The organism is Bremerella sp. TYQ1 (genome assembly GCF_020150455.1).
Taxonomy (GTDB): Bacteria; Planctomycetota; Planctomycetia; order Pirellulales; family Pirellulaceae; genus Bremerella; species Bremerella volcania_A.
This window is the reverse complement of the sequence record NZ_CP083740.1, coordinates 1-922,746: the sequence shown is the minus strand read 5'-3', so window position 1 is coordinate 922,746 and position 922,746 is coordinate 1. Positions and strand designations below refer to the sequence as shown.

Annotated in this window: 670 protein-coding genes, 5 tRNA genes, 4 pseudogenes and 1 riboswitch (1 of these 680 only partly in view); of the genes and pseudogenes, 331 read left to right on the top strand and 348 right to left on the bottom strand. The window is 53.6% G+C overall.

The window, feature by feature from the left end:
• From LA756_RS03390 to LA756_RS03375, 4 genes are all read left to right on the top strand, one after another.
• Positions 1 to 905, top strand: partial view of a DUF1559 domain-containing protein gene (locus tag LA756_RS03390; RefSeq protein WP_224438477.1) — the 3' portion only. 22 nt of this gene lie to the left of the window's left edge; the window shows 905 of its 927 coding nt (coding positions 23–927); the start codon falls outside the window, past its left edge; its stop codon occupies positions 903 to 905.
• A 2-nt stretch (positions 906 to 907) separates the two neighbouring features.
• Positions 908 to 1,312, top strand: a complete 405-nt coding sequence (locus tag LA756_RS03385) for a hypothetical protein (protein WP_224438476.1) — start codon at positions 908 to 910, stop codon at positions 1,310 to 1,312.
• Between the two features lie 103 nt (positions 1,313 to 1,415).
• Positions 1,416 to 2,405, top strand: a complete 990-nt coding sequence (locus LA756_RS03380) for a DUF1559 domain-containing protein (protein ID WP_224438475.1) — start codon at positions 1,416 to 1,418, stop codon at positions 2,403 to 2,405.
• 147 nt (positions 2,406 to 2,552) lie between these two features.
• Complete coding sequence (locus tag LA756_RS03375; RefSeq protein ID WP_224438474.1) at positions 2,553 to 2,978, top strand: hypothetical protein; 426 nt, start codon at positions 2,553 to 2,555, stop codon at positions 2,976 to 2,978.
• 42 nt (positions 2,979 to 3,020) lie between these two features.
• Here LA756_RS03375 and LA756_RS03370 read toward each other — a convergent pair whose 3' ends face one another.
• From LA756_RS03370 to LA756_RS03360, 3 genes are all read right to left on the bottom strand, one after another.
• Entirely contained in the window at positions 3,021 to 4,085 is a 1,065-nt protein-coding gene (locus LA756_RS03370; RefSeq protein ID WP_315858339.1) for a DNA-binding transcriptional regulator, read from the bottom strand.
• 356 nt (positions 4,086 to 4,441) lie between these two features.
• Entirely contained in the window at positions 4,442 to 4,942 is a 501-nt protein-coding gene (locus tag LA756_RS03365; RefSeq protein WP_224438472.1) for a carboxypeptidase-like regulatory domain-containing protein, read from the bottom strand.
• A 42-nt stretch (positions 4,943 to 4,984) separates the two neighbouring features.
• Positions 4,985 to 5,968, bottom strand: coding sequence for a DUF1559 domain-containing protein (locus LA756_RS03360; protein ID WP_224438471.1), 984 nt, complete (start codon positions 5,966 to 5,968; stop codon positions 4,985 to 4,987).
• Positions 5,969 to 6,836: 868 nt separating this feature from the next.
• Here LA756_RS03360 and LA756_RS03355 point away from each other — a divergent pair.
• The 16 genes and pseudogenes from LA756_RS03355 (at position 6,837) to LA756_RS03280 (ending at position 32,934) form a co-directional block, all read left to right on the top strand.
• Positions 6,837 to 8,651: pseudogene (locus tag LA756_RS03355) on the top strand (L-fucose isomerase).
• A 206-nt stretch (positions 8,652 to 8,857) separates the two neighbouring features.
• A complete protein-coding gene (locus tag LA756_RS03350) occupies positions 8,858 to 10,351 on the top strand; it encodes an aldehyde dehydrogenase (RefSeq protein ID WP_224438470.1) in 1,494 nt (497 codons plus the stop codon).
• Between the two features lie 27 nt (positions 10,352 to 10,378).
• Positions 10,379 to 11,671, top strand: coding sequence for a class II aldolase/adducin family protein (locus tag LA756_RS03345; protein ID WP_224438469.1), 1,293 nt, complete (start codon positions 10,379 to 10,381; stop codon positions 11,669 to 11,671).
• 144 nt (positions 11,672 to 11,815) lie between these two features.
• On the top strand, positions 11,816 to 13,039 hold the full coding sequence (locus LA756_RS03340; protein ID WP_224438468.1) for a DUF6786 family protein: 1,224 nt from the start codon (positions 11,816 to 11,818) through the stop codon (positions 13,037 to 13,039).
• Positions 13,040 to 13,373: 334 nt separating this feature from the next.
• Positions 13,374 to 14,336, top strand: a complete 963-nt coding sequence (locus LA756_RS03335) for a family 43 glycosylhydrolase (RefSeq protein ID WP_224440465.1) — start codon at positions 13,374 to 13,376, stop codon at positions 14,334 to 14,336.
• Between the two features lie 106 nt (positions 14,337 to 14,442).
• Positions 14,443 to 17,301: a sulfatase-like hydrolase/transferase gene (locus LA756_RS03330; protein ID WP_224438467.1), complete on the top strand. Its 2,859-nt coding sequence runs from the start codon at positions 14,443 to 14,445 to the stop codon at positions 17,299 to 17,301.
• 81 nt (positions 17,302 to 17,382) lie between these two features.
• The gene (locus tag LA756_RS03325; protein ID WP_224438466.1) at positions 17,383 to 18,753 is read left to right on the top strand and encodes a sulfatase; all 1,371 of its coding nucleotides are present in this window, start codon (positions 17,383 to 17,385) and stop codon (positions 18,751 to 18,753) included.
• A gap of 24 nt (positions 18,754 to 18,777) precedes the next feature.
• The gene (locus tag LA756_RS03320; protein ID WP_224438465.1) at positions 18,778 to 20,196 is read left to right on the top strand and encodes a sulfatase; all 1,419 of its coding nucleotides are present in this window, start codon (positions 18,778 to 18,780) and stop codon (positions 20,194 to 20,196) included.
• 339 nt (positions 20,197 to 20,535) lie between these two features.
• Positions 20,536 to 21,090 carry a DUF5123 domain-containing protein gene (locus LA756_RS03315; RefSeq protein ID WP_224438464.1) on the top strand — a complete coding sequence of 185 codons (555 nt, stop codon included), beginning with the start codon at positions 20,536 to 20,538 and terminating at the stop codon, positions 21,088 to 21,090.
• Between the two features lie 91 nt (positions 21,091 to 21,181).
• Positions 21,182 to 22,279, top strand: coding sequence for a putative glycoside hydrolase (locus tag LA756_RS03310; protein WP_224438463.1), 1,098 nt, complete (start codon positions 21,182 to 21,184; stop codon positions 22,277 to 22,279).
• A 201-nt stretch (positions 22,280 to 22,480) separates the two neighbouring features.
• Positions 22,481 to 23,497, top strand: coding sequence for an alpha/beta hydrolase (locus LA756_RS03305; protein ID WP_224440464.1), 1,017 nt, complete (start codon positions 22,481 to 22,483; stop codon positions 23,495 to 23,497).
• 67 nt (positions 23,498 to 23,564) lie between these two features.
• Entirely contained in the window at positions 23,565 to 25,052 is a 1,488-nt protein-coding gene (locus LA756_RS03300) for a hypothetical protein (RefSeq protein WP_224438462.1), read from the top strand.
• Between the two features lie 8 nt (positions 25,053 to 25,060).
• A complete protein-coding gene (locus tag LA756_RS03295) occupies positions 25,061 to 28,363 on the top strand; it encodes an alpha-L-fucosidase (protein WP_224438461.1) in 3,303 nt (1,100 codons plus the stop codon).
• Positions 28,364 to 28,434: 71 nt separating this feature from the next.
• Complete coding sequence (locus LA756_RS03290) at positions 28,435 to 29,934, top strand: arylsulfatase (RefSeq protein WP_224438460.1); 1,500 nt, start codon at positions 28,435 to 28,437, stop codon at positions 29,932 to 29,934.
• Positions 29,935 to 30,008: 74 nt separating this feature from the next.
• Positions 30,009 to 31,379 carry a sulfatase-like hydrolase/transferase gene (locus LA756_RS03285; RefSeq protein WP_224438459.1) on the top strand — a complete coding sequence of 457 codons (1,371 nt, stop codon included), beginning with the start codon at positions 30,009 to 30,011 and terminating at the stop codon, positions 31,377 to 31,379.
• 73 nt (positions 31,380 to 31,452) lie between these two features.
• Positions 31,453 to 32,934 (top strand): sulfatase, encoded by a 1,482-nt coding sequence (locus LA756_RS03280; RefSeq protein WP_224438458.1) that lies wholly within the window; start codon positions 31,453 to 31,455, stop codon positions 32,932 to 32,934.
• A 93-nt stretch (positions 32,935 to 33,027) separates the two neighbouring features.
• Here the strand turns inward: LA756_RS03280 and LA756_RS03275 are convergent, their stop codons facing one another.
• The gene (locus tag LA756_RS03275) at positions 33,028 to 33,258 is read right to left on the bottom strand and encodes a hypothetical protein (protein ID WP_224438457.1); all 231 of its coding nucleotides are present in this window, start codon (positions 33,256 to 33,258) and stop codon (positions 33,028 to 33,030) included.
• Positions 33,259 to 33,532: 274 nt separating this feature from the next.
• The gene (locus LA756_RS03270) at positions 33,533 to 34,444 is read right to left on the bottom strand and encodes a DUF1559 domain-containing protein (RefSeq protein ID WP_224438456.1); all 912 of its coding nucleotides are present in this window, start codon (positions 34,442 to 34,444) and stop codon (positions 33,533 to 33,535) included.
• A gap of 552 nt (positions 34,445 to 34,996) precedes the next feature.
• Between LA756_RS03270 and LA756_RS03265 the strand changes: the two genes are divergently transcribed.
• Positions 34,997 to 35,203, top strand: coding sequence for a hypothetical protein (locus LA756_RS03265; RefSeq protein WP_224438455.1), 207 nt, complete (start codon positions 34,997 to 34,999; stop codon positions 35,201 to 35,203).
• A 3-nt stretch (positions 35,204 to 35,206) separates the two neighbouring features.
• Here LA756_RS03265 and LA756_RS03260 read toward each other — a convergent pair whose 3' ends face one another.
• The 3 genes from LA756_RS03260 to LA756_RS03250 form a co-directional block, all read right to left on the bottom strand.
• Positions 35,207 to 35,617 carry a hypothetical protein gene (locus LA756_RS03260; RefSeq protein WP_224438454.1) on the bottom strand — a complete coding sequence of 137 codons (411 nt, stop codon included), beginning with the start codon at positions 35,615 to 35,617 and terminating at the stop codon, positions 35,207 to 35,209.
• A 200-nt stretch (positions 35,618 to 35,817) separates the two neighbouring features.
• Positions 35,818 to 36,402, bottom strand: coding sequence for an HINT domain-containing protein (locus LA756_RS27290; RefSeq protein WP_224440463.1), 585 nt, complete (start codon positions 36,400 to 36,402; stop codon positions 35,818 to 35,820).
• A gap of 277 nt (positions 36,403 to 36,679) precedes the next feature.
• Positions 36,680 to 36,753 (bottom strand) — tRNA-Met (locus LA756_RS03250).
• A 296-nt stretch (positions 36,754 to 37,049) separates the two neighbouring features.
• On the opposite strand from LA756_RS03250, the gene LA756_RS03245 reads away from it, so the two are divergent.
• Positions 37,050 to 39,116 carry a prenyltransferase/squalene oxidase repeat-containing protein gene (locus LA756_RS03245; protein WP_224438453.1) on the top strand — a complete coding sequence of 689 codons (2,067 nt, stop codon included), beginning with the start codon at positions 37,050 to 37,052 and terminating at the stop codon, positions 39,114 to 39,116.
• A gap of 71 nt (positions 39,117 to 39,187) precedes the next feature.
• Here LA756_RS03245 and LA756_RS03240 read toward each other — a convergent pair whose 3' ends face one another.
• The 3 genes from LA756_RS03240 to LA756_RS03230 form a co-directional block, all read right to left on the bottom strand.
• On the bottom strand, positions 39,188 to 39,376 hold the full coding sequence (locus LA756_RS03240; RefSeq protein WP_224438452.1) for a YqaE/Pmp3 family membrane protein: 189 nt from the start codon (positions 39,374 to 39,376) through the stop codon (positions 39,188 to 39,190).
• Positions 39,377 to 39,436: 60 nt separating this feature from the next.
• Positions 39,437 to 39,907 (bottom strand): PA2169 family four-helix-bundle protein, encoded by a 471-nt coding sequence (locus LA756_RS03235; protein ID WP_224438451.1) that lies wholly within the window; start codon positions 39,905 to 39,907, stop codon positions 39,437 to 39,439.
• Between the two features lie 269 nt (positions 39,908 to 40,176).
• Complete coding sequence (locus tag LA756_RS03230; protein ID WP_224438450.1) at positions 40,177 to 40,521, bottom strand: hypothetical protein; 345 nt, start codon at positions 40,519 to 40,521, stop codon at positions 40,177 to 40,179.
• A 380-nt stretch (positions 40,522 to 40,901) separates the two neighbouring features.
• Here LA756_RS03230 and LA756_RS03225 point away from each other — a divergent pair, with 380 nt between their 5' ends.
• The 4 genes from LA756_RS03225 (at position 40,902) to LA756_RS03210 (ending at position 45,600) form a co-directional block, all read left to right on the top strand.
• Positions 40,902 to 41,057, top strand: coding sequence for a DUF3309 family protein (locus tag LA756_RS03225; protein WP_224438449.1), 156 nt, complete (start codon positions 40,902 to 40,904; stop codon positions 41,055 to 41,057).
• Positions 41,058 to 41,231: 174 nt separating this feature from the next.
• Positions 41,232 to 44,498 carry a response regulator gene (locus LA756_RS03220; RefSeq protein ID WP_224438448.1) on the top strand — a complete coding sequence of 1,089 codons (3,267 nt, stop codon included), beginning with the start codon at positions 41,232 to 41,234 and terminating at the stop codon, positions 44,496 to 44,498.
• Positions 44,499 to 44,755: 257 nt separating this feature from the next.
• Positions 44,756 to 44,926 carry a DUF1328 domain-containing protein gene (locus LA756_RS03215; protein WP_224438447.1) on the top strand — a complete coding sequence of 57 codons (171 nt, stop codon included), beginning with the start codon at positions 44,756 to 44,758 and terminating at the stop codon, positions 44,924 to 44,926.
• A 161-nt stretch (positions 44,927 to 45,087) separates the two neighbouring features.
• Positions 45,088 to 45,600 carry a hypothetical protein gene (locus LA756_RS03210; protein ID WP_224438446.1) on the top strand — a complete coding sequence of 171 codons (513 nt, stop codon included), beginning with the start codon at positions 45,088 to 45,090 and terminating at the stop codon, positions 45,598 to 45,600.
• Here the strand turns inward: LA756_RS03210 and LA756_RS03205 are convergent.
• Complete coding sequence (locus tag LA756_RS03205) at positions 45,597 to 47,042, bottom strand: sigma-54 dependent transcriptional regulator (RefSeq protein ID WP_224438445.1); 1,446 nt, start codon at positions 47,040 to 47,042, stop codon at positions 45,597 to 45,599. The two genes, LA756_RS03210 and LA756_RS03205, sit on opposite strands and share 4 nt — an antisense overlap.
• Before the next feature lie 432 nt (positions 47,043 to 47,474).
• Between LA756_RS03205 and dps the strand changes: the two genes are divergently transcribed.
• Positions 47,475 to 47,951, top strand: coding sequence for a DNA starvation/stationary phase protection protein Dps (gene dps / locus LA756_RS03200; protein WP_224438444.1), 477 nt, complete (start codon positions 47,475 to 47,477; stop codon positions 47,949 to 47,951).
• Positions 47,952 to 48,329: 378 nt separating this feature from the next.
• On the top strand, positions 48,330 to 50,855 hold the full coding sequence (locus LA756_RS03195) for a WD40 repeat domain-containing serine/threonine protein kinase (RefSeq protein WP_224438443.1): 2,526 nt from the start codon (positions 48,330 to 48,332) through the stop codon (positions 50,853 to 50,855).
• Here the strand turns inward: LA756_RS03195 and LA756_RS03190 are convergent.
• Positions 50,852 to 53,002, bottom strand: a complete 2,151-nt coding sequence (locus LA756_RS03190) for a vWA domain-containing protein (RefSeq protein ID WP_224438442.1) — start codon at positions 53,000 to 53,002, stop codon at positions 50,852 to 50,854. The genes LA756_RS03195 and LA756_RS03190 overlap by 4 nt on opposite strands.
• Before the next feature lie 46 nt (positions 53,003 to 53,048).
• Here LA756_RS03190 and LA756_RS03185 point away from each other — a divergent pair, with 46 nt between their 5' ends.
• Both LA756_RS03185 and LA756_RS03180 read left to right on the top strand, forming a co-directional pair.
• Positions 53,049 to 56,666: a caspase family protein gene (locus tag LA756_RS03185; RefSeq protein WP_224438441.1), complete on the top strand. Its 3,618-nt coding sequence runs from the start codon at positions 53,049 to 53,051 to the stop codon at positions 56,664 to 56,666.
• A gap of 257 nt (positions 56,667 to 56,923) precedes the next feature.
• On the top strand, positions 56,924 to 57,130 hold the full coding sequence (locus LA756_RS03180; protein WP_224438440.1) for a hypothetical protein: 207 nt from the start codon (positions 56,924 to 56,926) through the stop codon (positions 57,128 to 57,130).
• A 9-nt stretch (positions 57,131 to 57,139) separates the two neighbouring features.
• Here LA756_RS03180 and recQ read toward each other — a convergent pair whose 3' ends face one another.
• Together recQ and LA756_RS03170 are read right to left on the bottom strand one after the other, a co-directional pair.
• Positions 57,140 to 59,332, bottom strand: coding sequence for a DNA helicase RecQ (gene recQ, locus LA756_RS03175; protein ID WP_224438439.1), 2,193 nt, complete (start codon positions 59,330 to 59,332; stop codon positions 57,140 to 57,142).
• Between the two features lie 150 nt (positions 59,333 to 59,482).
• On the bottom strand, positions 59,483 to 60,643 hold the full coding sequence (locus LA756_RS03170) for a DNA-binding transcriptional regulator (protein ID WP_224438438.1): 1,161 nt from the start codon (positions 60,641 to 60,643) through the stop codon (positions 59,483 to 59,485).
• Between the two features lie 213 nt (positions 60,644 to 60,856).
• On the opposite strand from LA756_RS03170, the gene LA756_RS03165 reads away from it, so the two are divergent.
• Entirely contained in the window at positions 60,857 to 62,005 is a 1,149-nt protein-coding gene (locus LA756_RS03165; protein WP_224438437.1) for a Gfo/Idh/MocA family protein, read from the top strand.
• A 115-nt stretch (positions 62,006 to 62,120) separates the two neighbouring features.
• Here the strand turns inward: LA756_RS03165 and LA756_RS03160 are convergent, their stop codons facing one another.
• The gene (locus LA756_RS03160; RefSeq protein ID WP_224438436.1) at positions 62,121 to 62,294 is read right to left on the bottom strand and encodes a hypothetical protein; all 174 of its coding nucleotides are present in this window, start codon (positions 62,292 to 62,294) and stop codon (positions 62,121 to 62,123) included.
• 240 nt (positions 62,295 to 62,534) lie between these two features.
• On the opposite strand from LA756_RS03160, the gene LA756_RS03155 reads away from it, so the two are divergent.
• On the top strand, positions 62,535 to 63,047 hold the full coding sequence (locus LA756_RS03155; RefSeq protein ID WP_224438435.1) for a shikimate kinase: 513 nt from the start codon (positions 62,535 to 62,537) through the stop codon (positions 63,045 to 63,047).
• Positions 63,048 to 63,392: 345 nt separating this feature from the next.
• Here LA756_RS03155 and LA756_RS03150 read toward each other — a convergent pair whose 3' ends face one another.
• Positions 63,393 to 64,601, bottom strand: a complete 1,209-nt coding sequence (locus LA756_RS03150) for a XylR family transcriptional regulator (protein WP_224438434.1) — start codon at positions 64,599 to 64,601, stop codon at positions 63,393 to 63,395.
• A 271-nt stretch (positions 64,602 to 64,872) separates the two neighbouring features.
• Here LA756_RS03150 and LA756_RS03145 point away from each other — a divergent pair, with 271 nt between their 5' ends.
• Both LA756_RS03145 and LA756_RS03140 read left to right on the top strand, forming a co-directional pair.
• Complete coding sequence (locus LA756_RS03145; protein ID WP_224438433.1) at positions 64,873 to 66,036, top strand: TIGR03364 family FAD-dependent oxidoreductase; 1,164 nt, start codon at positions 64,873 to 64,875, stop codon at positions 66,034 to 66,036.
• Between the two features lie 69 nt (positions 66,037 to 66,105).
• Positions 66,106 to 67,998 carry a metallophosphoesterase gene (locus LA756_RS03140; protein ID WP_224438432.1) on the top strand — a complete coding sequence of 631 codons (1,893 nt, stop codon included), beginning with the start codon at positions 66,106 to 66,108 and terminating at the stop codon, positions 67,996 to 67,998.
• On the opposite strand, the gene LA756_RS03135 is transcribed toward LA756_RS03140, so the two are convergent.
• From LA756_RS03135 to LA756_RS03125, 3 genes are read right to left on the bottom strand one after another with little or no spacing between them, the layout of a single operon-like run.
• Complete coding sequence (locus tag LA756_RS03135) at positions 67,995 to 71,159, bottom strand: efflux RND transporter permease subunit (RefSeq protein WP_224438431.1); 3,165 nt, start codon at positions 71,157 to 71,159, stop codon at positions 67,995 to 67,997. The genes LA756_RS03140 and LA756_RS03135 overlap by 4 nt on opposite strands.
• Before the next feature lie 19 nt (positions 71,160 to 71,178).
• Positions 71,179 to 72,504, bottom strand: coding sequence for an efflux RND transporter periplasmic adaptor subunit (locus LA756_RS03130; protein ID WP_224438430.1), 1,326 nt, complete (start codon positions 72,502 to 72,504; stop codon positions 71,179 to 71,181).
• On the bottom strand, positions 72,473 to 73,207 hold the full coding sequence (locus LA756_RS03125; protein ID WP_224438429.1) for a TetR/AcrR family transcriptional regulator: 735 nt from the start codon (positions 73,205 to 73,207) through the stop codon (positions 72,473 to 72,475). Before LA756_RS03125 ends, LA756_RS03130 begins: the two co-directional genes overlap by 32 nt.
• Positions 73,208 to 73,527: 320 nt before the next feature.
• On the opposite strand from LA756_RS03125, the gene LA756_RS03120 reads away from it, so the two are divergent.
• Positions 73,528 to 75,549 carry an SHD1 domain-containing protein gene (locus LA756_RS03120; RefSeq protein ID WP_224438428.1) on the top strand — a complete coding sequence of 674 codons (2,022 nt, stop codon included), beginning with the start codon at positions 73,528 to 73,530 and terminating at the stop codon, positions 75,547 to 75,549.
• Between the two features lie 110 nt (positions 75,550 to 75,659).
• A complete protein-coding gene (locus tag LA756_RS03115) occupies positions 75,660 to 77,567 on the top strand; it encodes a hypothetical protein (protein WP_224438427.1) in 1,908 nt (635 codons plus the stop codon).
• Positions 77,568 to 77,612: 45 nt separating this feature from the next.
• Here the strand turns inward: LA756_RS03115 and LA756_RS03110 are convergent, their stop codons facing one another.
• Positions 77,613 to 78,353, bottom strand: coding sequence for an AraC family transcriptional regulator (locus LA756_RS03110; RefSeq protein ID WP_224438426.1), 741 nt, complete (start codon positions 78,351 to 78,353; stop codon positions 77,613 to 77,615).
• A gap of 131 nt (positions 78,354 to 78,484) precedes the next feature.
• On the opposite strand from LA756_RS03110, the gene LA756_RS03105 reads away from it, so the two are divergent.
• From LA756_RS03105 to LA756_RS03075, 7 genes are all read left to right on the top strand, one after another.
• Complete coding sequence (locus LA756_RS03105; RefSeq protein WP_224438425.1) at positions 78,485 to 79,432, top strand: dihydrodipicolinate synthase family protein; 948 nt, start codon at positions 78,485 to 78,487, stop codon at positions 79,430 to 79,432.
• Positions 79,433 to 79,481: 49 nt separating this feature from the next.
• Positions 79,482 to 80,744, top strand: a complete 1,263-nt coding sequence (locus LA756_RS03100; RefSeq protein WP_224438424.1) for an FAD-binding oxidoreductase — start codon at positions 79,482 to 79,484, stop codon at positions 80,742 to 80,744.
• Between the two features lie 157 nt (positions 80,745 to 80,901).
• On the top strand, positions 80,902 to 82,437 hold the full coding sequence (locus tag LA756_RS03095) for a sulfatase (protein ID WP_224438423.1): 1,536 nt from the start codon (positions 80,902 to 80,904) through the stop codon (positions 82,435 to 82,437).
• Positions 82,438 to 82,659: 222 nt separating this feature from the next.
• The gene (locus LA756_RS03090) at positions 82,660 to 85,242 is read left to right on the top strand and encodes a sodium/solute symporter (RefSeq protein WP_224438422.1); all 2,583 of its coding nucleotides are present in this window, start codon (positions 82,660 to 82,662) and stop codon (positions 85,240 to 85,242) included.
• Between the two features lie 132 nt (positions 85,243 to 85,374).
• Entirely contained in the window at positions 85,375 to 86,094 is a 720-nt protein-coding gene (locus LA756_RS03085; protein ID WP_224438421.1) for an AraC family transcriptional regulator, read from the top strand.
• 139 nt (positions 86,095 to 86,233) lie between these two features.
• Positions 86,234 to 89,794, top strand: coding sequence for a bifunctional proline dehydrogenase/L-glutamate gamma-semialdehyde dehydrogenase (locus LA756_RS03080; RefSeq protein ID WP_224438420.1), 3,561 nt, complete (start codon positions 86,234 to 86,236; stop codon positions 89,792 to 89,794).
• 93 nt (positions 89,795 to 89,887) lie between these two features.
• Positions 89,888 to 91,336: a sulfatase gene (locus LA756_RS03075; protein WP_224438419.1), complete on the top strand. Its 1,449-nt coding sequence runs from the start codon at positions 89,888 to 89,890 to the stop codon at positions 91,334 to 91,336.
• 10 nt (positions 91,337 to 91,346) lie between these two features.
• Here the strand turns inward: LA756_RS03075 and LA756_RS03070 are convergent, their stop codons facing one another.
• Positions 91,347 to 92,282 carry a GNAT family N-acetyltransferase gene (locus tag LA756_RS03070; RefSeq protein WP_224438418.1) on the bottom strand — a complete coding sequence of 312 codons (936 nt, stop codon included), beginning with the start codon at positions 92,280 to 92,282 and terminating at the stop codon, positions 91,347 to 91,349.
• 246 nt (positions 92,283 to 92,528) lie between these two features.
• On the opposite strand from LA756_RS03070, the gene LA756_RS03065 reads away from it, so the two are divergent.
• The 10 genes from LA756_RS03065 (at position 92,529) to LA756_RS03020 (ending at position 116,705) form a co-directional block, all read left to right on the top strand.
• Positions 92,529 to 95,024: a PSD1 and planctomycete cytochrome C domain-containing protein gene (locus LA756_RS03065; RefSeq protein ID WP_224438417.1), complete on the top strand. Its 2,496-nt coding sequence runs from the start codon at positions 92,529 to 92,531 to the stop codon at positions 95,022 to 95,024.
• A gap of 10 nt (positions 95,025 to 95,034) precedes the next feature.
• Complete coding sequence (locus LA756_RS03060; RefSeq protein ID WP_224438416.1) at positions 95,035 to 96,441, top strand: DUF1501 domain-containing protein; 1,407 nt, start codon at positions 95,035 to 95,037, stop codon at positions 96,439 to 96,441.
• Between the two features lie 184 nt (positions 96,442 to 96,625).
• Positions 96,626 to 100,672 carry a PVC-type heme-binding CxxCH protein gene (locus tag LA756_RS03055; protein ID WP_224438415.1) on the top strand — a complete coding sequence of 1,349 codons (4,047 nt, stop codon included), beginning with the start codon at positions 96,626 to 96,628 and terminating at the stop codon, positions 100,670 to 100,672.
• Between the two features lie 150 nt (positions 100,673 to 100,822).
• Positions 100,823 to 104,584, top strand: a complete 3,762-nt coding sequence (locus LA756_RS03050; protein WP_224438414.1) for a family 16 glycoside hydrolase — start codon at positions 100,823 to 100,825, stop codon at positions 104,582 to 104,584.
• An 82-nt stretch (positions 104,585 to 104,666) separates the two neighbouring features.
• Positions 104,667 to 107,150 carry a hypothetical protein gene (locus tag LA756_RS03045; RefSeq protein WP_224438413.1) on the top strand — a complete coding sequence of 828 codons (2,484 nt, stop codon included), beginning with the start codon at positions 104,667 to 104,669 and terminating at the stop codon, positions 107,148 to 107,150.
• A gap of 303 nt (positions 107,151 to 107,453) precedes the next feature.
• A complete protein-coding gene (locus LA756_RS03040; RefSeq protein WP_224438412.1) occupies positions 107,454 to 110,195 on the top strand; it encodes a response regulator in 2,742 nt (913 codons plus the stop codon).
• 275 nt (positions 110,196 to 110,470) lie between these two features.
• On the top strand, positions 110,471 to 113,170 hold the full coding sequence (locus tag LA756_RS03035; protein ID WP_224438411.1) for a glucosidase: 2,700 nt from the start codon (positions 110,471 to 110,473) through the stop codon (positions 113,168 to 113,170).
• Positions 113,171 to 113,333: 163 nt separating this feature from the next.
• On the top strand, positions 113,334 to 115,277 hold the full coding sequence (locus LA756_RS03030) for an MBL fold metallo-hydrolase (RefSeq protein WP_224438410.1): 1,944 nt from the start codon (positions 113,334 to 113,336) through the stop codon (positions 115,275 to 115,277).
• A 199-nt stretch (positions 115,278 to 115,476) separates the two neighbouring features.
• Positions 115,477 to 116,103: a zinc-ribbon domain-containing protein gene (locus tag LA756_RS03025; RefSeq protein ID WP_224438409.1), complete on the top strand. Its 627-nt coding sequence runs from the start codon at positions 115,477 to 115,479 to the stop codon at positions 116,101 to 116,103.
• Positions 116,103 to 116,705, top strand: coding sequence for an isoprenylcysteine carboxylmethyltransferase family protein (locus LA756_RS03020; protein ID WP_224438408.1), 603 nt, complete (start codon positions 116,103 to 116,105; stop codon positions 116,703 to 116,705). Before LA756_RS03025 ends, LA756_RS03020 begins: the two co-directional genes overlap by 1 nt.
• Before the next feature lie 262 nt (positions 116,706 to 116,967).
• On the opposite strand, the gene LA756_RS03015 is transcribed toward LA756_RS03020, so the two are convergent.
• The gene (locus tag LA756_RS03015) at positions 116,968 to 117,165 is read right to left on the bottom strand and encodes a hypothetical protein (protein ID WP_224438407.1); all 198 of its coding nucleotides are present in this window, start codon (positions 117,163 to 117,165) and stop codon (positions 116,968 to 116,970) included.
• Between the two features lie 416 nt (positions 117,166 to 117,581).
• On the opposite strand from LA756_RS03015, the gene LA756_RS03010 reads away from it, so the two are divergent.
• Together LA756_RS03010 and LA756_RS03005 are read left to right on the top strand one after the other, a co-directional pair.
• Positions 117,582 to 118,622 (top strand): DUF1559 domain-containing protein, encoded by a 1,041-nt coding sequence (locus LA756_RS03010; protein ID WP_224438406.1) that lies wholly within the window; start codon positions 117,582 to 117,584, stop codon positions 118,620 to 118,622.
• Between the two features lie 74 nt (positions 118,623 to 118,696).
• Complete coding sequence (locus LA756_RS03005) at positions 118,697 to 118,954, top strand: hypothetical protein (protein WP_224438405.1); 258 nt, start codon at positions 118,697 to 118,699, stop codon at positions 118,952 to 118,954.
• A gap of 360 nt (positions 118,955 to 119,314) precedes the next feature.
• Here LA756_RS03005 and LA756_RS03000 read toward each other — a convergent pair.
• Positions 119,315 to 119,388 (bottom strand) — tRNA-Met (locus LA756_RS03000).
• Positions 119,389 to 119,646: 258 nt separating this feature from the next.
• Between LA756_RS03000 and LA756_RS02995 the strand changes: the two genes are divergently transcribed.
• Positions 119,647 to 122,175: an ammonia-forming cytochrome c nitrite reductase subunit c552 gene (locus tag LA756_RS02995; RefSeq protein ID WP_224438404.1), complete on the top strand. Its 2,529-nt coding sequence runs from the start codon at positions 119,647 to 119,649 to the stop codon at positions 122,173 to 122,175.
• Here the strand turns inward: LA756_RS02995 and LA756_RS02990 are convergent.
• Positions 122,172 to 122,669, bottom strand: coding sequence for a DinB family protein (locus LA756_RS02990; RefSeq protein WP_224438403.1), 498 nt, complete (start codon positions 122,667 to 122,669; stop codon positions 122,172 to 122,174). The genes LA756_RS02995 and LA756_RS02990 overlap by 4 nt on opposite strands.
• 206 nt (positions 122,670 to 122,875) lie before the next feature.
• Here LA756_RS02990 and LA756_RS02985 point away from each other — a divergent pair, with 206 nt between their 5' ends.
• The 5 genes from LA756_RS02985 to LA756_RS02965 all read left to right on the top strand — a co-directional run bounded on the left by LA756_RS02985 (position 122,876) and on the right by LA756_RS02965 (position 127,849).
• The gene (locus tag LA756_RS02985) at positions 122,876 to 123,979 is read left to right on the top strand and encodes a glucose 1-dehydrogenase (protein ID WP_224438402.1); all 1,104 of its coding nucleotides are present in this window, start codon (positions 122,876 to 122,878) and stop codon (positions 123,977 to 123,979) included.
• 190 nt (positions 123,980 to 124,169) lie between these two features.
• The gene (locus LA756_RS02980; protein WP_224438401.1) at positions 124,170 to 126,353 is read left to right on the top strand and encodes an FdhF/YdeP family oxidoreductase; all 2,184 of its coding nucleotides are present in this window, start codon (positions 124,170 to 124,172) and stop codon (positions 126,351 to 126,353) included.
• A 95-nt stretch (positions 126,354 to 126,448) separates the two neighbouring features.
• The gene (locus LA756_RS02975; protein ID WP_224438400.1) at positions 126,449 to 126,901 is read left to right on the top strand and encodes a MarR family winged helix-turn-helix transcriptional regulator; all 453 of its coding nucleotides are present in this window, start codon (positions 126,449 to 126,451) and stop codon (positions 126,899 to 126,901) included.
• An 11-nt stretch (positions 126,902 to 126,912) separates the two neighbouring features.
• Positions 126,913 to 127,407 carry a DinB family protein gene (locus LA756_RS02970; RefSeq protein WP_224438399.1) on the top strand — a complete coding sequence of 165 codons (495 nt, stop codon included), beginning with the start codon at positions 126,913 to 126,915 and terminating at the stop codon, positions 127,405 to 127,407.
• Between the two features lie 157 nt (positions 127,408 to 127,564).
• Positions 127,565 to 127,849 carry a hypothetical protein gene (locus LA756_RS02965; protein WP_224438398.1) on the top strand — a complete coding sequence of 95 codons (285 nt, stop codon included), beginning with the start codon at positions 127,565 to 127,567 and terminating at the stop codon, positions 127,847 to 127,849.
• A 25-nt stretch (positions 127,850 to 127,874) separates the two neighbouring features.
• Here LA756_RS02965 and LA756_RS02960 read toward each other — a convergent pair whose 3' ends face one another.
• The 7 genes from LA756_RS02960 to map form a co-directional block, all read right to left on the bottom strand.
• Entirely contained in the window at positions 127,875 to 128,537 is a 663-nt protein-coding gene (locus tag LA756_RS02960; protein WP_224438397.1) for a metal-dependent transcriptional regulator, read from the bottom strand.
• Positions 128,538 to 128,658: 121 nt separating this feature from the next.
• On the bottom strand, positions 128,659 to 129,888 hold the full coding sequence (locus LA756_RS02955) for a DUF563 domain-containing protein (protein WP_224438396.1): 1,230 nt from the start codon (positions 129,886 to 129,888) through the stop codon (positions 128,659 to 128,661).
• 130 nt (positions 129,889 to 130,018) lie between these two features.
• Entirely contained in the window at positions 130,019 to 131,950 is a 1,932-nt protein-coding gene (cysN, locus tag LA756_RS02950) for a sulfate adenylyltransferase subunit CysN (protein WP_224438395.1), read from the bottom strand.
• A gap of 125 nt (positions 131,951 to 132,075) precedes the next feature.
• On the bottom strand, positions 132,076 to 132,984 hold the full coding sequence (gene cysD, locus LA756_RS02945) for a sulfate adenylyltransferase subunit CysD (RefSeq protein WP_224438394.1): 909 nt from the start codon (positions 132,982 to 132,984) through the stop codon (positions 132,076 to 132,078).
• A 171-nt stretch (positions 132,985 to 133,155) separates the two neighbouring features.
• Positions 133,156 to 133,821 carry a 16S rRNA (guanine(527)-N(7))-methyltransferase RsmG gene (gene rsmG, locus LA756_RS02940; protein ID WP_224438393.1) on the bottom strand — a complete coding sequence of 222 codons (666 nt, stop codon included), beginning with the start codon at positions 133,819 to 133,821 and terminating at the stop codon, positions 133,156 to 133,158.
• 112 nt (positions 133,822 to 133,933) lie between these two features.
• Positions 133,934 to 135,229: a hypothetical protein gene (locus LA756_RS02935; protein WP_224438392.1), complete on the bottom strand. Its 1,296-nt coding sequence runs from the start codon at positions 135,227 to 135,229 to the stop codon at positions 133,934 to 133,936.
• A gap of 100 nt (positions 135,230 to 135,329) precedes the next feature.
• Entirely contained in the window at positions 135,330 to 136,127 is a 798-nt protein-coding gene (map, locus tag LA756_RS02930) for a type I methionyl aminopeptidase (protein ID WP_224438391.1), read from the bottom strand.
• A 324-nt stretch (positions 136,128 to 136,451) separates the two neighbouring features.
• Here map and leuS point away from each other — a divergent pair, with 324 nt between their 5' ends.
• The 3 genes from leuS (at position 136,452) to LA756_RS02915 (ending at position 141,464) form a co-directional block, all read left to right on the top strand.
• Positions 136,452 to 139,286: a leucine--tRNA ligase gene (leuS, locus tag LA756_RS02925; protein ID WP_224438390.1), complete on the top strand. Its 2,835-nt coding sequence runs from the start codon at positions 136,452 to 136,454 to the stop codon at positions 139,284 to 139,286.
• 169 nt (positions 139,287 to 139,455) lie between these two features.
• Positions 139,456 to 140,004 (top strand): inorganic diphosphatase, encoded by a 549-nt coding sequence (locus tag LA756_RS02920; RefSeq protein WP_224438389.1) that lies wholly within the window; start codon positions 139,456 to 139,458, stop codon positions 140,002 to 140,004.
• Positions 140,005 to 140,171: 167 nt separating this feature from the next.
• The gene (locus tag LA756_RS02915; protein ID WP_224438388.1) at positions 140,172 to 141,464 is read left to right on the top strand and encodes a glucose-1-phosphate adenylyltransferase; all 1,293 of its coding nucleotides are present in this window, start codon (positions 140,172 to 140,174) and stop codon (positions 141,462 to 141,464) included.
• Between the two features lie 444 nt (positions 141,465 to 141,908).
• On the opposite strand, the gene LA756_RS02910 is transcribed toward LA756_RS02915, so the two are convergent.
• From LA756_RS02910 to rpsD, 10 genes are all read right to left on the bottom strand, one after another.
• The gene (locus LA756_RS02910; RefSeq protein WP_224438387.1) at positions 141,909 to 142,322 is read right to left on the bottom strand and encodes a hypothetical protein; all 414 of its coding nucleotides are present in this window, start codon (positions 142,320 to 142,322) and stop codon (positions 141,909 to 141,911) included.
• A gap of 10 nt (positions 142,323 to 142,332) precedes the next feature.
• Entirely contained in the window at positions 142,333 to 142,743 is a 411-nt protein-coding gene (locus LA756_RS02905) for a VOC family protein (RefSeq protein ID WP_224438386.1), read from the bottom strand.
• 48 nt (positions 142,744 to 142,791) lie between these two features.
• On the bottom strand, positions 142,792 to 143,274 hold the full coding sequence (locus LA756_RS02900; protein ID WP_224438385.1) for an SRPBCC family protein: 483 nt from the start codon (positions 143,272 to 143,274) through the stop codon (positions 142,792 to 142,794).
• Between the two features lie 143 nt (positions 143,275 to 143,417).
• Entirely contained in the window at positions 143,418 to 143,960 is a 543-nt protein-coding gene (locus LA756_RS02895) for an SRPBCC family protein (RefSeq protein WP_224438384.1), read from the bottom strand.
• Between the two features lie 9 nt (positions 143,961 to 143,969).
• On the bottom strand, positions 143,970 to 144,305 hold the full coding sequence (locus tag LA756_RS02890; RefSeq protein ID WP_224438383.1) for a helix-turn-helix transcriptional regulator: 336 nt from the start codon (positions 144,303 to 144,305) through the stop codon (positions 143,970 to 143,972).
• Between the two features lie 209 nt (positions 144,306 to 144,514).
• Complete coding sequence (locus LA756_RS02885) at positions 144,515 to 146,500, bottom strand: zinc-ribbon domain-containing protein (protein WP_224438382.1); 1,986 nt, start codon at positions 146,498 to 146,500, stop codon at positions 144,515 to 144,517.
• 212 nt (positions 146,501 to 146,712) lie between these two features.
• Positions 146,713 to 148,101, bottom strand: coding sequence for a 2-oxo acid dehydrogenase subunit E2 (locus tag LA756_RS02880; RefSeq protein ID WP_224438381.1), 1,389 nt, complete (start codon positions 148,099 to 148,101; stop codon positions 146,713 to 146,715).
• A 93-nt stretch (positions 148,102 to 148,194) separates the two neighbouring features.
• Positions 148,195 to 150,912 carry a pyruvate dehydrogenase (acetyl-transferring), homodimeric type gene (gene aceE / locus LA756_RS02875; RefSeq protein WP_369123638.1) on the bottom strand — a complete coding sequence of 906 codons (2,718 nt, stop codon included), beginning with the start codon at positions 150,910 to 150,912 and terminating at the stop codon, positions 148,195 to 148,197.
• 270 nt (positions 150,913 to 151,182) lie between these two features.
• The gene (gene lpdA / locus LA756_RS02870) at positions 151,183 to 152,613 is read right to left on the bottom strand and encodes a dihydrolipoyl dehydrogenase (RefSeq protein WP_224438380.1); all 1,431 of its coding nucleotides are present in this window, start codon (positions 152,611 to 152,613) and stop codon (positions 151,183 to 151,185) included.
• Between the two features lie 203 nt (positions 152,614 to 152,816).
• Positions 152,817 to 153,425, bottom strand: a complete 609-nt coding sequence (gene rpsD / locus LA756_RS02865) for a 30S ribosomal protein S4 (protein ID WP_224438379.1) — start codon at positions 153,423 to 153,425, stop codon at positions 152,817 to 152,819.
• Between the two features lie 398 nt (positions 153,426 to 153,823).
• Here rpsD and LA756_RS02860 point away from each other — a divergent pair, with 398 nt between their 5' ends.
• The gene (locus LA756_RS02860; RefSeq protein ID WP_224438378.1) at positions 153,824 to 155,125 is read left to right on the top strand and encodes a Gfo/Idh/MocA family protein; all 1,302 of its coding nucleotides are present in this window, start codon (positions 153,824 to 153,826) and stop codon (positions 155,123 to 155,125) included.
• A 129-nt stretch (positions 155,126 to 155,254) separates the two neighbouring features.
• On the opposite strand, the gene LA756_RS02855 is transcribed toward LA756_RS02860, so the two are convergent.
• Positions 155,255 to 155,656: a VOC family protein gene (locus LA756_RS02855; RefSeq protein ID WP_224438377.1), complete on the bottom strand. Its 402-nt coding sequence runs from the start codon at positions 155,654 to 155,656 to the stop codon at positions 155,255 to 155,257.
• A 309-nt stretch (positions 155,657 to 155,965) separates the two neighbouring features.
• Between LA756_RS02855 and tdh the strand changes: the two genes are divergently transcribed.
• The 5 genes from tdh (at position 155,966) to LA756_RS02830 (ending at position 163,061) form a co-directional block, all read left to right on the top strand.
• The gene (gene tdh, locus LA756_RS02850) at positions 155,966 to 156,997 is read left to right on the top strand and encodes an L-threonine 3-dehydrogenase (RefSeq protein WP_224438376.1); all 1,032 of its coding nucleotides are present in this window, start codon (positions 155,966 to 155,968) and stop codon (positions 156,995 to 156,997) included.
• Positions 156,998 to 157,078: 81 nt separating this feature from the next.
• Entirely contained in the window at positions 157,079 to 158,266 is a 1,188-nt protein-coding gene (locus LA756_RS02845; protein ID WP_224438375.1) for a glycine C-acetyltransferase, read from the top strand.
• A gap of 318 nt (positions 158,267 to 158,584) precedes the next feature.
• The gene (locus LA756_RS02840; RefSeq protein WP_224438374.1) at positions 158,585 to 159,892 is read left to right on the top strand and encodes a homoserine dehydrogenase; all 1,308 of its coding nucleotides are present in this window, start codon (positions 158,585 to 158,587) and stop codon (positions 159,890 to 159,892) included.
• Positions 159,893 to 160,005: 113 nt separating this feature from the next.
• Positions 160,006 to 161,208, top strand: a complete 1,203-nt coding sequence (locus tag LA756_RS02835) for a cofactor-independent phosphoglycerate mutase (RefSeq protein ID WP_224438373.1) — start codon at positions 160,006 to 160,008, stop codon at positions 161,206 to 161,208.
• A 71-nt stretch (positions 161,209 to 161,279) separates the two neighbouring features.
• The gene (locus tag LA756_RS02830; RefSeq protein ID WP_224438372.1) at positions 161,280 to 163,061 is read left to right on the top strand and encodes an aspartate kinase; all 1,782 of its coding nucleotides are present in this window, start codon (positions 161,280 to 161,282) and stop codon (positions 163,059 to 163,061) included.
• 96 nt (positions 163,062 to 163,157) lie between these two features.
• On the opposite strand, the gene LA756_RS02825 is transcribed toward LA756_RS02830, so the two are convergent.
• Positions 163,158 to 163,559: a bifunctional nuclease family protein gene (locus LA756_RS02825; protein WP_224438371.1), complete on the bottom strand. Its 402-nt coding sequence runs from the start codon at positions 163,557 to 163,559 to the stop codon at positions 163,158 to 163,160.
• Positions 163,560 to 163,834: 275 nt separating this feature from the next.
• On the opposite strand from LA756_RS02825, the gene LA756_RS02820 reads away from it, so the two are divergent.
• Positions 163,835 to 164,653: a serine protease gene (locus LA756_RS02820; protein WP_224438370.1), complete on the top strand. Its 819-nt coding sequence runs from the start codon at positions 163,835 to 163,837 to the stop codon at positions 164,651 to 164,653.
• A gap of 53 nt (positions 164,654 to 164,706) precedes the next feature.
• On the opposite strand, the gene LA756_RS02815 is transcribed toward LA756_RS02820, so the two are convergent.
• Together LA756_RS02815 and cimA are read right to left on the bottom strand one after the other, a co-directional pair.
• Entirely contained in the window at positions 164,707 to 167,865 is a 3,159-nt protein-coding gene (locus LA756_RS02815; RefSeq protein WP_224440461.1) for a valine--tRNA ligase, read from the bottom strand.
• Between the two features lie 101 nt (positions 167,866 to 167,966).
• On the bottom strand, positions 167,967 to 169,589 hold the full coding sequence (gene cimA / locus LA756_RS02810) for a citramalate synthase (protein ID WP_224438369.1): 1,623 nt from the start codon (positions 169,587 to 169,589) through the stop codon (positions 167,967 to 167,969).
• Positions 169,590 to 170,224: 635 nt separating this feature from the next.
• Here cimA and LA756_RS02805 point away from each other — a divergent pair.
• Positions 170,225 to 171,232 (top strand): DUF1559 domain-containing protein, encoded by a 1,008-nt coding sequence (locus LA756_RS02805; RefSeq protein ID WP_224438368.1) that lies wholly within the window; start codon positions 170,225 to 170,227, stop codon positions 171,230 to 171,232.
• A 34-nt stretch (positions 171,233 to 171,266) separates the two neighbouring features.
• Positions 171,267 to 171,650: a hypothetical protein gene (locus LA756_RS02800; protein ID WP_224438367.1), complete on the top strand. Its 384-nt coding sequence runs from the start codon at positions 171,267 to 171,269 to the stop codon at positions 171,648 to 171,650.
• A gap of 67 nt (positions 171,651 to 171,717) precedes the next feature.
• On the opposite strand, the gene LA756_RS02795 is transcribed toward LA756_RS02800, so the two are convergent.
• The 5 genes from LA756_RS02795 to LA756_RS02775 form a co-directional block, all read right to left on the bottom strand.
• A complete protein-coding gene (locus tag LA756_RS02795) occupies positions 171,718 to 174,546 on the bottom strand; it encodes a DNA translocase FtsK (protein ID WP_224438366.1) in 2,829 nt (942 codons plus the stop codon).
• A 180-nt stretch (positions 174,547 to 174,726) separates the two neighbouring features.
• The gene (gene truB / locus LA756_RS02790; protein ID WP_224438365.1) at positions 174,727 to 175,605 is read right to left on the bottom strand and encodes a tRNA pseudouridine(55) synthase TruB; all 879 of its coding nucleotides are present in this window, start codon (positions 175,603 to 175,605) and stop codon (positions 174,727 to 174,729) included.
• A gap of 122 nt (positions 175,606 to 175,727) precedes the next feature.
• Complete coding sequence (locus LA756_RS02785) at positions 175,728 to 176,141, bottom strand: carboxypeptidase-like regulatory domain-containing protein (protein ID WP_224438364.1); 414 nt, start codon at positions 176,139 to 176,141, stop codon at positions 175,728 to 175,730.
• 102 nt (positions 176,142 to 176,243) lie between these two features.
• A complete protein-coding gene (locus tag LA756_RS02780; protein WP_224438363.1) occupies positions 176,244 to 177,212 on the bottom strand; it encodes a DUF1559 domain-containing protein in 969 nt (322 codons plus the stop codon).
• A gap of 425 nt (positions 177,213 to 177,637) precedes the next feature.
• Positions 177,638 to 179,170 (bottom strand): class I adenylate-forming enzyme family protein, encoded by a 1,533-nt coding sequence (locus LA756_RS02775; protein WP_224438362.1) that lies wholly within the window; start codon positions 179,168 to 179,170, stop codon positions 177,638 to 177,640.
• Positions 179,171 to 179,353: 183 nt separating this feature from the next.
• Between LA756_RS02775 and LA756_RS02770 the strand changes: the two genes are divergently transcribed.
• Positions 179,354 to 179,842: a hypothetical protein gene (locus LA756_RS02770; protein ID WP_224438361.1), complete on the top strand. Its 489-nt coding sequence runs from the start codon at positions 179,354 to 179,356 to the stop codon at positions 179,840 to 179,842.
• Here LA756_RS02770 and LA756_RS02765 read toward each other — a convergent pair whose 3' ends face one another.
• A complete protein-coding gene (locus LA756_RS02765) occupies positions 179,843 to 181,420 on the bottom strand; it encodes a family 43 glycosylhydrolase (protein ID WP_224438360.1) in 1,578 nt (525 codons plus the stop codon). It lies immediately after the preceding gene.
• 438 nt (positions 181,421 to 181,858) lie between these two features.
• On the opposite strand from LA756_RS02765, the gene LA756_RS02760 reads away from it, so the two are divergent.
• Complete coding sequence (locus tag LA756_RS02760) at positions 181,859 to 183,313, top strand: catalase (protein WP_224438359.1); 1,455 nt, start codon at positions 181,859 to 181,861, stop codon at positions 183,311 to 183,313.
• A gap of 212 nt (positions 183,314 to 183,525) precedes the next feature.
• The gene (locus LA756_RS02755) at positions 183,526 to 184,986 is read left to right on the top strand and encodes a hypothetical protein (RefSeq protein ID WP_224438358.1); all 1,461 of its coding nucleotides are present in this window, start codon (positions 183,526 to 183,528) and stop codon (positions 184,984 to 184,986) included.
• Between the two features lie 90 nt (positions 184,987 to 185,076).
• Here the strand turns inward: LA756_RS02755 and LA756_RS02750 are convergent, their stop codons facing one another.
• Both LA756_RS02750 and LA756_RS02745 read right to left on the bottom strand, forming a co-directional pair.
• The gene (locus LA756_RS02750) at positions 185,077 to 187,047 is read right to left on the bottom strand and encodes a hypothetical protein (protein ID WP_224438357.1); all 1,971 of its coding nucleotides are present in this window, start codon (positions 187,045 to 187,047) and stop codon (positions 185,077 to 185,079) included.
• A gap of 162 nt (positions 187,048 to 187,209) precedes the next feature.
• Complete coding sequence (locus tag LA756_RS02745; protein ID WP_224438356.1) at positions 187,210 to 187,767, bottom strand: discoidin domain-containing protein; 558 nt, start codon at positions 187,765 to 187,767, stop codon at positions 187,210 to 187,212.
• A gap of 201 nt (positions 187,768 to 187,968) precedes the next feature.
• Between LA756_RS02745 and LA756_RS02740 the strand changes: the two genes are divergently transcribed.
• From LA756_RS02740 to LA756_RS02730, 3 genes are all read left to right on the top strand, one after another.
• Positions 187,969 to 188,442, top strand: coding sequence for a hypothetical protein (locus tag LA756_RS02740; protein WP_224438355.1), 474 nt, complete (start codon positions 187,969 to 187,971; stop codon positions 188,440 to 188,442).
• Positions 188,443 to 188,547: 105 nt separating this feature from the next.
• Positions 188,548 to 189,129 (top strand): hypothetical protein, encoded by a 582-nt coding sequence (locus LA756_RS02735; protein WP_224438354.1) that lies wholly within the window; start codon positions 188,548 to 188,550, stop codon positions 189,127 to 189,129.
• Positions 189,130 to 189,189: 60 nt separating this feature from the next.
• A complete protein-coding gene (locus LA756_RS02730) occupies positions 189,190 to 189,849 on the top strand; it encodes an ester cyclase (protein ID WP_224438353.1) in 660 nt (219 codons plus the stop codon).
• Between the two features lie 10 nt (positions 189,850 to 189,859).
• Here the strand turns inward: LA756_RS02730 and LA756_RS02725 are convergent, their stop codons facing one another.
• Both LA756_RS02725 and LA756_RS02720 read right to left on the bottom strand, forming a co-directional pair.
• Positions 189,860 to 190,117, bottom strand: a complete 258-nt coding sequence (locus LA756_RS02725; RefSeq protein ID WP_224438352.1) for a hypothetical protein — start codon at positions 190,115 to 190,117, stop codon at positions 189,860 to 189,862.
• Positions 190,114 to 190,344 (bottom strand): hypothetical protein, encoded by a 231-nt coding sequence (locus tag LA756_RS02720; RefSeq protein ID WP_224438351.1) that lies wholly within the window; start codon positions 190,342 to 190,344, stop codon positions 190,114 to 190,116. The genes LA756_RS02725 and LA756_RS02720 overlap by 4 nt, the downstream gene beginning before the upstream one ends.
• 361 nt (positions 190,345 to 190,705) lie before the next feature.
• Here LA756_RS02720 and LA756_RS02715 point away from each other — a divergent pair, with 361 nt between their 5' ends.
• The 3 genes from LA756_RS02715 (at position 190,706) to LA756_RS02705 (ending at position 193,348) form a co-directional block, all read left to right on the top strand.
• Positions 190,706 to 191,476, top strand: a complete 771-nt coding sequence (locus LA756_RS02715; protein WP_224438350.1) for a DUF1559 domain-containing protein — start codon at positions 190,706 to 190,708, stop codon at positions 191,474 to 191,476.
• 422 nt (positions 191,477 to 191,898) lie between these two features.
• The gene (locus LA756_RS02710; protein WP_224438349.1) at positions 191,899 to 192,897 is read left to right on the top strand and encodes a DUF1559 domain-containing protein; all 999 of its coding nucleotides are present in this window, start codon (positions 191,899 to 191,901) and stop codon (positions 192,895 to 192,897) included.
• A 22-nt stretch (positions 192,898 to 192,919) separates the two neighbouring features.
• Positions 192,920 to 193,348, top strand: a complete 429-nt coding sequence (locus LA756_RS02705) for a carboxypeptidase regulatory-like domain-containing protein (RefSeq protein WP_224438348.1) — start codon at positions 192,920 to 192,922, stop codon at positions 193,346 to 193,348.
• Positions 193,349 to 193,435: 87 nt separating this feature from the next.
• On the opposite strand, the gene LA756_RS02700 is transcribed toward LA756_RS02705, so the two are convergent.
• From LA756_RS02700 to LA756_RS02675, 6 genes are all read right to left on the bottom strand, one after another.
• On the bottom strand, positions 193,436 to 194,488 hold the full coding sequence (locus tag LA756_RS02700) for a peptidase (protein ID WP_224438347.1): 1,053 nt from the start codon (positions 194,486 to 194,488) through the stop codon (positions 193,436 to 193,438).
• 221 nt (positions 194,489 to 194,709) lie between these two features.
• On the bottom strand, positions 194,710 to 195,939 hold the full coding sequence (locus LA756_RS02695) for a hypothetical protein (RefSeq protein WP_224438346.1): 1,230 nt from the start codon (positions 195,937 to 195,939) through the stop codon (positions 194,710 to 194,712).
• Between the two features lie 52 nt (positions 195,940 to 195,991).
• Positions 195,992 to 197,155, bottom strand: a complete 1,164-nt coding sequence (locus tag LA756_RS02690) for a PepSY domain-containing protein (protein ID WP_224438345.1) — start codon at positions 197,153 to 197,155, stop codon at positions 195,992 to 195,994.
• 94 nt (positions 197,156 to 197,249) lie between these two features.
• Positions 197,250 to 198,251: a DUF1559 domain-containing protein gene (locus LA756_RS02685; protein WP_224438344.1), complete on the bottom strand. Its 1,002-nt coding sequence runs from the start codon at positions 198,249 to 198,251 to the stop codon at positions 197,250 to 197,252.
• A gap of 277 nt (positions 198,252 to 198,528) precedes the next feature.
• Positions 198,529 to 199,488, bottom strand: coding sequence for a hypothetical protein (locus LA756_RS02680; protein WP_224438343.1), 960 nt, complete (start codon positions 199,486 to 199,488; stop codon positions 198,529 to 198,531).
• A gap of 120 nt (positions 199,489 to 199,608) precedes the next feature.
• Positions 199,609 to 200,127 (bottom strand): hypothetical protein, encoded by a 519-nt coding sequence (locus tag LA756_RS02675; RefSeq protein WP_224438342.1) that lies wholly within the window; start codon positions 200,125 to 200,127, stop codon positions 199,609 to 199,611.
• Positions 200,128 to 200,700: 573 nt separating this feature from the next.
• Between LA756_RS02675 and LA756_RS02670 the strand changes: the two genes are divergently transcribed.
• Positions 200,701 to 201,165, top strand: a complete 465-nt coding sequence (locus tag LA756_RS02670; RefSeq protein ID WP_224438341.1) for an SMI1/KNR4 family protein — start codon at positions 200,701 to 200,703, stop codon at positions 201,163 to 201,165.
• Between the two features lie 395 nt (positions 201,166 to 201,560).
• Complete coding sequence (hemL, locus tag LA756_RS02665) at positions 201,561 to 202,850, top strand: glutamate-1-semialdehyde 2,1-aminomutase (protein WP_224438340.1); 1,290 nt, start codon at positions 201,561 to 201,563, stop codon at positions 202,848 to 202,850.
• A 162-nt stretch (positions 202,851 to 203,012) separates the two neighbouring features.
• Here the strand turns inward: hemL and tsaB are convergent, their stop codons facing one another.
• Entirely contained in the window at positions 203,013 to 203,696 is a 684-nt protein-coding gene (gene tsaB, locus LA756_RS02660) for a tRNA (adenosine(37)-N6)-threonylcarbamoyltransferase complex dimerization subunit type 1 TsaB (protein ID WP_224438339.1), read from the bottom strand.
• Between the two features lie 319 nt (positions 203,697 to 204,015).
• On the opposite strand from tsaB, the gene LA756_RS02655 reads away from it, so the two are divergent.
• From LA756_RS02655 to LA756_RS02585, 15 genes are all read left to right on the top strand, one after another.
• Positions 204,016 to 204,768 carry a metallophosphoesterase gene (locus tag LA756_RS02655; protein WP_224438338.1) on the top strand — a complete coding sequence of 251 codons (753 nt, stop codon included), beginning with the start codon at positions 204,016 to 204,018 and terminating at the stop codon, positions 204,766 to 204,768.
• A 55-nt stretch (positions 204,769 to 204,823) separates the two neighbouring features.
• On the top strand, positions 204,824 to 205,573 hold the full coding sequence (locus LA756_RS02650) for a metallophosphoesterase (protein WP_224438337.1): 750 nt from the start codon (positions 204,824 to 204,826) through the stop codon (positions 205,571 to 205,573).
• 285 nt (positions 205,574 to 205,858) lie between these two features.
• On the top strand, positions 205,859 to 208,171 hold the full coding sequence (locus LA756_RS02645; RefSeq protein WP_224438336.1) for a YidC/Oxa1 family insertase periplasmic-domain containing protein: 2,313 nt from the start codon (positions 205,859 to 205,861) through the stop codon (positions 208,169 to 208,171).
• Between the two features lie 31 nt (positions 208,172 to 208,202).
• Positions 208,203 to 209,561 carry a tRNA modification GTPase gene (locus LA756_RS02640; RefSeq protein ID WP_224438335.1) on the top strand — a complete coding sequence of 453 codons (1,359 nt, stop codon included), beginning with the start codon at positions 208,203 to 208,205 and terminating at the stop codon, positions 209,559 to 209,561.
• 268 nt (positions 209,562 to 209,829) lie between these two features.
• Positions 209,830 to 211,182 carry a Gfo/Idh/MocA family protein gene (locus LA756_RS02635; RefSeq protein WP_224438334.1) on the top strand — a complete coding sequence of 451 codons (1,353 nt, stop codon included), beginning with the start codon at positions 209,830 to 209,832 and terminating at the stop codon, positions 211,180 to 211,182.
• 183 nt (positions 211,183 to 211,365) lie between these two features.
• The gene (locus LA756_RS02630; protein WP_224438333.1) at positions 211,366 to 212,019 is read left to right on the top strand and encodes an RNA polymerase sigma factor; all 654 of its coding nucleotides are present in this window, start codon (positions 211,366 to 211,368) and stop codon (positions 212,017 to 212,019) included.
• Positions 212,012 to 216,271 carry a PQQ-binding-like beta-propeller repeat protein gene (locus LA756_RS02625; RefSeq protein ID WP_224438332.1) on the top strand — a complete coding sequence of 1,420 codons (4,260 nt, stop codon included), beginning with the start codon at positions 212,012 to 212,014 and terminating at the stop codon, positions 216,269 to 216,271. The genes LA756_RS02630 and LA756_RS02625 overlap by 8 nt, the downstream gene beginning before the upstream one ends.
• Positions 216,272 to 216,445: 174 nt before the next feature.
• Entirely contained in the window at positions 216,446 to 217,588 is a 1,143-nt protein-coding gene (locus LA756_RS02620) for a squalene--hopene cyclase (RefSeq protein ID WP_224438331.1), read from the top strand.
• Positions 217,589 to 217,622: 34 nt separating this feature from the next.
• Complete coding sequence (locus LA756_RS02615; RefSeq protein WP_224438330.1) at positions 217,623 to 220,028, top strand: BatA domain-containing protein; 2,406 nt, start codon at positions 217,623 to 217,625, stop codon at positions 220,026 to 220,028.
• 13 nt (positions 220,029 to 220,041) lie between these two features.
• On the top strand, positions 220,042 to 222,519 hold the full coding sequence (locus LA756_RS02610) for a hypothetical protein (RefSeq protein WP_224438329.1): 2,478 nt from the start codon (positions 220,042 to 220,044) through the stop codon (positions 222,517 to 222,519).
• On the top strand, positions 222,516 to 224,189 hold the full coding sequence (locus LA756_RS02605; protein WP_224438328.1) for a DUF4175 family protein: 1,674 nt from the start codon (positions 222,516 to 222,518) through the stop codon (positions 224,187 to 224,189). Before LA756_RS02610 ends, LA756_RS02605 begins: the two co-directional genes overlap by 4 nt.
• A complete protein-coding gene (locus LA756_RS02600) occupies positions 224,186 to 227,785 on the top strand; it encodes a hypothetical protein (protein ID WP_224438327.1) in 3,600 nt (1,199 codons plus the stop codon). The genes LA756_RS02605 and LA756_RS02600 overlap by 4 nt, the downstream gene beginning before the upstream one ends.
• Before the next feature lie 59 nt (positions 227,786 to 227,844).
• Entirely contained in the window at positions 227,845 to 228,876 is a 1,032-nt protein-coding gene (locus tag LA756_RS02595) for a MoxR family ATPase (protein WP_224438326.1), read from the top strand.
• Positions 228,877 to 228,905: 29 nt separating this feature from the next.
• On the top strand, positions 228,906 to 229,814 hold the full coding sequence (locus LA756_RS02590; protein WP_224438325.1) for a DUF58 domain-containing protein: 909 nt from the start codon (positions 228,906 to 228,908) through the stop codon (positions 229,812 to 229,814).
• Positions 229,815 to 230,122: 308 nt separating this feature from the next.
• A complete protein-coding gene (locus tag LA756_RS02585; protein ID WP_224438324.1) occupies positions 230,123 to 231,298 on the top strand; it encodes a helix-turn-helix transcriptional regulator in 1,176 nt (391 codons plus the stop codon).
• Positions 231,299 to 231,378: 80 nt separating this feature from the next.
• Here the strand turns inward: LA756_RS02585 and LA756_RS02580 are convergent, their stop codons facing one another.
• Positions 231,379 to 232,104 (bottom strand): DUF1080 domain-containing protein, encoded by a 726-nt coding sequence (locus LA756_RS02580; RefSeq protein WP_224438323.1) that lies wholly within the window; start codon positions 232,102 to 232,104, stop codon positions 231,379 to 231,381.
• Positions 232,105 to 232,302: 198 nt separating this feature from the next.
• A complete protein-coding gene (locus LA756_RS02575; protein ID WP_224438322.1) occupies positions 232,303 to 233,739 on the bottom strand; it encodes an aldehyde dehydrogenase family protein in 1,437 nt (478 codons plus the stop codon).
• 326 nt (positions 233,740 to 234,065) lie between these two features.
• Between LA756_RS02575 and LA756_RS02570 the strand changes: the two genes are divergently transcribed.
• Entirely contained in the window at positions 234,066 to 235,184 is a 1,119-nt protein-coding gene (locus LA756_RS02570; RefSeq protein WP_224438321.1) for a hypothetical protein, read from the top strand.
• Positions 235,185 to 235,268: 84 nt separating this feature from the next.
• Here LA756_RS02570 and LA756_RS02565 read toward each other — a convergent pair whose 3' ends face one another.
• Both LA756_RS02565 and LA756_RS02560 read right to left on the bottom strand, forming a co-directional pair.
• Entirely contained in the window at positions 235,269 to 235,523 is a 255-nt protein-coding gene (locus tag LA756_RS02565) for a hypothetical protein (RefSeq protein WP_224438320.1), read from the bottom strand.
• Positions 235,524 to 235,525: 2 nt separating this feature from the next.
• The gene (locus LA756_RS02560) at positions 235,526 to 236,146 is read right to left on the bottom strand and encodes a sigma-70 family RNA polymerase sigma factor (protein WP_224438319.1); all 621 of its coding nucleotides are present in this window, start codon (positions 236,144 to 236,146) and stop codon (positions 235,526 to 235,528) included.
• Positions 236,147 to 236,772: 626 nt separating this feature from the next.
• Here LA756_RS02560 and LA756_RS02555 point away from each other — a divergent pair.
• The gene (locus tag LA756_RS02555) at positions 236,773 to 238,218 is read left to right on the top strand and encodes a hypothetical protein (RefSeq protein WP_224438318.1); all 1,446 of its coding nucleotides are present in this window, start codon (positions 236,773 to 236,775) and stop codon (positions 238,216 to 238,218) included.
• Here the strand turns inward: LA756_RS02555 and LA756_RS02550 are convergent.
• The 16 genes from LA756_RS02550 to LA756_RS02475 all read right to left on the bottom strand — a co-directional run bounded on the left by LA756_RS02550 (position 238,215) and on the right by LA756_RS02475 (position 259,143).
• Positions 238,215 to 239,279, bottom strand: a complete 1,065-nt coding sequence (locus tag LA756_RS02550; RefSeq protein WP_224438317.1) for a tetratricopeptide repeat protein — start codon at positions 239,277 to 239,279, stop codon at positions 238,215 to 238,217. The genes LA756_RS02555 and LA756_RS02550 overlap by 4 nt on opposite strands.
• A 215-nt stretch (positions 239,280 to 239,494) precedes the next feature.
• Positions 239,495 to 240,025: a hypothetical protein gene (locus LA756_RS02545; protein WP_224438316.1), complete on the bottom strand. Its 531-nt coding sequence runs from the start codon at positions 240,023 to 240,025 to the stop codon at positions 239,495 to 239,497.
• A gap of 159 nt (positions 240,026 to 240,184) precedes the next feature.
• Complete coding sequence (locus LA756_RS02540) at positions 240,185 to 241,156, bottom strand: type II secretion system F family protein (protein WP_224438315.1); 972 nt, start codon at positions 241,154 to 241,156, stop codon at positions 240,185 to 240,187.
• Positions 241,157 to 241,163: 7 nt separating this feature from the next.
• Positions 241,164 to 242,129, bottom strand: a complete 966-nt coding sequence (locus LA756_RS02535) for a type II secretion system F family protein (protein WP_224438314.1) — start codon at positions 242,127 to 242,129, stop codon at positions 241,164 to 241,166.
• Positions 242,130 to 242,155: 26 nt separating this feature from the next.
• Positions 242,156 to 243,475: a CpaF family protein gene (locus LA756_RS02530; protein WP_224438313.1), complete on the bottom strand. Its 1,320-nt coding sequence runs from the start codon at positions 243,473 to 243,475 to the stop codon at positions 242,156 to 242,158.
• A 314-nt stretch (positions 243,476 to 243,789) separates the two neighbouring features.
• A complete protein-coding gene (locus LA756_RS02525; RefSeq protein WP_224438312.1) occupies positions 243,790 to 245,037 on the bottom strand; it encodes a response regulator in 1,248 nt (415 codons plus the stop codon).
• Between the two features lie 95 nt (positions 245,038 to 245,132).
• A complete protein-coding gene (locus LA756_RS02520) occupies positions 245,133 to 246,776 on the bottom strand; it encodes a type II and III secretion system protein family protein (RefSeq protein ID WP_224438311.1) in 1,644 nt (547 codons plus the stop codon).
• Between the two features lie 61 nt (positions 246,777 to 246,837).
• Complete coding sequence (gene cpaB / locus LA756_RS02515; RefSeq protein WP_224438310.1) at positions 246,838 to 248,019, bottom strand: Flp pilus assembly protein CpaB; 1,182 nt, start codon at positions 248,017 to 248,019, stop codon at positions 246,838 to 246,840.
• A 187-nt stretch (positions 248,020 to 248,206) separates the two neighbouring features.
• Entirely contained in the window at positions 248,207 to 248,566 is a 360-nt protein-coding gene (locus tag LA756_RS02510) for a TadE/TadG family type IV pilus assembly protein (protein WP_261362080.1), read from the bottom strand.
• A 155-nt stretch (positions 248,567 to 248,721) separates the two neighbouring features.
• Positions 248,722 to 249,288, bottom strand: coding sequence for a prepilin peptidase (locus tag LA756_RS02505; RefSeq protein WP_224438308.1), 567 nt, complete (start codon positions 249,286 to 249,288; stop codon positions 248,722 to 248,724).
• Positions 249,289 to 249,627: 339 nt separating this feature from the next.
• Positions 249,628 to 249,828 carry a Flp family type IVb pilin gene (locus tag LA756_RS02500; protein ID WP_224438307.1) on the bottom strand — a complete coding sequence of 67 codons (201 nt, stop codon included), beginning with the start codon at positions 249,826 to 249,828 and terminating at the stop codon, positions 249,628 to 249,630.
• 179 nt (positions 249,829 to 250,007) lie between these two features.
• Positions 250,008 to 250,085: riboswitch (cyclic di-GMP riboswitch) on the bottom strand.
• 347 nt (positions 250,086 to 250,432) lie between these two features.
• A complete protein-coding gene (locus LA756_RS02495; RefSeq protein WP_224438306.1) occupies positions 250,433 to 251,740 on the bottom strand; it encodes an MFS transporter in 1,308 nt (435 codons plus the stop codon).
• Positions 251,741 to 251,850: 110 nt separating this feature from the next.
• Positions 251,851 to 253,302 carry a sulfatase gene (locus tag LA756_RS02490; RefSeq protein WP_224438305.1) on the bottom strand — a complete coding sequence of 484 codons (1,452 nt, stop codon included), beginning with the start codon at positions 253,300 to 253,302 and terminating at the stop codon, positions 251,851 to 251,853.
• Positions 253,303 to 253,413: 111 nt separating this feature from the next.
• Entirely contained in the window at positions 253,414 to 255,012 is a 1,599-nt protein-coding gene (pckA, locus tag LA756_RS02485; RefSeq protein ID WP_224438304.1) for a phosphoenolpyruvate carboxykinase (ATP), read from the bottom strand.
• 185 nt (positions 255,013 to 255,197) lie between these two features.
• On the bottom strand, positions 255,198 to 256,673 hold the full coding sequence (locus LA756_RS02480) for a DUF1501 domain-containing protein (RefSeq protein WP_224438303.1): 1,476 nt from the start codon (positions 256,671 to 256,673) through the stop codon (positions 255,198 to 255,200).
• Positions 256,674 to 256,737: 64 nt separating this feature from the next.
• Entirely contained in the window at positions 256,738 to 259,143 is a 2,406-nt protein-coding gene (locus tag LA756_RS02475) for a PSD1 and planctomycete cytochrome C domain-containing protein (RefSeq protein ID WP_224440460.1), read from the bottom strand.
• A 434-nt stretch (positions 259,144 to 259,577) separates the two neighbouring features.
• Here LA756_RS02475 and LA756_RS02470 point away from each other — a divergent pair, with 434 nt between their 5' ends.
• From LA756_RS02470 to LA756_RS02445, 6 genes are all read left to right on the top strand, one after another.
• Positions 259,578 to 260,750 (top strand): DNA-binding transcriptional regulator, encoded by a 1,173-nt coding sequence (locus LA756_RS02470; RefSeq protein WP_224438302.1) that lies wholly within the window; start codon positions 259,578 to 259,580, stop codon positions 260,748 to 260,750.
• A gap of 2,345 nt (positions 260,751 to 263,095) precedes the next feature.
• Positions 263,096 to 263,629 (top strand): hypothetical protein, encoded by a 534-nt coding sequence (locus LA756_RS02465; RefSeq protein ID WP_224438301.1) that lies wholly within the window; start codon positions 263,096 to 263,098, stop codon positions 263,627 to 263,629.
• Positions 263,630 to 263,906: 277 nt separating this feature from the next.
• Complete coding sequence (locus LA756_RS02460) at positions 263,907 to 264,542, top strand: hypothetical protein (protein WP_224438300.1); 636 nt, start codon at positions 263,907 to 263,909, stop codon at positions 264,540 to 264,542.
• 1,505 nt (positions 264,543 to 266,047) lie between these two features.
• On the top strand, positions 266,048 to 267,067 hold the full coding sequence (locus tag LA756_RS02455) for a DUF1559 domain-containing protein (RefSeq protein ID WP_224438299.1): 1,020 nt from the start codon (positions 266,048 to 266,050) through the stop codon (positions 267,065 to 267,067).
• An 89-nt stretch (positions 267,068 to 267,156) separates the two neighbouring features.
• Positions 267,157 to 267,603: a carboxypeptidase-like regulatory domain-containing protein gene (locus LA756_RS02450; RefSeq protein WP_224438298.1), complete on the top strand. Its 447-nt coding sequence runs from the start codon at positions 267,157 to 267,159 to the stop codon at positions 267,601 to 267,603.
• A 229-nt stretch (positions 267,604 to 267,832) separates the two neighbouring features.
• Positions 267,833 to 269,050: a hypothetical protein gene (locus tag LA756_RS02445; RefSeq protein WP_224438297.1), complete on the top strand. Its 1,218-nt coding sequence runs from the start codon at positions 267,833 to 267,835 to the stop codon at positions 269,048 to 269,050.
• A gap of 310 nt (positions 269,051 to 269,360) precedes the next feature.
• On the opposite strand, the gene LA756_RS02440 is transcribed toward LA756_RS02445, so the two are convergent.
• Entirely contained in the window at positions 269,361 to 269,951 is a 591-nt protein-coding gene (locus LA756_RS02440) for a suppressor of fused domain protein (RefSeq protein WP_224438296.1), read from the bottom strand.
• A gap of 291 nt (positions 269,952 to 270,242) precedes the next feature.
• On the opposite strand from LA756_RS02440, the gene LA756_RS02435 reads away from it, so the two are divergent.
• From LA756_RS02435 to LA756_RS02385, 11 genes are all read left to right on the top strand, one after another.
• Positions 270,243 to 271,292, top strand: a complete 1,050-nt coding sequence (locus LA756_RS02435) for a hypothetical protein (protein WP_224438295.1) — start codon at positions 270,243 to 270,245, stop codon at positions 271,290 to 271,292.
• A 332-nt stretch (positions 271,293 to 271,624) separates the two neighbouring features.
• Entirely contained in the window at positions 271,625 to 273,685 is a 2,061-nt protein-coding gene (locus LA756_RS02430; RefSeq protein ID WP_224438294.1) for a carboxypeptidase-like regulatory domain-containing protein, read from the top strand.
• 50 nt (positions 273,686 to 273,735) lie between these two features.
• Complete coding sequence (locus LA756_RS02425) at positions 273,736 to 275,274, top strand: carboxypeptidase-like regulatory domain-containing protein (RefSeq protein WP_224438293.1); 1,539 nt, start codon at positions 273,736 to 273,738, stop codon at positions 275,272 to 275,274.
• Positions 275,275 to 275,320: 46 nt separating this feature from the next.
• Positions 275,321 to 278,278: a thioredoxin family protein gene (locus LA756_RS02420; protein ID WP_224438292.1), complete on the top strand. Its 2,958-nt coding sequence runs from the start codon at positions 275,321 to 275,323 to the stop codon at positions 278,276 to 278,278.
• A gap of 10 nt (positions 278,279 to 278,288) precedes the next feature.
• Entirely contained in the window at positions 278,289 to 279,215 is a 927-nt protein-coding gene (locus tag LA756_RS02415) for a thioredoxin family protein (RefSeq protein ID WP_224438291.1), read from the top strand.
• A gap of 363 nt (positions 279,216 to 279,578) precedes the next feature.
• A complete protein-coding gene (locus tag LA756_RS02410) occupies positions 279,579 to 280,667 on the top strand; it encodes a DUF1559 domain-containing protein (RefSeq protein WP_224438290.1) in 1,089 nt (362 codons plus the stop codon).
• Between the two features lie 16 nt (positions 280,668 to 280,683).
• On the top strand, positions 280,684 to 281,079 hold the full coding sequence (locus LA756_RS02405) for a hypothetical protein (RefSeq protein ID WP_224438289.1): 396 nt from the start codon (positions 280,684 to 280,686) through the stop codon (positions 281,077 to 281,079).
• A gap of 288 nt (positions 281,080 to 281,367) precedes the next feature.
• A complete protein-coding gene (locus tag LA756_RS02400) occupies positions 281,368 to 282,273 on the top strand; it encodes a DUF1559 domain-containing protein (RefSeq protein ID WP_224438288.1) in 906 nt (301 codons plus the stop codon).
• A gap of 41 nt (positions 282,274 to 282,314) precedes the next feature.
• Positions 282,315 to 282,737: a DUF4198 domain-containing protein gene (locus tag LA756_RS02395; RefSeq protein ID WP_224438287.1), complete on the top strand. Its 423-nt coding sequence runs from the start codon at positions 282,315 to 282,317 to the stop codon at positions 282,735 to 282,737.
• Between the two features lie 99 nt (positions 282,738 to 282,836).
• A tRNA-Cys gene (locus LA756_RS02390) sits at positions 282,837 to 282,908 on the top strand.
• A 173-nt stretch (positions 282,909 to 283,081) separates the two neighbouring features.
• Entirely contained in the window at positions 283,082 to 283,819 is a 738-nt protein-coding gene (locus LA756_RS02385; protein WP_224438286.1) for an SGNH/GDSL hydrolase family protein, read from the top strand.
• Here LA756_RS02385 and LA756_RS02380 read toward each other — a convergent pair whose 3' ends face one another.
• Positions 283,820 to 284,728 (bottom strand): glycerophosphodiester phosphodiesterase family protein, encoded by a 909-nt coding sequence (locus tag LA756_RS02380; protein ID WP_224438285.1) that lies wholly within the window; start codon positions 284,726 to 284,728, stop codon positions 283,820 to 283,822. It abuts the gene before it with no gap.
• 61 nt (positions 284,729 to 284,789) lie between these two features.
• Complete coding sequence (locus LA756_RS02375; protein WP_224438284.1) at positions 284,790 to 285,554, bottom strand: hypothetical protein; 765 nt, start codon at positions 285,552 to 285,554, stop codon at positions 284,790 to 284,792.
• A gap of 184 nt (positions 285,555 to 285,738) precedes the next feature.
• On the opposite strand from LA756_RS02375, the gene LA756_RS02370 reads away from it, so the two are divergent.
• Positions 285,739 to 286,512 (top strand): helix-turn-helix domain-containing protein, encoded by a 774-nt coding sequence (locus LA756_RS02370; protein WP_224438283.1) that lies wholly within the window; start codon positions 285,739 to 285,741, stop codon positions 286,510 to 286,512.
• Positions 286,513 to 286,523: 11 nt separating this feature from the next.
• Here LA756_RS02370 and LA756_RS02365 read toward each other — a convergent pair whose 3' ends face one another.
• Complete coding sequence (locus LA756_RS02365) at positions 286,524 to 287,636, bottom strand: VWA domain-containing protein (protein WP_224438282.1); 1,113 nt, start codon at positions 287,634 to 287,636, stop codon at positions 286,524 to 286,526.
• Between the two features lie 268 nt (positions 287,637 to 287,904).
• A complete protein-coding gene (locus LA756_RS02360; protein WP_224438281.1) occupies positions 287,905 to 289,590 on the bottom strand; it encodes a methyl-accepting chemotaxis protein in 1,686 nt (561 codons plus the stop codon).
• A gap of 484 nt (positions 289,591 to 290,074) precedes the next feature.
• On the opposite strand from LA756_RS02360, the gene LA756_RS02355 reads away from it, so the two are divergent.
• Positions 290,075 to 291,145, top strand: coding sequence for a DUF1559 domain-containing protein (locus LA756_RS02355; RefSeq protein WP_224438280.1), 1,071 nt, complete (start codon positions 290,075 to 290,077; stop codon positions 291,143 to 291,145).
• Positions 291,146 to 291,210: 65 nt separating this feature from the next.
• Complete coding sequence (locus tag LA756_RS02350) at positions 291,211 to 291,663, top strand: carboxypeptidase-like regulatory domain-containing protein (protein ID WP_224438279.1); 453 nt, start codon at positions 291,211 to 291,213, stop codon at positions 291,661 to 291,663.
• Between the two features lie 53 nt (positions 291,664 to 291,716).
• Here LA756_RS02350 and LA756_RS02345 read toward each other — a convergent pair whose 3' ends face one another.
• From LA756_RS02345 to nrfH, 3 genes are all read right to left on the bottom strand, one after another.
• Entirely contained in the window at positions 291,717 to 292,538 is an 822-nt protein-coding gene (locus LA756_RS02345) for a hypothetical protein (RefSeq protein ID WP_224438278.1), read from the bottom strand.
• A gap of 146 nt (positions 292,539 to 292,684) precedes the next feature.
• Entirely contained in the window at positions 292,685 to 294,271 is a 1,587-nt protein-coding gene (locus LA756_RS02340) for an ammonia-forming cytochrome c nitrite reductase subunit c552 (RefSeq protein WP_224438277.1), read from the bottom strand.
• Between the two features lie 13 nt (positions 294,272 to 294,284).
• Positions 294,285 to 294,836: a cytochrome c nitrite reductase small subunit gene (gene nrfH / locus LA756_RS02335; protein WP_224438276.1), complete on the bottom strand. Its 552-nt coding sequence runs from the start codon at positions 294,834 to 294,836 to the stop codon at positions 294,285 to 294,287.
• Positions 294,837 to 295,131: 295 nt separating this feature from the next.
• Between nrfH and LA756_RS02330 the strand changes: the two genes are divergently transcribed.
• Both LA756_RS02330 and LA756_RS02325 read left to right on the top strand, forming a co-directional pair.
• Complete coding sequence (locus tag LA756_RS02330) at positions 295,132 to 295,557, top strand: MarR family winged helix-turn-helix transcriptional regulator (protein ID WP_224438275.1); 426 nt, start codon at positions 295,132 to 295,134, stop codon at positions 295,555 to 295,557.
• A gap of 49 nt (positions 295,558 to 295,606) precedes the next feature.
• The gene (locus LA756_RS02325; protein WP_224438274.1) at positions 295,607 to 296,848 is read left to right on the top strand and encodes an NAD(P)/FAD-dependent oxidoreductase; all 1,242 of its coding nucleotides are present in this window, start codon (positions 295,607 to 295,609) and stop codon (positions 296,846 to 296,848) included.
• A gap of 34 nt (positions 296,849 to 296,882) precedes the next feature.
• Here LA756_RS02325 and LA756_RS02320 read toward each other — a convergent pair whose 3' ends face one another.
• On the bottom strand, positions 296,883 to 297,623 hold the full coding sequence (locus tag LA756_RS02320) for an SDR family NAD(P)-dependent oxidoreductase (protein ID WP_224438273.1): 741 nt from the start codon (positions 297,621 to 297,623) through the stop codon (positions 296,883 to 296,885).
• Positions 297,624 to 298,271: 648 nt separating this feature from the next.
• Entirely contained in the window at positions 298,272 to 299,255 is a 984-nt protein-coding gene (locus tag LA756_RS02315) for an integrase core domain-containing protein (RefSeq protein WP_224438272.1), read from the bottom strand.
• An 878-nt stretch (positions 299,256 to 300,133) separates the two neighbouring features.
• On the opposite strand from LA756_RS02315, the gene LA756_RS02310 reads away from it, so the two are divergent.
• Entirely contained in the window at positions 300,134 to 302,077 is a 1,944-nt protein-coding gene (locus tag LA756_RS02310) for an acyl-CoA dehydrogenase family protein (protein ID WP_224438271.1), read from the top strand.
• A 40-nt stretch (positions 302,078 to 302,117) separates the two neighbouring features.
• Here LA756_RS02310 and LA756_RS02305 read toward each other — a convergent pair whose 3' ends face one another.
• Entirely contained in the window at positions 302,118 to 302,345 is a 228-nt protein-coding gene (locus LA756_RS02305) for a hypothetical protein (protein WP_224438270.1), read from the bottom strand.
• Positions 302,346 to 302,848: 503 nt separating this feature from the next.
• Here LA756_RS02305 and LA756_RS02300 point away from each other — a divergent pair.
• From LA756_RS02300 to LA756_RS02270, 7 genes are all read left to right on the top strand, one after another.
• Positions 302,849 to 305,386 carry an AAA family ATPase gene (locus tag LA756_RS02300; protein ID WP_224438269.1) on the top strand — a complete coding sequence of 846 codons (2,538 nt, stop codon included), beginning with the start codon at positions 302,849 to 302,851 and terminating at the stop codon, positions 305,384 to 305,386.
• A 1,041-nt stretch (positions 305,387 to 306,427) separates the two neighbouring features.
• Positions 306,428 to 307,918, top strand: coding sequence for a DUF3375 domain-containing protein (locus LA756_RS02295; protein WP_224438268.1), 1,491 nt, complete (start codon positions 306,428 to 306,430; stop codon positions 307,916 to 307,918).
• The gene (locus LA756_RS02290) at positions 307,915 to 308,673 is read left to right on the top strand and encodes a DUF4194 domain-containing protein (RefSeq protein ID WP_224438267.1); all 759 of its coding nucleotides are present in this window, start codon (positions 307,915 to 307,917) and stop codon (positions 308,671 to 308,673) included. Before LA756_RS02295 ends, LA756_RS02290 begins: the two co-directional genes overlap by 4 nt.
• Positions 308,670 to 312,029, top strand: a complete 3,360-nt coding sequence (locus tag LA756_RS02285) for an ATP-binding protein (protein ID WP_224438266.1) — start codon at positions 308,670 to 308,672, stop codon at positions 312,027 to 312,029. Before LA756_RS02290 ends, LA756_RS02285 begins: the two co-directional genes overlap by 4 nt.
• Positions 312,026 to 313,177, top strand: coding sequence for a DUF3322 domain-containing protein (locus LA756_RS02280; RefSeq protein WP_224438265.1), 1,152 nt, complete (start codon positions 312,026 to 312,028; stop codon positions 313,175 to 313,177). Before LA756_RS02285 ends, LA756_RS02280 begins: the two co-directional genes overlap by 4 nt.
• Positions 313,178 to 313,489: 312 nt before the next feature.
• A complete protein-coding gene (locus tag LA756_RS02275) occupies positions 313,490 to 313,942 on the top strand; it encodes a hypothetical protein (protein ID WP_224438264.1) in 453 nt (150 codons plus the stop codon).
• Complete coding sequence (locus LA756_RS02270; RefSeq protein WP_224438263.1) at positions 313,939 to 314,319, top strand: hypothetical protein; 381 nt, start codon at positions 313,939 to 313,941, stop codon at positions 314,317 to 314,319. Before LA756_RS02275 ends, LA756_RS02270 begins: the two co-directional genes overlap by 4 nt.
• A gap of 313 nt (positions 314,320 to 314,632) precedes the next feature.
• Here the strand turns inward: LA756_RS02270 and LA756_RS02265 are convergent, their stop codons facing one another.
• From LA756_RS02265 to LA756_RS02240, 6 genes are all read right to left on the bottom strand, one after another.
• Complete coding sequence (locus tag LA756_RS02265; RefSeq protein WP_224438262.1) at positions 314,633 to 317,605, bottom strand: TrlF family AAA-like ATPase; 2,973 nt, start codon at positions 317,603 to 317,605, stop codon at positions 314,633 to 314,635.
• A gap of 1,205 nt (positions 317,606 to 318,810) precedes the next feature.
• The gene (locus LA756_RS02260; RefSeq protein WP_224438261.1) at positions 318,811 to 321,315 is read right to left on the bottom strand and encodes a recombinase family protein; all 2,505 of its coding nucleotides are present in this window, start codon (positions 321,313 to 321,315) and stop codon (positions 318,811 to 318,813) included.
• 697 nt (positions 321,316 to 322,012) lie between these two features.
• A complete protein-coding gene (locus tag LA756_RS02255) occupies positions 322,013 to 322,381 on the bottom strand; it encodes a hypothetical protein (protein ID WP_224438260.1) in 369 nt (122 codons plus the stop codon).
• Between the two features lie 108 nt (positions 322,382 to 322,489).
• On the bottom strand, positions 322,490 to 323,467 hold the full coding sequence (locus LA756_RS02250) for a DUF1559 domain-containing protein (protein ID WP_224438259.1): 978 nt from the start codon (positions 323,465 to 323,467) through the stop codon (positions 322,490 to 322,492).
• A gap of 223 nt (positions 323,468 to 323,690) precedes the next feature.
• Positions 323,691 to 325,604 (bottom strand): FecR domain-containing protein, encoded by a 1,914-nt coding sequence (locus LA756_RS02245; protein ID WP_224438258.1) that lies wholly within the window; start codon positions 325,602 to 325,604, stop codon positions 323,691 to 323,693.
• A gap of 16 nt (positions 325,605 to 325,620) precedes the next feature.
• Entirely contained in the window at positions 325,621 to 326,112 is a 492-nt protein-coding gene (locus LA756_RS02240) for a sigma-70 family RNA polymerase sigma factor (RefSeq protein WP_224438257.1), read from the bottom strand.
• 559 nt (positions 326,113 to 326,671) lie between these two features.
• Between LA756_RS02240 and LA756_RS02235 the strand changes: the two genes are divergently transcribed.
• From LA756_RS02235 to LA756_RS27285, 13 genes are all read left to right on the top strand, one after another.
• Entirely contained in the window at positions 326,672 to 329,326 is a 2,655-nt protein-coding gene (locus LA756_RS02235) for a DUF1592 domain-containing protein (RefSeq protein ID WP_224438256.1), read from the top strand.
• The gene (locus tag LA756_RS02230; RefSeq protein ID WP_224438255.1) at positions 329,319 to 330,629 is read left to right on the top strand and encodes a DUF1552 domain-containing protein; all 1,311 of its coding nucleotides are present in this window, start codon (positions 329,319 to 329,321) and stop codon (positions 330,627 to 330,629) included. The genes LA756_RS02235 and LA756_RS02230 overlap by 8 nt, the downstream gene beginning before the upstream one ends.
• A 50-nt stretch (positions 330,630 to 330,679) precedes the next feature.
• A complete protein-coding gene (locus LA756_RS02225) occupies positions 330,680 to 331,630 on the top strand; it encodes a hypothetical protein (RefSeq protein ID WP_224438254.1) in 951 nt (316 codons plus the stop codon).
• A gap of 57 nt (positions 331,631 to 331,687) precedes the next feature.
• Positions 331,688 to 333,892 carry a malate synthase G gene (locus tag LA756_RS02220; protein ID WP_224438253.1) on the top strand — a complete coding sequence of 735 codons (2,205 nt, stop codon included), beginning with the start codon at positions 331,688 to 331,690 and terminating at the stop codon, positions 333,890 to 333,892.
• Positions 333,893 to 333,925: 33 nt separating this feature from the next.
• Positions 333,926 to 334,723 (top strand): fumarylacetoacetate hydrolase family protein, encoded by a 798-nt coding sequence (locus LA756_RS02215; RefSeq protein WP_224438252.1) that lies wholly within the window; start codon positions 333,926 to 333,928, stop codon positions 334,721 to 334,723.
• 111 nt (positions 334,724 to 334,834) lie between these two features.
• Positions 334,835 to 337,768 carry a c-type cytochrome gene (locus LA756_RS02210; protein ID WP_224438251.1) on the top strand — a complete coding sequence of 978 codons (2,934 nt, stop codon included), beginning with the start codon at positions 334,835 to 334,837 and terminating at the stop codon, positions 337,766 to 337,768.
• 38 nt (positions 337,769 to 337,806) lie between these two features.
• Complete coding sequence (locus LA756_RS02205) at positions 337,807 to 339,330, top strand: hypothetical protein (RefSeq protein ID WP_224438250.1); 1,524 nt, start codon at positions 337,807 to 337,809, stop codon at positions 339,328 to 339,330.
• Complete coding sequence (locus tag LA756_RS02200) at positions 339,305 to 340,249, top strand: DUF6282 family protein (RefSeq protein WP_224438249.1); 945 nt, start codon at positions 339,305 to 339,307, stop codon at positions 340,247 to 340,249. Before LA756_RS02205 ends, LA756_RS02200 begins: the two co-directional genes overlap by 26 nt.
• Before the next feature lies 1 nt (position 340,250).
• Complete coding sequence (locus tag LA756_RS02195; protein ID WP_224438248.1) at positions 340,251 to 341,780, top strand: hypothetical protein; 1,530 nt, start codon at positions 340,251 to 340,253, stop codon at positions 341,778 to 341,780.
• Between the two features lie 2 nt (positions 341,781 to 341,782).
• Complete coding sequence (locus LA756_RS02190) at positions 341,783 to 343,111, top strand: nucleoside hydrolase-like domain-containing protein (RefSeq protein WP_224438247.1); 1,329 nt, start codon at positions 341,783 to 341,785, stop codon at positions 343,109 to 343,111.
• Between the two features lie 121 nt (positions 343,112 to 343,232).
• A complete protein-coding gene (locus LA756_RS02185) occupies positions 343,233 to 346,361 on the top strand; it encodes a hypothetical protein (protein ID WP_224438246.1) in 3,129 nt (1,042 codons plus the stop codon).
• Positions 346,362 to 346,500: 139 nt separating this feature from the next.
• A complete protein-coding gene (locus tag LA756_RS02180; RefSeq protein WP_224440484.1) occupies positions 346,501 to 347,163 on the top strand; it encodes a hypothetical protein in 663 nt (220 codons plus the stop codon).
• Entirely contained in the window at positions 347,061 to 347,567 is a 507-nt protein-coding gene (locus tag LA756_RS27285; RefSeq protein ID WP_224440459.1) for a DUF5060 domain-containing protein, read from the top strand. The genes LA756_RS02180 and LA756_RS27285 overlap by 103 nt, the downstream gene beginning before the upstream one ends.
• On the opposite strand, the gene LA756_RS02170 is transcribed toward LA756_RS27285, so the two are convergent.
• Positions 347,464 to 347,766, bottom strand: coding sequence for a hypothetical protein (locus tag LA756_RS02170; RefSeq protein WP_224440483.1), 303 nt, complete (start codon positions 347,764 to 347,766; stop codon positions 347,464 to 347,466). The genes LA756_RS27285 and LA756_RS02170 overlap by 104 nt on opposite strands.
• Positions 347,767 to 348,010: 244 nt before the next feature.
• On the opposite strand from LA756_RS02170, the gene LA756_RS02165 reads away from it, so the two are divergent.
• Entirely contained in the window at positions 348,011 to 348,736 is a 726-nt protein-coding gene (locus tag LA756_RS02165; protein WP_224438245.1) for a hypothetical protein, read from the top strand.
• A 414-nt stretch (positions 348,737 to 349,150) separates the two neighbouring features.
• Here LA756_RS02165 and LA756_RS02160 read toward each other — a convergent pair whose 3' ends face one another.
• From LA756_RS02160 to LA756_RS02085, 16 genes are all read right to left on the bottom strand, one after another.
• Positions 349,151 to 350,554, bottom strand: coding sequence for a DUF1501 domain-containing protein (locus LA756_RS02160; RefSeq protein WP_224438244.1), 1,404 nt, complete (start codon positions 350,552 to 350,554; stop codon positions 349,151 to 349,153).
• Positions 350,544 to 353,255 carry a PSD1 and planctomycete cytochrome C domain-containing protein gene (locus LA756_RS02155; protein ID WP_224438243.1) on the bottom strand — a complete coding sequence of 904 codons (2,712 nt, stop codon included), beginning with the start codon at positions 353,253 to 353,255 and terminating at the stop codon, positions 350,544 to 350,546. The genes LA756_RS02160 and LA756_RS02155 overlap by 11 nt, the downstream gene beginning before the upstream one ends.
• A gap of 299 nt (positions 353,256 to 353,554) precedes the next feature.
• Entirely contained in the window at positions 353,555 to 354,904 is a 1,350-nt protein-coding gene (locus LA756_RS02150) for a GntP family permease (protein ID WP_261362079.1), read from the bottom strand.
• Positions 354,905 to 354,929: 25 nt separating this feature from the next.
• Complete coding sequence (locus LA756_RS02145; RefSeq protein WP_224438241.1) at positions 354,930 to 355,637, bottom strand: SDR family oxidoreductase; 708 nt, start codon at positions 355,635 to 355,637, stop codon at positions 354,930 to 354,932.
• Between the two features lie 225 nt (positions 355,638 to 355,862).
• A complete protein-coding gene (locus LA756_RS02140) occupies positions 355,863 to 356,339 on the bottom strand; it encodes a DUF1501 domain-containing protein (RefSeq protein ID WP_261362078.1) in 477 nt (158 codons plus the stop codon).
• A 214-nt stretch (positions 356,340 to 356,553) separates the two neighbouring features.
• On the bottom strand, positions 356,554 to 357,933 hold the full coding sequence (locus LA756_RS02135; RefSeq protein ID WP_224438240.1) for a sulfatase-like hydrolase/transferase: 1,380 nt from the start codon (positions 357,931 to 357,933) through the stop codon (positions 356,554 to 356,556).
• A 158-nt stretch (positions 357,934 to 358,091) separates the two neighbouring features.
• Positions 358,092 to 359,039: a DUF1559 domain-containing protein gene (locus tag LA756_RS02130; protein ID WP_224438239.1), complete on the bottom strand. Its 948-nt coding sequence runs from the start codon at positions 359,037 to 359,039 to the stop codon at positions 358,092 to 358,094.
• A gap of 111 nt (positions 359,040 to 359,150) precedes the next feature.
• Positions 359,151 to 359,576 (bottom strand): DUF4198 domain-containing protein, encoded by a 426-nt coding sequence (locus tag LA756_RS02125; RefSeq protein ID WP_224438238.1) that lies wholly within the window; start codon positions 359,574 to 359,576, stop codon positions 359,151 to 359,153.
• 133 nt (positions 359,577 to 359,709) lie between these two features.
• Complete coding sequence (locus tag LA756_RS02120) at positions 359,710 to 361,038, bottom strand: Gfo/Idh/MocA family protein (RefSeq protein ID WP_224440457.1); 1,329 nt, start codon at positions 361,036 to 361,038, stop codon at positions 359,710 to 359,712.
• A gap of 53 nt (positions 361,039 to 361,091) precedes the next feature.
• On the bottom strand, positions 361,092 to 362,177 hold the full coding sequence (locus tag LA756_RS02115; protein ID WP_224438237.1) for a sugar phosphate isomerase/epimerase: 1,086 nt from the start codon (positions 362,175 to 362,177) through the stop codon (positions 361,092 to 361,094).
• 25 nt (positions 362,178 to 362,202) lie between these two features.
• Complete coding sequence (locus LA756_RS02110) at positions 362,203 to 362,982, bottom strand: SDR family NAD(P)-dependent oxidoreductase (protein WP_224438236.1); 780 nt, start codon at positions 362,980 to 362,982, stop codon at positions 362,203 to 362,205.
• Positions 362,979 to 363,740, bottom strand: a complete 762-nt coding sequence (locus tag LA756_RS02105) for an SMP-30/gluconolactonase/LRE family protein (protein WP_261362077.1) — start codon at positions 363,738 to 363,740, stop codon at positions 362,979 to 362,981. Before LA756_RS02105 ends, LA756_RS02110 begins: the two co-directional genes overlap by 4 nt.
• Positions 363,741 to 363,904: 164 nt before the next feature.
• Complete coding sequence (locus LA756_RS02100) at positions 363,905 to 365,188, bottom strand: DUF1552 domain-containing protein (protein ID WP_224438234.1); 1,284 nt, start codon at positions 365,186 to 365,188, stop codon at positions 363,905 to 363,907.
• Between the two features lie 14 nt (positions 365,189 to 365,202).
• A complete protein-coding gene (locus LA756_RS02095) occupies positions 365,203 to 367,689 on the bottom strand; it encodes a DUF1592 domain-containing protein (protein ID WP_224440456.1) in 2,487 nt (828 codons plus the stop codon).
• Between the two features lie 143 nt (positions 367,690 to 367,832).
• Entirely contained in the window at positions 367,833 to 369,479 is a 1,647-nt protein-coding gene (locus LA756_RS02090; protein WP_224438233.1) for a FecR domain-containing protein, read from the bottom strand.
• Positions 369,476 to 370,015, bottom strand: a complete 540-nt coding sequence (locus tag LA756_RS02085; protein ID WP_224438232.1) for a sigma-70 family RNA polymerase sigma factor — start codon at positions 370,013 to 370,015, stop codon at positions 369,476 to 369,478. The genes LA756_RS02090 and LA756_RS02085 overlap by 4 nt, the downstream gene beginning before the upstream one ends.
• Before the next feature lie 287 nt (positions 370,016 to 370,302).
• Between LA756_RS02085 and LA756_RS02080 the strand changes: the two genes are divergently transcribed.
• The 9 genes and pseudogenes from LA756_RS02080 (at position 370,303) to LA756_RS02040 (ending at position 384,385) form a co-directional block, all read left to right on the top strand.
• Positions 370,303 to 370,917 (top strand): sigma-70 family RNA polymerase sigma factor, encoded by a 615-nt coding sequence (locus LA756_RS02080; RefSeq protein ID WP_224438231.1) that lies wholly within the window; start codon positions 370,303 to 370,305, stop codon positions 370,915 to 370,917.
• Positions 370,918 to 372,621, top strand: coding sequence for a FecR domain-containing protein (locus LA756_RS02075; protein ID WP_224438230.1), 1,704 nt, complete (start codon positions 370,918 to 370,920; stop codon positions 372,619 to 372,621).
• A gap of 224 nt (positions 372,622 to 372,845) precedes the next feature.
• A complete protein-coding gene (locus LA756_RS02070; protein ID WP_261362076.1) occupies positions 372,846 to 375,320 on the top strand; it encodes a DUF1592 domain-containing protein in 2,475 nt (824 codons plus the stop codon).
• Positions 375,321 to 375,339: 19 nt separating this feature from the next.
• A complete protein-coding gene (locus LA756_RS02065) occupies positions 375,340 to 376,626 on the top strand; it encodes a DUF1552 domain-containing protein (protein WP_224438228.1) in 1,287 nt (428 codons plus the stop codon).
• Entirely contained in the window at positions 376,623 to 379,682 is a 3,060-nt protein-coding gene (locus LA756_RS02060; protein ID WP_224438227.1) for a DUF1553 domain-containing protein, read from the top strand. The genes LA756_RS02065 and LA756_RS02060 overlap by 4 nt, the downstream gene beginning before the upstream one ends.
• Before the next feature lies 1 nt (position 379,683).
• A complete protein-coding gene (locus tag LA756_RS02055; protein ID WP_224438226.1) occupies positions 379,684 to 381,132 on the top strand; it encodes a DUF1501 domain-containing protein in 1,449 nt (482 codons plus the stop codon).
• A 134-nt stretch (positions 381,133 to 381,266) separates the two neighbouring features.
• Positions 381,267 to 382,715: an SMP-30/gluconolactonase/LRE family protein gene (locus tag LA756_RS02050; protein ID WP_224438225.1), complete on the top strand. Its 1,449-nt coding sequence runs from the start codon at positions 381,267 to 381,269 to the stop codon at positions 382,713 to 382,715.
• A gap of 92 nt (positions 382,716 to 382,807) precedes the next feature.
• Positions 382,808 to 383,332: pseudogene (locus tag LA756_RS27280) on the top strand (DUF1587 domain-containing protein); the annotation flags it as partial.
• Between the two features lie 123 nt (positions 383,333 to 383,455).
• Positions 383,456 to 384,385 carry a DUF1595 domain-containing protein gene (locus LA756_RS02040; RefSeq protein WP_224440482.1) on the top strand — a complete coding sequence of 310 codons (930 nt, stop codon included), beginning with the start codon at positions 383,456 to 383,458 and terminating at the stop codon, positions 384,383 to 384,385.
• 1 nt (position 384,386) lies between these two features.
• On the opposite strand, the gene LA756_RS27095 is transcribed toward LA756_RS02040, so the two are convergent.
• The gene (locus LA756_RS27095; RefSeq protein WP_261362075.1) at positions 384,387 to 384,509 is read right to left on the bottom strand and encodes a hypothetical protein; all 123 of its coding nucleotides are present in this window, start codon (positions 384,507 to 384,509) and stop codon (positions 384,387 to 384,389) included.
• Positions 384,510 to 384,511: 2 nt separating this feature from the next.
• On the opposite strand from LA756_RS27095, the gene LA756_RS02035 reads away from it, so the two are divergent.
• Complete coding sequence (locus LA756_RS02035) at positions 384,512 to 385,927, top strand: Gfo/Idh/MocA family protein (protein WP_224438224.1); 1,416 nt, start codon at positions 384,512 to 384,514, stop codon at positions 385,925 to 385,927.
• Positions 385,928 to 386,984: 1,057 nt separating this feature from the next.
• Here the strand turns inward: LA756_RS02035 and LA756_RS02030 are convergent.
• From LA756_RS02030 to LA756_RS01970, 13 genes are all read right to left on the bottom strand, one after another.
• The gene (locus LA756_RS02030) at positions 386,985 to 388,283 is read right to left on the bottom strand and encodes an IS110 family transposase (protein WP_224438223.1); all 1,299 of its coding nucleotides are present in this window, start codon (positions 388,281 to 388,283) and stop codon (positions 386,985 to 386,987) included.
• Positions 388,284 to 388,984: 701 nt separating this feature from the next.
• On the bottom strand, positions 388,985 to 389,200 hold the full coding sequence (locus LA756_RS02025) for a hypothetical protein (RefSeq protein ID WP_224438222.1): 216 nt from the start codon (positions 389,198 to 389,200) through the stop codon (positions 388,985 to 388,987).
• A gap of 94 nt (positions 389,201 to 389,294) precedes the next feature.
• Positions 389,295 to 389,543 carry a hypothetical protein gene (locus LA756_RS02020; RefSeq protein WP_224438221.1) on the bottom strand — a complete coding sequence of 83 codons (249 nt, stop codon included), beginning with the start codon at positions 389,541 to 389,543 and terminating at the stop codon, positions 389,295 to 389,297.
• An 8-nt stretch (positions 389,544 to 389,551) separates the two neighbouring features.
• Positions 389,552 to 390,427 carry a hypothetical protein gene (locus tag LA756_RS02015; RefSeq protein ID WP_224438220.1) on the bottom strand — a complete coding sequence of 292 codons (876 nt, stop codon included), beginning with the start codon at positions 390,425 to 390,427 and terminating at the stop codon, positions 389,552 to 389,554.
• Positions 390,428 to 390,526: 99 nt separating this feature from the next.
• Positions 390,527 to 392,116 (bottom strand): AAA family ATPase, encoded by a 1,590-nt coding sequence (locus LA756_RS02010; RefSeq protein WP_315858338.1) that lies wholly within the window; start codon positions 392,114 to 392,116, stop codon positions 390,527 to 390,529.
• The gene (locus tag LA756_RS02005; protein ID WP_224438219.1) at positions 392,077 to 392,730 is read right to left on the bottom strand and encodes an ATP-dependent endonuclease; all 654 of its coding nucleotides are present in this window, start codon (positions 392,728 to 392,730) and stop codon (positions 392,077 to 392,079) included. Before LA756_RS02005 ends, LA756_RS02010 begins: the two co-directional genes overlap by 40 nt.
• A 6-nt stretch (positions 392,731 to 392,736) precedes the next feature.
• Positions 392,737 to 392,931 carry a DUF2997 domain-containing protein gene (locus LA756_RS02000; protein WP_224438218.1) on the bottom strand — a complete coding sequence of 65 codons (195 nt, stop codon included), beginning with the start codon at positions 392,929 to 392,931 and terminating at the stop codon, positions 392,737 to 392,739.
• A 4-nt stretch (positions 392,932 to 392,935) separates the two neighbouring features.
• The gene (locus tag LA756_RS01995) at positions 392,936 to 393,298 is read right to left on the bottom strand and encodes a DUF1257 domain-containing protein (RefSeq protein WP_224438217.1); all 363 of its coding nucleotides are present in this window, start codon (positions 393,296 to 393,298) and stop codon (positions 392,936 to 392,938) included.
• A gap of 114 nt (positions 393,299 to 393,412) precedes the next feature.
• Positions 393,413 to 393,574, bottom strand: a complete 162-nt coding sequence (locus LA756_RS01990) for a hypothetical protein (protein WP_224438216.1) — start codon at positions 393,572 to 393,574, stop codon at positions 393,413 to 393,415.
• Between the two features lie 101 nt (positions 393,575 to 393,675).
• Complete coding sequence (locus LA756_RS01985; protein WP_224438215.1) at positions 393,676 to 395,727, bottom strand: recombinase family protein; 2,052 nt, start codon at positions 395,725 to 395,727, stop codon at positions 393,676 to 393,678.
• Positions 395,728 to 396,592: 865 nt separating this feature from the next.
• On the bottom strand, positions 396,593 to 397,933 hold the full coding sequence (locus LA756_RS01980; protein WP_224438214.1) for a hypothetical protein: 1,341 nt from the start codon (positions 397,931 to 397,933) through the stop codon (positions 396,593 to 396,595).
• Positions 397,934 to 398,549: 616 nt separating this feature from the next.
• Positions 398,550 to 399,683: a site-specific integrase gene (locus tag LA756_RS01975; RefSeq protein ID WP_224438213.1), complete on the bottom strand. Its 1,134-nt coding sequence runs from the start codon at positions 399,681 to 399,683 to the stop codon at positions 398,550 to 398,552.
• Complete coding sequence (locus LA756_RS01970) at positions 399,676 to 400,932, bottom strand: tyrosine-type recombinase/integrase (RefSeq protein ID WP_224438212.1); 1,257 nt, start codon at positions 400,930 to 400,932, stop codon at positions 399,676 to 399,678. The genes LA756_RS01975 and LA756_RS01970 overlap by 8 nt, the downstream gene beginning before the upstream one ends.
• Positions 400,933 to 401,057: 125 nt before the next feature.
• Between LA756_RS01970 and LA756_RS01965 the strand changes: the two genes are divergently transcribed.
• Both LA756_RS01965 and LA756_RS01960 read left to right on the top strand, forming a co-directional pair.
• Positions 401,058 to 402,545, top strand: a complete 1,488-nt coding sequence (locus LA756_RS01965) for a sulfatase-like hydrolase/transferase (RefSeq protein WP_224438211.1) — start codon at positions 401,058 to 401,060, stop codon at positions 402,543 to 402,545.
• A 145-nt stretch (positions 402,546 to 402,690) separates the two neighbouring features.
• Complete coding sequence (locus LA756_RS01960) at positions 402,691 to 403,023, top strand: rhodanese-like domain-containing protein (RefSeq protein WP_224438210.1); 333 nt, start codon at positions 402,691 to 402,693, stop codon at positions 403,021 to 403,023.
• Between the two features lie 93 nt (positions 403,024 to 403,116).
• On the opposite strand, the gene LA756_RS01955 is transcribed toward LA756_RS01960, so the two are convergent.
• On the bottom strand, positions 403,117 to 409,296 hold the full coding sequence (locus LA756_RS01955) for an alpha-2-macroglobulin (RefSeq protein ID WP_224438209.1): 6,180 nt from the start codon (positions 409,294 to 409,296) through the stop codon (positions 403,117 to 403,119).
• A gap of 450 nt (positions 409,297 to 409,746) precedes the next feature.
• Here LA756_RS01955 and LA756_RS01950 point away from each other — a divergent pair, with 450 nt between their 5' ends.
• The 7 genes from LA756_RS01950 to LA756_RS01920 all read left to right on the top strand — a co-directional run bounded on the left by LA756_RS01950 (position 409,747) and on the right by LA756_RS01920 (position 421,220).
• Positions 409,747 to 412,182: a hypothetical protein gene (locus LA756_RS01950; protein WP_224438208.1), complete on the top strand. Its 2,436-nt coding sequence runs from the start codon at positions 409,747 to 409,749 to the stop codon at positions 412,180 to 412,182.
• Between the two features lie 234 nt (positions 412,183 to 412,416).
• Positions 412,417 to 414,390 (top strand): multiheme c-type cytochrome, encoded by a 1,974-nt coding sequence (locus LA756_RS01945; RefSeq protein ID WP_224438207.1) that lies wholly within the window; start codon positions 412,417 to 412,419, stop codon positions 414,388 to 414,390.
• 95 nt (positions 414,391 to 414,485) lie between these two features.
• Positions 414,486 to 416,027 carry a hypothetical protein gene (locus tag LA756_RS01940; protein WP_224438206.1) on the top strand — a complete coding sequence of 514 codons (1,542 nt, stop codon included), beginning with the start codon at positions 414,486 to 414,488 and terminating at the stop codon, positions 416,025 to 416,027.
• 96 nt (positions 416,028 to 416,123) lie between these two features.
• Complete coding sequence (locus LA756_RS01935; protein ID WP_224438205.1) at positions 416,124 to 417,266, top strand: hypothetical protein; 1,143 nt, start codon at positions 416,124 to 416,126, stop codon at positions 417,264 to 417,266.
• 19 nt (positions 417,267 to 417,285) lie between these two features.
• Positions 417,286 to 418,500, top strand: a complete 1,215-nt coding sequence (locus tag LA756_RS01930; RefSeq protein ID WP_224438204.1) for a PQQ-binding-like beta-propeller repeat protein — start codon at positions 417,286 to 417,288, stop codon at positions 418,498 to 418,500.
• Positions 418,501 to 418,547: 47 nt separating this feature from the next.
• Positions 418,548 to 419,828, top strand: coding sequence for a 3-phosphoshikimate 1-carboxyvinyltransferase (aroA, locus tag LA756_RS01925; RefSeq protein ID WP_224438203.1), 1,281 nt, complete (start codon positions 418,548 to 418,550; stop codon positions 419,826 to 419,828).
• A gap of 909 nt (positions 419,829 to 420,737) precedes the next feature.
• On the top strand, positions 420,738 to 421,220 hold the full coding sequence (locus LA756_RS01920; RefSeq protein ID WP_224438202.1) for a hypothetical protein: 483 nt from the start codon (positions 420,738 to 420,740) through the stop codon (positions 421,218 to 421,220).
• Here LA756_RS01920 and LA756_RS01915 read toward each other — a convergent pair.
• The 4 genes from LA756_RS01915 to LA756_RS01900 all read right to left on the bottom strand — a co-directional run bounded on the left by LA756_RS01915 (position 421,197) and on the right by LA756_RS01900 (position 425,591).
• Complete coding sequence (locus LA756_RS01915; protein ID WP_224438201.1) at positions 421,197 to 421,922, bottom strand: peptidylprolyl isomerase; 726 nt, start codon at positions 421,920 to 421,922, stop codon at positions 421,197 to 421,199. The genes LA756_RS01920 and LA756_RS01915 overlap by 24 nt on opposite strands.
• A gap of 127 nt (positions 421,923 to 422,049) precedes the next feature.
• Positions 422,050 to 423,645 carry a hypothetical protein gene (locus tag LA756_RS01910; RefSeq protein WP_224438200.1) on the bottom strand — a complete coding sequence of 532 codons (1,596 nt, stop codon included), beginning with the start codon at positions 423,643 to 423,645 and terminating at the stop codon, positions 422,050 to 422,052.
• The gene (locus tag LA756_RS01905) at positions 423,632 to 424,600 is read right to left on the bottom strand and encodes a glycosyltransferase family 2 protein (RefSeq protein ID WP_224438199.1); all 969 of its coding nucleotides are present in this window, start codon (positions 424,598 to 424,600) and stop codon (positions 423,632 to 423,634) included. The genes LA756_RS01910 and LA756_RS01905 overlap by 14 nt, the downstream gene beginning before the upstream one ends.
• A gap of 25 nt (positions 424,601 to 424,625) precedes the next feature.
• Complete coding sequence (locus LA756_RS01900) at positions 424,626 to 425,591, bottom strand: lysylphosphatidylglycerol synthase transmembrane domain-containing protein (protein WP_224438198.1); 966 nt, start codon at positions 425,589 to 425,591, stop codon at positions 424,626 to 424,628.
• A 323-nt stretch (positions 425,592 to 425,914) separates the two neighbouring features.
• Between LA756_RS01900 and LA756_RS01895 the strand changes: the two genes are divergently transcribed.
• Positions 425,915 to 427,591: a hypothetical protein gene (locus tag LA756_RS01895; RefSeq protein WP_224438197.1), complete on the top strand. Its 1,677-nt coding sequence runs from the start codon at positions 425,915 to 425,917 to the stop codon at positions 427,589 to 427,591.
• A 75-nt stretch (positions 427,592 to 427,666) separates the two neighbouring features.
• On the opposite strand, the gene topA is transcribed toward LA756_RS01895, so the two are convergent.
• Positions 427,667 to 430,426 carry a type I DNA topoisomerase gene (topA, locus tag LA756_RS01890; protein ID WP_224438196.1) on the bottom strand — a complete coding sequence of 920 codons (2,760 nt, stop codon included), beginning with the start codon at positions 430,424 to 430,426 and terminating at the stop codon, positions 427,667 to 427,669.
• 428 nt (positions 430,427 to 430,854) lie between these two features.
• On the opposite strand from topA, the gene LA756_RS01885 reads away from it, so the two are divergent.
• Positions 430,855 to 433,278, top strand: coding sequence for a hypothetical protein (locus LA756_RS01885; RefSeq protein WP_224438195.1), 2,424 nt, complete (start codon positions 430,855 to 430,857; stop codon positions 433,276 to 433,278).
• A 75-nt stretch (positions 433,279 to 433,353) separates the two neighbouring features.
• Here the strand turns inward: LA756_RS01885 and glgB are convergent, their stop codons facing one another.
• A complete protein-coding gene (glgB, locus tag LA756_RS01880; protein ID WP_224438194.1) occupies positions 433,354 to 435,564 on the bottom strand; it encodes a 1,4-alpha-glucan branching protein GlgB in 2,211 nt (736 codons plus the stop codon).
• An 85-nt stretch (positions 435,565 to 435,649) separates the two neighbouring features.
• Positions 435,650 to 436,174, bottom strand: coding sequence for an RNase H family protein (locus LA756_RS01875; RefSeq protein WP_224438193.1), 525 nt, complete (start codon positions 436,172 to 436,174; stop codon positions 435,650 to 435,652).
• A 346-nt stretch (positions 436,175 to 436,520) separates the two neighbouring features.
• Between LA756_RS01875 and LA756_RS01870 the strand changes: the two genes are divergently transcribed.
• Both LA756_RS01870 and LA756_RS01865 read left to right on the top strand, forming a co-directional pair.
• Positions 436,521 to 436,769, top strand: a complete 249-nt coding sequence (locus LA756_RS01870; RefSeq protein WP_224438192.1) for an acyl carrier protein — start codon at positions 436,521 to 436,523, stop codon at positions 436,767 to 436,769.
• 29 nt (positions 436,770 to 436,798) lie between these two features.
• Positions 436,799 to 437,386: a DJ-1/PfpI family protein gene (locus LA756_RS01865; protein ID WP_224438191.1), complete on the top strand. Its 588-nt coding sequence runs from the start codon at positions 436,799 to 436,801 to the stop codon at positions 437,384 to 437,386.
• A gap of 8 nt (positions 437,387 to 437,394) precedes the next feature.
• On the opposite strand, the gene LA756_RS01860 is transcribed toward LA756_RS01865, so the two are convergent.
• Positions 437,395 to 438,576 (bottom strand): anhydro-N-acetylmuramic acid kinase, encoded by a 1,182-nt coding sequence (locus tag LA756_RS01860; protein ID WP_224438190.1) that lies wholly within the window; start codon positions 438,574 to 438,576, stop codon positions 437,395 to 437,397.
• A 178-nt stretch (positions 438,577 to 438,754) separates the two neighbouring features.
• The gene (locus LA756_RS01855) at positions 438,755 to 439,507 is read right to left on the bottom strand and encodes a gamma-glutamyl-gamma-aminobutyrate hydrolase family protein (protein WP_224438189.1); all 753 of its coding nucleotides are present in this window, start codon (positions 439,505 to 439,507) and stop codon (positions 438,755 to 438,757) included.
• A gap of 529 nt (positions 439,508 to 440,036) precedes the next feature.
• On the opposite strand from LA756_RS01855, the gene LA756_RS01850 reads away from it, so the two are divergent.
• The 4 genes from LA756_RS01850 to LA756_RS01835 all read left to right on the top strand — a co-directional run bounded on the left by LA756_RS01850 (position 440,037) and on the right by LA756_RS01835 (position 444,611).
• Positions 440,037 to 441,155: a 3-oxoacyl-ACP synthase III gene (locus tag LA756_RS01850; protein ID WP_224438188.1), complete on the top strand. Its 1,119-nt coding sequence runs from the start codon at positions 440,037 to 440,039 to the stop codon at positions 441,153 to 441,155.
• A 624-nt stretch (positions 441,156 to 441,779) separates the two neighbouring features.
• Positions 441,780 to 443,018, top strand: coding sequence for a hypothetical protein (locus LA756_RS01845; RefSeq protein ID WP_224438187.1), 1,239 nt, complete (start codon positions 441,780 to 441,782; stop codon positions 443,016 to 443,018).
• 163 nt (positions 443,019 to 443,181) lie between these two features.
• Entirely contained in the window at positions 443,182 to 444,153 is a 972-nt protein-coding gene (locus tag LA756_RS01840; protein WP_224438186.1) for a DUF1559 domain-containing protein, read from the top strand.
• Complete coding sequence (locus LA756_RS01835; protein WP_224438185.1) at positions 444,153 to 444,611, top strand: hypothetical protein; 459 nt, start codon at positions 444,153 to 444,155, stop codon at positions 444,609 to 444,611. The genes LA756_RS01840 and LA756_RS01835 overlap by 1 nt, the downstream gene beginning before the upstream one ends.
• Before the next feature lie 107 nt (positions 444,612 to 444,718).
• Here LA756_RS01835 and LA756_RS01830 read toward each other — a convergent pair whose 3' ends face one another.
• The 3 genes from LA756_RS01830 to LA756_RS01820 are packed head-to-tail and all read right to left on the bottom strand — an operon-like array spanning position 444,719 to position 446,873.
• Complete coding sequence (locus tag LA756_RS01830; RefSeq protein ID WP_224438184.1) at positions 444,719 to 445,441, bottom strand: hypothetical protein; 723 nt, start codon at positions 445,439 to 445,441, stop codon at positions 444,719 to 444,721.
• A gap of 29 nt (positions 445,442 to 445,470) precedes the next feature.
• Complete coding sequence (locus LA756_RS01825) at positions 445,471 to 446,106, bottom strand: YdeI/OmpD-associated family protein (RefSeq protein WP_224438183.1); 636 nt, start codon at positions 446,104 to 446,106, stop codon at positions 445,471 to 445,473.
• Positions 446,107 to 446,132: 26 nt separating this feature from the next.
• Complete coding sequence (locus tag LA756_RS01820; RefSeq protein WP_224438182.1) at positions 446,133 to 446,873, bottom strand: ankyrin repeat domain-containing protein; 741 nt, start codon at positions 446,871 to 446,873, stop codon at positions 446,133 to 446,135.
• Positions 446,874 to 447,079: 206 nt separating this feature from the next.
• On the opposite strand from LA756_RS01820, the gene LA756_RS01815 reads away from it, so the two are divergent.
• From LA756_RS01815 to LA756_RS01800, 4 genes are all read left to right on the top strand, one after another.
• Entirely contained in the window at positions 447,080 to 447,964 is an 885-nt protein-coding gene (locus LA756_RS01815) for a hypothetical protein (protein WP_224438181.1), read from the top strand.
• Between the two features lie 132 nt (positions 447,965 to 448,096).
• Positions 448,097 to 448,810, top strand: coding sequence for a class I SAM-dependent methyltransferase (locus tag LA756_RS01810; RefSeq protein WP_224438180.1), 714 nt, complete (start codon positions 448,097 to 448,099; stop codon positions 448,808 to 448,810).
• Positions 448,810 to 449,421, top strand: coding sequence for a cyclopropane-fatty-acyl-phospholipid synthase family protein (locus LA756_RS01805; RefSeq protein WP_224438179.1), 612 nt, complete (start codon positions 448,810 to 448,812; stop codon positions 449,419 to 449,421). The genes LA756_RS01810 and LA756_RS01805 overlap by 1 nt, the downstream gene beginning before the upstream one ends.
• Before the next feature lie 115 nt (positions 449,422 to 449,536).
• A complete protein-coding gene (locus LA756_RS01800; protein ID WP_224438178.1) occupies positions 449,537 to 449,983 on the top strand; it encodes a DoxX family protein in 447 nt (148 codons plus the stop codon).
• A gap of 3 nt (positions 449,984 to 449,986) precedes the next feature.
• Here LA756_RS01800 and LA756_RS01795 read toward each other — a convergent pair whose 3' ends face one another.
• The gene (locus LA756_RS01795) at positions 449,987 to 452,437 is read right to left on the bottom strand and encodes a heavy metal translocating P-type ATPase (protein WP_224438177.1); all 2,451 of its coding nucleotides are present in this window, start codon (positions 452,435 to 452,437) and stop codon (positions 449,987 to 449,989) included.
• Between the two features lie 314 nt (positions 452,438 to 452,751).
• On the opposite strand from LA756_RS01795, the gene LA756_RS01790 reads away from it, so the two are divergent.
• From LA756_RS01790 to LA756_RS01780, 3 genes are all read left to right on the top strand, one after another.
• Positions 452,752 to 452,970 (top strand): hypothetical protein, encoded by a 219-nt coding sequence (locus LA756_RS01790; protein WP_224438176.1) that lies wholly within the window; start codon positions 452,752 to 452,754, stop codon positions 452,968 to 452,970.
• A complete protein-coding gene (locus LA756_RS01785; protein WP_224438175.1) occupies positions 452,936 to 453,304 on the top strand; it encodes a hypothetical protein in 369 nt (122 codons plus the stop codon). The genes LA756_RS01790 and LA756_RS01785 overlap by 35 nt, the downstream gene beginning before the upstream one ends.
• Positions 453,305 to 453,790: 486 nt before the next feature.
• Positions 453,791 to 454,851 (top strand): IS3 family transposase gene (locus tag LA756_RS01780; protein WP_224438174.1). Its coding sequence is split into 2 segments (ribosomal slippage): positions 453,791 to 454,043 and positions 454,043 to 454,851, totalling 1,062 coding nucleotides; the frame shifts between segments, so codons are not numbered across the junction.
• 162 nt (positions 454,852 to 455,013) lie between these two features.
• Here LA756_RS01780 and LA756_RS01775 read toward each other — a convergent pair.
• The 3 genes from LA756_RS01775 to LA756_RS01765 all read right to left on the bottom strand — a co-directional run bounded on the left by LA756_RS01775 (position 455,014) and on the right by LA756_RS01765 (position 456,551).
• Complete coding sequence (locus LA756_RS01775) at positions 455,014 to 455,490, bottom strand: hypothetical protein (protein WP_224438173.1); 477 nt, start codon at positions 455,488 to 455,490, stop codon at positions 455,014 to 455,016.
• A gap of 333 nt (positions 455,491 to 455,823) precedes the next feature.
• Positions 455,824 to 456,045, bottom strand: coding sequence for a hypothetical protein (locus LA756_RS01770; RefSeq protein ID WP_261362073.1), 222 nt, complete (start codon positions 456,043 to 456,045; stop codon positions 455,824 to 455,826).
• Between the two features lie 17 nt (positions 456,046 to 456,062).
• Complete coding sequence (locus LA756_RS01765) at positions 456,063 to 456,551, bottom strand: hypothetical protein (protein ID WP_224438171.1); 489 nt, start codon at positions 456,549 to 456,551, stop codon at positions 456,063 to 456,065.
• 119 nt (positions 456,552 to 456,670) lie between these two features.
• On the opposite strand from LA756_RS01765, the gene LA756_RS01760 reads away from it, so the two are divergent.
• A complete protein-coding gene (locus LA756_RS01760; RefSeq protein WP_224438170.1) occupies positions 456,671 to 457,129 on the top strand; it encodes a DUF4375 domain-containing protein in 459 nt (152 codons plus the stop codon).
• Positions 457,130 to 457,234: 105 nt separating this feature from the next.
• On the opposite strand, the gene LA756_RS01755 is transcribed toward LA756_RS01760, so the two are convergent.
• From LA756_RS01755 to LA756_RS01675, 17 genes are all read right to left on the bottom strand, one after another.
• Positions 457,235 to 457,540, bottom strand: a complete 306-nt coding sequence (locus LA756_RS01755; RefSeq protein ID WP_224438169.1) for a zinc ribbon domain-containing protein YjdM — start codon at positions 457,538 to 457,540, stop codon at positions 457,235 to 457,237.
• A gap of 106 nt (positions 457,541 to 457,646) precedes the next feature.
• Positions 457,647 to 458,024: a hypothetical protein gene (locus LA756_RS01750; protein ID WP_224438168.1), complete on the bottom strand. Its 378-nt coding sequence runs from the start codon at positions 458,022 to 458,024 to the stop codon at positions 457,647 to 457,649.
• 265 nt (positions 458,025 to 458,289) lie between these two features.
• Positions 458,290 to 458,436 (bottom strand): hypothetical protein, encoded by a 147-nt coding sequence (locus tag LA756_RS01745; protein ID WP_224438167.1) that lies wholly within the window; start codon positions 458,434 to 458,436, stop codon positions 458,290 to 458,292.
• A gap of 10 nt (positions 458,437 to 458,446) precedes the next feature.
• Positions 458,447 to 458,854: a hypothetical protein gene (locus tag LA756_RS01740; RefSeq protein ID WP_224438166.1), complete on the bottom strand. Its 408-nt coding sequence runs from the start codon at positions 458,852 to 458,854 to the stop codon at positions 458,447 to 458,449.
• A gap of 189 nt (positions 458,855 to 459,043) precedes the next feature.
• Complete coding sequence (locus LA756_RS01735; RefSeq protein ID WP_224438165.1) at positions 459,044 to 459,241, bottom strand: hypothetical protein; 198 nt, start codon at positions 459,239 to 459,241, stop codon at positions 459,044 to 459,046.
• A gap of 649 nt (positions 459,242 to 459,890) precedes the next feature.
• Positions 459,891 to 461,690 carry a sigma-54 dependent transcriptional regulator gene (locus tag LA756_RS01730; protein ID WP_224438164.1) on the bottom strand — a complete coding sequence of 600 codons (1,800 nt, stop codon included), beginning with the start codon at positions 461,688 to 461,690 and terminating at the stop codon, positions 459,891 to 459,893.
• A gap of 104 nt (positions 461,691 to 461,794) precedes the next feature.
• Positions 461,795 to 462,325 carry a hypothetical protein gene (locus LA756_RS01725; RefSeq protein ID WP_224438163.1) on the bottom strand — a complete coding sequence of 177 codons (531 nt, stop codon included), beginning with the start codon at positions 462,323 to 462,325 and terminating at the stop codon, positions 461,795 to 461,797.
• Entirely contained in the window at positions 462,322 to 463,206 is an 885-nt protein-coding gene (locus tag LA756_RS01720) for a hypothetical protein (protein ID WP_224438162.1), read from the bottom strand. Before LA756_RS01720 ends, LA756_RS01725 begins: the two co-directional genes overlap by 4 nt.
• 18 nt (positions 463,207 to 463,224) lie before the next feature.
• Positions 463,225 to 465,513 carry a hypothetical protein gene (locus LA756_RS01715; protein ID WP_224438161.1) on the bottom strand — a complete coding sequence of 763 codons (2,289 nt, stop codon included), beginning with the start codon at positions 465,511 to 465,513 and terminating at the stop codon, positions 463,225 to 463,227.
• A gap of 433 nt (positions 465,514 to 465,946) precedes the next feature.
• Positions 465,947 to 466,936: a hypothetical protein gene (locus tag LA756_RS01710; RefSeq protein ID WP_224438160.1), complete on the bottom strand. Its 990-nt coding sequence runs from the start codon at positions 466,934 to 466,936 to the stop codon at positions 465,947 to 465,949.
• A 131-nt stretch (positions 466,937 to 467,067) separates the two neighbouring features.
• Positions 467,068 to 468,483 carry a sodium:solute symporter gene (locus LA756_RS01705; protein ID WP_224438159.1) on the bottom strand — a complete coding sequence of 472 codons (1,416 nt, stop codon included), beginning with the start codon at positions 468,481 to 468,483 and terminating at the stop codon, positions 467,068 to 467,070.
• A 30-nt stretch (positions 468,484 to 468,513) separates the two neighbouring features.
• Positions 468,514 to 469,647 carry a cysteine desulfurase family protein gene (locus tag LA756_RS01700; protein WP_224438158.1) on the bottom strand — a complete coding sequence of 378 codons (1,134 nt, stop codon included), beginning with the start codon at positions 469,645 to 469,647 and terminating at the stop codon, positions 468,514 to 468,516.
• Between the two features lie 284 nt (positions 469,648 to 469,931).
• Complete coding sequence (locus LA756_RS01695; RefSeq protein ID WP_224438157.1) at positions 469,932 to 472,571, bottom strand: pyridoxal-dependent decarboxylase; 2,640 nt, start codon at positions 472,569 to 472,571, stop codon at positions 469,932 to 469,934.
• A 7-nt stretch (positions 472,572 to 472,578) separates the two neighbouring features.
• Positions 472,579 to 473,748 (bottom strand): response regulator, encoded by a 1,170-nt coding sequence (locus LA756_RS01690; RefSeq protein WP_224438156.1) that lies wholly within the window; start codon positions 473,746 to 473,748, stop codon positions 472,579 to 472,581.
• An 18-nt stretch (positions 473,749 to 473,766) separates the two neighbouring features.
• Positions 473,767 to 474,627 (bottom strand): hypothetical protein, encoded by an 861-nt coding sequence (locus tag LA756_RS01685; protein WP_224438155.1) that lies wholly within the window; start codon positions 474,625 to 474,627, stop codon positions 473,767 to 473,769.
• Between the two features lie 73 nt (positions 474,628 to 474,700).
• Positions 474,701 to 475,150: a DUF2000 domain-containing protein gene (locus LA756_RS01680; RefSeq protein WP_224438154.1), complete on the bottom strand. Its 450-nt coding sequence runs from the start codon at positions 475,148 to 475,150 to the stop codon at positions 474,701 to 474,703.
• A 1,468-nt stretch (positions 475,151 to 476,618) separates the two neighbouring features.
• A complete protein-coding gene (locus tag LA756_RS01675; protein WP_224438153.1) occupies positions 476,619 to 479,135 on the bottom strand; it encodes a DEAD/DEAH box helicase in 2,517 nt (838 codons plus the stop codon).
• Between the two features lie 1,655 nt (positions 479,136 to 480,790).
• Between LA756_RS01675 and LA756_RS01670 the strand changes: the two genes are divergently transcribed.
• The 6 genes from LA756_RS01670 (at position 480,791) to LA756_RS01645 (ending at position 487,656) form a co-directional block, all read left to right on the top strand.
• Positions 480,791 to 481,627, top strand: coding sequence for a hypothetical protein (locus LA756_RS01670; protein WP_224438152.1), 837 nt, complete (start codon positions 480,791 to 480,793; stop codon positions 481,625 to 481,627).
• 103 nt (positions 481,628 to 481,730) lie between these two features.
• Positions 481,731 to 482,285 carry a helix-turn-helix domain-containing protein gene (locus LA756_RS01665; protein ID WP_224438151.1) on the top strand — a complete coding sequence of 185 codons (555 nt, stop codon included), beginning with the start codon at positions 481,731 to 481,733 and terminating at the stop codon, positions 482,283 to 482,285.
• The gene (locus tag LA756_RS01660; protein ID WP_224438150.1) at positions 482,278 to 482,640 is read left to right on the top strand and encodes a hypothetical protein; all 363 of its coding nucleotides are present in this window, start codon (positions 482,278 to 482,280) and stop codon (positions 482,638 to 482,640) included. The genes LA756_RS01665 and LA756_RS01660 overlap by 8 nt, the downstream gene beginning before the upstream one ends.
• Positions 482,641 to 482,761: 121 nt before the next feature.
• Positions 482,762 to 483,754, top strand: coding sequence for a DUF4417 domain-containing protein (locus tag LA756_RS01655; RefSeq protein WP_224438149.1), 993 nt, complete (start codon positions 482,762 to 482,764; stop codon positions 483,752 to 483,754).
• A 357-nt stretch (positions 483,755 to 484,111) separates the two neighbouring features.
• The gene (locus tag LA756_RS01650) at positions 484,112 to 486,388 is read left to right on the top strand and encodes a Piwi domain-containing protein (protein ID WP_224438148.1); all 2,277 of its coding nucleotides are present in this window, start codon (positions 484,112 to 484,114) and stop codon (positions 486,386 to 486,388) included.
• On the top strand, positions 486,388 to 487,656 hold the full coding sequence (locus LA756_RS01645) for a hypothetical protein (RefSeq protein ID WP_224438147.1): 1,269 nt from the start codon (positions 486,388 to 486,390) through the stop codon (positions 487,654 to 487,656). The genes LA756_RS01650 and LA756_RS01645 overlap by 1 nt, the downstream gene beginning before the upstream one ends.
• A 465-nt stretch (positions 487,657 to 488,121) precedes the next feature.
• On the opposite strand, the gene LA756_RS01640 is transcribed toward LA756_RS01645, so the two are convergent.
• From LA756_RS01640 to LA756_RS01620, 5 genes are all read right to left on the bottom strand, one after another.
• The gene (locus LA756_RS01640) at positions 488,122 to 488,703 is read right to left on the bottom strand and encodes a hypothetical protein (RefSeq protein WP_224438146.1); all 582 of its coding nucleotides are present in this window, start codon (positions 488,701 to 488,703) and stop codon (positions 488,122 to 488,124) included.
• 179 nt (positions 488,704 to 488,882) lie between these two features.
• Entirely contained in the window at positions 488,883 to 489,464 is a 582-nt protein-coding gene (locus LA756_RS01635; RefSeq protein ID WP_224438145.1) for a hypothetical protein, read from the bottom strand.
• Between the two features lie 1,181 nt (positions 489,465 to 490,645).
• Positions 490,646 to 490,885: a hypothetical protein gene (locus LA756_RS01630; protein WP_224438144.1), complete on the bottom strand. Its 240-nt coding sequence runs from the start codon at positions 490,883 to 490,885 to the stop codon at positions 490,646 to 490,648.
• A gap of 143 nt (positions 490,886 to 491,028) precedes the next feature.
• Positions 491,029 to 491,412 carry a hypothetical protein gene (locus LA756_RS01625; protein ID WP_224438143.1) on the bottom strand — a complete coding sequence of 128 codons (384 nt, stop codon included), beginning with the start codon at positions 491,410 to 491,412 and terminating at the stop codon, positions 491,029 to 491,031.
• Positions 491,413 to 491,417: 5 nt separating this feature from the next.
• The gene (locus LA756_RS01620; RefSeq protein ID WP_224438142.1) at positions 491,418 to 502,607 is read right to left on the bottom strand and encodes a Calx-beta domain-containing protein; all 11,190 of its coding nucleotides are present in this window, start codon (positions 502,605 to 502,607) and stop codon (positions 491,418 to 491,420) included.
• Between the two features lie 589 nt (positions 502,608 to 503,196).
• On the opposite strand from LA756_RS01620, the gene LA756_RS01615 reads away from it, so the two are divergent.
• The 3 genes and pseudogenes from LA756_RS01615 to LA756_RS01605 all read left to right on the top strand — a co-directional run bounded on the left by LA756_RS01615 (position 503,197) and on the right by LA756_RS01605 (position 505,800).
• Positions 503,197 to 504,153, top strand: coding sequence for a glycosyltransferase (locus LA756_RS01615; RefSeq protein WP_224438141.1), 957 nt, complete (start codon positions 503,197 to 503,199; stop codon positions 504,151 to 504,153).
• A 15-nt stretch (positions 504,154 to 504,168) separates the two neighbouring features.
• Positions 504,169 to 504,333, top strand: a pseudogene (locus tag LA756_RS27275) (DUF1796 family putative cysteine peptidase); the annotation flags it as partial.
• Between the two features lie 144 nt (positions 504,334 to 504,477).
• Positions 504,478 to 505,800, top strand: coding sequence for a glycosyltransferase (locus LA756_RS01605; protein ID WP_224440454.1), 1,323 nt, complete (start codon positions 504,478 to 504,480; stop codon positions 505,798 to 505,800).
• Here LA756_RS01605 and LA756_RS01600 read toward each other — a convergent pair.
• The 15 genes from LA756_RS01600 to LA756_RS01525 form a co-directional block, all read right to left on the bottom strand.
• Positions 505,790 to 506,650 carry a hypothetical protein gene (locus tag LA756_RS01600; protein ID WP_224438140.1) on the bottom strand — a complete coding sequence of 287 codons (861 nt, stop codon included), beginning with the start codon at positions 506,648 to 506,650 and terminating at the stop codon, positions 505,790 to 505,792. The genes LA756_RS01605 and LA756_RS01600 overlap by 11 nt on opposite strands.
• A gap of 871 nt (positions 506,651 to 507,521) precedes the next feature.
• Entirely contained in the window at positions 507,522 to 507,737 is a 216-nt protein-coding gene (locus LA756_RS01595) for a hypothetical protein (protein WP_224438139.1), read from the bottom strand.
• Positions 507,738 to 507,831: 94 nt separating this feature from the next.
• Entirely contained in the window at positions 507,832 to 508,080 is a 249-nt protein-coding gene (locus LA756_RS01590; RefSeq protein WP_224438138.1) for a hypothetical protein, read from the bottom strand.
• A gap of 8 nt (positions 508,081 to 508,088) precedes the next feature.
• Positions 508,089 to 509,030 (bottom strand): hypothetical protein, encoded by a 942-nt coding sequence (locus LA756_RS01585; protein WP_224438137.1) that lies wholly within the window; start codon positions 509,028 to 509,030, stop codon positions 508,089 to 508,091.
• Between the two features lie 33 nt (positions 509,031 to 509,063).
• A complete protein-coding gene (locus LA756_RS01580; RefSeq protein WP_224438136.1) occupies positions 509,064 to 510,560 on the bottom strand; it encodes an AAA family ATPase in 1,497 nt (498 codons plus the stop codon).
• A gap of 53 nt (positions 510,561 to 510,613) precedes the next feature.
• On the bottom strand, positions 510,614 to 511,267 hold the full coding sequence (locus tag LA756_RS01575; protein WP_224438135.1) for an ATP-dependent endonuclease: 654 nt from the start codon (positions 511,265 to 511,267) through the stop codon (positions 510,614 to 510,616).
• A gap of 6 nt (positions 511,268 to 511,273) precedes the next feature.
• Positions 511,274 to 511,468, bottom strand: coding sequence for a DUF2997 domain-containing protein (locus tag LA756_RS01570; protein ID WP_224438134.1), 195 nt, complete (start codon positions 511,466 to 511,468; stop codon positions 511,274 to 511,276).
• 4 nt (positions 511,469 to 511,472) lie between these two features.
• Entirely contained in the window at positions 511,473 to 511,835 is a 363-nt protein-coding gene (locus LA756_RS01565; protein ID WP_224438133.1) for a DUF1257 domain-containing protein, read from the bottom strand.
• 115 nt (positions 511,836 to 511,950) lie between these two features.
• Positions 511,951 to 512,112 (bottom strand): hypothetical protein, encoded by a 162-nt coding sequence (locus tag LA756_RS01560; RefSeq protein ID WP_224438132.1) that lies wholly within the window; start codon positions 512,110 to 512,112, stop codon positions 511,951 to 511,953.
• Positions 512,113 to 512,213: 101 nt separating this feature from the next.
• Positions 512,214 to 514,265, bottom strand: a complete 2,052-nt coding sequence (locus LA756_RS01555; RefSeq protein ID WP_224438131.1) for a recombinase family protein — start codon at positions 514,263 to 514,265, stop codon at positions 512,214 to 512,216.
• Between the two features lie 273 nt (positions 514,266 to 514,538).
• Positions 514,539 to 515,306 carry a hypothetical protein gene (locus LA756_RS01550; RefSeq protein ID WP_224438130.1) on the bottom strand — a complete coding sequence of 256 codons (768 nt, stop codon included), beginning with the start codon at positions 515,304 to 515,306 and terminating at the stop codon, positions 514,539 to 514,541.
• Between the two features lie 663 nt (positions 515,307 to 515,969).
• Positions 515,970 to 516,374, bottom strand: coding sequence for a DUF4339 domain-containing protein (locus tag LA756_RS01540; protein ID WP_224438128.1), 405 nt, complete (start codon positions 516,372 to 516,374; stop codon positions 515,970 to 515,972).
• Positions 516,375 to 516,436: 62 nt separating this feature from the next.
• Positions 516,437 to 516,949, bottom strand: a complete 513-nt coding sequence (locus tag LA756_RS01535) for a DUF4339 domain-containing protein (RefSeq protein WP_224438127.1) — start codon at positions 516,947 to 516,949, stop codon at positions 516,437 to 516,439.
• 22 nt (positions 516,950 to 516,971) lie between these two features.
• The gene (locus LA756_RS01530; protein WP_224438126.1) at positions 516,972 to 517,724 is read right to left on the bottom strand and encodes a DUF4339 domain-containing protein; all 753 of its coding nucleotides are present in this window, start codon (positions 517,722 to 517,724) and stop codon (positions 516,972 to 516,974) included.
• Between the two features lie 719 nt (positions 517,725 to 518,443).
• A complete protein-coding gene (locus LA756_RS01525; RefSeq protein ID WP_224438125.1) occupies positions 518,444 to 519,592 on the bottom strand; it encodes a hypothetical protein in 1,149 nt (382 codons plus the stop codon).
• Between the two features lie 347 nt (positions 519,593 to 519,939).
• On the opposite strand from LA756_RS01525, the gene LA756_RS01520 reads away from it, so the two are divergent.
• Together LA756_RS01520 and LA756_RS01515 are read left to right on the top strand one after the other, a co-directional pair.
• On the top strand, positions 519,940 to 521,679 hold the full coding sequence (locus LA756_RS01520; protein WP_224438124.1) for an arylsulfatase: 1,740 nt from the start codon (positions 519,940 to 519,942) through the stop codon (positions 521,677 to 521,679).
• Positions 521,680 to 521,738: 59 nt separating this feature from the next.
• Positions 521,739 to 523,586: an arylsulfatase gene (locus LA756_RS01515; protein WP_224438123.1), complete on the top strand. Its 1,848-nt coding sequence runs from the start codon at positions 521,739 to 521,741 to the stop codon at positions 523,584 to 523,586.
• A 17-nt stretch (positions 523,587 to 523,603) separates the two neighbouring features.
• Here LA756_RS01515 and LA756_RS01510 read toward each other — a convergent pair whose 3' ends face one another.
• Positions 523,604 to 524,875 carry a S9 family peptidase gene (locus LA756_RS01510; protein WP_224438122.1) on the bottom strand — a complete coding sequence of 424 codons (1,272 nt, stop codon included), beginning with the start codon at positions 524,873 to 524,875 and terminating at the stop codon, positions 523,604 to 523,606.
• Between the two features lie 463 nt (positions 524,876 to 525,338).
• Here LA756_RS01510 and LA756_RS01505 point away from each other — a divergent pair, with 463 nt between their 5' ends.
• Together LA756_RS01505 and LA756_RS01500 are read left to right on the top strand one after the other, a co-directional pair.
• Complete coding sequence (locus LA756_RS01505) at positions 525,339 to 526,724, top strand: circularly permuted type 2 ATP-grasp protein (protein ID WP_224440453.1); 1,386 nt, start codon at positions 525,339 to 525,341, stop codon at positions 526,722 to 526,724.
• A gap of 16 nt (positions 526,725 to 526,740) precedes the next feature.
• Complete coding sequence (locus LA756_RS01500; protein ID WP_224438121.1) at positions 526,741 to 527,691, top strand: alpha-E domain-containing protein; 951 nt, start codon at positions 526,741 to 526,743, stop codon at positions 527,689 to 527,691.
• Between the two features lie 12 nt (positions 527,692 to 527,703).
• Here the strand turns inward: LA756_RS01500 and LA756_RS01495 are convergent, their stop codons facing one another.
• The 6 genes from LA756_RS01495 to LA756_RS01470 form a co-directional block, all read right to left on the bottom strand.
• Positions 527,704 to 528,651, bottom strand: coding sequence for a transglutaminase family protein (locus LA756_RS01495; RefSeq protein ID WP_224438120.1), 948 nt, complete (start codon positions 528,649 to 528,651; stop codon positions 527,704 to 527,706).
• Positions 528,652 to 531,201, bottom strand: coding sequence for a circularly permuted type 2 ATP-grasp protein (locus tag LA756_RS01490; protein ID WP_224438119.1), 2,550 nt, complete (start codon positions 531,199 to 531,201; stop codon positions 528,652 to 528,654).
• Between the two features lie 50 nt (positions 531,202 to 531,251).
• On the bottom strand, positions 531,252 to 534,665 hold the full coding sequence (locus LA756_RS01485) for a DUF2126 domain-containing protein (RefSeq protein WP_224438118.1): 3,414 nt from the start codon (positions 534,663 to 534,665) through the stop codon (positions 531,252 to 531,254).
• 271 nt (positions 534,666 to 534,936) lie between these two features.
• On the bottom strand, positions 534,937 to 536,910 hold the full coding sequence (locus tag LA756_RS01480; protein ID WP_224438117.1) for an alpha-amylase family glycosyl hydrolase: 1,974 nt from the start codon (positions 536,908 to 536,910) through the stop codon (positions 534,937 to 534,939).
• A complete protein-coding gene (locus LA756_RS01475; protein ID WP_224438116.1) occupies positions 536,903 to 539,035 on the bottom strand; it encodes an HAD-IIB family hydrolase in 2,133 nt (710 codons plus the stop codon). The genes LA756_RS01480 and LA756_RS01475 overlap by 8 nt, the downstream gene beginning before the upstream one ends.
• A 60-nt stretch (positions 539,036 to 539,095) precedes the next feature.
• Positions 539,096 to 539,992 (bottom strand): PfkB family carbohydrate kinase, encoded by an 897-nt coding sequence (locus LA756_RS01470; RefSeq protein ID WP_224438115.1) that lies wholly within the window; start codon positions 539,990 to 539,992, stop codon positions 539,096 to 539,098.
• Positions 539,993 to 540,091: 99 nt separating this feature from the next.
• Here LA756_RS01470 and LA756_RS01465 point away from each other — a divergent pair, with 99 nt between their 5' ends.
• From LA756_RS01465 to LA756_RS01455, 3 genes are all read left to right on the top strand, one after another.
• Entirely contained in the window at positions 540,092 to 540,889 is a 798-nt protein-coding gene (locus LA756_RS01465) for an HAD-IIB family hydrolase (RefSeq protein WP_224438114.1), read from the top strand.
• Between the two features lie 178 nt (positions 540,890 to 541,067).
• Entirely contained in the window at positions 541,068 to 541,850 is a 783-nt protein-coding gene (locus LA756_RS01460) for a DUF4105 domain-containing protein (protein ID WP_224438113.1), read from the top strand.
• 214 nt (positions 541,851 to 542,064) lie between these two features.
• Positions 542,065 to 542,484 (top strand): hypothetical protein, encoded by a 420-nt coding sequence (locus tag LA756_RS01455; RefSeq protein WP_224438112.1) that lies wholly within the window; start codon positions 542,065 to 542,067, stop codon positions 542,482 to 542,484.
• Here LA756_RS01455 and LA756_RS01450 read toward each other — a convergent pair.
• Positions 542,481 to 542,957: a DUF309 domain-containing protein gene (locus LA756_RS01450; protein ID WP_224438111.1), complete on the bottom strand. Its 477-nt coding sequence runs from the start codon at positions 542,955 to 542,957 to the stop codon at positions 542,481 to 542,483. The two genes, LA756_RS01455 and LA756_RS01450, sit on opposite strands and share 4 nt — an antisense overlap.
• Positions 542,958 to 543,032: 75 nt before the next feature.
• On the opposite strand from LA756_RS01450, the gene LA756_RS01445 reads away from it, so the two are divergent.
• The 3 genes from LA756_RS01445 (at position 543,033) to LA756_RS01435 (ending at position 547,153) form a co-directional block, all read left to right on the top strand.
• Positions 543,033 to 543,716, top strand: a complete 684-nt coding sequence (locus tag LA756_RS01445; RefSeq protein ID WP_224438110.1) for an SDR family oxidoreductase — start codon at positions 543,033 to 543,035, stop codon at positions 543,714 to 543,716.
• A gap of 6 nt (positions 543,717 to 543,722) precedes the next feature.
• On the top strand, positions 543,723 to 544,238 hold the full coding sequence (locus LA756_RS01440; protein ID WP_224438109.1) for a peptide chain release factor-like protein: 516 nt from the start codon (positions 543,723 to 543,725) through the stop codon (positions 544,236 to 544,238).
• A gap of 83 nt (positions 544,239 to 544,321) precedes the next feature.
• Entirely contained in the window at positions 544,322 to 547,153 is a 2,832-nt protein-coding gene (locus tag LA756_RS01435; RefSeq protein WP_224438108.1) for a hypothetical protein, read from the top strand.
• A gap of 6 nt (positions 547,154 to 547,159) precedes the next feature.
• On the opposite strand, the gene nadE is transcribed toward LA756_RS01435, so the two are convergent.
• Positions 547,160 to 549,169: an NAD(+) synthase gene (nadE, locus tag LA756_RS01430; protein ID WP_224438107.1), complete on the bottom strand. Its 2,010-nt coding sequence runs from the start codon at positions 549,167 to 549,169 to the stop codon at positions 547,160 to 547,162.
• A gap of 110 nt (positions 549,170 to 549,279) precedes the next feature.
• Positions 549,280 to 549,675, bottom strand: a complete 396-nt coding sequence (locus LA756_RS01425; RefSeq protein WP_224438106.1) for a metallopeptidase family protein — start codon at positions 549,673 to 549,675, stop codon at positions 549,280 to 549,282.
• Between the two features lie 181 nt (positions 549,676 to 549,856).
• Here LA756_RS01425 and LA756_RS01420 point away from each other — a divergent pair, with 181 nt between their 5' ends.
• The 5 genes from LA756_RS01420 (at position 549,857) to LA756_RS01400 (ending at position 555,656) form a co-directional block, all read left to right on the top strand.
• Positions 549,857 to 550,144: a hypothetical protein gene (locus tag LA756_RS01420; protein WP_224438105.1), complete on the top strand. Its 288-nt coding sequence runs from the start codon at positions 549,857 to 549,859 to the stop codon at positions 550,142 to 550,144.
• A gap of 38 nt (positions 550,145 to 550,182) precedes the next feature.
• On the top strand, positions 550,183 to 552,477 hold the full coding sequence (locus tag LA756_RS01415; protein ID WP_224438104.1) for a hypothetical protein: 2,295 nt from the start codon (positions 550,183 to 550,185) through the stop codon (positions 552,475 to 552,477).
• A 4-nt stretch (positions 552,478 to 552,481) separates the two neighbouring features.
• Complete coding sequence (locus LA756_RS01410; RefSeq protein ID WP_224438103.1) at positions 552,482 to 553,429, top strand: ABC transporter ATP-binding protein; 948 nt, start codon at positions 552,482 to 552,484, stop codon at positions 553,427 to 553,429.
• Positions 553,426 to 555,048 carry an ABC transporter permease gene (locus LA756_RS01405; protein ID WP_224438102.1) on the top strand — a complete coding sequence of 541 codons (1,623 nt, stop codon included), beginning with the start codon at positions 553,426 to 553,428 and terminating at the stop codon, positions 555,046 to 555,048. The genes LA756_RS01410 and LA756_RS01405 overlap by 4 nt, the downstream gene beginning before the upstream one ends.
• A 131-nt stretch (positions 555,049 to 555,179) precedes the next feature.
• The gene (locus LA756_RS01400; RefSeq protein WP_224438101.1) at positions 555,180 to 555,656 is read left to right on the top strand and encodes a hypothetical protein; all 477 of its coding nucleotides are present in this window, start codon (positions 555,180 to 555,182) and stop codon (positions 555,654 to 555,656) included.
• Here the strand turns inward: LA756_RS01400 and LA756_RS01395 are convergent.
• The 12 genes from LA756_RS01395 to LA756_RS01340 all read right to left on the bottom strand — a co-directional run bounded on the left by LA756_RS01395 (position 555,653) and on the right by LA756_RS01340 (position 567,651).
• Positions 555,653 to 557,572, bottom strand: a complete 1,920-nt coding sequence (locus tag LA756_RS01395) for a secretin N-terminal domain-containing protein (protein ID WP_224438100.1) — start codon at positions 557,570 to 557,572, stop codon at positions 555,653 to 555,655. The two genes, LA756_RS01400 and LA756_RS01395, sit on opposite strands and share 4 nt — an antisense overlap.
• A 59-nt stretch (positions 557,573 to 557,631) precedes the next feature.
• Positions 557,632 to 558,276 carry a hypothetical protein gene (locus LA756_RS01390; protein ID WP_224438099.1) on the bottom strand — a complete coding sequence of 215 codons (645 nt, stop codon included), beginning with the start codon at positions 558,274 to 558,276 and terminating at the stop codon, positions 557,632 to 557,634.
• A complete protein-coding gene (locus tag LA756_RS01385) occupies positions 558,263 to 559,780 on the bottom strand; it encodes a PilN domain-containing protein (protein ID WP_224438098.1) in 1,518 nt (505 codons plus the stop codon). Before LA756_RS01385 ends, LA756_RS01390 begins: the two co-directional genes overlap by 14 nt.
• Positions 559,781 to 559,787: 7 nt before the next feature.
• Positions 559,788 to 560,183: a hypothetical protein gene (locus tag LA756_RS01380; RefSeq protein ID WP_224438097.1), complete on the bottom strand. Its 396-nt coding sequence runs from the start codon at positions 560,181 to 560,183 to the stop codon at positions 559,788 to 559,790.
• Between the two features lie 13 nt (positions 560,184 to 560,196).
• Positions 560,197 to 560,712 carry a prepilin-type N-terminal cleavage/methylation domain-containing protein gene (locus LA756_RS01375; RefSeq protein ID WP_224438096.1) on the bottom strand — a complete coding sequence of 172 codons (516 nt, stop codon included), beginning with the start codon at positions 560,710 to 560,712 and terminating at the stop codon, positions 560,197 to 560,199.
• Positions 560,702 to 561,127 carry a hypothetical protein gene (locus tag LA756_RS01370; RefSeq protein WP_224438095.1) on the bottom strand — a complete coding sequence of 142 codons (426 nt, stop codon included), beginning with the start codon at positions 561,125 to 561,127 and terminating at the stop codon, positions 560,702 to 560,704. The genes LA756_RS01375 and LA756_RS01370 overlap by 11 nt, the downstream gene beginning before the upstream one ends.
• A gap of 114 nt (positions 561,128 to 561,241) precedes the next feature.
• Entirely contained in the window at positions 561,242 to 561,748 is a 507-nt protein-coding gene (locus tag LA756_RS01365; RefSeq protein WP_224438094.1) for a Tfp pilus assembly protein FimT/FimU, read from the bottom strand.
• A gap of 6 nt (positions 561,749 to 561,754) precedes the next feature.
• The gene (locus LA756_RS01360; protein WP_224438093.1) at positions 561,755 to 562,081 is read right to left on the bottom strand and encodes a competence type IV pilus major pilin ComGC; all 327 of its coding nucleotides are present in this window, start codon (positions 562,079 to 562,081) and stop codon (positions 561,755 to 561,757) included.
• 124 nt (positions 562,082 to 562,205) lie between these two features.
• Entirely contained in the window at positions 562,206 to 563,348 is a 1,143-nt protein-coding gene (locus LA756_RS01355) for a type II secretion system F family protein (protein WP_224438092.1), read from the bottom strand.
• Positions 563,349 to 563,357: 9 nt separating this feature from the next.
• Positions 563,358 to 565,049 (bottom strand): GspE/PulE family protein, encoded by a 1,692-nt coding sequence (locus tag LA756_RS01350; protein WP_224438091.1) that lies wholly within the window; start codon positions 565,047 to 565,049, stop codon positions 563,358 to 563,360.
• 26 nt (positions 565,050 to 565,075) lie between these two features.
• Positions 565,076 to 565,465 (bottom strand): response regulator, encoded by a 390-nt coding sequence (locus tag LA756_RS01345; protein WP_224438090.1) that lies wholly within the window; start codon positions 565,463 to 565,465, stop codon positions 565,076 to 565,078.
• A gap of 434 nt (positions 565,466 to 565,899) precedes the next feature.
• On the bottom strand, positions 565,900 to 567,651 hold the full coding sequence (locus LA756_RS01340; protein WP_224438089.1) for a glycosyltransferase family 39 protein: 1,752 nt from the start codon (positions 567,649 to 567,651) through the stop codon (positions 565,900 to 565,902).
• A 169-nt stretch (positions 567,652 to 567,820) separates the two neighbouring features.
• On the opposite strand from LA756_RS01340, the gene LA756_RS01335 reads away from it, so the two are divergent.
• Positions 567,821 to 568,636 carry a phosphatase PAP2 family protein gene (locus LA756_RS01335; protein WP_224438088.1) on the top strand — a complete coding sequence of 272 codons (816 nt, stop codon included), beginning with the start codon at positions 567,821 to 567,823 and terminating at the stop codon, positions 568,634 to 568,636.
• 78 nt (positions 568,637 to 568,714) lie between these two features.
• Here the strand turns inward: LA756_RS01335 and LA756_RS01330 are convergent, their stop codons facing one another.
• Positions 568,715 to 569,386, bottom strand: a complete 672-nt coding sequence (locus LA756_RS01330) for an FKBP-type peptidyl-prolyl cis-trans isomerase (RefSeq protein ID WP_224438087.1) — start codon at positions 569,384 to 569,386, stop codon at positions 568,715 to 568,717.
• 123 nt (positions 569,387 to 569,509) lie between these two features.
• Complete coding sequence (locus LA756_RS01325) at positions 569,510 to 570,922, bottom strand: DUF1570 domain-containing protein (protein WP_224438086.1); 1,413 nt, start codon at positions 570,920 to 570,922, stop codon at positions 569,510 to 569,512.
• A gap of 386 nt (positions 570,923 to 571,308) precedes the next feature.
• Between LA756_RS01325 and LA756_RS01320 the strand changes: the two genes are divergently transcribed.
• Entirely contained in the window at positions 571,309 to 574,653 is a 3,345-nt protein-coding gene (locus LA756_RS01320; protein ID WP_224438085.1) for a secretin N-terminal domain-containing protein, read from the top strand.
• On the opposite strand, the gene LA756_RS01315 is transcribed toward LA756_RS01320, so the two are convergent.
• The 4 genes from LA756_RS01315 to LA756_RS01300 all read right to left on the bottom strand — a co-directional run bounded on the left by LA756_RS01315 (position 574,650) and on the right by LA756_RS01300 (position 580,597).
• Positions 574,650 to 577,160, bottom strand: coding sequence for a response regulator (locus LA756_RS01315; protein WP_224438084.1), 2,511 nt, complete (start codon positions 577,158 to 577,160; stop codon positions 574,650 to 574,652). The two genes, LA756_RS01320 and LA756_RS01315, sit on opposite strands and share 4 nt — an antisense overlap.
• A 52-nt stretch (positions 577,161 to 577,212) precedes the next feature.
• Positions 577,213 to 578,124: a response regulator gene (locus LA756_RS01310; protein WP_224438083.1), complete on the bottom strand. Its 912-nt coding sequence runs from the start codon at positions 578,122 to 578,124 to the stop codon at positions 577,213 to 577,215.
• A 287-nt stretch (positions 578,125 to 578,411) separates the two neighbouring features.
• Complete coding sequence (locus LA756_RS01305; RefSeq protein WP_224438082.1) at positions 578,412 to 579,074, bottom strand: pentapeptide repeat-containing protein; 663 nt, start codon at positions 579,072 to 579,074, stop codon at positions 578,412 to 578,414.
• 227 nt (positions 579,075 to 579,301) lie between these two features.
• Positions 579,302 to 580,597, bottom strand: coding sequence for a hypothetical protein (locus tag LA756_RS01300; protein ID WP_224438081.1), 1,296 nt, complete (start codon positions 580,595 to 580,597; stop codon positions 579,302 to 579,304).
• Between the two features lie 330 nt (positions 580,598 to 580,927).
• Here LA756_RS01300 and LA756_RS01295 point away from each other — a divergent pair, with 330 nt between their 5' ends.
• The 11 genes from LA756_RS01295 (at position 580,928) to LA756_RS01245 (ending at position 596,062) form a co-directional block, all read left to right on the top strand.
• Positions 580,928 to 581,656 carry a hypothetical protein gene (locus tag LA756_RS01295; protein WP_224438080.1) on the top strand — a complete coding sequence of 243 codons (729 nt, stop codon included), beginning with the start codon at positions 580,928 to 580,930 and terminating at the stop codon, positions 581,654 to 581,656.
• A 272-nt stretch (positions 581,657 to 581,928) separates the two neighbouring features.
• Positions 581,929 to 583,647 (top strand): GspE/PulE family protein, encoded by a 1,719-nt coding sequence (locus LA756_RS01290; protein WP_224438079.1) that lies wholly within the window; start codon positions 581,929 to 581,931, stop codon positions 583,645 to 583,647.
• A gap of 41 nt (positions 583,648 to 583,688) precedes the next feature.
• Entirely contained in the window at positions 583,689 to 584,894 is a 1,206-nt protein-coding gene (locus LA756_RS01285; protein ID WP_224438078.1) for a type II secretion system F family protein, read from the top strand.
• Positions 584,895 to 584,955: 61 nt separating this feature from the next.
• The gene (gene gspG, locus LA756_RS01280) at positions 584,956 to 585,366 is read left to right on the top strand and encodes a type II secretion system major pseudopilin GspG (protein WP_224438077.1); all 411 of its coding nucleotides are present in this window, start codon (positions 584,956 to 584,958) and stop codon (positions 585,364 to 585,366) included.
• Positions 585,367 to 585,500: 134 nt separating this feature from the next.
• A complete protein-coding gene (locus LA756_RS01275; protein WP_224438076.1) occupies positions 585,501 to 586,160 on the top strand; it encodes a prepilin-type N-terminal cleavage/methylation domain-containing protein in 660 nt (219 codons plus the stop codon).
• Positions 586,161 to 586,163: 3 nt separating this feature from the next.
• Positions 586,164 to 586,643, top strand: coding sequence for a prepilin-type N-terminal cleavage/methylation domain-containing protein (locus LA756_RS01270; protein WP_224438075.1), 480 nt, complete (start codon positions 586,164 to 586,166; stop codon positions 586,641 to 586,643).
• The gene (locus LA756_RS01265; protein ID WP_224438074.1) at positions 586,643 to 587,620 is read left to right on the top strand and encodes a hypothetical protein; all 978 of its coding nucleotides are present in this window, start codon (positions 586,643 to 586,645) and stop codon (positions 587,618 to 587,620) included. Before LA756_RS01270 ends, LA756_RS01265 begins: the two co-directional genes overlap by 1 nt.
• Positions 587,617 to 589,194: a type II secretion system protein GspK gene (locus LA756_RS01260; protein WP_224438073.1), complete on the top strand. Its 1,578-nt coding sequence runs from the start codon at positions 587,617 to 587,619 to the stop codon at positions 589,192 to 589,194. Before LA756_RS01265 ends, LA756_RS01260 begins: the two co-directional genes overlap by 4 nt.
• A gap of 61 nt (positions 589,195 to 589,255) precedes the next feature.
• Positions 589,256 to 590,869: a type IV pilus biogenesis protein PilM gene (gene pilM, locus LA756_RS01255; RefSeq protein WP_224438072.1), complete on the top strand. Its 1,614-nt coding sequence runs from the start codon at positions 589,256 to 589,258 to the stop codon at positions 590,867 to 590,869.
• Positions 590,866 to 592,062, top strand: coding sequence for a cadherin repeat domain-containing protein (locus LA756_RS01250; protein WP_224438071.1), 1,197 nt, complete (start codon positions 590,866 to 590,868; stop codon positions 592,060 to 592,062). The genes pilM and LA756_RS01250 overlap by 4 nt, the downstream gene beginning before the upstream one ends.
• A 241-nt stretch (positions 592,063 to 592,303) precedes the next feature.
• A complete protein-coding gene (locus tag LA756_RS01245; protein ID WP_224438070.1) occupies positions 592,304 to 596,062 on the top strand; it encodes a secretin N-terminal domain-containing protein in 3,759 nt (1,252 codons plus the stop codon).
• A gap of 1,000 nt (positions 596,063 to 597,062) precedes the next feature.
• On the opposite strand, the gene LA756_RS01240 is transcribed toward LA756_RS01245, so the two are convergent.
• Positions 597,063 to 597,800 carry a BON domain-containing protein gene (locus LA756_RS01240; RefSeq protein WP_224438069.1) on the bottom strand — a complete coding sequence of 246 codons (738 nt, stop codon included), beginning with the start codon at positions 597,798 to 597,800 and terminating at the stop codon, positions 597,063 to 597,065.
• A gap of 365 nt (positions 597,801 to 598,165) precedes the next feature.
• On the opposite strand from LA756_RS01240, the gene LA756_RS01235 reads away from it, so the two are divergent.
• On the top strand, positions 598,166 to 599,962 hold the full coding sequence (locus LA756_RS01235; RefSeq protein ID WP_224438068.1) for a DUF3352 domain-containing protein: 1,797 nt from the start codon (positions 598,166 to 598,168) through the stop codon (positions 599,960 to 599,962).
• A gap of 367 nt (positions 599,963 to 600,329) precedes the next feature.
• Positions 600,330 to 601,328 carry an alpha/beta fold hydrolase gene (locus LA756_RS01230; RefSeq protein WP_224438067.1) on the top strand — a complete coding sequence of 333 codons (999 nt, stop codon included), beginning with the start codon at positions 600,330 to 600,332 and terminating at the stop codon, positions 601,326 to 601,328.
• 197 nt (positions 601,329 to 601,525) lie between these two features.
• Here LA756_RS01230 and LA756_RS01225 read toward each other — a convergent pair whose 3' ends face one another.
• Positions 601,526 to 602,035: a hypothetical protein gene (locus LA756_RS01225; RefSeq protein ID WP_224438066.1), complete on the bottom strand. Its 510-nt coding sequence runs from the start codon at positions 602,033 to 602,035 to the stop codon at positions 601,526 to 601,528.
• Between the two features lie 107 nt (positions 602,036 to 602,142).
• Between LA756_RS01225 and LA756_RS01220 the strand changes: the two genes are divergently transcribed.
• Positions 602,143 to 602,823 (top strand): DUF2461 domain-containing protein, encoded by a 681-nt coding sequence (locus LA756_RS01220; protein ID WP_224438065.1) that lies wholly within the window; start codon positions 602,143 to 602,145, stop codon positions 602,821 to 602,823.
• Positions 602,824 to 602,847: 24 nt separating this feature from the next.
• On the opposite strand, the gene LA756_RS01215 is transcribed toward LA756_RS01220, so the two are convergent.
• The 4 genes from LA756_RS01215 to LA756_RS01200 all read right to left on the bottom strand — a co-directional run bounded on the left by LA756_RS01215 (position 602,848) and on the right by LA756_RS01200 (position 607,542).
• Positions 602,848 to 603,309 carry a carboxypeptidase-like regulatory domain-containing protein gene (locus LA756_RS01215; protein WP_224438064.1) on the bottom strand — a complete coding sequence of 154 codons (462 nt, stop codon included), beginning with the start codon at positions 603,307 to 603,309 and terminating at the stop codon, positions 602,848 to 602,850.
• A gap of 56 nt (positions 603,310 to 603,365) precedes the next feature.
• The gene (locus LA756_RS01210; RefSeq protein ID WP_224438063.1) at positions 603,366 to 604,367 is read right to left on the bottom strand and encodes a DUF1559 domain-containing protein; all 1,002 of its coding nucleotides are present in this window, start codon (positions 604,365 to 604,367) and stop codon (positions 603,366 to 603,368) included.
• Positions 604,368 to 604,647: 280 nt separating this feature from the next.
• A complete protein-coding gene (locus tag LA756_RS01205) occupies positions 604,648 to 606,072 on the bottom strand; it encodes a hypothetical protein (RefSeq protein WP_224438062.1) in 1,425 nt (474 codons plus the stop codon).
• A 27-nt stretch (positions 606,073 to 606,099) separates the two neighbouring features.
• Positions 606,100 to 607,542: a S9 family peptidase gene (locus tag LA756_RS01200; protein ID WP_224438061.1), complete on the bottom strand. Its 1,443-nt coding sequence runs from the start codon at positions 607,540 to 607,542 to the stop codon at positions 606,100 to 606,102.
• 67 nt (positions 607,543 to 607,609) lie between these two features.
• On the opposite strand from LA756_RS01200, the gene LA756_RS01195 reads away from it, so the two are divergent.
• The gene (locus tag LA756_RS01195; protein ID WP_224438060.1) at positions 607,610 to 608,371 is read left to right on the top strand and encodes a DUF1080 domain-containing protein; all 762 of its coding nucleotides are present in this window, start codon (positions 607,610 to 607,612) and stop codon (positions 608,369 to 608,371) included.
• Positions 608,372 to 608,374: 3 nt separating this feature from the next.
• Here the strand turns inward: LA756_RS01195 and LA756_RS01190 are convergent, their stop codons facing one another.
• The 4 genes from LA756_RS01190 to LA756_RS01175 form a co-directional block, all read right to left on the bottom strand.
• On the bottom strand, positions 608,375 to 609,097 hold the full coding sequence (locus LA756_RS01190; RefSeq protein WP_224438059.1) for a hypothetical protein: 723 nt from the start codon (positions 609,095 to 609,097) through the stop codon (positions 608,375 to 608,377).
• Positions 609,098 to 609,218: 121 nt separating this feature from the next.
• Entirely contained in the window at positions 609,219 to 611,336 is a 2,118-nt protein-coding gene (locus LA756_RS01185; protein WP_224438058.1) for a WD40 repeat domain-containing protein, read from the bottom strand.
• Positions 611,337 to 611,493: 157 nt separating this feature from the next.
• Entirely contained in the window at positions 611,494 to 611,895 is a 402-nt protein-coding gene (locus tag LA756_RS01180; RefSeq protein WP_224438057.1) for a hypothetical protein, read from the bottom strand.
• A gap of 122 nt (positions 611,896 to 612,017) precedes the next feature.
• Positions 612,018 to 612,929 (bottom strand): DUF1559 domain-containing protein, encoded by a 912-nt coding sequence (locus tag LA756_RS01175; RefSeq protein WP_224438056.1) that lies wholly within the window; start codon positions 612,927 to 612,929, stop codon positions 612,018 to 612,020.
• Between the two features lie 776 nt (positions 612,930 to 613,705).
• On the opposite strand from LA756_RS01175, the gene LA756_RS01170 reads away from it, so the two are divergent.
• The 8 genes from LA756_RS01170 to LA756_RS01135 all read left to right on the top strand — a co-directional run bounded on the left by LA756_RS01170 (position 613,706) and on the right by LA756_RS01135 (position 622,102).
• Positions 613,706 to 614,095 (top strand): response regulator transcription factor, encoded by a 390-nt coding sequence (locus LA756_RS01170; protein ID WP_224438055.1) that lies wholly within the window; start codon positions 613,706 to 613,708, stop codon positions 614,093 to 614,095.
• 717 nt (positions 614,096 to 614,812) lie between these two features.
• On the top strand, positions 614,813 to 616,867 hold the full coding sequence (locus LA756_RS01165; protein WP_224438054.1) for a PrkA family serine protein kinase: 2,055 nt from the start codon (positions 614,813 to 614,815) through the stop codon (positions 616,865 to 616,867).
• A gap of 179 nt (positions 616,868 to 617,046) precedes the next feature.
• Positions 617,047 to 618,150, top strand: coding sequence for a DUF444 family protein (locus tag LA756_RS01160; protein ID WP_224438053.1), 1,104 nt, complete (start codon positions 617,047 to 617,049; stop codon positions 618,148 to 618,150).
• A gap of 24 nt (positions 618,151 to 618,174) precedes the next feature.
• Positions 618,175 to 618,375 (top strand): hypothetical protein, encoded by a 201-nt coding sequence (locus tag LA756_RS01155; RefSeq protein WP_224438052.1) that lies wholly within the window; start codon positions 618,175 to 618,177, stop codon positions 618,373 to 618,375.
• A 137-nt stretch (positions 618,376 to 618,512) separates the two neighbouring features.
• A complete protein-coding gene (locus tag LA756_RS01150) occupies positions 618,513 to 620,042 on the top strand; it encodes a SpoVR family protein (RefSeq protein ID WP_224438051.1) in 1,530 nt (509 codons plus the stop codon).
• A gap of 86 nt (positions 620,043 to 620,128) precedes the next feature.
• Entirely contained in the window at positions 620,129 to 620,611 is a 483-nt protein-coding gene (locus LA756_RS01145; RefSeq protein WP_224438050.1) for a hypothetical protein, read from the top strand.
• Positions 620,612 to 620,762: 151 nt separating this feature from the next.
• Entirely contained in the window at positions 620,763 to 621,617 is an 855-nt protein-coding gene (gene hemQ / locus LA756_RS01140) for a hydrogen peroxide-dependent heme synthase (protein WP_224438049.1), read from the top strand.
• A gap of 32 nt (positions 621,618 to 621,649) precedes the next feature.
• Positions 621,650 to 622,102: a hypothetical protein gene (locus LA756_RS01135; protein ID WP_224438048.1), complete on the top strand. Its 453-nt coding sequence runs from the start codon at positions 621,650 to 621,652 to the stop codon at positions 622,100 to 622,102.
• On the opposite strand, the gene LA756_RS01130 is transcribed toward LA756_RS01135, so the two are convergent.
• On the bottom strand, positions 622,082 to 623,056 hold the full coding sequence (locus LA756_RS01130) for a YdjY domain-containing protein (RefSeq protein ID WP_224438047.1): 975 nt from the start codon (positions 623,054 to 623,056) through the stop codon (positions 622,082 to 622,084). The two genes, LA756_RS01135 and LA756_RS01130, sit on opposite strands and share 21 nt — an antisense overlap.
• Positions 623,057 to 623,198: 142 nt before the next feature.
• On the opposite strand from LA756_RS01130, the gene LA756_RS01125 reads away from it, so the two are divergent.
• From LA756_RS01125 to LA756_RS01105, 5 genes are all read left to right on the top strand, one after another.
• Entirely contained in the window at positions 623,199 to 625,001 is a 1,803-nt protein-coding gene (locus LA756_RS01125; protein ID WP_224438046.1) for a hypothetical protein, read from the top strand.
• 18 nt (positions 625,002 to 625,019) lie between these two features.
• Complete coding sequence (locus LA756_RS01120) at positions 625,020 to 625,721, top strand: YggS family pyridoxal phosphate-dependent enzyme (protein ID WP_224438045.1); 702 nt, start codon at positions 625,020 to 625,022, stop codon at positions 625,719 to 625,721.
• 34 nt (positions 625,722 to 625,755) lie between these two features.
• Entirely contained in the window at positions 625,756 to 626,016 is a 261-nt protein-coding gene (locus LA756_RS01115; protein ID WP_261362072.1) for a DUF167 domain-containing protein, read from the top strand.
• Between the two features lie 155 nt (positions 626,017 to 626,171).
• Complete coding sequence (locus LA756_RS01110; RefSeq protein ID WP_224438043.1) at positions 626,172 to 627,509, top strand: efflux RND transporter periplasmic adaptor subunit; 1,338 nt, start codon at positions 626,172 to 626,174, stop codon at positions 627,507 to 627,509.
• Positions 627,510 to 627,525: 16 nt separating this feature from the next.
• Positions 627,526 to 630,741, top strand: coding sequence for an efflux RND transporter permease subunit (locus tag LA756_RS01105; protein WP_224438042.1), 3,216 nt, complete (start codon positions 627,526 to 627,528; stop codon positions 630,739 to 630,741).
• Here the strand turns inward: LA756_RS01105 and LA756_RS01100 are convergent.
• From LA756_RS01100 to dnaG, 5 genes are all read right to left on the bottom strand, one after another.
• Positions 630,738 to 631,502, bottom strand: a complete 765-nt coding sequence (locus LA756_RS01100) for a hypothetical protein (RefSeq protein ID WP_224438041.1) — start codon at positions 631,500 to 631,502, stop codon at positions 630,738 to 630,740. The two genes, LA756_RS01105 and LA756_RS01100, sit on opposite strands and share 4 nt — an antisense overlap.
• 265 nt (positions 631,503 to 631,767) lie before the next feature.
• A complete protein-coding gene (gene greA, locus LA756_RS01095; RefSeq protein ID WP_315858369.1) occupies positions 631,768 to 632,253 on the bottom strand; it encodes a transcription elongation factor GreA in 486 nt (161 codons plus the stop codon).
• 159 nt (positions 632,254 to 632,412) lie between these two features.
• Entirely contained in the window at positions 632,413 to 633,126 is a 714-nt protein-coding gene (locus LA756_RS01090; protein WP_224438039.1) for a zinc ribbon domain-containing protein, read from the bottom strand.
• A gap of 169 nt (positions 633,127 to 633,295) precedes the next feature.
• The gene (locus tag LA756_RS01085; protein WP_224438038.1) at positions 633,296 to 634,969 is read right to left on the bottom strand and encodes a sigma-70 family RNA polymerase sigma factor; all 1,674 of its coding nucleotides are present in this window, start codon (positions 634,967 to 634,969) and stop codon (positions 633,296 to 633,298) included.
• Between the two features lie 100 nt (positions 634,970 to 635,069).
• Positions 635,070 to 636,926: a DNA primase gene (dnaG, locus tag LA756_RS01080; RefSeq protein ID WP_224438037.1), complete on the bottom strand. Its 1,857-nt coding sequence runs from the start codon at positions 636,924 to 636,926 to the stop codon at positions 635,070 to 635,072.
• A gap of 446 nt (positions 636,927 to 637,372) precedes the next feature.
• On the opposite strand from dnaG, the gene aat reads away from it, so the two are divergent.
• Entirely contained in the window at positions 637,373 to 638,062 is a 690-nt protein-coding gene (gene aat / locus LA756_RS01075; RefSeq protein ID WP_224438036.1) for a leucyl/phenylalanyl-tRNA--protein transferase, read from the top strand.
• Between the two features lie 8 nt (positions 638,063 to 638,070).
• Here aat and LA756_RS01070 read toward each other — a convergent pair whose 3' ends face one another.
• Positions 638,071 to 639,258: a CinA family nicotinamide mononucleotide deamidase-related protein gene (locus LA756_RS01070; protein ID WP_224438035.1), complete on the bottom strand. Its 1,188-nt coding sequence runs from the start codon at positions 639,256 to 639,258 to the stop codon at positions 638,071 to 638,073.
• Between the two features lie 281 nt (positions 639,259 to 639,539).
• Between LA756_RS01070 and LA756_RS01065 the strand changes: the two genes are divergently transcribed.
• From LA756_RS01065 to LA756_RS01055, 3 genes are all read left to right on the top strand, one after another.
• Positions 639,540 to 640,322 carry a YkgJ family cysteine cluster protein gene (locus tag LA756_RS01065; RefSeq protein ID WP_224438034.1) on the top strand — a complete coding sequence of 261 codons (783 nt, stop codon included), beginning with the start codon at positions 639,540 to 639,542 and terminating at the stop codon, positions 640,320 to 640,322.
• Between the two features lie 159 nt (positions 640,323 to 640,481).
• Entirely contained in the window at positions 640,482 to 641,360 is an 879-nt protein-coding gene (gene murB, locus LA756_RS01060) for a UDP-N-acetylmuramate dehydrogenase (RefSeq protein ID WP_224438033.1), read from the top strand.
• A 259-nt stretch (positions 641,361 to 641,619) separates the two neighbouring features.
• The gene (locus LA756_RS01055; RefSeq protein ID WP_224438032.1) at positions 641,620 to 642,510 is read left to right on the top strand and encodes a cell division protein FtsQ/DivIB; all 891 of its coding nucleotides are present in this window, start codon (positions 641,620 to 641,622) and stop codon (positions 642,508 to 642,510) included.
• An 18-nt stretch (positions 642,511 to 642,528) separates the two neighbouring features.
• Here LA756_RS01055 and csrA read toward each other — a convergent pair whose 3' ends face one another.
• The 6 genes from csrA to LA756_RS01025 form a co-directional block, all read right to left on the bottom strand.
• Positions 642,529 to 642,753 (bottom strand): carbon storage regulator CsrA, encoded by a 225-nt coding sequence (gene csrA, locus LA756_RS01050; RefSeq protein ID WP_224438031.1) that lies wholly within the window; start codon positions 642,751 to 642,753, stop codon positions 642,529 to 642,531.
• A gap of 263 nt (positions 642,754 to 643,016) precedes the next feature.
• Entirely contained in the window at positions 643,017 to 644,486 is a 1,470-nt protein-coding gene (locus LA756_RS01045) for a sorbosone dehydrogenase family protein (protein WP_224438030.1), read from the bottom strand.
• A gap of 48 nt (positions 644,487 to 644,534) precedes the next feature.
• Positions 644,535 to 647,267 carry a c-type cytochrome gene (locus tag LA756_RS01040; RefSeq protein WP_224438029.1) on the bottom strand — a complete coding sequence of 911 codons (2,733 nt, stop codon included), beginning with the start codon at positions 647,265 to 647,267 and terminating at the stop codon, positions 644,535 to 644,537.
• A 229-nt stretch (positions 647,268 to 647,496) separates the two neighbouring features.
• Complete coding sequence (locus LA756_RS01035) at positions 647,497 to 649,620, bottom strand: ATP-binding protein (protein ID WP_261362071.1); 2,124 nt, start codon at positions 649,618 to 649,620, stop codon at positions 647,497 to 647,499.
• A 145-nt stretch (positions 649,621 to 649,765) separates the two neighbouring features.
• Entirely contained in the window at positions 649,766 to 651,253 is a 1,488-nt protein-coding gene (locus LA756_RS01030) for a sigma-54 dependent transcriptional regulator (protein ID WP_224438027.1), read from the bottom strand.
• 285 nt (positions 651,254 to 651,538) lie between these two features.
• Positions 651,539 to 653,119, bottom strand: coding sequence for an alginate export family protein (locus LA756_RS01025; protein ID WP_224438026.1), 1,581 nt, complete (start codon positions 653,117 to 653,119; stop codon positions 651,539 to 651,541).
• A gap of 464 nt (positions 653,120 to 653,583) precedes the next feature.
• Here LA756_RS01025 and LA756_RS01020 point away from each other — a divergent pair, with 464 nt between their 5' ends.
• The 7 genes from LA756_RS01020 to LA756_RS00990 all read left to right on the top strand — a co-directional run bounded on the left by LA756_RS01020 (position 653,584) and on the right by LA756_RS00990 (position 663,453).
• The gene (locus LA756_RS01020; protein ID WP_224438025.1) at positions 653,584 to 655,083 is read left to right on the top strand and encodes a CmpA/NrtA family ABC transporter substrate-binding protein; all 1,500 of its coding nucleotides are present in this window, start codon (positions 653,584 to 653,586) and stop codon (positions 655,081 to 655,083) included.
• A 102-nt stretch (positions 655,084 to 655,185) separates the two neighbouring features.
• Positions 655,186 to 656,889, top strand: coding sequence for an ABC transporter permease (locus LA756_RS01015; protein WP_224438024.1), 1,704 nt, complete (start codon positions 655,186 to 655,188; stop codon positions 656,887 to 656,889).
• A 39-nt stretch (positions 656,890 to 656,928) separates the two neighbouring features.
• A complete protein-coding gene (locus tag LA756_RS01010; RefSeq protein ID WP_224438023.1) occupies positions 656,929 to 657,774 on the top strand; it encodes an ABC transporter ATP-binding protein in 846 nt (281 codons plus the stop codon).
• 20 nt (positions 657,775 to 657,794) lie between these two features.
• Positions 657,795 to 658,700, top strand: coding sequence for an ABC transporter ATP-binding protein (locus LA756_RS01005; protein WP_224438022.1), 906 nt, complete (start codon positions 657,795 to 657,797; stop codon positions 658,698 to 658,700).
• A 25-nt stretch (positions 658,701 to 658,725) separates the two neighbouring features.
• Entirely contained in the window at positions 658,726 to 659,589 is an 864-nt protein-coding gene (locus LA756_RS01000; RefSeq protein WP_224438021.1) for a GAF domain-containing protein, read from the top strand.
• A gap of 14 nt (positions 659,590 to 659,603) precedes the next feature.
• Positions 659,604 to 661,214 carry a DmsC/YnfH family molybdoenzyme membrane anchor subunit gene (locus tag LA756_RS00995; RefSeq protein WP_224438020.1) on the top strand — a complete coding sequence of 537 codons (1,611 nt, stop codon included), beginning with the start codon at positions 659,604 to 659,606 and terminating at the stop codon, positions 661,212 to 661,214.
• 13 nt (positions 661,215 to 661,227) lie between these two features.
• A complete protein-coding gene (locus LA756_RS00990) occupies positions 661,228 to 663,453 on the top strand; it encodes a molybdopterin oxidoreductase family protein (RefSeq protein ID WP_224438019.1) in 2,226 nt (741 codons plus the stop codon).
• Here the strand turns inward: LA756_RS00990 and LA756_RS00985 are convergent, their stop codons facing one another.
• Positions 663,454 to 664,845, bottom strand: coding sequence for a hypothetical protein (locus LA756_RS00985; RefSeq protein WP_224438018.1), 1,392 nt, complete (start codon positions 664,843 to 664,845; stop codon positions 663,454 to 663,456).
• Positions 664,846 to 665,145: 300 nt separating this feature from the next.
• Positions 665,146 to 666,435, bottom strand: coding sequence for a DUF6666 family protein (locus LA756_RS00980; RefSeq protein ID WP_224438017.1), 1,290 nt, complete (start codon positions 666,433 to 666,435; stop codon positions 665,146 to 665,148).
• 364 nt (positions 666,436 to 666,799) lie between these two features.
• On the opposite strand from LA756_RS00980, the gene LA756_RS00975 reads away from it, so the two are divergent.
• On the top strand, positions 666,800 to 667,348 hold the full coding sequence (locus LA756_RS00975; RefSeq protein WP_224438016.1) for a hypothetical protein: 549 nt from the start codon (positions 666,800 to 666,802) through the stop codon (positions 667,346 to 667,348).
• Between the two features lie 100 nt (positions 667,349 to 667,448).
• On the opposite strand, the gene LA756_RS00970 is transcribed toward LA756_RS00975, so the two are convergent.
• The gene (locus LA756_RS00970; RefSeq protein ID WP_224438015.1) at positions 667,449 to 668,594 is read right to left on the bottom strand and encodes a PLP-dependent aspartate aminotransferase family protein; all 1,146 of its coding nucleotides are present in this window, start codon (positions 668,592 to 668,594) and stop codon (positions 667,449 to 667,451) included.
• 13 nt (positions 668,595 to 668,607) lie between these two features.
• Complete coding sequence (locus LA756_RS00965; protein ID WP_224438014.1) at positions 668,608 to 669,807, bottom strand: PLP-dependent aspartate aminotransferase family protein; 1,200 nt, start codon at positions 669,805 to 669,807, stop codon at positions 668,608 to 668,610.
• Positions 669,808 to 670,295: 488 nt separating this feature from the next.
• On the opposite strand from LA756_RS00965, the gene LA756_RS00960 reads away from it, so the two are divergent.
• The gene (locus LA756_RS00960; protein ID WP_224438013.1) at positions 670,296 to 670,835 is read left to right on the top strand and encodes a CAP domain-containing protein; all 540 of its coding nucleotides are present in this window, start codon (positions 670,296 to 670,298) and stop codon (positions 670,833 to 670,835) included.
• 87 nt (positions 670,836 to 670,922) lie between these two features.
• Here LA756_RS00960 and LA756_RS00955 read toward each other — a convergent pair whose 3' ends face one another.
• Positions 670,923 to 671,399, bottom strand: a complete 477-nt coding sequence (locus LA756_RS00955) for a carboxypeptidase-like regulatory domain-containing protein (protein WP_224438012.1) — start codon at positions 671,397 to 671,399, stop codon at positions 670,923 to 670,925.
• Between the two features lie 29 nt (positions 671,400 to 671,428).
• Positions 671,429 to 672,460 carry a DUF1559 domain-containing protein gene (locus LA756_RS00950; protein WP_224438011.1) on the bottom strand — a complete coding sequence of 344 codons (1,032 nt, stop codon included), beginning with the start codon at positions 672,458 to 672,460 and terminating at the stop codon, positions 671,429 to 671,431.
• Between the two features lie 225 nt (positions 672,461 to 672,685).
• Between LA756_RS00950 and LA756_RS00945 the strand changes: the two genes are divergently transcribed.
• A complete protein-coding gene (locus tag LA756_RS00945) occupies positions 672,686 to 674,023 on the top strand; it encodes a hypothetical protein (RefSeq protein WP_224438010.1) in 1,338 nt (445 codons plus the stop codon).
• A gap of 6 nt (positions 674,024 to 674,029) precedes the next feature.
• Positions 674,030 to 674,761: a family 16 glycoside hydrolase gene (locus LA756_RS00940; RefSeq protein ID WP_224438009.1), complete on the top strand. Its 732-nt coding sequence runs from the start codon at positions 674,030 to 674,032 to the stop codon at positions 674,759 to 674,761.
• Between the two features lie 5 nt (positions 674,762 to 674,766).
• On the opposite strand, the gene LA756_RS00935 is transcribed toward LA756_RS00940, so the two are convergent.
• The 15 genes from LA756_RS00935 to mch all read right to left on the bottom strand — a co-directional run bounded on the left by LA756_RS00935 (position 674,767) and on the right by mch (position 695,335).
• Positions 674,767 to 675,462 carry a DUF2293 domain-containing protein gene (locus LA756_RS00935; RefSeq protein ID WP_224440452.1) on the bottom strand — a complete coding sequence of 232 codons (696 nt, stop codon included), beginning with the start codon at positions 675,460 to 675,462 and terminating at the stop codon, positions 674,767 to 674,769.
• 28 nt (positions 675,463 to 675,490) lie between these two features.
• Entirely contained in the window at positions 675,491 to 676,849 is a 1,359-nt protein-coding gene (locus LA756_RS00930; RefSeq protein ID WP_224438008.1) for an AI-2E family transporter, read from the bottom strand.
• Between the two features lie 93 nt (positions 676,850 to 676,942).
• Positions 676,943 to 678,811: a sulfatase-like hydrolase/transferase gene (locus LA756_RS00925; RefSeq protein ID WP_224438007.1), complete on the bottom strand. Its 1,869-nt coding sequence runs from the start codon at positions 678,809 to 678,811 to the stop codon at positions 676,943 to 676,945.
• Positions 678,812 to 679,050: 239 nt separating this feature from the next.
• Positions 679,051 to 682,848 carry an Ig-like domain-containing protein gene (locus tag LA756_RS00920; RefSeq protein WP_224438006.1) on the bottom strand — a complete coding sequence of 1,266 codons (3,798 nt, stop codon included), beginning with the start codon at positions 682,846 to 682,848 and terminating at the stop codon, positions 679,051 to 679,053.
• Between the two features lie 661 nt (positions 682,849 to 683,509).
• Positions 683,510 to 684,319, bottom strand: a complete 810-nt coding sequence (locus LA756_RS00915; protein WP_224438005.1) for an enoyl-ACP reductase — start codon at positions 684,317 to 684,319, stop codon at positions 683,510 to 683,512.
• A gap of 138 nt (positions 684,320 to 684,457) precedes the next feature.
• Positions 684,458 to 684,886 (bottom strand): 3-hydroxyacyl-ACP dehydratase FabZ, encoded by a 429-nt coding sequence (fabZ, locus tag LA756_RS00910; RefSeq protein ID WP_224438004.1) that lies wholly within the window; start codon positions 684,884 to 684,886, stop codon positions 684,458 to 684,460.
• 13 nt (positions 684,887 to 684,899) lie between these two features.
• Positions 684,900 to 686,351, bottom strand: coding sequence for an NAD(P)/FAD-dependent oxidoreductase (locus LA756_RS00905; protein ID WP_224438003.1), 1,452 nt, complete (start codon positions 686,349 to 686,351; stop codon positions 684,900 to 684,902).
• A 122-nt stretch (positions 686,352 to 686,473) separates the two neighbouring features.
• On the bottom strand, positions 686,474 to 687,865 hold the full coding sequence (locus LA756_RS00900; protein WP_224438002.1) for an NAD(P)/FAD-dependent oxidoreductase: 1,392 nt from the start codon (positions 687,863 to 687,865) through the stop codon (positions 686,474 to 686,476).
• A gap of 192 nt (positions 687,866 to 688,057) precedes the next feature.
• Positions 688,058 to 688,309 (bottom strand): acyl carrier protein, encoded by a 252-nt coding sequence (locus tag LA756_RS00895; RefSeq protein WP_144974242.1) that lies wholly within the window; start codon positions 688,307 to 688,309, stop codon positions 688,058 to 688,060.
• A gap of 28 nt (positions 688,310 to 688,337) precedes the next feature.
• The gene (locus LA756_RS00890) at positions 688,338 to 689,591 is read right to left on the bottom strand and encodes a beta-ketoacyl synthase (RefSeq protein ID WP_224438001.1); all 1,254 of its coding nucleotides are present in this window, start codon (positions 689,589 to 689,591) and stop codon (positions 688,338 to 688,340) included.
• Between the two features lie 64 nt (positions 689,592 to 689,655).
• Positions 689,656 to 690,651, bottom strand: coding sequence for an NAD-dependent epimerase/dehydratase family protein (locus LA756_RS00885; RefSeq protein WP_224440451.1), 996 nt, complete (start codon positions 690,649 to 690,651; stop codon positions 689,656 to 689,658).
• A 30-nt stretch (positions 690,652 to 690,681) separates the two neighbouring features.
• Positions 690,682 to 691,641, bottom strand: a complete 960-nt coding sequence (locus LA756_RS00880; RefSeq protein ID WP_224438000.1) for an MJ0042-type zinc finger domain-containing protein — start codon at positions 691,639 to 691,641, stop codon at positions 690,682 to 690,684.
• Between the two features lie 107 nt (positions 691,642 to 691,748).
• On the bottom strand, positions 691,749 to 693,437 hold the full coding sequence (locus tag LA756_RS00875) for a fatty acid CoA ligase family protein (RefSeq protein ID WP_224437999.1): 1,689 nt from the start codon (positions 693,435 to 693,437) through the stop codon (positions 691,749 to 691,751).
• Between the two features lie 40 nt (positions 693,438 to 693,477).
• A complete protein-coding gene (locus LA756_RS00870) occupies positions 693,478 to 694,380 on the bottom strand; it encodes a RimK family alpha-L-glutamate ligase (RefSeq protein ID WP_224437998.1) in 903 nt (300 codons plus the stop codon).
• A 7-nt stretch (positions 694,381 to 694,387) separates the two neighbouring features.
• Positions 694,388 to 695,335 carry a methenyltetrahydromethanopterin cyclohydrolase gene (gene mch / locus LA756_RS00865; protein ID WP_224437997.1) on the bottom strand — a complete coding sequence of 316 codons (948 nt, stop codon included), beginning with the start codon at positions 695,333 to 695,335 and terminating at the stop codon, positions 694,388 to 694,390.
• A 321-nt stretch (positions 695,336 to 695,656) separates the two neighbouring features.
• Between mch and LA756_RS00860 the strand changes: the two genes are divergently transcribed.
• A complete protein-coding gene (locus tag LA756_RS00860; protein WP_224437996.1) occupies positions 695,657 to 696,865 on the top strand; it encodes a hypothetical protein in 1,209 nt (402 codons plus the stop codon).
• 230 nt (positions 696,866 to 697,095) lie between these two features.
• Positions 697,096 to 698,052 carry an RluA family pseudouridine synthase gene (locus LA756_RS00855; RefSeq protein WP_224437995.1) on the top strand — a complete coding sequence of 319 codons (957 nt, stop codon included), beginning with the start codon at positions 697,096 to 697,098 and terminating at the stop codon, positions 698,050 to 698,052.
• Here the strand turns inward: LA756_RS00855 and LA756_RS00850 are convergent.
• Together LA756_RS00850 and cbiE are read right to left on the bottom strand one after the other, a co-directional pair.
• Positions 698,010 to 698,822 carry a PIG-L family deacetylase gene (locus LA756_RS00850; RefSeq protein ID WP_224437994.1) on the bottom strand — a complete coding sequence of 271 codons (813 nt, stop codon included), beginning with the start codon at positions 698,820 to 698,822 and terminating at the stop codon, positions 698,010 to 698,012. The genes LA756_RS00855 and LA756_RS00850 overlap by 43 nt on opposite strands.
• 134 nt (positions 698,823 to 698,956) lie before the next feature.
• Positions 698,957 to 700,213 carry a precorrin-6y C5,15-methyltransferase (decarboxylating) subunit CbiE gene (gene cbiE / locus LA756_RS00845; RefSeq protein ID WP_224437993.1) on the bottom strand — a complete coding sequence of 419 codons (1,257 nt, stop codon included), beginning with the start codon at positions 700,211 to 700,213 and terminating at the stop codon, positions 698,957 to 698,959.
• A 119-nt stretch (positions 700,214 to 700,332) separates the two neighbouring features.
• On the opposite strand from cbiE, the gene LA756_RS00840 reads away from it, so the two are divergent.
• From LA756_RS00840 to LA756_RS00830, 3 genes are all read left to right on the top strand, one after another.
• The gene (locus LA756_RS00840; RefSeq protein WP_224437992.1) at positions 700,333 to 701,307 is read left to right on the top strand and encodes a phosphoglycerate dehydrogenase; all 975 of its coding nucleotides are present in this window, start codon (positions 700,333 to 700,335) and stop codon (positions 701,305 to 701,307) included.
• Between the two features lie 263 nt (positions 701,308 to 701,570).
• Complete coding sequence (locus LA756_RS00835; RefSeq protein ID WP_224437991.1) at positions 701,571 to 702,191, top strand: hypothetical protein; 621 nt, start codon at positions 701,571 to 701,573, stop codon at positions 702,189 to 702,191.
• Positions 702,192 to 702,360: 169 nt separating this feature from the next.
• Positions 702,361 to 703,419, top strand: coding sequence for a linear amide C-N hydrolase (locus LA756_RS00830; RefSeq protein ID WP_224437990.1), 1,059 nt, complete (start codon positions 702,361 to 702,363; stop codon positions 703,417 to 703,419).
• A 227-nt stretch (positions 703,420 to 703,646) separates the two neighbouring features.
• On the opposite strand, the gene LA756_RS00825 is transcribed toward LA756_RS00830, so the two are convergent.
• The 4 genes from LA756_RS00825 to queA form a co-directional block, all read right to left on the bottom strand.
• Positions 703,647 to 703,979: an iron-sulfur cluster assembly accessory protein gene (locus tag LA756_RS00825; protein ID WP_224437989.1), complete on the bottom strand. Its 333-nt coding sequence runs from the start codon at positions 703,977 to 703,979 to the stop codon at positions 703,647 to 703,649.
• 163 nt (positions 703,980 to 704,142) lie between these two features.
• Complete coding sequence (locus LA756_RS00820; RefSeq protein WP_224437988.1) at positions 704,143 to 705,351, bottom strand: cysteine desulfurase family protein; 1,209 nt, start codon at positions 705,349 to 705,351, stop codon at positions 704,143 to 704,145.
• 74 nt (positions 705,352 to 705,425) lie between these two features.
• A complete protein-coding gene (locus LA756_RS00815; protein WP_224437987.1) occupies positions 705,426 to 706,046 on the bottom strand; it encodes a phosphoesterase in 621 nt (206 codons plus the stop codon).
• Between the two features lie 260 nt (positions 706,047 to 706,306).
• The gene (queA, locus tag LA756_RS00810) at positions 706,307 to 707,353 is read right to left on the bottom strand and encodes a tRNA preQ1(34) S-adenosylmethionine ribosyltransferase-isomerase QueA (protein ID WP_224437986.1); all 1,047 of its coding nucleotides are present in this window, start codon (positions 707,351 to 707,353) and stop codon (positions 706,307 to 706,309) included.
• Between the two features lie 153 nt (positions 707,354 to 707,506).
• On the opposite strand from queA, the gene LA756_RS00805 reads away from it, so the two are divergent.
• Together LA756_RS00805 and rsmH are read left to right on the top strand one after the other, a co-directional pair.
• Positions 707,507 to 708,604, top strand: coding sequence for a glycosyltransferase (locus tag LA756_RS00805; protein ID WP_224437985.1), 1,098 nt, complete (start codon positions 707,507 to 707,509; stop codon positions 708,602 to 708,604).
• 484 nt (positions 708,605 to 709,088) lie between these two features.
• A complete protein-coding gene (rsmH, locus tag LA756_RS00800; RefSeq protein WP_224437984.1) occupies positions 709,089 to 709,976 on the top strand; it encodes a 16S rRNA (cytosine(1402)-N(4))-methyltransferase RsmH in 888 nt (295 codons plus the stop codon).
• 67 nt (positions 709,977 to 710,043) lie between these two features.
• Here the strand turns inward: rsmH and LA756_RS00795 are convergent.
• The 3 genes from LA756_RS00795 to LA756_RS00785 all read right to left on the bottom strand — a co-directional run bounded on the left by LA756_RS00795 (position 710,044) and on the right by LA756_RS00785 (position 715,016).
• A tRNA-Lys gene (locus tag LA756_RS00795) sits at positions 710,044 to 710,116 on the bottom strand.
• 181 nt (positions 710,117 to 710,297) lie between these two features.
• Positions 710,298 to 711,683 carry a DUF1501 domain-containing protein gene (locus LA756_RS00790; RefSeq protein ID WP_224440450.1) on the bottom strand — a complete coding sequence of 462 codons (1,386 nt, stop codon included), beginning with the start codon at positions 711,681 to 711,683 and terminating at the stop codon, positions 710,298 to 710,300.
• Between the two features lie 45 nt (positions 711,684 to 711,728).
• Complete coding sequence (locus tag LA756_RS00785) at positions 711,729 to 715,016, bottom strand: PSD1 and planctomycete cytochrome C domain-containing protein (protein WP_224437983.1); 3,288 nt, start codon at positions 715,014 to 715,016, stop codon at positions 711,729 to 711,731.
• A 167-nt stretch (positions 715,017 to 715,183) separates the two neighbouring features.
• Between LA756_RS00785 and LA756_RS00780 the strand changes: the two genes are divergently transcribed.
• A complete protein-coding gene (locus tag LA756_RS00780) occupies positions 715,184 to 715,753 on the top strand; it encodes a DUF1802 family protein (protein WP_224437982.1) in 570 nt (189 codons plus the stop codon).
• A gap of 456 nt (positions 715,754 to 716,209) precedes the next feature.
• Positions 716,210 to 717,229 (top strand): hypothetical protein, encoded by a 1,020-nt coding sequence (locus tag LA756_RS00775; protein WP_224437981.1) that lies wholly within the window; start codon positions 716,210 to 716,212, stop codon positions 717,227 to 717,229.
• Here the strand turns inward: LA756_RS00775 and LA756_RS00770 are convergent.
• From LA756_RS00770 to LA756_RS00755, 4 genes are all read right to left on the bottom strand, one after another.
• Entirely contained in the window at positions 717,226 to 718,050 is an 825-nt protein-coding gene (locus LA756_RS00770) for a DUF1559 domain-containing protein (protein ID WP_224437980.1), read from the bottom strand. The two genes, LA756_RS00775 and LA756_RS00770, sit on opposite strands and share 4 nt — an antisense overlap.
• Positions 718,051 to 718,211: 161 nt before the next feature.
• The gene (locus LA756_RS00765; protein ID WP_224437979.1) at positions 718,212 to 718,604 is read right to left on the bottom strand and encodes a hypothetical protein; all 393 of its coding nucleotides are present in this window, start codon (positions 718,602 to 718,604) and stop codon (positions 718,212 to 718,214) included.
• A 60-nt stretch (positions 718,605 to 718,664) separates the two neighbouring features.
• A complete protein-coding gene (locus LA756_RS00760) occupies positions 718,665 to 719,612 on the bottom strand; it encodes a DUF1559 domain-containing protein (RefSeq protein ID WP_224437978.1) in 948 nt (315 codons plus the stop codon).
• Positions 719,613 to 719,822: 210 nt separating this feature from the next.
• The gene (locus tag LA756_RS00755) at positions 719,823 to 722,756 is read right to left on the bottom strand and encodes a zinc-dependent metalloprotease (RefSeq protein WP_224437977.1); all 2,934 of its coding nucleotides are present in this window, start codon (positions 722,754 to 722,756) and stop codon (positions 719,823 to 719,825) included.
• 371 nt (positions 722,757 to 723,127) lie between these two features.
• Between LA756_RS00755 and LA756_RS00750 the strand changes: the two genes are divergently transcribed.
• Both LA756_RS00750 and LA756_RS00745 read left to right on the top strand, forming a co-directional pair.
• A complete protein-coding gene (locus tag LA756_RS00750; RefSeq protein ID WP_224437976.1) occupies positions 723,128 to 724,135 on the top strand; it encodes a phosphotransferase in 1,008 nt (335 codons plus the stop codon).
• Positions 724,136 to 724,333: 198 nt separating this feature from the next.
• Positions 724,334 to 726,958 carry a protein-disulfide reductase DsbD gene (locus LA756_RS00745; protein WP_224437975.1) on the top strand — a complete coding sequence of 875 codons (2,625 nt, stop codon included), beginning with the start codon at positions 724,334 to 724,336 and terminating at the stop codon, positions 726,956 to 726,958.
• A gap of 58 nt (positions 726,959 to 727,016) precedes the next feature.
• On the opposite strand, the gene LA756_RS00740 is transcribed toward LA756_RS00745, so the two are convergent.
• From LA756_RS00740 to LA756_RS00730, 3 genes are all read right to left on the bottom strand, one after another.
• Positions 727,017 to 727,388, bottom strand: coding sequence for an endonuclease domain-containing protein (locus LA756_RS00740; RefSeq protein ID WP_224437974.1), 372 nt, complete (start codon positions 727,386 to 727,388; stop codon positions 727,017 to 727,019).
• Between the two features lie 66 nt (positions 727,389 to 727,454).
• Positions 727,455 to 728,306: an ATP phosphoribosyltransferase gene (gene hisG / locus LA756_RS00735; RefSeq protein WP_224437973.1), complete on the bottom strand. Its 852-nt coding sequence runs from the start codon at positions 728,304 to 728,306 to the stop codon at positions 727,455 to 727,457.
• A gap of 38 nt (positions 728,307 to 728,344) precedes the next feature.
• Positions 728,345 to 728,701: a phosphoribosyl-ATP diphosphatase gene (locus tag LA756_RS00730; RefSeq protein ID WP_224437972.1), complete on the bottom strand. Its 357-nt coding sequence runs from the start codon at positions 728,699 to 728,701 to the stop codon at positions 728,345 to 728,347.
• Between the two features lie 171 nt (positions 728,702 to 728,872).
• Here LA756_RS00730 and miaA point away from each other — a divergent pair, with 171 nt between their 5' ends.
• Entirely contained in the window at positions 728,873 to 729,832 is a 960-nt protein-coding gene (miaA, locus tag LA756_RS00725; RefSeq protein ID WP_224437971.1) for a tRNA (adenosine(37)-N6)-dimethylallyltransferase MiaA, read from the top strand.
• A gap of 163 nt (positions 729,833 to 729,995) precedes the next feature.
• Here miaA and LA756_RS00720 read toward each other — a convergent pair whose 3' ends face one another.
• A complete protein-coding gene (locus LA756_RS00720; RefSeq protein ID WP_224437970.1) occupies positions 729,996 to 730,715 on the bottom strand; it encodes a hypothetical protein in 720 nt (239 codons plus the stop codon).
• 308 nt (positions 730,716 to 731,023) lie between these two features.
• On the opposite strand from LA756_RS00720, the gene LA756_RS00715 reads away from it, so the two are divergent.
• From LA756_RS00715 to mqnC, 3 genes are all read left to right on the top strand, one after another.
• Positions 731,024 to 731,602 (top strand): hypothetical protein, encoded by a 579-nt coding sequence (locus tag LA756_RS00715; protein WP_224437969.1) that lies wholly within the window; start codon positions 731,024 to 731,026, stop codon positions 731,600 to 731,602.
• A gap of 106 nt (positions 731,603 to 731,708) precedes the next feature.
• Positions 731,709 to 732,557 (top strand): menaquinone biosynthetic enzyme MqnA/MqnD family protein, encoded by an 849-nt coding sequence (locus LA756_RS00710; RefSeq protein ID WP_224437968.1) that lies wholly within the window; start codon positions 731,709 to 731,711, stop codon positions 732,555 to 732,557.
• Positions 732,535 to 733,662, top strand: a complete 1,128-nt coding sequence (gene mqnC / locus LA756_RS00705) for a cyclic dehypoxanthinyl futalosine synthase (RefSeq protein ID WP_224437967.1) — start codon at positions 732,535 to 732,537, stop codon at positions 733,660 to 733,662. Before LA756_RS00710 ends, mqnC begins: the two co-directional genes overlap by 23 nt.
• Before the next feature lie 110 nt (positions 733,663 to 733,772).
• On the opposite strand, the gene LA756_RS00700 is transcribed toward mqnC, so the two are convergent.
• The 6 genes from LA756_RS00700 to LA756_RS00675 all read right to left on the bottom strand — a co-directional run bounded on the left by LA756_RS00700 (position 733,773) and on the right by LA756_RS00675 (position 744,584).
• Positions 733,773 to 735,812: a prolyl oligopeptidase family serine peptidase gene (locus LA756_RS00700; RefSeq protein WP_224437966.1), complete on the bottom strand. Its 2,040-nt coding sequence runs from the start codon at positions 735,810 to 735,812 to the stop codon at positions 733,773 to 733,775.
• 134 nt (positions 735,813 to 735,946) lie between these two features.
• Complete coding sequence (locus LA756_RS00695) at positions 735,947 to 739,861, bottom strand: AAA family ATPase (protein WP_224437965.1); 3,915 nt, start codon at positions 739,859 to 739,861, stop codon at positions 735,947 to 735,949.
• 51 nt (positions 739,862 to 739,912) lie between these two features.
• Complete coding sequence (locus LA756_RS00690) at positions 739,913 to 741,133, bottom strand: hypothetical protein (RefSeq protein ID WP_224437964.1); 1,221 nt, start codon at positions 741,131 to 741,133, stop codon at positions 739,913 to 739,915.
• Between the two features lie 267 nt (positions 741,134 to 741,400).
• Positions 741,401 to 741,856, bottom strand: a complete 456-nt coding sequence (locus tag LA756_RS00685) for a hypothetical protein (protein ID WP_224437963.1) — start codon at positions 741,854 to 741,856, stop codon at positions 741,401 to 741,403.
• A gap of 162 nt (positions 741,857 to 742,018) precedes the next feature.
• Positions 742,019 to 742,471: a hypothetical protein gene (locus tag LA756_RS00680; protein WP_224437962.1), complete on the bottom strand. Its 453-nt coding sequence runs from the start codon at positions 742,469 to 742,471 to the stop codon at positions 742,019 to 742,021.
• 88 nt (positions 742,472 to 742,559) lie between these two features.
• Positions 742,560 to 744,584: an ATP-dependent helicase gene (locus tag LA756_RS00675; protein WP_224437961.1), complete on the bottom strand. Its 2,025-nt coding sequence runs from the start codon at positions 744,582 to 744,584 to the stop codon at positions 742,560 to 742,562.
• 209 nt (positions 744,585 to 744,793) lie between these two features.
• Between LA756_RS00675 and LA756_RS00670 the strand changes: the two genes are divergently transcribed.
• Positions 744,794 to 745,717 (top strand): YihY/virulence factor BrkB family protein, encoded by a 924-nt coding sequence (locus LA756_RS00670; protein WP_224437960.1) that lies wholly within the window; start codon positions 744,794 to 744,796, stop codon positions 745,715 to 745,717.
• A gap of 207 nt (positions 745,718 to 745,924) precedes the next feature.
• Here LA756_RS00670 and LA756_RS00665 read toward each other — a convergent pair whose 3' ends face one another.
• Positions 745,925 to 747,376 carry a PLP-dependent aminotransferase family protein gene (locus LA756_RS00665; protein ID WP_224437959.1) on the bottom strand — a complete coding sequence of 484 codons (1,452 nt, stop codon included), beginning with the start codon at positions 747,374 to 747,376 and terminating at the stop codon, positions 745,925 to 745,927.
• A 169-nt stretch (positions 747,377 to 747,545) separates the two neighbouring features.
• Between LA756_RS00665 and metE the strand changes: the two genes are divergently transcribed.
• From metE to LA756_RS00625, 8 genes are all read left to right on the top strand, one after another.
• The gene (gene metE / locus LA756_RS00660; protein ID WP_224437958.1) at positions 747,546 to 749,834 is read left to right on the top strand and encodes a 5-methyltetrahydropteroyltriglutamate--homocysteine S-methyltransferase; all 2,289 of its coding nucleotides are present in this window, start codon (positions 747,546 to 747,548) and stop codon (positions 749,832 to 749,834) included.
• Positions 749,835 to 750,086: 252 nt separating this feature from the next.
• The gene (locus tag LA756_RS00655) at positions 750,087 to 750,428 is read left to right on the top strand and encodes a Dabb family protein (protein WP_224437957.1); all 342 of its coding nucleotides are present in this window, start codon (positions 750,087 to 750,089) and stop codon (positions 750,426 to 750,428) included.
• A 294-nt stretch (positions 750,429 to 750,722) separates the two neighbouring features.
• On the top strand, positions 750,723 to 751,049 hold the full coding sequence (locus LA756_RS00650; protein ID WP_224437956.1) for a hypothetical protein: 327 nt from the start codon (positions 750,723 to 750,725) through the stop codon (positions 751,047 to 751,049).
• Positions 751,050 to 751,272: 223 nt separating this feature from the next.
• Positions 751,273 to 751,887 (top strand): carbonic anhydrase, encoded by a 615-nt coding sequence (locus tag LA756_RS00645; RefSeq protein WP_224437955.1) that lies wholly within the window; start codon positions 751,273 to 751,275, stop codon positions 751,885 to 751,887.
• Between the two features lie 30 nt (positions 751,888 to 751,917).
• On the top strand, positions 751,918 to 753,648 hold the full coding sequence (locus tag LA756_RS00640) for a SulP family inorganic anion transporter (protein ID WP_224437954.1): 1,731 nt from the start codon (positions 751,918 to 751,920) through the stop codon (positions 753,646 to 753,648).
• Positions 753,649 to 754,061: 413 nt separating this feature from the next.
• Positions 754,062 to 755,522 carry an OprO/OprP family phosphate-selective porin gene (locus LA756_RS00635; protein WP_224437953.1) on the top strand — a complete coding sequence of 487 codons (1,461 nt, stop codon included), beginning with the start codon at positions 754,062 to 754,064 and terminating at the stop codon, positions 755,520 to 755,522.
• A 93-nt stretch (positions 755,523 to 755,615) separates the two neighbouring features.
• Positions 755,616 to 756,137 (top strand): hypothetical protein, encoded by a 522-nt coding sequence (locus tag LA756_RS00630; protein ID WP_224437952.1) that lies wholly within the window; start codon positions 755,616 to 755,618, stop codon positions 756,135 to 756,137.
• A 448-nt stretch (positions 756,138 to 756,585) separates the two neighbouring features.
• Positions 756,586 to 757,392 (top strand): RNA methyltransferase, encoded by an 807-nt coding sequence (locus LA756_RS00625; RefSeq protein WP_224437951.1) that lies wholly within the window; start codon positions 756,586 to 756,588, stop codon positions 757,390 to 757,392.
• Between the two features lie 3 nt (positions 757,393 to 757,395).
• Here LA756_RS00625 and LA756_RS00620 read toward each other — a convergent pair whose 3' ends face one another.
• From LA756_RS00620 to LA756_RS00595, 6 genes are all read right to left on the bottom strand, one after another.
• Positions 757,396 to 758,184, bottom strand: coding sequence for a biotin--[acetyl-CoA-carboxylase] ligase (locus LA756_RS00620; RefSeq protein ID WP_224437950.1), 789 nt, complete (start codon positions 758,182 to 758,184; stop codon positions 757,396 to 757,398).
• 3 nt (positions 758,185 to 758,187) lie between these two features.
• A complete protein-coding gene (locus LA756_RS00615; protein WP_224437949.1) occupies positions 758,188 to 761,631 on the bottom strand; it encodes a pyruvate carboxylase in 3,444 nt (1,147 codons plus the stop codon).
• A gap of 266 nt (positions 761,632 to 761,897) precedes the next feature.
• Positions 761,898 to 762,656, bottom strand: a complete 759-nt coding sequence (locus LA756_RS00610; protein ID WP_224437948.1) for a response regulator — start codon at positions 762,654 to 762,656, stop codon at positions 761,898 to 761,900.
• Positions 762,657 to 762,689: 33 nt separating this feature from the next.
• Positions 762,690 to 763,379, bottom strand: a complete 690-nt coding sequence (phoU, locus tag LA756_RS00605) for a phosphate signaling complex protein PhoU (protein WP_224437947.1) — start codon at positions 763,377 to 763,379, stop codon at positions 762,690 to 762,692.
• A 169-nt stretch (positions 763,380 to 763,548) separates the two neighbouring features.
• A complete protein-coding gene (locus LA756_RS00600) occupies positions 763,549 to 765,336 on the bottom strand; it encodes a cell wall metabolism sensor histidine kinase WalK (RefSeq protein WP_224437946.1) in 1,788 nt (595 codons plus the stop codon).
• Positions 765,337 to 765,525: 189 nt separating this feature from the next.
• Positions 765,526 to 766,911, bottom strand: coding sequence for a Gfo/Idh/MocA family protein (locus LA756_RS00595; protein ID WP_224437945.1), 1,386 nt, complete (start codon positions 766,909 to 766,911; stop codon positions 765,526 to 765,528).
• A 187-nt stretch (positions 766,912 to 767,098) separates the two neighbouring features.
• Between LA756_RS00595 and LA756_RS00590 the strand changes: the two genes are divergently transcribed.
• Positions 767,099 to 768,142, top strand: coding sequence for an FAD:protein FMN transferase (locus tag LA756_RS00590; protein ID WP_224437944.1), 1,044 nt, complete (start codon positions 767,099 to 767,101; stop codon positions 768,140 to 768,142).
• 196 nt (positions 768,143 to 768,338) lie between these two features.
• Positions 768,339 to 769,886, top strand: coding sequence for a cryptochrome/photolyase family protein (locus LA756_RS00585; protein ID WP_224437943.1), 1,548 nt, complete (start codon positions 768,339 to 768,341; stop codon positions 769,884 to 769,886).
• Here the strand turns inward: LA756_RS00585 and LA756_RS00580 are convergent.
• Together LA756_RS00580 and LA756_RS00575 are read right to left on the bottom strand one after the other, a co-directional pair.
• Positions 769,883 to 770,290: an Ig-like domain-containing protein gene (locus tag LA756_RS00580; protein WP_224437942.1), complete on the bottom strand. Its 408-nt coding sequence runs from the start codon at positions 770,288 to 770,290 to the stop codon at positions 769,883 to 769,885. The genes LA756_RS00585 and LA756_RS00580 overlap by 4 nt on opposite strands.
• Before the next feature lie 89 nt (positions 770,291 to 770,379).
• Positions 770,380 to 771,438, bottom strand: a complete 1,059-nt coding sequence (locus LA756_RS00575) for a DUF1559 domain-containing protein (RefSeq protein WP_224437941.1) — start codon at positions 771,436 to 771,438, stop codon at positions 770,380 to 770,382.
• Positions 771,439 to 771,583: 145 nt separating this feature from the next.
• On the opposite strand from LA756_RS00575, the gene LA756_RS00570 reads away from it, so the two are divergent.
• On the top strand, positions 771,584 to 772,393 hold the full coding sequence (locus tag LA756_RS00570) for a helix-turn-helix domain-containing protein (protein ID WP_224437940.1): 810 nt from the start codon (positions 771,584 to 771,586) through the stop codon (positions 772,391 to 772,393).
• A gap of 333 nt (positions 772,394 to 772,726) precedes the next feature.
• On the opposite strand, the gene LA756_RS00565 is transcribed toward LA756_RS00570, so the two are convergent.
• The gene (locus LA756_RS00565) at positions 772,727 to 774,298 is read right to left on the bottom strand and encodes a M20/M25/M40 family metallo-hydrolase (RefSeq protein ID WP_224437939.1); all 1,572 of its coding nucleotides are present in this window, start codon (positions 774,296 to 774,298) and stop codon (positions 772,727 to 772,729) included.
• A 223-nt stretch (positions 774,299 to 774,521) separates the two neighbouring features.
• Here LA756_RS00565 and LA756_RS00560 point away from each other — a divergent pair.
• A tRNA-Ser gene (locus tag LA756_RS00560) sits at positions 774,522 to 774,611 on the top strand.
• A 211-nt stretch (positions 774,612 to 774,822) separates the two neighbouring features.
• On the opposite strand, the gene LA756_RS00555 is transcribed toward LA756_RS00560, so the two are convergent.
• Both LA756_RS00555 and LA756_RS00550 read right to left on the bottom strand, forming a co-directional pair.
• Positions 774,823 to 776,037, bottom strand: a complete 1,215-nt coding sequence (locus LA756_RS00555) for a site-specific integrase (protein ID WP_224437938.1) — start codon at positions 776,035 to 776,037, stop codon at positions 774,823 to 774,825.
• 23 nt (positions 776,038 to 776,060) lie between these two features.
• A complete protein-coding gene (locus tag LA756_RS00550) occupies positions 776,061 to 776,306 on the bottom strand; it encodes a helix-turn-helix domain-containing protein (RefSeq protein WP_224437937.1) in 246 nt (81 codons plus the stop codon).
• A gap of 179 nt (positions 776,307 to 776,485) precedes the next feature.
• Here LA756_RS00550 and LA756_RS00545 point away from each other — a divergent pair, with 179 nt between their 5' ends.
• On the top strand, positions 776,486 to 777,736 hold the full coding sequence (locus tag LA756_RS00545) for a hypothetical protein (protein WP_224437936.1): 1,251 nt from the start codon (positions 776,486 to 776,488) through the stop codon (positions 777,734 to 777,736).
• Positions 777,737 to 778,464: 728 nt separating this feature from the next.
• On the opposite strand, the gene LA756_RS00540 is transcribed toward LA756_RS00545, so the two are convergent.
• Complete coding sequence (locus tag LA756_RS00540; protein WP_224437935.1) at positions 778,465 to 779,967, bottom strand: TolC family protein; 1,503 nt, start codon at positions 779,965 to 779,967, stop codon at positions 778,465 to 778,467.
• Between the two features lie 168 nt (positions 779,968 to 780,135).
• Positions 780,136 to 780,570 (bottom strand): hypothetical protein, encoded by a 435-nt coding sequence (locus LA756_RS00535; RefSeq protein WP_224437934.1) that lies wholly within the window; start codon positions 780,568 to 780,570, stop codon positions 780,136 to 780,138.
• 947 nt (positions 780,571 to 781,517) lie between these two features.
• On the opposite strand from LA756_RS00535, the gene LA756_RS00530 reads away from it, so the two are divergent.
• The 4 genes from LA756_RS00530 (at position 781,518) to LA756_RS00515 (ending at position 787,760) form a co-directional block, all read left to right on the top strand.
• On the top strand, positions 781,518 to 782,924 hold the full coding sequence (locus tag LA756_RS00530) for an efflux RND transporter periplasmic adaptor subunit (RefSeq protein WP_224437933.1): 1,407 nt from the start codon (positions 781,518 to 781,520) through the stop codon (positions 782,922 to 782,924).
• Between the two features lie 12 nt (positions 782,925 to 782,936).
• Complete coding sequence (locus LA756_RS00525; protein ID WP_224437932.1) at positions 782,937 to 786,386, top strand: efflux RND transporter permease subunit; 3,450 nt, start codon at positions 782,937 to 782,939, stop codon at positions 786,384 to 786,386.
• A gap of 41 nt (positions 786,387 to 786,427) precedes the next feature.
• Positions 786,428 to 787,351 (top strand): hypothetical protein, encoded by a 924-nt coding sequence (locus LA756_RS00520; RefSeq protein WP_224437931.1) that lies wholly within the window; start codon positions 786,428 to 786,430, stop codon positions 787,349 to 787,351.
• A gap of 73 nt (positions 787,352 to 787,424) precedes the next feature.
• Complete coding sequence (locus tag LA756_RS00515; protein ID WP_224437930.1) at positions 787,425 to 787,760, top strand: hypothetical protein; 336 nt, start codon at positions 787,425 to 787,427, stop codon at positions 787,758 to 787,760.
• A gap of 202 nt (positions 787,761 to 787,962) precedes the next feature.
• Here the strand turns inward: LA756_RS00515 and LA756_RS00510 are convergent, their stop codons facing one another.
• From LA756_RS00510 to LA756_RS27085, 4 genes are all read right to left on the bottom strand, one after another.
• Positions 787,963 to 788,607 carry a YeeE/YedE thiosulfate transporter family protein gene (locus tag LA756_RS00510; protein ID WP_224437929.1) on the bottom strand — a complete coding sequence of 215 codons (645 nt, stop codon included), beginning with the start codon at positions 788,605 to 788,607 and terminating at the stop codon, positions 787,963 to 787,965.
• Between the two features lie 20 nt (positions 788,608 to 788,627).
• Positions 788,628 to 789,221, bottom strand: coding sequence for a YeeE/YedE thiosulfate transporter family protein (locus LA756_RS00505; RefSeq protein ID WP_224437928.1), 594 nt, complete (start codon positions 789,219 to 789,221; stop codon positions 788,628 to 788,630).
• Positions 789,222 to 789,247: 26 nt separating this feature from the next.
• Positions 789,248 to 790,648 (bottom strand): rhodanese-like domain-containing protein, encoded by a 1,401-nt coding sequence (locus LA756_RS00500; protein ID WP_224437927.1) that lies wholly within the window; start codon positions 790,646 to 790,648, stop codon positions 789,248 to 789,250.
• Between the two features lie 174 nt (positions 790,649 to 790,822).
• Entirely contained in the window at positions 790,823 to 790,954 is a 132-nt protein-coding gene (locus LA756_RS27085) for a hypothetical protein (protein ID WP_261362070.1), read from the bottom strand.
• Here LA756_RS27085 and LA756_RS00495 point away from each other — a divergent pair.
• A complete protein-coding gene (locus LA756_RS00495) occupies positions 790,953 to 792,374 on the top strand; it encodes a TolC family protein (protein WP_224437926.1) in 1,422 nt (473 codons plus the stop codon). The two genes, LA756_RS27085 and LA756_RS00495, sit on opposite strands and share 2 nt — an antisense overlap.
• Before the next feature lie 27 nt (positions 792,375 to 792,401).
• The gene (locus tag LA756_RS00490) at positions 792,402 to 793,901 is read left to right on the top strand and encodes a copper oxidase (RefSeq protein WP_224437925.1); all 1,500 of its coding nucleotides are present in this window, start codon (positions 792,402 to 792,404) and stop codon (positions 793,899 to 793,901) included.
• A gap of 204 nt (positions 793,902 to 794,105) precedes the next feature.
• On the opposite strand, the gene LA756_RS00485 is transcribed toward LA756_RS00490, so the two are convergent.
• The 13 genes from LA756_RS00485 to LA756_RS00425 form a co-directional block, all read right to left on the bottom strand.
• The gene (locus LA756_RS00485) at positions 794,106 to 795,140 is read right to left on the bottom strand and encodes a potassium channel family protein (protein WP_224437924.1); all 1,035 of its coding nucleotides are present in this window, start codon (positions 795,138 to 795,140) and stop codon (positions 794,106 to 794,108) included.
• A gap of 59 nt (positions 795,141 to 795,199) precedes the next feature.
• Complete coding sequence (locus tag LA756_RS00480) at positions 795,200 to 796,027, bottom strand: F0F1 ATP synthase subunit gamma (protein WP_261362069.1); 828 nt, start codon at positions 796,025 to 796,027, stop codon at positions 795,200 to 795,202.
• 70 nt (positions 796,028 to 796,097) lie between these two features.
• Complete coding sequence (locus LA756_RS00475; protein WP_315858337.1) at positions 796,098 to 797,633, bottom strand: alternate F1F0 ATPase, F1 subunit alpha; 1,536 nt, start codon at positions 797,631 to 797,633, stop codon at positions 796,098 to 796,100.
• 40 nt (positions 797,634 to 797,673) lie between these two features.
• The gene (locus LA756_RS00470) at positions 797,674 to 798,453 is read right to left on the bottom strand and encodes a F0F1 ATP synthase subunit delta (RefSeq protein WP_224437922.1); all 780 of its coding nucleotides are present in this window, start codon (positions 798,451 to 798,453) and stop codon (positions 797,674 to 797,676) included.
• Positions 798,454 to 798,475: 22 nt separating this feature from the next.
• Positions 798,476 to 798,757, bottom strand: coding sequence for a F0F1 ATP synthase subunit C (locus LA756_RS00465; protein WP_224437921.1), 282 nt, complete (start codon positions 798,755 to 798,757; stop codon positions 798,476 to 798,478).
• Between the two features lie 31 nt (positions 798,758 to 798,788).
• Complete coding sequence (locus LA756_RS00460; protein WP_224437920.1) at positions 798,789 to 799,517, bottom strand: F0F1 ATP synthase subunit A; 729 nt, start codon at positions 799,515 to 799,517, stop codon at positions 798,789 to 798,791.
• A 52-nt stretch (positions 799,518 to 799,569) separates the two neighbouring features.
• The gene (locus LA756_RS00455; RefSeq protein WP_224437919.1) at positions 799,570 to 799,851 is read right to left on the bottom strand and encodes an ATP synthase subunit I; all 282 of its coding nucleotides are present in this window, start codon (positions 799,849 to 799,851) and stop codon (positions 799,570 to 799,572) included.
• 12 nt (positions 799,852 to 799,863) lie between these two features.
• Positions 799,864 to 800,193 (bottom strand): AtpZ/AtpI family protein, encoded by a 330-nt coding sequence (locus LA756_RS00450; RefSeq protein WP_224437918.1) that lies wholly within the window; start codon positions 800,191 to 800,193, stop codon positions 799,864 to 799,866.
• Between the two features lie 12 nt (positions 800,194 to 800,205).
• A complete protein-coding gene (locus tag LA756_RS00445; protein WP_224437917.1) occupies positions 800,206 to 800,595 on the bottom strand; it encodes a F0F1 ATP synthase subunit epsilon in 390 nt (129 codons plus the stop codon).
• On the bottom strand, positions 800,592 to 802,022 hold the full coding sequence (atpD, locus tag LA756_RS00440; RefSeq protein WP_224437916.1) for a F0F1 ATP synthase subunit beta: 1,431 nt from the start codon (positions 802,020 to 802,022) through the stop codon (positions 800,592 to 800,594). Before atpD ends, LA756_RS00445 begins: the two co-directional genes overlap by 4 nt.
• Before the next feature lies 1 nt (position 802,023).
• The gene (locus tag LA756_RS00435) at positions 802,024 to 806,232 is read right to left on the bottom strand and encodes an efflux RND transporter permease subunit (protein WP_224437915.1); all 4,209 of its coding nucleotides are present in this window, start codon (positions 806,230 to 806,232) and stop codon (positions 802,024 to 802,026) included.
• Positions 806,233 to 806,258: 26 nt separating this feature from the next.
• Positions 806,259 to 808,931: an efflux RND transporter periplasmic adaptor subunit gene (locus LA756_RS00430; RefSeq protein WP_224437914.1), complete on the bottom strand. Its 2,673-nt coding sequence runs from the start codon at positions 808,929 to 808,931 to the stop codon at positions 806,259 to 806,261.
• A 209-nt stretch (positions 808,932 to 809,140) separates the two neighbouring features.
• Positions 809,141 to 809,695: a hypothetical protein gene (locus LA756_RS00425; RefSeq protein WP_224437913.1), complete on the bottom strand. Its 555-nt coding sequence runs from the start codon at positions 809,693 to 809,695 to the stop codon at positions 809,141 to 809,143.
• A gap of 721 nt (positions 809,696 to 810,416) precedes the next feature.
• Here LA756_RS00425 and LA756_RS00420 point away from each other — a divergent pair.
• Positions 810,417 to 810,941, top strand: a complete 525-nt coding sequence (locus LA756_RS00420) for a hypothetical protein (protein WP_224437912.1) — start codon at positions 810,417 to 810,419, stop codon at positions 810,939 to 810,941.
• Here LA756_RS00420 and LA756_RS00415 read toward each other — a convergent pair.
• Together LA756_RS00415 and LA756_RS00410 are read right to left on the bottom strand one after the other, a co-directional pair.
• Positions 810,912 to 811,856 (bottom strand): anti-sigma factor, encoded by a 945-nt coding sequence (locus LA756_RS00415; protein WP_224437911.1) that lies wholly within the window; start codon positions 811,854 to 811,856, stop codon positions 810,912 to 810,914. The two genes, LA756_RS00420 and LA756_RS00415, sit on opposite strands and share 30 nt — an antisense overlap.
• A 218-nt stretch (positions 811,857 to 812,074) precedes the next feature.
• Positions 812,075 to 812,671 (bottom strand): RNA polymerase sigma factor, encoded by a 597-nt coding sequence (locus LA756_RS00410; protein ID WP_224437910.1) that lies wholly within the window; start codon positions 812,669 to 812,671, stop codon positions 812,075 to 812,077.
• Positions 812,672 to 813,066: 395 nt separating this feature from the next.
• Here LA756_RS00410 and LA756_RS00405 point away from each other — a divergent pair, with 395 nt between their 5' ends.
• The 3 genes from LA756_RS00405 to LA756_RS00395 all read left to right on the top strand — a co-directional run bounded on the left by LA756_RS00405 (position 813,067) and on the right by LA756_RS00395 (position 815,243).
• On the top strand, positions 813,067 to 813,618 hold the full coding sequence (locus LA756_RS00405; RefSeq protein WP_224437909.1) for a hypothetical protein: 552 nt from the start codon (positions 813,067 to 813,069) through the stop codon (positions 813,616 to 813,618).
• A 122-nt stretch (positions 813,619 to 813,740) separates the two neighbouring features.
• The gene (locus tag LA756_RS00400; protein WP_224437908.1) at positions 813,741 to 814,406 is read left to right on the top strand and encodes a YHS domain-containing protein; all 666 of its coding nucleotides are present in this window, start codon (positions 813,741 to 813,743) and stop codon (positions 814,404 to 814,406) included.
• 39 nt (positions 814,407 to 814,445) lie between these two features.
• Entirely contained in the window at positions 814,446 to 815,243 is a 798-nt protein-coding gene (locus LA756_RS00395; RefSeq protein WP_224437907.1) for a YHS domain-containing protein, read from the top strand.
• Positions 815,244 to 815,252: 9 nt separating this feature from the next.
• Here the strand turns inward: LA756_RS00395 and LA756_RS00390 are convergent, their stop codons facing one another.
• On the bottom strand, positions 815,253 to 816,671 hold the full coding sequence (locus tag LA756_RS00390) for a TolC family protein (RefSeq protein WP_224437906.1): 1,419 nt from the start codon (positions 816,669 to 816,671) through the stop codon (positions 815,253 to 815,255).
• Positions 816,672 to 817,685: 1,014 nt separating this feature from the next.
• On the opposite strand from LA756_RS00390, the gene LA756_RS00385 reads away from it, so the two are divergent.
• The 4 genes from LA756_RS00385 to LA756_RS00370 all read left to right on the top strand — a co-directional run bounded on the left by LA756_RS00385 (position 817,686) and on the right by LA756_RS00370 (position 826,176).
• Positions 817,686 to 819,617: an efflux RND transporter periplasmic adaptor subunit gene (locus LA756_RS00385; protein ID WP_224437905.1), complete on the top strand. Its 1,932-nt coding sequence runs from the start codon at positions 817,686 to 817,688 to the stop codon at positions 819,615 to 819,617.
• Entirely contained in the window at positions 819,614 to 823,123 is a 3,510-nt protein-coding gene (locus LA756_RS00380; RefSeq protein ID WP_224437904.1) for an efflux RND transporter permease subunit, read from the top strand. Before LA756_RS00385 ends, LA756_RS00380 begins: the two co-directional genes overlap by 4 nt.
• A 50-nt stretch (positions 823,124 to 823,173) precedes the next feature.
• Positions 823,174 to 823,620, top strand: a complete 447-nt coding sequence (locus LA756_RS00375; RefSeq protein WP_224437903.1) for a hypothetical protein — start codon at positions 823,174 to 823,176, stop codon at positions 823,618 to 823,620.
• Positions 823,621 to 823,752: 132 nt separating this feature from the next.
• On the top strand, positions 823,753 to 826,176 hold the full coding sequence (locus LA756_RS00370) for a heavy metal translocating P-type ATPase (RefSeq protein WP_224437902.1): 2,424 nt from the start codon (positions 823,753 to 823,755) through the stop codon (positions 826,174 to 826,176).
• A 15-nt stretch (positions 826,177 to 826,191) separates the two neighbouring features.
• Here LA756_RS00370 and LA756_RS00365 read toward each other — a convergent pair whose 3' ends face one another.
• Together LA756_RS00365 and LA756_RS00360 are read right to left on the bottom strand one after the other, a co-directional pair.
• On the bottom strand, positions 826,192 to 826,764 hold the full coding sequence (locus LA756_RS00365) for a MauE/DoxX family redox-associated membrane protein (RefSeq protein WP_224437901.1): 573 nt from the start codon (positions 826,762 to 826,764) through the stop codon (positions 826,192 to 826,194).
• A gap of 165 nt (positions 826,765 to 826,929) precedes the next feature.
• Positions 826,930 to 827,355, bottom strand: coding sequence for a MerR family DNA-binding protein (locus LA756_RS00360; protein ID WP_224437900.1), 426 nt, complete (start codon positions 827,353 to 827,355; stop codon positions 826,930 to 826,932).
• Between the two features lie 164 nt (positions 827,356 to 827,519).
• On the opposite strand from LA756_RS00360, the gene LA756_RS00355 reads away from it, so the two are divergent.
• The 6 genes from LA756_RS00355 (at position 827,520) to LA756_RS00330 (ending at position 835,967) form a co-directional block, all read left to right on the top strand.
• Positions 827,520 to 827,987 (top strand): hypothetical protein, encoded by a 468-nt coding sequence (locus LA756_RS00355; RefSeq protein WP_224437899.1) that lies wholly within the window; start codon positions 827,520 to 827,522, stop codon positions 827,985 to 827,987.
• A 104-nt stretch (positions 827,988 to 828,091) separates the two neighbouring features.
• Positions 828,092 to 828,397, top strand: coding sequence for a hypothetical protein (locus LA756_RS00350; RefSeq protein ID WP_224437898.1), 306 nt, complete (start codon positions 828,092 to 828,094; stop codon positions 828,395 to 828,397).
• 133 nt (positions 828,398 to 828,530) lie between these two features.
• On the top strand, positions 828,531 to 830,570 hold the full coding sequence (locus LA756_RS00345) for an efflux RND transporter periplasmic adaptor subunit (RefSeq protein WP_224437897.1): 2,040 nt from the start codon (positions 828,531 to 828,533) through the stop codon (positions 830,568 to 830,570).
• A 1-nt stretch (position 830,571) separates the two neighbouring features.
• Complete coding sequence (locus tag LA756_RS00340; RefSeq protein WP_224437896.1) at positions 830,572 to 834,036, top strand: efflux RND transporter permease subunit; 3,465 nt, start codon at positions 830,572 to 830,574, stop codon at positions 834,034 to 834,036.
• Positions 834,037 to 834,060: 24 nt separating this feature from the next.
• Positions 834,061 to 835,296 (top strand): permease, encoded by a 1,236-nt coding sequence (locus LA756_RS00335; RefSeq protein WP_224437895.1) that lies wholly within the window; start codon positions 834,061 to 834,063, stop codon positions 835,294 to 835,296.
• Between the two features lie 395 nt (positions 835,297 to 835,691).
• A complete protein-coding gene (locus tag LA756_RS00330; RefSeq protein ID WP_224437894.1) occupies positions 835,692 to 835,967 on the top strand; it encodes a hypothetical protein in 276 nt (91 codons plus the stop codon).
• Positions 835,968 to 836,116: 149 nt separating this feature from the next.
• Here the strand turns inward: LA756_RS00330 and LA756_RS00325 are convergent, their stop codons facing one another.
• Positions 836,117 to 837,709: a serine/threonine-protein kinase gene (locus tag LA756_RS00325; protein ID WP_331468657.1), complete on the bottom strand. Its 1,593-nt coding sequence runs from the start codon at positions 837,707 to 837,709 to the stop codon at positions 836,117 to 836,119.
• Here LA756_RS00325 and LA756_RS00320 point away from each other — a divergent pair.
• Positions 837,671 to 837,853, top strand: coding sequence for a hypothetical protein (locus tag LA756_RS00320; RefSeq protein WP_224440481.1), 183 nt, complete (start codon positions 837,671 to 837,673; stop codon positions 837,851 to 837,853). The genes LA756_RS00325 and LA756_RS00320 overlap by 39 nt on opposite strands.
• Positions 837,854 to 837,981: 128 nt before the next feature.
• On the opposite strand, the gene LA756_RS00315 is transcribed toward LA756_RS00320, so the two are convergent.
• Positions 837,982 to 838,560 (bottom strand): RNA polymerase sigma factor, encoded by a 579-nt coding sequence (locus LA756_RS00315; protein WP_224437893.1) that lies wholly within the window; start codon positions 838,558 to 838,560, stop codon positions 837,982 to 837,984.
• Between the two features lie 317 nt (positions 838,561 to 838,877).
• On the opposite strand from LA756_RS00315, the gene LA756_RS00310 reads away from it, so the two are divergent.
• From LA756_RS00310 to LA756_RS00295, 4 genes and pseudogenes are all read left to right on the top strand, one after another.
• Positions 838,878 to 839,525 (top strand): hypothetical protein, encoded by a 648-nt coding sequence (locus tag LA756_RS00310; protein ID WP_224437892.1) that lies wholly within the window; start codon positions 838,878 to 838,880, stop codon positions 839,523 to 839,525.
• Positions 839,526 to 839,645: 120 nt separating this feature from the next.
• Positions 839,646 to 841,778, top strand: a complete 2,133-nt coding sequence (locus tag LA756_RS00305; RefSeq protein ID WP_224437891.1) for a caspase family protein — start codon at positions 839,646 to 839,648, stop codon at positions 841,776 to 841,778.
• A gap of 29 nt (positions 841,779 to 841,807) precedes the next feature.
• Positions 841,808 to 842,656, top strand: a pseudogene (locus tag LA756_RS27270) (caspase domain-containing protein); the annotation flags it as partial.
• 420 nt (positions 842,657 to 843,076) lie between these two features.
• On the top strand, positions 843,077 to 845,281 hold the full coding sequence (locus LA756_RS00295; RefSeq protein WP_224440480.1) for a hypothetical protein: 2,205 nt from the start codon (positions 843,077 to 843,079) through the stop codon (positions 845,279 to 845,281).
• Between the two features lie 91 nt (positions 845,282 to 845,372).
• On the opposite strand, the gene LA756_RS00290 is transcribed toward LA756_RS00295, so the two are convergent.
• The 5 genes from LA756_RS00290 to LA756_RS00270 form a co-directional block, all read right to left on the bottom strand.
• Entirely contained in the window at positions 845,373 to 846,287 is a 915-nt protein-coding gene (locus tag LA756_RS00290; RefSeq protein ID WP_224437890.1) for a cation diffusion facilitator family transporter, read from the bottom strand.
• A gap of 49 nt (positions 846,288 to 846,336) precedes the next feature.
• Positions 846,337 to 846,861 carry a hypothetical protein gene (locus tag LA756_RS00285; RefSeq protein WP_224437889.1) on the bottom strand — a complete coding sequence of 175 codons (525 nt, stop codon included), beginning with the start codon at positions 846,859 to 846,861 and terminating at the stop codon, positions 846,337 to 846,339.
• Positions 846,862 to 846,961: 100 nt separating this feature from the next.
• Entirely contained in the window at positions 846,962 to 850,165 is a 3,204-nt protein-coding gene (locus LA756_RS00280; protein WP_224437888.1) for an efflux RND transporter permease subunit, read from the bottom strand.
• 83 nt (positions 850,166 to 850,248) lie between these two features.
• Entirely contained in the window at positions 850,249 to 851,331 is a 1,083-nt protein-coding gene (locus tag LA756_RS00275; RefSeq protein WP_224440448.1) for an efflux RND transporter periplasmic adaptor subunit, read from the bottom strand.
• 1,049 nt (positions 851,332 to 852,380) lie between these two features.
• Positions 852,381 to 853,910, bottom strand: a complete 1,530-nt coding sequence (locus LA756_RS00270) for a TolC family protein (protein WP_224437887.1) — start codon at positions 853,908 to 853,910, stop codon at positions 852,381 to 852,383.
• A gap of 708 nt (positions 853,911 to 854,618) precedes the next feature.
• On the opposite strand from LA756_RS00270, the gene LA756_RS00265 reads away from it, so the two are divergent.
• Positions 854,619 to 855,071, top strand: a complete 453-nt coding sequence (locus LA756_RS00265; RefSeq protein ID WP_224437886.1) for a response regulator — start codon at positions 854,619 to 854,621, stop codon at positions 855,069 to 855,071.
• Positions 855,072 to 855,126: 55 nt separating this feature from the next.
• Here the strand turns inward: LA756_RS00265 and LA756_RS00260 are convergent, their stop codons facing one another.
• The 3 genes from LA756_RS00260 to LA756_RS00250 are packed head-to-tail and all read right to left on the bottom strand — an operon-like array spanning position 855,127 to position 857,875.
• A complete protein-coding gene (locus tag LA756_RS00260; RefSeq protein WP_224437885.1) occupies positions 855,127 to 855,834 on the bottom strand; it encodes an ABC transporter ATP-binding protein in 708 nt (235 codons plus the stop codon).
• Between the two features lie 3 nt (positions 855,835 to 855,837).
• Positions 855,838 to 857,064, bottom strand: a complete 1,227-nt coding sequence (locus tag LA756_RS00255; protein ID WP_224437884.1) for an FtsX-like permease family protein — start codon at positions 857,062 to 857,064, stop codon at positions 855,838 to 855,840.
• A 22-nt stretch (positions 857,065 to 857,086) separates the two neighbouring features.
• Positions 857,087 to 857,875, bottom strand: coding sequence for a hypothetical protein (locus LA756_RS00250; RefSeq protein ID WP_224437883.1), 789 nt, complete (start codon positions 857,873 to 857,875; stop codon positions 857,087 to 857,089).
• A 1,620-nt stretch (positions 857,876 to 859,495) separates the two neighbouring features.
• Here LA756_RS00250 and LA756_RS00245 point away from each other — a divergent pair.
• From LA756_RS00245 to LA756_RS00230, 4 genes are all read left to right on the top strand, one after another.
• The gene (locus tag LA756_RS00245) at positions 859,496 to 861,157 is read left to right on the top strand and encodes an efflux RND transporter periplasmic adaptor subunit (RefSeq protein ID WP_224437882.1); all 1,662 of its coding nucleotides are present in this window, start codon (positions 859,496 to 859,498) and stop codon (positions 861,155 to 861,157) included.
• 12 nt (positions 861,158 to 861,169) lie between these two features.
• A complete protein-coding gene (locus LA756_RS00240) occupies positions 861,170 to 864,373 on the top strand; it encodes an efflux RND transporter permease subunit (RefSeq protein ID WP_224437881.1) in 3,204 nt (1,067 codons plus the stop codon).
• A gap of 38 nt (positions 864,374 to 864,411) precedes the next feature.
• Positions 864,412 to 864,840, top strand: a complete 429-nt coding sequence (locus tag LA756_RS00235) for an RND transporter (RefSeq protein WP_224437880.1) — start codon at positions 864,412 to 864,414, stop codon at positions 864,838 to 864,840.
• 250 nt (positions 864,841 to 865,090) lie between these two features.
• The gene (locus tag LA756_RS00230; protein ID WP_224437879.1) at positions 865,091 to 865,447 is read left to right on the top strand and encodes a co-chaperone YbbN; all 357 of its coding nucleotides are present in this window, start codon (positions 865,091 to 865,093) and stop codon (positions 865,445 to 865,447) included.
• Positions 865,448 to 865,745: 298 nt separating this feature from the next.
• Here the strand turns inward: LA756_RS00230 and LA756_RS00225 are convergent, their stop codons facing one another.
• The 11 genes from LA756_RS00225 to LA756_RS00175 all read right to left on the bottom strand — a co-directional run bounded on the left by LA756_RS00225 (position 865,746) and on the right by LA756_RS00175 (position 875,142).
• A complete protein-coding gene (locus LA756_RS00225; RefSeq protein ID WP_224437878.1) occupies positions 865,746 to 865,961 on the bottom strand; it encodes a hypothetical protein in 216 nt (71 codons plus the stop codon).
• A 98-nt stretch (positions 865,962 to 866,059) separates the two neighbouring features.
• Complete coding sequence (locus tag LA756_RS00220) at positions 866,060 to 866,308, bottom strand: hypothetical protein (RefSeq protein WP_224437877.1); 249 nt, start codon at positions 866,306 to 866,308, stop codon at positions 866,060 to 866,062.
• An 8-nt stretch (positions 866,309 to 866,316) separates the two neighbouring features.
• Positions 866,317 to 867,264 (bottom strand): hypothetical protein, encoded by a 948-nt coding sequence (locus LA756_RS00215; protein ID WP_224437876.1) that lies wholly within the window; start codon positions 867,262 to 867,264, stop codon positions 866,317 to 866,319.
• Between the two features lie 33 nt (positions 867,265 to 867,297).
• Positions 867,298 to 868,788, bottom strand: coding sequence for an AAA family ATPase (locus LA756_RS00210; RefSeq protein ID WP_224437875.1), 1,491 nt, complete (start codon positions 868,786 to 868,788; stop codon positions 867,298 to 867,300).
• A 55-nt stretch (positions 868,789 to 868,843) separates the two neighbouring features.
• Entirely contained in the window at positions 868,844 to 869,506 is a 663-nt protein-coding gene (locus LA756_RS00205; RefSeq protein WP_224437874.1) for an ATP-dependent endonuclease, read from the bottom strand.
• A gap of 7 nt (positions 869,507 to 869,513) precedes the next feature.
• Positions 869,514 to 869,708 carry a DUF2997 domain-containing protein gene (locus LA756_RS00200; RefSeq protein ID WP_207397533.1) on the bottom strand — a complete coding sequence of 65 codons (195 nt, stop codon included), beginning with the start codon at positions 869,706 to 869,708 and terminating at the stop codon, positions 869,514 to 869,516.
• A gap of 3 nt (positions 869,709 to 869,711) precedes the next feature.
• Positions 869,712 to 870,080 (bottom strand): DUF1257 domain-containing protein, encoded by a 369-nt coding sequence (locus LA756_RS00195; RefSeq protein ID WP_224437873.1) that lies wholly within the window; start codon positions 870,078 to 870,080, stop codon positions 869,712 to 869,714.
• 227 nt (positions 870,081 to 870,307) lie between these two features.
• On the bottom strand, positions 870,308 to 871,231 hold the full coding sequence (locus LA756_RS00190) for a hypothetical protein (RefSeq protein WP_224437872.1): 924 nt from the start codon (positions 871,229 to 871,231) through the stop codon (positions 870,308 to 870,310).
• The gene (locus LA756_RS00185) at positions 871,228 to 872,298 is read right to left on the bottom strand and encodes a hypothetical protein (protein WP_224437871.1); all 1,071 of its coding nucleotides are present in this window, start codon (positions 872,296 to 872,298) and stop codon (positions 871,228 to 871,230) included. Before LA756_RS00185 ends, LA756_RS00190 begins: the two co-directional genes overlap by 4 nt.
• 63 nt (positions 872,299 to 872,361) lie before the next feature.
• A complete protein-coding gene (locus tag LA756_RS00180; protein WP_224437870.1) occupies positions 872,362 to 873,801 on the bottom strand; it encodes a trypsin-like peptidase domain-containing protein in 1,440 nt (479 codons plus the stop codon).
• A 96-nt stretch (positions 873,802 to 873,897) separates the two neighbouring features.
• On the bottom strand, positions 873,898 to 875,142 hold the full coding sequence (locus LA756_RS00175; RefSeq protein ID WP_224437869.1) for a hypothetical protein: 1,245 nt from the start codon (positions 875,140 to 875,142) through the stop codon (positions 873,898 to 873,900).
• Between the two features lie 382 nt (positions 875,143 to 875,524).
• Between LA756_RS00175 and LA756_RS27080 the strand changes: the two genes are divergently transcribed.
• The gene (locus LA756_RS27080) at positions 875,525 to 875,650 is read left to right on the top strand and encodes a hypothetical protein (protein WP_261362067.1); all 126 of its coding nucleotides are present in this window, start codon (positions 875,525 to 875,527) and stop codon (positions 875,648 to 875,650) included.
• A 213-nt stretch (positions 875,651 to 875,863) separates the two neighbouring features.
• Here LA756_RS27080 and LA756_RS00170 read toward each other — a convergent pair whose 3' ends face one another.
• From LA756_RS00170 to LA756_RS00150, 5 genes are all read right to left on the bottom strand, one after another.
• The gene (locus LA756_RS00170; RefSeq protein WP_224437868.1) at positions 875,864 to 877,798 is read right to left on the bottom strand and encodes a recombinase family protein; all 1,935 of its coding nucleotides are present in this window, start codon (positions 877,796 to 877,798) and stop codon (positions 875,864 to 875,866) included.
• A gap of 452 nt (positions 877,799 to 878,250) precedes the next feature.
• The gene (locus LA756_RS00165; RefSeq protein WP_224437867.1) at positions 878,251 to 879,471 is read right to left on the bottom strand and encodes a glycosyltransferase; all 1,221 of its coding nucleotides are present in this window, start codon (positions 879,469 to 879,471) and stop codon (positions 878,251 to 878,253) included.
• 116 nt (positions 879,472 to 879,587) lie between these two features.
• The gene (locus tag LA756_RS00160; RefSeq protein WP_224437866.1) at positions 879,588 to 880,811 is read right to left on the bottom strand and encodes a hypothetical protein; all 1,224 of its coding nucleotides are present in this window, start codon (positions 880,809 to 880,811) and stop codon (positions 879,588 to 879,590) included.
• 59 nt (positions 880,812 to 880,870) lie between these two features.
• Positions 880,871 to 882,091 (bottom strand): polysaccharide ABC transporter ATP-binding protein, encoded by a 1,221-nt coding sequence (locus tag LA756_RS00155; protein WP_224437865.1) that lies wholly within the window; start codon positions 882,089 to 882,091, stop codon positions 880,871 to 880,873.
• A 155-nt stretch (positions 882,092 to 882,246) separates the two neighbouring features.
• On the bottom strand, positions 882,247 to 883,134 hold the full coding sequence (locus tag LA756_RS00150) for an ABC transporter permease (RefSeq protein ID WP_224437864.1): 888 nt from the start codon (positions 883,132 to 883,134) through the stop codon (positions 882,247 to 882,249).
• Between the two features lie 524 nt (positions 883,135 to 883,658).
• Here LA756_RS00150 and LA756_RS00145 point away from each other — a divergent pair.
• The 3 genes from LA756_RS00145 to LA756_RS00135 all read left to right on the top strand — a co-directional run bounded on the left by LA756_RS00145 (position 883,659) and on the right by LA756_RS00135 (position 886,404).
• Complete coding sequence (locus tag LA756_RS00145; protein WP_224437863.1) at positions 883,659 to 884,615, top strand: Gfo/Idh/MocA family oxidoreductase; 957 nt, start codon at positions 883,659 to 883,661, stop codon at positions 884,613 to 884,615.
• A gap of 112 nt (positions 884,616 to 884,727) precedes the next feature.
• Complete coding sequence (locus LA756_RS00140; RefSeq protein ID WP_315858336.1) at positions 884,728 to 885,213, top strand: acyltransferase; 486 nt, start codon at positions 884,728 to 884,730, stop codon at positions 885,211 to 885,213.
• Between the two features lie 24 nt (positions 885,214 to 885,237).
• Positions 885,238 to 886,404 carry a DegT/DnrJ/EryC1/StrS aminotransferase family protein gene (locus tag LA756_RS00135; RefSeq protein WP_224437862.1) on the top strand — a complete coding sequence of 389 codons (1,167 nt, stop codon included), beginning with the start codon at positions 885,238 to 885,240 and terminating at the stop codon, positions 886,402 to 886,404.
• A gap of 19 nt (positions 886,405 to 886,423) precedes the next feature.
• Here LA756_RS00135 and LA756_RS00130 read toward each other — a convergent pair whose 3' ends face one another.
• Positions 886,424 to 887,536 (bottom strand): glycosyltransferase family 1 protein, encoded by a 1,113-nt coding sequence (locus tag LA756_RS00130; RefSeq protein ID WP_224437861.1) that lies wholly within the window; start codon positions 887,534 to 887,536, stop codon positions 886,424 to 886,426.
• 464 nt (positions 887,537 to 888,000) lie between these two features.
• On the opposite strand from LA756_RS00130, the gene LA756_RS00125 reads away from it, so the two are divergent.
• From LA756_RS00125 to LA756_RS00035, 19 genes are all read left to right on the top strand, one after another.
• A complete protein-coding gene (locus LA756_RS00125) occupies positions 888,001 to 888,846 on the top strand; it encodes a glycosyltransferase (protein ID WP_224437860.1) in 846 nt (281 codons plus the stop codon).
• A gap of 150 nt (positions 888,847 to 888,996) precedes the next feature.
• Positions 888,997 to 890,085, top strand: a complete 1,089-nt coding sequence (gene wecB, locus LA756_RS00120; RefSeq protein ID WP_224437859.1) for a non-hydrolyzing UDP-N-acetylglucosamine 2-epimerase — start codon at positions 888,997 to 888,999, stop codon at positions 890,083 to 890,085.
• Positions 890,086 to 890,571: 486 nt separating this feature from the next.
• A complete protein-coding gene (malQ, locus tag LA756_RS00115; RefSeq protein WP_224437858.1) occupies positions 890,572 to 892,110 on the top strand; it encodes a 4-alpha-glucanotransferase in 1,539 nt (512 codons plus the stop codon).
• Positions 892,111 to 892,630: 520 nt separating this feature from the next.
• Positions 892,631 to 894,271 (top strand): glucose-6-phosphate isomerase, encoded by a 1,641-nt coding sequence (gene pgi, locus LA756_RS00110; RefSeq protein WP_224437857.1) that lies wholly within the window; start codon positions 892,631 to 892,633, stop codon positions 894,269 to 894,271.
• On the top strand, positions 894,271 to 895,173 hold the full coding sequence (locus tag LA756_RS00105; protein ID WP_224437856.1) for a fructose bisphosphate aldolase: 903 nt from the start codon (positions 894,271 to 894,273) through the stop codon (positions 895,171 to 895,173). Before pgi ends, LA756_RS00105 begins: the two co-directional genes overlap by 1 nt.
• 409 nt (positions 895,174 to 895,582) lie before the next feature.
• Positions 895,583 to 896,923 (top strand): PQQ-binding-like beta-propeller repeat protein, encoded by a 1,341-nt coding sequence (locus LA756_RS00100; RefSeq protein ID WP_224437855.1) that lies wholly within the window; start codon positions 895,583 to 895,585, stop codon positions 896,921 to 896,923.
• 50 nt (positions 896,924 to 896,973) lie between these two features.
• Positions 896,974 to 897,687 carry a hypothetical protein gene (locus tag LA756_RS00095; RefSeq protein ID WP_224437854.1) on the top strand — a complete coding sequence of 238 codons (714 nt, stop codon included), beginning with the start codon at positions 896,974 to 896,976 and terminating at the stop codon, positions 897,685 to 897,687.
• 63 nt (positions 897,688 to 897,750) lie between these two features.
• Positions 897,751 to 900,633, top strand: a complete 2,883-nt coding sequence (locus LA756_RS00090; RefSeq protein ID WP_224437853.1) for a DUF3386 family protein — start codon at positions 897,751 to 897,753, stop codon at positions 900,631 to 900,633.
• Between the two features lie 82 nt (positions 900,634 to 900,715).
• Positions 900,716 to 902,239, top strand: a complete 1,524-nt coding sequence (locus tag LA756_RS00085) for a DUF2271 domain-containing protein (RefSeq protein WP_224437852.1) — start codon at positions 900,716 to 900,718, stop codon at positions 902,237 to 902,239.
• Entirely contained in the window at positions 902,236 to 902,853 is a 618-nt protein-coding gene (locus tag LA756_RS00080; protein ID WP_224437851.1) for a PepSY-associated TM helix domain-containing protein, read from the top strand. Before LA756_RS00085 ends, LA756_RS00080 begins: the two co-directional genes overlap by 4 nt.
• A 471-nt stretch (positions 902,854 to 903,324) precedes the next feature.
• A complete protein-coding gene (locus LA756_RS00075) occupies positions 903,325 to 904,908 on the top strand; it encodes a protein kinase (protein ID WP_224437850.1) in 1,584 nt (527 codons plus the stop codon).
• A gap of 5 nt (positions 904,909 to 904,913) precedes the next feature.
• Positions 904,914 to 906,287: an FHA domain-containing protein gene (locus tag LA756_RS00070; RefSeq protein WP_224437849.1), complete on the top strand. Its 1,374-nt coding sequence runs from the start codon at positions 904,914 to 904,916 to the stop codon at positions 906,285 to 906,287.
• 27 nt (positions 906,288 to 906,314) lie between these two features.
• On the top strand, positions 906,315 to 907,406 hold the full coding sequence (locus tag LA756_RS00065; RefSeq protein ID WP_224437848.1) for a hypothetical protein: 1,092 nt from the start codon (positions 906,315 to 906,317) through the stop codon (positions 907,404 to 907,406).
• A gap of 238 nt (positions 907,407 to 907,644) precedes the next feature.
• On the top strand, positions 907,645 to 911,469 hold the full coding sequence (locus tag LA756_RS00060) for a hydantoinase B/oxoprolinase family protein (protein ID WP_224437847.1): 3,825 nt from the start codon (positions 907,645 to 907,647) through the stop codon (positions 911,467 to 911,469).
• 236 nt (positions 911,470 to 911,705) lie between these two features.
• On the top strand, positions 911,706 to 912,161 hold the full coding sequence (locus LA756_RS00055; protein WP_224437846.1) for a hypothetical protein: 456 nt from the start codon (positions 911,706 to 911,708) through the stop codon (positions 912,159 to 912,161).
• Positions 912,162 to 912,201: 40 nt separating this feature from the next.
• Entirely contained in the window at positions 912,202 to 913,224 is a 1,023-nt protein-coding gene (locus LA756_RS00050) for an NAD(P)-dependent alcohol dehydrogenase (protein WP_224437845.1), read from the top strand.
• A 262-nt stretch (positions 913,225 to 913,486) separates the two neighbouring features.
• On the top strand, positions 913,487 to 913,981 hold the full coding sequence (purE, locus tag LA756_RS00045; protein WP_224437844.1) for a 5-(carboxyamino)imidazole ribonucleotide mutase: 495 nt from the start codon (positions 913,487 to 913,489) through the stop codon (positions 913,979 to 913,981).
• Positions 913,978 to 915,114, top strand: coding sequence for a 5-(carboxyamino)imidazole ribonucleotide synthase (locus LA756_RS00040; RefSeq protein ID WP_224437843.1), 1,137 nt, complete (start codon positions 913,978 to 913,980; stop codon positions 915,112 to 915,114). Before purE ends, LA756_RS00040 begins: the two co-directional genes overlap by 4 nt.
• Positions 915,115 to 915,253: 139 nt before the next feature.
• The gene (locus LA756_RS00035) at positions 915,254 to 916,093 is read left to right on the top strand and encodes a hypothetical protein (RefSeq protein WP_224437842.1); all 840 of its coding nucleotides are present in this window, start codon (positions 915,254 to 915,256) and stop codon (positions 916,091 to 916,093) included.
• A 46-nt stretch (positions 916,094 to 916,139) separates the two neighbouring features.
• Here LA756_RS00035 and LA756_RS00030 read toward each other — a convergent pair whose 3' ends face one another.
• The 5 genes from LA756_RS00030 to LA756_RS00010 form a co-directional block, all read right to left on the bottom strand.
• Positions 916,140 to 917,069: a hydroxypyruvate isomerase family protein gene (locus tag LA756_RS00030; protein ID WP_224437841.1), complete on the bottom strand. Its 930-nt coding sequence runs from the start codon at positions 917,067 to 917,069 to the stop codon at positions 916,140 to 916,142.
• Positions 917,070 to 917,102: 33 nt separating this feature from the next.
• The gene (gene dcd / locus LA756_RS00025; protein WP_224437840.1) at positions 917,103 to 917,675 is read right to left on the bottom strand and encodes a dCTP deaminase; all 573 of its coding nucleotides are present in this window, start codon (positions 917,673 to 917,675) and stop codon (positions 917,103 to 917,105) included.
• Between the two features lie 202 nt (positions 917,676 to 917,877).
• A complete protein-coding gene (gene nth, locus LA756_RS00020; protein WP_224437839.1) occupies positions 917,878 to 918,528 on the bottom strand; it encodes an endonuclease III in 651 nt (216 codons plus the stop codon).
• 60 nt (positions 918,529 to 918,588) lie between these two features.
• A complete protein-coding gene (locus LA756_RS00015; RefSeq protein WP_224437838.1) occupies positions 918,589 to 920,478 on the bottom strand; it encodes a DUF4129 domain-containing protein in 1,890 nt (629 codons plus the stop codon).
• A gap of 54 nt (positions 920,479 to 920,532) precedes the next feature.
• Positions 920,533 to 921,846, bottom strand: a complete 1,314-nt coding sequence (locus LA756_RS00010) for a DUF58 domain-containing protein (protein ID WP_224437837.1) — start codon at positions 921,844 to 921,846, stop codon at positions 920,533 to 920,535.
• Positions 921,847 to 922,746 lie beyond the last annotated feature (900 nt).

Below are 922,746 nucleotides of genomic sequence, written 5' to 3'. Positions count from 1 at the left end.
GTGCGTTTACGCTTGTTGAACTGCTAGTTGTCATTGCCATCATTGGAATTCTCATAGCACTATTGCTGCCAGCTGTTCAGCAGGCACGAGAAGCAGCAAGACGAATCTCATGCAACAACAAGCTTAAGCAGATTGGGTTGGCGCTTCACAACTATCACGACACGAATCTTTCGTTTCCTCCCGGAGGCGACTATCGCTCGAACTACAACGTTAACTCTTCTTCAGCAACGTGGTGCAAGCAAGGTACCGCGTCCAATGTTGGCCCATCGTGGACAGTCACCATTCTGCCATATATCGAACAAGACAACTTATACGATACGCTTGATCTGACGGCGAGCTTTGGGGGTAACAACTTGGCTACGTCCGGAGCCAATGCCAGCCTCATCCCTCAACTTGATTCCTTCCTATGCCCTTCCAATCCAGAAATTGGCGCTCGTATCAGCCACTACTACGGCGTCATGGGCGGTGACAGCTCAGACACGTGTGCCGGTACAAATGCTGGCAATCGGTACTACGGTCGCAATGGAACCCTATATCCCAATAGCGGTACCAAGTTCAGAGATCTGACCGACGGGACGACCAACATTCTGATGGTGGGTGAGACTCGCTACAACACAGATGATGGAAACTCACTTGTCTACTGGTCCTCACCAGGTCGAGGCGGCATCAACGCGACACCGATGAACATGGCCGTGCTGAAGTTTCACATCAATCTGTTTCCCGAGCCCTCAACGCCTTCGGACGATAACTCGTACCAAAGCTCGGGTTTCAGCAGCTATCACCCAGGAGGAGCCTTCTTTACCCTGGGCGACGCCTCGGTCAGTTTCATGGCGGAAACGATGGACATCAATGTTCTGCAGCAATTGGCGATTCGCAACGACAGTTTGCCAATTGGAGGCTTCTAATTATGAAACATCAAAATCTTTCGATGGCCATTCTGATTCTCATCAGTACGCTCGGCTGCTCTTCCCAAGAGCAGTCTCGTGGCTATCAACTGTCCGGAGAGGCAACATGGAAAGGTCAGCCCATTCCCCTGGGGATGATCATATTTAGCCCGGATGGAGCCGAAGGTAACGCAGGCCCACAATGCATCGCAAAAATCAAAGATGGCAAGTTCGAAACCGATGGAGTCAAGGGGCACGTAGGCGGCCCCCATCGTGTTGACTTGTTCGCCACCGACGGCATTCCAGCCATGATCGACGGAGCGATGGACGAAAAAGGGACCGCTCTTTTTACCCCCTATCAAACGAGTTTAACCCTTCCTTCGGAAGACGGAACCATTTCGATCGAAGTACCAGCAAAACATAAATAGCCGCTATGCCTCCTAATAAGTTCTAAGTTCTGGCGGAGGAACTTTTGCAATCCCCCTAATACCGTTCCTGTTTATATTCAGTTTCGATCAGTTGGAGAACGTCATGAATCGTAGAGTGCAAGGGTTTACACTTGTCGAACTTCTCGTTGTCATCGCCATTATCGGTGTCCTCATTGCCCTGCTGTTACCTGCCGTCCAACAGGCTCGTGAAGCTGCCCGAAGAATGCAGTGCACAAACAACCTAAAGCAGATCGCATTGGCGGGGCATAACTTCCACGATACGTACGGAGGCTTCCCCTCCGGCATTCCCGACTCCGTTCCCACACATATCGGCAATCCCGAATTCGGCTGGGGTGTCCACCTCTTTCCGTTCATGGATCTGAACAATCAGTATGAAGCCATGGGAGTCGGCAAATACAAGCTGTACGAAGTTATCGATGCATTAGGTGATATGCCAGGCTCGACTCCAATCCCAAGCTACCCAAATCAGTTCCAAGGATTCGTCGCTGCCACTAGTAGTCTGATTTCTACCTGGAACTGTCCGAGCTCGAACAACGAGATTACGACAACATTTAGCGGTGGATCTTTCACCGATGCTAATGGGACTTCGTACAACAACCGTTATCAGCGCGATGAAGGGGTTGCGACATCGACGTACGTAGGGAATAACGGCCGCAATAACGTAACAGCAGTTCTCGACATGGGAGGTGTCTTCACCTACGTCAAAGAGATCAAGTTCCGAGACATAACCGATGGAACGAGTAACACGTTTATGATTGGTGAAAAAACCATTATCGGCAGTGACAAAGATACGCCCAGTTGGCTTGGACCTTCCAAATCACATGGCAACTCGATTCAGCCAACACTGGTACTTAGCACCGTTAACTATCCGCTAAATCCGGGTGTCAGTAATCCGGGAACAGAACGTTGTGCATTTAGCAGCATGCACCCTGGAGGGGCAAATTTTGCTTTCGTCGATGGGTCAGTACATTTCATCGGCGAGACAATCAGCTATAACACCTCCGCTAGTAATCTTGGGATTTATCAGCGGCTAGGAGACCGCCAGGACGGCCAGCCCTTAGGACAGTACTAGTACCGATTGAATGCCGGCGCCCAATTTTTCGGGTTACCAGATAACACGAAAAAGTCGCAGGCGAAAGCGCATGTCGCCTGCGACTATTTCATGCTCGTCTGATCACAATCAGAGTCTTAACCGTCAACAATTTGCGTGAGGATCAACATGTCGTATCGATTCTATCTTCATTCAATGGTCGCTATTGCTACGACTTTGCTGGTTTCAATGGGATGTAGTAACTCGCCTGAGATCGCTACAGGAGAAGTGACGGGTACTATCACGATCAACGGAGTGCCGACCGAAGGTGTTTCGCTGAGCTTCGTACCCGAAGCGTCGATCCGACCATCTTTGGCAACCACCGATAAGCAAGGAAAATACAAAGCTAAGTTTATCTCATCACAATCAGGCGTAGCGTTGGGACCATGCGTGGTTGAATTCTCAATTTATCGGGGTAACTCACCGACGAACTATCTGCCGAAGAAATTCAACGTCAATGCAGCTCAGACCCCCGATTTTCATTTGGACATCACAGAAAAGGGCATGGTATTCGACTACGACATCGTTTACGACGGCGAGGTCCCACCGTTGTAGAGATCGCTATACCGAAGCGAGACGAGCAGCGCCCAAAGTCGATCAGTCATCATCGGGAGTAATACTTCTAAACGCGCTGGGTGTCTGCCCAATTTCACGTTTAAACACTGCACAAAGTTGCTCCTTATGGCTGTAGCCAGCCAAGTGTGAAATCTGCTCGAGCGTCATCTCCGTCTCGCGCAATAGCTGCTTCACCTTATTCAATTGAACATTGGTAATTTCTTGACGCAGTGTCCGTCCAAGTTCTGTCCTAAACCGCCGTTCGAGTTGACGTCGCGACAGTTCAGTAAAACCAGCGACAATCTCGACATTGATTCCTTCACAGGCATGATCGCGAATCAAGCGGCAGATCCGCGCAACTTCACGATCTTCAACAGCTGTTACTTCCGTCGACTGACGACTAATCACCTTCGAGGGCCGTACTAATTCGATCGATGTTGGTGTCGGGTAGCCATTCATCATCTCATGCAGCACCTCAGCGGCTCGAAATCCTACTAGTTCGGCATTGGGATTTACACTCGAAAGAGGAGGTGATGTTAATGGACAGATTGCGTCATCATCGTCGACACCAATCACCGCAAGATCGTCAGGAACGGCGATCTCTAACGTGCGACAAGCGTTGAGCACTTGTTGACCACGAATATCGTTGCATACGAAAATTCCAGTCGGAAACTTTAGCGAGTTAAGCCACTCGTACATCTGCTGTAGATCAACCAAGCCTGACTCTTCTAAGCTTGTGAGCAGCGTGTTAGGTTTCCCTGGAGATTCATAAACATCCAATGGACAATCATTCTGTTCAACTAACTCACGGAAAAAGTCCCTTCGCATTTCGGAATACCGAGCGAAACGAAAGCCGCAATAAGCGAACCGACGAAATCCTCGTTCCCATAAATGCTCAAATGCCATCTTGGTAACGATTCGATTATTGGTTTCTACACGTGGAATCGCGGGAAAATTGCGACTGCACATGACGTCAACAATCGGAACTCTTAGTGCCCGCAAAGAATCAACAGTATGGGTATCAACTCTCGCGATAACCCCACTGGGTGCAGCCTTTGCCATCCACTCGGGCAATGTGGAGTCGATGGTCATCTCTTGATGAAGCATCGACCAATTTGTTCGAGTCCGCGCAAATGAAGAGACACCGCGAAGCAAATCTCGACCATATCGCCGCGATGTTTCGACAAGGAGAACTATTTTGGGGCGCGCCGAGATCTTCATCTAGAAGGGCTTATCAACAGCTGTCGTAATTTCATAGGCAACCCTTCCAATTTTACCTTACCAGACACTGATTTTGCAGATGCCAGTCTCCTGGCCGGCCCCAAAAAGCCGTACTTCCTCAAACCAACTAATTGGTGGGCTTTCAAAAGTCCATAACCTCGAAGACTTGTTATTGACGCTTTTCCTTAGCTGTCTCAGTAAATCCGTACATATTCACGGCATAAAGTCGTCAGGCACTAGTGCTACTCCGTACCAGTGCCCTCGCCTTCCATAATCGCAATATCGTTGACCTGCTTACCTTCTTCGACGTGAAACTCGAGACCACTCGTCCGCAAGTCTATGTACTTCGCGGGAATCTCAGCCAGTCCCTTTTGACGTTGCTGATCGATCTCACGCTGGCGACGGGGGGAAGCATTCATATAGGCATCGTACTCCTCCCCTGAGAGTGGCTCAGGGTCTTTAGGGACAACACAAATCTTATAGGTAGTGTCTGCTGGCAGGCCCGGCTTACCTCGATATAGGATGGTATACGTGCCATCGGCTCGCACATCGGCGCTACCAGCAACCCCCGATTCTTCATGGGCATAGACGACCTGACACCCCGTCAATGGCTGACCGTCACCGTCAATCACCTTTCCTGTTACTTCCCCTAGTGGAGTCGATTGACCCGCGTTGCAACCGAATAAAGCAGGAACTGCTAGACTCAGCAATAATAAGGCACTCTTCATATATAAATGACGCATAGAATGGACCACCTTATCATGAGACGTTAGTGGAAAAGAGAACTAGAAGCTAACGACTTCTCCATCGTCACGCGTTACGAGTCTCTTAAGCGTCGTCATGTTGATAGTTTCTGGTAGAAAGCGAACGGAACCATCGGTCAGAAGGAAATTTACTCCGCCTGGATGTGCCGAGTGGAGACCATTGTTTGCTCCGTGATTCTCATGCACTCCCGGCAGTGTGTAGTCATTATGATTGATCGGCCAACGAATCGTGGTAACCGAGAAGGCACGCCGATAGTTGCCAGTACCCGAATCAACCGTCCACCCTCGGTCGGTACCCATTCCGATGTAGTGACGCGAATCGACTCGGTACTTAGTGCCAGAGCTATCTTCAACGAAGTTAGCCCACTCGCTCACGACGCCAGTATTGGACGTACCATCTACGACGGCAGCCATACCCAATTCTTCGTTCGGCACGAGCACGCCTCCGCTGGCGATGATGCCATTGCTGTTGGAACCTCCACAGCAGTTGCAGCACTGCCGATTCCGACTTTCGGTGAAGTTTGAGTCCTCAACGGCCCCAGTCAGCCCGACGTATTGCGCGGAAGTCGCTGCTCGATTGCCGGCGGTCCCTGCTGGAAAGAGTTCTGACGCAGGATTGGAAGGACAGATCACGAAGTCGAGAACTAAGTCCTGGAATAGGGTGCGGTTGGTCGCGTTATTCCAACCACTGCTCGCGCGATCCGTTTGGTCATAGAGTGAATTCTGCTCAAGAAATGGAAGCAAGTAGATAAAAAACGACGGACCGTATCCGTTATTCTGTGCTTCAGCATTCGCGGCCCCAGCCGGGAAAGCCCCATAGGTATCGTGGTGATTGTGCAGCGCCAAGCCTATCTGTTTCAGGTTATTGGTACATTGCATTCTCCTTGCCGCTTCCCTGGCCTGTTGAACGGCAGGAAGCAGCAGGGCAATCAGGACCCCAATAATGGCGATTACCACGAGAAGCTCAACTAACGTAAATCCATACGAATGCGCGCGTGTCTTCATGAGATAGAATCCCTTGAAAATAAAGACGAAAAGATGAGGAGAAAAGTGACCAGGTTAGTGCTGCCAAAGGTACTAACCTGAAAGATTGATATATAAGAAGAGAAACAACCGGCGGCACCCTTACGGGCGGTTACCAAAAAATTGCCTTTGCTCTCTTTTTAGCATCTAACGCCAAGACTTGATTAATGAACTGCGTCATGTGGCTATGAAATTGCGACGCACGTACCGCTTTCGTTTCTCTCCAATTGAAGGCACAGCAACTCCGCAAATACTTTGGCACTGATGACTCTAACAAACGCTGACGCGTCTGTATTTTCCCTCTAACCCATCGTCGAATCCTCAGCCGAGAGTTCACGATCATCTCTCCAAGATCCCATGTCGTATTCTATGAGCATCTTCTTGGCTCCCTTTGTAGGCAGTTCTCCTTAGACATTTCAATTCCGATCACAAGGGAACCGACTTCACCGCTGTTGGGCACCTGCGTGCATCCAATACACCTGCACGACCGTATTCGTCAGAGTCCTCAAGATCCATTAACACAAGCCATGTGACGCATTTTCTTAGTGTTGTGTCGCAATTCCTCCTAGAACGAGACTCGCGCATCATTACCCTTAGCTAGAGAGCGGTTACAGGCATGACGATCGCCGGAAACGCACGGGATTCGGCACGGATCTCATTCTTCCTTCCGTTGATTTATTTCCTTGTCATTTCATTCTATGGATTCGCAGTAGTCTTCTTTGCAAATCGAGCCAAGAGCTAAATAGCGCCTGCGAACTTTTCATGGTTTTGATGAGTAAGTGCGAGGAATCGGGTCGCACATTCGACTCTATCTTCGCGCGAATTCCAGATACAACTCCCAACGCGGACGATGATGCATCAACCTACCCAGTCACAAAGCGTTTGGACGAACAACCTTCCCAAGGTTGGCATTCGTCCAACAATCGACGGTCGCCGTGGCGGCGTACGCGAATCGCTCGAAGTTCAGACGATGAATCTCGCTCGGCAGGTTGCAGCTCTCATTTCGCAGAACGTCCGCTACCCCAATGGCCTTCCCGCCGAATGCGTCATTGCCGAGACCTGCATCGGCGGCGTGCGTGAGGCGGCTGATTGCGAAGAGTTATTTCGCCAGAACAACGTCGGTCTCTCGCTAACGGTCACGCCCTGTTGGTGCTATGGATCGGAAACGATGGACATGACACCCGAGCGTCCTAAGGCCGTTTTTGGGTTCAATGGACCGGAACGACCGGGCGCGGTCTACCTAGCCGCTGCCCTGGCCAGCCACACGCAAAAAGGAATTCCCGCGTTTGGCATCTATGGACAAGATGTCCAGGATGCAAGCGACATGAGCATTCCCGCTGATGTCCAGGAAAAGCTCCTTGGCTTCGTTCGCTGTGGGCTGACCGTAGCACTGATGCGCGGCAAGAGCTACCTTTCGATGGGTGGAACGTCGATGGGAATCGCAGGCTCGATGATCGACACTGAGTTCTGGGAAAAATGGCTAGGCATGCGGGTAGAAGATATCGACATGACCGAGTTCATCGGCCGCATGAACAAGGGACAATACGATCATGATGAGTACGAATTAGCACTCGCCTGGGTCCGAGAAAAGTGTGTCGAAGGGGATGATGAAAACGCGGAGTCGTCCCGGCGTTCGCGAAGCCAACTCGATCGCGAGTGGTCGGACTGCGTCAAGATGGCCCTGATTGCTCGAGACTTGATGGTCGGAAACCCAAGACTTGCCGAATTGGGTCTGAAAGAGCAAGCCCAAGGGCACAACGCGATTGCTTCTGGATTTCAAGGGCAACGCCAGTGGACCGATCATTTTCCCAACGGCGATTTCCTAGAAGCGATCCTGAACTCTTCCTTTGATTGGAATGGTCGCCGGGCTCCTTATATCGTGGCAACTGAAAACGATGCATTGAATGCCGCCACGATGTTATTCGGTCACTTGCTGACCAACACGGCTCAGATTTTCGCTGACCTACGGACCTATTGGAGTGCCGCGTCAGTCGCTGCTCGTTGTGGCGGCTTTCAATTGGAAAACCCTGCAAATGATGGACTGCTACATCTCATCAACTCTGGCCCAGCGGCACTTGATGGAACGGGGCAACAAACAACACCAAGCGGCAAACCAACGATGAAACCATTCTGGGAAATTGGCGATGAGGAAGTCCAGCGATGCTTAGATGCAACCACCTGGCACCCTTCCATCACGGAGTACTTTCCTGGGGGTGGAATGAGTACGCGATTTCAAACCCGTGGTAACATACCTGCAACGATGACCCGAATCAATCTCGTCGACGGACTGGGTCCCGCGATTCAGATCGCCGAAGGGACGACTATAGAGCTACCTCCCAAAGTACACGCCGTACTCGACCAACGAACCAATCCAACATGGCCTACGACTTGGTTCGCTCCGCGTCTGAGTGGCCGGGGTGCGTTCACCTCAACCTACGAAGTCATGAATCACTGGGGAGCAAATCATTGTGTGTTGACCGCTGGCCATGTCGGGCATCTGTTCATCACGCTCGCTTCGATGCTACGGATCCCAGTGTACATGCATAATGTTGATAAGGAACGCATTTTTCGCCCGAGCGCATGAAATGCGTTTGGAACGGACAATTTAGAGAGTGCCGACTTTCGAGCGTGTCAGAACTTTGGTCCCCTTTATGGTCGCACGTAACTACACCGGAACGAAGTGTAACGATTGGCCTCAGGGATGACTCGCCTCCCATTCCTACTCGAAGGCCGGACAGAAGTTTCACGAGACTTAATTGTTTTAGCCCCTCCGAATCGCGACAATGAGATGAATATCCCGGCGTTGGATACCAATGAGCTTTGCATTTCCCATCGCCAACTTGCCACTGCATCTCTAATCCCAGAATAGCTATGAGCACCCTACCGAAATTAACGTTGCTACCTGAAGTCGAAAAGTTCCTCAGTCGAGAGCGTCTCACAAGCTTTGTGGGAGGTCAACCGTTTGCAAGTAGCAGTAATGACAGCATTACGACTTACGATCCTGGTTCCGGCGAAAAGCTCGCTGATGTCGAAGAACTGACTCCGCATGAAGTTGACCAAGCCGTTCAAATTGCGGACGAGGCATTCAAAAATACAACCTGGGCGAAGATGCCGTCGAATGAGAGAGCTGCCTTGATGCATCGTCTGGCCGATGCGATCGAGCAACACAAGGCGATCATCGGACAGATTGAATCGCTCGATGCTGGCAAGGTCGAAACCCAAGCTCAAGGTGACGTCCAGAACTGTGCCGATACGCTGCGTTACTTCGCAGACCTTGCTCAGCATATGAACCACCGCACGACCTTGGCCGTCAAAGGGCATGAAGCGTGGACGTTTCGCAAGCCATGGGGAACTTGTGCATTTATTTTCCCTTGGAACTTTCCTTTCCTGTTAATTGGTTGGGGGATCTCCCCTGCCCTGGCGGCTGGCAATACCGTTGTTATCAAGCCTGCGGAAGATACGCCACTCTCGGCAATCTATCTGGCCGAACTTGCCAAGGAAGTCGGCATTCCCGATGGCGTTATTAACGTGATCACGGGGCGCGGGGCGACCGTCGGGTCCGCACTGTCTAGCAACAAAGTAATTAAACGGATGTCGTTCACAGGCTCTCCAGAGGTTGGCCGTCTCGTTGGTGAAGCGTGTGGTCGCAACCTGGTACCCGTCAAGTTGGAATTGGGTGGTAAAGGCGCGGCAGTCATCTTCAATGATGTCGATGTCGAAGATACAGCCGAAAAGCTCGCCGCCGCTATTACGTTCCACACGGGTCAGGTGTGCTGCGATGCAACGCGATGGCTCGTGCATCAAGACATTTATGACGACTTCGTAAACCGATGTGTCAACCTTCTTTCAGCAGTCAAGATTGGCCATCAGCTCGATGCAAGCACCCAAATGGGACCGGTCGTGAATGCCAAGCAGCGTGAACGTGTCCTCGGCTATCTGGACAAGGGGGTCGCCGAAGGTGCTGAGTGTCTGCTCGGTGGAGGTCCAGCAAACGTCGAAGGATTCCCTGGGAATTTCGTCAAGCCAGCCCTCTTGGCAGGCTCGCTCGACAACACGGCGGCTCAAGAGGAGATCTTTGGCCCGGTTGCCTACCTGGCTCCTTTCAAGACGGAACAGGAAGCCATCGACATGGCGAATTACACGACCTATGGTCTTGCCAATAGCGTTTGGTCAGCCGATCTCTCTCGCGCGGCTCGAGTTGCTGAAGCGATGGTGGCAGGCAATAGTTGGATCAACGCCCATAACGTATTTGCCCAAGGTGTCCCCTATGGAGGAGTCAATCAGAGTGGTCTAGGTGGCGGCGTTCTTTCGGTGGAAACACTTCTCGACTATTACCGCAGCACCTCTGTCGTGCGGCCTCTTTAGTCGCGATTCTAGTCCCAGAAAGAACCTATGAGCACCCGATCTGATTACCTTCACCCACGTGATGAAATCATGCAAACGATGGATCGCATCTATCGTTATCGCATGACCACGACATCTGGTGGTAACCTTTCGATTCGCGACGAATCAGGCGACATCTGGATTACGCCTGCCCGTGTCGATAAAGGCAATCTCACGCGGAACGATATTATCCGCGTGAGATCCGACGGAACCGTGGAGGGCCCCCACCCTCCTTCGTCGGAATTTCCGTTTCATAAAGCGATATACGATGCCCGGCCAGATATCCGGGCAATCGTCCACGCCCACCCGGTTGCTCTGGTCGCGTTTAGTATTTGCCAATCGGTTCCTAATACACGACTGTTCCATCAAACGCATTCAGTCAGCGGCAAGGTCGGCTTCGCCCCCTACGCGTGTCCAGGCAGCCAACAACTGGGAAGTAATATCGCAAGCGCATTCGCGAAGGGATGCGATAGCGTGATCTTGGAAAACCACGGAGTAGTAGTCGGGGCCGAGTCACTTGCGCGGGCGTTTGAACGTTTTGAAGCGTTTGAGTTTGCTGGAAAGACCTTGATCAAAGCGAGCAAGCTGGGGAGCGTCCAATACCTGAACGATTCTCAGCTGGAACTCGCAGCAAGCCGCAGTGTGGATCTTCCGTCGATTGAGTCCGCAATAGCGAACCAGAAAGAGCGGGAGCTCCGCAAACAGCTTTGCGATTTTATTCGTCGCGGCTGCCGGCAACGACTCTTGATCAGCACTGAGGGCAGTTTCTCGGCACGTGTGAATGAGGATTCTTTCCTGATCACTCCCACTCAGCAGGATCGGGAGTCGTTAACCATCGAAGACTTTGTGCTCGTGAGAAACGGAAACCGAGAAGCCGGCAAAAAGGCCAGCCGCGCTGTATTGGCTCATCGAGCCATTTATCAGCAGCATCCAAGTGTCGATGCTATTGTGTTTGCCCATCCCGTCAATGCGACGGCATTCAGTGTTACTGACTCGGTATTTGATACGCGAACCATTCCCGAAAGCTACGTCTTTCTTCGTGATGTGGGCCGCGTACCTTACGGCGTTCAGTATCAGAACGATGGCAAGATCGCCAGCTACATATCGACCGCTTCTCCGGCGGCCATCTTAGAGAACGACGGCGTACTGGTAACTGGCTCGAGCGTACTGGATGCGTTTGACCGCTTGGAAGTTCTGGAAGCCACCTCGGAAGCCGTAATCAACGCGACCTCCATTGGCAACGTTTCTGCCATGTCGCAGTCAGTGATCGATGAACTTCGCAGCACCTTCAAATTGAGTTGACTATCCGTTTTACGTCCGTAATAGGTGACTCCTTTAAGAAACCAACTTGTCACAGAAGAATCATCCCAAATGCCTCTCTAAGCGTCGAGAGACCCCAAAATGACAACCATTCGTACCTCTTCTTGTATTTTTGCAATCTTAACTATGAGTATCTCTACGGTCCTAGGGCAGGAGTTGCCGCGAATACAACAGACCTTTCATGATGATGTAGCATTTCTCAAACAGCATACGCGCATCGTCTTACTCGAAAAAGGAGATAGCGCAGTGGCGATTGCTCCTGCGTATCAGGGCCGAGTCATGACCAGTACGGTCGGTAAGCACGATGGCCCTAGCTTCGGCTGGATCAACCGTCGTGTCATTGAAGCAGGCCTCCTATCCGACGATCAACGCAAAGGAACGCTGGAAGAGCACATCTACATATTCGGTGGCGAGGAGCGATTCTGGCTGGGGCCCGAAGGGGGTCAATTCGCGTTATTCTTTCAGCCTGGCACGAAGTTCGAGTTCTCCGCCTGGAAGACCCCCGCGGCCATCGACACCGAGCCCTTTAAGTTGGTCAAACAGACCGAAACTTCAGCCGAGTTTACCCATGACTGTACGCTGACAAACTACAGTGGAACCAAACTCAAAATGGGGATCCAGCGTTCGATTCGCTTGCTGGACGAATCGACTATCGCCAAAGCTCTACGCACAAAGGAAATGCCTAATGACGTACACATAGTTGCCTACGAGAGTGACAATCGACTGACAAATCTTGGCGAAAAGGCCTGGTCTCCTGAATCCGGTCTACCGTCGATCTGGCTTTTGGGGATGTATAATCCATCGCCCAAAACAACGGTTGTTATTCCATTCAAGCGTGGCGACGTGGAATCCCTTGGCCCGAAAGTAAACGACACCTACTTCGGTAAGGTTCCGAAGGACTGCCTTAAGGTTGAAGAGAATGTCTTGTTCTTCAAAGGGGATGGTACCCACCGAGGAAAGATCGGACTGACTCCGCAGCGATCGCAGGGGGTCGCTGGTAGCTACGACGCCGCCGCGGGAGTACTGACAATCGTTTCCTATAACGTGCAGGACGCCCCGCACGGATACGTAAATTCTATGTGGGAACGACAAGAGAAACCCTACGATGGCGATGTAATCAACGCCTATAACGATGGGGCACCTAGCCCAGGTGAGCCCCCACTGGGACCATTCTACGAGCTGGAAACCTCTTCCCCTGCCGCTGCGCTAAAGCCAGGGGAAACCATGCGTCACGTTCAACAGACGTTACACATTCAAGGGGACGAGGAAGAACTAACCCCGATTGTTCAAAGAGTATTCGGTGTATCGCTGAAGAAGATCGAATCGACGTTTCGTATGCCAAACAATTAGTTGGCGTAGCTCCCACAACAGCGCGTCCAATGGATGTCGCAAAACCATATCACGATGTCGCAATCCCCTACCAAGTTTGGTGATACATCAAGTTATATTTGATGTGATTCCATTGTTTTTCCGGCTAACTCGTCTTTATGTTTGCACCCTTTTTTCCTGGTGCTCATCCGGTTTTAGACCTGCGACCAGTGTGCATTCGAAAGAGCATTTGATTCGCCCAAACGCCAGACTGTGATTGGCGTAATATCACATCTTCTTCTCAATTTCCACCATGATGCATTCTCGATCCATGATCCCAACTCCACTGCGACCTTTCGCACTGCTTGCCTTTGCGATGGTGTTGAGTTTCGGCTTTATTTCCCATGTTTCAGCAGGCGATCCGCCGATTGGTTCTGTCAAAGTCGAGTATTCCGACGCGACTGGAATTGGCGCCGAGAAAGGTGTCATGCGTCGCGACCCGAGCGATGTCATCAAAATCGACGACCTCTACTATGTTTGGTATTCGAAAGGAAATATCTCTCCTGGCTATGACGCAACCGTCTGGTATGCGACGTCTACCGACGGCCACCAGTGGACTGAAAAAGGAATGGCTCTCGACAAAGGCCAGCCTGGAAGCTGGGAAGGTGCGAGTGTCTTCACGCCGAACATAATGATTGCTGAGGGACGCTACTGGTTGTTCTACACCGGGACCTCTAAAGAGTTCGGTAAAGGTTTTAATCCTGACTCTAAGATTGGCATTGCCGTCGCCGATTCACCTGATGGCCCCTGGAAACGCCTCTCATCCAATCCGGCGATCACCAACAGTAAGGATCCAGCTGATTTCGATAGCCACTTGATAGATGACGCGTGTTTGATTGTTCGCGACGGCAAGTATTGGCTGTATTACAAAGGCCGCCAACTGGGCAAAGAGCCAGGACAAACCAAGATGGGTGTTGCGATTGCTGAGAAGCCTGAGGGGCCCTACGTAAAATATCAGGACAACCCCGTCATACAAGGAAACCATGAAGTCGCCGTATGGCCGCAGGGCACCGGAGTTGCAGCCTTGATCGGTAGCACAGGCCCCAAAGAAATCATCAAATCGATCCACTACTCGGAAGATGGCCTGAATTTCCAGAAGACTCACGACGTACATGTGGTGCCCAGGGCCGGCGGCACCTATCGCCCGGAAGCATTTACCGACAGCAATACCGGCGAGCAGCCGCAATGGGGAGTCCATATCGGGATTCGCGCAGGATTCCTTCCTTTTATCGAGCGTTTCGACCTCATCACATCTGCTACTGGCCTTGTAGACCAATAATTAGGCCTGAGAACCCATGCTAAAACTCTTCCAGACGTCCTTTCTGTTTCTACTAATTGCTATCGCGGTTACCTTTGCCAGCCAAACGCTTTGCGCTGCAGAGAAAATGCCCAACGTAGTCCTCATTTACGTTGACGACCTGGGATATGGCGACATCGGGTGTTACGGTGCAACGAAGGTACAGACGCCCAATATCGATCGCCTTGCCAAAGAGGGACGTCGTTTCACTGACGCCCATTCCGCTTCGGCTGTTTGTACGCCGTCGCGATACGCACTGCTCACCGGCGAATATCCAGTGAGAGCTCATGCTGGCAAAGGGGTCTGGGGGCCTCTGCCGACCACTTCGGGTCTCATTATCGACACCAACACTCTGACCATTGGCAAGGTGTTTAAGAACAAGGGATATGCAACGGCCTGTCTGGGAAAATGGCACCTTGGCTTCAAGCAGGGGACCAACGACTGGCAAGTACCGCTGCGACCAGGTCCTCAGGATGTTGGCTTTGACCACTACTTTGGCGTCCCACTCGTCAATAGCGGTAGCCCCTATGTCTATGTCGAGGACGACACCATCGTGGGCTACGATCCGTCTGACCCACTGATCTACGGAGGCAAGCCCCCTTCTCCCACACCGACATTTCCCCCAGAGGCATCTCAGAAGAGCCCCAATCGATTCGGAGGCGCCTTGGAAGCTCACCAGATCTACCATGATGAGAAGACCGGAACTTTGCTCACGAGAAAGGCCGTAGACTGGATTAGCAAGAACAAGGACAACCCTTTTTTCCTTTACTTCTCAACGACGAATATCCATCACCCATTCACTCCTTCCCCACGCTTCAAGGGCACAAGTGACTGCGGACTCTATGGTGACTTCATTCATGAACTCGACTGGATGGTGGGCAAGATTCTGCAAAGCCTGGAGGACAACAAACTCAGCGAAAACACACTGGTCATCTTTACCAGCGATAACGGTGGAATGCTGAATCGCGGCGGTCGCGACGCCATCCAGGCCGGGCACAAGATCAATGGCGATCTGCTCGGATTCAAGTTCGGAATCTGGGAAGGCGGGCACCGCATTCCGTTCATCGCGAAGTGGCCAGGTAAGATCGAAGCAGGGTCAGTGTCTGATCAACTAATCTGCCAGGTCGACATGCTCGCCACATTTATGGCGCTCACTCACCAAGTCGCTAAGCCACCTACCGACAAGGACAGCATCAACATCCTTCCGGCACTTCTGGAGAATCCAGCAGAACCGCTTCGGACCGAGTTGCTTCTTGCGCCGTTTCGACAGAATAATCTGGCCATTCGCAAGGGCAAGTGGATGTATATCGGCTCACGTGGTAGCGGTGGCTTTACAGGCTCGAAGCCACATCAACATGCCTGGGGCGGTCCCGCGGCCGCAAAGTTTGCCGGAAGCGTCAATAGCGATATCGAAAATGGCCGCATCAAGAAGGATGCACCACCAGCTCAGCTTTATAACCTTGAAGTCGACCTGGCACAGACCACGAATGTCTATCGAGATCATCCAGAGATCGTGAAGGAAATGGAGGCATCGCTCAATTCTTACCGTCCTAGGAATAATGCCGCGCCACCCAATGCACGCCCACTACCAAGCGTTTCGCGTTCTGTTTCGAATAAGAAAACGAGGAACACGACGCCCAACTTCGTCGTGATTTTCGCCGATGATCTCGGCTACGGCGACATCAGTTGCTACGGTCTAACCGGCGTTAAAACGCCTCACCTCGATAGCCTGGCTGCGGATGGATTCCGTAGTACAGACTTCTTCGTGCCTGCCAACGTATGTAGCCCGTCCCGAGCAGCACTCTTATCAGGGCGTTATCCGACACGCTGCGGAATCCCTGTTGCCCGAAATGAAGGCGTCGGCAAGTACAACAACTACGGCTTCCCCTCGGGAGAAATTACCATTCCAGAATTGCTGAAAAAGGCCGGATACCGTTCATTAATGGTCGGCAAATGGCACCTGGGAATGGAAGTTGAAGGCTCGCATCCGCTCGACGCAGGGTTCGACGAGCACCTAGGCATCCCAAGTAACTACTCGCAAGCACGCGGTCCAAATCACAACACACTTTATCGCGGCAAAGAAGTTGAGCAACGCAATGTATCATGCGATGAGCTAACGAAACGCTATGCCGATGAAGTCGTCGAATTCATCGAGCGACAGAAGGAACAACCATTCTTCATCTATGTCTCGCACCACATCGTGCATTCCCCGCTGAAACCAAGCGAAGATTTCGTCGGAACATCTTCCAAAGGAAAATACGGCGACTTCATTAAAGAACTCGACGACAGCACGGGACTTATTATGACGGCGCTCCATGATGCAGGCGTCGATGACAACACATTGGTGGTATTTACCTCAGATAACGGCCCGACCGGTCCCGGATCTACGGGAGGGTTAAACGGCGGGAAGTATTGCACGATGGAGGGCAGGCATCGCGTGCCCGGTATATTCCGCTGGCCAGGCAACATTCCGGCCAGGCAGGTCTCAGATACGACTCTTACCAGCATGGATTTGCTTCCACTGTTTTGCAACCTGGCAGGCGTCACAGTTCCCGGCGACCGCAAGCTTGATGGGTATAACATACTGCCAATTCTGCAGGGCAAACAAACCGACACACCGCACAAGTTTCTCTACTATTACAACGGTACAAATCTTCAGGCTGTGCGAGAAGGACATTGGAAACTCCACTTGCCACGCACAGTCGCGGACCAGCCATTCTGGTCGAAGAAGCCAAGCAAGAAGAAAGGTTTCGTCACACTAAGAGAACCACAGCTATTCGACCTGAAAAATGACGTTGAAGAAAAGAGAAACGTCGCCCAACGACATCCAAGAGTTGTTGCTCGCCTATTAAAACAAGCTGAATCAATTCGAGCAGAACTGGGCGATGTACGCACCATGGGCAGCGATCAAAGAGAAATCAACCTTGCCGACCCCCAGGAACGATAGCCTATCGTTCACGCGAGGGACTCTCGAAATCAGAAACAGTTGCTCCGTCACTCGGAATCACTCACACTTTGGGAGCGAAACATGAAGAATTTTACCTCGTCACTTTGTTTCGCTGTGTGCATTTGTTTTGCTTCGTTTGCCTCCGCGGAAACGCCCAAGCCGAATATCGTGTTCATTATGGCCGATGATTTAGGACCAGGCTGGGTTGACTATGACGGAAGCAATCCTGAGATCAACACGCCCAATCTCGAGCAACTTGCCAAAAGCGGCATGGTATTTACCAGGGCTTATTCCGCCGCCTCGGTCTGCTCGCCGACACGTGCAGCATGCATTACTGGCATGTCGCCAGCGCAGATTGGCCTAACGACACACGTCCCAGGCAAAGCTGATCGAGAGCGTCCAGGCCCTAAGGGTGGACCAAGAGATGCAGAATCCCTTGACCATCTACCGCTAGGCTTACCAAGCTATGCTCGGGAACTTAAGAAGCAGGGTTACACTACTGGCTTCATCGGAAAGTGGCACCTTGCCGGACAAGGTTCGGTCGATACCAAGAATGGAATCGTCAATTCTGCGTGGCATCCTGAACACTACGGATTTGACACCAACATTGGTGGCTGCGCTTTGGGACAACCGAAGTCATGGTTTGATCCCTATCGCAATGGAACGATCACCAACCGAAAACCAGGCGAATACCTGACCGATCGGCTAGGTGACGAAGCTGCCTCCTTTATTCAAAGACACCGCGACAAGCCCTTTCATTTGACGTTATGGTTTTACTCGGTCCACACACCAATCAAAGCTCCGCGTGACTTGGTAAAGAAGAACGACGGAAATGCCTACCTGGCGATGCTAGAAAGCATGGACAATGCAGTCGGGAAGGTTGTCGCCACACTTAGATCGACCGGCACACTCGGCAATACTCTGCTTATCTTCTATTCCGACAACGGCGGCCACAAACCGACATCATGGCTCGCCGACAAGAAGGCATCACTTCTAGAAGGAGGACTTCGCGTTCCGATGGTTGTAGCTTGGCCCGGGGTAATCGAGGCCGGTACAACATGTGAAGTGCCAATCACCAGCATGGACTTTTTTCCGACCTTCGTGCACGCCGCAGGCGGGACCGCGGCACATTTCAAGCAACTCGAAGGGAAAGACCTAATGCCACTGTTCCAAGGAAAACACAGACTGGAACGGGATGCCCTCTACTGGCACTTCCCGCACAACAGGATGGAAGTGACCTATTACATGGGCAGCGCTATTCTTCAAGACGATTGGAAGTTCTATCAGGGGCACGGCTTGATTGATGACGCCTTGTTCAATCTTAAGACGGACCCGATGGAAAAAGCTAACGTCCTCAAAACGAACCCACATCTAGCCGATCGGCTGCGAGAAAAGCTGGCAAAGTGGCTTAACACAGTCGATGCGAAGATGCCTATCGTGGTGCCCAATTAAGGACTAGTCTGCAGGAGAAAGATATTGAATAAAACCGTATTCGCTTTGTGCCTGTTGGCGTGTTTGGCGATTCGATTAGAAGCGGCGCAACCCAACTTTGTAGTCATCTTCACGGATGACCAAGGCTACGCCGATCTCGGCTGCTTTGGCGGCAAACACGTTAGTACGCCTCGGATCGATCAGATGGCGGATGAAGGCGCGAAGCTAACAAGTTTCTACGTAGCCGCTCCGGTTTGCACTCCGTCACGAGCGGCACTAATGACCGGTTGTTATCCGAAGCGGATTGAGATGGCGACGGGTGATAATTTCCCGGTTCTTCTGGCTGGGGATGCCAAGGGGTTGAACCCAAGCGAGATTACAATCGCCGAAGTACTAAAGTCCGCCGGCTACAAGACAGGCATTTTTGGCAAATGGCACCTCGGTGACCAGTCCGAATTCCTCCCAACACGACAAGGATTCGATGAGTACTTTGGCTTGCCTTATAGCCATGACATACACCCTTACCATACCCAGCAGAAGAAATACCACTTCCCTCCTCTACCGCTGCTCGATGGCGAAACCGTAGTCGAAATGGACCCGGACGCTGACTATCTGACCCGGCGAATCACCGAGCGAGCCATCGGCTTTATCGAGAAACACAAGGACGAGCCATTCTTTCTTTACATACCTCATCCCATTCCCCACCGACCACTTCACGCGTCGCCCCCCTTTATGAAAGATGTGCCTCAAGCCTTGAAGGCTAAACTTGCTAACGAGTCGAAAAACGACACGATCGACTATCGCACTCGTGACAAGCTACTTCGCCAAGCGATTGGTGAGATCGACTGGTCGGTTGGACAAATTCTGGATGCATTGAAAGAACGCGGACTCGACGAAAACACAGTCGTGATCTTCACGTCGGACAACGGACCCTCACTGCCGGGGAAAGCCACGCCACTGTCCGGCAAGAAGGGAAGCACCCTCGAAGGCGGCATGCGCGAACCAACCGTCATTCGGTGGCCGGGAAAAATCGCTGCCGGCGTCGTCAACAATAAGTTAATGACAACCATGGACCTGCTTCCCACCTTCGCCAAGTTGGCAGGTGCACAAATGCCTGAAGATCGCGTAATCGACGGCAAGGACATCTGGCCGGTCTTGTCGAGCGAAGCAGAGAGTCCACACGAGGCCTTCTTCTATTTCAGAGGCAACACGCTCGAGGCGGTGCGTTCGGGCGATTGGAAACTACATCTGGCAGCTGCCGGAACTAACGCGAAAGGATCGCGTAGTAGCCACCCTGCTCTCTTCAACCTCGAGACCGACATCAGCGAAAAGAAGAACTTGCTAGGCTCCCATCCTGAGACCGTCGCCCGACTAACGTCCTATGCAATGGCCTTCGAAAAAGAGTTGCAGCAGCATCGCCGACCTGCTGCCTTTGTTGAAAACCCCCAACCACTTTCCAAGTAGCTTACAACCTAACTCTGCGAACACCGCCTATCCGCTTTCCTTTCGTCAACTGTGCTTGTAGGCAACTGTTGGCTAAATCCCGGAAAGATTTTCCATCACGCAGCAGGTGCCAACCGAAATTCAGATATTTTGGCAGCCAGTCCGTTTTTCAACGGCAGGTACATGCTGCTACCGGTAGTAACACGTACGGCCTAGGTCCATACGACGGAAGAGACAATTCGTATTGAGGCGGTCAATTCGCTTGAGTGGAAAAGACAGACGGCCTAGCCGTCGCTCCATCACCGAAAGGCGTGTGTTTCGGCGATATCCCTTGTCACAACATTCGGAGAAATACCCAGGATGAAGCTTCATGCGTTAGTCTTGATCTTCGCATGTCTATCGGTTCATCTTTGTCGTGCCGCGGAGACAGATGCGGACTACTATGTGTCTCCGCAAGGCTCTGACGGTTGGTCAGGAACTATCGCGACGACCAATTCGCAGAAGTCGGATGGTCCGTTTGCCACGATCGAGCGCGCTCGCGACGCGATTCGTGAATCTCGATTTTCTGAATCAGGCGATTGCACTTTCATCGACGAGCTACCAGCACAAAATAGTCAATCGACCGAGGACCGACGCGCTCTCGCCCAAGCGAAGCAAGCCAACACAGATCACAACATTTACTTCTCTGCCGCCGATTCCCAACTTGGCAAGCAGATTATCAAGAAGCACAAACAAGAAGGAATTGACGCCCATAGCCTGTCCGTCGATCCCCTTTTTGTCGATCCCGCCAACGTTGATTTTCGTTTTCAGCCGGATTCTCCAGCCTTGAAGCTTGGTATTGTCCCCTTCGATGTCTCAATAGCGGGACTGATCAAGCATATCGAGTCGCCAAACGCTGGTTGCCTATCTGAATAGATACACCATGATTAATTCCAATAACAAATCATCCCTGTGGTATGGGCCCAGACTCCTGCCGTTGTCCGTTTTCTCAATCGCAATCCATGCGGTGCTTGTAGTATCGATCGGACAAGCGAACGACGCCCGATATCCCGAATTCAGTTGGGAAAAGGTACCGATTGCATTCCACTTCGGAAAAAGTCAAGGCTTGCTAACCCAAGAGGAAGCTGAGTTCGTCGCAACGCGATCTAGCTTCGTCTGCTTGGAGAAAGGGCACGCCACTCAAACGCACGGCAGTACCGAAGCAGGTATCGAAGCCGAGGCACAGCAACTCAAAGCATTCAATCCAAAGATGAAGGTCATTTTCTATTGGAATGCTTTTCTCGACTACCCGATGTATAACGCCCACCAAGTCTATGCTCGACATCCAGATTGGTGGCTCAAGACGAATAAGAATGAACTTGATCGCAAGAAGGGACGCTTAATGCGTTACGATCTTTCGAGTGACGAGGTGAGGAATTGGTGGACCAGAGTCGCCGAGAAAGCCGTGGCCGAGGGAAGTTGTGATGGAATATTCATGGACGCTTTTCCACAAATCACCAGCCCAGCGAATCGCAAGTTGTGGGGCAACGAGAAATTCGACGCGATCCAAAAGGGACTTCGAGATCTGGTTCGAGAGACACGTCACGCGATTGGCGAAGATGGGTTGATCGTTTTCAACGGAATTCGTTCGACTCCCGGAAGACACATCGGATTCGATTTTCCTGAAGCGGACGCGGCTATGATTGAGCACTTTGGTCACTTTCACAGTGCCTCCAAGGAGACGATGCTCCAGGACCTGCTTGCCATGCAACAGGCGGCTAAGTCTGGAAAGATTGTGGTACTCAAATGCTGGCCTGACTTTTCCTTCATAGATGAAGAGGCCATGCGAAAACCATTGTCGGAAAAGCACAAGACCGCCCAAGAACGTTTGACCTTTCCACTCGCCTGCTTTCTGGCTGCGGCCGAGAAGAACTGCTACTTCATCTACAACTGGGGATACCGGCTAGATAACGGATGCCTAGAGTGGTACCCAGAATTCGATAAACCGCTTGGAAAACCACTCGGGGAAATGACGCGTGATGGTTGGAAGCTCAGTCGCGAGTACCAACATGCCTCGGTTTGGGTAGATCTTCAATCCCAGGAAGCCAAGATTGAATGGCGGTAACCGAAACATCGCTTCGATGAACTTCTGTTGCTAAGCCCTTCTAAAGACGATCACGTTTCGCCCGAAAGAATTAACATGGCCAACTACATTTGCTCCATAACAGTTATCACCTGCTTCTTCGCAGGCCTTGTGTATGCTCAGACGGCATTCGCCGGCTCAACTGATGACGATCGCGCTTCGTTGGTTCGCGCGACGAAGGCAATGCGCAAGGTCGATTCAAACGGCAACGGAACATTCGAAAAAGACGAAGACAGGGCGGCTTGGCGGCGTTATCAAAAGCTTGACCTCAACGGTGACCAAGTGATCACGATCGAAGAGCTTCGTAAAGAGCGTGTTCCGTATCTGGAAACAGGCTCCGAGCGGAAGTTGAATGTCGTCTACAAGACCGTGTCAGAACGGGAACTGCAGCTAGATCTTTACTACCCCACAAGCGAAGACAGAAAATCTGTGGCACCTTACCCCGTAATCCTGTACACACACGGAGGCGGTTGGGCTGCTGGCAGCAAGCAAGGCATAACCAAGGGTTCGTTCAAGGAATTGTTTCAAAGGCTACTTAGCCATGGTTTTGCGGTAGTCTCTGTCGAATACCGGCTCTGTGGAAAAGATGGCCTGGTCACCATGCGAGACTGCGTGATCGACTGCAAAGATGCTGCCCGGTATCTCGCCCAAAATAGCAGTGCCTTCAAGCTTGATCCCAATCGCTTCTTCGTTATGGGCGATTCTGCAGGAGGCCAAATCGCGCAGATGCTTCTCCTAACGTCCCCTTCCAATCTTGTGGGCGATGACGAGTTGGCATCGGCCTCCTATCAAATGCTGGCAGGCGTTTCCTGGTATGGTCCATCTGACTTCGAGAAGACAGAGCTCTTCAATCACGATGACCGAGCTGATTTTCGTGATCGATTCGGTGCCCGCATTCTTGGAGCTGACCACAACGCGGATACAAAGCTTAAGCGCTACCGCGAGGTGAGCCCGGTAAATTACTTGAAGCCTGATTCGCCACCACTGTTGATGATCCAGGGTGACAAGGACACCACCATCCCCGTTAAGCATGCGTATTACATGAAGGAGAAAGCGGAAGCCACCAAGGCCCCAGTTGAAATCATGATCATCAAGAATTCTGGTCACAACTGGCGAAAGGTCGACGCAGATATCGAACCAACCCGCGAAGCAATCGTCGAACGTACCGTTCAGTTCTTAGTCGATCACCTTCCGAACTAACCCAAGCGTATCCCCATCGACTGATAGCTACTTATCCAACACACATCCATCAACTACTGAAGTTTCCATGAAATATCTATCACTCTTGCTCGTAGCTTCGCTCGCTGTTGGTTCGCATCTCGAGGCCGCAGATTGGACTATCGACAGCGCAGACGACTGGCAGAGGAATATTGCCACAGCCGACGGGGCGACCATCGCCGATGGTTTCGTATCGCCTGAGGCCAAAACCGCGACAATCGCTACGAAACTCCACACGTCAAACGAGAAGCGTTCGGCCAGCAAGCTCACCTTAACTCAGTCACCGATTTGGCAGAACTGGAATCCAATTGAAAACATCGGCCCGGCTAACCTGGGCGACGCGCCGGCGATGCTGACCGTCGGTCCTGGCAATTACTGGATGTTCGGTCGCTATGGGAAGGGGAAGCAGAACACCAAGTTTCAGCCAGCAGAAACGACTTTGGAAGGGTTTGACGTTCCGCTGCAAACAACTCCGTTTCCTAATCAATTCAACGCTCCTGGTGGCCTGAAGCCTGGTAAAGGTGGGTATCATGCCTGGCAAAGCCGCGACATGAAGAACTGGGTTCATCACGGCCCTGTCACCGAAGGCTTCTCGAAGTGGGTCACCAGTGCCGAGTGGGTCGATGGCAAGGCATTGATTTACTATGACTTTCCGAACGATCAAGACCCGCATGTTTACGTGGATGAAGATCTGTTTGATGGCGAGCCGGGCAAGAACATGGGCATTGCCGTCCGCGATCCTTCGCACGGATCCGATGCAGGATTCATCCGCGATCTGCAGGGCAACATGCATGTGATCATCGAAGACTGGAGCCCGATCAACGCCAGCAAGCGATCTTGGGATTCGCCACTGGCCGGCCATGCCGTCAGTCCGAATGGCATCGATCAATTTGAGTTCCAAAAACCGCCGGTCGATATGCGTACCAAGCCGACTGGCAAAACGGCCACCTATAAACATCCCCATTGGGCGAAGGAAGATCCCAAGAACTACAAGACCAACGTCGCCGAGTACAACGTGCATCAACCTGAGCAAGAGGCCTATGGTGATTGGGCGGCAATCTGCATTGGCGGCCAGTATTATCTCTTCGGTGACTATGACCCAGTCGGCGGGCATCAAATGAGCGTAGGTTGGTTCACTTCTCCATCTATCGACCAGCAGTTCACATGGTGCGACCACATTGGTAATGGCCATCCTGACCCTGACATTGCATTTGCCGAGGGGCAGTTCTATCTCGCGACTCAGCAGAAGACCGATTTTGTAAGTCCGGGCCCTTGGGTAGAGACAGTTGAGGCCCGCGTAGGGGTTGATACCGCCAACGATGGCAAGATCGACAAGTGGACCGATTGGACGGAAGTCCAAGAGAAATATGACTATATCCCTGGCTTCTCGAAACAAATCGCCAAAACTCCCGCCCAGCTAGACCTTTCGAACCTGCCATCTGGCTACGGATTTCAGGTGGAACTCCGGCTGACCGATTCCACCGAGAACAAATCGAAGCCAATCATCCAAAGCATGACGCTTACATTCGCCGAGTAGGTAACACCGTGACGAATCAACTACTGAAAACATACCCTCTCGTCTTTTTAGCGATCGTCAATGTCCATGCAACATTGGCAGTTGCCGCTGACAAGCCCAATGTCATTATCGTTATGACGGATGACCAGGGGTACGGAGATTTAGCGTGCCATGGGAACCCAATTCTCAAGACACCGAATCTTGACCAACTCAGCGCTGAATCTGTTCGCTTTACAGACTTCCATGTCAGCCCGTTTTGCACGCCGACGCGTGCTGCCCTAATGACGGGCAACCATCCAGGCTACACCGGCGCGTACCGGACGAGTTCTGGTCGTACGATGTTGCATCGCGATGAGAAGACGATTGCCAACCTCTTTGCCGACAACGGTTACGCCACTGGCATGGTCGGCAAGTGGCATCTCGGCGACAACGCTCCCCACCGCCCACAAGACCGAGGCTTTCAGGATGTGGTCTGGCATCGCTGTGGCGGCATCGGACAGGCCTCGGACTACTGGGGCAATGACTACTTCGATGATACCTACGAACGAAACGGCAAGTTCGAGCAGTTCGAGGGATACTGCACCGATGTGTGGTTTCGGGAAGGCATCCGCTTTATCGAAGAAAACCAAGGCAAACCCTTCTTGCTCTACCTTCCGACCAATGCTCCGCACGGCCCCTACCGCGTCCCTGAACAATGGGCGAAGCCGTATATCGGCAACCGGAATGTGGCCAATGCCAACTTCTATGGGATGATCGCCAACATAGATCACAACATAGGGCTGCTGAGGGAGCATCTGAAGAAACTTGGACTGGCAGAAAATACAATCCTGATCTTCATGACCGACAATGGTACCGCTGCAGGCGCAAAATTTGACGGTTTAGATTCCCAACCCCTGGTCGGTTTCAACGCAGGGATGCGTGGTAAAAAGTCCTCTGTTTTTGAAGGAGGTCACCGCGTCCCGTTCTTTATCCACTGGCCCCGAGGTGGTCTTGATGGCGGCAAGGACATCGATACGCTCGCGGCCCATATCGATATTCTGCCAACCCTGGCAGATCTTTGTGGAATTTCGGTGCCGAAGGACTACAAACCAGATGGTATCTCCCTGAAGCCAATGCTGTACGAATCCAATCCGAAATGGGGAAGAGATCATCACATCATTCAATATCACGGCGGGGCTGGTGCAACGAGCTTACCCTCCGAGCCCTGGGAGTACACCGTTGTGCTGACTGAGCGTTGGCGGCTGGTCAATTCCGGCAAGCAGACCTTGTATGACATTCAGGCGGATCCAGGGCAACAACATAACCTCAGCGACAAACACCCCGAGGCCATTGAACAACTGCGTGACTATTATCACCCGTTCTGGGAGAAAGTATCGCCGCGACTGACACCAGTTCGCATCGACATCGGCAATCCAACGGATAATCCGACGGTCCTTACGTCACAAGACTGGTACATGCCAACGGGAAACCCTCCATGGAATTTCGGCACAATCAAAAAGCGGCCCAAGGTCACAGGGCCATGGATGCTCCAAGTTCATAAGTCAGGGCGCTACCGCATTACCCTTCGGCAATTGCCGAAAGAGGCGGATGCTATCGTCGTCGCTCAGAACGCGAAGATCGAGATCGCTGGTAAGTCATTAAGCAAACCCGTCGAAGCAGGTAGTAAGGGGGTTGAGTTTGAACTGGATCTGCCTGCTGGCCCTACCCATTTAGTAACATACCTCTACGACGAAGACGGCAACGCCGGCGGAGCCTATTTCACCGAGGTAGAAGCGTTAGGCAAGGAACCCGAGGGGCCACAGACCAATAATCCGCCCTACGACGGTACCTGGCAGTCGCTTCAAAAGATGCCAGTCCCCGCCTGGTTTGACGATGGCAAGATCGGTATCTTCATTCACTGGGGCCCTTACAGCGTGATCGGTTATCGCAAAGGGGATCGAGGTTACGCAGAACACGTGCCGAAGATGCTCTACGAAGACCCGGCACACTACTATCCGTACCTTAAACAGCGATGGGGAGCTACTCCGCCGGAGTTTGGTTACAAGGACATCATCTCCCAGTTCACCGCAGAACACTGGGACCCTGATCAATGGGCTGCACTGTTCGAAGAAGTCGGCGCCAGATATGTCGTCATGACTGCCGAACACCACGACGGCTGGGCCAACTGGGACTCTGAATTGACACCCTGGAATGCCGTCGACAAAGGCCCTAAGCGTGATCTGGTCGGTGATCTTGGCAAAGCGGTTCGCAAACGCGGCCTCAAGTACGCGCCGTCATATCATCGCGAGCGACACACCGGGTTCTTCGCAAAGGAAAAGTACGTTGTCCGCAGCGAACCACGTTCTGATATTGCAGAAGAGATACGCCGAGTTCCCGAGGCAAAATTGCTTTACGGTCCATTCGAATACGACAAGGCATTCGTCGATGACTATGTTGCCCGCTGGAATGAAATCCAGAACAAGTATCACCCCGATTTCCTCTGGGTAGACGACTTCCCCATCTATACACGTGACGGCAATCGTGTCCGTGAAGGCAAGATGAAGCCTGAAATCAAATATCTCGACGATCAGGTTCGTGGCATGATTGCCGACTTCATGAACGACGCGGCCGCCCGCGGTCAGGAAGTATATTGCAACAACAAAGGAGGCAATCGCAACTGGCCTGATGGAGTCGGCTGTCTTGAAAAAGACAATCTGAAACTAAAAGTCATTGGTCCTAAGTGGCAAAGCTGTACAACCTTTGGTTCTTCTTTCGGCTACCTGGCTGCTGAAGAGGACCCGAATTATCCACACCGAAAGAGGTCCGTCGAACAGGTCATCCACGAGATGGTGGAGGTCGTCAGCAGAAACGGCAACTTCCTGATCAATATTGGTCCCAGAGCTGACGGCACTATTCCCGATTGGCAAGTAGAACGACTTCGAGCGATGGGAGACTGGCTAAAAATCAACGGTGATGCCATCTACGGCACACGCTACTGGAAAGTGAATTCGCAGGAAGATGAACATCTGGCGTTCACGACCAAAGGAAAGACACTCTACGCCATCAAGCTTACTACGCCAAACGAGCCGTTTACTATCAAAGATACCGCCGGATGGAAAACAACCAACATTAAGTCGGTCCGCCTGCTTGGCAGCCCTGCTAAGGTCAACTGGTCCGTTAGCGAGAAAGGACTCCGCATCGAACCACCCAAAGTCCTCGGCGAAACTCAATTCGCATGGTCCTTCGAGATAGTTACGGACGAGAATCAGCACAAGCCCACTGCGATTGTCTCTGATGCGTCTCAAGCGCTTAAACGTACTGATAAAGTCAACCTTGACGGAAACACTCAGTAACCCTCGCCCGAAACTGATTTTCTCTTGTCATTCATCCAACGAATCCTTTCAATCATCACGTGGTCCCTAAGATGAAAAGAATTCTCTCCGCCATTCTGCTCTCGATTTCATTGGCTGCCTACGCGGAATCTGATTCTCAAAAACCCAACATTATCATCGTTATGCCCGATGATCTCGCCTACGGAGACTACGGTTGCCTTGGCAACCCCGTACTGCAAACGCCTGCGGTGGATGGGTTCATTAGGGAGAGTCTTCTTTTCACAAAGTTTCATGTTAGCCCTACCTGCTCTCCCACTCGTGCGTCGCTGATGAGTGGTCGGCACGAGTTTAAGAATGGAGTCACGCATACGATCCTCGAACGAGAACGCATGAGCCTCGACACGTTCACGCTTCCGCAGATGCTGAAAACAGCCGGCTACTCAACTGGTATTTTCGGTAAGTGGCACCTCGGTGATGAGGAAGCATATCGTCCTGAAAGTCGCGGATTTGATGAAGTCTACATTCACGGTGCTGGCGGTATCGGCCAGACCTTTCCCGGGTCGTGCGGCGATGCGCCCGGCAATAGCAACATCAATCCTACGCTGTGGCACAACGGCAAATTCGTGAAGACCGAAGGATATTGCACCGATCTGTTCTTCGAGCAGTCATTCAAGTGGATCGACTCGCAGCGGAAGACGGAGCAGCCGTTCTTTGCCTACATTTCTTTGAATGCGGCCCACGGCCCGCACGTTGTCCCGAAAGAATACTGCCAGAATTACGCCGGCAAGGAAGGCATTAGCGACGAACTGGCCAAGTATCTCGGCATGGTAGAAAACATCGATACCAACTTCGGTGAACTACTCGCCAAACTCAAAGAGTGGAACCTCGAAGAGAACACGCTGCTCGTCTACTTAGGCACCGACAACGGAGGTGGAATCAGCCGAAAACTTTTCGACTCTGGTTTAAAGGGTGGTAAGAACACTGTGTATCAAGGGGGCACGCTCTCTCCTTGCTTTGTCCGCTGGCCAGCCGGCAAGATTCCCGCAGGCGTAACTTGCGATGCTTTGACTGCTCACGTTGACCTCTTTCCAACGCTCATGGCCATTATTGGGGCCGATACCACTCCCAAGTTGCAAAACCAGCTGGAAGGACGAAGCATGTTACCGCTCCTGAAGGACCCGAACGCCCAATGGTCCGACCGAATTCTTGTTCACCATACGGGCCGCTGGAAGAGCGGCACGGCAGAACAAGCGAAGTTCGCAAACTCCTCAATTCAGAACTCGCGATTCACCTTGGTTAACAATAAAGAGCTATACGATCTGAAGAACGACCCAGGCGAGAAAACCAATGTCATTGAGGATCACCCTAAGGTCGTAGCGCAACTGCGATCTGCTTACGACCAGTGGTGGCAAGAAACCCAACCTCTGATGGTCAATGAGGATGCCGTTGGACCGGCAATTAACCCATTTCAAGAGCTCTATTTCGAGCAATTTGGCGGTGAACCTTCTCCCCAGGATCTTCAGAGAATGCGTCGTCATCTCGACACGCCTGGAAATGCGAGCAGGCCCAAGAAGAAACGTAAAGCCCAATAGCGTTTTCCGCCGCCTCGTTACGTCAATGTTACTTCCCAGCAGATTTCACTTTCTAAATCCCCCTGGAACAACCAATGCGAACCATCCTTGCTCTTAGCCTACTGTTGGTTGTATTGCAAACTCCATTGAAATCGGCAGAAGCGCAACGCCCCAATATCGTTGTCTTTCTCGCCGATGACATGGGCTGGGGAGATGCTGGATGTTATGGCAGCGAGTCGATCAAGACACCCAACATTGACAAACTGGCAACTCAGGGAGTTCGGTTTACGCAATGCTATGCGGCAGCCGGAGTGTGCTCGCCATCACGGTCGTCGATTCTGACGGGGCGAACGCCCTACCGTAATGGAGTCTGGCAGCATCTATCCGGAAATCATGAAGCTCACCTGAGAGAAAGTGAGATCACTTATCCCAAACTTTTGAAGGAAGCTGGTTACCAGACTTGCCACGTGGGTAAATGGCACCTGAATTCGCGTCCACAGTTCAACCACCCGGACTTCCCACAACCCAGTGATCATGGCTACGACTATTGGATGGCCACCCACAACAACGCCGCCCCGAGCCACGAGAACCCAGCTAACTTCGTCCGCAACGGCGAGCCAGTCGGCGAGCTCAATGGCTACTCGGCACCACTAGTCGCCAAGGAAGCAATTCACTGGTTGGAGGAGATCCGAGATCCCCAAAAGCCGTTTGCACTGTCGATCTGGGTACACGAACCACATCATCCGATCGCGACGGACCCTCAATTCAGCGAGCTGTACAACGACCATCGCAATCGAAAGTACATGGGTAACATCACGCAGCTCGACTTTGCTTTGGGGCAGGTGATGGATGCACTCGATGCCCACGGACTGACCGATAATACGATTCTCTTTTTTACCTCAGACAATGGTCCCGAAGGACAAGGTGGTTCCGTCGGTGGTTCGACCGGTGGGCTCCGTGGTCGCAAACGTGACGATCATGAAGGAGGGATCCGCGTACCAGGCATCGTTCGGTGGGTAGGTCATATCAAACCAGGAATGGTAAGCGATGTCCCAGTGATTGGCTCCGATATCTTCGCGACGGTGCTCGATATTACAGGCATTCCTCTGCCCACTGATCGTACAATTGACGGGGTGAGCATGCTGCCCGCCTTCGAGGGAAGGCCCGTGGAGCGGAAAGTACCACTATTCTGGCGTACGCACGTGTCGCGTCCCGACAGCCGTGTCGCGCTACGTATCGACCAATGGAAGATCGTCGGAAACGAAACGATGGAGGAGTTCCAACTCTTTGAGATAGAAAAAGACCCTCGTGAAGAAAACGACCTCGCCGAGGCGATGCCTGACAAACTGGATGAGATGAAGCAAACGTTATTTCAGGTGTGGGCTGATATTGAGGAAGAAGGACCGAAACAATGGTGGCACGATCCAAAGATTCGCCCACGTCGCGGATCCAAGGTCGGCTACTAGGAGCACAAGCAGAATCAATCCACCACCGTAGAGTCGGATCAATTACAAAGCTTTAAGATAGAACACACTCCCGATGAATAGCCTAAAAACAATTCTACTGGCCGCCTTATCACTCATCGCTCAACAAACATTGCTTCCGTTTGCCACGGCTGAAGATGGCCTAAAGTCTCAACCCAATATTGTCTTCCTCTTTGCGGACGATCAATCAACCTACTCCGTTGGTTGTTACGGCAATGACGACGTCAAAACACCCAACATGGATCAATTAGGTCGTGACGGTCTAATCTTTGACAAGCACTACAACACAACCGCCATCTGTATGGCCAGCCGCGGTAATGTTTTTACCGGAATGTACGAATATAAAACCGGGTGCAATTTCGGCCATGGAGATATGCACGCTGATGTGTGGTCGAAGTCTTATCCTGTATTGCTGCGAGAGGCTGGCTATTTGACGGCATTCGCCGGAAAGTTTGGAATCGTCGTCAAAGGCAAAGGACTTTGCGAAGAGGACTTCGATTTTTGGGGCGGCGGCCCTGGCCAAACCAATTACGCGACGGCCAAGAATAAGTCGATGAAGAAATACGCCGACGAGTACCCCCACTCGACACTCTCGTATGGAGCGTTCGCCCAGGATGTGATTCGCGAATCGGTTAAGCGTAAGAAGCCATTCTGTTTATCGATTAGCTTCAAAGCCCCTCACAAACCAGCGACCCCCGACCCACGTTTCGATGACGTCTACGCAGGAAAGACGTTCACCAAGCCCGGAAATTTTGGCCGTGAATTTGGCAAGCACCTTTCTCGTCAGAGTAAGTCCGGGCGGCAATACCCTCGATTTACTGAGTGGCATTACGATACCGACTACGATGGCGAAATGGCAAAGTACCACCAACAGGTTTACGGCATCGACGTTGCCCTGGGCATGATTCGCGACGAACTCACAGCTCAGGGTGTTGCCGACAACACGGTTGTCATCTACACCAGCGATAACGGCTACATTTGTGGCTCGCACGGGTACGGCTCGAAGGTTCTGCCCATGGAAGAATCCTCGCGTGTTCCACTGATGATTTACGATCCACGCAGCCAGGCTAGCGGCAAACAATTGCGTTGCGACCGACTTACCGGCAACATTGATTTTGCCCCAACGATTCTCGCGTTGGCTGGTCTACCGATTCCTGCCAATATGGACGGAAGGAGTCTTCTACCGCTGCTCCAAGACCCGAAAACGGGTGGACATGATCAACTGGCCTTCATCAACGTGTTCGGGCCCCTACCCACACATAGCCTGAGCTGCCTTACGCCGCAATACAAATACACTTACTGGTGGTATACCGACGACAAGATGCAGCCGGTCGAAGAACTATTCGACACGAAGAACGATCCACTGGAACTTACCAACCTGGCAAATGTGCCCACGAACCAATCAGTACTTGAAGAAATGCGAGAGCGGTACGATCAAGAACTAGCGAAGTGGAAGCGAGAGGCTGTCGACTACAACGACTATCAACGTTATGGGACGCTATTTGATCGTACTCCGTCCTCCGGCTCGGCAAACTGAATTACATTCATCTGGACATCGATCAATTCCAAGAGTGCGACGCCGGTACCGCACAGTCACTCACATACGGCTACGGCGTCTCTTGAACTATCATTACTTGTCGATCTCGAAGTCAAAGACATTGGGGCCACCGCTTGATATGGTGACTTCTCGCGAATCCTTCTCAATCGAGGTGAAAGCATCCGGTCCGGCAACACTGACCACGATCTTTCCGTTACCAATGACAGCGCCTTTGACCTTGGGTTTGTAAGTCAGATCGTAAGATCCTTCGGCATCAGTGATCGCACCAGAAGGACGCCCGTGGGCTGGATGAAACTGGACCATGGCACCTACCAGTGGCTGGCCGGCCAGTCGCACATTTCCAGTCACCGGAGCAATTGGTGGCTGATCGGATCGAGAATAGCATCCACTCAAAGTGAGGGCGAAACCGCAAAAACTGACCAACACAAGATTCTTAGTTAGGTTCATTTTGGATTGGGGAGTAAAGGATATATCGGGGCGCAATTGGCTCAAATAGTATGAAGCTGAATGAACAAACCTCGATCGGACGGCGCCGATCGAGGTTCTCTCCATTCCGGCCAGGCATCAACACTTAGGCTTAATATTCGCCCAAGACGTTGCCGTCGTTGCGAGCGCCGAGGTTCGTCCACGTCGTGCCATCGATGTTCTCGCTGATAAAGCGGACCGAACCGTCGCACTGCACGAATTGAGCTCCGCCAGGGTGAAGACTGGAAAAGCATGCAGGGTGTCCCCCATTGAGAAGAAGGGAGCCGTTGGGTGTGACATTGGTGCTGGTAAAGAACATGACGTGGTGCCGGTCCAGGCGATAGCCACCATTGTTGTTGGTGGTCGGCCAAATGGTGGCCCACACGGCGGCATTGTGCGTCTGAACTTCAGGCGGGCTAGGTGGACTCGGCGTAGACTCCCATGTTCGCTCGCCCACCATGAACGTGTTGCTTGTTCCATCGGTCACATCACGAAACCCGATCTTCGAGTTCTGGGCCATAACTCCGGTGAACTCGGTGTTCTTATGGTCTCGGTTCCCATTTCCATATACAGCAAGATAGTTCGACGTTCCCACCGTCTGGCTACCGTTATGATTGGTCAAACGACTGTTCACGTCGGGCGCCGTATCCGACGGGCAACGATAGGTGTCAACGACAGTTCTAGTCAGCGCCAACAGGTCTGGAGCCCCGGTATCTCCGATATTCTTTACCGAGTACTTCGAAGGCTGCATCGCATCGTAGAGCGAATTTTCCTCAATGAACGGCAGGAGCATCGTCCCCCAAGCCCAGCCTGAATTCACCAAGTATGCCGAGGGAAACGAGCCGAAAGTATCGTGATAGTTGTGAACACCCAAGCCAACCTGCTTCAGGTTGTTGGTGCACTGCATCCGTCGAGCCGCCTCGCGGGCCTGCTGCACGGCCGGCAATAGCAAAGCGATGAGAACACCAATGATTGCGATGACGACAAGTAGTTCGACCAACGTAAAGCCATGTCGGGCTTTCATAAAACACTCCGAAGCGAAAAAGCGAATTAGAAGAGCAGTGAGAATAGATGGTCGTACGTAATTGGGAAGGAATTACACGCCCACCTGGAGCAAAGATAGTCGTTTCCCAACCTTCGACAATTGGCGTTTAAATTAAAATTCAGAAAAATGTTGCCACATGTCGCAAGGCCTTCGCAGCGACGAAGGAATTGCGGCAAAACGGCGAAAATAATAGGAAAGAACAGTTCGCAAATTGACATCTCAGAGAGGTCGAAGTGGACAAGATGCGAGTCATGTTCGACACGTTAGAGAGCTCGTGCCACTGAAACGAAGCCGACGACTTTGTTTGCTCAGCGGAGCAAAGGCGAGAGCAAAGCGGAAGGCATCAGGGTTGATGGTGCTGCGTGCCTGATTTGTTGATGCGTTCGCTGGCGTATCGGTTGGGTTGCAAAAATCCGAACCCAACCGTTTTCCTGACAGCCAAGGTGGTCGCTGCCGCTGCTGCACCGGCTCCGTGCGGTGTTGTTCTTTATCGCAAGGCGAATCGCTCACGCACGCACGGGAAATCCGTCAGTGAGCGGCGTAGATACCTACATGAAGACGTTTCACGAATGGCTGAGAGAACGGCAGCAACAGGAAGGCTTATGGCTGGGCGATGACAAGCTGGCACAGCCCGGCATGAGCAACGTTAACCCATTGGATCAGCCCAAGGCGAAGAGCGAAAAGCCCAAGCCGACCGTATCGCCGGTGAAGACGCTCAAAGCGTTGCCGGGGGCGTGAATCTCACGCTGCCTTTTTCATACGAGACTCGATGCTCGCCACCAACTTTTCTGCTTCTGCCAGCGGGAAATCCATGTTCTTCTGCCGGAAGAACTCAAATGCAACAGCATTGGCACCGTAAAGGCTCTCGATCACGAATTCTTCGGGATTCGCAGATTCAACGACACTTTCAGGGACCGCAACCTGAACCATGAGAAGCTGCTGTTGGCGTGAAAACTTGGCATCTCGCAAGCCATCCCAATCAGGGCTTCCCATACTGCCCGGCACATGAAATACGACATTCACGGCTGGGCTGCTGCCAAACTCGAATTCTCCCCGAAGTTCTGCTGCCGCTTTGGTTGCCGCCATTTTCGCACGGTCAACTTGAGAACCTGACAACTCAGGTCCTTTCAGTACGTTGCCAAGTGAAATCATGGATTCGCTCTCCATCCCTTCCAAGGCTCAAAGGTCAGCGGTCCGGGTTGCGTTTCGACCAACTCTCTTTCCCAACGCAAGATGTCGGCTCTGTTGCCTCTGCAACTTCGATCAATCGCTTGTCCAGCAAGAAGGATTGCGGATAGCGAGAGTTCAGGTCTTGCGTGATTCCCCACTTCAAGAAATTTCCGTCAGCGTCTTCAAGCCGGTACAGATAAGCCGTCCGTGAACTCAGTTTTGAGTTGCCGTGAACGCTTTCCACAGAGCGAATCCACTTGGCGTAGCCACTGTTCGGACCAGTCCCCCCAATTTGGATTTGCCTTGGTGTGCTTAACCCACCGAGCCATATCCATCGTCCCACCGTTCGCCTTGTACGCACGGAAGGCTTCAAGGCGTTGCGTTAGTCGTGGGTTTATCTGCGATGCGGCGCTTGTTGCTGGGGCATTATAGTAAACAGTACCTTTCGCACCAGAGATCTGGGTGACAAGTTCGTCACCGCAGTTGTTATGTACCAGCATACCAAATGTCGAAACTCGGTAGACATGCTCTCCTTCGACCGTCATGTTGAAGACAGAGTGGAGGCCCGGGACTTTGGCGATGCCGCCTAAGGTAAGACTGCCATCGGTCCCTTGAAGTTGGTCGCCCGGAACGAGCGCTCCGGCAGAGACCCAAGATTGATCCGATTCACGGTAGAACCTATGGGATCCTGTTGAGCGAATCGATTCGGTAGTGCCATCTTCGGCAGCGAAGTTAAGTTCGTAGACCGTTCCGCTCTGCTTTTCGATCGTCGTGAGAACGACTCTAGCGAGCCCAACACCCTATTTACCCGGCGGTAGTGTCTTTACAAAATTGGTGAGACAAACGTCGAATTGAGCGTCTGAATGCACTCTTTTAGATGGGGCGGGTTATGTCTCTCTTTGACAGAGACAACCACGCTTAGACAACGCGTTCTCGCAAACTGTTGCGAGTTCACGGGATAAAACGACGCGATTCCATTCCCAGTGAGATACGCGCATACGAAAAAACCCTGGTTGAGCTTTATTTGCTAAACCAGGGTCTGAGTGGCGGGGGCCGGATTTGAACCGACGACCTCGAGGTTATGAGCCTCGCGAGCTACCTAGCTGCTCCACCCCGCGTCAATGAGTACAAACTTGCGTTGGCGTCGTTTGTGAGATGTTGAATTTTAGGTAAAGAGCATTCTTTGTCCAGGGGGCCCTCGGGGCTTTTCTGGGTGAAATTGGTTCCGTTTCGTTTTTGACCGCCATTCTCGCCCAAATTCCTGGCACAATCGTTAAATCTAAACGGCTTGACGGTGTCTTACTTTAAGGAAAGGGATATCATGGCTTTGGCGCTGGGAGGTTCGGCACCTAGATTCTCCTAAACGCTATTATTGCAAGGGATTGCGGCATTTTATTACGGAGTTCACGAATACGTGACCGGAGACGAGAGCACTTCGCCGAACAACGCCAACGATGGTGATAAGCCAGGCGAAGACAAGCCTTCTAGCCCGCAGGGTCCGAAGAAGGCACCGATTTCTTTTGGTGGCCAGCCTAGCAATTCCGAAGCATGGAATGTGGTGCCTACGCCGTCGACGTCTACGGATACTCCCAAAGCGCAGCCTCTGAAAACCCCGACCTCGAAAGCATCAGGGAAGGCACCTCTTTCGCCGTTGTCCCCTGCCCCGTCAGATCCGAAGACATCTGCCCCTGCTCCGCCAAGCAGCAGCTCCGAGCCGAAGACGCGAGAACCAGTTCCATCGAAACCGAAAGCAAAGCCGCCAGTTCCACCGACGGCGGCCAAGAAGAAATCAACGCCCAAAAGCGAAGCAAGCGACGCGCCACCTAAGCGGAAGTCGCCTGCGTCAGCAGAAGCGAAGCCGCAAGAGTCGAAAGCTCCGTCTTCTGCAAAGAAAGCGAAACCGAAAACAGCTTCTCTAGAGAAAAAGAGTGAGCCAAGCCGCGCACCTGATGCGGTGCCGCCTCCGGTCAAGAAGAAAACATGGCATCCTGAAATTCCAGCAATCCAAAAGCAGACGCCTGCTGCTCCTTTGGTTGATGCAGAGCCAGAAGCCGAGAAGTCAATCGTCGAGAAGGCCCGCAGCTTTGCCTTCGACGAAACGCCGGCTTGGGCTGTGAGCTTGGTGATTCATTTTGCGATTGTCTTGCTGCTTGCCCTGTTTACAGTGGCAACCTATCAACAAGAAACGCATACCGTTGAAGCGACCTACTCAGAAGAGCTGGGCGAACAGCTGGAATATGAAATTTTAGTGCTTGATTCACAAGAGTTTGAAGTCGATGCCAATTCTGGTTCGCTCGAAAGCTTGATTGAAACGCAAGAGATGCCGCTGCCCCGATCGTTGATGAACGTCGATCTAGTGGGAAGCGAAGCGGCTCGTCTAGCTGACCAAGAGTCCCCCGGAGTTGACTTGAAAGCTCGTGGCGATGGAGCAACGCGTCGAGCCATGCTGAAAGCTTACGGCGGCAATGCGACTACCGAGCAAGCCGTTGCTGCTGCCCTGGAGTGGCTTAAACGCAACCAAATGCAAGATGGCTCCTGGAGTCTGAAAGGAAACTACCCCGACGGTTCCAGCATCGAGAATAAGGTTTCGGCAACCGCCATGGCTTTGCTTGCTTTCCAAGGGGCTGGGCACACCGATCGAGCTGGTACCCATGCCAAGACGGTTGCGAAAGGGTGGCGATATCTCCTCCGTCAGCTCGACGCCGATGGCAGTTTTCTGCAAGGAGGCGCGATTCCTAATCAGCACCGCCCTTACACGCAGGCTCAAGCAACCATTGCACTTTGTGAACTTTATGCCATGACAGGCGATGCGGAATTGCGGCCTAAAGCTCAAGCGGCAATCAATTACGCCGTCGCTTGGCAGGCGCCCGAAGGGGGTTGGCGATACACGCCAGGCGTTGAATCTGATTTATCGGTCACCGGTTGGTTCCTGATGGCGCTGCAAAGCGCTCGCATGGGAGCACTGGATGTTCCCGAGGAATCGCTTGCGAACGTTGATCGCTTTTTGGAAACGGTCGCTTCATCTCCTAACGAAGGTCAGAAGTATGCGCCGGGAAGCCGTTATCAATACCGCGACTCGCGTGCTGAGCGTGCGACGCCCACGATGACCGCCGAAGGTCTTCTTTGCCGTCAGTACCTTGGATGGAATCAAGACGACCCTCGCTTGTTGGAAGGCATGGATTATCTGCTCGATAACCCGATTCAGTGGAACGAGCCGAACGTTTATTACTGGTACTATGCCACCCAGGTTGCGCACCACATGGAAGGAGACTCCTGGCGAAACTGGAACAAAGAGATGCGGCAGATTATTCCCGAGAATCAGGTTCAACGCGGTCGAGAAAAGGGAAGCTGGGATCCTGCCCGAGACGAAAACGGCGTGAAAGCAGGCCGGTTGTTCATGACTTGCCTCTGCACGTACATGCTCGAAGTCTATTACCGCCACTTGCCGATCTACAGCAAGCATCAGCTCATCGGCGGCTAGCGCATAAAAACGCCCACGAAGCTGCGCGTTCGCACCTTCGTGAGCGGTGAACTCTTCAGCGAGGTTGTCCGTTACTTACGCAGGATGACCCACACAGCGTGGATGATACCTGGGACGTAACCGAACAGGGTCAGCAAGATATTCAGCCAAAAGTGAAGACCAAGCCCCACTTCAAAAAACACACCTACTGGCGGCAGGATGATCGCCAAAAGAATTCGCAGGATGTCAGCTGTACCTTCATTTTTCGTAACCGCGGTCATTGTTCTATTCCTTTTCAATCGGGAAGTTCAGGGTAAACAAGCGATGCTGCCCAGGCCAAACTAAGTTGCTCGGCGATGGGCGTCTCGGATGGCTCGAATGCGTTCGTGAGCCGACCGTACTCCGCTGTATTGACGATGAAGAATGTCGCTGACGGCCGAACCAGGTTCCCGTTTCAGCACTTCTTCGTACTTGTGTTCGATGTTCTCTTCGACGCTTTCCGCTTCGTCTAACATGACACCTGTTCCGGCACCCAATGCCGATCGAAGACCGATCAGAATGCGATGCCACGTGGCCGAAACACTGCCACTTTCGTCAGGCTTTGTTCGATTGAAGCTCAACAGAGATTCCAGCTCAGCAACGTTTCGATTGCGTTCGCTGGCAAGTTCTCGGAACATGATGGCAACCGAAGAATTGCCGGTCGCATCCGCGAGTTCTTGGAATGTGTCGCGGCTGTCGACGTTAATCTTGATGAGCTCTTGCACACTGGCAAGTGACTCAGGCGTGAGCTTGGTTTTGGTTTCGAGTGCCATGATTTTTTCCTCAGCGGTAGTCTGCCAATAGACAACTATTCGCCGGCAGACAGGCCTTCTTGGATCGTCCGAGAAGTAATCAGATGTGTTGCAACCGGTGTGCCAGAACGCTCGTGGTATGAGAAATGAGCGAACAATTACCCCATGTCGAAAATAGATCGAGCGCATCGCCCTCGACTTGTTCAATCGACGACCAAGAAACGAAAAACGGGACGCCACCACATCGGTGACGCCCCGCTCGTTCGTTGTTATCAAATCCAAATTGGATGTTACGACTTGTCCGTTTCCACTTCGGTCGTCGTTGGTTCCGGTTCTTCAGGAACTGGAGTAATCGTTTCAGGTTCTTCGTCCGGCGTTACCTCTTCAGCGGCCTCTTCCGTTGCCTGCTCGACGGTCTCGGCAGAATCCTTAATAAACTTCTCCGTGGCTTCGACGGCCTTGTCAGTGTCGGCCTTCATTTCGGTCTTATCGATCTCGATCGTGCTCTTATCTGGCGAGTCGCTCCAGGTGACCCAACCCATCGTTACGCCAAGTCCGGCGAAGATCAGCATCACGACGGCGATCGTTGCGAGGATACCGGCTAGGGCGCTACCATTTTTACGTTGATGTGTCATCGTTTTCTTCCTTATCGTTAGTGGTTGAATTTGCGAAACGTCGTTAAGCATTTCAAGGCTGTTTAGACCTCGCTAACGACGCTTCGTGGAAGAACCACAATGCAGCCGGCGTGCCAGACGTCTGATAAATCGGATCTGTAGACAACCAACACTAAGAATTGGCTTGTATCGAACCAATGCGAATCAACCTGATTCCAAGACGATCAGTAAGCACTCCCCAATATTAATCGCCCCCTGTTTCCCTGCGATAAACGCGCACTTTCCCGACCGTTCTGACGCCCTAAATGAAATGTGGCACGAGACTTGCACATTGCGATAATTCGTCTGCAAGAGACATTGAACGATTCAACTTTTCAAGATTGACATAAAGGGCATCTACCATGGGACTCCTCGAAATCGTACTGCTGATCGTTTTGATCATGATTCTTCTTGGTGCAGTCCCTGCTTGGCCGCACAGCCGTAATTGGGGCTACGCTCCTAGTGGTGGCGTGCTGACCATCCTGGTAATCGTGCTTCTGCTTATTCTGTTGTTCTAGCAAGTATCAACGGAAAGATCTTTCACCACATATTCCTCTCCAAGACGTGGTTTCAAAAGAGGGCGAACATGGTAAGGTCAAGCGTCAACGGATAGTCCAGTGGCGGCCCAGTGCCGTCCCGCGAGGTCAGTGATGACCTCATCACAAGCGCATCGAGATAGGCAAGACTCCTCAATGTCCTCCAATACGCCCACCGGAAAACTTTGGGACGAACGGTTGAGGTCTATTCTTGATGCATCCCCTGATGCAATCGTGGCAATCAACGAAGCAGGCGACATCGTCGACTGGAATGCCCAGGCCAACGTAACGTTCCAATGGCCAGAGCAAGTTTCGCGACTACGCTTGTCCGACCTATTCAAGACGGAAGACCTTGAAGAAATCATCGCCACCATTCGCCGCTTGACCGATACGGAGGCAAGCGGTCAGCGCATCGAACTTCTCGCGCGACGGGCCGACGGCAACCTGATTCCCGTCGAGTTATCTATCAGCCGCGTTTCCATCAGCGGCAGCTATTACTTCAACGCTTTCGTTCGCGATATTACCGAATGGCGGCAGGAAGAAGAGATCCACAGCAAGAAGTTGCTCGAAGCGGAACTGCTCAGCCAGGCAACTTCACAAGCCGCGACGGCTCAAACCTTCCGAGAAACGCTGCAAAAGCTGTTGGACATCATTTGCACGCAGATCGACTGGCCATGTGGCCATGTCTGGATGCCATACGATTCAGGGCTCATGTTGGCCTCTTCGTACATTTGGCATACCGAAGAGGACCTCGACATCTCGGAGTTCATGAAGCGAACTCAGTCGACGCAATTCCGCTACGGCGAAGGCCTGCCAGGCACCATCTGGAAACGCCGCGAACCAGTTTGGATGGACGAATCCGAAATCCTCGAAATGATCCGGATGAGTTCCTACGAGGGAACACCGATTCGGACTGCATTCGGATTTCCCGTGATTGCCGACGGCGATGTCGTCACCATTCTCGAGTTCTTCCACACGGAACGTGTCGAACAAGATAACGCTTTGTTAGAAATCGTACGCCGCGTTGGGGTCGAGATCGGTAAAATCGCCCAATCGCGCCGTTTCGAGCAGCAGCGTGCTCGACTCGCGGCAATCGTCGATTCGTCGTACGACGCAATTATCGGGAAGTCACTCGACGGTCGAATTACCAGTTGGAACTACGGCGCTGAGTTGGTCTACGGCTATTCAGAAGAAGAAGCGGTCGGCCGAATGACCACGTTCCTTCTGCCCGAAGATCAAGAGAACGAAGAGCCGGAACTACTGGAAGCCATGGCACAAGGACGTCGCCTCGAAGAATTCGAAACAGAGCGTGTTCGTAAGAACGGGCGCAAAATTCCGGTCAGCGTCACGTTATCGCCTGTGATTGATTCCTCGGGACAAGTGGTTGGTTCGTCGACCATCGAACGCGACATCACCGAACGCCGCCGGGCCGAAGAAGAGCTTCAGCGTGCTCGCGATTCCGCGATTCGTGCCAGTCGCACGCGTGCCGAATTTCTTGCCAACGTCAGTCACGAACTGCGAACACCGATGAACGCCATCATTGGGATGACGTCGATGGCGTTAGACGAAGAGCTAACCCCGCAAGTTCGTGACTACCTGACTACCGCTAAAGATTCAGCACTATCGCTGTTAACGCTGCTGAACGACATTCTCGATTTCTCCAAGCTTGAATCGGGCAAGTTCTCCGTCGTCAAAGAGCATTTCAATCTAGCTGATGTCGTTGAAGAAGCCCTCAAAACACTTTCCAGCCAGGCGTTTGCCAAGGGACTGGAACTTGTCTGTCGAATCCCCCGAGATCTTCCGCGCGAAGTGATTGGCGACGGGATACGACTGCGCCAAATTCTGACCAACTTGATCAGCAACGCGATTAAGTTCACCGAACAAGGTGAAGTTGTCGTCACCGTCGAAGTGGTACGCGTTTGGCCTGACGAAGCACGTTTCCGGTTTTCCGTTCGCGATACGGGAATTGGGATTCCCGCCGAAGAGCAGCAACGAATCCTCGAGCCCTTCACGCAAGTCGATTCCTCCTCGACGCGCGTTCACGGCGGTACCGGGCTTGGTTTGGCGATTTCTTCCGAACTGCTGCGAATGATGGGTGGTCGACTAGCGCTGAAGAGTGAAGTGGGGCAAGGAAGCAATTTCTCGTTCCGCTTGTCGTTTGATCTGCCGGTCAGCCAGAACATGGACACGATCGATTCGTTGCCGTTCGACAAGCTTCGTGATCTGCCGGTCTTGGTGGTGGACGACAACGCGACGAACCGAAAGATCATCGCGGAAACACTGACCACCTGGGGGATGAAGCCTCTGACGGCCAACGACGCTCAGCAAGCGATCGGTATTCTTCGGCAAAACCTTGAAAACAACATGTCCTTCCCGTTGGTCATCGTCGACGCGTTAATGCCTGGTATGGATGGCTACGAGCTGACCAAGGAAGTCCGCAAGCTAAAGCCTGATGCGGAATCGCCGGTGATTCTGATGGTTTCCTCCGCGGATCGAAAAGAATTCCGCGAAAGCGAAGCCTCCTCCGAGATCGCAGCGTTCGTGCAAAAACCGGTAACGCAAACCGACTTGATCCGCTCGATCTTGCGAGCGCTCCGGCTGAGCACGCCCCAAGCGGCTCCACCACCGACGGCGAACATGGGGCAGCCGCTCGCATCGCTGTCGGTCTTGCTGGCCGAAGACACCCCGGCAAATCAAAAAGTAGTGACCACCATGCTCAAGAAGCGTGGTCACAGCGTGACCGTCGCACAGAACGGTCGCGAAGCAGTCGAGTTGTTCAAGAAGCAGCAATTCGATGTCGTCTTAATGGATGTCCAAATGCCGATCCTCGATGGCTTTCAAGCCACCAGCGTAATTCGAGCGTTGGAACGAGGGACTGATTCGACCACGCCGATTATCGCGATGACCGCTCATGCGATGCGGGGTGATCGCGAGAAATGTCTTGAAGCGGGCATGGACGCTTACGTCGCGAAACCACTCGACGTGAAACAACTTCTAGGATTGGTGGAGAGTGTGGCAGAAGACTATTCAACCCCTTCCAACAACGGCCACGAACGCAAAGAGGAAGAATCGTTCGGTGAAAAGTCGACACCCATTGTCGACTATGCCGGTGCCATGAAGCGATTGGGAGACGACGCCGAACTGTTCCAAGAGTTCATCACCTACTACGACGAAGACTCGAAGCAGCTCTTTCAAGAGATCGAAACGGCCATTCAGAAAAAGGAAACCGGCGATCTCCATCGGGCCGCGCACAATTTGAAGGGCCTCGCTTCGAATCTGGGCGCTCAGCGCGTCGTCAACGCCTCATACAGCCTCGAACGGCTCGGCAAGTCTGGCGAGCTCAACAAAGCGGCCGAAGGTCTGGAACTGCTCCGCAGCGAGATGGAGCGTCTCGATTCCGCATTGCAGAACTACCGTCCGTAGTCGGACCTAGGCTACTTGGTTTTCTCGAAACCAATTCGTGCCAGCACTGGACTTTTCTCGACCAGGCAAATGCGAAAATATGCGTTCTAGGCGGGTTTCAGCAGCATTTTAGGCACTTTCCCGCAGCTTTTCTTTCCCTACCTGAGAATTGGCACGGCATCTGCAATTCTACTTTCTCAACAAGGCCGACAGCATCAGCGAGATGAAGCGGCTTTCAAGTTGAAACGATTTTCAAGTTCACATAAAGGAAAAGAGCCATGTTGAGTTGGGCTATTATGTTTCTCGTTATCGCACTGATTGCTGCTGCCCTTGGTTTTGGTGGTGTCGCTGGTGCGGCCACAGGTATCGCAAAGATCTTGTTCTTTGTCTTCCTGGTCTTGTTCCTCATTAGCCTGCTGTCGGGTTTCATCCGTCGCCCAGCAGCCTAACGCTCGTAACCGGCGGGAGGGTTGGCATTGCTGGCCCTCCTGTTCTTTTTTCAACACCAACCACACACTCTAAGGCTTCAGCCGATAGGAGTCTGACGAACTAAACCACGCGATACTTCTCGAAGGCGGTCGCGGTCACTCGAAAAGGCGCAGCGAATATCATGGACGCTTACTCCCCTAATCAACAAGACCCGCAACAGATGATCGCCGAGGTCATTGAAGGCCTTCGAGAATTTCAGATGGTACTCGTCGACTCGGCCGGAAAAGTCTCCGACCCTCAAGTCGCTCAAAAACTTTACCGCATTGCCGGAGAGCATGGCGATGTTGAAGCAAGCATCCGTCACATGGCCGGCAGTCACGTCGACCAACCGATGCCCTCGACCTCACCTTTCTTAAATCAAATCCGCTCGCTCGGCGCACGTCTCCGTAAGTTTGGAGACTTCTCACGTTCACAGGTTATTCTGTGCGAAATCATTCAGACAGAAGATCGTATGATCCGGCGGTTTCGCGCTCTCATCGATCAAATCACCGACCTCAAATGGCGCCGGCGATTGTCGAAGCAACTAGATCACTTGCTGGAAGTTCGCGAAAACCTCGGACGCTTCCGCGAAGGTTGCCCAGGGCAACAAGGGCATGCCACATCGCACACATCAAGCCGCTATGGCAGTGCCTAGTCGTCTGAATTGATCACATGATCGATCGAGATGTTGAGCGATCGAATCTTATTACGCAGGCTACCGCGGGTAATTCCCAATCGCTCTGCCGCTTTCGACTGGTTTCCTTCGGTAACTGTCAGGACGCGCGTCAGCAATAACCGCTCCATCCATTCCAGCGACTCGGCGTACATATCGGACGAATCAGACGCCTCAAGACTTTTCAGGAACCGTTGGAAATCGGCTCCTCCGCTAGATTCTGCCACTTCCGCGATAGGCGACGCTGCATCACCATCTTCATGCAGTTCGCTGGGGAAGAACTCCGGCACAAGTACCGGACCGACCGCCATCAGCATCGCCTTTCGCAGTACCGCCTGTAGTTCGCGGATATTGCCAGGCCAAGAGTAACTTAGCAGCAAGTTGACCGCATCGTCCGAGATACCGGAAACTTCTTTCTTGAGCGACTTGTTGAACCGCGACAAGAAATGCTCGAGCAGCAGACGCACGTCTTCACCACGTTCCCGCAGCGGTGGCAAATTGATTTGGAACGTATTCAGACGATGGTAAAGATCCAGCCGGAACTCGCCATCTTCGATCATCTGCTCTAAATCGCGGTTGGTCGCCGAGATAATTCGGACGTCCGTCTCGATTGTTTCGGTCCCGCCGACGCGTTCAAACTTCTGTTCCTGCAGCAGACGCAGCACTTTACTTTGCGTCGAGGGAGACATATCCCCGATTTCGTCCAGGAAGATCGTCCCGCCGTTGCACTGCTCGAACTTACCGATATGCCGGCGGTCGGCGCCTGTAAACGCCCCTTTTTCGTGGCCGAACAGTTCACTTTCCAGCAACGTGTCGGACAACGCCGCACAGTTGATGGCCATGAAGCATTCGTTACGACGTGCGCTATGATGATAGATGGCCCGGGCGATCAGTTCTTTCCCGGTACCACTTTCACCCAAAATCAACACCGCAACATCTTGCGGGGCGACGCGGCCGATCTTCTTGTAAACGTCCACCATCAAAGGACTGCGACCGACCAGTAAATCCCCCTTTTCAGCCGAGGGTGCCGCTTCCTGCATATGAACCGGCGACTGCATCAAGCGCCGCGTTTCCAACGCTCGATCGACCAGGTCTTGAACGTCTTGCTTGTTCAGCGGCTTGAGCAAATAGTCGTAAGCGCCACGCGACATGGCTTGAATCGCCGTATCGCTGTCGTTCATGGCGGTAATAAAGATAATCGGCAGCTTCGGATCGAGGTGCCGAATCTGGGTGGCTAGTTCCAACCCGTTCGCTTCGTGCAGCATGATGTCCAATAAAAGGACATCGGGAGATTCCTGTCGAATCAGTTCCAGACCGTCTTCGGCCGTGCCGCTGGAAAGCACAGAGACACCAGCCTCTTCGAACGTCTTTTCAACAAGGCGGTGGACGGTCCGATCGTCATCAATAACTAGCAATTTGGGCATAAAGGGCTCCTGGCCTGGGCTTTGCCTAATTGTAAATTAAAGCTCTATGATCTGAAATGGCCAACTCATACCACAATCATCAAATCTTGACTCTTTAAATACTTAGACAGAACTCTCCGGATAATCTTCCTGACGGGAAGGGTCGATAACCTGCCATTGCGGCCGGCCAACGATCAGCCCATCCCCGTTTGGGCCACGTCCCGAAACCATTTAGTCAACGCATTCTTAGAAGAATGCCGAAGTCGGTTTATTCGATGGTAAGTCCTATTTCTTATTGATTGCTGATCATATCGTACTTATCTGCGGAAATCCACGAGCATCAGCTATTTCAGCTGTTGTTGGCACGCAATTTTCTCCTGTTTGTTACCCAGCGTCAGGTACCACCCCCTGAACGTCTACCGTTCCCGGCCCCAACAACCAGGAGAAACTTTCATGACGATGGAATTCAAACGTCACGTCCTGCCTGAGGACAAAGCCAAACCAACCGCCGCACAACTGCAGAAAAACCTGATCGCGCTGATCGATCTTTCGCTTGTCCTGAAACAAGCGCACTGGAACGTCGTGGGTAAGAACTTCCGCGCCGTCCATCTCCAGCTCGATGAAATCCTCGTCACGACCCGGGAAGGGACCGACGACTTTGCGGAACGTATCGTGATGATCGGCTTCTCGCCCGATGGTCGCTCATGCACTGTCGCCAAAGAGACTCCCCTGGCCGAATACGCGACTGGGTTTGTCAACGTCGACGATACGGTTCAAGCCGTAGCGGATGCCTTGCAAACCACCATTGGCGTCCTTCGCGAATCAATCGATGCACTCGATGACTTGGACCTCATTAGTCAGGACATGGTGATCGCTGTTTCCAGCGAACTTGAAAAGCACCTTTGGATGGTTCAGGCCCAGGAACTGTAATCCAATCACCCTCCAAAGCCTCGAGCACGCCGACGTCCCCGTTCTCCCTCGCACGCGTCGGCGTGCTTTTTTCTTGCCTGCGGCGAAAGCTTTCTACTTCGTACCGTCGCGGGAAGCGCCTCTAAGCGTACAAATCGCTATTTTCTCCGCAAATGGACTTGCCACGTGCTGTCGGTTAGGTCGAAACTTCAACCTATGCTAGAACTACTTGTTGGTTTGCTCGGACCTACCGCATCCAGTGCCATGCTCGCGCACTCTAAGGCATGTGATCGCGAAACGAAGCACGCCAACACCGTAGGCGCTGCGGTACTTTTCCACTCCGTCCGAAGCCGGCACTAACCAACGTACATCTTCGTTAGAACAGCCAGGAATCTGGGAATGTTTAATCAGGGAGACAAGCCGATCCCCGGATATCGGCTCGAACGATTTCTGGGTCGTGGGCAATTTGGCGAAGTCTGGGCCGCGGATGGCCCTGGTGGAACGCTTGTCGCGTTGAAGTTCATTGCCCTGCAGCAGAAGACTGGGATTCGCGAGTTAAAATCGATACAAGCCGTAAAACGTATCAAGCACGCGAATCTATGCAGCGTGAACGCGATGTGGCTGCTCGGCCAAGATGGCGGTGTGCTGGACGATCACGAAATCGACTTGCTGATCCGCAATCAAACTAAAGACCAAGCTCCGATCTCGCAAACATTGGCACTCGATCAAACCCAGACACTGCAGAACCCTCAGTACCTGGTCGTGAGCATGACATTGGCTGACGGCAGCCTCGAAGAACGGCTCAAAATGCAGGAGGATGGCGGTATTCCTCGCGAAGAGCTGCAAGACTATATGCTTCAAGCCGCGCGAGGCATCGACTTCCTGAACTCTCCCGTTCACCTGGTCGATGGAGACCGCGTCGGCATTCAGCACCGCGATATCAAGCCAGCCAATTTGCTCTTCGCCGGCGACTCCGTTTTAGTGGGCGACTTTGGCGTGGCCGCGGCCTTTGGTGAATACGACACCGAAGCGACCAGCGTGGTGGGCAGCCTCTGCTATATGTCGCCTGAATCGATCAAGCGGATGCCGTCGCACAGCTCTGATCAGTATGCCCTCGCGATTACATACTACCAGTTACGCACTGCAGCGCTACCATTCGAGCCGACCGTTTCGTTTGCGGAACTGGTCGAAATCCACGTTCGTGGGAAGCTTCAGTTTCCCTTAGTAACCGAACATGAGCGAGCCGTGCTCGCCAGGGCAACTTCAACCGACCCGAAGCAGCGATATGCCAGTTGTGTCGAGTTCATCAAAGCGTTTTCGCCTCCGACAGAACAAGCTGCACCTGTAACTTCCGCGGTTCCCCTTCCCGCGATGATTGGTGGCGCTGTCGCTATGGTTGCCCTTATCGGTGCGCTGCTGTGGGGCATTTTCGGTGGTGGTTTTAACGGATCTTCCAACGCCGGTCCGGCTGAGCAATTAACGTCGCATACCATTCTGTTCACGCCGGAAGAAACGATTTACGACATCGCTATTGTTCCGGAAGAGCCGCGCGACGATATCACCTCGACCGGCGAATCAGCAGCGAACATAAATCTTCTGCCGACCGATCGTGTGCGTATCACAGCCAGGGCCGAAGACTCCCTTTACCAACCGCTCGAACAAGAGTTCACCGTCGAGCAGCTAACGCGAAACGACTGGCAAGTCACACTTCAACCAATTCCTCAGGAAACTCTTCTAAGCAAAATCACGACACTCGCCGGCAGTGGTAATTGGGAAGAAGCGGAGCGGACGTTTGCCGATGCGGCGAAGATCTATCCCGCACTTCAGGATCAGCCTGAATCGGTATCGGTCGAACTGAACGGAACCCCTGCTGTGCCGTCGCACTCGCGCGAGCAAACCCATGTTGCGACCGCCATTGTCAGTGATGGGTCGGGGCAACTGAAAGTCTTGCCAGTGACGACCGAAACCCAGGAGATGATCGGATTTTATATCGCTGCGCCGCCGCATCAGTTGCAGCTGTTGGCAGGGAACAAGACGATCCTATTCATCGAAGACAGCCTCGTCGATGTTCATTCGGTCGCAGCTGGCAAGCCTTCTTACAAAATCGAACTGGGGCAAGAGACCGAAACGCCCTATCGTCAAATCACCGACACCACACTTTCGCCCGACCAAAAACAACTTTTCGTTGGGTTAGATCACCAGAAGGTCGCTCTGTTAGGTCCCAATCAAACTGCTAAGCCGCTAGAGAAGATCGCCGAAGCCCCGTTCGCAACCAGGGTCGATGCGGTTGCGTTCGATCCCAGCGGCAAGCATGCCTTCGCGATCGGTCAATCAGGCGACATCTACCGCTGGCCGGTCGATGCAATGTCGGACAATACTGCCGAAAAGTTCCAGCTCGGCGAGATCGATGAAGAAGTCCTCGCACTGCATCCCGTTTCGGACGATCGACTGCTGGCATTCACCGTGACGAAGCTGCTTGATATCACGCTTGCTTCTGCGGAAGTCAACACAGTTGCCGACTTGCGGGCCGATCTGTTTACCAGCCGCCTGACCGAAGATGGCAAGCATCTGGTGTTCAGCACCCTCGGCGAAGCTCAGCCACTTTCCGTACTTAATATCGCTTCTGGCGAACTCACCACGATCCGCCCGCCGGACATTCGCGGCCTGGTCGAAGACTTCGACATCATCAGCGATGGGCGCTGGGTCGTTTATGCCGACTCTGACGGAGCGTTGTTCGCGCTCGACCTCACTGAAACCGAGATCATTCCACTCGCTCTGCGTCCAACGCCTGGCGAGCGGATCAAGTTTGTCCGCGTCGCCGCTGACGGATCAGCTGTCATGACATTGGCCGAAGATGGCACGACCACTTGGTGGAATCTCGTACAGCTGCTGCTCGCGGCTCAGTCGACCGCTGACGAAAGCTAATTCGCCGTCAGCAGCAATTCGCCTTCTTTCGGGAAGTACGGCGTTCCGGTTTTGCCATCAGTCGAATCCCAACGCATGTACTTCTGGATGATCCGAGCCTCTTCCGAATCTGGCCAGAACGCCAAGATCTCGATCAAGTGCTTTCGGGCCACCTGAGGATCTGGCTCGAAGGTGTCGGACTGGCTCGCTCCCCAATCGCCACATTCAATCCCGGCCAACATCCAGTGGGCTCGCAGGGCCATCTTCAACAGCGATACTTCGCTGAACTGCGTGATCGCTTCGTAACGCCGCACAGCCGCAGGGAAGTCTTTTCGGACCAGCAGTAAATGGTCTGCTTCAATCTCTGCTTGCAGCAATCGATCGTTCAGTTGCCGGCGACCGTCGAACGCCTTATTCAGATAGGCAAGTGCCGACTGCATGTCGGCCTTCCCTTCCGCGGCACTCCCCTGCTCTTCTTTCGTTTTCGCTAAATTGAAATTCGCGCTGGCCAACAGAGCAAACGTGAACGCATTGGCATCCGGCGACTGAGCCATCGGCTCGAGCAAACCGATCGCCGTTTTCAAATTTTTCACGCGAACGACCGCTTCGGCCGAGATATCGACCGACTTCTCAATCAAGTCAATCGCCGACAACAAGTCCCCTTGCTGCTGAGAACTCATCTGTCCCAGCACGCCAGGCCAGAACTCGCGGAGATCACTCGCTTGTTCGCTGCTGACCGCTTTGGCCAACAGTGTCATCGGTGCCGAAGTTGTCCGTACGCCTGGGATCGCTTTCAGGTACGAAGCCATCAGCGTCTCGTCCGTTCCGCTGGCGGAGATCGCCGCGACCGGCTTGGCGGAATTGGCTGTGTAAATCTGAGACTGCACGTCGATCATATCTCGGTTGGATCGCAGGTCTCCCACAATCAGCACGTCAGCCTGCAGCCGTAAACAAAGCGCTTGTGGCCACTGCGATTTGTCGACAGGGCCTGCCTTCAGTCGTAGAAACTCCGACTCGATCTGCCGGCTCGAAATCGTCTTCACTCCCGGCAAGCGGCTCAAGGAATAACGCAGCTGCGTTGCGAATCGCACGCCTGGGTCTTGGTGATAAAACGTCATCGCATTCCACGGCACATGCGGCAACACGGCCACTCGTACCGACTTCATCGCGCCAAACTCTTGCTCCGCTTGCTGGCGAACCGCGGCAATATCTTCATCCGTAATCGCCCCCACAAACGCGAAATCGGCTCGGGGGCGTTTCGCCGCGCTGGCCACTTTCTCTTTGATCTGTGCGAACGAAAGATCGAGCATCAAACCGCCAGTGCGCGAGGTCAACTGTCCCATGAAGTTCCGCGTTTTATCGACCGTTGCGGTGAACGCGTCGAGCTCTTCGGCCCGGCTTTCACACAACAGGCCATGAATGTTAATGCCGCGCTGATTGGCCAAGTTCACCAGGGCGTCGGTCTCGTACCAGCGACGAGACTGCGTCTTCGGCTCGTCGAACGAAGCATCGTAGGGAGGCGCGTCGGTCATCAGCATCAGCCAGCGTGTCGCTTTCGCTTCGTCCGACCACGGCAACTCTTGAATGGTCTTGAAGACCGCCAAGTCAACCGCTTCCGGAAAATAGGGCCTGCCCGATTGCGGCTGCAGCGAATCAATCATCTTCTGAACCGCCGCTTCATCGCTGGCAAACCCGGCCGACAATCCTTTCAGCGGCTTTTGCGACTGTCCACTATCGGCGAACGAAATCACCGCCACTTCCACCTTCGTGCCGCTGGCTCGCTGCAAGTCGGCAACGACCTGAGGAATTTTTTCCCGAATTCCTGGCAGCTCCTGGGCCATGCTTTCGGTCGTATCAATCAGAAACGCAATCTGGATCGCCGGAGTCTCTGGGCGTATCGCGTCGAGAAAGCTCCCCTGAAAGATACCCATGCTTTTCGCATCAGGCGCCGTGCGAACATTGAAAATCGAGTCTAGGGCCGCTGCTCCTGGCGTGCTGGGCGACTGCGCGAAAAGAGAGGAACCACCCAGAGTGCTTCCAATTAGTACGCAACTCAGCAGCGAAACGATCGTTAATCTAAGGCATCCAGCCCACTCGTTGTGACGCACGTTGCGATCCTCCTGTGGTCGATCAAGCGAAATTTCGCTGGCCAAAAATTCGCTGATCATTGTAAACTGCCTCACGTTGCCCTGGGAACGGCTTTTCCGAAAGTGCATGATGATACGACTCCTACGAGCAAGTTTCTCGGTTCTATTGGTGGTTATCGCTCCCATAGCGCTGTTGGTTGCTCAAGAAATCTTGCCCGCCGAAAGGTTTTTGCCTGGCCAAGATCAGCCGCCGCAGTTTTCTCACGACGCGCTGCCGCCCGAATCGATGGTGCCAGGATTGCCGTTACAACCGGTGCCATCGGACGATCCGCTCTCCCCCAGCGACGCCCAGAATTTGCCTGCCGAGAACGTCGTTCCCAACGTTCAGGTGGTGCAAGAGGTCGCCCTGCCGGAAGATCCCCCCTGGCTGCGTTTAAACCTCGGAGGTCCTACTGCCCCTGTTCAGACGGTCTGTTTCTCACGCGATGGCTCGAGACTGCTCGCCGCTGGAAGCGACAAAATGGTACACAGTTGGATCGCCGCTCCCTCGCAGCCCGGCGGTATCCAGCGTTGGATCTACGAAACGCCTGTCCGTTGGCAAGTGCAGCGCGCGACCCGTGGCGATATCCACGCTCTCGCTCCACTCGACAACAAATTCGCGTTTGCAGGCATTGGGGCCTCGGCGCTGACCGGAGAAATTGTTCTCGCCGACGAAGCGCGCATGGCCTACGAGCGAACACTGTTCGATGTCGATCGTGGCCCTCGTTCGCAAATCCTTGACCTGGCCGCGATGCCAGACGGGCTCTACTCGCTCGATTCGGAAGGAAACATTCTTTATTGGTCGGCGGATCCCGAGACCGGCAAGTGGGGATTCGTGCGTGGCTCGAACTTGAATGCCACCCTGAAAGCCGATCCCGCCCTACTTCGTCCCTGGCTGCTGCGAGGAACGCAGATCGCCTCGAACCGATCCGATACGCTCCTGTTCCCCATCCCAGTGCGCATGGAACAAGGCATCCCCTATTGGCGGATCGGAACGTGGAAAGCTGGCGGTGAGACCGCCGAATTACTCGCCGCGATTCCTCATCAATTCCCCGGCGGGATCGGAGCGATGGCCAGTAGCGATAACGGAATGCGTGTTGCGGCCGCCGACATCAGCGACTCCGGCGTGCTGGTCTTGGCCGATCGGCAAAATGCGAACGCCTCGCAATCGATCGCGACCGGGGCGAATGTCCGGAGCGTAGCAATGCCATCAAGTGGCAACCGCGTTGCCGCGATCGTCGCGAAGTCGCCGCGTGGTCCATTCGAATTACGTCTTTGGGATTGGCCGGCCGGACAACTTCCCACAGCAATGCCGTCGATCCCTCTTGCGGCAGTCGCCACCGATTGTGCCTTCCGCGGCGATGGAAAGTTTTTGGCAGTCACCCAGGACAACTCCGTAATTGTCTATCCCTGGGATAACTTCGATCGACCTGCCCGGTTAGCCACACCGATTGTTGCGCCCGCGAAAGTTGGCTTTACGCTCGACCCCAACTATCGCATTGTGATCGAACCTCCTGCCGGCGGCGAAGAGCCCCCCAAAGCAATTCAGTTTGAAACGGCCCAGCGTCGCTATACGGAAGTGCAACCGCCACCGCCGATGGTCCCTTCCAACCCTTGGCAAGGCACCTGGAAGCTGACGCAAAAAGCGGTCGATCGTGGGACACGTTTGGTTTACGAGATCGTTCAGAACGACGATACCTACTGCCAGATTCCAGCGTCCATACTTGGTACATCGCGCATCACGTCAGTTTGCTGGCTGGCGATCGGTGAGAAAAACCAAGCCCCGACTCATGTTGTCGTAGGTACACTCGGTCGAAACCATGCCTACCTGCTCGATATCACGAACCCGCAGAACGTTCGTGTCGTGCGCGAGTTTCGTGGGCATTCATCGGCAATTCGCAGTGTTGGCGTTTCGGTCGACGATCGATATTTGGTTACCGGAAGCGACGACGGCCTGGTCAATATTTGGAAGCTGACCGAAAACCCGATCGCTTCGCCTTCGCAGAACCGCTGGGGGGCGAACTTCGAGATCGTCGAGGGACGTGTGATGGTGCGTGATGTCGTTCCCGACGGCCCGCTTTATTATCGCGGCGTTCGAGATGGTGACGTGATCGCCGCTGTGGTCAAACGCAACGATGCAGCCGAAGATGCCGATGCCGACCAGCCACCCAAGCAGGAGCAATCGATTGAAGCTCCTGCTAACATGATCGCCACGTTAGATTCGACCGATGGCCAGACGATGCTCCGTTTTCAGATAGTTCGCAATGGTGCCGCCCAGAAGCCTTTCTTTCTGCATCCGGCCTGGCAGCCGCTTGCATCGCTGGTAACGACGACGGATCGGGAATGGGCGTTTTGGACACCGTATGGCTACTACGATGCGTCGTTCAATGGGCACAAGATGTTTGGCTGGCAAATCAACCAAGGCATCGATCAGGCACCAGACTTTTTCCTGGCCGCCGAGCTTCAGCAGCAGTTGGAGAAGCCACGCGTGATGGAGCGATTGCTGGACGCCGGTAGCCTGTCCGCCGCGATGAAGGTCGCCAAAGCGGAAGTACCGTTCAACTTGCACAATCGCCTGGAAGGCCTGGCATCGCTTCGCCCACAGATCACCATCGACTCACCGACAAGCGACACGATCCTGACCGACCGCGACGTGATTGTCGAAGCGACTGTGCATGTTCCGATCGGTTCGCAGCTGCTTTCATCGAAGGTTTTCGCCAACGGCATTCCTGCCGTCGAACTGCTTGACGACACGGTTACCCATGCGACGGCAAGCGGTCACCAGCATAAGCTTCGCTGGCGGATGACGCTGCCGCCAGATCGTCGCGTGAATCTTCAAGTTGCCGCAGCGACTACCGATGGCATCACGGCGAAACAGTCGTTGACTCTTTCGCAAGAGATCACAGGGCGAACCGCCCCGCCGCGGATCTTCGTCATCGCGGCAGGCATCTCCGAATATGCCGACCAGCAGATTCCGCAGCTTGACTTCGCCGCGGAAAACGCCAAGGCTTTCACCGCGGCCATCGAGCAGCATGCGAACACGTCCGCCGTCGAGACGATTGTTCTTACCAACGAGAACGTCACGCAGCCACTTTGGAACGTGGCCGCCGACACGCTCTTTCAACAGCTGCACGAGACGGCTCGCCCGCAAGACGTTGTCTTGTTTTTCCTCTCCGGGCATGGCGTCCGTGACGTTGAATCGGAGCGATACTTTTTTCTCACCAGCGACAGTCGCTTCCATGACGTAGCCGGTCGTCGTTACGAACGCTGCATCTCGTCTGATGCGTTTCAGCAATTCTTTGCCGGACTGCCGTGCCGCAAGATCGCTATTTTGGATACGTGCCACAGTGGAGCGATCCAACCACTTCGTCAGGACGATTTAAAGACGATGCTGCGTGCAATGGAAGAGGATGTGATTTTGACGATCACCGCCAGCGAAGGAGATGAAGAAGCGTTCGAGTCGAAAGAGAAACGGCTCGGTCGATTCACGGCTCGACTGGTCGAAGGACTTTCCGGCCAAGCCGACCAAGCGGCATTCGCTGGCAATCAGGATGGAAAAATAAGTTTGAACGAAATGGCACAATACGTTCAAATAACGGTACCTCAAGATGCCGCCGCGGTCGGTCAGTCGCAGCACCCGACGATCTTCCCTCGCGAATTGTTTCCCTTGGTCGATGTCCAGTTGTCAAGCAGCGAGACGAATTAATTGGTGAGACGTTTCCCAGCATCGGAAACCTGCTCGCTGTCGAAGAGGACAGCCAAGGGACGATATCCCATCTTTATCGGCGCGAACCCATCGCCTCACGCTTGGGTCTTCAAGAATACAATTTTCTCTGTCTTATTGTACGCAAGCTTATATGAACAATGCGTACAGTCTGCAACAGATATTACTCACGTATTGTTGACTTATTGTCGCTTTTGGACTCGTTTGGCACTTCACCGAAACCCTACAAGGGAGACGCCATGCCGTGTAATTGGAAGACCGGACTTCAGGATTGGATGGACCGCATTCTTGAGCCTGCCGAGTGCTCGATGCTTGGCCAGCGACCGTTTTCCGCTGCCATCTCGCAGCCACAGCGGCATCCCGGCAAAAGCCATGTGCCGACTCCGCCGCCATGGCTTAGCCGTAAGCTGAAGCGACCTGCCCAGCGTGGCGGACCGCGGATTTAAAGCGACCTTTTAAGCCGATTCGCGGTTTTGCAGACAGGCCATCACAATCCGGATTTCCTCGTACGGGACTTCCTCGCCGAGATGCTCGAAGACCGGACGAAGCGCTCGTTGACCACATTCCTCAACGGCCGCTTCGACCTGGCGAGCCACTTCCCCGGTGACCCAAGCGGTTGGGTCTTCGAGCTTTTGTTCGCGAATGAACTGCTCTAAGTAACCCTGGACCGTCGAGTTGGCCCGGCCAATGATAGCCGCGACTTCGTCAACCGACTTCCCTTTCGCAAACAGGGCGAACGCGTCCTTCAATTTCGGCGATTGATTCTTGGGTGGCTCACGTCTGGGAGTCGCGATTACCTCGGTCTCCATCGCGTCGACTTCCAGCCCTTCCTGTTGACAATACTCGGCAATCTTCGCAAGAAACGCTTCGCCGTAGTCCTGGCACTTCTTATCGCCGACCCCTTTCATCAAGCGAAAGTTATCGAGCGTCGAAGGTCGATGCCGGGCCATTTCTCGCAACGAGCTATCTCCGAAGACGATGTAGGCCGGGATGCCTGCTTCCTCCGCTTTTTCTCGCCGGAGGCTACGCAGTTCCTCGAACAGTCCTCGATCGACCCCTTCCCAATCGTCTGCTTTGCGCTTTCGCCGGGGCGTGTCGTCGGCGTCAGTGTCTGCCTTGGTAAGCTTGGGAACAACTTCCCCTCGCAAAAGTTCTCGGCCGCTTTGCGTTAGCTTCAGAACGTTGAACTCTCCCGTTTTGCAGAGGAACCGCTGTCCCACCAACTGCTCGATCCAAGTTCGTACGGCCCGAATGCTTTGGTCTTGCAGCAACCCGTACGTACTAAGTTCGTCGTGCTGAAGTTCCAGCACGCGTTTATCGCGGGAACCGCACAAGACTTTGGCGTTGTGATCCGCGCCGAATCGTTCCCCGGTTCGGATAATGCAAGACAAAATCTTCTGCCCCAGCACCAGTCCATCTTCAACCAGGTCGACGGTACCGAGGCAAACGTCGCAAGCCTCGCACTCGGCGTCTTCGAGTTCCTGGCCAAAATAGCTGACCAACATACGATGTCGGCATTCGCTGCCAATACAAAAGTGATCGAGTGCTTCGAGAGAATGAAACGCTGCTTGCTGAGCCGTATCGGGCAAGTCGCCGAGCATGCGTTTCCAAGTTACTAAATCGCCGCTGGAATAGAGCAGCACGCACTCCGCTTCGAGTCCATCGCGTCCAGCTCGGCCGCTTTCCTGTTGATAACTTTCCAGCGACTTCGGCATCCCGGCATGCACCACGTATCGCACGTTCGACTTATCGATTCCCATGCCGAACGCAACCGTGGCCACCACTACATCGACACGTTCCTGAATGAAATCTTCCTGATGCTGCTGACGCTGCTCGTCGCTTAAGCCGGCATGGTAAGGAAGCGCTTTTACACCGCTGGCGTTAAGCTGTTCGGCGATCGATTCGACATCCGCTCGCCGAATGCAGTAAACAATGCCTGACTCGTTGGGATGCCGGGCAATCACTTCTTGAATCTGAGCGAATCGATCTTTGCGTCGCTGCACTCGATAAACCAGGTTGGGCCGATCGAACGACCCGATCAACAATTCAGGATTGATTAGCCCTAGCTGCTGAGCGATATCGGATCGAACGCGTTCGGTCGCCGTCGCCGTATAGGCATGAATGCCGACACCGGGGAATCGATCTTTCAGCATCCGCATCATGCGGTATTCCGGCCGGAAATCGTGCCCCCATTCGCTGATACAGTGCGACTCGTCAATGGCGAAAAACGAGACGTCGACGCTCGCTAAAAAGTCGAGTGTCCGATCGGTCAATAAGCGTTCCGGCGCGAGGTAAAGGAGCTTGGTGGCCCCGCTGCGAATATCGGCTGCAATCTCGCGGCGTTGGGCCAACGTTACGGTGCTGTTGATGCAAGCCGCTTGAATGCCGCAGGCGGTCAACGCATCGACTTGGTCCTTCATCAAAGAAATCAATGGCGAAGCAATCACAGCCACCCCTGGTTTGCAGAGGGCTGGCACCTGGTAGCAAAGCGACTTACCACCCCCAGTCGGCATCACGACAACCGAATCACGATCGTCCAGAACCGACTGCATCGCTTCCTGCTGCAAAGGGCGAAACCCTTCGTAGCCCCAGTACTGCTGCATGGTCGCCAGCAAATCTTCACTGCTGGCTGGCGACGTAGAATCCATGGCGATGACCTGAAGCACGAAACTCGAGAATGCCCCGCGCGATCCGTCCTTCGCATCGCCGTCAGCGAGGAGAGTTTAGTGTAGGGATGTTCATGGCAAGTGGCAACCGCCTGCCGAAAACACCTTCGCTGCTTCCAATTATCTGTTTAATTAGTTCGGCTGAACTTTACGGCGATAAGCCGTCGGCGAAAGGCCGGTCTTCTTCCGGAACGTCGCACTCATATATTCAACATGCTCGAAGCCGGCCCGGTCGGCGATATCGCCGATGCTTAAGTCGGTATCGTGAAGCAACTGTCGAACTTTGTCGAGCCGTTGGTGGACAATCGCTTCGTGGGGCGTTTGCCCGGTGATTTGCTTAAAACGGTACTCTAAAATTCGCCGCGTGCTTTCAACCGCTTTTAAAACGTCCCCGACGTTGATACCGTCGCAGGCATGCTCGCGAATGAACTGCATCGCCATTCCGACCAGCGGGTCTTCGGTTGCCAAGACGTCTGTCGATCGGCGCGTCGCGACACCGAGCGGTGGAATCAGTTTCTTATGCTCTTTGGGAGTTTCGCCCTTCATCATTTGATCGAGAAGCTTGGCGGCCTCGAACCCAGTTCGACGGCTGTCAGGTATCACGCTCGAAAGAGGTGGCGAGCACAAGTCGCATAAAAGTCGATCGTTATCGACCCCGATTACCGCCACTTGTCGCGGTACGTCGATTTCCAGCTCGCGGCATGCTTCCAGCAGCAGTTGCCCGCGAATATCGAAGCAAGACATGATGCCGATCGGTTGCGGCAATCGTTCAATCCAGCGGTCGAGCTTCTGCACATTCTTGGGTGTAGAATTCTTGCCATCTTCGCCGGTCGGCAGATCAAGCACGTGGCATCCGTGGCCATGCTCGGCCAAGGCTTCGACAAAGTACTTCTCGCGAAGCTTGCTCCAAGCGAATGAGGAGTCACCACAAAAAGCGAAGTTGGAAAAGCCTCGCTGCAGCAGATGTTCAACCGCCATTTGCGAAATGGCTTTGTCGTCCGTTTCGACCCAGGGCAATTCCGGCATCAGTCGCGCTGCGCTAACATCGACAATCGGAATATCGAGTTGCTTTAACGCCGCGGCGATCTCTGGCGTTTCCACACGAGCAATGATGCCGTCCCCTTTCCACTGCTTAAGCCATTTCGGAGGCTTCGCACCGCGTCCTTGCTCGGGCAGGAAGATCGACCAACGCTGGTACTCCTCCATGTAACGCACGACGCCATCCAGCAGACCTCGAGCATATTCGTTGGAGGTCTCGATCAATAAAGCGACCTCTTTGCGAGGTTGGATCATGTTCGTCCTCTGAGTGGTTTAACGACGCGTGCTGAATGACGAAAGGCGACTGAGAACATTATGATAGCCGATTTATGGCAGAGAATCCCCCTCTTTTGTGAAATACCTATTATCTAGTGCGAGTTTTCTCATGGCAATTATCTGGCTTTTTTGTTTTCCTGGAGACATAGGCTACTATCATTCACCTCGTCTGTTCCCCCTGCAGGTACCAAAATGAGCGATAAAACTTTCAACGTAGCGATGATCGGTTTGGGATTCGGTTCTGAGTTCATTCCGATCTATCAAGCCCATCCTAATGCGAATGTTTACGCCATCTGCCGACGCGACGAAGCGGCCCTGCAGAAGACCGGCGATATGTTTGGTATCGAAAAGCGGTACACCAGCTACGACGACGTTCTCGCCGATCCAGACGTTGATTTCGTCCACATTAACTCGCCGATTCCGGACCATGCGTGGATGTCACTGAAGGCGCTCGATGCCGGTAAGCATGTGATGTGCACCGTGCCGATGGCGACCACCATCGACGAGTGCCGCCAAATCGTCGAGAAAGTCGCCGAGACCGGCCTTAAATACATGATGGCCGAAACGGTCGTTTACAGCCGCGAATACCTCTATATCAAACAGCTTTACGAATCGGGTGAACTGGGCAAAATCCAGTACATGCAGGCCTCGCATCCGCAAGACATGGCCGGCTGGCCAGAATACTGGGAACGCATGATTCCGATGCACTACGCGACCCACGTTGTCAGCCCAGTGCTTGGCTTGGTCAATGGTCTCGCCGAATACGTCAGCTGCTTCGGTTCCGGCAGCATCAACAATGAATTGGCTGCCAAGTCAGGCAATCCTTACGCTGTGGAATCTTGCCATATCAAGATTCAAGACAGCGATGTTTCGGCTCAAATCTGGCGATTTCTGTTCGATACGGCTCGTCAGTATCGCGAAAGCTTCGACGTTTACGGCACGAAGAAAAGCTTCGAGTGGTCGCTTGTCGAAGGGGAACCGCACGTCATTCATACGGCCAAATTGCCGGAACCAGAAATCGCATCCCACGTCGAGATTCCGGACTTCGCTCATTTGCTGCCAGAACCTATCCAAAAGTTCACGCAGTCGATCGAAGATGCCGATCACCTCTCATTCGTCCAAGGGGGTGGACATGGCGGCTCGCACCCACACCTGGTCCACGAGATGATCAGTTCGCTTCTCGAAGACCGCGATCCGCTGCCAAATGCAGTCACCTCCGCCAACTGGACCTGTGTCGGTATTTGTGCCCACGAGTCGACGATGAAGGGTGGCGAAATCGTTCGCCTGCCGGAATTCACGCTGCAGCCGCAAGAGGCTCGCAACGCCGTCGGCGCTTCCTAAGTCGCCGCTCAACGAAAGAAAAACAGGAACGCTCGGGGTGTCCGCGAAGACATGCCGAGCGTTTTTTGTTTCGAAGGAATGCCGCCCAAACGCGACTTTCCGGTGGCCCAACCGTTTAGACGGCGAGCGCTTTGCCGATCACGCCAGCTTGACGCTGGAAACATTCGCTGCGGCGAAGAAACTTCGCCTTGGCTGGAACGCTGTGGGTTAGGGTGGCCAGGTGACGATACTTCGCAGCCAAAGCCATTTTCACCGCAACTTTGTTCTCGATCTCGGTCTTCTTGGTCATATAGAACCATGCCTCGGGGACACAGAAAAAGGATTCGCACGAATCCGAATCGAATAATTCTACCTTCGGTTTTGCCTTTCTACCTATGCCGTTTGGCCTGTCAGGACGCAAATTTGGGAAGTCCGCAATTTCTGCCGCCAAACGGACTCTTTCCCCGACGAACGCTCTTGGCAAATCGGACCAAATACCGTGAGATAAAAGAACGATTTTACGCAGCTCGCTCCCCCAGTTAGAACGCCCATGACTCCTGAAGTTGGAACGAACGTCACACTTATCGGCATGCCAGGCTCCGGAAAAAGCACCATCGGTGTCGTCCTGGCGAAGCGGATCAACCGTCAATTTGTCGATACCGACCTGGTCATCCAAACGACTCAGCAGCGTACCCTTCAGCAGATTATGGACTCTGAAGGCTTCGACGCGTTTTGCCAGATCGAAGAGGAAGCGGTTCTCAGCCTCGACGTGCAGCACCATGTGATCGCCACCGGCGGAAGCGTTTGCTACGGAGCCGAAGGGATGGCCCACCTCCACCGGCTCGGAAAAATCGTCTTCCTCAAGACCAGCCTGGCCACGTTGGAAAAACGCCTCTCGAACATGGCCACGCGAGGCATTGCACTCAAGCCGGGGCAAAGCCTCGAAGACCTGTTCCACCAGCGGAACGCCCTCTACGCAAAATATGCCGACATCACGATCGACTGCGAAGGGCTCGACGTCGAGCGGATTAGCGAGCGAATTGAAGTCGCTGTCGCGGAGTAGCATCGCGGCGAGCAGGTTTTAAAAGAACTTGTCTAGTCGTGATAGACTCGCTCGGTATTATCACCCTTTTCCTGTACTCTTGTCGACGTTTTTCTCAGTAGTTACTAATCCCCGAGAGTTACGCGGCTTGGCTCTGCGCGAAAGTCGCAGCGTGGCCGTTCTTCCCTTATTTTCTTTGTACCATCACTGCGTCCCACCCCAGTTTTTCACGTGGAAATCGCGCATGCTTGTTCAGTTTTCGCAAATACTCTTTGCAGACTTGGACAATACTTCGTTACAATAGGCGCAAGAACGAATCGCCACAGTGGTGTCTAGAATCAGTGGCACCGATTCCCGCATTGTTAACTATCGACTTGTCTCACTTCGATACTCGGTCGGCGTGCTGCCACTCTCACGTTTGAAGAATCGCAAGAAGGTTTCTTGATGGAAGAAACCGGTTTGAAACCCGATCTCTTGAACCGTCAAATCGGTCTCGCTTAACAGATACATCGCGTGGGCCAACTTCGTTCGACGAATCACTTGGGCTGGGCTTCGCCGCAAGGCTTTCTCGAATCGATTTTCCAGCACGCGTCTTGAAACAGCCACGTTCGCGGCAACGTCGGTCACTTGAATCGGTTCGGCGATCTTCTCTCGAATAAAGTTCATCGCTTGCCGGACGACTTCATCTTCGACGAATAGGTTATCGACCGACATTCGTTCTGCGATTCGGCGGGGGGGAACGAGAATCGGCTGCTCAGGCGCCGGTTCTCCTTGGATCATTCGTTCAAGCAATGCGGCCGCTTGCGAGCCGACACGCCGGGGCGACTGATCGATATACGCGATCGGGACCGGAGACATTGCCGAGATCAATGGGTCGAGTTCTACCGCCAAGATCGCCACATCATCCGGCACCGCGATTCCCAACTGGCGGCACAGCAGGGCAATCTCTTGTCCGATGGCGGTCGTCCAGACCAGCAGCGCGACCGGCTTCGGCAGCGACATCAACCATTCGGCCATCTTGGGATGCTCTTGCCCGATCGTAATCGTCTCGGCATTCGGGGCATGATCGAAACGCTGCACCGCTCGTCCTGCATCGGTCACCGCGCTGACAAACGCTTTCTCGACTTGATCGGAATAGTTCATCCGGGGAGGCGGGCCAACAAAGCCGAAGAAATGCCAGCCACGCTTCAGATAAAACTCGGCGGCCATCTGCCCGCACGCCACTTCGTCGGAGACCACTTTGGGAATGGTCTTGGTATGTTCTCCCAGCCACGAAACATTCACCGCCGGAAGGCCCCGCTGCTCGATCTGTTGGACCAACTCGTCACTCGTTACCCGGCAAATGACGCCTTCGCCACGCCACGATTCCGGGACAACAATCTTCTCGTAAAAACCACGCGGTTCGACCCAGAAATCCCATCCGCCAGCCTCCAACGCGTATTCCGCCACACCGGCTAACACCTGTCGGCTCCAAGCACTCGACGTTTGAACCATCACTGCAATCCGGCGGCGCGTTCGCAGGCTGTCGAGTACCTCTGGAGTGGGCGACTGGGGCTTTTTCGCGTCAGAGTTCATCGCGTCGTCTTGGGAAGAGGCAAAGGAGGCAATCTGCTCGACATCAAGAAATGATGAAGATCAGGGAAGAACACTCAATAAAGTTGACGCAAAACGTCATCGGCTACTCGCCGTTTGCTTTTGCATAATCATCTATGAGCCTAGGCTACTTTGCCAGAATTGACCGGTTCGCTTTTTCTGTCAACAGGTCTCATGCGTTTCCGCCGAACGCGAACGCAACGATCTTGGCCGTCCAAGCAAGCCCATTGCAGCAGGAACGAAAGAGACGCACATGCACTTTGATTTGATTGTCATCGGAGGTGGGATCGTTGGTTTGGGGCATGCCTGGGCCGCGGCGAAGCAAGGGCAACGCGTCGCCCTGTTCGAGAACAACTCAAGAGCGGAAGGGGCCAGCATCCGGAACTTTGGCATGATCTGGCCGGTCGGACAACCGGCAGGTCCCCAACGAGCCCTCGCCCTGCGTAGCCGCACGCTGTGGAAGGAACTCGGCGCGGCGGCTGGCTTTCCGGTACAAGAATGTGGTTCGCTGCACTTGGCCCATCACGAAGACGAAATGGAAGTGCTGAAAGAGTTCGCGCCTTCAAGTGCTGCTGATGGACTGGATATCGAGCTGGTCACACCACAGCAAATCTCTCAGCTGACCCCAGCAGCCAATCAAAACGGTTTACTCGGCGGGCTCTATTCGCATACTGAACTGCGTGTGACTCCCCCAACCGCCATCAGCAGCGTCTCCGCTTTTCTGGCCGATGCCCACCACGTTCAGTTCCACTACGACACTCCGATCACCAAAGTTGAATCAGGCACCGCAATTAGCTCGGATGGTCGCAGCTTCACCGCCGATCGGATCGTGATTGCTACAGGGGCATACTTTCAGCACCTGTTTCCCGAAGCGCACAAAGCAGAGCGACTGTTGGTCTGCAAACTGCAAATGATGCTTTCCGGATCGCAACCGACCGGCTGGCAACTGGGACCACACATCGCCAGCGGTTTGACACTGCGGCATTATCTGTCGTTCCGCGACTGCCCGACGCTGGCCTCGCTGAAAGAACGCATCGCCAACGATAGCCCAGAGCTTGACCGTTACGGTATCCATGTGATGGCGTCGCAAGCCGACGGCGGTGGATTGATTTTGGGCGACTCGCACGAATATGGGGACGACGTCGAGCCAATCGACAAGTCGGAAATCGATGACTTGATGCTTCGCGAACTTCGCAAGATTATCGACGTCCCGAACTGGAACATTGCCCGGCGGTGGCATGGTTTCTACGCCAAGCATCCATCGCAGATGTGTTTCGTGCGGGAAGTTTGCCCCGACGTGTTGGTCGTCAATGGCTTCGGCGGCAACGGCATGACGCTGTCGCTGGCGTTCGCCGAATCGATCATCAATCACTGGAAAGACTCTGCTCAATGGCACGCGGTGCAAACCACCAACTAAGCCACCGGCAACGCTCGCACTTGAGCAGTCCCTTCCCTCGACGACAATCTCCGAAGCAAAGACGACTCGATGACACGCACCCTCCTGACGCTCGCCGCACTGCTGATCTGGCCCCTTTCGTTCGCCGCCGCCCACGAAGGGCCTGATCCCCTGGCTCGCTGGCGATTCGATGCCGATTCAATGGTCGCAGAAAAGAACCATGCTCGCTTGCGAGCCCGACGCGGCCCCGACGGCAAGATCATCGGCAAGCATCAAATCTTGGGCGAAAAATACGATCAGACGATCTTCCTTTCTGGAGGGCAGTCAGGCATCGAGCTTGCCGAAGATTTCCGCACTGTTGAGAAGTATCTGCCGGAAGAATCGCTCACGATCTCGGCGGTGGTCTCGGTCGATCGCCCGGAAGAATGGGGCGGACTGCTGGGCGTGATCCAAGACAACGGCTCGAGCGAGTTTGGCTGGCTGCTGGGATACAACCAATCGACGTTCACGTTTGCCCTGCGTGGAAAAGAGGGCCCTGACAAGCTGACCTACTTGGAAGGAAACACAAAGTACGAAGCGGGCAAGCTGTACCACGTGGTGGCCGTTTACGACGGCAAAACAATGCAGCTGTACGTGAACGGTAAACTGGATGCGGAGAGCGACCAGCAGTCTGGCGCGATTCACTATCCCGATTCGGCGCCATTCATGATGGGCGCGTACCGCGATGCGAACGAGTTTCACGGGCACCGGGGACGGATTCGGGAAGTCGTGCTGTACGATCTCGCCGCGAAAAAGGCCTGGGTCGAACATGACTACGAGCACAACGCCGCCCTGGCCGCGAAAGAGCCTGTCGAAATCACCGAGCCGCTCGACTTCGTGATCGATCCGTACCTTCAGTTCGGCACGCAGAACACTATGACGGTGATGTGGCGAACCAATCGGCCTGGCATGTCGACGCTATTCTATGGCGAGACGGCCGAGTGCCCTCAGCGAATTGACGTGGCCGATTTGAACACGCTGCATGAGATCCAAATTGAAGGACTACAGCCGGAGACGCAATACTTCTATCGCACCGAAACGCGACTGAACGAACAAGATGAGCCACTGCGAAGCGACGTCGCGACATTTCAAACGGCCGTGAAGCGTGACACGCCGTTCGCGTTCGCAGTGATCAGCGACACGCAAGGTAACCCAACGGTCAGCGGCAAGATTGCCAATTTGGCGTGGGATCAGCGGCCCAGTTTTCTGCTGCACCCTGGCGATCTGGTCGATACCGGGACGGTTGAGTCGCACTGGACGCATCACTTCTTCCCGAGCATGAATCCGCTGATTCGTCACGTTCCGTTCTATCCAGTTTTGGGCAATCACGAACGGAACGCACAGTATTACTACGATTACGTTTCGTTGCCGAAGCCAGAGTATTACTACGAGTTCCGCTTTGGGAACGCACACTTCTTCATGATCGACTCGAACCGTAATCTCGACCCCGAGTCCGAGCAGTACAAGTGGTTGGAAAACGCCCTGTCCGAATCGGACGCGACTTGGAAGTTCGTTTGCCACCATCACCCGCCCTATTCATCGGACGAGAACGACTACGGCAATTTGTGGAAGACAAACAAGGGAACGCGGGGCGACTTGAACGCGCGGCAGTTGGTTCCGCTGTACGAGAAGTACCATGTCGACATCGTTTGGAATGGGCATATCCACTCGTACGAACGAACCTGGCCGATCTTGCAGAATCAGGCCGTGCGAGCCGGAGCTCCGATCTACATGATCACCGGAGGTGGTGGCGGCTCGCTGGAAACGCCCGGTCCGATTCGACCGTTCTTCATGAACACCGTTCGCCGCGGACATCATTACGCGATGGTACGTATCAATGCGACCACACTCGAATTCCAGGCCTACGACATCGAGAACCGTATGTTCGATCAACTGGTGATCGAAAAGCATGACGCGATTGAACGTGACGACATCGTCGACTAAGAAGTGTAGACCGCCACGCCATCTTCGTGGAATTCGCCTTTCGGTTTAGGAATCGGCGTCGGCTGTTGCTTGCGGCATGGCCACTTCAGTACCGCCGGATTTGCCATCACCATGTGGGCGGTCGGCACGAATGTCAGCGCGAGCATCGTCGCTCCGACCACGCCGCCGGCAATGGAAATGGCCAGTGGCGGCCAGAAACCGCCCCCGGCCAAAACCAACGGCAGGAAACCCACGACAGTGGTCGCAGTGGTAGCCACGACGTGCCGCGTCGCACGCATGACCACATTTCGGACGGCGATCGGATCGCCTGATTTCGCTTCATCGTTCTCTCTTAAGGCAGCCAACACCACGATGGAATCGTTAATCGCAATCCCGATAAGCCCCATCGTGCCGACGATCGCCATGAAGCCAAACGGAAACCCAAAGATCCACAGTGCTGCGAGCCCAAGCCCCACCGAGAAGAACCCTACACCACCGATCAGCGATGCGGCGCGGAACGAGCTGAACGAAAGCACCAGCGTGGCAACCATCAACACCATCAGCACGCCGACGCTGGACATCAAGTTGCCGACCGCCTGATTACGTCCGTTCGCTTCGCCCCCCAAACCCATGCGGTAACCATCGGGAAATTCAAACCCGGCGGCATCAAGCCGAGCTTGCAGTTTCGCAAGCACCACCGACGGCAAAACGCCTGCTTGAACGTACGCTTTGACTTCATTCATGCGCAAGTTATTCAGCCGCGTGACCGCCGAGATCTCTGGCTTCAACTCCAACGCCCCGATCGCCGAAAACGGAATCGTGTTCAGCTTCCCATCGCCGCGATTATTCGGCGAAACCAAGTCGAGCGAGGCAATGTCGCTGAGGGCCGCGCGGTACGCTTTCGGCAGGCGAACACGCACCGGAAGCTCTTCCGTTTCTTCAAGAACCGTACCTCCCACGGCTCCTTCGGTGGCGGCCGCCAACTGCTGAGCCACTTGGGCATGACTCAGCCCTGCCAGGCGAGCCTTTTCTTCATCGAGCACCAACGCGAACTTCGGCAGGTCGTCTCCCAAATCGCTCCGCGTGTGGGTCACCTCCGGAATCTTGGCCAATTCCGCGCGGACTTCTTCGCCCAACGATCGCAAGACGTTCAAGTCTGGGCCGAACAATTGAAGCTCGACAGGGGCATCGAACGGAGGCCCTTGCTCCAGCTGTCGAGCCAATACGCGGGCTTCGGGCACTTGATGGTCGAGCTCGCGCTGAAGCTCGTTGATCACCTCGGCCGCCCCTTCCGCGGAACGCAACTTCACGATGGCCTGGCCATACGGAGCATTGTTCTCCCGCCGCCGCACAATGTTGTAATAGAAGGAAGGAGCACTTTCGCCGAGAATCCAATCAATTCCGGTCACCTCTGGATGACGCTTGGCAATCTGGCTGATCTTCTTCGCCGTCAGTTCCGTCTGAAAGATCGAAGCCTGCGGTGGAAGCTCTAACTCAATTTGAAATTGATTCCGATCCGCCGGCGGAAAGAACTGCTCCGGCAACAGCCGTGCCTGAACAAAACCGAAGATCGGCAACATCACGGAAAGCCCCAAGCTCAAAATCGGTCGGGCCAACAGGAAGTCGATCGTATTTCGCCACAGCGTTGCCAGTCGAGGACTATGAAAACCAACCGACCACCAGTGCGAACGCTTCGATCCATCTGCCGTATCGGCGAAGATCGCTGCCAGCGCCGGAGTAACTGTCATCGCAAGCATCAACGAACTGGCAATTGCCAACATCACGCTGATGGCGATCGTACCGACAAACTCGCCGGCCGGGCCAGGCATCAACGCGATCGGAGCAAACGCCAACGCGGTTGTCAGCGTGCTTCCCAGAAGTGGAATCGCGAGATGCCGCGTTGCTTCACCGACGGCGTGACCCGGCGAATCTCCCTCTTCCATGCGCACTTTCACTTCGTCGACCATCACAATGGCGTTGTCGATCAACAGCCCCAGGGCGATGATCAGCCCAGTGATCGACATCTGGTGCATCGGGATCTCCATGAAACGCATGCCGGCCAGCACCATGAATGCCGAGAGGGGCAACGCGGTTCCCACGACGATCGCGCTTCGCCAACCCATCAGCACAAAAATAACGCCGACAACCGCCGCCCCACCGATGGCCAGGTTCCACAACAAGTTCGTCAGACGCGCCTCGACGTAGGGACTTTGCTCGAACATTCGAGACAACTGCACGCCGCGTGGCAATTGCGATTCGAAGTCGTCGATCGCATTTTGCGCGTCGACGTTCCACAGATCGAGACGATAGTCGCTACGAACCAATGTTCCGACGGTGACCGCCGGAAGATCGTCGATGATGGCCAACTGCCGTGGCGGCTGCATGATTCCTTTGTTCACGCGGGCAATGTCGCCCAGACGCACAAACTTGCCGTCGCTTCCAAACTGAATCGGCGTCGCGGAAATGCGGTGGATTGAATCAAGTTCGCTGTCGACTTCCATCAGAAAGTCCGCTTCGTCGGAACGAACTTGCCCGGCCGAAAGCTTCGCATCGCTGGCACTCAACTGCTGGGCGACATCTGCCGCCGTCAAACCAATACTGGCCAGCTTCGCGGGATCGACTTCCACCGCGATCTCTTCCTGCGGCTCGCCAAACATCTCGACATCTTCCGTGCCAGGGATCGCGCGAAGGCGATCTTCCAGTTGCTCGGCCAGACGCAGCAAAATCGCATAGCTCGGATCACTTTCCTGCGTCCACTTGAGCGCGACGATCGACGCATACGCTTTCGTGGTAATCATCTCGATGTCAGGCTCGCCGACACCTTCTGGGAATCCGACTTGAGCATCGTCGATTTTGTCGCGGATGCGCGACCAGATTTCGCCAACTTCATAGACATCGTCGCGAAGCTCAATCACCATCGACGAAGCGCCGGCCCGGCTAGTCGAACGGATCTCTTTGATCTCTTCGACCTCCTGCAGTTCTTCTTCCAATCGATCGGTGACTAGCACCTCGACACGATCGCCGCGTGCCCCTGGGAAAAGCGTTGTCACAATCGCGAAGCGCGGAGTCAGCGTCGGGTCTTCCAACCGCGGCAGCACGAAGTAAGAAGACAAACCGGCCACACAGATCACCGCGATGGTCAGCACCAACAGGCGTTTGTCGTAATAGAATTTGTTGAACATCGATTCCCCCATCGCCTCGCTAGTTGGACGTTGCCCCGACTTCAACTTCCATGCCTGGCACCAATCGATTCACGCCTCGAGCGACGACTTGATCGCCGGCGACAAGCGTGCCGCGGACGAACGACTGTTCGCTTTCGCTATGAATCACCTCCACGGCGCGGCGTTCAATGATGCGATCCTCTTTCACGACGTAAACCGACCACAGGCCGCGCGATCCTTGCAGCAGCGCGGAATTCGGAAGCCAGAAGCCATCGGCGTTTCGCTCGGTGGCCAGTTCCATTCGCACGACCTGGGCTGGGACCCAGCCTTGCGAGGATTCGGCGTCGAGCGTCAGGATGACGGTTTGTGTTCGCGTGGCCGGATCGAGCTCGGGAACCACCCCCGTCACCGTCGCAAGACGCGACTGTTGACTGACGGTGATCGGACGTTCTTCTTTCACCCCCAGCGTGGCAGCCGCTTCGGGAGGCAACCCGAACCAGGCCTCCAGCGGCTGGTCTTGAACGATGCGAAAGACCGTTTGCCCTTGATTGACCACGGAGCCTTCATCCATGTTGCGCTGGGCAATCACTCCTGCGAACGGCGCGACAAGTCGCGTGTCCTCTTGTTCATGACGCAAATCGACGAGTTGCGCTTCGAGCCCCGCAACGCGGGCCCGTTGGGCCTCGATCTGTTCGACGCGGGTTCCTTCCTTCAATTCAGCTAACCGACTTTTCGCCGCATCGAGTCGGCCGAGTGCGGCGTCAGCACCGTAGATCGAATCGTCGAGCGTTTCCTGCGAGATAGCACTTCGCTGGATAAGTTGCTCGCGGCGTTTGCGGTTGGCTTCCTGAAACTGATGTTCGGCGGTTAGCTGCCGCACTTCCGCTTCGGCCGCGGCGATGACCTCTGGGCGGGGTCCGGCAATCAGTTCTTTCAGAACCGCGGCTTGCTGGTCTCGCTGGGCTTCGGTTTGCAAGATTCGCGCCGAGAGATGTCGATCGTCGAGCACCGCCAGGACTTGGCCTGCTTCAACACGATCGCCTTCGTTGGCGTTGAGCTGGGTAACTTTGCCGGGGGTTTCGAAGCTGAGATCGCTTGTTTTGGCAGCGACCAAGACGCCGGTGAAGCTGCGGCTGGCGGCGTAGGCCGATTGCGGGGTGATCGTAACTACTTCGACAGGAAGAGGTTCCGCCGTGGGCGTAGGGGCCGGAGCGGCGGCGGCAAACGGGTTGTTCCATGTTGCCACTAAAGCAACTATCGCGACCAAGACTCCCGCGATAGCAATACGGCCCGTCCAAAGTTGACGCTTCGTCCACTTTTGGCCAAAAAAAGACTCACTGCTGGGCGAGTAGCTGCTGATATTCATCGGCAAAGGTCTCCGTCAGGGCCTTCTCGAAAACCGCTTCGTAGTCATGGTCGGTCGATAACGCTTTCCAACCGAAACCGTCTAACATGTGGTTGATGCAACCGCGAATTGCTAGCGTCGGGTCGTCAATTCCGAGTTCCATCAGCGAACCGCTGGTCGACATCAGTGTGAACGACCCGAAATTGATCGCCCACATCCCGAAAACCAGATCTTCCGGCGTCACCGGCCCCGGCAGTTCGAGATCGCCTTGCGAGACGGCGTCACGCACGATTCCGGCGACAATTCCCATGCATGCCTGTTCGCAGGTACGCATCACATTCTGCCGATTCTCCGAGGTTTTTTCCCAAATCGACGTGATACGAACCACTTGTTCGACATGGAAATGGCTCGGGTAAAGTCGCACGAACAACTCGCACGCAACCGCAATGGCGGTCAGTCGCTCTCGCGAGGCGCCCCGGAAAAGCGAAGCCCTTTGAAAGAGCGCCGTTCTTTTCTTCTGGGTCTCGACGGCGAGCGCCATAATAATGTCTTCTTTGTTGGGAAAATGCCGATAAACGGTCCCCTTCCCGTACTCAACCGCTTCGGCGATGCGATCCATGCTGAGCCCTAAATAGCCATCCTGCAGCAACATTTCACGTGCGACAGAAAGGATTTTGGCTTCGCGCTCTTGGATTTCGCGCTGTTTTCGGCTGAGGGTGTTCATCTCGGTTACATTTTGGACGGTTCGTCCATTTCCTGCAAGTGAATTTTAGGTTGTTTTCTTCCCAATCGGTTGAAAGCTGGGGCAGACTTCTCAGAAACTCTTACTAAAGTCCGTGTACACTCTGGTACAATAACATCGTACGCACTGCCAAGCGGCTCGCCCAGCCCTTTACGCCCCCTGAAGTGGGCATTTCTTGACGTTCACAGCAAGCGGGCCAATTCTAGCTGCATCCCCTCTGCCGGACTGTTACAATCAGACCCGTTCTTTTCTCGAATTGATCTTCACTTATCCGTCGACTATTCACGCTAAAGGTTCTTGGAATGATTCCATCTGCCCGATCGCTGACTTGTTTTGCTTGGATCACGCTTAGCTGCGTGCTGTTTCCGCTTTCTACGATCGACGCTGGGGAACCGACCGGAGCATTGGCCAAGTATGCCGAGAACCGAAACTGGGTTGATGACACGGGAAAGTTTCAGATTGGTGGCAAGCTGAAATCTGCCACGGCAGAAGAAGTACAAATACAGAAGACTGACGGACGCGTGATTACCGTTCCGCTGGCTAAGCTGAGCGAGAAGGATCAAACGTTCATCCAGGAATTCTTGAAGGCAGAGTCGGCTCAAAGCGATCCGAGCAATCCGTTTGCTGGCGGCGAGGTTCCCAATCCATTCGCCGGAGGGACGCCTGTCCGATCGCCCGCCGCGATGCCAACCCAACCGCAGAAGAGCTTGAGCGGCGAGTCGCAAGGCTCGCTCCCACGTAAAGTCAATGCCATCTCCGCCGGAGCGCGACCGCTGAGTCTTGCTCCTGGTCGAGAGTTCTGGTCGGTCAGCCCGCCGGTCGCGTTGCCGAAGCTTGATTTGCCCGATGCGATTGTTTCGCTGCCGATCGGCAAACCATTCTTTGCGAAAAGCGCGATGATGGCAGCTGGTCGTGGCCCGAAAGTTTTCGTGAACGTCTATCAAGAAGGTCGCAAGCCGGAAGAGAATTACGGCAACTTCATGATTTACGACGCCAAGACACAGCAAAACTCGGACATGATTCACTTCGACGATTCCTATCGTCTTGCCGCGGTTGCTCCGAATGCGGCGAAGATTGCGGCGGTGCATATCGAAGGGTGGGATACCGGCAACGACATGGCCATTTTTCAAGTCGACGGCCACACGATCACGCCCCTTTATCAGTTCACCGTTGGGGGCGGAAAGTGGAAAGAGTTTGTTTCGGCCACGTTCCTGGGCAACGACCGCCTGGCGGTGATCACCAAGGACAAGCAGCTAACGTTCTGGGATCTCAGCGGCCCGGCGCCGAAGGCTCAGTTCCGGGGCGAGCTGCAACATTCGCAGAACGTCAGCTTCTCGCCGCTAGGCGAATTGATGGCCTATCCGGCGAAAGAGAACATCGGCTTTCTCGATACGGCCACCGGAAAGATCGTCGGTAGTATTACGCCAGGCTCTTCGGTCTATCGTGTCGCGATGTCGGCGGACGGAAGTAAAGTTGCCGCGAAGCTGCTCGACAAGTTGGCCATCTATAACATGCAAGATGGTTCGCCGATCAACACCGTGCCGGTCTCGAAGACTGGCGACGCAGAACTGAAATGGGTCGGAGACTTCCTGCAAGTCGACGAGACCGTTTACGATGTCGAGCGTGGTCTGCCGCTGTGGACGTATGGGGCCCGGCCAACGGCGAAAGACATGTACGACGATCGCATGTTCGCGTTCTTTGCCGACAAGCAGTCGAGCACGCTCACGATCAATCGGTTGCCGCACGAAGCGGCGATTCTTTCGGCCGACTCGGTCGATCCAAACACAATTTACGAACTCGCCCCTGGTCGTTCGGTGCGTGTCGTCACAAGTTTTACCGGCTTGAAAGCGGAAGACGAATCGGCGTTTCTTTCCGCGGTCGATGCCAAGCTGCGAAGCAAGCAGTGGACGCGCAACGACACGTCCGACATTGTGCTGGAACTATCGGTCAAGCCTGGCGCGGAGAAGGAAGAAGAATACGTCACGCAAGAGTCGCGTTCGATCGGCGGTGTCGTGCTTCCGCCCCGTCCGTTTAGCCCGCTGAATCGTCCGACAGGTCCTACCGAGAAAGTCAAATATCGCCCTTGGATTCACTCTCTGGTGATCAAGAAAGGGAACGACGTGCTTTACAAAAGCGACTATGCCCGCGGTGCCCCGAGCAACTTCCGCACGGAAGATGGCGAGTCGACGCAAGCGGCGCTTTTGAAGTTGATCAATCCCGATCCTCAATGGGTCGGCCGGCTTCAGCCCCCCAGCTATTTGCTGCGTGCCGATATGAAAGATGGCCTGGGCAAATCGAACATCACCGCGTCAGGGTTGAATTAGATACGCACGAATTGCATCCAATTCTTTTGTCATTCTGGTGTTTTTCGTTAGGCTGACGGTAACGGAGTTTTGTGTCAGATCCTACTTGTCGCTAACCTGGACTCTCTCCCATGCGCTACCTGACTGGATGGCTCGCCGCTGCGATTTTGCTTGTCGGTAACGTTGGTATTATTTTCGCTCAACCGCCGGCGAACGATCCCGAAGCGCGGATCGACGAACTGTTGACCTACCATCGCCCGGTACTCGACCAATACCTGTCTGGCGAAGATCACTTTTTTGACGGGAAAACGTTTTCGCAGCTGCCTTCCGAATTGTCGAGGGCGATTGAAAACGGCAGGGCAACAACAAACGATCCCAACATCGTCGCGAGCCTTATGAAGATATTGACTTCGCCGGCAATGCATGATGAATCGCGACTTCACTACCTCTATACGGTAGCTGGCTGGCAACATGCCGCCGGCAACCAAACAGCCGCACATCAAACGCTTCGCGATGCGGCACAACTTCTTTTGCAACTTCGTCAGCAGCCAGACTATTCACTCGACAATCCGATCTGTGGTATCAGCACGGCCCAAGGAGAACGTTTGGCCTATCACATGGTCACCTTGGGCAGCCCCGACGCCGATGTCTTGCTGGCGAAGAAAATCGCGGGGCCATCTCGTACGTATCAGACCAGTGGTGCCTGCGCGACGCATTGTGCGGAGAAAGGACGGCATGAATTGGCTCAGGCCTGGATCGACTGGGAAACCGACGCTGGACGCCATTTGCACTCGCTGGCGAGCGTTGCCATGGCCTACTTTCAAAGTGGGGACATTCCGCGTGGAAAGGAATTTGTGGAGCAGATGCTCCTCACGCTGAACGCCGACGACTTTGACGCCGACAGAAACTATAACCTAGATGCTTGCCAAAACGTAATCGTCACACTTCATCAAAACGGCGAAATCGAGTTGGCCGAACAGTTGATGGATGCGTACGAAAAGCGATCGCAGTACGCTTCTTCTTCGCTGTGGTATGCAGGCGGGCTGTTGGTCATCGGTGAGAATGAGCGAGCAGAAAAGGTGATCGACCAGTTTGTCGCCACCTACGAACCGACCGGCTACAGCTATGAAGCGTCGTTCTACACATTCGATGAAGAAACACGACTGGTAATTGCCAAGGCCCATACGTTAAGCCAGCGGCTCGCGTTCTACGGAATGTACGACGAGGCGATCGAATTGGTGGAACGCATCCCTGAGACCAAGCCACAGCGTCTCGATTTAGTCTCCAAGGTTTGCAATCAGATGTTGGCCGATGGAACCGCCGAGTCGCGAGCGTTTGCGGTTGAAGTATTGACTCGGAATGCGCCGCATGCGGTACATATTTCCAAGATACCTGAACAGAGCCAACAAGACGCCCAAACTTATCTGCTGGCGTTCGCGACCACGCTGGGGGAAGCCGGTGCGTGGGACGTGTTAGATAAGACCGTTGTCCCCGAACTTAGCGAAGAGCATGCGAAACGCTTGACGCGCCATTTGAGATGGCAGTCGGACAACATTGGCCTCAGTCTTCCGGAGAAGCTCGCGCGGTTTGTCACCCCAGTGACGGACCCTGTCGAAAAGTTTCACGCGCTTGCGTCGCTACGTCACTCGACGAAGAATACCGACGAGAAACGGAAACTATTCGCCATGATGCGATCTTTGCCGGGGGATCACGCCGAGTGGCTCGCCGGTACGTTGACGACCGTTGCCAGCGAGCAGTACGCTGCCGGCGACATCAACGAGGCAGAACAAACATGGGCAGAGGCGCGGGCGGAGATTGACAAGATCGCGTCGCCTACTGATCGCGCAGATACGCTTCGCAGCCTGGCAATCTCGACGTGGCTATCAGGGCAGAGCAAGCTGGCTCGACAAGCGAGCGAAGACCTGGCGAACTTGTTGTGGGAAATTCGTGATCAAGAGATCGATCGGTTGGCAATTACGAAGCGGTACGGCCTGGTGGAAGATGCGAAGCTACTGTTGACGCATGTTTCCAAAGATTAGGCCCTGCGAGTAGATGGTTCGACCGCAGAGCCGCGCGGCATTCACTTAATTGCTACGTCGTGCGGCACGGTAGTCGCGGGGAGACATCCCCGTTGCGCGCCGGAATTGCCGAGTAAAGGCGCTTTGATCCGCGTAGCCTGCTTCCATGGCAATCTGCGAGATTGACTCGTCCGATGTGCGAAGTCGGCGTTGGGCCAAATCGATCCGCAGCTTCAATAGCCACTGCCCGGTGGTCAGACCGAACACGCGTCGCATGCGGCGATCGAGTTGATAAGGGGACATCTCGGCGATCTCGGCCAGTTCCGACACGCTCGGTGGGTTGTCGAGATGGGCCTCAGCGTGATTGATGGCGTCGATCACATGTTGGTATTCGTCGGTCGCCAGGTCAGGCAGACGCAAGTCTTGCGAAACGCCGACGAGCCCAACGACGTCTCCGTTTTTGTTTCGCAGTGGAAGCTTGCTCGTTAAACACCAGCCAACGTCGCGCGTGGCATAGAAGTGCAGTTCTAACTGCCCGACAAGGGGCTGCCCTGAGGCGAGCACTTTACGGTCCTGGTCCTCAAAACTTTGCGCAAGTGGCGGTCTTAAGACCTCGCCAGGCGTACGTCCGATCAGGTCGGCTTTCTCGTGGGCTCCGCAGCGTTGCACGAGCGTGTTGTTGACGACGAGGTACTGCCCCTGGGTGTTTTTGATGAAAAACACAATGTCCGGCAGATGGTCGAACAGTTCTTCGCCGGTGAACGGTTTGTCGAGTTGGCCTAGGATTTCATGAATCTGGGGGATCATTGGTTCTCCTCAAACTATGCGCAAATTCCAGTCGGTGTTGGAGCGTTTGTCAAGACAATTCCCAGCATTTGGCGGTATGATGGGGGAAGTTCATCCGTCAGAGTGAATCATTTAACGAACCGAGAAGCGCAGTGACCGATAAATCCCAAGTATTCCGCGGCTGTATTCCTGCCTTGATGACCCCTTGTTCGGCCGATGGAACGCCTAATTTCGAGGCCTTGGTGGCGAAGGGAAAAGAGCTGGTCGGCTTGGGAATGTCCGGAGTCGTTTACTGCGGTTCGATGGGGGATTGGCCGCTGCTGACCGACGCCCAGCGGCAGGAAGGGGTCAAGCAGCTCGTCGATGCTGGCGTTCCCGTCGTCGTTGGGACTGGCGCACAAAATCCGAAGCTCGCCGCGGAACATGCGGCGCACGCCAAGCAGGTTGGTGCCGCAGGGTTGATGGTCATTCCCCGGGTGCTTTCCCGCGGTACATCCAAAGTGGCCCAGCGCGATCACTTCTCGGCCATTCTGACCGCTGCTGGTGACTTGCCTTCGGTGATTTACAACAGCCCTTATTACGGATTCGAAACGAAAGCGGACTTGTTCTTCGATCTCCGTCGCGAGTTCTCGAACCTAGTCGGGTTCAAGGAGTTTGGTGGTTCGAACTCGCTGACCTACGCAGCGGAACACATCACCGGGACCAATCCTGACTTGGTGTTGATGGTCGGCGTCGACACCCAGGTCTACCATGGTTACCTTCGCTGCAACGCCAAAGGGGCTATCACCGGGGTCGGCAATGCGTTGCCAAAAGAAATTTTACGGCTGGTCGATCTGTGCGAGAAAGGGGCGGCGGGTTGTGCCGAGTCGCGCAAGCTGGCATGGGAACTGAACGAAGCGTTGACGGTGCTTTCGACGTTCGACGAAGGTCCTGACCTGGTGCTGTATTACAAGTACTTGATGGTCCTGGAAGGAAACCCAGAATACGAACATCACTTCAATGCGACCGACAAGCTAAGCTCGAGCCAGCGCGAAACGTTGAAGGCTCAGTGGGAACTGTTCCGAAATTGGTGGGACTCGTGGCCAGGCTCGAAGGGTTAAGCACGTTTCCTCCTCCCTGCCCTTGTTTCTTTAAAACCCCAACGCCCGCATGATCAAGTCGTCGCATCCCGAAAGTGTGCTTATCGTCGGTTCCGGCATCGTCGGCATCGCGTGTGCGCATTATTTGTCCGAACAAGGGATGGATGTCACCGTCATCGATCGGTCGACCATCGCGGGTGCCTGTTCACATGGGAACTGCGGCTACATTTGCCCAAGCCACGTGCTGCCGCTGACCGAGCCGGAAGCGATTCGCACCGCGGTCAAGTCACTCTTTCAGCCAAGTGCCCCCTTCCGTGTCAAACCACGTTTTAGCCCGGCGATGTGGAACTGGATGTGGCAGTTCGCACGGCGCTGCAATCATCGACAGATGCTGACCGCTGGCGAAGCCCTCAAGGCGATCTTGGATGCGTCGATGCAAGAGTATCGCCGATTGGTCCCTCAGCAGTCGCTCGACTGCGAATGGAAAGAGACCGGGCTGCTGTACGTATTACAAACCGAAAAAGGCATGAAGTCGTTCGCCGAAACGGATCGCTTTCTGACCGAGCATTTCGGCGTGTCGGCGCAGCGGATTGAGGGTTCCGAACTTTCAACGTTCGATCCCGCATTTAACGATAACCTGGCCGGAGCATTCCATTACACCGGCGACGCATCGGTTCGCCCAGACCGATTGAACGAGAACTGGAGCACCAAGCTGAAAGCACGCGGCGTGAAGTTTCTCGAGCGATGCGAACTACTCAACATCGAGAAGCAGCATGGTCGCATCGTGCAACTGCATACATCGCAAGGCGTGCTGAAAGCGGACCAGTTTGTCATAGCGACCGGGGCTTGGAGCACGCAGCTCGGTAAAGCGCTCGAATGTCGCATTCCGATTGAGCCTGGCAAAGGGTATTCGGTGACGATGTCACGGCCTGATCCTTGCCCGAAGTATCCGATGCTTCTGCCGGAACACAAAGTAGGCGTTTCGCCCTTCGATGGTGGCTATCGCCTGGGATCGATGATGGAGTTTAGCGGCTACGACGAATCGATTCCGCAGCGTCGAATCGATCAGCTTCGCAAGTCGGCCGAACCCTATTTGAAAATGCCAGCCACTGCCGAGACGCAGCAAACATGGTATGGCTGGCGACCGATGACGTGGGACAGCTTGCCCATCATTGGGCGGACGCCACGTCTGAAGAACGCTTTCCTGGCGACGGGGCACAATATGCTGGGGCTTAGCATGGCAACTTCGACCGGAAAGTTAGTTGCTGAGCTTATGACGCAGATGCCGACTCATATCGACGCGGAACCCTATTCACCACTTCGTTTTGCTTAGATATCTTGCCGCGGGACTGAGATTTCTTGCGAAGTCGTGCCTGAACGGGGTAAACTTTTCAAGTAGAATAGAGCGTCTTGCCCCTAGATCCCTCCAACCTCCTACTATTGCTTGCTAGAGGTGCCCCTTGAAACGAGTAGCCCCCTCGTGTCTGCGTATGTTCGCAGTTGCGACTGTTTCACTTGCGGTTTTCAGCACGTTGTTCAGCGTTGCACGCGCGGCTGATGATCCGAAACGACCTGACCGCAACGTTATCTTCTTTATCACCGACGACGAAAGTCCAACGCTTGGGTGCTATGGCGATAAAGTTGCCGTCACACCCACGATCGACGCGTTGGCGGCCGATGGAACGCTGTTCCGCAATGCATTCGCGACCACGGCCAGTTGCAGTGCCAGTCGATCGGTGGTGATGAGTGGACTTCATAACCATATGAACGGTCAGTATGGCCACACGCATCACTTCCATAAGTTCTCTTCCTATCACGACGTCGTCAGCCTGGCACTACCACGACTGATGGCCCAGGCCGGATATCGAACGGCACGCTGCGGCAAGTATCACGTTGCTCCTGAAGCGGTCTTTCATTTTGAAACGACGATTCCCGGCAACACACGATCGCCGGTCGAGATGGCTGACAATTGCGAAGCGTTCATTACCGCCTCCAGCGACAAGCCATTCTTCCTTTACTTCGCCACGAGCGATCCTCATCGTGGCGGCGGCGTCGATAAGACATCGGAACTGGAGTTGAAACCAAACCTGTTTGGTAACAAGCCGAACAAGAAGGCTTACCCCGGCATCGAAGAAGTCTTTTATGACCCTGCCGAAGTGCCGATTCCAGAGTTTCTGCCAGACACGCCTGATACCCGAGAAGAGCTTGCCCAGTACTATCAATCGGTTTCGCGAATCGATCAAGGCTTGAAGCGATTGGTCGACATCTTGAAAGACGCTGGTCTGTACGACAAGACGATGATCGTTTTTACCGCGGACCATGGCATGGCCTTCTCTGGCGGCAAAACGACGGTGTACGAAGGGGGCCTGCGAGTTCCTTTTGTCGTGCGAAATCCTTACGAAAAGAATCGCGGAGTCGACACGGATGCGATGATCAGCCACGTCGATATCACCCCGTCGCTGCTTGACTTCGCAGGTGCTTTGGACCGAGAAGCCAGCCGTCCAAAGAATCCAATCAACGCCAACAAGTTCTGGAAGGAACGTGGCGAAGCGTTGGAAGAGAACCGCAACGGAGCCAACAAATTTGTCGAATATCACGGCAAGTCTTGGATTCCACTGCTGGGCGATCCGGAAGCTCGTACGCACGAAGATATCTTCGCTTCGCATACCTTCCATGAAATTCAGATGTATTACCCGATGCGTGTCTATCGCGACAAGCGATTCAAGTTGATTTGGAACATCGCTCACAAGCTCGATTATCCCTTCGCTTCCGATTTGTGGGCTGCTTCCAGTTGGCAAGCTCAGCTGAAGAAGGGCGAAGATGCTCCGTACGGCACGCGAACCGTTGGCGAGTACATCCAACGTCCTGAGTTCGAGTTGTTCAACATGGAAACCGACCCACACGAGTCGTTGAACCTGGCCAACGATCCTGCTTACGCCGAAGTCTTGGAAGAGTACAAAGCCAAGCTGAAAGCGAAGCAGAAAGAGCTGAACGATCCTTGGATCATGAAGTGGAGCTACGAGTAAGCCCCGTTCCGCTTTGTCGAAATGCACGACGAAAGGCCCTGCGATTTCAGTTCGCGGGGCCTTTTTTATGCGCGGCATGACCAAACTCGCAAAGAATTCCAGAAATATACGCGAGAAATATTTCTGCCGATTGAGTTTGTGAATGATCTTTGCGATTATGATCCCCGCCCTGTGCCGCCTGGCGGTGAACTCTCGTGAAATGCCCCGAATTGAAACCTCCTCATGCCCTGTCTTCGGAATTGCTCTGCCCTCTTCTGGCTGCTTTTGACGGCTTTGGTTCCTGTTTCGCTTTGCCAAGCGGAAACGACGCTTGACTGGAAACAGCTACCTGATCTGCCGAACGAGTTAGGTGTCGCGGGACCCTTTGTAGGCGTGAGCAACGACGCGATGATTGTTGCTGGCGGAGCCAATTTTCCGCGTCCCGTTTGGGAGTCGAACAAGCAGTGGGTCGACACGATACATGTGCTGACGAAGAACGGCAACGATTTCCAATGGCATGATGGCGGAACCCTCCCTCGGCCGACTGGATATGGAGCGTCTGTTTCCACCGATCGCGGCGTGCTGTGCATTGGCGGCAATAATGCCGACGACGTCTTTGCGGAGGCTTACTTCCTGGTTTGGACCGGCAACACGATTCATCAGATTCCTTGCGCCCCCCTGCCCCAGCCGATCGTCTATGCTCAGGCCGCCCAGATCGGCACGAAGGTTTACGTTGCATGTGGTCAAGAGAAGCCGGAACTTGCCAGTGCAACGACGAACTTGTGGTCGCTCGATCTTGCGCAGGCAGGCGAACCAGATACGTTCACCTGGGAAAAGCTTCCGCCACTGCCAGGCGCGTCACGCTCGTTCGCATTGGTCGCTACGCAGCATGATGGATTTCATGATTCACTGTACGTTATCGGTGGCCGACGTGAAGAGAATGGTGAAACGGAGTTTCTCAAGGACGTCTGGCAGTACAACCCTAAATCAAAGCAGTGGCGACGACGCCAAGACGCGCCTCAAGTGATGATGGCAGGCGAAGCGATCGGTGTCGGACAAAGCCATGTCTTTGTGCTGGGTGGTGCCGACGAAGCCAACTGGGGCCGCGAAGATGAGTTGAAGGACGACCACCCAGGTTTTCCCAAAGAAGCATTCGCCTATCACACGATTACTGACGCATGGACTTCGCTCGGTTCGATCCCGGAGAATGTCGTCACGACGCACGCGGTGGCGTGGAATGGGGACATCATCTTGGCAAGTGGCGAAGTCCGCCCTCGCGTCCGATCGCCTCACATCTGGCAAATCGATGTCGCAGCATCTGGCAAAAGTTTCGGTATTGTGAACTACGTTGTGTTGTTTGGTTACCTGCTGGCGATGGTGGGTGTCGGTGTTTACTTCACGCAGAAGAACAAAAATACCGACGATTACTTCCGCGGTGGCAAGCAAATCCCATGGTGGGCAGCTGGGTGCAGTATCTTTGCGACGATGCTCAGTTCGCTCACGTTTACGGGATTGCCCTCGAAGGCGTTCGCCCAGGACTGGGTTTACGCGGTAGGGAATTTTACGATTCCGCTGGTCGCCATTTTGGCCGTTTATGTGGCGTTGCCGTTCTATCGGCGGATCGACGCTACGAGCGCGTACGAGTACCTCGAAATGCGGTTCGGTCGGGTTGTCCGTTTGTTGGCAAGTTCCAGCTTTGTGCTGTTTCATCTGTTTCGCATGGCGATCGTGATGTCGCTGACGGCCCTGGCTCTCGCGGTTGCTACGCCGCTGTCGCCTGTGCAGTCGGTGCTGCTGATGGGCGTACTAAGCATTGCTTACTGCACGATGGGCGGCATTGAAGCAGTTATCTGGACCGATACCATTCAGACATTCGTCCTGCTAGGAGGTGCCATCTTGGCGATCGTCTTGCTCATTGGCGGCGTCGATGGTGGCTTGGCTGGTTTCTGGGACCTCTCGGCGAATGCCAACAAGTTCAACATGGCCAACGCGACGTGGGATGTCACGAACTCGCAAGTCGCATTGTGGGTAATTTTATCTGGCGCGGTGATGCAGCACATTTCTTCCTATACGGCAGATCAAGCGGTCGTGCAGCGTTACGTGACGACGCCAACGCAGAAGCTCGCAGCACAGTCGATTTGGATGAGCGCCTTTTTAACGATCCCTGCGACGATCTTGTTCTTTGGAATCGGAACGGCCTTGTTTGCGTTTTATCACAGCAACCCCGACAAACTCGATCCGACGATTACGACGGATCAGATCTTTCCGCTGTTTATTGCCCGTGAGATTCCGATTGGTCTGGCCGGTTTGATCGTCGCTGGCGTGTTTGCTGCGGCCCAGTCGACTGTTTCGACCAGCATGAACTCGTCAGCGACAACCATCATCGTCGACTTCTTACGTCCAATGCATCTTTGCACGACGGAGAAAGCTTACCTATTTGCCGCTCGGGTCTGCACGTTTGCGGTAGGCACGCTGGGGACACTGCTCGGTTTGTTGTTCGTGAACCCTGACATCCGCTCGCTGTTCGATGCGTTTGTGATGATCCTGGGAATCTTCATGGGAATCCTCGGTGGTCTGTTTCTGTTGGGGGCATTCACCCGGCGAACCAACCAAGCAGGCGCTTTGTGCGGCGCCGTGGTTGGTGCCGCGACGATGTTTTTGCTTTGGAAGTTCACCCAAGTGAATGGCTATTTCTATCCCTTTGCCGGGGTGACGGTTTGCTTTGCCGTGGGCTATGTGGCCAGTCTGGTGGTTGGCCGCGGACCGGCTTCGTTAAGTGGATTAACGATTTACGACGCGCCCGAGAACTTGCCGGCCGCTGATTAAGCTCAACGACGCTGAATCGTCCAACTTCTCTGTCACCACGTCTGGCATGAACGGCTTTCTCCCGATATCAAGGTAAGGGAGACGCCGCTTGAAAGCTTGTCCTATGGGCGAGCATGTCAGAAAGAAATTGGGATGATGTACAAGTTTCAAGAGGGATTGGTCGAGCAAATCTTTGACTGCCTCGGAGACGTTGTTTATTGCGTGAAAGATTTGCAAGGCAAATACACGTTTGTGAACCATGCTTTCGCGGAACGTTTGGGGGTCGCCGATCCGAGCGAGCTGATCGGTAAGCGGGCCAGCGATTACTTTCGAGCCGATCTCGCCAAAGTGTACGACGATCAGGATGCCGAAGTCATCCGTACTGGGAAGCCACTGCGCGATCAACTCGAGTTGATCTCGAACGTCGACGGTTCGCTCGGCTGGTATCTTTCCAACAAATTTCCGCTGGTCAACGATGCCGGCGAAACGGTCGGGCTCGTCGGCGTTTCGCAAGATCTAAATCAGCCCAGCGATAGCGATCTGGAACTTGCCGACTTGAAGGTCACCGTCGACTACATCCGCGCCAACATCGCCGAGTCGCTCAAGACCGAAGAACTCGCTGATCAAGTCGGGCTATCCGTCACGCAGCTCGACCGCCGCATGCGACGTGTCTTCCGACTTTCGACGAAGAAATTCGTGATGAAGTATCGCCTCGACTTGGCGTCGCAGCTGCTTGTATCGACCGAAAAGTCCTTGTCGGATATCGCACTAGAGTGTGGTTTCAGCGACCAGAGCGCGTTCACGCGGCACTTCGGAGCGGCCGCCAATCTGACACCATTGGCGTACCGAAAGTCCCACCAGCAGGCGAGTTAGGTCAATTCGCCCCTTTTTGCCTTCCCAATTTTTGCAGAAACAGGCACGCCGTACGCATGAAATGTTCAATACGGCGCAGCGTGCTCGTTTCTAGAATTCATTGAATTGGAATTCGAAGCTTACCTGGGAGGTAAACCTGATGGCGATTGCAACACACGACGACCAAGCAACCAATCGACCAGAGTTCGACATCGTCGCCCAGGAAGCTATAGCGTTGGCAGCCGATATCCTTCGCGCGTCGACGGCTCGCGAGACTGCCGCCGACAAAGCCAACTTAGCCAAAGTGGCTGGCTTGATCGAGGATCGGGATGGTAAAGAGTTGACCGTCGCGATGGCCGATCAGGTACTGCGAATCAAAAACCCGCGCCGCAGTGCGAACCATCTTAAGTCGCTCGTGAAGGAATACGGACTGCCCAAGTATTTCAGCCCGATCGATCGCGGCTTACTCCAACTGGGCGTTTGGGCAGCCCAGATAGCACCTCGGCTCGTGATGCCGTTGATTCGTAAGCGCATCCAAGCTGACTCGTCGCATGTGATCATCTCGGCCGAAAAGGAACCGTTCGCTCGTTATTTGGCCCAGCGGAAACGAGATGGCATTCGTATTAATCTCAATCAGCTCGGCGAGGCGGTCCTTGGCGAAACGGAAGCCCAACGGCGACTCGATGCCTACCTGGCACGACTGCGAGATCCCGAGATTCGCTATGTCTCGGTGAAGCTTTCTTCGGTGGCCGCACATATCAGCTTAACAGGCTACGAAGCAACGCTGATTGACTTGAAAGAACGGCTGCGCATGCTTTACCGCGCCGCCAAGAACGCGGAAGACGGCAAGCAGAAGTTTGTCAATCTCGACATGGAAGAGTACCGCGATCTCTACCTGACAGTGGACGTTTTTCGTAGCGTGCTGGACGAACCAGAATTTGCCAACTTGTCGGCAGGGATTGTGCTGCAAGCTTACCTGCCTGACTCTCATGAAGTGCAGAAGTCGCTCACGGAATGGGCGAAGCAGCGTGTCGCACGCGGTGGGGCCGACATTAAGATTCGCCTCGTCAAAGGGGCGAACCTGGCCATGGAAAAAGTTGAAGCTTCGCTACATGGCTGGCCCCAGGCTCCTTACGCCACAAAAACCGAGACCGACGCCAACTATAAACGCATGGTTGAATATGCGTTTCGTCCTGAGAACATCGAAGCGGTCCGTATCGGCCTCGCGAGTCACAATTTGTTCGACATCGCGTTTGCATTGCGATTGGCCGAACATCGCGAGGTGAGCCAACGCGTTGAATTTGAAATGCTGGAAGGCATGGCCAACGCCCAGGCCCGTGAGATGCGAGACAGTACCGGCGACTTGCTGGTATATGCCCCAGTATGTTACGACGCCGACTTCGACTCGGCAGTTGCCTACCTCGTTCGCCGCTTCGACGAGAACACTCAGCCAGGTAGCTTCCTCGGCTCGCTTTTCGCCATGAAAGTTAACTCCCCAGCGTGGAACGAGCAGAGCGAACTGTTTCTCAAAGCGTGTTCGCTTGCTCAGTCTTCGTCACTTTCATCCACGCCTAGCCGAAACCAAAATCGCCTAACCGAGTCGATGACAGCAAGTCGCGCGAGCGAACCGTTTGTTAATGCGGCGAATACGGACTTCTCTATTCCCGCGAACCGTACTTGGATTCGCGAGCTGGTCGACGATTGGAAGGAGCGTACCTTCGCTGCCATCCCACTGCAAGTTGGCGGTAACGAGGAAACAACACAACAGCTCACCCTAGGCCACGATCCGTCCCGGCCAGGCTTGAAGCTGTACGAATATGCTACCGGTACCGCCCAACATGTTGAGTTAGCCTTGCAAACGGCAGAGCGATCGCAGCCAGCATGGGAGGCATTAGGATCGGAGAAGCGTGCTGAAATATTGCGAAACTTCGCTGCCGTGGCGGCTCAACAGCGAGGCGAAATGATTGGCGTCATGATGGCCGATGCCGGAAAGACAGCCCTGGAAAGCGATCCCGAAATCAGCGAGGCGATTGACTTTGCCGAATACTACAGCCGTTCGTTCGACAGCGATGGCTGGGACGATGGAACCACCTCGAAGCCGGTTGGAACTGTGGTGGTGACGCCGCCGTGGAATTTCCCTTACGCGATCCCCGCAGGTGGCTGCCTGGCCGCATTGATGGCCGGAAACAGTGTAATTTTAAAACCGGCCCCTGAAACGGTTCTTACCGCTTGGCACCTCGCCTGCCAATTGTGGGAGGCTGGCATTCCTCGCGATGTGCTTCAGTTTCTGCCGCTGGTCGACGGCGACGTCGGCAAAGCATTAATCAGTGACGAACGCGTCGGCATCGTCGTGCTGACTGGCGCATACGCGACGGCCCAGATGTTCCAGTCTTGGCGCTCCGATCTTCGCTTGTACGCCGAAACGAGCGGCAAGAACAGTATGATCATTTCGTCAGCCGCCGACTTGGACTTGGCAATCAAGGATTTGGTTCGTGGCGCCTTCGGTCACGCTGGACAGAAATGTTCGGCGACGAGCCTTGCGATTGTCCTTCGCGATGTCTACGAAAGCGAGCAATTTCAAAACCAACTGCGGGATGCGGCGGCCAGCATGCATGTCGCTTCGGCGTGGGATTTGACGGCCGACGTTACGCCTGTGATCCGGCCTCCGCATGCGGATCTGCAACGAGGACTCACGCAACTAGATCCCGATGAAAGCTGGTTGCTAAAGCCGGAAATGATCGACGGAAATCCATGCCTCTGGAGCCCTGGAATTCGCCTCGGGGTGCAGCCTGGCAGCTGGTACCATCGCACGGAATGCTTCGGTCCGGTGTTGGGTGTGATTTGTGTTGATAGTTTGGAAGAAGCGATTCGTATTCAAAACGACAGCGAATTTGGTCTGACCGGTGGACTCTATTCGCTGGATGTCGACGAGATTGAAACGTGGCGAGATCGCGTCGAAGTCGGCAATGCTTATATCAATCGAACGACTACCGGGGCGATTGTTCAGCGCCAACCGTTTGGAGGCTGGAAGCACTCGTCGGTCGGACCTGGTGCGAAAGCTGGCGGGCCGAATTACGTCGCCGCGTTCCGAAACTGGAAGGAGACTTCCCTCCCCGCTAGGCGAAGCTCGCTTGACCAACCGACCGACGCCTTGGTCGAGGGGCTCATGAGTTCACTGCCCACAGAAGGCCAACGGCACGAGCTTCGCGCGGCGGCCGAAAGCTATGCGTTTTGGTGGAACACTTATTTTTCCCACGAACATGATCCATCGGCGCTACATGGCGAGAACAATGACTTCCGCTATCGCCCCTTGCCGCAGCATGTTGTTCGCGTGGAAGAAGGGGAAGTCTGCTGGTCAGATATTCTGAAGAGCTACGTCCTGTGCCAGATTGGGGGCATTTCGTGGACTTGGAGCGTGCATCCGGATGTGAACGTGCCAAGCGAAGTCAAAAACCACCTTCCTCCGGCAACCATGGAAGCGACCGATGTGTTTCTCACGCGGATGGAAACATCGCCGCAAGGAAGTTTCCGCGTGATGGGTACCGAGCAACTGGGACCGTTCTATGTTCTTAAGCGTCAGGGCCATCGACTTCTTGCGAGCGAATGCCTGGCGAATGGTCGACTTGAATGGCTCGGATATCTTCGCGAACAATCGATTACGGAGATTGTTCATCGCCACGGAAATACGACTTCGCGGCAGCATGCCGAGCATGCGACGTAGTCCATAGGATTCGGCAGGCGAGGATGCTACGATAGAGTGTCCGTCGTTGCGTGAACGGCCCCTCATCCCTGCACCCCCGAATAGATTCCTGCCATGCTTTACGCCCCCGCTTTATATCGTTTGTCCCTGGCAATCGCGTTTCTCGCGGTGTTGTCTGGTTGGGTTCGCGCCGCCGAACGACCAAACATTGTTTGGATCATCGCGGACGATCTGAGCCCCGAACTAGGTTGCTACGGGTATGAAGGCGTTCGCACGCCTCACATCGATCGGATCGCCGACGAAGGCTGGAAGTACGAAGCGGCTTTCGCGACAGCGCCCGTTTGTTCTTCCTCGCGATCGGCGTTCATCACCGGCGTTTACCAAACCGCTACCGGCACGCATCATCATCGCACCGAGGTAAAACGACCGCTTCCGCCGCCGGTGGTTCCTATCACGAAACTCCTGAGCGACGCTGGCTACTTTGTCACGAACTCGAACTCAACGATCTCGCGGCCAGGCAAGACCGACTATAACTTTACGACGCCAGGCAAACTGTTCGACGGATTCGATTGGTCGAAGCGTGCCAAGGGCCAGCCTTTCTTTGCGCAAGTTCAGATCCATGAGCCGCATCGCTCTTTCATTGCTGCGAAAGACAAGCATCGCGCCGACGATGTTCAGATTCCGACGTATTACCCTGAGCATCCCGTCGTGCGCGTCGACTGGGCTAACTACTTGGCCAGCATCGAACGACTCGACCAGCATGTTGGCGAAGTCCTTTCGCGGTTGCAAGACGCTGGCGAATTCGACAATACGGTGGTCTTCTTTTTCGGCGACCATGGCCGTCCACATTATCGTGATAAGCAATGGCTGTACGATGGCGGTCTGCGTGTTCCGCTACTTGTCCGCTGGCCTCAGAAACTGAAAGCTGGCTCCGTGAAAACGGGCCAAGTCAGCTTGATGGATGTGAGCGCGGCGACGGTAGCTGCGGCCGGGATCGAGGTGCCGAAATGGATGGATGGTCGCGACTTGTTGGCTGACGACTACGCAGAACGCGAGCTGGTATTTGCTGCACGTGACCGCTGCGGGGACGCTGTCGATCGAATCCGTGCGGCACGCACCGAGCATTTCAAATTCATCCGCAACGACTTCCCAGATCGTCCTTACACACAGCGTAGCGGCTATAAAGAGCTTCAATATCCTGGCATGACGGTGGCCCGAGTGCTGCAACAACGAGGCGAACTGACCGGACCGCCGGCCGCTTTCTGGACCGCAACGCGACCTGCCGAAGAACTTTACGACCTGCAAGCCGATCCCGACGAAACCCAAAACGTTGCCCACGATCCACAGTATCAAGAAGTTCTGAATCAACTACGAGATGAACTCGATCAATGGATTGAGGAAACCGGCGATCAGGGCTACCAGCCGGAACCGCAGTTGGAAGAAACCATCGCCGCAAGTCGAAAATGGTCGACAAACGCCATGAAAAAACGTGGCATGACTTGGAATTCCGATCCGGAAGACTACCTGCGTTGGTGGAAGAACGAACTGGGTGTCGATGAATAACCTATTGGCGTTAGCTTGTCTCAGGCATGAACGTGGGCATGACGATTCCCTTCGGCTCGGTCCATTCGCCGCGTACCTGAGAGAGATGCAGCTCGCAGTTTCGAGCCCCCCAACTATACAACTGTTGGATTAGCTGGCTGGCCTGACCTGGCACCAACCAAACCGGTGTTCGTCCAGCGTGATGTTGAAGCTGGAAGTAAATCAGCGCTGCAGCATCCGCCTCGGTACGCATCACGCCGGGCCCAATCATGTTCGACCCAGGGTGGAGCACCGATCCGAGAAAGCCGTCGATTCCGCCCTGCTCGTTTTCGATAACAGCCGTGTGCCATATACCGGACGTGTTTTCGAGAAAGTGCCGATGATCGCCAGGCCGTTCGATGTGATGAAGCTCTCGTTCAATCTCGACTATAGCCTCTAAGTCTGCCAGTGTGGCCGTACGAACGCGATCCAACTTTGACGGAGGTGCCCCTCGATTGATGCCTTCGGCCGGCACCGACAGCAACATGTCTTGAAAGATGCCCCGAGGCACAAATCCGGCGCGGTTGTATAGCGAATACGAATCGAGGTTCATCGCGCTGGAAACCAATCGGACCGGTTTGTTATCGGAATCGGCAAGATCGATGATAAATTGCAACAGCCGGCGTGCGATTCCCCCACCAAAGTGATCGGGATGCACGTTCATAATGCCGAGCGATACATGCGTTGGCCGCGGATGGTAAAAGCAGGAACCAGCGATCTGTCCCGTTTGGTCACACTGGGCCACGACGCAGCAGCCAGGGTCGAGCATTTCGTAAACTTCGTTAAAGATGTTCGCCGAGGTCACTTCCCCTGTGAAAATCGGGGGGCGAGCGTGTGCTTCGTACCAGGCATTCGTCGAGTGATAGATGAGCGAAGCGATTTCCGCGTGATCTTCCGCGGTACTGCTGCGTAACGAATAGCTGGGCATGCGTGCTCCTGATACTTTAACTTCTTGCGTTGATACCACGTGGTTCGGCGACCTAAGTCGTATTTTCGCCATTAAGCAGCTGGCTTGCTACCCAGGACCAGCAAAGCGTTGTCGATGCGAAAATTCTCTCGCATCTGATCTTGGCTTCCCTTAGAATGGCAAATCAGGCGACTGCATCGTTCCAAGCAGCCGTTTCCCTCCTAATTTCCGCGCCATTCCCTTCCGATTTTCGAGCGTGGCGAGACCATGTCCTTTTCGCGAAATTCAATACTACGTCCTCCCTTCTGGGCGATCGCCCTTTGTGCTGGTCTTTTGCTTGCGGCCACTTCTCGTTTAGTGGTTGCCGAAGAAACACAAAAGCCTAAGTCGGAGCCCGTCTCGTTCGCCTCCGAAGTTTTTCCGTTACTACGGAAGGCTTGTTTTGAATGCCATGGAGAGAACGTTCAGGAAGGAGGCCTTCGACTTGATCGCCGCGAAGATTTGTTCGATTCGGGATCGATCATCCCAGGTCATCCCGACAATAGCGAGCTCTTGCGCCGTGTCATGCTGCCGGAAAGCCACGATGAAATCATGCCGGCAGTCGGCGATCCGCTGACTCAGCCACAAGTTGCTATTCTTCATCGTTGGATTGAGTCTGGAGCAGATTGGCCGGATGACTTCGAAGCCCCTATTCATTGGTCGTACATTAAACCAACTCGACCGCAACTTCCCGCGGTGACGAATCACAAATGGATTCAATCTCCAATCGATCACTTTGTACTTGCCAAACTGGAAGCGATCGGCTTGGATTCTTCTCCGGCTGCTTCGCCTGAAAAACGTATTCGTCGCGTCTACCTCGATTTGATCGGTTTACCGCCAACGCCGGAGGAAGTGAACGCATTTGTGGCGGATCCATCGCAGGCACATTATCAACGAATTGTCGATGATCTTCTTTCTCGGCCACAGTTTGGCGAACGCTGGGCACGACCGTGGCTCGACTTGGCGCGATACGCCGACTCGCACGGATACCAGCGAGATGACCTGCGCGACATATGGCCTTACCGCGATTGGGTCATTCAAGCGATGAACGATGATATGCCGTTCGATCAGTTCACGATCGAGCAAATCGCCGGCGATCTGCTTCCTGATGCTACAGAATCCAACAAGATCGCCACCGGATTTCATCGCTGCGCACCGACCAACGTCGAAGCAGGATCGCTTCCGGAAGAAACCCGGACAGAGCAGGTCATTGATCGCGTCAATACAACCGCGGCCGTCTGGCTTGGATCGACACTTGAATGTGCCCAATGTCACGATCACAAGTACGATCCGTTTTCGATGAAGGAGTATTACCAACTGCTGGCATTCTTCAACAGTACCCAGCGGGAAGCTGATCGAACCGATCCCAAAAAACCAAGCTCGATCGCGTTCCAAGGCCCAAGCATGCCGCTTGCCAACCCCGAACGTGAAGCGCGTCGACGCGAGCTTCAAGCGAGCAAATCAAGGCTAACGACCGCGCAGAACTCACGCCGAGAAGAATTGACAACGCAGCTAACAACATGGGTAACGACGGTTGATATTGGTGCCCGGAAAAACGTTCCCAAGCCGGTCCTAGCGGTAATGAAAAAGCCGATGGATGAATGGAACGACAAGGATGAGCAAACACTCGTTGACTACTGCACGGCAGAGGATCCTGTCAGCCAAAACCTGAAAAAGAAGCTCACGCGCGTCGAACGCGATTTGAAGCAAGCAGCACCCGACACGACGCTGGTAATGATTGAGTTAGAAAAGTCGCGTCCAACGTTCATGTACGAGCGTGGCAATTATCAAACTCCTGGAGAGGCTGTTTTGCCAGGGACGCCTGAGATTCTACACGCTATGCCTTCGGGGCCTGGGAATCGACTGACGCTCGCGCGGTGGCTGGTCTCAGAACAGAATCCGCTGGTGGCGAGAGTCGTCGTTAATCGATGGTGGGCCGAGCTTTTCGGGCAAGGAATCGTCGCCACCGAAGAAGACTTTGGCATTAAAGGGGAATCGCCAACACATCCACAGCTCCTAGACTGGCTGGCCGTTGAACTGATGGAGAAGAACTGGTCACGGAAGAGGCTGCTTCGCGAAATTGTCCTGTCGGCGACGTACCAACAGTCTTCTCACTTAAGCGCCGAGCTGCGGGAAAAGGATGACCAAAATTTGCTTCTGGCTCGTGGTCCCCGGCTTCGGATGGATGCCGAGATGATTCGTGACAATGCCCTGGCAATTTCTGGCTTGATCAGCTTAAAGCAGTTCGGGCCACCCATTCGTCCGTTTCAACCGCCTGGTATCTGGACGAAAGTGGGAGGGCAGAAATACAAGTATGACGTTAGCCCCGGCAGCGAGCAGTATCGACGCGGTGTTTACGTTGTCTTGAAACGTGGATCACCCTACCCAAGCTTCCTGAACTTCGACGCTACGGCACGTTTGGCGTGTACCGTGAAACGGTCTCGCACGAATACGCCGCTTCAAGCGTTAACTCTGCTGAATGACCCTGTCTACGTTCAAGCCGCGAAGGCACTTGGTCAGAAAATCGTACAGGAATACGCCGATCGTTCTTTCGAGGAACAACTGACGATCGCTTTTCAGCTTTGTACGGCGCGAGTACCGACGGAACGAGAATTCAAAACGCTCAAGTCGTTGTACGATGCAAGCGCAGACGATCCTACCGAAGGCTGGTTTCATGTGGCGACAGCCCTATTGAACCTACACGAGACAATCACCAAAGACTGAGGTTCAACTGATGACTCCTAAGCCCAGTTCTTCGCCATTGACGCGTCGCGGATTTCTGCAATCGACAGGAATCGGCTTTGGGGGGATCGCGCTGGCGTCACTTCTGCAGAACGATGGATTCAGCGAACAGCTTGCCCCACACCAGGCACCGAAAGCGAAACATGTGATCTATTTGCACATGATTGGGGCACCTTCGCAGCTGGACTTATTCGAACCGAAGCCTGAACTTGTCAAACGACACAATCAGCCATGTCCAGCAGAAGTCACTAAGGATCGAGACTTTGCGTTTATCGGCAAAACGTCGACTCTCGCCGGGTCTCCATTCAAGTACTCGCAGCATGGCGCTTGCGGTCATAGCTTTTCGGAACTCCTGCCGAATCTGGCGAGCGTTTCGGACGAGATTGCAATGATCCATTCAATCCATACCGAAGAAATCAATCACGCGCCAGCCCAAATGTTTCTTCATTCTGGCTTCGGTCGAGGAGGCCGTCCCAGTTTTGGGTCGTGGGTGTCGTATGGGCTCGGATCGCAGAATGACAATCTGCCAGGCTATATCGTCCTTCTCAGCGGTCCCAAGGGAGGAGCTGGAACCAGCTTGTGGTCGAGCGGTTTTCTACCCAGCATCCACCAAGGGATTCAATTCCGATCGGAAGGGGATCCCGTGCTATTTCTTTCTAGCCCCAAAGACCATTCTCGAGAGCAACGCCGACGCGTTATCGACACCGTTGCGGATTTGAACCGGCAACACTTCTCTGCCACTGGCGATCCCGAAATCGAAACGCGTATCGAGCAATATGAGATGGCGTTTCGCATGCAAGCTTCCGTCCCCGATTTGATGAATATCCAAGGCGAAACCAAGGAGACGCTGGAGCTTTATGGTGCTCAGCCAGGGAAAGCATCGTTCGCGAATAATTGCCTGCTGGCTCGACGCTTGGTTGAACGGGGTGTCCGTCTCATCGAACTGTACGATGCCGATTGGGATCATCACAGTGGTCTCGACAAGAACTTGCCACGCAAATGCAAGCAGACCGATCAGGGCATTGCCGCATTGATTACCGACTTGAAACGTCGTGGATTGCTTGACGACACACTCATCATCTGGGGTTCCGAATTTGGAAGAACGCCCCTTCGCCAAGGTGGAAATGCCACCGGAAACTCCGTTTCAGGCCGTGATCACCATAAAGATGCCTTCACGATGTGGCTTGCCGGTGGAGGCGTTCGAGGAGGCGTCAGCTATGGCCGTACAGATGACTTTGGTATGGATATCGTAGAAAACGAAGTTCATGTACACGATCTCAATGCCACCATCTTGCACCTTCTGGGAATCGATCACGAGCGTTTGACATACCGCTACCAAGGCCGAGAGTTTCGTTTAACCGACGTACATGGGCATGTTGTTCGGCCATTATTGGCATAGCGCTGGTGGCAAATTCTTATGCTGGATGCACATTTTCAAAGGGGAATTCCCGCAGGAAGGAATGTTAGACTAACAGCCCTTCACCCAGCCGCTTCGTCGTGTTCGCAATCATTGCGGAGGCGTGGAAGCGCATTGCCTACCTGAATTCTTGCTCCTTAGCTTCTGCCGAATGAAAGTTTCGACCATGCACACGACCGCCACCGGTGCCGCCGCGTGTCTCTTGCTTCTCTTGTTCACGCCGTTAGTTGCGGCTGACTCGAAAGGGGGCTTACCCAAAGACGAGCAAGGTAAGGAACTCAATCTCGATTTCGAGCGGGGAACGCTGCAAGACTGGACCGCAGAAGGAACGGCGTTTCAAGGACAACCGATCGAAGGTGATACCGTCCACCCGCGACGGAACACGATGAAAAGCCAGCACCAGGGTAAGTTCTGGATCGGTGGTTACGAAATCCACCAAGATGGCCCCACCGGAACGCTGACTTCCAAACGTTTCCGCGTGACACATCCTTGGGGGGTGTTTCTGCATAACGGCGGTTCTCATGGGGAAACGCGCGTAGAGCTAGTCGACGCTGACAGTGGCGACGTTTTCTATTCGACAGTCGGCGACAATCGCGAGAACATGCGCCAAGTGGTAGTGGATTTGAAGAAGAAACAAGGCAAAGAAATCTTCATTCGCCTTGTTGATGAGCACAAAGGTGGCTGGGGCCATCTTAACTTCGACAATTTCCGCTTCTACCACGAAGCCCCTGCCCAGCCGACACCACCTCGAAAGCCGTTGCTGGCGGACCAATATCCCCATGCTGGTCTGTCGGCCGAAGAAGCTGCCGCCGTAATGCAGTTGCCGGAAGGCTTTTCGGTGACGGTAAGTGCCGCCGAACCAGAGGTAACCCAGCCGATAGCGATGGCATTGGACGAGCGGGGCCGACTTTGGGTGGCCGAAGCCTTTGAGTACCCGCGTCGAGCCAAAGATGGCGAAGGTCGCGACCGAATCCTGATCTTCGAAGACGAAAACGGGGATGGCCAATTTGATCGCCGGAAAGTCTTCTACGAGGGGTTAAATCTTGTCAGCGGCTTGGAAGTTGGCTTCGGTGGTGTCTGGGTCGGAGCAGCCCCTTACCTGCTGTTTATCCCTGATGCCAATGGTGATGATACCCCGGACGCTGAGCCCCAGATTTTACTTGATGGGTGGGGCTATCAAGACACGCATGAAACACTCAACGCATTTATTTGGGGGCCTGATGGCTGGCTATATGGTTGCCATGGTGTGTTTACGCATTCCAACGTCGGTAAACCAGGGGCCCCTGACTCAGAACGGCAACGTATCAACGCAGGTATCTGGCGCTACCACCCTGTTCGCCACGAGTTCGATGTTTTCTGTCACGGTACTAGCAATCCTTGGGGCGTCGATTTCAATGACTACGGACAAGCGTTCGCCACGGCCTGTGTGATTCCGCATCTTTATCACATGATCCAAGGAGCCCGCTACCAACGACAAGCAGGCTCGCACTTCAATACTCATACGTACGACGACATAAAAACGATCGCGGACCATCTCCACTATCTTGGTTCGACACCTCATAGCGGGAACAACAAGTCCGATGAAGCGGGCGGCGGACATGCCCACGCAGGCGCGATGATTTACCTGGGAGATCGCTGGCCTGAGAAGTATCGTGGCCAGATCTTCATGAACAACATTCATGGTCAGCGTTTAAACGTCGACATACTAAAGCCTGAAGGTTCTGGATATGTCGGCAGTCATGCTCCCGACTTCTTACTGACAGGAGACCGGGCGTCCCAGATCTTGAACATTCGCTATCTGCCCGATGGCAACGCCTACATGATTGACTGGTACGACATGCAAGCGTGCCATAATCATAACGTGGCAGCCCACGACCGCAGCAATGGTCGTGTCTATAAAATTTCCTACGGCGAAAACAATCCGGTGCAGGTTGATCTGACGAAGAGTACCGACATGGAATTGGCAGAGTTTACGCTGCATTCCAACGACTGGTACGTCCGTCACGCGAGAAAAGAACTTCAGCATCGCGCCGCTTCCAGTAAGTTGGCTCCTGAGGCGGAAACACGTCTGCAGGACATTGCCGCGACTCACGAAGATCCAACGCGTCGATTGCGAGCCTACTGGGTTCTTCATGTAATCAACGCGTTGAACAATTCATCGATCGAAAAGATGACCAATGATCGTCATCCTTACATCCGTGGATGGGCCATTCAACTGGCACTGGAAACGGACCCTCAACCTGACAAGCAACTCTATCAAACGATGCTCCGCCTCGCCAAGGAAGATCCTTCTCCGGTCGTGCGACTCTATTTGGCGTCGGCTCTACAGCGAATGCCATTGAATTCACGTTGGGATATTTTATCGGCGCTCGCTAGTCATGCCGAAGATGCGGATGATCATAATCTCCCCCTAATGTATTGGTACGCCGCCGAACCGCTTGCGGAAGAATCTCCAGAACGCGCTCTTGCACTGGGATTGAACGCAGGCGAATCGATACCAGCTTTAAGCAACTTCATGTTACGTCGCATCGGCAGTGGAGACTCTCAAGAATCGCTCGCCACTCTCGTAAAAGGACTTTCAAGCGTCGACGATGCATCGACGCAGATGACGTTTCTGAAAGCAATGCGATCTGCGTTAGCCGGCCAACGTCACGTGGCCATGCCTACGCCCTGGAAAGAAGTGGGCTCGAAGTTAATGACCACCCCAAACGAACAAGTCGCTATGGAAGCAACCGCACTTGGGGTAACTTTTGGAGATCCACAAGCCTTCTCCCGCATGCATGCGATTGCCAACGACGCCCAAGCCAATAGCTCTAAGCGAATCGGGGCACTAAAAGCGCTTTTATCGGCAGGCGATCCAAAACTTCCCGAGACTCTACAGGGTTTGCTTGCCAATCCCGACCTTCGTGAAACGGCACTTACGGGATTGGCTCAGTACGATGACACGAAGACCCCTCAGGCAATTCTTGAACACTACGATGCGATGCGACCTCGCGAAAAGCGAATCGCATTGATGACTCTTTGCTCTCGCCCGATGTACGGCCGCGCACTTATGTCGGCACTTCAAAAGGGACAGATCGCTTCGAGCGACTTGTCCGCGGACTTGGTTCGCCAACTCTCCAACTTGGAAGATGAATCCATCAATGCTCAGCTTGGATCCGTTTGGGGTTCCGTGCGTGATACGCCAGAAGAAAAAGCCAAGCTCATTGAAGAATACAAACAGCTGGCCACTAATCGCAATCTTCCGGCAGCCGACGCTGCACTCGGTCGAGCTATCTTTGCCAAAACATGCCAGCGTTGCCACACGCTTTATGGTCTCGGTAGGAAAGTGGGACCTGACCTGACAGGCTCGAACCGCGCCAACCTCGACTATTTGCTTAGCAACATCGTCGATCCAAGTTCGGTCATGGCAAAAGAATATCAGCCATCGATCATCTTGCTGGACTCGGGACGTGTCATTACTGGGATCGTTCGGCAAGAGGACGCGAAAACGATTGTCCTGGAGACAACGGAAGATATTCTCACACTACCCAAGGAGGAGATTGAAGAACGACGTCTGAGCGATAAGTCGATGATGCCAGACGATCAGCTACGCCCTTTTTCACAGCACGAAGTTCGCTCGTTGATCGCCTACCTGCAAGCGAAAACGCAAACGCCGATGCTCGCTACGGAGGAGAACGCCTCCGAGCTTTTCAACGGCAAAGACCTTAGCGGCTGGGAAGGTGACGAATCGCTTTGGTCCGTCGAAAATGGCGAAATTGTCGGCCAGGCCCCTAAGGGCATTAGCAAGAACAGCTTTTTGATAAGTGATATTGCCGCCGAAGACTTCCATCTTTCCCTAGAAGTCAAGCTGATGAACAACCAAGGCAACAGCGGCGTGCAATTCCGCAGCGAACCGATTTCGGGCGGGTCCGTGAAAGGATATCAAGCTGACATCGGCCCAGGATGGTGGGGAAAGCTTTATGAAGAACATGGCCGCGGTCTTTTGTGGGACAAATCTGGTGAAGCCCATTTGAAGCCAGATCAATGGAACCGTTACGAAATAATAGCCAAAGGTTCTGAGATTGAGACCCGTATTAACGGGCAACCATGCGTGAAGATTCATGATGATGAGGGTGCAAAGCGGGGTATCTTCGCCTTGCAATTGCATTCAGGTGGCCCGACCGAGGTCCGATTCCGAAATTTCAAGCTGGAAGTTCTGCCGCAAGACTAGCCGCTAAGGGGCATTGGAGGGGAATTTTCTTTTCGCACACGCGTTTTTTTACGCTTCGTCTGAGGTAAGATAGAGGAATAGTCAGGCCGTTATCCGACCGCCTGACTCTTGCCCTATTCACCCAATACCCTCCGACGAACCTGCCTGCGCATGAAGACTATTTCGTTCCGCCTCGCCTTTTCGTTTTTCCTTCTTTCCATTTTCAGTGCTCCCACATTTGCCGCCGACGAAGCTTTTCAGGTTTTGTTCAACGGTAAGGATCTATCAGGCTGGAAAGGCCTCGACAAGTTCTGGTCGGTTCAAGACGGAGCCATCGTTGGCGAGACCACTAAAGATAATCCCACTCAAGGGAATACCTTTCTAATCTGGCAAGGAGGCGATGTCGGCGACTTCGAGTTTCGCTGCAAAGTTCGCTTCCAGGGAAATAACTCTGGCGTTCAGTATCGCAGCGAAGTTGTCGACGCAGACAATTTGGCGTTGAAGGGATACCAAGCGGACTTGCACCCGAAGCCTGAATACTTCGGCATGCTTTACGGCGAGAAAACGGGACGAGGAATCATTGCCACAAGAGGACAACAGCTGGCGATCTCGTCAGACGGTAAGAAAGAAGTTACCGGAACCGTTGGTGACAACGAGACGCTGACGGATGACCAGTGGAATGATCTGAGAATAGTCGCAGTTGGCAATCGCCTAATTCATCAAGTCAACGGCAAGACAACCGTCGACGTGACCGATAACAGCCAGGATGCTTTGCTGAAAGGGGCCCTTGGTCTGCAACTGCATGCCGGTCCACCGATGAAAGTTGAGTTCCGCAATTTGCTGCTCCGCAAATTGGCGGGAGAAGAAGCAAAGCAGATTCTTTCCGATGCAATTGCATCTGGCACGCCAACCGACTCCTCGGCTGAGAACGCGACGCCGGAATTATCTCCGAAATCAACCGACGAGTGGTTAAAGAGCAAACCGATAGCACAGTGGATTTGGTCCAAGCAATCACCCGATGGGCACAAGCTGTATTTTCGTAAGCCATTCCAGCTATCGGCCGCACCTAAGAAGGCGCGGATCTACGCGACGTGCGATAACCGAATGAAACTGCTCATCAACGGGAAAGCTCTCAAAAGCACCAATGCCTGGGAATCGCCAATCGAACTCGACGTGACAAAATCACTTCAAGCCGGGCAAAACCTGCTTGCCGTCGAGGGACAAAATGACGGGGGCGTTGCCGCATTAGTTGTTAAGCTAACCGTGGAATTGAATGATGGTTCGCAACAAACGATCGTGACCGATCCGAGTTGGAAGATAAGTGAATCGAAACCCAAAGGTTGGCAAACGGTCGCCTTCAACGATAAAAGTTGGCAAGCTCCTGTCGTCAAAGGCAAGCTAGGCGATGCGCCGTGGGGGATTCCCAACTACAGTTCGCAACAAGCCAACGGGGGCGCCACCGACCCGCTCAATCCGAAGAACATTTTGACGTCCCCTGGATTTGTTGTTGATCACATCTACACCGTTCCCAAAGAACGGGGCAGCTGGGTCTCGTTGACAACAGATCTAAAAGGGCGGCTCTATGCCTCCGATCAGGGCAAAGCAGGCCTTTTTCGGATTACCGTTCGGGAAAACGAGTCTCCGCTGATCGAGCCAGTTTCAGTCGGTTCTTTGGAATCGATTTCTGGCATTCAAGGTATGATCTGGGCATTCGATAGCTTGTGGGTTCACCGAAATGGTGGTCATCTTTATCGCTTGACCGACACCGACGGTGACGACCAACTCGACAAAGCTGAAACGATCCCTGGCGGTACCGGTGGTGGCGAGCATGGCAACCACGCCGTCATTGTCACTGAAGATGGCGAAGGGCTCTACTTGGACGGCGGCAATCATGCCCCGCTGGGTGAATATGCAGGCTCACGCGTGACAAGCTGGGATGAAGATCTTTTGCTTCCACGAATGTGGGATGCCCGAGGCCACGCACGTGGCAAGTTGGCTCCCGGGGGTTGGGTAACGCGACTCAACATCGAAAACAACGAGCAAACCATTTATACGATTGGTTTCCGAAATCAGTACGACATCGACCGTAATCGTTTCGGAGACGTCTTTACGTACGATGCCGACATGGAATGGGACCTAGGGCTGCCGTGGTATCGGCCGACGAGAATCTGCCACGTTGCCAGCGGTACCGACTATGGTTGGCGAAGCGGGTCTGGCAAATGGCCGGCCTATTACGAAGATAGTGCACCTCCCGTGATCGACATCGGCCCTGGTTCACCTACGGGCGTCGTTTCGGGAAAGGGAACCGCTTTTCCTTCTCGCTATCAGGACGCACTGTTCGCTCTCGACTGGACATTCGGCACCATTTACGCCATTCATTTAAAGCCTGACGGGGCCAGCTACAAAGCCACTGCCGAACCGTTTACGTTTGGTTCGCCACTTCCGGTGACCGACGCGATTGTCGGCAAAGATGGAGCGTTGTACTTCGCCATCGGAGGTCGTGGAGCTCAATCGGCTTTGTTCCGAGTTCGATACATTGGCAATGAGTCGACGGCCCCCCCTACCGACATCGATCCTGAAGCGGCCGAAGCTCGCAAGCAACGTCGACAGTTAGAGGCATTCCATGGTGCTCAAGACGACCAAGCCGTGGCAACTGCCTGGCCTTTTTTGGACAGCGAAGATCGCTTTCTCCGAAATGCAGCCCGCGTCGCAATCGAAAGCCAATCACCAGATAGCTGGGCGCAGCGTGTCTTCTCGGAAGTAAGCCCACAAGCGAAAGTAACCGCTGCCGTGGCATTAGCTCGTAGCGGCCAACCAGAGTACCGCGAACCCCTGCTAAAAAGCCTCTCGGCACTTAACGGCAAAGAACTCAACAAAAGCCAATTACTGGGTTTGCTTCGAGCCTACGCGTTGACGTTTATCCGTCTTGGGGCTCCGACAGAAGCGGAACGCCAAGCGGTCATTCGACAGATTGATCGGTTGCTTCCAAGTAGCGATGCCGATATCAATTCCGAGCTAATTCGCGTGTTGACTTACCTCAAAGCTGAAAGCGTGATTGCCAAAACGATGGCATTGATCGAGCAACGATCGACTCCTGAAATCCCAGATTGGTCGACGCTCGCTTCGCGTAATGCACGCTATGGCGGGACCGTAAACGAGCTACTCAAAAACCATCCTCCCACAAAAGAGATCGGCTACGCGTTCATCCTCCGCAACATGCGGCAAGGATGGACCATTCCGCAGCGCAAAGCATATTTCACGTTTCTAAACGAAGCCGCAAAAGCTTCTGGTGGTGCGAGCTATTCCGGGTATCTGACGCGAATTCGCGACGAGGCATTGGGAAATTGCACCGATGCGGAACGGAAAGCACTCGAGTCCATTACCGGAGAGAACTTCGATCCGGTTCCCGACTTTCCGATTGCGGAAATCGAAGGACCTGGTCAGCAGTATACGGTCGACACTGCGATGGCAGCTGTGCGTGGAAAACCGAACTTCGAGAAAGGTCGTTCGCTATTCTTTAGCGCTACCTGTGGCAAGTGTCATCGCCTCGGAACATTGGGTGGCAACATTGGCCCAGACCTGACAAGTATTCCTCACAAGTTCGATCAACGCTATGTCGTCGAAGCAATCGTTGAACCAAGCAAACATATTTCCGACCAATATGGTTCGTCGGTTGTTTTACTGGATACCGGACGCGTGGTTACAGGATTGATGGTCGAAAATGGCGACGAAGTTACCATCTTCCCCAATGAACCTAACGCCGAACCGATTAAGGTTTCACGCGATGAAATCGAAGAAGTTCAGCCATCTCCGGTTTCTCAAATGCCTAAAGATTTGCTCAATCCGCTTAGTCCTGAAGAAGTTCGCGATCTGGTGCACTATCTGATGGCGGCCGGAAATCCTCAAGACAAGCGATATCGCCAAGGCAAATAGCACAAGCTTCTTAACTTCTTTCAGCGACGGGGCCCCCTAACCGTCGCTGAAAACGCGACTAGCTCATCGAAAGAAGAGCCCCATGACACGTGAACGATTCGTCTCTTTTCTGACACTTTGCCTCACCCTCTGCTTAGCCCACGTTGGCCTGGCTCAGGAAAGTGTTTCACCCAAATACCCCAGTATCAGCGGGATCTATCCTCATCTTGCGTATTGGAACGATCACGGGGAGTGTGGCACAGGGGCGGTCGTTCCCTGGGCTGGCAAGCTGTGGGTGATCACTTATGCTCCGCATATGCCCAAAGGTTCAACCGACAAGCTGTATAGCATTTCGCCAAACCTCGATATGCAAATACACGAAGAAAGTGTCGGCGGTACTCCGGCCAACCGTCTGATTCATCAAGAAACGAATCAGCTGGTGATCGGCCCCTATGTAATAGACGCGGAAGGAGCCGTGCGTGTAATCCCGCCAACGAAAATGCCAGGTCGCTTAACAGGAACGGCTCGCCATCTTTCCGATCCCGAAAACAAAGTCTACTTCGCCACAATGGAAGAAGGCATCTACGAAGTCGACTTGAACACGCTCGATGTCACAGAACTATTTCAAGACGATCAGTCGCATGGGCGCAAAGTAGGTGATGACCCAACGGCCCATAAGATCCCTTTTGCCGCTTTGCCGGGCTACCACGGAAAAGGGCTCTACTCGGGACAGGGCCGATTGATTTATGCCAACAACGGCGAAGCCTCGAAGCTGGCTCAGACGCGTCCCGATATTCCTTCTGGCTGTCTGGCCGAATGGGATGGGAAAAGTAACAAGTGGAAGGTCATTCGCCGCAACCAGTTCACGGACATCCGCGGCCCTGGCGACCTAACAGGAAATTCCAATCCCGAGACCGACCCAATTTGGGCGATCGGCTGGGACCATCGCTCGTTAATTCTGATGCTGCTGGATCAAGGAGAATGGTACACCTATCGCCTACCTAAAGCATCGCACTGCTACGACGGCGCTCATGGCTGGAATACCGAATGGCCCAGAATCCATGACATCGGCGAAACCGATCTCGTGATGAACATGCATGGCATGTTTTGGCATTTTCCCCGCACATTCTCCCGAGACAACTCTGCTGGCATTTTGCCCCGTTCGACTTACTTGAAAGTGATCGGCGACTACTGCCTCTGGAACGATCAACTGGTCTTCGGCTGCGATGATGCCGCCCACAGCGAGTTTTTGAATACGCGTAAAGCGAAGGGAAAAGTGGCAGGCCCAGGGCAGTCTCACTCCAATTTGTGGTTTACATCAACGGACATTCTCGACCACCTCGGTGCATCTCTTGGCCGCGGTGGAGTGTGGCAAGCTGATGACGTTGCTGCTAACGCGCCGTCCGACCCCTATCTCTTCGCTGGGTTTCAGCGGCGATCGCTATGCCTATCGCATGGTGAAGACACCGCAGTCGATTTCCTTTTAGAGGTAGACGCCCGTGGCAACAATCAATGGGAAGAGCTTACAACGATTACGGTGCCAGCCGGCGAGACGATTTGGCACGACTTTGCTCCCGAGGAAAAAGGAGTTTGGCTACGGATTTCGACGAAGCAGTCCTGCCAGGAAGCCACTGCCCAATTTCAGTTCGCCAATCCCGACGTTCGCAAGCCAGATTCCTCTCAAGTGTTCAATGGTTTGCGTGATGACCAGTCGGAAAACTACTCCGAAGGTGTCGTACGTGTTCGTGGAGACCGGCTTCAAACGATGGCATTCGCTGCCACTCAATACGAAGGCGGAAAGCCAGTCCATCAGGCATTCTATGAACTCGACGGCGATCTTAAGCTGACCAATTCGCAAGATATGCCGGCCTTCCAGTGGACGCAAGAGAATGCTCCGATGGCGAAGGATGTGCTGACATACGACGAGGCTTCCATCTTGTATGTGGATGACGAAGGGAACCGTTGGCGTTTACCTCGAAATCCTGAGGCTGCTGCCGAGAATGACAAGTTCGGCCCCGTGCGAATTGCTCGTGAAGTTGCCACCGAGCGTGACTTGTTCAACTGTGGTGGTATCTTCTACGAACTTCCTGCTCGCAATGCCGATGGAATCGCCAAAGTTCGTCCCGTTTGCAGTCACCCCTTCGCAATCCACGACTTCTGTAGCTATCGAGGATTGATGATTCTCACCGGCGTTAACGCAGACGCATCAGGCGACCATATCATTCGTTCAGAGGATGGACGCGTTTCGCTGTGGGCAGGCGTGATCGACGATCTGTGGAAGCTCGGCAAACCGGTCGGAGTTGGCGGCCCATGGAAAAACAGCCCAGTCAAAGCAGGCGTTCCGTCCGATCCCTTCCTGATGACAGGCTTCGAGCAGAAATCGCTTACCCTAACTGCCGAACAAGCGACCGATATCCGCGTTGAAGTTGATATCGATGGAACAGGAAACTGGCACACTTACGAGACCTTTAGCATCACCCCTGGGAACGCTGTGACACATCCGTTTCCAGAGTCGTTTCAAGCTTATTGGGTCCGCCTGGTTTCTAGTGCTGATGCGACCGCTTCCGGTCAGCTGACTTACAAGTAGTCTTATACTATTCGACTACCACAGCACGCGACCAATGTCGCATTACGATCTTCTTGCGGCCAAGCTTCCCCTGTGGAAGCTTGGCCCATTTAAGAGCTTCGTTTATCGGCACAGTTTCCCGATTCAGCAAGTTAAAAACGGCAAGAACCCGGCAAAGGGCTTTTCGCACGTTTCTGCGCCCTTAAAATACGTAATAGGCATAGTATCCCCGCCTACTATGTTGCGTTACCTTTTCTAGAAACACCACATCCCCTGCTACCCGCCGAAGGCTTTCGGTATCGATTAGGAAGGATGCGTCGAGCCATGCCAGACCAGATTCGCATTCTTCTGATTGAGGATTCCCCACGAGAGGCGAGCCTGTTCGAGCAGTTTCTGCAACAAGCGGAAGAAACTTTTGAGGTTATCCACGTCACCCGACTAGACGAAGGCTTTTCGCGGCTTCAAGAAGAAATTGGTGTCGTACTGCTCGATTTGGATCTTCCTGATAGTCAGGGGATCGAAACCATCCGAGCGCTACACGCACGTTCTCCCCATATTCCTGTTGTGGTGCTTTCGGATCGGGTCGACAGGAATTTAGCTTCCCGAGTCATTCAGGAAGGCGCTCAAGATTGTCTCCCCAAGTCTAATGTCGATGTCGATTCACTCACGCGCTGCATCCGATACGCGATCGAACGGACTCATCGGCAGATCGTCGAGTCGACACTAGAGAATTCAGAGGCGCGATACCGTGGCTTGGTCGACACTCTACCGGTTTGCGTGCTGCAGAAAGACATGGATGGTCGATTTATTTTCGCCAATCAGGCCTACAGCGAATTCACGGGACATGTTATTTCAGAGATCCTAGGTAAGACGGACTTCGATCTTTCTCCTAAAGAAGTGGCAGAGAAATTTCGCGAAGACGACCACAAAGTTGCTGAGTCTGGAAAGCAGTTTCGGGACATTGAAGTTAATACGACCGATGGAAACACAACATGGGTCGAGGTAATCAAGTCGCCTATCCGCGACGCGCGGGGTGTAATCGTTGGAACCCAAGCGATCTTCTGGGATGTTACAGAACGGCAACTCGCCGTCGAGACATTACTCAAAGCGAAAGAGGCGGCGGAAGAAGCCAATCGTGCCAAGAGCGAGTTCCTCGCGAATATGAGTCACGAGATTCGTACGCCACTCAATGCCGTGATTGGTATGGCCGAACTTCTTTTGGATACGTCCCTGACCCAAACTCAGCGTGACTACCTGAAGATGATCCACGAATCAGGCGAGTCGCTTCTTTCAGTGATCAACGATATTCTCGACTTCTCGAAAATTGAAGCAGGTAAGCTCGACCTGATCTCGAAGCCGTTCGACATTCGCGAAACAGTCGGCGACATGATGAAGCCGCTTGGGGTCCGGGCCGGCGGGAATGGACTTGAACTGACGTGCCACTTCGACGGAAACGTACCTGCCATTATCGAAGGTGATCCTCACCGGCTTCGTCAAATTGTCGTGAACCTGGTCGGTAATGCGATTAAGTTCACCGAGAAAGGTGAAATCGATTTCGACGTTGCCGTTGAATCGATCGACGACGCAGTCGTCGAACTTCATTTTCAAGTTCGCGATACAGGGATTGGTATTGCCGAAGACAAGCTTGGCACCATCTTTGAGGCGTTTGAACAAGCCGATTCTGGATCGACGCGTCAGTACGGCGGCACCGGTTTAGGCCTGGCCATTTGTGCCCGACTGATTGAGCTAATGAAAGGACGTATCTGGGTTGAAAGCAAAGTGGGAGAAGGCAGCACCTTTCACTTCATGGCTCGATTCCCAATCAATCGCACGGATACCCGTCAACGATCACGCGTCACCGCCCGCATCCAAGGTACTCGAGTACTTATTGTCGACGACAACGCGACGAACCGTACCATCCTGGACGAAATCGTTCGCAGTTGGGGAATGCGAACCGAACTCGCAGCCGATGCCAAGGAAGGCCTGCGATTGATGAAAGAGGCGTACTCGGTAGGGGACCGTTTTGCACTTCTGCTCACCGATGTGGAAATGCCAGGGAAAGATGGCCTCGATCTTGTGGCAGCCGTGCGAGACATTCCAAACCTGGAAGACACGCTCGTCATCGTGCTCAGTTCGTCGGAACGCCCTACGACAAGATCTCGCTGCGATGAACTTCAGGTTCAGTCTTTCCTGATGAAACCTGCTAAGCAGTCGGAGCTTTTTGATTCGATTATCGTCGCGTTAGGGGTAGTCGCTCCGGAAGACGAAAACGAGTCAAAGTCACTCGACCGCTCGAGCAATATAGGACCGCTAAACGTATTGTTGGCCGAGGATAATCGAGCGAACCAACGTCTGGCGATCGCATTGCTGGAGAAATGGGGACACACGGTCACGTTGGCGGAAAACGGGAAGGAAGCTGTCGAGCTTTGGCGGCGTCAATCCTTTGATTTGATCATTATGGATGTCCAGATGCCGGAGATGGATGGCCTTCACGCGACGAGAATCATTCGTGCTGAAGAAAAAGCGACCGGCAATCATATCCCCATTATCGCGATGACCGCCCACGCGTTAGCTGGTGATCGCGAAAAGTGCCTTGAGTCTGGGATGGATGGCTACACGTCAAAGCCACTCCGCATTCAAGAGTTACACCAGTCCCTTTCAGAATTGTTCAGTACTTCTGGTGAAACGGAGTCCTCGCAAGATAGTTCAGCCGAGGTGGCTGAAAGCACCATGGATTGGTCACATGCACTTAAAGCGTGCGACGGGGACAAAGAATTATTCGTTGATTTGCTTGGTCTTTTCCTGGAAGAAACTCCAACGTTGCTAGATCGTCTTGACCAAGCCATCGAAACGGAAGACTTCGAGGCTATCTACAGGGCGGCCCATACCATCGTTGGTTCGCTGAGAATCATTGGCCCCACCGAAGCGGGGACACTCGCCAGCGATATTCAAAACGCAGCCCATGATCAGCGTTTAGACGGCGTCCAGTCCCTTACGCCAAAATTAAGAGAAGCGATCAGCGGCCTCCTCCATGAAGCTGCCTTGCAACTCAAAGCGAACGATTAGGAAGCTTTGCTGCACTTGTGCTTTGGTGTTTCGCCACCCGAAGACGTGCGAACTCTTTTCTTCGACAGCTTCTTGCCGGTTGGGTGGTAATCTCTACGGCATTACGTAAACCTGATTCCTTCGCTAAAAATAGGAATAGAATTCGCATAACAAAGGGCGAAATAGGTAGATAGCGTCAGTTTCTGTCAGGAAGACGGCAACTCGCTTGATTCGCGCGCACGAGTAGCATTTTTTGTGGGCACATACGTCATGCCTGCGTAGGAACATGGGAGCATATGCCGGAAGCGGAGTGGGATCGGTTATCAGCGGAAGCAGAACGGGAACCAGGAGCAAATTGGCGTCGCTGGGGGCCCTACCTTGCCGAGCGTCAATGGGGAACCGTTCGAGAGAGCACGGCCGAAGGGGATCCATGGCTTAACTTCACTCACGAAGAAGCCACTTGGAGAACGTACCGTTGGGGCGAAGATGGCCTGCTGGGAATCTGTGACCGACAATGCCGACTTTGTTTCGGGCTCGCACTATGGAATGAAAAGGATCCGATTCTGAAAGAGCGTCTTTTCGGACTGACAGGACCGGAAGGAAACCATGGAGAAGATGTCAAAGAGGCGTACTACTACCTTGATTCGACTCCCACGCACTCGTACCTGAAGGCACTTTATAAGTACCCTCAAGCCGAATTCCCTTACGAACATCTGCGCAGCGAGAACGCGCGCCGAAATCGCCACGAACCAGAGTTCGAGCTGACCGACACATGCATCTTTGATGAAGGTCGCTACTTCGATGTACAAGCAGAATACGCCAAGGCGTCCCCCGAAGATCTGCTCATTCGGATCACCATTTTCAACCGAGGCCCCGAAGACGCTGCCGTGCACTTATTGCCAACATGGTGGTTTCGAAATACGTGGGCTTGGGGACCAACACTCGAGAAACCAGACGTAAAGCCGACTCTTACGCAAGTCGCCGACGACGAAGTTGCAGTAAAGCATGAAACGCTCGGCAACTATCGCATTTACGTCGATCATGGCCCGGAAGGGGAACAGCCGCCATGGCTATTTACCGAAAACGAAACGAACACATGGCGATTTGAAGATCACAATAGTCGTCGACCGTCGTGCAAAGATGCGTTTCACTTATCGGTTGTGCAAGGAATGAATGGGGTCGTGAACCCCAATCGCGTTGGCACCAAAGCGGCTTCTCATTTTCGAGTAACCGTCGGGGCTGGCGAGTCCGTTGAATTTCGTTTGCGACTTTGTCCAGAAAGTGACCTTCCCGAAAAGCCGTTCGACGATCGCTTTAATGAAGCCTTCGCCACTCGAATTAGCGAGGCAGATGCGTATGCCAAATCGCGTGTCGCCCCTGGGCTGACGACCGACGAACAAACCGTGTTGCGGCAGGCGGACGCTGGTCTTCTCTGGACCAAACAGTTCTATCACTACGTCATTCCACGATGGCTTGAAAACAAAGGGAATCCCAAGAAGGGACTAGATGTCCCCACCCCCGGTGCACCTAGTCCGCGAAACGCCGACTGGGGACATCTCTACAACCGCAACATCATTTCGATGCCAGACAAGTGGGAATACCCTTGGTACGCTGCGTGGGATTCAGCGTTCCACTTAATTCCCTTCGCCAAGTTAGATCCATATTTTGCAAAAGAACAAGCCATTCTCTTCCTGCGAGAATGGTATATGCACCCCAACGGGCAGCTCCCTGCCTACGAATGGAATTTCAGCGACGTCAATCCTCCGGTTCATGCGTGGGCATGTTGGCGCGTCTATCAAATGACTGCCTCCAATGGAGATCGTGACCGGGAATTCTTGGAACGTGTCTTTCAAAAGTTGCTGCTAAACTTCACCTGGTGGGTTAATCGCAAAGACATTCGCGGCAAGCATGTCTTCAGCGGTGGCTTTCTGGGATTGGACAACATTGGAATCTTCGATCGTTCCAAGCCGCTGCCGACCGGAGGGCATTTAGAACAAGCCGACGGTACCGCGTGGATGGCCTACTTCTGCTCGAGCATGTTGTCGATTGCTTTCGAGCTTGCCGACGGAAATCCTGCCTATGAAGACATGGCCTCGAAATTCTTCGAGCACTACGTTTCTATTGCAGAAGCCATGAACTCGTTAGACGGAACGGGACTGTGGGATGAAACGGATGGCTTTTACTACGATCATCTTCACCTTGATGGTAATAGCATACCGCTGCGAATCCGCTCGATCGTAGGTCTCATTCCACTGCTCACCGTAGACGTACTTTTTGATCGCACCATCGAAAAGCTTCCTGCGTTTCGCAAACGGATGGAGTGGTTTCTGAACTTCCGGCCAGAGTTGGCAAAGTTCATGACCTACATGGATCACGAACCAGAAGGAGAACGCGCAGGCCATCGTCTGCTGGCGATTCCTACCAAGGAACGGTTGCTCCGCATGCTCCGATATTTGTTGGATGAAGACGAGTTCCTTTCCAACTATGGAATTCGTTCGCTGTCCAAATATCACGAAGAACACCCGTTCGAATACGAGCTGCATGGGGAAAAGCTCCGCGTGCAGTATCTTCCCGCGGAGTCAGACAGCGGGCTATTTGGCGGCAACTCGAACTGGCGCGGCCCGATTTGGTTTCCGCTGAATTATCTGATCATTGAGGCGCTTGAGCGGTATCACTTGTTCTACGGAAAATCCTTGCGTGTCGAATGTCCGACTCGCTCTGGAAACTATATGGATTTGCAACAAGTCGCCGACGAAATACGCAAGCGACTCTCTAAGCTGTTTCTCGCCGACGCAGAAGGTGATCGCCCCAGCTATGCCCGAACGGACGTTTTGCTGAACGATCCACACTGGCGAGATCTGGTCCTTTTCTATGAGTATTTCGATGCGGAAACAGGAAAAGGACTTGGAGCGAGCCATCAAACAGGGTGGACGGCATTGATCTCACCGATCTTGGGTACCCTCGCCACGCGAAGAAACGCTGAGCAGAAAAACTAGCACTGCAGACTCTTGATATGAGTCGCCCGTAGTCTTCGCAGCATTACCGCGGCCCCTCTTCGCATGAGGTGCCGCGGACAGCAAAAGTTGCGTTTTGCCTTCTAAGTTATAAGATGACGCATGTCTCTCCTGTCCTGACCTCCCTACCTATTCAGGCCCAGACATGCGACTATTCTTTCCTCTTCTAGCGTTCTTGCTTGTCAATTTTCCGGTACTCGCAAACTGCCAAGAGCCTCGTTTCACCCAACCTATTCCTGATCGATTCCCGGAGCTTTTTTATCTGGCAAATACGAGCAATGTCTACTTGCTCAAAAAGGACGGGCATGGCTTGTTAATCAATACGGGAGCAAGCGATCTTGAAAATGCCCTTCGAGACGTAGGAGTCGCCCAAGTCGATCTGCTCTTGCTGAACAACCATCACCGTGAAAATATTCAAGCGATCCGACAAACATCCCTGCAACAAACTCAAATTTACGCGTCAGAAATGGAAGCCGAGATCCTGACGTCGCCCATCAAGTTCCGCAAATGGTATCCACAGCTGAGTGATCGCTACTCCGTCTACGGAGCCAGCTTTGTCCGCCCTCCTGCGCGGCCTATTCGGGTCGATCGAAAATTAGAAGATGGCGATATTGTTATTTGGCGGGGACTCCAGCTTCGATGTCTAAGCACGCCTGGGCATTCTCCGGGCGAGCTGTCTTTCTTAATTTCCAAGGGAGACGACACGTTCGCGTTTTCTGGTGGTTTGATGTATGACGGCTCGAGGTTTACGAACTGGTTTGACAGCGAATGGGATTACGGCTTCGCCGCAGGCATCGACGCTATATTGCGATCTGTCGGTCGACTTTCCGAAGCAAACGTCGATGTCATGCTTCCCGTTCAGGGCCCCATTGTTTTAAACGCAAGAGAGCAACTGGCGACCTATCGCGAACGTCTGGAGAGTTTTCGCGAGAAGTACATCCGAGGTTACCCCGTATTTGATAAGGATCCTGACAAGCGAGACCGAGTGTCGCAGCCTACGCAGGTTCCTCATCTCAATCAGGTCACCCCTCACTTGTATAAGCTAAACGATGATTTTCAGGGGCGAAATTTTTCGATCCTCGTTTCCGACAGCGGCCACGGTTTAATCTTAGACTGCGGATTATTTCCGCAAGATGTTCTAGAAGAAATCATCGTTGGACTAAGACAACACATGGGGCTCAAACAGATCGATGCGTACTGGATTTCTCATATGCACGGCGATCACTTCTTACATGGCCCGTTTTTGAAAGAGAAGTATGGCGCCGAAGCATGGACACTCGACAAGATTGTGGATCGATGCGAAAACCCGCGACGTTATGATTATGCGGCTCTCGTGTCTGCCTATGGCGATGGGTTCGATGGCATGAAGATTGACAAAGCTTTTCAAGATGGGGAAAGCATTACTTGGGAAGGTTACAAGATCCAAGTCGATTGGCTACCGGGACAGACGGAGTTTGGTTGCTGTTTATGGCTCGATATCGACGACAAACGAATTGCTTTCACAGGGGACAACTTGTTTGGTGATCCACGCGATCGTTCCCAAACCGCACACGACTGCGTCGTCGCCAGAAACAGCGCTATTCTCGCAGAAGGCCACGTTCACGGCAGCCAATACCTTTTGAAATTGAACCCGGACATCATCATGGCAGCTCATTCGTACGTGATGCCGGATCCTCAAGAACTACTGCAGCGTTACCATGCCTGGTCGAAAGATATGCAAGCAGCTTTTCAACAAATGTTACCCGATCAGGATTACGAATATCTTTTCGATCCCTACTGGGTCTCAGCTTATCCCTATCGCATCGATCTAAGCGACGGCAAGTCGCATGATGTCATGATTACGGTTCGAAATTTCAGAAAACAAGATCAGCATCATCGCGTTGAGTTGATTCTTCCAGAAGGAGTGACGGCCCAGCCAAAATTGCTGGTCGGTTCGGTGTCACCCAAAAGCCGTCAAGAATTTAAAGTCACTCTTACGGCCGACACAAGTCAAATGCCCGAAGGAGTTCAAATCATTCCACTGGACATCACTCTAGACGGAAAGCAGTACGGACAATGGTTTGATTTTCTTATAGGGAATAAACCGTAGCCTAAACAACATTGGCCGTAGGAAATCGCATGACATCCCACCGATTGAATTTCTACCTAAATCTGAATTGACATCTCCCTCTATAGTCCTTGTAATAAGACTTCTCCCAGGCCATTATTGCCGCACACCTCCTCTTCGTTCGCCCAGAACTTCCGGCGATCGAACATACTCTTTTCGTTTCCCTTGAAAGGTTTAGTTGATGATTATCTGGGGTACGCGAGGGATCTCCTCGACGGAAGAACGGAATCATTTCAATTGCCCGCAATGCCGTACGAAGCGTGATGGAAGTTTAAAAAACGTCCGCACCTTTTTCACGCTCTACTTCATCCCAATCATTCCCATGTCATCGGCTGGACGTTATGTGGAATGCCATTCGTGCGGAGGCACTTTCGCCGAAGAAGTTTGGACGTATGACCCAGAAAGAGAACAAGCCCAAACGATGCAGCAGATGCTGCGAGTGATGATTGTTGCTGCGTTGACGGATGGTCAAGTCGACCGTTTCGAGCGAGACGAGATCAAGACTTTGTACCTGGACTTGACGGGGCTTCCACTTACAGATGTCACGTTGGATCAGGAAATTGATTTCGCCATGGAAGCCAAAGTGACACTTTGCGGGTTCGTCAGCAAAATTGTCAACGGACTTTCCGGTCATGGTCGTGCGTTAGTCGTCAAACTTGCCTATTGCGTCATGAGCTCCGCGGGCGATCTGACTCCAGAACAAGACAATGCACTGATCGAACTTGGAGATACGCTCGGAATTCCACAAGATCAGTTCTTAGAGTTGCTGAAACACATTCGCGATTCCCAAAATGAGGAATTCGCCTGATGCGGCCCTCTTCGTCGATGAATGTTTGGCGTCATGCGACAGGGCACCTACTGCATTTGGCTCTCATTCTATTTCCGACGATTCTGATTTCGCTTGGCAGTATCACGCAGTACGATGTGTTGATTTTTGCTTTTATGATCGGAGTTGCAGGACTGATCGAAAGCATTCTTGTCTACCCATCTCGTAAGGAGACAACCGACGATCCTCGCGCTCTTCAAGTTGCGGCGTTCGTGGGCGCATTCATGTTAGTCATGTTCTGGACAGCCCAATTGGAACGCCAGTTTCTTTCGCCCAGTACTTGGAATCTCTCGGTCTTTGGCACAGTGCTCGTCGTTTGCGGCATCATACTTCGTGCAAGTGCGATTCATTCGCTAGGACCACGTTTCATTTCCGACGTACACTGCGATGGCCCGCCGGTTACCAAGGGGATTTACCGTTTTATGCGGCACCCCTCCGAAATTGGCATGCTTGCCATTGCGGTGGGCGGTCCATTGATTCTCCAAGCCCCCTGGACCGCCATCATCGCGTTTTCTGTTCTTACGCCCATCTCTTATTGGCGAGTTCTCCGAGAAAACAAAGTTCTTGCCGCTGCAAAGATTTAGGGTAGACCGCATCAGCAGGCGACATCGCGCCGAATCTAGGTCACCGCCTTGAAGCTCGCGAACAAACTCGCACGAGAAACCTCATTGCACAACAAATTAATCGTGCATGTGCTGCGGGTAAATTTGATCCAAGTCTACCTGCCCCAGGCTATGCGTTTGAAGCGTCTCAACGAGAACACGATGCTTCATGACTCCAAGTCGCGTACCCGATCCTTTCTTCTAACGCACTAGCAAAACGGCAATATCATCAGGATGGAAAGACTTATTGAATGGGCAAAGCAAGACTTGAAGCGTTAAACCGAAAAGGGTCGGTAGCTTCCATGATCAATGGTTCCGTCATCGGATGCTGCTTATGCGATTCAAGCCGAACAGCCGTCCCGAGATAAGGATCGACACCCTGATCAAATGCGAACGTTAGAGAGATCACTTCGTGGACATTCGTTCCGTGGTGAGTCGCCATGTGATCGCTCCGGGTGTCCTGCTCTAACTAATCTTTTCGAGATGCTTGCTGAAGTGTGCTTTGGCGATTAGCCAATTCTTTGTAAGTGCTGGCACCTTACCAAAAGAAAGCGCAGACGCAGCTAACTAAAGTCATTAGCGCGGCATTAAGCCACAGCTTACGCGTCTGTTGCCAACATTCCTTTCCAAGCGTTGCCACCCACATACTATTTGATGACCCATACTACAATTTTTTTCTGACACTCTAGCCTGATAACCCCACTCTTTCACACACGTCTCCCACTTGCAACTTTCCTGCACTACCAATAGACTCGCACTGAATTGGCTTAACTCTGCATGCCGGCGGGAAGCAGCATCAATGGGCGGTATTCCTGACGTACTTGCAGCCTTCGATTCTTAAAGACAAGGCTTAACAACGTGACAAAGCGTCCGAATCACAAGCAGGGATTTACATTGGTTGAGCTATTGGTTGTGATCGCCATCATTGGAATCTTGATTGGACTTTTACTTCCTGCGGTACAGCAGGCTCGAGAAGCAGCTCGGCGTATGCAGTGCATCAACAACATGAAGCAGATTGGCTTGGCGGTGCATAACTATGAAAGCACACACGGCGTTACTCCGCTTCAAATGGTCCTCGAACCTGGCGAATTCAACAATTTGGCGTTTCTCTTGCCGTTTATTGAGCAGTCCGCCATTCATGACGAGCTTGATTTTTCGGTATTCAGTTGGGCAACTGTGAATCAGCCGCTATACCTCGTTCCCCTACCTATTTATGTCTGCCCTTCCGACTCAGTCGAACACACGAGTGCCAGGGCAGATAGCTCCTACGTTATTAACGTGGGCTGGCCTCGGCTTTCGACAGGCCCTGATGGTGCATTTCCTGTTCCGGACCTCACGAGAGTCGATGGGATTTACGTCAATCTCTCTCCGATGAATGGAATGGCGTCCGTACCAGAGGACGGAACCATTGTCCGCTTTCGCGATGTGACCGACGGCCTTTCCAATACGATCGCTTACAGTGAACGTTTGAAGCACTCCGGTGTGACGGCCGATGTGGCTACCGTTGCCGACGACCGGGCAGTGTTTTCTACGAGCCACAACGATGCCATCGGTAAATCGATGCCTGAGTTGGTTGACCTCTGCTATTCGCTTACAAATCGCGACTCCACATCTACCAAAGGACTGGGCACAAATTGGTACGACGCATTTCCGACATGCAATCAAACGTTTACCAGTTTAATGCCGCCTAATTCGCGGTCCTGCTTGTTCGGTTCTGCCTACGGAGGACCTGGCTACTACGATGGCGATCGTGGGACGTCTCCCAGCAGCATGCATACTGGTGGGGTGAACTGCCTGTTGGGGGATGGCTCGGTTCGCTTTGCAACGGAAACGATTGACCTTCGAACCTGGTGGGCGCTCGGAGGACGAAACGACGGCATGGTTCTTGGTGATTTCTAAGAAGACACGATGTATTGACCATTCCACCGGTTACTTTTTCCCATTCAGTTTCATTTCAAAAATGAGAGGATCCCGTGACGCCAATCGTTAAAAGCCTTATGGCATCCTTGGTAACTATCGCTCTTATCCTCGCTGGCTCTTTCAGCATCACAGGTTGTACAGACCAAGAGGCTATCCAAGCAATTGACCAAGAGGCGGTTCAAGAAGGCCAGAACGCCATCGAACGCATCAAAAAGGATCGAGCGATTCCCAGAAGACAGAAGCAAATAATGATCGAGAGAATCCAGATGGAAGTCAAAGAGCAAACGGGCGAGTCGATTTCTGCAGAGTAAAAGTGACTTTGCCAAACATCACCTTCCGCCGTAACTTCCGGCTGCCACACTTACCTGTGACCTTGGGTTTGCTACCGAACGCAGAACGAGATAACACTCCCCAAAAAAGATCTACTCGGAAAAGTGATCAAGCGTCGGCTCAAGCAAATTCAACGATAAGATGAAGCTTTCCGGAAGCCTAATAGGCTTAAGAAAATCTAAGAGTTATCTTCTTCGTTGCCGTCAGCTATGTAGCTAGGAGCAATAAAGAGTCGCTTCGGGATCACCTTAGGACCTATTCGGGTTCCTAGCACGAAAAACCCGGACGAATTGAATTCCGCCCGGTTTGACGTAAACCTATGCTGAGAAACAGCTTAGAAGTAGCGGCAGAGGGACTCGAACCCCCGACACGCGGATTATGATTCCGCTGCTCTAACCAACTGAGCTATGCCGCCATGGAAACCCTAGAAATTAAGTTTTCCCGCTGGGTTCGTCAACGGGGGAAGCATATCTACTTTGGTATTCTCCGTGTGGAAATCGTGCGAAATTGGTATAGATGGAATAGGTCGACCTTTTGGTCCATTCAGGCCGGCGTTTTGGGGGAATTGCAGTTGTACGGGAATCGGTGTGTTCCCTATCCAGGGGCCCAGTCGTAATAATAGTATGTTTCCCGCCTAACTTATCCCAAATCCATAACTCTTCCCCCATACTCCATGGCATCACGCAAGCAAAAACGCAAGCAGACGTCTACCTCTTCCAAGCCGATCCCTCGCTGGATCCTCCTATCCGGGGCAAGTCTGATCCTGATTCTTTTGGCTGTCTCGCTAGTCACAGCCGACTGGTATTACGCACTGCCCAGCGATACGAAGCTGACGTACGTCGGTGCCAATTCATGTATCGAATGTCACAAGACGGAACATGAAAAATGGGAAGGTTCCTACCACGACCAGGCAATGGATTTAGCCAGCGACGACACCGTGTTAGGAGACTTCAACGATCAAGAGATCGAACACTATGGCATCACTTCGAAGCTGTTTCGTCGGGACGGAAAGTACATGATTAATACCGAAGGTCCTGACGGCGAAATGCAGGACTTCGAGATCAAATATGTCTTTGGTGTCAGTCCACTACAGCAGTACATGGTAGAAATCGAACCACCTACGCCAGGGTCGGAAGAGGGATCGATCGGCCGAGTTCAGGTCCTACGTGTTTCGTGGGATACCAAAAAGAAGAAATGGTTCTATCTTTCTCCGCCTGATGTGAAAGAAAAACTTGCGGTCGACGATCCGCTTCACTGGACAGGACTGACCCAGAACTGGAACCACTATTGTGCCGATTGCCACTCAACCAACCTTCAGAAGAATCATGATCTGGCGACGAACACGTTTCATACGACGTTCTCCGAAATTGATGTTAGCTGCGAAACCTGCCATGGGCCAGGAAGTGCGCACGTGAAGCTTGCCAAGGCTCCTAGCTTATTTTGGGATCGAAACCTCGGTTACGGGCTAAAAAAGCTCAAAGGAGAATCCACCGACGCTCAATTGAATCAAGTCGAGACCTGCGGCACGTGTCACTCGCGCCGACAAGTCGTCTGCCCAGATTTTCAGCTCGGCAATGACTACTACGATCAGTTCAGCAACGAGCTTCTCTCGCCGCACACGTATTACTGCGACGGTCAGATCATGGACGAAGATTACGTCTATGGCTCTTTCATTCAAAGCAAGATGTTCCACAAAGGCATTCGCTGCACAGATTGTCACGACCCTCATTCCACGAAAGTGAAATTCGAGGGAAACAAGTTGTGCACTTCGTGCCATCAACACCCTGCCGGCAAGTACGATTCGCCTGCCCACCACTTTCACAAGACTGGCTCCACAGGCACATCCTGTGTCGAATGCCACATGCCTGAGACAACCTATATGGATGTCGATCCACGTCGCGATCACAGCATTCGTATTCCAAGACCAGATCTCTCTGTCAATCTAGGGACGCCAAACGCATGCACGCAATGTCATCTCGACCGAGCCGACTTGCCGCGAGATGAACACCCTGAAATCACTCGCTACGACCAGTGGATGGCACTCGCACGTGGTGGTGACGAGAAAGTTCGCGAAGCACTCGCCAAGGTCGATCAATGGGCCCTCGGCGCGGTCGACCAATGGTACGGCGATAACTCGAAGCTTCCCAAAGAAGAGCACTTCGCCTATAAGCTGGCCAAAGCATGGAGCAACGAGCCTGATGCAGGAGAAGGCTTGATCGAACTCGTTCGTGATGTTCAGCAACCTGGCATTGTGCGTGCGAGCGGCATGATGTATCTCGCCAACTACTTGAATGAAGATGGTGTTCGGACCGCACTGCGGTACTTGTCGGACGACGATCCCCAAGTTCGCATTGCGGCTATTGAAACGCTCCGCGATCTTCCTCCCGTCACGCCAGACATTCAAGGCCAAGTCCTGGATGCTCTGATGAACCGCTTAACAGATGAAGATCGAGCTGTTCGTACGGAAGCGGCTTGGTCTCTTGCCAACCAGGACGCTCAGGCCTTGGAACTTCGCGGGAAAAATCAAGCGTTTCAATCAGCTCTCGCCGAGGCGATCAAGCAGCTGGAACGGGACAGTGATCAGCCATCGGCGCACCTTTCGCTTGGCGTTCTCTACGAACGCATGGGTGATGTCAACAAGGCTGAAAAGGCGTATCGAACGGCAATTCGTATTGGTCCAAACTTTACCGGGCCGCGTTCCAACTTGGTTAGCCTGTTGGAACAGCGTCAGAAAGTGGAAGAACAGCGAATGCGGCAACTTGTTGTACAAGGCAACCGTGCTGCCGCGGAAGCAATGACATCCGACTTAGCCAAGCGCGCGGTCGAAATCGCAAGATTTCGTTTGGAAGAACTCGACAATCTCAAACGTGATGTAAGCCAGCAACCGGACTTCGCTCCGCTTCAGTACCAGTTTGGTTCGGCATTGTATCTCGCAGCACGAAACACATCTCCTGAAAACGCGGAACCGTTTTACAACGATGCCCTCGATGCCTACAGAAAAGCAAAAGAACTGCAACCCAATAGTGTGCAATACGCCTACATGTACGCGTTGATCGCCCAATACCTGGAACGTTGGGACGAAGCAGATCAGGCCGTTGCTGATTTGCTTGAGATGGAGCCTGGCAATGCCGATTTCCTGGGTCTCAAACAGCAGATCGATGCACGCTATTCACCTCGACGCGAGCAAGAGCAGCAGCGTTAACCCATTGCCAACCGCTTGGAAACAATTTCCAAGTGGTGACGCACATGGCCTACACAGCATCGCCCAAGCCCACGCACTGTCCAGCGATAATCGCTGGCAGTTCCGTCTCGGTCGAGCAATTCTTCGGTGAACGATCGATATAGCTCCATCGTCGATTGGCGGACAAGAAACAGTTCTTGAACCAACTCAAAACAAGGGCGGTCGTTGAAATTCGAGTTCTGCATATACATGTCCTGGTCAAAACCAGGCAGCGGTGTTTTATCGCCTCTCGCCATCCGTAGGGCCCGGTAGGAAAAGACTCGCTCGGTGTCACTCAGATGCCCGACAACTTCCTTGATCTTCCACAGATAGGGCGAATGGACGACGCTTGCTTGCTCTTCAGAGATGAGCTGAAACTGAGGAAAGTCTTTCTCGAACTGGGTTTGTAACGTCGCAATGCAGTTCTCCTCAGGTGCGAGATCCAAGTAGCGTTGAAAAGGAGCAGGTCGCGTCATTATTTCACTCAGCCTATTTAACGGGGTATGCTCGACTCGTCAGTCCCTAAAACGAACATCCGATGTTCCGATAAAGTTCATCAACGTAGTTGAACTTCATGCTATCGCCCCGATTCCTCTATAGTAGTCATTATGGTAAATTACGCTGCTTTAACGCAAAAACGCGTCAATCCATTCACCCCACTTTCGTGAAGAGTCGGCTCCCTATGAAGGCGATTGCGGTTAAACCCGGGACTCCCAACAGCGTTCATCTTCGTGACATCCCCGAACCTTCCTTGGACCAGTTTCCCAATGGAAAAGGTGTTCTGGTTAAGGTGCTCAAAGTTGGGGTGGACGCGACAGACAAAGAAATCAACGACGCCCTTTACGGCAATGCCCCTCCCGGGGATGACTTCATGGTCATCGGTCACGAGTCGTTCGGTATCGTGGAAGCCGTCGGCGAAAATGTGACTCGCTTCAAGCCAGGCGATTACGTCACTGCGACGGTTCGTCGCCCTGGTGGTTCGATCTATGACCAGATCGGCACCTACGACATGACCAGCGAGGAAACCTACTACGAACGCGGGATCAACCTGCTGCATGGCTACCTCACCGAAAAATTCGTCGACGAAGAAGACTACATCATCCGCGTTCCGCAAGGCTTGAACCATCTGCATGTGCTGATGGAACCGATGAGCTGTGCCGCTAAAGCAGTTCATCAAGCTTACGAAGTACAGCGCCGAATGAAGGTCTGGAGCCCTAAGGTAGCCTGGGTAATGGGCGCCGGTCAGATTGGGCTTCTAACAACGCTCTGCCTTCGACTTCGCGGCTTGCAAGTCAGCACGATTGCACGTTCGCCAGGTCCGCATCTCAAACAAGAGATCACCGAAGGCATGGAAGCGAACTACGTCAGCACCAAAGAAACCGACCTCGACGAATTGGTCAAAAAGACCGGCCGGCCCGATATCATTGTCGACGCGACCGGCAACAGCGTGATCGCCTTTGAAGGTATGAAGTACCTCGGTCTTAATGGTGTGCTTGTCTTTACAAGTGTCACCGGTGACAGCGATCGCCATGAATTGCCGACCTCAAAAATCAATTTGGAATGGGTGCTCGGTAACAAGCTGCTTCTCGGTAGCGTGAACGCCAATCGCGATCACTTCGAGATGGGTATCAAAGACCTCGCATTGGGCGAAATGATGTACCCTGGAGTGCTCGAACGCATCTTGACCAACCCTGTCGACGGCTTAGAGAACTATGAAGAAATGATGCGTCTCTTGGTCGAAGACAATACGGCACTCAAAGTGTTCGTAAACGTCGCCTCCGAATAGGCTGACACGTTAGACAATTGAATTGAGGCCCGTCGTCGGAGATGGAATCGAACCGATTCTTATCACCATCGCGGGCCTTGAGCTTGCGCATCGACATTCCCTCGCGTGCCCGATCTGCTAGAATATGACCCAGCAGACTTGCAAGGGATTCTTCTCTTTTTTACCCCACCGATATGCAGGACGACCCGATATGAAAAAGCCAACCAGTGGCGGCGGCTGGCAAGCGATCCGGTACACGTTTCAAAAAGCACGTGAGTCGGGCGGGTATTGGAAGTTCTGGAAAGCCATGCGAAGCAAGAACGCTTGCAAGACATGCGCTTTGGGGATGGGAGGGCAAAAAGGGGGAATGGTCAACGAGCAAGGGACGTTTCCCGAGGTCTGCAAAAAATCGATGCAGGCGATGGCCGCTGATATGCAGGGAGCCATCCCGGAAGACTTTTGGACAACTTACAGCGTTGCTCAACTTCAGAAGTTTACCCCTTATCAGATGGAGCATGCCGGCCGAGTCACGCAGCCGATGCTCTGGGAATCAGGGACTCAGCATTACCGCCCAATTGCATGGGACGAAGCCTTCGCTCGGGTCATCAACAAACTGAAGTCCCTGACCGCGGATAAAACATTCTGGTACTTCAGCGGGCGTAGCAGCATGGAGGCCGGCTTCCTGCTGCAACTCTTCGCCCGTCTGTATGGCACCAACAATGTCAACAACTGCAGTTACTATTGCCACCAGGCAAGTGGCGTCGGACTAGCGAGCACCGTTGGCAGCGGCACCGCGACAATCGTTCTGGATGACGTGGAACATGCCGACTTGGTCTTTCTGATCGGTGGTAACCCGGCCAGCAATCATCCGCGATTAATGTCGACGTTGAAGCATGTTCGACGTCGCGGCGGAGAAGTGATCGTGATCAATCCCGTTGTCGAAACGGGCCTGGTCAACTTTCGAGTTCCCAGCGATCCGATCAGCCTTCTGTTTGGAACGAAGATCGCCACGCTCTACGTTCAACCTGATATTGGAGGCGATCTCGCGCTTCTGTACGGCATCGCCAAACGCGTGCTGGAACTAGGAGGACAAGATCAACCATTTCTGGACAACCACTGCGAAAACACCGATCAATACCTGGCCTTCCTTCGCAACCTTTCGTGGGAAGAAATCGAAACCAAGTCTGGCGTCGGCAAGCTGAAGATCGAAGACATTGCGCAGCGTTATCTTAAAGCCAAGCGTGTTATCTTTAGTTGGACGATGGGAATCACCCATCACGCGCATGGAGTCGATAACGTTCAAGCCATTGCCGGACTCGCAGCCATGCGCGGCATGGTCGGTAAGCCAGGATGCGGCCTGATGCCCATTCGCGGCCACTCGAACGTCCAAGGGATTGGGTCCGTTGGCGTGACCCCAGTTCTCAAACAGGCAATCTTCGACGGCCTGGAAAAAGAATACGGTGTGCAACTGCCACGAACACCAGGTCTCGATACGCTTGGTTGCATGGAAGACGCCGATGCAGGCAAGCTGAAAATGGGCTTCTGTCTTGGAGGAAACCTGTATGGATCCAACCCCGACTTGGCTTTTGCCGCCCAAGCTCTTCAAAAACTAGACACCATGGTCTACATGAGCACGACCCTTAATACCGGTCATGCTCACGGACTTGCGAAAGAAACCATTATTCTTCCGGTACTTGCTCGAGACGAAGAGCCGTACCAGACCACGCAAGAATCGATGTTCAACTATGTGCGAATGTCAGATGGTGGTCCCAGCCGACTCGATGGTCCACGCGGCGAGGTCGACGTCATTGCCACGATGGCCGAAGGTGTTCTCGAGAATAAGACGCCGATCGATTGGAAGTCGATGCAAGACACCAACAAAATTCGTGAGGCCCTTTCCAAGGTAGTTCCAGGCTTCGAGAAAATCGCTGAGATCGATCGTTCCAAACAGGAATTTCAAATCGCTGGCAGAACGTTTCACTCGCCGCAATTTCCGACACCGAGCGGACGCTTGATTTTACATTCGCACGATATCCCTGAGCTAAAAGGGACTGGAGAGAATGAACTACGCCTGATGACTGTTCGTAGCGAAGGGCAATTCAATACAGTCGTCTACGAAGAATATGACATCTACCGCGGCATTGATCGCCGTGACGTGATTGTCATGCATCCCAACGACTGCCAGCGGCTAGGTGTCAAGAACGGCCAACGAGTCAGCATTACCTCGAACATCGGAAAGATTGACGGGTTCGTCGTTCACGAGTTCGCTGACATCAAAGCTGGCAATGCCCTGATGTACTATCCGGAGGCCAATACGCTTGTAGCGCGCACTGCCGATCCCAAATCCAAGACCCCAGCTTTCAAAGGCGTTGTGGTAACCGTCCGGCCGATGTAGCAGATCGTTTCCGCTCGTAGTGGTGGATATTGCTGAGGATTGCCTTCTACGTACAATCATTTAGACGCAAAAGTTTCTCAGACAACACGCACGAAATGAACTGGAAAAAGGACGATCAACTCTGTTTTCTGCTCGGTGTCGCGATGCGGAAGATCTCGCGAATCTATACCGAAGGTCTCTCCGGTCACGAGGTGACGCCAGCGCAACTCTTTGTACTTTCCTGCTTGGAACAACGTGATGGCCAGAAGCCTAGCGAGCTTGCCGAAGAAGTTCATCTCGATGCGAGCAGCATGACAGGCCTTCTCGATCGAACGGAAAAAGCTCAGTTAATCCGTCGAATGCGCGACCCTGAAGATCGCCGAGCGCTGCGTATTTACTTGACCCCTCAGGGGGAACACGCACTCGAGCGACTTCGCCCCGTGATTACTTCGCTTCAAGAAAAAGTCCACGAAGCCTTTTTCGATGGCTGCGACGTCGAGCAAATCGATTCGTTTCTGAGTATTCTGCGAAAAGCAGGCAGCAGTAGTGATCGAACCCAGACCCTCTAAGGATACGCACCATGTCGATGATCGAGCGACTTCAGCACCAACTACAATCGGCTCGTGGGTTCACGCAGAGGATCCTGGAAGACTTCAAGGCGCCTCAAGACTGGGTAGCTCAAGTCTGTAATCAAAGCAACCATGCCCTGTGGTTCATTGGCCATATGGCGACGACCGACAATTTCTTTATCTCGCTGCTCCGACCTGAGAAAGCGGCCGCCAAAGATAACTACCAGGAATTGTTCGGGCTGGGATCGACCCCTTCACCGAAACTGGAGGACTACCCTCCCGTCGACGAAGTTCGTGCCTACATGAATGATCGACGTACAGTACTGTTGGAAATACTAGCTACCCTTTCCGATGACGATCTAGCCACGAAAACTCCTGACGGCACGCCTGACTTCTTAGCTGATTACGGACAAGTCTTCGAAACAGCCATCTGGCACGAAGGGCTTCATAGTGGACAGCTCACCATGGTCCGACGCTCACTGGGGCACAAACCGACGATCTCTTAGCGGCAATTATTCGTCTTCACTGAGAATTCGTTTGACGCTTCGTTGCCTCCCGGCCTAATCTACTCTCTTATCGAACCGCACTAATTAGGGGAAAGACCTCCTCTTGCTCAGGTCGTCGATTCATTCGTTTCTCGGAAGAACCGTTGGGGAGAGTCGGATGTTTAAAGAGCCATACGAAAGTTCGCAAAGCTCGAGCCATTCCACGGATCAATATCGCCAATTGGTGGAATCCGAAACGAAAGTTTCGACTCAACGCCACCAGGAGAACCTGAAGGTGGCGTGGACGAGTATGGCAAGTGGTTTCGGGGCTATGCTACTTGGGATCGTATGGCTGGCTATTGGCTTACTCGCCGGACGTCTTTACTTTTATCCGTTCTGGCTCATCGGAGGCGGATTCATCGGCTTTATTTCGGCAATTGGCTACTATCAACGGATTAGGTAAGTCACTGCCTAAGCCCAACGCAACATCAGGAAACTGCGGCGACCATCAACTTCTCCGCAGCTTCTAAGCCAAGTGCGGTTGTGCGTCCTTCGATCTCAATCATGACGATGCCCGCCTCGACACGATTGGAAAGCAGCTTTGCTTCACAGCCAGGCTGCAGCGATTCTTCGCTAAGATACCGCAAGAAATCAGAGCTTTGATCCATGACGCGAACCAGGCGAAACGCCTTGCCGGTTTCCCACTGCGTAAGCTTAACCCCCTGCTCTGTGCGGATCTTTCCATCGGCCGTCGGAATGGGGTCACCGTGCGGATCGGAAGATGGAAATCCGAGGTATTGATCGATTCGATCTACCAGGAAGTCACTGACAGCATGTTCCATGTTCTCCGCTTCTTCATGGACTTCATCCCAAGCCAAATCGAGCGTATGAACCAAGAACAGTTCAATCAAGCGATGACGTCGTAACACTCGCAGCGCCAACTTCCGACCGCTATCGGTAAGACGCACCCCTTCGTACTTCGTATAAGACGCCAGCCCTGTCTCGCTGAGCGTCTTCATCATACTGGTCACCGTACCTGGCGAAACCTCAAGAGCCGTGGCAATCTCCCCAGTCGAAGCCGCTTTTTCCGGTGCCTGAAGAGCGATCTGATAGATCGCTTTCACATAGTTTTCAATCGTCAAACTGGGCATGGGGTCGGCTCCGGGGATTTCAAGGCACCGGAATTTTAGACGGTTCGACCACGCGCCACAATGTACGACATGGCAGTCAACCTTCAGGAAAACTCACGAATCGGTAATCACAGAGATATGCCTAGGCAAAACTCCCTTGCTCCAGCACAGATTGCTTCAAGAAGCTTTCCAGCAGCGGGACATCAACGATCATATTTGACTCATCTCCTTTGCCATCCGTGGGCGAGGCGACAAACCATCGAAAAACGTGGTCAGATGCCATCGATAAATCATGAAAAAAAGAATAGGGGCGGAAAGGCGTACCTATTTCTACCACCATTGTCCCTGGCGTTGAAAACACCATGTTGACTAGGCCTGCTCCATGGGGGCCCACAATAATCTCTGCCTGTTGAAAAAGTTGAATCTGTTCTCGGACGGACATCGTTTCCAAGTGGTATCGCTCAAATCCGTACTTGGAGAGCATGGTCATAACATCATCATCATTCAAGCAATTTCGGCGTTTCATTCTAGAACGCGAAACATAGACTCGTTTTTTTACTCCGCTTTCGAGCTTTGCCCACGACTGACGCTTCGCCGTTTCAAACAAAAATCGAACTGATTCCTTCCGTGGTATATCCGAATGGGAAGGAAAATAAACCTCATCCGCCTGGACAAAGCACAAGTCCGATTCCGCAATTACTTTTCCCCGGTCGATGCCAAACAACTCGAGCAGTTCTTGCTGATAAATTTGCTTATACGGTACGTAGTAGCGATCCACTACCACGCCCGATTCTTCAAGTAACCGAATCTTGGGCAGGCATTCGAGTAAAAAATGAAAATAGTTCTGGTTGGCATACGCGTAGGAAAGTACACCGAGTGTTCCCTGAAGCCTCCTTAGCGGAGGCAAGTAGCCAGCGTATTCGAATGTCCGATTCAATGGCACATTCGACATCTCTTGGAAAACAACAGCACTCAGATCGGAAAGCAAAATTCCGTCAGAAGAGATCGCAGCAACTCCACGACAGCCTACGCATGCATCTCGCAAACAGACCATGACATCTGCGGGAAGTTCGCGAATTAAAGGTTCATAGACATGACGCTGGAATATCGACCGACGATCATCATCTAAAGAATCAAAATGAAGATCAATCTCTTCAACACTTCCCCCAATTTTGCGAGCAGCAAACCTTTGGCTTTGAGCACCAGAAAGAACCGTCCGGCTACCATCGCCTGGGTGTTCTGCAATCCATTCTTGCGATGTCATGGAATGCGTGGGAGGCGCTACTCCAGCAATTCGGTGAAATGCTTCGCGTGATTTTCGGCGCACCCAATTGCGTACGCGGTGCCGAAATTTCATATCACGTCCCTGCATGCTATTCACCTGTCATTGATCGAGCCATATTCCCAAGAAGGCGTTGCCGATCAATATGCCAGCATCAAGCGAAACAGTGCAAGGTTAGTTACTTCAGGAATCTAACGACGCATTCAATACGAACCGCTTGTTAGTCAATGATTCCGCGATCTTGGAGCAACTGATAGATCTTATCAACGCATTCTTCCACGTTAAGTTCGTGTGTTGGAAGAACGAGGTCTGCATTCTCTGGCACTTCGTAGTCGTAGCTGACGCCGGGGAAGTTGGCGATCTCGCCGCTATCCGCTTTGGCGTACATTCCACCATCTTCTCGCTCCCGACAAACTTCAATCGGGGCGGATAGGTGAACCGTCAGGAAACGATCGGTTCCGACAACTTCGCTCGCCTTCTGCCGAACTTCACTGTTGGGTGCCAGGAAGGCAGCAATACAAAGCATGCCAGACTCGTTGAGCATTCGCGCGATTTCGCTTCCACGACGCAGGTTTTCGCCACGCTGTTCGGCCGTATAGCCGAGATCCTTGCTGATCCCTCGACGAAGGTTTTGACCGTCCAAGACGACGCTGGTCTTTCCTTCGTCAAACAGGCGGCGCTCTAAAGCGTAAGCAATCGTGGTTTTGCCAGCCCCAGTCAAACCGGTCAAAAGGACTGTGGCCGGCTTTTGACCGAATCGAGCGGCTCGCTCATCTGAGGAGACATTTCCCTTCGAGCTTTGGAGAGTTTCGTCACCTTCGACGTCCCACAACTCATCGGCGTCACTTGCATCGCGATCGATGATCATCCCTGCACCGACGGTACGGTTCGACATGTAGTCGATCAGGATGAACGCTCCGGTCGTTTTGTTTTTCGCATACGGATCGAAGCAAACTGCCTGATTCAATTTGATCGAGCAGCGACCGATTTCGTTCAACTTCAAAGCTGGCGAATCTTCGCGGTGAAGCGTGTTCACGTCGACGTTGTAGCGAACACGAGAGACCGTACCGGTCATCATCTTCGTAGTATGCTTCACAAAGTACTGCTTGCCAGGAACAAGCGGCTCTTCCGACATCCAAACCACCATGGCGTCGAACTGGCTATCGACTTTCGGTCGGTTCCCAGGTCGAACAATGATGTCGCCACGGCTGCAGTCGATTTCGTCTTCGAAGGTCAGTGTGACTGACATCGGCGGATACGCTTCTTCCACGTCACCATCCATCGTGACGACCTTTTTGACTTTGCTCGTCTTTTTGGACGGCAAAACCATAATCTCTTCGCCGGGTCGAATCGTACCGGAAGCGACCGTTCCGCAGAAACCGCGGAAGTTCAAGTCCGGGCGGCTCACCAACTGAACCGGGAAGCGGAAGTCTTGCAAGTTACGGTCGGAACCGATGTAAAGGTTCTCGAGCATATGCATCAATGTGGCACCTTCGTACCACGGCATCTTCTCGCTTTTCTCGACGAGGTTGTCCCCTTTAAGTGCCGAGAGCGGAATGAAGTGGACGTCGTCGGCCGACATTTTCGCCGCGAAGTCGATGTAATCCTGCTTGATCTTCTCGAACACTTCCTGGCTGTAATCGACCAGGTCCATCTTGTTGATCGCCACCAGAATGTGACGAATACCTAGCAGCGACGTGATGAAGCTATGTCGTTTCGTCTGCGTCAAAACACCTTGGCGGGCGTCAATCAAAATGATGGCCAAGTCAGCGGTCGAAGCGCCGGTAGCCATGTTACGCGTGTACTGCTCGTGGCCTGGAGTGTCGGCAACGATGAACTTGCGCTTCGCGGTCGAGAAGTATCGATACGCGACGTCAATCGTAATGCCCTGTTCGCGTTCTTCTTTGAGACCATCGGTGAGCAAGGCCGGATCGATTTCACCGCCAACCGTTCCGTGCGTGGCCGAGTCTTTCTCAATCGCAGCGAGCTGATCTTCGTAGGCGGCTTTCGATTCGATCAGCAGCTTGCCCAATAGCGTGCTCTTACCGTCGTCGACACTGCCGCACGTAATGAATCGCAGCAGCTCCTTCTTCTCGTGCTGAGCAAGATAAGCATGAATGTCGGTCGCGATCAGGTCAGATTTATGAGACATAGGTCTAGTGTTTAGTTGTCGGTGTTCAGTTTGCAGTAGGATTCGATGCTCAGCTTTCGCTGCGATTCAGTCTTCTCGTCATTGTCGAAAACTGAAAATTGAAAACTGAACACTCGCCTCGAGCGTTAGAAGTATCCTTCTTCTTTTTTCTTCTGCATCGAAGCGCCCTGATCTTTGTCGATGGCACGACCTTGACGTTCTGAGGTGGTCGTCAGCAACATCTCTTGAATGATGTCTGGCAGCGTCACGGCTTCCGATTCGACGGCACCCGTCAGCGGGTAGCAACCTAGCGTGCGGAAGCGAACCATTTTCTCTTCCACTTTTTCGCCCGGTTCGAGCTTCAAGCGATCGTCGTCGACGAGAATCCACATATCGTTACGCCAAACGACGGGGCGTTTTGCCGAGTAGTACAGCGGCACGATCGGAATCTCTTCCAAGTGGATATATTGCCAAACGTCAAGCTCGGTCCAGTTCGACAGAGGGAAGACGCGAATGCTTTCCCCTTTGTTGACTTTGGTGTTGTACAGATTCCACAGCTCTGGTCGTTGGTTCTTTGGGTCCCAGCGGTGGTTCTTATCACGGAAGGAGAAGACGCGTTCCTTGGCTCGTGACTTTTCTTCATCACGTCGAGCGCCGCCGAAAGCTGCATCGAACTGATATTTATCCAGAGCCTGCTTCAGCGAAACGGTCTTCATCAAGTCGGTGTGGCGGACACTGTCTTGGAACGGATCGATGCCGACCTTCTTGCCTTCTTCGTTGATGTGCACGATCAGATCGAGCCCCAATTCCTTGCGAGCGTAATCTTCGCGGAACTGGATCATCTCCCGGAACTTCCATGTCGTGTCGACATGCATCAAGGGAAATGGTGGCTTGGCCGGATAGAATGCCTTCATCGCCAGGTGAACCATGACGGAGGAATCTTTCCCGACGGAGTACAACATCACCGGGTTCTCAAACTCAGCCGCCACTTCGCGGATGATATGGATGCTTTCTGCTTCCAACTGCTTGAGATGCGTAATCTGATAACCGGACATCGATCAATCGCTGTGGGTTGAAGTTAGGCAATTTGGCCGATTTGCATTAGGCCTTATTGTCGGAGGGTCGGTGTCTCTCTACCGGCTGGGAAAGCTAGGAGAGAATCGTCTGATTATAGGGGTCTTACGTATTGTCAACAACGACACTAATCGGCCGTAAGTTGAACCAGCTTAAGGCTCTTTGCGACCTTTCGGCCAAACTTTCAAGATCACGCTGGGGTGATCGTTGCCTGGCGTTTCATATTCGTGGACGTTTCGGATCTCGACGCCCTTGGTATAGCCATGATGCCGCGCTTCTTTGACTTCTTCCACCCAGCGACCTCCCTTGATGGTCAGCAATCGGCCGGCTGCCAGCCAATGATCGTCCAACCAAAGTAGCAGCTTTCGCATCGGAGCGACCGCGCGGCAGACAACCGCATCGAAGCTGAGGTCTTCGAGTACCTGTTCCGCTCGGTTGTGGTAAACAGGAACCTCTAATTCGACCTGCTCGACGATGGCCTGCATGGCGTGGGCTTTTTTGCCGACGGAATCACAAAGAGTGACACGCACGTCAGGTCGCAGGATCGCGATTAAAATTCCAGGAACACCGCCACCGCTGCCCATGTCGAGGATTTCCTCGTTCGGCTTCAGTTGGCCGGCAATGGCCAGGCTATCGATGACATCACGCGAAACGAACTTGTCGTAATCGGTATGCCGCGTGAGGTTCATCGTTTTATTGATTTCCCACAGTGCATCGACGTACTTTTGAACCTGGTCGCGAATCTCCGGAGGGAGAGGCGCACCATATTTTTGCAGCGCGTCTTCTAGCGTGGCACTTGGGGAGCCTTCTTCGCTCATGCTTGCTTTCAGTGAGAATTGGCGGAAACCTTATGACCACCCTTAGGTGGTTTTCCAATTCTCACTATTTGACCATGAATGGCCATTTGGGGCTATGACACTGCCGCTTTGGCTATTTCTTTTCATGCCGAGAAAGAACCACAATTCGGTGAGCCGTAAGATGTGGCTTGGTGAATTGATCCAATGGCGAGATCTGCCCGTAAATCCCTACCTGCATTCGGGAATATCGTCGCAAGTTGAGTCCCGGTGAGGGACTTACAAACTGAAGGACATTCCCCTGAGCGTCCGTTAAAGCGAACGGAGGCGTATACTGATTGACGTCTCGGCTAGAAGATGCCCGGGTAATTACCGGCATCAACCAACCTCTACCATCGTATCGCGGATCAATGCCGGCTCCGGTGAAAGATGCGGCAGGATCATTCGATCGCTCGGTACCTCCCAGCTTGTCATCACTGACGAGCGGCATTTTGAGTGGTCCCGTGCCGGCCACAAACCCTTCTTCGCTGGCCAATTTTCGTTCGTGAAATGCGCTGAACTCTTCGATCTTCTCGAGCAAAAGGCGGGCTTTGCCACGTTCAAGGGGCGATTCCCCTGATTCGATGAGCCGTTTGGCTTGCACTTTAAGTGGCTTGAAGTCCCATTGATCGGTTGGTTTCAGGCATTCCTGGCTGACGTGTAGTTCCAGCTCGATCAAACTTAGACTGGTCTCTGGACCTAGTTGCTCTAACGGTTGCAAGTCGCCAGATAGCCGTGCTCCGCCGCTTTCATTCGGTTCAGCATCGAAGGACACCGGGCGCACAGCACTAAGCTTCTCTTCCGCTTTCTTCCAAAACTCCGCATCCGCAATGGTTTGCTTCATGGCGGTCGGATCGGCTTGGGTGGCCAATGCCCGAGGTTCGACACCAATTGCCTCGACAAAGTGCTTGTTGATCCAACGGAATTCGCCTGCCGGGGGAGCAATTCGATAGAACGCTTCTTTTTTGCCCGATTCAGGATCACGCAGCTCGACAATTCCAAGCACTTCGACTGGCTCGTCCTGGTTCAGCTTTACATGGGTAATGTGATGCTGATCGCTGATTTGGCTTCCAACAAACGCAGGTGCTTCGTGAAGCTGAACATGTGCGATTCGCCGATCCTCGCCGTATGAAAGATCTTCAGCACGAATCAAACTGAATTCGTTCTCAGGTGGCCGAATTGCCAGCCATCCCCCTGCTTCTTCGCGGTAGACATCAACGACCGTATTTTTTTCCAGATACGACGTTGGATAGTAATTTTGCCCGGGGCCGCTTCGTGTAAATACCTGGCCTGTGGTGACGCGGCCTTTGTACGGATCGGCAGCGTTTGCCGCGGCTACCGAAGCGAGAATTACCGCAGCAGAGAGGATGATGACTGGTCGAAACTGAAACATACCCGGATCCCTCAGGCAAAAACTTGAGTTCTTTGCCCGAGGAAATACCGAATTTACGCTTCGCCAGCAAGACTGATTTCAGTGCTATCGCAGCCGACGCTTAGAACTGGTGTCCCTTTTGCGGACCATCTTTCGTGAGGGTCAAGATCTCTGGCCCGTTTTCGGTCATCAGAATGGTGTGCTCAAACTGGGCACTCAGGCTACGGTCACGCGTACGAACCGTCCAGCCATCGGTCGGATCCAATTGCGTTGCGGCAACACCTATGTTGATCATCGGTTCAATCGTGAAACAGACGCCTGGCATTAAACGCACCGAGTGAGCGGCTCGCGTCGGCACGTGTGGGATCGAAGGATCTTGGTGGAAGCGGCGTCCGAGTCCATGTCCGACGAATTCTTCGACCACACCAAAGTTGTACTTCTTGGCTTCTTCGACGATGACACGCCCGATTTCCGAGACGCGGCATTCGGGATAGATCGCTCCGATTGCCAGATACAGACAATCGAATGCGGTTTGCGTGACCTGTTTGGCCTCAGGAGTGACTTCCCCAATCAGGAATGTTTCGGACTGATCGCCGTGCCAACCGTCGACGATCGAAGTCAGGTCGACATTGACGATATCGCCATCTTTCAGCTCGTAATCGTCAGGAATTCCGTGGCAGATCACTTCATTAATGCTGGTGCAGCAGCTTTTCGGATAGCCCTGATAGTTCAAGCAAGCAGGCGTGTGGCCATGATCCAGGGTGTACTCGTGCACCATGCGGTCGAGCGCTTCGGTGGTGATGCCAGCTTTCACATGAGGACGCACAAAGTCCATCAGTTGCGCGTTGAACTGACAGGCAATTCGCATTGCGTCGCGTTCGGAATCAACCAGTTGAAGATGACGTCGTCCGTGAAGCATAAGGATTCAGGGGTTCGTATTGTGGGGTACGTGTTTGACGGGAAACCAGCAGTCTACCAGGGTAATCGACTTGGCAACATGCAATTCTCGCGATTTCCTTGCACAGATTTTAACCATCTGGGCCGTTTAGCGCGAACGTTCCCAACAACCAACGGCGTCCGTCAATTGTCAGTTTTCGCGACGACCATTAGAATCGTTACCTTCCAAAGAGTGCGGGAAAGCCCTATGTGACAACATTTTGCGGCGATCCCCCAGCTTTTCGATCGATACCGACGGCAGACCAAGCTGCGGACTTCGTCCTCAATACAACCCCGGAACAGAATCATGCCTCGTTACAACCCGGCCCAGATCGAACCGAAATGGCAAAAATACTGGGACGAGAACAAGACCTTCCGCAGTCCTGAAATGCCCAACGGGGAAAAGCTATACGTTCTGGATATGTTCCCCTACCCCAGTGGTGCCGGATTGCATGTCGGCCACCCAGAAGGGTACACGGCCACCGATATCGTCTGCCGTTTTGCCCGAATGCAGGGGAAGAGCGTCCTCCATCCGATGGGTTTTGACTCGTTCGGTCTTCCAGCCGAAGAGTACGCGATTCGTACCAACACCCATCCTCGGATCACGACCGAAAAGAACATCGGTGAATTCGTTCGCCAGTTGAAGATGATTGGCTTCAGCTACGACTGGGACCGCCAAGTCGCCACGACCGACGTCGAGTACTTCCGCTGGACGCAGTGGATTTTCCTTGTTTTGTTCGACACGTGGTACGACAAAGAAGCAGGCAAGGGACGGCCTATCTCGGAATTGCCGATCCCAGCCGACGTTCAAGCGGAAGGGGAAGACGCGGTCCGTAAGTATCAAGACGAGCATCGCTTGGCCTATGTTAGTGAGGCCCCAGTCAATTGGTGCCCCGGACTTGGGACCGTACTTGCCAACGAAGAAGTCATCGACGGCAAGAGCGAGCGGGACAACCACCCTGTGCAGCGTTTATCGCTTCGCCAATGGATGCTTCGTATTACGGCTTATGCCGAGCGATTGGAAAAAGATCTCGAAGACCTCGACTGGTCCGACAGCATCAAGCAGCTTCAACGAAACTGGATCGGTCGCAGTACCGGGGCGGAAGTTGACTTCTTCCTGGGTACCGAAAAGGAATTCACTCCATGGGAAATTGAGCGGAAGAAACTCGGTTACCCACGCAAGCCGGGCAACGACGTTCTTCGCGTTTACACGACCCGGCCCGATACGCTTTATGGCGCGACCTACATGGTCATTGCTCCCGAGCACCCACTCGTCGACCAATTAACGACCGAGTCGCAGTCGGCCGAAGTGAAAAAGTACTGCGAAGCAGCGGCGTTCAAGTCGGACTTAGAGCGAACCGAACTCGCCAAGGAAAAGACCGGCGTCTTCTCCGGTTCGTATGCCATCAATCCGGTGAACGGCACGCCGGTTCCGATCTGGATCGCCGATTACGTCCTCGCCAGTTACGGTACCGGGGCCATTATGGCGGTGCCAGCTCATGACGATCGCGACTTCGAGTTCGCCCAAAAGTTTGATATTCCGGTCATCGCCGTCGTCGATCCTGGCGACAAGTCAGACATCGATCGCGATGCCGTACTTGCTGGAACGGCGTGTGCCACATTTGATGGCGTCGCGATTAACTCAGGCAAGTACGACGGCATGAAAACGGCCGACGTGAAGTCGCAAATCGCCCTCGATCTCGAGCAAAACGGTCTCGGCAAAGAAGCGACGAACTTTAAGCTTCGCGACTGGTTGTTCAGTCGTCAACGTTTTTGGGGCGAACCGTTCCCAATCCTCAAAGAGCTCGACGAAAACGGCCAGCCAAACGGCAAGATCCGCGCCGTCCCTGTCGATCAGCTTCCCGTCGATTTGCCACAAATTGAAGACTACAAGCCAATCGGACGCCCGGAACCACCACTGGAAAAAGCGGATGATTCCTGGCTCTATCCCGTGATCGACGGCGTGAAGTATAAGCGGGAAACGAACACCATGCCTCAGTGGGCTGGCTCGTGCTGGTATTATCTTCGTTTCATCGATCCGAAGAACGGCGAAGTGTTCGTCGATCCCGAAAAAGAAAAAGCCTGGATGCCGATCGACCTTTACATCGGCGGCGCGGAACACGCGGTGCTTCACCTTTTGTATGCTCGCTTCTGGCACAAAGTGCTTTTCGATCGCGGCTACGTTTCAACGCGGGAACCGTTCCAGAAACTCGTTAACCAAGGGATGATTCTTGGCGAGATCGAGTACACCGGCTTCCAAACTTCCGACGGCAAATGGGTTGGTAGCAACCAGACTCGCAAGCAGGAAGATGGCACGATCACAGATGCCAATGGCAACGAGCTTCAACTGGTCAAGCTTACCGAAGATCAAGTCACCAAAAAGGGCGATGGTTTCGTTCTCGCGGAAGACGCCAACATTCGGATCGACGCCCGGGCTCATAAAATGTCGAAGAGCCGCGGCAACGTGGTGAATCCCGATCGGGTCGTCGAGGACTACGGCGCCGACAGTCTTCGCTTGTACGAAATGTTCATGGGCCCTCTCGAAGCCACCAAGCCATGGGCGATGGATGGCGTGAAGGGGGTTCGCGGATTCCTCGATCGAGCGTGGCGTATGATCGTCGATCACAACGCCGAAGAGCTCACACTGAACGCGGCCATTCAAGATGTCGAACTGACCGACGAACAAAACAAAGTGCTCCACCGCACGCTCAAGAGCGTCACGCAAGACCTCAACAGCCTTGGATTCAACACGGCGATTGCCCGATTGATGGAGTTCACGAACTTCTTCACCAAGGAATCGACGCGTCCGAAACAGGCCATGGAGTGGTTTACGCTCATGCTGTCGCCGCTTGCTCCGCACTTGGCGGAAGAATTTTGGCAACTTTTAGGGCACGGTAACACTTTGGCCTATGAAGCATGGCCACAGTTCGTCGAGTCGTACACCAAAGACGACGAGATCGAAGTACCGGTTCAGATTATGGGTAAAGTTCGCGGCCGTATTACCGTTCCAGCCGACATTAAGAAGGATGATCTTGAAGCTCTTGCGAAAGCTGATTCTCGCGTCCAAGAGCTTCTCGAAGGAAAACAAATTATCAAAACGATTGTCGTTCCTGGTCGTCTCGTAAATTTCGTCGTGAAATGAACTTAGCGTGCTCGACTCCGGTTGACGCGGCGCATTTTACGACGGATGCTTACAAACATAGGTTCGCGTTGGTTAGGCTGTGCCTGACAGGGAAGCGGAACCAACTATGGCAATTTGGTAAAGCTATTGGAGCCAGACCCTACCTGGCTCGCAAGGAAGATTCGCATCCATGACGCACGCTTGGCATGACGTGACCCCCGGTGAGGCAATTCCTAGGGAATTTTGTGCGGTCATCGAGATCCCGACCGGTTCCAGCATCAAGTACGAACTGGACAAAGACACCGGGCTGCTGCGAATGGACCGCATGCTCTACTCGGCGGTCCACTACCCCGCCAATTACGGTTTCGTCCCACAGACGCTTGCCGAAGATGACGATCCGCTCGACGTGCTGGTCCTTTGCCAGGAACCAGTCGCTCCGCTGACGCTGATTACCGCTCGTGCGGTTGGCTTGATGACGATGGTCGATAGCGGCAAGCTCGACCATAAAATCATTGCCGTGGCGGTCACCGATCCTGAATACTCTTCTTACAACGAAGCGATCGATCTGCCGAATCATCGCCGAAACATGTTGCGACGCTTCTTCCAAGACTACAAGATGTTGGAAGGCAAGTCGGTCGAGGTGGACGAGATCCTTCCATCCGAATTGGCCCTGCCGATCATCAATGAAGCCCTGGAACGCTACAGCGAACAGCGTCGACGCGGGTTTTATCGAAAGTAGTCGTCGTACCCATTACGGCGCAATAATTGCGTAAAGTTACGCGAATATTCGGTGGACGGATGCGCGCTCACTTGCGTTGCTTGGGCGTTGCCCGTTATCGTTCGAACGCCACCGATGAACAAACCACCCAATGCTTTGCTTTTCTAATCACGGAGAGAAGGTGACCCATGCGTAATGTCATCTGCCTGGTGCTCGGCGGAGGCCGCGGAACTCGGCTCTACCCCCTCACCAAATACCGATCGAAGCCTGCCGTACCGTTGGCCGGTAAGTATCGCCTGATCGACATTCCCCTCTCCAACTGCTTAAACAGCCAGATGAATCGCATCTATGTGCTGACGCAGTTCATGTCGGTTAGCTTGCACCGCCACATTCGTCAGACCTATCGCTTCGATCACTTCAGCGGTGGTTTCGTCGAACTGCTTGCCGCTCAGCAAACTGCCAGCGAAGGCTCCGACTGGTACCAAGGCACCGCCGACGCCGTTCGCAAAAACCTGCGATACATTCAGCAGCACGGCATCGACTATGTGTTGATCCTTTCCGGCGACCAACTTTACCGGATGGACTACCGCGAAATGCTCGACTCGCACATCGAGTCTGGCGCGGACGTTTCCATCGCCGGGCTTCCGGTTCACTCGAAGGATGCCGGCGGTCTCGGCATCATGAAGATCGACGAATCAGGTCGCGTGAACGGCTTCGTCGAAAAGCCGAAGACCCCCGAAGAACTCGCTCATGTGCGAACTGATCCAGCTTGGATCGACGCTCGCGGCATTGAGTCTGGCGGACGCGACTGCCTGGCCAGCATGGGCAACTATCTGTTCAACCGCGACACGCTCGTCGAACTGCTCGAGAAGACCGACTACCAAGACTTTGGTAAAGAGATCTTCCCTGCTGCCATCCGTGCCAAAAAGGTTCAGATGCACATGTTCGATAGCTACTGGGAAGACATCGGTACGATCAAAGCGTTCTACGAATCGAATCTCGCGACGCTTGCTCCGAAGCCGCCGTTCGAGTTCGTGGAAGAAGAAGCTCCGATCTTCACGCGTGCTCGCTTCCTGCCGCCTACGATGGTCATGGAAGGCAACATCAGCAACAGTATGATCGCTGATGGCTGCCAGATCGGTTCCGGCTGCACCATTAAAAACAGCGTGGTCGGCCTGCGTAGCGTGATCGAAGAGAACGTCACCATCGAAGATTCGGTGCTGATGGGCTGCGACTACTACGCGACTCGCATGGAAACCGAAGCAGACGAATCGTGCGGACGGCCTCGCATGAAGATCGGTGCCGGCAGTGTCATCAAGGGTGCCATCGTCGATAAGAACTGCCACATCGGCAACAACGTTCGCGTGGTTAACAGCGACAATCTGCCTGACAAAGAGTACCCGGAAGGGGTCACGATTGTCGACGGGATTCCTGTCGTCGAGAAAGGCGCTTGCATCCCAGACAACTGGACGCTGACGTAAGCGATGACTCGCTCGCTAAATCAAGAATTGAAAGAAAACGGCCTGGGTTTGCTCAGGTCGTTTTTTTATGCACTGCGCAAGTTGCCAACGATCAAATTCCGATTCGCTAACTACTGAAGTATTATAACAGACTGTCCAAGCACTTTCTTAGGTTTGTCTGGCTCGCGCCGATCACTTTTTTGTGGCGCCCCAATCATACTCGAATGTGGCTCGCCCTTATTTACCCCCCGCCCTACTCCGCCGAATGCCTCCGCTTTGCTTCCACTCGGCGCATAGTTCCGTATGATTTGTCAAATAGTTCTTGTAGAGTGTGCGCACACTTGCTTACAATGCGCTTAAGACAGCAACACGCAGACTCGCCTCGAAAATTACGGCATTCTTTCTGCCGCAATTCCCGGGAAACGATCACCATGTCAGCATGAACTTGTCACTTCTGACAAAATCTTACGCAGTGACTTCCGAGGACGAGCAGCGCGTAATTTGAATCGCGACGAAGATCGCTAACGGCAAGACAATGAAATTGCCGATCTCGAACCACTTCGGGTACGGCAGCATCCATTGATTGAAACCGACCGCGATCAAGACAAGCAGCCCCACGATTACCGCTGACACGGGATAGCCAATCTTGCCGGCAATCCAGACGCCGCAGAACGCGGTCGCTCCCCACATCGGTATCACGGCGGCAAGCACCCAGCCGGGATAATTCTCGACATGCGTACACATTTGCTCTTTGCTGCCGTCGAAGTCTTCCGGCACAGGGTGCACCACTTCGCTGAACAGCTCTACGGAGATCGTCAGGAAAAGTACCATCAGCACGCCAGCGACGATGGCCAGAATCATCCAAAAGATGTTTTTCATGCTCGAACTTTCATTCCGAATGGCTTAGTTGCCACGACACGCCAAACTTGTCTTGCACCCAGGCAAACTGCTTGCTGAAAGGGTACTCGCCGAGCGGCATCAAAACCTGGCCGCCGTCGGAAAGTGTCTCGAAGTAGCTCGCAATCTTCTTTTCATCTGCGTGTGTGACATACAACGACATGGCCGGGGTGAATGTAAATTCATGCGGAGCCGGACTGTCGATGCAGCGAAGCGTTTGACCATTCAACGTGAACGTCGCGACTTGAACGCTCCCCTCTTTCCCCTGCTCGCCAGGTCCGTAGCGAGAAATATGCTCCACACGGGAGTTCTCGAACAAGCCAACATACAAGTCCATCGCTTGCTCGGCATTGCCTTCGAACATCAGAAATGTTGTGACGTCAGGACTGCTGGAAAGATTCATGGGGTTTCCTTGGTGGGAATGAAAAGGGAATTGGCCTGACGCCGACGATCAGCTTGCTTGCTCTTCCACAAGAGCGTCAGGAAATCGATCGTGGATCAGCCGCAACTCGATTCCATGCTCCAGCAGTGCTTTCGCGTTGGCAAGCACCAGCGAAAAGCCCCCCATCGAATCGACCGCTTCGTTGACTACTTCTTCCTGCGTTCCGATAAATCCAAAGTTCGTAACGTCGACCAGGCATTTATCCTTGTCACGCTGCTCGAATTTCCAGTCGACAGTGGCTCGTTTCCCTTCGTCCCCCCACTCCATCAAGATTCGTCGGTCCGGCTCCATCTCTTGGACGTGTACCCGTGTCGACACGCCGAACATCCGCCACTCCCATTGAACGTCTTCGCCGACTTTCAATGGACCGCTACTGTGACTGAACCAAAATCGAGTCGTGATCGCCGGGTCGACGAATGCCTGGAAGACGCGTGGTACAGGAACATGGAACAACATTTGAACATGCACATTAGGCACAAAGATGTCGGTCATGAAGTCACCTGAGGAGTAACGAAAGGAATCATTGGGTCTGGTTACATGCTTACATCTTTGTGGGCATCCCTCTTGGATGAATTGCATGCCTACGAAGACAAAGACATGGCACCCCACGTTTTTTCCGTACTTCTGTACGACGACTAGCCCGAGTTGTCTTGCTCGGCGAGTCGCTGTTTGTATTGCTGTTCAACTTCCAGGAAGGTGGCCCAGAACGGACGGGGCGTTTGGTCGTGCAGTTGATCCGTAAGGATGCCCAGATGGGTATGCCAGCCGGAAGCGACCAGGCCCATTTCGTCGACATCGCGAAGTCGTGTGTGGGTGATTACCAGCAAGACTTTATCGCCGCTTGGGGTTAGCTCGAATTTGACTTCCGAAGTATCACCACCCCACGTGTAGGCCAGCAGCCGCGGGGGATCGCACTGGGTTATCGTTCCCTCGAAGCCGGCGCCGCATTCCATCGATTTGAATCGCTCCGGCGTTGGCTCAGGCTGCGGAGAAAGACTTGAGTGCAGGAAATTCAACTGCACTTTCCCGCCCACGCGCAGTTCCATGTCGCCGGAAGCGAGCCATGTGCCCCGTTTCTCGCTCTCGGTTAAGTAGGCCCAGACACGCTCGATCGGGCCAGGCAATAACCGCTCGAGCTGCATCGTATCTTTCGCCAACGGTTTTCCAAACTCACCCATTGCTTCCCTTTACGGTTCAGGCTTATTCAGTTCTGCTTCGAGGGCATCCAGCCGGTCGTTCCAAAATGTTCGCTGCGACTCGATCCATGCCGCCGCTTCGTCGAGTGGCTCTCGATTGAATCGCAGCCAATGCTCGCGACCGGCACGGCGCCGCAGCACCAAGTTCGCTTTCTCCAGCATGCGGATATGCTTCGAAACCGAATTGAGCGAAATGTCGAACGGTTTGGCCAGGTCGGTGACACGCGTTTCCCCTCGCGACAATTGCCGCAAAATGGCCCTGCGCGTCGGATCGGCCAAAGCGACCAACGTTCGATCAAGTCTTGCTTCCTGAGTGGTCGACATCATTCACCCCTTTGGGTTAATATCTAGCGAGAGGGCTCTCTTGTCAAGCATTCGACCCAAATTCGCTATCCAGGTTTCGTTCGACCGCGCGGCAAAAGAGCCCAGGCCATTCGCATTGAATGTTGCCTGGGCTCGATGATTGATGGCACTGATGGGCAAGGACTTCCGCGGCGTCTTACCTAACAATGCTCGCGGCGAAGCAGCGGATGAGACTACGGAAAGGATATCGATTTCAATCGGATCAGACGCTCGTCGACGAGTACTTCTTCGACTTCACCGAAGGTGATCTTTTCGGAAAGCTCCAAGACGTCGCCGTCGTAGGGAAACTGCATGACCTGAACGCCGACGCTGGAATTGTACCAGGACACGTGCGTGTTCTTCGTCATCCAGGGAGTGATGACCTCGCGATACTTCTTGCTTTCTTCCGGGGAAATTCTGGGCGTCTCGATCCGAACGACATTCTCGGCGCCGAACTCCGCGATCATTTTGGCAGGCATCTCATCAAACCGAGGCCGCTGAGGCATACCTCGGCCAGGACCGCCGGGCGGAAATCCTGGAGGTCCGGTCATCCCTGGACGTGGTATCGGAGGACCACTTGGACGACTGGGAGTTGACTCGGCAGGAGACGTACTGCCGGCGTTGGGATCGTACGGAATGATGACCACGTTGACATCCGCAACCTCTTTGAATTCGACGCCGGGGCCGAACCAACGATCGCCCCGATCAAAGTGCTTGAAGAGGATGATCATCAATTGCGTGTCGAACGTTTCGTAATTTGTTTCGCGTCGGGACGACTTCCACTCTTCGATCTGCTTCTCCATGCGGCGATCGACGAATAGAACGACGGGACGATCGTCGTTGGTGCTTTGTTTGAACTGCTCAAAGCGTTTCAGAAATGTTTCGGATTCCTGGGCTGAAAAACAGAACGCCGACGGGCCGATCAAGTCGCCATCGACTCGAACCGGCCGCGGCCCGTTGATCACTTTCCACAGACTATTGATTTCATTCGCCTGCTGCTGGGCAGACTTGGCCAGCTGAGCGGATGTACCGGACAAACCTTCGTTGGCCACTCGGTTTAACGTGGATCGCGTTTGGTTATCGGCTTGTTGCGTCTTCGAACCATACTCGGAAATCGCCGGAGCGAGGTCCTCGGAAAGGAAAACCGAGGTATCACGCAGCTGCTCGGCGCACGCTTTGATATTCGCTTGCAGACTTTGAATCTGTCGCAACCGACTCTCCTGCTTGCTACGATCGGACAACTTGGAGAGTAGCAAATTGATGATCTCGTAATCGTCCAACACATACTTGAAGAGCATCTCGGGCGAATCGCCCGGCTTGTTCTTCGTTTCGTAGCTGACGTTCTGCAGCAGTTCGTTTTCCTTTTGAGCGTTGACATGCACGGAGTTTAAAGCCGCGATGACTTTACCGAGCGAGCCTTGATATTTGACGACCGTAGACATGACATCGGGCTTGTTAAATTGCCGTAGCTTCTCGCCGGCTGCTCGCATCCTTCCTTCGAGTTTGAGGAGCCGCTGCTTGTTCTCTTTGTTGATCTCTTGGACACGTTCCTCGGGAATCGCGGGAACCGTTTTGACACTTTCGGCGAGCGATTCCATTTCCCGGGTGAGGCCTTCGATTTTTTGTTTGAAGCCAGGCAGATCGCCGTCGCCCTGAATCGCTTCAATCGCCTCGATAAACTTGATGGTACTGTTGTGCTGCTTCATGGCGATATCGCGATGCTGCTGGACCGCGCTTTCATCGACCGAGTTGGAAGCGAATCCGCCCCCGGATCCGCCGAGGTCGCCGAGCCCGTTGGACGCGAGCGACACGACGGTAATCACGAGAATTCCGACGACCAATAACCCAACGCCCCCCAGGACGACCGGCACGATCGGAAAGGAACCGGAAGACTTGGTTCGCTTCTTCGGCGGCAGCGAACTGAGCGCAGGGCCTTCGGACGAGGAGGCCTGCATGTCGGCGAATAAGTCGTCGCCAAGCGGATCGTTGAATGGATCGTCGGCAGGCGCCGGAGCTGGAGACGTAGCAGGCTTAGCAGCTTTTTTCGGCGTGGCCGCCATGATTTTCGCGACGAACTTTTCCGAGCATTTCTTGCAAGTCACCTTCTTGCCGGCAAGCTTTTGGTCGGCAACGGGATACTTGGTTTGGCAGCTGGGACAGACGATGAAGAGCTTCGACATGGGCGGGCAATCCGGAAGGCACAAGTGAACTTGGATCGGATTATAGCCACCCTGGTTGGCCCATTCCATAACAACCAAGTGAGCGACGCCGGAGCAAGGACGAACCGCTCCCCCTGGAATAACCACTGACCGACGAACATGACAAGCACAAAAAAAGCCCTTCGCACGATGTCATGCGAAGGGCTTTGGTATTCGATGCGACGGAACCGTTATTACGGGGCCATCAGCAACTTGCTTGGGTTTTCCAAGAGCGACTTGACGTCGTTCAGGAATCGCTGAGCCGTAGCACCGTCGACCAGGCGGTGGTCGTACGAGAGGCTCATTGGCATCATCAAGCGAGCGACGATCTGGTCTTTAACGACGACCGGCATCTTGCGGGAGCGACCGACCAACAGAATAGCGACTTCCGGCACGTTGATGATCGGGGTGCTGTAGGTACCGCCGATGGCGCCGAGGTTGCTGATGGTGAACGTACCGCCTTGCAGGGTCGACATTTCAAACGAGTTGCCGCGGATGTCGGCAGCCGTCTGCTGAAGATTACGAGCGATGTCAGGAATGGCCATGCGGTCGGTGTTCTTCATGTTCGGAACGAGCAGACCACGGTCCGAGTCGACAGCGATGCCGACGTTCACGTAGTCCTTGTAAATGACTTGTTCCTGTTCCATGTCGATCGTGGCGTTCAGTTCCGGGTGCTCTCGCAGAGCTACGGCGACCGCTTTGATCAGGAACGGCATGGTGGTCAGCTTGACGCCCGCTTCCGCGTAGTCGTCTTTGCTTTGCTGACGCAGTTCTTCGAGGGCCGTGATGTCGGCGTCGTCGAAGTTGGTCACACGCGGAGCGGTGGTCCAGCTCTTGGACATCTGAGCAGCGGTGACTTTACGGATCTTCTTCATCTTTTCGATGCGAATAGGTCCGTATTTGTCTTCGGTCGATTCTCCGGTCAGCGAAGGAAGCGAACCGGAAGGAGCCGGAGCCGAAGCAGTTCCGGCGCTCGTGGCTGCTCCGCCGCCTTGGTTAAGATCGCGAACGGTACGCAGGACGTCGTCACGTTCGATTCGGCCGTTGGGGCCGGAACCTTGGACGTTCCGCAGATCGACACCCACTTCGCGAGCGAATCGACGCACGGCCGGACCTGCAGGAACGCTTTCGTCCACGCTTGGCGTGTTGGCCACAGGCGCCGGCGGTGGCGTTGTCATTCGAGGTGGCGTGGCCGGAGCAGGCGCCGGTTTAGGAGGTGCTGGCTTCGGAGCTTCCTTGGCAGGGGCTGGCTCGGGAGCCTTTTCTTCTGCGGCAGGTGGTTCTGGTTCCGGAGCTTTTTCTTCCTTGGGGGGCTCTTCCGCAGGTGCGGAGGAACCGCCGGAAGCCGCGCCGTCAAGAGTCACGATCGGAGCGTGCACGGCAACCGTGTCGCCCGCTTTCACGTGAACTTTGGCAATCTTGCCCCCTTCGGTGCTCGGCACGTCGACGGTGGCTTTGTCCGTTTCGATTTCGATCAGGGTTTGCCCCTTCTCGACGGTATCGCCAACCGAAACGTGAACGGTCAGCACGTCACCCGATTCAATTCCATCGCCCAGATCAGGCAGTTGTACGTCTATCGCCATGGTGATTAACCTTGCTTGGAATGCTTATTTCAGTCGCAGGGAAAAGCGAGGCAGGCCGGCCATTGGTTCCGACCTGCGACGGTACCGCTCGCCTTAGGCGAAGTACGGATTTGGCTTTTCCGCGTCGAAGTTCAAATCCTGGATGGCCTGGGCCACTTCCTGACGCTCGATGACCCCGGTACGAGCCAGTTCATAAAGCGTAGCAATGACCACCGATTCGGCGTCCACCTCGAAGTGACGACGCAGGGCTTCGCGAGTTTCGCTGCGGCCCATGCCGTCGGTTCCCAAAGCAACCATGTTGCCAGGCAGGTAAGGTCGAATCTGTTCGGCCCAAGCACGAACGTTGTCCGAAGCCGAGATGAACGGGCCTTCGACGCCGTCCATAATCTTTTCAAGGTAAGACTGCTTCGGATCTTCGGTTGGATGGAACATGTTCCAGCGTTCACACGACTGAGCATCTCGGCGAAGCTCGGTGTAGCTGGTCACTGCCCAGACATCGCTGGCAATGTTGTATTTCTCGGCGAGAATCTTCGCAGCGTCGAGCACGCAGCGAGTGATCGTACCGCTACCCATCAGCTGAACGGTCGCACGTGGCTTTTCAGCCGCTTCCGCATTCAGCTTGTACATGCCGCGGATGATGCCTTCTTCGGCACCTGCGGGCATTTCCGGCATCGCGTAGTTTTCGTTGCCGACGGTGATGTAGTAGATGGCCGTTTCGCCTTCTTCGTACAGCTTCTTCATGCCGTCCAGCGTGATGACCGCCGTTTCGTAGGCGTAGCAAACGTCGTACGAACGAACCGTCGGGAAGGCGATCGCATTCAGGTGGCTGTGGCCGTCCTGGTGCTGAAGCCCTTCGCCGTTGAGGGTCGTGCGACCAGCGGTACCGCCGATCAGGAAACCCTTGGCACGCGTATCGGCAGCACACCAGACCAAGTCGCCGATGCGTTGGAAGCCGAACATGCTGTAGTAAATGAAGAACGGAATCATGTTGATGCCGTGCTGCGAATAGGCATTACCCGCGGCAATAAACGACGACATCGAGCCCGCTTCGGTGATCCCTTCTTCCAGGATCTGACCGTCTTTGGCTTCCTTGTAGTACATCAGCTGATCGGAGTCGACCGGCTCGTACAACTGGCCACTGTGGGCGTAGATACCGACTTGGCGGAACATGCCTTCCATACCGAAGGTACGCGATTCGTCTGGGACGATCGGCACGATGTTCTCGCCAATGTTTTTGTCTTTGCACAGCTTGGAAAGAAGTCGGACGAAACCCATCGTCGTCGACATTTCCTTCCCCTTGCTGCCGCCGAGGAATTCCTTGTACTCTTCCATCGAAGGGACAGTCGAGACAGGATGATTCGTCGGTCGCGAAGGAACCGGACCGCCCAATTCTTCACGTCGCTTTTTCAGGTAACGCATTTCGGCGCTATCTTCGGGCGGACGGTAGAACGGAGCCTTTGCCACTTCTTCGTCCGAAATCGGAATGCTGAAGCGGGTTCGGAACTCTCGCAGCTCTTCTTCGTTGAGCTTCTTCTGGTTGTGGGTAACGTTTCGCCCTTCACCCGCTTCGCCGAGGCCATATCCTTTGATCGTCTTGGCGATGACGACAGTCGGCTTGCCTTTGCATTCGGTGGCGGCTTTGTAGGCGGCGTAAACCTTCTCGGGGTCGTGACCACCACGGGTCAGCTTCTGTAGCTTTTCGTCCGAGTAGTTCTTCACCAGTTCCAGCAGTTCTGGATACTTGCCGAAGAAGTGCTTACGGATGTATTCGCCTGATTCGACGACATACTTCTGGTACTGACCGTCGACGACTTCTTCCATCCGTTTGACGAGCAGGCCGGTTTTGTCCGCTTTCAACAGCGGATCCCAGTCGCTTCCCCAAACCACTTTGATGACGTTCCAACCGGCACCGCGGAAGACCGCTTCCAGCTCTTGAATGATCTTGCCGTTACCACGAACGGGACCATCGAGACGCTGCAGGTTACAGTTGATCACCCACGTCAGGTTGTCCAGCTGTTCGCGGGAAGCGAGGCTGATTGCACCCAAGGTTTCTGGTTCGTCACATTCGCCGTCGCCCAGGAACGCCCAGACGCGGGTCTTGCTGGTGTCCTTCAAACCGCGATCGTGCATATAGCGGTTGAAGCGAGCCTGATAGATCGAGCAGATTGGTCCCAAGCCCATCGAGACCGTTGGGAATTCCCAGAAGTCTTCCATCAGCCAAGGGTGCGGATAGGACGACAGGCCCATTTCCGGCTGCAATTCGCGGCGGAAGTTTTCGAGGTTCTTTTCGGTCAAACGCCCTTCGACGAATGCTCGCGAGTAAATCCCCGGCGAAGCGTGTCCCTGGAAGTAGACCTGATCTCCTTCGTAACCGCTGCCACGACCACGCAGGAAGTGATTGAAAGCCACTTCGACGAGCGTAGCACTCGAAGCGAACGTGCTGATATGGCCGCCGAGCCCTTCAAAGTTCTTATTGGCCCGAGTCACCATCGCCATCGCATTCCAGCGGATGATGCTCTTGATACGGCGTTCAAACTCGCGGTTGCCGGGATAAGCCGGTTGTTCCGACGAGTGGATCGTATTGATATACGGCGTATTCGCGGCGAATGGAATATCGACGCCGCGTGCGTGTGCCTGGTTTTCCAAGGCGGAAAGAAGAAAGCGGACCCGGTCCTCGCCTTTTCCTTCCAACACGTAATCGAGTGAGTCGAGCCACTCTTGCGTTTCAGCCGGGTCCACGTCTGCAGCGAAGGTCGACGGGTTGTTCCGCATCAAGTTCTCTTCGGCAGGCATCATTTTGGCGTTCGCCATGCAACTTCCCTTTTTTCAGTCCGTTGCTTTGCGCCAGGAAAAAAACTCTTCGGCCGCGACTTCATTGTGCGACTTCAACTGGCGAAGCAACCCTCGATTAACTTATCTCAAAGATCAATCTCGGCTTAGGCCCGAGGCAGGCTTCGAGTCTGAATTCTACCGCGCTGTCCGAATTTGTCAGCGAGAGGAAGGCGAACCCTCCCCGTCTTCTGCAGTCGGCAGAATCGGCAGAAGCCTTAACAAAACCATAAGTTGTGTATTGAGAAGACCTTACGACTTCTTCTTCGGCTTGTAAATTTCGGTCGCGGTTCCGAAAAATACCTCGCCGGCGTTCATAACCGTCTCACTTAGAGTCGGATGCGGGTGAATTGTCGACGTCAAATCGAACACTTCGGCACGCATTTCCAACGCCAAAACGGCTTCAGAAATCATTTCGCCAGCCCCTGGACCGACAATTCCACAGCCCAATACGCGCTGGGTTTCGGGATCGATGATCCACTTGGTCATCCCGTCGGTGCGTCCGAGGGCTTGAGCACGACCGCTAGCAGCCCATGGATACAGGGCCACGTCGACCTTTTTGCCCATGGCTTTGGCTTCTTCTTCCATCAAACCGGCCCAAGCGATTTCGGGATCGGTGAAGATCACCGCTGGAATCGCGGCAGGCTCGAAGGAAACTGGGTGGCCCAGGATCGCTTCGACGGCGGCACGACCTTCGTGGGTCGCTTTGTGGGCCAGCATTGGATTGCCGGTCACGTCGCCGATCGCCGAAATCTTAGGTTCGGCGGTGCGAAGCTGCTTGTCGACTTCGATGAAGCCACGCTTGTCGACGACAATCTTCGTGTTTTCCAGGCCGATTCCCTTGGTGTTCGGCCAACGACCGATCGACACCAGGACGCGGTCGTACTTGAAAGTACCGAACTTCGCGGGACCTTCGAAGGCAACTTCCACTTTGCCATCGCGATCGCCGAGCGAACCAACTTTGGTGTTCGTGAAGATACGCCCCTCAAACAAGCCATCCAGCTTCTTCGCGAGTGGCTTGACCAGGTTGCGGTCGGCCCCGGGGAGAAGTCCGTCGGTCAGTTCAACGACGCTGACTTTCGTGCCCAGGTGAGCGTAAACGGTGCCCAGTTCCAGCCCGATGTAGCCACCACCGATGACCAACATGGTTTCTGGAATGTCTTCGAGATCCAGGGCACCTGTCGAGTCCATCACGCGTGGCGAGTCGATTTGGAACGCTGGTGGCATCGCTGGAATTGATCCGGTCGCGACAATCGCGTGATCGAACGTCAGCTTGCCATCTTCAGGGATCGAAGGATCGTCGCCGTCGAGCTGAATGGTATCAGAATCGATGAAGCTGGCCGTGGCTTTGATGACGGTGACGTTACGCTTCTTGGCAAGCTGTCCCAAGCCGGTGGTAAGCGACTTGATGACGTTTTCTTTGCGGGAGCGAAGCTTGTCCAAGTCGATCTGAGGTTCGCCAAATGTGACGCCCCAGTCTTTGTTCATTTCGTCGACTTCGTCGATCACCTTGGCAACGTGCAGCAAAGCCTTCGAAGGGATACAGCCGCGCAGCAAACATGTTCCCCCGAGCCGCGGTTCCTTTTCGATGACGGTGACTTCCATTCCTTCGTCGGCTGCCAAAAATGCTGCCGCGTAGCCCCCGGGACCACCTCCGATGACCACCAACTGGGTATGAGCCATGATGTCTCTCTAGCTAATTATTTCTAAGGCAAAAGGTGAGTTACTTCACTTGAGATGCGGTAGTGGGGAGATGCGTCTCAAGATCGACGTGCTACAAGGGCACATTGAACCAAAAAAAAAGGGACTCCGCGACGGGCTGTCGTGCCGGAATCCCTTTGAAATTTACGAATTGCTGCGAATTGCCGAAAATCGCTTTTCGGAAATTAACGCGACATGAATTCGACCACCATGTTCACGTCCACTGGCAGACTGATGTCTTCGGGACCTGGAACGGCATCGAAAGTCGCCGAAAGGGTCTCTGGATCTGGCGACAGGAACGCAGCCGGTTCACCCGAAGCATCGGCATGAATGCTGCGATACAGGATCTGCAGCTTTTCGCGGTTGCGAACGCTAACCACGTCGCCGGGACGCATCTGGTAAGATGGCTTGTCCACTTTGTGGCCGTTGACCATGAAGTGACCGTGCACGATACCTTGGCGAGCCTGGCAGCGAGTCAGTGCCAAACCGGCACGACGAACCACGTTGTCCAAGCGGCGTTCGCACAGCGACAGAAGGTTTTCACCCGTGTTGCCCTTGCTGTGCTTGGCATGCGAGAAGTAGCGACGAAGCTGCTTTTCACCGACACCGTAATAGTGCTTGATCTTCTGCTTTTCCATCAAAGCGGCACCGTACACCGACGGACGCTTTGGGCGAGTGTGCATGCCTGGGGGGGAAGGCCGTCGGTCGGATGCACGCATGGCACCGCGGCTTTCGTAAATGACCGCACCGAGACGACGATTGATTTTGGCCTTCGGACCTGTGTAATGGCCCATGTACGATTAACTCCTAAAATTTACTTTCCAGGATATCACCATACCGCGATAACGCAGCGAAAACGTGATTCCTACATCCACGATTGTTCCCTAGCCAAAACTTTTGACCGGGTGGAAACCACACATTGTGCCGCACCCCACCACCTTTGGCAAGGGGCTTCGCCGCCACGGTCATTTGAAAAACGAGCTTAAAATCGCCCCAACAATGAGGGGAATGTTTTTTATGCCGCCACTGGCCGGCAAGTAGAAAATAGACAACAAACTCGATTTCTGCATACTTTTTCGCGCGAATCTACTTTGCGGCACGTTTCAAACTAGACGATAATCCACACGTCTTATCACCCCTTCACTCTGCCCCACCCACCTACCGTTCGTTTTGCATGAAGGATGCCTGCCGTATGTCTAAACCAATTTTGAACCGTCGTTCCTTTCTTCAAACCTCGTCCGCCGCGGCGTTGCTGGCAGGAACCGGTTTTCATCAACTAGCTTCTGCCGCCGAATCAAAGTCGCCCAACGAGCTGCTCGATATCGCGTGCATTGGTGTTGCCAACCGCGCCTCGGCCAATGTCAGTGGTGTCAGTGGACAAAATCTTGTCGCCATGTGCGATATCGACGACAAGTATCTCGGCCAGGCGTTGAGCGCTTACGGCCAGCACAAATCGAAAAAGTACAACGACTTCCGCGTGCTGCTGGACAAGGAAAAGGGAATCGACGCCGTTGTCGTCAGTACCCCAGACCATACGCACGCTCCGGCTTCGATGTGGGCCATGCAGTTGGGCAAACATGTCTACTGTGAAAAGCCGCTGACGCACACCGTGCACGAAGCCCGCGAAATGACCAACTACGCCGTCAAGAACAAGCTGGCGACGCAGATGGGCACGCAAATCCATGCCGGCGACAACTATCGCCGTGTTGTCGAAGCGATTCAATCGGGCGCTATCGGCAACATTAAGCATGTTGACGTTTGGGTTGGCAAAGGCTGGGGCGGTGGTACCGTGCCGACCGATACGCCTCCGGTTCCGAAAAACATTCACTGGGACTTGTGGCTCGGCCCAGCAGCCGAACGTTCTTATTCGCCGGTTTACATGCCAGCTCAATGGCGACGCTGGTGGGACTTCGGTGGCGGTACGCTCGGCGACATGGGTTGCCATTACATCGATTTGGTGTTCTGGGCGTTGAAGCTGAAGTACCCAACCAAAGTTGCCGCCGAAGGTCCAGAAGCGGATCCGCACACCGCGCCGATGGGTCTGACGGTCAACTATGAATACCCCAAGACCGACGTCGCTCCGGCAGTGACCATGAAGTGGCGGGACGGAAACCACTGCCCGAAAGAAATCAACGGGCACAAAGTTCCTGGCTCTGGCGTGATGTTCCACGGCGATAAGGGAATGATGTTGGCTACCTATGGCGGTTTCCAACTGCTGCCGGAAGATGACTTCAAGAACTGGGAAGCTCCTGAGCAGACAATCCCGAATTCGATCGGCCACTACGAAGAATGGATCAAGGCCTGTAAAGAAGGCACACCAACGACGTGCAGCTTCGATTACAGCGGTCCACTGACCGAAACGGTCCTGCTAGGGAACGTCGCCTATCGTAGCGGTGGACCGATCGAGTGGGATGCTGAAAACTTGAAGGTCACCAATAACGATTCGGCCAATCAGTACATCGAACGTAAGTACCGCGAAGGGTGGCGAATCTAGAGTTCGCAAAAGAACGAAACTGAGACGGGTGCCATGCTCTCGTCTTCGTAAGCATGTCTTGGCGATTTCAAGCATGTCTACGGGGCCGACCGCACGGCACCCATTTTTTTGTGCCTAGCGAAATGCCGTCTAGTCGATATACGGCGGGTCTTGCGGATAAACGGCCACTTCAATCGTGTGACCATCGGGATCTTGGAAGAAAGTCTGGTGGATGTTTCCGGCATTCACCCGCTGAACGAACGGAATGCCATGCTCGTTGAGAATGTCCACTAGATCGCTGGCATCTTCCACCGCGAACGCATAGTGATCGGCACGGGAATTAGGGTCGACACCAAACTCGACGGCATGTTCTGTTTCGAGGATATGAATCTGAATGCCATACCCGGTCAGCCAGGCTCCGGGAAAGTTGAACGGAGGTCGTTCGACTTCGCGAAAGCCTAAGACATCGCGATAGAAGTCTCGCGCAACGTCACTATTGCGAACGGCCAAAGCCAAGTGATTCAAACTTGTGATTGGGATCGGGCGTGGCATGCTGGTCTTTCTTCGTCGTGCGTCATGTGCAGGCACCGTTGAGCTGAATTGAAGAGGCGGTAACCCGCATCTCTGGCGCCCAATAGATGAACTTCAAAACGGCAAGCCTTCAAGATACTGCAGCACAACCACGCATGACCATGGGTACAGTTCCGACTGTCACCAAACGGTTGTCTATCTGTAAGCGATTTCCTGCGAAGTTTGTTGTTCGAGAATGGTGGTTTGGCATTCGCGTCTCGCCAACGAGCGTTACAATCAAAGCTTGGGACTCAATGTTTAACTTTGCGCAGAGCTCCTGCAGGTAGATTCATGAAAGCGCTCGTCAAGCGTCATTCGGAAAAAGGGTTGTGGCTGGAAGACGTCCCGGAACCAACCATCGGAATCAACGACGTCCTGATCAAGGTCATGAAGACCGGCATCTGCGGAACCGACTTGCACATTTACAAGTGGGACGCGTGGGCTCAAAAGACGGTACCAGTCCCGATGGTCGTCGGGCACGAGTTTGTCGGCGAGATCGTAGAAGTTGGCTCGAATGTCGGCATCTTCGAGCCAGGCCAGATCGTCAGCGGCGAAGGGCATGTCGTTTGTGGTCAGTGCCGTAACTGCATGGCCGGTCGGCGACATTTGTGTTCGGAAACCGAAGGGATCGGCGTCAACCGGCCCGGTGCGTTTGCGGAATACATCTCTATCCCAATGACCAACGTCTGGCATCATGCCGATGACATTCCGCTGGACGTCGCGTCGATCTTCGATCCATTCGGCAACGCGGTCCACACGGCGCTTACCTTCCCGGTGCTGGGCGAAGACGTTCTGATTACTGGGGCTGGTCCGATCGGCTGTATGGCCGCGGCTGTTTGCAAACATGCGGGCGCCCGATTCGTGGTGGTAACCGACGTGAACCCTTGGCGGCTGGAACTTGCCAAGCAGTTAGGTGCGACGCGCGTGGTCGATGTTCGCAAAGAGAAACTGACCGACGTGCAGAACGAACTAGGCATGCACGAGGGATTCGATGTCGGCTTGGAAATGTCTGGCAACGATGCCGCGTTCCGCGACATGATCAAAAACATGTGCCACGGCGGCAAGATCGCGATGCTCGGCATTCCGCCGGAAGACATCTCGATCGACTGGAACGACGTGATCTTCAACATGCTCACGATCAAAGGCATTTATGGTCGCCAGATGTACGAAACCTGGTACCAGATGACCGTACTGCTGCAAGGTGGTTTGGATCTCGATCCGGTGATCACCCATCGCCTGCACTACACCGAATTCGAGCAAGGCTTCGAGGCCATGTTCTCCGGTCAATCCGGCAAAGTCGTTCTCGATTGGACCGAGAAGTAGTTCATACGTTTTAAACGCTAAACAACACACTGATCTCTCCCTTCGAGCGAGAGCGAACCAGACAGAACGGGAGCTTTCTCCATGTGGAACGAACAAGTTAAATCGCGTTACTCCGGCATCCTGGACGAAATCCGCGAAGCAGGTCTCTACAAAAGCGAACGCACGATTCTTTCGCCGCAAAAGTCGAAGATCGACCTGCCTGAGCAGCAGGAAGTCCTCAACATGTGCGCGAACAATTACCTCGGATTGTCGGATCATCCCGAGATCATTGCTGCCGCCAAGCAGGGACTCGAGCGCTGGGGATACGGTCTGTCCTCGGTTCGTTTCATCTGTGGAACCCAGCAGTCGCACGAACACTTGGAAGATGAAATCTCCAAGTTCCTCGGCATGGAAGATACTATCCTGTACTCTTCTTGTTTCGATGCCAACGGCGGTTTGTTTGAAACGATCCTCGGTCCGGAAGATGCGATTCTTTCAGACGAGTTAAACCATGCGAGCATCATCGACGGCGTACGTCTCTGCAAAGCGAAACGGTTTCGCTACAAAAACAACGACATGGCCGATTTGGAAGCCAAGCTGAAGGAGGCCCAAGAGGCTCGGGTCAAATTGATCGCCACGGATGGCGTCTTCAGCATGGACGGTTACATCTGTAACTTGCCCGACCTTTGCGATCTGGCAGATAAATACGGCGCAATGGTCATGGTCGACGATTCGCACGCGGTGGGCTTCATGGGAAAGACCGGCAAGGGAACCCACGAGCATCACGACGTGATCGATCGGATCGACATCATCACCGGCACTCTTGGCAAAGCGCTCGGCGGTGCCTCAGGCGGTTACACGAGCGGTCGCAAGGAAATCATCGACCTGCTTCGTCAACGATCGCGACCTTACTTGTTCTCCAACACATTGGCCCCGCCGATTGTTTCGGGGTCGCTCAAAGCGTTGGAATTGATTCAGGGCTCGACCGAACTTCGCGACAAGTTGGAAGCCAACACCAAGTTCTTCCGCGAAGAAATCGCGAAGTTGGGTCTCGATGTACTGCCAGGCGAACACCCGATCGTTCCCGTGATGTTTTACGACGCCAAAGTCGCGGCCGAGTTCTCGGAGCGTCTGCTGAAGAGGGGCATCTACGTCATCGGGTTCTCGTACCCTGTCGTCCCGCAAGGCAAAGCACGCATCCGTACCCAAGTCTCCGCAGGTCACTCGATCGAAGAACTTAAGTTCGCCGTCGAACAGTTCGCCGCTGTGAAGGAAGAATTGGGGCTGTAAGCATCTAGTTCTGTTGGCGATTAGTCCACCACTTCCGGCTCTCATCCCCTCGCCCCCTGGAGAGAGCTGGATGGCACATACAAGGGTGAGTGGAAAACCAAAGGCATAGTACCCAACGCCCTCTCCGGTTTTCCCGTCGCGGAAACCAGGGAAACCACGTCGAATAGCACGATTAAAACTGTGTAAAATCGCGTAACTCTGAGCCCAACCTATTGGCGGGCAACAACTTTAGCCCAGTTGACTACACGCCCCACAGCAACCTAGGATGATCCCTTTCACCATCGATTTCGTTCATCCTCATACTGTCCGTCTGCAACTATGCACAAAACGAAGGTCGCCATCGTCGGCTTAGGAACCGTCGGCGCCGGTGTCGCAAAAATCTTACTCGACCATGGCGACCGTACTGCGCGTAACGCAGGCACTACCTTATGGTTAGAGAAAGCCGTTGTTCGCGATCTGAACCGCGCACGCGACTGCGAACTGCCGGAGGGAGTGCTCACGGATGACTTGAGCGAAGTCACCGACGACCCCGAAATCAAAGTCGTCGCGCAGCTGATCGGGGGTATCGAACCGGCCCGCACGATCATGCTTCAGCTGCTGGAAAGTGGCAAAGATATCGTTACGGCAAATAAAGCGTTAATTGCCGAACATGGTGCGGAGCTGTTTTCCCGAGCTCGCGAGCTCGGTCGCAGTATCGCTTTTGATGCCGCCGTGGCAGGTGGGATTCCGATCATCACCAATCTGAGCCAATGCTTGACAGCGAATCAGATCAGCTCGCTTAGCGGCATTCTCAACGGCACGTCCAACTTTATTGCCTCGGCAATGGAAGAACAAGAGGCGAGTTACAAGTGGGCAGTGAAAGAAGCCCAGCGGCTTGGCTATGCCGAAGCAGATCCGACGATGGACGTCGACGGAACCGATGCCGCCCAAAAGCTGGCCATCCTCGCCCATATCGCATTCGGCATTAAGATCGACTGGAAGACGATTCCGCGCGAAGGAATCGACAAGTTGCTGCCGGTCGATATTCGCTTCGCCAAAGAACTCGGCTACCGCATCAAACTGCTCGCCTCGGCTCAGCTGAGCGATGACGGCTTGGAACTGCACGTTTCGCCATCGCTGATACGCGAAGGAGAACCGCTCGCCGAAGTGCGTGGCCCGTTCAATGCAATCAGCGTGATCGGCGATCAAGTCGGCCCGCTGTTCTATCATGGCCAGGGAGCCGGACAAAAGCCTACCGCTTCCGCCGTCGCTGCCGACATGATCGACATGGCAGTCGGACGCACAGCGTTGACGTTCCGTACGCTGAAGCTCTTCACCGAGAATCACAGCGACGTGCAAATGTGTTCGCCAGACAAGATTCGCGGACGCCATTACTTCCGCTTCAGCGTCGAAGACCGACCTGGCGTTTTGGCTGACATCGCTCGCGTGCTCGGCGAACAGTCGATTTCGATTGCCTCGGTCATTCAGCACGAGCCAGAACATTTCGATGGCGATACGAAGAGCTACACGCCACTGGTCATCATGACCCACACCGCCACCCAGGGCCAAGCGGCTCGGGCGTTGGAAGTCATCAGCAAGATGCCGACCGTCAAACCAGGCGCCCGCAAAATGCTGGTCCAAGACTAGCTGCCCAAGCGCAAGGACACCGCGTGCCACGGACATAAGCTCCGGGCAAGCAAGTAGCACCTCATAAGTTTTCCATCATTCACGTCGGTTCTTATTAAGGAGATTCGGGAAAAATGAAATACGCGATTGTCATTCCCGACGGCTGCGCCGACGAACCGCAAGAGTCGCTCGGAGGCAAGACGCCTCTGGAAGCTGCCAACGTCCCCAACATGGATGCGATCGCCCAAGCTGGTGTCGTTGGCCGTGCCGATAACGTGCCGGCTCATCTGCCAGCAGGTAGCGACGTTGCCAATTTGAGCCTGCTCGGTTACAGCCCGCTGGAATACTTCACCGGCCGCGCTCCGTTGGAAGCTGCTGCGCAAGGTATTGAGCTCGGCGCCGACGACTGGGCCGTCCGCTGTAACTTGGTCACCATCGAAGACCAAATCATGAAGAGCTTCACCGCCGGGCAGATCTCGTCGGAAGAAGCGAAAGCGTTGCTAGAATCGGCTCAGAACGAAATCGCCGGCGAAGGGGTCGAATTCCATCCCGGGGTCAGCTATCGCAACTTGCTGGTCTATCGCGGCCAAGACCGCCCTGCCCCATTCAGCATGGAAACGCGTACCACGCCGCCGCACGACTTGAGCGATAAGTCGGTTGCCGATGGTTACCCGCGTGGGTTGGGCAGCGATTGGCTCTCGGACATGATGAGCCGCAGCGTCGAGCTGTTTGCCGATCATCCCGTCAACAAGAAGCGAATCGCCGAAGGCAAACCGCCGGCGACGAACATCTGGCTGTGGGGACTCGGCCGCCGGCCTGCCCTGACACCATTTACGGATCTGTACGGTAAGACCGGCAAAATGATTACCGCCGTCGATCTGCTTCGCGGACTTGCGGCACTGATCGGTTGGGATCGGATCGAAGTGCCGGGAGCGACCGGATACACCGATACCGACTATGCCGCCAAGGGGCAGTACGCGATCGACGCGTTGGATTCGACCGACGTGATTTGCGTGCACGTCGAAGCAACCGACGAAGCCTCGCACGAAGGTGACATCGAAGAAAAGATCAAAGCGCTCGAAGCGATCGACGGAAAGATCGTCGGTCCTCTGCACGAAGCGCTTAAGAAGCAGGGCGACTACCGGATGATTGTCTTGCCGGACCATCCGACGTTTTGTCGCACAAAAACGCATAGCCACGGTTTCGTCCCACTTACCATGTGCGGTAAGGGGATCGAAGCCGACGCGTTCGAGACCTACAACGAACGCAATGCCGATGCCTCGTCGCTAAGCTTCGACGAAGGCTGGAAGATGATGCCCCACTTCCTCGGCGGTTAAAATGAAGGCCGCGGCGGTTGCCCGGCCGATCTCTTTGCCCAGTGTAAACTTATTATGGATTACACAATCCCATGTCATTGATTGTTCAGAAGTTTGGAGGAACTAGCGTAGGCGATTGCGAGAAGATCGTTGCTGCCGCGCGAAAAGCGATTCGCGCCCAACGAGAAGGCCATCAAGTTGTGATGGTCGTGAGCGCAATGGGCAAGAACACGGACGTGCTTGTCGACCTCGCCCAACAAGTCAGCGATAACCCGCCGGCACGTGAAATGGACATGCTGCTGTCCACCGGCGAACAAGTCAGCGTCGCTTTGATGGCGATGGCGATCGACGCACTCGGTTCGAAGGCGGTGAGCCTCACTGGTGCTCAGATCGGTATTCGCACCGACAGCACCCACACCAAGGCCCGCATTCGATCGATCGAAACGTCCCGCGTGAAACAGTTGCTCGACGACGGCAACATTGTCATCGCCGCTGGTTTTCAAGGGATCGACGAGAACTTGAACATTACCACGCTCGGCCGTGGTGGTAGCGATACGACCGCCGTGGCATTGGCTGCCGTGCTTGATGCCGATACGTGCGAAATCTATACCGACGTCGACGGCGTTTACACGACCGATCCCCGGGTGCTGCCGGATGCTCGCCGCGTTCCGCAGATTGCCTACGACGAAATGCTGGAACTGGCCAGTCTCGGTGCCGGCGTGATGCATAGCCGCTCGATCGAATTTGCAAAGAAGTTTGGCGTGCCGATTCATGTTCGTAGCAGCTTCACCGATATCCCCGGAACGCTGATCGTGCACGATCCGGAATCGAAGTCACGGCCGGTTAGCGGTGCTGCGATCACGAAGAAGGAAGCCCGAATCACGCTGGAAGGCATTCCGGACGAACCTGGCATCTCGCTCGAACTGTTCCGCCGCATTGCCGCTAAGGCAATTTCGGTCGACATGATCGTTCAGAATATCAGTAAGGATGGCAAAGCAAACATCAGCTTTACCGTTCCTCAGAACGAGCTGAAAGTAACGCTCGACGCCGTGAATCAGGCCTCTGAGATCTTGCAGCCAGAGAACGTCACCTACGACGAACATGTGTCGAAGGTTTCGGTCGTCGGCCTCGGAATGGCCAGCGTGCCTGGAGTGGCCGATAAGATGTTCCGAGTTCTCTCGGAAGAAGGGATCAACATCCAAGCGATCTCGACGTCCGAAATCAAGATCTCGGTGCTTGTCAGCCAGACCGATGCCCAGCGTGCCCTTCAAGCCGTCCATAATGGCTTCGAGCTGGACGTCACGCCGGAAGACTCGCCGGCAGAAGTCAGTGCGGTACGTGTTCGCGACGTGACCGACCCAGCGATCGTCGTGCAGCGTCTGCGCGAGATGGAAGACCTGGCGATCGACAACATCGAACTCGATCGTAGCCAATCGCTGCTTTTGGTTCGCCGCGTACCAGATCACCCTGGCATCGCCGCGCAAATCTTCGATGCGGTCGCTTCCAAGGGAATCAACATCGACGTGATCATTCAGAACGTCGGCCGAGACGACTGTGCGAATGTCAGCTTTACCTGTCCTGTGGGCGACTACGAAAAAGCGTATGCAGCTTTGGAAGAAATCGTCAACGAAATGGGCTCCGGCGAAGTGCAAGGCAATCGCGAAGCAGCCAAGCTTTCGGTCAGCGGGATCGGGCTTCGCAGCCACACTGGGGTCGGTGTTCGCATGTTCCAGGCCCTCAGCAATGCTGGAATCAATGTCGACTTGATCAGCACTTCGGAAGTTCGCGTTAACGTGATTGTTGACGAGCACGAAGGGGAGCCCGGCCTAAAGGCTTTGGAAGAAGCGTTCAAAGACGTCCTGCTCGACACGTGAATGCGTCGACCGGTTTCATAATGCCGAATGCATAACGCATGTTTCGAAATAGAAATGGCCACCGATCAAGGTGGCCATTTTTTGTAAGCCGCTCGCTCAGACTTCCGATTCTTCCAGCACGTGTTCTTCAACGTAGATCGGCAAGTGGGGCTGGCTGGTCACCGCCACGGCGATAGCATCGGACGGTCGTGCGTCGATCGAAACCAATTCGCCATCGACTTTCACACGCAGGTTGGCGAAGTACGTCCCTTCTTTCAAGTCGTTGATCACGACGCTATCGAGTTCGCCTCCGAGCCGCTCGACAATGCTGACGATTAAGTCGTGCGTCAGCGGTCGCGGCGGCACAAAGTCCTTCACGCGGCGGTGGATGCTGGTCGCTTCAAAGATGCCAATCATAATCGGAAATTGGCGATCTCCGTCTACTTCCTTCAAGTAGATAACCTGCTGGTCGTTAATCTCGCTGATAATGATCCGCGAGAGTTCCATCTGGATCGGCATAAGAGGATCTGACTTCCTGAGGGATTCTCGTTGAACTAACCCGATTATATCTCTGGAAATTCAGGTGGGAACAGTCCCCAAAATGGTGAGTTCTCGACGAAGACGATTTTTGTCGCGGCTTCTGCAACCATTTCACCAAGTAGCGACCACCTTCGTGAAAGTATACATTGTGTAAAGCGACCGCCGAATGATTCCCTGCGGCTCGACCTGCCAAATCGACACGCGATACACTTCGACGCTGTCTACTGCTAACCCCGCACTTAGATTTTTCACCGATGATACGCTTCTTCTTTCGTCTGTTGTTATTACCATTGCTGGCGCTGCTTGTTGTTGGTCCGTCGCCACTTTGGGGCGAAGCCCAAGACATCCATACGCAGATGCTTCGCGCGACGGTAAAGATCAGCCACAAGGACTCAACAGCCACCGGTTTCGTGCTGACGCCCGACAATGGAAAGTCGTTTATCCTTGTGACGGCTCACCACGTGCTCGATAAAATCCAGAGCAATGAAGCAAGCATCATCTTTCGTTCCCTGGTGTCAGAAGGGGAATACCACAAGCAACCGACCAAGTTGATCATTCGGAAAGACGATAAGCCGCTGTGGGCCAAACATCCTACCGAAGACGTCGCCGCAATTTCGGTGACACCGCCGAAGGACGCTGACTTGGCATTAATTTCTACGACGTGCCTGGCGACGGAAGAGATCCTTCGAGAAACGAAAATTCATCCTGGGCAGCAAAGCTATCTGCTCGGCTATCCCCATCGCGAAGAAGCCAGCGAAGCAGGATTTCCGATTCTGCGTTCTGGCCCCATCGCCACTTATCCGCTGCTGCCGACACAGAAAACGAAGACGTTCTATTTGAGCACGCCAATCTTCAGCGGTGATAGTGGTGGACCTGTTTATACAACGCGAGACGAAGCCGCAGATCCGTCGGCACAGGACGAACCCTTGATTTTAGGTGTCGTTCATGGCCAGCGATTTGTAAACGACACGATCAAAGGAAATTACATCACGGTGAAAACGCATCACCAGTTTGGTCTGGCGATTATCGTTCACGCATCGTCTATCGTCGAAACCATCGCGCTGATGAAGTAGCGGCCTGCCAATCGGCAACCGCTACAGAGGGACGTGCTTCGATGCCAAGCGTCTTACTTCGAGGCGGATTCTCGTAGCTTGGCAAGAGCCGCTTGCGTTCGTTCGAGCTCTTGCTTCGCCTGATCGAGGCTTTCGCGTTCGCGTGCCACGATGTCGGCCGGAGCTCGGCTGACGAAGCTCTCGTTGCCCAGCTTCTTTTCCTTGCTGGTCACCAATTGCTGCAGCTTCTGCTCCTGCTTTTCGTTCCGCTCGATTTCCGCTTCAACGTCGATGAAGTCATTCAAGTCGACGAAGATCTCCATGTCACCCACGGTGATCGTCGCATTCGTTTCTGGAACAGCGACATCCTTGCCCAAGCCGCAGCTTTTAGCGTTCGCCATCGAAAGGAAGTAAGGAGACATCGTTTCCAGCAGCTTGGCAGTCGGCTCGTCGCAGCGAATCACAAATTCAATCGTGTCTTTCGGTGCAATGTTCTGACGGCTGCGAATCTCGCGAAGGCTACCGAGCGTTTCCTGGAACACGGCGAATTGACGTTCGATTGATTGGTCTTCCCACTTCGGATCGATTTCTGGCCAGTTGGAAAGCATGATGCTTTCGGTCGCGTCGGTCAGCTCTTCAATACCACGTTGCGGAGCAATCTTGCCGAGCGTTTGCCAGATCTCTTCCGTGATAAAGGGAATGATCGGGTGCAACAAACGCAGCATTGCATCAAGCACGTACGTGATCACACGCTGTGCGGCAGGTCGCTGCTTCTCGTCCTGGAAACGTTCTTTGAGGATTTCGACATAGAAGCTGCAGAACTCGTCCCAGGCGAAGTCGTACGTGGCTCGAGCCGCATCGGCATAGCCGTAGCTTTCGTAGCACCGGGTCACTTCCTGGCTGACCGTATAAAGCCGCGACAAGATCCAGCGATCTTCCAGCTGCATCTCGTCGGTTGAAACGGTCCCCGGCGTGTAGCCTTCGAGGTTCATCATCGTGAAGCGGGCCGCGTTCCACAACTTATTGCAGAAGTTACGACCTAGCTCGAACCGTTCGCTGACAACGGCTCCACGTGGCAACGCTTTGTCTTCCGCCTTCTCGGCCCACTGCGTGCTGAACGGCTCGTTACACTTCTTACATTCGACACGCGGTAGCTGACGATTCTTCTTCGTTTGATCGATCAGGGCGTTGCAGTGAGGGCACTCGAACTGCACCGGCATCCGCACGTCTTGCGTTTCGGTGGTCAGGTAAGCCAAACCGAATCGAAGCGAGTCAGCACCGAACTTTTCGATCACGTCGAGCGGGTCGACACCATTCCCCTTCGACTTGCTCATTCGTTCGCCGAGGCCATCAAGGATGGTCGGGTGGATAAACACTTCGCGGAACGGCACTTCGCCCATGTTGTTGATGCCAGCAAGCACCATTCGGGCAACCCACAGTGTGATAATATCGCGACTGGTGATCAGCGTGCTGGTCGGATAGAAGTACTCCAGCTCCGGTGTCTTTTCCGGCCAACCCAGTGTCGAGTGTGGCCACAACGCAGAGCTGAACCAGGTATCGAGCACGTCTTCCTCTCGCACAAAGCCCATCGCTTCGTACTTCTGGGCCAGTTGGGCATTCTCCTCCGCGATGCAGACGTGAACTTGAGCGTACGGCATCGTCACGCGAGCGGCGCCTTGGATTGTGCCGATCTTTTCGGCCGCTTCTAACTCTTCGTCACGTTCGATCTGGAAGTTGGCTTTGCCGCTTTGAATGTCGGGATCCGCTTCCAACTGGGCGACCAGCTTGTCGTGGTCATCCTTGTAGGCACATTCCTGCGACCAAATCGGAATCTGATGTCCCCACCAAAGCTGACGGCTGACCGGCCAATCTCGTTTTTCGCTCAGCCAGTCGAGGTAGCCGTTGGCGTATCGCTGGGGGAAGATCTTCACGCGGCCATCCTTCACCGCGTCCATCGCGCTTTGAGCCAACTGGTCCATCTTGATGAACCACTGATCGGCCAGATACGGCTCGATCGGCGTCTTACTACGATCCGAGTAGGCCAGCTCGATCTTGCGGTCTTCGATCTTTTCGAGCAAGCTCAGCTTCTCGAGATCGTCCACGACCGCTTTACGAGCCTTGGGAATGGTCAGTCCGACATACTCGCCGGTCGTTTCATTCATGGTCCCGTTCGAGTTGAGGATGTTGATCATCGGCAGATCTTGCCGACGTCCCACTTCATAGTCGTTCGGGTCGTGGGCAGGCGTAATCTTCACGCAACCGGAACCAAGTTCAGGCTTAGCCCATTGATCAGCCACCAGCGGGATCTCGCGATCGACCAACGGCAGCATCAGCTTGCGACCGTCGAGCGCCATGTCGCGCAGCTTGATCAACTGTGGCAACATTGCCTCGCGACGTTCGGCAATTTGGTCCAGCTGCTCTTGAATGGCAGGCTTGTCTTTGCCGGAAGCTTCTTTGAGCTTCTCTTGCAATTCCGTCTCGATCGTGCTCAGTGCTTTTTCAGGATCAGGATGCACTGCGACGGCCGTATCCCCAAGCATCGTTTCAGGACGCGTTGTGGCGATGGTCACGAACTTCGGCTCACCTGGCTTTGGATCGATGACTGGGTATTTGAAGTGCCAAAAACTACCGTCGGTCGTTTCGTGAAACACTTCATCGTCGCTCACCGCCGTCTGCAGGAACGTGTCCCAGTTGACCAGGCGTTTTCCTTTGTAGATCCACTGCTTAGCGAACAAATCGTAGAAGGTCCGACGCACGGCCCGAGCACAGGTGTCGTCGAGCGTGAACCGCGTTCGATCCCAGTCGCAGCTGCTGCCGAGACGCTTTAGCTGCCCAAGAATGCGGGCCTCGTATTGATCTTTCCAATCCCAGATGCGTTTGACGAGTTCTTCCCGGCCGAGATCGTGACGGCTTTTCTTTTCCGCTTCGAAGATACGCTTTTCGACGACGGCCTGGGTTGCGATCCCAGCGTGGTCGGTGCCAGGCATCCACAACGTATTGAAGCCCTTCAGTCGCTTGTAGCGAATCAACACGTCTTGCAGCGTGTTGTTCAGAGCATGCCCCAGATGCAGGGCCCCCGTCACGTTGGGTGGTGGAATGACAATCGTGAACGGTTCGCGATTCGGATCTGGCTCGCTATGGAAGAATCCCTGCGATTCCCAGTATTCGTAGATTTTGGGCGAGATCGAAAAATCGAAACGATTGGGAATGTCCTGAGCGGAAAACGCCACCAGTATGACTCGCTATAAGTTATTGGTTTTCAGTGTTCAGTTTTCGGTGTTCAGCAAGAGAGGGATGAGCACACCCTTACTTGCTTGGCACGGCGTTGTGCTGGCTAGTTAGTTGCGGCGACCTGGGAAGTGCTGGAAGTTTCGCGGGCCGCTTCGTCCTTGTGCAACTTGTATTCGACCGCGTCGACTAACGCATTCCAGCTGGCCTGGATGATGTTCTCGCTAACGCCGATCGTCCCCCATACGTCATGCTCGTCGCTGCATTCGATCTGCACGCGAGTTCGTGCGGCGGTTCCCGCTTCACTGTTGACGACACGCACTTTGTAGTCGACCAGCTTCATTTGGCTGAGGTTCGGATAGGTATCCAACAAGGCCTTACGCAGCGCGGCACTTAAAGCGTCGATAGGGCCATCCCCTTCGCCCACTTCATGCTTGATGGTCTCAGCTACGTCCAGCTTGACGGTCGCTTCGGTCGTGAGCTCCAAGTCTTGATGCTGCACGACATCTTGGACTTCAACGTGATACTTCAGCGTTGTAAAGTGCGAAGTGAACGTGCCGAGCGTCTTGCGGACCAGCAGTTCAAACGACGCTTCGGCCGCTTCAAATTGGAAGCCCTTGTTTTCCAAGTCGACGACTCGCGAGAGGATTTTGTCCATCACCTCGCGATCTTGCTCGATGTTCATCTTGGTGGTCAATGCCACGATGTTCGAGCGACCCGATAGCTCGCTGACCAGGACTCGGCGTTCGTTGCCGACTGCTTCCGGCGAGATATGTTCATAGCTGGATGCCGCACGATTGACCGCGTGGACATGCATGCCACCTTTGTGGGCGAACGCACTTTGCCCGACAAAAGCCTGGTTATTGCGACGATTGACGTTAGCGGTGTCGTAAACAAACCGCGACAGCTCGGTCAGGTGCTCTAACCCGTCGCCGCCAAGGACTTCGTACCCCTTTTTCTTCAACGCTAGGTTGGCCACGCAGGAGATCAGGTCGGCATTGCCACAGCGTTCGCCGAAGCCGTTGATCGTTCCTTGAATTTGCGTTGCACCGGCATCGACGGCGGCTAGAGCATTCGCTACGGCTAAGTCGCCATCGTTATGAGTATGGATACCGACCGGCACACCAAACTCGCTGAGGGCTTCGATTGCCGCTTTCGTCAGCTCGGCGACTTCTTCAGGGAGACTTCCACCATTGGTATCGCACAGCACGACCATGCGAGCTCCGGCCTTTGCGGCGGCGCGAATCGTTTGGGCAGCGTACTCAGGATTCGCTTTCCAGCCGTCGAAGAAGTGTTCCGCGTCGTAGATCGCCTCGCGTCCTTCGGTGATCATCAGACCTATCGAGTCTTCGATCATGGAAAGGTTTTCTTCCAACGTTACCCTCAAAACGTCGGTGACATGAAAGTCGTGCGTCTTGCCGACGATAGTAACCACTGGCGCGCCGGAGTTAAGCAAGGCCTGCATGCCGGGGTCGTCTTTGGCAGCCATCCCTTTGCGGCGCGTCATTCCAAAGGCACACACCTTCACATGCTTCAGGTCTAAGTCCTGGGCACGCCGGAAGTATTCGGCATCTTTCTCATTAGAAAGTGGATAACCCCCTTCGATGAAATCGACACCGATCTCGTCGAGACGCTCCGTGATTGCAAGTTTGTCCTGAAGAGAAAAGCTGACGCCTTCTCCCTGGGCACCGTCACGTAACGTCGTGTCGTAGATTTCGATCTTCTTCATGGGGCGGATCCGCTTGGGTAGCACCGAACAGTCCATCTGAAATGGACCGATCCGTTCAACAAAAAAGCCCTGAAACCGTTTGGGCGTCAGGGCTTACCTTTGAATCATTATTGTTCGCAGTCCCTACGCCGAGGTTGTGGGTACTCCCACAATGCTAATGATGATTGTTACGGCGATGTCAGTAGTGGGCTGCAACATGGTATCCCCGAGGGGCAATTTCTTCGTCTATGGAAGTCGTAAGTTTAGGTGTGGCAATAAGAACTGTCAAGTTGGCCCTGGCTTGGCCACGTCTGCGCGAAATCGCTAACTTTGGGCTAAGACACGTCTCGAAGCGACAAGGATCGTTTCCGAATTAGTGAATTCCACCTCAACGAAATGTCTTCACCTGCTACCACATCAGACCGCGGGGTTTGGTCGTCCGGAAACTTCCCTCGTCGCGTATCGTAACCACTAATACGCCAACCACTTACACACGTCGCCAAAGCCACATCTGACGTATCTACTTCCCCAGCGTGCAGGTCTATCCAGACTATCGCCATTTACTAACTGGTATTTATTAAGCATAATAACTATGTGATTTTTTGCGATTTACCCCCCACATGCGTCCCTCCTTCCTAACCTCTAGGAGTTGCCCCATGCATTTCTCTTACCAATCTCTCTGCGCCCCCGGTGCGCACGTGAAGGCATCCCGCCGCCGGAATGCGTTTACTTTGGTCGAATTGTTGGTCGTTATCGCGATCATCGGTGTTTTGATCGCCCTGCTGCTGCCAGCCGTGCAACAAGCGCGCGAAGCTGCCCGCCGCATGCAGTGCTCGAACAACCTCAAGCAAATTGGCCTGTCGCTGCACAACTATCACGACACGTATCAAACATTTCCCAGCGGCTTCATGCACGATTCGACCACCAACACGCATTGGTCGTGGGGTGCTTTGCTACTGCCGTTCATGGAACAAAGTGCCATGCATCAGCAGATCGGCGTTACCAAGCAGCGCCTTAGCAACTGTGTTGCGAATAGCGACTGCCTGGCTTTGATTAAAACCCCGATCGATGGTTATCGCTGCCCTTCCGACACGATGCCTGACTTGAACCCTTGGCCGACTTACGGCAGCAATAGCGAGAACATCGCCACGTCGAATTACATTGGTAGCGAAGGGATGGTTCATATCAGTGGCGCCGAGAAGTCGCATGGGATGTTTCACGGAAATAGTGGCATCAAGATGCGGGACGTCATCGACGGTACCAGCAATACGATCTTCGTCGGCGAACGTGACGGGGCTGACACCGATGGTCTGACCAGCGGACGAAACGCTCGCCGCGGCGGTGTTTGGGCAGGCACGATGAACTCGACACGCAAATGGCCGCGAGGCGTGATGGACGTGCTGGCTTCGTTTGCCCAGCCAATGAATCGTCCAACGGTCGCTGGAGCCGACCATAACGCGAAGGGCTTCGGCAGTCTTCACCCCGGTGGTTCGCAGTTTTTGCTGGTCGATGGATCAGTTCGCTTCCTCCCGGAAACCATCGAGTATCGCACGAGCGATTTCTATTGGGACAATCCCGATCCGACTCACTACGACGTGAATAACTTGGGCGTTTATCAACTGCTTGGTGTCCGCAACGACGGTCGCCCAGTTGAGCTCCCTTAGTCATCACATCTGCAAGCCACAGTTAGGAAGTCCCATGATATCTCGTTGGATGACACTCGCGATATGTGTCGCTTTGATTGCTACGTTAGGATGCGTCGGCCAAGATCCATCATTCGCCACGGTGCACGGAAACGTCACTGTCGATGGAAAGCCGACCGAAGGATTGGAAGTGACATTCGAGCCTGAAAGTGGTCGGCCAGCAATTGGTTTTACCGACACCGAAGGCAACTACGAACTTCAGTACACCGCTAACCAAGGTGGTGCTTCCATCGGTAATCACCGAGTCCGAATCGATGTCCCTTCCGGTTCCGAAGCGAAAGTACGAATTCCGATCCGCTACAACGCTAAGACCGATCTGAGCGTAGAAGTGGTCCCCGGCGAAAACGAGCACAACTTCGAGCTCACCACTTCCCGGTAACGAACCCGCATAAAAAAAGGCTACCTACGTGAAACGTCGGTAGCCTTTTTTGTTTTCTTGGCGGAAGCTAGGCGCTTTCTTCGTAGTACTCTTCTTCGTCGTCTTCCTCTTCCTCATACTCCTCTTCGTATTCTTCTTCCTCGTACTCGGCGTCTTCTTCTTCGTACTCCGCTTCTTCCTCGTCTTCGTACTCTTCGCCGTCTTCGTATTCCTCGACTTCTTCCTCTTCGTATTCCGCCTCTTCGTCTGCTTCCTCTTCTTCCTCCTCGTCCTCGACCACATGCGGACGAATCTTGTTCGAGCGTTTCGCCTTCGGGGCTGGTGCCTCTTCTTCCTCGGTCACTGTCGCGGTGCTATCGACCGTTTGACCAGACTTCATCAGTTCCCATTCTTCCGGAGAAATAACCACTTCCCGGGCCTGCGATCCATTGTACGGACCCACAATGCCATCTTCTGCCATGAAGTCGATCAATCGTGCTCCGCGGCCATAACCGACGCCTAGGGCTCGCTGCAGTAGCGACACGCTTCCCCGCTGTTCGGCGACAATGACATCCACTGCTTGCTCGTACAGATCGTCCCGCTTCTTCATCTTCGCAGGGTCGGCCGTTGCTCCATCTTCGACTTTCAGCTGAACGAGTTCTTTAACGAAGTCTTGCTCGCCGGTGCTGACAAATTCGACGACACGGTTGATCTCCTCGTCCGACAGATACGTACCTTGGCCACGCATCAGCGTCGACGTTCCTGGCCACAGGAACAGCATGTCACCGTTACCCAGCAGTTTATCAGCACCCATTTCATCGAGCACAACGCGGCTGTCAGTACGGCTGGCCACTTGGAAGGAAATACGCGCCGGCAAGTTCGATTTGATCAAACCGGTGATCACGTCCACAGTTGGCTTCTGCGTGGCGAGAATCAGGTGAATACCCACCGCACGCGATTTCTGAGCGAGACGAATGATGTGCTGCTCCACCTCTTTGCCGGCAGTCATCATCATGTCGGCGATTTCGTCTGCCACAATCACGATGTACGGCAGATGGGTCGCGACGTTGTTGCGTTCCCCTTCGTCTTCAGCACCCATGCGGTCCCAAATTTCCTCTTCACCCAACGCATTGAACGCGCTCAGATGTCGCACGCCTACTTGGGCCAGAAGCTGGTAACGCTCTTCCATTTTCTCGACCGCCCAAGCCAAGATGGCTTCGGCTTTCTTCATGTCGGTCACCACCGGGTGCATCAAGTGCGGTAATGTACGATAGCAAGACAATTCGACCATCTTCGGGTCGATCATCAGCATTCGCACTTCATCAGGGCGACGCGTCATGAGGATGGAGGTGATCAGCGCGTTCAAACAGACCGACTTACCGGTACCTGTTCGACCGGCGATCAGAAGGTGAGGCATCGCTGCGAGATCGACCGCCAACGAGTTCCCCGACACATCCTTACCTAGGAAGATGGGGACTTTCATCTTGTTCATGCGGCCGCTGGCTTCTTCCATTACCTCGCGCAGGCGGACCATCTGCCGCTCGTCGTTGGGCACTTCGATCCCAACAGTGTTCTTCCCAGGAATCGGCGCGACAATACGAACGCTCGGAACACGCAGGGCAATCGCCAAGTCATCGGCGAGCCCGGTGATCTTGGAAAGACGCAAGCCTGCTTCCAGTTCGACTTCGTACTGGGCAATGACCGGACCGGTTTCGATCTCGACCACCTTCACGTTGAAGCCAAAGTTGAGGAATGTCTTCTCGAGAACTTTCGCCTTCTTGCGAACTTCTTTCTCTTGCTCTTCGAAGCTGAAGTCATCGCTTTCAATCAACAATTCGATCGGCGGAAGCTCGTAGTTTTTCGGATTCGCACGGCCATTGGCGGCACTGTCGAGCTCGCTCATGACGTTTTTGCGATCTTCTTCCTGCTTCTGTTTTTTGCTGTTGCGGTTCTTAACCGATAGCGCCGATTCCTGAGCCTTATCGACGCGGGTAATCGGAACTTCCTCGTCCGCTTCTTCTTCCTCGATCTCCTCTTCGACTTCTTCGTCGATCTCTTCTTCGGTGTCTTCCTCTTCCTCGATCTCTTCGTCGGCGGCCGCTTCTTCGTCGAAGACCTCTTCGCCATCCTCGAATGGAATTTCTTCGTCGACGTCGGTCTTCAGCTGGCGTCCGCCAATTTTGATCCGCACGCCCTTCTCGTCGTACTCACCCTCTTCTTCGTATTCGTATTCTTCTTCCTCGCCATCAAGACCAAATTCGGCCAACAGCTTCGCTTTGCGTTCTTCCTTCAATCGTTCCCGACGACTCTTCCAGGCAGCCGCGCCGGCTTGGGTTTTTTCTTTCGCTTTCAGGAAACTCCACACCGTTAGCCGGACCAATTCGTATTCTGTGCATAGCAGCAGCCCGCACGCAGTAACAGCCAGGCAAAGGATAACCGACCCCGTCGTCGCGAAGTGTTCGCTAAGGAACTGCTGGCCGACAAGTCCCAGTCTTCCCCCAGAACTGCTGATCGGGCCTGGCGAAGCTCCGGGGATAATAATGGTGACCAACGTGGTAATGCCTGTCAGCGTCATCAACCAACCGATGAGCCGTGCGGCCGGCGACGTGATTTCTTTTCGCAACAACAGAATGACGTCGAACGCCGCCATGCTAACGACAGCAAAGTAGGCTCCGATCCCGAGCGTTACCAAAAGGAAGTCGGCCGCCAACGCTCCGATACCGCCACACAGATTGCTTACTTGGTTCGGCTGCGGATAGGCGACCTGATCAGGCTGATAGATCCCCGAGAAAGGGGCAGGCAGCTCGCCGATCGCGTCGTCAGCACGATACGACAGCAGCGACAACGCCAAGAAGATTGTCAATGCAGACAATCCAATGGCGAACAGATCTCGCTGGATGCTTCGTTCTTCGAACATGCACGTTGCCGGGAAACTTTGGGGAGAACGTCGAAGCGTGACCTTCGCAGGCACGAGGGTTACAGCGCTCCACTTTCCTCCTTCGGTTTTGCTAGCGAGAAAGCCGCAATGCGTTTTTCGCTCACCGACGCAATTCCCTAGTTCGCAGATCCGCTAGGCGTCGTACAGCCGACACAATCGTTACAAGTAGTCGTTGGCGAAGTTCTTCACCGTCCGCCACATGCCCTCTTTGCCAGGCACCATCACCGCAACCAGGCCACCATCGCGACTAACCGCCGCCGCTTCTGGCGTCTCCTTTGGAACGTCCAGCGAGATCATTTTCCCTTGAGACAGACGAACAATTTCTTCTTCGCCAATTTCAACATGAGGGAGCTCCTGGACGGCGAGAATCGTTGGCGCGAGCGCCGACTCAATTACATCACGCTGCATAGGGTCGGTCACTTCGATCGCTTCTTCAATGCGAAAGCTACCAATCGCGGTTCGCACCAATTCCGACATTACCGTTTCCGTACCCACGGCCTTGGCAATGTCGCGTCCCAGCGAACGAACGTACGTCCCGCTGCCACATTCGATGCGCATACGTAGCTCGGGGTACTCGTAGGCAAGAATTGTTAGCGAATAGACTTCGATCTCACGGCTGGCTAGTTCGACTTCTTTTCCTTGGCGGGCTAAATCGTAAGCACGCTTGCCAGCCACTTTCAGTGCCGAAAAGATCGGCGGCGTCTGCTGGATCTTCCCAGTGAACTGCGGCAGGACGGCTTCAAGCTGAGCCAACTCAGGCCGAGGCGGATCGTCCAACACCGTGACCTCCCCCTCGATGTCCTCCGTTTCGCTTTTTCGCCCCAGCAGAAAGCAGGCCTCGTACGTCTTAGGCAGCCGCTGAACGTACTCGATCAATTTCGTGCCGTGCCCGACGGGGCAAACCAATACCCCAGTCGCCAACGGATCAAGCGTCCCAGCGTGCCCAGTCTTCGCCGGACGCACAACACGCTGAACCCGGTTCACAACATCGCGAGACGTCATCCCAGCCGGCTTATTAATATTAAGAATTCCGTGCATTTCGCTCTGCCTAACCTATTCCCTATCTGCAACGACGACGTTGGGAACGTTTTAGCACAACGCCGTCGTTCTCTATAGCGGTAGTTTACAGACAGGTGAGTGGCACGCAGGCGAATACGAAGTTACTTCTTTAACTCGAAGCTCACTTCGTTTTCCCCAGTGGTAATGTCCGCCTTAAGTGGTGTCGTGCGGATACTTCGATACTCCTTGGGCAAGTCTTTCATATCTTTCGGCTTTAGAATCGGAGCGACGTTCTCACCGATCGAAACTTCCACCTCAGGTGGAACAATAAAGACCTGATAAGTGCCTGGAGCAATTCCTCCGGCCGCGGTGATCTCGAACTTGCCTTCGCTGTCGAGCTCATCGCTGACACTTACCCCATTTTCAACACCTCGAAAGGAAATGGTTCCCTCCTTTACCGGATCGCCGTCGTAAGTAACGTTTCCGTGGATCGTACCTAAGGTTTTATCCTGATTGCACCCGGCAAGTCCTATTCCCAGGACAGCGACAGTCAACAAACACGTGTAGAACTTCATGACCAATGTCTCTTATGCAGATGATGACGTTGATACCAACAAAAAGCCGCCACCTGTAATGGCTAGGCGGCGGCTTGCTGTCGAGCTTTCATTTGACGCGAACTACGGCATGTTAATCACGTTGCCGTCGTCACGATCGACCATGTTCTTCCAAGTCGGAACATCGATCGTTTCGGTTATGAAGTTCACATGGCCATCGAGTCCCAACGCCATCACGCCACCTGGATGGGCCGAGATAATGGGCGTGTTACAGCGGTTGGTTCCCATCGTAGTACCATCGTAGATACGGACGCCAAGACCGCCGATGATGGTCGTTTCGTTCCAGCAGCGATTCGCCGGATCGACAACGCTCCCATCGCCTTTCACCTCCTGCAGACCGTTGGTGCCTTGCCAACCGCCATCGTTGTGCGATGCACGGGTATCGTACTTTTGACCCGACGAATCAACAACGTAATCTCCTTGTTCACCAACTATGATCGTGTTCGAGGTACCGTCAGTACATGCGGACATGTTTAGTGCTCGAACGCGAACGATCATTCCTCCGCCAGAAATTGGCGAATTACCACCGTTGGTCGAGTTGTCGACCGAAGGATGATTGTTCGATCCCAGAATGGCAACGTAGGAAGGCTCGATCTGCTCTGTATCGCCATTTGAGTTTGCCTTCGTGAGAAACGTGGGCATCGGCGATGATGGACAAACCATGTAGTCGGGAGCGAATCCGTCGAGCACATCTTTATTGTTGATCGCTGCAGCTGACGTCGATCCCATCCAAAAACCGCCGCCGTTCATTTGCAACTGATTGTAGGCGCTGCCTTGCTCGCAAAACGGAAGCAGAAAGACCCACCAGTTCGCGCTATGACCACCTTTTGCGGACTGTGGAGGCATCACATTAAAGGTGTCGTGATAGTTGTGAAGCGCCAAGCCGGTTTGCTTCATGTTGTTTGAGCAGCTCATACGTCGCGCAGCTTCACGCGCTTGTTGCACGGCCGGCAACAACAATGCGATCAATACGCCGATGATGGCGATCACCACCAGCAATTCGACTAACGTAAACCCTCTTCTTCTGTGCATGGGGGGAGTCCTTTTGGATTGGGGTGTGGAGAGAGGAAATAGAATGACCTCTTGGCAAATGCCACGCTAAGAAACGCAAGGCCATCGGGCGGGTTGGGGCAGGAGAAGGGAAAATTAGAAGGTAGGAAGCTGATTACAAGTCGGTGGCTATTGCCGAAAAACCCGACCATTGCCTACGCAAAAATTCTAACAACGAATCAAAATTTTCTCAAGGGAACTTTTACCTTCGTCAATCGCCGTTAGCGTAACGACAAAAGAAGTGCTTGAAAATATTGTGCTATACATCGCACCACTTGATTTTGCAGGTAATCCATGCGCCTTATGACTTTTTTCATCGCCACCCCACCGTTGGCAGGGTTACCAATCTCAAAGAAGACACCCCTCAGAAGTGGCCCGCACAGCCAATAAGCAGGGTCTGATATGTATTAATCCTTGTTGAGATATTCAGAGGCAAGCAGTTGCAATTGACGACGGTCGAACTTTCCGGTTCCTGTCCTTGGGAGTTCCAGCAGGAAGAGATAGTGCACTGGGTTTTTATACGCGGCCAGGTGTTGCTTGGCGAATTCGCGCAGGGAGGGTTCGACGGATTCATTTTCACCTTCCAGCAGTGCGACACATGCGACGGGGATCTGACCGTCTCGTGCATCAGCTACGCCGACTACGATCGACGCGTGTACCGACGGATGTTCGTCGAGAACATTTTCGACCTCCGCAGGGGCGATGTTGGATCCGCGCCGCACGATCATCAGTTTCTTTCGGCCGACGAACCAGATATATCCATCCTCGTCTTGATAGGCCAAGTCGCCGGTGTGCAGCCAGCCATCGCGAAAACGTTGTTGCGTCGCGATTTCATCTTGCCAATACCCAATCGTTGCGGATGGGGTTTGCAAAACGATTTCGCCTTGCTCGCCTGTCCCGCAGGGGTTGTTTTCCGCATCGACAATCTGCAGTGTCATCCCAGGCGCGGGAAGTCCGAGAGACCCCCATTTACGAAGCCCGTTGCGTGGGTTGGCTGCGTAATAACAGCCGACTTCGGTCATGCCGGCTCCTTCCATGACTTCCCAATCGAACAAGTCGCGAAAGCGATGATGCAAGTCGGAAGGCACGCTGTCTCCCGAGCCGATCGCATTAACGAGAGACGGCAACTCAGCTCGGTTCGCTTCCAGGTATTCGATGAAGTCCAGCAAGTCGCTTGCCAACATTCCATACTCGGTCACGTTTTGGGATTGAATCAATTTGACCGCTGCCGCAGGCTCAGGTCGCATCGCGAGCAACACTTCGCCGCCTGCCAACCAGACCGGCATCATCTGCGTCTGAAGCCCTCCGGCATGGCTGATCGGCTTGCCGACCAAGACGACATCGTCCGCCGTAAAGTCGAACAATGCTCGTGACTGATCGATGGCATGAAAACAACCAGAGTGTGAATGAACGACTCCCTTGGGATGGCCGGTACTGCCGGACGTGAAAAGAATGAGTGCCGGATCATCTGCCGAAACGGGTACCGCTTTCTCCAGTTCGCCACAGGTCAGCAGCGCGTCGAACGATCGAGCAAATTTGGCAATGCCTCCGACTATAATCGATGTGATCTCGATATCACGGACCGCGGGCTCGACATCCGCGACGCGGCCGTCATGAAATAGGAGCAGCTTCGGCGTCGTTCGTTTCAATACATCGTGAATCTCGTCCGCCACGTAGCGATAGTTCAGCGGCACAGCGATCGCCCCAATTCGATAACAAGCCAGCGTAACGACGACGGCTTCGACGCAATTGGGCAAGAGCCAGGCAACAGCTTCCTTCGGGGCGACGCCCGAATCAATCAATCCGGCTGCCACCATTCTCACGCGTTGATCTAACTCTGCGTAAGTCAACGTCGCGTCGGGCGTACGGAGCGCGACTTTCGAAGGAGTGCTTCGCAGTCCGCGATCAAGAGGCTGCTGTAGCTTGAAATACTCCGCCATCCCAATCCCCGAAACAGTACGACCGGCTATCGTTATGAAAATTCTATTTCAACATATCGATATAATCTTAGAAACGCGACTGTTTTCACCGTAACCACTGAGCGGCGTGAACATCTTAGTCGCATTCGATCGTACTACTGACGTTCGTATTTGCTTAATCACCGACGCCACGCGGAGACTTTTATGCTTTCTAGTGCCATTGCTATCAATCAGTTTCAAATGATTGGTTTTCAGAAAATTGCCGCGGACATTTCAGAAGAAAGCCTCTTCGAGCCTGCTGCAGGGCATCAGCATCTTCCTGCATGGATCTTGGGGCACCTCGCGATCACCGGAGAGATGGGGCAACAACTCCTCGGTGGCACCATGCAGCATCCGCAGTGGCTAAGACACTTCGCGCCAGGAAGTTCCGGGCAAGTATCGCCAGAAGATTCGTTGACGAAGGCATCGCTAGTTAGCGCGGTCGAGGAAGCCTACTCAGGCCTTCAAACGATGGCCGCCAATCCGGAATTGGCCGAGCGTTATTCTCAAGAACATGGGCAAGACTTCTTCGCCGGAACACCCATTAAAACGGTTGCCGATCTGACGACGCTGCTGCTGACGAATCACTTTGGGTTTCACCTGGCTCAGCTTTCCAGTTGCCGTCGCGAAGCTGGATTCCCGCCGTTGTTCTAACTACGGCTTAAGAGGTTCGACCGACAGTTGCCGAAACTCGACGCGTGCGTTATCTCCACGCACGCCGAGTTGCCCGGCCGTGTAGGTTTTGTCGGAAACTCGAATCGCTGGCATGTTGCTGTCGCCAACGAAGATACGAAGATCGGCCCTTTCGGCGACCACGCGCAGGTCGATCCATTTCTCGGTATCCAAACCAAGCTCGACTTGGGCAAGCTTGGTTAGTTGCTCGCCACTGCGTCGTGCGAGGACCAGTTCCCCTTCGCTAGTGATGCTGGCCGAATAGCCCTCGAAGTTATTACGGCCAATCCCTGCGTTATTGACCCGAAAGATAACGCTCGCCGATCCTTGGCCACGTTCGATCCGGACTTGAGTCTTCAGTTCGAAGTTCTCGTAAGACATACCACGCAGCAAGATTTTATCGCCGAAGCGCCAATCGGTTTCCGCGCGAAGTTGGCACACGCCGTCACGCATCCGAAGTGTGCGACCGTTGAAGAAGTGCAATTCTTCCCAGCGATCGGCAGCGGCGAATGCGTCAGTCAGCGATTTCCCTGGCTGCAGTGGCTTTTCTCCCGATGGCACTGTTAACGGCTCACCCCACGCGACAGGCTCTCCAGCGACTGGCAATCCTTCGTCGTTCCAGGTTACCTTCTTCAAACTAATGCAGCGGTTCCACGAACCCTTCGGATCGATCGAGCTGTGAAAAGCCAGCCAGTCTTCCTTCCCATCGGGCGAAGCCACCAGGCAGCCATGCCCAGGGCCATAGACATTATTCGCACGGGAAAACCATGGCTTTGGATGCTTCTTCCACGCGTCGGCATCCATGGGGTTATCTCCCTCCAACGTCATTAATCCGAAGCAATAGTCCGGCGTCCAAGATCCACTTGCCGCGTAGATAATCATCGTCTTGCCGTTGCGCCGTAGAACCTGGGCGCCTTCGTTCAGACCGGCTGGTCGTCCGGCCGTTTCCCAGGGGTACATCTTCGTCGAGAGGTCGACGATCGGGCCGATTAGTTTTGTCGGCGATTCCATTTCGGAAATGAACAAATGCTGCGTCGAGTCAGGCGTCACCCCCTTGGGCCAGGCCGACCAAATGCAGTAACGCTTTCCATTGGCGAACTTGGCAACCGTCGCATCGATTGCCCAGCCTGGCGTTTTTAGCACGGCTGCTTGATGATACGAACCGAGTGGGTCATCCGTATCGGCCTTTAAAACAATGACGCGATGATTGGCGTTATCGCCGTCATCGGCACATGTATAGATGTACCACTTGCCGTCCAGGTAGTGAATTTCGGGAGCCCACAACTGATCGCGATATGGTCCCTCATCCGGTGCACGATAAACATCGCGGTGGATGCCACGGTCGGTCAGCTTCTCGCTTCGATAAACGCGAATACCGCGATCGCCTCGAATACTGGCTGCCTGATAGTAAGCCCCATCTGGCCCCACCATGATGTAGGGATCTTGCCCGGCGTAAACAGGATTGACGAAAGTCCGCGACGCATCCTCGGCATTGGCGATGCTGGCCGAAAAGAGCATTGCCATCACAATGCACAAACGTCCTGGGAGTTGTCGATCCATGAATATCACCAACACAAAAGAGAAACTTCGTTTAGATTTGCATCTCGCAAAATAACTCAAGTCATACGCCTGACGCAATCGACCACAAACGATTTCCATGCTGGATACTGCCGATCGGTTCAAAACTTTCCAAAACGTAAAAGGATTCATATCCTAATTGAGTCCCTTCATGGATTCCTTCCCCCTCCGACAAGCGTCTGGCGGTCTAACGCAAACAATTGTCCCACACGCAGAAAATTTGTTCCGCACAACTCCGTTTCGATTGCCAAGGCAAAAAGGATTGTGCCTACAGGAAATTCATTTGATCGCGATCCGCATTTTCTAAAATAGGCACTGTCACCGATCCCACACGGCAAGGCGTTTGCTTGTTACAAGTTCCGCGAATTTGAAACAGGCATTTGGCAACGATACAGACACCCAGCTTTCAGGAAATTCTTCATGTCCAACGACAAGAGCAAACCAACGACAACCGACGCCGGCATTCCTGTACCGAGTGACGAACATTCGCTGACCGTAGGTCCCGACGGTCCGATCTTGCTGCACGATCATTACTTGATCGAACAAATGGCTAACTTCAACCGCGAACGAATCGCCGAGCGGCAACCGCACGCGAAGGGCTCTGGCGCGTTTGGCCATTTCGAGGTAACCCACGATGTCAGCCAATACACCAAAGCGGCCGTCTTCCAGCCAGGCACGAAGACCGACACGCTCATCCGCTTCTCGACGGTGGCCGGGGAACGAGGCAGCCCCGACACCTGGCGAGATCCACGCGGCTTCGCGCTGAAGTTCTATACCACCGAAGGCAACTACGACATGGTCGGCAACAATACGCCGGTCTTCTTCGTGCGCGATCCGCTGAAGTTCCAACACTTCATTCGTTCGCAAAAACGCCGCGCCGACAATGGCCTTCGCGATCACGACATGCAGTGGGACTTCTGGACGTTGTCGCCGGAGTCGGCTCATCAGGTCACCTGGCTGATGGGCGATCGCGGCATTCCCAAAACCTGGCGGCACATGAACGGCTATTCGAGCCATACTTACATGTGGGTCAACGCCAAGGGAGATCGCTTCTGGGTGAAGTACCACTTCAAGACCGATCAAGGGATCGACTTCTATACCCAGGACGAAGCAGAAAAGATGGCTGGGCAAGATTCGGACGTCCATCGTCGCGACCTATTCAACGCCATCAAGGAGGGCAATTTCCCCAGCTGGACGTTGAAGATGCAGATCATGCCGTTCGAGGAAGCGAAGACCTACCGCTTCAATCCGTTCGACTTGACCAAAGTCTGGCCGCACAGTGACTATCCGCTCCACGAAGTTGGCAAGCTGACGCTCAATCGGAATCCGACCGACTTCCATACCGAGATCGAGCAAGCGGCTTTCGAGCCGAACAATATCGTCCCTGGCATCGGGGTCAGCCCCGACAAAATGTTGTTAGGTCGAATGTTCGCTTACGCCGATGCTCACCGCGCCCGAATGGGGGTCAACTACAAGCAGATCCCTGTGAATCAGCCGCAATGCCCGTTCCATAGCTACAGCAAGGATGGCGCGATGCGAACGCAAAAGGTGACCGACCCGGTCTATGCTCCCAATTCCAAAGGAGGCCCTGCCGCCGATCCTTCGCGTAATCCTGAAACAGAAGTTTGGAGTGCCGACGGCGAATTCGTTCGTGCCGCGTATACCAAGCGAAAGGATGACGACGATTGGGGTCAGGCCGGCACACTTGTCCGCGAAGTGATGGACGACGCTGCCCGCGACCGACTAGTCTCCAACGTCGTCGGTCATCTCAGTCAAGACGTTACCGAACCAGTCCTCCAGCGTGCTTTCGAGTACTGGAAAAACATCGACCCTGACGTCGGAGCTCGGATCGAAAAGGGTGTGAGGGGTAAATAGTTTCCCGATCACAATTCGTTTTCTTGCCAGATCCCTGGCCGTGATTTTGCGGCCAGGGATTTTTTATGCGTGAAGAAGAAATGAATCGGCTGTCAGCGCTTATAGCAAGTCGTCGAGGGATGATCTAACGTAGAGATAATCGCGCCGCGCCGACGAATTTGTTGGCAATCCTGGCAACTAAAACAAATCGATGTAAGTGGCTCTATAAGACCGTGACTAAATCTGCTTATTGCTTGGTGGTTAGCGTTGCATTTTCGCTTGGCAGCTTTGCCTTTTCCGCCAATGGGCAGGAGCAAATTCCCCGAGAAAAGCGGCCTCGTATTGTTAACGTGCGGCTCAGTATCTCCGGCCAATCCCCTCAGCCGCCGATTTTAAAACATCGTTTGCTCCCCCAAGTAAGCGACCAAATCCCAGGCAACGCGGCGCTGCTTTATTATCGAGCTGCGTTCATGTCGCAGCAGGTTCGTACGAAACTCGACGATGGTGGAGCGGCGCTGGCAAAGATAAAGACCTGGCGAGATTTACCCCCGGAAGAGTTACCTCTGGACAAAGTTCAGGAAAAGATTGCCCCCTTCGAGAACGCACTCGCGGAGCTCACAATGGCTGCTCGGCGCGACTCTTGCGACTGGGGATTGCCTCTTCAAGAATCGGGCGATGGCGTGATCGATCTTACCTTTATGGACTTGCCCGAATTCCGAGATTTGACGTCGGTACTAGCCCTGAGAATTCGGCAGAAGATTGCACAAAACGATTTCGACGGTGCTCTCGCAGATATTCAGGCAGGCTACACATTGGCTGCCAATCTTGGCGAGGGAGAAACCACGCTGATTCATGCCCTCGTGGGCTATGCGATCACAGGCATCATCGATGAGCAAGTTATGGCTCTTCTTGCCATGCCCGATTGCCCGAATCTGTATTGGGCATTTACCAACTTACCTAAACGTCGCGTCCCCTTAGAAGGTGCGTTGAAGTTCGAGCGAAGGATGGTCTATGCCCTGTTTCCTGAAGTGCTCGAAGCCCGTCGTACGGAACACAACATCGCCGAGTATTGGCAGCAACGATTGCAAGTAGTAATTGATCGGCAACAAGCGGCCTACGCCGCAGACAATGATGGAGAAAAGCTTCCATTCTATGAGACGTTGGTGGCGAGTCAGTCCCCGCGAATCAAGATTGAGCTGGCCGAAAAGTATGGCTACGATCCCTTAGCACTTTCAAAAATGACGTGGAACAAAGCGGTCCTACTTTATTCAGGGCTCGAGTACGAGCGAATCTGGGACCATTCGTCGGCACCTCTCGGGCTTTCGTACCATGAAGCGAAACCGTTTTACCAGCAAAATCCACTGGAAGATCGTGATGGAATGCTGCAAGGAGACCCGTTTCTTATCGCTGAGCTTTACATGCCGTCGTTTCAGCAACTGCATAAGGCGGTGGCGACTGCCCAATTGCGTGTCGAATTAATGCGGACGGTTGAGGCAATTCGCGACTACGTTGCCCGTGAAGAGAAACTCCCCGACGCGTTGTCGCAAATCAGCATCCTTCCGCTACCCGTGAACCCGCTAAACGGCGAGCCGCTTTTCTATAAGCTCCAGGAAGATGGCAACGCAATCCTGAAAGGCACGAGTGTCGACGGCTCGAACGAATATCATCTCGAAATCGTATTGCGAGAAACGTAGAGAACTCCAAACTTCGTTGCCGAAGCAGCCGACTGCTGCTCGTTACCTATTGAAGATCACGCCACTTGATGTCTCAGATTTGGGGAGCGATTACGTCTCATCCTCAGATACCACGACCAGGCGATCTTCTGGGTTTAACGTCCAGCGGGTGTTCTTTTCGGGGATCAGCGTAACGCCGAAGTTGCGGTTCATATCGTTTTCTAAGGCTTGAACCTTCAGACCAATGCAAACTTCCTGTCGCTGCTGAGCGATGTCCATCATGTCGGCGAACGATACTTCGACAGGGAACGAATCGAAGTAGAGCCGTGCCGGTTTCAGGTAGATTTCGGAGCCATCTTCTGAGAACAAGTCGTCGTAGACCGTCTTGATGCTCGCTTCTTCGCTGATCTGGGCCAGGATCGTACTGACGAAACGATTGGAGATGATGAAGTCGTGCACCCCTGCCCTGGCGACCAGTTCTTGATTGTCGGAGTCCATCACTTCCGTAATGATTTTGGTCTTCGACGTGTCGATGTCAGGTCCCGCTTCCGAGAAAATCTTCCGCAGCAAGATCAGAATGACGATCGTTTCGGAGTCAGACGTTTCCGAGTCCGCTTCGACGTCGCCGGAGCTCAGGATGATGATGTTGTCGTAACGAAACGGCTCAAGTTCCGTCAGCGAAGGGATATCGGTGGGATTCCCTTCGATCAACCGAACCGTCAAGTTCTCGAGTTCTTCGTCGAGGTTTGTCACGGCTTGCCGAATCAGATCGGTCGGCTCACGCAGCATGATGTCGATCTGTGAGCCTGCTTGCACGTAGTCGGCATACTCGCGAACGATCATCGGAAGCTTTTCATTCCAACCAATCAGCAGTTCTCGCTCGACCGTCTGCTCGTTCTTCTTGCCATCGGCCAGCTTCAGGCCTGTTGGCTTGGCGACCGGTTGTTTGACGAACTCGATCGTCGAATCGTCTTCCGCGAGAATCAAAATATCGTCGTCTGGTTTCATCACCATGTCGGCGTCGGGGTTGATGACCACCTCGCCGTCGCTGTGCCGCAGCCCGATAGGCACGCCGTCAGGAAAGTGATATTGAATTTCACCAAAGGCGATCTCGCTCCAGTCGGCACGATGGAAATAAAGCTCGCAGCCATCAAACGAAAGCATCTCGGCATACACAACGCTTAGACCAAGGGAACGGCTTGTTTGGACGAGCAGTTTGGCCAAGATCTCTTGTCCGTCGATGGCCGTCACTTCCGGCGAAATGTCTTCGGCAATTTGTCGACTGCGTTCAAAGAACAATTCGGCGACGATGTTCAGCTCTTCCGCTTCGCCATCATCCCGCGAGGCCATCACACCGAGAATCGTCTTGATCGTACGAATATCGCTGGCCGCTTTTTCCGCGTCCGATGCCGCCTCGGGACAGGAAGCCAGCACGACCACACTTTTGCTGGTCGGCAGCGAGACCATTTCGAGATTTAATTTTGCCGAGGGCTTCCCGGAACGCGTGACGATGCGGGTCGTGCGGCGATCGGTGACGTTCACTTTCAGGAAGTCGTCCATCTCTTCCTTCGGCACATCGGCCAGAATCACGACGCAGGCATCCCGTTCGCTTTCGTTGGCAATAATCAGTTCCCGCAAAATTTCCGAAACGCGATGATTCCAACCCAATATCAACGTATGGTCTTCTTCAATGACGCGTGAAAACCCTTTGCGCAGTTCGGCCAGTTTCTGGTCCAACGCGGTCGTGATGAACGCGATCAGCATGGAAAGAATGATCACTCCGGCCAGGCCGGCGAGCACGCCAGAAATCTTATACAGCGGCGAAGAGAACTTGTCCTGGTTCATGTTCCCAGGGTCGGTCAGTTCCAAAAAGATAATGTACGTCTGCCCCAGGAACGAGTCGTGCGTTTCGTGCGAAACCCCTTTCGGTTCGACCAACATGCTGAGCCCGCGCAGCCCTGCGAGAAACGCGAAGAGCACCAGGAACACCACGACCAGGCTCACGAAAATCGATCCGCCTCCTTTGGAAATAAACGAATCGAATTGGTACCGCAAGCGTTCACGCAAAGTGGCTGATTTCACAGGTGCTCCTGAAGACGAAAGAGAGACATTCGCGATGGGGCTGAACGTGGGTGTGCGTCGCTCCAAGTCTTATAACCACATGGAACGATTCGGTGATGGAAGACTTATAACCTAGCCACGGAGCAGATGCCAGCATTTATCGCGCGAATATCTCTTCATCGTTCATTCGACCTGCATTTCGCCGATGGCGACGTCTTCATACGAGTTCTCGTTTCCTTCATCCTGGATCGAAGTGAACCGCACCATCTTCACCCCTTCGACCGGCTTCCGCGGCACCGCTTCCATATTCGGACGCGCTCCGCCGACTTCGTCGTCCCAGTGATACAACACTTTCCCCTCATCGTTCAGCATCTCGACTCGACCAACCAGGATGGTGAATCCTTTTTGCCAGGGCGGTTCACGATTGGGCAAAATGGTCACGCGGCGAACTTTGACCGGATGCGGGAACTCGACCGCAATCCAGGGCTGCTTTCCGAATGCCGCCGCATCGCCCCGCGCCGTGAACCAGCTTTTCAGCGGATTCTCATCGAATGCCAGTTCCGGTCCCCAGCCGACCCAGTAGGTGCTGCACGAGAACTTCAGCTTCTCGCGATATTCTTTAATCAAGCCGTTGCTGTTCTCTTTCGCTTTCTCAGGTCGCTCTTGAGCTACCGCCATCGTCGAGCCGACCCATAGCATGGCCATCGTCAGTAATAGTGTTCGCCGTCGATTCGCTAACATCGTTCGCTCCCCATCTTTACGCACCCTATCGAGATTCCTGATTGGCACTTTCTATTAGGCGTCGTATTCTCGTTGCCAGCAACAATTTTGCTTTTAAGTGTTGACGATTTGTCTTGACTTGCGGTTTCCGTTTTTTGGATAATGTGGGTAAACCCTATCGCCTTTTCACGCCACGAACCCTCCACTGAAAGGTTCTTCCCGATGAAAGCCCGTTTCCTGCTCTCCGGCCTCGCCTTATTGGCCATCACCACGGTTTCGTTGATGGCTGCTGATATCAATCTGGACGATGTCAAATGTATCATGAACCCCAAAGCGGCCGCTAAAGCGGACAAGTCGCTGGAATACAAAGGGGGCGAAGTCTTCTTCTGCTGCAACAACTGCCCCAAGGGATTTGCCAAAAAGGTTGAAGCCAAAGACAAACTCGTCATGGCTAAAGGCAACCATCAGCTAGTCGCCACCAAGCAGGCCAAGCAAGAACACTGCCCTTTCACCGGCGGTCCAATGAAGACGGAACTGACCGTGGAAGGTGCCACCGTCAAGTTCTGCTGTAACAACTGCAAAGGCAAAGCAGAAGGCTTGGAAGGTGAAGAACAAATCACCGCACTCTTCGGCGAAAAAGCTTGGGAGAAAGCTGGCTTCGAAGTCGCCGACGCCAAGAAGACCGAAACCAAATAGTCTTTCTCCACCAATTCATGGCAGCTAGACTAAGGGCCATCACTCGCGATACGTCGCCTGTGATGGCCCTTTTTTCTTTTCCCCCCCGCGCTCTTCCTCATTCCTATGACCTACACCATTTCTTGCGATTGTGGTCAATCGCTTCAAGTCACCGCGCTGCAGGCCGGGACAACCGTTGCGTGTCCCTGCGGTCAGGCCATCGATGTTCCGACGATGTCGACCCTGCGGCGTCAAGCTGGCGAGACCGCCATACCTCAAAACGTCGTCGAGAAGATCCAAGGGATGGTATCGCGTGAAGAGCTTCCCTCGAACACGACATGCCCGGTCACCGGATTGCCGGCCGATACCAAAGTTTACCTGCACGCCGAGTGCGAACGGACGTACACCAAGCATAGCGGTCCGACCGGCGGCGCCGATCGTTACTTCATCGCCCTGATCCTGCTCGGCTGGTTCTGGGCCGCCATCTACCTAGTCGGTCGATACACCTTCGGCCGCAAATCGTCGGTCGAAGAATTTGGTCGAGACGTCGGCGTCACGTTTCCCTTGTTAATCGCAGCCACGGCTCAAGAACAATTCATGGGCACACGCAATCAAAAGAAGCTGAAGCAATGGATGCAATCGACTCCTATCTATGCCGAGCTTTTGGAAGAATACCCCAGCGCCAGCGTGACACACTCTTCGCATTGAATGCGATTCCCCCTACACTAAACACAGGGACACAACGTTTCATCGAAGCAGGCGAACCTGATGAATCGAGAAGATACGCCGCGCAGCCTTCTAGTTCATGGCGACCGTCTTCGCGCATTTCGCCAAGCTGTCAAGCTTACGCAAGAGGAAGCCGCCAATCGATCCGGCTACACCGATCGCCTTATTCGCAAGCTCGAGCGGGGCGGCCCCGTTAATCTTCAAACGTTGCGGGACGTGCTCGACGCCTACTCCGAGTTGTCCGCGGAGATTCGTGCGGTGCATTTGGAAGAACTGATCATCCAGCATCGCACGCCAGAGCAGCTGATTCGTGAATGGTTCGAGCGTGTCTTTAATCAGCGTGATTTCTCCGCGATCGACGAGCTGATGCACCCCGACGTGGAACTCTTCGCCGAAGGAGAAACACGGCACGGCCAAGAAGTTATTCGCCAACGTATCGCGGCGTTGCTGGGCGCCTTTCAGCCATTGAAGATCACCGTCGAGAGCATCGTGACCGGTCCGGATCACGTGGTCGCCTACTGGCACGTCGTCAAAACACATTCTGGCGAATTTCTCGGCATCCCCGCAACCGGCAAAGAAATCGAACTCCGAGGAAGCTCCTACGCCCGCTTCGTCAATGAACAAATTATCGAAGCCCGAGACCACTGGGACGTGCAAGATCTCATTCAGAAACTGACGGGCCATCCAAGCAAACCGGTTTAGACACGCCGACTTATTGCTTGCCGCGAGACCTCGCCATCACAAAGTCCCGCAGACGCAGTCCCAGAACCACTCCATAAATTAATGCTCCCATCGTCACAAATGCCATCATCGTAGGATAGACCTCGTCGATATTCCAATCGCCCGTAGAAATCCAATCCACAGTCGGCTTGATAAGAAAGCTGACGATGAGGAGCCCAATGCTCGATGCCAAGTTGACACAGTCTTTTGCAAATCGACTCGCCATGGGCCAAACGTCCGATCGATTCATTCCGGACACCGCACTTCGATACATTGCCTCCACAGCCTCGCCATGTCTTCGACTTGGTCTACCATTTCCAAAATGGCGTCGTTACGTTCAACGGTGGCCGCCAGTCGACATTCTGCCATGAGCTTGTCGATATCGTCTAAGCCTTGCAACGTCCGCCGCTCCGATTCGGTTCGCTCGGGAGCGTCGGTCAACCATCCGTCCAACTCAACGGTGAACGAAATATACATATAAGCAAATCCCGAAAAAGACCAGCTACGTTCGCAATGATCCGACCACCAGGTCAGATCAATCCCGTCTCCCAGCGGTGGTGGTAATTCCCTTCCAACGCAGTTCTGCTGACAAACTTCGAACGCCATTAAAAACTGATGTGCCGGATGCTCCTCCGGTAGATCATATAACGGTCGATTGACGCGATAGACATGACGTGGCATAGCGTTGACCAGGACTTCTCATACTGTTCACAGCGCGTTTCTTGCTTCGCTTTCCTTTATAAACTACAAGGTAACATCGACGAAAGAACTTCACTTGGAAACGTCACAACTGCGAACGTGCCATTCAAGTTGCCAGCCGCAAAGACGAAGGAACACAATGCCACGCTCATCATCCCTTCCCACAATCACCCAACTCGGCCTCTGGTCGCTGACGATGCTGGCTGTATTAACCGTGGTATTCGGCGTACTCGGCGTGTTTACGTTTGCCAATTTGCGGGAGTCTTCGCATGACGCCACAACGGTTCAAAATATGAAGCGGATTGCGTTGGCGATGCACAATCATCACGATACGTTTGGCGTTTTGCCTTCGGCCGCCGCTTCAAGTCAAGCAACAGGGCCACCTCAGTCTTGGCGAGTCAAGTTACTTCCATTTCTTAAAGAATCGGAGTTGCTGAAGAAGTACGATCTGCAACAAGCTTGGGATAGCCCGGCGAATCTTGCATTGTCGAAAACAACGCCTGAGTTGTTTTGCTCCCCTTTATGCGATGAAGCCGGCAAGACGCCGTTTGTGGTGATCGTCAGCGAACAGACTGCGTTTCCCGGCAAGAAGGGTATCCACCTAAAAGACGTGACCGACGCATATGAAAGCACGATTCTACTGATCGCCGATTTGGAAAACCCCGTCACGTGGAGCGAGCCAGTCGACCTGCCCCTGGACGAGTTCCTGAAGCGTTACCCAGAAGAAACAATTCATCAGAAGGGACTGCTCGTCGCGATGACCGATGCCCAGATCGTCCGCATCGTGAAAGCCAGCCCGGCAGAGCTGCGAAACCTGGCCACCATCAGCGATGGCAACATTGCACAGTTCGAGCATCAAGTTTTGAAGCGGCCCGGCTACCAGGACAGCGGTTTGATAAACGGCCTTTAACCGCAAGTCCATTGGTTCGCCAAATTGATCTGCCCCAATGGACGCCTCTTGCACATTACGAACTTGTCCCTGGCAGGACAGGTTCATGCCACAAATCCGTGCAACCTCTGCGCGGACTCCCATCTGGCCTTCGGCATGCGCACAGTGTCAACAAATATCCTCAATGATATTTTAAATCGTTGGCACAATACTTCGTACCACTATTGGCCATAATTGCGTACTAAGGGAGCGTGAGTCGTCATTGATATGGCGAAATGCCTGATCTGCCATGAACTCGCCCAAATTGCTCTTTGCGTCATCCTCAATAGGCCTAAACTTTGCTGATATCGCGGTATAGCGTGCTTCGTGAGTTTTTTCCAGAAACGTCGCGACTCGCAAATTTTTTTCCTTTATACCCTGTACCCGTTTCAGAGAGCGCTTCCATGAAAAAAACCCCCAAGTGGTCCCCGTCCGGATTTACCCTGGTCGAACTGTTAGTTGTCATCGCCATTATCGGCGTACTGATCGCCCTGTTGCTTCCCGCCGTTCAGCAGGCTCGCGAAGCGGCTCGCCGAATGCAGTGCACCAACCAAATCAAACAGCTCGGTCTCGCGATCCACAATTATCACGACACCTACAACAAGCTTCCTTACATTCAGCATGCCGATGCCGGTTCGGGATCGACTGCTCAGCGTGGCCCTTCGTGGATCGTTCGCATTCTTCCTTTCATTGAGCAGACTGCAGCATACGACCAAATGGTGTTCACCGGCGACTGGAGCATGGCCGACGGTGTGAACCCGAATGCGAACCTGGTCGACGACTACTACGTCGACGGTCTCAACTGCCCATCGAGCCCGCTGCCAAGCATGGCCGAAGAATCGACCTCGCAGCATGGCACGCTAAACCTGCAGCGTCCGAGCTACGTTGGCATCATGGGTTCCTACTTCCAAGGCGGCACCAGCGGCACCACCTCGACCGAGATCGCTTACAACAACTCGTACGGCGGCGGCGGTAAGAACGGTTTGTTCGTCCACCATGGCGAAGGCGTTTCGGCGATTGGCTTGGAAGCGGCAACCGACGGGACGAGCAATACGATGCTGGTCAGCGAACAAAGCGACTATTTCTATAAGTCAGACGGCACCAAAGTCGAACGCCGTAAGAGTGGTCACCGTGGCGGTGCTTGGAATGGCGGTGCATTGAGCACGCAGTGGCTCGATTGGCCTGCCAATGCCACGACCATTCGATACCCCATTGCCACCGAAGGGGGCACCGGCAACTCGCAGAATTACCACTCGAACGTAGCCCTCGTTTCAGCTCATCCTGGCGGCGTGATGATGGGCCTGGGCGACGGTTCGGTCAGCTTCCTTTCCGAAACGATCGACTTCCGCACGATGACCGCTTTGGCCGACCGCCAAGATGGCGCCGTCGTTGGCGATTACTAATCGAGAAGGAGCTTTACCTACGATGAACCATTACGTTATTGCCGGCCGTTCGCTCGCTATGCTTCTCGGCGTGGTGCTTCTCACAACGGGTTGCACCCAAGCCGACTACGGTGACCTCGGGCGCGTTTCTGGAACGGTTACGCTCGACGGAAAGCCTTATCCCAACGCCGAAGTGACGTTCTCGCCAGAAGCGGGCGGGCGTCCCTCGAAAGGGATCACCGACGAGTCTGGCCACTACGAGCTGATCTACATCCGGACGACCAAAGGTGCTGAACTAGGCACCCATGCGGTTCGCATCACCACAATTCCCAAGGAAGAATCGGCTCCCGGTCAGGCCCGAAACGCGACCTACAAAGAACCACTTCCGACCCGCTACAACACACGGTCGGACTTGATGCGCGAAGTCGCCCCAGGCGACACGACAATCGACTTCGATTTGCAGTCGAAGTAAGTCCTGCCGCTTCATCGCATCCATTAAAAAGGGAGGCCTGATCCAAGTGATCAGGCCTCCCTTTTGTTTTCGTTGAAGCTGGCCAACTTAGCCAACCTTCTTCAGCAGCGAGACGCGGCCGCCGACGACCCATTCGGCCAGGTAGATGTTGCCGTTTTCGTCGAAGGTTGCTCCGTGTGGGTGGACGAACTTGCCGGCGACCCATTTGTCGGGCTGACGGCGAACCTGGCGGCCGTTGGCATTCACTGCTTTTCGCCACTGGGGATCGTCGTCCAAGTAGGTCAGCACGTTGTTGTCTTTGTCCAACAACGTCAAGCGCGAATCCAATTCGCCGACCAGCATCACTTCGCCACGTACGTCGAGCGACGATGGATAGACCAGGTTATCGACGTAGCTCAAATGCTTGCCGTCGAGCGTGAAGTATTGCAGGCGATTGTTCGCGCGGTCGGTCACGCACAACGAAGGCTCTCGACCGGGACGCGTATCGACATACAAACCGTGTGGGCAATTCAGTTCGCCTGGCTTGGTGCCGCGGCCACCCCAGCTGCGGACATAGTTGGCGTCGGCATCGTACTGATGTACAAAGTTCGAGCCATACCCGTCACCGACATAAAAGCCACCATCTGGGGCAAGCGCGACGTTGGTCGGCTTGTACTTGCTGGCGTTGGGATACTTGCCTGACTCCTGGGGGAAACCCTTCGTCCAAACCACTTCGCCGTTGAGATCCATCTTCGCGACGAGGCGATTCTTCACGTCGCTCAAGTACAGGAACTCCTGCCCACTTTCGCTGCGGAGGTCCAAGCCATGGCCGCCGCCATGAAACTGCTTGCCGAACGAACGGACATACTTGCCGTCGGTATCGAACACGACGACCGAATCGATCGGATCCTTGCCCGAGCTTTGGTGCGTGATGTAAATCAAACCATCCGCGTCGATCGCCACATCGTGGGTCGCACCCCACTGAATGTTCGAGGGGAGATCGCCCCAGCCATGATGGCACTCGTAGACGTATTCGCCGGAGCCGACTCGCAGCGGGGTCGAGCCCGATTTGTTCTCAGCACGCAGAAACAGAGGAGCTGCCGCGACCGAAGCCGCCGCAGCCGAGGTTTGCAGGAATTGTCGTCGATTTGGCAGTGACATAAGGCGAAGGGTTCTACCTGTAAGTGGGCAATAATGGAATTACGGGCACGCGCACCGCCGGTACGCGATATCGATTCTATTAGAAATCGCCCGGTCCACAATGCCCCTTCGCCTGATTTGCAAAAAGGCCACTCGCAAGGTTTTTCCTGCCGTTTTTGCTGTTTAAGAAAACGGCATTGCCTCAATCGCCGCAACGAATAGCAATTCGCTCCGTGTTCGGATTAGCGTCGCGCTAAACGGCGACGAACGGTGCCGTAGAACGCGCTGGCTGGCAGCGGTTCTTCCGCGGAGATGTCGAGCAATTCGACCAGGTCCGCATCGGCTGCTTTACTGAGCTCTTCTGCCGAGATCTTGCCGTCCTCGTTGGCGTCGACATTGGCCAACAACAAGCAGTACCCCAACGCATTGGCTCGCAAGCTGGTTTGCTGCAACACCTGGTGGGTGATCTCTTGCTTGGAAATCGCACCATCCTGATCGGTGTCTTGTCGGCCGAACATCATCCGCGTGCGGCGATCGAAACCGTCGTCGTCCAACTGGGTTCCTTCTTCCGCTTCTACTTGGGTCGCGAATTCTGCTTTGGTGATTCGGCCATCGCTATCAGCGTCCAGCTTCAAACCTTCGGCAACCTGACGATCGACTTCCTTTTGCAATGCTTCTTTCACTTCGTCGAGGGTGACCTGACGATCGCGATCGATATCAAACGCCACCAGCAACACGGCATCGGCTGACGTCGTTGCGGCCGATCCTCCTCGACCACCGCCGCCACCTCCGTGGCTGTGTCCCCCTCCGCCATGGCTATGACCACCGCCGGCAGCCATTTGCGAACGCATTTCTTCAAATGCCGCTTGGAACTCTTCCAAGCTCACCTGCCCATCCTCCGCGAACTTGGAACCACTGAGACGCGCGTTGATCTCGTCACCCTTCAGCAGTCCATCGCCATCTTGGTCAAACGACTTGAAACGTTCGGCAGGATCGAATCCGCCGCGACCACCACCGCCGCCACGGGCAGCTCCGCCACGATTTCCGCCCCCACGATTGCCCCCTTCTTCAGAAGCCATACCGCCACCGCGATTACCACCACCACGTTGTCCGCGTTGCCCTCCCGCGGATGGCGTTCCTGCTTCCGCGGGACTTTGACCACGACCGCCACGTGCCTGGCTACCACGTTCCTGGCCACCTTGCCCGCGACCACCGCCACGGTTGCCTCCTCGGCCGCGGCTGGCCGAAGCAGATTGGGTCTCTTCCGTTTTCGCTCCGAAACCAAGCGGACGGACCGCTTTAATCAAGCTTAGCAATGGCAGCTTGCCATCTTTGTCGTCATCGAGAACGACAAAACCTTTTTCAATCGAAGCGGTCATCTCTTCGACCGACGGTGCCTTCGATTCTTCGGCATTGGCAACCACGGCCGGGCCAACGATGAAAGCGAGACAGAGGGAAAGGGAGGTTCGCATCGGGTCTATCCTGAATTCTTTGAGAATGTTGTCTTACTTCGAGCGTGCGTGATTATCTGGCCGCGGCGACTTCGTCGGCAGGAGCTTCGTCCGCTTCCACTTCGACTTGAGCGGCAGCCGGTCGGCCCCCTCCTCCGCCGCCACCGCCGCCTCCACGGCCGCGGCCTGACGTCGAAAGGCTATCGTGCATGCCGACCATCAACAGCACGGCACAAATGACGCTGGCCACCAGGAATCCGCCGCCCCAAAGACGCGTTCGCTTGATTTGCCACCACATCAGGATGCCGGAGATGCCCCAAAACACCATCGACAGAAACATTGCGTCGACCATCAATGCCCAGAACCAACGCACGTTCCAATGGGGCGAGTACATCCGTGCCAGATGCAAACGCTGTAGGAAGCTCTTCGTTTCCATTTCAGGCTTGGAATCTTCACGCAGCGCGGTGATGCTTCCGTTACCAAGATTGCATGTCACCACGCAGGGAACGCCGTCGACGTCGGCCGAAAACATCAAGTTTGCACTACGTCGGCCTGGGGAAGCTTCGCCTGAGGACAGTCCCAAGTCAGAAAGAACTTGCGGCGTCGCATCTTGTGCTTTGGCCAGGGCGTTGTCGTTCAAATTGACGCCGCGAATGTCTTGCAGCGGATTGCTTGGCGGAGCGTCGGTCGGCTCTTGATTCTCATTGGCGAAAGTCGTTCGGACTTCCCCATGCCCTGTGACGGGGTCGATCTCGATATTGTGCTGAGCACCATCGGCGAACACCGAGAACTTCAGGAACCCGGTGAACTCGGCAGGGCGTGTATCGGTGAGTTTGATTTCCGGCCCATCAACGAGAAACGATTCGATGTTCAGCTCGTCCACAATTTGCGAAGCCATTGCGTCGGGCTTCGGCAGTGCGGCGAGCTGGCCATCGGCGACATCCGCCGCGTTAAACGTGGTGACCTGATCTCCGGTGAAATAGCCGGGATGGTTGAAGAACCAACCGGTGAAGCCATACAGCAGCACCCACGGCAACATGAAGATGCCGGAATACAAATGCACGCGGCGGATCAGCTTCAGCGATTCATTCCACGCTTTGTCGAGGAAGCCTTTCTTCTTCGGCACCGGCTTATCTTTACTGCCCGACTTAGCACGAGCCGCAGCCAGGATCGAGGCCGTATCGCTCGCAGGCGCTTCCTGCTTTTGAGCCTCGGGGGAAAGTTCGGTGGTCGACATGGTGTCGTTGCAGCCTTACAGGACGTGAGGAATGAAGCATGGGAACCGTCAGGCCGCGCGCCTTGCCCCCAACAATTGAAAGGAACTTCGCAGGTTAATATTCGCCGAGCACTTCGCGGCCATTGATCGACCAAAGCCCATGCCAGGTGAACAAGTCAACCGTTTCGGCAACGAAGGCCACACTTCCATCAGCCCGCGCAATGTTGACGCCGCCAGGATGATTACTACGTGGTCCGTTGATCGCTAACGCATGGGCATAGAGATCGGGAATCTTGCTATTGGGTGGCAAATAACCGGTAAGCGAAGCAGCACGGCTGGAATACAGAAACCAGGTATTGCAGCGACGTCCCTGGTAATTGGCCGCGGAGTTCACCTCGGATAGAAACGTACTGTCGATCACGCCGGCGGCAAACGGTGAAAAGCAATCAAGCCCACCATTGGTGTTGTCGCGGCGACAGTCCCCTTCGGCCACCAATCGCATCAATTCGCGTGCAGAAGGATTCGTACTGTCGTCAATCGGCCCCATCAGCGTCTCGGAAATCATCACGGTGTTCGAAAGACCGTCGACAACATCGCGTGCTTTTACCTTGGAGCCCGAGTACATGAAACCGTCGGTCTTCTTGGTGTAGTCGTAAGTCGAACCGACACCACTACCGAGGTTAATCCCATAGTTACAAGGCGCCTGCGGTGGCGTGGTGCCTTTGCGGCCGACCTCTTCAGGGTAGAGATCGACGAGACCATCGCTGGGGCACAAGAAGAAAGGAATGTGTGTCGAGATCACGTCAGGCTGATCGCGGGGAGCGACCTCGAAATCGATCAAGTCGTAGACGGCCGTTTGCTCGGCGAAAGGAACCAGTCGAGCCAAGGGAGAAAACGCATGACCGCCGCCCAAACTGATAAACTCAGGGAAATGCCCGTAGGTGCTTTCATGGTTGTGCATCGCCAATGCAATTTGCTTTTGATTGTTGCTACATTGCATCCGCCGGGCCGCTTCTCGAGCTTGCTGTACGGCAGGCAAAAGCAGGGCGATCAGGATGCCAATAATGGCAATCACAACTAACAATTCAACCAGCGTAAAACCGCGACGTCCGCGCATCGGATCGTTGCTCCAGCTTGGGGGGATCGGGGGGAGTGAATCGCTTTCCTCAGATGCCCTGGAAGCTGGCTTCGCCCGATTTGACGTAGCTGGCAACACCTTGAGACAGATTCTCAATACCATAGAAACCTGCCTCTTGATGCGTCAAGCACCAAAATGGCCGACTCGCCATAAAATCGATATAGAAAGAAGCGCAGCGTTACAATCCCGCGCGTAAATCCCTGCTAACGGCACACCCTCGCATTCAGCTATGGACAAACCACCCACCAGCGAGCCGTTAGTACTCCGTCACCTTCCCGGTGGCTGGCACGCCTTGGGGGTAGCTTAGAAGATGCTCGGCACTCTTGCGGCCGTTGCAGACAATCGTCGCTGGCGAAACCTCATACTCGCCAGGCTTCGACTTCGTCAGCCGATCGACCTGAAAGCCGACCACCGTCAGCTCTTCGCCTGGCATGTCTGGCCGCCGCATCAATGTCACGCCATCCTCCCCCGTCAGCGCCCAATAGCAGCCAGTCGAAGCCTTCATGCGAAGGTACCGCCCAGTCCCCGCAAACACGTACACCATCGCCGGAAACCTATTCCCCGGCGGCAAGCCATCCGGAGACGTATACATAAATCGCGTCCCGGATGGAAATTGAAGATTGGCCAGGTTCGTCGGGTACCATGCAGCCGAGCGCGGCACGCTCTCGCCGGCATCCTCCAGCTGCTTTTGCATATCGGCCATGGCGGTCTGTCGAGCCTGATTGTCCTCGATCAACTGGGCATTCACGTTCCGAGAAATGGCCAGCGCGTTTTCCAGCTGCTTGACGAAAGGGTTCGTTTCCTTGTTTGCCATGTCAAGCTGAATCTTCAACCCGCTGATCGCCGTTTGGGCGTCGGCCATCGCAAGCTCCGATTCCTGCTGGGCCTCCTCGAAGTCCCCTTCCCTTTGAAATGCTTCCTCTTGAAACTCGCGGAGGAACGTCACCTCGTTGGTCGCCATCTCGAGGTTGTGCCTCATCCGTTCGGTTTCCTGCCGCTGGCTCTGATTCACGTCGGCCAATCGCCATATCTCTTGAGCCCCCAGCCACGCCGTCGACAGCAGCCCCACGAATGCCAGCCCCGCGAGTGCAACAAACGTTCGCCCTAGCGACGTCAACCGCCGCGACTCGCCGTCGCGCATATCCCCCAACACCGGCACCAACGCCAAAGCCAAGATCACCCCGCCCAGCGCCGCATTGAAAGCCAAAATAGTCATCGCAACCTAGCAAAAGAAAAAGAACCCGCGAGCAAGAACGCCCCGCTATTCTCCCCAGATCCGCCCCCGCTACAAGCATTTTTTAACGAGGCGTGTTTGGAATGATTCAGACACCGCGGACTAACACTCAATCGAGAGCAAATCCGATTTCCGCTCCAGACAATAATCAAGCCAACTCAAAAACTCGCTTCGCAGCCGGGCCATCTCTTCCGGAAAATCGTAACAGGCTACGTCCATCTCGCAGCCATCCAACGCGACCCGTTCGCGAAGCATCTGCGCGTAAGTCATGTAAGAAACCGATTCGTCAGGCTCAACAAATCCAAACGGCGGTGGGTTCTCGCCAAAAGAAGTTTCGATCTCCAGCTTCCAGATCGCCGGCATCTCGACACGCGAAGGAATCCGCGTTCCGCACGTCTCGCCCAACCACCGAAACGATTTAATCAGCGAGTAAGTGTGTCCCGCAGGCGGTGCCTCCAACCCAAAGATCGCCTTCAAAACGACCTCTTCAACCTCCAGGTTCACATCCTCGTCGGCCAAAAAGTCACGAAGCGCCTCATCGACCAACAGACGACTCGTAACCAAATCAAGCCCCGCAACATCCGCCAGGCAAATCGAATAGGCAGAAGCGTAGTAACCCATGATTTGCCTTTTGCCGTGTTACTACGAATTGGGTGACTTTGGAAACAGCCATGCCCCAATAGCCGCGCCGCTTAGCGCCAAAAGAAATGGCCCCGGCATCAGCAGCAGAAAGACCCATTCACTCGGGCCCCAGATCTCCCGCACCACCAACCCCGCGGAAATACTCCCTCCGAAGCCAAGGATCGCGCCAGACAGAGTCGCCCACCACCTTCCCGGTTGAATCGCGCGAGTGAAGAACTTAATGGCCCATTGCTCTAGCATGACTTTCCCGGCCAAAGTGATCTTTTTTCGTCACGGAACTCTCTATTCAAATATTCGTAATAAGCGGAATAGCCAGGGTGCCATGCTCACGTCCGCGTGGGCATGTGAATTACAATAAGCTCAACTACCATCTTCAGGCAAGGTTTGCTCAGCAATTACTTTTCCGCCATCGCCGTTAAACTGTCCTGGGTCCTATATGCATACCAAAAGTAGGATGCCGTTAGTTCCCTGGCGACTGCACAATTCAATCTCAAACGTCAGAGGGATGGTGCCTGGACATTGGAGGGCAGTTCGATGATAGATTGCCGAGACATGTACGAATCAAACTCGTTTGCAGGGCCTTTCAATGAGAGTGAGTTCGCGGCCTTTAAGAACTGGCTAGTTGACTGCAGAGGCGAGAAGTTTCGTTTTGACGAAGACTATGTTGAACATTTACGCATTCATCACGGTGGCCGTGCAAAGCGGAAGTATTTTCGCACGCAGAATGGCGTATTGCATGTCGTTGGTCGGTTTTTGAATTTTGCCGACGACTCGCATCCACTTGCAGAATACAACGTGGAAGCTACTTGGAGTCAACTTTCCGATCGAATGGGAGATTACTTGATACCATTTGCGGAGCTCTTCGGCGGAGATTTCTTATGCTTTAATCATCATTATTATCCTCCTAGTATCGTTGTCTGGTATCACGATCGATCTATTCCAGAAGAAGAACCATATTGCGAAGCCGTGACGTCGAGGTTTGGCGAGTTACTTGAACTTCTTACTGACGACGAGTGAGAGCATTTTTTTCGAGACGACGTCCTGTGCAATAAGCAAAACCGCGAGTTAAAATCGGCACTTGGTCTTACGGACGCCAACGAATCAAAGTCAGGAAAGGGCCAGGGTGCCATGCTCACGTCCGCGTGGGCATGTGAAGTTCGATACGGTCAACCACCCTCGCCCGGTAAGATTTGGCAATCAATTCCCTAACAGTCATCGCGGTTAAATCGAAAAACTGAAGACATGCCGACGAAGACGACGGCATGGCACCCGGTTCTTCTTTACTCCTCGGTGATCTCGGTGCCCTCTGTGGCCAATTCCTCTCGAATTCTCCCCCGTTATCCCCTCCCCCACTTCTCTGCTAAAACATAGGGAGCCCCTAACTTTCTGTTCAGCTGAGAGGAACATGCCCCATGTCGCGGAATAAGAGTCACGATTTGTTTGCTCGTGCCAAGCATTTGATGCCTGGGGGGGTGAATTCGCCGGCTCGTGCGTTTGGGGCGGTCGGGGGCGAGCCGATCGTATTTGAACGGGGCGAAGGGGCCTATCTGTTCGACGTCGACGGCAACCAATACATCGACTACATCGGGTCGTGGGGGCCGATGATCTTGGGGCATCTGCATCCTGCGGTGCGCGAGGCGTTGCATGCGGCGGTCGATCAGGGGACCAGCTTTGGGGCTCCGACCGAACGGGAAAACACGCTGGCCGAACTGATCATCGACATCATCCCCTCGGTCGAACAAGTTCGCTTGGTGAACAGCGGTACCGAAGCGACGATGAGTGCGATTCGCCTGGCTCGCGGGTTCACCGGTCGCAACAAAATCGTCAAGTTCAGCGGAAACTATCATGGCCATGTCGACAGCCTGCTGGTCGCGGCCGGCAGCGCGGCGGCTACGCTCGGTGTGCCGAACTCGCCTGGCGTGACGCCTGGCACCGCCCAAGACACGATTGTTCTGCCGTACAACGACCCCGACGCTTTGAAGCAACTGTTCGAAGAACAGCCCAACGAAATTGCCGGCGTGATCTTCGAACCGGTCGTCGGCAACATGGGATGCGTGCCGCCGATGCCAGGTTTTCTGGAAGCGATCCGTGAGAATTGCGACCACTACGGCGCCGTGATGATCATGGACGAAGTGATGACCGGATTCCGCGTCGCCGCCGGGGGCGCCCAAGAGTTGTATGGTATTAAGCCCGACCTGACGACGCTGGGAAAGATTGTGGGCGGCGGTCTGCCGATCGGTGCGTATGGCGGTCGGGCCGATATCATGGGACACATTCTGCCGGCCGGCGAAGTGTTTCAAGCTGGCACGCTCAGCGGCAATCCGTTGGCTACCGCAGCCGGCGCGGCGACGCTGAAGACCCTGAAAGAAACGAACCCCTATCCGAAGCTCGACAAACAAACCAAAACTTTGGAAGATGGTTTGAAAGCCGCGGCCGCTGCAGCCGACATTCCCGCAGTGACGGCCCGCGTCGGCAGCATGCTGACGTTGTTCTTCCACGATAGCCCGGTCCGCTGCTGGGACGACGCCGCGACGTGCGACACCGCGCGTTACGGGAAGTTCTTCTGGGAGATGATCGAGCGCGGCGTCTACTTGCCGTGCAGTCAGTACGAAGCGATGTTCATCTCGGCGGCCCACTCAGATGAGGACATCGCCAAAACGATCGGCGCGGCGGAAGAATCACTCGTTGCGCTAAAGAAGTAAGATTTCGGCCCATCACGAGCCGCAGCGAAAAACGCCAAGAATCGCTGCGACGCGCATTTTAACAAAGTATTGACCAAGTACCCAAATACTTTGCGCGAACTATTCGTGATGTATTGACCAGTTCTGCCCCGCGCTACATCTGCTTGGGGCAGACAGGACGCCCTAAGAAGAGTCGTTTTCCAACTTTTCTTCGGCGGCACTCTTGCGGTAATAGTTGGGATTGAGCGACCAGAAGTCATCGGACCGACCAGCGAGAAAGTCCGTAACCCCAACCCTGCCAACGGCTTCGGCTGTCGGAGCCCATTCGTTCTCGTCAACGACACGAACCCCTTCCGGCAGAAACGATAATTTATTCTTCAGCCCTGGCCCGGTGATCGATTCTCCGGCGTCCAGCGATTCCATAAACTGTTTGTCATCCACGATTTGCGTCGGTTGCACTTCGACGTAAGTGCCTGACTCGTTCCGCTCGAACGCAGCATGAAAAAACTGCTTCCGCTGAGCATCCATCACCACATGCAAACGGGACACATGGTCGTCACAGCGCTGAGCAATAGTCCTCAAAGTGTTCACGCCAACGGTGGTAGCCCCTGCGACGTAAGCGATTGTCTTAGCAGTCATTACGCCGATGCGCAGCCCCGTAAAGGAACCTGGCCCTTGGGCGACGATGACAAGCTGGAGCTCGGACGGCTTCCACCCGGCCTCTTCGATCAACTGCTGCAAAAGTGGCGTAATCGCTTGTGTTGTAGGCAACGCCGGGTCGAGCCATTGCGATGCCACAAGTTCACTGCCCATAAAAAGAGCAAGCGAGCTTTGCCGAGTCGAGGTATCGATAGCGAGAGTCTTCAAGGGAGGTTCCTTGACCAGAACGATGGGGTAATGATCGCCCCTTAATGAGTTAAGGTTGGCGACCAGTGGCTGATTTTGCCGATCTTACCTGATGACCGCCACGGGATCGAGTTGCCATTTCGGTGCTGGCATAGTAGGCGTCTTGTGCATTGTTTTTTGGTTATCTTGACCGCCGGTAAGCTGCCACCTAAATTTATATCCTATATCAGGTTGCGACGGCTTCCCTAGAAATAGACTCGCCGCATCGCGAAAAGCGAATGCATCGTACAACCGCGGCGAGATCGACTCCAGACCTTGAATAACGGAAAGGTAGTCGGGCGTGAAACGTGCCCTCATCAGCGACATCCACGGAAACTTGGAAGCCTTAAACGCGGTCTTGGACGACATCCGTCAGCAAGGGATTAGTGAAATCTACTGCTTGGGCGATGTTATCGGCTATGGCCCTAACCCCGTGGAATGTCTCGACATGGTGCGTCGCAAGTGTGCGATGTGCTTGCTCGGAAACCACGATCAGGCGGCTCTATTTGACCCCGAGGGGTTCAACCCAGTCGCCTTCCGCGCCATTTTGTGGACGCGTGATCAGATCGATAACTCGTCCGGCGGCGCCAATGCCGTTAACGAGCGTTGGGATTTCCTGGGGGAATTGCCCCGCACGCATGTGGAACCGAGCCGACTTTACGTGCATGGTTCGCCGCGTGATCCGACCAACGAGTACGTCTTTCCCGAAGACGTTTACAACCAACGGAAGATGGAGAATTTGTTCGACCGCGTCGAGCAGTTCAGCTTCCAAGGTCATACGCATATTCCTGGGGTTTTTACGCCAAGTCTCGAATTTTTCGGGCCTGACGAATGCGATCACGAATATCGCTTCGGCGACGAAAAGGCGTTGTTCAACGTCGGTAGCGTCGGACAGCCGCGCGATGGCGATCCTCGCGCGTGTTACGTGATTTTGACCGACGAATCGGTCGTGTTCCGCCGTGTTGATTACGATCCAAGCGTGACCGCGAAAAAGATCTACGATACTCCTCAGCTCGACAACATGCTGGGCGATCGCCTGCGTGACGGCCGATAAACGCAGGAACTCCGACAGCCAGCCGCTATTAGCACCGAGCAAGACCGAGGCAACGATGAAAACGGCAGTTGTCAGCGATATTCATGGCAATCTCGACGCCCTTCAGGCTGTCCTCAAGGACATCGAGTCGCAGGGCGTCGATCAGATCTTCTGCCTGGGCGATGTCGTCGGGTATGGGCCTAATCCGCGGGAATGTGTCGACATTGTGCGCACGTTCGATCTGTGCATTCTCGGCAATCACGATCAGGCAGCCCTGTTCGATCCGGAAGGATTCAGCCATGGGGCGGAACAAGCCATTTTCTGGACGCGAAAGCAGCTGGAATCTGGCGAAGACCAGGACGAAACGCTCAGTCGTTGGCATTACTTGTGTGGACTTCCGCGAACTCACACGCAAGATCGGCGCATGTTTGTGCATGGTTCCGCGAGGAATCCGTTGTGCGAATACGTTTTCCCGGAAGATATCTACAACCCAAAGAAATTGGAAAAGATATTCGCGCTGATTCCGAATGTTTGCTTCCAGGGACACACCCACGTCCCCGGTGTTTTTTACGAATCGGCTCAGTTCATGAGCCCGACTGATTTCGAGGACAGCACGTACCACTTCAACGGCGACAAAGCGATGATTAACGTCGGAAGCGTTGGCCAGCCGCGAGATGGTAATCCCCGCAGCTGCTACGTGATCGTTGACGAGAAAACGGTCCAGTTCCGTCGCGTAGAATATCCGATTGAAACGGTTGCTGAGAAAATTCGCGCGATTGACGAATTGGACGACTCGCAGGCCGAGCGATTATTCGAGGGGCACTGATATTTGAGAGCCACTGAACCTTAGCCCGCAATAATTTGCGTAAACCGCCCTATTTTCCGCAAATATGGCCGATCTCTTGGCGAAGAAGAGTTGTGGCGTTTCCAAACTGACCATTTAAGGCGAGAATAGGGCGGATTGGTCAACGCTCTGCCGAACGCCGGTAAGCGGCACATCCATCTTTGCGAGACAACGGTTTGCTTTCCGTTGCCGCTAGTAATATCCCCTGGGGCACTTTAACAAGCCTCGTCATCATCGATTGCAACTTCATCCCAAGGACCATCGCTCGTGGAACGGCGCCACATCACATTTCTTCTTCTTGCCGCTTCGCTGTTTCTGACGTTCAATCTTTTGAACAACATGAACAAGCCGGACGAAGAACCGGAAGTCCCTCAAGAGGAACTCGTTGAAGCGGACGCCGACGGGATCACACCCATCGAAGGTGACGGAGACGCTCCTCAGGTTGAAGAAGAAAAAGTTGTTTACGACCGCGAGTTCGCTACGCTCGGTTCGGTTGATCCTGCCGACGGCTACCGAATGCTCGTCACGCTCGACTCCAAAGGGGGTTCCGTCCATCGCGTTGAACTGAGTAACCCGAGTTACCAAAGTTATGAACATGACGACGATGGTGGTTATCTCGGTCAGCTTGCCTTCGACGAAACCGATGGAAAAGGGGTAAAGATCAACGTCGTCGGTCCCGGCACTCCTGCCGCAGTTGCCGTTTCGAAAACCGATGGGGCCTCAAATGGCTTGAAGCCCGGCGATACGATTGTCTCTGTCAATGACGAGCCGATCACGACGATCAAAAGCTTCCAAGAGGTAATGCATAAAACCAAGCCTCGCGGCGAAGTCGAAGTCGTCGTTCAGCGACCGGCCGAAAGTGAAGAAGGGGAATCACAGAAGCTTGCGTTCACGATTGGCCTTCGGAAACACCCGATCGAAGTGATTAAGCCAGACATGTCGATGGTGCCTCAGGGTGCCGATGGCCTGCCGACCGTCAAGCATCATCCGCCCGCCTTTCTGACCACGCTGGCTCAGATTGGGTCGCTGAAAGCAAAAGAAGGTTTCTCAGAAATCAAAAACCTTCCTTCCCTGTTCGACGCCAACTGGAAGACGAACCAAGTCGCGGACAACGAAGTTCATTTTGAGCTGACCCTATACCCGAGCGATTTAAAAGAACTTGGTAGCAACAAGAAGTTACGATTGGTCAAGAAGTTCCGGCTTACCAAAGTCACCGACGAAATGACCGCGGCGGAAGGTTTCCATATCGACTACGACCTGGAAATCCACAATGAATCGTCTGACACACTAAGCGTCGCCTACAAACAGCTTGGCCCAACCGGCTTGCCGCTCGAAGGTTGGTGGTACGCCCATAAGATTAGCCACGGTTTTGGCACCGCTGGTATTCGCGACGTGACGTGGGAATCGGAAGATGGTGGCGACTACGAGCTGTTCACCGTTTACAGTCTCGTCGATCGAGCCCAAAAGGAAGGTGCCGACCCGAACACTCCGCTCTACAACTTAGAGAGCAATGTCAAAACGAAGTATGCCGGCGTGGACGCTCAGTACTTCAATTGCACGCTGTTGTTGGACCATGAAAAGAGCACCCCGGAAATCAACCTGGCCCAGGCAACCGCCGCTCCGATCGGTCCGATCGATGAAACGTACGAGCCAAAAACGGACTGCACGTTCGCTCTGCAGAGTCGAGCCTATCCTATCGGTGGCGGTCAGGCCGTCTCACAAAACTTCCGTATCTTCGCCGGCCCCAAGACGACCGAAGTGCTGCAGCATTACGGCTTAGGAAAAGTCGAGTATTACGGCTGGTTCAGCCCGGTCTCTTCAGTCCTGCTGATTGTCTTGCACGCACTTCATTCTGTGCTGCAAAACTATGGTCTGGCGATTATCGTGCTGACGCTGATGGTTCGTGGTGCGATGCATCCGATCAGCCGTAAGCAAGCTAAGAACATGCAGATCCAACAGGCCCTCGCTCCTGAAATCAAACGGATCAGCGATCAATACAAAGACGATCCCGAAGGACGCCTCAAAGCTCAGCAGGATCTGTTCAAGAAGCACAACTTCAACCCGGTGGGTGGGTGCTTGATGATGTTCATCCAGCTTCCGATCTTCCTCGGGCTTTACCGCGCCTTGGCAGTCGACTTTGAACTGCGTCAAGCTCCGCTGATTCCAGGCATCTCTTGGTGCTCGAACCTGGCGGCCCCTGATCAATTGCTGTATTGGGGCGATTGGATGCCAGAATTTCTGTCGCGTCCTACCGGCTTCCCAAGCCTTGGCCCTTACTTGAACATTCTGCCGCTGGTCACCGTGGCGCTGTTCCTCGTGCAGCAGAAGTTGTTCATGCCTCCGCCGCAAGACGAACAGCAGGCAATGCAGCAGCGCATCATGACCATCATGATGATTTTCATGGGCGTTATGTTCTTCAAAGTTCCGTCGGGGCTTTGTATTTACTTCATCACGTCCAGCATCTGGGGCATTGTCGAGCGTAAGCTGCTCCCTAAGCCGAAGAATATGCCGGTCGTCGTTGAGGCGAAAAAGGAAGAGGTTAAACAACCTCGGATTCGCCAAGCGAAAAAGAAGAAATAGCTTCGACGCATGAAGGAGATCCTTGAGCCCCATGGCCATGGACCTCGAACAAACGATTGTCGCCATCTCGTCCGCCCCAGGCATTGGGGCGAGATCGATCATTCGCCTGAGCGGCCGCGATGCCGTAACGACCGCTTTGGCAATCGCTGAGTCGGTCGAAACGGTGCCGTCGAAATCGGCAAGACGAATCACCTCCGGCATCAAGCTTCCTGGCGACCGGATTGTGACCGCCAACTTCTGGATTTGGCCTACGGATCGAAGCTATACGCGGCAACCGCAAGTTGAAATTCACCTGCTCGGCAGTCGACCGATTGCCGATCTTATCCTGGCGCAACTCAGACAACAGGGCGCACGACTTGCCCAGCCTGGCGAGTTCACGATGCGGGCCTTCCTCGCCGGTCGGCTTGATCTGACTCAGGCCGAAGGTGTCTTGGGCGTTATCGATGCTACCGGCGAGCAGCGATTTCAATCGGCTCTGCGTCAACTCTCTGGTGGCCTGTCGGGGCCACTGCAATTGGCCAGAAACGAGTTGATTGAACTTTTGGCACTGCTGGAAGCGGGCCTCGATTTCGTAGAAGAAGACATCGAATTTATTTCGATGGAAGCACTTCACGAGCGCGTCACGCGCATCTATCAATCACTCGACGCCCTGCACCAGCAAATCCGTTCCCGAACGTTCGGTCAAACGGTTCCCAAAGTCGTTTTGCTAGGCTTACCTAACGCGGGCAAGAGCAGCCTTTTCAATGCGTTGGCCGAGTCGGATGATGCGATCATCTCTCCCGTGGCTGGGACGACGCGGGACTTTATCTCCAGAAAGGTTCATTGGCATGGAATCGACATCGAATTGATCGACACGGCCGGCCACGAAAACGCCCAGGACGATAACGTTTTGGGAAAATTTATGGAGGCCCAAACCCGATTTGCGACTGAGGATTGCGACCTGGCAATACTGTGCGTGGACGGACCAGTTGGGATGACACTGCAAGACTTGGAACTTGGCAAGCAAATTCCGTTCGAACGTTTACAAATCGTGGCAACGAAGTGTGACGACGAAGTGTTCGATTGCCCTGAATTCGCCTCATTCGCAACGAGTACAAAAACTCTACGAGGCGTTAAAGCCTTACAAAATGCGATTCTCGCAAGATTGGCCGAGCTAGAGCTGACCGGCAGCGATTTAGTCCCGAACACGGCGGTACGGTGCCTGGGAGCGATCGAGGCAACACTCCAGGGCCTTTCCACCTGTTTGGATGGTATCGCGGAATATCACTCAGAGGAATTGATAGCTTCTGAGATTCGTTTCGCTATTTCTCAATTGGCGGAAGTGGTCGGTGCGGTCTATACGGATGACGTGTTGGACGTGATTTTCTCCCGATTTTGCATTGGGAAATAGACCGATTATCTTGAATTTCTGTGTCGGGATTGATTGCATAAGACTTACCTAACCGCTAAGTTGACAACTTAGGCGGTGCATGAGGGGTCTATTTCGAGACAGCGAACATGGGCTATCACGCCCCGTTTCCTTCCGCTCCGACTCCCTTCCAGCCTTTCCTTTTTTAGCTAACGACGGCTTTTTCGGACCCAGCCGCTTTGTAATTCTTTTCAAGCATTTGGCCCGTCACAAGCATCGGATTTGCCATTACAACGAGGAGATATTGTAGATGAGTTCTAGCCAGAATCGTCGTAACTTCATGAAGCTGACGGCCGCGGCCGGTGCCGGCTTCTGGGCCGCTGCTGGCGTGCAAGCCCAAGAAACCAAATCCCCCAACGAGAAAATCAACTTTGCCAGTATCGGCATCGGCGGTAAGGGCTCGAGCGACTCGAATGACGCTGGTCGTGCCGGCAATATGGTTGCCATTGTCGACATCGACAAAGAACGCCTCGAACAAGCGGCTGTCCGCTATCCCGACGCGAAGAAGTACACTGACTACCGCGCAATGCTGACCGAAATGGGCGACAAGATCGACGCCGTCACCGTCAGCACGCCAGATCATTCGCACGCGCCGGCTTCGGCCATGGCGATGAAGATGGGCAAGCACTGCTTCACGCAGAAGCCGCTGACCCACAGCATCTGGGAAGCACGTCGCCTTGGCGAAATCGCGAAGGAAAACAAAGTTGTCACGCAGATGGGCAACCAAGGTACCGCCGAACGTGGCGTTCGTCGTGCTTCGGAAATCATCCAAGGTGGTGCCATCGGCAACGTGCAGGAAGTTCACGTCTGGACGAACCGCCCAGTCTGGCCGCAAGGCGTCGCCAAGCCAGAAACCCAACCGGTTCCTGAGCACATCGACTGGGAAATGTTCATCGGCCCAGCACCTTACCGTGAATACGCCGACGCTTATCACCCATTCAAATGGCGTGGTTGGTGGGACTTCGGTACCGGGGCTCTCGGTGACATGGCTTGCCATACGTTCAACATGGCGTTCATGGCTCTTAACTTGCGTGACCCAGTTTCGGTTGAAGCCGAATCGTCCGGCCACAACGGTCAGACCTATCCAAAGTGGTCGGTCATTAAGTTCGAGTTCCCAGAACTGAACGGCCGCGCGCCACTGACGATGTACTGGTACGACGGTGGTAAGCTTCCAGCTCCGGAACTGACCAAAGATCTGCCACTGAACAACGGCAAGCTGTCCAGCAGCGGTAGCCTGTTGATCGGTGACGCCGGTAAGATCTACTCGCCGAACGATTACGGTGCCAAGTTCCACTTGCTTCCGGAAGAGAAGTTCAAGGATTACGAAGGCCCAGAAGAATCGATTCCGCGATCGCCAGGTCACTTCAAGGAATTCGTGGAAGGTATCAAGGGCGGTCCAGAACCGATGTCCAACTTCCCGAACTACGCTGGTCCTCTGTCCGAAACCATTCTGTTGGGCAACCTGTCCGTTTGGACAACCGGCGAATCGGGCAAGGGTAAAGTCATCGAATGGGATGCGAAGAACCTGGAAGCTAAGAACGCTCCGGAAGTGGCTGAAATCATCAAGCCTAAGTACCGCGAAGGTTGGGCCGACTTGATCTAAGTCGCACCTCGGTAACTTCCTGAAAACGCATAAGCGGAGCCGTCCTACCGACGGCTCCGCTTTTTTCTCGCGCGATATAAGAAGAATCAAACGAATCGTTTGCGAAAATTGCTCCTTCTCTTATATGATTTAAGAACGATCGGTCGACGATCCTGGCCCGCCTTTGTCCCACCGAGTTTCTCAATGGCATCACCTCCTTCCGCAACAAAGACGGCAAGCGAAGCCCACGAGGTCGCGACGCATGCGCAGTCCGCGTTCGTGGAATACGACCGTGCCAAGGTCGCCGAGGAAGATGCGTTGTTAATCCAAGCGATTCAAAACAACGATCGCGAGGCACTCGGTGCGTTCGTCCAGCGTCAGCAAGGGTTCGTCTTCGGCTACCTCCGCTCGCGGATGGTCGACCCAACCGATGCGGATGATCTTTGCCAGGAAGTGTTTCTCCGCTGCCTGGCCGGAAAAGTTCGATTTCGTGGCGATGTTCCGGTTCGGCCATGGCTGCTGGGAGTTGCCCGGAACGTTTTGCGGGAACACATTCGCCGCAACAAACGCCGCAAGGAAGTCGAGTGGACCGAACTTTGTTTAGAACTCGACGCTCTGACCGAAGACGATCCTTCCGATTACCGGACCGTCCATGCCTGGCTACACTCCTGTATCGATAATCTCGGCCATTCCGCACACGAAGCGTTGAAGATGCATTACTTCGCTCGCCTCAAAATGGCCCAAATTGCCGACAAGATGCGACGTAGCGAAGGCGCCGTCAAGCTCTTAGTCTTCCGTGCCCGGCAAGCTCTGAAAGAATGCGTCACCCGAAAGTCGCGGATTGCCTCGGATGAATGACAGTACCCTGATCGAGTTGGTGCTTGAAAGCCCGATCGACGATCTTACCGTTGAACAGATTCAAGCCATTCGCGCACGACTTCCTGAGTCCACTCCTTTGCGTGAAGCCCTATCCGAACGCCTCCAAATGGATCACCACTTGGTCGACGTGCTGGGCGCTTCCGGAGACACGCCGGACGAGTTTGTGCAGAAAGTACTTCAGCGGAAACAACGCCAATCTTCGCGTTCCCGGTGGTCGCTCGGCTTCGCTCTCGCGTTATTCGTTTTAGTCGGGGTATCAACCGCCGCCGTTTATCAATTTGCTCTGAAGAAGGATTCTCCGGAGCTTGCTCAGTCGGAAAATTCGGATACGACCGTCGTCGACGAGGAACCTGCTGGCAAAACTGCTCCGGACGAACCATCGCCGCCACCGGCAACTGCAGAAAATCCAAACCGCTCATCCGATCCTCCGCTTGATGTAGAAACTCAAGAAGATCCATCGACAGGGCAGCCAGCTGAACCATCGAGCACAATTGACCAGGAACAACAGCAGATCGATGCCCTGGTGCCTCGCGATGTCGAGCCAATCACGTTCGCGCATCTCACGTCCCTCCCCGATGCCGATCGACGCGATTCGTTGACACGCTCTCAGTTCGAGAAATGGTTTGCGAAGGCTTCTGACAAGCTGCCGGCCACCATTGAAGAGTTCCGCGATGGCGATCGCCCACAAACCAGAATGAAAGGGTGGTTTCGTCTTCGGGGACAACTTCCCCAAGAGACGGCACTTCGATTCGAGCTCTCGGATATCCACCGCGTGCGTTTCCATTTTTATTGCGGTGATCGTGGCATCACGGTGGTGCGTCACCAGCACGACTATTCTCCCTGGTACGCTTACGCCACCGAACGCAGTGACGACGGTGTTCAGCCTAAAAACCTTTTACTTGAAGCCAATGATGGTTATCGCGAGCATCGCGGCCCGGCTCGGCATTACAAGCCGGTCACGTTTTACTTCGATGAACAAACAAGCGAACTGGTTTTCTATCGAGGCGATGTCGAGGTCATTCGGGCTCCCCTGCCCCACACTCCCGACGAGATTTACTTTGAAGGGGAATCGATCGTACGACAGGTCAATCTTTGGCCTCTGCAAGCGTTTCCTGATCGTCAGGAACAGTATCCGGTTCAAGTTCAGTTCGATCGCCCGGCTGACTTGCCGTGGCAAAGCAAACTGGCAGAGCAAACCAAGCTCGTAAAGAACGAGAACGGGACGGTTTCCATCGTTGCCCAGGCCCCGCAAGATCGCAGTTGGATTTGCATGCCGATCCCTGGCTACGGTCCGCGGATGGTAGAACTCGAACTCTCAGGCGTAGATCGCTCGCACGGCGTCTTTTTGACAAAGCCTCCCAAACGGCCCGAAGAAGGGAAGGCACCTGAAGTACCTTCGCCGCACGATGGCTTGGTCTTCAACGAGAACCGTAAGACCGGCAATCTCTACGCGCGGTTTTCCTACATCTGGGATAGCGGGCATCACGTCGATCGTAATCCGCTCGAACATCCGTCGACCGAAGTGGGCGACCACGTTTGGGTTCGTTTGCTGCACGGAGCAGGCCAGATACGTGGATGGATTAGCCGAGACGGACAACATTGGGCTCTTCTTTCCAGTGAAGATAACGACACTAAAGAGGTCTACAACTTCGTGGGCCTAACCTCAGACAAAGTCGATGGCGATCACAAACTCACCATCGAGAAAGTGGTCGTGCGGGCATTGCCTGGTTTGACCGATTTGTTTCCCAAGGAGCATTGGGAGAAAGTCGATCAAATTCCTTGGGATCAGCTCGATGGGCCACCCTATTCCGAAGAGCCGTTCGAGCTTCCTAATGGCAGCGAACTAGCCACGGATCTTGCCAGTCGTATTCGCCGCTACACATGTACTCCGGCGTCGTACGATCATATGACGCAGCTGTGTACCGAAGCGATGGATGCAGCCTCGTCAATCGATGCCAAGAAACAGGTCCTCAAGGATTTCCTCGCGTTGACGAAGACGTGGCCGCTGGACTACCACGAGAAACGTTTTATTGGCTGGAGCGAAGAAGCCCTTGGCGACCTATTCGTTCAACAACTTCGCACACCAGAGCGGCAAGGCCTGGCCGAGTTTCGTCGCGAACTGCTGAACCTGCCTTCGATGAATCGTGATCCGTTCAGCTATTTCTCGCAGGAACGCTTCAATGCGGAGATACTTGCAGCGATTCAACAAAATCGCTGGGACGACATCATCGAGAACTGCGAAACGCTTCGTCTTTATTACTCGTATGACTCGCGGAAGCTGCGAAGCTCGTTTCCCATTATCAACTGGGCCGGCGGAATTGCGGTTCGCCATACACAACGCGGCAATCAGATCCAAGATTACCTGACCGAAGGGCGTTCGACGTCGATGCTGGTCGAAGACTTAAGCAAGGAAGCTTACAACATCAGTGCCGAACTCAACGCGGCTCTGGACAGCGGGGCAATTGCGGATGCTTGCCGACTGATCACCCAGATTCCTGAATCGGCCGCGGAAGGCCTTGCCCCTTCAGGCAGCGACCCTGACCACCTTTACTCGGTTCCTGCGGCGATACAGATGGCAGTGCAGAGCCATGATGCCTTGCACGCGCAAATGGAGAAGGAGCATGCCGACATCGCTCAGTTGCGTGTGAATGCCGCGATCCAACGAGGCGATCGACGCGTCGTCGAACTGGTAACGCTTCAATTCTTCGACACTCAGGCAGCCGCGCAAGCGCATCTTTGGCTGGGAGACCAGGCCACTTCGGCTGGCGACTTCGCTACGTCGTTGCAGCATTACATGAAAGCAGCTCGCTCGGCGAATCGTGACTTAAAGCCAATCGTAGCTGCCCGACTTGAAATGCTCGGACATGCGTCGGACGCGGATGATGCAACGACTTCCACTTCAATTCCGCTGGGCAGTGAAACCATTTCGGCGAATTCGCTCCTTAACGAAACCGAAGTCATCCGAGCTTCGTTTCGGTCGCCTGACGAAGAGACTTCCTCTGATGCTCAACCAGCAGACCAAGCAAATTGGCCAACCGATGCCGAACTTGCTGCGTCCGAGTTTGTGCTTCGAGGTATGTGGGGGCGCGACAAAGACCGTGTTCCAACCGATATTCGAGATCGCCGCGAGGACTGGCGCGGCCGAAACCTGGGAATGACAATCTCCGGAGATCAGGCATTTCTTTGCAATCGATTCGAGACATGGAAAGTTGATCTTAAGAATAACAAGGAAATCTGGAAGCAATCGGAGCGAGATAAAGACCGCGGGAAAGCATTTGACTTCCCGTTCACCCAGGCGGTTCCGCTGCTAACCGGCGATCTTGTCGTGACAAGGATGCTGCACGAAAAAGGGTTCGCGCTGTACGGTCTCGATCGTGAGTCAGGCGAAGTGCGGTGGGCAACGAACTTGGATGGTCAGCTTGTCCTGGCAACCGACCCGATTTCTGTGCAGGGGCGTGTCGTCATCGTAACCCTTCGTGAAATTTCCCATGCGATCTATGCAGTGAGAATGTCACGCGTCGACTTGGCTACCGGCGAAATCCTCGACAGCCAGCCGCTCTTTCAAATTCGGGAGACCTGGTTTGATCGCGGGATTGGGAAGATTGTCGCGCATCGGGAACAGCTACTTCTCGACTTAGGAGGCGTGCTGGCATCGTGCGATATCTCTGGCCATCTTCAGTGGGTGCGAAAACAGTTAACGTTTCCGCAAAAAATCGACGGCCGATGGGCCTCGCAAGACCTTAGCAATCTCCAACTCATCGGTCAGCAAGCAATCTCGTTCCATGCCGGCATGTTGAATATGGAATGCATCGATGCGGCGACCGGAAACCTTCGTTGGACATTTCCAGCGGCCGAAGTTCAGTCCGTGCAGTTACTCGACCAAGAAACGCTGCTTGTCGAGGCACCCCAGCAATGGTCGCTACTTTCAACCGACTCCGGTGAAGCGACACAGGTGATTGCTAAGCCAGAAGATCTTTTAAGCTGGTGCGTCAACAACGACTCGATCATTGGACTGGTTCGCGAAGACCCTGCCGCAAGAGATGGCGAGGCCCTGTTGCAAGTCGTCAAGATTTCTCTTCAGGATGGTAGCTTCGATTCGCTGCAATCGATCGAGATTTCCGCGAAAGAAACGCCGGCGGCTGGTCCGCTTTTCTTTAGGGGCGAAAAATGGCACTTTTGGTTTAACGAAGACCAGAATCAAGACGACCGGAAGCTGATGACGCTGAAATAACCATGCGTCGCGACTTAATTTCCAGGAATTCTCATTCGTCGTAACTTTTTCGCGTAACGATTACTGCCTACCAGGGCATACCAAGATAGAGATGACGCATACCATGGCTAATTTCGTCGGAGGTTGGCAAGCGTCGGAAACTACTGGCTAACCTTTATTTACTGTGCCAGGCCTATGCCCTTTTCGCGAATACTTTTCCCTCTATTAGCGTTTCTTGTAGCATTCCCATGCGCAGCGACGGTACGTGGTGAAGGAGACTGGGAGATTACGCCGGAAAGTCGCCAGGCACTAGACCGCGGACTCAATTGGCTGGCGGAGAATCAAGGGCCCAACGGTGACTGGCAATCGGACGACCTAGGCCTGATCGGCATGGGAGCACTTGCATTTATGGCCGACGGTCATGCTCCAGGCCGTGGCAAATATGGTCAGCCGCTCGATCGCGCGTTGGCGAAGATTTTGTCGAGCCCACGACCATCCGGGCTGCTAAACAACGCCGACGCTCAGCGCGACATGTACAATCATGGACTGACGACATTCGTTTTGGGCCAAGCCCATGGCATGACGAATGACTCTCGCATTAACCCCGTTCTCGACCGAGCACTAAAGCTAATCGCATTTACCCAAGCGGAAGACGGCGGATGGGATTATCGGGCCGTTCGTCGCGATAATGGGCACGATCTAAGTCTCGCCGTAATGCAAGCTAAAGCACTGCGAAGCGCCATGGATACCGGAATTGAAGTAGCTCCGGAAGTCGTCGATTTGGCGATCAGCAGCGTTCGCGAACATTACAGCCCTGAAGGCGTTTCTCGCGACGCATCGGAGGCGGAACAAAAGAAGTATCCCGGCCAGTTCACCTACACGCGTCATGGCGGAAAAGCCTCGCTGGCAATGGCCGCCGCTGGTGTCGTTTGCCTTCAAGAGTTCGGCCAATACGATGACTGGCGAATCGAAAAGAACATGGAGGTCATCCATGAAGAGATTGCCAAACTGAAAGAGAAAACGAATAAGAACAACGGTCGCCTACCGTTCGATGCCTACACGCTTTATTACGTCGGACAAGCGTTGTACCAGGTCGGTGGCGAAGACTGGAAACGCTCTTATCCTACGCTTCGCGACGCGGTGGTTGCTTCTCAGTTTGACAAACCCCAAGACACTCGCTCGCACGGGATGTGGCATGCCGGCGCACACGTCAGTGGCACGCCAGGCGACTTATACGGAACGGCTGTGGGCTGTTTTATTTTGGCCATGCCGAATCGTTACTTACCGATCCTTCAAGAGGGTCGCATCGAAGCACTGAGGCAAGAAGCCTCGCGATAACCGACACCTCCAACGGATTCGTACAACGAAAACCATGTTTCCCGTTTTTGTAGCTTCTGGATTTGCCATTGCTGGCGCCCTTATGATGGCCGGGCCTGCGCTGATTCACCTGATGAATCGGAACCGCTACCGTACCATCCACTGGGCAGCGATGGACTTCTTGCTCGAAGCGATGCAGTCTAACCGCCGTCTGTTGCGGATTCGTGATCTGCTCTTAATGGCCCTCCGGGCACTCGCACTGTTGTTGTTTGGTTTAGCACTGGCTCGCCCTTATTTTTCCTCCGCCGATTCCGCATTGCCCAGCAGTTCCAAGCCGCCTCATGCGATCCTTGTGATCGACAACAGCATGAGTGCGTCGCTTGAGTCGATTTCAGGTTCCGCGCTCGAAGCCTCACGAGAACAGGCCAAGCAGTTCCTAGAAAAACTTCCGGCTGCCAGCCAGATTTCGATTCTTCCGCTCTCTGGTATCCAGTCGCAACGAGTTACGGATCCCTTCACCTCACGAACAGATGCAGCGGACGCCATTGACAAGATTACCCCGACCGACGCATCAGGTGAGCTGGCCCACGCATTGAATCAAGCTAGACGACTCGCAGAACAAACACCGTCTCACGCACCCTATGTCGTGGTGTTTGGAGATCAACAAGCCGTTCAGTGGCAACGACTTTCAAGGACTAGCCCACCGGAAGAGGAAATGCCGGTCATTTTGGTCGGCTCCGATTCAGCGGCTCCCGCCAATGCGTGGATTGAAGAATTCGGCATTCCGGACGGGCTGGCCGAAATTGGCATGCCCACCAGATTGGTCGCACGCGTTCGTTACGATGGCACCGAGCCTCGCTCCAACGTAGCCGTTTCTCTTCAAGTTCGCGACAACGAAGTTGAGACCAAGTTCGTGGACTTTCCAGAAGGTGACTCGACCAAATCGCTTGTGTTTGAATATGTCTTCGACGCGATGGATGTCGACCCGACGCGTACCTCTTCAATCCCCCTCACCGTTTCGCTGACAGGAGATGCATTACCGGCGGATGACGCACGATCGTTAGTGGTTCCGCTGGTTGCCTCGACACCGGTCGTTTTCATCGATCAATGGAGCGACACGGAAGAGTCTCCCGCATTGGGCCGGCTTGGCGATAGCTGGATCCTCAGGCAACTGCTGTGCCCTCAAACCAATTCCGATCGCGAAGAACAGCACTTGATTCGCCCCATTCACTTGTCGCAACGTGAAGCCGAGGGGGAAACTTTGCGAATTGCACTGCGAGAAGCTCGCTTGGCAATCGTTGCGGGCGTTGAATCACCTTCGCCAGAGATGGTCTCGATCCTTCGATCGTATGTCGAACAAGGTGGACAACTCGCCATCGCAGCCGGAGGCAACTTCGATCCTCAGGCATGGAACGACGTGGCTTGGCAAAACGGCAAGGGTATTTTGCCGAAGCCTCTTCAGCCAGCTTCGGTGGGCCAAAGTTTGAATGAGTTTTCCGACGACCTGCAGCCATTTAGGATCTCAGCTAAAGGGCTGCTCGATCACTCCTACTTTCGCCTGGCCGGTCTCGATGAGTCGCAGTTGATCGATCTCTACACCGATGCGTTGTTCTTCAAGACGGTTGTTCCCGCTGAGGAAGATGCTGTCCAGCCTGGTACGTCCAACCTGCTACCTCCCGCTGAAGACAATTGGCTTTCCTGGACACCCCCTGTTTCCAGTTCGACAAGCGCCATTTCCGAAGACAATGAAGCGGCCAATGTGCCAGCCACGACGATCGCCCAATTCGATAATGGGATCCCGTTTGTCGTTGAACGAAACATCGGCTCTGGTCGAATCGTCTTCTTTAGTTCCGGGATCAACTCGCAGTGGTCTACGCTTCCCAGCACCAATGCGGTTCTCATTTTCGACCGAGTACTTCGCAATCAACTCGCATCGACTTTCCAGCGATACAACTTCTCGGTCGGCGAAACGGCGTTGCTCCCATTGCCTCGTGGAATCGGCGACTCTGCCGTTCAGCTTGAATCGCCTGGTAGCGGCGTTGTCAGTACACTTTCGCCACGTTTCCTCAGCGAAGAGACTCGTGGCGTTTTGATTGAGAGTCTCGACTCGGCAGGCGTCTATTGGTTGACGGATCGAAGTTCATCCGATGCCACCGACAACGCAAGCCGGTTTCGCATTCCTGTCAGCGGTTCTCCGGTTAGCTGGGAATCGCAGTTGGCTCGGTTAGACCAAGAACAGTTTGAAGCTTTAGGCCTGCCTCCCCAATATCGCTGGCAAGATGAAACACAAGTCGTGAGCGGTAGCGGACTGCCAACGAGCGGACATGCGTGGTGGCAATGGTTGATCATTCTCGTGATCGCTCTACTGCTTATCGAAATGACGATAGCGGCAATGCCCTCATGGTTAGCTTGGATCGTCAATCGGCAGTCCGGGTCAGATACGAATCCTGCAACTTCCTAGTTATCGAATCGGCATGATTTCAAAACTCATAGGTTGGCTTCTCGGGATCAACGACGTCGAATCGGTCGACGGCGTGAGCTTCTCGTTTGCCGCGCCTTGGGCAGCGGTCGACCCCACCTGGTTGATTGTCGGTTGCCTGGCCGCTGTAGGGTTTACGGCCTGGTATTACACTCGAATTCAGTCAGGATTAAGCACCCTTCCGGCCGCGGCATTGGCAGCCGTTCGTGCTCTGATCTTGGTGATGCTTATCGTTACGCTCGCCGACCCAACGGTTCGCTTGACGGCCAATCGGGTTCTTCGTCCAGCGCTCTACTTAGTGTTTGACGGCACCGAAAGCATGGCCATTCGCGACAATCTAACTCCGGACGAGCAGAACGCATTGAATTCTGCCATCGGCAAACAAGATTCCAGCAGCCAGGCGTCTCCCCCTGCTCTAACTCGGCAACAATGGATCCAAGCTTACTTCGAGAAAGATACGAACAATCTTGTTGACCAACTCCGCGAAAAGCATGAAGTCGAGCTTGAGTATTTCGTTTTTGATGGGGACTCGACTAGTGTCGCCCGGCGTATCGGCGGTGGAAGTGCGGAAGCAGACACAACCCCTCAAACCATTGCTGCCGAGCTTTCCACCAATGGGAAAGTTACCGCGTTGGGTGAACTGATCACCGACCTCGGCAATCAGTCTTCACGGCGACTGGGTGGCGTCGTGATGTTCAGCGACTTTGCCCACAACTCTGGCATGGCTCCACTAGGATCCGGAGGCCAGAACGAGCCCACGCCACTAGAACGTCTCGGAGTTCCGATCTACACCGTAGGAATCGGTGCTGTTTCGACGCGTGACCTTCAAGTTGAAATCCAGCCGCCGCTTAAAATGAAGAAGGCGGAACGCTCGACGATTACCGTCCGCGTCAGTCAATCGGGTGTGCAAGGGGAATCGGCCCAAGTTACAGTGACCGCTCGTCCGTTGCAGGGCGAGTCGCCCGATGAGAACGCAGAGCTGCAAGATATCGTTGTCGGCACTCAAACGGCCCTTTTCGATTCGTCGATCCAATACCTCGAGTTCCCGTTTATCCCGCAGCAGTCAGGTCGCTTCCTAATTTCAGCATCGGTGGAAGTGCTGCCTGGGGAAGTGAGTGAAGAGAACAATCAATCGTCGCGGGCCGTGAACATTGTGGACGACTACATTCGCCTAACGTTCATTGAAAACGAACCGACATGGGAATGGCGATTCGTCAAGGAAGTTTTCCATCGCGATCGCCTTGTTGGCATGGAAGGCTTCCGAACTTTTCTCCGCTCGGCAGATCCGAAGGTGCGTCAAGCCAACGAAATGTTCCTCCCCACGCTAACGCCGCCGCGTAGCGAGTTTTTCGCGAATGACGTCATCTTCCTTGGAGACGTTCCTTCCGAAGCATTGAACGAGCGTTTCTCGCGTATGTTGAAACAGTTCGTCGGGCAATTCGGAGGGGGGCTCGTCATTGTCTCTGGCCCAAACAACGGTCCTTCCGAGCTTATCAACACCGAGATCGCCGACATGTTGCCGGTGAAGTTGGATCGGTCACTTTCCATTCGAGCCTCGAATCCATTCCGTATGGAAATCACGCCACTCGGTAAACAGGCCGACATTATGCAACTGGGCGATGAGATTTCTGGAAGTGCCATTCAGCCCTGGGAAAATCTGGGAGAGTTGCCGTGGTACCAGCCGGTCCTGGGAGTTCATTCTCAAGCTAACGTCCTCGCCCAGCACCCGACCGATGTCTGTGCCGACGGCAAAACACCGCAGCCCCTGATTGCCACGCGGCGGTATGGCAATGGCGAAGTGATTTACATTGGGTTCAACGAACTTTGGCGGCTCCGCCGAATTTACGGAGAGCGTTACTATCGCCAGTTTTGGTCGCAGATCATTTCTCGTCTCGCTCTGAGTCATGCATTGGGGAGCCAGAAGCGTTTTGTTCTCTCGATGGACCAGCCAGAGTATCAAGTCGATGATCGAGCCCTGCTGACCGTCGAAGCGTACGACGAAAACTTCGATCCACTCTCAATCGATGATCTGCCAGCGGAAGGGCTTCAAGCACAAGTGTTCCTCGGTAACGAAGCGGCCGTTCAGCCGATGCAACTCACTCTCAGTGAATCGCGTCCGGGGCGATTCGAGGTGCGATTTCCTGTTTACGAAGCTGGTCGATATACCGCACGCGTTACCGATCCGATCAATGGCACACCAAGCGAAATCAGGTTTGACGTCGTCGGAGCTTCCGCCGAACAGCGAAACCCGGCCCGAAATCTGGCCCTGCAAAAAGCAATGGCGACTTCGACCGGCGGCCAATCGTACGAGCTGCCTACTGCAGACCAACTTGTTGATGACATCCAGTTGGAACCGGTCACGGAAGAGATTTCACGCAGCTTTCCTATCTGGGGCACGCCGCTTTGGTTTATTGTCGTGGTGACCATGTTAATGGCGGAATGGATTGCCAGAAAGCGAGCGAACCTGGCATGAGCGTCTCCAAATTAACTGGCCTGAAATCTCAGCTGAATCGATTGCGGCGAGCGCGCAATGGCGTTCGCCTGGGAATTGCCCTGACAGGCGCTGCGTTCTGGATCCTTGGTGCATTGGCAGCTTGGTTCGTGCTTGACTACGGATTTCAGCTAAGCCCGCTCGATCGCGGCCTGATGATGCTCGCCACCGTTCCCCTGCTTGCATACGGCCTTAGCAAAGCTGTCTCGGCACTGCATGGCTGGAGTGCGTCACTTATCGATACGGCTATTTCAGTTGAAAACCGTCATGGCATCGATGGCGACTTGGTCGCCGCAATGCAGTTCGAGCAGGGACAAGCCATTGGTTCTTCCGAACTTCAAACGGCGGTCGTCGATTATGTTGCGGAACTGAAAAACGAAATCGATGTCTTCGATGGCTTCAACAGTCGGCCGGCCCGCAATCGCGTCTTGATCTTATGTTTGATCCTGCTTGGCATCGGCGGTGTGTGCTATGCCGCTCCGAATCATGTCTCGATTTTCCTTCAAAGACTAACATTGTCGGGTGTCCAATACCCCACCAAAACCCAAATTGCGTCGATCCTTATCAATGGGCAGGAGGTCAACCTGAACGATCCGGCAACTCCCGTCACGATTGGCTACGGGGGATCACTTTCGATGGCAATTCAATGTGCCGGGGTGATTCCAGAATCATGTCACCTGCAAATTCGTGATGAAAAAGGGGAGGCAACCGAAGCGACGTTAGAGCCGTCCCCAAGCGATTCGGGGGAATTTGTCTATACGGTTCCGCGTCTTATTCAGCCTATTCAATACCAGGTGTTCGCCGGCGATGCGAAGACCGCCGAATTGTCGATCGAGATCATTACACTTCCAGTCCTAAAAGTTGAACTCGCGGCGACACCACCCGACTATGCGAAAGACATTCAACTTTCAAGCGGTTCCTCTTCGACACATCTGGCAGTCCTCGCCGGTAGCGACGTCACCATGACCGTTGTGGCCGATCGTACACTCGAGGCTCCAAGTTTGATGCTCCAACATGGAACGGACCAAGAGCATCTGAAGCTTTCGAGTTCCGGAAACAATTCTCATGTGTGGAAGCTTGGCCAGCAGCACCGAACGCTGACCAACATTCAAGAGACCGTCACGTACGAACTGAATGCTGTCGACCAACATGGCCTGCAACCAGCTTCGCCCATTCGTGGAACGATTCGTGTCGTTCCAGACCGTATCCCCAATGTTTCGATACAAACAATCCATCACGTGGTCCTGCCGACGGCTGCTCCCGTAATACGTTATCGCGCCACCGACGATTTCGGTCTGGCATCCCTTACTTTCCGTCTGGAAATCCGGCGTGGCAATTCCTCGCCCCGCGTCGCCGAAGTCCCCTTCTTCACAAACGAAGCGGGACAGCCTCCGCAAACTTCTGCTGAAGGCGAGTTCGCATTGGACCTGGCACCCTGGCAACTCGAAGTAGGCGATCAGGTCGAAGTGGTCTTAGTCGCCACCGACCATCGATCCGGCGCCTCGGAAATGCCTGGAGAAAGCGATCCTCTTCACTTAGAGATCGGTGATGAAAGCACCGTTTTGGCAGCCATTGCCGAAGCGGACAAGCAATCGGAACAAATGTTGAGCGAGTTGATCCAACAGCAATTAGGATTGGGAGAAACCCAATGATACGCTCGATGCTTCTCGGTTTGATTTTACTGACCGCCGTCACACCTATTGTGCTGCAACCTTCGTTTGCGTCCGCACAAGATTCGGACGTCACAACGTTACGGCGGAAGCAATACACGCAGCAACAGGCTCAAGCGCTGACGCGTCAGTTGGTGTCCCAAGTGCTTGATCTTCAGGCCGCCCAGCTTAAACAAAACGGTCTGACGACTGTTCCGATTTACAACGACATCACCCAGATGCGGGAGAATTTAGACGAACTCATTGGCAATGAAATGCAGGGGGTCGTCCAGAAGCTTATTCTTGCCCAAGAGGTCGAGGGGCAGGATCGAATCAACGCCATCACCGAAGCGCGAGCAGAAGTTCGCAAAGTTCTTTTGACATTGATGGCCGAGCGTCAGCGACTCTACCGCCGGATGCGTCTCGCCCGACTGCATGCCCAAGTCAGGGAACTCATTTCTGTTCAGGAATCGGTCTCTTCGCAAACGCGCGAGCTCCCACAGCTTCCGATGGAGTCACGTGACGAAGCGGCTCTCGGAAATCTTTCCCGACAGACAGATGCCGTGATGATGTTTCATCACCTGGAAGAAGCCCTTCTCGACATGCGAAGCTGGGGAGGTTCGCTCGCCAACTCCGCGATTACCGGACAACAGATCCTCAAAGAAAACAACGCCTCCGATGAAGTGCAAGGCGCACTCACTAGCATTCGCGAAGGTCGTTATTCCGGGGCAAGTGTCCACCAGGATGCTTTCGTCGCCGCGCTCTATAAAATCCTGGAAGACCTTCAACAGGCCCAAGGACTCGCCGATAACAGCCTCGACTCGGCAATGAATGAGATCGAGAAGCTTAAAGATCAACAGGAAGAAGTTAAAGCCGAAACTAGCCAGGAAGAGCTAACCCCAGAAAAAGCGGATGAGCTCTCCCAGAAGCAAGAATCGATTCAAAAGAAGTTGGAAGAACTCGCCAAACAGATGGCCAGCCAGCCAGAGAACGCTGAAGCCGTGGAAGAAGCCAGCAACTCGGCTGCCGAGGCTGTTGCTGAATTGTTCGAAGGAGACCAGGAGTCCGCATTAGAAAAACAAGATGAGGTGCTCGCCAAGCTCGAAACATTGAAAGATCAGCTTCTTGAACAAGCAGTGCCACCCAATGTCGCAAGTGCAGACGAACGCGAAGAGCAAATCGCCGCTTTAGAAACAGCGAAACAGGAGCTCGAAAAGGCCCTCGACCAGCAAAAGTCGGCCGAAGAACAGTTTGAAAAGGCACCAGAAACGGCTGAGCAAATTGCTCAGATGGAGCGAGACGCCGGACAGGCGTTAGATGAAGCAGCCCAGACGGAAAACCTGCCGGAAGCTGTGAAGCCGATGATCGCCGAGGCGAAAGCGATGGCCAACGAGGCCGCTGCTCAAGCAGAGAAAGCTTCCCAGGAGAACACCGATTCGCAAACGCAAGATGCTCTTTCTGACGCCTCCGACGCAACGCAGCAAGCTTTAGAGAATGTTTCGTCGACGTTGGCCGATGCCAAACGCCAGCAACTCGCGACCAAGATCGGCGAACTTGCCCGAGCCGCAGAAGCCTTGGATCGCGCCGCCGCGGCACAACAAGAGATCTCACGCGATGCCGCCAAAGTAGCCAACGATCCTCAGCAGAGCCAAAACCAAGATATACAAGCATTGGCTGAAACTCAAAGCGACATTGCCGCTGTTGCCAATCGCGTCGCGGAAGGAACCAAAAATACAGCACCTGACGCCGCGGAAGCTTTAAAGAAGGCGCAAGCTCAGATCGACAAAGCGAGCGACGCAGCCAAGGCGATGGCTCAAGAACAACAATCGCCGGAAGCCCAAGGCAAGAATGCTCAGAAGCTTCAATCCGAATCGCAACAAGCTCAACAGAACCTGAACGATGCCGCCAAGGCACTTCGTAGCGCAGCGAAAGAGGCCGCCCAACAATTGGCTCAAACGGCTGGCGAGCAAATTGATCAAATCGATTCCGTTGATAAATCACTGGGCGAAATGCCAGCACAACAAGAGGCTTCCGCCGCCGAAGCTAAAATGGAAGCCTTGGCCAACGAGGCAGGCATGATCTCGCCCGAAGCAGCCGCGAGACTTCGCCAATCCCCCAATAAAACGCCTCAAACCAATGAAATGGCGGCCAACAATTCCGCCTCACCGATGGAAGCGTCAGCCGAGAATTCCAATGCCGCAACCGATAGTCAGGACATGTCCGAAGCATCAGAAAGCTCGTCCGGAGAAATGAGCGAAGGGAATGCTCAGCCCATGCCAGCAGTGTCTGGCTCGCCCGCAGATCCGATGAACTCGGCGAATTCGCCCATGGAATCGCAATCTTCGCCAACGACTCCCACGCCGGAAGAACGACAGAATCAAGTTCAACAGGCTCGCGCCGAACTCGCCGGCCGTCGCCAACCGATCGTCGCCGACAAACAAGCAGCGGAACAGATCGCCCAACTGCTCGACAACATCGACAACTCAGGCGCCAAGATCCAAGAACTGTCCGAACAATTGATGGCAAACAACCAAGCTGCAGAAAACGCCACGCAACCGATGGGCGAAGGAGAATCATCCAATCCCGAAAATGGAGAGGGCTCGCAACCGATGCCTTCTGAAAGCAGTTCTGGAGACGTAGATCCTAGCAACGCTACCGGCGAGGCTTCTGGCGAAGCTCCGGCAGACCAAGAAACTCAGCCTAACCCAATTGCTTCTCAGCTGGCCGAATCGATGCGTCAGTTCGCCAATTCGCAGCGAGAAGCAACCCAGTTGGCCGCGAACACCGCTCAGCAAAGCCAGATCGCGAATCAACCGGTTCGGGACGCATTACAAACGGCCTCGCGACTTCCTGTTCCCATGTCGCAGATGAATCAGCCAGCCGAAGGTAACTCTGGTGATGAAGCTGCTGCGGAAGGAACAGCACCGTCGAGCGAAGCAGAAGGCCAACCGGGGGATACCACTCAAGAGCCCGGCAGCCCTGCGGATGGCTCCCCCATGGGTAGCACTCCTTCCGAGCCAAGTAGCAATCCAACGCAATCTGGTACCCTGGCGTCCCAAGGAAGCCCCAATCAGCAGCCGTCGGGCGAAATGGGGAACTCAATGGTTTCTCCTACACCACAAGTGACCGCGCAAGCATTGGCTGGTATGGAGGCCATGGAATCACTTTGGGACCAAATGCCCGAATTGATTGCCGATGGCGATCCCTCCGACTCGAACGAGGTCGCCACGATTGATCCACTCGGTATGGCGGCGCCTGCGTCGGCCATGCTCGACAATCCCTCCGCATCTCAATCGGCTACGCCAGCAGATGCGACCGCACAAAACGCTATGCAGGGGCAACCGACCAACAATCAACCGTCGAACTCGCAAGCTTCCACCTCGCCTGAGTCGATGCCTGGTAGCGAGAGCTCTGAACAAGAGTCGCCTGGAGGAAGTGGAACGAGCAACTCGAATCCGGCCGCCCGTTCTTTCGAGAAAGAGCCTTGGTTTACCAAGCTTCCCCCCGGAGTTCAGCAATCGATTCGTGCCAGCGTTCGTCGTTCGGCACCTCCCGGATATGAAGAGCGACTTCGACGTTACTTCGAGAACATCGACTAACCCCTTTTCGACCCAAACATCCCGCAATTAACGTACTTCGATTTAGAGGCACTTGAGTTATGGCATCTGATCCAATCTCTCAAAGCGACGTCGCTGCCGTCCAGGAATGCGAAAACGCGTATGGCAAACTTCGCGACGAACTGGCCAAAGTGATCGTCGGGCAGTCGGACGTAATCGAGCAAGTTCTCGTTGCGATGTTCGCTCGTGGACATGCACTTTTGGAAGGGGTGCCCGGACTGGCGAAGACTCTTTTGGTGAGTTCGTTGGCAGAATCGCTGCACCTGAGCTTCAAGCGAATTCAGTTTACCCCTGACTTGATGCCAAGCGATATCACCGGGACAGAGATCATTCAGGAAGACCTGGAATCGAAGAAGCGACGGTACGAGTTTTTGGAAGGCCCGATCTTCGCGAATCTGATTCTCGCCGACGAAATCAATCGAACTCCACCGAAGACCCAAGCGGCGATGCTGGAAGCGATGCAAGAGCGTCAAGTCAGCGCCGGCGGTACCATTCGCAAGCTTCCAAGTCCATTCTTCGTTCTCGCAACGCAAAACCCGCTTGAGCAAGAGGGGACTTACCCTATGCCGGAAGCACAGCTCGACCGCTTCCTGCTGCATATTCGCGTCGACTATCCCACAGGTGCCGAAGAGTGGGAAATTGCACGCCGTGTTACCTCTGGTGCGCAAGAGGCGATCGGCGCATGCATGAGTGGCGAGCAGATCGTTCAATTTCAAGATCTCGTCAAACGTGTTCCTGTAAGCGATCAGGTCCTTGGCTACGCCTGGGCACTGATCCGAGCCACTCGACCAGGCTCGGAAGAAGCCCCCTCGTTTGTGAATCAGTGGGTCGCTTGGGGTGCCGGGCCGCGTGGTTTGTTGACACTTGTAACTTGCGCAAAGGCCCGAGCGATTCTGTACGGCCGCTATCACGCCAGCATCGGCGATGTCCAAGCAATGGTTAAACCGGCCCTGCGACATCGTCTGGCTGCGAATTACTCGGCGCAAGCCAATGGCTACACCAGTGACAAGCTAATCGAAATGCTGCTGGAAGAAGTTTCGTCTGAGAAAACCTACGCTTGCCCCGCTGCTTAAGCGTGAAACTAATTTGCTAAGGTGTGCTTGTGAATAGCGGCGTCCTGTCTCGATATCTCGACTACGAATTCCTACGTCAACTCTCCGGTCGCTCGCTGGAGCCGCGAGGGTTAGTGAGCGGCAATTTGGCTGGTGCGCATAAGTCACCAGCCTCGGGATTCGCTGTCGAGTTTTCTGGACATCGCGAATACGTGCCGGGGGACGATCCCAAGCACATCGACTGGCGTGTCTTCTTCACGCGCGACAAGTACTTCATCAAACAGTACGAAATGGAAACCAATTTCGTCTGTCACTTGATGCTCGATATCAGCAAGTCGATGCGCTACGGCGAAGAAGCGACTCAGAAAATGCTGTATGGATCGCGGCTTGCGGTGAGCCTAGCCCATAGCATCGTCCGACAAGGAGACAAAGTTTCCTTCACGACATTCGATACACAAATACGTGGTCACATCCCTGCCAGCAATGCGTTACCGCAGATCATTCGCATGTCGCAGCATTTGGATGAAACGAGTGCCGAAGATCATACCGACCTCCACGCTTGTCTGTCCGAATTTAGCCAACGCATGGCTCGCCGTGAGATCGTGATGATCTTCAGCGACTTCTTCGGCGATTTAGAAACGCTGGAGAATGCGATTCAGCGAATTCGCTTCAATAAACATGATGTCGTGCTCGTTCAAGTGATTCACGACCATGAACTCAACTTCAACTTGGACGGCATGATTCGCTTCGTCGGTCTGGAAGTGGATGCCCAGCAAATCGCCCAGCCAGCGGATATACGATCTTCCTATCTGAAAGCCGTGAATCGCTTCAACACGCAGTTGGCTGATATCGCAACACGCAATAACTGCGATCACCTTGTGGCATGTACGGATAGCAATCCAGGGGCGATCTTCTGGGAATACTTGAACCAGCGAAGTCTGCAAAATCGCCGAATCTAGGCCAAAAGCCAATCTTCTCGAATTTTTCTTACTCCACGCCATCTGCGTGTTTACCGCTGGAATACGTCCTACGACGTGCAAGTACGGTATCTTAGGGAGACTTTTACCCAGAAATTGCCTAAGGGTGCCGAAAGTCACGTTGACATCAAAGGTAAGATAGTCATCATTAAGATATGACTTGAAGTCCGCGGAAGCCGCGGTCGCAGGGACGCTCGAAGGGACGAATGTCGATGGCATGCTTCCTGGGGAAGATTCAACCCTGTTAATTCCAAGATTAGGTAGAGCAAAAAAACGCTCGGAGAATCACGATGAAATTCTCGTTTCGCCTTGCAGAATTGCTTAATCATTCGCCAGATCCTAAGAAACGTCCTGGCACCATTAAAGCGATTTGCGACTTCACCGGACTCGATCGGCACCAGGTTTCTTCGCTGTTGAAGAACGAAGCGAAATACATTCCGCTTTCGGCCCTTGCTCAGGTCTGCGACTTTCTGATCAAGCATGGTTATGCCGAAGCGAACCAACTGCCAGGCGCGTTGTTCGCCGTTGAGCCTGAAAACTTCTGGGAATTGCTGGCTCGACGTAAGCGAGTGGAAATGTGCCTCGGTATCCGAGCTGACGAAAACTGGGCAGAAGGGGCTTGGGTCGTCGCATCCGATACCATCCTGCAAGGGCAACTGCTGACCGGTATTTCGACGCTGGGTGGTACTGCCAAGTACCGTCAAACCGATCTGCCTCGCGACATGGTCTCGCTGAGCGGCGATGGTTACCTGTCACGCGACACGCCGATTCCACAGCCGGAAGACCTTTTCCAGACGCTCGTATGGGCTCCCGGGCAAGCCGAAGAGGAAGAAGTTCATCGACGTGGTCATGAAGTTTATTCCAGCTTCCAAGCCGTCGATGGCGACAAAGCGTTGATCAGCCTCGGTAGTATTCGAAGCAACCCGGTCATCGAACTGGGCTTGGCCACCGCGTTCAATACCGAGCCGTTCATCAGCCAAGACGAAGTGGAAGACCCAAGCCAACGGGCCATTCCGATTTACCTGCGTCACCGCGAAAAGAACGTTCAATTTCCTGGGTCGTGCTGCGGCGGCGATCAGCTCTCCAAGAGCTACAACCCCGACACGCCAGGCTTCTATTACGAAAAAGAAGATGGTAGCTGGGGCTGCTGCAAGTGGGATGAAACCACCTACGAGCCAGCTTACCTGATCTACGTTTACCACGAATCGCAAGGGCGTCTGGAAATGATGCTCGGCGGTTACTCCGGACGTGGAACCCGACTCCTGGCGAAAACGCTCTCGAGTCGCCCGGAAGAGTTCTGGCCACCTGTTTACACGGGTAACGGAACGCAAATCGGTGCCTATGTGATTCAGTACGAACTGAAGAAGCAGAAGAAGGCCCGCAGCGTACTGGTTGCAGATTACTCAGCGACCACGAAGATCATTCCAATCGATCCGAAGGCAATTCAGCGTCGCTTGACCGTCTGATCCAAAGCAATATCAAACGAAAAAGGCCGTCAACTTTTACGCAAGTTGACGGCCTTTTTTTATGAATTGAACACGCCAGCTTATGGCAGCTCTCGAACTTTCAAACCGCGGAATTCGACCGGCGAGCCTTCCGATTCCAAACACAGGAAACCAGTCGCAGGCGTACATCCGGTTCCGCCGGAAACTTCTTCGCCGTTCACCCACAGGCGAACCTCTCCGTTGATCGCTCGCACATAGTAGTGGTTCCACTCGCCGGTCCCCTTGCTGAGATCCTTGGAGGGGAAACTGCGCTGACCATTAGGCGAAACGGGTGGAAACGGCTTCATCTTTGCTGCCCCCACGGGAAACACATCGCCATGGCATGTAAACCAATCCGCTTTACGTTTGCCATCCTTTTCGTACCGCGTCTTATAACCGACGTCGAGCACCTGAACTTCAATTCCTTGCGGAAGACCTGGGCCGGTCAATGCTTCGAGTGACGACGGAATCGTCCAGACAAAGATCCCGCTGTTGCCAGCCGACTTCAGATGACGCCATTGGCAAACCAACTCGAAGTTGGTGTACTGCTTGACGGTTCGCATCACACTGACAGGCTTGCCGGTGCATTCAATCAAGCCATCCTCGTTGAACTTCCACGTGTCGTCGTTGCTGTTCACCTTGGTAAAATCATCTTTCCCCAGCGCTACCCAACCGGGACCTTCGCCGTTGACGAATGCTTTGGTTACCGGCTCTTCCGCGAGTGAAACAGAAACAAGCATTACCGCGGTAAATAGCGAGACAGAAGAGTAAGCCAATCGACGAGTCATCAGCAGATTCCTTGAAGGCGGGTCGTAGTTGTGGGCAGGTAATTTGACCGTGTGAAATCACGAGCAGTTAGCGAAAACAACGGACATGGCCCGAGATATCGCAGCGACACCTATCATAGCTGATCGCGTCGCGAATTAAACAGATTCCCAGCGAAATTTTCTATCGACTTCCCTGGGAACCGTATCATAGCAGGCCTTTTAATCTGGTACGTTGCGAATGACCAGATTACGAATCTCGGTCATGTCGTTCATTGCGAAACGAACCCCCTCGCGGCCGATGCCACTTTCTTTGACACCACCATACGGCATGTGATCGACACGCCACGAAGGAACATCGCCAATGATCACGCCACCGACATCCATCGTATCCCAGGCCTTCATCACTTTTTGAATGTCGCGGGTAAAGATGCCAACTTGAAGTCCGAAGTCGCTATCGTTGGCCATTCTTAAGGCTTCATCGAAGTCGTCAAACTGGCTTACGACCGCGACCGGGCCAAACACTTCCTTTGCACATACGGCTTCATCTTTCGGGACATCGGCCAGAAGGGTTGGTTCGACGAGTATCCCATCTCGTTTGCCTCCGGCAAGCACTTTTGCTCCGGCATCTTGGGCAGATTGAATCCAGGCTTCGATACGTTCCGCGTCCGACTCGGAAATGATCGGCCCGACAAACGTCTCTTCTTCCATCGGGTTTCCGACTTTGAGTGTCGCAATTCGTTCACAAAGAAGCTGGACGGCCTCGTCGTAAACGGAGCGATGAACGAGAATCCGCTGAACGCTGACACAGCTTTGGCCCGATTGATAGAACGCACCAAACACAATACGTTGCACTGCATCTTTTAAATTGGTTCCTTCATCGACAATACACGCAGCATTGCCACCAAGTTCCAACGTCACTTTCTTCTTGCCGGCACTGGATTTCAATTTCCAACCAACATCTTGCGAGCCGGTGAAGCTGAGTTTTTTCAAGCGATCATCGGTAACCAACAAATCGGCCGCATCGCGGTTGGCGGGCAGGATTGAAAAAGCCCCTTTCGGTAGGTCGGTTTCGGCCAAGATCTCGCCGACCAACAACGCCCCGATCGGTGTTTTACTCGCAGGTTTCAGCACAAACGGGCATCCGACGGCGAGTGCTGGAGCGACTTTATGGGCAACCAAGTTCAGCGGAAAATTGAACGGCGTAATGAACGCGCAAGGACCAATCGGAACGCGTTTCCACATTCCGCGATAGCCTTCGGCTCTGGCACTTATATCCAACGGCATCACTTCGCCGAGCATCCTGGTCGACTCCTCGGCGGCAACGCGAAACGTATCGATCAAACGCGTTACCTCGCCTCGGCTATCGCGGATCGGCTTGCCTGCTTCAACGCAGAGAGCCTCCGCTAATTCTTCGCTTCGTTCCTCGAAACGGCGAACGCAATGCTGCAATATCTCTTGCCGTTTGTATGAAGGCAGCTCAGCCATCGGTTGCGCGGCTTCGGCAGCGGCTGCGATCGCTTTTTCCATCATCGCGGCATCGGCCAGCGGTACTTTGGTGGCAACCGATTGTGTGAACTTGTCGATCACCTCTAAATCGGTATTCGGAAGGACGGCCTGATTGGCAAGATAGGCGGAATATTGACTTTGGATTGTCATTGTTGCGGGTCACTCCATTTTTGGACCATGAAAATCAAGCTGCCGACCGTCGTTGAATCGACTTCATCCCCCCTGACCGAACAGGAAACGGACTTTTTTTCGACCACAGAACGCTATTTTATATTTGACATCTGTCCACTGATATTTGTATGATGCTGATACCTCTGCCGGGTAGTCAAAGCATATTCCATCACTACAATATCGCGTGACTTCCCTGGAAGGATTCGATTACACGGAACTTGAAGAGCACATTTTCCATCGACTCCTAAACAAGACGTCACGCAAGGGTAAGGCGCTGACGGCAAAACCCAAGATGGGAGCTTACTATGCCAGCAAGCCGCATTCCATTGGCCCTCTTTCTGATCGGCCTATTTGTCGCATCCGCGAGCGCCGCCGAAGTTCGTGAGTGGACCGATGCCAAAGGGCAGAAGCTCTCTGGTGCACTCGAAGAAATCACCGACGACGGCAAAGTAAAAATCAATTCGAACGGTCAAACGTTTACGATTCCGATCGAACGTTTCAGCGACGAAGACAAAAAGTACATCGACTCCCAACGCGAATCGATGGGCGATGCAGATGACGACAAGCCAACGCGCCGCAGCCGTCGTAGCGACCTGTTCGACTACCGCCAATGGACCGACAAGCAGGGCAACGAAATCAAAGCCAAGTTTGTTCGCATGCACGAAGGGCAAGTCGTTCTTTTGCAAGGACGTACCGCACATAAAGTTTCGTTCTACGACTTGGGCGACGAAGACCAGGTTTATCTTCGCGGCGAACTGGAAAACCGAGGCGAAGACGACCAGATTCCTGATCCGCCTGCGGTCAACACAAACTCAGGCGGCGAAGGCAACCCGAACATGGGTGGAAACGGTCCGCGAATGGGCAACATGCCTTCGATTCCACCCTCTCCTTATGCTCCGACAGGGATGGACGATTTCGTCAAACAACAACGCGAGCAGCACGAGAAAAACCGTCGCGAAATCGAGAAGCGTGCCGAAGAGCAGCGACGAGCCATGGAAGAAGCAATACGGCGTCGCCAAGAAGAATCGCAACGCCGTGAAATGGAAATTGCTCGCCAAGAGGCCGAGCGCGACCAAGCTCTCTCCAATCAGCATCAGTCCATGGTCAATCGCATGAATCAGATGAGTTCCAATATGGAATCTCAGATGAATCAGCAAATCCAAGACATGCAGCAGATGGAACTGGTGGAGTACAAGTATTGCACGAAGTGTAACAAGGAAATCCCCGACCACGTTGGTGCTGGCGATAACTGCCCACACTGCGGCATTTACTTTGCCGAAGAAACAGACCGCTTCGGAAACACCACCAAAAAAGCCCCAATTCCATGGATTGGCAAAGGGGGTATCTGGAGTGGCGCAATGCTTGGCGGCCTGATTGGTGGGATAGTTGGCGTCATCAAATGGCTGATGAAGAAAGCTGGCTAGTTGCAAACCATACGGCATGATGAATCCAACATGCCGGTCACCAAATATCAAGACTTCGCCGAGCTTTCATAGCTCGGCGTTTTTTTATTGAGACTTCTTACGTGCTTCCAGAATGGCTTGGACCAGTGGCTCTGGAACGGACGTGGGGACTTCATCCTCTGCGTATTCTTTGCAGCAGGAAACGCCCAGACGCATTGCTGTCCGGTAGTTTTCCAGATAGTGCTCACAACACGGACAGCGTGAGATGTGTGTTTTCATCACACACATCACGTCGTCAGGCAAATTACCCTCAAGGTAATCGCCCATGAATTCGTAGAGTTCCTTACAAGTCAATTTCATCGTTAGTATCCGCTATTCATGTGCGGATCCAACAGAGTTTTTAGTGCTTGCCGTGCCCGGTGTAGCCGCGTCTTGACGGCTGAATTACTCAAATCGAGTCGGGCCGCGGTCTCCTCAGTACTTAATTGTTCGATGTCACGAAGCAGCAAAACGGTTCGGTAACTTTCCGGTAATTCTTCAATTCGTTGCCGAACGAGTTCTCGCGTTTCACGACTTTGAACTGCCGTATCAAACGTTACTGCCCACGATGGTTCTGCGCGGTCTCGATGACCGTCGTTGGCGAAGTGCGGTAACAAGTCTTCGACCGGTTTTTCCGGTTTCCGTTTCCGTGTTCGCAGCTTCATCAAGCAGGCGTTGACGACAATTCGATGCAGCCAGGTCGATAGTTTCGAGTTCCCCTCGAAATCTCCGATTGCCTTAAACGCTGACAGGAAAGCATCTTGCACAGCGTCTTGGGCGTCTTGATCTTGCCCTAGGAAACGCTTGGCAACGACCAGCATGCGACCGCTGTACGATCGAACGAGATATTCGAACGCATCGTCATCTTGCCGTCGAAGAGCTTCTAGCAGCTCCTCTTCGGACTTCCAAGCGCTTGTCGGCAGTTCTGATCCGGTGCTGTCCATAGATGCCCAAAATATCAGATGCGTTCCCGGTCGTCTACGTTTCGCCATTGTGGCAGATTTCGCGCAAATGACGACCCCACTACGGGTTTCCCCATGCTGCTGAGAACCACTAAGACCTCCAGGCCTTCCTAGTCCTCCATCTGCGATCTTTCAACGATCGATGCCGAGCGAATTTCGATGCCGAGCATGCTGGATTGGGTGCCCTTATTTTCGCTCTGTCAGACGCGCAGACTTTGCCCTGGTTTTCGGCGGAAACGCCCTTGAAAGCGATTTTTTCGCGCAAACCTTTTGTACACTTGGTCAATACTTCGTTATAATTAATTGAATCTGCGGCGCAGCGGCTCGTGCCTCTGAATTAGGGTAAACACAATTCCCTAGAATTCTGGCCCCATGGCTCGCACATTGCGACCTCTGATTTAATTTCTTTTCCTACCGAATTTCCGTTTGCCGAACGTTCAATTGGGTATCGTTCTCATCCATGTCTGCCGATGGATTTACTTCCTTCTCAGCGGTTCGTTGGTCGATAGGTTAGGCCTTGAATTGTTGCGGTCGGCGTGCCAGATTAAGATTCAGTTTGGGCACGGCAATCGACGCAATCTTTCCATTTCTGAGGGGTGTGAAAACAGGTGCGATTTTCTACCGGCATCTTGGTATTTGCCTGCCTGGCGTTGAGCTATGTTGCCCTGCCCTCTTTCGCGGTTGCTGGTTCCCTTCACTTTGCCATCGGTCACGCCGACATCACGCCGGACGTTACGCCTCCCAGGGCAGTCTGGATGGCAGGCTATTACCACGGACGAGCGGCCACTTCGGTGCACGATCCGCTCTTTGCTCGCGGGATGCTCCTTTCGGATGGCGAGACAACCGTTGCGATTGTCAGCTTGGACTTGATCGGTTGGTCGTATCCATCGACGGTTGAAATTCGCCAGCAACTGCCCGGCATCGACTTTCTGACTATCTGTTGCACCCACAACCATGAAGGCCCCGACACGATTGGCATCTGGGGCGAATCCCCAATCAAGCGAGGCGTCGACGAGAAGTACAACGCACGTGTCGAAGAGACCGTGGTTCAATTGGTTACGCAGTTACAACATTCCCTGCAGCCGGTCTCCGCCGAGTTCGCCAAGATCGATCGTCCCGACCTCGTTCACGACAGTCGCCTGCCGACGGTGATCGATCCGACACTACGTGCTCTCTGTTTTCGCTCGAAAGTCGACGGCGAACCGGTCGGGCTACTTGTTCAGGGCACCGCCCATCCAGAATCGCTTGGGGCCGGCAATACGCGGATCACCGCTGACTTCCCGAATTACACCCAGCAGCGTTTGCATGCGTTGTTTGGCTGTCCGACGGTTTACGTTAGTGGCGCAATCGGTGGGCTGCTCGCGCCTCCGCCTGACGGCATCTACGACGCTGCGGGCACTCCGATGCGGCTGACGACCTTTGAATACGCGGAAACGTATGGCAACTTAGTCGCTGAGGCAATCTCCGATGCGTTACGAAACGCGCAACCGCTCGAGCTGACGCCGATTCGTATCCAGCGCAAAGAAGTCGCCATTCCGATCGACAATCCGTTGTACCGTCTCGCCCGTTCGCTGAACGTGATCCGACGCATCAGTTACCAGTGGCTCGACAGTCCCAACCAATGGGGCAAGCAAGTGACGCGCGAGTATCGTCCGGAACGTGCGGCGATTGTCACCGAGGTTTCGATCGTTACGCTCGGCCAACTGAAGGTATTGAATATCCCTGGCGAGCTGTACCCGGAACTAGTGAACGGAATCATTCCTGATCCGGCCGAAGAGAATGTCGATTTTCCCAACGCTCCGATCGAGCCGATCGTCTCGGAACTGATGCAAGACGATCCCTATCTGCTGTTTGGCTTAGCGAACGACGAGATTGGGTACATCATGCCCAAGCGTCAGTGGGATCGAGAGCCGCCATTCGCTTATGGCCGCAGCACGCCGCAGTATGGCGAGATTAACAGCTGCAGCTTCGAGGTGGGGCCGATCATCATGCAGGCCCTTGCCGAGCTCTGCCAGCAGGCCAAGACGCCTGCCGGCACTTCTGCCACCAACTAGTTAATCGGTGGCAACAGGCGTGGTGCTTCCAGATCTGGCGTCGGAGGCAGCTTCGACGTTTTCGCTGGCGTGATGTCCGCAGGCGTTGGCTTGGCACCACGAACCGAATTCGACTGTGGCTGATCGCTGATGAACATCGTGTTCGATTTTGGAGCGGCTGGAATCGAAGGGCCTGATGATCCCGCACCACTTCCATCCATGCGAGCCAACATGTCTTTGGCTTGCGACAACGTGCTGTCCTCTTGCAGTGCCGCGTGGAAGTTATCGGCAGCCGCTTGCTGATTCCCCTTACGGTAAAGGAGCACGCCCAGGTTGAAATGCCCCTTCGCTTTACCGTGGGCATAAACCAATTGCGACAACGCTTCGTCATTGCGACCGGCGTCGACCAATACCATGGCCATGTTGTTGCGATAACGAGGATCTTCCGGAGCGGAAACGGTGGCTTGATGGAACTTGGCCATCGCTTCTTCTTTGCGACCCATTCGAGCCAGGCACAAACCCATGTCGTTGCAGATCACCGCATCTTTGGGATGGGCCTTGTCCGCTTTCTGATAGTAAGAAAGCGACTCTTCCAAATGGTTTGTGCGATGCAGAAGTCGTGCGTAACTGATCAGCGCCACGCGGTTGTCAGGAAAGTTATCCAAGCATTTCTTGTACTGCCGCTCAGCACCTTCAGCGTTGCCCGAATTTTCCATCATGCGTGCGGCACTCAGGAAGACATTCGGGCCAATCTCGTCCGGCATGCTGGAAAGGCTGATTGGATCGTTCTCTGGCACCGCTTCGCGCGGTTCCGACTTGAAGAATCCACTGATCGAGTCGCCAGCCTTTTTGAAGGCGGAACCGATCGAGCTCGATCCACCGCTGTTGCCGTCGTCGGTGAACTGGATCAGGCGAAACTCGCTGGAGCTATCACGATCTTCCGAGATCGCTCTCATTTGATTGATCGGCTTGGGGCGCTCGGCAGCGTCGCCCAGGGCCGGGACAATCAGCATTCCCTGCAAGGCCAATCCGGCACACAGCAGTTCACGTCCATATCGATTCAGTACGCGTTTCGCGGTCATTTTTCGCATCGATCCCTCGCAGGGCCCCGTTGGGCCGTTGCCTCCATGCACTGGTTTGGGTCGGCCGCGGAGACCCGCTAGCAAAAGGTCTTCCGCAATGAATAGTGTTTCCTATCATTGCATCGGCATTTTCAGCGAGCCACTCTACCGAATTGCGCGAACCATGAGCGCAGAGAAGGCGGTAAGTTGTAGAGTGGCTGAGATGGACAGGGGGCTTATTGCCCCTCGAAGCTCGGGAGACGTGGAGCTGGAATCGACGAACGTTCGCGACGCCAGACGTCATCGATGTAATCCGCAGCACGGCCGGATGGCTGATCTGGGCTGACATAGATGGCGGTTGCGTCGGGGCTGCCGACCAACTGTGCGACGCCTTCTTTGACGGCCGAGATGCGGGCTTCGGTTTCCTGCTGGGTGAGTCCCTGCATAACGAAGATGTCGCGGCGGCCTTCGGCGCTCATCAGGATGGTACGAATCTTCAGCGTACCAGCACGTGTCAGTTCGCCAGTTTCCGCGTCGAAGTAGTGATCGCTGAGCGTGTTTTGCAGGCGGATACCTGCGGCGGTCATGGTATCGTAATAGTTACGTACCGAGGCACGGTCCTGTTCCACGAATGGGGATGGCCAGCATTTGTTGCGGGCATAATCGAGATGCGTACGATCCCAGAATTCGTGCCACCCTGCCTGACTGACGGAGCAGAACATCAGGGTTGCCAAGATGGATTGGGTAAAGAGGGTGCCGATCTTCATGCGTGACCGCCTTCCGTGGGTTCACTCTGCGAGGTGCGCCCCTGCTGACCGAGGGCGCTATGGTTCATTCACAGAATGCATCGGCCAACCAACGACCAGGTCAACAGAAGCAGAGACCTGGCCGTTAGGACGCGTAGAATCGTTAAACTTTCTGCGATCCTACGAGTTAGCAGCCATCATTGGTAGCATTTCTCGAACGACGGTGATGGCGGCAGGGCCGACCAGCACGACGAAAATGCCCGGGAAAATGAAGAACACCAGCGGGAAGATCATCTTCACCGCGGTCTTGGCAGCTTTCTCTTCGGCGATCTGCCGACGACGTGTTCGCATGGCGTCACTTTGAACACGCAGGGCCTGGGCGATACTGGAACCGAACTTGTCGGCTTGGATCAGAATCGCGGCGAGCGAACGGAGATCTTCCACCCCGGTTCGTTGCCCCAGTTCGTGCAGCACGTCGACGCGAGCACGACCCATCTGCAGTTGGAAGTTGCACATGCCGAACTCTTCGGCAATCACGCGGTAGGTTTTCTTCATTTCTTCCGCAACGCGGCGCATGGCCTGGTCGAGACCGAGACCAGCTTCGACACAAACGACCATCAAGTCGAGCGCGTCTGGCAGACCGCGGAAAATTTGTTCTTTTCGCGTTTTGCCGAGATACCACAAGCCGAGCTCCGGCAAGTAGAAGAAGAAACCCAGGACGAGGGCGGCCTTCAAAATTCCAAACAGCGAGAAGTCGCCGAGGACGAAGAACGTTCCACCGCCAAGCAGCACGCCGGCTATTAGCCCGGCGAATTTCAAGCCGAGAAACGTCGTTGGAGCTGCTTCGCTTCGGAAGCCTGCGTGCGAGAGTTTGTCTTTCAGTTTGTTGGCGTCTTTTTCGTTGGTTGGCTGAAGTGGCTTGGCCAGCGAAGGGGTTGCCTTTTCCAGGACTTTACCGAGGGCGCCGGACTTGGCCCCTTTCTCGCCTGGTCGACCGCCACGCTTGTGGGAATCCTTCAGACCATCCAGTCGATCTTCGGCGCGGCTTTTGTCTTTCATCAGCATGTCCGCCAGGAAATAGATCCCTGCCGCGAACAGACCGAAGACGCTGACTGCAATGATAAGTACGCCGTTGGTACCGGAATCGAACATGATTTGGTTACACCTTGATATCGATAATCTTTTGAATCACCCAGGCACCGATCAATTGCATGACGATGGCACCAGCCAACATTTTTTGCCCGAGCGGATCGGTGAAGAGGGTCATCACGTAAGTCGGGTTCAAATACCACATGACACCGAACAGCGCCGGAGGCATGCCTAAAAGGACGATGCCGGAGATACGACCTTCGCCGGTGAGGGCTTGGATTTGTCCGAACAGTTCCATACGCTGACGCACGAGACGGCCGATCTTGTCGAGGATTTCGGCCAAGTCACCACCCGTCTGACGCTGCAGGATCACGGCCGTACCGAAGAACTTAAGGTCCAAGTTCGGCACGCGATCGGTCATGTCGAGAATGGCTTCTTCCAGCGGCACACCCAAGTTTTGCGACTCGAACACTTTGCGGAATTCGCTTCCGATCGGGTCGAGCATTTCTTCACTAACCAGGTGAAACCCGGCCCCGAGACTGTGCCCGGCTCGCAGAGCACGTGCGATCAGTTCCAATGCATCCGGCAATTGATTGCCGAACTTGGCCAGACGTTTGCTTCGCTTGAACCAGACATATCCGAACGGCCCAACGCCGCACAAGATTGCCAGGATCGGCCCGACATAGAACGGCAAGCCAAGCAGGAACGGAATAATGGCCGCTCCGCCAGCGAGCCCTGCGGTCAGCATAATGAAGTTGGAAACGGACGTCTCCATGGCAGCTTGATCGAGGAACAATCGCAAGTTGAAGTACTTGGCGATGTACTCTTCAAGGGCGCCATCATGGCTATCGGAAGTTCGCGTGATGCCACTTCCCTGCTGCCCGTCTTTCCCGCCGTCCGATTTACCGCGGCCGGTAAGGATTTCCAGGCGGCTTTCAATTTCTGGGTTGGCGTCGCCGCGAAACACGATCGCTACGGCGCCGACCAACGTGGCGACACCGACGAATACCGTAATGAGAACTACTAGCGTCAACATGATCGCTTCTCTATCCAGCTTGAGTGTTAGTCTTCGAGCATCATTCGTTCGCGGAACGCACTAGCCGGCAAGCGGACGCCAGCCGATTCGAGACGTTCCATAAAGTTGGGACGAACACCGGTCGAGATAAAGCGACCGCGGGCACGGCCGGTTTCATCAATTCCAGATTGCTCGTAACGATAAATGTCTTGCATGACGACCGTTTCCTGCTCCATCCCGATCACTTCGGTGATGTGCGTCACGCGTCGCGGACCACCTTGCAGACGGTTGGCCTGAATGATCAAGTCGACCGCGCTGGCAATCTGTTGACGCATCGCTTTGATCGGCAACTCGAAGCCGGACATCGAAATGAGCGTTTCGATACGAGCGATGGCGTCACGTGGGGTATTCGAGTGAATCGTGGTCATCGAACCTTCGTGACCGGTGTTCATGGCTTGCAGCATGTCAAGCGTTTCGGCACCACGACACTCACCGATGATGATTCGTTCAGGACGCATACGCAGGGCGTTTTTCACCAGGTCGGTTGCCGTCACGCCCCCCTTGCCTTCCACGTTAGGTGGACGCGTTTCCAAGCGGACAACGTGTTCCTGCTGCAGCTGAAGTTCGGCCGCGTCTTCAATCGTGACGATACGTTCGGCACCACTGATAAAGCTGGAGAGCGTGTTGAGCAGCGTCGTTTTACCGGAACCGGTACCGCCGGAGATGATAATGTTCAGTCGGGCTTTGATGGCCCCTTCCAGCAGCATCACCATTTCTGGCGTGAATGCTTTGTAGTTCAACAGGTCTTCCAACTTCAGCGGATTGGAACCGAACCGACGAATAGAAACCGCCGCTCCATCAAGGGCAAGCGGCGGAATGATCGCGTTGAAACGAGACCCGTCGGGGAGACGCGCGTCGACCATCGGGCAGGTTTCGTCGACGCGCCGGCCTACCTTCGATACGATACGGTCAATGATTTGTAGCAAGTGTTCGTTGTCGCGAAACTTGACGCTGCTGAGTTCGAGCTTGCCGCCCTTTTCGCAGTAGATCTGCTGAGGACCGTTGATCAGAATATCGCTGATCCCGTGATCCTTCAGAAGCAACTCGAGTGGGCCCAGACCAAACGTTTCGTCGAGAACCTCTTCGATCAAGCGTTCTCGCTCAGTGCGATTGAGCAACGTCTCTTCCGTGTCGCACAAATGTTCCACCACCAGACGGATTTCTCGTCTGAGGACATCACCCTCCAACTCGCCGATCTTCGAAAGGTCGAGCTTGTCCACGAGCTTGCCGTGAATCTTACGCTTCAGGTTTTCGAATTCCGCCTGTTTCGAGCTGGATGCTTTGGGATCCGTTGCCGGTGATCGCATGATCCGATTCCTTCGTCTACTGAAATGCTGCCTGTGACACGCTTACCGCTTACACTTGTCTCGCCGTCAGGCAGCTTCGCAGAGGTGAATCGTCGGTCGCAGCTTCAGTGCAGCGAGTCGACTCTTCCAGTGAGCTACCCAAACAAGACAGGGCCGCGCGAAGCGTGGGCTAGGCAACGGTCCCTGAAAACATAGCTCACGTAAACTTGCGCGAGAGAAAGGAAGTTTCGAAATTGGCAAACCGCACGGGTCGTGCGGTCGCTATAACCTTCGCGGATTGCAAGAGATAATCCACAGTCGTTGATGCGGCAGACTTATTCTGCCGCAGGAACTTCAGATTCTTCCGGCTTTGCGGCCTTTTCCCCCTTCGAAGAGAGGAAACCAAACCAGCGGCCCAATCCCGACTTTCCGCCGGCATTTCGTTTGGAACCGTCGCCGGAAAGCGATTCGGCCAAGCCAACGAGGGCCTGCGTAATCCCGGCCCGAGGGGCTTGCTCGATCAGCGGCACGCCGTTGTTACGCACTTCGACCATAATGCGGTACTCGTTGGGCACCTGCCAGTAGATCTCGCTGCCGATCGTTTCCTGCGCCTTCTTCAGGCTGATCTCGCCGTTGTCCAAACCGACACGGTTGACGATGACTCTCGTCTTTTCCTTCAGGCCGTCGATCTCGCTGAAGCTCATCATCAAGCGGACCACGTTACGCAGGCAAGGCAAATCCAACTGGATCGTCATCAAGTTGACGTTGGCTTCCTGCATGGCGACCATGTCGAGGGCCGAGTACGACTTCGACGTATCGATAATCAAATGCGTGAACGTCGCTTTCATCAGGCCGATCACGCGGGAAAGATCGTCCGGGCTGATCGGAGCTTCTTCCTGCAGTTGCACCGGTCGCGGCAACAGGTAAAGTCCGCTGCTGTGTCGCGTGAGCGAACGCTTCAGCAAGTTGAAGTCGAGACGCTTAATGTTCTGGGCCACGTCCAACAACGTGTAGTCGGGGATCGTGTCGAGAAAGACGTCGCTATCGCCCAGGGCCAAGTCCAAGTCGATCAGCGCGACGTTGTTTTGTTCTTGAGCGGCAAGGATACAACCGAGATTCACCGCCATGCTGGTCGAGCCAACGCCACCGGTGGCTCCGCAAACGGTAATCACTTTGCACCCGCGCGACTTGGAATCGCCTTTTCCAAAGCGATGATGGCCGATGCGTTCTAGCGCGCTCACGAGATCTTCGATCGACAGCGGCTGGGTCAGAAACTCTTTCGCCCCGGCACGCATCGCTTTCAGAATCAGTTGACCATCGGTCGAACCGCTGATGACAAGGATGCTGCAATCAGGCGTGTTTTCGTGGACTTCTCGGATCAGTCGGATCGCTTTGTCCGGGTCGGAGTCAATCGAAACGATCCCGATGTCAGGGTTCGTTTGGCCGACGACGTCAGCAAAGAACTCGTAGCGCGAGCACTCTGCTTCCAGCCAGACAATGTCCATGCCCAGCAGTGTTGATTTTAACGATTCTCGCGATGAGTCCTTCGGATCGACAAGGGCGACTCGTAATACATTGCTCATAGCGATTCGTACTTTCCTAACACATCTGACTAAAAGAAAAGAATTCCCTCAAATAGGCTTCGAGGGAATTCTAGTATGCAATTAGGACATTCGTGTTAAAAATCGAGCGTGTCGTAACCCGAAGGACCGATCATGCCGGGCATCGGTCCCGACGGTTGAACGGGTGCTGCCGATTGGCCCGAAGAAGGCCGCACTCCTGGGTTAGGCTGAATCGAAACCGGAGTGGTACGCGGTCCTGAAGGAGTCGGCACGCTTCGCATTTGCATCCCTGGTTCCAGTCGTGGAGCCGAAGTCGAAGCGGGCGAAGGAACTTCCATCAGGGGAGTCCCCTGCTCGATCATTTCGCCCTCGATGATGGCCGGACCCGTTGGACCGATCATGCCCCCGTCGGCGTACGGTCCAGGACCGCAAGCAGGAACTTCCATGTAGCCTCGCCAGTACAGTTCGGTATCGTTCAGCGGAGCGGTCGAAGTGCCAGGCATTGCACATGGTTCTTCGCCTGGATTCAGCGGACCGACCAGTTCTGGCGTGACGATGATCAGCAGTTCCACTTCGTTGCGTCGATCTTGCACTCGGCGGAATGCAGCACCGGCCCAAGGAATGTCGGCCAGATAAGGCAGACCGCGGTTTTCGGTTTCGATCTTTTCCTGGATCAGACCAGCCAGAGCGAACGTTTGGCCCGACTTCATTTCGACAGCCGTATCGACCCAACGAGTACGGAAACCAGGCGTGCCGTCCACGGCCAGGCTGGAGTCGACTTCGCTAACCAGAGGGCGAACTTCCAAGCGGATGTTGCCGTTGCCCAGGACGATGGGAACCACGTCGACGCGGGTACCGAACTCTTTGAATTCGATCGAAGTGGTACCGAGACCGGAAGCGACTTGAATTGGCACTTCACCACCCGACAGGAAGCTGGCCGGACGACCGCTCATGGCGTTGATGGTTGGTTCCGAGAGCAACTTGGCCAGGTTGTTCTGACGCAATGCTTCAACGAACCCGAAGAACGAGCTGTTGTCGCCCATGATCCCGAAGGTGACCGTATCGGCACCGTTGCTGGCGATCGAACCACCACCGGTTGCAGCACTGGAGATAATCCCGCTGACGCTTTGGACGATGAAGTCGTTCCCACTGAATGCGGCCCAGTCAAAGCCCATCGTACGCAGCTTGGTACGCGAGACTTCGTACAGTTTCACTTTCAGCATGACTTGCTGGACACCACCGACGGTGATGTTATTGATCACTTTTGGGTAATAGTCTTCCGCCATCTGGACGATGCGGCTGATGGCGTCGGGTCGATCGACGAACCCCGACAGCACCACGCTGCTGGCCAAAGGACGGACTTTGATGGAAGCGTTTGGAAATTCGCTTTCCAACAGCATCTGCAGTTCGCGACCGTCGCCGATGACGATGACGTCGACCGTAAAGATGCTGCCATCTTCGGCCCACAAGTTGACCTGGGTAACGCCAGGCTTGAGGGCGGAAACCTGAATCTTGTTCGGTGACAGTGGTGTCAACCGAATCAGTTCAGGATTGTTGACTTGTGCCTTGGGGATCTTCTCGTCCAAGGTAAAGATGCGGCTGGAGTTGACAATCATCTCCAACCGCTGATTTGGAGAGGCGACCTCGAAATTGACGCCTGGGGCCTCGTTCTGAGCCTGAACGTTTCCGCCCAGGGTGGCGATCGCCAACAAGGCTGCTGTCGTGACAAGTTGTCGCGCGAAGCGGTACTTGGTAATCATCCGTGATCTTCCTTGCGCCGAAATTATGATTTCCCAATCCGTGGAAAAATCTGGACGTGAATTAGGCGTCGTCCTGTCCGAAATCTAAGTCTGACCCCGCTGGCATGGAGTCACTGTCTGCATCACTGGGTTTTAAATCCAGATCGTCATTCGCAGGGGCCGTATCGACCGGCTGCGAAGGTTGTCCCACCGAGCCTGGTGGCAGGCTCGGCTGCTGAGCTGGCAGCGAAGTTCGCATCGTGCTGCTTCGGCTGGAGGAAGCCCCTGGGGCAACTTCCAATGGAAGCTCTTCGTCTGCACCAAATTCAAAGCGTCGCACGCCGTCTGGGCTAAGCAGGTCCATGGTCCATTCTGGTTCCTGCTCCGCTGGCAATGCACCCATCGTGGGTGAAGTCAGCGAGGCTTGCGAGTTCTTCAAAAAGTCGAGGAAACCACCGCCGGCAGGCTTCTGGTCCTGAGCAACCGCTGGCTGCTTCGGACGATTGTCCATGTTGGGGTCGGCGTTTTCCGTGATGCCCAACAGTTCGGCAATGGTGGCGTCGTCAGTTACGCCAGCTTCGTCGTCTCCGCTTTCATCTGGCGGACGAAGCGACAAGCTCAGGCTTCCCAGTCGCGAGGCAAGCACCAGGATTTCGACCTGCTTCGGCGTGACGAGCAACGAGACCGTTTTGGCGGCGATTGCATCGTCATCGTCAGCATCGCGATGGATTTGTTCGTTCACAGCAAACACGCGGCAATTCGTCAGAATCGTACGTGTCATCTGCTTCTTCTGGCTGCGGTTGTTTTGGTTGGTCACTTGGAGGTAAACCAAAACGTCGACGCGGTCGCCAGGCAGGATCAAACCAGAGGCCGAGCTTTCCGCCGTCACGCGGACGGAGTGAACGCGGTAGCCTTTAGGAATCAGCTTGGAAGCACCTTGGTCTTCGTCGGAACCGAAGAGCTTGCCTTCCAGGATGACTTCGCCGGCAAACAGACGCGAACGAGGACGACGTTCTTCGACGTTCTCGAGTTCACGAATGGCACCTTCTGGAATCTTATCTGCTGGCCATGGTTCCAGCTTGATCATCTCTGGCTTGATCGGTTCGTTGATGTCGATTTCCTCGAGCGCGACGAAGATGTTCTCCATCTCGACTTGAGGTACCGGCTGAGCCGACTGCTGTTCGAGTACCTGGCTGATGCCGATCGAGGCAACGAGCCCGCACCCGAGTGCGATGATGATCAAAATTAGTGATTTAGGACGCATTTGCTTTTCCTTGTTCAGCTAGCCTCCATGCCCGTGACTTGCTAGCTCCTTAGGCCCTTTTTACCGCTCTTGCGATGTATGGGGTTTCATCGGGACACCGTTGTTAGAAGGTGACAACTAACCTTCTTAGTCTCACGATCATTGCGTTTGGCAATTCCCGAATATTCGGAATATTTTGCATCAACGATCATTGAACGGTTTCTCTACGCATGGAGGTCTTCGCTTCCAAGGTTGTTGATCCCAAGTACATGGGAGATGGCAACCAGCTGACCTCGGAAAATGGTATCTGAACAGTTACCGACACGGCCCCACCAAACCCGGCATCTTCCGGCGGGTCTGGCGACACAATGACGTCGGCTCCGTCACTATCGACGGCAGCCGAATCGAGGAAGGACTCTACCGCGGCAACCACTTCGGAAGTTGTCGCTCCGTCCAGGACGGCTCGACGTGCTCCTTCGCGAGAAGCGTTGGTAATCACTTGCTGCACCATCACCATGCGACCGTATTCGATCATCCCGAAAATCAGGAGGAAGAAGAGTGGTGCCACAATGGCAAATTCCACAACAGCCGCCCCTGACCGTTTCAATCGGAATAATCCGCATCTCTTATCAAGGCCGAAATGTCGAGGACGCAAAGTCCGTGGCATTTCGCCCAAATTTACACAATCGGTTGCGCAGTCTGTGCATGCAGCAGGTGTCGGGCTCATACAAGCAGTCCCATCCAGAGGAAGTAACCAATGGTTCCGATGGCGATCGGAATACCGTAGGGGAGCAGAAGCATCGTAGGCTTTCGCTCCGCAGCGATGCTCGCCAACTCGTTGGGATCACGAATGGTCATGATCTCGTTGAGAATGATTCGAGCGTTGTTCGAGTGCTTTTTCCACGCCTTGCGAACGAGGACCATACCGACGGCGAGAACCGCACCGACGATGGCCGAAATGCAGAAAGCGTAGAAGGTGTGCGTGCCATGCATCCAGGCACCAACACCGGCCAGAAGCTTCACGTCGCCGGCACCCATGCCGCCGATCGAGTAGGCCGGAAGCAGCAATGCCAAACCGACGACCGTACCCAGCAAACTCCAGCCTAAACCTTCAAAACCAAATGCGCAGAAGCTGTAAATCCAGCCGCTAGCAACAAACGGGAAGGTGATCCAATTCGGAACTTTTAATTGAATTCCGTCGATGATAGCAGCCACGATTAACGTGATAGTCACGACCCAAACAGGCCAATGTTCCTTAACTGCTTCTGCCAAGCTTACAAAAAGATCCATGACTTTCTCCTCACCTCGCGCGTCTTATGCGAGGCCGACCACTAAATGCGCAAATACAGGGATACCACGACTTGTTTCCGGAAGCTGCGACAGCAGTCTCCGGCACAAAACAGTAGCTCACCCTGGCAACCATGCGGTGTCGGAGACCATATTTTCCCCGATTTCTGCCTATTCCGTGCAGGTTGCAACAGCGCGGTGTATTGTTATTCCCGCCACGACCGGACTAATCCGAAAAAGCGAAAAGCCCCGTAGGTCCCCGTGTAAGGGTGCCCCGGGGCTTTCCAGTGTTTCACGAAAAAACGCGTATGCCGAAAGTGGCACACGCGTTTGAGTGGCGGTTTATACCGCACCACCAGTGGTGTTGGCGGTTTGCATGTCCGTACCAATCTTGGTGAACGTAGCGTTCGCCTGGGTACCGATCGCCGAGATGGCGGACAGACATACGATGACGATCAGAGCCAGCATCACGGCGTATTCAACCGCGGTGGGACCGTCTTCCGATACGAGGAAGTTCTGTACTTTCTGGATGAGACCTTGCATGAGAATTCTCCAACGTTGCCTAAAATCGGCACAATACTAAGGATGCTTACTACCGCTGTTCAACCATGACGAATCCATCACGTTGGTCTGCAAAACTCGGTTGAACGCGGTCCTCTTGGTAATGCCTCAGTCCCATACACAGCCATCAGGAAGTGGACGAAGTCGTCCGGAGTCAACCCTTCGGCAGCCCGGCTACCACACGGATGTGGTCCTTGGCTTTGCGTCCTGGCCTCACGACCAGTTTGCCTTTGTCGGGGGACGTTGGCAGCAGACCTTGCCCGCACACCGGGATCTCGTTTCCCTAAATAAGGTTTTGATGAGTTCCAGATGAGACGAGAAATGTCCGGCAACGAATCCTGTTGCCATCCAGGTGTCGTGCGGTGCACTTGCCTGAACACCTGAAACCTATGTCACGTCTGCTACGTGTCAAATTACGACCTTTAGAAAAACTCGGCGAATCACCAAGAATTTTCCGGTGCGTGCAATAAACCCTGGAAAATACGGCACTTACACGCTTTAAAAAGTGTCCAGCACCAATAAAAAACGCCGCTCACGAAAGCTCGTGGCGGCGTTTTCTAGGGTCATATTGTGCAAGCGGCGACGCTTAATGGGTTCCTTCGGTGGCAGGAACGTCCTCGTCGGCATCCCCATCCGCTTCGTCCACTTTGTCATTAAAGAGGAGACCGAACAGCAGCATCACGACAGCCGACGCAATACAAGGAACCAACCAGAACATTTGCCAGTTGGTGACCGTGACGGCGCCTTCGGTCGTCGTTTGCGATTCAAACAGCCAACCAATGACCTGAGCACCAATCCCGAGCCCCAAACCTTGGGTGACGAGAACCAGGAAGCCTTGAGCCTGGCCTCGGGTCTCTTTGGTGCACTTCTTATCGGTGTAGATAAAGCCGGTCACAAAGAAGAAGTCGTAACAGATACCGTGCAGCAAGATACCGCCGATCACCAGCGGATACGGCAAGTTGCCATCCAAACCTTCGGCACCGGCGAACAAACCATATCGTAGCACCCAAGCAGCCATACCAACGAACAACATCCACTTCACGCCCAAGCGAGCGAAAAAGAGCGGCATCAGCAGCATGAAGATGATTTCCGAGCCCTGCCCCATCGACATAATACTGCCGGGTGCTTCAAAGCCGGTATGCTTCACGAACACAGGAGCAAACGCATAGTAAGCTGCCAGCGGAATACAGATTAGGAACGACCCCAAGATAAAGACGAAGAACGAGCGTTCTTTCATCAGCGACAGGGTATCGGCCCCCACGATCTCGCGGAACGTAACCGCTTTCCCCGCCGAAGGTGGTGGGGTGTGCGGCAGGAAGAAGCTGAAGATACCCAACGCCACGCCGGCAGCCGAGGTGATGTAGAACTGCTGAGCGGTCGTATCCGCACCAAAGATACTGCTGACCGTCAAGTTGGCGACAATCCAACCGATGGTGCCGAACACGCGAATGATCGGAAACTGCGTTTCTTGATCGTCAATGTTCGAGAACGCCAACGTATTGGTTAGCCCCAGCGTCGGCATATAACAGAGAACATGCAGCAGCAACGTCACGATGAACGCCGACGAGTAAATCGTTGTCATGAACGATTCGGGGTCCATGTCTTTCGCGCTGATCGTCACCTCAGCAGCAAACGGGGCGGCCAACATCGCCCCAGCACCAAGCAGGTGCAGCACGGCCAGGACGCGTTCCGAGGCAAAGTAGCGATCCGCGACAAACCCCAGGAAAAATGGTGAAATGATCGCCGCGATCGGAGCCACGGTGTATGCCCAACTAATCTGGTCGGTCATTCCGTTGGCGTCCATATAGTTGCCAACCGTTACGTACCAAGCCCCCCAAACAAAGAATTGGAGGAACATCATCACCGAGAGTCCGATGACTTTGGAATTCAGCATTAACCAGGTCCTTTTAGCGGTTTCTCACGAGGATTAGCTTTTTAACAGGAGGGGTGTTGGGGCTCGATTGTAGCTGAGCTAGCAAGCTTCACAAACCAGGGGGACATGTCCTATTTCGCGCCGCGATACTTTGGGTTCGGCTCCGGCATCTTGGCGTTCATTTCTTTTTGCCAGGTGCGAAGCTTCTCGCGAAGCTGGGTCGTCTTTTCCGGCATCGACTTGCTCAAGTCGTTCTTCTCGCCAGGATCGTCAGCCAGGTTGTACAGTTCGACTTCGTCATATTCGTAAAACTCGATCAGCTTCCAGTCGCCGTCGCGAATCGAAGCGCCTGGCTTCCATGTCGAACCATGGTAGTGCGGGTAATGCCAGTAGAACGTTCGTTTCTCGGCTGGATCATCACCACCAAGCATCGCGACAAGCGACTCGCCATCGGCATGCAACTTCGGCTGCAGTGGCAAGTCGGCAAGTTCCAGCATCGTTGGGAAGAAGTCGGTGCTAACGACCGGCGACTCGGTGCTGCTGCCGGCTTGAGTCACGCCAGGAGCACGAACGATCATCGGACTGCGAACGCCCCCTTCGTACAGCCATCCTTTACCACTACGAAGCGGCAAATTGGAAGTCGGCGCCACGCGGTTTTTGCCCAGCGTGCACAAGCCGCCGTTATCAGAAAAAAAGCAAACCACGGTGTCGTCGTCGAGCTTCAACTCGTCCAGCTTCGCAAGGATATCCCCGACGCTTTGATCGACGGCGGCAACCATCGATGCGTAAGCGGCGTTGTCCTGACGTGCCCGAGACTGCCCTTCATGCTCGGCAATTACCGGCGTTTTGCCTTCGATGTTGCCCTTCTTTGCTTCGAAGTACTCGACGCGTTTCTTATAAGGCTGAATCGGCGTGTGGACATTGTAATAGCAAAGATAAAGGAAAAACGGCTTGGCTTCGTCGCGGTTCTCGAGGAACTTGATCGATTCCTCAGTCAGGCGTTCGGTCAGGTATTCGCCATCTTCCTTTGCTTCGAGCACGGGATTGTTCCACGGTGCGTAATAACCGCCCGGCGGCGAACCACGATCGTGCCCTCCGATATTGATGTCGAACCCTTGGTCGGTGGGCCAATGCCCTTTGTCACCGAGATGCCATTTGCCGGCAAAGAAGGTTTGATACCCCTCCCCTTTCAGCACTTCGGCAATGGTAACTTCTTCTAGGGCGAGATTGTCGCGATCTTCGACTTGGAGAAACTTCCCGGTCCCGCTGTTGCCAGGAATCCAGTCGGTCACATCAACACGAACCGGATGCCGCCCGGTGAGAATTGAGGCCCGCGTCGGCGAGCAGACCGGACAAGCGGTGTAGGCCTGGTAGAACTTCATGCCACTTTTCGCAAAGGCATCTATGTTGGGCGTCTCGTGAAACGTACTGCCGTAGCAGGAAAGATCGGCCCAACCGAGATCGTCGACGAGAAAGAAGACAAAATTCGGCCGCTTCGCTTCGGCAGCATCCAAAGTCGATTCGCCGAAGAGGCCAAGCACCGTCAGGAATAAGGGCAGGAAGAGGAAGACTCGAGTCGTCATGTCGTCTCATCTCCGAGGGGGTGGGATTTGCGTCGCCAACAGGCCGGCGCGTTTCAATTTGCGCAGGCCGATGTTCGAGCATAATCGGAAACGAGACGAGAATCACCCAGGCTAGACCGAAGTTTTCGCCACGGGACCGGCCTGACGGACGTCTTCACTCACGCCAGAACTGTAGTTCTGAAAATTATCAATAAATAGTGACGCCAGCTTGGCAGCCGTTTGATCGTAGGCCGCAGGATCGCTCCACGTCCCCTTCGGATTCAAGATTTCTGCCGGAACGCCTGGGCATTCTTGCAGGACGTGAATGCCAAAGACCGGATCTTCAGCTGTTGGGGCATTGGCCAGTTCACCGCTGTGAATGGCGTCGATGATGGCTCGGGTATATTTCAGCTTGATCCGCGACCCGGCACCATGGGCTCCGCCGGTCCAGCCGGTGTTCACCAGCCAAACGTTGGCGTTATGCTTTTCCAGTTTTTCAGCCAACAGCTCGGCATATTTGCCAGGATGCCAAACCAAAAACGGCCCGCCGAAGCAAGGACTGAACGTCGCTTGTGGCTCCGTCACTCCAACTTCCGTCCCCGCAATCTTAGCGGTGTAGCCGGAGATAAAGTGATACATCGCCTGGGCCGAAGTGAGCTTGCTTACCGGAGGCAGCACGCCAAACGCGTCGCATGTCAGGAAGATCACGTCGGTCGGATGACCGGCCACGCAAGGGATCTTCGCGTTGCGGATGAACTCGATCGGATACGCACCACGGGTATTTTGCGTGATGCTGGTATCGGTGAAGTCGACGTGGTGGTCTTCTTTGTCGTAGACCACGTTTTCCAGCACCGAACCAAACCGCAGGGCCTGGAAGATTTCTGGCTCGTTGTCCGGCGTCAGATCGATTGCTTTGGCGTAGCAACCCCCTTCAATATTAAAGACGCCATCATCGCTCCAGCAATGTTCGTCGTCGCCAATCAACAGTCGCTTCGGATCGGCCGAAAGAGTCGTTTTCCCGGTGCCGGATAGACCGAACAAGATGCTGCTGCGGTCCGAGCCTGGCTCGGTGGTCGCGCTGCAGTGCATTGATAGGACGCCTTGCTTGGGCATGTAATAGTTCATCATCGTGAACACGCCCTTCTTCATTTCTCCGGCGTATTCCGTCCCCAGGATGACCATCTCGCGGTCTTCCAAGTTGACGTCGACGCTTGTCTTCGACGTCATGCCAGGCGTATGTCGGTTGGCGGGAAAACGCCCGGCGTTGTAGATCACCACGTCTGGCTCGCCGAAGTTTTGCAGCTCTTCGTGGGTTGGGCGAATGAGCATCGTGTGCATGAACAACGCGTGGTACGGACGCGAGCAAATCACACGAATCTTCAGCCGATACTTCGGGTCCCACCCGGCAAACGCATCGACCACATACAGCTTTTTACGGGTGTTGAGATAATCTTTCGCACGCTCGAGATTGATGCGATAGGTATGGTCTTCGATCGGGATATTGATCGGTCCCCACCAGACGTCATTCTTCGACTCTTCCGATTCGACAACGCGTTTGTCTTTCGGCGAACGGCCTGTTTTTTCGCCGCTGTAGGCAATCAAAGCCCCGGAATCGGCGATGGCGGCGTCTTCTTCGTCGCGAATCGCTTCTTCGTAAAGGGTCGAAGGCGCCATGTTTCGGCGAACGTCTTCGACATCGATATCCAATCCTTTTAAATCGATACTACTCATCGCTGCACCACTTCGTTGGGAGAAAAGACCCTTCACCAAGGCATCTTTCCGTATTCTACCCGGTTTCCCCCACGACGCGACCCCGACCGCGGCGCAGCAAAAAAGCGGCCCGGCGTTTTCCGACAGGCCGCTTGTTAAAATGCGCGAAATGGTCGCGTTGCTGCGTTAATTGGAACCGATCCGGCTCACGTGATGATCTCGTGAATCGGTTCGGTGTGTTCGACGCCGACCAGCTTCTGATCCAAGCCGCTATAGAAGTAGCTCAAGTGGTTCGGGTCGAGTCCCAACTGATTCAAGATGGTCGCGTGAATTCGGCGAACATGCAGCGGATTCTCCACCGCTTCAGCGCCCAGTTCATCGGTCGCCCCGTACGAGACGCCACCCTTGATGCCGCCACCAGCCATCCACATGGTGAAGCCGTACGAGTTGTGATCTCGTCCGGTACCCTTTTCGTATTCGGCGGTAGGCTGACGACCGAACTCACCACCCCAGACAATCAGCGTATCGTCCAGCATGCCCTTACGCTTCAGGTCTTTAATCAGACCGGCGATCGGCTTGTCGGTACGACCGGCGTGGTAGTTGTGGTTCTTTTCCAAGTCGCCGTGGGCGTCCCAGTTGTTGTCGTTGTGGTGACCGCCGGAATAAAGCTGAACAAAACGAACGCCACGTTCGACCAATCGGCGAGCCATCAAACAACGACGACCGAATTCTTCCGTCTCCGGATTGTCCATGCCGTACAACTGCTTGGTGTCTTCCGATTCGGTATTCAAGTCGACCGCTTCCGGGGCATGTTCCTGCATGCGGTAAGCCAGTTCGTAGCTCGCAATCCGTGACGACAATTCGGTGTTGTCGCTGCGGGCCTCGAAGTGCTGCTGGTTGGCTTCCTTCATCGCATCCAAGATTCGCCGTTGAGCGGCACGCGTCATTCCATCCGGCGTAGCCAGGTCGATAATGGGAGCACCCTTGCTGCGGAAGATCGTTCCCTGGTAGTTCGCCGGCATGAAGCCGCACGTCCAGTTCTTTGCACCACTGATCGGACCGCCGCTAGGGTCCAGCATGACCACATAGCCAGGCAGGTTTTGATTGACCGTCCCCAAGCCGTAGTTGACCCATGAACCGAGCGTTGGATATCCGCTGAGGATTCGCCCCGAGTTCATCATCAACATGGCCGAACCATGAATAGGTGAGTCGGCCTGACACGACTTCAGGAAGGCGATGTCATCGACACAAGTCGCCAAGTGAGGGAACAAGTCGGAAACCCACTGCCCTGATTCGCCATACTGCTTGAAGTTCCACTTCGGACCGACGACGCGGCCTTCATTCTTTTCGCCGCCACGACCCTTGGTTTTCACAGGGACCGTTTTACCGTCCAGTCCGTACAGTTTCGGCTTGTAGTCGAACGTATCGACATGGCTCGGACCGCCATACATGAACAGGAAGATGACGTTCTTGGCTTTGCCTTCGAACATCGGCTGTTTAGCAGCCAGCGGATTATCGAACGCGCTGACGCCATCGGCAGCCATCGCCTGGTTCGCGAGGAAGCCATCCTTGGCCAGCATGTAGGTGAGTGCAAGCCCAGGGAACTTCGCCCCTGCGTTCCACAAAAACTCTCGCCGGGTATTGCCACAATAGCTGGACTTCGGCATTTCCGAGTTTGACATGATTACCCTTCCTTCCAATATGTTTCATTCACTGAATTAACGTCCGACAGAAAACCGTCGTGCGTTAGTCCAGGAAGAAGAATTCATTCAAGTTAATCAGCATCAAGCAGTACAAGTCGAAAGCCCGTTGGTCATCGAGACCGTGGTCTTTCTGCAAATCGCTCATTAGCGAGATGCCGATCTTCACGTCTTGATCGTTTGCTTCGCGAGCCATAGCGAACTGGATCGCTTCGCGGATCTTGTCTTCCTGCGAAGTCGCGCCTGTCTCTCGCACTCGCTTGGCCAGTTCAGACGCTTGCTGATTGGCAAAGTGGCCGTTGATCATGCCCAATGCCTGAGCCGGCTGCGTGGTGACGAAACGTTCTTCGCACGGAGCATCCGTTTCTGGGAAGTCGAAGCTGGACAGGATTGGCGTGACCAGCGATCGTTTCACATGAATGTACACGGCTCGGCGAGCTTGCTCTTCGTAGGACGAATTGCCCCAGCCATCGCCAGGCTTCGACTGACCGGCCATCACTTCCGCGGAAATCTGCGGGTAAAAGCCATGCCCATACATCTTGTCGTTCAGTCGACCGTTGACCGCGAGAATCGAGTCACGGACTTCTTCGGCAGTCAAACGACGCGAGTTGAATCGCCAGAACAATTCGTTAGCAGGATCTTCAGCGAGCCCTTTTTCGGCACCCGCGGACGACATCTGATAGGCAGACGATAGCATCATCAGTCGCTGCATGTGCTTGATGTCCCAGCCACTGTCGATGAACTCTTGCGTGAGCCAATCGAGCAGGAGCGGATGCGTAGGCGGAGTACCTAGTTGACCAAAGTTGCTCGAAGATCGAACCAGGCCGCGTCCAAACTGGAACTGCCACAATCGGTTCACCATGACGCGAGCCGTCATCAGGTTCTCTTCCGAAGCAATCCACTTGGCGAGCACTAAGCGGCGACCGGACGTTTCCTGCTGCTCCGATGGCTCCGGCACAACTGGCTTGGCCACTTTGAAGAACTTCGGAAAGTTGGGTTCGACCACATCCCCAGGAACGTGCGGATTGCCACGCATCATGATGGTCGTTTCCGGCGGTTGCTTGTTCGCCTTATTCACAGCGAGAGCAAATTCTCGTGCCGGCAAATACTTTTCTTTGTCATGAATCGCGTCGAGTTGTCGTTTCAACTCGGCATATTCCGACGCTTCGTTCGGAACGAGTTCCGCGATGCGTTCGTCCATCCGTTCACGACGTCGGTCTGGATTACGCTGGTTGCGAACCTCGCGATGTTCTTCACGTGGCAGTTGATCGATCGCTGCCGAAACGATTTCGTTCAAGCGTTTCTCGACCGCTTCGCGTTCCCGACGATGATTCTCGTGGGCCGAGATCACCTCTTGTGGCGAGATCTCTCGTTGGCTGAATGATACGTCCCCACGATTTCCGTAAGGCTTCATTCCGCGGAAGAACGAAAGGAACTCGTAGTAGTTGGCCTGACTGATCGGATCGATCTTGTGATCGTGACAACGTGCACAACCAATCGTCACGCCGAGGAACGTCTTACTGGTGGTCGAGATAATGTCGTCGTACTGATCGTATTCGTGCAGCAGCGGATCGGCAGGTTCGTCGTCCCACACACCCAGTTTGTAGTAGCCGGTTGCGATGATCGATTCCGGCGTTGGGTTTTCGATTTCGTCGCCGGCAAGCTGCTCGATAATGAACTGATCGTACGGCTTGTTTTCGTTGAACGAACGGATGACGTAGTCGCGGTACTTCCAAGCGTTTGGCTTCACGCCGTCACGCTCGTAGCTGTTCGTTTCGGCAAAACGAACCAAGTCGAGCCAGTGCCGCCCCCACTTCTCGCCGTAATGCTCCGAAGCGAGCAGCTTGTCGACCAGGTTCTTCCATGCGTCCGGCGAATCATCTTTTTCGAACGCTTCAATCTCTTCCTTCGTCGGCGGCAACCCGGTCAGGTTGTAATAGGCCCGACGAATGAGAGTTCGCTTCGATGCTTTCGCGTTCGGCTCTAAACCGTTCTCTTCGAGCCGGGCGAGGATGAACTGGTCGATTGGGTTTTGGACCCAGTCTTTGTGATTCGTTGCTGGTGGTTCGGGGTCGGAAACAGGCTCAAATGCCCAGTGGCCTTGGTATTGGGCCCCTTCTTCGATCCATTTCTTAAGGATGGCGACCTCTTCCGGTTTGACCGGCTTCCCTTCGGGGGGCATCTTCTCGAACTCGTCGTGCGAGACAATTCGACGGATGAGCTCGCTTTCTTCGACATTTCCCGGCACGACTGCCAACATGCCGGAATCCGATTCCCCGGTCGCGCTCTCGCGTTCGTCCAGGCGCAAACCACTTTCCTGCTCGCCTGGTCCATGACAAGCGAAACACTTTTTCGCCAGGATCGGTTTGACGTCGCGATTAAATTTGATGGTCGGTTGCGACTCTTCCTGAGCCTGTGCCGCGGAGGCAATCCATAGCCCCAGAAGACACACCAACGCAGTCGCTGGGAACCGCCTAGCATTACGTAAGTAGAGCATTTGCAATAACTTATAGCGTTGTTTTGGTAGGACGTTACCTTGGCGAAAAGCTATTCGCGCGGACAAGGCATCGCTAAAATTAGGAGAAGCTTTACTGCATCATCCCCCTTATTCTTCTCGTTGTGCCAAGCGGAATCAATGAGATTTACCGAAAACGTTTTGAGAGCCTTTTCCGACACGCTATCACCGCTTCTTTCTTGACTTACGAACGCTGCCGGATTCCCCGGCATGGCTCACTTTTCCCAGACTTTTCGAGGAAACTAGAGGAGAAAGAAATTCCCAAAAAATTTGTCTCAGGATTTGACTGATGATTGCGTTTGAGAATCATTTCGGCCCATAATGGGGTTCTTCCTGACAACAAACCTCATCACAGCCTGAGCCCCTTTTCTATGCAACGTCGCCGCGTCATGCTTATCGTCGAGACTTCGCTCGTCTACGGTCGCGAAGTCCTTCGTGGTATCAACCGCTATGTGGTCGCTAACGAGCCTTGGTCGATGTTTGTCGATCTTCGCGAACTCGCTTACCGCCCCCCCGCTTGGCTTGAAAACTGGGACGGCGACGGAATTATTACCCGCAGCACCACGCCGCAGTTGGCCGAACAACTAAAGGCGTGGAACATCCCCACGGTCGACCTTACCGATATCTACGGGGACCAAGGGCTCCCTCACATCGGCACCGATCACGAAGCGGTCGGTCGTATGGGAGCCGCTCACTTGTTGGAACGTGGCTTTCGCTACTTCGCTTTCTGCGGTTTTAGTGGTCACAATTGGTCCACCCGGCGGTACCACGGCTTTAAAGATGCCATCGAGAAGACGGCCGGTCCGGTCGAATTGCTCGAGGGCCCCTGGGATAGCTCCTCGGCGCTTACCTGGGAACAGCAGCAAGCCCAGCTTTGCGACTGGCTACGCGGGCTACCTCGGCCGATCGGCATCATGGCCTGCAACGACATGCGCGGGCAGCATGTGCTGGACGCCTGCCGACGCATCAACGCCGCCGTTCCGGAAGAAGTTGCCGTCATCGGGGTCGATAACGACGAACTAGTCTGCGAGCTGTGCGACCCTCCCCTTTCCAGCGTGATGCCCAATCCACAGCGTATCGGTTTCGAAGCCGCTGCCCTGCTCGATCGGCTGATGAAGGGTGAAGAACCAACCCAAATGAGCAAGCTGGTCGAGCCGCTCGGCATCGTTACCCGGCAGTCGACCGACGTGCTCGCCATCGAAGACCCGCTTGTTGCCTCCGCGGTGAAATACATCCGCCAGCATGCGTGCGACGGTATTTCGGTGGTCGATGTTCTGCAGCATGTCCCAGTCTCGCGAAGCATCTTGGAACGTCGTTTCCGGAAATTCATCGGCCGCAGTCCGCAAGCCGAGATCCGCAACGTCCAGCTCAAAAGGGTCAAGCAGCTGCTTCGTGAAACCGATCTGCCGCTGGAACGAATCGCCGGGCTGTCAGGCTACGACCATCCAGAATACATGAGCGTCGTCTTCAAGCGTGAACTGGGCCAAACGCCTGGCCAGTACCGAACTCAAAACGTCAAAGGAGCCTCCCGCCGATTCCGGTAACAAAGGCTCTCACTCCGCACGACTAATTGAGCTTCTTAACCCGAATTCGCACACGATACCAACAACACTCTGCGAGAACTCGTTAACTATTCCTAGCAATGTACGCGCAAACTCCGGTATAATAGCTGGCTGGCGGAACCTAGATCCGCATCTTAACAAGCTTCCACCGACGAAGCCTCAGTTCCCCCGCCATCCGATTCAACCAACCACTCGCGCACCCTGCGCAATTGCTCGTAAAAGCAAGGTTTCTCCCATGCGCGAATGCTACCCTCAGAAACTGATAGATTCTCTAGGGGCCATTCCGTCGTCTTCGTCGGCATGGTTGCGCGAGAGTCACAACGAAAGAAATAACTCGCCGTCTCGCTTTCAACCAGCATGGGAATGCGATTGAAAGCTCTCTAAAATTCACATGCCTACGAAGACGAAGGCATGGCACCCAGGCTTGTCGAATGGAATCGTTTGCAGGCAATTTATGGGGCCACTTTCGTCAAGCGAACCATGAAGTTACTCATGTCAAACGGCGATCACCAGCGTTACCACCTCTCGGTGTCCAAACGATGACCGCACTCACCAGAAAACAAGAAGACCAAAATCGTTTGTTGTCACGCGTTAGGTGCTAAAGTTGGCATCATAGCGTTAGTCACTACTTGAGCCGGGCAGTTCGCTTCCAAAACGTTTGTGAATAAACGACAAATGACGTGCCATTGCCAACGGAAGCACTACGCCATTTAACATGCTCATTACGAACGCTGCAATCCAGGCCATATATTCTATTACGGATACGTAACCGTCGCCATCATGCCCCTGCATTCTTATGTCATGAAATCTCAGCCCACAATAGACGCATCCTACTGACCCAACAAACGTACTAGTACAGAAAAAGACGATATACGGCAAAGAAAACGTCGTTTTATTTAACTTAACGTCTTGGTGAGACATTTGGAGTTCTATTTATGACGATTGGCAGTCGGATATGTATCGACGCGTGTATCTCGGCGTCACGACAATAGTATTTTACCGCTGTATTGTTGCGAATATTACATGTGTCGAGTAATTGCAATCACGGCACGGACGACGCCAAGCGAACCGTGAATTTACTTTTGGCATGAGGCGACACGACGCGCTGAAATCTTATTCCGAAGATACCGGAACACTTTGCATAAAATGGTAAACGTCGCTCGGATCTGAAATCTGACTCATATGCTCAACTTGCTTACGAGTCATTATCCGAAAAAGTTCGTGACCATCGAGCGTTTTCAAAAGGACCTCAAATAGGCCATCCTTTTTAGCTATTGGCGCCACATTTACAATAAGCGGTAGTACTCCTGCGTTAGGACTCGTAGCTTCGTGGCAACTATCACACCACACAATGTACTCATTTTGTTGAAATGACATATGATCTTTGCTGACCAATACTATGTCCCGGGATTGAGAAAGGCTCAATTTTTCTGCGGCTGTTTTGGCAAGCGTCCACCATGACTCGTCTCCATCACTCTCTTCTATCAATTGAGTCAATGTGATTGACAATTCAACGAGAGTATTGTGTCTGTTCAGCCGAGGAATTGTCCTCGAATTGACTTCATTATTACACGCCACACATGCCATTTGCAGAAGCAACGTTAGACCCAAGAGGTGCGATGTACTTGATCGAATATCCATGTTATAGCCTTGAGCAGGGCCATCTGTACAGCGACCCGTGACCTGTGCCCCTCACTTAATCTTTGCGCATTTTTTAGCAGGAAGTGGTTGAGGAACGGACCTCCGGGTAATGTCGAGGTAGCCGTGTTCCACAAGAACATGGCGGACAGCTCGACGGTGATGGATCGCTAATAACATATCGGTCAGTGCATCCCCGCGGGTGCATGATTCATGGTTCAGTTCTCGTTCGTATTGTAGACCAGCGGCGCGGAACGTGTCACGCTCGATGTGATTGATGGGGACGCGAGCCTGGGTGCCATGCCGTCGTCTTCGTCGGCATGCGGCTTCGGTCGCAAGAATGCATCGACACGGCAAGAGAAACTTGGGGCTCTCGTTATTTTGTCGTAGTAATTCCCAAGGCAGTTGATTCTGTTCCGCTTCAACGTTAAACGTTACGATTGTGCAACGGCCAGCCTGCTTCTAAACTCCCGAGTTCGGCAATGGCAGACAGGCTCCTCGGAACGGCTACTTGACGACCCACGAAAGAACACCGTTCCCTTTTATTCCCGATACCCCATCCAGAGGAACGCCGTACGTTGACAGAATCCGATTTTCATCGCGACCCTAACAAGACCATTTGGGAACCGCTGCCGCGCAGCCAATGTCCTCGACTTGCATCGGCCGGGGCGACTTTCGCAGGCTTCTTGATGGTTGGCCTGCTCTTCGGCGGGCTGATTTTGTCGGTAGTCCTCTGTGCGATGGTGCTGGACCGCCCAGCCCCCTTGTTCAAAGATCCGGTTTGGTGGGTGATGGCCCCCATGATGACATTGGGACCGCCGATTCTCTTGGAGTGGTACTTGAGTAAGCGACACCGCGGCAAGCGACTGTCGATAGATCAAGAGGAGGTTTGTTTTGGTAGCTCCAGCGTCAGACTGACCGATTTAAAGAGTATTTCAACGGGCCAGTTTCAAGGTTTCATGGAACGCAACTTTTCGACCTTAGAAAAGGCGGCCGTCATCGCTTCAAACCCGATAACGGCCTCGCATACAATAAAAGGGGCCCAAGCTGGCAGACAAAAACTGCGAGACTACAGCCTGACCCTGACCAAACAGGATGGCAAACAGATCCACTGGATCGGCGCACTGGCCTATTTCCAGGAAGAAGACATCAAGGCGTTCTTTCAAACGCTGCTGGAGCGAAAGCCTGATCTCGAGCTACAGGCAAAACCAAGCGACGCTTGATGACCTCAGTCCCCATTTCTTTCCAACCGCTGTCCTCAGCTTGTTGCGGGTGGGACGACCGAGGGCCTGGTGGAAGCCGTGCCCATTGAACCTGCTCGCGAGTGCCGTAGGATGGCTACTGGTGTCTTCGTCGGTTAGCCATCTACATGCTAAAGACACAGAGGCAGACGATTGGCAAGCCGCAGTTGTAACACACAGCCAAAAAGACCCCGTCTCCGTTATTCCCCAAGTTACCGTTTTCCGATAGTGCCTAGTATCAATTTATGCGTTAAGCCAAATGAAGTTGTCCGTTGATGAAGAAGAGAAAGAAACAGCCGACAATAACTCTACAAGGCTCAACCGTCTTTTGATTGCTAAGGGTCTTGGCGTTTTGTTCGGCTTTACGGTAATTGCTTGGTGCACATACTCTTTATTTTTCGCGGGCGTGAATCCGGGCCCTACTTTCGTTGACGAAATTCGAGTCGGGAAGTTTACCGAGGCCGATATCAAATCCATCGAGATCCTAAAATTTGATCCTGGAGCTGGGTGGCCGTTTACCGAATCTGAATATTCTCAAAAGGCTTCCAAACGACTTGGACCTGCTGCCACCAAGCAGTTAATCGGACTCCTCAGAACTTCATCTACTGAAGGGCACAAACATCGAAATCACCCGGCAACGTTTTACTATGGCATTTTTCGCATAAACATGGTTCAAGGGGGTCACTTTTATGTCTTCTATCACCTCGGATATTACGACAAACGCTACTATGTCTACTTAGACGCCAATTCCAAAAACAGTACAAATCCTAATGGTGCCGATGCGTACGAAAACATACCGCTTGCCGATTTTCTAAAAAGAAATGACCCTTGGTATCGTGACATTGACTCGCCGATGATACAGCAACGTGCAAGCTTTCCCGATCACCTTCCATAGGGCGAAGAAACGGGGACGGGGTCTTTTTAGTAGACTGCCGTAGGGTGGCTACCGGTGTGGTCGTCGGTTGGCCATCTTCATCCTAAGGCCACAGAGGCAGACGATTGGCAAGCCTTCGTACCGAATAGTGTTGCCCCGTTCCCTTTTCTTAACCACCTCGCTCCACTTATATCGCAAATGCAGGATAGGCGATGAAATTCTGGCGCAGTAGTGTACTGTCACAAATTGTTTTCTGTTGTTGCATTTCGCTTTTCACAGGATGTGATGGATGCGATTCAAAACGTTCCATAGGTGCGTTCTCGGGCCCAGCAACCCAGGACGATGGGCTAAATAAGTTTATGGATGGTCCAGAATTAGATCAGCTGACAAACGAGTATGCTGATATAGCATTCTTCGATATGACTCATGAGTCATACATGATGATTAGGGATGCTCTGTCTCAAAAGCATGGAGAAATTGACACGAATCTGTCTGCCATAAGAATCAGGAGAAGCAAAAACGATCACGTTGTAAGGCATGTCGGCACGATTACGGCCTCCGCGGCAGGCAAAGATCCATGGGACGTGTCATTCGATTTCCATTTCCTGAGGACCATGGAAAACAACAGTGTCAGTAACGCGTGTATTTACGCCGAAATGGGAGGTGATGTTCTTCTTGATAGGCGCGAGGACCATGCGGTTGTTGAAACGCTTAACAGAATAAATAGCAGTCTGGGAACACGTCAGAACTGATGTTCTTCCCGAGTAATGCGTCACCCACTGGGTAACGACGGATAATCGAGCTGTTTTCGCCGAGCTTTCGGTACCAGACGGCGATCAAAATCGAGTGAAACGTCGCCCATCCGCTCACTCTAGTCATCTTCTGACGGATAGTAATGCCTAATGGCAATTCCGTCCTCTTCGTCGGCAGCGGATTTTCTGTCGATGGGAATTTGCGTCTTCGATCGTTGGGTACCGGGTCAGCGATTTCTTCGGTGAATCAACGAGTCGATTGACGATCATGCGTCGCTTCTGTTTCTCGCGGCGAATCTGCCCCAGGGTGACTCACCCCAGTTATCCGGCACCTTCTCGGAAACCAGTTTACGCTCTTTCCGGTTGGGCATCGGTGGTAGGTCGATTTTGCCTGGTCGCGTATGTGGTGAAACGGCGGTTGGGCCGGATCGGCCGTGGCGGCGCGAATGCTCTCTTCTGCCCCCATCTTGAACGAACTGCCTGTCGTGCCATAAGGCCTGGGGGGCAAACTATAGCCATCATGACTAACACTGATTACGCAATTGCAGTCAGATCGGGTGGCACGCGTAACCTACAGCGAACTATAAACTTGCGCTATATCCGCATTTATACTGCGGGTACCCGAATCAGAGGGTGTAAATAAATAAATTGAGGTTTATTCTGTTCCTTGACTACGGTCTACTGTTTTGCCCACGGCTATTCCTTACGGGTTCTTTTCTGACCTAGCGTCGCACCTTATCGATCTCATTCTCATTTTGTTATCGGGAGAAGTTTATGCAAAACCGGAAAGCTTTTACGCTGGTTGAGCTGCTCGTCGTGATTGCCATCATCGGCGTTCTGATCGCTCTACTATTACCAGCTGTGCAGCAAGCTCGAGAGGCTGCTCGACGTATGCAGTGCTCTAACAACATGAAGCAGTTGGGGCTCTCGTTGCATAACCATCACGACACGTTCGGTTACATGCCACCGCTGCGTAACATTGGCGGGAACAATCACGATCGTCGTAGTGGCTTCATTTCGCTGCTTCCATTCTTGGAGCAGAACAACACCTACGAACAAATCACCAACGATCTAGGCACAGCTCCCTGGACAGGACGTGACTACTGGCAGAACTTCTCGTTTGATGGGTTCATTTGCCCAACGTCGATTCCACCAAGTAGCTTCAACAGCGGTCAAACGAGCTGGCGAAACTATCACATGTGCCTGGGCGATCGCCTGCGTGACAAAGATGGTCCGATGGAAACAACCCGTGGAATGTTCCAGAAAGGTAGTGGCGGCACGAATGAAGCTCCACGAAACAAACTGAGCTTCGCTTCGGTTACCGATGGTTTGTCGAACACGATGGCGTTCTCGGAACGTATTGCGATGGCCTCGTCGGCTCGACCAGACCAAGGTGCATTCGCTGCGATCACGCTTGATGGCGATAGCTCTCCTTCGGATTGTACTGCCGCACTGACGACCACTTGGACTGGCCGTATCGAAGATTCGCGCTGGAACGACGGTCGTGCGACTTACTCTGGCTTCTTTGCCGCAGCCCCGCCGAACAGTGTCAGCTGCACCGGTGACGGAACCAGTGGCAACATCCACGATGGCAACTGGGCACTGCCTGGGGCCAGCAGTCTGCACCCTGGCGGTGTGATGGTGAGCATGGGTGATGGTTCGGTTCGTTTCATCAGCGAAACGATCAACGCCGGCAACCAGGGCGCGAGCTTCAACTTCAGCGGCGGTGCTTCGCCGTATGGTGTTTGGGGTGCTCTGGCGAGCCGTAACGGCGGCGAAGCGGTTTCCGAATAATCGCTTGTGCCTGGCAAAGCAACAAACGCCTGAAGTCTTTGGCTCAGGCGTTAGTTCGTTCAACGATCCATCCAACGAAAGTAAGCCCAATGAAAACTTGGATTCTGTTGATCAACGCGGCATTGGCTTGTTCGCTTCTGATCGGATGTGGCAGCGGTAATCAAAATCCACCGACGTCGCCTGTCATCGGCAAAGTCACTTACAAAGGAGAAGCGGTTGAAGGCGCAACGATTCAGTTCGTTCCTACCGCTACCGAAGGCAAAGTCGCCAACGCGGTTTCCAACGCCGATGGCACTTACGAGCTGTCAACGTTCGAACCTGGCGACGGGGCCATGGCTGGGAAGTACAAAGTGACCGTCCGAAAGCTGGTCTCCGTCGAGCAAGGCGTTCAACGAGACGGCGAAAACGCCGGCGAACCAGCCTTCGTGAACAAGGACATGCTGCCTAAGAATTACCGCTCCAACAACAGCACTCCCCTTGAGTACGACGTGACGGAGAGTGGTGACAACACGTTCGACATCGAGCTAGGTGGCTAAGTCAGACGGCATGTGAGCTTCCCTTTCTAGAAAAACACCGAGTCGCAATCGGCGGCTCGGTGGAATGACGCTTCGCAATGTTCTATCGGCGCTGTCTCTGGTGAATCGGCAGAACGCTCTTTGATGTGCGAGGCCCTCTTAAGTTCGACGTATTGCGACGTTTGCCCTATAGTGTCGGGCATCGTACCCATGCCCCAAATGCCGTACGTCCGATCTCCCCGTCGCCAAAATGCCTGATTCGCCTGCTTCTAATCGTCCTTCTGATCACAAATTCACCGTTTCCGTAGTTGTCGCGGTTTGCCTGCTTGTGGCCGCGGTGCTGATGCCGTGGTATCTGTGGCCAGGTAACTGGCTTTCGCCTGAGCAAGAGGCGATCCAAACCTTGATATCAGACGATGACGAAATGGGGGGCGTAATCTATGGCTGGGAAAGAATCGAACCGGTCGACGAGCAGACCGCCCCTGGCAACTTTGTGATGAAGGCTTTGTATGGCGAAAACTACGCTTCGCATGCGGTCATCGTCCGAACATGGGAGCAGTCGGCAGAGACGCTGGCAGCATCGCTCGTACATCTTCCCAAGTTGGAAAGACTCGAATTACACGATTGCGAACTCAACGTGGAAGTTGCCAAGGCATTGCTCAGCCGACCAGAGTTGAAGCATATTTTCTTTGCAGGAAACCCACCGTCGCCGGAAGTGCTCGAGGTACTCTCGAAGGGGAAACAGATTGAAGAGTTGCTCTTTGCCGGCGTTCCGGTCACAGATGCTCAGTTGGCGGCGATTGGGAAATTCCCGAACCTCAAGGAAGTCTACCTCGCTGAATCAAATGGAACCGACGAAGGTTTGGCGAAGCTGGCACAAGCTCATTCGCTCGAATCGCTGACGATTTATAAAATGCCGCAAATCACCGACGAAGGCGTCTCTCACTTAAAGAACCTGACGCAGCTCAAGTATTTAACGCTACCCAATTCGCAAATAACGGCCAAAAGCTTGACCATCGTGCCGCATATGCCGCAGCTGATCACTCTGCAGATGAGCTGCCTCCCGAGCGATGACGACACGACCATCCCAACGGAAAAGATATGGCCGAACCTTCCGGAACTGATCGACCTTCAATTGGATGCCTCATGCATCGACGACGAAGACCTGGCCGCGATCGCGAAGCTACCCAACATTAAAATCTTGACGCTCTTTAACCCGAACATTACTGACAACGGTGTCGCCCAATTGGCTCAGGCCCGCAAGCTCCTCACCGTGGACCTTCGGGGCACACACATCTCCGACGCAGGCCTAAAGCCGCTCGCGCAACTGCCCCAGCTAATCGTGATCGACATTACCACCGACCGCAACATTCAGCTGGAAACCGTGGGAGAAGCAGACGTCGATTACGAACCCTTCGATCCCAACGGCCCACGCCCAAGATTCGAATCTCCGCATGACGGCTGGTAAGTTCGATCGGTCAGTCCAGGCGAATTGTTACGGACTGCACCACGCCCAAAGCACTAGTACTCCTGCCAAGTCTCAGCGGTCAGGTGATATTACAGTCGTGCGGCAGTGCTGCCCTCAGCAGTGTGAACTTACGATTCGTTTGGGGCAGGTAACGATGCCGTTGATTCATCACGCTGTTTTGACCTGCTGCGATCGATTTTCCATCGGCAACACACTGTCGAAGGCGGCAGAGACACACTGAAGTTTGTCCTAGTGACAGTGACAACCGCTGCCTGAAGATTATCCGCGGCTATCTCGAGATAACAGGCAACTAGACTACAGGCATTCTACTTAAGTCGAAAATGTCAATTTGCTCTTCCTCAAACAGTGATTCCAATGCATCGTCACCATGCTGGAACAGAAAATGCAGCTCTGAGTCAGATATGGGAACAAGCAACAACCAAACTACGCTCTCACCTCCCAAATCCAAGGAGGTGAGAGAATCCTCCCATAAAAAAGGAGCCGTAAAGTACAGATGAGGAACCGTAGTAAATTGACAATATTCACTTACGTACTTTTGCATAATAGATCCCGGCATATACATCTTTTTTGTCTGCATAACACAAAAAGCAACTGATGCCATGACATTCGCATACAAATCAGACTGACTCGCACACGCCCCGGCAAGTTCGAGACGAATAGAGAGTTCAGGTTGGTTCTCAGCGAACATCGGAAATCTAGACAATCCGATCGTCGAGTAGGAAGTCACGCCATCACATGGGCGATTCTCGCACGACAATATATCGACGGATAAAGATTCCGTGTCGTGCAAGTATTCCGCAACTGACGGCGAACCGCCAAATGCGGCGGACGCATGCTTGGCAACTTTTTTGTCTTCTGCTGAAGGCTTGGCATTGGACATTTCACTTTCCCGGATAGTCAAGAGTTATTAATTCTCCCCAGTGACTTCTGTGCGATGCCTGAATCTCTGGGATAAAATGAATGGGATTCTGCTTGTCAAAAAAATATATTAGCGGCTTCTATCACGGTCGAGTGGCCCTGACCATAAAGGAACACTCGCTTGGCACTGCTGCCCTCAGCAGTGTGAACTTACGATTCGTTTGGGGCAGGTAACGATGCCGTTGATTCATCACGCTGTTTTGACCGGGTGGGTCTGATTTTCCGCTGGCAAACCGACCTAGGAATATCTGCGATGAAACCGCAATTCGTTCTTAACGTACTCGTTAGTTCGTTTTTAATAGCAGGGTGTTTCGTCGGCAAAAACGCTGGCGTTGAACACCTAAACGTCAGCATCGATTTGTCGCCCGACGGTAAAACACTCGTCTTCTCTTCCGCTGACGGGGATCTTTTCCTTTTCGATATTCGTACATCGATTGCGACGCGGCTCACAGATACCCAACGTATTGAGAGCCATCCATCATTTTCGCCGGACGGAAAACAAATTGTGTTCGCCGCGAAAGAAAGTGTTTCGGCTGCCTCTCAGATTTTTGTGCTTGACGTTGAGGATCAATCCATTGTTGAGTTAACCGGCAGCGACGATCGATCTGATCTATTACCCCGCTTTACGCCGGACGGAAAACGGATTGTATTCGCACGCGCCTATCAACACCGCCCTTACAGCCTCGGCGGATGGAGATGGGACATGTGGGACGTTTGCAGCATCGCGGCGGACGGCAGCGACCCCACACGTTTAACCAACGAAGGTTACTACCAGCTTTTTCGCATCGTTCCACGCAGCGACGGAACGCTGATCTACGCCGCGGACACACTGTCTTCTGGCAAAAATATTCCCGCAGCGCTTTACACGATTACGCCCGGCAGTGTACCGGTGCGGATCGTGCCGGAACGGGGTATCCCAAATTCAAATGTGCATGCTTGGGCCATTGACCCAATGGTAAGTCCTGATGAAAAGGCAACCGTGTTTTGTTCCGATCGAACCAAGCCGTTCTGGTACGATGTCTGTATCAAAACAGACGATTCCGAATCGAAATGCCTTGTAGGATCAAAGTCTCGCTCCAACCGATATCCTGACTTTTTTCCTGACGGAAAACGAATTGTCTTTCTTGCTGGAACCGACGTTAATGCAGGCAATCGCTCCATCTACAGCTTATGGGAAGTGTCACTTACTGGGCAGTCAAAAGAGCTCGCGAGTTCCGACTTGTTCACCAATCCGACCAACTGGCTGGGCCCCGAAAAAGCGGAGCCGCCTAAGGTAGATCTGCGGCCAAACGCAAGCAAATAACTCGCTGAAATGCAAGTCGTCAGCCCGTTATCCTCGTCCGCATGCGACCTCTTCCCTCGCGGTGATGATCTCCTCGTATTTGGCGAGTGAGCCGTACTGGGCTGGGGACTCTCAACGACATTGGTATCCATGCCTATTGCTTACCAGGAACAGCCACGACAGGCTCCGATCGACGAACTTGGATTGGTGGGATGTGCTGGGCGAACAAGAAGGAGAGTACTAGATAAAAATCCTCGCATGGGGGATTCGACCCGCCTATACTGCCGGGTAGCGAACGGTAGTTGGCTTGTCATTTCTGACCAGGTTGGGTCTTGTCAGCAAAGGAGTGTGTAATGCGAACCGCAGCTTTCTTGTGCGTGATTTCGTTAGCTTGGGCGTCGTCGTTAGCAGCCGAAACGGAACCGAAAGAAACATTGGTTACCGTCGCCGGTCAGGTCGTCGACCAAGCAGGCAATGCGGTCGCAGGGGCTACCGTCACCGTGCGGGGATACGATCAGTCGGCCGAAACGACGACCGATGACGAGGGCAAGTTTCGCTGTCAATTCGAGGAACGCGCGCTCCGATTGGCTCGGATTCTCGTCAACGATGCGCAGGCCGATCGACTTGGCATTTTTGAAGTCGCCTATCACGAGCCACCTACCTCGGACAAACCGATCACGATTACGGTCGAGCCTGTCGAGCATCTCCCGGTCGAAGTTACCGACGTCGACGGACAGCCTGCCGAAGGGGTGAAAGTTGGAGGCATGTGGAAATGGTACCCTCTGTTTCACGCAACGACTGACGCGGACGGTAAAGCGACATTGCGTTATCCGAAGAACTCGCCGCCACATCACCTGTATGCTTTCCAAGAGGGTGTCGGCATCGATTACCGCACGATTAACTCGCAGCGGGACGGTGCGTATCGCGCCGACTGGTTTGCCAATCCGCCGATCAAGCTGCAACTGGCCGAAACTAAAACAATTCGGTTCCAAGTGGTCGACAGTGACGAAAAGCCGGTCGCCGGCGTTCGAATGCAACCATGGATGCTCGCCAAGCCAGGCGAGCCAGATCCGTTCAATTTCAATTTGATGCCTGACACCTTCTTCCCGACGAGCGATGCCGACGGGCTTGCCGAGATTCAAGGCTTTCCGGCATGGCCTCAACACGGCTTTACCTTTTTCATTTACTCGCAGAACAAAAGCCGCGGTCGCTACGATATTTTGCAGAACGAGCCGATCCAAGATCCGATCAAGCTGGTCGTCGATGAAGACGTGACCGTCCGGGGCCAGGTGGTGACCGCCGATGGCAAACCAGTTTCCGGCGTGGAAGTCGCTGCGGCGGGCGAAAATCATAGATTCGATCGCGAACACAACGAATCCACCACCGACGACTCCGGCCACTTTGAAATGGAATTGCGACCGAACCTGCTGTATGCGTTCACCGTTCGCGACAAGTCTTGGGCCACACCGGTTGTCGATGGGATTGTTGTGCGGCCCAAGCAGCCAATCGACGACTTGAAGCTGACCGCTCAAGAGCCGACACGTATCTTCGGGCAAATCGTCATCGGCGAGGAAGCCAAGCCGGCCGCCGGCCAGCGACTTTCGCTCCAGCAGCATGCCCGAGGTTCCGATCAGGTCTTGCACACTAATTTGTATCATCCGGTCCATCAAGAGAAGCATGTCGCTCGCCCGACCATCCACCGCAGTGCGACGACCGATGCCGAAGGACGCTACGAGTTTTTCGTCGGGCCAGGCAACTATGGGCTGTTCGGTTCGAGCCAACTGGATAGCGAATCGCTCAGCGTTACTGATCAAAAGGAACTCGAGTTCAACTTCACGCTGGATCTTCCGGAAGAAAGCGAGCTAACCGGAACCGTCGTCACCGGCAATCCGCCGATGCCGGTCCCGAATGTGGCTGTCGAACTGAAGTATCGAGCCTCGCGAGCGCCTTTCAACACACGCGTACGAACCGACGAGAAGGGCCGATTCACGCTGCAGCGAAAGCCGCACGGGATCGACCTCTACGTTCAAAGCGAAGATGGCGCGTTGGCCGGTATGAAATCGATTGCCGCCGATGACGACAGTGTCACCATCGAACTTTCGCCGACGGCAACGCTCACTGGAACGCTGATTAATTCGATTACGAAAAAGCCGCTCGCGGGGGTCCGCGTCAGTCGATACCGCCCCGTCTATCGCGATGGCTCTTCGCTGTTTACTCCAGCGTGGAGCGACTCGACAACGACCGACGAAGAAGGCAAGTTTCGCCTGGCCGAGTTGGTCGTACAGCAGAAATATTTACTCTCGTGCCGCGATGAAGAAGCCACCTATCGAGGTCTGCCCAACTATATCCCCGTCGAGCCTGGCACGCTCGACTTAGGGGAAGTCGAACTCACTCCGCAGCAACGATCCCGTTAGCCACACACAGTTGTCCGTTCCCCCTAGCCACTTCCCCAAAGGATAGTTTCATGCGACGCGTTTCGTGGAACATCGCCTACCTGCTTCTGATCGCTGCGGTGGCTTGCGTTACTGACGAAAGCACCGCGCAGCAACCGCCTGAAACGAAGGTTACGCTGAATGGTCGCGTTGTTGATGCCGCAGGCAATTCTGTCTCAGGCGTCGTTGTTCGGAGCGAAGCCCATCGGCTTGTCGAGGAAACGACCACCGACTCGAAGGGAAACTTTTCCTTTTCGGTCTACCCTTCTCATTTAAACGACGTGGTCCTTCTTGCCGATGACCGAGTCGGCAACCGGATGGCGATGGTGCCTGCCCAAGCAGAAGAACCATTTCATGCCAACAAACCCGTAGCGATCCAGCTTGAAGCATGCCGGACGCTCATGGTGCACGTGCTTGGCGCCGACGGCAATCCGGCCGCGGAAGCTCAAGTGGGAGGTATCGATATCAACCCACGTCGAATGATCTACATGGCGACGACGGACCAATCTGGAAGGGCTGAACTTCGCTGGCCGGTCAGTTATCCGCCCCACTTGCTGTTCGCATTCAAGCCCAGCGTTGGCTTCGACTACCGCGTCGCACAACCGCCCAATGAATCGCCTGCCTCTTGGTTTGAGAAGTCGAAAGTGTCGCTGAAATTAGCACCAGCACGAACGGTCGAGCTACGCCTGGTCGAACGCGATGGCTCGCCCATCTCTGGAGTGAACGTCACGTCTTGGCTGCTCGCGAAACCGGATGAACCGTATCCTTTCAACTTGAGCCTGACGCCTGACTTCTATCAGTCGCAATCGGACGGTAACGGGGTGGTTCGGTTTGAAGGGGTTCCCTTATGGGATGTTCGCCCTGTGCGGTTTTCGCTGCAAGTCGATCCCGAAGTCTATGTTCAAAAGAACGTAGCCTACGACGTGAGCACTTCGCCTGACGAGTCGCTTGAGGTGGTACTCGATCGGCTTGTTGACGTTCGTGGACGAATTGTCCTTTCAGACGGAAAGCCGGCGGCGGGCTTGAACGTTTACGCCCAGGGTGCAAGCTACGACACCGACGATCCCCGTGGGCATGCTATGGCGAATAGCCAAGGCGAGTTTACGCTTCGCTTGCCGCCCAATACGGTCTATACCCTCGCGGCGAGCAACGAGACGTACGCAACGGCACCGTTTGGTGAAGTGGTTGTTTTTCCTAATCGACCGGTGAGCGACTTAGAAATGCAGGCCGTCCCTGCGGCGCGAATTTTCGGGGTAATTTTCGGTGGCGAAGATCATTCCCCGTTGCCACGCCAACGCGTGTCACTCATCCTGAATTCGACGCAACCGAAAGCCCTGACAACGTATGGCATTCCGAAACCAGACCAAGCCGAACGCCGCACCTATAGCAACTCCTTCGCTTGGCGTCAGATGACCGATGCCGAGGGAAAGTACGAGTTTTTCGTGGGGCCAGGCAAATACCTTTTGATGGAATCGAGTCGTAACGAGATCGAACAGTTCACCGTTAACGGCGAATCGGCGATGGAGTTTCACTTGATGCATAACCCAAGCAAGACTTCGCCGCGACGGTGATAGCGAAGTTCGCTTCTCCGCGATTTACCCAGTAAAGATCAAAAGCATGTCCGACCTGACCTACTTGCCAAAGGACAATCGTATGCGACGCGTTTCGTTACTTTCGTTGGGAATACTGCTCACAGTCAGCATCATCGCGTTCGCCGCAGACGAGCCGAAGAAAGATCCGCCGAAGGTTTCACTGCATGGGGAAGTGGTCGATGCCGATGGCAAGCCGGTCGCCGATGCTCACGTAACGACGTTGACGCATATTCCTGCGGGGCCCAGCGAAGCGACGACCGATGCAGAGGGCAAATTCACACTGGCCGTTTACGAATCTCAGTTGCAATACTTGCCGCTGCTAGTCGAGGATGCAACAGGCAATCGGATGGCCCTCCATAAACCGGACCATCAAAATCCGCCGAAGCCGGGTGACTCAGTCAAAGTCTCTCTCGAGCCTTCGCGCATGGTCACACTGAAAGTAACCGACGCCAACGGAAAGCCCTCCCCAGAAACGACGGTGGGCGGCATGGCGATGAACTTTATCGCTTACGAAGCAATCACCAACGAGCAAGGGGAAGCCACGCTGCGATGGCCGGTTAGTTCTCCGCCGGAAGAGCTGTTCGCATGTAAGGAAGACGTCGGTTTCGATTATCGCGTGGTGTCAACGAAGCGGGACGCGGCGCACGTGGCGCCATGGTTCAAAGAACCAGTCATTACGCTGCAGTTGGCCCCGTCCCAAACGATTCGACTGCGGCTGGTTGATCGCCAGGGCAAACCGATCCCCGACGTTCCAGTTTACAACTGGCTGCTGCGAAAGCCGGGCGAGCCAGACAGCTTTAACTTGAGCATGACGCCAGGCTTTTACCGCACGACGTCGAATGACGACGGAATCGTCGAGTTCCCCGGTACGCCAACATGGAACGAGCATCCCTTCACGCTCTGGCCCAGCTCACCGAATCATATCCGTACGCGGATTACTTACGATGCGCAGCAATATGCCGATCGTCCCATGGACGTGGTCCTGGACAAGTACGAAACCATCAGCGGCCAGGTCGTCAATGGCGATGGCAAACCGGTCGCGGGGATCAGTGTCTTCGGCTATGGCAGCGGTGGCACGATGGATCGTTTGAGTGGAAGCGACCAGACAGACGATAACGGAAAGTTCGAAATGAAAGTCCCACCCAATGCGGTCTATGCGTTGGTGGCTACCGACAAGGAAAGACGCCTGGCGTCGAAAGCGGTAAGTGATATCGTCGTCAAGCCGAACGAGCCAGCCGAGGGCGTGAACATCGTCGTTAGCCCGGCGACGCGTGTCTATGGAAAGGTGATAACTGAAGGCGATAACTCGCCGATACTACGTGCGACGGTGTGGCTCAACTTGAAAGGCTTGCCGACACCCAACCCAAGGACGATCGATATTCCGTTGCCGGGAGACTTTCCGCACATCCAAGCACCTCGTGTCGTTTTCATTAACCGTACGGATGAAAAGGGAGACTTCGAATTTTTCGTCGCCCCTGGCAACTATAGCATCGTCGGACCAAGTCAAACGAATCATCAGCAGTTCGAGGTCATCGACGAAGAAGAGCTCAAATTCACTCTCATGAAAGAAATGCCCAAGTCGGGGGCCATTCAAGGGAGTGTCGTCAACGCCGAGACTGGTGAGCCAGTTGCCGATGTAGTGGTAGATGGCGTTTATCGCAGCGAGCGACATGTCGCGGACTTTCGAGCACGCACCGATGAAAATGGCCAGTTCAATGTCCAGCGGCAGTTGCATCCGATCACCATGTACGTGGCAAGCAAAGATGAAAGCTTGAAGGGCATCGTCGAAGTAACGGCCGATCAGAAAAGCGTTACGATATCTATCGCCCCGGTCGCCTCAGTTAAAGGGCGAATGATCGATCGCGACTCGAAAGAGCCCAAAGGGGAAACTGAAATTACCTGGGGACGCCAGGTTCATCTCGGCGATGAACACTCGCCTTTCCGAACTTCTTGGGGCGGCAAAGTTACGACCGATGCCGACGGAAATTTTACCGCACCTGGGCTTGTGGTAGGGCAGGAGTATCACTTCACCGTCGAACAAGTCAAGCATCGCTATTCCCGCTTGAAGGACTTCACAGCTGACTCGGCCGGTCTGATCGATCTGGGAAATCTGGAGTTGGCCCCTCCGAGACCACCGTACAAACCGCCTACGTTTGAAGAACGTGTCGACCGGTTGTTCGCCAACAAGAAGCCGCTCGAAGTCCGCATGGCAGATGCCAAAGTGAAAGCGGAGAAGCTGCGGCAAAACCTGATGGTTCTGTTCGTCGACCGCCAAGCTCCCGTGTCGAAACAGGTCTTTGAAATAAGACTCGACAACAGCGAGGCAATGATGCAGTTGTTCAACTATCAACATCTCTTCGTCGATTTGAAAACCGAAGGCGCCACCGAATTGGCCGCCAAGTTGGGCGTGTCCCTGGAGCAAGCAACACTCCCCCAGGTTTGGATTAGCGATCCGTCAGGTACGAAGCTTTACTCTGGTGCCCTGCCGAGTGCCGAAAAGGAAAACGAAATAGAGGTCTCCGCGACGATCGATCTGCTGAAAGAGTATTCGCCGGCTCCGCTGGATGGCCGAGAACTTCTCCGCGAGGCGCTCGCCGATGCCAAACAATCCAATCGCCGCGTGATTATCCAGGCAACAGCCACCTGGTGCGGGCCATGCCACATGTTGGCAGACTATCTGGAAAAGCACCGCGAGACTTGGGAGAAAGACTACATCTGGATAAAAATGGATGATCGCTGGATAGGCGCCGACGAGATCATGGACAATATCGAAGATCCTAAGAACCGTGGCGGGATTCCGTGGACGGCCATTCTTGATAGCGACGGCAAGATGCTGACCAACTCGAATGGCCCGGACGGTAACATAGGGTTCCCCTCCAGCGAGAAAGGAATTGCCCACTTCATGACAATGCTGGGCGAATCCAAAATTCGATTGACGGAAGAGGATCTTCAATCGCTCAAAGCAGGCCTGGAAAAGAAGTAGGTCTTTACGGATGAACCAACTGCGTGGATGCACTGTTTGGATTGCGACGATGTGCGTGGGCCTGATGATGATGCTTGGGCCCGCGCGTTTGTCTGCGGATGCAGTCGAGCCAGATCATCGCGATCCGATGATTTGTTCGGAATCTGATTTGATTGCTCAGTACCAAGTTGGTCTCGCAAACGCCAAATCCATTCGGCAACATGTGCTGGTCGTCTTCCTTGATCCCGACGAGTCACGCAGCAAGTCGTGGCTTCAATTTCGTAAGACAGACCGCGAAGCGATTCGTTCGTTTGCCGACTATCAAACACTTTTTGTCGACGCGCATACAACTTCAGCCAATGAGCTGGCAGCGCATCTTGCCGTTGAGTTGGACCCGATGCAACTTCCCACGGCGTTGATTGTCCGTCCGGACGAAAAGCGGTTGTTTCAAGGACCGTTGCCGCGAGAAGCAAACAAAGCGTCGCTCGATTTGCCCGCGTTGCGAAGTCTTTTAGCGGCTCACGCGTTGGTTCCGCTCGACGCCCATAAACTAGTTAACATCGCTCTTTCCAAAGCACATCGCTCGAATCGCCGCGTGATTGTGCAAGCGACCGGAGTTTGGTGTCCGCCATGCCATCAGCTTTCCAATTATCTGGAAAAGCATCGTGAGATCTGGCAGAAGGATTATCTCTGGGTGAAAGTCGATGGCCGCTGGACAGGAGCCCAGGATGTGATCCGTCATTTGGCCCAAGGACACAGCGCGAATGGGATTCCCTGGATGGCGATCATCGACTCGGACGTCAACGTGCTGGCGACCTCCAACGGACCGAACGGCAACATTGGCTTTCCTTCCACCGAGCCGAACATCGAGCATTTTCTTTCGATGCTCCGCGAGACCAAGATTCGTCTGACCGAAGAAGATTTACAACCCCTGAAAGCAGGGCTCGAGAAAGAGTAGCGTGAAAATGCGCTACCATGTTGCGATGCCTGCTTAATCTTGTGGCGTTCACTTTGAAATAGATCGCAAGTGGGCACGTCGTGATCGGCGACAATTTTGCAGTCGCCTTAGATTCGTTGCATGTCGGTCGAGTTCTTTTGTGCGCCGGAAGTTGTTTTTGTGTTTTTTCGGCATGAGTCTTTACGATTCTGTCTTATCTTTTCTCGCCAGTAACCCCTTTGAGCGATGGTTACGAACTTGCCACGCTGCGTGCGGCACATCACTTGCCTCGGTGTTATTTGCCGCGATTGGGCAAGTCACTTTTGTTGGCCGGCGTGGTACGAACGGGATACATTGTTTTCATTCTTCGTTGGGGGTTATCTTATGCCGCACAAGTTCTTTTCTCGCGGACGACACGTGCGAGGGTTTACTTTGGTCGAACTTTTGGTGGTCATTGCGATCATCGGTGTTTTAATCGCATTGCTGTTACCGGCCGTGCAGCAGGCCCGAGAAGCGGCTCGACGGATGAGTTGCACAAACAACTTGAAGCAGCTCGGTCTCGCCGTCCATAACTATCACGATACGTTCGGCAGTTTTCCGGCCGGAGGGATGGGCTATTACAATTCCGGCGGAAGTGGTGACAACAATGCTACGGCATGGTCGCTACATTTGTTTCCGTTCATCGAGCAAAACAATCTTTACGAACGGCTGAATCCCGGGGTAGTTCGCCTGGACGAAGCGGTCACGCCAGGCAGTAGCGTCAATGGTTCGTCAGGTCGAGAATTGATCGACTTGATGCAGACCCCACTCGATGCGTTTCTCTGTCCATCCGATCCTGGCGATGACTTGATTCAACCGATTCAAGATGGCGTCGGACTGCTAACACGTTCGTCAGGTCGACCAGTGATGGATGCAAGTACGAATCAAGCGAAAGGAAACTATGCCGCCGTGGCAGGATCGCAGCGGTACACGTGGACTGCCTATTGGGCGCCACCAATTGGGGGCGGTGGCAAATCGAATTTCAATGGGGCGTTCGGTTTGGATGCGATCGTCAGTTTCAACGACATCACCGACGGAACAAGCAATACGTTGATGCTTGGCGAAAGAGCCACGTCACTTCGCGAGCCAGATGGCTACGACGCACCAGACGATGACGATTCGACGGCAGGTGGGACGTGCCCTTGTGTTGGAACCAATCCGTATGGATTCGCCAACGGGTCTGGCTACTTATGGGATGCAGCGAACGCGATGGGTTCGGTTGCGTATCCACTCAACTCGCCACTGTACACGTTCTGGTGTCGCGCCGGATTTAGCAGCCATCATCCTGGCGGTGTGCAGTTTGTGTACTGCGACGGATCGGTCCATTTCATTCCGGAAACGGTGGATCACAAGCCAGACGAAGGACATGACAACACCGTGCTTGAAAACCTGGCCAATCGAGCCGATGGCTTTGTTCCTCGTACATCGTTCTAACCAGGAGGAATTCACCATGAATCGAAGGATTGCTTTTTTGATGGTTTGTACGATCGCTGGCATCTCAGGCTGCATGCAATCTGGCCCAAGCAATGTGGCCGGAGTGACGGGAGTGGTGACCGTGGATGGCAAACCAGCCTCCGGCGCGATGGTCAGCTTCTCGCCAGCCGGAGAAGGCCGGACATCGTTCGGACTTACGGACGATCAGGGAGCCTATCGCCTGGTCTACACCAACGATATCCCTGGCGCGCTGATAGGGGACCATGCGGTTTCGATCAACAATACGCCTCCGCCAGGCAAGCCGAAGCCCAGAGTTCTGGTGCCGGTCAAGTTCAGCCGAAATGGCGAATTGAAAGCGCACGTCGTCGCAGGCGAAGCTAATGAAATCAACTTCGCCCTCACTTCCAAATAGTTGATCTGTGAAGGGGAACCGCATGCGTTGGTTCCCCTTCGCGTCTCGCTGGAAAGTGAGCACTCACGATTTCATGCGTGATATAACGTGCCGAGATACGCTTGGTTCTCAAATCGGGCGAGCGCCCCAATCTTCGCTGATAAGACGCTTGAAATAAAAACAGCCAAATCGGCGCAATCAGAAAAAAACACCATTCGCAAAAAAGAACCTCTTTCGCTAGAATCGTGCACGCGGGTATCCCCTAATATCACTACTCCCCGCACTCATCGATTTATAGAGAGGTCTTCTATGCGTACTGTTTCTCGGGGCGAACGTCGCCTTCGTCGAGGTTTCACCCTCGTCGAGTTACTTGTCGTCATTGCCATTATTGGCGTCTTGATTGCATTGTTGTTACCGGCCGTGCAGCAGGCTCGCGAAGCAGCGCGACGCATGCAATGCACTAACAACTTGAAGCAGTTAGCCTTAGCGACGCACAACTACCACGACACCATTGGCGTCTTCCCTTCCGGTTGGATCCGCCAAACCCAAGGGGCGCCGCACTACAAGAACAATAACTACTGGGGCTGGGGCACGTTCCTGCTTCCCTATATCGAACAGAATTCGATCTATTCGAAAATCGATTTCAGCTGGGAGTGGGTCAACAACTCGACAATTGGTAATCCAAACTCTGGACTCTCGACGACACCGTTGGAAGAGTTTACCTGTCCGACCGACATCACCGGCACGATCAATGGAAAAGAGAACGACAACGGCACGTCCAACTACATCGGTTCGTACGGCAACAAGGGACTCAACACGAGCAATTACCTGACCAATGCTGATCGTGGGATTTTCACACGAAACAGCCATGTTGGAATTCGCGACATCACCGATGGCACTTCCAACACAATCTTGTTCGGTGAGCGAACGGGAAAGAAAGTTGGTACTTCCGACTTCAAAGCAGGCCTCTGGGTTGGTGTGCGTGATAACGAAAGTGGCGCTTACACCTGCATTGGTCGCGGACCGGGCAGCGCGACCGACTATGTCAATGCGATCAACTCGACCAACACGTGGGAACTAGGGCACTCGCTGCACCCTGGCGGTGCAAACTTCGCGATGTGCGATGGCTCGGTCAAGTTCTATCCCGAAACGATCAACCTGGTAGCGTACCGCTACTTGATCCAGCGTGACGACGGCGAAGTCATCCCGCAGTAATTGTCCGACATTCGCCACACTCACTCATTGGAAATTGATTTATGCCACGTACGTTTGGAATGCTTTTATCTGTGATGGTCGGACTTTGCGCCGTGGGCTGCAGCGGTAACACGGATGGTTTTGTCTATCAGCCTGTTTCTGGAACGGTTACTTTGGATGGCGAGCCGCTGGCCGACGCGACGGTCGTGTTCGCTCCCTCAGGAAGCAACTTAGAGTCTGGACGACCGTCGTTCGGCACAACCGATGCCTCCGGCCGTTTTGAACTGCAATCGCTCGGAGGCCACAACGGTGCGGTCGTAGGCGACCATGCCGTTTCGATTTCGACCGCACAAGTTGATCAGAACACTCAGGAAGTTCTGGCTGAAGAAACATTGCCGCCGAACTATAATGCCCGATCCGAGCTCAGCTTCACGGTTCCCTCGAGTGGAACCGATGATGCACGTTTCGAGTTGAACTCGAAATAGAACGTTTGCTTGCGATCATAGAAAGCCGAACGCCTTTTAACTTAATGCGTTCGGCTTTTTTCTGCGCGAACCCTGGGGGTGTCGCTGCGTCTTATCGTTGACGCTGAAGCCCAATGGCGAGGCGGCTGTCTGCAAAGCAGCTCGAAGCGGGTTCGATTCCCGCCGGCGTCTCTGACTGATCGACTGCTCGTTCGGAGTACATCTTTTTGGATAAGAAATGTCTGAACATAACTTCGTTGGTTGGTCTTCTTTAAATAGTGTGCATGCGGCAGGCAAATCGATTACGATCAGGGCTCAACTTTGATTGACCTCCCCTCCTTTCCCCTTCCTGTCGAGAACCCGCTATGTTGCGAACGAGTTTTCTTTCGGCCGCTGTCGTTCTGTTGAGTGCCTCCTGCCTGATGGCTCAGAAAGATGCCCCTGCCAAGCAAGGCAAATGGGCCGAAACGCCTGACGCAAAGCTGCCGAACGTGCTGATCCTAGGCGATTCCATTTCCATTGGTTACACGCTTCAAGTACGTGAACTGCTTGAGGGCAAAGCGAACGTCTTCCGGCCGCATGTGCCAGACGGAACCAAGCCTGAAAACTGCGGTGGGACAACACGTGGCGTCGCTTCCATCGATCGCTGGCTGGGAGACCGCAAGTGGGACGTGATTCATTTCAATTGGGGACTGCACGACTTGAAGCATGTCACCGAGCCCGGCGGCAACACGGTCTCGAAAGATCCAAAAGACCCTGTGCAAGCGACTGTCGAACAGTACACCAAGAACCTGCAGCAGATTGTCGATCGTCTGGAAGAGACCGATGCGACGCTGATCTTCGCAACGACGACGCCTGTCGTGCCCAACACGACAGGTCCGCTTCGCGAGCCGGAATCGCCGGGCAAGTACAACGCTGCCGCACTGAAGATCATGAAGAAGCATGATATTGCGGTGAACGATCTTTACTCGTTCTGCGAACCGCAAGTTGCCAAGCTTCAGCGACCGAAGAACGTTCACTTCACCGCCGAAGGCTCACAGGCTCTGGCCGAGCAAGTGGCCGCGGCTATTGAAAAAGCATTGAACGCTCAGAGCAGCAACTAGTTACTGCTGCTTCTGAAACGCTTTAACGGCTGCCACCGTGACTTCGGGATAATCGGTGGCAAACGATTCAACACCCAATTCAAGCAGCTGCTTGTAGATGGCTGGATCGTCGCTTTCCCAAGGAAGCGTCTGAAACAAGATGCCGTGTTCTTTGAGTTCACGGCCAACTTTTGCCAGAAACTTGGGGGACGGCATGAACGATTCCCCTTCTTTCGCTTTCTCTGGGCGAACATGAATTTGTAGCTGTGTGATGCCTTCGAAGCCATCCTTGCGCATGGCAGCAAGTTTTTTGGTGAGGTCCTCTTCGCTTCCACCATTCCAGCAAAGGGTCTGCGATTCTGGCACCAGCTTCTTCCACGACTGGATTAAGTGATGGTGCTTGGTGGTGTAAATCACTTGAGAAGCGACATCGTATTGGCGAATCAGCTTGATCAGATCATCCTGGTCGGCCGTTTTGATGTCGAGATAAACCATTCGCTTTGGCTTGCCCTTCATCTCGGCAAAGATCGCTTCCAGCGTTGGGACTTTCTGACCGGCGAATTGATCGCCGCGGAACGAACCAACTTCCAGCTGAGCGACTTCGTCGGCCGGCATCTTCTCGATGGCTTGGTCTTTTTGCGAGTCTGCCACATTACCGACGACACGTTTTAGATTTGCGTCGTGAAAACAAACGATCACGCCATCTTTGGTCGTGCGGAGATCTGCTTCGGGAGTAACACCGATACTCCAGCTGTATTGAAACGCTTCAAGCGTATTCTCTGGCTGCGCAATACCAGCACCGCGGTGGGCCTGAATAATGAACGAGGTTTCCTCCGCAACCAAGGAAGCCGAGAAACCCAAAAGTGCTACAAAGCAAAGGCTAATCAAACGAAGCGACATAAGACCGAACGATAAAAAGAGGAACGACAACCGAAGCAACTCTTTCTAAGAGGGCCATCGGTTGTCGTCAACTCCCGATCACGTTTGGTGACTACGAACGGACCGAACGTATCACAATCTTCACATTCGACCGCTTTTCGTCCTGGAGAACTTTGTTTAGTCCCTTCTGGGCATCGATCTCACCGATATGCGTTCGCTTACCATCCTTCAACACAAAAACCGTGATGTAGTAGCCACGATCTTTGCGCGGTTCGAGTTCGGCGCCGATGGCAAACGGACTTTCGGTTTCCTGTTCTGCTTTGTGCTGGAAGTTGTCGATGGTGACTCCTTTTACCAGCTTGGCTGGAGCGTCGGCGAGAAGCGGATCGAATTCAAAGAGCTTGATCTCTAGCGTCCGGCCATCAAACGCAGGGACCTGCTTGGGAATGATGATAGTCCCCTGCACTGCCCCGGCAACGATCGGCTTTCCGTTAATCGTCTTCACCCCATCGCGGCTCATCTTCACCATGCGATAGCCAAAGCCAGGGCCCGCCATCCGCGTGCCGGCGACGACATATTTGACGTTGCCGTCCTCTTCGAGCTGCGGGTTCAACATCACAAGATTTGGACCGTCGACGATTCCGACGATGACAAGGTCTTTTTCAAAGTCGACTTCGGGGACCACCTCGTCTGGTCGCCAGGCTTTCCAGAGCTTTTCAAAGGTGGCGTCGTCCGCGATCACGCCAGACTTGGGAGCAAGTTTTTCGAGCGATTCATCCGGTATTTTGCCGTTGGCCAGCGATTCTGGTGCCGCGGCAAAAGTAGCCGCCGCAAAAAGAAGTAGCAGTCCGCATGCGAGGGGGAATTGGCGATTCATGAGAAGCTCCAGGCATAGGTTGTTTGGGTAGCACGCTAACTAAGACGAAGCGACTGGCCGAATGGTTTTCGATTTGCCGCCTGTTTCTAGTGTTGGCCCGTAACGCCAAGTTTCGACGTGACTTATGAGTCATTCTTATGGTAAAACTTAGCCATCTATTAGGGATAAGTTTTCCGGAGTATTCATGAAATCGGACTTTCAGGAGCAGTTTTTCTCGCAGATGGGGCCGCGGCATCAGTTGCAGCTTCTTTACGATGCCATTCCCGACGTTTTTTTCTTTACCAAAGATCGTGAAAGCCGCATGGTCTGGGCCAATCGGCAGCTGATCAAGCGTCTGGGAGCAAGCAGCGAAGAGGAAGTGATTGGAACGTATGACTCCAAGTTCTTTCCCTTGGAAATTGCCAAAAAGTACCGAGCAGACGACTGCTTCGTGATGGAAACGAGCCAGCCGATCAACAACCGTGTCGAGGTGTTCTACAACGAAACCAAGATCCTCGACTGGCACATCACCAGTAAAATCCCGCTGTTTAGTGCTGATGGAAAAGAAGTCATCGGCGTCGCAGGTGTCATGCGAAGCTATAAAGCAGGCAAACGCTGGGCCGCTCCTGCTTCCGAGATTGAAGAGATTGTCGAGTACATGCGGACCCCGGAAGGTTCGCTGGCCACCGTCGAAGAGCTCGCACGCCGGGCACACTTATCGTCGCGACAGCTCAATCGCAAGTTCCAAGCGGTGTTTGGGATGAGCGTTCGTGACTTTAAAATTCGAACGCGATTGAACTCCGCGGCCGAGGACCTGACACGCTCGGAGCGTTCGATCTGCCAGATTGCGTCCGAACATGATTTTTCAGACCAAAGCACGTTCAGCCGATTATTTCGCAAGCATATGGGAATGACGCCGCTCGAATATCGACGCAGCTATCGCAATCGTCTTGCGGCGGGACACGAAGTAGAAGAGTAACCCAATTCCGGCTACTTCAGCTTGATGCCCCAGATCCCGTTGCGATTTTTGTTACGGGGAATCTCGCCGTTCATTTTCATTAGTTGCTTCCCTTCCTGGGTAATGCCGACATCCTTGTAGGTCCCGCCGTGAGCTTCCGCAATGGCGGCGAACTTGTCACGGTCTTTCTTTTGAACCTGCATTCCCATGGTATGAATGACGATCCCCTTGAGCGGCGTATTGGCGAGTTCAACATCCGCTTTATCGGTGAACGCACCATCGCCCAGAATATAGACTAAGTCGGGCTTCATATTCAAAGCCAACGTGATGGCGTCGCGGCCGTCGGTTCGCCAACACATTTGAATCGTGCTGAGCCACTGGCGGACAAGCATCTTGTTTTTGTCGTTCGCGTTAACCATCTCGGTCGCCGGCGAAGGATAAAACAATGGGTAGGCGGTATCGCTATAAAAAACGATGTAGAACTTTTGTTTGGGCGACAGTGAGTCGATCGCTTTATCGAGTTCGACAAGGGCAGTCTCCATGCGACCGGCCGTCATACTTGCCGAATTATCGACGACAAAGCAAATACGCTGCCCTTTGGCCTGCGTTCCGAAGAACTTCGCCATCTTGCCGACATCGTTGGTCAAACCATCTAAGTCGGCCATAAGCCCGTTCGGGTCCATCCCCGCGAAGTCGGCCGGCTTCGAGGGCATCAATTCCGCAACGGAAACCGCTTCGCTCATCATCGCAGGATCGGCAGCGAGTGCCGTCAGCTCAAACGACTCGGTTAGCATGTCGGGCGTTTCCATTTCGACTTCCATCTCGGGTTCGATTTCTGGTTCGAACTCGAGTTCCATCTCTTGCAGCTCTTCGGTCGGCTCTTCGTTGGTAGCCAGCAGATTGAGCGACTTGGGAACTGGGGGCGGGCCGAGCGTGGCGACAACCAATACGGTGACGCCCATCGAATGGAGGAGCAAGCTTACGAGCCAAGCTGGCATGCTCCACAAGATTGCCAGCTTCCACCATTGGCGTTTTCGAGGTGCTTGTTCGACAGCTCCCTCGTCCGTGGCTTCCGCCGGATTCGTTTCTTGAGGGACAGGCCGACGAGAGCGAGTCGGACGCGAAGTCGTCGTGTTTTCGGTCATTTCCATATCACTCCAGCAGGCCTGAAATGAGGCAGGCACTGGGGCATCGATGCATTGTAAGGAAGAGAATTGCGAGATTAGCTACCTCTTTATATTCGAAATTCGCAATATCTGACGCGAATTATTCCTGGAACCTCAATTTCTTTGAGTTATTGCGGAAGTAGCTTCCGTTACCTGCGCAAATTGTTTAGTATCGCGCAAAGGAAACCCCTTAGCAATTTGCTTGCCAAGGGGTGAAGATTTTCAAGTTGTTTCGCTAAGCAAAACCTTACACGCGGAACTTGCTCATCAAGCTTTGCAGGTCGTCTGCGATCCGGTGCAAATCGGTCCCAGTCGTCTTTGCGCTGCTGGCCCCTTTCGCCGTTTCACGAGCCGAGTCGTCGACGGCCAACATGCTACTGCGAATCTCTTCACTTGCACTGGCAGATTCCGATACGCCTTCGCTGATCATCAGAACTGCATTCGAGGTCTGATTGATATGCTCGGCGATCGACTGCGTCGTGCAGTTTTGTTCTTGAATTGCAGCGGCAATCATCGTCGACACTTCGTTGACTTGGGCCACATGATGTCCGATATCACCGATCGACTTGGTCGTTTTCTCGGTTGCATCTTGAATGGCCGTAATTCGTAGACGGATGTCTTCGGTGGCGGTAGCGGCCTGCCGCGCGAGTTCCTTGACTTCGTTCGCTACAATGCTGAACCCCTTGCCTGCTTCTCCCGCACGAGCCGCTTCGATGGTTGCGTTTAGTGCGAGCAAATTGGTTTGCTCGGCAATGTCTTCAATGGTTTCGATCACACGGCTGATTTCGGTGGCAGCCAAACTTAGTTCGGCGATATTCGTATTGCTGAGGTTCAGTTCTTCGGCGGCCTGGCCGGCAACGTACGAAGCTTTCTCAGTGTTACCGCTGATGTCTTGAATGCATGTTGCCAGCTCCTCGATGGCATTAGCTACCGTCGAGATGTTGGCCTGCATCTCTTGCGTCGACTGCGAAGCTTCATTCATTCGCAACGCCATTTGATCGGCTGCTGCTACCACGCGAGCAGAACGCTGAGTGGTATCGTCGGCGCGGCTTGTAAGATCGCCAGCAGTAACAGTCAGCTGCGAAGAAGACTCGACCAACATCGTCGCTCCTCCGCCGACACGGATAACGATTTGCTGAACCTGCTCGGCAAATGTATTGAACCACTGCGAAAGTTCGCCTACTTCATCATTACCATCAACGGGCAAACGGCGCGTCAAATCGCCTTCGGCTTGAGCGATGTCAGCCAACATTCGCGACACTTTCCGCAACGGACGAAGTACCCAAATGACAATGAAGGGACACGGCACCAATGCAATGACGGTTCCCACGATCATCGCGAAACGAGAATCGGCCCCGACTTCTTTGGACGTTTCGACACGCTGTTCAAAGAGAGTTGTCGCTGCGGCGGCGACTTGATCGATACCTTCTTCCAAGTTATGAATCGGCACTTTATAGGGCGTCATCATCTGGTTCGCTTCCTGCGGAGATAACTCGGCGTCGGCAATGGCCTGATCACTGACTGCCCACAGGCCGGTCATGTACTCTTTGTGCAGTTGAGGTAACGTGTTGGCGATCGACTTAATCTCGGCAGAGAATCGCGGGTCTTTCTGCACGACTAGTTGCATGCTGGTCAACAGTTCCCGAATCTCGGCTTCTTTGGCTCGCAGTTTCGGAACGTACTTTTCCAACTGCTTCTCTTGGTTGCCGATGTTCAGAAAGAGATCTTTCTCGAACCGGCGATGTTGCAGCATCAGGTTCTTAATCTTCTGCGCATCGCCATAGATCTGTTTGTCAGCGGCAATGTATCCGAGTTCCGCTTCGACGCTGCTAAGACCGGAATAACCGAGGTAGCATGCGAAAGAGGTCAACACGAGCACGACGCTGAAGCCGCCAATCAGCTTGGTACTGAGCCGAATCGATTTGATCCCCATCCATAGTCGCCGTTGCGATTGCTTCCTCGCATCTGCCATTGCTGCCCCTCTCTGATTGGTTGTCATCGACTGATGAAATTCAGTAACGATGAAACCTAGGGCACGACTAAGAGTTGATAAGGATTTGCCCCAGTTTTTCTTTGAACGGCAAAGCCTGGTCCGTTTTCTAACGAAAACAACTAAAGGATCAATCGGCGACGACGCAGCGATTGCTGCGCTACAACCTGTTTGCCAGAAGTAGGTTACAACTTCGATTTGGTTACTGCGGTGGACTTTGCTTCGATACAAAGCACAGGCTTGCGGTTCGCCGCTTGATCATTTCCACGCTTACACAACTGTGGCAAATAGCCCTTCTTATGCAGGGGCCGCTCATTGGCCACAAAAGGGGGTTTTTTAGTTGTGATGATCGATGCGTATCGATAAACTCATGCAATCTCGTTTTCCAGTTTTATTTATTTAACTTTTCTTTCACTGGGTCAGCGGCATGAAAACCCCCTCTTCGGAAGACCGATCCGCATTTACCCTTGTCGAGCTGCTGGTGGTGATCGCGATCATCGGCGTTCTTATCGCACTTCTTCTTCCGGCAGTGCAACAAGCACGCGAAGCGGCTCGGCGAATGAGTTGCTCGAATAACTTGAAGAACTTGGCGCTGGGGATTCATAACTACCACGACATCTTTGGCAACTTTCCGCCAGGGTTCATCGATGCGGACTTTAATCCTCCGAACTTCTCCACTGTTGGCGGACAGGACGGCGGCTATTCCTGGCAGACATTAATCTTGCCTATGATCGAACAGACAGCACTTCACGATCGCTTCGACTTTACGAAGCATGTCTACGGCAAAGCTGGTGGCAGCCATGGAGGTAGCGTTACCTCGAATCACAACGCCGTTTCGACAACGCTCGACATCTTTTCATGTCCTTCCGATATCAAACCAGAAACGACAACTTCGCAGCCAGATACATCCGCGATTGGTTATCACGCCAATATCGCCACGAGCAGTTACGCCGGTTCACGTGGGAGCTACGAACGCAGTGCCACCCCCGGCACCGAATTGCAGCATCACCGCACGGTTTGCAATGGTGTGCTGTTTGAGAATTCGGAAATCTCGTTTCGTGACATCCAGGACGGTGCAACTAACACGACCATGCTTGGTGAGATTCGCTGGCGAAGTAACGGTATTGGTTCCAAAAACAATGTGCTGTATGGATCGGTCGCGTCCGGCGGTCAGGCGCGTGCCGACTATATTAACGGCGACGAAACCACGGATCAGTCCGCAGGTCCGTTTCGACACATTCGAGCCACGCGAACAGCCATTAATTCTCGCACGACGAACGATGACAAATATGGTCGTTCGTTCGCAAGTTACCATCCCGGCGGTGCCCTCTTTGCGATGAGCGACGCGTCCGTTCGCTTCATTAGCGAAGTAATCAATCATCCTGGCTATACATGGGAAGCCAACAATCCCTACGGCACCGGCAATCAAAACAACTTTGGTACGTATCAGCGGCTAGGGGCCCGTAACGACGGCTTGGTATTGGGAAGTGGCTTTTGAGACGCCGTGACAGCGATAGCCAAACCGCTGATTCTGATTCATTCATTCGTTAGGTATGGCGATTTATGGAAAACCCAAAACCGATACTCTGGGGAATGCTCTTTGCATGCAGCAGCTTTCTCTTCATGGGGTGCGAAACGAATAATACCGGGCTTACGTTTGTCCCTGCTTCGGGAATAATTACTCTAGACGGCGTTCCACTAGCAGAGGCGGACGTCGAGTTTGTACCGCAGAATATTCAGCCTAATGAGAACGGCCTGGGAGGCTCTGGTGGCTTCGCCAATACGGACGATCAAGGACGTTTTGAGATGTACACGGCCTCGAATGCTGGAGTGGAGCCTGGCACATATCTTGTCAAGATCCGCAAGACCTCTCAGCCTGAAATCACCGATCCGGAAGCACGTGTGCCACCAGGTAAAGAGATGGTTCCTGCCCAATACAACTCGAAGAGTGACTTGGTAGTGGAATTAGGAGATCGCGGCGATACCGAAATTAAGTTCGATTTGAAATCGAATTAACGGTCTGTCGATGTCGGCATGCATCGATACTTCTGCGCCCCTGTTGCGGGGGACTAAGCGACTTGCGCCGGCTGCTTAGACGTAGCCGCAAGCTCGTTGAGTTCCTGAACCATTTGAGTCCGCAAGATGTGCTCGACGTAGGTTAAGATTTCAGCGATTTCCTTACCGTCCATTACGCGGTGATCGTATGCGATTGTTACATCGACTTGCCCCTGATCGCGAATGGGACCGTACGTCAGCGTCGATGTAACCGGGGCTCGAGGATCCAGAATGGTGACGCCTTGTCCGGCCAAAGTTGTCAGGGCAAATGTACCGAGCCGCTTGATACGCTTGACAGGCGAAAACTGGAATCGAAGCCACCACATGAATCGCCGCACCCAATAGGGATAATAAGCGAAGCGGACCTGGTTCTTAAAGACTTCTTCGACAGGCCCTTGCTGGTATCGCTCTAACAACCCTTGAAGTTGAATTAACGGCCAAGTTTCACTTTCGGCAAATGGAGCGAAAAAGAGCCAATCTTCATCGTTCACTCGGCGCGAAACGACAATGTTCCCGACAGAGTGCGGATGCTCGTACAAGTGCGGCCATGGCCACGAGAGATAGGTACGCCGCAAGCTAGGATACTTTTGCGAGGCAAGCGAAAAGGCCCGCAAGAACAGCACTGCCCAAGAAATACGGCATGGCACCGCGTGACGAGCATGCTGCAGGCTCTCGACGTTGATTGTCTTTACCTGAGATACGGTCGGCATCGATTGATGCAATCGCATTAGGTCGGTGACCATAGCACGATGGACCGGCATACCGGCAGGCAGCCACCTAAGCCATTTAGGTGTGGCAACGTAATCGGAAGAGATAGACGTAATGTTTTTGTTCATCCGCGCTACCGCAGCAACGGGCCGGGTCATTTGATGGTTACCACGTCCGTTGACCACGCTTCCAGACGGGCCCCCAATAGATAGCTAATTTACGGGAATCCGGGCAAGGCCAGTTTTGCTATCAAGCATTTGCCAGCTAAACGCCTTTAAAGAGGTGCTTTTTCGTCTGGTGTCACTCCTTCAAGCTCGATGACTTCGTTTTCTTCATCCGGCATTTCTGAAACCATCAGCTTGAGCGCAGCAGCTTCCGCCTGACGACAATAATCGATCGATTCGCCCAAGATTCGAGCTGCTTCCTGATCCGCATGAAAACCTTTGGAATTCTCGCTGCTGATAAAATCGAGCCGCCACATCCCTTTCTTTTGCAGTTCAAGCACCGGGGCCAACTGTTCCGGGGAAGCTCCACTGGCTTTCGCCGCATTGATGGTATCCAGCATATCTGTCATCGCCACGGCAGCTCTTTCCATAAGGGCTTTCGTGCGATCTTGAATAGCCGTTACCCGCTGCTTCAATTCCTCTTCATTGACGTTATGGCATGTCTGGCACGAACGATTCACACTTAGCATGGGGCTGCGAACCCAATGACTGCTCACTTTCATCGCTCCCTTGCGTTCATACGGCATGTGACAATCGGCACACGAGACACCGCTTCGAGCATGAATACCTTGGCTCCAGAGCTCGAACTCCGGGTGTTGAGCTTTGTAGATTTTGGCGCCAGTTTCCGCGTGGTGATAGTCGACGAAATCGCTTCCGTCGGGAAATTTGTGTTCGTCGAACAACGCCTCAATTTGCTCGACTTTCAAGCCGTTAGCCCAAGGAAAGAAGAGCGTCTCTTTGCTGGCACAGTAGTACTCCACATGGCACTGGGCACATACAAACGTCCGCATCTCCTGGCGTGAAGCATCCTGATTGGGGTCGTAGTCGCGATCTTTTTTCCCTTCGCGCCAGCGATGAATACTTGGCAAATGTGGAACGGGGTCGTCACTTTTGGCGAGTGCCGCTATTCCCTGGACGAAGCCGGGGCGTGTCACACGAATTGCCATCGACTGTGGATCGTGACAATCGACACAGCTGACGGGATGGGCGTTACCATCGTCGCTGATACCATCGGGTGTTTTCAGTAATTCAGCATGAGCATCGGCATATTCCATGGTGCTCATTTTCTTAAAGCCCTCCATCACAGCAGGCCAGTTGAAATCGTGGGCGAGATCTTCCGAGGTAATCTCCGTTTCGCCTTGCTCCAACAGCCCCAGTCGACGGTAAGTTGGGGCCACCGAAGCATGACAATGCAGGCACGCGCCTCCTTGCTTTCGTTCCGTAACACGTTTGGTGACTTCCTGATCGCTGAGCATGTAGGCGTGCCCACGCGCTTCGCGGTAGTCGAGACTGAATGCGTAGCCAGCATACAGACGCTTGAGCCATGGATGCGATTCAAGCTTGCTGGCGGCCAGACCTTCGGAGCCGCCGTACTCGCTTTCTTCCGAGTCGACAGTAAGCAGGTAGGTATCATACTGATCGGGCCAGTTTACACCCCACGGCTTGGGATCGGTCATCACCTCGTTGACTTCTTCCAGCCGCACAAAGGGAACACGAGCCTCTTGCTTTTTCTCGAAGATGTTCGTTAGCAATGCAACGAGTCCGAACGTTACAACTGCGAACAGAAACATCAGCCCGGCCAACGAAAGAAACGAACTACCGCCGCGAGATGGTTGGGGCGAACTTTCAGTACTCATGGGTGCCTACTTCTCAGCGAGAATTGGGTTCCAGCGTCGGATAAACTCGGGAGTGCAATGAATGACCGACATCGGCGTGACAATGCACGCACGACATCGTTTCTTCCGTCGACTTGGCCGGCAGCATGTTGTGGACAAAGTCGGCATGACAATGCAAACAAGAATTTTGTGTCGTTCGTCGATTCCGCGGTTTGATTCTGAGCGGATCGGGATAGTCGTTGAAGGTGAATGCGAGAGAGTGGAAGAATCCGTTATCTCCCTTGGTCACCCATTTTCCGATCGGATCGTGTGAGAGATGGCAATCGTTACAGACTGCTACGTCGTGATGGCTTGATTTCTCCCAGGTGTCGTAAGACTCCTGCATCACGTGGCAATTGACGCACGTCTTGGGGTCGTTGCTTAGATAGCTCGCCCCTTGGCCATAGCCAAAAGTAAATGCCCCCAAACCCAAAACAACGCCAAGCAAAATAGAAAAGAATGCCGAAAAGAGTCCGACATAGATTTTCGCTGTCGCGTACCGTTTTCGGACATGTCGAGCTCCGCGTTTCTCGCCGTCAGTAGGCATTTGCCATTCCCCGAGCAGGCAAACGATTCCCTCCGATGGGCCCCTCCCACCGCACGGGAGATGCCACTTCAGTGCCGATGATAACGCTCTAAAAAGTCATTCTCAAATGAATTTTTGAGAACCGTTTTCTCAAGCCTTGAGCGATGCCCTGAATCGCCCAATCAGCGCAAACAGTTGTCTTGACGTTTGTTGTAGAAACGCCTATCCTGGGGGTATGGACGCAACTCCGCAAAAAGCTCGTTCGCAGGCCTCGCCGCGCAAATTTGACTCCTTGGAACAGGAGGTCTTCCTTAATTTGTGGCGGACTTACGACCGCCTGAAAGCTTTTGAAGAAGAAGTCTTCAGTGCGGCAGGTCTTTCTGCTCAGCAGTACAACACTTTACGGCTACTCAAGTCGGTACATCCAGAGTCGATGCCGACATTGGTTTTGGGATCGCGTCTGATTTCTCGTGCTCCTGACATGACACGGCTGTTAGATAAGCTGGAACAACGCGGTTTACTAGTGCGAGAGCGACGGCCGGAGAACCGCCGGGTGGTTGAAGTTACCATCACCGACGGAGGCTTGGCATTGTTGGAAAAGCTTTCCACGGACGTCCAAAAGTGCCACCACAAGCAGCTTGGTCATCTGCCTTACGAATCGCTTCGCCAGCTTGCGTCACTTTTGAAAGAGGCACGTGAGCCGCATGAAGATGCGACCAATCTCTCGCTCGTAGATGAATAGCCCTGCCGACGCAGGATCATTTCACGAACACCGATAGGCAAGTTTCAGCATGATCGATATTCAAAACAATCCGCAAGTCTTGGTCATCGGCGGAGGCCCCGCTGGAACGACAGTCGCTACCCTGCTGGCTCAGCAAGGAGTCCGTGTCGAGCTTTTCGAGCGCGAGAAATTTCCGCGTTTCCATATCGGTGAGTCGCTCATCCCTGAGACCTACTGGGTACTTAAGCGACTGAACATGCTGCCGAAGTTGAAAGATAGCCAATTCATCAAGAAGTACAGCGTGCAGTTCGTCAGTGGGTCTGGCAAACAATCGGCTCCCTTCTACTTTCACGACAACAAAGATCATGACTGCTCGCAGACGTGGCAAGTCCGCCGAAGTGAATTCGACGAAATGATGCTTCGCAACGCCGAAGAGCATGGCGTGAAAGCACACGAAGGCGTTCGCGTTCTGGATGTCCTTTTTGAGGGAGATCGAGCGGTCGGCGTACAGATTATGGACGAGAATGGCGAGAAGCGTGAAATCCGCGCCGACGTTGTCGTCGACGCGAGCGGTCAAAGCTCGATGCTGATCAACAAGTTGAAACTTCGCGTACCTGATCCGTCGCTGAATAAGGGCTCGATTTGGACGTATTACAAGGGAGCCAAGCGAGACTCTGGGCGCGACGAGGGTGCAACAACCGTACTTCAAGTTGAGAACAAAGAAGGGTGGTTCTGGTACATTCCCCTTCACGACGACACGGTCAGCATTGGAGTCGTCGGCGACTTCGACTATCTATTTAAAAACCGTGGTTCTCACGAAGAAGTTTTCTTTGAGGAGCTAGAACGCTGTCCGGCCGCCAAGATGCGAGTCGATGGGGCGGAACGAGTCACCAAGGTATTTGCGACTAAAGACTTTACTTACAAGTCGAAGCAGGTTGCCGGCGATGGCTGGGTTTTGATCGGCGACGCACTAGGCTTTCTCGATCCACTTTATTCGTCCGGCGTGCTGTTGGCTCTCAAGTCAGGCGAGTTGGCAGCAGATGCAATTGTCGAAGGATTGAAGAAGGGAGATACAAGCCGCTCACAACTTGCTCACTGGGAGAAAGACTACCTGGTTGGCATGGAACGGATGCGTAAGCTGGTCTGCGAATATTACGATGGGTTCAACTTCGGCCGCTTTGTTCGCCGCTTTCCGAACCACCGTGGTGATATTACCGACCTACTTATCGGCGACTTGTTCAAAGACAGTCTTGATGAAGTGTTTGAATCAATCGCCGCGATGAAATCTGAATCGGAAGCGATGGCGGAATAGTTTTCGCCATCAACGCTTATCGCAGGTGACGGTCTTAGCTTATCTTCAAGTTTCCGAGACCACCATCAACTCCGATCACTTGACCGGTGATCCAGTTGTTTTCTTTCGCCACCAACCAACACGCCAACGAGGCGATGTCGTCTGGCTTTCCTAGGCGACCGAGTGGGTGCATTGAACGCGAAGCATCGGCCGATTTAGACCGGGACCAGATGATTTCGGTTAACGGGGTTTCGACAAGCCCAGGGGCGACGGCGTTCACGCGAATCTGTTTCGCTGCGTAAGTCGCTGCGGCCGATTTAGTAAGCCCTTCTACTGCTCCCTTCGCTGCGGCGATTGCTTCGTGATTCGCCAAACCAATCCGGGACGCAGCGGACGAAAATAAGACAACGCTCCCTCCATGTTCTCGCATGGTTGTATTGGCAGCACGGACGCAGGCAAATGCCGTCGTCAAATTCAATGCCATCGTTTCGTCAAGTTCTCGCTGCGTTGTAATGTGAGCAGGCTTCAAGATCAGCGAACCAACACAGTTAATGATGGTATCGACACGCCCGAATGTCTCCTTGGCTTGTTTCGCGGCCCCATCCATTTGATCGAACTGAGTTGCGTCGACTACTAGAGAATCGGCATCCAACTCGTCGGCAAGTGCCTGAAGCTTTTCTTGACTACGTGAGACGAGCATCAACTGAGAACCGTTAGCTCGTAACTTACGTGCAATCGCGGAACCAATTCCGCCGGTCGCTCCGACGACGATCGCGACTGGAGATTCATCAGACATGATGAGAACCTTTCCGGGCAATATGACATTGTTTACTGCTGCCCAGAAAAACCGCACGCAGTTGGTCGCCTCAACTCGGAAAATGATTGGAATGGTTCCCTGTTCTGGTAGATTGGCGGTCCGAAAACCTCATGCTCTCCGTGTTAGGAACAGATTGATGAATGCTATTCGCTCGGTCTTGGTACTCACCTTTTTGTTGGCGGCATCCACTCCGCTATTCGCTGCGGATCGTCCGCCAAACGTTATCTTGGTGTTCATCGACGATAAGTAGAAGTCCGAAGCTGGATTAGATCAAGAAGTGCGGGAAAAATAGAGCTATTCAGGCCGAAATGTAGGGTTTGCAAATTGCGGTAGATATCGACAAATTCAGGTCTAATTTGGGCTATTAACTACACTTTGCTACACGGCGTTCTACTCTGCCCGCGTTCTTGAACGATTGAGAACCAGCCGCCCTGTACAAAAACGATGCCAATAGAAAACAGCGGCAATTTCCGAGCGAAATGATGACGAAACACGATTGCAAATGCCAAAGGAAAATGACAATTTCAGCCGAAAAGATCGAGCCAAAGAACAAATAGCACGTTAAATCCACGATCGGCGCGTACCATCCTCACAGGCCAAGATGGAATCGATTTTCTCAAGCCTAAGTCAAGCAGCACGCGAGTAGTGTTTTAGAATTCCGCCCAGTCGCGTCTTGCACTGGATATCAGCCATGCTGAGCGTGGCAACTTCATCGTCCTTCACCTCGCTCTCTGGCCTGTCGCGTCTCGACAACAGCACGTTGCCAATTCCTTGGTGCGGGCGCTCTTCATGGTAGTGTTCGACGTATTCACGGATGATCAGGTCGAAATGCGATTGTCCAAATACGATGAAATAATCGAGTGCTTCTTGCTTCAACGATTGAATCGAACGTTCGATAAACGCGTTCAGGTTGGGTGCCCGAGGTCCAACAGGTTTTACTTCGATACCACGATCTTTAAACACCGAATGGAATCTCTCGGAAAACGCTTTGTCCATGTCTCGCATGAGAATCGTGCAGGCCAGGCCCTCCGTTTTCACGTGTTCCAGAAACGCTCTGGCTTGCTGTTCAATCCACTTGCCACCAGTCGAAAAGGTGGACGGCGTTACGAAGACGCGACGCGTCGCCACGTTGATAAACGCCAAGGCAAAGACTTGTCTTCTGCCAGTCGGCGTCCAGATGCGTTTGCTGAAGAAGTCGCACTGCCAAAGCGTGTCCTGGTGTGCTTTCAGGAACTCCGACCAGGTTCCACGGCCACGTTTGGGGCCAGGGTCCAGTCCGTTCTCGATCAGGATATTCTTCACCGTCTGACGCGATACGTTCCCCAGGCCAAGCTTGCGAATCTCACCCAGGATGCGGCTGTACCCCCAGCCCGTTTCTTTGGCGACACGGATAACGAACTCGCGAATGATGACGGCGATACGTGGTCGGCCAGACTTCTTCGGCATGTCTTCGCCGTCCGCCTTCCGAACCCATCGCCGGAAAGTCGAATAGTCGACGATGGTGATCAATTGGCGAATGGCGGGCCCCAGCACACGTCCCAGTTTGAGAAGTCGTTCGCGTTCCTCCTGCCGCAGAAATATCTTCTGCTTGGGCACTCGTTGACGGAGCATTTCATTCTCGGCCTTGAGGAACTCGATCTGATGCCGAAGATCTTTTTCCACGGACCTTGCCAGGAGAAATAATAGCGGCTGGAAAATCTCGCGCACGGCTGCTAAAACCTAGGAAACGTCGGGATAAACAAGGTGTGGCATTCTTTTTGTACCCCGACGCCCCGCCTGAATAGTTTCAAAAGTTCTCGTGATTGCCAATCGAACACGTTTAATTGTTAAGAGTTAACGGCTAGGCAACCGGTAGCCGATATTCTCGGTTCGCGAAGGGTTCCGTTCGGGGTGCGAAGTCAACCCTCCGCAATTCAGAAAAGAGTTCGGTTCGCTCAAAGGTAGACCGAAAGGGACGCGGAATCGCTAAGTTCTTTCCCCGGTATCAGATAACGCAAAACCACCAACAGAGAACATTCACGAAGAGGGTTTTGTACGGGGAACTATGACCCCGAGTCATCCACTTAGCAAAATTCTTCTGACCCATTAGATCGTATGAGGAATGTCGGTTATCGTTGCGGAGTCGTTCTGACTCAGGACGGTTCGTCATTATGCACGAACGAAGACGGGTGCAAATCGCCGAGCCCTATCAGATTGGCAGCATCTGATTGCTATTCACCTCCTTCCCAAGCATGCCGCGACGTTGTTTCAAAACCGCCATGGAGGGCTAGTCCAAGGCAATAACATTCAAATAGAATCAATCGGGGTTTACACTAGTCTGGTTTCGCATAGACAAAAGACGCTTGATACTTTGGAGTCGTCCTTATGCGGCTTAAACAATCCGATTGAAAGACCGAGCAAGTTAGGCAGTTTCCGAATCCACTCCTTAGGTGGCAACCTGCTTCGGTCGGGTGAATTTGCATTTTTGAATTTAGAACCGAGAATACGCCATGATTCGACAGCGACCGCTCATTGTTATCGCGTTTGTTTTTCTTCTCGGGCTACAGGTACAATCCAATGCAACTGGGCAAGATCGGATTGCTCCCGCAGGTGTGGCAAAGCACTCGAACCCGAGCTATTCCATTACAACGATCCGTGATGCACACACGGACGCCAAGCCTGTGATTGTTGTTCAAAGCGAACTTGACAGGCTAATCGACGAAGACGGCGGAGGTGCGTGCCCGATCTCGGCCGCTCTGATTGCGATGCAGACCGTGAAGTTGATGGCGGGAGCGGCGTTGCATCCACATCCACACCGCTACGCACTTCAACTGTTCCAGGAACAACCTGAGTTGAAGGAAGGGCGAATTCCAAATGACCGTTTTGTCAATCTCCTGAAGAAGGTTTCGGCGGCAGGAGAAAAGCTTGACGTCGACGTTGAGACGGTTTCCGCCACGAATAGCAAGCACACGGACACCGGACCTTATTGGTCTCAAACCGACGGACCAGATTTGTCGGTTAATCCAGGTGAGTTAAAGGTTCTCTCGTACACGGTCACCACGGCGAACGGGGTTTGGCTTGGCCGCCATTTTGTTCTGCTGAAGAGTATGGAAGGTGAACAGGTTCGCGTCCTTGATCCTACTCGTCCCTTCAAAGATTACCAATACGGAATTCGGTTCCATGGCGACGATGCCGCTCCGAAGGCAATTGTCATCTTGGACAACCTATCGCGCAATGATGAGAACGAGCCGATCTATGAATTGAATACTGTCTTTACGATCAAGATCGTTGGTACGCGGGATTATATTAACAATTCGTCGGCGGCCTCAGTCGACCAGATTAAGACCGAAATCGACCTGCTCGCGAAAGAGCTTCAAGCTGAAAACAAGCTTACCTCGCCGAAAGAGTGGCGAAGTCGCGGTGCTAGGTTCGGATTGCCAGGATTGGACCTGCCCACAACGGTAGGGGGCAGTGACTGGTCCGCCGAACAAATGCTTGAGATCTTTCGTCACGCCGGGCGTTACAACCTAAATCTACGTGATGTTGTTGGTGGCGCTCACGGTAGACCGGCTATCAAGCTTGAATCTGAGTTTGCCCAAGCGGCCATACACGATCTGATTGGCGGCCGCGCTTACTTTGCGGTAGCTATCACGGAAGAAGGAGCAGGCACTCACACAAAGAATATTCAAAGTCGAGCAATCAGAGACGGCGATGGTTTCAGGCTCACAGGATCAAAGCTTTGGAACGCCCGGCTGCGACAAGCAACGCACGTGGTTCTTTACGTGCAGGCTGCCAACGACAGACCGGGCAAACAGACCGCGTTTCTTTTGCCGATCAATCACCCGGGTTTGGAGATTGTCGATCGGTATGCACATGGGCTTACAGGAAATTCATTTGGCGGACTCAATTTCGATCAGATGTATGTAGGCCCGGAGCACTTAATCGGCGAGGACGGCGACGGTGGTGATCTTTTTGAGGAGCATTTCCTCTACTGGCGATTGATGCAGTCGGCAGCGGCGATCGGATGTGGCGAACGAGCGTTGGAGGTCATGGCTGAGCGGATTCGAGAACGCGAAGCCTTTGGAGGTCCGATCGGACGGTTTACTCATCTTCAGGAACCCATCGGCGAGCAACTCACCAAGCTCCGCATGGCATTGGCTTTGTCTCGCGAGGCTGCACGCTACTTTGATCAGGGAAACTATGACGCCGCGGAGCCATTGGTTAATGGAATCAAAGCAGAGGGTGTCGAATTCGCACTGGAAGCTTGCGATGCTGCGATGCGTGCGCACGGTGCCCTTGGCTACAGCCGAGAGGTAGACCTGGGCGATCGAGTCCGCGACCTGATGGGGCTACGAATTGCTGATGGAACAACCGACGTCATGCGGATGACAGTCGTCCGAGATGCCTTCGGTCACGATCTCTGGCAAATGGCTATCGAAGACGGTGGAGATTGATCGCGATGAAGAAGAAAACCAGACATTCGAATAAATGATTTCACGAGTCTGTAGGTGCACGCGGCTGGTAACCGTGGCGTTTGGTTACGGCGATAAGAGCAGGCCGATCCAAACGAGAAGGCGAAAACGCCTCTGGCAGATGCTCGGCAGCAGGGGGCTCCAACGGCGGCCCCGCGGGTAATGAGTCGTTTTCGCTACGCTCAAACAACTCGTTACCCGCTTGGTTCTGTAGACCTTCTTGAGGATTGAAGCTATCTTCAGAGTTCATGACTCTCTCCTAATTAGGAGAGGTCATTCCCCTACTACTTTCAGCTCTAAACTGAGCAAAGATGTCGGTGAGGGGCACACTCGATCAAGCGCCACAAACGCTCTGACCAATTTTGATGGTTCGCAAACCCTTGCTGTGTATCGCCTTGCTTGACAACTCCATCAAGAACCAATAGAGGTATAAGCTTGCCAAAGGGAGCCCCTGTGCGATACTAGCGTTCACTTGAAAGCGATAGTCGACTCGATAACATTCTTAATCTTTTTCAGAGCCACGTCAGCAGATTATGCGCGATGTAAACTTCGTCGAGCTTCTGCGCAGAGCGTCCGCCTCACTTTCCTCCTCACAGCAGGTAATTTTCTTTACAAGTGAGAATCTCGAACGATTGCACGGTCATCTTTCAGGGCTTCCGCATTCGCAGGTGCCCGTTGAGAGACGCGTTATCAAACAATTGCCTCCAAAGCAGCTGAGTGAGTCATCATAAGAGTCAGGGGAGACGTAATATCATGTATCTCAAAGCAGTTCTTGTTCGCTTCTTCAAATCGTTCAACTTCGACTACCTTCGCAAGAACCATCCCGGGGCCAAGGCGTTGCCATGGGAGAACGTTGGCGAAGCGTGGTTTCCGTTCGTCCGTATTCCACTGGCAAGAGACATCACGACCATTGTCGGCGCAAACGAGTCTGGCAAGAGTCATTCTCTCGGTGCAATTAAGAAAGGACTTTCCGGCGAAAACATCTCTCGCAGGGATTTCTGTCGATACTCCCAGTTCTTTACAGTCGAAGAGGGAAATATGCGATGGCCGGACTTCGGCCTTCATTTCGCGGACCTCAGCCGAGAACAGCAGGACGAGCTTCGAACACTGATTGAAGTAAAAAGCGACAGCTCTTTAGATGAATTTATTCTTATTCGACGTGACAGAACCTCAATTGATATCTGGCTCAAGCAGCGTGATCAATACGTTCAATGCGATGTCAAGGACACGGCAGCATTCCTCAAAAGCGCATTGCTCCCGAAAGTCTTTGAAATTGACTCTAGCGTTGCGCTCCCAAGCAGTGTGCCTCTTTCATGGCTGAGAGGTGAGACGCGTTCCGCTTGGCGCCGAACCGAGCGAAATTCCCTTGTTGGAATAGTCGATGGCATTCTTTCGCATTTTTCATCCGAAGAAGCTGTCAAGTCCGGAGCTTCAGCCATTTCCAAGGCTATGGCAAAGTTTTCGCCTGATGATGAGGAGGCAGCGGCAGATGGAAAAGCGACCCGATCTCTTGAACTTGCACGGGACCTGTTGTTCAAGGTAGCCAAGATCGACAGAGCGGCAATAGCCGATCTTTCGAAAGCATTAGCTGAAGAAGACGAGGGCCTTGCCAATGGCTTGCTCCAGCAAATTAATCAACGCCTTGCCGCTGAATTGAATTTTCCGAAATGGTGGGTGCAGGACAGGGATTTCCGCCTCACGGTCTCTGCCCGCGACGATGACCTAGTCTTCACAATCAGCGACCGTACTCAAACGGAGTATTCCTTCGGCGAGCGCAGCAACGGCCTCAAATACTTTCTCAGTTACTACGTTCAGTATTTGGCACACGATCATCCTAGCGATGGCTGGGAGATGTTGCTCATGGATGAACCTGATGCGTATCTCTCAAGCCAGGGCCAGCAGGACCTTCTAAGAATCTTCGACGCATTTGCACATCCTGAAGAGGATGGATGCAGGCCAGTGCAGGTCGTTTACGTTACGCACTCCCCATTCCTGATCGACCGCAATCATGGTGAGCGTATACGCGTACTGGAGAAAGGCACGGACGATGAGGGTACGAGGGTTGTCAATGATGCGTCGAAGAATCATTACGAACCGCTCCGTTCATCATTCGGGTCGTTCGTCGGAGAGACTGCCTTCATCGGCAACTGCAATCTTATGGTTGAGGGATTAGCCGATCAGGTATTGCTCGCAGGGTGTTCAACTTATTTGCGGGCACTGGACGTTTCTAAGATCAATACCTTCGACCTGAATCGAATCACGATTGTTCCGGCAGGCTCTTCATCCCACATTCCGTATCTGGTTTATCTGGCTCGCGGGCGAGATATCGAACAGCCGTCCGTCATTGTTTTGCTCGATAGCGACAAATCGGGAAAGCAGGCGCAAAAAGACCTAAAAAGGGGCGGCGCAAAAGGCAAGCAAATCATAAAGCCCGAGTCCGTGCTCATGCTTGCTGACTTGGCAAGTGAGGTGAAACTGCCGGAAGGCAAAACCCTAATCGAGTCGGAAGACCTAATCCCTCCCGGTCTTTGTGCCATTGCGGTGCAGCGATTCCTCAAAAAGGTCTGTGGTGTATCAGCAACAGATGCCGCAAAGGTCACCCAGGATGCAATTGTTTCGGCATGGACCGCAGACCGACAGCACTACGACGCGATCAATCACGTCGTGCAGTCTGAAGTTGGGCCGGAATTTCACATCGACAAGATGGGGTTGGCCCGAGAAGTCGTTGAATTGATTCACCAGAACCACATTGCCCCGACTCCGATCATTCCTGAAGAGGATGCCAAAACCTTCCAGGCGAATTTTGCTGTCCTGATTCGGCGGCTCTCCGAAATGCAGAGACAGGCCGAACGTGGAACATCACAAGAGCGAATCTCTCGCAAAGTCGACCGCGTTATCAAATCGTTTCGCAGTGACCATCCAACGACTGCCAAGCGCGAGGAAGCCATTCTACTGCTTGAGGATGTTGAATCCGCTTTGGACGACAGCAGCGAAGCGGACACGGTTCGGCTTGAGCTTCAAAAGCTAAGACGCAGTTTCGATCTCAACGAACCGAAACCGGGTGCGGTCGAACGGTTCGCGGAGTTTTCTCAGGCGCTTGGCTGTGTGCGGTATTCTGCCCTAAACGCGGTTCAGCAGGAAACGGTTGACTTGTCGGCCGCAACAGAGCCAAAGCAGGCTGCAGTTGTCGAATCCAGTGCTCCCGCCCAAATAATCACGGATGGAAAAGGGCAACCGATTTCCACCGAAGCAACGATTTCACCAGGAATCCCGCCATCTGACAAAACGTGACGGCGGCATTATCCGAAGATACTAATGAGGAGAGCATGGGACCAAAGCACATACGATCACATTGGTAGCGATTTTCGAGGCACCGGTCAGATACAGCATTGCCTGGCGGATATCCAGGTGACGCTGAAGGCAGTCGGTGCCGAGATCAGCGGAGGCTCCGGATCGCGAGTGCGGGCTGCCCTGAACGGCATGCGGGTCATGCTTTACCGGCCGCACCTTCAAAAAGACACTGAGTCGTGAGCCGTTAAATCCATGCGACGGTTTGAGCGAGCCGAGAACATCGACCTAAACTGAGGGCATTTTGGCAATGCGGCAGTGTTTGCTTGAAGACTGGCACGATGGATTCGGTCACAACGACTGCCGCGGCGCCTGTCCAGCGTGTTAAGGAGGGCCTTTAATTCGCCGTCCAGAGAGCGGAAAAGTACGATTCGTCATGTCCACGCAAGGTATGGCTGTAACGTCTTCCGCAATCGGGCCGCCGCGATTGATACCCTATTTTACATGCGTTGGCGTCCGCTCCGCGTTCATGCCATCTTTTTGACGTGTTCAAACGTCGAGATCGGTGTTGCCATAGGTTCACATTCGACGAATGTTAGGTTGGTCTGGCTGAATACACCCATAATGTCCATCCAGGCCAATCGGCTTCGGTATTGCCAACGAGCAACATTTGAATTGCATACTGAAAATTTGGGCCGACTCGCACAATAAACGACGCGGCCATTCAGGTCGCGACAACCTGCCGCCGTTTCGAGACCGTGTCGACCTTCTAGTTGTGGATCTTACAAAGCACAATTTGGTCTGCCACTCCGGGCTTGGTGGCGTCTAAAACCATACCGCGCCGCAGTGTGACTGGGTGTCAAAAGCTTATCTCGTTCCGGCTGCGAATTTCCCTCTTGTGGAGGAGAGAGGAGACACCCCATGTCGGGGATGCTACAATCTACCGACTTGGTGGCTAGTGACCGTTTTTTGAGGACCGTTCGCGAAGCAACCGAAAGATGCAATTTTTTGACCCAATTTGCATAGCTGGGGCAGCGGAGACATATGTCCAGAGAGATCGTCCAGAAGTATGTATCGCTCCGGCGAAACCATTCTGCATGGCTGCTCCTTGCTTCGCCAAAAGGTCCACTTATTCTCGCCAGCCTCAAGAATCTAATCGAGTCGAATCCAGCCGGTGTAGATTTCGATGAGGCAGTGGAACGATTGGCTGCCGCCTTTGCAGAATATTCAAACGACTCCGAGTTTGATCTCGACAGCGACCACCCATTAGAGGCCAGAAGAGAGCTAAGGCAGTGGTTGAAACGTGGCCTGATTGTAGAACGCGGTGGCAAGATTCTGGCGACCGATGCCTTTCAGCGATCCTTAATGTTTCTTGAATCACTCGAGGATCACACGATGACATCAACGGCTTCGCGGTTGGCCACAGTCCAGCGTGCGATCGAAATTCTCGAGTCCCAACTGAGCAGGAGCCAAAGCGATAGGGAGAAGTCTCTTCAAGTTCGGATTGAATTGTTGAATCAAGAATTGAAAGCTGTTCAAGCTGGAAATTTTGAAGTCCTTGATGGATCGAAGGCGGAGGAAGGAATCCGAGAAGTGTATCAACTAGCAATCAGCCTACCAGCTGATTTTCGACGAGTTGAAGATTCCTATCGTGATGCAGATCGAATTCTCCGCCAAAGAATCATTAGCGAGAAGCAAAACCGCGGCGAGATTGTCGATGAACTACTTGATGGGCATGCGCAGTTGGTCCAAACCGTAGAAGGGCAAGTTTTCGAGAGTTTTTACGCCCAACTGGTCAAATCATCCGAGCTTCAAGAGATGAAATCTCGACTGCGGGCAATCCTTGAAAATGACAACACGGACCGTGCACTTGGCAGGAAACAGAAAGCTGAACTTCGCCAATTGGTTTCACGACTGGTACAGGAATCCGAACGCGTTATTCAGGCGCGAGCTCGAAGCGAAAGGGACGTGCGCGGTTTTCTCAAGTCTGGCCTCGCGGACGAGCAGATGCGTGTGGGGGCGCTCTTGCAGGAAATATTCCAGGTAGCGTTGGAGCTAGATTGGCAATCGCAAAAAATGCGACGATCGGCTAGTCCGCTACCACCACTTGCTATATCAATCGCAAACTTACCAGTGATTGAACGTCTTCTTCCGAAACAAGTCGGCGACGACTCTACAGATACGCTGGACTTAGAAGTTAACGAAGCTGATCCAAACGCGATGGATGACGAGTTTTGGAAGGCATATCATGCGTTAAATCGAACGGAGCTATTCCGCCAAACACTTGAGTATCTACAGCAGCTCCCAAATTCACCAACGATTGGTGATTTAGCCCTGTCCCTTCCACCTACACATGATCTCGAAACTCTGGCGTTTTGGCTTGCGATGGCAAGGCAAGCCGGGATACCACCCGAAGATGCGACGGAAACCATCGATTTAGTTGACGACAAAAATGAAGGGACTCGGTTCCAGGTTCCTACTGTGAAGGTCAATTACGAGGCAGTGAAGAATCTAAAGGTGGAGAGTCTCGAGTGACGAACATTTTTGACCAAATGGCATCGGAAGAGGGCCCAGGTGATCCAACTGTCGAACACGCACTTGTCACCGACGATACGCCTGCGCAACATTCAGCCAGTGTTGAGGATGTTGGACAAACATCTCCTGATATTAAGGCGGTCGTGCAGGAGTTACTCAAGCATGGATATGTTGAAGAGACGAATCGGCAAGAACTATTTCGCCGCATTATTATCCATCAACAGTCAATGAGCAAAGCATTGGAGCCACTCGATCTTACAGTGCGGATTGACTCCCATCGCGGCGTAGCTTTCTTGGTAATTGCCCCCAAATCGTCCTTGACTAGGCCGTCTGAGGTCGAATCTGATGAAGACAGCTGGAGTCATCCACTCGTAAGAAAACAGCGACTTACTCTGGAGCAGTCCTTGCTGGTAGCCGTCTTGCGGCAAGCATTTGTGATGCACGAACAGGAGTCTGGTGTCGGGCAGTCGCCAGCAAAGATTGCGGTCGATGAATTGCTCCCGAACTTCTTGGCCTATTTCGGCGAGTCGGGAAGTGACTCCAGGGACGAGAATCGGCTCCTCCAGTTGCTCGATCAACTCAAGGCTCACGGGATCGTTTCGGAGGTTGACAAGAAACATGAAGTCACGATCCGGCCGCTCATCGCTCACTTGGCAAGCCCGGAATCGCTGAAACAATTGCTCAGTATTTTGAAAGATAAAAAGCAGCCAACGAGTGACGCTGATATACCCGATGGCAGTGTGGAGAGTGCATGATGCTAGAGCGTCCTAATTCTCAACCTGCAACGTCTCGCAACGAACAACAGAATCTCTTCGCGGACGAAAGCGATTTTGACCATGTAACTAATACGGGACCAGAGTCTTCATACCTGTTGAGTCAGCTGGAAGTCTACAATTGGGGACCGTTTCGGGGTATTCATAGGGCGCAATTTGACCCTGCCGGAACTGCCATCATTGGTCCAACCGGCAGCGGAAAAACGACTCTCGTCGACGCTCTCATGACGCTATTGGTTGCATCGCCACGCTACAACCTAGCATCCACTGGAGGGCATGAGAGTGACCGGACGTTAATCGAGTATGTGCGTGGTGTGCTTGGCGGCGACGGAGCTGAGGGGAGGCAAGAAGTCGCGCGTCCTGGAAAAACGATGAGCGGTATTTGCGCGACGTACATCAGTGGCGAACAAGTACTTCGGTTGGCGGCGCTGTTTTGGACGGAAGGCAGTGGCAACTCTGCTGAGGATCTGAAGCGAAGGTGGGTGTTCTCTCTCGCGCAAGATCACACCTTTGAGAAGTGGCTTCGTATGCTTAACGACGACGGAGTCCGCCATCTTCTAAAAATAGGCCGCGAGACGGCTGGTCTACGATTCTTTGAGAGCAAGCGATCCTACTTGGAACGCGCCCGAAAATTCTTCGATGTTGGCGAGAACGCATTCACGCTTCTCAACCGTGCGGCTGGATTGAAACAGCTCAATAGCATTGATGAGATTTTTCGAGAGTTGGTTCTCGATGACAAATCTGCTTTTGATCGCGCTATCGAGGTTGCTGCCGAGTTTGACAACCTTGCAGCAATCCACGCGGAGCTGGAATTAGCAAAACAACAACAAGAGTCACTCGTGCCGGTATTCAACGAATACAACAGTCTAAAACAAGCCCTCACCAAAACCAACGATTGTCGACTTCTCAAACGCACCCTTCCAGTTTGGTTCGCATGCTATGCTGACCGCCAATGGGGTGAAAAAGTCGATCAACTCGGGACACTTCTTCAGTCATCCAAGAACGAGCTTGAAAAACTCTGCAAGACAGAAGTAGAACACGGCCTTTTTGTTGATACTCTTCGCGAGAAGTATTTGTTGCTAGGTGGGAATGTTATCGGTGAGTTAGAAAACACGATTGCCATTCAAACGCAAGTTCGCGATACACGCCGACAAAGTGCTGACCAGTATCGCCAGCTGATTGGACGACTTCAACTCGCAGACGACTTGACTCTTGAGACATTTAATTCAAATCAACAAGCCCTTAAAGAGCGTTTTGAATGCGAGTCAGTTGCGAAAGAGGAACTCTATGATCTCGTATTAAAGGCAGATTCGTTTTTGCGCCAAAAAGAATCCATCGCAAGAGAAATTGAACAAACTCTGGTCAAAGTGAGACAAAGGCCTGGCTCCAACATTCCACCTAAGTACCAGGAATTTAGAACGGAGCTATCAAACCAACTGTCACTAGCTGATAATGAATTGCCTTACCTCGCCGAACTTGTTGAAGTTAGCTCTACTGAAACCATTTGGCGCGGTGCTATCGAGCGAGCAATCGGTTCAGAGAGATTGCGCATCCTTGTTCCTCGATCACATATGAGACAGGCATTGGAGTGGGTGAATCACCGCGACAATAGGTTGCACGTACGGCTTTTGGATGCCGATGCTCCCGCTCGCAGTGGTCGTCTCAATATCTTTGAAGATGGCTTTGTTCGGAAACTCAATTTTAAAACTCATCCTCTTTCGGAAGCGGCAAGACAGCTTCTCTCTGAACGTGACTTGCACTGCGTCAGTTCGGCGAAGGATTTGCAGAATGTCGAACATGGCCTGACCAAGGAGGGTATGATGTCTGGTCGCCGTGGGAAATTCGAGAAACAGGATCAACGTAGCTTGAGCCAAGACTGGATGACAGGCTTCGACAATAAAGATCAGCTTGTGTCCCTCGCAGGCCAACTTCAATCTGCCGCATTGGAAGTGGCGTCAGCCAAGCAGGATTATGAAGGGAAGAAGCAAAAACTCAAAGCTGCAGATGAGCTTTTGAGAATGATCGATGTGCTCCTTCAACTTGACTTCACTTCTGTAGATTTGCCCAGCGCAGCGGCTGCCTTAGCGAAAAGCGTTGATCGACTGGCACTACTAAGGGCACCAGATTCCGACGTTATCTTGGCAAAAGTAGAGTTCGACAAAGAGAACAAGCAACTTGCTTCGATTCAAAAGTCAATTAATGAACTCAGGCTGAGGATCAATCGGGATGAATCGCAATACGAACATGCAAAGCGGGAACAGGTGAAGGCTCGAGCTCGGATTGGTTCAGCTGCTGAGGAGGTCGACCTAGAACTAGCGGAACGAAAGATAAGACTGTCCCCTAATGTTTTGGTTGAGGACTTATACGACGAAGAACGTAAGTGGGCAAAGATTGTCGAAGAAAAGCTGCTAAAGCATGTCGACCGAGAAAAAGAAATTGAGAAGCAGCTCGTGCGTCGTATGGGGATAGCAAAGCATATCGATAGCGGTAGCTTAGCGGATGTCGGCACGGAAGTCGATGACGTCCCGCAATACCTTGAACGCCTTAGGGTCTTGAATGAGGAAGCTTTGCCTGAAAAGCGCGCGCGATTCTTGGAGTACTTGAATCGTTCCTCGGACCAAGGAGTAACGCAACTTCTGGCGAGCATCGATGAAGAGGTAGATGCAATTGAACAGCGAATAAGCGAGCTGAATCATACGTTGGTAAAGGTCGACTTTCGCGAGGGGCGTTATCTTCAACTACAGCCGCAGAGGATCAAGGACGAGCGACTGCGGGCTCTTAATATCGCCATGCAGAAGGTGCGGAGTGCAGCACTAAAGGACGACAATGGAGAGAGTCATTTTCGAGCGCTACAGGGCATGGTAGCAATCCTTCGAGAAGCGGGAGAGAATCGCCGACTCCAAGGATCTAAGGCGCTGCTTGATCCGCGATTCCGCCTGCAATTTTTCGTTGTTGAGGTCGACCGCAAAAGCGGAGATCGTTCACCGCCGCGAACTGGTTCACAAAGCGGAAGTGGAGGCGAGAAGGAGCTCATGGCAAGTCATATTCTCACAGCGTCACTGAGCTATGCGTTGTGTCCGGCGGGCGCGTCGCGCCCGCTTTACGGCACTGTGATTCTGGATGAAGCGTTTTCCAAGAGTTCACCGTCAGCAGCCAGTCGCATTATCGAGGCGCTCCGTATTTTCAGCCTGCATCCAATCTTCGTAACTCCGAACAAAGAAATTGGTTTGTTAAAGCAGCATACGCGGAAGGTTATTTGCGTGCAGCGTCCAAATAAAGATGCAAGCCTGACCTCCATCTCGTGGGAGAAACTTGAGCAGCTGGCACGAACACAATGAAATCTCCAGGGGAACTGAGGGTTGTAGCACGGCGACAATGGGAGAACCCAACCTTACGGGAGTCGCGGCTTCTGGGCGGAGCGTCTGCATGGCCATTGCGTTTCTCTATTGGACGACCTTCGCCACGAAAACTCAGTGGTGCTCTTGATGACGTTAAACAGCACATCGAAGCGTGGCGGCAAGTACGAATTGGTCAGGTCGTGTGGGAGCCGACTCAGTATCGCGCAGCGTCGACACCAGTCGATATCCCAGTCACATGGCAGTTCTCAAAACCGAGTGAGTGGATCGAAGCGGCTGGCGAATACTCGGTGCGTCAAGAGTTCCAATCGATGGCGACTCTCGTTAAGCAAACTGCTACTGAATTCCATTCGCTTTTTGTCCGTAGAAGATCGCTCTGGTTGGGTAAACCGCTTGACGAAGTCTTACAAGCATCGAGCCTCGCGATGGCGATCTCACCAGGCTGCGCTCAAGGCCAGCCGTTGCGAACGATCTCACTGGCAGGTATTGACACCAAATTCTTCGAACGCAATTCTAGGCTAGTCACCGCGTTGCTGGATGTCCGATTTGACGGTGAGGTTAGCCGTATTGGATTAGAGAGCTTCCTCGGAGCATTTCGAGAAGGTGATCGTTGGTTGTTAGTCGTGGATCTGGACGGCTCGCTTCTTCCGTTCAGAAAGATGCGTGTGCGTGCTTCTGAGTTGAAGGAAGTTGGTCTTCCCGGAAGTTGCCTGCTCGTCATTGAAAATGAATCTTGTCAACATCACCTTCCTGAAGCAAAGGATACTATTGCAGTATTGGGCGCTGGATTCGACTTGAGCTGGACAGAGGGGCGGTGGCTGGTCACCAAAAAGGTTGCCTATTGGGGTGACATCGATAGTTGGGGACTACAGTTCTTGGCGAAGGCACGGACAGCGATTCCACATCTAGAACCCCTCCTGATGACGATGCAAGACTTTGATGAGTTTAAACAATCAGCAGTGTGCGAACCCGTCGTGGCTGGCACCAGAGTTCCTGACGGTCTTTCGGACGTAGAGCAGGAGCTATACGTTCGTTTGCTTGGCGAAAGGCAAGGAAGACTCGAGCAGGAGTTTCTGCCATTAAACAAAGTAAAACAGCGAATTACGGACTGGCTGACTCGCACGAGTTGAAAACTCGATTACACAGCAAACTGTTGCGTCATCGCCCTCGATAATCGAGTGGGAACTGGTTGAACCGGTTTCAGCGGGGATCGTAATAGGCTGGCTGGCGGTGTGATTGGCGTTGCTGATCCGCTCGGCTCGATTCCGATGGAGAAGGCCGGAGATCGCCGCCGGTTGTTGTCAGATGGAACACGTTTCGATACATTTCGCAAAGCTAAGGACCGTTTTTAGGTTGGTTGCAGGCTTGCACGGACTTCGGTCTCGCGTTGAATGCCATTGCAAAACGGCGAGAAGAGGGGAAAATTCTTGGAACTAGACAGCATGGTGACTGTAGTTGGCACCGTTGTGACTTTGGCTGGAACTGCCGTCACGATTTGGCAAGCAACTCAAGCTAGGACCTATCGAAACCAGCTCAAGTCAGACATCCGAAAGTTCGGTCTCACAACAGTAATTGAACGGCTGAAGCGAGCCCAAGATGAGATTAGGCGTCTTCCTACTTCCAATAAGAACAAGGCTCGTGGTGTGCGCCCCCAGGAGCTTATTCAGAAGATTCGCGAACATTTTGATCATGCACTTGGAACCATCGATGCAGGTGGACCTGATGCAAGTCTCCGATCACTTCTGACAGGTGGACAAACCAAACTAAACTCTTACGAAGTTTCGTGGAATGCTGGGGACCCCGCTGCCGAAGACGTTCACGAGCTTCAGGCAAAGATGCAAGATGCGGTGTCAGAGTTGAACGCAATTATTTACCAATTGGAGGGTAAGGCATGAACAATGAAGAGATCACCAGGGAGCTTGAAAAGCTAAAGTTTCAAGTCCGCACTATTGGGGAAACCATCGATACTCGAAAGCACCCGGTAGAATCGCTCATATTGTCACTTGACTGGGATGAAGGAGAGATCGATCTTGCCCACGACATTTTTGAAAAATATGACAACAAACTTGAAGAGGGTGAATCCGTCAAATGGAACGAGTTTGAACACGAATTGAAAGATGCACTAAAAATTCACTACCAAACCGTCAAATCGATCGTATTAGCGTTCTATGATAATGATCAATGGACGAGCGTTTGTTATGGATATGCAATGAGCTTTGAACCGACCACCCCCGTGGAATTTCATAGAATCACTCGAAAACTTGGTGACTGACGCTGCCCCCTTGCGTGCTGTTGTCGCATGGAATGTCGAGAGCTTGGACTTGTGATTTGGTGAGTTACTTAATCGGACGATTCCTATATCAGAGAATAGTTCAGCAGCCGTTACACCAGCATGTCGTGGCTGGCACTCTCGGTGGCAGAACGCCTAAGTTTGTCATAGATGTGGGTCGTGGTGATCCGAGCAGATCCGGCACCTTTCGGGCAACAGCGGTGCGATCAACCAGTCTGCGTTCTATAAATTGAAACGTAGGCTTTTCTTATTTCCGCTCGACAAGATGAAGTACTAGTCGACGGATAAAGTGGGTTCATTCTTCAACCTCGATTTTCCGCTGTAATCTATATCTGCGTTCGCGATCAAGAAATGCCTGTTCTCCTCCTTCTAGAATCTCGCATACGGCTTTCCTGATGCTGGGATTTTCGATCGCCCCGCATCGGTAGGTAACATTGGGCAATCCGCCATCGACATTTGTCTCTGATGCAGCGACGATTACTTGATCGGCATCAGTATTAACAACTAGATTCGCATTGTGGGTAACAATAATGACCTGTCGTCTCTTCCTTGCTTCTCTGAAATGAGGGACCAATTCCTCAAAGACGGACTTGGGATCAAGATTCTCTTCAGGCTGATCGATTATAAGAGGGCGTCGATCTTGTGCATCAATTACAAGGTACAAAAGCAGCAAGACGATTCCGCGAGTACCCGGTGAAAGCTGTTCAATGGCAACTCCGTCATATGTAATGCTGTATTGCATTTCGATATGTTCAGTGCTGTAAAACCAAGTTGCAACCTGCTGAATCCATGCTGGTCGCTTGCTTGGGGTAATTGTTGTGGGCATCGCCTTAAGCACTTCAGGGTAAGTCGTTCTGATGAATTCTTGCATGGCCGCACCGACATCTTCTGCCGTTCCGGCTTGCCATGCGGGCAACAACAACTTCTCGACATGTTTCTGCAATGCCCCATGACCGCGAAGTTCTGACTCTTTGCGAAGATCGAGAAGCTGCTCACCAGCGTTTATCCATTTGCTAACATCTATGTCGCGAGAGACGGAGAGCCGTAGCCTTTTCAGAGACCCTGTCGCGTCCTTAAGCGTTAACTGAAGTGGCGCATACAAGTCTTCTAGAATCTGTTTCTCATCGAGAAACGATTGAAATACTTCGACGTATAACTCCCGTCGTCGTTCCACAAGATTCACTCGTCGAGCTTCGGCACCTTTGGCATCTGCTAGTTCGAGTACAGATTTCTCCTGCTGCTTCTCATCGGCAGCTACCTGCTGTTGAAGTTGGTTGTAGCGTTGTTGTTTTCGTGCATCCAACCCGACTTGCTCCTTGGCCTTGTCGCGTGCCGTTCTCAGGATATTCATTGGCCATTTTTCATACGGTACAGTGGAAAGGTCGGGTGCCGTCCCATCTCCGTTTAGAATAGATTGGATATGCTTCCCGATAGTGGCCGCTCTCTCATTCAGAATCGAATCGACATCGCCCTTGAACACCATTTCAAAGCCAATCCAATCCTCGGCTGATAGACCGGTCTCCGAGAAGGAAATCATTAGAGTATTCAGTTCTTGCGGAGCGATTTTCTTTCTGGTGTTGTCCACTTCTCGATAGAGGTCTTGTACTCGAAGCTTTGAGCGATTCAGTTTCTCTACCTCAAGGTTCATCTTTAATAGGGCTGCTTCAAGTCTTGCAAGCGTCTTTGCATGCTCTTCTTTGTCAGTGGGGATCAAGGTAGCCATTTCGCCTTTGAATTTCGCAATTCTCGCCAATCTCTCTTTTTGCTCTCTTTCGATAGTGGGAATTCTGGCATGAAGTAACTCCTCGGCGTTGACTTGGCCGGACGTGTTTTCGATGGATTCTTGGGCAACTTCCCGATTCCTGCGAACTGGCTTCAAGTAGACTTCCGCAAGCTCTTCAAAGGAGCCCGCATCGCACCGATCTGCTGGCTCAGTTGCATCAAATACGACGCGTTCAATTTCCTTTCTAAGTTCTATTGCCAATCCCTCAGCAGAACAAAGTTGCTCGACGAATTGCTGAGACAAATATCGCACTGATTCTTCACCAGCATCTCTCAGGCGTAGATTCATCCATCGCGGAACACTTGTCCCGTCGCCCCAGAAGGTATGAATCTCCGCTTCGTTTAGGTAATTGACCGGATTGGATGCACGATGAATAAAAGATGTCGGCAAATCGAGTGGGGAGGTGACATTCGATCCTATGGCAAGAATGTCCGCTAGTGCAGTCTTTCCTGATCCACGGGAACCAATTATTGCCACGAGGCCATTATTAAACGGAATCGAATCATTCTTTATCCACGGTGTTTTCTTCGTGGATAGGCGTTCGATACACTGACTTGCATCATGGCGTGTAGGAGCATGTTCCCCAATCCAAACTCTAGCTTCAGGCTCCAATAGTGCTTGTCTAAGAGTCTCAAATGATGGATCTCCTTTGATCCAGCAATATCTATTGTCATCTGGCTTGCAAGTCTTTGCGACCGAGTGAGCATCGCATCCGTGCAAGCATGGCTTAACGCCACCATAAACCGACGTCAACTTTAGAACATCTGCGGCGGTGCTCTTCCCAAGCCAAAACTCACGGGTCTTTGCATTCGACGAGAATATCACATTTGCAAAACCCTCAATCTCTTGTCGCAAAGCCGAAAACGATGCATCTGCCTGGAGGCCAGCAGTGCCATCATTGCTGCTTGCTGCGACACCAATTACGCAGTTATCTAACACCCACTTATCACCCCTAAAGAGCTTTCTCAGGTCTTCAAGAGTGACCTTGAATTGATTGGCACCCTCGCGACGTGCGGCCATATTATCTGTCAGAAGGCCATTATGAGCGCGACCAAGCCGCTCAAAGTCCGAAGGAGTACAGCGATACGGGCTGCCTTGGTACTCGAATGCAAGACTTAGTAATGCCCCTTCGATACGTTCGATGTGGCTGGGGTCATCGGGACTAAAGAGCAGATGGAGGTTAATTCCCTTTCGCTTGTCAGTTTCGATGGTCAATCGAAATTCGACATTTGGAAACATGAACTGGACATTTTTAAGTCTTCCAGCATTTTTGTAGTTCCAAACGGCTTTGTATGTATCGATACAAAGATAATCGGTTACTCCTAAAACCTCGACTGCTGGCATAGCCTTTTCAATGGCATTCAGATATCCCTCCCAGTCGCCAGCAAATTGATCGTTTAGTAGTGTGCCGGGTGCATGTAAATGTGGATTCCAACGACGCCAATGCGAACCGCTTTGAAAAGACTCTATATTAATTACGCTCATGTTGCTGCCATTCAAAAGGTACGAGTCTCGTGCAACAAACGAAATTACTATCGGCGTTTGCATTGCACTGTTCGAAGTACATCCGAACAGCATTGGAGATAGACTATTTCATAACGGAATTGAACTCAACTGACCGTTGCGCCTAGCGAGAAAATGCTTATCGCATCGTAATGCCAAAGGGCAGCCTTCTCTTAAGTGTGGCCAACTAATACGCTGCCTAGAACTGCTCCGAATATCTCCGATCCCATGCGAGATAATGCTCCCGGCAAATCTCGACCGAATTGCCCATCAGCTCCGAGAGCATCTCAACGCTAATCGGCTTTTTTGTCCAATAATCGAAAACGAAAGATCATTTTTCAATAAGGCAAAGTTGAAATAAACTTAGTCGTGGACACAACCATCTTGGATTCCACTTTCAAAGTGAATTCCGCAACTCATTTCCATTTCTGAGGTTACGCGTTCCAATTCCGGTACAGAGATTTAGGAATCGCCCCTGAACAACCCTTTGAGTCGTGATTGGAGACGATTTTTGCCTCGTAAACGAAAACCTCGATCTCCCATTTATCTCATTGGGCAAAGCCTCAACAGGGAGGTCGATCCAAACCTCAATTGGTAATTAAAACCCTCGCGAAGTTCGGAAATGGACCGTAGATGTGTCCTGTAACATCCATCCGACGAGCCTATCTGGCGCGTGGCCAATTCGACAGATCCTCTCAGCGAGCGCAGCTAAGAAGCCACCTACAAAAAGTATTCGTTTCAGTTCCAATCGTCGGACCCGCAGGGCCGACGTTGAAGACTCCGGCTGCCGAGCAAATGCAAGAGGCGTTTCCACCTGTGTCGGATGAAAAGTATCAGTCTCCTTGGCCTCGTCCTCTCCCTAAAGAACGGATCTCCGAGTTGCCAGATTCACTGTCGTGGGGCAAAGAGGCTCCACTTCCGGTTGTCAGGACCAAGCGACGTGCCACCTTCGCTCCCGGTGTTGATCGCCCTCAGACGCCCATCTTGCCACAGTAGAAGCTTCTGCTGCTGGATACCTTGCAGCGGAACGGGCGGTCTGATCAACTAGCCTAGAGGCTCGAAGAAAGGAAGCAGACTACCTGGGCTGACCAATCGGACGATTCTGATGCTCAAGCAGGCACACCCTGACTAGGGCTGCGAACGGATCGGCGACATGCTGGTTCGCGGCCCGGCATGAACATCTATTTTCAGACGGCCAACTTATCAGAGCCTAGTTCTTTGCCATTCGCCGCCGATCCGGCTTTGGCATTCCCACGGCGCGAACGGAAATCCGGTGCTGCCTCGCCATTATCGGCAGCGAACTTGGCGAGTGCCATTTTTAGGCCGCGAGGCGTGTATTCGAGTTTTGCCGCGACATCTGTAACCAACATACCTTCGGCGAGCATCTTTTTTGCTCGCAAGAGCTTCAATTGTCGTCGATCCGCGGCGGTCGGAACCGGCAAGCCTCGCTTTTCATGCCACCATTTAATCGCTTTGGCAACGGTGGCGTCCGAAACTCCTAAAGCCCTGCCAATTTCCAAGTTGGATTGCCCTGCTATCATGAGTTCATGCACCTGGTTGGCGATTTCCTTGTACGAGGGGACTTTAATTTGCTTAGATTCTAACTGTTTTCGGCGTCGCTTATTATTGGGACGCGGCAAGCCGCGTTTATCGTGCCAATGTTGGATTAGCTTGGTAACGTACGCTGGAGAGCAGCCCATTTGCTGGGCGATCGCATTAAGAAGAAGTCCATCATCCCAGAGTCGTTTCGCCGTTTCCGATTGCTCGTCGAGCGGGTCAACCTTTTTGAAGTCGATCGTCACTTCCTGAACGGTGTTCGAGTCCGCACAACAAACTCCGGTCAATTCCTTGACAACAAAACCAGCGACATCAATCCGCAATCGGCCCTGCAGCCAACCCTTCGCTTTACTACGTTCCCCCATCTGATGCACTTCAACTTTACCCAGAATTATGCCTTCCATCGATAGGCGCATCTTACGAAGCAAGGATTCGTCCTTGGATGTTAGCCCCTGTTGTATCAATTCTCTTGTTGCGTCCAGGAACTCGGCAACCTGTTCACGGCTCGGCGTCGGAGGTGGTGACTGCTGTGCGGCCTCGATGGAACTGAGACGGACGAGTACGTCATTTTGTTGTCGGCGAAGATCCTTGAGGATCAGCATGGTCTGACGCTGTTCATCCTCAGAAACCCCAGGGTTGCGACGATTGAAGTCGATGGTGGCCTTGAGCTCGGCCGCCCGTTTTTTCAGAGCCTGCAGAATATAGGGGTCCTCTTTTTGCAATTCTGCGGAACGACGTTCGCATTCCTCGACTACCGAATCAATAAGTTCTTCCGACGGTCGGATCCAATCGATAAGGTGATCGCACGTCAATCGCAGAGCCAGTTTCCGATTCAAGTGAGTAAAGATCGGTCGACTATTTGATTCGATGTAGCGGCAGCACGGACACAGCAACATGCGACCATTTGCCCCCCCGGCTGCAAGTCGGCGACCGTGCTCTGGACAGACAAACATACCTTGCAAAAGGCGAGGTCCTTTATCACGGTCTCCTGTCGTAGGTTTTCGCCCCGACTTGCTTGTTTCGGCAGCAAGCAGCGTTTGAGCGGCATACCAGCACTCATCCGGAATGATCTGTAGATCGTCGAAATGGGCTTCCCTCAATGGGGCTTGCCGGGGAATTTGAGCAGCATAATCCTTCTTGCTCTTCCACTTGGTCTCCGTCGCCCCATAAGCCCACCAGCCGCGATATAGGGGATTGGATAGGTGCTTTCGCACCAAAGCATGCGTCCAAAGGCCGGTAATTGAATTCTCCGGGGCAGGGGCGTTCTCGTCTGCGTTGAGCTTCCTTGCAATCTCCGCAATACTGATCCGATCGACCACATACCAGTAAAAGATCCGAACTATCCATTGAGCGGATTCAGGATCAATGACGATCCTTCGCCGAGGACGCTGCCGCCGCGTCAACTCACCTTCAACGATTTCACCGGTGTAGCCTAGGGAAAGGGTCGTATGGACCATCTGCCTGTCGAACAGCCCTTCGTGTGATGCATTAATATGCGCCCCGTATACGCGGACTTGCGCCTCATCAATGTTGGCCAACGCCTGTAAGGTCGTTCGCCAGTTATCCCCGTCGGCGGTGTCGATATGCGATTTGACGAAGATTCCACGAATGCCTTGCTCGACCAAATCCTCTTCAACAAACTGCAAGCACTTGTAGGCTCGTCGGTAGAGTCGGGACGTGGTGAAGACCATGAGCGTTTGGATGTTTCCCGCTTCTAACATCTTCCTGAGAGCCATGAGGCCAGGTCGCCGATCTTGAAAGCCGCGAACTGCAAGGTCGAAGAAAACGTACTCGCGCGGAATATAGATGTCCAACCGTACGGCATCCTGGAGGATCGATCGGAGTTGATCTGCGATTGAATCTTGAAATCTCGTCGAGAAGCGAGCGTAGGCTGCGCCGATACTATCGGCACCTTCTTGCGAGATTCTCGTGTAATAGTCCTCCAGCAGGGAGTCGATCTCTTTGACCGTCTTTGCATGGAACTGATCCTGTTGACGACGAATCTCCTCCTTCGTGCGTTTCACTTTCTTCCGCTTTGCCGGAGCCGTCTTCCCCTTGACGGTAGTTGCAACGGCTTTTTCGCTGAAATCATGGAGCAGTTTCTCAAGCTTGGCCGCCACCAAATTGGGCTGCATGTCTAGCTTCCCGTGAATCATGGAGATGCACGGCTTGCCACAGAATGCTAGCAGGCGACCACCAGGCCGCGGCTTCGCAAGCCGTAGCCGAAGTCTAGAAACGAATTGTCGCGTAACGGTCGCCTGACGCGACAATTCTCCAATACGAGAACTTCCTTAATGATCAACATGAACACTAGACGCCGTGAAGCGTATTGGCCTACTCCCACATTCAAGAAGGTTTCGGCTAGTCCTCAACCGTTGCGGACAAAGCTTCAAACCATCAAGCAGGCCACGTAGGTAAATGTCGATGGGGATGCGTCGCTTCATTCTCGCATTGAGGAGCTACTGGATCTGGATCCTGGATCAGGACAGAAAGAGACAAGAGCAAATGGGGATTGCGGGGCGAAAGCAAGAAGAGGGAATTACAGAGTTTAGAGTTGGAAAATGCGAGTAGAAACGCCTTTACGGGTGATCGCAGGAATCCGATCGACCGGTAGCTCTTAGCTGTATACCCGAGTAAGTCCAATGTCCATCAGTCCTTCACATGCAATTTGCTTTTGCGGAAGAGAACGTCAGCGATACCTTGGTCGCATTATCTTGCTACAAAACACTAAAGTAAAGGAACGAACTGACGGGTGACGTTCCTTGCTATATTCGCCAATAGGATGCCAGCACATAACAGAGCGGTGGGACAACACATTGCCGCTATCGTTGATCAATTATCGAGTTCCGCGACAAGCGACTTCATCTTTTCGATACGCTGCACGAGGTCCTTTTTTGATTCGCTAGCTGCGGCTTTAGAAAACTGTTGAAACTCACTTACCAACTGGCGTACTTCTTCCTTATTCGATGAGCGTATCGATTTGGAGGCCAGTTCCGCTGACTCGGCAAGCTCCTCTGACGCTGCGGCAAGTTCCTGGGGATGGGCAGTCTTCACGGCACCTTCCAGCGAGGCAACATAGCTGGAGAACGTCTCCGCCGTGGAAGGACCGGTGTCCTCCGGCGTGTTACTGCAACCAAAAGAGGCCGCCAACAAGACGATGGAAAGTGCGATACAAGCGTGGTGGTTGAAAGTCTTAAGCATTGAAAGGTGTCCTACGAAGAATCGTCCGCAGATGGGGAGCGGGGGTAAGGAGCACACTGCGAGTCGAGAATTCCCATACTCGCAGCGTGCGTGCCCCTTTAATCAATACTATTCCGAGATGACCATGCCGTCGGCAATCATGCCCAGGCGCTGAAACACGCCAAGCTCGTCGGTGACGGCTTGCTGGTCTGACCAGGTATTGCAGAACCACTCCGGACAGTTTCCTCGATCGGAATTGATCGTCTCGGGAACGAAATGGACTGAGGCATCGGCATAGACAAAGTTTGCTCCGCCAGGGTGCAATGATCGGAAGCCACCACGTGACTCCGGACCGTTCAGGGTAAAGGAAACACCGCCAGAAACGTTCTGCACACCATCGGTAGAGCTGCCTTGTCCGGCGCGTCCCGGACCAGCCCACACTGCGGCTCGACCGTTTAGGCGATAACTTCTTTCCCCCACCGCAATGGTGTTGCTTGTTCCATCGACGATGTCGCGAAAAGAACGGCCATCGTTGCCAATAAATAGCCCCAGCCCAGCTGGATGTTTCGTTTTCGTTGTCCCTTGAGCACTTGAGAAGCCAACGCAAGCGATGTAGTTGGACAGGGGAACCTCTAGCGTGTTGATGTGTTTCGTATCGTTCAGTGGCGGGCCAGTGTCGGATGGGCAAAGAGCGATATCGATGGTCGTCATTAACGCCAGATCTTGAGCGGTTGGTGAAGACGCACTGTACTCGGTCTTTACCTGCTGAAGCGTTTTCGAGGTTACGTTCAGTGCATCGTGAAGGTTGGATTGTTCCATGAATGGAAGAATGAGTGCGTTCCAACCCCATGCCGAGTCATTGGTATTGCTATGGACCAACCAGCCTGGGGGCATCGTTCCGTATGTGTCGTGGTAATTATGAAGGGCTAAACCCATCTGCTTGAGATGATTCGTACAGGTCATACGACGAGCAGCTTCTCGCGCTTGTTGGACGGCCGGCAAGAGAAGTGCGATGAGCACTCCGATAATGGCGATGACGACGAGCAATTCTACAAGCGTAAAGGCTCGTCGAGATGATTGTGCAGAGGATGAGGCATTACGAGACATCGAATGGGTTCCTAAAAACAGAGAAGAAAAATCATCCGAGGCAAATTGACATCGTCATTGCGAGCGATTGAGGCTGCGCTCACGAGGCACGTCGATGGGGTAATCTGCTGATTCGGAAATAACACTACATTGAAGGGAGTTGTAGAAACATTTCAAATACGTATTGGAGGTCTTGTAAGGATGTTTAAGTCGTTTCCTAGGCGGCAAGCGACGAACGGATCGGTCAGAGCGACCAATCACGATCGTCGGTCACACTTACAAAAAAGTTATCGCCAGCTTCGATCACAATTTGGTTTTTGCCGGCCGCTAGTGCGACGGCTACACGCTTCTTGCCAGCATGCCAACCGGTCCATTCACTTAGTCGCAGAACCTGTTCACCATTGACCCAGACTGCGTGAACGGAGGCACCGACGTTGACATAGGCCGTCTTCGGTGCTTCGCATTCAATCTGCGATACGGCCACAATCCCTGGGCGATAGTTCGCTGGCAGGCTAGTGGCGTATCCGCGTGAGCGATCGCGGTAACCGACCAGGTGCGACTCATCGGCAATTCGCTTCGCAAACGTGTTTTCTGGAAGAGGGAGCGAAATCTCCTTCCAGGACACGTCTGTCTGAAGAGCACGCACGACTTGTGCCGTGAGTGGCTGGTCGTCTTCCTTGGTCTTGTACTTCCAGTCTTGGATCACTCCCGGAAGCATCGAAATCTCGATCGTTCGATCAATGTCACCGTCTGAATAGCCCAAGCTCTCCAGAATTGCTTTCGCCAGGAGACGGTGCCCATCAAACGAGGGGCGTCGACCGTCGCTGGAAACGAGATGATCCTGCTGGATTGGCGATGAAAGAAAGTGGTACTCGGCATCGGCAATGCGATATCCGAATTCTCGAGCGACGCCCATAACGATTTGACGATACACTTGTTGCCGCGTGCGAATCTCGGCAGATCCAGCGCTGAATGGGTAGTCAATCACCAGTACAGGCTCAATGGAAGTCGCTTCTAGTCGGCTACAAAGCTGTCGAAGTTGTTGCTCAAATGTACCCGGGTCGACTGAATTGATCGCAAGCTCCGTCCCAAATTCCAAAACCGCATGAGTCGGAGCGAATGCGGCTACGTGTTGTTGGAAGTTTGCCTCGTCGAAGAAGAACTGAAATGTCATCCCCGAATTGAAGTAGCGGACATCCGCGTGGGTACCAACTTGCTTGAGATACTGCTTGATCAAAAGTATGTAGGTCTCTTGATCGGTCGCGCTATCGCCCAGGAAAACGATGCGTGCGTCGCCTGGGATCGGGGCAAATTTGCCCAAGGAAGTTCTCTGCCCTGGGGCTTCCTGAGGTTTCTCCTCTTTGCCGAATCGAGCAAGATCGAACGGAGTAGGCATGATGTCGCCCAGCGTGCGATCAATTCGCCCCGCTTCGCCGCGAAGTATGGGGACGACCGATCCATTGCTGACCGACTTGGCAACAACGACGCCTTGCGAGACATGAACTTCCGTTTCCCCTGAGTTGTCGACCGAAACATTGAACTCAGTTCCCAGGTCGACGATATCGCCGGTCGGTGTGAGCACTCGAAAACCGACCGCGGAGTCGGGCGCGTGAATGGTCACGTCACCGAAATCGAGTTGGATTGCCTTGGCGTCGAGTACTTGGAACTTCGAGGGGCCACGGAGGGAGACTTCGGCGCCACTATTCATGACGATGGTGGCGGAACCAGAAGTAAGCTCCCAGTTTCCCCGATGAATTTGCCCCAGTTCATCTTGAGGCTGTCCTTCCGACTGCCATCTGGCGTCTTCGCTGTGTGTGATTTCGCCAAGCGACTCTTGCGGTCTGGCAGGAGCCCATAGGCTTGCTCCCCAAAGTCCGGCGAAGACGATCGTAAGGCTAAGCGCCAGGCCCAAGATCCATCCGGAAGACCTGGCTCTCAGGCGATGTGGTCCAGGCTTAGCTGGAAGTTCGAGGCTATCGATATCATGGCCGGCCGCTTGAAACAGGTCGGCATGCAGCCACATGTACTGCTTGTAGATTTGTTGTGCATCCGGCGATTCAAGAAGTTCCGCAAGTCGCTGATTGCCTTGCTCGTCGAGCTGATCGTCGAGCAGACGATCTAATAGCTTGAGCAATTCTTGTTCTTGTTGTGAGCTCATGTCGTCGATTTCTACTTTAGCTGTGGGTAGCCACTTTGCGATTGATACAGGACATCAGGACGCGGCGGATTCTTCCCAGCGACTTGTAGAACGCATTCGCAGAGAAGCTTGTTCCCCGCGAAAGTTCTTCGATAGATTGGTTTTGTTCCGCATATCGAACTTGGATCAACTTTCGGTCCGATTCTGGGAGCTTTAACAGGCATTCTCGCAAGGCCTGCTTTCTCTCCTCGTAGATCGCTTCTTCGTCTTGACTCTCGGTCAGCAGGGTTTGCAACAGCTCTTCGCTCAGGAAAGCGTGCTTGCGGCTGCGGCGGTGGAAGTGAAGGACTTCATTTCGGGCAAATTGTCGCGCCCATGGGAAAAACGGCATGGCATCGTCATAGTTGCCAAACTTCTTCCACATCGCGGTTGCCGTGTCTTGAAGGACGTCTTGAGCATCAGAATGGTTGCCAACCATAGGCAGGATGAATCGCAGCAGCGCATCCTGATGCTGCACGAGTAACTGCACAAAACGGGATGTCTTATCGGGCTCTGACAAAACTTACCTACGCTTCCGAGGATAAGGTATCTGCTACGACTGGCTGAATATCTCCCCGATTTTGGCACATCTGCCGTTAAAAATCTGAAAAAAACGATTTGCCCCTATTCAAGGGAGATGACACTCCTCGCCCAGACGGGTCCCTGGCATCACGTAAAAGAACGGATTTCCTTTGAATTTCTGAGGCTGATTTCGTCGACGCGCGCAGATAGCTACTACACAAAGTGACCTTATTGCCCTCTTATTCGCATCCAGTGTCGATCGGACATCGTCCACTCTTTCGTCGCTTTTTGCGGATATATCCTATCGGTTTTCTCCCCGATTGACCTGCTTCGTTGACTAGGAGTCGAGAATGCGTGTTCCGAGACGATCTCGGGTTCTGAGTACCTTTATTTGGTGCCTGCTGGTTGGATTCGCCTCAGTTTCGGTCGTGGTCGGGGAAGACTTTCGGAAGGCCGAGTTGCTTCTGGAGAATCACTGCACCTTTTGTCATGGCGCCCCAGATGAGTCCCCTGAGGGTGGGTTTAGTTTGACCGGCCTTTTGCGTATTGATGATTGGAAGGAAAACGGACCTGCTGTCAAACGCGTGCTCGATGTGATTGAGTCGCATCAGATGCCCCCGCGTGAAGAGGAGCAGCCTTCGGATCACGAGCGAGTTGAGCTTCAACAAGAGTTGCGCCGCTGGTTAAAGGTCGCACGTAGTCACTCGACCGACTGGCCAGGAAAACCGGTCCTTCGCCGCCTAACTCGCTTGGAATACAACAACACCGTGCGCGACCTGCTTGGGTTGGATACCGACGTGTTCATCTTTTCCGAACGCCTGCCGTTTCAGCGAGATCACTTTCAGCCGGCAACCAAAGAAATGCCTGGGCAGTTTCGGATGTCGGCCAGGGAGTATGGTGCCAAGTACCCGGTGTTTCTGATGGATGCTGGCATTCCGGGTGATAGTCGGGCCGATAGTGGCTTCGTGAACCGAGGCGATGCCCAAGACTTTTCGGCTGCCCGACTCGAGGAATACATCAAGATCGCCGGCGAAATCGCATTCCATCCAGATCTTCTCACCCGTGCCAAAATGATGGAAGAGTTATTTCCCTCGGCCAATTACTCCCAGCCATCGCAGAAAAAGGAAACGCTGAGCAATTCGATCGTCGTGGCCACTTCTGAAATAGCCCCAAACTCGAACGTTACCGCCACGGCGGACGCAAGTGCGTTTGACCTTGCCTCGTTCCAGCAGCGGATTGCCATTGCTAAATCGGAAGGCAGAGGAGGCGTATTTGATGGAGAGTGCTTAACCAATAGCATCGTGCCTGGTAAAGGTGGCGTTGTGGGTTTTTCCTACGGAATGTCATCGGCTCGTATCTTGGGAATCAATCCTACCGAGGACTGGTGGATTGCCTCCTTTGGCACTGCGGAGGAAACCAGTGGGAAAACATTGTTTGCCAATCGGAATCGAGGGCAAAAGCAATACGAACTGGCATTCCATGACTTCAATAAAATACCGTTCTCAGGTGTCTCGGAAATCGGCTTAGTACTGCTAAGTCGAAAGGGAGAGTCTGGCAGTATCCGGATTGGCGTACGTACGAACTCCGGCGACATGTCGATGCATGACATCGATATGAGTGACGGAAAGAATATCTTCGTCGCGTTGAAGTCTCCTCCCGATAGCTTCATCACACGGCTGGTCGTGGATGGCCAAGCGTACTCAGGTGACTACGTGCTACTGGATGACTTGGCAATCATTACACGCGACCCGCCTGTCGATCAGGGGCTGGTCATGGCTGAGGAGCCGATCGAACCTCTGGCGAATTCCGAGCCCACGAATGCTTCCGCAAAAGTCGACAAGTCGATTGCACAACAGTCTTCTACGAACCGCATCGAGCACTTTTTGCGTCGTGCGTTTCGCCGCCCGGTCCCCAACGCAGAACTGGCCTTGTTTGCGACCTATCACGACCAGGTACTCGCTCGCGGCGGAAGTCCCGAAGACGCGATGCGATCGGTCGTTCAGGCGGTGCTGTCTTCCCCTAGCTTTCTCTACCTGAACGCACCCCAGCCTGAGCAGGAGAGCACGCAGGGAACCGCCGACCATGCCGTTGCCCTCACAGCTCACGAGTTGGCAACACGTCTCAGTTACTTTTTATGGAGCACCATGCCGGATGATGAACTGTCGGAACTAGCCGACTCTGGTCGTCTTCTCGAACGAGAAGTGCTGGACCAGCAAGTTCAACGCATGTTGGCTGATCCGCGGGCAATAGAGCTGAGCGAAAGTTTTTACGTGCAATGGTTGAAGCTACAAGAGCTTTGGTCGGCCCAACCTGATGTTAAACAATTCCCTCAGTTCTACAGTGCGATCAACAACAAGCGAACGCTAGCCCAAGATATGTTTGGCGAGGTGTTGCTTCTGTTTCAGGCCGTCTTGGTTGAGGATCGCTCAGTCGTTGACCTGCTGGACAGCGACTACACGTTCGTCAACGGCAAGATGGTGCAATTCTACAAATTAAACTCAGAGGAACTTACTCTGGTCGGTGCCCAGCCAAGAGCGATCGATCGTGATTTGCTGAAGGATGACCGTAACTGGTTTCGCATTCGACGTGTCTCCGAGGAACGCGGTGGAGTTGTGACCAGCCCCGCCATATTGACCGCCACATCACTGCCGCACCGTACCAGTCCGATTCGCCGCGGAGTGTGGCTTTTGGAAACGCTGTTCAATCGCCACTTACCGCCACCCAATGTTGCGGTGGGTGATATCGAGGACCAAGAAGGGATCGAAGGGCTTTCTTTACGCGAAAAGGTGGAACTGCATCGGGCCAATCACGCCTGTGCCGTCTGTCACGACCAAATCGATCCGCCCGGGTTTGCCCTGGAAAACTTCGATGCCATCGGAAAATGGCGAGTCGAAGAGCAAGGCATGCCAATTGACTCGTCGGGCCAACTTCCTGGCGTTGGCAAATTCGGGAACCCTCTCGAGTTCAAACAGCAGCTAATTGACAAACAAGATCTCTTCGCGAGAGGCTTTGCCGAGCATCTCTTCTCGTATGCATTGTCTCGAGATCTCGAATACTACGACGTTCCGGCCGTTCAAGAGATTGTCAGCGGCGCTAAGTCGGAAAACTATCGGTTCTCAAGTGTTGTGCGTGGAATCGTCCAATCCGATGCGTTCCGAACAAGAAGGAGTAGGAATGAATAAGAATCGAAATTCGTTTGCAAGTCGAGCCCTTTCCCGCCGCACGTTCCTTCGCGGGGCTGGTGTCGCCATGGGGCTACCCTGGCTGTCGGCTATGCAGCCGGCAATGGCTGCTAGTGAGCCCATCGCGCCCCAGCGTTTCGCTTGGATCTATGTCCCCAACGGCGTCGTGCAGGATGCCTGGACACCAGAAGAAAGTGGCCGCAAGTGGGAGTTGAGCCGTACGCTTCGACCTTTGGCGAAGTTCCGCAACGACATCAACGTTTACACCGGGTTGGATCGTGAATTTCGTGGAGGCACCGGCGTCCATGCCCAAGCAGGATGTTGTTGGCTCACCAGTTCGCCACCGACTGAGGCACTGGATGGTGGGTTTCCGACCAACACCTCGTTAGACCAGATTATTGCCCGGAAAATTAACGGCGGGACATTGCTGCCGTCGATAGAACTGAGTTGCAACGACCATACCAATCAGCGTGAAACCAAGTACTTCGAGACAATCTCTTGGCATGGTCCCGGTTACGCCGCTAACGCCCAGAAAAACCCCCGAGATGTATTCGATCGCTTGTTCGGCAAGCCCGATCCACGCATGGCCAGCCTGCTGGATGTCGTGATGGAAGATGCCCGCCGACTCGAACGTTCGCTTGGTCCAAGCGACCGGAGCAAGCTGGGCGAGTTCCTCGACTCGGTGCGAAGTGTCGAGCAGAAAATTCAAAAAGCCGAGAAGCATGCCGCCAAGCGTCATCAAAGCCCCATGACGCGCCCCACCGGTATGCCGGAGGATCGCGGCGAGTATATCCGTGTCATGGTCGATCTGATCACGATCGCGTTTCAGCAAGATCTAACGCGAGTCGCCACGTTGGTGATTGATCCGGAGCGTTGGGATACGCCACGTATGTACCACGGCGTGTTCGACAGTCCGCAAAACCACCACGCACTGACCCATACAAAGGGTGACGAGGCGAAGGAGAAGCTACAGCGGATCGATGAGTTTCACGTCTCGCAGTTTGCGTACTTCCTGGAACGCATGCAAGCCATGAGCGATAGTAGCAGCACGCTGCTCGACAGTAGCCTGCTGACCTACGGCAGTGGAATGGGGAATGGTCAGATTCACGACTACAACGACCTTCCGGTTATCACTGCCGGAAACCTTCACGGTAAAGTCCCAACCGGAATTCATCACCGTTTTGGTGGCAAGAAGCCGGTCGCGAACCTCTGGCTTTCACAGGCCCAAGCAGCGGGGATCGAGATCGACAACTTCGCAGACAGCAGCGGAACGATCGAACTTCGAAACTCCCCATCCACTTAGCCAACGCGGTTGCACTGCGTCTCCCTCCATTCCACAACAAAGAGAACGAAATGAATCGCTTCTTGGTGCTAATTCTCTTGCTCTGCGCACCCTTTTGGTCAGCAGCACAGGCACAAGAGTCTGATGACTGCCGCGTACGGTTACTCTTCGCAGGCAGTAGCAGCTTGTATTGGAATGACCTGCCAGATGCCGTTGGCCAGGTCGTGTCAAAAAAAGTGTCTGGCAAGGAAGGGTGTCTTGCCACTGCAGAACTTGTCGGTAGAAGTGGTGACGACATCCGGGTCTACCTGCAACCTGGCTTCGATAACTACCAATACGGCGTAAAGCCCGGTCAGACCTTTTTGGGGAAGGTGCAAGCCGAAAAGTTTGATTTCGTCACGATGATGGTGTTCACGCGATTTATCATGGAGACCGGCCCATCGCTGGCCGAAAGCGAACATGCCCAAGCAGTCACGACCTACTGCCAGGCGATTCGTGCCGCAGGTGGGGAGCCGGTGTTCTATGAGTCGGGCTGGGGAGATGCTCCCTTCCATGAGGAGGGACGAAAGCGGATTCTGGAGTTGGCGAAACAAAATAATGTGACGCACTTTGCGCCTTGTTCTTCCGCTTGGGCACGCGTTGCCAAAGAACGCCCCGATTTGAAGCTACAAGACCCACACGATCCTGTTCACCCAGGCAACCTGGGACACTTTCTCAATACGGCGTGCTTCTATGCCGCATTGACGCAGCAGTCGCCCGTCGGACAGTTGCCGCGCACGTTCCCTGTATGGCACCACTGGGGCGAAAAGGAGCGTGCACAACGGAAGACCACATTGGACGAAGCGTTCGCTAAGTTCGAGCCCAATGACTATCAGAGACGTCTTCCCAAATGGATGCAGGCCTACGCGAGTGCGGGGCTGACCGAAACCCTTTCGGAAGAAGATGCCCGCTATCTGGAGACGGTTGCCTGGGAAATCTGGCAAGAGACCCAGCGGGCGTTAACCCAAGTTCAAGAAAACTAACACGCACGCGTCAGCAATACACCAAACCGATTCGCTCAAACCTAAGACATCATTGGAATGATTGAAACATCCTACCGCTCTATCGCAGGACTCCAAATCGCAAATGAACTCGCTGATTTCGTTGCTCAAGAAGTGGTACCAGGTACAGGCACGACCAGCGATGAAGTATGGCGTCTACTCGCCAGCTTGGTAGAACAGTTGGGCGAGCGAAATCGTGAGTTGCTTAAAACGCGAGATGAATTGCAAGCCAAACTCGATCAATGGTATAAGGATCACCGCGGCATTTCATTTAGCGCTGCCGAGCATCAGGCGTTTCTTAAAGAGATCGGCTATCTCGTGGACCCACCAAGTGAGTCGAAGGTGACCACTCAAGGCGTCGACCCCGAGATTGCCACCATTGCAGCTCCCCAGTTGGTTGTGCCGCTGGACAACGCACGGTACGCCATCAATGCGGCGAATGCCCGCTGGGGAAGTTTGTTCGACGCTCTGTACGGAACGAACGCGATTCCCTTCGAAGACACACGCGAAGCGGTTCACGGCTATGACCAAGCTCGTGGCATGCTGGTCATTCAGCAGGCGAACCGATATCTCGACGAGTTCCTACCGTTCCAAGAGTTCTCCTGGAATCAACTGAACCGCATCGTCCTCAACGAGAACAATGGTTCGGTCGCGGTGTCCTTTCTGACGGTACAGGGAAACGAAGCTAAGCTTGCCGATCCGAATTGCCTGGTAGGGTACAACGCGTCCTCCGCCTCAGTATTCTCTTTGCTTTTCGCTCATCATGGTCTGCATATTGAAATTCAAGTCGACCCTAACCATCCAGTGGGACAACAACACGCTGCCGGCATCAAGGACGTCATTCTCGAAGCGGCAGTCACCACCATTCAAGACTGCGAAGACTCCGTCGCAGCTGTGGATGCCGTTGATAAAGTCCAGGTATACCGAAACTGGCTTAGCCTAATGAAAGGAGATCTAACGGCCACCTTTAGTAAAGGTGGCAATCAAATCAATCGCGTTCTGAGCGAGGACCGCGAATTCCAAACGTTTGGCCAAGAGACGATTCACCTTCCAGGGCGTAGCTTGCTTCTGGTACGTATCGTGGGAATGCATATGCACACCGATGCCGTGCTAACCAAAGACGGAATTCCCATTCCCGAGGCGTTTCTCGATGCGGTTCTCGTCACTCTGGCCGCACTGCACGATCTTAAGGGGCAGGGTCGTTTCCAGAATAGCAAGACAGGAAGCGTCTACATTGTCAAACCAAAGCAGCATGGGCCGGAAGAGGTCACGTTGACTGTCGACCTATTCGCCAAGGTTGAGTCGGCATTCGGTCTGCCGGAAGGCACCCTGAAACTGGGCATCATGGACGAAGAACGACGCACGTCGGCGAACCTTCTCGCATGTCTGGAACGCGCGGCGAGTCGTGTTGTATTTATCAATACAGGGTTTCTTGATCGCACCGGAGATGAGATCCACTCGCGAATGCAGTTGGGCCCGTTTGTCCGCAAGGATGCGATTAAGGAATCGGTATGGCTAAACGCCTACGAACGCAACAACGTGGCGGCGGGGCACGCGTCAAAGCTTGATCAGGTGGGCCAGATCGGCAAAGGCATGTGGGCCATGCCCGATCAAATGGCCGAAATGCTTGGCAGCAAGCACAAGCAGTTGGAAGCAGGGGCGACGACCGCTTGGGTCCCTTCACCTACGGCCGCCGTATTACACGCGATTCACTACCACCAGTTTGAGGCGGCAAGTCAACGTACGGGCGACCACTGCGAGTCGCTCCTGGCAGGACTATTGACGGTAGAACCATTCGACGCTCAAGATCTTTCGCCGGATCAAATTCAGCATGAGCTGAACAACAACTGCCAGAGCATCCTCGGTTATGTCAGCCGGTGGATCAATCTTGGCGTCGGGTGTTCCAAAGTGCCGGATCTGAATGGGACAGGTTTGATGGAGGACCGGGCAACCTTGCGGATTTCCAGTCAGCTATTAGCAAACTGGCTGCTTCACAAGGTGATCTCCCATGAAGAACTCGAAGCCTCGTTCAATGCGATGGCAGCGGTTGTGGATCAGCAACAAGGAGCAAGCTCGGAGTATTGCCCCTTCGGAGAATCGCCGGAAGATTCCTTGGCCTTTCAGGCCGCTCAAACGCTCGTGCTGGAAGGTGTTGACGAGCCCAATGGGTATACCGAACCAACGCTATTCCGGTATCGCAAACTCGCCAAGCAGCAAGTCGTCGCGAATTCCTCGCCAGCCTAAGCCCACCAACTCACTTCACTGACTACCACCACCATGAAGATCATTCGCTTTCAAACCGCTGACAACACCGTCCACTACGGAGTTCCCTTGGACGATTCGCTTGGTCGTGCCAAGCTGATTACGGGTGAGCTTTACGGCTCCTACGCCCTTTCAGACGAAGTTGTCGACGTCAAACGCTTGCTTGCTCCCGCGACCGGTGCGATCGTAGGAATTGGGTGCAACTACCATCGCCTGGCACAGCACCTCCAAGTCGAGGTGCCGCCGTATCCGGTTGTTTTCTTTTCGTTGCCCAATGCCATCAATGATCCAGGCGGGGAAGTCTGCCTGCCGAGAACACTCGCCCACGAAAAAACGAAATACGAAGGCGAACTGGTTGTCGTTATCGGCCGGAAAGGCGTTGATATCTCGCCTGACGAGGCGCTCGCTTACGTCTTTGGTTACACCGTAGGGAATGACGTCTGCACTGGCGAGTGGCAAGGTGCCAACGTGGGTGGCCAGTGGTCCAAAGGCAAAGGTTTTGATGGCTATAAACCCATTGGTCCTGCTATCGTTACCGTCGATGACATTCCCGATCCGAACGTACTTCACATTGAAACCCGGCTTAATGGGCAGGTCGTTCAGGACGATAGCACAAGCGACATGATTCACAACGTTCAGGCCTGTGTCAGCTTCGCCAGTCAAGGACATACGCTGCGTCCTGGCGACATGATTTTTACAGGCACCCCATTTGGCGTCCCTGGCTGTCACGAGTTGGCCAAGTTTCTCAGACATGGTGACCACGTTGAGGTGACGATTGATCCGATCGGAACTCTCTCGAACACGGTGAAGTAGTCGCGTAACAAGTAACCCCAGAAGCCTCGCCTTACTTTCTTATCTGACAGACATATGCGTTACCTTAAGCAGTTGCTCGTTCTCCTTGCCTTGGCCTTGCCGGGGCCTTATGTGCCCGGTATTCAAGCCGAAGAGGTACCGACCTCCTCCAGCGTTCCCAAGTGGATTTGGGGGGAAGAGGATTCCACCACGGGCGAAGTCACGTTCGAGAAAGAGTTTGAACTCGACATCCTACCAGAGCATGCCAGCCTCAAGATCACCGCGGATGATTTCTTTGTCCTGGTGGTAAACGGCGACTTTATACTATTCAGCGAAACGTGGAGAAATCCGCGCTCGGTGGATGTGACGTCGCGGCTGAGGAAAGGTAAGAACAGCATCACTGTCAAAGCTCGTAATCTTAACGGGCCTGCCGGAATGATCGCCTGGCTGGAAGCGAAATCCCCATCCGGGGAAAGCATTCTCGTAGGTACAGACCAATCGTGGCATACCTGGCCTGGCCATGATCGCCCGGAACGAGGTCGTTGGCAGGCATCCCACGAGATTGGACAGCTCGGCATTTCTCCCTGGAAGAACCCTTGGAGTACCAATCTGGCACACATCACGAAACCCGAGGGTTTCGTCGTGGAAAAACTACTCGACGTTGCCAGCTCGTATGGGTCGTGGGTGAGTATTTGCACCGATGGGAATGGAGGTTTCTTTACTTCCGCTGAGAAGGAGCACGGCCTATTCCATGTTACTTTCGTGGATGATGGGACCGCACATGTCGAGAAGTTGCCGGTGGAATTGAGTGCTGCCCATGGCCTCATTTTCCAGACGGGAGTGTTGTATGCTCTCGTAAGTGGCAAGGGGTTATTCGCAATCGAGGACAAGGATGGCGATGGACAACTCGAGTCGGTTCGACCGCTGAAAGAGATTGGTGGTCGAGGCGAACATGGTGTTCATTCAATCGCACCTTACTCACGAAACGCGTTGATGCTGGTGGCAGGTAACGGAACCCAGACGCCCCCAGGTCTCACCAGCAAGAATCCTGCCGTCTTCGAAGACACGCTCATGGAGAGAGTTCGCGCCCAGTCGATGTTGAATCGTAAAAACTGGGTTGCTCCTGGCGGCTGGGTAGGTCTTCAGAGCCTGCAGTCCGACCAACTCGATCTTTTCGCATCCGGTTTACGAAACGCATACGGCATCACCTCGAATGACCAGGGCGAATGGTTTGCCACGGATTCGGATGAGGAATGGGATCTGGGAATGCCATGGTACCGTCCCACGCGTCTCTATCACCTCGTTAGTGGTGGTGAGTATGGTTGGCGGGGTGGCTCGGACAAATGGCCTGCCTACTATGAAGATGTTCTTCCCCCGATCGTTGAGTTCGGACCGGGGTCACCAACAGCCATTGTCAGTGGTCAGGGGACGCGATTTCCGACGAAGTATCAGAACGCTCTATTTGCGTTGGACTGGACGTACGGAACCATCCGTGCCCTATTCCTTGAACATGACGGTGCGACATTCCAGGCCCATTATGAAACGTTTGTTAGTGGCAGCCCGTTACCCGTAACAGGTGCCACGGTAGCTGACGATGGATCGCTGGTATTTCTCACGGGAGGCCGCGGCATTTCTTCGTCGCTATTCCGCGTCCGATACGTTGGCGATCGATCGCCAGCGTCTCCGTTGCCAGCGGAACGTCCCGAAACGTTGCGGGTGCGCAGGAAGCTGGAAGCATTCCACGGAGTGGTCGATTCCGACGCCGTGCGTGCGGCATGGCCTTACTTATCAAGCAATGACCGATACCTTCGTTATGCAGCTCGGATCGCGGTTGAATCACAGCCAGTCGAGTCCTGGCTTCCCTATCTTCAGGCCGAGGCGAACCCTCAGGGCGTTATTACGGCTGCTGTAGCCGTCGGGCGTGTCGGAGATCACGCCGCGGCTTCCCTGGTCGACGAGAAACTGTCTCAAATTCAATGGGCGTCCTTGAGTGAGACGCAAGTCTTAGGACTTTTGCGAGCGAAGGCGTTGACCTGGAGTCGGATTCAGCCGCCGTCCAGCCAACGAGACGCTGCCATGGCGTTGCTGCCGCTGGCCGAGACGTCGTCACCACTGATTCGACAAGAGTTGTTACGCCTGTTCGCCTTTCTAGGGTCTCCGCAGATCCTTGATCACGCTTTTGATTGGCTTGCGGAACCGCACCAGAGGCAGTTGCCTGATTGGGCAGATGCGAAGATCCTAAAGCAAAATCCATCTTCTGCGTATGGCGGGACATTTGCACGTTATCTGGAAAACCCTCCGCCTGAGCACCAGTTGCAGTTGGCGACGTTTCTTGCGGAATTGAGCCAGCACTGGACGGCGGAACAAGCTGAAGCGTATTTCACCTTCTTGAGTGATGCCACCCGCTATCAAGGTGGTGCCGCATACATGGACTACTTACGTGCCATTCGTGAACGGGCTTTAAAGCGTCTGCCGAGTGAATTGCAAGCCGTTGCAGGGAATCATCCTCTACCGGAGTTCTCAATTCGACCGATTAAGACCACCCCACCTCAAGGTCCAGGGCGTGTCTGGGCGGCAAGCGATGCCCTTTCCGCGATACAAGATTCCCCGGCAACTACGAAAGATGACTTGGTTCGAGGACGAAATCTCTTTCACGTGACAACCTGCATTAAGTGCCATCGGTTCGATGGAGAAGGGGGAGCAATCGGTCCAGACTTGAGCAATGTCCGCGGCAAGTTTGATGAGAAGGCTCTCCTGGAAGCCATCATTGAACCAAGCAAAGCGATATCGGATCAATTCCAAAGCACAACCGTGTTGCTCGATTCAGGACGCGTGCTTACGGGAATCCTACATGAGTCCGGGAATGGGCATATCCAGATTTTATCGGGCGACAAAATACATACGATCGCCAAGGAGACGATTGAGATTTCCAAGGCGTCGGGCCAATCCATCATGCCGACAGGCTTAGTCAACGATCTTAACTCAGAGGAACTTACGATGCTCGTTCGCTATCTTCTGGGGAACCATGATGCCGCGGATGATCACCTCCCTGGCGAACTTCCGTGAGACCAACCAAGATCGCTCGCATTTGCGGAGAAGATGATATGTCACCCCATCCAACGACACAAAACACGTCACGACGTCGATTCATGCAAGTCGGAGGTGCGGGCATGTTGGCCTCGGGGACGTTATTGCGTGGGGAGGAAGTCCGCCAGCGCCCCACCATCGGGCTGCAGATTGCGCCTTTCAACATTCTGGATGAAGGGGTCGATGCTTGTTTGGAACGCGTCGATGATGTGGCCGCTGTTAACACGCTCTTCGTTTATAGTCACACCTACTATGGGATTCCCTATACACGTACAGCGAACGTTCTGGCGGATGACCATGGCTATCAACCGCGAAACGACAAAGACCGTTCGCTGTGGCCGGTATGGGTTCGTCACAATCCCAAGGAGTTTTCAGAAACGACGTTGAAGTTTAACGCTCAACCGAAGAATACCGAACACAATGGGCGAGACGTGTTTGCGGAAACCATCGAGCCTGCTCGTCGTCGTGGTATCAAAGTGTATGCTCGCTTGCTTGAGCCTGGTCGGCTGGACGTTCAGGGGAGAATTGCGAACTACGATGACGTCACATCGATAAACCTCTTCGGCAAACTGGCCAATCAGCCATGCCGCCACAATCCCAACTACCGAGCATTTTGCCAGGCCATGGTGCGTGATTTGTTCCAAAATTACGACCTGGATGGCTATCAATGGGGTGCCGAGCGCATTGGCCCGCTGGCAGGGCTGCTCTCGCAGGGGGCCGCCCCAGGATGCTTCTGTGATTACTGCCAGAAGCGCGCCCAGGAAGAAGGAGTGGATCCTTCTCGTGCTCGCCAAGGTTTTACCGAGATGCATGGCCTGATTCAGTCCGTTGGTAAACGAAATGCGAGGCCTAGTAAGGGAGTGATGAATACATTGCTTGGCATCGTCATCAAGTATCCCGAGGTTATCGCCTGGGAGCATCTCTGGCGAAAAGGGGTGGAAGAAGTCGCAGAGTCAATCTACACGACGATCAAGTCCATCAAACCGAGTGCCCAAGTGGGGCGTCACATTGATAGCAAGGGAACGACCCTTAATCCAGTTACGCGTGCCGGCACCGATTACCTCGCGATGGCAAATTACAGTGACTTTATTAAGCCGATCCTCTACCACGATGTCATGGCACCACGGATCGTCGATCACTTTCTCAACCGATGGCGAGCGGGAACGTTCTCGGAGCTGGACCAGGACACGCTGTATGAAGTGTTCCTCGCTTTCAACGGCTATCAATCGCTAAAGCTTCCCAAGGTAAGCCAACTCTTCCATACGAGCTTACCGGCGGAATACGTTGGGCACGAAACACAGCGACTGGTCGAGGAAGTATCTGGCCAAGCGGATATCCTTCCTGGGATTGGCATGGATGTACCCCACCGAAGCGGCGGACTGTTCACGCGCTCGCCACAGGACTTCGAAGTGCTCGGTGAAACGATTCGCTTGAGTAAGGAAGCAGGTGCCGGCGGAGTTGTGGCTTCGCGAGAATATGACGAAATGAGAATGCCCACGCTTAAGGCCTTTGGCGATGCCGTACGAAAACACTTCGGCTGAGACAAGTCGACGCTCAACGCCTGAACCACGGCGAGAAAAAGAATGGTTGCAGGGAGCCTACGACCTGCACGTCCATTGCTCGCCGGATGTTGTCGCACGAGCGGAGACCGCACTGGAACTGGCCAGACTTGCCAATGAGTTGGGAATGGCAGGAATTGGCATCAAAGACCATACCACGTCAACCGTAGGGCGATGCAGCGTACTCAATGAACTATTTCCCCAGGGAACCCGGTTTTACAGTTCGATCGCACTCAATGCCCCCATTGGTGGCTTGAATATCGCAGCCGTCGAGTCCGCGTTGCAAGCTGGTGTCGACATTGTTTACTTTCCGACTTACTCGGCCGAGTTTCATATTGAAACTTACGGTTGGGATTTTACGCCGGTTCCGCATCCAACAAGCGACTTCACACCCATCCGCATTCTGAGCAGCGGGAAGTTGACGTCGGAGGCCTCGGATATTGTTTCCTTGATTGCCGAACATGATGCGATCCTAGCGACGGGACACCTTTCGCCTCATGAGATTTTGCATCTTTTGACGGAAGCAGCAGATCGAGGCGTCAAGCGGAAGATCGTTACGCATGCTTCGGAGCCGACGCCTGGTCTTTCGATCAGGGATCAGCGTCAAGCGGTCGCTCTGGGCGCATTGATCGAACACTGTTTCTTAGCAACGGCACAATGCTCTCCGCGTCCCATACCAATGTCGGAGATCGAACGTCAAATCAAGGAAGTCGGGACGGAACATATCGTGCTTTCATCCGACTTTGGGCAGCCTGCCAATGGATCACCGTTGGAAGCGTTCGCCCAGCAGATTTCCCAACTTCAACAACTTGGCTTCACGCAAGAGGATATGCACAAAATGCTTTGTGCCAATCCTGGCCGACTTGTCCACAAGGCTCAACACTTCGAAGGCAATTCCTAAGATGAATTCTACTCGTCGTCAGTTTCTCCAAGCAGCCGGTTCGCTGGCAACTTCGTGTTGTTTACCTGGTTTCGGCTTCGCCCATGAATCCACGAAACAAGACCCGATGGTGGGCGTGCAGATTGCACCACATTCCATGCTGGACGAGGGAATCGACCGTTGCTTAGATCTCTTGCAGGGCGAGGCCAGGGTCAACACGCTCTTCATCTATTCACAAACCTACCACATGGGAGTGACTCCCCAGAACGTCTTGGCGACCGACCATGGCGTGCCGGTGCGTGATCCACGGAAACGCAACCTGCCCAACTACTGGGTCAAAAGCGATCATTCCGAATTCGCCGGCGGCCTGATTCAACATGAGTCGCATCGTGACGATTTTGAATATAGCGACCGAGATCTCTTTCAAGAGGTCCGCAAGCCGGCCAGCGATCGTGGAATGAAGGTGTATGCCCGCATTCTCGAAGCTGGCGGGAACCGCATGGACAACATCCCCGGGTATCGCAAGGTACAGACCGTCGATCACCTCGGACATCGGTCGGGCGGTCCGTGCTGGAACCATCCGGCCTATCGCGAATGGGTATTCAAGACGATTGAGCAGCTGGTCACCAACTATGACCTGGATGGCTTGCAGTATGGTGCCGAACGCACCGGACCGATGTCGCACGTGCTATTCCGAGGAGAAACGGCGACATGCTTTTGCAGTCACTGCATCCGGCGTAACCACGAGAAAGGCATCAACGCAGATCGTGCCCGGCAAGGCTACGGAAAACTGTATTCCCTGATCAAAGCGACTGAGCAGAATAAAGCCCGGCCAAACGATGGTCTGCTGACGGAAGTGCTCAGAATCCTGCAGCAGTTCCCAGAAGTTTTAAGCTGGGACTATCAATGGTTTCTCGCCGACGAGGAAATCTGCACTCAGGTCCACCATACGGCCAAGGCGATCTCACCCAATATCGACTCAGGCCGGCACGTCGATCACCAGCGGTCGAGCTGGGATGTCTTCTACCGGGCTGCGATTCCTTACAGCACCATGGCGGAAAACGCGGACTTCATCAAGCCTATTCTGTACCACGAGACCTTCGGCCCGAGACTTCGCTGGTGGGTGCTCGAACGGATGAAAGACCGCGTCTTGAATGAGCTGAGCTTGGAGCAATCGCTGAGTCTTTTCTATTCCACTTTTGGGCATACGGCTGAAGAGATGCCCCAGGTCGAAGAGCTTGACGCAAACGGCCTAGGCGCAACCTATGTGTACAACGAGACCAAGCGTTGTAAGTTGGGCGTGGGAAGCCATGCCAAGGTGTACGCCGGGATCGGCATCGATGTCCCCTGGTATGTCCCCGGAGGAATGGAGCCACGCCCTAGTCGTCCGGACTCCGTTGAAGCGGCGGTCGTTCAGGCATTTGAAGCTGGCGCCGACGGTGTGCTTGCTTCGCGAGAGTACAACGAAATGCGTCTTCCCAGCTTGCGAGCGTTTGGTCAAGGCGTCGATCAGTTCCTGGCGGCACAATCGAATCCGAGCTCAGGTTCCTAACTATGAAATGTTCTGCGATAATCCTCTTGGCAGCGGTGGCGATCGGTCTGACGGTTCCTCGTCCAGCGAACGCGGCCGAGCCGGAAGATCGACTGCGGGTGATTATCGAAACGGATGCCCCAGGAGGGGATCCCGATGATGAAGGATCGCTTGTAAGATTCTTCCTTTACTTGAACGAATGGGATGTCGAGGGAATTCTCTGTACCCGACGGGCCGACCAGTCTCGTACGGGAGAAAGCGGTAAAGAATGTCTCGATCGTTTTATTGATGCTTACCAGAAAGTGTGGCCCAGCCTCACCAAGCACGATCGACGGTATCCCTCTCCGAAGGATGTTCGGGCGATCACGTTCCCTTCCTACGATGGCACCGAGGCACGCGACGCAATCATCGCGGCCGTCGATCGAGAAGATGCTCGCCGAATCTGGTACGTCAACTGGGGGACCAATGACGGCAATCTGACCGCCATGCGACAAGCGTTGGATCACGTCAAGAAGACGAGAAGTAACGAAGCTTACCGAGCATTCGCTGATCGCCTATGTTTCTCGCGAGATGCCGATCGCGGTTATCATGTCCGGGAGCACATTCCATACCTGCATAAGTGGGTAGATACGCGAAATCCAAACCGCTGGTATCACCGCTTCCAGCCCCTCACGCACGATGCCGGCGGCTTTGACGTCCAGCGGGACATCAAGACATCGCATGGGCCATTAGGCGCCTCTTATACGATCCAAAAAGAAGGAGACACGCCAGGGTTTCTTTACCTGGTGCCGAACGGGCTGAGCGACGTATGGTCGCCCGAAGGTGGCTCGTGGGCAGGTCGGTTCGTCCCCAGGACCGATGAACATCGCCGGGATGGTTTCTACTGGAGCGATGCACGCGATAAGTTCAACGGATCGGAAAGCCGAGATAACACGCTAAAACGTTGGGCAGAGCACATCCAGAATGACTTCCAAGCCAGGCTGGATTGGTGCGTTCAATCTTACCAGCATGCCAATCATCCGCCTGTGGTGATCGTCAACGATATTCCTGGAACTCATTCGATCACGATCCAAGCCGCACCGGGCGAAAGCGTTGCGTTATCAGCCCGCAAGTCACGCGATCCGGATAAGGACGATTTGGCGTTTCGCTGGTTTGTTTACCCCGAAGCGGGTTCCTTTGGCAAGGAAGTCCCCATATCTAAGAACCGCTCTCAAGACGCGTCGCTGACCATTCCCAAGTCGGCAACAGGCAAGTCCATCCACGTCATCCTGCAAGTCACCGACGACGGTGAACCTGCACTAACCCGGTATCGCCGTGTGGTGATCCAGTGCCAACCATCCATAGATGACTAAGTTGTGTTCCTTGGGGGCACGACGAACCTCATTCGGCGCCTCGCCGCTGGAACGTTCGTGATTCTCCCCAAGCGGCTGATTGCCGCCTGCCTTCTCATTTCAACGTTATCGAGTCCCCATCATGCGAATCTTCTCCTTTCTACTATTCTGCGTCGTGTGGCATCCGGTGTCTCTGGCAACAGCGGAAACGCCGCTGGACGAATCCAATTCGTGGGCTTTGTCGGTACCTTCCGATGACTTCAACGACAACGCTTTATTGGATCTGAGATACTTAAACGAAACCCAATCGGGCGAGAACGGATTTGTCAGGCTCAGTCGTGATGGAAATGGCTTTGTCCGGGGGGACGGCGAGCCCGTTCGTTTCTGGATTGTCGGCTCGGATGCCCATCAGTTCCCACCGCTAGAGATGGATCGGCACTCACGTTGGTTGGCCAAACTGGGAGTCAATATGGTGCGGCTCCACGTAACGATCTGCAATAAGAGTGAAGGCTCGAAGATCACGGACGTGAATGAGGAGTTGATTGATGGCGTTCATCGATTCATCAAATCGGCCAAAGACAATGGAATCTATGTGCTCCTTTCCCCATACTATGCTCACTTCGACGCGCCGAAGAGTTGGAACCTGCCCGGAGGTTCAGTCGACATGGAAGGATTGCTTTTCATCGAGCCCAAACTTCAAGATGCCTATCAGCATTGGACCAGGGAGTTCTACTCAAGAGAGAACCCATACACGGGACTCCCGATCAAGGATGATCCGACCGTTGCCATCTTGCAGGTTCACAATGAAGACTCCCTTTTCTTCTGGACCATGCAGCGGTTACCAGAACCGTACCGGATTACTTTGTCTAAAGCGTTTTCGGCATGGCTAGTCAAGAAGTACGGTTCCACGTCGCAAGCCTGGGAGGCCTGGGGCGAAGGTTTCAAAGGGAATGACGAACTCGACGATGTCGAAGGAGGGAGAATCGCCTGCCTACGGATTTACGACCTGACAACCGATGGCAAAGGGGCCTTTGCGAAACGGCAACGCGATACAGCGGAGTTCCTGGCCGAGTTTCAGCGTAGCTTCTATAAGCGTATGGGCAAGTTCTTGCGGAAAGAAATCGGGTGCCAACAACTACTTAACGCGACAAACTGGCGGACCGCTAACGATACCAAGCTCAAAGCCTTGGAACGCTACTCGTACCATGCCTTGGATATCGATGCCGAGAACGAGTACGTCGGCTCCGACTATCAGCACTCTGGCCCGAATGATGGGTACCGCATCGATCCGGGCGACTACCTGGTAAATGAATCGGTGCTGTCGAAACCATTCGAGATTTGTACGAATTTTCGCCAGGAGCAAGGGCATCCATTCATCGTCACGGAAACGGCCTGGAAAAACCCAAACCGTTACCAAAGTGAAGGTCCGTTTCTCGCCGCCGCCTATCAAAGCCTGACCGGGATCGATGGTGTGGCATGGTTTTCGTGCCAGACGCCGACGTACGAGACCGATCCGCTCAAGCCGTTCTGGCGAGTCGACGATCAGATGTCGACTCACAAATGGAATCACTGTTACCCCGCGATGATGGCTGGCTTCCCGGCCAACGCGCTGCTGTATCGCCGGGGTTATCTACGGCAGGCCGATCCGATTGTCCAGGAGGTACGCCAGCTTGAGAGTCTGTTCAACCGAGAGGCACCTCGCGTCAATGACAACGAAGCCTACGGGGATCAGCGCAGCCTTGCGGACCTGAAACCGGGGTGGTCTCCCAATGGTGACGAGATCAACCGGGCCGCATTCCTGGTCGGTCCCGTGATGACCAAGTCGAATGGCGATCCGGCTGAGTCCCAGGTAGGCGATCTATCGCAATGGTTCGATCCCCAAGCAGGCACGATTCGCTCCGCCACTGGTGAGTTGACGTGGGACTATCGCCGCGAGCTTTGTACTATGAATTCTCCTAAGGCCCAGGGCATTACAGGCTTTCTGAAACGCAACGGCGGGAAGTTTGAACTAGACGATATCACGATTGAAAGTGACAACGGCTATGCGACGATTAACGTTGTCAGCCTGGATGAGCGTCCCATTGGACAGTCCGGCCAGGTGCTTGCTCAGATTGTCACCGCAAACCGCTTGACCGGTTTCCGAACCACCCCAGCTACGTTCCAGATCGGCAATGGAGAGGGAGCCTATACGGTGCAAGGTGAACAGATCGAACGCATCGGCGAACCCCCTTTCCGAATTGCGAATACCTTGGTAACGCTACGTGTGAACAATCCGGCTCTCACCGAAGCGGTCGTCTTGGATATTAATGGATACCCGGTCAAACGGATGGCTGTCTCGATGGGGCAGGTCACACTACCCCTGGATGCGATCTACGTGCTGCTCAGAGCGGCTTCTACGGCTTCCGTGACACCCGACAAACAGCAAGCGATCGCGGCAACACTTGCCAATAAAGTCCAGCGGAGTGAAGTCTGGACGGATGAAGACGGCAACGTCAACGGACTCGTCCTCATCAACCACCAGGTGTTGACCAAGTCAGCAGGAGAGAAGCCTGGGGTATCGGACGATGACTTGAAACGATTGCGAGAATTCACCGAGCTCACCGCAATCAACCTGGAAGCACAACCCGTCGGCGACGTTGGTTTAGCCGTAATAGGTGAGTTTCCACACCTGAAGCAGGTTGGGTTCCACTACATGGCCAAAGCCCCAGGAGCGAGTGCTTCGCCTGATTTCATCACGGTAATCGACGGAATGAAGGACCTTGAGATCATCGAGATTAAGCACAACTTCCAGATGAAGGCCATCAACGTTCAGAAGCTAAGCACCCCTTTCCCCAAAGTCTGGCGACTGGTACTCGACACCCCATTAACGGCAGATCAGACCATGCAGATGATTCGGCTCTGCCCCAATGTCACGGACCTTCAATTGCATCGAACGGAAGTCACGCCTGCGCAACTGGCGGAGATTGGTCGCCTCTTGCCCAAGCTTGAAGTGCTGTGGCTGAAGCCCAAACATGGTGTTACAGCCGACTACCTCGCCTCACTCCAAACATTCTCGAAACTCAAAATCTTCAGTCCTCAATACTTCAAAGAGGCAATACCGTTTGCTGAAGGCTGGGATGCTCTTAGCTCACTTCCACAATTAGAGCGTCTGGAGATCGCCACTTCGGAACAGATGCAAAATAAGCAAGGCATCGATCGATTGCGAGAGCAAAATCAGGAACTTCAGGTAGACGCGAGGTACACTCGTTCGCGGAACTATCACGGACTTTGACCGTGATATTCGGGCCGACTTTTGAAGGATTCTACTAGAAGTCGAACTGCTTCGACCTTTTCCGATAGCAATGCGCTAAGCACATTCGTGCAGCTAGTCCAACTTGTCGTCTCGCCTCATTTAACCAGGATCAGATTCTATGCTAAACACAAGCGTCAGGCTCGCGACATTATTTGCGTTGTTGTCGTTTCCGGTGGTGTCTTTCGCCGAGACATTGGTCATCGACGATCCGCTTTCGGAGGGAACGATCGGTCGCCAGTACGGCGGCAAATTTGTCGACAAATGCTACAATCCCGGCAAGGGAGAAAACCACATCCTCTACAAACTTCCTACGACCATACGTCAGGGGCGACTCACGTTTGAAATTCGAGGCATGAACCCTGACAAGGTCAACGAGAAAGAGCATGGATTCGCCTGTATGTACGACGGGCACAACATGGCCCAACCTATCGGCTACTCGCCTGAATTCAAGTACAACTTCTATCGCTTTAACATGCACTGGCGGAACAACCGTAGGGCGATCAAATGCGTGATCAACATAGCGACTGACAAAAAGAAAGAGCTTGCTGTTGACGATCGACCGATGTTCGCAGCGGATAGCAAGATGGAGTGGCGACGGGAGCCTACGGACACTGGATACCCGTTCCAATCAGATCAATGGTACCGAGTTCACATCGCCTGGGATCGGATCAGAAACAAATCGAAACCTCGATCGAAGAGCTTGATGGCAGCAACCGAAAAACAGTCTGGGAGGTCTCCAAGTCGCTACCCTACGCCCCAAAGCAACATTGCATCAGGATAGGTTCGGGCCCCGGGAAATATTCTTCGGCGCTCGATCAGATTCAGTATCGCAATGTAAAAATCTATGCGACCCAAGAGGTTGCTCAGAAACAATCTAGTAGTCAACGCATCGCATCACGCACGTTTCCTCTCAAGAGCACGACGCAATACTATCCCTATCTCGAGTGGGAACTTCCTGCCAAAAGCGACGGCAAGAATCCATACGATGTAGCCGCACATGTTACCTTTATTCACACCGCCAGTAAGACGAAGGCATCCACCGAGATGTATTACGATGGTAAGGGGCGGTTCAAGTTTCGTTTCACTGGTACGCAAACAGGAACGTGGGACTATTTAACGTCCAGCGAAGTCGATTCGCTTGATGGTATTCGAGGTCAAATCGAAGTAACACCCAAATCCCAATAAATTGGCGACCGGTTTTATCACGACCTTCAAGACGGATACGCATACCAAGTATGTCCGGCCAACGGGCACGAAGGGAGCGTTGCGGTGGTACGTACCACAGTATGCCATGTACCACGGTGAATTGGTTCCGGATGACGATGCCGTAACTGAGAAAGAGATCGAACGACTGTTCGACGACCATGGCTTTACCGGATTCCACATCCCAGTTCAAGATCCTTCGGCCTGGGTAGTAGATGGAAATCCTAACCCAGAGATTTTCAGACGTCTAGAAAAAACGATCAGCATGGTGCACCGGGCTGGGGGAAGTTGTCATATCTGGCTTTGGGGAGATGAGCAACGAGGAAATGCCCCGTCAGCTTTAGAGGGGGGTAGCCAACGGTCCCGTAGATCGCCGGCTACAGCGATACATAGCAGCTCGACTGGGCCCGCTTCCAGGGTGGACGATGGGGTATGGGTTCGATCTCTGGGAATGGGCAGACGAAGACCAAGTGGCCCAGTGGCATAGCTATACGCATCAACGATTGTTTCAGCCGCATTTGTTGGGCGCACGATCCTCGAAAAATAGGCTAGACCAGATTTCTGGGGCCGTGGATTATGCTGGATACGAACAGCACAAGCCGGACTACCATTGGTACCTCAAGACACTAACCAGACGCCCGGATAAGCCTGCATTCTCGGAAGACCGTTTTCGCGTTCGTGGTAAATACCCAAATAAAGACTACACAGCTGAAGAGACTCGGCGAGGTTTATACCATTCCACGATGGCCTGCGGAGTTGCCAATATCTGGGGATACCTCAAACGCCCCAATGGCAAGTATGAAAGTGGCGGCATAACCTTCGACTACCCAAACGAACACGAATTGAAGACTTACAATACATCTTTCATTCAAAAAGACCGGTTGAGGAAAGAAATGCAGTGGAACTTCGATCTTAGTGACGGCCACTGCCTGAGCACGCCGGATAGTACGTTGATGATTGTCTACAAGGAAGACTGCGATGACGTCAGCGTTGATCTGTCTCATTTTTCAGGCAATCTTAGCGCCATTGCAGTGAATACCAAACAGGAATATGTGGAGATCGCCCTTGCGGCAAAACAAAAGAAACAAAAATTGTCACTACCCGAAGTATCTGACTGGGTCATTGCTGTAGGCAATTTTTCGCGAGAATAAGTGACCTGCATGACTTGCAAGAAACACACTCACATTCCGCACGGATCAGGAAACGGAGTGAAGGTCAAGAATTAGACCGTAGCAAGTAGCTACTTTCTGACTCTTTCAAGCCATTCGATTCATCCTTTCCATAGATTGGAGAAAATTGTCGGGAACTTTTGCGATAGCCCAAGACTTCAGCCTGCTGAAAAGAACGAGCCTGCGTCTAGGGAAGAATAACATAACGGCGAAAGTGGGCGTGAAGAACAAACGACCAAAATCAGAATAGTACGATCAGTACCTCCTGAAAGTGTTGTTAGAAACGTGATTTACAGTGCGATCGCCGTGATTACCTCGCTTTTCTCATGTTCTAAGAGTGGAGATTACGATGGTATCTCAGTCAACCTAGTAATCAGACCTATTGTTTCATCGAATCTAACCAATCAGCTCCGGAATCACTTTCCCACCGAACTGACTCAACTGTTTAAAGCGGCCGGCGTGGTAGTAGGTGAGCTTGTTGTCGTCCAGCCCCAAAAGCCGCAACAGGGTCACATGGAAGTCGCGAATGTGGGCGACGTTCTCGACTGCTTCCATCCCGGTTTCGTCGGTCGCCCCGATCGTGTGGCCTGCGTTGACGCCGCCTCCGGCCAGCCAGTAGGTCATTGCGTGCGGGTTGTGGTCGCGGCCGTAGGCGGTTCCACCACGGACGCCGTTGTCAGGCGTGCGGCCGAACTCGCCGCACCAGACGATCAGCGTTTCGTCGAGCAGCCCGGTTCGCTTCAGATCGGCAATCAACGCGGCGATCGGCTGGTCGACGGCACCTACCAGGTTGCCGTGAGCTCGCTCGATGTAGTCGTGGCTGTCCCACGAACCATGGTACAACTGCACGAAGCGGACCCCTTGCTGAACGAGCTTTCGCGCCAGCAAACATTTGCGGCCGAACGAATCGGTGGGCTCCTTGCCGACGCCGTACAGGTCGAGCGTTTCCTGGGGTTCCTGCTTCAAATCCAACACGCCGGGCACCTGCATTTGCATGCGGAAGGCCAACTCGTAGCTCTCCATCCGGGCACCCAGTTCATCATGATACGCATGCCGCCGCTGGTGCTGCTGATTGAGCTTCGCGATCAGATCAAGATTCTTTCGCTGATGCTCGGCCGTGATGCCGCTGGGCGGAAAGAGGTCGAGGATCGGCGATCCCTTCGGACGCAACGGCGTTCCCTGGAACTGAGCCGGCAAGTAGCCGTTACTCCAGTTCGCCGCGCCACCCTGCGGATAGCTGACCTCAGACAGGACGATGAACCCAGGCAGGTTTTGGTTTTCCGATCCCAGCCCATAGGTAACCCACGCCCCGACGCCAGGGTCGCCGCCGAAACGGTTGCCGCAGTTCAGTTGGTACATGGCCGTGGGATGATTGACGCTGTCGACCTGACAACCGCGGAAGAAGCAGATCTCGTCGGCCACACCGGCCAGGTGCTGCCAGTTCTCGGCCATGTCGGCACCCGACTGGCCGACCTTATTGAACTTGAAAGGGCTTTGCACGTAGTAGCGTTTGCCACTTTCCATGGCCGACTTCTGCTCGCCGCTGCGGGTGAATTCCTTCAGGTGCAGCTGGTCGAGCTTCGGCTTGGGATCGAACGTATCGATGTGCGAGGGACCACCTTCCATGGTGAGGAAGATGCAGTTCTTGGCCTTAGCCGGCAAGTGACCCTTACGCGGTGCGAGCCCCACCGCGGCCTGATCTTCTTCGGCTGCGAGGAGCGAACTGAACGCAACACTGCCCAGGGTCGCCCCTAGGCCGTACAGGAATTCGCGCCGCTTGGGCAGTGGATTAGTAGACATAGACAAACTCGTTGGAATTTAAGATCGCCAGACAAACATCGGCCAGGGCTCGCGTGTTTGCGTCGACATCTTGCGGCTGAAGATCAGGCACAAAATCTTGGTAGGCGTGCAGCGTTTCGTCGAACGAGAACTTTTCGCCCGTGTTCTCTTCGACCGCATCACGCCGGACGACCAGCGGGGCTTCAACCTCCGTCAGCTCGCGTTCCACTTGGATGTCCTGCATGGTCGTCCAGTGCTGTTCGCAGGCCGTGCGTTCGCCGTCGGTCGGCAAGCGGCCATACGTCAACTGAAACACGCGGTCGATCGCTTTGCCACCGGAAAGACCTTCCCGGGTTACCCGGTGCGCCAAAGCCAACGCCCGATCGTAGGTCGACTGGCCGTTAAACAACGCGAAGACCTGCGGCGTGACGGTCGACTCGCTACGCATCTCGCACGAGAAGTCGGGCCCGGGGGCGTTGAACACTTCACGGAATGGATCAGGAAGGCCACGGACCTTCAAGCTATACAGCGAACGCCGATGACGCTGCTGGGGCAGGGGATTGGGTGTCCACGCGGCAGCGAACGTGCCCATCACCTGGCGCGGCTGCATGGCCGCTTCCATGTTGATCTCGGGTCGGTTGGGGATGCCGCCGAGCTTCGGATTCAACTCGCCGGTCGCGAAGAGCATCGCGTCGCGCAGCTCGGAAGCGGTCAACCGCCGTGGGGTAAACGCGGCGTACGATGTGCTGAGCGGATCCTTCTCGGCCAAGGCGTCAAAGCCGGGATGCCGGCACGATCGTCGGTACGCTTCGCTGAGCATGATTTGACGATGCATCGCTTTGAACGACCAGCCTGATTCGACGAACGTCGCCGCCAGCCAGTCCAGCAGCTCGGGGTGCGTCGGGCGTTTGCCAGTGGAACCGAAGTTATTCGGATTGCCGGCGATCGGCCGTCCCATGTGCCACAGCCAAATGCGATTCACGATGGTTCGCGTGGTGAGTGGGTTTTCGGGGCTGGCCACCCACTGGGCGAACGCTGCCCGGCGACCTTCGATGCGGGTAGGGATGGCCGGGTGTTGAACCTCGTCCAGCACGCTCAGAATGCCTGGCTTGACGGGGGCGCCTTGGATGAAGGGATCGCCGCCGGTCAGGATGCACGTTTTCTTGAGCTCGCCGACCTGGCTGGGGCTTTTGGGAATTCGCAGCGGAGCATAGACGGATCGCAGCGTCGGCGTCTTGCCGCTATAGACGGCCAATGCATACGGCTGGTAACGTTCCTCTTCCCATTTCAGCCGCTGGAGACCTTTGCGAGCAACGCGTTCGTTGCCGTAATCCTCCGGCGTGAAGCCAACGTGCTTGGGGGGAATCTGAGACTCCGGCAGGTTCTGCCGCATGAGCGCCTGGCGGGCCGATCCGAAGTTCTTGTTTCCATTTTGTTGGTCGAGTGCCTCGTTCCATTTCGCCGGATCGATTTTGTTTTCAGCCAACCAGGCTTGGGCGGCGGTCAGCTGCATCGCGTTGAGCTCTTTAAGCGTCTGCGAGTATTCGGCCCGGCGTGCTTGCAGGTACCGCTTCTCGTCGAAGCCGTCGGTGTTTTCGATCTTGAGAAACGGTGCTTTGCGTTCGGCAAGCTGCGTGGTGGCGAAGACCGCTTGAATAGCATAATAGTCGTGCGTGGGGACGGGATCGAACTTGTGGTCGTGACAGCGAGCACACTGCAGCGAATGGGCCAGGAACGTCTCGCCGACGCTGTTGGTCACGTCGTCTAAGAAGCGCTGCCGCGCGACCTTTTCAACTTCCATGCCGGTCAACTCCCACGGTCCCATCCGTAGGAAACCGGTCGCGATGATGGCCTCAGCATCCTCCGGGGCGAGTTCGTCTCCGGCGATCTGCTCGCGAATGAACTGATCGTACGGCTTGTCTTCGTTGAAGCTCCGCACGACGTAGTCTCGGTAGCGCCACGCGTTGCCTCGTTCGTAGTCGTTGGCAAAGCCGGAGGTGTCGGCGTAGCGGGCCACGTCCAACCAATGCTGGGCCATCCGTTCGCCATAGTGAGGTGACGCCAGTAGGCGGTCGATGACCTTGGCAAACGCGACTTCGTCAGAAGAGGGATCGCTCACGAACGCTTCGATGTCCTGCGGACTGGGTGGTAGCCCCGTCAGGTCGAATGTTGCTCGGCGGATGAGCGCCGGACGATCGGCAGGGGGTGCTGCGGAAAGTCCTTCCGGCATCTTCGCCGCCAGGAACGCATCGATCGGATGACTTTGCGGACCAGGAACTTCCGGTTTGCTGACCTTCGTGTAGGCCCACAATGCCTCGGGCTTGTACTTGCGATTGGCCCACTCAGGTGAGAGTGCCCCGACGGTCTCGACCGTGATGCCATCCTCGGCCGACCACTGGTCGGCATACTGGGCGTTGATCTCTTGGGTTCGGGCTTCGTCCGGCCAGGGGGCGCCCAGGGCGATCCATTGGCGGATCCAGCCGATTTGTTCGTCCGTCAGGGCCTCAGACTCCTTCGGCGGCATGGCCGACCAACTGAAGTCATCGCGGCCGATGGCCAGCATCAGTGGGCTCTCTTCGGGCTTGCCGACAACGATACTCGCTTCGCCGCTATCGCCGCCTGTGTGCAGGGCCGCCAGCGAACGCATATCGAGACCTCCTTCGCTCTCGTCTTCGTTCTGCCCATGACAGGCCAGACACTTCTCGGCGATCAAAGGAGCCACGCGGCGCACGAACAGGGCTTCGCCTTCGGGTTCGTTTGCAGCTAAAGGTAGAACCGCAAAGAGTACAAACCAGGGCGGACTGATCGAGCGAACAAGAGTTGCGAATGGGAATACGCACATAAGCACAGCTACTGGGGAATGAAGTATACTAATAATACGGACAGCTCTAGTACTACAGCGCCAAGTCGATCTTGGTAAATTCGGCTGAATTCGGCAAACTCAATGCATCAATCTCGCACAATGAGGTGCCAGCATGGATTCCCGTCAGATTCGTCGGATAAAGCCAGAATTGAACTGCTTTACGAATTGCTGAAGGGAATAATCCAGGACATCAGAATCGTTGCCAAGATTCCCGTTACTCCAAGTGCCGCAGTGAGGATCGACCATGTGCGCAGTGTTTCCTCCGTCGTAAGTACACCCATTTTGGCGAATATCCAGAATCCACTGTTGTTCATCCAGTCTCCCACGAGGGAGCCACTGCCGATCGCACACGCCAGATAGGCAGGGTGGCAACCAAGGTGCTCAGAAGAGAATTCCATCGAAGCGAATATTGATGCCGTGGTGATCATCGACACCGTTCCGGATCCTTGAGCGAACTTAATAAGTGATGCAACTCCAAAAGCTGATAGCAGCAACACACTGCCAGAGACCGAACCAGGCTCACCTAGCAGCGAGGAGAAACTATCTTTGATTCCAGCCTCGCGCAGCATGGCTCCAAATGCCCCTCCTGCGGCAGTGATCAAAATTACAAAACCGGCACTGGTAACAGCCTGTTCGACCCCTTGGTTTAGGTCTGTCAGAGACGTTCCTCTATAAACAGCGACAAGGCATAGCGACATCGCAGCCGATATCAGAAGCGCCAGACTTGGGTTTCCTACAATCGCTGTGATCGCCAACATGGTATCAGGCGTGTCATCGACCGATCTGGCAAAGGCGTTGGTTGCAATCAATACAACTGGCAGCAAGATCGGGAAGAGAGAAATACTCAACGGTGGCAATCGTAAATCGGAATGTTTGTCCTCTGCTTCCCGTTTTTCCTCCCCTGGATACGGACGCATCTCGATTGTGTTATGTCGATCGAGCCAATGGCAGGTCAACAGTCCCACGATCGCCATGGGAATACCGGTTATGCTACCCACTAAGATCATCATACCGAGGTCGACCTGGAGTTCGTTCGCCATGAAAAGCGGACCGGGTGTAGGAGGGACCATCGAATGGGTAACCGCTCCGCCTGCAACGACGGATGTAAGCAGCAATACGTAATTCTTTTGTCGCTTACGCCACATCGATCGAATTACGGGAATGACCAGATAGAATACGGTGTCGAAAAACACCGGGATGGAAAGAACGAAGCCGCTTGCGGCAAGGGCCGCGGGGGCGCGTTTCTCGCCCAGAAGTTTGCTGAGACTGTCGACGATTCGCTGCGCTGCACCACTTTCCATCAAGCACCAACCGATGACCGCGGCCATGGCAATGACAATTCCAATGGCCCCGGCCACGTCGCCAAACGCGATGCCGACACGTGTGATCTTTTCAGTCGCTTTGCCAGGTGCTAACAGGCTCACCACGATCGCCGACGTGATGAGCGCAATAAAAGCGTTGATCCTAAATACCAGGATCAATGAAACGACGATGACAACGCCGATCACGAGGATAAGTAGCGGATCCATGTCGTTAGCTCAGTGGCATGTGCCGTGGTGTAATCACAATTTCCGGAACGGTCGCTCGGGCCGGAAGTTTTGCGACCGCGACCGCCATGGCGGCAATGTCCTCTGGGTGAACCATTTTGGCACGCTGCTCAGCCGGTGGCGGCGAGGGCCGTTTATCAACCAATGGGGTGTCGGTTTCACCTGGGTAGATATTGGTGACTGAGATGCCTTCTTCTAACAGTTCTAAATTAGCGAAGTGCCCCAAAGAGCCCTGAGCAAATTTCGATGCACAGTAAGATGCGCCTGCTAATTTCATGTTCCGGAGACCAGCAAGTGAAACAACATTCAAAACCAAACCTGACTTACGTTCTCTCATCCCAGGAAGCACCGCTTGCATGGCATGAAAGAAGCCGGTCGTATTGACGGCCAGCACTTGTTTAAACTCGGCTGCGCTGTGATTCTCAAAAAAACGATTCGGAACATTCATGCCAGCACTGTAGACGAGTACGTCGATCGGACCGGCGTGCTCATAGCAGTACTCGACCAGACGAACAAGCTGATCCGGCTGCGTGGTATCGGCTGAGAATGACAGGAAGGAAGTTCCAGCTTCCTTCAGGGACAATTCAGACCGACTCGAGAGAATAACCTTGGCGCCTTCGTCCAAGAAGGCCTGACCAATTCCGAGGCCAATCCCACTTCCTCCCCCAATTACGAGAACGACTTTGTCCTTCAATGCATTCATGAGCTATTTGATCTCTCAGTAGGGCGTCTTATTTAACTAGGTAAAACAGGTCTTGCTGAAAACTTCCACAAAGCATCGCGTTGTTTGCCGAGAATAACGATCGAAATGTCATCCGGCATTGAGTAAGAGGAAATGGCTGTCGTAGCAAAAACCGAACAAAAGTATGTCGGAACTCACAAGACATCTATCCATGCCATGGAAAAGAAAAGTCGAAGATCACGCCAGGATTTCCTTAGCAACCCGACCATACACGTCCGCAAGTCGAAAGTCTCTTCCAGCGTATCGGTAGGTGAGCCGCTCATGATCAAGGCCAAGCAGGTGCAGAAGCGTGGCGTGCAGATCATGATTATACATGCGTCCTTCCACGGCTCGCTGGCCAGTCTCGTCTGTGCCTCCAAACGAAAAACGTCGTTTGACTCCTCCTCCCGCCATCCAAATCGTGAGTCCGTGAGGATCGTAATCGCTGCCATCCCGCTTCATGTTTCCGATAGTACGTCCAAATTTACCACCCCATAGCACCAGGGTATCTTCGAGCAAGCCACATTGCTTTAGGTCTGTTAGTAGCTCAGCGATAGGTTGGTCAGTCGACCACGCACGTTTTTCCTGACACTCGCGGTGTTGGATATGGCTATCCCACAATCGGTCGTTGATTTCGACGAAGCGAACCCCGGACTCGATCAACTTGCGTGCCAAAAGACATTACACTTCATTGACGTACATCCGCGCTAGCCGCTTCATAGTGATTCGCTTTTCTTGATCGGTGATCCCATACATCTCCAGGGTCTTCCGAGGCTCCATCGACAAGTCGAACACATCAGGCATGTCGGCATGGGAATGGTTGATCTTTCCCCACGAATCAAGCCAGTACTTGAGTCATGCATTTCAAGCAGATAAACGCAGCAAAAAACTACTTTCCGACTCTTTCAAGCCATTGGCTTCGTCCTTCCAAGAGGTTTGATAGAATTGTCGGATACTTTGCCGCAATGTTTGTGGCCTCACTTGGATCAGACATCAAATCAAAAAGCTGCGGTTGGCTTCCACTCTTGTCCAAAACAACTTTCCATTGATGTGTGACTTGTCCACCATCATGCTGATCTTTGCGAATGGCATTGTCCCAGTACAAGGTATCGTTCTCGCTTGCGGATGTCGTTCCTTTGAGAAGATCCAGTAAGTTTCGACCATCCATTTCTGTTGGTGGCGTTCCCCCTGCCGCGGATATTAGCGTTGGTGCAATGTCGATATGGCTAATCGGGGCATCCAAACGCCATCCCTTTGGGAACTCTGCGGACCAAGTAACGATGAACGGAATTCGTATTCCTCCTTCATAGCTTTGGCCTTTGTTTCCGCGGAGGTATTTCGTTGCCCAATGAGGGCCTCCGTTGTCCCCCATGAAAATGATGATCGTATTATCGAGTAAGTCTAGTTCCTGAAGTTTCTCTTGGATCTGACCGATGCCTTCATCAACAACATCGATCATCGCAGTGCTGACGTGCTCCATCCCGGGTTCTTTAAATCGCTTCATGTATTTCTGGGGTGGGCGTTGTGTAGGGACATGGCGGGCACTGTGAGGCAGGTAGAGAAAAAAGGGCCGATCCTTGTTGTCTTCGATAAAATCCACGGCGCGCCGATTGAAGGCCGAAGTTAGATATCCGAATTCGGTAACGAACTGCTTATTCTCGTCAGTAGACAATCTGGAATCGAGAAGAGGCGCGTATCGATGGGCAAATGGGCGAGTCGCTTGGTCTTTTTGGGTCGCTCGCCACTGCTGCATGGTCTCCCATTGTAAGCCTGGCCCCGCTTTTGTTTCGTAGTAGTCATGAGACGTGTAGGTTACAAAGTGCTCATCGAACCCCCAATCGGTCGGTGGAAAATTGCCTTTCTCTGCCCCATTGTGCCACTTTCCTACGATGCCGGTGTGATACCCTAACTCTTGGAGGACCCTCGGTAATCGAGGAAAAGACCTAGGTACTTGGACACGTGAGTTCCAGCGTTGAGGATAGCTTCCAGTAAGAAGCGCCCCTCGCGATGGCCAACACATGTTGCCTGCTGAATAGCCCTGGTCACATGTAATTCCTCTCAAAGCCAGTTCATTCAAGTGGATTGTGTTCGTCTCCTGCACACTGGCAGGATACGGCGTGTCGGTGCTGAGAATGCTTACGTTACCAACCCCCACGTCGTCAGGCATGATCAAGATAATATTGGGCTGCTTTGATCGCCCTTGATCTGCTGAGGCAGATGAAATAAGGACGGTGAGAACCAGACTGATAATTGGTATTAGCTTAGTCATTCGAAAGCCAAAGGAAAAATGAAGTTCTAGTATGCGGAGGGAAATACTTGGGGCATTTTCCAGCGGCCACCGTGAAAACGGTGTGCCGCTGTGGGTACCTTGGCGAGTGAAAAACTCTGCGGCTGAATTAGATGCAATACGAAGTTTGAGAGCCCTTGCTACTCGTACTCGAACACAAGTCCGTCATTTGCCGCCAGCATAGCCTCATAGGGGCTATCCACTTCATTAGACAAATCGTGGAAGATTGTTTCAGCAATAAACCTCACCGAACCATCATAGAATAGGAATAGACCTCCTCCAGGATGGTTGCTGTTGCTGGCGTCCCCATGACCACTATTTAAGGGTCTACGACCAGTCAGCAAGAGGTTTCGGATCTTGCCACGATCATCCGAAATTTGAATCGCAGCCCAAACCGTCGCTCCCGGTGTCGAGTTACCCAACTGATGGCACTTCTCACCAACCGCTGCTTGATTACTTGTACCATCCGTCATCGCGCCAAAGTTGCCATTAACAGGAAATGGTGATCCGTTAACGGTCGATATGGGAGTTGACCACGTGGGGCGATTGCGAACGAACTGGGGAAATGGCCCAGTGCCTACGTGGCACTTCTCATCGGCGTGATGAAACACTGCAGCGTAATTGGATGCCGCAATCTCTTCGCTGCCAAACTTTTGCAGTTGCGTTGGACCTGTTGCCGATGGGCAACTGTACATCCCCAATTCCGTCTTACATGCAGCCAGAGTTTGAGCGGTATCATCTGGCCAGGCGCCTTGACCGATTCCTGCCAGGTCATACAGCGATTGCTGTTCCATGTAAGGCAGAATCATGGCACTCCAAAGCCAGCCATCTTTGTTGTGGACCGATCCACCGTTTCCCCAATCACCCGAAACAATGCCAGGAACAAGTTCACTGTAGGTATCGTGATGCATATGCAACGCTAAACCGATTTGCTTCAAGTTGTTTGAGCAGTGCATCCGCCGTGCCGCCTCACGGGCCTGCTGCACGGCTGGAAGAAGAAGCGCGATAAGTACACCGATAATGGCAATAACGACAAGCAACTCAACGAGCGTGAAAGCCCGTTGATGATTCCAAGCGATAGTACGCATGAAAAGAACTCCTTAAGAAGAATAGAAAGTGAAGTCAAAACAAGAAAAGACGTGATTGTTCAACAGCATTCGGTAATGCCCATGAGAGCATTAGGCCGAACTGCCTGTATTTCATTTTTTTGCTCGGGCTACGCCACGGGTTTTCCTATCCGATTTCAGATCGAAATTGAACTCATTGTCCCCTGAGTCTACGACGTCAGCCGTCAACTCCGTATCGACGTTGTATTGCCGAGGGATCATCTCATCTCCATCAGGCCCTCCGGCTTCTTTGGTGATCATCACTCGATTCAAGCCCACGACTCCACCCTCTTGCATGGCTGTGAAAGTGAGTTCGTAGTAACCATCTTTGTTGGTTTGGCCAATGGACGCCCGTTTTCCTTCAGGCTGGAAGATGATCTCCGCGTTTGCCAGTGGCTTTCCATCAAGGAGAACATGTCCGTGCACGGGAACGGTCTCACTGCTCGAACTGCAACCGATCGACAGTACTATGAGGGCAAGGACAGCAATCCAAACTCCTGATAGATCGTTGATTGTCATAGAACAGACCCTTTCTACTAACGACATTGCTGTGAGATAAACTTTCGTGCCAACTGTGTCGGCGGGAACTTATGCTGCTGTAAATTTGGATGAATGTGGCTCGTTAAAACTTATTCGTGGCAATCTCATGTGGTCATACGCTGAGATCAAACCCCGCTCGACGAGGCCTCTCGAGTTTGCTGTTCGCCTCTTTGTCATCAACGAAGCATTCGATGTCAGGATTCCAATCAAGCGGGCGATTCAATTCGCGGGCTAAGTTAGCAAGATGGCATACCGTTGCGGTGCGATGCCCGAATTCGGCGGGGGCAATAGGGGTGTTTCGACTATGGATACATTCGAGCCAATCTTCTAAATGTGGGCGGGCAACGTTGCCAGCCCCGCGCCATTTGGCTGCGAGGCCAGGATCAGGACCGTCTAGTACGAGTTCAGCCGGGTTCACGCTGAACATGTTTCTCCCCATTTCAAGCGTCCCCAGTTCACCTTGAAAACGAATTGATTTGTTGCCACCGCAAAATCGCAACGTAATCCCGTTTGCAAAGGACATTTCTACGGGCCAAAACCTGCGATCATCCGGTGTACTTGGAGGAGGAGTTTTATGACCCCAAGATTTCCAGATCTCCTTTACAGAATCTGGACGAATCGTGCGAATCGATACAGGGCCGGTCTCATCACATCCAATCGCCGATAAGACCATGTCGACGCTATGGGCGCCCCAGTTCGTCATGAGATGTCCGGAAAACTCTTGGAAGAGATCCCAGCCACGCCATACTAGATTGTCCACCTTGAACGTATCTTTAACCCATAGATGCTTGTTGTGAGCACGCATCGGCGATGGTCCGAGAAACAATCCCCAATCGAAACCTTTGGGGATCGGTTCTTCGGGAAATTCTGGGTTTGTGATCGGCCCAGGATAGTTCGGTAGGTCGACAGCGGTAATCTTGCCAAGACCACCGTTGCGAATGAAATCACAGGCAAACTTATTCATCTCCATCGATCGCTGTTGACTACCAACTTGTAAGATTTGGCCCGTCGCCGTGACCTTTTCAACGATTAGTCTTCCTTCACCAATCGACACGGTCATGGGCTTCTCGAGATAGACATCCAGGCCGGCATCCAAGGCCAGAATTGCTGCATGAGAGTGGTGATGATCGGGGGTCGCGATAATGACGGCATCTAGCGGTTCGCGATCAAGCATGAGGCGATAGTCTTGATACTGATGACAGCGACTCGCATAAAGCTCTTTAAAAACGTCAAGTACTTCAATAAACTCATTTTGAGGGTGAAGCGTTTCATCCATTCGACTATAGGCACAGTCACAAATCGCGGTGACACGTACCGAAGATGGAAGATTTCCAATCAAATACTTTCCCCGCACGCCTGTGCCTATAACACCGACTCGAAGTTGCTCTAAAGGACTATCGCCTCGAACAAGAGACTTCCAGCCAAGTGCAGTAAGCGTCATCCCTGCCGCGCTTGCTGCTGCCAGGAATTTTCGGCGATTCAGTGGTAACCTGCTCATATAGACAGAACCTTCCCCGCATATTGAAGACTCTTTCGTACGTTATCGTCTTCGAGTTCCAACTGTTGCACTTCCGAAAAGGAACTAACCACTTGCGATTTAGCGGGATTGTCACGGACCAGTCGCAAGGTGCGCGACAATTCTCGACCTGATACCAGAGGAAGCGTTGTCCAAAAGTCCTCCGTTAAACACGGGACCTTTAGCGCATCGCGTGTGATCAATTCGAGAGAACAATGAATACTCGGTTTTGTGCGTCTGAGAATGTTGACCATTTGCATCAGGTCAAGACTGCCTTCGCCTAAGGGAACGTCGCCCAGAAGGAATCCGTCGGCGTACGAGGATAAAGCCTGGTCTTTTAGGTGAACAGACACTGCGTAAGGTGCGAACGCTTCAATTGCGGCGTACGGGTCGTCAAGTAGTGCGATGCTGTTGCCTGTATCGACGCACGCTCCGATCCACTCGCAGTCAAGATGCTTAAGCAGAGCCAATCGCTCTTCGACTCGCTGGTCTTTATGGTTCTCAATTGCAAAGGGGACTTGATATTTCTCAATGATGGGAACTGCCAACTCCATCATTCTTTGTCCACGTTGCTCGTACTGACGGAACTCTGACAAGGACTTGAACTGTTCGTAGCGTCTTCCGGGCATGATCACAGTGCGGACTGCTGTCGCGCCCGAGTCGCGAGCAGTAGTGACCTCTTGTTCGAAGCGTCCAAGATCATCTTTGTCTCGAGGTGGGTTGACGATTGCTTCGACAAATAATCCTTTGTTTTCCGCGAGATCGCGTAGGCGGTGTGCTTCCTTCGCTTCCATCACACCCAGACTTGCTTGCATACCACCGGCACCAACTGAATTGCAGTGGTTGAGGAAGTTTAGCGGTGAGTACAGGTCAGTCTGGGAATCTTGTCTTCGCAGCCAATGGCGGCGAATTCTGCAGCTGTATTGGACTAATCCCAGGCCCGTCAAGCGAACCGACTCATCTCCCCAAAGATGTCTGTAGGCATGCAATCCCAGTGGCATCGCCGCTACGGCGATGCCAAGTAGCGTTCGTCTCGAAAAGGGTCTCTCTATCTTCTTACGCATGTCATGTATCCATAGCGGGTGCCAATTAGCGAGCCGTCCAACCTCCATCAACCGTAAGCATGCTACCGGTGACGTAGGACGAAGCGGGACTGGCGAGAAACAAAGCCGCGCCTTGAATCTCTTTCATCTCGCCCCAGCGTTCGACGGCTGTCGCGCCGACGATGAAGTTTTTGGCTTCTTCCGTCTCCGCGATGGGAATATTCATCGGAGTGTGAAAAGGGCCGGGACAGATTGCGTTGACCGTTATTTTGTCGAGAGCAAGTTCCAGCCCCAACGCTCGGGTCATCTGCACAACCGCGCCTTTGCTGGTTGCGTACGGTGTTCGATTGGCAAGTCCCACCAAACCCAACGTGCTGGCCATATTGATAATCCGGCCATAACCTTGTCGTTTCATGATTGGCACGACATGTTTGATGCAAAGCCACATCGCGTCCACATTGATGCTTTGAACCTTGCGGAACTCATCAAGACTAAGATCTTCGATGGCACCCCGGATATTGATTCCAGCGTTGTTGATAAGGACGTCTACGCGATCAAATTCAAGAGAACAGCGTTCGACGATCGACTTGACATCGCTTTCAATGGAAACGTCCGCCGCCATGCCAACTGCCTTTACGGGATACTCCCCCGCAATTCGTTCTGCCGCGGCCGTTGCTTCGCTTTCGTTTCGACTAACGAGAAGCAAGTCTGCCCCTGCGGACGCTAAGCCGGCGGCCATTGCTTCTCCGAGCCCTTTTGACCCACCAGTGACGATTGCCACCTGTCCATTCATTTGAAATTGAGAAATACCTGGCCAGCGACTCATTTCAGACTTTCGTTGTTGTTTTGAGTGGTAAAGTCGCCACAGACGTTCATGCGCACTGCGTAGAGGCTCGTCCGGGCTGTGATGAATAACGTACGGCCATCACGTCCGACAAACGTCATGTTCGAGGGAATCTCGGGCGTTTCAATGAGTGCGATTTCCTCACACGCTGGAGAGAACACTCGGATGCCTTCGTTGGAAGTTGTATAAAGATTTCCCTGCTCGTCCAAAGTGAGACCATCTGAGAAACGTGCTGCGGCAACCTGTTGATCAGAAAGACTCCCATCAGCCCCGACCTGGTAGCGATAACACTTTTGCGCACGTGGATCGGCTACATAGAGTCGATTGCCATCAGCGCTGCCGACGATACCATTGGCGTTCTTGAGGCCGAACCCTACCTCGCGGACCTGTGTGAAATCACTCGATAGAACACACACGGTTCCACTCAAAGCATCTTCAGGGAATCGATCTGCTTGATTCGGTTTGATCATGGGTATCGTGAAGTACACGATTCCCGTGGGCGACATCCATAAGTCATTGGGCATACCGAGAGGGCGCCCTTCGCATTGATCAGCGACAACCTTTTCCTTGCCGTCAAGCTGACGCAATACAATTCGCCGCCCGCCCTCACAGAACAGCAACTCGCCTTTGCGAGTGACGACAATCCCGTTGGAATTGTGGCGGGCTTGTCTAACCAGTGTTAAACCATCGGATCCATTCCAGCGATGCATGGCACCACTTGGCATATCCGAGAAGTACAAGGACTCGACTCCGTCCCAAGCGGGGCCCTCCGTGAACCGAAAGCCACCTGCGAGCTTCGTTACATCGCCCTGCGGTGCTGGGATCTGAGCATGGGCAGCAGTCAGCACGACGCAAGAGAGCAACAAAGCCAAGGGGCAAGTTCTTATGACGTTCCGGCCGAGATTCATGACAGCTCCAATCCCTTCATGGTGCCGGTGCTACTAGCAAAACGATCGGTGTCGATACCCATTCTCTGCAATACGCTTACGAACAAGTTGGGCAACGGATAGTCGTGCGTCCCACCTAACGCAAGGTGCTGGGCATGCCGGAAGCCACCTCCCGCGATCAACACAGGCAAGTTGTCATTTGCATGGGAATTGCCATTGCCTAGAGAGGTCCCGTAGATAACCGATGTCTGATTCAGCAGCGATTTGCCACTCGACTGTCGCTCGTCAAGTCCTCGGAGCAATGCGGCCAGTTCCTGGAATTGAGCCGATTCAATCCGACGAAGTTGCTCCAGTTTTTCGGGCTGGTTGCCATGGTGCGTGAGAGGATGGGTTCCAGTATCCACACCAGCGATATTGGGTTTTGCACTATTTTGATAGATGTATAGCGAGATAATCCTTGTCGAATCGGTTTCAATCGCGATACGGGCCAAGTCATACATGGCACGTGTTCTGTCTATCAGTGCTCCTGGATCGTCATAATCCTGTGGGGGCGACATCTCGACCTGGCGTTTAGGCTCTTTCTCCCACTGCTCACTCTTGTGCAACCGTTTCTCCAAATCGCGGACGCCAGTGTAGAACTGATTGAGCTTGTCTCGATCGGATGCTCCAACTCGTTTCTCCAACTCCCGTGCTCTTTCGCCGACCGAGTCCAAAATGCTGCGACCTTGTCGAAGCTTGGCGATCTGTGCTTCGATTTCCTTTTGCGATCCTTGGACGAACAGCTTTCTAAATAAGCGAGAGGGCGATTCTTCGCCAGGAATTTGAACGCCTGACTGGGTGTACGAAAGGCTCTGCCGAGTTCCGACAGACAACGCCAACGATGGGAATCTGGTCAGATGACCGATCCGCTCGGCGGCAAATTGGTCGACAGAGATTGAATTGCGAAATCCGCCTCTACCTGGATGAGGAGCCGCAGTAAGAAAGCATTGCTCCGCGAAGTGTCCGCCATCGACCTCGGGATGAGAGACGCCGGAGAAGACCGTCATTCGATCGCGAAAGGGTTCGAGTATCTCCAAGTAGGGAGAGGCCTTGTAATCTTGGCCAACCCCTTCGGGAAAAAAGTAGCGGGGCAAAATGCCTTGATTCGTTTGGATGGCAATGAAACGCTGTGTTTCGGCAAATGCGTCTTCCGACCGACAGGCCGGTGTCATCGCATCGAGAATTGGCAACACAAGTCCAACGCCCAAGCCACGCAGGACGGAGCGACGATCAATGAGCGGTTTCGACGATAGGATATTCATAGGTATTACTTTGGTTATTTGGAGCGAAATGGTTCGCTGAGAATGACATCCTGAAGAAGCGACTGGATGGGATATCCTGCCTCGGAATTCTGTTTCAGGATCTCTTCAACGATCGGACGATCCGCAAATGAGATCCCGGCACCGGTGGCGAATACCAGAAACCGTTCGGTTAAATTTCGAGCAAGCTGCTCTTGTTGACCACACAGGTACGTGCGGAACTGGTAAATGTCCTGAAACGGAAATCCATCCTGAGTGACCCCGGAGGCATCGACAGGCAAGCCGCGTTTGTACTTCACATCTCGGAGTGCCACTTTGATGTCGACTTCTTCTCCCTCGCCAATACTTCGGTAGTGATCTCGCCACTTACCCATGACGTCGAAGTTCTCTAACGCAAACCCAGGCGGGTCGATCGCGGCATGACAGCTCGCGCACGATTCCAATTGGCTGTGCTTGGCGAGTTGCTCGCGAACCGTTACAGCGCCTCGCGTATCAGGCTCGATCGAGCCGGCACCAGGTGGCGGTGGAGACGGTGGTGTCCCCAGAATTCTGTCCATGACCCAAACACCCCGCAGGACGGGAGATGTTGTCAAACCGTTTGCCGTAACCTTCATCACGCTAGACTGCGTTAGAAGGCCTCCTCGTAAAGAATCTGGCGGCAAACTGACGCGGCGAATTGCCAGTCCTTTTACTTCGTCGATGTCGTATAGCTCGGCAAGTCGTTCGTTGATCAACACAAAGTCCGCATCGACGACCGTGCGGATCGGTAGGTTCCGCAGAATCATCTCTTCGAGCGTCGCTTCTGTTTCCGCAACGCACGAATCAACGAGGTGATTGTCACAAAAGTACTCTGGGAATAGAAACCGATCAGGGGACGTGTCATGAACATGGCGGAGGTCAAGCCATTGTCCAGCAAAGTCGCGAATGAACCGCTTCGATTTGGGGTCGTGAATCATTCGAGAGAACTGTTCCCTAAGCCCCTTGTCGGTCAACAGCTCTCCCGTTTGGGCGGACCTCATCAACTCGTCATCTGGCATGCTTCGCCACAGCAGGAAGGAAAGTCGATTCGCTAAGGCTTCGCCATCAAGTTTGCCAGGCACCTCTTGGAAATAGAGGAAATCAGGCGAGCAAAGGACAGCCTTGTAAGCTAATCGCATGGCATCTTGAAAGCATGCTCGGCGATCAATAGCCTCGATCGCAAACGCCAGGCAACGTTGTACTTCTGATTCGTCAGGAGTGCGTCGATATGCTCGCGTCATGAAGCTCCGCAAAAGTCTTTCTGCGTCAGCACGAGGCTCCTTCGAGACCACCATCATCATTTGTGGAGGTAGCTGGTACGCGTCACGGAGGCCATGCTTATTGGCTGTAAGATCTGGCAAGTTCAGAGGCTCCGGAGGGAGCAAGCCACTTGCCTTGGTCCAAGGTTCCATCGATAGATCGCCGAAAAGACGTCGAAAGCTCGGCGAGGGCCACGGCTGATCTTCCGCATTGCCATCACACGTTTCCGTTGCAAACGGACCCTCGATTTCAAACCAATCGACCGCGATACCGTGCCCTCGATACTCTTTCATGAAAGCGTTGTGCGCGTCACGCTGAGATTGAGGGTCTTTCTTCTTCGTCCTGCGAGATAGCTGACGATCATCAAACGTTGCGCAGAAGAATTCGAGGGTTTCGTCCTGTCCTTGCCAGGTGGTGAACTCGACGACGCCTCCGTTGGGGCCTTCGGGAACATCGAATTTTCCAAGTACTCTCTTTGAGCCCGTGTTAATCCATGCTACTTGCCCTTTTTCGGGTGGAAGCAATTGGCCTTTGTCCCAAAGTGCTGCACGACAACGGACGCGAAATCGGTACCATCCAGGAATTCCTGGTGAAGTGTTCCGAATTCGTCGAGGTGCCTGGGCACTATTGGGTTGCTGGTAAAACCAGACCCATTCAGGACGGTTCTCCACACTGCCGTAACGATCTTTCCAGTCTTTCCCCAGATAGCGTCCCTCTTCGTTAAACCAAGTCCGCACAACGATCGGTTGAGGCGTAGGACGTAAACGCATGGCACCGTCAATCGCGACTTCTGCGGCCTCCAAATACCGAGCTAACTGCACATAGGATATTTCTTGAGCGTCGGCGATATTGTCGAAACCGTGTGCTTCTGGATCCGGAGGCAGCATCTCCTTAAGCTGCAACCAAGGAGCGTCTAGTAAATCCCGCATTGTGTTTTCGTATTCGAGGGGATTCAGACGACGTCCACCGACACGCCCATGGGTTCGATATCGCTGGTTCCAATGTTGATTCAATGTCTTGGCGGTCAGTTGAAGAAATTCTGAAACGGCATCTGGATCTGGGCGTTCCTCGTCTTCAGGGGGCATCTCACCCGAGCTGACTCTGTCATGCACTTTTGTCCAGAGTGCTAGATTGACGACATCTTGAGAGTCAACAGACAGTTCTGCTAAGTTAAGCCCACCTTCAGTTGTGGAATCATCATGACAATGAACGCAATGTTGCTGTATAAAGGCGTGCCCTTGGAGTGGCGATTTGCCTGGACTGTCGTCGGCGTCGGCAACTCCAAGCCAACAAATTGCGATCAGGATGGCTATCAGCACTCGAAGATTTGCGTGCTTCTCCGTCAATGCGGCCTTGTACATGAATGGCTTCACTCTTGAGTCTCCTGCGTCGCATCGGAAGCTATCGGGGCCACCGATCGCCATGTGGGACCGATTCGTAATTCATCGATAATCCGTGAACTTCGTCCCTGGCTGTGAAGAACGATGCGATCAAGCTCTCCTCCCAATCGCACCTTACGACTTACCACGTGCCACGCTGTCGGTTCGGCAAAATCGAGTACATCCGATTCGTTGTAAACTCGAAGGTAGACTTCGTTGTCTCCGTCTCGCCTTGAAACGATTTTGCCAATCCACAATGACGTCTGAGACTGAGGCACTTGTACCGGGCTATCAAATTTGGACCCCCCAGATAGCTGAATAAAGGGGATGAAGTTGCCCGCGTAGCCAAACGTGATGTGGGCCTTGGCAAAGTGATCGGACGATCCAAACGTCAAATACATTCTTTCGGCATCAGCATGTTGCGTTGTCGACTCACCCGCAGCGATGTCACTTGGTTCATTGATTTGCGTCATCAAGCTAAAGTAAGTGACATTGTCGCTGTCTAGATTGATGGGGTGCTCGAACTCTCGTACGTATGTCGTCGAAGTGGATGGCAATTTGAGCATGCCGAGTCGACCACCCGGTACGGGCCAGGCCACGTTGATCTCGCCGTGCACGATATCGAAGTTGTCACTTGACAGGTCATTCCCCGACATCAGTCCCTGCCTTGGATGTGGATGCCTCCAAGGGCCTTTCCAGCCAATTCCAACCGTGCTCTTTTCAAGCGGCAGGATGCCGGGCGAATAGTTGAAGCCTTCGTAGGCGGTTAACAAATCGGAGCGTGACTGTGGGTTTATGCGATTGACGAACTCCAGAAAGCGTGGCGAATTCATAGGCACGGCTCGCGGTCGACCATATTCGTCGATTGCAATCCCTTCGCCAGCTCGTAGTATCTTGGAGAGTTCATCTGCGGTCGTCGTGCCACGATAGCTGACTTCCCCGTCAAGGACATGAACTTCGGTCGCACCGGAATGACTCACCTTCACGGCGAATTCAGTACCCAGGTCGATGACTTGACTGATAGGCGTATTGACGACAAAACCTTCTGCACCGCTCGTCGCACGAACAACCACATCACCATGGTTGAGCTGAACGCGTGACGGTGTTTGTAGATCGATTTCGCTAGGGCCGATTAATACCAACTCGGCACCTCCATCGAACCGTAATACGGCCGTCCCAAACTCCAACGAAATTCGACCGGCCTCTAGGCGTTGTCCCTCGCGGACACTCTTTTCGAGCCACTGACAATTTTCTGCTAGCAGCATCGTCGCAATGGGCGTAGCTTGCAGATAAGGATGTGGTGAGGAATTGCCGCTCTGATTCGCAATGAAAGAGTACGATGCCAATGCTCCCAAACCCAGCAAGATCGCGATGGATGCTGCTGACGCAAGCAACCACTTTGAATACCCAATGCCGAGTGATTTCACGACTGCCGATTTCGATGCATAGTTAATGATGTTCGACTCAATAACAGGCAACGCTTCATCCGCAAGCGCTGCATGGATGTCGACATATTTCAGGAATAGATCTTGGACTTCCTGGTCTTCCCTCAACAAGCGAGAAAGTCGAGCCAATTCTTCCTCGGTCGCTCGATTGTCACAAACAGAAGAGAAGAGAGATTGCAAGTCGTCGTTCATTGCCCGGCCCCCATATCTGCTGCCTGTTTCCTTGTGACGCAATCCATCAATACCGATCGCACTCGCTGCAGGGCCTTATAGATCGCATCGACGCTTCTCCCTGACTTCTTTGAGAGCTGCTCGACGGTGAGGTCATTAAAGTAGTAACCTTCAACAATGGATCGTTGTTTGCCAGAAAGATGGCGGAGGCAGTCCCGTAGGTGAATTCTTCTTTCATCCAAGTCATCGCTCAATTCGTCTCGGCGTATCGCGAGACTAGCGATGGTTTCGTCGTCAAGAAAGTGTTTCCACTTCTTCTCGCGTCTCATGTACAACTTGACTTCTAGAAGTGAGAACCGACATGCCCACGGTAGAAAGGGTTCCGAGGGGTCGAATTCGTCGTACTTCTTCCAAAGTGCAACGGCAGTGTTTTGCACGATATCACGAGCATCATGAGAGTTCGGCACAAAGCACATCACATAGCGCAGCAACTCGCGTTGGCATTCCAGGAATCGCCGCATGAACTCTTCGTGGCTCTTTGAGGTGTTAGTGGTCATAAGCTTTCATAGGAAATCTGCCAGCAATTCGCAGAATTGGACAATTATTTCTAACAGGGGCCGCATTTTGGCAACAATACTTTCTCGTTGCCAATAGAAGGGTAATCGGATTCTTGAAGCGGGAAGAATCGCCAGGAGGATCGTAAGCTCCTGCCATCGAAGCACCTTGCCATGGGGAGCCAGTTCTAGCCAATGCACCCTATTGGGGCCTGGCGTTACCAAATCTGTCAGAGATTTTTGGTAACAATCTCCCAGGTACTGATATCCTTCTATGAATCACCTCGTAAATGCACATGGTGTTGCAAATGGAAACCCCCTTGCTTCAAGACCTGAACGACGCCGCCGAGTCCGTAAAAAGCGGTGATAAATCCGCATACCGACGAATCGTCGAGCAAATGCTTCCAATATTACGTGCCTATGTAATTTCAAAGAGCATGCCGGGAATGGACGTTGACGACATCGTTCAGCGTACGTTTATTGAGGCGTACCAGAGTATCGGACAGTTCAAGAAGGGAACCGATTTTCGGGCTTGGCTTGTCACCATTGCTCGCTATCAAACACTCAGCGAAGCTACCCGCTTGAAACGTCAGGCCGATTATCACTCACGTTTCCTTCCGGTTGAAATTTCTCGGCAGATGGAGAAGCGGTTAGCCGAAGACCAATTTGAGGACCATCGCCTTCCTTTTCTCCAAGAGTGTCTCAAGAACGTTCGGAAGTCATCCCGTGAACTTGTGCGTCGCCGCTACGAAGAAGACCTTTCCATGAATCAAATTGCAGACGTCATGAAACGTACTTCCGGTGCCGTCAGAAAGGAACTTTGCCTGATCAGAAAGCAACTGCACGAATGTGTTGAGCGCAAATTGGCTCTGGATGACTTTCCGAACCACGAGGAGTCCACTTAAATGCTGACGCCGCGAATGGAAGAGTTGATCAACGCGATCCTCGATGGCGAGGTATCCGAACAGGACGTAGCAGAGTTGCAGTCTCTGATCGTCGACCGACCTGGGTTTGCTGAAGAACTTGCTGACCGTATTTCGGAACACCGACTGCTGGGTCTTATCTTCCAACCCTTTGATGAAAAATTATGCGTCGATTCGATCATGCGTGAAATCTCAAACGAGGAGAGATCCACCGCGGACAGAATTGTCGGGAACATCGAAAGGCTAGATGCATGCGGACCTGCGAAAGCACCAGCCGAACGAGATTCATTCGCCCAAGGCCGGCAGTGGCTACTGGGGTTGTCCCTCAGTATCGCAGCTTCGTTGGTGGTGTTTGTAGCCATCTGGTACACAGCTACAACGCAAAATGGCAATCTGACGAACCCCTCGAATTCTGGCAATTTCCCTGAAAACGAAACAGGCGTTCCTCTTGCCACTTTGCTTCTCGAGTCGGACTGTGTCTGGGAGGCTCAAACGGGTTTAGGGGAAGGGAAACGGCTTACGCCTCAGACACTCAACTTGGTTTCTGGAACCGCCATTGTCCGATTGGATGGTGGTGCGAAAGTCATCATGACCGGCGAGACGTCGCTTTCTCTTGTCTCTGCCGGACATGCTCAACTCCGCTACGGTGATGTCGTCATTCGTGCTGAATACGGCGCTGACGGATTCGAGCTCACGACACCGGCTAGTCCCCTCGTAGACCTCGGTACCGAGTTCGCCGTTCACGTAGATCAAGCTGGAAATACCGAAGTCCACGTTCTCGAGGGCGAAGTCGAGTACGTTCGCGGAGACTCCCCCGATGTCCTTCTCGAAGGAAAAGCGATTCGTTTTCAAGGGTCGGATCGAACGATTCAAGATGTAGCGATGAACGCGCCCCGATTCGAAGAGGTAGTCAAGAGAGTTAATCCTAAGCCCCAACCGCAACGGATGTTCGCCTACGAGGGCTTCTTTTATGAACCGGGTGTTCTGTCCCTTGACGAGACCACCAAGGGTAAAGGGTGGGCGGGGCCCTGGCGACTACGTCAAGGCGAGGAGCTAACATTCCCGGCATCTGACAGTTCGCCCGATCATTTTAATATTGTTCACGGCCAGATGAATGTAACTTGGCCGGTTCCAGGTGGCCGTCAAGGTATGCTTCAGCTTCCCTCAGGTGGAGCGTATTACGTACGTCCACTCGAGGATTCGATTGATCTCGATCAGGATCAAGTAACGTATTTCAGCTTCATGGTAAGGGAAACCGAACGACCAACTACGAAGAAAGCACGCGTTCGTGAACGCCTTAGACTGACCTTTCGGGACTCAACCAAATACTACAACGAATTCATCAGCTTCGGGCAAGGGCCGGGATTCCAGCCACATATTCATACCGGGGGCGGCATCGCCCACGTCAGTCCGATCGAACTTCCCGCGGAACAGACCACGCTGTGGATCGGAAAGATCATCTCGACGAAGAACGGTGAAGACGAGATTTATTTCCGTGTTTATGGGGAAGACGACGTCCTTGGATTCGCGGAGCCTGCAACTTGGCACGTGGTGTCGCGAGGTGTCACTCTCAATGGCCATCTCGATCGTGTTTTACTTAGCTCCAACAGTAGTACCCCATGCATTGTTGACGAATTGCGAATTGGTCCGACGTGGCGGAGCGTCGCTCCGATGTTAGAGAAGTAACCTAAGAAGCCCCTAAAATGAAACGTTTACCTGCATCAATCGAGGCACGCATGTCGAGGACTCTCGGTCGACAATTCTGTCAAGTCATTGTTGTTTGCTTCAGTTTGTTAGCGGGCGTCGCCCATTCAACGAATGCAGCGGATTCAATTCGTAGTTTCGTTGAATCTAATTGCCTCGACTGTCATCAGGGATCAGACGCGGAAGCAAGTTTCGATCTGTCATCATTGAAGTTCGAACTCAATGACCCCGTGGTACGTCGCCAATGGATCAAAGTATTCGACCGCGTTGAGGCCGGCGAGATGCCGCCGGCGGAATATGGTGAGGTGGAACGTGATGAAAAATCGAAGTTCCTTGCACATCTCAAGCTACCGTTGGTCAAAGCAGTACGCATGGAAAATCAAACGGACGGTCGTAGTGTCGTCCGCAGATTGAACCGCGTTGAGTACGAAACAGCTCTCAGCGATCTACTCGGTCAGCCGTTTCGCATTCAGGAGCGGCTGCCCAAGGACGCCAGGCAAGATGGATTCGATACCGTGGGCGCAGCACTCAATGTATCGTCGGTGCAGATGGAAGCCTATCTGGAAGTACTCGACGATGTACTCGACGAAGCAACCACTTTGTATCCCCAACCGAAGCAACAGCAATGGAAGCTGGATTACAGGGATACCCATGGAATCACAGAGGAGTATCGCCGAACAGGGCCCTTTCACATTTTGCCAGACGGTGTCGCTTTCTTCGCTCCCGAAAAGCACGCACATCTCAACGCTGTGTTGGATCACTTTACGATTCCCTATTCCGCAAAGTACCGGGTCAAAGTAACGGCCTATGCTATTCGAAGTGATGAGCCCATTACTTTGACGATTCGCACCGGCGGACCGGGACACAGCGAGAGCGATGAAGTCCCCAAAACACTACTCGGCCACAAGACCGTACATACCGGCGATCCTCAGGTATTCGAGTTTGAACAGCGTCTCGAGAGAGGACAATTTTTTCGCATCTATCCGTCGTCGCTGCCCTACATGCGATTCGTTCCCAACTTGAAGGTTCGACAAAAGGACTACCAGGGGCCCGGTGTTGTCGTGCAGTCAGTGGAAGTCGACGGCCCCATCATTGATCAATGGCCGCCGAAGTCGCACCAGCAACTCTGGGAAGGCGTACCGACAGAACCGCTACCCGATGTTGAGCTCAACAAAGATCCCAACGAGCATCTATTGAAGCCGCCGTCGGACATCGCAAAGCCGCGGTTGACGCTATTGCCCAAGGACAAGCGAAACAAGGAGTCCGGTAATCAGTGGGTGTACGATCCCAAGCAAGGCGTCGGGGGAGAACGAATTTACCGTCGGAATCGCATTCCTGATCCGCTTCACCCGACCATGCGGTTTGCTCCTAAACACCCAAAATCAGAAGCGACCCGACTCATTACGCGTTTTCTTCCGATCGCCTACCGCCGGCCCGTTTCGGATACTGAGGTTCAGCTCTTCGAAAACCTCGTCCATCGTTGGCTGGACGAGGGAGACGACTTTGAAACGGCGATGCGAGCCGGTTACAAGGCTATCTTGTCCTCGCCAGGCTTTCTTTATCACCAGGGGAGTCTTCCCACCGCCAGCCAAGAGTCTAATGAATTAAACGAACACGCGTTGGCCGAACGGCTCTCCTTCTTTCTCTGGAGCAGCATGCCCGATCGACAACTACGCGAACTGGCCGACGACGGAAAGCTATCCGATCCAAAGGTTTTGCGAAGCGAAGTCGAACGGATGCTAGATGATCCGAAGTCGAATCGGTTTGTGAATGACTTTCTCGATCAGTGGCTTGACCTTCGTCAGCTCGATTTCACCTCACCAGATTCCGATTTGTATCCCGAACACAATCCTGTTCTGCAGTGGTCGCTCGGCGAGGAAACAAGGAGGTTCTTCTCGGAACTGCTTTCCAGTGACCTGAGTGTTCTGAATGTTATCGACTCCGATTTTGCCATCCTCAACAGCCGCTTGGCAGAACATTACGCGATTGACGGTGTCGATGACATGGAATTTCGCAAGGTAGATCTTTCGGAAGATTCAGTTCGTGGTGGAGTTTTGACTCAGGCCAGTATCTTGAAGGTAACCGCTAACGGAACGACCACTTCGCCGGTCGTTCGGGGCGTATGGGTCCTGGAGCGGATTGTCGGCACGCCTGCGAATCCACCTCCACCGGGCATCCCGGCTATCGAACCGGACATTCGAGGAGCAACGACCGTCCGTCAACAACTGGAACAACACCGAAGCAGTGCCAGCTGTGCTACCTGCCATAAGAAGATTGACCCGCCCGGTGTCGCTTTGGAGAACTTCGATGTCATTGGAGGATGGCGTGATCGCTATCGTGCCATCGATCCTGAGAAGGCTGATATCAAGGTCGCCTACCTGCCCAACAAGAGTGTGCCCATCAAGTACAAGACGGGATTGCCCGTCGATTCGTCCGATACACTGCCAGACGGACGTCGCTTTGAAGATGTGCGTGAGTTCAAGCAGATCCTGCTTACGAATCCTGATCAAGTGACGCGAAACCTGATTGAGAAACTAGTCACCTACGCCACAGGAGCTCCGATTTCGTTCGCTGATCGCGTCGAAGTCGAACAGATTATCGAGAGCACCCGTCCGACTGACCACGGGCTTCGATCCGTGGTTCATGCAATCGTTCAAAGCGAGATGTTCCGCACCAAATAACCTAATGAGACGATCCCCAATGAATTTATCCATCCCATCACGTCGCACCTTCCTTCGATCTGCTGGTGTGACGCTCGCCCTCCCCATTCTCGACTCGTTGTCCACGTCTGTCGCTTCCGCCGCTCAGCCAAAATGGAATTCCGACGGTGTTCCACGTCGAATGGTGTGCATTTGTAACAACCTGGGGTTACATCTTCCGTACTTCATCCCCGAGGGGACCGGTCGCGGCTGGAAGCCGTCGCCTTACCTAAAGGAATTGAACGCATTTCGAGATCAGATGACCGTGTTCAGCGGCGTATCGCACCCGGAAGTCGATGGGGGACACCCTGCCCAGAAAAGCTTTCTCACTTGCGCTCCGCATCCTGGAGGGAACAGTTTTCAAAACACAATTTCGCTCGATCAGTATGCGGCTGACTTCATCGGTCGTCAGACTCGCTATCCGTTTCTTGCCCTTTGTGCCAATGGGAACGACACGCTTTCGTGGACGCGGGCTGGGGTGCCAATTCCAGGTGCTACGCGTCCGTCGCAAGTGTTCTCGAAGCTCTTCTTAACCGGTAGTTCGTCCACGATTGCCGCCCAGGTCCGAAAACTCCGGCATGGCGAAAGCATCATGGACACTGTGCTGCAACAAGCCCGGAGCCTTGAAAAGCGACTTAATGGCGAGGATCGTGTGAAATTCGACGAGTACGTCACGTCGGTCCGCGAGGTCGAGCAACAACTTGTTCGACAGCAGGAATGGGAAAAGAAGCCTAAGCCTAACGTCGATGCGAAGCCACCCAAGGATATTGCCGGGCAGGCCGATGTCATCGGACGGGCGGATCTGATGTTTGATCTGACAAGTCTTGCGCTGCAAACTGATTCGACCCGATTGGTGACGATCATGATGGAGGGCTTCTTCATTGTTCCACCCATCGAAGGCGTCGAAGAAGGTTATCACACCGTATCGCACCATGGGCAAAACGCGAGAAAGCTCAAACAACTGGCAATTATCGAGACCGAGCACATGAAGGCCCTGAGAAGGCTGCTCGGCAAACTCGATCAAACCAGCGAACAAGGTGATACGCTACTTGACCGCACTATGGTGTTGTACGGCAGCAACATGGGCAACGCGAGCAGTCACGACAATCGCAACCTGCCGGTCATCCTCGCAGGTGGTGGGTTCAAACATGGCCAACACCTGGCATTCGATCAGTCCAATAACTATCCACTGCCGAACTTGTTTGTCAGCATGCTTCAACGACTCGGTATCGAAACCGACACCTTCGCCAGCAGCACAGGCACCATGCGTGGATTGGAGTTTGCATGAGCCCCCTTGGCAACGCAAAGGGAAGAGCAGGTCGACTCCAACATGCCTTGACGATTTCTGTCGCTACGCTAGGAATCGTGATCGCAGTGGCAGTTCAGTGTTTGTCAGACGAGATCGATTTCAATCGTGATGTGCGGCCGATCCTGGCTGACAATTGCTTTGAGTGCCACGGACCGGACGAATCGAGCCGCGAAGCAGACCTGCGTTTCGATCTGCCAAACGATGTACTGCAATCCACGATCTCAGTTGGCAGCCCTGAGGAGAGCCTGTTACTTAAAAGGCTCATTTCCACAGACGAGTTTGAGGTAATGCCACCTCCTGACTCGAAGCGGAGGCCAACCGCCGACCAGATAGAAATCTTGCGGCGGTGGACTCATGAGGGGGCCAAGTTTGAGACGCATTGGAGTTTCGTTCCACCCAAACGCCCGGAAGTGCCCGCCGTTTCCGATCCAAGTTGGCCGCGAAACGAAGTCGATCACTTTGTCCATCGACATCTGGCTGCTGAAGAACTAACTCCGAGTGCCGATGCAGATCCCCACGTACTTGCTCGCAGGCTGAGTTTGACTCTTACCGGGCTTCCTGTCCTTCCAAGTGAAGGCAATCAGTTCGCGGTTGAATATGCGAGAGATCCAGATCTGGCGATATCGAGATTTGTCGACGGAAAGTTGGCTTCATCCGCTTATGGTGAACACTTAGCTTGGCGATGGCTCGACGCGGCCCGCTACGCGGATACCAACGGTTACCAAGGCGATGGGTATCGCATCATGTGGCCATGGCGAGACTGGCTGGTTCGCAATCTGAATCAGAATCTCCCCTTTGACCAAATGACCAAGCAGATGCTTGCGGGTGATCTCCTGATGCCGCCGCAAACCCAGGCGTGGGATTCTGCCGATTGGATAGAAGACCGTCACGCCAATGAATCACTTGTCGCGACTGGCTTTCTGCGGAATCACCGATACGACACTGGCAGTGCCACGATCCCGGAAGAATCAAAGTTTGAGAATGCAACAGATCGCTTGGAAACGGTAGGAACGGTATGGATGGGTTTGACGCTTCAGTGTGCCCGCTGTCATACGCATAAGTTTGACCCGATCCAGAATCGCGAATACTACCAATTGCTGTCGTTCTTCGATAAAGTTCCGGAAGTAGGTTCGGCATTGAAAGAGGCGTCGCATCCTTACATTCATGCGCCCGGTGACGAACACCGTGAGGAGCTAGCTAAGCTTCAAGCCGCAGCTGCCAAGTCGGAAAGGCTGTTTTCTCTTGCCTGTCAGGACCTGGGTGCCAGCCAGGCTTCATGGGAAGCGACGCTCTTCAGGCAGGATACCCCATTCGTACGAGTAAAGCGTGGGCTGCGGCATCGCTTTGCGGAGAGCCCCATTCAATTCGATGGCAGTCGTTCCATTGAGAAGTCGAACGATCCAATCTCCCTCTGCGCGGGTGACAAACACTGGACGATCTCGTTTTGGTTCCAACCGGAAGCCGATGTCGACGGGGCAATCTTCTCGAGTGTGGAGGAACCCGAACGCTACCGCCCTGGCATTCAGGCCGACTACGTTGAAGGAAGCATTCGAGTTCGGCACGTCTGTCGCTGGCTGAATAGCTACATCGAATTCAGATCGACCGAGAAACTGAATGTCGGCCAGTGGTACCACGTGACGTTCAGCTGTGACGGACGCATGCAGGGGCTCGCGTACCAGGCGGCGCTCAATGGATCGCGTGAGTCGATGATCTGTACTCATTCGGTCACCAATGATAGTGCGGAAAAGAGCGGTAAAGCGCCCCTTGTTCTGGGCGGCAGCCCATTGATGGATGGCTTTCAGGGAAAGCTTCACGACCTTCGATTTTACGATCGACTGCTCAGTAAAGACGAGATTCGCTCACTTGCCGATCGCAGATCGACGTCAGAGATCGCTCAGGTTCCCGCCGCTTCGAGAACGGCAGCAGAATCGGCCACGATGCAATTAGCATTTCTCGAAAGCGTTGCATTGCCCAAGGAAGTCCAGCGGTTACGAGACAACACATTTGCAAGCCAGGCAAAGCTGTTAGAAGCTATTCGGTCAACTCCTACTGTCATGGTCATGAAGGAATCTCGTACCGAAGACACCAGAATACGATTGGCTGGCGTCTACGATTCGCTCGGCGATGCGGTCCATTCGGGGACTCCCGCCTTCCTGCCCCCGATGCCCGAGGGTACGAAAGACCGTTTGACGCTCGCCCGGTGGCTAACCAGCCCTGAACATCCCTTGACGGCTCGGGTTGCCGTTAATCGAATTTGGCAGCATCTGTGGGGAGCGGGACTGGTGGATTCTCCCGAAAACTTCGGCACACAATGCCCCAAGCCCATCCACGCAGACCTCCTCGACTGGCTGGCAACGGAATACATTCGTTCTGGCTGGGATACCAAGGCCCTCATCAAGCTCATCGTCACGAGTCGTACATTCCGGCAAAGTTCGTACGCGAGCGATCAGCTTTGGGTGGCCGATCCTGAGAATCGCCATCTTGCGCGTGGCCCTAGATATCGGCTTCCCGTGAACATCGTTCGCGACCAGGCACTCATGCTCAGTGGGCGACTCAATTCGACAGTAGGAGGTCCGCCAGTGATTCTGGATGAGGTTCGCGGAAAAGATGGTAAACCGATGAAGGTTCCCTTCGAACAGTCGAATTGTCGGAAAACGATTTACTCCTTCTGGAAACGAAATTCGCCTCATCCTCTGCTGGCGGTGTTTGATGTGGCTGATCGTAATCAATGCGAGGTCCGCACTTTGCGAACGAACACACCACTTCAGGCATTAGTAACTTTGAATGAGCAGGGATTCGTGGCCTCTGCCGAAGCATTCGGCAAGCGAGTTCGTGAATCTGGCGACACCAACGCCCAGCAGCTTGCATGGGCTTGGCAGGCCTGCACCGGTCGGAAGGCGACCGTCAAGGAAATTGCGTCACTTCAGGCATCCTTTAGCAACTACTTGAAACTGACTTCAGGTGATGAAGACCTTGCCTGGACGGCACTATCCAATGTTCTGCTTAACCTCGACGCGACACTGAACCTGGAGTGAAATGAACGTGAACAATCCAACTCCGCCCCAGTTGACACGTCGCGGGGCGTTCAAGGGAATCGGTGGCATGCTGGCGACCGGCGCGCTGCACCAATTGCTTGGATCAAACGTCCAAGCCGAGGCTCGTCGCGCAAACCCTCCTGGGACGCCCGGTTTTCCCAGCTTCGCTCCCAAAGCGAAACGCGTGATTTATCTTTTTCAGGCCGGAGGCCCATCGCAGATCGACCTCTTTGATTACAAACCCCTGCTCAAGAACTGGGACGGAAAAGATCTACCTCAGTCCGTAATGGGAGACGTCAAGTTCACCGGAATGGTCAACGGTCAGGCACACTTTCCGGTGGTCGCTCCTCGCTGGCGGTTTGGCCAGCATGGCAAATCAGGTGCATGGGTAAGCGAGCTATTCCCAGAGTTTGCCAAAGTGGTTGACGACGTCTGCTTTATCAAATCGATGACAACAACCCAAGTAGATCACGACGGAGCGATCACCTACTTGCAGACAGGACATCAAATCGCCGGCCGTCCTGCCATGGGAGCCTGGGCTGCCTACGGCCTGGGAAGTGTGTGCGACGATCTACCCGCATTTGTCGTCTTGCGGACGAGCAAGGGAGGATCGTTCCTAATCGATCGCCACTGGGGTGCCGGTTTTCTACCCTCACGGTATCAGGGCATTCCCGTGGGTGGGGCAGGACAAGAGCCTGTTCAATACCTGAGTAATCCCAAGGGTTTCACTTCCGAGCTCCGAAGCCAAACGATTGCCGATATTGCGAATTTCAATCTCCAGCATGAACAGCGTGTCGGTGATCCGGAGATTAGCACTCGGATCGCTCAGTTTGAGATGGCTGCTCGCATGCAGATGAGCGTGCCCGATTTAGCCGATTTCAGTGACGAACCTCAGCACGTACTGGACCTTTATGGTGACGATGTTCGGCAGCCTGGGAGCTATGCGTACAATGCATTACTAGCTCGACGTCTTGCCGAACGTGATGTTCGTATTGTCCAGGTGTTTCAGGGAGGGTGGGACCAGCATTCCAACCTTCCCAAACAGATTGAAGAGTACGCCAAGTACACCGACCGAGCCAACGCTGCGTTAATTTGTGATCTTAAGCAGCGAGGGATGCTGGATGATACGCTCGTCATTTGGGGAGGTGAATTTGGTCGAACTGTTTTCTGTCAGGGAAAGCTGACAAAGTCGAACTTTGGTCGTGAGCATCACCACCTAGGATTTACGATGTGGATGGCGGGGGCCGGCGTTAAGCCAGGTACGACCTACGGTCAAACCGACCCATGGAGCTTTCACGCGATCGAGAATCCCGTGTCGGTTCATGACTTGAATGCCACCCTGCTTCACTTGCTTGGTATTCATCACAAACATCTGACCTATCGCTTTCAAGGTCGTGACTTTCGGCTGACTGATCTGGCAGGAAATGTAGTCCAGGGGATCCTCAAATGAATACGTCAGCCATAACATCTCCTCCCTTTAAGTGTTGTCTTCCAAGGTGTCGCTCATTGCATCATTTCTGCTGGCTAATCGGGATACTACTGAGCAGCTTGGCAACAGTCTCACATGCGAAAGAGCCGATGGGGATGGCAACCTCAAAGCCGTACGCAACAATGCCGATCACGCTGCCTGGGCGAATCGAAATCGAACAGTTTGATCGGGGAGGCGAAGGAGTCGCGTATCATGACAACGACCGAAAGAATTTAGGCAATGGGCAATTGAACTTGCTCTTCGATAATCCGGAAGCTCTCTTTCGGCGGAGTGAAGGTGTCGACTTATCCTTCACAAAACTAGCTCAAGAGGGAGTTGCCGGTGATCGTGATATCAATGGTCAAAGTGAACCGGAAGGCGCGATCTACCTAGGCTGGACCAAGCCAGGCGAGTGGATCCGTTACACGGTCCATGTTCAAAAGTCAGGGCGATATCGTATTTCTGGACACGTTGCCTCAGCCAACGAGGGAGCAAGTTGCGCGATTACTTTTGACCGAAACCAAGGCAAGACTTTGATCGCACTGCCCCGCACAGGGAGCGGGCACCGCTGGAAGAACGACAAGTATCTTGGTCATGTTGATCTCGTGGCCGGTGATCAAACGCTGACAATTGAAGTGGGAGACATCGGGGGATTCAATATCGATTGGCTCGAACTTAAGCTTGATACAGATGGTGAAGGGAACGAGTCTCCGGTTCGTCGTTTCCCAGTCCAACGCCTAAGAAACATTCACTTCCGTACCGTCGCCAAATTCGATTGGTTTCCTGAGGGACCAGCCTACCGAAAGTCTGACAATCGCTTCTTCTTCTCGGGTGCCAATGCTCTCACTCGTGTTGATTTGAACGGAGAGTTGCATGCCGTACTTTTAAGTCCAGGTGGCGGTGGTGTGCATTTTTTGCCGGATGACTCAGCACTAATTATCGGGCAGACAGGTTTGCGAAGAGTATATCCTGACGGACGAGTTGCGTTACTTGTCGATGGTAAAACAATTGGACCTGGCAACGATCTCAGTATTGGTATTCACGGTGAGATTTACTTTAGCGTCCCGAACGATGGCATTTATCGCCTGACCGCTGGGCAGGATGGGCGATTGCAACGAGTCTGCGGCGATCGTTGCAACGGATTGGAAGTCGATCCATCAGGCAAATACCTCTATGTCGCTGGTAGTCGTGTGCAGCGGTACCCACTGGATATCGCTCGCCCTGACTTAGGTAAGCCTGAAGTCATCTATGAGTTTCCCAAAGGTCAAGGTGGTGGTGATGGTTGCGCATTCGATGCTTGGGGAAATTTTTACAGTATGCACTTTCGCACTGGAACAATTCGCATCTTCGATCCCCATCAGAAAACGCTACTTGGTGAAATCCCGGTTGGTGTTGTTCCGGCATCCAATTTGACTTTCGGAGGCTCCGATCAGTCTCAATTATTCGTGACGGCTGGTGCTCCGAAGACCAAGAATTGCCAGGTGCGAATAGCCGACATTGGCATCCAGGGATTTCTGGGGCACCCTGGCGACACGAGCTATCCAATGCTTCACTTCCTCGATTAGAGAGCTGATCCCGATGGGTTAACGGTTGAAAAGTAACGCGGCCCGCAATTCTCAGTTCGTCTTCGCTACCAGGATAGGATTCCCAAAAAGTAATGCACCTTACCCGACTACTCTGCACGACAAACCTGAAAACGAGAATCTTTCTTGCTTTCGCCTGCCTGAGCTTTTTGATGCTGTCTCCGGTTTGGGCAGAAGTCCCTCCGCGCATTGCCTCTTTCGGTGAGAATCACTGTCTTGATTGTCATAGCTCTGGCGAAGACTCAGAAGGGGGATTCGACTTGGAGTCCCTTACTTTTGAACTCGAGGATGCAGATTTGCTTCAGCAGTGGGTCAAGGTGTTTGATCGCGTGCGAAAAGGAGAGATGCCGCCACAAAGTGCCTCCCAGCCATCCCCAGAAGAGAAAACTGCTTGGGAATCTGAATTGTCGCGACGACTGATCACTGCGGATCGTCAACGACAACGCGAGGAGGGTCGTGGAGTTATTCGGCGATTGAATCGCTCTGAGTTCGAGACTGTATTGAGCGACCTGTTTCAAATGCCGCATCTTATCCGTGGCGAATTGCCAGAGGATGGACGAAGTCATGGATTTAATACGGTTGGTGCCGCATTAAATGTGTCTTCGGTGCAATTGGAAGCGTATCTCAATGTGATCGACCAGGTTCTGACCGAGGCGACAACATTGTACCAAGAGCCACAGCGAAGGATCCATCGCCTGACGTTTCGAGAAGACAGCAACATCATGCAAGCCTATCGAAAAACGGGCCCCTATTTGATTCAGGACGACGGTGTTGCTCTCTTCGCTACAGAAAAGTTTTCGCACATGAATGCGGTTATTGGTGCGTGGACGGCACCATTCAAAGCCAGATATCGAAATAGGGTTTCAGCCTATGCCGTGCGATCCCAAGATCCTGTTATTGTTTCGCTTCGGGCCGGAGGTACAGGGCATGCCGAGTCGAACCACGTCCCGCATATTTTTCTCGATCATTTCGCAGTTGACGAAGGCGAGCCACAGGTCTTTCAGTGGGAAGGCTGGTTAGAACGAGGGCACTACTTGCACGTCTATCCGACCTCTTTGCGTCCCATGCGTTTTCCGGGCAAACGCGAGCAATTCCGACAAGCCCAATATCAGGGCCCCGGGGCAGTGATCCAGTGGGTGGAAGTCGAGGGCCCCATATTTGATCAATGGCCTCCACCATCTCATAAAACGCAGTGGGGAGAACTGCCTACAAGGCGAAAGAAAGGTGTTGAACGAAACATCGATCCAATTGCGCACCTGAATAAGCCACCCGGGAAAATTGCCAAACCACGCCTTACGGAAACAGAACCAGACTCTGAGACGGGCAACAAGTGGATTTATGATCCGCAACGGCAGAAGGCGGGTGGTGAACCAATTTATCAGAATGCTTCCATCCCTAAGCCTTTACACTGGACTCAAGAACTCGTTCCCCACGATGGAAAGAAAGATTCGGCCGCGTTGTTGTACGACTTTGCCCAACGTGCGTTTCATCGACCGGTAAGCCAAGAGGAAATCGCACCCTTTGTAGCGCTCACTCATCGCTGGCTAGACGAGGGCCGCGACTTTGAGTCCGCTATGCGAGTTGGTTATAAAGCCCTCCTCACCCTCTCCTGGCTTTCTCTATCATCAAGCTTCGCTAGACAATTCGTTTGACTTATCGACCGATGGTAGCGTGACAGATTTGCAGGAAGTAAGCACGCTCCCACTCGAAGAACAAATGAAACTCGAAGTCGCCAATGTGACCGAAAGTATTCGATACGCAAGCGAGGATCTTCATCTATGAACCACACTTCTATTTCACGCAGAAAATTTGTAGGTGCTGCAGGGGCATTGACGGCCCTGGGGTGGTCGTCCCTTATCCGAGGCGAAAGTCCAGCCAATCGCATTCGTATCGGAGTAATCGGCACAGGCGTCCGAGGTAAATATCTGATTGGCAATCTTTCGGGACTGGCACGAGTCACAGCGATCTGTGACTGCGCGAAATCGAGAGTAGCCGACACGCTCAATCCTAGGCATGAGTTTGCTCAAATCTTAGGCGAATTTCGCGATCAAGACGCAAATCATTGCAATGTCTATCAAGACTATCGACGCATGCTTGATCGAGAACCACTGGATGCTGTTGTTATCGCTACACCTGACCATCATCACATTCAGGCCGCAATGATTGCTTTACAGGCCGGTCTCGACGTCTATGTAGAAAAGCCGCTCTCTCTTACGGTCCGTGAAGGGCGGATGTTGGCCGATATGGTAAAGCGTTCTGAACGTACCCTCCAAGTCGGTAGCCAGCAGCGAACCATGGAAATGAATCAGTTCGCTTGCGAGTTTATCCGCGACGGTGGACTCGGGGAGATTCGCCGTGTGGATAGTCCCAATTATCCAGGACCGATTAGCTCAATGGATTTTGCTTCCGAACCTGTTCCCAAAGACCTCGATTGGGAGCTTTTTCTTGGCCCAAGTCCGGCACGACCGCATAATCAAAGGTTGTGGGTCAAGGATGTCTTTAAGGTCGGCGACCTCCTATGGCGTGGCTGGGATCTTTTTCGGGATTACTCAGGCCATCTGATGACGAATTGGGGGGCCCACAACATTGACATGATTCAGTATGCGTTGGGCATGGATGACAGCGGACCAATTATGGTGGCACCACTCAATTCGGATACGATTGGAGATCAAGAGCTAGATATAAGCGAAACTGCCTTAGAGCGTGACTGGTTGAGAAAATGGCACAATAAGACCCCTCGTCCCAACGGCCTATTTAGTGATTCTCCCAGATTTCTCCCCGTGACAATGAAATATGCCAACGGCACAGTGCTAAATTTTCTACCGGATGTTCCCACTGCAATATTCTACGGGGAACGTGGGACCATGGAGATCAGCCGAAACAAGTTTAAAGTCGATCCAATTGATCTAGTCAAGGAACTTCCCGACCCTAGTAGCTACAGTATGTGGCAAGGGGTAGGCATTGTGGCAAGACCGCATTTAGAGGACTGGCTTAACTGTATTCGTACTGGGGATACTCCCAACGCACCCGTGGAAGTGGGGCATCGAAGCGCGACTGTCTGCCACCTGGCAAATATTGCTCGAGAGATCAATAGGCCACTCCAATGGAACCCAGCAAGCGAACGCTTTGTCAATGACGATGAGGGAAATGCGCTGCTCGATCGACCGCGTCGTAGTGAGTTTGAACTACCTTAATTCGCCAGTCAGGCGATTGGTATCATGCGATAGTCCACAACTTTCAGGCATTGGCAAGGTCTGGGAGAATAGTTCCTGAAGGAGATTCGAATAGAGGAAGTACACGCCCCGCCTAAGGCGAAGATTTCGAGCAAGAAGCTGTGCGGTTGGTGGTCGAAGAGGGTTACTCGTTTAATAATGTCTGCTAGGCAGTTGGCGTAGCCACTCTGCGGAATTGGCACGCTAAATTGGATCCGCCGCCAAAGCCATGCGGCGAGGAAGAGACGCAGGCCGAACTGAAGCGGCTTCGCCGACAGCTCAAAGAAACCGATTAGGAGCGAGAGATATTACCTTTGGATCTATCAATTCCCTGCGGTGCCATTTTTTGAATTTGCTGCTTGCTTTTTGCTCATCGAGTTTCGGGGGGGATCTGCTAATCTGAGCCGATCTGCTTGACGAAGTCGATAACTCCCAATTACTTCAGAATCCTCTGTTCACCTATGGGAAGTTGCTCGAAGCCATGCATGGCAGGTATTCGACGATAATCATGCGGTTAATAGCTCGTGGAAGGTCGCTCAAGAACTTGCTCTGCGGGATGACCTGGAATCGGCTTATCGCGACACGGTGGCCTAGGCTATTCGGCATGCTGTATGCCTTGCGGCAACGCCTTCATGGTAATCTATGAAACTCTGCTATTCGATGTACGATGACAATTTGTTGCTATTGAAGGAAATTCTCTATTGCAGTTATTTGAATTGGTGCTTCTAGGATTGGTAGATCTCGTCGCCGGATAGCTACCTCTGAACGTGTCAACAATTCTGGCCCCGCTTCTTGCTGACTTGCTAGAATGAGATCGTCCGGTGAAGCGGAGGTTGGCTCTGCGGGGACGCAACCGACTGAGGAATAGCCGGATCGACGGTGAGCCGACGCGCACTTTGGCCCCTGGCAGCCGACTGCTGGGGGCGTTTCTTTGTAGTTGCTTCGGACACCGGAGCCATGCCTCAGAAAATCCCGGGGGCTTGGGGGCAGAGTCCCCAAGATGCCTACTTAGGCGAGCGGCTGATATTTAAAAAAATGGTTAGGGTTGCCGCCCTTTAAGGCGGCTCTTTTTCAGCGGTGTTCGCTTTCGCACGGACACCGTAGCCGGTGTGAAGAGTTCTTCGACATAGGTTGTCAGCTTCCGCTCCTTCAACATACGTCTTTCACCAGATGACAGTTGCACGGGCAGCGTAACGGGTGGCAAGTTGGCGTAGTGATACACCTCGGCTAGATTGGAACGATTCACTGCTGTCCGTTTTGAGTCGTTCTTCTTGCCTGAATCGTCTCGCTGTGCTCGATCCAATGCCACAAATTTCTGTGACATCAGCGCGGGCTTCGCGTAGCGGTAGGGCTCATTATTCTTGAGCATTAAATAGGTGATGGTGACCAGCTTCCGTGCTACCGCAACGATAGCTACTTGGCGATTCTTCCGTTTTGCCAGTCGTCGGAAGAAGGCTCCCAGTGGACCAGGATGCCTGGCAACGTGTTGGCAAGATTGCGTCAATAGCCATCGGGCCTGACTACTTCCAGCTTTCGTGATTCGGCCGTGATAGCAGTGGTCACCAGATTGCCTGGTGATGGGAACAAGCCCCAGATACGATGCAGCATGATTACCATCACGAAATCGACGAACGTCTCCAAGGGCTGCCAAGAGCCCGATTGCCACGACGTAACTTACGCCAGGAAGCGTCATCAGCAGACGCACCTGAGGGTTCTCACCTGCGATTTTGATCAATTGTTCATCGAGGGAGGCAAGCTCCTGCTCCACAGCTTCCAGTTGTTTTAGCTCGCTATCAAGTACAAAACGTTCGATCGCCGGTAATTCAAGCTTGTGAAGCCAAGCCAGACCTGTTTTCGTCCAAAGGACCTTGCAGGGTGGATGTATGAGGAGTCGTCCTAGCAGACATTGAACTCGATTCTTATGTCTCCCCCGTTGCGCCATCAGACCTGTTCGATGCGTGACGAGGCTACGCAGTACTTGCGTCTTCTCATCGGGTTGCCAGACTTCCGGTAAGTAATTACACCGTAGCAAATGCGCCAGAACAGCCGCATCGACCTTGTCCGTCTTGATCTTCGCCTCAGCGATTGCTTTCGTTTTCAGTGGATTGCTAACCACCACTGCCGCCACGAAGGGTCGAAGGATATCTGCGACCGACCAGGTGTTGGTCGTCGCTTCCAAGGCAATTCGGTCCCGCTTCTTCAGCTGCTTGCGAGCGAAGGCTTCCAACGCCCCACGATCACAGGCCGCACGGCCGCGGTACACGACCTTCCCTCGGGCATCGAGGATGCACACCTCGATGAACTGCTTATGGACATCAAGTCCCACAAAACGAGCCATGAGACCATCTCCAAAGTCCCAGGCGTAGGCGGGCGGCGCTCGTCTCAAATGCAATGGGCCAATTCGGCAGCTACCTCTCCGAGCTCGAAGCTCAGCCGGGTGGGCCGCAGGGTGGCCAGTTAAAAAAACGGGCTCGAAGCCCATAGCTATCAGCGGCCAGCCCCCGAGATGAACGGCCCGCGCACGCCTGGTAAGGCATGAAGCACACATACGGTTCATCTCGTCCCGATTCCGGCATCCTCAGCAGAGCACGCCCTGCGAGAAATGCAAGATTGGGATACTCGGTGAACCGTTCCTATTCACGTTCATACCAGTTAAAAAGAAAAAAGGGCAGGGCCGCCCAACTGGGCGGCCCTGCGAGACTCAACTGCGGATCAAAGTTTTACCGTCGCGAAGAACGACCCCGTCGACGACCGGCGTGAAATCCCTTCCGGCTACCTAATTGCTTTCCGGTTTTGTAGCACGCCCAGGCAACGACGGCCCAGAATGCAGCCTGCACGATGGTCTCCATAGATCCTCCCACTTCTTGAAGTAACAAACACTACTCGTCCGAGCGTCGCAAGTTCGCACAACGAGGATGGCGTCGGTGCTGACGTCGCCCCCGCTGCTGACCACCTCGGATCAAACGCAGATCGACTTGATCCGCTGCATTCCGAGGATGCGTCGATCGTGACAAGACTGCCGTTTCCGAAATGTGAGAGTTAGGCTGCTTTCGGTTCATAAGACTCGCTCCCCGAATGCTCCCATGCTCTCAAAAACTCGACTTCGTCCCAGTCGACGACATTTGGACCGAAATAGACATCGTCGTCCGAGTCGATTGAAGGTTCTTCGACGAGCGAAAATCCGAGCTGACGAATCGTGGAAACACTCTCGCCGGTTGCCTCGGCAACGGCTCGATAAAACTCTGAAACTTGCATCGATTCATTTCTCCTTTGGTCAATGAACAGAAAAAGCCCTTGCCGGATCGCAATCCAGCAAGGGCTTGGGAAGGTGTGTGATAAACAGGGTGCGTTAGTCGTCGCTTGGAGAGAGCCAATGCTCTTCCAGCCAACGGACTTCAGCGTTTAGCGCGGCACTTCGACTACTGAAGGGACCGAGCTTCGGCCCACCGATAGGTGCGAGATCAGCAAACCACTGGCCGTCTTCGTTCGGCTCGACATGGGAGCCTCGCGAGATGGATAGTTTGCCGAGCGTATGCAGGTCGAGCGTCTCGTCATAGAGACAACGAACGGTTCCCCTGGATGAGATGACAAGTTGCATACCGCACCTCACTTCGGAGAGCGGATAATCCGCCGACGAGGCCGATCGACCAACAATTCGTCCAAGGTGGCCTGGACGCTCGATAGTTCACGGCTGACCGACTGTCGTACTTGAGCGTCGTCTCGTAGCGTCTGAGGCTGCACGCCCTGAACAATGTCCTGGCACTGCGAAACGAGTGCGTCGAGTTGATCATTCGATCGAACATTTAAGGAACGAAATCGCTCAAAGAAAGCATTCAAGTTGCCAATTGCCGAGTCCCGAAAGACTTTGGCGCGACCATCTTGCTGGCCCGAAAGGCGTTCCGTCAGATGTGTTACCAAGCCCGAAAGCTCTTCCACGAAGGCGGACTCGGCAAGTTGAACTGCCTCATCAAACCGAGCCTGCACACGACGACACTCTTCCTGGTACAGTTGAGGGTCGAGTTGCCGCAGATAGGACGGAGCCTCCACATTGGGAAAATCCCAGGTAACGTCGAAGAGCCCGATCAACGACATGGGGTAGTCGGCCTCGTTGTAGAGGCGACCGAGTCGCTGCCGTGCCGCCTCTTTCAACGAGTAATAGTCTTCGTCGAGTTCTTCGACTGCCTTGGTTAGTTCCTGGCGATGCTCACTCATCCAGTCTTGAAACGTGTCGACCCTATCCTGCCGAATCAGTCGCACGGCCGGTTCCGGATAAGGCAGGCTGATGGACGTCCAGAACGAGCGGATCCGATTCCGTTCCGAGGTCACCGCTTTAAAACGTGGATTTTTCGTATCCAGCAGCTTCTTGCCTGCACTCAAGAATTCGCCCTGAGCGTCGAAGGAGAGGGCTGCCTGAGCCCGTTGAGCTCGGGTCAACGTCTTCTGCGTGCCTAACCAGGTAAAGTTGACCCGGGTAGCGCACATCGTGGATCGCAACCTTCCGGCGGGGCTGCTGCGATCCGTAGGTTGTTCTAAAGTTGTTGCCGTCATAAATACCTCACATGAAGATGGGTTCGTTTTGGGCTAATTGGATTCAGGATTCTGAGTTAATCTTCGCCGCGTCCTTCGCGTCGCCTGCGTCGTTGTGGTGAACACGCCCCCGGACTCGGCAGACAGACATCGACCGCTCGCCCAGCTTCGGAGCCGCTCAACGGATTCGGCGGATGTGACGGCGACCGGAACCACGTTCTGCGCCGCCTTCACCAAGGGAACATTCAAGAGAGTGGCCAACCGGCAACAAGCACGAATCTCAGCACCCGTCCACGATCCGTCGTTGGGCAGTTCCTGCGAGGAATCCAACCCAAAACGTTCCAGGTACATCTGCCAGATAGCTTCCTTCTGCGACTTCCCCGGCAGATCGAGAAAGAAAATCGCATCAAAGCGCTCTGCTCGGGTGAGTTCGGGCGGCAGCTTGGAGACGTCGTTGCTCGTAGCGATCACGAACACATCCGATTCGTGATCAGCCAGCCAGGTCAGCAGGGTGCCTAGCATCCGTGAGCCCACACCGCTGTCGGTCTGGCCGGAATTGGAAGTGCCGCCGAGGGCTTTTTCGAGTTCGTCGATGAAGAGCACCGCAGGCTGCATAGCATCGATAATTTTCAGCGCCCTGCGAGTTCGCTCCTCGGTTTGGCCGACGATGCCGCCCATGAGTGCCCCCACATCGAGCGTCAGAGTCGGCCTGCCAATTTCGCGGCCAAGCGCTTTGGCGAAGGCCGACTTGCCAGTACCAGGCACACCCAGCAGTAAAACGCCCTTCGCTTGGACTGAGCGAGATTCCTGCGATCGCAGTGCCTGACAGCAAAACTGCTTGAGCGAATCCAACCCGCCCAGCTCTGCAAACGACTCGCCGCCACGATGGAGCGATAGTAGGCCGCTCTTGATGAGCGTCTGGGACTTGAGCTGCCAAATGGCCGACGGCTCCAATCTGCCATGGCGCACTAAGGATAATGCGAACGCGTTCTCCGCCTCGTACCGGCTCAAGCCACAGGCCGCATCGAGAATCCGTTCCCGCCCAACACCTGCGGGGAACTCATCTCCTTCGGTTGCAATATCCGTCGCAATTTCAGTGAGTTGTTCCCGAGAGGGAAGTTCATGCTCCACCACGGTGAACACACGTTCCAGTTCAACTGGCAGCTGAACCACCGGTGCCAGAACGACGAGAAAACGCTGATGAGCTTTCCCCTGCGAAACTTGGTGAAAGATCGCCTGGACGACCTCCGCCGAACCGAGGAAGCGATGGAGATTGGATAGCACCAGGAGCGAAGGCTGTCCGTTGCTGGGAAGCGATTCGAGATGTCGCACAGCCCCTAAGGGATCGGTGACCGACACGGCTGGCGATTCCAACTGTTCTGTCGGGGCACCTTTGAGACCGACGTCGATATCCCAGGTGTTCATCCGCCAGTCTTCGTCTCGGCAAAGCTGAGCCAGTTCGGCGATCGCATCATCCTGTTCGCAGCTGCGAATCCAGAGTCCGCTGAAGCCAGCCCGCACCAGTTCCTGAATTTCTTCTGCTAAGCGCATATTGATTCCTTGTAAATGAAGTCTAGAAACGAATAAGCTCGCGAGAGCGAGCTTTAGGCAGAGTGGGCTAGACGCCCGATCGTGGTCAGCCAACTGGCGATTTCGCCTTCAGGATCTCGGTCCCGAAGGTGGTCTACCGTCATGTGGCCTGCGCACTGCGTGTTGAGCCAACGTTTGGCGCGGCTGGACAGGCGATTCTGAGAGCGACGCGACAAGAGTTCCCAAGGCCTGTCGTGGAGGCCGTTCTCATAGAGTTGCTTGGCGACGAGGATGGCCACCGGGTCAAAATCGCCGAACGTAAGCTCGATCGGAGCAACCTCTCGGATCGCTGCTGGATGAAGATAGTTTTCCAGGCTACGCTTGTGTGTAAGCACCGCACGACATTGTGGACGCTGGTTGATTACTTGGGCCAATTCCTGACGCTGTTCCGTTTCCGGCGGCACTTCATGGTCGAGCAAGAAGAACTCCGGCTTGCCAAGGGAAGCGAACCGATGGGTCCAGCTGGGCAAGTTGCTGCCCCCGAAGGGAACGAATACCAAGTGCCCTTGCTGTTCCATTTCGGCCAGGTTCGGCAGGTCCCGATCGTGAGCATGCAGCGTTAACGAAATCCGGCGAAGGAACTCAATGTCGTTGGTTCCCTCGACAATCACCAGAACACGTGCCAGGTCGATCGTTCCGTGGGATGGATGTTTGGGTATGGGATCCATAGGCAGTTATTCCTTCTGTTCGATTTGATTTTGTTGCGTGATTTCCGAGGCGTGGAACTCGGCTGTAAGCGTCTCGGACGTTTGTTGTCCCAAGGCAGCTTCCAGGAAGCGACTTGCCTCGCGACACTCTGAGCTCTGAAAGCCCCGCGTTTCGAGGCGTGTCCTGCCTGTGGGGCTGACGGTGATCTCAATGATTTTCAAGAACCTACCCTCCAACTTGAATGACGAGCTTAATGCTTCCGTCCGGAAGCGACTGTTCAACGGCGGTGTGACCTTGCTTGCGGGCCTCGATCGTCGCCCGTTCGACGGCATACCGCTGCAGAAACTGATCGAGTTCTTTCTGGCTGCCCCAATGGCCGTTGTAGTTGTCGTAATCGAGCCGACCGGTCGTCACGTCGGCGACGACCGGGTAACGCCAATCTCGAAGTTGGATCGCCCAGCCCCGCTTGCGATCGTTGAACAAGCGAACCTCACCGTACGTAGGCTCGGGAAGTTGAAGTCGCCGTGTTGCCTGGCGGATCGCCGTAACATCACGCACTTCTGTTTCAATGGTGACGACGTGTGACATAGAACCTCCTGGGTAGAATGAATTGAATGTGGTTAACACGCAGGTCTCGAAGGCGATGACCAGTGAAGGGTTAAGACGTCCCTCATCTATTTATGCCCCGTTTTGGGCGGAAATTTAGTTTTCGAGAGCCTCGGCGTTATTCGATGAAGGGTCGACGTCTTGTTGATCGCGTCGATGGGCTTGCACGACGAGGTAGGCGAGGTTAGCCGCCAGTTGTGCTCGCTGCGAATCGGTCTCTGAATCTTGAGCATGATTCGAATCGGAAATGGGTGGCATTCATCCTCCTTTCATTAGCGTGATACTCCAAAATCGCTTAGCGCATGAAAAACGCCTCGTCACGAGGACGAGGTATTGATTAACAATCATTCACGGTCAGATTAGCGAGGACGCCGTTTCTTGCCGTTGTTGTAGGGGACGTTTGGCGGCTCAAGGCCTTGCATCTCGTACCAGCGACGGTAGCTGTACCAAACGTTTCCCGAATTGACGTTGTGGCCTTCGCGCTGCAGTTGCTTCGCTGTCTCGCGATGACTCATGCCCTCGACGTCGATCAGTTGATGCACGCGTTCGGCGATCAGGTCCAGGCGAGGCGGCTTGCGTAGCCAGACCGTGACCAGTCCCGTGGTAGGGGCATTGGCCCCTGGGAGCGGTTCGGAAAACGCCTTCAACAGTTGAGGACGAAAGGTACCCCGGACGTTCGTGCGTTTGCGATTGGCACGCTGTTCGACCTGCACCCAGATCTGCCCGCCTGTCAAAGCACGGAATACGGCGAGCGTCTTGTAAACGGCGTCCTCACCGAGGGCGCCATTCGCCGCGGTGCTCAGCAGATCGGACATCTCGGCCAGACGCTCGCGAATCTGTTCGACCGTCATCGTGTTGGTCGTCCCGTCGACCGCCCGCTGCAAGCGATTCACTTCGCTCTGGGCGGTGTTGCGCTGCAACTGTGCAGCCCGCAGTCGGGCCTTGATCTCCTTGCGATCGTCCTCGGTACCTTCGCCCGACATCTCGAATAGATCGTTAACGCGGTTGTTGAGCAAAGCCAACTGCTTACGAGCCTGGATCAGTTGTTGTTCCAAGCCTTGGTCCGCCTGGGCATCCAACTGCTGGCTTTGCAGCACAATCGACTCGATCAGCTCCGCATCGCGCAGGATCAGCTGACTGATCCTATTACAGATCGCCTCGACCGCCTCTTGGCGGCGAACGGCCGACTTGCACGGACACTGGTCGCCATTCTTACACTGCATTGCCTTGCCTTGTGCGCCAGTCTGGTAGAACCGAACGGGTCTTTTAGTGGTGCTACAGCGTTCACAGAAGAAGTATTCTGTGGTCAAAGCCCATAGTTTCAGCGATTGGGCCCGTCGAGGGCCACGGGGACCTGTCTTGCGGGCAGCAAACATTGTCTGCAATGCCTCGAACGTGGTGTCATCGAGAATCCTCAGTTCTTCGCACTGGACGACTGTGACTTCATCATCAGGCTGTTCAACTTGTTTAACATTGTCCAACTTGGTCGAGAACTGATTGCGGCGTCGACCGAATTCCCACCTTCCGGTGAGACGCGTATTGGTGAACAATCGCCGATAACACTCGTATCGCAGCTTGCCCGTGGACGCCCGGGGATCGACGGGACCATTGAACGCGTTCCAACGTCTCACGCCCTCCCGAACGGACATTCCATCCAGCAAGAGCTGCGCATGCTCTTGAATCAGTTTCGCGGCGTCTGAATCGATCTCAGGCATGGTGCGAGGGAGACCGCGATTGGTTGGTGGGGCGTTTGGGATCTCCTTGCGGCGATAGCCGATTCCGATGGCCCCCGTCGTCCAACCGTTGAGAAACAAGCCCGTGAGACCCGAGCGAACATGATCGGCGATCGTATCGAGTAGCATATCATCCATGAGGCCATGAACCTGGAGTTGAAGTTTCCAAGTCTTGCGATCATTCGTATCGATCCCCTGTGAGACACTGACCGCGCGGAGACCTTCTTCCACGACCTCTTCATTAATGAATTGGAATCCTTTACCGGCCTGGCGAAACAATCGGCTTGCTTTGTAGACCAAGAGGACCTTGGCATGTCGTCTGCGAAGGATAGCTTTCGCACGATCGAGACCGGCTCGCTGGGTCCGTTTTCCCTTGACGCCTTCATCCACCGAGATGAATTCCGGTGGAACGTAGATGCGATTCTTAGCCGCCCACTGAATACATTCGCGGACCTGGTCATCGGTCGAATGCTGGAGTTTGGTGCTAAATCGGGAATAGATGGTCCCAATTTCATAGCCACGAGCAATCGCCCAATCGAGTCGCTTTTCTAGGGACGCTTCCGGATCGAATCCGGTAAGGACAAAGTTGCAAAAAGCGGACATCTCGGACCACCATTTGACAACTTCGGAGGTGAGTTTGTCGGTTGCGGCACCCACACTAGAGATTTCCTGATTCATTGTCGTGCCTCTATTGAAACTGATGATTTAGAATAACTCGGGCTTGTTGCTCAAGTGTTTGTGATAGCCCGTTGAATGACTGTTATTTGCAAGAGATTACTTCTTGCGTAGTTCGGGCCTGTAGAACTCAACAGAATGTGTATCGAAAGGAGATACGCCAAAAGAAAGCGCTCCGCAGATACGGAGCGAAGAAGCATAGTTTTCACTGAGGTGTGAGCCTAAGAGCTAGGATTTCCCTCATAGTTTATGACACGTTTTCGCTGAAAATTTAGACTGCCGTAGCCTGTCGCGGGTCTTGAATCACCCTTATTACCCAATTGCGTGAGTGTTAGGCAGTGTCACCTGCAGTTTGGTAATATGGCAGCGATTCTTAGGCTTCAGCGAGCGACGTGAGTTCGGAACTATCCGATTTTCTGGCCAATATTTCTGCCCTAGACCAAATTGGCGGCGCCTCAGCAGCTTGGCTAAAAAGCGGTTCTGCTATTCACAAGTTCTATGACACGTAAACGGCCAGAATTTAGGTCGTGGTGACCATTGCGTTTGACGACTTCGGATGATAGCCCTGCGTTGTCAACTGATCTAGATGCTAAGCGATCTCCCTACATATTATGACGCGATAACGCCTGAAATTTAGGTAAACCACGGTTCGTAGGCCCTCACTTGCCCGTTCATCGACGTCTCAATCGTTTTCGGCCGACTGAAGAGCATCGAACATCCAACAAAACTGATGTCTATTCGATCGCCAATTCGCAAAGAACCACGGCCGCAATAGCCGTCGATAAGAGATAACCAACCTCTCATGAATACTTGACGCGAAATCACCTTCAATTTAGCTGGGTAAGAATTCACTCGGAGCATTCGGAAGTTAAATCAATGGATTCTTCCGCGCATCAACGAATTGCAGGCGCCCAAAACCATCGTCCTGCAGTAGCGTTACGTCCTCTGGCGGCAGATCCAGCCGATACCCCAGACCTCGTACGGCCTCTATTCGGTTATCGAGCTCTTGGCATTCCAGTAAAACGTCCGATAGTCGATGTCTTCTTGAACGAGAGGACTTACCTCCCAGATCCTCTTTGTCGACGACTTGAGTTGAAGACTTTCCAAGGTTCCATAAAAAGTCCCAGGCTACGGGCTGATTGTCCCATTCGCCTCCCCCAATCAATTGACCTTCCCAAAAGACTTGCCGAGGCGCTCTATCAACCAGGACAAGGCGTGCTTGGTCAGCAGCCCACACGATCAGGTCGTCGGGGTCTTCCGGGATCTCGTAGAACGTGGCCACTTCTTGTAGAGATGCCGCGACCTGACGCAGGATAGCCGGATCGCAGAGCGAGAGCCTTTCCGTGCCTATGGGCTGAAAAGCTCCTTCGGGAATTCTCTCAACGACAGATACATCGCTACGCCTTCGCACACACATCCGAATTTGAGGTCCGGCAGTGTGCCATGCGTCTCGCGAGATGCCCAGCCATTCTAAGTCGGGGTTATGGGCATACGCCGCGTAGACCTGGACTAGAGCATTGCAGGCATTGCGTCTACGAAAATTCTCGCCATGGCAAGCCTGAGCTAACGTATCGACAGCTTGATCCAACTGAATTCTCGTTCTGAAAATCCGGGAGGAGATTTTGGGCCCCTCATCGTCGCTGCTAGGAACGTAATGATTAATTCGCTCGCCCAAACGCACTACCAAGTTCTTCCAGAACTTGACTCTGGCGAGTAAGTAACGAGAAATATAATCACCCAAAGGAATTCTTCGTTCCTCCGCCCGGAAATCCGACGTAAGGGCACGGTTAGGATCTCTAAGCAACAGCTGATCCTCAGGGTGAAAGAAGTCGAAGGCGTAAGCGAGTTGAACCCAAGGTCGAGACGCGATCCCGTTGAGGGCCACTCGATCCTCTTCCGATATTTGACACTCTGACGGATTCAACATGGACTGGTCTATGATTTCCAGGCCTTTTGCAATCGCCTGAGCATATTGAACGATCGCCTGATCGGCATCCTCTAACTGTCGATGCTCTGGTGTAATGACCTCCACGCTGCAAAAGTGATCCAGCGACCAACGCGTCATCAATTGAAAACTACGGTTACGGCAAAGCTCCTCCACGACAGGACACACTTCGTCTCGTAACCACGCCTCGGCGTCATCCGAAACCGCCTCGTTAAGCGTCGCATGGAGCAGCACGGATAGTCTCTCGAATCCTTGCAGTGCCAATCTAAGTCGATTCATGATCGGATCTTATGAAGAGTCTTCCGGGGGCAATTCATTTGTCGCCTCACGCGACAATTATGCGACAGTAGCTCGTTATGTTGGAGCGGACACCTCGAAAATACGAGCACGACCGCATCCACGATGTCCGACGAACTGCTAACAAGCCACGAAGCCGCCAAGAGACTGGGACTGTCTGTAGCCAGTCTCTACGAATGGCTTGCGCGTTCGGACAGCGGAGAATTTATCCTACGGGGAACCCCTTTTACCATCAACTACTTCCAGGGGGGATCACGCGGCCAGGGTCGAATCCAGATCGAAGCTTCCGAAATCGAACGTATTAAAGAGGCTATGCGGGTCCGCCCCAAAGCGGTCCCGAAACATCGACAGACCATTCAGCCGATGCACTTTCCAGGCATCACGGTTCCCTTGGGAAAACCTGATAACGCTTGAGCGTTCTATTTTGTGGCTCTCGAGCCATGTATTCCCCGAGATGCGGATTGCTTGGACTGCTAAGTGAGCGTTTGGTTTCAAGCCATCCAGTCGTAACTCTCAGATTAACGCCTTCTGCTCATTTTGCTGGAGCTGCTTGGATAATACTAGTACTTTTGCCCGCGATCGATTAATCCACTCCGATCGCCGCCCAGAGTGGATCCTGAAAATGCTGGCCCCACTCCTTTCCGTAGTGGTCGAAGGCAACTTTGGGTGTATCTCCCATGAGTTCTGCAAGAACTTCAATTGAGCAACCAACGCCGTCCGTCCAATAGCCAGCCAGCATTCGGTGAGCGAATGTGTGCCTGCAAGTGTAACACGAGTAGTTTTTCCGTTTCGAATCCTCAATCCACCCGAGTTTTTGGCGGAGATTGCGAAATCGAGAAACACCAGTGACCTTCTTCCACGGGTTACCTTGCCGGTTCCGAAAAATCACACAGCCCGGTCCTGAAGTGTCCCTCGAAAGGATGCTCCGTGTTAACTCGGCAACATCCTTTCGGATCGGAATCACGCGTGTCTTCTTTGTTTTAGAAGCATAAACCCGCCACATCATCCCGCGGTCGCTCTCGATGACATCGTTACCCGTTATCTGAGCCAATTCCGAGAATGGCCGCAGGCCAGTATGAATTGCAGCGAACAGAAACTCGCGAAAAGGTTCGTCAGTCGCGTCGTAAAGTGCCAGTTCATCCTCGGCATTAAAGGAATGTAGCCGGGGACACTGTGCAGGCTTGGTGAGGCCGCGAAGCGGATTGGGAACTGAATAAAAACTTTGAGCGTGGTTGAACGCTGCCATAACCGCTTCGATGGCGAAACGACGAGTTGCTGAAGACTTCCAGGTAGAATGCGTTTCTACCCAATGCAGAACATGGGGCTTGCGTAGGTCACGAAGTGGCATTGCACCGCAATACGCACAGAGGTCCTGCAAGAAGCGTCGCACTTCCTTCTCATACTCGACGCTAATCTCTCCGACTCTCGATCGCTTCTCACAGTTCTCAATATAAATGGAGCACACTTTTGCCACGATCCAGTCGCTTTCCTCAGCCGGCTTCACTTCAGGACGCCAATCTCCCGCAGCCTTAACACGTGCCAAGGCCAGTTCCGCCTGATCAATACTACTCTGGCCGCGAACCGGATTGCCCCTCTCATCCACGAGCCGCACCCGTCGCTTCGTTCCCGGTGGCGTAAAGTACCAAGAATCGGTCTGACGCCAATACCAGGCACGCCCGCGAGAACGACGCTTGCGTCCTATTTTTGCCTTAGCCATGACGCGTCTTCCTGCTGGTGGATGCCTTGGTTTGCTTCGTCTTTGTCTTTGTAGCGGACGACGCGGTACTCTTCTTTCGCTTCGCAGGAGGAGGCTTTACCTGTGCACTGGCCAGTGGCGTCGATTCTCCGATGGCCTTCCAAAGAGGATCCTGATAATGCTTTCCCCACTCCTTGCCGTAATGATCGTACGCCACCTTTGGCGTGTCTCCCATCAACTCTGCTAAGGTTTCAATCGTGCATCCGGCTCCGTTATTCCAAAAGCCCGATAACATCCGATGAGCAAAAGTATGGCGCGACGTATAACACGAATACTTCTTCCTGAGCGGATCGTCATTCCAGCCGAGCTTCTCTCTCAAGTCGATAAAACGAACGACTCCGGTCGTCCGCTTCCAAGGCTTTCCCAATGTATTCCGAAAGATAGGTAAGCCTGACCCGCGCGGAACTGACTTCATGAGTTGGCGAGTCAGCTCTGCCACTTCGGGTCGTACGGGAATCTTGCGAGTCTTTTTGGTTTTGCTCGCGTAGACGCGCCACATCATTCCTCGTGGAGTCTCTTCGACATCTTCCGCTTTGAGTTGCGCGAGCTCACTAAATGGACGAAGCCCTGTGTGAATCGCGGCAAAGAGGAAATTGCCAAAGCAAGGTTCCGTGGCCTTGTAAATCGCCTTCTCATCTTCCGGAGAGAATGACGTAAGCCGAGGTTCTGCCTTGGGAAGCTTGATTCCCTTGATCGGGTTAACGATACCTTGCGTCTCTTCAACACGATTGAAGGCAGCCATGACGACAGCAATGATGCAGCGACGCGTTGCGGGACTCTTCCATGACTCGTGCTGATCAACCCATTCCAGAATATGGCCCCGTTTGAGTTGACTAACAGGCAGTGCACCGCAGTAGCTGCAAAGATCGTTGAGCCACTGAGTCGCATTCCGATGATATCCCTCGCTGACAGAACCATCGTTCTGGCTTCGTTCCGTATACACCAAGTAGTCCGAGCAAACACGAGCAACCAACCAGGGCTGTCCCAGGGCGGGGCCTTCACTCGATTCGCTATCCCAGGCCAATTTCTCCCGAGCCAACGAGATCTCAGCTGCCTCCTTGTTATCCTTTCCCCGAATCCTCTCTCCTTGTTCATCAAACAGGGCGACACGCTTCTTCGTCCCTGGAAGCGTGTAATACCAGCAATCCGTTTGCTTCCAGTGCCAGGCCGATCCGTGAGACTGACGTCGCTGCTTCGTTTTTCTAGCCATAACTCATATTCCTCTACACGACGGTGTATCCCCACAATCGTTGACCCTGTCCTCGCCGCCGACGATACTATTGCTGCCTATCACCCATCCCACCGAACACGAAATCTTATGGAGCCGCTAAGACTATGCATGGCTTGATCAAACCGACCAGGGAAAACCCGAGCCCTAATTTACTACACATATTTGCTATACTTATCTTTATCCTGACTTTTTCATCAGCTGCATTATACCCACTAAATCAGGCACAATCAGCCGAAAAAGACCGTGTACCAAATATCGTCCTCATCTTCATCGACGACATGGGCTGGGGGGACTTTTCCTGCTTTGGGAATGAAGCCGCGACGACAGAGCATTGTGATCGGCTGGCTCAGGAAGGCATTCGCTTCACGCAGTTCTACGTCAACTCACCCATTTGTTCTCCATCGCGTACCGCCATCTCCACAGGGCAATACCCCCAACGATGGAAGATTTCCTCGTATCTCGCCCATCGAAAGCTCAACGATCGTCGGGGCATGGCCCAATGGCTCGATCCATCGGCCCCAATGCTTGCACGCATGCTTCATGATCAAGGCTACGCTACCGGTCACTTTGGCAAGTGGCATATGGGTGGCCAACGTGATGTCGGCGAAGCACCGCTAATCAGCGAATATGGATTTGATGAGTCGCTTACCAACTTCGAAGGGCTTGGTGACCGTGTACTGGCCGAGTTGGATGCGTATGACGGTAAGAAACCTCGACTCCATACCTTGGGAAGCGACAAGCTGGGACGTGGCGAGATCATCTGGAAGAAACGTGACGAAGTAACCCAGACGTTCGTTGATGCTACGATCGACTTCATTCGCAAAGCCAAAGCAGACGACAAGCCATTTTACGTGAATGTTTGGCCAGATGACGTTCACTCGCCCTTCTTTCCACCGAAGGAACGAAGAGGCGACCAAAGCAAACGCGAATTATATCTGGGTGTTCTTGAGACCATGGACGAACAGCTCGGCACACTTTTCGATTTCGTGCGAAACGATGAAACGCTCTGCCAAAACACACTTATCGTAATGTGCTCTGACAATGGCCCAGAACTCGGGGCCGGGACAGCAGGACCGCTGCGAGGCCATAAGACAACGCTCTACGAGGGTGGCATTCGATCTCCTTTGGTTGTCTGGGGACCTGGCCTGATCGATTCCGCGAATCAAGGAACGACTAATACGGAATCAATTTTCGCGGCCTTCGATGTGGTGCCCAGCCTGTTAGAGATTTGCAACATCGAGATCGAAAACGACAAAAAGTTCGATGGACAGGCACTCTCTGGCGTGCTTCTTGGTACTTCAACGGCATCGCGTGAAAAGCCAATATTCTTTCGTCGACCACCTGACCGGCCTGAGATTCAAGGGCGACAACTTCCCGACTTGGCTGTCCGCGAGGGCAAATGGAAGATGCTGTGCAGCTACGACGGCCAGGATGTCGAGCTCTATGATTTGACGAACGACGAAGGAGAAACGACCAATGTCTCGGATCAGCATCCGAGCGTCGTCAACCGTCTAAAACCGGAGCTACTGAAGTGGCACGCATCCATGCCGACAGATAACGGCCCAGACTGGGAACCAAAGACTAAAGAGTGATTCGGTGCCAGCTAGGTGTTCAAGGTGGTGTCGAAACCACCAGAACATGGTCCTCACAAGCAATATCCCTGCATTGGAACACCGCTTGCAGGCTTAGCCTCCTGGGGAAACACACTTTTTTGTTTCATTCCCAAGGAGGAATACCATGAAGACGCTTAGTGCTGACGAACTTAAAACACGTCAAAATAAAGGCGAACGCCTGACGTTGATCAATACGCTCGACGAAGAGCATTTTGAGAAAACGCAGATCCCTGGTTCACTTAACATTCCGCTGCAAAAAGACGACTTCGAGAAACGTGTCGAACAAGCAATCGGCGGAAAGAATCAACCCGTGGTTGTTTACTGTGCCAACGCCGAATGCCCCTCGTCGGACAAAGCTGCAAAACGGCTTGAAGATGCTGGGTTCACTGCCGTTTACGACTTCGAGGGTGGCGCGAAGGAGTGGCAGGAAGAAGGCGGGCAGCTTGCGACCGCATAGCGGAAAAGAAGTTCACTCTATTTCGCAAAAAGGCCCCGCTGGAATGCTTTCCAGCGGGGCCTTTTTTATGTTTCTCTAGCGAGCGAATTCGGACTAATCCTGATCTTTGATTTGGATCTTCATTTCGTCTGAATTGCCAACAAGCTCAGGGGCGTACATCGCCTGGGCAACGGTCGGCAATGCGCTGAACTTGCCAGGTATTTCTGCACGCAGTCGATAAGTCAGCGTATGCTTGCCACGTGGCAACTGCCGTACAAAGAAAGCCACTTTCTCGTCACGAAGTTCCATGTAGGCCCCCAGCGAATTACCCTTGTAGCCACTACGCAGATCGACCGGTTCAAAGCCAGCCGCTTTCTTATCCTCGAACATCAAATACTCGTAGTCATTCTTGCTCTCGATCACTAAATCGATCTCAACCAGGTCACCACTGGTTACCTGCGATTCGTTTTCGAGAAGCGTTCGCTTGTACTTGACCACTTTTTCGTTCAAGGCTTGGCCCCGAGCACCAACCGCTTTAGCAGTTGCCTCTTCGTCACGATCGAGGCGATAGAAGCGACGTTCTACTTTCACTTCCAAGCCTGCTTTGGTGATGAAGTCTTCCAGCGTGAAATTAGTCAGGTAAGCACTGAAGTAAACAGGGCCCCTTCCTTTCCGCCGAATCTCTACTTTGTGTTCCCCGTCGGTGACCTGGATCCCAGTCAGCTCGACCGTGTTGTCCACGGTAAAGAGATTCTCCTTAGTAAATTCGGTCTCAGCTTTCTTCTCACCATCGATGAGAATTTCGACGGCCATTTCAGGATTCAATTCGTCGGTTGCACGCAGGTAATCGGCCATCGCTTCAATACACAGGGCGGTGTCACGAGTCGACTTCCAATACGTCGCGTGCTTGCGATTGTTCAACAGGTACTTTACAAGCCGGCGTGCGGTTACGTTGTCGGCGTCGGTCGCAGCCAAAAGCTTCAAGTAATAAGCGTTGGCTTCGATGGCGTCTCCGTACCAGTACCACCAGTTGCTATCGGCCGGCATCTTGAGGTAAGCCGTTTCGTTCTCCTGGTCAGTAACAAGGTACTGATCGAGATTTCTACGCAGCATTTCCAGCTTTTCCTGATCGTTGACCTGATGAAGAGCTAACGCGAAGAGTGCTTTGCCATAAACTGACAGATTCGTTCGATCACGGTAGAGGAAACCTCGCATCTCTCGGCTATCTTGACCATTCTCGGCGAGGACGGCAAAGACAACCGCATCAAGATTATCCGCTTTAGACTTCCACGGATCTTTCTTTTCATCTGCGTTCTGCAGCTTTTTAATCTCCTTCTTCTGGTAATTGATAAGCCACTGCTGACCACGTTCAATGACGTCGGGCACAATCGCAGCTCCATTGCGTTTAGCAATCGTCAAACCGCGAACAACTACGGCAGTCGTATGTGGATAGCTGTACTCGTTGTAGCCTGAGAACCAACCCCAGCCACCATCCGAGTTTTGCATCTCGGTGAGGCGTTGAACGCCTGACTTGACCATCTTATCGAGCTCGGCATCGTCGAATACTGGATTCTTGAGCTTGCCATCCCAGCCCGCATTCCAGCGGTCGTTTCGCTTTCCAGGATCGCCAATTTCCTGAGCGTTCAGGTTGTTTTGGTGCTCGGAAATCGACTTAAGATCGATTCCCATCTGCTCCAACACTTGGCGAGTAATAACCGTTGGCACGAAACGATTGAGGGTCTGTTCGGTACATCCGTAAGGATAGTCGACCAGATAGGGCAACGCTTCGACCATCGCTCCGGCCAGACTTGGCGAGTAGCGAACGATCAATCGCGAGTCCTCAGGACGGCGATCATCCGGAACATGGATGGTCACGCTCTGGGAATCTTGTTCCGGCTGGACGGTACCGGCCCACGACTCTGTCTTAAGCATCCCGTGCACAAAGACTGGGAAGCTTTGCTGCATGGCATCCGATTCTTCGTCGGTCAGTGCCTTCATGGTGATGGTCGCTTCCCCTTCCCCGGTTACTTTGACAGTCCAATCAACACGAACCTCACCGCCTGCGGGAATGGTCACCTTTTGGTTAAGTGGCGACTGGCTCGTCATCAGTCCGGTCGGAATATCAAGCGAAACGACTGTCGATTTTTCGGAATCAAGATAGTTATGAACGTTCGCAGAAAGAACCACTTCGTCCTTTTGAACAAAGAAACGTGGAGCCTGTAGTCGAATGATCAAGTTCTTTCGCGTCACGACTTCAGACTCTGCCGAGCCAACTTTCGTGCCGTGCCCCATCGCCCAGGTACGAATCTTCCAAGACGTCAGATTCTCTGGAAGATCGAGCTTGAACTCGGCTTCCCCTTTTTCATTCGTTTCGACGGTCGCAACCCACAGCGCGGTGTCGGCGAAGTTGGAGCGAACCGTTGGATCGATCAAGTCCGCAGTCTCCTGACCACTTTGCTGTGCTTTGTCCTCGCCACCCATGGCAAGTTCCGCGGATTCCATGGGGGCGGCAGCCATCGGCATCGCATCGGCCATCGCGTTTTTCGCCATGGCGCCTCGCATTCGAGACTGCAGCATGCGGGGACCACCACTACCGAAACCGGCAGCCATGCCTTCTTCCATTTGTTGACGGTCTCTTCCCAAATCTTCGTCTGCCACACTTCGTCCGAATGCACCGAGGAACTGCAGAGCCATTTCACCCTTCGGAGTGAGGTTATAGCTGTAAAGATTCAAGCTATGTTCCGTTTGTGGATGATGGTGTCGACGCCACTTCCAGAAGAACTCTTTAATGTCTTCAACATTCGATCCACCGCTGATGTATTCGACTGATTTGTCGTAGACCGTCAAAACAGCTGAGCCCATGAAAGGTTCGCCAGTTTCGTCTGTCAACGTGATTTTGACTTTCCCTTCGCTGCCTGGCAGGTACTCAGAAGCATCCGTCTCGACGTTCATGTCTAGGACTCGCGTTTCCGGAGGCACGACAATCTCTTTCGTCTCGTCGTGAACTTTCGCATCGGCGACGGTGATCGCTTCGACAAAGAAGTTGGGCATGTCCTTCTTCAACACAGCGATGTCATGCACGGTACTCTTCCCCGTCAGTCGAATTACCTTGGGTGGCAAATAGACACTGTTCGAGGGACGTACAAAGAGAAGAACGGTACTGCCAACGCGGTTCGTATTTATCTGCAATCGAACCGTGTCGCCCGCTTTGTATTCCTTCTTATCCGGAATCAATTCCAGATCGTTGAACCGGAATTGTGATCCATCAAAGCCGTCACCACGAATGGTGAAGATGTAACCACCTTCTTCGGTATGTTCCGCTTCGTCGGTTAGCTTCAGGCTCAGGCGATATTGGCCGGCTGCACTTGCCTTCATGGTTTGGGAAACGGTTCCCTCCCCGTTCATTTCGATATCCCACGCTTGAACTTCCGTCTCGATCGGCTGGTTCTTATCGTCGTAGGTTATCTTGAAGAGTTTAAGTTCACCCTTTCCAGCCACATCACGGCCGTCGAGCGTTTGAGCTAAGAAGTGTGCGTTTATGCTGTCGCCAACGTCGTAGTAGCCGCGATCGACCCAGGTATAAACCTTGAACGGTTTTCTCGCGACGAGTACTTTTCCACTTCCGACGATAGTACGTCGTGATTGATCGCGAACCTCAGCGGTGATGGTGTACTGGTGATCTTCGTTACCATGCAGTGCCTTCGCGAGGGCCGTGTCAATTTCGACTTGAACAGTACCATCTTCCCCGATTTCAACTTCCTGCTCAGCCACAAGCTCAGGAGGATTGTGCGACCAGCCGATCCAAAATGGCGCCGGGCGCGTACAGCCAACCCAGTTCTGGAAGCCAGGGTACCACGTGTAATCGTAGGCGAACCACCAATAGCCACCACCGAAACACCAATCCCAACGAGCTGTTGGGTACCAGTGACGGTTGTAAGGGGAACGTTCTACTTTGTATTTAACAGTGGCATTGGTAACCGGGGAACCAAAATAGTACTTGGCGTTGATCGTTGCAGTGATCGTCTCGCCAAGTTGGACAGGCTTCTCCGGAGCATCAACGGTCACCTCGAATTCTGGCTTCTTGTACTCCTCTACACGGAACTGAACATTCCCATGGTTTGTGAAAAGGTTGTACTGTCCTAGCTTGGCATCTGCAGGAATATCCCAAGTTCCTTCCACACCACCGTACTCGTCGGCTGTGAATTGCTTGTTAAAGATCTCGTTCCCTTGTGGGTCGCGCAAATGTACTTGGAACGATTTCCCTGCAAATTGGCTGACGTCGGCTTGATCATATTGAGAGCGTCGCGTCCAGAATTTGAATTTCATCGTTTGATCGGGACGATAGACGGGACGGTCGGTAATACCGTAGCTACGGACCGCGTTGTACGTTGCATCGTGTTGACGTCCGTACCAAATGTGTTGGAATCCCATGTAGGCGAACCGTCCCTTATCGGTACGTGCCACCACCAACCATTGGTATTCGTGGTTTAGAGGGTCATCAGAGAGAATGACCTGACCATCGGCGTCGGTAAGCTCCGCGAAGTTCTTTGTCAGAACATTGAACCGATTCTGCTGTCGGACCTGCTGCATCTTGTAGCCGAAATACTCGACGTTTGCTTTTTCGATCGGCTTTCCAGTCACCGCGTCGGCAACGAAGTACAACTTCTTCTGATCAAGTTGCTTGCTAACGATTACCGTATCAGCGACCCAAACAACTAACTTGCAGACGTTGCCCTCCTTCATCTTCGCGGTCACCATGTAGGCGCCCGCATTAGTCAAAGGAGCATGAACGTCAATTCGACGATCGAGGTGATCTGGACGAGGATCCAGCTTGACCGTCCATTTCGCGACTTCTTCGCCGAGGTAGTTTTTGCCATCTTCTTGGAAGAGAATCTTCTCACCAACTTGCTGGAACTGCATCTTCTGATAATCGATCCGACCAGGATTCGACTTCAGATATTGCTTGGTATCTGCAAGTAGCTTCTCAATATCGATTTCATGTGCTGTGAAGTCGACTTGCTCCCCGTTGCGGAACAAGTATTGAAGTGTTGCCCCTTTCCCGGCCGCGTTGACGACACCACCCTGAAATTGGCCCAAGTTGTCGGTGATCTGTGCAAGTCGTTTTCGGCGATAATCGTTGTTGCCGGGACCGACATCTTCAATGGCCTCGCGCCAGAGCTGAGCAGCAGCAGGATATTGACGGCGATTCTCAAAGATGGAAGCCAATTGATCGTATGCCGAGCTCCGATTCGCGTCCTTATTTTCGATCAACTGCCGCCACACTTTGATGTGGTTGAATTCGTCCGGCAGTTCAAACCGCTTGATGCCAGTTGCCAGGCGGGCAATCGTCTCGTTTTCTTTCAGCGTTCCCAAAGACAACAGATGCGGCGTTTCGTCTTCGGATTCGTCATTTCGAGGTGCGAAAAACCATTGATACTGCTGAAGCGTTTGAACACCAAACTGAGAGTTCAAAAAGTTCGCCCATTGAAGTTTGACTTGCCCGGTACGATTGGCATCGTATTCACCCACTTGCTCCATCGCCCAACGCATGCGTTCGCCATCGTTCTTGGCATCTTCCCAAGACTTAGGAAGGGGATAGAAAATCGGGTTCCCTTCTTCGTCAACAGGAGCTCCCTGATTTGAGCCGCCATAGTTGTAGCTCTCTTGATAGTCAGGCAGTTCGGCGACATCGGTCAGATACTGTAGCTGCCAAGCACCGCGACCGTAGCCGTTGTTAAGAAAGAACTGAGACAATTCCAGAAACAGATTCGCCATGTCTGGTTCAGCATCTTTTGATTGAGCAACTTTCATTGCTTCCACAAACAGCTGAAGTGCACGTGCCTGATCTCGTTCGATACTGTTGACTCGTTTTCCTCCGCCGCGCACAGGCCCACGCTGGAATTCGTTGTCGTTGATCACGCCCCAGTGATTTAAACGACGGTACTGCTGAGCGATGGCCTGAAGAACTCGCCACTCGTCTTTTTGAGCGGTTGCTGTCTTTTCGAGAAATGCGTCCACCTCTGGATATCGCCCAAGCTGCTGCAACGACTGCACTGGCAACTGGAGCGTGCGAGCAAGTTCCTTGGGGTCTTGATTGGCGTCGACAAAGAGCTTCTCGGCCGTTTCATAAGCCTCTTTGTAATTGCCCTCTTGATAGAGCTTTTCCATATGTTTGATGTCCGGAGCGGGACCTTGAGCGGTGGTGGAATGCATGCCAAGCCATACGGTCATTAAAGCGGCACAGCAGCAAAGAATTGCCAAAGGTATTGTGCGGACGAACGAATAAGTCTTCATGGGGCGTCCTCGCGGCGGTCTATTCAGTTCTGATTGGGGTTTGAAAGGGTAGCGTGACTCGATTGTCCGGTCCACAGCTAGACGATTCGTTGAAGCAAATCGATTTCAACAAAATGTCTTTTGTGTTGAGATTCTGTGATTCTACATTTCACAACTTTCCACAATTTTAACCTTGCGAAAACTTGGGCAAATTTGCAGCAAGAAACCTTTGTGTGGCTAAGATGACGAGGAAACGTCTCTTTTCGATTGGGACGAAGCCAGTACAATTGGTCGTAACACCCCCCTGGCAATGAGCGTCACCCCCCATCATTGCCGATATAACCGATTTACGAAACAAAATCGGTCGCTTCCTCGTCGTATAAGCAGAGGCGAATTGCTGTCCGCCCTACGCCACCAGGCGAAACGGCGACTAGCTTTGAGATATTGATCCCCTATTGCGAGTAACGAGGAATGACTCAAGCAACCAATCCGTATCAAATGTGGTTGGGCCTAAACGTCGCCGGGCGTCCAGACTGCTATACGCTGTTGGGGCTTCCGATGTACGAGGCCGATACCGGCAAGATTATGGTTGCAGCCCAGAATGCGATGGCAAGGGCATCCATTCCCATGGCGCCAGCCGATGAGCCATTGCGGCAGACATTGGTCTCCGAGATTCAACTCGCTCAGAACTGTTTGCTAGATCCTGCCCAAAAACAGGCCTACGATCAGCAGCTTCAGTCTTATTTCAGTGGTCAAGCAGCCCCTGCTCAGCCAGTTCAACCGACGGTTGCCGTTGCCCAGCCGGTTGCCGCTCCTGCTGCTGTCGCCAACCCTCCGGCTTCGTCTGATTCTTCAAGTGAAATCAACTTGAAGTCGAAGAAAGCCTCCGCGGCATCAAGCGCGAAGAGTCGCGCAAAGAATTCGGCTTTTGGTTTGTACTTAGGTGGCGGCGCATTGCTCCTTCTAGCAGCCATTGGTGGTGGGGCCTATTACGTATTCACGGAGCCAGCGACTCCCGAAGTAGCGCAGAACGATCCAGAACCCCAGTCGCCAACCACTACGGAACCGATCGAAGAAGAAACGACTCCCGACGATAAGGGTAAGCTGCCCCCCAAACCGAATCGAGGCAATCGCCCCGACGCAAACGAGCTAGCCAACTCAATCCCCGGACTTGGCAATCCCGACGAAACCATGGCAGGCATGCCCGCGATGCCTGAGAAACCTCCGGAACCGCAAGCCACTCCGGCAGACGAAGCGCAGCTGCAATCAGCAATCGCAGCTGCCTGGACAGGCATAGCCAAGCAAGACTTAGCCCAGGCTTCCATTTCCCTCGACGAAGTTCGCAAGACTCCCAAAACGGATCGCGGCAAAGAACAGTTCAGCCAGATCGATCAGTTCGTCCAAGACTTGATGGCCTACAACCGAGCTCTCAATGAAGGACTGAACAGTCTTCGCGAAAATGAAGAGCTTACCGTCGGCAGTACGTCCTTCATCGTTACCACGGTGGATGACAACCGCGTGGTGATTCGATTCGCAGGACAGAATAAGGGCTACGAACGAGGAAACCTTCCCGATGGCTTAAAACGCGCGATCGCCAAAAGTCGCCTTAAAGGGGAAGATACCGTAAAGCAGCGAATCGAAGCTTCCCATTTGCTGCTGTCTTCTAAGGCAGATATCGATTACGTCCGTAACCTTTGGTCCCAGTCAGGTGCCGATGGAGGGGCCCTGACCGCATTGGAAGCTGCGAAAAAGAAGTATCTGGCCGGCGAAATGGTTGCCAGCACGATGCCTGATTCTTCCACAGAGATGACATCAACGCCAAACGATCCGATGTCGATGCCGATGCCTCAATCTGTTTCGGCTGGCGATTCCAAGATTGAAAATGCATCCAAGCTAGGAGGCCTACTCAAGCAAGCTCGTCAACAAATGATCGAACGTCACTCGGCGGCTGCTCAGCAAGCGCTTGCCCAAGCCGAACCATTGGCGACGATTCCGGAACACCAAGCCAAGCTTAATAACCTAAAACAGCTTGTCGAATTGAATCAGCAATTCTGGACCGCCGTTTCTTCTCGTCTTGCCAAGTTGCAATCGGATGAGGATCTAGACGTTAATGGAATGCTTACGAAAGTGGTCGAGGCCGATGCGAATCGACTCGTACTACGTGTGAATGGCGAAAATCGAAGGTATACGCTCGACGACATTCCTCCTGGGTTAGCCAAGTTTCTTGCCGAAATGGAACTGCCAACGCAGGCAGAAACCAAGAAGATTATCGGAGCATTCCTGTTGGTTACTCCGGATGGTGGAGCTGATCGGGCCCGCGAAGAGTGGTCGACCGCTTTTCTACCTGAAGAGGAAATCGATAGTTTAGTTGCCGTGCTAGATGATCCCTATCAGCTGTCGGACGATCTGATCGAACAAGCCAGCATTCCATCTGACGCCGATCTTTCGGCGCCTGCGGCGGCGTTCCAAGAGAAATGGAACGCCCGAATCCAGTCGGCTAAACGGATCGACGATCATGGAAAGATTGGTCAAGAGATGGCCGCGGAAGCGGTTAGCATGCCGAATGGTTCGCCGGAACAATTTGCTGGCTTCCGCTATGCCTTGGCAGAAGCAGCCCGCGGTGGCGATTTCGAGACCTGCACTCGCATCATTCACGATTGGCATACCCGATTTTCAATCGACGAAGGCGAATGGCATCTCAAAGCCATGCAGCTAGCATCCAGCTCGACCAGTTCCTCAAAAGTGCATGCAGCGATTGCGCAACACGCTATTGAGCACGTGCCATCTTTGAAGGCGAACGGAGCCACCACCGCGGCGGGCGCCATGACCAAGGTGGCAGCAGAGTCGGCTGCAAAGTCGCGTGATAAAGATTTGATCGACGCCGTAAAGCAGTTGGAAGCTACCTAACCTAGGTGGCTGGTTCCCCCATTGTCGAGTTTCTTTATCATTCTGTTGCGGGAATATGAAGGGGCGTATCAAGCCTTTCCGATTATTCCAATGAACGCACTTAAACTTAGTTAGCTAAGCCTGCCCCACGCGGCAAGCCGAAGAATGCCAGCGTGGCGAGCGTCTTGCGCTTACCTAGCATGTTTCCGCCAGTGGAGGGTGGAAACGAGATTGATCGACGGGAAGGATGCCCGAATGCCAGCAGCGAAGAAATTGACCTCCCAATTGGTGGTCCTGACCATGGGTCTAGGCTTGGTCGGCGCGCTGTTATTCTGGGGAGGAACGCCCACGCCGGTGGCTGCGATTCCGCATATTATCTCTGACCCTCATCCGTATGATCCTGATTGGCCAGAAGTCTTCATGACGCTGACCAACAAATGTACAGGATGTCATCGTCCTGATTCCAAGCGAGTCGACCTGACTTCGTACGAAGCCATTCTGGCAGGAAAAGTTGGCAACGATCCGCTTATCGTCCCTGGTGATCCGAAAAAGTCCGTTCTGCTGATGTATGTCGAATGGGACGAGCACGCGGAACCAGGCTCTGGAATGCCTCGCACACCAGAAATGCCACCAGAGAAGTTGGAATGGCTTACATCCGGCCAACTGGAAGCAATGCACCGGTGGATCGCCAACGGTGCGTTGGAATACACCCTGCCGGAAAACTGCAACATCACCCCCCTCACGGAGATGAGTTTTCCATCGGCCAAGCAGTGCCAGGCATGTCACCCGAAGCAATACGACGAGTGGTCGCGCTCGATGCATGCCTATGCTCAGCATAGCCCTGTCTTCGAAGCATTCAACTTGACGTTGATGGAACGCACACAAGGCACGCAAGGCACCTTTTGCACTCGCTGCCACACGCCGGTAGGGACTGCCCTCGGCGAAAACGGCAATCGACGAAACGTCCATCGCTCTCGAATTTCGATGGAAGGTGTGACTTGTGTCTCTTGCCATCGCCGTAGCACTAAACATTACAAGTCGAGCGGACGCGTCCCCGTTGAGCCAGGCCAACTACTCGACGCTTGCATGTACGGCCCGTTCGACGACGCTGCCGACGGAGAAGCAATTGGCGCTCATAACTCCGCGGGCCTCCCATACATCAAATCCTCGCAGTTTTGTGGCGAATGCCACGATGTCACAAACCCGCAGGGCGTCCGTCTCGAAGAAGCCTTCAGCGAATGGCAAAATAGCCCCGCCGCCAAGCAAGGAATCACTTGTCAGCAGTGCCACATGGGTCCCGTTCAAGGAATCCCCTTCAAAGATTGCGAACGCCCATTGGGTTACGCTGCATCCGTGCCAGGCGTACCGAAAGAACAACTTCCGCTTCGTCGTTTGACCGATCACACCTTCGCTGGTCCAGACTATTCTCTTCTCCCTGATACCGAGTTCCCGGAGAAACTGGATTGGATGTACGAGAAGGATTACCGCGACTGGGACTCGCTGACGACCTACGAAAAAGAAACGCTTACCGAACTTCGCAAAAAGAACCGACACAGCCTTCGGATTGCCAACGAGAAACGTTACGAAGTTCTTTCGCAAGCAGCCGATTTGTTCGTCGCTGCTCCAGAACGGGCCGCCTGCGGCGAGAAAGTTCACGTCGATGTCGAAGTCAAAAGCAAGCTGCCAGGGCATAGCTTTCCGACAGGATTCACTGCCGAGCGTCAAGCTTGGGTATCGACGATCGTTCGCGATGCTCAAGGGCGAACGATTTTCACCTCGGGTGATCTCGACGATAACGGTGACCTCCGGGACGAGCACAGTCATGCTGTCCTCGCAGGAAAAGTACCGTACGACAAACACTTGCTAAACTTCCAAAACAAGTTTACAGCTCTCACGGCAGAAGGCACCGATCGATCGGTGGTTCTCTCCGTCAACCGTCACTTGAACCCGCTAAGCTTCGTACGTCCGGCCGAAGGAGTCTCCGCATCGTTCGGTCGTCCACCCGCATTCCGAATCGCCAAAGGAAGTCTTGCTCCACTATCCAAACAGGGCAAGAGCTACCCGATTCACCTTCCTAACGAACCGGGTATTTACCACGTGACGGTCCGCCTCAATTTCCGTCACCTTCCTCCGACATTACTCGATCGCATCGGCACGCCTCATCTGAAGCACCTTCTCGAGGTTGTCGTCCTGCAAGAATGGTGTGGCACGATTGAGGTCACTCCATGATAAGAATCCGACAATTAAACCTCTTATTCACCTTTGCTGCTGCTTGGTGTGCAGCGGTTCTGTGTTCGTGCGTCTCGTTGAAGGCGGACGAAACAATGTTCACGTTGCCGCCACTCCCCGGCCAGGTTGATCGGCCGATGCCGACGATTCCCGCGAGCTATCGGCAACCCAGCGTCGCACCGATCCCGCCCCCAGTCGAGGCACTCGATACTCCGGCCGCCAAACCCAAATTACTTCCTCCGACGGTCCCTGATACGTCAGGAAATAAGACTCCCTGGGAAGACGAACCGTTGCCTCCGCTGGATGAAGAACTGTGGCAACATGGTGGCTCCTACATCTACTCGCCTGAAGGAGATCGCTTGGGGTGGCCAGCAGAAGATGCGCACGCCGACTTTGAACTGCTTCGATTACCGGAAGACTACGTCGATCCTGAGCCATTCACGCTCTTCACGCAGTTCGAGGGTGAAGAGCCTATCAAACAGTCACCTCTGCATTGGTTTGGACCAGATGCGTATAACTGGGAACCTCGTTTCGTCGCCTATGGTGGTTATCAATTCAGTGCGATTGCCTTCAAGCAAGGAAACACTCGCAGTGATGGCCTCGGACATCAATTGCTTGTCGACATGGACTTGCGTTTGACCGGCACAGAACGTTTTCACGTCCAGTTCCGTCCCTTAGGTGAAGGAGATACCGGCGGATCGTATTATCGATTCAGCGACCCCGCCGGCTACGTGGACAACAGCACCGGTGTCCCTCAACGATTTTGGTTCGAAGGAGAGTTACACAGCATCTTCTCGGGCTTCATGGACCCATTCGCGGTACGTGACATTCATATGGTCGGGGGCAAGTTCCCCTTTCAGCTACACAACGATCTGTTGATGAATGACGAGATCCTAGGTCTTGCGATCAACAAGAACACATTGTTTGTCGGCAATACGAGCAACATCAACATCCAAGGAATTTACGCCGCGAGCGACGTTGAGAATGTCGCGGATGACAACGGCCGGATGTACGGTACGAATGTCAGTGTCGACTACGAACGAGAGTTCTACGAAGCAACCTATCTGTTTGTGGAGACCCCAGATGCAGCGGGGCGCAATCAACACTTTGCAGCGATCAGCCGCACCAAGTTCCATGGCCAATTCAATTACGCTGGCCGGGCACTTTTTAAATTTGGAGACGAAGCTGGCACGGGAAGCGGCGAACTCTTTGTGTTAGAAACAAACTACACCTATCTGACGCCGGCGCATCCTTTTGGCATCGAGTTCGGTGTCGCTTACTGCAATGTCTTTTACGCGACCGAAGGTTGGAATTCAGCGGCAGGTGGTGGCTTTAATCGCTTACGCTCCGCATTTGATGTTAACCCGCTTGTCTCCATTTCGACGGGCAACAATCTAGGGGAGAACTACGGCGCATCGCTCGGCGTACAACTGTTCCGCCATCACGAAGACGAATCCATCGCCCCTGAAATTGCCTTCCAAACACCTAATGGCGACTTAGTCTACGGGTTTGGCCTTCGTTATCAGCGAAAGACCACCAAGCGAAGCTTCTTCGAGGTTCTCGGCGTCTTGAACCTCTCCGATACCCCTTCACTTCGCCGCGATGGCGTATTTGTTTCGGAAACGATCCTTTTCTAGGATCGTATGAAACTTTCCTTCAAACGCTTCACCTTACCCGTTCATCGTTTACAATCGGGCAAGCCCTATCCGCTTTCCTATTGATAAAGTCGAACGATGAATCGCACTTGTATCATCCTTCTCGCCGTTGTTGCTTTAGCAAGTTCGGTGTCGCCAATACATGCCGCCGATGTAAATCAGCTGACCGAAACGATCAACAACATTGGCTCCGACGGCAAGGGATATCCTGAAGCAGTCGCAGCGATGGAGTCGCTTAGCCAGCTCGATCAGTCCTCCGTTCCAAGCATCTTGGCCGCCATCGACGAAGAGAAACCAGTCTCTGCCAACTGGCTCCGTGGCGCCGTAGAGGCGATCGCTCAAAAGGCCCAGCAAAGTGGCAACCCAGTAACATCGGAAACACTGGTCCGCTTCATCGAATCGGATAAGCATTCTCCCAAGTCGAGGTCGGTTGCCTTTCATTTGCTAAAGCAGCAAGACGCTCCAACGGCAGATTCGTTGGTCCCTTCATTCACTAACGATGCTTCTTTAGAGCTTCGTTTGCTTGCCGTCGCACGCCTTATGAATCAAGCCAGTGCGTTTGTCGAAAAAGAGCAAGCTACCGATGCGATTGCCACCTACAAGGCAGCACTCGACGCAACACGAAACGCGTATCAAGCCCAGCAAATTGCCGATGCACTCGAGAAACTTGATGTCGAAGTCGACACCACCGAGCACTTTGGGTTCCTGAAAAGCTGGCATCTCATCGCACCGTTTGAATTCGCTAAAGGAGACGGTTTTGATGCGACGTATCCTCCCGAACAGAAAATTGATCTGACCGCTAGGTATCCAGGCAAGTTAGTCGACGAATTGCCTGGCCCTGCCGCTTGGAAGAAAGTTGATCTTGGCAGTGGTAAAAAACGTGTCGACTTCAATAAGACTTTCGCCCCGGTGAAAGAAGTCGTGGGCTATGCGGTTACCAGGTTTGATTCGGACAAGCCGCAAGTGGTTGAGCTTCGCTGGGGTTCGCCGAATGCGACGAAGGTCTGGGTCAATGAAAAGCTTATCGCTGCCGACAAAGTCTATCATGCCGGCGACAATTTCGATCAGTACTCTGCATCAGCAGAACTAAACGCTGGCGAAAACACAATCCTCGTCAAAGTAGTTCAGAACGAGCAAACGCAGTCGTGGACTAACGTCTGGCACTTTGAGCTTCGTGTCTGCGATCACCTCGGCACCGCGATTCGTGACGTCAAGCCGTAAGCCCTTAAGGTAAATCTCGATGCGTATTTTCTTAAGCTTGGTATGTGTCTGCGTCTTGCTTTCTGTCGGTCACGCCGATTGGCGTCAATTCCGCGGCAACGACGGAACAGGCGCACTCGACAATTGTGATCTTCCCGAGTCGTGGGACGCAGACAGCAAGAATGTTGCCTGGAAAGTTGAACTTCCTGGGCGTGGGCCATCGAGCCCGATCGTCGTCGGTGACAAGGTGATCGTCACCACTGCGGACGGGGCGGATCTCGAACAGCTTCATGTTCTTTGTTTCTCTGCGCATGATGGATCGAAGCTATGGCAAAGGAACTTCTGGGCAACTGGCCGGACTTTCTGCCATCCACAGACCACGCCAGCGGCGCCGACACCTGTCAGCGACGGCACACATGTGTATGCTTTCTTCGGTTCGAGCGACCTGGTCTGTCTCGACTTGGATGGCAACGTGCATTGGTACCGCGGCCTAGGTCACGAGCATCCCAAAGCAGGAAACGATGTGGGCATGGCAAGTTCGCCGATCATCGTTGACGAGACGGTTATCGTTCAAATCGAAAACCAAGGCGATTCGTTTGCCGCAGGGATCAATGCAAAGACCGGACAAACTCGCTGGTTTTTGCCAAGATCGGAACGTGCCAATTGGGCCTCCCCCATTGCCCTGGGTGATACGGCGTCCCAATCGGCTCCGATTGCTCTTCTTCAAAATGGCTCTGGCGTGACAGCCGTATCCGCGAAGAGTGGCACCATCTTGTGGGAGCTTGGCGGAGGAGCATCTACTATTTCTACGTCACTCGCCACAACAGATCAGGCTTTTGTCGTTTCCAACGGGCTTACCGTTCTCGACATTGTCGATCCCAAAACGAAACCCGAAATCGTGTGGGAGGCCAACAAGCTAAACCCATCATCGATGAGCCCCATTCTTCATGATGGCAAAGTTTACATCATCAATAGCGCCGGGGTTCTTAATTGTGCCAATGCCGAAACGGGCGATCTCGACTGGGGCCTGCGATTGAAAGGAAAGTTTTGGGCTTCTCCCGTTATCGCTGGCCAACGCATGATTGCGTTCAATTACGACGGAACCGGACTGATTGTCGACCTATCGGAAAAAAAGGGAAAGATCGTCGACGAAATTGACATGGGCGAAAACATCCAAGCAACCCCCGCATTAAATGAAGATGCGATGTACGTCAAAGGGGAACGCCACCTGTGGAAAATCGCTGGTAAAGAGTAAACTGGTGAGGAAACATTTCACCTCACCTATTGCTTGAATGATGCCTCGTGGTCGCTGAAATTACCATTCCTACATGCGGACCAGTGATCGGTTCGATTCGTCCCCCAGGTTCAAAGAGCCTCACGAACCGTGCTCTGATTATTGCAGCGTTGGCAAGCGGTCGCTCAACGCTTTCTGGTGCCTTGGAAAGTGAAGATACCGAGGTCATGATCGATAGCCTGAGGAGAATTGGCGTTTCGATCGAGCACGATGCAGCAAATCATGTTCTGACCGTGGAAGGAAACGCCGGTCAATTTCGTGGTGCAGATACCGAGATGTTCATTGCCAATAGCGGAACATCGATGCGTTTCCTGACCGCGTTGGCGACTCTTGGCGAAGGAACATTCCGCCTCGATGGCATCGCTCGTATGCGAGAACGTCCGATTGGCGATTTGATCGCGGCACTTCAATCGCTCGGAGCAGATATCCAAACTGAATTTACCAACGATTGTCCGCCTGTGCTTGTGAGAGCAGCAGGGCTTCCCGGCGGCCACGCTAAGATCGCCGGAAACATTAGCAGCCAATATCTTAGCGGACTGCTAATGTCGGCTCCTTATGCGAAAGAGGATGTCCAGTTGGAAGTGGACGGTGAACTCGTATCACAGCCGTACGTGCGGATGACGACGCAAATCATGCGTGACTTCGGCGCGACACTCGATGAAAACAATTGCCGTCGATTCGTTATTCCTGGCAACCAAACCTATCAGGCCCGCCAATACGCTATCGAACCCGATGCTTCTGCGGCAAGTTACTTTTGGGGCGCTGCTGCCGTGACAGGCGGCAAAGTTACCGTTGAAGGTCTTTCCCGAGATGCCCTGCAAGGCGACGTCGCGTTTTGTAATGCTCTGGCTCGAATGGGCTGCGAAGTTACCTACGAGTCGGACCGAATAACCGTCGTCGGCAAGCCACTATATGGCATTGAAATCGACATGGGTGAAATCAGTGACACGGTGCAAACCTTAGCGGCGGTTGCCTTGTTTGCCGATGGCCCAACCAAAGTTACTGGCGTTGCCCATAATCGCCATAAAGAGACCGATCGCATTGGCGATCTCGCTTGTGAACTGCGCAAACTTGGGGCAAACGTTGAGGAGTTCGAGGACGGAATGACGATTACCCCCGGAGTTCTTCGACCAGCTCGAATTGAAACCTATAACGACCATCGAATGGCCATGAGCCTGGCTCTTGTCGGCTTGCGGCAAGAAGGGGTTGTTATTCTTAATCCAGGCTGCACCAGCAAGACCTATCCTCACTTCTTCGAAGATCTCGAACGTATTTGCCAGTCTACGTAAAACGAGGCGGCAACGGCTGCCTGACATCGCTCAAGAAACAGAAACGGCCGCTGAGTGCGGCCGTTTCTAGGTTTGTCGTGTTGGCGTTCGTTGAAACAACGCGTTTTCCGACGCTGTCTCAATTCGGTCCGAACGCTGCTGGGAAATGGGTACTCGGCATCCCTCTGCCCAAGTAAGCATCTGCTTTATGGAGGGCGTCATCCACCGGGTTCGCGGGCGGAGCCGGCAGAATCGAAGGATCCTGGGAGACAAAATTTGCGCCGCAATGCTGGCAGGAGACCTCAAGGCCGAGGTACTCGACCTTCACCTGCAGCTTTCGGCCACACGTGGGGCAAGATTGGACAAAGTACGTGACTTTACACACGACGGCATCTCCTACTACCGCAACTGCTGATGAGCGGAGTTGAGGGACGACTACCTCAACAACGTCCACGCAGTATAAGAAACCTTCCGAAGAAATCAACCGAAAAATGAAGACTACGGTAGATCAGTGCCACTTTATTCTGCCCACAAGGGAAAAGAATCGACAATTACTGAGAATCTTGGCTATCTCGCCAGTCATTCCAAATTGACCATTTTGATTTTGATATCTCGGGAACTCGCTAAAAACAGCCCAAAACAGCAGTCTTTCTGATGCCAAAGCATAGTTGTGTTCTATCCTTCTAGAGAGTGGGGCAGACGTACTTCATAGCAGACCAAAATTTTTGCCCAGATTGTGCAATGGCACTTCAAAATCAGACAGCTCTGCGAAACACCCTATCAAGCCTATCCTGCTTGCTTATAGCGATATTCTTCTGGCTTGCGGTAAGTTCACCAACATTTGCCGAACCCCGTTCTCCGGATATGGCAACTCTGGAGAACTTAATCGAGCAATATTTCACCCATGCGCGCAATCCTAGTAAACCAATCTTGCTAACTCAGAGCAAAGTTCGCGATTTGCTTGAGAGCCTTAAGGGAGTTCACATCTACATTCCGGGACGAAATCAGATCGTACGCAGCTTCCCGCACGACAAAGAGTTCTTCAGTCGCTTCGTACTTGCCGAACTTGCGCAAGACCCTGCGATGGCATTCCCGGAAGACCCGACGTTTCTGTTCCAGCGAATTGACTTAATGTGCACCTCCCATGAAGGGATTCGGCATCTGGCGAAGATCGCTGGCAACGGCGAAAGCTTTTCGCAAAGCTGGGTGTCCAAAGAGAATCTCTTCCCGTCGCTAGAATCAGCAAGGCTGCAGCAACTGCTGGAAGAGTTGGGAGTAGAAAACGCCGCCGAGCCAACGTCCCGACGGCGAAATTATACGATCGAACATCTACTCGAAGTCTTGGAAGAGGCTTATGCACCGTCGCTAGAAAATGCGACGGTGACGACCTCACTTGACTCGCTCGGCCGATAAAATCTGAACCGGCTCTTTCGGTAAGTTGACAAAGCCATCGTTTGATTGAACGTCGACTTTTGAGATGGCGTCAACGACATCCATCCCTTCGACCACTTCGCCGAAAACACAATACCCGAAGCTGCTCGAATCTTCGCTTCCGATGTGATCAAACGTGGTATTGTCGGCACAGTTTACAAAGAACTGACACGTCGAACTATGAACCACGTTCGGGTCTCGCGACATCGCAATCGTGCCACGCTTGTTCTTAAGCCCGTTCATCGCTTCGTTCTGAATCTCGATCTTCGTGGGCCGCGGCGACATGTCGGCATCGAACAAACCACCCAGTATCATTCCGTCTGGCTGAACATAGTGAAACACCGTGCCGTCGTAATGATTCGTAGCGACATAATTTGTCAGAAAATTGTCGACCGTTGCTGGAGCTTTTTTTGCGTCCAACTTTAGTCGGATCTTGCCTAGCGTGGTCGTCAGTACTACTTCGGGAAACTCTTCCCCACGAAAATCTGACTTGGCTAAATCGCCAGCTTCCAGTTCGGTCGAAACCGTTTGCGTGCTTTGCCCATCAGCGTTGGCTTCCGGGCCAGGAATGCTGGCCGCCGGTGGAGAGGGCGTGTCCGATGCACCACAGCCGGATAAAAACAGACAAATACACAGGACAAAACCGATGCCGGTTGCCCACGATGAAAAGTGCGGGAACTTCATCAAGCACGCCTCCTTGCGCTACGCCTGAGGGTGAGGTGAACGGGTCAGGTTCGGGTCGGGAATTTGCCGGCATATTTTCAAGATTTCGGCAAATGATGCAACACGAGTTTTGCCAGCACCACCGCATTTACTCAAGCCAGCCCAGGTATCCCATATAGGTGTAAATCCAAGGATGCACCCAAGGGTTGAGTGCCGAATAGCTCGCTGAAACCGCCGAGAACAGCAGCAGCGCCGCAAAAATACGCTGGCCCCAAGCCCAGTTCTTCCAACGATCCAGGACTGGGATCATCGCGGTCAACCACATCGGAATTAACCAAAATGCCCATCGGAAGCCAGATGTCATACCGCCGTAGTTTCGGTCCTTAAGCGGACGGAAAATATAAAAGAGTACGCACACCAGCGTTAAGACAAGCACAAAAACGGCTACCTGTCGAAACGCTCCCTTCTCGGAAAGCCAGAGGCCGATTCCAAGGATGGAAAGTAGCCAAACCGGCGTCAGAGATAAGATTCCATGGTGCCCTAGAACGACATGAAAAGCGTAACGCCCGATCGACTTTTCTCCCACGTCGACCCCCTTTTTCACGCCGGTCTTCCAGTAGCTTGTATCGTAGTCGTACCAGTTATCCCAGTCGCGCACTTCGATTGAATTTTCAGTGCGTTGGATTGCGTATCGTCGGTCGATGCCTGAATCTAAGATCACCCAACGGTTGCCTGAATCTCGGGTGATCACCTCGGCTTGATCGCTCAATTCAATGCCATGGCCGGCCAGAACTTGCGTAAGCGGTTCTGGAATCTCATTGCGATCGAACGCCCCATGTAGCTTTTCCTCTAACGTTCCGAGTACTTCTCCATCGGATCGATGGGCATAGGGAGGCCGCCAAGATTGATGGGCAACGTAGTTCGTGACCAGGGATGCTCCCAAAATAACAGCCGCGGCCGGCACACCTAAGAGAAGCGTCGGCATCGGCCGCTTGATTAGCATCGCCAAACCAAGCAATGCGAAAAAGCTGAACGCAGGCAAATCATTCACCGCGGCACACGCAGCAAAAAAGCCTGCTCCGATCAAATACCTGGCATCCCCCCGGCCGTCGCACCAAACTCGCAGCCCACAATAAAGCGCAATCGCGACACTTGTGGCGGCCAACAGATGATTGTTGATCGTGACCGCATAGGTCGTCAAAAACGTCCCCAATGCGACCGTCGCAACGATTCCGATCTTCGCAAAGTCGGAGCGAGCATAACGTTCCACTATCCAGATGGTTGGCCAAAGCAATCCCAGCAGAAGCAAGCCATTGGTGACAATTAAGATGACTCGTCCGACGTAGTACGGATGCTCCGAGATTTCTATGCCAACCGTATTTTTGATCAGCCAATATTCACCGGCCAATACACACGCCATCAGGGGCGGTTTACTGCTGTAATAGTGATACTTCCCGTCCGGCCCAAGATGGTAAACCTTGTCGATGGAATCCCAATAGCGATCCTTAATCACTTCATCGATGGCAAACGTCTGGTGGTCGACCAGCGATCGCACGGTTGCCCATCGACTGCGATCGTTCGCACTCAAAAAGGGATGTCGATTGTGCTCGGCAGTTACCGCGAAGATTCGGCCTACCGCATTGCCGAGACATACGGCGATCAAGATCCAATAGATGGCCCAGCGTAACCGATCCGCATCGGTCCAAGCGTCATCCTTTTTCCGCGATACTCTAGCTGGCTTCATCACGCGTCCCTACCTTCTGCGAGATGAAGTACGACTTCGTTTGCGGGGCCATGGAGGAACGAATGATCTCGGCCAACAGGCCTACGGTGACAAACTGCGTTCCCAGAAGCAGGGAAACGATCGAGTAATAGAAGACGGCTCGCTTGTGAAGTTCGATCGGATCTTCTACTCCAATCAGCCGATCGATCACCCACCAACTCGAAAGACCAAACAAACCGACAAAGCCCAAGCCAAAGAACAGTAGCCCGATTCCTCCGAGCAGATGCTGCGGACGCTGCCCGTAACCGGTGATAAAAGCGACCGTCGTTAAATCGAGGAAGCCTTTCAGGAAACGGCGGACACCATACTTCGAGTGACCAAACTGGCGAGCACGGTGGTTGATGACGATCTCGCCTACCTTCCAGCCATGCGCTGCCGCCAGCACGGGAACGAAGCGATGCAGTTCGCCATACAGTCGGACTTCGTCGAAGATTTCTCTGCGGTAACACTTCATGCCGCAGTTGTGATCATGCAGCTTGACGCCTGTCAGGGTGCTGACCATCCAATTGAAAACGCGGGAAGGCCCCACTTTATGCCATGGATCGTGGCGTACTTGCTTCCAGCCGCTGACCACATCTTTACCGCCGTCGAGCTGCTCGAGAAACCGAGGGATCTCTTGAGGATCGTCCTGCAGGTCCGCATCCATCGTGATGATTACGTCCCCTTGAGCCTCCTGGAAACCAGCATCCAACGCCGCGGCTTTGCCAAAGTTACGTCGGAATTTAAGCCCTCGAATACGAGAATCTTTTTCAACGAGCTTAGAGATTGCGTTCCACGAGTCGTCGCTCGATCCATCGTCGATAAAGAGGATCTCGACATCGTAGTTGTTTGTCGAAACGACTTCGCAGATCTCTTCGTACAGCTTATCGAGACTTTCGTCTTCGTTATAAACCGGGATTACCAGAGAGAGCTTCATTTGCTTCGCTTTCCAAGCATATTCGTTATGCAGGTTCTTGGGCGGGGTCGTGTGCAGACGGTTCGTCTGAGGCAGGCGTGGAGGTAGGAATACCATATAAGATAATCGCCAACGCCACTTCTGCCAAAAGCCAGGCAACTCGCAGAAGGACTGCCGAGACGACGGCGACGACCGGTCCAAACGCCGGGGCCATCATTTCCATGATCACATATTCACGAACGCCCATTCCCCCAGGGATGGGTGTCACAAAGCCGACGACCATGGCCAGACAAACGGTCGCCGCCAACAGTGGAAAGACTTCAAGTCCCTGACTCATTTGACTGTCCGCTTCCGGAATACTAGCCATCGTGGCATAGAGACTTCCCCCCAGCAGCGTCCAACCAATCAAGTTCGCTCCCCAGCCCCAAGCCATCGTCGGGTAGTTGAGCCCGGCCAGGTTCTCTTCAATTTCTGGGTTGATCTTCGAGACTTTTAAGAGAAGCACAATCGCCCGGAAGACCGGGGGCAATGTCACCAGACTTGCGGCAAGCCCAATGGCAACAGCCAACCATAAAAGCAATTGATGCTCGGAAAACCAGATGGCGATTAGTACCGCTCCGTAAACAGCTCCGACGGCAACCATGGTCAACGTTTCAGCGAACACCGCCGTTGCGACGACGGAGCGCTGAAGATGATTGCCTTGCACGAGAGATGTACGCAGAACAACGACGAGCGCCTTACCTGGGACATACTTCCCGAGGTGGCCGATAAAGAAGGCTCGGATCGAACTCATCAAACCGGGCTGCTGCTTCATTGCCTTCATCAAGCGGTACCAGAACACCCCCATGGGGAACGAACCGAGCAGATACAAAATGCCAGCGGCAGCAATCCATGGCCAGCGAAGTTGATCAAAAGAAAAATTTTCTTGATGAACTTGTTCGATTGCTTTTTCGATATTCCGCCATATACCCCAGACCACCAAAACAACCACAACGACTTGAATAAGCACCATCGCGCGCGACTTCCATACCTTCGCGCCCTTCGCTGGCGGAGAGTCCGGGTAATCTGGGCTTGATGGCGAATCCAAGTGCTGCACTCGAGGGGGTGTGATAGCGGATGTGGATAACTTGGCGATCGTAGTCTATCGCAGAGTCGTTGCGAACCCCAAGGGGCATTTGCCCGTAGTGCTTTACCGAACTTGAGATAGGGATTTCTCCTCGCGGCTATGCTTGCGGCAAGAATGCTGTCAAATGTCGCTTTCCCGTTTCCACGATAACAGTTAGGATTAGCGGCACAAGTTGCATGATGCACGTGCTGTGCGAGGAGTATGAGACTGTGTACGCCGCCTGCTTATTAATTTCATCCGCTGTCCTTGGCGTTGACTTCGGCTATCAAACTACCGATCAAAACCAAGTCGAATGCGTTGTTCAGATCGAACCGGAAGCGATTGAACACCTGAAGACTGGGAAGGCAATTCAAATTGAAATGCCCCCAAACGCGGAACGCGTCGAGGTCTTTCGTGTCCAAATCGGAAGCGAAAAACTCAATCTTCCTGTGACCTACGAAAAGCCGGTCGACGATAATTTCGACGAAATCTCAGAGATTGGTTTAGCGCCGACCAAGACGCCGGTGCTTCGCGCCCCGCCGGAACCAGGATCGGTCGCTGACACCAAGCCAACGCTCGGCGACGAAATGGCCCAGTACATTCCTCGGTCGACTCGAACGCCGCCATCGGGCGCGAGCTCCCCTGCTCCGACTTCTAGCTCCAGCACAGCAGCGAACAACACGGGAGACACATTGCCAACCATCCCAGGCGCGGCAGAACGATATGGTGGAGCGCCTTCGTCCGCTGCATCTCGATTCTCGGTCCCCAGCACGCCTGGCAGTCCTTATAACACCACGCAAGCGAGTGCGACTTCGCCGGTCGGTTCGCCCGGAAACTCCAGCACTTCGCCAAGCAGTCCGACATCGCCCAACGGCACGTCGAGTCTTCCTAGCCCTCCAAGCACCACCGGTTCGGCAGCCAATACAGGGACGCCTGCTACCGGAGGAAATAGCTGGAGCGCATCGACTAGCAACAACAACACAGCCGGAAACACGCAATCCCCCACCGGCAATACGGGACAAAGCACGAACGGCACCTCTAACCAGTTCCGCTTCAATCAGCAGCCCTCAAGCACCAATCAACCGGCACCTGACTTGATCTCCCCTTCGGACTCTAATAACTGGGTCTCGAACAACGGGCAGTCCAACAACGGTTCGACTTACGGCAATAATCAGCCTAACCAAGGGAATACCGGCAACACTCAAAGTGGCAACAATATGTCGCCACCGAATAACAACTCGAACAACGGTTTTCCTTACAACAACGGTTCGCAGCAGCCCAACCAACCGAATAACAATCAGAATCCCCAGAATGGCAGTGGCGACAACTCTTGGCTTACTGGTACCTGGAACAACAATCAAAACAACGGCAGCTCGGCCCCTTACAGCCCAGTACCGAACACGAACCAACCTCCTCAGAACAATCAGCCTCCGTACAACAACCAGTACCAAGGGCCGAACTACAACAACCCGCAGCAGCCGCCCTACAATGGCAATTACGTGAATAACGCGTACGGTCAGCCTCCGTACAACGGCTATGGGCCGAATCAATTCTATGGGCAGAACGTGCCCGCCTCGTATCAGGCTCCTTTCCCTCAACAGCAGCTACCTGCCCATCAAGTTGCCTCGCTTCCACCTACTCCTGCAACGCAGCAGCCCGTGGCACAGCAGCCAACGACTGCGACACCTGCGAGTCCATCCGAGCCGGCCAAAGAGCCCAAGGAAAGCAAGGAAACGGATGCTAAGCCAGTAGAACCGCTTCCCACTTGGTGGCCGTTTCTGGCGTTTGGCTTCCTGTTGTCGTTCTGCGCCAATGGCTACATGTTCATCATTTCGCAAGACTTCCAGCGTAAGTATCAAGACTTGCTGGAAGACGTCCGTGACTTGCGGACGATGTCGAACGACTAGCTGATTCACGAAAAAAGGCGATCGAAGGAAGTCCTCGATCGCCTTTTTTTATTTCGAAGGGTTTGCTCCGCCGAATTAGAACGGAGCTTCGTCACTGGAAGACTCTTCCGCTTTTTTCTCGGTCGTCTTCTTTGCAGCGGCTTTCTTGGTCGTCTTTTTGGCTGCCTTTTTCGTGGCGGCTTTCTTCTTCGTCGTTTTCTTTTTGGCGGTCTTTTTCTTCGCCGTCTTCTTGGCTGTTTTCTTCTTGGCCTTCTTCTTTTTCGTACCTCCCTTGGCGGCACGATCGGCAAGCAGTTGTAAAGCCACTTCCATCGTCACTTCATCCGGAGAAGCACCCTTCGGAAGCGAAGCGTTCGTTTCGCCATCGGTCACGTAGGGCCCGTAACGGCCATCCATGATCTTAATTACTTCTTCCGTTACTGGTGACTTATCGAGCGTTTTGAGCGGTTCCTTCGGAGCTCCGCGTCGTCCGCGTGTTTTGGGTTGAGCAAGCAACTCCAGCGCTTTGTCCATCTCGATATCGATCGGCGAGATCTCGGCCGGCAACGATCGAGTTTCGTCGTTCCATTTGATGTAGGGGCCAAAGCGACCGTTGTACGCCACAATTGGCTTCTGGTCCTCAGGATGGACACCAACTTCTCGCGGAAGCGAAAGAAGTTTGATGGCCGTTTCGAGATTCACGTCCCCAGCATTCATCCCTTTCAGCAACGAAGCGTTCTTCGGCTTTTCGTCGTCGTCTGGAGATCCCATTTGAACGTATGGCCCGAATCGCCCCGCCTTGAGATAGATCGGCTTGCCGGTTTCTGGGTGTTCGCCCATCGGCTCTTCCCCCTTCTCCGACTGCTCGAGGATTTCCATCGCCCTCGTCAGGTCGATTTCATCTGGAGGCAATTCATCCGGAATCGATCCGCGACGCTCCCCTTGCTCGACGTAGGGCCCATAACGACCGACGCGAACAAAGACTTCGTCACGATGCTCCCCTTCCTGAGGTGCCCCGAGCGGAATCGAGTTCACGCTACGAGCGTCGACGTCTTTAATGCGTTCTTCGATAACCTGCTTGAGGCCATGATTTTCGACGCCGAAATAGAACTTGCTGAGGTAATCGCTCGCGTCTGCTTCACCACGGCTAATGCTGTCGAGATCGTCCTCCATCTTCGCCGTGAAGTCGTAGTCGACCAGTTTTGCGAGATGGGCTTCAAGCAGTCCAACTACCGCAAATGAAGTCCATGTTGGGACAAGTGCATTCCCTTTTTTGAACACGTACTCACGACGCAAAATCGTGTCGATAATCGATGCGTACGTACTCGGGCGGCCAATTCCCATTTCTTCCAAACTACGTGTTAGCGAAGCTTCGCTGAACCGTGCCGGAGGCTGGGTCGTGTGGCTCTTAGGGTCGAATTCTTTCGCATCAACGCTTTGACCAACAGTAACCGTCGGCAGCAGCGTTTCTCGGTCGGCAAGTTCCGCCTGAGGATCGTCAGAGCCTTCGACGTAGGCACGAAGAAAGCCAGGAAAGTCAATCGTCTTTCCGCTGACATAGAAGACTGCTTCTCCACCGCCAATGTTGATAGAGATGCGATGCCCCCGAGCGTCTGCCATCTGACAGGCCACCGTTCGTTTCCAAATCAGCTCGAACAGTTTGAACTGTTCGTCATTCAATTCTTTTTTCAGGGAATCAGGTTTGCGGAATTCGTTACCCGCTGGTCGAATTGCTTCGTGAGCCTCCTGAGCATTCTTCACTTTCGAGGAGTACATGCGAGGCTTCTCAGGTAAGTATTCCTTTCCGTACTCGCTCTCCACCAGCTTGCGCGACGCATCGATGGCAACCTGGGCAAGGTTCGTCGAGTCGGTACGCATGTAGGTGATATAACCATTTTCGTACAGACTTTGTGCCACTTGCATCGTTCGCCGAGCCGTGAAGCCGAGCTTTCGGTTGGCTTCCTGCTGCAATGTACTCGTTGTAAATGGCGCCGCAGGCTTGCTTGTGTATGGCTTGTTTTCGAGATTGCTGACCGAGAAGTCCGCATTCCGGATTCGCTCGAGAAGCTGATTCGCTCCCTCTTCATCGAGAAGTAACAAGCCTTCTTTATTGACTTTACCAGTCGACGAATCGAAATCTCGGCTCGATGGAACTCGCTTTCCATCCGCTTCGACTAACGTGGCGTCGAACGATTGGCCCTCTACTTCAAACGTCGCGACTAAGTCCCAATAGGTCGCCGAGTGGAACGCCATTCGGTCGCGCTCTCGCTGAACGATCAAGCGAACCGCCACACTCTGGACACGTCCAGCTGACAGTTTCGGCTTAATTTTTCGCCATAAGAGGGGCGAAACTTCATAGCCGTACAACCGGTCGAGGATGCGCCGTGTTTCCTGAGCACGTACCAAGCCGTCGTCGATCGACCGAGGGTTCTCCAAAGCTCCCTTGATGGCGCTCTCGGTGATTTCATGGAACACCAGGCGATGTACCGGCACTTTGGGCTTGAGGATCTCCTGCAAGTGCCAGCTGATCGCTTCTCCTTCGCGGTCTTCGTCCGTCGCGAGGTAAAGTTCGTCCGACTCCTTCAACAGCTTTTTCAGCTTGGTAACTTGCTGCTTTTTGTCGGTCGGAACAATGTAGACCGGATCGAACTGTTCGTTGACGTTAACGCCAAGATAGGCCCAATCCTGCTCCTTATATTGTTGCGGGATTTCCTTTGCCCCTTTGGGCAAATCACGGACGTGGCCGATCGATGCCTCGACGAGATAGTTCTTGCCGAGAAACTTTGAGATGGTGCGAGCCTTTGCCGGAGACTCGACAATCACCAACGCCTTCTTGCTGTTACCCGATTCCGCCATGAATGATCCAGTTCAGTACTTCTGTTGCGATTCCGCCAAAGGTGCTCTTGTCTGCACGAAAGCTTTCGGTGCTTATCCGTAGTTTTCTTATCCGCTTGTGGGCCGTTGCGAATTTAACGTACAGCCCTACGCTTTCCGCCAGAAGAAAAATCGTTGCAGTCGGCGCGTTTTTTTTCAAAAGTAAGCGGTCACATCGAAATTTATGTGAAGCTTTCGTGCGTCTCGCAAATTTCGCGGCAAACAGACCTAAAGGAAAGCCGCTGCTGCGTTTGCGGGCCTTGATTGGGATTGTACAAACGACGATTGCCCCTACAATCGTTCGAATTGTTCATTCCCGCAAAGCATCAATAGTGCGACTTGATTCAATATGTCAAGGGGGCGGGACATTTTAACACCCCACCGGCGGTTCCATTTTTCGATAGGCGACAATGGCCACTCCGTTCAAAGTCTTCCGCGATAACCAGAAAATCTTGATGGTCGTTTTCGGCGCCCTGTTGATGGTCGCCTTCGTCGTCTTGCCGCCCATTTTGCAGTTTGGTTTCTTCAGCCAGCAAGTCGAAAACGAACGGGGCGATGTCGTCGTCGAAGTCGACGGTGAAGAACTTTACCGCCCAGACGTGCAAAACCTCGTCAGCAAATACGAGGTCGTGGCTCGTGTGATGGCCGAAGCAATCGGTCGTTCGCTCGTGCTGCAAGGTTCGCCTAAAGCCCCTATGCCACCTATTCCTGGCGTTCGCATCATTCCAGCAAGTCAGCAAAACCCTGGCGGGCCTCAGTATCAGCCCGTCGGAGCCGAAGAAGCGGTTCTGTATTATGCCTGGGTCAAAAGAGCCGAAGAGCTCGGTATGGTTGTTGACGATCAAGCCGTTCGCGATTTCATGCGAGAAACGGCCGGCGGTCGCTTGAGCGATTACGATTACAACGCCATCCTCGGAATGGTCACCGGCGGCGAAGGTCGCGGCATCACGTACGACCACTTCTTCGAGATGGTCCGCGAAGTATTGATGGCCCAGAAGCTTCAAGCACTTGTCTTCCGTGACGGGCGCGTTGTTACGCCATCGGCAGCTTGGGTCGCCTATCGCAACATGAACCGAACCATCTCGACCGAGATGTTCCCGGTTTCTTCCAAGGACTTCATGGATAAAGTTGGTAGCCCTACCAGCGAGCAAATCGAAGAGCTGTTTAACAAGTACAAGCATCAGCCAGCCAACCCCAGCATGAACCAAATTGGTTTTATGCAGTTGGACAAGATTTCGTTGGCTTACGTGAAGGGTGACATCCAAGACTTCGTCAACATCGCCAAAGCCGATATCACCGACGAAGAAGTCGCCAAGTACTACGACGAGAACAAAGATTCTTTCCGTAAGCCACAGCTTCCTTCCTCGGAACCAGAAGCTTCGACCGAATCAGAAGACGCCGCTCCGATGTCGGAAACGCCTTCCACGGAAGAAGCCCAGCCGATGCAAGAGGAAAGCAAAGAGCCTGCTTCCGATGAGCAACCGGCGGAAGAAATGAAGAAAGAAGAACCGGCCGCTGAACCTATGGAGGAGTCCAAAGAAGATGCTCCTGCTGAGGAAACGCCAGAGGAAGAGAAACCAGCCGAAGAGGCTAAGCCTTCGGAAGAATCGGAAGCTCCAGCGACCGAAGAACCTGAAGCTGAAGACTCCTCGATGAAGCAAACGGACAACGATATCCAGCTTGTCAGCTTCCTTCAGGAAGAAGGCGAGAGTCCCGCCGAGGAAGAAAAACCAGCGGAAGAAGCTCCGATGGAAGATGCGGCTCCTGAAACGACGGACGCTGCAGCTCCTATGGAAGAGACGCCCATGGAAGAAGGTCCAATCGAGTACAAGCCACTTGCAGAAGTCCAAGATCAGATCCGTACCCGCTTGGCTCAACCGATTGCTCAAAAGAATATGAGCGAAGCGATGGCCGAGATTCGTGGTGTGCTGCAAGCTAAATACGAAGAGTTCCGTTACCTGGAAACCGGTAAAAAGGATTCTCCTTACGATTCCAACGAAATCGAAAAGCTCGCGACACGCCTCGGCCTTACGTTCGGTGCGATGCCACTTTCTGATTTCTACGATGCTTCGCAGTCGGCATTTGCCCAGGAAGCCGTGCATGTCGACTACACCTTCGATCAAACGAGCGGCCTGCGAACGATCAACCGTTCGCTTGTTGCCGAGGCCTTCCAGTCGAACAGTCCGCTGTTCCAGCCTCGCTTGTTCCCAGGCGCCTCGCAAAGCTCGATGATGTTCCGTCAGAACGTCGAACCTGAAATCCAATACGTCTTTTGGAAGACGGAAATGCAAGAAGGCTATGCTCCAAAGCTGGACGACGTCAAAGACCTAGTCGTCAAGGCTTGGAAAGAGCAAGAAGCTTCGAAGCTGGCCGAAGAACATGCCGAGAAATTGGCCGAGCAGATCAAGTCAGCCGATGACTTGAACAAAGCAGCAACGGAAGCTGGAGCCGAAGTTGTTGTGGCCGAGAACGTCACCTACTTCAATCAGCTGTCGGCGGGACAGAACCTGACACTAGGGACGATTCCCGGGATCGAAGACATCTCTCAGGCCACCATGGAAGCATTATTCAGTGCCCCAGTTGGCTCCGCGACGGTCGCTCCGAACGCTGCGGAAGATGTCTACTATGTTTCGCTGATCACCACTTCGGCCGAAACGAACGAACAGTTGCGTGACAACATGATGGCTGCCATCCAAGGCACCCTTCCAGCAAGCGTCTCGATGTATGCTTCGCAAGAAGAAAACATGGTCACGCGAGCGATGCTGCTCGACTTCTTCGATCCAAAACGTATCGACTGGAAGATCGATCCGATGGATCTCGATTCCAACTCGTAGTACCTCGTTGCGAACAAGAACGAAAAAAGGGCCGGCAATTCTGCCGGCCCTTTTTTTATGGTTTGTTCCGTCGGTCTAGCGAACCGGCTTGAGCACCACCGTTGCCATCGGAGGCAATCGGAACTGGATCGAGTGCTCGCGACCATTCCAACCGATGTTCTCGGAGCGGATATCGTCCGTATTGATCACATCGCTTCCCGCATAACGAGCATTGTCCGAGTTGAACACTTCGGCGTAAGTGCCTGGCATTGGGACGCCCATGCGATAGTTTTCGCGAGAGTTCGGCGTGAAGTTACAAACCACCGCGACGAAGTCTTCGGGATTCTTTCCCTTACGGACATAACTGATCACGCTGTTTTCCCAGTCATCGCAGTCAATCCACTCGAAGCCATCTTCGGTGAAGTCAACTTCGTGCAGTGCCGGCTCGTGGACAAGCATCGCGTTCAGGTCGGAGATCAACTTTTGAACCCCTTGGTGCGATTCCCATTCCAGCAAGTCCCATTGTAAACCAGCCTCCAGGTTCCACTCGTTCCACTGGCCAATTTCATCTCCCATGAAGATCAACTTCTTCCCGGGATGTGTCCACATGTACGAATAGAGCAATCGGAGGTTTGCGAATCGCTGCCACATGTCGCCTGGCATCTGATCCAAAAGCGATCCCTTACCATGCACCACTTCGTCGTGCGAAAGCGGCAACACGAAGTTTTCGGTGAACGCGTAGATCAAGCTGAACGTCAACTCGCCATGGTGATGCTTGCGATAGACAGGGTCCTTTCGCATGAATCGCAGCGTGTCGTTCATCCAGCCCATGTTCCATTTCAAGCTGAAACCGAGACCGCCGTCGTACGTTGGTCGCGACACACCACCCCACGCGGTCGATTCTTCGGCAATCGTCATCACGCCTGGATGCTGCAGATGCGACTGCTCGTTGAATTCCTTCATGAAGGTGATCGCTTCGAGATTCTCGCGGCCACCAAATTCGTTAGGCAACCAGTTGTCCCCTTCGCGGCTGTAGTCGAGATACAGCATCGAAGCGACCGCATCGACGCGTAGACCATCGATGTGGTACTTGTCGAACAGGAACAAAGCGTTGGAAACGAGGAAGTTCCGAACTTCGTTACGGCCATAGTTGAAGATCAACGTTCCCCAGTCAGGATGCTCGCCCCGACGTGGATCTTCGTGTTCGTACAGTGCGGTGCCGTCGAAGCGACGAAGGCCATGATCGTCTTTCGGGAAGTGAGCTGGAACCCAGTCGAGAATCACTGCCAAACCGTTTTGGTGGCAGTAGTCGACGAAGTACATGAAGTCTTCCGGCGAGCCGTAACGGCTGGTGATGGCGTAATAGCCAACGGTTTGATAACCCCAGCTGCCGGTGAAGGGATGCTCGGAAACCGGCATCAATTCAATGTGAGTATGGTTCTGTTCTTTGCAATACTTGACCAATTCGTGGGCAAGATAGCGATAGTTGAACCAACCATGCTCTTCTTCCACGTTTCGCTGCCAACTTCCCAGATGCACTTCATAAACCGACATTGGCTTGGACAGTTGGTCTTCGTTGGCACGACGTTCCATCCATTCCTGGTCGTTCCAATTGTGCACCGACAGGTCGGCGACAACCGATGCCGTGCGAGGTGGCATCTCGGCTGCGAAGCCATACGGATCGCACTTGTCGACCGCTCGATCGGCTTGGCGAACGCGATATTTGTACTTTTCGCCGGCAGCCATTCCGGGAATGAACAGCTCCCAGATGCCGCTGCTACCGATGCGGTTCATCTGATGGCTTCGTGCATCCCAGTCGTTGAAATCACCAACCACCGAGACTGCTTTGGCGTTCGGTGCCCAGACAGCGAAATTCACGCCGGTAACGCCGTTCACCGTACGAAGATGGGCACCCATCTTTTCGTACGAACTCCAGTGCTTCCCTTCCCCGAGAAGGTGAAGATCGAAGCCGGTGAAAATAGAAGGGAACGCGTAGGGGTCGTGCAATGTTTTCATCTGGCCGCTTCCGCCGTCAATTCGAAGTTGATACTGGCCTTTTTCCGTAACGCCATCCATCGGACACATCACTTCAAACAAACCGGCTGGATGAATCTTGTTCATCGGCACGCTCTGTCCGTGTCCCGGATGGAATAACCAGGCCTGCTCTTTTCCGGGCAGGTAGGCTCGAACCGCCGCGGATTTCGTTCCGGCCTCTTCCACGGGATGCGGTCCCAGGAAACTGCTCGGATTGTCAGAACAACCTTCAATGATGTCCGATATTTTACCCAAACTACCAATGGTATGCACGTCCTACTCCTTGCCGTTGCGCCGGCTTGCTGGGTGTCTTCCTGTTGGGGGAGATTACGAATGATGTACGTTGGTAACGCACGAGCTAGGCACACGTTGCGAGCGATCGAGGCTTACTACGGCCTTCTATTTCTCGCTGGGCCTGATGCAATGCGAACTCGATGTCGTCACCCAGGGTGGCTACCTCGGACCATTGTTCGGCCCGGTTGGTGTCCGTCAGGGACGACTCGCTGTATTTCGCGTTGATTTGATGAAACTGCCGTGCCTGGGCGACACGCGACCACAAGTCATGGTTGCGAACGGCAATACGCCGACCAAGTCGCTCGATCTTGAAGTCCTGGTCTTCCCAAGTGCAAAGACCATGACGGATGCCGTTGAGGATATATCGCGAAGGCGTAAGCAACTGAACTCGGCTTGGCTCAGGAATCGCTTCCAGGCCTCGTACGACGGCCAGCAAAGCAACACGATCACCAAAGTGGTTCATCTCGAAGTCGGACTCGGCAATCTCGAAGCGGCCATCGGAGCGACGCAAAACAAACTGCCAACGACCACCTTCAATGTCACTGCGTGAGCCGGTCGCGAGGAGATATAGGGGAGTACTCTCTCTCATCGGTTCTCTTCAGGGGGGATGGAATAATCGTCATGACTGGGCGTTGCCGCACCGAAGTGCTAGCAAAACTGCCTTTCACGCCTTGCTTATCGGCAGCCACGACCTACACGCACCACTCTATCTAATCGTTTTTCTTTGCCTTTTTTACCGTTTCGCGTTGATCCGCTTGGACAAACTAACGTCGAACAACCTCGGAATACCTCGAAAGTAAGAGAGAAGATCTGCTAAAATCATGCCGACCACTTCCATAGAACTCTCGTAGGCCGCTTGGGCCAGAAGCGTCAGAGGGTTCGTATCCGTAGGCGGAACTACCTGCCCAGCTTTCGGACGATAAGGACCTAATGCCGTGCAAGACCGAGAAGTGTTCGAATGGATCCGTGAGAAGATCGCTCAGACGCGTAACATCCGTCCTGATGTCGTTCGCATGGATAGCTCTTTGGCCGAAGATCTCGTTCCCGATTCTTTCGAGTTGATCGAGCTCGTCTGTGAGATCGAAAAACGCTTTGGCTTTTCGATCGATTATGATGAGTTTGCCGATATCCAGTCGGTGAGCGATGTCGTTGATTTCATTCAGCAACGAAGCGCTGCCCACTAAATTGTTTCCCTCAGGAGATGCACCTCGATATGCCTGCTAAGAAGATTTTGATGCTCGTCGGCGACTTCGTGGAAGACTACGAAGTGATGGTCCCATTCCAGATGCTGTTGATGGTTGGCCACGAAGTCTCCGCCGTTTGCCCCGACAAAAAGTCAGGCGACACCGTCGCAACGGCTATCCATGACTTCGAGGGTCACCAGACCTACACCGAGAAGCCAGGACACAACTTCCAACTGAATGCCACATTCGATGAAATCGACGTCGCCAGTTTCGACGCGTTGATAATTCCAGGCGGACGTGCTCCGGAATACTTACGGTTGAACGACAAAGTGCTGGCCATGGTCAAGCACTTTTCGGAAGCCGACAAACCCATCGCCGCGATTTGTCATGGCCCACAAATTCTCGCCGCCGCTGGTGTCCTCAAAGGCAAAACGGTTTGTCCTTATCCAGCCGTTGGACCAGAAGTCGTTATTGGTGGGGGAGAAAGCCTTCCTCCGAGCGAAACGTTCGATAACGCTCATGTTGATGGCAAGCTAGTCACTGGCCCTGCATGGCCGGCCCATCCTGCTTGGATCCGGGAATTCCTGAAAGTGCTCGGCACGAAGATCGAGCTGTAATTCTCGCTTTAGATTGCTTCGCGGAGTGGCATCGTTTGTCGCGCCGCCATTTCCATCTGAGCAAGAACGCCACGCCAGTTGCCCGGGTTGCCTGGCGTGATGCGGCCTAAAACTCGAGCCGCGTTCGCCCCTGTCAGGTCAGGTAAATTGCCGCTGATCTGATCAACATTCAGCGCCGCGAAAATTGCCGCCACGGATGCACCGACGGAACCGGAAATCCAACTACGTGTAATTTCTGTCGTCAATGGAACGCTCTCGAATTTGTCAGCCAACTGCTGCACAAGAGCTTCACGACGAGCTCCTCGCCCTAGAATAATTATCTCGGCGAGCTCTGGAGAAGTTGGAAACTGGTTCACTACCTCTCGGTGAATACGCTCACTCCAGAATTCTTCCATCGCGCGGTTAAGAGAGGTAGGCGATCGTAATACGTCGGGTGCCTCGGCGACGATGCGATCGGCAATTTCACCCAACTGCCGATCAGACGTATGACCAACCACATCCTCCAATGCACGCTCGAACACAGAGGCAGAATCTGTGTTTTCGACTGCATCCACAGGACTGGAACGGTCGCAAGTGTTTTGCAGTCTTTGAAGCAAAGAAAAGCCTGGTCCGATATTCCGATAGGCGATTGCTGGAATAGGCCGATTCTTCCGTCGAGCAGGTAAATAGAACAGTTCAATTTCTTGATCAAGCCGTACAACGACAATCGGCCGAGCACTAACCGAATCAACCGCCTTGGTCAGCAGTAGCCACATCGGCAAGACATCCAGACCGGTTGCATCACCACCCTTGGTAATGTCGCGCTGCTCGAAGTGATCGATCACCGTCACCCCAGTCGCTTCGGCGAGAATCGTCGGATCGCCAATTGAAATAGCGGTGCCAGTCTGCTTCCAGTACTCGCGTGCCATGCCAGGCCCACGTTGACCGATGGCAGTGACTTTCTCTGCTGAAATTCCAGACGTGTTCAGCAGACGTTCAACATTAACGACTTGTAGTTCCGAGACCAACCGCGCGGCCATTCCGGGTAGTTGAGTTCCCGTGGTAAGCCCTGCACCGCCCTGTTCAAGTAACGAACGTACATCCGGCGGGGTGCGAACATTCAATTGATGAATGACATCGAAACAAGCATTCAAGCCGCGGCCATCAACCTTCAAGATCGCCGCACTCATAAAGCGCAGACAGGGAGTCATCGCCGTGCCAACAAAGTAGCGCCGCGCATGATCCGCGAAACTCGAGAATCCGAGTGTCTTGGGCATCCCTGTCCCAATGCGTAAAGGTGAATTGTATTGAAGATAAAGAGGGGGAAGCAGGAACCATTGGCCTGCGATTCCTGCTTACCCCATGCTGATCGTGCGGGTTGAACCCGAGTTAAGCAGCAGCGACTCGGACACCGCCGGCCTTGACGGCCACGACGCCTTCGACGAACTCTTCAAAAATGCGCTGATCGAGGGCAGAAGCCGACTCGGCTTCCGGATGGAACTGGGTTCCGATCGCGAACCAATCTTCGTGAATCGACTCGATGGCTTCGACGACGCCGTCTGGGCTACGTGCCGAGGCGATGAAACCTGGTGCCAACTCGTCGATGGCCATGTGATGGCTGCTGTTCACACGAACTTCGCCGTCACCGAAGATCTTTTCCATCAGCGTGCCAGGGGTTACTTCCAGCCCATGGCGATGATGCTTGTCGATCGTATCGTGATGCGGCAATGCGCCCGGCAGGTCTTCCGGAATGTGCATGAACAAATTGCCGCCCATAGCGACATTGATCAATTGCATACCGACACCAATGCCAAACACTGGCAAACGCATCTGAGCGATCAATTTCATCATTGATCGGTCGGCTTCTTCACGACGTGGCTCCATCATGCGGATGGAAGCGTGACGCATGAACCCGTCCCGATTAGGATCCAAGTCTGGACCACCGATCATGACGACACCATCCAGTCGCTGCAAAACAGCTTGCTGGTCTTCTGGGGTCGAAACCGGAGGAAGGACCACGGGAATCCCACCTGCGCGAATGACTGCATCAAAGTATCCGGCAGAAATGAAGGAGAATGCAGGCCGATCGTGGGTTGCATTCCGAAAGTTGGCATTCAAACCGATAACAGGTTTGGAAAACATCTGGGGACTCCTCGGGCGCGTCATGCGCTGTAGTAAACGAAGATCTTCCCAAGGCCTGTTTGATCAATAACTTCGGCTTGATCCAGAAAGAAGTATTTGCGATAAGTGCTTGGCTGTAACGAAGTTCGTCCAAACTTCTGTCGGTAAGCTGCCGATATGTAAGCGTGTAGTCCGACACGCATATCTTGGCGCTTGCCCACCAAGCTTTCGCAGAGACCCGTCCTGGGTTTTGGCTGAAGCAATGACCTCCCTATCATGAGCCTTGATCAGATCGCAACGTTCCGCTGCGTTCCCAGATCAATCACAAGATGCGGAGAGTCTACCGATCCGTTAAAGCTTGCCAAGTTTTTTCCACATCTTGTGTTGCATGTGACATTGCTTGTCCATATCTTCCAGCTAGCGGCGACTTCATCCAAGCGTCACGCTCTGAGAATCGATTAGATTCCCAGCCTCTGGTTGGTTCTCTCTTGCACACAAAACGGCTATGATATGGGCTTTAAGGGCACCTCTTTTCCGCTGCTAGGTCGGCATGAAATACCAGAACGTCTGTATCGAAGGGCTGGGCTACTGCCTGCCTGATGAAATTGTCACCTCCGCCGAGATTGAACAGCGGCTTGCGCCCCTTTACGAGCGTCTGAGACTACCCGAAGGGCGTTTGGAGTTGATGACGGGGATCTCGCAGCGACGGTTTTTCCCCGATGTCGTGCAGCCTGGCGACGTGAGTATTCACTCGGCACGTAACGCCATGGCAGCGACAGGTTTAGATCCGGCCGACGTTGGCGCATTGATCCATGGTTCCGTATGCCGAGACTTTCTCGAGCCAGCCACCGCGTGTCGCGTGCACCATGCTTTAGGATTGCCGCAAGACTGTGTGGTATATGACGTTAGCAATGCGTGTCTCGGCATTTTGAACGGGGCGATCCAGATCGCGAACATGATCGAGCTCGGTCAGATCAAAGCTGGCATTGTCGTAGGAACCGAGAGTGGGCGGCACTTGGTCGATAACACGATCGAGACTCTCAACAACAGCGAAAATCTCAGCCGAAACGATATCAAGTTAGCGGTGGCCTCGTTGACGATTGGCTCGGCCAGTTGTGCTATGGTGCTGTGCCATAAGGAGTTAAGTCGTACCGGAAACCAACTGGTCGCGGCAAGTGCTCGGGCTCATACGCAGCACCACGATCTTTGCCATAGCATCGCCGGCAAGAACGAGACTGGCGTCGGAAACCCTTTGATGCAAACCGATTCCGAGAAGTTGATGGCGGAAGGAATTGCGACTGGCGCTGCTACTTTCGCCGACTTCCTGGGCGAGACCGGTTGGTCGACCGATCAGATTCAGCGGACTATCTGCCATCAAGTTGGCCTGACGCATCGCAAGCTCGTCCTGGAAAAGCTGCAACTGCCGATTGATAACGACTTTGCGACCGTTCAGTGGCTCGGTAACACTGGAGCCGCCGCGCTGCCGACAACGCTTGCCTTGGCGACTCAAACGCAGTTCATTGAAGCCGGTCAGAACGTTGCCCTGTTGGGGATCGGATCAGGCATCAACTGCGTGATGATTGGTGCTGAGTGGAACACGACGCTCGTCGGCGGTACTGGAGACATGCCGGAAGGGATGGAACGTAGCGGGGCGTTGTCCGCCAACTAAGGGATTTCGGCCACAAGACTTCTTGTAAATTCCCACCATATTTCGTCTGATTTCGCTTGTACTTCGTACACATTAGACGTAGACTTCGCGCAGACTTTATCAATACTTTCACGATTGCTTACATGGTAGGCTGAGACGTGTTGCCGGCGCGGTCGAGTTGCTTCGGCGACGTCGGAACGAAGAGCTATCTGCCGGCATGTTTCTTTTCAGTCAACTTGATGTCTGCCAATCCTGACGGAGCGACATCGACGGCCCGGCATTCTGCTCGGGCCCTTCCCTGCTTGGTCACGACGGATCGGCATTCAGATTTCGATTCCGTATTGGTCCATGCGATTGCTCTCGGGAACATCTGAGTTCTGCGTATCCACATTCTTTCGCTTACCCCCTCCGAGTGGTCATGCGCTGTTCGTGTAGCGTGGGGAAATGTCACAAAAATCGATTAGTTCTCCCCTTTTCAGTATTTACAATCTGTTTTTAAAAACACATATTGGCGTGCATCGACCGGCAAACGCCTCCCCCAGAGTGATGCCGTTTTTATTGTTTCGGATGTGATTTCCCGGGTTAGTTCCGTTGTTCACGTCCATAGCATGCCGGTCGATGTGATCCCTCAAAGGAAAGATTTCTGTGTCTGTTACTCGTGTTCGATCGAAGACCCGTACTGCTGTGAACTCGACATTCCTGTCGGAGTCGACGGCGGTCCTTCGCGAACTCCAGGAACAGCTGACCGTGGTTTTGCGAGAGCTTGGCGGCGTCAAGAAGTCAGGCGACTTGGAACGAATGCTCGGGCTCGATCGAACGCTGGCCTGGCAGTTGGTCAAAGTATCCGAGTCGGGCGATCCACTGGAAAACGCACCTCAGGTTCCCTCCCGCGTTTCCATAGAACGGTTTGTCGAAGGGGCCCATGGCGTGGGTGTCGCGTCTGAAGCAACGACTCCGCTGCTCGAAGCGCATGGTGCATTTGAAACACTCGTGCAGCGGCATGCTGGCGATCGGGTCTGTTTCAACTCGATGATCTCGGCCGCTGGCAAAGGAGATCAGTGGCATGCGAAAGAACTGCAACATCGACGAAATGTCTTTCGCGGCATGAGCCACATGTTGGGCGTCCAAGCGGGTCTGCTACTGCGGTCGAGCATCGTGAGGCGCATGCCAGAGAACCGCGATGCCGTTGACTCCAGCGTTGTGGGTGGCGTCGTCGATCTTCGGCTGCTGTGGGAGATGGAACGAATCAACGTCTATCAATCGCGGACGTTCCGGAAACGAGACGATGGCGTCAGCTACCAATCTGATATCGCGCGTACGAATTTACGAGGTCAGCAAGACGCCGAAGGTTACTTGTTGTCGTCGTTTTGTTCGCCAGCCAATCCGACGGTCGAAATGGTTCATGGCGACTCAGGTTGGATTTACGGCAACTTAATGCATGGCTCGGTCGGTGCGACCGCCGAGTCGACGTTGCTGTTTGGTACTCGCTACTACAACATTCCGCATCCGGAAGGCCGCGAAGGTCAGTTTTCGACACGTCTGCACATTGAATTGCCGGTCAAGTCGTACGTGTGTGACGAGCTGATCGAACCAGGCTTTGCCGACGATTGGCTTCCACGTGTCGAAACGATGGTCGGTAGTTCGTCCAGCGATCGAGCCGCTCCACCGGGGATTGAACGAGTTTTGCCGTCACGCTTGGAATTCGAGCCGATGGGCAAAGGCCCAAAACCCTTAAAAGAATACAAACGATACCCCGAGTTAATCGAAAGCGTCGCCGAGCAAGCCGGTATAGACATCAGCCAATACGAATGTTGGCGATTACGTGTCGACTATCCGCTATACGGCAGCACCATTTCCGCCGAGTTGTACGATCCGCGCAACTAATTCGCGCACTCATTCCTATACCAACATTCATATCGATGGCCATTTCAAACGAAAGGATTTCTCAATCGCATTCGCTTCCGCTTCGATTCCCCATCATGCCCTGCATTGTTTTTCATAAGCCCCGCCCTCAACTCACGCAATTATCAATTTGGAGAATCGACTCATGAGACATGAGGCAAGCCGTCGCTATTCCCAAAAGAATGCGGCATTTACGTTGGTTGAATTGTTGGTGGTCATCGCCATCATTGGTGTCTTGATTGCCTTGCTTTTGCCTGCCGTGCAACAAGCTCGCGAAGCGGCTCGCCGCATGAGCTGCACCAATAACATGAAGCAGCTAGGCCTGGCCATTCACAACTATCACGACACGTTCTCAATCTTTCCGCCAGGATATCTGCACCCACGCGATCCGAATGTGAATATCAACGACTGGATGAACTGGGACAACGGCTACGGCTGGGGTGCGTTCATCCTGCCGTTCATCGAACAGTCGGCCATTCACGATTCGCTTGATTTCACGACCCCTTGGACCTCGGCCGAAGCGCAGCACGAGATCTCTGCGTATGTCTGTCCTTCCGATCCTGGCCCACCCCTGAATCCGTACTTCTATCAAGGCGCTTATTACGCCGACCGCGATCAGCCCGAGACGGAACGGATGGCCAAGTCGAACTACGTTGCCAATGTCGGCACGACACATGTCAACGGTGCGAAATTCAGTAAGAGCTCGACCGTCCGCGGCGTTGCTGGTTATCAAAGCGACTTGAAGTTCCGCGACTTCACCGATGGTACGAGCCACACCATTTACTTCGCCGAGCGAGACAGTGTCACCACGCGTGGCTCTGGTCAACGTGAAGAAGGTGGTGCCATTTGGATTGGTGTGCCGAAAGTGTTTGGAGCCGGATCGAGCCAACACGTGCTCGGCCGCTTCGCTGGTTCTGCGACTGAAGTGACGCTCTATGCGATCAACTCGCCGAAAGGAACCTATGGCGCATCGCTGGGGGTCAACAGCCAACATCCTGGCGGCGTGAACGTGACGCTGACCGATGGTTCGGTTCGTTTCCTGAGCGAATACACCGACTGGGCCACCGTCGCCGGTCTGGCTCGCCGCACCGATGGCGCCGTGATAGGAGAATGGTAATGCCGCGTAACGAACACTCACTCTCGCGCATCGCGAAGTCTGGCAGTTTGATCGTGGCGGCCGTCGCTTTGTTGGCCGCTTGCTCAGGCTGCTCGAAAGATCCCTTTGCGTGTGCCCCTGTATCGGGACTGGTGACACTCGACGGCGAACCGCTGAAGACGGCTCGCGTGATTTTCACGCCCGAGAAAAAGGGAGATAACGCTATCGTCGGCCCGGTATCGTTCTGCATTACCGACGACCAGGGACAGTTCGAGTTGAACACAAACACCGGCAAGCCAGGCGCCATGATTGGCAAGCACAAAGTTTTCATCTGTGGCGAAGTTCGCGACGAAGAAAACCCTGACGTGATCCTGGTAAAAGAATACCTGCCGGCCCGTTATTACGAAGGGACGGAGCTAACTTTCGAGGTTCCCGACTACGGAACCGACGAAGCCAACTTCGCGCTCACAAGTAAGTAATCCACCGAAATAAATGCGTCTCGCGCAAACGGCAAGGTGGCACTGACCAGCCTCTGGCGGTGCTATCTTGCCGTTGTTTTTTGCGCTTTCGGGCGGGCCCTACCTATCTAAACTTTCTTTTTCCGCGGTGCGATCCAAACGTTGATCTCGGCGGATTGAACCGATTGTTTTTCGCCGGATGACGGTGGATTTTTCGCGACGTGGTTTCTGGATTGGGCAGTTTTATTGAGGAGTTTGATCGTTGCCTTCGGCGAGTAAACCTTCGTGCCCTCGCCGGGAGAAATTCCGCCGGTGTAGGACGCAGATGTCTTCAACCATTGAATGAAGTCATCGTGGACAGGACTGGTTGCCGACGTGGAGCGATTGCCTGATTTAACGGATAGCTCTCCTTGCCATTTGCCTTCGTGATCGCGATAGACAGACATGTCGATTCTGCTTTCTCCGGGATCGAGAGATAAGTTCGACGTAACACTTCCACCGGCGGAATGCTTCGTCCCGACATAGGCTCGGAACTCTTTCCCTTCCGGGATAAACACGCGCCATTGCCAGACGAGCCCCTCTCGCTTCGTTACTGAGACGACGTGCACCTGGGTAGGGTCGTCGATCTCGAGATAGCCCACCTCTTTGCGAAGCTTCGTCAATTCCGCCTTCATGGCAACCATGGCCTCGTTGTTGGCTTCCATTTGCCAAGACATCTGCACGTGCGAAATGATCAGAGCAACGATAGCCAAGAGAAGCAAAATGGTCAGCAGCGAGACTTGCAACCAACGACTATTCTTTGCTGGCGGCGTCGAGCGTCCTTCGTCGGAAGCTGTTTCGTCGATGTTCATCAATCACGATTTCGTTCTGGGGTGGTTCGTTACTTCGCTTGGTTGTGCGAGCCGTCGCATCCCGGTGGTTTCTTGGTTAGCCCGCAGACGCAGTCGTTCATCCCTTTGCCATCCAGGATCCGTGGAACGAACTTTTCGATACGGGTTGTGCGTGTCTTCGACTGCTTGGCGGCGGAGAAGAACATGACATAGGCACGCTGCCGTCCTGGCGTCAGGGCCTCGAATGCGGTCTTCAGTTGCGGGTCTTCGTCGAGCTTGGCGGTCAATTCTGCGGGATATGGATCGGCCTTGTTTGAGGTAGCGACCTGTTTGCCGGATCGCTCGTTCTCGGCCGCTTCGGCCAGATACATTTGCAGCGCCGACTTTCGCTCTTTCACCTGGGTGTTGGAGGTAAAGCGAACGACGCGGGCAGACTGAGAGTTTTCGCCAGGCTTGACGAGAATTCCCTCAGGATCCTTCAGTAAAGCACCTTTGAAAAAGCTGAGGACGCAATCGTTCTTGAACGCCGCAAGCATCGCGACGTTCTTGCCATCGAGCGTGTAGCAAGGGGCTCGCCACTTCCAGTCTTCGGTCAACTCCGAAGCCAGTAGAATCTTCCGCAACGCGGTAAGTTCTGACTTCCACTGCGGGTGATCTGCGATGTATTGATCGACGTTGGAGTTCATACGGATTCAGAAAAAAGGAATTGAGTTTAGTCGTTGGATTTTACTGGGGGGCGGCGTTCGCTATCGGCGTCGTGCTTACGAAAAACGGCTTGAACTTCTTCCGGGTTGGAACAGGAATTCAACTGATCGATTGGTCGAAAACCTGCTTCGTTGCGGATCTCGGGGTCGGCTTTGGCTTCGAACAGCAACTCGAGAATCGGAATGCTTCCATTCACGACGGCTGTTTGCAGTGGCGTGTTCCCACGAACATCGACCTGGTTTACGTTCGCTCCGTGGTCGATCAGCATACGGACGACCGCTTCGTTCTCGGAAACAACGGCCCGATGAAGGGGCGTTTGGCCATGCACGGGACCGCGCACGTTAACGTCCGCTTTAGCTTTGAGCAGCATCTGAACAATCTCGGTGTCGGCGTTGCTCGTTCCTAAAAACGTGGCGGTTAAGAGCGGACTTTCTCCTTCTTCTGTGGCACGATTGGGATCGGCGCCGAGTGCCAACAACTTCGCGACCGATTCCGGCTTATCGAACCGAACGGCGTACCAAAGCGGCGAATGATCGTCCATACGATCATGCCCGCCTTCCGGAGAGCCTTTTTCCGCGACAAGTTCAGCGATCTGACTGGGATCATGGACTGCCGCTTGTTGAACCGACGAAAACCGCGCCGGGGTTGGTTGGGCAAACACCAGCGTCCGCCAGGCAAACAGACCGAAGCCGATCAACAAGACGACGAAAACCACTACCGTCAAAAACGCCGCCGAAGTACGAATCATTGCCAATGCCTTTTCGTTAGGTCACTTATCAACTGGGCAGTCTATCGATTTGTTCCGGTCGCTTTCAACCAGACTTTCCCACGCTGCTTCGCGTCTGCCGACGTAGATAGACCAAAACGTAGACGTTTTTCTGGCAACGGCCGCGGCTTCATCACGTTAATCCTTATTGGGCAGACAAACATCATCATGCATGGGGGAAGAGAAGCATGGCACCTTATTTGAAAAAGCCGGTCGTCGAACCGGTGTTTCCACCAAAGGGTTACGCCAAACGAGTCGAGGTTACCGGCGCGGACGATTGGTGGATTTTGGCCGCGATGAATGGTCGTTCCGATCCATGGGATTTGATCGTTTACAACTTTCAAACCCGCAACGCCGACGAGGTGAACTGGTGCTTGCACCACTTACTCGGTTGCCGGAAAGAGACCAAAGATCACAAAAACTACGACTTCGGCAAGCCTTGCACGCAGAAGCAATATGTCTATATTCCCGCGTCAAGTTGGACACCGCCGACCAGCGAAGACGAGGATGCCTGGGCACTTTGCCGGCAGACAATCAACTCGTCGATCGTCACTTCCATGCACGTCTCGTTGGCTGGTTTAGGGCTTTCGATCAGCGGGCACGATTTCTCCAAAATTGGTTACCTGCTGAATACGAAACGGATCACCGCGCGGCTCAATCGCTCGCACCCGCACGCGGCCGAATATGTTCCCGCAGATGACGAAATCATTCTTTCTTCGCTCGGCACAACCCCGGTCGATCTGAGCTATATCGTTCACGAAGCAGTGCATGCCAGCTTTGACTACCGTCGCGGACATGGCGTTTACACACGGATTATCCAAGAGGAATGCCTCGCGTATGTCGTGCAGATGCTGTACTTGCAAAAGACACTCAGCAAAACGTGGCCGAGCTATTGGGGCGAATTCAAAGCGAAAGCAACGTGGCAAGCCGCATGGGCTATTGCCACCGAAATTCGTACTCGTGGCACCGTAACGCACGAAATGATCGAGGCCTTGAAAACGGCGTACCGTGAGTCACCAGCAGGTAACGGGGTGAACGATAACGATCCGACGATGCATAACGGCATCCGATAGTAAGCTGTCTTACCAAGCCAGCGGAGCGGAAATAATTTTCGGAATTCCGCTCCGCGAGGTGCAACGTTTCTATCCGCGTGGCATCCAACCGGACATTGTTTGATTTTCAGCCTGTTCGTCCGGAATTCTTGCATGACGCAGTCCGACCCCGCGAAATACTTCAACCGTCAACATGCGGCCGCCTACGACGAGCGTTGGTCCGGCATGGCAGCAATCAACGATGCCCAGCATCTCATGCTAGACGCGGTACTGCACAAGTTACCGTCAGCAGCTCGTATCCTGTGCGTCGGGGCAGGCACAGGCGCCGAGTTGCTCTCGATGGCAAGCCGTCACTCGCAATGGCAATTCATCGTGGTGGAACCCTCTGCCGGGATGATGGAGCAGTGCCAGAAGCGAGCTTCCGAGGCAGGGATCACCGACCGCTGCACGTTTCACGAAGGCTACCTGGGCACACTTCCACCGGCCGATCCGTTCGATGCGGCGACAAGTATTTTGGTATCGCACTTTTTTGTGAACCTCGAAGAGCGTCGCCACTATTTCACCGAGATCGCGCAGCGTTTAAAGCCTGGCGGAACGCTGGTAACTGCCGATCTGGCGGCCGATATGGCTTCGCCAGAGTATGTCGAGTTGGTTCAGCACTGGGTCTCTTTGCATGGCGTCGCTGGCATCGAAGCGAAGACCGATCATCTTGGCCGCGATGTCGGCTTGCTTTCCCACGAAGAAACAACCAAGCTGCTGACCAGCAGTGGCTTTCAATCTCCGGTGCTTATCTATCAAGCGTTGTTAATTCAAACGTGGGTTGCCCGGCGGTCGGCTGATTCAATTTCACGAAAGGACTTCGCTTGATGGACGTGCAAAACTTTTGGAACGAGCGGTTCGGACAAGAACAGTACATCTATGGCACGCAGCCGAACACATTCCTCGCCGAGTCCACTCAGCACATCACACCCGGCGGTCGCGTTCTTTGCATTGCCGAAGGGGAAGGTCGCAACGCGCTGTTCCTGCTACAGCAAGGTTTTGATGTCAGTGCTGTCGATCTTTCCACCGAAGGAAAAAAGAAGGCCGAGAAGTTGGCCGAAGATCATGGATTTAGCCTGCCGTATACGATCTGCGACCTGAATGAATTCGATTACGGCACGAATCGCTGGGATGCGGTTGTTTCGATTTTCGCCCACATCGATTCCGCTTCGCGAAAGAATGTCTATCCGAAGGTATGGAACTCACTCAAAGAAAAGGGCGTTTTCCTGCTCGAATCGTATCATCCCAAGCAACTTGAATATGGCACCGGAGGTCCCAAGGACGAAGACTGTTTGATGTCCCTTGAAAAACTGCAGCCTCACTTCGCGGGAACCGAATCGCTGCATGCCGCCGAACTGGAACGCGATGTGACCGAAGGGACCTACCACACCGGCCATGCCTACGTCACGCAGCTGATCTGCCGAAAATCGACTTCCTGAAATCGCCTCGCTTTAAGCTTTCTGGTTTGATGATGCCAGGCCACTGAAATAGCGTTCCGCGTGTGTTAGGATGGGGGCTCCCTACCCAAGTCTTCCTACCTCAGGTGTTTACGTCATGCTCCGCAAGCTGCTCGCTAGTTCGGCCGGATTCAGCGTTGTGCTGATTCGTTTGATGGTTGGTCTGGTCTTTCTGTCGGAGGGGATCCAGAAGTTTCTTTACCCAGCCACGCGCGGAGCAGGACGCTTTGAAAAGATTGGCCTGCCAGAGCCCGAACTTCTGGGCAGCTTCGTCGGCACGTTCGAGATTGTGTGCGGCGCAATGATTGTCGTCGGCTTGCTGACGCGACTTGCTGTGCTGCCCACGATCACCATCATGTTGGTCGCAATCGCCACGACGAAGCTACCGATGCTCGCCGAAGATGGCTTTTGGGAAATGGCCCATGCCGCGCGAACCGATTTTTCGATGCTACTCGGTTCGCTTTATTTGCTGATTGTCGGAGCCGGTTCGCTCTCGGTCGATCGCATGTTGGCGAAACCGGTCATCGAGCCTCCCAACGACTAGCGGCTACGACTTTCCGGTTAAATTGGTGGCTCGAAGTCGCAGCGCATTTCCGATAACACTGACCGAGCTGAAACTCATTGCGGCAGCGGCGAACATCGGATTGAGCAGCGCGTGCATACCAAAGATGGGGACCAAAACGCCAGCAGCAATCGGAACGCCAAGGCCGTTATAGAATAACGCAAAGAACAAGTTCTGCCGGATGTTCTGCATCACGCGGCGACTAAGCCGAAACGCTTTGACGACACCATTTAAATCGCCACCCATCAACGTAATCGCGGCACTTTCGATGGCCACGTCGGTTCCGGTTCCCATGGCGATACCCACATCGGCGGCGGCAAGTGCTGGTGCATCATTAATCCCGTCGCCTGCCATGGCCACCATCGCTCCTTCGTCCCGTAGCTTCTGAATCCGATCATGCTTGTCTTGCGGGGAAAGGTCGGCCTGAAAGTCGTCGATCTTCAGTTTCTTGGCGATCGCTTCGGCCACTTTCGGATTGTCGCCGGTCATCATGATGACGCGTAGCCCCATTTCGTGAAGTGCTTTGATCGCGTCTTCGGTGGTATCTTTTAGCGGATCGCTAACAATCAACGCTCCAGCATATTTGCCGTCGATGCCAAGGTAAACTTTCGTCCCTTCGGCAGAACCTTCCGCGTCGAACGTGATTCCGTGATCCTTCAATAACGAAGGCTTGCCGCAGACGACCTTTTTACCGTCGATGGTTGCGTGAACGCCCTGCCCTGTTGTTGAATCAAAGTCGGTCACGTCAGGCAACTCGAGCTTCTTTTCTTTTGCTTCCTGCAAGATCGCATGTCCGATGGGGTGCTCGCTGTTCTGCTCGACGGCCGCGGCATACTTCAGCAGTTCGTCATCGCTAACGCCGTCGGCAGGTTCTAACTTCGTGAGCCGAGGCTTCCCTTCGGTCAACGTTCCTGTTTTGTCAACGACAACGGTATCGACCTGCTGCAATGTTTCGAGCCCGGCCGCTTCTTTAACGAGCACGCCTTCTTTCGCCCCGCGTCCGACACCGACCATAATCGACATCGGTGTCGCAAGCCCTAACGCACAGGGGCAAGCGACGATCAGCACTGCGACCGCATTGAGCAATGCGTAGGCGAGCTTCGGTTCTTCCGGTGACCAAATCGACCAGGCAATAAACGTAACGACAGCAATACCCACAATCGCTGGCACAAAGTAACCGGAAACCGTATCGGCAAGTCGCTGAATCGGTGCTCGGCTACGTTGAGCCTGACCGACCATTTGCACAATCTGCGAAAGAACCGAATCTTCGCCCACTTTGGTCGCGCGGATCCGGAGCGTGCCTCCCTGATTAACCGTACCGCCGATGACGTTGTCTCCTTCGTTCTTAGACACCGGATCAGCCTCGCCGGTCAGCATCGACTCGTCTACGGTCGACTTGCCGGAAATGACTTCACCGTCGACAGGGATCTTATCGCCTGGGACGATCTTCACTTCCTGCCCTTCGTGGACTTCGCTTAAAGGGACCTCGCGTTCCTCGCCGTTTTCGATGACCCTTGCGGTTGGTGGCGCAAGATTAATCAGCTCTCGAATAGCATTGCCTGTTTTCTTCCGTGCCCGAAGTTCGATCACTTGGCCCAACAGAACCAACGCGACAATCATCGAAGCGGCCTCGAAGTAAACCGGTACTTCGCCCCCATGCTGGAACGCATCAGGAATGACGCCGGGGAAGAGGGTCGCGACCAGGCTGAACAAATAGGCCGCGGCGACACCCAGCGAAATGAGCGTGAACATATTCAAGTTCATCGTCATGAACGACTTCGCACCGCGGACGAAGAACGGCCAGCCGCACCACACGACCACCGGAGTCGACAACACCAGCTGAATCCATCGCGAAACTTCAGGAGGGACACCAAGCTCGACACCCATCATCGGAAGCATTGCCAATGCAAAGACCGGAATTGTCAGCGCGGCCGCAATCCAGAACCGGATCGTCATCCATTTCAATTCCGGATCGTCTTCCTCTTCGGCAGTGATCGTTTCGGGTTCGAGATCCATTCCGCACTTTGGGCAGCTGCCAGGCTCGTCCTGGCGAACTTCGGGATGCATCGGACAGATATAGATTGTCTTGGTTTGCGGCCCGGCCGACTGGTTGCGTTCCAATGCCATGCCACACTTTGGGCAGTCGCCTGGCGTGTCGCTTTCGACACCTTCGCACATGGGACAGATGTACTTGGCCGACGACTTTTTGTTGGCATGACTGGCGTGCGAATGGTCACCGCCGCTGTGACAACAGTTCTTCGGTGCGGGGCTCTCGCCAAGAGTCACCAGCTGCGGCTGGGAGGACTGCGATGCTCCGTCCGACTCGAACTTGCGCAAGCAATGCTCACAGCAGAAGTAGAACTTTTGCTCATCCTTGGTGGTTTGCCAGGGTGTCGATTCTTCGACGGTCATACCGCAAATCGGATCGACTGCCATCAGATTGCCTTTTCCCTTATCTATGCCCCAGACGGAGGAGCTTTGCCATTAGCTTCAATCGGTTTTTCGGTTGGACAACGCTGCAAATCGTATTCCAGCCAGTATTTAGTTTCGATGCCGGAGCCACGGCAAAGGATTCGCTTGGCTGGTGAATCTTCCCATTGTTAGATCGACGCCATATTTTGCATCGGGTTTATACGGTTTCAGTTCGTTTCATTAGCAATCATGAGCGCGGTAACGACCTCGGTTTCCCATAAAAATTCCTTTGCCTTTTCGTTTGCGCCTTTGCTAAACTTCCCAAAAGAGACGCAAGGATGGCGTCCTTCAAAGAAGTGGCAGCAGATAAAGCGGGACAGCTTTTGGAAGGATTCGTCATTCCCACGGTGTTGGCAGTCTCAGACGATGGCTGCCTTCCGGTGACTTCCTTTTCTCATCTAATCGTCACCCGGCTGAAGCGCGGTCTCGGCTTGCCATGGGTGGTGTGGAGGAACGTGACCCATGTTGAAGCGATTTGGATTTTTCGAGGAGAGTAGCCCTCGCGAAGCTCTCCAAGATCTGCGGGAGCTGCAGATGATGGGGCCGCTCGACGAAGAGGACCTCGTCCTTCAGTATCTTAGCGAAGGAACGATGCTGTTCGAAGCCAACTGCGACGCTTTCGACCGTTTGCAGGATGGCACAACACCAATTGGCCCAGCCGATGTTTACAGCGACGGCGAATGGTGTTGGTCCGGCGACGTGATCTATTACATCCGTAATTATCACATCGCGGTTGAGTCTCAGTTCTTTGACTGGATGCAGCGACACAACTGGAAGTGCCCCAGAATTGTCAGCGCTGAAGCACTCGTTCAATCGAACTGGCAGACTTAGCACAACCACCAACAACCCATCAATTCACCCTCATCCGAAGGCCCTGCTCAGACATTGTCTGCGTGGGGCTTTTTTGTTGCAGGCCATGCCCCGGTCTGTCATCATTGCCCTACCCCTTTCGATTTCCCACCTGCCTGGACGAGGTCGCTCCTATCATGCTGCATCACCATTGGTGTTCTCTTTCGCTACTACTTGTCACGCTGATCGCTTCCATAACCTCGGCTGCCGACCGGCCAAACGTAGTTTTGATTCTGACCGACGATAAGTAGAAGCCTGATGATGAGATTGGCCGAAAACCCTGACAAAACTGGCGGTTTGTTGGTGAAATTGCGGTACGTCCTAACTGTGGCAAACTTCGTCGAATTCAGGTCGAATGGTGCAGATTAACTACACTTTGCTACACTGACCTGCTACCCAAAATCTGAGCCATTCAAAATGAGAAAATCGAGGTAAAATCGGGCCATCCTTTTCGAGGAGAAGATGACCATGAAGAAGTCTCGATTTACGCATGAGCAGATTGCCTTTGCCCTGAAGCAGGCCGAGTCGGGTGTGCCGGTGGAGGAGGTTTGTCGGAAGCTGGGGATTAGTCAGCAGACCTTCTATCGCTGGAAGAAGAAGTTCGACGGGCTTGGTGTCGCCGAGGTACGTCGCCTAAAGCAACTCGAAGAAGAGAATAAGAAGCTGAAGCAACTGGTGGCTGACTTGAGCCTCGATAAGCAGATCTTACAGGATGTGCTGTCAAAAGAGCTTTGAAGCCTGATCGCCTGCGGGCAACGGCCGATCGTGTCCAGGCTGCGTATCGCATCAGCGAACGACGCACATGTCGCTTGTTGAGCCTGGCTCGGTCGACATGCCGCTACCTGTCCTTAAGAGACGATCAGGCACCCCTGAGAATGCGACTGAAGGAGTTGGCTGCCGCACGGGTGCGCTATGGCTATCGACGATTGCATATCCTCCTTCGGCGTGAAGGCTGGGCGATCAACGCGAAGCGGGTCTATCGCCTGTATCGCGAAGAACAGCTTGGTCTTCGGACAAAGACGCCCCGGCGTCGAGTCAGTTGCCAGACGCGTGCCTTGCGTCCTTCGGCGACTCGCAATAACGACTTCTGGGCGATGGATTTTATGACCGACGAGCTGTTCGACGGGCGTCGAATTCGGCTGTTAACGATAGTCGATCACTTTACTCGTGAGAGTCTGGCGATCGAGGTCGAGCCCAGGTTCCGCGGCCAAGACGTCGTGCTGGCCTTAGAACGAATAGCTGAGCATCGGCAACTGCCCAAAACGATCCAGGTCGATAATGGCCCGGAGTTCATCTCGAAGGCGTTAGACCAATGGGCCTACGCCAACAAGGTGACGCTCGACTTCAGCCGGCCAGGAAAGCCTACAAATAACGCCTTCATCGAGTCGTTCAACGGCAGCGTGCGAGCAGAGTGCCTGAACGAAAATTGGTTCTTGTCACTGGAAGACGCCAAGGAGAAGATAGAATCCTGGCGTCGTGACTACAACGAGTATCGACCGCATAGCGCCCTGGGCAACCTAGCCAGATGAAGATCCTCGATTTTCTCACTTAAGCTGGTACAGAAAAGGGGAGCGGTTCAATTGGCCTTTTGACTCTCATAACACATGGACCAGTTTTTGGGGAGCACGCCACCGAGTTTACGTCGAAGTCACTGGATCAATGGGCCTACGCGAACCAGGTCGTGCTCGACTTCAGTCGGCCTGGAAAGCCAACGGATAACGGTGATAAACGATCGTTTTCCAGGCACTTTTAAGCGTGTTTCGCCGCCGCACGAAATACGCACTGGCACATGTCGCACTGAGCCCTGTCGAATCGATCGCCACATCGGCAATACGTTTCCGGCGTCCCATCTGCTGGGCTACGGTCTCGTCGAGAAGGCGTTGCGCTTCGGCAGAATTCAAAAGCCGCCGAGCAGATTTCTGCAGCGTGGTGTAGTGAGGAACCTGGTCAAGCTCGATGGCATCCATCAACGACGGACAATCCCACAACTGCTGGACGACTCCGCGATAGTCCGTCCGCAGAAAGTTCTTCAACACCAGGCAAGCAAACAGCTGATGCTGCGTGAACTTCTTCGGACTGTTCCGATGAGCATGCGGCGGCAGAGCTCGCTTGGCCACTCCCCAAGCCACTACCAAAACATCCAACGGAGATTTACTCGTAACACTCATTAAGAGCTGCTACGTTAGAAAGTCCGCTAGCGGATCAAACTATTTCTGTCGTTTTCTACAGAGCTGGACGGGGGTCTTTTTGTGAATTCAAGGGTGTCACTGCAGCCCCCAAGACCAAGGCAGACTTAACTCATTCGTCTTCAAAGTTCCTCGTACAAAACAATGACCCCCGTCCCAATACTGTTCGGCACAAGATTTGACCAGTTGGATTTGTTTTACCAGATGCGGTCTCGGGTGTCTTCGCTTGGACTAGCGTACTCGGATTTCGGTCTGTTTTCGGGAGAAGCGCACCTCGTTGGCACGTTTTGCCTGCAGTGGGCGCAGCGGTGCCTACTACGGCTTGGGCGGAAGCGCTTTGACATGCGACTCAAGCTCTTCCAGACTAGCCCAGCCGGTGAGATAGAAGCAGACCATTTCGTACGTGCGTTTAGTCGGCTGACGACCGGTGTAAATCAAGATCAACAGGCACGCGATGATCGCCACGTACATTTGAATTTCCACACCTTCCGGCTTGGTGCTCAGCAGGTGACGGCACCCCAGCAGTTGTTTGATCATGCGGAAGAAGAGTTCGATCACCCAGCGTTAGCGATACGCCTCGGCAGCCAGGCTAATGCGGCGACGCGGACGGCCGTTTGAAACACACTGCCGTCCACCGCGGTAAGCTGGTGTGGGATGGCATCCAACTGGGAAGGACTCGCCTCCGGCACCTGAGCTGCGAGCGTGTCGGCGATCTGCTTAAGCGGCTCTGGATCAAAGATGGAAACCGACTCGCTCAGCGAGACAAGCGAAGCACGTCCGACGCCGAGCTTCTTTTGAATCTGCTTAATGTTACTGGACTGCTGCAGCCCTCGAAGCGACGTGAGGATCGGACTGAACATCCACAGCAGGACCAGCACGCAGTACTCGTCCATGTGTAGATCACGATTCCCGGCCCGATCGCGATCGGTGCCAATCTCATGCAGCGAAGCGAGCAGGGGACGAATCGCCTTGAAGTACTTCATCCCCTGAAGATCCCGCGCTTTGATCTTCGAGCCACCATCGTTCGACTTCCGCCTGGCCACGATAACCCTCGCCGCATGACAAACTGGCAGTTAAACTACAGGTTTGTCATGGTGCGCAAATCTTGTGCCGAACAGTATTGCCCCCGTCCCTTTTTCTTCACAGAAGTTAGCGTGAGAACATGCAAGAAGAAGAGTTCGACATCCTGTGGGCCAATTTGGTCGAGCGATCTTTCCAGCCAGACTCAATACCGTTGTCGGAGTGCGAGCGGAACTTCTACGCGGTGAACCTGCTAAGAGGCTCGGTCCCGAGAAGCGGCTTCGTCGGCTTTTTCGAGAACTTTTCTGGTCAGGAAATCCTCGACGCTCACGCAGGCCTGAAAGCACTTGGGCTGGAGACGGTTCTTGCCCTGCTGGAGAAAGCCGAAGCAACAGCCCTGAGGGACAAGCCGCTACTGCCAAGTGCGTCCCCCATGGAGCTCATTCCCAGTTCACTGAGTGAGGATGAGTACGAGCAGGAGATGGACCGACTGGACGAAGCATTGGGGCCTGTCACTCAGGAATTCTATGCCCAGGATGGAAGCATCTGGGATGCTTTGTGCAGGTATGCCGATGAGAACGACCTGAAGCCCAGAAGCTAGGTGAGTGTATCAAGCGGCTAAGTGGCACTGGTGATGATTGCCTGATTTCACGCCCAAGCAAACTTGTGCGAGGCACCCGGGGTTCTTTTTAACGGGTTGCTTAAGCTACGCCTTCTTGACGAATTCAGGCTTTAGCGCCATCGCGCCGATGCCGTCGATGTCGTGGTCTCCGCCGACGATGCGGATGTTCTTCACCTTGGTGCCCCCTTTGAACTTCAGGTCTTTGATGACCACGACCGTGTCGCCGTCTTCCAGCACGTTGCCGTTGGCATCGCGAGTGACGTCGTCATCAGCGGCCGCGGCCTGGTCGGTGGGGGACCATTCGTGACCGCATGTTGGGCAGACAAGCAGGGGGCCGTCTTCGTAGGTGAGTTCGCCTTGGCACTGGGGGCAGTTGGGGAACTGGCTCATGGGTTGTTTCCCGGATGAATTGAGAGTATCTCACGATTGTCATGAATGAGCGCCGCATGAAAAGAGGTGGCCCCCAAAAGAACCTGGTCGCGTCAGACTCACGCAATCAATCTCGGGACAATGCGTCTCCCCAAATGTTGATCGTGGTGGAGAAGCTACCGGGGGCGGATGCGACGATTTCGATGGCAATTGGGATGAAACTCTTGCCTTGGTACTGTGGCGAGGGTTGGTACTGGGTAACGGTGCCTGATTCGATCAGCGCACCGATCGTGTCAACATCGATCTGATTTTTAATGCCTGCTACGCCAACGGGCACGTACAGCGTATTGAGCGGGTTATCTTCGCCACCAAATTCAAGCGGCATCAGAAAGAGCTTCTCAAGCTTCCCCTCCCGATATAACTCCTCGGCCTTGGCCAGCGAGTCGATATCGGTAAAGTCCGGCCCACTGGTCGGTCGCGTCTTCTTTTTGAACCAGCCAAACATACGCGGCGTTTCCTATCGAAATAGAACGGGGCGTTACCCACCGTGTCGGCACCGTCCCTTAAACATTCGAACGGCGTTTGCCACGCAATATTGATAAAGAATTCTCGCCGGGCAAGCAATGGATTTTGATGCAGATGGTGACTGAACCTTTAACTTTCGTCGCCAACTCCATCCATTCTTTCATTCGAGCTTGAAACGCCACAACAGGACAGCGCCAACGAAGTTGATACCTTCAAGTTGGCGCTGCTCACTGATGTCGCGTCGGTTAACTGCGTTCGCTATTGGCATCGCAGTAGACACAATTGCCGGTGCAAACCGTATCAGCGTTTAGCTTTCGAATGTCGCCCTGGTAGAGGCGGAGCATATCCATTCGTGACGGTCGCGACTCTTGGCTGAGCATGCGACGTGCCATGATTTGTTTGTCACTCGGTGCTGAAGTCGATTTGCTGGTAATTTTCTGCATTTTCATTCCTTTCGCGTTTTGCGATTGATTCGATAAGTGTCAATGAAATTTCCGATCTACGTTTTTGCTCATGATCATCCTGGTCACTCCGTATCCCTGAATATGGAAAGTGATGAAGGTAGTAACCCAAAACATGGTCGCAGTCCTCCATGTATTTTTGCGTATCAAGAATATGGTGATGCCAAAAGTGATCGATCTCCATTGTCGGTGCAAGGCGATTGTCAGGATGGTCAAGGATCGCCTGCAAAAAGCAGCGATAATAAAACTCAGCCCGATCAACCTTGTCGAGCGACCACCCCTCGTCGTAGGCAACCTTGAATGCAATACACTCAAGGTTTAGATCCTTAACTCTCTGTGACAAAGTCATGGCTGGTCCTGAAATTTGCGGGGATTAAGCTGATTAAGTATCGCGTTCTATTCAGATCTTCTCGAACAACAATTCGATTGAAGATATCGGCATGAACTCTCGAAACCTGGCCGCTCGCAGACTTCCTCTGGAAGCGGACTGATTTGAACATTTCACACGCCCGATTGCGCGGAAACCTGTGTTCCAGGTTTAGGAACCAGCGCCACCACCGAGGCCAGCTGCGGCGCCCGTTTTGGTCGCCACGGCGATAGCAACTGGGACGTTGCCTCCGGTCGCGATGAGCGTCAAGGCGCCAGTCACCACAGCCGCCCCCAGGGCAAACGCCACCCCGGTTTCAAACTTTTCCTCGAATGTTGGTTTGTGAGGACGATTGGAATCGCTGCTCATGTTCAATACTCCTGAACGAGAGATAAAAGAAGAAACGGACTAAAGACGGACCGACAGCTTTCTAATCAAGCCTGGATGCGACCTAGGGTTGTAAGAAAAGCTTGCGTACGTGCCGGAGAGATGTTCTTCCCAGGCAACTCTCATTATGCAGGCGGTGTGCCAATTCAGATTAATTGGATAGATCCATATCATTCCAACCTGACTCGCTGTGAGTGACGCGTTAATACGTATCTCGCAGTTCCAGATAGGTAACTGGCGATTGCGTCCTGTGAACTTCTGACCGTCGCTCGTTCCCTGACTCGTGTAGAAGATGAACTTTCTGGCTGCTCACATTCTTGCTGAGTGGATCAAAGCCCCTGAAAGGGGAGAGCGGTATTGAGAGTTGCAGGCGGACTTTGCCCTGCGGTAGCAAAAGTCCGTAACTCTAGATGCCGAAATCGTATCTCGATGGCCAGGAATCATAGTGCTGAAAGAATAATCTCACTGTTCTTGGTGTTGCCAAGGTACACAGTATGAAACAGCTGGAAGACGTAAGTAAATGGATCAAGGAACTGGCAGCCAACAGGAGTCATACTACGAACGTACTGAAGGGCATACCATCGACTAAATTTCCGTCCACAGCGTGAGATTCGAGTGGCAACTGACACCGCTAAGTTAACCCCAGCTTTTCTTTCATTGCTTTGCGCTTTTCCACAACTTTGCGGGCTTCGCGACTGCCGCCTAAGGCGATTTCATGGGCTTCGGAGAGAATTGGCTGCGAAAGAGTCCATTCTAAGAGATTGTCGTTTGATTCGAGCAGCTTCCGAATTACGCGAGCCGCTTCGTTTGTCGTAAGCTTTTCCTTACCTTGCATGAATTTGACCCCTCTCGTGAGGCTGACTTTCTGCCTCTCGTGACCCTTACTAATTTTAAGGGCCACTTGAGCATAATTGGCGATTAATCGGCCGGCCGCTTCTTCCAGCGCATCCAAGCGGTTCATCAGGCTATCAATATCAAGTTTATCGAAGCGATAGTCGCGCATCGTGGTAAGGAGTTCGTCAAATGGCATTTGGCTTGCCGGCTTAAGAGAAAGCGTTCTGGGCGACGGATCGGACTCATCCTCGTTAACAAGTTCGCCCTTTTCATACGGCATTTCACCGACGGCGATAGATGTCCGCTCGTGATTGGAAAGACCAATTTCCTGCTGGGCTTTTTCGATGTGCAGGGGATGAATGACTTCAACGTCGCTCAAATTCACTACCTTACTCAGCACCTGTTCCAAGTCGCGAACGTTCCCATTCCAGGCCTGATCTTGCAGGTACTCCATGGCCTCTTTCGAAAACTCTCGTTGGAGATCTCCTCCCCGCTCAGCTCTTTGAACGAATCGGCGAGCCAGCAGTGGGATATCCTCCCTACGCTCTCTCAACGGTGGCAGCTTGATCGTACCGCCGAACCGCAACCGGTCGAGCAAGTCAGCGGGGAACTCCCCAGCCTCGGCCTTCTCTTCAATGTTAGCATTGGTTGCCGATATTACGCGAACATTGGCCTTCAATTGTTCTTCTGAATCACCATGGCGAAAGTAGGTACCTTCGGCCAAAAATCGCATGAGCTTCGGATGTACCGAAGGCTTTAAAGCGTACACCTCGTCTAAAAACAGATCTCCTAGATCTGCCTTAGAAACGGCACCGGCACTGGCGCCAACTTCAGTAAATGCGCCCTTTTTCACACCAAAGATTTCACTATCGAAAGTGTTGTCGTCGTATTTTGCCGCATTAACGGGAATGAATTCATACTTGCTCCGAGTAGGATGCTGTTCATGAATGTATTTAGCAAACAATTCCTTTCCGACGCCTCTTTCTCCGCGAAGCAATACATGACACTTGTGATCCCCATCGACTGAATTTCGGGCTGCCTTCAATGCCTTCAGCAAGGGAAGACTTCGGCCTAATATCAATCCGCTGGGATCCTCCATAAGAGCGTATTTTTTCAAATACCGAGACAACTCCTCAGGCGTCCCGTTAGCACGCGAGATAAAGGCCGCCGCTCGTTTCGAGAATTGATGCTTGACCCGCTCTCGATCCTGACTCGACAGAATTACCACCGGTAGGTCTGGAAATTCCTTGCTGATGGCCGTGAGCAGTTTCAGGCCAAACAATTCCGAGACCTTGTTATCCTCAGCCGAAGGCTCGGGCATCCCCGAGGGAGTCCTTCCACCACTTCCATCAGAGTCCGTTACGACTCCTTGATAAAAACAGAGATCAAGTAAAACCATCCCATAACGTGGAGACTTTCCTTCGGAGTGGCAATTGTGTCGGATATGCTCCAAAGTTCCTTTCAGGTCGTTCTCCACGACATCGTTGACGGATGCACAAGCAGGCTTTTGCCCGCGCAGAAAGACGGCTTCGGCGATCGGTTCGCGAATTTTTAGAGGAGGCTGAATAGCACTAGGTTCAGATACGTCGCGAAGCAATAGCTTACCACACAAGTCCGCGCGGTCTTGGTTGGAACGACCAGCCAGAATGCGTCCAAACTGGTCATCGATAACGAGAATACGTGGCAATGTTCGATTCATTTTCATACTGACAATTGGCTATGAGGAAAGAGTCCTAAAGCGTCCGACAGGGCGATGCATCGGTCGGAAAGGTTTTGAAACTCTTCACGCCGCAATATCGCTGATCTTGCAAATGTACATCCTGCGGCCCGCGCATCTATCACTTGTTGGTAAGCAACGTTAACGGCTGTCCAGGCTGCTAGTGCCTGGCTAACCAGGCTGGAAACATTCCAGCGGATTTTCCACATTTGATGCGCAAATTCCGTCAGCCAAATTCCTGCCTGGCTCTCGATCGAAGATCCGGAACAGGGGAAGTACCTGCACGGCGTCAGGCTCTGCTCAAACGAATTGATCAGCTTTTGAAACTGGGGGCCCTGTATTTCCCATTGTCCGAGAATTGCATTCAAAAAATAATCCAAATACTTCTGGCTGCTCTCATTTCCATCGACCACATTTAGAAATCGACCTAACGCAACTATATACTGATTCTTAAGCCAGTCGTGATTGAGCTGATCGCGATTAACCATCCAGGTGACGCCAGAGTCCTCTATCATTCGTCACTCTCCAGTCGAAGACCGATTGCGTCATAGGCATCGACCACTTGCGAGACCAAAGGAGGACCGTCGATCACTTTGTCTAACAGTTGCTCCACCTTCGCCCAAGCATCCGGCTCGACATCACCCCATTCTGCAGATAGCCGCTGTTTCAGTAATGTCATGCGCACTTCCGGGGAAGGATTGGCGGGAATCTCGAAGAAGCCCAGCCAGTAGTCGGGATGAGGAATTTCATCGAGCGAGGGAAGCATTGCATCCTCTGCTTCAGGTCTTAACGCCAACGTATTTTGGCCAGTGGTACTGACATGCTCCTCCACCCATTGCATCTTTAGAAGCACCTCTGAAATACCAGCTTCGTACCAAGCGAACGGTGTCTCCAACGTCTTCGCGGCCGAAGCGAGATAGCCCTGGCATAAGTAGCTCAGAATGCACAGGTACTGCAACGGCAACGCTGGAGGGGACAGAATTGAAGGCAATGTCGAGGAATTGCCGGCGGCTTTTTGCTCATGATACTCCAGAAGTGCGTCGCGCCATTGCACGGCAAAACGGTTACCATTGGCTCCCAAGTCGCGGTACAGATAAAGTTCACTTGCGGGCACTCGAGAATCGCCACGCTCTCCTTTACCAGAATAACACACCAAAGTCTTACATTGGATGTGCTCTTGAAAGCCATAGTCTCCGCCATGTAGCAACAACAGGTCACACGACATGTCGTCGGGAAGTGGTTTTCGACTACGCCAACCTCGCCCATCATCTTCAGTTTTGACAAAAAAATGGATTCCGTCGAATCCGCGACAAGCAACTCCGCATTTGATGAAGAAGATATTCATGATCGCCTCGCGGCGACCGGGAGTGGAGTCGATGACTAGCACGTCGATCATGGCAGAAACTGCACTCCATCACTTTCGAGTTAGGTTCCAGTTTAGGTGAACTTCACCAATGCCGACTTTTTCACCCGGAAATATAAAATTACAATCAAACCCCACCGGGTTGATATAACCATTGCCTGACTCCTCACCCCTAAACTTCGTAGCTGCCGTGGCGTTCAGTGCTGCGACGATTAAGCAGCTGGTCGTTCCGTCGCGAGGAGGTTTTTCTTGGACAGATTTCCGTCCTTTCTTACCTTTCGTTGTCTTGTGCTCCGCGTACCAGCGATACACATCCTCATGTTTCTTAATGACCCTCTCATTTAAATTCCGACAATGCTCCACCGGCAACTCAAAAATTGCAGTCAGGCCCATACTCTGGCAAAGGTGAATTTTCCGCAGCTGCCGTTTTTGCGGTTCCCCCGAATCGTACCTCGGCAGGGTAAGTCTGGTCATCAATTCAGTATGTGCGTTGATCTCCCAATCAGGAATTGAGTTTCTGCTGTCGCCGGGAAGCAGATGGGAGTTTCGGACGACATGTCTCCAATAGCCACCAGGCTTGCTTGATTCGCTATCGTATCGTGGAATCGCTTCCTTAAGCCCCTCAAAAAAAGGGCATTCCCTTGGGACATAATCCGATAACCTCAGACGATAGGCTCCCCATAATAAAAAGAAGAGATTTCCGATACTTACATTTTTTCGATCACAATTCAGTCCACCCTTGATTGCTTCGTTGACAAAATGACTTTCAGGCCATTTGTCAAATCCCAACTCGTCGGCAAAATCCGATGGTTTCAGATTCAGGAACTCGCAAAGCCCAATCACCGACGACGGTGGCGATTCCTTGGCTTGTCCATCCCAATCGTGATTGTCCTGTTCGGTTCGCTTGGCGTTGAACGTTAAGTACGATTGAAGGTGAAGCTTAAATTCAGTTGAGACCCGCTTTAAAGCTTCCTCAAACGAAACAAGATAACGTCGCAGAAGCGACTGGATCTGATCCTTCATCGGAGAGTGATCCAGACGATCCAGGCATATGGCTGTGAACGGATAAACCAATTCATCAAACACCGCTAACTCTTTGCCCTCCGAGTTATCCAGGATTCCTTTCGCAAGAAGATGGACCTTCGCTCCCGGGACTGCGCCGAGAAACACTACCTGGGAGGACTCGTCCGGACCAGAGTTTCCCTCTTCCAGGGGAACAAAATCATCCCCCGCATCCACCTGCACCAGCCACCCCATCGCCACCACGAAGTTGTCCGTATCCCTCTTGAGAGCGTCGACGCAATTTCGCCAGTGACAAAAAAGGGCAGGCACGTCTCCGTCTGCGACTTCCAAGTCAAGCGACTCAGGATCAAACGATCGCTGGAATTCTGAAGCGTAAAGGGAGCGTTCGCAATTGATTCGCCAGTAGAGATGCCAGGACGTATTATTCCACTCAAACTTCCCACTGTAATAACAGTAATCGATCGTCCTCTCGCTAGTTGCTTTGACAAGCGGAGAGAAGTGGCCATGACTTGGATGCTCGCGGAGGTCCTCACGCCAAAACCTTCCGCTACCGGGTGTGCCTTGGCTGATTTCCTCTTTTCGCTTCCCAGGCATTTCCGGTACCCAAGGATACTGCTGTGCAAGGTCCCTTATGCGACGCGAAAACGAGCAATGCCATCCCAGCAAATTGAGCGCTTCGACCTTGGAGCGATTCGCATCCGTACTCACAGAATATCGGAATGCTAGAAATGGCCAAAACGGGGCATCTTGTTCCAAATCTGAAAAGGTGTCCGTCAGTTGCTTAAGGACCTTATCGGGAGTGTCACACTTGTCGGCACCTCCTGAAAACGGCTCCGCAGAGTTATACCAACTGCGGGAGACGAACTGTATTTCCATTTTCAACTGGTCAATCTCGGCACTGTCCGAAATCGTGCAATCCTCCTCCTTGCCAAACTTTACCAGCAAGATGTTCGGGCTAATCGGAATGATTACCTGCACTCGACTTTCGATATCGGTTTCATCCTGGGGATACAGGATCAACCGATCGATTCGCCAATATGTTAGCAACTCGATCATCGTGCTGGGGTTGCGACGTATAAAGACGTCGTTCTTGCTATTCTCGCTCGTAAATTGATCTCTTCGAAAGATCATTGGCATGTGGTAATAGGCCATATCGCCCCCATATCCGGAGGCCGAAGTCCACATAATGGGAAAGTAAACGTCGTCTTCCCAGTGCCTCAAGAAGAGGGCGCAACCGCCATCAGGAGGCGGCGCATGTTTTTTCAAGACCCTTGTCAGGTACTCTTTATATTCGTCCGGACGGATTGGCTCCAACATCCATCAGTTCCGTGGAAGTAGACTTAAGAACACTGCATTCTGAATGGGTCACATACCTGAGTATACGACACCCAAAACAATATTTATACCATGTGCCAACTTGTCTATTTGTAGGTTGCCGGCAGTACTATCCCTGTGTGCAACATACTTTTCGAGGAAATAAGGACGGCATTTCGAACTCAGCATTGGTTGGAGCACCCGGTCCCAGATCGTTTTGATTGCCCCTCGACTCACCACGGGTCTTGAACAGCCTGATGAGCAAGTAATTGGCTCGCCATGAAAGGGACGGCCCGACTGGGATAAGTTGCTATGGATAGGTGGGTAGGTCCATCTCGCTTGAAACCTTTGACACGTGACGACACCCCAAAGTGCGTCACGTCAAGTTGCGTCTTCTATACGGCCGTGGAGGCCTGTTATGGCATGTACTACTTAATCACGTGTGATATGACATCTCCGAAGGCCGAGATCCAAACTCATAGGCTACGAACCCTTCCTTTTCAACATCTTCTGGATGATATCCAATCCCGCCAAAGCCAGCCACAATACACACTCTCAAGGCATGTCCCTTTATCTCGGATGCAATTTCAACGGCCACCGCAGCGGCATCCTTAACGGCATCAATGCACTCCGCTGGAATTATGGCAATGATCTCTGAAAAGTCAGAGTCCAACAGGTTCATTATGAATTCCACCATTTCACCTGAGCATCCACACGCACCAGATTCCGTCAAGGCACATCTACTGCCATTTTGGCGGCGGTAATGCACATTCAACACAGAGTCATCATCGGAATCGGATCGACTGTACTCAAGACGATCACTATTGCGGATCATCCTTAATGTATTTCGCTTGAACCTATTTCGAAGCTGTGTCTCCGAGAAAAATGGGCATGACTCCGGCAATATACCTGACTGACGTCGCTTGATCGGGACATTCTGTAGTATTGCATCGGAGGCATCCATTTCAGCTTTTTCCAATTCTTTTCGGTATGAATCAGGAATCTGTAACGTCAGATGAAAGAATGCTTGTCGAAGATTATATGTTCGTGCTTGAATGCTTTTCTGACGTTCTGGCTGGAACGTTGGCTCGCTGAACTTATGGTCGTTGACTAAAAGCGCTATGCGACAATCGATCGGAGGACGGCGGCGCTGCAGGAGGCATCGCAGCTTTAGTCCAAATCGAAACGAAGCGACGCTAAAGTCTCCAAACATCTTCTTTGCGAAGTTGCGAGACGCAGACGAGGCTTCCGAATCCTGTGGGATGTCCTGCCAAATTGCTGGAATCAACTTATGACCTTCACCGTTATCCGGCGGGTGATACATAAGTAAAAAATGGCCAGCAACAACCGCGACCTTTTTTCCAGAAACCCACTCTTCACAAAAACATGCCAATCCCTTGTCATCTTCGAATACTTTTTCTTGCATTGTGATGTTCGTTTACAGCTAGTGTGCATTAGTGGTTTCGCAGGTTCTGCCATCCCTTGACAGCCTGGTAGGACACTATCACTGCGGATGCTATGCAAAATATTGCTGACATCGTAATGAGAATGATCATGTCAGGTAGACTCCTTAGGTTGTGATTCAGAAAGTGGTGCAAACCACTTATTGCGTGGAGAAGTCGTCACAACGCACTGAACCGACCAAAATACCGCTTGATTGACTGTGACACCAACAAGGAGAGAAGGGATGCCATAAGGAACGTGCAGAATCCACTCCCAAGCCACAGTTGCTAGAGCACCAGCAAAGATTGCTGATGCCCCTGCGTACGGATGAGCGCCTTTCATCAAAACCGCAATAATCAAGGGCAGAACGATCGTTGGCGCCCAAAGGGTGTAACAAACCATTAGCGCTTCGACGATCCCAGGAACGACAAGCGCGAAAGACATTGCTGTGACTCCAATTAGGACAGTTATGACCTTTACCAGCTTGATTCCATCGATGTGGTTTTTCAAGTTACCTGTCAGTTGGCCCAGGACATCGTTCTGAAGCGAAACCGCAGCCGCATTTAGCAGCGAATCCTGGCTGCTCATGATGATGCTAAACATGGCGGCAAACGCGAGGCCCAAGAGGCCGCTCGGTAACACATACATCAGTGTTGCCATAAATACATTTTCAGAGTCAGCGTCCACGACACCTCTTCCCAGTAAACCTATGCTGGCACACACGATGAACCAGGCCACGCTAAATCCTCCCGTGAGCAAAAAGCCAAGCCTGGCTTGCCGAGGATTTGCCGCCGCATAAGCACGGTTTACATAAGGAGGTATAAGCGTTTCACCTAGAAAGAATGCCAGAACAAGCGAAAACAGTTGCAGTCCAGAGGGACCGCTCAGACTGGAGGTCTCTGTAGAAACTCCCTCAAGTAGTTCAGGTAGGCCGAACTCCGTGTGCATCATGAACAAGACCAAAGGAAAGGTCGCTGCCAAGACAATGAACTGAAATACGTCCGAGATAATGTCACTCTTGATTCCGCCGAACGTACTGTAAGCAACTACAACAACCGTACTGCCGATTACACACCACAAGAACGGAAGCCCCGTGGCCGATGCCAGGATATCGCCGGTTGCTTTGGCTATCGCCCCGACGATGCCGGTGCATAGCAGTACGGAAAGAATGCCCGTCACGACTTTACACAAAGCACCATAGCGGTACCCAATTACGTCTCCTACGGAAACTGCTTCGGTAAACTCCCGCAGTCGCGGCGCAACAAACATCCCAATCAGAACAGTCTGGGCGGAAAATGCGAAGAAGATTAATAGCCAGATAAGCCCATCGCCGGCGACTTTGTTTGCCAAGCCCATGGAATATCCAGGACCAATCACTGTCGCTGAAAGCGTTGCAAAAACGATGGTCCCTGGAATCTCCCGAGACCCAACTGCAAAATCGACCATGCTTTTTGCGCGCCGACCAGAAATCACTAGTACTACCAGGGCTAGGAAATAGGTCGCTGTAACTATCGTGTCGAGCATAGTCATGTTGCAAAGCGTTCCAAATTGAATTCTAAATCATGTCGAGCAGAGCCCAAGCTGCCGGAAACTGGCTCGAACGGCGTCGATGCAGTCGAGGATTTCGTGACGCGTTGTATACTGGCTGAGGGAGAATCGAATAGCAGTTCGTGCCATACCACGCTCAACTTTCATTGCCTGCAAAACATGCGAGGGCTTATCGTGAGATGAACTGCAAGCCGATCCCGAAGAAACGCAAATATTGTTGTTAATCAAACGCCCCATCAAGTAATCGCCATCGATAGCCGTGAAGCAAACGTTCGAGATATGGGGAGCACGCGGCATTTCTTCCGCGTTAACGATGACGCCTGGAAGTTCTTTAAGGCGATACTCTAATTCTTTTCGCAGCAGTTCCACTTGCGCCATCTCAACGAAGTTGAACATTTCGAATGCCTTGGCCATGCCCACGATCCCGGGGACATTTTCAGTGCCTGCTCGTCGGTTGAATTCCTGATCACCGCCTCCTAGCAAAGGTGGCAGATCAACCCCTTCACGGATATAGACGCCACCGATCCCCTTGGGACCATGGATCTTGTGCCCTGAAAAGGTCAAAACGTCCACGTTAAGTTCGTTGACTTTGACCGGGATCTTGCCGATCGCCTGGACCGCATCACTATGCAGAATGACTCCTCGACGTCGGCACTCCATCCCCAATTCTGCTACGGGCTGGATGGTGCCAACCTCGTTGTTGACGAGCATCAACGACACGAAGCCTGTATCAGGCCGTAAAGCATCGACAATGGCCTCAACTTCCACCCGCCCATTGCGATTCGGAGCAACCAAGGTCACTTCGCATTCCATTTCCTCCAGGCGACTAACACAAGACAGAATCGAGCTGTGCTCTATCTTGCTAATAATCACGTGTTTACGGGCTGGGTGGAGACTGGCCGCCAAGCCAGCTGTCACCATCACGTTCGCCTCGGTGCCCCCACTGGTGAAAACGATTTCGCCAACGTTACATTGAAGTTCGGTGGCAATCGTCTGCCGCGCCTTATCTACCAGTGCACGGGCTTCCCTACCAGATCGGTGTCGACTGGAAGCATTGGCGTATTGAAAGTACGACACCTCTGAACAAGTATCCACTACTTCTCTTGATGGCTGCGTTGTCGCTGCGTTGTCCAAATAAATTCCCATTCCGACCCTCCGCGATCTTGGATGTGTCCATCAAAGCACCCGGCGTGCCATTGGCCAAATGGGCTATAAGATCGCCGGAATACAGGGCAGGCGGTTACAAATTCGTAACTCAGGAATGCAACCGCGTAACCAAATAGTCTCTACTGACTCAGATTTCCGCCGTTCGTCATTTCGGCATTCGACCGAGGCAGCTTACTAATCACGTCAAAGCAGCGACTTATCGAACACGTTGGTTGACTTCCAACGACATGAACAGACCTGGTAAACGAAGATGAATTCGGGTCTTAGATCGCCGAAAGCCGCAGGGACTCTCCTTGACGCACCAAGTCTTCCAGCATGCTAGTTACGGTGCTTATGAATTCCCTTTCCGCTTCGGTAAGATCTGACGCGTCGCCGGCAGGCTGCGACGAAACAAACTTGGCCTTGTCGAAGAGGCGATCCGCTTCAACTTCTTTCCGCTCCTCCATAGAAAGCCCCGAAAACACCGACATTGCAAGAATCGGTCGGGCTGGCCCAAAAGCCTCTCGGAATTTTCTTATCACCGAGTTTCCACTCCCTTTGGAAGCTGGAATGTGATCATCGCCCTGTAGGTTTAGATCACATATAAGCAAATCGATGACTTGCTTTTGCTCGAAAGCGTTTTCGATAATCTGTCGAGCTTTCTCTTCACTTTGGGCAACGATGGGTTCATAAGACTCTAGTTGACCGAGCAGCAGGTTACGAATCATTCCAATTTGTCGTTCTTCATCTTCGACAATCATGATTCGCGGAGGACGCGTGAATGCGTCCCGCAGATTACGGCAACGCTGCTTGGCGATCTCTTTGACCTTTTCGTTGCAAACTTGTGCCAATCGGCGTCCGAGCACATCGATGATCGGAGTCGTCTCTCCATTGATACGGGTGGTGGCCCCAAGCAAATGGGGATGCATGATAACCGATCGAAACATTCGCAAGCTCTCTGTTTCGGTTTCACGATCTTCTACTTTGATCGCCGCGGCATCGAAAAGTGGAGGAAGTACCTTTTGGTATTTCCTGAGAGGAAGTCCGGTGGAGACGAAGAAGAACGAAAAGTCTGAAATGGGACGTGTCCGATCTTTGTCCGCGGAAAACTCCTCGAGGATCAGGTCGGTCAGAATGTTCTGTTCTTTGAGCGTGGAAACCTCGCGATGAGTAAGGATGAAATTCAGGATGTTCAGCGCTGGTCGAACGGGGAAGTGAATCGATACGTTCGAGTTCTCAGCTTGGATGATTTCCGGCAATTCACGATGTAACTGACGTGCTGCTAACATCGAGCGGCCAATCATCGCTCCGTGTCCGTATTGGTCCAATTCCAGGACTTCGTGCGCCAAATGGATACCCGCTGCGACATGCCCTGGGCGCGATCCTTCCAGTGTATAACGTCCCGGAAAAGCCTCGACGTCTTCGCTGTCGAATAGATAGGGGGCCTCACACGAAACGGCGCTTTTGGATCTGCTATCGTGGAAAACAATCGCCCCAGCAGGATAAGGCTGCAGTCCCATTTTGTGTGGATCAACGGTGATCGAATCGCATTTTCCCATGCCATTCAACCTTCGAATGGTTTCACCCCAATTCGCGATATATGGGTCGTCACCCATGTCCTTACCAGCCAGACGGGTGAAGTAAGTGATCGGAGTAGAAGCCTCTTCTTCACCTTCACTCTTGCGAAGCATTGCCGCGGCATAACCGCCATAGGCTGCGTCGGCATGAATCCACGTTTCTAACCCACGGGAGCGAAACTGTTCGCACACCCTGAGAATTTCCGGCAGGCTATCAACAGCACCCTCTTCTGTGGTTCCCATGATCGGAATAATTGCCAACGGTATCGGGCGATGCCCTTCGCGTTTATCGGTGGCAAATTGATTCATGGTCTTTTCAAGTTCGCTAATGTCGATCGAGAAATCGTGCTCAATCGGGACGGAGACAACAGACATTCGGCCTAGCCCTAAGAGGTCTGCGATTTTCTCAATGCTGTAGTGCTTAGTGGATGCCACAATCAGCTTCCACGGAAAGCGGCTTATGGGCTTAAGGCCGTAGCTCGCTAATGCCTCGTCGACATATGACGTCCCAACTTCGACCGGCGACATCGATCGCAGTAAAGTATCCGCGATCTCAAATGCATAGGACCGCAGGTCTTTGGGGGTAGGAAACGCGGCCCCCTCAGGGCTCTCGAAGAACGACAACGATATTCCGGCAATCTGATCACGCATCGCGAGGATCTCCGATCGGGGAATATTCAACAACTCAAACGTTGTCAGGTCGACGATTCTCTTACGTGCTCCAGCGTACTCGACAGAAAGCTCCACCAAGATATCCACTAGCCCGACAGGGAGTTTTTGTGGAGCCTTTTGGAATTCCTTCAATTTCAGAAACAGGCTCACTGGGGCCAGGCGAACGTTTCTCGCTACCCAAATTGCCTGAATATTTGCCGCAGTGCCGCCCGAACAGATGTTCCCCCAGGGCTTGATTCCATTATGCTCACTGTAGCCAAGCATCGTTCCAATTCGGCCGATTGCTCGAGCCTCCAGGCGTGCCGTTACGGGCGATGCCTCTGCCACCACATTGTTTTGGGAGTAAAACAGCGCGGCTAACTGCCCCAGCACTCCTGCGACTTGCAAGTCCGTATGCATATGCCCCAGGTAACGGAAGTGAAAAGTTGGACTACAGCGTTTTAATTCGGCAATCAACCGATTTAGTCCATCACGCAGCTTCGCTTGGGTAGAAACGAATTCCACCCCAATTTTGTCAGATTCACGAACCCATTCGCGATCGTCCGGGTGAAAGTTCCGTCGCCAGAAGCAATGGTCACGAAAGCATTCGACGTACAGGTTCTCGAATAATTGCGAGTTCTCTGCCTTTGGCCCAAGAAAAAGCGGCTTCATCCAGTTGTCATTATATTGATCCATATCGTGCTCACATTGCTTTGTTGTTGGGGGGATGAGTGCGATGAATCACACATCGACTTGCCTGATTGGATTTCCATCGCCGGGCCAGTAGGTTCAACCAATCGGACAGGCGATCGATGTCGAGGGGCTTTCGCATATAGTCCAGAGCTCCCATGCGAAAGCAGTAGGTCACCAAATCATCGGATCTTCCAAGACCCGTAATCATCAAGATGTGCACCGAAGGTGTAGATTTTCGAATCAGGCTCAATAGCTGGGCCCCAGATTGATCTGAATGGTCGTCATCGCGCAGCAACCCGACGTCAACCAACGCCAGTGAGAATTCCTTATTGCGAATCTCTTTTGCCGCCTCTGAACTTGTTTGACAATTAGTCCAATCCCATCCTGTAAATACCTCAGGGATTAAGTCGAACGCCGACGGATCGTTGTCAACGAAAAGAGCCTGAGGCTTGGTCGAGTTGGCTTTCGAATCGTATGTGTGTGCCAGATCAATTCGAATCCCCTCCAGCGGTCCATTCTTGTCGCTTGCGAGGCTGTTGTCGTGAAGCCATTGTGTTACCGCTTCGGGATTAAGATCTGAGCTTCTCTCAAAGTGCCCCGACCAAAAGCTCCGCTTGTCATCGCTAGCCCCCAACTCCAAGACGGCCCACACCATGTCAACCGATCCGAAATACTCGACTACTTCCAACTGGGATTCATGATCAACCTGAGAATTTACTTCCGTCAGTGCCCGTTGATTGGTTAGGCAAAGATTTGTCTCGCCGCGGGCCACCGTCCAGGCGGCAACGGAATTGGAACTGACTTCAACCACCTCATACGCAAAATGAAGGCGGTTCAACAGCGGGGCCGGCGAAGGGTGTGAGGCAATACGATACGGCTGATCGGATGATATCGGGGAAATGGACCTCTTTCCTGCCAACAGGAAAGCCGGCGTCTTGCTGTAAAGCATTTCGACGACATGCAATTGCCCTAGGTTCATAAACATGATGTCGTGAAATTTCGTGTACGCAGCCGGAACAATGATTCGCTGTGCCTCCCCATCAATTACCTTGGCAGCTGCCGCTTCGAACGATGCACAGAGCACGAGGTGAGCGGCCGGATCGAGTCCCAATTCGTGCAGATATCCAATCGCAACCTCTTCGCTACATGTCCCAGCTGGTCCTAATGTCGCCACCAACATAATCATTCCCTTTGACATTTAGACGTAGTTGTCATTTAGCTTATATCTGTCTAGCTCTTTCAACTTCTCAGGCTCGAAAACCGACAACGCTCGATTGATTTCGTGTAGATGTCCCCCTATTTCCGTTGCGGCATTGGCGATGGATGTTTGTGATGGCATTCCCTTGAGCAGCTCGATTTTAGATTCGATGGATGCCCAGTGATCCGCCCAAGTAGAAAGTGGTGATCGAAACACCCAGAGCGGCCACGCCTGTACGAGCAGTGTTTCCGTCGCGAGCGTCGTCAATTCGCTCCATGCCGCACGGAGGTCGTTCACTTTGCCAATCTCGGCGCGACCATCCCGGGCCAGTCTAGCAAGAGATCCTATCATATTGAACTTATTTCCTTGCTCATGCATCCAGAATTGCACTCTCTTTGCCATACATATCTTGCGAGCATATGGCATGTCACAGCCATGATTTGCAGGACAGGAACCGACCGATAAAACAGCCTGCATAAACTCTCGGATTTGTTGACCAGTCTTCAGTGTGCCATTGCAAAAATCAGTGTGCGGATAATACCCATCTAGCTTCGTTGCAATGATTGCTGCGATATAAGAACTGTTGGTGCGGTTCTTGATCGAATCTAGCAGGTCGGCTCCCGCCGCAAGGGAGATGCGACATGGGATTTGACGGTCAAGCTGAGAGTGCCATGTTGTCAGCAGGAAAAGGGCTTGCTGGTGCGAGGACAGATAGACACCCTTGTCATGTGTCAGGTCAAAGATGCAGGCTACGTTATCGGCAAGGTAGTGAGCGATCAGCTCGCTATTTTCGCTGCGACGGACATGGCCGGCCAGCATCCGCAAGGCAGATTGAATCGGGCTTGTAGTGGTATCAATCATTTCCGTTTCCCGACGAGCAATACTATTTTCACGCCAACTACATATTCGATCACTGAAGTAGATCGTACCACAATTATTGATACAAAGAGAATGCGCGAGTTAGATCGCGAACATCCTTATCACTACCAAACACTCCTACTGCAAGCAGTGACAATTCGCTTGGTTCACTACCTTGGATCAAGTTATGATATTCGGCAAAGTTGTTACTGAGCAAACGTCCTTCATCGCAGAAAGCGACAGACTCAACTCCTGGGTGCGCGGTCGACTTTTCCATGAGCGTTTGCAATTGCCCATTCGTCTTTGCTTTGAGGATGGGCATATTCCATCGAATGGACGCATGAGCGTTCCCCCCCTTATCCATAATCGGCGGGCCAAACGCCTCGCACTTCAGTCCTCCCGCAATGATCGCTGCTACGTTCGCGGCCGAACCTCCAGATAGAGACTTATGGAGAATAACTGCCAATCGAAAAACCGGTTGGGAAGTAGTCGGCGAGCCTAGATCTGTGGGAGAAATGTTACTCATGTCGGGGCATTTCCTAAATCTACGGATTAGATTGAATTTGACTTGCTGCTAGGTGCCAGCGGAGCAAATATGCATCCGCTGTCCTATTAAAGGTGGGTAATTGTGATTCTTTGAGAAGGTCTTGAAGCACTAAAGCTGTCTCAACCCTGCGTCAACATCAGGAATCGCGAGAACCAGGCAAGTGGGGCGCCACAATCGCAGTTTGATCGATTGATCAGCGGCATATGCTTGTCAAGCAAGAGATGTGCCATTTGGATGATACTGCCGTTTCATTCGCAAGGATCGCCACCCAAAAAGTGCGATGTTATTAGGGGAATCAGCCGCATGGATATTCGATTACGAGTGTGGATTGCCCGTATTCTTTCATGCAAATACCTGGCATTGCACACAGGTCACATGTCGTTCGGGCACAAATTCGTATCCTGTGAGTTCGAAATTGGAATTCCCCGTTCCAGAATGAAATTTCATGAGTGCGTTATTGCAAAGCGATCGCCCCCGAAACTCACTTGCCGAATTGATAACCGACGCACGCTGAAGCCCCTTATTCGATTCGAATGCCTAGACAACGCACTTTCTCGATTTTACAGGGTAAAGAAAGGCTTCCCTAACTCGAATGCCTTCGGTCCCATCTGGAAAGCCATCCGCTTGCTTCCAGTGCCAAGCCGATCCGTGAGAATGACGTCGCTTCCTAGTCTTTCTGGTGATAACTCGAATACCTCCGCCTCGGCATGTGCGGACAATCGTTGACCTTGTTCTCGCTGCCGACGATACTAGTTCTGCCTATCACACATCCCACCGAACACAGAATCTTATGGAGCCGCTAAGAAAATGCATGGCTTGATCAAACCGACCAGCGATAACTCCAGTCCTAATTTGCGGCATCGAATTGCGACCTTTGTCTTTATCCTTACGCTTGGCGTCGTCTCGTTCCTCCCGGGAAAACAGGCGCAATCCGCGGATAAAGATCGTACCCCCAACATCGTCGTCATCTTCATGGACGATAAGTAGAAGCCTGATGATGAGATTGGCCGAAAACCTCGGCGAAACTGGCGGTTTTTCGGTGAAATTACTGTACGTCCAAACTCGGGTAAATTTCGTCGAATTCAGGTCGAATCGAGTAGATTAACTACACTTTGCTACACCGAATCCCTCCTCATAGACTTCATTTGGATAGGGTGCTGGCTTTTTCGACTTCTCTCTTGCATATTCGTTTCCAGCTCGCCGAGTTAACACTCGAGTCATCAATGTGTCAGATTTCCCATGCTTCTCTCCTCACCAGTAAACGATAGCTGTGATTGACGCGGAGAGATACTGTATCAGGTCGGTTCGTCCGGAGCGCGTCAACGAGTTGCTGCACTTGCTGCGGTCAATGCATTTGGTCGGTATCAGCGACAACCGAGGGAATTATCTGAAAGGAACTTTGGAGTTTCGGATAGACACGAGAACTGAGCCCTAGTTCGGCCGCGGTTTACTTCCGTGCCGGTACACAATAGTTGGTCCGGATGCTACCTGGATCAATCTGATGGCTCGCCAGGAGTTTGCCAATCTCCGTCGTGGTCCAGGATTCCGATGCCTTTGATGACAATGCCGCCGCAAAGGCTCGAAGCCGGCGGTGCAGTTCTTCGAGTTTCCTGGGGGTCATTACAACTGTGTTCGCGGGCGGGTAGGCCGAGTCGCTCAGGTCGTTCGTTGGATGGACCAAGAGAAGCACAACGGGGGCTGCTTTCCCATATTCTTTAATGAACCAGTTCGCGCTATTGGAGAGTTGTTCGGCTTCATCCTGCTGTATTTCGTCGCGATCGAGTAAAACTTCATTCTTGATCTCGGCCAAGAGGTAGTGGTTGTCGGGCATGGCCCACAACCCATCCGGACCTTTTCCAATTTCCAGCTCCGGACGCTCGCTGGTAAATCCGAGTACGGTGCCAAGGTCCTTCCAACTCTCTTCAAATTGAAGATGGTTTACCCCAAAGGCGAGATTGTTGACCAGACCTTCGACGGAGACCGTGATGGCATTGGGGTCGGTGTGGGACTGGACCCAGGTTAGGATGTTCTGGGCTTGCAAGCCTGTCCTGCCGATGATTTTCTGGTAACGGACGCCGGCCACTGGGCGGAACAGCAAACGATTGAACTCGTGCGCCTTGCGCTGCATCTCCTGGGCTCGGTTGGGATCGGCCGCATGGAAATACGTCGCCGCGGTTTGGATGAACCAGCCTTTATCGGAATTGGACGCGAATTTACGTGGTTCCAATTCAGCCTGGATGATTTCGCCAGCTTCGACGCAACTCCCCGCACGGAATCGCAGCGACGCTCGTCGCTCAGCTTCCGCGATCTCCAATTTGAACGAGTCTTGCTCGACCTGCGATAAGCGAACCATCTTTTTAGCGTGATATGCCTTCCACGCCGCGTCGCGGTTGAGGCAAGTACGCATCAGACCCACGAGCTTATCCTTGGGCGTACCATCGTCCGACTTCGTTTGCTTGACGATTTCCTGCCCGATCAAGAACTGCTGCTTGGTTTCAGGCGAGAATAGATTCAGCCGCTCCTTGATGCCCACAAATTGTACCAACTGTGAACCGCAGAGCAGGACTACGCAGTAGTCTTTTCCGGACCGGACGCCACGCCCCAATCCCTGTTCGATGGTTTGTGCCACTCGACCGGTCACGAGCGTCGAGTCGGATCGCACCGAGGCAACATGGCTATCGTAATAGGATTCGCCAGTCGGAACACCGTCGAGAACGAGCACGTGGCAGGCGTTATCGGGGAGATCAATGCCGTCATAGCGATTGGCCAAGACGACGAAATTGCCTTTCGAGGTTCGGAGCCGCTCCACAATCCTGCCAACGTCATCCCCCTGGGCAAGTTCAGCGCCAACGCTGGCCCAGCGATTCGCCAATTTGAATGATGGTACCAAGACTACCACATTGTGTTCTTTGCTGGCGACCCATTTGCAGATGTCGGGGATTTCGGCTTCCAGGCTCGTATCGATCAGGCTGGGTGCGAGAATCATGCGTTCGCCGATGTCGCCGACGATCGGAGGGCGGATAGGACTGGCCGCCGCAGCCTTCGTGATGCCAAATTCCTTTAGCAAGATCGAGTCGTCGATCAGCGTAGCCGAAAGGAAGAAACGACGCTTCGCTTGGGCGAAGCTTGGAACGGATTCAATGGGCACGGTATAGGGGGTGATTTCGAGTCGGTTACCAGAGATGAAGCAGTGGCAAGCGTTCAAGTCTTCCTTGATCAGATCCCAGGAAAAGGTCAGTGCAGGATCATCTCGGAGCTTTGCCAGGACTGCGGCCACGTCCGACTGCCGATCCATCCAGGCCCAATAGGGCACCGGCACCCTGGTCCAGGGGTATCCCTGGTCCAATTCCGCCACTTTACTCGCACATTGGTCGTTCAGGACGGACTTGAACAGACTGAAAATCTTCTTGTAGCCCGCAGAACCCGATTCTAAGGAAACCGTTACGGTTTCCCTCGCAATGGACAGGCAACTATGAGCATCATCCACGAGGATGCCGCCCACGCTTACCGGCGGCCTATTCGAACCGGGGATCCCGAACACTGAACGCCCGTTGAAAAGCTTCTTGAACGTCGTGACGTAGATGGACTCGCTGTTGAGAAACTCGTGTGGCAGTTCGGTCGTGGCCCCATCGGCAACGACTGGAAGCCCAATTTCCGAGCCCGTCTTCAATACCTGCTCCACGAGTTGTTTGTTCGGACAAAGGTAGAGCGAGGGTCCAATCTGCTCATTCAGTAGCGATTGTAACATCAGCAGCCCCACGAGGGTCTTGCCTGAGCCAGTGTTCATCTTGACTACAATGTCGCGGTCATTCCGGCGAGAATGCCACGCCTTCAGCACTTCTCCTTGGACATCGCGGAGATAGTCGAACTTCGTGTCCGACCGAGGAAGCGAGTGGAAGATATCGGCCGGATTTATGGGTTCGGGCAAATCATCCTCGTTGAGCATTTTGCTGAAATCGACCATTCTTGCACCCACTTTTTACGGCGTTGAGAGCGCTGTTGACGCCCTGGAAATTAAAAGGAGAGGATAACTTCGCCGAAGGTTCGGCCAAGTTGGAATCGCAGGTCATTTTGTGCGACTGAGCGTCTAGTGCACCATCGGAACACCCACGTGTGATTGTAAGAGCTCAATTAACTAGGTTGCAAATTTAGCCACTTAAGACTGTCTTGAACATTAAGTCGAACAGGCACAAGCGGAGTGTGTCTCGACGCATGCAGGTGTCGGAATAACTTATTCGAGTGCAAACGGGAAGATCGCAGAAATCCGTCGTCGGAACGATCACAACCTGGCGGGAAACTTTCACGTTTCGTGACTCAAGAGGGAGGATTGTACTTGATCACAATCCAATTTTCTAATTTGTCTCGAAACGGCATCAGTGGGACTGTTGTTTTGTCCGCTTGAACTGCCGCCAATGGAAAACACTGCTATCTCAAAAGACGATGCAGTTGCGCTAGTGGGCGATACAAGCTATGGGAGTTTTGGCGATTGTAAGTAGTTCGCGATTGATACGCGGCGGCACGGCGATGAGCCAACTTGCACCAGCCTCGAGCCCCAACCGCACCAGATAGACTCCTGTTACGTAAGATTCCGGAACTCGCTGTAATAACAAGAGGAGAGAGCTACGAGATACCGGACGGATGGCAGGAATGCATTGATTTCATTACCTTCGTTTTGCCCACGCAGTTCGCAGTTTGGCTAACAGTTTTCCTGGAAAAGGCCTCCTAATGTTTCCGACGCCTGCACGGTCAAGCGTCTCATATCACACTGACGAAAGCAGGGGCCTTACAAATATGGACTACCGTGATAGTCCGGATGCTCGTCGAAGACTGAGTTGAGGGCCTCGACTGACGTAACCTTTCGCGCTGAAGGCCCGCCAACTGGGCGTTTTAACGCTACGCGATATGTGACACCTCGACGCAAAAGGAGAAATGCAACACCTGCATTCTGACGTCGGATCTCAAGGCCCTGCCACACCTATTCCAGATCGTCGAATTCGCCTATGAATCGTGCCCAAACAAAATCCAACTGGTGGATGGCATGTTACCGGCGAAGCTCAATACGCAGTACGGGCCGCAAAACGAGTACATTCCGACGAACTCAACAGCGCGATCTACAGCTCGAATCAGGTTCTGCTCTACTACTGTGCATCGTCTCCATGTCTCGAACGGTCGTTGCATAGAAATGCTGGGCATACGCTGGCAATGGCATTCGTATTAACACCGCACGAACTGCCCTCACCTAGAAGACAAATCGCAGGGATAAGGTCCTAAGCTTGAACGGCCCCGGCTAATTGGTAGCCCCGAAGAGCCTTTGCAGTAGATTCAGGGGAATCCTGGCCAAATCGGCGATAAAAATTGCTAACACTGGCAAAAGCCGGCAATAATCCAAGGACAACACGTCGGGCATCCTATAGATTTTCAACTCCTGCCTCCTTCGATAAATTCCCTACTTGCGGTTTCATTTTGTAGTAGCTGAGCATGGTATTGATTTAACATTACGATTTCCCAGCTAACCCGTTGTAAAGATGCGGTACAGCGTTTTGATCGATATAGCCGAATCGCGATCTTTGACGTCAGGCAACTTCTCTATTCTATCAAAACTCATTTAGAAGGAAGGCGATGATCCTAAATGTTGATCTTGTCGAGAAATTTCAACGAGCTGTTGCAAAATCAAAGAGCATTGAGGACCATATCGCGAAACTGACCTCAGCTACATTACCGGGATTGGTTGAATATGGCTGTCTTAGATTTCAATACCCTGATTTACCTGCAGTCCCAAGGCCGATTTACTCGTCTAAACTTGGTTTAGCTCTTGCGAAAATTCGCTCCCCTTTGGGTTTGCGGGCCCACGGAGATCAAGAGCCCTCGCCGTCTACCATAACGGCTCAGGATTTCGAGTTCATAGCTTTGAACAGCAATGATGATATGACTGGATCTCGCTGGCTTGAATTCGGTGCTCGCTTCGCATTTTCTATCGTGCAGGCTGGATTTCATCGAAAAAAGGCTCTTGAGATTGCTGCTGCCATGGGTGAGATGGCTGACAATGCTGTATGTCACAGTCGATCAAGACACGGAATTCTGGTCGGTTACCAGACAACAAATGACTCTGCCGTTTGCATCATTGCTGATGTTGGAATTGGTGTGCTCAAGTCACTAAAAACCAATTCACGATATAAGAATCTAACTTTGCACGTCGATGCCATTGAAACGGCGCTCAAGGATGGCGAGTCGCGTTACGGGTTTGGTCACGGCGGAACAGGATTCTCTACGGTTTTCAAAAACATGGCCGAGGCAAATGGAACCTTGCGTTTTCGTAGCGGGGAAGGAGCCATTTCCATTGACGGAAAGTCGAATCACTTCGACAAGATAATCAAGCATTCTGTAACCTTTCGGCCTGGGTTTCAGGTTACGCTAAGCTGCCGCTCATTCGAATCAAGCCAAGAACAATTGCTCTGAAAAAGCATTTTTGAGGCTTGTCAGTGAAGCCATTCGCCTCTATACTCACGTGCCGCACATGAGAATACTGAGAATCAGGACTGACGTGACTAGACAAATAAGATTGAAACAGACGCTTTACACGAGCTTGCTGCAAGGACGTCCCCTTGGCCGCAAGCACTTTCCGTTGCTTTGCTCCGAGATAAGTGAATCCGAAGAGGGTGGCCTGATATTGCTGGATTTTGGGGATATCGAAATCGTGACCGGCTCATGGATCAATGAAGCATTGATTCCATTAGTTGGCTGGATGGCAGATCGTCGCAATGATCTCTTCCCAATCCTTATGAATTTGGAATCTGATTGGATTGATGATCTTCAATTAGTCGCAGAATGGAATCATCGTTGCTTCCTGATTGCAGACGGAGATTCACAACTTAACTCGGCAATTCTCGCTGGGGCATTGGATCCAGCACAAAGGCAAACGCTAGATGCAGTCATTGCCATGCCTGGGATCACAGGAGCAGAACTAGAACGACAGAACCCGAATTCTGGCGTGAAAGCAACTGCCTGGAACAATCGCCTGAAAGATCTATTTCAGAAACGACTCTTGCGACGAGAAAAGCAAGGACGTGAGCAGATTTATCATCCCGTTGTTAGAGAGGTTATTTTTCATGGGTGAGAACTTTCGCAAAGGCCAATGCGAGAATTTCAAAAAGGGTTGCGACGCCGCCATGGATCGTATGTCAACGCCCTCGCTGTTTCGACGTCCCGATTTGCAAGTGTATTGCTATGACGCGGATTGTCTCAGTGGAAAGACCATTGCAATAGGTGACGCATTGCATGCACAGATAAGCCAAGACGGGAATACCGCCTATCTCTCCAAAGGGTGCGAAACAGTGGCAATTATTGAAGGAGATGGCGTCACGCAATTGCGGGACGCAATGAAAGATTCCGACTGCCCTGATTTTACCGAGGTCAAAGTTATTAGTGCCTGTGAAATCTCTGAGAGCATTACCGTGCAAGCTACGATTTAGGGAGACGAGTTTGCCTATAGCATCGGTTCGTCCAAGGACATTACATGCGTCAAATAATGCGCCTTCCAAATTCGTCCCACCCGGCTGTAAGAACTGTGCGTTACTTCAGCATTGCGGCGGAATGAGAAATGAACGCGCGCTGCTCAGTTGCTTCGATCAGTTCTGTTGCGGCGATAGCAACTGTGACAACGTTTGCCCGAACAATCCGCAATATGCAACACGAGTCAAGGAAATAGGAGGCTTCGGGAACCATCGCATTGGTCCACTGCAACAACAAGACATATTGCTTCCCAATTATATTCCATTGCTCCACCATGGCTCCAACCGCAAATCAAAACTTGTATCTACTGCGGTAGCAGTTTCTCCCTACGACTTCTTAAAGCTCGATAAAGGACTTTTGAAATCGAACGTCGCGGACCAGGCATCTTTGCGTCAAAAGTTTGGAATATCCGATTATTCCAAACTAGTCATGTGCGGAACATCCAAAGACAAAAACCTAGAGAAGTACTGGACCTACCGTCGTCGAGACAAGACCATGGACGTAATTGCTGCGATCGGGCCCGATCTTTACATCGCTCCGAATTTCTCGATGTTTTTGGACGTCCCGCGTACCGACAACCTATTCAATATAAAACGTCAATTGCTATGCCTTTCGGAATTGTCAGCATCAGGCGTTTCAGTTGTTCCACATATTAGCGCAACTATGATCCAGGACTGGATTAATTGGTGTTCCGTTTTAGAAGAGCACAACGATATTGAATACATAGCATTCAACTTTCAAACAGGATACAGTCAGCCCGCGGAAGGATTAAAGGCTGTAAACGGCTTGAAAACTCTTCAGCAACATCTTGGTCGTAGGCTTTCGCTCATCCTAATTGGTGGTTCTCAGTTCGTACCCTCTACGAAGCATCATTTTCGTGAGATAAGCCTAATCGATTCAAATCCATTCATGAAGACTCAACACCGTCGACGTTTTCAATCAAATGGTCCTGAAAAGCACTATTGGATAAAGTTCGCTACGGGAACCGGTGAATTACTCGACGATCTCCTGCAGGCTAACGTCGATAGTTATGGCGATTTAATTGCACGAAAGGCTGGACGCCTCTTCAATTAATGGAACTCCTGAAGTCTTACTCAGATAAGTCTGAGGCCGTTGCCCAAATTTTTCGACATCAGACAAGTAAAGATTCATAGTTCTCCGTTTAAGCATGAGACGTTTTTCGACAATTGGAAAACTTCGCTTAGCAACCTGCATTTCGAATACCATATCCATTTGTAGTGAAGAGTTGCTATTCCCAACGATAATTTGATGCGTCGCAAGACGTGTTTTCCTAGGGTATTCGGATTGGATTTGGCAGAGAGACGAAATGACACAACTCGCTTCCACTTCCTGAGATAAATATTGAGGCGGTAAGGTTGTTGTGGCGTTAGTTCAATCTGAGAATGAAATCGAAAACATAAGAATTGGCCTATGCTGTACTTAAACGGATTCTCAACGGCAATTGCTGGTACATCGTTAACGGTTCTAAAGGCCAGGATGGAGCCCACTGAAGTAAAGGACGCCAGACGCTCGCTCGGCGACTCTTGGTTTACGATGTATCACGAAGGGTTTCTCTATTCACATGCAAAGGAACAGGTCGCACACGGAGGAATTGGCGAAACGAGTCTCTTGGTGCTCTACGATCATGTTGGCCTGCGTTTTGTAAAGAGCATGCTTGATGAAGCGATGCAAAGTGTCTTTGATCGATATGATCCGGTTCGAGACCGACCATTCACATTTCTCGCGCAAAACACTGAACTCGTCGATGCAGCAGCTTCGAACCTGAAATCTAGGCCTAAATTACTTTCTCGATTTGAAATTCGCCCAAAATATGAACTCGAAGCGAAACTGATAGAACTCCGCCCCGGCAAGTTGGAAATAGTGCTTGTTCTCAATCTGGCCACTCGTTGGATCTGCGATGCAAGTATTAAAGAGCTGCATGAGGCAAACATCCCGCTTCTAGGAATGCATCTCGTTCGAACGAATGTAGAACCGGGTCAACGACGATTGGTTGGAACGTTTGATCGCCTTAGCGGCGACAATGTCGTACTAAAAGAAGCTTATGGCGACACGGATCAAGTTTTTGCAGAAGAATTGCGAGTCGAAGGATCGAAAGAGGTTTTCGCAACATGTCTGCGGCGACTATTGGGCAGCCAATACGACAAGTTCTGTTATGCATTCGACGACGAATTTGGCAAGTTTTGCGGAGGTTCAGGATTTGACCAGGAACTGAACAAAATGGAGCGTTTCCTAAAGGGAAAAAACCCCGTGAAGCTCCATGGCGACATCGACATTACAATTGGAGACAGGGTTCGACTCACAAATCAGTCGAATTACAAAACTGTTTTCGAATTGCCTCCTGGGAAATACTCTTTCGATCGATCCCGTACGAAATTGGCGAATTACGCGTGGGAAGGTTTAGCAAGATATGGCCCATTCGACCGTGGTAGTTTTCCTACCCGCTCACCTCGCATTCTGCTAGTTACTCCGGACACTGTTTCAGGGCAAGTCAGCCAAGCACTCAAGAAATTCCGTGATGGATTCGGTTCGAGTCAGCGAAGTCAATATGATGGTTTTACAGATGTCTTTCACCTTGCCAACCCAACGTTCTACCCACTCTCAGTAAGCCTCTTTGGTGTTGAAAGACTGGAAATTGCAAAAGCTTACCGAAAAGCAATTGAAGAACGACTAGCACGTGATTGTGATTATGACGCCGCTTTTAACATCTTGTTGGATGAACACGCCGGCTTACCCGATGCACAGAACCCCTACCTTGCTGCCAAGTCTATTCTACTCTCCCACGGCATCCCGGTTCAGGAGGCGAGAGTTTCAACATTGACTGCTGATGAAAAGCAGCTTCAATTCACATTCAGAAACATCGCCACAGCTTTGTACGCAAAAATGGGAGGCATTCCATGGACCGTTGACCACGGCGAAACAGTAGACGACGAGTTGGTCATTGGCATAGGAAACGCGGAACTTTCAGGAAGTCGTTTTGAGAAGAGTCAACGCCACATCGGAATCACAACGGTTTTTCGTGGTGACGGAAACTATCTCCTCTCAAATCTCTCTCAAGAATGTAGATTTGAAGACTATCCTTCCGTTCTTCGTGAATCTACGATCACCGTCCTACGCGAAGTAAAACAGCGAAATAATTGGCTACCCGGCCAAACAGTCAGGATCGTCTTTCATGCGTTCAAGCCGCTAAAAAATGTTGAAGTTGCTGACATCATTGCTTCGAGCGTTGAGGAGGTCGGTAGCGAACAAACAACTGAGTTCGCTTTCCTGAATGTATCGCTCGATCACTCGTTCACACTGCTCGATATGGCTCAAAGCGGGATAACGAGACACAATCGAACGAAGGGAACCTATGTGCCACAGCGAGGCCTGGCAGCGGAGGTGGGGCAATTCACGCGGTTAGTCACTACTACTGGTCCGCAAATGGTAAAACGCGCTAACCTTTCTTTGCCAAGGCCGTTGCTGATTCACCTCCACAAACAATCAACCTACCGTGATCTCGCTTATCTCTCAGAGCAGATCCTTAACTTTACAACTTTATCATGGAGATCGACCTTACCTTCAGAAAAACCAGTGACCATCCTATATTCATCTTTGATAGCGGAGCTGCTCGCAAGACTGAAGTCCGTTGATGGCTGGTCGCAAGCTGTATTAAATACCAAGCTTCGAAACAGCAAGTGGTTTCTATAATGCATGAACGACTGTCGCAAAGCTTCTCGAAAAGCGTCGCAGAGATTCGCACATTTGTGGAACAGAATCGTCAGCTGCCAAATCCAGAAGCCGGGCTCTCGATCTTTTTGCATTCGCAAAATGCTGACGCCAACACCCAGCATGAGTCTCTTCCATTTTGGCCAATGGACACCAGCTTTAAACACCCACAAACACTCGCGTGCTTTGGGTATTTGGTAGCAATTGATCCAGGTTATCAGTCGCCTCTCCAAGATGAATGGCCAACTGCTTGCGTGTCTATATTGGGCAGAGACCTATTTCCAATTGATCGACAAGCATTCACTTTTAGACCATTTGAAGTTCTAGGAATTGCTCTTGGCATTAAGCAGGTGGCTGCGCAATCAAGTCCTCTGCAAACGACATTTTCCGAGGTTGTACGAAATTGCTTGGCAAATGGAAACGATGATACAAAATCCCAGTTGCTTTACCGTTTTGTAGAAATGCTGCTTACTGACAAATCGTACGAATTGGTAAAACTCCCTGATGACAACTTGACTTTAGATGTGGCAATAGTTGTCAAGTGGCTCGCAACACAACATTCGCACAAAGTAGCGGTCGATCCAGACCTCGTCTTGGCCGTAGAAGAAAAAATCCTTTCCGATGTCGCCATTGGAAAGTTCGATCTTCAGAATGTTGCGGACGCTTCTCTCCTTTTGTATGCATTAGAGGACAGTATACATCGTCGTCTAATTTCTCGTCTAAACGAAACCTGTCGGACTCCTGCGACCGAGTACGATGCTGCTCGTTTGGTCGAGCAATTGGCGAGAAACTTTCCGCTTTTTGCTCGGCAAATCCAACAACGGCGAAAAGACGTGAAACAACATGGAACCAAACAAAGGCTTCCTCGACCAACAATTGAAATGGTTGACGAGTACGATGTTCAAGATGCCTTACATGCAATTTTACGACTCTTCTTTGAAGACGTTCGCGCTGAGCCATGGACACCATCATATGCTGATAATCAGAATCGAATCGACTTCGTCCTTCCAGATCATCAGATTGCAATCGAAGTAAAGCACACAGGTGATCGTTTGACGCAACGTCACATTGCGGATCAGCTAATCATCGACGCTCGCTACTACCGCCAAGACACTTCTTGCAAGCAGTTAATTTGTCTTGTCTACGATCCAAATCTTCGACTGAAAAATGCAGTGGCATTGGAAAAAGATCTTTCATGCGAGGATGAAGATTTCAGAGTCTGCGTCATCGTATGCCCCCATGGGAAATAGCGTGATAAAGAGCGATTCAGCAACCCCTTCTCTTCTTGGCTCCGTATGAATCGTTTTCACACCGTTGTCGGTCACGCCTTACTATTGCCCCCCTCTCTAGATAGATATAACTTGCCTACTCAAAGGCGTCTACGCCCGATGAAGTGACTCGGACATTCGTGTGAAGATCTCACTGAATCTGGTCGCCTTTAAGAAGGAACGTTCTTCATTCCAATGCGTAATGATCCCAGCCAGTCGCGCCGATTCAGGCGACCAAAGGTCCAGCGACCAAGCCGCTTCGGCAGCACCGAATCTCCAGACGGGGCTGCCGCTCAATCCAAACGCACCAAAAGGTTGCTGTCCCGGTAAGCTCGGCGAGTCAACGTAGAGCCCTGCATGCTCCTTTAGGATTCCGGCACTGGTCACGAGGTCGCCTTCCTGTGTTTTCAAGGGGCCGGTTGGTTCGTCGAAATTGAGACAAAACTGTCAGGACTGTAGCAATTCGTCTGGGATCGGGGGATAACCAGCAATCTCCGCGAAGGGCTTCCAGAGGGGATCTTGGGCCTGACTGTGACGAGGTCGGACCCAAGTGACGTGGGTGTAACCCTCGGAGATATTGCCCGGAAGGAAGTTTGAGAAACGTGAGAATCGCGCCGGAAACCCGTACATGAGCATGTAATCACCGACCATGACAGCGTGCTCCTGAAGATCGCACCAGTTGCTCGGCCAAAAAACACTTCCCTCTCGGACTTTAATCTCGTTTTCAGGCATGATGACCGCTACATCAATATCGGGGAATCGCAAGTACTGCGCCTGAAAACCATCCGGGGAGGCGCTGATTCCGGTGCATCGATAGTCATCGGACTTCTCGATCTCGGTGAGGACATGGTTCGCGGTGACAAAGGCTTGTCGTCCTTGCACGCAGCACATCACAGCCGTGCCGCGGTGGTCGGCCGGACCGCCATCTTTGCGAATGCCGAGGATGCGGGTAACGCTCTTAACCACAAACTGCGGCAATACTTTTCCCGCTTCAAACAAAAAGTTCGTGTGAGGTCGGAGTTTAGACATGGTGTACTCGCCAATGAAATCGCGTAATCTCCCGCCGATCAACTTCGGTAAGATCTACCGCGTGCCACGGTTGGGAAAGGGGAAATCACCGTTTGCTTGACCGCTCTAACAACACACAGGGCAGGCTGATGAACCGGTAGGGGTAGGCTCACCACTCATCAGCCTACAGAGTTTCTCACTTAACGTAGGCCCAAAAAAGTCTCGATTTCGTCACGGCCAATAGCCTGTTTTTTGAGCAAAGCCTGAGCGAGTTTATCGATGTCGGCCCAATACCGGTCGTTCTGGACGATGCTTACTACGATCCCCAGAGACGTTTGCAAAGACCAGCGATCCCGGTAGGGCAGTGTAATCTGACGTACGTCACTGATGGAGATCGCACTGACGGCCTGCTGACCACCTTCGGTTGGAAAGTTGATCTGAACCGCGAGGACCTTTTTCTTGTTTCTAGCCAGCTTTTCAGCCTCATCAACGTAGTCCTTGACCTGTTCAACGAGGTCGCCAGTGACTATCAACTTCTCTTCTGGGAAGCGGCGGTTGGCATCTTGCCTCGCCTCCGCCGCGATGCCTGCAACGGCAATCGTCGTCCAAGTAAGCAAATTTTGGTAGTCAGGCACAATATTTGTCGTGCCGCTCCAGCCATCATCTTCCTCCTGAATGTCCATCCAATTCACGATTCGTCCAGCATCTCGTACGGCAACGTAGCAGTGGCCGGCCTCATGGTATGCAGCCTCTTCGGGCGTAGACTTCTTCTGATTCAGCATGAGCGTTCTCCTGTTTCATTGCCGCGAGCAAACATAACATAATTGTACATGATGACCTACCACCGCGAGACATTATAGCATTGTGAATACAATGTTACTTCAACGTAACCATCGCGAGGATTTCAAGTAAAGATAGTTGCGCAGGAAGGATTCCGACACTGCTTTGCTCACATTGACTGACGCATCGGCGACTGGACTGACTTCGGTACTTTTCCAGAGATCGGCTCCCGAAAAAAAATGCCAACAGTGCCGCAAGTCCTGCGACTTCAATGGATCGCTGCATCGGAGTCTTGCTGACGACCTGCCGAGGAAGTTGAATCGCAGTTTTGCCGTCTCAACCATCTTTAGAAATAAGCCCATTGGGTATTAGTTTGAAGGGCTTTCTCATTGTGGGCACAATGAGTTACGTCATTGAGAGTCCAGTTCAAGCAGAGGATTTCGAGGATTCGACTCTTCGCATCGAAATCTGCACTAAACCATTTACCCGAAGACTTTGCGAAATTTCAAACGCGTTCACCGCAAAGTAGATGACTTCGTGACGTGAGCGGTCTAAGGCATCAATCACTAGCTTCAGCTTGGCTTCGGGCAAGAAAACTTCCTTGTTTGTTTGGATGGAACTACAGTCCAGTGCAAATACAACTACCTATCGAATGCGCAGGAGTTCTCAGAGTGGAGGAACGGCGAAGACGTAGAGAGTGTCGACTGGCAGCAGGATGAGAACGGAGCAATTAGTTTCGTAGTCAACGGCCCCGTAATTTCATGGGTTGTGGTCGGTGATTTTTCCAGCGTTCGTAGGTATCTTCCTTGTCGTGTTAGTAGGATTTTCTGCCGCCGCAATTACCGACGGAAGAGTTGCCGACGTTGCCGGAGGTATCGTCGACGCCCTGAGTGACTCTCACTAGTTGAATCCAACGTAGTTGTGGACACAACTAAAGGATTCTCAACTCCCGCCGATCTTAGCCATAACCTTTTTCTTCATCAGGCTTTACTTGCAATTGAATGCCGTTCTATTTGCCACCTGCGTCGCCTAAAGTTCGGTTCCTGTTTCTAAATTGGGAACTCGAGAGTATGGCAGCCCGTTGAAGGTGGTCATACTGCCGGGGCAAAGTTGACTCCCTTTGAGCAATTCAATTGATTGCATGGCGGTCTTCCAAAGGCGACGATAAAATCAGGCGAATGCATTATCTTGAAATCGTGAACCTCATGCCAGGAATTGAGAAGCGGTTATCCGAGGCATCGACGACCTCGATCACGCCCCGGTAAGTCGTTTTCAGATACGCCTTCAAGACAAGGCAGGTCATCAACTGCGGTTGTGTGTATCGCTTGGGTGCCTGCTCGTGCGAATAGGGCCGCATAAACTTGGCCGCCAGCTTCATGCTGAGGCGAGCCACGGCGATCAGGTTGTTTTGCTTCGTGCTCATGCCTGATAATTTAGCGCTGGGGAACCGAAAACGGAAGATCGGTTTTCAACAGGGAAAAACAGCTTCTAATCAAATGTCGCCGCTCTTATCTCGATCACCAGTGAAAGCCAAACAGCTTGTGACTTCCACCCGTCCTAGTAATCCTATTCAGACATACCTTGCAATATGGCACTATACGCTTTCTCAGTAAAACTCGCTTGTAGAGCAGCAACTACAGACAATTCCTCCCCCACAAACTCATCTTGAAACGCCAACATGGACTCGATTTCATTTCCTTCTGAAGCATCATATCCGTGAATTCGTTTGTACCACTCTGGCACAATCTGAAAGTGGCCATCGTTCTCCACCATAATGCCGGACTGAAGAGCCTTCGTGAAACAATCTTTTATTAATGAGAAAGGTGGCGGGGCGGATCGGTTTAGAAAGGTAAAAGCACGGACAATCGTTGCAATATCGCCACCAGGCAATGGAATAGAGTAAAGAATCTCCACATCGTCAACTGAAAAGGCAACTGTATTGGTCGTCATATTCATCACCTTCTAGGTCGTCCCCACGGTTTTAATTTCATTACTTCGTCGATCTGAGATTGAGGAATCGTTTTCCAACGGACTCCTAATGATTCAAGCACTTCAAGCTCAGCCTTTAACCAACTTGATGTTGCAGCACAGGACGACGAAATATCACCCATAACTTCAAACGTGAATCCCTGCTGTTGCAGTCGTCTAATCAAAGCCAAATTGAATTCAAGCGTTTCGGCCTCCATCGCTGCCGTGCCTTTTCCGCTTTTAAATGCGTCCGAATAGTCAAGGTTCCTAGGACGCATTTCCAGAAACTCGGTTACCTTTCGTGGATCCCGATTAACGAAGCTGGCGATTTTACCTTGTCCGCCTTCTCCCAAAACAATAGTCCGAGGACGTCCGCTTGCGACCAATTCATCAACAATACCATCGATGTGTCTATACCAACCGGCATGTAGATTGCTGAAAGCGCTTCTTGCAACCTGCTTCCCTCCCGAACTACTTCCTTTCGATCTTCCAGCATTCCTCGCGGCTGAACCGCCGCCTTCGATTAGCTCATCAGCAGAGCCGAATATTGTAGCACCACTCGCCCCCACGTTAGCAGCTCGACCAACATAGTCCATGCAACCTAATTCTTCGCCATCTACGAAACGCTTCCCACTTCGTATTTCTATCGCGTCTTTTACCTGCCCAACACCCGGAGTCGAACTTCCCAGATGATCTTGCAAATCCTCAGCGGCGTCTTTTGCATCTCGCATCCGCTCTTTCATTTGTTCATCGGATGCTTTCCAGCCGGCGTCTTGTTTTGCTAGGTCCTTTCTAATTGATGCCTGCGTGCCACTCTTGGGCCCAGTGGTGTTGCTTGGTTGACTCGAAGTGGGATTAGAATTCCACGGTCCGAAAGGCTCGGACCAAGTAAAGTAATCATCATATTGGTCCCCCCCAAAACCCCTTCCCGGATTCCATGATGCCGCCCAATCGAGCCAATCTCCCCCTTGCAGCCCACTTGGATCAACGTAAATCGTGACCGTATTCCCCACATACCGATAAAGATTCTCATCCCCCGCCGAGAACGAAATCGGGTCCTGACTCAACCACCGCCCAATATCCGCGTCGTAGTACCGAGCCCGATTATACTGCAGATCGCTTTCGGCATCGATTTCCCGTCCGGTGTAGCCAAACGAAAAGTCCACCCCGCTGCCCGTCTGATCCGTGACGTTGCCGAAGGCATCGTAGGTAAACGTAGCGACGACGTCTGTGTCGCTGGTGCCGTCGAAGTCTAACAGCGTGGTCACACTGCCCAGGTGGTCGGTCGCGGCCCAAAGCACTTCGCCGGTAGCGTCTTCGTCGGCCAGGATCATGTCGATGGCCGGGCCGTGCAGGTAGTGGTGCTCTTCGTTGCCGCTTTCGTCCGTTTGTAGGGCGATGTGCTGGCCGTCGTAGAAGAACAGGTCGACGTCGTCTCCTGCGTCGAGTGTATCGCCATCACCGTTATTATCGATGTGCTTGGCGATGCGTCTGCCGAGCGGGTCGTACTCGTACTCAACGATCTTGGTGACGTTGCCCAGATCGTCCTTCTCGGTGATCTTGGTCAGCTGATGACGGTGGTTCCACTCGTACTCGGTTGTCTCGCCGGTGCTTAGGTCGGTCTTCGAGGTACGGGCCCCTTCGTCGTCGTAGGTGTAGCTGTTGGAAGCGGTGCCGCTGCCTTCGTATGGCTCCAGTGGATCGTAGTTGGAGTGCCACTCGAAGGAGACGCCCAGGTAGTATTCGCCTCCGCTGTAAGAGGTGAAAACGAGGTACGGATCGTTTGAGTACGAATTGTTGTCTGGATCGATACCATCAATATTGTAAGCTACTTGGTTCCCTAGATAATCGAACAGCCGCAGGCGAATGTTCGCCGTGCCAAGTTGCGTGCCGTCGTCCATCAGCAGCGCGTCGACGTCGATGCCGATGGTATCGCCGGACCCCATACTGAAGCGATAGAAATCAACGTCGTTTCCGAGGAACGAGCCGTCACCGATTGTCGATTCAACGACCGTTTCCGTTCCTTCGTTGACATTAACATAGTGGCTGGTAGAGATTTGGTTGCCAATTTCCTCCGCGTAGAAGTCGGCATCGGTCACAGGCGCCCCGGGTCCGGCAGACGGATTAAAACCGCCGTAACCGTCTTCATCTTCATCGATGTTGAACTGCAGGCGGTACTTGGAAGGATCCCCTCCGTCGTAGAAGAATTCGAGCTTCTCGCCGTCGGTCAGCAACTGGTTGTTCTTGCCAACCGTGTAACCGTGACGGACGCGGTTGCCGTTCTGGTCGTAGTTGTAGTGACCGTACTGGTTGGTGCCGGTAGAGTATTCGTAGGTCAGCTGGCTACTGTCGTCGTACTGGAACGTGACTGTGCCGCCGCCGTAGCTGTACAGCGTGGTAATGCGGCTGGCCGCGTCGTAACCGAAGTCGAAGCTGTCGACCATGCCCATGCTGGGGCCACCGTAGCCGTCGTCGTCGAGGGCTTCGTGATCGATATCGGTCACGCGGCCAGCGTCGTCGTACTGGAAATCGGTAGTGAAGAACTTGGTGGTGCCGGTGGCATCTTCGTAGCGATCGATCCCCAACAGCTGGTCACGTTTGTTGTAGGCGAACTCGACCATCTTGTCGGTCTGGGTACCGGTCTGGGTGACCGAGGTCATTCGCCCAAGAAGGTCATAGGCGAACGTATTGACGACACTGGCAACTGCGTTCAGTTCTGCTGAGAAGCTCAGCCGATTGCCCATGGCGTCGAACGTTTGATCGACCGAATAGGTTTGGCTGTGGTGCTGCTGGGTCAACTCCTTGACGCGGCCCAGGTTGTCGTACACATACGAGAGGGACGAGGACGAACCCGAGGCCGATGTGAGCTGGCTGGCAGCATCGTACACGTAGTTGAACGTTTCGACGGTGGTAGTGCCATCTTTCCAACGCTCGGTAACCAGGCGATTGAGGTTGTCGTAATCGTACTCGATCACGTCCCCGTTGCGGTCGGTTTGCTCGACGACATTACCCACGGCGTCGTATTCGTAGTAACGAGACTTGTTCAGCTCGTTGGTTTCCTGCGTGACCCGATCTAGCCCATCATAGGCCCAGGTAGTGAGGTTAGCCGCCGGATCGAGGAGGGAAAGCAGATTGCCGTTGGCATCGTAGGCATACTCGGTGATGCGACCTTCGGCATTGATCTTGGCGATGGTTCGATAGAGGTTGTCGTACACATACGAAGTGGTGTGCCCTAGGCCATCGGTCTCGGCCAGCAGGTTACCTTCCGAGTCGTAAGTATAGGTCATTTTGACCGACGTGATCGGAGAGACTTCTTCGATGAGGCGGCCGAGGTTGTCGTAGTCGTAGGTGGTTGTCTTGCCGAGTGGATCGGTTCGCGAGATGAGCCGATCGAGGATGTCATAGTCGAAAGCAGTTGTCGCCGCGGTTTGAGAGCCGCCGCCATCGGGATCTTCGGTGGTCACGCTGGTAAGACGTCCGAGATGATCATAGAAGTACTCGGTTACGGCACTGCGGGCGTCGATCTCTTTCTTGAGTCGCCCCTGAGCGTCGTAAACGAAGGAGAAGACCGGCGCACTGTCGCCTCCTACACCGTCCGGATCGGGCTGCGTAATTTTGACTAGCTGCTGGAGGTCGTCGTACTCGTAAGTGGTTTCCCGGTCCAGTGGGTCAATGACTTTGGTAACGTTGCTGGCGGCATCGTACTTGTATTGATACTGTGGGCTGGTTTCACCCCCGACTCCATCCGGGTCTGGCAGCACAACCAGGGTGAGACGCTGGAGATGGTCGTACTGATAAGCCGTCGTGTTGCCGTTGGCATCCGTAAAGCTGGTAACGTTCCCAGCGGCGTCATATTGATAACTGGAGACGGGACTGGTCTGCGATCCGCCTGGGGACGGACCATCTGGGTCAGGCTCGGTGACAGACGTTAGCCGGTTAAGGTTGTCGTATTGATAGGTGGTGGTGAGGCCGCGTGGGTTGATGGCTTCCTTCAGATTGCCATAGATGTCGTAAACGAACCGTTCGACAGGGGATTGCTGACCGCCTTCTCCGTCAGGATCAGGCGAGGTAATGGTGGTCAAGCGGTCCAGGTTGTCGTATTCGTAGCTGGTAACGTTGCCCAGCGAGTCGGTCTCGCTGATAAGGTTACCAACCAGATCGTATTCGAAGATGTAAACGGGGGATTCCTGCTCACCTGCGTCGTCGGGATCGGGCAAGGTCACTTTGACCAGTCTTCCCAGGTCATCGTATTCGTATGCCGTCTCATTGCCTGCGGCATCGACGACGAGAATGAGGCGGCCATTATCGTCGTACTCGAACGATTCGACCGGGGCCTGTTTCGAGCCTGTACCATCGGGATCTGGATAGGTAATCTCGATCAGGTTGTCGTGGTCGTCGTATTCATAGCAGGTCAGTTTGCCAAAGGCGTCTGATTCCGTCAGAAGATTGCCAACGGCATCGTATGTGTAGTTAAAGGTAGCGGCCGCTTGGTTGCCAGCTCCGTCTGGATCGGGAAGAGTCATCGACTCGAGACGCCCCAAGTCATCGTAGACATAGCTCGTCGTATTGCCGAGTTCGTCCGTGTAGGAAGTCAGTTGGCCTGCGTCATCATAGAGCATCGACTCGGTCGGCGAGGCAAGCTCGCCTGTGCCATCCGGATCGGGGTGAATAATCGTCTTCAACCGTCCGCGGTTGTCGTACTGGTACTCGGTGACGTTGCCCAGTTCATCTGTGACGAAACGCAGCTGGTGAGCGTCGTCGTATTGATACGATCTTTCCGGGGCAACTAGCTGTCCGGCGCCATCCGGGTCTTCATAAGTGACCTTGATCAGGCGATGAAGATCGTCGTATTCGTATTGGACGGCTTGGTTGTAGTACGAACTCTCGAGCATATTGCCGACAGCGTCATATTCGACTTTCGAGCTGACGGAGAAGAGGGGGCCTGTGCCGTCTGGGTCGACGTAATTGGCGGTCGATTTATTACCGAAGTCGCTGAAATTATAGGTCGTCTCGCGTCCTAGCTGATCTAGCATCGAGGTGACACGGCCAAGCGAGTCGTACTCGTATTCAATCTTGCTGGCGGTCAATGGCCCGATCCCATCGGGATCAGCAAGGGTAATTATCAGGAGTTGTCCCAGGCCATCATAGGCGTACTCGGTCAGAACGCCGAGCGCGTCCTTAAAGCCTGTAAGCTGGCGGCTGTCGTTGTAGAGATACTCGTAGTTGGTGAGATTCCCGTCGTCGTCATGGTCCGGCAACGTGATTTTGGTCAGGTTGCCGACGTCATCGTACGTGTACGTTGTGATGCGTCCGAGCGGATCGGTCTGCTCGACCAGGTTGCCATTTCCGTCATACTGGTAGGAGTAGATAGGCGAGGTCAATAAGCCCGCGCCATCAGGATCAGGAAGCGTCTCCTGTTTCAGCATACCGTCCGTGTAATATTCGTACTGTGTGCGTTGCCCAAGTTCGTCGTAGTAGTCGGTTAACCAGCCATTGGAGTCGTATTTGAACTCGACGTAGGCCTCATCAATTGTGCCCACGGCGAATGTAATTTTCGTGAGATCGCCTTGGCCGTTGTAACTATACTGGGTGACTCGACCGATTCCGTCGATTTTCTCACTGACCAGTCCTTCCGGCGGATCGCTACTGCTGCTTGGTGCTGGAGTGTAGTCGTACTCGATCGTAATGTCATCCGTTTCACTGTTACCCACGCCATCGACAAAGCCAATCACTTGTTGGACGGTTTCTACATTACCTTTCGCGTCAAGCGTATAGAGGGTCTTCTTTCCATTACGATCGATGTAGCTAATGGGATGGGCGAAGCTGGAATTGTAAGTCCAGATCTCTTCACTGGAGTCCGAATGGATGATCTTAGTGCGATTGCCGTGGTCGTCGTATTCGTAGGTGGTGACGTACTCCGTCTCTGGCCCACTACCATCGGGGTCGGGCTGCGTAAGCTTGGCGATTTGACCGATATCGTTGTATTCGTAGTAGGTTATTGCCCCATTGGGGTCAATCGCTTCAGTGACACGCCCTGCGGTGCCGTATCGGTATTCCCACTCCTTGCCTTCTTCATCGGTCACCTTGGCCGACGTACCAGCCGTGGTAACGAGGTCCGCTTCATTCCCCTCGGTTCCCTTGCCGCCACTTGTGTCTGGAAGCCCCGAGGCGACCCAGGAGGTCATTGCATTCTGCGAGGAGTCGGGGTTGGTGCGACCCGTATAGAGACCGTTGGCGTCAAAGTTGAAGGTTGTGGTTTCGTTTTTCGGTGAGGTGTAACTGGTTAATTGGCCCGTGGTGGTGTTATACCCAAAGACCGATTCGAGATCGGACAGAGTCCCTGTCCCATCAGGATCAGGCGTGATGGATTTTTCGAGTCGGCCGTTGGCATCGTACTGGTAGTTCGTGACCGTGCCATCAAAGTCAGTGACTTGCGTGATCTTGCCACTGGTATAGGTGTAGGTCTTCGTTTTTCCGCTGGAGGCGGTAATTTGAGACAGGTCGTCGGTTTGACTGTCTGAATCTGCGTCAATGTAGCTGAACGTTGATTCATTTCCGTTTCGGTCCGTAATCGTTTCGACGAGACCGGCGGAGCTGAAATTAAACGTCACTCCGCTCTTTTGAGAAATGGTGAACGACCCATCGACGTTTTCGACCAGCTCGGTGTCATTGAAGTCGCCGACCAGCTGTGTGTACGTTCCGTCTCCGTTATCGCTGAAGAAATGAAGATTGCCGGTGCCCCGTTCCCAAGTGATCCCATCGCTTTGGAAGATCAGGCGTTCCGATTCCGGGATTCTCCAGCCGTCTCCGAAGCCGCTCTTGGCCTTATAAACATCCTTCTTTCCATGGTAGGTCCGTGTTCGAGTGGTTTCATCGCTGTAATGGTCGATGATATCCATCGTCCAGTCATAGAAACCGGAGTCGAGACTACTCGTGTCGGCAAGTTGGGCAAATCGCAGAGTGTCCCCCAAGGTCGCTGTGGATGGATCGAAATGGATGGAACTAACCTGATTTCCATTGACCGTTAAGACGGCCTGTATACGTTCCGCGGAAGCGCTTCCCGCGTCCATCCGTACTTGTGCCTCAATATTTGCCTGGGATTTCTGAGTCGCACTTGAGTCATTTTCTACGTTACCACCACCGGTTTTGATGCTCCCACTATTGGACTCTGACATCGTTTGTCCCGCACAACCGCATGAACAGGAGCAACCTGGATTGCCTGGCGGAACGTAGGTGTCCACGATCCATATATATGCCGACGTGTCTCCCACGATTCTATATTCGGGATACTCGGTTGGTGCGATTAATTCAGGCCGTATGTCTTCGTCTTTCTCCGGTGCTACTCCCGCTTTCGTGTCATTGATTGCTTCAACAATAATTGTGACGGATGCCTCGTCGGCTGGAATGGTGATCGTGGAAGGTAGGGAGCTTGAGTCGCCTTTGTAGTCAGTGCCATTCGTGGCGTAGCCGCCCCATTCAACCGTTAAGTCAAGTGCTTTGCTGAAGTCGTTTAGGTTTGAACGAGTAAAGGTGAAGCTGGACTTGGTCGCTCCATCAGATCCCTTTTCGTAGATTTCTGACGGAGAATTGGCCTTGATTGTTACATCCCACTCCTTTCGATCCTCAATCGTAACCGTATCGGAACCACTACCTGTATATCCGGGGGTTCCATAGGTGGTCTGTTCGACGATGGTGAGGATGGCCGTCTCGTCTCCTTCAATATCGCCTTCGTCTTCCGGCGTCAGGGTAAGGGCAATGGTAGTCTCGCCTGCTGGAATGACAATTTCCAATTGAGAACCAGAGAGGCTTTCAATAGGTGACAAGCTGTAATCGGAAGCGTGCGTTGCGGTTCCGCTGATGTCGAGGTAGACGGTCAGCGGATACGTTAAATCGCTCTCACCGGAGCGTGTCACCGTGAACTCACCTGGAACTTGGTCCATCTCTTGGGCGGTTGGCTCGGTGGCTTCGATCGTGACTGCCCAGTCGTCGTTGTCTTCGATTTCGATCGTTTGGGAAGCCGTCGTTGTCGAGTAGCCAGCGGTGCCTGTGGTCGACTTGTCGGTGAGTTTCAACTCGACCGTCTCCGTCTGTTCACGAAGATCATCATTGACAGGGTGAACTGTGATCGTGACCGTGTCTAACCCGGCCGGAATCGTAATCAGGCCAGACGAGAGGGTTTGGCTCGCCGTGAGAGTGTAGTCATCGACTACCGTTGCGCTGCCATCCCACGAGAAATAGACATCCAGTGGGTGCGACTTATCCGTTTCGCCGGTTCGCGTAATTGTGAATGTCTGAGTGGCATTATTGCTGGGGGTCTCCTGAGCAGGTCCGCCGGTGAGTGTAACGTCAACTTCCCATTGATCGTTGTCATAGATGTACATCGACGCAGGGCCGCCCGTGGACTCGTATCCTCCCGCAGCACCATTCACGGCGTCTTTGGGAACGATCGTGAGAACAACTTCCTCCTCTTCTTCTTGAAGTGCATCGTTGACGGGCGTCAAGGTGATTGTCACTTCGGTCTCACCACTGGGGATAGTAATCGTCCCAGACGAACCGTCCATGACAAGCGTGGCAGAACTTGAAAGAGTGTAGTCCGTGGTGTAGTCGGCATCTCCCGAAAGTGTGAAACCGACTGACAGAGCATGCGTCTTGTCTGACTCACCTGAGCGAGTAATGGTGAAGGTCTGGGTGCCTTTGCCGTCCTCTGTTTCCGCAGCATTTCCGCCTGCAATCGCGCTGACGTCCCACTGGTCGTTGTCCAAGATGGTAATGTTGCCACTGCTGGGTGAGCCGGTTGCAAAATAGGTGGAATTCGGCGTCAGATCAAACTCGAGATATTCGGTCGTTTCCCATAAGTTGTCGTTCACCGCGTTCACGGAGATGCTATTGGAAGTCGCTGAACCGTCGGCAAACGTCGCGTAGGAGCTCGAAAAACTATAGTCCCCTGCGGAAGCAGTCGAAGCCATGGAGTCTGCGGAGAAGCCTACTGAAATCGCCTTCGATTGAGCGACGCTATACCCACCGGGGCTTGTACGCGTGAAGTAGAACGAACCAGCGGTCCCTCCTTCCTCGGCCGTCGATCCGGTTACGACCAACGCGACGACCCAGTCATCGTTATCACCGATCGTCACATTGCCGGAAACAGAACTCCCCTGGTTGTAATACGTCGAGTTGGAAGCCAGCGTGAAATAGACATCCTCGTCCGACTCGCGATAGGCATCGTTGATTGCGGTCACATCGATCGTGACCGACGTTTGCCCGGCGGGGATGGTATAAGTCGAAGGAATCGTAACGTAATCGACCCCCGAAATCGCCGTCGACCCGGAGAACGAGAGGCTCACAGGCAACGGGTTGGATAGGTCCGTCTCGCCACTACGGGTTAGGGTTACCTGTCCCTTTTCGGTCGAGGCATTTTCTTCGTGCGCGGACGTATCGCTCACGACCAGGTCGACGGTCCAGTCATCATTGTCCTCGATGGTTACCGTACCGGAACTAGAGCCACTGATCTGGTAACCAGACGAACCAGCCAAGCTTAGCTGTACGGTCTCTGACGATTCCTTCTTGTTGTCATTGATGGGATTGACGTAAATGTAGGCGCTGGATGAGTAGGCCGGAATGGTCACGGCACTGGATATCGTGGCGTAGTCGACACCATTGGTTGCCGTGCCAGACCGACTTACATAAACGGTCAGTGGCGCAAATAGATCCGGTGACCCCGAACGTGTAACAACGAAATACCCTGATGAGGGGCCTTCTTCGGAAGCTGTTGAGTCCGCCGCAGAAAGTGAGACCGTCCAGTCGTCGTTATCTTCGATCGTTACGGTAGCGGAACTGGGTGAACCTGCCGTGTATTTTGTACCCGATGTCGCTTGAAGTGTGACCGTTTCACTCCCTTCTCGGATACCGTCATTGGCAGGCGTCACGACGATATCAACGTAGGTTTGCCCGGAGGGAATCGTGACTGAAATTCCAGAGCCGTTGTAAGTTCCGAGCGAGAAACCGTAATCGTTACCGTAGGTTGCAGAGCCCGATACATTCAGAGCGACGGTGATCGGAGAAGTATAGTTGCTGGCACCTGAACGCGAGACGCGAAATTTACCGGTATTGCCACCCGATTCCTCGGCCGTGCTGTCGATTGCTGTAACCGAGATCGTCCATTCATCCGTGTCATAGATCGAAATAGTCTTCGAACTCGAACCTCCTAGGCTGTAGTTGGAACCACTCGTTAGCTGGATAGAAAAATTCTCCGTTGATTCAACGAGCGTGTCGTTCAGCGCCGAAATGTTGACTGTGGCCGATGTCTGCCCAGCCGGAATCGTAACGTAGCTTCCGCTCGTAGGACTGAAGTCTGAAGTGGAAGCTGAGCCCGTATTCATCGTGTAGTAGACATTCGTCGATTGCGCAGCTGGCATATTGAGCGAAATCGTATAGGTGTCCGAGTTGCCTTCAACGAGGCTGGAACTCCCTCCACTGATACTTGCCGTCGGTTTGACGACATCGCCGTAGAGATGAATATCAAACGGATTCTCATCGCTATCGTTGCTAGAAACGGATAAGGTACCGGTTTTCGTTCCGGCGGTACTGGTTCCCGTCATCGAAACGGTGAGCGTTCGCGACTGTCCTGGGTTGAGTGTTCCTGATCCGGTGTTTCCACTAACCGAATAGCTCCCTGAGATTGAAATACCAGAGATGCTGAGAGCGGCATCTCCGGTATTTCTGATCACGACACTACGACTTGCTGAACCTCCAATTGCTACCGTTCCAAAGGAACCGTAGGCTCCATCCAGAATTGGCGTTCCCGCAAAGTCGGCATCGATCTCAGCCTCGCCATAGCCCTCACCTTCCAAGGCTAGCATACTGCCGACGCCGTCGCTTCGACCTCTGTCTCCGTCTCCAATGTTTTCATCACTCCACTTTCGCCAAGCATCTTCCGCTTCGCGTTCATATTCCGAGACAAGGGAAATCATCGCAGATCGACCGGATGCTTCTTCCACATCGGAGACGGAACCAGGGATGGTTCCAACAAAAATTGAAGTTCCCCCCGCCTGAAGCTCTTCAACTACATTGGCACCGATGAGCTCATCTTCAATGCCTGAGAGGTTTATAGTTTCGCTAAAGGGCACCACGCCGGTATCGTTGGCGAGCATGTTACGTGCCTGTAGTCGTTCCATTTTCATGGGACGACTTTTCTTGATCTTCGCAGGCGATTTCTTCTTCAATCGAAGTCCAAGTCGGGCGAGAGTAAGCTTCCAAGCGTTGTGGGGAAGATGCATGGCGACAGCCTATGAAGACCGGGGAATTCGGCAGTTGACGAGTATGACCCACCCAATAGAAAGAGGTTCCTTTGGGGAGTTATCGCAATCCACGTTGGGATAATGGTGAGGATTATAGCGAGGCTATTTAGCATAAAAAACATATTTGATGAAAAAAATGAACTTTTCATCAAGAGGTTGCTATGGAATGCTGGAAACCGTTTAACCAGTTACAATTAGCAATCAATTTGCTTGAAGAGAAGGTTTTAGCTGAGGACACGATATGGCCAACGTTGCTGTCGCTTGGGAGCTTGGTGGGGGGCTAGGTCACCTCGGCGTGCTGGCACCGCTAGTGCGCGAATTGAAGCGAAAAGGGCATCAAATCTCGCTAATATCCAGAAACCTAGCAACCTCAGTAAGACTATTCGGGGGGGGAGAATTTCCGCATTTTCAAGCTCCAGTTAGGACTAAGAAATCCGCCAATCCGATTGACCGTCCACTCACCTACGGCGACATGCTTCTCAATCTTGGCTACGAGGACGAAATCGAGTTGCTGGGGCTTTTTGAAGGGTGGAAGGGCCTGTTCTCGCTTTTGAAGCCGGATATCGTTTTGCACGACCATAGCCCTACCGCCATGTTGGCTTCACTCTCGTTGCAGTTACCTGCCTTTACGATTGGAACAGGTTTCTGCCAACCACCACCGATATTTCCACTTCCTCCCATGGCTTGGTGGAGACCTCATGATCCCATGGAGTTGGCGGAACGAGAATCAAGTCTGATCGACCGCATCCACCGGACGATTCCCGGCATCGAACAGCCTCTGACGGGATTGGGGCGTTTGTTTGAACTCGTCCAGGGCAACTTCTTAACCACGTTTTGCGATCTCGATCACTACCCTTCGCGCCAAGATGCTCAATACTTTGGCTCTTGGTCTCCGCCCTTGTCACGGTCAGCCTTTACTGGTTGGCGACCAGCAAGCGGTAAAAAGATCTTCGCTTATCTGAAGCGGATGCCATGTCTGGGTGACCTTATTCGGTGGTTATCCGAATCGGGGCATTCGGTGGTCGTCGTGGGAGATCGAATCGATTTCACTCCCCTTCGGAAACTCGTTAGCAACCGGATTCAACTCCTGGACAAAGCGATTGATTTAACGGAGATCAAGAAGACGTGTGACTTGGCCATATTGAATGGAAATCATGGTGTTACCTGTGAATTTCTTTTAGCTGGCGTGCCGATTCTGCAGATCCCTTTAATGCAGGAGCAATCGATACTGAGCCATGTAACCGTGCAGAAAGGGTTCGCGTTCTCGGCCTCGGCAAGTCACGTTCCCCAAGTTATCTCGCAATTGAACGCGGCACTAACAAGCAAACAACTGCAGGAAAACAGCTCTCGGTTCGCCAGCCAGTTAGGCAGTTACGATGCTGAAGCCCAGCAGCATAAAATTGTCGAAACAATCTGCGCAGCTTGCTGATGGACACACCCTCAGATGTTAAGTGAATCCATGCCGAATAACGAACTCTTTGATCGCGTCATCAGTTTGGGAGACAACTGTGAGGTAGCCTACCATATTTCAAGGGCAGGCCTGCCTACCTTAACTTGCCCGTTCGACAATGCCGCGACCAGTCATGAGTCCTTGCTGGAATGCATCGGATCAGATTTTGAGAAGGTCTTTTCAGGGAAAACGATTCGAATCGGATGCTACGAGACGAAGTTTATTTGGGGGCATCAACCTAAGGAAGAACTTGGTAAGGAGATCAGGCAGCGATGGCAGACCCAGATACGGAACTTTCTCAGTTTGAAATCACAAAACGTCCTGTTCATTCGCCGAACGGAGAACTCTACCGATCTTGAATCGCAATACGAGGACATCGTCTCGTGCTTGAAAAAATCGGGTTTCTGTTCCTTTCAACTCGTGTTTGCCGTCAAGGGTGAGTGCGAATCGACGGAGCGATGGTTTCCGCTAAAGCGAACGCCTGACTACGAAGGTAGGGCACGTTGGAAAGGAAGCCAGGCGGACTGGGAAGAGTTTTTCGAAGGCATCATGCCACGGGTTCGCAGTGTGGAGGAGGAGGCGTCAGAGGAAAAGGTTGCAGATATCGGCGACCCTTCCAGCCTTCCGCAACTCAACGAATCTGTCTTTTTCGGCTGGGTTGCGGCGAATCCTCCCATCCTCTATTACGCCTGCGGCATGAATACAGACATCGGACCTTGTCTTCCGGACATGCCCATTTATCGACTGCGGAAATATTCGTGGTGCGTTTCCGTAGAGGAAATTGCCGATTACCATCAGCGAGCATTGTCGACCAGGCCGCAGGATAAGCTGATCCACATGGTCAATGTTAAGGCGCATGCCAACCAACTCATGTGTCGTGGCATCCCAGCCTACTTCGTCTCGCACAACTGCTTCCTGGACGAAGAGCTGTTCACGATCAACTCGACAATCAAAAAGGAATTCGATGCCGTGTACAACGCTCGAATGGCTCCCTTCAAACGCCATGCCCTTGCCAAAAGCATATCGACACCGCTCTTTATCGGAGGGATCGCCTCGGTTCGGGACGAACTAGAGTATTTTGCAAAGGTGCGTACGGAAGTGCTTCAGGGAGCTTTTACGCATGCGAAACAACCGGACAAATACATTACCCCTTCCGAGATTGTTGGCTGGCTGAATCGCTCGAAAGTGGGTTTGTGCTTGTCTGCCAAAGAAGGGGCGATGTATTCCGCCGTTGAATACATGCTTTGTGGATTGCCTGTTGTTTCTACCGTCAGTGAAGGTGGCAGAGACGAGTGGTTTGACTCACGATACGTACGCGTGGTACCTGATGATGCACCTGCGATTGCCAAGGCTGTTAACGAGCTCATTCACGCCAACTTCTCTCCTGACTTGATCCGCCAGAGCACGCTATCAAGAATCCGAGAACAGCGACTAAGATTTGTGAGTATCCTGCAAATGATTTTTCAGGCAGAACACTGCAGCGTCGACGCAGGTCGGCACTTCTATCGAAATTTCCGACACAAACTGGGACGCTGGCATGGCCGACCAACGTCAGCAACATTCCTTGAGGAGCTGCAAAAGCAACGTGTCAAGGAACAAGGCTCGAAGTCATCGACTAAGATTTGACCGGATTGGCGTCTTCATTGCGGACCGAAAAGTAATTTCGCATATATTCCCGCACTTCAGGTTTAGCCGATTCTGACCACGTCCAAAGCTGAGAGACTGGGTCAAGCTGGATATCCGTACGGGGGTCAAATCCCGCGGAATCCATGAACCGTTGTCGCTCAACGTATTGACGATCTTTTCGGTTACCGTGCCACAGGTGCGAGAGGGTCACTGGGATATACCCCATTGCTCCTCTTACGTCGTCATATAGCGGACGACCATACGTGAGCGCGGATTCAGCCATGGCCTCCGAGCCTCGCGTAAAGTAGACATGATCAAACATGCCAAGACTGGAAAGAGCCATGACCGTATCACCCCCGCCGGTAATTTCCCGATCGTAGAGGCTGTGCTTTTCAAGTAACCATCGTTGTGCCGCCCAAGCAAAACCTGGTGATGCGATCTGCAGCTTAGAAGCCTTTTCCGGTATGTGGTGCCAGAGGGCGGCCATACTCGGGCGACGGGTGATCTTCTCAAACCATGGCAAGATTTCAAAGTTGGGGCCTAGCCATCTCACGTACTCAAAGAGCTGAATGATTGGATACAAATCGATTGTGGAAGAAGCAAGGTCAGCCCAGTGATCGGTCTCGAAAATAACATCGCAATCGACCCAGCCAATTTTGGTAAACTGCTTGGGCACGTGGGGGAGAAGGATGTTGAGCAAACGCTCTTTCTGCCAAAGCCAACCCTCTTTGGGCAGCCGCAGGCGAACGACCGATTCGTTCTTTTCCTCAATCCTAAACTCCCCATCATGCAGGGCCGCTTCAATCGTCCATAATGGAACGTCTTGACTTGCCAACGCGTCGGCAAACATCCGATAATTCCGTCGGCGATTCTCATAATTGCAGGGATTGAAGTAACAGGTAATTACAGCGAAATCGTCAGCGGCCACTCTAACTTGTCCCTTGTTTAGCTTTCGATTGGGATAGATCGGCCATAATTCTACTTGGCGATTTCTTGGCTGCCAAACATTTCATTCTTGAAATTCGTGGGAAAGAACCTCGATTCGAGAAGCACCAACCATCGACTTCGAGTGAGGAGGAGGAACATTTGGCAATCGGAATGATCGTTGCCTCATCGAAATAGGAGGGCACGTTGAACCGACGTCAGGCCCGAAAGAGGAGCCGACGCGAACTATTGTGATATCCATATTCCAGGCGCCTAATCCCGAACGACCAGCGTAGTCAGGTGACAATGTGCTTTCGGGCCGCGTCACGTTATATGACTGTTAAGACAGTCTTACCTTTCGTGGTCTTGAGAATTGAAACTCCCGGAATGGGGGAGACATTTTCCGATGGATAGCTAAAAAGAAAACGCAGCAGGGCCGCCCATCTGGACGGCCCTGCTGCGTTGTTTACGGCAACATTATTATCGTCTCGATGAACGTCCACGTCGCCGACCGGCGTTGAATCCCTTCCGACTTCCCAATTGCTTTCCGGTTTTGTAGCAAGCCCAGGCAACGACGGCCCAGAATGCAGCCTGCACGATGGTTTCCATAGTTCCTCCCAGTCTCGAAGTAACAAACCTACCTGTCCGAGCGCCGCAAATTCGCACAACGAGGATGGTATCGGTACTGACGCCGCCCTCGCTGCTGACCACCTCGGATCAAACGCAGATCGACTTGATCCGCTGCATTCCGATAATGTGGCGTTAGTGACAAGGCTGCTGTTCTCGAAGTTTGGGAGTTAGGCTGCTTTCGGTTCATAAGACTCGCTCCCCGAAGACTCCCGTGCTCTCAAATACTCGACTTCGTCCCAGTCGATGACGTTCGGGCCGAAACAGACATCGTCATCCAGGTCGTCTAATGGTTCCTCGACTAGCGAAAATCCAAGTTGACGGATCGTGGCAACGCTTTCGCCAGTTGCCTCAGCAACGGCTCGATAAAACTCTGAAGCTTGCATGGATTCATTTCTCCTTAGGTCAAGAAACAGAAAAAGCCCTTGCCGGATCGCAATCCAGCAAGGGCTTTGGAAGGTTTGTGATAATAAAGGTGCGTTAGTCGTTGCTTGAAGAGAGCCAATTCTCTTCAAGCCAGCGAACCTCAGCGGTCAACGCGTCACTACGACTAACGAAAGGCCCGAGCTGTGGCCCGCCGACGGGCGAAAGATCTGCGAACCACTGGCCATCTTCGTTCGGCTCGACATGGGAGCCGCGCGAGATCGATAGTGTGCCGAGCGTATGGAGGTCGAGCGTCTCGTCATAGAGACAGCGAATGGTCCCGGTGGATGAGATGACAAGTTGCATAGGGCACCTCACTTCGGGGAGCGGATAATCCGCCGACGTGGACGATCGACCAACAGTTCGTCCAACGTGGCCTGAACGCTCGATAGTTCACGGCTGACCGTCTGGCGTACCTGAGCGTCGTCTCGTAACGTCTGAGGTTGAACGCCCTGGACAATGTCCTGGCACTGTGAAACGAGTGAGTCGAGTTGGTCATTTGACCGAACATTCAAGGAACGAAATCGCTCAAAGAACTCATTCAAATTTCCAACCGCCGAGTCCCGAAAGACTTTGGCGCGACCATCCTGCTGTCCCGAAAGGCGTTCCGTCAGATGTGTAACCAAGCCGGATAGCTCTTCCACGAAGGCGGACTCAGCCAGTTGAACTGCCTCATCAAACCGAGCCTGCACGCGACGACACTCTTCCTGGTACAGCTGAGGATCGAGTTGCCGCAGATAGGACGGAGCCTCCACATTGGGGAAATCCCAGGTAACGTCGAACAGCCCGATCAACGATATTGGGTAATCGGCCTCGTTGTAGAGGCGACCAAGTCGCTGCCGCGCTGCCTCTTTCAGCGAGAAATAATCTTCGTCGAGTTCCTCGACTGCCTTGGTTAGCTCCTGGCGATGCTCACTCATCCAGTCTTGAAACGTGTCGACCCTATCCTGCCGAATCAATCGCACAGCCGGTTCCGGATAAGGCAGGCTCATGGACGTCCAGAACGAGCGGATTCGATTCCGTTCCGAGGTCACCGCTTTGAAGCGTGGATTCTTTGTGTCGAGCAGTTTCTTGCCCGCACTCAAGAATTCGCCCTGAGCGTCGAAGGATAGCGCCGCCTGAGCCCGTTGAGCTGGGGTCAACGTCTTCTGCGTGCCTAACCAGGTAAAGTTTACCCGGGTCGCGCACATGGTGGATCGCAGTCTCCCGGAGGGGCTGCTGCGATCGGTCGGCTGTTCTAAAGTTGTTGCCGTCATAAATACCTCACGTAAAGATGGGTTAGTTTTGGGCTAATTGGATTCAGGGTTCTGGGTTAGTCGTCGCCGCGACTTTCGCGTAGCCTGAGTCGTTGTGGTGAACATGCCCCCGGACTCGGCAGAGAGACAGCGACCGCTCGCCCAGCTACGGAGTCGCTCAACCGACTCGGCGGACGTGACGGCGACCGGAACCACGTTCTGCGCCGCCTGCACCAAGGAAACATTCAAGAGAGCGGCCAACCGGCAACAGGCACGAATCTCGGCGCCCGTCCACGATCCGTCGTTGGGCAGATCCTGCGAGTGCTCCAACCCAAAGCGTTCCAGATACATCTGCCAGATCGCTTCCTTCTGTGACCTCCCAGGTAAGTCGAGAAAGAAAATTGCATCGAAGCGTTCCGCTCGAGTGAGCTCCGGCGGTAGCTTAGAGACGTCGTTACTCGTAGCAATCACGAACACGTCCGATTCGTGATCAGCCAGCCAGGTGAGTAGCGCCCCGAGCATCCGTGAGCCCACACCGCTATCGGTCTGGCCGGAATTGGAGGTGCCGCCGAGGGCCTTTTCCAATTCGTCGATGAAGAGTACCGCAGGCTGCATCGCATCGATGATTTTCAACGCCCTACGAGTTCGCTCCTCAGTTTGGCCGACGATGCCGCCCATGAGTGCACCGACGTCGAGCGTCAACGTCGGCCTGCCAATCTCACGGCCAAGCGCCTTGGCGAAGGCAGACTTACCCGTGCCCGGCACCCCCAGCAGCAATACGCCCTTCGCTTGGACTGAGTGGGATTCATGTGATCGCAGTGCCTGACAGCAAAACTGTTTGAGCGATCCTAACCCTCCCAGTTCGGCAAACGACTCTCCGCCACGATGAAGCGAAAGCAGACCACTCTTGATGAGCGTCTGCGACTTGAGTTGCCAGATAGCCGACGGCTCCAGTCGGCCATGCCTCACCAGGGATAGGGCAAACGCGTTTTCCGCCTCGTAGCGGCTCAAGCCACAGGCCGCATCGAGAATCCGTTCTCGCTCCACACCTGCAGGGAACTCATCTCCTTCGGTCGCAATCTCTGCGGCAATTTCTGCAAGTTGTTCCCGAGATGGCAGCTCATGCTCTACCACGGTGAACACACGTTCGAGTTCCACTGGTAGCTGAACCACCGGTGCCAGAATCACGAGAAAACGCTGATGAGCTTTTCCCTGCGAAACCTGGTGAGAGATTGCCTGTACCACCTCCGCTGAGCCGAGGAAACGGTGGAGATTCGATAGTACCAGGAGCGAAGGCTGTCCGCTGCTGGGAAGCGATTCGAGATGTCGCACAGCCCCTAAGGGATCGGTGACCGACACCGCTGGCGATTCTGCTGGGGCCGTCGGGGCACCTCTGAGACCGACATCAATATCCCAGGTATTCATCCGCCAGTCTTCGTCGCGGCAAAGCTGAGCCAGTTCGGCGATCGCATCATCCTGTTCGCAGCTGCGAATCCAGATGCCACTGAAGCCAGCTCGCACCAGTTCCTGTATTTCTTCTGCTAAGCGCATACCGATTCCTTGTAAATGAAGTCTTGAAATGAAAAAGCTCGCGAGAGCGAGCTTTAGACAGAGTGGGCTAGTTGTCCGATCGTGGTCAGCCAGGTGGCGATTTCGCCTTCGGGATCTCGGTTCCGAAGGTGGTCAATGGTCATATGGGCCGCGACCTGCGTGTTGAGCCAGCGTTTGGCACGGCTGGACTGGCGATTCTGCGAACGTCGCGATAAGAGCTCCCAAGGCCTGTCGTGGAGACCGCTCTCATAGAGCTGCTTGGCGACGAGGATGGCCACCGGATCGAAGTCGCCAAATGTAAGTTCGATTGGAGCAACTTCTCGGATCGCTGCTGGATGAAGATAGTTTTCCAGGCTACGCTTGCGCGTAAGCACCGCTCGACAGTTTGGCCGCTGGTTGATCACCTCGGCCAATTCCTGACGCTGTTCCGTTTCGGGCGGCACTTCATGGTCGAGCAAGAAAAACTCTGGTTTACCCAGCGAAGCGAACCGATAGGTCCAACTGGGCAAGTTGCTGCCCCCGAAAGGAACGAACACCAATTGCCCTTGCTGTTCCATTTCGGCCAGATTGGGCAAGTCTTGATTGTGCGCATGCAGCGTCAATGAAATCCGACGGAGGAACTCAATGTCGTTGGTTCCCTCGACAATCACCAGAACGCGTGCCAGATCGACCGCTTTGTGGGATGGGTGTTTGAGTATGGGATCCATAGGCAGTTATTCCTTCTGTTCGATTTGATTTTGTTGCGTGATTTCCGAGGCGTGGAACTCGGCTGTGAGCGTCTCGGACGTTTGTTGTCCCAAGGCGGCTTCCAGAATGCGGCTTGCCTCGCGACACTCCGTCCCCTGAAAGCCCCTCGTTTCTAGGCGTGACTCGCCAGTGGGGCTGACGATAATCTCAATAGTTTTCAAGAGCTTACCCTCCAACTTGAATGACGAGTTTGATGCTTCCGTCCGGAAGCGCCTGTTCGACGGCGGTGTGGCCTTGCTTGCGGGCTTCGATCGTCGCCCGCTCGACGGCATACCGCTGCAGAAACTGATCGAGTTCTTTCTGGCTGCCCCAATGGCCGTTGTAGTTGTCGTAATCGAGCCGACCGGTCGTCACGTCGGCGACAACCGGATAACGCCAATCTCGAAGCTGGATCGCCCAGCCCCGCTTACGATCATTGAACAGGCGAACCTCACCGTACGTGGGCTCGGGAAGTTGAAGTCGTCGTGTTGCCTGGCGGATCGCCGTAACATCACGAACTTCGGTTTTGATGCTGACGATATGTGACATAAGACCTCCTGTGTGGGATGAAGTAGATTGCGGTCACCTCTCAGCTGGAGATGGTGATGACCATGGAAGGGATAAGACCTCCCTCATCTATTTATGCCCCGTTTTGGGCAGAAATTTAGTTTTCGGGAGCCTCGGCGTTATTCGATGTCTTTTCTCCGCCTTGCTGCTTACGTCTATTTGCCTGCACGACGAGGTAGGCGAGATTAGTCGCCAGTTGCGCTCGCTGCGAGTCGGTCTCCGAATCTTGAACATGACTTGAATCAGAAATGGGGGGCATTCATCCTCCTTTCATTTGGGTGATAGTCCAAAATCGCTAGGCGCATGAAAAACGCCTCGTCGCGAGGACGAGGCGTTGATGATCGATCGATCACGGTCAGATTAGCGAGGGCGTCGCTTTTTGCCGTTGTTGTAGGGGACGTTTGGCGGCTCAAGGCCTTGCATCTCGTACCAGCGACGGTAGCTGTACCAAACGTTTCCCGAATTGACGTTGTGCCCTTCGCGCTTCAGTTGTTTTGCGGTCTCGCGATGGCTCATGCCCTCGATGTCGATCAGTTGATGGACGCGTTCGGCAATCAGATCCAGGCGAGGCGGCTTGCGTAGCCAGACCGTGACCAGTTCCGCAGTCGGGGCATGGGCCCCTGGGAGCGGTTCGGAGAACGCCTTCAACAGTTGAGGACGAAAGGTCCCCCGGATGTTAGTCCGTTTGCGATTGGCACGCTGTTCGACCTGCACCCAAATCTGTCCGCCTGTCAAAGCACGGAATACGGCGAGCGTCTTGTAGACGGCATCCTCGCCGAGGTCGCCATTCGCCGCTGTGCTCAACAGATCGCACATCTCGGCCAGACGCTCGCGGATCTGTTCCACCGTCATCGTGCTGGTCGTCCCGTCGACCGCCCGCTGCAAGCGATTCACTTCGCTCTGGGCGGCGTTCCGCTGCAACTGGGCAGCCCGCAGTCGGGCCTTGATCTCCTTGCGATCGTCCTCGGTGCCTTCGCCTGACAACTCGAACAGATCGTGGACCCGGTTTTTGAGCAAAGCCAACTGCTTACGAGCCTGGACTAGCTGTTGTTCCAGACCCTGGTCAGCCTGAGCATCCAACTGCTGGCACTGCAGTACGATCGACTCGATCAGCTCGGCATCACGCAGGATCAGCTGGCTGAGACTGTTGCAGATCGCCTCGACCGCATCTTTGCGACGAACGGCCGACTTGCACGGACACTGGTCACCATTCTTGCACTGCATCGCCTTGCCTTGAGCACCCGTTTGGTAGAACCGAACCGGGCTCTCGGGCGTGCTGCAGCGTTCACAGAAGAAGAACTCTGTGGTCAAGTCCCACAGTTTCAGCTTCTTAGCCTTACGAGGTCCTCGGGGACCTGTCTTACGTTCACCAAACAACGTTTGCAGCGCCTCGAACGTGGCGTCATCCAGAATCCGTAGTTCTTCGCACTGCAAGGTGGTCACCTCGTTATCAGGCTGTTCGACTTGCTTGACACTATCGAGCTTCGTCGAAAACTGATTACGACGGCGACCGAACTCCCATCTTCCGACAAGGCGAATATTCGTGAAGAGTCGTCGATAGCTTTGGTAGCTCATCTTGCCGCTTGAAGATCGTGGGTCCACGGGACCGCCGACCGCGTTCCAGCGTCGTACGCCTTCGCGGACCGCCATGCCATTGAGTAACAATTGGGCATGTTCCTGAATCAGCTTGGCCGCTTCCGGGTCGACCTCGGGCATCGTGCGAGGGAGACCGCGATTGGTGAGTGGGGCACCGGGAATCACCTTACGGCGATAACCGATCCCGAGTGCCCCCGTCGTATAACCGTTAAGGAACAGGCCCGTCAGCCCCGAGCGAACGTGATCGGCAATTGCATCGAGTAGCATATCGTCCAAGAGGCCATGGATCTGCAACTGCAGTTTCCAGGTCTTGCGGTCGTTGGTATCAATGCCTTGAGAAACGCTAACGGCTCGCAGACCTTCTTCGACGACCTCCTCGTTGATGAATTGGTATCCCTTACCTGCCTGCCGGAACAGTCGGCTGGCTTTGTAGACCAAGAGGACCTTAGCATGCCGTTTGCGAAGGATCCGTTTCGTCCTGTCGAGACCAGCCCGCTGAGTTTGCTTTCCCTTTACGCCCTCGTCTACAGAAATGTACTCCGGCGGAACGTAGATGCGATTCTTTGCCGCCCATTGGATACACTCTCGGACCTGGTCATCCGTCGAATGCTGTAGCTTGGTGCTGAACCGAGAATAGATCGTACCGATTTCGAGGCCACAGGCGATGGCCCATTCGACTCGTTTTTCAAGCGAGGCTTCCGGATCGAATCCAGTCAAAACAAAGTCGCAAACCGCCGACATCTCTGTCCACCATTTGACGACTTCCGAGGTGAGTTTTTCATTAGCCGCACCCATGCTAGGCAGGTCCTGGTTCATGGTGGAACCTCCTCTGCTAATGTTTCATGTGAAGCAACCGGGCGACGAGCCCAGGGATCCCATGAAGATTTGGAATGGGATCAGGCTACGATTTGCGATTCCGCTGGCATTCCGCTCAGCGGAATTAACAGAATTGCGTGACGAGAAGCGCCGCGCAAAGGAAAACGCCCCGTGAAAACGGAGCGTTACGTTTTTCGACTACAGGTCAAACACTTAGCCTGAGGGCTAGGAGATCCCTCAAGTTATATGACACGTTTTCTGCCGAAATTTAGGTCACGGTAGCCATTCACGGATTTCACCTCCAAGGTGATGCTCGAAGAGCCGAATCTGCTCCGGTGGCAATTGGAGCTTTTGCGTCCCGATTTCACAAGGTTCGATCAAGACGGCGAGTTCATCAGGAAATTCGTCGTGTTTCGCGAGATCCGATTTCACTTTCGATAGATACGACTCGTGCTTCTTAGGTGCGAAATCCAAACGGTCGAGGGATAGACCCGCTTTAGCTTGACGCGCAAGTTCCCACATAAAGTACCATTTCGCATCGTGGGACCAGTCGAGCACGATGGGAGCACCTTTCCAGAATATTTTGCGATCTAGGGAATTAAGGACGAGGTCGTTGCGGGGGATTGCATCTTTGTAGGATGCATCGGTGTCTATGAGTTCGCCCGTTTCCTGTAATAGCCACCGATAGTCTTTGGACGATAGGTGGTGAAGCACGTGGGCGATTTCAATCACTGCTCGAACCTTCGAGCAGCTATGTAACTCTACCCACATTTTGCATGCGTCGTCTTTGTTCCAGGTCACGTCTTGGAACCGATGAAGTCGCAGACGCTCCCGAGGAGAAAATACCTGCTCCCACAGATCGCAAGCCGATTTAGGAGTACGAATCCTCAAAGCAGCTTCGCGTAAATTATCGAATGCGGCATTGGATAGCGATTTGTTCAATTGCGCTGGTGCGTTCATCACTTTTGTTCCCTGAATCTGGAGATGGGGTTGCTCAGTGTGTCCATATTTCGTTCGGTTTTCGCATGCCCATTTAGTCATTAGTTGCGAATTCCTGTCAGCGGAACGCCAGCGGAATCTCACTTGGGACACTCGTGATCATGTTCCCAATCGCAACATGATGGTTACCACGACTCATGCCAACCCCAAGCAAACTTCTGTCGTCCGCGGACGCTGCCGAGCGTCTCGGCATTTCCGTGTTAACTCTTTACGAGTGGTTGAGTCAATCCGACTCCGGGCAATTTCAAATACGCGGCCAAAGACTTTTTATTGAGTACAGCCAAGGTGGGGCTAAAGGCCAAGGACGTATCCGAATTTCAGAAAACGAAATCGATCGATTATTGGGATTGATGCGAGTTCAACCCCAGGCTAAGAAACCCCGTCGAAGCCAATCTCCCAAGCCGAAAAGTCATTTCATCACGACTCCCTTAGGGCGGCCGGATTAATCGCATTTCGATCCTACTGATATTACCTTGGCGGCAAAGGCCAGCGGACGGCAATCCGAAGGCCAATAAAGTACCCCTGCCTCATGAATTCTGAGGCAGGGGTTTATTTTGGTACGTAGAATGCTTGCGGTGCAATTGTCGTGTTCGACGCCCCGTCACGACTGAAGAAACTAACAAATCGGCGAAGTGACTTGGTGCGGATTATCTAAGAATCATCTCCAATAGACGTGCCCTCAGAGGCGTTTAGGGAAGTGTCTTGCTAATCGGCCGAAAAAATTGCCTCCCAGCACAGCATTAAAAAGTAGCCGAGGCGCGAAAGCATAAACAAGGCGAAAATCAATCCGCCAATCGTTGCTGCGCTAGGCAGAAACGATCCAAAAAATCGAAACACATTGGAAATGGATAGATCGGAATTGATTAACTCATTCTCTTTCGAATGATTCGAAGTACCTTGAGCTTGAAACATCTCCTCTGATAATGGAGGAGAAGGAGGAATTGGCAAACAATCCACGATATCGTTTGCTTCTGTACAGATTCCTGTCGAGTCGATCACTTTTGTATGCGAGTCAATCAGTCCAACACTCGCTAAGTGTTGAAGTGCTGCAATTCGAAAAGGTCCAAGTTTCCGATTCGCGTGTTCGAAGTACCACTCTTGTTCGCTCATAAAGTTCCTTTCGGATATTGCTCAAATCAATTCAACCCATTTGATGTGAAGATTGCTTATCCTCACGAACCTCCTGCAATCATCCCAATCACGCATCCGAACAGGATGTGCAAAAAGAACACTCCAAACCCTAAAATGTTGATCTGTTGCGCCTTCCAGGGATACGAAGATCTCCATACGTAGTACAAGAAGGAACTAACAAGGACACAGATCATCGGCAGAAAGAGAAACGCGAGCCCATACACGATGAACTCAGATAGCGACAAGCTGTCGCAATCTGTAGGCGTTTGAACGATACGGCGAGGAGCAGGGACGATCTCGGCAGTCACGAGTTCTTCCACCTCGTCGGGTGAATTTCTGACGTTTACAGCAGCTGTCGCATTCGTTCCCGGGACAAGCTGAGCTCTAGCATCCAGGCCAAGTTGTTCTGCCGCACGAACTTTTTGCCCCGAAGCGTCAATCAATCGAGTGCTCGAGTTGAGGATCTTGCCTCTTGCCAATTCGGCAAGTTCATCACGAAAGAACGGACCCACACGTTGCCCGTTGTGCTCAAAGTACCATCCTTCTTGATCCATGAATTCTCTCCTCTCGTAGTGCTTAGTTTTTGTCGAGGGGGAGCCGGTTGGCGTTCTGGTGAAGCCACACAATCGCAAAGATTTCAAATGCCAATGCCCCAAGTGCCATAACGAACATGAAGAAGAAAATAATCTCTCCCGCGGGTGTGGTTTCCGCATAATCGCTTTCTGAGGCAACGACGGCGATCGGGATGATGATGAGAAGCTGAAGCATCACAAAAGCGAGATAGGCCAACATGGTCCACTTCAGAATCTTGGCACCGGACGACCTGAGATTTCGTAGCCTGAGTCCACCGAGCACCTTGAAAGCCGTAGCTGCCAGCGAAGCGAAAAAGTCTGCAACTCCCAAGAGAATCTCAAAGCCAACAAATCGAGAGTCTGGGTGATAGGTTGGGCCTGTCACACAGAACGAGAGATAGCCGATCGCCCAAATCACAGGGCTGACTAAGATCGCGTAGATGCAGATCCAATTGGCGATCGCCGGTAAACGGGGATTGGTCAGCGGAGAATCATTGGGCAACGAAGTTGGAGGGTTAGGAGGGGGAGGAATAACCTCTGGCGCAGGAGGCACCATCTCGGCAAACGGCGGCCACTGCCCCAAGCGTTTCCACTGCGTTCCGCCAACTGGGCACGCGTGGGCTGTGATGGGGATTTCGCCAGCGTTGACCGCGTCAATTACGTGGCCTTGAGGAAAGGGGCCTTCGGCCTTGCCCGCGGTTGAGATCCACCACCGCGTAGTCGCGGCGTGGGACTCCATGGAAGAATCGTTCGTCATAAAAAGGTCCTGGTAGTGGTGGGTCGTAAGCCTGCTGTCGAGGCGGAGAACCTCAAAACAGTTTCAGCAGGACGTACCAGGGCGTGGCTAGGCGCATATAAAAGGACGCCGAACCAGCCTGTCCGTCCAGCCCCACCACAGGGCGCACAGAACAGCACCGGCCGGCGTCCCTTGCGGAACGCAGCCAAGTGCTACTTCTGTGCTTACAAGAGCCTTTCGGCTCAGGGTGGTGAATTTGGACGGAGTAGCCTTGACGCTTGCGCGTCGATCAAATTGTGTTGAATCCGGGCCTAACCGGAGGTGATTGTGTAATTAAATGGAATAACTCGGTGCTCTTCAACTTCGGGAAAAACACCACCGTATGATAGCTCGACGACATCACGACTTCCATGGCTTGGATGGAAGAGACCTTCACGCCTGCCAGCAGGATGTGAAAACGTCGTGCGGTTGCTGAATTCTCTCCTCTTAAGAGCCGCCGAAGTGTATATCGACTGTCGTTTCCAACGCTTAAAAAGCGGTTCTGCCAATAACAAGTTCTATGACACGAAAAACGACCGAATTTAGGTAAGGCTTAACGATTTCTGGCCGTACGGCCGCGTTCTACGGAGATCCAAATGGTAAGCGATCCCCTCATGTATTATGACGCGAAATCGGCCTAAATTTAGCAAAACATGCGGCGAGCGTGCTTGCTTACCCCATTTATCCCCTTCTCAAAAGCTCTAGGCCGCAGACTGCCTCGCTTTGGACTTACCAAGGGCCGCCCAGAGCGGATCGTTGTAGTCGTCGGCCCACTGGGCGTAATGATCCCAGCAAACTTTCGGCGTGTTACCCATCAAACCTGCCAAGACTTCGATCGTGGTGGGTTGGCCCGTGTAGTACCCGGACAAGGTTCGCTTGGCAAACGTGTGGCGACACGTGTAGGTCACCCGGTCGTCCGGTAGGTTGAGCGTTTCCTTGAGATTGCAAAACTGCTGAACGCCGTTGCAGCGTTTCCACTGCTTTCCATGCGTCGTTCGCAGCAGAGGGATCCCGGAGCCCTTCGGTGCTTCGAGCATGAGTTGCCGCGTGATCTCTTCCATCTCCTCACAGAGCATGATCCGCCGATCCTTGCCAGTCTTCTTGGCGGCCTTATGACCGTGGCCCCCCTCTGCGGTACGAGCCTTTAGCAAATAAAACATACCGTGCGGTGTTTCGACGACGTGATCAGCCGTCACCATCGCCATTTCGGAGAACGGACGAGCTCCCGTCAAAATACAACACTTCAGAAACAAGGCATGGGCTTTGTTCGTGGTCGTGTAGATCGCTTTTTCTTCCTCGGGACTGAACGAAGTCACGCGAGCTGTGGCTGCAGGCTTCTGGTAGCTGGCAAGCGGGTTGGTATCAAGGTCATCAAACTTGCAGCAGAAATTGAATGCAGCCTTGATACAGGCAATGACATTCCGCTGCGAGTTGTTGTTCCAGGTCTTGTGCTTTTGGAGCCAGATTCGCAAGTGCTTCTTCTTGAGTTCGGAGACGGACAATGCTCCGCAGTAACCACAGAAGTCGTTCAGCCAGGCTTGGCAAAGACCAACCCACTCTGGGGTCGCCGTGTTCGCAAGATCCGCCAAGTAGATCTCGCAGACTTGGGCTACCGTCCAGTCTTTCGAGGGTGCCGACGAGACAGGCGTCAACTCATCGGTCAACTTGATCCGTGCCAGGGCTAGTTGGGCCGCCTCCTTGTTCTCCTTGCCCCGGATCCGCTCACCATCCTCGTCGAAGAGAGCTTCTCGCTTTTTTGTCCCGGGTGGTGTGTAGTACCAGCAGTCCGTCTGCTTCCAATGCCACGCAGAACCATGCTGCTGGCGACGCGATTTTCGATTCCTTGCCATTTTTAATTACCTCACGGAGTTGCCCCGGTTGCCGCCGGGAATTGACTTATGAAATTCGAGAGAGGACACTAAGAGCTGGAACCGGTTTCGGTTCCTTGCCGCCAAGGGATCACCATGCGGTTTGCCGACCGCGATCCCTTGGTCTTTTTATGCGCGTGCTAAGCGGTAGATGCAGCCAGCCACGAGATTGAAACGAGCGCAGCACGCTCGTCATCCGAAGAATGGGATCCCACATGTTTCAATTCCTTGCCATTTCGACGCGTCGTTATGGAACGCTCGGTTGCCGCCGAACATTCCCACGTCATTTGCTACACAGAATAACTACACTCGTATTTGCGGTGAGTCTGATGCTCTTCGCACAACTCTTTTTTACAACACCACTTAACGCCGAGTCAAGAGATCGTCCTAACATCGTTTTGATACTTGCCGACGATCAAGGGTATAAAGATGTTGCCGCGCATGGGCATCCTTATATCGACACGCCGAATATGGATCGTCTTTTTACGGAAAGCCTTCGCCTGACCGATTTCCATGTGCGTCCGACTTGTGCTCCGACTCGGGCAGCGTTGATGTCTGGTCGCCATCCCATGCGAAGTGGTATCTGGCACACGATCATGGGTCGTTCGTTAATGCGTGGAAACGAGCTAACGCTGGCCGAAGTCTTTCAAGCCAACGGCTATCAGACCGGGATGTTCGGCAAATGGCACTTGGGCGACAACTACCCGATGCGTCCTCAAGACCAAGGGTTTTCGACGGTCGTTCAGCATCTTGGCGGCGGCGTATCGCAAGGACCGGATTACCTGGGGAACGATTACTTTGACGATCACTACTCGCGAAACGGCAACGTCGAAAAGTTCGAAGGCTTCTGCACCGACATCTGGTTTGACGAAGCGATGCAGTTCATGGACGCCCAGCGTGATTCCCCATTCTTCGTCTACCTGGCCACCAACGCTCCGCATCGGCCGTGGAATGTTGATCCGAAGTTAGAGCAAGTCTATCTCGATAAAGGGGTCGCCAAAACGGCTGCCCCTTATTACGCATTGATTAGCAACATCGATGACAACCTGGGGCGACTCCGGAAGTTCCTCCAGGAGAAGCAACTTGCCGACAACACCATCTTACTCTTCATGACCGATAATGGACCTGCCGGGGGCTGGCCTCTCAACGGCGACATGCATTCCAAGCCGTTGCCGCATTTCACCGCCAACATGCGTGGTGCGAAGGGATCGTTGTATGAAGGTGGGCACCGTGTTCCTTGTTTTATTCATTGGCCGGACGGCCAGCTTTCAGGAGGAAAAGACGTTGATCTCCTCGCGACCGACATCGATATCCTTCCAACGCTCGTGTCTTTGACCGGCGTGAAAAAGCCTGACGGCCCTCCGCTTGATGGCATCGATCTTTCTGCCGCGTTGCAAGATCGAGAGTCGATTGACAATGACCGCATTCACGTGATTCAAAGCCAACGTTTGCCGCTGCCTTCGAAGGAGGCCAAAACGGCTGTTCTCAAAGGTCCGTGGCGATTGGTTCTCAATGCGTCTGAGCCTGGCTCGGTCGAACTTTACAACATCGCCGAGGATCCTCGGCAATCGGTAGACCTCGCCCAGAAGCACAGCAAACTAGTCACCGAACTTCAAGCCGCCTACGACGACTGGTTTGCCGATCAATCGCCGATGTTTTCCGAATACAGCCGCATTGCGATCGGTGCTGAAGCAGAGCCTGTGGCACGATTGATGTCGCACGATTGGCTCACCACTGAGATCAGCGACTGTATCTGGAATCAGGCAGGCGTAATCGCCGGTCAAATGGGCAATGGCCCTTGGGCGATCGAAGTGCTCTCTCCTGGAACTTATCAATTTGAGCTTCGTCGCTGGCCAACCGAGAGGCCAGGCCCGATCGAAGCCGACCATGCGAAGATCTCGATCGGCGAGACAATGGCCGAGACGCGTGTTGAACCCGACGCCGAATTCGTGCAGTTTGAATTAGACCTGCCTGCTGGTCCGGCCATGTTGCAGACGATGCTCCGAATTCCAGATCGAGGCAACCAAACTCGCGGGGCATATTACGTCTACGTGCGAAAGCTTCGCTAGAAAACACGTCATTGCATCATGCTCCGAAGACCTTTCACTCCGCCAATGGACTCCCACCAATGCTTCCATCGCGTGCCCTCTTGATTGCTTCCGTCGGCTTGGTGATTGCCGGACAACTTTGCTTCGCGGCTGTGCTTTGTGCCGCATCTGCTGAACGTCCCAACGTCGTCTTGATCATGACGGACGATCAGGGGTATGGAGAGTTTTCGTGCCATGGCAATCCAATCGCCAAGACGCCTCACATCGACAAGCTGGCTTCGGAGGCCGTGCGACTAACGGACTTTCACGTGTCGCCCATGTGTACGCCGACGCGCGGACAGCTGATGACGGGACTCGATGCATTTCGCAATGGGGCAATCAATGTAAGTAGTGGTCGGACATTGCTACGGCCTGAGTTAAAAACGATTGCCGATGTTTTCCGCACCGGTGGCTATCGAACAGGCCTTTTTGGTAAGTGGCACTTAGGAGACAACTATCCGTTTCGCCCGGAAGACCGTGGATTCGACGAGGCGTTGTGGTTTCCATCGTCCCACATCAACAGTGTGCCCGATTACTGGAACAACGATTATTTCGACGACACTTACATCCACAACACCCAGCGAGTTCGCCGCGACGGTTACTGTACCGATGTGTTCTTTGATGAAGCAATCAAGTGGATGGATCAGCAGGACGAGCAGCCATTCTTTGCTTACATTGCATTGAACGCGGCCCATTGGCCATGGTTTGTTCCGGACCATTATCGTTCCGCAATACGAGAGGCACTGGACGACAACAACGAGATTTCCGGCAATATCAAGCCTGTGTTGCGGGACAATCTGATCAGTTTCCTGGCCATGGGAACAAACATCGACGACAACGTCGGAAAGCTTGATCGGTTCCTGCGTGAGTCGGAACAAATGAACAATACGATCGTTGTCTTTCTGACCGATAACGGCAGTACGATGGGGCCAAAGTACTTCAACGCTGGCATGCGTGGAGGGAAGACAACGCTCTGGGAAGGAGGCCACCGAGTCCCTTGTTTTATTCGCTGGCCCAATGGGCTGAAGCTTTCGCACGAAGTGGATGACTTATGTCACGTACAAGATCTGCTTCCAACACTCGCCGCGTTGAGCGGCATCGCGGAACATACTCCTGAGAAGTTGGACGGGACGTCGCTGAAAGCCGTGTTGGAGGATCCCGACATGAGCTTGGAGGAACGAATGCTAGTCATTAATTACAGTCGCATGCCAACATTTCGGGTGAAGTATACGACTGAGAACCCAGCATTGCCGCATAAAGATGGAGCGTTAGTGATGTGGAAACATTGGCGTCTTCTCGAAAATCGCGAATTGTACAACGTAAAGGATGATCCTGAGCAGCGACACAACATCGCGGCACGGCACCAGAAAATCGTTGAGAAGATGCGGGCGAGACTGGATGGATGGTGGAGTGAAGTGGAGGGGGACGTGCTGACACCGCAGAGAGTGATCATCGGTCACAATGCAGAGAACCCGCTGCTTCTGACCGCTTGCGAATGGTTGGACGTGTTCGTCGACCAGCAAATTCAAATTCGCCGCGGAGTACCAAAGAATGGTTCCTGGCACGTCACGGTGGCAGAAACGGGGACATACGAGCTAGAGCTTCGTCGTTGGCCAAAGGAAAGTCGCCTGAAGCTGCACGAAGGTTGTCCTGAACTTCAGGTTACCGACGGAACCTTTCTTGAAGGAACCGCATTACCGATCGCACGAGCAACGCTTCGTCTCGATGATCGTAAGATTTTGCTGGCTCAGCCCGATCGGGATAAAACTGCTTTCGTAACCCAGGCAAAACTAGATTCCGGACCACTTGAAATTCGTGCGACATTCTTCGACAAAGCAGGCACAGAGATCTGCGGTGCCTACTATCTTTATGTCAGACGAATAGACTGATCACTCACCGATCGCTTCTATGGCTTCTCTACAAATTGGATTTCGCTGCTGATCAGACTGCCATCTTCGGTTTGAATGGTCATGTACCACAGCTTCGCCTCTTCCGGAGGTGCTGGAGCAACGACGTTGTTTTCGTGAACGGTCGCCGGCGTTGTCTTCCAGTTGTGGGCGTTGACCACTTTGTCGTCCACCGTCCAATGAATGGCGGCCTGGGTGATCGGTCCGTTTTGGTATGGCATTTCGACCTGGCCGTTTTTCAGGGCTACTTGCCCGACGGTCGGCAGTGGTTTCCCTTGCTTGAGCCACTGATCCATATAACGACCAATTTGCGGTGGGTTCCATCCGCCAGGGTGACTGTGGGGCATCTTCACGGTGATCGATAGTTGCTTGGACACGCTACTGGGGACTACGTGAAAGCTTTTCATGTAGCTATCCAGCGGATAGGCGAAGTCGTTCGTACCGTTGACGAAAAGAATCGGCATCGAGACGGCAGGAAGGTACTGCTTCGGATCCCAAAGCGTTTCCCAGCGTTGCTTTTGCTGAGGCGTCATTCGCTCGAAACGATCGAGCCACTTGCTGTTGTCGGTGAGAAAGCCGCAGCCATAAACAGGAACCGCCGCATGGAAGCGTGAATCGACGCCAGCAACAATGCACGTGAGATAACCACCCCAGCTAATTCCCGTGACGCCGGTTCGTTCACCGTCGACTTCGGGAAAACTGCGGATCAGAGAGTGGGCGAGAATTACGTTGGCGACTGCATGGTATTGCCACTGCTCGTTTACGTTATCGTCGATGTGCCCGAATTTATGCTCATCTCCATGGAACGGACCACCATCCTTCAAACGCGTGCGGTTCTTTTGATTGTGGGGATTCTCGCCTTCGATAGGCCGACTTCCGGCCAGATCCATGGCGATGGCCGCATAGCCCCGCTTGGCCCACAACTCGGTCCATTCCCGAAACGCGGTCCCACCACCGCCATGAATACAAACAATGGCCGGAAGATCTTTGTCGAGACTTTTGTCTCCCAAAACCGAGCCAGGTGTCGCATAATAAGCGAAGACACGTGTGGGATGCCCTTCAAAGGCTTCGCCGATGAAAGTCATCGATTTAACAGGAGAATCGGCGTCGACCCACTCGAACTTCGGAGCTTTTGACAGCTGGGTTAAATCCCACGGTTGGGTTTCAGGAAGATTCGGTGAAGGCTGAATTGGATCGGCAAAAGCGGCCGAACCAACAGATAGAATCAACCAAACAACAAAGAGCGGAAGATAGGTAAACCGCGAAGACATAGGCCAGGCTCGCTGAGGTGGGACGGGGTGAAGTAGAACCGCATTCTATCAGCCCCTGCAGCGTCCAGCGAGCAACTTTTGGCGACGTGGGTTTGACGTTTAGGTTAATTCAAGTTCCCTTACTTCTGCTCATTTAATAGGCAATTCCGACCACCAAGCGAGGTCGCCAAGGATGTGCCAAATCGCTGCAAGGCGTACATCCAGCGAGACTTACGATTACAGCGAGCAGGGTGTAAGCATAAAATTGGCACGACAAATGCACCCTTAAGATTTGTCCTTACGGGAGGACTCAGGCAATTTCAACTCGTCTGGCAGAGACGACCTTTCCTCCCCCGGCGGAACAATCTGGCCCCACTAGATTTCTCATTAGGAGAAGAAGAACGTGCAAGGGCAAACGCAGTCCCAAAGCTATTCCGAGCCCAATCTTGTTGCCAACTACGACGTTGGCGAATTCTATGACGAAATGTTCTCCCCCGGTGGTTCGCCCCGCACGAACTGCCAGTTGCTGTATCAACATATTCAAGAGCTGACCTCGAACGATCTGCGTAAACGAAAAACGGCAGCGGAACGTTCGATGATTCGGCTTGGCATTACCTTCAATGTGTATGGGGAAGAAGAAGGAACGGAGCGAATCATCCCGTTCGATATTCTTCCGCGAATCATTCAGGGCGAGCAGTGGTCGTGGATATCAAAAGGACTGAAGCAGCGTATCGTCGCGCTCAATATGTTCATCGACGACATCTACAACGAGCAAAAGATCCTCAAAGACGGGATCATCCCGGAACATGTGGTGAAGTCCGCGAGCAGCTTTCGTCCGCAGTGTGTCGGATTGAAGCCACCGAACGGGATCTGGTGCCATATCACTGGCACCGATTTGGTCCGTGATGCTGACGGCGAGTTTTACGTTCTGGAAGACAATCTTCGCTGCCCATCCGGCGTGTCGTATGTGCTGCAAAATCGTCAATTGATGAAACAGACATTCCCCGGTCTGTTCGAGGCTCAGTTCGTTCGCCCTGTCGACGACTACTGTAGCCAGTTGCTCGATGCATTGAATCATCTTGCTCCGGAACATGTCGAGAAGCCACAAGTGGCGGTGCTTTCGCCGGGCATTTACAACTCGGCCTATTTCGAGCATTCATTCCTCGCTCAGCAGATGGGAGTGGAATTAGTCGAAGGCCGCGACTTAGTCGTTCGAGATCGACGCGTCTACGCACGCACCACCAAAGGGCTGCGAAGTGTTGACGTGATCTACCGCCGCATCGACGACGACTTCCTCGACCCACACGTCTTCCGGAAGGACTCGATGCTTGGCGTGCCTGGCATTATCGATGCCTACCGAGCCGGAAACGTTGCTTTGGCGAATGCCCCAGGCACCGGGATCGCCGACGACAAAGTGATCTACGCGTACGTTCCCGACATGATCAAGTATTACCTGAGTGAAGATGCCATTCTGCCGAACGTTCCGACGTACGTTTGCTGGGATGACGCACAGCGAGATCACGTCATCAAAAACATCGCCGACATGGTAGTTAAGCCAGCCAACGAGTCTGGCGGATACGGCATGCTGATTGGCCCTCGGTCCAGCAAAGAAGAGCATCAGAAGTTTGTTGAACTGATCAAAGCTAATCCGCGGAATTACATCGCCCAGCCGACACTTTCCCTCTCCCGGGCACCTGTCATCATTGACGACCACTTAGAGGGTAGGCATGTCGACTTGCGACCGTTTATTATCTATGGACGAGACATCTATGTATTGCCCGGCGGACTAACACGTGTTGCCCTGCGAAAGGGGTCGCTCGTGGTGAACTCGTCCCAGGGGGGCGGAAGCAAAGACACCTGGGTCGTGTAGGAGTGAAAGGTTCTTCATGTTAAGTCGCGTTGCCGACTCCATCTATTGGACCAGCCGTTACATTGAACGCGCTGAGGCCGTTGCTCGTTTCATCGCCGTCAACTTGAACATCAGCATGGACCTGTCGACGGCAGGAAACCAGCAATGGTTGCCGTTGGTCACCACCACTGGGGATGACGAAGGGTTCAAAGAAACCTACGGCGAATCCAGCAAACGGAATGTGATCGAGTTCCTGACGTTTGATCGCAATAACCCGAATTCCATTCTTTCGTGCTTGATCAAAGCACGCGAGAACGCCCGCAGTATCCGCGAACGCATCTCGGCCGAAATGTGGGAGCACATCAACCGCTTCTACCTGATGGTCAAAGATGTCGGCGATGCCGAAGGTATTCTGGATGACCTGCCGGACTTCTACGAAGCAGTCCGCAACTCCGGTCAGCAGTTTGTGGGCGTGACCGACGCCACCATGACTCACGGCGAAGGATGGCACTTCTGTCAGCTCGGACGTTTCCTCGAACGTGCCGATAAGATGTCGCGCATCCTCGATGTGAAGTATTACATCTTGCTGCCCAGTCCTCAGCATGTCGGAAGCCCGTTCGACGATCTTCAGTGGGCTGCCCTGCTCCGCTCAGCAAGTGCGTATGAAATGTATCGTCAGCGTTTTGGCCGGATCGTGCCGCAAAACGTGGTCGACTTCTTGATGCTCGACAAAGAGTTCCCCCGAGCTGTGCTGCACTGCCTGACACATGCGAACGAATCGCTGCATGCCATCACAGGCAGCGATATCGAAGGGTTCACCAACTTGCCGGAACAGCGACTCGGACAGTTGCGAGCAGAATTCGCATTCACCAGTGCGAACGATATTATCGCCCGAGGGTTGCACGAATTCATCGACGATTTCCAGCAGCGGCTGAATCTCGTTGGCGAATCGATCGGCACGACATTCTTCAGTCTGCAAGCGGCGTAAGAAAGTCAGCGTTTAGTTCTGGTTCTGTTGCTGCGATCCGCCACTTCCATTGGAAGATGGCTTATCGGTCTTAGGATCGAGCGGCATTACGTCGACGCCGACCTGCATTGAACGGGTCCCCCCACCCATCACCACTCCTTGGATGGGCGAAACGTCCTCGAAGTCGCGACCATGTGCCAACGTGATGTGATCGGTACCGACCATCACTTTGTTCGTCGGATCGAAGTCGATCCAGCCGAGCTCTTGTCCGCAGAACACCGAAAACCACGCATGCGATGCGTCGGCCCCGACAAGTCGCGGCTTACCAGGAGGCGGTTGCGTTCTCAAGTAACCACTGACATATCGAGCCGGAAGCCCCAAGGCTCTCAGCGAGCCAATGCCAACATGGGCAAAGTCTTGGCAGACTCCGTGACGCTGGCGAACGACCTCTTCCAAAGGCGTTTGAATATTAGTTGCCGAGGAGTCGTACTTATAGTCGGTAAAAATCCGCGACGTAAGATCCATCGCCGCTTCGACGATCGGACGACCACGTGTGAACGCCGCTTTGCCATATTCGGTAAGGATCGGAAGAAATCGTATGTGCCGCGAAGGGTACAAGAACTGCCGAACCTCCAGCGGAAATTCTCGCTGCTTGCCTAATGCTGCCAGCTCTTCCCAGGCTGGCGAATTCGTCACCGATGTAGGTGGCTTGATCGTTACCCGGCTGGTCGACGTGATGGTCATTCCATCATGTGGCTCGCTCAGTGCAAAGTAATGCACCTGATTGCCAAAGTAATCGGTTCGCGAAACGACCGATCGCGGCTTCGGCTCGACCAACAGGGCAAAGTCTTCCACGCTTTGCCGATGTGTCGTCGGTACTCGCAAATGCAATAAATTGTGAGCGACCGAAGCAGGTTCGGAATATCGATAGGCCGTCTTATGTTGAACTTGGTATCGCACAGTCAGCAGTCGCTTTGACAACTAGGGGCGTATCTCGACCAGGTGAGACTGAGGCATCGAATGAACCAGGTAACGCTGCGTCACCACATCCGATAGCTTGGGAAGCAGAACCTCAATTTCCTGAAGTAGCAAGTGCAACGATTCGCCGGCAGAAAGGGCACCAGGAGCTCGAACGCGTGTCACGTCGAACATTCGCACCTCATGCAGAAGCGACATCGCCAGACGCTGCTCGACGGTGTACCCGGCATGGTCGGCAATGTTAGGCAGATCATTCACGTGATCCAAAAGCTGAGCCAGTTGGCGTGCAATTGAACGGGGATTGGTTTCGTCGGTGACCAACAAATCGAGCACCGCCCCCAGATGCATTTCTTCCAGGTAACGCGAGCGATACGTGATCAAGCTATCGGAAATCTCTAAAAGAGCCTCTAGTATGGCCGTCAAATCGCCGGCCGGTAGCACCAAACAGTTCCGCATCAACCGCGAACTTTGCGTGGCTCGCTCCATACGACGCCCCATGTCCAGGAAGTGGTAGACCTGAGTTCGCGTGATGCTTTCGGAAATGATCCCGGAAAACGCCGCGAGGTCAAGGATCAGATCGTCCAACAGTGCCAGACAATCGGACAGATCCCAGTAACCACTGCTGGGTGCCTGAAATCCTTGATCGACGCGGTGCAGTACTCGCCAACTATCGGCGGAAACGCGGTCGCGACTGCGGGACGTCAAACGGAAGATTTGCGTCACGATCGAACGCAAACTCATTGAATTCTGTTCGTCGAAGATGTTCGCCGCCAGGTTACGTTCGATCGGCGGCAATTGGGCTCGCATCTCGTCGACACCATAGCTGGTCTCGATAATTCCCATCTCGGCCATCGTACGAATCAAGATCCGCACCTCCGGCATCTCATCCAGCTGCTCTTCACTCGTCAGTCGTGAAATGGTCGTTCGCAAGATTCTCGCGGTGACATCGGCTCGTTCCAGGTTTCGCCCCAACCAGAACAAGTTCTCAGCGATGCGGCTGGGCAGTTCTCCACCGGTTCGTTTGAGTTCAACCCCATGTTCCGGCTGAGTCAGCAGACTAACACGCGCAATCGGAGCCGAAGAAAGAACCCAAGCATCCTTGCTGCGTTCCCCCACTTGCAGCGACGACTCCAACGGTTGTAGTTCGCCACTTAGTCGAACGAGTCCGCCTGGCATGGTCTCGAATTCGTTTTGCCCTAAGACGGCAAACGATCGAAGTGCGATGTGTGCCGGCGTAAGCGACTTCTTGGAATAGACCGGGCTCGTAGAACGAACGACTTGTTCCTGTGCGACGAACATGTCGGGGTCGGCTTGGATCATGCGAATGAGTTTTTCGCGATCCCCTTCTTTTTGCACGCGGTAAATGGGCGTGCGTGTGCCCCGGTTTCGATACGCCGGCTTGATCAGAAGCTTGTCGATGTTGTCGATAACGTAACCGAGCGAGTCGGACTCGCCGCATCGCCATGTGGCCACGCCTGGCAAAATGAGTGGCTCGCCAAGCAAGTGTTGGCAAAGCTGCGGCATGAACGTCATAAAAATCGGCGACTCGACAATCCCGGATCCGAGCGGATTGAGAATGACGACATTCTTCATGCGGCAGACTTGCAGCAGTTCCGGAACCCCGCCGGCACAGTGGCTTATCTCGAGCGGGTCGCATTGATCGCTGTTCGGCCGGCGAATGATGACATCGACCGGCAAAAGCCCACCCAGCGTCTTGAGCATCACTCGGTTGCCGCGTACCGCCAAGTCGGCCGGTTCAACGAGTGTGTAACCGAGATAACGTGCCAGGTACGCATCCTCGAAATAGTTTGGATTCTCCGCTCCATTGCTAAGGATGACAACACGAGGATTCGTGACACGAGAGCATGCCCTTAGGACAGCCTCTTTCACTTTCATGAAATAGCCAGCCAAACGCTGAACGTTTTCCTTCCGAAAAAGGCTCGGCGTCATGCGGGACTGAATGATTCGGTTTTCCAGCGCAAAGCCGCTACCCGATGGGGACTCGCTACGATCCCCTTGCACCCACCAACTTCCATCGGGCGAGCGCGACAAGTCGGCTGCATAGAAGTAAAGGAAGTTATTGCCCGGCGGATTCTGACCATGAAAGCAGCGGTAATAGCCAGGATGCCGGAACAGGACTTCTTCGGGCAGGATTCCACTTCGCAGCAAATCTTGCGGACCGTATAGATCTTGCAAGATCAGCTGCATCAGCTTGCCGCGTTGCTTGAGCCCTTGCGAGACATGGTCCCACTCGCTGCTGGGAATTAACACCGGCAGCGGATCAAGCTCCCACGGCCGAGCCCGACGGTCTTGCTCAGGGCTTCCAACGCCGGCGCCCACGTAGGCAAGCCCCGTACGTTGAAGAACTTTCTGCATTTGCTGCCAGCGACGTTGAAATTCGCCGGCTCCGATTTCTCGCATCCCACTGACGAAACTTTGCCAATGGGGACGTATTTGCGTACCGTCGTTCAGCTCATCGTATATGTCGGGAATCGGCTTATACGGAGTAAACAGGTCGGCGGACGCATCGTTTTGTGCGGGAATTCTGGTCACCGAGACCTCGGGCTGTCCAAAATGAGGTGTTACGCAATCCCTGCGTGGGGTTACAGATGCTTCGTTTTACCCCGTCTCAAATCGAGCGTGAAGGGGAATTCGCGCGAGGACTCGTCCGGCGGGAGTTCGACATAACCGGGCGTGTGCCCCATTTTCTCGAATCTTGTACCTCGCCGCGACTCGGCCTCGAACGCATTCACTGGGAATGCTTCTGGATTATTCCCCCCCGGATGCCCCACATGATAGCGGCATCCACCCAAGCTTCTTTGGAACCACCCATCGTACAAATCAATCGTCAACGGTTCGTCAACTGGAATGGTCGGATGCAAACAGCTGGGCGGCTGCCAGGCTCGGTAGCGGACGCCAGCAACAAACTCCTGCTCGGTTCCCGTCGGATGCAGTGGAATACGACGTCCGTTGCACATCAGGATGTGACGTTCGGCGATCGCACCGCGGACTTTGACCTGCATCCGTTCCAGCGACGAGTCGACGTAACGGGCCGTAAATCCTTGCCCTGCTTCTTCTCCGAGAACGTACCACGGCTCGATTGCTTTTCGCAGTTCGACCTGGACACCTCGGTGCGAGAACTCCCCAATCTTGGGAAATTTGAACTCAAAGTGAGGGAGGAACCAATACGGTTCCAGGCGGAATCCGGCATCCTGAGTTTCTTGGATGACGTCCTCAAAATCTTGATAATTAAAGTGCGGCAACATGAATCGATCGTGCAGACTGGTGTCCCAATCGACCAAAGGCGCCTTATAAGGGCTTTCCGCAAAGCGAGCCATTAAAGCTCGCAGTAGCAGCTGCTGCGTAAGACTCATTCGGGCGTGCGGCGGCATCTCGAACGCTCGGAACTCCAACAAGCCGCGGCGACCGGAGGCATTGTCTGGCGAGAAAAGCTTGTCGATACAGAATTCAGCACGGTGGGTGTTCCCGGTGATATCCACCAGCAAGTTGCGGAAAACCCGGTCGACCAACCATGGCGAAAACTGCCCCTTATCGGGGATCTGCTCGAAGGCGATCTTCAGTTCATAGATGGCATCGCGACGCCCTTCGTCAACGCGCGGGGCCTGACTTGTTGGGCCGATAAAGTTGCCGCTGAACAAATACGACAGCGACGGATGATTGTGCCAATACGCGATCAAGCTACGCAGAATATCAGGTCGCTGCAGGAAGGGGCTTTCCGCTGGTGTCGGTCCCCCCAGCACGACATGGTTCCCACCGCCGGTTCCGGTGTGAGTCCCATCGCGGTTGAACTTTTCAGTCCCCAGACGCGTGTGATGAGCGTCTTCATAAACGCCTGTGGTGATGTCGACCAATTCCTGCCAATTGTTGGCTGGATGGACATTCACTTCGATGACGCCAGGGTCTGGGGTCACGCTCAAATGATTCACACGATCATCGTGCGGAGGCAGGTAACCTTCGATAATGACGGGAGCCTGCAATTCCGTCGCGACGTTTTCAACCGCCGTGATCAACTCTAAGTAGCCTTCCATGCGATCGACCGGAGGCATGAAGACATGCAGACAGCCGTTCCGCGGTTCAACACATAGTGCCGTGCGAACGAGTTGATTCAACGGGTTCGGCCCGCCATTGTCACTCCAATCGCCAGGCCCGAAGAACCCATCCGATACGAGACTTTGACCGCTCATTCCTTGAGGACGCGAAGGACTTCGATAGTCGTCCCCTCCGGACGTCTTCATCGACCATGGCTTGCCGGAGTCTCCTCCAACCATCGCAGGCGTCCGCCGCGCCATGAACTCGGCATACGATGGCAACGGCGTTGATTCAGCCATCGGATCCAATGGGAACAGTGCCGCTGACTGGTCTTCGGTTTCGTAGACAAGCGATTTCAACGGCAACCGCAAACCCATCGCGGAGTCGCCGGGGATAAGGAACAATTCGTCGCTTCGGACGACCCATTCGCCACTTTCCCAGCAAGGCTGTGCGGCCCACCAGAGGTAACGAACCGGCAGCACAACACCGACCGGCGAGGTGAGCCCTTGCTCGAACACTTTGGCAATGCGTTCGCGTTCTTCTTTGTCTTCCAGCTTGGAATCATGAATGTCGACATTCACCGGCAGGCGACGTTCCATCCATGTGTAATAGAACGCGTCTTCGTAGGCGTAATTCGCATGGTTTGGTTCGACGCCAAGCTGTTCGGCGAGTTTCTGCATGAACTGCATCGCCAGATCGGTATCGTGGCCGTAGTTCATCCCATCTTCGGCCAACAGCGTCGGGTCTCTCCAAATCGGCTCGCCGTCGTGTCGCCAATAGCATCGGAAGGCCCAGCGTGGAAGCGATTCACCGGGGTACCACTTCCCTTGTCCGTAGTGCAGGAAGCCCCCTTCGCCGAAACGTTTGAATAGCTTCCGCATCAGCTTGTCGGCCATACCTCGCTTGGTTGGACCGACAGCCGCCGTGTTCCACTCGTCCCCTTCCATGTCGTCGATGGAAACGAACGTTGGTTCGCCCCCCATCGTCATCTTGATGCCGACACGATCGAGATGTTTGTCGACCTCGTGTCCTAAGGCCTGAATATCTTCCCACTCGTCATCGGTGTAAGGCTTCGTAACCCGTGGGTCTTCGTGGAAACGGGTGACTTTCATCTCGAAGTCGAACTCGACTTCGCACTTTTCATGTGTCCCCGAAACCGGAGCAGCCGTCAGTGGCGACGGGGTACACGCAAGCGGAATGTGCCCTTCTCCGGCGAACAAACCAGACGTTGGATCGAGCCCAACCCAGCCTGCCCCCGGCAGGAAGACTTCCGTCCACGCGTGCAGGTCGGTAAAGTCCTGCTCGGGACCGGAAGGGCCATCGAGCGACTTGATGTCTGGCGTCAATTGGCAGATGTAGCCGGATGCGAAGCGGGCCGCGAGACCGAAGTGACGCAGCATCTGAACCAAAAGCCACGCCGAGTCGCGACACGAACCGAGTCGCTTCTCCAAGGTTTCTTCTGGCGTCTGAACACCGTGCTCCATACGCACGGTGTAGGCGATATCATTTTGAAGACGCTGGTTGATATCGACCAGGAAGTCGACGATACGCCGCGGGGTCACATCGACGCCATCCAGGTATTCGGTCAGCAGCGGGCCGTGCGGTTCCTTTTCCAGGAACGGAGCCAGGTCGGTCTTCAGGGGCTCTTGGTAGGTGATCGGGAAGTCTTCCGCGTCGGGCTCCAAAAAGAAGTCGAACGGGTTAATCACCGTCATTTCGGCGATCAAGTCGACGTCGACCGTGAAGTGATCGACCGGTTCTGGGAAGACAACGCGAGCGGCAAAGTTGCCGTGAGGGTCTTGTTGCCAGTTAAGAAAGTGGGGCTGCGGATTGATTCGCAGCGAGTAACTGTGGATGGGGGTGCGGCAATGCGGAGCCGGCCGCAGGCGAATGGTTTGGGCACCCACACCGATCTTGCGATCGTACTTGTACTTAGTCGAATGATGTAACGCCGTCAGGATCGCCATAGAAGCCTCAATGATAGTCGAATCGCGGGAGAGAAATGCCATCGCCACAGAGGCACATTTTCAGTCCGCGAGTTCGACAAAATCGAAAAAACCCGTTACTGCCAGCCGCCTGCACGTTTATTGGCACGATCCGCTTAAGCGGAATTGCAAATAACGCGCCAATGCCTGCGCTTCGCCCTAAACCTAACACTTAGTTGAGGTTTGGCGCTGAGGTGCTAAAAATTTGTGCACATGGGGCCCAATTCTGGGCCATGACCAGCGTAATTCGAATTTAAATTCTTTCCAGCCATAGAAGACCGTACGGCTGCATGATCAGATCGTCATGCGTGGCAATTTCCTGCTCGGAGATCAGATCTTGGAAGAAACGTCCCAGACCGCCGGTGCGGATGTTGTTGGCCGGAACGCGCTGCTCTTCCTCGGTGAAATTGGCAAGAATGAGAGTTCGATTTCCCTCGAAGTGCCGAATAAAGCCCAAAACGTGTGGGTTATCGACGGGAACAAGCTCCATTTGCTGCCCAGCCAACGAAGGCAAATTCTTCCGCAGCGAGATAAGTCGCTGAATCGAACGGAAAATCTTCCCGCGAATCGTCCCGTTCTGTTCATCAACCTCTTGCTTAAAATTGTTCAAATATTCCCACTTCATCTTCGGACGATGAATCCAGCGGGTATCGCCCGCTTTGGCAGGATCCTTTACGAAATCGTAGTCGTTCAGCATCCCCCACTCTTCGCCGAGATACAGTAGCGGAATGCCGCCGATGCTAAGCGTAATGCCATACAGTAGGCACATCCGCCGGACCGACATTTCGATCAGCTTGGGGTCATGAAATTCGATCGCCTGCTCAAGCCCGGCGAGCGACGCCAGCGTGCCTGAGATCCGCATATCTCCCGTCGTGGGATTGTGCTGAAACGGAACACCTCGTGCAAACGAGCCTGGGAACTGCCCGGTGTAAAAGTTGTTCAAGAATTGTCGATGATCGTAGCCGTTGATCCCCAATTGGGCCGCATCTTCATCATCGAATGTCCACCCGATATCGTCGTGGCATCGCAGGTAGTTAACCCACGAAGTCCCGTGCGGGAGGCGATGTCGATGACTGAGCGATTTCTTTAGCAGCCGCGTGCTTCGCGTAGCCAGCGATTCCCACAACAACGCCATCAGTGTCGGGTTGTACGAGATCTGGCACTCATCTTCATCGATGTATTTGACCACCTCGTCCGGATGGACGATCGCTTCCGATTTGAACACAAGCCCTGGCGCGGCGATTCCAGCGAGACAATTGAACGCTTGAATCAGCAGATGCGCTTCCGGCAGGTTCTCGCAGTTGGTGCCCATCTGCTTCCAAATGAATGCCACCGCATCGAGACGCAAGATATCGACGCCCGTATTGGCGATGAAGATCATTTCTTCCAGCATCGCTCGGAAAACGGCCGGATTGTGATAGTTCAAATCCCACTGGAAACTGTTGAACGTCGTCCAAACCCACTTCTGCATCCCGTCGTGCCAGGTGAAATTTCCGCGGCGGACGGTGGGAAAAATCTCTCGGAGGGTTCGCTCGTATTGATCCGGAACGGTGCGATCGGGGAAGCAGTAATAATACTGCTGATACTCGACATCGCCCGCTTGGGCATGCTGTGCCCAGAAGTGGTCGTCCGACGTGTGATTGAACACAAAGTCGAGACACAGACAGATATCTGCTTTGCGGAACTCGTCGGCTAACAGCCGCAAGTCATCGATCGTCCCCAGCCGTGGGTCGACGCTGCGATAGTTACTGATGGCATATCCGCCGTCGTTATCGCCAGGCCGAACCGCAAACAGAGGCATCAAGTGGACGTAGGTGAGCCCCAAGTCTTTGAAATAGGGAATGCACTCGCGCAGTTTGCTGAGGTTCTCGGAAAAGAGATCCACATACAGCGCACCACCCACCATATGTTCCGACTGAAACCATGTCGGGTCGTTAGACCGATGGTCATCCTGTTCGCGCAGCTCAGGACTTCGGTCCTTCCATCCTCGTGCTGCGGTAAACATGATTTCCTCCAGGTGATAGAAGAAATCGTATCGGCCGTGGTACAGCGTAAAGAGCAGACGGAACAACCGAGGCCACTCGCTAACTAAACGCTGCGTGAACTGCCGCGCTAGTCCGCTTTCGACGTCGTCTTCCGACCAGAACGCATCCAGCCGCGGTAGAAGTCGCTTGAGCGAAATCTCCGCTTCGGTTTGCACTTGGTCAGGCTGTCCATTCCTACTCATTCCGATCATTGGGTATCGTGATGTTATCTAGAAACTGATAGTAATTGATTCCCTCCAAGATACCTCGCGCATGATGGCTCTCCGCGAAATAGATCCGCGGCCAGTCCCGAAGCTTCTCTAGCTCAGGACTGTAATTCCCTACAACCACTCCAAGCGTACGTCCCTTGAGCATCCCCTCGTCGTTCCCGCTGTCGCCAGCGATGAGTACTTTTTCCGGGGAAAAGCCCCATTTGTAGAGGACGTGACGTACGGCCACGCCTGGCCCCCCACGATTGGGCAGGATGTCCAGGTACATATCTCGCGAAAAAACGACACGAGCACGTATGCCGGCCTCACGCAACATGCGTTTTATGGCTGGAATACCTGGGGCGACACTCTTGTCGATGTCGAAGCTGATCTTGAATTCAGACTGTTGGCTGTCTTTCTGGACGTAGACGCCATCCACCCCATCAAACAGAGCACGAATTGCGTCAGGTGTCCAGTGCAAGCCAATCTGCTTGCGCCAACTACGATCATTCGTCAGGTTTTCACCATAGTAAAGCTCCGTGCCGACGCCGGCACAAATCAAATCGGGCCGCGGCAGCTTCATTTCTTCGATCAATTCCATCGCACTATCGAGCCGGCGTCCCGTCGAGATTCCAAACCCAATGTAGTCGTGCTCGCGAATCGTCTCCAAGAAATCACGCAGCCCGTCGTCGTCGCCGGTCAATGTGTTGTCGAGATCGGTGATGATCAAGCGATCGAAGTTCGGCAAACGACGTACTTTGGCACTCTTCGCTAAAACCGGTTGGGCCGAGTGATCGAGAATGTCATTGACGTCGCGCCAGTAACGCTTCGCGTGATTGGCCCACGAGTAGTGCTTTTCCGCGCCGGACAACCCATTGCTCGACCAATCGTCCCACTGCTTCGGTTCGGTCAGCATCCGCAGCAACGCTTTCTCAATCGCTTCTCCGTCCAGCGGATCGACCAGCAAACCGTTATGGCAGTTTGCCACAATGTCGCGTGGACCACCGTCGTTGGTAGCGACAATCGGCATGCCGGCCGCAGCCGCTTCAAGAAGCGTCAGTCCGAATGGTTCGGTGAGTGCTGGATTGACGAACACGCCGCGGCGCTGCGTTCCCCAGCGGTAAATGTCTGGCACATCACTCGGAGTGTGCATCTTCGGATACGACACCGATCCATACAGATCGTAATCGTCAATGCGTCCCAAGATTTGTTCGACAATTCGCCGCTGAGCAGGGGCAAGATCCTTGAGCGTCTCTCGTGTTCCCATGATCAACACAAGGTTCGACAACTCTTGCAGTCGCTTGCTTTCGCCATACACACGGACGAGCATCTCCAGGTTTTTACGCTCGTCCGGCCGTGCCATGGCGATCAGAGGCGGCTTGCTTGGATCTCGCAAAAATCGCTCGATCTGAGGCCCGATCGTGTAGTCGTCGTCCTTCGATTTAGGAGGCGCAAACGACTGGAGATTCACGCCCGGCGGAATCACTTCCATGCGATCGGGTACGTAGTTTTCGTACTTTTCGTACTGCTGTTCGACTTCCTGGTTCGTACTTGCAACCACCATGGAAGCGGTTTCGAGTGCGACCTCTTCGGCTTCGATTCGCTGCGAGAGCTTGTAACGACGCTCGAGGTCTTCGATCGACTTCCCTTTCGCAATCAACCGTTCTTGCTTCACTCGTCCTAAAGAGTGCCCCGTGAAGACAAACGGAATGTGCAGCAGACGAGCGAGCTGCGCCCCGGCCAAACCAGCGTCGGCATAGTGGCCATGAATCAGATCTGGCAAGCCGGCTCGACGGAAGTGATGCAGTGTTTGATCGACGAAGAATTCGATGTACGGCCAAAGCGATTCTTTGCGGATATAGCGCTTTGGTCCAAATGGAATACGTACGATCTTCGCGTTTTCGCAGATCGGTTCTTCGACTTGCGCGTAGTCGTCGGAGACGCGGTCGTCGATGATTTGACGTGTTAGTAGTTCAACTTCAGAGACACCGGGCTGCTTGGCCAGTTCCGCGGCCAATTCCAGGACATACTTGACCTGGCCGCCCGTATCCGCGTCGCGACCGAGTTCGGCATCGTGGGCGCGGATTAAGCCATGTAAGCTTATCAGAGCGATCTTCATGGAGAGTCATTCTTTGAAGGTTGTTGGTTGTGGAAAAGCTCTCGGAATCGGCAACGCTCCTCAGATGAAGACGTCTTCATAGAACGACTTGTCTTGGCAAGTTGCCCCATGGTTCTCGCAAACTTTTCCGGCGAATCGAGACGCTGCTTCGCCAACCTGACGCAAAGGGCGGCCCGATATCAGTCCGGCAAGAAGGACTGACGCGAATCCATCCCCTGCCCCGACAGTGTCGACGAGAGGATCTGGTTTGGTGACTGCAATTTCGATGCCATCACCATCTTCTGTGGCAAGAAAAGCACCTTTCGAGCCAGATGTGATACAGAAATTGGCGACTTTGTGCCCCGTACGGAATTTATCGACCGCCTGACGGACTTGGCCTTGGGTCTCGCACGGCATCTGAGTGAGTCGTTGAAGTTCGTCGTGGTTCAATTTCAGCCAATCCGCCCCATCAACGAGCACATCCACCCAAGATTCGTCAAACCATGGAGGACGTACGTTCAGATCAACGAAGCGGGGCAAGCCACTTTCTTCGATCAATTTGCGGATCGTGGCGGCTGTGCGTTCGCTACGATACGCAAGACTGCCGTAATACAGATAAGAGAAGCTAGAAAAGTCTTCGATCTGGGGCGGCTCGATGTAATCCCAAGCGCGCTCTTTCAAAATGTCGTAGACCGGTTCGCCATCTTTTAACGTGACTTCAACGGCACCCGTAGGCTTGTCTTCGACCGTCTGCACGAAGTTGGCTGACATGCCCCAGTTGGACATTGCGTTACGGACATCGTCGCCGGGCTCGTCCGAGCCGACAGCGGTGACCATACAGGGCGAAAAGCCCATGCCGTGGACATTCCAAGCAACGTTAAACGGAGCGCCGCCGAGAACATGGCGGCCATCTGGGAAGCGGTCAAAAAGGACTTCCCCCAATATCAATGGCGAGCGACTTGCAGTCGGAGTAGACACGAATCTATATCGATCGGTTAGACGGATCGTTTAGTAATTGAGTAACATTGTTTTAGCATTCCAACGGCACAAACTCAAATCGGACAAAAGGGACGTAACGTGAGCAAAGTTCTCGCTACCGACTTGGATGGAACTTTCATTCCCCTTGAGGGCAACGAAGAAAACAAAGCCGACTTAGTTCAATTGGAGGAAGCCCTCCGCGCCAATCAGGTCACGTTGACCTTTGTGACAGGGCGTCATTTGGAATCGGTTCAAGATGCCATCAGCCGCTACGCGCTGCCCAAGCCTGACTGGGTGATCTGCGACGTAGGCAGTTCGATCTATCAGCGAAATGAGGATGGTACGTTCACCGTGGCCGATCCTTATGTCGATCACCTGCAATCGATCGTCGGTGAATTCTCGCCAGGCAAAATTCGCGAACAGTTTGCCGAGAACCAGGCACTCCGTCTGCAGGAGGAAGAGAAGCAGGGGAAGTTCAAGCTCAGCTTTTACTGCGATGCCAAGCAGCTCCGCAAAATTCACGACGACGTGCTGGACACTATTACCCATCGCGAACTGCCGTACAGCGTGATAAGTAGTGTCGATCCTTTCACCGGCGATGGCTTGATCGATCTGTTGCCTACGGACGTTTCCAAGGCCTACGCGTTGCAGTGGTGGACCGACCATACCGGACTGGATAACAAAGAGCTGGTCTTCTCCGGGGATTCCGGCAATGACTTAGCCGCAATGACTGCCGGCTATCGAACGATCGTTGTCGGAAACGCTTCAGGCGATCTCATGGAAACGGTCCACCAGCACTATGAAAGCAAGCGGCAAGTCGATCGGGTCTACATTGCTCGCAAGCATGCTACCAGTGGGGTTCTCGCCGGCTGTCGGCACTTTGGTCTGATACCCTAGCAGCAGTAGCAACCGTTTCGCTAGCAAAATGCGTCATTGGCGTTGCGTTGCCAGCACCGGTTTCCTATAAGTTGCACCGCGAAAGTCGTCCCCTGTATCTCCCCCTATGATTTTCCCGGTGCTAACGCTTTCGATTCTAACTCGAATGGTCGCATGCCGCCTTGGGCTGGCAGTGGGAATGCTGTGTCTAGTCGCGATGTCGACAGGCTGCAAAGCAATCGTTGCGACCAACAACCGCAACTGGGCCCCTGATCAAGCCCGACTGCCGATCGGCGAAGTTCGAGGCGATCAGATCACGATCCACAATGTTCGCAATTGCCGCTACGCGACTGCGGACGACTATGTCGTACAGTACTACGACAAAGACATTCGCCTGAGCGATATCGAGACCGTCGACTTCATCGTCGTACCTTTTAAAGACACTCCGAGCGTCGCTCACACGATGCTGAGCTTCGGGATGAAAGATGGCGAATACCTGGTTTCCTCGGTCGAAATCCGCAAGGAAGCTACTGAAGAATACTCGGCCTGGAAAGGATTCTTCAACCAGTATGAACTGATGTACGTGATCGGCGACGAACGGGACGTCATCAACTTGAGTTCTAACTATTACAAGAGCGACGTCTATCTATACCGAACCGTTGCCCAGCCAGAGCAAGCCCAGGCACTGTTCCTGGATGTGGTTAAACGAGCCAACGAACTTGCCGCGAAGCCTGAGTTCTATAACACGCTGACGAACAACTGCACGACGAACATTGTTTCGCACGTGAATAAAATCGCCCCGAAGAGCGTGCCGTATGATATGCGGATTCTTCTGCCTGGCTACAGCGACGAATACGCTTACTCGCTTGGGCTGCTCGACACGACGGTTCCCTTTGAACAGCTACGCAGCGAGTCGAGAATCAATCATCTCGCCGAGCGTTATCGCGACGACGAAAACTTCTCAGAGTACATCCGCCGCTAACAGGTAATTGGAAGAACATCCACCCGAATTGCCTAAGGGCACCGCATTGCCATTGCGGCAAGCAGCTAGCAGCTCTTAGCCCGTTTTTTCTGTGGTTTTCAGCATGTCTTCATAAATCCTGATCAATCGACATTGCCCTATCCGAAATTCGAATATAGATACACCCTACTCTGCCACAACTGCCCTTACACGACGGACCGTTAGGGAGGAAATTATGAGTGGTGTTACTTTTTCGGTAGCTGCCTTGTGGATGATTCTTGGGGCCTCGCCCCACACGCCAGTGGTCCAGGATCAGGTCGACCTGATCGAGGTGAACCACTACTACGATTCACAAGGCCGTTTGATCTTCGACCAGGTCATCTTCTATGAATGGTCGCACAGCGATGCCCGGTTCCACGTTACCGCATGGCGTCTGCTGAAGAGTTCTTGGCAAGTTCCCCGAAAGCGATGGACCGACGGGGCCTATACCACCACCTGGCGCGATGGCGATGTCATCCGCAGCGTGGTCGGTAAGAACATGCGCGAGACTTGGACGCAGTACGATCCGGAACTCGTCGAACGGGATTATCTCCCACGCGAGTATCGCCGCGGCTTGACCCCGAAGATCGAAGCGATGGCCAAAGCCGAGAACTAACCGCCCGACAATTCGATTTGGAAGTCGAACACGATAACCACGTTTTCCTGCGTTTTGGCAAGGATACGACTGGGAGTCTGCCGGACTTTCTTTACCTGCTCGGTGAGCTTGCTCAGCGAAGCGATGCCAAGGTCTTCCTCCGCATTGCACCATCGTTGAATCGCTTTTTCGGCATGCGTGGAAACTCCATGAACCGACGCTTGGCGAGCTTTCACCCCGCACGCGGCCAAGTGAATTAAGCCTTGCAGCGTGTCTGCCGCTGCTCCATTTCTACCCAGCGTCATCCACGCCGCTTCCCACGCTTCGTGTGCCTCCCAATAGAAGCCACCATTGAATAGGTCGATCCCGAAACGAATCGATTGCTGAGGCGTTTCCCCAGCAAAAGTCTCGCTCGGCCGTGCCGATTGTCCCGGAACGTACGCTTCACGCGGGAGCGACAAGCTTGGCTCGTAACGGGGGATTCTGTTTGCCATGGTTGCGTCTTTCATCCTGGGCCATTGTAATGACCGACGGACCAGCACATCGATAGCCCTCACAAGGATCCGACCATGGCTCGCAAAATTGTCGTTACCGGCGCTACAAAGGGGCTCGGCCGTGCCATGGTCGATGGCTTTATCGCCGCCGGCCATCAAGTCGCCGGGTGTGGGCGTTCCGCCGACAAAATCGAACAACTGAGCGAACAATATGGCTCGCCTCATCGTTTTGATGTAGTCGATGTGACCAATTGGCATGACGTGAAGAAGTGGCATCGTTCGGTTGTGGAAACCTTTGGTGTGCCTGACTTGTTGATCAACAACGCTGCGATCATCAACGAAACCAACCCTGTCTGGCAGGTTCCCGTCGATGAGTTTTCGCACATGCTCGACATCAACATTCAAGGGGTCTTTCACGTCGTTAAAGTGTTCGCCCCCAAGATGATCGAGCAGCGTGAAGGCGTCATCATCAATTTCAGTTCCGGTTGGGGACGAACCACTTCACCCAATGTTGGTCCTTACTGTGCCACCAAATTTGCCATCGAAGGGCTGACTAAGTCACTGGCACAAGAGCTCCCCGACGGCATGGCTGCTATTCCCCTGGGCCCTGGCATGATCCACACCGATATGCTCGAGAAGTGCTTCTCCGAAGGGGCCTCGAGTGCTCCTAAACCGGAAGACTGGGCCCAGTACGCAGTGCCGTTCATTCTTTCGCTCGGCGCGGAAGAGAATGGCCAATCGATCAGTATCGTGAAGTAAGCAAATATGCCTCAAGGTATCGATCACCCGGCAGCCTGGCCGGCCGAGCAGCTTCTCAAGCAGTGCGACATCCAACGCCTGCGTCGCGGCGGCCCAGGCGGGCAGCATCGCAATAAAGTGGAAACCGCGGTCGTCATTCACGATCCTATCTCTGGCAAGTCAGGCGAGGCCAACGAGCGCCGCAGCCAAGAGGCCAATCGCCAGGTCGCCATCTTTCGTCTCCGTGTGAAACTGGCTCTTGATCCACCAGCGAACTTCGATCTGTCCAGTTCTCCCAGCGAACTTTGGCGTTCTCGCTTGCGTAGTGGAAAACTTGCCATTAACCCGACGCACGACGATTTCCCGTCCCTTTTGGCCGAAGCAATTGCTGTGCTGACGTTTAACCAGTGGGACGCTGCCGCAGCGGCAAGCCATTTGCAGTGTTCGACCAATCAATTGGTGAAGTTTCTGAAAAACGAATCGGCCGCGTTTGCCCAGCTTAATCAACAGCGGGAAAAACTGGGCCTGAAACGACTTAAATAGCCCCATCGACTTTCCCTTGACAGGTTTCCCAAATCGGCGAACCATGAGATCATTGGGAAATGTTTATTTTGGAGAAGCAATCGATGGCCTGCCTGACTCGACGGATCGTATTTTGCGCCACCCTGCTCTTGCTGATGGGGACCGCCCAATCCAGCTTCGCGCAGCAAGTCAACGCCATCGCCGGCGAACCATGGGGCGTCGCTCGCATGGTGATTCCGTTTCAACGAGCCGATTTCGGCGATCCAATCGATAGCCAGGCATTCTCCATCTCGGATCCAGACGGCCGAATCTTTTACCCTGTCTTTAAGCCGAAACGTTTTCTTCCGCTGCTTCAGTCACTGATGGGGGCGGATCAAGTCACGCCTCCGCAGGAAGTTGAAATCCACTTCCTGTTCCGCGGCAGTGCTCCGATGGACGTCACCGTCAACACACCGACACCTCACCGCGTGCATGTGGTGCCTAAGATTCGCCGCGACGGACCTTACAACAGTTTGATGCGGCAATGGTGGCGTAGCTACCACGAAGTTGTCCGCGACCGTGCCAGTTCCATCGAGCATCCACCGGTCCTGGAGACGTATTTATCGATGATGCTTTCCGGGCGGCTTGGATTGTCGCCGCCACCGTTGAGCGAAAAAGTATTCGCCGACCGCTCCGCACTCGATCCGAGTCAGTCGCTAAGTCAGTTGATGGGAACTGAAGCGGTCCACGATGCGATGCTGAAAGCGATCATGAACAACGAGATCGCCGCCAACGGCCAGCTCGGTCCTGTGGTACCTCCGATTGAATGGGCACCACTCGCCGTCCCCGATCCGCAGCCCGACGTCGAGATCGAACCGATCGCCAAGTACGTGCCGGAGGAATGTTTCTACGTTCGCTTCGGTTCGCTGAGCAATTACCTGTGGCTCAATAAACTGCTCGAGCGGAACGGGGGCGATTTGTCGCGAATGGTTTCCAATCGCCGTGTCGCCGTTCATTTGAACGAAGTGGTACAGCGACAACTCTCGCTGAAGCAGTCAGAGCTTGCCGAGATCTTCGGTGACCGCGTCGTACAAGATGTCGCACTGATCGGACGCGATACCTACACGCGAGAAGGGGGCGCACTGGGGATGCTATTCCATGCGAAGCAAAGTGCCCTGCTGGCCAACGACATCCAAAAGAACCGCCGCGATGCGCTTCGCGACTTTAAGAAGCAAGGAGCCACGCTCGAAACAATTACGATCGATGGCAAAGAGGTTTCGTTCCTGTCGACGCCTGACAATACGCTGCGATCGTTCTATTACGCTCGCGGCGACTTTCACCTGGTAACGACCTCTCGGGCAATCATGGAGCGTTTTCTCTCGCTAGAGAAATCGTCGACCAGCCTGGCCAATTCACGCGAGTTCCGCTATGCCCGCGGTTTGATGCCGGTTAGCCGTAAAGACACCGTCTTTGTCTATCTCTCGTCGCAGTTCTTCCGCGGTTTGTACTCGCCGCAGTATCGCGTAGAGATGCGTCGCCGACTGCAAAGCGTGATCGAGATGGAACTGCAGCAGATGGCAACTGCCGCAGCCAATAATGAAGGCTTTCAAGACACTTCGGTCGAAGGACTGATCGCGGCTGGTTTCCTGCCTCGAAATTTCGGTCAACGCGCCGACGGCAGTCATACCATCGTTACCGGCGACACGTTGGGCGATTCCATCCGGGGAGGTCGTGGTCATTTCGTCCCGATTCCCGACATGGACATCATCGGGATGACGCCGCAGGAGGTTTCCGAATTCAATCGCCTGCGTCAATTCCATATGACACAGTGGCGACAGATGAACCCGTTGATGGTCGGCATCCATCGCTTCAAACTGAATGACGAAGGGCTGGAGCGAATCGCAATCGACGCCCGGGTATCTCCATTCCAGAAATCGAACTTCAGCCAGATGCTTGATTTCCTCGGTCCCCCGGTGACAACGCACATTGCCACGACGCCCAGTGATGTCGTTGCGTTTCAAGCAATTTTAAATGGCAAGTACAGTGGCGGGGCGACCCATTATGCGGTGGCGGTGAAGGACCTTCCCTTCCCACTGGAAGACTTCACCAACCAAGGCTTCTTCAACACGCTCAGGATGATTCAGGCCACGCCTGGCTATTTGACGGCTTGGCCGAAACCTGGGTTGATCGACCGTATGCCGTTTATTGGTCCAGCCGCGGCACCGGACATTTATGGCTACTCGCAGTTGCCATTCGGCTTGATGCGTCGCGAGTACAACGATTTCTCGACCCTTTCGTTCCATCCAGATATTCTTGCCGACGTCACGCCGCAATTGGCGATCGTCGAAGATGAATACCCTGCTCAAGTACGTCTTCATGTCGGCGATATCTCCAACGCTCAGATCACCCCGCTGGCCAACGGACTTGCTCAGGCCCTCGCGAAAAAAGGAAGCCTGGCCAACGCGGCGTTGTTCCACGATGTCCACAATCAATTAGGCGTTCCCAGCAATCAGGCCAAAGCGTTTGTCGACCAGCTGTTGAATCTCGAGTTCATCGACCCTCTCGGCGGTCAGTTTAAATACGAAACCAATGGCAACGGTTACGGACGCTGGGTTTCAACCGCCTGGAGTGAAGAAGGCAGAGACTTTCAGGCCAACGTCATGGATTGGTTCCGCGGTTTGGATGTACGCTTGAACGTTGACGAGCACCTGATCGAGATGCATGCCCAGTTGGAAATGCAGAACGAGAAGCCTGAGCCAGGATTGAAGCTCCCCGGCTTCAACTTGTTCAACATGGGAGGCGCTCTCGGCGGCGGCAGTAAACCGAAGGAAGAGAAGCCGAAAAAGGAGGACGCCAAAACACCTCCGGCGATCACTCCCAAAGCGGAAGAGTTGCCAGAACCAATTCCACGTCCGCAACCCCTTCCGCAGCCAAAAGCGGAAGGACGCCAATTTTAGCGGCGTCTATTCCGTTTCCTTCGGTTCCAATTCGTCGATCTTGTCCCACATTTGCTTGAGTTCCACTTGGAATCCGCCTGACAAGATCGGGAATCGACACCAGGTCTTCGGATCGAGGTTTTCGTCGTCCAGGTGAAAGCCCGGGGCGTAACGTTCCCGCTTCCACTGGTTGCGGCTCCAAAGCTGGAAGAAACGCTGAATGAAGTTACCTAGCTCCTGGAGCGTGTAAACGGGGTACTTCTCCCGCAAATGGGCCAGCACTTCGACGGCGACTTGCTTGTCTCGGATGGCTAAACGTTCAATCGCATCGAGCACCGTGTATGGCATTAAGTCGCCTTCATCGGTTTGATTTTGATCGGACGGACGAAGCTCGGCGGTTGGTTGCTGCTTATTAATGAGCTCTAGCACCGGCAAACAGCCATATCCTTGCGGTCCTTCCTCTTCCATCCAGACAAGCCACTCGCGGAGGAACGCTTTGTCGATCCCCGAAACGGGACAAAGCCCGCCGCTCGTATCGCCATCCATGGTGGCATAACCGACCGCCGCCTCAGAGCGATTGCTGGTCGAAAGCAAAAGAGCATTCTTCAAGTTGGCAATCAGCCAGATGCTTGGCGATCGGGTTCTCGCTTGAATGTTCTGCAGCGCGATGTCGTCCTGTTCCCAAGTCAGGGGACGACCAAGCATTTGCTCGCCAAGAGCCATGTACTTCTGGACGATGTCGTCCACATCGATACGGTGAAAATTCGCACCGACCGTTTCGGCAACTCCCTTAGCCGCTTCGTAGGTCACGTCGCCGCTGTTGCGTGTGGCCTGATAAACGCATGTTAGCAAAATGCGATTCACATCGGCTGCGTTGACGATTTCGTTGAGACCTTCGATGTACGGCAGTTTTCGTGCGAACTGATCGACGCCGATGTCGCCCAGCGCGAATTGCACCATGTAAGCACAAAGCGTTGCCACAGCAGCCGAATCGGCTCCACCAGAAAGCGAAACAACAAATCCGCGCGAACGACTTTTGCGAAGGTAATCGAACAGGCCCAGCGTGACTGCCCTGGTGAACTCTTCTTCCTTCAATCGGTCCGACTTTTCCCACGCCGCGAGCGTTTGTTCTTTTACCTCAGGGTTTCCGTGAGGCAAAGCAAACTGCGACGTGACGACTTGATCTTTCGCCGCATCGAAGTTGAGCACAAACGCATCGCTCTTGGCCCGGTTCATGCGGTTCACGTCGATATCGACCACTGCCGTGGTGACGACCACATTCCGGAAACTGAACCGCGGGGCTTCAGCCAACAAGCGACCTTCGGAAGCAACCATCGCTCCGCCATCGTAGATCGCCCGACCTGCTTCGTTGCCGAGCAAGTTGGCATAGACGTAAGCGGCATGAAACGCCCTTGATCCTTCCAGCACAAACCGGCGACGAACTTCCTGCTTGCCGAATGCGAAATGGCTGGCGCTTGGGTTTAAGATCAAATCGACGCCTAGTTCGGCGAGACGTCCCCCCGGCCGCGTCGCGACCCAGGCATCTTCGCAGATCTCGAGACCGACCATCACACCATCGAAATCAAAGACCAAGTCCCCCAGCGGAATCTTTTGGTCGCCTTCTTCATAATAGGTGCGCTTGCCGCTCGGCCATGGTTTGAACCAGCGCGGCTCGTAATGGATCCCGTCACCGGCGAGATTCTTTTTCGGGACCAAACCCATCAGTTTGCCATCGGCGACAATCGCGGCAACGTTGAAGACCAAACCGCGGTACGAAATCGGCAGGCCGATGCAAGCCACTAAGCCTTTCGTTGCCGGCAGAAGCTCTTGCAATTTTTCCCACGCCATGCGTCGCATCCCGGCAGAAAGAAACGCATCTTCGCAGCCATACCCTGTGATGCACAGTTCCGGCAGGCAGACGATGGATGCCCCCTGATCGCGTGCCGCCTGGAGGGCATCCAAGATGTTTTGCGTGTTTCCTTCCCAGTCGAGCGGCGTTTGGTTGAGGACCGCAGCGGCAACTTTGACGTTCAGCACGATGAATATTCCCCGAAGTTCGTTGTTTCCCAACAAGCTACCCGATGCCGATGTTCGGGTCTATCGGACACCAAGGGGGACACATCGCAGCCAAGCAAGGCTCACCCCGATTAGCCGTAGCCTAGCTCGTCAAGATCCTCTTCAGTCATGCCGAAATGATGTCCCAGCTCGTGCAGAATGGTGATCCGGATCTGCTCCTGCAGTCCTTCGGCGGTGACTTGCCCATTGACGTATCGGGTTTGCGAAAGGATCCCTTCGCGGAAGATCTGAATGACATCCGACGGAACCGCGGGCCCTTGAATCGATCGGTTGGATAGCGGGATACCGGTATAAAGTCCGCACAACTGACGTCGGCTATGTAGCCCAAGCTGCCGCAACAATGCATCGGACGGGTAATCTTCGACGATCATAGGAACTTTATCGAGCAGCGTCGAAATCGATTCAGGCAAACGAGCAAGTACGTGCTCGAGATGCAGATCAAACGTTTCGCGAGATTGCGAGTCCATGCGGGGCCTCATCAGGGATAGGTACGTTATCCTCAATTATCCGCACCCAGAACCGGCCGACCACCCCGCTGAAAATATCTGAAAAAGTTTGTCCCCTGTGCCCCCAAGATTCGCGAACTACGGACGAATGGGCCTTTGGCAAATTGCTTGCAAACGAAGCCTCGGCAGAGACAATGAGGACATGATTCAACGCTTTTCCATTGCCAAACTGTTCGTTCTAATCACCCTCGCTGCGGTGGCCTCGCTTACCATACGCCAGGCAATCGCAGGTTCCGACTGGGCCAAAGCGGTCTCGTTGGTCGTATGTGCCGCCGCATTATGGGTTGTCATTCACATGATGTTTGGTGCAATCGGCTACGTGATGATGAATCTGATCCAAGCAATAACTCCTAAAAAAGGCCAGGCCCCCTTCGCAACCGAGGTGCCGGCCCCACAAATCATTCCGCCGAAAGAAATCGACAGCCAATAACGGCGTGTTGCCGTCAGGCAGCTTGGAAAGTCCATCGTATGCCTTCTCTTGCTTCGTCTCGTCATGTTATCCGCACGTTGGCTGTCGGATTGCTTCTAGCCGTTTTGGTACTCGCGCCGCTCCATGCCGCGTATGCAGAAACGGGCCGGGTTATTCGATTGCCTGCGCCTCCCGACAAGCCCGATCATGGACTGTTTCTGGCAATCGATACGCGTTGGATCGATGGCAGCGGGTATCGGCCGATACGCCTCACGGTTACCACTGCCAATGGCCGCCCTGCCCCGGCCGATCGTCGGATCGACGTTTCGCTGATTCCCAGCTATTACAACTACAACAATCGCAATCCATTTCCTGTCGTTACTCAGCAAATCAAGCTACCGCAGGGGAAAAGTTCGGCCGACCACACCGTCTTGGTGCCGCAGCAATTCCTTTGGAACACGATGAGCGTTCTTACGTTTGAAGATGGCAACAAGCTTGACGAGCTATCGAACCAAGGTTTTTCGGTTGTCTCGTTCTACGCCAATGGCTATTACACGGAAGCCTACCCCTCGACGATTGTGTTCCACCGCAATGCCCCGCCTCGCGACTTGCGATCAAACTGGGTTCTCGAGCAAGCAACTCTGGAAGAAGAAGGTAAGCCAACCGTCGAGTTGCCCGACTTGCGGATTTTGTTCAACGAACAGACATTGCCCAACAACCAGCAATTGCAATCCCATTTCAGAGACAGTTCGAACAACACATTAACAGCCCTGGACTTCCTTACTCGTAGCGATGTCGCTCCTTTGACCGATATGCCGACGACATGGCAAGGGCTTTCTTCGGCCGATTTCATTCTGCTCGACCGAGAAGACTTCACCACGCTTCACGATAAATACCCAGATCGATTCGCGGCGTTGCACAACTGGCTTGTGTCTGGCGGCAACCTGCTTATCTGGAATGCCGAGCAAGATGGTCCTCAGGCAATCGATCAACTGCTGGGACACAAAGACACGGACGATCGACCGCAATGGCAACGGATGTCGTCCGAAGATGTCGAGCTTCGAGATCTCGGTATTTTCAACAAGATGCGACAGCCAGGCAATCGATTCACAGCCGCCAATGCCGGCACGTATAAGCCTCTTGGAATCCGCAATGGAAAACTGGTCGAAACAGACGATCGTCAATCAGGTAAAGTGACCGATCCTGGTGATTTGCTGCAGCTTGCGACTCGCGATGAAGGTTTCGGACGCATGCTGCTGGTGCAGGAAAATCCATTCCCAGGCTCGGTTGGTTCATGGGAACGCATTTTCGCGACGTTTGAAGGACAACGCTTGGCCTGGTTCCAACGGCACGGCATGTCGCGGCTTCGCGAAAACCCCGGTTTCTGGGAGTTCTTAATCCCTGGCGTTGGTGTCGCCCCTGTCACCACGTTCGAGTTGCTCATCACGTTGTTCGTTATCGTAATTGGGCCTGTCAATTACTTCCTGCTTCGCTCGCTCGGCAGGCTCAACTTTTTGATTGTCACCGTTCCTGTCGGAGCACTTTTGGTCACATTCCTGCTGATGGGATATGCCTTCGTTTCTGATGGCCTGCACACGCAGTCAAGGATTCGCTCGGTGACCCTGCTGGACCAACATACCGGCCAAGGGGCAACGTGGAGCCGTCAATCTTATTACGCCGGCCTGGCATCGTCCTCGGGGCTTACGTTTCCTCTTGATACGGCGATTTACGACTACGAACAGTATCCGCTCACCCAGCATACCGGGCAGAAGCGATTGAACTGGGGTGACAACCAGGTCTTACGCGGCGGCTATTTCCGCTCGCGTGTCACGCAGCAATACTTGGCCATTCGTCCGTTTGAAACACCGTTGAAGCTGAACATCTCCTCATCCGGCGATCAGCTTTCCGTCCAGAACCAACTAGGCACGAACGTCTTAAAGTTGCTTGTCATCGATGACAAACAAGACACTTTCTACGCCGGCAATTTAAAGACCGACGCAACGTCGACGCTCCAGCCTGCGACGCCGAGCGATATTTCAGATTTCCGTAGAACGATTAACGATGCCGGCCTGAACATTCCGGAAGGTTTCGACCGCCGCGCCTATGTTCGCATCGATTCGCGGCAGCACAACTATTACATCCAAAGCTCGAACACCCCCGAGCTTTATCTCGCTCCCCCCACGTTCGGACAATCCCTACTCGAACGTCAACTGAGCGACCAAATGGCCAAAGGGTTCAAAGCGTTGGGCCCAAAAAGTTATGTGGCCATCGTCGAACGTTTTCCGGAAACGCCTCTGGGGCTGGACGTTCGTAGCGGTGAAAAAAGTCTCGAAGTCGTGATGGGAAAATGGTAACCAAATGATTGCGACACGCACGCCGGTCATCGAACTGCGAAGACTGCACCGCTTCTTTGGCAAGACCAAAGCCGTGAATGACGTTTCGTTCGAAGTCTACCCCGGTCAGGTTTACGGCTATATCGGCCCTAATGGCGCAGGGAAAACGACCAGCATGCGAATCCTCGCTACGCTCGATCTTCCCACCGCCGGCGACGCGTTAATCGATGGCTATTCGGTAATTAACGACCCTGATAAAGTTCGTCGGCGGCTTGGATTCATGCCCGACGCGTTTGGCGTATATGCCAACGTGAATTGCCGCGAGTATCTCGACTTCTTTGCACGTTCTTACGGCCTGCGTGGACGTGAACGCCGACTGGCAATGGACAAAACAATGGAGTTCACGGGGCTGGATGTACTGGCCGAAAAGCCGATCAGTGGCCTCTCGAAAGGGATGAAGCAACGGCTTTGCCTGGGCCGGTCGATGATTCACGATCCAGCGGTACTGATTCTGGATGAACCAGCCGCAGGGCTCGATCCCCGGGCACGTATCGAACTTCGCGAGATGATTGCCCGACTTGCTCAACATGGCAAAACGATTCTCGTCAGCTCGCACATTTTGACCGAGCTTGCCGAGATGTGCGACGTGGTCGGCATTATCGAGCAGGGACAACTTCTCGCGACCGGCAGCGTCGCCGACATCCAGCGGGGGCAACTGACCAAAAGCCGCGTTCGCGTTCGGGTGCTCGAAAACACGCAAGGACTTGCCGATTGGCTGACCGAACGAGAGAGCTACGACGAGATTGTCACCGATGGCGAACTGCTTCACTTTTCGCACATCGGCGAACGTGCCGAGGAAGCGGTGTTGTTGAAAGAAATGATTGAAGCCGGTTTTCGCATCGCGGAGTTCGGGGCACGTCATTCGACGCTGGAAGATGTCTTCCTGAACGTCACGAAAGGAAGGGTTCAGTGACTACTGTCGATATCGCCGCGGAAGAATCGGCTTCGCCGTCGCCGGAAACTCGTTCTTGGTGGCAAACGGTCGATCGCCGCTTGGAAGACCTGGGCGAGTATCTCAACCCGATCCTGGTTAAGGAGACGCGTCAGGCCCTTAAAAGCCGGCACTTCGCGATCACGTTCGCCTTGGTGCTTTTGACCAGTTGGATCTGGTCGCTGCTGGCCATCTATTTCCGCTACCCGGGAATTCTTTACTCGCCGGATGGTCCCTACTTGATGGTCGGCTACGTCGACATCTTGCTGTTTCCACTGATTGTGATCATTCCCTTCTCGGCGTTTCGTTCGCTGGCGTCGGAGCGGGAAGATGGCACGTTCGAGTTGCTTTCGATCTCGACGCTCAGCCCTCGTCAAATTATCACCGGTAAACTGATCAGTTCCATGGTCCAGATGCTGGTTTACCTGTCGGCGTTGGCCCCTTGTCTTGCGTTCACCTATCTGCTGCGTGGGATTGATATCATCACCATCGGCTACGTCCTGTGCTGGGCCTTCTTGGCGTCGGTGCTTCTCTCGGGCGTCGGCTTGGTGCTGGCCTGTGTTACGCAGCAGCGACATTGGCAGTCGGCGTTGTCGGTGATTGTTATTTTGCTGTTCATCTTCCTGTTTATTGTTGGCTTAGTCATCAGCTACGGCAGCATCTACGAGGACTCCGGATGGCGGATGTACGATAACTCGGACTTCTGGCTGACTTCTTTTGCGCTGCTTACCGTTTACGCCAGTTACCTTTATCTGCTGATCGAAGTCGCTTCGGCTCAGATTACGTTTGCCAGCGAAAACCGCTCGGCAGGCATTCGCCGGGCAATGCTGATCCAGCACCTGCTGGCCATCGGCTGGCTCGGCTACATGGCCCTTCGCTTTCCGCAAGAGCAAGAGATCTTGATGACCCTTGGCATCCTGCTGGCACTGCACTGGTTTATCATGGGGGCATTTATCAACGGCGAATCCCCCACGATCTCACCACGGATCAAACGAGGCATTCCGACGTTTTCGCTCGATCGCATCTGGCGAAACTGGCTCATCCCGGGGCCTGACCGTGGCTATTTGTTCGTCGTGACGTCGCTACTCAGCGGCTTGATCATCATCGGCTGTGTGGCGTTTTTCAATTCGCTCAACGGACTTTCATCGACCGATTCGGCCAACGCGTTTTTCTATGCGGCAGGGTTGATGACGTATTGCATGTGCTTTCTGTCGATCGGCCGACTGATCATGCGGTTGGTCACGCTTGTCGTTCGCGCGGATATCTTTGTCTCGGTCATCTTGCATCTCATTTTGCTGGTGACCAGCGTGATGCTGCCGCTTGGCTTTCAGGTGCTCACCAATCGGACCATGGACCGCAACTTCAACCACTGGACCAATCCGTTCTGGTTCTTTGTTGAAGGAATGGACGACTCCGCGTTCGTGGGGCAGCCGTGGGTGACCCTGTTTGTGGTTGCGATGATGGTCTTTTCCGCAGGTCTGTTTCTGCTGAACTTCCTGCTCTCGGCGAGAAAGCTGTTCCCGACGCGTGAAGTCGATCCCCGCTTCCTGCCTGAGAACCTTCCGGAAACGCTCGAACCGACCAGCGATCCCTTGGCCTAGGTTCGTGTCGTAACGATTATGACGCCCTCGCCGACGGGACGAACCGCGTTCTGCCGTACGCTGGGGCGTGTGCTCGTCGCGGCAAGCTATTCTTACGAAACGTATTTGCCGCTCTTCGCGAGACTTTCAAGATGTTCCGGACGATCACTTTACCGCTGGCTTTTGCCCTGCTCCTGACCACACTGGCTGTCATCGCCGGGTGTGCCGCAGATCAGACCGTTCCTGCCCAGCAAGTTGCCAGCGCCGACAACCGCGACGCCGCACCGCTTAGCGAGAAAGAAACGCCTCCGCCCGTGGATACGATAGACATCGCCGCCGAAAGTCCTACCGTCGCGGCGAACGAGAACGCTTCGTCCCCTCGCAATCCGTTTCGGCCACCCACCGTCAAAACGCGTACCGTCACCCCGCAACAAGCCCAGACCGCCGACATTCGCTTGCTCGGCATTGCCAAGCGTGGCGATCAACCGTTTGCTCTTCTAGAGGCTAACGGCGACTTTCAACGGGCCGTCGTCGGCGACTTTGTTCTGCAATGGGAAGTCCTGAGCGTTACCGACTCGCAGGCAACGCTACGCCGCGGCTTGGAACAGATCACGCTGCAGCTGAACTAACGCACCATCGGAAATCGCCGAATCACGTGCGATTCGTATACCGGCATCTGTTGGGACGGCGATTGAATCGGTTCCTCGTGCATCATTTGCGGCGGAACCTGATAGCCCCCTTCTGGCATCGCTTGAGGCGGCATCCCCTGCGGCGCGATTCCGTGGGGAGGCATGCCTTGCGGTGGAACTGCCCCTGGAGCCAATTGCCGCCGGGGATCTGGTCCGAAAGATGTCGGCCGCTTGCCTGGCGGTGGCGGACTTAGCTTGGGCCAAGGGTACTGCGATGCCTGTGGGACCGCGTCCAACTTGGCATAGCTTTCTTCGTACGCATCGATTTGTCGGCAGTTCAAGTCTTGTGTCGGGAACGGCAGAATTTCGGTTCGCAGAAAGACGACCAGTTCACTTTCCCGAACCTGAGTGCTGCGATAGCGAAACAGCTTGCCGACATACTTGAGATCCTTCAAGTAAGGAATCCCATTGTCGTTGCTGATATCGATTCGCTGACGAAGACCACCGATTACCAACACTTGGCCATCGGCGACACGCACGGTGGTGCTCGTTTCTCGCTTATCAATAATTGGCTGACGGTTAGGGCCTTCGCTAAAACCTGTTAGCCGGCTGAACGTCGGCACCACATCCATTTCGATTGTCCCGTCCGCGGCAATTCGAGGAGTCACCGTCAGCATGACGCCTGCTTCTCGAAACGCAGTGGTCCCGATGTTGCCCCCTGCCGACGTCTGCGTCAGCTGCTGATAGGGAATTTCAGTAACGATCTGAATCAGCGCTCTTTCTCGGTCCACCACGACCACGTTCGGATCCGCGAGTAAACGAGAGTCGTCCATTTGCCGGACGGCGTCAATCACCGCCTTCAAGTCGAACCCGCTGCTCAGCGTTTGAAACGTCATCACCCCAGTCGGATCGCTTGCCGCCGCAGGAATCGCAATCGCCGACTCGATCCCGAAGAGGTTCTCGGTCGTGCCGTCTGCCAGCGTTCGCCCTTTGAAGAACGTGCTCCAGTTCACGCCCAGATTTTCCATGTCGTCCAAGTCGATATCGTAGATCAGCGCCGTAATGCGAACTTGCGGTTTCGGCACGTCCAACCGCCGCAGCATGCTCTCGATCATTCGCAGGTTCTCTGGTCGATCGATGACGATGACTTGGTTCTCGGAGTCTACGACCGCCGCACGCCCATCGGCGCTAATCAACGACTGGATCGCTTCCAGCAAGCTTTTCGCGTCGATATATTCAGGCCGAAAATTGAGCACGTCAGTAATGATCCGCGTGCCAGGGGCGGCACCAGATGCAGCGGCAACGCGATCAATATTGGCAACCGCTTCCCGAATCATCTGAACGTGATGGGGATAGTCAACCACTGCCAGGCTATTCGCCGAAGCAATCGCCTGAATCGATCCACCCCGCGAGCGAAGGGACTCCAGCGCAGGGATAATCTCTACGGCACTGGCATGTTTCAGCGGAATCGTCTCGGAACGAAACATGGGATTGGCCGTTCCCAGTTCGGTTTGCGGAACGATCACCAGACTATCGCCGACGGGGCGGTAGCCATAGCCGTTGAGCAGCAGTATCGAATCGAGAATGTCGTACAGCGGGGCGTCGCGGAAGGTTCCGTTGATGGTCCCTTCCACTTTGCTTCCCATCACGACGTTGATGTTCCAAATCTCGCTGATTGTTTGCAGTGCATGCGGCAGGCTTGTTTCTCGCAGCGTCAAATCTCCGCGCTGCTTCAAAGCAGATTGAATGCGGGGACTGATGCCTTCGGCAGAAACATGACCAACACCGACGCCGAGGCAAACCATTGCGATAGCCCACAGCAAACCGCCGCGCAGCAGACAGACGCTAAGCCGAGGGCAAAGCGATCTGGCGATCGAGGAGTTTGCGTTTTTTAGGCCATCCTGGCGTTGTGACATTCCGTTGCTTTCACCAAAACGTGATCGCGCGGTCTAGGGGCAAAACCGTAGCGGTTTTCTCAGGACTTCAACGATTCATCCTGCTTGGCACGACGAACTCCAAACAATTGCAGCGTTAGTTCCAGTTGAACCTGGTCGCCGTTGGCATCCAACGCTCGCAGGTTCATTTGCTGCAAGTTCATTTGAACATCCAGCGTCTCGAACTTCTCCAGAAAACTCTCAATCTCGTGCATCTCGCCGGTCATCGTCAGGCGAAGTTCGCGAACTTCCAAGCGGAAGTCAGTCTTCTTGCCTCGCTTGGCGGTCGAAACGGCTTGCACAGGATGATCCTGTTCGTGCCAGTGACGAACACGCACCGGGCCAAGATCAACTCGCCGTAAGTGGCAATTCGATCCCCGAGCAAAATGAACCAGCGACTGGCGAACCTCGTGAGCTCGATCTTCGTCGATGGCTCGCTCTTGATGCTGATTGAGCGTCTCCTGAATTTCGGCATGTTTGGCTTGGATCAAAGCTAGTCCGTCACGGTCGTTGGTTCCCTGCTCTAGCAGGCGCGCGACTTCCTCCGATCGTTCTCGTAATGCCGAATATTCATCGGCGGCCGGAATAAGCGTCACAAGTGCTACCACAAAAGTTACGATTATGCCGACCATCAAAGCGTGTGGATGCCTCAAAAGGCGGAGAACCGATTCACTAGATGCTGCCATCGTCTTGATCCTCCAACTCTTCCCAATCGTCAATGTCACAGTGAATGGTGAACTTGATCGCCGGTCCCGACTTCGTATTCGACGGAACGGCACCGTCGACGGTGGCTCGATGCACGAAGTCGAATTGCCCCACCTCTTCGCCGTAGGCAAAGATGCTCGCCTCGTTGGTCGTATTCCCTTCGATGGTCAGGTCACCTTCGTCATCCAGGGACACGTTTGTCAGCCATGCATCGTCCGGAACGGCCTGACCGATCTTTTCGATCCACCGAGCCACCGGCCGAAGCGGCAACTGCTTACCAACTTGCTGATGGGCATTCAACGTTTCGCGGTTTTGCTTCATCACGCCACGCAGCAAGATCGATTCGCGGTGAATCGGTTCCAACTCGGCCGCTTGCGCCATTGCCTGCTGCAGTTCCCACCGTTGTTCCCACAAATATCCCCACACCATCGCGGCAATCAGGACAACAGCCGCCAAGGGACCGAGCACTTTAAGCGTTCGCGTGAAGAGTGGTTCTTCGTAGTCGGCATGCAGCCGTTCCATCAAGTTTGGTCCCGGCGTGGCATATTCACGCACCGCCAACAATCCGACGCCTGCGGCTGGAAAATGCGAGATCGGCAGGTTTCGCAGTAGCGAAGCAATCTCGTTGCCGCTCCCTTCCATTTGTAATATTTCGACCGGCATTCTGAGGCGGCCGCCTAGCTGAGCTTGAATCGCTTCCGCACGGCGCCGTTCGCCGGTCAAGTAGACCGAACCAATTGCACTTTGCATCACTCGAGCATGGCGGCGGCAATAACGCTGCAGCCGTTCCAAGTGATGAACCAGAATCTCAGCGATCTCTTCCTGCTGAGTGATCCCGGCCGGACGATAGTCGAGGTACAACCGCCCTTGATACGAGATTGCGATCTCGACGCCAGACTGTCCAGGGCAAACCAGCAGTGCAGGAGCTTCGCGATCGAGCCGCAATGCCCCCAGCAAGCGGCACAGCGAAATCACGGTCGGTTCGATCGCAGTAATCGTCAGACCGACACCTTTGGCGACTTCCAAAATCGCTTCGATCGTTTGTCGATGGACAACCGAAACGGTCGCATGTTGATGCTTCGGATCTTGCTGCAAGATATTCCCGGCGACTACCTTCGGCCCATGTCCGAGCGAAAGATAGAGATTGCTACGCGATTCGATCTCACGGACTTCGTAGGCGACGTTCTCGTTGGTATCGCTCACGACCCGCGTCACGCAGAATTCGCCCGAGAGTGCCACATACGCTTCGTCAATGCCGCGTGGTGTCCGCGCGAGGAGTCTTCGCAACGCGGACTTCAGGCCATCCATGCCATCTTCGCTGTGGATCTTCCAATGCCCTTCTTGCCACGACTCTTCCAGCGACTCACACTCGCACAAGCTGCCATCTTCAATGCGATATAGCACCGCACGAACTTTGGTGTGACCGATCTGCAAAGCCAGGACCGGGCGATGATCGTTCTTCTTGGAAATGCGTTTTGTTTTCATGATTGGTTTAACCGTCGGTACTGATCACACATTCCAAACGTCGCGTGACCGAACCAGCTTCCCCTTGCGCGGTCACGATGACTTGCCCCGGATCTCCATCGGCAGCCGTGAAGCTGTACCGATTGCCACTTCCGGCCGGCAATTCCATGTTGCTGACCGAGCCTCGCCAGCTGTTGTCTTCTTCCAATAAAGCGGCCGCATGATGTACGCCTGCCCCAGCCAGATACTGAGCCTGATCGTAGTCGGCCGTGTTTCGATACGCGGCAAATTGCGTGGTCAGCCCGTTACCCATGCCGGCCAGGATCAACGAAGTCAGCACCATCACGACTAAGACCAACAACAGCGCGAAGCCGCGCCGCTTGGGCTGAGTCGAAGGTCGAGTTTTCGTTACACTTGCAAACATGCTTGTTGTCTCATCAGAACGCACGAACCCACGCCGTTGCGGTTAACGTTCGATTGGCGGTCGCTTTCTGCGGCAATGTGTAACTCACCGTGATTCGTACACACTGAACTTCTTCCGGCTGCGTCGCGCTCGTGACGCCGTCGTATTGGTAACCCACCATACGCAGGCCGGTGATGTTGTTCCCTAAAAGCTGGTCAGCCGTGGTCGTTCCGAACAGCACATTGGTCCCTTCATGATCCCACACGACACTATCGCCCGAGGGCATACGAACGGTCAGGCTTCCGGAGTTATCACCAGCGGCACTGATGGCCGTAATTTGTTCGCATTGGCGAATTTCTCGAACCATGTGTCGCAGCACGCCCACGGCCGATTCATGCCGGAGGTTGTCGCTGCGATAGTCAATCCAGGCCTCGTAGTTCACGCGCAACAATACCGACACCGCCGTCACGGCCGAGACCATCAACGTGACCGCCACCAGCAGTTCCAGCAGGCTGAAGCCGTTTCGTGTTGTGCGTGCTCTAAAAACCATCTTGGTATAACGTCATGCTCGCCAGTTTCGTTGCGTAGGTTACCTGGGCCTCGCTTGCGTCGATGGCCGTGTTGCCGTTTTCGTCGTGCCACACAGTAACGCTGATCACCATCAGCCGTTCGTCGATTCCACCTACGGTTGCCGAGGTCGATCGGCTTGCCGAAAACCGAATTGCTTCCAAGCCAGGATCGGTAAACGTTCCGCTCTCGTTTCCTTGGGTGAAATCGGCGGCGGCGACCGAAAGCTGTTCTTCCAGCTTGCTCACCGCCAACAGGTTCATCTGGTTCCACGTTTCCAACTCGCCGCTGGCATGGATCGCGCCGCTCATGAAGTTCATCGCTGGAATAATGGCCAGGCCCATCAGGAACGTGGCAATCACCACTTCCAACAAGCTGTAGCCTCCACGCGATTTCATGAAACGTTCTCCGTCCAGGTACCTTTCCCCACAGGCGCATGGGGACGAGTAAGAATAGGTCACCCCCAATGGACGTCAAAAGAAGTGGCCCACGAAGCGAACAATTGCGGCAAGTTACAACTGCTCGAGCAAGCCCCAGCCGGTCGCGGAGACGACCGTAATGCGATCGGTTCGATTCGGTCCGACAAACGTCAGCACCGGGGCGACGATGGCCTGTCCTTGAAAATCAAACGTCGCGTCACTACCGGTTTGAGAGATGGCAGCTCGGCCAGAAAACAGATGCGGGCCTTCGACGACCGTGGTCGAACCACCCAGGCGTTCAATTTGATATCCGGTAATCGTTCCGCCTGATTGCAACAGCCGCAAACGATGTTCGTCCCCCGTTGAGATCGCCGCCGAGCGGGCCTCGCGAAGCGCCATCAGCATACGAAACGAATCGGTTTCGGTCGCCAAATTGTCCTTCAACCCAGGGGCCAGACGTACCGCACCGATCGCAGCGAGGATACCCAGAATCACCACCACGGCCAGCATCTCGATCAAGCTGTACCCGCGGCGTGAAAACGAAAACGACCGCGTCTGAATCCAAACGCGGTCATTCGGTTGATTCGCACAACGATCCATGACGTCTTAGTTCGCACTCACGCGATGCGTAGTACCGTCAATCGTGTAGCTCAACGAGTCGTCGGTCGGAACGGCCGGAACACCATCTGGAAGATAGTCTGTTCCCAAATCGCTCAACGCCGACGGCCAGCTTCCTTCGTTGACGAAGTATCGTTCGACGGCAGCATTCAGCGTCGCAATGTTGTGTTCGTTGACACGCTGCTTCGCGGTTTCGCTCGAGGTACTAACGCGTGGGACGACAATCGCTGCGATGATCCCCAAGATGACCACCACTGCCAAAAGCTCTAACAACGAAAACCCACGACGCTTACGATTGAACTTGGCTTGACTCATTTTTAATGCCGTCTTAGCTAACGTGAAATTATTTGTCCGAATGCTCTTCCCGAGCCTGGCAAATCGCACCAATTTTTACTTGGCTGTAATATCTGCCAATCAACTGTAGTTTGCAGGAAAGGGCCTACTTCTCAACAAGATCCAACATTCCAAACATTGGCATGTAGATCGCTAACAAAATCCCTCCGACCAGCAACGCCATCAAGATCGTTGTGACCGGTTCAACGACACGCACGAAACTATCGGTCTTTCGTTCGATGTCTTTCTTCAAGTGATCGCGCACCTGGCGGCTCGCTGGCCCCAAGTTGCCGGTCTGTTCGCCGACAATCACCAATTGACTGACCACCGGCGGAAACAGTTGCTGGTGGCGTTCCATCTCGCGACTAAGTCGTTCGCCGCGGCGAACTGCGCTTCCCAACGAGCCAATCGCTCGATCGACAGCCAAATTGCCAACCGTTCCTTGGCACTGCGTCAGGGCATCGGCCAGGTGAAAGCCACTTTCCAGCATCGTTCCCAACGCTTCCATAAACTGCAACATCGCCATGTCGACCAGCCATGGGCCAATCAACGGCAACCGCAGCATTCGCTGATCCATGGCAATCGCCATCGGTCGATTCCGTCGGATTTGTCGCACGATCAATCCGGCCGCCAAAATGGCCAGCAAGACGATCCATCCGTACGATGTGGCGAAGTGCCCGACACTCACCAATACCTGAGTTGGCAACGGCAAAGGAATCTTCGACTTGCGATACGTCTCTTCGAAGACCGGCAAAATGAACAAGATCATGAACGCGCAAACGCCGCTACCGGCAATCGTCACAATCGCCGGGTAGCTGATCTTTTTGATGATCCGTCCCCGTAGATCGTTGTCCGATTCCATCTTATCGGCGATGCGTCTCAGCACCTGCGGCACGTTGCCTGATCGTTCACCAATACGAATTTGCTGAATCACAATCTCGTCGATCATGCCTTCTTCGCGGGCCAATGCCTTCGAGAAGCTATCACCACGTTCAATCGCACTATGCAATGATTTCAGCAGCGGTCGCCCCCAACGCATCGACGATTCGTTGGCGATCGTCAAAATGGCTTTCGGCAGCGTCACGCCATTTTCCAGCAGCGTCGCCAAGTGCGAAAAGATCTCGCCGACACGTCTCGGCGAAAGGCCTTGTTTCTTGCGCCCAGGCGTCAGTTGAATGGAGTGCAGCCACTGTAGTAGCCCGACGATTCCGCCTGACTTCGATCGGCTCGGCAAGGTATTCGCTTTCATCGCTTCCCTTTAACCCATCGTCTTGAAGTAGGCTTCTTCCAGGGTCGTTCGTCCGGCCACTGCCATCCGAACCCCAGCCGTCAGCAGGTCGGTCATTCCTTCTTCAACCGCCAATTCGCGTAGCTTTGCTTGGGGCATTCCCTGATCAATCGCTTCGGCCATACGGTGCGTGTTGACCATAATTTCAAAGACCGGAACACGTCCTTGATAGCCACTACCGAGGCACTTGTTGCAGCCGCGGCCATGGTAAAACACCGCATCAGTTGGAATGCGACAGCGACGCGAGATTGTCTCGAGCATCGTTTGATTCGGTTGAGCCGGTTCTTTGCAGAACGGACAGATCGTCCGCAACAATCGTTGAGCCACACTTCCCAGCAGCGAACCACCGATCCGAAAGTGGTCAATTCCCAAGTCATTCAGTCGCGCGACGGAACCGACAGCGTCGTTGGTGTGCAGCGTACTGATCAGCAAGTGCCCTGTGAGTGCGGCTTGCACAGCCGTGGTTGCCGTTTCATGATCGCGAATTTCACCCACCATGATCACGTCGGGGTCTTGCCGCATGATGTACTTCAAAGCGTTGGCAAACCCGAGACCAAATTCGTTATCGGAGTGAACCTGAGTGATGCCTGGCAAACGGTACTCGACAGGGTCTTCAACGGTGACAATGTTGCGGTGTACCTGGTTCAGCTCTGAAAGCATCGCGTAAAGCGTCGTCGATTTCCCCGAACCAGTTGGCCCGGTAACGACCAGCATTCCGTGTGGCTTGTCGATCAGTTCCTGCAAACGGTGGCTATCGACATCGCTGAAGCCGAGCTGATCCATACGGAACACCTTCGAGCTTTCGTCGATCAAACGCATCACCACTTTTTCGCCCAACACGGTCGGAATGGTGCTCACACGGAAGTTGACGTTCTTGCCGCCATCCTCAATGCTGATGTGCCCATCTTGCGGACGCCGCGTTTCAGTGGTGTCCATGTCTCCCATCACTTTGATACGCGCGATCACCGCTTCTTCAATGTGATTAGGAATGGTCATCACTTGCTGGAGTTGCCCATCGACACGATACCGCACCCGCATTTCTGGCTTGTGCGGTTCCAAGTGAATATCGCTGGAGCTCGAGTTAATCGCCCCTGACAAAAGCGATTTCACCAGGCGAACAACGGGAGCTGCTTCTTCTTCGTTGAGCGCGGCAATCTGTTCCGCTTCGTCGTCGACATCTTGATGCTGAGCAAGTTCCTGCAGCTTCATATCGACGATGGTCTGACGTGCGACAATTTTGTCGTCGAAACCACGATCGAGCGTGTCCTGAATGTCCGCGCCGAAACTCACGATTGGGTCGACCGGATAACCGGTGATCAATTCCGCTTCAGAAATCGTTTCGATATCGTCCGGCGCCGCCATGGCCAGGCGCAATCTTCGTTTGGCCAGCCCGACAGGCACGGTACTGCGGCTGCGGGCGAACTCTTCCGGTAACAATCGCACCAACTGCGGGTTGACCGCCTCTGGCACAATCGTCTCGAACGGCACTTCAAACTGCTCTGCCAATGCCGAGCCGACTTGTTCGCGAGTCACCAAGCCGCGGCGCAGCAGAATGGCGCCGAGCATACCTCGCTCGGAACCTTGGCTGCGGAGCGCACCTTCCAGTTGTTCCTGAGTGATGTGCCCGCGAGCTACCAGAATGTCACCTAGCCGTCCTGCCATGGTTTGTTTCTAACTGTGTGCGTTGCCTACTGAACCGTTTCCGGCGACAGCAATAATTCGATTTTGTGTTCCAGCACTGCGGGGTCGTACGGCGTGACCAGGTAGTCCTTCGCGCCCGCTTTGAATGCCTTCTGCACGACGTCCAAGCTGGGATCGGTCGAGAAGACGAGGATCGGTGTCTCGTGCGTCTCTTCAGTGATCTGCAACTGATGGATCAAGTCGAGCCCCTTCATGCCTGCCAGCTCTAAGTCGACAATCACTAGATCGACATGCTGGGTCTCGCAAGCCGTCAACGCTTCGTCCGCGTTCTCAGCGGTCAGGACCTCGAAGCCGAGCAGTTCCAAACGAAACGCCGTGATGTCCGCCAGCAACGGATCGTCCTCGACGACAAGAATGAAATGCTTGCTTTCGCGCATGCGTGTGACCTTCGAAAGGAATCCCAGGTGGTGGCAATTCGACGCTCAACCTTAGCTTTCACTGGAAGGCAAGCAAATCAGTTCAGAAGATCCAAGAGAAGCAGCCGCATAACCGGCACAACACGCATGACCGCCGCTTAGAAACCAACGGCATGCCGCAAGTCAGATCGAAGACCGGAAAATTTAAGGAGAGGATTTGCGGCATTGTGTTTGCCCATTTCAGCCAAACTGAGCGAACGCATATATTGTAACGTTTTATTGTCCAAGTGTACAACAACTTTGCATGATCTATTAGAGAGATACACGTCAACTGTCCGCCACTTCAGGGCGAATTCTACGCGACATGCATGCCAAATTAAGGGCAAACGGCAAAGTGCTGGACGCTTGAACAATCTTATGGGCATAATGCGTCCGACTGTATCGCGGCACGTCACCTAGCGGCGGGAAGCCTGCTGTTGTGCCGCAATTTCAACCAATTCCGGCGATGGCTGCAGCGCGATCAGCGGGTAATCCTTCAGGAAATAAGGGGCCTGAGCGACCTCCTGAAGCTGGCTTCGCATCTCCGGTGGAAGCAGCTCAAGCTGCTCGGGGGTAGTCAGCAGGATGGTCCCTCGATCGACCGCGAATTCTCGCTGCAGATCGGCAGGATCGGAAGGAATAAACTTGATCGGCTGGCGAGCGTAAAACACCCAGCTGGCTTCACTTACGCCAAACGAACAAAGCTGCGCATCAGGGTTAGCGGCTTCGATTTCGGCCAGCAACTGACCAATCGCCTGATGATTGGAAACCCGCTGAGCAACGACCGCGAAGAGGCCGAGCACAAACAACATCGAGGCGGTCGCGAAGACTCGGAACGCTTGTTGGGTATTGCCCTGCGACTTCCGCCACCAGGCCAATCCGCCTCCGACAATCAGAACAAGCCCCAGCAGAGCGACGAACTGTTCGCCTGGAAGAAACTTCCCGGCCAACCAAGCCAAAGCAACGCACAAAACAACACCGACGAGGGTGGTTAGGCCGAAAGCAAGATCGAGCCAACGCGTTGAGAAGTCGGTCCGCTTCTCCAAAACGCGAGCGACAAACATACCTGTCAGCAGGGCCAGGCCAGGATAAAGGGGCGTGATATAGCTAGGCAGTTTGGTTTGAGCAATGGAAAACGCCCCCATCCAAACGGCTACCCAGCAGCAGCAAAAGATGAGTGCCGCCTTGTAACGAGTGTCCGACCGCAACTGTTGGCGAACGTCCCACAAGAGCGGCGTGAAGAAGACCGACCAAGGGAAGAAGCCGATGCAGATGGCCACTAAATAGTAGATCGGTGGACCGGAGTGCCCCTCGAAAGAGGTCACCGCCCGGTTGAGATTGTGTTCGAGAAAGAAGCCTTCGATCCAGCGGAAGTCACGAGCAGCGACCCAAACATACCACGGCAGCGCAACTGCCAGGCAAGCTGCGACGGCCAACAATGGACGCATGAACCAAACCGTTTTCAGGAAATGCAGCGGAAAGAACGGCCGCACCAACGAAACGCCCCACTGCCACCAAGTGGTGGTCGGCTCTGCGGACGGCAATCGCATGATCAGTAGAAACATGCCGATGATCGCGGTGGGCAATACCAGCCCGACGGGGCCCTTCGACAGGACTGCAAAGCCGAATACACCGTACAGCAATGCGACCTGCCACCACTGCGTTGGATAGTAAGTCGGTTCGACGGATTCGTCTTCCGTTGCTCGAAAGCTGAACAAGACATATGTCCACAGTCCGAGTGTGACAAAAAAGATCAGCGGAGCATCGGGCGTCGCCGCTCGGGCCGCTACGGTGAACATCAACGTGGTCGCCAGACAAATGCCAGCCCAAAGTGCGGCCGTCGGGTTAAAGAGCCTTCGCCCGATATCGTAGGTCAACAGAACAGTCAGCGTTCCGAGCACTGCCGAGAAAAACCGGGCACTGAATTCGCTAATCCCAAACCAGGAGTAGGCCGTAATCATCAGCCAATAAAGCAGCGCAGGCTTGTGGGTTCGCAATTCGTCGTTGAATCGGGGTACGACCCAGTCGGCGGCTTCCATCATTTCGATAGCGCAGCCGGCATTACGGGGTTCGTCTCGATCCCAAAGCTTCGGACCACCCAGATTCACGAAGAAAACGATCGCACACAGGGCCACCAACAGCCCCAGGTTTTTGTTCGCGGAGAACATGGCAGCATTCCTTTGCTTGCACGTAAGTCAAGCGAGGAGTTTACCCCAATGGTGCCCCCGGGGCCAATGGCATTTCGCTGGCACGGTTCTGCCGTTGGTCATTACCAGCAAAAGCGTTAACTTAGGTGATAGCATGCCCCTCACCACGGATTGGATAAAGCCCAGAACAGTGACGATACACCCTGCGGAAACCGAGTTCGATTCGCCGCGTCGCGAAGCGATTTCCCACGAATCGCCTGCCCCCTCCCCTGCATCCATGGCGGCCAAGGACCGGCGATTTCCGGCGCGGTTCTTTTTGATCCTCGCCGTGGTTCTGTTCATCTGTGGACTGCTGTCATTTTTCATTGATCACGCAATCGGCAAGCAATTGGCCGAGCCCCCCCACGAGTTCCGCTTTATCGGCGGTGACGTTAAGAAGCTGGTCGCTTTGTCCGAAGTATTCGGCCACGGCACCGGCGTTCTGCTGGTTGTTTTGGCCGTCTTTGCACTCGACTTGGAAAATCGCTGGAAGGTAGGTCTTCTGCTGGGGACCGCTTTTGGGGCTGGCATGATGGCCAACGTTGCCAAGTTTTTTGGCATTGCGCGGTATCGTCCCCACGCGTTTGATTTTTCGCTGCCGATCTGGGACAGCTTTTACCAATGGTTTCCCTTTCTGACGTGGTTCTCGCAGGAAGAATTGCGAGGATCGGCTCTTCAAAGCTTTCCGTCAGGACATTCGGCAACGGCGGCCGGGCTGTGCGTTGGATTGTGTTATCTCTACCCGCATGCCCGCTGGTACTTCCTGCTTCTCGCGGGGCTGGCTTGCTTCCAACGAGTCGTGTTCCGGATGCATTTTCCGAGTGACGTTTGCCTTGGGGCGGCACTTGGCCTGGTAACGGCGACGTTCCTATTGACGTACGGACGATTGCCCCAGCTGATCGATTGGCTGGAAAAGAAGATTCGCCGACAACCGAGCGTCGATTCATCCCCACCGAACGCCGGATGACAAGTCGCGATCGGCCATAAAAAAAGCCTGCCGAATCGCGGCAGGCTTTTTAATGTTTTACTTAATCAGTTCAGCAAACTACTTAGCGATGTCGAGCAGTTCAATATCGAACAGCAATACAGCATTTGGTGGAATGCCTGGTCGGCCCTGAGGACCGTAAGCCAAGTTGGCTGGGATGTACAGCTTCCACTTGCCGCCGACTTTCATTTTCTGAAGCGCTTCCGTCCAACCGGCAATCACGCCATTGACTGGGAACTGAGCAGGTTCGCCACGCTTGTACGAGCTGTCGAATTCGGTTCCATCGACGAGGGTGCCTTTGTAATGGCAAACCACGGTGTCGGTCAGCTTAGGCGTTGCCCCGGTACCAGCTTCGATGACTTTGTACTGCAAACCGGTCTTGGTGGTTTCGACGCCTTCCTTTTTGGCGTTTTCAGCCAAGTAGGTTTCGCCAGCCTTCGCAGCTTCTTCGGCCTTCTTTTGCATTTGGCCTTGGACCAAAGTCTGGAAAGCTTGCAGTGCGGCGGTCACTTGTTCTTCGGAAAGCTTCGATTCCTTGCCGGACAAACCGTCGCGGAAACCAGCAACAAGGGCTTCGACGTCAAAAGGAACATCGGGATTAGCGACTTCGTTCGCAATATTGCGGCCAATGGCGTAGGAAGCTTTTTGTTCGGTCGTCTCCAATTTAATCTCCTGGGCAAAAGCCGCGTGAGCGACCAGCACCATCGCGATGGCGCAAAGTGAACGGATCATGAATTTCCTTTCGGGCAATAGGTGGGGTCCCGGGATGGGTCTGGCACCCAGACCGTTTCTAGGTACTGTGCGTAATTATCGAGCTTTTTGGTGGTTGGGAAAAGAGAGGGCAATCTAAAAACTCTAGTTATGAGCCCTTAACCACTGATCAGCGAACCGCTCGGCGGCCCTACGATTGGGAAAGACCTGCATACCGGCACGAGCGTTCTGCTGCTGGACGGCATCCAACTTGCGAACTTGCTCTCGCTGCCACTTCGATGCCAGTTCCTGACTATGAAATACATTGGCAGTGCCAAAAGTGCGGTTGTTTATATTCACTTGTACTGATGCGACGATGTGCGGAAATTCTTTGAGCGGATGATCATATGGCTGTGACTTAAGATGCTGGACAAGTTCTCGTTCTAGCTCGGCGACGTCGGTCCCGAAGAACTCTTTAAATCCTTCTAAATTGCTTGTCACTTTGCCATCAGGGCCACGGTCGAGTGCCCCTTCCAGCGGCCGTAGCTCGCTGACCTTTTTCATGAACTTGTCGAATTCAAGCTTTCTATGCGTTGCCAGATAATGGGTTATCGCCCAAGCCAAAGCGTAACCTGTCGACTGTAAACCACTGGAGCCTACCGTCTCTGAGATCATCGTTCCGTCAGCTTGCGTGGCGTCTTTGGCTTTCAGGTACGATTCAAGCTCGAACATTCGCATGTCGTTGATGACACCGGGGCCTTTCCAACGCATCCGTTTGCCAAATTCAGTTGGAGCGTAGTACTCGGCAATTCCTTCCGAAATCCACATCGGCCAAAGCGAAAGTCGTTGCTGGACGCCGATGTTGTGCAGAATTTGATGGGTTCCTTCGTGGGCGATCGTCGCAATTGCCTGCTTGATATACAGTTCCCACTTAAATGGCGTATCGGTCGGCTTTTCATACATCACAACGTAATTTTCCATCACGTCGTAATACGCCACCACGCCGTCCGGCAAGTCGTCAGAAAACTGATTGAACTCCCGCTCTGTCGCGAACATGATGACGACCAATGGTACGTCAGGGTCATGAACGTCGATCTTCTGGCGTTTCGCATGGGCCATCACACCCGGCAACATTGACTCAAGAATTCGCATCGTCCCTTGAGCGAACTCATTGGAAGTGTTGTAGACAAAAATAAAGTGCCGCGTGGCAAACGTTTTAAACCCGGGATGCTCCGCTTTCAGACGTTCCTCGAGTTCTTTGCGATCGATCCCTTCAAAGGGTTCGTCCGTCTTTTGAACTTCCGAGATCTTCCGGGTCACCAATCGGCCATCTGGCTGTTCGACCACCAGATTGGTATCGATCGCAATTTGAATTCGGCCGATGGATTCTTGACCCTCGTCGGTGCGAAACTTGACGTTGCCCTTCACGTTATGAAGAACCAGCCCAGGAGGGATGTCGAGCCCAAAGGAACGAGGGTCAGGCACCGTCACCCGTTTTTGTGCAAACGAAGGTGCCGTAAGAAGGGCAAAAACGAGAATCGCGAGCCCAGCCCAGCAGCTGGAGCGACATGGCACCATTCGTGCTTTCCTCTTGCGAGACATGTAGTCAGATAAGTCGATACCGGTAGGCGAAGCCAAGTGCGAACACCTGACTCGTGCGATGTTTTCATTGTCGTGACGGTAGAGATTCCAGCAAGTAAATTTCTTGTCCTAAGGAAAATCCACCCTGGGAATCTCAAAAAGTTTCCCGAATTCTGACACTTAGGGCGATTAGTGGGGTTTAGATTAGATTGAGAGCCTTTGCTTACGCTCTTCAGCCTTGCCAGAAATGACTCGTCCTGGCCAGGGCCAAAGAACTCTAACCTATTAATTTGCAATACCTTATGCATACAACGCTTTGTTGTCGGAACTACCTTGCAAAGGCATTGGCCTGCACCGTTGCTGTCGCTTTTCTCGGTGTTTGCGTGCAAATACGCAGCATTAACGCTGCCGACCCCACCTTCGTAGGGTCGTTAGCCATTGCGTTGGAAGACGAAGCAGCTGCCGAGCTTCAGCTCGACGATGAAGTGCTGATGAAGCTCAAGACGCTGGCCTACGAACGCGAGAAGCAGGCTTTGGATATGGCGATGGAGCTCAAAGGGGCCTCGCCAGAAGAAAAACAGGCCAAGCTCGATGCGTATGTCGCCGAATCAGAAAAGCAGGCCATGGCGCTGCTTACCGCCGAGCAGCAAGACAAGCTAAAGAAACTGCAAGTGAAAAAAGCGGGGCTCCCTTCAATCTTGGAGCCCTCGATCGCTGGCCAATTGAACTTGGCCGATTGGCAGAAAGAAGAACTCTCGCGAAGCCTCAGCGCCGCGAAATCCCCTAATGCCGGACCGCGCGAGATCGCGGAATTCGAGCGTTTTGCCAACCGACTGCTAAGCCCATCGCAGCGTGCCAAGTGGGAAGAACTTGCCGGGATTACCAACAACCCTGAAACGATTCCCGCTGACGAGGTCGTTCCTCCGAGCCGTGAAGAAGCCGCTCAACCGGCTCCTGAAATGATTGCTTCGGAAGGTTCGTCACCTGCTGCTTCTCCATCCGATTCGGCGACGCGCGGCGCCAGCGACACGATGAAGTTCAGCTTCCGTTATCAACCATGGGGTGATGTTCTCGACTGGTTTGCTGAGCAAGCCGATCTTTCGTTGATCATGGACTCACCCCCACCCGGCACACTGAACTACACCGACGGCAAAGCTTACACGCCGGCAGAAGCAATCGACCTGCTCAATAGCATTTTGCTGACCAAGGGCTACACGCTCGTTCGTCGCGAGAAAATGCTGATTGTCGTGAACCTGGAAGATGGCATTCCACCGAACCTGGTCACAACCATTTCGATGGACGAACTCGACGAGCGGGGCAAGTACGAATTAGTGAGCGTGCTCTTCGATCTCAAGAAGATGTCCGCGGAAGAAGCGGAAGCGGAGATCACGAAATTGATCGGACCGCAAGGTGCTGTCGTAGCCCTTTCGCAGTCCCAGCAAGTTTTCGTAACGGAAACCGCAGGGCGGCTACGCACCATTCGCGACATGATTCAAGCGGTCGAAAACCCATTCGGCAATGATGTTACCGTTGTCGAAACGAAGAACTTGATGGCCGAAGAAATTCTGGCAGTCGTGCGGCAACTGATCGGCATGGCTGAAGGTTCGAACACAGCCGAAGATGGATCGGTCCGATTCGCAACGGACACGCTTGGAACGAAGATCTTTGTGACCGGCAAAAAAGACACGGTCGAAAAGGTTCAAAAGCTTATCGCTCAAGTCGACGTCCCAGGGGGCGGACTAGGTAGCTCTCCTGCCGATCAGTTGCAGTTGGAAGTTTATCCACTGGGGACATTGGATCCGACCACCACCCTTCAGGTGATGCAAACGCTGCTGGCAGGGAATCCAGACGTCCGCCTGGCAATCGATGAGAACACCGGCAATTTGATCACGCTTGCTCGTGGTGAAGAGCACTCGACAGTGAAAGCCACGCTTGCTCAAATGCAACGCGATTCTAAGCAAGTTGAAGTCATCCAGCTGATGGTCGTCGACCCGCAAATGGCGGTGCTATCGATCAGTAAACTGTTCGGCGGCACCGGCGAAAAGCCGAACCCAAACGCCCCTGTCATCGATGCCGATCCACTGACATCGCAGCTTCTCGTTCGAGGAACAAGCGAACAAGTTCGGCAGATCAAAGACCTGCTGATGAAAATGGGAGAAGACCCGAAAGCTGCTTTGGCAATGCAAGCCGATCGCGGCAACATCCGCTCGATCCCACTTTCAGGTACAGCTGCGGAACGCGTGCTGAATGAACTGGAAATGCTTTGGCCAACGGTCAGCACCAGCCGGATTCGCGTGGTTCGCCCATCATCGTCGCCGGCGATTCGCGGGCTCTCCCCTGCTCCGCCGGTTGATCCCCCTAACACGACCGGTTCGACTCAGGAAGACCGCCCCAACGATCGCCCTTCGCTCGATTCGGAAGCTTCTCGTCAGCCAAACGTTAAGTTCCAGTATGTTGCCTTCGACGGCGAAGAGACTCCGTCGGAAGAGGAAACACAATCGCGCCGTGCACCGATCATTACTGCTGCTCAAAGCCCAGCTCAAGCTGAGAACCTGAGCCCTTCTGCCCTACCAAAGACGCCTGCAAACGAAGGGGCATCGAAAAAGCCAGGAGAAATCGTCGTAATGATGGGCCCCAACGGTTTGGTCATTGCCTCGGACGACCAAGACGCTTTGGACAAGTTAGAAGCGTTGATTGAAACGCTGAGTTCGCGATATTCATCTTCCGCTGAGTATTCTGTCTATTACCTTCGTTATGTTAAAGCGGATGTGGCAGCTCAAATGCTCCAGAGCATCTTGACCGGTGTCACGCCAAGCGACGACGGCGGCGGATCGCTGATGGGTGATATTGCCTCTGAAATGCTGGGAGGCGGTGGTGGCCTGATGGGTTCCCTGATGGGCTTGGGCTCAAGCAGTTCCAGCACTTCGCTTTCCGGTGGCTCGCTCAGCATTATTCCTGACATGCGTCTCAACGCCCTGGTGATTCAAGCGAGCGTCGAAGATCTCGACAAGATCGATCAATTACTCAAGATCATGGATCAGCCGCATAGTCCTGAACAAGTCGAAACGAAGCGTACGCCACGTATGATTCCGGTCTTGTTTACCAGTGCTCAAGAGATCGCCAACATCGTTCAAACGGTTTACGCCGATCGAATCGCCAGCACCGGCGGTGGGCAACAGCAGCGTCAGCCATCTCCAGAAGACTTCATCCGCGCACTGCGAGGTGGTCGTGGAGGTCGCGACGGAGGAGGAGGCGGCGGTGGAGCACAAAGCGAGCCTGAAAAGATGACCATCGGCGTTGATACACGCAGCAATTCGCTTGTCGTCTCGGCTCCTGACCCCTTGTTTGAAGAAGTGAAAGCGCTGGTCGAAGAACTCGATCAAGCTGGCGACGACACAAACCAAACGATGGAAGTTGTGAAAGTTCGTAGTTCCAATCCGGAAACGATCCAGAAAGCACTCTCTTCGTTGACTGGTCAGGCCGTCAATGTCAACTCAAGTGCTTCAAGCTCGAGTAGCAGTTCCAACTCAAGCTCAAATGCTCAGTCAGGACCTAACCCAGACGAAATGCGACAACGGATGGAAATGTTCCAACGAATTCGCGAACAGATGCAACGCCAAGGTGGCGGTGAACGTGGAGGCCCTCCCAGTGGAGGTGGCGGCGGCGAACGAGGTGGACGCGGCAGCACCCGTGGTGGTGGAGGCGGCGGTGGTCGCGGAGGTCGCTAAGCCTTCGTCGGAACCATCCCTTGGACGATAAGATTCAGTTCGGGGCGAATGACCTCGAACTGCTGGAGCAAGATCTCGAGATCTGCCTGGGCAGCCGTGAAGTTTTCGTTCTGCCCATGGTCCTCCATTCGCTTGGCGGCTTCGATCCCCTTCTCTGCCGCGAAATAACCGAATGACCCTTTCATGCTATGAGCACTTCGCTGCAGTTTGGGTCCGTCACTGCTTGCCAGGGCATCCTGCATATCGCCAAGCAATCGCTGACTGTCTTCCAGAAAAACACCAATCAGCGTGACCAACAAATCATGATCACCACCCACGTTCGCGAGCGCCGCTGGATAGTCGACCAGCTTTAACTCTACCGGTTCCGCCGTCTCTGGCTCGGCAACGACCACAGGTTCCTCCAGGGCAATCTCTTCCACCATTTCTGAAACAGATTCGACTGGAACTACTTCCGCAACAACATCTTTATTCGCAATTACACGGTCGATGACTTCATAAAGGACATTGGCATTGATTGGCTTGGTGACATAGTCATCCATGCCCGCTTCAAGGCATCGCTCGCGATCCCCTTTCATCGCGTGAGCCGTCATGGCAACGATTGGAGTCTTTCGACCACGTTCATGTTGCTGTCTACGAATCTCGGCGGTGGCAGCAAAACCATCCATGATGGGCATCTGCACGTCCATCAAAATAAGATCGAACTCTTCCGATTGCCAAGCATCGATGGCCTGTTTGCCATCGCCAACGACACGAACCGTGTGACCACATTTTTCTAACAGCAGCGAAGCCAACCGCTGATTGACGAGGTTATCTTCGGCCAAAAGTATGTTCGCCGGTTGAACTGAGAAAGCACCACTTGTCGACGAATGACGATCTTGACGTCGCGCGAGATCCTCGAATCCAAGTACCGTCACCATTGCATCGAAAAGATCTGATTGCTTGACCGGTTTAGCCACGACGGCGTCGATTCGGCACGGCAACTCTTGCAGGGTTTTCTCGCTCATGACGCCATGAGTCAGCAAGATCGCTTTAGCATCGGCGTTTCCCATCTCTTGCTGTAACCGACGTAGAAATTCGATGCCTTCGATATTCGGCATCTGATCATCGACAATGACCACACGTTTCGCTGTTTCTCGATCAACCGCGTTGTCCCATTGGGCCAGAGCCATTCCTCCATCGTGAAATGGGCAAAGAGCCAATCCCCAGTTGTTCAACATTTCGGCAACGACGTTCAATGCGGAATCGTTGTCATCGATCAACGTTACATGATTTTGCAGGGCTTCCTGAGGGAACGGAGCCAGCCGAGAATCGGCCAGAGAGCCTTTCTTCATTTTCGCGGTGAAATGAAAGACGGTTCCCCTGTCGACTTCGCTTTCGACACCGATTTGCCCCTGCATTAATTCTACGAGCCGGGAACAAATAGATAGCCCGAGACCGGTTCCCCCAAATTTTCGCGTTGTCGATCCGTCTGCTTGTTCAAACGCTGCAAAAATCTTTTGGAGTGCCACTTCCGGAATACCGATGCCGGTATCGATGACACTGAACTTGAGTTCAACCATCTCATCCGTAGGGGCGGAGTCGCATTCCACCCGAAGCACCACTTCGCCTGACTCTGTGAACTTAATGGCGTTGCCCACCAGGTTCACGATGATCTGACGCAAACGGACCGGATCGCCCAGGACTTCGGCTGGAACTTCAGAACGAATATCACACACCAGTTCCAAGCCTTTGCCATGGGCGCGGAATGCCATGGTCTTCATCAAGTCGCCGAGCACCTCGCGGACTTGAAATGGAATCTCCTCGAGAACCAGTTTGCCGGCCTCGATCTTTGAAAAATCCAGGATATCGTTGATGACCCCGACTAAAGCATCTGCCGAGGTTTTGATCATGTGAAGATATTCTCGTTGAGAGTCGGAGAGCTCTGTTTCCAACAAGATCTCCGTCATGCCGATGATGCCGTTCATCGGCGTGCGAATTTCGTGGCTCATGTTGGCCAGGAACTGCCCTTTGGCCTGATTCGCCGCGTCAGCGACTTCCTTCTGCTGCTGGATCACATCGTTGGCCAACGCCAATAAGTGCGACTGAGCCTGGATGAGCATGTGCACCGACATCAGCCGGAAGGTGCCCCCTTCGCAGCGAATTGCAATTGGTTCGTAAGCGACATCGCGTGAACGACTCAGCGCAGCTCTCGCTGCTTCATGAATCCCGATGTCATTCGACAACTCAAGCGGCTTGATATTGATCGCTTCATACAAAAGGCGCACCGGCCGCTGCGAGTACAGGTCTCTCGAAAAAAGCCGACTCATGTATTCGAGAAACTTTTCGCGAGAGACAACTCCCAACAGCTGATCTTCTACCAGAATCAGAATTCCTGGAAGATCATGTTGGGAATTGAATATCTCTTCGACTTCCTTGGTGTGCGTTGTCGCGTCGACCGCAATCTCATGTGCGGGCAGTTCCGCTACGGTCGAATTGCTCAGCAACTTGGAAAGATCGGAATAAATCATCAGGCCGTAGCGTCAGAAGTTTCAGGCTTTGAATTCGACAAACGCTTCCTATCTAAGAAGCGTCTGATCGAACCTTGGCAATCGTGATTGTTTTCGAGACTTCGTCGAACTTGAATTCGTCCATGAATGCCTGCATCAGCACGAGCCCGCGATTCCCGATTCGATCAAGGGCATTGGCGGCATTCGGATCAGGAATGGATGCCGGATCGATGCCGGCACCATCGAACGAGATTTCAAACTCCGCACGTTTCGGCGACATCTTTGCCGTAACTCGCACGCGGCGTCCTTGGTATGGATCGGTCATACGGCGAGATTCGACGAGCGCTAAAGCATCTGGCTTACCGAGCTGCAATTGATCGATTTCATCCAACGAAAGCTCCAAGTTCCCTCGGTAGCAAGCACTGAACAACGCACCCTCCAGAGCCATCCCCAAACGAACCTGGCCGCTATCTTCGCAGATGCCAAGACTTCCGCAGATTTGCTGGAGCATCTCGACAAGCCGCTCAAACAAAACCGGCTCGTTTTCGAGTTCAAACGTGAACTCAGCCGTCTTCATGCAGTTGGTCAAACGTTCGTAGTTTTTCTCTGCCTGCCCCATGGCACGAACTTGCTGCACGGTTGGCAACAGGCGTTCGGCGATCAGCCCTTTAGGTACGTAACAAGCAGCCCCTTGCTCTAAGGCTTGGACGGCAAGCTGTTCACTTCCATGGGCCGTTGTCAGAATGACGGGAATCTCCGGATAGATGGTCTGCATCCGGGTCACTAATTCCAAGCCGTTCATTTCGGGCATGTTCAAGTCGGTTACCACCAAGTCGACTTCTTCGGCGATGGCGTGCAGCTTTTCCAACGCGTCCATTCCATGCGATGCCTTGGCGATCGATCCATTGGCAGGATCCTTCTTGAGAATTGCTTCAATCAAGTGCAAATCGACCGGAGTATCGTCGACAATCAGGATGGTGGGCATGCAGAACTCTCCTACGATCCCGAAACCAGAGATAGTAAAAATCACAGGGACGCGAGCAAGTCGATCGCTTGCACGGACATCAATGGGTAACGTGTGACTTCGGTCATACCCCAGAGGTTTTTCAAGGAGAATTTCGAAGCTGCGTTAGCATAGCGTTTACGGCGTCATTGAATTACAGGTATACCCCTGTCCGCGTTCTTCGCGGAATGAGATACGTTCAAATTCACGAAACTTTCACGATGCTTCTGCGCATTTTCAGGCACTTAGCCAGCGGAGAACTGTGCCCTTCAGCTCCAGACATTCCACCAAGACTTGGTTTGTCCGGTCTTCTTCTTTTTCGTCATCGTGCCACTTCCCAAACGAACGTCCATCTCTGAGTTCTCTAAGATGGTTCCACGAAGGATCGAATTGAAAAACTTCGCGCCCGTCAGCTTGGCCCCCTCCAGGTTTGCGTCGGTAAGGTCTGCTCCGACAAAGATGGCGCCTTCCAGGCAAGCCTTCTTTAGCGACGCGCGACGAAGATTGGCTCCCTTTAAATCAGACGATCGTAGATCAGATCGATTTAGATTGGCGTGCGAAAAGTTACCCCGTAACTTCGCCATACTTAGATCGCAATCGGAAAGCTTCGCCCCTTCGCAGTTGGCTCCGTTAAGATCGGCATAACGAAACGAGCTGTGCTGGAAATTACCTTCCAATAAAATTGCCGCACGCAATTTGGCATTCGAGAAGTCGGCATTCTCCGCGTTGACATTGGCCAAGTTCGCTTGTGCCAGACAACTATCTTGTAAGCTGGCACGCTCCAGGGTTGCCCGGCTCAAGTCAGCCTCTCGCAAATCGGCAATGTCGAGAATCGCTTCGGTAAGATCCAAGTCTGCAAGCCATGCCCCGCAGAGCGGCAGACTGGACAACTTCGCACCGACGAGAGACTTCACGTTGAGTTGACGAAGCATCTCACCTGAGGTTTTGTGACGTATCTCGATCATTCCCACGGCAGCGCAAAGAACGCCCTGCGTCCGACTAGCACCGACTACGTGCCACTTTCGTCGATCGCTGGACTGGGGGTTGACTCGGATCGAACTCTGAAACTACCGATCCACCTCAGCCGTGTAAATTGATTTTTCGGCGACGTCGAACAGATTCGACCAACCTTAATAAACGTCAAAACTGCGTGAAAGAACTAGCCTTTTTCCGCGCCAAGACATTCCTTCGGAGTGATCACTCCATCGCCATTGAGATCGTAAGAATTGAACTCTGCAACCTTCGACGAGCTCCACGACGTCGTATATTCGTGCATCATGATCTGGCCATCACCGTTGAGGTCATTTCGCATGAACCAATCTGGCAGGCCCTTGGGAAGACGTTCGGTCGCTGTTAGAAACCGATAAGTTTCTTGCTTCGGCGCTTCGTCGGAGCGATCTCGTGAAGAGCGCCCTCGACCGAAACTCTCGGATCGTTGTGTTAGCTCTTCGACGGTAATTTTGCCGTCGCCATTTTTGTCGTAGTCGGCAGGGTTGCCTCGTAGTCGGCCCCACTCGTCTTTTTCGAGAACTCCATTCTTATTTCGATCGTTTTGACGAAGAAGACTTTCGGCATACTGGCGATACCGGTCGTCACCGCTGCGATCACCTTCATCAGAACGGCGATCGTCACGTCCTCGGTCATCGCCTCGACTACGACTGCCATTGGAGCGAACAATTCGATTGCACAGTTCTTCCATAGAAAGCCGGCCATCCTTGTTGGCATCGTCCTGGGTAGGATCATCTCGCCAACGGACTTCGGACCACTCAGGGCCATCCAGGTAATGGTTCTTGTTCTTGTCGTAACGCTCCATAATGCCAGCGACTTGATCTACGACAGACTTGCCAAAACGTTCTTCCAAAGATTTACCATTTACAGGAGGCGGAGCGTCAAAGCCGACCGCTGGTTCAGCATCGGACGCCGCTCCGAACGACATACTCGCCGAATCTACGCCTGCTTCACGCTGCTCGCGAACTTTCTGTACGGCCTTCGAAGCGTCATCAATATTGATGCTTTTGCTGTTCTCCATCCCGGTGCCGTTTAAAATCCGTCGCACGAATTCTCCGCCGCGGCCTTCGAGTTCGTCCCCTTCGATCTTGCCGTTTCGGTCACGATCCATTCGGCGAAGCATCTCCGTAGGATCCCAGCCGCTCGGTCCCCGGTCGCTTCGGCCACGGTCGCCACGATCTCGGTCATCTCTGCGGTCGCGATCCTCTCGGTCGCCCCGCTCACGATCTCGATCATCGCCTCGGCCACGTTCCCGGTCTCCGTCGTCGCCGCGGCGTCCCCAACGAGACTCGCCGCCAGGACCGCCGGAGTCTCCAGGACCACGTGGTCCACCGAATCCTGGGCCACCGCGTGGCGGTCCTTGCGCAAACGTGGAACCAGCCAACATGGCCGAAACAGCGAGGGCAAGACTGAAGAAACCGAAGTGAGCCAGGGGACGAGTGACCATCTTGATGATCCTGAACAGTCGTCAATGAACGAAAGCGATTCCGAAGTTGAGCTAGATTTACCTTAGTTCAACCACGCCGGGTACGCTTCTATAAACCCCGTTAGGGGCCGGGGAGTTGTGGTTTTCGACGTGCCAATTTAAGAAATATCGCAATTTTCTGTCGGAATCTCGATTTGAGGCGAAACCTAACGTGGCGTCCATGGTTGACCTCTCTTATGCAGATTCCCCCTGAGGGCACTATGGTACGCCACAGGACAGGAATCAGGATGGCAACAACTAATATCCCCCTCGTATGGGCGAGGGCAATTCCTTTTCCTGAAAGGTGCTTCGATGAAACTTCTGGTCGCGTTGGTTTGCGCGGGGGCAATGGCTTTCGCATCGAGTTCGGTCATGGCACAAGGTCCCGGTGGACGTGGCCCAGGTGGCGGTCCTGGTGGACCCGGCGGCGACTTGTTCGGCCTGCTGAACAACGAATCGGTTCAAAAAGAGCTGGAAGTCGTTCCATCGCAGCTCGAAGACATTCGTGATCTCGGCGAGGAAATGCGGGAAAGCATGCGTGATATGTTCCAAGGCATGCGTAACGCCAGCGAAGATGAACGCCGCGAAATGTTCGACAAGCTTCGAACGGCTCGTGAAGACATGGAAAAGGACCTCAGCAAAATTTTGATGCCTGGCCAACTGCAACGCTTGAAGCAGATTCAAGTTCAGCAGCAATCGCAAGGCCGCGGAGGCGTTTCGTTCTCGAATCCTCGTATCGCCGAAGCTTTGGGGCTGAGCGAAGACCAACTCGCAGACATGCGTGAAAAAGCGGAAGAACTTCAGCAAGAGATGCGTGAAAAGATCGAAGAGCTTCGCAAACAAGCCGATGACGAACTTCTTCAGATGCTGACCCCTGAACAACAGGCCAAATGGAAAGAAATGGTCGGCGATCCGTTTGAAATGGAACAAGAGCGACGTGGATTCGGTGGGCAAGACCGTGGTCGCGGCGGTCAAGACCGCGGACGCGGTGGCCAGCGTGGCCCCGGCGGCCGTGGTGGAAACGACGACGGCGAAATCTAAGTCGCTCGAATTACCCGCAAGGGAATTTATCGCACCATTAACCCCTCGCCACTCGCCCTGGCGAGGGGTTATCCGTTATGATCGGAAGGAACAGGGTTCGATTTGGGAATTCGCGAAACCTTTGGTGGTTGCAAAACGTTTAATACTTAGCAAGCTAAAGCCTAATCTCCCATTCGTTTAAGAATGGACCGACCGCGTTGGGTCTGGTAATCGGTCAGGCGCGGTAACCTGATTTCCTCCCTCTCCCCCCTCTCCTGGTTAAATAAGTCTCTATGGTCGATGCTGGTGAAATTCTGCTGAGTTGTGGATTGCTGACGCCCGAACAGGCCGACATTGTCCGCAATGAACAGGAAACAAGCGCTGACTTTATTCCCACGGCAGTGCAGCTCTCGTTCGTTGAAGAAGACGAAGCACTCAAAGCACTCGCGACAGCCGTAGGGCTCGATTTCATCGATTTGAATCACACCGAAATCGATACGGCTCTGATCAAGTCGATTCCCCAGCGGTTGATCTACCGCCAGTCGCTTTTGCCGGTTCGGCGGGAAAATGGCAGTATCGTCGTTGCCACGAGCGATCCGTTCGATCTGTATCCGTTGGATGAAGTCGCCTCGGCAACTGGGTTGAGCGTGGTGCCTGTCTTAGCGGGCCGAACCGAAATTGCCAAGCTGATCAAAGCCAATCTCGGCGTCGGTGGCGAAACCGTCGAAGGGATGCTGGCTCGAAAAGAGGAAGAAGAAGCCGGCGTCGAACTGCTGGAAGATCTGGACGACGACGGCGAACTTGCCGAGATCGAACAAGAGGCCTCGGTCATTCGCCTGGTGAATGAAATCTTGCTCGAAGCGATTGAATCGCGAGCGAGTGACGTCCACATCGAATCTCAATCCAACAACACCGTCGTGATTCGATACCGAATCGACGGCATGCTTCATTCACAACCGGTCCCGCCGGAAATCAACTACTTTCAGGCGGCCATCATTAGCCGTTTGAAGATTATGTCGCGACTGAATATCGCGGAAAAGCGACTTCCTCAGGATGGTCGCATGAAGCTGAAAGTCCGTGGCCGCGAGATCGACGTCCGTGTTTCGGTAATCCCAATGATCCATGGCGAGAGCATCGTCATGCGTATTCTGGACAAAGGTTCGCTAACGTTTGATTTGCAAAAACTGGGGATGGACACCGACGTTTATTCCCAGTTCCAAAAAGTCATCCGCCAGCCTCACGGGATTATCCTTGTCACCGGACCGACCGGTTCTGGTAAGACGACAACGCTTTACAGTTCGCTACTCGAAATTCGTGACGAAGCCACCAAGATCATCACGACGGAAGACCCTGTCGAATATCAGCTGGACGGGATCAACCAGATTCAAGTCCACTCGAAGATCGGCCTGACGTTTAGTGCTTCGCTGCGTAGCATCTTGCGTCATGACCCTGACGTTGTGCTCGTGGGTGAAATTCGTGACTTGGAAACTGCCGAAAACGCGATCCAGGCTTCGCTTACCGGCCACTTGGTGTTTAGCACGCTTCACACCAACGATGCCGCAGGTGCGTTTGCTCGTATGGTCGACATGGGGGTCGAACCGTTTCTGATTGCTTCGACCGTCGAAGGGGTGATGGCCCAACGTCTTGTTCGACGTTTGTGTCCTGAATGCAAAGCCCCTCACGGGGTACATCGAGCCGATCTGCCGGACGACTTCCCGTGGGACGATTTGATGCAACAGGACGAAACGCGTCTGTTCCACCCGACTGGGTGTCGTAAATGCAGAGGCGTGGGCTACACCGGTCGAATGGGTATCTACGAGTTCCTCGCATCGTCGGAAGATCTCCGCCAAATGGTGCACGACAACGTCAGTAGCTGGGAAATCAAGCAAGCCGCCATCAAGCAAGGGATGTCAACTTTGCGTCAATATGGCTGGCGTAAGGTTCTTTCCGGACAAACGTCTGTGGAAGAAATTCTTCGTGTCACTAAGAGTGATAATCTTCGCGGAAATTAGTACAATACAATTCCCACCTCACCACTGAGCCTACCTAAATCATGCCAGACTTCGCATACGTCGCACGAAACCTGCAGGGCCAAAAGGTCTCGGGCAAGCTGACTGCGCAGACCGAAGGCGAAGTCATCAATTCGCTCAATGCGAAGTCGCTTTTCCCGATTGAAGTTAAACAGGAAAAGCAAGGGGCTCGGTTTCAGTTTGGTGGCAAGAAGGTAAGCCCTCAGCAAGCAGCAACGTTTTATTCGCAGTTGGCCTCGCTCGTGCGTAGCGGTGTCCCTTTGATGCGATCGTTAAACGTGCTATACGACCAGGCCTCGAATCAGGCTTTGAAAAGCGTCTTGGAAGATGTCCGAGGCCGTGTCGAAGAAGGCGAACCGTTAGACACCGCCATGGCTCGTCATCCTCGAGCTTTCAGCGACATGGCCATCAACATGGTTCGAGCCGGCGCCGAAGGTGGCTTCCTGGAAGATGCCTTGGAACGTGTTGCTTCCTTTACCGAAGAACAAGAAGACCTCAAAGGCCGCACCATCAGCGCCCTGGCCTATCCGATCTTCCTGGCCGTTGTGGGCTCCGCAATTCTGACGTTCCTACTCGTCTTCTTCGTTCCCAGCTTCGAAGAGATGTTTGCCCGCTTGCGAGAACGTGGCCAATTGCCGGCGATTACCGACTGGTTGTTGTGGTTTAGCGGAACTTTGAACAGCTACGGGTTGTTTATTCTGATAGGGCTTATCGGCCTGTTTGCCTATTTGCGAACGATATTTAAAACGGAATCAGGCAAACGTCGCTTTGATTACTTCAAGATTAAAGTCCCGCTGCTTGGATCGATCTTGCTCGACTTGTCTGTCGCACGTTTTTGTCGTGTGCTCGGGACAATGCTAAAGAACGGGGTCCCAATCCTTCGAGCCTTAGAGATCAGCCGCCAGGCAGCCGGGAATCGAATTTTGGCGGAAGCCATTGAGGACGCATCCGAGAATATTTCCTCGGGTGAATCACTGGCAGCTCCTCTTAGCTCTTCCGGATATTTCCCCAAGACAGTCGTCGAAATGATTAGCGTGGCCGAAGAGTCGAACTCTTTGGACCGCGTGTTGGTCGAAATTGCCGACAACTTGGAACGTAGAACGACTCGCCGACTCGACTTGGCGGTTCGCTTGCTCGAGCCGCTCATGCTGCTCGTCATGGCATTCATCGTGCTTATCGTGGTGATTGCCCTGCTTTTGCCGGTGTTCCGAATGAGCAGCTCGCTTTAACTAAAACACTAATCGCGCTTTCGTAAAACACACACCCACCATTGTTAAGGAGAAACAATTCATGTCCCACCTGAAACGACGCCGCCGGTCGGTCGCCGGCTTTACGCTTATCGAAGTTTTGCTTGTGCTCGTGATCCTTGTGGTCCTGGGTTCGTTGGTCGGCGTCTCGATCTTTAATATCCAAGGTCAAGCCCTCGAAAAGGCTGCCAAGACTCAAGTCGAGAACATCGAAGGAGCCATCAAGTTCTACAAGCTGAACATGAACAAAGCTCCTGAATCGCTGGACAACTTGCTCACCCAGCCTTCCGACGATAAAGGCAACAAGTGGAAAGGCCCTTACTTGGAAGAAGAATCCATTCCACTCGATCCATGGGAAAACGAGTACCAGTACGAAGTGAACGGGGCCAACTTCAAGATTTGGTCGATGGGACCAGACGGGGCCAGCGGGACCGAAGACGACATTACCGGCTAGTCTTCCGGTGGTGATTGACTAAGTGGGTGCCATGCCCACGACCGCGTGGGCATGCATCGAAGCGATGTTGTCTGCAAGGCCGTGGCCATGGCCCTTGCCGTATTGAGATAGCCAGAGTTCGCTGCAATCAATCCATGAAGCAGTTCCATTTACCAACACGATCGGTGACGTTCCGACAGCTTCAAGCTGAACGGTATCGCCGCGCGTTTACACTCTTGGAACTCTTGCTTGTACTCGCCATCCTGGTCGTTTTGTTTGGCATGGGCATGCCAGCATTGTTCAGTTCGCTGCAAGGACATCGATTAACCATCTCGGCTGAAAAAGTGCAAACCGAGTTCATGCGAGCTCGCGTCGATGCCATGGAGTCTGGCCGTATTCGCATGTTCCGTTTTCAACAAGAGACCGGCAACTTCACGGTTGCCCCTTTCGTTCGCAGCAGCGACGAGTTGGAAAACAACTTCGCCGGCACAAGCCAAGGAATCGGTGTATCGAGCGTTGTACTCGAGTCAGCCGAACAGGAAACGCTGAACGAGATGCTCGAGGAAGGGGTTGTCTTCGCCGGCGACAATGTCGAAGCCGATATGCGAAGCTATTCCCTTGAACAAGAGCAAGGCACCGACATGGATATTTCCGGCTGGTCACGTCCTATCTTGTTTTATCCTGATGGCACCGCTTCGGATGCCACCGTGTATTTGCGTGGCGAAGGAGGAACACTGACTTCGGTAAAGCTTCGCGGTCTGACAGGAATTGCTCGGATTCAAGACCCCAACTTGGACAATGGAGGTGTCGACTAAATCATGCTGGCACACCGTCCCTACAAACATGGTTTTACTCTGATTGAAGTCATCCTTGCGCTGACAGTCCTGGCGGTTTCGTTGGCAATGCTCGGTCAATTGGTCAGTCTGGGCTTTCAAAACGCCCAACAGGCCCAAGGATTAACCGAAGCCCAAATGATCGCTGAAACGATCATGGAAGAAATCGCTCTCGGCTTGATTCCGCCAGATCCTGTGACCGACATGAATGTCACGATGACCAGCGATCTTTCGACACTCGCCGTCGAACAAGATGCTCCCTGGCTATACAGCATTAACTGGGAACCGGCTCCTGTTGACGGACTGATCATGGTCGCTGTCCAAGTGCGCAGGGCAGGTGCTCAGTCGGCAGCAGAAAACGATTCGTTTCAAATCGTTCGCTGGATGCGCGACCCTGAACTTGCGGTTGAGGAATTGCCCGACAGCAGTGATGGGGCTCCTACGGAACTAGGAGGTGCCATCTGATGCGTGACTCTTCACGAAACGGTTTTACACTGTTGGAAGTCATCTTGGCTTCCTCGCTATCTGTGCTGGTTTTATTGGCGGTCGGCGGAGCGGTCCAGTTTTACCTTTTTCAGGTGACCGAAAGCCAAACAAGTATCGAACAAGCTCAACTGGCTCGTTCGATCATGCGCCGCATGGAAACCGATCTGCAAAGCGCGATCTGGAAAAACGAAATCGATTTCTCCGCTGTGGAAACGCTGGCTGCCGACAGCTTAGCGGGAGGCGCCGGAGACTTGGCCGCGAGTGCGGGGATCGATCCCACTATGGCGGAAGACGCAATCGCAGGCTCAAACACCCAAGAGCTTGCTGCATCAAGCGTGCTGCCAACCACGATTGGCTTATATGGCAACGCGATGGAGCTTCAAGTCGATATCAGCCGTATCCCGCGAATCGATGAGTATGACCCGCAGTACACGAGCTTTCGAGATCGTGCGATTGGCGATATTCCTAGCGATATCAAAACCGTCACCTATTTCCTGCTTCAACCAGGCGTTTCTTCGCTTGGGCATGGCACCGTTGGCGATGCCGGTATCACGGAAACGCAATTTGGTTTGGTTCGACGTGAACTCGATCGTGCGGTAACGCAGTACGCTTTGAATGAAGGGGATACGGCCGGACTTGATGCTTCCGCGGAGATCCTTGCCCCGGAAATCTCGCTTCTGCAGTTTCGTTATTTCGATGGGTTTCAGTGGCTGGAAGAATGGGATTCCGAGGCGATGGGATGTCTCCCCATGGCAGTCGATGTCATCATTGCCATTCGAGATCACGACACAACCCAGGCCCTTCTTTCTGACGGAGCAGTCGAAGTTCCTGTGGACGAAACAGGCAATCCCGTCGGCCAGATTTTTCGCCGATTGATCCGCATCCCGACCGCCAAACCGTACGAGGAAGAAGAGGAAGAATCGACCGACACATTAACCGAGGAGGCCGCCCTATGAGCGTCTCGCCTGGTCACCGTCGACCGAAGCGTGGAGCGGTTCTTTTCATCGTACTCATCGTTGTCATGATGATCACGCTCTCGGCGTATGCCTACACCGAGTTGATGTTTATCGAGAACAAAGCAACTCACCTAACAGGTCGGCAGATTCAAGCTCGCAACGTCGCGGAGAGCGGCATCGCAATGCTCTCGGTCTTCCTGGAACAAGACCAGGAACTGATTACCGAACAAGGGGGCATTTACGACAACCCCGATATCATGCGCGGCATCTTGGTTCATCCAGACGATACGTCAGATTCGCGTGGAAGGTTTTCGATTCTAGCGCCATCTCTTAACGTCGACGGCTCTATCGAAGGTATTCGTTTCGGCTTGGAAGATGAATCGAGCCGAGTCAATTTAAACGCGTTATTAATGCTCGAAGAGCAGTCGGAAGGTTCTGGACAATCCCTTCTCATGGCTTTGCCGGGCATGAATGAAGAGATTGCTGATTGCATTCTCGACTACCTGGACGAAGACGACGAACCGCGCGAACTGGGTGCAGAGTTCGATTATTACAACACGCTCGATCCTCCTTACAATCCCAAAAATGGCCCATTGGAGACCGTCGGAGAGTTACTGCTCGTGCGTGGCGTAACGCCTGAACTCCTTTTCGGTCGAGACACGAATCGAAACGGCTTAGTTGACGATCACGAATGGGCACCACCTCCGGATGGCGACCCAGCAGTGGCTGAAATGTTGGACCTTGTGCCGGATCTCGGATGGTCTTCCTATCTGACGCTTGTGAGCATGGAGAAGAATTACTCCGACACGGGACAACCCAAAGTCTTTCTCAACGAAGAAGACCTGCAGACGCTTCATGACAACATCTCGGCCATCTTTCCCGCTGAATACGCCGACTTCATCTGCGCCTACCGAATTTATGGCGGCTCGAGCAGCAGTGGCGGCAACAGCGGTGGAGGTGGCGGAGGCGGATCGGTCAATCTCGATCTCTCGCAGGAAGGGCAAACCCAGATCAGCAACGTGTTGGAATTGATCGGCGCATCGGTTCAAGTCCAACAAGGCAATCGTACCGTCACTATGCAGTCGCCATTCGAGGACAGCATCGTCGCGATGAATGTTTATTTGCCTAGCATTATGGACAACATGACCATCAATCCTTCCCCGGTCATTCCAGGGCGAATCAACATCAATCAGGCTCCCTACGAAATATTGCTTGGCATCCCAGGGATGGACGAAGAAATCGCTGGACAAATACTCGAGCAACGCCTGCCAGTGCCTGATCCCGAAGATCCTGTCACACGACACGAAACATGGATTTTGATGCGAGGCATTGTCACCACGGAACAAATGCGTTCGCTCTCACCGTTTATCTGTGCCGGTGGCGATGTGTACCGGGCACAAGTTGTAGGTTACTTCGAAGATGGAAGTGCCTTTAGCAGACAGGAAGTTGTCATCGACGCAACCCAGCCGCAACCGAAAGTCATGTTGTGGCGCGACATTTCCGAATTAGGCCGTGGGCATCCCTTGGAAGTCCTAGGTGTTGAACTCGGGCTCGACGACGGACAAATCAACTGATTTCGGTTAGCCAGCGAGGATTTTCTCGCTCACCCCGAATCTTGCGAAATACAATAGTACTATGGCTAAGAAACTTGCAATTGAATGGGATTCGCGATCTCTCCGCATGTTGGTGGCACGCCAGCGCGGTTCGAGTATTGCCGTGGAACAAGCATTCCATTTCCCTCTGACCACGTCGCCAGACGGTACCGAAACCACATCGCTGGAAAGCCGCGTTGGCCGTTTGCTCGCCGATCAAGTGTCGGCCCTCGGCTTGAGCAAACTTCCGACCATCGTCGGCGTCAGTCGGTCGTCGATCGAGCTTCAAGTTGTCGCCGTCCCTCCTGTGCCAGACGACGAACTTCCCGACATCGTCCGATATCAGGCCATGAGGGAATGTACCAGCCTGGGCGAAGACGGAACGGTCGACTTCGTCAAGTTACCCTCCAGCGAAGATGGGCAAGCACGCGTACATGCTGCGGCAATCTCCGCCAAGAATCTGAAGTCGATCCAGAAGATCTGCGATCAGGCCCAACTTCAGCCTGAGAGCTTTTACGTTCGATCATTCGGAGCTGCCCATCTTGCAGCGACCCAATCGAAGCTTGCGTCGTCTGCGTTTTTGCTGGTCGAAATACTCGAAGACCGTGCCGAGCTCACCGTCGTTTCTGACGGAAATGTAATCCTCACACGATCGACACGAGTCCCTGGCGAAGCAGATTCGGAACAATTCACCAAGTCACTTCAAGGTGAAATCCGCCGAACAATTCTTGCTGCCCAAACCAAGATCAAATCAGATTCGATCTCGCAAATCGTTATTTTGGGTGAGTCGACACAACCTCAGATCTGGCGATCGTTCGGTGATGATCTGAAAGCATCGGTCGAGTTTCTCGATCCGTTTTCTGCGGAGCATGTTTCCTGCACGGTTGAAGTCGCCCCGGAAACGGCCAGCCAGTTTGGTGGATTACTTGGAATCTTGCTTGCTGACGGTTCCACGTATCACGCGAAGATCGATTTCTTAAATCCACGCCGCAAACCTGATCCGCCTGATCGAAAACGCATATTCGCTCTCGGCGGACTTGCTGCTGCATCGGTCGTAGTGGCCGCCGTCTATCTTCTTTACAGCGGTATCTCAGCTCGCGAAGCGGAGATCACTGAGTTGAAAGAGGACATCGCCAAAATTCAAAAATCGAATAAGCCTCTCGTCGAACTTGAAGAGGAAGTGCTCGAAATCGACAGCTGGGTTAACGCTGACGTTCAGTGGCTCGACGAGCTCTATCGAATGTCGGACAAATTACCCTCGGCCGACGAGATGATCACCACTCGAATTCATATGCAGCCGGCCAACAACCAAGGTGGAACTGCCGCCCTGGAAGGCTACGTTTCCGATCAATCTGTCATCGGCAAGATAGAATCGAGCCTAATGGGCGAGAATCATGCCGTCCTTGGGAAAGGAACCCAGGAGCGAACCTACGGCGAGGCCTATTCCATCAGTTTCCAGGAATACGTCACCATCACGCCAGATGGTACAGATCGCTTTGCTCCAAGAGTTGAAGAAACAGAGACTCCTGAAGCAGAGGACACAGAAACCAAGGACGAAACATCCGAGGTTTCCACCGAACCGAAAACGGACAAAACAGAAGAAGCTCCAGCCGATGCGGCAGCAGACGTTGTTAGCACCACGGGAGACCAGTCATGACTCAACGCGAACGTGTTTTGGCCATTCTCGTCGGTATCTGTGTGGTCGGCGTCGGTGGCTACTATTTTATGAATCAATATTTCGACGCACTCAAGGCGCGTGATCGTCAGATCGATACGCTTTCGAAGCGTTTAAAAGATGAAGAGTTCATCGAATACAAAGCCAACACGGCAATGGATCGCTTGGCGACCTACCGACAGCATGCGTTGCCCGAAAGTACACGCGCCAGCCATTCGTTCTATCAAGAGCGACTGCGCGAAACGCTCGAATCAACAGGATTCGATGATGTGGTGATCAAACCGCTCAACGGCCGTCGCGGTGGCAACCATTACCAGCATATGTTCAGCATCAATGGGCGTGCGACCCTTGAGGAGCTCGTTCAGTTCACCTACGAGTTTTACTCCTTCAACATCCTGCACAAGTTTACCAAGCTGACCATGGTGCCGGTGAAGGACTCAGAACTGCTGGATATCTCGATGAACGTTTCAGTGCTTAGCGTAGATGGAACCGAAGAGGTTCCGAATCCGGAGGACGTGCGTTTGAATTCCCTCGCACACGGGAACCTGAAGGATTACGCCGACGTTATTGTCCAGCGGAATCTATTCGCTCAAGCCAACAAGCCCCCACTATTCACGTCCAAAACGGAAGTCGAAGCCGAGCTCGAGCGTCCGCTACGCTATCGTTTGAGTGCCAACGATCCTGATCGCAAGGACCGAGTGACATTCTTCCTTGGAGAGAACCCGCCGGAAGGAGTCGAATTGTCCGAAAGTGGAACACTGCAGTGGACGCCGCCTGCGCTGGGTGAATACAAAATCAACGTCGAAGCACGCGACAGTCGCCTACCGCCGAAAAGCTCGAAACAAGAGCTCATCGTTAAAGTCGTCGAGCCGGAACCAGAGCCAATGCGAGATCCGACTCCTACTCGCCCGGAATTTGACGAAGCGAAGTTCACCTTCTTGACCGGCACCGTTGCCGTTGGTGGCCAACCCAAGGCCTGGTTGAACAATCGACCCAAGAACAAGCAGCTCCGACTCGGCCCCGGCGATACGTTCTCGATCGGCACGCTCAAGGGTAAAGTCGTTGACGTGAAGGACCGCGAAGTCGTGATCGAGATCGAAGGTGATCTACGTGTTCTTTCCATCGGCCAGCCGTTAGCTGACGCCATGACGATGGGCCCAGGCGGAGAACTTTAAGGAATCGTCCTCCGAACTTCAAATTCACGCCAAACACGCAAATGCCGCCAGCTAGCTGGCGGCATTTTTTCGTTTAACGATCGCTCGCTAATCGTCAAAGTCTAACATCGCGCGAAGATTTGTCGGCTATACCGTTTGAAATCGGTGTAGGGGTAATTCGCTTGCTACCGAATATTCCATGTAGTGCGAGGTGCGCGGTAATCCAGCTATTTAGCTGCGCGAAAGCAAGTGAGGACAACGGATGGTCAGCCCCTTCGATCGATTAACCAAATCACGTGTACTGATAGCAACGCTCGTCGTCGCTCTCAGCGGTATCCTTTCGGCGCCGATCAAAGCCCAAGCACCTGGTGACGGCGTCAAAATACGCTCTTACCCCATTCAGCAAAGCAAGTTGGAAGGACTTTCCAACTCGCTTAAGCAGCTGTTTGCTGGGAAATCGAACGTGGCGATTCACGCAGACCCGGGCTCCGGACAGCTACTTGTCACCGCTCCGGAATCGACCCAGGGGCAAATCGCAGAGTTCATCGAACGAAGTGGTTATCAATCGGCTCCACAAAAAGCTGAACCCAACAGTTCCGAGCTCCGCGTTCGCCGCCAGCCTGCCGAACCGAAGCCAATGCCTACGGCTTCCACGTTTCAGCGAACCAAAGATCTAGGTGACGGCCTGGTCGAACTTGAGATCCAGCTGAAAAACTTGCAAGGCGAAAACCTTGAGTCTGGCATTGTCAAACTGGTTGGCAAACGCGTGCCAGTCAGTATCTCGGCGGAAGGGGCTCTCGTCATGATGACGTTGCCAACCAACTCCGGCAAAAAAGTCAGTCTGCAAGTTTACCGCAACGATGGAACAGCAATCGTCCGTGGCGAGTCAGATGCCGCGAAGAGCTGGGGCGAAGTCATCCGCGCACTCGACACCCCATCCCACAGCGATGCTTATCGCACCACGCTCGTTTCCTTGCGAAATGCCTCGCGAGATACCGTTGAAAAAGCACTCGATCCGCTTCGTGACGTTGAAAACAGCCTGGCCAAACGTCAGGTCTTTCAAGCGTTGAAGGGTGTCGCTGACAAAAAGAAGCTCCGCTGGAGTGGTGACCTGGCCGCGATGATCTTCCAGCCTGAAGCCGAAGCTCCTCCGGTCGATGAAGATGACAACGCCGCCCAGATTATCGGTCAGCCGCAAAATGGCCAGCCGATCGACATTCCAGACGAACCCAATCCGAACAATCCACAGTTCACCATCAGCCCCGAAGAAGATGGTGGTCTGATCGGGCCAGTTCAGATTGAATTCCTCGAAGGTCTGGATGTGATCGTCGTCCGTGGTCACCGCCGTGACGTCGAACGTATTACCAATATCATCAACGACATCGAACGACTTAGCGTCGAGACCCAACCGGTCATTGAAGTCCGTGAATTGCTCCACGCCAACAGTGAAGCAGTCGCGACGATGATTAACGAACTTTACGAAAGCCTGCTCAACGCCCGCTATGGTCAAGTCACCATCACGGCTTTGAATCGTCCGAACGCGATCCTTGTGATTGGCCGTGCTCAAAGTGTTGAAGGCATTCTGGAATTGATCGACAAGCTTGATCAACCCGTGGGCCCAGCCAAAACCCTGCGAGTCTTCCCACTGCAGAATCTAGCCGCAGCGGATGCCCAAACGAAGCTCGCTGAATTCTATACCGACCCAACGGCTCTGGGCACGCGAATTCGCGTTGCTTCCGATGTTCGCTCGAACTCGCTGATCGTTTCGGCCAGCCCACGCGACATGGTCGAGATCGAATACCTGCTGAAGCAGATTGATGTTCCGACCAGCGAATCGTCGCTCAAGCTCGAAATTGTTCAGCTTCGCAACTCGGTCGCTGAAGACCTGGCCCCGATCCTGCAGGAAGCGATCACCGGCGCCCCTGCCACAGGAACCGGTAACCAGCAGAATCAATCGAGTGCTCAAGTTCGTGCCGCCATGCTTTCTTTCATGACGCTCGACACCGAAGGCAAGCAGATCTTACGTTCCGGTATTTTGAACGAAGTTCAAGTCACCGCCGATACGCGATCGAATGCCCTGATTATTCGTGCCCCGGAAAACAGCATGGACTTGATCCTTGCGTTGGTGAAGAACCTCGATTCGCAGCCGTCGGCTGAGTCGCAGATTAAAGTGTTCACCATCGTCAACGGTGATGCGACGCAGCTGTCGACCATGCTCAACGAATTGTTCCAGACCGTTCAGTCCGCCAACAACCAGGCCCGACAGACCAACGCGTTCTTCTCGCCACAGGCAGCAAGTTCCGGCGAATCGAGTTTGATCCCACTGAACTTCACTGTCGACACGCGAACGAACAGCATTATCGCTTCTGGTTCCGCAAGTGACCTGACCGTGGTCGAAGCCATCTTGCTTCGCTTGGATCAAGACGAAGTCACCGAACGCAAAAGCACCGTCGTTCGACTACGCAACGCTCGGGCCGACCTCGTCGCAGAGTCTTTGACGGCATTGTTATCCGAAGAAAGCCAGTTGCAAACGCTCGATCCATCAGTGGTCAGCCCCTTCCAGCAATTGGTTCGCGAAGTGATCGTTGTGCCGGAATTGTTCAGCAACAGCCTGATCATCAGTGCCACACCGCGATACTTCGATCAAGTTCTGGAAATCGTCCGCGAACTGGACGAACGCCCACCGATGGTCATGCTGCAAGTCTTGATCGCGGACGTGCGTCTGAACGACTTGGAAGAACTCGGTTTCGAGCTCGGCTTGCAAGACTCGGTGCTGTTTGACCGCAGCGTCGTTTCGAGTGGTTCGCTCGACCCAGGCTACAACTTCAATAATCAGGCATTGGGTAATAGCTCGAGTGCGGCCAGTTTGGCCACCGCGAGTGCCGTTGGTAGCCAAGGCCTAACTAACTTTGCCCTTGGACGTGTGAACAACGATCTTGGCTATGGTGGTTTCGTGTTCTCCGCGGCCAGCGAATCGGTCAATATTCTCGTCCGTGCACTGGAACGAGAAAGCCGACTCGAAGTGCTCGCTCGTCCGCAAATCATGACCATGGATAACCAGCCTGGCTTTATTCAGGTCGGTGAACGTGTTCCCTACATTACTTCGACTCAACAAACCAACAACGGTACGATCAACACGACAGAGTTGATCAATACCGGTATCATCTTGAGCGTCACCCCACGCATCAGCCCTGATGGTGTTGTCGTGATGGCCCTTCAAGCCGAACGTTCGGCCGTTGGTTCCGAAGCAAACGGCATCCCGATTTCGATCAACGAAAATGGTGACGTTATTCGTTCGCCACGTATCGATACTCAAACCGCTACGGCCGTGGTCAGTGCTCGCTCTGGACAGACGATTGTCTTTGGCGGTTTGATCTCGAACTCGAACGAAGTCATCAACCGTCAGGTTCCATTGCTCGGCGACGTGCCGCTGCTGGGTCGTCTGTTCCGCTACGACAGCTACAACGCACAGCGTAGCGAACTGCTAATCATCATCACTCCAGTGGTCGTCCGCTCTGACGCCGATGCGGCTTACCTGAAAGAACAGGAAATGTGCCGCATGAGCTGGTGCTTGGCTGACGTTGCCAAAGTGTACGGCCCTGAAGCACTGTATGGTATCGATCCTTCCATGCCGATGGACGATGGCATCATCACCATTCACCCTGATGACAACCCATCGGGAACTCCTGAGATCATTCCACCGGGCTACAACGCTCCGATCCTTGATCCTCCGCGGGGTCCGCTGCCACGACCGTCAGGCACCGAATTGCTGCCACAATCGCAGCCGCCTGGCATGGGCCGTCCACAAAACGTCCAGCCGCGGCCGACCATCATGCAGCCTGTGGAAGTTCGCCCGGTCGACTATCAACAGCAGCAGTACCAAGCGATGCCGCCGCAACAACAGTCGCAGTATCCGGGGTATCCGCAGCAACCGGCTCCGCAACAACCACAGCCTCAGCAACGCCACCCGCAGCCGTCGCAGTATTCTCAACAACCTGCCCAGCAGCAGTACCGTCGCTAACTCGTGAAGAACTTAGGAGCTACCATCATGCAGCGCATCGCATTTGCAATTAGTTTGGTTTGCCTGACCGTTCTCACGACAAGCGGTTGCTCTTCCTTCGGGAAGATGCCGAGCATGCCTTGGGAATCGGACGAGCCGGAATACAAAATACCACTGAAGATGGTCGTAACGTGGAAGGACGCCGTCCGCTATAACCCACACGACCCACCAACACGTGGTTTCGGAGGTCGAATTCACTTCTATGACGAATCGCAAAAACCGGTTCGCGTTGAAGGGCAACTGACCATTTATGGCTACGACGACGCGTTGGAAGGCAACATCGACAACGAACGTCCGGATCGGAAGTTCGTTTTCGAGGCCGACAAGCTACAATCGCATTACAGCATGTCGAAGCTGGGACATTCCTACAGCTTCTGGATTCCATGGGATCGCGCCGGTGGCGAGCAAAAGGAAATCACGCTGGCTCCTTTCTTCCGCACCGCAACCGGTCAGCTCATCATGAGCGAACAAAGCAAGCACTTGCTGATGGGCGTCAAAAAGAACGGCGAAGAACAGCCGTCGATGCCTAATCAGCAGCCAAGCCCAAGCGACTATGTTGGACAGGAAGTCGCCCAGGTAAACTACCAGCGGAATCCACCGCAGGCGATGCCATATCAACAAACGCCAGCGGCTCAGCCGAATGGTGCTCAGTTACGCACAACGACGATTCATCTTCCTAACTCCATGGAAGAACGACTTCGCTACGTGACGCCTGGTATGCAGTCGCAATCGCGTCCGCAGCCAAATATGTCGAACGTATATCGGCAGATGGCAACGCCTCAGGTGCAACAGCCGAGCCAGCCATTGATGGACCAAGCGGCAAGCAATTACCAGGGAAGCCCCTACCAAAGCCGTGCACCGCAGTCGATGCAGTTGAAGCCAGGGGTGAACTTACAAACGTTCCGCCCTGACTTTGCCGACTCGAAAGCCTACAGCGATTACCTCGCCAGCGGTCAAGCGATTACCGGTCGGCAGGCGATGGCTCCTGCAATTCAAGTTGGTTCACCACCGATGACACACCAACTTCCAACGACACAAATCGGTCAACCAACCGCAAATCATCTTCCGACTCCACAATCCCCGTCACTGTGGCCACCCGGTCTTCCACAGTCACGGTAATGCCCGAGAAGCGTTGCATCTTTCGGATGCGGCGCGTGATGTCGGCACTGACCAGGTTCGACGGAACGACCGGATGGTCGAACTTCACCGTCAACTTGGTCGGTAGTCGGGGCGTGTCATCCTGGCCGAATCCATTTTGAAACGCCTGGTTGTTGAACATGTTGCCGAACGCTCCGAAGCGACCGAAGCTGCTTCGAGCCGAGTTGGCTCCACCGAAGTTGAATCCGCTGCCACCAGTTCCTGTGGTTCCGCCTCCAAACGGATTCAATTGATTCTGCTGCATCAAAGAAGAAGCAGCACTGGCGTCGCCTGATCCGCCCAAGCCACTGGATGTCCCGCTACCGGAAGATGTCGATCCGTCCGAAAACGAAGGACTTGGCAGTGGTGAAGAAAACATGTTGGTCCCGGAGCTGCTGATCGTTCCACCCGAGTTGGAATTGAACCCTGAACCGAAACCGGAGCTTGGTTGTTGCAGCGTATCGGAGTTGACCGACTGGCCTTGCGCTTGGGCGCTGGCTAGTCCGCAAGTGAGGGCGCTGCAGATGGCGATGGCAAAGATCTCAATTCGGTTCAATCGCATGATTCTTCTCGTCCTTGGCGAGCCGCTTGTCCAGGGATACCGCGCCTATCATTAACCCCATTATCGCGCGGAAGTGTTTCTGTTCCAAGTAGAATTCTTGCGTCCACTGGCTCCGCGGAGTCATCCTCGTCGCCCAATTGCGCGAAGATAGGGTATCTCTCGTATCGTCGTTTGGCACTGCTATCCCCCGCGAAATGCATCAAGCCGGCACAATACGTCCCTTCGCTACGCGCCCACTACCCCGGCAGGGTACCCCAGCAGAAGTTTCCCGAACAATCTTGAAACTTTGCCTGACCGGATCAGGTAATTCTGATGAGTTACCCTGAACACAAACGCTTAGCTCTCCACCAGTTAAGGTGCCTTCAATGAAACGCCGTATCACCCCACTTCTTGGCCTTTTGCTTTCCACGCTGCTCATTTCCAGCGTTTTGGCCGAGCGTCCCAATGCCGCTCGGATCATTTCCGATCAGACGTTCGCGTTCCTTCGTGTCGCCGACACACAAGATTTTATTGCCAAACTCGAGCAAACCTCGATCGGTAAAGCGGCGAACGACCCGCAGATGCAGCCCTTCATCAACGGCATCTGGCAGACACTCAAGCAGTGGGCCGCCAATGCCGAGGAACGAAGTGGCCTGACGCTCGAAGAAATCTTGAGTATCCCCCAGGGCGAATTGGCGATTGGGGTTGTCGCAATGCAGGAAGGCAATCCTGGCGTGCTCATCTTGTGCGACTTGGGGGAAGACACTCGCGTGGTCGAACGAGTCCTCAGCTTGCTCGAAACCGTTGCCGGCAACGACGGTGCGTTGATCGAACGCAACAAGCACAAAGATGCCGAAATCACTCTAATTCGCGGCAATAATGGTCCATTGGCCGTTTGCATTCACGAGAATACGCTGCTGCTTTCCAACCGAATTGAAGCAGTCGAAGACTCGCTCGATAATTGGTCCGGCGAACGTGAAGACAGCCTCGCATCGGACGATCGGTTCAGCACCATTGTTTCCGCTTCGCGAGGTACCAAAGACGAGCCGGCCCAGATGATTTGGTACGTCAATCCAATCGATGGCCTTCGCACGGTCACCCGAGATCAGCCTGGCGGCGGTTACGTGATGGGTTTCCTCCCAGTGCTTGGTCTCGACGGAATCAAAGCGATCGGCGGTAGCAACATCTTCGCTACGGAAGACTTCGACTCGATTGGGCACTTGCACATCATGCTCGAACGTCCTCGCACCGGCGTCATCGAAATGATCGCGTTGAAGAATGCTTCGACCGACCCGGAAGTCTGGGTACCGGAAGACGTAACCAACTATATGACAAGCAATTGGGACGTCGAGAAATGCTACGGAGCACTGGAAAACCTCTACGACAGCATCTTCGGCGAAGGCAAGCTTGCCGAGGACATCGACCGCCGAATTAACCAACGAACCGGCATCGACTTCAAGACCGAAGTGCTCGACAACTTGGAAGGGAAGTTCACCCTGGTTCAGTGGTACGAACCGCCAGCTCGGATCAACAGTCAGGCCACGTTTATCGCCGCCAAAGTGAAAGATCGAGCCGCCATGCAGCGAACCATCGACCGCATCGTCGAGTCGCTGCCACGGTTGAACGACATTGTCGAGAAGAAGAACTTCGGCGATGCGACCTATTACTCGGCCAACGTCGGCAATGCCCCGATTCCCGAAGACGTGCCGGAAGATCGTCGCCGACGGATGGAGAACCGCCGAACCCTTCGTCCTGAGCCTTGCTTCGGATTGATTGGCGACTTCCTCTTCTTCGCCGATCGCCCTGGAATCGTCGAACATATTGCGATGACGCATGGTGGCGATATTCCTCGCCTGGCGGACGACTTGAGCTTCAAGCTCGTGCTGAATCAACTCCAGGAACAAGCCGGCGAACGCAAACTGGCGATGGTCAGTTTTGCTCGTCCGGAAGAAAGCCTGCGAATGATTTACGAGTTGGTTCAAGCCGATTCGACGCGTAATTTCATCAGCCAGCGAGCTGAACGAAACGACTTCTTCAACAACCTCCAAGGCAACTTGGAAGCGAACCCGTTGCCGGACTTCAACGTGATCAGCAAGTACCTCGCCCCGAGCGGGTCGATCATGGTGGACGACGAAACAGGCCTGCATTGGGTTGGCTTTACGTTGAAGCGCGATTCGGAATAGCCTGCCAGAACGAAACTCAATAAACTCGAAACGCCCCTGTATTTGCAGGGGCGTTTTTTGGTTTTATTCCGCATTTCAGGCCCATCTATCCGCGCAATCTTGCGTACGCTTACCACATAACCATGCGAATATTTCTTGTAGCTTGTACGCAAACTTACTTATAATTAACTCTACAAGAGTTCAACATCACTTCAGTCACACTCTTCTACCGGTCGGCAGGCCAAATTTACGACGATTTCTAATTTTCTTCCTGCCGGATTCTGAAATTAATCTGCCAGCCTTCCCCATTCAGGCGGGATTGGCGAGACACTTAGCCGCGCTACAATCCTGGTATTCGTTGGAACAACTATTGGCTAAAGGGGAAACCATGTTGCGTTCGCTATTACTACTTGCCGCGATGGCCATACTGCCGTCGACGCTGCTGGCTCAATCAGAAGATCTGTCGTTTGATCAACGTCTGACCGAGTACGAATATCCTTTTCCGGTGAAGACCTACGAGTTTGAATCGCAGGGGCAGAAGCTGGAAATGGCTTACATGTTTCTGCCAGCCAAGGACGACAGCAAACCGGTTGTGACGCTGCTGCATGGGAAGAATTTTAACGGAGCGTATTGGCAATCGACTGCGAAACTGCTGCAGTCGCAGGGTTACGGCGTGCTGATGCCCGATCAGATTGGGTTCGGCAAGTCGAGCAAACCGAAAGACTACCAGTACAGCTTTCCCGCGTTCGCCCAAAACACGAAGGGATTGCTCGAGTCGTTGAACGTCGACAACACGATTGTCGTTGGGCATTCGATGGGTGGCATGCTCGCTTCCCGCTTTGCCCTGCTCTACCCCGATACCACGCAGAAGCTGATTCTGGTCAATCCGATTGGCCTGGAAAACTACCTTCAATATGTCCAGTACAAGGACGTCGATTTCTTCTATCAGAACGAATTGCAGCAAGCCCCCGAGAAGATCGTCGCGTATCAGAAGAAGAACTATTACGACGGGGCATGGAACGATGACTATGCCGCGCTGACCGAGCCCTTGGTCGGTTGGGTGCAAGGGCCTGACTGGAAAGATCTTGCCTACGTGAATGCGCTGACCTACGACGTGATCTTCACGCAACCGGTCATCGAAGAGTTCAAAGACTTTCAGGTGCCTGTCACGCTGATCCTTGGAACGCGGGATCGCACGGGGCCTGGACGCAATTGGAAACGAGATGGCGTCGACTACGAATTGGGACGGTACGATCTACTAGGCTCCCAGGTCAAAGCCCGTAACCCCGACATCGAAGTCATCGAACTCCCCGGCCTCGGTCATCTTCCGCACATCGAAAACTTCGAGCTATTCCAACAGGCCTTTGAAGTCGGTTTGAAGGATTAAACCCCTTTTCAACGCATGAAGCTGCCTAGCGATAATCTCAGGAAGATTGGCAGCGAGAAAGCCCCAACGGGGCGACTGAATGTTGTGCACTCAATGCTTCTGTCGCCCTTTCAGGGCTTACCATCTTTGGATCACTTACCAGGGGCTTGCGCCCCTGGCTATTTTCTGCCGCCCCTTCGGGGCTAGGATAGCGTCGACTAGCTTTCGTACCAGAACTCGATTGCGTTCTCGATGGCTTTGGCGGTAACCGGATCGGCCTGCCAGTCTTCAAACTGTTTGAGCTTCGTGCGATCGGCCAGGTAATGTTCGAGGAAGCCATTCTCGATGCAGAGCCGTGTTGCGTCGTCGGAACGCAGGTAAAGCTGCCGTAGTTCATCGAGCATTTCCTCGACAAGGGGGCGTAGCTCGCTTCTCCCTTGCTCCCACAATTGCAAGTGCCCTAGCAAGTCGCGTGTGGCTTCGTAGCCGGAACAAACGTACTCGCTTGATTCGTCCTGCTTTTCGATACAGAGGAGCAGATAGCCTGCGACGATTTGATGGCAGCGGACGTCGCTCGGCTTCGGCTGAATGCGATGGCGATGCCGTGTAAGTAACTCGCGTAGCATCCCGCGGACCGTTAGATCGCTCGATACAAACGCCGGTCGGATTTCTGCAACGGCAATGGGCCCAGTGGCATCTAACAGTTTTTTCAGGGTTTCCGCGTTCATTTCGGACTGGCTTCTTCCCGGCTTCCTTGGTTGCACATTTTCTGCACGCACGGTTGAATGAGGCAAGCCGTTCACGCAACACTCTTACTCCTCAATCAACGAGCATCATGGCCGACATCGGGTTCACCAAGAAATCGTTTCAGCTTCTCAAAGAGATCCACGATAACAACAATCGCGAGTGGTATCACGAAAACAAAGACGACTTGAAAGAGCACCTGCTCCAGCCGTTCGCCGAGATGCTGGAAACGGTCAGTACGAAGCTGAAGAACGCCAAACTCCCTTGTTCCGGCAGCAAGCAAACCATGTTTCGCCTGCCCCGAGACGTTCGTTTTTCGCACGACAAACGCCCCTACAAGGAACACATCGGCGGACTGCTCACCCCTTCCGGTAACAAGAACCAAGACTCGGCGCTGCTGTATGCGCATCTATCGGCGGAAGGCGGATTTCTAGCGGCAGGATTTTATTGCCTCGATACGAAGGTGCTGAACCTGATCCGCGACCGCATTATTGAAGAGCCGAAACAGTTCACCAAAGTTGCCAAGAAGATGCAGCGTGCCGGCTTCGAGTTCGACCCGATCGATCCACTCAAGTCGATGCCGCGTGGCTACTCCGATTACGCCGAGCACGAGCATGTTTTCTATTTGAAAATGCGTTCGCTTGTTGTCAAGCAGCCACAAACCAAAGAGGCGTGGCTCGACGGCTCGATCGTCAAACGCCTCGTGGCAATGCACAAGGCGTCTGTCGATTTCCTGTTGTTCGGCTTGGAAGCGATCGGCGACAGCCGGTAGTATCCATTGGCAAAAGAAACGGCGTTATTGCAGTTTCAGATCGATTTCGGTATTCCCGTCCGACGGCACTTCGACCGTCAGCCCGGAAGACTCGATGCTGGAGTACTTCGCCGGGATTTTGACTTTGGGAGGTGGCATTGGTTTGAATTCCATGCCGCCTGATTCGGGATCGAAGTCCGGCGGGCCGACATACCGAACGGCCACTTTGTGCATGCCGACCGGGGCACCGTCTCCTTTGCCGTTGGTGCCGAGGACGAAATTGCCATCGGCATCGGTCATCCCTGAAGCAGGCCGTTGGTCTTCCGCCTGCAAAAGCACCTGGTAATGCTCTAGCGGTTTCCCTTGAAATGTGACCACACCGCCGGCAGGAACTGTCGGCACGATATCGCCGGTCGGCATGTTATTGCACCCGGCGACAAGCGGCAGCAAACCGAGAACAAAGGCTATGCTGCCGCGGCGAACTACGTTAGATAACATTCGAAACACGTTGTCATCCTTGTGCATGGGAATCTTAATTCAGCAAACCGAACCGGTGGAACGCGTTAGTTACGCGTCACCACTTCGCCCCCTGCTTTCGATCCCATGGCTTTGAACACATTGGCGTCAATCGTATCGGCAACGAAGCCAACCGAACCGTCGGCGTAGCAAAGTTCGACTCCGCCGGGGTGATAGCTTCGCGGGGCAAGATGTCCTCGATAGATCGTGTTGTCGGTGCAATCCCGCAGACGCGCGTTGGGGGTCAGCGTGTGCGTGTAGTATGTCGCCACGAGCAGCCCGCGGTAATACTGCAGACCACGGTAAGCCCACGCGTTGGTTCCCCGCGTTTCGCATTCGCTTGGTGCATCGAGCAGATCCGCCCCTGACCACGTCGAAGTCGCTCGAGTTGCCACGCGGAAATCGTCAGGGTGTCCGGCATCGAGCTGCAAGTACGAGCTGGTATGGTTCGGGCCCTTCTTGATTTCGCTAAACAAAGCGGTGTTCGACGTTCCGTCGGTGATGTCGGCAAACCGAGTTGCCGAGTTTCGCCAGAACACCCCATGCTGTGGAGTCGGGGAGGTTGGGTTTTGTTCCGAGTGAGCCCCCAAGCATTGCATGTAGTTGGCACTTGAAGCATTGATGGCGTTGGCCACCAACAGTGGTCCACTCGGAGCGATTTCCGACGGACATTGATACGTCACGATGTTCTGCAGACGCGCCTGGGTATTCGCCGCGTTGGCATTTACCTGGTAACGGAAGTCGAACGTATCGTGGCTGTTGCCTTGTTCGAGAAATGGCAGGATGAAAGCTTGCGTCGAAGCCTGGGGAATGTCGCCTGATCCGTAGTTCACACTACAGTCGCCCGGCGGAAACACTTTGAACGTGCTTTCGTAGTTGTGCAGTCCCAAGCCGATCTGCTTCAAGTTGTTGCTGCACTGCATGCGCCGAGCCGCCTCGCGAGCCTGCTGCACGGCCGGCAGAAGCAATGCAATCAAAATGCCAATGATGGCAATCACAACCAACAATTCCACCAACGTAAACCCATGCCGAAGCGCGTCGCGTCGCATACCAGCCTCCAAATCCTGTGGCAAAGTCAACTACGATGAATACCGAAGATCGGGGCACACCGATGTGGTCCCCAAGTGTGGATAATCGTAGAAGCGGAATTCGACGAGACGTACGTAGCCGCCGTTAAGGCTAGATGACGAAATCAGGCAAATTGCATGAAACCCTCTCTCTTTGCGCACCCATCACTCGCTTTTGCGCACCACCGCCCCCGAACCGGGTCGATGTTTCGTGACATTGCCTTAGCGTTGACCCATGCGGATCCCCAGATCGACGTTGGGACTAACCCAGATCAGAATCGTCGATAACAAGACGGGCGCCAAAATGCTGTTTCAATTTCTCCAAATGATCTTCATTGAAGAAAGAACGATGGATATGCACGATTGGGGGCTGCATACCCATGATAAAACGGAATCGTCCCTCAGAAGTTAACTCGTTCTGATAGAACTGAAGGTCTAAGCCCTCGTGCGAAAAGCCGAACTGCAGCAATTCATCTACAATCGCATCGGAGCAATCGGTGTGATCAATATTAAGTTCTTTCAGGTGCGGCATATTCTCTGAACGTAGCAGTGACAGAACTCCTGAATCACCTAGTGGGTTTCCTTCTATATCAAGCCGTGATAACCAACGCATGCGCGGCGAATCTGCCAAAATCTGGGCATGCTCGGCAGACAACGAACCACCACTCAGCATCAAATTACGCAAACCTGTCGCATCTTCCGCCGATGCGATATCTGGATCGGGGAAAATTGTCGAATGGCAAAACCGCTCGAAAACTTCCGGCCAGAAATAACTAAGATTTGTTCGGACCCAAATCCATTTCAGGCGATCAAGCCGAGCCCACTCCATTCCTTCGATATCAGCGATCGTGGCCGAATTACGAAATCCATAACGAAGAACCATCGCTTCAAGCTGAGCAAGTTGAGGCGGCTTCCACGCCTGAGGATTTTTCCAGCCTTCAAATTCGATGTAGATGGATCGCAGCGTGGGATAAGCCTGGAACAGTAAATGGGCTTTCTCCGGCAGCACGCCTGGCACGCGAATCCCGACGAACTCTACCAAGCCGCCGCGGTGCCAATCGATAGGATTGTATTGATTTCCATCAGATGGCCAAATGCCGAGAGCCGCCAACGGCCGGAGCCAATGATGGGCATGCTCGTAGCAATACGCGTCCCGCTTTGCGACCAATTCTGCATAACCTTCGGACGCAAGATCGCCGTTTTCGACTTCGCAGTCGAGACGGATAAACTCGCCTTGTAAGTCGTCCCGTTTACTGAGCAGGTCTGCATATTCCAGCCGTGCTTCTAGCTCGGTTTCATCTCGCAGAGCGATTTGTCGCAGCAGTTTTTCTTCTCGTTCAGGGCGACGAACAGGGAACACATCCTCCATCGCAACATCTGGTTTCCCAAGACTTCGTGTCGCCCAAAACCATTTTTCCATTGCGGCTAACTCATCGTCGTCAGCCGCCCACCAGGCACGTTCTTCACCATCCCGATTAAGATAGGCTAACGTCGGAATGCCTTCGACTTGGGGATACCAAACCGGCGACGAACCCAACGGATGAGCCGACTCGATGATCGGCATGTAGGCGTCACCGATTTGCGGCAAATCGGTTGAAAAAGTACGGGAACGCCCTCCTAGCATTCCGCCGGCGATCACCATGGAAGCCATTCGCAAGAAGTCACGACGGCCTAGTGGATTCAACATGGGATCGCCTCCTTGGATACGAATGACTTACTCCGACTTCAAACCGGCCGTGTTTTCGGAGATCACTTGGTATTGATAGGACTCACCTGGTTGGGCTGTTTTGTCGGTGAATTTCATTTCGACGAGGGGCTGGATGGGGGTGTCGCTGTATTGGAGTCCTTGGAAGACGGATCGGCCGAACGGGTTTTTGGACTTCTCCGGGACTTGGGCGATCGGTTTGCCGTCGCGAAGAATCGTGAACGGAGCGAGACCGCTCTCGATGTCGGCTTCGCATTGCCACGTGATCGTATTGCCGTCGACGGTAACGTGGGTTGCGGCTGGAGGCGGGGTGGTGTCGGTCACGTTGGTATCGTGCATGTACTGTTTCCAGGCCTTCGCAACGGCAACGCTAGGGAGCCAGATCGATTGCTTCTTATCGCCGGTGAATTTTAGGGCGGCGACCGGGGCGACCACTTCTTCTTCCGGCATTGGCAACGGAGCGAGTAACCCGGCATTTTCGTTCAGGGGATTAAGAGGCTGCCCCATTTCCTTCGGCAATCGCTGCGTCAGGCAGGCATCCAGCCAAGGGATGGCCAGGTATCGCTGATTGCCGCACTGATGGCTCGTCAGCGGATCGACCGAAACGGCGACAAGTCCTCCTTGCTCGCGCATTTTGCCGAAGAAAGATTGCACGCCAGGCCAGACGCCGGAGAACCGCTTGCCGCTGACGGTGAAACCTTCTTCCGTGCCTAAGTTGCACATCACGGGGACAGCCAATGCGGCCGTCGGAATCGTTTCGTAAGGATTGATGTTGCGGCCCTCTTGCTTCTCGAACAGCGGCACGCCACTTCGCAGCCATGCCGCGGCAACACGCTCAGGGTGCAGCATCACCATGCCGCCACACCAATGCCCACCGCCGCTGTGTCCCCAAATTGCCCACGGGACGGTCGCCAATTCGGCGTGGCCAGTTTGCTGGGCGAAGTCGGCAAGCCCTTGTTGAAACGCAGCCGACGAACCATTGCGAGGATCGCACCAAAGCTGGCAATTGGCGTCGGCCGGTTGTTCATAGACAGGCGACAGCAGCGCGCAGTCATGCTTCTTCGCCAAGGCCTGCCAATGTAAGTCGAATACGCCGGTTTGCCCCGAGCGGCAGGAACCGACGCCGCAGCCATGCTGATGGACGATCACCCCACGTAGCGTCTCCACCCCTTCCGGAACCCACAGCGTATAGGTGACCGGAAATTGCAGTTCGCCTGGCTTCGTCGAAGCTTCGTATCGGACTCGGTAATAAGGCTCGGCGACAGGGACGGGATCGTTGTAGGGGTTTTCGGTTTCCTGTGCGAACGAAGTCGCGGCAAGCAGAAGCAATAAGGCAAGCGAACGCATGGGGCGGTCCTTTTTGGGGCAGGCAAACAGTTCAGGGAGGAGCCGTTCAGTTTGACCGACACGCACGCCATTTTCCAGCACCGACTGACGCATAATTGCAATCATGCTGAAATCGATTACGCTAAATTGCCTCGTTACTGCCTCCCCTGCCCCATTCCGCGAGACGAATCTCATGCCCACGACGCGAACTCTATTGGCTTGTTCCACTTTGCTGCTGGTTGCTGGCGTCTGCATTGCCGACGACTTCCAGCCGAACCAATCCGAGATGCCGGTGGCTCCGCCGGAAGGGGCGATCGTTTTGCTGGACGAGACGACCAACGACTTCCTCAACAAGCATGGCGAAGCGATCGATTGGCCGCTGGAAGAAGGCGTGGCCACTTCGACACGCGGGGAAGGTCGCTCGAATCATATCGTCTCGAAGACATTCTTCCGCGACGCCGACATTCATGCTGAGTTCAAGCTTCCCAAGAAAGGAAGCGGCAACAGCGGTATCTACATTCATGGCAACTACGAACTGCAGATCATCAATTCGGTCGGCAAGGAAAAGCTCGACCAAGGCGACATCGGCGCCGTCTACGGTTTCGCCCCGGCGATGGTAAATGCTGGCAAAGGGCCAGGCGAATGGCAAGTGTACGACATCCGCTATCGAGCCCCACGCCGTGACGAGAATGGCAAGATTACTGAAGAAGGAAGCATCACCGCGTGGCTTAACGGTCAGAAGGTGCAAGACGAAACGAAGCTCGGTGAACCACGTTCCAAATATCACCCTTACCGCTACAACACGACTGATTACCTGAAAGCAATCTGGGAGCACCAGAAAGAAACGTCGGTCGGGCCTGTCTTTCTGCAAGATCACGATAACGCGGTCGAGTTCCGCAACGTGTGGATCAAGCCTCTCGACGAAAAGGCGATTGTGTACGAAGGCGCGAAGTAAGTGTTATTCAGGGAGGCGTTGTCCTGTCCAAGGGCAAAACTTCCAAGAGATGTCCGCGTCGCGACCGTTGGGACATTTCCGCGGTACGTACAAAGAGTTCATGGGAAGCTCCGCGTAGCTATCCACATTCTGGCCGCTCTCTCGAACCATACGGATGTCGATTCGCCCAGGCTCGTAGGCATCGATAATGGGCGAGCCATCCGGGTTACGATTGTCGATGACCACAATCTCGAGATGCTTGCCGGCCTCGCCGATCGTTCCTTCGACCATTGGTCGCATGTTCTTCAAAACGAAATCGATAAACGGGTTCGTTTTTTCCGTGATGGAAAGCATCTTCCGCTTTCCCTGCGTATCGATCACAGAGATCTTGAAGCCTTTCAGGATCTCTTCTCGATCGTAGAACTGGGTGGGATTCGGGGCAGGCTGGTGCTCGCCTAATAGAAGCCCTACCAAGAACACGCCATCGAGCTGTTTCAATGCGTCTTGGCGTTCTTTGTCAGGCATCGTTTCGTTTTTGGCGAAGATTACTTGCCAATAGGCGTGCGGGATCCAAAACGCTTTGCCGATGTAGCGACCGTCCGGATCACGATTCGTGGCAGGAAGCAATTCGCATTCACGCATCATCAACGCGACATTCACCTCTTTCAGCGGCTTACGTTCGGCGGCTGAAAGAGTCGACGCGAAAAATAGGCCCGCTAGGGCGAAGCAAGCTAACCAACATTTCATCACAACCTCCGGACACACGGGATGAATTGGCATCTGAAGTCGATGTGCGTCAAGAAGAATAACCCGCGGAAGAACAACACGCACATCAAGTCGACGACCAGCGGACAGTCACCCCACTGCTCTAGTCTTGTTCGCTCAATTTGCGGCGTTCTTCTTCGTGCACGACTCTCCATATCATTTGTCCGTTGGCGTCGGCGTCGTAGGAACGTGCCGGATAGGCACCGACCGATAGCATTCGTCGGGCAATTTTGCGAGCTGTCGCTTCATCGTTTAATCGCGAGGCGAGCTCCATACCAAACGACATCGCGTCGACATCTTCCGTTTGTTCAGCAATGGTTACCATACCGCGTAACGCCCTGGCTCGATCGGCAGGCACGCTCTCTGGCTGTGTCGAAGTGAAGTAACGATTGATATCTGTTCGCTGGAACATTCGAGCATACAGAACGTCCCCTTTCACGCCGCCAGCTTGATCGGCAATCTTCTTCGTAAATCCGTTGACTGTCGAATCAGGCAGTTTGTTCCGACTGACAACACGGTGCTGGGCTTCGTACGCGAAGACGGGGTAGTACTCAGGCCACCGCCGCAGGGCTTTTTCCATTTTGGCATCGACCTGACTTTTCAGCTTCTTATTACCAATGGTGGCATGAATGAACGTCCAATACGCCTCGGCGGGAATGTGCTCCTGCTGGAAGATTGGCTCCATGAGCTCGTTCCACGCATCTTGCCGAAACTGATTGGTTTTCAGAATTTCGTCGGTTCGCGACCGCTGCTTTTCACTGGGGAAGAAGTAAGACCACCAACTACGGTCCTGGATTTCCTTGACCTCTTGCATCACCTCCTTGATCTCGAACTTGTCGAACGTTGCGTCGTGCTTCAGTTCGTAGACAACCATCCGCATAATCTGCGCCTGGTCGGGGTTCTTTTTCACCCATAGCTCGTAAAGCTTGTCGCGTGTTTCATCCGCTTTGTGAGGCTCGTCAAACTCTTTGATCCAATTGACAATCTGACGATTAGGGGCTTGCTTGACCTTAGTATAGAAGATGTCGGTCCGCCCATCCCAGCGCGCCGCCAATTCCTCGATGGCGTCAAATCGATTGTCAGTCAGCCACTGCACGATCGTTTGATGCGTAAGCTCCAGAGCCGAGATTTCATCCCCTTCCAACTGCCAAACCGCAGGGTGGACCGATTTCTGTAGCTCGTTCAGTTCACACATCATCGCTAGCCCTGAACCGTGCAAGATAGGCTTGCCCATCTGATGTCCGACTGTCGGAAGTCGAATTGAGTTGACCTCTTGCCCCGAGGCCATATCGAAAACATCGAGGTGAGTTGACTGCCAAACCCAGGCGTACGATTTCTCCGGCGAGATAGTAACTCGCTCGATCGGGGCATGGTCGGAGATCTCGAACTCTTGATGAGGTAGCAGGCGATCAGGCTGATCAGGGTCGATCCGCGCGGTGACCAGCGTTCCGCGTTCTGCCCAGGCCATCCCTTCGGGGCCTGCTGCCAGATCTCCTTCGGAAGTCCCAAATTCGGGATTACTCCCAGGCGTTTCGAACTTTTGCGGCGGAGCGTCGCCATCGTGAATGAGGTGCTTGAATTTGCGGCCCTGTTGAATGACTTTCCACCACCGGTTGTCGTCGATCGCCGCCATTTGGACGCTGTTGCTTCCTAGTGATACACCAACTTGGTGAATGTCCGTAGCTTTCTCCATTAACGGGGCAACAAACGAATTCCCCTGGCTGTCGACGGCATAGATAAATCGTTCGTCCGCGGCGAAACCGACGCCGCAAATCCCACTATCCAGCGTATCGTGCGTGAAAAGCTTGTCGCCGTTGGCAGCATCCAGCACATCGATCGAACCACCAAGTTTGCCAACGAGCAGGTGTTTTCCATCGCCAGAATAAGCACACGCCGACACTGTGCCAGAATCCAACTCCCACAACAGTTGGTCCTTGTCGACATCCCAACAGATGGTTTTGCTTTTTTGGTTTTCGTAGGCATCGGCGACCAAATACTTGCCGTCATCCGAGATCGCCTGGACGAAACAGTGTTCATACGGGATCGTGGCTCTGGCGCGGATGAAGATCCTCAGCGGTTGGTGCTCTTCGATTCGCTGCTGAAACGTATCGACAAACTGCTTGGCGGAAGGCTTTTCCTCCGCCACAAGCGTCATGCCTGATGCCAGCATTCCCAGCAGCGCCAACCCGGTGGCCAGACATCGATTCAATAGAAACCCCATCCCAAGCCCCTGCCGCCACGAGTTCAAAGAAACGCAAACCTCAGCGGTGCAAGATACCCCACAAGAGGCAGGGACGCAAATTTATAGAAATAGAAGTGGAACAGCGCCAGAGGATGGTTTACGTTTTCGTGGCGCAATTCCTTGTCTTTACCACCGCCTATTTGCTGGCGATGGGAATATCGATCTGGTTTTTACCGGGGACGATTTCTTCGGTGATAGGCGAATCGTTTGGCGTTTTGAACTGACGAGCGATCCCCTTGGACGGTTTGCCAGATTCTTCGTCGGCCAAGCGAGTGACGCTGACTTTGTACTTCCCGGCGCTGATGCTTCGATTGCCGCGGCCCTGCATGAGTTGGAACTTACCCCCGTCGCGGGTAAAGCCCATTGCCGGAGCACCATCGTGCCCGACCGGGCTGAACATCACTTCGATCCCATCGGCAGGCTCACCGTCGATCGTTACCACGCCAGTCACCACCCCAGTCGTCCCACTGCTGCAACCGACAACGGAGAAAAGCAACAAACAGGTTGCTAGAAAAGTAAGAAACGTCTTCATATTCATGTTTAATGCGTAGTGTGAAAGTTAAACGACTGAGCGGGCAGAAAAGGGACAGGCCATAAGAAGGCACCTGTCACGCGGTGAACGCGAAACGACAGGTGCCATCGTTTTCCAAGCGATTAACGCTACGGCAGTTCGATCGTTTTTCCGTCCGAGCGAAGCGTTAGTGGCCGCACCACATTGGTTGGATTCGCGGTTTCAGGAATGAAGCGAACCGCGCCATCCCCTAACAGCATGTTGACGCCGCCGGGATGGAGACTGGAGAATCCTTTGCCAAGGTTCGCCGTTGCGCCGGTGGCACCGTAATCGAAATTGATCACGAAGTTGCTTCGTCCGGTCGTTCGTCCCACAAAGCCGCTACCGTTGTTGTTGTCGCGTCCAACACCAGCCCAAACGGCCGCACGGAAGTTGACACTCGTATCTTCCGAGTTGCCACCATCGCGTTCGCCGATCATTGCCGTGTTGCTTAGGCCATCGGTAATGTCTTTGAATCCGAGATAGCTGTTGCCATAGAAAACGGCTCCGCCATCGATATCGCCGGTCACGGAAACATCACCGATGCTGCAAATGTAGTTGGCCGTAGCGATATCGAAGTGATCGGAACCGAAGATGTCTTTATCGTTCAAATCGCCGGTCACGTCGCTGGGGCAGCGATAGCCGTCGATGACCGTTTGCAACAACGCTTTGTCCGTGGCGGTTGCCGATGACTTGAAGCGGTCTTTCAACGCAATGCGACCAGGGTCGAGTTGATCGTAAAGGTTCGACTGTTCGATGAACGGAAGAATCATCGATGCCCAACCATATTTCGGGTCGCTCGATCCATGACGACGGATCCAAGCGGCCGGCAATGCGTTGTAGGTATCGTGATAATTGTGCAGAGCCAGACCGATCTGCTTCAGGTTGTTTGTGCATTGCATACGACGTGCGGCTTCGCGGGCCTGTTGTACGGCCGGCAGCAGCAACGCGATCAGCACGCCGATAATGGCGATAACCACAAGAAGTTCTACTAACGTAAAACCACGACGCGTCTTCTTCATAAATGGAGTTCCAGGGGAAAGACTTTTAATAAGTAATGAGAATACTTAGCAACGCTAAGCCGGCTAAGTATATCGGAACCCTGCTATTTGTAAATGCAAAACCCTCACGGCATGACTAAGGGCCTGGGACTCGCCGTTACTGGTTGACATTCTACGCATTTCAGTCAAATCAGGTGGCTTAGATCCGCTCGTCCTTCCAACAGCTTTATCCCACCATTTTTAAGGGCTAAGCGATCGCTAAGTTGGGAATATTGCTTGAGAATCTTTACTTGAACGGCGTGCCCTTATCTCCAGGCTACTATTCGAGTTGTCGATGTAGGCGAGACCTGCCTGATATCGGACGCTACGCTTCAGCATTAATGAGGTCGCTGTATATTGGGGGAGATTACGGAGGAGTCTTTCAACAATTTCGCGACGAGCAAAGCCTCGGAAACGGGATGTTCGATCGCGGGAAACCGACCCAAGAAAAACAATTCGCAATCATCCCGAGACACTTTGTGAACCTGAAGACACTTGCGCGAATCATGTATTTCGGGGTCGTGCGTGTCGCAATTGTCCCAGCGGACTCCCAAAGTTCGGTCACCCGACTGAGCCCACGTTAAGGTGGTTAGGCAGGGAGTGGCTGTTACGATTGGCGAATTTCAGTTACGCTTTCGGTCCCGCCTAAATCAATCGCCTACCGTTGCGATTTGGTGCTAAATCGAGTAGTTGTATTAAATTACCGTTGAACGACTTAACCCCCTCGACAACTCTCCAATCACAAAGCAGCCGCCCGCATGAGCGAACAGGAAGCCAAGAAGGCCGAGGATAAGACCATTCTGCTGGTGGACGACGATACCGAAATCGTCGAGACAATGCGGTTCGCCCTGGAAGCGAAGGGATACCGTGTGCTGGTCGCTCGCGATGGCAATCAAGGCCTGGCCCTTGCCGAACGCGACGATCCCGATTTGATCGTTCTGGACATGATGATGCCTAAGCGAAGCGGTTTTCTGGTTCTGGAAAAGCTGCGTCAGACGCACAAAATTCCGACGAAAGTCATCATGGTTACCGGCAACGAAGGCAACCGCCACAAAGCGTACGCCGAGATGCTTGGAGTCGACGACTATATCCGCAAGCCGTTCCCGATGGATCGCTTGATCACCGCCGTGCAGAAGCTGATTGGTTAGACAGAAAGCTCGGGACGCCGCGTCAATTGAACATGGTGGCCGTGACATGGAGAGCCGCTTAATGGGGACGTGTTAAGCGGCGAAAAGCTTCCGGCACCGATGCCTACCTCGGCAAGTGCCGGCAAGTTGCCTTACATCACGCGATCGCTCGTTTTCTGGTCAAAGTCTGCCCACTAGCACCAATTCGCGTGCATCACCGTCTGTCGATCTTCCCTATTTTGAAAAAAAATGCGGGCCCCCGTTTCGGCGCTTCTTGCCGAGCGGAACTTCAACGAATTTAGCACGTTACAACTCGTACCATTTTTCACAAGAGATCCTTGGTGCGAACGCACGACAATCTTTTCTATTGCTAAGTTCGATAGTTCGGTCGATACTTCAAACAAGGGAAGGCAAAGTGATCTTGTAGCCGATCCGTTTCGCATTCTTCCCATTTGTTCTTTCTTCGCGACGTTCTTTCTCAATCGCGCTCGGCGTTTGGCACCTGATTTTTCCGAGATGGTGTGTGCGCGTGCGCGGACGTCGAAAGCATAAGCAGGAAAGATACGACTTGGCAAGAATCGCAGAATTCGTCATACAAGACGCCACGCCCTATCCCCTTTAAGTTTCGTAGCCTCGATTGGCTGACGATCTTGGCTGCGGACGATGTCCAACAGGACTCTGTCCAATCACAGGTCACCGAGTGGGACTCGGTTCCTTTAGCGCAGGAGGGATCAGCATATGGCCGGCGGTCGAGAAATTGTTTCGTTTCTGGCAGAGCGTCAGAATCTGGATCAGTTCCGCAAAAAGAACTGGCAAGGAACCTTCGAGGATTACCTCGACCTGGTCGCGAAAGACCCCGCGATTACCAGGAACGCGTTCCAGCGATGTTACGACATGATTCTTTCGTACGGCGTTGATACGTACGAAGTCAATCGCGAGAAAAAGGTTCATTACCGCTTCTTCGACGACCCTCTCGATCACGGCAAGGATGGCATCTTTGGCCTGGAAGACTCGCAAGTCCAATTGGTCAACGCGTTGAAAAGTGCCGCCCACGGTTACGGTATCGAAAAGCGTGTGCTCCTTTTGCATGGCCCTGTCGGAAGCAGCAAAAGCACCATGGCTCGGCTGTTGAAGAAAGGGATCGAACGGTACTCGACGCTCGACGAAGGTGCCGTCTATTCGCTCGGTTGGATCGATCCTGATAACCCGGACGATCCAGCGGCCATTCATTGGTGCCCGATGAACGAAGAGCCGCTGCACTTGATCCCCGAAGAGTTCCGCCGGGACGTTGTCGCCCAGTACCAGGAATCGAGCGCGCTGGCCGACTATCCGATCAACATCAGCGGCGAGCTTTGCCCCTTCTGCCGGTTCCACTACATGGACAGCCTTGCTCGCCATGGTGGGGATTGGACCAAAGTCATTCAAGATGTCCGCGTTCGCCGTGTGATCTTGAGCGAGAAAGACCGCATCGGCATTGGTACGTTCCAGCCGAAGGATGAGAAGAACCAAGACTCGACCGAACTGACCGGCGACATCAACTACCGCAAGATCGCCGAATATGGGACCGACAGTGATCCGCGGGCGTTCAATTTCGACGGCGAGTTCAACGTTGCCAACCGCGGGATTATCGAGTTTGTCGAAGTACTGAAGTTGGACGTGGCGTTTTTGTACGACCTGTTAGGTGCGAGCCAGGAACACAAAGTTAAACCGAAGAAGTTCGCTCAAACGGATATCGACGAAGTGATTCTCGGGCATACGAACGAGCCGGAATATCGTCGACTGCAGAACAACGAATTCATGGAAGCGTTGCGTGATCGTACCGTCAAGATCGATGTACCGTACGTCACGCGGCTTTCCAACGAAGTGAAGATCTACGAGAAGGACTACAACAACGAGAAAGTCAAAGGGAAACATATCGCACCGCATACGATTGAAATGGCGGCGATGTGGGCCGTTTTGACACGGCTGGAAGAACCGAAGAACGCCAGCTTGACGCTCCTGCAGAAATTGAAACTGTACGACGGCAAAAGCCTGCCAGGCTTTACCGAAGAAAACATCAAAGAGTTGAAATCGCAAGCCACACGCGAAGGGATGCAAGGGATCTCGCCGCGGTATGTGCAAGACAAGATTTCCAACGCCTTGGTCGCACATCCCGACGCGACTTCGATCAACCCATTTATGGTGTTGAACGAGCTCGAGTCGGGTCTCGGCAACCATTCCTTGATCACCAGCGAGGATCAGCGGGGGCACTACCGCCAGCTCCTCGAGGTGGTCAAGGAAGAGTACGAGAACATCGTCAAAAACGAAGTTCAGCGTGCGATCGCCGCCGACGAAGATGCGATGGCTCGTCTGTGTGCCAACTACATCGACAACGTCAAAGCGTACACTCAGCGGGAACGCGTGAAGAATAAATTCACCGGCCAATACGAAGAGCCGGATGAACGGTTGATGCGTTCGATCGAAGAGAAGATCGACATTCCCGATAGCCGCAAAGATGATTTCCGCCGCGAGATCATGAACTATATCGGTGCATTGTCGATCGACGGCAAGAAGTTTGACTACAAGACCAACGAGCGTCTGTACAAAGCACTCCAACTGAAGTTGTTCGAAGACCAGAAAGACTCGATCAAGCTGACGAGCCTCGTTTCCAGCGTCATCGATCAGGAGACGCAGGAAAAGATTGACGTGGTCAAACAACGACTCATCCGCGATCACGGTTACGACGACGAAAGCGCCACGGACGTGCTCAGCTTCGTCGCCAGCATCTTCGCCCGAGGGGATGTGACCGACTAAGTAAGCACACTCAACGTAACAACCAAGTATGGAACTGGGGATAGCATCCCCACCGTAGGACCCGCGTGTCGGATGCCAAGTGTTGCTTCATGATCTGCGACACACGAAGCCTACGGGACGCTTCCACGAGCGTTGTTGGCGTAACCTTCACCCTCGGAGCGTAAGCAAGGAGAAGTACCATGGGTTTGAAGATTGATCGCGACGTCCACCGCTTCCGCGAGATCGTTCGCGGTCGGATTCGTGATAATCTTCGGAAGTACATCACCCACGGCGAAATGATCGGCCGGAAGGGGAAGGATCTCGTTAGCATTCCGGTCCCCAGCTTGGATGTACCTCACTTCAAGTATGGAAAAAACAAAGGGGGCGTCGGCCAAGGCGATGGCGACGTCGGCGACCCCGTCGGTAAGGGAGACGATGGCGACGGAGCCGGTCAGGCAGGCAACGAAGCAGGTCGTCATATCCTGGAAGTTGACGTACCGCTGGAAGAACTGGCTGCAATGCTGGGAGACGAACTGGAGCTCCCTAAGATTGAGCCAAAGGGAGATGCCAACATCTCTCAATACAAAAATCGATACGACAGCATCCGCTCGACCGGGCCAGAGTCGTTGCGTCACTTCCGCCGGACCTATGTGAAAGCACTGCGTCGGCAAATTGCCTCAGGCGTTTACAACCCGAAGAACCCGATCATCATTCCAGTTCGCGAAGATACACGTTATCGCAGCTGGACAAGCATTCCGCAGCCAGAAGCAAACGCTGCGATTATTTACATCATGGACGTTTCGGGCTCGATGACGGACGACCAGAAAGAGATCGTTCGCACCGAAGCGTTCTGGATCGATACGTGGCTGCGAAGTCAGTACAAAGGCGTCGAACGTCGCTATGTGATCCATGATGCCGGGGCGAAAGAAGTCGACGAGAACACATTTTACCACACCCGTGAAAGTGGCGGCACGCGGATTAGTTCCGCCTATAAAGTTGCCCAGCAGATCTTGGAGAAAGAGTTCCCGACGTCGGAGTGGAACATTTACTGCTTCCAATTTTCCGATGGCGACAACTGGGGCGAAGACAACCGCAACTGCATGAAGATGCTCGACTCGGTCCTGATTCCAGCATGCAACTTGTTTTGCTACGGCCAAGTCGAAAGCCCTTACGGCAGCGGCGAATACATGAAATCGCTCGTCAACCAATTTGGCAAGAACCACGAGAAGCTGATCTTGTCTCATATCGAAGACAAGGATGCGATTTACGACTCGATCAAGCAGTTCCTCGGTAAAGGCAAGTAACCATCCCCCTTGAGGTGTTTCCCTATGTCGACCGCTGATTTCAATCCGGATGCTCCGCACACCTACTTAGTACGTGTCGGACACAACCAGATCACCGTTGTCTGCCAAACAGCCGCAGAAGCAATCGAGCGAGCCAAAAAGCAGTTACGTCGTGACTTTCCACGCCTGTGGGATGTGATCGGTTCGTTGTCGGAAAACAAGTTCGTCGTCGAGGAGTTGGATTAGCGGTCTACTCAGCTGGAAAAGAAAGACCGGGGGTCATGCCGTCGTCTTCGTAGGCGTGTTTTTTCAAGCGACGTGCACACGAAGAAGAGGGCATGGCACTTTGTCGAAAACGTCCCGGATTCACAGGGAGGAACCCCATGCCCATTACGCATCGAAGCTTCGCGAATCTGCCGGAAGAACTGGCGGAAGTGCAAATCGAAATCGAGCAACATGCACTCGATTACGGTTTGGACTTCTTCCCCACGATCTTTGAACTGGTTGACGTCGAGCAGCTGAACGCGATTGCTGCGATGGGTGGCTTCCCGACTCGTTACCCGCACTGGCGGTTCGGGATGGAGTTCGAACGCCTATCGAAGGGATATCACTACGGCCTACAGAAGATCTATGAACTGGTCATCAACAACAATCCTTGCTATGCCTATCTGCTTTCGAGCAACCACTACGCCGATCACAAGCTGGTGATGGCTCACGTGTATGGGCACTGCGACTTTTTCAAATGCAATCAATGGTTCAGCCAGACCGACCGAAAGATGATCGATCAGATGGCGAACCATGGCAACCGCATTCGTCGCTATATGAATCGTTTCGGCGTAAGCGAAGTCGAGAACTTTATCGATGCGTGTCTGAGCATTGAAGACCTGATCGATATTCACTCGCCATTCATCCAGCGATATCGAGGGGCCGACAAATACAAATTCAGCTCGAACACGGACGATGATGCCCCGGCCGAAATGGCGCCCAGTTTCAAACTGCCGGCCAAGGGTTATATGGACAACTTCATCAATCCGCGGAAGAAACCTTCTGAGGATGACGAAGCCCCGCGGCCAGCCCGAGCGATTCCGGTTCCGGACGAACCGATGAAAGATGTGATGCTGTTCCTGCTGCAGTACGCCCCTCTCCGACCATGGCAACTCGACGTTCTGTCAATGATTCGTGACGAAGCGTATTACTTCGCACCGCAGGGACAAACCAAGATCATGAATGAAGGTTGGGCCACCTATTGGCATTCGACCATCATGACGCGGCACGGACTGCATGCATCGGAAGTCATTAATTATGCCGATCACACCTCGGGCACGCTCGCGAGTAGTCCAACCCGATTGAACCCTTACAAGCTTGGTTTGGAACTGCTACGCGATATCGAGGACCGCTGGAATCGAGGCTGCTTCGGCCAGGATTATGAAGACTGCGACGATTTCGAGGCACGCCGCAACTGGAACACCGAAATCGGCCAAGGCCGTGAGAAGATCTTCGAGGTCCGTCGGATTCATAACGACCTGACGTTCATCGACGAATTCTTTACGCTCGACTTCTGTCGTCGCTACAAGATGTTTCAGTTCGGTTACAACGATTCGACTGAGTATTACGAAATCGAAAGCCGTGAGTTCCCCAAAGTGAAACAGCAGTTGCTGTTCAGCCTGACGAACATGGGACGGCCGGAGATCTTCGTGACGGATGGCAATTACAAGAACCGGGGCGAACTGTTGCTGACGCACCGCCATCACGGGATAGAGCTGAAGATGGATTATGCCCGCGATACGTTGACCAACATGTATACCCTGTGGAAGCGACCGGTCCATATTCAATCGGTGCTCGACGAGCAGGAAGTGCTTTTGAGCTGGGACGGGACGCACCACGAATGCACCAAAATGGAAACCGATTCGTAGAACAAATAACCCGCAATCGCCAGCGATTGAATGCATCCGCTGGCCACCTGATAACCATTCATTCCGAACAAAAGGAGGGCAAAGAGATGACTCAGGAAATAAGACCTCAAGACTTAAGACAATGCCTGGATAACCATCCAGCGCCGAACAGGAAGTTCGAAACGGCGCTAAACCAGGGAAAGGTCTCAGCCACCGACCTGACGGTCGAAAAGGTGGGCGTATCGACCCGCCAAATCGATTACCGATTCAACGAGGCCAAAAGCGATGAAGCGGCAAGTGACGTTGCGGAAAACCTGGTTCGCCGTGTCGACTACCTGTTGGAACCGTTGGCGATCATTGAACGAGATCCGCGCGAAAGCCAAATTCAAATCCGTTCACAAACGCCATCGACAGATGGCAACTCGCGGCGTTATTACGAGGTAAACGTCGACAGGCAAGGCGTATCGATCGAACGCTATCAGGCCTCCGGCAACTCTCGCGAAAACGACGACATCAACCTGACCAGGGAATCGTTCGAGCGATTGTGCCGCGATCTGGACGACTCCGCAGCCCCCAAGCCCCGCAAGTAAGGGAAATTAATGCCGGGGAGCGGACCTAACGGTGTCCTTGGTACGTTGGCATTGCGTGCGTTCCCTTTCCACCACTTCGACCCGCTTCCTGGATTTGCTAGACTGACTTCTTTGGTACCTGCTGTTTCGTTCCTCGAAAGAAGTCTATTTCATGAGCCACGGCCGCCCCGGTTCCACGCCGCTTCCTGAGCCCTCGATCATCCCTACCGAAGGCTGGCATTGTAGTCATTTCTATTACGCGTTCGATCGAGCCATGCTGACGGGCTATTCGCCGGAAGAACTGTCGGCCGGGGCGAAGGAATTGATTGACATTTTGAATCCGGAAACGGAAGGCAATCCGCAACGGCTTCAGGTCTCAATCGTCAGTGGTCACAAAGCTGATTTTGCATTGATGCTGATGGATCCTGACCCGTTGGTGATCGATTCGGTCCACCAGCGTCTGTTGGCAAGCAGTCTGGGGCCAGCGATTCAGGCCACCTACTCATTCGTTTCGGTCACAGAGATTTCGGAATACGTTCCTTCCATCGAACAGTATGCCGAACGATTGATTCGCGAAGGGGAAGAGAAAGACTCTCCTTCCTACGAAGCAAAAGTGAACGCCTACGCAAAGCGTTTACCGATGATGAACAATCAGCGTCTGACGCCAGACTTCCCCCCCTACCCTGCGACATGCTTCTACCCGATGAACAAGAAGCGGGAAGTCGGCGAAAACTGGTTCTTGCTTCCGTTCTCGGCTCGCAACGCGCTGATGGCCGAACATGCCCAAAGCGGAATGCAGTTTGCCGGGAAAGTCTCGCAGTTGATCACCGTTAGCGTTGGCTTCGACGACTGGGAATGGGGCGTCACGCTGTGGGCTCGCAATCCGGAGTATCTGAAGGATATCGTCTACAAGATGCGTTTCGACGAAGCGAGTGCGCGATACGCGGAGTTTGGCCCGTTCTACACCAGTTACATCAGCACTGCCGAAGAGATGTTGAAGCACTGCCGCATTGGCAAATTGGATTAGGCAAGCCGCTCCCCCAAGACTCTGGTAATGCTATGACATCGAATCGCCCTCTCAAGATCGACGACGTTAAGAAGCCGGAATTGACCGAGGGGGCGCATCAGTTTGCCGATGCGGAACCAGAAGGAAAAGAAGCGGATGCCCAAGCACCTGTCGACTATCGCGGTGCTTACGAAACGGTGGGCAATCCGACTGGGGTGCTTTTGCTGTGCATGGCGATCATCGGCTTTGTCGCCAGTGCGCTGCCGGTCTCGCGAATTTACTGGACCGACGCAGGCTGGCTTGTCGGCTTCTTCGGTTGGCTGGTGTCGTGGATCATCTGCCTGCCGACTTTGGTGTTCGCAGCGAACGATTTGAAATCTATTCGACTAGGCCGTCTGACGAATCGCGGGCAATGGATGGTATCGCTCGCGTTCTGGCTTTCGCTACTGACGGTCGTCAACTCCATGGCCACCGTCTTCGTGATTTTATTCTTCGGCGCCGGGTGAGAACTCCGGCAATTCTAACATCGGATCGTTCAAATCCACAGCCGGTTTCGCCTTTTTGGAATCCGCAGCTTTGTTTTCGGCCGAATCCTTGTCGTCCTTTTCTTTTCGTGGAATCAGAAAGAGACGGACTTTCGTGCCTTCCTTGGGAATGTTCTCGGTAAATGCCTCGAACCAAAGATCGTTATTGGCGTCGGTACTGGGAACCGGCAAGTCCATCATTGACGACTTAAAGTTGCTCACGCAGATCAGTTCGCCCCCCTCCGCCGCATAGACCATCTTGCCTGGTAGCGTATCAGGATCGATGCCTTCTTCTTTGGCCTTCTGCACTGCTTCCAGAGTGACGTCTTTCCAAAAGTAACTGCCGGGGAAAACCCAGTCGTAGGTCATCACTTTTTTGTTCCGCGCGTCACGTACCCAATCTTGAGCTTTGCGCGTCTGAACTTTGCCGTTGTCATCTTTCCACTGAACTAAAACATCAATCGTTTCGCCAGAGGGTGGTTGGTACTCCGGGTCAAACTGAACCGGGTCACCATCTTTCGCGCCAATCGCAAGTAGTGCGGCATGCACTACGTAAGCGTCGGTGGCAACAGCAACGACCGACTCATGCTCCTTCGTGCCACGGAGACACGCGAACATTTCCAACGAGCCTTTTCTCAGGCAAATCTCGCCATCCATAATGACCATCTTCCGCTTGGAATCGATCCAAACCGGCATGTTGGGCATCAGTTTGCGAATAGCTCCTTTTCGTGCCGTTTCACTTTCCTCAGCGGTTTTATCTTCGGCCGGCTTACTTGGCTCTGCTTCTGCTGAATCCCCTTCGGCTGGCTGCTCTGCGGCCGGGTCGGCAGGCGATTCCTCTTGGGCCGACAGGGGCGATGTTAACATCCCGCAAGCGGCGAGCATTGCAAGAAGCATCCAGAAAACGGTGCGATCGTTACGGATAGTCGTAGCCATGGCAAAACTCGGCGGAAAAGGGGACCTAGGGGGGCGTCAAAGTTCCCCCACGTTGCTAAGATGGTCTATCTCGCGTGACAGTCATTTTTGAGTGACTCTCGCGAACAATCTCATTCTAACATACTCTCGCTTGATGGAAGCCATGGCCACGGATATCAGTACCCGCAGCAAGGACGAGCAAGCCACCATGCCAGCCGGAATCCCAGCTTGGGCCAAGCTCTCGAAAGGAGCGGCCTACGGAATCGAACTGAAAGATTGGGCCGCTTGGAAGGAATACCTTAGCAAGCGAGATTCCCGAGCGACGTTACAATCGCTCGTCTCTGGCAAGAAATCGGCTCCCCTGGCGTGGGCTCTTTTCGCTGACGAAACGCTCGATACGCGTACGTTGCCGCTTCTGGAAACGCTCGGAAGTATCGCCGCAGGTCGAACCATGCCAACTTCGCAAATAGTCAAGCAGTTGGAAGCCTGGCTCAGTGACTTGGAACGCCGCATCTCGGAACGAAACCTGGTGCTGGAAGTTCTTGCCGTCACGCACGCATTGCCCAACTTGGCCTCGGTGTGCAGTAGCGAATTATGGTGGCAATTGCTCGACAAGATCATGAGCCACGCCACCGACGCGGCCGCGACAAACTTCGAGAACAAGATCTTCGAGCAAGGGCTTGCCGGCGAATTGCCGCTAACTTTGGCATTCGTTTTCCCGGAACTGAAAGCATGCCAACAGTTGGCGAAGCCTGCCGTGGCGGTTCTGGATGAAGGGATGCAAGCGTTGACCGACGGCGAAGGCCTTCCTAAAGTCGACCAGCTATTGCACCTCCGTGCTTTATTGGCGTGCTGGACACGTTCGATCGTGATGACCAAGCATGTCGATGGCGTTCGGCTGTCGAAAGACGCAGTCACGCAGTATCAATGGATGGTTCGGCATGCGTTACGTTTTACCCGCTTGGACGGAACGCAAACGCTTTCGCACGGACTGTCCAGTGCGTATAACCGCCATCTGATGAAGACTGCGGTAACTGTCGGTAAGGATGAAGACGACGCGATCGTTGCTGAATTGGTTTTACCCAAGGGCGATCGCAAGACTTCCGATCTTCACTTGCCCTACCCCAGCTACGAATCGGCGTGGAGTCAGGTCGCCTACCTTCGCACGGACTGGCATCGCAACAGTCCTAGCCTCGCGATTCGGCACGACTTGGAACCATTGATCGTCGAACTGGAATCGCGTGGTGATATTGTTCTTAGCGGTACGTGGGATACGACGATCTTGATCGACGGCGAAGTAATCGCCCCGACCAACACGTGGGAACAAGTTGGCTGGCAGACCGATGACGACGGTGACTATGTCGAGCTGGAACAGGAATGGACCGGAGGCGTCAAGCTTCAACGGCTCTTCTTCCTCGGCCGCGAAGACAAATTCCTCTGGGCGATGGATACCGTCATTCTGGACAAGCCAGCCGATAAGATCCAATATCAGGCCCAGCCTCCCGTCGTTTCACACGCGAGTCTCGGGACGCCTGCGGAAACGAACGAAGTTTTCATCGAGCTTCCCAAGTCCAAAGTCACGCTACTTCCTGTCGGCATAAACGAATGGCAAAGCGATACGTCGCTCGGCAAGATTGGTGTCGTCGACGAGAAGCTTTCTCTTCAGCAAACCGGCAGCGGCCGTGGACTCGTAGCCCCGATGTTCTTCGACTTGTCCAAAAAGGGACAAGGCAAGCCGCTCACATGGCGTCAGCTGACGGTTGCCGAAAAACTCGTGATTCAGGCTCGCGATCAAGCGGTTGCCTATCGCGTGCAAACAGGAACCGGACATTGGGCGTTCTATCGCTCGTTGACGGAAAAAGCCAGTCGGACGTTCCTGGGGGTGAATCTGATCTCAGAAACGCTCGTGGCTCGATTTGACGAGAACGGCGATATCGAGAAACTATTGGAAGTCGAAGCTTCGTAACGCCTGTGAACCTGCCCCATGCAAACGCGACTGCGTGAAAACTTGGACCGTGTCCGAATGGTCATCGCGGACGCGGCGAAAGCCTCAGGCCGAACGCCTGACGATGTTTTGCTGATCGGTGTCACCAAGTACGTGGACATCGAAACCACCCAGGCCCTGTTCGACTTAGGGTGTCACGATCTAGGCGAAAGCCGTCCACAACAGTTGTGGAACAAAGCGGAAGCGATGTCCCATGTTTCGCCTGCGTGGCACATGATCGGCCACTTGCAGCGAAACAAGACGAAGCGGACGGTCCCCTTGCTTTCCGTGCTGCACTCAGGGGATAGCTTGCGTTTGTTGAAAGCCGCCAACGATGATTGGACCGCCGATGCTCCATTACGAACGTTGATTGAAGTCAACATTTCTGGCGATTCTGCCAAGCATGGATTTCCACCAGACGAGATCGAACCAGCCCTGCGACAAATTGCCGCGTTGAGCAATTTGCGGATCGTTGGTTTGATGGGAATGGCATCGTTGGATGGTGGCCGTGATCAGGCCCAGAAAGACTTCGCTTCCCTTCGACAGTTACGGGACCAACTGCAAAGCAATTGCCCCGACAACATCTCGCTGGGCGAACTTTCTATGGGAATGAGCCACGACTTCGATCTGGCGATCCGCGAAGGAGCCACGATGGTTCGTGTCGGATCGACGCTCTTCGAGGGTGTCGACGGTGGACGTTAATATCGTCCCCCATGCCGAAGGATGTCTCATCGATTTGAAGGCTCAGCCAGGTGCCCGAAAAAATGAATTTCGTGGCATCCAGCATGGCGCATTGAAGGTCTGCGTAACCGAAGTTGCTGAAAAAGGGAAAGCCAACAAGGCCATCCTGACCTTTCTGCGCAAAGCCTGGGGCGTGAAGAACGCCCAGTTAGAGATCATTTCCGGTGCGACCGCCTCGCAGAAAAAGCTGCTAGTACGAGACCATTCCCCGCAAAAGATGTTGCAGGTTTTGAGAGCCTGCGGTGTCTTAGATTAAGATAAATGGACAATCCGTCCATTTTGCCTTGCGGCTAAAATTGCGGTGAAATACGATCTGGTTAGTATGCTAAATTTTTCGAAACGGATGGCGAATAACTGCGGTAAGCCAACGAGTCGAAACTAACACTTTTCACAAAACAGCGCGGAATTCTCATGAAACGGCGGGTCGGGAAAGTCATCGGACTGTTCGTCGTCACCCTTTTTGCACTCGCGGTGATGTACGTCAGCGGGGGCCGCAACGATTTTGGGGCCGAGGTCAAACCAATCGATTCCGAGGAGTCGATCGCTGACACGCTTGCCCCGGTGACCGTTCAACCGCTGACGCGACAGCGGATTGAAATCATCGATAGCTATGCTGGCACGATCGAACCGCTCGAGCGATTCTCGCTTGCCTTTCAATTGGCCGGGCGAATTGAATCGCTTGGTACCAATGAATCGGGGCGACCTTTGGACATCGGCGATAGGGTCAAAGCGGGACAGGTACTCGCGCAACTCGATACGCGGATCTTGATAGCTCGGCGCGAAGAAGCGAACGCCAATCTTGAGAACGCCCAGACAGAATACCAACGACTGGTCAATCTACGTGAACGAAGTGCTGGAGCCGTAACCCAGACGGCGTTTCAAACGGCAACGCAAACCTTGGCAGTGGCGAAGGCCATGAAAGATATCGCCGAAAAGAACCTGGAAGATGCCCAGCTGATTTCCCCCGTCGATGGCGTCATCTCCGCCCGAATGGTTAACGCTGGTGAATCGATCAATCTTCATCAGCCTGCTTTTGAGTTGGTCCAAGTCGACAAAGTTTTGCTTACCGTTGGCGTTCCGGAATCGCGGATTATCGCCATCCAGAAACAGTTTAACGAGACGCGTCGAACCGCCCAGCCCAACACTGCTGCCGGCAAGCCCGATCCGACGTCTGACTTTAAAGTTTACGTACGTCGTTTCGACACTTCGTCCAATTTGGAATCCGATACCATCCTGCAAGGAACCGTTTATCAAATCGCGGAAACGGTTAGCAACCGCAATGGCTTGTTCGAGGTCGAAGTGCTGCTCGACAATTCGCAGCGACTTCTCAAACCAGGGGTCGTTGGCAAAGCAGACTTCGTAATTCGTGAAATCGACGGTTTTCAAATCCCTGTCGAAAGCGTCGTATTCAACGACCGCGTTGCGAGTATCTTCTTTGCCCAGATGGCCCCAGATCAAGCGACGTCGACGGTCGACTTTGCCGGCATGGATGTCGCGGAAGTCCCAAACTATGTGGCCCACCGCATCGAGATCCCAAGCTATATCGAGCAGGGGCGCAATTTTGTGCTCGCCGACCTTCCGAAGAACCATGAGCTGCTGATTGTTCAAGGACAACATCGGCTCGTTGAAGGTCGACCTCTGGAGATTATGAGCGGGATGGATACTACGTCGACCGAGGCTTCCCAATTGTCGGAGATTCCTCCGATGGCGGAAGTTTCGCGCCTCGATACTGATCGTACCGGCAACTAGGCGAAGGACGACGCACATGAAATTAAGCGCTGGCGCGATCGAACAACCTCGCTTTGTGATTGTTTGCACCATCATTGTGTTGGTGGCCGTCGTGATGGTGGCTATCAACATTCCTGTGCAGCGTACTCCAGCTATCTCGAAAGCGGTCGTTCTGGTGGCCGTCCCCTACCCTGGCGCCCAGCCGGTGGAAGTGGAAGAGCAGATCACCAGCAAGATTGAAGACGCGCTGCAAAAGCTGAAGAACGTCGACTTCATTGCGTCGACGAGCATGCGTGGATCGAGTATCACGCAGATTATCTTTCTCGATGGAGTCGACCCCGATCAAGCTCGTGGCGAAGTGAAGGATCTCGTCGACGAGATCAGACGAGATTTGCCGGTTGCCCGAGAAGTTCAACCATCGGTCACCGATATCGACTTCGAGAACACACCGCTAATGCTGGTCAACATGACCGCACCGAAAGGGTTCGACGAAGCAGCGCTCAAGACACTTGCGGAAGAAGTCCAGGAAGAACTGGAAACAATTCCCGGGATCGCCAACACTCAGCTGTTTGGCGGCCGCGAGCGTGAATTGCACGTCAACATTAATGTCGATCTTGCCGCAGAGTACGGGCTAACGCTGGGAGATTTCCGAAGAGCTCTAGCCGACTTTCATGCTGAGATGCCCGCAGGCGAGCTTGATACCGGTACGTTCGACTTTCGTGTCCGCAATGAAACCCAGTTCCGCGGTGTCGATGATATTCGCAACGCGATTATCAGCACCGTCGACGGCAAAATCATCAAGATCGGCGATGTCGCGACGATCGAAGACACCTACCGGCGATTGAAGAACGTGGCACTTCTGAACGGTGAATCGTGCGCCACGATTATCGTCAACAAAGAAGCCGACATCAATACGCTTGCCGCGGCGATCTCGGTGAAAGAGAAAATTGCCGAACTTCGCCCGCAGTACCCGAACATCAGCTTTCGAGTCACTCGTGATACGTCCGCGGAAATTTCAATTATGTTCCGTGTGTTGGGGTCTAGCTTTGTGTTCGGCGCGATGCTGGTGCTGGTGATCCTTGCGTGGACGATGGGTCTGCGAATTTCCTTTTTGGTTTTGACCGCCATCCCGCTCAGTTCGGCGGTGGGTTTGATCGCGCTGTATGCGCTGGGTATCCCGGTCTCGAACATGGTGATCTTCGCATTCATCCTTGTGCTGGGGATGGTTGTCGACGGAGCGATCATTGTTGCGGAGAATATTCACCGTCACATCGAACGAGGTGAAGACCCTGTCGACGCCGCAAAAATAGGTATCGAAGAAGTCGGAACTCCGGTCATTATGGCCGACCTGACGACGGTCGCGGCGTTCCTGCCGATGCTGTTGGTGCCTGGCATCATGGGCGACTTCATGCGGGTTATGCCCGAGGTGGTGAGCGTCTCGCTGTTAGGTAGTGTGCTGGTCGACCACTTCTTCATCCCCGTCGTTGCCGCTCGTTGGTATGGACGCCGCAAGGCAAACGAAGTTGTCCCAGACAAGACAGTCCACGAAGCGATTGCCAGGGACGAAGACGAAGCGGAAATTCGCATTCGTCCGAATCTTGGTTTTTTCACGAAGACCTATATCTACATTCTCCGATGGGCTTTGCAAACTCGCTGGGCCGTGGCCACATGCACGGTACTTGCTCTCGTCTGGGCAGGTTTCATGATGGTGCATGTCGACAAGGAGTTCTTCCCGCCGAGCGATCGTGGACAGTTTGAAGTGAAATATGAGCTTCCGCTGGGAAGCAGCATTCATCAGACGATTGCCGCCGCGGAAGCGATTCAACAACCGCTTCGTGAACTGGGTGAACGTCCCGATAGCGAGCTGGTGAACTTCGTTTCCGCGCTGGGATCGTCCGAAGGTTTGGCGAGTCGCTTAGAGAATGATCCGGCCGTGGGCCCAGAGTTCGGCACGATCATGGTCGAACTTCTTTCGCCACTCGATCGCCAGCGGCACGAACGCGAGATCCTGGCAGAACTCCGGGAAAAGTTTGATCAGACTATCAAGCAGTTTCCGGGCATGACTTACACGATTAAGGAAGTCGAGGAAGGCCCACCTGGCGGCGCGAAAGTGGCAGTACGATTCACGGGAGACGACCTGGAACAACTCGGCCGCGTTGCGGAGGCTACCACAGATGGCATGCAGCAAATGCCGGAGGCTGTCGACGTGAAGTCGGACTATCGCAACTTGAACCCAGAGATTGTTGTCGAGCCTTACCCAGAAGTTGTCGGTCTGTATGGCATGTCGGAAATGCAAATTGCCCAGGCCATTCAAACGGCAATTAATGGTGACACGACCATCGAACTGAACCTCGGCGATGAAGATGTCACACTCCGCCTGCAAGCGATGAGTGACTACCGTGCGTCCAAAGAACAACTGGAACGCATCATGCTGACAAGCCCTAGCGGAAAGAAGGCGACGATCGGCCAATTGGCGAATCTTGATCGATCGACCAGCCTGTTTGCTGTGAATCGCTACGACCGCAAGCGAGCTGTCACGGCCAAGTGCGACGTCGTCGATAATCCTGATACCGATAAGATCTTTGCCAGACTTCGTGAAGACATTCTACCTTCCCTTGGTTTCCGTCCAGCGAACGAGACGGCCGTCAGCTTTATGGACATGGCGTTCATTGGCACCGTCGGAACGCCTTCGGAGGGACTGCGAGCCGAGTTCACTGGCGAAAGCGAAGAAACGGCGAAGAACATGAATTATCTGACCGCGTCGATGATGATCGCGGTGATCTTAATCTTCGCGATTTTGGTTTATCAATTCGCCAGTTTTCGCCAGGCCTGCATTGTGATGCTGACGGTCCCACTGAGTTTCGTGGGGGTCGTCGCGGGAATGTTTATCAGCGACTTTCCATTCAGTCTGGCGACGTTTATTGGTCTGGTGAGCTTGACCGGCATCGTGGTAAACGACGCCATCGTGGTGGTCGATTTCATCAACCAAGGTCGCAAGCGAGGTCTCAAAGTCCGCGACGCGATCGTCGAGGCGGGTATTAACCGGCTGCGGCCTGTGATGCTGACGACGGCAACGACCATCGGTGGGTTGTTGCCGCTGTTTTTGAACCTCAGCGGCGGTGCAGAGTTTTGGCAACCGCTGACTGGCGCCGTGATTTTCGGCTTGGCGTTTGCGACCATCCTGACGCTTTTGGTCATTCCGGTCGCATACAGCCTGGCTTACTTTAACGCGGATCGAAAAGCGGCAGCTTAGTTGCTGGCTTCCTGGACCGTTTCCTCACTAGGAATTTCGATCGGGGTGTCGGGGATTTCAATATTGATATCCTCGACTTGATCCGAAGTACCGAGCATGACTTCGTCGACGGCCTTTTTCAGTTCCGCGGCAAGATCAATCTCGAAGTTTTGGTCGGCGACGCCTTTTTCATCCGCCATTTGCTGAGCGGCTGTGATGAACTCGCGGAGTTCGTCGTCGGAAACGTTGTCGCGGAATTGCAAGTTGCCGTCAGCCTCTTCATCGGCGATTCGCCCATCGAGCAAAGACTTCAGTTCATCTTCGTTAATCTTTTTGTCGAACGCACCTTGGGCGATACGCTGCAACTGCTTTTTCGCATTGGCTTTTTCTTCGTCGCTGAGCCCAGATGGTTCGATGTATTTGGCACGAGCAATTTCGACAGGAATCGCCGTGAACGCTGGGGACTCAACAATCTTTTCGCCCACTTGTCCAAGTTGTTCCAGTGAAATGTCGCCATCGCGGTAACCTTGTGCGACTCGAGAAACTTGCTCTTTCATGCCCTTCTTTTGCTCTTCGGGCAGGTCCGTTTCATCGATCACCGAATTCAGTTGCGTTTCGGCAAAGTTGGCGGCCATGACGCTCATGTTGACGTAGACATAGTAGCCGACCCCGCAGGCGATACCGGCCAACACCAGACATACGACCAAGCAGCCGATGATTGCCGTGGTACATCCACCACCCGATTTTTTGGGTTCTTCGACACTAAACTGATCATTGGACATCGGTGCAAATTCCTTCTACATAAGATTCATTTCCGGCAGCAAGCCACTTCCATCGGTCGCAAGCATGGCAACGGGGTTGATTATCGCCGATTCTGAGGGTCGGGCAATAACGGCATTTCGTTGTCCACGGCAAAAGCTTGTCCGAATTTTCGCACGAATGGCGAACTATAGTGCCCCAATCCTGCTCGCCGTGCCAAAAAAATGGCCTTCCCCAATGGGAAGGCCATTCATTGAAATCGTTTGCAAATCGCCGAGCGGCAAAGAGCTAGTCGTTCAGATTGTATTCGATCTTCAAGACTTCCAGCTCGTACGAACCCTTAGGCGCTTCGATCTCGACCACATCGCCGACCTTCTTACCGATCAGCTGCTGGGCCATCGGGCTGTCGACGAGAATCTTGTTGTTCATGAAGTCTTCTTCGCCAGCACCGACAAGTGAGTAGACTTCTTCCTCGTCCAAGTCGACGTCACGCACTGTAACGGTGGCGAAGAAACCGACTTTAGAGGTGTCGATGGACGAAGGATCAACGATGAACGCTTTGCCGAGCTTCGACTTGATAAGGTTGATCTTCGCTTGAATCATCCCCTGAGTTTCACGTGAACCGTGATACTCAGCGTTCTCCTTCAGGTCCCCTTCGGCACGAGCGTTGGCCACCTTTTCTGTGATGGCAGGCATTTCGACATCTTCAAGATGCTGCAACTCGGCCTTTAATTTGTCGTACCCTTTGCGGGACATGGGCATTCGATCGGCCATGCTCGACATGTCAGGAACTCCTCAACGAAAAAAAAACGCGACCTGGGACAGGCCGCATGTCGTACTAGTTTGATTTGTTACTTTTATTGTTATTGAAAGATGAGGGGTTTGTAAAGCCAACTTCCTTAGGCAGCTAGCGGTTTCCCCAAAACGGTCGCGTTAACCCAATTCAGGAAAGTAAAGAAACGCTCCGCACGACGAACAAAACACCGGTTTACCGAGCTTTAGATCGCTAATTGTCTGAATTCGCAGCTGCACATTGCACTGGGTGCAATAGTTGTTGACCACCGAAGCCAACGCATCTTCTCCTTTGACTTTAACGACGCGTTTGTAGTCAGCACGGACATCAGGAGGAATATCTTTTTCGACCCCTTCCAGCAATTCCAAGACACGTGCGATCTCGGTTTCCAGTTCCCCACGCTGTTGCTCGACTTCCGCTTCAATTTTGGCTTGGTCGGCTTGAGCCGTTTCGACAGCTTTGACCGACTCAGCATGCTTGAGTTCCAGCTGATCGACTTTTTCTAATGCCTCGAGAATCTCGTCGGACATGACACTATTGGCCATCTGCGCCGCAGCGATCTGCTCCTTGAAAATCTGAAATTCGTCGTTTGTCTTAGCAGCATTCAGCTTCGCTTCGATCGCCTCGATCTTATTCTCGCTTTCCCGCAATTGAAGTTGCTTGCGGTCAGCCGTCATTTTAGTGCTTTGGATCGACTCTTTGACCTCGGCGACAACCTGCTCGGCAGCCGTAACCCGATTTCGAGCAGCGCTAACTCGAATCGGACATCGAGCCAGACGACTCCGGAGGTCGCTCAGCTGGCGATGGATTCGGTGAAGTTCCTGCAGAACTTCGCTGTACGGTCGGTCAGACATAAGTTTTCCACTAGGGAGCAAAATGGAGAAAGGATTCGAATAATGTAGCAGTCACGTTGGTTCTAGCACACGCCACCCATCTATTTTACCCCTTTCGACCAACAAAAAAGCCTGAGCCTTTTGACAAGGCCCAGGCTTTCCAGGTTCACTCATTCCACAATTTATTGGCCTAAGCAGCGTCGGCCGTGTGCAGGAATCCGGCCAACTGTTGGCTGCGGACGGGATGTTGCAGCTTACGAACCGCTTTGGCTTCGATTTGGCGGACACGTTCACGAGTCACTTTGAAGATCCGACCAACCTCTTCCAAGGTGTAGGTATACCCATCTTGGAGGCCATAACGCAGCTTGATGATTTCACGTTCGCGGTAGGTCAGAGTCTTCAGCAATCCGCCGATCTTGTCTCGCAATATTTCGTTGGATGCCTTGCGAATGGGCGTTTCTTCGTGCCCATCCTCGATGAACTCGCCAAACGAGCTGTCTTCGCTTTCACCGATCGGTCGATCCAGGCTCACAGGATGACGGCCGATGTCCATCACGCGACGCACTTCCTCAACAGGAACTTCGCTGCGACGCGAGATTTCTTCCATGGTCGGCTCGCGGCGAAGCTCTTGCAGCAAACGCTTCTGGACGTTGCGGAGCTTCGACAAGACGTCGATCATGTGCACAGGGATACGAATGGTTCGGGCTTGATCTGCGATAGCTCGCGTGATTGCCTGGCGAATCCACCATGTGGCATAGGTCGAGAACTTAAAGCCTCGGCGATATTCGTATTTGTCAACCGCTCGCATCAGGCCGGTGTTCCCTTCCTGGATCAAGTCCAGAAAGCTCAAACCACGGTTGCGGTACTTCTTCGCAATCGAAACGACCAAACGCAGGTTACCGCTGGACAGTTGGCGTTTGACGCCTTCGTATTGATCGAACTGCTTGCGAAACTTATCGCAACGCGTTCGCAGGCTGCGCGGGCTTTCCAGCGTCAGCAGCATCAAATCGCGAAGCTCTTTACGCAGGTTGGCTCGTTCGTCCTTGGCAGCAGGAATATCACGAATCAGTGCCAGGCGAGCACGAATTTCTTCCATGCGATCGGCGAAGTCTTCCAGTTGGCTCATGACCGGAATCACACGGCGAGTTCGCAGCGACAGTTCTTCGACCAACTGAAGACACTTTTGGCGGCGACGAATAAATCGCTTGCGAGCGGCGATTCGTTCTTCGCGAGGCGTGCTCTTGCGTAGCAGACGTTGGAAGTCACGACGATTTTCTTCGAGCATGACTCGAAGCGTCTTCAGGTTGTGCGGCATGCGACCTTGGATTTGTTCCTTGGTCAGGTTTTCGGTCAACGACACTTTGATCGTACGATCGAACGGCAGTTCACCGCGGTGAACTTTTTCGAGAATCTCGACCGTGTGTCGCAAAGCGAAATCGCAGCCGAGTACCAAGCGGCGGAATTGCTTGCGGGTGATTTCAATCTTTTTGGCGAGGGCGATTTCTTCAGCCCGCGAAAGGAGCGGAATCGATGCCATCTGCGACAAGTACATGCGGATCGGATCATCGCTGCTTTTGGTGATTTCTTCCGTGGCAAACGTTTCCGAACCACCTTCTTCGTCCAAAGCTTCGGCAAATTCGCGAGCCGATGGAGCTTTGGTCGTTGGGGCATCGTCGAAATCGTCTTCCGGCGGGTCGGTGACCAATTCGATGCCACGGTTTTCGAGTTCGGTCAGTAGCGAGTCGAGCTTTTCGCTGCCACTGGCCTCGTCGGGGAGATAGTTGTTGACTTCATCGTAAGTCAACCAACCTTGCGACTTGCCTTTTTCCAGAAGTACGGTCAGTTCTTGATCGGCAAATTCCATAGTGAAGACCTCCTTGCCTTCCCATAAAATTCCTTTGGTCATTTTCGCCTGCCAACTGAATGCGGGTCATACAGTCGAGGGCGACGTCAAGCGGTATCCTCTACCCATCCGTGGGAAAGGAAATACCCTGGCGATTTCTCTTTTGCTCGACAATTTCTTTGAGGACGTCGAGCTCGTCCTCTTGTGGAATCCGTTTTTGCATCATTGATGATTCTTGGCTACCGATCATGCGGTCTTCATGATCGCTTCGGTAGGCATCAATGATCAATTTTAACTCTTCACTGGGATCACCAAACTTTTGATCTGACGCGAGATCATCAAGTTCGATTAACAGGAAACGAATTGACTCATCATCAACCGAATCCAAGATCCCAGGAAACGCACAATCCTGATGTGCGTCGCTCCGAGTCTTGAAAACACGATAAACAACTTTACCGGCTTCACTCCGTAGTTCATCAGGACCGATCTCATCCAGACACCATTCGATAGTTTCTGGAAGAGCCAGCATCATCTTCAGGAGCGTTTTGTCCCAGTTGTCGAGATCGCTGATTCGATAGACCTTTTGAATAGCTGGAGGTGCCTCATCGTAGGAAGGCATTCGCTGTTTCGTACTCGCCGCTTTGCGTAGCGACGAAAGCCGCGTCCGTAGTTCCGATTCGGCGACCTGAAACTGCCGCGCGATCCGGGCGAGGAACTGGTGCTCCCGAAGCCGGACTTCCGACGAAGTTTCGGCGGCCAGATTCGGGGCTTTCGCTAATGTATTGAGAACGTCTTCCAATGCGTCGTTGGCACTGTGCAGATCGTTAGCGAGATCGATTCCAGCGGTGGCAATTCGGATTTTGTGTTCTAATGCGTCGAGCGACTTCGCTAAGTGCTCGCGGAATGCATCGGCGCCATTTTGCTGGACGAAATCACACGGATCGAGGTTGCTGGGCAGCGTGGTAATTCGCAGGTCAACCTGCTGAGCAATGAACAACTCAAGCACTTCGCTGGTACGCTTTTGCCCTGCATCGTCGCCATCGAGGACCAGGTAAACGGTATCGGCGTAACGACGAAGCAGTTGAATGTGACGAGGCCCCAATGCGGTTCCGAGCACGGCTACGGCGTTTTTTACGCCGGCTTCGTGCAACGCGATGACATCGGTGTAACCTTCGACGACAATCACCTTCTTGCTGTTGGTGATGTGGTCGCGGGCCAAGTCCAAAGCGTAAACATTGTCGCTCTTCGAGAACAAACGTGTCTCGGGCGAATTGACATACTTGGCCGCTTTTTCATCCGCATAAGCTGGCAAAATTCGGCCACCAAACGCAATCGGACGGCTCTGTACGTCGCGAATCGGGAAGATCACGCGTCCCTTGAAGCGATCGTACATTCGACCACCTTGGGACTGGCCGATCACGCCAACTTTTTCGAGAACCGGCTGGGTATATTCGCTTTGATTGGACTTGTTGCAGAGCCACTGCCAATCGTTGGGCGAAAAACCAATGTGGAAGTGGTGGATCGCTTCCTTCGTGATTCCTCGATCGTGCAGATAACGTCGCGCCTCATCAGCGATGGGATCGTTGAGCAGCAGTTCATGGAACAAACGCTCGACCCAAGCGAGGGCGTTGTATTGGTACTTCTTGTCGTCCGGACTACCTGCGGGGGCGACTGGGCCTTGCGATGGTAACGCAATATTCGCACGATCGGCGAGAAGCTCGAGGGCTTCGCGGAATTCGATCGACTCACGACGCATGACAAAACTGAAGACGTCGCCACCGATACCACAAACCCAGCACCGCCACGATTGGCGCTGTGGATTAACCTGAAAGCTTGGCCGGCTGTCGTCGTGCCATGGGCACAAAGCGACGTAGCCACGTCCTTGCCTTCGTAGGTTCAGATACCCGCCCAAGACATCCACGATATCGGATGCGGCACGTACCTGTTCTTTAACGTCGTTGTCTGGGGGAAAAGCCACCCTTTGGACATCCTTCCAGGGTTTTACGGGAACCCTTTGCCCGAGAATTGTCAGCGTGATTGCGTCTTCCTTGCGATCACCACTCAGCCCGAGTTTGACATTCTGGGCCGTGCCTTCCGTAGCACGTGGAAGCAATTTATCCCATTTCCCGATTTTGGGTCAAGTTCGCATTGACGAATACCGACAACGTTTTGGTTTCACGCTAGCGGATATCTTCTACAATATCGATTTTAGAACTTTTTGCGTAGTCATTTCGGCGTTTTGGGAAGCCATAATTCGTGAATCCGAATACGCGAAGTTGCCATAAAACGCCTTATTTTTCCGAGATCTCAGCGGAAGTCTCATAAGATTTTTGGCCGCTGGGGGCACAAGCATTTCCCTAGCTAACGAAATCGTTCACACCAAAATTTTTTTCCCACAATTGTCAATCTCTACAGAGTTCAAATTTGGTTTCCCGTTTTTTTCCACCTGCAGAGCAAGCCGACGAGAACGACTTAGTCATGGTCGGTGGCCGATTAACTTCCGAGTGGTTACTCGACGCCTATCGACATGGCATCTTTCCCTGGCCGATGTGGGGGGACTGGATGCCGATGACCTGGTTTTCGCTCGATCCCCGGGCGATTATGCCGCTGGACGGCCTCTATGCAAGCAAACGCTTAAAGCGAACGATTCGTAGCGGCAAATTTCAGGTGACCTGCGACACGGCGTTTCGCGACGTGATGCTGGGCTGTTCCAAGCCGCGGCATAAAAAGGATGGAACTTGGATCACGTCTGCCATGCTGAAAGCGTATTGCAAACTGCACGCAGAAGGACACGCTCATAGCGTGGAAGTCTGGCATGAGGGAGAACTCGCCGGCGGGATCTACGGTATCGCGATTGGTGGCCTGTTTGCTGGCGAATCGATGTTCCATAAAGTTCGCGACGCATCGAAAGTCGCCCTGACTGCGTTGGTCTCGCATCTCAATCAACGAGGCTACAAACTGTTCGATATCCAACAATGGACCGAACATACCGGCAGCATGGGCGCCATCGAAATCGCCCGAAGCGATTATCTCACATTGCTGGAGGCGGTCGTCGACTTACCGGTGACATTTGGTGAAGAACTGAGCGAGATCAAGTACTTCGGTATTCCATAGTCGCAACACTAAGCAGCTTGTCGCAACTTCTTACGAAGCAGATCAAGTCCCTGTTTTGCCATTCGTGGCCCCCAGATTTCTGGGTGTCCAGCCAGTCCGCTCCCCAACGATTGAACGCCATCTTCAGCGGCCAGGGCGACAAAGTATTGATCGGACGAATCTGGTCGCGAAAGTGTTCCGAGGGCTAAGCCGTATGTCGATTGCCCAACTTCCCTGGCCTGGGCGGCGGCACGCTCGACGCTTTCTTTTGTGGTCAGCGCCTCCGGACGTTCGATTGTTCCGCCAAGGAATGCCTGACGATGATCGTCGACGGCACCGAGCCAAAATCCTAGTAGCCCGGACGAGGAAGACTCGACAGTGGCCAACGTTTCACCACGAGCAAGAAGATCTCGAATCACGACATCTTGCAATTCCTCGTCGCCTTCGCCAAAGACCAACTCGCCGACGGCCTCATGAATTTGCCGAACGGTATCTCGAATAGCAGAATCGCATTGCTCGGCCGAGGGAGACGAAGCGGTGATTCTTAGTGAAATGGTGGCCTGATGCACAGTGATACCTACCCGTGGCTCGCGGCCACGCTTGATTAGGTCTGGCAACAGCGCTTCCATGTGACTTTCGCCGACGCCGAAGCATTTCACGACATGGTGCCGGATTATCTTTTTAGCGGTCCCCTGCCCCGATAAGGAGGGCGATACCGTCGCTGCCCACATTTCTTTCATTTCTGCCGGCACGCCAGGCAATGCAATAAACCGCGACTTATGCAACCCTACCGAATAATCCAAGTCGATCCCAGGAGCTGTTCCGTTAGGGTTCGGAATGACTCGGCTGCCGCTGGGAAACATCGCTTGAATTTGATTCTTCGGTGGCATCTCGCGGCCACGCATGCTAAAGCGGCGCTGGATATGCTCCAAGCTTTCCGCATGGAGTTCCAGCGAAGTACTTGTCGCGTTCGCTAACGCTTGACGAGTTAAGTCGTCATCGGTTGGCCCGAGTCCTCCGGTTGAAATTACGAGATTAGCTCGTGCCAATGCGTTTTTGATGACTTGGATGTTTGCTTCCAGATCATCGCCGACCGTGGTATGGAAAAGCACTTCAATGCCAAGCATTTCCAATTGCTGACTAATCCACTGGGTATTGGTATCCAGGCGTTGACCGCTGGTCAGTTCATCTCCGATAGCCACAATCTCTGCGATCATTCTCAGTCCGTCCGTTCTCGCAATCCCTCAAAGGTGCCAATCCACAACTCTTACAATAACGAAACCTTCTCGTTTCGGCACGACCCCGATAGTTTGCCAAGGTTCCGCGAGACGATTAGGCCTTACGACACGAATCGGACAACCGTCATTCTTCGTAAGTCGACAACCTGAGGTGCATATCGGCCGAAGCGGAAAGCCGATGGGAACGAGGGGGCTCAGTTCCCCACAGGGTGGTTCCTCAACCTTGTCCACACCCCAAATTTTTCACGGTCGACACGAACATGGCCTCCAAGCCCTCATCGGTCGCAATTTCATCGTTTTTCCGCCAGGCATCGACAGAAGCCCGGTCAGTCGTTCATCGCCTGGTTACCAACGGAGGCGAAAGCCTCGACTGGATCGACGATCTTCGCGATCTACAAAGTCATTTCCTCGATAGGTCCCAGCAAAAAGCGGAACGGCACTGCCGCGCCGGCTGCTCAGGCTGCTGCTTGTCGGCCCAAGTTGATGTCACCGGAATCGAAGCAATTGCGGTCAGCGATTACTTGAAAATGTGTGTCGACAGCGAGACACTTTCGACCATAACGAACCGACTGCAACGTGTCACCGAGCGCCGAACATCCCAGATGCGTGGACTTGCTAAGCAACTGCCGTTGGCGTGTTCGATGCTGGATGAAAGCGGGAACTGTTCGATTTATCCCGTTCGCCCGGTCATTTGCTCTGGGGTGTTTTCAACCAGCCGAAGTCAGTGTGACGAAGCGGAGAAAACCGCACGCGTGGGAGATTTTTCAGGTACTATCCCGCTCGACAACGATGCCATCCAGGCCACTGGGGGGATCTCAGGAAGTTTGCAACGAGTCTTAGTAGAAAATCAATTAGATGGAAACCTCTACGAGTTCAATTCGGCAGTGCTGGCCGTTTTGCCCATTCGTAACGCTCTAGAGCGATTTCTCGCGGCGGAAGACCTATTTGCCGACGCAATTTGCACCGATGCTCATTCTCCACCGAGGAAAATGCCGGTTCGACCACCTCACTTTCTTAAGCCACGTTCTGCAAAACGAGCTTAATCACTGGGGATTCCCACCCTATCCCAGGTTGCCAAAGGGAAATCGGCGCTGGTACCGTAGGGGAATTGTCGCCGCAACGTCGGAACAAGGGGAGTCGGTTATTTCCCTTCGACGCGAATGGAGCACCTTCGGGGCAACTTTATCGGGATCAATCGACCTATGGAATTGACTGCTGGCTTTGAACACTTCGTTCGTACGGATGAGTCTCTCGCTCAATATACTTCGCTCAATCTCGGAGGAAGTGCCGAGTATTTTGCAGAACCGACGACCGTTGACGAACTAGCTGCCATCGTCAAACGCTGCCGTGAACATGACATTCCGATGCGTGTCCTCGGTGGTGGATCGAATCTGCTCGTTCACGACGAAGGCGTTCCAGGGCTAGTCATCCTGTTGAATCACCCAACTTTTAGTGGAATTGAAGTCGACGGAAATCGCATGACCGCTGGTGGCGGTGCCAAACTTTCCCATGCGGTCAGCACGGCCGTCGGTAATGGCCTGGCAGGTCTCGAGGCACTTGCCGGAATTCCAGGCACTATCGGCGGGGCCCTGCATGGCAACGCCGGCGCCAATGGTGTCGACATTGGCCAACGCGTCGTCGAGGCCAAAGTCATGACTCGTTCCGGCGAAGTCCTCACGCGAAGTGCGCAGGACCTTCAGTTCACCTATCGCCAAAGCAGCTTGGACGAGCTGGTAATTCTTAGTGCGGTTTTCGAACTGGAATCTGCCGACTCGCAAGATCTGACACGACGGATGCAGAAATTCTGGATCGTGCAGAAAGCTTCCCAGCCAGGCGGATCAGATAGCGTCGGCTACTTGTTCTTCGATCCGCCAGGAATGTCAGCAAGCACACTGATCGAACAGTCAGGGCTAAAAGGGACCAAAGTTGGCGGAGCAGAAATCTGCGAAGAGCACGCTAATTTTGTCATCGCCAACGAGGACGCCACGGCAAATGATGTCATTCGTTTGGCTGAATTAGTTCAAAGCCGTGTGAAAGAAGTCACCGGGATGGACCTCAAGTGCCAGCTGACGACCTGGTAGCCCCGCTATCACCCCCTAATGGGCAGCTTCCCGCAACGTCATTTTTGGGCGGGCTTTCTACCTTAGGCAACTTTTGACGACCCACAGTTAAGTTGCCTCGCTTGACTAGCCGATCTCGTTTATTGGGCAAGTCTTTATTTCCATAAAAGCGTGTGGAGACGCGTTTATTGGAAACCAAAGATGCATTATGCTCTTCGATGCGGATACGTGGTGTTCACCACCAGCCAAGGATTGGCCAACTTTTACAAGGATGCTTCCATTGAGTCGCAGCACTCAAACCCCGTCGGGTTTGCTGGGCTTGGGTTCACCAGCCGGGCGCCAGCTTCTGCTGTGCGCGGTAATTATCGCAGCGTTTGTGCTGATGATGGTTGCTGGGTGGAATCATTACGCCGATCAATTCGCCGCTCGCGAAGAGTTTCTTCTCTCGCCTCGCGAAATACTGATTACGTCGCCGCCGCCTTGGATTCAATCCGACGTTTTGGGCGATGCCATTGCGAAGGCTGAGCTTCCGGAACAGCTTGATCTACGCGATCGCGACTTAACCAACAAAGTGGCGACCGCCATTTCTGCCCATGCCTGGATCCGAAATGTGCAGAAAGTCGTCAAACAATATCCTGCCAAAGTGTTAGTGGAAGTCGAATACCGGCAACCAGTCGCGATGGTCGAAGTAGAGTTTGTGGACGAAGGAGCAGTACGCCGAGGCTTGATCCCTGTAGATATCGAAGGAACAGTTCTTCCGCCAGGCGATTTCTCGCGGATTCAAGCCAACGACCGCTATCCGAGAATACACATCGATTTAAAGCGACCGCTAGTAGAAGCTGGAATGAAGTGGGAAGACCCCCGCATCAGCGAAGCAGCTCTTATCGCCGCAGAATTGCTTCCACATTGGAATACGCTTAAGCTCAGCCGGATTATCCTGAAGCAAGATGGCGGGCAACATTACGAGCTAGAGCTTAGCGACGAAACTCGCATCATCTGGGGCAGCCCTCCGGGCAAGGAACTGCCTCAGGAAACGATGGCCAACCATAAAGTTCAAGTGATGCTGCAAAAGGCAGCCGAATCAGCGTTGTCGAGCCATGACGCACAGCCATCGCTCGACCTGCGAACGGCTGGCCGAGCTGTATCAGGTGTCAATCAAATTCACCGGTAGCGACAAGCCAAAGTGAAATCAGGCTGGCGTTTCTGAAGAAGCGTTGATCGTTGAACTGCCGGTTGCAGGAAGCGGAGAAATACCTAGCCGCTGATCCAACTCAATTTCGGAACGTCGAATGGTGACATGCTTAGGCGCTTCGATTCCTACCCGGACCGATTTGCCGGTGACCTTCAGTACGGTCACCGTGATGCCATCTCCGATTTCAATCTTTTCGCCGACGCGACGGCTGAGAACTAACATAGCGTCCGTGCCTCATTGCTGAGATTACGAGGGTGCTACGCGACCGTACAAAGCGACAGCGCTTGTTGCGGTGCTTTTCGTGTGCAGCGGTACAATCTTGTAGCGGGGGATTTAAGAAGAGGTGTTGAGCCTTGCTGGCCTAAACGTGAGTATAGGAACCATTGCTCAAACGTCTGCCTAGAAAATGACATACTCCCCCGAGAATCTGCAAAATAGAAGTATTTTTTGCAGACCCTCCTATTGACATCATCATCCGCAAATATCTAGTCCTGCGGTATCTGATTCAGTGTGTAGTACAAAACGTCGTGCCACAAAGGAACGTTGTTCGCATCACGAATCCCTGGGAAGTGGATCTCGTGCACATGTCCTTCTTTGAGGCCTTCAAGCTTGATCGTGATGGACCGATTGTCCTTAGCAACTTCGACGTTCTGTATGGTCGGTTTCGAGTGATCGACTTCAGGGCTGCCATAGCTCGATTGGTAAATATAGGTATAGGCCTCCACCTGAATCGCATCCGGCATTTTGGCGGTCTTCGGATCAATTGGCTCGGTGAACGAAACGGTAAAGCCATCGGGATTCGCCTTAACGTCCAACAGTTCGAATGGCGTTACACCCGTCCATTGGATTCGCTCGAGCGAAAACGGATTGTTACCGCGTGAGCCCCAACCACGATTCGTACCACCGACAAAGAGATTTCCATCTTTCGTCATCCAAAGCGGTAATGTTCCTGAACCGATGTCTTCCAGGAATGGGATGCAAGCTCCTTGGTATCGTCCATTCACTTCTTCCAAGACGACCCGCATGATCGTGCTATGCGATTGATCCCCAACAAGCATCTGCCCGGCAAATGGCCCAAACTTTCCTTCTGAGCGGTCGTAGTCAATTCCGCTGGCTGACTTGCCCATCTTGTTGTACGGAAACAGAACTGCTGCCGGCATATATTCGGGAATCTTCTTCGCCTCGAGATGGAATCGGCTTTCACTCTCAGGCTCTTGGGGGCGTTCGCCCATGTTTGGTGCCAGTTTGTACCAGTCGTTTCCACCGGGATGCCCTACAAAGTGCCCCGGCACAAGGTGTTTCAAACCGCACGTGCCATTCCAAGGTCCTTGATTGTCGGTGTAAAAGATATCGCCCGCCGCATTGACGCCCATTCCTCCGGGGCTGCGAATTCCACTGGTAGTCGGAACGGTCGTTCCATCTTCATTAACTCGCAGGCACCAGCCTCGGAAAGGCACTTTGCTAGAAAACGAACCTGTCAAACAAAGTGTTACCCAGATGTTTCCCTCTTCATCGAACCGCGAGCCAAACGCGTACTCGTGATAATCTCCGGAGACTCCCCATCCATCGGATACGATCTCGAACTCGTCGGCCTCGCCATCTCCATTGGTATCGCGGATTCGCGAAACATCGCAGCGCTGCGTGACATACAGCCAGCCATCGCGGTAAGCGAGTCCCAGCACTTCGTGTAGTCCGTGGGCATATCGCTTGAACGTAGTTTCTGTCTCAGGAGAACTCGCCTTTGGATTGGAGACCATATAGATCTCACCCCGTCTCGTGGCAACAGCCAGTTTGCCATCGGGCATCATCTCTAGAGCGCCGACCTCTAGGACGACGTTCTCTGGGATCGGCAGCGGAGTAATCTTATAGAACTTCTCCTGCTGCTGTTCCTGGGCCGAAATCGACATAGCGCCTAAGAAGATGGCGAACAACGAGAGTAATGAATATCGTAACATGGGCATTGGCCTTGGATGGAATGCGTTTCAAACCGAGCGAGAGAAAGGCTACCAGACATACTTCAACTGAAATGACTTAGGTTGAGTACCACCAGGCACCTCAACGAGCAGTTCAGATTGGTCCTGGCGTAAGACGGCCTTTGCGCCGATGACTTGGACCTTAATTCCTTCACCGACTTGGAACCAACCATCTTTCAGCTCGTGAATTCGTCCGCCTTGTAATGCCCGGAAGAAAACCGCTTGGTCCCCCGAAGATCCGTCTAACGTGATGCTCCGAACAAGTGCGGGAAATTCACCTATCTTTTCCGCTGCAATCGCATCAGAGACAGTCCAGTCCTTAAATCGATAGCGGAAAGTTGGATTGTTCAATTCGTCCAGACGGTACCCGAGAAATTGGAACCCGGCCTCTTTACCACTTTCGTCCGGCCATTTGGCTGAAGGCTCTGGGAGAATTGCCAACGGAGCCCCAGGCGGGAGTTTCACAATGTTGTCTCCCAATGGCCCCTGAAATCCTTGACCGCGCCCGGTCCAATGCCGCGAGGCATCGATAAACGCGCCTTGCCAGATCATCGCCAAGTTCATGTCGCTGGCATCAAACGCAATGTTGGCCTTCTCGGGAAATCCAACACCAATCGCCCGGCTGCCGGCACCTTGGATAAAGTTGCGATAAATGACCGCTTTTCGCCAAGCGATTAATTCGATCGGCTGGTTTCCGACACCAAATGGCTTGGCAGCTCTTTCCTGATCGTTCAAGTAAATCCAGATCGATTCAATCTGTTGATCGGCATCGCCATCGAGAATATTTCGCATGACCGATTTACCATTTGGCCACGCGGTTGGCATTCGCGTTCCCTTGCGGAACCTGGGGGGATCTTTGACGTAGGCTAAAAACCAATCATGGTTCAATCTTAGAGTCATCAACGTCATATCGATTCCCTGCACGCCAGAAGCTTTTTCGCCAGCGAATGTATGACACTTGATACAGCCGAACACCCTATCGCCGACCATATGACGTCCAAGTGCTTTGATCCGTCCATCCGTCTCAACAATTTCAATCGGTGGATGTTCAGGCAACGTATCTTGCATAGCAAACAACTCACCGAGTTTACCCACGTTGTTTCCACCGAAATTCGGCATCACCGTGTTCATGTAAGGACGGTCCTTTGCCCCTTCATTAAGCACTTTGGTCATCCAACCCCTAGAGAGTTTGGCTCCCACGCCGTTAAGTGTTGGAGGCAATCTCCCTTCGTCACCCATCTCGGCCTGAGTGGTATGGAAGTAGCTGTTTAGGTCGCCGGAAATACCGCCGATCATGTCTCGCTCGTGGCACGCATAACAGTTGAACGTCGATAGGTGAAGCTGAATCTGCTGCTCAGGCTCCCAAGCCGCAACATCTGGCTTCTTGCGCCGATTAATTGCCGAAGCCAGGCTTTTTCGTTGATGAGGTGTGAGCTGGAAATCTGGTGCACTGCTCGGCATTTCTGCCAAGCAACCTCGCTCGGTATTCATTGTCGCAAGGTCAGGTCCCTGCAAGATATTGGGCCCGGATTGTATTTCTCCCATCTGATGGCAATTGGCACACCCAAGGGAGACGAATTGAAGACGGCCTTGGTTTGCCATGTCGGGATTTACTTTGAACTGTTCGCTTCCTTCATCGCTCTCGGATGCCTTCTCGTCGATCACAACGTAGTCAGAAACGAAAGCATTCCGTAAACCATTTGGGCCATCGAACAAGACATCCAGTACGGATTCACCTCCCCCTTCAAAGTATTCGACACGCAATTCATGATTGCCCGGCTTCAAACGAACCTTCCCAGAACGACGACTCTTGGGATGAATCCCATCGTTGATTACGATCTGCTTGCCATCAATCACCAGGCGACTACCGTCGTCAGAATCAAGATGAAACGTGTACTCGCCTTCTTGAGGAATATTGAGTAAGCCCTCGAAAACAAATGCGAAGTTGTCGGCACGTTTCGCCAGACCAAGATCGAACGACATCGCTTCGCCGACCTCTTTTGGTTTCAACTTTTTAAAATCTGGAAGCGTGCTGAAACTACCTTCATAGTAGGCGTATTCCAAGTTCGCTGGCACTTCGACATCTAAATCTTGAAGTAAGTACTGTGCAATCTTCGTCGCCTGGTCGGTAGTCAATCGCAGAGCGGGCATTCGGCCCGATGCGCGTACTTTCAGCGGATCTTGTAGAAACGCCGCGAGTGACGGAATCGAGTATTTTGCTTCCAAGTCGCCTAACGGCTTAATGGAACTAAGCTCGACAGGAGTTCCTTCCTTCGGTCCATGACAGGCAACACAACCGATTTCGTGATAAAGCCGTTTGCCGGCACTGATTTCACGTCCACGTCGTCGGGCCTCCTTCAGCTTGCCTGACGAAGCTAGGAAATGGGTCAGGTTTTCGATCGCGACGTCACGTTGCTGAGCAGGCAAATCCCCCAACACATCTGGCATCGTCGCCCCAGGTTTGAGTTGATGTGGGTCTTTTAAATAGGCACGCAGGTACTCAGGACGAACCCGACTTCCAACCGCAGAGAGATCAGGGGCTGCTTTGGCGGAGAGATTTCCAAGATCTGCATCCGACTGTTGATGACATGCAACGCAGTTGAGTTCGCTCCATAATAACTCTCCACCGGCTGCATCTGCCGACTGAAGGTGAAATCGCTCGTAACCTGGAACAATCGGTCCAGACTGAGCCCATAAAGGAGACACACCGACGATTGTGCAAATCCATGCAACTACGCTGGTGCCACGTAGCAAACTCATCATGCGTAATGCCAATTGTGAAAAGGAGGAAGGCGAAACGAACGCGGAGCAGGGGTGAGTTGGTTATTGCCCGCGAAGAAATCGTTATGGGGATATTTCAGCGTTACCGACGCCGAGTGTCAACTAATTGCTCGCAAATTCTTAACGGCCTTGTCTCTGAACTAACAGTTCGCGGCATTTAAATACAATTTTGACAAAGCCACTACTGAATTTTTTGGATCGGTGGAAGAGATCAGGTGGATGTTTCTCGACTTGCAAGCTCCGCAAGCTGATCCAGACAAACGAGCAGCTTTTCCAATTGCTCTGGAATCGCGGGATCGCTCAGGTCGATCTGCTCGTTGTCTAACTCTCGCAAAATACTCACCGCTTGATTCATACCAAAGTTTGTAGCCATCCCAAGTAGCTTATGCGCAGCAAACGAAAACTCTTTCGGAGAAACCGATTCTTTGGCAGCTAACAAATCACGATATTGCTGCTGATAGTTTTCAATGTAAAGAGTTAGAAGACGCATCCTTAGTTCTTCAGGGTACGATGCGAGAGGGTTATCTCGAAAAGAAGTTGTTGGTGCTGGACCGACAGCACTATGCGGCTTTGGCTCCCATTCACCTGTACCCCCTTGTCCTCCCTGCAGCATGGCAAGAATGGAACGTACGCCTTCCAGTGTGACCGGTTTCGTAAGGAATCCATCCATGCCTGCCAATTCTGTTTTTTCACGAAATTCTTCGGTCGCGTGAGCAGTCAATGCAATCACTAGGGGACGGTTTCGATCAACGGCAACACACTGGGCAATCAAGTCCTGAAAGAAATCGAATCCAGTTCCATCCGGTAGTTCCAAGTCAAGCAGGATTAAGTCAGGCCAAACTTCATTTAAACACTCCAGTCCCGTTTCGATCGACTCGGCCGTTCGATAGGGTACTCCTAGCTCTTCCAACATCGAGCCGATAACCAACCGGTTTGCCTCGACATCTTCGACGACAAGCAATTTCGCCTTGGATAGCGTAGGTATGACTTCGGCCGGCGCTGACTTGTCGTGTCGCCATTGATCCTCTTGGTCGACGTGATCGAAGGATCTCGCGAATGGTATCTCCACGATGAATGTCGTCCCAGTTCCCAATTGGCTGACCAATCGGACCTGGCCATTCATCGCTTGAACGAGGCGATAGGCAATACTCAGTCCCAGTCCCGCTCCACCATGCTTTCCACGATCCCGTTCGGCTTGCTTGAATGGCTCGAAAATCGTCGCCTGATCTTCGGCTGAAATCCCAGGACCAGTATCGGTCACGGAAATGCTGACTACGACCTCGTGCGCATGATGTCGCTGTACTTCCGTCTCGACCGAAATTTTGCCTGTAGGTGTGAATTTAAGTGCATTTTGAATCAAATTGACGAGGACTTGCCTCAGCCGATTTTCATCGCCCAACACCCAAACATCGAGATCCTTCGTGGTCGAAAGGTTCAACTCCAAGCCGCGTGTTTCAGCCTGATGAATAAACATCTCAACGACTTTACTGATCGTATCCCGCGGGTTTAAAGGATCTTGTCGAAGTTTCAAGTCAGTATTCACTTCCAACTTCGACATATCCAATAGATCGGTGAGAAGCCCCATCAATGACTGGGCCGAATCATGAATCGTGTTGAGAAGCTTCTTCTGGTTATCGATCAAGCGTCCTCGTAGCAGAACCTCCGAAAGCCCAAGAATCGCGTTCATAGGGGTTCGAAGTTCGTGGCTCATCTTCGCTAAAAAACGAGTCTTCTCTTGGTTGGCGGCCTCGGCGGAGTTTTTCGCAAGCTCCAAAGCATCGGCGTTTTCTCGTAAGCGGGTGACCATGCGTTGGATTTGACCGACGGCAGGTCGAAAGATGAATAACCCTTCGAACAGCAGCACCATCAGCGTGACGATCAGCAAGCCATGTTCGATACTACGAAGGCTTGCAACGCGGCTTTCCGCTTCCTGGTCGTAGACGTAAACAATCTCGTCCATGCCCGCGAGAAATTGACCTTCGTGCGACAGAATCTCTTGGAGAGATGCGTCGACAACGGCTTCGGCGTTTTCATCACCTTGCTCATCTAAGATTTTCAGCGCCGCAGACTGTATTGCCAGAAAGTCAGGCTCAAGCTCGGCATATAGTTGCGTAACCGTTTCGCTATTATTGCCAGGCAAGCCTAACGCCTCGTTGCCATCTTGAAGACCGCGATGGCATTTCTCCCACAGGCTCAATGACTCTCGCAACTCTTGGCGTTGCTCCGAGCTTTTGTACGGATCTTCTGTCGAACTGATTTGCAGAGCCAGCTTTGTAATTTTTTGACTCAGCATACGCTGCCGACCAGCCACGTTAATGACCGTCGAATCACTCAACTGCCGCTCGATACTATGTTGAACAAGCCCTTGCCCTAACAAAGTTAAAAGCGCAACAGCACTAAGCGCCAGAACGTAGAGAATGGTCAATCGATTAGAAGAAGACCGGGCAGTGGGAATCGATTCCCCCTGTTTGACCATAGACTTAAACCGTACTCACGAATTCCTCGATTGCCAGTCCAAGATAGTGGATCTTCTTGCGGAGACTGGTTCGTGTAATCCCCAGCATACGGGCCGCCTTGGCCTGATTACCAGACGTCTTACGTAGAATAATGGTTAGAACGTGACGCTCCATTTCCATCACGGAATCAGAATAAAGATCGTTTGAGCCAGCTTCGATCTTTTCCTGAATGAAATCCTCCCAATCGCACACATGCGTCGAAAGAATCTTGGTCTCAAGCCCTTCCTCGCTTCTCGGCATATCCCGTAGTGCGTTGCGAAGATAATCGCCTGCGATTACCGTACCTCGCGACTCAATCAAAGCTCGGCGTAAAACGCTTCGAAGTTCAGCAACGTTGCCTGGCCAAGGATAGTCCGACAGCAAACGCAATGCTTCAGGAGAGGTCCTAACGGCACCGGTTTGTACGATTCGTTCGACCCGACAGAATTGCCCCACAAAGTGATCAACCAGCTTTGGTAAATCGGCACCCCGTTCTCGCAAAGGAGGTATGCGGATCATGAATGCATTGAGAAGGTAAAACAAGTCGTGTCGAATCATCCCTTCAGCCGTCAAACGCTCGGTGTTCTTATTCGACGTGAAGATGAGAGTCGTATTGACCTGGACTGCTTCCTGGCCTCCTACTCTCTCGAAGGACTTGTCTTGAATGAAGCGAACCAGTTTGCTTTGCACTGCCTGAGGAATGGCCGAGATCCCTTCAAGCAGGACGGTCCCCCCGTGGCATTGTTCGATTTTGCCGATTCGACGTTCGGCGGCGCCCGCAAGTGAATTCGGTTCATGCCCAAACAACTCACTTTCAAGCCATTCGGCACTAAAGTCGCTGCAAACGACCTTCATGAAAGGACGATCTTTGCGTCGACCATGCTGGTAGATTGCGCGAGCGACAAGCTCTTTCCCAGTTCCGATCTCTCCTTCAATCAAAACTGGTACGTCGTGAGCCGCTGCTCGACCGATGGCTTTGTAAACCTCTTGCATCTCCTGGCATTGGCCAATGAGATGGTCTGCTCCATCGATCATGGGATCGACCTGGGAAGGAAGCTGAACCGGCATCAACATCAGTTGCCGACTCTCCAAAGCCTGTTGTGTCTTCTCTGCGACTTTCTCCAGTTGAAGTGGCTTTGCAAGAAAGTCGAACGCGCCATGCTTCATCGCTTCAATGGCAAGATCACTGCAACTACGCGCAGTAACGAAAAGCACGGGCAAGCGAGCATCAATTCGATTGACGCGTCCCAAGATTTGTAACCCTTCACCATCTGGCAAAAGGTGATCCAGAATCAGTACGTCAGGGCGGAACTGGACAAGCTGTTGCAATCCAGTGGTTCCGTTCTCCGCGTGTTGTACGCGGATACCGTCGTGGCTCAATGCCGTTGTCACGACTGACGCCACGCTGGGATCATCGTCGATCACCAGCACGCGACGCTCACGTTTCGTCCCAAGATAGTTTTGCGTTGTCAATGTGTTGTGATGTTTGTTGAAAACAGAGAGGTTCCGCCTTTCCAACTCAGCAGACACTTAGGCATGCATGCAATTGATATACCAGCACAGCCGTGGATTGCCGTGCCCACGCTCTATCTCTCTATTATCACAACACTTAGAACTCCGATTATTTCCGATTAATCGCGTTATTTTATGCGACATCTATTTTCCCGAGCGGTGACTGCGCTCTTTTTAGGCACGAAAAAAGGGATGGCGAATAGATCGCCATCCCTTATTGGGACGCTCTGGAGTTTCTACGAATTCTTAGAACCGCAGCGTGAACTGGGTCCAAAAGAAGTCGGCATCGCCGTCAAATACCGCAGGATTCAAGGCATGCTGATCCTGGAAGTACGATCCGGTGAAGAAGTGTGAGTAGCCGAAAATAATGTCCGAGCGTGGCGTCAATTGACACTTGGCGAGGAAATCGATTTCCTGACCGAGATAACGCGAGCCATCGGGTGTCGTGTTCGGGTACGGAGCATTAACGACCGTGTATGGGACGTCGTCGGTATCTTGTCGATTGAACACGTGATACCAGGCGATCAATGTCCAAGCATCGCACGGCTTTGCAGTCAGCTGAACATTGAAGTCCTCGATATTTCGTCGTGCGAACAAGTCCATCCAACCAAGGTAGGCGTGGCCAAGCGGAAACAGTTGATCGAAGCCATTGCCTGTGATCGAATCACCAGAAGCCCAGTCATAATAAACCATGACTTTCGGTTTCCATGCCATTTCATTGAACTGGTGTCCCATACCAATGGTGAAGAACCCCGCGTCGTGATCCGCTCCTTGGAATTCCCCAGTCTGGAATGCCCCTTCCAATTCGTACAGCAAAAAGCTCTTCTCACCAACCAAGCGGCTGCCGAGGGTTTGGTAACGAAACGGCGAATCGTTGTTTTCGTAGCCAAGCCAGTAGAGGTCGATCTTACCGAGGTCACTCTTCTTGTACGTAGAATAAATTCCGTAGAACGACTGATCTTGGTTGGTCGAATCCCAATCGTAGGTGTCTTTGCGGATCGGACGTGTCAGAAAACCGTCGATATCCCAAGCATCACCACGGTAAAAGAGCTTTACACCGTCAAAACGTCGACGAATGTTCGCCCAGTCGAGTGGCGAGACCAAACGCTGACTGCCGTATAACAATTCCTGGCGACCGACGCGTGCCGTCAATGTTCCATTGCACGTATCAAGAAGCTTACCGTCGATAAACAGGTTCTGCAGTTCCCAATAGTTTTCGTCAATTGGGCGAGGTGGGGCACTTTCGTACTGACTCACCGCGTGCAGCATTTCGCCGTAGATGCGAATGTTTTCGTTGACTTCGTAGTTAGCGTACAAACGAAGTCGATGCAGCAGGAAGTCGTCGTCCACTCCGTTCAGAAATGGTTTCATGTTTTGCTCGTGATGGTATCGAGCTCGGTACTCACCACCGATATCGAGCACACCACAATTGCCGACACACAACCGCTTGAGATCTTCCCCCAGCAAGCACCCGTCGTAGCATGGATCGCATAGATAGGTGAAATCGTTGTCGAAATAGAGCGGCTTGTAAGCAGCCGCGGCTTTTTTATTCAGCTCTGCCACTTTTTTGGGATCGCAACATTCAGTTGCTCCCAACTGTGCAGCGGTGTCTGCATACTCCATCTCACCGTTATAGGTTGCCGCGGTCGGAACGGCCGGAATGGCGTCCGAAGGTGAGAACTCGGCGTCCGAGATACGCGTTACCGGCGCATTTTCAAGAAGGGCCGACTGTGGGGGCGTTACTTCCTGGCCATGCAGCACAAAAGGAGTCGCCCCACCGAGGCAAACCGCAAACGCGGATAGCCACGTGGTCATCGAGTGGGTCATAGGTCGTTGTTCCTTCAACGATTGGTTCTGTCCGTGAGTTAACCGTTCTCGTGGGGTATTGCTGCTTTCGACGCCTAAAAGATCGGTTCTTCAGGCGATTTGGGAAGGATGTTGGAAATAACGTCCTCTGGGGGTCCGGATGATCACGTTGTGTTCGCTGGTGGCACACATGTGACCGCTTCGAAGGCTCGCCCGCGCAGATAGTGCGCTAGATGGTTACCGCAATTGCCAACGTGTCTGGCAGTGATGATCGGTCAAAGTTTTGCCTGACCGATAGTGCAATGCAATCGTAACTCATTTCATGCGAGTAGTTTACGACGTGATCATTTTGTTTTGGCACACACGTTGCGTTTCATTGCAGCACTCACGTCAGCAGGGTGCGCAATGATCGCAAGCCGCTCAGCGCATCTGTCCCCAAATCGGTAGCCCATAACTTTCTCTCCGAATCATCTTAGGAATCGAGCATGAAAACGTCCGGAATACTGAGCCGCTATGTCTTGCTGACAGGGCTGATCGCTATCTCCATTCTTACTGGCTGCTCAGAAAGCGCACCGTCAGGTCCTAGCCTCGACGAACTCGATCTCAGCGCTTTGGCAGCTACCGTCGATGCCAACGCGGACGAATCCTCTGAATCCGATTCGACGTCAGCTACATCGATCGAAACGGTCGCGACAGTCGGAGCTCCAGAAAAGAACACTCTAAAGCTTGGCTTCATCAAGCTGACCGACTGTGCCCCGCTGGTGATTGCCAAAGAGAAAGGATTCTTCGCGGACGAGGGATTGCAAGTCGATGTCGAGGCTCAGCCTAACTGGAAGACGCTGCTCGACCGCGTGATCAATGGCGAGCTAGATGGAGCCCACATGCTTTCCGGACAGCCGATCGCCGCGACCATTGGGATCGGAACCGAGGCACACATCATTACCGCATTCACAATGGATTTGAACGGCAACGGCATCACTGTCTCAAACAATATTTGGCAGCAGATGCAAGACAACGATGCCAAACTGAAAAGCCCTACCCCGCCGCACCCGATTTCGGCCGATTCCCTGCGTCCCATTGTCGACGATTACAAAGCTGGCGGAACGCCCCTGAAAATGGGCATGGTCTTCCCTGTCTCGACGCATAACTACGAACTGCGCTATTGGCTGGCCGCCTCTGGAATTCATCCGGGGATGTACACCGAAACCGATACCGTCGGCGAGACGAACGCAGACGTTCTGTTGTCGGTGACCCCTCCGCCGATGATGCCGACCGTTTTGGAAGCGGGCAACATTCAAGGATATTGCGTCGGCGAGCCTTGGAATCAGCAGGCAGTTGCCAAGGGAATTGGTGTTCCCGTTACGACGAATTATGACGTCTGGAAAAACAACCCGGAAAAAGTATTCGGTGTTACCAAGCGCTGGAACGACGAAAACCCTAACACTCACGTTGCTGTTGTCAAAGCACTGATTCGTGCTGGCAAGTGGCTCGATGCAACCGACGAAGATGGCAAGCTAATCAATCGAGAAGAAGCTTGCCGAATTCTAGCAAAACCCAACTACGTTGGTGCCGACTACGACGTGATCAAGAATTCGATGACCGGCTTCTTTTACTTCCAAAAGTCAGACAAGCGTCCAATGCCTGACTTCAACGTCTTCTTCAAATATCACTGCACCTACCCTTGGTATAGCGATGGCGTTTGGTTCCTGACGCAGATGCGACGATGGGGACAGATTACCGAGCCGAAGTCTGCTGAGTGGTACGACGAGACGGCCAAGAAGATTTATCGACCGGACATCTATCGCCTGGCTGCCGGATCTTTGGTTGCCGCAGGCAAACTCACCGAAGAAGAGATCCCCGCAGAAGACACCGACGGCTATAAGCCTCCTACCGCGGAAGGAGATTTCATCGACGGTGTCGTATACGACGGGCACGACCCAATCGGTTATCTCAACTCCCACGCGATCGGAAACAAGGACAAGTAACTCGCGTAGTGGGGTGGCCGGGGGAGGCGTAGGCGGAAGCCACCTCCGGCCCGTTACCGCCAATTAAGTCATTCAACTACAAGTCACGCACGAAAGAATCGCATGAAGTACAAAATCATCCGCATGCTGGACGTCGCCGGGCTCCGTGTCTTCGAGCCGGTCGTGCTTCTTTGCTACGGCGAAAACCCACGCCAGCAACTGAAGCAAATCGGACTCTACATTGCGATTCCCATCGCCGTGATGGTCGCATGTGTGATTGCGTGGGATCAAATCGGACCACGCATCAAAACAAGAGCTGGCGAAGTTCCAACCCCAGCTCAGGTGGTTGAAGCATACGACGGAATTGCCGACTTCCATAATCGCGAATACACCAAAGTCGACGACTATCACCAATCAGGAGAAAGCCGCAAAGAAGCTCTGGCAGCGGCCGAGCAGTCGCTCGAGCAACTCGACCAACAGTGGACGGCAATCAGTGATCAAAGTGAAAAGCACCTGGAAACCCTGCTTTCCAAGATCCCTGACAATGCCGTAAAGAAAAAGAAATCAATCCAAAATGATTGGCAGACACTGAATGAAGAACTAAATACTTCGGACGCTTCCGCTCAGGACGAAGCTCGCCGGAAGTTCGCTTTCGTGGAAGGGCTTTCTGCCGAGTTCGTCTCGGTTAGCCTATCAAAACTTTCTGACGGCGTTTCCAAGCAGCAAGAAGCTTACAAGCAGGATCAGCAGACACGCGCGAAAGCATTAACGGCTCTCGCTGCCAAGATACCAGCGGATGACTACAAGCAAAAAGTAGACTACGTCCATTTAGTTAACGAACACTTACGAAAGGCGAGCCAGGAAAACGAGCACCTTAAAGAGCTTCGTTCCGAACTATCCGAACGACGTGGCAAATCGCTGCCGGAAGTCGAAGCATTGCGTCAGCAAATAAGTGCTACTGGACAGCAAGCAGAATTCCTCCGAACCCGAATCAATCTTCTAACCGAAGGCAATCGAGAGCAAAAAGTCGCGCAAGCAGAATCGGAAATGGAAGACCTGAAACGAAAGTACGCTACCGCGACTGGCCCTGAAATGTTCGCTCTCGCCCAACAAATTATTCAGCGCGACGAACGAATCAATACGATCGCAGGGTCAGAATTCGCTAAGCCTCCGACTTTTTTCGATCAGATTTGGACAAGTCTCAAGTGTGTCTTTACCGGGTTTTTCATTGCTACCGCGATCGCCATTCCCATTGGTGTCTTCTGTGGAATGAGCCGGGTATTCATGGCTTCGATGACCCCGCTAATCTCGCTGTTCAAACCCGTATCGCCGATTGTTTGGCTACCGATTGTGTTCTTTATTGTGGGAGCATTCATCACTAAGCCGGACGAAGCTTGGATTCAACCTTCCTTTCTAAGCTCGGCAATTACGGTTGCTCTTTGTTCGCTTTGGCCAACGTTGGTGAATACCGCCCTCGGTGTCTCAGCCATTGACCAAGATCATCTGAACGTTGCTCGTGTGCTTCGCCTTGGACTTTGGGATCGACTGACCAAGATCATCATCCCGTCCGCTTTGCCGTTGATCTTCACTGGGTTGCGAATCTCGCTGGGGGTCGGCTGGATGGTGCTGATTGCCGCTGAGCTGCTTTCCAGCAGTCCCGGCCTTGGGAAGTTTGTGTGGGACATGTTCAACAACGGGTCATCCGCGACGTTTGCCCAGATGTTTGTGGCTTGCGGTTTCGTGGGGGTGATCGGTTTGTTGCTGGATCGAATCATGATCGTGTTCCAACGCATGGTTAGCTTCGATGGCGCACCGACCGCTCTGTAATCAATGATTGCCAACGTAATACCTAAAGGAAAACGCCCTATGGCAATCCTCGAACTCAACAACGCGACCGTCGGATTTGGCGAATCGCACCGACGGTATACGGTGCTTGAAGAAGCCAATCTTCAAGTTCATGAAAATGAATTCGTCGCCATCATTGGCTTTTCAGGCAGTGGCAAATCAACACTAATTTCACTGCTTGGCGGCCTGGTAATGCCGGACGAAGGCTCGGCCCTTTTCAAAGGGAAAGCGATGAATGGCCCCGGGCCAGATCGCGGAATCGTCTTTCAAAATTATTCGCTGCTGCCATGGCTGACTGTTCATGGCAACATCGAACTCGCCGTTAAACAAGTCTTCCCAAAGATGCGTCGCGGGGAACGTCGAGACTACGTGCAGCACTACATCGACATGGTCAGTCTGACTGGCAGCGAAGGCAAACGCCCATCGGAACTTTCCGGTGGGATGCGTCAACGACTGTCCCTGGCACGTACCCTTTCGATGCAACCGGAAGTCCTTTTGCTGGACGAACCGCTGAGTGCACTCGATGCATTGACACGGAGCGTGCTCCAGGACGAGATCATCCGTTTATGGGAAGAAGATCGTCGTACCGTTGTCATGGTCACCAACGATGTCGACGAGGCTGTTCTCATGGCCGATCGTATCGTCCCCCTGACGCCAGGACCGTCCGCCAAACTTGGCCGTGAATTCCCGGTCACACTTGATCGCCCTCGTGATCGTGCCACTTTGAATTTCAATCCTGAATTCAAAAAGCTCCGCAACGAGATCACTCGATACATGATGGCGATTAACGAAGAAGCCAAACAACTTCGTGTTGCATCGGAACTTGTATTACCTGACGTCGAACCAATCCGTATCGGCGCCGCCTAACGCTCAACGAAGGAAACCTCATGTCACAAGAGAACCGCTTCGTCGAAATGTATCGCCTCGTCAAGGCATACCCCAATCCGTTTGGCGACGACGTCAAGGTAGTCGATGGCTTTAACTTGATCCTAAAGAAAGGAGAAGTCGTCAGCCTCATCGGGCACTCCGGCTGCGGTAAGTCGACTGTCCTTACCATGGTATCGGGATTGAATCCCATCAGTTCCGGCAGTGTAGTTGTCGCCGGCAAGGAAATCTCTGGGCCCGGACCTGACCGAAGTGTGGTCTTTCAAGCACCATGCCTACTTCCCTGGATGACCGCCATTCAAAACGTCCGCATGGGTGTCGATCGAGTCTATCCTCATGCTACGCGAACCGAGCGTCGTCAGATTTGCGAATACTACTTGAGCATCGTCGGGCTGGCTGACTCGATGGATAAATATCCACGTGAAATGTCAGGCGGGATGCAGCAGCGTGTTGGCATTGCTCGAGCGATTGCGTTGAAACCCAACATGCTCTTACTGGACGAGCCGTTCGGCCGACTCGATTCTCTTACTCGCATGGAACTCCAAGATGTGATCCTGCGAATCCTCGACAAAGAAAAGATCACCACGATGCTTGTCACGCACGATGTCGACGAAGCAATTTACATGGCCGATCGTATCTGCATGATGACCAATGGCCCCGCGGCAAAAGTTGGCCAGGTTCTTGAACTGCCGCTACCACGACCACGAAATCGCGCAGAAACACTCGAACACCCTCTTTACTACGAGCTTCGTGGTTCCCTGGTTTCGTTCCTCGAAGAACAAGAACGACACAAACACCACAAACCGAAGTCGGCTTCTGCGGAGGAACCAGAACCACAGTTGACGATAACGACCGTCGCCGAAGAGACCGAACCATCTACTGCCGAAAACGCTACCGCGAACGCTTAGTTTAAACACACAGGAGAACAGACGCATGACAATGACGATTGCTCCATCGGTGTTGGCGAACATCGCGATCTGGATCCATGACGAACAGTCAGGACAACTGCTTCCTTCACTCGGATTTCCTGAAACCCCATCCGGTCCTCCAGAAAATGAGTTGGTACAGACATCGATACAAGAACGTCGCTCAGCCGTGCGGTCGTTGAATGATAATACGCTTGAGATCGCATTGCCGGTCCTGATCACCAATGAAGTGGTTGCCGCGATCCTGTTCACCATCGATTGCCCGGACGGATGCAAAATTGCGATCGAACGCTGGGCTCGAACCGATCGAGATGAACTAGGCCTTTGCGATTCAGCCTATCGCGGCCTGAAGCACTTCGAGATCATTAGTCCCTACGTCAAATTCCCAAGAGGATCGGGGCTTCCTGGCGAAACCTGGGACGATCGCAAAGCGAGGATTATCGCCAGGCTGGATCAATCGAAGGCATTCATGCGAGCAGCGGGCGCGAGAAAAGAAGGTCTTCGATACGGCCTTGGTATACCCGTCATGACGACTGAGCATGAACTGGAATCCGTACTGGTACTTCTAAGCACAGTCGATTTCCCAATTCTACATGGCATGGAAACCTGGCTTCCCAATGAAGACCAACTCGAACTGTCTCTCGGTCAGTCCTGCTATGCCGTAGGAATCTCGCCTCGATCCCAAACCACATGTCCGTACGGCGAAGGGCTGGTCGGCCAATGCTTGGCATCGCGAATCCCTGTAATGGTACATAGTGCCGACGAGGACAGCTCGCTGGTTCCCATGTTTGAACAAGGATCGCGATTTGCTCTGGCAATTCCGATCTTCAACGGCGATCGACTCGTTCAAGTTCTTACGATGTTTGGTTAACTCTGGGAAGTCGCATGGCTATTGTCGAAAACAACTCGACGTCACATCCTTCCGGCGAATTCGATTTGGTCGAAATGCTGCTGGCGGAACAGCGTGACCTTTCGGCAGTCGAGCGCTTTTCGCAGCGTCACGATCAACATGCCGATCCGCTGTTAGCCCCCACCTACCGAGAACTGATCCCACTCAGCGAACCAGGGCCTGGCGAGCAGTATGCATTTGAAGTTGATCTCGATGCTTGTTCCGGATGCAAAGCTTGTGTTGTTGCCTGCCACAACATGAATGGCCTTGAGGAGTCGGAAACTTGGAGAAGAGTTGGCACCTTGCAAAGCTCTGTGCCGGAAAAGGCTGTCGTACAACATGTCACAACAGCATGCCACCACTGCGTCGAACCTGGCTGCTTGACCGGTTGCCCAGTGCAAGCTTATGAAAAAGACCCTGAGCTTGGAATTGTCGTTCACCTCGACGACCAATGCATCGGCTGCAAGTATTGCACGCTGATGTGCCCATACGACGTACCAAAGTTCAGCGAAAGCAAGGGCATCGTTCGCAAATGCGATATGTGTCGCCATCGACTAGCGGAAGGCGAAGCTCCTGCTTGCGTTCAATCCTGTCCTAACAGCGCGATCAAAATCACTGTCGTCCATCAGGAAGCGATTCGAGCAGAATCTGCCACCGGCAATTTCTTGCGAGGTGCCGCCAATCCTCGTACAACGAAGCCGACAACTCGCTACGTTGGTAAGTATCGTCTCGATTCCGAAATGATTTCGGCTGGTGCCCAAGAGTTGACCGTCAATCACGCCCACCTTCCACTAGTCGGCCTGTTGACGTTAACTCAAGCCGCATTGGGCATGTTAATCGCCAGTTTCATAGTTCTTACCTTGGGAGCTTCCGGCTGGGTAAGTGCATTGCTCGCTACCGTCTCTGCGATGATTGGGCTTGCAGCGTCCGGTGCCCACTTGGGACGGCCAATGTATGGATTCCGAGTCTTCTTGGGTTTACGAACTTCCTGGCTAAGTCGCGAAGCCGTTCTCATGCCCGCTTTTGCAGGACCACTTGTCGGTTACGCCGCGTCCTACTTTATTCCCATCTTAGAACCGTTCCAATGGATAATGGGCGCAGCTGCCATAGGAGGCGGATTGGTAACGATCTTTTGTTCGGCCATGATTTATATCGTTACACGGCGACCGTTTTGGCAGGCCTCGATAACGTTTGCGAAATTTGGAAACACCATCACAATTCTCGGTTTGGCGGCGATTAATCTGGACTTGTTGGTCAGCAACTCGGGCGCATCTACAGCGGCCTGCTTGTGCCTGATCGCGGTAACGATTGCTCGCTTAGCGCTCGAGTACCAACTTCTCATGCAAGCGACCCTGCCGGTCACCGATCCGATGGCGCGTTCAGCACGATTGATCCTCGGGCCATTGAAATCATTTCATATCCTTCGAATCGTGACTTGGGTGCTTGGTGGTATCGTTTTACCCACTTCCTTTTTCGTGTTGCCTCCAAATATTGCAACACTGGCTGCCGCACTTTCTGTCGCGAGTTTGCTGGCTGCCGAATTGATCGATCGTGGTCTTTATTTTGCTGCGGAGTCCACGCCCGCAATGCCCAACTTGCCAAGGTAGGAGACGGCAAATCATGTCGACGACGACCCAGCCTAATAAACTGCAGCAGCTTATCTACGCCAAAGAAGGAAGCCTCACACGCGATCTTTTGTTGCGGCCAGGAGAATATGGTCTTGGCAAAGTTCCAGCGAATATTAAGCCTGACGCTACTACGACAGCCGTATGCGGTTTCTGCTCGACTGGTTGTGGCCTAGAGCTTCACCTTAAAGATGGGCAAGCAGTTAATCTGAGCCCAGCCGTCGATTGGCCGGTGAATTTAGGAATGGCATGCCCCAAAGGCTGGGAATCACTCACGGTTCTCAAAGCGAAAGACCGAGCGACTCGCCCATTGCTTAAGGGCAAAGACGGGAAACTGATCCCCGTTTCTTGGGATGAGGCGATGCGTACGTTTTGCGATCGTTTCCAAGAGATCCAATCGCGTTATGGAAACGATTCGGTTGCATTTCTTAGTACCGGCCAAATCGCGACGGAAGAAATGTTCTTCCTTGGCTCGCTCGCCAAGTTTGGCATGGGGATGCTCCATGGCGACGGAAACACGCGACAATGCATGGCCACCGCGGTGGTTGCTTACAAAGAAGCATTCGGCTTCGATGCTCCACCATTTACCTACGCCGATTTCGAGGAATCGGACGTTCTCGTTTTCGTTGGCTCAAATCTTTGTATTGCTCACCCAATCATGTGGGAACGCGTGCTTCGCAACCGGCACAATCCAAAGATCGTTGTAATTGACCCTCGCCGTACCGAAACGGCCGTTGCCGCCTCGCATCATCTTCCGCTCCGACCGAAAACTGATCTAGCGCTGCTGTATACGATTGCCAACGTGCTGATCGAGAAAGGTTGGATCGACGAAACGTACATCGCGAATCACACCAATGGATTTGAGGAGTTCAAATCTCATGTCGCGGCCTACCAACTAAAGGATACCCATGATAGCTGCGGCCTCGCGTCGGAGGATGTCATGGATGTGATCCAGGCGATCCACGATGGGAAGCGTGTATCGTTCTGGTGGACAATGGGTGTCAATCAAAGTCACCAAGGAGTCCGTACCGCGCAAGCCATCATCAACTTAGCCATGATGACTGGAAACATCGGCCGTCCAGGGACAGGAGCCAACTCAGTCACCGGGCAGTGTAATGCCATGGGATCGCGATTGTTTAGTAACACAACCAATCTGCTTGGCGGACATGACTTTAGAAACCACGACGACCGCCAAAAGATTGCCGGAACACTCAACATCCCCTTAGAGAATATCCCAACGGAGAACAGTTGGTCGTACGACGGAATTATGGAGGGCATTCGTCGTGGCGATATTCGGGGCCTGTGGGTAATTGCAACCAATCCAGCCCACTCCTGGATTCACCAAAAAGAAGCTCGGGAAACGCTCGATAAGCTAGACTTTCTCGTCGTCCAAGACATGTATGAAACGACCGAGACCGCGCAACATGCCGACCTGCTTTTACCAGCGGCTGGCTGGGGAGAGAAAGAAGGCACGTTCATCAACTCCGAGCGACGATTTGGACTTCACAAAAAAGTCGTATCCGCACCAGGCGAAGCTTTGGCAGACTTTCAAATCTTTCGACTCGTGGCCCACTACTGGGGATGCGAGCCACTCTTTGAAACCTGGCAGACACCGGAAGATGTTTTCCAGCTGATGAAGAAGTGCTCAGCCGGTCAGCCCTGCGAAATCACCGGCATTCGTGACTACCGTATGTTGGACGATGCACGCGGAATTCAATGGCCATTAAAAGAGCACGAAAGCACCGGAGAGGGCTGGTTTCCGGAAGCTCAGCGACGCCTATTTGAAGATGGGCAGTACTTCCATGCCGACGGCAAAGCCCGGTTTATCTATGAACTTCCGGAGGCTCCCAAAGAAGAACCAAGCGATGCCTTCCCACTTCGCCTGTTAACTGGTCGCGGAACGGCAGCCCAGTGGCACACGCAAACCAAAACATCGAAGTCAGCCGTGCTGCGTACGCTCTACTCAACGACGCTTCTTGTGGACATTCACCCGCAAGATGCAAGCCGGCTCGATATTCAGCCGCACGACCAAGTAACCGTTCAATCGGCTCGCGGCGAAATCTCCGCTCGAGCCAATGTAACATCAAGCGTTCAACCGGGAACGGTCTTTTTGCCAATGCATAACGAAGTAACCAATCAACTGACGTTTCCTCAGTTCGACAGTTACTCGCGGCAGCCGTCTTACAAGAATGCTGCCGTTCGCATCATCAAGCAGCGCTGACTATCGGCTGTCGTCACGGCGACGATCTCGCCCGCCGCTATTTCGACGACGTCGTCCACCACTGTTGCGTCCCCCACGTTCATGCGGTCGCGATGGCGGGGCATTTTCGTGACGTTCGATATTGGCATCGACCATGGCCGAAACAGCATCGGTCCACGAAGGAATCTTCTTGTGCTTATCCTTCGCTCGGTCAGAACCGTCTGACGAATCGTCACGATCGCGGCGTCTTCGTGAAGAGGAGCGGCGACGACCGCGTGGTGCTTCATCACGGTCATCTTCGCTATCGATGGACGAATCGTTGTCGTCATCATCGTCGTAGTCATCTTCCGAGCGTCTTCTCGAACGACTTGCTGGTGCCTCTTCAGTCGAAGCTTCTGCGTCGACCGATTTACGCGATCGACGTCGACGTCGACGTCGGCGCGTCGGTCGCTGCTCTTCATCACCATCTTCCTGGTCGGATCGCGAATTTCGGCTTTCGGTATCGGACTCTACTTCCGCGTCCAGATCATCGTCGCTCGTCGTTTCGCGTGCAACGACTTCGTCCTCATTTCCACGCGATCGGCGACCACGGCGACGCCCTCTCGAACGACCACGCGATCGGCGGTCCGACGATCGGCTTTCGTCTTCGTCGTCGCTATCGGAATCGGCTTCGGCTTCGGCTTCCGGGTCGCTCGTGTCTGCTCCCGCGGTGCCTTCGTCGAGGAAAATCCCATCGAAGCCTTTGAAATCGTCATCACTGGTTGGACGAGGCTTTGATTTTGCTTCTGGACGACCAATCAGTTCGGAAGCACGTGTCTCTTCCGGCGAACGCTCCAGAGGCTTCTTAAACGCAGCCAAATGTGGACTGTCATCTTTCTCTTCTTCGACTTTCACCTCGGCCGTCACGGTCGTTTCTTCGACTGCTTCCGCTTCTTCTTCTTCGTCATCTTCTTCGTCATCTGCTTCTTCTGACGACGAAAGGCCTAGCATGGACGAAAGCGATGCCCAGTGGCTACGCTTCTTGGGTTTCTTCTTTTTGGGTTTTGGTACTTCGGCGACGACTTCTTCCGTCGCAGCAACCGGCTCTTCGTGCGGAGGCTCGACAATTTCTTGGTTGTCGGCTGGCCCATCAGAAACTTGGGAAAGCTCGTCTTCGACTTGAACCGCTTCCTGGAAGGTGTCTTCTGCCGTTTCAATATCGGCAACTGCTTCCGCCGGTTCCGGTTCGGCGGTGACTTCCTCTTCGGAGGCTACATCGCAGACTTCCGTTTCTTCAGCTTCCGCTTGGGCGTTTTCTTCAGCCTCTCGGGCGGCGGCTTCCGCTGCTTCAGCTTGTTCGATTTCTTCTTGAGAGATGGCACCAAGTTGGGCGGCGAGAGATCGCCAGTGCCCGGCTTTATTGGGATTGTTCATGAATTGGTTAAATGGATGCCCGAAAAATGGGCCATGCCTTCCTGCAAAAGGGTTACCCCCCGCTCTAGGGAACTACGGGCCAATGACTGGCTCTCCGCGGCGACCTCACGCTACCTACGACAATTAAGTGGTCGCCAACCTGGATGGCGGGGATGCTTGCATAGTCTCGCACATCATACCTTGGGGGGAGAGTCTTGGAAAGGTGATTCGCCATCTGATAACGGGACAACAAGAACGACAGCAAGCCGAGTCTCCTCGCAAAAGACTCGGCTCACTGAATCCCCCTACGGATTACGCAGTTTATTCCGTTGGATACATCGAGAAGGTACCGTTGTTCGCTACGTTAAACAGCGGACGGTAGTAGTTTTTGCCAGCACTCGCCGCACTGCGTGCTCGGGGGTACCAGACCAAATTCAAGCCGATGTTCCATGTTTCGCAGACGCATGGGTCGTCGTCATCTTCGCCATTGCGTGGGATCAGGTAGAGGAAATTGCTCTCCACGGCCAGGCATTTGGTGATCGGAACACTCAGATCAGCACCAATTAGTCCTAGTTCGTTGTCTGTCCAACCACCGGAGAATCGCATTTCGCCGCCGCAAACTTCCAACGGAGTTCGGTAGAAGAAAGCGAACATATTGTGTGGCTGGAAAGATCCTTGAGCACTCGTCGGTACCGAAGAACCTGGCAGCAAGATTTGTTCGTCGATATCGCTTGTTTCATCGGAGGCTGTAAACCAGAAACCAAATTCACCTTTGCACTGGAATTTCCAGCTCAACTCGCCACGAATCTGGCTGGCATCGATGTCGTAGTACCAATGATCACTCATATGGTCATAGACAATACCGCCCTGCCAACCCCAGTCGACGCGGCGGAAGATACCACCAGTCAGGAAGAATTGGTCACGATGATCTTCCGTGAAACTGGCTCCATGCAAGTTTGCATTCGAACCGTTCACACCTAACTGAACGCCAATTCCGGTGCTACGAGAGAACAGCGGAGCACCCCAGTTCACACCGTAAAGAAAGCCAAAGCTTCCGTCCATGCCGGCATTCAATGGGCCTTTAAAACCTTCGACACCTGCTCGGAACGAAAGATTTTCCAGTGGCAGGCGGAAACAAAGTGGGAAGCAAATCGTTTCACATGGGCCGCAGAAACCGCACGAGTCGCACGAACCACCTTCACAGTGCGTGCCCCCTTGGCAGGAAGCACATCCAGGCCCACCGGTGAACGTGTGAGGATCGTGCATGCCTGCGATCGCATGCCCTTCCATGATCACTTCGCCTTCCATCGGCATCGGTTCCGATGCTTCGCTCAGGACAGAGTAATCAACGGTATCGATGTCGCCCGCTTGAACTTTCGAGGCGACGTAGCTCGCACGTGCGACTCGCTTTCGCGCCTGGAACACCCGATCTTGATCGGTCGAGAACAAGCTCCGAATCGCATTCGCAGGCGATGGTGGACGACTGTAGTCATTAGCAGCGACATGAGGAAGCTTCGCTGGCTCACGTGGTTCCGCTGCGGTCGCGAGATCCGCAAACAGGCTTCCGCACGAAGCGGTAAGCAAAGCCAGAATCCAGGGGAAGACTCGCATGGCCTTTCCTTCCTTGAGAAATAAAACACCGAGGGGGGGACGGTACGTGGCAGCGCAATATCACGCTGTCCAATTCACGTATCGTCATCGTCAAAGTCATCCCTTTGGGAAAACTCGCAATAATCCGCAAAGTTTTCCCAGTCCTCCCGTGACGACCTTCGCTAGCGTATCCCTAGACTTCCTACTCGCCTCAGGATCACCACAACTGGAAGTCTGGGGTCTTTAGTGAGTCCTTGCCGGTTGGTCCGATTGTTCTGTTTTTTTGTCGTGTAACGAATCGATAAATGATTCCGTCAACGAAAACTTTGACTTTGCTATGACGCGTCGCTTCGACGCTTTTGACTTTCGAGAAGGATTACGACCTATGAAAACGCAACTCCTGGCCGTCGCCGTCGTGCTGGCAACCAGCGTTCATGCCTTTGGCCAAAATTGCGGTTGCGAAAGCACCCACGTAGTTGCTCACCCGGTCGCTAGCTGCGGCTGCGATCGCTGCTGTTCTCCATGTTTCAACCCAATTGGTGAACTGGTCCATGGCGTTGGCTTCACCCTGAAGACAACCGCTTGTGCCGTTAAGCGTGGCGTGAACAGCCTTTTCTGTCCTATTCGTTTCAACGGATGCGGTTGCGATACGACGCCGTCATGCGGCTGCGACACTTGCGGCTCGAATTGGGACTCTTACCCAAGCCATCAACCAGGCGTTGAATACATCGAAGAAGGCCATCCCTCGGTGCCAACAATTCCTGGACCACCAATGACTCCAGAAGCCACACCGATTCAGGGATCGGGCAAATGGCAGCCGGTTGGTACTCAAGCCAAGCGAACGAGTGCTTCGGTTACTCACTACTCGAAGCGAGTTGCTCCTAAGTCCGCGACGCGTCCCGCGACTTACTACGCTCCAGCGCGAACCAAGTAATCGCCCCACTGGTTAGCAACGAGGCGTCCCGCCCAACAAAAAATGGGAGTCCATTTGGACTCCCTTTTTGTCTGCGCTTTGGCAAGTTGGCGTCAAATCATCAGATTTGACCGAGAACTTGTCCCAAGTCGGCGATCAAGTCATCCGCCGCTTCCAATCCAACAGAGATACGGATCAACTCATCTTTGATTCCATGTGCCAGCCGGTCTGCTTTATCGTAGCTGGCATGAGACATCGAAGCAGGCTGTTCAATCAACGACTCGACTGCCCCTAAGCTAACCGCTAACTGGAACAGTTTGGTGTCATCGCAAACCTTCTTCGCAGCAGCGAAACCACCTTCTACTTCAAAGCTCATCATCGCACCGAATCCACCATCCATCTGCTTCGCCGCGATTTCGTGGCCCGGATGGGTTGCGAGACCAGGATAGAGCACCCGGGTTACCTTGGGATGTTCGCTCAGATATTCGGCAATCTTTTGCGCAGTACGACATTGCTCGCGAACGCGAAGTTCAAGTGTTTTAATGCCACGCGAAGCGAGAAAGGAACTGAACGGATCAAGTACGGCGCCGGTAGCGTTCTGAATGAAATAGAGTCGATCGAAAAGCTTTTTATCTTTCACGACTAACGCGCCGCCTAACACATCGCTATGCCCTGCGAGATACTTCGTGACAGAGTGCTGAACGATGTCGATGCCCAGTTCCAACGGTCGCGTCAGTACCGGAGTAGCGAACGTACTGTCGACCCCCAACAAGATGCCATGATTCTTGGCAATCTTTGCACACTCCGCCAAGTCTGTGATCGACATGAGCGGATTGCCGGGGCTCTCGACCCACATCATCTTGGTGTTGGGCTGTATAGCCGCTTCCAACTTTTCCGGATTGGTCGCATCCGCGAGGGTAATCCCGATGTTGTTTTTTTGCGTGATCTTATGCAGAAGTCGGTAGGTGCCGCCATAAATATCGGTCCCTGCGACAACATGGTCGCCAGCTTCCAGGAGCATCGTCGCGCAGTGCGTCGCAGCCATCCCGGAGGCGAATGCAAGAGCACCGCAGCCACCTTCCAACTCAGCAAGCGTTGTTTCAAGATTCTTGCGAGTTGGATTTCCACTTCGCGAGTAGTCAAACTCGCCCCACTCGCCTGCCCCAGGCTGGACGAATGTCGAAGCAATATGAATCGGTGGAACAACCGCGCCAGTCTGCGGGTCCTTCTTGTTACCGACGTGAATCGCTTTGGTTCGGAACTCCATCGTTGCTTCCCTTCTAGGCGTTGTCCAACGCTTGCTTCAAGTCGGCGATCAAATCGTCCGTATCTTCAATACCACAAGCAATACGGATCATGTTGTCGTAGATACCAAACTTCGCTCGGTTCTCAGGCGTCTGTTGGTAATAGCTCATCACAAGCGGCTGTTCGATCAACGATTCGACACCACCCAGGCTTGGCGCGATCTTAAAGATCTTTGCCCCATCTACCACGTTGGCAGTCTTACGCCAATCGGCGTCCTTCACATTGAAGGTCACCAAACCACCATATCCACGCATCGTTTCTTTCGCGATTGCATGATATGGATGCGACTCGAGACCGGGGTAATAAACCTTCTCCACTTTCGGGTGCGACTCCAGGAACTGAGCAATCGCCAAGCCGTTAGCATTGTGACGTTCCATACGCAGCGAGAACGTCTTCAACCCGCGAAGCAGTAGATAGCAATTGTGCGGAGCGTTAATGCCTCCCATCACGCCGCGAAGCTGACGGACATCGGCCAATTGCTCTTCGCTACCAATAATTGCCCCAGCCAAAAGATCGTTGTGACCGGCCAGGTATTTGGTGGCGGAATGCAATACGTAGTCGACACCATATTCCAGCGGTCGCAGGTTATAAGGAGTCGCCAGCGTGGCATCGATCAGCGTTTCGACCCCATGCTTTTTACCGATCTCGGTGAATTTGGCCAAATCGACGCAACTCAAATGCGGGTTCGTTGGCGATTCGCTAATCAACATCTTAGTATTGGCGTCGATTGCTTTTTCCATTGCATCGTAGTCGCCCGTTTTGACCGTCTTCGTTTCGACACCGAAACGAGCTAGATGCTTACCGCAGAACTCGCGACTACGGTGGTAACACTCGTCAAAGAAGACGACGTTATCGCCGGAGCTTACTTTGGCCATAAGTAAACCGACGAACGCCGCCATTCCGCACGAATACAGCACTGCCGATTCGCCACCTTCAATGGCGGCCAATTTCGCTTCGGCGGTCTTTTCGCCAGGATTTCCGTAACGCCCATACTCTTCGCGGACCTGGTTTTCTTCGATGTATCGAATGATCGAATCGGTATCTTCAAATGTGTATGTCGACGCACAGAAGATCGCATCGGTGATCGCATTCCCAGGCTTCATCCGGGCTTCACCCCCTTGGACAGCCGTAGTGGAAGTGCCTCGATTTGCTTTTTGTTCAGGAGCCACTGACATGACAGGTATTCTCGCAAGCGATGCGGGAAAGTAGCAGATCGAAGGCCAGCCAGCCCTGCAAGAACGCTACGGTTCCCAAATGTTTGATAGGGCCGCAGCATGTGATCTGTTTTCAAGAAGAATTGCCGCTGGGAGGAGCGACAACGGCACTTTAGCAGATAGGCTGCAAGCGGCCACAAATCCCTATTAAACCAGCCCTGAGTGTAACCGAGCGCAGAATGCCCCGCAACGGGCAGCAAACGCGAATTTTATAAGTCTCACTTATTCTGAATCGAAACGCTTACTGCGTTGTTGCACCCCATAAATCGGCGGGATTGAATGAATAGCGATGGGGCAGTGTCAGTCTGAAAGTTTACCTAATCGTCAAATTCAGCCACTTGATATGCATTAGAAATGCCTCTACAACCGGAGGTTCGTTTTCCATCCCAGTCACGGATTTCGGATGGAAAGACCCGCTTCATTTCCCGCCCACGGAGGTTGATTCTCCTATGACCCGATTCCCCCTCGCCCTTCTTCTGACGTTGGTATTGGCCGGCTCACTTGTCGCAGCCCCAGAGTCTTCGGATCCTCAGCCGAAGAAAGACGTCGAAGAAAAGAAGGAAGTGGAAACCAAGAAGGCAGCAGCCGAGAAGCCTGCCGACGACTTTCTGCATAAGCATCCGACTTTGGTGCGGATGTGGCGTCATTCCAACGAAGTGCGTGCTCGGTACCAGCTACCAGCACAGCGAATCAGCCCGGAATTGACCAAAGCGGCTCAAGACCATGCCTGGTACATGGCTCGGACCGGACAATTCAGCCATTCAGTGAATGGTGGTTTCGTCTCACGTGCACGACGTCACCACTACCCTGGGTCACCCTATGGCGAGATTATTCTGTACGGCTCAACCAGCATTCCCGATTGCTTCAACGGTTGGCTCAACAGCCCCGGCCACCGAGCCATCCTGCTAAGCGGCGCTCGTGAAGTGGGCTACGGTTATGCCATCAGTCGAAATGGTACGGCCTACTGGGTTGGTGTTTTTGGAAACTAGTTTTCCCGATACACAGAACAAGAAATGAGAATGGCACCGATGCCCGCACATCGGTGCCATTCTTTTTGTAGGTCTTCGAAACGGACATTAGTCCTTCAGGTCGAGCACCCCTAAATCGTTTTCGTCTTCTTCGATCGTAACCTCTAGTTTGGATTTCTCGAAGTTCGCGTACCGCTTCGGCACGAGACTCTTCTCTCGTAATCCGCCTGGCTCACGGATCTCGGTCACAACGTTGCCGCTCGCGTCGACCAATTGCACTTTATGAACGGCAACACGGTGCGTACCGACGGTCAAACCATCGCCGGGATCAAACGTTTGCGCCTCGAAGAAACCTTCCGAATCGGTAACCGCTGAACCACCTCTTCCAGCCTCATCGACCGGCTGAAATGTCACGACCGCCTCGGCGACCGGTTTTCCGTTGTAGGTAATTTGGCCCGTCGCAGGATACACCGGCGGTCGCCCGCGAGTCCACTTGTCGATCGCTTTACTACTACAGCCGAGAAACAGTCCCGTCGCAACGAGCAAGATCAGCATGGCCAAGCTATGGCGAAATGAATAGGTCATCAGAACAACCTCCCAAGTTTAATAACAAGTTATAGAGAGGTATTCGTTTCGCCACCGGCCATCGAACCGATTGCTCCCCAGACGCCGTAAGGGCTTACGCCACTTGTTACCGGCGACAAGGAAAGATTTCCGGTATCGATCGTTTCTGGAACGAATCGCACCGATCCGTCAGCGAACATCGAAAGCACGCCGCCCGGGTGTCGACTGGAAGCAGTATAGAGACCGCCACCTGCCTGCGAACTGCATGTCGCGCTGTTGGGCGGAAGCACCGTCGTGATCGCGCAGTATCCTGGTCGACCATCTTGCCAACGCTGTCCATGACAACGGTACTGAGCAACAAGCGAACCCGAGGTGTAATTCACTCCCGTTAAATACGCACGGCAAGCAAGCGGATCGTTCGTCGAAGAGCCAACTGCACGGCCAAGTTGATCCGACGATGGAGCAACAATCGTTTCCGACATCGCCATCGTGTTGCTTAATCCATCGGTGATGTCACGAAATCGAGAGTAGATCAGGTACCCGAAGATGCCTCGGACATTCGTTTCGGGCTGGGTGATATCGGACGGCGAAGTGAAGCTGAAGTTATCCCCCATGCACAAGCCATAGTTCAATGGTGAGTACTGAGCATTTCGGTCCGCTCCAGTGGGCGAGTAAAGTCCATCCGAAGGGCAGATGAATGCATCAATTTCGCCGACATAGCCAGAATTCGCATCGCCATGCCAAGCATGCCTTCTGGCGGCCTCAATCTGATCGTATCGGGCCGACTGCTCGATGAACGGAAGCAGACTAACAAACGCGCTGTGCCGTCTTGAATACTGGTCCCCGTTCCCCGACCAACCTGGTCCCGCCTGACGTGCAGGCAACGCGTTGAAGGTGTCGTGATAGTTGTGCAATGCAATGCCAAGCTGCTTTAGATTGTTTGAGCAACTCATTCGCCGTGCTGCTTCACGGGCCTGCTGTACAGCCGGCAATAACAGGGCAATTAACACGCCGATGATGGCGATCACCACCAGCAATTCCACAAGGGTGAAGCCAGATCGGCTTCGAGAAGCGCCTAACATTTTTCCGTACTTTCGAGGTATATAGAACTAAACAAAGATAAGCAACACGAAAGGGGCCACTGATGACCTCTAACGGGATTATTTCATTTACTGCCCCGATTTGCCAATAGAAAACAAGTCGTGTTCACCGTTTTTAGTTCTGGCGCTGAAAAACCTTGCGGGGGGAACGCTCAAGCGATATACCAAGAGTGCTGATTCCGAATTTCACTTTCTTAAAGCGATTCAATGCCTAGATATCTCGCGTTTTTGATTGTTCTATGTCTTTCCTCATCATTGCTGGCTTCTGATTACGTCGTCGTTACTTCGTCGCAAACGTACCAAGATGTCAAATGGAAAACCGTAGTTGACACTTTAGTGAAAAAGCATGACGCGACCGTCGTGACATTCGAAGAATCGCCTAAGGAAGTACTGCCAGCCCTTCGGAATCACTTTCCTAAATTCACTTGCTTTGTTGCGACGCCTGCGGAAGCTGGTCGAAAGTTTGTTGCGGCGGTTCATCAACTGACGCGCGAACTTGACGACGACGTTTACACCGACACACGTTGGGGAATTCTAACGGGATACGATGCGGCCAATGCCCTGTCGATTGCTCAGCACGAAGAACCGTTGACAATTCGCAAAGTCGCCTCAGGTACGGATATCGAATTGACGTCCTGTGTCGAGGGAATGTGGTATGACGAGTTGCAGAAGAATCGGCACGTCCGAAAGCTGCCTGGAGAGCAGGCCCAAGAGCTAGAAGGCCCAGACGACACAACGGCAGCTCTTGTTTCCACGCTGAATGACTACCATGCCGATCTATTCGTTGCGTCGGGTCATGCCACCGAAAGAGACTGGCAAATCGGCTTCCGCTACCGAAATGGATACTTTCGTTGCCGCGATGGTCAGCTCTATGGATTCGATACTCAACAAAAAGAGTACCCTGTCGATTCCGACAATGCGAAGGTCTATATGCCAATTGGCAATTGCTTGATGGGGCATATCGACAGCCCCGATGCGATGGCAGTGGCCTGGATGAATTCGGCCGGCGTTAAGCAAATGATTGGGTACACCGTTCCAACATGGTTTGGCTATGGCGGCTGGGGCATGCTCGATTACTTTGTCGAGCAGCCAGGCAGGTATACCTATCAAGAAGCCTTTTTAGCGAACCATCATGCGTTGCTGAATCGACTGAACGACCCTGCAACACCCCAGCGTGATCTTCGCGGGCTCGCTTACGATCGTGACACGGTTGCGTTTTACGGCGATCCGGCCTGGGAAGCGAAAATGGCAGATGGCCCGCTTTGGTACGAACAGTCCCTGGAAGAATCAGACGGCACGTACACTTTCACCATCACTCCCCTAAAGGGCGAGGAAAGTTTCGACACCGTCAACAGCAACGGCTCTCAGCGAGGCGGGCGTCCGTTCATTGCATTTCTGCCAAGACGCGTGACAAACGTCCAAGTGGAAGAGGGAGTTCAGTTCGCTCCGGTGATTACGGACGACTTTATTCTTTTCCCCAGGCCCAAAACATGCGATCCTAAGAAATCCTATCGCATTGTCTTCACTGCAAATCCCATCGAGTAGTCCGTCATGTTGTGCCGCCTCCCTGCCCTGCTTTGTATTATGTTCCTTTTCTCGCAATCCGTTTTCGCGACCGAATCGAAAACCACCAGCGAACTAGGCGAGTTGCAATTCTCCGATTCCTTTGACCGCGATGAATCGGTACCCGGCAAAGAAGAAGTTGGACGAGGCTGGACAACCAACAGTCGATGGCGTGCCAACGGCAATCAACAAGTCGATTTGAAAGATGGCGCGATCCACATCACGCGTTATCCGACCGCCGATCATGGCGTCGCGGTGTTTCATCCTGTCGACTTTCAAGACGGAACCGTTCAGTTACGATTTCGACTCGGAAAAGGAGATCAGCTGGGCGTCGACTTCGCGGACAAGGAACTAAAAACGGTCCACGCCGGCCATCTTTGCGTCGCGCGCGTCTCTCTTAATCGCGTGACCATTAACGACTCGAAGACCGGTCGAATGGACTTGAAGATCCGCGAGCAATTGAAAGCAGGCAAGCCTTCTCCAAAACTCGCCGAACTTCTCAAGACCAAGACGGTCGCTACGCCCCTGAAGCTTCAGCCTGACACTTGGCACGATCTTCAAATCCAGATTGTAGGCGACACGATGGTGGTTTCCATTGATGGCAAGCGAACTGGCGAACTCAAGTCCGAAGGCATTGCTCATCCTACTAAACGCCACATTTCTTTAGCGGTTGCCAAAGAAGCCTGGGTCGATGACGTGAAGATCTGGAAAGCAAAGTAACGGCGCTAGGCCGCATTCTTTTTCAATGCCATCCGCAGCGGGCAACTACTGGAAATCTCGTGTCCGCGGCGGTATTGCTGCAGCAGCTCTTTCGACCGCTGGGCCAACATACGACGGACTTCACGACGTTTCCCTTTGACGCGAGGGATCTTCATCGTGTCGTAAGCGGTGGTTTGATGACGCATCCATGCAATCACCGCGGATTCCGCGCGTCGCTCGATTGGAATTCGTTTCGTCCGCGCTACGGTACCGCTCCCCACAGGTGTCGCGTGTGTGGTGACCGCCTGGGCGAACTGCTTTGCCAGATGGTCGTATTCAGGGTGAAAATCGAGGAAAGCAACTACCGCCCCAAAGAAGTCCTCGACATATTCTTCCTGTTGCTTTTCACGGCGTACTGCCGCCGCTTTTTGTTTTTTCGCGTACGCGTCGGTTGATCGCTCGGCGGTCAGTTCTGTTTGAAGGCGTGAGATCGTTTCTTGCGGTGCCCAGACACCACGCGAAAACATACGACGTCCTTTCTTTTCCTTGACGACCCAGTATTCCCCTGCCGCTTTGACTCGCCGCGTCAATCCAGCATCGCCTGGGGGAAGAAGCGTCCAACCGCTGGGGACCGCACGAACATTTCCGCTTGGGTCACGGACGGTCCGCTCCCTCGGGCCAGGCGAATAGATCGTCTCAGACATCGAACTCCTTTCGAATATTCAGCAATCAGGCGCGCACCGCGGCCTGTTAAATGTGGTGCAGATGGTCGTCTTCTTCCGGAAGCGTACCTGCCATCAGCCTTCCAATCGGCTGCGTCGTTTTGAATCGCATCAACACGATTCGCACACTCGCGGTGATCGGTGCGGCCAACAACATACCGACCGGTCCCCACAGCATCCCAAAGAAGGCAAGTGCCAACAAAATAGTAGCAGGATGAAGCTGGAGGCCATCGCCCATAATCTTGGGCTCAATCACGTTGCCCATCGTCATCTGGACCGCGCCAGGCAGAACAATCGCCAGCGTAATCATCAACACCGAATCGAACTGAACGATCGCAATCGGGATGGGAAGTAACGTGGCAATAATCGATCCGATCGATGGGATGAAATTCAAACAAAATGCGATCAAGCCAAACATCGATGCGAACTGCATTCCGATCATTGACAAGCAGCCCCACACCAACAGCCCAGTAAGTGCGGAGATAAAGAACTTGGTAGCAATGTACTTCCGCACGTTGCGGTCGATTTCGGCATAGATCCCTTTCGAGACTTTGTAAGGATCTCGCCCTGCTAACATGAAGCCAACAAAAATCGCGGTAAGTACCGTGCTGCTGATCATGTTCAGCAGCGTCGCTCCGGCTTGGGTTGCCAGTTGTGGAGCCTCTTGCCGAATCTGGGTCATCAAAGTGCGAAAGAGTTGCTGAGTACGATTGACCTCTTTTTTCACGGCGACAGCCGGGTTGGAAGATTCCGGCTCGGTCACCAACGCATCGTCGGCTGCTTCTTCTTGAGGTAGCTCTTCTTCCGATTCAGTTGGCTCTTCCCCCGAGTCGATCGGCGTGTCCGCATCATCGGACTCGTCGAGAGGTTCGTCGACCACTCCTTCCACAATCGTTTCGGCCGGCGACTCTTCGGTAGAAGCATCGTCTTCTGACTCTTCCGGATTAATTGCCGGAGTGGCCTCGAAGGGAGCCGGTTCGCCCTCTTCGGTACCGCTGATTCGGTCCATCAGCTTTGATGCCGCCTCGAGCGGGCCCTCCAAGCGATGCTCAAGCTTCGCCATGAAGGTTTTGTCGTTGGCTACAGTGGTGACGTTTTGAATGATCGTCGTGGCAAGAAAGCTCATCAGGACAAGCACGAGCACCACGAACAGCAGTGCCAGCGTGACCGAGATGAACTTACTGAACTTCAGACGGATCATCTGAAAGTCGACGATCGGCGCAACGAGATAATTAAGAAACAAAGCCAGCGTGAACGGCACGAGAACCGCTCGGGCATACATCAGCCCGAACGAGAACGCGATAAACGCTAGCACCAAAAGTGCGCCGGTTTGAAGCCAGGATTGCTCTTCCGTCAGCTTCTTGACGGACAGTCCTTCCTGATTCATCGATTCTCCCCTGTTTCCCAAAACTCGCCGGTGTCGCGGTCTATTATCCCCGCGACATGCCCCGGCGTGCAATGGGATGAAAGGAGACGATTCTTAGTTCAGCTCTTTGTTCAAATCTTGCAGCAATCTCGGCACGTAGCCGCCGGTGCGTGGCGGGGCCTGCTTCGCCCCGTCGGGCAGCTTTGCCAGAACGGCTGCCAACGGCTTTGCTTTTTCGTCCATGGCATCGATCGAATTGAGTGCCAGCATCGAGACGTAGACACCATTCTCGGTTGGATCAGCCAAATTCCCGAGCGTTTCCAGGGCCAGCTTCACATCTTCTTCATTGCCGTAGCAACCCAATGCCTCCGCGACGATACAGCGAACGTTGGGTGATTTGTCGTTTAACGCTGCACGAAGTTGCTTCCGGGCCTGATCGACCGCTGCTTCTTTCTGCATCAGCAGGCCTAACGCCGCCCAGTAGCGAACCGCACTATCGTCTGCTTGAAGCTGTTCGATGATCTTCGGCAGCGATTTGGATTCTCGAGCCGAGGCCAACAATGCAGTCTCCATAATGGCGTCTAAATCGTACAACGACGCATTATGACCTAGTTCATAGGGTGCTGATTTTCCTCGTCGCGAGTGGATCTCTTCTTCCGGCAAGAAACCGATATCGCGAATTTCCCTCTGCCATTCCAGAACAGCGGTTCCCAATTCCTTTCGCTTGCCGGCGAACTTTGGATCATCCGCCAAGTTACGGACTTCATCCGGATCGCTCGCCAGTTCGTAAAGTTCTTCCGACGGCTTTTCTTCCCAGAAGTGGCTTTGCGCTTCATTCAGCTTGCCATTGTCGTACATCTGCTTCCAAACCTTGGTGGTTGGGGTCTGGAACATGTAATCGATGTGTTGGCCGTAGATCTTATGCGGCATGTAATTGCGAATGTAAACGAACTGGCCATCGGTCACCGTGCGAACCATGTCGTAACGCTCGTCCATGCGACCGCGGAATCCGAACATATACTTCGGTGGCGTTGTTTCATATTCGCCCATGAATGCATGTCCTTGCATCCAGTCCTTCGGCTCAATTCCGGCGAGGCTTAGCACTGTCGGAGCAAGATCGACGAAGCTGACAAGTCGTTCCGACTCTCCGCCGACTTCATATTCCTTGGGGGCAAGCTTCTTATACTTCTCGGGAACATGCACAATCATGGGAACGTGCAGGCCAGAATCGTACGGCCATCGCTTGCTGCGGGGCATACCGCTACCATGGTCGCCGTAGTAGAAAACGATGGTGTTCTCCTCCAGGCCATCTTCTTTCAGCTGAGCCAAGACGCGACCGACCTGACGATCCATTTCGGTAATCTTGTCGTAGTACTGGGCCCAGTCGCGGCGAACTTCAGGCGTGTCGGGATGATACGCAGGAACTCGGACGCCGGCCGGATCGTGCACCGCCGTATGAGGTCGCTTACGCAATTGGCTTTCATGGCTGGTCGTGAAGTTAAACACGGCAAAGAACGGTTGTCCGTCCTTGCGACCGCGCCAGTGCGCTTTACCGTTGGACTGATCCCAGACGAAACCTTCCTTGGCCAGGTTATAGTCTTCCTTCGAGTTGTTCGTGCAGTAATACCCAGCTTCGTGCAGGTAATAAGGGAACATGTGGAAACCGTCCGGCAACACGGTCTGGCTTCGCATATGCTCAGCCCCAAGTGCTGGGGGATAAATGCCAGAGATAATTGTCGTTCGGGCCGGGGCACACACTGGGGCATTCGACCAGGCTCGTTTGTACCGCATGCCTTTAGCGGCAATGGAATCAATGTTTGGCGAGTCGGCGTAGTCATCGCCGTAACAGCCAAGTTCGGGACCATTGTCTTCGCTGGTGATCCACAAAATATTCGGTAGGTCGTGGGCGTTCTCGTCGGCAGCCAACAAGGTGCTGGGCAACATGGCCAGAAGAGTCGCGGAAAGTAGCAGCAGAGATCGCATGATGGAGGTCACTCTCGGAGGATTGGGGTGGGAAATTAAGAGTGCGCGGAACAGTTGGCTTCTATATTAACTTCTCCCAAAGCGTTTGTCATTCATTCGCCGCGAGCACGGCAGCATCTGAAATTGCTAGATTTTCGCATGCAATTAAGCGCAAAAAAGAGGGCGTCCCGTTTCCAGGACGCCCTCGCTAAAGATTCCAAATGTGGCCGGGCATCGCTGCCCTACAGCCGTGGATTTAACTACGCAATGTCGCAAGGATTGAAGAGATCGTCGATTTCTTCATCATCCTCTGCGATGACGTCGATGCCTTCCCCTTCCGGTTCGCCATCAACACCACTGACGGCCGCAGCCGAAACTGCGATCAGGATGCTATCGGCGTCTGCTTTGGCACCACCGAAACCGGTGTTACCCAGATCGTCGGTAACAATCGTCAGCGTGGCCGTTCCTTCGAAGGCCGAGTCTGGCGTGTAAACCAAACCGGTCAGCAGCGAGTTGATCTGATCGATCGAACCCAACAGCTTGTGACGATTGCTCTCGAAACCGTTAGAAAGCGTCAGCAAACCACTGTCCACGGTGATGGTCACTTCCACCATCGAGTCAGCGGCATCAGGATCGGAAACCGAGATCGCATTTCCGTTGGCGTCATCAAAGACGATCGGAGTTGCCGAATCGGTCGACTGCTCGCCTGGCACCGAGTTAATCGGAGCGGCGTTTTCATTTTCGACACCACTTGGTGCGGAAACCGTGATGGTGACCGTTGCATCCGAAGTCAGACCAAGGGCATCCGAAACGGTGTAACCGAATTCAACGGTGGCCGGTTCGGTTAGTCCCTCGAATTCACCATTCGGATCGAAGGTCATGCTTCCGTCCGCGTTCAGTGTCAGCAGACCACCACCATCGAGTGCGATCGATTGACCGACGTTGGCTGCGTCACCATTCACCGCGGAAACGGTCATCGTGTCGCCATTGTCGACATCGCTATCGTTGGTGATCACCCCAGAGACGGCGAGCGTCAAAGCGGTGTCCGATTCGGTAGCGAATGCATCATCTTCCGCAACAGGAGCGTCATTCACACCGGTGATGGTGATTTCGACGTCAGCCGAAGCAGTCCCATCCAATGCGTCGGTGGTGGTGTACGAAACCGTTTCGACAGCCGTCTCACCATCCGCCAAAGCATCGTACTTACCGGTCGGATCGAAGCTCAGGCTACCATCGGCATTGATCGTGACCGAGGCTCCAGAATCAAGTTCGACAGCGGCACCCACATTTGCGGCATCACCGTTAACGGCGGTCACGCCCAGCGAGTCGCCGGTGTCGTTACCCAGCACACCATTGGCTTCGACATCCAGTGGCGTGTTGGCGTCCGTGGCGAAGCTATCGGCTTCCGCGATCGGGCTCAGCACCACTTCGTTGACAGTCAGTAGGAAGGACTCCGTGGTCGTTTCTTCGCCGTCACTTACCGTGATGGTGATGTTGGCCGAACCAGTCGCACCAGCCAGCGGGGTGACAACCAACGTCTTATCGGCACCTTCGCCGGTCAGAATGATGCCTGCGGCATCAACCAACGCTGGGTTGTCCGATTCAACGCTAACCACCAAATCTTCCACGGCCGACTCAGCATCGGAAACGGAAAACTCGAGGGGGGCAGTCGCCGTGTCCTGGTCGATCGTCTGATCCTCCACCGCACTGATCGTCGGGGCAGTGTTCTCCCCCACGAGTTCGGTCACCGTCAGCACGAACGATTCGGTGGTGGTTTCTTCACCATCGCTCACGCTAAGGGTAATCGTTGCGGTGCCAGTAGCACCTGCGAGCGGGGTAACCACCAAAGTCTTGTCGGCACCATCGCCAGCGATGATCAGCCCAGCGGCATCAACCAACGCAGGGTTGTCCGATTCGACGCTAACAACCAGGTCTTCCGCAGCCGATTCCGCATCACCTACGGTGAAAGCGAGCGGCTCGGTAGCCGAGTCTTGATCAATCTCTTGATCTTCCACCACTGAAATGGTTGGAGCCGTGTTGCCGGCGACCACTTCATTGACGGTCAGAACAAACGATTCGGTCGTCGTTTCTTCGCCGTCGCTCACACTGATGGTGATCGTGGCCGAACCAGTCGCACCTGCCAGTGGCGTAACGACCAACGTTTTGTCGGCACCGTCACCGGTCAGTATGATACCGGCTGCATCGACCAACGCGGCGTTGTCCGATTCAACACTAACGACCAAGTCTTCGGCAGCCGATTCGGCGTCACCAACGGTGAATGCCAGTGGCTCGGTGGCCGTGTCTTGATCGATCGCAACGTCTTCGACTTCGGAAACGGTCGGAGCTGTGTTACCGGCAACCACTTCATTGACGGTCAGAACAAACGATTCGGTCGTCGTTTCTTCCCCATCGCTCACGCTGATGGTGATCGTGGCGGTCCCAGTTGCACCGGCCAGTGGCGTGACGACCAAAGTCTTGTCGGCACCGTCACCTGCGAGGATCATGCCAGCGGCTTCGACCAACGCAGGATTGTCCGATTCGACGCTGACAACCAAATCTTCGGCAGCCGATTCGGCATCACCGACGACAAACGCAAGTGGTTCCGTCGCGGTATCCTGATCGATCGCTACGTCTTCGACTTCGGAAACAGTCGGAGCCGTGTTCTCAACGACCACTTCGTTCACCGTCAACAGGAACGACTCGGTGACCGTTTCTTCACCGTCGCTCACGGTAATGGTGATATTGGCGGTACCAGTCGCACCAGCCAGGGGCGTAACGACCAACTCACGATCGGCTCCTTCGCCGGTCATGACAATGCCAGCGGCGTCGACTAACGCTTCGTTGTCCGACTCGATGCTAACGGTCAGATCTTCCGGAGCCGTTTCGGCATCACCAATGCTGAACGCGAGAGGATCGGTTGGCGTGTCCTGATCGATCGATTGATCGTCGATCGGGCTGATCGTTGGAGCCGAGTTCACCGCTTCTTCGATCGTCAACGTGAAGTACTGAGCGTCGGCCAAGCCGTACTGATCGACCGCCAACACGCGGATGGTGTATTCGCCAGCTTCCACGTCCGCACCGGGTGCGATCGACAGGGTCGCTTCGCGAGTACCCGCTTCCTGGGTCAGCGTCACGTAGTCAGGCGTTTCGACATCCAGCAAGAGAAACAGTTCGTCACTCTCGTTCTTGTCGGTCGCGGTAATAAGGAACTCTTCGCTCTGGCCGGCTTCGACCGTCTGATCCGAAATCGGCAGCAGATCCGGAGCATGGTTCACCGCGATGGTGCTTGTGGCGACTTGACTTTCGTACTCCCCGTCGCTCACAGAGATTTCCACGAGACGCGAAGTTGGATCCGCATCAGCGTTGGTGTTGTTGTAGGTGAGGGTTTTCAGGACGTTGGCGTAGTTTTCGGCGGTGTCTTCACCGCTCAACAGAATCGAACCATCGGCATATTCGACGGTGATATTCGTTCCTTCTACGTCGATCGAAAGCGATTCTTCGGCACCATCCAGCGGGTTCGTCAAAGTGACTTTCGCCGACTGAATCATGTCGTCGTTTTCGTCCGAAACAGTCAAGTCGCTGTCGACGACACTGACCGGACCATGTCCGACTTGGAACACGGCGTCGAAGTCGATGCCGTCTTGATCTTCACCGTTGAGGTCAACGACAGGGCGACCGACGCGAACGTCGATCATCATCTCTTCGACATCAACACTGGAAGGCTGACCATTTTCAACAGCGATAATTTTAACGCTGTAAAGTCCTTCTTGCTCGGCAGTGGGGGTCCACTGAAAATCGCCTGAGAATGTCATCGACATTCCGTCAGGCCGCTCGTCTCCATCAGGATCGAGCTGAAACATGACCATCCTTGGCCCATCTTCCCCTTCGCTGACCGTAGCGCCAAGTTCACCGAGGTTAAAGCTCAGTGTCTCGCCGGCGAACACGGTCTGCGTGGGAACCGCTGACAAATCCAAGTCCAGCGGAGTTCCACTCAACATACTGCGATCTTCCAGTTGTTCCCCGAGAGAAGATTGAAACTTGGGGCGTTTGAACCGCATTGAGAATCTCCGTTTTTCAGATGGGCAATCATTTCGACCACGCTCCCATGCGTGACCGGTTACGAGTGGCATTGTGCGTTCGACTTGAGAAAGTTCCACCGTCGAAAATCTTTTTGTGGAACTTTCAGCACCGATAGCGTTATCAAAGCTGCGGCAAGAATTGCCGAGCGATCGTTATGCCTCGATGCAAACGAGGCTCACCCATCAACAGAAGCTTTTCACTCAAACGGTTCGCGCAAAAATTAAATTCGACGTAAGTCCAGTCGCCGCCCGTACTCTTGAACACTTACCACCTAGTTTATCAACACGTTGATATCTATTGCTTATCAACAAGATGGTAAGCGTTGATGCATTCAGATAGCATGAAGGAAATCTTGAAAATTAGGCTCAAGTTTCCGTTGCCGATTCCAACTGTCCAGTGATAGCAGGACCGCCGATGGTGAAGTCGCGGTAACCACTAGGGTGGGAACTGCCTAAAAATAGAGAATCTACAGCTGGAGATTCCACGTTTTCAGGGTGCCAGCAGCAAGGCGCAGCACATCAAACCGAACTGGAACACGCTGCGGACGCAGCCTCGGCAATCTCCGCGCAGGACAGCCTATTCTTTACCTAATAGATAACGAACGCGACGCGATTGGCATCGGTACGCGCGATGGCTGTTTTAAGAATCTTGCTTCAAGACACCGGAGATGACGTCTTTATCGAAGTAGTTGATGCTCATCCCGGCATCGACGGCGATGTTCTGAGCCTGAATACCGCTTGATCGAGGGCTTAACAGGAATACGGCCACGTCGGCAGCTTCCTGCGTGGTGACAGCACTCTTGCGAGGAATGACCTGTTCTGCGTAAAGATACGCGTCGACATACCCAGGAATGCCTGCGGAAGCAGACGTTTTCAGCAGGCTCGGACCAACGGCGTTAAATCGCACGCTGGAAAAGCTACTGAAGCTTTTGGTTAAGAAAGCTAACGACGAATCAAGTGCCGCTTTGATGGGGGCCATAAAGCCATAGTTCTCGCTCGCCATCCTTGTCGTCGAGATCGAAATCGTAACGACTGATGCGTCCTTGGCAAACCGTTCTTTCAGTGCGTTGGATAGATTCACCAGCGAGAAACAGGAGATATCGACTGCCTGCAGAAACTGCTTTTTGGTTGTTTCGTGAAACGGCTTCATCCCTTCCGAGTAGTCCGCAAATGCCATCGAATGAACCAGACCATCGATGGTGACATTTTCCGCGGCTAAATCGTATCGGAGTTTGTCGATCTGTTCTTGAAACTCAACATCACAGACATAAACCTGCCGACCGGCGAGCAGCTTGGCCGTCGACTCTTTCCGAGCTTCGCTACGTACTACGTACAACACGTTCGCCCCGGCCTCTTCCAATGTCTTGGCAATATGCCAGGCCACGCTCTTACGATTCGCGACCCCGGTTACCACGATGTTCTTGCCGGAAAGCTTGAGAAAGTCGGTCATTGCGTAGGGTCCGCTGTGCGGACGCAGTTAACGGTTAGAAGCGGGGAAAAAGATGGGTGAGTCAATGGATCGGAGCCACAAGCGGATCAAAAGTGCTTTCGAAGTTGAAAACAACTTACGGCGTCCGCGCAGCGGACCCTACATTTCCATCTTCGCCACGGTGCAAGCGAAGTCGAACCGCATGGTCAGCTTGCCATCGACGGTTACTTTTCCGGTCATGAAGAACGCGTCAGCCATGCGTTCGTTCAGTTGCACGTTCATCTCGATCGTGTCGCCGGGGCGGACCATTTTTTTGAACTTCACATCGTTCAAACGTGTCGCGACAGGCACTCCTTCCCCATCGACCACGAACTTGGAGAGCAAAATGGCTCCGGCCTGCATCGTGGCTTCACACAAGATCACGCCCGGTACGAGCGGATAGTCAGGGTAATGCCCTTGGAAGAAATACTCGTCCGGCGTAAACGTTTTGCGGCAGACGATATGCTCTTCGGTCTGCTCAACGACTTCATCCACCAACAGCATCGGGCCACGGTGCGGAATGGCTTCTTCAATGGAAACTTTCGACATGCTTGCTCCTGCGTTACTTGGTGCTATCCGCCAGTTGCGATCCGGACGAAGCCTTCATGATGTACGAGTCGACATCGTTCGAGACAATCACGCCGTAGTTAATTGCCCCGAGCCAGCCTGACATGATGATGCCTACACTTCCGGCATGGTACAAACCGGGGATCTGCTCCGGAATCGCTCGGCTGACGGAAAGCCCCTCAAACTTCGTACCGAAACTGGAACCGAGGGCATGCTTGGTGTATCGCTGGAACGTCTTCGGCGTCGAAACTTCGACATGATCGATCCGCTCGCGCACGTTCGGAACGTATTTTTCCAACGCATCGAGCGTCGTTTCGGCGAGATCGTCTTTGCTCGCTTTATATTCTTCTTCCGACAAGTTCGCCCAGTCTTCAAACCGTGCGTTTGTACTGGAAACGACCAACGATCGTGGCCGCCCCTCTGGTCGAGTATGCGGATAATAGAACGAATACGTACGACTGGTGATGTCTCGGCTGAGCAGCAGATCGGTGCGGAACGCAGGGGCCGTGCTGCTGAAGAGCAAGTCGCCGGTTTCTTCCGGGATCTGCTCGTCTGGCTTCATGGCAATGTAGACTTGCGTGCTCGAGTTGTTCAGACGAACCTCCTTGGCATCTTCGATGAACTTCTTATCGAAGTGCTGCTCGCCCACCAAGTCGAAGATGGTCAGCTTAAGGTTCGAGTTCGAGACAATCGACTTGCACTTGATCGTCTTCCCGTTGGCAGTGATGCTTCGGACTTTGCCGTTTTCGAGATTGATCTTCTCGACATCCACGTTGATGCGAACATCGACGCCTGACTTGATCAAGTCTTCATGCATCAACGTGATCAGGCGATCGGTTCCCCCTTGGAAGGTGAACACCCCTTTGCTCATGAAGTTCGAGAAGACAATCCCGTAACTGATCGCGGGATCTTCCAGCGTCGAACCGTTGGCATAGGTGATCGGCTCCATCAATAGACGCACGACATCTTCGCGGCCGGGAAAGAACTTCTCGAAGAGCTCCTTCGTCGTCGTCCCCTGATCATCGTAGAAATTCATGCCGCGTGCGGTGTCAAAGAACGCTTTAACTGTTTCTTCCGGCAGCTTGAACTCAGTGATCAACAACTTCGTGAAGTCGTCACGATTGAACGTCGTCGACAGCGAGAACATAGGGTTGTCGAAGCGAATGTTTTTCAACTGCACGATCGAATCGGCGATCTCACGCGTCCAATAACGCTTGCAGCTTTTGATCATCCCGATTGGGAAACCGTGCAGCGAGATGTCGAAGATGTGCCCGCCAGGTCGCTTGAACCAAGTGGCCATGCCACCAAGTTTATAATGCTGTTCGCAGAGCAGCACGCTTCGTCCTTGACGAGCCAACGTATTCGCCGCCGTTAGCCCTGCCAGGCCACTTCCAATGACGACAACGTCATATTCGTCCTGCGTATCTTTCAGAAAATCTTTCGGCATGATCTACCTGTTACTCGTCTGTCGTCTCGTAGGGTGCGTCTTGACGCACCAAATGTTCGGTATTCAGCTGGCTACGGCGTTGTCGTAGACGTGCATCGAGACGCACCCTACATCTGTTTGGGTTAGCCAGCGTCTTGCAGGCAATATCGGTTGGCGACCGATACACCGCTCATGATGGAACCAATGATCCCGACGTAGCCTTGATCGGTTCCACAAATATAAAGGTTTTCCAAGTGCGTGGTGCCGTCGAGGTGCTTTTCCGGGGCACCATATACGGCACCATTTTTGTGCCAGGTATAGCGATGAATTGTCTTTGGCGTGAACATATCGACCGCCACCACATGCCGGCGAAACTCTGGGATGAACCGCACGACGCTGTCGCTGATTAAGTCGTACCAGCGGTTTTTCTCGAAGCGATAACGCTCTTCCGGCAAGTCCACCCAGCGGTCGTAATTGGCCAGCGCGGTAACGCGCAGGAATCCTTCGTCGAGGTTCGCCCCATCTTGATAGTCGAAGTTATTGGGCGAACAAATCACTCCGGTTCGCACATCGCACAAATCGTCTTCCGGCTTTTGCCAGTGAAACTGGTTCGTGTCGTTAAAGAAGACGATTGTCGAGTCGTAGCCAACTTCGACCGGTTGTTTTTTGATGACCGAGATGGTTTCCACAAAGCTCAAACGTCCTGGCTCGCTCGCCGGAGGCTTGATGCCTTCCTCGCACATCCGCATCGTTTCCCACCAGCCGGCGGAAGAAACCACTTTGCGGCCCATCAATTCCGTTCCATCGTCCAGCGTTACGCCGACGCACTGGCCATCTTCGATCTTCAATGAAGAAACGCCAGTTCGCAGTTTTAGTTCGCCCCCTAAGCTGCGAAACTTCTTGACCAGGTTCTTCAGCAGCAGCCGCACACCCTTCAGCGGACGCGCGAAGCCTTCCATGTAAATGCTGCGGAACATGATACAGAACTGGCCCCAATCCATGTCCTTCTCACGAGCATTGCCATACCACATAAGCGGGCAAAGCAGCATCTCGATCAGCAGCGGATCAGTGATGATTTCCGCCAACCGCGTCCGAGCCGAACCGGAATAGTTGTCCGGCGTGATGTCGTCGTAATCCATGATCTGCCCGCGGAGGCGATCGAAATTGTCGGCCTGTTTCGGAAAACGCTGGGCGATCTCACTTCGCAAGAGCTCAATGTCGTTGTCGAATTTCAGTTCGACGCCAGGGAACATCACCTTCGACCCCAACTGGGGACAAAGCGCGAACTCGTCCCACTTGAATCGCAATTGTCGAAGCAATCGGCCGAGGGGACCTTTCTTCTCGCCCTTTTGCGTGAAGTTGGTCACCGCGTGCAAACCGACGTCGAAGTCGCGTCCGGCCATGCGATAGAAAGAGTTCAAGCCGCCAATCGTGTTGTGCCGCTCGAGGATGCAGACATTCTGACCGAAATAGGCCAAACGAATCCCGGCCGCCAGCCCGGACATGCCTGCGCCGATGATGATCGTGTCGTACATTGTGACGAGAATATCCTTGGAGGCATCCGAATCGGGTCCCCTCGCCCCCGAGGGGAGAGGGTTAGGGTGAGGGGTTCTTTGCGTTGGCGATGAGACCGACCAGGCGTGTGCCTGAATCGCCCCCTCATCCGCCCTTCGGGCACCTTCTCCCCGGGGAGGGAGAAGGGACGTAAGGAGTCGTAACGCGGCGCGTTACAAGTCCTTCATCTTCGGTTCGAGGTACGCCACGGTGCTGCTCATCGAGGCGAGTTCCGGATACTCTTCTTCCGGAATCTGCACACGGTGCCGCTTGCGGAGTTCCATGACGATGTCCAGGAAGTCCATGCTGTCCAGCTCTAGCTGGTCGCGAAAGGGCTTATCGTCGTCGATATCCGTGATGTCGTCATCCGGAGCGATGTCTCGCAAAATGTCCAAAATTTCTTCACGGATTTCCGCTGGCGTCATCCCGATCTGGCTCCTTCAACCGTGTGCTTTACAGCTTCTTGATGATTACTACTGAGTTAATGCCCAGCATTCCGAACGAGTTATTCAGAATGGTCTGAGCTTTTCCGAGTTCCCGCGGTTGATTTAAAACCAAACCGTCGATGGCACATTCAGGGTCCAAATCGTCTACGTTGATCGTGGCATGACACACGCCATCCTCAAACGCAGGCAAGTTGCCGGCTAGTTCCAATGCCCCAGCCGCTCCCATCGCGTGACCGATGAAACTTTTTGTATTGTTGATGAACGTCGTTTCACTTTTGCCAAACACGTCGCGAATCGCAGTACATTCCTGCTGATCGCCCAGCGTTGTGCCGGTCGCGTGCGTGCTGACAATATCGATGTCGGTGGCGTTCATGCCGGCTCGCTTGAGGGCGAGATTCATGCACTGCACCTGACGTTCTGGGTTGGGCAGCACGAAGTCGGTCGCGTCGGTGTTCATCGCGTAGCCGACCAGTTCTCCGTAGATCTTAGCACCGCGAGCCTTCGCATCCGATAACCGCTCCAGCGTATAAAGGCAGCCCCCTTCCGAAACGACAATGCCATTTCGCTGGGTATCAAAAGGGCGTGAAGCCTTCGTGGGGTCGTCGTGATGGGCCAAAGCGCCCTGGCTTTTGAAGCCTGCGAAGATGCCGAACGTTTGAATGCTTTCCGATACGCCGCCAGCCAAAGCCAAGTCGCATTCCCCCAGACGCAGCATCTGGGCCCCTTGGATCAGTCCGGCATTTCCCGCGGCACATGCGGCCCCAATGGTGTAGTGCGGCCCGACGATACCATGCGTTAGACAGATTTCGCCGGCCGGATTATTGGCAACCGTGCGAGGGTTATGGTGGTGCGACCAAAACGACGTATCGTAGTCGTAACCCTTGATGTTGTAGACTTCGTTTTCCGTCTCGACATTGCCATGCTCGGTCACGCCGATATAGACGCCGACCATCGTTTTATCGACGTTTTCCCAGTCGATACCGCTATCGGCAATCGCTTCGCCGGCGCAGTAAATGCCGATACTTCCGGCTCGCGTGCCTCGGCGGATTTCGCGCTTCTTTTGGTAACGCGTTGCTTCGTAGTCGCAGATACCTGCGAGCGTTTCGCCGACGTAGCGGATTTCGTAGTCCTGCACACCGCTCTTCCCTTCGAGCAGCGCGGCTCGGTACTCGGCATACGAATTGCCATTCGGGGCGGTCAGACCGATGCCCGTGATGACGATGCGCTGCGAGTCAGGTAGTTGTTCGGCGGTGGCAATCATTTGCCCATCCTCGGCAATTTAACGGAAACCGTTCAAGCTACCGATTCCCTGGAACCTTGACAAGTCACCTGCGAGAAGCCAATTCGTCGCCCAATCGCCGCATCCCCTCTTCGGTCGAGACTTTAGGCGAATACCCCAAGTCGTGTCTGGCAGCAGAGATATCGAAATAATGATGCGTCGCCAACTGCCGCGCGAGGAAGCGTGTCATGCGGGGTTCTTCGTTCATCCGACCGATCATTTTGTAGGCCGATTCCATGACCGCACCCGCATAATAGGCAACGTTTGCCGAAACCTGTTTTCGGACGGGGGGCTGTCCGTCGAGCGCCAAAATCTCGTTAATCCAGTCCCATAACCGAACGGGAGCCCCTTGCGTGATGAAATAGGCCTTACCGCCGGCCTTCTCCGGATCGCTGGCAAGTGCACTCGCCGCTTGCACATGCGCCGCCGCGGCATTCTCGACAAAGACCATGTCGACCAGATTTTTGCCATCGCCGACAATACGCAGCTTGCCTGTCTTCGCGCGCTCGATCAATCGCGGAATGAGGTGCTGATCGCGTGGTCCCCAAATCAGATGGGGCCTCAATGCACATGTAGCAAGGGTGCCAGGCCGATGAGCCGCTAAGACCGCTTGCTCTCCGAGCGCTTTAGAATGGGGATAGTGAGCCAGCCATGTCTCGGGGTACGCGGCCGATTCATCGACACCTTTTTGATCGGTTCCGTTGAACGTCACGCTGGGGCTGCTGCAGTAAACCAGGCGTTCGACGTTCCAAGCCAAGCAGGCATCAATCACGTTCTGCGTGCCGAGGACGTTGATGCCGTGATAATCTTTCCAGCGGCCCCAGATACCTGCCAGCGCGGCGACATGATAGACGACTTCACAGCCTTTGACCGCTTTCTCAACGTCCGCTCGCTCGCGAAGATCGCCCTGAACGCACTCGACGTTCAGCTTTTCCAGCTCAGGATAGCGGCTGCGTCCGAGAACGCGCACCTGTTCGCCGTGCATTAATAACTGCTCGACGATGTATCGGCCAAGGAATCCCCCTCCGCCGGTAACTAGCACGCTCAAGACTGGCTCCGGATGCGAATCTCGTTAGAGACCCTGAATCATGGACTTCGGGATCTTAAACCGGTAAGACCCACTTTGTCCGACCGCTTCGCCAGGCAGGTCCAAGTACAAGTTCTCGACTTTATTCGGGTCGAAATCTTCCGGAACATCGAACACGATGCAATCGGTCCCTTCCTCCAGCGGATCAAACGTCTTGCTCGGGGTCCACCATTTCAGGTCGGCAAGATCGTCAAACTTGAGGGGATAGTACATGTTCTTGTCGTCATCGGAAAGCTGGGCAGTACGAATCGCGCCGTTTTGCGTGGTGAATTCGTTGCCATACCAGCTTTTGAACTGGAATGTCTTATCCGAGCGGTTGGCCAGTTCCAAATAGACATTCATGTACGGCCGGCCATTGGAGGTGACCAGTTCGCCAGCCTCGTCGCGGCCGCGGACTTCGCCCCAGTCGACGTGGTTTACTTTGACTTTGAAGCCTTGCATGGTGGCCGAGTTCTTCGCGGGGATCCACTTTACGTAGATATCCCCCTTCTCGCCTGCTTCCATGACGTCTTGAATCTGATTGCCACTGTTGGCAACGCCATCGTTCACGTACGGGGTATCGTCGACGATTTCGTCAGAGCCAATTTCCAGAATCCCGGCTCCTACGAGAACCAAGAACAGCACCACCGCCAGGCACATCGGAATCACCACCACTTTGGTGATCTTCAAGATCAAGTCCCAGGGGATCTCGCGTCCTTCAAGTTCTTCTTCTCCCTCGGCTCCCTCTGTACCATCGGCCTGATTGGCATTGGCAGGGGCCTTCTTTTTGGGTGGCTTGCTACCCGGTGTCTTGGGCGTGATCACCGGACCGACCTGCGGTGCGGCCGGTTGCGGCGTCACTTGAGGCACCACAAACACCCCCTGGCACGTCGGGCACTGAACCTGAGTCCCCGCCGGGCTAGTCACATTGAGAACAGTCGAACAATGAGGGCACTTGAGATGCATAGGAACAAATTGCCTTGAATCGTCAGACGAGAACTTCTTCGGGTTGCGCCTCCCTCGAAGGGTGAGGGATTCGCCGGCCACGGTAGGAAAAACGATCGCAACGAAACTTAATGTGCGGCCATCGTCTCTAACCGCTCTTCCGCCCAAACGGTGAGTTTTTCGCGGAAAATCTTCGAGTTATGCCGCACATCGACCGGAAAATTCGGGTGCAGCAGGAAATGGTCTATTCGCTGCGTCAGGGCATTTTTATTGCCGATCTCACGCAGTTCGTCCAGCAGTTGGTCAATCTCTTGTGGCGTGTCGGGGTACATCCCCGGCCAGGGCTGAACGATCACCACCGGCATTTGCTCGCCCCGCTGGCCGATGCCCACCAGCGCACTGCGGAAGATCTTTTCGTGCGTGTTGAAGATCGATTCAACCGGAATCGTAAACATCGGCCCTTCGGCCGTCTCGAGTCGGTGCGACTTGCGACCGCAAAACCAGAACCGATCTTGCGTGTCGAGATAACCGACGTCCCCCATCCGATGCCATACCGCGTCGCCGTCGACAATCTTCGACATCCGCGTCGCTTCGTCGCTGGTCGCATAACGCCGCGTAATCACCGGCCCACGAACGATCAGTTCGCCAATCTCGCCACGGGGTAGCGGCTGAACTTGTTCCACGGTTTCGATCGCTTCATCCGAAATGGCGATGACCTGCCAATCGATGCTGCTAAATCGAGACCCCACGCAAGTACCGCCCCCTTCGTTGGACCGCTCGATCGTTTCGCCCAGCACTTCGCTCGCCGAAATCGAAGCCACCGGAAGTGCTTCGGTCGCTCCATAAGGGGTATACATTTCCGCATTCGGAGCCGCTTTCTTCATCCGCTTTAGCACATGCGGAGGAACCGGAGCCCCGGCCGACAACACCCTTTTCAGCGACGGCATCCACAGGTTTTCTCGCTCGCAGAACTGCCCCACGGAATTCCAAACCGCGGGCGATGCGAACGACTGCGTTGCTTCCCAGTCAGTCACCGCTTCCAAGATATTTCTCGGGTCCACCGTCGCCGGTCGGCTGAAATCCATTTCAGGAATGACCGACGTCACCCCCATCGCGCTGTTAAACAAACCAAACAGCGGAAACCCCTGCACATCGACGTCGCCGGGTTCGATCGCGTAACGCTCTTGAATGAACTCTACCTGCCGGCGAAAGCCTTCGTGCCGAAACTCAACCCCCTTGGGCGGTCCGGTGCTGCCGGATGTGAAGATGATAGCCGCTTTGTCATCGGCGGTTGCTTGAAACGGTTGGAAGTCGCCCACATCGGTTCGACGAAGTTCTTCCACGGTTGCCCCGCCCCAGAACCACTTCCGTCCGGCGGTCACGTTCAGTTTTGCATCACGGTAACGTCGACCACACAATTTGCGAATCGCATGCACGATCGGAATCGCGACGAAGCCTTCTGGCTTAACTTGATCCAAGCAGGAAAGCACGTTCTTCTTGCCCATGCCGGGGTCAATCAAAATGCTGATCGCTCCCACTTTGTACAGGGCAAACACAAGCGACACGAAATCGATCCCAGGCTTCACCATCAACGCCATCCGCGTCCCTGGCGTCACGCCCATCTTCGCGAGACCTGCGGCGATCACCGTACTGTCTTTGGCTAACTGGGCAAACGAGATCGTATCGTATTGCCGTTTTCCCTGGGCGTCCCGCTTTCCCGCCACCGCAATTGCCGTCCCATCCGGTTGCGTCCGCGCCACTTCATCCAGCAGCAAACCGACATTGAAAACAGGAGATGTCATCGTGCCATCGGCCATTGATTTTGTTTCCGGTATCAAGCCCCAACCTTAGTCCCAGTCAGGCAGTCCTTCGCTTCACGTCCGCGATCACGTATTCGATCAATTTCGCTGCCACGTCGATTTCGCATGCCGACGAAAGGCCTTTCCATCCTGGTACAGCATTCGCCTCCAGTAAATACCAGCCCCCTTGTCCATCTGGCAGGAAGTCGAGTCCGGCGATCGTCAGATCTAACGTTTCGACCGCTCTGAGTGCCACCTCAGCGACTTCGCCTGGAATGGGCTCCGGTGTCGCGTTGGCTCCTCGGCTGAGATTGGTTCGCCAGCCATCCTCGGCCGTTCGCCGCATTCCCCACATTTGCCGACCAAGCACCATCACCCGCAGATCGTAGCCCGGATGGGAAATGAACTTTTGCAAGTAAATAACTTGTCCCAGCTGCTGCAGCGTCTTGAAAACACGATGTGCCAAGTCGGCATCGTCCACGCGGAGAATGCCCCGCCCTTCTCCGCCGAAGATCGGCTTCACCACGACCGATGGCCCCAACTGCTCGAAGGCGGTCATAGCATCTTGCCAGGTCTGACAGACGTGGGTTTCCGGGACTCGGAAGCCTGCTTCGGCCAGGCGAGAGAGGGAAAGATATTTGTCGATCGCCATTTCCATTGACTTCGGCCGATTGACGATGAGAACCCCTTGCCGCTCGAGCGCCGCAAGTGCATCCATCCGAAACACGACTTGCTCCAGCGAACCAGGCGGCATCGTGCGGACAATCACCGCATCGAAGCGATCGCTCAGCACCGAGTCCGCCGAAATTGACTCGCGGCCGCCGATTCGCGACTGCAGCGCCGAGAACTCCAACCGCTCGACGTTCGCCAAACCGCGGCCGGCTCGCTCGAGATCGTGAAAGTACCAACTGTCGGCGTTGGCCAGCACGCCGATTCGTGGCAGCCGCTTGGTTTGCGTCATCGCGGCGTTAGCCCTGTCCGAAAGAAGTGGCTAATACGTCGATGTTTCGCTCGCCAAAGATGGTCGACTTTCCGTCCTGCAAACTGACCAGGCACACTTCGGCCGGACTGAACAGCAGCGGATCGATCTGGTAGAAGTCGAACTTGGCGTCACGCAAAATTTTCTCGAACGGCTGGCCATACATGGAAGAGGTGTTGCTGGGCAATTTCTCGCCAAACTCGCGCAATCGCTCGGACGTTTCATTCACCCACAACGTGACCGTGCCGCCATAAAGAATCGCATCGTTCGTACGACCAATCCCGACAACATCATCCGCGGCGATGGGTGGAAGGGGGGCCGCTCCGAAACCGCTGGCGATCTTCGATAGATCGAACTTCAGCTCGTGCAGCTTATGCAAACAGGTCTCGACACTTCGTGCAACCACTTGCACATGCCCGGCAATGCTGGCCGTACGAGCGGCCAGAAGGACTAACTTTTTCGGGTCGACCTGGCAATCGGCGGCAATTTTCTGGCAAACTTCATCGCCAGGAAGCTGCGACGTTTCCAACACACCAACCGCCACGGGGTAGTCGTCGGTCAGGTTCATTTCCTGGATGACTGGTTCTTTGGCCGCTTTCACGCGCATCGGCCCCGAGCCCATTCCGAAGAAATTGTCGGTCTTAATCTGCCAGCCAGCGTATTGCGAGGCAATGCACGCGAGCTCCGGTCGATCGGTACAGACATTCACAAACGTCCGCGTCCCTGGCGCATCGGCTACCGAAAAGGAGACCTCTCCGAGCCCTGCCAGGCAGATTTCAGCCAGCTGCCGCCCTGCTTCCAGTCCCCCTTTTCCCGCCGTAACGCCCAGATCGAGCACTTTCGCTCCGCACGCCATCTGCACAAGTTCCGCCCCAATTTCGCGAGGCGTCTCAATAATCGGCTGCACCAAGCCATGGGCGCGTTGGTTCAATTCCAAAATGAATCTCCAGGAGATGGGTTTTCAGGTTTCGGTGTTCGGTTTTCAATAAGAAGCACAAATCGGCACAAGTGTTCGTCTCCATCTTACTGAAAAGGGGGTTCGGAAAACCGAATGCCCGCGTCGCCCCCATCATCCCCCGCTTTCCTAAACGCCGCAATGACGCCCCCCAGGCGATGGCCGCAGTGCTATTGACGCTTTTTGCCGCGTTCTCCTATACTTAGCCGCTTGTTTGTAAGCATTTTATACGAAACGCTTTAGTAGCAAATCGTGCTGCGATTGCGTTTCTCGCAGGCCCCCCTCTTAAAGCGTTGATCAGCGATGAAGTCGGAACGTCGGCACGAAATTCAAGAGAATTCCCTGGCCCACTTTCTCGAAGGCGTCTTCGAACAGGCCAAGCCACACGCCACTTTGATTGGTGGCATCACGCTGGCTGTCGTGCTGGGCTTCGTCGGCTACGTCGTCCTGCAAACCAGCAGTGGCGAGATCAAAGATGAAGAGTGGAACTCGATCTACACCACCCTGGACGAATCGTTCCGCGTTGGCGAAGACGACGTTAAACGTCAGGAAGTCGCTCAAGAATTCGCGACGCTCGCGGAAGAATACGGCACTTCGCGACCGGCACTGTGGGCCGAGTATTTCTATGGTCAGCAAAACCTGACACAAGCCAGCGACGTTGCTTTCAGCGATCCCCAGTCGGCCAATGCCGATATCGAACGAGCCCTGAAGTCGTTCCAGAAAGTTTACGACAACGCTGACCTGCCTGTCCTGAAAGTCAAATCACTGTGGGGAATGGCCGAAGCTTACGAGCTGCAAGCCACGCAGGAATCGCTCGGTAAAGCGAAGACCAGCTACGAAGAAATCACCGTGATCTGGCCAGACACCAACACGGCCACCGCAGCCGAAGAACGCATCAAGCGTCTCGACAACCAGGGTGTTGACGGTTTTTACGCCTGGTACCGCGATCAAGACTTCGCCGCACGAGCCGCGGAAGTCGAACGCGAAAACCGTGCTCCCCTGGAAGGCGGACTGCCAGGCATGGACCTGGAAGCCCCCGGCACCGGCAGCTTGTTCAATCCTCCGGCCGCTGGTGGTGCAGGCACAACCCCTGCCGCAGGAACCGATCCGCTCTTCACGCCTAGCATGGATCTGAATGGAGCCAGTGGCGATGGCGATGCGGCACCGAAGCCTTCCTCCTTCACCGAAAAGGAAGAAGCAGCAAATGCCGAAAAGCCAATGGAAGAAGCCAAGCCGGAATCGCCTGCTGAACCGATGACCGAAGAACCTAAGAAAGAAGAAGCGAAGCCAGCCGCGGAACCAGCCATCGAAGAAATGGCGACTCCTGTTGCAGGAACCCCAGAAGAACCTGCCAAGGAAGAAGCTTCCAGCGAAGAAAAGCCGGCAGAAGACAAACCGGCCGAGGACAAGCCTGCTGAAGATAAGCCTGCCGCCGAAGAGCCAGCGGAAGAAGCGAAACCGGCTGACGAGCCTGCCTCGGAAGAGGAATCGTCCGAAGCCGACAGCGAATAAAACACGTTCGCTAAGCACCAATGGAAACGGTGCAACGCGATCGTAAGGCTTCGCAGCATCTTGCAGCCCCGGAAGGGCGACCGAAAATAGCCAGGGTGGAAACTCCTGGTATTGAGCAAACGGAAAGACTCTTAAGCCCTGAAGGGGCGGCCGAATCGCAGGATTCCAGGATCGGCCGCCCTTACAGGGCTTAGCTCATTTTGAATCATACTTTTTCTGCCTCACAAGCCATGCGATATACGGTCGACAAAGCAGACGCTGGACAACGGTTAGATCAATTCGTCACGCAGCAGATCAAGAAGGCGAGCCGTGCCCAGGTTCGCGAGGCGATCGACAGCGGTCAAATCACGATCAACCAGCAGCCGATGAAGCCTTCCTACAAGCTTCGCCCGGGCGACGTGGTCGACTTCCCGCAGATCGGTGCCCGGCAGCAACAGCAAACGCCTGAGCAGTCCGATCTCGACATCCTCTATCAAGACGAACACCTCGCGGCAATCAACAAGCCGCCTGGCATGGTCACCCACCCGGCCAAAGGGCATTGGGACGGAACGCTTACCGCGGCGCTACTGGCGAAGTTCAGCCAGCTGAGCGATATCGGTGGGGCTTCGCGGCCTGGTATCGTGCATCGCTTAGACCGTGACACCAGCGGCGTGCTGGTCATCGCGAAGCATAACGAAGCCCACGAGGCCCTCACCCAGCAGTTCGCCGACCGCTCGACCGAGAAAGAGTATTTCGCCATCGTCGCGAACTGCCCCGATCGCGACCGAGACATGATCAACGAACCGATCGGTCCGCATCCTCGCTACCGCGAGCGAATGTCGATCGTGCGGGACGACCCGACCGCTAAAGAAGCCCAGACGTTTTATGAAGTGGCCGAACGGTTCGACGGCTTCGCAGTCTTCAAAGTGATGCCGAAGACCGGCCGCACGCATCAGATCCGTGTGCACCTGGCCCACATCAAGCATCCCGTGCTGTGCGATCGCGCTTATGGTAGTCGCGCTCGTATCACGCTCGGCGAGCTTGCTCGAACCGATGACGAGCAAATCATCCTTTCACGCACCGCACTGCATGCTCGGCGGCTGAAGATCACCCATCCGGTGACCGGGGAACCGCTCGAATTTGAAGCCCCGATGCCGGAAGATCTTCACTCAACTTTGGTCGTGTTACGCAAGTACCGTTCGGTATAGACGCGGTCGTCAGGATACAGCATCTGCATCATGTCGGACGTACCGATCGCGCGTGTCGTATAGAACAGCTCGCCGGCTCCGTACCCTGCGGTCGCCCCCAGGTAAATCGCTGCCCCTTTGACGCGTTCAAAGACGTACGCTTTTTCTTCGGGGAACTGGGTCTGATAACAGCGAATGCTTTCCAGCTTCCGCTCCAGACAATCGGTGATGTCGTGCACGAAGCTGCCAGGCGCGTCGAGCTTGTTGATCGGCTCGAAGGCTATCTTGTAGTACAACTGCCGACCGATTGTGTGGACCGGCAAGTGATCGAACGTTTCGTCCCACTTCGTAAGCCGCGAATAGAAAACGGCCGCGTCGGTAATCTGCATGGCCTGCCAATGGTCAGGCGAAGCCATCGGCGTACGGTCGCCAAACCCGATGACCACTTTCGGGCGATACTTGCGAAACTCTTTCGCCAACGCGACACGTGCCTCGAAGGTGTCGAACAACTTCCGGTTCGGCAAGTCGAGCACAATTCGCTTCTGCACGCCCAGCGTCTTCGCAGCCTCCATCGCTTCCGCCAGACGCGTTTCGGGATCCGGCGAACGAGGCGTTGGCTCGCCGTTAGTCAGATCGATAATCCCAACGGTATGCCCCATGTCGGCCAGCTTCGCGAGCGTCCCCCCGCAAGCGATTTCCACATCATCCGGATGAGCCCCAACCGCCAAAACATCAATCTGCGGGTACTCGTTTTCGACATCCACCGTCGACGCATTTAACTCATCAGTCAATGTGGTCTCTCTAACTCCGGTCCCCTCGCCCCCGAGGGGAGAGGGTTAGGGTGAGGGGTTATACGAAGTACCTCCTGCCAGCCCCAAGGGGGCGACCGGAAATAGCCAGAGGCGGAAGCCCCTAGTAGTGAACGTTAGCCCTTCTTCAACGGCTTCTTCGCACTCACCAGGAACGTTGGATTCGAGGCTTCGAAGCGGTGGCGTTCCAGTTGATAGGTCGCATGCGAGATGTTCACCATCGTTACTTTGGCCGATTCCATCTCTTCGTCGAAATACTGATGCACTTCGGCCAGGTTTTCGATGCTGCTAAGGTTACAGACGATTCGCCCGCCTGGCTTTAGACGGGTAATGGCCTGTTCGCAGATACCACGAACTTGTCGCCCGGTGCCGCCGATGAAAATACAATCGGGGTCAGGCAGTTCGGCCCAAGCATCTGGAGCTTTCCCAAGCACCGCTTGAACGTTTTTCACGCCGAATGCGTCGATGTTGCGGCGGATCAAACCATGGTCTTCGGCGTCCATTTCAATCGCATAGATCGAACCCTTTTCGGCGATCATGCCAGCTTCGATCGACACGCTTCCGCTCCCAGCACCGACATCCCACACCACGCTCGAATCGCCCAGATCCAACAACGACAGCGCGATGCAGCGGACTTCCATCGGCGTGAGCAAGCCACGTTTCGGCTTCGATTGACGGAAGACGTCGTCCGGGTTGCCGAACTTTCGCTTTCCGACCAACGACATCGGTCGATCCGGCACGTCTGGCTTGCGGACCAGAATCATCACGTTGAGCGGACCGAAGTCTTGCTGGCTGATTTCTTTCAAGTCGCCTTGCGTGACACATTCGTTCGGGGAACCAAGATTCTCGCACACATACGCGTGGAAGTAATCGAGATCGTGCCCTAGCAGCGTTTTGGCAACTTCCTTCGGCGGAATCGCTTCGGTCGTGAACAGACCGATCGCTTCGGAAATGCGGGCCGCGGTTACGACCGACTCCAGCGGCTGGTTGGCCAAGTTCGCCAGGTGGGCGTCGTCCCAGCTCTCCTTAATGCGGGCAAACGCCAACTGCATGCTGCTGACATGTGGGATGACATGGAAGCGATCTTTTCCGAGTTTATCGCAAAGATACTTCGACACCCCGTAAAACAACGGGTCGCCACTAGTCAGCAGCACCACGTCTTTGTCGTTGTGCGTTTCGATCGCTTCGACGATCTCGCCTAAGTCTCCACTGACAGGCACTTTCTCCGCCGAAACTTTTTCGACGTGCACGAGCACCTGAGGGTTGCCGATGATGACTTGGGCGTCGCCGAGAATCCGCATCGATTGGCTGGTCAGCCCCTCGAAACCGTCGTCGCCAATTCCTACGATAAATATTCTGGGAGACGTACTCACCGATTGTTCCATTACCAAGCGTCTGAAGTAGAAAAGACTTGCGTCGATTTTACGAGATGCAGGCTCTCGGGGAAAGTTCACCCACCACGAACTGTTTGCCGAACCCCTGAGGAGCACGAATGCCAACCGTTTGCGTGACTAACCCAAGCTACCACCTGACAGACCACGATTTCTACCGATTGTTAACCGAGGCCGGGTTCACCGTTCGTTTTATCGATCCAGAACAGCACAACTTAAACGACGCCGACACGCTACTGGCTCAGCTTGACGGCTGCGAAGCGACCATCTGCAGCATGGAACCCTACACGGCGGAAGTGCTCGAGCGAAGCAACCTCCGCGTTGTTTCTCGGTTTGGGGTCGGCTTCGACGCGATCGATGTGCCGGCAGCCACGCAAAACAATATCGTTGTCACTCGTACCGTGGGCGTGCTGCAGGAATCGGTCGCCGAACAAACGCTCGCACTCTTGTTCGGCGTTTCACGCGATGTCGTCCGACGCCATCAAGCGGTTCTTGAGGGACGCTGGGGTTATACCGCATTTCCCAGGCTCGCCGGCAAAACGATCGGCCTGCTAGGCCTCGGCTCGATTGGACGCTCGGTGGCTGACAAGGCTAATGGACTCGGGATGCGAGTCATCGCCTACGTTCCCTCTGGAACGCCGCACGCGAATGTCGAGCTCGTTTCGCTCGATCAACTTTGGGCCGAGTCGGACGTGCTGAGTATTCACGCGCCGCTGAAGCCTGAGACCGAGAAGATCGTCAATCGCGAGACCCTCGCCAAAATGAAACGTGGCGCGATCCTCATCAACACCGGTCGCGGCGGCCATGTCGATGAAGCAGCTTTGATCGAGGCGCTGAAATCTGGCCAACTGTTAGGAGCCGGGCTCGATGTCTTCGCGGAAGAACCAACCCCCACCGATAACCCGCTGTTGCAACTAGACAACGTCGTCCTCGCCCCACACATCGCCGGCGCCGATGACAAAGCCTTCCAAGACGTCCCCGTTACCGCCGCCCAAAATGTCATCGACCTCTACCAAGGCAAATGGCCCGCTGGAAACATCCTCAACCCTGAAGTCCAACCCAACTGGAAATGGTAACAAGCCACCCCAATCCCCGGGTGCAATGCTCACGTCCGCGTGGGCATGTCCTGACAACATAAAAAACAAGTCATCCACGCCCGGTGCCATGCCGTCGTCTTCGTCGGCATGCCTTAGCGTTCAACAGAAAGAACACTAAAAACAGACTTGAATGGACTTTCGCAACGCAATGAAATAGGTTCACGAAATGTCGATGCCATGCCCACGCGGATGTCGGCATGGCGACTGAGGCGAGTGATTTAACGACGCATAAGGAGCGTTCGATGACTTCTAAGCTCCACGACTTTCCGACGATCATTGCGAAGCTCTCGAAACGGGAGCTCGCCGATTGTGTCGTTTGTGCGATCGACGACCGTTACGGCTACGATGCGGTAACCGAAGACCGTTCGTCCATCCCTCGAACGTTTCGGCTCGTTCATATCATTTTTCAAACCAAAGGATTCCTGAGCAACTCCGGTTTAAGTGGCTTGCTGCGTCTCCCGTGCAAGAAGACATTCCCTACCTATTTGCAAGAGCTTGGCTATCCATCGCTTGGTCGCGAGTTGCAGCGATATGTCCGCTGGAACTTTTTCTATAGCCTGGCCAACGTCGGAGAACTGGAGCAAGAGCTTTCTCGCCAAAGCGACGAGATTTCCGATGTCCTGGGAGATTACATCACGAAGCATGTCTCCGAATTTGAGCCGCTGCTGCCGCAGATCCATCAGACGTTGACCTATCTGGAGCATTTCGATCCCGAAGGTTATGAGCAGAAGCTTGACGAACCTGATCTTTATGTGGAACTGCTGCAAACGCTCACCGAGGGCCTTCGAGCTGGAGTGGTGACTTTAGATGACATGCGAGAGTTTGCGAAAAAACTGGATGAACCGGATGATGCCCCACCATAGCAGCATCGGCAAAGGCGAATCGGAGAGAAATCGAGCGGCCAAAATGTGAAGGAGGTAACCTTCGCGAGGATTCATCAAGATTTCGTTTTGATCTTGGAAGCGTGACCTTATTTAGAGGGTAAGTTTTCGATACTTAGTTCACTCACTTTCTCGATGGGCAGAATAGACGATGACGATCTCACTTGAATCGCTCAGTTTTTTGGTAACGACCCTTATGCTTCCGCTGCTGGCCGCGCCGACGGTGATGGCTTGCTCGCGTGTGTTGTGGAACAACAACGATTTTGCCGTGGTTTCGTCTCGTACGATGGACTGGCCTGAATCGACCGAGCCAACGCTGTTGGTCTTTCCTAAAGGCATCCAGCGTGACGGCGGTAAGTTGGAAGGTCACCAGATTGTGGCCGAGAACGCAGCGAAGTGGACGTCGAAGTATGGCAGCGTGATCACATCCGTTTACGGCATCGGAACCGTCGACGGGATGAACGAAGAAGGGCTTGGCGTGCATGCGTTGTACCTGACGGCGACCAGCTACGGCGAACGCGACACCACCAAAGCAGGCGTACATGCCGGTTTGTGGGCTCAGTATTTATTGGACAACGCCAAGACGGTGGAAGAAGCCGTCGCGCTTAACGACGAAATTCAAGTGGTTCTCGTCGAAGCTCACGGCCGCGAAGCGACGCTGCACCTGGCCATTGAAGACGCCAACGGCGATTCGGCCATCATCGAATACATCGACGGCAAACCGGTCGTTCATCATGGCAAACAGTTCCGCGTGATGACCAACGACCCAACGTACGACGAACAGCTGAAGCTTTTGTCGAAGCTTGACTTCTCGAAACCGAGCAGCGACATGCCACTGCCAGGCAACGTGAACCCACGCGATCGATTCCAGCGTGCAACGTACTATCTGAACTTGCTGCCGCAGCCGAAGGATGAACGCCAGGCGATTGCTAACGTGCTGGCGATTGCCCGAAACGTTTCGGTCCCTTTCGGTGCCCCTTACAAGAGCTTCGGCGTTTACAACACCGAGTATCGCACGGCGATGGATTTGACTAACAAGCGATACTTCTTCGAGCTATCGACCAGCCCCAGCGTGATCTGGATTAACTTGAAGAAACTCGATTTCGCCGAAGGTGCCCCAGTCCTGGAAATCGATCCGTACCATGACACGCTCGAGCTTTCCGGCAACGTGACGACCAAGTTCCACAAGCTGGAAGCGGCGCCGTTCTAAGAATGGACCAAAATAAGGAGGCAGCCATGCCCCTTAACTTCGCCCCGGCCGCGTGTTACATAAATTGTAACGAAGTATTGTCCAAGTGTACAACAACTTTGCGTGAAAACGCTTGAACCTTGCGCCGAACCGGGGCGTTCACGACAAGAAACGACAAACGCCTTAGCAGATTTGCTAAGGCGTTTTTTGTGCACGTTAAATTGCGAGCGATGCGAGTCGGCCGAAGCTTACGCTTGGAACGACGAACCGCAACCGCAGCTACGCGTGGCGTTCGGGTTGTTGAATGCGAAGCCACGACGATCGATACCGTCGTAGAAGTCGACCGTCGTACCGTCGAGGTACAGAGCGTGCTTCTTGTCGACAACGACTTCGACGCCGTGGAAATCGTACTTCGAGTCCTTTTCTTGGTCGAAGTCTTGCGTCAGCGTCAGGCTGTACGAGAAGCCGCTGCAACCGCCGGCAGTGATGCCAATACGCAGCTTGGTGTCCGCTTCGTGCTTCTGATCTTCCAGGATTCGCTTGACTTCGCCGGCCGCTTTTTCGGTGATGACGACTGCCATGTTTTGTTCACTCCAGACGTTAAATTAACGCAAACTCGTATGTGTTTATTATTATCGATGCCCCGAAACGGGGAAAGGGTGCAAATTTTTTCACCGAGGATCGACACCCCATTATTGCCTATTCTACCCTAAAAATCGAGGGTACGGCCTGCCGCAAGCCAGTTCAGGCAATCAGCTTCCGCAGTTTATCTACCGCCTGGGCGACAACGTCAACGGCAAAATCGATTTCCTCGGCCGTATTGAACCGACCGATCCCGAATCGCAAACTGCTTCGCGTGAGGTCCTCCGAAAGCCCTATCGCCCTCAGCACGTGGCTCGGCTGAGGATTCGCCGAAGTGCAAGCTGAGCCGCTTGATACGGCGATTTCGCGGACATTCATCATCAACGATTCGCCATCGACTTTATCCACTGCGAAGTTCAAATTGCCGGCCAAACGAGCTTCCGGCCGATCCAAGTCAGGGCCATTTAAATGCAGCCCCTCAATTCGCTCATTCAAGCCGCTCCAAAGCTGCTGACGTAGCAGCTCGAGCCGCTTCGACTCTTGGTCCATTTCTGACACGCCGAGGCGAACGGCCTCGGCCAGACCGACAATTCCTGGGACATTTAGCGTCCCGCTCCGTAGGCCTCGCTGCTGTCCGCCGCCGAAAATAGCTGGCTGCAACCGTACACGCGGGCTCGACTTACGGACATAAAGCCCGCCGACGCCCTTCGGTCCGTAGATCTTATGGGCCGAAAAACTCATCAGATCGACACCCAGTTGCTGCACATCTACCGGCATTTTGCCAACCGCCTGAGTGGCGTCGCAGTGCAACAGAACGCCCTGCTCTTTGCAGATTCGGCCGATCTCGACGATCGGATGTAACACACCAATTTCGTTGTTCGCGAGCATTACCGAAACGAGGGCTGTGTCAGTCCGAATCGCCTCGCGAACTTGCTCGGGATCGAGCATTCCGGCCAGTGGATCACCCGCCTGGCGTGGCGTAAGTCTTGTTACTTCAATGTCTTGCTGCTCGAACTGCTCAAGCGGATCGAGCACCGCTTTGTGCTCAGTCGTGACGGTAATCGCGTGATTTCCACGACGCCGTCGCTGGGTCAGCACGCCGCCGATTGCCAGGTTGTTGCTTTCCGTGGCTCCGCTGGTAAAGACGATTTCCGCCGCATCCGCCCCAACGGCCGAAGCAATGGTTTGCTGGGCCGCTGATACCAGCTCTTTCGCCACTTCGCCGAAAGAATGACCGACGCTGGAAGGATTGCCATAAGCCTCAGCAAACGTCGGCAGCATCGCCTCGACGACGCGAGGATCGACCTGGGTAGTGGCGTGATTATCGAAGTAGATCGGCATTCGTGACGCATCGTTGGTGGACCGAAACAAGCTCGGCCACCATTGTACTCAATTGCCGTACAAGCGAAGCGACGCAGCAATTTACGTCGCGCGTTGCTCGGCAATTATTTGCCGTAAATCGCTTCCAGGCACATACTTGACCAGGTCTCGAATTCGTCGAGTCGGGCCAGCATGTCGTCGACCGGACGGAAGCCGGCGTCCAGAATGTCTTCTTCGTTCGGCATCACTTCAGGGCGTTCGATCTTGCAGAGATAAACCACGCCAAGGTGAACTTTGCCCACTTCCGATTCGTCGTCGTTAATCAGCCCGGCACAGACCATTTCGTGCGGAGCGGTGAAGGTAACCTCTTCAGCCAACTCGCGTCGCATGCCTTCCTGAAACGGATCCAAATCGCCACTCGGAGCATCTTCCGAAGAAACATGCCCGCCGATACCAACGCTGCGTTTGCTGTGCAGACGCGATTCGCCCTGCCCTTTACCGCGAACGTACTGAAAGACGTGCTGAGTCCCCTGATCGTCTTTGTATTCAAAGATGACGTAAGGGATCAACTGCTTGAATTCTGGCGACTTTTCCATGATGTCGCGTGGGCGGAAGCTCATCTGCTCGGAAGTCAGCAGTTGATCTAAATAGGTCGACACGTCGTTGTGGAACCCTTGGAACTGCCCGATCTCGTGAAACTTCTCGGTTGGAACCACCAGGACCTGTTCAACTTCCGCAATACTCATATTGGCTTTCCCTTCCATGCCAAGGGGTCTAGGGGATGATTCTCGGGATTATCGTAACGCAATGCTATCACGCTTTCGACACCCCTTTGCGGCACTATGCTTGTTCTCGAATTCGGCACGCGCCGCGCTTGCTTGGGTCTTCCTTAGCCTACCGATAAATTGCCCGAAATTGTCGGTTTCTTACGCTAATTCCGCGAGAAATCAATAAATCCCCCAGATTGGCGAGATCAATCAAAGGCATGCCGCTCTTCAGAGGGACCCTACAGGATCAGCATCGCATCGCCGTAACTGTAGAACCGGTACTCTTCCTTGATCGCCTCGCGATAGGCCCGGCGGATCAATTCATCCCCTCCAAACGTCCGTACAAGGATCAGCAGCGTCGATTTGGGAAGGTGAAAATTGGTCAGCAGCACATCGACCGCTTTGAACTGATACGGCGGTTTGATGAACAAGTTCGTCTTTCCCGACCAAGGCTGCAGCGTCCCCTCGGCGGCAGCCGTTTCCAAGACGCGCGTCGCGGTTGTGCCGACCGAAACAACACGCCCTCCGTTGGCTTTGACCTCGGCCAGCCGATCGACCGTTTCCTGGCCGATCTCCCCATATTCGAAGTGCATCTCGTGCTCGTCGATATTCTCGACGCCAATCGGACGAAACGTTCCCATGCCGACATGCAACGTCACAAATTGCCGATCAACGCCTTGGCCGCTCATCTTATTGAGAAGTTCGTGCGTGAAGTGCAATCCGGCCGTTGGAGCCGCGACCGCCCCTGGCGTTTCCGCGAAAACAGTCTGATAGTCTTGCCAATCCTCCGGCATCATCTCGCCGCCACGAATGTAATGTGGCAACGGTACGCGGCCGACGCGCTGCAGCACGTCGAAAGGAGATTCTTCAGTCAACGGCTTCACCGCCCATTGGCCACCACCAAGATTGGCCAAAAGCTCTAGTTCCGTATCTTCGCGGGCCTCTCGGTTCTCCAGAACGACTTTTTCGCCGGGCTGGATTTTGCCGCGAGTTTTCGCCAGAACCAGCCAATTTCCGCTGGCATCGGTCTCGACGAATAGCCCCTGCCAACGCCCGCCGGTGTTCACGCGTCGCCCCATCAAACGGGCCGGAACGACTTTGGTGTTGTTCAACACCAAGCAGTCCCCCGCCGAAAGAAACTCAGGTAAGTCGCGGATATGCTGATGCAAGATCTCGTCGGTTTTCCGGTTGACCACCAACAGTCGCGCGTCGGCTCTTTTTTCCAAAGGTTGCTGCGCAATCAAATCGGAAGGAAGATGGTAGTCGTACTGGTCGATATTGGTCATAGAACTCGCAAAACTCGTTAGATACATGCATGGGCGACGTCCGTCCGTTGTGTCGTCCATGGTTGAGTATACGTCGCCTGCGGGGATGTCGACTAGGCCTGCCAAGTCCCCGAATACCTACCAACGCTTATGCCAAATGCCGTAAAGCGAATCGTGATAGTCACCACCGAATTAGGCATGGGCGGTGCGGAGCGTTGCGTGGCCCATGTCGCGGTAGGGCTTGATCCCAGCAAGTACGCAGTGCAAGTGGTCGCGTTGGCCCCGCGTCCCGAACCTCCGAAAGATGCTTTGGTTCGTCGACTGGAAGAAGCCAACATTCCGCTCACGTTCCTGAACTGCCGCACGAAATGGCAGTTTTTCTCGGCTATCTCACAACTCAAACAGCTATTACGCAAAGCGGAAGTCGATATTGTGTGGAGCTTTCTGTTTCACGCGAACATTGTCGCCGCGATCGCTTCACGAGGGATGAACGTGCAGCGCTTGCAGTCGCTTCGCGTTGTCGAACAAGGGACCTGGCGACGAAAGCTACAAACATGGGCCGCGAAATCAGCCGATCGTGTCCTGTGCGTTAGCAACGGCGTGCGGCGATTCGCAGCCGAGACACTTCGCGTCGACGCTCCTAAATTAATCGTCATCCCCAACGGCATCGACACCGACACGATCACCCCCACCACCTATGCTGAGCCAGTCGATCGAAAACACCGCTTGATCGCCGTGGGAAGGCTTGATCCGCAAAAGGACTATTCGTCGATGCTTGCTGCCGTTTCCGTAGTGCTTCCGAAATTTCCGCAGTGGGAGTTGGTGATCGTTGGCGATGGGCAAGATCGTGACACAATCCAATCCGATGCCATGATGCACGGCGTTTTAGACCAGGTACGGCTTGTGGGATGGCAGCCGGATGTGTCGGCATGGCTTCGCGATGCGGAAGTCTATCTGCTTACCTCTCGCTGGGAAGGGATGCCTAACGCTCTTATCGAAGCTATGGCCCATGGCCTTCCCGTCATTACCACGGACGTGGAAGGGGTCGACGAGCTTTTACCCGACTCCCTCGCTCGACAGGTCTACACGATTCAACAGATCGCTTCTGGCGAAACTGATTTGGTCGACCTAATGGAAGAACCAGCACTACGCCAGGAATTAGGCGTGGCGAATCGTCAACAGATTGAAGCCCACTTCTCACTTCGCCAGATGCTGCATTCTTACGAAACAATGCTGGACAACCTACCTTCCAGCGCCAGCCGCAAACGCTAGCACGCCATTTCTGTAATCCAGAAAACTTTTTCCAGCGGGGGGATTCCTCGCAACCCTTACGACGGCCAAACGTTACCCACGCTAGCCCTCACACGCTAGCATTGCCGCGGTAATCATTTCTGGATTGACGAATTTTCGTCGCCGAATATCCTCAATCACATGCTCATCAAGCGACATCGATTGTTGATGTTTTGCTAAATAACAACTTCGCAACTAAGCAATATTTTCTTACGTCCGAAGCTTGCTCCGCGCGATGTCGCTCTTCCCGATCAGGCCACTATCGGGAGACGTATGTCATCACGGATTCAAAGACTGAAGCCGGGTCGGGCAAGCCCTGTGAAGTCGCTAGTGCAGCGGCGACTCCACAAGATCCGTCGATTTGGGGCACGGATGCGCCACGACGGATTTTTTCTTTCCCGCCCTGCCCGGGGGCGGTTGGCTTGGGTAAGCTGGACGTTTTGCCCGAGTTTTACTGAACGAATCCATGGCCGCACCGACCATTCACGTCCCTGTTCTGCCCGCCGAAGTCTTGCAGTGGCTCGACCCGGCACCGGGCAAAGTCATCGTCGACGGTACCCTCGGAGGTGGTGGGCACACGCGGATGATGGCCGAAAAGCTCGGCGACGAAGGCTTCGTGATTGCGGTCGACCGCGACGTGATACCGCTCAAGCGAGCCGAAGAAACGTTGGCCGGTTTGCCGGTCAAAATTGCTCATGCCAACTTTGTCGAGATCCCTAAGATTCTCGACGAACTGGAAGTCGATCGAGTCGACGGAATTCTATTGGACCTCGGGCTTTCGAGCGATCAACTGGCCGACGATGACCGCGGCTTCAGCTTTGAATCGGACGGGCCGCTCGATCTGCGGTTCGATCTGCGCGACAAGAAAACAGCCGCTGACTTGGTGAATCATCTGAAAGAGAAAGATCTAGCCGATTTGATCTATCAGAACGGCGAGGAACGCCTTAGTCGCCGCATCGCTAAGAAGATCTGCCATATCCGCAAGGAAACGCCGTTCGAGACCGCAAAGCAGCTGGCTGACGTGGTGATCAGCTGCTATCCCCCAAGTGCCGGCAGCGGACGCGGTAGGATCCATCCGGCTACGCGTACGTTTCAAGCGCTGCGTATCGCCGTAAATCGGGAGCTCTCGTCCCTGGAGACCGCTTTAGAGACGCTTCCAGACCGCCTGAAGCCTGGCGGGCGATTGGCGATTATCAGCTTCCATTCGCTGGAAGATCGACCTGTGAAGCAAGCTTTCTTGGAAGATCCTCGATTGAATCGGCTGACGAAAAAGCCGATCACGGCCACCGACGAGGAAATCGCCGCGAACCCTCGCAGCCGGACTGCCAAGCTGCGTGTTGCCGAGCGCATCTAAACGAAAAAAGGCGATGTCAGCCGTTTGCTGAAATCGCCTTAAATGCTTGCACAGAAATGCTTTAAAGTGAGACTGCAGGGGCTCGAACCCTGGACCTACGGATTAAAAGTCCGTTGCTCTACCGACTGAGCTACAGTCTCGTTTGGGAAGGGAACCAGTTTCCGCCGGAACGGGTCGATTGTCAAGGGGCCGTTTGGCACTCATTCGCCGTAAGTGGTGACGATTTGCCGTTTTGCTGCCGAAGTGGGTCCTTTCGTGCTTCCTTGAAGGACCGCAATGCCGGCGCAAAGTTCACGCGATTAGGCGCAAACTTCGCGCAAACTACGTGAGGATATCGTGCAAGATATGCCCATGAACGTCCGTAAGTCGCATGTCTCGGCCGCTAAAACGGAACGTGAGCCGTTCATGGTCGACTCCCAGCAGATGCAAAATCGTGGCATGAAGATCATGGATCTCGACGCGGTTCTCTTGCACTTTGTACCCGAACTCGTCGGTGCTGCCGTAAACGGTTCCCCCCTTCACGCCGCCGCCGGCCATCCACATGGTGAAACCGAACGGATTATGGTCGCGGCCGTTCTTTCCTTGGGCGAAGGGAGTCCTTCCGAATTCGCCTCCCCAGACAACCAACGTCGAGTCCAACATCCCGCGGCGTTTCAAGTCGGCCAGGAGCGCGGCAATCGGCTGATCGACGGCCAGGCTATTCTTCTCGTGACCATCTTTCAGATTGCTGTGCTGATCCCAACGATCGTGTCCCACGTTCGGGACCGTCAGTTCGACAAAGCGAACGCCTCGCTCGACGAGACGTCGCGAGAGCAAACACATCCGGCCGAAGATCTGGGTCTTGTCGTACGAATGATTCAAGCCATACTCTTCCAACGTCTTCGGCGTTTCGTCAGCGAGGTCCATAAGATTCGGCACGGCCGACTGCATCCGGAATGCAAGTTCATAGTTCGCAATCGCCGACTCCATCTGGTCGTTGACGCCGACCTGATTAAGCGTCAGCTGATCGAGCTTCTCCAGCAAATCCAATTTGCTACGCTGCGCCGCAGGGCTTTTATCGCGCGACTTGATGTTCGCCACCGGCGGATCGTTCGCGGCGAAGATCGAACCTTGGAATGCGGCCGGCAGGAATCCGCTGTTGAAGTTATCGAGCCCGCCAGGCGGAATCAAACCACCGTTGAGCACCACAAAGCCCGGCAGGTTATCGTTCTCGCTGCCTAAGCCGTATGTCGTCCACGCTCCCATGCTGGGGCGCCCCTGCAATCCACTGCCGGTGTGCAGGAAATAGTTGGCGTTGGTATGTTCCGAGAAGTTCGACGTCATCGAACGTATCACGGCCAAGTCGTCGACATGTTTGGCCACATTCGGAAACAGCTCGCTGACTTCGATCCCACTTTGCCCATGCTTTTGAAACTTCCAGGGGCTCGCCAGCGTTCCACCCAAATTGTTGAACTGCGTCGGCTCGGTCTTAGCCGGAAAGGGCTTACCGTCGTACTTCTTCAGCAGCGGTTTCGGATCGAACGTATCGACTTGCGAAGGACCGCCATCCATGTACAAGAAGATGACGCTCTTCACTTTCGGAGCAGCATGGGGTGACCCTAACAGTCCCAAGCGTTCACTTGCGGTCGCGTCACGATGCAGCATCCAGTTGAGTGCCAACGAACCGAAACCGCACGCGGCGCTGGAAAGCAGCTGCCGACGACTCATCTTGCCCTGTTGAGAAGAACAACAATTCACGCGATCTCTCCGCGACTAACGAACAAAAATGAATGGCTTCGCGTTGACCAACACATGGGCCAGGTCACGCCACAGCTCGACCGATGCCAGCGTCTGATTCGGATCGACGCCTAGTGTCTTCGCATGCGAATCAAGAAACTGTAGCGCCAACGCTTGCTCCGCCTCGGTCGGTGGCCGCGAAAACGCTTCCTGAATCATTCGCTCGATCCGCAAGTGGGCATCGTCGGGCGTTTCGGCGATGGCCTTTTTCGCCCAATGCTCGCACTGCTCGATCACCATGGGGTCGTTCAGCAATATCAACGACTGGGCCGGCACGTTCGATTGGTTCCGACGACCGATCGTCGTGATCGGCTGCGGCGTGTCGAAGGCCAGCATCATCGGAGAGAGGAAGTTCCGCCGAATCTCAAGATACACGCTGCGGCGACCTTGGCCGTCGACGGGACCGCTCTTGCTGGGTCGGCCTCGTCCTTGCATGAACGATGTCAGATGGACAGGAACACTGCGGCCATACATCTTTTCGTCGAGCTTCCCGCTGACAGAAAGCAAACTGTCGCGAATCGCTTCGCCGGTCAGACGCTTTACTTCCGTACGATGAAACAGATCGTTTTTCGGATCTTGCTCTTCCGCGGCGCCCGCTTGCACGGACGACATTTGATAGGTCTGCGACAACACGACCCGACGAATCATTCGTTTCAACGACCAACCATCGGCGACGAATTCACTCGCCAGATAATCAAGCAATTCCGGATGCGTCGGCTGCTCGCCCAGCACGCCGAAGTTATCGACCGAGCGAACGATCCCGCGTCCCATTAGGTAGTGCCAGATTCGATTGACCGCCACACGCGAGGCAAACGGATTGTCGGGATGCATCATCTGGTGGGCGAGTTCCAAGCGACCACTCCCATGAGCGTCGTACGACTGAGACTCCGCTTGAATGGCGGTGAGCAGCTGCCGTTCGACCTGATCGGCCGGGTTGAGCGTGTTCCCTCGGATCAGCAGATATTCGCTCTCGGCTGAGTTATCCCACATCCCAGGCGCCGTGCGGGACGCCCACTTGGCATTGGCCATGATCGCGTCCGATTGTTCTCGGTACTGCTGGGCCAACGCATCGAATGGGTTCGCTTTCTCTGGCATCAGCTTGTCCCAATGACGCACCAGCCAATCGGCCAGCGGGGCGCCGTCGGCAGAATGCGGAGCTTGTTTCAATGCCTCGACCAACGAACCAATGGCATTTTCCGACGGCTGTAGCGAAGCGGCCGACGCAACTTGCGGTGCTGGCAGTGGAGGGTGCGTTTCCCCTTCGGCAATCTGCAAGATTTCCATCGGCTGGTTATCGATCGGTGTCAGCTCGACATGGACGGCGTGCCCTTGGTAGTCGCGAAGGTCGTGCGTGATCCAACGAATCTGACCGGCGTCGTTCGACTTCCATTCCTTCACAGTCGCTCCATGCAGCGGGCCTTGTACGAGACGATGAGAGTCGACCACCGCAAAAGCCCTGCCGCTCCCTTTGACGAGATAATGAATCCGGCCATCGCTTAAATCAAACGTACGTGTCTTCAGCGTTCGCCCGGCGCGATTCCAATTTCGTGTCTTACCGAAGTCATCCTGAACACCCTTCGCGATTTTCAGTCCGCTCCAACGCGTGTCGTAAACGGCCGCGCCGTCGGTACGAACGCCTCGCAGTGACGGAGGTGATGATACGTCCCAGACAAATTCGCCGGCGGCACGAGGCTGGCTACCGAAGGCGACGCCGTCGGTTCGCCACTGATTGGGGACAAGTCGGGCAAAGTCGTGAACGATCTGCCCCCGGTAAGCAGCGGCGTCGGCTTGCTGCTTGTCCATTACGTTCTTGGCTGCGGCCAAAACACTTGGCTGTTGTTCGGCAGAGGCAGCAAGATACTTGGCCCAGAAGTGGAGCGGATGTTTTCCGTCCTGAACTGCTTTCGCGAGTGCGACATTCCAAGCCGACTCAGGCGTTTGCAGTTCTTTCTTCCAGCGCTCAGCCGCTTGGTCGATACTTTGCTGATAGGCTTGTACTGCTTTGTTTTGGAACTCTTCGCGAAGCGACTCGAGAGCCTGAGCGATTTGCTGATTGTGCTCGGCCGTTTCAAAGCGAACCTGGCGATAGGCAGAGCTTTGAAGGAAACCCATTTGGGCATAGTAGTCGGCCTGAGAAATGGCGTCGAACTTATGATCGTGACAACGCGCACATGTGACTGTCAGCCCGAGAAACGCTTTGTTCATCACATCGAGCATGTTGTCGAAGCGGTCGGTTTCGTCCTTGCGGATATCGACCGGCGAGTGAACCCAATCTCCCAGATGCCAAAACCCGGTGCCAAGGACCGACTCGTTGTAGCCCGCTTCTTTGTTGCGACGGGGCTCCTTCAATAAGTCGCCAGCGACATGCTCGATCACCAACTGGTTGTACGGGATGTCCTCGTTCAACGAACGAATAACGTAGTCGCGATATTCGTAGGCGTTGGGAATGTCGTAGTCGAACTCGTGTCCTCGCGATTCGGCATAACGCACGAGGTCGAGCCAATGACGTCCCCAATGTTCGCCATAGCGAGGGGAAGCGAGCAGGCGATCGACCACTTTGGCCAACGCGTCAGGCGACGAATCGGCGAGGAACGCTTTCACTTCGTCCGGCTGCGGCGGCAAGCCGATCAGATCGAAGTAGACACGGCGCAAGAGGGTTGTCTTTTCTGCAGGAGAGTTGGGAGCGAGTTTCGCTTCTTCGAGCTTGGCCAAGATAAAACGATCGAGTGGGTCTTGAGGCCAGACCTCGTTTTTCACCGCTGGCAGTTCTGGCCGCTGAACCGGCTGCCAGGCCCAGTGCTTTGCTTTGCGCTGCTCGATGTCGAAGACTTCTTTCTTGGGCGTATTGCTTTCCTCGCCGGCCGGCCAGGGTGCGCCCAACTTGACCCAACGCTCGAGCTTGGCGATTTCGTCGGCAGGCATCTTCGACTTGGGAGGCATTTGGTAGATGCCGTCGTAATGAATCGATTCGATCAGCAAGCTTTCATCCGGCTTGCCGACAACAATGGCTTCGCCGCTATCGCCGCCATCGAGGATGGCTCCGCGGGAGGTGAGATAGAGCCCGCCGCCAGGGGCATCCGAATCGGGGCCATGGCATTCGTAGCAGCGCTGGACCAGAATAGGTCGGATATCCTTCTCGAAGAATTCGAGCTGAGCGGCATCGAACGTGGGTGGTTCCAATTCCGCAGCTTGCCCACTGCCAGACAACATAAGCAGCAGTAGCGACGCGGCGAACGCAGTCCTTACGGATTGTGGCACCATCATTATCATTTCTGCAGGTAGGTCAGCGGAGGCGGGAGGGGGTGAGTAGTGCTACGTTCAAACTTAGCAAGTCGCTGCGCGTTATGCCACATTAATTCGGCGGCCAGATTGACTTTACGTCGATTTAAAGCTGCGTAATCGGTCCTTAAAAGGAAGGGACGACCTTCGATATGAGTTGTCAACTTGCCCTGAAAGAGTGGAACGTCGTCTGCGAGGCCATCCGTCGTGGTCAACAGATTGTCTTGGCCCGCAAAGGGGGCATTTCGGAACCGGAAGGAGAGTTCGAGCTGCCGAAGGATCGGTTCTGGCTTTATCCGACACACTTCCACGAGGCCGGGGCGAAGCTGAACTCGCTCGGTCAACAGCTTTTGAAAGAGCACCCGGAGTTCACGCAGCCGGCGACTTCCCCCGAGGTGACGATGAGCCTGGTTTGCGAAGTGACCGATGCCGTTTACGTGGAAGACGAAGCGAAGCTGGCGGCGTCGATGTTCGAGCAGATCTTAAACCACGAAGCGCTGCAGATGCGGTTTCATTATCGCAGCCCGGGCATCCACCTTTTAGTGGTACGAGCGTATGAGGTTTCCACGCCGGTAACGGTTATGCCGACCGAAGCGATGGCCGGCTGCAAGAGTTGGGTCGAGCTTGATGCCCCGCTGGAAATGGGCCACTACGAACCGATCGTAGACGAGCAATCGTTTGCGGTCCGAAAAAATTTGCTACTTTCCTCGCTGAGGGCGTGAACCTACAATTCATTGCCCTGTCCTAAGGGGGCGTTCACAGCGAAACGTGAATTGAAAATTGGTCTTGCCAATTAAGATTTCATGGTTCAAAGTGAAGTTTACCGAAGGGTCGCGATAACGCATCGCGGCATTACTGAAGACCGGCGGTTGGCTCTACACGGCGTTCTGTCCAACCAAAGGTGAGCTTTAGTAGAAAGGAGGTGTTCCAGTGGAATCTGTCTGTATTTGCCGTAGAGGTGGCTCTGCCTAACGGCTACCGGCGGGTTGCCGGTAGGCAACCACATTCCCTGTCGGAACCTCTTCTGAGAATCCGATCAGGCTACCAATGAGGCCCCGCAAGTTCCTAGCGAATTTGCGGGGTTCTCTTTTTTGGTAGCATCTCTTGCCGGCATGTGGTGTAATCCGGACTCCGCTTCCGAACTACCCTGCAGCCCCCTTCGACGTGAGAACATTCTCATGCCCCAGGTTTCTTCGCGGACGTTTCGTCTCGCCAGCGATAACTCAAACCAAGTGGCCCTCTTCACTTTAGGAGGTGTCGCGCTGATTTTCGTCGCAGTGATCGGTTTCGTGATCAATCTGTTCACCTCGCAGGGGCAGATCACGCTGCACATGATGTCGACGGTTCCGACCATTATTGCGTTCTCGCTACTGACGCATGCCTGGAATTTGGCCAAAGCTCCGCAAGAGATCAGCGTTGGCGAAGAAGGCATCTCGACCATCAAAGGAAACAACGTCGTCACCACGCCCTGGGAACAAGTCGGGATGGTCTCGCAGGGCGAAGCTGGTATTCAGCAGCAGAAGTATCTGGACGTAATGAATGTCGAAGGAAAGCGGATCGCACGTATTCCGTCGGTCGTCGAAGGCTACGAAGACCTGGTCACCATATTGAAGCAACAAGTCGCTTCGCAAAATCCAGAGCGGTCAAGCACGCTTCACCGCCGAAAGGCTCGCTGGCAGGCATTGGGGGCGTTCGCATTTGCCGCGTTTATGATCGCCGGATCGGTCTTTATGACCACTACGGCAATCGACCAGCAACGAGTCGACGCACTGCTGGCCGAACAAGGCATTGAATCCACCGCCCCGATCGTCCGCCGCTTTCTGGCTCCCAATGGCGTCACCACGCGCATCGAATTTGAAGTCACCTCGGACGACGGTCAGTCGGTAATTCACAACAAGGAAGTCACTCCGGCGTACTACGAATATTTAGCAGACGCCACCGAAGTTCCTATCAAGACAGTGCCTAACCACCCTGACGCCACCATTTTGCTGGAAGGCCTCGTCGAAGATTCCACGACCAATCCAGTGGCCAACTATCTGGTGTCGGCCGGCCTGGGGTTGTTCAGCTTATTGGCCCTGGGTGTCGGCGTGATGTTCTGGCTCGGCTACGACTTTGTCATCGAACCGGAAACAAAAACTTACGGCTTTCGTCCGCTGGGCGAAGTAAGAACGGCCCCAGCCGAAACGGAAACGAGTTAACGTTCCGAGCGATACCCGCCGAGAGTGTTTTCGTCAGCGATGATTTTCTCGCCACCATTGATGGTAATCATCGCACGGAGCAATTCCGGCGGCAGTTCTGGGGAAAGTTGAATCACGCTACCGTCGACCATACCAACCTGCGGTCCGCCGGAGTGGTGGCTCGCTAGGGAACGTGTTCCGGGGTCGTTGATCGCAAACGACATCGTTTCCACGTCAAAATCTTTCGGCTGCAGCCACGAAATATCGCGCCCCGTCGTCTCGCCCACGGCGATTGTCATCGATGCCCCATCAGTAATTTCATCAAAGGAACGCGCATCATTGGCCAATCCAAACGCATGAGGGCCAACAAGCATTAGATACGATGTATGCGTCGACTTCTGGGCGGAATCGGCAAGGCATTGCCACCAACCGTATGCAAAGGATGTTGCTGCCGGATCGATCTCTTTCACCATGTCGTCGGTAGGCACGATCTTGTTGTAACGATGTTTGGGTGACATATCGTAGTCAATTCTGCGAAATTCAAGCGTGCTATTCCATTCGCTGTCCCACGGTTCCTCTAGACGATACATCGAATAAAACGCTGACGAAACCATCATTGGGTTCACGCGTATCCTCCAGCTGTTTTCGTCCATCTCTGTCGGCGGAAACTTACTGATATAAGTGTCGTGATAGTTGTGCAAAGCGAAGACAACTTGCTTCAGATGATTCCGGCAGTCGTTCGCCCTCGCCGCTTCTCGAGCCTGGTAAACGGCCACAGACAAGAAGCCCAAGAGCACCAAAACAACCGCCCCACCGGCGAACACCAACAACCATTTAGGCATACAAACGACTCTTTATCAGGCCAAACAAGCTCGATCTATGGTAACGGCCACTTCAACCGTTGACGAGCAAATTGTGAGTCGATCCGTGCGCGCATAAAAAAGCCGGAAAACACGTTTCCGGCATAGTTCGAGATGCACGAATTTTGCAACCCTCGAAAGGTTTACTTTTCGAGACTAAACGTAAACGTGTTCTCCGGCTTGTTTTCGACCGAGGCGGTAAGGGAAGTATTGGTGTTATACTTTGGGGGAATGTACGGCACGTAGTTTGGCAATCCATCCGGCGCCGGCTTATCGCTTATTCGGTTCGCACGGATCTCTACCTTCTTCTCGCCAGGATCGGAGACGAACGAGAATTTTCCGTCGGTAATCGGACCGGCTCCCACCGATCCAGTTCCATCCGCCGGAATAAAAAGGATCTCTCCTTTCTCGACCGGTTCGCCCTCGTAGGTAACGGTGCCGTTAACGACAATCTCGGACGGGCCTCCGCAACCACATAGCCCAAGTGAAGCTGCCACGGTGAGTACTATCGAGAAAGCATGCCACTGATTTCGCATGTTAATTCTTTCTGCAAACGAATACGGTCAATAAGTTGTGAAACGAGGTGATCCAGTCCGTTAGTATTCGCCGGGCACTTCCCCTCCGGAACGCGTTCCCAAATCTCGCCACGTTTGCGTATCCACCGTCTCTGAAACGAACTGCACGCTGGCATCCATCAATGTCATCATGACGCCGCCGGGGTGCTGGCTGCGTGCGTAAATTACCTGGGTGTTCGTGTCCCAGACGCAAGGCGCGTACGTGGGGCTTTCAGGACTACTTTGGCATGTGCGCATCCGATCCGCGGCGGTCGTATTAGGAGGAAGACGCGTACTGAAAATGCTGCTGAGATGGTCCGCTCGGTAATAACGTCCGCGCCAGTCGCGTAGCCCTGAGCGGTTGGAAGGAACCAACAAAATCTCAGCGGCCATCACCGTATTTGCCGTACCGTCGGTGCAAGACGAGAAGTCGGTATCGGAGAGATAGTAGAACATGCCGGTGGCATTGTTGTCGGTCGTTGTCGTAATCTCTTCGTTGCCATTGCAGAGCAAATAGTTGCCATGGAAGCCGTCGTTATAGTCTGGCGGTGGATCGGCCGTTCCGTGAACTTCTCCCGTTTGCCCCCGATTCGGATCGGAAGGACACATGAGCATTTCGATCTTGGTGTTCATCAAGTCGCTCGGAAACGCATTGGAATTTCGTGACTCCATAAAGGGCTGAAGCTGATCGTGAAGGGCCGCTTGCTCCAGAAATGGCAGCAGCGTCGGCATCCAGGACATGGAATGCGGAGGAGTATTCAACGCGTCGTTAAGACCATCGGCAAACACCCCAGGGGGGAAGACTCGGTGCGTGTCGTGATAGTTGTGAAGTGCCAAACCTAATTGCTTTTGATGGTTCGAGCATGTCATTCGCCGTGCCGCCTCGCGGGCCTGCTGCACCGCCGGCAACAGCAGGGCAATCAACACCCCGATAATAGCAATTACGACCAGAAGTTCGACGAGCGTGAAACCCGCCCTACGATAATGCATGATGCGATCCTTGAAGCAGTAGCGAATAGCTATCAGTGGTATTTTCGCCGCCGGTAGCATCCTACAACGCGCAACTATAACGCATCAACACTTATTTTTATTTTTACTTGTTTATTCTTTCTCCATGCCTATAAACGAGGAAGGCGCATAAAAAAACGCCGGAGACCATTCTCCGGCGTTCCGTTGATTGGCTTGATGAACCGCGGCGGCTTACGGACGCGAGAGCGTCAGTTCGGCATCGAGCACTTTGTCGATACGTCGCTTTGTTTCCAGCAAGTGAGCTCGGGTATAGGAATCGAGTTCGAGTTCCTCTTCTTCGAGTTCTTCCAGCTTGTTGCTCAGGTCCATCAGTTCGGCGTAAGCGATTGTCTGGCAGTCGGCTGGGGCGAACGAGTTGCCCATCGCCAACGTTGACAGACGCTGCAGATAGTCTCGCTGCAAGTTGCGGCGAAGGCTGCTGATCGCTGGCTGCCGAACGGTGTATTCGCCATCTTCCAACGAATCGAGTTCGCTGAAGATCGCGTCGGTCAGGCTTTCAATCATTTCCGCCGTGGTGAAAGCGTCCTGATCGGCAGGCACTTTCAATTCGGCGTCATGCATTCGTTCCAGCGTGATCGAGGAGAACATGCGGGAAAGAATTGTCGACTGCCATCGCGAGATCGTTTCATGGATCGGGTAGTCGCCTCGAACGTCGAAGCTGGTACCCCAGTGATTCCAGTGCGAAGGTGCCAGCTTGTTGTACAGTTCGGCACTGAACTGGAACGGTTCGTCGCTGAAGACCTGATCGCTGATCAGTTCCATCACTTCCCGCTGCTTGTCGGCATCGACGACGGTGAATGGAGGCGTGTCTTCTTGACCCTTGTGGGAACGATTCACGTGCACACCACCGATGTAACGCGAAGCGAAGTACATCGATTGGCCGTGCGTGTTAAGCAGCGTGTTGAACGCCTGGCGAACACGTGAGTAGTCTTCCCCTTCTTCCACAACGCGATCGGCCAGACCATCCAGAGCGGCTTTGACCACTTCGGCTTGGTTCTTGGCGAACTCGAGTGGATCTTTACCGAAGTCGAAACGATTCGAGTCGGGATCAGGCGAGATACTCGTCGTGTCTTCGTCGGTCAGGTAAGCAAGACCATCCTCGGTGCTCTTCGAGGCAATCTTATTCAGCTCGCCCTTTTCGGCATCGGTGCTGCCGTTCAAAGGTTTGTAGCCGTACTCGATGGCCCACATGTCGTAGACACCGATCGATTGCGGGAAGAAGGCTCCTTGCTTTTCGCCGGGAGGGGCGATGTGCGGAGGAACGTAATCCATGACGCTGGAAACGGTAGCGGCACCATTGTCCATTTCGCGGATTTCTTCCAGGCTGCGGTACTTGCTGGCGACGAAGTTATGACGCAGGCCCAACGTGTGACCCACTTCGTGCATCGCAACTTCCTTCAAGCCTTCCATGATCATGCGATCGAGCAAGGCTTCTCGCTCTTTCTTGACCTCTTCGGCAGAAGGTTTCTTTTCTTCCTCTTCCTTGGAATCGTCTTCTTTCGACTCTTCCTTCTTTTCTTCGTCGGCCTTTTCTTCCGAAGCTTCCTCTTCCTTGTCAGCCTTTTCGTCGTCCTTCATTTCCTTGTCGGACTTGGCTTCTTCCTTCGCTTCTTCTTTGTTTTTGGCCTTCTTCTTTTTCTTCTTCTTTTCGACCTCTTCCTTCTCGGCTTGAGCCAAGACGGCCGCGGCACCGAAGGCGAACTGCTGCGACATGCCACCGGAGAGCCGGCACTGATGACGCGGCGAAATCGAACCGACACGCTTCAGGAAGTCCTCGGTGCTGTCGACATCCAGCGGACCACCAAGCAGGGCTTCGGTTGCTTGCGGATTGTAGTTCTCGAAGGCTTGCTTCCAGTAATTCAGGAAGTCGGCATCGAAGATGATGTCGGCATCGAGAATTTGTCCGGTGTAAGGATTCACACGGCTAGGGCCCATTGCGAAACCGGCGTCGGAAGTGATCCAGCGGAACGTGTTGTAACGCACGTCTTCCGGATCCCAATCGGCGTCGTCTTCCTGCTGACGGACATGAATGGCGTCGATGAAACCAGCCTTTTCGAAGGCTTTGTTCCATTCCAGAATGCCGTCGCGGATCGGCTTACGATACTTATACGGAATCGTATTTTCCATGTAGAAGATGATCGGTTCTTTGGGCTCCGACATCTTCGCGGATGGATCGGCTTTTTCCAGCTTCCAGCGATTGACGTAACGCACGAACTGTTCGTCGTCCGACTTCGAGAAGTTCTTGACGGCGGTCAGGAAGTACCCGACACGGTCGTCGGCCAAGCGAGGCGTGTAGCCGCCGCTGGGGATCTTGCTGATCGAGTAATGAACGTCGATGGTCAAACCACGCGAGTCTGGAACCGTATCGATCGAAGAGCGACCGCTCGACTGGTACGTTGCTTCGACTTGCAGTTCGAGGTTTTCTTTGAAACCTTTCACTTCACCAAAGATCGATTTGCTGGACGAGAAACCAAAACCTGGCAGCACGTCGCCGATCATCGGCAAGTCGCTCATGAAGACCGGGGTGACTTCGACTAAGTCGCCGCCGCCAGGTCCTTTCGTGGCAATCGGAATGCTGAACAGCACGCTGTCGTTATAGGCATGCTTCACCGCACGCGATTCAGGCTTGCCATCTTGTGCTTTGAAGCGAACGTTCTTCCGCACGATGTGCACGCGGTCGTCCACTTTGCGGAAGCTCCAAACCCAGTCATCGCCGAAGCCCCAAGACATACCGCCGTAAAGCGGATCGATCCCGGCACCACGAGCGATCGAGATCAGAACGATGAATTCGCCGTTATAGTGCGAGCTGTTGAGTTCGAAGAACATCCGATTCCCCTTGTGATAGGTAGGAATCAGTCCGTCCTGCTTTTTGAAATCTTTTAGAATGGCAGCGTGCGGGGCAGAGCTGGAACTGCTCGAGCCGCCACCACTGGATCCAGAGGAACTGGAACCTCCGGTCGTCGCGGAAACTTCGGCTGGCGATTTGGCAGCCTGGTCACCGTCGGCTTTGGTTTCGTCTGCGACGGCCAAACTGGTCGCCGCCAACGCGACCATGGCGGTCGCACACCAGGCCGTCGACCGACGCAACAATGTAAACACCTTCATGCGTACAACTCTCGTACATTAAAAAGGGAGGGAGACTTCGATAAGCGTTTCCGATTTTGGTCTCTTTCGCTTACTAATGAGGCCACTGCCGCCTACCGCATGCAGCCGTTGCCCATCAGATAGAGGTTTCTCGCGCCGTTTTCTTGCGAAAATTAACGACGAAATCGGAAAAGCTTCCCATAACGGATTTCAATCTAGAGCGTTTGGAAAATATACCCCACTCTAAGCATCCGCCGTAATTGTTCTATTCTGCGCACGGGATTTTGGGAAAGAAAAGCCGGTTATACCAATAAAATCGACTAGCGTCACCGATTCGCCCTTCCTTCCCGCGTATTTGGATCTCCGAAAAGTTCCGACAAAAACAACCGTAAATGACTTACCTGCCCCCCACGATCGCTCACGTTTTGGCCCGATTTCAAATCGATACCGAGTCGGTAAGCAATTTAGTGGCCTGCGAAGGAGGACTTAGCGGAAGCGAGGCTTGGAAAGTGGTGGGATCTTCGGCGTGCTTCTGCCTAAAGCGTATGCCGGCCCAGTTTTCGGTCAAACGGATCGAAGCCATTCATGCAGCGGCAAACTCGCGGCGGAAGCTCGGGATGACGTTACTTGCCGGTTTCCTTTCCACCGCCGACGACACGACATGGTTTGAACATGCCGATCACCTTTGGGAACTGCAAACTTGGATGCCTGGCGAACCACCCTTCTGGCCCTACCCGGGACCGCAAAAACAGGCCATGTTTCACGCGATTGGGCAATTCCATGCATTGCATACAACTCCTCTCAAAACATCGGGCTTATCCCCTGGAATTGGCACGCGAAAACGGTTGCTCGAGGACTGGCCATCCGATCGAATTTCGGAGGCTCAGGCCCGCATCAGTCGATTCGGTCATCCGCAATGGGAACCGATGCTTTCCCAATTCCTAGACAGTTTCGCTACTTACAAAACTTGCCTGGCCGAAACATTGACATTGGTCGATCGCGACTCGTTTGAACTGAGTGACCGCATCGCGGACCCTCGACCCGAGAATTTTCGATTTCAGGGGGAAAAACTGACCGGCTTATTCGATCTAGGGTCGATGCGCTGGGACAACGTCGCGCTGGATGTGGCTCGATTGGCCAGCGAAGTCGCGGAAGAAGGCCAAATCGATTGGCCATTTGCCTTCGAAGCGATGCAAAAGCACCGTCCGCTCTCCCCTCCTGAGGAACGGTTAGCGATCATTCTTGATGCGGCGAACGTATTACTAACAGGCCTCAATTGGATACAGTGGCTTGTCGTGGATGGTATCAGTTTCCGAAACTGTGACCATGTCAGTGCTCGACTGGCACACATCGCGACACGATTGACCAAAATCGGCCAACACGCTGCTTGGAACCTGTAACTGTTTGCGAGAAACGATCGTTAGTGAGCGGCATCACAGACATGGCAGTGGCAAATGCGAACGATAGCCACAGAGTCGGCGGATTTCCGTCGGAACGATTTGCGATTTCTGCATTTACGAACCCATCATTTTTTCCGAAGATGGTGGTTAGGCCTCGCTAGGCCCTTACCCAGCTTGAATCCTCGGTACTGAATTCTCATGAAGCGACTTGCTCCCCTCGCCCTGGCTTTGCTTATTTGTTTTTTGCCGACTGCCACGTTTGCCCAAGGCTTGGGTGGCGATCTGTTTCAGGGCATTGAAGGGTTTGACGACTTTGGTGGCGGCAACCAAAGCGATCCGAATCTGGCCATCACCGCAAAGTATGTGATCGACCCTTCCGGTAAGCATGGGCGTGTCGACATCACTGCCACGGTCGGCAGCGGCTGGTGCTTGTATTCCACGACGCAGCCCAAAGGCGGGCCCATGGCCACCAAGCTGAAAGTGGAACCGAACGATGCAGTCACCGCGGTCGGCACGTTCACCGCCGACAAGAAGCCGAAGATTGTTCCGCCCGATAAGATCATTCGCGTTCCGCAAGAGAAGTTTTACGAGAAAGTCACCTGGAGCGCTCCGTTCCTTCTCGCTCCTGGAACTGAACCAGAAAAGCTGAACCTCCAAGTCAAACTGGATGGCCAAAGCTGCCACGACAAAGGAACTTGCATTCCGGTTACCGCTAAAGCGGAAGCCAAGTTCGCAGGCCTGCACGACGTGGAGATGGACGAAAAGCTGCTCCCTAAAATTGCAATGACCCCAGGCGGTGCGATTCCTCCGGCCGATTACAAAATCGAAGGCCAGATGGGTGACTACACCACCGAAGGTGGTCATGGCATTTTCACCGGTAAGTTCGAGCCCTCCAAAGTCGAGCCTGGCGACGAAATCACCGTCACGCTTAGCTTTAAACCTAAGGGCAATTACCACATCTACGCCTACTCGCCGACTGACTCGACGATTGGCTACAAGTCGACACAGATCGCTTTGGCAGAAGTCACCCCGTGGCTTGCCATGCAACCGAAGACCGAAAACCCGATCATCGAAAAAGCATTGATCGAAGGCTTTCCCCCAGTTCGTTATCACGATGGTGTCACCACGTGGAAGTTCACCGTTCAGGTCCCCATCGACGCGGTCCCTGGCAAGTATCCACTGGTTGGTTACGTCGGCTATCAGACATGTACGGATACGACGTGTGACCGTCCTTCGGCGGCGAAGTTCGAGGGTATCGTTCAAGTTGCCGACAAAGGAAACGAAGAGTCGGCTCCGTTCGCGTTCTCGGCAGACAAGTACAACAAAGCAGCCGAACGCGCCAAAGTAACGCACGCGGAAGTTCAAGAAGCGACCGGAGAGAAAACCAGCAAGCTGACCGATCCGCCTGCCCCGGAAGAAGAGCAGACGGCCCAAATGCCTCCTGCTCCGCTACAGAACAACAACATTCAATGGAAGGTGATCAACCCTCCGGAAAGCGCCAGCTTAGGCTGGATCATTCTGCTGAGCTTTATCGGCGGTGCGATCTTGAACCTGATGCCGTGCGTTTTGCCAGTTGTCGGGCTAAAGATTCTTTCGTTCGTCAATCAGGCCGGTAAACACCGCGGTCAGGTCTTCATGTTGAACCTGATTTACTCACTCGGCGTGATCTCGGTGTTCATGGTGCTGGCGGTTGTCTCGTCGTCGCTGAACATAATCGTCGCGCAGTTTGCATCGGCAGACGGTGCCGCAGGCGAAACCGGCGGCATGGCCTGGGGGCAATGGAGTGGTGACTGGCGTTACATTCTCGCCATGATCGTGCTGGTCTATACGATGGGTCTCAGCATGCTCGGCGTGTGGGAACTGTCGATGCCCAGCTTCCTGGGAAGTGGTAGCGTCGCGAATGCCTCGAATCAGTCTGGCTACGGCGGTGCGTTCTTCAAAGGGATTGTCACCACGCTGCTGTCGACCCCCTGCAGCGGTCCTTTCCTGGGCCCTGTGTTCGGTTACACCATCTCGCAGCCAGTCTTCGTGACGTTTATCGTCTTCGGAGCGATTGGGCTCGGCATGGCCTCCCCTTACCTGATCATCGGCATCAACCCACGTCTGATCGCGTTTCTGCCGAAGCCAGGCAACTGGATGGTCGCTTTCAAACAGTTGATGGGCTTCGTCATGATGCTGACGGTGGTCTACCTGATGTACACGTTGCAGGAACAATGGGTTGTCCCAACGCTGACGCTTTTGGTCGGACTGGGTGCCGGCTGCTGGATGCTGGGGCAAGTGCATACGCTGGAGCATAAGTCTTCCAAGATCGCGACCACAATCGGTGCGTTCGTCGTGGCGATCGGGATCGGGTACTTCTCGTTCACCGCGTTGGTTGAAGGGGATGCCCACGAAGGGAGCATTGCTTGGGATACATACTCGGAAGAACGTTGGCCGGCGCTCGAGAACGACATCTTTGCCCGACAGCAAGCTGGCGAAACGGTCATGGTCGACTTCACCGCCGACTGGTGCCCAACGTGTAAGTTGAACTACTACACGGCGATCAACACCGATGGCGTCGGCGAAGTGGTCAACGAACATGGGATTGTCCCGATGCTGGTCGACTGGACTAACACGACGCACGACAACAGCCCAAAAGTGGAGGGCTTCCTCGGCAAGCTCGGTTACAAGAGCATCCCGTTACTGGCCATCTTCCCTGGCGGCAAAGCAGGCGAAGTCTACGTGATGAGCGATCTTCTGACCGAAGACCAAGTCATCGAAGGCCTCAAGTCAGCCCACGGCGTCGCCAACACAGATCCCAAGCAAACCGCGATGAAGGAATAGGCTTATTCGCTCAACGCAACATCAACTCTCTAGTCCCCTCTCCCCCGAGGGGAGAGGGTTAGGGTGAGGGGCGATCTTCATCCGGTAAACCCAAGAAACGCCGGATCGCAATCACGACACCTTCCAGGTTGGAAAGTACCTCTTCGTTCCGAAATCTCAGGACGCGGTACCCCTGCTTTTCTAAGTATCGTTGCCGATCCGCGTCTTTGTCTTGAACTTTGTCGTGGTAACCACCATCGATTTCGATTACGAGCAGCTTGTCAAGACAAACGAAGTCCGCGATCCATGGACCGATTGAATGTTGCCTGCGGAATTTCAATCCCGCGAGACGCCGATTTCGAAGTGCCGTCCAGAGCAACTGTTCCGGCTTGGTAGACGTTTGGCGTAGGGCTTTTCGTCGTTGAGCGTTGTCCGACGATTCACTACCCACAATTCCGCCCCTCACCCTAGCCCTCTCCCCTCAGGGGAGAGGGAACGAGAATTGGATCACGGCCGATTACAGACGGCAGTTGGCGATGTTCGTTTGTAGAATCGCCGACGCGCCGAGCTGTTCTAGCTGCTCCATCACGTCGATCACCTCTTTCCGTTTGACCATCGCGCGGACGGCACACCAGGCGTCGTCTTCCAGCGGATTGATTGTCGGCGAGTTGAAGCCAGGGGTGATCTTCTCCGCGTCTTGCAATTTCTCGCGTGGAATGTTGTATTCCAGCAGCGAATAGTCGCGAGCGATCACGACACCTTCCAAGCGGCGGACAATACGATCGGCCAGCTCCGGAAGTCGCTTCTGCTTATTCTGGATCAGTACCGTCTGATAGCTGCCGATCTCGGCGAAGATCTTCAAACGATTGGCGGCCAACGTGCTGCCGGTTTCGACCAGATCGACAATTGCGTCGGCAATGCCCAGCGAAATCATCACTTCGACCGACCCGGAAAGATTCACCAGGTGCGGCTTCGCTCCGTTGGCTTCCAAAAAGCTTTTGGTGACGTTGGGGAAGCTTGTTGCCACGCGGCAAGTCTTCATGTCCTCGACACTCTTCCAGTCGGTATCTTCCGGAACGCAGAGTGCCAGGCGACATTTGCCGACGCCCAACTCCATGCGAGTCTCAACATCGACTTCCGCTTCTTGAACCAAGTCGCTGCCGGTGATACCCATGTCGATGGCACCTTCGGCACACAGCACGGGGATGTCATCGGTTCGCAGGAAGGTAATATCGATCGGCATGTCGCGGACGCGTGCGAACAAGCTGCGGTCTTGGCGACGAAACTTGAGACCGGCGTCGCCGAGAAGTTCCGTAGCGACTTCCGCGAGTCGACCTTTGCTGGGGATGCCAATCCGAAAGTTTTCCATGATGGTTTGCTTGGGGTTGGATGGTTCTGAGAGAAAAACTACTTCTGCGGACGCGAGGCTTTTTCATCGATGCCGGAAACGCCGAAACGTCGGCCTAGTTCCGCTTCGACCTCGCTGAGGGCAATCTCACGGTGCCCCAGCATGACGAACAAGTGATAGATCAGGTCGCCAGCTTCGTAGATCAAATGCTGACGTCCTTCATCTCCTTCTTCCCCAGCTGCTTCGACCACTTCGGCCGCCTCTTCCATGATCTTCTCGCCGATCTTGGGGACGCCACCGTTGAACAACTTCGTGGTGTACGATTTCTCAGGCGGGTTCGCGCGGCGATCTTCAATCACCGCCATCAGCGCTGCCAGGACATTCACGGAGGAATCTGCGTTTGGTTCGCCGGACAAAGCTCGGCCCCTTTGAAGGAAGATCGATGCGGAACAATCCCCTGCCCCCTTCGTCGAGTGGCCGGGAATCTAGTATTGTAGTCGGCTGGGGGTAAACTGGAAATTGCACCCCTGACGAACCTTAACATCCGTAGAATTCAGGGTTTCCGCCCACAATTGCCCACTGATCGAATGACGAATCCCCCGACTGACAAAGAGTTTACCTTCCTCGACTGCTGGTTTCTGTCCGGCGCGACTGCCAGCGGTAAGACCCGCGTGGGACTCGAGTTAGCCAAGAAAATTAACGCGGAAATCATCGCCCTCGATTCGATGTCGCTCTATCGCGACATGGATATCGGCACCGCCAAACCGACGCCCGAGGAGCAAGCCGAAGTCCCGCACCACCTGATCGATGTCCTCGATCCGACCGAGACTTCCAGCATCTCGCAGTACCTCGAAATGGCTAAGAGCACCGTTCAGGAAATCCGTTCTCGTGGAAAAGAGGTTCTCTTCGTCGGTGGTACGCCGCTCTATTTGAAGGCGTTGCTGCGTGGCCTTTCGGAAGGTCCCGCCCCCGATCCAGCCTATCGCCAGGCCCTCGAAGAAGAGGCCGTCAAAGTGGGCAATACCGCGCTGCACGAACGCTTGAAGATGATCGATCCGCTGGCGGCCGCACGCATTCATGAAAACGATCGGCGACGCATCATTCGGGCCTTGGAGGTGCATCATGCCACCGGGCAACCGATGAGCCACTATCAATTTGAATTCGAAGATCACGCCAAGCCGGAAGATTGCCGCGCGTTTTGGTTATCGTGGGAACGCAGTGTGCTGCACGATCGGATCAATCAGCGAGTCGACGCGATGTTTGACGCTGGCCTTGTCCAAGAAGTCGAGCGGCTTCTTAAAACGCACTCACCACTAAGCACCACCGCCCTGCAAGCGGTCGGCTATCAAGAGGTGATCGACTTCATGGCCGGCAATAAAGACCTGGAGGCTGCCAAGCAGCGAGTCAAAGCCCGCACACGCCAGTTCGCCAAACGACAATGCACGTGGTTCCGTAGCCTGGAAGAATGCCGCGAAGTGGAACTGGCCGGCCAATTCGATGCCACCGAAATCGCCGAACGCATCTACCAGCTGGGCAGTCCGTCCTAGCTTTTGACTTTCACCTCAAAGCTACTCCGGCAGCAAGCCATTGCGAAGAGTTGGAGTTGAAAGCAACGTTTCTACAGGACGTGATCCATAGCTTCTTGTGGCCGTCGGCCATCCCGGTTTGAAACCCGGGACCGCCCCGTTTCGTTACTTTAGGTCGTCGTCGCTAGGCCCACCAACTCACGTAGTAGGCCGACAGCCCCATCGTCATTCGCAACAGTAGCGTGATGAGGATATAGAACGAAAAGTGCAAAAAGCCAGACAGTGGCTGAATATCAAACGATCCAGCCGCGGCAAAGCCGCCCCCAATCAAGCAGACCACAGCGGTGATCACGTAGTACGGAAGATACTCGTTTAAGTTGGGGCTCAATTCCCAGTAGCCCACCAAAAACGCATAGATGCCCCAAATCAGTGCGTAAGACGCCGAGCAGACAACGACGCGAACCCACAGCTCTTGCCCTGAGTAAGCTTCGTATTCGTCGTCGCGTAAAAACCAGTAACCGCTCCAGCACAGCGGAATCGCAATCAGGAACGAGCCTGCGGCGACCACCGAGGTTAAGCTTTTAGGGTCTTCAGTCGATTGGCCAATGAAAAAAGCAATCGCGAACGCAGAAATCGCAGCGGTCAATACAACCGCCAACGCAGTTGTCGAGAACGTTGCATCTTCGCGGGCAACCGGCTGGAAGACCAGCTTCCCTTCGGCCGATTTGACGCCACCAAACTTCTCTTTTTCGCGAAGGACAACCTGTTCGGTCAGCTCCGGAATTTTGATCGGCTTCTTACAACTGGGGCATGGCCCTTCACGCCCGGCGAACTTGGCGCTCACCTCGAAGCGTTTAAAGCAGCTGGGACATGTTACGCGTATTTTTTCTTGCTGTTCTGCCATGTTGTTCCGCGATAAGAATCGAAAGCAGGGCTGCGTGGCGTCTAAAAGATAAGCTGAGCCGCGTCTCTAACTTGGCCCTGGTTGGCATTTTAGTCAATTGTCTGGTGGTTGATAATCCGCCTCAAGGCAAAGGTTTAAGGATGCCAGCTGGTGAAACTTCGGCAAAACTTCCTTCTTTTTCCGATCCAGATACTCGAATTCATCAATCGTTCAAATCCAAGCCGTATGCTCAGCACATTCAGGCCCACTCAAAACAAGCCTTCGGACGCGCACGAAGCGGTAATTTCTGCAGAATGATGGGAGCGAAGGTGAACAGCAAGCCGGACATAATCATGTTTCTTTGCCCCAATGGGCATCGCCTGAATGCGCCTCGTCGCCTGCAAGGGCAGCCTGGCAAGTGTCCCCATTGCAACGTCCGCTTCCGTGTTCCCAATGTCACGGACAGCGGCGATAACCCGCTGGAACTGGCCGCCGCGTCCACATCGGCCTCCAGTGCATCGGCGATGCGGAACATGAACGAAATCAAGGAAGTCAGTAATTCCTCCGATTTTGGCTTTCACGACGACGCTGGCACTTCTGATGTCTTGCAGTCGTCGATCGGCCCGAAACCAGTCGTCGCCCCACCGGCGCAAGTGGAAACGCAGCGGCTTTATCACGAGTTCTGCCATCTTTGGAACCAACGAGACGCGAAATCCTCGCTGGAAATCCACCTTCCTGAGGGGGAAGTGTTTGTGCCACAGCATTTCTCGCAAGAGAAATCATCGGCAGAGCTTGGCTACTTTGCCCGCCAAGCCGAATCAGGCAAGTATCAGGTTCACTTGATCCCCTGGAAATCGGTTTGCCGGGTCGTCGCCGGAGGGTTGGCCGACCTTCCCTTCGAGGCCTAATCCGCGTACCCTAGAGACTGAATTCCCTTAGTCCGTAGCAGTTGCGGGTTTACGGGGTTACTCCGGGCATTTGCGCTCGGTTACCTCGACAGGGCATTCTTGCCAATTGCTTTCCATTCTCGTGCTGAAGAACGCTGTGAACGCCACCGAGATGAAGGCCCGCGTTGGGGCCGTTCGTTATTTGAACACCAAGCCGCTTGTCCATGGACTGGACGATGCGTCTCTGCCGTTCACGCTCAGCTTCGACTATCCCAGCCACCTCGCCGACCAACTGGCACTCGGGCTGCTCGATGTCGCGTTGATTCCCTCAATCGAATACTTTCTGGGGGACGATTACCGAATCATCACCGACGCCTGCATCGGCTGTTTGGGGCCTGTCTGGAGCGTGAAGATCTTCTTCCGCGTCCCTCCCAAACAAGTCCGCACGCTTGCCCTCGACGAAGGCTCGCGCACCAGCGCAGCAATGGCCAAGATTTTGCTGGCCGAACGTCTTGGGGTTCGGCCTCAGCTACAAGCGTTGCCGCTGGGCAGCGACATGCGAGACTGTGAAGCAGACGCCATCCTGCTGATCGGCGACCGGGCAATCCATCCTCCGGCGATCGATGCCGTTGAGGTTTGGGATTTGGGCGAAACTTGGGTCGAGTGGACCGGATTGCCGTTTGTCTTTGCGATGTGGGTTGCCCGCCCTGGCGTTTCCACCGAAGCGATCGCGCAGCATCTGATGCACGCTCGCAATGGCGGGCTGCAAAACCTGGAAGCCATCGCCGAACGGGAAGCCCCAAACTATCGACTGACGACCAGCGAATGTTTCCACTACTTCCACGATAACTTACACTTCACGCTTGGCCCGCAGGAAAAAGCAGGTCTGAAGCGGTTCTACGACTATGCGGTTGGTTTGGATTTAGCACCCAGCGGCAGGACACCGAATTACGATGATTGCGAAATTGCTCGATAAAGCAGTCGCCGGAGAGCGACTGACCCCGGAAGAAGGCCTCAAGCTGCTCGAGTCGAACGATCTGTTGGCGATCGGCCGTGCCGCCGATGCCGTCACGCGCCGCTTGCATCCAGAGAACTATCGCACGTACAACATCGACCGCAACATTAACTACACCAACGTCTGCACAGCGGTCTGCCATTTCTGCGCGTTCTACCGTAGCCCGAAAAGCAGCGAAGGCTACGTCCTGCCGCGCGAAGAGATCCTCAAAAAAGTCGAAGAAACCGTAGCTCTCGGCGGCGATCAGATCTTGATGCAAGGAGGTCTGCATCCCAAGTACAAGCTCGATTGGTACGAGGAGCTGCTCGGCGACATCAAGAAGGCGTTCCCACAAATCAATTTGCACGCGTTCAGCCCGCCGGAAATCCATCACTTCACCAAAGTAAACAACCTGCCGCTGCGAGAAGTCCTGCAACGACTGAAAGATGCCGGGCTCGGGAGTCTGCCTGGCGGTGGAGCTGAAATCCTCGTCGACCGCGTTCGTCACGAACTAACGCGCGGTAAAGTGATGACCGACGATTGGCTGAACGTGATGCGTGTTTGGCACGAGATCGGTGGTCGTAGTTCGGCAACAATGATGTTCGGTCACGTGGAAACGCTCGCCGAACGAATCGAACACCTCGAACGTGTTCGCCAATTGCAGGACGAAACAAGCGGATTCACAGCGTTCATTTGCTGGACTTTCCAGCCTGATCACACCGACATGAGCCACGTCCCGGCCCGTGGAACGTTCGAGTACCTTAAGACCCAAGCCGTTTCGCGGCTTTATCTCGACAACGTCCCGAACATCCAATCTAGCTGGGTCACCCAAGGCCTTAAGATCGGTCAGCTGGCCCTGCAGTATGGTGCCAACGACATGGGTAGCCTGATGATCGAAGAGAACGTGGTCGCGGAAGCGGGAACGGTTCACTTCCTGACGCTGCAGGAAATTCGTGACGCCATCTCCGAGCTAGGTTACGAGCCCCGCCAGCGAAACGTGCATTATGAACTGTTCCCTAAAGAACACGAAATGAAAGCGGTCCAAGCAAACGCACTGCGAAACCAAGAATTGGTCACGCTCTCGTAACGACTCGCAAGACAATTGAAAAAACAAAGCCATCATGGAGAACCATGATGGCTTTGCTCGTTTCTTGTCGGGAAGCGTCAATCGTTCACGCCGCATTCGATGCCGGAACTTTACTCCGGCTTAAGCTGCCAGGCTTCGTTGAAGAAGTCTGCCGCGACGATCTTCCCTGGCCACAGAGCGTTCGGCGGCGTGGTCACATCAACGATCGCCCAGTCTGGCAGTTTCGGTACCTGGCGAGCATTGTTGAGATAAGCGTACTCGCGGTAGGTGAAACCGCTGTTGATCACCACGTACTTGCTTGGGTTAAGCGGATTGGGGTAGATCATGACCGGGGCGTTTTCAGTCGATTTAAACGTTTGCCCACCAACAACGATTTCCCCTTGCTTCCACTGGATGGGAAGTTGAGCGGCGATCTTTGCCAGCACTGCGTTACTGCCGGGGTCGCCGAACAAAACGAGGTTACTGTTAGCGATATCGGCCTCGGTAAGCTGCTCGTCAGTTTTGACGATCGCATCACCACGGAACTGTTGACGCCACTGCTCGGTGAAGTGATTCATCTCGCTGACGGCCCAATCGTTGACCTTCTCGTTCCACGGCTTCCCAGTGGGACTGACCACGACAAACGAATCGAGAAACGCGTCGTCGATCGGTCCTTGCAGCCCAGGCACTTTTGCCAACTCGTTTCGCTGCGTCCAACCAAGCTGCCAACCGTTGGGACCATACTCCAACAAGCAAGACCAGGAACGATCGGTCTCAGGCGGCAGTGTCTCCAGATCGTACGCATCCCCTTCCCCGCCCGGCACGGACGACGCAATACGAATCTTTACTGGGTGATCGACCGATAAGAGTTGCTGCCCGGCAGGAAAGTTGAGCTGCAAGCGAGCAACGTTCTGAGTGCCGATAGCGATCGTATTGGTCGGGGAATCGACTTTCGCATGAACGCGAGCCTGCTTCCAATGCTCCTGCAGCCCTCCGACGGAAACCCAGTGCATCTGCGGATAACGAAGCGTGTACGTGGCGAAACGGATCTCATCGGGCGTCGTATCGCGCCCCTTTTCCGCAATCGCATCAAGCTTTGTGGCGATGATTTGCTTGGAATCGTTGTGGATCTTGTGCTTCGTTTCCGGACCGATCACGTGCGTTAGTCGCATTCCTTCTTCCGCAATTGCATCGGCCATGACGTCGGCCGCTTGCTTCTGAATATCAAGCTCGCCGCTGTAAGCCACCGTCGGCAGATTAAACACATTCGTCGCGTACCCAGGGCAGTCGTACCACTGCCAAAGCTTCTTTTCGTACCACGTAGGCTCGAGGGTTTCCTTCTGGAACACATCGAGAAACAGCGGCGTCTCCGAGAACCCAGCTCCGGGATTCGCCGCAAAGAACAAGCTAGGGTAATGCACGGCCATCTGCCAACAGCCAGCCCCGCCCATCGAAAAACCACGAATCGCGACGCGGTTGTCGTCGATTCGATACCGCTGCTTGACGTCTTGCATCGCTTCGAGAATATCAATCTCGCCCGCGAATTTGAACGCGTTGCAGTATCGGCCGAAAGGATGCAGTACGATTGTCCCCTTCGGTTGATACTGACCAGGGCGGTTCATCCGCTCGGCAATGAAGTTGGCCTCGGTGTTTCGTTCGCCACGGCCATGCAGCCAAACGTCCAGACGGAAAGGATCGATCGAATCGAAGTTGTAGTTCGCCGGAACCTCCAGACCATAAGGCTGCACGGTTTGATCGATCTTCGAGCGATACCCCCGCACGACGAGCCCCGTTTGCGTTGTCCAGGGTGTCTTCCCTTCCAACAAACTCTCTGCCCGATTGAGCCCTTCCGCCAACGTCAGCTTGGCGGCGCTGATATCGCCGGGCTTATAAAACTCACGATACTTAAGGGCTTGGTGTATGGCCCGGGAGAAGATTTCGACATCCGGTAGCATTTGAGGCGTGCGTGCGTCGCGACGCATCTTCAACTGCTTGATCAGATCGTCGAGCCGCTCGAGCCCTTGCGACAGTTCCGCCGCATCATCAGCCGGAACTTCGATTCCGAGCGGAGGTATCGGACGAACATTTGCAGGAATGTTATCCGCTGGGCCATCGGCCCAAAGTGGCATCGCCAGCAGAACAGTAATCAAGCAGGGCAGGAGAATTCGCATGAGGTCAATCCAGGTGGGGGCAAATGGCCGAGCAAGAACCGAATGCTCGGCGGTGCTGGATTGATTTTAACTACTGCGAAGCGAGGAGGAAACAATGCCGAGAAAGCACTGTTTCCTTAAGCATGGCCGCTTCCCTAGACATCACCTTCTTCGACGATTTCTTCGCGAATGACCACTTCATCATGATCTTTACGAGGATCTTCATGCTCGTACCAGCGACGTGGCGAGTCCCAGCCGAATTCGTCGTGAGCCGTATAAACGTACTTCACGCGAACTTTCTTTTTCGCAGGAACAGGAATCGGTTCAGGCTCAGGCTCTGGTTCCGGCGTCAATTCGAGCTCAAGCTCTGGTTCAGGCTCAGGAAGCGGATCAGGAGCATAGCCCCACATCGGCTCTGGCTGAAGAATTGAATCGGCGACAGGGAACTCTTCTTCGAATGGTTCTTCTTCAACAGGCTCTTCCGCCAGTAACGCATCCCAGTCGATTGCCGGTTTGCGCTGGCCGTCGGCATCCTTCAAGCGATAGTTGATGGCTTCGCTCGTATCGACATCAAAATCGGAGAGCGAAAGATGGTACTTGCTGGTGACGTCACTTCCCTTCAGGCGGTAGCTGACATCTTCCTGCAACACGTCGCAGCGAAGCCGGACAGGCTCTTCCTTCGGCAGTTCGATCACCGGTAGCGGGATGTCCTCGAACTCGACCTTCTTCACCACTTCGTATTCGATTGGCACGTACTCTGGAAGCACGACTTCGGTGTACTTCAGTGGCTGATAAGGAACCGGCTCTGGCTTAGGGTTCTCGATATGAACGGTTACCTCAGGCTCTGGCAGCGGGGCGCGTTTGACAGCCGGTTTAGGAGCTGGCTTAGGAGGTTCCGGCTTGGGCTCTGGCTTTGGTTCGGGTTTCGGGGCAGGAAGCTCCATCGCCGGAAGTGGCTGATCGATCTCGATCAAACCAGGACGACAGACACCGGTGAACTTCGGCAGCTGACGAACGTCGGCTCCCATGTCCTGGAACATCGCAGCGATATGCTCGTGACAGGTGAAGATTAACAGCTGGTGTCCTTCGGCGGCGAACTCCTTAAACAGGTTCGCCGTCGCTTTGGATCGCTTCGAGTCGAAGTTCACCAACACATCGTCCAGAATCACCGGAAGCACGCGGCCTTGGCGAGCAAACAAATGAATCAGTGCCAAGCGAACGCTGAGGAAGACTTGTTCCCGGGTCCCTTCGCTGAGGTGCGCGAGACTCTTCGAGTCGGCATCTTTTTCTTCCACGAACAGCGTATTTTCGTGCAGCGGCGTCCAGATACGGATGTATCGGCCATCGGTCAGCTTTCGCATGTAGCTGGAAGCGAGACGCAGCGTTTCCGGCTGACGATCGTTTTCGTACACACGACGAATCTGTTCGAGAATGCAGGAGGTTGTCGCCAACGTCTGCCACTTTTCGATCGCTTTTTCCAGCTGAGCTTCGACTTCGGTCAGCTCGAGTTGAGCATGCAACAGGCGGTCGTTTTTTTCGAGCGATTCAAGTTGAACTTTCAGTTCACCACGACGCTCGAAGCATTCCTGCATCCGCTTTTCGGCATGCTGATGGTCGGCCAACAACTTGGCAAGCTGCTCGTCCGCTTCCTTGCTAACGTTCGTTTCGAGCCAGGCTTCGATTTCTTCCAGCGTGCTGTCGGTGCCGATTTTCTCGTCGATCTTTTCGGTCAGATCTTCCAGCTTCGCTTCGAGTTCCTCGACTTCTTCGGTTTTCACGATCCAAGTCAGGTACTCTTCTTCGTCGGCGCTGTTGGCTTCTTCCAGAATCTGTTCACGTTCGGCAATCAGTTCCTTGGCTTCTGCGGCGACGCGGCGGAAGTCACCACGGACTTTCTGCCCTTGCTCGAACAAACCGGAACGCTGTTTATGCTTCCCTTCCTGACGCAGCAAATCGTCTTCCAACTGATCCAGCAGCAGAAGTGCGTCGTTAGTTTTGGGCTGCACCCCGACATCTTTGGCCAGGTGCGAAATCCGAGTCAGCAAAGCTTCACGTTCACGTTCGGCGATTTCGTTTTCGCTGCGAATACCCTTCAAACGCTTACGTAGTTGATGAATCTGAGCTAGGAATCGCCCCAGCGACTTCACGCGGTCCGGGTCAATATCTTCCGGCAAATCGAGGACACGCAGGGCTTCTTTCCAGTTCTTTCGCGCTTTGATCACCGCTTGCTCCAAGTCGGTAATCTGCTGCGTGCTCGACTCTTGTTTCTCGCGAACTTCGCCCAGCTTGTGGCCGAGCGGAATCAGTTCTTCGAGTCGTGCGAGATGTTCTTCGGCACTTTTCAGCCGGGCCATCAACGCTCCATTGCCACGTGGCAACGAGATGTCGAGCTCTTTCTGCTCCGCCACTGCTTTATCGAGCTGCTGATCCAACAGCATCAACTGCCGCTTGGCGGAGTCGAACTGCTGAGCGGTCTCGTTGTCCATCTTTCGCTTCATACTGTACGAAGCGATCATCGCCATCGAGCCAAAAATCCACCCGAAGTGCCCGAGTTGCCAACCGATCAACAGGGCAGGCCCGAAGATCGAGTAGAGCGTCATCGAACCGCCGGCGATGAACAATGCTCCCAGCATCACCATCTCGGGCTTCGGAGCCATCTGGTTTTCGAGCAGGTCGTGCGTTTCCGCTTCCGACTCGCGGTACTGGATGCGAATCTGATCGATCTTGTCTTCGACCTGAATTCGGCGACGCAGCAAGTTGACCAGGTCGCCTGCTTTGGTGAGCGCCTTGTTGAGGTCTTCTTCCCCGAGCGAAGTCAGCGACTTTTCGACTTCGCTTTCGACGTCGAGCAGTTCTTCTTCGTGGGTCGATGTGTGACGCTTGGTGTCGTCCAGCTCTTGAGTGGCGTTCTCGAGCGTTCGTAGCGGATCTCGCAGCGAGCGGAGCTGCTTGCGTGACAAGTCAGGTCGCTTGCCGCCGCGTGTCTTGACGCCGGTTTGTTCCCACAGATCTTCGATCTCGGACTTGATCTGCGCTTCTTCGTCCTGGTTTCGCTCTAATTGCTGAGTGAGCGAAAGGATCCACTGCCGCTGTTCGCCCAACGCGTCGACACGTGCTGCTTGTCGAGCCAGCTCTTGATTAACGGGGATCGAACTATGCTTTTCGCGAAGTTCGGTATAGTTGCCCCGCAGTTCGCGGCATTTGGTTCGTTTCTTGGCAATCTGATCCTGCAGCGAGTGCAAATGACGCAGCGTTTCTCGCGACACTTCCGGCAACTCGCCGTACGACTCGATCTTCTCTTGCAGCTTGTTGCGGCGATTGACCTCAGGACGCAGAGCCTGACCAAGTTCAATAAACTGGACCACTTTTTCCAAGTCGGCCACTTTGAACTGGAACTGGTTGATCTGCGTTTCCAGCGCGCGGCGCTGATTCAACAGGTTCGACCATTCCTGCGTACCGCCGCGCAGCTGATCGATTTCCTTCTTAAGGACTTGATGCTTTTCGAGCAGTTGATCGACGAGCGCTTCTTCTTCGCCGCCAGAGATCAAGCGGCACCGGGCGGTCTCTAATTCTCGCATCACTTCGGCGAGCGAGATGCGGTCTAATCCGCTTGTCAGTTCGTAAATCTTTTGGGCAGCGACACTATCGTCCAGCGTCGCGAGGAGTTGCATTTCACGCAGACCGACAGCGAAGATGTTGCTGTACGTCAGGCGGTCGACCCCTTCCAGCAGCGCGTCGAGCTGCGCACGACTTTGCCGGGTACCATCTTTCGCTTCGATCCAGACTTGTTCTTCGGTGCCGTCCTGATTGAAACGACGGACCACTTTAAAGCGGCCCATCGAACCATTCACACGCAGCGCCCCGCCAGGCTCTCCGCCATGCACTGGGGGCAAGTAGCGACGTTCGAGATCGGGTTCCTGGCCATACAGCATCGTTCGCAGGAAGTGCAACAGCGTGCTCTTGCCTGCTTCGTTGTGGCCGAACAAGACGGTAATCGTCGGTGAAAGTTGCTCGACACTTAAGTCGTGCCAGACACCGAAACCGTCGATTTGAATTTGATTGAGTTGCATCCCTTCACTCCTGAAGATGGCCCATTACCAGCTTGCCGGCGGATCGCTTGGTCACTCGGCTCGCAGTAATCGGACGCCCATCCGGCGTGCGTCTTGCAACACGCGGCGGCGATTTTCTCTGGATTCGATCGAAACCGCCTCGGCCAACTGGCTTTCCTCGTGCCCTTCGGCAAGGAACTGCGTTAGCTCGATCGGCAGACTCGGATCGGCGGCAAGTTCCCGCGTCAGTCGCAGGTAATCGCCACAAATCGATTGTTCTTGGAACCACGCTTCGGGAATCACCGAGGCCGTTTCGACGGTCAGTTCGTACGTCCACGAACCCATCGGTTCTTCACCGAACTGCTTGTTCAGTTCGTCAGTGACTTGCTGCCAGGTCTCTTCCTTCAGCAGTTCGCGTGTCGCTTCGTTAGCAACAATCACCCGCCAATCGATCATCAATTGGCGATTTCCCTTGGTGGTGTTCAGCGTGTTGAGCCGGTTCTTGATAATCTGCGTCAGGTCGCTCACCTTCTTGCAGTTTTCCAGCTCGATGATTTCACTTTGCCAGCGGCAGACGTCGGTGGGAATCGCTTCCATCGCGACATCCCCTTCTTCGTCGACTTCTACCAGCGTGCAGCTACGTTGGCCGTTGTGCGTGATGGCGCGTCCTTGCGGCGAACCTGCATAAACAGCAATCGCTGGCGAAGAATTCAATTTGTCGCGTAGCTCTTTGCCACCGAGGGCCCAGTAAGGAATCCCGCTGCGGGCAATCGCTTCCGACTCGAAATCGCCGTTAAGGGCACCAATGGTGAACAGGCCCGCGGCGTCTGGTCGAAACTGGCTCCAGCCTGGTTCGCGGCCAATAAAGCCTTGGGCGATGATCGTGCAGATCGGCACGTCTTCGCGTTGATGTAAGATTTCAATCGGTTTGCCAGGACCAATGGTGTGGACGTTGGCCGGCAGATGAATCGAAGCAGGCCAGCGGGCCGGAGGATCGGTTTCGCCACCAACCCAATAGACTTTGATGCCGGCGTCGTTCAGCGTTTCCAACTGATCCAGCAGAAAACCGACAATCACCGGACTACTTTGGCGAACGTCGAGAACATTCCCGGTGATCAGAACGAAATCAACTTCATGCAACAAGGCGTTTTCCACCACTTGTTGCATCGCTTGGCGCGGCGCACTCAGAAAGATCTCGCGCAAGTGCTCCGGCACTTCGGCGAGCCCGCCAAGCGGTTGATCGAGATGAATGTCACCGGTTTGGATAAACCTGAAAGGGGAACCAGGCGTCACGGCCTCTCTCCATGGCTGACGGCCTTCGAAACATCCTGCGATAGCATCGTGCATGCTGGCACAATGCGTACAGTTTAACGAAACGACAAAGTTTCGCCTATCCAGATTTGTTAAAGTCGCGAAGAGAGTTTACCGACACCAGAAACCACCCAAACGGGCCGGCCATCTTCAGTAATACATTCCCGGTTTAGGCCGATCTACTTAATTGGCAGGCATTTTTGCCAGTCCTGAAGGGGTGAAAGAACATCTCCATCCAATGACATCGACTTAGGACAGATTTACCGTCATGTCCACAAACGGCAAGCTTACTCCGGCACATGCGACGATCAGCATGAAAATGGCCAGCAAGAAGTAGCTTGTAAACCAAATCCAAGTCACCCACTGAAGATTTCGCGGCAGATAACAAACCGCGATGGCAATCGGCGCGTCGATTACAACGTGTGCGAGAACAAGCAAATACCAGTAGTTGATAAAGCCAGAAGACCAGTACAGTGTAATTTCGCTCGTCGCTGGCAGATCGAGGTCCATATCTTCTAATTGCTGGCGAACCATTGGAACAAGCTGGACAAAGACGACCAACAACGCTGCGGTGACCAGGAAATGGACCGACCAGGCCAGTATCGAAACCACCAGACGCCGCACGATCACCCCTACCGAGAGCCTTGCCCCAGTCTCCTCCGCTGAGGCGGCACGCTCCGAAGTCGAGTCCTCGAACGGTTCCATCTCGCGCTTTTCCCTTCCCGCCAGCTCCGGAGGACCGACCGAAAATAGCCAGGGCGGAAGCCCCTGGAGTGGCATAGGGCCTTAACAGCATCTCGATACCTAAATTGGTATCAATAACGCTTTTTCGACCCGCGACACGCGGGCCCGACCAACTGGGCGTATTTAGAAACCAATAGTGATGTCAATAAATGGAAACGGCAGGCCTATCGCGGCCAGGGCGAGCAGCAGTATGGCAATCAACAAATAGCTAGTAAACCAGATCCAAGTCACCCATTGAAACCGTCGCGGCAGGTAGCAAACACCGATAGCAATCGGTCCGTCGATCACGATTAGCGCCAAAATCAAAAGGTACGAGTAATTCGTGAATCCATCCGACAAATGCATCACAAGCTCGGATACCGCCGGCAGATCGAGGTCGTACTCGACATAGTCCTGGCGTGCCATTCCTACGACGTGGATGTAAATTAAGAGCAATGTCCACGTCACTCCTGCATGCACCGACCACGACACCAGCGAAATCATCAGCCGTCCGAAGATCACGCCTAAGGACAGCTTCGGCTTCACCTCGGCTATCGAAGCGGCCGGTTCGGACGAATCGTGCTTGAAGGGTTCCATGGTACGACGATTTCTTCCCGCCAGCTCCGTTGGGGCTAACAAGTGCGTCTGAGTTGGCGTCGACAACAAGTTTTTCGACGTGCGGACCCTACCGACGTCGGGCACCGGCCGATGGCCGCTTTTGGGCTGACTTGGGCTTTGCCGCCGGAGCTTTAGCGGCTGGGTCGACCGCATTCGGATTATCGGCTTGTCCTGTCAATTCGTAAAGAAATCGGCTCGTTTCGGTTGGACGGGGCTTACCCCATTTCTTTCGAGCCAGGGCAAACGAGAACGTCAGACGTTCCTGGGCCCGGGTAATGCCGACGTAACAGAGTCGGCGTTCCTCTTCGATCGCTTCGTCCCCATCTTTCAAGCTGCGGCTATGGGGAAGAATGCCTTCTTCCATACCGACCATGTAAACGTAGGGAAATTCGAGCCCTTTGGCGGCGTGCAACGTCATTAGGATGACGCCGTTCTTTTTGAGCTGTTTTTCTTTCTCGTTATCGAAGCCATCGCCAGCGAGCGCCGTATCGTCGAGAAATCCGGCCAGGGTGGCCTTCTTTTTCTTCTTTTCCTCGTACGCACTCACCGCATTGACGACCTGTTCGACAGCCGCTTCACGCGATTCACGGTCGTTCGGGTCGGGGTAAAGCCGCTGCAACTCCTGCTGATAGCCGATCGCACCGATCAAATCGCGCACGATGTCAGTCAGCGAGTCCTTATTCTCCAGACGCTTGCTGTAATGTTTGATCAAACGCACAAACTTGCTGATCGCTTCGGTGGTCGTCGTGGACGAACCACCTCGGATGGCGGCAGCCAATGGTAGCACGTCCCACAGCGGTTTCCCTTCGTTGGTCGCGTAATCGAGCAAATCCTTGACCGTCTTTTGCCCAATCCCTCGTGGCGGCGTGTTAATGATTCGCAGCAACGAGACTTCATCTTGGTGCGAATTGATCAGCTTCAGGTACGACAGAATATCGCGGACTTCCTTCCGATCGAAGAACGACATTCCACCAATCAGCGTGTAGGGGATATTCATTGCCCGAAACTGCTGCTCGAACGCACGCGGCTGCTCGTTGGTGCGGAACAAAATCGCGAAATCACGTGGCTCGACGTTCGGATCGTTGATCCGGCGAGCGATATCACCAACGACTTCTTCGGCCTCTTTTTCTTCGTCTTTAAAGTACAGTACCTTCGGCTGGTCGCCCCCATGCCGGGCCGCATTCAAGACTTTGTCGTAGCGTGTTCCATTGAACGCCACCAGGCGGTTCGCCACCGTCAAAATGGCACTTGTACAGCGGTAGTTGTCGGCCAGAAGCACGACTTTCGCTTCGGGCCAATCTTCTTTAAACCGCAGAATGTGCTTCACCTCGGCCCCGCGCCAGCTGTAAATCGACTGGTCGTCGTCTCCCACAACACACAAGTTGCGGTGCCCTTCGGTCAAACCGCGGACGATGCGGTACTGCGAAGCGTTGGTGTCTTGATATTCGTCGATCATCACGTGATCGAACATCGCGGCTTCTTGCTCGCGAACGGCCGGAAAGTTGGTGAAAAGCTCTTCGGTGCACAGCAGCAAGTCGTCGAAGTCGAGTGCCCCGCACGATTTCAGAGCATTTTGATATCGCCGAAATGCGACCGCGGCCAAGTGGGCTTTGTCGGTATCGGCGTGCGAAAACGCTTCTTTTGGGCGAATCCCCGCCGACTTCCAGCGGCTGATGAAGTTCAACAGGTCGCCTGGCCGCAGGGTTTCGTTGGGAACGCGAATTTCGCGGAGAACGCTTCGCGCGACCATTTCCTGATCGCTGCGATCGTAGATGGTGTACGTGTTCGGATAACCCAAATGGTTAATATGTCGCCGCAAAATGCGAACACAATGAGAGTGGAACGTCGACACGACCGGCTCGTCGTCCGACTTATTGCCCAGCAGTTTGAGGGCTCGCTCCTTCATTTCCGCAGCGGCTTTGTTGGTGAACGTCACCGCCAGGATACGCTGCGGCTTGATCCGATGCTTAATGAGATTCGCGATACGGAACGTCACCACCCGGGTCTTGCCGGACCCTGCCCCGGCCAACACCAACATGGGGCCTGACAAGGTATTTACCGCTTCCAATTGTGGCGGATTGAGTCCGTTCACCCGATTCTCGTCCGTTGACTGCGTGGCAAATCGTTGCCCCCTAGCGAGGTGTTTCTCGCGTAGAGAGCCGAGGCCCAGACGGCCTCTAGAGCCCATTGATGGTACGAAGTTGAGCGGTCAATTTTCAATGGGGTCTTGCCCAACTTTCCAGGTTTGCGGCACCTCGCGAACTACGCAGTCGCGCAACCCCTGTTAGAATGGCGGTTTTGATGCACTCAGAAGCACCTAAGGTTCTCGATCCCCATACCGTTATGCTGCAGCCGTGGAAAAAGTTTTTCTCCCAGTTTTTTCAGCGCTGGGTCGCAAACGATCACTCGACCTCGGCGGCGGCGATTGCGTTCTTCGTTATCTTTTCCCTGGCCCCGATTATCGTTTTCGCCGTCGCGATTGCCGGAGAAATCCTGGAAAGCGACGCCGGTGCTCGCCAGGCAGCAGTCGACTTCTTCGATAGTGCCCTGGGAGACACCTACGGAAAAGCGATTGTCGATCAGGTGAAACTGTCAGCGTTTCGTGAAGCGACGATGCTACCGACGATCTTCTTTAGCTTGATCGCCGTTTGGAGTGCTTCGGCAACGTTCATGCAGCTTCGCAAAGCGTTGAACCGTATCAATGGCTTCGCTGCAGAAGGAATTCGGGGCAGCGTTTTGGCCGTCGTCCTCGGCCGCGTGCGTGCCGCGTTGTTTTCGATTGGCGTCGGCCTCCTACTGGCACTCGCATCCCTATTGAGTGCCTGGTCGCATACGCTTTTGGTGAAAGCTCCCCTGCTAAGTTTTATCGCCCCGGACGACCGCGACTGGCTGCCGATGCAGGTCATCTCGTGGCTGACGGTTCTCGCCGTTTTCTACGGAATGCTACGATTCCTGCCGATGCGACGTCCCCCCTGGCGAGAAGTTGTCAGCGGCGCGTTGATCGGAACGGTCCTCTTTCAAATTGGCAAATACCTGATTATCGCCGCTGCCATCAAAAACGTCGTCGCCCAGGCCTACGCCACCAGCACGACGCTGGTGATTACGGTGATGTGGATTTTCCTGTCGGCACACGTGCTGCTGTTCGCCGCCGAAATCGGCCACATGCTCTTCTCGCCCGAGACCAGCCCCTTCGAGAAATACCGGCAAAAAGAATCCAGCGAGTAGCTCTCGCCTGGCCCCCCAACCAACAACCGGGTGGTCCGGGTTTGTAAACCCGGATGGCCGCAGGCCACAAGAGGCAGATAAGTCTCGGCTAATGGCTCGTGGAAGCCGCAATTTTCTAAAGACTCAAACGATCAGCCTCTTGTCAGCTGCGCTGATCCGGGTTTACAAACCCGAACCACCCGCAAAAGCGAAGCTTTCCTTGCTCAGCTACATCCCGTGACGGATATACTGCCCCATTCGTTCGACTTGCCGATGTAGAAACGGCGACCAGGGGAATCCGGTGTTGATACGGATATAGTTTTTAAACGCTCCGCTGGGCGAGAAGATCGGCCCTGGCGCGAACTGAATGCCTTCTTCGCTCAGCGTGTGGTACATCTTCATCGCGTCGACATGCCGCGGCATTTCAATCCACAAGACGTGCCCACCCGAAGGTCGCGACGCTCTCACGCCATCGGGGAAACAAGTCCGCACGGCACGAAGTGCGTCGTCCATTTGCTCGGAAAACTGCGAGCGAACTTTTCGCAAATGCCGGTCGTACGCTCCGGTCTCCAAAATCTCCGCGGCCACCAACTGCGGGGCTACGGACGTGCATTGATTGACGACCAACTTCATCAATTGAAACTGCTGCAAGTAGCGTCCCGGGATGCACCAGCCTAAGCGAAGTCCTGGCGAAAGGGTCTTGCTGAACGATCCGCAGTACAGAATTCGCCCTTCCGTGTCGAACGCTTTCACCGCGCGGGGACGGGGCGAACGGAACGAAAGATCGCCATACACGTCATCTTCGACCAGCGGAACCTGGTAACGGTTTAAGATGTCGACCAGGCGTTTCTTATTCTCTTCCGGCATCAAACTGCCGGTGGGATTCGAGAAGTTCGACACCATCGCGCACGCGGCGATGTCGTACTTCCCCAGCACATGATCCAAATGGTCGAGCTGAATGCCGGTTTCCGGGTCGCACGCCACTTCCACCGCTTTGAGTCCCAACGACTGCAGCACTTCCAACAAGGCGTAATAGGCCGGCGATTCGATCGCGACGATACTTCCCGGAGGCGCTACGCATTTGATCGAAAGATAAACGGCCTCCTTCGCTCCGCTGGTAATGACGATATCGTCCGGGCTCACGATATAGCCTGCTTCCGTCCCGCGCTTGGCGATCGACTTCCGCAGCGTTTCATGGCCTGGCACACCGTCGTAACCGAAGCAGGCATCTGGCAAGTCGCGCATCACCTTCTGATACGACTTGTTCAGCACGCCCAGCGGCATCAGTTGGGTCGACTGCACCGCGGCACCTAATGTCGGTTCCGCGCCAGAGCCGATCGCGGCATTCATGCGTGTCGGGATGTTGGTCTGGATGACACAAGCCTCACCGTTAGGACTCGTCGAAGACAGCTTCGGCAATTCCTCCGGCGGCCGGCGCACGTAATGCCCCGACTGCGGTCGCACTTCGATCGCTCGCCAGTCTTCCAGCAGCGCCAGTGCGCTTTTGGCCGTATTCAAACTGACGCGATGCTCTTCGCTCAGTCGGCGGATCGAAGGAAGCTTTTCGCCTGGCTCAAACGCGCCTGACTGGATCAACCGGCGTATCTTGTCGGCCAATTGATAGTAAAGCGTGTTCTCATCTTCGCTCGCCGGGGAGCTCTGGTTAGGGGCCGATTTCATCTGTCACCCATCTCTCTGAGGAAATCTGATCGGGCATCTTCGTGCCACCTCATCTGTAACCCCAATTAAACCACACATCCAAAACTGTATCCATGAGTATCGTACCGATAAATTAGTCCCCCAAGCAAGTGTTATCACTCATTTCCCCTCAACAAGGACTGTAACCCTCATGGCAATGGCAACAAATCTGGGATTTCCACGGATCGGAGCCCGACGTCAGCTGAAATGGCTGCAAGAAAAGTACTGGAAAGGTTCGATCGGAGCGGAAGATCTGCTTTCGGGCGCCGCGGAAGTACGTGAAACGAACTGGAAGTGGCAAGCCGAGGCAGGAATCGATCAGCTTCCCGTCGGCGACTTCTCGTTCTACGACCATGTCCTCGACTGGGCTCAGCGCGTCGGTGCGGTACCTGCGGCTTATCGCACGCCGCAATTGGTCAGCGAACTCGATCGCTATTTCGCCATGGCCCGTGGCACGCAAAAAGGTGCCGATCTGCCGGCGCTCGAAATGACGAAGTGGTTCAACACCAACTACCACTACATCGTTCCCGAGTGGACTGCCGATCAGCAGTTTGAATTGAACGCCGACGCTTACCTCAAAGAGATCGCGGCTGCTCGCGAGATCGCCGCGGATGTTCGCCCTGTCGTCCTTGGTCCGGTCAGCCTGCTGCTGCTAGGCAAACTGAAAGGGAGCGACGCTTCGCCGCTGGTGCTGCTCGATCGACTGTTGCCGATTTACGAACAACTGCTCGGCAAGCTGAACGAAGCTGGCATTACGTGGGTTCAATGGGACGAACCGATCTTGGCCCTCGATCTTAATGCCGATGCTCAGAACGCTTTGAAGCATAGCTGGGATGTCTTGCAGAATTCGCTTGGCAATGTGAAGCCCGTCCTGACAAGCTATTTCGAGTCGCTTCGCGAAAACCTGCCGCTGGCGTTCTCGCTGCCGGTCAGTGCGGTGCATCTCGATTTGGTCGCCGACGCGCAGCAACTGACTGCGGCGCTAAAGCATGTTCGTGACGATCAATACCTTTCGCTGGGCCTGATCGACGGACGCAACGTTTGGAAAGCAGATTTGGCGAAAGCATTGGAGTTGGCTGAAACAGCAGCTTCCGCGATTGGCAAAGATCGTTTGTTGATTGCCCCAAGTTGCTCGCTGCTCCATAGCCCAGTCGACTTAGAGTGCGAAACCGAAATCGATGCGGAGGTGACCTCTTGGCTCGCGTTTGCTCGGCAAAAGCTGGACGAGATCTCGACGCTGACCCAGGCCATCAACCAAGGCCGCGAAGCGGTTGCCGACAAGTTGAAAGCTAACGCCAACGCGATTGAAACGCGGCGCACATCGATTCGCACCCACAATCCGGCTATCCGAAATCGCGTGAAAAGCGTGTCGCCGGAAAGTCTTCGACGCCAGGACGATTATGCCGCCCGCCAGTCGCAACAGCGCGATCGGCTGAAGCTTCCCTTGCTGCCAACGACCACGATCGGTTCGTTTCCGCAAACTCCTGAAGTACGTCAGGCCCGCGCGGCATTCCGTAAAGGGGACCTGGCCGCCGACGCCTATCAGCAATATCTCGAGAAGGAAACGCAAGACTGCATTCGCCGGCAGGAATCGCTTGGGATCGATGTGCTCGTGCATGGAGAATTCGAGCGGAACGACATGGTCGAGTATTTCGGCGAACAACTCGACGGCTTTGTCGTTTCCAAGAACGGTTGGGTCCAAAGTTACGGTTCCCGTTGCGTGAAGCCGCCGATCATCTTCGGCGACATCGAGCGTCCTTCGGCGATGACGGTGCCGATGGCCAAGTATGCCCAGTCGCTGACCGACCGTCCGGTGAAAGGGATGCTGACCGGTCCAGTGACCATCTTGTGCTGGTCGTTCGTCCGCGACGATCAACCGCGGCGTGATACATGCGAGCAAATCGCGTTGGCCATTCGTGACGAAGCGGTCGACTTGGAAGCGGCTGGCATCGGGGTGATTCAGATCGACGAACCCGCCCTGCGAGAAGGCTTGCCGCTGCGTCAGGAAGATCAGCCACGATACCTACAATGGGCGGTCGACGCGTTTCGCCTGGCTTCCAGTGGTGTTTCCAACGAAACGCAGATCCACACCCACATGTGCTACTGCGAGTTCAACGAGATCTTGCCGTCGATCGCCGCACTGGATGCCGACGTGATCTCGATTGAAACGAGCCGTTCGCAAATGGAGCTTCTCGACGGATTCGGTAGCTTCCGTTATCCCAACGAGATCGGCCCTGGCGTCTACGACATTCACTCGCCGCGGGTTCCTTCCAAGGAAGAAATGGTTGGGCTGCTGCAGAAGGCGGTCGAAGTCATTCCGCCACAGCGACTGTGGGTGAATCCAGACTGCGGACTGAAAACGCGTGGCTGGACAGAAGTGGAAGCCGCGCTGAAATCGATGGTGGAAGCGGCCCAGGAAGTGCGGTCTTTGCTGGCTTAACCCAATCCGCAAAAGCGTTTGGCACGCCTCGGTAAGGAAAAATCCTCATCGAGGCGTGCATTAATTCTTGGAGAAAGACGTTGAAATTCGTCGGCTAACGTGTCAAATTAGATGTTTGCCTGCCAGCTGCATCTCCCACCTGACACAAGATCCGAGAAGGTCCCGCCTCCTATGAAGTTCCCCGGTCTGCCATTACGCTGCCTTTCCCTGTGCGCTTTCCTGATGATGGTCGGCGTATTTTCGATGACTGCCATGTCGCACGCTGAAGAAAAAGAAGCCAACTCGTCGGCCAAGAAGCTTCGCCACGTGGTGATCTTCAAGTTCAAAGAGTCGGCTAAGGCAGAAGACATCAAGAAGGTCGAGAAGGCCTTCGCCGCGCTGCCCAAGAAGATTCCGCAAATCATGGAATTCGAGTGGGGCACCAATAACAGTCCGGAAATGTTCGACAAAGGCTTCACGCACTGCTTTCTCGTCACTTTCGCCAGTGAAGAAGATCGAGCCTTATATCTGCCCCACCCGGCCCACAAAAAGTTTGTCTCCATTTTGACTCCTCACTTGGAGGAAGCGTTCGTCATCGATTACTGGGCTGAATAGTCCTGACGGACAATGTGAAAACTCGCTCAATCGATCATCAAGCCGCTCGCAATCGCAGGGCGGCTTTTTTATTGGCATGCGAACTACTAGGGGGTCTTTTCTTGCTTTATGGGGAGACTCTGCTTAAATTTTTGCGAACCACGCTGTTCGGGGTTGGACGATAGCTCTCACTTTACCTATCCTTTTTCTAGAGTAATCATTCGGCGCGGGAAATTCCGAGAGCCGATATGAACGCACGGCACGCTTGGTCCGTACTGGAACTAAGTGTCCGACATCCTCGAAGCAAATGACTGCATGAAACCACGTTGGCTTTACTTACTGCTGATTCTCGCATTACTGCTGCCGGGCACACGTCCCCGGTTTGCCAGTGCGATTGTCGCAGGCAGTGCGCCACTGCAGGGGGCTCCGGCCTCGAACACGAACAGAACGCAGACCGAGGAAGAGGAGGTTCACGAACGCTCCGCTATCTCGCGTCAGTGTCAGCGGATCGCTTTCGCTCGTAACCAGGCCAGCTTCGCTTGGAAGCTGCGCCAATATCGACGTTTCTCTTCTGCGATACCCGCCATGGCTTCCATCCAAGTCGCTTTTCATAACGGCTTCGGCGGAAACATCACCTCTTAGTTCTCCCCAGGGCTGCTGCGCGCTTACATATCCCAGCCATTGCCAGGCACCATGCGCGAACTCTTTCAGCAGCACCCAGGCCCTGTCCTGATTCTTTGCCAGGCTTTGCCAGCAGAATCAGGCTCCCAGTAAACTTGGGAAAGATCGTCGGTCTGTTCACAGCCGAGATCCTCCCCACGTTACCAACCTCAAGTTTTTACGCGGAAGAAGAAAGATACATTCCATGCGCGATTTGTTAGCTGGAGTCAGCAAGTTTCAGAACGAAACGTTCCCCAAAAAGCAAAGCCGCTTTGAAGAACTCGCCGGAGGTCAAAGCCCCGAGGCACTCTTCATTACGTGCAGCGATTCGCGAGTAAATCCCGAGTTGATCACCAACAGCGAACCTGGCGAACTGTTCGTCATTCGCAACGCTGGCAACATCATCGGCAAAAAGGGTGAAGCCGATCTCGGGATGGCCGCGACGATCGAGTACGCCATCAAAGCGCTCAAAGTCCCGCAAATCATTGTCTGCGGACATGCCAAGTGCGGGGCCATGCAGGGGCTCATGAATCCCGAAGCGGTGACCAGTTTGCCAGAAGTCGGTAAGTGGGTCGCTCTCTCGCAAGATGCCCTGAACGACAACTCGCCCGATCCCAACGCCGATAGGCTGACGCAGTTGATTCAAGCCAATATAAGGCTCCAACTGCGCAACTTGATGACTTTTCCCGAAGTCGCCGAAGCGGTCGCAGCCAACAAGCTCCGCCTCCAAGGCTGGCTCTATGACTTCACCACTGGAAAAGTCACCGTCCTCTCGCCTGAAACGAACGAGTTCATCGATTCGAACGTCCGGATCGCATGATCTCTGGAAAACCTTTTCGGAAACAACCACATGGCTACGCAAGACACCAGCAAACCTGAAACACCTGGTTACTTCCCAGGCGTTTTCAAGAAAGACTTCATCTCTTCGATCGTTGTCTTTCTTGTTGCCCTGCCCCTTTGTATCGGGATTGCTGTGGCGGTCGGCGTCAATCCTGCACGCGCGTTAATCACCGGGATCATCGGTGGTTTGATCGTCGGGATTTTCAGCGGATCGCCCTTGCAAGTCAGTGGCCCTGCGGCTGGCTTGTTTGTCATCGTGGCAGACATCATCGCGCAGCAGAAAGCAAAGTTCCTCGGCTTCGCAACGGTCGCCGAGGAATCGGCCGACGATTCCGCGATGATCTATGCATTGTCGGCCCTCGGATTTTCCGTGTTGGTCGCTGGCCTCATCCAGGTTGTGGCCGGAAAGCTGATGATCGGTCGTTGGTTCCAAGCCGTCTCGCCTGCGGTCATCAACGGCATGCTCGCAGGTATCGGCTTACTGATCATCGTCAGCCAGTTCCATGTGATGCTCGACCATGAAGCCTTGTGGCACGGTCACAAGGCCCATGGCGGCCTCCAGTACATGGCCACCATTCCCGAAGCGATCTGGAAATGCTTCGACACGACCGGCGAATTACCGTCGCATCATCTCGCCGCGACCATCGGGATTATCACGATTGTCACCATGATTTTGTGGCAATCGTTCGCTCCGAAACAACTGAAACTGATCCCCGCTGCCCTGCTGGGCATCGTCTTGGCAACCGTCGTTGCCATTGTGTGGAACTTCCCGCTGAAGAACTTGGACGTTCCGCAAAACTTGCTCGAAGAAGTTTCGTTCCTGAACACCACTCCTGAATGGACGTCCATTATCGTCGATCCGGCCGTTTACATCTCAGCATTGGTGATCGCGCTCGTGGCAAGTGCCGAAACGCTTTTATGTGCCACGGCGGTCGACAAGATGAAGCAAGGCCACAAAACCAATCACGATAAAGAACTAACCGCCCAAGGTATCGGCAACATGGCTTGCGGTTTGGTCGGTGCCCTGCCGATGACCGGCGTCATCGTTCGGAGTTCGGCCAACGTCAACGCCGGCGGTCAAACCCGTGGGGCGACCATCATGCATGGGGCATGGCTTCTGCTGTTCATCGTCTTCCTGCCGCAAATCTTGACGCTTGTGCCCAGGGCCGCACTGGGGGCGTTGCTCGTTTACACGGGCTTCAAGCTGTTGAACATCAAGCAGATCAAAGAACTGTACAAAACCAGCTGGTCCGAATTCGCCATCTACGCCACCACCGTCACTCTGATTGTCAGCTTCGACCTGCTCATTGGGGTGGTCGCCGGCATCGTGCTTTCCGCGGTCAAACTGCTGGTGACATTCACTCGCTTTGAAGCCGACTTGTACATCAACGAAGAAGAAGGCCAAGCCACGCTCAGCTTGAACGGAGCTGCCACGTTCCTACGCCTGCCGATCCTGACGCAGCGATTGGAACAAGTTCCCGATGGCGTTGATCTGCATGTCGATCTCACCAACCTAAGCTACGTCGATCATGCCTGTTTCGAGACCCTCATGGATTGGGCCAAGCAGCATGAAAAGACCGGAGCGACGTTAACGGTCGACTGGAACATGCTGCACGGCAAGTTCCAGAAGGAAGTCGAGATCCGCCCCAATGGGAACGGACATGAAGAATCGAGCAGCCAAAATAATAGCCACGCCCAAACGGAAACTAGCTCGCTTAAGGGAGGCGCCACGGCGACCTGACTGGTTCAGCCGTTATAACCGGAATACGGAATGCCGTGGCTTTGTTAAGACTATGTAAATAGCCGTATTAACGCCCCTTACAAGACTGCGAGCGACGTCTGAATTTTCAGGCGTCGCTCTTTTTTGTTGTAACAACCGTTAGCAGAAATCGCGTTACCCTCTTCGATTCTTTTATGCCGCTAGCAACTGTTGTAACGGTTGAAATGGTTTTCCGTTCCGAATGTAACGGATGCGCCTGAAGCGCGTCATCGAGCGATTTCAACTCTTCTCGCGATTCTCGCTGCCGTAGCGGATTTTTGGTACCGCTGGGAATCGATCTGCCACTCTTAAGGTACGTACCGATTATCGCACTTAACGGCATTGGTCACTTTCGTTCAGGATGAACGTTATTCGTGAAGTATGGAAACCACACGATGAAAACTAGTTGGACTTGTCGCGCCTTGGGCATTTGCCTCGGCGCACTAATCCCGTCTCTCGCTGCGGCACAAGAGACGTACTACAACGCACCGAATGCGAACTATGCGCAGCCGGTGTCCGCACCTCCTCAGCAGTTTTACGCGACCCCGGACGTCCCTCAGGCTTTGCCTCAAGTCGACACCGTCTCCGCGACCTCATATTACAACTTGCTTGAACGCGTTGAAGCGTTGGAAGCAGACGCCAAAGAAGCCCAAGAGGATGTCTGCAAAGAAGTCGACATCATCATGAAGCCGACCCAAAAGTGGTCTGGCCGTGTGCACTTCGATTACTGGGGCTTTCCCCAAGAATCGGAACTTCCCAACTTCATCGAAACAGGCGACCCCAACCAAAGCCCCGGCGACTTCATCGGATTCCGTCGTTTGCGATTCGGCGTGAAGGGTGATGTCTGGGAAAACATGGAATACAAGATTGAAATGGAGTTCGCTGCTCCGGACAATCTTTCCTTCAAAGACGCTTACCTCGGCTGGAACCATCTACCGTTTCTGCACACCGTATTGCTCGGTAATCAAAAGCGTCCTTACGGTTTGGACCACTTGAACTCCAGCCGTTACAACGTCTTCCTCGAACGCCCCTTCGTTGTCGAAGCTTTTAACCAAGATGCTCGTCGTCTCGGTTTGCAATCGTACGGCGTTTCGGACAACCAAGCTTGGAACTGGCGTTACGGCGTCTTCCTGATGGACGACCTGGCCACGACTGGGGGTCAACGTACCGACAACTATCAATCGGAAATTGCTGGTCGTCTGGCCAACACCATTTGGTACGACGAAACCTCTGGGGGTCGCGGTTACGCTCACTGGGCTGTTTCTGGTTCGGCCGCATTCCCAGGCAGCGGCGGCGACGATCGTTTCCGTACTCGTCCTGAAGCACGTTCCGGCCAACGCTGGATCGACACCGGCAGCATCGGCGCTTCCAACTACCAACTGCTTGGCTTGGAAGGTGTGCTGAACATTGGTGCGTTCTCGCTCGTCGGCGAATACATGACTGCCCACGCCAACCGATCTGGCGCGGAAGATGTCGACTTCGGTGGTGGCTATGTCTACGCCGCTTACTGGCTGACCGGCGAATACACGCCATGGGAACGCGACTCCGGTACGCTCGGCCGCACCAAGCCGCTGGAAAACTTCTGGCTCGTCAATCGTTGCGACGGTTGCAAGAGCTACGGCTGGGGTGCCTGGCAAGTGGCCGCACGTTACTCGTACGGCGACTACACCGATGCGGACGTCTTTGGTGGTGTCGGCGAAAGTGCCACGTTTGGTTTGAACTGGTGGTGGAACCCGAACGCACGCGTTCAGTTCAACTACATCAACGGTCGCCTCTCGGATCGCCAGATCGCAGGCATCGGAACCGACGCCGGCTGGTACGACATCTACGGTGTCCGTTTCATGGTCGACTTCTAAACCGGCCGACCTAAGCAACTTTATTGCCTGGTTTGACCACGAATCAGGCAATTCCTGAAATACCAAAGTTAAAACAAATACGGAGAGTTCTCCATGAACCGTTACCTCGCCATGATTGGCCTCGGCCTGCTGTTTTTCGGCAGTGGCTGCTGCACGACAAAATGCTGCACACCGACGTGCTGCTCGTCGTACGGCAAGACCTGTTCGCCGGAAGTGAAGGAAATTGAAGTCGCGCATAACTGCTATGCCGACAAGTGCAAAGACGTCTGCATCCCTGCCGTTCGCTTCCCCTGGGAAGATTGCTGCTCGCCACTGAAGTGCGGCAAAGTTCGCTCGGTGAAACAGTTGACGAAGTTCGAGTACAAATGCCCTGACTGCGAAGTGAAATGGAACGTCGTCGACAACGGCTGCTACGGAAATGGCTGCGGTTGCGGCAACAACTGTAACGGTGCTTGTGGCGATCCAGCTTGCGGCTACAGCATCGACTACGGCACGCCCATCGAAGGAGCCCAACCGGTTCCGGCCAACGTTAACCCAGAACCATCGCCATCGGAAGTTCCACCGATGCCCCCGGTGGTGATCGAACAGACGACTTTCTTCGCTCCGGCCTGGTAAGCGTCTCTCTCCGCCCGACTCAGAGGAATTCCGACTCAGCCCTTGGAGGTTTCCCAGCTCCAAGGGCTTTTTGCGTTCGAAGCCCTGTCGTGCATCAGGGCAGTCGCCAGCAGAAATTAGCGACGTTTAGAAATCCCTTATTTTCCAATCGAGCCACCGCCATCTGTTTCGTGCGCCATTTTAAGGTATTATGCGCACAGTCTACAACGATTATTCATCATATTTGCACGAGGTGTGTCGCTTTCAGATCGTTTTGAGGTCATTTTCGCGGTTCATTTCTTCGAAAATAAGGGGATCTATTCCCCCTCAGCAATCATGCGACCTGCGTACACTTTTTCGCTAGAATGACAGACAAGCAGCTGCCGTTCCTTGACAACTTCGCCCTACTTTTCCCGTGATTTCCGACGCCCTCTTCGTCCTCACGTGGCACTCGGTACAATAGCGTTCTATGTCCGAGAACATCGTCCACGTCACCTCGCCAGAAGATCCCCGGCTCGTTCGTTACCAGCGAGAATACGAGCGAAAAGTCCACATGCGCGACGGTTACTTCGTCGCTGAAAGCCAGTTCCTCGTCCAACGTTTGCTCGAGAGTGACTTGCATGTCGACTCCGTTTTAGTCGACAACGAAGCCAAGCTTCCCGCACTGCCAGAGCATCGCCGCGGGCAGTTCCCAATCTACGTACTCGCGCGGTCGGTCATCCAACAGTTGGTTGGCTATAACTTCCACCGCGGCATCATGGCGTGTGGTAAGCGGCAGGATCGGAGTGGCATCAGCGACGCGTTCTCCGCAGAGATTCCTCCTCATTCAACCGTTTTAGCCGCCTCGAAAATCGGCGATTACGAGAATCTCGGCGCGATCATTCGCGCGGCATGTGCCTTCGGCGCCGATGCCATTTTGCTGGATGCGGGGTGTGCCGATCCGTTTTCTCGGCGTTCGCTACGCGTTTCGACCGGACATGCCTTCAAGATTCCGATCGTCGAATCGGCCGACTTCCTGAGCGATTTGAAGCAACTCCGTCGCTGGCAATTCGAGACCTTCGCTACGGTTCTATCGAACGATGCGACACTACTTTCCGAAGTCAAACGAGCCCCTCGCAGCGTTCTGTTGGTCGGCAACGAAGGTTTCGGCCTCGAGGATGCTACCCTCGCCGAGTGTACCCATCAGATCACCATTCCGATGCAGCGCGGAAGCGATTCGCTGAACGTGGCGATGGCGACCGGAATTTTCCTCTACCACTTCTGCCACATGCAGTAGCCGCTACCATCGAACGATTTCGCCAGAAACGATCGTTCTTCGCCCCGACGAAGTTTCGATCAAGAGGCCACCTTGCTCGTCGATGCCATGGCAAACGCCAGTGAACGTTCGCCCCGCCTGGGTCGTCTCGACCGATCTGCCTGTTAACAAGCAATGCGTTTGCCAATACGGCAACAGCGCGGTAAGCGAAGCAGAATTCGCCGCACAGAGTTCACGGAATCGAACGAGGAATTCGAGCAAAATCTCCGGCAGGAAATGTTCCCGGTGCGTCACATCTGTTAGCGCGATGGCCCGCTGCTGCACATCCTGCGGAGCATTCTCCAGCGAGTTGTTCACGTTCACGCCGACGCCGACACAAAGAATCGGTTCGGCGAGATCACGTTTTTCGACCAGGATTCCGCACACTTTTCGCCCAGCCAGATAGACATCGTTCGGCCACTTGACTTGTACGAGACAATCCGGGGCGAGTGCCTCCAGCGTTTGGCACATGGCCACGCCGGCCACCAGCGAGCAGCGCGGCCAGTCGCTGGGAGACATCGGAATGTCCGCAGTTCCGTATAAAGCGGAAAACGTCAGTGCCCCGTCCCCGGCAAACCAGCTACGCGTTCCCCTGCCGCGCCCTTTGGTCTGCCGCCGGGCAACCACCAATGCCGGTAAGCGGCTCGAGTACGCTTCCAGTTCGGCCAATGCATGGTCCGACGTGGACGAGATCTCGTCGAAGACATCCACATTGGCAAAGAACGCCTGGCGTTCAATTTCGCCAACGACAAGTTCAGGAAACCAGTCACTCATCGCTTACGACAACTTGATCATCAAGTCGCCCGTTTCGACCTGACTGCCTGGTTTGACCAAGACGTCCTCGACGGTGCCATCGACTTCGGCGTAGACAGTGGTTTCCATTTTCATGGCTTCCAGCGAAAGGAGTTTCTGCCCCTTGGCAACTTTTTCTCCCGGCTCGACTGCAATCGTCACCACCATGCCCGGCATCGAGGAACCAATCTGCTTCGGATCGGCAGCATCCGCTTTCTGACGTTTCGGAACGTCCGACTCGAGCGATTGATCGATGATGCTGACCTCGCGGGGCTGACCGTTGAGCTCGAAGAAAACGACTCGTGATCCGTCCGGATGAGGATCGCTGACCGTCAAGAACTTCACGATGAGCGTCTTGCCGGTTTCGATATCAATGACCAACTCTTCGGCAGGTTCCTGTCCGTAGAAGAAGACCGGCGTCGGCAGCCCGCTGGTATCACCATAGGTGACTTGATGCTTGGCGAAGTCCTCGTACACCTTCGGATACAATAGGTACGAAACCACTTCGTTTCGCTTCGGTTTGCGGCCGAGCAATTGCTCGACTTTTTCCGCCGCGGCATCAAAGTCGGCTGGCTCGAACGATTCGCCGGGACGAGAGGTGAGAACCGCTTCGTCGCGCATTACTCGCTTCTGAAGCGGCTCGGGAAAACCGCCGGGCGGCTGTCCCATGCGGCCACCGAGCAAGTCCTTCACCGAAGCCGGGAAGGCAAGTTCCCGATCCGGGTTCAGCACGTCTTCCGGTGTCAGGTCGTTGGCCACCATAAACAGCGCCATGTCGCCGACCGCCTTGGATGTGGGGGTCACTTTGACGATATCACCCAGCATTTCGTTGACTTGAGCGTAGATCTCGCAGATCTCAGACCATTGATCCGATAGCCCCAGCGCGTGGGCCTGTTGGAACAAGTTGGTGTACTGACCACCAGGCATTTCGTGCCGATACAAGTCGGCCGTCGCCGGCAAAACGGTGCTCTCGAAAGGAGTATAGAACTCGCGAACGGAACGCCAGTATTCTGCGATTTCATCGATCTGCTTCGTGCCCAGCTTGCTTTCCTGCGGGGTACCACGGAGCATTTCGACCACCGTGTTCAAGTTCGGCTGCGAGGTTCCGCCTGAGAGAGGGGCCATCGCGGCATCGGCAATGTCGAGTCCAACTTCGGCTCCTTCCATGATCGACGCGGCCTGAATCCCAGCCGTGTCGTGCGTGTGGAAATGAATCGGTAGACCAATTTCCTCACGCAACGTTTTGATCAGCTTTCGTGCCGCGGTTGGCTTACACAAACCAGCCATATCCTTAATGGCTAGGAAGTGAGCCCCCATCGACTCCAACTGTTTTGCCAGGTCAACGTAGTACTGCAGGTTATATTTGTCTCGCTTCGGATTGCTGATGTCGCCGGTGTAGCAAATCGAAGCTTCACAGATTCCGCCTGACTCGATGACCGCATCCATGGCGACCTTCATGTTAGGCACCCAGTTCAGCGCATCAAAGACGCGGAAAACATCCATCCCGGCCTGCGAAGCTTCTTCGACGAATGCCTTCACGACGTTGTCGGGATAATTGGTATAGCCAACCGCATTCGATGCACGCAGAAGCATTTGAAACAAGATGTTCGGGATTCGTTCACGCATGTCGGCCAGACGCTGCCACGGCGATTCCTTAAGGAAACGCATCGTCGTGTCGAACGTTGCTCCGCCCCACATTTCGAGTGAGAACATGTCAGCACAATTGTGGGCATAGGCTGGCGAGATGTTCAGCAAATCGTTGGTTCGCACGCGGGTCGCCAACAAGCTTTGATGGGCATCACGGAACGTTGTATCGGTGAAGAGCAGTTGATCCTGATCGCGAACCCACTGGGCAAATTTTTCAACGCCTAGTTCCTTGAAGCGGTCTCGCGATCCTTTTGGCAGTGCCGCGTCGTTATCGATTTTAGGTGTCGGTGCCGGATCGCGACGTTTAGAAACGGCTCGATCTTTGACAAGCGAATTTCCATTGACGGCAATATCGCCGAGGAACTTTAACAGTTTGGTGGCCCGATCTTTTCGTGGCGTAAACTGCATCAAGTCAGGCGTTTCGTCGATGAACCGTGTTGTGCAGTTTCCATCGACAAACGTCTTGTTGTTCATCAACCGAATTAGAAACGGGATGTTTGTCTTCACGCCGCGGACGCGAAATTCTTGTAGGACACGTTCCATGCGTCGTGTTGCGTCGACAAACCTTCTCGCCCTGGCGGTAACTTTCACCAACAGTGAATCGTAATAAGGATGCACAACAGCTCCGCTGAAGGCGGTCCCCGCGTCGAGGCGAACTCCCATGCCTGCTCCGCTGCGGTAATGGGTAACGCGGCCGTAGTCAGGCATGAATTTGTTCGACGGATCTTCAGTCGTCACGCGGCACTGCAACGCGAAACCAAACGGAGTGACTGATTCTTGTTTAGGAATTCCAATCTCCGGATGATCAAGCGATTCTCCTTGTGCGATAAGAATCTGCGACTTAACGATATCGACGCCCGTGATTTCTTCGGTCACCGTGTGCTCGACTTGAATACGGGGATTCACTTCGATGAAGTAGAACTCTCCGGTGGCCGCATCCACCAAGAACTCAACGGTTCCTGCGGCGTAATATCCAACCGCCTGACCGATGGCAACCGCCGCATCGCACAAGCCTTGGCGCGTCTTAGGATCGAGATTCGGTGCCGGCGCGATTTCAACGACCTTCTGATGACGGCGCTGAACACTGCAATCGCGTTCGTAAAGATGAACGAGGTTTCCTTGCTTATCGCCCAACAGTTGAACTTCGATATGCCGAGCCTGCTCGATGAACTTTTCGATAAAGATATCTGGGCTGCCGAAAGCGTTGAGCGATTCTCGCTGAGCTTCCTTGAATGCTCCGTCGAATTCTGCGGCGGATTTAACGACTCGCATCCCGCGGCCACCACCACCCTTGGCTGCTTTCAGGATGATGGGAAAGCCCATCTTCTCGGCCAACTTGCGTCCGGAATCGACATCTTCGATTGCTGCGTCACTGCCTCCGAGGATGGGCACTCCGGCTTGCTTGGCAACATTTCTTGCGGCCGTTTTGTCTCCGAGCATTTCCAAACAATGCTTTGACGGACCGACAAAGATGATGCCGTTCTTTTCGCACGCGTCGGCTAAATCCGGATTTTCCGACATGAAACCGTAGCCAGGGTGAATGGCATCGATGCCATGCTCTTTGCAAATTCGGATTACACCGGGGATATCGAGGTAGGCCCGAACAGGCTCACCTTCTTGACCGATCAAATAGGCTTCGTCCGCCTTAAAACGATGCAGCGCGAAACGGTCTTCATACGAGTACATACCGACCGTCCGAATTCCCAATTCGTGGGCACTTCGGAAAATTCGGATAGCAATTTCACTACGATTGGCTGCCAGAAGCTTGGTGATTTTTTGCATAGTTGGCCGTATTCAACAACCGGCATTCCAGGACGGAAAAGCCAGACAAGAGACATGTTGTGGGGTGAAGCGGCCCAGTATACCAGAACTGAGGTGGGAGAAACGAGCGCAAGTCGGTCATCATTTTGATCAAATCAGACATCGAGCATGCTGGCATTTGCCAATTACGCGGATAATTCCGCTGTATAGCGCGTAGTTCCATTAACAGAAAAAGGAGCGAACCGTTCAGCTCGCTCCTTAAGTGATTTTAACTTTGAATTGAAGGCCTACGCATGATTGCTGCCGGCCGGCTCAGCATACTCTTCGTCGGCATCGGCATCACTGCTTGGCCCAGCTCCTGGATCACGGAAGCGATAGCCAACACCACGAACGGTTTCAATCAGATCAGCGAACTCAGCCATTTTGCGACGCAACGCACGAACGTGAACGTCGATCGTTCGTTCCATCACGACGGTGTCTTCACCCAAAGCAGCGTCGATTAGTTCAGAACGATCAAATACGCGTCCTGGCTGTCGTGTCAACGTTTCAAGCAAACGGAATTCGCTGCGAGTCAGTTGCAATGGTTTGCCATGAACGGTGGCACGATGACGACGACGATCGATGGTTACGCCCTGACTGGAAACGACATCGGTCGCGGTCGATTCTGTACCACGGCGACGGCGTTCCAGAGCCTTGATCCGCTCCAGCAGTACCTTCACGCTGAACGGTTTGGTCACGTAGTCGTCAGCGCCGAGGGAGAAACCGATCAACTGATCTGATTCTTCCGCTTTGGCGGTCAACATCAGCACCATGACGTCTTTCGTCGCTGGGTCGGCTCGCAGACGTCGGCATACTTCCAGGCCATCAACGACGGGAAGCATCAAGTCGAGAATAATCATGTCAGGCGTTTTGACTTGTGCCTGAGTCAGTCCATCCTGACCGTCGTAGGCGGAGAGTACCTCGTAGCCAGCTTGACGGACGTTGTAAGCCAACACGTCGGCCAAGGCTCGGTCGTCTTCGACAATCAGAATTTTCATTCGGGCCATGTTCAGGTCCAATTAACTAAAACAAAAGGGGAGTTACTCGGGAGCAGCAGAATCAGCGTCGCCATTGCTGGAAAAACGGTGGCGAACGATGACTCCTTCAACCATGTAAATCACGTCGTCAGAAATGTTGACGGCATGATCGGAAATACGTTCGATGTGTCGGCTGGCGGAAAAACAGTGGAGAGCCGGAACGACTTGATCAGGCCGTTCTCGCATCACTTTTTGTAGCTCTTCAATGATCTCGCAATTCATGCGATCAACTTGTGCGTCCATTGCCCCAACGCGTGCCGCGGCAGCACTGTCCATACTGACGAACGAATCCAGCACGTCAGAGACCATGCCCTTGGTAAGATCCACCATGCGAGCCAGACGAGGCGGAATGGTGAACGTGGGAAATTCGATCACGCTCTTGGCACGTTCGGCCAAGTTAACCGTCAGGTCCGCCATGCGTTCCAAGTCATTATTAACTTTCAATACGGTCGCGATTCGGCGGAGATCGACCGCGACCGGCTGATGCAGCGCAAGTGCCTTGAGGCATTCTTCCTCGATCTGCACTTCGCGTTCGTCGACAATCATGTCGATGCCGATGACTTCATCAGCGATATGAGCGTTGCGTTCAAAGAGTGCCCTGGTCGCTTTCTCAAGCATTTCTTCCACCACTCCAGACAGCGATAACACCTCGTGATGAAGGTGGTCCAAATCGCGTTGTAAGTGAAGCGGCATCGTGTCGTAATTGGGCGAACCAAAGAGGGCGATAGGCTGGCTCCGCCAGCTTCGGATCGAATCAGTCTCGCCAGCCCGAGAGTTACGTTAAGCAATTACGGGTGAATTAGCGTGCTTTCGATGAACCCAATGTTAACGACGCTTCATTAAGAGAATGTAAACAGAATTGTTAATTTGTAAGAACGCGGCTTCTTTTTAGCCGAACTGTAAACACCGACCCCTCATCAGGGGAGCTCTCCAGCTCAACACAACCCCCGAACGAACTAGCCAAGTGCTTTACAATTGAAAGCCCGAGACCCGTACCCCCCATTTCTCGGGATCGTGCTTTATCGACGCGGAAGAAGCGTTCAAAAATCCGATCCTGGGCTTCCTGGGGAATTCCAATGCCGTGATCCTCTACCGAAATGGCGACCTGATCTGCTTCAGTTGTCCATCGAACGATGACGTCCCCCGGCTTTCCCGAGTACTTCACGGCATTGTCGACCAGATTGCCGACAATCGTTCTGAGGCCCTCTTCGTCGGCACGAACATAAACTTCATCATCTTCTGCCGATTCAACAACAAGCTGGATCTGTTTCGCGGCTGCTTTATCTCGCAGCGAATCGACGCTCCACTGAGCGATATCAGCTACGTTCACATCCGTAATATCAAACACTTCCTGACCTGCTTCGACACGTGCAAGCTGAAGCATGTCCATGATTAAGTCGTGTAGTCGATCGCTTTGATCGGTGATCTGCCCCAGAAAATAGTCACGGTTTTCAGCATCGTGCACAGCCCCCATGTGCAGCGTTTCGGCATAGGCGCGAATGGCTGCCAAAGGCGTTTTTAATTCGTGAGAAACATTCGCTACGAATTCGCGTCGCAGATTTTCAAGCCGGCGAAGTTCGGTCATGTCGTGCAGTACCAGCACGACACCAGGGCATGGATCCCCAGGCAAACAGTTCGCTTGAATCGCCAAGACACGGCGAAACGGAGATGTGACTTCAAACTCAGTCGAACATGGCTCGCCAGTGGAAAGGGCTTGTTGAACCGATTGATCGAGGGCTCGAATTCGAGTCACTTCAATCAGCGGACGACCTTCAATTTTTTCAACTCGGATGCCCAGTAGCTTTCGAACGGCTTGATTAGCCAACAAAACAACTCGATCAGCGTTCACGGCCAGCACGCCTTCGACCATGCTGCCCATGACCGTTTCAATTCGATTGGCTTGATCCCGTAGTGCGGCTTCACGCTGTGTCACCGCTAAAGCCATTGCTTGAAAATGTCGAACGAGCTGACCCAGTTCATCTTTCGATGAATTCCACAGGTGTTTCATTTCACCGCTTGTCGCCAGCGTATCGCAGGCATCGGTCAGTTCGACAACCGGATCCACCGCACGTGATTCAACGAGTCGCGTTAAAAAGAATCCGGCGATGACCGCACCGATGGCAATGACGCCAATGACGAACGAGATCGTTCCTGCTGAGCTTTGCAGTTGATTCTTCGGAATACCTGCACGCACAAACGCGATTGTATTGCCTTGCGAAACGACACGCTGGGCCACCATCAACATTGTGACGTCTTGATCGATTAATAGTCGTTCTGAATAACCAAAGGTATTCGCGTCGGCATCACGAAATTCGCTCAGCTCACGAAGGTTTTCCATTTGTCGCGGAGGGTTCAGCGAATCCGCGAGAACTCGTCCTCCGTCACTCGTCACCGTGAGATAGACGCCAGACTCGGACGCAAACCGTCGGACGTTCTTCTGCAACTGTTCTTCGTCGAGAAACGAGGGATCCTCCTCGTTGAGAATACTTGCTTTGACCAGCTGAACGATTGTTTCCAGCTTCTGGATGCGTTCGCCACGAACAGCAGCACTACGTTCCTTGGCAGCAGCCCATGCCATTGCCACCAAAGTTATGAAGCTGAGGGCAACCACCATCAGCAGTATGTAAGTACCAAAGCGCGACCGTACCATGACGTTTCGTTTTAAATCTTCCCTGCGAAAAAGTGCCATCTTGTATGATAGGCGGACTTTCCAATTTCAGCAGGGGCGTATTTCCCCTGTTTTGATGAAGATCTATTCATAATCGGTTCTGCCCATGAAAAAAGGCGGGCCATGCGGCCCGCCTTCTCTGATTTCTCAGGTTTCGATATCGCGAAACACTTAGATGGTGACCGATTCGCCTGGCATCGGAACGATGTATGGCGATTGTTCCATCTGCTTTTTGACCGCTTCCGGATTTGGCTTCACGGGTGCTTCGTCATCCATACTCGTCAGCTTGTCGAAGTCGGCCAACGCGATTTCGGAATTCAAAGCATCCTGATACTTCAGGACTTTGCCACCCTTGCCGCTGTGACCACCAGAATAGGTCGCCATACGGCCGAAGATCGCGGTCATCGTGCTATGAGCACCATAGTCGCCTTCGTTAGGACGTTCGCCGTTTCGCAAAGCAGCGAAGAGATCGTGATGCTCTTCCTGGTGACCGCCGCGACCACCTTGGCCGTAGCTCCAGACCAAGTCGCCCTTGGCGTCGTAGATCTTACCGCCACTGATGTCGGCGTAACCCTTAGAGCCGTGAGCGTGCTCGGAAACACTGTTCCAGCAGCCTGGGATATGGCGGCAAGAGCTAAGCATCTTCACGCCGTTTGGATAGGTGAACTCGATCATATGGTGATCGTAGATCTCACCATGATCGGCGCCCTTACGAACTTGGCGACCACCCTGCCCTTCGGCAGTTTCTGGTGGACCATCCATCAACCAGTTGATGACGTCGATGTTGTGGATGTGTTGTTCCACAATATGGTCACCGCATAGCCAGTTGAAGTAATACCAGTTACGCATTTGGTATTCGAGTTCGGTCTGCGAAGCGGAACGATTACGCGTCCACACACCGCCCGAGTTCCAATAGGCACGGCAGAAGATAATGTCGCCGATCGCACCATCTTTCAGACGATTGATCGTTTCGACATAGGCTTTTTCATGGTGACGCTGAAGACCGACTGCGACGGCAAGATTCTTTTCCTTGGCAATCTTGTTGGCTTCCAAGACACGACGAATCCCTGGGGCGTCGGTCGCAACTGGCTTTTCCATGAAGATTTGCTTGCCAGCGTTCACTGCGGTTTCAAAGTGAAGCGGACGGAAGCCAGGCGAAGTCGCCAAGATGACCAGATCGCAATCGGAATCGATCACATGCTTGTATGCGTCGAAACCGACAAACTGGCGGTCTTCCGGCACATCGACTTGCTTCGCGTGACGACTGGAAAGCGAACGGAGGCTCTGCTTCAGACGATCTTCAAACACATCACCCATGGCGACCAACTTGGTATCGCCTTTGGTGTTCATGGCTTGGTCGGCAGCACCGGTACCACGGCCACCGCAACCCACCAGACCAATTTTGATCTGATCGCTGCCGAAAGCGTGTGCGCTTTGAGCAATGCTCAGCGAACCAGCAATTGCACCACCGGCGACCAGCATGGACGAACCGGTCTTGATGAAATCGCGTCGAGAATGCGTCGCGTCAGATTTCTTCTTGGAATCTTTCTTAGCCATAGATGGAGACTCTCCGTAATGTGTGATTCGAGATAGGGCGAGGTGGGAAAAAATTAGACGTGCGTCCTACCATGAGGGTAAGCTTTTAGCATACTGGATTCTCAATTCGGATTCAATTATTTCCAACCGGGGTAACGGCTTGCGCATTTATTTAAGCTGTTGTCACGTACGATATTGCGGAGCAAACATGGCGTTACCATTCTCAAAGGCCTCCCCCATCCTGCTGGCAATAATTGCGTTTTTCAGCATGCAACTGCCAGCGTTGAGCGCCGACGAGTCTTCCCTTCTCACAGTTTCTCAGCCACACATGGGGACAATCGTCCGCATTGTGGCCGACTGCGACGACGCCGAGAAATTCCAAAAGGCAACGGACACAGCCTTTGAACGCATTCGTGCTATCGAACAGATCTGTAGCGATTATCGGAGTGATTCCGAAGTCCTGCAGCTTTCCGGAAAATCTCCTACAACCGAGCCTATTTCTGTCAGCGACGATCTCTGGAACGTCCTATCAAAGGCACAAGAGGTAAATCTTGCGTCTCAAGGAGCATTCGATGTCACTGTTGGCCCTCTAACGAAAGAGTGGCGGCGTTTTCGCCGACGCGGCCAATTGGATCGCGAACGAATCGAAAAGGTGCTTGCTGCCGTGGGGGCAAAGCACCTGCAACTTCACGAAAAGTCTCAGTCCGCTAGTTTGGCGACATCGGACATGCGGATTGACTTGGGAGGCATTGCCAAAGGCTACGCGATTGATGTCGCGTTAGCGGTACTCTCGGAACAAGGAATAACGCGTGCACTTGTCGATGCTGGAGGCGATATTGCAGTAACCGGGGCACCGCGCGGAGAACTTGGCTGGCGAGTTGGCATCGCTGGTCTGAATCCGAAGGCTCCACCTATTCTCGTTACGCACATTGCCAATAGTGCTGTGGCAACGTCTGGAGATGCTTTTCAATTTCTCGAACATGAAGGAAAACGGTATTCCCACGTTCTCGATCCACGAACTGGGTATGGCGTCGAACATCGTGGCACAGTTACCGTCTTCGCAGAGAATGCGACGGAAGCGGACGCTTGGGCATCAGCCGTAAGTGTCTTAGGGCCGAATAAAGCGGGCGCAGCACTTAAAAACCAACCAACAATTGCTGCTTGGCTTGAGGTATTGCAGGACGAGAAGCCGGTCAGTTGGTCGAGTCCTAATCTGGGACAATGGCTAAGCGACCACCAGCCGAATGATTGATTCTCACTGTTTATCAGTGTGTCGCGAACAACGGCTCCTCGAATGCATGGCAATACCCGACGTGGGCAGTCGTGGTTTTTCAGGTTACGCGAGTGGGAGCACATCTGAATTGACCTGCAATCCCTGAATTGAGTTGTTGTAGATGTCTATTCGCGGTTGGCACGGTTGGCTTTAAGACCTCCAGGAAAGCAGCACCATGCGACACCTTCTTCTGATACTCGGCGACCAACTCGACCGCAACTCAGCCATATTCGACGGATACGATCCCGATCAGGATCAACTTTGGATGGCCGAGACGGATCACGAGATCTCTTATGTCCCAAGTCACAAACAACGGATTGTGCTGTTCCTGTCGGCAATGCGTCATTTTCGCGACGAACTGAACGATTCCAATCGCCCAGTTCAATACCACCAGCTTTATGCCGACAAGCGAAAGGATTCAGGGAGCAGCTTCCAAGAACTTCTCAGCCAGACGCTTAAGAAGTCGACACCGAAGGCAATCCGAGTCGTACTGCCCGGCGATTTTCGTGTGAAGCAGCTCTTGGAAGATGTCGCTGGCGAATTCGACGTGCCGATTGACTTTCTTCCTGACGTTCACTTCCTGAGCACCGTCAACGAGTTCCACAAATTCGCTAAAGGTCGCAAGACGCTTTTGATGGAGACCTTCTATCGGCAGATGCGTAAGAAGCATGACGTGCTGATGAAGAACGGCAAGCCGGTCGGCGGCACGTGGAACTATGATCACGACAACCGCGAATCATTTTCCAAGGAAGGACCAGGCGACATCGGTCGACCGACGTCGTTCTCTCACGATGAAATCACATCGGAGGTCATGACTCTGGTTCAAGATCGATACGGCGACCACCCTGGAGAGGTCGACTCTTTCAATTTACCAGTCACGCCAGGACAGGCCCGCCGAATGCTATCGGGGTTTGTCAAGCGACACCTGTGCGACTTCGGCAAGTTCGAAGACGCGATGTGGACAGACGAACCTTTTTTGCATCACTCTCGTTTGTCGACTTGCCTCAATCTGAAACTGCTTGACCCGCGTGAATGTATCGAGGCAGCCGTCGCAGCGTATCACAACAATGATGCTCCGTTGGCTAGTGTCGAAGGCTTTGTGCGTCAGATACTCGGTTGGCGAGAATTCATCCGGGGAATCTATTGGACTCACATGCCCAAGTACGCTGAGCACAACTACTTTGATCATCAGTCAAAGTTGCCGTCATTTTTTTGGGATGGCGAAACAGATATGCAGTGCGTGCGTCAATCGTTGTCGCATGTCGTCGAGTTTGGTTATGTGCATCATATTCACCGCTTAATGGTGCTCGGCAATCTCGCGTTAACTTTGGGCGTGCATCCCTATGAGTTTCATGAGTGGCACGTGGCGATGTACCTGGATGCTGTCGACTGGGTCTCACTTCCCAACACACTCGGCATGAGCCAACATGGCGACGGAGGCATCGTTGGCACAAAGCCGTACTGTTCGACCGGCAATTACATCGACAAGATGAGCAACTTCTGCAAAAGCTGCGTCTACGATCACAAAAAGGCCGTGGGGGCAGAGGCATGCCCCATCACGACCTTTTACTGGGATTTCCTTGATCGTCACTACGACAAACTGCAAGGCAATTCACGCATGAAGCTGCAAATGAAGCATGTCGACAACAAAAGAAAATCGGGTGACATCAGCGATATCCGAACGCATGCCGATAAACTTCGGGACGAATGGGGCGTCGGTTAAAGATCGAAATCGAGCGTGTTGTACGACTCGCTCACTTTTACCATGTCAGGCCAATCGACCGATTGGGGTGGTAAAACTCGCTTGTTCTTCTTTTCTCGGTTCATTTCTCCCGGCGGCGGTGGGCCTCCGAAGCTGATGTTCACTTTGTGCAAGCCAACCATCGCACCGTTGACCGATTCGGTGAACAGCAATTCGTAACGGCCAGATTCATCGGTCATTCCGATAGAGGGGCGACCTGACTCTGGAAAGAACGTGACCGTTGCATCGGCAAGCGGCTGACCATCTTTTGTCACGACACCACTTACCGGTCCAACAGGAACGCTAGATCCGCTGAAACAGCCGGGCAATACAGAGAGAGACAATGATACGCAAAACGCGACAAGTAATTTGTTTTGAAGGTACATCAGGCAACCTAGGTATGAGAGTTTTAGAAGTCCAATAAAGATAACCAGGGGGTCAACGCCAACGAGGAGTCGCCCCCCTGGTTCATCCCCTAATACTCTCCGACCGGGACCCCATCTGCCCGATCCATAAGCGCCGTATATGTGGCAAAGTTGATTGTCTCTGGAATGAATTTGACGGAACCATCAGCAAGGGCAAACTGAGCACCGCCCGGATGTGCAGAACGGAATGCTGTTTCGTTGTAGGTAACCGATTCGCTGCGCGAGGTTCCCATCCAGCCAACGCTGACGGCATTGATCGGATAAGAGGTGCAGACATAATTGGCCATGTCTTGCCCTTCCCCGTCGGTTGAACCACCGTTCCACCAACCTCCTTTGACGTAACTAGCACGAACGTCTTGCGTCTGTTGATAGAAATTCGACTGCTCACCCAATGCAATCGTGTTGCTCGAGCCGTCCGTTACCGCAGCAAAGTCGACTTTGGATCCGTACCATGGTGGCTGAGTCGACACGGCTTTCGACAGAAACGTCGAGAGCAAACCATTGTCAGCCATACGGCCACCCCAGCCCCAAAACATTGTCGAGTGAGCCGTGTTGGTCGTCCCGCCCCGAAACGCACAGCCTGAGTTGCCTGCATAGTCGGCGATCTGAACTTCAATTTGCTCTGGACCGCCGGCACTTTGAGTGGCCGATGATGTTGTCTGAAGATAAGTTTGTGGAAGCGGGCTCGAAGGACACGAGTAGATATCGATCCGTGCTTGCTGCATTGCCTGCCAGGCCAACGTCGGTGCTGCCCAACCGGCCGTGTGATTGTCCAGCGTTCCGCCAGGAAGCTGCGATTGCTCGTACGCTGCTTTCTGCTCAATGAATGGCAAAATGCGAACCATCCAGGAACCGCGTCGAGCCCAGCCGTTTGGCGTACTGGCATCAGGGATATGCCCTGGCGGGAATTGCAAATTCGTATCGTGATACGTATGCAGTGCCAACGCCATTTGCTTGAGATTGTTCGTGCACTGCATTCTTCGAGCTGCTTCACGCGCCTGCTGAACGGCCGGCAGCAACAGTGCAATTAAAACACCAATGATCGCAATCACGACCAAAAGTTCGACGAGGGTGAAACCTCGTTGCTGAGAGGAGCTTCGAGCCAACATAGGGGACTTCTCCAGAGTACAACCATGCGAAGGAAAATAAAAATGATGGTGCCAACGAACTGGTGGGGACTGTCGTTGACTGGCATGATGGAGAGGCGAGTCTGTCAGATGGGAGTTATTTCCCAACCGACTCAAGTTATTTTCAATGATTCCTTCGATTTTGTCTTTGGCTGTTTCGACCATTAAAATGCCGAATAAATACAAAAACCAATGGGAAGAGCAACTGGCGATACTTTTTTCCCAGGCTCCATCCCTTGCAATTGTCGAAGATCTATTCGCCCGACTCGACGAAGTGAATCTATGTATCAAGGATCTCGAAGGTCGCTACTTAAGCGTAAATAATGCATTTTTGCGCAGCGTACCGAAGCTTCGAAAAGAAGATGTCATTGGGAAAACGGCTTTTGACATCTATCCCAGGGCCTTAGCGATCGGCTACCAGCAGCAAGATCAGCAATTGCATAGCCGCGGACAAAATCTGCACGATCAACTTGAAATGATCACGAATCCAGACGGGTCGCTCGGTTGGTACATCACAAGCAAGGTCCTTGCCAAAAACACCAACCAGGAAGTGATTGCCATCATCGGAATGTCACGAGACCTTCATGCTCCAACGGAGAAAGGTGATCGCTACGACAAACTGTCGGTAGCGCTCCGAAAAATGCAGACTGAGTTTGCTAAACCATTAAGAATTCAACAGCTCGCGGAAGAATCAGGCTTATCGGTAAGCCAGTTTGAGCGACTCATGCGGAGCATGATTCAGATCACTCCGTCACAATACCTGATCCGGCAAAGAGTCGAGGCCGCGGCAGTGATGCTACGTGATACCGAGAAGAACGTGGCTGCCGTGGCACTCGATTGCGGTTTTAGCGATCAACCTTCGTTTTGTAAGCAATTCAAGCGAATTACAGGCCTGTCACCGCTGAAATACAGGAAGATGACGCAGGACGGGATATAGCGCCCCACGGCCTGCGTACACCTTTCCAGCACTTTACATTAAACGTCGAAAGCGAGCGAAACTTCGGTCGTTTCGACGACTACTTCAGTCGTCATCAAGCTCATCCCTATATTCAGAAATGCCATTCTGCAAACCTCGACGCTGAACGCCAGGAAACGTCATTCGTCGAACCACTGCATGATGAAAGAGTGCTCGGCCACAGCAAATCGTGGGGGCAGCCAAGCAATATGCAGCTATGGTAATGGCACGTGAATCAAGCGTCTTGGCGATATTCAACAGCGTGCGCGCCGGAAAATGACAATAAGGGCGCTTTTCGACAGACTTTCGGCAAACCTAAGATCCGTCACTCGATGAATCGTTATTTGCAGTAGGCAGAAGAGGACGGATCACCTCTAGCGGCAATTCCATGGTTAGCATGCGTCCTTCTCGGTCGACAAGCAGGGTCGTCGGTTGCTTGAATTGAGTGACAAGCTGCTTGAAATGGGCGCTATCGACAACTCGTTCGCCGTTGACTTCGTAGACGCGATCCAAAGGCTTAAGCCCAGCCAAAGCAGCAACCGATCCCGGCGTCACGCTAGTTAACATCACCGAGCCAGGCTCCGCAGGATCGTTCGTCCACGAAATACCAATTGGTGCAGGATGCAAATCCAAAGAAACATTAATTGATGTCGGCGATTCCTCGGAATCCCTTTCTACTTCAATCAAAACACTCTCTGGCGCAGCTTGAACTTGGGCCAAAAACTCGCGGGTCGTGGTAAATGGAATTCCTGCGAATGCGGTGATTCGATCTCCTGTTTTCAGCCCAGACTGATCGGCCGGCCCTTCAGGTGTAACAGCCGAAATGATGAGCTGGCCGTCTGACAGCTGCTCTTCAGGGTTCCAACGAATTCCAAGCCGGGAGCGCCCCACCGAACGAGCCACTTCGAATCGTTTTCGGTCCGATTCTGATTCCAACCGACAACGCGTACGAAAGGATGGAAAACTTGGCCGATTCGCTTCCGCCCAAGCTACTTGAGCAGTTAGTCGAGCGACCGCTTCGATTCCTTCGTGATTGATCAAATGAGCATCGTCTTGGGGACGATGGTACTCGCCATGAAGACCAGTGTGGAACATGAGCGTAGGAATCGACCGTGAATAAAATGTGTAGTGGTCGCTGTTGTCGGTCATCTCCCAGCGAAAATCGAGTTTCAGATCACTTGCCAAATTCGCGCGTGCTATTTCCTGTCGCAAGCCAGGCAGTGTTCGAGTGCCATAGACTTCCACGCCACTGGGCCGCAGCCTTCCAACCATGTCCAAGTTGATATAAAGACGAACTCGATTCCAATCAACAGTCGGATGCTCTACCCAGTACTTCGAGCCAAGAAGTCCCTTTTCTTCGCCATCCCAAAGGACGAACAAAATGGAACGCTTGGGCGTTGCCTTCAGCTTCGTGAGAGCTTCCACAACTTCCAGCAAAGCCGCTGTTCCGCTGGCATTGTCATCCGCGCCGTTATGAACATAACCAAAGGGTCCAAAACTATTGCTTCGATTGCCGTATCCAACGTGATCGTAATGAGCACCAACAACAATCAGGTCGCCATCATCGGGCCCCTCTTCACCTGGCAATACGCCCAAGATATTTCGATAGCCACCATGGAAGAGTTGGAAGAACGTTCCACCATCGCCGGCGGGCTTAAGTCCGTACTTGGAAAACAGCTGCTGCAAATAGTTACCTGCAGCCCTGCCGCCACGGCTGCCTGCCTCACGCCCTTCAAAGCTGTCGTCAGCCAAGATATCGACGTGGCGTTTCAAATCGTCCTTTTGGATCGTATCCATGGCTGCCGGAAGGGATAACTCTCCAGCAAACAAGCAACTCTGCCCAAACAGCCCTACAATCAGCAAAATCGACGCAAATCGTGTCAACATAAAACGTTCCAAGATAGACATTCCGACAATCATGCGTTTTCTGCGATTAAATTACAGAGCTTAGGTAATTCAGGGGCAAAATGACATCTATTTACAGGCCTGAAAGCATGGCCCCTAGATTTTTGTAACGCCTTTTCAGCGTAACCATAGGCCATATTAGGAAAAAGCGAAGTAGGTCCCGTTGAGGACGAGAGGAAAACGGTGTAGACTTTCGCTTTCCTCAGGAGAGATGGCAGAGTGGTCGAATGCGCCGGTTTGCTAAACCGGTGAACGGTGTAAAACCGTTCCACGGGTTCGAATCCCGTTCTCTCCGCTTCCCCTTTTCCGGGGCATTGCAAGTCGTTATCTGACAATGACTTACTGAAGCGTGTCAATGAATGCCACATCAACTGTGGCATTCATTGTGTCATTCAGGGCACTATCTAAAGAAGCGATCACACAAGTAACGGCTGACTCGCTTCCCTTAGCTCATACGGCACTTCCCTCTCTCTCACCACCGCAACGCGGTCATGGACAAGGTCAAATTAACTGGCCGCGGACACGCTGTCATCGGCCATAAACGATAGTGAATTCATGCGCTGCTGGGCTTGGTCATCTCGAAGGTGACGGTAGTGCTCGACCATCTTGCTGTCCGCGTGACCAAGCCAGTCCTGGACTTCGCCGACGCTTGCTCCACCACTCAATGCGTGGGAACAAAAGGCATGTCGGAATGAGTGTAGACGTCCGTCTTGGAATCCGATTTCGCCTTTCGGAGTGGGAAACGTGCTGGAGAGCGGCGTGATGACCTCTCGAATGAAAACTTCGAGGACCACGCGCGGGCGCAGCTGTCCCCCCTTTTGTGCCTTGAACACGTATCCACCAGCTTGCTCCCGGAGTGGCCTAAGGACCTCTTTCAGCTCCGGGTGCATGGGAATAACCCGGGATCGCTTTCCCTTGGTCGTCCGCACAGGCCCAGTGGTCTTTTTTCGACTTCGCGATCGTTCATCGACGACATGAATATGATTCGAGTCAAAGTCGATGTCTGACCACCGCAGGGATGCCAACTCACTAATTCGCATTCCGGTATAGGTCAGACCAAGGATCACCAATCGCAACCATTCTAATTCTTGTGCAGCCTCACACTGGCGCACCATGGCGGAAATCTCTTGCTTGCTATAGCAGTACGTGCTGGTGCCTTTTGGCTTCGGCAATTTAACACGAAGCCGCAACTGCTCTGGCAACATTTCCTCGTGAACCAGCCACAGGTTGACACCTTTGACCAGATTCAACTCGAAGAACACGGTACGAGCCTCGGCAACCCTCTCCCGCTCTTTTCCGAAAGCCACAAACTCTTGCTTACCGAACTGCTGCCACTCAGTGATCCCCTTCTTCTTCGCGAACGCTTCGTGGTGAGCCCGCACGGCTCGATATCGCTTCAAAGTTGCCGGCGAGACGCCACCCTGGACTTGCCCGCGATCACGATCATCGAGAAAAGCCTGCCATCCGTCTTCAATGGACACTTCCCCGGAACGACTGCGCCCCTCGAACTTTGGGGCGAGTCCATGCTCTTCGGCCTCGTGCCGATCCAGTTCCGTCAGGGCCTCCATCGCCTCGTCCCAGTCCTTGGTCCCCAGCGATCGCCGAATTCGGCCCACCCCTGCGACATACGTCGTTGCTTGGAGACAGCCGTCGTTCCGTTCATTGATACTCCACTCGAAGAAGTCCTTCTTGATCTTCGGATTCTTCGTCGGTTTCGGCATTCGCACCTACCTTTCTCAAAATGCTATTTCTTTCGCTTAAACCCGGCCTTAGGCCCAGGCCGCTCTGGGGCTGCCACCGGTCCTTGGCCAGGCGTCACGCAGTTCGGCGGGTGCTCAAGTGCGTCGCACTTAAAGAGCACACGCGAACCAGGTCCCCCTGGCTGAAGAAAGCCAATCTTGCCTTCACCTTTAAGCCGCCAGACCGTGGCCACCGAAATGCCAGCCACTTCGGCAAGCTCACTGGCGGACAAATATTTGCTCGATTTCATTCGAATCTCACTTTGTGAAACAGGCTGGAAACTCATCTGTTGTCTTCCGTTGTCACCATCATCTACAAAGGAGAACTGGAAAATAGGTCAGCGAGCTTGGAAGCTGACTGAACCTGTTTATGATCGTTGAATCTCGATGAATTCCGTGACCAACCACTGCTCAGACCCTAGAGCCTTTGATGCCATCCAAGAAAAAGATCAACCGGCCGAAAACACCGCTCAGCCCTCAGTCAGAAATGGAAATGATCTGGCGACACAACCTGTCTGAAAAAACGCTGTCCGACAGAGCCGACCAGATCCAAGCCATCCCAGAAGCACCCACTTTGTGGTCTGTAGCATCGACCGATGAGAACATGCCCTACTTCGAGCATGCGTTTGTCAGAAACCGTTACTTCTACACCTTGCCAAATTGGCTGTGCCGAGCCCTAGAACGCGGAGAGTTCTCAGACAAAGTCGATCAAGAGAAGATCGACATAGAAAGGCGTCTCTCACAGTGGACAGCCAAAACCAACCATGTCGCCGTCCACAACGGTCACCTGTACAACGATCCATATCTCAAGATCGAGTCGCCGGTGAGCTTTCGCAGTGAAGAAAGTACCCCGGATGATCAATCCAATTCGACGCCACCAAACACGGCGAGACTCGACAACGTAGCGCGTATCCGAAACGAAATGGCCAAACGCCCCTTCGTTCAGGCACTCCGCGGCTATCAGGGGTGGCTCATGTCCAACCCGCAGTTCCTTGAAGAATTGGACCATTTGCTACTCGAACACGAACCAGCAATTGAAGAGCACCAATTCGATGCTCAAGCGTGGTATATTCGTCTCCAAGTTGATTCGATGAGAAATCAAGACACGGTGCCGGTCGAACTTCCGCAATCACTGAGTTACTTTCAGGCGTTTCTGAGCCGGTGGCGACTCGCCAGACTAGCTGGCCCATCCTACCCGATCCCTCTGGGCCCCTTAGCAAGTGGCGTTATGGTCAAAGCAATGTTCGACCAACTTCAATCTTCGGGGGGATTCTTCTTTCTGCCTGACATTATCCCCATTCCTTCCCGAGACGAACTCCGCAGCCTGATCACGGGGGCTCTCTCGACCGAAGAAGATACCCAGCATCTTGCAGACTGGCGCCAACTCATCGACTCCAGCAAGCCAAATAAAACCGCTATCGACCAATACGCGCGGCGGTTCCAAGTACAACACTGCTGGCGGCTTTTGCACGAGCGTCACCCGGACGTCTTCTCCGGCAACCGGGGCAAGCTGCAAGATCTGCTTGCAAATGCCCTGGATACTGGCGTGAACTCGATCAAGGAAGACTTCCGGGCGTTTAAGAGGAGTCTCGGAGATAAATGGGAAGAGCGCGGATTCCAGCCACCCCCGCACATCTCCGATGGCATGAGTTCGGCAATTTCGCGTTATTCAGGTAGTTAACTTACTCCATCAAGTATTTATGACACAAAACAGGCCGAAATTTAGCGCGCGACATCCAGATAGCTAACCTCCCGCTCCGCTCTCATATCTCAATTCCTGTTTTTAGTTTTATGCCACGTTTTGGGCTCTAATTTAGCTTCTCAATACACCGTCATTCAGAGGCAAATCGTGGCCCGATCACCTAAGACGTTTTCAGGACATGTGTCGCCAGTGGCCAGTCCGATAAGTAGCTGAATTGGAGTTATCATAGTGAACCAACATATGCCTTCCGGTGCACCAATAAACCGTAGCGACCATTTCTGCTAAGTTAGCGTGACCGATGACCGATGGCTCAAATCGACTTCATTCTGACATCCCAATCGACATCCAATGCAGCTTCAGCATCAAACGGCCAAGCTAATAACTAAGCCCAACATGATGTGACAACACAACCAAGGCAAGGGCTAAGACATCGGATGATGAATTTTGGAATCCTTGATTGTGTTGTCTTTCTTCAATACGTTTCCTCACAAGGACTTACGAATCTTGTGTTCACATGGTTGGGCTCCGTCCTCCTTCATTTCGACGGCAACTGGCCTCGAAATGCGAAAACGGTCATCGCGAACTGGCATCTGGTTCTAACCTCTGGACACGCTCTCCTTGGTCGACTAACTAAAGTTGTTGTGAGTTATTCCAACGTCGCTAACTGCTCAACAATCGTCCTCACTTACTCTTCCGTCGACACGCTTCTACTGCTGGCTAAACGTCTGCCCCCGCAGACCATCTCCCAGGTTCGTTGACGTCGATGGATCAAGAGCACCGGTCAGCAGCAGGCCGTCGACCTTGGCGTGGGCCTGGGCCAGGTTGCCTAGCGAGTTCAGGTAGCCGATGTTCGTGTCGAAGTAGGTACGCCGGGCGATGAGGGTCTGGATGAACGAGTATTCGCCGGCTCCATAGGCTTGTTCGGCCAGGTCGAGGGTTTCCTTTGCCATCGGCAAGATCTGTTCTTCGTAGCGTTGGACGGCGAACTTGGCAGAGTCGTATTCCTGCGATACCTGGGCCAATCGCGACTTGAGAGACATCTCGATGCGTTTGACTTCGTGCGTGGCTCGGCTGAACTCATTGTAGGCCGCCGAAACGTTGCCCCGATTCTTGTTGTAAACCGGGATGGGTGCTCCGACTTGAAGTTGGATAAGCCCCGATCCAGTGGCGTTGTCGACGCCTGATTGCAAGTTGGCCGTAACGTTCGGGATGGTCTGCACCTCTTGCCGAGAGAGGTTACACTGGGCCAAGCGAACGCGGCTTTCAGCGGCACGTAGTTCGGGGCTGCTGCTTAGCAAGTTTCCGTAGACATCGTCCCAGGCGAGTTGCCCTGCTTTCGGATCAAGCTCGCCGGCAAGGCGCGTCGGGGCCATGTCAGGTACGCCAGCAGCTGCGGCCATCTCTTGCCAGGCTGCTTTCCAACGATACTCGGCTTGCTGCCGCATTACCTCCACTTCGTTCAGCTGAATCCGCGATTGCAGCAGATCGGTTTGGGTGCCTTCCTTGGCGTTGAGGCGGCGCTGGGCCAGGTCGATCCCCTTCTCTAGCACACCACTAAAGCCATCGATCAACTCCATTTGTCGCTGGGCGACAAGGGCTTGGGTGAACTTCAAACGGACGTCGGTCAGCACGCGATACCGCTGCGACTCAACATCCCAGCGAAACGCCTCCGCCGAATGTCCCAGCACGTTCTGATTCAATTGCAACTTGCCACCGGTGACGAACTCGCGTTCGACGTACAAAAGGTGTTGGTCGGTACCTTGGTCAGCAAGCTGAACGGCCATGTAGCCGACCTCGGGGTTCGCTTTACGGCCTACCTGGTACTGGTAATCCGACTCAGCTTGGGCCGTGGCTGACATTGCACGAACCGAGGGGTTGTTGAGCAGGGCCAGGTCTTGAATCGCTTTGAGCGTTATACCGTTGGCTTCGCTGGGTACGTCCGGTATGTGGATGCTTTCGGCTGAAGCAAGCTCGATATCAGCGTCTTGTAAGTGAGAGACCAGCTGAAGGTCATCCGCAGGAAGCGTTGGTAACGTGACGGTGCTGTCCTTTGCGATCGAAGTCTTCGGCTCGACTTCCGCTGGCTGAACCGGGGGGACTTCGACCAACGACGAGTAGTCGCGTGCGCGATCGCTTACGCATCCGGCGAGGCCTGCTCCACCGATGGCTGCGATAAGGAACATCTGAAACGTTTTCTTGGAAATTGCCATCTCGTCACCCCTGAAGTTTGGGCCAAATGTTTTCTTGCGGTCGGTAAATAACTTGGTAGCGCGGTCATGGCTTACAGCCCTGCCCAGAGCACTTCGGTTAGTCGTCAATCGAGAACCGTGCCATCTGCACTGGCTTCAGCTAGCTGGACGTTTTAGAGAAGGGTCGACTTAAGTTCGGAACGACCCACCCTGAAGAAACAGGGGTACATCAGAAATCGATCCAAGTTGGCGCATCGGATCAGGGAATGGTCGAGGGAGCCCCTTTCCATCCTGCACGATGGCAAAGCATTGCGGGTGTGCCATGTTTGGCTGCCACGATGATGCGACCAACTTCAAAGTGCCGGAACTGGAAATAGTCGCGGCCAGATCGCCAACGTACAGTGCGTCCGCATCGTGAGAACAATCATCAGGCGTGGGGGCCGATGGATGCTGGTGGTGATCGTGATGGTGGTGGCTGTGTTCGCCCCAGAGCGTCGAGAGATGCACGTGCCCATGATGGACATGACCTTCTTGCGCATCAGCACAATCCGCCCAGTGGACATGCGGCATCGGCTGCATGAGCATGCTGAAAGGGATCAGGATTAGTGCGATAAAACGGCTCATATCGGTTTCTTCGGCCGAATCTTCGCGAGAAACAACTACTTCTGATCTGATGAGGAAACGTGACGCAGAGCGCCCAACCTACCGTTTCAGGGCACCTGAGGTTCGCCGAACTCTCATGTAGATTCATCCACACGGCGGGTGCCAATTTGCAAAGAATTTAAAGCAACCGGTGAACCATCCTTAGTGCCTTCCCGTAAGAAAACGACAGCCGTTAGCGGTTATTTGACAGGGACTTACAGTGCGACAAGGTCTCAAGAGGATGAGGCTTACGACATCTTGAACCCGTTGGCTAGAAAGTTCCAGAAGCGGTAACGCTCCCGCTTGAACTTGCCGGACTTGCGACCTATTCTTAGGATACGTTTGTTCTGAATCTCAATAATTAAGTGTCTATGCGATCATTCACTTCCACATCTCTGATCCTCCTTATGCTCTTGGGGCAGGCCGTTGCTGCTGCACCCCATGTGCATACCGATGCGGTCGATGTGGAGCAAAGCTCGCACGCGTCCAGGGCACATATTCATCTTCATGCGGATCACTGCCATAACGATGAGCACGCTCATCACCATGAGCCGGAAGCCCCGGCCAGGCCGGCTTCCGATGAGCACGATGACGACGCCGTCTATCTACCCGAAATCGATCTAACGAACGCTTGTCTTTCGACTTCACTTCCGGAATTGGCCGCTATGGTTGCGGTGGTTCCTAGCGTCCATGACCACTCAGCTCTCGTTTGCGTGGATTCTATCGGAGGCCACTGGAACGTCTTAGACGACGGTGTGCGCTCTCAATGCGCGCTGTATGCGCAAATTCTCTCGATCCGCTGCTAGGGATCGGCTAGGCGTAATTCGCAATTTGCTGCGAGTGATACGCCTTCTAACGCTGCTTTGATAAAGCCTGATAGTCGGCTTGTTTTGCAGGGAACGTCCCTGCGTCCTCTGGAGTTTCGACCGATGCAATTGACGAAATTGTTGCGCTATGCCGTGGTGGCGATCGTTGTTCTAGCGATCGGGGCAGGCGCGTATATGACACAAGATCAGTGGGTGCCGCTGGTCGCTGGCGGGTCATCCGATGAGGATTCGGAACATGCCGAGGCTGAAGCACCGATCGAAGAGCCGAAGATGCTGAAACTATCGGAATCGGCCCGCAAGAACCTGAACCTAGTGGCCAAGCCGATCCGTTCTCAAACCTATTGGCGGACCATTCCGATCCCAGGCATTATCGCTGACCGGCCTGGCGAAACCGACCGAGGGATCACGTCGCCGGCCGTGGGAATCGTGACTGAGATCTTCGCTTACCCAGGTCAAACGGTACGACCAGGCGAGAAGCTGTTCACGCTGACGCTTTCCAGCGAATACCTTCAAAACACACAGAAAGAGCTGTTCAAAGCGACTAAGGAGAAAGAGCTAGTCCAGGAAGAGATCGAGCGATTGCGTCCGCTGGCCCAGAGTGGGGCCATCTCGGGTTCGCGAATCATCGACCTCGAAAGCAACAAGCGACGCCAGGAAGCATTGATCCAAAGCCATCGGCAGGATCTGCTCGCCCGCGGTCTGACGCTGGAGCAAGTCGACCAGGTGACCCAGGGGGAATTTGTGCCGACCGTTACCATCACGGCACCACCGGCCGAACAAGTGACCCATCCCGTTGCCAGCGTCGACGATTCGGAACGTGCCAGCAGCAACAACATGATCGCCTATGAAGTGCAAGGGCTGGAAACGGATCTCGGTCAACAGGTTCAAGCGGGGCAGCTACTCGCGACGCTCTCGAATCATCGCAACTTATACATCGAAGGGCACGCGTTTAAACGAGAAGCTCCATTCCTGGAAGATGCCGCGCAGAACGATTGGCCGATTACGGTCGAGTTTGCGGAAGATCACCCCGAACATTGGCCTGAGATGAAACAGGCGTTCACGATTCAGTACCTGTCCAACGCAGTTGACGCCGATAGCCGTACGTTCGATTTCTATATTCCGCTGACCAATCAGTCGCGTTTCTACGAGAAAAACGACGAGACGTTCGTGGTGTGGCGTTTCCGTCCTGGTCAGCGAGTCCGCTTGCATGTGCCAGTCGAGCAAATGCAAGACGTGATGGTCGTTCCCCGGGCAGCCGTCGTACGCGAAGGACCCGAGGCATTCGTGTTTCAGCAGAATGGCGACTTGTTCAATCGCGTTCCCGTGCAGGTGCTGCACGAAGATCGCTTGAACGTCATTCTGGCCGACGACGGCAGTATTACGCCGGGGTTGTACTTCGCCCAGAATGCGGCCGCTTCACTCAACCGTGTGCTGAAAGCCCAGGCTGCCAGCGGTATGCGTGCCGACGTGCACGTTCATGCGGACGGAACCGTTCACGCCTCCCACTAATTGGACCGATTCATGCTCAACGCGGTTATTCGATTTTCGCTGCAATATCGGCTGCTGATCATGGTGGTCAGCCTGGCGATGCTGGTCTACGGTTCCTACCTGGCCACGCAAATGCCGATCGACGTCTTCCCCGACCTGGACCGTCCGCGGGTGATCATCCTGACGGAAAGTCCTGGCCTGGCGACGGAAGAAGTCGAAACACTCGTGACCCAGCCAATCGAAATTGCCCTGCTGGGGGCGAGCGGTGTTCAGGCCGTTCGCAGTCAGTCCGCTGCCGGCCTGGCCGTCATCTACATCGAGTTCGACTGGGATACCGAAATCAAATCAGCCCGTCAGACCGTGCAAGAACGGCTGGCGACGCTCGACGGCGTTTTACCGGAAGGGGTCACACCGAAGATGACGCCTCCGGCATCGATCATGGGGCAGATCGTCGTCGCGGGGATCTACCGCCAAGAAGGTCCTCGTGGTGGCGAGTTGTACCCGATCGACAAGTCGTCGATGCTGGTCGAAGTAGCCGCGGATGAAAGCGGCCAAGAGTCGCTCCAGGTTTGGCGTCCGGTGATCCGCGATCAAGTCGATACTTGGGAGAAGGTCAACTTTGAATTACTTCGATGGGATGCTGCCCCTGCTGCAAGTGCTTTTCAGATTCAGCGCGATCCCTCGGCTGTTCTTCGCATTGCCGGCCAAACATACCAGGTTGATTTCCCTTCCGGCGAAGCCCGGCAGCTTTCCTTGCGAACCGTTTCCGACTGGGTCATTCGACCCCGCATTCTTAAAGTGACTGGCGTCGCCGAAGCGTTCATCCTTGGGGGTGACCGCAAGCAGTACCAGGTTCGCATCGACCCTACGGCTCTGCTTGAGTACGACGTTACGCTGCAAGAGGTCGAACAGGCCCTCAAGGAAAGCAACATCAACACCAGTGGTGGCTTCGCGGTGGAAGGAGAAACGGAGCGACCGATCCGTATTCTTGGGCGGCTCGGTCCTGAACCCGATCGCGTGCTGTACGACCTGAGCCAGGTACCGATTAAGTACGACGGAGACCGCCCGATTCTTCTAGAGCAAGTCGCCAAGATCACCGAAGGAGCCGAGTTCAAGCGAGGCGATGGCAGCGTCAACGGCCGGCCTGGTGTCGTGTTCACGATCGTCAAGCAGCCACACGTCGACACGCGTGACCTAACTGATCGCCTGGAAGCGGCCTTTGCCGACTCCGAGGCTTCTCTGCCAGCCGATATCGTGATCAATCCGGAGCTGTTTCAACTCCGTAACTTCATCGACCGGGGTATCTTCAACGTCGGCGAAGCGTTGATCATCGGGGCGACCCTGGTGATCATCATTCTGTTCCTCTTTCTGCTGAACTTCCGTACCACGTTTATCACGTTGACGGCGATTCCACTATCGCTGGTGATCACGACGTTCGTTTTTCGTTTGATTGGCTTCGTGTCCGGCACCGAGTTGTCCATCAACGTGATGACGCTTGGCGGCATAGCCGTGGCGATGGGGGAACTGGTGGACGATGCGATTGTCGACGTCGAGAACATCTTCCGCCGCCTGAAGGAAAACAACTCGCTGGAGAATCCTCGACCTGCCGTGCAGGTTGTGTACGAAGCGAGTAAGGAAATCCGTAGTGCGATCGTGTTTGGTACCGCGGTGGTGATCCTGGTGTTTCTGCCGCTGTTTGCCCTGTCTGGCGTGGAAGGCCGTTTGTTCGCACCGCTGGGTGTGGCTTACATCGTTTCGATTCTCGCCTCGCTGCTGGTCTCGTTGACGGTCACGCCGGTGCTGTCGTACTACCTGCTGCCCAACGCCCCGGCGACGCATGCCGAGCACGATGGCATCCTGCTGCGATCGCTCAAGTGGATGGCAAGCTACTTGATTCGTTTCAGTATGGCTGCCCCCACGCTGCTGCTACTGTTGACGTGGATCGCTGTTGGCTTTGCCGGCTGGGAGATGGCCAAACTGGGCAAAAACTTCTTGCCAGAGTTTGACGAAGGAAGCGTGCAGATCAACGTGACGCTTCCGCCTGGTTCGTCGCTGGACGCCTCGAACATGGCCTCTGGCCTGATCGACGCCAAGCTGCGCGAGATGCAGAAGTCGAGCGAAAACCCCGATGGGGCGATCCTCCACTTCGTCCGTCGCACAGGCCGGGCCGAGATGGACGAACACGCGTCGCCTGTGAACGCCGGCGAATACATCCTGAGTATGAACCCGGAAAGCCAGCACGAGCGCGACGAGATCATCGACAAGTTGCTGGAAGAACTGGGCGAAGAAGTACCAGGTATTTCGATCGAAGTGGAGCAACCGCTGGCCCACTTGATCAGCCACATGGTATCCGGAGTGTACGCTCAGATCGCGATCAAGATCTTCGGCGACGACATCGACAAGCTGCAAGAGCTTTCCGAGAACGTCAAGGGAACCATACAGCAAATCGATGGCATCACGCCTCCGGTAATCGAGCCGATCAAGAAGACCGAAGAGCTACACATCGAACTGCGTACGGACGACTTGGCTTTCTATGGCATCACACGTGCGTACGTGGCCAGCGTGCTGCAAACGGCCCTGCAAGGGGAAATCGTTTCCGAAGTTTTGGAAGGGCAACGGCGGTTCGACCTGCTGGTACGCCTGGAAGAAGCATACCGTACCGACTATGCCAACCTGGGACGGCTGCGGATCGATCTTCCCAATGACAAAGGACAGATCGAACTTCGCGAGATCGCCAACGTCGGTCCTGGCAACGGTCCCAATGCTGTCAACCGCGAGAACGCACGACGCCGGATGGTCATTCGCTGTAACACGCAAGACCGCGACCTGGCTAGTGCGGTCGCCGCGATTCAAGCAAACGTCGATCGTCAGGTCGACTTGCCGGAAGGTTACTTCATTGAATACGGCGGCCAGTTTGAAAGCCAACAGCGAGCTACCCGCACGATTGTCGTCCTGGCCGGCGTCTCGGTCGTGGGCATGTTCGTCGTGCTGATGGTTCTTTTCCCTTCGGTACGCGTTGTGCTGCAAATCCTCAACGCGTTGCCGACCGCTTTCATCGGTGGTGTGCTGGCCCTGGTGATCACCGACCAAACATTGACAGTTGCCAGTCTGGTTGGTTTTATTTCGCTCGGTGGGATCGCCGTTCGTAACGGTATTCTACTGGTGACCCACTACTTCCACCTGATGAAAGAAGAAGGGGAAGACTTTACCCAAGAGATGATTCTTCGCGGTAGTCTGGAACGCTTAGCGCCCGTGCTGATGACGGCTCTGACGGCCGGAATTGGCCTTTTGCCGCTGGTGATTGGGGGGCAGGAACCTGGCCGCGAAATCCTTTATCCTGTCGCTACGGTCATCCTTGGTGGCCTAGTGACATCCACCTTTTGTGAGTTTCTCATTCACCCCGGCATCTTCTGGAAATACAGCGGAAAGGATGCCCTGCATCTTGCCCGCCTGGAAGAGTCAGGCGAAGAGATCATTCCTTAACCTCGAACGTTGACGCCTCATTTACTAGAAGGAACGTACCCGTGAATCTTAACGTGAATTACAAAGTATGGCTTGCCGTCATGATTGCCGCGATTGGCATGTTGGGCTGCAAGAGCGAAACACCTAAGACCGGTGTGTCAGGCTCGGGCAACACAGCCGAATCAGACCACGGCCATGATCACGGCCCTGGCGGCCATAGTCATGACCATGGTGAAGAAGGACACGGTCACGCACCTGGCCCACACGATGGCACGCTGGCCGATTGGGGCGGTGGCAAGTACCACGTCGAGTTCACCGTCGATCACGACAAGCAGCAAGCAACTGTCTACATCCTGGGAGGCGACGAAAAGACGCCTGAGCCCATCGCGGCAGAATCGGTTTTGCTGACGATCAAAGACCCCAAGCTACAAGCCGACTTAATGCCCCAGCCGCAAGAAGGAGATCCGGAAGGCAAGTCATCGCGTTTCGTCGGAACCCATGAAGGCCTGGGCACCGTCAAGGAATACGAAGGCACCATGAGCGCCGCGATCGACGGAACTCCGTACGCCGGCAACTTCAAGGAAGAAGCCCACGGCCACGAGCACGGCCACTCCCATGGCGAAGATGATGCCCTCGTTTGGGAAGGGGAACCGAAAGAGCATGCCGGCATGGTCATCAAGCTGGGGCACCACGGTAAGCACCTGCACAAGGGTGAAGAAGTCGAGCCCGCCGTTTCGATCACCAAGGATGGCAAGCCAGTCGACAACGTCGAAGTCTTCAACGCCCTGGTCACCAAGGATGGCAGCACGGTCCTGGCGAGGGAAGTCGCCACCGTGTATGAGCCAGAAACCCCTGAGGAACCGGCTCACTTCGCCCAAGGCGGCCTGAAGATCCCAGCCGATGCTAATGCCGTTGCCATTCGCTTCCGCATCGTTCCAGCCGAAGGCGAACCGGTAACGTACGACGTACCGATTGCGGTTGAGTAAGTCTAGAAGATGAGAACAGGCCCACAGCCCACAAAGCTTGGGCCTTTCTCTTTTTACCAGGAAGGGTTTTCCCATGATCTTTCGCGCCATCATCGCCGGCCTCGTCGTCGCCGCCGTCTCGCAAATCGCCGACCGCTTCCCCCGGCTCGGAGCACTGCTGCTCACATTGCCCATCGTCAGCATCGTGGCGTTCGTGTCGGTCTGGTGGAAAGAACAAGAGCTGACCACAATCTCGAAACTAGCCCGCGAAACACTGATCCTCGTCCCGCTGGGTTTGCCATTCTTCGTACCACTGGCGTTTTCAGAACGTTTGGGTTTAGGCTTCTGGGGTGCATTTGCCTTGGGAGTTGCATTGGCGTCCGGTACGATCGGCTTCTGGTTTGCGTGGGGACCGACGTTAGACAACTAGTAATACCGTGAATACCCTACCGTAAACGGCTTGAAAGTCGTTTTATAGCAATAGCGTTTCGCGTACCCCGTGACTTCCGATCCCCCCGCAGGCCGACAGTTGCTATTAAACTTTGAACTGTCTCAATTCTCCGGGCGAAAGCACTCGGCCGTAATCTTCCAAGCAGAGTCACATTCATCAGGCTGCATGAGATCAGGTCGCCTTAGAAGCCTAAAACCTCGAGAAGCACGAGAATCAGGACGAGACCGGGAACCGCGAAAGCGATGAACGCTCCCTGCGAGATGCCCATTACGCTGTTTAGCGTCAACTTCCCGCAGTGCCCCCAGTTGGAGATAGCGGACTTATCAAATTTAGTGCTCATCGCATAAACGTAGGAGCCCAGCAAGAGTCCAACGATGCCTGACATCGCATCGAGATTACCCTGGCCGACAGCTGCTGCGTTAGTTCCGGGACAGTATGCCAACAGGCCGAATCCCACCCCGAAAATCAATCCGCCAAGGATGTTCGCACCGAGCTTTGTTTCATTGATGTGAAAATCAATGATGTTGGCCCGCCGAAGAAAATAGCTTCCGATCATCCCTACGATGATCGCCGTCATCATCACCTTCACGACCACAAAGTTTTCTAGCAGCAAAACTCCGATGAGAATGTCGAACTTCGCTACGCCTCCTTTTTGCAGTAGAAATCCAAACACCATCCCAAAAACCAGGCCAGCTGCCAGTTTACCAGGCGAAGCTTCCAGCCAACTCCATCCGGTGGTATCGGTGTGTGTCGACGATCCCGTCGGCGAAGTTGCAGTCGACGGTTGACTGCTCTGATCGGAAATAAATCCAGAAGTATTGTCCATGATTTAATCCTTCGTACGACCTACATGCGGTACATCAACATCGCCGAGGCAATTCCACCGACGAAGAAGCAAATCAGCGCGATCCAGGAACTGACGGCAAGTTGCAAAGTGCCGCTGATTCCGTGTCCGCTCGTGCAACCACCAGCCATTCTGGCTCCAAATGCCATCAGTGCGGCACCCGTCAGGGCCACTACCGTTCTAAGAAACGCACTATCGGAACCGAAGCGGGCAGCCCACATTTCCTGAAGATAGGTGCCGGTCAGTTCACCCCCTGACCACGCGGCGAAAAACGAGCCCAGGATCGCGCCAATCACGATCATGAAGGTCCAGCCGATCTGCGGTTTGTTGTCTCGATAATAGGGCAAAGAGGCGATGTGTTTCGGAGCAATCAATCTTCCGATGAGTCCAGCGGCATCGGAATAAGCACTCGAAGCACCTATCTTCTTGCCGGCGAATGCCAATGCGACAAGAACGAGAAGTCCGATAAGAACCCCGACTAGGTAAGGCGACCACGCTGGTTCAGGATACGGGTAGCGAGACGGTAGTTCGTCGGCCTTCACCAAAGATACCGGCAGCATCAACGCAACAAATGACAAAGTCGTTTTAATTTTCATGGCATGTCTCAGTGTCGGATAGCCGTTTACTTTTCCACCTTAAATCCAGCATTCTTCCAAGCCTGCATGCTCCCCGGCACATTGTAGGGGTACTTAAAGCCGTCTCTTTGCAGAATACTGGCAGCGATACTTGCGCGATAGCCGCTGCCGCAGTAGACGGCCACCGGCTCTTGCGGATCAAGGCCCAAGTTGTCGTCGAGACCATCTCGCATCTCGGCCACGAACTGATGCTTGGCCCCCTTGATCCGACTGCTTTCAAACTCGCTGGGGGATCGAACATCGAGCAATTGAAATCGGTCCAACTGTTTTGCCAACTGCTGTACGGAGAGTTGCGGCAAGGTCGTCAATGGCATCCCTTGCTTGCTCCAGGCCTTCATACCGCCGGCCAGGTAGCCCGTGAAATTAGTGTGCCCAACGTAGGCAAAATGCCACGTAATCCAATCAAGTTGAGTTTCGTCCTCCACAACCAGAAGGATGGGCTTTTCGTACGAAAGCATGTCTCCCGCCCAAACGGATAGCGATGGGCGATCACCGATATTAATCGCACCAGGAATGTGCCCACCGCCGAAGGCCAACATTTGGCGAGTATCGACAAGCTGAGACTTGCCGTCATCCATCGCTTGTTGGAATTCTTCGGGGGGTAAACCTGGTATCGAAGGCGCAGCTCCGATCCGTTTTTGTCCCTTCGCGTTTACCTTTTTCAAAATGGGATAGTGCTGGGGGACTGGGGGCGCTCCGTTTTGGACGAACCTCCGAAAATCTTCAAACGATTCATATTGAAGGAATTCGTTCGACCCTCGTTCGCGCCCAATCGTGCTCATAGGACGCTCGCCAATATCGGCACCACAAGCCGACCCGGCTCCGTGGCATGGATAAACGAGAACACCGTCTTCCAAATTCAAGTAATAGTCGCGGAGAGTGTGGAATAGCTGCTTGGTAAGCTCCTCAGTTTCATCCTCGCCCAGTAAGTCTGGGCGGCCGGCAGAGTTCACAAACAACGAGTCCCCCGTCAGTACACCCCAAGGGTTATCAACCTCGCCCTTGTCGGCCAGTTCGTACGACAAATGCTCAGGGGTATGTCCAGGCGTATGACGTGCGGTCAGCACAACGTTCCCAAATTCAAATTGGTCGCCGTGGTAGATTTTGTGAACGGGGAAATCATATTGAGCGTTCCCTTCTCCGCTCACGTAGATATCGGCTTCTCCTAGCCGGTGACTCAACTCCTGCGAGCCACTCATGAAATCGGCATGAATGTGCGTCTCGAAAATATGAGTGATGGAAACCCCATGTTTGCGGGCAAGTGTCACATAGACTTCAACATTCGGTCGAGGATCAACCACAGCGGCCGTTTGAGAACCGTTGTCGCCTATCAGGTAAGATAGCTCCGCAATTCCCTCAGTCTGGACCGTTTCGAAGACCATTGTCATGGGTGCGTCTCCTAGCAAGTCAGAGGCATTTCGTCCGCGAGATAGTCGACATTGTCGACTGCAAAACCCGTTCCTTACCGTCCTAATCATTTCGACAGTGCTGTCATTTCTTTATCGAATCACGCCGAACCGCTGGATGCTGGGTAACCCAAGTGTACCCATTTCTGATAACCGTCATGGCTTACCAAAGAAACGCTTGAAAAGAAGTGCCACGAGGGGTGTCAGTAGAACGACCTCGCACGACATGCCGAAGGTAGTGATATCGTTCGATCGATTCTCAGGATTGCCCTTTGGCAGAGTGCTCATGGACGCCTCCATACTTTCCAAGTTGCTTGGTTCCCTCGCGATTTCAATCGCCCTGCTGGCAATACCAGTACAGGGACAACAACTTGCTCCTACAGCACAGCAGACAATCGAAAAGATGCTGACCGAACCGCAGGACATTGGACTCGACACAGCAGCCCCAGGCACACGTTGGAATGGCTTGACCACCAACCAGGGCAATGCCACAGAGGTTCACACACTCAACGGAATGCTGGAACTCGCCGCTCGTAGCAATCCGACCATCTTGCAAGCCCAGTATCAAATCACAGGGCAATTGGCGAAAGCTCAACAAGCGGGCCTCTATCCCAACCCAATGATTGCTTATATCGCCGAGAACATCGGTGTCGAAGGTACCGCAGGCGAGTGGCAGGGTGCGGAACTCGAACAACGTTTCGTGACGGCCGGCAAGCTTCAGTTGAGCCGAGACAAGTACCTTCAGCGGGCCAAAGTCGCCGAGCACTTGGCTGTCGCTCAGCAGTTTCGCGTGTGCAACGATGTCCGCATTCACTACTTTAAGACACTCGCGGCTCAGCAGATCCTCGACCTCCAGAAAGAGCTTCTGAAGACGGCCGAAGATGATTTGGCGACGACGCGGGAAATGTTCAATGCCGGGCAGGCCAATCAAGTCGATCTCCATCGCGCCAACTCAGAATTGCGGCGACAGCAGCTTTCCGTTCTTCAAGCTGAAAATCGCATCCGTCGTGAGTTCCTCCAACTCAGCTCGCTTGTTGGCATGGAACTCGCCTTTTTGCCGCTATCGGGCGATCTGCGTACTGCGAGCGATCTCATCGATTACGATACCGTAGCACAGCGGGTGCTAAGCCAGAGTCCGGAGATTCTCGCCGCGCATTCCAAACTTAGGGAAGACCAGATCACAATCAATCGCGAGAGTGTGGAATGGGTACCCGATGTGATTGTTGGAGGTGGCGTCGGGCGTAACTTCGAGGCAAATGATACGACCGGAGCTTTGAGCGTTCGCATGGAGCTTCCCATCTACGATCGCAATCAGGGAACGTATCGTCAGGCTCAAGCCGATTACGTTCGGCAGCAGAAGGAGATTCTCCGAACCGAAATGGACCTCAAGATGCGACTGGCCATGCAGTACGAGACGTACCTGACTGCCGCTCAGCATGTGCTGACTTACGAGGAGATGGTTTTACCTCAGCTGAAGCAAGCTTATGCCACTTCGCTCCAAGGTTACAAAGAAGATCGCCTCGCCTGGCCCCATGTGCTGCACTCGTATCGAGACTACACGCTACGCCGGATCGAGTATACCGAACAGCTGCTTGCCCGCCGTACCAGTGAAGTATTGATTAACGGTTTTCTATTGCACGGTGGCTTAAATCCCGCTCCTGGGGCGACACCGCCTGGTCACTTGGATGCGACGCCGAATCCTCGCTAACCCACATCTTTCAGGAATCAACCGATCATGGAACGCGAGACCTCACCCCGTCGACAGTTTATCAAGTCTGGCATGCTGGCCGCAGCGTCTCTGGCCGCTGGGACGACACTTTCCGCGCAAGAGTCAGTTGATCCCGAAGAGGCAGCTACGCCTCAAGCCGGTCCTATCACATCGCCTCCAGTATCTGATGGCACAAAGAAAAGCCCCGTTCGTGATGAATACGATGGCTTCTCACGCTTCAAGCCAAGCCGCGGAAATGATCCTGATAGCGACTACTACCTCGGCAAGCTGGTTCCTGGGTTTCGCACAACCGAGGAGGGACCAGCACCGTTTATTGCCCCAGACCTGGAAAAGCTTCCCTACGTCATGAAAGACGGAGCAAAGCAGTTTGAACTGGTCGCGCAAAACGTCCGCCGTGAGTTCCTGCCGGGCTATGAAATGGATGTGTGGGGCTACAACGGTTCAATGCCTGGCCCGACGATCGAGGTAACCCAGGGAGATCGCGTCCGGATTATCGTCCACAACGAACTGCCAGAACCCACGACAGTTCACTGGCACGGCTTTGAACTGCCCGTCCAGCAAGATGGCTCGATGACGTTGACACAGAACCCGATCATGCCGGGCAAGAGCTACGTCTACGAATTCGACATACACGAGGAGGGGACCTTCTTTTATCACTCTCATGTCGCGATGCAGGAAGCGTTCGGCATGGTCGGCTGGTTCATCGTTCATCCCAAGAAGGTTTTTGATCCACCGGTCGATCGCGATTTTGGCCTGTTGTTTCAAAATTTTCACATCAAGGCTAATCAGACCATCAGCAATTCCTGGTCAATGGACTGGAATTGGCACACGATCAACGGTCGTAGTGGACCTTTTACGACACCGCTGGTCGTTAAACATGGCGAGAGGGTGCGTATTCGTTTGCTCGATTTTTCACCAATGCAGCATCACCCAATTCACTTGCATGGACATACGTTCTGGTTGACCGGCCGAGAAGGTGCTCGAACGCCAAAGTCGGCTTGGATTCCGCGCAATACGGAACTCGTCGGAGTCGCCCAGGCCGCTGAATTTGAGTTCATTGCGAACAACCCCGGCGACTGGATGTTCCACTGTCATATGGTCCATCACATGATGAATCACATGGTGGAACAAGTCGGGCCGCGGATCCGCGAAGGATCAAACGTGGATGCCTATATGACCAACCTGGATCAACGTCCTCCGGTCGACATGAAGCATTCTGAGGGCTTTGCCACCCCTGGCTACCCGCAAGGGATGCAGGGCATGCAGATGTCCGAGAAGTTCATGAAGGCCATCTGGTCACGTCGCGAAGTCCAAGGCATGCGAGCGACCTGGCCCAAGTCGGTTCACGGCCTGATGACCCTTTTGCGAGTCCTGCCGGACGATCTTTACCAACAGGTCATGGAAACCGATGACGTCCCCAAGGGAGCGATCTTTGAAGAGATCGTCCAACGCTTCGGTACGCCTGAGACCTATCAAAAAGCTCCCTTGATGAAGATGGGGCACTAGGGTTAACCCGGTTGAATCACAACTTGTCACAGAAACGCCGGTTCGACTTAACGTCGTTTGGCTTGACCTTGGCCGCGAATTTTACTCTGGATGGCCATGGAACTTAGCCTCTCTTGGAAGCAGGATAACTCTAGCCATAAATGACAATACCGCGCGAATAAGCGTTTTCAATTTCGTTCAAACGAGGAATTCACTTTCAAGCTCTCAATTGTCGGTCATTGTACAATGCGCTAATGACTCAAGATCAGCAAACCATTGCTTGCAATCATTCTGATAGGCAGCGACGAATACTTCCTCATCAAATCTCGCTCCTGTGTTGCAAGATTTCAAATGCTCTGCAATCCGGAGCGCTATGGTGATATCTTCTTGATTGCCCGGTACTCTACATATCACGAAATGCTCCATCGTATCTTCGAGTGTTTGCAAGCTGGAGTGCCAGAGCCGATCAGCCGGTTCCGGATTCTCTTTTTTAGATGCTGATTCATTCAAACTACGGAAAGCGGAAGATACTTCGAGACAGAATCGCAATATCCTGCTCATGGAGTACCGTTTCTCACGGAATCGAAAATAGTGCAAAGCGGGATAAAAGTGGTGTGATTCCAAGAGATCAGCAAGTCCCGACGCCAGTGTGAACATGTCTTGCTTGAGGAGCGAACCATCGTTAGTTGCGAGATAGCCCTTGAGATAGGCCAGGGTGTCACCGGTTCTCCCCATACGATAGTCGATCTCAGATGCAAATTGATTGCGTCGTTCGAGCGCACTGTAGACTGAGATAACGTAGGCTAGAACCAGCGTGAAGAAACTAAAACCGACAACTGCCGCCGTCGTTGTCACCATTTGAGCAAATGTCGTCTTTGGAACCAAATCACCTGTTCCCAGTGTCGTAATACAATACCCGGCGTAGTAGACAGCAGTGCCGAAGCGTTGATCGGTAACATCAGTGACGCTCACAATGCTTGTTCCAAGTTGCGGCCAAACGACCAAACTCACTCCGAGCAACAGAAGAGAGGCCCAAGCAGCTACCTGAATTACGATCAGTACCGGGCCACTGAAAAGCAAAAGCGTGCTCTCTGGACCAAGTATTCGCTGTGAAATGTAGTGATAGCTACGGTAGATTGCCGATGTAACGGGGCCATTGAAAGCGCGCGGGTAAAGAACGGCAACCCATGTTTCGAAGATTCCGACCAAGGCGATAATCACGCCACAAATTGTGATGATTAGACTTAACATGTTGCTCATTAGAGCTTTTGAATTCCACTTTTTGAACCACTACTCAACTCAGATAGCTTGCAGGCTCTTCAATTCTCAGCAAGTGCCTCAAAGCCGACCACGATGTCGAGCAGTTCTTCCGTGACCGCCATTTGCCGTTGTTGGTGAAACAGCCTCGTCAACTCCTCGATCTTGTCACCGATGTTTCGTTCGGCACCACGCATGGCAACCAAACGGCTGGCATTCTCGCTGGCGAGCGATTCTGCGCATGCGCGGTAAAGCGAAATGAAGAGATATTGACGAACCAAGGCAGACAGAAGCTGTTCGGGATTCATCGTGAAGGTAGGCAAGATCTTCGTGGGCCATTTTTCTTGCGTCAGAGACTTAAGCCAATGGCGGTCGATGGGCAGCAAATCGAACTTGCACGGAACATAAGCGGCCCGCGAGAGGTGTTGGCAATGAAACACCACGATGTGATCGACCACTTGGTTGCTGCTCCATCGATCAATATGAAGCAATAGCTCTTGAACAAGTGGTGTAATTCCGCTCAAGGAACTGGCGACCGGAAGCGTTACTTCCAGCCTCTGGCCGGCATCTTCGAGACGTGCCGAAACGCGACTTCCCACGGCCAGTATCGTTCGATCTTCGGAAGCACAATCTCCCGAATCCATTTGTTTCAACGCATACGCAGCTATTTGATCGTTGAGCTGGCCGCACATTCCTTGATCGGAACCAAACACGATTGCTCCCAGTGAATGTTGGGCCGACTCTCTGGCCAATACCGCCCGGCCACTGCCCTGGCTTAAGACAACGCGAAGTCCCAATTCTACGGTACGCCGATATTCGGCTAAGGATTCGACTGCGTTCTCCAACTGACGAATGTTGACGGCCGCCAACGCTTTCATCGTACGTACCACCGAGTGCAAATCTTCAGTAGTTTGGATACGGCTCTTAAGTAACTCGACAGTTTCCAAAAGGGAAGCTCCTTTACTTTTCGATACGCGAATTCCCTGACGCTTCACGGGCCATTTGGAGGATCAACTCGTAATCCTCTGGCGCAACAACTAAACCTGACTCTAAACGCCTGCTTAGTTCGGGTAATGTCTTCAACATTGCCTCTCGGATCCCACTCTCGATTTGGCGGACCACACGGAGAGGCTGTTCGTCAAAGACCCCGCCATTAACAGCCACAAGCACAGCGATTTGCTCGGCCACAGAAAGTGGATGGTACTGGGGCTGCTTGAAAATCTCGCGCACACGACGTCCTCGTTCAAGCGTCTTCCGAGTCTCAACATCTAATCGAGTTCCGAAGCGTGCAAAGCTTTCCAACTCCTCGAATTGCGCGTACGACAATCGCAAGTCCCCTGCGACCGTGCGAAAGGCTCGGAGTTGGGTCTTGCCGCCAACTCGTGAAACGGATTTGCCGATATCCACAGCAGGCAAAATCCCCTTGTCGAAAAGCGAGGGGGTTAAGTAGATCTGACCATCCGTAATCGATATCAAATTGGTCGGAATATAGGCAGATAAGTTTTCTGCCTCTGTTTCGACGATGGGCATCGTCGTTACCGAACCACCGCCGAACTCTTCTCGCAAGTGTGTACTACGTTCCAACAATCGCGAGTGAACGTAAAAGATATCTCCGGGAAAAGCCTCTCGTCCCGGTGGACGGCGAAGCAATAAAGACAATTCTCGATATGCCCGCGCGTGTTTCGTAAGATCATCGAGCACAACCAGCACATCACGCCCATGCTGCATGAAATGTTCCGCAATGCTCATCGCGGCATACGGCGCAACGTACTGTTCTCCCGGGGGATGATCTTCGGTCGTGGCAACGACGACGGTATGCTCAATTGCCCCGTAGGCTTTCAGGTCCTCAATGACCCGTGCCACGGAAGAACTACGCTGCCCGATCGCACAGTAGACACACAGTACCTGCTTGTCGCGTTGGTTGATCATCGCGTCGACGGCAATCGCAGTTTTGCCCGTTTGCCGGTCGCCGAGTACCAACTGTCTTTGGCCACGCCCGATGGGAATCAACGTATCAATGACTTTGATTCCGGTCTGAAACGGAACCGTAACGGGAGCTCGATCCATGATGGCAGCCGCAGGACGTTCTACTGGAAGGCGACGAACGGCTCGAATTGGCCCTAGTCCATCAATGGGTCGACCGATGCCATCGACTACACGCCCTAGAAGCGTTTCGCCAACTGGTACGTCAAGTACACGCTGTGTCCGTCGAACTTCGCCCCCAGCATGCAATCCCTTTGCTCTATCGAGCAAGATCACCCCTACCTCGTCTGGATCGAGATTGAATGCCATACCCAGTCGATCTCCTGGAAACCGAACGAGCTCTTGGGACTGGACGCCTGGCAGCCCGTCGACTCCTACAATACCGTTGCCGACGAAGCTAACCCGTCCCACTTCCTCAGGAGCAAGTTGACGTGGACTCACATTTCGGACACGTTTCAATAGGGCAAACGTTTGATCAAGAACGTCATGAAGTGTTTCGATTGATGGATCCATGATCTTGCCAACCGGTTCTACAAATGCCTATTTCACCGAATCATGCGTTTGAGGCCGAGGCCAGCGTTTCTTCTTCCAGGGCAGCATGCAGACTTTCCTCGAGACCCGTCAGGTAGTCGTCTAGTTCCCATGCAAGCTTGTGGGAATTGGTCTGGATCGCGATGCCGCATATCAACGCGGGTGCTTGCTCGAAAGTTACTTCGATGGAATCCACAAACCGAGTCCGCAGGGTTTCCGCAATACGCTGCTGGAGGTCTTCAGGCAACGCGAATGCCGATTGAACGACAACTGTGTTCTCGCCTTGCCGAAGCGATGCCATGACCTCATTTCGTTGGGGATCTCCCAACTGATTCAACAACACAATGAATTTCTCGGCGATGCGTCGCTCCAATTCGGTATCAGCCAAGTCGTCCAATACGCGACGCGCGACAGCAAATACTTCCTCGGACGCACGTCGCCGCAAGTCACGCAAGAACGATGTTGATTCTTCCCGAATTGCCGCAGACCAACGGGCCTTGACCTGATCGACTTCTTCTCGCACCTTCGCGGTGAGTTCCCGTCGGTGTACTTCTACTTCTTCATGAACTCGAACCAGTTCCTCTTGCCGCTGGTCTTCTAACTCACGGTTGTGTTGCTCAGCCAAGTCTCGTTGCTGTTGAGCTTCCTCTTTTGCCAAGTTGACCTCATCCCAGCTACTGGCAATCACCTGTTCCCTTTTCTCCATGGCCTCGATAACACGACCATAGAGGAAGTACTTCAGGAGCCCTACGAGAATCAGGAAATTGACAATCTGGGCTACAATGGTGAACCAATCAATCACTTGCCAACTCCTAGTAACCCCGTCAGTTTGCTGTTGTTGCTGGAATCACGTAGTTCCAAACAGGATTCGCAAACAGCAAAATCATGGATACAACAAAGCAATAAATGGCCGTGGATTCGACCATGGCTAACCCAACGAAGAGAGTTCGCGTAATTCGGTTTGCTTCATCAGGCTGCTGAGCGATCGCGCTGAGTGCCTGGGCAACGGCGCGGCCTTCTCCCAGTGCTGGCCCGATTGAGCCAATCGCAATCGTAATGCCTGCGGTAAAGATCGACGCCATGCCGATAAGTCCAACGTTGTCCATCGAATCATTCCTTTCTTTTAGTTCCTACGGATCATGAGACGTTCTTACTTTCAGTAGTTTCACTTTGGGCGTTCGCTTCGGGACGATGATGTGCCTGGCTGGCCGATGCGATATACACCAATGCCAGTACTGCAAAGATATATGCCTGAATCAGGCCGGTTAGCAATCCCAGGGCGTTCATCAAAATCGGAAAGAACAAGGGCGCAATTGCCAGAAGAATAGCGGCGATCTTAGCGCCACTCATCATGTTTCCGAATAGTCGCACTGCCAGGGCAAGGGTTCGCGAAAGCTCACCAATCAAGTTGAAGGGAAGCATGAGGGGTGTAGGTTGCAAGTATTGCTTGAGGTAGCCCACGACTCCCTGCTTCGAGATGGCATAAAAGGGAACAGCCACCAGGACACATAGGGCCAGTGCTGTCGTCGTCGAAAGTGAGGATGTTGGGGAATGAAAGCCAGGGACAACGGCTAGCAGGTTCGACGTTGCGATGAACAAGAACAGTGTCCCGATAAATGGCAAATAACCCGCGGAGTCTTCCTGGCTGACCTCCTGGATCTGTTTATTGATCGTGCCAACAACGATTTCCAAGAAGTTCTGCCAGCGCGAGATGCTTCGCCCGGATGACAACTTGCGGGTAGACCACCATGCGATACCGACAAGAAGCACCATCACGAGCCAGGTGTACACAATGGTGTAATTCAATGAAATGAATTTCCATTGCAGTAAAACAGCGTCGTCAGGGCTTAGGTCTTCGATGTTCATTTCAGATCAACAGTGGATCCAATTACGTTACCAAGTATCGTCATCAATCCTGCTAATTCGCAAACTCGTGCGAATTCCCTAAACAACCCACCAACACGAATCGGACGACTAGAAATCCAAACACGCAAATTGCGAGTAATTCCCAGCCTCCCTGAAGTACGGCAAAAAAGCTGGTCAGCACAACGCCTAGGCGAAACAGCAGGCTCGCCAAGAACCACAGTGCCGGTATTTGCATCGACGGCAAACGTCGCACGGTCAACCAAAGCCCCCCGAAATACACCACGCCGAGAGTCAGTCCAATTACAAACACGCCAAGAGCCCATATCGGATTCATAAGACAACTCCTCTATTTCTGCACTTTCTGATCGTCTTCCGTATCTTGTTCATTCGTGAATAACTCTTGCTGGATCCAATACCATGCGATCCAACAACCGCTGGTGATGCCAGCGAATAAGCCCATGAGGGTGCATGAGTAACTATGTTCCCAGGTTCGATCCATCCATAGGCCAACAATGGCGCCGATCAAGGTCGGGATCGCAATCGACCAACCAATTAATCCAAACATTCCTAATCCGAACCAAATGCTACGTCCGCGGGACTCGCGTGCGCGAATCTTTCGTCGCTCCTTCTTGGCCACCTCCTTTTGCATTTCATCCTGATATTGAGGTTTAGTCATTGTTCCCTATACCTAAGGGCGTTTCTCGAGGTCCATGAAGCGTCTTACCATGCCCGATTCAAGTCTCGCTGCAGCCGAACGAGCTAGTCGTTCCCGTTCGTCAATGGACTCGAACTGCTGCTCAACAACTTGTTGTAATTGTCCGAGATCCATACTCATTACGGCATGCCTCGTCGAAACAAGTACCTGGGGACCGCACTTCACGAGAGTGCCCTCGTCCACAGCTACGAAGTGTTCGAGACGTTCGTTATCCAGAAACGAAAGAATTCCCGGGACAATCGTTGCCACAAAGTCAATATGCCGAGGAAGCAAGCAGAAGAAGCCGTTGGGTGCCTCCGCGGTTAGCTTCAGCACTTGGCAGTCCAAGAACACTTCACTTGGCAGGAGCACCTTGAGATTCATGGTACCTTCGACTCCCTTTTGGCTTCGTCAATCGTACCAATCATGTAAAGCGAGCTTTCTGGCACGTCGACAAATTCGTCGTTCAGAATTCTCTCACATCCTTCCAACGCGTTTTCTAAATTTACAAATCTCCCTTCGTGGCTCGTGAACTGTTCCGTTACGAAAAATGGCTGCGTCAGAAAACGCTCCAATCTTCGAGCGCGATTCACAATACCCCGGTCTTCCTGCGATAACTCCTCCAAGCCCAACATGGCGATAATATCCTTGAGTTCTTCGTATTGAGCCAACGTTTTGCGGATTGCCTGGGCGATTTCGTAGTGACGATGACCAACGACATGGGGTACCAGTAATTTGGATCGTGATTGCAGTGGATCGATCGCCGGATAGAGTCCTTCGCTTGCTCGTTTTCTCGACAAAACGATTGAGGTGGAAAGGTGGCCAAACGTGTGTACGGCGGCAGGGTCTGTAAAGTCATCAGCGGGAACGTAGACGGCCTGTACCGATGTAATTGCCCCTGAGGATGTGCTACAGATCCGCTCTTCGAGTTCTGCCAATTCGGTTCCTAGGGTCGGCTGGTAACCAAGTCGCGACGGCAGTCGGCCCATGAGTCCCGATACTTCCGAACCGGCTTGAATGAACCGGAACACGTTATCGATCAATAGCAGCACATCCTGCTGAGCGTCATCACGGAAGTACTCTGCCATGGTCAGAGCTGCGTGCCCAACGCGGAATCTTGCCCCAGGTGGGTCGTTCATCTGTCCGAATACCAACACGGTATTCTTCAGTTCCCCGGTATCACTCAGTTCGCGATAGAGTTCTTCCCCTTCTCGACAACGCTCGCCAATTCCGCAAAACAGGCTTACGCCTTGGTGTTTGCTGACCGTGTTGTGGATCAACTCCATAATCACAACGGTCTTCCCTACCCCGGCACCACCGAACAGCCCAGCCTTGCCTCCTCTTTCCAGCGGAGCCAGCACGTCAATAAGCTTGATCCCCGTATAAAACACCTCCATTTTTGTGATTTGTCGTGTTACCGGCACGGGCTCCTGGTGGATCGATCGCCGCTCGACATTGCCAATCTCCTCACCGCGGTCAATGGTCTCGCCAAACACATTCAGGGCTCTTCCTAACAACTTTTTCCCGACAGGCACCATCAGCGGCCTGCCGCAGTCGGTGATCACGGAGCCCCGAAATAAACCCTCCGTCGGTGTGAGGGCAATGCCACGAATGGTGTTGGCATCCAAGTGATTGACTACTTCAACGACAACCTTTCCGCCCTCACCTGCGCGCAGCTCATTATTGAGATCCGGGATTTGCGTTGGGAAATGAGCGTCAATCACACTTCCACGGATCCGAACGATCGAACCGCAATTCTCGGTACCTGAGGAGACTGGGCCGTTTTCCGCGTTGATGCCGTCACCCGCCATCTCAGGAGCCTCCTTGAGGTTTCTGAGCGACGCCGCTGTCAGCGTCAGGCACATTCACGTCATGCTCCAAAAATCGAGGGTCCTTAATTCCAAGACGCAGCTTCCATTCCTGCACGGAACAATAAAGCACAGGCACGATGAGCATGGTCATGATTTCAATCAACATTCCACCAAAGCTGGGGATCGCCATTGGGACCATGATGTCAGAGCCGCGGCCTGTTGAAGTTAGCACGGGTATCAGGGCTAGAATGGTGGTGGCCGTGGTCATCAAGCAAGGCCGAACCCGCCGCAGACCGGCCGCGAGCGTTGCAGCCCGCGCCTCGGCACTGGTCGTAATTCGATGACGAAAGAAGCTTTGATCGAGATAAGTCGTGATTACCACGCCATCGTCAGAAGCAATGCCAAACAATGCCAGGAAGCCCACCCAGACAGCCACGCTCAGATTGATTGGGTGGATTTGGAAGAGTGACTGCATATTGGTGTCAAAGACATTGAAGTTCAAAAACCATGGCTGAGCATAGAGCCAAAGCATGATGAACCCACCAGACCACGCGATCGCAATTCCACTGAAGACAAGAGAAGTCGTGATCACCGACCGGAATTGAAAGTAGAGGATGATGAAGATCACAAACAGGGCGAGTGGCAACACGATCATCAACGTTTTCTGTGATCGGATCTGGTTCTCGTAGTTGCCCGCAAACGTGTAGCTGACGCCTGGAGGCAAAAGAAACTCGCCACGATCGATTTTATCCTGCAGATAGCGTTGGCAGTCCTCCACGACATTCACCTCAGCCTCGCCAGGATTCATATCAAAAAGCACGTAGCCGATCAGAAACGTATCTTCGCTCTTGATTACCTGGGGACCACGTACGTAATTGATTTCGGCAACTTGTGCCAATGGAATGTGTGCACCGCCCTTGGTAGGCACGAGGATTTTCTTAAGTTCGTCGATTTCATTACGTAGTTCTCGTAGATAACGAACACGCACGGCATACCGTTCCCGCCCTTCGACCGTGGTTGTAATTGGCATCCCCCCGATCGCCACTTCAACAACGTCCTGAACGTCTTGGATATTGAGGCCGTACCGAGCGATCTCCTTGCGGTCGAAATCGATCTCAAGATAGGGCTTCCCGACAATTCGGTCCGCGATAACCGCTGAAGCCTGGACGCTTGGCACTTCTTTAAGAAACCGTTCAATATCCAATGCGACCCGCTCAATGGTTTCCAGGTCAGGGCCTTTGACCTTGACCCCCATGGGTGCCCGCATCCCACTTTGCAGCATCACAATCCGGGCAGCAATCGGTTGCAAGCGAGGAGCCGACGTTGTCCCCGGCACTTGCGACGCCTCAATAATCTCCTGCCAAATGTCATCCGGATTCTTGATCCCAGCCCAGCTTTCACGATTGGGGTTGAGAGCGGGATCGAGCGGCATACGCCACTGGCGAAATGGAAGTCCCCGAGGATCTTCTACGAGCTTGCCATCTTCTCGAACAAACTTCCCCTGAACCTTGTAGATCTGACCATCGCTTGCCGGCAATGGAATCCCTTCAACGTCACGGAAGTAGTCGACAGCATTTGGGTCAAATCGGTACTTGATTCGATTGCCATCCTTATCGACGACGTATTCCGATTTATAGTTGATTACGGTTTCAATCATTGAAATCGGGGCAGGATCAAGCGGACTCTTTACGCGACCCAGTTTCCCAACGGCCAGCTCAACTTCCGGGATTTCGCTAATTCGACGGTCTTGAAGTTGAAGCACATTGCTCACTTCGCCAATCGATGCGTGCGGCATCGTGGTGGGCATGTACAGGAAAGAGCCTTCGTCCAAGGGCGGCATAAACTCTTTCCCGAATCCGTCCCAGCTCTTGGCCAGTGTCCATTTCGTTTTCACGTACAGTGACTGAGCTACAGATGGATCCTCCCAAGACTTGGAACGGATCCCCGCCATTTCATACTTGAAGCGGCCTAACGACGTGAGCTTGGCTACTTCATCTTGCTCTAAAGACTGCGAATCAAATTCCTGCGGAATAGGCCCCAAGATGAGTGCCGGCCCTAACCATGCACCAAATCCCAAAAGCAGGATTGATGCTGGAGCAATCGAGAAAAGCAGCTTGTGATCCAAGCACCATCGAAGCAGCGGCTTATACAGGTACTTCTGAAATACCTGAAAGAATGCGAGCAAGCCACCGATCACGACGCCAACGAATATCAAGTTGCGTAGAAAACCCTTCTCAGGCCCCAGAGGCAACCAGTCATCGGTTAAGAGCGTACCCACCAATAGCACAGCTGCGCCGTTCGCCAGCAAAAGACCGCTGCTATGCATCCGTGATCGCCAGGCTTCGTAACGTTCCGGTAGTGTCTCTTCAGCGACCTTGTATAGGCCAAGTGCGGAGATAATCACTCCAGCCCACCATGCCAGCCCAATACCAATCACGATCCCGGCAACGACCAAGCCGACATACAGAACTTGCCTCAATAACTTCGTGTTGATCTTCGCCGTAAACAGAAGATGCGCCGCTGGAGGGATAATCGTTAAGGCAACAATCACCGAGGCCGCCAAGGCAAACGTTTTCGTGAAGGCCAACGGTTTGAATAGCTTCCCTTCCGCTCCGATCATCGTGAATACAGGTAAAAAGCTCACGATGGTCGTCGCGACGGCCGTAACCACGGCACCGCCAACTTCGCTGGAAGCTCGATACACAACCTCCAATCGATCCTCCGACTCATCTGCCTCGTCGAGATGGTTCAAAATGTTTTCACAAAGAATGACCCCCATGTCGACCATGGTCCCGATCGCAATGGCGATGCCTGACAGTGCCACGATGTTGGCATCGATACCGAACGTTTTCATGGCGATAAAGCACATAAGGACGGCCAGCGGGAGAAGTGCGCTGATCAGGAGAGAGCTGCGAAGATGCATGACCATGACCAAAATCACGATCACCGTAACAAGGATTTCTTCGACGAGCGCCTTGTTCAATGTCCCAAGAGTTTCATAGATGAGTCCAGTACGGTCATAGAACGGAACCACCGTGACCTGGCTCGTCGTAACCCACGCCGGCCACTTCTCCCTTGGAATCGATCGCAGGTGTTTGACCCACGCGTCGTGGGCCAGTAGACCTTCCCCTGTAAATCCATCGAAGTTGTGCGAAGCAGCGTAAGCCGCTACCTGCGTTTGCGTTACTTTCTGATAATCAACGATCGCCTTGGTTGGTAGTCCGTCGTCAAACTCATCGATCTTGGCTTTGACGTTCTTAATTGCTTCCAGCGGGTTGAATCCATATCGCACGACAACCACACCGCCGACGGCTTCTGCTCCGCCTTTGTCTAATGCTCCACGACGCAAAGCTGGCCCCAGCGATACCTTGGCGACGTCTTTGACATAGATGGGGACATCGTCATTCGCCGTGACAACACTATATTCCAGGTCTTCGACACTCTCGACGAAACCAAGTCCACGGATAAAGTACTCCGCCTTATTGATTTCAATCGTGCGAGCACCGACATCGATGTTGGATCGCTTGATCGCTCGAAACACGTCGTTGATGCTAACCCGCGCTGCCCTCATCGCGTCGGGATCAACGTCAACCTGGTATTCCTGGACAAATCCTCCGATCGATGCCACTTCGCTGACACCGTTTGCCGAAAGCAGGTAGTAGCGAACGTACCAATCCTGAATCGTCCGCAGTTCGTTCAGATCCCATCCACCTACGGGTTTTCCATCAGGGTCTCGTCCTTCCAGTGTGTACCAATAGATTTGCCCCAATGGCGTCGCATCCGGACCTAGCGTCGGCTGAACGCCGTCTGGCAATGTGCCCGAAGGCAAACTACTTAGCTTTTCGAGAACGCGGGTTCGTGACCAGTAGAATTCAACGTCTTCATCGAAGATGACGTAGATGCTCGAGTAACCAAAGAAAGAATAGCTACGAATCGTCTTTACGCCTGGGACCCCCAGAAGCGCAACGGTCATGGGATAGCTGATCTGATCTTCAACGTCCTGCGGCGAGCGTCCCATCCATTCCGTGAATATGATTTGTTGGTTTTCGCCGATGTCGGGAATGGCATCGGTCGGCACCGGGTCACGTGGCAACGGCCCGGTATCCCAGTCAAATGGCGATACGAGAACACCCCAACCAAGCGTCGCACAGACTAAGAGCACGACAACAAGCTTGTTCTCTAGGCAAAATCGAATAACCTTATCGATCATCAGTTCATCCAATCGATGGTGAGTTGTCAGTGCTGGGAGTGATCCGGATGGGACTGATTGGCTCCCGAGTTTTCGGGCTGGTCGGTCATCAAAGGCTTCACGCTATCGGCACACTTGAGCATTTGGGTCCCGAAATATGGGTTTCTTACTTGATCGTTGCCCTGGTACCACACCGCTCCTCGATTTTGGAAAGCCATGGGACAGTGAAGTTCGTAAACCGTTCTTGCTGTGCCGAAGCCAAAAGTCTTTGCCAAGACCCCGACTTCTTCAGAAAGGGATTTGAATCCAGCCCTAAATCCGTTGATGTCTTCCGATCGCTGTAAATCGGCAATTAGTTTGGCTAGATTGGCTCGCTCTTTATCCCATATACCCTTGGCATCATCTGTCAGCACATTCGAATCGATTGCTTCCACGGCTGATTGGAGTTCGGGCAATTTCTCTTTGGCACCGGCGAAATCATCCTTTGCCAAGTCATATTGGATTTCGAGATAGCGGTCCCAAATCTCTCCCAGTCCATCTTGAAATTGCATGGGAACGCTAACCCGCTCGATCATGGGTTTCATGTTTGTCATCACTCCAAGCTGCGAACGCATCCGACGCACATGGGACTTGAGCGTTACAAGGAGCTGTTCGGCATCGGACATCTGTATTAATTGCTGCCCCTCGAATGCATCGTTTCCCAGCAACATCGAGAACTCTTTCCACTGCATCCTGGCATGCCCTGTCAGCATGTTGCCGTCAACACGCTGAAGCGTGCGATCAAAATCAGCAAATGCTAATCGGACTTCGTTAATATCTCCTGGTGCATAAGACTGCTGAACGCGATCGAAGGAGGCGATCAATTCCAAGATCTGATTGGTAAATGCTGCCGGCAGTTTCATGTTGTGCCCGGCATGTTCGTTGGTGGTTGCCTTTTTCTGATCACCACCGCCATGATGATGACCACCACCGCCGCCCCCTTCAGGCGTCATCATGCTGGGCTTGGCCTGAATCTGAATCTCGGCGTCGATCTTGAAGTTGCCTTGGGTGACGACCAGTTCACCCTCACTGAGCCCATGCTCTACCAGGTAGTAGTTGCCGGCTCGAGGGCCTAGCACGATCTCTCGGCCTTCGAAGGTCGGTTGACCGACGGGACCGAATTCCTCGTGCATTTGCTCCGTGATCGCTTCGATTTCGGCAAAGGCGTTTGATGCCTCTTGGGGAGTATTCGCTCGATTGCCGGCAAGTGCGTACGGTGTTAAACGGTCGGCATAGCGATTCCATAATTCCTGGGCATAGATACTCGCTCCCTGTTCGTACGGTTGATCGAGTACTTGCTCCAGAACAGCGAATGCACGTCGGATCTGCTCTAAATCGCCGCGTTGAATTGCCGTGCCAAGTCCTTGCGTCGCCGCTTCGATGCCGGCCGGCATGACAGGCAATTCCACGTAAACGATTGCTCGACGACCGGTAACTAATGCTGCGGAGGATGGGATCACCAGAGGGGCTGTTTCCTGTTCGGTACTGGGCGCGATATACCCCAGTGTTTCCGCACGAACCAGTGGCATATGGCAGATATCACATAGACCGGGCTCATCCTTGACAATCTCGGGATGCATCGGGCTGATCCATTTACCAACCAGACTTGGATCAATCACCCGTCCTCCGGCTGCGATGGTGGGCTGCACCTTGGCATGCACGAACATCTGAGGCTTAAGCTTACCGGTGGGATTGGGAATATTGACCCGAACTTTGACCGTTCTCGTCTTGTCATCCAGTACTGGCTGAATGAAGGCAATCCTCCCGTGAAATTCTTCCCCGGGGTAAGCCTCGGTCGTGATCGTGACATCTTGGCCATACCGAATCCAAGGTAGATCTGACTCGTAGGCATCCAGGTGAAGCCATACCTGGTTCAGGTCCGCGATCGTATAGATACGTTCGCCCGTTTTGACGTAATCCCCTTCATTTTTGAGTTTTTCGATTACGACACCACTGGCCGGCGAGTGGATTGTGAGGTGGTCCGAAGGCTTCTCCTGTCCCTCAATCTCCTCAATTTGTTCCTTCGTTAAACCGAACAGCCGCAGCTTCTCGCGTGCTGTTGCAACGAGGTTAACCGACGGAAGACGTATCGATCCCTGCGGAATGTTTTGATACTTAAGCGCCTGGATCAATTCCTCTTGAGCAGCATAAAGTTCGGGACTGTAGATATAGACCATGTGATCGCCCTCTTTGACGGTCACTCCTGCGTAGTCCACGTATAGACGATCTAGTCTTCCTGGAACCCAGGCTGAGATGTATCCGAACTTGGTCTCGTCGAAGTCGACCTTGCCGACCATTTGGATTTCCTGGGATACATATTTCCGCTCGACGGGAATGGAAGAAATGCTCATCAGTGCCCGAGATTCAGGGCTGAGAGTAAGTGTTCGCATCCCACCGGCAGATTGTGCAACCGGAATGAGATCCATACCACAGATCGGACAGTCCCCAGAATCTCCCGAACGGATCTGCGGATGCATGGAGCAGGTCCACATGCTCGAACCATTGGGAACGCGAGTCCCCACAGGCTCGTTATCGGCTACTTTTGGGGCGTTCGTGCCGAAGCTGAACGCCAGCAAGAATCCTACGAGCAGCAAGATCCCAGCCTGAAACAACCAGAGTTTCCCAAAGTGCTTTCGATAAACTTCGGCCCACCATTGATTGGCAAGAATGGAGTTCGTCATGATTCTCTCTGACTATTGGGACGAAAGTTAAAAGGAATCGTACTCGTAGTTTCAGGCTGGAAACGTCAATGCACGGTCGCCGCCTATTCCAACGACCGTGCATGCGTTTCCTTTACTTTTTACGTTGGCACAATCACCGAGCCACTCCTAAGTGGTTTGTCCCCTCAGGAATTTGTAATGGGGAACAAGCCACCATGGAGAGACAACATTTAGCGTCCAATTCCTGGGTGCTGTCGGACTTCCGGCGGGGAATGACGTTGCTGAGTGCTTCGCGAACGTACACTCGGGGAAGGTTCGTAGGAGAACCGTCGCATCTCTTGAGGTTGTTCGACAGAAGCTTCTTCATTCGCGGAACGAACATTGGTATTCCTTACCCATCCCTTCATTTCCTGACCGTCGACTTCAACGATGGCTCCTAGCCATCCATCGACAACCTTTATGACGCGAAAGTGCATACCATTTGGCATGTTGCCGATGACATCCCGCCCAACCATCATGCGAACATCTCGGCCTGCCACGACGACCTCGTCACCTTCCATGAATCGGGCTGGTTCATAGGAAAAGCTTCGAACGGCTTCCTCTGTTGTCTGTGTCGGCTGAACGTAGTACGAGTTAGCACGTTGCGAAACTCGCTCTTGGCTCCAGAATCCTCTGCCGTACTCGCCGCGTGCCTTCGCACCTGCATCACGTTGTGCCATTCCTTCGGCCACCCAAAATCCTGACATCGTGATTGCTAACAATCCAACAAGCATGAATCGGAACATTTCACACCTCCGCCTTCTAATGGGTGAGTCGAGCGGATCAATTCTTCCGCCAGGAAGCTACGCTTCCCTGTAACGTTGACCCGTCATCGCTCTTTCCTATTGGATGTTCCGGCATGCACATTTCTTCGCGAGTTACGTCATTTTTTGTCTGCCAGAAAAGGAGGCAGATGCGGCGTAATTACGTGGCATGAATTGCCGCCATTTCGGTGAAGGATAAGACCGGAACAACATGCGCAACTGGCGAATCAGCAATGGCTTACCGCTTCCATGGAGTGTGTTCCGGAATTTCGCCCGGGGTGTCGGGCACGGAATTTGAAATAACGTGCTGCAAATTCCTGCGGAATAGCCATCTTCAAGGTCCGTTATCTTCAACTGTGGCTACTCCTTTTCAGCACAATTCGAGTCTATGCTCCCTCTCGTTTTCCGAGCCCTCGTGGTTGGTCTCCTGATTGAATCTGTCTTATTTGCCCAGGACGCCACGACGTTCGTCTCAACAAAATCAGATCCGGCCAATTTCATTGTTCGAACCTTCCCAGGTGGCCCCAAGGCAAGCGTTGTCCTAGATCAATGTGAAGACCTTCGGGCAGAACTCCAACGATCCTGGCTTCGCCTTGAAACGGCAGACAAGTGGGAGCCTCAGTGCGAAATCGTGCTGCACCCAGATCGCACGCAGTACCTAAAAGCGGTAGGTGTCGGAGGTGGGTCCACATCCGGAAGCAGCTTGGTTCGCTCAAAACACGGCCGCATAACTGCACGTCGAATTGACTTGATCGTCAACCAAGATGGGGAACTGACGGCACTCGCTCACGAACTAACCCATGTTGTCCTTGCCGATCGATTCGAGGGTCGTACGCCCAGATGGATTGACGAAGGGATTGCTACCCGAGCAGACAGTCCGGAAAAACGCAGCTTGCACCTGCGTGACTGCTTGCATTCCATTCAAAGCGGCACGGCCCTTCGACTTTTTGAAGTATTCAAATTGGAGCAGTTTACGTCTGCCCAGCAAGTGCCAGCATTCTATGGACAGAGCCTCTCGCTCATAAGCTTTCTATCCGTCCATGATGAACCTGCAAAAATCATTACGTTTGCCGAAAAGGCGAAGGACATCGGCTATGACCGTGCGTTAAAGGTTTGCTACGGCATGGAAGGTATTCCGGAGTTGGAGCGAAAATGGCGTGCCTACGTCTTCAATGGCAAACATGGCCACACGGACTTGTCAGCTGTTGCTACCGGTCGCCGCTCCTGATTCGATGGTCGGTTCTTCGGGCCTCTTCTCTTCTTGTGCTCGACGCATACCTTCGAACCAGGACACCAGTTGATTTAGCTCGTCTGAATCTTGCAGGCCTACAATTGTCATTCGGCGCTTGCCGTTGATCCAATTCCCGGCCAATTGATCCTCCCCTACGTCGATGAGCGTACATGGGATACCTTCACAGACCATGGGCTTGGCTTTTGAACCGCCAAACCACTCTTTGGCCGAATCCTCGTTGTGCTCAAAAATAGCGAAGCTCGTACCGTTCTCTCGCTTGCAAAGACACTGGACACAAGTGCAACATGGCATCTTCAAGACATGAATCGACTCAACGGCATAGCCCCCAGGCAACCCAGGAGTGATTGCGGGTTGATAGCCCAATAGTTCGCCAGCCTTGCTTACGTCCACATTGTGATTCTCGTAGCTGGTGAGCAAATAGGTCTGCGCAGCCAATGGGTCGTGACGAAACTTTTCAAGGTATTGCCCAAACACGGCGGACATGTCGTGATCGTGACCGTCCTTATCAAACCATGTTCCAAAACTGAACACGGATACACCGATCAAGAGCATGGCCGCTATTGCGGCCAGCCAGCCAACTGGGACATATCGTGACTTTCTTCCCGCATCTAACCGATGAGAAAGAGTTGGTCTCTCGGAACGTGAGTCGGCGGCAATTTCCTCCTGGTCTTCTAAACCAAGATTTTCCGATAGTTGCTCCCAGATACGGGTAGAGGGTGCAAGGGGCGTTTCGATATTTCCGGCCACGTTCGACAGACGTTCGTAGCGTGCCAAATCTTCGGCGCACGAGGAACACTCTTGCACGTGTTTTTCAACATCTCCGCGCACCTCGGTTGGCAATTCGTTATCGAAGTACGAAGAGAGTAATCGTTGAACTTCGGAGCAGTTCATCTCTTTACACCCCAAATCTCTCAAGATTCATCCCCACTAACTTCATTTGATGCTCCAATCGCGTGATTTGTTCGAAAAATGCGTTACCCCCTCTACATGGCTGCAATCGGACAACTCTACGGGAAAACGCATCCCAGGCAACGTATTTTGGATTACATATTTACTTTTGGCTCGGCATAGAAGTCATGCCCAGGTTCACGTGTCTTTCGTCGCAAGCACTAAACTTCTGCCCCAAGTTCCGTCAAAATAGATTGCAACTCGCGACGAACTTTATTGAGCCGAGAACCAACGGTTCCGCTGGGAATGTGCAGCACCTCAGCAATTTCCGTATAGGACATCTCTTCGACTTCTCTTAGTAGAAACACCGCCCGCAATTCAGGGTCCACCGACGCGAGAGCTCGCTCTAAGCACTCCTTGCACTCGAAAGACTCCTGAGAGTGGCTATGCTGCTCTGGCTCCCACTCAAGCCTGATGATATGGCTGCGTCCTTTATTGCGGAGATATTGGAGAGACTCATTCATGGCCAAACGGTACAGCCATGTGCTGAATTTCGCCTGCCATGAGAACTTCGCAAGCTTGCGAAATACCTGCAGGAAGACTTGCTGCGTCAGATCCTCCGCCTCCTGCAGTCCGACCATCCTTACCATTAATCGGTAGGTGTTCTGATGGAACGCATCGTAGAGTTCCCTGAACGACTCTGGATCACCTGCCTGGGCAGATGCCACGATCTCCTCGATAGACTTCACGATCCCCCGGTTTCCTGAATCTTGAGGTGCGAGCGAATGGCGGTTTGATCGCAGAGTTGCCGTGCTCATTTAGTGCTTATCCAACTATCGATTTTACAAGCTGATGGCCACGAGGGAAGCAAACCACGTTCCATTTTTTCGGAATCGTTTACCTCCATTCGGCAAGATACAGCTACCTATAGGTATTCGCCCTAGGTTCCGGCACTTTCTTTGTCTAACAGTTTCATATGCTCCCAGCCTGACCTATTTTGACTGGCGTGCTAGTTCGCTCACCTATCGTGCGGATACGCGCGCACTTGAATAATTCTGAAGAAAAGGCGATCTCGTAGCATCTCAAGGTTAGTTCTGGGGGAGAGATGTGCTTTCCTCAACCATTTTCGCCTGATCGCCAGACCGGGTGAACAGATCCAATCCCTGTCATCAAGAGATTTGCAATGGCGATCCCTGATATTGGAGCCTAAAAGATGCGAAGAAATTACCTGACATTGTCCATCCTTTCGGTAGCCTTAGTTGCCGCGATGAGTCTTTCAGCTTCATCGGTTGCCCTCGCCCAGCGAGATGCTGGAGCTAAGGCAAGAGGCGAAATTGGCACGGGCTTTTGGACCAACCAGCGAGCCGCACGCCGAATGCAGCACGCGCTAGATTACTCGAAAGGCATCTACGAATACTCTCGAGACGCCAAAGAAGTCCAAGGGAAAATCGCAGAAAAGGAATCTGCCGAGCTCGGACGAAACATCGAGGCCGCTAAGAACGAAGTCTCCGCGATTCGCAAGGAATACGGCGATGACAAGAACGTTCAAGCAAGCTTGAAGGCCATCGAGGAGCATTTGTCCGCCGCGGCAACTCAGCATGAAAAACTACATGCCGAATGCCAAAGTGATCAAGTTGATAGTTCCAAAACAATGGAATGCTGCAACACCATTACGAAAGAACTCGAGAAAGCAATTGCAGAACATGCGGCGCTAATGCGGCAGCTTGGCATCGACAAAAAGGCAGCGTCGACGAAAGCGGAATAAGCGGACGGTAAATAGCCATTTTGCAGGGTTCACCAGTATGGGTGCCCACTCAAGCAATTTGCGCGAGTGGACACCCCGACGGTGTCGATCTTAGAAACCGTTTTCCAAAGGAGATGGTTACGATGGGTGATCTTGTCGAATTTGCCAATCAAGTGAAGCAAAAGATGGCTATCGCCAATCGGCCGCCGTACTGGTCGAACGAAGAGGCGGACCAATATATGACCGCGTCGACGGCCAGGCGTGAGCAGTTCCAACAAAAAGCAAGCACGATCCAAGACACAATCATTAAGCCGCGTTTGGACACGATCGCGGCCTTTTTTGACAACGCCAGCATGGCCAAGGAAGAACTAGCCAGTCATCGCTCGTGCTGGTTTGGCTATTGCGATCGATTTCCGGTCACCGCCAAGATTGCCTTCGAAGTGCAGCATGACATCCGATTCGAGAAACTTGCCGTCACCTATGAAGCCTGGGTGATGCCGGTATTCATCAAGCTGAATGAACGCGACAAGATCACGATGGCTCTGGAATCGATTCGAGAAGACGATATCGAGAAGTGGGTCGATGAGCGATTGATGGATTTCCTGGATGCGTATCTAAGAATCGATCGGGGACGTGATGATTTTGAAGAGGAACCGGTAACCGACCCTGTCTGCGGAATGCGTATCAACCGTTCCAGTGCCGTGGCGAGTGAAAGTTACTTGGGCTATTGCTATTTCTTTTGCTCGCCTGGATGCCAAGAGAAGTTCAACCAAGACCCGACGGAATACGTCGAAGTGAAATCCATGTAGGAATGTCCAGCGATTATGTCAAACAACGAACTCCATCCTGTGTCCGCCGCCAGCAAGGATACGACCGACGCTCCCCACGCAGCGATGCCACTCAAGATTGGTGTCATGGGAGGAGCCGGACGGGACATTCCCGCGAAATATCTTGAACTCGCCATGCAGGCCGGTGAGGCGATCGCGCTCAATGGATGCGTCACCATCACGGGTGCTTGCCCAGGCCTTCCCTTGGCCGCTGCACGTGGTGCAAAACGTCGTGGTGGAACCGTCATCGGCATATCGCCAGCCCTCAGCCTTGACGAACACGCCTTCAAATACGAATCGCCAACATTGGCTCACGACGTGCTGATTTTCACCGGAAGCGGCCTGATGGGACGCGAAGTCGTGAACATTCGTAGCAGCGATATCGTGGTGATCATTGGTGGCAGCAGTGGAACACTCGGGGAGCTGGCAATCGCTTATGACGAAGGCAAATTGATAGGCGTTTTGACGGGAATTGGCGGGCTTAGCGACATGGTCGCCGACATTCTCGCAAAGTGCAATAAGAAGACCGGGTCACGCGTGATCTACAACGGGAGTCCACGCGAGTTGATAGAGCATCTCGTCGAAGCGTATCGGAGTGAACACTTTCGGCATCCCTCGGTATTCTGCCGTGGATCATCTTGTACGAATAGCCCTACAGATATCGAGGGCAACTCCCAAGATCCTGTTTGCGGGATGTGGATTTCACCAAATTCGGCCGCCGCGCGTCGTACCAATGGAGACAAGAAGTACGTATTCTGCTCACTCAAATGTGCAGAACAATTCGATGAAGAAATCAACAGCAGTGGCAAGAGTTTGTAATCACATCTGCTACGGTGAGTCGAAATCCGTTCCCGCGGCTTGCTGTAGTCTCGCATTGGCGGTTGCGAGGTCCCCAAGTGCGCGGTGATAGCCCAGTTCCAGAGTCAACAGATTGCGATAGTCTCGGATCACCCGATCGAACTCAACGCCTCCATTGGTATAGGCTTCCTGGTCGGCAGCTAATGTCTGACGAGCCTGGGGTAAGATGGTCCTTTGATATAACGCTGCTGTTTCGTGAGCTCGCTTGGCTTCCGCATAGAGATCGACGATCAGCGACTCGTAGCGATCGGTCATCTCCTCTACGGAAGCATTTGCGGCTTGGTGTTTCCAGCGAGCCTCGTTCTCGATCGCATCATATTTGTGCTTCCAGATAGGAATGCTCATCTGGGCTCCCAGGGCCCAGGGATCTTGACCAACATCCACGATCGTACTCGGAGGACGGTTGTCGTCGGTAGGGAAGTAACTGGCCGAGATCATGAACTCAGGCCGCCGCATGAGCCTTGCGACTTCTATTCCCCAACGCGTTGCCTGGGCTCGCAACCGTGCGGCCTCCAGTTCAGGCTGATTTCCAACGGCGGCCTGCATGACCTGTTCCATCGTCATGCCGGGCAATTCTGCATTCAAGCTCGCAACACTTTCAATCGCTTGATCAGTCGGCCGAGACAGAAGTCGATTAATTTCCGCTTCAACTCCCTGCCGCTGTCTTTGATACATCAGCATTCGTTCCTCGAGTTGTGACAACTCAACCGTTCCCAGAAGAACGTCTCCTTGTGACGCCGCGCCCGTAGCCACGCGAGCGTTGGCCAATTGAATCAAGGACTCCAAGAGCTTTTGGTTGGCGTTGGTGACCTCAATCTCGCGATCGATCACATATAGGCGGTACCAGCCGGATCGTACTTGAGCAATGACGCGCAGACGCTCCGCTTCCAATTCAGAATGGATAGCGTACGCCTCAAAGATGGCCCTTTGCTCTTCCGCAGATAGGCGACCAAGCCAGGGAATCGATTGACTGAACGTGAGATTGGCTCGTTGTGACCCAGCTGCTGTTTCGATCGCGTTACCGAAAACATTGGCCCCGATGCGAGGGGCCGGCAGCTTGTCGGCATACTGGGACTTGGACATCGCTGCCTGGTAGTCTTGCGATAACTTCCGGAGACGAGGGTTCTGTTGCAGGGCGATCTGCTCGAGGGCGACAAGAGACGAGCTTGTTTCAGACGCCGTCGGCACTTCGGGCAATTCCAGCTCATCGTCCAGATAACTTACCGGCTGGATATCGGAAGGGAGATGCTGGTCCACCGAACTCTGCGATGTCGGGGCTACTTGCTCCTCGAAAGGAGGTGCCGCCGATGGTGTATCGGTGGAGATGCACCCGACAAACAAGACCGCCGTGGCTGCCAGTCCTGGAAATGCTAAGCGTTGTGCCAACATGTGTGTTCTCAAATCCGAAGGTAGATAGTCGGTCACTTATTTCAAATTATGCACGGATTTCTAAATGGCACGGTCCACTCGGATTTATCGGTCATTAGGGAATTGCCCTCAAACCAAAATGTGTCATTTCAATACGTTATGAGGTTTTGAGCCTTAGATACTAGGGTTTCAGCACCTGATTACCCTCGGCCTATTCGCCCTTGACTTGGTTGCCTCGCGTCGGCATGATGCGAAAATATTCCGGTCACGAAAACTTTGCCGTCATTTAAGAAGTTTGGGCAAAACGACCGAAGTAAAGAAAAGCGGCTGACTCGCGGCCTTTGATTTTCTATTTGAGTGAATTCCGAACGTGTCATTCATTACGCACAATGCGACTAAAGTCTGGATCTGGACTTTAATCCTGGCCTTGCCCCTGCAAGGACTTGTGCTCAATGGATCGGTATGTGCAAGTGATGGCACTGCCTGCAACGGCGGGCGACTAGATTGTTGTTGCTGCTGTAGCTTGGAACATCGCCAGCAGCACAGCTGTTGCTGCCATAAGTCAGAGACGACCGGCACATGTTGTCAGAAATCCGGCGTGTCGCAGTCAAAGTGTGAGTGTGGCATTGGATGTCCCTGCGGCGAAGGCAAGCCTTCCGATATCCCTGCAGCTCCATCCCGTGATTCGGATGCACGATCTGATATCGCTTCACTCGCCTTGACCCCTAATTCGCTCGATACGGCTCCTGAAATTAAGTGCCCGCAACAACGCGTGCAACTTCAATCGGAAGCGATCCAGTCTCTGTCAATCGATCGTTGTTCCACTCTCTGTCGCTACACACTCTAGGTAGCCAATCCATGCGCACCTTGATGCGCATGTGTTAATTCCTGTCGATCATGCGAACGACTTCGCGTGTATAAGGCCGCGTACTCCTGCGTCAGGAAGACGTTTTGCGGCTGATGATCGAGTCCATACCAGTGAGCTATGTCGCATCACGACTGCGCGCATTCATCATTCCACACAGGACATTTCTCATGAGTGAGTCTCCAGAGCCCGTTGAGCAGGCACCCGAGAATCCGAAGGAAACAAGACAAGCCTTCGATCGTCGGTGGCTGGTAGGACTATTCATCAAGCCAGTTATCTTCCTTGTCTGCGGGACGTTACTGTTCGCGGGCCTGGGACTTATGCAGCGATTTGGACTGATCTCGAGTGGCGCCATAGGTGGAGACGCAGCTTCTGCCTCGGCACAGGCCGGGGCAGAATACATCTGCCCAATGATGTGTACGCCTCCGTCGTCGCAGCCAGGCCGTTGTCCCGTTTGTGCGATGGAACTTGTCGTGGCGTCGTCAGGTGGTTCTGGCGGGGACTCGCATTCGATTCAGATCGGGTCGGCCGCTCGACGTATCGCTAACATTCAGACGACCGAAGCCACCATGCAGCCCATGACGCGGAACGTCCGTGCAATTGGCAAGCTGAAATATGACGAAGCCTCGCTCAAGACCATCTCTGCGTATGTGGGCGGACGATTGGATCGCCTTTACGCAGACTTCACCGGCGTTGTCGTCGAGCAAGGCGAGCCGCTGGCGTTGCTCTATTCGCCGGACCTGTATTCGGCACAGGTCGAATACTTACTGGCCAAAAAATCCGTTGTACAAGCATCTCCCGGAGTATTGCCGAGCGTTGCAAGTGCCAATCGAAACCTTTTCGAGAACGCGCGACAACAGCTGATCGAATTGGGAATGACGGAAGCTCAAATTACTGACTTGGAAGGTAATGGCAAGGCAGATAGCCGGTTGCATCTAAATTCCCCAATGAGTGGTACGGTCATCCAGAAGATGGCGGTCGAAGGCCAATACGTGAAGGCCAGCGATCCGATTTACCAACTGGCGGACCTTTCCACAGTATGGCTTATGCTCGAACTCTTCCCTGAAGACGCTGCCTGCATCGGATACGGTGAGAAGGTCGAAGCCGAGGTTCAATCCCACCCAGGAAAGAAGTTCACGGGAAGGGTGGCGTTTATTGATCCAAATGTCAACGAACGTACGCGGACGATCGGCGTTCGTGTCGCCCTACCGAATGAAGAAGGCCTTCTCAAAGTTGGCGACTTCGCGACAGCCTTTCTTCGCATTCCCGCGGCAGCCGGTCCACAGTTGCGCAGATACGATCAGCAGTTGGCCAACAAGTGGATCAGCCCACGGTTTCCGAATCAAATCTTCGACCAGCCTGGCAAGTGCCCCATCAGCAATCTCGAACTCGTCCATGCATCCCATTTTGGGTTTGCTGACCAACCGCAAGATGAAACCCAATCCGTATCCGTGCCTCGAAGTGCGGTTTTGATGGCTGGTAAACATAGCGTTGTCTACGTGGAAACAGAGCCAGGACGATTTGAGATTCGGCGAGTCGTTTTAGGTCATCAAAGTGGAGACCAGATTGCGATCCACGATGGGATCAACCCTGGCGAGAAGGTAGCCATCAAGGGAAACTTCCTAATCGATTCTCAGATGCAGCTCGCAGGGAACCCTTCCCTGATCAACCCAGAGAAGTATGTCGCTCCGGAAGCTGAAGAATTGTCACCTGAGATGCTGGCTGCTCTCGAAAAGTTGCCGCCGGAAGAAATGACGTTGGCCAGCGCCCAGCAGATTTGCCCAGTTACCGAGATGGCCTTGGGTTCGATGGGCACACCACCTAAGGCCGAAGTAAACGGCCGTACGGTGTTCCTATGCTGCGAGGGATGTCGCGGTTCACTGATGAAAGAGCCTGAGAAGTATCTCGCGGTCCTCGACAACAAAGATAGCGGAACCCAATCAGAGAGCGCACCTGACTTGCCGCCGATCGGCCCCATTCAAGAGATTCCCCTTGTTCCTGAACTACCACCTAACACGGTAGCCGTTCCTGTTGAAAGCGATGGGCCGACAACTCCATCGATCGCGACCCCTGTAATTCAGCCCGTGGAGGTCGTCCGATGATTCAAAGTCTCCTTCAATTCTGCCTGAAAGAACGTTTACTCGTTTTACTGACCGCGGTGTCCCTGGCCGCCTTTGGCTGGTACTGCACCTACAAGGTTCCCCTCGATGCGATTCCCAACGTTGGCGAGAACCAGGTCATTGTCCTGACCGAATGGCCAGGACGGTCCCCCAAGGACATCGAAGACCAAATTACCTACCCGCTATCGATCGGGCTGCAAGCCGTGCCAGGATCGAAAAGTGTCCGCGGAAAAAGCATGTTTGGCTTCAGCTTTGTCCAGGTGACGTTCGACGATGGCGTCGATTTCTACTGGGCTCGATCGCGTGTCGCCGAACAGCTTACGGCCCTCGGCAATCAACTGCCTGAAGGCGTGACTCCGAGCCTCGGACCGGACGCGACCGCATTGGGGCAAATCTACTACTACGTGCTGGAAGGTCCACCCGAAATGGACTTGGCCGAGCTACGTTCCAAGCAAGACTTCTTCCTGAAATACGCGTTGCAGTCGGTCGATGGTGTCGCGGAAGTTGCCTCGATCGGTGGCTACCTCAAGCAGTACCAGGTTGAAGTTGATCCCGACCAATTGCGTTTCCATGACATTCCTTTGAGCCTCGTTATCGACGCGGTGAAGGCCTCGAATATCGATGTCGGTGCAAAGACGGTCGAGACGTCTGGGATGGAGTTCATTGTCCGCGGACGTGGATTCATCGGTGCCGGCAAGACTGAGCCGGAAACGATTGAGCAAATCGAGAATACCGTTATTCAGACTCGCGACGGGATACCGGTCCGCGTTCGCGATCTTGCTCAAGTTCAGGTAGGCCCTTCCTTTCGGCGAGGTGCTATCGACCTGAACGGCCGTGAGACCGTGGGTGGCGTCGTCGTCATGCGTTACGGCGAGAATCCTCGCGAAGTTATTCAGCGCATCAAATCGAAGATCGCTTCCTTGGAAAGCGAACTGGGCGGAATCAAAATCCTCGGCATCTACGATCGTACGCAACTGATTGATGAAACAGTTGCTACGCTCACCGACGCATTGAGTCATGAAATTCTCATCACGATTGCCGTGGTGGTTCTTTTTCTACTCAACGTCCGGTCGAGCCTGATCATTGCGATTACCTTGCCAATGGCTGTGCTCATGTCCTTCGCGGCGATGAAGTGGTTTCACGTCGATGCAAATATCATGTCGCTCGCGGGAATTGCGATCGCGATCGGCACAATGGTCGACATGGGGATTATCGTCTTGGAAAACATCTACGATGCCCTTGCCGAATGGGAAGCGAAGGGAGCCCCAGGCGGACCACGTCAACGATTACGCGTCATACAGGAATCGGCCAGCGAGGTCATACCGGCAGTTCTTACGGCCGTCAGTACGACGATCGTGAGCTTTCTGCCCGTCTTCTTTCTCACCGGCAGAGACTACAAGCTGTTTGCTCCGTTGGCCTGGACGAAAACGTTCGCTTTGGCAGCCAGCTTGATTGTCGCCGTGACGGTCGTCCCGGTACTTGCCCGAATCTTTTTGCACAATGCTCCCAAGCTCACCTGGCGGTCTATGACAGCTGCGATAGGGTTGGCCGGTATCAGCATGCTTCTCGGTCAACTTCTATGGAGTGAGCATCTGGCTGAACTCCTTGGTGTACCGAGTATGCTCGTCACGATCGCACTAGGGCTAACTGGTGCGGCGATTGGCTGGTGGATGAGCCGTGAACAACTGCGGCCCATGGAAGACAACCCTGCCAGCCGATTCGTGATATTTCTGTACGCCGGACGTTTGCGAATGGCCCTTCATCACAAGGGAGTTATGCTGCTTTTTCCGCTGGTGATTTTCATTCTGGGCCTTGGTGCCTGGATTGGACTGCCGACCGTACTTCGTCCGTTTGAAAAGTTGGTATCACTCGTCGGTGCGGACCTCAATGAGGTTCCCGGATACGTCGATGCGAAGCACACCTTCCAAGGCCTCAAGTCCGACGACTGGATCGCCTTGGACGAAGGAAGCTGGTTCTACATGCCCAGCTTGTATCCTGCGGCCGGATTCAATCAGGTCATGGAGATTCTGCAATCGCAAGATGTCCTGATCAAAGAGATTCCGGAAGTTGCCCACGTGATGGGAAAAATTGGTCGCGTCGAATCTGCTCTCGATCCAGCTCCTGCCGCGATGATTGAAACCTACGTCATGCTGAAACCACGTAGCCAATGGCGCGAAGGAATCACAGAACGCGAGATCTGGGATCAAATCAACGAGGCCGCAACGCTTCCTGGCGTTACGCCAGCTTCACCACTGCAGCCCATTGAAGGCCGTATCGTGATGCTGCAATCCGGCATCAAAGCATCGATGGCCGTTCGTATCTACGGGGATTCCCTAGAAGGGCTGTCTGAAGCATCGGTGGCCGTTGCCGAAGAGTTGAAGAAACATCACCTCGTGAACGCAGGCACGGTCAATCCCGACATCGTCATGGGGAAACCTTATTACGAGTTTGAGGTCGATCGTGAAGAAGCTGCCCGTTACGGGATGACCACGATGATGGTCAATCAGATCGTCGCGGCTGGACTGGGTGGGCTCGACGTGACGACCACCGTCGAAGGGCGAGAACGATATCCGATTCAAGTCCGCTTCAATCGAGAAGTCCGCGAGAACATGGGCGAACTTCCCAGGACATCGATCGTAACGCAAACAAAAGACGTAGTTCCGCTGGAAAGATTAGCGAAAGTTTCCACCACGTGGGGACCTGGCATGATCAATAGCGAAGACTCGCGTCTGGTTGCCCACGTCATGTTTACCCCTTCCGGCGTCGCAGGCGACCTGGAAACGGTCGATTCGGTCATGCATTCACTACGCGATGCCCGTGAATCGGGGAAGCTAGTGTTTCCCGATGGCAACTTTGAACTCCAGGCAGTGGGCTCCTTTCAGAATCAGATCGAGGCCAATTATCGCCTGATGTGGATCATTCCGGCGGTGTTTCTGATTAACTTGCTGCTGCATTACCTGCACTTTCGCAATCTGCCGATCTCGCTGGTGGTGTTTTCCGGGATTCCCATTGCCTGCGCTGGAGGGATGATTGCGCTCGCGGTCATGAATGTCGAACTGAACACCGCCGTGTGGGTAGGCTTCATTGCCCTGGCAGGCCTCGCCGCGGACGACGGTATCGTGATGGCCAGCTACATTCACGACCGTTTGAAACGACGCACGATTACTAGCGTCGAGGATCTGCGCGAAGAGATTTACCAGGCTGGCCTCAAACGCATTCGTCCCTGCGTAATGACTACGGTCACGACGATCGTTGCGTTGATCCCTGTCTTGCTTTCGACAGGCCGAGGAGCAGACGTCGCCAAAGCAATGGCTTTACCGGTCTTCGGTGGCATGATGATCGAACCCTTTACAACCTTCGTGGTGCCCACGATTTATTGCTGGTATTTGGAACTCAAGTTGAGGGCGGGCCTCAGTGACTCGCTGCTTGAAATGTCTTTGGAAGAAGAGGAGTCCGAAGAATTGGCTCCTCATGCAACGGCTGCCTAACGGATTGCGGTCGTATGCAAATTGTCGCTAGTTAGAAAGGAAAAGCTTTGATGAAAACGTTAATCATGATCGCCGTATTACTGGTTACCTCGTCAGCCGTTTCCGCACAGGCACAAGAGCTGTCGGAACATGATAAGATCCACATCGCGGTGCAGGATATCTGCCCGATCTCCGGCCAAAAGCTTGGTTCGATGGGAACACCGATTAAGGTGAAAGTCGGTGAAGAGCTTATCTACGTGTGCTGCAAAGGTTGCTTGCAGCAACAAGTCAAACCGGAACACTGGGCAACCATTCACAACAACTTCGCCGAGGCCCAAGGTATTTGCCCCGTGATGGAAAACAAGCTGTCGCCCAAGGCAAAATGGACAATCGTAGAAGGTCAAATCTTCTATGTCTGTTGTCCTCCGTGCACGGAGAAGATCGCCAAAGATCCAAAAGCTTATCTGAAGAAGCTCGACGAACTCTACCTGGCATCACTTCGTGCTCGCCAGAAGTAAATTCCTAAGTCGTACAATTCACCTCGCAACATCCTTGTGATTAGCGAGGTGAAGTACGGCATCTAGCGAATGAAATGGATAGTTCATCGCGTATCTAGTAGTAAAACACGCAACATCTCGAAGGGTAGAACAATGGCGATCGATCCAGTATGTGGTATGAAGGTCGATGAAGCGACAGCTCTATCGTCTGAAAAGGATGGCCAGAGGTTCTACTTTTGCAGTGAGAATTGCCTACAGAAGTTTTCTTCGCAAGAAGCGGACACGCAATCGGATGATTTACACAAACCGTCCGATGAGCATCATCGGCTTAGTCGATCACAAAAGCCAAAGTACATCTGCCCTATGTGCAAAGGCGTCGAAAGCGAAGAGCCGGGCAATTGCCCAAAATGCGGGATGGCATTAGAGCCTGTCCAGCCACTCAAGGTCACCCAAAGTATGATCTACACCTGTCCGATGCATCCACAGATCGAACAGGATCATCCTGGCCAATGCCCAATTTGTGGCATGGAGCTTGAACCCAAATCTGCGACTCTTGAGTCAGAGGAGGATGACTCAGAATTGAACGATATGACTCGTCGTTTCTGGGTAGCAGCCGTATTGGCAGTTCCAGTGCTTCTCCTGGCTATGTTACCTATGGTTGGAGTGCCTGTTCAGAAATGGTTGGGCGCGTCCGCCTTCTCTTGGTTTCAGTTGGCATTGAGTACGCCAGTCGTCCTTTGGGCAGGGTGGCCGTTCTTTGTCCGAGGATGGCGTTCAATCGTCACCTGGTACCTCAATATGTTCACGCTAATTGCCATAGGTACTGGTGCGGCCTATTTTTACAGCCTTTTCGCAGTCTTATTTCCCCATCTCATTCCAGATGACTTCAAACACCAGGGACAGGTAGAACTTTATTTTGAAGCTGCTGCAGTCATTATTACCCTCGTACTTTTGGGACAAGTTCTCGAACTTCGGGCACGTCGACGAACAAGTGGTGCCATCAAAGAGTTGTTATCGCTTGCACCTCCAACGGCCCGAGTCGTTCGTGATGGGCAGGAGACTGAGGTCTCCTTGGACGACGTCCACTCCGGCGATTTAATTCGCGTTAGGCCTGGGGAAAAGGTCCCTGTCGACGGCCGCTTGCGAGAGGGAAGCAGTTCAGTTGATGAGTCGATGATCACCGGAGAACCTATCGCGGTGAAGAAAACACAAGGGGACTCTGTCATCGGAGGAACGGTCAATCAAACAGGCTCATTCCTGATGGAAGCGGAAAACGTTGGCGGAGATACCATGCTTGCCCAAATCGTCGAGATGGTTGCCAGTGCTCAGCGAAGTCGGGCCCCGATTCAGAAAATTGCGGATAGCGTGGCAGGCTATTTTGTGCCAGCGGTGGTGCTGATCGCGATTCTCACGTTCGTTGTTTGGGCCACCTTTCAACCTAAACAACCAGCTCTTTCGTGGGCACTGGTCAATGCGGTAGCCGTATTGATTATCGCCTGCCCTTGTGCCTTAGGATTGGCGACTCCTATGTCGATCATGGTCGGTGTCGGCCGTGGCGCGAAAGAAGGAGTGCTTATAAAAGATGCTGAAGTTTTAGAAACCCTAGAAAAAGTCGACACACTTGTGGTCGACAAGACAGGTACACTTACCGAAGGAATGCCCAAGCTTACTCGCTATTTAGCCGCCGAAAGTATCGACCAAGATGAAATGCTGCGGCTGGCAGCTTCCGTTGAAACAAACAGTGAACATCCCCTTGCTCATTCTGTGACTAATGGCGCCCGGGAAAAGCACTTGCAGTTAGTACCAGTAACCGACTTCAACTCCATTACTGGTGGCGGCGTTTATGGTACCGCTAGTGGCCGAAAAGTGCTCATAGGAAAACGCTCTCTTTTAGAAGAGCAAAACATTTCTGGCCTAGATCAATTGGATAGAGAAGCAAATGAATTGCAGCATCAGGGAAGCACGGTGATGTTCGTTGCCATCGACGGGGTGTTCGCTGGCCTGATTGCTGTCTCGGATCCCATCAAAGCATCTACTCCAGAAGCCGTGAGAACGCTCCATGCGTTAGGGCTTGAAGTCATGATGCTGACTGGTGACAACGCGAAAACAGCAAAACATGTTGCCGAGAAGCTAGGAATTGACTCCTTTGAAGCTGGCGTTCGCCCCGAGGACAAACATGCTCGAATTCAATCGCTTAAGTCCCAAGGTCGTATTGTGGCCATGGCAGGTGACGGGATCAACGACGCTCCCGCGTTGGCAGAAGCGAATGTCGGCATTGCCATGGGAACAGGAACGGATGTGGCAATTGAATCGGCTGGAGTGACCCTCGTAAAGGGTGATCTACGAGGGATTGTCCGAGCCATTCAACTTAGTCGACACACCATGACCAATATTCGACAGAATCTGTTTTTCGCACTTGTTTACAACGCTCTCGGAGTGCCCGTAGCCGCTGGGATCTTGTATCCAATCTCCGAACATCTTCTGCTCAACCCAATGATCGCCGCCGCGGCCATGAGTTTTAGCTCGGTTTCGGTTATTGGAAATGCCCTGCGACTAAGGACAACTCAATTGAAATGACAATTCAAGCCACTTCTATATGCGGTTTGTTGCCAGATTTAACATTATGGCAGCCATGAGCAACATTGCTGAATTCTCGACAATTGTCACTACGGACATCGGCAAGTTAAACACGGTGCCCAGGCATGCACACTGAATGGGCTTTCGATTACGAACAGCTGCGATCACTCCGACCAGGCCGATACCCATCACCGCGATCGTCAATCCGTTGGCCAATAGCGGAAACGCCTGGGACAGATACAAGATCCCTAGCCCCAGCTCCACAAATGGGTAGGCCACTGCATAGCCGTGCCATCGCTTGGCCACGACATCGTAGGCTTGAAACGCTTCCGCGAAAGCAGTCACGTTCAAAAGTTTGAAAAAGGCAAACCCGACAAAGAAGAACCCCATAAAGTGGTTCATGGCGCGAATCCACGCGAACTGGCCAATGGCGAATTCAGTAAATAGCGTTACTCCCAGGATGTATGCCACCACTAACAATAGTGGACGATAGGTGGACAGCTTGAACTTCGACGCTTCTTTTGTATCTGGTTTCTCGGTGACAATCTCCTGTGCGGAGAAGCCTGCCTGCTGAAATAACTCCAGCACGCGAGTCTTTTCCGCGATGCTATTCAGTTGAACTCGGACGAGTTTTCGTGGATCGGCGAGATCGGACGACCATTGTTGAATGGTCGGTTCTGCATCGAGGTATGGTTTCAGCTTGCTAAGGCAACTTCCGCATCGTAAATTGCTTTGATAAACAACTTCCATCGGTTACGACTCCAAAGACTGTGGGTGATGTTTGCGATTTGCCAATGCCTCGATGATGGGACACCCTTCCATCGGACCATGCCCAGAGCACTGCTCGACCAGGTGCCCAAGTGACTCTTGCATTCTTTGTAAGTCCGTAATCTTCTCGCGAATCTCTTCTACCTTCTGAGTAGCGAACTGCTTAGCCGCCTTCCGGTCCGCTTGGGGAGTGTCGGCAAAGCTCAACAACTCCAGAATCTCAGCCAACGTGAATCCCAATTCCTGGGCACGTTTGATGAAATGGATCCGCTCGACCGTCTCTGGTGAATATTCACGATAGGTACCTAATGCCTTGGGCCGCGCGATCAAGCCTCGCTTTTCATAAAAGCGAATGGTTTCGACACCGACGCCCGACGCCTTGGCAAGTCTTCCGATCGTAAATCGAGGCATAGCAAAAACTCCTTACACGCATTATCGACCCTGTACTATGGTACGGAGTCAAGCTAAACCTTGCAGGCCGAGTCAATCACGATTCCCAGCGGGACTTAGACGTTGACGCAAGTTGAAGTGCAGCCTAGACTTTGAATATCCCCACTGGGCTAGAGGAAACCGAAGTGATCTCATTTGTGAGCAATTTGGCCGTCTTTTTCGCAGCATTGATGATGCTGACGCAGTCGGTCTGTTTCGCTCACGCTGGCCAGTGTCGCTGTTCGATGACATCGGCATCGGCCTGTCTGACGCAGTGTTGTTGCCATAATCCACGGACGAAAGACGGGGTACCGTCGAGTTGCTCCCACTGCCGATCCGGCTCTTCCTCGACTCCAGATCCTGATCCGTCGCGTGATGACGGGGTTCACACCTCAACAGGGTGCAGTTGCCATCTTTCAAGTCCCGTCCAAGAACAGCCTCTGCCGGTCTCGTCGACGTTGGAGTTTCATGACCTGGCTGACCTGCACTTGGCGACCGTGACTTGCGAGTACGAAGCCGTCTGCTGTCGAACGACCCTTTTTCCTAAGACCGACCGTCCTGCATTGGCCTTAGCGGCTGAGAAGCAGACGGTTCTCTGTGTTTGGCTGACGTAACGACCACGGCGTCGATTCTTTGCTCGGAGCGATCCTCCGATACGTCTGCTACTTCGCCCTAACTGGGCGATCTCAAACACGATTCACCAACGTAGGAAATAACCATGCGTTATCTATTGTTGTCGCTTTGCGCGACCGTTTTGCTCTTGGGCTGCAATCAATCCTCCGGAGACACCCCTGACACGGCCCAAACCGTGAACCAGTACTGCCCCATCATGGGTGGCAAAGTCGCGGCCGACGGCGGGCGTGCCGAGTGGAACGGCAAGGCCGTTGGGTTTTGCTGCCCCGGCTGCAAGCCCAAGTGGGAAGCTCTTTCGGAAGAAGACAAGGCAACCAAGCTTGCGGAAGCAGATGAGCACCCCAATCCTGGTGCCCACGACCATGGTGACCATGATCACCAGCATTCGTAACGTTGTTTAACCAAGGCTTAACTACGTGAATACGAGCGGCTGGCTGGGGCAGTTCCTGGCGCGGTCCAATGCTGGCGACTTGTTCCGGTCCAGCCGCTCTCCCTTGCTTCCCCCTTGCCGATTGGATTTGATCATGGCGAACTCACCTGATCCCCCACAACCTCGGTCCCACTCGATCCGCTGGTGGATGTCGCGTTTAGCTCCGATCGGAACGTTCCTCATCGCTGGGGTCTTACTTATTGTCCTCTTGGGGCTCGCCCAACGCATCGGTTGGATTGGTGCTGGCGACGCCTCCCCATCCGCTGGAGCGAGCGGTGATAGTCAGCAGATCTACACGTGCCCGATGCATCCTCAGATTCGTCAGCCCGGTCCGGGGCGCTGTCCTATTTGTGGGATGGCCTTAGTGCCGGCATCGTCAGGCAGCGCCGATCTCGATCAGTTCGCCATCACGATCGAACCTGCTCAGCGACGCCTCGCCCAAATCAAGACGGCCGCAGTGACGTCTGAGCCCGTCTCAGTCACGCTGGAAACGATTGGATCGATTGAGATCGACGAGAGTCGACAAGCAACCATCGCCGCGTATATCGATGGACGCGTCGAACGACTCTTCGCGGATTATACGGGGGTCGTCGTCGCGAAAGGGGACCACTTGGCCGTGGTCTATAGTCCACAGCTTTATGCAGCCCAGGCCGAGTTTCTCGAAGCTCGAAGTAGTGTCCAACGCACGGAAAACACCTCCCTGGCATCGATCCGTGAAGCCCAGCAAAAGCTACTTGAAAGCTCGCGGCAGAAACTTGTGGAACTGGGCATGACGACCGCACAGCTCGATCAACTTGAGACCTCCAGTAAAGCGGAGTCGCGGCTAACGATTTACGCCCCCATGGGTGGTACTGTCATCGAAAAACTCGCGGAAGAAGGGAAGTATATTTCTTCCGGCGAACCGATCTACCGGATCGCCAATCTGTCGACCGTTTGGCTCATGCTGGAACTCTATCCTGAGGATGCGTCACGTGTTCGCTTTGGACAAGTGGTCAAAGCCGAGCTGACTTCTCGTCCCGGCGAGACTCTTATCGGCCGCGTTGCGTTTGTTGATCCTCGCGTCGACAAGAAGAACCGCACGGTCGGTGTTCGGGTTGAATTCAAGAATGATCAAGGTCAACTACGACCAGGCGACTATGCCGTCGCCAAGATCGAGATCCCCATCGGTCCGCAAGGAGAGATTTACGACGAACAACTCGCCGGCAAGTGGATCAGTCCTATGCATCCACAAATCATTCAAGACCAACCGGGCACCTGTCCTATCTGCGGCATGGACCTCGTTCCCACATCTCGCTACGGATACACCGAGCAGCCGGTCGAGCGGACGGCATCGGTCGTTGTTCCACGCTCTGCCCTCTTGATGGCAGGAGACAATAGCGTGGTCTACGTGGAGACCGAGCCAGGACGGTTCGAGATTCGTACGGTGAAGATCGGTCCGATCCTAAGAGACAAGGCCGTCATCCTGGAAGGAGTGAAGCCAGGCGAACAGGTCGCCACTTCCGGTAACTTCCTGATCGATTCCCAAATGCAATTGGCAGGCAAGCCGAGTCTGATCGACCCGACTCGCTATGAGAAAGAGGGAAACCGCAATACTCCGATGGAATTCGACTCCATCGACATTTCGCCCATCGAAGGGCAGGAAGGGGTCACTCTAGAGGCCGCCTACCAAGCCTACTTCACCATCCAGAGCCAACTCGCTTCGGACAAAAAGCCGTCGCCAGGTGCCGCGTTAACCCTTTACAACGCCGCCATGCAATTAGCCACTTCCGCGCAGCTTGATGACAAGACACGCGAGCGACTGCAAACGATTGCGGATCGTTCTCAGCATCTACATCATCAATCGATCGACGATGCCCGTAAGCAGTTCAAACCGATCAGCCATGCCGTCTTACAACTCGCGACATCCATCCGAGGTTCCCAGGCGAAACAAGAGTTCCACCAGTTCTTCTGCCCCATGGTCAAAGAAGGTGAGGGAGACTGGCTACAAGCCAACGACCGATTGCTAAATCCTTACTATGGAAGCGAAATGCTTCGCTGCGGCGAGCACGTCCGCACGATTCCGCCGGTGATGATATCGAACATGACACCGCATGAAGCACATCAGCACGAGCCCACCAGCGGAGAGGAGCAATAAGATGTTGAGCCACATCATCTCCTTTTGCGTTCGCGAACGCTTGATCATGGTGATTCTGTTGTTCGTGACCATCGGCTTCGGATGGTACTCTGCCCAGCAGGTGCCGATCGACGCCATTCCTAACATCGGCGAAAACCAGGTCATCGTCTTTACGGCCTGGCCCGGTCGTTCCCCTAAAGACATCGAAGACCAGATCACCTACCCCCTCTCGGTTGCCTTACTGGCGGTTCCCGATGCTGAATCGGTTCGCGGAAAAAGCCTTTTTGGTTACAGCTTCGTCCAGGTCACCTTCAAAGACAGTACCGATTTCTACTGGGCTCGTTCACGTGTCCTGGAGCAACTCGGCACGGCTGGGGCGATGCTGCCGGAAGGTGTCGTCCCGACGCTTGGCCCAGATGCCACCGGGCTGGGACAGGTTCTGTATTACACGCTCGATTCTCCAGAAGGAACGAACCTTGCCGAGTTGCGCAGCCTGCAGGACTTCGTCGTGAAATACGAGCTACAGTCGGTGCCTGGAGTCAGTGAAGTTGCCAGCGTGGGTGGATATGTTCGTCAGTACCAAATTGAAATCGACCCGGACCGGCTCCGCTTTCACAACGTTCCGCTCGATCAGTTGGTTGAAGCGGTTCGTAAATCGAACATCGATGTCGGTGCGAAAACCATCGAGTCAGGCGGCATGGAGTTCATTATTCGTGGAAAGGGCTTCATTGGCGCCAATCAAGATACCAGTCAAGCCGTCGAGGACATCGAGAAGACCGTCGTCCGCTCGCAAGATGGTATTCCCCTCCGCGTGCGTGACCTTGGACGCGTACAGTTAGGTCCAGAATTTCGCCGCGGCGCGATCGACCTTAACGGTACCGAAGCGGTCGGGGGTGTCGTCGTGATGCGATTCGGCGAGAACCCGCGCGCGGTCATCGACCGGGTCAAAGCAAAGATCAAGCAGATCGAGCCTAGCCTCAACGGCGTGAAGGTGAACATTGTTTATGACCGAACCGGCCTGATTGATGAGACCATCGCCACACTCACATCCGCCCTGTTTCAAGAGATTCTTATCACAGGTGCGGTGATTCTTCTTTTCTTGCTCCACTTTCGGGCAAGTATCGTGGTGGCCGTATCGCTACCGGTTGCGGTACTGTTAGCGTTTATCGGCATGCATGTTTTTGGTGTCGATGCGAATATCATGTCACTTGCGGGAATTGCCATTGCGATCGGCACCATGGTCGACATGGGAATCATCGTCTCCGAGAGCATCTACGACCAACTGGCCGACTGGGAACGCGACGGTCGGCCCGGCGGCAGTTCCGAAAGGCTTCGTGTCATTAACAAAGCTGCCGGCGAGGTGGCCCCAGCAGTCGTCACAGCGGTGATGACGACAGTCGTGAGCTTCCTACCGGTATTCATGCTCACGGGACGCGACTACAAGCTCTTCGCGCCCCTGGCCTGGACGAAGACATTCGCATTGGTGGCCGCATTGATTGTCGCCGTGACACTTGTGCCGTTCTTAAGCCGAGTCCTGCTACGTTCCAGTCATTCGAGCACCCGGACAAGGTGGATCGGCGCCATTGGCCTTGGCCTGACCGGGATGCTGCTTGGGTTCATGTTCGGCGACACGCTTCAGGACCTGCTCAACATCCCAACTTGGATATCCGTGATATCGGCAGGCCTGCTCCTGGGTATCGTTGGGTATTGGACGCTCGGCGAGAGACTGCGGCCTGTCGATGAAAACCCTGTCAGCCGGATTATCCTATGGGTGTATGAACCGTTACTGCGGTTGTTCCTGGCGCGAAAGGGTGCGTTCCTGGCACTGCCGGCGATGATGATTCTTTTGGGACTTGGTGCTTGGCTCGGACTTCCCACAATCCTGCGTCCCGCGGAAACCGCAAGCAGCTACCTGGGTACTAATCTGAACGGGGTACCGGGATATGTCGATCTGAAGCATACGCTGCCTGGCCTTGAATCAGACGACTGGATCGCCCTGGATGAAGGAAGCTGGTTCTACATGCCCACGCTTTACCCAGCGGCCAGCTTCTCGCAGGCAATGGAAGTGCTTCAGACCCAAGATGCGTTGATCAAAGAAATTCCCGAGGTGCAAAACGTTCTTGGGAAAATTGGCCGAGTGGAGTCCGCCCTGGACCCTGCGCCCGCGGCCATGATCGAAACGTACGTAATGCTCAAGCCAGTCGATCAGTGGCGAGAGGGAATTTCCACCCAGGACATTTGGGAACAAATCAACGCGGTTGCAACCCTACCCGGCGTCACGCCAGCGTCGCCGCTTCAACCGATTGAGGGACGTGTTGTGATGCTGCAAAGCGGCATCAAAGCCTCGATGGCTATTCGGATCTACGGCGACAGCCTTGATGGACTCGCCAACGCATCCATTCAGGTCGCTGACTTCCTGAAAACGCTGCCACAGATCAACGCGGCGACCGTCAATCCCGATATCGTGCTCGGCAAACCCTACGTCGAGTTCGATGTCGATCGGGATACAGCGGCCCGTTATGGCATGTCCACGGCGATGGTGAATCAAGTGATTGAAACGGCCCTGGGGGGTGCCAATGTCACCAAGACGGTCGAAGGGAGAGAACGCTATCCAATTCGCGTGCGGTACGAACGGCAACTCCGAGAGCAACTGTATGCGTTGGACGAACTTCCTGTCGTCACCCAATCCGGCGAAGTCATTCCACTGGCCAATCTGGCCAAGATGAACACCACCTGGGGGCCAGGCGTGATCAATAGCGAAGATGCACGCTTGGTAGCGCACGTTTCGTTCTCTCCGGCAGGATCATTGGGCGATCTGGAAACGGTCGACTCCGTCGAGCAGAGCTTACGTGAAGCGCAACAGAACGGAACACTTTCCCTTCCGGCCGGGTATGCATTGAAGCCGGTAGGATCGTTTCAGAACCAGATCGAAGCCAACCAACGCTTGATGTGGGTGATTCCCCTCGTCATTCTGGTCAACCTGTTCATCATTTACCTGCAATTTCGCCATCTCCCGATCACGTTGGCCGTGTTCGCTGGCATCCCAGTTGCATTCGCTGGGGGCATGATTTGCTTGGCAATCAACTCCGTGGAGATCAACACGGCGGTCTGGGTGGGTTTCATCGCCCTGTTTGGAATTGCGGTCGACGACGGCGTGGTCATGGCCACCTACCTCGATCAGGTCTTTACGCGAAAGCGTTTAGAGACGATTGCCGACATCCGCAACGCGACGGTCGAGGCCGGCATGAAACGGATCCGTCCCTGCTTGATGACCACCTTCACGACAATCATTGCTCTGGTGCCGGTCTTCCTGTCGACAGGGCGTGGCAGCGATGTCGCCAAAGCGATGGCCTGGCCAGTCGTGGGGGGCATGACCGTGGAGCTGCTGACGCTGTTCGTGGTGCCGGTCGTCTTTGCAGGCTTCAAGGAGTTCAAAATGAATCTCGGCATGCATGATCGTCACTGGGCCGGGACCGAAGACAATTAAGCAGCGAAAGGAGCCATCGATCCCATGGATCAATTTCTCAACCAATGGAACGAAGCCGCTTTAACGTCCCTGGGTTTCTTCTGGATGGCGTTCTGGGCTTTCGGTCTGGGTTACGTCATTAGTAGCTGTATCCAAGTTTTCGTTACCAAAGAGCGGATGAAGCAAACCATGGGGCAAGCAGGTCCGAAGTCGGTAGCCTTGGCGACCTTTTTCGGTTTCATCTCCAGCTCCTGCAGTTTCGCGGCACTCTCCACTACGAAGTCTTTGTTCAAAAAAGGGGCAGGCCTGGTTCCTTCGCTGGCGTTTATGTTGGCATCGACGAATCTCGTGATTGAGCTCGGGATTATCATTGCCGTCTTTCTGAGCTGGCAATTTGTCGTCGGTGAGTACGTCGGCGGACTATTGCTCATTCTCGTGATGTGGCTCGTCGTCAAGCTGACGCTTCCTAAATCGCTCGAAGACGAAGCAAGGGACCATGTCGAAGAGGAAGAAGAAAGTCGGGAAGTTCCCAACTGGCGAGAACTATTTACCAGCCGCGAAGGGTGGAAACGGGTTGCCAAGCAGTATTTCATGGAGTGGGGAATGGTCTGGCGAGATGTCACGTTCGGCTTCACCATCGCCGGCATCATCTCCGCATTTGTACCCAACGCCTTTTTCACGACGCTATTCGCCGGAGCCGGCGGCGACTCCGATCCTTCGTTTCTGCAAGTGTTGCTGCAAACCTTGGTCGGACCGGTTGCCGCTTTCTTTACTTTCATCGGCTCGATGGGCAACATACCGCTGGCGACACTCCTGTTGGCCAACGGAGTTAGCTTTGGCGGCATTATGGCATTCATCTTCAGCGATCTGGTCGTGTTTCCCGTCCTCCGCATCAACTCGCAATACTTCGGCTGGAAGATGGCCCTGTACATTCTCGTCGTGCTGCTAATCGCCTTGGTCGCGTCTTCCCTTCTCCTGCACTATGGATTTGCAGCGTTCGATCTCTTGCCGGAAACAGCCCAATCGGCCGAGCAGAAATCGCCTTCGGAACGCTTTAAGATCGACTATACATTTTTTCTGAATCTCATTTTCCTGGCCATAAGTGGACTGCTTCTCTGGCTGAAGAACACTCCCAAAGAGCAGTCTGATCACCAGCACCGTGACGAGTCAGGACGGACAAGCTGGTCAGAACGCCTTCTTACGGGACTGGCCTATGCCTCCTTTGTCTGGCTGGGTTTTGGATGGGTTCTAGGGTGGATCGTTTCGATCACAGGTACTTAGTGGTGTATTGTATTCTGGCGTAGGACGCTAACAACGAATTTGCGATCCCCGGGAAAGATACTGGCGTAAATTTGCAGTCGGTTGACATAGAGTCGATAGCAAAGCCCATGTCGAGGCTCATGCGTTGAGGGGAGAAGGCAGTATGTCACCAGTTCGGAACAATCCGTACTTGGGGAATAACACTCGTGTTAGCGAAATCCCGTTCTTCAGCAATTTTATGCTTTCTCTCGCGAACCAATCGATTTTACCGGTAGCGTTTCGGACTGCATGAGAAAAAGCGAACTGAATTTTGTCCGCCGGCCGAAAAGAATGCGTTTAGCTCAGTGAACCGAATGGATCCGATCTATGGGGGACGTGATCCAGGTTTTGGATTTCGCTAAAGAAGGAGTTCGTTCATGTCTCGCTCGATCCTGATGAAATTGTCCGCATTTGTCGCCTGCGTGTTGTTGTTGGTTTCCAGTTCCACCGTTTCCGCTGGTCACTACCACGGACATTCTGGAAATCATGGCCCAGGTTACTCGCACGGTTGGAACTCGAGTTGGTATACGCCGACCTGGCACAATACGAGCCACTACCACTACCATCCTGGTGGATATCAGCGTCATGGCAATCATTACCACTACACGCCAGGGCACTACGATCTGCATCGCACGGGTCACTTCCACTGGTAAGAGTTAACCACGTTTGTTTAAGTTCAAAAGGCCGCCTTGATTTGGTGGCCTTTTTCCATTTCGAATATTGCCGCCCCCGGAATGAAACGAGCGTTAGCGAATGATGATCAAAGACGTTAATCGCGGAACAACAAAGTTGCCTACCTCAACTACTCGGCGTGAAAGAAGGCAATTGCAGAGAATGTTCCGTTATTGGAAGAGATGGCTTCCTGCATTTTTTCAAGTCGCTGAAGGACTTGCTCATCTGGACTTGGTAGATCTACAGGAGCCCCAAACCCTCTCGTTTCACCCTCCAGCCGTACTCCCTTGTCATCGACGCGAGCGATGGCGTATGGGGAAAGTGGAGGCATCGTGGTTTCAAAGAAGTCCTGCTGTAATAAGTCCTTCAGTGACACAGGGTGATCGCTCGATAGGCAAAGGAATACCAATTCCGTGCCTCGCTCGCCAACAATTGGCACTGCCTTACCTGATTGGGTAGGGAATTGAAGTGTAAATTGTTTTGGTTGTCGATCGAAATGGCATAGTTCCGTCAATCGCCCTTCGCTAGAAAGTGCAAAAAGGGTCCCAAACTGTTCAGGGGGAATAGGAGCTGTGACTCGAAGTTGATCACCATTTTTGAGGGGCGTCCTCTCCAATAAATTGACGAATCTTCCCGAGTGGAACACCTCTACGCTAAGAGGGGCTGCTTGAGCATACGGTACTGGGGACAATTCACCTGACTTGGGCACGTCTCTGCCGAAAAACATCCAGACGCCCAGAATTGCAAGTAGCGGAACCAATGCACCAAGAGAAAAAAGGGCCCTACGCTTCGTCCGTTCGGCCCTCTTTGCGTAAGCATCAAGGGAATCGGCCAATTCCGTACAGTTGCGATACCGACTCTCCATTTCTGACTGCAAAGCCGTATCGATAATGGTTTGGATATGCTTCGAAATCGTGGATTGCTTTAGTGCTTTCCGATCCCATCGACCTTCACGTGCCGACTCAAGATTCTCCAAAAAGCCGTCTTCTACGTAGGGTGGATGTCCAACAACCGAGTAATATAGAACTGCCCCGAGCGAAAATACATCACACTGCGGCCCGATCAGATCAGCCTTTCCATGGGCATGTTCGGGCGACATATACGCGATCGTGCCTCGCAAGCTGCCTGATTCATATTCAGGTGCCTCTTGCATTGCATTTTCCGATACAGCTAGACCAAAATCGATTAAGACAGGCTCGTCTGTCTCGTCAATTACGATATTGCGAGGCTTGATATCAAGATGTGTTATTCCCATTCGATGTGCCGTCCCCACTGCCCCAGAAATCTTAGCGATCAACGCGGCGATCTCCATTTGGCTAGGAGACTCCTGGTGAAGGTAGCTGTCGAGCGTTCTGCCGCGGACATATCGACTTACTAGATAGGGTCGTCCCTCGTGAATCCCGACATCGAACACTCTTGCCAAGTTCGGGTGCTCGAGTTGGGCCAAAACCTGCCCTTCTTTTAAGATCTGACTTGGATCAAGTTCTGATGCGTTGACCGGTGTCGTTGAGATCTTAATAGCGACCTCGTTTGCCAAGTCAGGGTGCACGGCGCGAAACACTTCCCCTTGGCTACCACCAGCGATCTTGGAGATCACCGTATACTTACCGATGCGTGGTAGAGGATTAGTGGTGAGTTCATGAGGAGATGAAATAGGAACAGTTTCTGTTTCCGATAGCTCGACATGCTGGAGCGCTCGATCAAAGGTGAATTGTCGTTCCAGCAGTTCGGCATATTGCGGAAATCGCTGAATAACTTCCCAAGGATCACTCCGATTCCCAGTGTCGGTCTCGAGTACGAAATGGGCATAGATCAGATCGACGGCAGCTTCTGCATCAGGAGCATCAGCGATGTAGGCTTCGACTGAAGGATGTTCCCCCTGGTCAAACCGCTGTTGTATTTCATTCAGTGATTGGTGGAACCAAGATTGAGAATGTCCAGATCGTCGTGATTTCGATGAGCTTGAGATTTCGGGCCGTTGGTGGGAACGCACTTTCAGAGAACTCCTATTTCTCCCGCGGCTCGATCGAGCGCACGAGACAACCTCTTTCGTAAAGCATCTGCGGACGATCCCAGTTCATCGGCTAACTCTTGCCATGTGAAACCCGACAAACGTTGTTCAGCCATATAGCGATCCTCTGCCGACAGTCGTTCCAGAATCGCATCGGCGATTTCGGAGTTTGCTATTTGCTGGCTTGGCGTCTGAGTTGACGACGCGACATAATTCAATTTGGATTCTTCTTCAAGACGACGTGCGTCTCGTTTATCCGCCTTTTGCCGTCGTGCATGGTCATATAGCTTGTTGCGAGCCATTGTTAGCAACAAGACACGTAGCTGATTGGGATCGCGAATTTCGATCGCTCCGCTACGTACATCAACGAAAAACTTTGAGAGAACGGACTGAGAAACGTCCAAAGAATCGATCCAACGACGAATTTCTGGGGTCGTCAGTCGAACTCGAATAAATCGTCGGACTTCTGATTCGTATTCTTCAACGAGCTGCACAGCCGCGTTGGAATCGCCCGCACGCAATAGGGCAACAAGACGCTCGAACTCAAGGGAAGATTCTGTCATCAGATAGCTTTTCCGATGAAAATCCTTTGATAGTTTTCCGATTTTCGTAAACGATCTGTCCGCTAAACGTCATTTCTGCGTTTAGCCACGGAAGAGGCAAGTAAAACGATTTCGCCTCGCGAGTAATCATCCAAGAAACAAGATTGGTTTTTTATTGTATCCCCCATTGTGGCGGGTTACAATCAAGCCGAAGTTATTAAGCCAAGCTAGATATTTGGTCGTTTCTTGGGCTTTATTTTTTTGCAGCGGCTTAGCCGCAGGGGGAATACCAGATACAAGTTACTCGATTTACGCTCAGTGTGTTGGTGATCATTGGCATGGCAAATGTTGTTTTAGCCGACGACGCGAAGAAAGACCGCGAGACGGTTACGGCGAAGGCTGAAGCTGTCAAACAAGGCAAGCTAGTAGATTTCGCCGGCACGCTTGGCCTCCAGTTCTCATCCATGAACACACTCGGTGAAAAGATTGACACGGCACGTATTGCGTCGAATCCGGTCGATTTGGCAGTCGCCGCCAAGCTTCTTGAATCCGCCGAAACGGCTTCGGGAAAGACCGCGGAAATTACCTCGGAGTCGTTGTACGAAGAAGCCACGAACTTGGCGAAAGAACGAGGCAATCCGGCGGAGCTGCTCACGATTGCAAGCTTGGTCGGCGGTGATTCGGCCAACGACCTTAAAGCAGTCGCCAAAGCAGCCGAACAACAACAAGGCGAAGAGGGCGAAACGACACGAGACTTGAATGGGGACCTTCATATCGATAACCACACCCATTCGGTTTTGCACGTCTATGTCGACGGCCACGAGGTAGGACATATTTACCCACATGGTACGCGTGAATTTCATGTCCATCACTGCTACCACGTTGTTGTTCGTGACGACATGGGACATCGGTGGCACGCGAATTTCCACTACGGGCACTATCACCACTACGACATGGTGATTCATCCGCCACACCATCACCACTAGACCATTTCTCTCGGTCTGACGGATGCATTCATGTTGTTTGAAATCAAAGAGATCCATTCGAATTTCTTCCCGAATGGATCTCTTTTTAATACCTGATACGACCACAAATAGAGACGAACAATGGAAGCCATGCGTTGGATTCTGGCGTGCTCGATATCAATTTTGCTACTCGTATCCACCGCGAATGGCGAAAAACATGCGTTGCTAGTCGGATGTTCAAAGTATCCTAACCATACACGAATCGAGGAGTTGGCAGGGACGGAAAACGACGTTGCGAACTTTCAACAGCTTTTGCGGTCTCACTTCAAATTTGATGAAGTGAGAACCCTTGTCGGGTGGCCCGAAGACGAGAAGGATCGTCCTACCTACGACAACATTTGCCGCGAATTCGAGCAATTGATCGAGCAAACAAATGCCAACGATCAGGTCATGATCTTGATGGCTGGACATGGTTTCCGTTTTCCATTGCCTGAATCACAACAAGATGTCCTAGACCCCGCCAATCCGGAACCAGATGGTTTTGATGAATCCTTTCTGCCGGCCGATTACGAGCCTGGTGGAAGAGTAATTTTGGACAATCAGATTGGCCAATGGCTGGATCGATTCAAGGAACAAGGCGTACATGTATGGATCGTTTTCGATAGCTGTTTTTCCGGAACAATGACCCGCGGTGGTGATGAAGCAGGTTTCCGACGGGTTGATCCCTCGGTTGCTGGCGTTGATCTGCAAGCAATGCGAAATGCAGAACGTAGAGCTGTCAAAGCACGGTCGTCGTACCGGAATTCGGTGAAGCTGAGCGAACTGGATGTGTCACAAAACGAGTCTTCTATTGGGTCAGTTGTCGCATTCTACGCAGCCCAGGACTATGAACCAGCCCCGGAAGTTACTCGACCTGCTGGTGCGGACGAGAAGGATCCGAAATACAAGCATGGATTGTTGTCATTTCATCTTGAGCGTCTCTTACGAGACCAAGGGCACGAATTAAGCTACGCAGCCCTTGGTCGTGCGTTGGTAAGCCGTTACCGGTCCGACGGAAGACGATGGCCTACACCAGCTTGGGAAGGAGACTTGGAACGTCAAGTATTTGGCGTCTCGAATTGGCCAGAGGCAACTGGAATCTACATCGAGAAGGCAGGAGGCCAACTTCATCTGAGAGGCGGTGAACTTGCGGGATTATCCGAAGGTACGATCGTCGGAGTCTACCGACCTTCGGATCACGCTTACACTAAACCGCTTGCGCACTTACGAGTTATGGCAACAACTTCAACGACGGCGTCTGTTGAGTCTATTACCTTTGGAGATACAGCGCAATTCGACAAGCTTAATTCATTGCCCGAGAATTCCGTTTGTCGAATTGTAAGCCGGCCGCTAGGTGAAGGCAGAGTTGCACTTCATGTTAGGACCCGACACACACAAATACTCCAATCCATACGCGATGTAGCGGAGTCTCCTGACGCGGTCTTTTATCTGTCCGACCAAGATAATAATGCAGAATGGGTTTTCATGGACGTGCCAAACATGTCCGACAATGGCACCACCCATCCCGACGCGGTTTTACTTCCAACTTCATCAACTCATTTGTTGGATACCGGCAACGACTATCAGAAGCTACTGGCTGACGAAGGTATTCCTCATGTGTTTTATTCCGCGGACCTTATGGCAAATCCTGATTTTGTTGGAGACCGACTTTCGAAGGATATTAATCGAATTATTGCCTGGCGAAATCTATGGCGACTGGCCGGTGAGTACTCTGCTTCTTCGCCACTTGTAACCAGGCGAGATACGCAGATTGAAGTAAGAAGGTTGGCTAGCCCTTCCGACCACTCTGAAGGTACCGATCTCAATCAAAGTTCTCTTAAAGCCGGTGATACCGTGTTGTTGCGTGTCGTGAATAAGAGCTATGAACCCTATTGGTATGTAGTTTTTTTTCTGAATAAACGATGTGGTATTCAGCATGTTACCACCGACACAATCCGTGGTCGCAACTATCAAGTCAAGTCCGAGGATGCTGTACGGGAAGATGTCCTGCGTTTTGCCATCAACGAAGAATGCAAGGGGACCAATGGCTTCGTCGTAATCGCCGTCTCAGTCGAAGAACACCCCAATCGACCGAATTACGCACTCATCAGCCAAGATGGGCTCGGCTCGCCGACGAGGTGGATGAATAGACACTCACAAACGCTTCACATTACCAAGGCAGTGCAAGAATTTTTCGCCGAACTCTCAATTCACAAAAGTTTCGGTTGTTGCTAGGAACACCGCCTTTTAGCATGTGAGTAAGGATGTTCAGGCCAGATAAGTATCGAAATGAGATAACGATGCACCATTCAACACACCCTTACCTCCGACTACTTTTTGCGTTGACATTGCTGACCAGTTTAGCAGCAACCACTGGGGCACAAGGGCTCGAAGGCCTGGATGTTTTGAAACGTGGCGATAGCAAAGGCCGCAACTGGGCAATACTAGTTGGTGTCAATTACTCATCGCGTCAGGGCGAACTCGAGTCGGAACCCGAGAACGCTCGTGCTTTGCCGGAATTGAAGAACGCGGCTAATGATGCCCTAAACTTAGCCGACGTCCTGACGAAGTACTATCAATACGAAGAGCAGAACGTAATTGTGCTGGCGGACAGGCCAAGCACAGCGGAGTCCAAGTTGCCGACCAAGCTGAATATCGACCAGGCCTTGCAGGTCGTGCGACGGCAAGCCACCAAGGACGATACATTTCTATTCTTCTTTGCTGGTCATGGACTCAAATATGAAAATGCATCTACTGGTGGCAATAATGTCGCCATTCTGGCATTAGATGTGGAATTGAAGCAGGGCAAGCCGCGCGGAAATACGTTCGATCTGCCCTTTGGACTTGTCGACGAGTTAGATTTCATTCAGGCCGACAAGAAGTTGATTGTTCTCGATTGCTGCTATTCAGGCGAGATTTTCAATCAACAGCGAGGGCGAATTTCGTTTCAGCCGACAAGCACGTCCGGAAATCGCAATGACGAAAAGCTTCAGTCAATGCCTACGTTTCAGGCACTAGCTTCGTGCCGCGCAAGTGAACTGGCTTCGGATGGAAGTGGCGGAAACTCTCGTTTTACAACTGCATTGCTCCAGGGGCTTCGGCGAATTCCAGCCCAATATGAAAATCAGAACGTCAATGTCCACCAATTGCTTGATTACGTTGATACATTTTTGGGCGAAGATCAACGACCCGATTGTCGAAATCTGATCGACATGGAAGGAGAGTTTTGTTTTCTACCGGACAAAGATGCTGACTTCAGTCGCTTTTTAATGCCAGAGCGCGAGGAGGCATACCTACGAAGCATGGTCGTGAGTCGGCAGGGTAGTTGGTGGTTCAATGAGATGCCTTGGTTTATCCCGAGCGTACGGGCGGAAATGATCGAAGTCTACGATCAACATCGCGTTGTTCGTCGTGGAAACGAACTCGCGGATCTGTTGGACCACGGAAATTTGCGTAAGGCCGCGGACGCAGTCTTCAATCGTGGAAAGCATCGAACATCGCCAATTGAGAAGTTGAGGCATGATCATGCTCGAATGCTTTTTGAGGCTGACAGTGCCAAGAAGCTTAAAGATGCGTTAGACCAAATCGAGTTTGACTTCGACTGCGTCATCTCAGCGAATAAGGACAATATCAATCAAACGGATGAAGCTCCTAAAAGAGCCAACACTCCTACGTACGATGGGATCACTCCATCGCTTCCTGTGATGCCTTCGAGTCAAGACCTAAAGGCCGTTGACTTTCATTTACTAGCGGTCGTCAAGCATTCCTTGGGAAAGCCAGATGCCGAGACGTTCTACAAACAGGCGCTTGAAAAGTACGAGGGCAAAGACAAGTCTGAATCACACCGTTCATCTTCCAACGACTCCGACGACAAGAAGGACGTTGTCAACTATTCCGAGAAGATCCTAAACGCAATATGCTTAGTTGACTATGGGGAGTTGCTTCAGGGCCCTTTGAACAAGAACAAGCTTGCAGCCGACCAGTATCGATCGGCGCGAAAGGAGATTTCCTTGCTGGAAGCGACGGGCGACCAGCAAGACTACACCATGTTCTTCGAAGTGTTTTGCCTCTGTCGTGAAGCAGATGCTTGGTTGAATATAAATCGGTGGAAGCAGGCAAACGAACTCCTGGATAAGGCGAAGTTAATCGCTGACGGAGATGAAAAAAACAAGTCGCCAGTCGCCGGTCACTTCCTTGCAGCACATGTCTACCGACGAGATGCATGGTCAAAGATGATCCAGTGGCACATCAAAGAGGCTATCTGTTCATTCAATATCTCTAATCAAATTCTGACTCATCAATTCCGTTTAGAACAGCAAAGGTCATCTATCGATTCTGACGAACTCGATGCAAATGAAAATACACTCAATTCTTTTGCCATTGATAAGTCAAGTGCCTGCGATCCTGATGAACCGTTTGATGATACGCTCTTCAAGCAATCTCGAGACTATGCATCCAAGGTCGCCTATTTACATAATTTGCATGGTATCGCCATGGCCCGAAGATTCGAAGGAGATTCAATCGCAGCAAGTAAAGATTACCGGCAACTCGTTGATGACGTCGAAACGGCATTTACTCAGTTCCGTAGCGAGTCGGCGGATGCAGACATTGAACTGCAGTTCATCCAGCGTTGCATTAATACTCAGGAACGATTGGGAGACTGTAATCTTTTTGGTAATCCAGCATCTCGAGATCTACGCGAAGCGGTTGACGATTATCGAAGGGCCATGATGCGGGTTCACTTGACCGCAGAAACGGATCGTGATCGATCCGCCGCGGTCTTGCTCTATAAACAGGCCCTTGCATTAAGCCTGCCGTCTCAGATTACCGATTTCGGAATGGCTAACGAGATGTGCTTGCGGGCAGACAAGGTTTATGAGATCGAGAAAGTAGGCGCAGGTGGTCTATTTGATTCGCTCGGATCGCTTGCAACTCCCGTTGTTCAGGCGTGTCAGGCCGCGGCGTCGAATAGCGTGGAGTCTTCCGAAGCACAGGAGCGATTACGAGAAAGTATCTTGGCTTATCGTGACAAAATCGGCACGACACCTCACCGCGATCAACTTGAAATGTGTCTGTTTGCCTCGAAAGTATTGCTCGAGAACTCTGGTGAAAGATCACACTATCAGTTGCTCGCCGACGCCGATCTTCTGCTTAGCTTCTGTCGCTTGGCGTTACAGCCATACGGGGCCAACACGACAGAAGATCAATTCGGCAATGCCACGGTATCTGACTCGGTTAGATATCTTCGTCCCTATTTTGACACGGCGATGAGAGCCAAAATGAAGTTGGGCGACTCTTTCGTCAAGGAACTAATTCAGATTCAAGCTGAGGCAACACGTGGCGAATTGGACGTAAAAGATGCGGAAATCCGACCTGTTCTTAGCCTGTATTCATTCGAGGACGAAGTGTTCTTGTTGGTCGACATTCCCAACGGAACAAGCAAGTGCATATCCTTGGCAGAGAACTACTACAATGTTGACCGAATTAAGGAGGCGTGCGAGCCAGGCAAACAACTGGCCCTGCCCAAGGAAATCGCAGCCCAATTGGAGAATTGGTCAAAAAGAAACTCGGACGAAAGCAACTCAATAACGGCAGATTGTCGTTGGGTTGACCCCGTGCGAGGATTTCATTCCGTAGTACGAAAGTCTCGAAAAGAAATCGATCGGGAGACGGATGAGATCAAGATCGTTTACGAAGTAGCCAAGACTGACGCCAAGTTTCCTTTTGCAACTCCATAATCTCGATTCTCCAAGCGTCCGACAATGTCCGAATAGAAACGGCTGTTGCATTGCCATGGCGCTAATAATAGTCAAGCCAATATGCCATACCTTATCGGTCATCGATTTCTAAGGTGGAATGTGAAATTCGATACTGCTCTGCCGTTACATTGCGAACCCTAGATTTCACTTGTTCGTGGTTGAGGCTCTTTGCAACATCCAACGCTAGATGAGCTTCAATCCCAGCGTGGTTTTCATCGATTTGCCAGACGTGAACGTGGCGAACATCAGCGACGCCTTCCACCGACTCGATTGAAGCAATCAACTCGGGTATCTGAATCCAGGGGGGCGTGCCATTCATCAGAATGCGGACTGCTTGCGGGAGCATCTGAATTACTTGATACAATACATACCCTGCGATCATCAACGTGATCAGGGGATCAATCCAGTACCATTCCCAGAGCAATATTGCAATCGATCCCAAAAGTACGCCTATCGATCCAATCGCGTCGACAATATTGTGAACGAATGCCGCTCGAACATTTAGGGATCCTTTGCTCATTGACCACAACATCCAAGCCGTCGCAAAATCAATGACGATTGCCAGAATGGATGTAATTGCCATTAGCCGACCTTCGATTGGCTCGGGAGTGACAAAACGACTAATGGCTTCTGAGACCAAATAAAGCCCGATGGCAGCCAGTAGGGTGAGGTTGATCATCGCACCAACTACCTCGGCGCGACCATATCCAAATGTGAATTTGTCATCGGCTTTCCTTCGTGAGAATCGCCGAGCAATGTAGGCAATTAGTAAGGCATTGGCATCGTTAAAATTATGGGCAGCGTCGCCAAGCAAGGCGACACTGCCGCTAATGATCCCGGCAGCAACTTGTGCCACAGTGAGCAGTTGATTAATCACAACTGCCCAAAGAAGACGTCCATCGCTCACTCCACGAAGTTCTTCACCCTGGGTCAGCCCATGGGCTTGGCCGTGACGGTGCTCTGAATTGCCAATGCGTTCGGTCATAGTTACCTATTTGTTGACTTCAACGAAATGGAATCAGCGTCAGTAAAGATTAATGATCATGGTCATGTTCGTGATCATGTGCAACACTTCCCCGATATTGCTTCTCGCCAATCGTAACTACGAGTTGAGCTTTTGCCCCTTCGGCATCTAAAGCTTTTGCCAACGCAGGATCACTTGATGCAAACTCGGAAGACTTTCCTGCGGTAGCATCCACCGCAGGCAGCTTAAATTGATTTCCTTGGCCATCCATGGTCACGTTTATCGTGATCTCAGGTGAAGAAGTATTAACTGGTGCTTCAGCATGTCCGTCTAACAGGTAGATCGTGACGGTGCCCGCCTCGTCATTGTGAACCAACTCCGCATGATATTCTTCATTTCCGAGTTCGATCAGTGTACCATGGTGGGGACCTTCTGTGGGATGAGCATGTTCATCACCACGGTCATGGCCATCTCCTTCGGAATGTTCGTGCTCGTCCGCTCCTCCGGATGCTTTGGGAGACCCGTTGCAGCCAATCAAACCGACTCCAAGCACTATCGCGAGCATGATACTCGCCAATGTTTTCAATTGTCGCATTTTCAGTAATCCTTTGAGAAACACAAATGTGAATGAGCCATTCGGAAACCCCAATCGATCGCTGACTCGAAACGATCCGAGGCGAATTAGTTCTTCCTAGCTAGTCGGCGTGTGCGAATGTTGCTTGATGCTCTTCCGCCTCTTCGACCAGTTCGACGCTAGAATCTTGACCTTCAACAACTCGTTTTGCAGCGCCTGTTCCCATCGTCCAGAACAGGGCTGGCCGGACCAAGAATTCCAGCAGCGTACTTGTAATAAGTCCGCCGATAATGACCGTCGCTACCGGGTAAAGAATCTCTTTCCCTGGCTCGCCTGCCGCCATTGCCAATGGAACCAGGCCGATGCCTGACGTAAGTGCAGTCATTAACACAGGAGCCAAACGATCCTTACCTGCCCGAATAATCATCTGTTTCGACCAGGACTCTCCCTCATACTTTACGAGGTGCAGATAGTGGTTGATCAGCAGAATCCCATTCCTTGAGGCGATGCCACACAAGGAGATAAACCCAACCATGCTAGCAACGGTAAGTGTCTGCTCAGTGATGTAAAGAGCGGCCACAGATCCGATAAATGCCATCGGTAACGCAATCATCACTTGAAGTGAGAGGTTGGCCGAACCAAACATTTTGTAAAGCACGAAGAACATCCCTGCCATGGAGATCATAAAGAGAATCGCAATCATCCGAGAAGCAGATTGCTGGCTCTCAAATTGACCGCTGTACTCTGTGAAATAACCCGTCGGGAGATTCGCCTCGAGGGGCTTTAGACGATCACGAATATCTTCGACAACATCGACCAAGCCACGCCCACTTACGTTGCATTGCACGATAATTCGCCGGCGAACCTGTTCGCGATTGATCGTATTCGGACCGCTTGACTCATAGATATTGGCGACATCTTCGAGTTTGGTTGTCCCCCCGCCTGGCAATTCGAGCACGAGTCGTCGAAGTGCACCAAGATCCTCACGATACTCTTCGTCGAGACGTACCAAGAGATCAAATGTCCTTTGGCCGTCGAGCACTTCCGAAACGACTTCCCCTTGCATTGCTGTTTCTACAAACTCGTTTATTTCCTGTCGACGTAGCCCATACTGTTCCAGACGGTATTGATTAGCTTCGATGCGAAGCTGCGGGATGTTAACTTGTTGCTCTACCTGTAAGTCGCGAACTCCTTCGATGCCAGAGATAGTAGCTTCCATTTTCTTGGCTTCTCTTCGAAGCACATCCAAATCGTCACCGTATAGCTTGATCGCGACTTGCGCCTTCACTCCGGAAAGCATGTGCGATATAAGATGTGCTAACGGCTGTTCAACCGCTGTGACGATACCCGGAATATCTGCCATCGCCTCGCTGATTTCGTCAATGACCTCCTCTCGCGAACGTTCCGTGTGAGGATCGATGGTTGCGACGAATTCAGTAACATTTACTCCTTCGGCGTGTTCATCTAACTCTGCACGGCCTGTCTTTCGGACAAAAGCATCGATATCGTTGATTTCCTGCAAGCGGCGTTCAACGCGAGCTGCGACTTGATTCGACTTGGCAAGCGATGTACCCGGCGGAAGGACGACATTGATTTGGACGGCACCTTCGTTGAATGGAGGCAAAAAGTCACTCTCCAAGCGAAACATGCCCCAGCCAGCAATCAAAACTCCCGTAAATGCGAGGGCAAGAATTGGCCAAGCTAGTTTTAGACTTAGGGCCATTACTTTATCCGCTATCGCTTTTAGAACACGAAGTACGAATCCATCATTCTCACCATGTCCAATCTTGGCCGATCCAAGCAGCCAATAGCTTAGGACAGGAGTTACGGTAAGCGACACTACGAGAGACGATACCAGTGATACGATGTACGCTACGCCAAGGGGAGCAAACAAACGCCCCTCCATTCCGGAGAGAGCGAAGAGCGGCACGAAAACAATGACCACAATCATCGTCCCGTAGACGATAGAATTTCGGATCTCACAACTCGCTTGAAACACCACAAGCAAGGGATTCTTTGGATTATCCGCATGGCGGTTCTCGCCGAGACGTCGGAAGATATTCTCGACGTCCACAATGGCATCATCCACCAATTCACCAATCGCTACGGCGAGGCCGCCAAGCGTCATCGTATTGATGGACAATCCAAATGTCGCGAAGACCAGTGCAGTCATCACGATCGAAAGCGGAATGGCAGTAAGCGTGATAAAAGTCGTCCGAAGATTCATAAGGAATAGGAACAGAATAATAACCACTAGTATCCCACCATCGCGCAATGCCTCGACGACGTTCTCAATCGCAAGGTCAATAAATGCCTTTTGCTGATAGAGTTCGGGCAACATGGTTACATCTGTTGGAAGCGACGGTTTTAGTTCGTCCAATGCTTCGATCACCTTTTCGGTAACCAGTCGGGTATCAGCATTCGGCTGTTTGAGAATCGTCAAGACGACAGAGGGGCCGCCGAAGAATTCACCTTCCTGATCTCGTGCATAGGCAGCACTGTCCCCGCGTTTTACTTGGGGGCCCTCAACAACGCGAGCAACTTGAGCCAGTCGAATCGTCTGCCCGTCACGATGAGCGACAACAATGCCTTTAATTTCTTCGAGAGTCGTGACACGGCCCAATGATCGAACGAGTAGTTCACTGGGGCCTTGTTCGTCAAGGTATCCCCCAGCCGTATTTTGATTGCTTTCGCTCAGCGCTTGTTTGACTTCATGCAAAGTCACGCCGTAGCGTAACAAGCCATTAGGATCGACAAGGACTTGGAACTGCTTTCTGTCACCTCCCATTACAATGACTTGAGATACACCTGGGATGGTTAGCAGCCGTTGGCGGACAACCCAGTCCGCCATCGTTCGAAGTTCCATGGGAGGTGTTTGGCCATCCTTGCTTACCATGCCCATAATCATGATCTGCCCCATGATTGAGGAGATCGGCATAAGCTGAGGTTTGGTCCCAGGAGGCAATCGGTCGGTAGCGAGAGCCAGACGCTCGGCAACAATTTGCCGATCATTGTAGATGTCGGTTCCCCAGTCGAATTCGACATAGATTACGGAAAGCCCGACACCCGACTGAGTTCGTACGTCCTGAACGCCAGTGGCCCCATTGAGTACGGTTTCAAGCGGGAATGTGATGAGCGTTTCAACTTCTTCCGGCGCCATTCCATGAGCCTCGGTCATGATTACGACACGAGGGCGATTCAAATTTGGGAAAACATCGATCGGCAAGCTATAAGTCTGCCAGCCACCATAAACAAGCAGAAACACTGCAATCGCAATAACCAGCACACGATTCTGAAGTGAGAAACGAATAATTGCATTGAGCACGATCTAAACTCCGAAGCAAACTGAGCGTTGGTAACCATTTCAAGCACTAACTGGTTCAGGCATGAGTAACCTGAACGTTGACACTAGTGGTTGTGACCAGCGTGGGGATCGACACCTCCGCCAGACTGGTTCTTCAGAGTTAAATGCATTTCATAGGCACCCTTTGCCGCGATGACATCGCCCGGAAATAGTGCACCATCGTTTGCAATTACGACCGATGTTTGATCGCGGAATTTCACATGGACTGGCACCTGGTCGAAATGATCGCCATTTTGCTGATAGACGTATTTTTCCGCCCCTTCCTCAACCACTGCTTCTACCGGAACGACAATCTCTCCCTCCCATTTCTGAACCGGAACATGTAATTCCATGCGTTGTCCTGGTTTGAATCGCCATTCCACAAAATGCTGACCATTTACAGTCCGCGCGGAGACAATCTCATTGGGCAAAGCCAGGAAGAAGCGAAATGCTCGAGACTGCGGATCAATATGGTCCGACAGATACAACACCTTCAGGCCATTGATTCGATCCGCTTCCTTGCCGGCGACGAGTAGTGACGCTCCGATGTCCCATTGATTGTTTGCTGCATCACGAAGACGAACAGCATCGTCTTCAAATGCTCGTCCCTCGATATAAAGTTCACAGTGGTCGGCAATTACTCCAAGAAGTTCACCTGCTTGCACTTGCTGACCAACGCGGGTCGGTAGTTGTTGCACGTGGTAACTATGGGATTCAATACAGCTTTCGCTTTTTTCTCCATGTTCTGGTGCGCGGATCACAAGATTCTCGAGTAGCGTCTTGGTTTCCAAAATATTACCAACCTGCTTCTCATTAAGCCCATGAAGCAAGAGAGATTGACGCTCAGCTCGAAGCGAAGCTTCTAACTTCTGCTTTTCGTATTCCTGTTCTAAAATGCGTTTTCCTGCCACGACCCCTTCCGCCAGTCCGCTCAATCGCGCAAGCTCACGATTGACAACGATCAGTGATTCCGCGGTTCGAATCAGATCGCTTTGCGCCGTGACAAGTTCTTCGTGGGTTAAACGTATTTCAAATAAAGGGCTGCCTGGCTCTACGGAAGCCCCTTCGACGGGATAGATCTTGCTGATCACGCCAGTCAGTGGTGCCGAAATGTTGAGTAGCGTTCGGCCAGGACGTTCGACCACCATTGCCGGCACCGTAACGCGGCGAGAGTAGGTTCCCAGTTCAATCGTGAGTGGCCTGAAATCGATATTCCTTAGGCCTCGTTCACTGAGTTCCACGGTCGTGGCCTCTGAGTGACCGGCATGATCATGTCCAGCGTGATCATCGTGTGTATCGATTGATTCCTTCTCACTCTGCTGGGCAGTCTGGCTCGCCCAGAGCTGCTTGACGTGAGGCAACCACATCGAAGAAGTGGCAGCTGCGACTATCAGCACAACGAGAAGCAGTGCGATGCTCCATACCCAAGGCTTGATACCTAGCGCGGTAGATTTCATGTGTCTTACCCCCCTTGCAGCAAGCAAGGGACTACGTGGATGTTAAATCAATTCGAAAGAGGGTTTGCGGTGGAGTGACCATGCGGACCAACAATCCACTCAAACAACGAAATTCGCAGCGTCAGCGGACGCAAGAATCGAGCGAATTAGATAAGAAGGCTCTGAAACTGGATATAGACCGGGGGCGCTACGCGCCAGCTTAAGCTTAGATTTGGAAGAGCAAAATCATCGTTCGAACTGAGGTTTCCATTCAGCCCCACGATGCAGCGGGAATCAAAATGAAGCTGTGAACTAATTGATTTGCTTAGCGCAAGATGTCCATCCAAGTTGGTCGCCGAGAATACACAATCGACATCGCTACATGGACTAGGATGCGAGTGATGATCACCATCTTCGGTATCGTGGCTCGGGGCACTCTTAGCGTGGTGATGTGAGCACGCATGAGTTGCCGAAACATGTTCCACGGAAACCACATCCGCTTCGGATTTGTCGCCTACGCTAAAGACCGAAGAATGTGGATGATGAGCGCAACAACCCACAATGGCATGCCATAGCATGACCAAGAGTGTGATTAAGGTTGTTGAAAGCGACATCTACTTCTCCCACGTTTCGATTATTAAGCAATATTATCACCAGAAAGTCTAATCAGACAACCTCGATTGCCGCCGTAGGGCGATTTTATAGTTCCAATTTGAGTCGACTCCGGTTGCATTCAGAAAAAACATAGCCAAATGGTTGAACTATTGCTGACTGAAAGTCTGCCCTCGCAATCCATCTCCCAGCGACGAAGTGTTAGTTTGATCCAAGGCGCCTGTGAGAAGCAAACCGTCCACTTTTGCCTGTGACTGGGCCAGACTCCCTAACGAATCCAGATAATTAAGGTTAGTATGGAAATAAGTCCTTCTCGCAATTAGAGTTTGGATGAAGGAGAACTCACCTGCCTCGTAGGCCTTTTCGGCAAGGTCAAGGGTCTCTTGTGCTTTCGGAAGAATCTGCTGCTCGAAACGTTGGACGGCAAAGTTAGCTGAATCATATTCTTGAGAAACCTGCGCGAGCCTCGCCTTGAGCGACATTTCGACTCGTTTCAACTCGTGAGTCGCACGGCTGTACTCGTTAAATGCCGCAGAGACATTCCCTCGATTGTCATTGAAAACGGGAATGGGAGCACCAACCTGCAATTGAATTAGCCCCGAGCCTGTGGAATTATCCACACCGGCCTGAAGGTTCGCGGTGACATTAGGAATTGCTTGAATTTCCTGACGTGACATATTGGATCGAGCTTGTCGAATTCGGCTGTATGCAGACTGGATCTCAGGACTCTCCATCGCGAGCGTAGCGTAAACGTCCTCCCAGTTTGGCCCTGCTTGAGCCACGCTCAACTCCCCATCAAGCTTGGACGGTTGTAAATCGGCGATACCTGCAACGGCAGCCATTTCTTTCCAGGCTGCTTTCCATCGATATTCTGATTTCTGACGCAAGACCTCAACTTCGTTCAACTGAATCTCTGCTTGCAACACATCCGCCCGAGCAGCCTCTTTAGCGTTGAAACGTCGCCTTGCTAAACCTACCCCCCTAAAAACGACTGCATGAAATTCATCGATCATTTCCATTTGTCGCTGCGCAACCAATGCTTGGATAAATTTCATGCGTACGTCGGTTAGTACGCGATACCGCTGCGACTCCACGTCCCAGCGTTGAGCTTCTACGGAGTGGCCCAAAATATTCTGATTTAATGCAAGCTTATCGCCAGTAACAAATTCTCGTTGGACGTACACCAAGTGCTGATCCGTCCCCTGATCGGCAAGTTGATTCGCAGCATACCCGACTTCAGGGTTTGCCGATCGGCCGACCTGGTATTGGTAGTCCTGCTCCGCCTCAGCTGACGCTGACAGGGCACGAATCGACGGATTGTTAACAAGTGCCAAGTCCTGAATCTCTTTTAGCGTCATTGCCTCCTCTGTCACCTGAGGTATTGGAATCGCCTCGCTTGCATTTGTCACATGGGCCGTTTCAAGGAGATTGGTGGATTGAAAATCGACCAATTCCACACCATTCCTCTCAAGTGATGCCGTATGGTAGCTTTCAGGTGAATTATTGAGCACAGAAGTCAGTGATGCCTTCAATTCACTTGAAGATGCGACATCGGTTGCAATTGGTCCACGTTCCTGTTGGATCGCATTCTGAGACGCACCCGTTTGGCAGCCCGCTATGCTCACAACTCCCAGGGATGCCATGATCAGACATCGAAGACTTTCCTGCGTGATTTTCATACCAAGATCCTTGCTGATTTAGGTCATTTAGACTGGGGCATATTGCGGGTCATTAACTAACTTAGGTGAATCTCGACATCGACATTGGAATTGATCGGTAACCGCGTTTAGGTAGTTTCACCAATAACAATTGATCTACGGAAAATTGAACTCGAAATCCGGTATCCCAATTCGGTCTTTTCTGCTATGAAATTGGGTCAGTTGAAAACTTTCACCAACGTGGCAGGACAAATAAAATGCTATCGAGCAAGCAAATTCGTAAATTAGCCGCCGTCGGGCTAATTGGGATGTTGCTGCTTGCGACATTTTTACCGACTTGCCACTGCATGCCTTCCGGCATGTCAGTAGGGAATCAGTGTCTCGCCTGTGAGCGGAACTGTTGTGACAATGCTCCCGGTAGCCAGCCATCCAAATGTGCATGTCAATCAGGTATCTCGTCTCCAGTTGATCGAATTCAGCACGAGAGTCCTCCGAATATCTTCCTGGGGCACTACGTTTGGCATTCAAAAAAAGAATGCTTGGCCCGACCCCGGGGGGTTGATCTTGATACCTGCCATTACAACGCACTTGATGCACTAGATCGCTGCATCTCTCTCTCGCGATTTTTGACTTAATCAATCGGAATTCAAGTTTCGTTGATTTTGTTAACCGCTTGGTAATCCACCAGAATTGCCATGCGCTCAGCATTGGATTTACGCGAGAGTCATTATGTTTCCCTATATTCATTTTTCGTTTCTGCACCACCGCCGCATGGGCACGACAGAACGAAGTGTTCGTCAACCGAATACATTGGCATCTGTTCCTATAGCGATTCTTCTGGTCGAGTTTCGCGATGAAGTATTTGCAGCCATTCGCAGCGAGATTGAAAATCCAGAGATTTCGGTTACTCGTGCGAACTCGACAGAGGCAGTTGTCCCTACTTGGCGTCAGCGCAAGCCTGGCCTGATTCTCATCAATGCCGAAATGCCAGATGAATCTGGGTTTCTCGTCTCTCTTAAGCTCAGGATGCATGGTTTTCAAGGAGGCCTTTGGCTTTACTCAGCCCATGCCGCAACCGCAGCGCGTGGCTATCAGGAGTTTTGTCAGGCAGATCGCTTGTTCTGTTACGGTGGCGACCTGCGAGCACTAACTACGGAAATCAAACGATTTCTCCAGCCGTGAATGAAGCAAGGCCACCGAAGCCCTACTTCTCCACGGTGCGGGGGATAACGCAGTATTATGCGGCGGAAGCACGATGCGACGGCATTGACCACGCTTCGCTACTTTCCGCTAAAGCGCCATCGACTAATGTCAAACGACGCGTTGCCCGCTGGGCAACGCTGGGGTCGTGGGTAACTACCACCAACGTTCGGCCTTGTTGATGACATTCATCAAACGTCTTGAGGACAACCTCACGGCTAATCGGATCGAGATTTCCGGTCGGTTCATCCGCCAAGATAATTTGAGGATCGTTTACCAAGGTTCGTGCCAAAGCCACACGCTGTTGCTGACCGACACTCAATTCCGAAGGCTTGTGGTGGAGTCGTTCCTCTAGCCCTAGGTGGGTTAACAGTTGCGTAGCCCGTTCCTGCTGGAGTTCCGCGGACATCGCGGAAAAGCTCAGTGACACCTGCACATTTTGTAGTGCCGACAGGTACGGGATCAGATTGAAGCTCTGGAACACAAAGCCCATCTTCTGACCGCGTAACGCCGAGCGCTGCGTTACCGATTGCTCGTACAGCGAGACATCGTCGACCAGCACACGACCCGTCGTCGGTGAAAGCATGCCTCCGAGCATCGAAAGCAGCGTCGTCTTTCCGCTCCCGCTCGGACCAACAATCGCTACGTAATCTCCATTTTCGATTTTTACGCTGTCGCAACGAAACGCCGTCAACGCTTGACCGCGTCGCGTGTACTCCTTACTGATTGTTTCAAGTTGAATCATGGGTTAAACCTCCCGGAAACAGATGCATGGATCGAGGTGAGCAGCTTTTTGGGCAGGCCACCAGGCTGCGATAACTGCGACGAACGTGGCAATCAGGACGGAAAGCATCGAAGTGCCCAGCAAAGGGCTGATCGATACGCCCGCCCAGACGGGGCCAGCAATCACGGCCGCCACAACTCCGATCAGGCATCCCAGCGTTCCCGCTCCGAGACCCAAAATTAGTGCCTTGCCGAGAAATAGTTTCTGGATGTAACTCGGTGTAGCACCCAGGGCCATGAGCGTACCAATCTCGCGACGACGTTCTCGTACGTTTGCCGCGATAACTCCAGCCAAACCAACGCCTCCGACGATCACTAAGACGGCCAGAACAATCCACGACGTCTTGGCCATCAGTTGGTTGACACCAACCTGGGTTTCGACGACCTGTAAAATCGTCACGACTTTAGCATCGGGCAGAAGCTCACGAAGCTGCGGCACCAGGCCACCGGCTGCATCTTCACAGCAGCCAACAATCTCGATCGCATTGCAAGTGGAATCTTTCTTCCAGATTCGCTGGATCGAATGAAGGTGGGCGAAGATCCGACCATCATCCACCGTGCCCGTGGCAGGTAGGACACCGATCACGGTAAACGTTTCATCGATCAGCTTCAGGCGATCATCCACGTTGCAGTTCAGCTTCTTGGCGATATCAGCTCCAAGGATGATCGCGTGCGTATCGAGGTTCTGGATCGCTCGATATTTGACCAAGGCCTCGGGAGACTTCAAATCGTCGGTTGTCGCGACGTTCGCCTTGAGGCAACAGCCAGAGTCGGTCGGGTTCATGAACGAGGTCGTTGCCTGCCAAGTTGCCAGCGTCTCGACCTCGGACTGAGGAAGAATCCCCGTAATTGCCACCGAATGCCCATGAAGTTCTGTGGTAACGTTTAACCGCGGGGAAACCTGCTCGATACCGGATAACCCGGAGAGAAAGACTTCCGCCACATACTCCTCAGGAAGTGTGCCGCCATTTTGGTCGGCCGCATAGTAATCTTGAAGGGTCGCCTCCTTGGGTAGCACGAGGATATTGGCTCCCAAATTGGTCAATTGGTTCGCTACCGCCTCTTCGGAATAAACCGTAACGTGTCGGATCGCCACTAACGCAGCGACCCCTAAGAGTATTGTCAGGCTGTTGAAAGCGACCGTTGTCGGCCGCGATTTCAACTCTTGCCAGATTAAAGAACGAAGGTTCATCGTTTTTCCCTATCTAATGAGCTTAGCGGCGTGTGGGAGTAGACTGCGATGCCTGGGCTGAAGCGGAGTGCTTGCAGTTGGGATCTTCACAGCACTGGCCAGCCTTGTGGATTGCAGCGGCGATCTGATCGGCCGATGACGTACCATTGAAGTGGCCAACAAGAACGCCTGGTGGTGCAATCAGGGCGGCATAAGGACCTTGAACTTGGTTTACATCGACCTTGAGTTGCTGCATCAGTCTCGCTTCGGCTGTGTTCTGGACATTCAAGGCGACCAGTGCCATGCGATCCTTGAATTGCGAGTCTAACTGAAGGGCGCGTACTCCGGCTGGAACGGCAGCCTGTTCTGATTGGGTCAGGCACACGAACACGAGCTTTTGATCCTGCAACTGCTTCATACACTCCATCATCACGGGAGGCACGACGGCCGCGTCGAGATTAGCATTGGCAACCTGCCTGGGGAACAATCCTGTAACGGCACCGTTGGGAGCGACGGCCACGGTAATCGGCATCGGGGCTCGGCTGACGTTGAACTGCTCCGCCATTGCCTGCCCCTCAGGGGCCGTCACACTCGCCGCGGCCATCGTGGTCTGCTGGCCGCGACTAGCCACGGTTTGCTGCACGGCCTGTAGCATTTTCTGTGTTTGCGGAGAATTATCTCGGTAGAAAACGACGAAAGTAAACTTTCCGGCCTGCTGGGCTTGTTGCAGTGTAGCGCTGAGATTTCCCTGAGAAGATTGGGCAAAGCTAGTTCCGCTGTGGATGGAAATCAAACAAGCGATGGTCAGGCATACATGGATGATGGTCTTCATCTCGATTTCTTTCTGATGAATTGGCTTCAATGGTTTTGATGTGGGTTGCCAATAGGACTGCGCATGGGCGTCTAGCTCCAATGGCTCTTGGTCGTTGTGCAATAACGATTGGAAACAGCAACTAAAACGTTGCGGTTGGCCATCGTTCAACGGAGAGTGCTGATCCTCAATCGCAAGCTGTGGTGATTAAGTCAGCAGAGCCTGCTAAAGTGTGAGCACAGCCAGGCAAAGATGGAGGCGCAGATCGCCCTGAGAGTTCGGCAGCGCCAAGCACCGACGACTTCGCCGATGGAGCGAAGATGGAATCGCTATCGACGTGAGGGACGCATTCCAGCCATCGAGACGCGCTGGTGAAAGCAGAGTCTCATTCAGGCCGATCGAAGGGGACTCACTCAAAATAAATGGGCACTTATGGCTGCCACATCCGAGGCAGTCATGTTCGCCGTGCTCGGTGGTCTCTTCGGCCAAGGAAGAATTCGTGGCTGGTTGGCAACATAGATCGACACCCCGCTTTCGTGCGTGCGCATCACAACACGTGCAGCAGTTGGCATGAGATGCATCCAAGTAGACAAGCTCGCAAGCGTTTACGCAACGAACGCAGCAGCCAATGACGCAGTGAACAATCACTGCGACAAGTGCTATTATTGCTGTCGCCCTGCGAGGCATAAGAATCATCCCAATAAAACTGCTACAAACGGACCTGTCGGATTTATCGACGCGGAACCAGAATTGACTGGAGAGTTTCCGCCGCAAAAAGTGAAGCTCTGAAAAAACAGCTCAATTAAGTACAAACAGCGTCGCGTGGTAGCAATGTTACTTACCGGGCTAGGGTAGCAAACGTCGTCTTAAAGTCAGAGAGGGATTTCACCGATCCTTCGACAATAGTATTTGACCACACGCGTGAGGCTCTAACGTATCCTAACTCCTTTATAACGCTAGGCTTGAAGCCTCGGCATTCATCTTCAGTTCTTTTGGTTTTGTTGACTCGACTTGAAACAGGACACTCAGTCACCTATCATTCAATCGAGCAACCTTACTCTTTTTTTAGATATACTCTTGGCATGAGCCACTTCTTCACTATTTTGATCGCGCTACGCGTTATCTTCTGCCCGCTCTTGTGCGAAGTGCAGGGATGTACGCCGATGCGCGCCCTTCTTAGTGAAGATCAAAACCTGGCGACACATCATGACACGTGCTGTAGTCATTGTGCCTTAGAACCTACTGCACCAGCGTCAGAGAACAGCCCGACGCACTCCTGTCCAGACTGCGACTGCTTTTGCAGTCAGTCCGCGATCGTTGGGATGAAAGTCGATTTGGATGATATGTCTTCGTCCGTATGGGAGGCCTATTTTCCAAGTCAGGACCGATGGCAGGTCGCTGAGAATCGAACTCTCATCGATTTAGCGAGCACGCGATCGACGGGCATAACCCCGGGTCGTTCCCTGCGCTTAGCTTTCGCTTCTCTTCTCATTTAAGCACCTGATCTTCACAGTCGTGCTTCTAGGCCGGAAATCCGCGGGCTGAATTTGTCAGCATAAATCCGTAGCTGCATCTCTCGGCATCACAATTCCGACCGCCAAGTTCTCAATCCATCGATATTCATTTTGCGGGAGTTCTGTCATGAGCCAATCCGTAATCGACACTCAACAATCTAGTGCAGGGAGCGGACAAGGGCATCTCGGTGCTTCCAGTACCGCAACTGCTAAGCAAGCGCAATCAAGATCTTTCCTGCAAAGAGTCTGGACATTCGCGCTAGGCAGCATTGGTCCGTTCTTGGTGCTGTTGGCCTTCGCAGGCATCTTTGCCTTTGGTCACCATTACGACTGGAAGATGCCAAAGTTTGCCGAGCTGACCGGCCAATCCGAACCCGTTGTCGCAGACTGGTGTGACGAACACGGTGTCCCGGAATCGATCTGCGTCGAGTGCGATGAAACTCTCATGCCTAAGACGCCAGATTTCGGTTGGTGCTCGAAACATGGCATTCATAACTGCGTACTCGATCACCCCGAATTGGCCCAACTGAGCGATCCACCGTCCATTTCAACCGAGGATAAGGTGCGGGCAGAACTGGCAATGACAATGCCAGTTTCCAAAGTAAATAACAGCGGCTGTTCCACTTATACAAAGCGAATTCAGTTCGCCTCGGTAGATGCCGTTGCTCAGGCAGGCGTTGATGTCGAATTGGTCGAACGTCGTCCCATCGAGCAATCGGTCTCGGGAAGCGGAGAGATTCTCTACGACCCGACTCGTACGGCCAGCTTCGCTTCGCGTACGTCCGGTAGCGTTTGGGGCGTCGAGAAAAATGTTGGCGATCAGGTGCAAAAGGGAGATGTTCTGGCCCTGGTCGAGGCCGAACAAGTCGGTGCACTCAAGTCGAGCCTTATCCGTGCCCTGGCAGAACAATCCCTTCAGCGTCAGAACGTTAAGCGACTGAATATCGCCAAAGAAGCCGTAGCAGGCGTTCGGCTCTTGGAGGCGGACGCAGACTTGGCAAAGGCCGAAGCGGAAGTCTTGAGCATTACTCAGTCCTTGGAAAACCTGGGACTGTCGGTCGATATTCAGTCTTTGGCTCAGCTATCCGAACGCGAGGCGTTCGAGCAGCTTCGCTTTCTCGGAATTCCGCAGGAACTCACGTCGCGTGTGAAGTCTCAAGGTTCGACTGCCAACCTATTGCCGGTTCGGTCGTCAATCTCTGGAGTGGTTGTCGAGCGAAATGTAACCCAAGGAGAAGTCGTCGACACGCACCGTGCCCTTTTCCGCGTGGCCGATACGAGCCAAATGTGGCTGATGCTGGATATTCCTTTGGAGGATCTGGAAAACGTGAAGACGGGTCAGCCAGTTCGCTTTCATGCCGATGGTAGTTCCCACGAAGTATTAGGCCGTGTTGACTGGATCAGTACGGGTGCCGACGCACAGACTCGCATGGTTAAGATCAGAGCTGTACTTCCTAATCCAGATGGTCGACTGCGAGACAAAACATATGGCACTGGCGAGATCATATTGCGTGAGGAACCTAATGCGATCGCGATTCCTTCTGAGTCAGCTCACTGGGAAGGCTGCTGCCGAATCGTATTCGTACGAGACAAGCACTATTTTGATAGCCCTGATAGCCCCAAAGTCTTTCATGTTCGATCCGTACGTCTGGGAGCATCGCACAACGGCTTCACGGAAGTGGTTGCTGGTGTTTTGCCGGGCGAAGTGGTCGCCACGTCCGGCAGCGATGTGTTGCGAGCCCAACTGCTGAAAAACGGTTTGGGTGCTGGCTGCTGCGTGGAAGAATAAAGGGGAGTATGGATGCTTAACACGTTAATTGATTTTTCACTCAGGCATCGAGCGTTGGTGATTATTATCACGCTCGTATTGGCTGTCGGCGGCGTCTTTGCGCTGCAGCAGCTTGATATTGATGCCTTTCCGGATACCACACCAGTCCAGGTTCAGATCAATACAACGGCACCTGCCCTCTCTTCCGAAGAAGTCGAAAAGCAGATTACTTTTCCTGTCGAACAGAGCATTAGTGGTCTGCCAGGTCTGACGGTAATGCGTTCGATCTCGAAGTTTGGGCTCTCTCAGGTCGTGGTGACGTTTGAAGACGGGGTCGACATCTATTTCGCTCGGCAATTGATCAACGAGCGATTGAGTACAGTTGAATTACCGGTAGGCATTAGTCGTCCCCAAATGGGGCCAGTTTCTACTGGCCTGGGGGAAGTCTTTCACTATGTGTTGACCTATGAGGGAGTCGACTTTTCCAAGGTTGGTGACCAGGAACGTGTTGACCGGCTGACTGAATTGCGAACGCTCCACGATTGGGTCGTTAAGCCTCAGCTGCGCTCCGTGCCAGGGGTCGCTGAAGTGAATAGCTGGGGCGGCTACGAGAAGCAGTACCAGGTTCGCCTCGATCCCGATCGCCTGCTCAAGCACGGCCTGACCTACGAAGAGGTCGCAGATGCCATTCGCGCGAACAACGAGAACGTTGGCGGTGGTACCATCACCGATGGCAGCGAAATGCTGTTGGTGCACGGGATCGGCCGAACGGTCAACGTTGACCAGATCAGGAATATTGTCATCAAGGCCAAAGATGGTGTCCCCATTCAGATCAGCGACGTTGCCGAAGTCAAAATCGGCCACGAGATTCGTCGCGGTACCGTCACCGCTGACGGTCAAGGAGAAGCGGTACTTGGTCTCGGCTTCATGCTCATGGGCGAGAACAGCCACCAGGTCACCTGGGCATTGAAGAATAAGCTGGATCAAGTTCGTAGCACACTTCCAGCGGGGGTAACCATCAAGACCGTCTACGATCGGACAGAGTTGGTCGACCATGTCATTCACACCGTGCAGAAGAACCTGTTCGAGGGCGGCCTGTTGGTGGTTGCGGTGCTGTTCATTTTCCTGGGCAATCTACGTGCCGGGTTCATCGTTGCGTTAGCGATTCCCCTGTCGATGCTCTTTGCATTTTCCGGGATGCTTCAAGTCGGAATCGCTGCCAGCTTGCTCAGCCTCGGAGCAATCGACTTCGGCCTCGTGGTCGATAGCTCGGTCGTGATGATTGAAAACTGCGTTCGGCATTTGTCTCATGATAACCAGGGACGAAGCCGCCTGGAGATTATCCGCGACGCGGCGATCGAAGTTCGTAAGCCAACCATGTTTGGCGAACTAATCATCATGATTGTCTACCTGCCGATCCTGACGCTCGAAGGGGTCGAAGGGAAGCTCTTCCGCCCGATGGCCATGACCGTCATTATGGCCTTGGCCGGCTCGATGATCTTGTCTTTGACGCTAATGCCGGTCCTGGCGAGCTTTCTCCTTCCCCACAACATCAAAGAAAAAGAACCGATTCTCATTCGCTGGCTCAAACGGCTTTATGCCCCCGTGCTGCGGTTCACGATGCATAACAAGTTTGTCGTGATTGGTTCAGCCGTTTGCATCTTCGTGGCGGTGTTCGGGCTAATTGCCCCCAACTTAGGTTCAGAGTTTGTACCGCGGCTGTCGGAAGGGGCGATCACGCTCAATGTCGTCCGCCTGGCGGGCACCGATCTGGAAGAATCGATCCGGTATAACACGCAGATGGAAAAGGTCCTGCTGGAAAAGTTCCCCGATGAGATCGCTCACGTCTGGAGTCGTGTCGGTACGGCGGAGGTTGCAACTGACCCGATGGGAACGGAACTGACGGACCTTTTCATTACACTCCATCCACGTAAAGACTGGACGCAGGCCGAAACGCAGGAAGAGTTGACGATCCTCGTGCAGGAAGAACTGCGGGATCTGCCGGGACCGCGCCTAGCGATGTCGCAGCCAATTGAAATGCGGATGAATGAGATGATCTCAGGCGTCCGAGCCGATGTTGCCGCCATCCTTTACGGGGACGACCTTGACCTGATGGTCAGCAAGGCCGCGGAGATCGAGCAAGTCCTAAAGACAATCGATGGGGCGTCAGACGTCAAGGTGGAACAGGTGACTGGACAACCGGTCCTGGAGATCAAAATCAAGCAGGATCAAGTTGCCAGGTACGGCGTGCCAGCCAGTCATGTGATGAACTTGGTTCGCTCACTGGGAAGTCACCATGTAGGGGAAGTTTATGAAGGGCAATTGCGATTTCCCTTGATCATTCGTCTCCCGGAAAAGGCACGGGCCGATCCTAAAGCCATCTCCGATATTTTGGTTGCCACCTCAACCGGGCAAAGAATTCCGCTCTCAAGACTAGCATCCGTAGAGCGAGTCGAAGAGCCGAATACGATCAAACGGGAATGGTATCAACGGCGGATCACAATTGAGTCGAATGTCCGTGGACGCGACATGGGTAGTTTTGTCGCCGAAGCACGGCAGGCAGTCGCCGAGCAGATTGCTTTGCCGCCTGGACGCTACCGCGTTGAGTGGGGCGGTCAATTCGAGAATCTTCAACGTGCTCAGAAACGATTGATGATCGTGGTGCCTATCGCACTACTGATGATCTTCGCACTGCTTTATATGACCTATCGAAATTGGATCGATTCGTTGCGAGTATTCACCGGGGTACCGTTTGCCTGGATCGGTGGAGTAATCGCCTTGTGGATTCGAGATATGCCTTTTTCCATCTCGGCGGCAGTTGGCTTTATCGCCCTTTCAGGCGTCGCCGTGTTGGACGACATGTTGCTCGTATCAACCATTCGGCAACTGCGACGACGGGGAAGAAGTTTGGACGAAGCCGTGGAAGAAGCGGCAATGACGCGTTTACGTCCCATCCTCATGACAACGCTGGTCGCCAGCTTAGGCTTCGTGCCGATGGCCTTCAGTACGGGTATGGGGGCAGAGGTGCAGCGACCTTTAGCAACGGTGGTGATCGGTGGCGTTTGTAGTGCCATGATCATGAGTCTGTTGGTCCTGCGTGTCCTCTATGTGGTCTTCAACCTTCCGGCCGAGAAATTGAGTTCGGACGGAGATGGGGACGACGATCATGGAGAGTTTGAATCTGAACAACCGACGCCGCCTGGTTCTGGGCACGTGCCCGAGACTGCTTCGGTTTAACTAGAATTCAGTCATCAAGAATTGAAAAGGAGAATCTAATGAAGTGGATGTTTGGTTTTTCGAGTTTGGCCGTTGGCCTTTTGGCGATCGCCGCTCTTACACTGACGGGCTGCGGCACCAGTGAATCGGCGATGGGGGATTCCGACGAGCACTCGGAAGTAGCCCACGACGACCATGGACATGAACATGGCGACGAGCATGAGCACGGTGACGAACACGGCCATGTCCATGGCGAATGGTGGTGCGCCGAACATGGCGTCCCCGAAGAAATCTGTGCTCAGTGTGATACCAAGCTGATAGCTGAGTTCAAAGAAAAAGGGGATTGGTGTGAAGATCACAATCGTCCCGATTCGCAATGCTTCATCTGTTCGCCGGAACTCTTCGAAAGGTTTGCCGCCCGGTATAAGGCCAAGAATGGAGAAGACCCACCAACGCCAGAGGTCCTCAAGAAGGACTCCGATTCCTAACGTATCGTCTCTAGCGGAGGTTATCGTCGCAGGTTACCTTCCGCTCGTCAGATACGACGGCTGGCTGTCGCCTAGAGCAGCTAGCCGTCGACTGACGTTTTTGGATAACCCTATGAAACTTCCAGTTCCGATGATTGTTCGCTCCGTTCTTCCACGCTGCTTTTGCTGTTGGAGTGTGATACTTGCTTTTGTCATCGTGGGCTGTGATCACGGGCTCGACAAGACACTGTCGAACGATGATGATAGGTCCGTGGCCTCCACCTTCGTCCAAGCTACCGACGAAACGTTTGCACAAGAAGTCCTGAAGCATCCCAACCCGGTCGTCGTCATCATGAGCACCAGGTGGTGCCCCGAATGCCAAAAAGCGAAACCCCACCTCCAAGAACTTGCCGATCAACTTAAGGGCAAAGTCCGCTTTCGTGAAGTCGACGTCGAACGAAATACGTTTCTGGCCGAGAAGTACGACATCTCTCAATATCCAACGTTTCTGGTCATGGTAGACGGCCAGGTGGAGGAACGGATTATCGGCACCGACGAACTGTCAAATCTTGCACCAAAACTACGCCGAATGATTAGCCCTACATCCTCGGCATCTCTTAGTCGTTAGAAGGACTGTGCGCAATGCTCGTGCAGAACTTGCCCAGGACGAACCGACCTGGGTTACTTTTCATCACACCCAGCTCAACCTTTCTTGCAGGCTTCCAAAAGCTAAGAAAATGGTCCAAGGGGCGTCCATCCGGACGCCCCCTCGTTTGTCGTCAAACACAATTTAATCAGTATTGCGTACGTAGCGGCATCTTGGTCGACAACGGCAAGCTCTCATCTCTCGCCGTCCTCGGCGCTGGCCACCTCGAATTTGGCGATGATCGAGGAAGCGTCGCAACCATTTAATCGTTTTTTGAGTCCTAAGCAGCCGACGGAACATTTCGTTCAATCCCATCTTGGAGTTGAGTGCGTGCGACTTCCACCTCATCCCAATCGACCATGTTGGGGCCGAATAACATCTCATCATCGATCTCCGCCGGGAACTCTTCTACGAGCGAGAAACCCAATCTCCGAATGGTTTGGATGCTCTCGCCGGTTGCGTGAGCGACTTGTTGGCATAGTTCGGATGCATGCATGTGTATTTCCTCTCTACAAGAAATAAAAATGCCCCACGGAAAGACGGTCATGCCTTTCCATGGGGCTAACTATTCAGTTCACAATTGTTCGACTGTCGTCAGCCTTCGCTGGCGGACAACCAGTTTGCTTCCAGCCAGGCTACCTCAGCAGCCAAGGCTTCCGTTCGCCTTAGAAATGGTCCAAGTCTCGGGCCGCCAACGGGTGCCAGGTCGGCGAACCAATAACCTCTCTTGTTGGGCTCCACGTGGGAACCACGTGAAATCTGAACTTTGCCAAGCAAACTCAGGTCAATCGCTTCGTCATAGACACAACGGATCCCGCCGCCAGGTGCAATCACGATTTGCATGGCCAACCTCACTTCGGTGAACGAATAATCCGACGACGCGGGCGATCGACAAGTAAGTCGTCGAGCAAATTCTGGACGCTCGACAATTCCCGACTGACGGCCTGACGTAGCTGAGCACTGTCACGTAAAGACTGCGGCTGGACACCATGAACAATCTCTTGGCACTGGGACACCAGCGAATCTAGCTGATCGTTCGAGCGAATATTCAAGGACCGAAATCGATCGAAGAACTCATTCAAGTTCGAGATCGCCGTATCACGAAAGATCTTTGCTCTTCCATCGTGACTCCCGGATAGCCGTTCCGTGAGATGGGACACGAGCCCGGACAGCTCTTCAATGAATGCGGACTCTGCAAGCTCAATGGCCTCGTCGAAGCGTGCCTGAACGCGTTCACATTCGGCCTGATACACGTCCGGGTTCACCAACCGAAGATAGGGTGGGACTTCAATATTTGGAAATGACCAAGAGACGTCAAATAGTCCTAGGAGCGTGCGAGGGTAATCGGCGCTGTTGTACAAAGCACCTAGTCGCTCGCGCGCTGCGTCTCTCAGCGAGGCGTACTCCTCATCCAATTTCTGGACCGCCTCTCGTAGTTGCTGGCGTCGCTCTTCCATCCAGCCCTCAAATGTTTGCACCATGTCTTGGCGAATCAGTCGAATCCCAGGTTCGGGATACGGCAAGCTCGTCATCTCCCAGATTGAGCGGATCTGGCTACGCACCGAGTTGACGGCTTTGAAGCGAGGATTCCGGGTATCGAGCAGTTTTTTCTCTGCCCGTAGGAATTCCCCCTGGGCATCGAACGACTCAGCTGCCTGATCTTTCTGAGCACGGGTGAGTGTCTTCTGGGTTCCGAACCAGACAAAGCTGACTCGGGTCGCACACATGGTGGATCGCAATCGATCCGCTGCCGATGATTCGGTTCGTTGAACGGGCGGTTCTAAGGTTGTCGCCGTCATAGAGACCTCCTGGATAATGTGAAATTGACTGGATTAGTTGGTTTCTGGGGTGGGGGACAGTCGCCGTCGTGACTTGGAAGACGGCGTATTTTCTGCTCGATAAATGCCGCCAGACTCTGCCGACAGACAACGTCCGCTGCTCCAGCTTCGTAGTCGCTGGACCGATTCGGCGGAAGTCGCGGCAACCGGAACAACGTTTTTGGCCGCCTCTAAGAGCGAAACATCAAGCAGTGCTGCCAGGCGGCAACAGGCGCGAACCTCAGCCCCTGTCCATGACTCGTCCGCCGGTAACACTTGCGAAGGATCGAGTTCGAACCGCCGCAAATACATCTGCCAGATCGCGTGCTTCTGCGATCGCCCTGGCAGGTCCAAAAAGAAAATCGCGTCAAATCTCTCGGCGCGGGTTAGTTCAGGCGGAAGCTTCGAGATGTCGTTGCTCGTTGCGATCACGAAGATGTCGGATTCATGATCCGCAAGCCATGTCAACAAGGTCCCAAGCATACGACTGCCGACACCGCTATCCGTTTTTCCTGAACCGGTCGATCCGCTGAGACTCTTCTCCAGTTCATCAACAAAAAGCACGGCGGGGGCCATCGCGTCGATCACCTTCAACGCGCGGCGTGTTCTTGCCTCCGTTTCACCCACGATGCCGCCCATGAGCGTGCCGACATCGAGCGTCAAGGTGGGCCTGCCGACTTCCGCCCCCAAAGCTTTCGCCAGTGCCGATTTGCCCGTGCCAGGCACACCGAGGAGTAAGACACCTTTTGCCTTGACGGAGTTGTTCGTAGATGGGCTTGGGCGAAGTGCTCGGAGGCAAAACTCCTTCAGCGAATCCAGGCCTCCCAAATCGGCAAACGTTTCGCCTCCGCGATGAAGCGAGAGCAGACCTCCTTTCAGGAGAGCCTGAGATTTGAGTTGCCAGATCGCCGATGGTTCAATGCGGCCATGGCGTACTAAAGACAACGCGAACGCGTTTTCTGCCTCGTATCGACTCAGGCCACAAACCGCATCGAGAATTCGCTCCCGCTGCGAACCTTCCGGGAATTCTTCCGCGTCTGCCGCTATCGAAGCCGCGATTTCTTCCAACTGCTGGCGAGTCGGTAGGGCATGCTCGATCACGGTAATGACGCGTTCCAGTTCGACCGGCAATTGAACTACGGGCGACAGGATAATCAGATGCCGCTGATGAATCTTGCCTTGACCCACTTGGTGGAGGAGTGCTTGGATCACTTCCGCCGATCCGAGAAACCGATGAAAGTTTGCCAAGACCAGGAGCGTAGGATGACCATCACTGGGGACAGAGGCCAGTGACCGAACCGCCGATAGCGGATCGGTTACCGCTACACCTTCGGTCGACGCCTGTCCGCTGAGACCTACGTCGATATCCCAAGTTGCCAGCCGCCAGTTCTCCGTCTGACACATTTGGGCTAGTTCGGCCAAGGCATCGTCAGGCTCACAACTCTGAACCCAGAGGCCGCTGAAGCCGGCCCGTACCAGTTCCTGTATTTCGTCTGCTAAGCGCATACGGATTCCTTATGGATTGAAGTAACAAGTAGAACAACGCTCGCTAGAGCAAGCGTTAGACAGAATGGGCCAATTGCCCGATGGTGGTGAGCCAAGAAGCGATTTCCCCATCGGGATCTCGCTGCTCAAGGAATTCTGCCGTTATTTGGCTGGCAACCGTAGTATTGAGCCAGCGTTTCGCTCGGCTCGTGAGACGACTTTTCGATCGCCGCGAGAGGAGTTCCCATGGCTCGTCGGAAATGCCCGACTCAAACAGTGCTTTGGCGACGACCGTTCCCACGGGATCGAAGTCGCCAAACGTCACATCGATCTTTCCGGCATCGCGAATGGCATCCGGATGCAGGTAGTTTTCGAGACTGCGTTTGCGGGTAACGATAGCCCGGCAACCAGGCCGCCGATTGATGATCTCGGCCGCTTCCTGGCGAGATTCGGTCTCCGGTGAGACTTCATGGTCCAACAGGAAGAACTCCGGTTTACCGAGAGCGGCGAAGCGGTGGGTCCAACTTGGCAGGTTATTGCCACCGAACGGAACAAAAATGAGTTGACCTTGCTGTTCCATCTCGGCCAGATTAGGCAGGTCGGAACTGATCACATGAAGCGTCAGTGAGATCCTTCGCAAGAACTCAATGTCATTGGTGCCTTCGACGATCACCAGTACGCGTGCTCGATCGATCAATGCCTGGTTATCGGGTGGTTTATGATTGTGAAACTCGGTCAATGGTTACCTACTCTTTCTGCTCCAGCTGGGTTTGCTGCTGGACGCTCGTTTGATGAAATTCCGACGTTGCCGTGTCGGACGTTTTCCTGCCCAAGGCAAGTTCCAGAAAGCGGCTGGCTTCCTGGCACTCGGCCCCTTGAAAGCCCCGGGTTTCCAGCTTGGACTCTCCTTCGGGAGAGACAATGATTTCGATCACTTTCACGGATTAATTTTCGCCTCCAACTTGAATGAGAAGTTTGATGCTGCCATCAGTTAATGGCTGCTCGGTGGTCGTGTAACCCTGTTTACGAGCCTGCAAGACCGCGGCCTCGACGGCGTACCGCTGGATAAACTGGTCGAGCTCTTGCTGCCGCCCCCAGCGGCCCGCATAGTTGTCATAGTCGAGGCGACCACATTCAAGATTGGCGACGACAGGGTATCGCCAGTCTCGCAGTTGGATCGCCCAACCGGTTTTGCGTTCGCTAAACAGTTGGACTTCACCGAATGTGGGTTCTGGTAATTGCAGACGCCGCGTTGCTTGGCGAATTGCCTCTAGATCGCGTACTTCTGTCTGAACCGTGACAACATGTGACATAGAACCTCCTTTTGAAAACTATTGACAAAGATCACAGCGGTGATCTGACAAATGAGAAATGATGGCGGCCCAATCCAGCCCCTGATTTCAGCCAAGGCAGAGGTGGCATAAACATGTCGGGAGATAATATCCCTCACTTAGTTATGCCACGTTTGATCCGAAAATTTAGCAAGACAAATCAGCAAAGCGATCACCCACAATTCCGCACTCGGATTTGCCAAGTTCTGCTACGGACGGTTGCTTTGCCAAGCAGGAAGAATGAGATTCAAGGCAAGCCAAAGGGTTACGACGACGCCGATTCCGCCGACGAGCCATAGGGCACCAAACGCCAAGGAATCTGCGAGCTTATTGAGCGGTGCTTCCAGAAGTCCCGGTTTTCGAACCACGATGGGACTCCCGCTGTCATCGAAGATGATTTGATCCCCACCGAGAATTCGCTCCGAATTCGGTAGGAACGCCGCCAGGAAGGTCGCTGATCCAATCGTTTTGCCAGGATGCTCCTCGATGAATTTCCCGAGCCAGCCAAAGAAACGCTCTTTGTCGCTCTGAATGACTTGTAAGAGGCCTGCTCGCTGCTCTTGCGGTACGCTCTGCAAATCATCTAGGTGTTTTCCCAGTGTGAGAGCTTCTTCCCGACTCAGCTGGCGCGCCAGCGCTGCTCCACTGTCTGGCCAAACTCGGACCAGTTCCATTCCAACGCCGGGATGTTTGATTTCGGCCTGAAGCATCTGGGCACCAAGCTCTTCAGTCGCTTCGGCCAGTTGTTGACCGCGACGACCACTCGCCAGTCGGGCAGCCGCTGTCGAAACTTCTTCCGTAGGTAATTCCCCAAGGGCCTGAACGATCTTGGCGGGTACCGGAGCATTGTCGAGAGCACGGACCACATCAGGACCATGTTTCGCCGCCAATTCCGACGCTTTGGCGACTGCAGACTCACGCCCGTCACGAGCCAGTTTGGCAGAAACTCGCTGTAGCAATTCCGGGCCAACCTCTTTGGCGAGTTTTTCGGATCCTTCTTCGACCGCTTCTTTCGAGAAGAACCGCATGAGTGTTTTAGAGATTGTCGATGCGGGCGACGCTAAAAGCCAAGGAGACGCGAGAAGCAGAACGAGAAGTACCACGCCCAAAATCAAGACGGGGCGAGTTCTCACGCTTTCACCTCCAGAATCGATTGCTTTAAGATTTCCAGGTTGGCCCGGTTGAGTTCGTCACATGTATTTTGCAGAACATGCTTCAGGCCAGGGTAGGCATCTATCGCGGAATTCGTACATTCTGGGAGACCATGAATCGCGGCGACTTCGATTTGATCGATTAGTTCCAACAATTGCTTGCTAACATCGGACCTGGCGTATTCCCCCAACACTTGGTCAATGATCAGCCCCGCGATCAAACCAGCGACCACACCAACACCGGTACCCAATGGACCGACTGTTGATCCGAGGGCACTTCCCGCCGAAGCACTTCCGACGGTCGCTCCTCCTGCGGTCGTGCCAATCCGTACCAGCATGGCCATGAAGACTTGTTCCACGGCATAACCGCCTACACCCGAGGTCACTTCAATCACCACCAAATCCGTAACGCCATCCGCCGCCGTTTCCGTGGAAAACTCCCGAACCTTCTCTGTGACCTGCTGCGAGAACGTCCGGGTGTTCAGATTCTGTATCGCAGGCAAGGAAAGCCCCGCTGTCGCTGTTTTTACCTTCCTGAGCATGACATTGCGATTGGCTTCGACATCTTCGCGAAACAAGGCCAATGAAGCATCGATATCGCGTTGGATCTCCTGCGCTGAGAATACATGCTTTTCCAATTGGCCCGAGATGAATGCCTCGACTGAATTCGATCCGGTCATCCAATCGCCTGGCATCCGTCGCAGTACCCCCCACTTACTTCCCAGCCCAGTCACATCTTCCGCAAATGGCTTTACCCCTTGTCGATAGCGTTGAAATGACTCCTGGATTCGGGCGAGACAACGCTCCGCGGCAGCACGATTTGCCAAATCTGCCTGGCGAATGACAGGGAAAACATGATCGTCGAACAACTCTTGTCGCATCTCAGACTCCGATCGCTGAGACGCCTCTGGTGAGGTCGACTCCGTCGATAGCTCGGGAGGACTTGGTCCCGACTTGAGCGTGAGATAGCTGATCGCCCCGAATAGACAAGCCAAGCTAAGGACTCCGGCAATTTGCAGTGTCCATTTCCCAGGTTGCATTGATTTCATACATCCTCCTTCTCAAAACAAAGTGAAGACATCCCTGCCAAAAATCCATCATCCGTGTTCCCCTTACTTCAAACATTTAATGGAAACCAGTCCGGTTCGACCGGCATACAGGCCATTCAAAATCTTGACGGCGCAGAACATATTCGAGTCGATGACCTCCACTTTCGTCCCCGAATCGACCATCATCACCCGTCCTGAAGCGATCATCTGCTGCATGCCGATCGTGTTGCCTGCGTAAGCGTATTCGGAAGCCGCGATGAGATCGTCGGGCGTACTGGCAATAAATACAAAGGACCAAGGAGGGTTGGCAATGGTCACAATGGATCCCGAAGGGACCGCGAGATTGGCGATGGCCTTCGGGACACGGCTCTCATGCTCCTTCCACATAAGCTGTTGCGATCTTGCTGATATACTGCGAGCTTCCGCTGTCGCCCTAATCGCCTCACGCACGGGAATGCAGAAGGAGATCTCGTCTTCGGACACGGACTTGGCATTCACCACACCAATCACCTGTCCCGCCTCGCCAAAAACGGGACCGCCCGAGTTGCCTCCATTCACGGACGCTCCCAGTTGATAGTGCTCACGCCCCTGGAGCGGATGCGTTGTACTGAGAATGCCCGTGCTTACTGCTGTCTCGAGTGTTTCGACTCCGTTGAACAAACCCGGGTTTCCGATAATGGTGACCGCTTCCCCACGCTGAAACTGGTAATTCTTGGCCATCACTACTGGGCGAAAGTCGACTCGATCCAAGATCCGGAGAACGGCAAGGTCCCAGTCGGGATCCTCGTACAGAAGCGATACGCGATAAGGACCGCGACGGTCTGCACTTGCTGCTGGGCTATAAGCTCGCAAATCCTTAAACTCGCCGGTGGCGGGATTGAGTGCCGCGACAGCGACCACATGACTGTTGGTTACCAGCAGTTGATCCCCGACAATGAAGCCGGTTCCACTTCCCACAGCGCCACGCAAAAGCACGACCGACTGCTCATTCGCCTGAACGATTTCGCGGACCGACATCGGTGAGTTGTTTCCGTCAACCGTGGCTGGTGACGAAGACACCTGTCGATCACGAGCCCAGGAACGCTCATCGGTCGCTACGGGCTGCCCAGTATTTCGGCTAACTCCCGGCACCTCCGAGTTGGAATTCGACTGACTGGTGACGGCGATGATCGTCCCAACAAGCAGTGCGGCACCTACCGGAACGCCCACAATGGCCAGCCAGGCCAACGGAGAAGTACTCGACGCACGGGCACGGTTTGCCACCCTCGACGGATGAGGTGCTGGTGGTACCGGAGGTTTCACAGGCTCAGCGACTGGAACGCGCGTTTTCAAGCCCCGAATCTTATCGGCAGCAACCCATTCGCCATCCGGGCCTTTGCGTACCTGGTAACCGGCATGCACATCGCCCTTCTCACCAAACTGCTTAAGCTGCAGCGAGGTATATGGCCCGTAAATCCCCTGCGGGGTTTTTACATACCATTGCCTCTTCGAATCATCTTCCATTACTCGCCCCTAAAGAGTGCTCTGAATGAAATTGGACGACAGAGCGTTCGCCTTTCTGCTGGCCCAAAGCAGAACGCCAAGCCCCCATACTCCCCGCTAGGGAGTCACGTAGTAGGAGTAGCGATGCTGGTAAGACGTCCCAGGAAAAGAAATTTCCATCGTCGCCATGGTAGGATCCGATTCCAGCGGCTGTTTCGGGCGAAACATCTTCTTGTCGCCTCGTTTCCAATCGTCGAATTCCCACGTTTCGGTTTTTTGGAGCAGCCCCTTCCAGAAGGTCACTTTGACTTGGCAATGCGGAATGCCTTCTAGGCCATCCAGCGTGAACTCCACACCCCGCTTCGTATCCGGCCAATAACGCTTGGTGACGTAGGGCTGATACCGTCCGGTAAACGTCAACGACTTACAGTACTTGGCGATATCGCTATCTCTGGCATCCCCTTCATACGTGTAGCTGACCGCCGTCGAAAAACTGGGAGAATAAACGGTCACCTCGACTTTCTTCACCCCGGGGACTGTAGTGTTCCCAACGGACTTCCCCAGGGCTTGGAGTCCTGCCTCATAGCGGCCATAGAGCCAGGTATTGGCGTCCCAGTTTGGAACGAAGTGGACGTTCGTACGCGTCGCGCCATCGGCACCGGTCAGTTTCACGACCACCGTCGCGTCGCGAATTGCCGGGCCTTGGTTGTGAACGTAAAGCCAATCAAAAGGGCCCACCGGTCCCCAGGACTCATCCAGGTCAACCGTGATGCGGTTGGCGGGATAGGTCAGATTCGCGGCATACTTTTTGGCAACTGGCACCAACATCTGGTGGGTGGCATCCAACTTTTCCATCGCCGCAAACAAGGGATAGAGTTCATTCTTGATCGCTGTCTGCATCTGCTCAGCTTCCAGCCCACGAGCGTATCCTCCACCAGGATTCCCCATGAACCCATCGATGAATGAATTGGCCATCAGTTCCCCAGTTCCTGGCGGCTTGGGAAGCGCATTAAGACGCTCTGCCCGCTGAAGGCATTCCACCAGCGACGCTTCCGTCTGCCGCGTGATGTATTCAATCTGCCGATCGGAAGACTTGATGTCCTTCAAGGACAAGATCGTCGTATGCCCTGATGACAGCGTCTCGGTCAGGTTGCCGGGTCCCTCGAACTCGTCAGGAGACGTCTTCAAGGTCATGGCCAGGTGGCCAGCCAGCGTTCGGTACTCCTGGGGAAGTGCCGGTGGCGCGGCCACGACCGGCTCCGAAACAAGCAGACTGGCAATGCCCCCCAGGGCCCCCAAAAGCAAAGCCATCGATCTGGCCAGGTAAGACTCATGGCCCGCAGGCACCCAATTGTTTCGCATGATCGCTCCTCAAGGATAAGAGAGTTAGGGATCACGCAAGCGGAGGAAGATGGCTCGACGCATAGAAAAAGGGACGCCGAACCAAGTCCGCTCGTCCCGACCTCCGCCAAGAGGCACGACAGAACAGCACCCGGCCGACGTCCCCTTTCGGGGACGCGGTACAGGTTGCTGCTTTCTGTCGTTCGAGAGCCCGAGGGCTCAAGTTGGCGGTTTCGGGACGAAGCAGTTTTCCAACGCTCACGCGTCATATCGAGATGTCTGGCCGACGTTGGGTCAGCCGTTCATGAATAACGTATTCCATTAATGTGTTAAAATGGACGTAGCAAGATAGTTGCTCGCCATCCCCCAAGTCTACTATCTAAGATCGTTCCAGGGAAGCGATATGAATCATCTGGTAACCGGCCGCGGGAATGTCGATCATCGCGGTGAATACCACAAAACAAGTTCTGCTGTCGAATGGCGTCTTCAGCTACAATTGTTCAAATTGATCATCATCGCCAGCGACTAACTCTTCGCTTAGCTGGCGAGCTACCGTCTTAGCAATCAGTTGAATAAACTGCGACATTGCGTTCGCAATGGGTTCTGTGGCATGACTGTTGTCGGTCGAATTATTCGGCCTGTTCTCTGACATAGGTCCTCCAACTGAATTATGCGCATAAAAAAGCCCCCGGAGAAGTTCACCGTGGGCTTAGAGGAAACATCGAATTGTTTGGCAAAGAGATTAGTCCTGATTGCCAGGTTCATAGGTTTGAAACTCAAATCGCGGATGCAAGTGCCGTCGCATACGATTGAGGTTCATCGGAGCCTCGGTCACCGGGATGTATGGATCTTGCAGGCCCATTGAATCCATTTCAGCCTGCAATTTGGCTGCATTCTGCACCGCTGGCAGGGTGATCCCTAGTTCGGCGGCAATGTCGCGTTGTTTCATGCCCCCGTCTCGGAGCGCGATAACACGCTCTCGAAACGCTTCACGCTGAACTGGCTCGAACAGGTCCACCTCAAGCGACGGCGTCATGACTTCTCGCGCCAACGTAAGGTCGTTCAATCCAGGAACCAACGAACATAGATTCAGCTGAAACTTCGCGCGAATGACGATCGCCCCGCCGTCGCAGAGACGCATGGGATGAGCCTCGATACGTGGGATCAACTTGCGCATCACTCGGCTAAGTTCATATGGACACACCGAACCTTTGGCGATCGCCTCCTTGGCTAGTTCTCGTACCTGATCGGAAGTCGGAAGCACCGGCGCCACGCTAGGACGTGACTCTAGTTCTTGCAGTTCTAACTTCGCCTGCTCCAACTCGGCCTCGGTTTCAGCAATCTTCTGGGAAACAAAGTCAGAGCCCTTGCCATTCAGAATGAACTCGACCAAGCGATTCAGGTCACGTGTAAGCTTGTCGATCCGCTTTTCAATCTGGTTCCGCTCTGACTCTCGCGTGTTAGTCAGAGCTTGAAATTCATCTCGCACTTGGTTCTGAAGCGTTTCTGGGAAATTCGGCAACTTGTCGCATACTTCATAGACAGCCGTCAGAATCTTCGCAGATGCAAGAAGCCCATCGAAGGTCGCACTTTGCCAGCAATGGTAGTCACGAGCCCCCTTGCAAACCATGTGGTCCACTTGGCCATGCCCTCCCCACTGCATTGGATGACCGCAGACAGCGCAGAACACTTGCTGACCAGGAAAACGCGTGCGTTTCTTGGGAACGTTGGCTCGAGAATCGCGGCCGTTCACCTTCTTGCGCCGAAACGGTGCGTTCTTTGCGTCGAGCTTTCGGAGGAGACGGTCATATCGCTCGGCATCAATGTAAGCCAAATGCGGAACTTTTCGGACTTGAAGATTCTCTGGCGGAGCCTTTACGGAGCGTCGTTTACCAGACTTATTGTTCCGCTTGGCCATCTTACGGCCTGCTTCCCGGATACCCTTCAGAATTGGATTGTGAATCAGTCCCGAGACAGCAGCTGCAGTCCATTTTTTCGAGCGACCAAACGGACCTTTCGGGACTTGATTCTCGTTGAGAAAATCCGCCACCATCGAGTAGGACTCTCCCTTCTCAAGTCGCGAAATGATCTCCATAACGATCGGCTCTGCATCGGGATCCTTCGTCACATCCGCATCGAGAGCTTTGGGAAAAGGCTTGATATACCCCTTCGGTACCGTTTGGATCATCCCCTGAAGAAATCGGTTTCGAATACTTCGCGTAATTCGTTTAGAGGTATCCGAATTCGACTGTTCATGGTGCATCGTCGCGAAGCTGGCTTTCAGGCGCCAATCCTCGTTAACGGTGTCTAAGTTGTCGTTTAGCATTACGACCCGAGTATCGTGGTCTTCGGCCAATTCCAAGAAATCAATCGCCCGATTTCGGCGACAGATTCGAGCCAAGTCCTCCGCCATGAACAGATCAAATCGGCCTGACTCGATCGCCTCTTCGATTTCATTCAGTTCCGTGCGATCAAGCAGTTCGCCACTTCCCCGGCTTTGAATGACCTTGACTACGAATTTCTGATCAAGGTTGTCTTCACACCATTTGGAACAGATTGCGATCTGATCTTCAAGGCTACGCGTATCCTGATGGACCGTCGAGATGCGGGCCACGATCAGGACCAAGTATGTGAGGCCATTCTTTGGTGAAGGAATTCCACCGGAAAAAGAAATCATGGAGATCTCCCAAGAGATTATGTCCATGACTACCCTTCCCTTCACGCTACTTGCATCTCGCCTATGGCAGGATGATTCCCGTAGTCGTCCAGTACAGAGTGAATGGCACAGTGTGCCAAAACACGTCGCAAGAGGTGAGAGGACGGTATTCTATGCCATAACAGCTGATAAGCCCTAAATCCTTGCAGGGGCAAGAGCTTCGACCTAAGTCACTTGTTTACAACGACTTGCGCGAACGGCTCGAACGAATCCCGTTCTCTCCGCTTTTGAAATAAGGCTCGCCGTAAGGTCTTCAACTGGAAGGCTTTGCGGCGAGCCTTATTTTTTTGCAATCGCACGAATGACTTGCTCATATTTTAACTCATCCAGGCATCTGACCGCGTAACAATGAGGAAGTATTCCGAGACAATCGGAAAACGGCGTTCATTCGTCACCTGCTCACAGCAATTTGCCTATTCCGCGAGTACTCCCTCTACGATCTCACGCAAACGCTTCATATCGTGCTCAGCGCTCAACTCTCTTGCGGCGCGATGTGAATTTTCTTTGTAACGCATCACCTTTTCGGCGTTAAGTTGTGAAAGAGATGTGGCCAGAGACTGCGGCGTAAAGTCGTCTGTAACAACTCCCAAGTCATAACTCTTGACAAGTCGTGCCATTTCCGGCGATGGCCCTACGGCAAGACAGAGCCGCCCCTGTACAAATTCAAAGAACTTGTTGGGCAGGGCATGCTCATGATTAAAAGACACCGGCGGCAATAAAGATATTCCGCAGTCATAACCATTCAGCACTCTGGGAATATCATCGAATTTGACTGGATCTTGAAAGTGAATTCTTGGGTCATCGCTGGCTAAGGATTTCAATTCATTGAGATACTGTGAATCACTTCCGACGAGAAATAAATCCAAAGTGAAACGTTCATCCAAATGCGACATTGCTTGGATCAATAGCTCAATGCTGCGATGTCGGCTTGCTGCGCCATGATGGACTAGTCGTATTTTTTCTCCTGGAGTTAATTTCGGCTCTAAAGATTCAAAGCCTCTCGCATTCTTGATCAGCGGCGGCTGTTCAATGCCAAAGACCCGACTGTACTCATCTGCGATGCCCTCCGACACAGTTGTTATTTGATCGCATTTGGGAAGATACCTCTTAAGAAGCCAAGTGGCGTAGCGATTCTGCACACTTGCTTTCTGTCCGCCGGGAAACTGCTCAGGCGAAAACTCGTGGGCGTCAAACAGAAGCTTGGAATGCCCCTTAGCACAAACGCAGACAGCCAAAGCCGAAAGGTCATTTGCCAAAATTAAATCAGCCTTATTACTCCGTAACTTCCTTACCAGCGATCTGCGAACAATTTGGGTCTCGATAAGAGTATGCAGATGAAATCCAATCACCGGCAACGCCATCAGCCATTGCTCGGAAACAATCCCAAGCAACATATTGCCCGCTGACCAAAGCCCTTTCGCTTTCACTAAAGAACGAATCTTCTCAATCCTGTTTTTTCCAGCGATCTCTAATATCACGACATCCGAGATGTCTATCGCCTCCTTGAACTCATCGACAGGGGGATTGAATCCAACCGGAATAACTTCGTGGCTGTTGCAGAGCGTGCTTAATTGCCGCTTGACCCTGGGATCACGAGAAAGATCGGAACGAGAAAAAACAACTATCCTGGACATCGAATTCCATTCTTCAAGTACACATCGCGTGGCCAAACAATAACTCATTACAACTTAACAGAACCCACAAAAACCACCTACTACCATATACATACCCATACTATTCCTGCTTTACCCTACCCATCACTACATGCATTGACTTCTAGAACCTTTGACAATGCAAGCAACATCCATGCCTGACCCCATCGCATATACGGCATTCGATTGGCAACGTACCTGTGATGCGTTTTTTTGCGAACCAATTGATAACAATACGACCCGTCGCGATTCTGCGTATTGTGGAGAACCCATCGGAGTGAATTCAGCAGATGGCCGTACGCATCTTCGTGAAAATGCAACATGGCAGTATGAACAAGTAATGCTTCTGCACATCCATGTATGTCAATTAACTCGTCCAATTGTGGACTTCGCCTCGGCTGCCCTTCTCGTCCAATGAAATTCGCGACATAGTAGTCATATCTCCGGAGGGCTGCTTGAAACGCATTTCGGTCATTGGATTGCTGACCAATCATCAGCAAACTTCTTACCTCAAATCCTGTATGATAGTTGTCCTGATGATTCTTAATTGTCTGGTCTTTCGCCCAATAATTGAGACCGCCATCCTCGTCCATTTCATTCAATGCATAGTTAACGCACATCCGTGAAACATTCGTAAAGTGCGCATTCGATGTCAATTTTCCGACGCGAGCCAGGAAACTGCCAATTAACAGATTGGCGTTGTGAACGTGAAAGTCATCAATTGGTGAATAACTAAAGCAAACAGCATCTTGCTCCACCGAGTAGTCCATACGATGGTTCGTTGTCAGGTGCTTCGAAATGCCAACAACCGTATCCAGCCATTGTTCGTCGTTGGTGATTGCGAATAATTCGCAGAACCCCTGCCCAACTTCGCAACAGATCGTGCCGAATGGCGTACCTGCTGGAAAAAACACACGGCTTTGCCAGTCAAAAGTATGCCCCCAGCCAAAAGGATACTTAGGTGCAAGACTTAGCTCGAGTAGTTTCTCACCAATGGTGATAGCTACGTCACGAAACTCGTTGATCTGCGTGACGCGAAATAGATTGCAGTAAGCCTGCAAAAAAAGCCCCAAGCCTTTGGCGTTATATGTGGGCTTTGCCCCTAAAACCCTTCGTCCGGCTTCATAGGGCCACATTAATCGAATAACAATGCCGGAAATCCGGTCCGCCAAGGGAATGCGAGAGACGCGATTACCCCAACAGCGTTGCAATTCGGCGAGGTCATAAGGATCGTATCCTTTGAAATCACGTCGCCTTACCCATAGGTCCAGTTTCTTAATTGCCTCTTCAACTTGATCGGTAAGGGGCTGAGGCAATTGCATGGATGTTATCTTCTGCAGATGTCTGACGACTGGCCTATGGGCAGCTTTGGCTTCTTTATTTACCTGGAATTTGTTTTGGCAGCACTAGGACTTGAGCGACTGATCACATCCGACGCTAAATGCCAATTCGCTGGAATTAACCAATCACCTACCAGTTTAGGAATTACCGTAGATGCCTGCGATTTAACTGCGCGAACGCCAAACCCGATCACATCGACTAGATGATCGCAGTGACCAGCGGAAGTGTTAAAATAGAGAGTTGCCGTGTACGCACCTGGCGCCAGAAAGAGCGAAGGCAAGTCACATTCGATGCACGTTTCGCCGGGCGTAAACTCTACTGACACATCAGAAGACCGTGTATCAAGAGTGAAAATCCGATGACCTGCAAAATTCGAAATTCCAATTGCTAATCGAGCGCCGAGGGTTTGATCTGGGATTCTCAGCTTTAGTTTGAATGAAATAGAGTCGCCGGTGTTCATATATCCGGACCTAACTCCATTTACTGCGATCGACACCCGCTGAAAAACGGAAGACGTTGACCTAGAGTCGCGAGGCAAAATAGCTAAATCAATTTCAGATTCAAACTCTTGAGAATTGGCCAAGTAACGATCAACTGCTTCTATAGGTTCACCAACGAAATCGATAGAACCATTTTTTAGTGTAAAGCATCGCGAGCAAAGCGACTGTATGGCTCCCATGTTATGGCTGACGAAAATTACGGTTCGCCCGCTTGTAGCCACGTCTTGCATCTTTCCGAGGCAACGCTTTTGAAATTCGGCATCCCCTACCGCCAAGACTTCATCAATTAAAAGAATCTCTGGATGAAGATGCGCAGCAACGGCAAACGCCAAGCGAACTCGCATTCCGCTGGAATATCGTTTAACAGGCGTATCGAGGAACTTTTCAACACCTGAGAACTCAACGATCTCGTCGAACTTTTGAATGATTTCCTGGCGTCGCATCCCAAGAATAACGCCGTTAAAAAAAATGTTTTCGCGTCCCGAAAGTTCTGGATGGAAGCCTGTCCCTACCTCAAGCAAACTGCCGACACGGCCGCGGATTTCAGCCCTACCGCTTGTTGGCTTCGTAATACGAGTGAGGATTTTTAGTAACGTACTTTTTCCGGCACCGTTTCTTCCAATTACTCCAACAACTTCGCCGCGACGAATCTGAAACGTGGCATCCTTCAGCGCCCATACTTCACGCTTACTGTGCGTTTCATCTACGGAATTTTGGCCGCGAATTCCGTCTACGCTTTTACGTAACGCACGTGTAGGCATTTGAGCTCCCCACCGAATGAGCTCCCTAAAAGTTGCATAAGATTGTCTTTGCCCAAGCTGATACCTTTTGCTTAGGTGTTCAGCTTGAATGACGACATCTGACATAAAAAAGCAACTTCCCAAAATTAGTGACGAGTAGGCAGATAACCAAACAACTAAACCACATCAACAACTTGTTGTTCCATGCGACTGAAGTACCACATGCCACTTAGCAGCACAAACAACGTGGAAATGACCGAGGGAATGATCACCAACGGGGAAAATTGACCATGACCGAGAAGAGCCCAACGAAACCCTTCAATCGCTCCGGCCATGGGGTTCAGGCCGTAAATGACCAAAGCCCAGCCAGGTAGCTTTTGTTCGAGCGACGCGGTGGAATAAATCACTGGACTGACAAACATGCCGACTCGAATAAGAAATGGCTGTACGTACAAAAAGTCGCGGTACATCGCGGATAGCGAGGAGAGCCATAATCCCATCGCCATCGATGCCATCAAAGCCAATAGAATAAAGAATGGAAGAGTCAGTACCGCGATCGATGGCACAACACCATAAAAGGCCATCAGGCATGCAAGTGCTAACAATGCGATCGCGAAGTCTACCAAGCAGCCAATCGTTGCAGAAAGCGGAAGCACTAACCGTGGAAAATAAATCTTCTGAAGCATGCTCGCGTTTTGAATGATGCACGTACCTGATCGGGTTAGTGATTCGGCAAACAACTGCCATGGCAACATCGCACAAAATGTTGACACGAAGTACGGCACACCACTGGGACTCATCTTGTCCCCAACACCTAATAGCAACTGGAACAGCACTGCAAAAATTCCAGTAGTGAGCAGTGGCTGTAAAAGCACCCAGACAATCCCAAGCTCGGTTTGCTTGTAGCGAACTGCGACATCGCGCCATGCAAGGAGAAGCAGCAATTCTCGGTATCGCCAAAGCTCTTTAAAGTCGAGATCGAACCAACCTGCGTTAGACTCAATAACGGTTACTGAAATCGCTTCTTCGGGCGTCGGTCTAATGACATCTGCGTCGGTTGCCATGATCTAAACTAGTTGCCAGTCCAATGAAAACACTTCGCTGCAAGTCTCCATGACGATCGATCAGTTGGTGCCGCGATGAGAACTGCACAACAAGGAATATGCTCAACTGTCCCTGAAACATCGTGGCACACTTGGGATAATTCACTCAGCAGTGCCTACGCATCAACCGCGTAGTTCGGAGTTTATACCGTCGACGTTAATCGCCCCTTTCCAAAATGCCAATTGTTCTCGAGTCGACGTGAATCACATTAAGCCCGCATGAAGAAATCGTGAGTTTTGAGGCGAGGAAAGTTAAGAGCTCAGTACTTCCGGTGGCTACGAAGATGAAGATTTAATGACTTCCGCGGCGAGCGATTGAGGAGCTGAATTTGCTTGGCTATGATCAGCCACTCTCTATAGCCGTAGGATCCCGGTAAGCACACTGTCGTATCCATCACATTAACACGACTCGTCTTTTCGGTAGTATCCATAGATCAATTCACATTAGACGATTTTCAGTCGACGCTTCGCCAACAAGGCTTCCTATGAGTGACAGTACGCCAACGTTCGCATTGATCGGTGCTGCTGGTTTCGTGGCACCTCGACACCTCGCAGCCATTAAGGCGGTCGGCGGAAAGCTTTTGGCCGCGGTCGATCCGCACGATTCTGTCGGTGTCCTGGACAGCTATTTCCCCCAAGCTCGCTTTTTTACTGAGATCGAACGGTTCGATCGGTACCTTGAAAAACTCCGTCGCGAAACAAATCAGGAACCCGCAAAATACGTTTCTATTTGCTCTCCGAATTACTTACACGATGCCCATGTTCGCATGGCTTTGCGAATACATGCCCATGCCATTTGCGAAAAACCGTTGGTGATCAATCCCTGGAACCTTGATGCACTTCAGGGTCTAGAAGACGAATTTGGCTGTAAAGTCAATACAGTCCTTCAGCTTCGATACCATCCGGCGGTCGTTGAACTTCGCGATCAAATTCAAAGCGAAGAGAACTCCCAAGTGCATGATGTTTGCTTGACCTACGTGACCCGCCGAGGAGCATGGTATCATTCTTCCTGGAAAGGAACCGAAGAACGCTCTGGTGGCTTGGCCATGAATATCGGAATCCACTTCTTTGACTTCCTGATGTGGGTTTTCGGCAAAGCAGAAACAATTGATGTGCATGTCGCAGAGCCCAATCGCATGTCTGGGGTACTTCGACTCAAGTCTGCCACCGTACGATGGTTTTTATCGGTTGATCAACGCGATCTTCCTGCCGGACATGTGGAGGCAGGCAAGTATGCCTATCGCTCAATTACCGTTGATGGCAATGAAATTGACTTATCCTCTGGATTTACCGACCTTCATACGCGAGTCTATCAAGGCGTACTCGATGGCGAAGGCTACGGCCTTGACGATGCTCGCCCTGGGATTGAGTTAGTGCACAGTATTCGTCACCAAAAAGTATCAAAGCCGGACGAAGTTGTTCATCCCATCGTTGCCTCTTAAGTAAAACACGATCAATGCCATGAATGGCGACTACTACGCTCACAACACATCATGCATTGATGACGGAGCAAAAATTGGAAGAGGCACAAAGATTTGGCACTTCTCCCATGTCATGCCCAACGCTGAAATCGGCGAGAACTGCTCTTTGGGCCAGAACGTTTTTGTAAGCGACAGCGTGAAGATCGGCGACAGAGTCAAGATACAGAACAACGTTTCTGTCTACGATGGTGTAACGATTGAGAATGATGTCTTTTGCGGGCCATCTGTCGTATTCACGAACGTCGTGAATCCAAGAAGCGAGATCTCACGAAAGAATGAGTATCGCAAGACACTGATTAAAAAAGGGGCCACCCTGGGAGCCAATTGCACCATCGTCTGTGGTGCAACGATAGGGACTTATGCGTTTGTGGGTGCTGGGGCGGTCATCACCAAAGACGTTCCTGACTTTGCTTTAGTCACGGGAGTTCCCGCAAAGCAAACTGGGTGGATGTGTCGCTGCGCCGAAGCGAAATTGACTTTCCACGATGGCGTAGCGACGTGTGAAAAGTGCGAATCGACTTACCTGTTGAACAGCCATGGCGTCGTGCTTCAATCGTAGCCTCAAATGGTGGAGAATCCTGAAATGAGCACACTGCGGGTCGATTCGAAAGCAGAAGCGAAAAACGAAAGCGAACACGGGATCCCACTGTTGGATCTGTCCTATCAGCATGCTTTTCTTCGTGATGAATTCCTGACCGCTTTCAACAGAGTGCTTGATTCAGACCAGTTCATCTTGGGCCAAGAGGTTACGGAGTTTGAGAATCTTATTTCAAATTATTGCGGCGTAACTCACGCAATCGGTGTTTCCTCAGGCACCGATGCGATCTTAGTTGCATTGATGGCTGAAGAAATCGGGCCTGGCGATGAAGTCATTGCTCCAGCCTACTCTTTCATCGCCACAGGCAGTGCGATTACTCGTGTTGGTGCGACTCCTGTCTTTGTCGACATCTGCCCGAAAACCTTTAATATCGATCCCAACCGTATCGAGCAAGCAATCACCGAACGCACGAAAGCGATCGTGCCTGTCCATCTTTATGGACAATCCGCAGATATGACATCCATCATGAAGATCGCTCGTGAACATGACTTGACGGTCATCGAAGACGCCGCGCAGGCCATGGGAGCAGATCATGATTCACGTCGCGTTGGAGCCCACGGCGACTACGGTTGCTTTAGTTTTTTCCCCTCTAAAAACCTGGGAGGCATCGGGGATGGCGGCCTTGTAACGACGTCAGATGAAACTAAAGCCGATCGAGTTCGAGCAATACGAACTCATGGAGCTCACCGAAAGTACTTTCACGAATACCTTGGAGGTAATTTTCGCCTCGATTCCGTTCAGGCGGCAATCCTGAAAGTCAAACTAAGTCATCTCGATGCATGGACAGAGCAGCGTCAAGCCATCGCGACGAGCTATCGACGTTACTTTGAAGAGGCCGGTCCAGTCCTGCAGGATAAAGTTGCTCTTCCTGGTGAAGCTTCCAATTGCAAACATGTTTACAACCAATTCGTGATTCGTGCCGAGAACCGAGATGCATTGAGAGCTTCCCTGCAAACAGCACAAATTCAAACCGGAATCTACTATCCCCTCCCGTTAGACAGACAGCCGTGCTTTTTCGGAAAGTGCCGAGCCGAACCCTGTGACGTTTCCTGGCAAGCATCTCAGGAAACGCTTGCTCTTCCTATTTACCCTGGCCTCAGTGAACGGAAAGTTGAAAGAATCGTTCGTAAAATCTCGCGATTCTATCAATAGCGAAAAGTACATAGCTTGCTCACCCGTTGCTTGTACTTCGCTCTCCAATTGCCTCGTAAACTTCGACAGTTTTCTTCGCACACGCGTCCCAAGTGAAATTTGCCGCGTGATGCAAGCCAGCCTTTTCTCGCATCTTGCGGAAATCTTTGTCGACAAGCAGCCGCTCCATAGCGTCCGCGTATTGTTGCGCTGACGTTGGTTCGCAGTATTCCACGTGACTCCCAAACAACTCTCGAAAGCATGGCAGCGAGCTGCACACCACAGCAGTGCCGCTTGCCATTGCCTCGATCACAGGCAACCCAAAGCTTTCATAAATCGAAGGGAAACATAGCAACTCAGCACTTCGAAGAATGCCAGGAACTTCATCATGCTGAACCGGTCCCTCCAGGCTTACCTGCTCGTCAGGAATCTCAGACTCGAGGCACCATTTCCTCACTTGATTCACTTCGGCATCAGAAAGGCCAATTAAACGAAGCCGAGGTGCCCTTCGTCGTTTGTTCAATAACGCATACGCCTCGATCAATGTCCGCACGTTTTTATGGACGTAGTTCTTTCCAATCCACACAATTCCGGACTTTTCGTTATCCGCTTCTTTAAGCTGAAGAAACCGCTCATCCACGCCCAAGGGTGTAACGTACATCCGGTCGGTACTTATTTGACAGTTCTCTGCCATCACAGCGCAGTCCGCGTGCGACACAGAAATGACAGGCGTTTCGCGGTGTCGAATTAAGTCATGATTCCAGTCGTAATAGCGAGCCAACAAATATGGCGAGGCCTTGGGAACCTGAAACCTCAGAGTGTCATGAATCGTGACTACGGAGTCCCTTCGATAATTGCGTGGCAGAATCGATCCCAGGAAATGCGTAAGGTCGAGATCATGCTGCATCAAATACCGACTGAAAAATGTATGATCCCAGGCCACCCTCAGATAGGGATTCGCAACCGGCGCTGGAACAAACTGCACTCGAAAGTTGTCAGCCTCCGGTTTGAAATCGGAACCGCTTGCCACAAAAACCACGTATTGGTTCCGTCGATCAACTCGCTGCAGTCCCTCTAGTAATCGACGGGCGTATGTCTCAGGTCCCCCTTGACGCTTTGGGTGGATCAGCAGCGCCGCGATACCAATTTTCATGGAAACTTCCCTTACAACACACGCAACACTTATGCAATAATAATTCTGTAGTCAGCCGACGTTCAGCAGGCTTGTCGACAGACGGATCATCACCCTAAGATGCTAAACTACCACTGGGAATCTCGTACTGGTAGGGTGCCGGAGCGAGCTATTTTCGAGAGTTCTATTTCGCCAGAAAGCTGATGCAGAAGGTCGTCCTTCTGAGTGTACACCCGCTGTACGATACTCGGATTTTTAATCACGCACACACTCTGTCGAAATACGACTGCGAGTTGACTTACATCAACCAATCGCCCGACGACTATGCCTGGCCGCTGTCTCACGAAGACCACGTAACGTTAGTTCATCGCACTAAGTCTCAGGTATTTGGAACGAATGTGTTTCGATACTTGAATTTCTTGAGGTGGTGCTTTTTTGAAGCCCGGCGTTCCCGGCCGGATCTCGTTCACATTCACGACTTGCCATTGCTTCCTCTTGTACCGTTCCTAAAGTACGGGCTTGGCTCGAAAGTCGTGTTTGACGTTCACGAATACTTCTCACAAATGCCCGGCTTCTTTGGAACGATTGCCAAGCTTTACTACCGACTTTTCTATCCGCTTTTAGACGGCGCAGTGGGCGTTTGCCGAGATGTCCTTCCATCAGAGAAAGTGCCTTACAAGATCGTTCCGAACTATCAGCGATCCGAGGTATTCCAATCCGACGAAACCCCTAGCGACCTCTTAACGATCATCTATTTTGGCAGTCTCGACACGCATGATCGTGATGTCGAGCTAATGATCAACATTGCTTGGCTCTTGCTTCGTGCCTATCCAACGATCGGTTTCCAAATCGCAGGCAAATTGCGAGGACCCAAGTCGGAACATTACGATGCTCAACTCACGGAGCTATCGCAAGAGTTTGGTTGTCGATTCGAATGGCTTCATGAGATCCCTCAAGGCGAAGTTTTCGAGAGAACGGCGAGAGCTGACATCGGCATCTGGTTCCTCAAAGAAGAAGTCCCAAATGCCAGTCCCAATAAGATTTTCCAATACCTTGCTGCTGGGCTTGGCATCGTTGCGACGGACGGTTTTTCCATTGCGGAAAGAGTTCGCGAAACAGGATCTGGAATTACTGTCCCAGCCGGGATCTCTGCGGAAGATTTGGTCAAGCGAATGGAAGGTCTGTTAGGCAATCAAAAAGAACTGAAAACCATGAAGAAGGCCAGTTCAGCTCTGGGCATCGAGTATACCTGGGAATCGGTCGCGACAAACTATATTGAACTTTATCGAGAACTGGGCGTGATTTTAGAGCCATCCATCAATTCTCGATAATTTTAGACAAGAGGACCATCGGCGTTGAACGGCTTTCACGTAATGTATCGCTCGTATCTACCATGCGATCAATGACCTGACATTTTCCCAATAGTTACTGATCACGTTTTACGTCTGAAACAATTTGAATTCGTCGAGGAATGAGCAAGAGTGAATATCGTTACGATCGTTGGCGCGAGACCTCAGTTTGTTAAAGCGGCCGCATTGTCACGTGTATTACGCACATTTCCTGACATTCAGGAGAGACTTGTTCACACAGGGCAGCACTATGACGACAATTTGTCAGGCGTGTTTTTTCGAGAGCTCGACATTCCCATTCCAGACTACAATCTCGACATCGGCTCAGGCAGTCATGGCCTGCAGACCGGTAGAATGCTTGAACGAATCGAAGAGATCCTTCTGGATAATCGACCAGACTGGATGCTGGTGTACGGTGATACAAACTCAACTCTAGCTGGTGCATTGGCAGCTTCGAAATTACACATACCGATTGCTCACGTAGAAGCAGGGTTACGCTCTTTCAATAAAAGAATGCCTGAAGAAACGAATCGGATACTTACAGACCATATCTCTGACATCCTTTTCGCGCCCACAGAACAAGCCCTTCGCAATTTGCAGCGAGAAGGGATCGACGACTCAAAAATTCGTGTTGTCGGAGATGTCATGCAAGACGTCTTTCAGTACTACGCGAGTCGACCTATCCATGGAGAAAACATCGTTGACACATGGAAACTTACTGGCGGTGCGTACATTCTCGCGACGGTTCATCGCGCTGAAAACGTCGACGATCCAGAACGTCTCCGTCAAGTATTCAACGGCCTCGCCTCACTAGGTCGCAAATGGGAAGTCATTTTGCCGCTTCATCCACGGACCAAAGCAGCAATGAATCGCATGGAACTAACGCCACCTGAGAACGTACGCCTGATCGATCCCGTGGGATATTTGGACATGCTACAGCTTCAAAAGAACGCTGCTGCCATTGTTACCGACTCCGGTGGCGTTCAGAAAGAAGCGTTTTTCGCTCAGGTTCCCTGTCTGACTCTGCGCGATGAAACAGAATGGGTCGAGCTAGTTGACGCTGGCTGGAATCGCCTTGTCAGTGCAACAGAGATGCTCCAACTAGATTCAATCGTTGAAGAATTCGTCGAATTACCTAGAAAAGATGCACCTCAGCTATATGGTGGAGGGAATGCAACGAACCGAATCTGCGAAGCTCTAATCGAACTCCAAAGGCCGTAATCGACGAGATGCCGTCACCATTGATCGCACTCCCACCACATAGGCGAATTGACCCACGATCGCAGCCTAAGCGGGGCCCACTTTGCAATCGGCGTGAGCATCTTTCAGCCCGCAGGCATCAAAAACGTGATTATCTTGGAGGGTGGATTCGCCGCATGGACTAACCACGATTTTTTTCCATGGTTCATCCTCATTCGGTCCAGCAATAATAGAGCGAAAGGCTTTTCACGTGTCACAAAATCATTGGGGCAATTCGCGGCCTGATCACTCTCGCCCTAGAACCCATACAATCATCAGGCTTCCCTTTCTTGGAATTTCTTAAGCTAGCACCTTTCGCTCGGTCGATTCATCTGATCTTGTGTAGGGGTAGGTAACGGCGGTGTGGCGTTCTCCTCTCCTAACACCCTCTCGATTCGTTGAAACTTCCGTTGATTGGCTTCCCGGGCATTGGCGGTGCCGGGTGGTTTGATTTGAGAATGGGCACTGATGAGTGAAGATCAAGCGTTGGGCGCGATTCCTCCCTTTCCGGCCGGGTACCGTGGCTCCGGATTGCTGTTGCATGTGACCTCGTTGCCGAGTCGATTTGGCATTGGCGACTTCGGCCCAGAGTCGATTCGCTGGATCGATCTGCTACATGAAAGTGGTCAATCGTGGTGGCAAGTGCTTCCGCTGGGTCCAACCGGACGTGGCGGATCCCCCTACCTTCCATTGTCTTCTTTCGCGCTGAATGAAATTCTGGTCAGTCCACAGTGGCTGCTCGAAGACAACCTGATCGAACCAGCCGACTGCGAAGCCTCGATCGAGTTGGTCAAAGTCGACTTCGAGGTAGTCACGCCGTTTAAGTTTGCTCTGCTTGATAAAGCTTGGAACCGCTTTCAGCAGAACACCAGTGAAACTCAGAAGGCGAATTTCCAGTCGTTCTGCGAAGTCAACGTACACTGGCTGGACGACTATGCGTTGTTTCGTGCTTTAAAAATCAAGTTCGACGACGCCGACTTTCTTACCTGGCCGCAGCCATTGGTCGATCGCGACCCCACAGCCCTGGCCGAAGCACGTCAGGATGTTGCCGAACTGTTCGACAAGTTCCGGTTCTATCAATATGTCGTCGCCGACCATGCTTCGCGCGTTCAGCAGCATGCAAAATCGCAGGGCGTTCGCTTGATCGGGGATGTCCCGATTTACGTATCGGCCGAGTCTAGCGATACCTGGGCGAATCCCGAGCTATTTATGCTCGACGAAAACAAGCGGCCCCAGTTCGTCGCCGGGGTTCCGCCGGACTACTTCAGTGCCGACGGCCAATTGTGGGGCAATCCGGTTTATAACTGGGAAGCCCATCGACGTAGCGGTTTTCGCTGGTTTATCGATCGCCTCCATTCATTGTTGACCTACGTCGACTCGATCCGGCTGGACCACTTCCGCGGATTTGCTGCCGCGTGGAATGTGCCTGCGGATGCCGAGACCGCCGTGGATGGCAAATGGGTCGATGGCCCCGGTGCCGAACTGTTCGAGGCGGTCCAAAACAAGCTCGGGTCGTTACCTTATATCGTGGAAGACCTAGGCACGATCACCGAGGACGTCTATCAGCTGCGGGATCAGTTTGAATTGCCTGGCACGTTGGTGCTTCAATTCGCGTTCGATGGCGATCCGAACAACACGTACCTGCCGGAAAACTATGTCGAAAACGCGGCCGTTTACACCGGCACGCACGATAACGCCACGACGCGTCAGTGGTACGAAGAGCTGACCGAGTCGGCTCGCGAGACCGTTTGGAAAATGCTCAACTCCGAACCCCTTCCACCAGAAGAAGTTGCGTGGCGGCTGCTGGATGTTGCCTGGGGGAGTAAGGCTGCCCTGGCGATTGCTCCGCTGCAGGATGTGCTGAATTTGGGTGGCGAGGCTCGGATGAATGTTCCTGGCGAAGCAGACGACAATTGGAACTGGCGCTGCACGGCCGAAATGCTCGATAGCCCTAACTTCTTGCGTCTTAAAGGCCTAACGCACGCGACAGGGCGACTGGCTTCGTAATGCTTTGCCGCCGGGATACACTCGTCATGCATTATCGCAAAGGTATGTCCATTTGTCTTACCGATTGTTAAAAAACAAAGGGGTGTAAAAACGCCCCCTTATTTTTGCCCACAGGCAACGGACATTCGGGACAAACGTTGACTCAAAACGATCCTGTTTCGCGTACATCTTGGCAATACTTCTTGCAAAGTGTGCGCAGACTTCCTTACAATGCGCATTCTTCGCTCGGTTTTGCCCCTTCGCGAATTTTTAAGGCGTTCCATTCGCCATTCGAAGATCCTCCTCCCCACTTCGAAACTTCATGTGGGCTTAGGCAAGATAAGCATCGCCGGGCGAAAAAATCTCTTAGGCAGCCTCCCCCCACCACTCCACCGCTACTGGCATGGTGCCGTACAAAGGTTATCCTGGTAGTTGATGGTGAGAGACACGAATTTCAGCAAGTTGATGCTGGCCTACCAATCGGTCAACTCGCCCTGCCAACTAGGATAAACGCCAAGGCTTAGCCCCCAAGGAATTTTGCATGACCGCGACGAAGACTCCCCTGACGCAAATGAAGGCTTGGAAAAGTCTGGCAGATCATTTCTCGACCATTCAAAGCACGCACCTCCGCGACCTCTTTGCCGAAGATCCCAGCCGTGGCGAGATGCTGACTGCCGAAGGGGGCGATCTGTTCTTTGACTACTCGAAGAACCGCGTCAACGATCAGACGCTGAAGCTGCTTTTGGAACTTGCTGAAGAGTCCGACCTTCGCGGGCGAATCGATGCGATGTTCAGCGGCGAGAAGATCAACATCACTGAAGATCGCGCCGTGCTGCACACCGCTTTGCGTGCACCGAAAGATGCCACGATTACTGTCGATGGCGAAAACGTCGTTCCGGCTGTGCATGAAGTGCTGGACCGCATGAGCCAGTTTTCCGATCGCGTACGAAGCGGCGACTGGAAAGGACACACCGGCAAACGAATCGTCAACGTCGTGAACATCGGCATCGGCGGATCGGATCTTGGTCCTGTGATGGCGTACGAAGCGCTGAAGCATTTCAGCGAACGATCGATGACGTTCCGTTTTGTTTCCAACGTCGACGGCACCGACTTTGCCGAAGCGGTGCAAGATCTCGATCCGGCCGAAACGCTTTTCATCGTGGCGTCGAAGACATTCACCACGCTTGAAACGATGACCAACGCCACCACCGCTCGCGATTGGCTGCTTCAAGCATTTGGCGGCGACAATGCCGCGGTTGCCAAGCACTTTGTGGCTGTTTCGACCAATGCCGAAAAGGTTTCGGAGTTCGGTATCGATACGGCCAACATGTTCGGCTTCTGGGATTGGGTCGGCGGCCGTTATTCCATGGATTCCGCGATCGGTCTGTCGACGATGCTGGCGATCGGACCAGACAACTTCCGCGAGATGCTGGCCGGTTTCCACAAGATGGACGAGCATTACCGCACCGCTCCGTTTGAAAAGAACGTTCCCGTGCTGATGGCGCTTTTGTCCATCTGGTATAGCAACTTCTTCGGTTCCGAAACGATTGCCGTGCTGCCGTATGAACAGTACCTGAAGCGTTTTCCGGCGTACCTGCAACAGCTGACCATGGAGAGCAACGGCAAAACCATCACCCTGAGCGGCAGCCGTGTCGACTACACGACCGGAACCGTTTACTTCGGCGAACCAGGCACCAACGGGCAGCATTCGTTCTATCAGTTGATCCACCAAGGAACGGAACTGATTCCTTGCGACTTCATCGCTTTTGGCAAGTCGCTCAATCCGCTCGGTCGTCATCACGATATGCTGATCGCTAATGTGCTTGCCCAATCGGAAGCCCTCGCGTTTGGTAAAACCGAAGAGCAAGTCAAAGCGGAAGGAACGGAAGAGTGGCTCGTTCCGCATCGTGTCTTTGAAGGCAACCGACCTTCCAATACGATCTTCGCCGACGAGCTTTCTCCTTCGGTTCTTGGTCAGCTGATTGCTCTTTACGAGCATTGCGTTTACACCCAAGGGGTCATCTGGCAGATCAATTCGTTTGATCAATGGGGCGTCGAACTAGGCAAGCAGCTCGCCAAGCAAATCATTCCGGAACTGGAAAGTGCCGAGATGCCTGAGCTGAAGCATGATAGCTCGACCAACAATCTGATTCGTCGTTTCCGAGCCGCAAAGGGAAAGTAATGTCACGTATCGACAGCAGCACTGCCCAGTTTCAGAAAATCAAAAGTGCCCCTGGCTTCATTGCCGCCCTCGATCAAAGTGGCGGCAGCACCCCGAAGGCTTTGCATGCCTACGGCATTGAGCCTGACGCTTGGTCCAACGACGAAGAGATGTTTGCCCTGGTGCACGAGATGCGTTCGCGGATCATCACTAGCCCTGCTTTTGATGGCGATCGAATCTTGGCGGCGATCTTGTTCGAGAACACGATGGACCGCGACATTGAAGGCAAGCCGACGCCTGACTATTTGTGGAACGTCAAAAACGTTGTGCCGATTCTCAAAGTCGACAAAGGCCTGGCGGTCGAAGCGAACGGTGTCCAACTGATGAAGCCGATGCCGCAACTGCCAGAACTTTTACAGAAAGCGAAATCGAAGGGCATCTTCGGTACCAAGATGCGTTCGGTCATTAAGTTGGCCGACACGATTGGTATTAAGGAAGTTGTTAATCAGCAGTTCGCCGTCGCAGATCAGATTCTCGCGGCAGGGCTTGTTCCGATTGTCGAACCAGAGATCGACATCAACAGCCCTCAAAAAGCGGAAGCGGAAGCGATCTTGAAGGAGAACCTGGCCAGTCATTTGAGCCAGCTTCCGGAAGGAGACTTCGTCATGCTGAAGCTGACACTGCCGGAAGAGGACAACTTTTATCAAGAGTTGGTCGACTATCCGCGCGTGCTGAAAGTGGTGGCCTTGTCTGGCGGGTACTCGCGCGAAGAAGGAAACGAAAAGCTGAGCCGTAATCATGGCGTGATTGCCAGCTTTTCCCGAGCCCTTGCCGAAGGCTTGACCGCCCAGCAAACCGACGAGCAGTTCAACACCATGCTGGATGCTTCGATTCAAAGCATCTACGACGCATCGATTACCTAGCCTGATTTTCGGCGAGGCAGACTTGGTCCGCACTTCGCCCGGCAGTCAGCACAACTACAACATCGCAAAGGACGTACAGTGATTCACTGGAAGTCCTTTTTTCTTGAACAGAATCGGAGCAGGGTTCTTGCAAGTGCCGAGAGCCTTGGTATCCTTTATTGCGTACTGAGATTCAATATCAACACGAGCCTGCCAGCTTTCTTTGCCAGCATCCCGGCCCCGCACACGTGCTGAACCACATGCCAAGTGCGAACGAACATCTATTGAGGATGCCGTTGTTTTTCGGTCTGACGGTAAGACGTCGTACTGTGGCGCAAAGGACCGATTTCCCGTTTGATTTTGTCCTAGAATATCGTCCAGTTTTCAGGTTCATTGGTTGTATCGCTTGGAAAGTGGAGATCGAGCTAACATGATGCCCCTGCTTCGCCCTATTGCTTTGACTGCTTTGATTGCCCTGCTGGGGATGGTTTCGCTCGATGCGGTTTCCGCCGAAGAGCTTCGCACAGCTGTATGGCCTTCGTTTCAGAATGGTGGCCACTTGAGCGTGTCCGGCGGCAAGCTGCCGACGAAGTGGTCGGCCGACGAGAACATTGCCTGGCAGGCAGACATTGAAGGCTACGGACAATCGACCCCGGTCGTTTCCTCCGATCAGCAGATTATCGTCACGTCGACGAGCGGCCCCAACAAAGAGAACTATCACGTAGCCGCGTTTGCCCTCGCTTCCGGCGAGAAGCTTTGGCAGCAAGATTTCGCCAACCCAAGCCCTGTCGAGAACAACGCCTACGTCAGCCGGGCCGCTCCGACGCCGATCCTCGATGCAGATGGCATCATCGCTTACTTCGAGGGTGGCGTGGTCGCCGCGCTGAAGCAAGATGGCTCGGTCCGTTGGCAGAAGAATCTGGTCGACGAATATGGCAAGATCGAGTCGCGACATGGACTCGCTTCTTCCTTGGAACAAACCGACGACGCCGTCTTTGTGTGGGTAGAACGGTCGGAAGAACCGTACCTTTTAGCACTGAAAAAGTCGGACGGATCGCCGCTGTGGAAAGTGCCCGGGCTCGGCAGCACCTCGTGGAGTTCGCCCCGTTTGATTCCCGTCGATGGCCAAGAGCAGCTGGTATGTAGCTCGAGCGGCAAGATTGCCGGCTTCGATCCCGCGACCGGCGAGCGACTGTGGGACTTCGATCAAATCTCGAACAACACGACCTGCACGCCGATGCCGTTGGGTGACGGAAGATTTCTTATCGGTGCGTCGGATGGCCGCGGTGAAACGGCTGCTCAGACCGATGGCACATCGAATGGCGTGATCCAGATTCAAAAAGACGCCGACGGAAAGTACGCCGCGAAGTTTGCCTGGCAAGCAGAGAAGGCGAAGTCGAGCTTCGGTAGCCCGATTGCCGCCGATGGGCACGCCTGGTTCGTGAACCGCAGCGGCGTGCTGTTTGGCGTCGACTTGAAGTCAGGCGAGCAGACTGCTTCGTCTCGCCTGGCCACCGGCGGCGTTTGGGCGACACCTCTGCAAAATGACAAGCTGCTGTATGTATTCGGCTCGAAAGGAACGACTTCGATTATCGACATGACCGAAGGAGATTCGATCGCCGAAAACGCCCTTTGGACCGCTGATGAGCCTGCCGAAGGAGAACGATCCTCCGGCGGCGAGATCATTTACTCGGCGGTTGCCGTGCCACCGTACCTGCTGATTCGCACCGGCAGCCGCCTGGTTGCGATCAAGGAAGAGACGTCGAAGTAACGTCCCTACCAACCATCAAATTTCCCCCTCATTCGAGAAAGCCATATCCCATGAAGATGCTTACGACCGCACTGCTGACGCTTGCCCTGTTGGCCACCGCTTCGCCTGCTTATGCTCACTTCCCGTGGGTCACCATTGACGACGATGGCAAAGTGCAATACTTCTTCGGCGAAAACCCCGCCGACTGCACCTACAAACTGCCTGGCAGTATCGCCAAGTCGGAAGTCGCGATCGTTACGCCAAAGGGGACCTCGGAGAAGCTTGACCTGGTCGCGGTCGAAACGGACGACTTCGTTGGTCGGTCCTCGAGCGAATCCATCGCCAAGGATTCGCTACTGCAGTCGAAAGCGACGTTTGGCATCTATCACGGTTCGCGTCTCGATTACTACACCGTCCACTACGGCGGCAAGCTACCGACGTCGCGGGAAGACGCTCAGAAGAAGTCCGCCAATCTCGATCTGAAAGCGGAATTGGTCGATACGGCGGAAGGGGTCGACGCTTACGTCACCTGGAAAGGAAAGCCCCTGACCGACGCCGACGTTCTTCTTTACTGCGAAGAAGGTCATGAAGAAGCCAGCAAGAAGACCGACGAAAACGGTAAAGTTTCGTTCACCGATAAGGAAGTCGAAGATGGCTTGAACGGCATCATGGTCGGGCTGACCGCTGCCTACGAAAGTGGCGAGCTGGACGACAAAAAGTACGAATCGGCTTCGCATTACCTGACGGTCACCTTCCACGATCCGCAAGACTTCGAGAAGAAGTAGTCAGACGATTCACGGCGGAATTTCCGGACATTCTTTCTCCCCCAACCTTCGTAAGAACCACCGATGCGTACCACCTTCCCTGCCCTCGCGGCGATGCTGTCACTGCTGATCGTTTCGCCGCTTTGGGCAAACGAGACAGAAACGAAGACCACCAGCAAAACGTCCGAGCCCACCGCAGCGAGTCTGCGTCAGGCCGCGCACGATAGCCGCGAAGTGTGGCACAACTTTCCTGGTTTCACCGCCAACGTGACGATCGGGGAAGATGCTCAGCAGTGGGACGGAGTGATCCGCGTCGGGAACGATTTCGAGTACCAATTGGAAATCGCCGACGAAGCCAAGAAGCCTTGGCTGAAGTCGAAGCTGCGGTCGGTCATCGCTCATCGCGAGCCGCACGCTGCACCCCAGAAGTACGACGTTGCGTTTCAGGAAGAATCAGGAAACCATGTCGGCGGCCAACTGATTGCCGAGAACGACGGCTCCGGCATCTTCCGCATTCAAGATGGTCAGATCAGGGAAATCATTCGCCGCAACGAATCTTCCTGGTTCGAGATCACCACGCTTGAAAACTTCACCACGCCGACCGGCAAAGTCCTTCCGCAGACCACGTCGGTGACGTTCCGCAATCCAGAAAGTGGCGACATTGAGTCGAACCTCAGCAACCACTTTACCTGGACGAAAGTCGGCGAATTCTATCTGCCGGAAAGCTGTTACACCGTCAAAACAGGCGACAACGGGCAACGATCGGTTCGCAAATTACAGTTCACCAATCACCAACTGCACCTCGCTTCGCCGCAGATCGTGAAGCTGCACAAACCGCTGTCGGAACCGCTCACCAGTTTCGGTGCCGCAGTCATGGGAGACTACCTGTATGTCTTCAGCGGTCATGATGGCGACGCCCATGGTTTTGGTAAGGATGTCCTTGCCGATCATTTCCGTCGCATCAAGTTCGACGATCCCGACGCCCAGTGGGAAGAACTCGCCAAGCACGAGCCAGCCCAAAGCACGGCCTTGGTAACCGACGGCGAATACCTTTACCGCATCGGTGGCTTGACGTTCCTGAACTCCGGCGAGGAAGAAACCAACTTCAAGTCGACCACGCACTTCGCGCGGTACGATGCCGAGAAAAACGAGTGGACTGACTTAGCTCCGCTGCCACAGTCTCGCTCGTCGCTCGACGCGGCGGTCCTCGGACGGCACATCTATGTCGCCGCCGGCTGGGACTTGCAAGGGGAATCGTCCAACGACGCCCCTTGGCACGAAGACATGCTCCGCTTCGACTTGGACAACCCTGAAAAGGGTTGGGAATCGCTCCCAGGCCCAGGCTACAAAACGCGAGCCATCTCGCTCGCCGCCCACGACGGCAAGATCTACCTGTTCGGCGGCATCACGCCGAAGGGAATCACACGGAAAGTTTCGGTCTACGATCCGAAGTCGGAGAGCTGGTCAGCCGCTCCGGAGCTGAAAGCCGACAGTGGTGCCGCAGGTTTCGCGACCAGCTCGTTCGCGGCCGGAGATCATCTCTACGTTACCGGCGGTTCCGGCATTGTCTATCGCCTGAGCGAAGACGGTAACGACTGGGAAGTGGAAACGCGTCTGGTCTATCCACGCATGTTCCTTCGCTTACTGCCGGTTTCCGAATCGCGGCTGTTGGCCCTCGGTGGCACATCGATGCTTGGCGGCCGAATGGCGGTAGTCGAATCGGTTCCCGTTCGTGCGGAAACCAAGGCCCCCAACGTCGTTCGCTGGTCGGTTCCCTTCGATGGCAAAGTGAAACAAAGCCAAACGTTTGTTCTTTCTGGAACAAATCTGTATGCCTTTGGTGGCAACGCCAGCCGAGCCCCGCACAACTTCACCGAAGAAACGATTCTGAAAGAAGCGTACGTCTTTGACATCGCCGATCAAACGGTCGAGCGACTGCCAGATATGCCGCACGCACTACAAGCCGGAGCCGCCGTAAGTCACGCCCAAACGAGCGAACATCGCCAGTTGGTCGTCCTTGGCGGGCTAGGCATGCCGGACGAAAAGTTCGGTTCACTGAAGCAGGTTCTCTCGTTCAATCCCGAGTCGAAGAAATGGACAACTGCCAAGTCGACGCTGCCGAAAGCTCGCGGCATGTTCCATGCGGTGACGCACGACGACGCCATCTGGTGTTTCGGCGGTAGTGCTGCGGGGCACGGGGGAGGACTCAATGCCAACGTCCTGCATTGGTGGGGCGACGAAACGGCGATTGCTGCGTTGCCTGAGGTTTCGCTGCCTCATCCACGCCGATCGTTCGGCGGTGCCGAGCTTGAAGGCGAATACTTCCTCGTCGGCGGTTTAGGCGAAGGAAACAAGATTGCGGATACCGTCGATGTCTTCCACTTCGAGGACCGTACCTGGCGAACGATTGCTTCGCCGAATAAGCATCGTGTCTTCCCGAGCCTCGTCAGCACCGGCGGCAAGCTTTTCTTGTACGGTGGGTTCTCCAACGCGGATGGGCATTTCCAGCCAGAAACGACGCTGGAAGTGTACGATCCGCAGGCAGATCGCTGGACCGTGTTGTCATCGAAGCTGGATGGAGTGGATGCCTCGATGAGCCTGTTCGGCTTCGGGGGTCGTCTTCTGTTCTACGGAATCGACAAAGAAAAGGATGGCCAGGCCAACTTCGTTCTCCTCGATCCGAACCCGCACGAAGCCCCTGCGGAAGTGGCGGGAATGAGCTTCTCCGGTCGTCGTCGTGGTGGCGAAGCAAGTGCCAACGCCAAGGCCATGCTGCGAAAAGACGCCGACAAAGATGGCAAGCTTTCCGCCGCAGAACTGGGCGAACGTCTCGGTTCGTTGATCGAACTGGGAGACGCCGACAACGATGGTCTGCTGACGAAAAGCGAACTGATCGAAGCGTTGAAGAAACAGGAAGCCGAAGCGGAACAAGAGGATGCTTCCGAAGGCGAAGATGACGAAGCTTAAACGCATGCTCCTTTTGAGAGTAAGCGACTATGGTTCGTCCATTCATCACGCGCGGTTTGATTTCATCCCTGGGAATACCTTGATGCGAAACCTCCAACTTGGGACGCTTGCGGTCCTGCTGTTTCTTCTGTTTGCAGGGCCGAGTGTGTCGGCGGAAGACTTTCACTTTCAACACGAACATGTTCTCGGCACGTCGCTGCAGCTTGCGTTTACAAGCGATAATCGCGAGCAAGCAAACGCAATCGAGCAGCGTGTTCTGGAAGAGATCGACCGGCTCGACGCGATCTTGAGTCGCTATTCGCCTGAGAGCGAACTAATGCGTTGGCAGCGTGGTGAAACGTCAACTCTTTCGGCCGACCTGACCCATGTGTTAAAGCAAGCCGAACAATGGCGACACGACACGAAGCAGGCCTTCGATGTCCGCGCCGGGGCGATCGCCCAGTTATGGCAAGCATCGGCCGAGCGGGGCGAACTTCCCAGCGACGGCGCCCGTCAACGATTGATCGAGCAGCTTCAAGAGGCTCCCTACACGTTCGTCGAAAACGATTCGGTCAAGCGGAACGATAACCTGGCGTTTAGCTTGGACGGGCTGGCCAAGGGATACGTGCTCGATTGCGTGTGCGAGATGATTGAGCGTGATTTCCCCGGAACGACCGACTTCGTGATCAACATTGGTGGCGATCTCCGCAAGCTGGGTGATGCTCCGCTGGAAGTTTCCATCGAGAACCCCGCCACGGCTACCGAAGGGGCGGCGCCGCTTGAGACGTTCGTCGTGGCTCGACCTATGGCGATGGCAACCAGTGGCGATTACCGCCGGACGATGACGATTGGCGATCGCGAGGTTTCCCATATCTTTGATCCGCGGAGTGGCTTGCCGGCCAAGCAGCTACCTTCGGCTACGGTGGTCAGCACTGCCGCAATCGATGCCGACGCGTTGGCAACCGCCGTCAGCGTACTTGGTGCGAACGAAGGCTTGGCACTGATTGAAAGCTTGCCGCAGACGGAAGCGTGCGTGGTGACCGCGGATGGATTGGTACTTACATCAAGCGGTTGGCCGCTCGGAACGGATCGTCTCGATTCGCAGAAGTTGGTCGTGATGAACGATGCCGTGCCAGCGGAAACCGGATTGTTCGTGGACTTCACGATCGATCGACCCAAAGGAGGGCGATACCGTCGTCCTTACGTGGCGATGTGGCTGGAAGATGCCGACGGCTTTCCGGTGAAGACCGAGATTTTGTGGCTGCAAACCGAACAGCCAGGCCCCCGTTGGCATCGCGACTTGACGCGTTGGTACCGTAACGATCGTTTGCGAAAGACGGTCGAAAAGTCGGACCTGATCAAGACGATCTCTGGGGCAACACGTGGCCCCGGCGAGTACCAAGCACATTTTGACGGGACCGATAACCTTGGCAAACCGCTCTCGGCAGGGCAATATACATTGTGCCTGGAAGTGGCCAGGGAGCATGGCACGTACCAGATCATCCGCGAACCGATTACGTGGGGCGATCAGGCCGTCGCCGAAAAGAAACTAAAAGGAAACGTGGAAGTCGGAGCGATGTCGTATCGTTTCATCCCGACGACCGGCGATAAGAACGAGGCCTCATGAGGTCGGACGATCCGAAACCGCGGCGAAGCCGATCGTGGTACGCCGCGAGTGCCAAGTGGACGCGCTGGCTGCACACCTACATCTCGATGACCAGCTTCGCGACGCTGCTCTTCTTTGCCGCGACGGGTCTGACGCTCAATCATCCGACCTGGCTAGGCGGCGACACCACCGTGGTTCGTGATGAAGAAGGAACGCTTCCTACTTCGCAGTTGACCGACGATCTCGACAAGCTGGCCATCGCCGAGCAGCTTCGCGCGACGCATCATCTGAAAGGGCGTGTGACCGAGTTCGAGGTTTCCGACTTCGATTGTATGGTCACCTTCAAGACGGCCGGATATGTCGCGGACGTCTTCATCGATCGCGAGAGCGGCACCTATACGATGACCGAAACGGCCAGCGGCGTAGTCGCAGTGCTGAACGATCTGCACAAAGGAAGAGATTCCGGCCCCGGCTGGTCGTGGGTGATCGATGTCTCGGCAATCTTAATGATCTTGGTTTCCGTGACGGGGCTCGTGTTGCTTCTCTTCCTGAAAAAGCAGCGCACGCCGGGGCTGGTCGTCACCCTGATCGGCACGGTGCTGCTTGTCGTCGCGTGGTTCGTTTGGGTGCCGTGACTTTCCACCCAGAGTGGGCCCAGGCCTCGAAAATGAGTCAGGACGAAAGTGTAAGTTCCCTTACCCAACGATACGGGGACCGTTTTTGCCCACTTTTTCATATCAAAATAGGTTTGCATCTTTGGATTGGTGCAATTTAAAATCTATGGGTAGACGACCGTTAAGGTCTTACGAGAGCGGATGTTTCGCAATTCTCGTGGCACATGGAAATCGGCACGATCGGGCAAGTCGTCGCTGATGATAATCGATCTAAGGCAATTTATTGACCAATTGTGGGGATTCTTGGCAACCGCCGCGCGCAGCTCGCGATAACGTAGGCGGATTTGTCGAATTAGCGGGAAACGCATGCCTGCGATTGGGCCTGCGACAGACCGATACCATTCTGCCGCGTCCTATGCCGATGAGCCGCTGCCGGGGCCTTGTTTGGGTTCGGTGCACCAAAGGTGAGAACTTCCCAGCGGAGGCGATGATTTGATTCGGATTGAAGTGAAAAAAGGCCCCATGCAAGGCAGGGTCTACGAATTCGAGGGGCACGATATCTTCCTCTTCGGTCGCGACGAGCAGCATTGCCACGCGTCGATTCAGGAAGACCCGTTCGTTTCGCGCCATCACTTCCTGCTGGAAGTCAATCCGCCACTTTCTCGCCTGCGTGACTTGGGCAGCCGCAACGGGACGTTCGTTAATGGTAAGAAACATGGGGGCCGCGTCTCGTTCGCGAGTCTCGAAAGCGAAGGCAAAGTGGGCGGCCCCACGGTCGACTTGACCAGCGGCGACGTCATCACGGCCGGTAAGACCGTCTTTCAAGTCTTCGTTGAAGAGAAACAGCCGATCACCGCGACGTGCGTCTTCGATAAATATCCCGGAGAAGAACCGACTCCTCAGCCTAGTGGCGACATTCGCCGGACGATTACCGAGCTGCCCCCGTCCAGCGGAGCGGTCGGCCGCCAAACAATCAACGAACTGCCACCTCCCGCGATGCCTGGCGGCGCCGGACGGCATACCATTGTTGAACTGCCTCCCCAGCCTCCGGCATCGAATGTCGGTCGCCAAACGATCAACGAGTTCCCGCCGCAGCAGGACGATATCGCCGCGATTGCTGGACGTGCGACCATGGTCGAAGGGGGCAATTCACCCAACGGCGCTTTCGGCAGTCGAATCGGCCAGGGTCAGCAATCCGCGTACGTTCCGCCGGAACGCAAGCCAGGCGAATTCCCCGTTCTCGATGGTTTCGAGTTTCAAGAGTTCCTCGGCGCTGGGGGCTTGGGCGAAGTTTATCTCGCCAAACGAACGATCGACGAAAGTGCCGTCGCGGTAAAATTCCTGCGATCGCACGTCAACGTGATGCAAAACGCGCGGGACGACTTCCTGAAAGACCTGAGCGTCAGTGGTCGCCTACGGCATCGCAACATCGTGCAGTCGTACGGGGCCGGCAGCATCGGCAATGAATTTTATGTGGTCAACGAGTTTTGTGACGGTGGTCCGTTGGCTAAGCTCTTCCGCCAAAAGAAATCGAACATTCAGCCGAAGCATATCGCCGTTTCGTTGTACTTGCTGCTCGACGGTTTAGCTCATGCCCACGAGAAAGGGCTCGTCCATCGTGATTTGAAGCCTTCCAACTTGCTGGCCGCCAAACGAAACAAACGCTGGATTCCGAAGATCTCCGATTTCGGTTTGACGAAAGACTTCGAGAAAGCAGGCTTTGCCGGCATGACCGCCACGGGAAGCTACACCGGCAGTTTGCCGTACATGCCTCGGGAACAGCTGACCGACCACAAGTATGTGAATCCGGCCAGCGACGTGTTCAGCATGGGGGCCAGTTTCTATCGAATCATTACCGGTCGTTATCCTCGCGGCGACGAAAAAGGGACCGATTCGTTGGCTTTGATTTTAAATGGCGAAGTCAAACCGCTACGCAAAAAGTACCCAGGCTTCCATAGCGGCCTGGCCGAGATATTGGATACCTCGCTACAGACCGAATGTGCCCAGCGATATCCCAATGCCCGCGAGATGCAAAACGCGCTTCGTGTTGTTATGAAAAAGGAAGGATGGTTGTAAAGCGGATGGGGTCGAAGAAGGTCTGGATTGTTGGGGCTCGCGATACGTGCGATATCGTCATTGATCAGCCGACGGTCTCTGGCGAGCATTGCCGGCTAGAGTTCGAGGACGGCAGAGTCTTTATCGAAGACCTGCAATCGACCAACGGAACATTTGTCAACGGCGAACAGATCTTCAAAAAGAAGCAGATCCACCCCGACGCATTGGTAACGCTCGGACGGAACGTGACGATGCCGATGCCATCGCAGTTGTCCGGACCAAAGTCGCCTCCGAACGCTCCGAAGCCAGCTGCAGCTTCTCCTTCTGCCACTTCGCAGGCATCCGACGACGAAGCCCCCTTCCCCGCCCATCTGCTAATCGCCGGCGGTGTTGGAGCCACCGTTCTGCTTTTGATCGTGTTGTTCGCAATTGTCGCGTTCAGTGGTGGTTCGAAGGACAAGCCAGACGTCGCCGACAACGACAACCCTGACGCCACCCCGGTAGCCCCCATCGATAACGATCCGGTCACACCGACGCCGCCAGTCACCCCTACAAGAAACACCTCGCAGCCAGCTCCCGTAGAAACCGCCCAGCAGCATGACCCGGCCGAGGCAATCTACGTGTTGGCCGCCGCAAATGCGGATCTCTCGCAGCAGTACCGCATCGGAACCGGAATCGCGATCGGTCCTCATACGATCCTGACGACTGGTACCGTGAAAACCATTGCGCAACTCGCTCGAGAGCGTCTTCCTAAACTGGTCGTTCTAGGTGAGAAGCCGCTGACCATCACGCAGTTTGTCGCGCATCCGACGTACGAGTCGGCGATGCAAGAAGGAGATGGGGCGGAAGCGAAGTTCCACAATCTTTACTCGCAAGTCGACATGAAAGACATCGAGCCAGAATTGAAAAAGAAGCTGGACGACACCTATCGCCAATTCATGCTGATCGCCGAAAAGCCGCATCATTACGACGTGGCCGTTTTGCAGGTTCGCGAAACGTTGCCGCACTGGATTCCCCTGGCGGAAGAAGCCAATCTGGCTCCCCTTGCCAAGCTGACATTGGTCGGACATGGCTTTGATCGGGTCGCTCCTTATCTGCCGCCCAATAGCGACACGCCGGTCAGCGAAGAAACCGTTCGCGTCCAGCAAGCGTTTGGCAAAGCAGGCGAGGAAGAAAATGCCCGACTGCTGATTGCCAAGCTGGCTTCGATGTCGGCCCAAGATCACTTAGATACCAATTGGAATGGATCCGCTCTGCTGAATTCGCAAGGAGAGATGGTCGCAATTTACTCGCGTGTTACGCCGGAGATGACCTTGGGTTCGCCCCCAACCGGTCAAACGTTTGACGCAACGGTGATTGCGGACGTCATGCCATTTATTCGCAAGTTCTCGAAAAACTAAACTCGTCCTGTGCAGAGGAATCGATCGATGTCCCACCGAGCCGTTCAGTTTTGTTTGACCGTTGCCGTGCTGGCTGCCCCGATGGCTGCCGTTCAGGCACAAGTCGTCGTGGAAGATGACGTACGCCCCTACTACTATTCGCGTTCGCCGCACATGGAAGTGGGCCTCGTTTTCGGACAAGCGGAACTGATTCGCGCCCAGGGAGAAGCGGCCGTCGATTATCAAACGGCTCGGCAAATCGCGGCCGAAGCGTACGATAAAGAACTCGACAACGCGCTGAAAGCGGTCGAGATTTACTTCGACCGCCGAGCTCTTCGCGACGCGAAAGTTCTGAAGAACCACTTGGATGAAGCTGATTCGCAAAAAGCCAAGGCCCTGCGAAGAATTGTCGACCACCCCGATCTGACCGGGGAAGGAGTCACCAATGGTGCCGCACTGAACACCATGAAGGAAGCGTTGCGATCGAGCGTCCTTTCGTTTGATTACTTGAACGACGACATCGACGTGGCAGAACTGATGGCCCGATTCCAGCTTACTCCGCAAGACTTGTCCAACATCAACTTGAAGTTGACCAACGTCCGCGGCGAGACCGGCACGTTCCGCGCCGATACCGGCAAGCTGGGTAGCTTCCAGTGGTGGCCACATTTGCTGCAAGACGAAAAGTTCAAAGAAGACCGCCAGGCCATTGAGGCCAACTTGGAAGAAGTTCGCCAAGCCGCATCGCGACAAACGGAAATCGATCCGAAGCTGATCGACAAACTCGAAAACTCGATCCTCGCGTTGGCGAACAAGTTCCTGCAGGAAGTTGATGGCCAGGCCATGGCTCGTAAAGGGGTCGCCGAATATTACATCTATCGCGAATCGGAACAGCACCTGCAAAGCCTTTCGCATGCCGTTCGCCGGTTGAAGCGTGTCGGCAAAGCAGACGGAGCGTTGGTGATGAATGGCTACAATCCGTCGGTCGACGGGAAGAACCTGACGTCGCTCCTTTCCTACATGGTTCGTAACGGGGTCGAATTCGCTCCGCCGGAACCAGGCAATGAGAACACCTATCAAAAGCTGTTCGAGATGTCGAAGAGCCTTTACGTGGCCACTTCCGCGGCAGATCCATCTCCGTAGGCGTTGCTTAAACGAGTTCATGCGTGCGTCGCAAGAGCTGGCAGTCGAATCGATCGGCTGCCAGCTTCTTTTTTGCGCTCGATAATGAAACCGATCGACAATTCATGGATACACTAATCTGAAAACCGGGACCACCCACGGATTTGATAATTCGTCATACTTCGCCAGCGATGCCAATTGGCTTATCATGCAAAGCAGAACCCTTCTTTGAGACTTCAGTAGATATTGCGGCGAGCGAATGCGACCAGAGTTTTGGATTGACGTCGGAGGTACTTTCACCGACTGCTTGATGTCGTTATCAGGCAAGCCGGAGCGACGCCAGAAAGTGCTTAGTTCCGGGTGCATGCAAGGAACCGTCGAAGCAGGCAGCACGCTTTCGGAAATTGTCGATCCCCTGCGAATGGCTGACCCAGCCGATGTTTGGCGTGGGTATTCTTTGCAACTGCTGGCGGCCGATGGAAGCATTACCGACCAGCGAACGGTGACTCGCTTCGATCCCCAATCAGGCACACTCGAGCTGGAAACACCGCTCAGCGAACTCCCCCTGAATGGAACCGTTTACCAGTTAACCGGCAACGAAGAAGCTCCCCTGTTGGCGATACGCTACCTGCTGGGACTTCCGCTCTCGGAAACGATTCCTAACGTCAACGTCCGCCTGGGAACGACACGTGGCACGAACGCGCTGCTGACTCGAAACGGAGCGGAAGTTGGCCTGGTTATCACCGAAGGTTTCGCCGACATTCTCGAGATCGGTACGCAAAGCCGGCCTCACTTGTTTCAGCTCGACATCCGTAAACCAACCTCGCTTGTCTCGCAAGTTATCGAAGCGAAACAGCGTCTCGACGCCAGCGGTCACACGCTATTGCCACTGGATGAAGACGATCTTCGTGGGAAGCTTATCGCGCTGCATCAGAAAGGAATTCGTTCGCTGGCGATCTGCTTTCTGCACGCCTATCGCGAGCCGAAGGATGAACTACGCGCTGCCGAGATTGCGAGGGAGGTTGGTTTCGAGGAGGTCAGCCTTTCGCACGACGTTGCTCCGCTGATCAAAATTGTTTCGCGCGGCGATACGACCGTCGTCGATGCGTATCTCAATCCGGTTTTGCAAACGTACATCGCTCGAATTCAGTCCAAGCTGGGCGAAGGTAGCCACCTGCGTCTGCTCACTTCGGCCGGAGGACTGATCGAAGCGGGTTCATTCTCTGGCAAAGACAGCATCTTGTCGGGGCCGGCCGGGGGCGTTGTCGGCTTTGCCGCCGCGGCAAAGATTGCCGGATTTGAGAAAGCAATCGGCTTTGACATGGGGGGAACCAGCACCGACGTTTCACGTTTCGATGGAACGTACGAGCGGCAGTTTGAGACGGAGAAAGCTGGCGTCCGAATCGTCACGCCGATGATGGCCATCGAAACGGTCGCTGCCGGTGGCGGTTCGATTTGCGGATTCGATGGCGTCAAACTGGTTGTCGGGCCAGCGAGTGCCGGGGCCGATCCAGGGCCAGCTTGTTACGGTCGAGGCGGTCCTTTGACAGTGACGGACATTAACTTCGCACTCGGCAAACTGCAGGCGGCCCGGCTCCCCTTCCCGCTGGATGCCGAGGCAGTCAATCGACGCTTGCAGGAAGTTTGTGAGCAAGTCCGCGAGACGACTGGAATCGAACATTCGCCGCAAGAGCTCGCGGCAGGCTTCCTGAAAATTGCCAACGCCAACATCGCGGAAGCGATTCGTACGATCTCAGTCGCTAAAGGCTATGACCCACGTGCTTACCTACTGGTCCCTTTCGGCGGAGCCGCTGGGCAGCATGCTTGTGCAGTGGCGGATATCCTGGGGGCGGAACAGCTGCTGTTTCATCCCAGCGCCGGCATCTTAAGCGCCGTCGGAATTGGAGCGGCTGACACCACGCGGTTCGCAACGTCTCCGTTCTATCAGCCGCTGGAAGTAGCAGCTTCCAAACTCGTCGCAGCACTCGATCAATTGAAAGACTCCGCCACAGCCCAACTGCAGCAAGAGGGCATTACCTGCGACACGATCAGCTATCGGCAGCAGATCGAACTACGTTATCGGGGGCTGGAGTCTTCGTTAGTCATCGATGCCGTACCGCTTGAGACGCTCGCTGGTCGGTACCATGCCGAGCACCGACTGCGTTATGGGTACGATCGCCAAGAGCAAACCATTGAAGTCGTCGCGGCGAGGGTCGAAGCGATCAGTCGCGGTGCCCAGGAGAAACCACTCAGTCACACCGTCGAGACTTACGAAGCCCGACCGCTTCGAAGCGTCTCGTTGCTTTTCGATGGCCAGCCGATCGAAACCGGTGTGTACGACCGAGACACGCTTCACCCTGGCGCGAAACTGCTGGGCCCCGCGTTGATTTCGGAACCGCTCGCGACGACAGTGATCGACCCTGGCTGGGAAGCCGAAATGCTCAGCGGTGGCGAACTGATTGCTCGTCGTGTTGCCAACAACGATGTCGCCTCTAGCCAGATCGCACCGACGTCTAGCGACTTGACAACGGCCGATCCGATCTTGCTCGAGATTTTAAACAATCAGTTCGCGGCAATCGCCGAGCAGATGGGTGTCGCGTTGCAAAACACATCCGTCAGCGTGAACGTGAAAGAACGACTCGATTTCAGCTGCGCGCTGTTTACCGCGGCTGGTGACCTGATTGCTAACGCGCCTCATATTCCGGTGCATTTGGGGGCGATGTCGGAAACGGTGAAAGCAACCATCGACAAGCATCCGCAAATGCGTCTGGGCGATGTGTTCGTGACGAACGATCCTTACCATGGTGGATCACACCTTCCGGACGTGACGGTGATCACTCCGGTTTTCGTTGGCGAAAAAGATTCCGCGCCAAGCTTCTTCGCAGCAAGCAGGGCCCATCATGCCGAGATCGGGGGCATCGCCGCCGGTTCGATGCCGTCTGGCTCGACCAACCTGGCGGAAGAAGGCGTCCTGATCGACAACTTCAAGTTAATCGACGCGGGCACTCCTCGGTGGCAGGAAATGGAAACGATTTTGACCGAGGCTCCCTACCCTTCGCGAAAGCCCTCGGACAACCTGGCCGATATCGCGGCTCAGATCGCGGCGAATCATCATGGCTTGGAAGACCTTCAACGGATGGTCCATCAATATGGCTTGGACATGGTGATTGCTTATGCCGGACATATCCAAGCAGCCGCGGCACGCAAGACGCGTCTGACACTTTCTGGCATTCCGTCCGGTCGCTACCAATTCACCGATCACCTCGACGATGGCTCACCGCTTTGCGTTGTTATTGATCTGGACGAGGAAACAGCAACGATCGATTTTACCGGCACAGGTCCTGTTTTGCCTGGCAACTTGAACGCCAATCGAGCGATCGTTACAGCAGCGGTCATGTACTGTTTGCGGTGCTTGTTGAACGAAGACATACCGCTCAACCAAGGTGTCCTTGAACCGGTGACAATCATTCTGCCGGAATGCTTTCTCAATCCACCCCGACGGGAAACACCTCGTCAGTGTGCGGCGGTCGCAGGGGGCAACGTCGAGACATCACAACGAATCGTTGATGTTCTGCTGGGTGCACTCGGCATGGCGGCCGCAAGCCAGGGAACGATGAACAACCTGACTTTCGGCGACGCGACATTTGGTTATTACGAAACAATCTGCGGTGGAGCCGGCGCCACCCCGAAAGCCAACGGGGCTTCGGCCGTCCATACGCACATGACGAACACGCGCTTAACCGATGCGGAAGTTTTCGAGCTTCGCTTTCCGGCTCGGATCCGTCGGTTTGCAATTCGGCGTGGCTCGGGAGGCGCTGGCAAACACCGCGGCGGCGATGGCATTATCCGCGAGATCGAATTTCTCAAACCGCTCGATCTTTCGTTGCTGACGCAGCGTCGCGGCCCTTATGCTCCTTACGGCTTGAAGCAGGGCGAGCCTGGAGCTTGCGGGCAAAATTACCTGCGACGAGCCAATCGGCCCGACGAGCCTTTGCCGAACACAATCAGCGTTCAGGTCAGTGCCGGCGATGTTTTAATTCTCGAATCTCCCGGCGGAGGTGGCTGGGGACTGAAACCGGAATAGCTGCCTTAGAATCTGATCCAAACCAATTGGCTCATTGGTTTGCCGCCGGTCACGATGCGCTTGCCGCGTCCAATTTCTTTCGATTTTGAGGGACTGCTTTTCGGCTTCCATGCCGCCAAAGACGCTAATTTTTCCGGCAAGATCTACTCTCCCCTCTCTAGTGCCGTTCGCCATTAAGATTGGTACGAGATGTGCACCTTCATGGTTGGAATACGAATTCAATGAAGGAGTTTGCCATGTCCACCGCATCCAATCCTATCGATACACGAGATCTGCCTGGTCTCGGCGAGCCGACGCCGGTCGTCGCGCTGCCATCCGATGCGAACGCGTCCTTTCGTGCGGATGCTAGATACTTGCCACTGAAGGCGAACGATCACTTGGGAACACACGCCTCCGCAGGCGAAGTACTGATCTTCTGCGTGACTGGAAAAGTGGATGCTGTCGTAAACGAGCATGAGCACTGTTTACAACCGAACCAAATCATTCATGTTTCGGCCGGCTCTCCATTTCGGTTGGAAGCCAAAGAAGACAGCGCGGTGCTAATTACATCGCTGACGGCTGAGCCGACTCGACATCGCGAATCGCCCTCGATCAGCGAACCAAAGGAACGTCAGTTCGATGAGGTTCAAGAAGCCTTGGAAGAATCTTTCCCCGCGAGCGACCCACCTAGCTACAACGCGTCGCACAGCTAAGCAACCGCTCAATCGAAACCGAACATTAAGGAGACGCAATATGGCTACCGCCGAAGTAGAACCTCAAGTGAAAACCGGAACCATGCAAGCCGCCATCCTCGAAGCTTACGGCGGAGAAGAATATCTGAAGATCGACAGCGTTGACCGTCCGAAAATCACCGCTGACGACGTACTGATCCGAGTTCACGCCGCGAGCGTCAACCCGATCGACTGGAAGATCCGCCAAGGAATGTTGAAGTGGGTACTTCCAGAACAACTGCCTGCCATTCTCGGCTTTGATGTCGCTGGCGAGATTGTGGAAGTAGGGTACAGTGCCAAGCAACAAGGCTGGAACGTCGGCGATGAGGTGATGGCGTTTTCAAACCACATTATGGGTGGTGGCTACGCGGAATTTCTATCGGTCGATGCGAAGTTCGTTGCCAAGAAGCCAAACAGCATGTCGTTTGAAGAAGCAGCATGTATTCCACTTGCTGGGACAACGGCGTGGAAAGCCCTCGTGAAACTTGGAAAGCTGCACGCAGGCGATGACGTGCTGATCAACGGTGCATCAGGCGGCGTCGGAACTTACGCTGTCCAAATCGCCAAAGCGCTGGGCGCGAATGTGACGGCAGTTTGCAGTGCGGATAATCATGGCCTTGTCGAAGACTTGGGCGCTGATCACGTGATTGATTATCACGCCACCGATTTCACACGCATCGGCCGATCGTTCGACATCGTGTTCGACGCAGTCAGCAAATCGTCGTTCCTAGAGTGTCGCCGAATTATGAAACCGGTCGGACATTACATTGCGACGCTACCTTCGGTCGAGCGTGTTGGCTTTTCGATGCTGTCGAAGCTTCAAAAGCAGTCATGCCACATGGTTCTCGCACGCCCTGACGGCGACATCCTCAAATCACTCGCGGCGATGGCCAATGAAGGCAAGCTGCGTACGATTCTTGATACGGTCTTCCCGCTCAGCGAAGTAGCCGCGGCCCACCGCAAAAGCGAAGGTGGGCATGTCGTCGGGAAACTGGCTTTGCACGTCATTCGCGATATGCCGCACGACGAGCAGCCAAGTGAGTAAGATTCGTAAAAATTGATTCAGCCCCCCGGAGCGGCGAAGCTTCCCCCGAGCTTCGCCGCTTTTCTATGCGCCGATCGGAAGTTTTCGGCCTGGCAAGTTGAACGGTTTTCCGTAAAAAACGCCTGGCGCATCTTGGTTTTTCCTTTCTCAGACGAGGTCATCCCGGTGCGAAAAGTCGCGATTCGGGTTACCATTTGTCCTTTGGAGTATCGCCCCGTCTGCGGGGATACGAGTCCGACCACGACGAAAGAGAGAGCCAGGAATGTCCCAAGCAAATCAGCCGCTGGTGGGCGTCATCATGGGCAGCAAGTCTGATTGGGAGACGATGCAAAATGCCTGTGATATTTTGGAATCGTTCGATGTCCCTTACGAGAAGCGGGTTGTCTCCGCCCATCGCACGCCGGCGTGGATGAACGAATATGCGACCACCGCCGAAAGTCGTGGCATCAAAATCATCATCGCCGGTGCTGGCGGCGCGGCCCATCTTCCTGGAATGGTTGCATCGCAAACAACGCTTCCTGTTTTGGGCGTTCCGGTGAAAAGCCGAGCTTTGTCAGGTCTCGACTCGCTCCTTTCGATCGTGCAAATGCCTGGCGGAATTCCTGTCGGCACGCTTGCCATCGGGGACGCAGGGGCGAAGAACGCCGGCCTGCTGGCCGTTCGGATTCTCGCGACGACCGATTCAGAGCTACAAAAGAAACTGGCTCAATTCCAGCAAGAACAAACCGATAAAGTGCTGGAGGATTCCCAACTGTGAGCGAACCAATCTTACCTGGGGCAACCCTTGGCGTACTTGGCAGCGGTCAACTCGGACGCATGTTTGCCATCGCCGCACGGCGAATGGGTTACCGTGTGCACGTCCTTTCGCCCGAGACCGACACGCCGACCGGACAAGTGGCCGACGTTGAAATTACGGCCAGCTACGACGACTTAGATGCGGTGGCTCGCTTTGCGGAACAAGTCGATGTGGTGACGTTCGAGTTCGAGAATGTTCCACTGGCGACCGTCGATGTCGTGAATCAAAAAGTACCGGTTCGACCAGCAGGTCGCGTACTCCACACGACACAACATCGCCTCCGCGAAAAGACGTTTCTGCGGGATCATGGTTTTCCGGTCGCCAAGTTTCATGCGATTCGGGAAGCGGCCGACTTGGATGCGGTGCCGGACGAACTTCTGCCTGGAGTATTGAAGACGGCGGCGTGGGGATACGATGGCAAAGGGCAAGTCAAAGTTGCTAACCGCGAAGAACTCAAGCGGGCCTGGACCGAAGAACTGAAACAGGAAGCCATCCTGGAACAGTTGGTTGGTTTCGAGATGGAATTCTCCGTCGTTGCCGCACGAGGTCTCGACGGACAGGTGCAGTGTTATGCACCGATCGAAAACGTTCATGTGAACCATATCCTGGACGTTTCGGTTTCGCCGGGGCGACTGTCGGAAAAAGCAAGTGCCGAGGCAATGGACATCGCCAAGGCCGTATTAACCGAGCTGGACGTTGTCGGTGTCCTTTGTATCGAGTTCTTCCTGGCACCGGGCGATACGCTGATGATCAACGAGTTGGCTCCACGTCCGCACAATTCGGGGCACCTGACTATCGACGCACACGTGACATGTCAGTTCGAGCAGCAGGTTCGGACGATCTGCGGTCTGCCGTTGGGATCGACGCGTCAGTTGCGACCAGCTGCGATGATCAACCTTCTGGGTGACGTCTGGGAGCCTGGTACACCCAACTGGGCAGCCGCGTGCGAAAATCCTGATGTGAAGCTGCACTTGTACGGAAAGCACGAGCCTCGCATCGGTCGTAAGATGGGGCATATGACGGTCACCGCCGATACCGTCGACGCCGCCATTGACGCTGCCCATGCCGCGAAAGCAAGCTTGCAGTCCAAGTGATAGCTTGCCTAACTTGCGACAGCCACGCAGCTTGGTGGCTGTCTTCTGCAGAGGGGGATTCGACTCAACTCTGGTTCACATGGTGACCGAAGAGAAGGCTAGAAACGACTAGCCCCACTCGACTTAGCGAGCCTCCCCTATGCGTGTTGAAACGCAAACCACGCCGCCGGTTACCCGATTACAAAAACAGGATGCGGCCGGAGAACAGATCCAAAACCTGTTCAATGAAATCTTGATCGGTGCGGGCAAATCAGGTTTCGCTTCGGCGGAAGCGTATGAGTCGGACAACGCCATTCAGGACGATATCCAGCAAACTTGGAACGACTGGTTCACGCTCGCCAATGTCGGCAACTATCCAGACGGCGTGAAATCGGAACAGCTTCAAACCGATTACGCCAAGCTGCTTGTTCGTTCTTACAACGAAGGGGGCTACGCCGATCCGAAAGGCTTTATCGACGGCCTCTCCAAAGAAGAGATGGCGACGCTGCAACATGTCAATCGATTAGCCGACCCGATCGATGTCGATTCGCTCACGCAGGAAGGCGCGTTGAACCTCATGGTGCCGCGGCCTGCCCAGGTCGATCTCGACTTCGACGGGCTTACTGAAGTGGGCAAAGGGTACATGATTCGTTTCCCCGATAGCCGCACGCCGGAAGCGGTTGTCAATGCGTGGAATGAAACGACCGCCGGCATGGATGAAATGGAACGCAGCTTCTTCGGCTTGCAGATGAAGCTACCGACCCTTTTAGCCAATGTTCAACTCGACGACCAAGGCCGATACGTCAGCCACACCGAGCCTGGCGATCCGGATTGGGTGAATCCGCAAGCCGACCCTGGCTATTCCTACACGGAATTGACCGAACAGATGCTGGACTATCTCGATTACTTCCAACATCAGATTCCGAAAGATCAGTACGAACAGCAGCGAGATTTCTATACCGCGTTCCAGGACAACCTCAAAGAAAACGGGGCACGATAACGTACCCCGCAATGGTTTGTCGATTTGATCGAATGTGCTCGTTCGATTAGACGTCGCATAGGGCGACGCCATGTCGCAGTGCGGCAATCTTGTCGTCCCAGGTCGGGATGTATTCCTGAACAACGTAACCATCGTAATCGGAATCGGCCACGGCGCGGATGATCGCGGCGTAGTTCATTTCCTGGTTCTCATCAATCTCGCAGCGGCCAGGATTGCCAGCGGTATGCAAGTGGCCGATATACGGCAGCAGTTGGTGGAACCGACGCGTCACGTCGCCATTCATGATTTGCACGTGGTAGAAGTCGAATAGCAACTTGAAGTTCGGCGAATCGACTTGTTTGATGATGTCGATGCAATGATCGACGTCGTCGCCAAAGTAGCCAGGATGCCCCTTCATAGGGTGCGAATCGTCGCGTGTATTCAAGTGCTCCATGACCAGCGTCACGCCGTTTTCTTCGGCGTAAGGAACAATGCTTTTGAAGAAGTCGACACAGTTTTTAGTGCCCTGCTCGAAAGTCTGTCCTTTGACTTCCATGCCGGTGAATGTGATGACGTTCTTACAATCCCACTTCACCGCGGTATCGATCGCTTCCTTCAATGTCTCGCGGCACATCGGCTGATATTCAGGGTTCACAGGACCTTCAGCGAACCCGTGGCCTGAGCAGAGCGAGACCTTCAAGCCGTGCTCTTTCATCAGCGGATACCACTTCTTATCGAGCCCTTCCATGGCGACCAGCCCCATGTTCGCACATGCCGGAATCAGCGTTTCCATTGGCATTGGGTTGAAGCACCATGCCATGACCGATTGCTTGACATTCTTGCCGGTGGCTTTGAAGTCTTCTGGTGGAAGCTTCGTTTGAGCGTCAGGTTCGGCTGCTGAAGCAGTTGCGGTAACGGCCAGACCGCCGGCGACGGAAGTTCCGACGGCAGTTCGTAAGAGATCTCGACGCGAAAGATGGGATGGTTCTTGAGGCATGGCAGTGCTCTCGCTTTCTGAAAACGATGCGTGTTATTGATTGTCGAAAGGAAACGCCATCTGCGATTCATCGGGCGCTTTCGCCTCGGGATTCAGTTCTTTGAAAAGCAGGCTCGGTTGAATCCCTTGGTTGTTCTGATACTTATCGCTGACATATTCGGTGATGTCGCCGGTGATCTCGTGATAAAAGATCTGGCAAATCGGCACGTTCGGATAAATACGAATTGGCTGGACCGCAAACATCTCGAGCGTCCAGAAACCCTTGAAACCGACATCGCCGAAACCTGCGGTCACATGCACAAACAAACCGAGTCGACCAATCGAGCTGCGACCTTCGATCATCGGCACAAAGCCGTGCGTTTCGGTCATTTCGTTGGTGCGTGCCAAGTACAGCTGATTTGGATTCAGCACATATCCTTCTTCTGGAATTGTAATCCGCCGAATCCGGTGCGGTTGACGCATGTCGAGGATTAATTCCTCGTACGTCATCAATTCTTCATTCAGGGTCAGGTTGTAACTGTTGGGGTTCAACCGGTTTTCGTCATAAGGCTCGATAAAGATTTTGCTGCCGAGATGTTTCCGAATCTCATTACCGGAAAGAATCATAAATGGGCCTTGGGTTGTCGGCGGCGGCCATCATGTACCGTCGCCGGCGAAAAAACCTGAGTAATGCCGAACTGCTGATTATAAAGGGATTTCGAGAAATTAAAACGGACTTGTTTCGCGACGTTGATGTCCGATTCGCCCTAAATGACGTCGTTTTTCCCCTCGAATGAGGCTGCAAATCGCTGCCACCATTTGCAGAAAGCTAGTCGACACCGATCTGAGGGCAAAATTTCTCGAAGTGACACTTCTCGCACTTCGGCTTGCGAGCGGCACAAATCGCACGGCCATGATGGATCAGCCGATGCGAAAAATCGATCCACTCCTTCTTGGGAACGACTTCCAGCAGTTCGCGCTCGATCTTGACCGCATCTCCCTTATCGGTCAGCCCCATTCGCTTGGTAAGCCTTCCTACGTGCGTATCGACCACAATGCCGGAAGGAATGCCAAACGCCGTTCCCAAAACCACGTTCGCCGTCTTGCGACCCACGCCTGGCAGAGCCACCAAAGCGTCCAGATCTTGCGGTACCTCGCCATCGTACTGGTCTGCCAAAGCGATGGACGCAGCATGAATGTTCTTGGCTTTGTTGCGGAAGAAACCGGTCGTTTTGATCAGTTCTTCAAGTGTTTTAACCGACGCTCGCGACATCGAGTCGGCATCGGGATATTTCGCAAACAGATCCTTCGTCACGATGTTGACGCGCACATCGGTACATTGAGCAGACAAAATGGTCGCGATCAAAAGCTGAAAGGGCGTGTCGTAATTCAACGCGCACTCGGCGGCCGGGTAATCTTTCTTCAGTTGACGCACGACCTTCCTGGCCTGCTTCTTCCGCTCGTCGAGATCTTGAAACATGATCGATCGCGTTGGGGTCAGACAAATTATAGGACTTCTAAATAGAGGAAAGCCGACGGCCTAGCCTCTTAAGCTATCCCACAGTTTTCGCAGAATTTCGAGCGTTTCCCTAGGGGCCTTCCCGGAACCGTAGGCAACTTGGCCATACAAATCAGCTGTCGGACGCACTGCGTTGGCCAGCTCGTTGTGTTGCCGCTCGAGCATCGAGGCGAATTCGCCAGGCGTCTGCTCGTTGCCTCGCTCGCTCCCCTGCTCTGCGGCCCAAGCCTCTAGCGCGGCAAAACTATATCGCACCCATTCTTCCAGCGGCTTTCCTTTCCAACTGGGGTCTTGAAACGGATTGCGGAACGCGGAGAAAGCGACGCGGGGTTTCCGCTGCGGTTCAGCTGGAGTCACTTCCGCTTCTTTCGTCTCCTTCTTTCCGCCGAAGAGGCTCGCCCAGAATTCGTTCCAAGCTTTGACGATGTCGTCCCAGAACTTCCAGACGAAAAACAGAATCGTCGCAATCACAGCGATATAAACGAGCAGTTTCAACCATTGCCCGAGGGAAGCCAATGGATTGGAAAAGGAAGAACTAGGGGGAGGTGGCGGCTGCTGTGATGACTGCTGCTCGGACGAAGTCTCTTCCGAAGATTCCTCCTGTGAGGACTGTTCGTCCGATTCACTCGATTCCGTTTTGTTTGTATCGTCGCTTTTCTCTTGCTGCTTGGATGAATCGGCCTGCTCTTGCTCTTTTCCTGTATCTCCCTGCTGCGAGTCGGATTGTTCTTCTGATTTCTCCTGAGAGTCGGACTGTTTCTGGGTCTCTTGTTTATTGTCATTGTCCGACTTCGACGAGTTACTTTGCTGCTTGTCCGACTCGTTCGATTCGCCTGATTTTTTCTTGTCCGAATTAGGATCGTCCTGATCACTTGGCTGCTTACCATCCTTGCGAGTCTCGTTGGATTTCGGCGAGTCTTCGTCGGTCTGATCTTGGTTATCTGTCGACTTCGAACGATCGTCGCGATTGTCTTTGGTGCCCTCTTTATTGACGGCGACCTGATTGGCTTGGCGTTGTTGTTCGTCTTGATAGAACGGCAACTGAGCGAGTTCGTACTCCGCATTCGGTCGCGGCAAGATCGACACGACTAGCAACACCAACGCTACCACACTGAAGCCGACGCCTAGCCAGGTGCCGGTCATGCTAAGTGGCATAACGACCCCACGTGTTTGCAGGTAACGACGTAGTCCCAAAAAGCTGGTCGTCACCAACAGCGACAGCGCGGCGAAGACGTAGGCAACCAAGAGCGTGAACAAGTACCAACGGTGGTCTTTGGCATGGCTTGGGGCGAATGCCTGACCGAGGCCAAAGATCGGCAGCGCGGCAAGCGAAAAGTAAACGACCCAGGCCCCCGGAGCGAACTGCGTGTTGGTCGGATTGATCCAAGCATCAAGCTTTTCCAGCAGCGACTTCGGCTGATTCGACTCTTCGTCGCGGCGACCGGTAACTCCTTGCTCGTCGACGTCGTCAGGATTCGGCTGCTGTTCAGGTGCTTCCTGGGAAGGCTCATTGCGAATCCATTCCATCAGGCCTTTTTTCGAGGCATCGACCGAACCGGCGACAACGGTACAGTCGTAGACCAACCGCGTGCTAAGCCACCAAACGATTCCCAGCAGAATCACCGTCAAAATCGTACCGCCAGGAACGAATCGCATGACGGCAAATAAAACACAGACACCCAGAATGCCTCCGAGCATGACCGCCTTCGCGCCACCTTCTTCGATACCGACACGCGTGTTGGCAACGATACCCAGCACGAACATGCACATGATGAAGTTCAATCGCCAAGCATGCGAGCCTTCGTAGAAGATCCCAACGGAAAACAGTACCAAGCTACCCACCAAAACCATGATCAACGCCGGAGCAACGGCGATGATGGCATAGTCGAGTTCGGTAAGTCGAGGACGCATGGCTTAAGAGTTTTCAGCAGGAAATTGGGTGGTGACGTTGGATAGATACGCTCATCAAAACAAGGGATAGGCCTGTTCTTGGCAGATTTGGCTGATAGTTTCGAGTGACTTCAATTGCTTGGCGATCATGCGTTCGGCCAGCAGCATACCGGCTGCCTGAGCGAATTCGTATTCGTCCCAGCAGTTGACGATTGGCGTAACCGCGTACCCTCCACGAACGAGATTGCCCAACGACATCGCGATCTCAGGCGTCACTTTGCTGAGGATCGGCACGACCGTTGCGTCTCGGGGCAAGTCGCTTTCAATCTCCAAGATGAGGGATGGAAGAGTGAGCCCTTCGTTCTTTTCGCTACGGGCCATCATGTGGCGGATCTCTTGAAACTGATGCGATCCTCGCTTGGTGCGCACCTTTTGCGGTGAAAGACGCGGATCGCGATCGAGCCGACCGGCACTTTTACGTGCGGCATCACGCGTACGTGTATCGAAATCCCAACCTTCGTATTTCATCCTTTGTGCCGCATCGACCGAGTTAGTGAAGATGCCTACCTGTTGATCCATTAAATGAACCGAATTGGCAATCGCTACCGCACATTTGATCGCCAACTCACTGCGAATCGGCTCGTCTTTCTCAGGGAAACTCTCAGGGTGCAGATCGAGCAGGATACTCACACCGGCAATGCATGTCGCCTCGAACTGTTTGCTGTGCAGTTCGCCGGTTCGTGCGGTCGACGCCCAATGGACACGATTCATCGGATCGCCCAACTGATAACGACGAATCCCAGCTATCCGCGACGGATCTTCAAACAATCGCGACTGCATTTTGATCTCGCCCAACGGACGCTTGGAAACCAAATCGAATCCATCCAGAGAAATGATCGCTGGCTCGACGGTAATAAACTCTGGTTCCGCAATCATCTTGAATTGTTTGTACAGCCCGAAGACATCGCCGGTCTCCAGAACAGCAGGACCAATTTGATAGTACCCTCGCCGATTGCACACAATCTTGTACGAGAGCAGCTTCGTCGACCGTGGCCACAGCATTGCCAGAAAAATTCGTTTGCCATCGACTTCCAAAGCCGGCGGCCGAGTGATCACCGCATGACGCGGCAGGAGATCTTCGACCAACATCCACGGCATGGGAATCGCCCCGGTATACCGCAGTGTCAAGCCCACGGTGATGACGTCTCCTTCCTCGACATCAAGTCGGCTGACGTGCCGCGATGCTGAAAGATGTCGCAGCCAGTACCGAACAAGAACACGCGATCCTAAGATGACCGCGACGAGAGCGTACATCGCATAAACCATCAGCCCCAACCCGAGCATGATGGAGATGGCCAGCAGGATCAATGCTCCCAAGACCCAGCGCATCAGACGGTCGCCTCTTCGATCATCGGCACTGGGACTTCCTGCAAGATATCGTCCAGCACATCTTGCGACGTGACTTTTCGCAGGCGGCTTTCTGGTCGCAGAATCAATCGATGCGCCATGACAGGGCTGAGCACCCGTTTCACGTCATCTGGCAATACGTAGTTTCTTCCCAGAATGGCCGCAAGCGACTGACTTGTGCGAAACAATGCCAACGAAGCTCGAGGACTTGCTCCTAACAGCAATTGATCGTGTCGGCGAGTTGCGTGTACCAATTCAACGATGTAACGCTGCACTTTCTCGTGCAGCTTGACGCTTCGCGTCGCCTTTTGACAGGCCCGCAGTTCTTCTTTGGTCACCACCGCGTCGATCGTTTCCAGCGGATGCTGCTTCCGCGATGCCGTCAGCATCTTCAGTTCGTCTTCCAAACTAGGGTAGCCGAGGCTGAACTTCATCAGGAAACGATCGAGCTGCGCTTCCGGCAGCGGGAACGTCCCTTCGTGATCAATTGGGTTTTGTGTCGCTAAAACAAGGAACGGTGGCTCAAGTGAATACGTCTCACCATCAATGGTCACACGAGACTCAGCCATGGCTTCCAGCAGAGATGCCTGAGTTCGTGGGGTCGTCCGGTTGATTTCGTCGGCCAGAAGGATGTTGGTGAACACCGGACCGCGGCGGAACTCGAATTCAGATGTCTTCTGATTGAAGATCGACGTCCCCGTAACATCGCTTGGCAACAAGTCAGGCGTGCATTGAACCCGTTTCAACGTACAGCCGACGCTTTTGGCGAGCGCCCTTGCCAGCATAGTTTTGGCCACACCAGGAACGTCTTCCATCAGGACATGTCCCTCCGAAAGCCAAGCCACCAGCGAGAACACGACCTGCTGCCGCTTTCCCAAGATG

What these genes read in the sequence shown, in the direction of transcription:
- LA756_RS03110 (WP_224438426.1), bottom strand. Translation starts at nt 78,353, where the DNA reads ATGATCCCCCAGATTCATGAAATCCTAGGCCAACTCGACAAACCGTTC.
- LA756_RS01310 (WP_224438083.1), bottom strand. Translation starts at nt 578,124, where the DNA reads ATGCCCACCATCCTGATTGTCGACGATACTCCGGTCGATTTGCACTTG.
- LA756_RS00270 (WP_224437887.1), bottom strand. Translation starts at nt 853,910, where the DNA reads ATGAAAATCACGCAGGAAAGTCTTCGATGTCTGATCATGGCATCCCTG.
- LA756_RS01915 (WP_224438201.1), bottom strand. Translation starts at nt 421,922, where the DNA reads ATGAAGTTCCCGCACTTTTCATCGTGGGCAACCGGCATCGGTTTTGTC.
- LA756_RS02075 (WP_224438230.1), top strand. Translation starts at nt 370,918, where the DNA reads ATGCTGACGCCGCGAATGGAAGAGTTGATCAACGCGATCCTCGATGGC.
- LA756_RS02885 (WP_224438382.1), bottom strand. Translation starts at nt 146,500, where the DNA reads ATGTCGAAGCTCTTCATCGTCTGTCCCAGCTGCCAAACCAAGTATCCC.
- LA756_RS01875 (WP_224438193.1), bottom strand. Translation starts at nt 436,174, where the DNA reads ATGAGAGAGAGTACTCCCCTATATCTCCTCGCGACCGGCTCACGCAGT.
- LA756_RS01155 (WP_224438052.1), top strand. Translation starts at nt 618,175, where the DNA reads ATGTCGACCGCTGATTTCAATCCGGATGCTCCGCACACCTACTTAGTA.
- LA756_RS02250 (WP_224438259.1), bottom strand. Translation starts at nt 323,467, where the DNA reads ATGTCTCGTAATGCCTCATCCTCTGCACAATCATCTCGACGAGCCTTT.
- LA756_RS00165 (WP_224437867.1), bottom strand. Translation starts at nt 879,471, where the DNA reads ATGTCCAGGATAGTTGTTTTTTCTCGTTCCGATCTTTCTCGTGATCCC.
- LA756_RS02985 (WP_224438402.1), top strand. Translation starts at nt 122,876, where the DNA reads ATGAAGGCGATTGCGGTTAAACCCGGGACTCCCAACAGCGTTCATCTT.
- LA756_RS00860 (WP_224437996.1), top strand. Translation starts at nt 695,657, where the DNA reads ATGAAGTCGGAACGTCGGCACGAAATTCAAGAGAATTCCCTGGCCCAC.
- LA756_RS02315 (WP_224438272.1), bottom strand. Translation starts at nt 299,255, where the DNA reads ATGCTCCGTCAACGAGTGCCCAAGCAGAAGATATTTCTGCGGCAGGAG.
- LA756_RS02585 (WP_224438324.1), top strand. Translation starts at nt 230,123, where the DNA reads ATGAAATTCTCGTTTCGCCTTGCAGAATTGCTTAATCATTCGCCAGAT.
- LA756_RS02600 (WP_224438327.1), top strand. Translation starts at nt 224,186, where the DNA reads ATGATACGCTCGATGCTTCTCGGTTTGATTTTACTGACCGCCGTCACA.
- LA756_RS02025 (WP_224438222.1), bottom strand. Translation starts at nt 389,200, where the DNA reads ATGCAAGTTTCAGAGTTTTATCGAGCCGTTGCCGAGGCAACCGGCGAG.
- LA756_RS03075 (WP_224438419.1), top strand. Translation starts at nt 89,888, where the DNA reads ATGCTTTACGCCCCCGCTTTATATCGTTTGTCCCTGGCAATCGCGTTT.
- LA756_RS00335 (WP_224437895.1), top strand. Translation starts at nt 834,061, where the DNA reads ATGGATCAATTTCTCAACCAATGGAACGAAGCCGCTTTAACGTCCCTG.
- queA (WP_224437986.1), bottom strand. Translation starts at nt 707,353, where the DNA reads ATGACCAATATCGACCAGTACGACTACCATCTTCCTTCCGATTTGATT.
- LA756_RS03240 (WP_224438452.1), bottom strand. Translation starts at nt 39,376, where the DNA reads ATGACCGCGGTTACGAAAAATGAAGGTACAGCTGACATCCTGCGAATT.
- LA756_RS01145 (WP_224438050.1), top strand. Translation starts at nt 620,129, where the DNA reads ATGACTCAGGAAATAAGACCTCAAGACTTAAGACAATGCCTGGATAAC.
- LA756_RS02455 (WP_224438299.1), top strand. Translation starts at nt 266,048, where the DNA reads ATGCAAAACCGGAAAGCTTTTACGCTGGTTGAGCTGCTCGTCGTGATT.
- LA756_RS02615 (WP_224438330.1), top strand. Translation starts at nt 217,623, where the DNA reads ATGTTTCCCGTTTTTGTAGCTTCTGGATTTGCCATTGCTGGCGCCCTT.
- LA756_RS02285 (WP_224438266.1), top strand. Translation starts at nt 308,670, where the DNA reads ATGATGCTAGAGCGTCCTAATTCTCAACCTGCAACGTCTCGCAACGAA.
- LA756_RS02050 (WP_224438225.1), top strand. Translation starts at nt 381,267, where the DNA reads ATGGCAACCTCAAAGCCGTACGCAACAATGCCGATCACGCTGCCTGGG.
- LA756_RS03280 (WP_224438458.1), top strand. Translation starts at nt 31,453, where the DNA reads ATGAATAGCCTAAAAACAATTCTACTGGCCGCCTTATCACTCATCGCT.
- LA756_RS00855 (WP_224437995.1), top strand. Translation starts at nt 697,096, where the DNA reads ATGCGATATACGGTCGACAAAGCAGACGCTGGACAACGGTTAGATCAA.
- LA756_RS01500 (WP_224438121.1), top strand. Translation starts at nt 526,741, where the DNA reads ATGTTAAGTCGCGTTGCCGACTCCATCTATTGGACCAGCCGTTACATT.
- LA756_RS01965 (WP_224438211.1), top strand. Translation starts at nt 401,058, where the DNA reads ATGCATGGCTTGATCAAACCGACCAGGGAAAACCCGAGCCCTAATTTA.
- LA756_RS00145 (WP_224437863.1), top strand. Translation starts at nt 883,659, where the DNA reads ATGAGTGACAGTACGCCAACGTTCGCATTGATCGGTGCTGCTGGTTTC.
- LA756_RS02770 (WP_224438361.1), top strand. Translation starts at nt 179,354, where the DNA reads ATGCTTTCTAGTGCCATTGCTATCAATCAGTTTCAAATGATTGGTTTT.
- LA756_RS02200 (WP_224438249.1), top strand. Translation starts at nt 339,305, where the DNA reads ATGCCGTACGAAAACACTTCGGCTGAGACAAGTCGACGCTCAACGCCT.
- LA756_RS02190 (WP_224438247.1), top strand. Translation starts at nt 341,783, where the DNA reads ATGAAATGTTCTGCGATAATCCTCTTGGCAGCGGTGGCGATCGGTCTG.
- phoU (WP_224437947.1), bottom strand. Translation starts at nt 763,379, where the DNA reads ATGCCGCTTCACTTACAACGCGATTTGGACCACCTTCATCACGAGGTG.
- LA756_RS00210 (WP_224437875.1), bottom strand. Translation starts at nt 868,788, where the DNA reads ATGCGCTTAGCAGACGAAATACAGGAACTGGTACGGGCCGGCTTCAGC.
- LA756_RS02765 (WP_224438360.1), bottom strand. Translation starts at nt 181,420, where the DNA reads ATGGATCGACAACTCCCAGGACGTTTGTGCATTGTGATGGCAATGCTC.
- LA756_RS01390 (WP_224438099.1), bottom strand. Translation starts at nt 558,276, where the DNA reads ATGGCAGCATCTAGTGAATCGGTTCTCCGCCTTTTGAGGCATCCACAC.
- LA756_RS02705 (WP_224438348.1), top strand. Translation starts at nt 192,920, where the DNA reads ATGAACCATTACGTTATTGCCGGCCGTTCGCTCGCTATGCTTCTCGGC.
- LA756_RS01685 (WP_224438155.1), bottom strand. Translation starts at nt 474,627, where the DNA reads ATGATTGATACCACTACAAGCCCGATTCAATCTGCCTTGCGGATGCTG.
- LA756_RS01210 (WP_224438063.1), bottom strand. Translation starts at nt 604,367, where the DNA reads ATGCGACGCGACGCGCTTCGGCATGGGTTTACGTTGGTGGAATTGTTG.
- malQ (WP_224437858.1), top strand. Translation starts at nt 890,572, where the DNA reads ATGAGTGAAGATCAAGCGTTGGGCGCGATTCCTCCCTTTCCGGCCGGG.
- LA756_RS02080 (WP_224438231.1), top strand. Translation starts at nt 370,303, where the DNA reads ATGCACATGGTGTTGCAAATGGAAACCCCCTTGCTTCAAGACCTGAAC.
- LA756_RS02785 (WP_224438364.1), bottom strand. Translation starts at nt 176,141, where the DNA reads ATGAAGTTCTACACGTGTTTGTTGACTGTCGCTGTCCTGGGAATAGGA.
- LA756_RS00620 (WP_224437950.1), bottom strand. Translation starts at nt 758,184, where the DNA reads ATGAGTGACTGGTTTCCTGAACTTGTCGTTGGCGAAATTGAACGCCAG.
- LA756_RS02640 (WP_224438335.1), top strand. Translation starts at nt 208,203, where the DNA reads ATGGCCATGGACCTCGAACAAACGATTGTCGCCATCTCGTCCGCCCCA.
- cimA (WP_224438369.1), bottom strand. Translation starts at nt 169,589, where the DNA reads ATGAAGAAGATCGAAATCTACGACACGACGTTACGTGACGGTGCCCAG.
- LA756_RS01005 (WP_224438022.1), top strand. Translation starts at nt 657,795, where the DNA reads ATGTCACAAGAGAACCGCTTCGTCGAAATGTATCGCCTCGTCAAGGCA.
- LA756_RS02275 (WP_224438264.1), top strand. Translation starts at nt 313,490, where the DNA reads ATGGTGACTGTAGTTGGCACCGTTGTGACTTTGGCTGGAACTGCCGTC.
- LA756_RS00580 (WP_224437942.1), bottom strand. Translation starts at nt 770,290, where the DNA reads ATGTACCTTCAAAACAAATTACTTGTCGCGTTTTGCGTATCATTGTCT.
- LA756_RS02100 (WP_224438234.1), bottom strand. Translation starts at nt 365,188, where the DNA reads ATGAATATCCTATCGTCGAAACCGCTCATTGATCGTCGCTCCGTCCTG.
- pilM (WP_224438072.1), top strand. Translation starts at nt 589,256, where the DNA reads ATGGCTAAGAAACTTGCAATTGAATGGGATTCGCGATCTCTCCGCATG.
- LA756_RS01230 (WP_224438067.1), top strand. Translation starts at nt 600,330, where the DNA reads ATGTTGCGTTCGCTATTACTACTTGCCGCGATGGCCATACTGCCGTCG.
- LA756_RS02630 (WP_224438333.1), top strand. Translation starts at nt 211,366, where the DNA reads ATGGCATCACCTCCTTCCGCAACAAAGACGGCAAGCGAAGCCCACGAG.
- LA756_RS01015 (WP_224438024.1), top strand. Translation starts at nt 655,186, where the DNA reads ATGAAGTACAAAATCATCCGCATGCTGGACGTCGCCGGGCTCCGTGTC.
- LA756_RS02125 (WP_224438238.1), bottom strand. Translation starts at nt 359,576, where the DNA reads ATGACAATCAACGATCTATCAGGAGTTTGGATTGCTGTCCTTGCCCTC.
- LA756_RS00065 (WP_224437848.1), top strand. Translation starts at nt 906,315, where the DNA reads ATGTCCCACCGAGCCGTTCAGTTTTGTTTGACCGTTGCCGTGCTGGCT.
- LA756_RS01380 (WP_224438097.1), bottom strand. Translation starts at nt 560,183, where the DNA reads ATGTTTGCAAGTGTAACGAAAACTCGACCTTCGACTCAGCCCAAGCGG.
- LA756_RS00180 (WP_224437870.1), bottom strand. Translation starts at nt 873,801, where the DNA reads ATGGAAGATGATTCGAAGAGGCAATGGTATGTAAAAACCCCGCAGGGG.
- LA756_RS03325 (WP_224438466.1), top strand. Translation starts at nt 17,383, where the DNA reads ATGAAGAATTTTACCTCGTCACTTTGTTTCGCTGTGTGCATTTGTTTT.
- LA756_RS00155 (WP_224437865.1), bottom strand. Translation starts at nt 882,091, where the DNA reads ATGCCTACACGTGCGTTACGTAAAAGCGTAGACGGAATTCGCGGCCAA.
- LA756_RS01360 (WP_224438093.1), bottom strand. Translation starts at nt 562,081, where the DNA reads ATGAGTCAAGCCAAGTTCAATCGTAAGCGTCGTGGGTTTTCGTTGTTA.
- LA756_RS02450 (WP_224438298.1), top strand. Translation starts at nt 267,157, where the DNA reads ATGAAAACTTGGATTCTGTTGATCAACGCGGCATTGGCTTGTTCGCTT.
- LA756_RS01850 (WP_224438188.1), top strand. Translation starts at nt 440,037, where the DNA reads ATGAAATACCAGAACGTCTGTATCGAAGGGCTGGGCTACTGCCTGCCT.
- LA756_RS02295 (WP_224438268.1), top strand. Translation starts at nt 306,428, where the DNA reads ATGTCCAGAGAGATCGTCCAGAAGTATGTATCGCTCCGGCGAAACCAT.
- LA756_RS03145 (WP_224438433.1), top strand. Translation starts at nt 64,873, where the DNA reads ATGCACTTTGATTTGATTGTCATCGGAGGTGGGATCGTTGGTTTGGGG.
- LA756_RS01100 (WP_224438041.1), bottom strand. Translation starts at nt 631,502, where the DNA reads ATGTCCAATGATCAGTTTAGTGTCGAAGAACCCAAAAAATCGGGTGGT.
- LA756_RS00980 (WP_224438017.1), bottom strand. Translation starts at nt 666,435, where the DNA reads ATGCGAGTCTTCCCCTGGATTCTGGCTTTGCTTACCGCTTCGTGCGGA.
- LA756_RS00385 (WP_224437905.1), top strand. Translation starts at nt 817,686, where the DNA reads ATGAGTGAGTCTCCAGAGCCCGTTGAGCAGGCACCCGAGAATCCGAAG.
- LA756_RS01045 (WP_224438030.1), bottom strand. Translation starts at nt 644,486, where the DNA reads ATGTTACGATATTCATTACTCTCGTTGTTCGCCATCTTCTTAGGCGCT.
- LA756_RS02135 (WP_224438240.1), bottom strand. Translation starts at nt 357,933, where the DNA reads ATGACTAAGCTAATACCAATTATCAGTCTGGTTCTCACCGTCCTTATT.
- topA (WP_224438196.1), bottom strand. Translation starts at nt 430,426, where the DNA reads ATGGCGGAATCGGGTAACAGCAAGAAGGCGTTGGTGATTGTCGAGTCT.
- LA756_RS02420 (WP_224438292.1), top strand. Translation starts at nt 275,321, where the DNA reads ATGTCCGACCTGACCTACTTGCCAAAGGACAATCGTATGCGACGCGTT.
- LA756_RS01010 (WP_224438023.1), top strand. Translation starts at nt 656,929, where the DNA reads ATGGCAATCCTCGAACTCAACAACGCGACCGTCGGATTTGGCGAATCG.
- LA756_RS01930 (WP_224438204.1), top strand. Translation starts at nt 417,286, where the DNA reads ATGCGTATTTTCTTAAGCTTGGTATGTGTCTGCGTCTTGCTTTCTGTC.
- LA756_RS00285 (WP_224437889.1), bottom strand. Translation starts at nt 846,861, where the DNA reads ATGCGACAATTGAAAACATTGGCGAGTATCATGCTCGCGATAGTGCTT.
- LA756_RS02500 (WP_224438307.1), bottom strand. Translation starts at nt 249,828, where the DNA reads ATGCAAGGTCTCATCCAGAAAGTACAGAACTTCCTCGTATCGGAAGAC.
- LA756_RS01220 (WP_224438065.1), top strand. Translation starts at nt 602,143, where the DNA reads ATGGCCGACATCGGGTTCACCAAGAAATCGTTTCAGCTTCTCAAAGAG.
- LA756_RS02610 (WP_224438329.1), top strand. Translation starts at nt 220,042, where the DNA reads ATGATTTCAAAACTCATAGGTTGGCTTCTCGGGATCAACGACGTCGAA.
- LA756_RS00615 (WP_224437949.1), bottom strand. Translation starts at nt 761,631, where the DNA reads ATGCAAAAAATCACCAAGCTTCTGGCAGCCAATCGTAGTGAAATTGCT.
- LA756_RS02340 (WP_224438277.1), bottom strand. Translation starts at nt 294,271, where the DNA reads ATGAGTACTGAAAGTTCGCCCCAACCATCTCGCGGCGGTAGTTCGTTT.
- LA756_RS02020 (WP_224438221.1), bottom strand. Translation starts at nt 389,543, where the DNA reads ATGCAACTTGTCATCTCATCCAGGGGAACCGTTCGTTGTCTCTATGAC.
- LA756_RS03100 (WP_224438424.1), top strand. Translation starts at nt 79,482, where the DNA reads ATGATCAAGTCGTCGCATCCCGAAAGTGTGCTTATCGTCGGTTCCGGC.
- pgi (WP_224437857.1), top strand. Translation starts at nt 892,631, where the DNA reads ATGACCGCGACGAAGACTCCCCTGACGCAAATGAAGGCTTGGAAAAGT.
- LA756_RS01450 (WP_224438111.1), bottom strand. Translation starts at nt 542,957, where the DNA reads ATGGCAAACAGAATCCCCCGTTACGAGCCAAGCTTGTCGCTCCCGCGT.
- LA756_RS02410 (WP_224438290.1), top strand. Translation starts at nt 279,579, where the DNA reads ATGCCGCACAAGTTCTTTTCTCGCGGACGACACGTGCGAGGGTTTACT.
- LA756_RS01810 (WP_224438180.1), top strand. Translation starts at nt 448,097, where the DNA reads ATGACGCAGTCCGACCCCGCGAAATACTTCAACCGTCAACATGCGGCC.
- aceE (WP_369123638.1), bottom strand. Translation starts at nt 150,912, where the DNA reads ATGGCGAACGCCAAAATGATGCCTGCCGAAGAGAACTTGATGCGGAAC.
- LA756_RS01415 (WP_224438104.1), top strand. Translation starts at nt 550,183, where the DNA reads ATGCCTTCTCTTGCTTCGTCTCGTCATGTTATCCGCACGTTGGCTGTC.
- LA756_RS00030 (WP_224437841.1), bottom strand. Translation starts at nt 917,069, where the DNA reads ATGCCTCAAGAACCATCCCATCTTTCGCGTCGAGATCTCTTACGAACT.
- LA756_RS01000 (WP_224438021.1), top strand. Translation starts at nt 658,726, where the DNA reads ATGACAATGACGATTGCTCCATCGGTGTTGGCGAACATCGCGATCTGG.
- LA756_RS02480 (WP_224438303.1), bottom strand. Translation starts at nt 256,673, where the DNA reads ATGTCAAACTCGGAAATGCCGAAGTCCAGCTATTGTGGCAATACCCGG.
- LA756_RS01565 (WP_224438133.1), bottom strand. Translation starts at nt 511,835, where the DNA reads ATGTCACATATCGTCAGCATCAAAACCGAAGTTCGTGATGTTACGGCG.
- LA756_RS00475 (WP_315858337.1), bottom strand. Translation starts at nt 797,633, where the DNA reads ATGGATCCATCAATCGAAACACTTCATGACGTTCTTGATCAAACGTTT.
- LA756_RS01865 (WP_224438191.1), top strand. Translation starts at nt 436,799, where the DNA reads ATGCCTGCTAAGAAGATTTTGATGCTCGTCGGCGACTTCGTGGAAGAC.
- LA756_RS00665 (WP_224437959.1), bottom strand. Translation starts at nt 747,376, where the DNA reads ATGAAATCGGCCCCTAACCAGAGCTCCCCGGCGAGCGAAGATGAGAAC.
- LA756_RS00265 (WP_224437886.1), top strand. Translation starts at nt 854,619, where the DNA reads ATGTTTCCCTATATTCATTTTTCGTTTCTGCACCACCGCCGCATGGGC.
- LA756_RS00785 (WP_224437983.1), bottom strand. Translation starts at nt 715,016, where the DNA reads ATGATGGTGCCACAATCCGTAAGGACTGCGTTCGCCGCGTCGCTACTG.
- LA756_RS01455 (WP_224438112.1), top strand. Translation starts at nt 542,065, where the DNA reads ATGAGTGGTGTTACTTTTTCGGTAGCTGCCTTGTGGATGATTCTTGGG.
- LA756_RS02960 (WP_224438397.1), bottom strand. Translation starts at nt 128,537, where the DNA reads ATGCCCAGTTTGACGATTGAAAACTATGTGAAAGCGATCTATCAGATC.
- LA756_RS03190 (WP_224438442.1), bottom strand. Translation starts at nt 53,002, where the DNA reads ATGATCAGCGAATTTTTGGCCAGCGAAATTTCGCTTGATCGACCACAG.
- LA756_RS01025 (WP_224438026.1), bottom strand. Translation starts at nt 653,119, where the DNA reads ATGACCCACTCGATGACCACGTGGCTATCCGCGTTTGCGGTTTGCCTC.
- LA756_RS00410 (WP_224437910.1), bottom strand. Translation starts at nt 812,671, where the DNA reads ATGAGCACGGCAACTCTGCGATCAAACCGCCATTCGCTCGCACCTCAA.
- LA756_RS00720 (WP_224437970.1), bottom strand. Translation starts at nt 730,715, where the DNA reads ATGGCAGAACAGCAAGAAAAAATACGCGTAACATGTCCCAGCTGCTTT.
- LA756_RS02065 (WP_224438228.1), top strand. Translation starts at nt 375,340, where the DNA reads ATGAATTTATCCATCCCATCACGTCGCACCTTCCTTCGATCTGCTGGT.
- LA756_RS01770 (WP_261362073.1), bottom strand. Translation starts at nt 456,045, where the DNA reads ATGATCAAACAACTGCTGGGGTGCCGTCACCTGCTGAGCACCAAGCCG.
- LA756_RS02845 (WP_224438375.1), top strand. Translation starts at nt 157,079, where the DNA reads ATGTGGAACGAACAAGTTAAATCGCGTTACTCCGGCATCCTGGACGAA.
- LA756_RS03025 (WP_224438409.1), top strand. Translation starts at nt 115,477, where the DNA reads ATGATTATCTGGGGTACGCGAGGGATCTCCTCGACGGAAGAACGGAAT.
- LA756_RS00540 (WP_224437935.1), bottom strand. Translation starts at nt 779,967, where the DNA reads ATGGCAATTTCCAAGAAAACGTTTCAGATGTTCCTTATCGCAGCCATC.
- LA756_RS00310 (WP_224437892.1), top strand. Translation starts at nt 838,878, where the DNA reads ATGGCAAATGTTGTTTTAGCCGACGACGCGAAGAAAGACCGCGAGACG.
- LA756_RS01365 (WP_224438094.1), bottom strand. Translation starts at nt 561,748, where the DNA reads ATGGATCGTTGTGCGAATCAACCGAATGACCGCGTTTGGATTCAGACG.
- LA756_RS00825 (WP_224437989.1), bottom strand. Translation starts at nt 703,979, where the DNA reads ATGGCAGTCGTCATCACCGAAAAAGCGGCCGGCGAAGTCAAGCGAATC.
- LA756_RS01680 (WP_224438154.1), bottom strand. Translation starts at nt 475,150, where the DNA reads ATGAGTAACATTTCTCCCACAGATCTAGGCTCGCCGACTACTTCCCAA.
- LA756_RS01825 (WP_224438183.1), bottom strand. Translation starts at nt 446,106, where the DNA reads ATGAACTCCAACGTCGATCAATACATCGCAGATCACCCGCAGTGGAAG.
- LA756_RS01550 (WP_224438130.1), bottom strand. Translation starts at nt 515,306, where the DNA reads ATGACTAAATGGGCATGCGAAAACCGAACGAAATATGGACACACTGAG.
- LA756_RS00985 (WP_224438018.1), bottom strand. Translation starts at nt 664,845, where the DNA reads ATGAACAATCCCAATAAAGCCGGGCACTGGCGATCTCTCGCCGCCCAA.
- LA756_RS03155 (WP_224438435.1), top strand. Translation starts at nt 62,535, where the DNA reads ATGACTCCTGAAGTTGGAACGAACGTCACACTTATCGGCATGCCAGGC.
- LA756_RS02270 (WP_224438263.1), top strand. Translation starts at nt 313,939, where the DNA reads ATGAACAATGAAGAGATCACCAGGGAGCTTGAAAAGCTAAAGTTTCAA.
- LA756_RS02710 (WP_224438349.1), top strand. Translation starts at nt 191,899, where the DNA reads ATGAAAAAAACCCCCAAGTGGTCCCCGTCCGGATTTACCCTGGTCGAA.
- LA756_RS02120 (WP_224440457.1), bottom strand. Translation starts at nt 361,038, where the DNA reads ATGACGCTTACTGCACTTGGCTGGAAGTCTCTTGTTCGAGGCGATAGT.
- LA756_RS00495 (WP_224437926.1), top strand. Translation starts at nt 790,953, where the DNA reads ATGGACGCCTCCATACTTTCCAAGTTGCTTGGTTCCCTCGCGATTTCA.
- LA756_RS00945 (WP_224438010.1), top strand. Translation starts at nt 672,686, where the DNA reads ATGCCTAGATATCTCGCGTTTTTGATTGTTCTATGTCTTTCCTCATCA.
- LA756_RS27080 (WP_261362067.1), top strand. Translation starts at nt 875,525, where the DNA reads ATGAATCATCTGGTAACCGGCCGCGGGAATGTCGATCATCGCGGTGAA.
- LA756_RS00625 (WP_224437951.1), top strand. Translation starts at nt 756,586, where the DNA reads ATGTCCGAGAACATCGTCCACGTCACCTCGCCAGAAGATCCCCGGCTC.
- LA756_RS00500 (WP_224437927.1), bottom strand. Translation starts at nt 790,648, where the DNA reads ATGACAATGGTCTTCGAAACGGTCCAGACTGAGGGAATTGCGGAGCTA.
- LA756_RS02980 (WP_224438401.1), top strand. Translation starts at nt 124,170, where the DNA reads ATGAAAAAGCCAACCAGTGGCGGCGGCTGGCAAGCGATCCGGTACACG.
- LA756_RS02935 (WP_224438392.1), bottom strand. Translation starts at nt 135,229, where the DNA reads ATGTTTCAGTTTCGACCAGTCATCATCCTCTCTGCTGCGGTAATTCTC.
- LA756_RS01590 (WP_224438138.1), bottom strand. Translation starts at nt 508,080, where the DNA reads ATGCAACTTGTCATCTCATCCACCGGGACCATTCGCTGTCTCTATGAC.
- LA756_RS00090 (WP_224437853.1), top strand. Translation starts at nt 897,751, where the DNA reads ATGCGTACCACCTTCCCTGCCCTCGCGGCGATGCTGTCACTGCTGATC.
- LA756_RS00830 (WP_224437990.1), top strand. Translation starts at nt 702,361, where the DNA reads ATGACGATCTCACTTGAATCGCTCAGTTTTTTGGTAACGACCCTTATG.
- purE (WP_224437844.1), top strand. Translation starts at nt 913,487, where the DNA reads ATGTCCCAAGCAAATCAGCCGCTGGTGGGCGTCATCATGGGCAGCAAG.
- LA756_RS03060 (WP_224438416.1), top strand. Translation starts at nt 95,035, where the DNA reads ATGACTCCTAAGCCCAGTTCTTCGCCATTGACGCGTCGCGGATTTCTG.
- LA756_RS03120 (WP_224438428.1), top strand. Translation starts at nt 73,528, where the DNA reads ATGATTCCATCTGCCCGATCGCTGACTTGTTTTGCTTGGATCACGCTT.
- LA756_RS00460 (WP_224437920.1), bottom strand. Translation starts at nt 799,517, where the DNA reads ATGAACATCGAAGACCTAAGCCCTGACGACGCTGTTTTACTGCAATGG.
- LA756_RS01265 (WP_224438074.1), top strand. Translation starts at nt 586,643, where the DNA reads ATGCGTGACTCTTCACGAAACGGTTTTACACTGTTGGAAGTCATCTTG.
- LA756_RS03230 (WP_224438450.1), bottom strand. Translation starts at nt 40,521, where the DNA reads ATGACACATCAACGTAAAAATGGTAGCGCCCTAGCCGGTATCCTCGCA.
- rpsD (WP_224438379.1), bottom strand. Translation starts at nt 153,425, where the DNA reads ATGGGCCATTACACAGGTCCGAAGGCCAAAATCAATCGTCGTCTCGGT.
- LA756_RS00080 (WP_224437851.1), top strand. Translation starts at nt 902,236, where the DNA reads ATGAGGTCGGACGATCCGAAACCGCGGCGAAGCCGATCGTGGTACGCC.
- LA756_RS01640 (WP_224438146.1), bottom strand. Translation starts at nt 488,703, where the DNA reads ATGTCTAAACTCCGACCTCACACGAACTTTTTGTTTGAAGCGGGAAAA.
- LA756_RS01720 (WP_224438162.1), bottom strand. Translation starts at nt 463,206, where the DNA reads ATGATCGACGTGCTAGTCATCGACTCCACTCCCGGTCGCCGCGAGGCG.
- LA756_RS00400 (WP_224437908.1), top strand. Translation starts at nt 813,741, where the DNA reads ATGGGTGATCTTGTCGAATTTGCCAATCAAGTGAAGCAAAAGATGGCT.
- LA756_RS00430 (WP_224437914.1), bottom strand. Translation starts at nt 808,931, where the DNA reads ATGACGAACTCCATTCTTGCCAATCAATGGTGGGCCGAAGTTTATCGA.
- LA756_RS02310 (WP_224438271.1), top strand. Translation starts at nt 300,134, where the DNA reads ATGATTCGACAGCGACCGCTCATTGTTATCGCGTTTGTTTTTCTTCTC.
- LA756_RS02325 (WP_224438274.1), top strand. Translation starts at nt 295,607, where the DNA reads ATGATCGATATTCAAAACAATCCGCAAGTCTTGGTCATCGGCGGAGGC.
- LA756_RS01760 (WP_224438170.1), top strand. Translation starts at nt 456,671, where the DNA reads ATGCAAGAAGAAGAGTTCGACATCCTGTGGGCCAATTTGGTCGAGCGA.
- LA756_RS01345 (WP_224438090.1), bottom strand. Translation starts at nt 565,465, where the DNA reads ATGCGCGAAAGCAAGCATTTCATTCTTGTCGTCGAGGACGATCCGTTG.
- LA756_RS01945 (WP_224438207.1), top strand. Translation starts at nt 412,417, where the DNA reads ATGCCAGCAGCGAAGAAATTGACCTCCCAATTGGTGGTCCTGACCATG.
- LA756_RS02735 (WP_224438354.1), top strand. Translation starts at nt 188,548, where the DNA reads ATGACCTACACCATTTCTTGCGATTGTGGTCAATCGCTTCAAGTCACC.
- LA756_RS00585 (WP_224437943.1), top strand. Translation starts at nt 768,339, where the DNA reads ATGCGACACCTTCTTCTGATACTCGGCGACCAACTCGACCGCAACTCA.
- LA756_RS02185 (WP_224438246.1), top strand. Translation starts at nt 343,233, where the DNA reads ATGCGAATCTTCTCCTTTCTACTATTCTGCGTCGTGTGGCATCCGGTG.
- LA756_RS02905 (WP_224438386.1), bottom strand. Translation starts at nt 142,743, where the DNA reads ATGAATCTTTCCAGCAGTCCTGACGTCACAACATTTCTGATGTTCGAA.
- LA756_RS01785 (WP_224438175.1), top strand. Translation starts at nt 452,936, where the DNA reads ATGTTGAAGCGATTTGGATTTTTCGAGGAGAGTAGCCCTCGCGAAGCT.
- LA756_RS02005 (WP_224438219.1), bottom strand. Translation starts at nt 392,730, where the DNA reads ATGGATCCCATACCCAAACATCCATCCCACGGAACGATCGACCTGGCA.
- LA756_RS02490 (WP_224438305.1), bottom strand. Translation starts at nt 253,302, where the DNA reads ATGACGACTCGAGTCTTCCTCTTCCTGCCCTTATTCCTGACGGTGCTT.
- LA756_RS02635 (WP_224438334.1), top strand. Translation starts at nt 209,830, where the DNA reads ATGAGTTCTAGCCAGAATCGTCGTAACTTCATGAAGCTGACGGCCGCG.
- LA756_RS02405 (WP_224438289.1), top strand. Translation starts at nt 280,684, where the DNA reads ATGAATCGAAGGATTGCTTTTTTGATGGTTTGTACGATCGCTGGCATC.
- LA756_RS01660 (WP_224438150.1), top strand. Translation starts at nt 482,278, where the DNA reads ATGGGTGAGAACTTTCGCAAAGGCCAATGCGAGAATTTCAAAAAGGGT.
- LA756_RS03270 (WP_224438456.1), bottom strand. Translation starts at nt 34,444, where the DNA reads ATGAAAGCCCGACATGGCTTTACGTTGGTCGAACTACTTGTCGTCATC.
- LA756_RS01110 (WP_224438043.1), top strand. Translation starts at nt 626,172, where the DNA reads ATGAAACGGCGGGTCGGGAAAGTCATCGGACTGTTCGTCGTCACCCTT.
- LA756_RS00380 (WP_224437904.1), top strand. Translation starts at nt 819,614, where the DNA reads ATGATTCAAAGTCTCCTTCAATTCTGCCTGAAAGAACGTTTACTCGTT.
- nrfH (WP_224438276.1), bottom strand. Translation starts at nt 294,836, where the DNA reads ATGCCTACTGACGGCGAGAAACGCGGAGCTCGACATGTCCGAAAACGG.
- LA756_RS00390 (WP_224437906.1), bottom strand. Translation starts at nt 816,671, where the DNA reads ATGTTGGCACAACGCTTAGCATTTCCAGGACTGGCAGCCACGGCGGTC.
- LA756_RS02225 (WP_224438254.1), top strand. Translation starts at nt 330,680, where the DNA reads ATGAATCGCTTCTTGGTGCTAATTCTCTTGCTCTGCGCACCCTTTTGG.
- LA756_RS00550 (WP_224437937.1), bottom strand. Translation starts at nt 776,306, where the DNA reads ATGAAATCGAGCAAATATTTGTCCGCCAGTGAGCTTGCCGAAGTGGCT.
- LA756_RS03115 (WP_224438427.1), top strand. Translation starts at nt 75,660, where the DNA reads ATGCGCTACCTGACTGGATGGCTCGCCGCTGCGATTTTGCTTGTCGGT.
- LA756_RS01340 (WP_224438089.1), bottom strand. Translation starts at nt 567,651, where the DNA reads ATGTTCTCCGCGAACAAAAACCTGGGGCTGTTGGTGGCCCTGTGTGCG.
- LA756_RS00010 (WP_224437837.1), bottom strand. Translation starts at nt 921,846, where the DNA reads ATGCGCTGGGTCTTGGGAGCATTGATCCTGCTGGCCATCTCCATCATG.
- LA756_RS03235 (WP_224438451.1), bottom strand. Translation starts at nt 39,907, where the DNA reads ATGGCACTCGAAACCAAAACCAAGCTCACGCCTGAGTCACTTGCCAGT.
- LA756_RS00995 (WP_224438020.1), top strand. Translation starts at nt 659,604, where the DNA reads ATGGCTATTGTCGAAAACAACTCGACGTCACATCCTTCCGGCGAATTC.
- LA756_RS02995 (WP_224438404.1), top strand. Translation starts at nt 119,647, where the DNA reads ATGGCATCACGCAAGCAAAAACGCAAGCAGACGTCTACCTCTTCCAAG.
- LA756_RS01235 (WP_224438068.1), top strand. Translation starts at nt 598,166, where the DNA reads ATGAAACGCCGTATCACCCCACTTCTTGGCCTTTTGCTTTCCACGCTG.
- LA756_RS00185 (WP_224437871.1), bottom strand. Translation starts at nt 872,298, where the DNA reads ATGAAATCAATGCAACCTGGGAAATGGACACTGCAAATTGCCGGAGTC.
- LA756_RS01735 (WP_224438165.1), bottom strand. Translation starts at nt 459,241, where the DNA reads ATGAGCAGCGATTCCAATCGTCCTCACAAACCAACATTCGAGGAAAAG.
- LA756_RS00970 (WP_224438015.1), bottom strand. Translation starts at nt 668,594, where the DNA reads ATGGAGTTCCGAACCAAAGCGATTCACGTCGGTAACAAGAAGGACCCG.
- LA756_RS00745 (WP_224437975.1), top strand. Translation starts at nt 724,334, where the DNA reads ATGAAGCGACTTGCTCCCCTCGCCCTGGCTTTGCTTATTTGTTTTTTG.
- LA756_RS03020 (WP_224438408.1), top strand. Translation starts at nt 116,103, where the DNA reads ATGCGGCCCTCTTCGTCGATGAATGTTTGGCGTCATGCGACAGGGCAC.
- LA756_RS03220 (WP_224438448.1), top strand. Translation starts at nt 41,232, where the DNA reads ATGTCCTCCAATACGCCCACCGGAAAACTTTGGGACGAACGGTTGAGG.
- LA756_RS02760 (WP_224438359.1), top strand. Translation starts at nt 181,859, where the DNA reads ATGTCCAACGACAAGAGCAAACCAACGACAACCGACGCCGGCATTCCT.
- LA756_RS02370 (WP_224438283.1), top strand. Translation starts at nt 285,739, where the DNA reads ATGAAATCGGACTTTCAGGAGCAGTTTTTCTCGCAGATGGGGCCGCGG.
- LA756_RS03195 (WP_224438443.1), top strand. Translation starts at nt 48,330, where the DNA reads ATGTTTAATCAGGGAGACAAGCCGATCCCCGGATATCGGCTCGAACGA.
- LA756_RS00685 (WP_224437963.1), bottom strand. Translation starts at nt 741,856, where the DNA reads ATGGAACCGTTCGAGGACTCGACTTCGGAGCGTGCCGCCTCAGCGGAG.
- LA756_RS01955 (WP_224438209.1), bottom strand. Translation starts at nt 409,296, where the DNA reads ATGAAGACTTATTCGTTCGTCCGCACAATACCTTTGGCAATTCTTTGC.
- LA756_RS00635 (WP_224437953.1), top strand. Translation starts at nt 754,062, where the DNA reads ATGAAAACTAGTTGGACTTGTCGCGCCTTGGGCATTTGCCTCGGCGCA.
- LA756_RS01710 (WP_224438160.1), bottom strand. Translation starts at nt 466,936, where the DNA reads ATGCAAGAAAAAGTATTCGAAGATGACAAGGGATTGGCATGTTTTTGT.
- LA756_RS01555 (WP_224438131.1), bottom strand. Translation starts at nt 514,265, where the DNA reads ATGAACCAGGACCTGCCTAGCATGGGTGCGGCTAATGAAAAACTCACC.
- miaA (WP_224437971.1), top strand. Translation starts at nt 728,873, where the DNA reads ATGACGAATCCCCCGACTGACAAAGAGTTTACCTTCCTCGACTGCTGG.
- LA756_RS01860 (WP_224438190.1), bottom strand. Translation starts at nt 438,576, where the DNA reads ATGACTCCCTGTCTGCGCTTTATGAGTGCGGCGATCTTGAAGGTTGAT.
- LA756_RS00170 (WP_224437868.1), bottom strand. Translation starts at nt 877,798, where the DNA reads ATGATTTCTTTTTCCGGTGGAATTCCTTCACCAAAGAATGGCCTCACA.
- LA756_RS03285 (WP_224438459.1), top strand. Translation starts at nt 30,009, where the DNA reads ATGCGAACCATCCTTGCTCTTAGCCTACTGTTGGTTGTATTGCAAACT.
- LA756_RS00035 (WP_224437842.1), top strand. Translation starts at nt 915,254, where the DNA reads ATGCGTGTTGAAACGCAAACCACGCCGCCGGTTACCCGATTACAAAAA.
- LA756_RS03095 (WP_224438423.1), top strand. Translation starts at nt 80,902, where the DNA reads ATGTTCGCAGTTGCGACTGTTTCACTTGCGGTTTTCAGCACGTTGTTC.
- LA756_RS03085 (WP_224438421.1), top strand. Translation starts at nt 85,375, where the DNA reads ATGATGTACAAGTTTCAAGAGGGATTGGTCGAGCAAATCTTTGACTGC.
- LA756_RS00370 (WP_224437902.1), top strand. Translation starts at nt 823,753, where the DNA reads ATGGCGATCGATCCAGTATGTGGTATGAAGGTCGATGAAGCGACAGCT.
- LA756_RS00670 (WP_224437960.1), top strand. Translation starts at nt 744,794, where the DNA reads ATGCACTCAGAAGCACCTAAGGTTCTCGATCCCCATACCGTTATGCTG.
- LA756_RS03080 (WP_224438420.1), top strand. Translation starts at nt 86,234, where the DNA reads ATGGCGATTGCAACACACGACGACCAAGCAACCAATCGACCAGAGTTC.
- LA756_RS03335 (WP_224440465.1), top strand. Translation starts at nt 13,374, where the DNA reads ATGGTGTTGAGTTTCGGCTTTATTTCCCATGTTTCAGCAGGCGATCCG.
- LA756_RS03160 (WP_224438436.1), bottom strand. Translation starts at nt 62,294, where the DNA reads ATGACCAAGAAGACCGAGATCGAGAACAAAGTTGCGGTGAAAATGGCT.
- LA756_RS03135 (WP_224438431.1), bottom strand. Translation starts at nt 71,159, where the DNA reads ATGTTCAACAAATTCTATTACGACAAACGCCTGTTGGTGCTGACCATC.
- LA756_RS00940 (WP_224438009.1), top strand. Translation starts at nt 674,030, where the DNA reads ATGTTGTGCCGCCTCCCTGCCCTGCTTTGTATTATGTTCCTTTTCTCG.
- LA756_RS02245 (WP_224438258.1), bottom strand. Translation starts at nt 325,604, where the DNA reads ATGAGCTCACAACAAGAACAAGAATTGCTCAAGCTATTAGATCGTCTG.
- LA756_RS01200 (WP_224438061.1), bottom strand. Translation starts at nt 607,542, where the DNA reads ATGATTGCAATTATGCGTCAGTCGGTGCTGGAAAATGGCGTGCGTGTC.
- LA756_RS01305 (WP_224438082.1), bottom strand. Translation starts at nt 579,074, where the DNA reads ATGCTTCGTCAACTCAACGTGAAGTCTCTCGTCGGTGCGAAGTTGTCC.
- LA756_RS00630 (WP_224437952.1), top strand. Translation starts at nt 755,616, where the DNA reads ATGAACCGTTACCTCGCCATGATTGGCCTCGGCCTGCTGTTTTTCGGC.
- LA756_RS00595 (WP_224437945.1), bottom strand. Translation starts at nt 766,911, where the DNA reads ATGGCTAAGAAAGATTCCAAGAAGAAATCTGACGCGACGCATTCTCGA.
- LA756_RS02260 (WP_224438261.1), bottom strand. Translation starts at nt 321,315, where the DNA reads ATGCAGCCCAATTTGGTGGCGGCCAAGCTTGAGAAACTGCTCCATGAT.
- LA756_RS02975 (WP_224438400.1), top strand. Translation starts at nt 126,449, where the DNA reads ATGAACTGGAAAAAGGACGATCAACTCTGTTTTCTGCTCGGTGTCGCG.
- LA756_RS00755 (WP_224437977.1), bottom strand. Translation starts at nt 722,756, where the DNA reads ATGAAGGTGTTTACATTGTTGCGTCGGTCGACGGCCTGGTGTGCGACC.
- LA756_RS03315 (WP_224438464.1), top strand. Translation starts at nt 20,536, where the DNA reads ATGAAGCTTCATGCGTTAGTCTTGATCTTCGCATGTCTATCGGTTCAT.
- LA756_RS02830 (WP_224438372.1), top strand. Translation starts at nt 161,280, where the DNA reads ATGTCATTGATTGTTCAGAAGTTTGGAGGAACTAGCGTAGGCGATTGC.
- LA756_RS03260 (WP_224438454.1), bottom strand. Translation starts at nt 35,617, where the DNA reads ATGATTTCACTTGGCAACGTACTGAAAGGACCTGAGTTGTCAGGTTCT.
- LA756_RS00960 (WP_224438013.1), top strand. Translation starts at nt 670,296, where the DNA reads ATGACCCGATTCCCCCTCGCCCTTCTTCTGACGTTGGTATTGGCCGGC.
- LA756_RS02035 (WP_224438224.1), top strand. Translation starts at nt 384,512, where the DNA reads ATGAACCACACTTCTATTTCACGCAGAAAATTTGTAGGTGCTGCAGGG.
- LA756_RS01900 (WP_224438198.1), bottom strand. Translation starts at nt 425,591, where the DNA reads ATGGTGCTTATTCAAGTCGTTGTGGTTGTTTTGGTGGTCTGGGGTATA.
- LA756_RS01655 (WP_224438149.1), top strand. Translation starts at nt 482,762, where the DNA reads ATGAGAAATGAACGCGCGCTGCTCAGTTGCTTCGATCAGTTCTGTTGC.
- LA756_RS02130 (WP_224438239.1), bottom strand. Translation starts at nt 359,039, where the DNA reads ATGCGTACTATCGCTTGGAATCATCAACGGGCTTTCACGCTCGTTGAG.
- LA756_RS01600 (WP_224438140.1), bottom strand. Translation starts at nt 506,650, where the DNA reads ATGTTTGCCGACGCGTTGGCAAGTCAAGACGTTCCATTATGGACGATT.
- LA756_RS00255 (WP_224437884.1), bottom strand. Translation starts at nt 857,064, where the DNA reads ATGAACCTTCGTTCTTTAATCTGGCAAGAGTTGAAATCGCGGCCGACA.
- LA756_RS01705 (WP_224438159.1), bottom strand. Translation starts at nt 468,483, where the DNA reads ATGACTATGCTCGACACGATAGTTACAGCGACCTATTTCCTAGCCCTG.
- LA756_RS03375 (WP_224438474.1), top strand. Translation starts at nt 2,553, where the DNA reads ATGTCGTATCGATTCTATCTTCATTCAATGGTCGCTATTGCTACGACT.
- LA756_RS01805 (WP_224438179.1), top strand. Translation starts at nt 448,810, where the DNA reads ATGGACGTGCAAAACTTTTGGAACGAGCGGTTCGGACAAGAACAGTAC.
- LA756_RS02745 (WP_224438356.1), bottom strand. Translation starts at nt 187,767, where the DNA reads ATGTTAGCGAATCGACGGCGAACACTATTACTGACGATGGCCATGCTA.
- LA756_RS00525 (WP_224437932.1), top strand. Translation starts at nt 782,937, where the DNA reads ATGCTCAACGCGGTTATTCGATTTTCGCTGCAATATCGGCTGCTGATC.
- LA756_RS00225 (WP_224437878.1), bottom strand. Translation starts at nt 865,961, where the DNA reads ATGCATGCATCCGAACTATGCCAACAAGTCGCTCACGCAACCGGCGAG.
- LA756_RS27085 (WP_261362070.1), bottom strand. Translation starts at nt 790,954, where the DNA reads ATGAGCACTCTGCCAAAGGGCAATCCTGAGAATCGATCGAACGATATC.
- LA756_RS01745 (WP_224438167.1), bottom strand. Translation starts at nt 458,436, where the DNA reads ATGGCACGTCGCATGCTCAGCCAAGAGTCGCGACCGTCACGAATGGAT.
- LA756_RS01970 (WP_224438212.1), bottom strand. Translation starts at nt 400,932, where the DNA reads ATGGCTAGAAAAACGAAGCAGCGACGTCAGTCTCACGGATCGGCCTGG.
- dps (WP_224438444.1), top strand. Translation starts at nt 47,475, where the DNA reads ATGACGATGGAATTCAAACGTCACGTCCTGCCTGAGGACAAAGCCAAA.
- LA756_RS02350 (WP_224438279.1), top strand. Translation starts at nt 291,211, where the DNA reads ATGGAAAACCCAAAACCGATACTCTGGGGAATGCTCTTTGCATGCAGC.
- leuS (WP_224438390.1), top strand. Translation starts at nt 136,452, where the DNA reads ATGCCTCGTTACAACCCGGCCCAGATCGAACCGAAATGGCAAAAATAC.
- LA756_RS03040 (WP_224438412.1), top strand. Translation starts at nt 107,454, where the DNA reads ATGCCAGACCAGATTCGCATTCTTCTGATTGAGGATTCCCCACGAGAG.
- LA756_RS02375 (WP_224438284.1), bottom strand. Translation starts at nt 285,554, where the DNA reads ATGAATCGCCAATTCCCCCTCGCATGCGGACTGCTACTTCTTTTTGCG.
- LA756_RS00140 (WP_315858336.1), top strand. Translation starts at nt 884,728, where the DNA reads ATGCCCAACGCTGAAATCGGCGAGAACTGCTCTTTGGGCCAGAACGTT.
- LA756_RS00015 (WP_224437838.1), bottom strand. Translation starts at nt 920,478, where the DNA reads ATGCGTCCTCGACTTACCGAACTCGACTATGCCATCATCGCCGTTGCT.
- LA756_RS02440 (WP_224438296.1), bottom strand. Translation starts at nt 269,951, where the DNA reads ATGTCCAATGCCAAGCCTTCAGCAGAAGACAAAAAAGTTGCCAAGCAT.
- LA756_RS01425 (WP_224438106.1), bottom strand. Translation starts at nt 549,675, where the DNA reads ATGGACTCGCAATCTCGCGAAACGTTTGATCTGCATCTCGAGCACGTA.
- LA756_RS02160 (WP_224438244.1), bottom strand. Translation starts at nt 350,554, where the DNA reads ATGTCTACTAATCCACTGCCCAAGCGGCGCGAATTCCTGTACGGCCTA.
- LA756_RS02215 (WP_224438252.1), top strand. Translation starts at nt 333,926, where the DNA reads ATGAAGATCATTCGCTTTCAAACCGCTGACAACACCGTCCACTACGGA.
- LA756_RS00415 (WP_224437911.1), bottom strand. Translation starts at nt 811,856, where the DNA reads ATGAACTGCTCCGAAGTTCAACGATTACTCTCTTCGTACTTCGATAAC.
- LA756_RS01285 (WP_224438078.1), top strand. Translation starts at nt 583,689, where the DNA reads ATGCCAGACTTCGCATACGTCGCACGAAACCTGCAGGGCCAAAAGGTC.
- LA756_RS01480 (WP_224438117.1), bottom strand. Translation starts at nt 536,910, where the DNA reads ATGAGTAGGAATGGACAGCCTGACCAAGTGCAAACCGAAGCGGAGATT.
- LA756_RS01975 (WP_224438213.1), bottom strand. Translation starts at nt 399,683, where the DNA reads ATGGCTAAGGCAAAAATAGGACGCAAGCGTCGTTCTCGCGGGCGTGCC.
- LA756_RS02715 (WP_224438350.1), top strand. Translation starts at nt 190,706, where the DNA reads ATGCCACGCTCATCATCCCTTCCCACAATCACCCAACTCGGCCTCTGG.
- LA756_RS01820 (WP_224438182.1), bottom strand. Translation starts at nt 446,873, where the DNA reads ATGATTCGTACTTCGGCGGCGTTTTTGACGGTAGTGGTTTTCGTCGTC.
- LA756_RS00535 (WP_224437934.1), bottom strand. Translation starts at nt 780,570, where the DNA reads ATGAGCCGTTTTATCGCACTAATCCTGATCCCTTTCAGCATGCTCATG.
- LA756_RS02725 (WP_224438352.1), bottom strand. Translation starts at nt 190,117, where the DNA reads ATGAATCGATCGGACGTTTGGCCCATGGCGAGTCGATTTGCAAAAGAC.
- LA756_RS01985 (WP_224438215.1), bottom strand. Translation starts at nt 395,727, where the DNA reads ATGAATCAGGAAATCTCTAGTGTGGGTGCCGCAACCGACAAACTCACC.
- LA756_RS00545 (WP_224437936.1), top strand. Translation starts at nt 776,486, where the DNA reads ATGCCATCCAAGAAAAAGATCAACCGGCCGAAAACACCGCTCAGCCCT.
- LA756_RS02860 (WP_224438378.1), top strand. Translation starts at nt 153,824, where the DNA reads ATGTCTAAACCAATTTTGAACCGTCGTTCCTTTCTTCAAACCTCGTCC.
- LA756_RS01675 (WP_224438153.1), bottom strand. Translation starts at nt 479,135, where the DNA reads ATGGTCGATTTCAGCAAAATGCTCAACGAGGATGATTTGCCCGAACCC.
- LA756_RS01240 (WP_224438069.1), bottom strand. Translation starts at nt 597,800, where the DNA reads ATGCGATTGAACCGAATTGAGATCTTTGCCATCGCCATCTGCAGCGCC.
- LA756_RS00890 (WP_224438001.1), bottom strand. Translation starts at nt 689,591, where the DNA reads ATGATTGCCACCGCCGAACAACTACCTGACTCGCAGCGCATCGTCATC.
- LA756_RS01540 (WP_224438128.1), bottom strand. Translation starts at nt 516,374, where the DNA reads ATGAGCGAACAAGAGTGGTACTTCGAACACGCGAATCGGAAACTTGGA.
- hisG (WP_224437973.1), bottom strand. Translation starts at nt 728,306, where the DNA reads ATGGAAAACTTTCGGATTGGCATCCCCAGCAAAGGTCGACTCGCGGAA.
- LA756_RS00565 (WP_224437939.1), bottom strand. Translation starts at nt 774,298, where the DNA reads ATGTTGACACGATTTGCGTCGATTTTGCTGATTGTAGGGCTGTTTGGG.
- LA756_RS03035 (WP_224438411.1), top strand. Translation starts at nt 110,471, where the DNA reads ATGCCGGAAGCGGAGTGGGATCGGTTATCAGCGGAAGCAGAACGGGAA.
- LA756_RS01645 (WP_224438147.1), top strand. Translation starts at nt 486,388, where the DNA reads ATGCATGAACGACTGTCGCAAAGCTTCTCGAAAAGCGTCGCAGAGATT.
- LA756_RS00835 (WP_224437991.1), top strand. Translation starts at nt 701,571, where the DNA reads ATGACTTCTAAGCTCCACGACTTTCCGACGATCATTGCGAAGCTCTCG.
- LA756_RS01725 (WP_224438163.1), bottom strand. Translation starts at nt 462,325, where the DNA reads ATGATAGAGGACTCTGGCGTCACCTGGATGGTTAATCGCGATCAGCTC.
- LA756_RS03180 (WP_224438440.1), top strand. Translation starts at nt 56,924, where the DNA reads ATGCCGTGTAATTGGAAGACCGGACTTCAGGATTGGATGGACCGCATT.
- LA756_RS01355 (WP_224438092.1), bottom strand. Translation starts at nt 563,348, where the DNA reads ATGAAAGCGAATACCTTGCCGAGCCGATCGAAGTCAGGCGGAATCGTC.
- LA756_RS02720 (WP_224438351.1), bottom strand. Translation starts at nt 190,344, where the DNA reads ATGTATATTTCGTTCACCGTTGAGTTGGACGGATGGTTGACCGACGCT.
- LA756_RS00235 (WP_224437880.1), top strand. Translation starts at nt 864,412, where the DNA reads ATGAAGTGGATGTTTGGTTTTTCGAGTTTGGCCGTTGGCCTTTTGGCG.
- LA756_RS03380 (WP_224438475.1), top strand. Translation starts at nt 1,416, where the DNA reads ATGAATCGTAGAGTGCAAGGGTTTACACTTGTCGAACTTCTCGTTGTC.
- LA756_RS01505 (WP_224440453.1), top strand. Translation starts at nt 525,339, where the DNA reads ATGTTCTCCCCCGGTGGTTCGCCCCGCACGAACTGCCAGTTGCTGTAT.
- LA756_RS01460 (WP_224438113.1), top strand. Translation starts at nt 541,068, where the DNA reads ATGCTGTGTCTAGTCGCGATGTCGACAGGCTGCAAAGCAATCGTTGCG.
- LA756_RS00680 (WP_224437962.1), bottom strand. Translation starts at nt 742,471, where the DNA reads ATGGAACCCTTCAAGCACGATTCGTCCGAACCGGCCGCTTCGATAGCC.
- LA756_RS02675 (WP_224438342.1), bottom strand. Translation starts at nt 200,127, where the DNA reads ATGGGTTACTACGCTTCTGCCTATTCGATTTGCCTGGCGGATGTTGCG.
- LA756_RS01315 (WP_224438084.1), bottom strand. Translation starts at nt 577,160, where the DNA reads ATGATTTATTCCGATCTTTCCAAGTTGCTGAGCAATTCGACCGTAGCG.
- murB (WP_224438033.1), top strand. Translation starts at nt 640,482, where the DNA reads ATGGAATTGACTGCTGGCTTTGAACACTTCGTTCGTACGGATGAGTCT.
- LA756_RS00290 (WP_224437890.1), bottom strand. Translation starts at nt 846,287, where the DNA reads ATGACCGAACGCATTGGCAATTCAGAGCACCGTCACGGCCAAGCCCAT.
- LA756_RS01040 (WP_224438029.1), bottom strand. Translation starts at nt 647,267, where the DNA reads ATGATGAGTTTGCTACGTGGCACCAGCGTAGTTGCATGGATTTGCACA.
- LA756_RS01375 (WP_224438096.1), bottom strand. Translation starts at nt 560,712, where the DNA reads ATGGTTTTTAGAGCACGCACAACACGAAACGGCTTCAGCCTGCTGGAA.
- LA756_RS01190 (WP_224438059.1), bottom strand. Translation starts at nt 609,097, where the DNA reads ATGAAATGTTGGTTAGCTTGCTTCGCCCTAGCGGGCCTATTTTTCGCG.
- LA756_RS03290 (WP_224438460.1), top strand. Translation starts at nt 28,435, where the DNA reads ATGAAAAGAATTCTCTCCGCCATTCTGCTCTCGATTTCATTGGCTGCC.
- LA756_RS01700 (WP_224438158.1), bottom strand. Translation starts at nt 469,647, where the DNA reads ATGGGAATTTATTTGGACAACGCAGCGACAACGCAGCCATCAAGAGAA.
- LA756_RS03330 (WP_224438467.1), top strand. Translation starts at nt 14,443, where the DNA reads ATGCCCAACGTAGTCCTCATTTACGTTGACGACCTGGGATATGGCGAC.
- LA756_RS00490 (WP_224437925.1), top strand. Translation starts at nt 792,402, where the DNA reads ATGGAACGCGAGACCTCACCCCGTCGACAGTTTATCAAGTCTGGCATG.
- LA756_RS02180 (WP_224440484.1), top strand. Translation starts at nt 346,501, where the DNA reads ATGCTAAACACAAGCGTCAGGCTCGCGACATTATTTGCGTTGTTGTCG.
- LA756_RS02990 (WP_224438403.1), bottom strand. Translation starts at nt 122,669, where the DNA reads ATGACGCGACCTGCTCCTTTTCAACGCTACTTGGATCTCGCACCTGAG.
- LA756_RS01150 (WP_224438051.1), top strand. Translation starts at nt 618,513, where the DNA reads ATGCCCATTACGCATCGAAGCTTCGCGAATCTGCCGGAAGAACTGGCG.
- LA756_RS03210 (WP_224438446.1), top strand. Translation starts at nt 45,088, where the DNA reads ATGGACGCTTACTCCCCTAATCAACAAGACCCGCAACAGATGATCGCC.
- LA756_RS02670 (WP_224438341.1), top strand. Translation starts at nt 200,701, where the DNA reads ATGTACGAATCAAACTCGTTTGCAGGGCCTTTCAATGAGAGTGAGTTC.
- LA756_RS01185 (WP_224438058.1), bottom strand. Translation starts at nt 611,336, where the DNA reads ATGGGGTTTCTATTGAATCGATGTCTGGCCACCGGGTTGGCGCTGCTG.
- LA756_RS02540 (WP_224438315.1), bottom strand. Translation starts at nt 241,156, where the DNA reads ATGTTCGATTCCGGTACCAACGGCGTACTTATCATTGCAGTCAGCGTC.
- LA756_RS01135 (WP_224438048.1), top strand. Translation starts at nt 621,650, where the DNA reads ATGACATCGAATCGCCCTCTCAAGATCGACGACGTTAAGAAGCCGGAA.
- LA756_RS01395 (WP_224438100.1), bottom strand. Translation starts at nt 557,572, where the DNA reads ATGTCACAACGCCAGGATGGCCTAAAAAACGCAAACTCCTCGATCGCC.
- LA756_RS01625 (WP_224438143.1), bottom strand. Translation starts at nt 491,412, where the DNA reads ATGACGACCAATACAGTTGCCTTTTCAGTTGACGATGTGGAGATTCTT.
- LA756_RS03065 (WP_224438417.1), top strand. Translation starts at nt 92,529, where the DNA reads ATGTCCTTTTCGCGAAATTCAATACTACGTCCTCCCTTCTGGGCGATC.
- cpaB (WP_224438310.1), bottom strand. Translation starts at nt 248,019, where the DNA reads ATGCGTCCTAAATCACTAATTTTGATCATCATCGCACTCGGGTGCGGG.
- LA756_RS00175 (WP_224437869.1), bottom strand. Translation starts at nt 875,142, where the DNA reads ATGCGAAACAATTGGGTGCCTGCGGGCCATGAGTCTTACCTGGCCAGA.
- LA756_RS00915 (WP_224438005.1), bottom strand. Translation starts at nt 684,319, where the DNA reads ATGACCGACTTTCTCAAGCTTTCCGGCAAGAACATCGTGGTAACCGGG.
- LA756_RS02255 (WP_224438260.1), bottom strand. Translation starts at nt 322,381, where the DNA reads ATGCTTAAGACTTTCAACCACCACGCTTGTATCGCACTTTCCATCGTC.
- LA756_RS01615 (WP_224438141.1), top strand. Translation starts at nt 503,197, where the DNA reads ATGCTTCTCAATCTTGGCTACGAGGACGAAATCGAGTTGCTGGGGCTT.
- LA756_RS00655 (WP_224437957.1), top strand. Translation starts at nt 750,087, where the DNA reads ATGTCGCACGCTGAAGAAAAAGAAGCCAACTCGTCGGCCAAGAAGCTT.
- LA756_RS02090 (WP_224438233.1), bottom strand. Translation starts at nt 369,479, where the DNA reads ATGAACGACGACTTGCAATCTCTCTTCTCTTCTGTTTGTGACAATCGA.
- LA756_RS01170 (WP_224438055.1), top strand. Translation starts at nt 613,706, where the DNA reads ATGAGCGAACAGGAAGCCAAGAAGGCCGAGGATAAGACCATTCTGCTG.
- LA756_RS03090 (WP_224438422.1), top strand. Translation starts at nt 82,660, where the DNA reads ATGCCCTGTCTTCGGAATTGCTCTGCCCTCTTCTGGCTGCTTTTGACG.
- LA756_RS01695 (WP_224438157.1), bottom strand. Translation starts at nt 472,571, where the DNA reads ATGGATCAATATAATGACAACTGGATGAAGCCGCTTTTTCTTGGGCCA.
- LA756_RS03030 (WP_224438410.1), top strand. Translation starts at nt 113,334, where the DNA reads ATGCGACTATTCTTTCCTCTTCTAGCGTTCTTGCTTGTCAATTTTCCG.
- LA756_RS02575 (WP_224438322.1), bottom strand. Translation starts at nt 233,739, where the DNA reads ATGACAATCCAAAGTCAATATTCCGCCTATCTTGCCAATCAGGCCGTC.
- LA756_RS00450 (WP_224437918.1), bottom strand. Translation starts at nt 800,193, where the DNA reads ATGACTAAACCTCAATATCAGGATGAAATGCAAAAGGAGGTGGCCAAG.
- LA756_RS01270 (WP_224438075.1), top strand. Translation starts at nt 586,164, where the DNA reads ATGCTGGCACACCGTCCCTACAAACATGGTTTTACTCTGATTGAAGTC.
- LA756_RS01750 (WP_224438168.1), bottom strand. Translation starts at nt 458,024, where the DNA reads ATGTTTGGCTGGTTCAAAAAGAAGACGCGACCGACCAGTGGGCCGGAC.
- rsmG (WP_224438393.1), bottom strand. Translation starts at nt 133,821, where the DNA reads ATGAGCGAAGAAGGCTCCCCAAGTGCCACGCTAGAAGACGCGCTGCAA.
- LA756_RS00610 (WP_224437948.1), bottom strand. Translation starts at nt 762,656, where the DNA reads ATGGCCCGAATGAAAATTCTGATTGTCGAAGACGACCGAGCCTTGGCC.
- LA756_RS00105 (WP_224437856.1), top strand. Translation starts at nt 894,271, where the DNA reads ATGTCACGTATCGACAGCAGCACTGCCCAGTTTCAGAAAATCAAAAGT.
- cysD (WP_224438394.1), bottom strand. Translation starts at nt 132,984, where the DNA reads ATGTCCGGTTATCAGATTACGCATCTCAAGCAGTTGGAAGCAGAAAGC.
- LA756_RS00760 (WP_224437978.1), bottom strand. Translation starts at nt 719,612, where the DNA reads ATGCATTATCGTAGGGCGGGTTTCACGCTCGTCGAACTTCTGGTCGTA.
- LA756_RS00590 (WP_224437944.1), top strand. Translation starts at nt 767,099, where the DNA reads ATGGCGTTACCATTCTCAAAGGCCTCCCCCATCCTGCTGGCAATAATT.
- LA756_RS02460 (WP_224438300.1), top strand. Translation starts at nt 263,907, where the DNA reads ATGAAGTTGTCCGTTGATGAAGAAGAGAAAGAAACAGCCGACAATAAC.
- LA756_RS02520 (WP_224438311.1), bottom strand. Translation starts at nt 246,776, where the DNA reads ATGATTACCAAGTACCGCTTCGCGCGACAACTTGTCACGACAGCAGCC.
- LA756_RS02825 (WP_224438371.1), bottom strand. Translation starts at nt 163,559, where the DNA reads ATGCCGATCCAGATGGAACTCTCGCGGATCATTATCAGCGAGATTAAC.
- LA756_RS00780 (WP_224437982.1), top strand. Translation starts at nt 715,184, where the DNA reads ATGAGTTGTCAACTTGCCCTGAAAGAGTGGAACGTCGTCTGCGAGGCC.
- LA756_RS00305 (WP_224437891.1), top strand. Translation starts at nt 839,646, where the DNA reads ATGGAAGCCATGCGTTGGATTCTGGCGTGCTCGATATCAATTTTGCTA.
- LA756_RS01250 (WP_224438071.1), top strand. Translation starts at nt 590,866, where the DNA reads ATGACTCAACGCGAACGTGTTTTGGCCATTCTCGTCGGTATCTGTGTG.
- LA756_RS03385 (WP_224438476.1), top strand. Translation starts at nt 908, where the DNA reads ATGAAACATCAAAATCTTTCGATGGCCATTCTGATTCTCATCAGTACG.
- LA756_RS02565 (WP_224438320.1), bottom strand. Translation starts at nt 235,523, where the DNA reads ATGAAATTGACTTGTAAGGAACTCTACGAATTCATGGGCGATTACCTT.
- LA756_RS00650 (WP_224437956.1), top strand. Translation starts at nt 750,723, where the DNA reads ATGAAACCACGTTGGCTTTACTTACTGCTGATTCTCGCATTACTGCTG.
- LA756_RS02545 (WP_224438316.1), bottom strand. Translation starts at nt 240,025, where the DNA reads ATGAAGATCGGCACCCTCTTTACCCAATCCATCTTGGCAACCCTGATG.
- nth (WP_224437839.1), bottom strand. Translation starts at nt 918,528, where the DNA reads ATGTTTCAAGATCTCGACGAGCGGAAGAAGCAGGCCAGGAAGGTCGTG.
- LA756_RS00555 (WP_224437938.1), bottom strand. Translation starts at nt 776,037, where the DNA reads ATGCCGAAACCGACGAAGAATCCGAAGATCAAGAAGGACTTCTTCGAG.
- LA756_RS01525 (WP_224438125.1), bottom strand. Translation starts at nt 519,592, where the DNA reads ATGGCAAGGAATCGAAAATCGCGTCGCCAGCAGCATGGTTCTGCGTGG.
- LA756_RS01180 (WP_224438057.1), bottom strand. Translation starts at nt 611,895, where the DNA reads ATGAATATGAAGACGTTTCTTACTTTTCTAGCAACCTGTTTGTTGCTT.
- LA756_RS02355 (WP_224438280.1), top strand. Translation starts at nt 290,075, where the DNA reads ATGAAAACCCCCTCTTCGGAAGACCGATCCGCATTTACCCTTGTCGAG.
- LA756_RS02435 (WP_224438295.1), top strand. Translation starts at nt 270,243, where the DNA reads ATGAAACCGCAATTCGTTCTTAACGTACTCGTTAGTTCGTTTTTAATA.
- LA756_RS01300 (WP_224438081.1), bottom strand. Translation starts at nt 580,597, where the DNA reads ATGGTCACTCGTCCCCTGGCTCACTTCGGTTTCTTCAGTCTTGCCCTC.
- LA756_RS01275 (WP_224438076.1), top strand. Translation starts at nt 585,501, where the DNA reads ATGAAGCAGTTCCATTTACCAACACGATCGGTGACGTTCCGACAGCTT.
- LA756_RS01085 (WP_224438038.1), bottom strand. Translation starts at nt 634,969, where the DNA reads ATGGAATTTGCCGATCAAGAACTGACCGTACTTCTGGAAAAAGGCAAG.
- truB (WP_224438365.1), bottom strand. Translation starts at nt 175,605, where the DNA reads ATGCACGGAATTCTTAATATTAATAAGCCGGCTGGGATGACGTCTCGC.
- LA756_RS02580 (WP_224438323.1), bottom strand. Translation starts at nt 232,104, where the DNA reads ATGACTCGTCGATTGGCTTACTCTTCTGTCTCGCTATTTACCGCGGTA.
- LA756_RS02230 (WP_224438255.1), top strand. Translation starts at nt 329,319, where the DNA reads ATGAATAAGAATCGAAATTCGTTTGCAAGTCGAGCCCTTTCCCGCCGC.
- LA756_RS00930 (WP_224438008.1), bottom strand. Translation starts at nt 676,849, where the DNA reads ATGAATCAGGAAGGACTGTCCGTCAAGAAGCTGACGGAAGAGCAATCC.
- LA756_RS01670 (WP_224438152.1), top strand. Translation starts at nt 480,791, where the DNA reads ATGATCCTAAATGTTGATCTTGTCGAGAAATTTCAACGAGCTGTTGCA.
- LA756_RS02195 (WP_224438248.1), top strand. Translation starts at nt 340,251, where the DNA reads ATGAATTCTACTCGTCGTCAGTTTCTCCAAGCAGCCGGTTCGCTGGCA.
- LA756_RS02685 (WP_224438344.1), bottom strand. Translation starts at nt 198,251, where the DNA reads ATGCGCGGACGTCGCGGTTTTACGCTGGTTGAATTGTTAGTTGTGATT.
- LA756_RS03050 (WP_224438414.1), top strand. Translation starts at nt 100,823, where the DNA reads ATGAAGACTATTTCGTTCCGCCTCGCCTTTTCGTTTTTCCTTCTTTCC.
- LA756_RS01130 (WP_224438047.1), bottom strand. Translation starts at nt 623,056, where the DNA reads ATGGCTACGACTATCCGTAACGATCGCACCGTTTTCTGGATGCTTCTT.
- LA756_RS01105 (WP_224438042.1), top strand. Translation starts at nt 627,526, where the DNA reads ATGAAATTAAGCGCTGGCGCGATCGAACAACCTCGCTTTGTGATTGTT.
- map (WP_224438391.1), bottom strand. Translation starts at nt 136,127, where the DNA reads ATGCTTCACGGACGACGTCATCTTCAACTGGTTGATTCCGAACGCGAC.
- LA756_RS02165 (WP_224438245.1), top strand. Translation starts at nt 348,011, where the DNA reads ATGGGGTATGGGTTCGATCTCTGGGAATGGGCAGACGAAGACCAAGTG.
- LA756_RS02970 (WP_224438399.1), top strand. Translation starts at nt 126,913, where the DNA reads ATGTCGATGATCGAGCGACTTCAGCACCAACTACAATCGGCTCGTGGG.
- LA756_RS02300 (WP_224438269.1), top strand. Translation starts at nt 302,849, where the DNA reads ATGTATCTCAAAGCAGTTCTTGTTCGCTTCTTCAAATCGTTCAACTTC.
- LA756_RS02495 (WP_224438306.1), bottom strand. Translation starts at nt 251,740, where the DNA reads ATGCTGAATTCCAAAGTCATCGGACTCTCGGTGATGATGTTCCTCCAA.
- LA756_RS01330 (WP_224438087.1), bottom strand. Translation starts at nt 569,386, where the DNA reads ATGATCCGTTCACTTTGCGCCATCGCGATGGTGCTGGTCGCTCACGCG.
- LA756_RS00240 (WP_224437881.1), top strand. Translation starts at nt 861,170, where the DNA reads ATGCTTAACACGTTAATTGATTTTTCACTCAGGCATCGAGCGTTGGTG.
- LA756_RS02900 (WP_224438385.1), bottom strand. Translation starts at nt 143,274, where the DNA reads ATGACCGACATCTTTGTGCCTAATGTGCATGTTCAAATGTTGTTCCAT.
- LA756_RS00295 (WP_224440480.1), top strand. Translation starts at nt 843,077, where the DNA reads ATGCTTTTTGAGGCTGACAGTGCCAAGAAGCTTAAAGATGCGTTAGAC.
- LA756_RS03360 (WP_224438471.1), bottom strand. Translation starts at nt 5,968, where the DNA reads ATGAAGACACGCGCGCATTCGTATGGATTTACGTTAGTTGAGCTTCTC.
- gspG (WP_224438077.1), top strand. Translation starts at nt 584,956, where the DNA reads ATGTCCCACCTGAAACGACGCCGCCGGTCGGTCGCCGGCTTTACGCTT.
- LA756_RS01520 (WP_224438124.1), top strand. Translation starts at nt 519,940, where the DNA reads ATGCTCTTCGCACAACTCTTTTTTACAACACCACTTAACGCCGAGTCA.
- LA756_RS03130 (WP_224438430.1), bottom strand. Translation starts at nt 72,504, where the DNA reads ATGAATATCAGCAGCTACTCGCCCAGCAGTGAGTCTTTTTTTGGCCAA.
- LA756_RS01070 (WP_224438035.1), bottom strand. Translation starts at nt 639,258, where the DNA reads ATGATCGCAGAGATTGTGGCTATCGGAGATGAACTGACCAGCGGTCAA.
- LA756_RS03215 (WP_224438447.1), top strand. Translation starts at nt 44,756, where the DNA reads ATGTTGAGTTGGGCTATTATGTTTCTCGTTATCGCACTGATTGCTGCT.
- LA756_RS00425 (WP_224437913.1), bottom strand. Translation starts at nt 809,695, where the DNA reads ATGTTCCGATTCATGCTTGTTGGATTGTTAGCAATCACGATGTCAGGA.
- LA756_RS01575 (WP_224438135.1), bottom strand. Translation starts at nt 511,267, where the DNA reads ATGGATCCCATACTCAAACACCCATCCCACAAAGCGGTCGATCTGGCA.
- LA756_RS01800 (WP_224438178.1), top strand. Translation starts at nt 449,537, where the DNA reads ATGCTCCGCAAGCTGCTCGCTAGTTCGGCCGGATTCAGCGTTGTGCTG.
- LA756_RS02395 (WP_224438287.1), top strand. Translation starts at nt 282,315, where the DNA reads ATGCCACGTACGTTTGGAATGCTTTTATCTGTGATGGTCGGACTTTGC.
- LA756_RS02625 (WP_224438332.1), top strand. Translation starts at nt 212,012, where the DNA reads ATGAATGACAGTACCCTGATCGAGTTGGTGCTTGAAAGCCCGATCGAC.
- LA756_RS02085 (WP_224438232.1), bottom strand. Translation starts at nt 370,015, where the DNA reads ATGACCACTAACACCTCAAAGAGCCACGAAGAGTTCATGCGGCGATTC.
- LA756_RS01755 (WP_224438169.1), bottom strand. Translation starts at nt 457,540, where the DNA reads ATGAGCCAGTTCCCCAACTGCCCCCAGTGCCAAGGCGAACTCACCTAC.
- LA756_RS02695 (WP_224438346.1), bottom strand. Translation starts at nt 195,939, where the DNA reads ATGCGAACCTCCCTTTCCCTCTGTCTCGCTTTCATCGTTGGCCCGGCC.
- LA756_RS02365 (WP_224438282.1), bottom strand. Translation starts at nt 287,636, where the DNA reads ATGACCGAAAACACGACGACTTCGCGTCCGACTCGCTCTCGTCGGCCT.
- metE (WP_224437958.1), top strand. Translation starts at nt 747,546, where the DNA reads ATGGCAATGGCAACAAATCTGGGATTTCCACGGATCGGAGCCCGACGT.
- LA756_RS01795 (WP_224438177.1), bottom strand. Translation starts at nt 452,437, where the DNA reads ATGGCAGTCGATCCGATTTGCGGTATGACCGTCGAAGAATCGACACCC.
- LA756_RS01535 (WP_224438127.1), bottom strand. Translation starts at nt 516,949, where the DNA reads ATGGATCAAGAAGGATGGTACTTTGAGCACAACGGGCAACGTGTGGGT.
- LA756_RS00530 (WP_224437933.1), top strand. Translation starts at nt 781,518, where the DNA reads ATGCAATTGACGAAATTGTTGCGCTATGCCGTGGTGGCGATCGTTGTT.
- LA756_RS02955 (WP_224438396.1), bottom strand. Translation starts at nt 129,888, where the DNA reads ATGCAGGGACGTGATATGAAATTTCGGCACCGCGTACGCAATTGGGTG.
- LA756_RS00375 (WP_224437903.1), top strand. Translation starts at nt 823,174, where the DNA reads ATGAAAACGTTAATCATGATCGCCGTATTACTGGTTACCTCGTCAGCC.
- LA756_RS01905 (WP_224438199.1), bottom strand. Translation starts at nt 424,600, where the DNA reads ATGAAGCTCTCTCTGGTAATCCCGGTTTATAACGAAGACGAAAGTCTC.
- LA756_RS00435 (WP_224437915.1), bottom strand. Translation starts at nt 806,232, where the DNA reads ATGATCGATAAGGTTATTCGATTTTGCCTAGAGAACAAGCTTGTTGTC.
- LA756_RS00790 (WP_224440450.1), bottom strand. Translation starts at nt 711,683, where the DNA reads ATGAGTCGTCGGCAGCTGCTTTCCAGCGCCGCGTGCGGTTTCGGTTCG.
- LA756_RS03300 (WP_224438462.1), top strand. Translation starts at nt 23,565, where the DNA reads ATGAAATATCTATCACTCTTGCTCGTAGCTTCGCTCGCTGTTGGTTCG.
- LA756_RS01090 (WP_224438039.1), bottom strand. Translation starts at nt 633,126, where the DNA reads ATGTCTGACCGACCGTACAGCGAAGTTCTGCAGGAACTTCACCGAATC.
- LA756_RS00750 (WP_224437976.1), top strand. Translation starts at nt 723,128, where the DNA reads ATGACTTACCTGCCCCCCACGATCGCTCACGTTTTGGCCCGATTTCAA.
- LA756_RS02305 (WP_224438270.1), bottom strand. Translation starts at nt 302,345, where the DNA reads ATGAACTCTGAAGATAGCTTCAATCCTCAAGAAGGTCTACAGAACCAA.
- LA756_RS02060 (WP_224438227.1), top strand. Translation starts at nt 376,623, where the DNA reads ATGAGCCCCCTTGGCAACGCAAAGGGAAGAGCAGGTCGACTCCAACAT.
- LA756_RS00195 (WP_224437873.1), bottom strand. Translation starts at nt 870,080, where the DNA reads ATGTCACATGTTGTCACGGTTCAGACAGAAGTACGCGATCTAGAGGCA.
- LA756_RS01385 (WP_224438098.1), bottom strand. Translation starts at nt 559,780, where the DNA reads ATGAAAACAAAACGCATTTCCAAGAAGAACGATCATCGCCCGGTCCTG.
- LA756_RS00695 (WP_224437965.1), bottom strand. Translation starts at nt 739,861, where the DNA reads ATGCAACTCAATCAAATTCAAATCGACGGTTTCGGTGTCTGGCACGAC.
- LA756_RS00315 (WP_224437893.1), bottom strand. Translation starts at nt 838,560, where the DNA reads ATGACAGAATCTTCCCTTGAGTTCGAGCGTCTTGTTGCCCTATTGCGT.
- LA756_RS00700 (WP_224437966.1), bottom strand. Translation starts at nt 735,812, where the DNA reads ATGCGAATTCTCCTGCCCTGCTTGATTACTGTTCTGCTGGCGATGCCA.
- LA756_RS01125 (WP_224438046.1), top strand. Translation starts at nt 623,199, where the DNA reads ATGGCCACGGATATCAGTACCCGCAGCAAGGACGAGCAAGCCACCATG.
- LA756_RS03150 (WP_224438434.1), bottom strand. Translation starts at nt 64,601, where the DNA reads ATGAACTCTGACGCGAAAAAGCCCCAGTCGCCCACTCCAGAGGTACTC.
- LA756_RS02820 (WP_224438370.1), top strand. Translation starts at nt 163,835, where the DNA reads ATGATACGCTTCTTCTTTCGTCTGTTGTTATTACCATTGCTGGCGCTG.
- LA756_RS01910 (WP_224438200.1), bottom strand. Translation starts at nt 423,645, where the DNA reads ATGAAGCCAGCTAGAGTATCGCGGAAAAAGGATGACGCTTGGACCGAT.
- LA756_RS01260 (WP_224438073.1), top strand. Translation starts at nt 587,617, where the DNA reads ATGAGCGTCTCGCCTGGTCACCGTCGACCGAAGCGTGGAGCGGTTCTT.
- LA756_RS02385 (WP_224438286.1), top strand. Translation starts at nt 283,082, where the DNA reads ATGTTGCGAACGAGTTTTCTTTCGGCCGCTGTCGTTCTGTTGAGTGCC.
- LA756_RS01935 (WP_224438205.1), top strand. Translation starts at nt 416,124, where the DNA reads ATGAATCGCACTTGTATCATCCTTCTCGCCGTTGTTGCTTTAGCAAGT.
- LA756_RS01560 (WP_224438132.1), bottom strand. Translation starts at nt 512,112, where the DNA reads ATGCCCCCCATTTCTGATTCAAGTCATGTTCAAGATTCGGAGACCGAC.
- LA756_RS00215 (WP_224437876.1), bottom strand. Translation starts at nt 867,264, where the DNA reads ATGACGGCGACAACCTTAGAACCGCCCGTTCAACGAACCGAATCATCG.
- LA756_RS01370 (WP_224438095.1), bottom strand. Translation starts at nt 561,127, where the DNA reads ATGAAATCGCGTGGAGGCTACAGCTTGTTGGAAGTGGTGATTGCCACG.
- LA756_RS00765 (WP_224437979.1), bottom strand. Translation starts at nt 718,604, where the DNA reads ATGCGAAATCAGTGGCATGCTTTCTCGATAGTACTCACCGTGGCAGCT.
- LA756_RS00950 (WP_224438011.1), bottom strand. Translation starts at nt 672,460, where the DNA reads ATGTTAGGCGCTTCTCGAAGCCGATCTGGCTTCACCCTTGTGGAATTG.
- LA756_RS02915 (WP_224438388.1), top strand. Translation starts at nt 140,172, where the DNA reads ATGCGTAATGTCATCTGCCTGGTGCTCGGCGGAGGCCGCGGAACTCGG.
- LA756_RS02550 (WP_224438317.1), bottom strand. Translation starts at nt 239,279, where the DNA reads ATGACCGCGAAACGCGTACTGAATCGATATGGACGTGAACTGCTGTGT.
- LA756_RS00870 (WP_224437998.1), bottom strand. Translation starts at nt 694,380, where the DNA reads ATGACGCAAACCAAGCGGCTGCCACGAATCGGCGTGCTGGCCAACGCC.
- LA756_RS02220 (WP_224438253.1), top strand. Translation starts at nt 331,688, where the DNA reads ATGATTGAAACATCCTACCGCTCTATCGCAGGACTCCAAATCGCAAAT.
- LA756_RS00055 (WP_224437846.1), top strand. Translation starts at nt 911,706, where the DNA reads ATGTCCACCGCATCCAATCCTATCGATACACGAGATCTGCCTGGTCTC.
- LA756_RS00815 (WP_224437987.1), bottom strand. Translation starts at nt 706,046, where the DNA reads ATGAGTATTGCGGAAGTTGAACAGGTCCTGGTGGTTCCAACCGAGAAG.
- lpdA (WP_224438380.1), bottom strand. Translation starts at nt 152,613, where the DNA reads ATGGCTCATACCCAGTTGGTGGTCATCGGAGGTGGTCCCGGGGGCTAC.
- LA756_RS03125 (WP_224438429.1), bottom strand. Translation starts at nt 73,207, where the DNA reads ATGAACACCCTCAGCCGAAAACAGCGCGAAATCCAAGAGCGCGAAGCC.
- LA756_RS00925 (WP_224438007.1), bottom strand. Translation starts at nt 678,811, where the DNA reads ATGCGATCTCTGCTGCTACTTTCCGCGACTCTTCTGGCCATGTTGCCC.
- LA756_RS01690 (WP_224438156.1), bottom strand. Translation starts at nt 473,748, where the DNA reads ATGTTGGTGGCGACATTAGGACCAGCTGGGACATGTAGCGAAGAGGTT.
- LA756_RS01225 (WP_224438066.1), bottom strand. Translation starts at nt 602,035, where the DNA reads ATGAACGCGGAAACCCTGAAAAAACTGTTAGATGCCACTGGGCCCATT.
- LA756_RS00880 (WP_224438000.1), bottom strand. Translation starts at nt 691,641, where the DNA reads ATGCATCTCAAGTGCCCTCATTGTTCGACTGTTCTCAATGTGACTAGC.
- greA (WP_315858369.1), bottom strand. Translation starts at nt 632,253, where the DNA reads ATGGCCGATCGAATGCCCATGTCCCGCAAAGGGTACGACAAATTAAAG.
- LA756_RS01790 (WP_224438176.1), top strand. Translation starts at nt 452,752, where the DNA reads ATGGCGTCCTTCAAAGAAGTGGCAGCAGATAAAGCGGGACAGCTTTTG.
- LA756_RS00405 (WP_224437909.1), top strand. Translation starts at nt 813,067, where the DNA reads ATGCGAAGAAATTACCTGACATTGTCCATCCTTTCGGTAGCCTTAGTT.
- LA756_RS01325 (WP_224438086.1), bottom strand. Translation starts at nt 570,922, where the DNA reads ATGGTGCCATGTCGCTCCAGCTGCTGGGCTGGGCTCGCGATTCTCGTT.
- LA756_RS00645 (WP_224437955.1), top strand. Translation starts at nt 751,273, where the DNA reads ATGCGCGATTTGTTAGCTGGAGTCAGCAAGTTTCAGAACGAAACGTTC.
- atpD (WP_224437916.1), bottom strand. Translation starts at nt 802,022, where the DNA reads ATGGCGGGTGACGGCATCAACGCGGAAAACGGCCCAGTCTCCTCAGGT.
- LA756_RS01940 (WP_224438206.1), top strand. Translation starts at nt 414,486, where the DNA reads ATGTTCACGTTGCCGCCACTCCCCGGCCAGGTTGATCGGCCGATGCCG.
- LA756_RS02880 (WP_224438381.1), bottom strand. Translation starts at nt 148,101, where the DNA reads ATGGCGATAGACGTACAACTGCCTGATCTGGGCGATGGAATTGAATCG.
- LA756_RS00640 (WP_224437954.1), top strand. Translation starts at nt 751,918, where the DNA reads ATGGCTACGCAAGACACCAGCAAACCTGAAACACCTGGTTACTTCCCA.
- LA756_RS00150 (WP_224437864.1), bottom strand. Translation starts at nt 883,134, where the DNA reads ATGGCAACCGACGCAGATGTCATTAGACCGACGCCCGAAGAAGCGATT.
- LA756_RS02680 (WP_224438343.1), bottom strand. Translation starts at nt 199,488, where the DNA reads ATGACTATTTTGGCTTTCAATGCGGCGCTGGGCGGGGTGATCTTGGCT.
- LA756_RS01160 (WP_224438053.1), top strand. Translation starts at nt 617,047, where the DNA reads ATGGGTTTGAAGATTGATCGCGACGTCCACCGCTTCCGCGAGATCGTT.
- LA756_RS27095 (WP_261362075.1), bottom strand. Translation starts at nt 384,509, where the DNA reads ATGAAGATCCTCGCTTGCGTATCGAATACTTTCGGTCACATTGGCGAC.
- csrA (WP_224438031.1), bottom strand. Translation starts at nt 642,753, where the DNA reads ATGTTAGTTCTCAGCCGTCGCGTCGGCGAAAAGATTGAAATCGGAGAT.
- LA756_RS02800 (WP_224438367.1), top strand. Translation starts at nt 171,267, where the DNA reads ATGATATCTCGTTGGATGACACTCGCGATATGTGTCGCTTTGATTGCT.
- LA756_RS02535 (WP_224438314.1), bottom strand. Translation starts at nt 242,129, where the DNA reads ATGTTGACGCTAGTAGTTCTCATTACGGTATTCGTCGGTGTCGCCACG.
- LA756_RS01195 (WP_224438060.1), top strand. Translation starts at nt 607,610, where the DNA reads ATGCCCACGACGCGAACTCTATTGGCTTGTTCCACTTTGCTGCTGGTT.
- LA756_RS00575 (WP_224437941.1), bottom strand. Translation starts at nt 771,438, where the DNA reads ATGTTGGCTCGAAGCTCCTCTCAGCAACGAGGTTTCACCCTCGTCGAA.
- LA756_RS01630 (WP_224438144.1), bottom strand. Translation starts at nt 490,885, where the DNA reads ATGAGCACGAAGCAAAACAACCTGATCGCCGTGGCTCGCCTCAGCATG.
- LA756_RS01245 (WP_224438070.1), top strand. Translation starts at nt 592,304, where the DNA reads ATGGTCAGCCCCTTCGATCGATTAACCAAATCACGTGTACTGATAGCA.
- tdh (WP_224438376.1), top strand. Translation starts at nt 155,966, where the DNA reads ATGAAAGCGCTCGTCAAGCGTCATTCGGAAAAAGGGTTGTGGCTGGAA.
- LA756_RS02775 (WP_224438362.1), bottom strand. Translation starts at nt 179,170, where the DNA reads ATGGCGGAGTATTTCAAGCTACAGCAGCCTCTTGATCGCGGACTGCGA.
- LA756_RS03170 (WP_224438438.1), bottom strand. Translation starts at nt 60,643, where the DNA reads ATGATCCAACCTCGCAAAGAGGTCGCTTTATTGATCGAGACCTCCAAC.
- LA756_RS02015 (WP_224438220.1), bottom strand. Translation starts at nt 390,427, where the DNA reads ATGTGCGCTACCCGGGTCAACTTTACCTGGTTAGGCACGCAGAAGACG.
- LA756_RS02805 (WP_224438368.1), top strand. Translation starts at nt 170,225, where the DNA reads ATGCATTTCTCTTACCAATCTCTCTGCGCCCCCGGTGCGCACGTGAAG.
- LA756_RS00990 (WP_224438019.1), top strand. Translation starts at nt 661,228, where the DNA reads ATGTCGACGACGACCCAGCCTAATAAACTGCAGCAGCTTATCTACGCC.
- LA756_RS00340 (WP_224437896.1), top strand. Translation starts at nt 830,572, where the DNA reads ATGTTGAGCCACATCATCTCCTTTTGCGTTCGCGAACGCTTGATCATG.
- cysN (WP_224438395.1), bottom strand. Translation starts at nt 131,950, where the DNA reads ATGTCTCATAAATCTGACCTGATCGCGACCGACATTCATGCTTATCTT.
- LA756_RS00485 (WP_224437924.1), bottom strand. Translation starts at nt 795,140, where the DNA reads ATGAGCAACATGTTAAGTCTAATCATCACAATTTGTGGCGTGATTATC.
- LA756_RS00260 (WP_224437885.1), bottom strand. Translation starts at nt 855,834, where the DNA reads ATGATTCAACTTGAAACAATCAGTAAGGAGTACACGCGACGCGGTCAA.
- LA756_RS00350 (WP_224437898.1), top strand. Translation starts at nt 828,092, where the DNA reads ATGCGTTATCTATTGTTGTCGCTTTGCGCGACCGTTTTGCTCTTGGGC.
- LA756_RS00515 (WP_224437930.1), top strand. Translation starts at nt 787,425, where the DNA reads ATGATCTTTCGCGCCATCATCGCCGGCCTCGTCGTCGCCGCCGTCTCG.
- LA756_RS01840 (WP_224438186.1), top strand. Translation starts at nt 443,182, where the DNA reads ATGAGACATGAGGCAAGCCGTCGCTATTCCCAAAAGAATGCGGCATTT.
- LA756_RS01165 (WP_224438054.1), top strand. Translation starts at nt 614,813, where the DNA reads ATGGCCGGCGGTCGAGAAATTGTTTCGTTTCTGGCAGAGCGTCAGAAT.
- LA756_RS02280 (WP_224438265.1), top strand. Translation starts at nt 312,026, where the DNA reads ATGAAATCTCCAGGGGAACTGAGGGTTGTAGCACGGCGACAATGGGAG.
- LA756_RS02525 (WP_224438312.1), bottom strand. Translation starts at nt 245,037, where the DNA reads ATGAGCAATGTATTACGAGTCGCCCTTGTCGATCCGAAGGACTCATCG.
- LA756_RS03140 (WP_224438432.1), top strand. Translation starts at nt 66,106, where the DNA reads ATGACACGCACCCTCCTGACGCTCGCCGCACTGCTGATCTGGCCCCTT.
- LA756_RS03370 (WP_315858339.1), bottom strand. Translation starts at nt 4,085, where the DNA reads ATGCTTCATCAAGAGATGACCATCGACTCCACATTGCCCGAGTGGATG.
- LA756_RS02855 (WP_224438377.1), bottom strand. Translation starts at nt 155,656, where the DNA reads ATGCCACGCCCGATCCCAATCACAAGTTTGAATCACTTGGCTTTGGCC.
- LA756_RS02780 (WP_224438363.1), bottom strand. Translation starts at nt 177,212, where the DNA reads ATGCACAGAAGAAGAGGGTTTACGTTAGTCGAATTGCTGGTGGTGATC.
- LA756_RS02400 (WP_224438288.1), top strand. Translation starts at nt 281,368, where the DNA reads ATGCGTACTGTTTCTCGGGGCGAACGTCGCCTTCGTCGAGGTTTCACC.
- LA756_RS01175 (WP_224438056.1), bottom strand. Translation starts at nt 612,929, where the DNA reads ATGAAGAAGACGCGTCGTGGTTTTACGTTAGTAGAACTTCTTGTGGTT.
- LA756_RS01510 (WP_224438122.1), bottom strand. Translation starts at nt 524,875, where the DNA reads ATGTCTTCGCGGTTTACCTATCTTCCGCTCTTTGTTGTTTGGTTGATT.
- LA756_RS00465 (WP_224437921.1), bottom strand. Translation starts at nt 798,757, where the DNA reads ATGGACAACGTTGGACTTATCGGCATGGCGTCGATCTTTACCGCAGGC.
- LA756_RS03225 (WP_224438449.1), top strand. Translation starts at nt 40,902, where the DNA reads ATGGGACTCCTCGAAATCGTACTGCTGATCGTTTTGATCATGATTCTT.
- LA756_RS01485 (WP_224438118.1), bottom strand. Translation starts at nt 534,665, where the DNA reads ATGGCGATCCTGACGGCGTTACATCATTCGACTAAGTACAAGTACGAT.
- LA756_RS00505 (WP_224437928.1), bottom strand. Translation starts at nt 789,221, where the DNA reads ATGAAAATTAAAACGACTTTGTCATTTGTTGCGTTGATGCTGCCGGTA.
- LA756_RS02425 (WP_224438293.1), top strand. Translation starts at nt 273,736, where the DNA reads ATGCGACGCGTTTCGTGGAACATCGCCTACCTGCTTCTGATCGCTGCG.
- hemL (WP_224438340.1), top strand. Translation starts at nt 201,561, where the DNA reads ATGTCGCGGAATAAGAGTCACGATTTGTTTGCTCGTGCCAAGCATTTG.
- LA756_RS00965 (WP_224438014.1), bottom strand. Translation starts at nt 669,807, where the DNA reads ATGTCAGTGGCTCCTGAACAAAAAGCAAATCGAGGCACTTCCACTACG.
- LA756_RS02570 (WP_224438321.1), top strand. Translation starts at nt 234,066, where the DNA reads ATGCCAGCAAGCCGCATTCCATTGGCCCTCTTTCTGATCGGCCTATTT.
- LA756_RS01435 (WP_224438108.1), top strand. Translation starts at nt 544,322, where the DNA reads ATGGCCTGCCTGACTCGACGGATCGTATTTTGCGCCACCCTGCTCTTG.
- LA756_RS02415 (WP_224438291.1), top strand. Translation starts at nt 278,289, where the DNA reads ATGAACCAACTGCGTGGATGCACTGTTTGGATTGCGACGATGTGCGTG.
- mqnC (WP_224437967.1), top strand. Translation starts at nt 732,535, where the DNA reads ATGATTGCGAAATTGCTCGATAAAGCAGTCGCCGGAGAGCGACTGACC.
- LA756_RS01440 (WP_224438109.1), top strand. Translation starts at nt 543,723, where the DNA reads ATGCCTCAAGGTATCGATCACCCGGCAGCCTGGCCGGCCGAGCAGCTT.
- LA756_RS01120 (WP_224438045.1), top strand. Translation starts at nt 625,020, where the DNA reads ATGCAAACGCGACTGCGTGAAAACTTGGACCGTGTCCGAATGGTCATC.
- LA756_RS01580 (WP_224438136.1), bottom strand. Translation starts at nt 510,560, where the DNA reads ATGCGCTTAGCAGAAGAAATACAGGAACTGGTGCGAGCTGGCTTCAGT.
- LA756_RS00895 (WP_144974242.1), bottom strand. Translation starts at nt 688,309, where the DNA reads ATGACGCCAGCGGAAATCCGTGAAGAAATTTTGGACATTTTGCGAGAC.
- LA756_RS02030 (WP_224438223.1), bottom strand. Translation starts at nt 388,283, where the DNA reads ATGGCTCGTTTTGTGGGACTTGATGTCCATAAGCAGTTCATCGAGGTG.
- LA756_RS01585 (WP_224438137.1), bottom strand. Translation starts at nt 509,030, where the DNA reads ATGACGGCAACAACTTTAGAACAGCCGACCGATCGCAGCAGCCCCTCC.
- LA756_RS02840 (WP_224438374.1), top strand. Translation starts at nt 158,585, where the DNA reads ATGCACAAAACGAAGGTCGCCATCGTCGGCTTAGGAACCGTCGGCGCC.
- LA756_RS00050 (WP_224437845.1), top strand. Translation starts at nt 912,202, where the DNA reads ATGGCTACCGCCGAAGTAGAACCTCAAGTGAAAACCGGAACCATGCAA.
- LA756_RS00600 (WP_224437946.1), bottom strand. Translation starts at nt 765,336, where the DNA reads ATGGTACGGTCGCGCTTTGGTACTTACATACTGCTGATGGTGGTTGCC.
- LA756_RS02890 (WP_224438383.1), bottom strand. Translation starts at nt 144,305, where the DNA reads ATGATGTCGACCACTCAGGAAGCAAGACTTGATCGAACGTTGGTCGCT.
- LA756_RS03165 (WP_224438437.1), top strand. Translation starts at nt 60,857, where the DNA reads ATGAGCGATAAAACTTTCAACGTAGCGATGATCGGTTTGGGATTCGGT.
- LA756_RS02320 (WP_224438273.1), bottom strand. Translation starts at nt 297,623, where the DNA reads ATGTCTGATGAATCTCCAGTCGCGATCGTCGTCGGAGCGACCGGCGGA.
- LA756_RS01475 (WP_224438116.1), bottom strand. Translation starts at nt 539,035, where the DNA reads ATGAAGATCGCTCTGATAAGCTTACATGGCTTAATCCGCGCCCACGAT.
- LA756_RS00905 (WP_224438003.1), bottom strand. Translation starts at nt 686,351, where the DNA reads ATGCCGAAAGATTTTCTGAAAGATACGCAGGACGAATATGACGTTGTC.
- LA756_RS01960 (WP_224438210.1), top strand. Translation starts at nt 402,691, where the DNA reads ATGAAGACGCTTAGTGCTGACGAACTTAAAACACGTCAAAATAAAGGC.
- LA756_RS03205 (WP_224438445.1), bottom strand. Translation starts at nt 47,042, where the DNA reads ATGCCCAAATTGCTAGTTATTGATGACGATCGGACCGTCCACCGCCTT.
- LA756_RS01420 (WP_224438105.1), top strand. Translation starts at nt 549,857, where the DNA reads ATGATTCAACGCTTTTCCATTGCCAAACTGTTCGTTCTAATCACCCTC.
- LA756_RS01620 (WP_224438142.1), bottom strand. Translation starts at nt 502,607, where the DNA reads ATGAAAATGGAACGACTACAGGCACGTAACATGCTCGCCAACGATACC.
- LA756_RS01815 (WP_224438181.1), top strand. Translation starts at nt 447,080, where the DNA reads ATGGCACCTTATTTGAAAAAGCCGGTCGTCGAACCGGTGTTTCCACCA.
- LA756_RS01635 (WP_224438145.1), bottom strand. Translation starts at nt 489,464, where the DNA reads ATGCTGAATCAGAAGAAGTCTACGCCCGAAGAGGCTGCATACCATGAG.
- LA756_RS02430 (WP_224438294.1), top strand. Translation starts at nt 271,625, where the DNA reads ATGCGAACCGCAGCTTTCTTGTGCGTGATTTCGTTAGCTTGGGCGTCG.
- LA756_RS00330 (WP_224437894.1), top strand. Translation starts at nt 835,692, where the DNA reads ATGTCTCGCTCGATCCTGATGAAATTGTCCGCATTTGTCGCCTGCGTG.
- LA756_RS00220 (WP_224437877.1), bottom strand. Translation starts at nt 866,308, where the DNA reads ATGCAAATCGTGATTGCACCTGGCGGCGGGATCCGTTGTGTCTATGAC.
- LA756_RS00775 (WP_224437981.1), top strand. Translation starts at nt 716,210, where the DNA reads ATGCCCCAGGTTTCTTCGCGGACGTTTCGTCTCGCCAGCGATAACTCA.
- LA756_RS01515 (WP_224438123.1), top strand. Translation starts at nt 521,739, where the DNA reads ATGCTTCCATCGCGTGCCCTCTTGATTGCTTCCGTCGGCTTGGTGATT.
- LA756_RS00875 (WP_224437999.1), bottom strand. Translation starts at nt 693,437, where the DNA reads ATGGCCGATGGCACGATGACATCTCCTGTTTTCAATGTCGGTTTGCTG.
- LA756_RS01400 (WP_224438101.1), top strand. Translation starts at nt 555,180, where the DNA reads ATGTTCCGGACGATCACTTTACCGCTGGCTTTTGCCCTGCTCCTGACC.
- LA756_RS02965 (WP_224438398.1), top strand. Translation starts at nt 127,565, where the DNA reads ATGTTTAAAGAGCCATACGAAAGTTCGCAAAGCTCGAGCCATTCCACG.
- LA756_RS02265 (WP_224438262.1), bottom strand. Translation starts at nt 317,605, where the DNA reads ATGAGCGTAATTAATATAGAGTCTTTTCAAAGCGGTTCGCATTGGCGT.
- LA756_RS01530 (WP_224438126.1), bottom strand. Translation starts at nt 517,724, where the DNA reads ATGACGAACGATTCTTCCATGGAGTCCCACGCCGCGACTACGCGGTGG.
- LA756_RS00455 (WP_224437919.1), bottom strand. Translation starts at nt 799,851, where the DNA reads ATGAATCCGATATGGGCTCTTGGCGTGTTTGTAATTGGACTGACTCTC.
- LA756_RS01350 (WP_224438091.1), bottom strand. Translation starts at nt 565,049, where the DNA reads ATGGCAGGACGGCTAGGTGACATTCTGGTAGCTCGCGGGCACATCACT.
- LA756_RS02205 (WP_224438250.1), top strand. Translation starts at nt 337,807, where the DNA reads ATGTCACCCCATCCAACGACACAAAACACGTCACGACGTCGATTCATG.
- LA756_RS02055 (WP_224438226.1), top strand. Translation starts at nt 379,684, where the DNA reads ATGAACGTGAACAATCCAACTCCGCCCCAGTTGACACGTCGCGGGGCG.
- dcd (WP_224437840.1), bottom strand. Translation starts at nt 917,675, where the DNA reads ATGATTCTTTCCGGTAATGAGATTCGGAAACATCTCGGCAGCAAAATC.
- LA756_RS02595 (WP_224438326.1), top strand. Translation starts at nt 227,845, where the DNA reads ATGGCATCTGATCCAATCTCTCAAAGCGACGTCGCTGCCGTCCAGGAA.
- LA756_RS03055 (WP_224438415.1), top strand. Translation starts at nt 96,626, where the DNA reads ATGCACACGACCGCCACCGGTGCCGCCGCGTGTCTCTTGCTTCTCTTG.
- LA756_RS02445 (WP_224438297.1), top strand. Translation starts at nt 267,833, where the DNA reads ATGCCTGATTCGCCTGCTTCTAATCGTCCTTCTGATCACAAATTCACC.
- LA756_RS02345 (WP_224438278.1), bottom strand. Translation starts at nt 292,538, where the DNA reads ATGAACAAAAACATTACGTCTATCTCTTCCGATTACGTTGCCACACCT.
- LA756_RS02465 (WP_224438301.1), top strand. Translation starts at nt 263,096, where the DNA reads ATGGTTGGCCTGCTCTTCGGCGGGCTGATTTTGTCGGTAGTCCTCTGT.
- LA756_RS01290 (WP_224438079.1), top strand. Translation starts at nt 581,929, where the DNA reads ATGGTCGATGCTGGTGAAATTCTGCTGAGTTGTGGATTGCTGACGCCC.
- LA756_RS03275 (WP_224438457.1), bottom strand. Translation starts at nt 33,258, where the DNA reads ATGGTCCAGTTTCATCCAGCCCACGGGCGTCCTTCTGGTGCGATCACT.
- LA756_RS00345 (WP_224437897.1), top strand. Translation starts at nt 828,531, where the DNA reads ATGGCGAACTCACCTGATCCCCCACAACCTCGGTCCCACTCGATCCGC.
- LA756_RS02730 (WP_224438353.1), top strand. Translation starts at nt 189,190, where the DNA reads ATGAATCGAGAAGATACGCCGCGCAGCCTTCTAGTTCATGGCGACCGT.
- LA756_RS00900 (WP_224438002.1), bottom strand. Translation starts at nt 687,865, where the DNA reads ATGTACGACACGATCATCATCGGCGCAGGCATGTCCGGGCTGGCGGCC.
- LA756_RS00130 (WP_224437861.1), bottom strand. Translation starts at nt 887,536, where the DNA reads ATGAAAATTGGTATCGCGGCGCTGCTGATCCACCCAAAGCGTCAAGGG.
- LA756_RS00770 (WP_224437980.1), bottom strand. Translation starts at nt 718,050, where the DNA reads ATGCCTAAATGGTTGTTGGTGTTCGCCGGTGGGGCGGTTGTTTTGGTG.
- LA756_RS01445 (WP_224438110.1), top strand. Translation starts at nt 543,033, where the DNA reads ATGGCTCGCAAAATTGTCGTTACCGGCGCTACAAAGGGGCTCGGCCGT.
- LA756_RS00570 (WP_224437940.1), top strand. Translation starts at nt 771,584, where the DNA reads ATGATTCCTTCGATTTTGTCTTTGGCTGTTTCGACCATTAAAATGCCG.
- LA756_RS00360 (WP_224437900.1), bottom strand. Translation starts at nt 827,355, where the DNA reads ATGCCTCGATTTACGATCGGAAGACTTGCCAAGGCGTCGGGCGTCGGT.
- LA756_RS02740 (WP_224438355.1), top strand. Translation starts at nt 187,969, where the DNA reads ATGAAAGCCCGTTTCCTGCTCTCCGGCCTCGCCTTATTGGCCATCACC.
- LA756_RS00920 (WP_224438006.1), bottom strand. Translation starts at nt 682,848, where the DNA reads ATGCGGTTCAAACGCCCCAAGTTTCAATCTTCTCTCGGGGAACAACTG.
- rsmH (WP_224437984.1), top strand. Translation starts at nt 709,089, where the DNA reads ATGGCCGCACCGACCATTCACGTCCCTGTTCTGCCCGCCGAAGTCTTG.
- LA756_RS00245 (WP_224437882.1), top strand. Translation starts at nt 859,496, where the DNA reads ATGAGCCAATCCGTAATCGACACTCAACAATCTAGTGCAGGGAGCGGA.
- LA756_RS02620 (WP_224438331.1), top strand. Translation starts at nt 216,446, where the DNA reads ATGCCCTTTTCGCGAATACTTTTCCCTCTATTAGCGTTTCTTGTAGCA.
- LA756_RS02910 (WP_224438387.1), bottom strand. Translation starts at nt 142,322, where the DNA reads ATGAAAAACATCTTTTGGATGATTCTGGCCATCGTCGCTGGCGTGCTG.
- LA756_RS01650 (WP_224438148.1), top strand. Translation starts at nt 484,112, where the DNA reads ATGCTGTACTTAAACGGATTCTCAACGGCAATTGCTGGTACATCGTTA.
- LA756_RS00955 (WP_224438012.1), bottom strand. Translation starts at nt 671,399, where the DNA reads ATGACCTATTCATTTCGCCATAGCTTGGCCATGCTGATCTTGCTCGTT.
- LA756_RS03045 (WP_224438413.1), top strand. Translation starts at nt 104,667, where the DNA reads ATGACACGTGAACGATTCGTCTCTTTTCTGACACTTTGCCTCACCCTC.
- LA756_RS00275 (WP_224440448.1), bottom strand. Translation starts at nt 851,331, where the DNA reads ATGGTGGTCGAACGTCCTGGCCGAACGCTACTCAACATTTCGGCACCA.
- LA756_RS02115 (WP_224438237.1), bottom strand. Translation starts at nt 362,177, where the DNA reads ATGCGTAAGAAGATAGAGAGACCCTTTTCGAGACGAACGCTACTTGGC.
- LA756_RS02895 (WP_224438384.1), bottom strand. Translation starts at nt 143,960, where the DNA reads ATGGGTGAGTTTGGAAAACCGTTGGCGAAAGATACGATGCAGCTCGAG.
- LA756_RS02110 (WP_224438236.1), bottom strand. Translation starts at nt 362,982, where the DNA reads ATGAGTCGCTGGCCAGGTATTTCTCAATTTCAAATGAATGGACAGGTG.
- LA756_RS03345 (WP_224438469.1), top strand. Translation starts at nt 10,379, where the DNA reads ATGAGCACCCGATCTGATTACCTTCACCCACGTGATGAAATCATGCAA.
- LA756_RS03015 (WP_224438407.1), bottom strand. Translation starts at nt 117,165, where the DNA reads ATGGCGACTCACCACGGAACGAATGTCCACGAAGTGATCTCTCTAACG.
- LA756_RS00975 (WP_224438016.1), top strand. Translation starts at nt 666,800, where the DNA reads ATGAAAACGCAACTCCTGGCCGTCGCCGTCGTGCTGGCAACCAGCGTT.
- LA756_RS01410 (WP_224438103.1), top strand. Translation starts at nt 552,482, where the DNA reads ATGATTGCGACACGCACGCCGGTCATCGAACTGCGAAGACTGCACCGC.
- LA756_RS00160 (WP_224437866.1), bottom strand. Translation starts at nt 880,811, where the DNA reads ATGCAATTGCCTCAGCCCCTTACCGATCAAGTTGAAGAGGCAATTAAG.
- LA756_RS01295 (WP_224438080.1), top strand. Translation starts at nt 580,928, where the DNA reads ATGAAACTTCTGGTCGCGTTGGTTTGCGCGGGGGCAATGGCTTTCGCA.
- LA756_RS00085 (WP_224437852.1), top strand. Translation starts at nt 900,716, where the DNA reads ATGCGAAACCTCCAACTTGGGACGCTTGCGGTCCTGCTGTTTCTTCTG.
- LA756_RS01065 (WP_224438034.1), top strand. Translation starts at nt 639,540, where the DNA reads ATGGCCTCCAAGCCCTCATCGGTCGCAATTTCATCGTTTTTCCGCCAG.
- LA756_RS00840 (WP_224437992.1), top strand. Translation starts at nt 700,333, where the DNA reads ATGCCAACCGTTTGCGTGACTAACCCAAGCTACCACCTGACAGACCAC.
- LA756_RS01020 (WP_224438025.1), top strand. Translation starts at nt 653,584, where the DNA reads ATGAAAACGTCCGGAATACTGAGCCGCTATGTCTTGCTGACAGGGCTG.
- LA756_RS01855 (WP_224438189.1), bottom strand. Translation starts at nt 439,507, where the DNA reads ATGTTTTCCAAACCTGTTATCGGTTTGAATGCCAACTTTCGGAATGCA.
- LA756_RS00445 (WP_224437917.1), bottom strand. Translation starts at nt 800,595, where the DNA reads ATGAATCTCAAGGTGCTCCTGCCAAGTGAAGTGTTCTTGGACTGCCAA.
- LA756_RS02690 (WP_224438345.1), bottom strand. Translation starts at nt 197,155, where the DNA reads ATGTCGACCACCGAACTTTCCCCCGAGGCTCAAAAGCAGGAAGCGCCT.
- LA756_RS02650 (WP_224438337.1), top strand. Translation starts at nt 204,824, where the DNA reads ATGAAAACGGCAGTTGTCAGCGATATTCATGGCAATCTCGACGCCCTT.
- LA756_RS02040 (WP_224440482.1), top strand. Translation starts at nt 383,456, where the DNA reads ATGCAAGCCTATCGAAAAACGGGCCCCTATTTGATTCAGGACGACGGT.
- LA756_RS02920 (WP_224438389.1), top strand. Translation starts at nt 139,456, where the DNA reads ATGACGCACGCTTGGCATGACGTGACCCCCGGTGAGGCAATTCCTAGG.
- LA756_RS01990 (WP_224438216.1), bottom strand. Translation starts at nt 393,574, where the DNA reads ATGCCACCCATTTCCGATTCGAATCATGCTCAAGATTCAGAGACCGAT.
- LA756_RS03340 (WP_224438468.1), top strand. Translation starts at nt 11,816, where the DNA reads ATGAGTATCTCTACGGTCCTAGGGCAGGAGTTGCCGCGAATACAACAG.
- LA756_RS00100 (WP_224437855.1), top strand. Translation starts at nt 895,583, where the DNA reads ATGATGCCCCTGCTTCGCCCTATTGCTTTGACTGCTTTGATTGCCCTG.
- LA756_RS01835 (WP_224438185.1), top strand. Translation starts at nt 444,153, where the DNA reads ATGCCGCGTAACGAACACTCACTCTCGCGCATCGCGAAGTCTGGCAGT.
- LA756_RS02605 (WP_224438328.1), top strand. Translation starts at nt 222,516, where the DNA reads ATGAGCGTCTCCAAATTAACTGGCCTGAAATCTCAGCTGAATCGATTG.
- LA756_RS01775 (WP_224438173.1), bottom strand. Translation starts at nt 455,490, where the DNA reads ATGAGTGTTACGAGTAAATCTCCGTTGGATGTTTTGGTAGTGGCTTGG.
- hemQ (WP_224438049.1), top strand. Translation starts at nt 620,763, where the DNA reads ATGAGCCACGGCCGCCCCGGTTCCACGCCGCTTCCTGAGCCCTCGATC.
- LA756_RS01595 (WP_224438139.1), bottom strand. Translation starts at nt 507,737, where the DNA reads ATGCAAGCTTCAGAGTTTTATCGAGCCGTTGCTGAGGCAACTGGCGAA.
- LA756_RS02795 (WP_224438366.1), bottom strand. Translation starts at nt 174,546, where the DNA reads ATGTTCGAAGAACGAAGCATCCAGCGAGATCTGTTCGCCATTGGATTG.
- LA756_RS01885 (WP_224438195.1), top strand. Translation starts at nt 430,855, where the DNA reads ATGGCCACTCCGTTCAAAGTCTTCCGCGATAACCAGAAAATCTTGATG.
- LA756_RS01830 (WP_224438184.1), bottom strand. Translation starts at nt 445,441, where the DNA reads ATGAACATCGACGAAACAGCTTCCGACGAAGGACGCTCGACGCCGCCA.
- LA756_RS02505 (WP_224438308.1), bottom strand. Translation starts at nt 249,288, where the DNA reads ATGGATCTTTTTGTAAGCTTGGCAGAAGCAGTTAAGGAACATTGGCCT.
- LA756_RS00135 (WP_224437862.1), top strand. Translation starts at nt 885,238, where the DNA reads ATGAGCACACTGCGGGTCGATTCGAAAGCAGAAGCGAAAAACGAAAGC.
- LA756_RS00250 (WP_224437883.1), bottom strand. Translation starts at nt 857,875, where the DNA reads ATGAAGACCATCATCCATGTATGCCTGACCATCGCTTGTTTGATTTCC.
- LA756_RS03305 (WP_224440464.1), top strand. Translation starts at nt 22,481, where the DNA reads ATGCGCAAGGTCGATTCAAACGGCAACGGAACATTCGAAAAAGACGAA.
- LA756_RS02700 (WP_224438347.1), bottom strand. Translation starts at nt 194,488, where the DNA reads ATGTCACTGCCAAATCGACGACAATTCCTGCAAACCTCGGCTGCGGCG.
- LA756_RS00320 (WP_224440481.1), top strand. Translation starts at nt 837,671, where the DNA reads ATGCTGGAGCGCTCGATCAAAGGTGAATTGTCGTTCCAGCAGTTCGGC.
- recQ (WP_224438439.1), bottom strand. Translation starts at nt 59,332, where the DNA reads ATGGATTCTACGTCGCCAGCCAGCAGTGAAGATTTGCTGGCGACCATG.
- LA756_RS03185 (WP_224438441.1), top strand. Translation starts at nt 53,049, where the DNA reads ATGATGATACGACTCCTACGAGCAAGTTTCTCGGTTCTATTGGTGGTT.
- LA756_RS01740 (WP_224438166.1), bottom strand. Translation starts at nt 458,854, where the DNA reads ATGACTTTGTCACAGAGAGTTAAGGATCTAAACCTTGAGTGTATTGCA.
- LA756_RS03365 (WP_224438472.1), bottom strand. Translation starts at nt 4,942, where the DNA reads ATGCGTCATTTATATATGAAGAGTGCCTTATTATTGCTGAGTCTAGCA.
- LA756_RS03070 (WP_224438418.1), bottom strand. Translation starts at nt 92,282, where the DNA reads ATGCCCAGCTATTCGTTACGCAGCAGTACCGCGGAAGATCACGCGGAA.
- LA756_RS03350 (WP_224438470.1), top strand. Translation starts at nt 8,858, where the DNA reads ATGAGCACCCTACCGAAATTAACGTTGCTACCTGAAGTCGAAAAGTTC.
- LA756_RS01715 (WP_224438161.1), bottom strand. Translation starts at nt 465,513, where the DNA reads ATGTTGGAGCCAATCCGTCCGGACGAATATAAAGAGTACCTGACAAGG.
- LA756_RS01205 (WP_224438062.1), bottom strand. Translation starts at nt 606,072, where the DNA reads ATGTTGAATCCACTAGGCCGTCGTGACTTCTTGCGAATGGCTTCCATG.
- LA756_RS02530 (WP_224438313.1), bottom strand. Translation starts at nt 243,475, where the DNA reads ATGCGATCACCGGCAACGGATCCCAAAGCATCCAGCTCGAAACAGGCG.
- fabZ (WP_224438004.1), bottom strand. Translation starts at nt 684,886, where the DNA reads ATGTCGAAAGTTTCCATTGAAGAAGCCATTCCGCACCGTGGCCCGATG.
- LA756_RS01995 (WP_224438217.1), bottom strand. Translation starts at nt 393,298, where the DNA reads ATGTCACACGTCGTCACCATTGAAACAGAAGTGCGTGATGTTACGGCG.
- LA756_RS00095 (WP_224437854.1), top strand. Translation starts at nt 896,974, where the DNA reads ATGAAGATGCTTACGACCGCACTGCTGACGCTTGCCCTGTTGGCCACC.
- LA756_RS01950 (WP_224438208.1), top strand. Translation starts at nt 409,747, where the DNA reads ATGACTCAAGCAACCAATCCGTATCAAATGTGGTTGGGCCTAAACGTC.
- LA756_RS02360 (WP_224438281.1), bottom strand. Translation starts at nt 289,590, where the DNA reads ATGGGGATCAAATCGATTCGGCTCAGTACCAAGCTGATTGGCGGCTTC.
- LA756_RS02560 (WP_224438319.1), bottom strand. Translation starts at nt 236,146, where the DNA reads ATGGACAGCACCGGATCAGAACTGCCGACAAGCGCTTGGAAGTCCGAA.
- LA756_RS02835 (WP_224438373.1), top strand. Translation starts at nt 160,006, where the DNA reads ATGAAATACGCGATTGTCATTCCCGACGGCTGCGCCGACGAACCGCAA.
- LA756_RS00510 (WP_224437929.1), bottom strand. Translation starts at nt 788,607, where the DNA reads ATGGACAATACTTCTGGATTTATTTCCGATCAGAGCAGTCAACCGTCG.
- LA756_RS02470 (WP_224438302.1), top strand. Translation starts at nt 259,578, where the DNA reads ATGCAACGTCGCCGCGTCATGCTTATCGTCGAGACTTCGCTCGTCTAC.
- LA756_RS00060 (WP_224437847.1), top strand. Translation starts at nt 907,645, where the DNA reads ATGCGACCAGAGTTTTGGATTGACGTCGGAGGTACTTTCACCGACTGC.
- LA756_RS00070 (WP_224437849.1), top strand. Translation starts at nt 904,914, where the DNA reads ATGGGGTCGAAGAAGGTCTGGATTGTTGGGGCTCGCGATACGTGCGAT.
- pckA (WP_224438304.1), bottom strand. Translation starts at nt 255,012, where the DNA reads ATGAGTAGTATCGATTTAAAAGGATTGGATATCGATGTCGAAGACGTT.